The organism is Nocardia grenadensis (assembly GCF_050942415.1).
Classification (GTDB): Bacteria; Actinomycetota; Actinomycetes; order Mycobacteriales; family Mycobacteriaceae; genus Nocardia; species Nocardia grenadensis.
On sequence record NZ_CP192054.1, the window covers coordinates 2,227,734 to 3,150,479 of the forward strand.

Annotated in this window: 823 protein-coding genes, 2 tRNA genes, 27 pseudogenes and 14 riboswitches (2 of these 866 running past the window's edge); of the genes and pseudogenes, 438 read left to right on the forward strand and 414 right to left on the reverse strand. The window is 68.1% G+C overall.

What is annotated here, in order from left to right; all coding sequences use genetic code 11:
• Positions 1-776, reverse strand: partial view of a hypothetical protein gene (locus ACQPYS_RS10145; RefSeq protein WP_433493015.1) — the 5' portion only. 628 nt of this gene lie to the left of the window's left edge; only the first 776 of its 1,404 coding nucleotides appear in the window; its start codon is at positions 774-776; its stop codon lies off the left edge, out of view.
• A 123-nt stretch (positions 777-899) separates the two neighbouring features.
• Here ACQPYS_RS10145 and ACQPYS_RS10150 point away from each other — a divergent pair, with 123 nt between their 5' ends.
• From ACQPYS_RS10150 to ACQPYS_RS10160, 3 genes are all read left to right on the forward strand, one after another.
• The gene (locus ACQPYS_RS10150; protein WP_433492390.1) at positions 900-1,571 is read left to right on the forward strand and encodes a glycosyltransferase family 2 protein; all 672 of its coding nucleotides are present in this window, start codon (positions 900-902) and stop codon (positions 1,569-1,571) included.
• Between the two features lie 68 nt (positions 1,572-1,639).
• Entirely contained in the window at positions 1,640-2,308 is a 669-nt protein-coding gene (locus ACQPYS_RS10155; RefSeq protein WP_433493016.1) for a TIGR04282 family arsenosugar biosynthesis glycosyltransferase, read from the forward strand.
• Positions 2,305-2,949 (forward strand): methyltransferase domain-containing protein, encoded by a 645-nt coding sequence (locus ACQPYS_RS10160; RefSeq protein ID WP_433492391.1) that lies wholly within the window; start codon positions 2,305-2,307, stop codon positions 2,947-2,949. Before ACQPYS_RS10155 ends, ACQPYS_RS10160 begins: the two co-directional genes overlap by 4 nt.
• 198 nt (positions 2,950-3,147) lie before the next feature.
• On the opposite strand, the gene ACQPYS_RS10165 is transcribed toward ACQPYS_RS10160, so the two are convergent.
• Positions 3,148-4,920 carry a cutinase family protein gene (locus ACQPYS_RS10165; RefSeq protein WP_433492392.1) on the reverse strand — a complete coding sequence of 591 codons (1,773 nt, stop codon included), beginning with the start codon at positions 4,918-4,920 and terminating at the stop codon, positions 3,148-3,150.
• A 102-nt stretch (positions 4,921-5,022) separates the two neighbouring features.
• A complete protein-coding gene (locus ACQPYS_RS10170) occupies positions 5,023-6,615 on the reverse strand; it encodes a putative glycoside hydrolase (RefSeq protein WP_433492393.1) in 1,593 nt (530 codons plus the stop codon).
• Between the two features lie 119 nt (positions 6,616-6,734).
• Between ACQPYS_RS10170 and ACQPYS_RS10175 the strand changes: the two genes are divergently transcribed.
• The gene (locus ACQPYS_RS10175; RefSeq protein WP_433492394.1) at positions 6,735-7,754 is read left to right on the forward strand and encodes a polysaccharide deacetylase family protein; all 1,020 of its coding nucleotides are present in this window, start codon (positions 6,735-6,737) and stop codon (positions 7,752-7,754) included.
• A gap of 194 nt (positions 7,755-7,948) precedes the next feature.
• On the opposite strand, the gene ACQPYS_RS10180 is transcribed toward ACQPYS_RS10175, so the two are convergent.
• From ACQPYS_RS10180 to ACQPYS_RS10190, 3 genes are all read right to left on the reverse strand, one after another.
• Positions 7,949-8,821, reverse strand: a complete 873-nt coding sequence (locus ACQPYS_RS10180) for an aldo/keto reductase family oxidoreductase (protein ID WP_433492395.1) — start codon at positions 8,819-8,821, stop codon at positions 7,949-7,951.
• Positions 8,822-8,962: 141 nt separating this feature from the next.
• Positions 8,963-9,160, reverse strand: coding sequence for a hypothetical protein (locus tag ACQPYS_RS10185; RefSeq protein ID WP_030519143.1), 198 nt, complete (start codon positions 9,158-9,160; stop codon positions 8,963-8,965).
• A 113-nt stretch (positions 9,161-9,273) separates the two neighbouring features.
• On the reverse strand, positions 9,274-11,907 hold the full coding sequence (locus ACQPYS_RS10190) for a LuxR C-terminal-related transcriptional regulator (protein WP_433492396.1): 2,634 nt from the start codon (positions 11,905-11,907) through the stop codon (positions 9,274-9,276).
• Positions 11,908-12,128: 221 nt separating this feature from the next.
• On the opposite strand from ACQPYS_RS10190, the gene ACQPYS_RS10195 reads away from it, so the two are divergent.
• The 5 genes from ACQPYS_RS10195 to ACQPYS_RS10215 all read left to right on the forward strand — a co-directional run bounded on the left by ACQPYS_RS10195 (position 12,129) and on the right by ACQPYS_RS10215 (position 16,888).
• Complete coding sequence (locus ACQPYS_RS10195; protein ID WP_433492397.1) at positions 12,129-12,425, forward strand: hypothetical protein; 297 nt, start codon at positions 12,129-12,131, stop codon at positions 12,423-12,425.
• A gap of 161 nt (positions 12,426-12,586) precedes the next feature.
• A complete protein-coding gene (locus ACQPYS_RS10200) occupies positions 12,587-13,651 on the forward strand; it encodes an AI-2E family transporter (RefSeq protein WP_433493017.1) in 1,065 nt (354 codons plus the stop codon).
• A gap of 84 nt (positions 13,652-13,735) precedes the next feature.
• On the forward strand, positions 13,736-14,161 hold the full coding sequence (locus tag ACQPYS_RS10205; RefSeq protein WP_063036313.1) for a DUF7144 family membrane protein: 426 nt from the start codon (positions 13,736-13,738) through the stop codon (positions 14,159-14,161).
• 9 nt (positions 14,162-14,170) lie between these two features.
• Positions 14,171-14,827 (forward strand): GAP family protein, encoded by a 657-nt coding sequence (locus ACQPYS_RS10210; RefSeq protein ID WP_433492398.1) that lies wholly within the window; start codon positions 14,171-14,173, stop codon positions 14,825-14,827.
• 237 nt (positions 14,828-15,064) lie between these two features.
• Positions 15,065-16,888, forward strand: a complete 1,824-nt coding sequence (locus ACQPYS_RS10215) for an alkyl/aryl-sulfatase (RefSeq protein ID WP_433492399.1) — start codon at positions 15,065-15,067, stop codon at positions 16,886-16,888.
• Positions 16,889-16,897: 9 nt separating this feature from the next.
• Here the strand turns inward: ACQPYS_RS10215 and ACQPYS_RS10220 are convergent, their stop codons facing one another.
• The 11 genes from ACQPYS_RS10220 to ACQPYS_RS10270 all read right to left on the reverse strand — a co-directional run bounded on the left by ACQPYS_RS10220 (position 16,898) and on the right by ACQPYS_RS10270 (position 29,046).
• Positions 16,898-17,617 carry a response regulator gene (locus ACQPYS_RS10220; protein WP_063036002.1) on the reverse strand — a complete coding sequence of 240 codons (720 nt, stop codon included), beginning with the start codon at positions 17,615-17,617 and terminating at the stop codon, positions 16,898-16,900.
• Entirely contained in the window at positions 17,614-20,163 is a 2,550-nt protein-coding gene (locus tag ACQPYS_RS10225) for an ATP-binding protein (protein ID WP_433492400.1), read from the reverse strand. Before ACQPYS_RS10225 ends, ACQPYS_RS10220 begins: the two co-directional genes overlap by 4 nt.
• Positions 20,164-20,191: 28 nt before the next feature.
• The gene (locus ACQPYS_RS10230) at positions 20,192-21,136 is read right to left on the reverse strand and encodes a potassium-transporting ATPase subunit C (protein ID WP_433492401.1); all 945 of its coding nucleotides are present in this window, start codon (positions 21,134-21,136) and stop codon (positions 20,192-20,194) included.
• Position 21,137: 1 nt separating this feature from the next.
• On the reverse strand, positions 21,138-23,282 hold the full coding sequence (kdpB, locus tag ACQPYS_RS10235) for a potassium-transporting ATPase subunit KdpB (RefSeq protein ID WP_433492402.1): 2,145 nt from the start codon (positions 23,280-23,282) through the stop codon (positions 21,138-21,140).
• Entirely contained in the window at positions 23,282-24,955 is a 1,674-nt protein-coding gene (kdpA, locus tag ACQPYS_RS10240; protein WP_433492403.1) for a potassium-transporting ATPase subunit KdpA, read from the reverse strand. The genes kdpB and kdpA overlap by 1 nt, the downstream gene beginning before the upstream one ends.
• Complete coding sequence (locus ACQPYS_RS10245) at positions 24,956-25,045, reverse strand: potassium-transporting ATPase subunit F (RefSeq protein ID WP_433492404.1); 90 nt, start codon at positions 25,043-25,045, stop codon at positions 24,956-24,958. It abuts the gene before it with no gap.
• Positions 25,042-25,227 carry a hypothetical protein gene (locus ACQPYS_RS10250; protein WP_063036008.1) on the reverse strand — a complete coding sequence of 62 codons (186 nt, stop codon included), beginning with the start codon at positions 25,225-25,227 and terminating at the stop codon, positions 25,042-25,044. The genes ACQPYS_RS10245 and ACQPYS_RS10250 overlap by 4 nt, the downstream gene beginning before the upstream one ends.
• Positions 25,228-25,751: 524 nt before the next feature.
• Complete coding sequence (locus tag ACQPYS_RS10255) at positions 25,752-26,180, reverse strand: hypothetical protein (protein ID WP_433492405.1); 429 nt, start codon at positions 26,178-26,180, stop codon at positions 25,752-25,754.
• Positions 26,181-26,346: 166 nt separating this feature from the next.
• Complete coding sequence (locus ACQPYS_RS10260; protein WP_063036009.1) at positions 26,347-27,672, reverse strand: bifunctional o-acetylhomoserine/o-acetylserine sulfhydrylase; 1,326 nt, start codon at positions 27,670-27,672, stop codon at positions 26,347-26,349.
• Between the two features lie 223 nt (positions 27,673-27,895).
• Positions 27,896-28,240 (reverse strand): YnfA family protein, encoded by a 345-nt coding sequence (locus ACQPYS_RS10265; protein WP_063036010.1) that lies wholly within the window; start codon positions 28,238-28,240, stop codon positions 27,896-27,898.
• 170 nt (positions 28,241-28,410) lie between these two features.
• Positions 28,411-29,046, reverse strand: coding sequence for a histidine phosphatase family protein (locus tag ACQPYS_RS10270; protein WP_431941433.1), 636 nt, complete (start codon positions 29,044-29,046; stop codon positions 28,411-28,413).
• A gap of 227 nt (positions 29,047-29,273) precedes the next feature.
• On the opposite strand from ACQPYS_RS10270, the gene ACQPYS_RS10275 reads away from it, so the two are divergent.
• Together ACQPYS_RS10275 and ACQPYS_RS10280 are read left to right on the forward strand one after the other, a co-directional pair.
• Positions 29,274-30,497, forward strand: a complete 1,224-nt coding sequence (locus ACQPYS_RS10275) for a cytochrome P450 (RefSeq protein WP_433492406.1) — start codon at positions 29,274-29,276, stop codon at positions 30,495-30,497.
• Between the two features lie 103 nt (positions 30,498-30,600).
• Positions 30,601-31,221 carry a TetR/AcrR family transcriptional regulator gene (locus ACQPYS_RS10280; RefSeq protein WP_433492407.1) on the forward strand — a complete coding sequence of 207 codons (621 nt, stop codon included), beginning with the start codon at positions 30,601-30,603 and terminating at the stop codon, positions 31,219-31,221.
• Positions 31,222-31,512: 291 nt separating this feature from the next.
• Here the strand turns inward: ACQPYS_RS10280 and ACQPYS_RS10285 are convergent, their stop codons facing one another.
• From ACQPYS_RS10285 to ACQPYS_RS10305, 5 genes are all read right to left on the reverse strand, one after another.
• A complete protein-coding gene (locus tag ACQPYS_RS10285) occupies positions 31,513-32,490 on the reverse strand; it encodes a glycine betaine ABC transporter substrate-binding protein (protein ID WP_433492408.1) in 978 nt (325 codons plus the stop codon).
• Complete coding sequence (locus ACQPYS_RS10290; protein WP_063036015.1) at positions 32,487-33,266, reverse strand: ABC transporter permease; 780 nt, start codon at positions 33,264-33,266, stop codon at positions 32,487-32,489. The genes ACQPYS_RS10285 and ACQPYS_RS10290 overlap by 4 nt, the downstream gene beginning before the upstream one ends.
• Positions 33,263-34,438 carry an ABC transporter ATP-binding protein gene (locus ACQPYS_RS10295; RefSeq protein ID WP_433492409.1) on the reverse strand — a complete coding sequence of 392 codons (1,176 nt, stop codon included), beginning with the start codon at positions 34,436-34,438 and terminating at the stop codon, positions 33,263-33,265. Before ACQPYS_RS10295 ends, ACQPYS_RS10290 begins: the two co-directional genes overlap by 4 nt.
• Positions 34,431-35,081 carry an ABC transporter permease gene (locus tag ACQPYS_RS10300; RefSeq protein WP_063036017.1) on the reverse strand — a complete coding sequence of 217 codons (651 nt, stop codon included), beginning with the start codon at positions 35,079-35,081 and terminating at the stop codon, positions 34,431-34,433. The genes ACQPYS_RS10295 and ACQPYS_RS10300 overlap by 8 nt, the downstream gene beginning before the upstream one ends.
• 178 nt (positions 35,082-35,259) lie before the next feature.
• The gene (locus ACQPYS_RS10305; protein ID WP_433492410.1) at positions 35,260-37,434 is read right to left on the reverse strand and encodes an acyltransferase family protein; all 2,175 of its coding nucleotides are present in this window, start codon (positions 37,432-37,434) and stop codon (positions 35,260-35,262) included.
• A gap of 419 nt (positions 37,435-37,853) precedes the next feature.
• On the opposite strand from ACQPYS_RS10305, the gene ACQPYS_RS10310 reads away from it, so the two are divergent.
• The gene (locus ACQPYS_RS10310) at positions 37,854-38,660 is read left to right on the forward strand and encodes an aminoglycoside 3'-phosphotransferase (RefSeq protein ID WP_433492411.1); all 807 of its coding nucleotides are present in this window, start codon (positions 37,854-37,856) and stop codon (positions 38,658-38,660) included.
• 58 nt (positions 38,661-38,718) lie between these two features.
• Here ACQPYS_RS10310 and ACQPYS_RS10315 read toward each other — a convergent pair whose 3' ends face one another.
• From ACQPYS_RS10315 to ACQPYS_RS10340, 6 genes are all read right to left on the reverse strand, one after another.
• Entirely contained in the window at positions 38,719-39,537 is an 819-nt protein-coding gene (locus ACQPYS_RS10315; RefSeq protein WP_433492412.1) for an APH(3'') family aminoglycoside O-phosphotransferase, read from the reverse strand.
• A 113-nt stretch (positions 39,538-39,650) separates the two neighbouring features.
• Positions 39,651-40,331: a DUF3558 family protein gene (locus tag ACQPYS_RS10320; protein ID WP_433492413.1), complete on the reverse strand. Its 681-nt coding sequence runs from the start codon at positions 40,329-40,331 to the stop codon at positions 39,651-39,653.
• Positions 40,332-40,578: 247 nt separating this feature from the next.
• A complete protein-coding gene (locus ACQPYS_RS10325; protein ID WP_431941421.1) occupies positions 40,579-41,145 on the reverse strand; it encodes a dihydrofolate reductase family protein in 567 nt (188 codons plus the stop codon).
• 397 nt (positions 41,146-41,542) lie between these two features.
• Positions 41,543-41,677, reverse strand: coding sequence for a hypothetical protein (locus ACQPYS_RS10330; protein WP_281179733.1), 135 nt, complete (start codon positions 41,675-41,677; stop codon positions 41,543-41,545).
• A 60-nt stretch (positions 41,678-41,737) separates the two neighbouring features.
• Positions 41,738-43,198 carry an aminotransferase class I/II-fold pyridoxal phosphate-dependent enzyme gene (locus tag ACQPYS_RS10335; RefSeq protein ID WP_433492414.1) on the reverse strand — a complete coding sequence of 487 codons (1,461 nt, stop codon included), beginning with the start codon at positions 43,196-43,198 and terminating at the stop codon, positions 41,738-41,740.
• A 7-nt stretch (positions 43,199-43,205) separates the two neighbouring features.
• Complete coding sequence (locus ACQPYS_RS10340) at positions 43,206-43,535, reverse strand: hypothetical protein (protein ID WP_433492415.1); 330 nt, start codon at positions 43,533-43,535, stop codon at positions 43,206-43,208.
• 616 nt (positions 43,536-44,151) lie between these two features.
• Between ACQPYS_RS10340 and ACQPYS_RS10345 the strand changes: the two genes are divergently transcribed.
• On the forward strand, positions 44,152-44,619 hold the full coding sequence (locus ACQPYS_RS10345; RefSeq protein WP_063036023.1) for a PPOX class F420-dependent oxidoreductase: 468 nt from the start codon (positions 44,152-44,154) through the stop codon (positions 44,617-44,619).
• 64 nt (positions 44,620-44,683) lie between these two features.
• Here ACQPYS_RS10345 and ACQPYS_RS10350 read toward each other — a convergent pair whose 3' ends face one another.
• The 4 genes from ACQPYS_RS10350 to ACQPYS_RS10365 form a co-directional block, all read right to left on the reverse strand.
• Complete coding sequence (locus ACQPYS_RS10350; RefSeq protein WP_433492416.1) at positions 44,684-45,649, reverse strand: glycerate kinase; 966 nt, start codon at positions 45,647-45,649, stop codon at positions 44,684-44,686.
• A 239-nt stretch (positions 45,650-45,888) separates the two neighbouring features.
• Complete coding sequence (locus tag ACQPYS_RS10355; protein WP_063036024.1) at positions 45,889-47,346, reverse strand: catalase; 1,458 nt, start codon at positions 47,344-47,346, stop codon at positions 45,889-45,891.
• A gap of 250 nt (positions 47,347-47,596) precedes the next feature.
• Positions 47,597-48,658 (reverse strand): tartrate dehydrogenase, encoded by a 1,062-nt coding sequence (locus ACQPYS_RS10360; RefSeq protein ID WP_433492417.1) that lies wholly within the window; start codon positions 48,656-48,658, stop codon positions 47,597-47,599.
• On the reverse strand, positions 48,655-50,025 hold the full coding sequence (locus ACQPYS_RS10365; RefSeq protein ID WP_431941437.1) for an NAD-dependent succinate-semialdehyde dehydrogenase: 1,371 nt from the start codon (positions 50,023-50,025) through the stop codon (positions 48,655-48,657). Before ACQPYS_RS10365 ends, ACQPYS_RS10360 begins: the two co-directional genes overlap by 4 nt.
• 338 nt (positions 50,026-50,363) lie before the next feature.
• On the opposite strand from ACQPYS_RS10365, the gene trpB reads away from it, so the two are divergent.
• The 3 genes from trpB to ACQPYS_RS10380 all read left to right on the forward strand — a co-directional run bounded on the left by trpB (position 50,364) and on the right by ACQPYS_RS10380 (position 54,286).
• Positions 50,364-51,605 carry a tryptophan synthase subunit beta gene (gene trpB / locus ACQPYS_RS10370; RefSeq protein WP_431941415.1) on the forward strand — a complete coding sequence of 414 codons (1,242 nt, stop codon included), beginning with the start codon at positions 50,364-50,366 and terminating at the stop codon, positions 51,603-51,605.
• A gap of 288 nt (positions 51,606-51,893) precedes the next feature.
• Positions 51,894-53,357: a DHA2 family efflux MFS transporter permease subunit gene (locus ACQPYS_RS10375; RefSeq protein WP_433492418.1), complete on the forward strand. Its 1,464-nt coding sequence runs from the start codon at positions 51,894-51,896 to the stop codon at positions 53,355-53,357.
• A gap of 98 nt (positions 53,358-53,455) precedes the next feature.
• A complete protein-coding gene (locus tag ACQPYS_RS10380) occupies positions 53,456-54,286 on the forward strand; it encodes an IclR family transcriptional regulator (protein WP_431941413.1) in 831 nt (276 codons plus the stop codon).
• On the opposite strand, the gene ACQPYS_RS10385 is transcribed toward ACQPYS_RS10380, so the two are convergent.
• The 4 genes from ACQPYS_RS10385 to ACQPYS_RS10400 are packed head-to-tail and all read right to left on the reverse strand — an operon-like array spanning position 54,261 to position 58,904.
• Entirely contained in the window at positions 54,261-55,208 is a 948-nt protein-coding gene (locus ACQPYS_RS10385; protein WP_433493018.1) for a 2-hydroxyacid dehydrogenase, read from the reverse strand. The genes ACQPYS_RS10380 and ACQPYS_RS10385 overlap by 26 nt on opposite strands.
• A 44-nt stretch (positions 55,209-55,252) precedes the next feature.
• Positions 55,253-56,191: a hydroxymethylglutaryl-CoA lyase gene (locus ACQPYS_RS10390; protein WP_433492419.1), complete on the reverse strand. Its 939-nt coding sequence runs from the start codon at positions 56,189-56,191 to the stop codon at positions 55,253-55,255.
• Positions 56,188-57,423, reverse strand: coding sequence for a CaiB/BaiF CoA transferase family protein (locus ACQPYS_RS10395; protein WP_063036030.1), 1,236 nt, complete (start codon positions 57,421-57,423; stop codon positions 56,188-56,190). Before ACQPYS_RS10395 ends, ACQPYS_RS10390 begins: the two co-directional genes overlap by 4 nt.
• A gap of 23 nt (positions 57,424-57,446) precedes the next feature.
• Positions 57,447-58,904 (reverse strand): GntP family permease, encoded by a 1,458-nt coding sequence (locus ACQPYS_RS10400; protein WP_433492420.1) that lies wholly within the window; start codon positions 58,902-58,904, stop codon positions 57,447-57,449.
• 312 nt (positions 58,905-59,216) lie between these two features.
• Between ACQPYS_RS10400 and ACQPYS_RS10405 the strand changes: the two genes are divergently transcribed.
• The gene (locus ACQPYS_RS10405) at positions 59,217-60,014 is read left to right on the forward strand and encodes a VOC family protein (protein WP_433492421.1); all 798 of its coding nucleotides are present in this window, start codon (positions 59,217-59,219) and stop codon (positions 60,012-60,014) included.
• A gap of 48 nt (positions 60,015-60,062) precedes the next feature.
• On the opposite strand, the gene ACQPYS_RS10410 is transcribed toward ACQPYS_RS10405, so the two are convergent.
• The 6 genes from ACQPYS_RS10410 to ACQPYS_RS10435 form a co-directional block, all read right to left on the reverse strand.
• A complete protein-coding gene (locus tag ACQPYS_RS10410; RefSeq protein WP_433492422.1) occupies positions 60,063-61,082 on the reverse strand; it encodes a serine hydrolase domain-containing protein in 1,020 nt (339 codons plus the stop codon).
• 189 nt (positions 61,083-61,271) lie between these two features.
• On the reverse strand, positions 61,272-61,460 hold the full coding sequence (locus ACQPYS_RS10415; RefSeq protein ID WP_063036034.1) for a hypothetical protein: 189 nt from the start codon (positions 61,458-61,460) through the stop codon (positions 61,272-61,274).
• Between the two features lie 29 nt (positions 61,461-61,489).
• The gene (locus ACQPYS_RS10420; protein ID WP_433492423.1) at positions 61,490-62,572 is read right to left on the reverse strand and encodes a Vms1/Ankzf1 family peptidyl-tRNA hydrolase; all 1,083 of its coding nucleotides are present in this window, start codon (positions 62,570-62,572) and stop codon (positions 61,490-61,492) included.
• Between the two features lie 110 nt (positions 62,573-62,682).
• Complete coding sequence (locus ACQPYS_RS10425) at positions 62,683-63,657, reverse strand: TIGR03557 family F420-dependent LLM class oxidoreductase (RefSeq protein ID WP_433492424.1); 975 nt, start codon at positions 63,655-63,657, stop codon at positions 62,683-62,685.
• A 129-nt stretch (positions 63,658-63,786) separates the two neighbouring features.
• Positions 63,787-64,566, reverse strand: coding sequence for a DUF72 domain-containing protein (locus ACQPYS_RS10430; RefSeq protein ID WP_433492425.1), 780 nt, complete (start codon positions 64,564-64,566; stop codon positions 63,787-63,789).
• 186 nt (positions 64,567-64,752) lie between these two features.
• Complete coding sequence (locus ACQPYS_RS10435) at positions 64,753-65,628, reverse strand: alpha/beta fold hydrolase (RefSeq protein ID WP_433492426.1); 876 nt, start codon at positions 65,626-65,628, stop codon at positions 64,753-64,755.
• 70 nt (positions 65,629-65,698) lie between these two features.
• On the opposite strand from ACQPYS_RS10435, the gene ACQPYS_RS10440 reads away from it, so the two are divergent.
• Together ACQPYS_RS10440 and ACQPYS_RS10445 are read left to right on the forward strand one after the other, a co-directional pair.
• Positions 65,699-66,475, forward strand: coding sequence for a helix-turn-helix domain-containing protein (locus tag ACQPYS_RS10440; protein ID WP_431941403.1), 777 nt, complete (start codon positions 65,699-65,701; stop codon positions 66,473-66,475).
• A gap of 101 nt (positions 66,476-66,576) precedes the next feature.
• Positions 66,577-67,401 (forward strand): YceI family protein, encoded by an 825-nt coding sequence (locus ACQPYS_RS10445; RefSeq protein ID WP_433492427.1) that lies wholly within the window; start codon positions 66,577-66,579, stop codon positions 67,399-67,401.
• A gap of 33 nt (positions 67,402-67,434) precedes the next feature.
• On the opposite strand, the gene ACQPYS_RS10450 is transcribed toward ACQPYS_RS10445, so the two are convergent.
• Both ACQPYS_RS10450 and ACQPYS_RS10455 read right to left on the reverse strand, forming a co-directional pair.
• Positions 67,435-68,652 (reverse strand): flavin-dependent oxidoreductase, encoded by a 1,218-nt coding sequence (locus tag ACQPYS_RS10450; protein ID WP_063036041.1) that lies wholly within the window; start codon positions 68,650-68,652, stop codon positions 67,435-67,437.
• The gene (locus ACQPYS_RS10455) at positions 68,649-69,104 is read right to left on the reverse strand and encodes a hypothetical protein (RefSeq protein ID WP_433492428.1); all 456 of its coding nucleotides are present in this window, start codon (positions 69,102-69,104) and stop codon (positions 68,649-68,651) included. The genes ACQPYS_RS10450 and ACQPYS_RS10455 overlap by 4 nt, the downstream gene beginning before the upstream one ends.
• 215 nt (positions 69,105-69,319) lie before the next feature.
• Between ACQPYS_RS10455 and ACQPYS_RS10460 the strand changes: the two genes are divergently transcribed.
• The 7 genes from ACQPYS_RS10460 to ACQPYS_RS10490 all read left to right on the forward strand — a co-directional run bounded on the left by ACQPYS_RS10460 (position 69,320) and on the right by ACQPYS_RS10490 (position 73,818).
• Entirely contained in the window at positions 69,320-70,399 is a 1,080-nt protein-coding gene (locus ACQPYS_RS10460; RefSeq protein WP_063036043.1) for an NAD(P)H-dependent amine dehydrogenase family protein, read from the forward strand.
• Positions 70,396-70,911, forward strand: coding sequence for a carboxymuconolactone decarboxylase family protein (locus ACQPYS_RS10465; RefSeq protein WP_433492429.1), 516 nt, complete (start codon positions 70,396-70,398; stop codon positions 70,909-70,911). The genes ACQPYS_RS10460 and ACQPYS_RS10465 overlap by 4 nt, the downstream gene beginning before the upstream one ends.
• Before the next feature lie 155 nt (positions 70,912-71,066).
• The gene (locus tag ACQPYS_RS10470) at positions 71,067-71,546 is read left to right on the forward strand and encodes a hypothetical protein (protein ID WP_433492430.1); all 480 of its coding nucleotides are present in this window, start codon (positions 71,067-71,069) and stop codon (positions 71,544-71,546) included.
• A gap of 100 nt (positions 71,547-71,646) precedes the next feature.
• Complete coding sequence (locus tag ACQPYS_RS10475) at positions 71,647-71,877, forward strand: hypothetical protein (RefSeq protein ID WP_433492431.1); 231 nt, start codon at positions 71,647-71,649, stop codon at positions 71,875-71,877.
• Between the two features lie 9 nt (positions 71,878-71,886).
• Positions 71,887-72,726, forward strand: a complete 840-nt coding sequence (locus tag ACQPYS_RS10480; RefSeq protein ID WP_433492432.1) for an SDR family oxidoreductase — start codon at positions 71,887-71,889, stop codon at positions 72,724-72,726.
• Positions 72,726-73,454, forward strand: coding sequence for a hypothetical protein (locus ACQPYS_RS10485; protein WP_063036048.1), 729 nt, complete (start codon positions 72,726-72,728; stop codon positions 73,452-73,454). Before ACQPYS_RS10480 ends, ACQPYS_RS10485 begins: the two co-directional genes overlap by 1 nt.
• Before the next feature lie 64 nt (positions 73,455-73,518).
• Positions 73,519-73,818 carry a hypothetical protein gene (locus ACQPYS_RS10490; RefSeq protein ID WP_433492433.1) on the forward strand — a complete coding sequence of 100 codons (300 nt, stop codon included), beginning with the start codon at positions 73,519-73,521 and terminating at the stop codon, positions 73,816-73,818.
• A 21-nt stretch (positions 73,819-73,839) separates the two neighbouring features.
• Here the strand turns inward: ACQPYS_RS10490 and ACQPYS_RS10495 are convergent, their stop codons facing one another.
• The 3 genes from ACQPYS_RS10495 to ACQPYS_RS10505 all read right to left on the reverse strand — a co-directional run bounded on the left by ACQPYS_RS10495 (position 73,840) and on the right by ACQPYS_RS10505 (position 75,992).
• Entirely contained in the window at positions 73,840-74,535 is a 696-nt protein-coding gene (locus tag ACQPYS_RS10495; protein ID WP_433492434.1) for an NUDIX hydrolase, read from the reverse strand.
• A 52-nt stretch (positions 74,536-74,587) separates the two neighbouring features.
• Positions 74,588-75,232, reverse strand: coding sequence for a transcriptional repressor LexA (gene lexA / locus ACQPYS_RS10500; RefSeq protein WP_063036050.1), 645 nt, complete (start codon positions 75,230-75,232; stop codon positions 74,588-74,590).
• A 175-nt stretch (positions 75,233-75,407) separates the two neighbouring features.
• Positions 75,408-75,992, reverse strand: coding sequence for an NADPH-dependent FMN reductase (locus ACQPYS_RS10505; RefSeq protein ID WP_433492435.1), 585 nt, complete (start codon positions 75,990-75,992; stop codon positions 75,408-75,410).
• A 242-nt stretch (positions 75,993-76,234) separates the two neighbouring features.
• Between ACQPYS_RS10505 and ACQPYS_RS10510 the strand changes: the two genes are divergently transcribed.
• The gene (locus ACQPYS_RS10510) at positions 76,235-76,696 is read left to right on the forward strand and encodes a GNAT family N-acetyltransferase (protein WP_433492436.1); all 462 of its coding nucleotides are present in this window, start codon (positions 76,235-76,237) and stop codon (positions 76,694-76,696) included.
• A gap of 17 nt (positions 76,697-76,713) precedes the next feature.
• Positions 76,714-77,535: a hypothetical protein gene (locus tag ACQPYS_RS10515; RefSeq protein ID WP_433492437.1), complete on the forward strand. Its 822-nt coding sequence runs from the start codon at positions 76,714-76,716 to the stop codon at positions 77,533-77,535.
• A 23-nt stretch (positions 77,536-77,558) separates the two neighbouring features.
• On the opposite strand, the gene ACQPYS_RS10520 is transcribed toward ACQPYS_RS10515, so the two are convergent.
• The 5 genes from ACQPYS_RS10520 to ACQPYS_RS10540 all read right to left on the reverse strand — a co-directional run bounded on the left by ACQPYS_RS10520 (position 77,559) and on the right by ACQPYS_RS10540 (position 83,744).
• Positions 77,559-78,536 carry an SCO2521 family protein gene (locus ACQPYS_RS10520; protein WP_433492438.1) on the reverse strand — a complete coding sequence of 326 codons (978 nt, stop codon included), beginning with the start codon at positions 78,534-78,536 and terminating at the stop codon, positions 77,559-77,561.
• 1 nt (position 78,537) lies between these two features.
• Entirely contained in the window at positions 78,538-79,539 is a 1,002-nt protein-coding gene (locus ACQPYS_RS10525; protein WP_433492439.1) for an SCO2522 family protein, read from the reverse strand.
• Complete coding sequence (locus ACQPYS_RS10530; RefSeq protein ID WP_433492440.1) at positions 79,540-80,454, reverse strand: SCO2523 family variant P-loop protein; 915 nt, start codon at positions 80,452-80,454, stop codon at positions 79,540-79,542.
• A gap of 10 nt (positions 80,455-80,464) precedes the next feature.
• Positions 80,465-82,315, reverse strand: coding sequence for an SCO2524 family protein (locus ACQPYS_RS10535; protein WP_433492441.1), 1,851 nt, complete (start codon positions 82,313-82,315; stop codon positions 80,465-80,467).
• A 397-nt stretch (positions 82,316-82,712) separates the two neighbouring features.
• Entirely contained in the window at positions 82,713-83,744 is a 1,032-nt protein-coding gene (locus ACQPYS_RS10540; RefSeq protein WP_433492442.1) for a LacI family DNA-binding transcriptional regulator, read from the reverse strand.
• Positions 83,745-83,897: 153 nt separating this feature from the next.
• Between ACQPYS_RS10540 and ACQPYS_RS10545 the strand changes: the two genes are divergently transcribed.
• From ACQPYS_RS10545 to ACQPYS_RS10570, 6 genes are read left to right on the forward strand one after another with little or no spacing between them, the layout of a single operon-like run.
• Entirely contained in the window at positions 83,898-84,497 is a 600-nt protein-coding gene (locus ACQPYS_RS10545; protein ID WP_433492443.1) for a DUF1989 domain-containing protein, read from the forward strand.
• Positions 84,494-85,108: a flavin reductase family protein gene (locus ACQPYS_RS10550; protein WP_433492444.1), complete on the forward strand. Its 615-nt coding sequence runs from the start codon at positions 84,494-84,496 to the stop codon at positions 85,106-85,108. The genes ACQPYS_RS10545 and ACQPYS_RS10550 overlap by 4 nt, the downstream gene beginning before the upstream one ends.
• Positions 85,109-85,148: 40 nt before the next feature.
• Positions 85,149-86,495 carry an MFS transporter gene (locus ACQPYS_RS10555; protein WP_433492445.1) on the forward strand — a complete coding sequence of 449 codons (1,347 nt, stop codon included), beginning with the start codon at positions 85,149-85,151 and terminating at the stop codon, positions 86,493-86,495.
• A 1-nt stretch (position 86,496) separates the two neighbouring features.
• Positions 86,497-87,753: an amidase gene (locus ACQPYS_RS10560; protein ID WP_433492446.1), complete on the forward strand. Its 1,257-nt coding sequence runs from the start codon at positions 86,497-86,499 to the stop codon at positions 87,751-87,753.
• Positions 87,754-87,786: 33 nt separating this feature from the next.
• Positions 87,787-89,196 (forward strand): MFS transporter, encoded by a 1,410-nt coding sequence (locus ACQPYS_RS10565; protein WP_433492447.1) that lies wholly within the window; start codon positions 87,787-87,789, stop codon positions 89,194-89,196.
• Between the two features lies 1 nt (position 89,197).
• Positions 89,198-90,133, forward strand: a complete 936-nt coding sequence (locus ACQPYS_RS10570) for a polysaccharide deacetylase family protein (RefSeq protein WP_431941379.1) — start codon at positions 89,198-89,200, stop codon at positions 90,131-90,133.
• A 317-nt stretch (positions 90,134-90,450) separates the two neighbouring features.
• On the opposite strand, the gene ACQPYS_RS10575 is transcribed toward ACQPYS_RS10570, so the two are convergent.
• Together ACQPYS_RS10575 and ACQPYS_RS10580 are read right to left on the reverse strand one after the other, a co-directional pair.
• A complete protein-coding gene (locus ACQPYS_RS10575; protein ID WP_431941378.1) occupies positions 90,451-90,777 on the reverse strand; it encodes a plasmid stabilization protein in 327 nt (108 codons plus the stop codon).
• A gap of 143 nt (positions 90,778-90,920) precedes the next feature.
• Complete coding sequence (locus tag ACQPYS_RS10580) at positions 90,921-91,433, reverse strand: MarR family winged helix-turn-helix transcriptional regulator (RefSeq protein WP_431941377.1); 513 nt, start codon at positions 91,431-91,433, stop codon at positions 90,921-90,923.
• A gap of 93 nt (positions 91,434-91,526) precedes the next feature.
• Between ACQPYS_RS10580 and ACQPYS_RS10585 the strand changes: the two genes are divergently transcribed.
• The 9 genes from ACQPYS_RS10585 (at position 91,527) to ACQPYS_RS10625 (ending at position 100,227) form a co-directional block, all read left to right on the forward strand.
• On the forward strand, positions 91,527-93,608 hold the full coding sequence (locus tag ACQPYS_RS10585) for an MMPL family transporter (RefSeq protein WP_433492448.1): 2,082 nt from the start codon (positions 91,527-91,529) through the stop codon (positions 93,606-93,608).
• 179 nt (positions 93,609-93,787) lie between these two features.
• Entirely contained in the window at positions 93,788-94,858 is a 1,071-nt protein-coding gene (locus ACQPYS_RS10590) for an ABC transporter substrate-binding protein (protein ID WP_433492449.1), read from the forward strand.
• Complete coding sequence (locus tag ACQPYS_RS10595) at positions 94,839-95,933, forward strand: FecCD family ABC transporter permease (RefSeq protein WP_433492450.1); 1,095 nt, start codon at positions 94,839-94,841, stop codon at positions 95,931-95,933. The genes ACQPYS_RS10590 and ACQPYS_RS10595 overlap by 20 nt, the downstream gene beginning before the upstream one ends.
• Positions 95,920-96,675 (forward strand): ABC transporter ATP-binding protein, encoded by a 756-nt coding sequence (locus ACQPYS_RS10600; RefSeq protein ID WP_433492451.1) that lies wholly within the window; start codon positions 95,920-95,922, stop codon positions 96,673-96,675. The genes ACQPYS_RS10595 and ACQPYS_RS10600 overlap by 14 nt, the downstream gene beginning before the upstream one ends.
• On the forward strand, positions 96,672-97,295 hold the full coding sequence (locus tag ACQPYS_RS10605; RefSeq protein ID WP_431941373.1) for a hypothetical protein: 624 nt from the start codon (positions 96,672-96,674) through the stop codon (positions 97,293-97,295). The genes ACQPYS_RS10600 and ACQPYS_RS10605 overlap by 4 nt, the downstream gene beginning before the upstream one ends.
• Positions 97,288-97,929 (forward strand): hypothetical protein, encoded by a 642-nt coding sequence (locus ACQPYS_RS10610; RefSeq protein ID WP_433492452.1) that lies wholly within the window; start codon positions 97,288-97,290, stop codon positions 97,927-97,929. Before ACQPYS_RS10605 ends, ACQPYS_RS10610 begins: the two co-directional genes overlap by 8 nt.
• A complete protein-coding gene (locus ACQPYS_RS10615; protein ID WP_433492453.1) occupies positions 97,923-98,426 on the forward strand; it encodes a hypothetical protein in 504 nt (167 codons plus the stop codon). Before ACQPYS_RS10610 ends, ACQPYS_RS10615 begins: the two co-directional genes overlap by 7 nt.
• 116 nt (positions 98,427-98,542) lie before the next feature.
• On the forward strand, positions 98,543-98,914 hold the full coding sequence (locus ACQPYS_RS10620; protein ID WP_063036071.1) for a VOC family protein: 372 nt from the start codon (positions 98,543-98,545) through the stop codon (positions 98,912-98,914).
• Complete coding sequence (locus tag ACQPYS_RS10625; protein WP_433492454.1) at positions 98,911-100,227, forward strand: cryptochrome/photolyase family protein; 1,317 nt, start codon at positions 98,911-98,913, stop codon at positions 100,225-100,227. Before ACQPYS_RS10620 ends, ACQPYS_RS10625 begins: the two co-directional genes overlap by 4 nt.
• Before the next feature lie 52 nt (positions 100,228-100,279).
• On the opposite strand, the gene ACQPYS_RS10630 is transcribed toward ACQPYS_RS10625, so the two are convergent.
• Entirely contained in the window at positions 100,280-101,377 is a 1,098-nt protein-coding gene (locus tag ACQPYS_RS10630; protein WP_433492455.1) for a DoxX family protein, read from the reverse strand.
• A 465-nt stretch (positions 101,378-101,842) separates the two neighbouring features.
• Here ACQPYS_RS10630 and ACQPYS_RS10635 point away from each other — a divergent pair, with 465 nt between their 5' ends.
• On the forward strand, positions 101,843-102,811 hold the full coding sequence (locus ACQPYS_RS10635) for an Acg family FMN-binding oxidoreductase (protein ID WP_063036073.1): 969 nt from the start codon (positions 101,843-101,845) through the stop codon (positions 102,809-102,811).
• Between the two features lie 31 nt (positions 102,812-102,842).
• On the opposite strand, the gene ACQPYS_RS10640 is transcribed toward ACQPYS_RS10635, so the two are convergent.
• Together ACQPYS_RS10640 and ACQPYS_RS10645 are read right to left on the reverse strand one after the other, a co-directional pair.
• Entirely contained in the window at positions 102,843-103,769 is a 927-nt protein-coding gene (locus tag ACQPYS_RS10640) for a D-isomer specific 2-hydroxyacid dehydrogenase family protein (RefSeq protein ID WP_433492456.1), read from the reverse strand.
• 108 nt (positions 103,770-103,877) lie between these two features.
• Entirely contained in the window at positions 103,878-104,702 is an 825-nt protein-coding gene (locus tag ACQPYS_RS10645) for an SDR family oxidoreductase (RefSeq protein WP_433492457.1), read from the reverse strand.
• A 165-nt stretch (positions 104,703-104,867) separates the two neighbouring features.
• Between ACQPYS_RS10645 and ACQPYS_RS10650 the strand changes: the two genes are divergently transcribed.
• A tRNA-Leu gene (locus tag ACQPYS_RS10650) sits at positions 104,868-104,952 on the forward strand.
• Between the two features lie 58 nt (positions 104,953-105,010).
• Complete coding sequence (locus ACQPYS_RS10655) at positions 105,011-105,367, forward strand: hypothetical protein (protein WP_433492458.1); 357 nt, start codon at positions 105,011-105,013, stop codon at positions 105,365-105,367.
• 327 nt (positions 105,368-105,694) lie between these two features.
• Here ACQPYS_RS10655 and ACQPYS_RS10660 read toward each other — a convergent pair.
• Together ACQPYS_RS10660 and ACQPYS_RS10665 are read right to left on the reverse strand one after the other, a co-directional pair.
• Positions 105,695-106,594: pseudogene (locus ACQPYS_RS10660) on the reverse strand (recombinase family protein); the annotation flags it as partial.
• Between the two features lie 719 nt (positions 106,595-107,313).
• Positions 107,314-108,351 (reverse strand): tyrosine-type recombinase/integrase, encoded by a 1,038-nt coding sequence (locus ACQPYS_RS10665; protein ID WP_433492459.1) that lies wholly within the window; start codon positions 108,349-108,351, stop codon positions 107,314-107,316.
• A 1,361-nt stretch (positions 108,352-109,712) separates the two neighbouring features.
• Here ACQPYS_RS10665 and ACQPYS_RS10670 point away from each other — a divergent pair.
• Complete coding sequence (locus ACQPYS_RS10670) at positions 109,713-110,903, forward strand: IS110 family transposase (protein ID WP_433489960.1); 1,191 nt, start codon at positions 109,713-109,715, stop codon at positions 110,901-110,903.
• A gap of 24 nt (positions 110,904-110,927) precedes the next feature.
• Here the strand turns inward: ACQPYS_RS10670 and ACQPYS_RS10675 are convergent, their stop codons facing one another.
• On the reverse strand, positions 110,928-111,251 hold the full coding sequence (locus ACQPYS_RS10675; protein ID WP_433489961.1) for a hypothetical protein: 324 nt from the start codon (positions 111,249-111,251) through the stop codon (positions 110,928-110,930).
• Between the two features lie 203 nt (positions 111,252-111,454).
• Positions 111,455-111,591, reverse strand: a riboswitch (cobalamin riboswitch).
• A gap of 298 nt (positions 111,592-111,889) precedes the next feature.
• Positions 111,890-112,119, forward strand: a riboswitch (cobalamin riboswitch).
• A gap of 271 nt (positions 112,120-112,390) precedes the next feature.
• On the opposite strand from ACQPYS_RS10675, the gene ACQPYS_RS10680 reads away from it, so the two are divergent.
• The 5 genes and pseudogenes from ACQPYS_RS10680 to ACQPYS_RS10700 all read left to right on the forward strand — a co-directional run bounded on the left by ACQPYS_RS10680 (position 112,391) and on the right by ACQPYS_RS10700 (position 121,304).
• Positions 112,391-113,815, forward strand: a complete 1,425-nt coding sequence (locus ACQPYS_RS10680; protein ID WP_433493019.1) for a short-chain fatty acyl-CoA regulator family protein — start codon at positions 112,391-112,393, stop codon at positions 113,813-113,815.
• Between the two features lie 384 nt (positions 113,816-114,199).
• A complete protein-coding gene (gene prpD / locus ACQPYS_RS10685) occupies positions 114,200-115,702 on the forward strand; it encodes a 2-methylcitrate dehydratase PrpD (RefSeq protein ID WP_433492460.1) in 1,503 nt (500 codons plus the stop codon).
• Positions 115,702-116,616, forward strand: a complete 915-nt coding sequence (gene prpB, locus ACQPYS_RS10690) for a methylisocitrate lyase (RefSeq protein WP_433492461.1) — start codon at positions 115,702-115,704, stop codon at positions 116,614-116,616. The genes prpD (ACQPYS_RS10685) and prpB (ACQPYS_RS10690) overlap by 1 nt, the downstream gene beginning before the upstream one ends.
• A 26-nt stretch (positions 116,617-116,642) precedes the next feature.
• Positions 116,643-117,794 carry a bifunctional 2-methylcitrate synthase/citrate synthase gene (locus tag ACQPYS_RS10695; protein ID WP_433493020.1) on the forward strand — a complete coding sequence of 384 codons (1,152 nt, stop codon included), beginning with the start codon at positions 116,643-116,645 and terminating at the stop codon, positions 117,792-117,794.
• 109 nt (positions 117,795-117,903) lie between these two features.
• Positions 117,904-121,304 (forward strand): annotated as a pseudogene (locus ACQPYS_RS10700) (pyruvate carboxylase).
• Positions 121,305-121,479: 175 nt separating this feature from the next.
• On the opposite strand, the gene ACQPYS_RS10705 reads toward ACQPYS_RS10700, so the two are convergent.
• A complete protein-coding gene (locus ACQPYS_RS10705) occupies positions 121,480-122,139 on the reverse strand; it encodes a GntR family transcriptional regulator (protein WP_433492462.1) in 660 nt (219 codons plus the stop codon).
• Positions 122,140-122,234: 95 nt separating this feature from the next.
• On the opposite strand from ACQPYS_RS10705, the gene ACQPYS_RS10710 reads away from it, so the two are divergent.
• Genes ACQPYS_RS10710 through ACQPYS_RS10720 form a run of 3 tightly spaced genes read left to right on the forward strand, consistent with a single transcriptional unit; the run spans position 122,235 to position 125,736 of the window.
• Entirely contained in the window at positions 122,235-123,578 is a 1,344-nt protein-coding gene (locus ACQPYS_RS10710) for an LLM class flavin-dependent oxidoreductase (RefSeq protein WP_433492463.1), read from the forward strand.
• Between the two features lie 24 nt (positions 123,579-123,602).
• On the forward strand, positions 123,603-124,787 hold the full coding sequence (locus ACQPYS_RS10715) for a CaiB/BaiF CoA transferase family protein (RefSeq protein ID WP_433493021.1): 1,185 nt from the start codon (positions 123,603-123,605) through the stop codon (positions 124,785-124,787).
• Between the two features lie 22 nt (positions 124,788-124,809).
• A complete protein-coding gene (locus ACQPYS_RS10720) occupies positions 124,810-125,736 on the forward strand; it encodes an HpcH/HpaI aldolase/citrate lyase family protein (protein ID WP_433492464.1) in 927 nt (308 codons plus the stop codon).
• 103 nt (positions 125,737-125,839) lie between these two features.
• On the opposite strand, the gene ACQPYS_RS10725 is transcribed toward ACQPYS_RS10720, so the two are convergent.
• The gene (locus tag ACQPYS_RS10725; protein WP_433492465.1) at positions 125,840-126,580 is read right to left on the reverse strand and encodes a class I SAM-dependent methyltransferase; all 741 of its coding nucleotides are present in this window, start codon (positions 126,578-126,580) and stop codon (positions 125,840-125,842) included.
• 243 nt (positions 126,581-126,823) lie between these two features.
• Entirely contained in the window at positions 126,824-128,047 is a 1,224-nt protein-coding gene (locus tag ACQPYS_RS10730; protein ID WP_433492466.1) for a hypothetical protein, read from the reverse strand.
• A 95-nt stretch (positions 128,048-128,142) separates the two neighbouring features.
• A riboswitch (cobalamin riboswitch) is annotated at positions 128,143-128,325 on the reverse strand.
• A gap of 409 nt (positions 128,326-128,734) precedes the next feature.
• Positions 128,735-128,957, forward strand: a riboswitch (cobalamin riboswitch).
• Between the two features lie 136 nt (positions 128,958-129,093).
• Between ACQPYS_RS10730 and metE the strand changes: the two genes are divergently transcribed.
• The 5 genes from metE to ACQPYS_RS10755 all read left to right on the forward strand — a co-directional run bounded on the left by metE (position 129,094) and on the right by ACQPYS_RS10755 (position 135,080).
• Positions 129,094-131,358, forward strand: a complete 2,265-nt coding sequence (gene metE / locus ACQPYS_RS10735) for a 5-methyltetrahydropteroyltriglutamate--homocysteine S-methyltransferase (RefSeq protein WP_433492467.1) — start codon at positions 129,094-129,096, stop codon at positions 131,356-131,358.
• Between the two features lie 70 nt (positions 131,359-131,428).
• On the forward strand, positions 131,429-132,457 hold the full coding sequence (locus ACQPYS_RS10740) for a methylenetetrahydrofolate reductase (RefSeq protein WP_433492468.1): 1,029 nt from the start codon (positions 131,429-131,431) through the stop codon (positions 132,455-132,457).
• 228 nt (positions 132,458-132,685) lie between these two features.
• A complete protein-coding gene (pabB, locus tag ACQPYS_RS10745; RefSeq protein WP_433492469.1) occupies positions 132,686-133,807 on the forward strand; it encodes an aminodeoxychorismate synthase component I in 1,122 nt (373 codons plus the stop codon).
• Between the two features lie 3 nt (positions 133,808-133,810).
• Positions 133,811-134,599: a dihydropteroate synthase gene (gene folP, locus ACQPYS_RS10750; RefSeq protein WP_433492470.1), complete on the forward strand. Its 789-nt coding sequence runs from the start codon at positions 133,811-133,813 to the stop codon at positions 134,597-134,599.
• A gap of 184 nt (positions 134,600-134,783) precedes the next feature.
• On the forward strand, positions 134,784-135,080 hold the full coding sequence (locus ACQPYS_RS10755) for a hypothetical protein (RefSeq protein WP_433492471.1): 297 nt from the start codon (positions 134,784-134,786) through the stop codon (positions 135,078-135,080).
• A 4-nt stretch (positions 135,081-135,084) separates the two neighbouring features.
• On the opposite strand, the gene ACQPYS_RS10760 is transcribed toward ACQPYS_RS10755, so the two are convergent.
• Complete coding sequence (locus ACQPYS_RS10760) at positions 135,085-135,483, reverse strand: hypothetical protein (protein ID WP_433492472.1); 399 nt, start codon at positions 135,481-135,483, stop codon at positions 135,085-135,087.
• 171 nt (positions 135,484-135,654) lie between these two features.
• Entirely contained in the window at positions 135,655-136,956 is a 1,302-nt protein-coding gene (gene glyA, locus ACQPYS_RS10765) for a serine hydroxymethyltransferase (protein ID WP_433492473.1), read from the reverse strand.
• A gap of 136 nt (positions 136,957-137,092) precedes the next feature.
• Positions 137,093-137,313: riboswitch (cobalamin riboswitch) on the reverse strand.
• Between the two features lie 165 nt (positions 137,314-137,478).
• Positions 137,479-137,666: riboswitch (cobalamin riboswitch) on the forward strand.
• 15 nt (positions 137,667-137,681) lie between these two features.
• On the opposite strand from glyA, the gene ACQPYS_RS10770 reads away from it, so the two are divergent.
• Genes ACQPYS_RS10770 through ACQPYS_RS10785 form a run of 4 tightly spaced genes read left to right on the forward strand, consistent with a single transcriptional unit; the run spans position 137,682 to position 143,588 of the window.
• Positions 137,682-139,280, forward strand: a complete 1,599-nt coding sequence (locus ACQPYS_RS10770) for an ABC transporter substrate-binding protein (RefSeq protein WP_433492474.1) — start codon at positions 137,682-137,684, stop codon at positions 139,278-139,280.
• Between the two features lie 8 nt (positions 139,281-139,288).
• A complete protein-coding gene (locus ACQPYS_RS10775; protein WP_433492475.1) occupies positions 139,289-140,263 on the forward strand; it encodes an ABC transporter permease in 975 nt (324 codons plus the stop codon).
• Complete coding sequence (locus tag ACQPYS_RS10780; protein WP_433492476.1) at positions 140,260-142,581, forward strand: ABC transporter ATP-binding protein/permease; 2,322 nt, start codon at positions 140,260-140,262, stop codon at positions 142,579-142,581. Before ACQPYS_RS10775 ends, ACQPYS_RS10780 begins: the two co-directional genes overlap by 4 nt.
• A 35-nt stretch (positions 142,582-142,616) precedes the next feature.
• On the forward strand, positions 142,617-143,588 hold the full coding sequence (locus ACQPYS_RS10785) for an LLM class flavin-dependent oxidoreductase (protein ID WP_433492477.1): 972 nt from the start codon (positions 142,617-142,619) through the stop codon (positions 143,586-143,588).
• Here the strand turns inward: ACQPYS_RS10785 and ACQPYS_RS10790 are convergent.
• The 6 genes from ACQPYS_RS10790 to ACQPYS_RS10815 form a co-directional block, all read right to left on the reverse strand.
• Positions 143,548-144,945 (reverse strand): ABC transporter ATP-binding protein, encoded by a 1,398-nt coding sequence (locus ACQPYS_RS10790; protein WP_433492478.1) that lies wholly within the window; start codon positions 144,943-144,945, stop codon positions 143,548-143,550. The genes ACQPYS_RS10785 and ACQPYS_RS10790 overlap by 41 nt on opposite strands.
• A complete protein-coding gene (locus tag ACQPYS_RS10795) occupies positions 144,942-145,751 on the reverse strand; it encodes an ABC transporter permease (RefSeq protein WP_433492479.1) in 810 nt (269 codons plus the stop codon). Before ACQPYS_RS10795 ends, ACQPYS_RS10790 begins: the two co-directional genes overlap by 4 nt.
• A gap of 71 nt (positions 145,752-145,822) precedes the next feature.
• Complete coding sequence (locus ACQPYS_RS10800) at positions 145,823-146,764, reverse strand: ABC transporter permease (protein WP_433492480.1); 942 nt, start codon at positions 146,762-146,764, stop codon at positions 145,823-145,825.
• A gap of 10 nt (positions 146,765-146,774) precedes the next feature.
• Positions 146,775-148,436 carry an ABC transporter substrate-binding protein gene (locus tag ACQPYS_RS10805; protein ID WP_433492481.1) on the reverse strand — a complete coding sequence of 554 codons (1,662 nt, stop codon included), beginning with the start codon at positions 148,434-148,436 and terminating at the stop codon, positions 146,775-146,777.
• 15 nt (positions 148,437-148,451) lie between these two features.
• A riboswitch (cobalamin riboswitch) is annotated at positions 148,452-148,633 on the reverse strand.
• A gap of 384 nt (positions 148,634-149,017) precedes the next feature.
• On the reverse strand, positions 149,018-150,406 hold the full coding sequence (locus ACQPYS_RS10810; RefSeq protein WP_433492482.1) for a hypothetical protein: 1,389 nt from the start codon (positions 150,404-150,406) through the stop codon (positions 149,018-149,020).
• Complete coding sequence (locus tag ACQPYS_RS10815) at positions 150,403-151,596, reverse strand: hypothetical protein (RefSeq protein ID WP_433492483.1); 1,194 nt, start codon at positions 151,594-151,596, stop codon at positions 150,403-150,405. The genes ACQPYS_RS10810 and ACQPYS_RS10815 overlap by 4 nt, the downstream gene beginning before the upstream one ends.
• A 956-nt stretch (positions 151,597-152,552) precedes the next feature.
• Here ACQPYS_RS10815 and ACQPYS_RS10820 point away from each other — a divergent pair.
• Both ACQPYS_RS10820 and ACQPYS_RS10825 read left to right on the forward strand, forming a co-directional pair.
• Positions 152,553-154,478, forward strand: a complete 1,926-nt coding sequence (locus ACQPYS_RS10820; protein ID WP_433492484.1) for an AAA family ATPase — start codon at positions 152,553-152,555, stop codon at positions 154,476-154,478.
• A complete protein-coding gene (locus ACQPYS_RS10825) occupies positions 154,475-156,226 on the forward strand; it encodes a UvrD-helicase domain-containing protein (RefSeq protein ID WP_433492485.1) in 1,752 nt (583 codons plus the stop codon). The genes ACQPYS_RS10820 and ACQPYS_RS10825 overlap by 4 nt, the downstream gene beginning before the upstream one ends.
• A gap of 418 nt (positions 156,227-156,644) precedes the next feature.
• On the opposite strand, the gene ACQPYS_RS10830 is transcribed toward ACQPYS_RS10825, so the two are convergent.
• Complete coding sequence (locus ACQPYS_RS10830) at positions 156,645-156,980, reverse strand: hypothetical protein (RefSeq protein WP_433492486.1); 336 nt, start codon at positions 156,978-156,980, stop codon at positions 156,645-156,647.
• 115 nt (positions 156,981-157,095) lie between these two features.
• Here ACQPYS_RS10830 and ACQPYS_RS10835 point away from each other — a divergent pair, with 115 nt between their 5' ends.
• The 3 genes and pseudogenes from ACQPYS_RS10835 to ACQPYS_RS10845 all read left to right on the forward strand — a co-directional run bounded on the left by ACQPYS_RS10835 (position 157,096) and on the right by ACQPYS_RS10845 (position 160,548).
• The gene (locus ACQPYS_RS10835; protein ID WP_433490149.1) at positions 157,096-158,004 is read left to right on the forward strand and encodes an IS5 family transposase; all 909 of its coding nucleotides are present in this window, start codon (positions 157,096-157,098) and stop codon (positions 158,002-158,004) included.
• A gap of 61 nt (positions 158,005-158,065) precedes the next feature.
• Positions 158,066-158,951: pseudogene (locus ACQPYS_RS10840) on the forward strand (IS5 family transposase).
• Between the two features lie 136 nt (positions 158,952-159,087).
• On the forward strand, positions 159,088-160,548 hold the full coding sequence (locus ACQPYS_RS10845; RefSeq protein WP_433493022.1) for an NF041680 family putative transposase: 1,461 nt from the start codon (positions 159,088-159,090) through the stop codon (positions 160,546-160,548).
• Between the two features lie 3 nt (positions 160,549-160,551).
• Here the strand turns inward: ACQPYS_RS10845 and ACQPYS_RS10850 are convergent, their stop codons facing one another.
• The 4 genes and pseudogenes from ACQPYS_RS10850 to ACQPYS_RS10865 all read right to left on the reverse strand — a co-directional run.
• Complete coding sequence (locus ACQPYS_RS10850) at positions 160,552-161,280, reverse strand: hypothetical protein (RefSeq protein ID WP_433492487.1); 729 nt, start codon at positions 161,278-161,280, stop codon at positions 160,552-160,554.
• A complete protein-coding gene (locus tag ACQPYS_RS10855) occupies positions 161,277-161,582 on the reverse strand; it encodes a transposase (RefSeq protein ID WP_433492488.1) in 306 nt (101 codons plus the stop codon). The genes ACQPYS_RS10850 and ACQPYS_RS10855 overlap by 4 nt, the downstream gene beginning before the upstream one ends.
• A gap of 139 nt (positions 161,583-161,721) precedes the next feature.
• Complete coding sequence (locus ACQPYS_RS10860) at positions 161,722-163,182, reverse strand: NF041680 family putative transposase (RefSeq protein ID WP_433493022.1); 1,461 nt, start codon at positions 163,180-163,182, stop codon at positions 161,722-161,724.
• A gap of 136 nt (positions 163,183-163,318) precedes the next feature.
• Positions 163,319-163,795 (reverse strand): annotated as a pseudogene (locus ACQPYS_RS10865) (IS5 family transposase); the annotation flags it as partial.
• Positions 163,796-164,088: 293 nt separating this feature from the next.
• Between ACQPYS_RS10865 and ACQPYS_RS10870 the strand changes: the two are divergent.
• The 13 genes and pseudogenes from ACQPYS_RS10870 to ACQPYS_RS10930 form a co-directional block, all read left to right on the forward strand.
• Positions 164,089-165,228 carry a glutathione-independent formaldehyde dehydrogenase gene (locus tag ACQPYS_RS10870; RefSeq protein WP_433492489.1) on the forward strand — a complete coding sequence of 380 codons (1,140 nt, stop codon included), beginning with the start codon at positions 164,089-164,091 and terminating at the stop codon, positions 165,226-165,228.
• Positions 165,229-165,330: 102 nt separating this feature from the next.
• Positions 165,331-165,744, forward strand: a complete 414-nt coding sequence (locus ACQPYS_RS10875) for a GlcG/HbpS family heme-binding protein (RefSeq protein WP_063036078.1) — start codon at positions 165,331-165,333, stop codon at positions 165,742-165,744.
• Between the two features lie 428 nt (positions 165,745-166,172).
• Positions 166,173-166,412 carry a general stress protein gene (locus ACQPYS_RS10880; protein WP_433492490.1) on the forward strand — a complete coding sequence of 80 codons (240 nt, stop codon included), beginning with the start codon at positions 166,173-166,175 and terminating at the stop codon, positions 166,410-166,412.
• A gap of 47 nt (positions 166,413-166,459) precedes the next feature.
• Complete coding sequence (gene dnaK, locus ACQPYS_RS10885) at positions 166,460-168,340, forward strand: molecular chaperone DnaK (RefSeq protein ID WP_433492491.1); 1,881 nt, start codon at positions 166,460-166,462, stop codon at positions 168,338-168,340.
• 8 nt (positions 168,341-168,348) lie between these two features.
• The gene (locus ACQPYS_RS10890) at positions 168,349-168,873 is read left to right on the forward strand and encodes a nucleotide exchange factor GrpE (RefSeq protein WP_431941940.1); all 525 of its coding nucleotides are present in this window, start codon (positions 168,349-168,351) and stop codon (positions 168,871-168,873) included.
• A 6-nt stretch (positions 168,874-168,879) separates the two neighbouring features.
• The gene (locus ACQPYS_RS10895) at positions 168,880-169,803 is read left to right on the forward strand and encodes a DnaJ C-terminal domain-containing protein (protein ID WP_433492492.1); all 924 of its coding nucleotides are present in this window, start codon (positions 168,880-168,882) and stop codon (positions 169,801-169,803) included.
• Positions 169,800-170,129: a chaperone modulator CbpM gene (locus ACQPYS_RS10900; RefSeq protein ID WP_431941938.1), complete on the forward strand. Its 330-nt coding sequence runs from the start codon at positions 169,800-169,802 to the stop codon at positions 170,127-170,129. The genes ACQPYS_RS10895 and ACQPYS_RS10900 overlap by 4 nt, the downstream gene beginning before the upstream one ends.
• Complete coding sequence (gene clpB / locus ACQPYS_RS10905; protein ID WP_433492493.1) at positions 170,111-172,744, forward strand: ATP-dependent chaperone ClpB; 2,634 nt, start codon at positions 170,111-170,113, stop codon at positions 172,742-172,744. Before ACQPYS_RS10900 ends, clpB begins: the two co-directional genes overlap by 19 nt.
• Before the next feature lie 12 nt (positions 172,745-172,756).
• Complete coding sequence (gene trxA / locus ACQPYS_RS10910; protein WP_431941936.1) at positions 172,757-173,209, forward strand: thioredoxin; 453 nt, start codon at positions 172,757-172,759, stop codon at positions 173,207-173,209.
• The gene (locus tag ACQPYS_RS10915) at positions 173,206-173,472 is read left to right on the forward strand and encodes a UBP-type zinc finger domain-containing protein (protein WP_084480648.1); all 267 of its coding nucleotides are present in this window, start codon (positions 173,206-173,208) and stop codon (positions 173,470-173,472) included. Before trxA ends, ACQPYS_RS10915 begins: the two co-directional genes overlap by 4 nt.
• A complete protein-coding gene (locus ACQPYS_RS10920) occupies positions 173,450-175,177 on the forward strand; it encodes an FAD-dependent oxidoreductase (RefSeq protein ID WP_433492494.1) in 1,728 nt (575 codons plus the stop codon). Before ACQPYS_RS10915 ends, ACQPYS_RS10920 begins: the two co-directional genes overlap by 23 nt.
• Positions 175,178-175,190: 13 nt before the next feature.
• Complete coding sequence (locus tag ACQPYS_RS10925; protein ID WP_174551695.1) at positions 175,191-175,631, forward strand: DUF1931 family protein; 441 nt, start codon at positions 175,191-175,193, stop codon at positions 175,629-175,631.
• A 529-nt stretch (positions 175,632-176,160) separates the two neighbouring features.
• Positions 176,161-176,533, forward strand: a pseudogene (locus ACQPYS_RS10930) (transposase); the annotation flags it as partial.
• A gap of 15 nt (positions 176,534-176,548) precedes the next feature.
• On the opposite strand, the gene ACQPYS_RS10935 reads toward ACQPYS_RS10930, so the two are convergent.
• The 3 genes from ACQPYS_RS10935 to ACQPYS_RS10945 form a co-directional block, all read right to left on the reverse strand.
• Positions 176,549-185,659 (reverse strand): DEAD/DEAH box helicase, encoded by a 9,111-nt coding sequence (locus tag ACQPYS_RS10935; protein WP_433492495.1) that lies wholly within the window; start codon positions 185,657-185,659, stop codon positions 176,549-176,551.
• A 9-nt stretch (positions 185,660-185,668) separates the two neighbouring features.
• A complete protein-coding gene (locus tag ACQPYS_RS10940; protein ID WP_433492496.1) occupies positions 185,669-186,304 on the reverse strand; it encodes a hypothetical protein in 636 nt (211 codons plus the stop codon).
• A gap of 1,019 nt (positions 186,305-187,323) precedes the next feature.
• A complete protein-coding gene (locus ACQPYS_RS10945; protein WP_433492497.1) occupies positions 187,324-188,730 on the reverse strand; it encodes a hypothetical protein in 1,407 nt (468 codons plus the stop codon).
• 542 nt (positions 188,731-189,272) lie between these two features.
• Between ACQPYS_RS10945 and ACQPYS_RS10950 the strand changes: the two genes are divergently transcribed.
• Positions 189,273-189,563, forward strand: coding sequence for a hypothetical protein (locus ACQPYS_RS10950; protein WP_433492498.1), 291 nt, complete (start codon positions 189,273-189,275; stop codon positions 189,561-189,563).
• A 414-nt stretch (positions 189,564-189,977) separates the two neighbouring features.
• On the forward strand, positions 189,978-190,136 hold the full coding sequence (locus tag ACQPYS_RS10955; protein ID WP_245664521.1) for a Tn3 family transposase: 159 nt from the start codon (positions 189,978-189,980) through the stop codon (positions 190,134-190,136).
• A gap of 7 nt (positions 190,137-190,143) precedes the next feature.
• Here the strand turns inward: ACQPYS_RS10955 and ACQPYS_RS10960 are convergent, their stop codons facing one another.
• The gene (locus tag ACQPYS_RS10960) at positions 190,144-191,256 is read right to left on the reverse strand and encodes an IS630 family transposase (protein ID WP_433492984.1); all 1,113 of its coding nucleotides are present in this window, start codon (positions 191,254-191,256) and stop codon (positions 190,144-190,146) included.
• 73 nt (positions 191,257-191,329) lie between these two features.
• Here ACQPYS_RS10960 and ACQPYS_RS10965 point away from each other — a divergent pair, with 73 nt between their 5' ends.
• Entirely contained in the window at positions 191,330-191,473 is a 144-nt protein-coding gene (locus ACQPYS_RS10965) for a hypothetical protein (RefSeq protein WP_245664522.1), read from the forward strand.
• A 91-nt stretch (positions 191,474-191,564) separates the two neighbouring features.
• Here ACQPYS_RS10965 and ACQPYS_RS10970 read toward each other — a convergent pair whose 3' ends face one another.
• The 3 genes from ACQPYS_RS10970 to ACQPYS_RS10980 form a co-directional block, all read right to left on the reverse strand.
• Positions 191,565-192,002, reverse strand: a complete 438-nt coding sequence (locus tag ACQPYS_RS10970; RefSeq protein ID WP_157107205.1) for a hypothetical protein — start codon at positions 192,000-192,002, stop codon at positions 191,565-191,567.
• A gap of 190 nt (positions 192,003-192,192) precedes the next feature.
• Positions 192,193-192,495, reverse strand: coding sequence for a pentapeptide repeat-containing protein (locus tag ACQPYS_RS10975; RefSeq protein ID WP_433492499.1), 303 nt, complete (start codon positions 192,493-192,495; stop codon positions 192,193-192,195).
• A 614-nt stretch (positions 192,496-193,109) separates the two neighbouring features.
• The gene (locus ACQPYS_RS10980; RefSeq protein WP_433492500.1) at positions 193,110-193,757 is read right to left on the reverse strand and encodes a TetR/AcrR family transcriptional regulator; all 648 of its coding nucleotides are present in this window, start codon (positions 193,755-193,757) and stop codon (positions 193,110-193,112) included.
• A gap of 103 nt (positions 193,758-193,860) precedes the next feature.
• Here ACQPYS_RS10980 and ACQPYS_RS10985 point away from each other — a divergent pair, with 103 nt between their 5' ends.
• Positions 193,861-194,880 (forward strand): hypothetical protein, encoded by a 1,020-nt coding sequence (locus ACQPYS_RS10985; RefSeq protein WP_433492501.1) that lies wholly within the window; start codon positions 193,861-193,863, stop codon positions 194,878-194,880.
• Between the two features lie 108 nt (positions 194,881-194,988).
• A complete protein-coding gene (locus tag ACQPYS_RS10990) occupies positions 194,989-196,557 on the forward strand; it encodes an ArnT family glycosyltransferase (protein ID WP_433492502.1) in 1,569 nt (522 codons plus the stop codon).
• A gap of 173 nt (positions 196,558-196,730) precedes the next feature.
• Here ACQPYS_RS10990 and ACQPYS_RS10995 read toward each other — a convergent pair whose 3' ends face one another.
• From ACQPYS_RS10995 to ACQPYS_RS11010, 4 genes are all read right to left on the reverse strand, one after another.
• The gene (locus tag ACQPYS_RS10995) at positions 196,731-198,179 is read right to left on the reverse strand and encodes a dihydrolipoyl dehydrogenase family protein (protein ID WP_433492503.1); all 1,449 of its coding nucleotides are present in this window, start codon (positions 198,177-198,179) and stop codon (positions 196,731-196,733) included.
• A gap of 141 nt (positions 198,180-198,320) precedes the next feature.
• Positions 198,321-200,045 carry an MOSC domain-containing protein gene (locus ACQPYS_RS11000; RefSeq protein ID WP_433492504.1) on the reverse strand — a complete coding sequence of 575 codons (1,725 nt, stop codon included), beginning with the start codon at positions 200,043-200,045 and terminating at the stop codon, positions 198,321-198,323.
• 42 nt (positions 200,046-200,087) lie between these two features.
• On the reverse strand, positions 200,088-200,957 hold the full coding sequence (locus ACQPYS_RS11005) for a DUF427 domain-containing protein (protein ID WP_433492505.1): 870 nt from the start codon (positions 200,955-200,957) through the stop codon (positions 200,088-200,090).
• Positions 200,958-201,018: 61 nt separating this feature from the next.
• Entirely contained in the window at positions 201,019-201,885 is an 867-nt protein-coding gene (locus tag ACQPYS_RS11010) for an alpha/beta fold hydrolase (protein WP_433492506.1), read from the reverse strand.
• A gap of 144 nt (positions 201,886-202,029) precedes the next feature.
• Between ACQPYS_RS11010 and ACQPYS_RS11015 the strand changes: the two genes are divergently transcribed.
• Both ACQPYS_RS11015 and ACQPYS_RS11020 read left to right on the forward strand, forming a co-directional pair.
• Positions 202,030-204,801 (forward strand): AAA family ATPase, encoded by a 2,772-nt coding sequence (locus tag ACQPYS_RS11015; protein ID WP_433493023.1) that lies wholly within the window; start codon positions 202,030-202,032, stop codon positions 204,799-204,801.
• A gap of 98 nt (positions 204,802-204,899) precedes the next feature.
• On the forward strand, positions 204,900-205,148 hold the full coding sequence (locus ACQPYS_RS11020; protein WP_431941802.1) for a cold-shock protein: 249 nt from the start codon (positions 204,900-204,902) through the stop codon (positions 205,146-205,148).
• A gap of 351 nt (positions 205,149-205,499) precedes the next feature.
• Here ACQPYS_RS11020 and ACQPYS_RS11025 read toward each other — a convergent pair whose 3' ends face one another.
• Positions 205,500-205,673 carry a hypothetical protein gene (locus tag ACQPYS_RS11025; protein ID WP_433492507.1) on the reverse strand — a complete coding sequence of 58 codons (174 nt, stop codon included), beginning with the start codon at positions 205,671-205,673 and terminating at the stop codon, positions 205,500-205,502.
• Between the two features lie 468 nt (positions 205,674-206,141).
• A complete protein-coding gene (locus tag ACQPYS_RS11030; protein WP_433492508.1) occupies positions 206,142-207,035 on the reverse strand; it encodes a helix-turn-helix domain-containing protein in 894 nt (297 codons plus the stop codon).
• A 139-nt stretch (positions 207,036-207,174) separates the two neighbouring features.
• Between ACQPYS_RS11030 and ACQPYS_RS11035 the strand changes: the two genes are divergently transcribed.
• Both ACQPYS_RS11035 and ACQPYS_RS11040 read left to right on the forward strand, forming a co-directional pair.
• Entirely contained in the window at positions 207,175-208,080 is a 906-nt protein-coding gene (locus ACQPYS_RS11035; protein ID WP_433492509.1) for an MBL fold metallo-hydrolase, read from the forward strand.
• Positions 208,081-208,134: 54 nt separating this feature from the next.
• Positions 208,135-209,574 (forward strand): carboxylesterase/lipase family protein, encoded by a 1,440-nt coding sequence (locus ACQPYS_RS11040; RefSeq protein ID WP_433492510.1) that lies wholly within the window; start codon positions 208,135-208,137, stop codon positions 209,572-209,574.
• 735 nt (positions 209,575-210,309) lie between these two features.
• Here the strand turns inward: ACQPYS_RS11040 and ACQPYS_RS11045 are convergent.
• The 4 genes from ACQPYS_RS11045 to catA all read right to left on the reverse strand — a co-directional run bounded on the left by ACQPYS_RS11045 (position 210,310) and on the right by catA (position 214,514).
• Positions 210,310-211,773, reverse strand: coding sequence for an SDR family NAD(P)-dependent oxidoreductase (locus ACQPYS_RS11045; protein WP_433492511.1), 1,464 nt, complete (start codon positions 211,771-211,773; stop codon positions 210,310-210,312).
• 438 nt (positions 211,774-212,211) lie between these two features.
• Positions 212,212-212,502, reverse strand: coding sequence for a muconolactone Delta-isomerase (catC, locus tag ACQPYS_RS11050; RefSeq protein WP_063036108.1), 291 nt, complete (start codon positions 212,500-212,502; stop codon positions 212,212-212,214).
• Positions 212,503-212,513: 11 nt separating this feature from the next.
• Complete coding sequence (locus ACQPYS_RS11055) at positions 212,514-213,635, reverse strand: muconate/chloromuconate family cycloisomerase (RefSeq protein ID WP_433492512.1); 1,122 nt, start codon at positions 213,633-213,635, stop codon at positions 212,514-212,516.
• Positions 213,636-213,665: 30 nt separating this feature from the next.
• Entirely contained in the window at positions 213,666-214,514 is an 849-nt protein-coding gene (catA, locus tag ACQPYS_RS11060; RefSeq protein WP_433492513.1) for a catechol 1,2-dioxygenase, read from the reverse strand.
• Between the two features lie 126 nt (positions 214,515-214,640).
• Between catA and ACQPYS_RS11065 the strand changes: the two genes are divergently transcribed.
• The gene (locus ACQPYS_RS11065; RefSeq protein WP_433492514.1) at positions 214,641-215,411 is read left to right on the forward strand and encodes an IclR family transcriptional regulator domain-containing protein; all 771 of its coding nucleotides are present in this window, start codon (positions 214,641-214,643) and stop codon (positions 215,409-215,411) included.
• A gap of 7 nt (positions 215,412-215,418) precedes the next feature.
• Here ACQPYS_RS11065 and ACQPYS_RS11070 read toward each other — a convergent pair whose 3' ends face one another.
• The 6 genes from ACQPYS_RS11070 to ACQPYS_RS11095 form a co-directional block, all read right to left on the reverse strand.
• Positions 215,419-216,039 (reverse strand): response regulator transcription factor, encoded by a 621-nt coding sequence (locus ACQPYS_RS11070; protein ID WP_433492515.1) that lies wholly within the window; start codon positions 216,037-216,039, stop codon positions 215,419-215,421.
• Positions 216,040-216,116: 77 nt separating this feature from the next.
• Positions 216,117-216,674 (reverse strand): nuclear transport factor 2 family protein, encoded by a 558-nt coding sequence (locus ACQPYS_RS11075; protein WP_433492516.1) that lies wholly within the window; start codon positions 216,672-216,674, stop codon positions 216,117-216,119.
• The gene (locus ACQPYS_RS11080; protein ID WP_433492517.1) at positions 216,671-217,999 is read right to left on the reverse strand and encodes an amidase; all 1,329 of its coding nucleotides are present in this window, start codon (positions 217,997-217,999) and stop codon (positions 216,671-216,673) included. The genes ACQPYS_RS11075 and ACQPYS_RS11080 overlap by 4 nt, the downstream gene beginning before the upstream one ends.
• The gene (locus ACQPYS_RS11085; protein WP_063036113.1) at positions 217,996-218,265 is read right to left on the reverse strand and encodes a hypothetical protein; all 270 of its coding nucleotides are present in this window, start codon (positions 218,263-218,265) and stop codon (positions 217,996-217,998) included. The genes ACQPYS_RS11080 and ACQPYS_RS11085 overlap by 4 nt, the downstream gene beginning before the upstream one ends.
• Positions 218,241-218,798 carry a flavin reductase gene (locus ACQPYS_RS11090; protein ID WP_063036114.1) on the reverse strand — a complete coding sequence of 186 codons (558 nt, stop codon included), beginning with the start codon at positions 218,796-218,798 and terminating at the stop codon, positions 218,241-218,243. Before ACQPYS_RS11090 ends, ACQPYS_RS11085 begins: the two co-directional genes overlap by 25 nt.
• 66 nt (positions 218,799-218,864) lie before the next feature.
• Positions 218,865-220,358 (reverse strand): PAS domain-containing sensor histidine kinase, encoded by a 1,494-nt coding sequence (locus tag ACQPYS_RS11095; RefSeq protein WP_431939072.1) that lies wholly within the window; start codon positions 220,356-220,358, stop codon positions 218,865-218,867.
• A gap of 169 nt (positions 220,359-220,527) precedes the next feature.
• Here ACQPYS_RS11095 and ACQPYS_RS11100 point away from each other — a divergent pair, with 169 nt between their 5' ends.
• The 8 genes from ACQPYS_RS11100 to ACQPYS_RS11135 all read left to right on the forward strand — a co-directional run bounded on the left by ACQPYS_RS11100 (position 220,528) and on the right by ACQPYS_RS11135 (position 227,556).
• On the forward strand, positions 220,528-221,688 hold the full coding sequence (locus ACQPYS_RS11100) for an acyl-CoA dehydrogenase family protein (RefSeq protein ID WP_063036116.1): 1,161 nt from the start codon (positions 220,528-220,530) through the stop codon (positions 221,686-221,688).
• 29 nt (positions 221,689-221,717) lie between these two features.
• The gene (locus ACQPYS_RS11105) at positions 221,718-222,083 is read left to right on the forward strand and encodes a hypothetical protein (protein ID WP_063036117.1); all 366 of its coding nucleotides are present in this window, start codon (positions 221,718-221,720) and stop codon (positions 222,081-222,083) included.
• Between the two features lie 20 nt (positions 222,084-222,103).
• A complete protein-coding gene (locus ACQPYS_RS11110) occupies positions 222,104-223,396 on the forward strand; it encodes an aromatic ring-hydroxylating oxygenase subunit alpha (RefSeq protein ID WP_433492518.1) in 1,293 nt (430 codons plus the stop codon).
• The gene (locus tag ACQPYS_RS11115; RefSeq protein ID WP_433492519.1) at positions 223,389-223,901 is read left to right on the forward strand and encodes an aromatic-ring-hydroxylating dioxygenase subunit beta; all 513 of its coding nucleotides are present in this window, start codon (positions 223,389-223,391) and stop codon (positions 223,899-223,901) included. Before ACQPYS_RS11110 ends, ACQPYS_RS11115 begins: the two co-directional genes overlap by 8 nt.
• Positions 223,898-224,638 carry an SDR family NAD(P)-dependent oxidoreductase gene (locus tag ACQPYS_RS11120; protein WP_063036120.1) on the forward strand — a complete coding sequence of 247 codons (741 nt, stop codon included), beginning with the start codon at positions 223,898-223,900 and terminating at the stop codon, positions 224,636-224,638. Before ACQPYS_RS11115 ends, ACQPYS_RS11120 begins: the two co-directional genes overlap by 4 nt.
• A 9-nt stretch (positions 224,639-224,647) precedes the next feature.
• Positions 224,648-225,604: a PDR/VanB family oxidoreductase gene (locus ACQPYS_RS11125; protein ID WP_431939067.1), complete on the forward strand. Its 957-nt coding sequence runs from the start codon at positions 224,648-224,650 to the stop codon at positions 225,602-225,604.
• Between the two features lie 114 nt (positions 225,605-225,718).
• The gene (locus ACQPYS_RS11130) at positions 225,719-226,018 is read left to right on the forward strand and encodes a DUF485 domain-containing protein (protein ID WP_431939066.1); all 300 of its coding nucleotides are present in this window, start codon (positions 225,719-225,721) and stop codon (positions 226,016-226,018) included.
• Positions 226,015-227,556, forward strand: a complete 1,542-nt coding sequence (locus tag ACQPYS_RS11135) for a solute symporter family protein (protein ID WP_431939065.1) — start codon at positions 226,015-226,017, stop codon at positions 227,554-227,556. The genes ACQPYS_RS11130 and ACQPYS_RS11135 overlap by 4 nt, the downstream gene beginning before the upstream one ends.
• A gap of 70 nt (positions 227,557-227,626) precedes the next feature.
• Here ACQPYS_RS11135 and ACQPYS_RS11140 read toward each other — a convergent pair whose 3' ends face one another.
• The 3 genes from ACQPYS_RS11140 to ACQPYS_RS11150 are packed head-to-tail and all read right to left on the reverse strand — an operon-like array spanning position 227,627 to position 231,181.
• Positions 227,627-229,039: an MFS transporter gene (locus tag ACQPYS_RS11140; protein ID WP_433492520.1), complete on the reverse strand. Its 1,413-nt coding sequence runs from the start codon at positions 229,037-229,039 to the stop codon at positions 227,627-227,629.
• Between the two features lie 13 nt (positions 229,040-229,052).
• Complete coding sequence (locus tag ACQPYS_RS11145) at positions 229,053-230,084, reverse strand: 3-hydroxybutyryl-CoA dehydrogenase (protein ID WP_433492521.1); 1,032 nt, start codon at positions 230,082-230,084, stop codon at positions 229,053-229,055.
• A complete protein-coding gene (locus ACQPYS_RS11150) occupies positions 230,081-231,181 on the reverse strand; it encodes an NAD/NADP octopine/nopaline dehydrogenase family protein (protein WP_433492522.1) in 1,101 nt (366 codons plus the stop codon). Before ACQPYS_RS11150 ends, ACQPYS_RS11145 begins: the two co-directional genes overlap by 4 nt.
• A 133-nt stretch (positions 231,182-231,314) precedes the next feature.
• Here ACQPYS_RS11150 and ACQPYS_RS11155 point away from each other — a divergent pair, with 133 nt between their 5' ends.
• Both ACQPYS_RS11155 and ACQPYS_RS11160 read left to right on the forward strand, forming a co-directional pair.
• Entirely contained in the window at positions 231,315-232,328 is a 1,014-nt protein-coding gene (locus ACQPYS_RS11155; protein ID WP_431939061.1) for an Lrp/AsnC family transcriptional regulator, read from the forward strand.
• Positions 232,329-232,533: 205 nt separating this feature from the next.
• Positions 232,534-234,012 carry an FGGY-family carbohydrate kinase gene (locus tag ACQPYS_RS11160; protein ID WP_431939060.1) on the forward strand — a complete coding sequence of 493 codons (1,479 nt, stop codon included), beginning with the start codon at positions 232,534-232,536 and terminating at the stop codon, positions 234,010-234,012.
• Here the strand turns inward: ACQPYS_RS11160 and ACQPYS_RS11165 are convergent.
• Positions 234,005-234,766: an SDR family NAD(P)-dependent oxidoreductase gene (locus ACQPYS_RS11165; RefSeq protein ID WP_433492523.1), complete on the reverse strand. Its 762-nt coding sequence runs from the start codon at positions 234,764-234,766 to the stop codon at positions 234,005-234,007. The two genes, ACQPYS_RS11160 and ACQPYS_RS11165, sit on opposite strands and share 8 nt — an antisense overlap.
• A complete protein-coding gene (locus ACQPYS_RS11170) occupies positions 234,763-235,755 on the reverse strand; it encodes a sugar-binding transcriptional regulator (protein ID WP_433492524.1) in 993 nt (330 codons plus the stop codon). The genes ACQPYS_RS11165 and ACQPYS_RS11170 overlap by 4 nt, the downstream gene beginning before the upstream one ends.
• 118 nt (positions 235,756-235,873) lie before the next feature.
• Between ACQPYS_RS11170 and eltD the strand changes: the two genes are divergently transcribed.
• From eltD to xylB, 9 genes are all read left to right on the forward strand, one after another.
• Complete coding sequence (eltD, locus tag ACQPYS_RS11175; RefSeq protein ID WP_433492525.1) at positions 235,874-236,950, forward strand: erythritol/L-threitol dehyrogenase; 1,077 nt, start codon at positions 235,874-235,876, stop codon at positions 236,948-236,950.
• Between the two features lie 32 nt (positions 236,951-236,982).
• Entirely contained in the window at positions 236,983-238,389 is a 1,407-nt protein-coding gene (locus ACQPYS_RS11180) for an ABC transporter substrate-binding protein (protein ID WP_431939056.1), read from the forward strand.
• Between the two features lie 31 nt (positions 238,390-238,420).
• Positions 238,421-239,380, forward strand: a complete 960-nt coding sequence (locus ACQPYS_RS11185; protein WP_431939055.1) for a carbohydrate ABC transporter permease — start codon at positions 238,421-238,423, stop codon at positions 239,378-239,380.
• A gap of 3 nt (positions 239,381-239,383) precedes the next feature.
• A complete protein-coding gene (locus ACQPYS_RS11190) occupies positions 239,384-240,250 on the forward strand; it encodes a carbohydrate ABC transporter permease (protein ID WP_063036131.1) in 867 nt (288 codons plus the stop codon).
• Entirely contained in the window at positions 240,250-241,383 is a 1,134-nt protein-coding gene (locus ACQPYS_RS11195) for an ABC transporter ATP-binding protein (RefSeq protein WP_433492526.1), read from the forward strand. The genes ACQPYS_RS11190 and ACQPYS_RS11195 overlap by 1 nt, the downstream gene beginning before the upstream one ends.
• A complete protein-coding gene (locus tag ACQPYS_RS11200; RefSeq protein ID WP_433492527.1) occupies positions 241,380-242,501 on the forward strand; it encodes an ABC transporter ATP-binding protein in 1,122 nt (373 codons plus the stop codon). Before ACQPYS_RS11195 ends, ACQPYS_RS11200 begins: the two co-directional genes overlap by 4 nt.
• Before the next feature lie 10 nt (positions 242,502-242,511).
• Positions 242,512-244,230 carry a dihydroxyacetone kinase family protein gene (locus ACQPYS_RS11205; RefSeq protein ID WP_433492528.1) on the forward strand — a complete coding sequence of 573 codons (1,719 nt, stop codon included), beginning with the start codon at positions 242,512-242,514 and terminating at the stop codon, positions 244,228-244,230.
• Positions 244,227-244,721: a ribose-5-phosphate isomerase gene (locus ACQPYS_RS11210; RefSeq protein ID WP_433492529.1), complete on the forward strand. Its 495-nt coding sequence runs from the start codon at positions 244,227-244,229 to the stop codon at positions 244,719-244,721. Before ACQPYS_RS11205 ends, ACQPYS_RS11210 begins: the two co-directional genes overlap by 4 nt.
• A 189-nt stretch (positions 244,722-244,910) precedes the next feature.
• Positions 244,911-246,356: a xylulokinase gene (gene xylB / locus ACQPYS_RS11215; RefSeq protein WP_433492530.1), complete on the forward strand. Its 1,446-nt coding sequence runs from the start codon at positions 244,911-244,913 to the stop codon at positions 246,354-246,356.
• A 205-nt stretch (positions 246,357-246,561) separates the two neighbouring features.
• Here xylB and ACQPYS_RS11220 read toward each other — a convergent pair whose 3' ends face one another.
• The gene (locus tag ACQPYS_RS11220; protein WP_431939049.1) at positions 246,562-247,575 is read right to left on the reverse strand and encodes a hypothetical protein; all 1,014 of its coding nucleotides are present in this window, start codon (positions 247,573-247,575) and stop codon (positions 246,562-246,564) included.
• 332 nt (positions 247,576-247,907) lie between these two features.
• On the opposite strand from ACQPYS_RS11220, the gene ACQPYS_RS11225 reads away from it, so the two are divergent.
• Positions 247,908-248,459, forward strand: a complete 552-nt coding sequence (locus ACQPYS_RS11225) for a hypothetical protein (RefSeq protein ID WP_433492531.1) — start codon at positions 247,908-247,910, stop codon at positions 248,457-248,459.
• A 44-nt stretch (positions 248,460-248,503) separates the two neighbouring features.
• Here ACQPYS_RS11225 and ACQPYS_RS11230 read toward each other — a convergent pair whose 3' ends face one another.
• The 6 genes from ACQPYS_RS11230 to ACQPYS_RS11255 all read right to left on the reverse strand — a co-directional run bounded on the left by ACQPYS_RS11230 (position 248,504) and on the right by ACQPYS_RS11255 (position 254,368).
• A complete protein-coding gene (locus ACQPYS_RS11230) occupies positions 248,504-249,247 on the reverse strand; it encodes a DsbA family protein (RefSeq protein WP_433492532.1) in 744 nt (247 codons plus the stop codon).
• A gap of 193 nt (positions 249,248-249,440) precedes the next feature.
• Complete coding sequence (locus ACQPYS_RS11235) at positions 249,441-250,061, reverse strand: sigma-70 family RNA polymerase sigma factor (RefSeq protein WP_433492533.1); 621 nt, start codon at positions 250,059-250,061, stop codon at positions 249,441-249,443.
• 276 nt (positions 250,062-250,337) lie between these two features.
• Positions 250,338-250,952 (reverse strand): hypothetical protein, encoded by a 615-nt coding sequence (locus tag ACQPYS_RS11240; RefSeq protein WP_433492534.1) that lies wholly within the window; start codon positions 250,950-250,952, stop codon positions 250,338-250,340.
• Between the two features lie 516 nt (positions 250,953-251,468).
• Entirely contained in the window at positions 251,469-252,479 is a 1,011-nt protein-coding gene (locus ACQPYS_RS11245; protein ID WP_433492535.1) for an ABC transporter substrate-binding protein, read from the reverse strand.
• The gene (locus ACQPYS_RS11250; RefSeq protein WP_431939043.1) at positions 252,480-253,250 is read right to left on the reverse strand and encodes an ABC transporter ATP-binding protein; all 771 of its coding nucleotides are present in this window, start codon (positions 253,248-253,250) and stop codon (positions 252,480-252,482) included.
• On the reverse strand, positions 253,250-254,368 hold the full coding sequence (locus ACQPYS_RS11255) for a FecCD family ABC transporter permease (protein ID WP_433492536.1): 1,119 nt from the start codon (positions 254,366-254,368) through the stop codon (positions 253,250-253,252). Before ACQPYS_RS11255 ends, ACQPYS_RS11250 begins: the two co-directional genes overlap by 1 nt.
• Before the next feature lie 44 nt (positions 254,369-254,412).
• Positions 254,413-254,623, reverse strand: a riboswitch (cobalamin riboswitch).
• A 1,185-nt stretch (positions 254,624-255,808) separates the two neighbouring features.
• On the opposite strand from ACQPYS_RS11255, the gene ACQPYS_RS11260 reads away from it, so the two are divergent.
• From ACQPYS_RS11260 to ACQPYS_RS11270, 3 genes are all read left to right on the forward strand, one after another.
• Entirely contained in the window at positions 255,809-256,396 is a 588-nt protein-coding gene (locus ACQPYS_RS11260) for an HYD1 signature containing ADP-ribosyltransferase family protein (protein ID WP_433492537.1), read from the forward strand.
• A 506-nt stretch (positions 256,397-256,902) separates the two neighbouring features.
• Complete coding sequence (locus ACQPYS_RS11265; protein ID WP_433492538.1) at positions 256,903-257,922, forward strand: alpha/beta fold hydrolase; 1,020 nt, start codon at positions 256,903-256,905, stop codon at positions 257,920-257,922.
• Between the two features lie 199 nt (positions 257,923-258,121).
• A complete protein-coding gene (locus ACQPYS_RS11270) occupies positions 258,122-260,821 on the forward strand; it encodes an ATP-binding protein (RefSeq protein ID WP_433492539.1) in 2,700 nt (899 codons plus the stop codon).
• A 93-nt stretch (positions 260,822-260,914) separates the two neighbouring features.
• On the opposite strand, the gene ACQPYS_RS11275 is transcribed toward ACQPYS_RS11270, so the two are convergent.
• On the reverse strand, positions 260,915-262,006 hold the full coding sequence (locus tag ACQPYS_RS11275) for an aldo/keto reductase (protein ID WP_433492540.1): 1,092 nt from the start codon (positions 262,004-262,006) through the stop codon (positions 260,915-260,917).
• Positions 262,007-262,052: 46 nt separating this feature from the next.
• Between ACQPYS_RS11275 and ACQPYS_RS11280 the strand changes: the two genes are divergently transcribed.
• From ACQPYS_RS11280 to ACQPYS_RS11320, 9 genes are all read left to right on the forward strand, one after another.
• A complete protein-coding gene (locus tag ACQPYS_RS11280) occupies positions 262,053-265,979 on the forward strand; it encodes an amino acid adenylation domain-containing protein (protein WP_433492541.1) in 3,927 nt (1,308 codons plus the stop codon).
• A complete protein-coding gene (locus ACQPYS_RS11285; RefSeq protein WP_433492542.1) occupies positions 265,966-266,460 on the forward strand; it encodes an OsmC family protein in 495 nt (164 codons plus the stop codon). The genes ACQPYS_RS11280 and ACQPYS_RS11285 overlap by 14 nt, the downstream gene beginning before the upstream one ends.
• Entirely contained in the window at positions 266,457-273,710 is a 7,254-nt protein-coding gene (locus tag ACQPYS_RS11290) for a condensation domain-containing protein (RefSeq protein ID WP_433492543.1), read from the forward strand. The genes ACQPYS_RS11285 and ACQPYS_RS11290 overlap by 4 nt, the downstream gene beginning before the upstream one ends.
• Positions 273,707-274,429 (forward strand): class I SAM-dependent methyltransferase, encoded by a 723-nt coding sequence (locus tag ACQPYS_RS11295; RefSeq protein ID WP_433492544.1) that lies wholly within the window; start codon positions 273,707-273,709, stop codon positions 274,427-274,429. The genes ACQPYS_RS11290 and ACQPYS_RS11295 overlap by 4 nt, the downstream gene beginning before the upstream one ends.
• A gap of 70 nt (positions 274,430-274,499) precedes the next feature.
• Positions 274,500-275,705 carry a 3-hydroxy-9,10-secoandrosta-1,3,5(10)-triene-9,17-dione monooxygenase oxygenase subunit gene (gene hsaA, locus ACQPYS_RS11300; protein ID WP_433492545.1) on the forward strand — a complete coding sequence of 402 codons (1,206 nt, stop codon included), beginning with the start codon at positions 274,500-274,502 and terminating at the stop codon, positions 275,703-275,705.
• Entirely contained in the window at positions 275,702-277,048 is a 1,347-nt protein-coding gene (locus ACQPYS_RS11305) for a class I SAM-dependent methyltransferase (RefSeq protein WP_433492546.1), read from the forward strand. Before hsaA ends, ACQPYS_RS11305 begins: the two co-directional genes overlap by 4 nt.
• On the forward strand, positions 277,045-278,433 hold the full coding sequence (locus ACQPYS_RS11310) for an FAD-binding oxidoreductase (protein WP_433492547.1): 1,389 nt from the start codon (positions 277,045-277,047) through the stop codon (positions 278,431-278,433). Before ACQPYS_RS11305 ends, ACQPYS_RS11310 begins: the two co-directional genes overlap by 4 nt.
• Entirely contained in the window at positions 278,430-279,551 is a 1,122-nt protein-coding gene (locus tag ACQPYS_RS11315) for a class I SAM-dependent methyltransferase (RefSeq protein WP_433492548.1), read from the forward strand. Before ACQPYS_RS11310 ends, ACQPYS_RS11315 begins: the two co-directional genes overlap by 4 nt.
• Before the next feature lie 17 nt (positions 279,552-279,568).
• Entirely contained in the window at positions 279,569-280,543 is a 975-nt protein-coding gene (locus ACQPYS_RS11320) for a fused (3R)-hydroxyacyl-ACP dehydratase subunits HadA/HadB (protein ID WP_433492549.1), read from the forward strand.
• 176 nt (positions 280,544-280,719) lie between these two features.
• Here ACQPYS_RS11320 and ACQPYS_RS11325 read toward each other — a convergent pair whose 3' ends face one another.
• Complete coding sequence (locus ACQPYS_RS11325; RefSeq protein WP_063036156.1) at positions 280,720-282,105, reverse strand: alanine/glycine:cation symporter family protein; 1,386 nt, start codon at positions 282,103-282,105, stop codon at positions 280,720-280,722.
• 915 nt (positions 282,106-283,020) lie between these two features.
• Between ACQPYS_RS11325 and ACQPYS_RS11330 the strand changes: the two genes are divergently transcribed.
• On the forward strand, positions 283,021-284,463 hold the full coding sequence (locus ACQPYS_RS11330) for a sodium/glutamate symporter (RefSeq protein ID WP_431939030.1): 1,443 nt from the start codon (positions 283,021-283,023) through the stop codon (positions 284,461-284,463).
• Between the two features lie 121 nt (positions 284,464-284,584).
• Here the strand turns inward: ACQPYS_RS11330 and ACQPYS_RS11335 are convergent, their stop codons facing one another.
• Together ACQPYS_RS11335 and nhaA are read right to left on the reverse strand one after the other, a co-directional pair.
• On the reverse strand, positions 284,585-285,007 hold the full coding sequence (locus ACQPYS_RS11335; RefSeq protein WP_433493024.1) for an alpha/beta fold hydrolase: 423 nt from the start codon (positions 285,005-285,007) through the stop codon (positions 284,585-284,587).
• A 103-nt stretch (positions 285,008-285,110) separates the two neighbouring features.
• Positions 285,111-286,421: a Na+/H+ antiporter NhaA gene (gene nhaA, locus ACQPYS_RS11340; protein ID WP_433492550.1), complete on the reverse strand. Its 1,311-nt coding sequence runs from the start codon at positions 286,419-286,421 to the stop codon at positions 285,111-285,113.
• Positions 286,422-287,156: 735 nt separating this feature from the next.
• Here nhaA and ACQPYS_RS11345 point away from each other — a divergent pair.
• The 3 genes from ACQPYS_RS11345 (at position 287,157) to ACQPYS_RS11355 (ending at position 290,191) form a co-directional block, all read left to right on the forward strand.
• The gene (locus ACQPYS_RS11345; protein WP_431939123.1) at positions 287,157-288,023 is read left to right on the forward strand and encodes a class II glutamine amidotransferase; all 867 of its coding nucleotides are present in this window, start codon (positions 287,157-287,159) and stop codon (positions 288,021-288,023) included.
• Between the two features lie 274 nt (positions 288,024-288,297).
• Positions 288,298-289,377: a DUF1707 SHOCT-like domain-containing protein gene (locus ACQPYS_RS11350; protein WP_433492551.1), complete on the forward strand. Its 1,080-nt coding sequence runs from the start codon at positions 288,298-288,300 to the stop codon at positions 289,375-289,377.
• 10 nt (positions 289,378-289,387) lie between these two features.
• Positions 289,388-290,191: a DUF1707 SHOCT-like domain-containing protein gene (locus tag ACQPYS_RS11355; RefSeq protein ID WP_433492552.1), complete on the forward strand. Its 804-nt coding sequence runs from the start codon at positions 289,388-289,390 to the stop codon at positions 290,189-290,191.
• Positions 290,192-290,356: 165 nt separating this feature from the next.
• Here the strand turns inward: ACQPYS_RS11355 and ACQPYS_RS11360 are convergent, their stop codons facing one another.
• Positions 290,357-290,827 carry a hypothetical protein gene (locus ACQPYS_RS11360; protein ID WP_431939026.1) on the reverse strand — a complete coding sequence of 157 codons (471 nt, stop codon included), beginning with the start codon at positions 290,825-290,827 and terminating at the stop codon, positions 290,357-290,359.
• A gap of 434 nt (positions 290,828-291,261) precedes the next feature.
• On the opposite strand from ACQPYS_RS11360, the gene ACQPYS_RS11365 reads away from it, so the two are divergent.
• The 8 genes from ACQPYS_RS11365 to ACQPYS_RS11400 all read left to right on the forward strand — a co-directional run bounded on the left by ACQPYS_RS11365 (position 291,262) and on the right by ACQPYS_RS11400 (position 300,618).
• On the forward strand, positions 291,262-293,184 hold the full coding sequence (locus ACQPYS_RS11365) for a hypothetical protein (protein ID WP_431939025.1): 1,923 nt from the start codon (positions 291,262-291,264) through the stop codon (positions 293,182-293,184).
• A gap of 427 nt (positions 293,185-293,611) precedes the next feature.
• Positions 293,612-293,983: an anti-sigma factor antagonist gene (locus ACQPYS_RS11370; RefSeq protein ID WP_433492553.1), complete on the forward strand. Its 372-nt coding sequence runs from the start codon at positions 293,612-293,614 to the stop codon at positions 293,981-293,983.
• 115 nt (positions 293,984-294,098) lie between these two features.
• Positions 294,099-294,740, forward strand: coding sequence for a PAS and ANTAR domain-containing protein (locus tag ACQPYS_RS11375; protein WP_431939023.1), 642 nt, complete (start codon positions 294,099-294,101; stop codon positions 294,738-294,740).
• Between the two features lie 159 nt (positions 294,741-294,899).
• Positions 294,900-295,253: a hypothetical protein gene (locus ACQPYS_RS11380; protein WP_433492554.1), complete on the forward strand. Its 354-nt coding sequence runs from the start codon at positions 294,900-294,902 to the stop codon at positions 295,251-295,253.
• A riboswitch (cobalamin riboswitch) is annotated at positions 295,224-295,413 on the forward strand. It overlaps the preceding gene by 30 nt.
• A 21-nt stretch (positions 295,414-295,434) precedes the next feature.
• Positions 295,435-297,033, forward strand: a complete 1,599-nt coding sequence (locus ACQPYS_RS11385; RefSeq protein WP_433492555.1) for an ABC transporter substrate-binding protein — start codon at positions 295,435-295,437, stop codon at positions 297,031-297,033.
• 3 nt (positions 297,034-297,036) lie between these two features.
• Complete coding sequence (locus ACQPYS_RS11390) at positions 297,037-298,011, forward strand: ABC transporter permease (RefSeq protein ID WP_433492556.1); 975 nt, start codon at positions 297,037-297,039, stop codon at positions 298,009-298,011.
• Positions 298,005-300,233, forward strand: coding sequence for an ABC transporter ATP-binding protein/permease (locus tag ACQPYS_RS11395; protein WP_433492557.1), 2,229 nt, complete (start codon positions 298,005-298,007; stop codon positions 300,231-300,233). The genes ACQPYS_RS11390 and ACQPYS_RS11395 overlap by 7 nt, the downstream gene beginning before the upstream one ends.
• A 148-nt stretch (positions 300,234-300,381) precedes the next feature.
• Positions 300,382-300,618 carry a hypothetical protein gene (locus ACQPYS_RS11400; RefSeq protein WP_433492558.1) on the forward strand — a complete coding sequence of 79 codons (237 nt, stop codon included), beginning with the start codon at positions 300,382-300,384 and terminating at the stop codon, positions 300,616-300,618.
• A gap of 37 nt (positions 300,619-300,655) precedes the next feature.
• Here the strand turns inward: ACQPYS_RS11400 and ACQPYS_RS11405 are convergent, their stop codons facing one another.
• The 12 genes from ACQPYS_RS11405 to ACQPYS_RS11460 form a co-directional block, all read right to left on the reverse strand.
• The gene (locus ACQPYS_RS11405; RefSeq protein ID WP_433492559.1) at positions 300,656-300,976 is read right to left on the reverse strand and encodes a hypothetical protein; all 321 of its coding nucleotides are present in this window, start codon (positions 300,974-300,976) and stop codon (positions 300,656-300,658) included.
• 112 nt (positions 300,977-301,088) lie between these two features.
• Positions 301,089-302,000: an SMP-30/gluconolactonase/LRE family protein gene (locus ACQPYS_RS11410; RefSeq protein WP_433492560.1), complete on the reverse strand. Its 912-nt coding sequence runs from the start codon at positions 301,998-302,000 to the stop codon at positions 301,089-301,091.
• On the reverse strand, positions 301,997-303,016 hold the full coding sequence (locus ACQPYS_RS11415) for a sugar kinase (RefSeq protein ID WP_433492561.1): 1,020 nt from the start codon (positions 303,014-303,016) through the stop codon (positions 301,997-301,999). Before ACQPYS_RS11415 ends, ACQPYS_RS11410 begins: the two co-directional genes overlap by 4 nt.
• Entirely contained in the window at positions 303,013-303,639 is a 627-nt protein-coding gene (locus tag ACQPYS_RS11420) for a bifunctional 4-hydroxy-2-oxoglutarate aldolase/2-dehydro-3-deoxy-phosphogluconate aldolase (RefSeq protein ID WP_433492562.1), read from the reverse strand. The genes ACQPYS_RS11415 and ACQPYS_RS11420 overlap by 4 nt, the downstream gene beginning before the upstream one ends.
• A 52-nt stretch (positions 303,640-303,691) precedes the next feature.
• Positions 303,692-304,840 carry a galactonate dehydratase gene (dgoD, locus tag ACQPYS_RS11425; RefSeq protein ID WP_433492563.1) on the reverse strand — a complete coding sequence of 383 codons (1,149 nt, stop codon included), beginning with the start codon at positions 304,838-304,840 and terminating at the stop codon, positions 303,692-303,694.
• The gene (locus ACQPYS_RS11430) at positions 304,837-305,556 is read right to left on the reverse strand and encodes a FadR/GntR family transcriptional regulator (RefSeq protein ID WP_063036178.1); all 720 of its coding nucleotides are present in this window, start codon (positions 305,554-305,556) and stop codon (positions 304,837-304,839) included. The genes dgoD and ACQPYS_RS11430 overlap by 4 nt, the downstream gene beginning before the upstream one ends.
• A 56-nt stretch (positions 305,557-305,612) precedes the next feature.
• On the reverse strand, positions 305,613-306,368 hold the full coding sequence (locus tag ACQPYS_RS11435) for an SDR family NAD(P)-dependent oxidoreductase (RefSeq protein ID WP_433492564.1): 756 nt from the start codon (positions 306,366-306,368) through the stop codon (positions 305,613-305,615).
• Positions 306,365-307,585 carry a DUF4380 domain-containing protein gene (locus tag ACQPYS_RS11440; RefSeq protein ID WP_433492565.1) on the reverse strand — a complete coding sequence of 407 codons (1,221 nt, stop codon included), beginning with the start codon at positions 307,583-307,585 and terminating at the stop codon, positions 306,365-306,367. Before ACQPYS_RS11440 ends, ACQPYS_RS11435 begins: the two co-directional genes overlap by 4 nt.
• Positions 307,582-308,676: a zinc-dependent alcohol dehydrogenase family protein gene (locus ACQPYS_RS11445; RefSeq protein WP_433492566.1), complete on the reverse strand. Its 1,095-nt coding sequence runs from the start codon at positions 308,674-308,676 to the stop codon at positions 307,582-307,584. The genes ACQPYS_RS11440 and ACQPYS_RS11445 overlap by 4 nt, the downstream gene beginning before the upstream one ends.
• 79 nt (positions 308,677-308,755) lie before the next feature.
• On the reverse strand, positions 308,756-309,772 hold the full coding sequence (locus tag ACQPYS_RS11450; protein WP_245664532.1) for an ABC transporter permease: 1,017 nt from the start codon (positions 309,770-309,772) through the stop codon (positions 308,756-308,758).
• A gap of 34 nt (positions 309,773-309,806) precedes the next feature.
• The gene (locus ACQPYS_RS11455) at positions 309,807-311,318 is read right to left on the reverse strand and encodes a sugar ABC transporter ATP-binding protein (RefSeq protein ID WP_433492567.1); all 1,512 of its coding nucleotides are present in this window, start codon (positions 311,316-311,318) and stop codon (positions 309,807-309,809) included.
• A gap of 44 nt (positions 311,319-311,362) precedes the next feature.
• The gene (locus ACQPYS_RS11460; protein WP_063036182.1) at positions 311,363-312,346 is read right to left on the reverse strand and encodes a substrate-binding domain-containing protein; all 984 of its coding nucleotides are present in this window, start codon (positions 312,344-312,346) and stop codon (positions 311,363-311,365) included.
• Positions 312,347-312,844: 498 nt separating this feature from the next.
• Here ACQPYS_RS11460 and adhE point away from each other — a divergent pair, with 498 nt between their 5' ends.
• The 6 genes from adhE (at position 312,845) to ACQPYS_RS11490 (ending at position 320,429) form a co-directional block, all read left to right on the forward strand.
• A complete protein-coding gene (gene adhE / locus ACQPYS_RS11465; RefSeq protein WP_433492568.1) occupies positions 312,845-315,505 on the forward strand; it encodes a bifunctional acetaldehyde-CoA/alcohol dehydrogenase in 2,661 nt (886 codons plus the stop codon).
• Between the two features lie 329 nt (positions 315,506-315,834).
• Positions 315,835-316,281: an SRPBCC family protein gene (locus ACQPYS_RS11470; protein ID WP_433492569.1), complete on the forward strand. Its 447-nt coding sequence runs from the start codon at positions 315,835-315,837 to the stop codon at positions 316,279-316,281.
• 507 nt (positions 316,282-316,788) lie between these two features.
• Positions 316,789-317,220 carry a nuclear transport factor 2 family protein gene (locus ACQPYS_RS11475; RefSeq protein WP_431939002.1) on the forward strand — a complete coding sequence of 144 codons (432 nt, stop codon included), beginning with the start codon at positions 316,789-316,791 and terminating at the stop codon, positions 317,218-317,220.
• Positions 317,221-317,363: 143 nt separating this feature from the next.
• Positions 317,364-317,672 (forward strand): DUF6802 family protein, encoded by a 309-nt coding sequence (locus ACQPYS_RS11480; RefSeq protein ID WP_433492570.1) that lies wholly within the window; start codon positions 317,364-317,366, stop codon positions 317,670-317,672.
• A 19-nt stretch (positions 317,673-317,691) separates the two neighbouring features.
• Positions 317,692-318,000 (forward strand): substrate-binding domain-containing protein, encoded by a 309-nt coding sequence (locus ACQPYS_RS11485; protein WP_433493025.1) that lies wholly within the window; start codon positions 317,692-317,694, stop codon positions 317,998-318,000.
• 407 nt (positions 318,001-318,407) lie between these two features.
• A complete protein-coding gene (locus ACQPYS_RS11490; RefSeq protein ID WP_433492571.1) occupies positions 318,408-320,429 on the forward strand; it encodes a polyprenyl synthetase family protein in 2,022 nt (673 codons plus the stop codon).
• Positions 320,430-320,495: 66 nt separating this feature from the next.
• Here ACQPYS_RS11490 and ACQPYS_RS11495 read toward each other — a convergent pair whose 3' ends face one another.
• From ACQPYS_RS11495 to ACQPYS_RS11505, 3 genes are all read right to left on the reverse strand, one after another.
• A complete protein-coding gene (locus tag ACQPYS_RS11495; protein WP_433492572.1) occupies positions 320,496-321,329 on the reverse strand; it encodes a hypothetical protein in 834 nt (277 codons plus the stop codon).
• Positions 321,326-321,931: an ABC transporter ATP-binding protein gene (locus tag ACQPYS_RS11500; RefSeq protein WP_063036187.1), complete on the reverse strand. Its 606-nt coding sequence runs from the start codon at positions 321,929-321,931 to the stop codon at positions 321,326-321,328. The genes ACQPYS_RS11495 and ACQPYS_RS11500 overlap by 4 nt, the downstream gene beginning before the upstream one ends.
• A gap of 211 nt (positions 321,932-322,142) precedes the next feature.
• Entirely contained in the window at positions 322,143-322,769 is a 627-nt protein-coding gene (locus tag ACQPYS_RS11505) for a helix-turn-helix transcriptional regulator (protein ID WP_433492573.1), read from the reverse strand.
• Positions 322,770-322,927: 158 nt separating this feature from the next.
• Here ACQPYS_RS11505 and ACQPYS_RS11510 point away from each other — a divergent pair, with 158 nt between their 5' ends.
• From ACQPYS_RS11510 to ACQPYS_RS11525, 4 genes are all read left to right on the forward strand, one after another.
• The gene (locus tag ACQPYS_RS11510) at positions 322,928-323,161 is read left to right on the forward strand and encodes a hypothetical protein (protein WP_433492574.1); all 234 of its coding nucleotides are present in this window, start codon (positions 322,928-322,930) and stop codon (positions 323,159-323,161) included.
• 12 nt (positions 323,162-323,173) lie between these two features.
• Complete coding sequence (locus ACQPYS_RS11515; protein ID WP_433493026.1) at positions 323,174-323,539, forward strand: flavin reductase family protein; 366 nt, start codon at positions 323,174-323,176, stop codon at positions 323,537-323,539.
• A 180-nt stretch (positions 323,540-323,719) separates the two neighbouring features.
• Complete coding sequence (locus ACQPYS_RS11520) at positions 323,720-324,490, forward strand: MBL fold metallo-hydrolase (protein ID WP_433492575.1); 771 nt, start codon at positions 323,720-323,722, stop codon at positions 324,488-324,490.
• Positions 324,484-324,654 (forward strand): hypothetical protein, encoded by a 171-nt coding sequence (locus ACQPYS_RS11525; protein ID WP_433492576.1) that lies wholly within the window; start codon positions 324,484-324,486, stop codon positions 324,652-324,654. The genes ACQPYS_RS11520 and ACQPYS_RS11525 overlap by 7 nt, the downstream gene beginning before the upstream one ends.
• Positions 324,655-324,843: 189 nt before the next feature.
• Here ACQPYS_RS11525 and ACQPYS_RS11530 read toward each other — a convergent pair whose 3' ends face one another.
• Entirely contained in the window at positions 324,844-328,098 is a 3,255-nt protein-coding gene (locus tag ACQPYS_RS11530) for a protein kinase domain-containing protein (protein WP_433492577.1), read from the reverse strand.
• A gap of 436 nt (positions 328,099-328,534) precedes the next feature.
• Here ACQPYS_RS11530 and ACQPYS_RS11535 point away from each other — a divergent pair, with 436 nt between their 5' ends.
• Positions 328,535-329,272, forward strand: a complete 738-nt coding sequence (locus ACQPYS_RS11535; protein ID WP_433492578.1) for an MgtC/SapB family protein — start codon at positions 328,535-328,537, stop codon at positions 329,270-329,272.
• Positions 329,273-329,324: 52 nt separating this feature from the next.
• Here the strand turns inward: ACQPYS_RS11535 and ACQPYS_RS11540 are convergent, their stop codons facing one another.
• A complete protein-coding gene (locus ACQPYS_RS11540; RefSeq protein ID WP_433492579.1) occupies positions 329,325-332,852 on the reverse strand; it encodes a CHAT domain-containing protein in 3,528 nt (1,175 codons plus the stop codon).
• Positions 332,853-332,918: 66 nt separating this feature from the next.
• On the opposite strand from ACQPYS_RS11540, the gene ACQPYS_RS11545 reads away from it, so the two are divergent.
• Both ACQPYS_RS11545 and ACQPYS_RS11550 read left to right on the forward strand, forming a co-directional pair.
• Positions 332,919-333,380 (forward strand): hypothetical protein, encoded by a 462-nt coding sequence (locus tag ACQPYS_RS11545; RefSeq protein WP_433492580.1) that lies wholly within the window; start codon positions 332,919-332,921, stop codon positions 333,378-333,380.
• Positions 333,381-334,310: a hypothetical protein gene (locus ACQPYS_RS11550; protein ID WP_063036193.1), complete on the forward strand. Its 930-nt coding sequence runs from the start codon at positions 333,381-333,383 to the stop codon at positions 334,308-334,310. It abuts the gene before it with no gap.
• A gap of 163 nt (positions 334,311-334,473) precedes the next feature.
• Here the strand turns inward: ACQPYS_RS11550 and ACQPYS_RS11555 are convergent, their stop codons facing one another.
• The 3 genes from ACQPYS_RS11555 to ACQPYS_RS11565 form a co-directional block, all read right to left on the reverse strand.
• Positions 334,474-334,764 (reverse strand): hypothetical protein, encoded by a 291-nt coding sequence (locus ACQPYS_RS11555; protein WP_433492581.1) that lies wholly within the window; start codon positions 334,762-334,764, stop codon positions 334,474-334,476.
• A 385-nt stretch (positions 334,765-335,149) separates the two neighbouring features.
• On the reverse strand, positions 335,150-336,355 hold the full coding sequence (locus ACQPYS_RS11560) for an esterase/lipase family protein (protein ID WP_431938988.1): 1,206 nt from the start codon (positions 336,353-336,355) through the stop codon (positions 335,150-335,152).
• Between the two features lie 607 nt (positions 336,356-336,962).
• Positions 336,963-337,391 (reverse strand): nitroreductase family deazaflavin-dependent oxidoreductase, encoded by a 429-nt coding sequence (locus ACQPYS_RS11565; RefSeq protein WP_433493027.1) that lies wholly within the window; start codon positions 337,389-337,391, stop codon positions 336,963-336,965.
• A 295-nt stretch (positions 337,392-337,686) separates the two neighbouring features.
• On the opposite strand from ACQPYS_RS11565, the gene ACQPYS_RS11570 reads away from it, so the two are divergent.
• The 3 genes from ACQPYS_RS11570 (at position 337,687) to ACQPYS_RS11580 (ending at position 340,180) form a co-directional block, all read left to right on the forward strand.
• A complete protein-coding gene (locus tag ACQPYS_RS11570; protein ID WP_433492582.1) occupies positions 337,687-339,024 on the forward strand; it encodes a family 1 glycosylhydrolase in 1,338 nt (445 codons plus the stop codon).
• A gap of 100 nt (positions 339,025-339,124) precedes the next feature.
• A complete protein-coding gene (locus ACQPYS_RS11575) occupies positions 339,125-339,340 on the forward strand; it encodes a hypothetical protein (protein WP_433492583.1) in 216 nt (71 codons plus the stop codon).
• A gap of 21 nt (positions 339,341-339,361) precedes the next feature.
• Positions 339,362-340,180, forward strand: a complete 819-nt coding sequence (locus ACQPYS_RS11580; protein ID WP_433492584.1) for a MerR family transcriptional regulator — start codon at positions 339,362-339,364, stop codon at positions 340,178-340,180.
• Between the two features lie 103 nt (positions 340,181-340,283).
• Here ACQPYS_RS11580 and ACQPYS_RS11585 read toward each other — a convergent pair whose 3' ends face one another.
• From ACQPYS_RS11585 to ACQPYS_RS11600, 4 genes are all read right to left on the reverse strand, one after another.
• Positions 340,284-341,417 (reverse strand): cobalamin B12-binding domain-containing protein, encoded by a 1,134-nt coding sequence (locus tag ACQPYS_RS11585; RefSeq protein WP_433492585.1) that lies wholly within the window; start codon positions 341,415-341,417, stop codon positions 340,284-340,286.
• A gap of 17 nt (positions 341,418-341,434) precedes the next feature.
• Entirely contained in the window at positions 341,435-342,754 is a 1,320-nt protein-coding gene (locus tag ACQPYS_RS11590) for a PP2C family protein-serine/threonine phosphatase (protein WP_433492586.1), read from the reverse strand.
• Entirely contained in the window at positions 342,751-343,089 is a 339-nt protein-coding gene (locus ACQPYS_RS11595; protein ID WP_433492587.1) for an STAS domain-containing protein, read from the reverse strand. Before ACQPYS_RS11595 ends, ACQPYS_RS11590 begins: the two co-directional genes overlap by 4 nt.
• A gap of 366 nt (positions 343,090-343,455) precedes the next feature.
• Positions 343,456-344,484 carry an XdhC family protein gene (locus ACQPYS_RS11600; protein ID WP_433492588.1) on the reverse strand — a complete coding sequence of 343 codons (1,029 nt, stop codon included), beginning with the start codon at positions 344,482-344,484 and terminating at the stop codon, positions 343,456-343,458.
• Between the two features lie 325 nt (positions 344,485-344,809).
• Between ACQPYS_RS11600 and ACQPYS_RS11605 the strand changes: the two genes are divergently transcribed.
• The 24 genes from ACQPYS_RS11605 (at position 344,810) to ACQPYS_RS11720 (ending at position 366,575) form a co-directional block, all read left to right on the forward strand.
• Positions 344,810-345,364: a MarR family winged helix-turn-helix transcriptional regulator gene (locus tag ACQPYS_RS11605; RefSeq protein ID WP_433492589.1), complete on the forward strand. Its 555-nt coding sequence runs from the start codon at positions 344,810-344,812 to the stop codon at positions 345,362-345,364.
• A 308-nt stretch (positions 345,365-345,672) separates the two neighbouring features.
• The gene (locus ACQPYS_RS11610) at positions 345,673-346,644 is read left to right on the forward strand and encodes an ABC transporter substrate-binding protein (protein WP_433492590.1); all 972 of its coding nucleotides are present in this window, start codon (positions 345,673-345,675) and stop codon (positions 346,642-346,644) included.
• 1 nt (position 346,645) lies between these two features.
• A complete protein-coding gene (locus ACQPYS_RS11615; protein WP_433492591.1) occupies positions 346,646-347,437 on the forward strand; it encodes an ABC transporter permease in 792 nt (263 codons plus the stop codon).
• Positions 347,413-348,336: an ABC transporter permease gene (locus tag ACQPYS_RS11620; protein WP_433492592.1), complete on the forward strand. Its 924-nt coding sequence runs from the start codon at positions 347,413-347,415 to the stop codon at positions 348,334-348,336. The genes ACQPYS_RS11615 and ACQPYS_RS11620 overlap by 25 nt, the downstream gene beginning before the upstream one ends.
• Positions 348,329-349,150 (forward strand): ABC transporter ATP-binding protein, encoded by an 822-nt coding sequence (locus ACQPYS_RS11625; RefSeq protein WP_063036204.1) that lies wholly within the window; start codon positions 348,329-348,331, stop codon positions 349,148-349,150. The genes ACQPYS_RS11620 and ACQPYS_RS11625 overlap by 8 nt, the downstream gene beginning before the upstream one ends.
• Positions 349,150-350,025, forward strand: a complete 876-nt coding sequence (locus ACQPYS_RS11630) for an FAD binding domain-containing protein (RefSeq protein ID WP_433492593.1) — start codon at positions 349,150-349,152, stop codon at positions 350,023-350,025. The genes ACQPYS_RS11625 and ACQPYS_RS11630 overlap by 1 nt, the downstream gene beginning before the upstream one ends.
• Complete coding sequence (locus ACQPYS_RS11635; RefSeq protein ID WP_433492594.1) at positions 350,018-350,566, forward strand: (2Fe-2S)-binding protein; 549 nt, start codon at positions 350,018-350,020, stop codon at positions 350,564-350,566. The genes ACQPYS_RS11630 and ACQPYS_RS11635 overlap by 8 nt, the downstream gene beginning before the upstream one ends.
• Positions 350,563-352,980, forward strand: coding sequence for a xanthine dehydrogenase family protein molybdopterin-binding subunit (locus ACQPYS_RS11640; RefSeq protein ID WP_433492595.1), 2,418 nt, complete (start codon positions 350,563-350,565; stop codon positions 352,978-352,980). Before ACQPYS_RS11635 ends, ACQPYS_RS11640 begins: the two co-directional genes overlap by 4 nt.
• 121 nt (positions 352,981-353,101) lie before the next feature.
• Entirely contained in the window at positions 353,102-353,944 is an 843-nt protein-coding gene (locus ACQPYS_RS11645) for an aspartate dehydrogenase domain-containing protein (RefSeq protein WP_433492596.1), read from the forward strand.
• Between the two features lie 172 nt (positions 353,945-354,116).
• Positions 354,117-355,715 (forward strand): aldehyde dehydrogenase, encoded by a 1,599-nt coding sequence (locus ACQPYS_RS11650; protein WP_433492597.1) that lies wholly within the window; start codon positions 354,117-354,119, stop codon positions 355,713-355,715.
• A 12-nt stretch (positions 355,716-355,727) separates the two neighbouring features.
• Positions 355,728-356,069, forward strand: coding sequence for a RidA family protein (locus tag ACQPYS_RS11655; protein WP_433492598.1), 342 nt, complete (start codon positions 355,728-355,730; stop codon positions 356,067-356,069).
• Positions 356,070-356,113: 44 nt separating this feature from the next.
• Positions 356,114-356,632: a cupin domain-containing protein gene (locus ACQPYS_RS11660; RefSeq protein WP_433492599.1), complete on the forward strand. Its 519-nt coding sequence runs from the start codon at positions 356,114-356,116 to the stop codon at positions 356,630-356,632.
• Between the two features lie 31 nt (positions 356,633-356,663).
• Complete coding sequence (locus tag ACQPYS_RS11665; RefSeq protein WP_431938972.1) at positions 356,664-357,617, forward strand: PDR/VanB family oxidoreductase; 954 nt, start codon at positions 356,664-356,666, stop codon at positions 357,615-357,617.
• Between the two features lie 29 nt (positions 357,618-357,646).
• Complete coding sequence (locus ACQPYS_RS11670) at positions 357,647-358,609, forward strand: VOC family protein (RefSeq protein ID WP_063036210.1); 963 nt, start codon at positions 357,647-357,649, stop codon at positions 358,607-358,609.
• A 16-nt stretch (positions 358,610-358,625) separates the two neighbouring features.
• Entirely contained in the window at positions 358,626-359,453 is an 828-nt protein-coding gene (locus ACQPYS_RS11675; protein ID WP_433492600.1) for an alpha/beta fold hydrolase, read from the forward strand.
• Complete coding sequence (locus tag ACQPYS_RS11680; RefSeq protein WP_431938969.1) at positions 359,450-360,190, forward strand: SDR family oxidoreductase; 741 nt, start codon at positions 359,450-359,452, stop codon at positions 360,188-360,190. The genes ACQPYS_RS11675 and ACQPYS_RS11680 overlap by 4 nt, the downstream gene beginning before the upstream one ends.
• Before the next feature lie 49 nt (positions 360,191-360,239).
• The gene (locus tag ACQPYS_RS11685; protein ID WP_063036213.1) at positions 360,240-361,028 is read left to right on the forward strand and encodes an SDR family oxidoreductase; all 789 of its coding nucleotides are present in this window, start codon (positions 360,240-360,242) and stop codon (positions 361,026-361,028) included.
• Positions 361,029-361,083: 55 nt separating this feature from the next.
• Positions 361,084-362,760: a thiamine pyrophosphate-binding protein gene (locus ACQPYS_RS11690; RefSeq protein WP_433492601.1), complete on the forward strand. Its 1,677-nt coding sequence runs from the start codon at positions 361,084-361,086 to the stop codon at positions 362,758-362,760.
• 4 nt (positions 362,761-362,764) lie between these two features.
• Positions 362,765-363,355, forward strand: coding sequence for an alpha/beta fold hydrolase (locus ACQPYS_RS11695; RefSeq protein ID WP_433492602.1), 591 nt, complete (start codon positions 362,765-362,767; stop codon positions 363,353-363,355).
• Complete coding sequence (locus ACQPYS_RS11700) at positions 363,348-363,575, forward strand: recombinase-like helix-turn-helix domain-containing protein (protein ID WP_039829149.1); 228 nt, start codon at positions 363,348-363,350, stop codon at positions 363,573-363,575. The genes ACQPYS_RS11695 and ACQPYS_RS11700 overlap by 8 nt, the downstream gene beginning before the upstream one ends.
• 1 nt (position 363,576) lies before the next feature.
• Entirely contained in the window at positions 363,577-364,662 is a 1,086-nt protein-coding gene (locus tag ACQPYS_RS11705; protein ID WP_433492603.1) for a Rieske 2Fe-2S domain-containing protein, read from the forward strand.
• Positions 364,659-365,000, forward strand: coding sequence for a hypothetical protein (locus ACQPYS_RS11710; protein WP_063036217.1), 342 nt, complete (start codon positions 364,659-364,661; stop codon positions 364,998-365,000). Before ACQPYS_RS11705 ends, ACQPYS_RS11710 begins: the two co-directional genes overlap by 4 nt.
• On the forward strand, positions 364,997-365,437 hold the full coding sequence (locus ACQPYS_RS11715; protein ID WP_433492604.1) for a RidA family protein: 441 nt from the start codon (positions 364,997-364,999) through the stop codon (positions 365,435-365,437). Before ACQPYS_RS11710 ends, ACQPYS_RS11715 begins: the two co-directional genes overlap by 4 nt.
• 10 nt (positions 365,438-365,447) lie before the next feature.
• Positions 365,448-366,575, forward strand: coding sequence for an FAD-dependent monooxygenase (locus ACQPYS_RS11720; protein ID WP_433492605.1), 1,128 nt, complete (start codon positions 365,448-365,450; stop codon positions 366,573-366,575).
• Positions 366,576-367,006: 431 nt separating this feature from the next.
• On the opposite strand, the gene ACQPYS_RS11725 is transcribed toward ACQPYS_RS11720, so the two are convergent.
• From ACQPYS_RS11725 to ACQPYS_RS11735, 3 genes are read right to left on the reverse strand one after another with little or no spacing between them, the layout of a single operon-like run.
• On the reverse strand, positions 367,007-367,879 hold the full coding sequence (locus tag ACQPYS_RS11725) for a sugar phosphate isomerase/epimerase family protein (protein WP_063036220.1): 873 nt from the start codon (positions 367,877-367,879) through the stop codon (positions 367,007-367,009).
• Positions 367,876-369,066 carry a dihydrodipicolinate synthase family protein gene (locus tag ACQPYS_RS11730; protein ID WP_157107216.1) on the reverse strand — a complete coding sequence of 397 codons (1,191 nt, stop codon included), beginning with the start codon at positions 369,064-369,066 and terminating at the stop codon, positions 367,876-367,878. Before ACQPYS_RS11730 ends, ACQPYS_RS11725 begins: the two co-directional genes overlap by 4 nt.
• Positions 369,063-370,226, reverse strand: coding sequence for a Gfo/Idh/MocA family protein (locus tag ACQPYS_RS11735; RefSeq protein WP_433492606.1), 1,164 nt, complete (start codon positions 370,224-370,226; stop codon positions 369,063-369,065). Before ACQPYS_RS11735 ends, ACQPYS_RS11730 begins: the two co-directional genes overlap by 4 nt.
• A gap of 175 nt (positions 370,227-370,401) precedes the next feature.
• On the opposite strand from ACQPYS_RS11735, the gene ACQPYS_RS11740 reads away from it, so the two are divergent.
• The 6 genes from ACQPYS_RS11740 (at position 370,402) to ACQPYS_RS11765 (ending at position 376,086) form a co-directional block, all read left to right on the forward strand.
• Positions 370,402-371,442 (forward strand): LacI family DNA-binding transcriptional regulator, encoded by a 1,041-nt coding sequence (locus ACQPYS_RS11740; protein ID WP_433492607.1) that lies wholly within the window; start codon positions 370,402-370,404, stop codon positions 371,440-371,442.
• A 234-nt stretch (positions 371,443-371,676) separates the two neighbouring features.
• Positions 371,677-372,441: an ABC transporter permease gene (locus ACQPYS_RS11745; protein WP_431938960.1), complete on the forward strand. Its 765-nt coding sequence runs from the start codon at positions 371,677-371,679 to the stop codon at positions 372,439-372,441.
• Positions 372,442-372,485: 44 nt separating this feature from the next.
• Positions 372,486-373,526 carry an ABC transporter substrate-binding protein gene (locus ACQPYS_RS11750; protein ID WP_063036346.1) on the forward strand — a complete coding sequence of 347 codons (1,041 nt, stop codon included), beginning with the start codon at positions 372,486-372,488 and terminating at the stop codon, positions 373,524-373,526.
• A 16-nt stretch (positions 373,527-373,542) separates the two neighbouring features.
• A complete protein-coding gene (locus tag ACQPYS_RS11755) occupies positions 373,543-374,346 on the forward strand; it encodes an ABC transporter ATP-binding protein (RefSeq protein ID WP_431938959.1) in 804 nt (267 codons plus the stop codon).
• Positions 374,347-374,388: 42 nt separating this feature from the next.
• Positions 374,389-375,507 (forward strand): glycerate kinase, encoded by a 1,119-nt coding sequence (locus tag ACQPYS_RS11760; RefSeq protein WP_433492608.1) that lies wholly within the window; start codon positions 374,389-374,391, stop codon positions 375,505-375,507.
• A gap of 285 nt (positions 375,508-375,792) precedes the next feature.
• Positions 375,793-376,086, forward strand: coding sequence for a DUF427 domain-containing protein (locus ACQPYS_RS11765; RefSeq protein WP_431938957.1), 294 nt, complete (start codon positions 375,793-375,795; stop codon positions 376,084-376,086).
• Positions 376,087-376,409: 323 nt separating this feature from the next.
• On the opposite strand, the gene ACQPYS_RS11770 is transcribed toward ACQPYS_RS11765, so the two are convergent.
• The 3 genes and pseudogenes from ACQPYS_RS11770 to ACQPYS_RS11780 form a co-directional block, all read right to left on the reverse strand.
• The gene (locus tag ACQPYS_RS11770) at positions 376,410-377,408 is read right to left on the reverse strand and encodes a patatin-like phospholipase family protein (RefSeq protein WP_433492609.1); all 999 of its coding nucleotides are present in this window, start codon (positions 377,406-377,408) and stop codon (positions 376,410-376,412) included.
• Positions 377,405-378,518: pseudogene (locus ACQPYS_RS11775) on the reverse strand (fatty acid desaturase family protein). Before ACQPYS_RS11775 ends, ACQPYS_RS11770 begins: the two are co-directional and overlap by 4 nt.
• 808 nt (positions 378,519-379,326) lie before the next feature.
• On the reverse strand, positions 379,327-380,637 hold the full coding sequence (locus ACQPYS_RS11780; RefSeq protein WP_433492610.1) for a PucR family transcriptional regulator: 1,311 nt from the start codon (positions 380,635-380,637) through the stop codon (positions 379,327-379,329).
• A gap of 216 nt (positions 380,638-380,853) precedes the next feature.
• On the opposite strand from ACQPYS_RS11780, the gene ACQPYS_RS11785 reads away from it, so the two are divergent.
• Entirely contained in the window at positions 380,854-382,812 is a 1,959-nt protein-coding gene (locus ACQPYS_RS11785; protein ID WP_063036228.1) for a neutral/alkaline ceramidase, read from the forward strand.
• Between the two features lie 69 nt (positions 382,813-382,881).
• Here ACQPYS_RS11785 and car read toward each other — a convergent pair whose 3' ends face one another.
• The 6 genes from car to ACQPYS_RS11815 form a co-directional block, all read right to left on the reverse strand.
• Entirely contained in the window at positions 382,882-386,403 is a 3,522-nt protein-coding gene (car, locus tag ACQPYS_RS11790; RefSeq protein WP_433492611.1) for a carboxylic acid reductase, read from the reverse strand.
• A 314-nt stretch (positions 386,404-386,717) separates the two neighbouring features.
• Positions 386,718-387,920 carry a lipase family protein gene (locus ACQPYS_RS11795; RefSeq protein WP_431938952.1) on the reverse strand — a complete coding sequence of 401 codons (1,203 nt, stop codon included), beginning with the start codon at positions 387,918-387,920 and terminating at the stop codon, positions 386,718-386,720.
• Positions 387,921-388,459: 539 nt separating this feature from the next.
• Positions 388,460-389,731 (reverse strand): MFS transporter, encoded by a 1,272-nt coding sequence (locus ACQPYS_RS11800; protein WP_433492612.1) that lies wholly within the window; start codon positions 389,729-389,731, stop codon positions 388,460-388,462.
• Complete coding sequence (locus ACQPYS_RS11805) at positions 389,728-390,963, reverse strand: FxsB family cyclophane-forming radical SAM/SPASM peptide maturase (protein ID WP_433492613.1); 1,236 nt, start codon at positions 390,961-390,963, stop codon at positions 389,728-389,730. The genes ACQPYS_RS11800 and ACQPYS_RS11805 overlap by 4 nt, the downstream gene beginning before the upstream one ends.
• 76 nt (positions 390,964-391,039) lie before the next feature.
• The gene (locus ACQPYS_RS11810) at positions 391,040-391,240 is read right to left on the reverse strand and encodes a hypothetical protein (RefSeq protein ID WP_433492614.1); all 201 of its coding nucleotides are present in this window, start codon (positions 391,238-391,240) and stop codon (positions 391,040-391,042) included.
• 217 nt (positions 391,241-391,457) lie between these two features.
• Positions 391,458-394,205 carry an AAA family ATPase gene (locus ACQPYS_RS11815; RefSeq protein WP_433492615.1) on the reverse strand — a complete coding sequence of 916 codons (2,748 nt, stop codon included), beginning with the start codon at positions 394,203-394,205 and terminating at the stop codon, positions 391,458-391,460.
• A gap of 384 nt (positions 394,206-394,589) precedes the next feature.
• On the opposite strand from ACQPYS_RS11815, the pseudogene ACQPYS_RS11820 reads away from it, so the two are divergent.
• Positions 394,590-395,072: pseudogene (locus ACQPYS_RS11820) on the forward strand (GntR family transcriptional regulator); the annotation flags it as partial.
• 28 nt (positions 395,073-395,100) lie between these two features.
• Positions 395,101-395,763, forward strand: a complete 663-nt coding sequence (locus tag ACQPYS_RS11825; protein WP_433492616.1) for an HpcH/HpaI aldolase/citrate lyase family protein — start codon at positions 395,101-395,103, stop codon at positions 395,761-395,763.
• A gap of 21 nt (positions 395,764-395,784) precedes the next feature.
• Here the strand turns inward: ACQPYS_RS11825 and ACQPYS_RS11830 are convergent, their stop codons facing one another.
• The 5 genes from ACQPYS_RS11830 to ACQPYS_RS11850 form a co-directional block, all read right to left on the reverse strand.
• Positions 395,785-397,155, reverse strand: a complete 1,371-nt coding sequence (locus tag ACQPYS_RS11830; RefSeq protein WP_433492617.1) for a hypothetical protein — start codon at positions 397,153-397,155, stop codon at positions 395,785-395,787.
• A 137-nt stretch (positions 397,156-397,292) separates the two neighbouring features.
• A complete protein-coding gene (locus tag ACQPYS_RS11835) occupies positions 397,293-398,258 on the reverse strand; it encodes a hypothetical protein (RefSeq protein WP_433492618.1) in 966 nt (321 codons plus the stop codon).
• Between the two features lie 238 nt (positions 398,259-398,496).
• Complete coding sequence (locus ACQPYS_RS11840) at positions 398,497-398,832, reverse strand: DUF1801 domain-containing protein (RefSeq protein ID WP_063036237.1); 336 nt, start codon at positions 398,830-398,832, stop codon at positions 398,497-398,499.
• 45 nt (positions 398,833-398,877) lie between these two features.
• On the reverse strand, positions 398,878-399,714 hold the full coding sequence (locus ACQPYS_RS11845) for an SRPBCC family protein (RefSeq protein WP_433492619.1): 837 nt from the start codon (positions 399,712-399,714) through the stop codon (positions 398,878-398,880).
• A complete protein-coding gene (locus ACQPYS_RS11850) occupies positions 399,711-400,268 on the reverse strand; it encodes a helix-turn-helix domain-containing protein (protein WP_431938940.1) in 558 nt (185 codons plus the stop codon). The genes ACQPYS_RS11845 and ACQPYS_RS11850 overlap by 4 nt, the downstream gene beginning before the upstream one ends.
• A 603-nt stretch (positions 400,269-400,871) precedes the next feature.
• Here ACQPYS_RS11850 and ACQPYS_RS11855 point away from each other — a divergent pair.
• Positions 400,872-401,831, forward strand: coding sequence for a phosphotransferase family protein (locus tag ACQPYS_RS11855; RefSeq protein ID WP_433492620.1), 960 nt, complete (start codon positions 400,872-400,874; stop codon positions 401,829-401,831).
• A 113-nt stretch (positions 401,832-401,944) separates the two neighbouring features.
• On the opposite strand, the pseudogene ACQPYS_RS11860 reads toward ACQPYS_RS11855, so the two are convergent.
• From ACQPYS_RS11860 to ACQPYS_RS11870, 3 genes and pseudogenes are all read right to left on the reverse strand, one after another.
• Positions 401,945-402,073: pseudogene (locus ACQPYS_RS11860) on the reverse strand (hypothetical protein); the annotation flags it as partial.
• 89 nt (positions 402,074-402,162) lie between these two features.
• A complete protein-coding gene (locus tag ACQPYS_RS11865) occupies positions 402,163-403,014 on the reverse strand; it encodes a TetR family transcriptional regulator (RefSeq protein WP_433492621.1) in 852 nt (283 codons plus the stop codon).
• Between the two features lie 147 nt (positions 403,015-403,161).
• Positions 403,162-403,737 (reverse strand): annotated as a pseudogene (locus ACQPYS_RS11870) (TetR/AcrR family transcriptional regulator); the annotation flags it as partial.
• 99 nt (positions 403,738-403,836) lie between these two features.
• Between ACQPYS_RS11870 and ACQPYS_RS11875 the strand changes: the two are divergent.
• Together ACQPYS_RS11875 and ACQPYS_RS11880 are read left to right on the forward strand one after the other, a co-directional pair.
• Positions 403,837-404,976 (forward strand): acyl-CoA dehydrogenase family protein, encoded by a 1,140-nt coding sequence (locus ACQPYS_RS11875; protein WP_431938937.1) that lies wholly within the window; start codon positions 403,837-403,839, stop codon positions 404,974-404,976.
• Between the two features lie 161 nt (positions 404,977-405,137).
• The gene (locus ACQPYS_RS11880) at positions 405,138-405,986 is read left to right on the forward strand and encodes an alpha/beta fold hydrolase (protein WP_433492622.1); all 849 of its coding nucleotides are present in this window, start codon (positions 405,138-405,140) and stop codon (positions 405,984-405,986) included.
• A 50-nt stretch (positions 405,987-406,036) separates the two neighbouring features.
• On the opposite strand, the gene ACQPYS_RS11885 is transcribed toward ACQPYS_RS11880, so the two are convergent.
• Complete coding sequence (locus tag ACQPYS_RS11885; protein WP_433492623.1) at positions 406,037-407,572, reverse strand: ATP-dependent DNA ligase; 1,536 nt, start codon at positions 407,570-407,572, stop codon at positions 406,037-406,039.
• 520 nt (positions 407,573-408,092) lie between these two features.
• On the opposite strand from ACQPYS_RS11885, the gene ACQPYS_RS11890 reads away from it, so the two are divergent.
• Entirely contained in the window at positions 408,093-409,445 is a 1,353-nt protein-coding gene (locus tag ACQPYS_RS11890; protein WP_433492624.1) for a lipase family protein, read from the forward strand.
• Positions 409,446-409,492: 47 nt separating this feature from the next.
• Here the strand turns inward: ACQPYS_RS11890 and ACQPYS_RS11895 are convergent, their stop codons facing one another.
• From ACQPYS_RS11895 to ACQPYS_RS11915, 5 genes are all read right to left on the reverse strand, one after another.
• Positions 409,493-410,911, reverse strand: a complete 1,419-nt coding sequence (locus tag ACQPYS_RS11895; protein ID WP_431938933.1) for a lipase family protein — start codon at positions 410,909-410,911, stop codon at positions 409,493-409,495.
• Positions 410,912-411,154: 243 nt separating this feature from the next.
• The gene (locus ACQPYS_RS11900) at positions 411,155-411,634 is read right to left on the reverse strand and encodes a hypothetical protein (protein WP_431938932.1); all 480 of its coding nucleotides are present in this window, start codon (positions 411,632-411,634) and stop codon (positions 411,155-411,157) included.
• Complete coding sequence (locus ACQPYS_RS11905; protein WP_433492625.1) at positions 411,631-414,090, reverse strand: molybdopterin oxidoreductase family protein; 2,460 nt, start codon at positions 414,088-414,090, stop codon at positions 411,631-411,633. The genes ACQPYS_RS11900 and ACQPYS_RS11905 overlap by 4 nt, the downstream gene beginning before the upstream one ends.
• Positions 414,091-414,190: 100 nt before the next feature.
• Entirely contained in the window at positions 414,191-414,559 is a 369-nt protein-coding gene (locus tag ACQPYS_RS11910) for a hypothetical protein (RefSeq protein ID WP_433492626.1), read from the reverse strand.
• A gap of 99 nt (positions 414,560-414,658) precedes the next feature.
• Entirely contained in the window at positions 414,659-414,814 is a 156-nt protein-coding gene (locus tag ACQPYS_RS11915; RefSeq protein ID WP_168165651.1) for a DUF6131 family protein, read from the reverse strand.
• A 539-nt stretch (positions 414,815-415,353) separates the two neighbouring features.
• On the opposite strand from ACQPYS_RS11915, the pseudogene ACQPYS_RS11920 reads away from it, so the two are divergent.
• Positions 415,354-415,731: pseudogene (locus ACQPYS_RS11920) on the forward strand (cupin domain-containing protein); the annotation flags it as partial.
• A 462-nt stretch (positions 415,732-416,193) separates the two neighbouring features.
• Here the strand turns inward: ACQPYS_RS11920 and ACQPYS_RS11925 are convergent.
• Positions 416,194-417,399 (reverse strand): acyl-CoA dehydrogenase family protein, encoded by a 1,206-nt coding sequence (locus ACQPYS_RS11925; RefSeq protein WP_433492627.1) that lies wholly within the window; start codon positions 417,397-417,399, stop codon positions 416,194-416,196.
• Between the two features lie 157 nt (positions 417,400-417,556).
• On the opposite strand from ACQPYS_RS11925, the gene ACQPYS_RS11930 reads away from it, so the two are divergent.
• A complete protein-coding gene (locus ACQPYS_RS11930; protein WP_431938930.1) occupies positions 417,557-418,456 on the forward strand; it encodes a helix-turn-helix domain-containing protein in 900 nt (299 codons plus the stop codon).
• A gap of 174 nt (positions 418,457-418,630) precedes the next feature.
• On the opposite strand, the gene ACQPYS_RS11935 is transcribed toward ACQPYS_RS11930, so the two are convergent.
• A complete protein-coding gene (locus tag ACQPYS_RS11935) occupies positions 418,631-419,074 on the reverse strand; it encodes a MerR family transcriptional regulator (RefSeq protein ID WP_433493028.1) in 444 nt (147 codons plus the stop codon).
• A gap of 277 nt (positions 419,075-419,351) precedes the next feature.
• Here ACQPYS_RS11935 and ACQPYS_RS11940 point away from each other — a divergent pair, with 277 nt between their 5' ends.
• From ACQPYS_RS11940 to ACQPYS_RS11980, 9 genes are all read left to right on the forward strand, one after another.
• On the forward strand, positions 419,352-420,959 hold the full coding sequence (locus tag ACQPYS_RS11940) for an ABC transporter substrate-binding protein (protein WP_433492628.1): 1,608 nt from the start codon (positions 419,352-419,354) through the stop codon (positions 420,957-420,959).
• Between the two features lie 5 nt (positions 420,960-420,964).
• Positions 420,965-421,924 carry an ABC transporter permease gene (locus ACQPYS_RS11945; RefSeq protein ID WP_433493029.1) on the forward strand — a complete coding sequence of 320 codons (960 nt, stop codon included), beginning with the start codon at positions 420,965-420,967 and terminating at the stop codon, positions 421,922-421,924.
• A gap of 13 nt (positions 421,925-421,937) precedes the next feature.
• Complete coding sequence (locus ACQPYS_RS11950; protein WP_433493030.1) at positions 421,938-422,774, forward strand: ABC transporter permease; 837 nt, start codon at positions 421,938-421,940, stop codon at positions 422,772-422,774.
• On the forward strand, positions 422,771-422,983 hold the full coding sequence (locus ACQPYS_RS11955; RefSeq protein ID WP_157107219.1) for a hypothetical protein: 213 nt from the start codon (positions 422,771-422,773) through the stop codon (positions 422,981-422,983). The genes ACQPYS_RS11950 and ACQPYS_RS11955 overlap by 4 nt, the downstream gene beginning before the upstream one ends.
• Positions 422,980-424,608: a dipeptide ABC transporter ATP-binding protein gene (locus tag ACQPYS_RS11960; protein WP_433492629.1), complete on the forward strand. Its 1,629-nt coding sequence runs from the start codon at positions 422,980-422,982 to the stop codon at positions 424,606-424,608. The genes ACQPYS_RS11955 and ACQPYS_RS11960 overlap by 4 nt, the downstream gene beginning before the upstream one ends.
• The gene (locus tag ACQPYS_RS11965) at positions 424,608-425,696 is read left to right on the forward strand and encodes an LLM class flavin-dependent oxidoreductase (RefSeq protein WP_433492630.1); all 1,089 of its coding nucleotides are present in this window, start codon (positions 424,608-424,610) and stop codon (positions 425,694-425,696) included. The genes ACQPYS_RS11960 and ACQPYS_RS11965 overlap by 1 nt, the downstream gene beginning before the upstream one ends.
• Before the next feature lies 1 nt (position 425,697).
• A complete protein-coding gene (locus ACQPYS_RS11970; RefSeq protein WP_433492631.1) occupies positions 425,698-427,062 on the forward strand; it encodes an NtaA/DmoA family FMN-dependent monooxygenase in 1,365 nt (454 codons plus the stop codon).
• The gene (locus tag ACQPYS_RS11975) at positions 427,059-428,201 is read left to right on the forward strand and encodes an LLM class flavin-dependent oxidoreductase (protein ID WP_433492632.1); all 1,143 of its coding nucleotides are present in this window, start codon (positions 427,059-427,061) and stop codon (positions 428,199-428,201) included. The genes ACQPYS_RS11970 and ACQPYS_RS11975 overlap by 4 nt, the downstream gene beginning before the upstream one ends.
• A 192-nt stretch (positions 428,202-428,393) precedes the next feature.
• Positions 428,394-428,822 carry a MarR family winged helix-turn-helix transcriptional regulator gene (locus tag ACQPYS_RS11980; RefSeq protein ID WP_063036253.1) on the forward strand — a complete coding sequence of 143 codons (429 nt, stop codon included), beginning with the start codon at positions 428,394-428,396 and terminating at the stop codon, positions 428,820-428,822.
• Between the two features lie 6 nt (positions 428,823-428,828).
• Here the strand turns inward: ACQPYS_RS11980 and ACQPYS_RS11985 are convergent, their stop codons facing one another.
• The 6 genes from ACQPYS_RS11985 to ACQPYS_RS12010 form a co-directional block, all read right to left on the reverse strand.
• A complete protein-coding gene (locus ACQPYS_RS11985) occupies positions 428,829-430,175 on the reverse strand; it encodes an LLM class flavin-dependent oxidoreductase (protein ID WP_433492633.1) in 1,347 nt (448 codons plus the stop codon).
• Positions 430,172-430,918, reverse strand: coding sequence for an ABC transporter ATP-binding protein (locus ACQPYS_RS11990; protein ID WP_063036255.1), 747 nt, complete (start codon positions 430,916-430,918; stop codon positions 430,172-430,174). Before ACQPYS_RS11990 ends, ACQPYS_RS11985 begins: the two co-directional genes overlap by 4 nt.
• On the reverse strand, positions 430,894-431,754 hold the full coding sequence (locus ACQPYS_RS11995) for an ABC transporter permease (protein ID WP_433492634.1): 861 nt from the start codon (positions 431,752-431,754) through the stop codon (positions 430,894-430,896). The genes ACQPYS_RS11990 and ACQPYS_RS11995 overlap by 25 nt, the downstream gene beginning before the upstream one ends.
• Positions 431,754-432,791, reverse strand: a complete 1,038-nt coding sequence (locus ACQPYS_RS12000; RefSeq protein WP_433492635.1) for an ABC transporter substrate-binding protein — start codon at positions 432,789-432,791, stop codon at positions 431,754-431,756. Before ACQPYS_RS12000 ends, ACQPYS_RS11995 begins: the two co-directional genes overlap by 1 nt.
• A gap of 211 nt (positions 432,792-433,002) precedes the next feature.
• Positions 433,003-434,646, reverse strand: a complete 1,644-nt coding sequence (locus ACQPYS_RS12005) for an alkaline phosphatase D family protein (RefSeq protein WP_433492636.1) — start codon at positions 434,644-434,646, stop codon at positions 433,003-433,005.
• A gap of 36 nt (positions 434,647-434,682) precedes the next feature.
• A complete protein-coding gene (locus ACQPYS_RS12010; protein ID WP_431938919.1) occupies positions 434,683-434,868 on the reverse strand; it encodes a hypothetical protein in 186 nt (61 codons plus the stop codon).
• A 443-nt stretch (positions 434,869-435,311) separates the two neighbouring features.
• Between ACQPYS_RS12010 and ACQPYS_RS12015 the strand changes: the two genes are divergently transcribed.
• From ACQPYS_RS12015 to ACQPYS_RS12040, 6 genes are all read left to right on the forward strand, one after another.
• Positions 435,312-436,265: a DNA polymerase domain-containing protein gene (locus ACQPYS_RS12015; RefSeq protein WP_433492637.1), complete on the forward strand. Its 954-nt coding sequence runs from the start codon at positions 435,312-435,314 to the stop codon at positions 436,263-436,265.
• Between the two features lie 149 nt (positions 436,266-436,414).
• Positions 436,415-437,851 carry a glycosyltransferase family 39 protein gene (locus ACQPYS_RS12020; protein ID WP_433492638.1) on the forward strand — a complete coding sequence of 479 codons (1,437 nt, stop codon included), beginning with the start codon at positions 436,415-436,417 and terminating at the stop codon, positions 437,849-437,851.
• Positions 437,852-437,919: 68 nt separating this feature from the next.
• Entirely contained in the window at positions 437,920-438,066 is a 147-nt protein-coding gene (locus ACQPYS_RS12025; protein WP_433492639.1) for a hypothetical protein, read from the forward strand.
• A gap of 219 nt (positions 438,067-438,285) precedes the next feature.
• Positions 438,286-438,702 carry a phage holin family protein gene (locus ACQPYS_RS12030; RefSeq protein WP_431938916.1) on the forward strand — a complete coding sequence of 139 codons (417 nt, stop codon included), beginning with the start codon at positions 438,286-438,288 and terminating at the stop codon, positions 438,700-438,702.
• Positions 438,703-438,704: 2 nt separating this feature from the next.
• On the forward strand, positions 438,705-439,097 hold the full coding sequence (locus tag ACQPYS_RS12035; RefSeq protein WP_433492640.1) for a DUF3618 domain-containing protein: 393 nt from the start codon (positions 438,705-438,707) through the stop codon (positions 439,095-439,097).
• Positions 439,094-439,351, forward strand: coding sequence for a DUF4235 domain-containing protein (locus ACQPYS_RS12040; RefSeq protein WP_063036263.1), 258 nt, complete (start codon positions 439,094-439,096; stop codon positions 439,349-439,351). The genes ACQPYS_RS12035 and ACQPYS_RS12040 overlap by 4 nt, the downstream gene beginning before the upstream one ends.
• A 113-nt stretch (positions 439,352-439,464) precedes the next feature.
• On the opposite strand, the gene ACQPYS_RS12045 is transcribed toward ACQPYS_RS12040, so the two are convergent.
• The 4 genes from ACQPYS_RS12045 to ACQPYS_RS12060 form a co-directional block, all read right to left on the reverse strand.
• Positions 439,465-440,991 carry a sulfatase family protein gene (locus ACQPYS_RS12045; protein WP_063036264.1) on the reverse strand — a complete coding sequence of 509 codons (1,527 nt, stop codon included), beginning with the start codon at positions 440,989-440,991 and terminating at the stop codon, positions 439,465-439,467.
• Between the two features lie 299 nt (positions 440,992-441,290).
• Complete coding sequence (locus ACQPYS_RS12050) at positions 441,291-441,623, reverse strand: hypothetical protein (RefSeq protein WP_157107220.1); 333 nt, start codon at positions 441,621-441,623, stop codon at positions 441,291-441,293.
• On the reverse strand, positions 441,610-441,993 hold the full coding sequence (locus tag ACQPYS_RS12055) for a Zn-ribbon domain-containing OB-fold protein (RefSeq protein ID WP_433492641.1): 384 nt from the start codon (positions 441,991-441,993) through the stop codon (positions 441,610-441,612). The genes ACQPYS_RS12050 and ACQPYS_RS12055 overlap by 14 nt, the downstream gene beginning before the upstream one ends.
• Before the next feature lie 252 nt (positions 441,994-442,245).
• The gene (locus ACQPYS_RS12060) at positions 442,246-442,851 is read right to left on the reverse strand and encodes a TetR/AcrR family transcriptional regulator (RefSeq protein ID WP_245664546.1); all 606 of its coding nucleotides are present in this window, start codon (positions 442,849-442,851) and stop codon (positions 442,246-442,248) included.
• A gap of 172 nt (positions 442,852-443,023) precedes the next feature.
• Between ACQPYS_RS12060 and ACQPYS_RS12065 the strand changes: the two genes are divergently transcribed.
• The 4 genes from ACQPYS_RS12065 to ACQPYS_RS12080 all read left to right on the forward strand — a co-directional run bounded on the left by ACQPYS_RS12065 (position 443,024) and on the right by ACQPYS_RS12080 (position 445,734).
• Positions 443,024-444,247 (forward strand): alkane 1-monooxygenase, encoded by a 1,224-nt coding sequence (locus ACQPYS_RS12065; protein ID WP_063036267.1) that lies wholly within the window; start codon positions 443,024-443,026, stop codon positions 444,245-444,247.
• On the forward strand, positions 444,247-444,426 hold the full coding sequence (locus ACQPYS_RS12070; RefSeq protein WP_063036268.1) for a rubredoxin: 180 nt from the start codon (positions 444,247-444,249) through the stop codon (positions 444,424-444,426). Before ACQPYS_RS12065 ends, ACQPYS_RS12070 begins: the two co-directional genes overlap by 1 nt.
• Position 444,427: 1 nt before the next feature.
• Positions 444,428-444,613: a rubredoxin gene (locus tag ACQPYS_RS12075; RefSeq protein ID WP_063036269.1), complete on the forward strand. Its 186-nt coding sequence runs from the start codon at positions 444,428-444,430 to the stop codon at positions 444,611-444,613.
• Between the two features lie 602 nt (positions 444,614-445,215).
• Complete coding sequence (locus tag ACQPYS_RS12080; protein ID WP_433492642.1) at positions 445,216-445,734, forward strand: hypothetical protein; 519 nt, start codon at positions 445,216-445,218, stop codon at positions 445,732-445,734.
• 168 nt (positions 445,735-445,902) lie between these two features.
• Here ACQPYS_RS12080 and ACQPYS_RS12085 read toward each other — a convergent pair whose 3' ends face one another.
• Positions 445,903-446,370, reverse strand: coding sequence for a nuclear transport factor 2 family protein (locus ACQPYS_RS12085; RefSeq protein ID WP_433492643.1), 468 nt, complete (start codon positions 446,368-446,370; stop codon positions 445,903-445,905).
• A 39-nt stretch (positions 446,371-446,409) separates the two neighbouring features.
• Positions 446,410-446,895 (reverse strand): nuclear transport factor 2 family protein, encoded by a 486-nt coding sequence (locus tag ACQPYS_RS12090; RefSeq protein WP_433492644.1) that lies wholly within the window; start codon positions 446,893-446,895, stop codon positions 446,410-446,412.
• Positions 446,896-446,996: 101 nt separating this feature from the next.
• Here ACQPYS_RS12090 and ACQPYS_RS12095 point away from each other — a divergent pair, with 101 nt between their 5' ends.
• Both ACQPYS_RS12095 and ACQPYS_RS12100 read left to right on the forward strand, forming a co-directional pair.
• Complete coding sequence (locus ACQPYS_RS12095) at positions 446,997-448,721, forward strand: AMP-binding protein (protein WP_433492645.1); 1,725 nt, start codon at positions 446,997-446,999, stop codon at positions 448,719-448,721.
• Between the two features lie 61 nt (positions 448,722-448,782).
• On the forward strand, positions 448,783-449,658 hold the full coding sequence (locus tag ACQPYS_RS12100) for an LLM class F420-dependent oxidoreductase (RefSeq protein WP_433492646.1): 876 nt from the start codon (positions 448,783-448,785) through the stop codon (positions 449,656-449,658).
• 71 nt (positions 449,659-449,729) lie between these two features.
• Here the strand turns inward: ACQPYS_RS12100 and ACQPYS_RS12105 are convergent, their stop codons facing one another.
• Both ACQPYS_RS12105 and ACQPYS_RS12110 read right to left on the reverse strand, forming a co-directional pair.
• The gene (locus ACQPYS_RS12105) at positions 449,730-450,464 is read right to left on the reverse strand and encodes a cache domain-containing protein (RefSeq protein ID WP_433492647.1); all 735 of its coding nucleotides are present in this window, start codon (positions 450,462-450,464) and stop codon (positions 449,730-449,732) included.
• The gene (locus ACQPYS_RS12110) at positions 450,461-451,213 is read right to left on the reverse strand and encodes a FadR/GntR family transcriptional regulator (RefSeq protein ID WP_433492648.1); all 753 of its coding nucleotides are present in this window, start codon (positions 451,211-451,213) and stop codon (positions 450,461-450,463) included. Before ACQPYS_RS12110 ends, ACQPYS_RS12105 begins: the two co-directional genes overlap by 4 nt.
• A 222-nt stretch (positions 451,214-451,435) precedes the next feature.
• Between ACQPYS_RS12110 and ACQPYS_RS12115 the strand changes: the two genes are divergently transcribed.
• Complete coding sequence (locus ACQPYS_RS12115) at positions 451,436-451,825, forward strand: hypothetical protein (RefSeq protein WP_433492649.1); 390 nt, start codon at positions 451,436-451,438, stop codon at positions 451,823-451,825.
• A gap of 51 nt (positions 451,826-451,876) precedes the next feature.
• Here ACQPYS_RS12115 and ACQPYS_RS12120 read toward each other — a convergent pair whose 3' ends face one another.
• The gene (locus tag ACQPYS_RS12120; RefSeq protein WP_433492650.1) at positions 451,877-453,658 is read right to left on the reverse strand and encodes a thiamine pyrophosphate-requiring protein; all 1,782 of its coding nucleotides are present in this window, start codon (positions 453,656-453,658) and stop codon (positions 451,877-451,879) included.
• A gap of 604 nt (positions 453,659-454,262) precedes the next feature.
• Between ACQPYS_RS12120 and ACQPYS_RS12125 the strand changes: the two genes are divergently transcribed.
• Positions 454,263-454,967: a hypothetical protein gene (locus tag ACQPYS_RS12125; RefSeq protein WP_433492651.1), complete on the forward strand. Its 705-nt coding sequence runs from the start codon at positions 454,263-454,265 to the stop codon at positions 454,965-454,967.
• A 284-nt stretch (positions 454,968-455,251) separates the two neighbouring features.
• Here the strand turns inward: ACQPYS_RS12125 and ACQPYS_RS12130 are convergent, their stop codons facing one another.
• Together ACQPYS_RS12130 and ctaD are read right to left on the reverse strand one after the other, a co-directional pair.
• The gene (locus ACQPYS_RS12130) at positions 455,252-455,599 is read right to left on the reverse strand and encodes a hypothetical protein (protein WP_433492652.1); all 348 of its coding nucleotides are present in this window, start codon (positions 455,597-455,599) and stop codon (positions 455,252-455,254) included.
• A 274-nt stretch (positions 455,600-455,873) separates the two neighbouring features.
• Positions 455,874-457,616, reverse strand: coding sequence for an aa3-type cytochrome oxidase subunit I (gene ctaD / locus ACQPYS_RS12135; RefSeq protein WP_433492653.1), 1,743 nt, complete (start codon positions 457,614-457,616; stop codon positions 455,874-455,876).
• A gap of 288 nt (positions 457,617-457,904) precedes the next feature.
• Between ctaD and ACQPYS_RS12140 the strand changes: the two genes are divergently transcribed.
• The gene (locus tag ACQPYS_RS12140; RefSeq protein WP_433492654.1) at positions 457,905-461,180 is read left to right on the forward strand and encodes a protein kinase domain-containing protein; all 3,276 of its coding nucleotides are present in this window, start codon (positions 457,905-457,907) and stop codon (positions 461,178-461,180) included.
• Positions 461,181-461,214: 34 nt separating this feature from the next.
• On the opposite strand, the gene ACQPYS_RS12145 is transcribed toward ACQPYS_RS12140, so the two are convergent.
• The 5 genes from ACQPYS_RS12145 to ACQPYS_RS12165 form a co-directional block, all read right to left on the reverse strand.
• Positions 461,215-461,838 (reverse strand): TetR/AcrR family transcriptional regulator, encoded by a 624-nt coding sequence (locus ACQPYS_RS12145; protein ID WP_169811899.1) that lies wholly within the window; start codon positions 461,836-461,838, stop codon positions 461,215-461,217.
• A gap of 140 nt (positions 461,839-461,978) precedes the next feature.
• Positions 461,979-463,829 carry a PIG-L family deacetylase gene (locus tag ACQPYS_RS12150; protein ID WP_433492655.1) on the reverse strand — a complete coding sequence of 617 codons (1,851 nt, stop codon included), beginning with the start codon at positions 463,827-463,829 and terminating at the stop codon, positions 461,979-461,981.
• Positions 463,830-464,171: 342 nt separating this feature from the next.
• On the reverse strand, positions 464,172-464,648 hold the full coding sequence (locus ACQPYS_RS12155; RefSeq protein WP_433492656.1) for a hypothetical protein: 477 nt from the start codon (positions 464,646-464,648) through the stop codon (positions 464,172-464,174).
• A gap of 228 nt (positions 464,649-464,876) precedes the next feature.
• Positions 464,877-465,188, reverse strand: a complete 312-nt coding sequence (locus ACQPYS_RS12160; RefSeq protein ID WP_063034230.1) for a hypothetical protein — start codon at positions 465,186-465,188, stop codon at positions 464,877-464,879.
• A gap of 87 nt (positions 465,189-465,275) precedes the next feature.
• The gene (locus ACQPYS_RS12165) at positions 465,276-465,434 is read right to left on the reverse strand and encodes a hypothetical protein (RefSeq protein ID WP_433492657.1); all 159 of its coding nucleotides are present in this window, start codon (positions 465,432-465,434) and stop codon (positions 465,276-465,278) included.
• Between the two features lie 524 nt (positions 465,435-465,958).
• Between ACQPYS_RS12165 and ACQPYS_RS12170 the strand changes: the two genes are divergently transcribed.
• The 3 genes from ACQPYS_RS12170 to ACQPYS_RS12180 are packed head-to-tail and all read left to right on the forward strand — an operon-like array spanning position 465,959 to position 466,703.
• Positions 465,959-466,096, forward strand: coding sequence for a hypothetical protein (locus ACQPYS_RS12170; RefSeq protein WP_433492658.1), 138 nt, complete (start codon positions 465,959-465,961; stop codon positions 466,094-466,096).
• Positions 466,093-466,506 (forward strand): hypothetical protein, encoded by a 414-nt coding sequence (locus ACQPYS_RS12175; protein ID WP_433492659.1) that lies wholly within the window; start codon positions 466,093-466,095, stop codon positions 466,504-466,506. The genes ACQPYS_RS12170 and ACQPYS_RS12175 overlap by 4 nt, the downstream gene beginning before the upstream one ends.
• Positions 466,507-466,514: 8 nt before the next feature.
• On the forward strand, positions 466,515-466,703 hold the full coding sequence (locus ACQPYS_RS12180; RefSeq protein ID WP_433492660.1) for a DUF6186 family protein: 189 nt from the start codon (positions 466,515-466,517) through the stop codon (positions 466,701-466,703).
• Positions 466,704-466,957: 254 nt separating this feature from the next.
• Here the strand turns inward: ACQPYS_RS12180 and ACQPYS_RS12185 are convergent.
• A tRNA-Pro gene (locus tag ACQPYS_RS12185) sits at positions 466,958-467,034 on the reverse strand.
• A 504-nt stretch (positions 467,035-467,538) separates the two neighbouring features.
• A riboswitch (cobalamin riboswitch) is annotated at positions 467,539-467,770 on the forward strand.
• 284 nt (positions 467,771-468,054) lie between these two features.
• Here ACQPYS_RS12185 and ACQPYS_RS12190 point away from each other — a divergent pair.
• From ACQPYS_RS12190 to ACQPYS_RS12205, 4 genes are all read left to right on the forward strand, one after another.
• Entirely contained in the window at positions 468,055-469,482 is a 1,428-nt protein-coding gene (locus ACQPYS_RS12190) for a short-chain fatty acyl-CoA regulator family protein (protein ID WP_433492661.1), read from the forward strand.
• Positions 469,483-469,819: 337 nt separating this feature from the next.
• Positions 469,820-471,322 (forward strand): 2-methylcitrate dehydratase PrpD, encoded by a 1,503-nt coding sequence (gene prpD, locus ACQPYS_RS12195; RefSeq protein WP_433492662.1) that lies wholly within the window; start codon positions 469,820-469,822, stop codon positions 471,320-471,322.
• On the forward strand, positions 471,322-472,236 hold the full coding sequence (gene prpB / locus ACQPYS_RS12200; protein ID WP_433492663.1) for a methylisocitrate lyase: 915 nt from the start codon (positions 471,322-471,324) through the stop codon (positions 472,234-472,236). Before prpD (ACQPYS_RS12195) ends, prpB (ACQPYS_RS12200) begins: the two co-directional genes overlap by 1 nt.
• Positions 472,236-473,396 (forward strand): bifunctional 2-methylcitrate synthase/citrate synthase, encoded by a 1,161-nt coding sequence (locus ACQPYS_RS12205; RefSeq protein WP_431938888.1) that lies wholly within the window; start codon positions 472,236-472,238, stop codon positions 473,394-473,396. Before prpB (ACQPYS_RS12200) ends, ACQPYS_RS12205 begins: the two co-directional genes overlap by 1 nt.
• 21 nt (positions 473,397-473,417) lie before the next feature.
• On the opposite strand, the gene ACQPYS_RS12210 is transcribed toward ACQPYS_RS12205, so the two are convergent.
• On the reverse strand, positions 473,418-473,888 hold the full coding sequence (locus ACQPYS_RS12210; protein WP_433492664.1) for a DUF6194 family protein: 471 nt from the start codon (positions 473,886-473,888) through the stop codon (positions 473,418-473,420).
• Positions 473,889-473,915: 27 nt separating this feature from the next.
• On the opposite strand from ACQPYS_RS12210, the gene ACQPYS_RS12215 reads away from it, so the two are divergent.
• Positions 473,916-474,668, forward strand: coding sequence for a MerR family transcriptional regulator (locus ACQPYS_RS12215; protein ID WP_433492665.1), 753 nt, complete (start codon positions 473,916-473,918; stop codon positions 474,666-474,668).
• A 9-nt stretch (positions 474,669-474,677) separates the two neighbouring features.
• Here the strand turns inward: ACQPYS_RS12215 and ACQPYS_RS12220 are convergent, their stop codons facing one another.
• Positions 474,678-475,067: a hypothetical protein gene (locus ACQPYS_RS12220; protein ID WP_433492666.1), complete on the reverse strand. Its 390-nt coding sequence runs from the start codon at positions 475,065-475,067 to the stop codon at positions 474,678-474,680.
• Positions 475,068-475,572: 505 nt separating this feature from the next.
• Here ACQPYS_RS12220 and ACQPYS_RS12225 point away from each other — a divergent pair.
• Positions 475,573-476,910: an NAD(P)/FAD-dependent oxidoreductase gene (locus tag ACQPYS_RS12225; RefSeq protein ID WP_245664361.1), complete on the forward strand. Its 1,338-nt coding sequence runs from the start codon at positions 475,573-475,575 to the stop codon at positions 476,908-476,910.
• A 52-nt stretch (positions 476,911-476,962) separates the two neighbouring features.
• On the opposite strand, the gene ACQPYS_RS12230 is transcribed toward ACQPYS_RS12225, so the two are convergent.
• The 3 genes from ACQPYS_RS12230 to ACQPYS_RS12240 form a co-directional block, all read right to left on the reverse strand.
• Positions 476,963-477,091 carry a hypothetical protein gene (locus ACQPYS_RS12230; protein WP_433492667.1) on the reverse strand — a complete coding sequence of 43 codons (129 nt, stop codon included), beginning with the start codon at positions 477,089-477,091 and terminating at the stop codon, positions 476,963-476,965.
• A gap of 86 nt (positions 477,092-477,177) precedes the next feature.
• Entirely contained in the window at positions 477,178-478,701 is a 1,524-nt protein-coding gene (gene menE / locus ACQPYS_RS12235) for an o-succinylbenzoate--CoA ligase (RefSeq protein ID WP_063034064.1), read from the reverse strand.
• A gap of 25 nt (positions 478,702-478,726) precedes the next feature.
• On the reverse strand, positions 478,727-479,212 hold the full coding sequence (locus ACQPYS_RS12240) for a MarR family winged helix-turn-helix transcriptional regulator (RefSeq protein ID WP_433492668.1): 486 nt from the start codon (positions 479,210-479,212) through the stop codon (positions 478,727-478,729).
• A gap of 293 nt (positions 479,213-479,505) precedes the next feature.
• Between ACQPYS_RS12240 and ACQPYS_RS12245 the strand changes: the two genes are divergently transcribed.
• Complete coding sequence (locus tag ACQPYS_RS12245; protein WP_433493031.1) at positions 479,506-480,030, forward strand: amidohydrolase family protein; 525 nt, start codon at positions 479,506-479,508, stop codon at positions 480,028-480,030.
• Positions 480,027-481,850: an acyl-CoA dehydrogenase gene (locus ACQPYS_RS12250; RefSeq protein ID WP_431938880.1), complete on the forward strand. Its 1,824-nt coding sequence runs from the start codon at positions 480,027-480,029 to the stop codon at positions 481,848-481,850. Before ACQPYS_RS12245 ends, ACQPYS_RS12250 begins: the two co-directional genes overlap by 4 nt.
• A 176-nt stretch (positions 481,851-482,026) precedes the next feature.
• On the opposite strand, the gene ACQPYS_RS12255 is transcribed toward ACQPYS_RS12250, so the two are convergent.
• Together ACQPYS_RS12255 and ACQPYS_RS12260 are read right to left on the reverse strand one after the other, a co-directional pair.
• On the reverse strand, positions 482,027-482,743 hold the full coding sequence (locus ACQPYS_RS12255) for a hypothetical protein (protein WP_063034074.1): 717 nt from the start codon (positions 482,741-482,743) through the stop codon (positions 482,027-482,029).
• Positions 482,744-482,824: 81 nt separating this feature from the next.
• Positions 482,825-483,355, reverse strand: coding sequence for a hypothetical protein (locus ACQPYS_RS12260; protein ID WP_063034076.1), 531 nt, complete (start codon positions 483,353-483,355; stop codon positions 482,825-482,827).
• A gap of 142 nt (positions 483,356-483,497) precedes the next feature.
• Between ACQPYS_RS12260 and ACQPYS_RS12265 the strand changes: the two genes are divergently transcribed.
• The 4 genes from ACQPYS_RS12265 to ACQPYS_RS12280 all read left to right on the forward strand — a co-directional run bounded on the left by ACQPYS_RS12265 (position 483,498) and on the right by ACQPYS_RS12280 (position 488,898).
• The gene (locus tag ACQPYS_RS12265; RefSeq protein ID WP_433492669.1) at positions 483,498-485,099 is read left to right on the forward strand and encodes an amidase; all 1,602 of its coding nucleotides are present in this window, start codon (positions 483,498-483,500) and stop codon (positions 485,097-485,099) included.
• Positions 485,100-485,123: 24 nt separating this feature from the next.
• Positions 485,124-486,296: a substrate-binding domain-containing protein gene (locus ACQPYS_RS12270; protein ID WP_063034078.1), complete on the forward strand. Its 1,173-nt coding sequence runs from the start codon at positions 485,124-485,126 to the stop codon at positions 486,294-486,296.
• Positions 486,293-487,855, forward strand: a complete 1,563-nt coding sequence (locus ACQPYS_RS12275) for a sugar ABC transporter ATP-binding protein (protein WP_433492670.1) — start codon at positions 486,293-486,295, stop codon at positions 487,853-487,855. The genes ACQPYS_RS12270 and ACQPYS_RS12275 overlap by 4 nt, the downstream gene beginning before the upstream one ends.
• A 131-nt stretch (positions 487,856-487,986) precedes the next feature.
• Positions 487,987-488,898 (forward strand): ABC transporter permease, encoded by a 912-nt coding sequence (locus ACQPYS_RS12280; RefSeq protein WP_433492671.1) that lies wholly within the window; start codon positions 487,987-487,989, stop codon positions 488,896-488,898.
• Positions 488,899-488,983: 85 nt separating this feature from the next.
• On the opposite strand, the gene ACQPYS_RS12285 is transcribed toward ACQPYS_RS12280, so the two are convergent.
• Entirely contained in the window at positions 488,984-489,760 is a 777-nt protein-coding gene (locus ACQPYS_RS12285) for an IclR family transcriptional regulator (protein ID WP_063034084.1), read from the reverse strand.
• A 556-nt stretch (positions 489,761-490,316) separates the two neighbouring features.
• Between ACQPYS_RS12285 and ACQPYS_RS12290 the strand changes: the two genes are divergently transcribed.
• The 12 genes from ACQPYS_RS12290 to ACQPYS_RS12345 all read left to right on the forward strand — a co-directional run bounded on the left by ACQPYS_RS12290 (position 490,317) and on the right by ACQPYS_RS12345 (position 504,777).
• Positions 490,317-491,438, forward strand: coding sequence for an NAD(P)/FAD-dependent oxidoreductase (locus ACQPYS_RS12290; protein ID WP_063034086.1), 1,122 nt, complete (start codon positions 490,317-490,319; stop codon positions 491,436-491,438).
• 1,935 nt (positions 491,439-493,373) lie between these two features.
• A complete protein-coding gene (locus ACQPYS_RS12295; RefSeq protein WP_433492672.1) occupies positions 493,374-494,567 on the forward strand; it encodes an amidohydrolase family protein in 1,194 nt (397 codons plus the stop codon).
• A 132-nt stretch (positions 494,568-494,699) separates the two neighbouring features.
• Complete coding sequence (locus tag ACQPYS_RS12300; protein WP_433492673.1) at positions 494,700-495,437, forward strand: NIPSNAP family protein; 738 nt, start codon at positions 494,700-494,702, stop codon at positions 495,435-495,437.
• Positions 495,438-495,551: 114 nt separating this feature from the next.
• On the forward strand, positions 495,552-495,965 hold the full coding sequence (locus tag ACQPYS_RS12305; RefSeq protein ID WP_433492674.1) for a nuclear transport factor 2 family protein: 414 nt from the start codon (positions 495,552-495,554) through the stop codon (positions 495,963-495,965).
• 154 nt (positions 495,966-496,119) lie between these two features.
• Positions 496,120-496,971: an ABC transporter ATP-binding protein gene (locus ACQPYS_RS12310; RefSeq protein WP_433492675.1), complete on the forward strand. Its 852-nt coding sequence runs from the start codon at positions 496,120-496,122 to the stop codon at positions 496,969-496,971.
• Between the two features lies 1 nt (position 496,972).
• Positions 496,973-497,836, forward strand: coding sequence for an ABC transporter permease (locus tag ACQPYS_RS12315; RefSeq protein ID WP_063034092.1), 864 nt, complete (start codon positions 496,973-496,975; stop codon positions 497,834-497,836).
• Positions 497,837-498,163: 327 nt separating this feature from the next.
• Complete coding sequence (locus ACQPYS_RS12320; protein WP_433492676.1) at positions 498,164-499,030, forward strand: ABC transporter substrate-binding protein; 867 nt, start codon at positions 498,164-498,166, stop codon at positions 499,028-499,030.
• 211 nt (positions 499,031-499,241) lie between these two features.
• Entirely contained in the window at positions 499,242-501,371 is a 2,130-nt protein-coding gene (locus tag ACQPYS_RS12325; RefSeq protein WP_433492677.1) for an acetate--CoA ligase family protein, read from the forward strand.
• Positions 501,368-502,534, forward strand: a complete 1,167-nt coding sequence (locus ACQPYS_RS12330; protein ID WP_431938869.1) for a thiolase C-terminal domain-containing protein — start codon at positions 501,368-501,370, stop codon at positions 502,532-502,534. The genes ACQPYS_RS12325 and ACQPYS_RS12330 overlap by 4 nt, the downstream gene beginning before the upstream one ends.
• A gap of 11 nt (positions 502,535-502,545) precedes the next feature.
• Entirely contained in the window at positions 502,546-502,965 is a 420-nt protein-coding gene (locus ACQPYS_RS12335) for a Zn-ribbon domain-containing OB-fold protein (RefSeq protein WP_433492678.1), read from the forward strand.
• Positions 502,966-502,993: 28 nt separating this feature from the next.
• Positions 502,994-503,653, forward strand: coding sequence for a TetR family transcriptional regulator (locus ACQPYS_RS12340; protein ID WP_063034107.1), 660 nt, complete (start codon positions 502,994-502,996; stop codon positions 503,651-503,653).
• A gap of 185 nt (positions 503,654-503,838) precedes the next feature.
• Positions 503,839-504,777, forward strand: a complete 939-nt coding sequence (locus ACQPYS_RS12345) for a TIGR03619 family F420-dependent LLM class oxidoreductase (RefSeq protein ID WP_063034109.1) — start codon at positions 503,839-503,841, stop codon at positions 504,775-504,777.
• 165 nt (positions 504,778-504,942) lie between these two features.
• On the opposite strand, the gene ACQPYS_RS12350 is transcribed toward ACQPYS_RS12345, so the two are convergent.
• Positions 504,943-506,283 carry a sensor histidine kinase gene (locus ACQPYS_RS12350; protein ID WP_431938867.1) on the reverse strand — a complete coding sequence of 447 codons (1,341 nt, stop codon included), beginning with the start codon at positions 506,281-506,283 and terminating at the stop codon, positions 504,943-504,945.
• Positions 506,276-506,950: a response regulator transcription factor gene (locus tag ACQPYS_RS12355; RefSeq protein ID WP_063034112.1), complete on the reverse strand. Its 675-nt coding sequence runs from the start codon at positions 506,948-506,950 to the stop codon at positions 506,276-506,278. Before ACQPYS_RS12355 ends, ACQPYS_RS12350 begins: the two co-directional genes overlap by 8 nt.
• A 186-nt stretch (positions 506,951-507,136) precedes the next feature.
• On the opposite strand from ACQPYS_RS12355, the gene ACQPYS_RS12360 reads away from it, so the two are divergent.
• The 3 genes from ACQPYS_RS12360 (at position 507,137) to ACQPYS_RS12370 (ending at position 508,962) form a co-directional block, all read left to right on the forward strand.
• Entirely contained in the window at positions 507,137-507,712 is a 576-nt protein-coding gene (locus ACQPYS_RS12360; RefSeq protein WP_063034235.1) for a TerD family protein, read from the forward strand.
• A gap of 27 nt (positions 507,713-507,739) precedes the next feature.
• Positions 507,740-508,420, forward strand: coding sequence for a TerD family protein (locus tag ACQPYS_RS12365; RefSeq protein ID WP_433492679.1), 681 nt, complete (start codon positions 507,740-507,742; stop codon positions 508,418-508,420).
• Positions 508,421-508,482: 62 nt separating this feature from the next.
• Entirely contained in the window at positions 508,483-508,962 is a 480-nt protein-coding gene (locus tag ACQPYS_RS12370) for an RDD family protein (RefSeq protein WP_063034114.1), read from the forward strand.
• A gap of 440 nt (positions 508,963-509,402) precedes the next feature.
• On the opposite strand, the gene ACQPYS_RS12375 is transcribed toward ACQPYS_RS12370, so the two are convergent.
• Both ACQPYS_RS12375 and ACQPYS_RS12380 read right to left on the reverse strand, forming a co-directional pair.
• Positions 509,403-510,095, reverse strand: a complete 693-nt coding sequence (locus tag ACQPYS_RS12375; RefSeq protein ID WP_218020688.1) for an alpha/beta fold hydrolase — start codon at positions 510,093-510,095, stop codon at positions 509,403-509,405.
• A 242-nt stretch (positions 510,096-510,337) separates the two neighbouring features.
• Positions 510,338-511,282, reverse strand: coding sequence for a TIGR03564 family F420-dependent LLM class oxidoreductase (locus ACQPYS_RS12380; RefSeq protein WP_433492680.1), 945 nt, complete (start codon positions 511,280-511,282; stop codon positions 510,338-510,340).
• Between the two features lie 63 nt (positions 511,283-511,345).
• Between ACQPYS_RS12380 and ACQPYS_RS12385 the strand changes: the two genes are divergently transcribed.
• Complete coding sequence (locus ACQPYS_RS12385; protein WP_063034237.1) at positions 511,346-511,993, forward strand: TetR/AcrR family transcriptional regulator; 648 nt, start codon at positions 511,346-511,348, stop codon at positions 511,991-511,993.
• Positions 511,994-512,153: 160 nt separating this feature from the next.
• On the forward strand, positions 512,154-512,975 hold the full coding sequence (locus ACQPYS_RS12390) for an SDR family oxidoreductase (protein WP_433492681.1): 822 nt from the start codon (positions 512,154-512,156) through the stop codon (positions 512,973-512,975).
• A gap of 68 nt (positions 512,976-513,043) precedes the next feature.
• Here the strand turns inward: ACQPYS_RS12390 and ACQPYS_RS12395 are convergent, their stop codons facing one another.
• The gene (locus ACQPYS_RS12395) at positions 513,044-513,886 is read right to left on the reverse strand and encodes a mycofactocin-coupled SDR family oxidoreductase (protein WP_431938861.1); all 843 of its coding nucleotides are present in this window, start codon (positions 513,884-513,886) and stop codon (positions 513,044-513,046) included.
• A gap of 269 nt (positions 513,887-514,155) precedes the next feature.
• Here ACQPYS_RS12395 and ACQPYS_RS12400 point away from each other — a divergent pair, with 269 nt between their 5' ends.
• Entirely contained in the window at positions 514,156-514,776 is a 621-nt protein-coding gene (locus ACQPYS_RS12400) for a TetR family transcriptional regulator (protein ID WP_063034117.1), read from the forward strand.
• Here the strand turns inward: ACQPYS_RS12400 and ACQPYS_RS12405 are convergent.
• Positions 514,766-516,430, reverse strand: a complete 1,665-nt coding sequence (locus tag ACQPYS_RS12405; RefSeq protein WP_433492682.1) for a class I adenylate-forming enzyme family protein — start codon at positions 516,428-516,430, stop codon at positions 514,766-514,768. The two genes, ACQPYS_RS12400 and ACQPYS_RS12405, sit on opposite strands and share 11 nt — an antisense overlap.
• A 182-nt stretch (positions 516,431-516,612) precedes the next feature.
• On the opposite strand from ACQPYS_RS12405, the gene ACQPYS_RS12410 reads away from it, so the two are divergent.
• The 4 genes and pseudogenes from ACQPYS_RS12410 to ACQPYS_RS12425 form a co-directional block, all read left to right on the forward strand.
• The gene (locus ACQPYS_RS12410) at positions 516,613-517,374 is read left to right on the forward strand and encodes an SDR family NAD(P)-dependent oxidoreductase (protein WP_433492683.1); all 762 of its coding nucleotides are present in this window, start codon (positions 516,613-516,615) and stop codon (positions 517,372-517,374) included.
• A gap of 192 nt (positions 517,375-517,566) precedes the next feature.
• Positions 517,567-518,409 (forward strand): IclR family transcriptional regulator, encoded by an 843-nt coding sequence (locus ACQPYS_RS12415; protein WP_433492684.1) that lies wholly within the window; start codon positions 517,567-517,569, stop codon positions 518,407-518,409.
• 121 nt (positions 518,410-518,530) lie between these two features.
• On the forward strand, positions 518,531-519,709 hold the full coding sequence (locus ACQPYS_RS12420) for a hydroxylase (RefSeq protein ID WP_431938857.1): 1,179 nt from the start codon (positions 518,531-518,533) through the stop codon (positions 519,707-519,709).
• Between the two features lie 53 nt (positions 519,710-519,762).
• Positions 519,763-519,887, forward strand: a pseudogene (locus ACQPYS_RS12425) (SDR family oxidoreductase); the annotation flags it as partial.
• A 73-nt stretch (positions 519,888-519,960) separates the two neighbouring features.
• Here the strand turns inward: ACQPYS_RS12425 and ACQPYS_RS12430 are convergent.
• Positions 519,961-520,782, reverse strand: a complete 822-nt coding sequence (locus ACQPYS_RS12430) for an RNA polymerase sigma factor SigF (RefSeq protein ID WP_063034121.1) — start codon at positions 520,780-520,782, stop codon at positions 519,961-519,963.
• Between the two features lie 472 nt (positions 520,783-521,254).
• Here ACQPYS_RS12430 and ACQPYS_RS12435 point away from each other — a divergent pair, with 472 nt between their 5' ends.
• Entirely contained in the window at positions 521,255-522,202 is a 948-nt protein-coding gene (locus tag ACQPYS_RS12435; protein ID WP_063034122.1) for a helix-turn-helix transcriptional regulator, read from the forward strand.
• 119 nt (positions 522,203-522,321) lie between these two features.
• Complete coding sequence (locus tag ACQPYS_RS12440; protein WP_433492685.1) at positions 522,322-522,729, forward strand: four-helix bundle copper-binding protein; 408 nt, start codon at positions 522,322-522,324, stop codon at positions 522,727-522,729.
• Between the two features lie 50 nt (positions 522,730-522,779).
• Here the strand turns inward: ACQPYS_RS12440 and ACQPYS_RS12445 are convergent, their stop codons facing one another.
• On the reverse strand, positions 522,780-523,916 hold the full coding sequence (locus ACQPYS_RS12445; protein WP_433492686.1) for a cytochrome P450: 1,137 nt from the start codon (positions 523,914-523,916) through the stop codon (positions 522,780-522,782).
• Between the two features lie 118 nt (positions 523,917-524,034).
• Here ACQPYS_RS12445 and ACQPYS_RS12450 point away from each other — a divergent pair.
• From ACQPYS_RS12450 to ACQPYS_RS12465, 4 genes and pseudogenes are all read left to right on the forward strand, one after another.
• Positions 524,035-524,265 (forward strand): annotated as a pseudogene (locus ACQPYS_RS12450) (ADP-ribosylglycohydrolase family protein); the annotation flags it as partial.
• 13 nt (positions 524,266-524,278) lie between these two features.
• Positions 524,279-524,467 (forward strand): annotated as a pseudogene (locus ACQPYS_RS12455) (UBP-type zinc finger domain-containing protein); the annotation flags it as partial.
• A gap of 323 nt (positions 524,468-524,790) precedes the next feature.
• The gene (locus ACQPYS_RS12460; protein WP_433492687.1) at positions 524,791-525,162 is read left to right on the forward strand and encodes a hypothetical protein; all 372 of its coding nucleotides are present in this window, start codon (positions 524,791-524,793) and stop codon (positions 525,160-525,162) included.
• Between the two features lie 288 nt (positions 525,163-525,450).
• Positions 525,451-525,777: a histone-like nucleoid-structuring protein Lsr2 gene (locus tag ACQPYS_RS12465; RefSeq protein ID WP_063034241.1), complete on the forward strand. Its 327-nt coding sequence runs from the start codon at positions 525,451-525,453 to the stop codon at positions 525,775-525,777.
• 43 nt (positions 525,778-525,820) lie between these two features.
• On the opposite strand, the gene ACQPYS_RS12470 is transcribed toward ACQPYS_RS12465, so the two are convergent.
• On the reverse strand, positions 525,821-526,477 hold the full coding sequence (locus ACQPYS_RS12470; protein ID WP_433492688.1) for a hypothetical protein: 657 nt from the start codon (positions 526,475-526,477) through the stop codon (positions 525,821-525,823).
• A gap of 18 nt (positions 526,478-526,495) precedes the next feature.
• Here ACQPYS_RS12470 and ACQPYS_RS12475 point away from each other — a divergent pair, with 18 nt between their 5' ends.
• A complete protein-coding gene (locus ACQPYS_RS12475; protein WP_433492689.1) occupies positions 526,496-526,729 on the forward strand; it encodes a hypothetical protein in 234 nt (77 codons plus the stop codon).
• A gap of 21 nt (positions 526,730-526,750) precedes the next feature.
• On the opposite strand, the gene ACQPYS_RS12480 is transcribed toward ACQPYS_RS12475, so the two are convergent.
• The 4 genes and pseudogenes from ACQPYS_RS12480 to ACQPYS_RS12495 all read right to left on the reverse strand — a co-directional run bounded on the left by ACQPYS_RS12480 (position 526,751) and on the right by ACQPYS_RS12495 (position 529,226).
• Positions 526,751-527,419, reverse strand: a complete 669-nt coding sequence (locus ACQPYS_RS12480) for a hypothetical protein (protein WP_431938843.1) — start codon at positions 527,417-527,419, stop codon at positions 526,751-526,753.
• Between the two features lie 232 nt (positions 527,420-527,651).
• A pseudogene (locus ACQPYS_RS12485) lies at positions 527,652-528,251 on the reverse strand (MSMEG_0568 family radical SAM protein); the annotation flags it as partial.
• A 12-nt stretch (positions 528,252-528,263) separates the two neighbouring features.
• Positions 528,264-528,584 (reverse strand): annotated as a pseudogene (locus ACQPYS_RS12490) (MSMEG_0572/Sll0783 family nitrogen starvation response protein); the annotation flags it as partial.
• A 108-nt stretch (positions 528,585-528,692) separates the two neighbouring features.
• Entirely contained in the window at positions 528,693-529,226 is a 534-nt protein-coding gene (locus tag ACQPYS_RS12495) for a MarR family winged helix-turn-helix transcriptional regulator (protein WP_433492690.1), read from the reverse strand.
• A gap of 77 nt (positions 529,227-529,303) precedes the next feature.
• Between ACQPYS_RS12495 and ACQPYS_RS12500 the strand changes: the two genes are divergently transcribed.
• Positions 529,304-529,717, forward strand: coding sequence for a MarR family winged helix-turn-helix transcriptional regulator (locus ACQPYS_RS12500; RefSeq protein WP_431938841.1), 414 nt, complete (start codon positions 529,304-529,306; stop codon positions 529,715-529,717).
• A gap of 254 nt (positions 529,718-529,971) precedes the next feature.
• Here the strand turns inward: ACQPYS_RS12500 and ACQPYS_RS12505 are convergent, their stop codons facing one another.
• The 12 genes from ACQPYS_RS12505 to ACQPYS_RS12560 form a co-directional block, all read right to left on the reverse strand.
• The gene (locus ACQPYS_RS12505) at positions 529,972-531,165 is read right to left on the reverse strand and encodes a glycosyltransferase (protein ID WP_433493032.1); all 1,194 of its coding nucleotides are present in this window, start codon (positions 531,163-531,165) and stop codon (positions 529,972-529,974) included.
• A gap of 29 nt (positions 531,166-531,194) precedes the next feature.
• Complete coding sequence (locus ACQPYS_RS12510) at positions 531,195-532,526, reverse strand: glutamate-1-semialdehyde 2,1-aminomutase (RefSeq protein WP_433493033.1); 1,332 nt, start codon at positions 532,524-532,526, stop codon at positions 531,195-531,197.
• Between the two features lie 20 nt (positions 532,527-532,546).
• Entirely contained in the window at positions 532,547-533,110 is a 564-nt protein-coding gene (locus ACQPYS_RS12515) for a YdcF family protein (protein WP_063034246.1), read from the reverse strand.
• A 1-nt stretch (position 533,111) separates the two neighbouring features.
• On the reverse strand, positions 533,112-534,491 hold the full coding sequence (locus ACQPYS_RS12520; protein ID WP_433492691.1) for a glycosyl hydrolase family 28-related protein: 1,380 nt from the start codon (positions 534,489-534,491) through the stop codon (positions 533,112-533,114).
• A complete protein-coding gene (locus ACQPYS_RS12525) occupies positions 534,488-535,954 on the reverse strand; it encodes a protein tyrosine kinase (protein ID WP_433492692.1) in 1,467 nt (488 codons plus the stop codon). Before ACQPYS_RS12525 ends, ACQPYS_RS12520 begins: the two co-directional genes overlap by 4 nt.
• A complete protein-coding gene (locus ACQPYS_RS12530; RefSeq protein ID WP_433492693.1) occupies positions 535,954-537,366 on the reverse strand; it encodes a hypothetical protein in 1,413 nt (470 codons plus the stop codon). Before ACQPYS_RS12530 ends, ACQPYS_RS12525 begins: the two co-directional genes overlap by 1 nt.
• Before the next feature lie 24 nt (positions 537,367-537,390).
• A complete protein-coding gene (locus ACQPYS_RS12535; RefSeq protein WP_063034132.1) occupies positions 537,391-538,395 on the reverse strand; it encodes a CgeB family protein in 1,005 nt (334 codons plus the stop codon).
• Entirely contained in the window at positions 538,392-539,864 is a 1,473-nt protein-coding gene (locus ACQPYS_RS12540; RefSeq protein WP_433492694.1) for a lipopolysaccharide biosynthesis protein, read from the reverse strand. Before ACQPYS_RS12540 ends, ACQPYS_RS12535 begins: the two co-directional genes overlap by 4 nt.
• Positions 539,861-541,015, reverse strand: coding sequence for a glycosyltransferase family 4 protein (locus ACQPYS_RS12545; RefSeq protein WP_433492695.1), 1,155 nt, complete (start codon positions 541,013-541,015; stop codon positions 539,861-539,863). The genes ACQPYS_RS12540 and ACQPYS_RS12545 overlap by 4 nt, the downstream gene beginning before the upstream one ends.
• The gene (locus ACQPYS_RS12550; RefSeq protein ID WP_433493034.1) at positions 541,012-542,067 is read right to left on the reverse strand and encodes a glycosyltransferase family 4 protein; all 1,056 of its coding nucleotides are present in this window, start codon (positions 542,065-542,067) and stop codon (positions 541,012-541,014) included. Before ACQPYS_RS12550 ends, ACQPYS_RS12545 begins: the two co-directional genes overlap by 4 nt.
• Positions 542,068-542,096: 29 nt before the next feature.
• Positions 542,097-542,933, reverse strand: a complete 837-nt coding sequence (locus ACQPYS_RS12555) for a glycosyltransferase family 2 protein (protein WP_063034134.1) — start codon at positions 542,931-542,933, stop codon at positions 542,097-542,099.
• Between the two features lie 170 nt (positions 542,934-543,103).
• Positions 543,104-544,267, reverse strand: a complete 1,164-nt coding sequence (locus ACQPYS_RS12560; protein WP_433492696.1) for a class I SAM-dependent methyltransferase — start codon at positions 544,265-544,267, stop codon at positions 543,104-543,106.
• Positions 544,268-544,281: 14 nt separating this feature from the next.
• On the opposite strand from ACQPYS_RS12560, the gene rfbC reads away from it, so the two are divergent.
• A complete protein-coding gene (gene rfbC / locus ACQPYS_RS12565) occupies positions 544,282-544,845 on the forward strand; it encodes a dTDP-4-dehydrorhamnose 3,5-epimerase (protein WP_063034135.1) in 564 nt (187 codons plus the stop codon).
• Here the strand turns inward: rfbC and ACQPYS_RS12570 are convergent.
• From ACQPYS_RS12570 to ACQPYS_RS12585, 4 genes are read right to left on the reverse strand one after another with little or no spacing between them, the layout of a single operon-like run.
• A complete protein-coding gene (locus ACQPYS_RS12570) occupies positions 544,829-545,857 on the reverse strand; it encodes an NAD-dependent epimerase/dehydratase family protein (RefSeq protein WP_063034136.1) in 1,029 nt (342 codons plus the stop codon). The two genes, rfbC and ACQPYS_RS12570, sit on opposite strands and share 17 nt — an antisense overlap.
• A 2-nt stretch (positions 545,858-545,859) precedes the next feature.
• Positions 545,860-546,510, reverse strand: coding sequence for a PIG-L deacetylase family protein (locus tag ACQPYS_RS12575; protein WP_433492697.1), 651 nt, complete (start codon positions 546,508-546,510; stop codon positions 545,860-545,862).
• Complete coding sequence (locus tag ACQPYS_RS12580; protein WP_433492698.1) at positions 546,507-547,289, reverse strand: glucose-1-phosphate cytidylyltransferase; 783 nt, start codon at positions 547,287-547,289, stop codon at positions 546,507-546,509. The genes ACQPYS_RS12575 and ACQPYS_RS12580 overlap by 4 nt, the downstream gene beginning before the upstream one ends.
• On the reverse strand, positions 547,286-548,533 hold the full coding sequence (locus ACQPYS_RS12585; RefSeq protein ID WP_433492699.1) for a methyltransferase domain-containing protein: 1,248 nt from the start codon (positions 548,531-548,533) through the stop codon (positions 547,286-547,288). The genes ACQPYS_RS12580 and ACQPYS_RS12585 overlap by 4 nt, the downstream gene beginning before the upstream one ends.
• A gap of 427 nt (positions 548,534-548,960) precedes the next feature.
• Between ACQPYS_RS12585 and ACQPYS_RS12590 the strand changes: the two genes are divergently transcribed.
• Complete coding sequence (locus ACQPYS_RS12590; protein WP_433492700.1) at positions 548,961-550,451, forward strand: sugar transferase; 1,491 nt, start codon at positions 548,961-548,963, stop codon at positions 550,449-550,451.
• Between the two features lie 24 nt (positions 550,452-550,475).
• Here the strand turns inward: ACQPYS_RS12590 and ACQPYS_RS12595 are convergent, their stop codons facing one another.
• Positions 550,476-550,622, reverse strand: a complete 147-nt coding sequence (locus ACQPYS_RS12595; protein ID WP_431938829.1) for a hypothetical protein — start codon at positions 550,620-550,622, stop codon at positions 550,476-550,478.
• A gap of 272 nt (positions 550,623-550,894) precedes the next feature.
• On the opposite strand from ACQPYS_RS12595, the gene ACQPYS_RS12600 reads away from it, so the two are divergent.
• Entirely contained in the window at positions 550,895-551,146 is a 252-nt protein-coding gene (locus ACQPYS_RS12600) for a MerR family transcriptional regulator (protein WP_433492701.1), read from the forward strand.
• Between the two features lie 171 nt (positions 551,147-551,317).
• On the forward strand, positions 551,318-551,440 hold the full coding sequence (locus ACQPYS_RS12605; RefSeq protein ID WP_433492702.1) for a hypothetical protein: 123 nt from the start codon (positions 551,318-551,320) through the stop codon (positions 551,438-551,440).
• 12 nt (positions 551,441-551,452) lie between these two features.
• Here the strand turns inward: ACQPYS_RS12605 and ACQPYS_RS12610 are convergent, their stop codons facing one another.
• On the reverse strand, positions 551,453-552,346 hold the full coding sequence (locus tag ACQPYS_RS12610) for an SAM-dependent methyltransferase (protein WP_433492703.1): 894 nt from the start codon (positions 552,344-552,346) through the stop codon (positions 551,453-551,455).
• 413 nt (positions 552,347-552,759) lie between these two features.
• Between ACQPYS_RS12610 and ACQPYS_RS12615 the strand changes: the two genes are divergently transcribed.
• Both ACQPYS_RS12615 and ACQPYS_RS12620 read left to right on the forward strand, forming a co-directional pair.
• Positions 552,760-552,963, forward strand: coding sequence for a cold-shock protein (locus ACQPYS_RS12615; RefSeq protein WP_039825274.1), 204 nt, complete (start codon positions 552,760-552,762; stop codon positions 552,961-552,963).
• 310 nt (positions 552,964-553,273) lie between these two features.
• The gene (locus tag ACQPYS_RS12620) at positions 553,274-553,624 is read left to right on the forward strand and encodes an ATP-binding protein (RefSeq protein ID WP_063034141.1); all 351 of its coding nucleotides are present in this window, start codon (positions 553,274-553,276) and stop codon (positions 553,622-553,624) included.
• A gap of 43 nt (positions 553,625-553,667) precedes the next feature.
• On the opposite strand, the gene ACQPYS_RS12625 is transcribed toward ACQPYS_RS12620, so the two are convergent.
• The gene (locus tag ACQPYS_RS12625) at positions 553,668-555,164 is read right to left on the reverse strand and encodes an aldehyde dehydrogenase family protein (protein WP_433492704.1); all 1,497 of its coding nucleotides are present in this window, start codon (positions 555,162-555,164) and stop codon (positions 553,668-553,670) included.
• A gap of 282 nt (positions 555,165-555,446) precedes the next feature.
• Between ACQPYS_RS12625 and ACQPYS_RS12630 the strand changes: the two genes are divergently transcribed.
• The 6 genes from ACQPYS_RS12630 (at position 555,447) to ACQPYS_RS12655 (ending at position 561,688) form a co-directional block, all read left to right on the forward strand.
• The gene (locus ACQPYS_RS12630; RefSeq protein WP_433492705.1) at positions 555,447-556,382 is read left to right on the forward strand and encodes a TauD/TfdA dioxygenase family protein; all 936 of its coding nucleotides are present in this window, start codon (positions 555,447-555,449) and stop codon (positions 556,380-556,382) included.
• Positions 556,383-556,759: 377 nt separating this feature from the next.
• Entirely contained in the window at positions 556,760-557,404 is a 645-nt protein-coding gene (locus ACQPYS_RS12635; RefSeq protein ID WP_063034142.1) for an ABC transporter permease, read from the forward strand.
• Positions 557,405-557,468: 64 nt separating this feature from the next.
• A complete protein-coding gene (locus tag ACQPYS_RS12640) occupies positions 557,469-558,755 on the forward strand; it encodes an ATP-binding cassette domain-containing protein (RefSeq protein ID WP_433492706.1) in 1,287 nt (428 codons plus the stop codon).
• Entirely contained in the window at positions 558,752-559,489 is a 738-nt protein-coding gene (locus ACQPYS_RS12645; RefSeq protein WP_063034144.1) for an ABC transporter permease, read from the forward strand. Before ACQPYS_RS12640 ends, ACQPYS_RS12645 begins: the two co-directional genes overlap by 4 nt.
• Complete coding sequence (locus ACQPYS_RS12650; protein ID WP_433492707.1) at positions 559,486-560,472, forward strand: glycine betaine ABC transporter substrate-binding protein; 987 nt, start codon at positions 559,486-559,488, stop codon at positions 560,470-560,472. The genes ACQPYS_RS12645 and ACQPYS_RS12650 overlap by 4 nt, the downstream gene beginning before the upstream one ends.
• A gap of 172 nt (positions 560,473-560,644) precedes the next feature.
• On the forward strand, positions 560,645-561,688 hold the full coding sequence (locus ACQPYS_RS12655; protein ID WP_063034146.1) for an FAD-dependent oxidoreductase: 1,044 nt from the start codon (positions 560,645-560,647) through the stop codon (positions 561,686-561,688).
• Positions 561,689-561,797: 109 nt separating this feature from the next.
• Here the strand turns inward: ACQPYS_RS12655 and ACQPYS_RS12660 are convergent, their stop codons facing one another.
• Both ACQPYS_RS12660 and ACQPYS_RS12665 read right to left on the reverse strand, forming a co-directional pair.
• Positions 561,798-562,346 carry an STAS domain-containing protein gene (locus tag ACQPYS_RS12660; RefSeq protein ID WP_063034147.1) on the reverse strand — a complete coding sequence of 183 codons (549 nt, stop codon included), beginning with the start codon at positions 562,344-562,346 and terminating at the stop codon, positions 561,798-561,800.
• Between the two features lie 284 nt (positions 562,347-562,630).
• Positions 562,631-563,845, reverse strand: coding sequence for a phospholipase D-like domain-containing protein (locus tag ACQPYS_RS12665; RefSeq protein WP_433492708.1), 1,215 nt, complete (start codon positions 563,843-563,845; stop codon positions 562,631-562,633).
• A gap of 284 nt (positions 563,846-564,129) precedes the next feature.
• Here ACQPYS_RS12665 and ACQPYS_RS12670 point away from each other — a divergent pair, with 284 nt between their 5' ends.
• A complete protein-coding gene (locus ACQPYS_RS12670; protein ID WP_433492709.1) occupies positions 564,130-565,035 on the forward strand; it encodes a phosphotransferase enzyme family protein in 906 nt (301 codons plus the stop codon).
• 95 nt (positions 565,036-565,130) lie between these two features.
• The gene (locus ACQPYS_RS12675; protein ID WP_063034149.1) at positions 565,131-565,718 is read left to right on the forward strand and encodes an HdeD family acid-resistance protein; all 588 of its coding nucleotides are present in this window, start codon (positions 565,131-565,133) and stop codon (positions 565,716-565,718) included.
• 67 nt (positions 565,719-565,785) lie between these two features.
• On the opposite strand, the gene ACQPYS_RS12680 is transcribed toward ACQPYS_RS12675, so the two are convergent.
• The 4 genes from ACQPYS_RS12680 to ACQPYS_RS12695 form a co-directional block, all read right to left on the reverse strand.
• Complete coding sequence (locus tag ACQPYS_RS12680; RefSeq protein WP_063034150.1) at positions 565,786-567,234, reverse strand: DHA2 family efflux MFS transporter permease subunit; 1,449 nt, start codon at positions 567,232-567,234, stop codon at positions 565,786-565,788.
• Between the two features lie 236 nt (positions 567,235-567,470).
• Positions 567,471-567,791 carry a hypothetical protein gene (locus ACQPYS_RS12685; protein WP_063034151.1) on the reverse strand — a complete coding sequence of 107 codons (321 nt, stop codon included), beginning with the start codon at positions 567,789-567,791 and terminating at the stop codon, positions 567,471-567,473.
• A 10-nt stretch (positions 567,792-567,801) separates the two neighbouring features.
• Entirely contained in the window at positions 567,802-568,722 is a 921-nt protein-coding gene (locus ACQPYS_RS12690) for an alpha/beta fold hydrolase (protein WP_063034152.1), read from the reverse strand.
• Positions 568,719-569,402, reverse strand: a complete 684-nt coding sequence (locus ACQPYS_RS12695; protein WP_063034153.1) for a TetR/AcrR family transcriptional regulator — start codon at positions 569,400-569,402, stop codon at positions 568,719-568,721. Before ACQPYS_RS12695 ends, ACQPYS_RS12690 begins: the two co-directional genes overlap by 4 nt.
• A 285-nt stretch (positions 569,403-569,687) precedes the next feature.
• Between ACQPYS_RS12695 and lysX the strand changes: the two genes are divergently transcribed.
• Positions 569,688-573,005: a bifunctional lysylphosphatidylglycerol synthetase/lysine--tRNA ligase LysX gene (gene lysX, locus ACQPYS_RS12700; protein ID WP_433492710.1), complete on the forward strand. Its 3,318-nt coding sequence runs from the start codon at positions 569,688-569,690 to the stop codon at positions 573,003-573,005.
• A 35-nt stretch (positions 573,006-573,040) separates the two neighbouring features.
• Here lysX and ACQPYS_RS12705 read toward each other — a convergent pair whose 3' ends face one another.
• Positions 573,041-573,730, reverse strand: coding sequence for a rhomboid-like protein (locus ACQPYS_RS12705; RefSeq protein WP_433492711.1), 690 nt, complete (start codon positions 573,728-573,730; stop codon positions 573,041-573,043).
• A 237-nt stretch (positions 573,731-573,967) separates the two neighbouring features.
• Here ACQPYS_RS12705 and ACQPYS_RS12710 point away from each other — a divergent pair, with 237 nt between their 5' ends.
• A complete protein-coding gene (locus ACQPYS_RS12710; protein WP_431938434.1) occupies positions 573,968-575,299 on the forward strand; it encodes an alpha/beta hydrolase in 1,332 nt (443 codons plus the stop codon).
• A 117-nt stretch (positions 575,300-575,416) separates the two neighbouring features.
• On the opposite strand, the gene ACQPYS_RS12715 is transcribed toward ACQPYS_RS12710, so the two are convergent.
• Positions 575,417-575,998 carry a TetR/AcrR family transcriptional regulator gene (locus ACQPYS_RS12715; RefSeq protein WP_063034157.1) on the reverse strand — a complete coding sequence of 194 codons (582 nt, stop codon included), beginning with the start codon at positions 575,996-575,998 and terminating at the stop codon, positions 575,417-575,419.
• 11 nt (positions 575,999-576,009) lie between these two features.
• Positions 576,010-577,551: an MFS transporter gene (locus ACQPYS_RS12720; protein WP_433492712.1), complete on the reverse strand. Its 1,542-nt coding sequence runs from the start codon at positions 577,549-577,551 to the stop codon at positions 576,010-576,012.
• A 215-nt stretch (positions 577,552-577,766) separates the two neighbouring features.
• Here ACQPYS_RS12720 and ACQPYS_RS12725 point away from each other — a divergent pair.
• Positions 577,767-578,300, forward strand: a pseudogene (locus tag ACQPYS_RS12725) (MerR family transcriptional regulator); the annotation flags it as partial.
• A 140-nt stretch (positions 578,301-578,440) separates the two neighbouring features.
• Here the strand turns inward: ACQPYS_RS12725 and ACQPYS_RS12730 are convergent.
• From ACQPYS_RS12730 to ACQPYS_RS12760, 7 genes are all read right to left on the reverse strand, one after another.
• Complete coding sequence (locus tag ACQPYS_RS12730; protein WP_063034159.1) at positions 578,441-578,836, reverse strand: VOC family protein; 396 nt, start codon at positions 578,834-578,836, stop codon at positions 578,441-578,443.
• Between the two features lie 198 nt (positions 578,837-579,034).
• Entirely contained in the window at positions 579,035-579,925 is an 891-nt protein-coding gene (locus tag ACQPYS_RS12735) for a class I SAM-dependent methyltransferase (RefSeq protein ID WP_433492713.1), read from the reverse strand.
• A gap of 72 nt (positions 579,926-579,997) precedes the next feature.
• Complete coding sequence (locus ACQPYS_RS12740; protein WP_433492714.1) at positions 579,998-580,423, reverse strand: LOG family protein; 426 nt, start codon at positions 580,421-580,423, stop codon at positions 579,998-580,000.
• 125 nt (positions 580,424-580,548) lie between these two features.
• Entirely contained in the window at positions 580,549-581,493 is a 945-nt protein-coding gene (locus ACQPYS_RS12745) for an NADP-dependent oxidoreductase (RefSeq protein WP_433492715.1), read from the reverse strand.
• Positions 581,494-581,641: 148 nt separating this feature from the next.
• Complete coding sequence (locus ACQPYS_RS12750; protein WP_373861373.1) at positions 581,642-581,914, reverse strand: GTP cyclohydrolase I; 273 nt, start codon at positions 581,912-581,914, stop codon at positions 581,642-581,644.
• Positions 581,915-582,016: 102 nt separating this feature from the next.
• Positions 582,017-582,436, reverse strand: coding sequence for a hypothetical protein (locus ACQPYS_RS12755; protein WP_063034162.1), 420 nt, complete (start codon positions 582,434-582,436; stop codon positions 582,017-582,019).
• Positions 582,437-582,472: 36 nt separating this feature from the next.
• On the reverse strand, positions 582,473-582,985 hold the full coding sequence (locus ACQPYS_RS12760; protein WP_433492716.1) for a DUF2231 domain-containing protein: 513 nt from the start codon (positions 582,983-582,985) through the stop codon (positions 582,473-582,475).
• Between the two features lie 517 nt (positions 582,986-583,502).
• Between ACQPYS_RS12760 and ACQPYS_RS12765 the strand changes: the two genes are divergently transcribed.
• Positions 583,503-583,679, forward strand: coding sequence for a hypothetical protein (locus ACQPYS_RS12765; RefSeq protein WP_431938427.1), 177 nt, complete (start codon positions 583,503-583,505; stop codon positions 583,677-583,679).
• Positions 583,680-584,122: 443 nt separating this feature from the next.
• On the opposite strand, the gene ACQPYS_RS12770 is transcribed toward ACQPYS_RS12765, so the two are convergent.
• The gene (locus ACQPYS_RS12770) at positions 584,123-584,428 is read right to left on the reverse strand and encodes an Rv2640c family ArsR-like transcriptional regulator (RefSeq protein WP_433492717.1); all 306 of its coding nucleotides are present in this window, start codon (positions 584,426-584,428) and stop codon (positions 584,123-584,125) included.
• 10 nt (positions 584,429-584,438) lie between these two features.
• Here ACQPYS_RS12770 and ACQPYS_RS12775 point away from each other — a divergent pair.
• From ACQPYS_RS12775 to ACQPYS_RS12795, 5 genes and pseudogenes are all read left to right on the forward strand, one after another.
• Positions 584,439-584,768 (forward strand): annotated as a pseudogene (locus tag ACQPYS_RS12775) (ArsI/CadI family heavy metal resistance metalloenzyme); the annotation flags it as partial.
• Positions 584,769-584,838: 70 nt separating this feature from the next.
• Positions 584,839-585,864, forward strand: a complete 1,026-nt coding sequence (arsB, locus tag ACQPYS_RS12780; RefSeq protein WP_433493035.1) for an ACR3 family arsenite efflux transporter — start codon at positions 584,839-584,841, stop codon at positions 585,862-585,864.
• A gap of 15 nt (positions 585,865-585,879) precedes the next feature.
• A pseudogene (locus ACQPYS_RS12785) lies at positions 585,880-586,287 on the forward strand (arsenate reductase ArsC); the annotation flags it as partial.
• A 230-nt stretch (positions 586,288-586,517) separates the two neighbouring features.
• Complete coding sequence (locus ACQPYS_RS12790) at positions 586,518-586,985, forward strand: hypothetical protein (protein WP_063034167.1); 468 nt, start codon at positions 586,518-586,520, stop codon at positions 586,983-586,985.
• A 321-nt stretch (positions 586,986-587,306) separates the two neighbouring features.
• Positions 587,307-587,810: a DinB family protein gene (locus tag ACQPYS_RS12795; protein ID WP_431938425.1), complete on the forward strand. Its 504-nt coding sequence runs from the start codon at positions 587,307-587,309 to the stop codon at positions 587,808-587,810.
• Here the strand turns inward: ACQPYS_RS12795 and ACQPYS_RS12800 are convergent.
• Together ACQPYS_RS12800 and ACQPYS_RS12805 are read right to left on the reverse strand one after the other, a co-directional pair.
• The gene (locus tag ACQPYS_RS12800) at positions 587,790-588,230 is read right to left on the reverse strand and encodes an Ohr family peroxiredoxin (protein WP_433492718.1); all 441 of its coding nucleotides are present in this window, start codon (positions 588,228-588,230) and stop codon (positions 587,790-587,792) included. The genes ACQPYS_RS12795 and ACQPYS_RS12800 overlap by 21 nt on opposite strands.
• A 789-nt stretch (positions 588,231-589,019) precedes the next feature.
• The gene (locus ACQPYS_RS12805; RefSeq protein WP_157107063.1) at positions 589,020-589,817 is read right to left on the reverse strand and encodes a GTP pyrophosphokinase; all 798 of its coding nucleotides are present in this window, start codon (positions 589,815-589,817) and stop codon (positions 589,020-589,022) included.
• A gap of 249 nt (positions 589,818-590,066) precedes the next feature.
• On the opposite strand from ACQPYS_RS12805, the gene ACQPYS_RS12810 reads away from it, so the two are divergent.
• Positions 590,067-590,261, forward strand: a complete 195-nt coding sequence (locus tag ACQPYS_RS12810) for a hypothetical protein (protein WP_063034170.1) — start codon at positions 590,067-590,069, stop codon at positions 590,259-590,261.
• Positions 590,262-590,294: 33 nt separating this feature from the next.
• Here the strand turns inward: ACQPYS_RS12810 and ACQPYS_RS12815 are convergent, their stop codons facing one another.
• From ACQPYS_RS12815 to ACQPYS_RS12830, 4 genes are all read right to left on the reverse strand, one after another.
• Positions 590,295-591,257: a phytoene/squalene synthase family protein gene (locus ACQPYS_RS12815; RefSeq protein WP_433492719.1), complete on the reverse strand. Its 963-nt coding sequence runs from the start codon at positions 591,255-591,257 to the stop codon at positions 590,295-590,297.
• Entirely contained in the window at positions 591,254-592,774 is a 1,521-nt protein-coding gene (gene crtI / locus ACQPYS_RS12820) for a phytoene desaturase family protein (RefSeq protein WP_433492720.1), read from the reverse strand. The genes ACQPYS_RS12815 and crtI overlap by 4 nt, the downstream gene beginning before the upstream one ends.
• Positions 592,775-592,786: 12 nt before the next feature.
• On the reverse strand, positions 592,787-593,905 hold the full coding sequence (locus tag ACQPYS_RS12825) for a polyprenyl synthetase family protein (protein WP_084480254.1): 1,119 nt from the start codon (positions 593,903-593,905) through the stop codon (positions 592,787-592,789).
• Positions 593,906-593,982: 77 nt separating this feature from the next.
• Positions 593,983-594,858: a MerR family transcriptional regulator gene (locus tag ACQPYS_RS12830; protein ID WP_431938420.1), complete on the reverse strand. Its 876-nt coding sequence runs from the start codon at positions 594,856-594,858 to the stop codon at positions 593,983-593,985.
• A 451-nt stretch (positions 594,859-595,309) separates the two neighbouring features.
• Here ACQPYS_RS12830 and ACQPYS_RS12835 point away from each other — a divergent pair, with 451 nt between their 5' ends.
• The 4 genes and pseudogenes from ACQPYS_RS12835 (at position 595,310) to ACQPYS_RS12850 (ending at position 599,694) form a co-directional block, all read left to right on the forward strand.
• A complete protein-coding gene (locus ACQPYS_RS12835) occupies positions 595,310-597,058 on the forward strand; it encodes a DUF3556 domain-containing protein (protein WP_245664368.1) in 1,749 nt (582 codons plus the stop codon).
• A 323-nt stretch (positions 597,059-597,381) separates the two neighbouring features.
• Entirely contained in the window at positions 597,382-597,867 is a 486-nt protein-coding gene (locus ACQPYS_RS12840) for a CinA family protein (protein ID WP_433492721.1), read from the forward strand.
• A 140-nt stretch (positions 597,868-598,007) separates the two neighbouring features.
• Positions 598,008-598,336, forward strand: a pseudogene (locus ACQPYS_RS12845) (Tn3 family transposase); the annotation flags it as partial.
• A gap of 236 nt (positions 598,337-598,572) precedes the next feature.
• Positions 598,573-599,694, forward strand: a complete 1,122-nt coding sequence (locus ACQPYS_RS12850; protein ID WP_433492722.1) for an alpha/beta hydrolase — start codon at positions 598,573-598,575, stop codon at positions 599,692-599,694.
• A 37-nt stretch (positions 599,695-599,731) separates the two neighbouring features.
• On the opposite strand, the gene ACQPYS_RS12855 is transcribed toward ACQPYS_RS12850, so the two are convergent.
• Together ACQPYS_RS12855 and ACQPYS_RS12860 are read right to left on the reverse strand one after the other, a co-directional pair.
• A complete protein-coding gene (locus tag ACQPYS_RS12855; protein ID WP_433492723.1) occupies positions 599,732-600,292 on the reverse strand; it encodes a TetR/AcrR family transcriptional regulator in 561 nt (186 codons plus the stop codon).
• 380 nt (positions 600,293-600,672) lie between these two features.
• Positions 600,673-601,230 (reverse strand): TetR/AcrR family transcriptional regulator, encoded by a 558-nt coding sequence (locus tag ACQPYS_RS12860; RefSeq protein WP_063034176.1) that lies wholly within the window; start codon positions 601,228-601,230, stop codon positions 600,673-600,675.
• An 82-nt stretch (positions 601,231-601,312) separates the two neighbouring features.
• On the opposite strand from ACQPYS_RS12860, the gene ACQPYS_RS12865 reads away from it, so the two are divergent.
• Positions 601,313-602,230: a TIGR03620 family F420-dependent LLM class oxidoreductase gene (locus ACQPYS_RS12865; RefSeq protein WP_433492724.1), complete on the forward strand. Its 918-nt coding sequence runs from the start codon at positions 601,313-601,315 to the stop codon at positions 602,228-602,230.
• Positions 602,231-602,401: 171 nt separating this feature from the next.
• Here ACQPYS_RS12865 and ACQPYS_RS12870 read toward each other — a convergent pair whose 3' ends face one another.
• On the reverse strand, positions 602,402-602,974 hold the full coding sequence (locus ACQPYS_RS12870; protein ID WP_433492725.1) for a GNAT family N-acetyltransferase: 573 nt from the start codon (positions 602,972-602,974) through the stop codon (positions 602,402-602,404).
• A gap of 172 nt (positions 602,975-603,146) precedes the next feature.
• Between ACQPYS_RS12870 and ACQPYS_RS12875 the strand changes: the two genes are divergently transcribed.
• Positions 603,147-604,868: a penicillin-binding transpeptidase domain-containing protein gene (locus tag ACQPYS_RS12875; protein WP_433493036.1), complete on the forward strand. Its 1,722-nt coding sequence runs from the start codon at positions 603,147-603,149 to the stop codon at positions 604,866-604,868.
• Positions 604,869-604,893: 25 nt separating this feature from the next.
• Here the strand turns inward: ACQPYS_RS12875 and ACQPYS_RS12880 are convergent, their stop codons facing one another.
• From ACQPYS_RS12880 to ACQPYS_RS12895, 4 genes are all read right to left on the reverse strand, one after another.
• Positions 604,894-606,069: a pyridoxal phosphate-dependent aminotransferase gene (locus ACQPYS_RS12880; RefSeq protein ID WP_433492726.1), complete on the reverse strand. Its 1,176-nt coding sequence runs from the start codon at positions 606,067-606,069 to the stop codon at positions 604,894-604,896.
• A gap of 42 nt (positions 606,070-606,111) precedes the next feature.
• Positions 606,112-606,822, reverse strand: a complete 711-nt coding sequence (locus tag ACQPYS_RS12885) for an HAD family hydrolase (protein ID WP_433492727.1) — start codon at positions 606,820-606,822, stop codon at positions 606,112-606,114.
• A 6-nt stretch (positions 606,823-606,828) separates the two neighbouring features.
• Positions 606,829-607,254 (reverse strand): DoxX family protein, encoded by a 426-nt coding sequence (locus tag ACQPYS_RS12890; RefSeq protein ID WP_063034180.1) that lies wholly within the window; start codon positions 607,252-607,254, stop codon positions 606,829-606,831.
• Between the two features lie 133 nt (positions 607,255-607,387).
• On the reverse strand, positions 607,388-608,182 hold the full coding sequence (locus tag ACQPYS_RS12895) for a dienelactone hydrolase family protein (protein WP_433492728.1): 795 nt from the start codon (positions 608,180-608,182) through the stop codon (positions 607,388-607,390).
• Positions 608,183-608,326: 144 nt separating this feature from the next.
• Between ACQPYS_RS12895 and ACQPYS_RS12900 the strand changes: the two genes are divergently transcribed.
• On the forward strand, positions 608,327-609,061 hold the full coding sequence (locus ACQPYS_RS12900) for a hypothetical protein (RefSeq protein WP_433492729.1): 735 nt from the start codon (positions 608,327-608,329) through the stop codon (positions 609,059-609,061).
• 93 nt (positions 609,062-609,154) lie between these two features.
• Here ACQPYS_RS12900 and ACQPYS_RS12905 read toward each other — a convergent pair whose 3' ends face one another.
• Positions 609,155-609,691: a PadR family transcriptional regulator gene (locus ACQPYS_RS12905; RefSeq protein ID WP_063034182.1), complete on the reverse strand. Its 537-nt coding sequence runs from the start codon at positions 609,689-609,691 to the stop codon at positions 609,155-609,157.
• Between the two features lie 45 nt (positions 609,692-609,736).
• On the opposite strand from ACQPYS_RS12905, the gene ACQPYS_RS12910 reads away from it, so the two are divergent.
• Positions 609,737-610,309, forward strand: coding sequence for a peptide deformylase (locus ACQPYS_RS12910; protein WP_063034183.1), 573 nt, complete (start codon positions 609,737-609,739; stop codon positions 610,307-610,309).
• Here ACQPYS_RS12910 and ACQPYS_RS12915 read toward each other — a convergent pair.
• Together ACQPYS_RS12915 and ACQPYS_RS12920 are read right to left on the reverse strand one after the other, a co-directional pair.
• Positions 610,271-610,474: pseudogene (locus ACQPYS_RS12915) on the reverse strand (hypothetical protein); the annotation flags it as partial. The gene ACQPYS_RS12910 and the pseudogene ACQPYS_RS12915 overlap by 39 nt on opposite strands.
• 45 nt (positions 610,475-610,519) lie before the next feature.
• Positions 610,520-611,761 carry an oxygenase MpaB family protein gene (locus ACQPYS_RS12920; RefSeq protein WP_063034184.1) on the reverse strand — a complete coding sequence of 414 codons (1,242 nt, stop codon included), beginning with the start codon at positions 611,759-611,761 and terminating at the stop codon, positions 610,520-610,522.
• Between the two features lie 647 nt (positions 611,762-612,408).
• Between ACQPYS_RS12920 and ACQPYS_RS12925 the strand changes: the two genes are divergently transcribed.
• Entirely contained in the window at positions 612,409-613,107 is a 699-nt protein-coding gene (locus tag ACQPYS_RS12925; protein ID WP_433492730.1) for a class I SAM-dependent methyltransferase, read from the forward strand.
• 93 nt (positions 613,108-613,200) lie between these two features.
• Here the strand turns inward: ACQPYS_RS12925 and ACQPYS_RS12930 are convergent, their stop codons facing one another.
• Both ACQPYS_RS12930 and ACQPYS_RS12935 read right to left on the reverse strand, forming a co-directional pair.
• Positions 613,201-613,809 carry a hypothetical protein gene (locus ACQPYS_RS12930; protein ID WP_433492731.1) on the reverse strand — a complete coding sequence of 203 codons (609 nt, stop codon included), beginning with the start codon at positions 613,807-613,809 and terminating at the stop codon, positions 613,201-613,203.
• Between the two features lie 181 nt (positions 613,810-613,990).
• Complete coding sequence (locus ACQPYS_RS12935; protein ID WP_433492732.1) at positions 613,991-614,497, reverse strand: carboxymuconolactone decarboxylase family protein; 507 nt, start codon at positions 614,495-614,497, stop codon at positions 613,991-613,993.
• Positions 614,498-614,518: 21 nt separating this feature from the next.
• Here ACQPYS_RS12935 and ACQPYS_RS12940 point away from each other — a divergent pair, with 21 nt between their 5' ends.
• Both ACQPYS_RS12940 and ACQPYS_RS12945 read left to right on the forward strand, forming a co-directional pair.
• Complete coding sequence (locus ACQPYS_RS12940) at positions 614,519-615,067, forward strand: MarR family winged helix-turn-helix transcriptional regulator (RefSeq protein WP_433492733.1); 549 nt, start codon at positions 614,519-614,521, stop codon at positions 615,065-615,067.
• A gap of 33 nt (positions 615,068-615,100) precedes the next feature.
• Positions 615,101-616,195 carry a DUF4185 domain-containing protein gene (locus tag ACQPYS_RS12945; protein ID WP_433492734.1) on the forward strand — a complete coding sequence of 365 codons (1,095 nt, stop codon included), beginning with the start codon at positions 615,101-615,103 and terminating at the stop codon, positions 616,193-616,195.
• A gap of 77 nt (positions 616,196-616,272) precedes the next feature.
• Here ACQPYS_RS12945 and ACQPYS_RS12950 read toward each other — a convergent pair whose 3' ends face one another.
• Positions 616,273-617,988, reverse strand: coding sequence for an aldehyde dehydrogenase family protein (locus tag ACQPYS_RS12950; RefSeq protein WP_433492735.1), 1,716 nt, complete (start codon positions 617,986-617,988; stop codon positions 616,273-616,275).
• Positions 617,989-618,155: 167 nt separating this feature from the next.
• On the opposite strand from ACQPYS_RS12950, the gene ACQPYS_RS12955 reads away from it, so the two are divergent.
• Positions 618,156-619,349, forward strand: coding sequence for a PucR family transcriptional regulator (locus ACQPYS_RS12955; RefSeq protein WP_431938400.1), 1,194 nt, complete (start codon positions 618,156-618,158; stop codon positions 619,347-619,349).
• Between the two features lie 72 nt (positions 619,350-619,421).
• Entirely contained in the window at positions 619,422-620,210 is a 789-nt protein-coding gene (locus ACQPYS_RS12960) for a crotonase/enoyl-CoA hydratase family protein (protein WP_433493037.1), read from the forward strand.
• Between the two features lie 108 nt (positions 620,211-620,318).
• On the opposite strand, the gene ACQPYS_RS12965 is transcribed toward ACQPYS_RS12960, so the two are convergent.
• The 4 genes from ACQPYS_RS12965 to ACQPYS_RS12980 form a co-directional block, all read right to left on the reverse strand.
• Entirely contained in the window at positions 620,319-620,762 is a 444-nt protein-coding gene (locus tag ACQPYS_RS12965) for an SgcJ/EcaC family oxidoreductase (RefSeq protein WP_063034192.1), read from the reverse strand.
• Between the two features lie 102 nt (positions 620,763-620,864).
• Positions 620,865-621,272: a MaoC/PaaZ C-terminal domain-containing protein gene (locus ACQPYS_RS12970; protein ID WP_431938398.1), complete on the reverse strand. Its 408-nt coding sequence runs from the start codon at positions 621,270-621,272 to the stop codon at positions 620,865-620,867.
• Between the two features lie 5 nt (positions 621,273-621,277).
• Positions 621,278-622,351 (reverse strand): alpha/beta hydrolase, encoded by a 1,074-nt coding sequence (locus ACQPYS_RS12975; protein WP_433492736.1) that lies wholly within the window; start codon positions 622,349-622,351, stop codon positions 621,278-621,280.
• 319 nt (positions 622,352-622,670) lie between these two features.
• The gene (locus ACQPYS_RS12980; RefSeq protein WP_063034194.1) at positions 622,671-623,210 is read right to left on the reverse strand and encodes a hypothetical protein; all 540 of its coding nucleotides are present in this window, start codon (positions 623,208-623,210) and stop codon (positions 622,671-622,673) included.
• 161 nt (positions 623,211-623,371) lie between these two features.
• Here ACQPYS_RS12980 and ACQPYS_RS12985 point away from each other — a divergent pair, with 161 nt between their 5' ends.
• Positions 623,372-624,010, forward strand: coding sequence for a TetR/AcrR family transcriptional regulator (locus tag ACQPYS_RS12985; protein ID WP_084480260.1), 639 nt, complete (start codon positions 623,372-623,374; stop codon positions 624,008-624,010).
• 197 nt (positions 624,011-624,207) lie between these two features.
• Here ACQPYS_RS12985 and ACQPYS_RS12990 read toward each other — a convergent pair whose 3' ends face one another.
• Positions 624,208-624,540 carry a histone-like nucleoid-structuring protein Lsr2 gene (locus tag ACQPYS_RS12990; protein ID WP_063034196.1) on the reverse strand — a complete coding sequence of 111 codons (333 nt, stop codon included), beginning with the start codon at positions 624,538-624,540 and terminating at the stop codon, positions 624,208-624,210.
• A gap of 129 nt (positions 624,541-624,669) precedes the next feature.
• Here ACQPYS_RS12990 and ACQPYS_RS12995 point away from each other — a divergent pair, with 129 nt between their 5' ends.
• Complete coding sequence (locus tag ACQPYS_RS12995) at positions 624,670-625,638, forward strand: MsnO8 family LLM class oxidoreductase (protein ID WP_063034197.1); 969 nt, start codon at positions 624,670-624,672, stop codon at positions 625,636-625,638.
• 3 nt (positions 625,639-625,641) lie between these two features.
• On the opposite strand, the gene ACQPYS_RS13000 is transcribed toward ACQPYS_RS12995, so the two are convergent.
• Positions 625,642-626,553: an alpha/beta fold hydrolase gene (locus ACQPYS_RS13000; RefSeq protein ID WP_433492737.1), complete on the reverse strand. Its 912-nt coding sequence runs from the start codon at positions 626,551-626,553 to the stop codon at positions 625,642-625,644.
• A 238-nt stretch (positions 626,554-626,791) separates the two neighbouring features.
• Positions 626,792-627,682 carry an alpha/beta fold hydrolase gene (locus tag ACQPYS_RS13005; protein WP_063034198.1) on the reverse strand — a complete coding sequence of 297 codons (891 nt, stop codon included), beginning with the start codon at positions 627,680-627,682 and terminating at the stop codon, positions 626,792-626,794.
• A 168-nt stretch (positions 627,683-627,850) separates the two neighbouring features.
• Between ACQPYS_RS13005 and ACQPYS_RS13010 the strand changes: the two genes are divergently transcribed.
• Positions 627,851-628,762: an LLM class F420-dependent oxidoreductase gene (locus ACQPYS_RS13010; protein ID WP_433492738.1), complete on the forward strand. Its 912-nt coding sequence runs from the start codon at positions 627,851-627,853 to the stop codon at positions 628,760-628,762.
• A gap of 33 nt (positions 628,763-628,795) precedes the next feature.
• Here the strand turns inward: ACQPYS_RS13010 and ACQPYS_RS13015 are convergent, their stop codons facing one another.
• On the reverse strand, positions 628,796-629,701 hold the full coding sequence (locus ACQPYS_RS13015) for a universal stress protein (protein ID WP_433492739.1): 906 nt from the start codon (positions 629,699-629,701) through the stop codon (positions 628,796-628,798).
• Positions 629,702-629,875: 174 nt separating this feature from the next.
• Between ACQPYS_RS13015 and ACQPYS_RS13020 the strand changes: the two genes are divergently transcribed.
• Positions 629,876-630,373: a GNAT family N-acetyltransferase gene (locus ACQPYS_RS13020; RefSeq protein WP_433492740.1), complete on the forward strand. Its 498-nt coding sequence runs from the start codon at positions 629,876-629,878 to the stop codon at positions 630,371-630,373.
• Positions 630,374-630,380: 7 nt separating this feature from the next.
• Here the strand turns inward: ACQPYS_RS13020 and ACQPYS_RS13025 are convergent, their stop codons facing one another.
• Positions 630,381-631,292, reverse strand: coding sequence for a Ku protein (locus ACQPYS_RS13025; protein ID WP_431938391.1), 912 nt, complete (start codon positions 631,290-631,292; stop codon positions 630,381-630,383).
• Positions 631,292-632,398: a lycopene cyclase family protein gene (locus ACQPYS_RS13030; RefSeq protein ID WP_433492741.1), complete on the reverse strand. Its 1,107-nt coding sequence runs from the start codon at positions 632,396-632,398 to the stop codon at positions 631,292-631,294. The genes ACQPYS_RS13025 and ACQPYS_RS13030 overlap by 1 nt, the downstream gene beginning before the upstream one ends.
• Before the next feature lie 140 nt (positions 632,399-632,538).
• Here ACQPYS_RS13030 and ACQPYS_RS13035 point away from each other — a divergent pair, with 140 nt between their 5' ends.
• On the forward strand, positions 632,539-634,038 hold the full coding sequence (locus ACQPYS_RS13035) for an MFS transporter (protein ID WP_433492742.1): 1,500 nt from the start codon (positions 632,539-632,541) through the stop codon (positions 634,036-634,038).
• 134 nt (positions 634,039-634,172) lie between these two features.
• Here the strand turns inward: ACQPYS_RS13035 and ACQPYS_RS13040 are convergent, their stop codons facing one another.
• The 3 genes from ACQPYS_RS13040 to ACQPYS_RS13050 all read right to left on the reverse strand — a co-directional run bounded on the left by ACQPYS_RS13040 (position 634,173) and on the right by ACQPYS_RS13050 (position 637,886).
• Positions 634,173-635,027, reverse strand: coding sequence for a hypothetical protein (locus ACQPYS_RS13040; RefSeq protein WP_433492743.1), 855 nt, complete (start codon positions 635,025-635,027; stop codon positions 634,173-634,175).
• 411 nt (positions 635,028-635,438) lie between these two features.
• Positions 635,439-636,332 carry a hypothetical protein gene (locus ACQPYS_RS13045; RefSeq protein WP_433492744.1) on the reverse strand — a complete coding sequence of 298 codons (894 nt, stop codon included), beginning with the start codon at positions 636,330-636,332 and terminating at the stop codon, positions 635,439-635,441.
• A gap of 75 nt (positions 636,333-636,407) precedes the next feature.
• Complete coding sequence (locus ACQPYS_RS13050; protein ID WP_433492745.1) at positions 636,408-637,886, reverse strand: NAD(P)/FAD-dependent oxidoreductase; 1,479 nt, start codon at positions 637,884-637,886, stop codon at positions 636,408-636,410.
• Between the two features lie 252 nt (positions 637,887-638,138).
• Between ACQPYS_RS13050 and ACQPYS_RS13055 the strand changes: the two genes are divergently transcribed.
• The gene (locus tag ACQPYS_RS13055) at positions 638,139-639,623 is read left to right on the forward strand and encodes a cytochrome P450 (protein WP_431938385.1); all 1,485 of its coding nucleotides are present in this window, start codon (positions 638,139-638,141) and stop codon (positions 639,621-639,623) included.
• A gap of 69 nt (positions 639,624-639,692) precedes the next feature.
• Here the strand turns inward: ACQPYS_RS13055 and ACQPYS_RS13060 are convergent, their stop codons facing one another.
• Together ACQPYS_RS13060 and ACQPYS_RS13065 are read right to left on the reverse strand one after the other, a co-directional pair.
• The gene (locus tag ACQPYS_RS13060; RefSeq protein WP_433492746.1) at positions 639,693-640,571 is read right to left on the reverse strand and encodes a serine hydrolase; all 879 of its coding nucleotides are present in this window, start codon (positions 640,569-640,571) and stop codon (positions 639,693-639,695) included.
• A gap of 54 nt (positions 640,572-640,625) precedes the next feature.
• Positions 640,626-640,838, reverse strand: coding sequence for a hypothetical protein (locus tag ACQPYS_RS13065; protein ID WP_433492747.1), 213 nt, complete (start codon positions 640,836-640,838; stop codon positions 640,626-640,628).
• Positions 640,839-641,161: 323 nt separating this feature from the next.
• Between ACQPYS_RS13065 and recC the strand changes: the two genes are divergently transcribed.
• From recC to recD, 3 genes are read left to right on the forward strand one after another with little or no spacing between them, the layout of a single operon-like run.
• Entirely contained in the window at positions 641,162-644,593 is a 3,432-nt protein-coding gene (recC, locus tag ACQPYS_RS13070) for an exodeoxyribonuclease V subunit gamma (RefSeq protein WP_433492748.1), read from the forward strand.
• Positions 644,594-644,627: 34 nt separating this feature from the next.
• Positions 644,628-647,972, forward strand: coding sequence for a UvrD-helicase domain-containing protein (locus ACQPYS_RS13075; RefSeq protein ID WP_433492749.1), 3,345 nt, complete (start codon positions 644,628-644,630; stop codon positions 647,970-647,972).
• Positions 647,969-649,894, forward strand: coding sequence for an exodeoxyribonuclease V subunit alpha (recD, locus tag ACQPYS_RS13080; RefSeq protein WP_433492750.1), 1,926 nt, complete (start codon positions 647,969-647,971; stop codon positions 649,892-649,894). The genes ACQPYS_RS13075 and recD overlap by 4 nt, the downstream gene beginning before the upstream one ends.
• 211 nt (positions 649,895-650,105) lie before the next feature.
• Here recD and ACQPYS_RS13085 read toward each other — a convergent pair whose 3' ends face one another.
• Positions 650,106-650,813, reverse strand: a complete 708-nt coding sequence (locus tag ACQPYS_RS13085) for a TetR/AcrR family transcriptional regulator (protein WP_063034213.1) — start codon at positions 650,811-650,813, stop codon at positions 650,106-650,108.
• Positions 650,814-650,993: 180 nt separating this feature from the next.
• Between ACQPYS_RS13085 and ACQPYS_RS13090 the strand changes: the two genes are divergently transcribed.
• Positions 650,994-652,565: a succinic semialdehyde dehydrogenase gene (locus ACQPYS_RS13090; protein ID WP_433492751.1), complete on the forward strand. Its 1,572-nt coding sequence runs from the start codon at positions 650,994-650,996 to the stop codon at positions 652,563-652,565.
• A 42-nt stretch (positions 652,566-652,607) separates the two neighbouring features.
• Entirely contained in the window at positions 652,608-653,435 is an 828-nt protein-coding gene (locus ACQPYS_RS13095; protein WP_063034215.1) for an SDR family NAD(P)-dependent oxidoreductase, read from the forward strand.
• Here ACQPYS_RS13095 and ACQPYS_RS13100 read toward each other — a convergent pair.
• On the reverse strand, positions 653,419-654,225 hold the full coding sequence (locus ACQPYS_RS13100; protein WP_431938379.1) for a putative protein N(5)-glutamine methyltransferase: 807 nt from the start codon (positions 654,223-654,225) through the stop codon (positions 653,419-653,421). The two genes, ACQPYS_RS13095 and ACQPYS_RS13100, sit on opposite strands and share 17 nt — an antisense overlap.
• 58 nt (positions 654,226-654,283) lie before the next feature.
• Positions 654,284-654,910, reverse strand: coding sequence for an NUDIX hydrolase (locus ACQPYS_RS13105; RefSeq protein ID WP_433492752.1), 627 nt, complete (start codon positions 654,908-654,910; stop codon positions 654,284-654,286).
• Positions 654,911-655,044: 134 nt separating this feature from the next.
• Between ACQPYS_RS13105 and galT the strand changes: the two genes are divergently transcribed.
• Complete coding sequence (gene galT, locus ACQPYS_RS13110) at positions 655,045-656,166, forward strand: galactose-1-phosphate uridylyltransferase (RefSeq protein WP_433492753.1); 1,122 nt, start codon at positions 655,045-655,047, stop codon at positions 656,164-656,166.
• A 77-nt stretch (positions 656,167-656,243) separates the two neighbouring features.
• Here galT and ACQPYS_RS13115 read toward each other — a convergent pair whose 3' ends face one another.
• Entirely contained in the window at positions 656,244-657,122 is an 879-nt protein-coding gene (locus tag ACQPYS_RS13115; RefSeq protein ID WP_245664373.1) for a YdcF family protein, read from the reverse strand.
• 263 nt (positions 657,123-657,385) lie between these two features.
• Between ACQPYS_RS13115 and ACQPYS_RS13120 the strand changes: the two genes are divergently transcribed.
• From ACQPYS_RS13120 to ACQPYS_RS13130, 3 genes are all read left to right on the forward strand, one after another.
• Positions 657,386-658,237, forward strand: coding sequence for a bifunctional 5,10-methylenetetrahydrofolate dehydrogenase/5,10-methenyltetrahydrofolate cyclohydrolase (locus tag ACQPYS_RS13120; RefSeq protein ID WP_433492754.1), 852 nt, complete (start codon positions 657,386-657,388; stop codon positions 658,235-658,237).
• 135 nt (positions 658,238-658,372) lie between these two features.
• Positions 658,373-658,855, forward strand: a complete 483-nt coding sequence (locus ACQPYS_RS13125; protein ID WP_063034221.1) for a cation:proton antiporter regulatory subunit — start codon at positions 658,373-658,375, stop codon at positions 658,853-658,855.
• 10 nt (positions 658,856-658,865) lie between these two features.
• Positions 658,866-660,056 (forward strand): cation:proton antiporter, encoded by a 1,191-nt coding sequence (locus ACQPYS_RS13130; RefSeq protein WP_063034222.1) that lies wholly within the window; start codon positions 658,866-658,868, stop codon positions 660,054-660,056.
• Here the strand turns inward: ACQPYS_RS13130 and ACQPYS_RS13135 are convergent.
• The 8 genes from ACQPYS_RS13135 to ACQPYS_RS13170 form a co-directional block, all read right to left on the reverse strand.
• The gene (locus ACQPYS_RS13135; RefSeq protein WP_433492755.1) at positions 660,013-660,405 is read right to left on the reverse strand and encodes an SDR family oxidoreductase; all 393 of its coding nucleotides are present in this window, start codon (positions 660,403-660,405) and stop codon (positions 660,013-660,015) included. The two genes, ACQPYS_RS13130 and ACQPYS_RS13135, sit on opposite strands and share 44 nt — an antisense overlap.
• Positions 660,402-661,418, reverse strand: coding sequence for a DUF5914 domain-containing protein (locus ACQPYS_RS13140; protein ID WP_433492756.1), 1,017 nt, complete (start codon positions 661,416-661,418; stop codon positions 660,402-660,404). Before ACQPYS_RS13140 ends, ACQPYS_RS13135 begins: the two co-directional genes overlap by 4 nt.
• 5 nt (positions 661,419-661,423) lie before the next feature.
• Positions 661,424-662,929, reverse strand: a complete 1,506-nt coding sequence (locus ACQPYS_RS13145) for an FAD-dependent oxidoreductase (protein WP_433492757.1) — start codon at positions 662,927-662,929, stop codon at positions 661,424-661,426.
• A 71-nt stretch (positions 662,930-663,000) separates the two neighbouring features.
• Positions 663,001-663,333, reverse strand: coding sequence for a lycopene cyclase domain-containing protein (locus ACQPYS_RS13150; protein WP_063034226.1), 333 nt, complete (start codon positions 663,331-663,333; stop codon positions 663,001-663,003).
• Positions 663,330-663,680, reverse strand: a complete 351-nt coding sequence (locus ACQPYS_RS13155) for a lycopene cyclase domain-containing protein (RefSeq protein ID WP_431938372.1) — start codon at positions 663,678-663,680, stop codon at positions 663,330-663,332. Before ACQPYS_RS13155 ends, ACQPYS_RS13150 begins: the two co-directional genes overlap by 4 nt.
• A 130-nt stretch (positions 663,681-663,810) precedes the next feature.
• Positions 663,811-665,121: a glycosyltransferase gene (locus tag ACQPYS_RS13160; protein WP_433492758.1), complete on the reverse strand. Its 1,311-nt coding sequence runs from the start codon at positions 665,119-665,121 to the stop codon at positions 663,811-663,813.
• Positions 665,122-665,526: 405 nt separating this feature from the next.
• A complete protein-coding gene (locus ACQPYS_RS13165; RefSeq protein ID WP_433492759.1) occupies positions 665,527-666,513 on the reverse strand; it encodes a phytoene/squalene synthase family protein in 987 nt (328 codons plus the stop codon).
• Between the two features lie 647 nt (positions 666,514-667,160).
• Positions 667,161-667,511 carry a hypothetical protein gene (locus tag ACQPYS_RS13170; protein WP_433492760.1) on the reverse strand — a complete coding sequence of 117 codons (351 nt, stop codon included), beginning with the start codon at positions 667,509-667,511 and terminating at the stop codon, positions 667,161-667,163.
• Between the two features lie 321 nt (positions 667,512-667,832).
• On the opposite strand from ACQPYS_RS13170, the gene ACQPYS_RS13175 reads away from it, so the two are divergent.
• From ACQPYS_RS13175 to ACQPYS_RS13185, 3 genes are all read left to right on the forward strand, one after another.
• Entirely contained in the window at positions 667,833-669,368 is a 1,536-nt protein-coding gene (locus tag ACQPYS_RS13175; protein ID WP_433492761.1) for an AIM24 family protein, read from the forward strand.
• Positions 669,369-669,408: 40 nt separating this feature from the next.
• Positions 669,409-670,974 (forward strand): phytoene desaturase family protein, encoded by a 1,566-nt coding sequence (locus ACQPYS_RS13180; RefSeq protein WP_433492762.1) that lies wholly within the window; start codon positions 669,409-669,411, stop codon positions 670,972-670,974.
• Between the two features lie 131 nt (positions 670,975-671,105).
• On the forward strand, positions 671,106-672,557 hold the full coding sequence (locus ACQPYS_RS13185; protein WP_433492763.1) for a three-helix bundle dimerization domain-containing protein: 1,452 nt from the start codon (positions 671,106-671,108) through the stop codon (positions 672,555-672,557).
• Positions 672,558-672,602: 45 nt separating this feature from the next.
• On the opposite strand, the gene ACQPYS_RS13190 is transcribed toward ACQPYS_RS13185, so the two are convergent.
• A complete protein-coding gene (locus tag ACQPYS_RS13190; RefSeq protein WP_433492764.1) occupies positions 672,603-673,523 on the reverse strand; it encodes an LLM class F420-dependent oxidoreductase in 921 nt (306 codons plus the stop codon).
• Between the two features lie 58 nt (positions 673,524-673,581).
• Positions 673,582-673,800, reverse strand: coding sequence for a hypothetical protein (locus ACQPYS_RS13195; protein WP_030520614.1), 219 nt, complete (start codon positions 673,798-673,800; stop codon positions 673,582-673,584).
• Positions 673,801-674,101: 301 nt separating this feature from the next.
• Here ACQPYS_RS13195 and ACQPYS_RS13200 point away from each other — a divergent pair, with 301 nt between their 5' ends.
• Both ACQPYS_RS13200 and ACQPYS_RS13205 read left to right on the forward strand, forming a co-directional pair.
• The gene (locus ACQPYS_RS13200) at positions 674,102-676,207 is read left to right on the forward strand and encodes an AMP-binding protein (protein WP_433493038.1); all 2,106 of its coding nucleotides are present in this window, start codon (positions 674,102-674,104) and stop codon (positions 676,205-676,207) included.
• A gap of 222 nt (positions 676,208-676,429) precedes the next feature.
• Positions 676,430-677,791 carry a metallophosphoesterase gene (locus ACQPYS_RS13205; protein WP_433492765.1) on the forward strand — a complete coding sequence of 454 codons (1,362 nt, stop codon included), beginning with the start codon at positions 676,430-676,432 and terminating at the stop codon, positions 677,789-677,791.
• Positions 677,792-677,913: 122 nt separating this feature from the next.
• Here ACQPYS_RS13205 and ACQPYS_RS13210 read toward each other — a convergent pair whose 3' ends face one another.
• On the reverse strand, positions 677,914-679,155 hold the full coding sequence (locus ACQPYS_RS13210; protein ID WP_433492766.1) for a phthiocerol/phthiodiolone dimycocerosyl transferase family protein: 1,242 nt from the start codon (positions 679,153-679,155) through the stop codon (positions 677,914-677,916).
• 152 nt (positions 679,156-679,307) lie between these two features.
• On the opposite strand from ACQPYS_RS13210, the gene ACQPYS_RS13215 reads away from it, so the two are divergent.
• Positions 679,308-680,084 carry a siderophore-interacting protein gene (locus ACQPYS_RS13215; RefSeq protein ID WP_431938362.1) on the forward strand — a complete coding sequence of 259 codons (777 nt, stop codon included), beginning with the start codon at positions 679,308-679,310 and terminating at the stop codon, positions 680,082-680,084.
• Between the two features lie 17 nt (positions 680,085-680,101).
• Here the strand turns inward: ACQPYS_RS13215 and ACQPYS_RS13220 are convergent, their stop codons facing one another.
• Entirely contained in the window at positions 680,102-680,878 is a 777-nt protein-coding gene (locus tag ACQPYS_RS13220) for a M50 family metallopeptidase (protein WP_433492767.1), read from the reverse strand.
• Positions 680,879-681,115: 237 nt separating this feature from the next.
• On the opposite strand from ACQPYS_RS13220, the gene ACQPYS_RS13225 reads away from it, so the two are divergent.
• On the forward strand, positions 681,116-681,544 hold the full coding sequence (locus ACQPYS_RS13225) for a hypothetical protein (RefSeq protein WP_433492768.1): 429 nt from the start codon (positions 681,116-681,118) through the stop codon (positions 681,542-681,544).
• Between the two features lie 4 nt (positions 681,545-681,548).
• Here ACQPYS_RS13225 and ACQPYS_RS13230 read toward each other — a convergent pair whose 3' ends face one another.
• Together ACQPYS_RS13230 and ACQPYS_RS13235 are read right to left on the reverse strand one after the other, a co-directional pair.
• A complete protein-coding gene (locus ACQPYS_RS13230; RefSeq protein ID WP_063034274.1) occupies positions 681,549-682,766 on the reverse strand; it encodes a PucR family transcriptional regulator in 1,218 nt (405 codons plus the stop codon).
• Between the two features lie 162 nt (positions 682,767-682,928).
• Positions 682,929-683,453 carry a DUF3558 family protein gene (locus tag ACQPYS_RS13235; RefSeq protein ID WP_433492769.1) on the reverse strand — a complete coding sequence of 175 codons (525 nt, stop codon included), beginning with the start codon at positions 683,451-683,453 and terminating at the stop codon, positions 682,929-682,931.
• 204 nt (positions 683,454-683,657) lie between these two features.
• Here ACQPYS_RS13235 and ACQPYS_RS13240 point away from each other — a divergent pair, with 204 nt between their 5' ends.
• The gene (locus ACQPYS_RS13240; protein WP_433493039.1) at positions 683,658-685,097 is read left to right on the forward strand and encodes an MDR family MFS transporter; all 1,440 of its coding nucleotides are present in this window, start codon (positions 683,658-683,660) and stop codon (positions 685,095-685,097) included.
• Here ACQPYS_RS13240 and ACQPYS_RS13245 read toward each other — a convergent pair.
• The 4 genes from ACQPYS_RS13245 to ACQPYS_RS13260 form a co-directional block, all read right to left on the reverse strand.
• Entirely contained in the window at positions 685,081-686,064 is a 984-nt protein-coding gene (locus ACQPYS_RS13245; protein WP_433492770.1) for a hypothetical protein, read from the reverse strand. The two genes, ACQPYS_RS13240 and ACQPYS_RS13245, sit on opposite strands and share 17 nt — an antisense overlap.
• A gap of 255 nt (positions 686,065-686,319) precedes the next feature.
• Positions 686,320-686,871, reverse strand: a complete 552-nt coding sequence (locus ACQPYS_RS13250; RefSeq protein WP_433492771.1) for a hypothetical protein — start codon at positions 686,869-686,871, stop codon at positions 686,320-686,322.
• A 262-nt stretch (positions 686,872-687,133) separates the two neighbouring features.
• Positions 687,134-688,933, reverse strand: coding sequence for a hydroxysqualene dehydroxylase (locus ACQPYS_RS13255; RefSeq protein WP_433492772.1), 1,800 nt, complete (start codon positions 688,931-688,933; stop codon positions 687,134-687,136).
• 13 nt (positions 688,934-688,946) lie between these two features.
• On the reverse strand, positions 688,947-690,332 hold the full coding sequence (locus tag ACQPYS_RS13260; RefSeq protein ID WP_433492773.1) for an NAD(P)/FAD-dependent oxidoreductase: 1,386 nt from the start codon (positions 690,330-690,332) through the stop codon (positions 688,947-688,949).
• Positions 690,333-690,602: 270 nt separating this feature from the next.
• Here ACQPYS_RS13260 and ACQPYS_RS13265 point away from each other — a divergent pair, with 270 nt between their 5' ends.
• Positions 690,603-691,268: a TetR/AcrR family transcriptional regulator gene (locus ACQPYS_RS13265; RefSeq protein ID WP_063034280.1), complete on the forward strand. Its 666-nt coding sequence runs from the start codon at positions 690,603-690,605 to the stop codon at positions 691,266-691,268.
• On the opposite strand, the gene ACQPYS_RS13270 is transcribed toward ACQPYS_RS13265, so the two are convergent.
• A complete protein-coding gene (locus ACQPYS_RS13270) occupies positions 691,223-691,855 on the reverse strand; it encodes a TetR family transcriptional regulator (RefSeq protein WP_433492774.1) in 633 nt (210 codons plus the stop codon). The two genes, ACQPYS_RS13265 and ACQPYS_RS13270, sit on opposite strands and share 46 nt — an antisense overlap.
• A 90-nt stretch (positions 691,856-691,945) precedes the next feature.
• On the opposite strand from ACQPYS_RS13270, the gene ACQPYS_RS13275 reads away from it, so the two are divergent.
• From ACQPYS_RS13275 to ACQPYS_RS13300, 6 genes are all read left to right on the forward strand, one after another.
• Entirely contained in the window at positions 691,946-692,413 is a 468-nt protein-coding gene (locus ACQPYS_RS13275; protein ID WP_063034282.1) for a DUF4334 domain-containing protein, read from the forward strand.
• A 2-nt stretch (positions 692,414-692,415) separates the two neighbouring features.
• Positions 692,416-693,504, forward strand: a complete 1,089-nt coding sequence (locus ACQPYS_RS13280) for an NAD(P)-dependent alcohol dehydrogenase (RefSeq protein WP_063034283.1) — start codon at positions 692,416-692,418, stop codon at positions 693,502-693,504.
• Between the two features lie 157 nt (positions 693,505-693,661).
• The gene (locus tag ACQPYS_RS13285) at positions 693,662-693,910 is read left to right on the forward strand and encodes a phosphopantetheine-binding protein (protein ID WP_431938351.1); all 249 of its coding nucleotides are present in this window, start codon (positions 693,662-693,664) and stop codon (positions 693,908-693,910) included.
• 337 nt (positions 693,911-694,247) lie between these two features.
• A complete protein-coding gene (locus ACQPYS_RS13290) occupies positions 694,248-694,559 on the forward strand; it encodes a hypothetical protein (protein ID WP_063034285.1) in 312 nt (103 codons plus the stop codon).
• Positions 694,560-694,677: 118 nt separating this feature from the next.
• Positions 694,678-695,139, forward strand: coding sequence for a hypothetical protein (locus tag ACQPYS_RS13295; RefSeq protein ID WP_433492775.1), 462 nt, complete (start codon positions 694,678-694,680; stop codon positions 695,137-695,139).
• Between the two features lie 81 nt (positions 695,140-695,220).
• Positions 695,221-695,832 carry a DUF305 domain-containing protein gene (locus ACQPYS_RS13300; RefSeq protein WP_433492776.1) on the forward strand — a complete coding sequence of 204 codons (612 nt, stop codon included), beginning with the start codon at positions 695,221-695,223 and terminating at the stop codon, positions 695,830-695,832.
• A gap of 238 nt (positions 695,833-696,070) precedes the next feature.
• On the opposite strand, the gene ACQPYS_RS13305 is transcribed toward ACQPYS_RS13300, so the two are convergent.
• The 6 genes and pseudogenes from ACQPYS_RS13305 to ACQPYS_RS13330 all read right to left on the reverse strand — a co-directional run bounded on the left by ACQPYS_RS13305 (position 696,071) and on the right by ACQPYS_RS13330 (position 700,539).
• Entirely contained in the window at positions 696,071-696,622 is a 552-nt protein-coding gene (locus ACQPYS_RS13305; protein WP_433492777.1) for a nucleotidyltransferase family protein, read from the reverse strand.
• Positions 696,623-696,642: 20 nt separating this feature from the next.
• Complete coding sequence (locus ACQPYS_RS13310) at positions 696,643-697,248, reverse strand: QsdR family transcriptional regulator (protein ID WP_245664375.1); 606 nt, start codon at positions 697,246-697,248, stop codon at positions 696,643-696,645.
• Positions 697,245-698,123: an ABC transporter ATP-binding protein gene (locus ACQPYS_RS13315; RefSeq protein WP_433492778.1), complete on the reverse strand. Its 879-nt coding sequence runs from the start codon at positions 698,121-698,123 to the stop codon at positions 697,245-697,247. Before ACQPYS_RS13315 ends, ACQPYS_RS13310 begins: the two co-directional genes overlap by 4 nt.
• Positions 698,123-698,425, reverse strand: a pseudogene (locus tag ACQPYS_RS13320) (FadR/GntR family transcriptional regulator); the annotation flags it as partial. The gene ACQPYS_RS13315 and the pseudogene ACQPYS_RS13320, both read right to left, overlap by 1 nt.
• 171 nt (positions 698,426-698,596) lie before the next feature.
• Positions 698,597-698,710, reverse strand: a pseudogene (locus ACQPYS_RS13325) (hypothetical protein); the annotation flags it as partial.
• 32 nt (positions 698,711-698,742) lie between these two features.
• Positions 698,743-700,539: an acyl-CoA dehydrogenase gene (locus ACQPYS_RS13330; RefSeq protein WP_433492779.1), complete on the reverse strand. Its 1,797-nt coding sequence runs from the start codon at positions 700,537-700,539 to the stop codon at positions 698,743-698,745.
• A 134-nt stretch (positions 700,540-700,673) separates the two neighbouring features.
• Positions 700,674-700,762: riboswitch (Fluoride riboswitch) on the forward strand.
• Positions 700,763-700,778: 16 nt separating this feature from the next.
• On the opposite strand from ACQPYS_RS13330, the gene ACQPYS_RS13335 reads away from it, so the two are divergent.
• Genes ACQPYS_RS13335 through ACQPYS_RS13345 form a run of 3 tightly spaced genes read left to right on the forward strand, consistent with a single transcriptional unit; the run spans position 700,779 to position 702,194 of the window.
• Positions 700,779-701,267 carry a fluoride efflux transporter FluC gene (locus ACQPYS_RS13335; RefSeq protein ID WP_431938346.1) on the forward strand — a complete coding sequence of 163 codons (489 nt, stop codon included), beginning with the start codon at positions 700,779-700,781 and terminating at the stop codon, positions 701,265-701,267.
• Positions 701,267-701,632: a fluoride efflux transporter CrcB gene (crcB, locus tag ACQPYS_RS13340; RefSeq protein WP_433492780.1), complete on the forward strand. Its 366-nt coding sequence runs from the start codon at positions 701,267-701,269 to the stop codon at positions 701,630-701,632. The genes ACQPYS_RS13335 and crcB overlap by 1 nt, the downstream gene beginning before the upstream one ends.
• Positions 701,633-701,645: 13 nt before the next feature.
• Entirely contained in the window at positions 701,646-702,194 is a 549-nt protein-coding gene (locus tag ACQPYS_RS13345) for a universal stress protein (RefSeq protein WP_431938345.1), read from the forward strand.
• A 160-nt stretch (positions 702,195-702,354) separates the two neighbouring features.
• Here the strand turns inward: ACQPYS_RS13345 and cysC are convergent, their stop codons facing one another.
• Genes cysC through ACQPYS_RS13360 form a run of 3 tightly spaced genes read right to left on the reverse strand, consistent with a single transcriptional unit; the run spans position 702,355 to position 706,069 of the window.
• Positions 702,355-704,193, reverse strand: coding sequence for an adenylyl-sulfate kinase (gene cysC / locus ACQPYS_RS13350; protein WP_433492781.1), 1,839 nt, complete (start codon positions 704,191-704,193; stop codon positions 702,355-702,357).
• Positions 704,193-705,125: a sulfate adenylyltransferase subunit CysD gene (gene cysD, locus ACQPYS_RS13355; protein WP_433492782.1), complete on the reverse strand. Its 933-nt coding sequence runs from the start codon at positions 705,123-705,125 to the stop codon at positions 704,193-704,195. The genes cysC and cysD overlap by 1 nt, the downstream gene beginning before the upstream one ends.
• 32 nt (positions 705,126-705,157) lie before the next feature.
• A complete protein-coding gene (locus ACQPYS_RS13360) occupies positions 705,158-706,069 on the reverse strand; it encodes a helix-turn-helix domain-containing protein (protein WP_433492783.1) in 912 nt (303 codons plus the stop codon).
• 81 nt (positions 706,070-706,150) lie between these two features.
• Here ACQPYS_RS13360 and ACQPYS_RS13365 point away from each other — a divergent pair, with 81 nt between their 5' ends.
• From ACQPYS_RS13365 to ACQPYS_RS13375, 3 genes are read left to right on the forward strand one after another with little or no spacing between them, the layout of a single operon-like run.
• A complete protein-coding gene (locus tag ACQPYS_RS13365; RefSeq protein ID WP_433492784.1) occupies positions 706,151-707,314 on the forward strand; it encodes a hypothetical protein in 1,164 nt (387 codons plus the stop codon).
• Positions 707,314-708,090: an SDR family oxidoreductase gene (locus ACQPYS_RS13370; protein WP_063034297.1), complete on the forward strand. Its 777-nt coding sequence runs from the start codon at positions 707,314-707,316 to the stop codon at positions 708,088-708,090. Before ACQPYS_RS13365 ends, ACQPYS_RS13370 begins: the two co-directional genes overlap by 1 nt.
• A gap of 13 nt (positions 708,091-708,103) precedes the next feature.
• Positions 708,104-709,276 (forward strand): sulfotransferase family protein, encoded by a 1,173-nt coding sequence (locus ACQPYS_RS13375; protein ID WP_433492785.1) that lies wholly within the window; start codon positions 708,104-708,106, stop codon positions 709,274-709,276.
• Between the two features lie 124 nt (positions 709,277-709,400).
• Here ACQPYS_RS13375 and ACQPYS_RS13380 read toward each other — a convergent pair whose 3' ends face one another.
• Complete coding sequence (locus ACQPYS_RS13380; RefSeq protein WP_433492786.1) at positions 709,401-710,069, reverse strand: PaaI family thioesterase; 669 nt, start codon at positions 710,067-710,069, stop codon at positions 709,401-709,403.
• Positions 710,070-710,292: 223 nt separating this feature from the next.
• Between ACQPYS_RS13380 and ACQPYS_RS13385 the strand changes: the two genes are divergently transcribed.
• The 3 genes from ACQPYS_RS13385 to ACQPYS_RS13395 all read left to right on the forward strand — a co-directional run bounded on the left by ACQPYS_RS13385 (position 710,293) and on the right by ACQPYS_RS13395 (position 713,093).
• On the forward strand, positions 710,293-710,754 hold the full coding sequence (locus ACQPYS_RS13385) for a thioredoxin family protein (RefSeq protein ID WP_433492787.1): 462 nt from the start codon (positions 710,293-710,295) through the stop codon (positions 710,752-710,754).
• Positions 710,751-712,172, forward strand: coding sequence for a serine/threonine-protein kinase (locus ACQPYS_RS13390; protein ID WP_433492788.1), 1,422 nt, complete (start codon positions 710,751-710,753; stop codon positions 712,170-712,172). The genes ACQPYS_RS13385 and ACQPYS_RS13390 overlap by 4 nt, the downstream gene beginning before the upstream one ends.
• Before the next feature lie 99 nt (positions 712,173-712,271).
• Complete coding sequence (locus tag ACQPYS_RS13395) at positions 712,272-713,093, forward strand: IclR family transcriptional regulator (protein ID WP_433492789.1); 822 nt, start codon at positions 712,272-712,274, stop codon at positions 713,091-713,093.
• Positions 713,094-713,130: 37 nt separating this feature from the next.
• Here the strand turns inward: ACQPYS_RS13395 and ACQPYS_RS13400 are convergent, their stop codons facing one another.
• From ACQPYS_RS13400 to ACQPYS_RS13410, 3 genes are all read right to left on the reverse strand, one after another.
• A complete protein-coding gene (locus ACQPYS_RS13400; RefSeq protein WP_433492790.1) occupies positions 713,131-714,831 on the reverse strand; it encodes an FAD-binding dehydrogenase in 1,701 nt (566 codons plus the stop codon).
• Between the two features lie 68 nt (positions 714,832-714,899).
• The gene (locus ACQPYS_RS13405; protein ID WP_063034304.1) at positions 714,900-715,586 is read right to left on the reverse strand and encodes a heme oxygenase (biliverdin-producing); all 687 of its coding nucleotides are present in this window, start codon (positions 715,584-715,586) and stop codon (positions 714,900-714,902) included.
• 143 nt (positions 715,587-715,729) lie between these two features.
• Positions 715,730-717,799, reverse strand: coding sequence for a threonine/serine exporter family protein (locus ACQPYS_RS13410; RefSeq protein WP_433492791.1), 2,070 nt, complete (start codon positions 717,797-717,799; stop codon positions 715,730-715,732).
• A 249-nt stretch (positions 717,800-718,048) separates the two neighbouring features.
• Here ACQPYS_RS13410 and ACQPYS_RS13415 point away from each other — a divergent pair, with 249 nt between their 5' ends.
• Positions 718,049-719,980, forward strand: coding sequence for an acyl-CoA dehydrogenase family protein (locus ACQPYS_RS13415; RefSeq protein WP_063034305.1), 1,932 nt, complete (start codon positions 718,049-718,051; stop codon positions 719,978-719,980).
• On the opposite strand, the gene ACQPYS_RS13420 is transcribed toward ACQPYS_RS13415, so the two are convergent.
• From ACQPYS_RS13420 to ACQPYS_RS13435, 4 genes are all read right to left on the reverse strand, one after another.
• Positions 719,965-720,789, reverse strand: a complete 825-nt coding sequence (locus ACQPYS_RS13420) for a phosphatase PAP2 family protein (RefSeq protein WP_433492792.1) — start codon at positions 720,787-720,789, stop codon at positions 719,965-719,967. The genes ACQPYS_RS13415 and ACQPYS_RS13420 overlap by 16 nt on opposite strands.
• A 188-nt stretch (positions 720,790-720,977) precedes the next feature.
• Complete coding sequence (locus ACQPYS_RS13425) at positions 720,978-721,868, reverse strand: hypothetical protein (RefSeq protein ID WP_063034306.1); 891 nt, start codon at positions 721,866-721,868, stop codon at positions 720,978-720,980.
• A gap of 87 nt (positions 721,869-721,955) precedes the next feature.
• Complete coding sequence (locus ACQPYS_RS13430) at positions 721,956-723,359, reverse strand: DUF2252 domain-containing protein (RefSeq protein WP_433492793.1); 1,404 nt, start codon at positions 723,357-723,359, stop codon at positions 721,956-721,958.
• Positions 723,360-723,432: 73 nt separating this feature from the next.
• Complete coding sequence (locus tag ACQPYS_RS13435; RefSeq protein WP_433492794.1) at positions 723,433-725,115, reverse strand: GMC oxidoreductase; 1,683 nt, start codon at positions 725,113-725,115, stop codon at positions 723,433-723,435.
• 112 nt (positions 725,116-725,227) lie between these two features.
• Between ACQPYS_RS13435 and ACQPYS_RS13440 the strand changes: the two genes are divergently transcribed.
• The 7 genes from ACQPYS_RS13440 (at position 725,228) to gcvP (ending at position 732,453) form a co-directional block, all read left to right on the forward strand.
• Positions 725,228-725,929: a CDP-alcohol phosphatidyltransferase family protein gene (locus ACQPYS_RS13440; protein ID WP_245664378.1), complete on the forward strand. Its 702-nt coding sequence runs from the start codon at positions 725,228-725,230 to the stop codon at positions 725,927-725,929.
• A 43-nt stretch (positions 725,930-725,972) separates the two neighbouring features.
• The gene (gene gcvH / locus ACQPYS_RS13445; protein ID WP_039824187.1) at positions 725,973-726,371 is read left to right on the forward strand and encodes a glycine cleavage system protein GcvH; all 399 of its coding nucleotides are present in this window, start codon (positions 725,973-725,975) and stop codon (positions 726,369-726,371) included.
• 150 nt (positions 726,372-726,521) lie between these two features.
• The gene (gene odhI, locus ACQPYS_RS13450; protein ID WP_030520553.1) at positions 726,522-727,007 is read left to right on the forward strand and encodes an oxoglutarate dehydrogenase inhibitor Odhl; all 486 of its coding nucleotides are present in this window, start codon (positions 726,522-726,524) and stop codon (positions 727,005-727,007) included.
• 62 nt (positions 727,008-727,069) lie between these two features.
• A complete protein-coding gene (gene ftsR / locus ACQPYS_RS13455) occupies positions 727,070-727,876 on the forward strand; it encodes a transcriptional regulator FtsR (RefSeq protein ID WP_063034309.1) in 807 nt (268 codons plus the stop codon).
• 200 nt (positions 727,877-728,076) lie between these two features.
• Positions 728,077-728,550: a bifunctional nuclease family protein gene (locus tag ACQPYS_RS13460; protein ID WP_063034481.1), complete on the forward strand. Its 474-nt coding sequence runs from the start codon at positions 728,077-728,079 to the stop codon at positions 728,548-728,550.
• A gap of 174 nt (positions 728,551-728,724) precedes the next feature.
• Positions 728,725-729,303: a MerR family transcriptional regulator gene (locus ACQPYS_RS13465; RefSeq protein ID WP_063034310.1), complete on the forward strand. Its 579-nt coding sequence runs from the start codon at positions 728,725-728,727 to the stop codon at positions 729,301-729,303.
• 101 nt (positions 729,304-729,404) lie between these two features.
• Positions 729,405-729,504: riboswitch (glycine riboswitch) on the forward strand.
• 1 nt (position 729,505) lies between these two features.
• Positions 729,506-729,611, forward strand: a riboswitch (glycine riboswitch).
• 46 nt (positions 729,612-729,657) lie between these two features.
• Complete coding sequence (gcvP, locus tag ACQPYS_RS13470) at positions 729,658-732,453, forward strand: aminomethyl-transferring glycine dehydrogenase (RefSeq protein ID WP_433492795.1); 2,796 nt, start codon at positions 729,658-729,660, stop codon at positions 732,451-732,453.
• 142 nt (positions 732,454-732,595) lie between these two features.
• Here gcvP and ACQPYS_RS13475 read toward each other — a convergent pair whose 3' ends face one another.
• Positions 732,596-733,948 (reverse strand): cation:dicarboxylate symporter family transporter, encoded by a 1,353-nt coding sequence (locus tag ACQPYS_RS13475; RefSeq protein ID WP_433493040.1) that lies wholly within the window; start codon positions 733,946-733,948, stop codon positions 732,596-732,598.
• 351 nt (positions 733,949-734,299) lie between these two features.
• Here ACQPYS_RS13475 and ACQPYS_RS13480 point away from each other — a divergent pair, with 351 nt between their 5' ends.
• On the forward strand, positions 734,300-734,443 hold the full coding sequence (locus ACQPYS_RS13480; RefSeq protein WP_433492796.1) for a hypothetical protein: 144 nt from the start codon (positions 734,300-734,302) through the stop codon (positions 734,441-734,443).
• Positions 734,444-734,450: 7 nt separating this feature from the next.
• Here ACQPYS_RS13480 and ACQPYS_RS13485 read toward each other — a convergent pair whose 3' ends face one another.
• The 3 genes from ACQPYS_RS13485 to ACQPYS_RS13495 form a co-directional block, all read right to left on the reverse strand.
• Entirely contained in the window at positions 734,451-736,073 is a 1,623-nt protein-coding gene (locus ACQPYS_RS13485) for a VWA domain-containing protein (protein WP_433492797.1), read from the reverse strand.
• 159 nt (positions 736,074-736,232) lie between these two features.
• Positions 736,233-736,481 carry a WhiB family transcriptional regulator gene (locus ACQPYS_RS13490; protein ID WP_063034311.1) on the reverse strand — a complete coding sequence of 83 codons (249 nt, stop codon included), beginning with the start codon at positions 736,479-736,481 and terminating at the stop codon, positions 736,233-736,235.
• Positions 736,478-737,062 carry an HNH endonuclease gene (locus ACQPYS_RS13495; RefSeq protein WP_433492798.1) on the reverse strand — a complete coding sequence of 195 codons (585 nt, stop codon included), beginning with the start codon at positions 737,060-737,062 and terminating at the stop codon, positions 736,478-736,480. Before ACQPYS_RS13495 ends, ACQPYS_RS13490 begins: the two co-directional genes overlap by 4 nt.
• 566 nt (positions 737,063-737,628) lie before the next feature.
• Here ACQPYS_RS13495 and ACQPYS_RS13500 point away from each other — a divergent pair.
• The 4 genes from ACQPYS_RS13500 (at position 737,629) to ACQPYS_RS13515 (ending at position 743,561) form a co-directional block, all read left to right on the forward strand.
• Entirely contained in the window at positions 737,629-739,818 is a 2,190-nt protein-coding gene (locus tag ACQPYS_RS13500) for a malate synthase G (RefSeq protein WP_433492799.1), read from the forward strand.
• A 128-nt stretch (positions 739,819-739,946) separates the two neighbouring features.
• Entirely contained in the window at positions 739,947-740,705 is a 759-nt protein-coding gene (locus ACQPYS_RS13505) for an NAD(P)H-dependent oxidoreductase (RefSeq protein ID WP_431938326.1), read from the forward strand.
• Positions 740,706-740,877: 172 nt separating this feature from the next.
• On the forward strand, positions 740,878-742,572 hold the full coding sequence (locus tag ACQPYS_RS13510) for a hydrogenase maturation protein (RefSeq protein WP_433492800.1): 1,695 nt from the start codon (positions 740,878-740,880) through the stop codon (positions 742,570-742,572).
• A gap of 155 nt (positions 742,573-742,727) precedes the next feature.
• A complete protein-coding gene (locus ACQPYS_RS13515) occupies positions 742,728-743,561 on the forward strand; it encodes an MHYT domain-containing protein (RefSeq protein ID WP_063034316.1) in 834 nt (277 codons plus the stop codon).
• 565 nt (positions 743,562-744,126) lie between these two features.
• Here ACQPYS_RS13515 and ACQPYS_RS13520 read toward each other — a convergent pair.
• Positions 744,127-746,022, reverse strand: coding sequence for a CASTOR/POLLUX-related putative ion channel (locus ACQPYS_RS13520; RefSeq protein ID WP_433492801.1), 1,896 nt, complete (start codon positions 746,020-746,022; stop codon positions 744,127-744,129).
• A 182-nt stretch (positions 746,023-746,204) separates the two neighbouring features.
• Between ACQPYS_RS13520 and ACQPYS_RS13525 the strand changes: the two genes are divergently transcribed.
• Both ACQPYS_RS13525 and ACQPYS_RS13530 read left to right on the forward strand, forming a co-directional pair.
• Positions 746,205-746,489: a hypothetical protein gene (locus ACQPYS_RS13525; RefSeq protein WP_433492802.1), complete on the forward strand. Its 285-nt coding sequence runs from the start codon at positions 746,205-746,207 to the stop codon at positions 746,487-746,489.
• Positions 746,486-746,935 (forward strand): MerR family transcriptional regulator, encoded by a 450-nt coding sequence (locus ACQPYS_RS13530; protein WP_433492803.1) that lies wholly within the window; start codon positions 746,486-746,488, stop codon positions 746,933-746,935. The genes ACQPYS_RS13525 and ACQPYS_RS13530 overlap by 4 nt, the downstream gene beginning before the upstream one ends.
• 74 nt (positions 746,936-747,009) lie before the next feature.
• Here the strand turns inward: ACQPYS_RS13530 and ACQPYS_RS13535 are convergent, their stop codons facing one another.
• The gene (locus ACQPYS_RS13535; protein WP_433492804.1) at positions 747,010-747,444 is read right to left on the reverse strand and encodes a DUF3592 domain-containing protein; all 435 of its coding nucleotides are present in this window, start codon (positions 747,442-747,444) and stop codon (positions 747,010-747,012) included.
• Positions 747,445-747,723: 279 nt separating this feature from the next.
• On the opposite strand from ACQPYS_RS13535, the gene ACQPYS_RS13540 reads away from it, so the two are divergent.
• A complete protein-coding gene (locus tag ACQPYS_RS13540) occupies positions 747,724-748,368 on the forward strand; it encodes a class I SAM-dependent methyltransferase (protein ID WP_433492805.1) in 645 nt (214 codons plus the stop codon).
• 179 nt (positions 748,369-748,547) lie between these two features.
• Here the strand turns inward: ACQPYS_RS13540 and ACQPYS_RS13545 are convergent, their stop codons facing one another.
• The 7 genes from ACQPYS_RS13545 to ACQPYS_RS13575 all read right to left on the reverse strand — a co-directional run bounded on the left by ACQPYS_RS13545 (position 748,548) and on the right by ACQPYS_RS13575 (position 756,362).
• The gene (locus ACQPYS_RS13545; RefSeq protein WP_433492806.1) at positions 748,548-749,447 is read right to left on the reverse strand and encodes a 3-methyladenine DNA glycosylase; all 900 of its coding nucleotides are present in this window, start codon (positions 749,445-749,447) and stop codon (positions 748,548-748,550) included.
• Positions 749,444-750,508 carry a hemolysin family protein gene (locus ACQPYS_RS13550; RefSeq protein ID WP_063034321.1) on the reverse strand — a complete coding sequence of 355 codons (1,065 nt, stop codon included), beginning with the start codon at positions 750,506-750,508 and terminating at the stop codon, positions 749,444-749,446. Before ACQPYS_RS13550 ends, ACQPYS_RS13545 begins: the two co-directional genes overlap by 4 nt.
• Positions 750,501-751,895, reverse strand: coding sequence for a hemolysin family protein (locus ACQPYS_RS13555; protein WP_433492807.1), 1,395 nt, complete (start codon positions 751,893-751,895; stop codon positions 750,501-750,503). Before ACQPYS_RS13555 ends, ACQPYS_RS13550 begins: the two co-directional genes overlap by 8 nt.
• Before the next feature lie 260 nt (positions 751,896-752,155).
• The gene (locus tag ACQPYS_RS13560; protein WP_063034486.1) at positions 752,156-753,592 is read right to left on the reverse strand and encodes a GuaB1 family IMP dehydrogenase-related protein; all 1,437 of its coding nucleotides are present in this window, start codon (positions 753,590-753,592) and stop codon (positions 752,156-752,158) included.
• Positions 753,593-753,641: 49 nt separating this feature from the next.
• Positions 753,642-755,000 carry a DEAD/DEAH box helicase gene (locus tag ACQPYS_RS13565; protein ID WP_433492808.1) on the reverse strand — a complete coding sequence of 453 codons (1,359 nt, stop codon included), beginning with the start codon at positions 754,998-755,000 and terminating at the stop codon, positions 753,642-753,644.
• Complete coding sequence (locus ACQPYS_RS13570; protein WP_063034323.1) at positions 754,993-755,931, reverse strand: M56 family metallopeptidase; 939 nt, start codon at positions 755,929-755,931, stop codon at positions 754,993-754,995. Before ACQPYS_RS13570 ends, ACQPYS_RS13565 begins: the two co-directional genes overlap by 8 nt.
• A gap of 53 nt (positions 755,932-755,984) precedes the next feature.
• The gene (locus tag ACQPYS_RS13575; RefSeq protein WP_030520519.1) at positions 755,985-756,362 is read right to left on the reverse strand and encodes a BlaI/MecI/CopY family transcriptional regulator; all 378 of its coding nucleotides are present in this window, start codon (positions 756,360-756,362) and stop codon (positions 755,985-755,987) included.
• A 268-nt stretch (positions 756,363-756,630) separates the two neighbouring features.
• On the opposite strand from ACQPYS_RS13575, the gene ACQPYS_RS13580 reads away from it, so the two are divergent.
• Together ACQPYS_RS13580 and ACQPYS_RS13585 are read left to right on the forward strand one after the other, a co-directional pair.
• Complete coding sequence (locus ACQPYS_RS13580; RefSeq protein WP_063034324.1) at positions 756,631-757,338, forward strand: hypothetical protein; 708 nt, start codon at positions 756,631-756,633, stop codon at positions 757,336-757,338.
• A 219-nt stretch (positions 757,339-757,557) separates the two neighbouring features.
• On the forward strand, positions 757,558-757,971 hold the full coding sequence (locus tag ACQPYS_RS13585) for a PaaI family thioesterase (protein ID WP_063034488.1): 414 nt from the start codon (positions 757,558-757,560) through the stop codon (positions 757,969-757,971).
• A 78-nt stretch (positions 757,972-758,049) separates the two neighbouring features.
• Here the strand turns inward: ACQPYS_RS13585 and ACQPYS_RS13590 are convergent, their stop codons facing one another.
• A complete protein-coding gene (locus tag ACQPYS_RS13590; RefSeq protein WP_063034325.1) occupies positions 758,050-758,814 on the reverse strand; it encodes an SDR family oxidoreductase in 765 nt (254 codons plus the stop codon).
• 192 nt (positions 758,815-759,006) lie between these two features.
• On the opposite strand from ACQPYS_RS13590, the gene ACQPYS_RS13595 reads away from it, so the two are divergent.
• Both ACQPYS_RS13595 and ACQPYS_RS13600 read left to right on the forward strand, forming a co-directional pair.
• Positions 759,007-760,638 carry an ABC-F family ATP-binding cassette domain-containing protein gene (locus ACQPYS_RS13595; protein WP_431938315.1) on the forward strand — a complete coding sequence of 544 codons (1,632 nt, stop codon included), beginning with the start codon at positions 759,007-759,009 and terminating at the stop codon, positions 760,636-760,638.
• Between the two features lie 82 nt (positions 760,639-760,720).
• A complete protein-coding gene (locus ACQPYS_RS13600) occupies positions 760,721-760,954 on the forward strand; it encodes a helix-turn-helix domain-containing protein (RefSeq protein ID WP_030520514.1) in 234 nt (77 codons plus the stop codon).
• An 86-nt stretch (positions 760,955-761,040) separates the two neighbouring features.
• Here the strand turns inward: ACQPYS_RS13600 and ACQPYS_RS13605 are convergent, their stop codons facing one another.
• The 4 genes from ACQPYS_RS13605 to ACQPYS_RS13620 all read right to left on the reverse strand — a co-directional run bounded on the left by ACQPYS_RS13605 (position 761,041) and on the right by ACQPYS_RS13620 (position 763,539).
• Entirely contained in the window at positions 761,041-762,003 is a 963-nt protein-coding gene (locus ACQPYS_RS13605) for an MvdC/MvdD family ATP grasp protein (protein WP_063034327.1), read from the reverse strand.
• A 12-nt stretch (positions 762,004-762,015) separates the two neighbouring features.
• Positions 762,016-762,456 (reverse strand): hypothetical protein, encoded by a 441-nt coding sequence (locus ACQPYS_RS13610; protein ID WP_063034328.1) that lies wholly within the window; start codon positions 762,454-762,456, stop codon positions 762,016-762,018.
• Between the two features lie 203 nt (positions 762,457-762,659).
• On the reverse strand, positions 762,660-763,076 hold the full coding sequence (locus ACQPYS_RS13615) for an acyl-CoA thioesterase (RefSeq protein WP_063034329.1): 417 nt from the start codon (positions 763,074-763,076) through the stop codon (positions 762,660-762,662).
• A gap of 40 nt (positions 763,077-763,116) precedes the next feature.
• Entirely contained in the window at positions 763,117-763,539 is a 423-nt protein-coding gene (locus ACQPYS_RS13620) for a cupin domain-containing protein (RefSeq protein ID WP_433493041.1), read from the reverse strand.
• 145 nt (positions 763,540-763,684) lie between these two features.
• On the opposite strand from ACQPYS_RS13620, the gene ACQPYS_RS13625 reads away from it, so the two are divergent.
• On the forward strand, positions 763,685-764,185 hold the full coding sequence (locus ACQPYS_RS13625; protein ID WP_063034331.1) for a MarR family winged helix-turn-helix transcriptional regulator: 501 nt from the start codon (positions 763,685-763,687) through the stop codon (positions 764,183-764,185).
• Positions 764,186-764,206: 21 nt separating this feature from the next.
• Here ACQPYS_RS13625 and ACQPYS_RS13630 read toward each other — a convergent pair whose 3' ends face one another.
• The gene (locus ACQPYS_RS13630; protein WP_030520508.1) at positions 764,207-764,773 is read right to left on the reverse strand and encodes a TetR/AcrR family transcriptional regulator; all 567 of its coding nucleotides are present in this window, start codon (positions 764,771-764,773) and stop codon (positions 764,207-764,209) included.
• Positions 764,774-765,028: 255 nt separating this feature from the next.
• Entirely contained in the window at positions 765,029-767,833 is a 2,805-nt protein-coding gene (gene acnA / locus ACQPYS_RS13635; protein WP_433492809.1) for an aconitate hydratase AcnA, read from the reverse strand.
• 347 nt (positions 767,834-768,180) lie between these two features.
• On the opposite strand from acnA, the gene ACQPYS_RS13640 reads away from it, so the two are divergent.
• The 7 genes from ACQPYS_RS13640 to ACQPYS_RS13670 all read left to right on the forward strand — a co-directional run bounded on the left by ACQPYS_RS13640 (position 768,181) and on the right by ACQPYS_RS13670 (position 775,224).
• Complete coding sequence (locus tag ACQPYS_RS13640) at positions 768,181-768,780, forward strand: Rv1476 family membrane protein (protein WP_433492810.1); 600 nt, start codon at positions 768,181-768,183, stop codon at positions 768,778-768,780.
• Between the two features lie 328 nt (positions 768,781-769,108).
• Positions 769,109-770,269: a chaperone MoxR1 gene (gene moxR1 / locus ACQPYS_RS13645; protein ID WP_433492811.1), complete on the forward strand. Its 1,161-nt coding sequence runs from the start codon at positions 769,109-769,111 to the stop codon at positions 770,267-770,269.
• Complete coding sequence (locus ACQPYS_RS13650; protein WP_245664381.1) at positions 770,266-771,255, forward strand: DUF58 domain-containing protein; 990 nt, start codon at positions 770,266-770,268, stop codon at positions 771,253-771,255. The genes moxR1 and ACQPYS_RS13650 overlap by 4 nt, the downstream gene beginning before the upstream one ends.
• Positions 771,252-772,253: a VWA domain-containing protein gene (locus tag ACQPYS_RS13655; RefSeq protein ID WP_063034334.1), complete on the forward strand. Its 1,002-nt coding sequence runs from the start codon at positions 771,252-771,254 to the stop codon at positions 772,251-772,253. The genes ACQPYS_RS13650 and ACQPYS_RS13655 overlap by 4 nt, the downstream gene beginning before the upstream one ends.
• A 224-nt stretch (positions 772,254-772,477) precedes the next feature.
• Positions 772,478-773,194 carry a 3-oxoacyl-ACP reductase FabG1 gene (gene fabG1 / locus ACQPYS_RS13660; protein WP_039825413.1) on the forward strand — a complete coding sequence of 239 codons (717 nt, stop codon included), beginning with the start codon at positions 772,478-772,480 and terminating at the stop codon, positions 773,192-773,194.
• A gap of 113 nt (positions 773,195-773,307) precedes the next feature.
• Entirely contained in the window at positions 773,308-774,141 is an 834-nt protein-coding gene (inhA, locus tag ACQPYS_RS13665; RefSeq protein ID WP_063034335.1) for an NADH-dependent enoyl-ACP reductase InhA, read from the forward strand.
• Between the two features lie 24 nt (positions 774,142-774,165).
• Positions 774,166-775,224, forward strand: a complete 1,059-nt coding sequence (locus ACQPYS_RS13670; RefSeq protein ID WP_433492812.1) for a ferrochelatase — start codon at positions 774,166-774,168, stop codon at positions 775,222-775,224.
• A gap of 39 nt (positions 775,225-775,263) precedes the next feature.
• Here ACQPYS_RS13670 and ACQPYS_RS13675 read toward each other — a convergent pair whose 3' ends face one another.
• Positions 775,264-776,049, reverse strand: coding sequence for a GTP-binding protein (locus ACQPYS_RS13675; protein ID WP_433492813.1), 786 nt, complete (start codon positions 776,047-776,049; stop codon positions 775,264-775,266).
• Between the two features lie 106 nt (positions 776,050-776,155).
• Here ACQPYS_RS13675 and ACQPYS_RS13680 point away from each other — a divergent pair, with 106 nt between their 5' ends.
• Entirely contained in the window at positions 776,156-776,611 is a 456-nt protein-coding gene (locus ACQPYS_RS13680; RefSeq protein ID WP_063034338.1) for a Zn-ribbon domain-containing OB-fold protein, read from the forward strand.
• A complete protein-coding gene (locus ACQPYS_RS13685; RefSeq protein ID WP_063034339.1) occupies positions 776,595-777,797 on the forward strand; it encodes a lipid-transfer protein in 1,203 nt (400 codons plus the stop codon). The genes ACQPYS_RS13680 and ACQPYS_RS13685 overlap by 17 nt, the downstream gene beginning before the upstream one ends.
• Positions 777,798-777,901: 104 nt before the next feature.
• Here the strand turns inward: ACQPYS_RS13685 and ACQPYS_RS13690 are convergent, their stop codons facing one another.
• Together ACQPYS_RS13690 and ACQPYS_RS13695 are read right to left on the reverse strand one after the other, a co-directional pair.
• Positions 777,902-778,717 (reverse strand): hypothetical protein, encoded by an 816-nt coding sequence (locus ACQPYS_RS13690; protein WP_063034340.1) that lies wholly within the window; start codon positions 778,715-778,717, stop codon positions 777,902-777,904.
• Between the two features lie 64 nt (positions 778,718-778,781).
• Complete coding sequence (locus ACQPYS_RS13695; RefSeq protein WP_063034341.1) at positions 778,782-779,609, reverse strand: DUF3097 domain-containing protein; 828 nt, start codon at positions 779,607-779,609, stop codon at positions 778,782-778,784.
• A 102-nt stretch (positions 779,610-779,711) separates the two neighbouring features.
• On the opposite strand from ACQPYS_RS13695, the gene ACQPYS_RS13700 reads away from it, so the two are divergent.
• The 5 genes from ACQPYS_RS13700 (at position 779,712) to ACQPYS_RS13720 (ending at position 786,308) form a co-directional block, all read left to right on the forward strand.
• Complete coding sequence (locus ACQPYS_RS13700) at positions 779,712-780,143, forward strand: NfeD family protein (RefSeq protein ID WP_433492814.1); 432 nt, start codon at positions 779,712-779,714, stop codon at positions 780,141-780,143.
• Complete coding sequence (locus tag ACQPYS_RS13705; RefSeq protein WP_063034342.1) at positions 780,143-781,375, forward strand: SPFH domain-containing protein; 1,233 nt, start codon at positions 780,143-780,145, stop codon at positions 781,373-781,375. The genes ACQPYS_RS13700 and ACQPYS_RS13705 overlap by 1 nt, the downstream gene beginning before the upstream one ends.
• Before the next feature lie 119 nt (positions 781,376-781,494).
• Positions 781,495-782,778 carry an ABC transporter substrate-binding protein gene (locus ACQPYS_RS13710; RefSeq protein ID WP_433492815.1) on the forward strand — a complete coding sequence of 428 codons (1,284 nt, stop codon included), beginning with the start codon at positions 781,495-781,497 and terminating at the stop codon, positions 782,776-782,778.
• A gap of 234 nt (positions 782,779-783,012) precedes the next feature.
• Entirely contained in the window at positions 783,013-784,578 is a 1,566-nt protein-coding gene (locus ACQPYS_RS13715) for a hypothetical protein (protein WP_433492816.1), read from the forward strand.
• Positions 784,575-786,308 carry a hypothetical protein gene (locus ACQPYS_RS13720; RefSeq protein WP_433492817.1) on the forward strand — a complete coding sequence of 578 codons (1,734 nt, stop codon included), beginning with the start codon at positions 784,575-784,577 and terminating at the stop codon, positions 786,306-786,308. Before ACQPYS_RS13715 ends, ACQPYS_RS13720 begins: the two co-directional genes overlap by 4 nt.
• Here ACQPYS_RS13720 and ACQPYS_RS13725 read toward each other — a convergent pair.
• Entirely contained in the window at positions 786,299-786,832 is a 534-nt protein-coding gene (locus ACQPYS_RS13725; RefSeq protein WP_433492818.1) for a hypothetical protein, read from the reverse strand. The two genes, ACQPYS_RS13720 and ACQPYS_RS13725, sit on opposite strands and share 10 nt — an antisense overlap.
• Positions 786,833-787,007: 175 nt before the next feature.
• A complete protein-coding gene (locus ACQPYS_RS13730) occupies positions 787,008-787,721 on the reverse strand; it encodes a TVP38/TMEM64 family protein (RefSeq protein ID WP_433492819.1) in 714 nt (237 codons plus the stop codon).
• Positions 787,722-788,193: 472 nt separating this feature from the next.
• Here ACQPYS_RS13730 and ACQPYS_RS13735 point away from each other — a divergent pair, with 472 nt between their 5' ends.
• The 6 genes from ACQPYS_RS13735 to ACQPYS_RS13760 all read left to right on the forward strand — a co-directional run bounded on the left by ACQPYS_RS13735 (position 788,194) and on the right by ACQPYS_RS13760 (position 796,212).
• On the forward strand, positions 788,194-790,068 hold the full coding sequence (locus ACQPYS_RS13735; RefSeq protein WP_433492820.1) for a methylmalonyl-CoA mutase family protein: 1,875 nt from the start codon (positions 788,194-788,196) through the stop codon (positions 790,066-790,068).
• The gene (gene scpA / locus ACQPYS_RS13740) at positions 790,068-792,353 is read left to right on the forward strand and encodes a methylmalonyl-CoA mutase (protein WP_063034347.1); all 2,286 of its coding nucleotides are present in this window, start codon (positions 790,068-790,070) and stop codon (positions 792,351-792,353) included. The genes ACQPYS_RS13735 and scpA overlap by 1 nt, the downstream gene beginning before the upstream one ends.
• Positions 792,350-793,342 carry a methylmalonyl Co-A mutase-associated GTPase MeaB gene (meaB, locus tag ACQPYS_RS13745; RefSeq protein WP_431938294.1) on the forward strand — a complete coding sequence of 331 codons (993 nt, stop codon included), beginning with the start codon at positions 792,350-792,352 and terminating at the stop codon, positions 793,340-793,342. The genes scpA and meaB overlap by 4 nt, the downstream gene beginning before the upstream one ends.
• A 54-nt stretch (positions 793,343-793,396) precedes the next feature.
• A complete protein-coding gene (locus ACQPYS_RS13750; RefSeq protein WP_433492821.1) occupies positions 793,397-794,032 on the forward strand; it encodes a TetR/AcrR family transcriptional regulator in 636 nt (211 codons plus the stop codon).
• 1 nt (position 794,033) lies between these two features.
• Positions 794,034-795,623: an FAD-dependent monooxygenase gene (locus ACQPYS_RS13755; RefSeq protein WP_433492822.1), complete on the forward strand. Its 1,590-nt coding sequence runs from the start codon at positions 794,034-794,036 to the stop codon at positions 795,621-795,623.
• 142 nt (positions 795,624-795,765) lie between these two features.
• The gene (locus ACQPYS_RS13760; RefSeq protein WP_433492823.1) at positions 795,766-796,212 is read left to right on the forward strand and encodes a DUF1579 family protein; all 447 of its coding nucleotides are present in this window, start codon (positions 795,766-795,768) and stop codon (positions 796,210-796,212) included.
• A gap of 210 nt (positions 796,213-796,422) precedes the next feature.
• Here the strand turns inward: ACQPYS_RS13760 and ACQPYS_RS13765 are convergent, their stop codons facing one another.
• The 3 genes from ACQPYS_RS13765 to ACQPYS_RS13775 all read right to left on the reverse strand — a co-directional run bounded on the left by ACQPYS_RS13765 (position 796,423) and on the right by ACQPYS_RS13775 (position 799,300).
• The gene (locus tag ACQPYS_RS13765; protein WP_433492824.1) at positions 796,423-797,325 is read right to left on the reverse strand and encodes an amidohydrolase family protein; all 903 of its coding nucleotides are present in this window, start codon (positions 797,323-797,325) and stop codon (positions 796,423-796,425) included.
• Between the two features lie 43 nt (positions 797,326-797,368).
• Entirely contained in the window at positions 797,369-798,424 is a 1,056-nt protein-coding gene (locus ACQPYS_RS13770) for a nucleoside hydrolase (RefSeq protein ID WP_433492825.1), read from the reverse strand.
• 108 nt (positions 798,425-798,532) lie between these two features.
• Entirely contained in the window at positions 798,533-799,300 is a 768-nt protein-coding gene (locus tag ACQPYS_RS13775) for an MHYT domain-containing protein (protein ID WP_245664382.1), read from the reverse strand.
• A 435-nt stretch (positions 799,301-799,735) separates the two neighbouring features.
• Between ACQPYS_RS13775 and ACQPYS_RS13780 the strand changes: the two genes are divergently transcribed.
• The 5 genes from ACQPYS_RS13780 to ACQPYS_RS13800 all read left to right on the forward strand — a co-directional run bounded on the left by ACQPYS_RS13780 (position 799,736) and on the right by ACQPYS_RS13800 (position 804,754).
• Entirely contained in the window at positions 799,736-799,966 is a 231-nt protein-coding gene (locus ACQPYS_RS13780; RefSeq protein WP_063034353.1) for a hypothetical protein, read from the forward strand.
• A 55-nt stretch (positions 799,967-800,021) separates the two neighbouring features.
• Positions 800,022-800,924: a Sir2 family NAD-dependent protein deacetylase gene (locus ACQPYS_RS13785; RefSeq protein ID WP_433492826.1), complete on the forward strand. Its 903-nt coding sequence runs from the start codon at positions 800,022-800,024 to the stop codon at positions 800,922-800,924.
• Positions 800,925-800,935: 11 nt separating this feature from the next.
• A complete protein-coding gene (locus tag ACQPYS_RS13790) occupies positions 800,936-801,349 on the forward strand; it encodes a secondary thiamine-phosphate synthase enzyme YjbQ (RefSeq protein ID WP_063034355.1) in 414 nt (137 codons plus the stop codon).
• A gap of 29 nt (positions 801,350-801,378) precedes the next feature.
• A complete protein-coding gene (locus ACQPYS_RS13795; RefSeq protein WP_433492827.1) occupies positions 801,379-802,467 on the forward strand; it encodes a Gfo/Idh/MocA family oxidoreductase in 1,089 nt (362 codons plus the stop codon).
• 82 nt (positions 802,468-802,549) lie between these two features.
• Positions 802,550-804,754 carry a molybdopterin-dependent oxidoreductase gene (locus tag ACQPYS_RS13800; protein WP_433492828.1) on the forward strand — a complete coding sequence of 735 codons (2,205 nt, stop codon included), beginning with the start codon at positions 802,550-802,552 and terminating at the stop codon, positions 804,752-804,754.
• A gap of 261 nt (positions 804,755-805,015) precedes the next feature.
• Here ACQPYS_RS13800 and ACQPYS_RS13805 read toward each other — a convergent pair whose 3' ends face one another.
• Complete coding sequence (locus tag ACQPYS_RS13805) at positions 805,016-806,761, reverse strand: N-acyl-D-amino-acid deacylase family protein (protein WP_433492829.1); 1,746 nt, start codon at positions 806,759-806,761, stop codon at positions 805,016-805,018.
• 82 nt (positions 806,762-806,843) lie between these two features.
• Entirely contained in the window at positions 806,844-808,289 is a 1,446-nt protein-coding gene (gene gndA / locus ACQPYS_RS13810; RefSeq protein WP_433492830.1) for an NADP-dependent phosphogluconate dehydrogenase, read from the reverse strand.
• Positions 808,290-808,673: 384 nt separating this feature from the next.
• On the opposite strand from gndA, the gene ACQPYS_RS13815 reads away from it, so the two are divergent.
• The 4 genes from ACQPYS_RS13815 to ACQPYS_RS13830 all read left to right on the forward strand — a co-directional run bounded on the left by ACQPYS_RS13815 (position 808,674) and on the right by ACQPYS_RS13830 (position 811,636).
• A complete protein-coding gene (locus tag ACQPYS_RS13815) occupies positions 808,674-809,591 on the forward strand; it encodes an alpha/beta hydrolase (protein WP_433493042.1) in 918 nt (305 codons plus the stop codon).
• A gap of 159 nt (positions 809,592-809,750) precedes the next feature.
• Positions 809,751-810,890: a lipase family protein gene (locus ACQPYS_RS13820; protein WP_433492831.1), complete on the forward strand. Its 1,140-nt coding sequence runs from the start codon at positions 809,751-809,753 to the stop codon at positions 810,888-810,890.
• Positions 810,891-811,020: 130 nt separating this feature from the next.
• Entirely contained in the window at positions 811,021-811,431 is a 411-nt protein-coding gene (locus ACQPYS_RS13825) for a hypothetical protein (protein ID WP_063034361.1), read from the forward strand.
• A 49-nt stretch (positions 811,432-811,480) separates the two neighbouring features.
• On the forward strand, positions 811,481-811,636 hold the full coding sequence (locus ACQPYS_RS13830) for a DUF6131 family protein (protein ID WP_085995414.1): 156 nt from the start codon (positions 811,481-811,483) through the stop codon (positions 811,634-811,636).
• A gap of 107 nt (positions 811,637-811,743) precedes the next feature.
• Here ACQPYS_RS13830 and ACQPYS_RS13835 read toward each other — a convergent pair whose 3' ends face one another.
• The 11 genes and pseudogenes from ACQPYS_RS13835 to ACQPYS_RS13885 all read right to left on the reverse strand — a co-directional run bounded on the left by ACQPYS_RS13835 (position 811,744) and on the right by ACQPYS_RS13885 (position 819,130).
• Complete coding sequence (locus ACQPYS_RS13835) at positions 811,744-812,529, reverse strand: MHYT domain-containing protein (RefSeq protein WP_063034362.1); 786 nt, start codon at positions 812,527-812,529, stop codon at positions 811,744-811,746.
• A gap of 466 nt (positions 812,530-812,995) precedes the next feature.
• On the reverse strand, positions 812,996-813,196 hold the full coding sequence (locus ACQPYS_RS13840) for a hypothetical protein (protein ID WP_433492832.1): 201 nt from the start codon (positions 813,194-813,196) through the stop codon (positions 812,996-812,998).
• Between the two features lie 130 nt (positions 813,197-813,326).
• A complete protein-coding gene (locus ACQPYS_RS13845) occupies positions 813,327-814,067 on the reverse strand; it encodes an SDR family oxidoreductase (protein WP_433492833.1) in 741 nt (246 codons plus the stop codon).
• Between the two features lie 229 nt (positions 814,068-814,296).
• Entirely contained in the window at positions 814,297-815,220 is a 924-nt protein-coding gene (locus ACQPYS_RS13850) for a hypothetical protein (protein WP_433492834.1), read from the reverse strand.
• The gene (locus tag ACQPYS_RS13855) at positions 815,217-815,414 is read right to left on the reverse strand and encodes a hypothetical protein (protein ID WP_063034366.1); all 198 of its coding nucleotides are present in this window, start codon (positions 815,412-815,414) and stop codon (positions 815,217-815,219) included. The genes ACQPYS_RS13850 and ACQPYS_RS13855 overlap by 4 nt, the downstream gene beginning before the upstream one ends.
• A 360-nt stretch (positions 815,415-815,774) precedes the next feature.
• Positions 815,775-815,960, reverse strand: a pseudogene (locus ACQPYS_RS13860) (enoyl-CoA hydratase/isomerase family protein); the annotation flags it as partial.
• Positions 815,906-816,160 carry an enoyl-CoA hydratase/isomerase family protein gene (locus tag ACQPYS_RS13865; protein ID WP_433492835.1) on the reverse strand — a complete coding sequence of 85 codons (255 nt, stop codon included), beginning with the start codon at positions 816,158-816,160 and terminating at the stop codon, positions 815,906-815,908. The gene ACQPYS_RS13865 and the pseudogene ACQPYS_RS13860, both read right to left, overlap by 55 nt.
• Positions 816,161-816,222: 62 nt before the next feature.
• Positions 816,223-816,852 (reverse strand): class I SAM-dependent methyltransferase, encoded by a 630-nt coding sequence (locus tag ACQPYS_RS13870; RefSeq protein ID WP_433492836.1) that lies wholly within the window; start codon positions 816,850-816,852, stop codon positions 816,223-816,225.
• Positions 816,853-816,905: 53 nt separating this feature from the next.
• Positions 816,906-817,313 carry a hypothetical protein gene (locus ACQPYS_RS13875; RefSeq protein ID WP_433492837.1) on the reverse strand — a complete coding sequence of 136 codons (408 nt, stop codon included), beginning with the start codon at positions 817,311-817,313 and terminating at the stop codon, positions 816,906-816,908.
• 53 nt (positions 817,314-817,366) lie between these two features.
• Positions 817,367-817,957: an LppU family putative lipoprotein gene (lppU, locus tag ACQPYS_RS13880; RefSeq protein ID WP_433492838.1), complete on the reverse strand. Its 591-nt coding sequence runs from the start codon at positions 817,955-817,957 to the stop codon at positions 817,367-817,369.
• 477 nt (positions 817,958-818,434) lie between these two features.
• Positions 818,435-819,130, reverse strand: coding sequence for an SGNH/GDSL hydrolase family protein (locus ACQPYS_RS13885; RefSeq protein ID WP_433492839.1), 696 nt, complete (start codon positions 819,128-819,130; stop codon positions 818,435-818,437).
• A 144-nt stretch (positions 819,131-819,274) separates the two neighbouring features.
• On the opposite strand from ACQPYS_RS13885, the gene ACQPYS_RS13890 reads away from it, so the two are divergent.
• The gene (locus ACQPYS_RS13890; RefSeq protein WP_433492840.1) at positions 819,275-819,601 is read left to right on the forward strand and encodes a TetR family transcriptional regulator C-terminal domain-containing protein; all 327 of its coding nucleotides are present in this window, start codon (positions 819,275-819,277) and stop codon (positions 819,599-819,601) included.
• Positions 819,602-819,637: 36 nt separating this feature from the next.
• Here ACQPYS_RS13890 and ACQPYS_RS13895 read toward each other — a convergent pair whose 3' ends face one another.
• The 3 genes from ACQPYS_RS13895 to ACQPYS_RS13905 all read right to left on the reverse strand — a co-directional run bounded on the left by ACQPYS_RS13895 (position 819,638) and on the right by ACQPYS_RS13905 (position 823,201).
• On the reverse strand, positions 819,638-820,771 hold the full coding sequence (locus tag ACQPYS_RS13895; RefSeq protein ID WP_433492841.1) for an NAD(P)-binding domain-containing protein: 1,134 nt from the start codon (positions 820,769-820,771) through the stop codon (positions 819,638-819,640).
• Positions 820,772-820,857: 86 nt separating this feature from the next.
• Positions 820,858-822,531 carry a sensor histidine kinase gene (locus tag ACQPYS_RS13900; protein ID WP_433492842.1) on the reverse strand — a complete coding sequence of 558 codons (1,674 nt, stop codon included), beginning with the start codon at positions 822,529-822,531 and terminating at the stop codon, positions 820,858-820,860.
• Complete coding sequence (locus tag ACQPYS_RS13905; protein WP_433492843.1) at positions 822,524-823,201, reverse strand: response regulator; 678 nt, start codon at positions 823,199-823,201, stop codon at positions 822,524-822,526. Before ACQPYS_RS13905 ends, ACQPYS_RS13900 begins: the two co-directional genes overlap by 8 nt.
• Before the next feature lie 323 nt (positions 823,202-823,524).
• On the opposite strand from ACQPYS_RS13905, the gene ACQPYS_RS13910 reads away from it, so the two are divergent.
• Positions 823,525-823,698, forward strand: coding sequence for a PepSY domain-containing protein (locus ACQPYS_RS13910; RefSeq protein WP_433492844.1), 174 nt, complete (start codon positions 823,525-823,527; stop codon positions 823,696-823,698).
• Between the two features lie 177 nt (positions 823,699-823,875).
• Positions 823,876-824,577 (forward strand): dienelactone hydrolase family protein, encoded by a 702-nt coding sequence (locus ACQPYS_RS13915; protein ID WP_063034378.1) that lies wholly within the window; start codon positions 823,876-823,878, stop codon positions 824,575-824,577.
• A 193-nt stretch (positions 824,578-824,770) separates the two neighbouring features.
• Here the strand turns inward: ACQPYS_RS13915 and ACQPYS_RS13920 are convergent, their stop codons facing one another.
• From ACQPYS_RS13920 to ACQPYS_RS13935, 4 genes are all read right to left on the reverse strand, one after another.
• Positions 824,771-825,034: a hypothetical protein gene (locus tag ACQPYS_RS13920; protein ID WP_433492845.1), complete on the reverse strand. Its 264-nt coding sequence runs from the start codon at positions 825,032-825,034 to the stop codon at positions 824,771-824,773.
• Positions 825,035-825,105: 71 nt separating this feature from the next.
• Complete coding sequence (locus ACQPYS_RS13925; protein WP_431938272.1) at positions 825,106-825,270, reverse strand: hypothetical protein; 165 nt, start codon at positions 825,268-825,270, stop codon at positions 825,106-825,108.
• 567 nt (positions 825,271-825,837) lie between these two features.
• Entirely contained in the window at positions 825,838-828,387 is a 2,550-nt protein-coding gene (locus ACQPYS_RS13930) for an MFS transporter (protein ID WP_433492846.1), read from the reverse strand.
• A gap of 34 nt (positions 828,388-828,421) precedes the next feature.
• Positions 828,422-828,913: a MarR family winged helix-turn-helix transcriptional regulator gene (locus ACQPYS_RS13935; RefSeq protein WP_063034379.1), complete on the reverse strand. Its 492-nt coding sequence runs from the start codon at positions 828,911-828,913 to the stop codon at positions 828,422-828,424.
• Between the two features lie 200 nt (positions 828,914-829,113).
• Here ACQPYS_RS13935 and ACQPYS_RS13940 point away from each other — a divergent pair, with 200 nt between their 5' ends.
• The 3 genes and pseudogenes from ACQPYS_RS13940 to ACQPYS_RS13950 all read left to right on the forward strand — a co-directional run bounded on the left by ACQPYS_RS13940 (position 829,114) and on the right by ACQPYS_RS13950 (position 832,562).
• Entirely contained in the window at positions 829,114-829,764 is a 651-nt protein-coding gene (locus ACQPYS_RS13940) for a nitroreductase family protein (protein ID WP_433493043.1), read from the forward strand.
• Between the two features lie 312 nt (positions 829,765-830,076).
• Positions 830,077-830,978: pseudogene (locus ACQPYS_RS13945) on the forward strand (cyclase family protein).
• 51 nt (positions 830,979-831,029) lie between these two features.
• On the forward strand, positions 831,030-832,562 hold the full coding sequence (locus tag ACQPYS_RS13950; protein WP_433492847.1) for a long-chain-fatty-acid--CoA ligase: 1,533 nt from the start codon (positions 831,030-831,032) through the stop codon (positions 832,560-832,562).
• Positions 832,563-832,783: 221 nt separating this feature from the next.
• On the opposite strand, the gene ACQPYS_RS13955 is transcribed toward ACQPYS_RS13950, so the two are convergent.
• The 6 genes from ACQPYS_RS13955 to ACQPYS_RS13980 all read right to left on the reverse strand — a co-directional run bounded on the left by ACQPYS_RS13955 (position 832,784) and on the right by ACQPYS_RS13980 (position 838,679).
• Positions 832,784-834,148, reverse strand: a complete 1,365-nt coding sequence (locus ACQPYS_RS13955; RefSeq protein ID WP_433492848.1) for a phosphotransferase family protein — start codon at positions 834,146-834,148, stop codon at positions 832,784-832,786.
• Positions 834,145-835,323, reverse strand: coding sequence for an acyl-CoA dehydrogenase family protein (locus ACQPYS_RS13960; RefSeq protein WP_433492849.1), 1,179 nt, complete (start codon positions 835,321-835,323; stop codon positions 834,145-834,147). The genes ACQPYS_RS13955 and ACQPYS_RS13960 overlap by 4 nt, the downstream gene beginning before the upstream one ends.
• On the reverse strand, positions 835,320-835,703 hold the full coding sequence (locus ACQPYS_RS13965; protein ID WP_433492850.1) for a nuclear transport factor 2 family protein: 384 nt from the start codon (positions 835,701-835,703) through the stop codon (positions 835,320-835,322). The genes ACQPYS_RS13960 and ACQPYS_RS13965 overlap by 4 nt, the downstream gene beginning before the upstream one ends.
• 50 nt (positions 835,704-835,753) lie before the next feature.
• Complete coding sequence (locus ACQPYS_RS13970; RefSeq protein ID WP_433492851.1) at positions 835,754-836,674, reverse strand: hydroxymethylglutaryl-CoA lyase; 921 nt, start codon at positions 836,672-836,674, stop codon at positions 835,754-835,756.
• On the reverse strand, positions 836,671-837,930 hold the full coding sequence (locus ACQPYS_RS13975) for a CaiB/BaiF CoA transferase family protein (RefSeq protein ID WP_433492852.1): 1,260 nt from the start codon (positions 837,928-837,930) through the stop codon (positions 836,671-836,673). The genes ACQPYS_RS13970 and ACQPYS_RS13975 overlap by 4 nt, the downstream gene beginning before the upstream one ends.
• Positions 837,931-838,046: 116 nt before the next feature.
• On the reverse strand, positions 838,047-838,679 hold the full coding sequence (locus tag ACQPYS_RS13980) for a TetR/AcrR family transcriptional regulator (RefSeq protein ID WP_433492853.1): 633 nt from the start codon (positions 838,677-838,679) through the stop codon (positions 838,047-838,049).
• A gap of 109 nt (positions 838,680-838,788) precedes the next feature.
• Here ACQPYS_RS13980 and ACQPYS_RS13985 point away from each other — a divergent pair, with 109 nt between their 5' ends.
• The 7 genes from ACQPYS_RS13985 (at position 838,789) to ACQPYS_RS14015 (ending at position 845,800) form a co-directional block, all read left to right on the forward strand.
• Positions 838,789-839,355, forward strand: a complete 567-nt coding sequence (locus ACQPYS_RS13985) for a VOC family protein (RefSeq protein ID WP_063034388.1) — start codon at positions 838,789-838,791, stop codon at positions 839,353-839,355.
• 18 nt (positions 839,356-839,373) lie between these two features.
• Complete coding sequence (locus tag ACQPYS_RS13990; protein WP_431938264.1) at positions 839,374-840,012, forward strand: carboxymuconolactone decarboxylase family protein; 639 nt, start codon at positions 839,374-839,376, stop codon at positions 840,010-840,012.
• 87 nt (positions 840,013-840,099) lie between these two features.
• Positions 840,100-840,924, forward strand: a complete 825-nt coding sequence (locus tag ACQPYS_RS13995; protein ID WP_433492854.1) for an NADPH-dependent oxidoreductase — start codon at positions 840,100-840,102, stop codon at positions 840,922-840,924.
• Positions 840,925-841,173: 249 nt separating this feature from the next.
• Positions 841,174-841,422, forward strand: a complete 249-nt coding sequence (locus ACQPYS_RS14000) for an SDR family oxidoreductase (protein WP_431938262.1) — start codon at positions 841,174-841,176, stop codon at positions 841,420-841,422.
• Positions 841,423-841,591: 169 nt separating this feature from the next.
• Positions 841,592-842,623: an aldo/keto reductase gene (locus tag ACQPYS_RS14005; protein WP_433492855.1), complete on the forward strand. Its 1,032-nt coding sequence runs from the start codon at positions 841,592-841,594 to the stop codon at positions 842,621-842,623.
• A 408-nt stretch (positions 842,624-843,031) separates the two neighbouring features.
• A riboswitch (SAM riboswitch) is annotated at positions 843,032-843,145 on the forward strand.
• Between the two features lie 45 nt (positions 843,146-843,190).
• Positions 843,191-844,504: an aminotransferase class V-fold PLP-dependent enzyme gene (locus ACQPYS_RS14010; protein ID WP_433492856.1), complete on the forward strand. Its 1,314-nt coding sequence runs from the start codon at positions 843,191-843,193 to the stop codon at positions 844,502-844,504.
• A gap of 99 nt (positions 844,505-844,603) precedes the next feature.
• The gene (locus ACQPYS_RS14015) at positions 844,604-845,800 is read left to right on the forward strand and encodes a GNAT family N-acetyltransferase (protein ID WP_433492857.1); all 1,197 of its coding nucleotides are present in this window, start codon (positions 844,604-844,606) and stop codon (positions 845,798-845,800) included.
• On the opposite strand, the gene ACQPYS_RS14020 is transcribed toward ACQPYS_RS14015, so the two are convergent.
• Positions 845,781-846,668 carry a polysaccharide deacetylase family protein gene (locus tag ACQPYS_RS14020; protein ID WP_063034394.1) on the reverse strand — a complete coding sequence of 296 codons (888 nt, stop codon included), beginning with the start codon at positions 846,666-846,668 and terminating at the stop codon, positions 845,781-845,783. The genes ACQPYS_RS14015 and ACQPYS_RS14020 overlap by 20 nt on opposite strands.
• A gap of 62 nt (positions 846,669-846,730) precedes the next feature.
• On the opposite strand from ACQPYS_RS14020, the gene ACQPYS_RS14025 reads away from it, so the two are divergent.
• Together ACQPYS_RS14025 and ACQPYS_RS14030 are read left to right on the forward strand one after the other, a co-directional pair.
• Positions 846,731-847,105, forward strand: a complete 375-nt coding sequence (locus ACQPYS_RS14025) for a MerR family transcriptional regulator (RefSeq protein ID WP_433492858.1) — start codon at positions 846,731-846,733, stop codon at positions 847,103-847,105.
• A 69-nt stretch (positions 847,106-847,174) separates the two neighbouring features.
• Positions 847,175-847,762: a YdcF family protein gene (locus ACQPYS_RS14030; protein WP_433492859.1), complete on the forward strand. Its 588-nt coding sequence runs from the start codon at positions 847,175-847,177 to the stop codon at positions 847,760-847,762.
• An 18-nt stretch (positions 847,763-847,780) separates the two neighbouring features.
• Here ACQPYS_RS14030 and ACQPYS_RS14035 read toward each other — a convergent pair whose 3' ends face one another.
• Both ACQPYS_RS14035 and ACQPYS_RS14040 read right to left on the reverse strand, forming a co-directional pair.
• Entirely contained in the window at positions 847,781-848,074 is a 294-nt protein-coding gene (locus ACQPYS_RS14035; RefSeq protein ID WP_433492860.1) for an MTH1187 family thiamine-binding protein, read from the reverse strand.
• Positions 848,075-848,221: 147 nt separating this feature from the next.
• Entirely contained in the window at positions 848,222-849,151 is a 930-nt protein-coding gene (locus ACQPYS_RS14040) for a DMT family transporter (RefSeq protein WP_433492861.1), read from the reverse strand.
• Between the two features lie 268 nt (positions 849,152-849,419).
• Between ACQPYS_RS14040 and ACQPYS_RS14045 the strand changes: the two genes are divergently transcribed.
• Genes ACQPYS_RS14045 through ACQPYS_RS14060 form a run of 4 tightly spaced genes read left to right on the forward strand, consistent with a single transcriptional unit; the run spans position 849,420 to position 851,447 of the window.
• Positions 849,420-849,812, forward strand: coding sequence for a hypothetical protein (locus tag ACQPYS_RS14045; protein WP_431938253.1), 393 nt, complete (start codon positions 849,420-849,422; stop codon positions 849,810-849,812).
• Positions 849,802-850,584 carry a hypothetical protein gene (locus ACQPYS_RS14050; RefSeq protein ID WP_433492862.1) on the forward strand — a complete coding sequence of 261 codons (783 nt, stop codon included), beginning with the start codon at positions 849,802-849,804 and terminating at the stop codon, positions 850,582-850,584. Before ACQPYS_RS14045 ends, ACQPYS_RS14050 begins: the two co-directional genes overlap by 11 nt.
• Positions 850,581-851,033: a roadblock/LC7 domain-containing protein gene (locus tag ACQPYS_RS14055; protein WP_433492863.1), complete on the forward strand. Its 453-nt coding sequence runs from the start codon at positions 850,581-850,583 to the stop codon at positions 851,031-851,033. Before ACQPYS_RS14050 ends, ACQPYS_RS14055 begins: the two co-directional genes overlap by 4 nt.
• A 42-nt stretch (positions 851,034-851,075) precedes the next feature.
• On the forward strand, positions 851,076-851,447 hold the full coding sequence (locus ACQPYS_RS14060) for a hypothetical protein (protein ID WP_063034401.1): 372 nt from the start codon (positions 851,076-851,078) through the stop codon (positions 851,445-851,447).
• Between the two features lie 19 nt (positions 851,448-851,466).
• Here the strand turns inward: ACQPYS_RS14060 and fadD11 are convergent, their stop codons facing one another.
• From fadD11 to ACQPYS_RS14095, 7 genes are read right to left on the reverse strand one after another with little or no spacing between them, the layout of a single operon-like run.
• Entirely contained in the window at positions 851,467-853,293 is a 1,827-nt protein-coding gene (fadD11, locus tag ACQPYS_RS14065) for a fatty acid--CoA ligase FadD11 (protein WP_433492864.1), read from the reverse strand.
• A gap of 18 nt (positions 853,294-853,311) precedes the next feature.
• Entirely contained in the window at positions 853,312-854,244 is a 933-nt protein-coding gene (locus ACQPYS_RS14070) for an alpha/beta hydrolase (protein ID WP_433492865.1), read from the reverse strand.
• Complete coding sequence (locus tag ACQPYS_RS14075) at positions 854,241-855,119, reverse strand: short-chain dehydrogenase/reductase (protein WP_433492866.1); 879 nt, start codon at positions 855,117-855,119, stop codon at positions 854,241-854,243. The genes ACQPYS_RS14070 and ACQPYS_RS14075 overlap by 4 nt, the downstream gene beginning before the upstream one ends.
• On the reverse strand, positions 855,116-856,582 hold the full coding sequence (locus ACQPYS_RS14080) for a flavin-containing monooxygenase (protein WP_433492867.1): 1,467 nt from the start codon (positions 856,580-856,582) through the stop codon (positions 855,116-855,118). The genes ACQPYS_RS14075 and ACQPYS_RS14080 overlap by 4 nt, the downstream gene beginning before the upstream one ends.
• A complete protein-coding gene (locus ACQPYS_RS14085) occupies positions 856,579-857,085 on the reverse strand; it encodes an SRPBCC family protein (protein WP_433492868.1) in 507 nt (168 codons plus the stop codon). The genes ACQPYS_RS14080 and ACQPYS_RS14085 overlap by 4 nt, the downstream gene beginning before the upstream one ends.
• A 21-nt stretch (positions 857,086-857,106) precedes the next feature.
• Positions 857,107-858,138, reverse strand: coding sequence for a PDR/VanB family oxidoreductase (locus tag ACQPYS_RS14090; protein ID WP_063034406.1), 1,032 nt, complete (start codon positions 858,136-858,138; stop codon positions 857,107-857,109).
• Complete coding sequence (locus ACQPYS_RS14095; RefSeq protein ID WP_431938244.1) at positions 858,135-859,016, reverse strand: metal-dependent hydrolase; 882 nt, start codon at positions 859,014-859,016, stop codon at positions 858,135-858,137. The genes ACQPYS_RS14090 and ACQPYS_RS14095 overlap by 4 nt, the downstream gene beginning before the upstream one ends.
• A gap of 97 nt (positions 859,017-859,113) precedes the next feature.
• On the opposite strand from ACQPYS_RS14095, the gene ACQPYS_RS14100 reads away from it, so the two are divergent.
• The 3 genes from ACQPYS_RS14100 (at position 859,114) to ACQPYS_RS14110 (ending at position 861,678) form a co-directional block, all read left to right on the forward strand.
• Positions 859,114-859,725 (forward strand): TetR/AcrR family transcriptional regulator, encoded by a 612-nt coding sequence (locus ACQPYS_RS14100; RefSeq protein ID WP_063034408.1) that lies wholly within the window; start codon positions 859,114-859,116, stop codon positions 859,723-859,725.
• A gap of 260 nt (positions 859,726-859,985) precedes the next feature.
• Positions 859,986-860,873: an ABC transporter substrate-binding protein gene (locus tag ACQPYS_RS14105; protein ID WP_433492869.1), complete on the forward strand. Its 888-nt coding sequence runs from the start codon at positions 859,986-859,988 to the stop codon at positions 860,871-860,873.
• Positions 860,874-860,904: 31 nt separating this feature from the next.
• Positions 860,905-861,678 carry an ABC transporter ATP-binding protein gene (locus ACQPYS_RS14110; protein WP_433492870.1) on the forward strand — a complete coding sequence of 258 codons (774 nt, stop codon included), beginning with the start codon at positions 860,905-860,907 and terminating at the stop codon, positions 861,676-861,678.
• Between the two features lie 122 nt (positions 861,679-861,800).
• Here ACQPYS_RS14110 and ACQPYS_RS14115 read toward each other — a convergent pair whose 3' ends face one another.
• Entirely contained in the window at positions 861,801-862,538 is a 738-nt protein-coding gene (locus ACQPYS_RS14115; protein WP_433492871.1) for an SDR family oxidoreductase, read from the reverse strand.
• Positions 862,539-862,625: 87 nt separating this feature from the next.
• Here ACQPYS_RS14115 and ACQPYS_RS14120 point away from each other — a divergent pair, with 87 nt between their 5' ends.
• Together ACQPYS_RS14120 and ACQPYS_RS14125 are read left to right on the forward strand one after the other, a co-directional pair.
• Entirely contained in the window at positions 862,626-863,246 is a 621-nt protein-coding gene (locus tag ACQPYS_RS14120; protein WP_433492872.1) for a TetR/AcrR family transcriptional regulator, read from the forward strand.
• A complete protein-coding gene (locus ACQPYS_RS14125) occupies positions 863,243-863,767 on the forward strand; it encodes a helix-turn-helix domain-containing protein (RefSeq protein WP_433492873.1) in 525 nt (174 codons plus the stop codon). The genes ACQPYS_RS14120 and ACQPYS_RS14125 overlap by 4 nt, the downstream gene beginning before the upstream one ends.
• Here ACQPYS_RS14125 and ACQPYS_RS14130 read toward each other — a convergent pair.
• Positions 863,731-864,216: a carboxymuconolactone decarboxylase family protein gene (locus tag ACQPYS_RS14130; protein ID WP_433493044.1), complete on the reverse strand. Its 486-nt coding sequence runs from the start codon at positions 864,214-864,216 to the stop codon at positions 863,731-863,733. The genes ACQPYS_RS14125 and ACQPYS_RS14130 overlap by 37 nt on opposite strands.
• Before the next feature lie 166 nt (positions 864,217-864,382).
• Here ACQPYS_RS14130 and ACQPYS_RS14135 point away from each other — a divergent pair.
• Positions 864,383-865,289: pseudogene (locus tag ACQPYS_RS14135) on the forward strand (RNA polymerase sigma-70 factor).
• A gap of 35 nt (positions 865,290-865,324) precedes the next feature.
• Here the strand turns inward: ACQPYS_RS14135 and ACQPYS_RS14140 are convergent.
• The 3 genes from ACQPYS_RS14140 to ACQPYS_RS14150 form a co-directional block, all read right to left on the reverse strand.
• Complete coding sequence (locus ACQPYS_RS14140; RefSeq protein ID WP_433492874.1) at positions 865,325-867,811, reverse strand: phosphatidylglycerol lysyltransferase domain-containing protein; 2,487 nt, start codon at positions 867,809-867,811, stop codon at positions 865,325-865,327.
• Positions 867,808-869,133, reverse strand: coding sequence for an alpha/beta hydrolase (locus ACQPYS_RS14145; protein WP_433492875.1), 1,326 nt, complete (start codon positions 869,131-869,133; stop codon positions 867,808-867,810). Before ACQPYS_RS14145 ends, ACQPYS_RS14140 begins: the two co-directional genes overlap by 4 nt.
• A gap of 179 nt (positions 869,134-869,312) precedes the next feature.
• The gene (locus tag ACQPYS_RS14150; protein WP_433492876.1) at positions 869,313-869,906 is read right to left on the reverse strand and encodes a hypothetical protein; all 594 of its coding nucleotides are present in this window, start codon (positions 869,904-869,906) and stop codon (positions 869,313-869,315) included.
• 401 nt (positions 869,907-870,307) lie between these two features.
• On the opposite strand from ACQPYS_RS14150, the gene ACQPYS_RS14155 reads away from it, so the two are divergent.
• The 5 genes from ACQPYS_RS14155 (at position 870,308) to ACQPYS_RS14175 (ending at position 872,525) form a co-directional block, all read left to right on the forward strand.
• On the forward strand, positions 870,308-870,769 hold the full coding sequence (locus ACQPYS_RS14155) for a VOC family protein (RefSeq protein ID WP_431938232.1): 462 nt from the start codon (positions 870,308-870,310) through the stop codon (positions 870,767-870,769).
• 267 nt (positions 870,770-871,036) lie between these two features.
• On the forward strand, positions 871,037-871,288 hold the full coding sequence (locus ACQPYS_RS14160) for a hypothetical protein (protein WP_431938231.1): 252 nt from the start codon (positions 871,037-871,039) through the stop codon (positions 871,286-871,288).
• Entirely contained in the window at positions 871,285-871,848 is a 564-nt protein-coding gene (locus ACQPYS_RS14165; protein WP_431938230.1) for a gluconokinase, read from the forward strand. Before ACQPYS_RS14160 ends, ACQPYS_RS14165 begins: the two co-directional genes overlap by 4 nt.
• A 122-nt stretch (positions 871,849-871,970) precedes the next feature.
• Positions 871,971-872,261: a hypothetical protein gene (locus ACQPYS_RS14170; protein WP_431938229.1), complete on the forward strand. Its 291-nt coding sequence runs from the start codon at positions 871,971-871,973 to the stop codon at positions 872,259-872,261.
• A gap of 9 nt (positions 872,262-872,270) precedes the next feature.
• Entirely contained in the window at positions 872,271-872,525 is a 255-nt protein-coding gene (locus ACQPYS_RS14175) for a hypothetical protein (protein ID WP_063034420.1), read from the forward strand.
• 89 nt (positions 872,526-872,614) lie between these two features.
• Here ACQPYS_RS14175 and ACQPYS_RS14180 read toward each other — a convergent pair whose 3' ends face one another.
• Together ACQPYS_RS14180 and ACQPYS_RS14185 are read right to left on the reverse strand one after the other, a co-directional pair.
• Positions 872,615-873,802 carry a lipase family protein gene (locus ACQPYS_RS14180; RefSeq protein WP_431938228.1) on the reverse strand — a complete coding sequence of 396 codons (1,188 nt, stop codon included), beginning with the start codon at positions 873,800-873,802 and terminating at the stop codon, positions 872,615-872,617.
• Positions 873,803-874,324: 522 nt separating this feature from the next.
• Complete coding sequence (locus ACQPYS_RS14185) at positions 874,325-875,815, reverse strand: flavin-containing monooxygenase (protein ID WP_433492877.1); 1,491 nt, start codon at positions 875,813-875,815, stop codon at positions 874,325-874,327.
• A 40-nt stretch (positions 875,816-875,855) separates the two neighbouring features.
• Between ACQPYS_RS14185 and ACQPYS_RS14190 the strand changes: the two genes are divergently transcribed.
• A complete protein-coding gene (locus tag ACQPYS_RS14190; protein ID WP_063034423.1) occupies positions 875,856-876,521 on the forward strand; it encodes a TetR/AcrR family transcriptional regulator in 666 nt (221 codons plus the stop codon).
• 74 nt (positions 876,522-876,595) lie between these two features.
• A complete protein-coding gene (locus ACQPYS_RS14195; RefSeq protein WP_433492878.1) occupies positions 876,596-877,762 on the forward strand; it encodes an alpha/beta fold hydrolase in 1,167 nt (388 codons plus the stop codon).
• A gap of 33 nt (positions 877,763-877,795) precedes the next feature.
• Here the strand turns inward: ACQPYS_RS14195 and ACQPYS_RS14200 are convergent, their stop codons facing one another.
• The gene (locus ACQPYS_RS14200; RefSeq protein ID WP_063034425.1) at positions 877,796-878,368 is read right to left on the reverse strand and encodes a TetR family transcriptional regulator; all 573 of its coding nucleotides are present in this window, start codon (positions 878,366-878,368) and stop codon (positions 877,796-877,798) included.
• Between the two features lie 95 nt (positions 878,369-878,463).
• Between ACQPYS_RS14200 and ACQPYS_RS14205 the strand changes: the two genes are divergently transcribed.
• Together ACQPYS_RS14205 and ACQPYS_RS14210 are read left to right on the forward strand one after the other, a co-directional pair.
• On the forward strand, positions 878,464-879,609 hold the full coding sequence (locus tag ACQPYS_RS14205) for an FAD-dependent oxidoreductase (protein WP_433492879.1): 1,146 nt from the start codon (positions 878,464-878,466) through the stop codon (positions 879,607-879,609).
• A gap of 32 nt (positions 879,610-879,641) precedes the next feature.
• Complete coding sequence (locus ACQPYS_RS14210) at positions 879,642-880,382, forward strand: hypothetical protein (protein WP_433492880.1); 741 nt, start codon at positions 879,642-879,644, stop codon at positions 880,380-880,382.
• Between the two features lie 19 nt (positions 880,383-880,401).
• Here the strand turns inward: ACQPYS_RS14210 and ACQPYS_RS14215 are convergent, their stop codons facing one another.
• Positions 880,402-881,859 (reverse strand): ATP-binding protein, encoded by a 1,458-nt coding sequence (locus ACQPYS_RS14215; protein ID WP_433492881.1) that lies wholly within the window; start codon positions 881,857-881,859, stop codon positions 880,402-880,404.
• A 12-nt stretch (positions 881,860-881,871) separates the two neighbouring features.
• Entirely contained in the window at positions 881,872-883,539 is a 1,668-nt protein-coding gene (locus ACQPYS_RS14220) for an FAD-dependent oxidoreductase (RefSeq protein WP_433492882.1), read from the reverse strand.
• 175 nt (positions 883,540-883,714) lie between these two features.
• Here ACQPYS_RS14220 and lysA point away from each other — a divergent pair, with 175 nt between their 5' ends.
• A complete protein-coding gene (lysA, locus tag ACQPYS_RS14225) occupies positions 883,715-885,058 on the forward strand; it encodes a diaminopimelate decarboxylase (protein WP_433492883.1) in 1,344 nt (447 codons plus the stop codon).
• Between the two features lie 355 nt (positions 885,059-885,413).
• Positions 885,414-886,229, forward strand: coding sequence for a PRC and DUF2382 domain-containing protein (locus tag ACQPYS_RS14230; RefSeq protein WP_433492884.1), 816 nt, complete (start codon positions 885,414-885,416; stop codon positions 886,227-886,229).
• 45 nt (positions 886,230-886,274) lie between these two features.
• Here the strand turns inward: ACQPYS_RS14230 and ACQPYS_RS14235 are convergent, their stop codons facing one another.
• On the reverse strand, positions 886,275-886,799 hold the full coding sequence (locus ACQPYS_RS14235; protein WP_433492885.1) for a DUF4240 domain-containing protein: 525 nt from the start codon (positions 886,797-886,799) through the stop codon (positions 886,275-886,277).
• A 60-nt stretch (positions 886,800-886,859) separates the two neighbouring features.
• Entirely contained in the window at positions 886,860-891,446 is a 4,587-nt protein-coding gene (locus tag ACQPYS_RS14240; protein WP_433492886.1) for a cation-translocating P-type ATPase, read from the reverse strand.
• A gap of 354 nt (positions 891,447-891,800) precedes the next feature.
• On the opposite strand from ACQPYS_RS14240, the gene ACQPYS_RS14245 reads away from it, so the two are divergent.
• The 4 genes from ACQPYS_RS14245 (at position 891,801) to ACQPYS_RS14260 (ending at position 897,967) form a co-directional block, all read left to right on the forward strand.
• Positions 891,801-893,315: an SDR family oxidoreductase gene (locus ACQPYS_RS14245; RefSeq protein ID WP_063034434.1), complete on the forward strand. Its 1,515-nt coding sequence runs from the start codon at positions 891,801-891,803 to the stop codon at positions 893,313-893,315.
• Between the two features lie 84 nt (positions 893,316-893,399).
• Positions 893,400-894,470, forward strand: coding sequence for a DNA glycosylase AlkZ-like family protein (locus tag ACQPYS_RS14250; RefSeq protein WP_433492887.1), 1,071 nt, complete (start codon positions 893,400-893,402; stop codon positions 894,468-894,470).
• A 157-nt stretch (positions 894,471-894,627) separates the two neighbouring features.
• Complete coding sequence (locus tag ACQPYS_RS14255; RefSeq protein WP_433492888.1) at positions 894,628-896,649, forward strand: TerD family protein; 2,022 nt, start codon at positions 894,628-894,630, stop codon at positions 896,647-896,649.
• Positions 896,650-896,779: 130 nt separating this feature from the next.
• A complete protein-coding gene (locus tag ACQPYS_RS14260; protein ID WP_433493045.1) occupies positions 896,780-897,967 on the forward strand; it encodes a zinc-dependent alcohol dehydrogenase in 1,188 nt (395 codons plus the stop codon).
• Between the two features lie 24 nt (positions 897,968-897,991).
• Here ACQPYS_RS14260 and ACQPYS_RS14265 read toward each other — a convergent pair whose 3' ends face one another.
• Positions 897,992-898,729 carry a sulfite exporter TauE/SafE family protein gene (locus ACQPYS_RS14265; RefSeq protein WP_433492889.1) on the reverse strand — a complete coding sequence of 246 codons (738 nt, stop codon included), beginning with the start codon at positions 898,727-898,729 and terminating at the stop codon, positions 897,992-897,994.
• Between the two features lie 332 nt (positions 898,730-899,061).
• On the opposite strand from ACQPYS_RS14265, the gene ACQPYS_RS14270 reads away from it, so the two are divergent.
• On the forward strand, positions 899,062-899,520 hold the full coding sequence (locus tag ACQPYS_RS14270; protein WP_174551649.1) for a MaoC family dehydratase: 459 nt from the start codon (positions 899,062-899,064) through the stop codon (positions 899,518-899,520).
• A 133-nt stretch (positions 899,521-899,653) separates the two neighbouring features.
• On the opposite strand, the pseudogene ACQPYS_RS14275 reads toward ACQPYS_RS14270, so the two are convergent.
• The 4 genes and pseudogenes from ACQPYS_RS14275 to ACQPYS_RS14290 form a co-directional block, all read right to left on the reverse strand.
• Positions 899,654-900,474, reverse strand: a pseudogene (locus ACQPYS_RS14275) (mycofactocin-coupled SDR family oxidoreductase).
• 118 nt (positions 900,475-900,592) lie between these two features.
• Entirely contained in the window at positions 900,593-901,306 is a 714-nt protein-coding gene (locus tag ACQPYS_RS14280) for a 3'(2'),5'-bisphosphate nucleotidase CysQ (RefSeq protein ID WP_433492890.1), read from the reverse strand.
• A 124-nt stretch (positions 901,307-901,430) separates the two neighbouring features.
• The gene (locus tag ACQPYS_RS14285) at positions 901,431-901,577 is read right to left on the reverse strand and encodes a DUF1059 domain-containing protein (RefSeq protein ID WP_063814553.1); all 147 of its coding nucleotides are present in this window, start codon (positions 901,575-901,577) and stop codon (positions 901,431-901,433) included.
• 349 nt (positions 901,578-901,926) lie between these two features.
• Positions 901,927-903,201 carry a cytochrome P450 gene (locus ACQPYS_RS14290; protein ID WP_433492891.1) on the reverse strand — a complete coding sequence of 425 codons (1,275 nt, stop codon included), beginning with the start codon at positions 903,199-903,201 and terminating at the stop codon, positions 901,927-901,929.
• Between the two features lie 423 nt (positions 903,202-903,624).
• Here ACQPYS_RS14290 and ACQPYS_RS14295 point away from each other — a divergent pair, with 423 nt between their 5' ends.
• A complete protein-coding gene (locus tag ACQPYS_RS14295; protein ID WP_433492892.1) occupies positions 903,625-904,500 on the forward strand; it encodes an SAM-dependent methyltransferase in 876 nt (291 codons plus the stop codon).
• A 73-nt stretch (positions 904,501-904,573) separates the two neighbouring features.
• Here the strand turns inward: ACQPYS_RS14295 and ACQPYS_RS14300 are convergent, their stop codons facing one another.
• From ACQPYS_RS14300 to ACQPYS_RS14320, 5 genes are all read right to left on the reverse strand, one after another.
• Positions 904,574-905,455, reverse strand: coding sequence for an acyl-CoA thioesterase (locus tag ACQPYS_RS14300; protein WP_433492893.1), 882 nt, complete (start codon positions 905,453-905,455; stop codon positions 904,574-904,576).
• A 148-nt stretch (positions 905,456-905,603) separates the two neighbouring features.
• Positions 905,604-906,365, reverse strand: a complete 762-nt coding sequence (locus ACQPYS_RS14305) for an SDR family NAD(P)-dependent oxidoreductase (protein WP_433492894.1) — start codon at positions 906,363-906,365, stop codon at positions 905,604-905,606.
• Between the two features lie 260 nt (positions 906,366-906,625).
• The gene (locus tag ACQPYS_RS14310) at positions 906,626-906,829 is read right to left on the reverse strand and encodes a hypothetical protein (protein ID WP_433492895.1); all 204 of its coding nucleotides are present in this window, start codon (positions 906,827-906,829) and stop codon (positions 906,626-906,628) included.
• Between the two features lie 386 nt (positions 906,830-907,215).
• On the reverse strand, positions 907,216-907,680 hold the full coding sequence (locus tag ACQPYS_RS14315; RefSeq protein WP_433492896.1) for a nitroreductase family deazaflavin-dependent oxidoreductase: 465 nt from the start codon (positions 907,678-907,680) through the stop codon (positions 907,216-907,218).
• A 73-nt stretch (positions 907,681-907,753) separates the two neighbouring features.
• Positions 907,754-908,980 (reverse strand): oxygenase MpaB family protein, encoded by a 1,227-nt coding sequence (locus ACQPYS_RS14320; protein WP_431938206.1) that lies wholly within the window; start codon positions 908,978-908,980, stop codon positions 907,754-907,756.
• An 11-nt stretch (positions 908,981-908,991) separates the two neighbouring features.
• Between ACQPYS_RS14320 and ACQPYS_RS14325 the strand changes: the two are divergent.
• The 7 genes and pseudogenes from ACQPYS_RS14325 to ACQPYS_RS14355 form a co-directional block, all read left to right on the forward strand.
• Positions 908,992-909,135: pseudogene (locus ACQPYS_RS14325) on the forward strand (FAD-binding protein); the annotation flags it as partial.
• A 37-nt stretch (positions 909,136-909,172) separates the two neighbouring features.
• Positions 909,173-909,328 carry a hypothetical protein gene (locus ACQPYS_RS14330; RefSeq protein ID WP_433493167.1) on the forward strand — a complete coding sequence of 52 codons (156 nt, stop codon included), beginning with the start codon at positions 909,173-909,175 and terminating at the stop codon, positions 909,326-909,328.
• Between the two features lie 154 nt (positions 909,329-909,482).
• Positions 909,483-910,001 (forward strand): SRPBCC family protein, encoded by a 519-nt coding sequence (locus tag ACQPYS_RS14335; RefSeq protein ID WP_307718752.1) that lies wholly within the window; start codon positions 909,483-909,485, stop codon positions 909,999-910,001.
• A 184-nt stretch (positions 910,002-910,185) separates the two neighbouring features.
• A complete protein-coding gene (locus ACQPYS_RS14340; RefSeq protein WP_433492897.1) occupies positions 910,186-910,401 on the forward strand; it encodes a hypothetical protein in 216 nt (71 codons plus the stop codon).
• A 49-nt stretch (positions 910,402-910,450) separates the two neighbouring features.
• Positions 910,451-912,676: an acyl-CoA dehydrogenase family protein gene (locus tag ACQPYS_RS14345; RefSeq protein WP_433492898.1), complete on the forward strand. Its 2,226-nt coding sequence runs from the start codon at positions 910,451-910,453 to the stop codon at positions 912,674-912,676.
• Between the two features lie 85 nt (positions 912,677-912,761).
• Positions 912,762-912,995: a hypothetical protein gene (locus tag ACQPYS_RS14350; RefSeq protein WP_063034450.1), complete on the forward strand. Its 234-nt coding sequence runs from the start codon at positions 912,762-912,764 to the stop codon at positions 912,993-912,995.
• On the forward strand, positions 912,983-913,264 hold the full coding sequence (locus ACQPYS_RS14355; RefSeq protein WP_433492899.1) for a hypothetical protein: 282 nt from the start codon (positions 912,983-912,985) through the stop codon (positions 913,262-913,264). Before ACQPYS_RS14350 ends, ACQPYS_RS14355 begins: the two co-directional genes overlap by 13 nt.
• 58 nt (positions 913,265-913,322) lie before the next feature.
• Here the strand turns inward: ACQPYS_RS14355 and ACQPYS_RS14360 are convergent, their stop codons facing one another.
• The 3 genes from ACQPYS_RS14360 to ACQPYS_RS14370 all read right to left on the reverse strand — a co-directional run bounded on the left by ACQPYS_RS14360 (position 913,323) and on the right by ACQPYS_RS14370 (position 916,892).
• The gene (locus ACQPYS_RS14360) at positions 913,323-913,952 is read right to left on the reverse strand and encodes an alpha/beta hydrolase family esterase (RefSeq protein WP_433492900.1); all 630 of its coding nucleotides are present in this window, start codon (positions 913,950-913,952) and stop codon (positions 913,323-913,325) included.
• 13 nt (positions 913,953-913,965) lie between these two features.
• Positions 913,966-916,227, reverse strand: coding sequence for a glycoside hydrolase family 3 C-terminal domain-containing protein (locus ACQPYS_RS14365; RefSeq protein WP_433492901.1), 2,262 nt, complete (start codon positions 916,225-916,227; stop codon positions 913,966-913,968).
• Between the two features lie 113 nt (positions 916,228-916,340).
• Positions 916,341-916,892 (reverse strand): dihydrofolate reductase family protein, encoded by a 552-nt coding sequence (locus ACQPYS_RS14370; RefSeq protein ID WP_063034453.1) that lies wholly within the window; start codon positions 916,890-916,892, stop codon positions 916,341-916,343.
• Positions 916,893-917,182: 290 nt separating this feature from the next.
• On the opposite strand from ACQPYS_RS14370, the gene ACQPYS_RS14375 reads away from it, so the two are divergent.
• The 3 genes from ACQPYS_RS14375 (at position 917,183) to ACQPYS_RS14385 (ending at position 920,384) form a co-directional block, all read left to right on the forward strand.
• Complete coding sequence (locus ACQPYS_RS14375; protein WP_063034454.1) at positions 917,183-918,190, forward strand: transglycosylase SLT domain-containing protein; 1,008 nt, start codon at positions 917,183-917,185, stop codon at positions 918,188-918,190.
• An 831-nt stretch (positions 918,191-919,021) separates the two neighbouring features.
• Complete coding sequence (locus ACQPYS_RS14380; protein WP_433492902.1) at positions 919,022-919,996, forward strand: GlxA family transcriptional regulator; 975 nt, start codon at positions 919,022-919,024, stop codon at positions 919,994-919,996.
• A 55-nt stretch (positions 919,997-920,051) separates the two neighbouring features.
• Positions 920,052-920,384 carry a hypothetical protein gene (locus ACQPYS_RS14385; protein ID WP_063034456.1) on the forward strand — a complete coding sequence of 111 codons (333 nt, stop codon included), beginning with the start codon at positions 920,052-920,054 and terminating at the stop codon, positions 920,382-920,384.
• A 21-nt stretch (positions 920,385-920,405) separates the two neighbouring features.
• Here ACQPYS_RS14385 and ACQPYS_RS14390 read toward each other — a convergent pair whose 3' ends face one another.
• From ACQPYS_RS14390 to ACQPYS_RS14400, 3 genes are all read right to left on the reverse strand, one after another.
• Positions 920,406-921,758 carry a CoA transferase gene (locus ACQPYS_RS14390; RefSeq protein ID WP_433492903.1) on the reverse strand — a complete coding sequence of 451 codons (1,353 nt, stop codon included), beginning with the start codon at positions 921,756-921,758 and terminating at the stop codon, positions 920,406-920,408.
• Positions 921,759-921,849: 91 nt separating this feature from the next.
• Positions 921,850-922,233: a DUF2784 domain-containing protein gene (locus tag ACQPYS_RS14395; RefSeq protein ID WP_063034457.1), complete on the reverse strand. Its 384-nt coding sequence runs from the start codon at positions 922,231-922,233 to the stop codon at positions 921,850-921,852.
• A gap of 40 nt (positions 922,234-922,273) precedes the next feature.
• Positions 922,274-922,746, reverse strand: partial view of an SDR family NAD(P)-dependent oxidoreductase gene (locus tag ACQPYS_RS14400; protein ID WP_433492904.1) — the final stretch only. The gene runs 958 nt beyond the window's last position; the window shows 473 of its 1,431 coding nt (coding positions 959-1,431); the start codon falls outside the window, past its right edge; it ends in the stop codon at positions 922,274-922,276.

A 922,746-nucleotide genomic window follows, 5' to 3' on the forward strand; every position in this document is an offset into this window, starting at 1 on the left:
GCGTTCGCGGGCAGGTGGGTGGATCGCGCGCCCGCGGCGATGGCGAGCAGTGCCACCGCCCACGCGGCGACCCCGGCGAAGAGGGCGTCGGCGGAGACCGCGATCCAGATGGCCGCCGGCGCGAGCACCAGGAACGGCAGTGCCCTGCGGGCACGGTCCTCGGCGCCCAGGGCGCGCAACGCGACCGCCACCGCGATCGGCGCGCTACATCCCACCAGCACACAGACGATCCCCGCCCACGTGGACCCACCCAAGCCTATGCGGTCGAGGACGACGAAGAACAGCAGCGCGCCGGGCGGATGGCCGGAGACGTGCGTGGTCCATGAATCCGGTTGCCCGTCGACGATCCGGTCGGCGAACGAGGCCGGCATCGACGCGATATCGGTGACCCCGGGCACTTCGGCGAGGTATTCGTGACCGTCGGCGAGCCGTGCGGTGAAACCCCGCCGCCACCCGTCCACCAGGGCGAGTGCGAACGCCCACGCCACCGCGGTGAGATAACCGACGGTGAGCAGTCGCCGCCAGGGGAGCCGGCCGGCCGACGCCGCGCCCCGGGCGACCACGGTCGCCGCCAACACCAGCGCCGGGAGGGTGCCCCAGCCGATATGCGGCGACCAGTGGCCGAAAATGGGCGCGGCGGCGGCGAACAGGCTGTGCCGCCACGATTCGCCGGCCAGTTGCGGAACGGTGAACGCGACCGCCACCAGCAATGCCGCGCCCACAGTACCGAGCAGCTCGCCCCGGAACCGGGTGCGGGGGTCGGCGATCTCGATCAGCTCCGGCACAGAGGCCACCCTAGGCCGGTCCGGCCCCGACTCAGCGCATTCACCAGGATATTCGGACACGACGTCATGGTTTTGTCACAGGATTTCCGCCGCCGCGGGCTTAGCGTGGCACCCATGCCGACAGAGCACCGCGAACCGGCCGGGGTCACCGTGGTGATCCCGTGCCGCAACGAAGCCGAAGCGTTGCCGGCGGTCCTGGCCGCGCTTCCGGCCGGATATCAGCCGATCGTCGTCGACAACGGATCGACCGACGACACCGCCGCGGTCGCGACCGGATACGGCGCCCGGGTGATCGTCGAACCGCGGCCCGGCTACGGGGCCGCGGTACAGGCCGGTATCGCCGCGGCCCGCACCGACCTGGTCGCCGTCCTCGACGGCGACGGATCGATGGACCCCGGGGAGCTGCCCCGGCTGGTGGCCGAGATCCGCGCCGGTGCCGATCTCGCGGTGGGCCGCCGGCGGCCGGTCCGCGGTGGGGTGTGGCCGTGGCACACCCGGCTCGGCAATCGTGTCGTCGCCCGCCGGTTACGCCGCCGCTACGGCCTGCCGGTGCACGATATAGGGGCCATGCGGGTCGCGGGCCGGGAGCGGCTGGAATCGCTGGGCCGGTTGCACGATCGCTTCGGATATCCGCTCGAGCTGCTCGTCCGTGCCGCCGCGGCGCGGTGGGATGTGCGCGAGGTCGATATCAGCTACCGGGCGCGAGCCGGTGGCCGGTCGAAGATATCGGGGACGGCGCGAGGATCACTGCGGGCGACCCGTGATTTCCTGGCGGTTCTGCGGTGAGCCGGACCGCTGGGTCGCGGGTTCCGGTTCCGGGACCGGACTGCGGCGCGCGCGCCGGCGGCGCACCGGTGCCGGTGGCCTTGCTGGTGGTGGCCAAGGCACCGGTCGCGGGGTACGCCAAGACCCGGCTGACCCCGCCGCTGACGCCGGTGCAGGCCGCCCGGCTGGCGGCCGCCGCACTACTGGACACACTCGACGCGGTGCGTGCCTGCCCGGTCACCCACCGGGTGGTCGCGTTCACCGGCGACCTGGCCGCCGCGGAGTTCGGTGGTGAGATAGCGCGGCGACTGGACGATTTCGAGGTGCTTCCGCAGCGCGGCCCGGGTTTCGCGGTGCGGCTGGCCAACGCCCACGCCGATACCGCGCGGTCGGGGCTGCCGGTATTGCAGATCGGGATGGACACGCCGCAGCTCGACCCGCGCGTGCTCACCCACGCGGCCCGCACCCTGGCCGCCGGGGCCGACGCATTGCTGGGCCCCGCGACCGATGGCGGCTGGTGGGGGCTGGGGCTGTCCGATCCGCGGGCCGCGCGCCTGCTGGCGGAGGTGCCCATGTCCACCGCGGCCACCGGCGACCGCACCCGAAGTGTGCTGTGCGCGCACGGATACCGGGTCGGGACGCTGCCCGCCTTCACCGATGTCGACCACTACGCCGACGCCCTGCGGGTCGCCGCCGATTGTTCCGGGCGGTTCGCCGCGGAGGTGGCGGCACTCGGCGCCGCCCGGGCCGCGCGGTGATCGGCCGGTTCGATCCGGCGCTGACCGGCCGCGACTGCTGGATCCGTTCCGTCGACGGTGATCGCACCCGGCTACCGACCCGCCGCTGGCTCGGCGGTGCCCGGATCTCCGCTGCCGACCGGCGCGTGGATTCGACTCTGGTCGGGTGTTGTGACGGGCCGACGGTCGATCTGGGCTGTGGGCCCGGCCGATTGGTGGATGCGCTGTGCCGCCGCGGGGTCATCGCGCTCGGCGTCGATATCTCACCCACCGCGGTCGCGGTCACCCGGCACCGGGGTGCCCCGGCCGTGGCTCGCGATATCTTCGGACCGCTGCCGGGCGACGGCCGGTGGCACTACGCGCTACTGGCCGACGGGAACATCGGTATCGGCGGCGACCCGCGTCGGGTGCTGCGCCGAATCGCGGGCCTGCTCCGCCCGGGCGGCCTGGCTGTGATCGAATTCTCCTGCCCTGGAACAGGTTTCGGTGTCCGGCAGATCCGGCTGGAAACCCGTACCGAGGCCGGGGACTGGTTTCCCTGGGCGGAGGTGGGTATCGATCACGCCGCCGGGCTGGCGGGGGAGACCGGCTTCGAGCTACAGACCACGGCCGATATCTCGGGACGCCATATCGCCTGGTTGCGCAACGGCGCGCGCGGATGAGCCGGGCGGTGGTTTCGCCGATGACGGCGCCCCACGGCGGTAGCGGTGGGCCGGACCATCGAACGGCGGCCCTCCCCGGCCCGGATCGTGTGCGGCATGGGTCCGGGCCCGTGCTCCCTGCTCCGGGCAACACACCATATCGTCCGGCCCGGCCGCCCGGGGGACACGCGACGTGGGCCCGGCCGGTGCGGCGAAAGATCAGGGCGCCGGTACGGCCGTGGTGGTGGTCTCCTGCGGTGTCGTGCTCGGTTGGGGCGCCTCCGAGCTGCTGTTCACCGCGACCTGCGGAGGCGTGGGACGAGTCGTCGCCACCGGTGGAGTCGCCGTTTCGGGAGTGGCCACGACGGTTCCGGTCTCGGTCGCCTCCGGCGTGCCGACGGGCGGCTCGGTGGTGGTGGTCCCGGCGGCCGGTGGCGTGGTCGTGGGATCGGTCGTGGTCGCCGGGGCGGTGGTGGTCGGGGTACCGGTCGCCGGTTGCGTGGTCACCGGGGCGGTCCCGCTCGTCGTCGGCGCGGCCGTGGTGGTGGCCTTCGGCGCGGTGGTGGTGGGCTCGGTCGTGGTCTCCGCGGCCGCCCGGTAGGCGTCGTCGAGGTCCTCGGCTGTCGGGGCCGACTTCGTGTCCACCGGTTCGCCGGCCTGCGCCTGCTTCGCCAGATGGGTCAGCCAGGCCGCGGCGTATTCGGCGGAGGTGAGCGTTCTACCGTTCCCCGGGTCGGCATCGCGCCAGTAGTCGAAGTGGTGACCGCTGGCGTTGGGGCCGAGCGTGAGCTGGTAGGGATCGGACAGGATCACCGGAATCGTGTTCTGGTTCGTGACGATCAGGCCGACGATCTCGTTGAGAACCTTCTGCGGCAGATAGGCCAGCGGGGACATCTGATCGGTCGAGATGGCGTCCGCCGGCGCCGGTGTGGTGGTGTTCCCGGGTTCGTAGGCCGGGTCCGAGACCCGCAGCAGCACCTCGAGGAAGGTTTCGTCGCCGGCCATCCAGTTGGGCTGCGACTGGATATCGGCCAGTGCCAGCAGCGTGACCCGGCTCAGCACCACCGCGACATCCTGGCCGGTGGCAGGGTTGAGGCCCTCGCGTTCGAGGGCGTCGACGTTCACCTGCCGCGCCACATTGACCACCAGTTGCAGCAGCGCGATATTGTCCGGCGCTGCGCAGGTGAGATCGCCGTCGGAGCAGAAGGAGGCGATCTTGCCGTTCAACGCGCCGAAATCGCCGCTGGTCCCGGCCACCGCGCCCTGACCGGGGACGGGTTTTCCGCCGTTCTGGTAGAGCTGATCGAAATTGTCCGGGTTGCCGTTCGGGTTCTGGGCGCCGGGGAACGGGCCGTCGCCCGCCGAGCGGCCGGAATCGGCGAGGATGACCACGCCGGTGACCTTGGCGGGGTCGACGATGGCATAGCCGCCGTCCTGTTGCTCCTGGTGACCGACCTCCATCGCCACCCGCCGGACCACATCGGCGCCCTCGCTGTAGCCGACGATCGCGAACCGGGTATCCGGGCAGGCCTGCGCGATCTCCCGCATCACCTGCTGGGTGTTGGCGACACCGGTGGTGACGGCGTCCTCGTAGGTGGCCATGTTCGCGGGATAGGCGATATAGACGGCGGCATAGGAACCGGGGTCCACATCGTCGGCGGGCGCATTGACCACCGGGTCGACCCATTCGCTGCTGTGGTCGCCGGACAGCGCCGCGGGCAGCGGGTTGCCGTGGGCGTCCACCAGCAGTTTCGTGGTGCCCGCAGCCGGTGTATCGCCGCGCCCCGCCACCGAGATGGTGACCATATCGTGGCATTCGGTGACCGACGCCTTCAGCTGCGTATCGGCGTGCTGGGCCGGTGCGGTCACCGAGTAGGCCGCGGCCACCGCCGCCGCCACGCCGAGACCGGCGGGGGCCGCGATCGCCGCGGCGATCCGGTGCTGCGTCAGGTAGGTGCGTGCGCGCACCAGGTGATCACTGGGGAAAGCCATGTCCCGAGCTCCATTCGACTGCTGGTAAATGGACGGACAGGCCCCCCGACGGGCCATTGCGTCACCGGAGAAGTCGTGGCCCGGGTGCGCGGCGTTACGGTCTCACTTCGGGTCGAGCGCTCCCTCGTGATAGGTCACCGACGGACTCCACAGGAAGAAGCTGTCGATACCGGTCCGGTAGGTCGCATCGATCTGCGCTCTGACCTGGGCATCTCCGTATTCCGCCCCGAGACTGAAGTCCTGCAACCAGGGAATCACCTTCGCGTTCGTGTCCGAGGTCACGGTCTGGAAGTCCCGGAGCGCGGCCGCCACGATGTCGTAGGGCTGGTTGTTCGGATCGGCGACTCCGTACTCGCCGGTGTTCCAGTGCGAGGGGTAGATCATCGGCGCCACGAAATCCACCTGCTCGGCGATGAGCGGGATGTCCTGGGCGATCTGATCCGGCCGGGAGGCGGCGATACCGTAGACCGCCGCGCTGAGATGGGCGCCGGCGGTGTGTACGGGTTCCCGGGCCTGCCCCAGGAATCCGGCCACGGCGCGGGTCGCCGGCCCGGTGAGCCCGGGGAACTTCATACTCGAGAGGCTGCCGTCGGGCCGGCGGACGTAGTCGTACATGACTCCGTCGAAGCCCAGTTCGGCGGCCTCGACGGCGAGCGCGATATTGTAGGCCCGCACTTCGGGGTGGGCGAAGTTGGTGAACGCGATGGCGCCGTAGTGGCTGGAATAGGGTTGACCGGCCGGATTCTGGACCACCCAGTCGGGCCGCTGGTTGTGCCAGGCCCAGCCGGCCAGGGTGGGGTCGCGGAAGGCCACGATCCGGCCGACCACCTGCACTCCCATATCGTGCAGCTGCCGCAGTGCGTCGCGGGCCCGGTAGATCGGGGTGGCGGCGCCGGTGCTGCGGGCCAGCGGGACTTGCGAGTCGTAACCGACGACGCCGTCCTCGTCCTTGATATCGAGCTGAACGGTGTCGATCCGGCCCTGCCGGGCCATGTCCAGCACCGATTCGCGCATGCCCGCATGCGACCAGGCGTGAGCGGTCACATGCACCGCGCGCATCCGTGGCAGATCGATACCCGCGGCCAGCGGCCGACTCGTCTCGTTACCCGCCGCGTCGACGGCGACCACCGCGGCACCAAAGGGATGATGCGGCAACTCGGTCTCGAAGCCGCCGTCGGGTCCGGGGGTGAGCTGCTGCGCGCCGATCGAGACGCGCACCGCGTCGGGCGCCCGGCCGCGCACCGTGACGGGGTCGCGATAGGACTCCACGGCCGGCAGCGGCACCACGTCCAGTACCGGAGCGGTGGTGTCGACGGTGAAGGCCGCCGACGCGGCGGGTTCGTCGCGCAACCAGCCGAGCGGCCCGCCGGCCGGGATCCGCGCGGTGAAGGTGTGCTCGCCGTCGGCCAGACCCTCCGGGCGGTAGACCACCGTTTCACCCTCTACTCGCCCGGTCACCGTCCCGCCGTCCACGGCCAGTTCCACCGCTCGCGGGTCGTGCCCGGTGGCATCCACCCGCAGCACCAGATCTTCGAGGGCGGCGGCACCGACCGGGCCCGGCGGTAGGCCGCTCAGCGGTAATGCGGGTGCCGGTGAACGACCGGCTCCGACGCCGACCGCGACCAGCACGACCACCAGGACAATACCGAAAGCCGAGACCACCAACCGCTTACGGTCGGCGGTCCGGAACCGCATGAGCACAACGCATCAACTCCCACGAACAACTGTCCCGTCAATATGGACAGATCGCGCCCGGCTCAATCTCTTTCTCGGAGATGGAACGTAAATCGTTGTCGGCACGTAACATTCGGGCGATGGTGCGGTTCCCGGGAGCATTCGTGCGGGCGGTCGTGGCGGCGGTGGTGTGCGCGGCGGTCACGGCCTGCGGCGGAACACCCGCCGCGGGGCCGCCGCAGACGACCCCGGCGGCCCCGCCGCCGCCCGCGGTGACCACCCCACCCCCGCCGGACCCGGCCGCCGTCGGCGCCGACGAGCTCGGGGTGGTCCCGATCCTGATGTACCACCAGCTCTCGCCCGGTCCGGCCGGCGAATACGACCAGACACCCGCCGAGTTCCGCGCCGAACTCGATCGGCTGTATCGGGAGGGCTACCGGCCGATCACCGCCGCGCAGTACGCCGCGGGAACCGTGGATATCCCGGCGGGAACTCATCCCGTGGTGCTCACCTTCGACGACTCCACCACCAGCCAGTTGCGCTTCACCCCGGACGGCGTGCCCGTTCCCGATTGCGCCGTGGCCGTCCTGGAGGAATTCGCGGCCCGGCATCCGGACTTCCCCGCCCGCGCCACCTTCTATGTCACCGACGATGCCTTCGGCGGCGATCCGCGCGCTCTGCCGTGGCTGGCCGCGCACGGCTACGAGATCGGCGCGCACACCGCGACCCATCAAGACCTCGGCTCGCTGGACGCCGCGGGTGTGCAGCGCGAACTGGCGCAGAACGTGCGGACGATCGGTGCCGCCGTCCCGGGCACCGAGGTGCGCACCATGGCCTTGCCACTGGGCTCGTCCCCGGCCGACCCGGCTCTCGCTCTCGCGGGGAGCTGGGACGGTACCGGTTACCGGTTCGGGGCCGTGATGCTGGTCGGCGCGAACCCCGCGCCCTCGCCGTTCGGCGCGGTCGATCCCGCCGCGGTGCCGCGAATCCGGTCCGGCCTCGGGCAGGTGCCGTTCGACTCCGCCTACTGGCTCGACGAGCTGGCGGCGAACCCCGAAGCCCGTTTCACCTCCGACGGCGACCCGCAGCGGATCTCGTTCCCACGCGGTTCGGGCGGTGGCCTCGCCCCGCGCTGGGCCGGGCGGGCCGCCCCGTACTGAGGTGCGGTGTGTGCACCCGCCCCGGCCGGGCGACCTCCGGGCGCAGATCCCCGCTGCTGTGATCGGTGTCCGTGTTCGCCGTTGTAGTGGTCGTCCGGGCCGCGTGCTGCCGACTCGCCCCACTGTGCCGGTGCCGGCGGTGGCGACCGGTTGCCGTTATCCGGCGGGTCGTTCCCAGTATGTGGTCGCGTCGTTCAGCAGCCGATGCTGTCCAGCTCGGCCACGTCTTCGTCGGAGAGGATGAGCCCCGCGCCGGTGATGTTCTCGTGCAGATGCGCTGTCGACGATGTGCCGGGAATGAGCAGGATATTCGGTGAGCGTTGCAGCAACCAGGCCAGCGCGACGGACATCGGTGTGGCTCCCAGCCGGGCGGCGACGTTCGAGAGCGTTTCGGATTGCAGTGGTGTGAAACCGCCGAGCGGGAAGAACGGCACGTAGGCGATCTCGTCTGCGGCGAGGCGGTCGATGAGTTCGTCGTCGTGACGGTGGGCGAGGTTGTACATGTTCTGTACGCAGACGACCGGAGCGATGGCTCGCGCTTCCGCGACCTGTTTCGCGGTGGCGTTGCTGACCCCGAGATGACGGATCAGGCCCTGCTGCCGGAGTTCGGCGAGGGTGCCGAATGCCTCGGCGAGCGACTCGGGCCGGGGGCCTTCGGCATCGCCCATGCGCAGATTGACCAGGTCGAGCACTTCGACACCAAGGCGCTGGAGGTTCTCCCGGACCTGCTTGCGTAGGTCTTCGGGCCGCCGGGCCGGGGGCCAGCCGCCTCGGGCGTCACGGTTGGCGCCGACCTTGGTCGCGATGAACAGCGACTCCGGGTAGGGGTGCAGCGCCTCGCGGATGAGCTCGTTGGTGATGTACGGCCCGTAGGCGTCGCTGGTGTCGATATGGGTGATGCCGAGGTCGACGGCCTCGCGCAGCACGGCCAGAGCCGCGTCGTGGTCGGCGGGCGGGCCCATCACCCAGGGCCCCGCGAGTTGCATCGCGCCGTAACCGAACCGGGTGACGGTGGAGTCGCCCAGCGCCCGGGTACCGCCGGGGAGGAAGGTGGGAGGTGTGCGCACGGTGGTGCCTTTCATCGTGTATCGGGATGGCATTCGGGCCTCCCGCACGATTATCGGAGCGATGCTCTATTCCGGGGAGTAGGCACTCGGAAGTGCGTAAGCCACCTACAGGTGCGAGGTGAGGTTCCGGTCGGCCGGCCCTCAGTCCGGGAGCCGGCGCATCTCGAGCACGGTGAGTCCGAGATTGTCGATCCGGGCCAGCACGGCGCGGACTCCGGTCGGATCGGTGACCGCACCCGACAGCACCGTGGTGCCGTGGTCCCGGTCGCCGTCGAGTTCCGGGAAGGCGGCCAGCGCGCGTTCGGAGAGTTCGCCGTCGATGGTGAACTGGTATCGCATCGCCGTCTCCTGACTTCCGGACCGGGTCGACGGCGGTGCCGTCGCAGCGAATTCGAGTGTGCGCCGGTCGCCTGGTGCGGCACATCGTCCGCACCGGGTGAACCCGGCCCGCGTCAGAGCAGGCCGGTGCGGCGCGCCTCCTGCAAGGTTTCCATCCGGGAGCTGGTGCCGAGTTTGGTGTAGATCCCGCGCATATGGGTTTTTACGGTGTTGATGGAAACGCCGAGGTCGTCGGCGATGTGTTGGGTGGTCCGGCCGGAGGGCAGCTGGCGCAGGATCGTCAGCTCCGTCGCGGTGAGCGCGGGATGGTCGGCCCGCCGGCGGGCCTGATGACCGGCGCGCACCGCGTCGGCGAACGCGCTGCGGTGCCCGAAGCAGCCCGCGTAGTAGTCGAGCAGTTCGATGGTGCCCGGAACGTCGAAGAACGGCCGGGTGATCCGGTGGGTGGCGGCGATGCACAGGCCGTTGTCCACGGCTTCGCGGGTCTTGGAATCATTGCCCAGCTGGTGGTGGGCGCGGGCGTAGAGCAGCCACCCGGTCAGCTGGGTGACCGGGTGCAGGTTCGGGGTGGCCGTGAGTAGGGGTTCCACCTGGAGCACCACACCATGATGGTTACCGGAGGCCGCGGTGAGGGCGGCGCCGGACAGGACGGTATCGGGGGTGCGGCCCAGTACGGTGCGGGCGCGGTCGGTGAGATGCTGGGCGGTGGCGGTTTCCCCGGCCTCCAGCAGTGCCCATACCGCGGCGCCGACCAGGCCCCCGCTGAGCGCGGGCGGTGGATCGGCGTCGAGCAGCCGGCCGATACTGCGACGCAGCCGTTCCGCGGCGGCGCCCCGGTCGGCCGAATGCCGGCAGTCCAGCAGACTGCCCACCACATGCGGGAGCCAGCCGGCCACCGGCCCCGGCGTACCGTCACGCCGGATGTGCTCGGCGCACAGGATCCGGATATGCCCGGGCTGCGGTTCGATGCCCTGCAGGTAGGCGCCGTAGGCCTCCAGGGCGGTGGCGTGCACGGTTTCCGGCAGATCCAGCAGATCGTGGTCGCGGGCGATGGCGCAGGCCCGTTCGGCGCGCTGGCGCATGGTCGTGATGGATCCGGCCAGGCCCGCGGTGACCGCGAGCCGGGTCACCGCGATGAGCCGGAGCCGGGGGTGACAGCGGGAGCGTGTGCGGCTCAACGCGATCCGTAATCGTTCCTCGCCGCGGGCCAGTTCGCCGCGCAACGCCAGTGCCGTCCCGGTGGTCACCGCGAGGTAGCCGTCGAGATCGGGCCGGTCGGCGGGCGGCATCCGGTCGGGGAACACGCCGGTTTCGGTGGCGCTGCCCGTCGCCACCGCCAGTTCCGCGTCCACTGCGGTGGTCAGTGCCTCGAGCCGGTGCGGCCCGGCCAGCGAGAGCGGGTCGTCATCGGCGAGCAGCCGGGCACTGTCGCGGTAGGCCTGCGCCGAACCGCTGTCCCCATGTAGCAACGCATCGGTGACCTGCAGCAACCGCAGATACGGATCGGCCAGGACATCGGGGGCGGTATCGGCCAGCGAATCGAACAGTGCCGCACCGTCGCCGGCGAACACCAGGGCCAGCGCGTGTTCGGCGAGGAAGCCGGCCAACGGCCGGTGATCGGCCACCGTGAGCAGATGGGGCAGCGCGGCGCGCAGTTCCCCGGCCGACATCAGCTGACGCGCGGCGCGCAGCCGCAGATCCGAGCACAGATCGGATCCGAGACGGTTCGCTTCGGCGAGGAAGTACGCGCGCAACATCGGATGGTAGGTGTGCCACACCTTGCCGCACCGCGTCAGCGAGGTCATCGGGAAGTTGATCCGGTCCAGTTCGTAGAGACAGTGCGCCGAACCACCGCCCACCATGGCGTCGGCGAGTTCCTCGGTGAACTCCTCGGCGATGCTGGTGCAGGTCAGGAACTGGCGCAGCGCGGGGGAGAGGGTGTCGATGAGTTCGCCCACCAGCAGGTCGGTGAACGCGTGCGGCGGCCGGGCGAGCGCGGTCAGGGCGTCGCGGTGCGCGCCGTTGTGGGCGGCGAGGTAGATCGCCGCGATCCGGACCAGCGCGGCCCAGCCCTGAGTGAGCGACATCAGGGTGCCCAGCGACTCCGGGTCCAACGCGCAACCGTGCTCGGCGCACAGCCCGGCGGCCTCCTCCGGCGATAATGCCAGGTCCGGGCCGTTCCACCTGGTCAGACGGGAATGCAGTTCCAGTAGATGCCACCGGATCGGGGGCTCGAACCGGGCGCACACCACGGTCGTCACCGTCGGCGGCGCGTACTGCAGGAAGTATTCGAGCCCGGCCAGCGCGAGCGGGTCGGTGATCAGGTGGGCATCGTCGATCACCAGGACGGTGGGCGTGGAATCGTCGGCGAGCGCGGCGATCACCGCCTCGGCCTCACCGACTCCCGCCGCGGGCTGTCCGGCGCCCGGACCGGAACTGCCCAGACGGGCGCGCAACTCCGCCCACAGCGCGGTCTGCTCACGGATCGTGACCCAGGCGATCCGCGTGTCGTGATGGGAACGTGGCAGCCGGTGCGCGGCCCAGTCCGCGACGGCCACGGTTTTGCCGATCCCCACCGCGCCGCAGATCAGCAGGACCTCGCCGTTGCCGCGGTCGGCCACGGCATCCAGCACCGAGTGCAATCGTGGCCGGAACACCGGTGTGAAGGGCAGCACCGGGATGGGCGAGCGGGCCCGGGCCCGTGATACCGAGCGACCCGTCAGATCCAGTGTTGGCGAAGTGGTCACGGTGCCTCCCGAAGACGTCGTCCGAAACAGCACTAGCACGCACTCGGCCGCAGCCTACCGGAGCCGCGAGGGCTCCCAGCGGGTCGTGAACCAACCTGTTACCAGGGCGTATCCGGTCGAAATCATCCGCATCGGGTGAGCCGGGTGGCCCGGCGCCAGCCATAGCGTGGACCCGTCGCCGGCACCGGAAACCCGATATCCGAAAGCGAGCGAGGTGGGCCATGTCCTTCTGGGAAGCGCTCTGGCTGATCGTGGTGAGTTTCGCGTTGGTCGCCTATCTGCTGCTGATCGTGCTGCCGCTACTGACCTCCGTGGTGTACTCGATCGTGCGCGGCCGGGGGATGATCGACCGCGCGTCCGCGGACGCCGAGCAGGTCGGGGCGGCGCAGCGAAAGTCCATCCAGCAGACCGCCGGGATCAGTCCGGCCGCCCAGATCTCCGAGGCGAAGCGGCTGCCGGCCGAGGGCATGGTCACCGGGAGTGAATTCGAACGGCTCGAGGCCAAGGCCATGTCGTGACCGGAACCACTGCGAGCTCCGGCGATCCCGGATCGGAGGCCGCCGGACCCGCCCCGGAGGATGTGGGATCGATACCCGAGGAGCCGGGACCGGCACCGGAGGGCGCGGCGGGACGCGAAGGCGCCGGGCGGGCACCGAAGGGGGCGGCGGCGCAGTGGGCGATCCCGCGAGGCCTGATCGTGCTGCTCGTCGCGGCGGCCACGGTGGTGGCCGTCACCGGTGCGAAGGCGTTCTCCGGAGTGCTCGGCCCGGTGTTCCTGGCATTGATGTTCGCCATCGCGGCCCAGCCCATCCAGACCCGGCTGCAGCACCGCGGCGCACCGGCGTGGGCGGGCATGCTCGCGGCCCTGGCGGTGGTGTATCTGGTGCTCCTGGGCCTGGTCGGCGCGATGGCATTGTCGGCCGCCCAGCTGGCGACCGCGCTGCCGGACTATTCCGACCAGTTCTCCGCGCTGTTCGATCAGGTCCGCTCGCTGTTGGAACGGTTCGATGTGGATCAGGACCGGGTACAGCAGGCGTTGAGCGGTTTCGACTTCGGCAAACTGGTCGAAGTGCTCGAGGGCGCGTTGCGCGAACTCGCCGGCGTTTTCTCGAACCTGCTGTTCGTGCTGGCCCTGCTGCTGTTCATGGCGTTCGACGGGATGACCATCGGCCGCCGGATGACCGTGGTGGCCGGAATGCGGCCCGATATCTCGCACGCGCTGAATACCTTCGCCGCCGGTACCCGTAAATACCTGATCGTCTCGACGGTGTTCGGGCTCATCGTGGCGGTGCTCGACGGTGTGGCGCTGTGGTTGCTCGCGGTCCCGTTCCCGGTGCTGTGGGGACTGTTGTCGTTCATCACCAACTACATTCCGAACATCGGATTCGTGATCGGGCTGATCCCGCCCGCGCTGCTGGCCCTGCTCGACGGCGGTTTCTCGCGGATGGTGTGGGTGATCGTGCTCTACTGCGTGTTCAACGTGGTGGTGCAGTCGGTGATCCAGCCGAAGTTCGTGGGCGACGCGGTCGGTCTGAGTGTCACGGTCACCTTCCTCTCCCTGGTGTTCTGGTCCTGGGTGCTGGGCGCGCTCGGGGCGCTGCTGGCCATTCCGCTCACCCTGCTGGCCAAGGCGCTGCTGCTCGATATCGATCCCTCGACGCGGTGGATGGACGTGCTGATCAGTGATCGGGCGCCCGCCGCCGAACCGGACGACGAGGCACCGGCCGAAGGCCCGGCGCCGTGAACCGGGTTTCACCCGCGACGGGTGAGGTGAACCCCGCGCGCCCACGCGAGAGTCGACGCACACCTGCGCGCGGAAGGAGTGGAGATGACTACTGCACGGGAGCCGATGACGAGCACCTCCGGCCGGTCCCCGGTACGACAGGGCGTCGCGGCCGGTACCTCGGTCGCCGCGGCGATTCTGCTGCTGACCGTCGGCGCACTGTCGGTACTGGAAGGGATCGCCGCCGTCGCCGAGGACGAACTGTTCGTCGTCGGCGTGAACTACTCCTACGAATTCGATATCACGACCTGGGGCTGGATCCATCTCGTCCTCGGGATAGTGCTCATCATCAGCGCGCTCGGCCTGCTGACGGGGACGGCGTGGGGTCGCGGCCTGGCGATCGGTATCGCCGCGCTCTCGATCCTGGCGAATTTCCTGTGGCTGCCGTACTACCCGTGGTGGTCGGTCCTGATCATTGCCCTGAACATCGTGGTGATCTGGGCGATCGCGACCTGGCGGCCGCAGACCTGAGCCCCGCGCGTGGTGGTCCTGGGTGATCTGCTTCCGTTGGCGGTGGGGGTGGCGATCTCACCGATTCCGATCGTGATCGCCATCCTGATGATCCTGTCGAAAAACGCGTCCGCGGCAGCGGGCGGTTTCGCCACCGGCTGGACCGCGGGCATCCTGCTCGCCACCGTCGTCTTCGCCGTACTCGCCGCCGCGATCGGGTTGTCCGCCGACTCCGCGCCCGGTGCGGCCGCGGCGTGGGTGCGGATCGTGCTGGGACTGCTGTTGCTGGCGGTGGCTCTCGTACAGTGGCGACGCCGTGCCGATACCGCCCCACCAGGGTGGATGCGGAGTGTCGATTCGCTGACCGCCGGGAAGGCGGTCCTGCTCGGCGCCGCTCTCGTGGCGGTCAACCCGAAGAATCTGCTGCTGTGCGTATCGGCGGGGGTGGCGGTGGGGGCGAGTGGGTCGGCGGTGGGCGCGCAGATCGTGGCCGTGGTCGTGTTCACGGTGCTCGCCGCGGCCAGTGTGCTCGGCGTCGTGGTCGGGTACGCCGTCGCGGCGGATCGGTTGCGCGGTGTGCTGGACCGCAGCCAGGTCTGGCTCGAAGCCAACAACCATGTGGTCATGGCGATGATGCTGCTGGTGATGGGCGCCGTCGTCCTGGGCAAGGGGATCGGTGGCCTGTGACGGATTCGGCGACCTCGGGATCCGGGCCCACATCCACTTCCGCACGGGGTCGTGCGATCCCCGGGTGCGATGAGCGGGCAGTTCACCCGCCGTAGGTGATACAGCGGGCGGCCGCCGCTGCCTAGCGTGGATATTCCGGTGCGCCGACACCGCCGTTCCCGTGCGGCCCCGGGCGCGCGATTGCGGAAGGTGACCGCACCGGAAACCGAGAGCCGGCCGACAGATCGCGAGGTAACGATGACCACGGAACTGGACTTCGACGACACCGCCGACTTCGGCAACGCGACCCGCGGATTCATGGCCGAACTCGATCCGCCGGTGGTGACGGCCGCGGACGGCTCGGTGGTCTACGACATCGGCGCCTACGAATTCCTCGACGGTGATTGCCCGGACACCGCGCACCCCAGCCTGTGGCGACAGGGACAACTGTGTAGCAAACAGGGCCTGTTCGAGGTGACCGCGGGCATCTACCAGGTCCGCAACCTGGACCTGTCGAATATGACGCTGGTCGAGGGTCGCGACGGTGTCATCGTGATCGATCCCCTGCTGTCGGAGGAGACCGCCGCCGCGGGCCTGGCCCTGTACCGCGCGCAACGCGGTGACCGGCCGGTCACCGGCATGATCTACACACATTCGCACGCGGACCATTTCGCCGGCGCGCGGGCGGCGGTGCCGGCCGGTCATCCGCCGGTGCCCATCCTGGCGCCCGCCGGATTCCTGGAACACGCGGTGAGCGAGAATGTCTACGTCGGTAATGCCATGAACCGCCGGGCCGTCTTCATGTACGGGGCGGCGCTCCCGAAGGCGCCCGACGGCCAGATCGGGGCCGGACTGGGGATGACGACCTCCACCGGGACCATCACCCTGATCCCGCCCACCGTCGATATCACGCATACCGGGCAGGAAGAGGAGGTCGACGGGGTCCGGATGGTGTTCCAGCTGACCCCTGGCACCGAGGCCCCGGCCGAGATGAACTTCCTGTTCCCCGATCGGCGCGCGCTCTGTATGGCCGAGAACGCGACCCACAATATGCACAATGTGCTGACCCTGCGCGGCGCGGTGGTCCGCGATTCCCGCGTGTGGGCACAGTATCTCGACGAGGCCATCGCCTGGTTCGGCGACAAGGCCGATGTGGCGTTCGCCTCGCACCACTGGCCCACCTGGGGGCGGGAGCGCTGGACGGCGTGGCTGGCGAACCAGCGCGATATGTACGCCTACCTCCACGATCAGACGCTGCGCCTGACCAATGCGGGCTACACCGGGCCGGAGATCGCCGAACGGTTCGAATTCCCGCCCGAGCTCGACCGGGTCTGGTCCAACCGCGGCTACTACGGTTCCACCAGCCATAACGTCAAAGCGATCTACCAGCGATACATGGGCTGGTACGACGGTAATCCGGCGCATCTGTGGGAGCATCCGCCGGTCGCGCTGGCGCAGCGGTATGTGGCCGACTACGGCGGGATCGAGGCGCTCGTCGCCAAGGGCCGGGAGTACGCCGACGCCGGTGATCTCCGGTTCGCGGCGACCCTGCTCAACCACGCCGTATTCGCCGAACCCGGCCACGAGGACGCCAAGGAGACACTGGCCCGGGTCTACGACCGGCTCGGCCATGGCGCCGAGAACGGCACCTGGCGCAACTTCTATCTGACGGGCGCCCAGGAACTGCGGAAGGGCCCGACCCCGACCCCGATCCAATCGGCGAGCCCCGAGATGATGACCGCGTTGACGCCGGAGATGATCATCGACTCCCTCGCGGTCCGGATCGACGGCCTGCGCGCCGCCGCGACCGGATTCACCATGGACTGGGAACTGACCGACGAGGACATCGTCCACCGCATCACCCTGTCCCACGGCGCGCTCACCCACCGCACCCCCACACCCGAGGCGCCCGCCGTCGGGCCCGCGGACCTCACGCTGACGCTGACCAAGCGACAACTACTGAACGCGGTGAGCGGTAAAGGTTTCGAGGGCGTGACGATCACCGGTGACCGGAGCCTGCTCGACACGTTCATCGGGTTGCTGGATGTTCCGGATCCGCAGTTCCCGATCGTCACGCCCTGAGCCGCGGCGCTACTGCCGGAACCGGTGTCCCATACCCGGTTCGGTCAGCAGATGCCGTGGACGGGACGGGTCGTCTTCGAGTTTGCGCCGCAATTGGGCCATATAGACGCGGAGGTAGTGGGTTTCGGTCTGATAGGCCGGCCCCCACACCTCGCGCAGCAGCTCGGAGCGGCCCACCAATTTGCCGCGATTGCGTACCAACATCTCCAGCACCCCCCACTCGGTGGGGGTCAGATGCACCTCGATGCCGCCCTTGAGGACCTTCTTCGCCGACAGGTCGACGGTGAACGAATCGGTCACCACCACCGGCTCGTCGGTTTCGGCCGAGGCCGCCGCGCGCCGCAGGGCGGCGCGCAACCGGGCCAGGAACTCGTCCATGCCGAACGGTTTGGTGATGTAGTCGTCGGCGCCGGCGTCGAGGGCGTCCACCTTGTCGGCCGAATCGGTGCGGGCGGAGAGCACGATCACCGGCACCCGGGACCAGCCTCGCAACCCGGCCAGCACCTCGATACCGTCGATATCGGGCAACCCGAGGTCGAGGACCACCACGTCGGGCCGGCGTTCGGTGGCCGCGCGGAGCGCGCCCGCGCCGGTGGACGCGGTGACCACCTCGTATCCGCGCACCGACAGATTGATCCGCATGGCGCGCAGGATCTGCGGTTCGTCGTCCACCACGAGGACGGTCGCGTCCGCGGCCGGTCCGGCATCCTGCTCCGGGGGAGTTTTCATCGCCGCACCTCCGTCGCCGGTATGTCCTCGTCGACGTTACCGGGCGCGACCGCCAGGTCGACGGTGACCGTCAGCCCACCCCCGGGGGTGTCGGTGGCGGTGACGACGCCGCCCATGGCGACCGCGAACCCCCGCACCACCGAGAGCCCGAGCCCCAGCCCGCTGGTGTTGTCCCGGTCGCCCAGCTGCTGGAACTGATCGAACACCCGCTCGGAATCGATGCCGGGCAGACCGGGTCCATGATCGACGACCCGGACGATCACCCGCCCGTCGGCCGTGGTGGCATCCACCTTCACCGGGGAGCCCGCGCCATAGCGCAGCGCGTTGTCGATCAGATTGGCCAGGATGCGCTCCAGCAGGTCGGCGTCGGCCCGTACCGCCACCGCCCCCACCTGGACCGTCACCCGGTCGAGGGAACCGCGGCGGGCCCCACGCGGGCTGACCCCCACGCTGACCAGCGCCCGGTGCACGACTTCGTCCAGGTACACCGGCTGTATCCGCGGCCGCACCACGCCGGCTGCCAGCCGTGACGAATCGAGCAGGTTGCCGACCAGCGAGGTGAGCTGATCCGCCGATTCCTCCACGGTGGCCAGGAGTTCGGCGCGGTCCTCGGGGGAGAACTCGACATCGTCGGAGCGCAGGCTCGACACGGCGGCCTTGACCGCGGCCAGCGGAGTGCGCAGATCGTGGCTCACCGCGGAGAGCAGATCACGCCGCAACCGGTCGGCCTCCGCGAGCGCGGCCGCCTGATTGGCCTCCTCGGTGAGCTGCTGCCGCTGGACGAGTCCCACGGCCTGGTTGGCGACCGCTTCCAGGACGCGCCGGTCCCGGGCGCGCAGGGTCGGTCCACCCAGGAGCAGCCAGTAGTCGCCGTCGCTCACTTCCACCGCGGTGTCGGCGGTATCGGCGCGTTCGGGCGGGTCGGTGCCCACCGCGGCGATCACCCCGTCGGTGTGGTGCCGCAGACTTACCGCCCGCTGGGCGTAGGTCCGGCGCAGGCGGTCCAGCAGCGCGGTCAGATCGGCGCCGCGCAGTACCGAGCCCGCGAACAGGGTCAGCAGTTCGGCTTCCCGGGATGCCTGACCGGCCTGTTCGGCCCGCCGGGCGGCGGTATCGACGAGGATCGCCACCGCGACCGCGACGACCAGCAGCAGCACCGCGGGCAGGAAACTGTTCGGTTCCTGAATGGTGACGCTGTAGCGCGGATCGGTGAACAGGACGTTGAGCAGCAGCCCGGCGAGCAGCGCGGCGGCGATCGCCGGCAGGACGCCGCCGAACAGGGCGACAGCCAGCACCGCGACGAAGTACAGCGCGCTTTCGCTCACCAGATCGAGGTAGCGGTCGAGCCAGGACGCGAGCAGTGCCGAGATCGCCGAGGGCACCACGAACGCGGCGACCCAGGCCGCTGTCCGGCGCGTCCGGGGCCGCGGCCGCCGCCGGCGGCGCCGACGGCCGGCCGCCTCGTGGGTCACCATGTGCACGTCGATCTTGCCGGAGCGCTGCACCACCTCCGCACCGATGCCCTCGTCCACCATCCGCGCCCAGCGGGAGCGGCGGGAGGTGCCCACTACCAGCTGGGTCGCATTGACGGTGCGCGCGAAATCGAGCAGGGCGGCGGGCACCTCGTCACCAACCACCGTGTGCAGTTCGGCGCCCAGATGGGCGGCGAGTTCCCGAACCGACGCCATCTGCGGCGCCGCCACACCGGTCAACCCGTCGCCGCGGACCACATGGAGGACGAGCAGTTCGGCACTGGACTTGGCCGCGATCCGCGCGGCCCGCCGGACCAGCGTCTCCGATTCCCGGCCGCCGGTGACCGCCACGACCACTCGCTCCCGGGTCTCCCAGGTATCGGTGATCCGGTGGTCGGCGCGATACTTCGCGAGAGCCGCGTCCACCTGGTCGGCCAGCCAGAGCAGCGCCAGCTCGCGTAGCGCGGTGAGGTTGCCGCGCCGGAAGTAGTGGGCGAGTGCGGCATCGGCCTGGTCCGGTGCGTAGACATTGCCGAGGCCGATCCGCCGCTGCAGTGCCTCCGGGGCGATATCGACCAGTTCGATCTGGTCGGCGGCGCGGACCACCGAGTCCGGTACGGTCTCGCGCTGGACGACGCCGGTGATCTGCTCGACCACATCGTTGAGGCCCTCCAGATGCTGGATGTTGACCGTCGAGACCACATCGATCCCGGCGGCCAGCAACTCCTGCACATCCTCGTAGCGTTTACGGTTGCGGCTGCCCGGGGTGTTGGTGTGGGCCAGTTCGTCCACCAGCACCAGTTCGGGTCGCCGCCGCAGGACCGCGTCCACATCCAGTTCGTACTGCACCGTCCCGCGATAGGGAATCGCGATGCGGGGCAGTTGCTCGAGGCCCTCGAGCAGTTCCGCGGTCTGCGCGCGCCCGTGTGTCTCGACGATCGCGGCCACCACGTCCTGGCCGCGGTCGAGCCGGCGATGTGCCTCGCCGAGCATCGCATACGTTTTCCCGACCCCGGGGGCCGCGCCGAGATAGATGCGCAGCTCACCCGGGGTGCGGTCGGGTGTCGTGCTCACGTCGGCATCATGTCATCCCACACTCCGATCACGCGCCGTCCGCGGCGGGAGCGGGATAGCGGCGGTCCAGGTCGAGATTGAGTTCGAGCACGTTCACCCGGGGTTCACCGAGGAATCCCAGGTCGCGGCCCGCCGTATGCGCCGCCACCACCTCGCGCACCGCCGCCGGATCGACGCCCCGGGCCGCAGCGACCCGGCGCACCTGGATATCGGCGTAGGCGGGGGAGATGTGCGGGTCCAGACCGCTGCCGCTGCCGGTCACCGCGTCGGCGGGGACCGCCGGTTCCGCGGGAGCGTCCCCGGCCACCGGCACGATCCGCCCGGCCGAGTAGTCCTCGCCGTAGCGGGCGCATTCGATCCGGACGCCCTGGTACTCGGTCGCGAACACCGCCGGTGCGGCGCCGGGGCGGGTGGGGCAGGGTTCGTTGACGCTGACCACTCGTTCGGGTGTCACCGTCCCGTCGTGATGGAAAGTGCCCAGCACGGCCAGAACCGCGCCGACACCGCCCGGGGTACAGAACGGTCGTGCCCCGTCCACGTTCTCCCGCGCGCCGATCTCCCGGCTCCGGGTACACACCCGAGTCAGCAGGCTCGGCGCGAAACCGGCTGTTTCCGGATCGTCGCCGGCGGCGAGCAAGGCCGGGTCGGCGGGCGTATCGACCACATCTTCCGGGCCGAGATTGCTCCCGCCGGAAGCCAGTCCGTCGTAGCCGGCGCCGGCCGCCGACGGCCTGCTCTGGAAGTACCACGCGATGGGCGCGCCGTCGGCGTCGGTGAACGACTGGCCGATCAGCGAGCTGCCGACGACGCGGCCGTCGGTTTCGATGAGTGAACCGTCGGCTTTGTCGCGCAGGCCGGGCAACTGCCCGACCGCCCAGACCCCGGCCGGATAGAGCAGACCGGTCACCAGGGTCAGCACCAGGAGGGCGCGCAGCGCCGCCAGATGCTGACGGATCAGATCGGAGAGAGGCATATCAGGACATCCCGGGCAGATAGTGGACGATCAGGTCGATGAGCTTGATCCCGAGGAACGGCGCGACGATCCCACCCAGCCCGTAGACCGACAGGTTGCGGGTCAGCAGACTCGACGCGCTCCCGGGTGTGTACCGCACACCGCGCAGGGCCAGCGGTATCAGCGCCACGATGACCAGCGCGTTGAAGATCACCGCCGACAGGATCGCCGATTGTGGACTGGCCAGGCGCATGACGTTCAGCAGGTCGAGACCGGGGAACAGCCCGACGAACAGGGCCGGGATGATCGCGAAGTACTTCGCGATATCGTTGGCGATCGAGAAGGTGGTCAGTGCCCCGCGCGTGATGAGCAGCTGTTTGCCGATCTCCACGATCTCGATCAGCTTGGTGGGGTCGGAATCCAGATCCACCATGTTCCCGGCTTCTTTGGCCGCCGAGGTCCCGGTGTTCATGGCGACCCCGACATCGGCCTGGGCCAGGGCCGGGGCGTCATTGGTACCGTCCCCGGTCATGGCGACCAGCCGCCCGCCCGCCTGCTCGCGTTTGATCAGTTCCAGTTTGTCCTCCGGCGTGGCCTCGGCGAGGAAATCGTCCACCCCGGCCTCGTCGGCGATGGCCCCCGCGGTCCGCGGATTGTCCCCGGTGATCATGACGGTGCGGATACCCATCCGGCGCATTTCGTCGAACCGTTCCCGCATGCCCTGCTTCACGACGTCCTTCAGATGGATGACGCCGAGCACACGGGCATCACCGTCGAGGACCTCGCCGACCACCAGGGGGGTACCGCCCGCCGCGGAGATACCGTCGACCACGGTGCCCAGTTCGACGGGCACTGTGCCGCCCCGGCTGCGGATCCAGTCGGATACCGAATTGGCCGCACCTTTGCGGAGCTGATGGGAATCCACATCCACACCGGACATCCGGGTGGTCGCGCTGAACGGAACCCACTGCGCGTGGGCGAGTTCGCCGGGCGTGCGTTCCCGTAGGCCGTGCGCATTCTTGGCGTAGACCACGATCGACCGGCCCTCCGGGGTCTCGTCGGCGAGGCTGGACAGCTGCGCCGCGTCGGCCAGCCGGGCGGCGTCCACCCCGGTGAGGGGGATGAAATCCGCAGCCTGCCGGTTGCCGAGGGTGATCGTGCCGGTCTTGTCCAGCAGCAGGGTGTTCACATCCCCGGCCGCCTCGACCGCGCGACCGGACATGGCCAGCACATTGCGCTGGACCAGCCGGTCCATTCCCGCGATACCGATGGCCGAGAGCAGGGCGCCGATGGTGGTGGGGATCAGGCACACCAGCAGCGAGACCAACACGATCCCGGTGACCCCGTGGGCGCCCAGCGCCAGCCCGTCGGGCACCCCAGGGTTACCGGCCTTCGAGTAGATCGCCAGCGGCTGCAGTGTCACCACCGCGACCACGAAGATGATGGTGAGAGCCGCCAGCAGGATGTTGAGCGCGATCTCGTTGGGCGTCTTCTGCCGGGCCGCGCCCTCCACCAGGGCGATCATCTTGTCGATGAAGCTCTGCCCCGGTTCCTGGGTGATCCGGACGACGATACGGTCCGACAGCACCGTGGTCCCGCCGGTGACCGCGGACCGGTCGCCGCCGGATTCCCGGATCACCGGCGCGGATTCGCCGGTGATGGCGGATTCGTCCACCGAGGCGATTCCCTCGACCACGTCCCCGTCGCCCGGGACGACCTGTCCCGCTTCGATCACGACATGATCGCCGCGCCGCAACTCCGGCGCCGGGATCGGCTCTTCGGTAAGGGGTCCGCCCGGCGTCCACTCGCGCAGCCGCCGGGCGACGGTATCGGCCTTGGCCTTGCGCAGGGTGTCGGCCTGCGCCTTGCCGCGGCCTTCGGCGACCGCCTCGGCCAGGTTGGCGAAGACCACCGTCAGCCACAGCCACGCCACGACGGCCCAGCCGAAGAAGGTGGGCTCCGCGATCGTGAGCACGGTCGCCCAGACGGCGCCGATCTCCACGATGAACATCACCGGATTGCGCCAGAGTGTCCGGGGGTCGAGTTTCCGCAGCGCCTGGGGCAGCGATCTCAGCAACATCCGCGGGGCCGGCAGACCACCACGAACCGCTTTGTTCGTGGACTTCGGACCTGCCGAACCGGGTGATTCGAGCGTGTGGGTGGACATCAGTGGTGGAGCCCCTCCGCGAGCGGCCCGAGCGCCAGCGCGGGCAGGAAGGTGAGCGCGACCAGGATCAGCGTGACGCCGACAACCAGGCCGACGAACTGTGGTCGATGGGTGGGCAGTGTCCCGTCGGATTCCGGTGTGCTGCCCTGGCGGACGAGCGAACCGGCCAACGCGAGTACCAGGATCATCGGTAGGAAGCGGCCGAAGAGCATGGCCAGGCCGAGCGCGGTGTTGAACCAGTCCGTGTTGCCGGACAGGCCGGCGAACGCCGACCCGTTGTTGTTACCGGCCGAGGTGAACGCGTAGAGCACCTCGGAAAGTCCGTGCGGCCCGGAGTTCAGCATGGACTCGCGCGGTCCGGGCAGCGCCATGGACACGGCGGTGCCGGTCAGCACGATCACCGGCGTGACGAGGAAGTATCCCGCGGCGAGCTTGATCTCGCGGGGTGTGATCTTCTTGCCGAGATACTCCGGTGTCCGCCCGACCATCAGCCCGGCGACGAAGACGGTGATCACCGCCAGGACGAGCAACCCGTACAGCCCGGACCCTACGCCGCCCGGCGCGACCTCGCCCAACTGCATGTTGAACAGGAGAACCATGCCGCCGAGGCCGGTGTAGGAGTCGTGCATGGAATCGACGGCTCCGGTGGAGGTGAGCGTGGTGGCGCCGGCGAAGGTCGCCGAATTCGCCACGCCGAAGCGTTGTTCGACGCCCTCGGTCGCCGCTCCGACCGCGGCCGGCACGGTGCCGTGGTGCTGGAGCTGGAACACATTGACCAATCCGATGCTCAGCAGTGCGAGCACGGCCATCACGGCGGTGACGGCGTAACCTTGCCGCGGACTGCCGACCAGGCGCCCGAAGGCGCGCGGCAGCGAGAAGGCGATGACCATGAGCAGGAAGATCTCCAGCCAGTTGGTCCAGGTGGCCGGGTTCTCGAAGGGATGAGCCGCGTTGGCGTTGTAGAAACCGCCACCGTTGGTACCCAGATTCTTGATCGCCTCCTGGCTCGCGACCGGCCCGCCCGGCAGCGTCTGCGGTGCGCCGCCGAGCGTAGTGGCCACCTGATCGTGCAGGCGTAGATTCTGGATCACGCCGCCCGCGATCAGCGCCACGGCCGATACGGTCGCGAGGGGTAGCAGGATGCGCAGGGTGCCGCGCACCAGGTCGACCCAGAAGTTCCCCAGGGTTCCGGTGCGCGACCGGGCGAATCCACGAACGAACGCCATCGCCACGGCCATACCGACCGCGCCCGAGACGAAATTCTGGACCGAGAGTCCGCCCGCCTGCGCTATATGACCGAGGGTCGATTCGCCCGCATAGTTCTGCCAGTTGGTGTTGGTGACGAAACTGACCGCCGTATTCCAGGCCAGGGCTGCGGTCATCGGTGTGCCCGGGCCGGCGGGCACGAGCGGCAATCTGTCCTGCACCAGGAGCAGGAAGTACAGGAACAGCAGGCCGATCGCGGAGAAGGCGAGCACGCTGCGGGCGTACCCACCCCAGGTCTGTTCACGGTCGGGATCGGCGCCGATGAGCCGGTAGATCCCCCGTTCGACGCGGGAATGCCCGGTGCGGGTGTAGACGCGATATATGTAGTCCCCGAGGGGCACGTGCACCAGAGCCAGCGCGATCACCAGGGCGGCGACGAACAGCAGCCCGGCGGTGGTGGTACTCACTCAGAACCTCTCGGGGAACAGCAGGGCGGCCATCAGGAACGCGGTTACCGCAACGGCCAGGACCAACCCCACGGCATTGACGATGTTCACAGGCGCTCCACCATTCGCTGCACGAATCCGAGCACACCGAACACCGCGACCGTGACCACGAGAAAGGTCAGGATCGACACTTCCGCCTCCGTTCCGAAAACCTGGGGCAGCGCGATACGGCCGATCGGCCGCTGCTGCCGAACCGGATCGAAATTACGAGCCGCGCGGTCTGTGGTCCGCACACATTGACGGGTCCTTTACGGGCCGCGTGCCTGCATTGACGCCTTTTTTGCGCTTGTCGGCTGCCTGATGTGTCGTGTGTCGCTACGGTCGTTGTCTCTTGGGGAACTGTTGTGTTCCGCTATGTGTGTCGCCACCGGCAAGCCGGCCACCGAACGATCGAACTCGCTACCGAGGGGTGCTTCCTACCCGGTCCAACGCGGGCAGGGCGGTCTGTGAAGTCTATGAGCAGCGGTATCCGCGAATCCGTCCGCGACACGGCACCGCGGGCGCACGCTGTAGAGGAAGCGTATGTGTTCGCCACGCCCCGTCTGATCGGATCTGCCCCGGCACGGACAACGGAGGATCGCCCATGCACCCGTACGCCTACCAACCGTTCGAACTCGTCCAGGCCGTCATCCTGGCCGTGCGGTGCGTCCTGCACGTGTATTCGTCGGGCACCCCGTGCGTCCCCGTCCGATGACGCCGGGAGCGCGGCGGGCCTGCCGCTTCCGGCCGGGAAGCGGCAGGCCCGCCGCGCGCGGTCTCAGTAGCAGTCGGTCGGTTCGCCCACCTTGACCACCGACAGCACGGCGTCGCCTTCGCCGATCGGTGTGCCGGGCGCCGGTCTCTGCGAGACCACCACCCAGTTGCGGTCCACCACCTGGGACCGGCCCCGGCCGGTGGCGTCCTCGCTCCGGGAGTAGAAGACCCCGGCCGTCTGGATGAGGTCCTGTGCCGCCTGCAGATTCATACACACGACCGAGGGCATCGGTACGCGGGCCGCGGTATTCGCGACCGTGGGCGCCGCGGCCGATTGTGGCGCGGGCGCGGTGAGTGTGACGGTGGTGATCCGGACCGGCACGGCCGACGCGACAGCCGTGTAGGACGCCGTATCCGGTTCGGGGGAACCACAGGCGACGAGTACCGCCGCGGCCGCCGTGATCACGCATACGCAGAGTGTCTTCATGAGCATCCTCTCGACCTTCGATTAAGTGGTGTGAATCACTCGCAGATCGATCGGCTATCGATAGTTGTTACGCGCGGCGGGAATCGGTGATGTGGTCGTGGGGGCCGGAGAGAGCGAAAGGCCGGACCCGCCGACTGGCGGATCCGGCCCCGAGGAACTCGAGTCCCGCGAATTACACTGCGGCGGCCGCGAACCCGGTCCGCAGATCGGCGAGGATGTCCTCGATCCCTTCGATCCCCACCGCCAGGCGCACCAGCCCCGGCGTGACACCCGAGCTGAGCTGCTCGTCCGGGGTCAGCTGGGAGTGGGTGGTCGAGGCGGGATGGATGACCAGCGAACGGACATCGCCGATATTGGCGACATGGCTGTGCAGGGTCAGCGCGTCCACGAACTTCTTGCCCGCGTCGACACCGCCGGCCAGTTCGAAACCGACGACCGCACCGGCGCCCTTGGGCGCCAACTGCTTACCCCGCTCGTACCAGGAGGAGGACGGCAGTCCCGCGTAGGACACCGAGGTGACCTCCGGCCGCTCGGTGAGGAATTCGGCGACCGCCTGCGCGTTCTGGACGTGCCGTTCCATCCGTAGGCTCAGCGTCTCCAGGCCCTGGCTGATCAGGAACGCGTTGAACGGTGCGATCGCGGTACCGAGGTCGCGCAGCAGTTGGACGCGCGCCTTGAGCGCGAAGGCCGGAGCGCCGAGGTCGGCGAACACGGCGCCGTGGTAGCTCGGGTCGGGTTCGGTGAAGCCCGGGAAGCGGGGGCCGTCGGCGCCGCGGACCGTCCAGTCGAAGGTGCCGCCGTCGACGATCACACCCGCGATCGCGGCACCGTGGCCGCCGAGGTACTTGGTCGCCGAATGGACGACGATATCGGCGCCGTGCGCGAGGGGCTGGATCAGATACGGGGTCGCGACCGTGTTGTCCACGATCAACGGCAGGCCCGCGCCGTGCGCGACCTCGGCGATACCGGGAATGTCGAAGATGTGGTTCTGCGGGTTGGATATCGTCTCGCCGTAGAAGGCCTTGGTGTTCGGCCGGATCGCGGCACGCCACTGGTCGAGATCGTCGGGATCCTCGACGAAGGACACCTCGATACCCAGTTTGGGCAGCGTGTAGTGGAACAGGTTGTAGGTGCCGCCGTAGAGCCGGGGGCTGGAGACGATGTGGTCACCGGCGCCGGCGATGTTCAGGATCGCCAGAGTCTCCGCCGCCTGCCCCGAGGACAGCAGCAGCGCCGCGACCCCGCCTTCGAGCGCCGCGATCCGCTGTTCGACCGCATCCTGGGTCGGGTTCATGATCCGGGTGTAGATATTGCCCGGCTCCGCCAGCCCGAACAGCGCCGCGGCGTGCGCCGTGTCGCGGAAGGTGTAGGAGGTGGTCTGGTAGATCGGGAGGGCCCGGGCGTTGGTGCTCGCGTCGGGGTCCTGGCCGACGTGGATCTGCTTGGTCTCGAAGCTCCAACCGGCGGACGGATCGGCCGGCGGGGTGGTTTCGGTCATCGCTGAGTTCTCCTGTAGGTGAGGAACGGGACGAGCGCGCCGGACACAGCGAATGTGCCACAGGCAGCACGCTTTTCCGGCCTGCCGCGGCCGGATGCGCCGCTGCGGCTCGTTCACGCTAGGGGTGGCCCTCGGAAATGGCCACGGTTTTATTCGCGCAGATTCCAATCATGCCGTGGTGGCGGGCCCCGCGCGCTGCTTTCCGCCGTTCGGGCCGGTGCGCTCATCCGGCCGCGACGCCGCGCGGGGCGTACATGATGATCGCGACTCCGGCCAGGCAGAACAGTGCCCCGGTGATATCCCAGCGATCCGGCCGGAATCCGTCGAGTGCCATGGCCCAGAGCAGCGAGCCGGCGACGAACACCCCGCCGTACGCGGCGAGGATCCGGCCGAAGTTCGCGTCGGGTTGCAGGGTGGCGACGAATCCGTACAGCCCCAGCGCGATCACGCCCCCGCCGATCCAGGCCCAGCCGCGATGTTCGCGCACACCCTGCCACACCAGCCAGGCGCCGCCGATCTCGGCGAGGGCGGCGACAGCGAACAGCAGGATCGACCGGATAACGCTCATGGGAGCCGAGCCTACGAGACCCTCGGGCACACCGGACGGGCCGTGGGTGGGCACCGTGAGCGGTAGCGCGGGACGAACACCGTACAGCACCATCCGGACAGTGCGTCGCCGGCGGATGTGGCCGTCCCCATATCGTGCTCCGGGTAGCCGATTTCGCCTGAATCCGGTGATCAAGTCCGGTCGGTGTGCAGGTGGGCGGTTTCTGCGAGGCGGAGCAGGGTGCGGTTGCGCCAGTAGTCGTCGAGGCGTAGATGGGTGATCGCGCCCGGTGCCGTCGCGAAGGAGGCGAAACCGACTGCGTCGACCGGTATCTGCATCCAGCTGGTGATGACGAAGGTGAGTGCGTATCCGTGCGTGACCACGACATGATCGTGGCCGATATCGGTCATCAACTCACGGGTGCAGGCGCCGACCCGGGTGGCGACCTCGCGCCGGGTTTCGGCACCACGGATGGGGCCGCGGTGGTCGAGTCTGTCGTGGTCCGGTGCGGGGACCTGTCGCTGTGCGAGCCACTCGTTCGGCCGGCCTTCGGCTTCGCCGAAGCTGATCTCGCGCAGACGCGGATCTGTGGCGACCGGGGCGCCGAGCGTCGCCCCGAGGATTCCCGCGGTTTCGGCACACCGGAGCAGGTCGGAGGTTGTGACTCGAATAGGCCGTGACGGGTCGCTGCGGCGTCGGAGCTCGTCGGCGATCGAATGTGCATCCAGTCGACCGGCCGCGGTCAGGCGGGAGTTGTGCCAGCCGCCGACCAGATCGGCTTCGGTGTGTTCTGCGTGCGGGTGGCTCACCACGTAGAAGTTCTGCATGTCTCCTCGGAGAGATCCGGTGTGTGCGGCGGTTACGGCGTCGAATTAGTCGATACAACTATCTCCCGGCTCGCGCCGATCCCTGCATCCGCTGCCGGATGGCGTCGGAGATCACAAGCGAACCACCGGTGGGGCGGCCGATCATCACCGCGCTCGGTCGGTGTCCGTCCGCGCTCCGCAGAAGAAAGGGGGAAGACAAAAGTATATATCTGTCTTACTGTCGATACATGTTGGCAGATACGTTTCATGATCGGGTCCGGTTCGAATTGCGCTCCGGTGACACCTGGCGCGAGCCCTGGTCCATGTACGCGGCGCTGCGCGATCACGATCCGGTGCACCGCGTCGTCCCCGCGGACCGCCCGGACAACGACTACTGGGTACTCACCCGGCACGAACACGTGTATGCCGCCGCCCGGGACACCGGCGCCTTCTCCTCGGGCGCGGGGCTGACGGTGGAATACGGTGAGCTCGAACAGATCGGGCTCACCGGAAACCCGCCGATGGTGATGCAGGATCCGCCCGAGCACACCGAGTTCCGCAAACTGGTCGCCCGCGGCTTCACCCCGCGTCAGGTCACCGAGGTGGAACCGGTGGTGCGCCGGTTCGTCCGGGATCGGCTGGACCGGCTGGCCACCGACGGTGGCGGCGATATCGTGGCCGACCTGTTCAAACCGCTGCCGACCATGGTGGTCGCGCACTATCTCGGGGTTCCAGAGGAGGACCGTTCCCGTTTCGACGGCTGGACCGACGCCGTGGTCGCGGCCGGTACCCAGCGCACGGCGGACGCGCAGGCCGCGTCGATGGAGATGCTGGGTTATTTCGCCGAGCTGATCAAACGCCGGCGTACCGATCCGGGCGACGATACGGTGTCGCTGCTCGTCCAGGCCGGTATCGGGGCCGACGACGCCGATGTGGACGGCCTGGTCCAGATCCTGGCCTACACCTGGACCATGGTCGCCGGCGGTAACGACACCACCACTGGCCTGCTCGGCGGGGCGGTGCAACTGTTGCAGCGCTACCCGGAGCAGCGCGCGGCGCTGGCCACCGATCCGGAGGGCATCCAGACGGCGATCGAGGAGTTCGCCCGGCTCACTTCTCCGGTACAGGGTTTGGCCCGGACCACCACCCGTCCGGTGGAGTTGGACGGCGTGACGATTCCCGCGGGCCGTAAGGTGCTGCTCGTGTACGGCTCGGCGAATCGCGACGAACGGGTCTTCGGCGCCGATGCCGCCGAACTCGATATCGAGCGCAACCCACAGCGCATCATGACCTTCGGCCACGGACCGCATCACTGCCTGGGCGCGGCCGCGGCCCGTATGCAGGCGCGGGTGGCATTGGAGGAACTGCTGGCGCGTTTCCCGGACCACCACGTCGATATCGACGCGGTCACCTACGCCCCCGGACCGTACGTCCGGCGGCCGACCAGCGTGCCCTTCCGGTGCGCGGCGTGACCGATCGGGGCACTGCGCCGCTGCTCCGGATCCGCGCCGTCAACGCGTCCCGCGCGCTGAACGGTGACCGGAGACCCGGCGCCGGACTCGCCGGAGCCGTGCGATGACGGACTGGCTGGCCGGCGGGCGGACCGAACTGGCCGCGGAACGGATTCTCGACGCGGTACGTGCCCTGGTCATAGACAAGGGCGCCGGCACGGTCGGCATGGCCGAGGTGGCCGAGGCGGCGGGCTGTTCGCGGGCGACGCTCTACCGCTACTTCGCCAACCGGCAGGCGTTGTATGTAGCCTTCGCCGGCCGGGAGGCCACCCAGCTCCTTGCCCGGATCTGGCGCGACCGGCGGCTGGACGGCCCGGACCGGGCCGAACTCCTGCTCGACGGGATGACCGCCACCCTGGCCGAGGCACGGAGAACCCCGCATCTGGCCGTCTGGTTCGAACCCGCGAACGCCGGAATCGTGGCGCGACTGTCGGATTCCTCGGAGGTGATCGACGAACTGGTCGCGGTCTTCGTCACGCGTTTGCGCCCGGATCTGTCCGCGGCGGCGGCGGATCGGCTGGGCCGGTGGGCGGTCCGGGTGATGATCTCCCTGCTGACGCTGCCACCCGCCACCGCGGACGAGGAGCGCGCCCTGCTGCGCGATTTCCTGCTTCCGTTCCTGCTGGGCACGGCTCCGGCGGCCGGAGACCCGGCCGCACCCGGGACGGCGACCGGCCGGTGCTGATTTCGGGTAACTCGCGACCCGGGTTCGCCGTAGGGACAGACGACGAACGAACCGGTCGCCCGGTACCCGTGCTCGACCGCGGCTCTCCCAGCCCGGCGAGACTGCGGGACCAGCGGCCCAGTTGCGTGGTATCGACCGGTTCGTACCCCGGGTCCTGGCGGGTCGCCGCGAGCACCTCGTGGCCGAGCCGCCGGATGCGCTGATGCCGGGTCCAGTGCGCCCGCGCCCATTCCGGCTCGTTGAACGCCGGACCGTCCGGAGCGACCATTCACCCTCTCCTCGCCCGGCTGTTCACTCCTCGGTGACGAAACCCCGCGCGACCATCCAGTCGCGCGCCACCTCCGCGGGCTCACGACCCTCGACATCGACCTGCCGGTTCAGTTCCGTGATCGACTCGTTGGTCAGCAACCGGGAGATGGGTGCCATGACCTCGGCGATCCGCGGATGCGCCTGGGCGAAATCCGCACGCATCACCAGAGCGGCATTGTACTTGGGGAAGAAGGAGCGGTCGTCGAGCAGCAGGACCAGGTCGAGTCCGGGGATACGACCGTCGGTGGCCGCGACCGATCCGAATCCACACTGCGTGGCGTCGGCGGTCGCCTGATAGACCACGGCGTCCTGGACGATCCGCTTGGGCATCTGCCCGCCGTCGATGCCGTAGGCGCGGGTGAGGCCGGGGAAGCCGTCCTGGCGCACATTGAACTCGGTACCCACGCAGATACTCGCCGCGGCGGGGTCGGTGGCGACCAGGCGCGCGTAGTCCGACAGGGTCCAGGTGCCGGTGCGTTCCGCCGTCCGCCGCGCGGTCGCCAGCGCGTAGGTGTTGTTCATGGGTGCCATCGCCGTCCACATCATGTCGTGTGCGGCCAGGTCCGCGTCGCGTACCGCGGCGAACTGGCCCTGTTCGTCCGGGACCGGCTTCTCGTTGCCGAGATAGTTGACCCAGCCGGTGCCGGTGTAGTCGTAGGCGATATCGATTCGACCCTCGACCTGGGCGTCGCGCAGACTGTTGGAGCCCTGGATATTGGTGAGGTCCCGGACTTCGGCCCCGGCCGCGACCAGCGCGTATTCGATGATGTAACCGAGAATGTTCTGTTCGGTGAAATCCTTGGAGCCCACCGTGACGGTGACACCCGCGAGCTCCGGGACCGGGCGGATACTGCCGGGCCCGACCGGGAGCGGTACCGAGCTCCCGGCCTGGAGACCGCATCCGGCCAGCAGCAGTACCACCGCCAGGAGCAGCAGCCGGGACGATCGGACGGCTTTCATCGCAGCCCCCGCGGGCCGAGGAATCGCTCCGCCACCGCGCCCAGCCAGTCCACCAGCAGGGCCAGCGCCACCGCGAGCACCGCGCCGACAACCAGCGTGACATTATCGCGCAGTTTGTAACCGGTATCGATCAGAATCCCCAACCCGCCCGCGCTGACCAGGAACGACAGCGTGGCGGTGCCGACGGCCAGCACCAGCGAGGTGCGCAGGCCGGCCAGAATGTAGGGGACAGCGAGCGGGAATTCGATCCGGCGCAGGACGGTCCCCGCCGACATACCCTGGCCGCGCCCGGCATCCACCAGCGTCGGATCGACTTCCTGGTAGCCGAGGATGGTGTTGCGCAGGACCGGCAGCAGCGAATAGAACGCGATCGGCGCCACCCCGATCCAGAAGCCGGTGGTGCGGGTGGCGAGGTAGAACAGCACGATCAGCCCGATCGCCGGTGCGGAGGCGCCGATATTGGCGATACCGACGACGACCGGCGCGAGCCGACGGTAGCCGGGCCTGGTGAGCAGGGTGCCCAGCGGGACCGCGACCACGACGACGAGCACCACCACCGTGGCGGTGATCAGGATGTGCTGCCAGGTGACGGTGGCGATATTGCCGGCATTGAGGCTCGCCTGCTGGGTGACGGTCAGGTCGCGCCGGAACGCCCACACCAGGACTCCCGTGGTGAGCAGTACGACGAGCACCGGCTGGACCAGCAGCCGGAGCCGGTCGGCGCGCCACTGCGCCGAGTGCCGCCCCGGAACCGCGGATGCCACCAGGGTGGTCATGCCGGCACATCCGTCGCCGTGCCGGTTTCGGTCCGCAGTCCGGCCAGGTGGCCGACCAGTGTGTCGATCGTGATCAGTCCCGCGTACTTTCCGTCCGCGCCGGTGACCACCGCGGTCGCGTTCCGGTCACCGAGCAGCGCCGCCAATCCTTCCTGGAGAGTCGATTCGGCGGGCAGGGTCTCGATCGGGGTCCCGGCCCCGCCGACCGAGTCGGCGTGGGCGAGGTCGGCGACGGTGATCCAGCGCAGCGGCCGCCCCGCGGTGTCGAGCACCAGGGCGCGGGCCCCGCCCCCGATCGCTGCCCGCGCCACCTCGACCGGGGCGTCCTCGGTGACCGTGGCGCATTCCCCGAGCGGAACCTCCCGGATCCGGGTGAGAGTCAGCTGTTTGAGGGCGGCATCGGAGCCGGCGAATCCGGCGACGGTCTCGTCCGCCGGGTCGGCCAGGATCGCGGCCGGCCGGTCGTACTGCAGGACCCGGGAGCGGTCGCCCAGAACCGCGATCCGGTCACCGAGTTTCACCGCCTCGTTGAAATCGTGGGTGACGAACACGATCGTCTTGCCCAGTTCGGCCTGTAACCGGAGCAGTTCGTCCTGGAGCAGGCCCCGGGTGATCGGGTCCACGGCGCCGAAGGGCTCGTCCATCAGCAGGATCGGCGGGTCGGCGGCCAGTGCCCGCGCGACTCCCACCCGCTGCTGCTGCCCGCCGGACAGCCGGCGCGGATACCGGCGCCGGTAGGTTTCGGGATCCAGCCCGACCAGTTCCAGCATCTCGTCGGTGCGCGCGGCGATCCGCTTGCGATCCCAACCGATCAACCCCGGGACTGTCGCGATGTTCCGCGCGACGGTCATATGCGGGAAGAGACCCGCCTGCTGGATGGAGTACCCGATACCGCGGCGTAACCGGTCGGGGTCGATCCCGGCGGCGTCGCGGCCGTCGATGGTCACCGTGCCGGAGGTGGGCTCGATCAGCCGGTTGATCATCCGCATGGTGGTGGTCTTCCCGCAGCCCGACGGTCCGACCAGGACCACGATCTCACCCGCCGGTATGATCATCGATACCGCGTCGACGGCCGGAGCCTGCTGTCCCGGAAACTTTTTGGTGACGGCGTCGAGCACGATCTCGACCCCGGACACCGCCGTCGCGGCGGTGCGGTTCGCCGAATCAGTCACGGATTCCCCTCGAAATGGTGAAATGTCCGACGAGGACGAAGATCCCGTCGAGGACCAGGGCGAGTGCGACGATCAGCACGGTGCCCGTGAGCGCCTGCGGTACCGCGTTGGGGCTGCCGAGCCGGGCCAGCCCGGAGAAGATCAGATTCCCCAGGCCCGGACCCTTCGCGTAGGCGGCCAGGGCCAGAATGCCCATGATCAACTGGGTGCTCACCCGCATCCCGGTCAGGATCGACGGCCAGGCCAACGGCAACTCGATCGCGGCGAGCACCCGCCACCGGTTCATCCCCACCCCGCGCGCGGCATCCACCACCGCGGTATCCACGGCGGAGAGTCCGACGAGAGTGTTGCGCAGGATCGGCAGCAGCGCGTAGAGCACCAGCGCGGTCACCGTCGGCGCGACACCCAGGCCCATCAGGGGAATGAGCAGCCCGAGCAGGGCGAAGGACGGCACCGTCAGGATGGTCCCGGCCGCGGCGGTCGCGGCCGCCGAGCCGAGCGGGCTCCGGTACACCGCGACACCCACGGCCACCGCCACCACCGTCGCGATGAGCAGGGACTGCACGACCGCCGAGACGTGCAGATAGGAGTCGACGAAGAGCTGATGCCGTCGTTCCACGACGAAGCTCCACCACGTATCCAGGATCCGACCTCCCGTTCCGGCCTCCAGCGAGGCTATCGCGACCTCGCCGCGCCCGGACGGGTTTTCCCGGAGGACGTGCGGCCGTCGGGACGGCGACGCGGCGCCCGATTACCGCGGGAGACGGTTCGCACGGTGACGACGGCACACGACGAACGGCCGGATCGGCGCCCCGCGCGGATCAGTTGCGGGCGAGCGCGCGGTCGGTGAGTGCGCCGATGATCGGTGCGAGCGTTTCGGCGTAACCGACGGTGAGGTGGTTGTCGTCGCGGAAGACCAGATTGTCCCCGATGACGAGGGGACAATCGGAAGGGGTGCAGAACAGCGAGGTCAGATCGGCGTATTGTCCGCCACCGCCGATGGTCGCCGCCCGCTCGGCCGCGATACCGGCGTCGTCGAGCGCATCCGGTCGGGCCGGGGCGCAGGCCGCGGCATCGTCGAGATGTCCGGAGAGACATATCGGGACATCGGTGTGCGGGTCGGGGATCGAGCCCAGCACCAGTACGGCCGCGCCGGTCGCGCGCAGCCGGGCGACCAGGCGGTGCAGGCTGTCGATCCAGGCCGGGTCGTAGGAGACGAAGCCGAAGTCGGCACCGTAGCGCCGGGACATGCTCACCACGATCAATCGCGGTCGCTCGGCTTGTAGCCGGGCCACGATCTCGCCGCGCCACTGCTCGCATTCGGTGTACTCCCGGCCCAGGTAGGGACTGGTGATAGGCAGGTCCATCAGCGGGCAGGTGACCTTTGCCATGGTCTCCAGCCGCCAGTGTCGCGTCGCGGTGATCTGCTCGAACGCCGGCTGCCACATCGCGGCATGGGAATCGCCGACCAGGGCCACCGTGGTGGCCGAGTCCGGATCGCCGGAGGCACATTCGGCCTGACCCACATCTCGCCAGGACCGTACACAGCCGTTCACGAACACGTCCGCCTTGCTCCCGGCCGCGTCGGCGAGCGAGGGGGTGAGATTCGAAGGGACAGGGCCGATTGCGGCAGACGCGGCAATAGCGGCCTGCGCTTGGTCGACCTGCTGCCGGACCGCCGCCTCACCGGGGTCCGAAGTCGGTGCGACCGGTGCGACCGGTGCGGTGGGTGCGGTGAGGGCAAGGGCCGGTGCTGCCGTACCGCGGCCGGTCGGCACCGGCGTGAGTACGAGCAGTGCGAGCGCCACGCCGGCGGCGATAACCGTGATCGCGCCGCCACAGGCGAGGCTGCGCGCGGCCGAACCGCGTAGGGGAACGGCGAAACGGGCCGGATTCTCGACCAGCCATAGCGTGAGCATGGCGAGCCCACCCGCGATCGTCACCGCGCCCAGCGAACCACCGAGCCCGAGCGGATGGCCGACCACCCAGGGCGCGAGTAGTAGCACCGGCCAGTGCCACAGGTACCACGAGTAGGACCCGCGGCCGATCGCTCGTATCGGGCCGAATGCCAGCCCGCGTCCGACACCGAACCGTGGAGTCGCACAGCCGGAAATGATCACCAGTACCGTCCCTGCGACGGGCAGCAGCGCGGCGGTTCCGGGATACCGGGTGTGCTCGTCGAACCAGGTGCACGCGGCGATGATCAGCAGCATCCCGACCCAGCCGGCGAGAGCGGCCGGAAATCTCGGCAGCCGGGACCACATCGGCGCCGACAGCGCGATCACGCCCCCGGCGGCCAGCTCCCAGGCCCGGGCGGGCAGCGAGAAGAACGCCCACGATGGGAGCGTGCCGGTCCAGCTCAGCGAGGTCGCGAAGGAGAACGCGGCGACGAGCACGAGAACGACCGGATACGGCCGCGGTAAGGTCGCCCCGGGTCGGCGGCGGCGCGCGACCCACGCCGTCGCGGCGATCAGTACCGGCCAGAGCAGATAGAACTGTTCTTCCACAGCGAGCGACCAGAAGTGTTGAAACGGCGACGGGAGCGTATCGCCGGCCAGGTAGTCGGTGCCGCGCAGTGCGAACCGGTAGTTCCCGGCGTAGAGCGCACTGGCGATTCCGTCGCCGAGTACCCGGCGGGCCTGCAGGGGTGGCAGCAGCACGGCGGCTGCCACCGCGGTGGTGACGAGGACAATACCTGCCGCGGGGAGCAGTCGCCGGGCCCGCGCGCCGTAGAACCGGGCCAGGCCGACAGTGCCCGTGGTCGCCGTTTCGCGATAAAGGATTCCGGTGACGAGAAAGCCGGAAATGACGAAAAAGATATCCACGCCGACGAATCCGCCACCGACCCCGGGCATTCCGGCGTGAAATAGCACGACGGCCACCACGGCGACTGCTCTCAGTCCTTCGATATCGGGCCGAAAGTATCTTCGCGGCACCGCATTATCGCCCCGGTCCGCACGCCGATCACCTAATTCGCTGCCGACCGCCACGGTCATGGGCAGCATTGTTGTCGGTCGTGTCGGTATTGTCACGACAACGCACCGCGTGCGATATTCCTGTTCGGGTTCTCCTGGCCGCGCTCGACGCCATTCCAGAACAACTCGACGAATCCGGGGTGTGTCCGAGCAGCGGTGGAAAGTGTTGTGTCCATGACGGTCGATGCCGTGGCGCGGATGAAAGCCGAGGCTTCTGCCGAGCAGTCGACGGCAACGGAGAGTGGAAAAACTGGCGAATTGTCGAGGATCGAACGCAGTCGCGGCCCTGCCCGAATTCTCATTTCCCCAGGTCGAATCTCCGCGATCGAACGGCCTCTGGCCGCACTGTGCCACGAACACGGCGAATCTTTTGGACGAATCGGCGGAGCAAACGTTCGACACATTTGCCACCTGCGTGGGTCGGAAGGCACGATTACCGGATGAACCGTCCTGTCACCGCTGAGATTCCGAACGGTCCCGTGGAGGTACCCGAGGTGGTCGAGGCGCTCGCCGGTGCCGACACGATAACCCCGGTGTGGCGTAATGAACTCGGAGGTCTGACGTTCCGCCTGGAAGGTGAGGTGATCAGGTACGCCAAATGGGTTGCCGCGGGCACACCGGAGATCGATCTGCTCGGTGAGGCGGAGCGGCTGGGCTGGGCGCGGCAGTGGGTGACCGTTCCCCGAGTCCTCGAGCACGGGGCCGACAACGAGGGCGCGTGGTTGGTCACGGCGGAAGTGGCCGGACGCTCCGCGGTGGAGCCCCGGTGGGTCGCGGAACCGGCGACAGCGGCGGCCGCGATCGGCGCGGGGTTGCGCCTGCTGCACGACCGCCTACCCGTCGACCGATGCCCGTTCGAGTGGAGTGTCGGAACACGACTCGTGCGCGCCGATGAGCGGATCGCCGAAGGGCTGGGACCGGCCGACCGGTCGCCCGAGTATCGGCAGCTGAACGTGGCGGAAGCCCGGGCACGCATCGGCGACCCGCCCACGGTCGACCGGCTCGTCGTCTGCCACGGTGACGCGTGCGTTCCGAACACGTTGTTACACGACGACGGCGGGTTCGCCGCGCATGTGGATCTCGGCTCGCTGGGAGTGGGCGACCGGTGGGCCGACCTCGCGGTCGCGGCATGGAGTACCGAGTGGAATTACGGCCCGGGATACGACGGGATCTTGTACGAGGCGTACGGGGTCGAGCCGGACCCCGAGCGCATCGATTACTACCGCCTGCTGTGGGATATGGCCTGAACATCCGTGCGCCGAGACCGATGAGACCGCTGGTCTCGCGGTCCGGTCCGGCTCCTCCTCATCCCCAGGTGAGGGGGTCGAGGTGCAGGTAGAAGTCCAAGCGGTCCCGGTCCAGGACGAGGCCGTACCTGTTCGCGAACAGGGTGTCCGCGGCCAGCGCCTGTGCCTCGTCCTCCCACGTTTCTCGCGAGTTGGCGAGTAGGAGCGCCAGATCGGCATAACGATCGGCCGATCCGAGACGGCCCAGGTCGATGAATCCGGATACCTTCAGCGTTTCGGGGTCCACGACGATATTGGGCAGGCACAGGTCTCCGTGACAGACGACCGCGTCCACAGCCTCCCGGGCCCGCATCCGCGCGATCTCGGGTTCGAGGCGGGCCAGCAGCTCTTCGGGCGGCGTGTGCTGCTGCTCGACGGGAAGGAACTCCGGGTTCACGGCATCGCGGCCGACGACATCACGTGCCACGGCGACCATCGTGTCGAGGCCACGGTCGAACGGGCACCGTCGCGCCGGTAGGCCGTGCAGCCCGCGCACCGCGGCGGCGATGTGTGGCCAGGCGGCGTGGAGGTCCGCCGCCGATAGTCGATCCGCGGAAACGCCGGGGACGGCACTGGTCACCAGCAGTGCTCCCGCCTGGCCGGAGTGCCATTCGAGCACCCGCGGGCCCGGCACGCGCTGGTCGGCCAGCCACTCCACCCGGTCGTGCTCCGCCTTCAGAACGGCGGCGTCCGCGGCCGGAACGCATTTGGCGTATCGGGTGGCGTCCGCGTTGCGGAAGACTGTGGCGCCCGACTCGCCGGTGGTGACAGGTGACCAGTCTTCGATGCGGTATCCCGCACTCACCAGTAATGTTCGCAGGTCGTGGCCGTCACTCATTCCGGCCACTATAACCAGCCCGGCTCCGCGCTCGTCCGCCCGAAGGCGGCGTCCGGACCTTGTCTCGGAGTCGCCCCTCACGGTGGATGTCCTGTGGCGGCGCGGATCGGGCGTTACGCGGGCCGCGCCCGTTCGAACGCTGCCACGATCGTCGATTTGTTGCGGTCGCAGATATCGTCTCCCGGGCTCGATGGCCTTTCGGTCAGGTACTTATCGGAGGGGATGATGTTGATTCCGATATTGCCACCCGTCTTTTCGGCGAACACGGTGCAGCCTTTTCCGGCCCAGGCGTTCACGGCGACCCGCAGGCCGATCGCGTCGCCGAAGGCCCGTGATTGTGCGTCTTCACCCCATGCCGGGATCGGCTCGTGCATCCAGCTCACCGAGACCAGCCCCGCTGTTTCCGTACCCCAATTGCAGGATTCCGCAACCACTCGGCCGGTCTTGTCGTTGATCGTGCGTTGCGGGGCCAGGCCCGGGGTGCCGAGGATATCCGCCACTTCGTCCGATGTCAGCAAGGCACAAATATCCAGGCCCGAGACCGGGCTCACGCTCGGTGCGGCAGCTGTTGTGGAGTTCGCCGCGCTTGCTGGGCTCGTCGCCGGTGGGGTAGTGGGTGAGGTTCCGTTGTCGGCGCTGGAGCATCCTGCTCCGGCGAGTAGGACCGCGGCCGCGACCGGAGCGATCGCGGCAAGATGCCGTCGGGTGAATCTCGGCAAGCCAGTTCCTTTACGAGTCGGGATAGAGACAGTATCGCCGCCGCAGCCGCCGTTGGCCGCGACCGCGCGTTCCACGCACCATCAGATCTCCGGCGCTGACCGTACCGACCCTGGTGATCCCGGGTATCGACCACCGGCATCCCACACAGTTCGCCGAGGAGTTCGCCGGAGTGCTCCAGAACAGCCGCCTGCAACGCGATGTGTTCCCTGACCTAATCGGTTCCGCAGACGATCCGGCCGCCGCACCGGCGCCCTCGATCCGGAAATTTCTCGGAGACGCTCTCGGTCGCTTCCCACTGTGACGGGAGAGCGCCCGGCTGTGTCAGTCGCCTTTCGCCTCGTAGCGCAGCAGGACCGTGCCGCCCGGGAAGGTGCGGTTCTCCAACAGGCGCAGCGATATCCATGACGGCAGTGTCGGGAAGAACGGCGTGCCGCCGCCCACTGCGGTGGGCGTGAGCATGATCCGGTACTCGTCCACCAGTCCGGCCCGCACAATCGGTGCGGCCAGCGTCGCGCCGGCCACCTCCAGCCTGCCGTCGGTTTCGGCTTTCAGTTTCTTCACCACCTCGACCGGGTCGCCGCGTTCCAGACGGGAGTTCCAGTCGACCGACTCCAGCGTGCGTGAGAACACGACTTTGGGCATATCGCGCCAGATGCGGGCGAAATCGACAGTCCGCGGGGTGGCGTCCGGAGCCTGGTCGGCGGTCGGCCAGTACGCGGACATCAGTTCATAGAGCCGCCGCCCGTAGAACGCCAGGGCGGTCTCCCGCTCGAAGTCGTTCCAGTACTGGAGGAGCTCATCGCTCGGATCGGACCAGTCGAGATTGCCTTGCGCGTCGGCGATGTACCCGTCCACCGAGACGTTGAAGCCATAGATGAGAGTGCCCATGGAGATCAGACTGCTCCGGAGGACAAAACTAATCGCGACGCCACACGGGATTGTCGATTCCTTGTAGAGAGGGCCGGCGCCGGGGCCTCCTGCCTTGATCTGATCTTGTCAGGTGTGCGCGCGGCAGTACCCTCCGCCGGTGCGCTCTTCACTGTTGCGAGGTGGATATCAGCTTCAGGAGATTCTGGGACAATGATCGGGTTGGCGGCCACGGGACCGGAGTTTGTGTATGGTGCCGTCGGAATCGGTCACCAGGGCATCGCTACCGCGGGCTATGAGCACTCCCGCTGTCATCTCCCATTTAGGCCCCGGGGCGGTGACTCCGGCTCGCTGCCTGCCTCGCCTCGACCCCGCTTCGGAGCCAACGCATCGTGGCAGGACAGCGCGGTCCGGCGGGTCACTCGTCGTCGCGGTGCGGGTTGCCTTCGTTGTCCGGAGCATTGCGGGTACTCGGAGTCTGCCCCTTCAACCACCGGAACCCGACCACCACGGCGACCAGTATCGCGATCGCGAGAATGACGAGAAGTTCCATAGCTGCGCGCCTACCCGGGTCCGGCGGCTTCAACCAGCGTGTTGTCGCGGGCCGGTGCGCTCACGCCACGACGCGGACCGTTTTGAGCTCCGGGTCGGTGGCATCGGGGATGTTCAGCCCGATCTCATGGCCGGTGCGCAGATAGTCCAGCACCCCCTGGTCGAGGCGTTCCCCGGGCACCACCACGGAAATACCGGGTGGATAGGGCGTGAGCTGTTCGGCCGCGACCCGGCCGGCTGCCGCCGCCACGGGCACCATCTCGGTGGAGCCGAAGAACGCGTCGCGGGGCGGTATCGCGGTGTCCAGCTGCAGTTCGTGCGGTGTGGGGAGACAGAGATCCTGCGGGGGATTCGCGTCGGTCAGCTGGGCCCGCCAATCGCCGATCGCCTCGATGAGCATATCGGCCGTCTCGTCGTCGTCGGCGTAGGACATGGTCGCGAGGGTCCGCCGGTGATCGCTGAGACCCATATCGATCAAGCGTTCCCGGCGCAGCCAGTCCTCGGCGTCGTAGCCGGTGGCACCGGTCCCGGAGACATCCAGCAGCACCTGGAGCCGATCCAGATCGTGCGAGGCCTCCGCGCCGAGCAGTTCGTTCTCCATGACCTGGATGCCGGGGATACTGTTCAGCTCGGCCCGGGTGCGGCGCGCGGTGCGCAGCGCGGCATCGAGCAGATCGTGTCCGCGCTCGACCATTTGGCGGCGCCATCCGTCCAGTGCCGAATAGATCAGCACATTCGGGCTCGTGGTCATGAGCAGATCGACGCAGTGGCGCAGGCGGACCGGATCCACCAGGTCACCCTGCACGTGGAAGACCGAGCTCTGTTCGAACCCGCCGCCCATTTTGTGCACGCTCACCACACAGATATCGGCGCCCACATCCATCGCCCAGGTCGGCAGGTCGGGGTGGAAGGGCAGATGGGCGCCCCAGGCCTCGTCCACGATGAGGGGTTTGCCGCGTTCGTGGCATACCCGGGCGATCCCCGCGATATCGGCGCAGGTCCCGTACGGGCTGGGACTGACGATCAGCGCGCCTGCCGCGTCCGGGTATTTCTCCCACGCCTGACGGACCTGCTCCGGCGACGGCGGATGCGACAGATGGCGTTCGGCATCCCAGCGCGGGGTGATCCAGCGCGGCAGCACACCCGAGAAGATGAGCCCGGCCGCGATCGATTTGTGGCTGTCGCGGGCCACCAGCAAGCCGTTGTCGCTACCGCCCGCGACGGCCATCATGGCCGCCTTCACCGACAGCGAGCTGCCACAGGTGGCGAAGAAGGTCTGGTCCGCGCCCACCGCGTCGGCCATCAGCTCCTCGGCGCGGGACAGGTAGCCACCGCGGGCCAAGCGGTCGTCGACGCCCGGGGCGGCCAGCACATCGGCGCGGAACACGTCCGCGCCGATGATCGCCGCCACCCTTTCGTCCACGCCACGCCCCCGGCGATGCCCCGGGGGCGTGAAGCCGTACCGGCCGAGCCGCTGATATTCGCCGAGCGCGTCGAGCAACGGCGCTCGTGAGTGGTCCATGCGGCGCTCAGTGGCCACGTGGCTCGCGCAGGGTCGCGCCTTCTTCGAGTTTGACGCGGCGGTGTTCGGCGACCACGATCAGCCCGCCGGCGATCAGGCAGATCACGCCGATGATTCCGGCGATCACCGCCCAGCCGGCGAAGCCGTAACCGGCGGCGGTGAGGGTCAGCGCCACCAGGACGATGCCGATGGCGCCGAGAATGATGCCCGGCCAGTTGCGGCGGTCTTCGATGGTTTCTCCGGCGTGCGAACGGGTCGTCCGTGCGTTGTCGGGGAAACGATGCTCACTCGGGGGATGGCTCGGATTCGAATCGTTGTTTCCGGCGACCATGGTCATGTCCTTCCTGTCGAGCCTGCGACCAGGGACGTTGCCCCGAATACCCGCTGAACGGCGGTTGAATCACCGGCGCGGGGGCGGGCCTTGTCCAATTCACCCGGCCGGGAAAGGGGGCGGCGGGACCGGGTGCCCGGGGTCGGGGAGGGGTGGGCGGTCCGGCGCCGGCCCGGGTGCGGGCGGTTCGGGTGGTACCGGCGGTGGCTCCGGGGACGGGCTGGGGACGGGCGGTTGTGGCTCCGGAGGCCGGCCCGGGAGCGGCGGTTGCGGCTCCGGCGCGGGACCGGGGACCGGCGGTTGCGGCTCCCGGGGCCGGGGTTCGGGCGGGGGAGTGGGCAGCGGCGGCGTGGGTTCGGGATCCGGCGCCGGATGCGGTTCCGGAAAGGGACGCTGTGGGTCGGTGGCGCGCATGGTGATCGTGCTCCTGTCGCGGGTGCTGGGGCCGGTCGCGCGACGCGGTTTCCGGCTGCCCACCCGCGATACCCGCCGCGGGCCGGGCGAATCAGCGTGCGGGAGTAATCCGCGCGTCGTGGCGGGACGACGGTCGACGTCGGGACCGCACCGGGTGACTATGCTGTGAGGGCATCGCTCGAGTACCGATCCGTCTCGAAAGGTCTCCATGCCGCGAATCGCGACCTCCACCATCGTCGACAAGGCCGACCTGCTGGCATTCCTCGGTTCGCGCCATCACGGCGTGCTGGTCACCACCCGCGCCGACGGCCGCCCGCAGATGTCACCGGTGACCTGTGGGCTGGATCCGCAGGGCCGGATCGTTGTATCCACCTACCCGAGCCGGGCCAAGACCCGCAATATCCGCCGCGAACCGCAGGTGTCGATCTGTGTCCTCTCCGACGAGTTCGACGACGCCTATGTGCAGGTGGACGGCCGAGCCGAGATACTCGATATGCCGGAGGCGCTCGACGGTCTGGTCGACTACTTCCGCGGTATCGCCGGTGAGCACCCGGACTGGGACGAATACCGGGCCGCGATGGCGCGCCAGGGCAAATCGCTCATCCGCATCGATATCGAGCGCTGGGGGCCGATCGCCACGGGCGGCTTCCCACCCGAGGTCGATACCGCCGGCTGAACGCCGGCCCAGGGGCCGCGCCCGCCCCTCCGGACTTCGCGGGTCGTTCGGGGCGGTCCTGCCGTCAGGGCGCGGCGGTGCCGATCCGTCGTCCCGCCGCCCGTATGGCCCCGGTGTCGGAGGCCACGATGACCTCGGCGAAATGGGACCGGTAGTCACCCAGATCGTCACCGACCGAACCCACCACCGCGTACACCGGGGTGGTGCCGGCCCGCCCGAGAATCGCCGAGATGATCTTGCCGGCCCGGGTCTGCCCGTCCAGCCGCCCTTCTCCGACGACGATCGTGCTCGCCTGCGCGGCCAGGGTGTCGAAACCAGCGCTGTCGAGCACGTAGTCCGCGCCGGAGCGTAATTCGGCCCCGTACTGTGCCCACATGCCGCCGGAGAATCCTCCGGCGGCTCCGGTCGCGTCGACTCCGGACGGATCGCGGGGCAGGGTACGCGCGGTTTCGGCGAGCCGCCGAGTCAACAGTTCGACAGTGGCCGGGTCGGCGCCCTTCTGTGGTCCGAACACCCGGGCCGCGTCCACATAGCGGGTGGTGACATCGGTGAGCACAGTAATCGAAGCCCCGCCGAGACCGCCGGCGTCCTCGATGGCCGCGATCGCTCCCACACCACCGTCGGTGGTGGCCGATCCGCCCGCGGTGACCACGATCCGCCACGCCCCGCGCCGCACCGCCGCGGCGATGAGCATGCCGGTGCCGTAGGTGTTCGCGGCGACCGGATCGCGCGGACCGCTGTGCGCAGTGGTGATACCGCTGGCTGCGGCGATCTCGATCACCGCCACGCCGTCGTCGGACAACCCGAAGGTGGCCTCACCGGGGACACCCCACGGATTGCGGGCCGCGACCGTCACCGGGTGGAGGCCCAGCGGCCCGGTGAGTGCGGCGAGGGTGCCTTCACCGCCGTCGGCGACCGGGAGGCGTACCGCGGACGCGCCTGTTTCCTCGGCGCCCCCGGCGATGGCGTCGGCGACCTCGGCGGCGGTGTAGGTGCCTTTGAAACTGTCGGGACAGACCAGGATCGTCACGCGGTCACCGCGCGGACCCGGACGAGCGCCCGAGTCCCGGAGTACGGTGTCGTTCGCACCCGATGGCGGCCGCCACCGTAATCCGGTTTTCCATCGTGCCGGAGCCGCGGTCGTCGGCCGGGCCGCAACGTGCACATCCTCATGCCGCCCGACTCTAGCGCTCGTCGGCGGCCCCGGATGCCCGGTCCACCGGGCATCCGGGGCCGCGATCCCGGAGATCGTCGCGGCCCCGACCCTGGTCAGCGGGCGGCGCCGACACCCTTTTCGACCCGATCGCCCAGCTCTTTGTCGACGTTGCGCCAGTACTCGAAGGCGCGCTGCAGCACCGGATCGCTCACGCCGTCCAGCAGATGGCCGACGATATTGCTCACCAGCCGCTCCCGGGCGGCGTCGTCGAGCACCTCACGGACCATGGTGCCGGCCTGGCCCCAATCGTCGTCCTCGGCGTGCAGCGTGTACGCGGTGCGAACCAGATCGCCGTCGGTATGCCAGCCCGCGGGTTCGCCGTACCGGTCGATATCGGGGCGCGGACCACCCTTGGAGTTCGGCGTGTACACCGGATCGGTCACCGGATGGATGCGCATCGCGCCGTCTTTGCTGTAGCTGTGTACCGGGGTGTGCGGCGCGTTCACCGGGATCTGCTGGTAATTCGCCCCCAGCCGGGCCCGGTGGGCGTCGGCGTAGGAGAAGATCCGGGCCAGCAGCATCTTGTCCGGGCTCGGGCCGATTCCGGGTACCAGATTGTTCGGCTGGAACGCCGCCTGTTCGATCTCGGTGTGATTATCGATGGGATTGCGGTTCAGCGTCATCCGCCCGACCTCGATCAGCGGGTAGTCGCCGTGCGGCCACACCTTGGTGAGATCGAAGGGATTGAACCGGTAGTCCTGCGCTTCCTCGAACGGCATGATCTGCATATACAGCGTCCAGCTCGGGTACTCACCCCGATCGATCGACTCGTAGAGATCGCGCATGTGGAAATCGCTGTCGGCGCCGGCGAGCCGGTCGGCTTCCTCCTGCGTGAGGAAATCGATGCCCTGGTCGGTTTTGAAGTGGTACTTGACCCAGAACCTCTCGCCGGCGGCATTCACCCACATGTAGGTGTGGCTGGAATAGCCGTTCATATGCCGCCACGTCTTGGGGATCCCGCGATCGCCCATCAACCAGGTGACCTGGTGGGCCGACTCCGGTGACAGCGTCCAGAAATCCCACTGCATATCGTGATCGCGCAGGTTGTTGTCGGCGCGGCGCTTCTGGGAGCGGATGAAGTGCTGGAACTTCATCGGGTCGCGCATGAAGAACACCGGGGTGTTGTTGCCGACCATGTCGTAGTTGCCCTCGCCGGTGTAGAAGCGCAACGCGAAACCGCGCGGGTCGCGCCAGGTGTCCGGGCTGCCCCGTTCCCCCGCGACCGTGGAGAACCGGGCGACCATCTCGGTCTCGGTACCGGGCTGGAAAACCGCCGCCTTGGTATAGGCGCTGACATCGCCGGTGACCACGAAGCGCCCGAAGGCGCCACTACCCTTCGCGTGCGGCTGGCGCTCCGGAATACGCTCCCGGTTGAACTGGGCCATCTGTTCGATGAGGTAGTGGTCCTGGAGCAGTATGGGGCCGTTCGGGCCGACGGTGAGCGAATGCTCGTCGCTCTCGACCGGGATACCGGCATCGGTGGTCAGGATCTCGGGCTGTTCACTGGTCATGCTCTCGGCGTCTCCTTCCGGGCGAATGGTCCGGCTCCGGGGCTGCGGAGCCGGGGACCTGATCGCGTGGCCGGATCGAGCGCGAGGAGGAGTTCCTGACCCGGACCGTCCACACACTGTCGCTTTCCCAGAATGTCACGGGGCAATCGGGAAAGCTGGAAAGAGACCTTCGACACGGGAAAACACTGGTCAGAAGGGGTCGGTCGGAGTAAGGGCCCCGGGGCGGCACGGCCGGCCCCGGGACCGGTGTTCAGGCGTGCAGCAGGGCCGACGCCCGGTCGGCGATCTCGGTGCCGACCTCGGTGGTGGTGGCCGTACCGCCCAGATCTGGGGTGCGCGGGCCGCCGTTGCCGAGGACATCGGTGACCGCTCGGTCGACCGCGTCCGCCGCGACGTGCTCGCCCAGATGGTCGAGCAGCATGGCGCCCGCCAGGATCTGCGCCACCGGGTTGGCGATGCCCTGACCCGCGATATCGGGCGCGCTGCCGTGAACCGCCTCGAACATCGACGGCGCGTCCCGGGCGGGGTTGATATTGCCGGAGGGGGCCAGCCCGAGTCCGCCGGTGACGGCCGCGGCGAGGTCGGAGAGGATATCGCCGAAGAGGTTGGAGCCGACGATCACATCGAGCCGGTCCGGATGCAGCACGATCTCGGCGGCCAGTGCGTCGACGTGCATCTGCCGGGTCTGCACGGCCGGGTACTCCGCGGCGATCCGCTCGAAGATCTCGTCCCAGTAGGGCATGGAGTGGATGAGACCGTTCGATTTCGTGGCCGAGCAGACGCGGCCCGTGCGTTCGGTCGCCCGGTCGAAGGCGTACCGGATGATCCGTTCGCAGCCGACTCGGGTGAAAACCGATTCCTGCAGGACGAATTCGTCCGGCCGGCCGGGATTGTGCCGGCCGCCGATCTCGGAGTACTCGCCCTCGGAGTTCTCGCGCACGATGAGCAGGTCCAGATCGGCGGCGGTGCGGTCGCGTAGTGCCGAGGTGGTGCCGGGCAGTAGCCGCACCGGGCGCAGATTGACGTACTGGCCGAAAGCCCGGCGCAGCGGGATGAGCAGACCCCACAGCGAGATATGGTCGGGCACACCCGGGAAACCGACGGCGCCGAGCAGGATCGCGTCGAATCCGGCGAGGCGCTCCGGTCCGTCGGCGGGCATCATCGCGCCGGTGCGCAGGTAGTTCTCGCAGGACCAGTCGAATTCGGTCCATTCGATGCCGGGCAGTACCCGGTCGAGAACTTTCACCGCCTCGGCGGTCACGTCGACGCCGATACCGTCGCCCGGGATCGTCGCGATCCGATAGAAAGTCACAGTGGCACTCCGATGTATTTGATCTCGAGGAATTCGTCGATGCCGACCAGGCCGCCCTCGCGGCCGAGACCGGATTCTTTCACCCCGCCGAACGGCGCGGCCGGATTGGAGACGACACCCTGATTCAGGCCGACCATTCCGGTGTCGAGCGCTTCGCTGATCCGCAGCCCGCGCCGCAGACCCTCGGTGTAGACGTAGCTCACCAGACCGTAGGGGGTGTCGTTGGCGCGGGCGACGGCCTCCTCCTCGGTCTCGAAGGTGGCGATACTCGCGACCGGCCCGAACACCTCGGTATGGCAGATCTGTGCCGCGTCGGGGACGTCCACCAGGACGGTGGCGGGGTAGAAGTGTCCGGGACCGTCGAGCGGTTCACCGCCCAGCAGGACGCGGGCGCCGCGGGTCCGGGCGTCGGCGACCAGTTCGGTCACCTTGGTCACCGCGTCGGCATCGATCAGCGGGCCTACCACGACCCCGGGTTCGGTGCCGCGGCCCAACGGTAGCTCGCCCATCCGTGCGGCCAGCCGCTCCGCGAATTCGGCGGCCACCCCGCGCTGGACGAGGAATCGGTTCGCCGCAGTGCAGGCCTGCCCGATATTGCGCATCTTCGCCGCCATCGCCCCGTCGACCGCCGCGTCCAGGTCGGCATCGTCGAAGACGAGGAACGGGGCGTTGCCGCCCAGCTCCATCGAGGTCCGCATGACGGTGCGCGCGCACTGCTCGAGCAGTTTCTTGCCCACCGCGGTCGAACCGGTGAAGGACAGTTTGCGCGAGCGCGGGTCGTCGATGAGCGGCGTCATCAGCGCGCCCGGATCCGAGGTGGTCACCACGTTCACCACTCCGGCCGGAACACCGGCCTCGTGCAGGATCCGCGCCAGCGCCAGGGTGCACAGCGGGGTCTGTTCGGCGGGTTTGACCACGCTGGTGCACCCGGCGGCGAGGGCGGGCCCGATCTTGCGAGCGCCCATGGCCATCGGGAAGTTCCAGGGGGTGATGAGCAGGCTCGGCCCGACGGGCTGTTTGGTGACCAGGAACCGGGCACCCCCGCCCGGCGCGGGCATGTATCCACCGTCGAGGCGCACGGCCTCCTCGGCGAACCAGCGGAAGAACTCCGCGGCATAGGTGATCTCGCCGCGGGCTTCCGTCAGCGGCTTCCCCATTTCGAGTGTCGCGATCAGGGCGAGCCGGTCGGCATCGTCGAGCAGTAGGCGATGGGCGCGCATGAGGATCTCGCTGCGCTCGCGGGGCGCGGTGCGCGCCCAGCCGGCCTGGGCGGCCGCGGCGGCGTCCAGCGCGGCCCGCCCGTCCTCGGGGGTGGCGTCGGCGACCTCGCGCAGCAGCTGTCCGGTCGCCGGATCGAGGACGGGCATGGTCTTCGCGGTCTCGCGGGTGCGGCCGTCGATGAACAGGCCGGTGGGTACCGACTCGACGGCTTCCCGTTCGGCGGCGGTGAGTGTGGCTTCCGTGAGCACGGTGGGACGCTCCTCCCTGACAGTGGCCGGTCGAGCCTGGCCGGATTGTCGACAATCCTACAATAGGGGCGAGTTCTCGTGGTGGGGAAGGCTCCGATTGCGCGGCAGGTGACGTCACGGCGAAAATCCAACCCTTTAGTACTGTTAACTACTCCGTTGCCGAGGGGTGACCCGGCGCTTGCGCCGGCCGGACAGACTTTTCGCGGCGGAGTGAGAACAGGGAATGTGAGTGCTGGATGGTCGTCGATCACGGGGTCGCGCAGAAAACCTTACGTCCCGGGGATTTCCCGGATCAGCGTGGCCGATTCGGCCGATTCGGCGGTAGATACGTTCCCGAGGGGCTCATGGCCGCCCTGCTCGAACTGGAACGCGCATACGATGCGGCCCGCGCCGATCCGGCGTTCGTCCGGGAGCTGACCGGTCTGTCGCGCAGCCGGGTCGGCCGGCCAACCCTGCTGCACCGGGTACCGCGGTTCGCCGCGCGGCTGGGTGCACCGGCGCCGACGGTCTATCTCAAACGGGAGGATATGGCCCACACCGGTTCGCACAAGATCAACAACGCCCTCGGGCAGGGGTTGCTGGCCCGGCGCATGGGCAAACGCCGAATCGTTGCCGAGACCGGGGCGGGACAACACGGAGTGGCAGTCGCGACCGTGGGGGCGATGCTCGGTTTGAGCTGCACCATCTATATGGGTGCCGTCGATATGGAACGGCAGCGGGCGAATGTGATCCGGATGCGCCTGCTCGGCGCCGAGGTGCGGGCGGTGGAAACCGGGAACCGGCGGATCAAGGAGGCGATCACCGAATCGGTCCGCGACTGGGTGTCGCAGGTGGACACCACCCACTACCTGCTGGGTAGCGCGGCCGGGCCTACTCCCTATCCGCGGATCGTGCGGGATTTCCAGCACCCCATCGGGGCGGAGGCGCGGTCCCAGATCCTGACCGCCGAGGGTCGACTACCCGACTATGTCATCGCCTGTGTCGGCGGCGGCAGCAATGCTCTCGGCGCGTTCCGCCCCTTCGTCGCCGACCCGGGGGTGCGGTTGCTCGGTGCGGAGGCCGCCGGGCGCGGAATACAGACCGGCGCGCACGCGGCGTCGCTGACCGCCGGCAGTCCCGGCGAGATCGACGGTACGTTCAGCCTCCTGCTGCAGGACGACGACGGTCAGATCGCCGGGACGCATAGTGTCGCCGCCGGCCTGGACTACCCGGGTGTGGGCCCGGAGCTCAGTCATCTGGAGGACAGCGGCCGCCTGACCGCGGTCCCGGTCACCGATGCGCTCGCGTTACGCGGTATGGAAGCCCTCGGGCACAGCGAGGGCATCATCCCCGCCCTGGAATCCGCGCACGCGGTGGGGTGCCTGCTCGAGCTGGCCGAGCGCGGTGACCTGGCCGCCGGTTCGGTGGTCCTGCTGTGCCTGTCCGGGCGTGGCGACAAGGACCTCGAGATCGCGGCACAGCAACTGGGACTCGGCTGACCCTCCGGTCGTCGGTCCGCCGATACGTCCGAGGGGGTCGCGTGACCTCCCTCATATCCCCCTGGGGAGTGGTCGTGGCCGGGCCCCCGCGAGCTGGGCGATCGGGCTGTGGCCGGGAATACAGCCGCCGGAAAAGCGATTGATCTCGTGCACAGCCGTAAGAAACACTGGCGCGTCACCGATGAGCCGAGCGCCGCTCACTCGTCTGTTCTCTCGTACACCGGGCAACGGTCATCGACGACCCCGCCCGGCCGACGCCCGATGCTCACGACCTCCGGAGGTAAGCCGATGCCCGCCCTGTTATCCGTTCGCCGGGCCGGAGGCGGCACTCCGGTCGTCGTTCGGTTGCTGGTGATCGCGACCTTCGTGGTGATCCTGAACGAGACCATCATGATCAACGCGATCCCGCGGCTGATGCACGACCTCGAGGTCACCGAGCGGGCCGCGCAGTGGGTGTCGACCTCCTTCATGCTCACCATGGCGGCCGTCATCCCGGTCACCGGCTGGTTCCTGCAGCGGGTCACCACGCGGCGCGCCTATACGCTGGCCATGGGTGTCTTCCTGGCCGGTACAGCGCTCTCGGCGGTGGCGCCCTCGTTCGCGGTGCTGCTCGCCGGGCGGATCGTCCAGGCCGGTGGTACCGCGGTGATGATGCCGCTGCTGATGACCACCCTGATGACCGTGGTTCCCGAACGTGATCGCGGCCGGGTCATGGGCAATGTCACCCTGGCCATTTCGGTGGCTCCGGCCATGGGGCCGGTCATCTCCGGCCTGGTCCTGCAGATCGCCTCGTGGCGCTGGCTGTTCGTACTGGTGCTGCCGATCGCGGGCGCGGTCACCTGGTTCGGGTTGCGGCGGCTGGAGAACATCGGGGAACCCGAGACCGGGTCGATCGACTGGTTCAGCGTGGTCTCCGCCGCACTCGGTTTCGGCAGCCTGGTGTACGGGTTGAGTCGGTTCGAGGCGGGCACGGTCGCCACCCCGGCCCTCATCACCTCCGCCGGCGTCATCCTGATCGGCCTGTTCGTCGCCCGGCAGCTGTGGTTGCAGCGGCACGGCACCCCGCTGCTGGATCTGCGGATCCTGCGCTCGCGCACCTACAGCCTGGGCCTGGTCCTGATGGCGGTCGCGTTCCTGGCCATGCTCGGCTCGATGATGCTGCTGCCGCTGTATCTGCAGAACCTGCGCGGTCTGTCGCCGCTGGAGACCGGGTTGCTGGTCATGCCCGGTGGGCTGGCCATGGGTGTGCTCGGCCCGGTGATCGGCCGCCTGTTCGACCGGTTCGGTGGACGCCTCCTGGTGATCCCGGGGGCGATCGGGATCACCGCCGCGCTGGCCGGTTTCACCCAGATCTCGGTCACCACGCCGTACTGGCAACTGCTGGCCCTGCACATCCTGCTCATGCTGTCGCTGGCCGCGGCCTTCACACCGGTGTTCACCCTCGCGCTCGGGGCCCTGCCGGAGGACCTCTACTCGCACGGCAGCTCCATGCTGGGCACGCTGCAGCAGGTCGCCGCCGCACTGGGTACGGCGCTGGTGGTCACCGTGATGGCGACCCGGACCAGTGCCTTGCAGAGCCAGGGTATCGATACGCTGACCGCGCAACTCGACGGGATGCGGCTGGCCTTCGTGGTGTCGGCGGCGCTGTCGCTGGTGGTCATCGTGACCGCGATCCTGCTGCCCAACCGGTCCGGGGCACCCGGCGGGACCGGGGACAGCGAGCAGCCCGCGGCCAAGCTCGTCCACGTCTGATCGCGAGGGGTCGCCGCGGCGAGGAAGCGGCGGCCGACGGTCCACCGGTGACGGTGTCCGACGCCGCAGCGGGCCGGATACCGCGTAGATTCGGCGATATGTCGAGGCAAGACGGCGGTGCGGCCGTGAATCATCAGCCGCTGCTGGTACTGGGGAAGATCACCGAGATCCTCGATGCCTTCTCCCTGGCCCGGCCGTCGTTGACGCTGGGCGAGATCCAGCAGGCCACCGGGTTGCCGACCTCCACGGTGCAGCGACTGGTCACCAATATGGTGGCGCAGGGCCTGCTGGATCGGGCGGGGGACCGACTCCGGGTCGGGCTGCGGATGAGCTATTGGGCGGCCACGGCGATCAAGGGACTGGACCTGCTGGCGATCGTCGACCCGGTACTGCGCGAGATCCGCGACGAGACGGGGGAGACCGCCTGTGTTTTCCGCGCCGAACACGGTTTCCGGGTGTGTGTGGCCATCGCCGAGACCCGGCACGCGCTACGCCGGGACATGTACGTGGGCAAGATCATCCCGCTCTACGCCGGGTCGGCGGGCCGGATCCTGCTGGCCTGGGACCCCGAACTCGCCGAGCGGGTACTGGCGGCACCACTGGAACCGCTGACCGAGGGCACCGTCACCAGTCCACCGGAGCTGCGGTCGCTCATCTCCCGGGCCAAGGCCGACGGTTACGCGATCAGCGCCGGAGAGCGAGAGGATTCGGCATCGGGGCTGTCCGCGCCCATATTCGACGCGGCCGGAAAGGTGGTGGCGGCATTGACGATCAGCGGCCCCACCCTGCGGATGCCGCTGGCACAGTGCGAGGCGTGGGTGGACCTGCTCGTCGGTTACGCCGAACAGGTCACCCGCACCCTCGGCGGCCGTATTCCGGCCGCCGACCCCGGGCTCGCCGTGGTCAGCGCGCCCGCGCCTCCGGATTGACCGGGTACGGCGGCAGTTCGTCGCGGAGCATGGCCACGGCGTTCTCCGCACACCGGCGGGCCATCTCGGCGCGCACCGGGACCGTGGCGCTCCCGACATGTGGCAGCAGCACGGTATTGGGCAGTTCGGCCAGGCCCGGTGCCAGACGCGGTTCGTCCTCGTACACATCCAATCCGGCGCCCGCGATGGTCCCGTCGCGCAAGGCCGCGACCAGTGCGCGCTCGTCGACGATCGGCCCGCGCGCGGTATTGATCAGAATCGCCGATCGTTTCATCGACCGGAGTACGGATTCGTCCACGAGATGGTGGGTCTCGGCGTTCAGCGGGACGTGGAGCGAGAGGTAATCGCTGGTGGCGACCAGTTCGGGCCACGGCAGCTGCTGCACCCGTCCAGCGAACTCACCGAGTTCCTCCTCGCTCACCGCCCGGTCACCGGGTGGGCGTGGCGAGAACACCACGGTCATGCCGAAAGCGAGCGCGCGCCGCGCGGTGGCGCGGGCGATCCGGCCGAAACCGGCCAGACCGAGCGTCCGGCCGCTGACATCGTGGCCCAGCAGCAGTTCCGGCTCCCAGCCGTGGAACTCGCCGGACCGGACGAAGGTATCGGCCTCCACACACCGGCGCGCGACCGCCAGGATCAGCAGCAGGGCGATATCGGCGGTCGCGTCGGTCAGGACGCCGGGGGTGTTGCCCACGACGATCGAGTTCGCGGTGGCCGCCGCGATATCGATGTTGTTGTATCCCACCGCGAAATTGCTGATCCCGGTGATCTTCGCCCGGTCCAGCAGCTCCGCGTCGAATTCGTCGCGTAGCTGTGCCACCACCACCCGGTAGTCCCCGGACGCGCAGGCATCGGCCAATTGCTCATGACTCATCCGGGTCTCGGCCACGGTCACCGCTCCGGCGGCTTCGAGCAGCCGCATCCCGGGACCGGGGAGCGCAGTGGTGACGAGGAAATCCGCGGCCGTCACGACTGCTCGCCGATCACCCAGTCGAAGGCCCGGGCTTTCGAGCGGGCGCCCTGCGCGGTCTTGGACCGGTTGGGCTCGCCCAGGTCGGCGAGCAGCGCCTCGCCGGTTTCGACCACGGTCGCCAGGATGGCAGGAGTGAGCCAGTCGGGGCGGGTGGCGAACAGCAGGTCCTCGGTCGCGGTGTTGCCACTCGCGCCGGGGGCGAACGGGCAGCCGCCCAATCCACCCAGCGACCCGTCCACCAGCGTGGCGCCCGCGTCGATGGCCGCCAGCGTATTCGCGACCCCCAGGCCCCAGGTGTCGTGACCGTGGTAGACGATGCGGCGCGGCGGCGTGTTCGCGCGGACACCCTCGACGAGCTGTCGCACCTGGGCCGGGACGGCCTGGCCCAGCGTGTCGGCGAGGACGATATCGACGGCGCCGTCGGTCCGCGGATCCGCGGCGATACCCAGCACCCGCGCCGGATCGACAACACCTTCGAAGGGACAGGTGAACGCGGTCGCGATACACAGCTGGATGGTGCCCCCGCAGTCCCGGGTCAGCTCGACCGCCGCGGGCATGGCGGCGACGCTGTCCTCGGTGGTGCGCCCGATATTGGCCTTGTTGTGCGAATCCGACGCCGACAGGCAGTACTGGAAATTACGCGCACCCACCGCGGCCGCCTTCTCGATATGCCGCGGGGTGGCCACCCACACCCAGCATTTCGCGAGTTCCTCCGGAGTCAGCGCGGCGATCACGTCGAGCGAATCGGCCAGCGGCGGCACCAGGTCCGGGCGGGCCATGGAGCCGATCTCGAGCTCTGGGACACCGAGCGCGAGCAGGTCGCGGACCAGCGCCACCTTCCGTTCGGTGCCCAGCGGTTTGCCGGTGAGCTGCAGCCCGTCGCGCAACGTCACATCGCGCAGCTTCGCCGCCGGTGTGTAGCTGAAGGTCATACCGTAACCCCTGTTTCCGAAGCGCCTGTGACGGCGTCGATCTCGTCGTCGGTGAGGCGCAGTACCGTGGCGAGTACTTCGCGTGTGTGTTCACCCAGGTCGGGGCCGATTGTACGGATCGGCAGCGAGGCGCCGCCGATCACCGGGACGATGCCGGGGAATCCCACCGTGGCGGGTTCGTCCGCACCCGTGTCCACCTCGAAGTGCTGGATCATGTTCCGAGCGGCGTACTGCTCGTCGGCGCAGATATCGGCCGCGGTGTAGATCGGACCGGACGGTACACCGGCTGCGTCGAGGAGCCGCAGCGCCTCCGCGCGGGTGTGCCGGCTCGTCCACGCGGCGATCGCGGCATCCAGTTCGTCGCGGCGGGCCCAGCGTCCGGCGTTATCCCGCAGCTCCGGGTCGGCGGCGAGGTCCGGTCGGCCGATGGTCTCCATATAGCGCGCGAAGATGGCGTCGCCGTTGCCCGCGACGATGATGCTGGTGCCGTCGTTGCACGGGTAGGCGTTACTGGGCGCGATGCCCTCCATCCGGCCGCCGACACGTTCGCGCCGCACGCCGTACGCCAGATAGTCGGGGACCAGCGACTCCATCACCGACAGGATCGACTCGTTGAGGGCCACATCGATGATGCGCTCCGGCAACGGGATCGGCGTATCGCTGCGGGCCCGCTGGAACAGGGCCATCACGGTGCCGAACGCGGCGTGGATACCGGCAATGGAATCGCCGATGGACACACCGGTACGCACCGGCGGACGGTCCGGATCGCCGATGAGCTCGCGCAGCCCGCCCACCGCTTCGGCCACCGCCGCGAAACCGGGCCGGGCGGCCTGGGGTCCGGTCTGTCCGTACGCGGAGATCCGGGTGATCACCACCTCCGGATTGGCTTCCTGCAGTGCTTCGGGGCCCAGCCCCCATTTCTCCAGCGTGCCCGGCCGGAAGTTCTCCAGCAGTACATCGCATTCGCGGACCAGATCCAGGATCAGGGCGCGACCCGCCTCGGTCTTCAGGTCCACCACGATGGACTTCTTGTTGCGGTTGATCGTGCGGTACAGCATGGAGGTCTCGCCGCCGTAGAGGCGCCAGCGGCGCAATTCGTCACCGGTTACGGGACGTTCGACCTTGATCACCTCGGCGCCGAAATCGGCGAGCATCCGGCCGGCGGTCGGGGCGGCGATGTAGTTGCCGAGTTCCAGGACCCGGATACCGGCGAGCGGCGGCTCGTTGCGCATGTTCTCCCTCTTATTTCCGAGTTTCACAGGACCAGGCTCAGCGGCATGATGAGCAGAATCGCCACCACCGAGGCGATGGATACGCCGACCGAGCACGTTTTCAGCGTGCCGCGGGTGGTCTGCCCCATCAGCGACTGCAGCAGCCAGAAGGTATTGCTGGTGACGTGGACGGCGAACAGCGATCCGGCGCCCGCGGCCAGGGCGATCAGCACGGGATCGATTCCGAGCGCCGGGGCCACCGGCGCGAGGATGCCCGCCGCGGTGATAGCCGAGAGCGTCACCGAACCGACCGCGATGTGCAGGAGGGCCGCGATCGCCCACACCATCAGCAGTGGTGCCGCGGTGCTCGCGGTGAAGTAGTCGCCGAGGATATCGCCGACGCCGGTGGCCGTGATGGTGGCGGCCAGTGACCCGCCGACCCCGGTCAGGATGAGGATCTGTCCGCTCTCCTGGAAGCCGGTGGCGATGCATCGCTGGATCCGGTCGATGCCGACGCTGCGGCGGCCCACGATGCTGGTGCCGACGAGTCCGATCAGCAGGGCGATGACCGGGGTGGCGAGGAATTCGATCACCGGGTTGCGGATCTCGGCGACATCGAGGACGGCGCCGACGGCAATGAGCAGCAGGGCCGTCATCAGCGGTGCCATCAGTAGCGGCAGCGGCGTGTCGGGCCGGGGCCGCGCGGGTACGCGTACGGTCACTCCGCCGGAACCGGCCGGCTTGCCGGCGGCGCCGGATGCCCCGTCGCCGTCCCGGAGTTCCGCGGCGCCGGCCCCGGGCTCCCCGTCGGCCGCGCGTACGTCCGGCTCACCGGCGGGCTCGTCGTCGGCGGGGTAGGGCTGTTCGTCGCGTTCCTCGTTCCACCAGCCGCGGTCGAACAGAAAGCTCATGACAGCGACCGCGATGGTGACCGTGGGAATCACGAGCAACAGGCCGAACAGCAGCATCTTGCCGAGCGGCACACCGAGTAGTCCGGCCAGGGCCAGCGCGCCGACGCCGGGCACCATGAGCACGATGCCGCATTCGCCACCGATCGCCAGCGCCGTGGCCATCCGGGCGGTGCCCTTCTTATCCATCTTGGCGGCGGCGGTCCGGGCCAGGGGGGCGGAGATGACCAGCAGTACGTCGAGGTAGATCGACTGCAGCGCGGTGGCGATGGTGAGCGAGAGCGCGTACGGCATCCGGTTGACACCGAAGACCCGGATCAGGGCCCGCACGAGGCGTTCGATGGCCCCGGTCTCCTGCAGCATCACGCCGGTCAGCACGCCGAAGGCGATCAGCAACCCGACCTCGGCCATGATGTCGCCGAAACCGGTGGCGATCGTTTCGACGGTCTTCTCGGTACCCAGACCGGCGGTGAGTCCGAGATAGGCCGAACCGAGGACCAGCGCTACCGCCGGGTTGATTTTGAATCGGATGATCAGCAGGACCACCGCGAGGACCGCGGCGCCTGTGTTGACCATCGTGGCAAGGTCTGACATGTGCTTATCCCATCGAGTCGCACCGGGCCGGGCGTCTGCTCCCGTGCTGGCGGCACGGAAGGCCACTCGTGACGCAGGCCACAGCGGATTCACATTATGAGCACACACTCACGATATAGGCAACCAGGCACCGTGGCGGGCGGGTGCGCCGCGCGGTTATTGCCCGGCCGCTGCCCGCTGGATACGGTTGCCTCGCCACGGACCGCGGCGCGCGAACCGTCGCGCGCCGCGCGGTGTCTGTCTCATCCGGTCATCTCGGCCTGTTATCGCTCGACTCGCGCGAACCCCGAAACGGAACACGGAGGACACGCAATGCCGATACGTGAAACTCCCTGGCCGGCCGGCACCCCGTGCTGGACCGATTGCCAGGTCGACGATACGAACCGCGCCCAAGAGTTCTACCGCGACCTGTTCGGCTGGGAGATCGCCGGCGGTCCGCCCGAAGCCGGTGGATACCTGATGGCGCTGCGCGACGGCCGCCCGGTCGCCGGCATCGGCCCCAAACCACCCGGGCAACCGATGCCCTCGACCTGGACCACTTATATCGCCACCGACAATGCCGACGACACCTCCGCCGCGATCACGGCGGCCGGCGGAACCGTGGTCATGGCACCGTTCGATGTACTGGATGCGGGGCGGATGCTGGTGGCCACCGATCCCGGCGGGGCGGCGTTCGGGATGTGGCAGGCGAAACAGCATTTCGGCGCCGCGGTCTACAACGAGCCGGGAGCCTACTGCTGGAACGAACTGCACACCGACGGCTATCAACGCGCGCAAGAGTTCTACACCCAGGTGTTCGGCTGGACGTTCACCGAGATCGGGGACGGGGTGAATGTCGACTACGCGACCTTCGCGCTCGCTCCCGACGGGGAACCGGTCGGGGGCCTGAACGATTCCACCAAGAACCCGGGCGCCGGGCCGTCGTACTGGTTGAGCTGGTTCCAGGTCGAGGACACCGACGCGATCCTCGCCTCGGCGACCGGTCTCGGCGCGACCCTGCTGATGGGCCCCGACGACAGCCCCTTCGGCCGGATGGGCGTGCTCATCGCGCCGCAGGGCGAAACCTTCGGCGTGATCGATACCGCGCAGACCACCGAGATGCCGTCCTGACCGACCCGCCGCGTCGCGGTGCGGTGACGGCGCTTCCGGACTGTTCGTTCAGCCGCACAGTGCGTGGGTGAGCACGTTGCGGATATCCACGGTGGGGGGTGTACCGGTAATGGAGAAGGTGACCGCGAGCCCTGGGGCCGCGGCGCCGGAGATGGCAGAGAAGCCGTGGATGCTACCGAGGTGGCCGACATATTGCAGGCCGCACGGTAGCTCGGTGTACGCAAGGCCGAGCCCGTAGGACATGCCGTCACCGCGGCCCATATCGACCCCGTCGAGCATCTGCGGCAACTGGGCCTGCGGCACCACCCGACCCGACAGCAGCGCGAGGAAGAACCGGTTCAGGTCGGCGCCGGTGCTGACCAGCGCGCCGGCCGCCCACGGCACCGACGGCTCCACCCGCGTCTCGTCGGTCACGGTGCCGTCGACGGTGGCATAGCCGGTCGGATGCGGGTCGCGCAAACCGGTTTCCCCGGTGGCCGGCAGGTAGGTGTCCCGCAGCGCCAGCGGAGCGAGAATGCGGTCGCGCAGCTCATCTGTGTAGCGGTGTCCGGTCACCGCCTCGATCAGCATGCCGACGACGATGTAATTGGTATTGGTGTATTCGAATCGAGCGCCCGGGGCGAACTGCGCGGGATGCCGCAGGGCGGCTGCGATCTCCTGGGCGGGAGTGACGGTGCGGCCCTCCTTGGCCGCCGCGTATTCGTTCATCTCCGGGGTTTCGGGCAGTTCGGGCAGCCCGCTTCGATGGCCCAGGATCTGGCGGACGGTGAGGGCGCGCCCGTCCACCCCGGGGCCGACGAGCAGGCCGGGCAAGTAGGTGTCGATCGAGCGGTCGAGATCTATCCGGTGTTCGGCGACCAGTTGCAGCACGATCGCGGCGGTGAAAGCCTTGGTGACGCTACCGACCCGGACATGCTGGGGGCGATCGGTAGGGATCGGGGTCCCCGCGGCGATATCGGAGAGGCCGGAGGCGACGACGGAGGTCGCGCCGTTCTCGGTGAGCGTGGCAATGGCCCCGACAGCACCCGAGTGGATCACCGCGTCGAGGTCGCCTTGCACGCTGTCCATGCGGGCGGCGATAACCGAAGGTGCGGGGGCGGGTTCGACCGAGTTCGTCGTGCAGGCAGACAGCAGCATCGCGGCTGTGCAGAGCGGAAGAACGATGGTTCGTATGCCCATGATCCGATAGTTACGGGTTGTGTCCGTCGGCGGCACCGCGTGACCGCCATCGGCGTCGCGCGGTGCCGGCGGAGCCGGTCAGGTGCCGCGGTCGCGGCGTTCGGTCCGGTCCACGCGTTCGTTCGCCAGGTTGTCGTCGTCGGCCGGTGGTTCCGGGTCGTGCCATTCCTGCGCCCGGCTCGACCGGTTACCCCGCAGGGTACCTTCCAGTTCGTGGGCCAACTCGTCGTCGCGGGCCGGACCGTGTTTGCTGTTTCCTCGTTCCATATCTTCTCCTGCCTCGTTCCGGAAATGGTTCAGGCGTAGCGCAGCAGCGCCCCCACTCCCTCCCGCGGCGCGGTCTCTGCGCCGATCGGGGTCACCGTGCCGCCGCGGACCAGCGCCGCCACCGGCAGCGCCTCGTCCGCGCGGCAGGTCGTGCCGGTGGCCGGGCCCGGGGCGCCGAGCGCGGCCGGGTCGCGCAGCGGTGCGGGATCCATGCGGACGGTGCGGTCACCGAGCGCGGTGGCGTTGATCAGCACGTTCTCGGCGTTGGCGGCCAGCAGGGCGCAGACCGTTTCGGACAATCCGGTGACGGCCAGGCCCTCGTCGCGGCCGTGGGCCTGGTCGAAACGCGCCGTGATCTCCGCGCGCTGCCGGTCGGCCTGTTCGGTGACAACTTCACGGACCGCGTCGTCGAGTTCGCTGTCCCCGGCCCCCGCGGCGCGGCCGCCGGTGTCGACCTCTACCACCCGCGCTCCGGTGGAACCCAGTGCACCGTGGACCGCGGACCGGGTGTCGGCCTCCCCGGCCAGCACCACCACCTGGGCGTGCACCCGCCGGGCGACTCGGGTGAGTTCCTCGGCGACCTCGCCGGCATTGCGCCGGGCCGTCTCCTCCACCCGCCGCTGCATCGAGCGATGCGACCAGCCGCCGCCGTGGCGCACCTTGTGCACCGGATGCCCGCTGCCCTCGACGGATTCCTCGACCACCTCGCCGTGCTCGTCCACGCCGTACATATCCGAGCCGACCCCGTCGACGACCGCCACCGCATGCGGTACCTCGCCGGCCTCGTGTTCGATGAGCGGCAGCAGGTATGGCAGCGGTGATACCCGGACGATCTCCGGCTGCGGACGCCCGGGTAACCACCGGTCGATGAGCACCGACTCGGCGTCGGCGATGAGGAACCGCCCGGGCCGGCCCGGTTCGGGCGGGCCGGCGGTGACCGCGGCGCCGAGCACCGTGATCATCTGCTCCGAAGCGCCCGCGTCGGCCAGTCGCTCGGCGAGCGCCCGCCAGCGCAGAACGCGTTGCCGTTCGGCGTCCTCGGTGTCGTGTTCGGCGTCGATGTACAGCGAGGCGAACGGTCCGGGTCGTTGCGCTACTTCTCTGATACTCATGCCATTCACGGCGAACGCGTACCCGGCCACAGCGGATCGAATCCGGGTCCGGCGAAATCATCGGGACCGGCGCCCGCGGCGGCCCGGCGGCGCCGGGACCCGGGCGCGGGTCAGGCCGGCTGCGGAGTCAGTTTGCGCAGTGGTTCGTCCAGTTCGGCGCGGAAGAAATCGATGAACCCGTCCGGGTCCGGGCCGGCGTTCTGCATCACCAGATGATCGAACCCGGCGTCCACGAAGGGCTGCGCGACGTCGAGGTAGCGTTGCGGGTCCGGCCCACAGGCGAACTTCTCCAGAATGTCCTCCTCCCGAACCGTCTCCGAGGCCGCAGCGAAGTTCACCGGGTTCGGCAGTTCGCTCATCACCTTCCAGCCGGTGAGCGCCCAGCGCGAGGTGTCCCGGGCGGCCCGGGCCGCGGTGTGCTCGTCGGGCGCCCACGCCATCGGCACCTCGGCATAGCGGGGGCCGGCGCCGCCCGCCGCCTGGTAGTCCGAGACCAGATGCGATTTCGGTTCGGTGGCGAAGAGCCCGTCACCCAGTTCGCCGGCGATCTCGGCGGCATGGCTGCCACCGGCGGCCACCGCGATCACCGGCAACTCGTCGGGCAGGTCGAATATGCGGGCATCGGACAGTTTCAGGAACTTGCCGTCGTAGGAGCGGTATCCGCCCTTCCACAGTGATCGGATGGTCTCCAGTGCTTCCCGCAGCAGTTGGTGACGGCCGGCGACATCGACCGGGAACCCCTCACCCACGATGTGTTCGTTGAGGCGCTCCCCGGCGCCGAGACCCAGCGTGAACCGGTTCTCGGACAGGATCGCGAGCGTGGCGGCCGCCTGCGCGATGATCGCGGGATGGTACCGCACGGTCGGACAGGTGACGCCCGTGGCGATCCCGATCCGCTCGGTCTCGGCGGCGATGGCGCCGAGTACGGCCCAGGCGAACGGGGAGTGACCCTGATTGTCCAGCCACGGGTGGAAATGGTCGCTGATCTCGACGAAGTCGAATCCCGCGGCTTCGGCGCGGACGGCCTGCCGGACCAGTTCGGCCGGGCCGAAGCCCTCGGCGGCGAGTTTGTAACCGATCTGCATGGTTCCTCCGAACGCTGTAGTCGTCGATGGCCGCCACGAGTTCGGTCTCGCGGAGGGTGCGGCGTCGGACCTGGGCGCGGTACCCGGTGGGCCGCGTGGGAAACGGGAACGGTCCGGCGCTGCGCTCGGTCAGGCCGGAGGGTAGGGGGGAACGCCGCTGGGTGTGCGGGTCACCGTGGCGCCGGCCCGCGTGGCGATCGTCGCGAACTCGACGGCGTCCCGGACGGCCGCGCCACCGGGGTCGTTGTTGAAGTAGACGAAGGCATCCTCGGCGTCGAACCAGGTGCGGGTGAGCCGCTCGACCCAGGTGGCCAGCGCCCGCGTCCCGTAGCGGGGCGCCGGTGCCGCGCGGCCCCGATGCAGTCGCAGATAGCCCCAATCGGTGGTCCGCCAGCGCGGAGTCACCGGGCGCGAACCGGCGTCGGCCCAGCAGAGGGCGGCGCCGTGGTCCTCGAGCACCCCGCGGACGCGCGGCGACCACCAGGAATCGTGCCGGGGCTCCACCGCGACCCGGATATCGCGGGGGAAGCAGCGCAGGCAGGCCTCGAGCAGGCCCGGGTCGGCACGCAGCGTCCCGGGGAGTTGCACCAGTACCGGTCCCAGCCGCGGTCCCAGACCGCCCGCGTGGTGTAGCAGCCGGGTGACCGGTTCCTCGGGGTCGCGCAGGCGTTTCATATGGGTCAGGAACCGGCTGGCCTTGACGGCCATGACGAAACCGGCGGGTGTTCGCTCGCGCCAGGCATCGAAGGTCTCCCGGGCGGGCAGCCGGTAGAAGGCGTTGTTGTTCTCGACGGTCGCGAAACCCGCGGCATAGTGTTCCAGCCACAGCCGTTGTGGGCACCGGTCCGGGTAGAGGACACCGCGCCAGTCCCGGTACTGCCAGCCGGAGGTGCCGATATGCAGCGTCATCGCCTTCCCACCGGCTCTGCGCGGCGAGGCCCGGGGCCGTCGCCTCGCGAGCTCCGCTCCGGTGCCCGGTGGTGACGAGGCCGGACCGGTCGCCTGCGTGGGTTCATATATGGCGGCTACCCCGGAGGCCCGCACCCATGCCTTCGGCGGTACCGTCTCGCGCGCACGGGACCATCGGTCCGGACTTCACCGCGCGGGTCGCTGTAGCCAGTGCCGCAGCGCCTCGGTGACCTCCTCCGGACGCTGTTCCATCAGAAAATGATCGGCGTCGATGCGCACCAGTTCGCCGTTCGGTATCTCCCGTGCGAGTTGTTGGGCGGTGGTCATCGGGATGGCGGGGTCCCGGATGCCCCAGACAACAGTGGTGGGACAGTCGATCTCGCTCAGGCGCGCCCTCAGGTCCGGGCGGATCCGGACCCGGTACCCGGCCCAGAAATGCGCGTACCAGCGGCGTCCCTCGGCGGTACGCAATAGGCGGAGGTACTGCTCGAGCCGCTCGGGCGTGAAGGTGCCGTTGCGGACATACCGGTGCAGTCCCCAGCGGTGCACGGCGTGGATCGGGGGTGCCGCGAGCAGGCGCCGGCCGGGTCCGTAGCGGGCGGCGGTGGTGAACACGCCGAACAGCAGCGCGTAGCGCCCGACGAAGGTCCCGTGGGCCCGCGAGTTGAGGATCGCCAGCCGCCGGATCCGGTCGGGGTGGCGCTGGGTCAGGCCCAGCCCCAGGAAGCCGCCGTAGTTGTGACATGCCAGGTCGACGCGGTCGAGTTCCAGCGCGTCCAGCATGCGCGCGAGCCGGTCGACCTCGCTGTCGTAATCGCAGGACAGGGCCGTATCGCGTGCGGAATCACCCCAGCCGAGCCAGTCCGGCGCGATCACCCGCCGGTGCCGGGACAGTGGCCCGATCTGCTCCCGCCAGGCCGGATGGGACTGTGGCCAGCCGTGCAGCAACACCAGCGGGTCGCCGGAACCGGCTGCGGCATAACTCAACCGGGCCCCGTCGAGTGTGGTCTCGTACCGGGTCGGCGCCCGGTGCGCGGTGGGTTCGATTCGATCGGTCGTCATCGGCTGTCTCCTGGATCGGTGGTGGTTTGTTCTCCGGACCGGTCGCGCATACGCCGGTATCGTCGCCCGCATGACCATCTCGGCACTTCCGGAAACATGCGCCGCCCCGGCGACGGCGGCGCGGCTGTGGGTGCGTTCCGGGCACGCCGTCTACCTGGGCCCCGGATTGGGCCTGGCCCCGCATTCCACCGCCCTGCCCTCGCTCGGGGTGGGCGTGGACGCGTCGTTCCGGGTGCGCGCCGGGGAAACGGTGGATATCACCGCGCGCAGTTTCCTGTTCCGGGCGCGGGTGGTCCACCATGTGACCGGTACACAGGGCCGGATGCTGTTCTGCTTCTTCGACCCGACGAGCGCGCGACTGACCCGCTGCCTGGGTGGAATGACCCGGACCACCGGCGATTTCGCGTACGCCCACCGGGAGGAGAACGAGCTCGTCGCACTGTGCCGGCAGCCGGAACCCGATATCGAGCGGCTTCTCGAACTGGCCAGCGTCCCCCTGCCGGTGATACGGGACACGCGGATCGCCGCAGCGACAGCCACCATCCGGGCCGATCCCGCCCGCCCCTATCGCGCGGCGGACTGTGCCCGCGCGGTCGGGCTGTCGACCTCCTATTTCCTGCGCACCTTCGCCGGGCAGACCGGCACCAGCTTCCGGCGCTACGTCCAGTGGGCGCGGATGGTGCACATCGCGCGGTCCCACGCGGCGGGGCACGATCTGACCCGGGCGGCCGCGGACGCGGGGTTCGCCTCGCCGTCGCATTTCAGCGATACTTTCCGGGCGATGTTCGGCCTCACGCCCACGGCCTTCGTCCGGATCGGCGGGGAACTGTCGGTCCTCGAGCGATGAAGGTCACCGCGCCCGTCGGCGGGGAGATGACGTGGGTATATTCGGCTTCGGCAACTAGTTGCTTGTGCTAATCAACTCTGAGTGGTGAAAAGGTGATGCCCATGCCCGGTTTGACCGGCCGCATCCACGGCGCCGACGGCTGGCCCGTACCCGACGCGGTGCTGACCGTGACGGATATGCGTGGTCGGCAGATCTGCCGCGCGGTATCCGACGAGAACGGCGCGGTGTCCACCGAACCGCTGCGTCCGGGTGTACACACCGCGGTGCTCACCGCCGCCGGTTATCAGCCCGCCGCCCGGGCGGTGCAGATCTCGTCCTCGGGTTCGGGCACGCTGGGCGACGTGGCGCTGGCCCCGGTGGTCGACGCCGTCGCCCTCCCGCCGGCCGGGCCCTGGACCATAGACCCGGTGCACTCCTCGGTGATCGCCACTGCTCGTCACCTGGGCATATCCAGTATCAAGGCGCGATTCGCCGAGGTCAGCGGACGGCTCGATATCGCCGACCGGTTCGAACAGACCTCCGGTTACGCCGAGATCAAGGCCGCCACCATCGACACCGGTATCGAGATGCGCGACACCCACTTGCGGTCCAGCGACTTCCTCGACGTGGAGAATTACCCGCTGATCTCCTTCACCAGCAACGGCCTCAGCCGCACCGGCGGCGACACCTGGGTGATGTCGGGTGAGCTGTCCCTGCACGGGCAGCGCCGGCCGGTCGATCTCGCGCTGACCTACGGTGGGTTCGGCCCGGACCCCTGGGGTGGGGTGCGCGCCGCGTTCCATGCCGAGACCACACTGCGACGCGACGATTTCGCCATCGACTACAACGCGGTGGTCCGTGCCGGAGTGGCGGCGATCGGCACCACGGTCAAGATCGACCTGGACATCCAGGTGGTCCAGGGTGACCGGCTCCCCGAATCGGCCTGATGGAGGTGTGGCGGTAGCCGGCCCACCAGCCGGCTACCGGACAGCGCTGGTGCGCCGGTAGCCGTCGGTGATAGCGCGTAATTCCGCGGTGGTCAGCACATCCTCGATGCGGTCGAAACCTTCGGGCGCGCGTTCCGCGACCATCCGCAGGGCGCGATCCATCGGAATGTCCCGGTTGGCGAGCACCACGGAATTCGCCGTGTCGCGGCGCGCCGATTCGTAGGCCGCGAATCCGGCGACCGGATCGCCCGCGCCGGCCAGTTCGGCGGCCACCGACCGGGCGTCGAGAATCGCCTGCGAACCGCCGTTGGAGCCGACCGGGTACATCGGGTGCGCGGCGTCGCCGAGCAGGGTGATCCGCCCGAAGCTCCAGCGCGGCAGCGGATCCCGGTCGACCATCGGATACTCCAGCACTGTCTCGCTCGCCGCGAGCAATGCCGCCACATCGAGGCCTGCGATCCGCCAGCCGCGATAGTGCGGCGCGACATCGTCGAGCCGCCCGGTATGCGTCCACTCGGCCTCGCCCTGGGTGTCCTGCGGCATCCGCACCTCGGCGACCCAGTTGACGAGGACCTCATCGCTGCCCGGGGCGGCCGGGCCGAGCGGATAGGCGACGAGTTTGGCGGCGTGATTGCTGCCGGCCATCAACATCGAGGAGCCGGTGAGGAAGCGCGCCGCGGTGGCGACGCCGCGCCACATCCGGATTCCGTTCCAGCGTGGTGGGCCCTCGTCCGGGTACAGCCGCGCCCGCACCGCGGAGTGCAGCCCGTCGGCGCCGATCACCGCGTCCGCGGCGAGCTCGCGCGCGGTACTGCTGCCGTGCTCGCCGATCACGACGCGGACCTGACGGTCTTCTTCGGTGGCGGCGACGAACCGGCACCCGGTCCGTACCGCATCCGGGCCGAGCCGTTCGCGCACCGTATCCAGCAGCAAAGACTGCAGCCGGCCGCGGTGGACCGAGAACTGGGGCCAGGGGTGCCCGGCCGCGACGCCGCGCGGTTCCCGCCAGATCTCGTTGCCGAATCGGTCGTAGTGCACCAGTTCGGAGGTGGCGACTGCCCGCGCGGCGAGTGCGTCGTGTAAGCCGAGTTCGGCGAGGACCGCGGTCGCGTGCGGCAGCAGATTGATGCCGACCCCGAGCGGGCGCAGCCGCGAGACCCGGTCGATCACCTGGACGTCGATACCGGCCGCGTGCAGGCTCAGCGCCGTCGTCAGCCCACCGATCCCGGCGCCGACGATCAGTATCCTCATCGGGCCGCCGCCAGCGGCACATAGGTGGGATCGAACCGTTCGTGAAGATGTGCCACCACGGCGGACCGGTGGTCGGACAGCACGCTCTCCTTGTACGCGCAGGGCAGGCCTTCCCCTTCTCCGGCCACGGGCCAGCGCGTGACGCCCGCGCCCAGGACGGTGCGCGCGAGGTGGCGGCGGGCGCCGGCCAGGCTGTGGCCGATGGGTAGCCGTTCGTCGGTGAGCAGGGCGGTGAGTTCGTCGTCGGCGGCCACCACGGCCACGCAGTTCCACGAGACGGCGGCGCCGCCGGTGGTGACGAGAGTCGAGCGGCGGACGACCACGGCATCGGCATCGGCGCAGCCGAGCGCCGCGCGTACCGCGGGGTCGAGGTCGTGGCCGGTGGTGGTGTGCTGATCGGTGAGGTCGAGTGCCAGCGGGCGGTCGATCAGCGCCTCCAGCAGTCTGGTCATCGATCCGTCAGCGCGCAGTAACATGCGGGTAACCGAGGGTAAATCGGATTCCGTTGTCTCCGTGAGGAATTCCGTCACCGGTTCCACGATACGGCGGCGCCGCCGGTGCGGCATTCCCGGCGGCGGAGATATGGGACACGTGACGGCCGGGGTGGTATGGCCGCGAAGCTGCCGAATCGCCCCCTTCACAACCAAGCGCTTGTTAGACTCCGGCGATGATCTCGACGGTCGTCTGGGGGACCGGCAATGTGGGCCGCGCCGCGGTACGGGCGGTCGACGCCCACCCCGAACTCGAACTCGCCGCTGTCCTCGTGCACGACCCGGCCAAGGCGGGCCGGGACGCGGGCGACCTGGCCGGGCTCGACCGGTCGCTGGGGGTGGCGGCCACAACCGATGTGGACGCGGTACTGGCGGCCCGGCCCCAAGCGGTGGTGTACGCCGCCTCGGGTGAGATCCGGCCCGACGACGCACTCGCCGATATCGTCCGTGCGATCGGTGGCGGCACGGTGGTGGTGACCCCGGCGCTCTACGCCCTCTACGACCAGCGTGGCGCCCCGCCCGAGGTCCGGGAACCGGTCCTGGCCGCGATCGAATCCGGCGGGGGTTCGCTGTTCGTCTCCGGCATCGATCCCGGCTGGGGCAACGATGTGCTGCCGCTGCTCGTCAGCGGTCTGGGCAGCGTCGTCGACGTGGTGCGCTGCCAGGAGATCTTCGACTACTCCACCTACGACCAGCCCGATTCCGTGCGCTACCTGGTGGGCATGGGTCAGCCCATGGATCAGGTGCCGCCCATGGTGGCGCCCACCGTTCCGACCATGGTGTGGGGCGGACAGGTGCGGCTCATGGCCCGGGCGCTCGGCGTCGAACTCGACGAGGTCCGCGAGTCCGTGCAGCGGCTGCCCCTGGAAACCACCGTCGAGACCGCGACCATGGGCAAGTTCGAGGCGGGCACCCAGGGCGCCATGCGTTTCGAAGTGCAGGGCATCGTGGCCGGTGAGCCCCGCATCGTGGTGGAGCACATCACCCGGATACACCCGTCGTGCGCGCCCGACTGGCCCGCCCCACCCAATGGTGAAGGGGCGCACCGGGTGATCATCGAAGGCCGCCCGCGTATCGAGGTCACCGTCGAGGCGACCGACGAGGGCGGCAACTACGCGGCCGGTGGTAACGCCACCGCCGTAGGGCGGTTGGTCGGTGCGATCGACTGGCTGGTCGCGGCCGGGCCCGGCCTCTACGACGCCCTCGATGTCCCGCTGCGACCGGCGGCCGGAAAGCTCGGAAGGAACGCCTCATGAGAGTCGATATTCCCGAAGGTAAGGACCCCATCGGCTACGTCTGGGGCGAGATGGTGCCCGGCATCGGTGTCGCCGCCTCGAACTTCTCGCTGGCGGTGTACGCGCATACCACCCTGGGGCTGCGCGAATTCGAGGCCGCTCGGCTGCGGATCGCCCAGATCAACGGCTGCGTGTTCTGTCTGGACTGGCGTACCGAACGCGACGGGCAGAAGGTGGAGGAGGGTTTCGACGCCGCCGTCGCCGACTGGCGTGGCACCGAGGTGCTCGACGACCGCGCCCGGCTGGCCGCCGAATACGCCGAACGCTACGCCCTGGACCACCACAATCTCGACGAGGATTTCTGGTCCCGGATGACCGCCCACTACAGCCAGGCCGAGATCGTCGAGCTGAGCATGTGCCTGGGCTCCTGGCTCGCCTTCGGCCGGCTCAACCATGTGCTCGGCCTCGACGCGGTGTGTGTGCTTCCCGGACATTCGGCCCCCGGTGCCCCCGGTGCCCGTCCCGGCGCCTGAGGTCGTGCCCGGCCCGGGACCGGTGCGATGAACCCGCGGCGTCCTGGGTAACTGCGGGATATGAAGACTCGCGGCCGTAACGCCGAACCCTGGGGAGCACCCACCCGCTATGGTCCGGGGCGGTACGGACTCCGCGCCGAAGACCGAGGTAGCCGGTGAGACTGCATATCGTCATCGAGGAACTGCAGTTCTCCGAGCGGGAACTCGCCGCGGAACTGACGGCCGTCGCGGTCCGGCACCGGGCCGAGTACGAGATCCACCACACCGCCCGGGATCTGGCCGGCTCATCCCAGGACAATCTCCGTGAACTGGATGCGCTCGCGCCCCGGTTCGGGGCGGCGAAAGGTCACGGCCCGCACCACCTGCGGGTCCGGCTGCCCCGGGGGCGGCGGCTGCGCGGAGCGGTGGGCCGGCCACCGGACCCGGGGTTGCGGCTGCTGCGGGACCTGCGCCGGCTGCATCAGCTCGCGGCGGGGGTGTCGATGGACTGGGAGCTGCTCGCCCAGGGCGCGCAGGCGGCCCGGGAACCGGAACTGCTGGACCTGGCCGCGCAATGCCATCCGGGTACCCTGCGCCAGCTGCGCTGGACCAACGCCATGCTCAAGGTGCTCTCACCCCAGATCCTCGCGGGCTGACCCGCGCCCGGTGACGAGCGGCCGAACCGAAGCCCGGCCGGCTGTGTCGGCACGGCGAACCCGGGTATGCCGCATACCCGACCGACAGCGAGGCGAGCGTATGCGGGTGATCGTCCGGACCCGGACGGAACTCGGCCGGCAGCCGCGGGTCATCGCGACCGTCGCGCTGCTGCGCGAGTTCCTCGATGCCCTGCGCGAACGCCGCGGTGGCGATACCCCGCCGCCGGCCCCCGACGCCGGGGGAGTGGCGCGTCATCGTGCGGGCACCTCCGGGGTCGGCGGTCGCGATCCGGTCGACGACCGGTTGTGTGATCGCGATCCGTCCGGGTAGCCGCGCCCTATGGCTACTATCGCTCCCTTACCGAAAGAACGTATAGGCGCGCCGCTACGGGCCGTGGTGACCGGCTCCGATTCGGGGATCGGCCGAGCCATCGCGGTGGCGCTGGCCGGCGGCGGCGTCGATGTGGGGATCACCTATCACTCGGACGAGGCCGGCGCCGCGCATACCGCTGAACTGGCTCGCGACCGGGGTGCGCGCGCCGCTGTCCGGCGACTCGACCTGGACGATCTGCCGACGAGTACCGCCGCGGTGGACGAACTCGCCGACGAACTGGGTGGGGTGGATGTGCTGGTGAACTGCGCCGGTACCGGCTCCGCGCAGAAGGCGATGGATATGGACTTCGACACCTGGCGGCATGTGCTGTCGGTCGACCTGGACGGCGCCTTCCTCTGCACGCAACGCGCCGTCCGGTATATGACAGAGGCAGGCCGTGGCGGGCGGATCATCAATATCACCAGCGTGCACGAGCACGCGCCCAGGGTAGGGGCCGCGCCCTACTGTGCGGCCAAGGCGGGCCTCGGTGCCCTGACCAAGGTGCTGGCGCTGGAACTGGCCGAACACGACATCACCGTGAACTCGGTGGCGCCCGGCGAGATCGCCACCCCGATGACCGGGCAGGAGAACGCCGATCCACGCGAACAACCCCGGCCGGGGCTGCCGCTGGGCCGACCCGGCCACGCCGAGGAAGTCGCCTCGGTGGTGGCCTTCCTCGCGACCCCCGCCGCGGGATATGTGACCGGAGCGTCCTATGTCGTGGACGGCGGGATGCTGTTGATGGGGCCGCAGTCCAGCCAGCTCGTCGGAGACGAGGGCTGGCGTGATCCGAAGGGAGACGAATGATGACCGATCGACTTACGCTCGCTCCGGTGTCGGCGCTGGTGCGCGGCGCCTTCGACGCCGGTGCCCATCTCCGGCACGCCCGTTTCTTCCACCCGCGGGGCGTCCGGCTCTCCGGCCGCTTCCGCGCCGAACCCGAATTCACCCGGCTGTTCGGCGACGGCGACCGCGCGACCATCGGACGTCTCTCGAAAGGGGTGGGCACTCCCGGCGGCGTCCCGGATGTCCTCGGCCTCGCCTTCCGGGTACTCGACATCAACGACAAACCCTGGGATTTCGCACTGGCCACCACGGGACAGCGCCCGGTCGCCCGGCTGTCCCTGACCGTCGCGCGCGGCTGGGACAGCGCCCGGTTCGGCAGCCTGCTGCCCTACCGGTGGGACGATTCCGATCCGCTCTGGGTGCTCGCCGAGCCGGACCCGGGCCTGCCCACCAGCACCTCACTGACGGCCCTGGCCCGGCATGTGCACGAGCATCAGGTCGGATACACGATCTCGGTCGCCGGTTACGGGCCCGCGCGCCAGACCGTCGGGCACCTGGCGCTGCGCGCCGCGGACCCGGGCGAACACCGCACCGACTTCTACGACCCCGTGCTCAACCACCCCGCCGATGTAGCCCTGCTACCCCGTGTGGTGCAGCAGTTGCGGGAGTCGGCCTACGACGGCAGCCGCCGTGGCCGAGGAGTGGAGGACCGAGAAACCGGCCGGGTCGAGGTGGAGCCGGACCGGTGACGGCGCGCGCGAGCAAATCGGCGGCGAGCTGTTTGCGCCGCGTCGTCGGGGAAACCACGAGACCATGAACGAAACCGAGGACCCCGGCACGGAATCCCCCGAGATCGCCGAGTGGGCGAGCAGCGCGATTCCCTCGACCGGCGAACAACTGGACGAAGACGAACTGGCCGCCGACCCGCTCGAAGAGGGCATGGATCCGCCCGACCACTGGTCGGCCGCGGACCGGTACGCCACTACGCCGCGGGAGCAGCGCGAGGGCGAACCGATGGAGCGCCGGCTGGCCGAGGAAGAGCCCGATATCGTGCCGGAGGGTCAGCGTTCGGCCGGCGGACCCGACGCGCAGCCCGGCGCCGGGCGGCCCTGACCGGCTCGGGGTGGTCCGCGCTCAGTGCCGCGTCCACGTGGGCTGCGCGAAATCCGCGACCCGGGCCGCCTTCGGTTCGCTGCCCAGCAGCACCACTTCGCGGAACTGCCAGAGCAGCGCGCCGGTGGGGGCGTGGATCGTCATATTCGGGCCCAAGCGCATCTGCAACAGGCCGGGCTCACCCGGCGGGGCGTCGACCGCCGGGGCGCCGTCGTGCATCCGGGCCGAGTCCGGCAGCACCCAGCGCGGGGTGTCGTCGGCGGCCAGCCGGTCGCAGGAGGCCCGGTGCACCGAATGGACTTCGTCGGCGTTCGGGTTCAGACGCGTGATATCCGACAGCGTCGCCACGAGGGGAGTGATGGCGAATCCGGAACTGGCCGGAAAATCGTCGAGCGTGCCGAGCACATCCTCGGGGACGGTCGTCAGTCCGAGCTCTTCGTGTAGTTCGCGCAGGGCGGCCTGCTGTGTGGTCTCGCCCGGCTCGACGCGGCCGCCGGGCAAGGCCCACTGTCCGGCATTGCGGCCGCGATAGGCACGCTTGATGACCAGCACCGACAGTGATCCGCCGGTATCGACCACGCACAGCACCACGGCGGCCCTGCGCAACCCGTCGGTATCGGGTACCGCGATCCGCGGGAACACCGCCAGCCGGGCCCGGGCGAGGGTGCGGAAATCGTGCAGATTGTCGGGGACCCGCGGTCCCGGGTCTGTTCCCATACATTCGATCATGCACCATCGGCTCGCACCCGCCGGGCGGTGGGCGCGGCGGTCACATCCGCCGCATCACCGAGACGACCTTGCCCAGTACCACCGCGTGGTCGCCGTCGATCACCGGGTAGGCAGGGTTGCGCGGTTCGAGGTACACATGCCCGGCGCGGCGGCGGAACACCTTGACCGTCGCCTCTCCGTCCAGCATCGCGGCGACGATCTCCCCGGTCTGTGCGTCGGGCTGGCGGCGCACTACCACGATATCGCCGTCGCAGATGGCCGCGTCCACCATCGAATCGCCGCGCACCCGCAACCCGAACACGGTCCCGCGGCCCACGAGTTCCCGTGGCAGCGTGAGCACATCGTCGGTGTGCTCGTCGGCCAGGATCGGCGTACCCGCCGCGATATCGCCGACGACGGGGACCGCGACGGCGTCTCGGGCCGGTTCCGGCTCGGCTCCGGCGTTCAGGAACAGCCGCACATCCATCGGCCGGGAGACGCCGTCACCGCGGCGCAGGAACCCCTTCTCCTCCAGGCTCTTCAGATGCTTCGACACCGAGGACGAGGAGCGCAGCCCGACGGCGTCACCGAGCTGGCGGGTATTCGGCGGGTAACCGTGCCGCACCACCCAGTCCCGTATCGCCGCGAGGATGCGGCGCTGGCGTTCCGGCAGGGTCGAGGTGTCGAGGTGGTCGTATTCGGTCACCGCGACATCGTATGACCAGGCGTGACAGCCGCTTACGGGGTATCCGTCCTTGCCGTCCTCGCCAGGGGTGCGGGGCCGGCCGGGCTGCGGGGGCCGCCGGACTGCCGGACCGTGGTGCTGCCGGACTGTCGGGCCACGGGATCGCCGACGGGGGCGCCGGGTCACGGGGCCGGGCTCAGCGCGCCGTGTAGGGCCGCGCCGCGCGGGCGGTGCGCAGCGCCTCACCCCACCAGACGAGCCGGTCGAGCAGCGTGGTGGCCGCGGTATCGGCACCGGCGCCGGGTGTCAGCGCGCCGGTGTCGTCCCGCTGCCCCCAGGGGTTGTGGAAACTGACGGTGTCGCGGACGGTGACGGCGTGTAGTTCGGCGAACACCGTGCGCAGGTGCTCGGTCGCGCGCAGGCCCCCCGAGATACCGCCGTAGCTCACGAAACCCACGGGTTTGGCCTGCCATTCCGCGTGGTGCAGGTCGATGAAGTTCTTCAGGGTACCGGGATAGCTGTGGTTGTACTCCGGCGTGATCACGACGAAGGCGTCGGCGGCCGCGAGTGTCTCCCGCGTCCCGGCGATCCCGGCGGCGGGCACGCCGAAGGTGTGCGGTAGTTCGGTGTCGGCGATATCGACGGTCATGGGTGCCAGGTCGGCGCGCAGCGAGGCCCTGGTCAGGAACCAGTCGCCGACGGCGGGTGCGAAGCGGCCGTCGCGACTGCTACCGATGATGACCGCGACGCGCAGGGGTGTGCCGGTGCCGACGATATCCATATTTCCTCCAGGGGGCGTACCGGGCGGCGGGTGTGCCGCTCCGGACACCACTCTGAATCCTCAACTATTGTTCATGTCAAGGCGGAATCCCGGCCCGCTGTGACAGACCTCCGCCGGCGGGTATGCCGACGATAGAACGTGGCGCATCACGGAACGGTTGCGCGAGCTCTACACTGGCGCGGTCGGCGAGCCGACGTTCTAGGCTGGTACCGGACGGCGTATGCCCTGGGACGAGGGAGCACATGGATATCGCGGAGGCGCCACAGCCGGTGTACCGGCGGGCCCGCTTTGCCGATCTCGAGGCTATCGCGGCCATCGAGGCGGAGGTGTTCGGCGAACCGTACCTGTACCTGATGCTGCGCCAGCTCTACGATCTGCACGGCTCGGAATGGCTGGTCGCCGAGGTCGCGGGCACCGTCATCGGGTACGCGCTCACCCTGGAGAAGTCCGGACGGGCGCTGCTGTTCACCTTCGCCGTGGCCAAGCGATACCAGGGCGCCGGTTTCGGGTGCGCGCTGCTCAACCAGACCCTGCGCGTATGCCGGGAACTGGGCACCGCCACGGTGTACCTCACGGTCCGGCCCGATAACCATCCCGCCGGAAACCTGTTCAAACAGGCCGGTTTCGAGTTCGTCGAACACGACGATCGCTACTTCGGGCCCGGGGAGCCGCGCGACCTCTACGAATTCCGGCTCCATCCCTGAACGCTAAACTGGTTCGTATGGGCGAGATCTCGCCGTTCGTGGCATCGGTCTCCACCCGGATCGCCAGGCACGCAGCGGCTTACACCGCCGAGCTGGATGCCGACGCGCACCCCGAGCGGATGTCACTGGACACCTTCGCCGTGCACGTCGAAGCCGTCCTCGACGATTACGATCCGCCCAGCGCGCGCCGGCGGCACTCCGACACGCTGGTCTTCCCGCACCTCTACGGCGCGGCCCGCGATCCGCGTCCCGACGAGGAGGGCTGGCGGGTGCCCAGCGCGGTACCGGCCGCGCTGATGGCCGCCGAGGTCGAGTTCCGCGGTCCGCTGCGCCTCAGCGCCCGGCAGAACACGCTGCTGGCCGAGGAGTACGAGACGATCGGGGCGCACCTGTCGGAGGTGGGCCTGTCCACCCACGCGGCCCTGGCATTCCGCCGCGCCATGGCGCTGTACCGGGTGAACGAGGACGACGAAGCCGAGGACCGCTGCGGGCTGCAACTGGCGCGTGCGAACACCCGCGGACTACCGCACGGGTTGCGGCGCTGGGCCGGACAGGGCTCCTACCTCCTGTGTGGCCACGGGTACCGGCCCTCCTGGCTGCTGGGCTGGGTGATCCTGCAGATGCTGGTATTCACCGGGGTGGCCCTGCTGCTGGGCGGGCAGGCGGTCGACGACACGATTTACATGGGCGTCACCGGTTTCCTGAATCCGCCGGGTCCCGGGGATACGCAGGACCTGCCCCGCGCCGTGCGGACGCTCTTCGTCGTCGAGGCGTGGACCGGCGCGGTATCCATGTCGGTGTTCTTCGCGCTACTGGTCCGGAAATGGTTCCGGATGTAGCCGGGACGAAAGGTGCGCGCGGATCACCATTCCGCGTCGAAGATCTTGTGCCGCAATGCCGACAGCGTGGCGACCGCGATATTGTCCCGTAACCGGCCCACCAGCGTATTCCACTGCCGGGAGAATCCGGGATCATTCTGCAGATCCTTCCACAGCGCGCGCAGTACCGGCGGTGTATGCGCGCCCGGCATCCACAGCCCGGCCAGATGTTCGAGAGCAGGCGCGAGGATATCGATCCGTTCGCGGCTGTGCGGGGCGAACCGGTCGGCTTCGTCGAGCACGTCGGCCAGCACCGTCAGCAGCCAATCGTGCGCGGCCAGGTCTTCGCAGAACCGTTGTGCCGCCTCCAGATCGGTTTCGTCGCGCACGATCAGCCGCACCGAGCGGACGGTGTCGTCGTCCAGGTGCAGGGTCGCGGCCGGACCGCTGCTGCCGCCGACCCGGGCCGTCCAGCGCAGCCTGGTCGTCCCGGCCTGCACCGGTGGGTTCTGGTCCAACCGGGAATCGGCGCGGACCCGGGCCAGCAACCGTTCGCTGATCGACGCCAGGTCCAGCGGGGCCGTCCCCGGCAGTGGGTCGGCGGCGAGATAGCCGTCGGCCAGGACGTTCCCGGCCGCCATCCGCTCGGGAATCCGGGTGACGACCTCGGTGACGCCCTTCTGGCTGATGTAGTGGGACCAGGTCTGGCGGCGGCGTTCCGCGGCCCGCACCACCCGGGTGCGTGCCGAGGACTGCAAGACCCGCCCGCCGGCCAGCGCGAGGCCGGTGGCCACGGTTCCTACGATCCGGGCGGGCTGCTCGCCCAGCCGGAGATCGCAATCGACCCCCACCGCCGTGGTCGGGGACAGGCCCAGCGTGCCCGGTCGCTCCCGCCACCGGACGCCGCAGCCGGGGAGCAGGGCCAGCAGTTCCCCGGCCTCGGCCCGGGTCAGCGCCGTGGCCGACGGCAGCAGGCAGGTGCGTACCTCACCGAGGACGACCAGGGGCGCGGTCGCGGCCATCTCAGGACCCGTCGAGTAGCAGGTGGGACAGCCGTTCGCTGATCTTGCGCGAGACCACCACGTCCTCGGCCGCGCCCGTCGCGACAACCTGTGCGAGCACGTCCTCGTCCAGGTCGAGATGGTCGAGTACCAGCCGTACCGCGTGTTCGATACCGAGATAGCGTTTGGGCAGCATCGACAGGGTCTGGTACGCCGCGAACGGCGCCGCGTCGGGCGTGAGCTGCACGACCGGCGGTACCTCGTGCCAGCGGCGTGGCCACGGCTCCTCGGTCCACTGCTGCGGATCCACCACGGCGGCACCGTGATACCGCAGCATGCCCAGCCGCAGCAGATGCCAGACCGCGGCCAAGAAGGGGCAGGACCAGCGGGTCACCGCGGTGCCGTCGACGAGCTCGGTGCTCCACAACTGCACGTCCAGGAAGATGGAATGCTCGCGGCGGCCGAACTCCTCGGGCGGTTCGTAGGTGCGTCCGCGCATGGCCTGTGCCGGTTCGTGTTCGGAGGACCGGCGTCCATTGCACAGCCACCCGGATTGCGCGGTCGGCGGCCGGCGCCCGGTATCGGGCGGCGCCGGTTCGGCCACGATCCGCGCGGCCACCATCTCGGCCACCGGTATCGGCTCGCCCAGCGGGACCCCGTCCATGAACTGCGAGGTCTGCCAGCAGCCCGATTCGCGGGCCAGATAGTCGATGGTGAGCCCGGCCGCGTCGGCAGCGGTGAGCAGTTTGCCGAGGACTTCCGCCGGATCGGTATCGGGCTGGAAGTAGTCGTCGATCAGGTAGCAGGTGCTGACCCGGACGTCCGGGCCGAACCGGACGCGGGCGGATTCGGTGAACGCGGCCACCAGCGGCACGATCCGGCGGAACTCCGCCTTCACTCGCTCGAGATCGCCGAGGAGGTCGTTGAGATAGAAGTGCCCGACCTCGATCGACAGATGCGAGAGCGGAACCGAGGCGACCCAGGGCTGTTCGGTGGCCTCGGTGTAGACCTGCCTGTCCCGCATCTAGAGTCTCTCCCAGCTGGCGACATCCATGAGGCGCCGCGCGAGTTCGGTGTAGGCTTGCGCCGTCTCGTGGTTGGCGATATGGGCGTTGACATCGCTGTCGAGGATCAGCTGCTCCCGCCACTGCAATACCGGTTCCATCGGCGTGGCGCCCAGGACCGCGGTTGTGCCCAGCCGGTTGGCGGTGGCCAGCCGGCGCAGCGCGACATCCTGTTCCTGTAGCCATGCCGCCTGTGCCGCGCGCTGGGCGGTGAGATGCGAGTTTGCGGCGGGTACGGCGGTACGGATATAGCGGGTGGAGCCGAGCAGTTCCTCGGGATCGTGCCCGCAGGCCGCGCCGGTCTGCAGCAGCCCGTGCGGACCGTGGACCAGCCCGGCCGCCGCCAGGATGTGCTGACGGGTCCAGCGGTGGAAGATCAGCCAGCGCGCCGTCCGGCGGCGCAACTGTGGGAGCGCGCTAGCCTGCAGCGCGATCTCCAGCGCGACCGACCGGCCCGCACTCAGATCGACGATCACCACCCGGAACTCCTGTTCCAGCGCCACCAGCAGTTCGGCGCAACGGGTCACCACCGCGTCGTCGGCGGTGAGGAATTCGGCGCCGCCCTCGTCGCCCGGGAACAGGACCAGCCGTCCGGAGCGGGGGGCGACCCTTTTGAGTTCGGAGCGATCGGTAGCGGTGCCGACATCGACGCGGGCGGCCGTCCCGGTCTGCCCGAGGAGATAGGAGTGCACACCGCCATCGGCGATGCCCCGTTCGACCGTGCCGATCTCGAACAGCGCTCCGGCGGTCGGTGACCCGAAATCGAAATCCACATAGGCGACATTGCGGCCCGACATACACAGCCGGTACGCGATATTGCAGCTGGTCACCGAACGTCCGGTGCCGCCCTTGTCGGAGGTGGAGAATACGAGCACCCAATCCCCCTCAGCGCGTCGCGTCCTGGCGCGCGTACGCCAGTTCGTCGAGCTGGATCAGTGCGTGGGTGGCCAGACTGTAGGCGGTACCCGGCCGCTCGTGCAGCACCCCGCGGGCCCGGTCCAGTGACTGCCGGATGCGGTTCACCGCCACCTGTTTCGGGGTCGGATCATCGCCTTCGACCTCGAGCTCCTCCTGGTTGAGCAGATGTTCGGCCTCGCTCAGCAGGTCGACGGCGCGGGCAACCATGGTCGCGGGGGCCAGCGGTGGTTCACGGAAGGTGTCGTAGGCGATCACCAGGCATTCCATCACGCGTTCGGTGACGAACCAGGACGGGCCGGCGGGGACCGAGAGTTCCGGGCCGAGCAGCGCGGTCGGATCGTCCCACAGGCCGGCCGCCGGGCCCTCACGCTGGATACGCCCGTCGAGATGATCCATCGCCGCCTCGGCGAGTGCCATCAGCTGATCCCGGGTGTCGACATCGGTGCGCAGGCGCGCCGCCTGCAGGCAGCGTTTGAGCATCATGGTCACGAAATCCGGGACATACCATTCGAGAACGCTTCCGCCGCCGATGTCCTCGCTACCGGCCAAGCCCAACCGGACACCCGGATAGTGCAGGACCGCGGCCGCGTCCCCGGCGGTGAGGCGGCTGGTGATCCGGCCCCGGCGGGCCAGCTGATCGAATACCGCCACCGTCCGGGCCAGATCCTCGGTGCTGTCCCGGTAGACCAGATCCTGGATGAGGATGGCGGTGACGGTGAGACTGAAGTAGTCCGATTCCTCGCCGTCGGAGGTGCGCCAGGGAATATCCTCCAGCGGCCAGCGGCCGCCGCCGAACCGGGCCACCGTGGACCAGTAGTTGCGGGCCAGTTCGAACCGCAGCTGCAAAGCGTCGGCGAGGTTGCGCTGCTCATCGGTCAGCAGGTCCAGCTCCCGGATGCGCTGGGACGACAGATCGATGATGCCGTCGAGGGCGACGGCCGTGAAGTACAGATAGGGGCGGGGTTCGGCGTGCCCGGCCGCGTGGCCGACATCGGCGGGGACGAACTCGATGGGCTCGGCGGTACGCACGATGCCCCAGCCCCACCCGCATTCGAAGAGCCGCTCGTCGTCGGCGACATCCACCTCGGCGGTCTGGCTGAGCCGAACCTCGTTGGCCGCCTGGACCCGCAGCCGCTCCAGCCGTGCCGACAGGCGCCGGATCACCTCGTCGGCGGGGGCGTGATTCTGGTTGATCATGTGCAGGATCGCCTGCCCGGCCTCGGACTTCGGCTCGGGCGTGTGGATGACGAAACTGCGCACGAGACCGGCCATCGCGGCGGTGAGCCGGACCCCGACCGCGTCGATCACCAGCGGAATGCGTTCGCTCAACTGCCGGGCCTCGCGCCGCACCTCACCGCCGACGAAACGCTGGAATCCGCGCAGGAAGCGCAGTGCCGCGATACACAGGCTCAGCGACATGGAATAGGAGTCGACGATCCCCAGCGCGAGCTGTTCGTCGGTGAGCGGGCGGTCACCGGCCGTGCGCAGGTAGGATCCCGCGGCGAAGACCGGTTCCCCGGCGGGGCCGGTGTAGCGCTGCAGATAGTCCTCGAGCAGGCCGACCAGGGCACCGCCGATGCGGGTCTCCTCGCCGAAGGGGTCCAGTGCCCGCCGGGCGTCGGCCGCCATATCATCAGGCTGGTCCAGGGCGAAGGCCTCGAGCTCTGTCGCCGGGTACAGCAGGCACAGCAACTGTTCGGCGTCGCTGATCGAATTGCTGCCGTCGCGGCCGCCCCAGGTCCAGGTGCCGCCCCGGTAGGACCAGGCGAGCACGGCCCGCCACAGGTCCAGCAGCTGTTGCCGCGGCCTAATTCTCATATCCCGTATCCTCGCCCCCGCGTTCGATCGGCGCGTCGAACGGCGTCACCTAGAGTGTGCCCCGAATTTGTTCGCCGGGACAACTATTCGGTCGGTTCCGTGTTTGCCGTGAGATAGCTTGCGCGGCAATCGCTTACAACAGATTCGGTTCGCGCCCGCAACTGCGCATGTGGGAAGTCGCGTCGGTGCCCACCCCGGCGGCGGCGGTGGCGGCGATCGCGCCGGCTCATGGTCGTCCCGAGTGGCGAGGGGCTTTCGGCGCCGCCACCGCGATCGTCGTCACTCGGCAGCGCCCAGGGCCCTCACCGGGCTTCTCTCGGGCGCCGCGCGGTAGGGCGTTCGTGGTGTCGGCCGTGGCCGCCGATGGCGGTCGGCCCGGTGCGTGACCATGATCGGCTCAGCCGCGGCCCGGGCCCCGTCCTGCGCCGGTCGGGGAAAGGGGCGGACCGGTGACCCCGGTCGACGCGCGAACGACAAGAGCCGGCTCCAGCGCTACGGAATTGGGTTCATTACCGTTCAGTGCCTGTTCCAGGAGTCGGAATGCCGTTCGGCCCATCTCCACCATAGGAGACCGGACGGTGGTGAGTGGCACGGGGAGATTCTCGGCCAGCGGCGTGTCGTTGTAACCGACTATCGCCACATCGTCGGGAACCCGGAGGCCGCGATCGCGCAGGCCGCCTATCGCGCCGATGGCGGCGAAGTCATTGGTGGCGAAGATCGCGGACGGCACCGTTCCGTGTTCGAGAATTCGCTCCACGCCGACTCGTCCGGCAGCGGCGTCGAATCCGGTTCGAACGAGACGATGGTCGGGAAGTGTCAGGCCGTGTTCGTGCAGGCCGGTGCGAAACCCATCGACGCGTAGGTTCGCGGTCGACGCGAACGTCGGCCCGGCGATCACAGCGACGTCGCGGAATCCGAGGCGGGCGAGGTGAACGGCGACGAGATGGCCGCCGTATTCGTCGTCTGCGAAGGCACCGGGGTAGGAATTCGATGTTCGTGAGGTCAGGACGAAGGGGACCCGGTCGGAGGCGAGCTGGCGCAGCACCGGATCGTCGACCCGTGAATCGGCGAGGATGAGCCCGTCCACCCGGCGGTCGAGCAGCCGGTTTATGCGTGATTGCCGCTGTGTGGGGTCGTCGAGGGAGTTCGTGACGAATGCGGCGTATCCGTGCTCGGATGCGGCCTCGTCGATACCTTCGAAGACGGTGGCGAGAACGTAGTCCTGGAGCCTGGGCACCACCACGCCGACCTGGAGGGTGCGGGCTGTGCGCAGGCTCGCCGCGTGGGGGTTGCGTCGGTAGCCGAGCTCGGAAGCACAGGCGAGAATGCGCTGTACCGTATCGGCGCCCGCCCATTTCTCACGCTCTTCCGATGGGCTGTTGATGACCCGTGACGCGGTCGAAACATCTACTCCCGCAGCGGAAGCCACTGCTCGCAGTGTCGGGGCGTTGCGCTTGCCCACTACCCGGCCCTCCTGTCCTCATACGCCCGAGTACTCATCTCGCCATTGACCCTACCCGAACGTTTGTGTAAAGATGTGACCCACGCTACCCAATCGTTTGTGTATGGAAGGCCCGATGTTATGGAACTCGCTGCGCGCGCGGGAACGGCAGTCCGGCTCTCGGCCGGACAGGAACTCGTGGTGACGAACACGCATGGCCAGCAGGTGGTCGACACCTGGGCACTCTCCCCGGAGGACCCGACGCGGTTTCTATCGGCCTCTCACACCTGGATGCGCCACGGCCGATTGACGATCAGGGCCGGCGACGACCTGGTGGACAACGCCCGCCGCCCCATGTTGTCGATGCTCGAGGATTCGAGCCCGGGCGATCACGATATGCTCATCCCGAGTTGCGACCTGGCGCGCTATCGGCAACTCGGCGTACAGGGCTACCACGACAATTGCCACGACAACTTCTTCGAAGCGCTCGCGGTCACCGGCCTCGCGGTACCCCCGTTCGTTCCGCAGCCGCTGAACCTCTTCATGCGGGTCCCGATCGCCCCGGATGGCGCGATCTCGATCGATTCACCGCTCGCACGCGCGGGTGACCATGTTCGGTTCAAGGCGCTCGAGGATGTCGTGGTGGTGCTCTCAGCGTGCCCGCAAGACCTGGCGCCGACAAACGGAGAAGGACGGACACCCACAGGTATCGCCTACGAGGTCGACAGGCCACGCGCATGAGCTCGATGATCTCCATCGATCACCTCGACGCCGCCGCGCGATTCGCGATGCTTTCGTGGACCATCGCGCCCCGGCCGATCGCGTGGATCACCTCGGTGAGTGCCTCCCGGGAGAACAATCTCGCGCCGTTCAGCTTCTTTACGATAGCCTCCACCGATCCCTTGGTTCTTGTGGTCGCCATCGAACCGCGGCCGGACGGCAGCCCCAAGGACACGCTCAGCAACATTCTGGCCACACGGCAGTTCGTCGTGCAGATCGCGGAGACCGATCGTGTCGACGAGGTCGCCCGAAGTGGTGAAGACAGCCCACCCGAGTTCGATGAACTCGCTGCGCTGGACCTGCCGCTGAGTAAAGCAGCCCGGGTGCTGCCTCTCGTCATCGACGGTTGCGCCGCAGTCTTCGAATGCGAACTCGTCGACACTCGTTCCTTCGGCCGCGAAACATTGGTGTTCGGTGAAGTCGTCACCGCTCGAATCGCGGAGCGACTGATCACCGAGTCGGGAGATATCGACAAGAACAACGTCCGTCCGCTCGGCCGGATCGGAAGTACCTTCGCCGCGAGTACGCCGCTATCACGGCGATCCGCCGTAACGGCGCGCGCCGAAAGCTGAACTCAGCAGCCGAACGGCCTCACTGTAGAGGAGACGTCCTATGTCCGATACCGATGCGTCTTTCATCGACCGCGCCCCGCTTACCCGATTTCACCTGAAACTGACGGCTTTCTCGGCCGGTGGCCCACTACTCGACGGTTACATCGTCACGATCATCGGTCTCGCGCTGGTGACACTCGGTCCGGCGCTCGACCTCGATGCCACGGAGACGGGCCTCACCGCGGCATCAGCGCTCGCGGGCATCCTGGTCGGTGGTCTGGTGTTCGGCCGGCTGACCGACCGGATCGGTCGCAAGGTCATGTACATCGCGAACCTGGTCGCTTTGAGCGCTCTTTCGATCCTCAGTGCGTTCGTGGTCGAACCATGGCAACTCGTCGTGCTGCGCTTCGCACTGGGCGTGATGATCGGCGCCGACTATCCGATAGCGAGTTCGCTGCTCGCAGAGTTTGTTCCCACCCGGTATCGCGGCCGGCTGCTCGGGGCTCTCTTCGCCGCTTTCGGGGTGGGTGCAGCGCTCGCCGCCGGCGCCGGATGGGCCTTGTCGGCGCTCGGACCCGAAGCGTGGCGATGGATGCTCGCCTCGCCCGCAGTGATCGGTGTGGTGACCCTCGTACTCCGCCTCAATGCGCCGGAGTCGCCACGCTGGCTACTCGGCCGCGGCCGTCGCGCGGAGGCAGAGGAGATCGTCCGTGAGATCTGGGGACCGGATGCACGGGTGGATGAACTACATGAACCGGAAACGACACCGGCAGCACTGATGACCCGGCATTCTATTCGGCGAATAGCGTACGTGAGCGCATTCTTCATCGCGCACGTCGTCCCCCTGTTCGCCATCTACAGCTTCGGGCCGACGCTCTTGCACGATCTCGGAATCGGGACCGACTCACACTATCTTCCCGAGCTACTCATCGCGCTGTTGTTCGTCGTGGGAAGCGTGCCAGGACTGTGGCTGGTCGATCGGATCGGCCGAATACCTCTGCTCGTCGGCACCTTCGCGATCATGGCGCTCACATTCGGATTGATCGCGGTGTTCCCGGAGGCCCCGCCGGGTGTGCTGTTCACCGCGCTCGCGTTGTACGCGGTCGCGTCGGGGGCCTCGAACTTCATCGAGATCATCGTTCCCAACGAACTGTTCCCGACCTCGGTACGGGCCACCGCGACAGGGATCGTCGTGGCAATCAGCCGGATCGGCGCAGTGATCAGCACTTTCCTCCTCCCTGCCGTCCTGACCGGATTCGGCGTCGGCGCGGTGATGTGGTTCCTCGCTGCGGTCAACGCCGTCGGGCTCCTCGCGACGCTCATCCTCGGCGAGGAGACGATGGGGCGACCGCTCGGTGGTCTGGCCCGATCGGACGATCGTACCGGCGCCCGGCAGCGAGTGGTGTGATATGACCCGCCCACCCGTGCACGGCACACCGGAATGCGCGCTGGCGAAGGCGCAGCAGACGGAGAATGTTTTCCTACAGATGACCTACGCTCGTGCGGCCGACGGGGCGCAGGACCGCGGGGACGAGCGTCCACTCGCTGGTGTGCCGTTCGCGGTGAAGGATGTTTTCGACGTGCGCGGCACGCGCACCTCCGCAGCATCGCGGATCTTCGATCGGCGGCCGGTTGCCCGCCAGGACGCGGAAGTCGTACGTCGGCTCGCTGCGGCCGGTGCAGTCCTGATCGGCAAGACCACGATGAGCGAGCTCGCGTACTCGGGGCTGGGAGTCAACGAGCGGTTCGGGACACCGACGTTGAGACGGACCCGCCACGAATACGTGGTAGGTGGCTCCTCGTCGGGTTCGGCAGCGGCGGTCCATGCCGGAGTGGTGACGTTCGCTCTTGCAAGCGATACCTCGGGGTCCGGGCGGATTCCGGCGGCCTGGACGGGGGTGCCCGGATTCCGGCCCACCCTGGGCCGATACCCGAGCGACGGTATGACCCCCCTCGCACCGACACTGGACACGGTCGCGGTCATCGCCGCCGACCTCACGCACCTGGAGATCATCGACCGGATCCTGGCGGGTGAATCGGATATGGGCGTGGACCCGCGCCCCCCGGTCTTCGTGGTCCCACACGAAGAATATCTGGCGAGATGCGATCGCCGCGTCCTCGAACGATTCCATGCCGATATCGCTCGACTGCGCGGAAACGGGCACAGAATCGTGCAACGCAGGATCGAGGTCCTCGACACCGTCCACCAGCTCCATCGTCTTCATGTGCCGATCGTGGAGTCGGAGGCCTTCGCCGCATTCGGTGCATACCTCGAGCAGCCCGATCTGCTCTCCCCGCCGGTGCGGCGTCGGCTACAGCGCTCGCGCTTGCGTTTACGGGAGCAACGCTCCACCCTGCTCTACGAAGCCATGGTGTCGCTGCGGAAGCAGTTCGACCTGGAGTTGGCAAACGCAGTCTTGTTGACGCCGACCACCGAGATCGATGCACCCGCCTTCGCGGATATTCGCGCCTCTCCGGAGTTACACGACGAAATGAACGGCCGCGCACTGGCCCTGACGATGATGCTGAGCTATCTCGATGCGCCGAGCGTCGTCATCCCCACCGGCGCAGGCTCGGCCGAGCCACCCTCGAGCCTTCAGCTATCCGGCCGTTCCGGACAAGACCGGCGTGTATTGCATGCGGCGCAGTCGCTCACTCCGGCCTGATCCTGCCCCGACTCCAACTCTCAAAGGCGAAAAATGTCCCATCTCAAAGTCACCCCGCCACTCGACCCGCGATTACGCACGGTATCCGCGCGGGAGACTCGCATCGCCACCACGGTGTCGTTTATCGCGTGGACGATCGCGGTATACGACTTCATCCTCTTCGGAACACTGCTACCGAGAATTCAGGACGCCTTCGGTTGGGATACGAGCTTCGCTCTGCTCGTCTCAACGCTCGTGAGCATCGGAACAGGAATCATGGTGCTCGCCGTCGGTCCGCTCGTAGACCGATTCGGGCGCCGCAAAGGCATGATCATCTCCATCGGTGGCACCGCTGCCTCCTCGGCCGCGACCGCTGCGGTGAACGGGGTCGGCTCCCTTGTCGCCGTTCGCTCGATCAGTGGTGTCGGGCTTGCCGAGTCGTCGATCAACGCGACCTACCTGAACGAGATCTACGCACAGTCCGAGGATGAGCGTGTCCGCCGAAACAAGGGATTCGTGTACTCGTTCGTGCAGGCGGGATGGCCGGTCGGCGCGCTCGTCGCGGCCGCTTTCGTCGCGGGTGTGCAGGCGATTTGGGGCCCGGACAGCTGGCGGATCGCATTCCTGCTGGCCACGATTCCGGCGGTGCTGACGGCGTTGCTCTGCCGACGTCTGCGGGAGAGCCCCCAGTACGAGGACATGAGGCGCGCCCGCCAGGAGACGCGCGAGCGCACCGACGGGCAGACGACCCAGGTGCCGCAGCCCACCGGCCTCGCTCCGTCGGCGCGGTCACCGTTCGCGCGGATCTTCCAGCGGCGCCATATCCGCAACACCCTCTTTCTGTCCTTGGCGTGGATTTTCAACTACTTCGGGCTTCAGGTGTTCTCCGTACTGGGGACCACCGTGCTGGAGACCGGAAAGGGACTCGACGCATCGACAACCTTGCTTCTGGTCATCGCGTCGAATGTCGTCGGCGCCGCGGGGTATCTGTTCTTCGGCTGGATCGGCGACCGTTGGGGACGGCGACGCGTCATCGCCGCCGGTTGGAGCGCGTCCGGAGTCGCGTTCGCGGTGCTGATGCTGGGCCCGAGCAACCCGGTCTTCGTCCTCATCGCGTACATGGCCGGGCTCTTCCTCATGCTCGGTCCCTACGCCGCACTCATGTTCTTCCAGACCGAATGCTTCGATGCCGACTGCCGCGGAACGGGTAGCGCGTTCGCCTACTCCATGAGCCAGCCCGGAGCGATCATCGGCGGGTTGCTGCTGACCGGCCTCACCGCGCTGGCGCTTCCGTTGACCATCACGACTGTTCTGGTCGGTGCGGGAGGACTGCTCTTATCCGGTGCTCTCGTATTAGGGGCGCAGCCGCTGACACAGTCGTCACCGGAGGGCGGCGACTCGATTGCCGGTACCGGCATGCCGAACCCTGAAAACTCCGAACCCGTTACGGAAAAGGTGCACTGATATGAGTACTCCCCACTGGCTGCGCGGACATGCCGCGGCCGCGACGATCACATTCGACGTCGACGCCGAGACCCCCATTCTCGCCCAGGGTTCCGCTGTCGCCGCGCACGCCATGACGATGTCTCATCAAGCCTACGGACCCGATGTCGGGGTGCCGCGGCTGCTCGATATCCTCGACCAGGTCGGCATCCGGTCGACCTTCTTCGTACCGGGCTGGGTGGCCGAAACGCGCCCGGACCTGGCGCCGAGAATCGTCGACCGGGGCCATGAAGTCGCGCACCATTCCTACAGTCACCGGTCGGCGACAAGCCTTTCTCCTGGTGAAGAGCGGCAAGACTTCGAGCGAGCGTTCGATGTTTTCCAATCACAGGGCATCGAGTTGTCCGGCCATCGCGCGGCGATGTGGGAAGCCACGGAGCGCACACCCGGTTTGGTCCGCGAGTTCGGGCTTCTGTACGACTCCTCGCTCATGGGCGACGATAAGCCGTACCGGCTGGTCGATGCGGACGACCGCCCACTGGTCGAATTACCTGTGCACTGGTCCCTCGACGACTGGGAGCAGTACGCGTTTCTCCCCGAGCCCTCGATCGGCAGCGTGATCGAGTCGCCCGAGAAGGTTCTCGGCATGTGGAAATTGGAGATCGACGCCATGTGTGAGTTCGGGAGTCTGTTCAACCTCTGCTGCCATCCGTTTCTGAGCGGTCGACCGAGCCGTGCCGTCGCGCTGCGGACCTTGATCGAGTACGGCCTCGAACAGGGAGTACGCTTCGCGACCTGTCGTGAGATCGCTCTCGACGCCCTTGCTGATCCCCAGGTGCGCGAACTCGGCGACCGAGACATGATCATCGATACGTCTGCGTACCCTTTCCCCGCCCATGGCGACCGCGCTCGGCCTTTCGAGGATCCCGGCCGAAGCATCATCGAGTATCGACCATGAATCGCTCGGAGAATGGTGTGGGTCGCCGCCACATGTGGGCCCGTGGTACCCGAGGCCGGCACCCGGGGAGTCGAGTGCCCCGTCGACCCGCCGACCGGCTGCCGGATCCGGGCCGATGATGTAGGCATCGTGCGGGAGTTCAGGTCTGTCAGCAACTCGGTTCAGCAGAATTGTGGCGAGGCGCGCGGCGCCGATGAGGGGTGCCGCCGCCGCTACACGGACCTGCTCCGGCCGACGCAGCCGGGCACGAACTCGGCGGCACCGACCGGCCCCCGGCTGCTCGGAACCGCGCGCGTGCCGGTGTTTTCTCGCCGTGTCTACCGGTCCAGGGCTTCGGCCAGTTCGTTCTTGGTCATCTTGGAACGGCCTTTGATATTGCGGCTCTTGGCTTCGTTGTACAGCTGGTCCCGGGTCCGGCCTTTGGGCTGGTCGGTGCCCGAGCGCAGGCCGCCGCGCCGCTGCGGTGATATATCTCGGGTCGAGGTGCGGCTCGCGGTTTTCGTCTGCCCGGCCTGGGCGCGGTTCTTGTTGACCGTCCGCGCCCCGATTTCTTTCGCACGTTCGGTGCTCGCCCCGCGATCCTCGGCGGAATCCTTGATGTGCTCGTACTGCCGTTCCTGTTTGTCGGTCCATTCCTTCGGCATGACACACCTCCTGTCTGCCCGGCCGGGTACCCGCGTACAGCCGGGGCAATCAGCATGCGGTCGTCCGCGGGTCGTGGGCGTCCTACCCACGCCGAACGGCAGTATTCAGAGTATTTCGGAGATTCGGCGTGTCGGTGTCCCGATTACCGCCCGTCCGGCTCCTGGGTCAGCGCGGCATGGTGGTCCCGCATGGCGGAGGTCACCGCGGCGAGTACCCGGTGGGCGGCGGCGAGATCGGTGGTGGGCAGGGCGGCGAGCGCCGAGCGGGTGCGCCGGCCCAGCGGGTGGAAGAATTCGCCGGCCACCGACATGCCGTGGTCGGAGTAGTGCAGCAGCACCCGCCGGCGGTCGCCGGGATCGGTCTCGCGGTGGATATGGCCCGAGGCGATCATCCGTTCGACCAGGTAGGTGATGGCGGCCGGGGATAGGCCCATGAGTTCGCGTAGTTGTCCGGCAGTGAGCGGCCGGCTCTCCGCTTCGGCGGTGGCGATGTGCATGAGCGCACGGAAATCGGTGCTGCGCAGGGCGTGCGAATGGGCGAACAGATGCCCGATCTGCTCGGACACCGCGGTCAGCGCGCGGATATCGGTGGCGATCTCGGTTTCGGCGCGTGCCCGGGGTGTGCTGTCCGTCTCCGCCGGGGGTTCGTCTCTCACCTGCGCTGTCCTTTCCCTGATACCGCTCGCAAGAGTCTAGGTGCCGGCGGCGTCGGCCTTGCCGATTATTTCAGTTTCTGAAATAGTTGCCGCGTGAACGCCTGGGAACGCTTCGCCGCCGTGGTCACCGGCCGCCGCTCATGGGTCCTGCTGCTCGCCGTCCTCGCTGCCGCATGCGCGGTGATCGTGGGAGTCAGTGGAAACGACGACGCCGGTCAGGCGCCGACCTCGCTGCCGCAGGACTCCGAAGCCGCGCGGGTCGACGCCGCGGTGGCGCAGTTCCCCGGCGGCCGGGACGCGCCGGCGATCCTGGTGATCACCCGAACCGACGGCGCGGAACTGACCGATTCCGACCGTGCCGCCGCCACGAAGACGGTTCAGGAGGTCTCCGGTACCGCCGCGGACGCGCTCGTGGTCGCGCCGGACGGTAAGGCGGCACTGGGACGTGCGACGGTGTCCGCCGACCTGAACGGGGCGGACCTGGCCACCGAGATCGACCGGCTGCGCCAGGCGGCCGCGGACCAGGCCCCACCCGGCCTGACCGTGCAGATCACCGGCGGCCCGGCGTTCGGCGCCGATATCGCCGACTCCTTCGCCGGTGCGGACGTGACCCTGCTGGCCGTCACCGCGCTGGTGGTCGCGCTGCTGCTCATCGTCACCTACCGCTCACCGGTGCTGTGGCTGGTGCCGCTGCTGGTGATCGGCCTCGCCGATCGGACCGCCACGAGTATCGGCACCGCGCTCGCACGCGTCACCGACCTCTCCTTCGACGGCTCCACCGCCGGTATCACCAGCGTCCTGGTGTTCGGCGCGGGCACCAATTACGCGCTCCTGCTCGTTTCCCGCTATCGGGATGAACTGCATGGGCACAGCGATCACCGCGACGCGCTGCGCGAGGCCGTCCGTCGCGCCGGCCCGGCGATTCTCGCCAGCAATGTGACCGTGGTGCTGGCCCTGTGCACGCTGCTGCTCGCGACACTGCCCAATACGCGTTCGCTCGGCCTGATGGCGGCCGCCGGCCTGCTGGTCGCTGTGGTCTTCGTCCTGCTGGCGCTGCCGCCCGCCCTGGCCTTGTGCGGCCGGAAGATCTTCTGGCCCTTCGTGCCGCGCGCGAGTGCCGACGGTACCGCCGCACACGGCGTGTGGCATGGGATCGCCACCCGGGTGGTGGCCCGGCCCGTTGTGGTCGCCGGCGGGGCGATCGCGCTGCTGGTCGTGTGTGCGGCGGGTCTGACCGGCGCGAATATCGGACTGTCGCAGACCGAACAGTTCCGGGTGCGGGCCGAATCGGTGGACGGCCTGGACACCCTTGCCGCCCATTTCCCCTCGGGTGCTTCGGACCCGACCGTGGTGCTCACCCGGCACGACGCCGCCGCGGCGGTCCGTCCGGCGCTGGAGGCCGCCCCCGGTGTCTCCGCTGTGATGCCCGCGGGTGGTCACGAGGGGATGGACCGGTGGATGGTCACCCTCGAGGCCGCGCCCGAATCCGAGGCGGCCTATACGACGATCGAACAATTGCGCGGCACACTGGCCGGAATACCCGGCGCCGGGGCCATGGTGGGCGGGAGCGATGCGAAAGCGCTCGACACCCGCGACGCCGCTCGGCACGACCAGTCGCTGGTGATCCCGCTCATCCTGGTGGTGGTTTTCGCGGTGCTGCTCGTCCTGCTGCGTGCGCTGCCCGCCGCGGTCCTGCTGATCGGCGTCACCGTGCTGAGCGCCCTGGCCGCGCTGGGGCTGGGCAGTCTGGTGAGCACGTATCTCTTCGGTTTCCCCGCGCTGGATACGACGGTGCCGCTGTTCGCCTTCCTCTTCCTGGTGGCCCTCGGTATCGACTACACCATCTTCCTGGTGACCCGGGCCCGGGAGGAGACGCCCGGTCACGGCACCGTCGACGGTATGGTGCGCGCGGTCTCGGCGACCGGCGCGGTGATCACCAGCGCGGGAATCGTCCTGGCCGCGGTGTTCTGCGTCCTGGGTGTGCTGCCACTGATCACGCTCACCCAACTCGGCATCATTGTCGGCATCGGCATTGTGCTCGACACCTTCCTGGTGCGCACCGTCGTCATCCCCGCGCTGTTCGCTCTGGTCGGTCCGAAGGTGTGGTGGCCTAGTGGTTTCGGTGGCAACTCGCACCCCACGCCCGCGACCGATCGCGCGGAACACCGGCAGTAGCGGGGGAGCGGCCGCCGATAAGTGAGCCACCCCCGATCCACACCGTCTGATAGGTAAGGCTAACCTGAATCCTGTTTGTACGATTCAGAGGCAGGACGGTAGAGCGCATGGCATCGAATATGCAGCGTGCACGGCGGTGGAAGCGGAGCTTGCCGCCACGGCGCTGGATGGTCGCCGGCATGATCGGGGCCCTCGCGCTGACCACCGGGTGCTCGACCCGGGAAGCGCAGACCGAGGAAGCGGCCGCCACCGGCGCGCTGTCCATCGTCGATCAGCGGGGCGAGACCGTCACTCTGGACGGTCCGGCGGACAAGGTGGCGTTCACCGTGATGCCGGCGCCGTCGATCTTCGCCGCGGTCGACCGCGGCTACGACCGCATCGTCGGCATAAACCAGTCGACCCTGGCGGCGAACCGGGGCGGCATGTTCGCCACCATGTTCCCCGGCTCGGCCGATTCGGCCGTCGTCGCGGGCAACGATTTCGTGCCCAATGTGGAAACGCTGCTGCAACTCGCCCCCGATGTGGTGGTGCAGTGGGGCGACCGCGGATCCGAGGTCACGGCGCCGATCGAGGCGGCCGGGTTCCCCGTCGTAGGCCTGAAGTACGGCACCCAGGACGATCTCGAACAGTGGATCACCCTGTTCGCGCAGATCGCGGGTAAACCCGAACGCGGCCAAGAACTCATCGACTGGCAGCGCACCGAACAGTCCGAGATACGCGCGCAGGTGGCCGCGCAGACGGCACCGCGGCCCCGGGCGATGATCCTGTCCCGGACCGGTGACACCTACAGCACCACCAGCGCCAAAGGATACGACGGTTTCCAATTCGATCTCGTGGGCGCCGAGCTGGTGACCAAGGGGTTCGTCTCCGACTCCGGGCAGGTGAGCCCCGAGCAGATCCTGGCCTGGAACCCCGAGGTCATCATGCTCAGCGGATTCGACCAGAGCACACCCGCCGATATCTATGCCGACCCGCGGTTGGCCGGCGTCGGCGCGGTGCAGAACAAACGCGTCTACAAGACCCCGCTCGGCGGTTACCGCTGGCAGGTGCCGAGCGCGGAATCGCCGCTGATGTGGCAGTGGATGCACCGGATCCTGTACCCGGCCGCACGCGACGGGCAGTTCCGCGCCGATATCCGGGCCGCCTTCGACGACCTGTTCGCGTACGGCATCTCCGACGCCGAGATCGATCAGGTGCTGCGCCTGGACCTGAACAAGGACGCCGCGGGTTATGACCAGTTCCTCCGTTGACCCGGCGGTGGTCGCGGCGCCGGAAGCTCCCGCGCCGCGCCGCGCGCGCTTCGATCGGCGCCTCCTCGCCATCCCGGGATTCCTGGTCCTGCTGATCGTGGTGGCCCTCGCCGCGCTCGCGGTGGGCCGCTACACCGTGCCGCCCAACGAGATCGTGCGAATCCTGCTGGGCCAGGTGTTTCCGCTGGAACAGACCTGGTACGCGCAGGAACGCACCGTGGTGCTGGATGTGCGGCTGCCCCGGGTGCTGCTGTCGATCCTGCTCGGCGCCGGACTGGCGCTCACCGGCGCGGTCATGCAGGCCGTGTTCCGCAATCCGCTGGCCAGCGCCCAGGTGCTGGGCGTGTCCTCCGGCGCCTCGTTCGGCGGTGTGCTGATCCTGCTCGCCGGTTTCGGTGGTGCCGCACTGGTCGGCGGTGCTTTCCTGGGCGGCGTGCTGGCGCTGGTGCTGGTGGTGGCGATCGCCCGGGCGGTACCCGGCGCGCCGCTGCTGATGATCGTGCTCGGCGGTACCGTGGTGGGCGCGATGTTCCAGGCGATGGTCTCGTTCATCACCTATATCGCCGACCCCTACAGCGAACTGCCCTCGATCGTGTTCTGGCTCATGGGTTCGCTGGCGACGGCGACCTACGCCAAGGTGCTCACCGCCGCGATCCCGATCGTGGCCGCGGGCGTGGTCGTACTCGCGTTGCGCTGGCGGCTGAACATCCTCGCCATGGGCGACGAGGACGCCACCGCACTGGGCCTGAATCCCGCGCGGTTGCGCAATTTCCTGCTGCTGTGCGTCGCGCTGATCACCGCGGGTTCGGTCTCGGTCGCCGGGGTGATCGGCTGGGTGGGCCTGGTGGTCCCGCACCTGGTGCGCATGATGGTCGGTACCGACAACCGGATGGTGCTGCCGGTCAGCGCGCTGCTCGGGGCCGCCTATCTGACCGCGATCGATACCCTTTCGCGCACCCTGAGCTCCGCCGAGATCCCGATCGGGATTCTCACCGCCATCATCGGTGCCCCGTTCTTCGTGGTGCTGCTGATCCGTAACCATGCCCGCCTCTGGGGTGCCGATGCTCGCGGCTAGTTCCCTCTGTCACCGCTATTCGGCCAAGGGACCGTGGATCTTTCGCGATGTCTCGGTCCGCGCCGCCGCGGGCGAGGTGTTCGCCGTGCTCGGACCGAACGCACGCGGTAAGACCACCATGCTCAAATGCCTGGCGGGTCTCATCCGGCCGGTCTCCGGTTCGGTCGAATCCTCCGGTCCGGTCGGCTACGTCCCGCAGAGCCATTCGGTCGTCTTCTCGTTCTCGGTGCTCGATATCGTCCTCATGGGCCGGGCCCGCACGGTGAAGCTCTACCGCACTCCCACGGCCGCCGATCGCGCCGCGGCCCGGGAGGCACTGCGCCGGGTGGGCATACCGCACCTCGTCGATCGCGACTACACCGCGCTCAGCGGGGGCGAGCGTCAACTGGTGCTCATCGCCCGGGCGCTGGTCTCCGACTGCGACACCATCGTGCTCGACGAACCCGCGGCCGCCCTGGACCTGCGCAACCAGGCCCAGGTGCTGAGTGTGCTCCGCGCGCTGGCCGACGAGGGAATGGCGGTCGTGATGACCACCCATCACCCCGATCACGCCCTGCACGTGGCCGAACGGTCCATGCTGATGGTCGCCGCCGACGATCAGCGCCACGGCCCGACCCGCGAACTGCTCACCGGCGCATTGCTGTCGGAGATGTACGGCGTGCCGATCGTGACCGCCGATATCGAGACACCGAGCGCGGTCCGGCGGCTCACTGTGCCGGATTTCGGACGGGGGATCTCGTGACGGTACTGAAGGCCGTGATGGCCCCGCGCGGCGGTGAGTACGCCGGCGGATTCCGTGAGGTCGACGTCTACGATCTGCCGGGGGAGTGCACCCGCGGGGTCACCGGTCTCTACCTGACCGGTGACGTGGACCAGGAATACCTGGTCGAACAGCGCCCGCTGCTCGATGCGTTCGTCGCGCGCGGCGGCCGGATCGTCGTGAACGGGCATGTGCAGCGGCTGTTCCTCGACGGGCTGACGAGATGGCGCAAGCTGGAGTTCCGTAACCCGCGCGACCTCGCCTTGACCCGGATGACCGAACACCCCGTATGGGCCGGCACCGATCCGAAGTCGTTCCTCTACAACACCGGCACCCGCGGACCCGTCCCGTTCGCGGAACTGGAACGTATCGGTGTCGCGGGATTCTACGGGCGCGGTTGCTATCTGGATTTGCCCGAACACGCCCGGATCGTCCACACCATCGGACGTACCCGGGCACCGATCGATTACGACTACCCACTCGGTGCGGGCCGGGTCCTGGTCCACGGCGGCAACGACCTGCTCCAGTTCGCCGGCGCCGACCGCGGTACCGCGCGGCTGCACCCGCAACTCCTGCGCTGGCTGGAAGGTGACGATGACTGACCCCGATCGCGGTATCGCCTTCCTACACGGCGGCAGCCACGCCCAGCTTGCCACCCTCGCCGATCCAGCCCTGGCGCCCTACCGGATCCGGCCGGTACACGTGCGCACCGGTGCCCCGGACGAGATCGGCGCGGCCGAGGTGATCATGGTCGCCGACCGCCTCCGCCCGGACCTGCTCACCCGGTGGACCGATACCGTCCTCGCCGGGCTCGAACAGGGCGCGACCGCGCTCGTCTTCGGGGAGAATCACGCCGGCCAATGGCTGCCCGGCATCCGGGAAGAGCCCCGGCCCACCGTGTTCTGGTGGTGGCGCACCGGCGAGGACCACCGCCTCCGGAAACAGGCCCCCGGCCATCCCGCCTGGGAGTTCTTCGCCGACCGCGCGGTGATCTGGCACTACCACGGCGTGCTGGAACCGCCACCGGGTGCGGTGAGCCTGGTCGACCTGCACACCGAGGACGGCGGCCGCGACGGCTCCGTCCTTTATATCGACGAGAGTTCCACCGCGGGGAGGCTGCTCGTCACCACGATGGACCCGGTGTACCACCACGGCTCCGGGTTCATGCCGGGAGCGACGCAACTGCTCTATTCGGCACTGCACTGGGCCACCAGGAAAAGAGAGAAGACATGCTGACAGTTCTGGAATCCGGGACACCGATCGAACTCTCGTTCGCCGACCTGATGAAATATCACGGCACCGAGTTCCCCGGTGGCGTCGCGCACGCGTACTGCGCGATGCGGCACGCTGTTTCGTTGTTCGGTGCCGTCGAACGACGGGAAGTGACGGTCCGCACCGCATTCCCCGGTCCGGGCGGCCGGGACGGGATCGAGATGGCGTTGCGCGCGGTCACCGGCGACCGTTTCACCGTCGCACCCGAACTCGCCGCCCCCGAGCGCGGGCCCGTCCTCGCCCGCTACGTCTGGGAATTCACCTACCGCGACCGGACCGTGCCGCTGCGCCTACGGGACGCGGGATTCGTCACCGCCGAATTCATCGAACTCGGCGCGCGCCGCGACCGCGACGCGGCGGACGACGCCCGGCTGACCGTTCTGAAGCGGGAGATGACCGACCGGCTGCTCGCCGGCGTGGTGGGCGAGGTGTACGAAGAGGTGCCGCTCCCGACGCGCTGACGCGCATCCCCTCCCGACCCGGGCCCCCGCCCTACACTCGGCGCGCAGCGCGTGCGGGTTTTCCCGACGGGGGCCCGGGTACGCATCGGTATCACGTGCGGAAGGAGGGCCGGACCATGGCGGCCGACGGAGTAGAGGGATTGCGGACGGTAGTACTGGACTGCCCGGATCCGTGGAAGCTGTCCGAGTTCTATCTCGGATTGCTCGGTGGGGAAGTGGTGAGCTCGGAGAGCGACGAGACCTGGGTCGCCATGGTCGATCCGCAGGGCCGGCGCCTGGCGTTCCAGTTGTCGCCGGAGTACGTGCCGCCCCGGTTCCCGGATCCGGCCGGCTCGCAGCAGATCCACTTCGATGTACTGGTCAGCGATGTGGAGGTCGCCGAACCGGCAGTCCTGGCGCTGGGCGCCACATTCGTCCATGCGGAAAAGACCTTCCGTGTCTACACCGACCCGGTCGGGCACACCTTCTGCCTGGTCTGGTTCGCGTGACCGCGGCGGCGGTCGCCCTGTTCACCCGCGATCTGCGGGTGCGGGACAACCCGGTGCTCACCGCGGCGCATCGGGAGGCCGATACGGTGGTCCCGCTCTTCGTCCTCGACGAGGCCATCCTGTCCGGCCGGTCCTGCCCGCCCAATCGCGCGCATTTCCTGGCGGCCGCCCTGCGTGAACTCGACGACGAACTCCGTGCGCTCGGCGGCCGGTTGGTCGTCCGGGCCGGAGACGTCGCCGAAGAGGTGGCGCGGGTGGCGGAGGCGGTGGACGCGCCCGTCGTCCACATTGCCGCCGATGTCAGTGCCTACAGCCGCCTCCGCGAGCGGCGGCTGCGGGACCGGCTGGGCCGCGACGGTCGCGAACTGCGGGTCCACCCGGCCTCGCTGACCGTCGTACCGCCGGGAGATCTGGTGCCCGCCGGCAGTGATCACTTCGCGGTGTTCACGCCCTATCTGCGGCGCTGGACCAGCGACCGGCATCGCGCGGCGCTGCGCGCACCGCACCGCCTCGAGCTGCCGGAGATCACCCCCGGGTCCCTCCCGGAGCCGGGTGAGCTCGGCGCGGGGGAACCCTCTCCCGAACTGTCTGTCGGCGGCGAGACCACGGGCCGGAAAATACTGCGGGACTGGGTTTCCCGAAACCTCGACGGTTACGCGTCGGGCGGTGACGATATGGCCGCCGATACCACCTCACGGCTTTCTCCGTACCTGCATTTCGGCTGCCTCTCGCCGGGGGAGGTGGTTCGCCGCGCCGGTGATTCCACCGAGGGCGCCGTCGCGTTCGTCCGGCAGCTGGCCTGGCGGGACTTCCACCACCAGGTGCTGGCCGCTCGGCCCGGCGCGGCATGGGCCGACTATCGCGCGCGGGATATCCGCTGGCGCGACGACGAGCAGGCGCTGGAGGCCTGGCGCGCGGGACGCACCGGTATCCCGATCGTCGACGCCGGGATGCGGCAATTGCACGCACAGGGGTGGATGCACAATCGCGCGCGCCTGATCACCGCGAGTTTTCTCGCCAAATCGCTGCGGGTGGACTGGCGGGCCGGCGCGCGGCACTTCCAGTACTGGCTGGTCGACGCGGACCTGGCGAACAATCAACTCAACTGGCAGTGGGTCGCCGGAACCGGAAACGACACCCGGCCCAACCGGGTGCTCAACCCGCTGCGCCAGGCCGACCGCTACGACCCGCACGGCGACTACGTGCGGCGCTGGGTGCCCGAACTCGCCGATATCGACGGCCGGGCGATCCATCGGCCGTGGCAGCTCGACATGGACTATCCGCCGCCGATCCTCGAGTTTCCCGGGATGTGACACGACGATGCCCGGACCGCACGGCCCGGGCATCGTCGAATTCGCTGCGTTCTCAGCGCAGTGTGGACTTCGCGGCCTTCTTCTTGGCCTTCGCCTTCGCTTTGTCGGCCTTCGCCTTCGCCTTGGCCAGCTGGGCGCGTTGCGCCTTCGCCGAGGCGCCGAGTTCGCCGCCGCGATGTTTGGTGTAGTCGGCGAGTTCGGCCGCACGGCTCTTGGCCGCCTCGGTCCATTCGGGGCCGCGGTGCTGGGCGGTTTCGGCGAGTTCGCCGCCGCGGTGTTTGGTGTAGTCGGCGAGTTCGGCCGCACGGCTCTTGGCCGCTTCCGCCCACTCCGGTCCCCGTTGCTGCGCCGTCTCGGCGAGTTCGCCGCCGCGGTGTTTGGTGTAGTCCGCCAGCTCGGCGGCGCGGTTCTTGGCCACGGCGGCCCATTCAGGACCGCGGGTCTGCGCGGTCTCGGCCAGCTCGACACCGCGATGCTTGGCGATATCGGCCCAGTCGGCGCCCCGCTTCTTCGCGGTATCCGCCCACACCGGGCCCCGCTGCTGCGCGATCTCGGCCAGCTCCGCCCCGCGGTCGGCCGCGGAACCCGCCAGATCCCGGCCCCGGTCGGCGGCCTGGTGCAGTTGCTGCCGGACGGTCTCGCCCGTGCCGCCACGGGCCGCGGAACCTACCGGCAGCGCACCGCCGACCGTGGCGGCGGCCCGGCGGGCGGCGCGGCGTCCCCGCCAGCCCAGTGAGGGTTTACCGGCGGTATCCGACGCCGCGATCATCAGGCCTCCGAGCAGGCTCACGTCCTTGAGGAATGCCGTCCGTTTCGCCGCGCGGCGGTCGGGGTCGTTCTCGGCCCAGAAGTTCTGTTCGGTCACCGTCGCCGGGACCACCGTCGCCGCCAGTGCCAGCGCCGCCGGGCGCGGCGCCTTGCCCAGCGCCAGGAGAGCGCCCCCGGCGATCTGCACGGCCGCGGTCACCCGAACCAGGGTGCTGGGGTCGGCGGGCAGGTTGCCCGCGATATCGGACGGCAGCGATTCCTTCCCCTTGTGGACCAAAGTCGACGCTTCCTTCACCCGTGATTCCGGATGCATCAGGGTTTCGACTCCGTTGACGACGAACGCACTCGCCAGTAGGGGGCGGGCGAACCGGCGTAGCAGCATGATGTGCATCCCTTTCTTCGGTGTTTCGCATCTGTCACAGCTGGTCACCAGGGGGCAGTAGGCCAGAGTACTGCCGATCTACCCGGCTTCCGGGCCGGGAAACAGAACCGGCCGCAACGTGTCCGTCCGCACCGGCCTGCCGCCGCGGAGCTAATAACCGGTAACACTACGTGGGTGTGACCGGAGTCATATAATTTGATTGGACGAACAGTCTTCGCCGGTAAGGCATCGGATCATCGCGCCCGGTGAGCGATTCGTAGCAGCGCCGTGTCGCTGTCCTGGACATCGCCCGGCAAATCTCGCCGGGTGGTGCCGTTCGGGTGCGTCTACTCTCGGATCCAGGGAAGTCGCACTGCAGACGTCCGGCATCGGGGCCGAGGAAGCCGCGGTGTCACAGCCGCGCCGCCGGCGAGTTGTCCGAGCCGGAAATGTGCACACCGCCCGTCGTCGGAAGGACGCAATACAATGTCCGCCACGATCCCGGATCGTGAGGCCACCGATCTCGCCCTCGGCCTGGCAGTCCGAGCGCCGTCCGTGCACAACACCCAACCCTGGCGCTGGCGGTCCGCCGACTCCGGTATCCAGCTCTTCGCCGACACCGGCCGGCAACTGATCGTCACCGATCCCTCGCTGCGGTCACTCATCGTCAGCTGTGGAGCCGCGCTGCACCATATGCGTGCCGCTCTGGCCGCGCTGGGCTGGGCCTCCGCCGTGGACTACTGCCCGGATCCCGGCGACCCCGACCACCTCGCCACGATCCACACCACCCGCCGGCCACCCACCGACGCCGAGATCGAAATGGCCGCGGCCATCCTGCTGCGCCGGACCGACCGCCGCCACTATCTGCCCAAGCCGATCCCGGCCCGCCATCTGCGGTCCCTGGCCGCCCGGGTCTCGGCGTGCGGCGCCGCTGTCCGGCAGGTCCCCGACACCCTGCTGCCACGACTGGCGACGCCCATGCAGCACGCGGTCGCCGCGCACGCCACCGACCGACTGTACCGGGAGGAGATCGCCCACTGGAGTGGACGCGACCGGCTCACCGACGGAGTGCCGTCCCGCAACGCCCCCGCCGCCCGCCCGGATGGCGAGATCCCGGTGCGCACCTTCGCCGACCCCGCACTGCTCGACCCCGCGAACCAGCCGGACGCCGCACAATGGCTCGTCGTCGGTACCATCCGCGACGACCGGCGTGCCCAGCTGCGGGCGGGGGAGGCCACCAGCGCACTGCTGCTGACCGCGACCGAACTGGGCCTGGCGACCAGCGTGCAGACCGAACCGCTCGGCGTACCGGACGCACGGCAGGAGATCCGGACCGGCCTGCTCCACGACTGCGCGTACCCCCAGTCCATGGTGCGGGTCGGCTGGAGTCCCCGCAGCGCCGCACCGCTGGCCGATACCCCGCGGCGCCCGATCGACGAGATACTCGAAGTCTGACCCGCCGTACTGGGCGGGTGTCGCCGCCCGATCAGTACCCGCGTTCGGTATCGACGAGGGCCAGCAGCGGTTCACCCGCCGCGAATCGCTCCACATTGGCCCGCACACGTTCGGCCAGCAGACCGGGCAGACCGCCGGACGGATTCGCCAGATGCGGGGTGATCACCGCATTCGGCAGCGACCACAGCGGATGCCCGTCCGGTAGCGGTTCCGGATCGGTCACATCCAGTGCCGCGCCCCCGATGGTCTCTGCGCGCAGCGCCTGCATCAGCGCATCGGTATCGATCAGCGAACCCCGGGCGATGTTCACGATCCAGGCCGCCGGTTTCATCCGGGCCAACGCGTCGGCGTCGACGAGGTGCGCGGTCTCGGCCGTCGCCGGTGCCGCGATCACGATATGGTCCGCGCGCGAGAAGAGTTCGGCATTGCGGCTCGCGTCCACCGTTTCGACCGCCCCCGGCACCGGCGTCCCGGATCGGGTGGAGGCCAGCACCTGTGCCCCGAACGCGCGGAACAGCGGGATCATCGCCCGGCCGATACCCCCGCAGCCGATGATGGCGACAGTGGCCCCGTGCAGCGTCCCCACCCGCCTCTCGAACTCGGCCTTGCGCCACGAGGTCGCCCGCGCCTGCTCACCCAGCCCCCGCACACCCGCCAGCAACAGCGACACCGCATGCTCGGCCACGCTCGGTGCATAGGCGCCGGCGGCCGAGGTCCAGACGCGGTCGTCGTCGATGAGTCCCGCGGCGAACCACCGTTCGATACCCGCACTCGGCAACTGCACCCACCGCACCGCGTCCGGCAACCGTTCGGGGAAGGAATCCGGCCCGCCCTTCCACACCACCGCCTCGGCCTCGTCCAACGGCACCAGCCGACCGCCCCCCGCCTCGATTCCCCGGGCGAGCGCGGGATCGTATTCCGGACCCAGGTGGACGGGGGGGACTCTGGTGTGCGGCACAGTTCACTTCCGGGACGTCGGGGCTGATGGCCGCATCATCATCCCCCCGTGCGGGCGTCGTCAACAATTCCGCTCACCCGGACCGGGACGCTGGACGCGGACCGGCCGCTAGGGCAGGTTCCCGGAGGCCAGTGCCCGCACCCCGGCCACCGTCCCGCCGTCGACCAGCAGATCCACCCCCGAGATGAAACTCGACGCCGGATCCAGCAGGAACGCCGCCGCGTGCGCGATATCATCCGGAGTCCCCAACCGCCCCGTCGTCGACGCGTTGACCATCGCCCGCATCGCCGCCCCCGACTCGCCGTCCAGCTCCTGCCGCCCCATCGGCGTCGAGATCACCCCCGGGCTGATCGAATTGAGCCGGGCACCCCGCCGCCCCCACGCGACCGCCGCGGCCTGCACCCGCGCCACATTGCCCCGTTTCGCCATCGCATAGGCGATACCCGGATGCGCCTCGTGATCCAGGAACGGCAACGCCGGCAACTCCGCCGTCGGCGTATACGCGAGCGCCGCGACCTGATCGTCCGGCAGCGGCGCCATATACGCCGACATACTCGCGATCACCACCCCCGCCCCACCTTCGGCAACCACACCCTCGAAGGCATCCAGCACCAGCGCCGTCCCCAGCAGATCCACTTCCAGCACCGCCTTCGTCACCCCCTGCGTCGGCGACACCCCCGCGGTATGCGCTATATGCGTAACCCGCCCCGCCTCGCCGGCGACCTCCGCCAGCGCCGCCACCGACTTCGCATCCGAGACATCGACACGCTGCCCGCGCACCTCATGCCCCTCCCCGGCCAGCACCTCGACCACCGCGCCCAGATTGTCCTCGTCGAAATCGGCGATCAGCAGCCGCCGGCCACCCCCTACCCGGCGCGCGATGGCCCGCCCCATACCCCCGGCCCCGATAACGACCGCGACATCCTGACCCACCTGGCGCTCCTCACCGCGACTGCTCCGCTGCGCACCACAATCTACCCACGCACCGCAGCCCCCGGACCGGAATTCGTCACCCGCTGACAATGGACCGGAAAACCCCAGGTGGCACCCGCGATTTTGCCCCGGTGGCGCGATCCGATACTCTTGCTGAGCACACCGGTCCGGGTGGCGGAATGGCAGACGCGCTAGCTTGAGGTGCTAGTGCCCGTTATAGGGCGTGGGGGTTCAAGTCCCCCTCCGGACACGACCACTACGCCCACGGGCGGTTGGGGGAGAGCTTCGGCATCGACCGTCCGTGTGGTGTGGTCGAAGGTGAGTTTCAGGCCGAGGCGGCGGTATACCTCCTGTTTTTCGCCTGGTTCTGCTGTGCGGAGTACCGGGGTCAGGCCGCCGAAGGCGTCGATGAGTCGTTCTATTTCTTTCTTGTTCAGCTTTCGCTGGGGGACTTGCGTCGCTTCGAGCGTCGCCAGCTGGGCGGTGACGAGTTCTCGTTGGTGTTGGACTTCCTTGATCCAGGTCGCAACCACAGCCGGGTCGGTTCCGGCTTCCAGCGCGGCGCGGTATCTGCTGAGTTTCTGGTCGAGTTCTCGGAGTGTGTTTTGTGCGGTGTCCGAGGCAGGGGTGGCGTCGGGTTGGACTTGTTCGAGCATGGTGAGTGAGTGTTCGATGTGGTCGGGGTGGAAGACCTCGGCGAGCCAGGTGTCGAGGGGTTCGGTGAGGTGGTCTTCGCGTAGGTAGACCGATGGGGGGTGGTCGAGGTCGTTGGCGAGGGCGTATTCGGAGGGGTAGCGGCAGCGGTAGTGGGCGCGGTCGTGGTTCCAGTTTCCTTGCATCCTTCGCCCGCATGCTTGGTGGAACAGCAGCCCGGTGAAGCAGTAGGTGTGTTTGGTGCGGGTCACGACCCGGCCGCCGGATTTCGGTCCCCGGGACGCCAGCCGTAGACGGACATTGTCGAGGTCGGTTCTGCTGACCAGCGCTGCGTGGACGGGGTGGTCGGAGTAGACCCACTCGGTTTTCTGGTTCCAGGTCAGGCGGGTCTGGTGGCCGAGGGCGACGTCGTCGACGTCGATGAGGGATTCGTGTTTGTGTTGTTTGTTCCAGACGGCGTAGCCGGTGTAGCGGGGGTTGGTGAGGATGGTGCGGACCGCACCTTTGGACCATGCGATGCCGGAGCGGTGCGGGTTGCGTCGGCGGTCGTGGGCCGACGGGCAGGGGATGCCTTCGGCGGTGAGGCGTTGGGCGATGGCGAAGATCCCTATGCCGGAGAGGTATTCGCGGAAGATGCGTTGCACTATCGGTGCGGTGTCGGGGTGGGGTTCGAGTTGGTGGAGTCGTTTGCCGTCGGCTGCCTTGCTGGGGTTGGGGTGTGGGCCGGCGTCGGTGAGGCGGTATCCGTAGGGTGGGCGGCCGCCGAGGTAGCGGCCTTCGACTTTGGCTTGGGCGGCCATGGCGGCGCGGACGCGGATTTTGATGCGGTTGCGTTCGCCTTTGGACATGCCGCCGAAGACCGACATGATCAAGTCGTGGGCTTCGGATTCGGGGTCGATCGGGCCGCCGACCTCGGGCACCCACAACGCGACGCCGTAGTGGACGAACACGGGGAACGTCAGCCCGAACTGGTTGCCGTAGAACGCGCGTTGAGGTTCACCGATGACGACGGCGTCGAACCCACGATCGGGCTCCCTGAGCAGATCGAGCAGCTGTGCAGCGGCGGGCCGGCGTTTCCAGGGGATGGACCGCGACTGGCCGACGTCGAAGAACTCGGCGACGATCCGGCCCTGCTGCGCGATCAACGCTTCGGCGCGGCCCCGCTGCCAGTTCCGGGAGGCTTCAGGGTCTTGCTGGTCCTCGGTGGAAACTCTGCCTGCGAAGGCGAATCTGATCATCGCGGGAGGTCCTCCTGGTCGTCGTGGTTAATTTCGCGGCCGGGTGCTGGACCGCTGTTGTGTGTACTGGATGGATCGGGGGAGGGTTCGGATTTCTGGGATTCGGCGGACTCGTTCTCGTGTCGGCGGGCGTGCGCCAGAATCAGCCGGAGGAGCGCCTCGGCTGCGGGTGGGTTCAGCTCGGGAGGGGCGTCGGGTACCACGACCTCTATGTGGTCCTGCGCGGGCTCGTCGGATCTACCAGCGGAATCGCGGGAATCAGAGTACACCGCGATACCCCTCGAACCGGAAATCGCGGAGGAGACCGGTACAGCGGTGGTACCGATCAACCGGAACAGAAGGACCGCAGTGGCTGTCAAGGTTCAGCAGGGCGGTGGCGTCGAATGACGCGATGGTCGATGTCCTGAGCCCGGACGGAATAGGCTGTGCTCTGTGGCTGGGACTCGGTGAGACAGGTGATGTCGGCATGGCTCTCTCCACCGGCCTGCCGACGATTCCCCACTTCACTGTAAGTGGACTTACCTCGGTTGTGCTACCCCGACAACCTGCTGCTTGCCGGGTCGTTGGTGTTCACCCACTGTGAAGAGCAGGAATCCGGGCGTGCGGAGAACTGCCGTTGACCGGATTACACGGGGCCCATCTCGGCGACGCGGTAGCCCGCTCCGGGAAAAGAGCCGGGCACCTTCGCGGGCGATCGTCGACCGGCCGTCATCTCGCAGTCAGCGCCGCCGGAGGAATTCACTACTCCCCGTAATCGCCTGGCGGTCGGATCCAAGGGGATGAGGTTCGCCGGTGAGTCCCGATAGCGCAGAGGCGACGTCGATGAGGTCTGCTTTGACGTATGTGGCCGTGATCCCGTGGGTGTTGTCGTTGTGTCCTGCGTAGGCGCGGGCGACTGCGTGGCTGAAGTTACGTTCCACCCACGTCAAGGTCGTGTGGCGCAGCCAATGCGTGCTGATTCCTTGGGCTGCCGCCCAGGGCAGCTCCGCGCGTACGCGTTGCCAGAGGTTATCGAACCGCCGGGAGGTAATCGGCCGGCCGTCCCGGTAGCGCAACAACTGGCCCGATGGCGGGCTGCCGCGTTCCGCGGCGTGGTCGAGCAAGTACTGCATCAATGTTGGAGACACAGGCTGCCAGCGGTCGCTGTCGTTCTTCTCGCGAAGGAATACCAGGCACTGATCCGGATCCAGATCGCGCGGTCGCAGCGCCAGTGCGCCACCACGGCGACATGCGGTCTCGGTGACCAACCGCAGGATCAGGGAGTCGAGGTTTGGGTCGGTGCCGGTGGTGGCCGCGACTCGGCAGATCTCGGTCAACTGTTGCGCGGGAATAGCGAACCGCTGTGCCGGCCGACGGGCCGGTTTCTTCAAGTTCCGGGCCGGATTGTCTGCGGCATTGATCCAGCGGCCTTCGGCGAACCGGTACAGACATCGGGTCGCCGCGACGAAATTTTCGCCGGCACCACGCCCGCCACGCGAGGCTCGATTGGTTGATGCTGCGGCGACGATTTCGTGCGCGAAAGCATCCAGCTCGGCCGGTGTCGGCTCGTCCAAGCGGCGAGTAGCCCAGCGGTCCAGTAGGTGTTGGAAGTGAGTGTTATAGGTACGCAGCGTCCCCGGCTTCAGGGTTGGTATCACCTGGGGAATGACTTCTGCGAACGTCGGAACGGCGACCGGGGGAGCAGTCAGGTCGGCGGCCGAAATACCCAACTGTGACAACATGACCCGTGCAGCTGCCAGCGCCTCGGCGCTGGGCATATTCGAGTGGCTCATCGGTTCACCCGACCAGGCAGGGCGAATTGGTCGGCGAAGGCCGAGGCGATTGCTGCGGGTGGATGGATTGACATTTCTCGTCCGCCGTGGCGGGAGAGTAAAAGGACGCGGTCACCGGGGCGCAGTCCCAACTGACGAAGAAGGCGTTGTGGCAGCCGGAAGTATCCGGCCGCAGAGATCGAGACCGGTCCAGATGCCGACGGGCGGGCCCAAAGTACTCCCGGATCGCAGATTTCGAGTTCGAGGTGGACTGCTGCGGACCAGCCGAGTTCGGTCAGGAGTAGGCGGTCGGTGATCCTGCCGCCATCGCTGATGGTGGACATTCCGATCCGCACGTCGGTGCGGGGAAGGCGGCCGGGTGGGTGTCCGAGAGACATTTCACGGATGATCGTTTTCCGGGGTCTGCTCGGCGGAATCACAGGGGCGATCAACGAACTTCCTTGCTCGATGGGCTGGAATCATCTCGGTACTATCCCTTCAGAACAACCCACATGACCGCCGCTCGAAGCGCGTTCAGCAACCGGCCCCGGGTAGCATCGATCGAAACCGGCGGCAGGAGAGAGGTTCTGCCCACCTCCAGGTGGGAAGTGCCGTTGCCAGGTCTGGGAAAGTAACTCGATTGGCGACGATTTTGCATCGTGACGGCCATGTCGGCAACACAATAACTGTGCGCGGCGTCACCGGGCGGTGCCGTCCTCCGCGCCTGCGAGGGGAAACGGCCGTAGGGCCGCCGATTCACGAACCTGTCGGCGGCAGCTGCAGGATCGATCCCCTGTGCCACCCAGCGACCAATCCACGACAATGCTGTTGCGGAGGCGAGTGCGCCGTGGAGGTCCACTGTGGATTCGGATTGGCTGCGAATCGTCGATCTGATGATCCGACCGGAGGAGCTCCGGGCCGCTTCAATGGTCGGGTCCGACGAGATCCCGGCCGAGGCATCGCGTGTTCAAGTAAGGACTACAGCACGCGATTCCGGCTGCGACATGAGGTGAAACCTGGCACGGATGCCGGCTTCGAGCGTATGGGTCGCTGCGAGCGGGGAACGCTTCGACATGATGATGACCGTGCACCTCTACGAAGGAGGCTGTCCCCAACCGGTGGTGGTTCACCCCGTTACCTTTTTCGTGGGCCCGGAACCGGGCCCACGGTCGCCAGGCCCGGTATGACTTCTTGCCCCTGTCGTTCGAATGATCCGGGGGGTGGTGTCGCCGGGTCCTGGTGGCGTCGACGGACCGCTGATGGGGACAGGGCCGCTGGTAGGTCTCTTCGTAACGTGGGTGCCGGGCGTTGACGCTGGATCGGCGACCGTCCAGTGAGCGTTTCGAGGCAGTTGAGGACCGAGCAAGGTGACACAACCTTATGCCGTGTTCTGCGGCGTTGACGTGGGAAAAGGCGAACATCACGCGGTCGGGCTCGACCCGGCCGGGAAACGATTGTTCGACAAGGCACTACCCAACGATGAATCCCGGCTGCGGGCCGTGTTCAACAAACTCGCCACCCACGGGCGGCTGCTGATCGTGGTCGATCAACCCAACACGATCGGCGCCCTGCCGGTCACCGTCGCGCGCGCCTGCGGACACGATGTCGCCTACCTGCCCGGATTGTCGATGCGCCGCATCGCCGACCTCTACCCAGGTCAAGCCAAAACCGATGCCCGCGACGCTCACATCATCGCTGATGCCGCCCGCACGATGCCGCACACGCTGCGCCGCGTCGACGTCGGTGACGAAACACTCACCGAGCTCGGTGTTCTGGCCGGCTTCGACGACGACCTGGCCGGCGAAGCAACCCGCACCAGCAACCGCATCCGCGGCCTGCTCACCGGCATCCACCCCGCCCTCGAACGCGTCCTCGGCCCCCGCATCGCGCACCCGGCGGTGCTGGAGATCCTGTCGCGCTGCGGCGGTCCCGAAGGCATCCGGGCCGCTGGTCGGCGCAAACTTACCGCCATCGCCACTAAACATGCCCCACGAATGGGAGCACGCCTGGTCGAGGAGATCCTGGCCGCGCTGCCCGCGCAATCTGTCACCGTTCCCGGCACGAAAGCCGCGGAAACCGTGCTGCCGAAGCTGGCGGATTCGTTGAAAGCAGTTCTTCTACAGCGCAAGCAGATCGCCGAGAACATTGAGGAGATGTTCGCCGATCACCCTCTTGCCGAGGTCCTGACCTCGATGCCCGGCATCGGAGTCAGGACCGGCACCCGCATCCTGCTCGAAGTCGGCGACGGCACCGCGTTCGCCTCGGCCGGCCACCTCGCCTCTTACGCCGGCATCGCCCCGATCACCCACCGATCGGGAAGCTCCATCCGCGGTGAACACCCTGCCCGATCCGGCAACCACAAACTGAAACGGGCGTTGTTTCTGTCAGCGTTCGCCGCCCTGCACGACCCGGCCAGCCGCACCTACTACGACAGAAAGAGAGCCGAGGGCAAGAAACACAACGCAGCCCTCATCTGCCTCGCCCGACGCCGATGCGACGTCCTCTACGCCATGCTCCGAAACAAACAGCCCTACCGCATTCCAGCACCAGCGGCCTGATCGCCGGCAACTGCCAGACACCGATCAAGCGTCCAGCCCCTGGGCACGCCGGGCCCTGACCGACATGCCGCGCTGCCACCAATCGATCACCTCACCCCCGCCCGCCATGCCTTCGATGAGATGCGCGGTGGCTTCCACCTGCACACCGGACTGGCTACAGAACGTCCACAACCGCTGAGCCGCCCGATGGTATTGGTGGATCACCGCATCGACCTCGAACGCATCCAACTGGCTGGCACGGAACCGGTCCAATGCCCGGCCTACGTGCTCGACCAACTCACCGAGCCGCTCTTCGTGATATACCGCCACACGATCCCGAGCAGCCTGCCGTTCAGCCTTCGACGCCACTCAGACCACGCTACCGACCGCACGCCCCGCCCAAGCCTCACCCGGGCACAACCTCAACCCACGGCTTGACAAGAAACATAGGGACACCCCCCCAGCAATGTGGGGGTTCCTCACAGGAAGGCCGCGAGCGGGCGATGCTTCGGATCATGGTGGCCGGTAGGGGTACCGGTGGGCATGTGTTCCCAGCGGTGACTGCTGTGGACGGTCTTCGGACTCGCGGACATGACGCCGGCCGGCGTCGCCTACTGGCGGTCGCTTCCCGGGCGGGCGCCCAGTGCTGATGACCGCGGTCGTTTCCACATACCGCTGCGGGGCAGCTCCGGATTCCCACCGGATTCCCTCTTGCGAGCCGCGCGTCCAGGGACGAGCGGCAACCAGCGCCTGGTCAGACTGGCATTCGGGCTGCGCGCGGGACGCCGGCGTTCTCGATCACCGGGCGCCCTGAGGCCCCCGCTTCTGCCGGCGCACCACACCGGCGGCGGCGGAATCGGGTGGCGGGATCCGGCGTCTTTCCGCTGCCGGCTCGACCCTGGGCGGTGGGGCACTGCGCCCAGTGGGGACGGGGCTCACCAGCAGGGATATTCTTATGAGCGCAGCTGGTTCGTCTCGCGCTGTTGCGACGGTGTGAGATGTCGAAGCCTTTCCGCTCTAGGTCGGGTGACCGCGAGCGGGGGTGAGAGGGAACCCGGTGGGAATCCGGGACTGTCCCGCAGCGGTGAGTGGGAGCGACCGCCGTCACATGCACTGGGCCGGGTCCTGGGAAGCGACGGCGTGGTAGTACCAGCTCGGGGAGCGCGCCAGGTCCCGAGTCGACCGATCGAGGTCGGTGCCCACGAGTCCGAAGACCTGCCGGTTGCGCCGGGCACGACGTGTCCGGCGGTCGTCGCCTCGTGGATCAGGCGGTACGCCGATTCTCACGTATCCGGGTCTCGCCGGGTGCGTAGTCGTCGTGCGCGCTCGCACCGGTGACGGTCACAGGCTGCCACCCGAGGAGTTCGCATCATGCCGTCACTTTCGGACCTTTCCCCGCGATGCGGCTCGGGTCACCGGCCGTCGCCGGTGACCTGAGGGCCGGTGCGGCCGGAACACCGGCGGATCGCGTGGGCGAGCCGGTGCCGATCATGGAAGGGGTGCTTGCTGTGGAGAAGATGTATGCCGGTGGCCGGCTTCGTGCTCTGCGTGAGCAGCGGAGCCTGTCGCAATCCGGGCTGGCCAAGGCGCTCGGGCTGTCGCTGAGTTATGTCAATCAGCTGGAGAACGATCAGCGCCCGTTGTCGGTGCCGGTGCTGATGCGTCTGACCTCGACATTCGACTTGGAGGTGGGATTCTTCGCGCCGGAGACCGATGCTCGGTTGCTGGCTGATCTGCATGAGGTGTTCACCGAGGACCCCGAGTCTGGTTCGGTGAGCGGCGGCGAACTGGATGAATTGCTTTCGCGGGTGCCGTCTGCGGCGCGGTTGCTGATCAGGCAGCACCGGCGCCTGCGCGCGGTCAACGGGCAGCTCGAGCAGTTCACCGCCGGACTCGACGGTCCGGTCCCGGATCCACGTACCGCGATGCCCTATGAGGATGTCCGCGACTATTTCTATGACCGGCGTAACCACATCCCCGCACTCGATACCGCCGCCGAGGATCTCTTCGCCGCGAGCGGGTTGAGTATCGGCGGGTTGGATCTACAGCTGGCACGACTGCTGCGCGACGAGCACGGGGTGACGGTGCGAATCCGGTCGGAGGATCCGGCGCGGCCCGGGCCCAAACGGAGCTACGACCCGGAAGCGCGCACACTCACGCTCGCGCGGCGTCTCACCGCCGGGCAGCGCGCGTTCCAACTGGCGACACAGTTGGCGTTCCTCACCCAGTCCGAGGTGATCGAAACTCTGCTCACCGAGACGGCGGCGCTGCCCGCGGAGTCGCGGCGGCTGCTGCGTATCGGGCTGGCCAACTACTTCGCGGGCGCGCTCGTTCTGCCCTACGGGCTGTTTCTCGGCGCGGCGGAGTCGTTGCGCTACGACATCGACCTACTCGCAGCGCAATTCGAGGTCGGTTTCGAAACCGTGTGTCATCGTCTGTCGACGCTGCAGCGGCGCGGGCAGCGGGGCGTCCCGTTCTTCTTCGTCCGCACCGACCGTGCGGGAAATATCTCGAAACGGCAGTCCGCCACCGCGTTCCACTTCTCCCGGACGGGCGGTAGTTGCCCGCTGTGGGTGGTGCACGACGCTTTCGCCACCCCGGGCCGGATCCGCACCCAGATCGCGGAGATGCCCGACGGGCGCACGTATCTGTGGCTGGCGCGCACGACAGGGGAGAGCAATCCCGGATATCTCTCGCCTTCGCGGGATTTCGCGGTGGGTCTCGGATGCGATCTCGCCTTCGCCGATAAACTCGTCTATTCCCACGGCCTTCCGATCCATGACGCGGCCGCCGCTGTTCCGATCGGTGCAGGATGCCGGGTCTGTGAACGCACCGCGTGTGCGCAACGCGCGTTCCCGCAGATCGGACGGCCTCTTGCCGCCGATGAGAACCGTCCGGCGAACACCCCCTACGCACCCGCATCAACCGACTGACCGCGGGTAACTGCGGTGAGTGTGTCAGCCCAGGACGGGCGCGTAGTTCCGGCGGGCTGAACTGCTCACCGTCGACGAAGGGATCCGGGGTGACATCGAGAACCCCGTGCCCGGGGGCGCGTCGGTATCGAAGAACCCTTTCGTCGCATGAGCAGCGGCCTTGCTCGATCGAATCGGATCGACCGGTGAGGCGCGCACGAGAGTAATCGGCGCCCGCTCGCGCGCCGATTCCTGTCCCGGTCCGGTACTGCCCTCCACAAACTCCACAACTTTGCAGGTCTGTCTCCACAAAATTCGCCCTTTGCGACGGATTTCCACAGCTGTTTCGCGTCTGTAGCGTCCGAATCGAGCGAAATACGCCGATCCCCCTGGAGGCCTTGGACCGTGAAGAATCATCTCGTCCGTACCCACCGCTCCGCGGAGCAGTTCCCCCGCGAGCAGCATCTGGCGTGGCGGATTGCGGAGGTGGCGACCGACCCGGTGGATGTCGCCGCGGAGACCGAGGAGATGATCGTCAACCGGATCATCGACAATGCGGCGGTCGCCGCGGCGTCGCTGACCCGGCGCCCGGTCACCAATGCTCGCGCCCAGGCGCTCGCGCACCCGTATCAGCCGGGCGCGACCGTGTTCGGCGTCCACGGCCGCTTCTCGCCGGAGTGGGCGGCCTGGGCCAACGGAGTCGCGGTGCGCGAACTCGATTTCCACGACACATTCTTGGCTGCGGAGTACTCCCATCCGGGCGACAACATCCCCTCGATCCTGGCGGTCGCCCAGCACGCGGGCCGTAGTGGCCGGGATCTGATCCGGGGTCTGGCCACCGGCTACGAGATCCAGATCGACCTGGTGCGTTCGATCTGCCTGCACGAGCACAAGATCGACCACGTCGCCCATCTCGGCCCGTCGGCCGCCGCTGGTATCGGAACGCTGCTCGGACTGGATTCGGAGACGATCTACCAGGCGATCGGTCAGGCTCTGCACACCACCACCGCGACCCGCCAGTCCCGTAAGGGCGAGATCTCGAGCTGGAAGGCCTACGCTCCGGCGTTCGCCGGGAAGATGGCCGTGGAGGCCGTGGACCGCGCGCTGCGCGGTGAAGGCGCGCCGTCGCCGATCTGGGAGGGCGAAGACGGTGTGATCGCCTGGCTGCTGGGCGGCCCGAAGGCCGAGTACTCGGTGCCGCTGCCCGGTCCGGGCGAGCCCAAGCGGGCGATCCTGGACTCCTACACCAAGGAGCATTCCGCCGAATACCAGAGCCAGGCCCCGATCGATCTGGCCCGCCGCCTCCGGGACCGGATCGGTGATCTGGATCAGATCGCCTCGATCGTGCTGCACACCAGCCACCACACCCACGTCGTGATCGGTACCGGTTCGAACGATCCGCAGAAGTTCGATCCGACAGCGTCGCGGGAGACCCTCGACCATTCGGTGCCCTACATCTTCGCGGTCGCCCTGCAGGACGGGACCTGGCATCACGAGCGTTCCTACGCGCCCGAACGCGCGCAGCGACCGGACACCGTCGAGTTGTGGCGCAAGATCTCCACCGCCGAGGACCCGGAGTGGACCCGCCGCTACCACTCCACCGACCCGGCCGAAAAAGCGTTCGGCGCGCGCGCCGAGGTGACCTTGAAGAGTGGTGAGGTGATCGTCGACGAGCTCGCGATCGCCGACGCCCACCCGCTGGGTGCGCGACCCTTCGTCCGCGACCAGTACATCGCCAAATTCCGCACCCTCGCCGAGGGGGTTGTCGATCCGGCCGAGCAGGACCGCTTCCTCGAAGTGGTCCAGCGCGCGGGCGAGCTGTCCGCCGGTGAGTTGTCGGAGCTCACTTTCACCGTCTCGGCGGATGTGCTCGCCCGCGCGCCCCGTTCCCCGAAGGGACTGTTCTGATGACCGGCCTGCTCGCAGCATCGACCTCGGCGGCCGATAAGCGGTCGGCGTTCCGTACCGGGCTGGGCTCCGGGAAGATCCAGCGGTTCCCCGGCGCGTTCAACCCGCTGGTGGCGACGCTGATCCAAGAGGTCGGGTTCGAGGGAGTCTACGTCTCCGGTGCGGTGCTCTCCGCCGATCTGGGATTGCCGGATATCGGGTTGACCACGCTCACCGAGGTGTCGGGGCGCGGTCACCAGATTGCCCGGGTCACCGACCTGCCGGTGCTCATCGACGCGGACACCGGTTTCGGGGAGCCGATGAGCGCCGCCCGGACGGTCACCGTCCTGGAGGATGCCGGCATCGCCGGCTGCCACCTCGAGGACCAGGTCAATCCCAAACGGTGCGGTCATCTGGACGGCAAAGCGGTGGTGCCCACCGAGGAGATGGTGCGCCGACTGCGGGCGGCGGTCTCGGCCCGCCGCGATCCGAACTTCGTGATCTGCGCACGCACCGACGCCGCCGGGATCGAAGGAATCGATGCCGCGATCGAGCGTGCGAAAGCCTATGCCGACGCGGGCGCCGATCTGATCTTCACCGAGGCGTTGCACACTCCCGCGGAGTTCGAGAAGTTCCGCGCCGCTGTCTCGACCCCGCTGCTGGCCAATATGACCGAGTTCGGCAAATCCGAACTGATCCCGGCCGCCACGCTGGAATCCATCGGCTACAACGCGGTCATCTACCCGGTGTCCACTCTGCGTCTGGCGATGTTCGCCGCCGAGGCGGGTCTCCGGGAGATCTACGCGGAAGGCACTCAGTCGGGTCTGCTGGACCGCATGCAGCACCGCAGCCGCCTCTACGAACTGCTGCAGTACGAGCGCTACAACGAATTCGATTCCGATGTCTTCAATTTCACGTTGGGAAGGGACCAGTGATGGGCACAGCGTCGCTCAGCGATTCGATGAGGGGTGGCGGTCGGGAGACGGGTGGGCCGGACACCGCGATACCGACCATCTACAAAGGTCTGGCAGGCGTCGTCGTCGACACCACCTCGATCTCCAAGGTGGTGCCGGAAACCAACTCGCTGACCTATCGCGGTTACGCCGTGCAGGATCTGGCGGCCCACTGCAGTTTCGAACAGGTCGCCTACCTGCTCTGGTACGGCGAGCTACCGACCGATACCGAGCTCGAGCGTTTCCAGCAGCAGGAACGGGCCTCGCGCCGCGCCGACCGGTCGCTGCTGTCACTGGTGGCGAAAATGCCCGATACCTGCCATCCGATGGATGTGGTCCGGACCGCGATCAGCTACCTCGGCGCCGAAGACCCCGCCGAGGACGATAATTCGGCGAAGGCGAACCGCGCCAAGTCGCTGCGGATGTTCGCGGTGCTGCCGACCATCGTCGCGGCCGACCACCGCCGCCGCCGTGGCCTCGACCCGATCGCACCCCATTCGCATATGGGTTACGCCGAGAACTTCCTGAACATGTGCTTCGGCACGGTGCCCGCACCGGAACTGGTGAAGGCGTTCGAGGTGTCGTTGATCCTTTACGCCGAGCACAGTTTCAACGCCTCCACCTTCGCCGCCCGGGTGGTCACCTCGACGCTGTCGGATATCTACAGCGCGGTCACCGCCGCCATCGGCGCGCTCAAGGGCCCGCTGCACGGCGGCGCCAACGAGGCCGTCATGCACCATATGCTCGAGATCGGTGACCCCGGCCTGGCCGAGACGTGGCTGCGCGAGAAGCTGGCGAAGAAGGAAAAGGTGATGGGCTTCGGTCACCGGGTCTACAAGAACGGCGACTCCCGGGTGCCCACCATGAAGAAAGCATTTCTGGACATCGCGGCGGTCACCGACGGACAGCAGTGGGTGCAGATGTACGAGGCCCTCGAGCGCACGATGGACGAGGCCACCGGAATCAAACCGAATCTCGACTTCCCGACCGGTCCCGCCTACCACCTGCTGGGGTTCGATATCGAGGTGTTCACCCCGATCTTCGTGATGAGCCGTATCACCGGCTGGACCGCCCACATCATCGAACAGGGCGAATCGAATGCGTTGATCCGGCCGCTGAGCGAATACGTCGGCGTCTCCCAGCGCCCGGTTGTGGCCTGACTCTTCGACACCCCGCCGTCGACGGCTCGCACGAGGCGTGCGAGCCGTCGATTCCGTTACCCGCCGCGGTCACCGCCGTGCGGCCGAATATCCGACGAGGTCGACCGATATGTTCTCCAAGATCCTGGTAGCCAATCGCGGCGAGATCGCCATCCGCGGGTTCCGCGCCGCCTACGAACCGGCATCGGTACGGTCGCGGTGTTCCCGCACGAGGATCGCAATTCGCCGCACCGGCACAAGGCCGACGAGTCCTACCAGATCGGGGAAGAAGGCCATCCCGTCCGCGCGTATCTGTCGATCTCCGATATCGTCGCGACCGCCGTCGCGGCCGGTGCGGACGCGATCTATCCCGGATACGGGTTCCTATCGGAAAACCCCGGGCTGGCGGCAGCGTGTGCCGCGGCCGGCATCACCTTTGTCGGTCCGTCGGCCGAGATCTTGGAGTTGACCGGTAACAAGGCACGTGCGGTGGCGGCGGCGAAAGCGGCCGGGTTGCCGGTCCTCGACTCGAGCGCTCCCTCCGCGGATGTGGCGGAACTGCTGACGGCCGCCGAATCCATGGAGTTCCCGGTATTCGTCAAAGCTGTCGCCGGTGGCGGTGGCCGGGGGATGCGGCGGGTTGCCGAACCGGCCGGTCTACGGGAGGCCATCGAGGCGGCCTCGCGGGAAGCGGAATCGGCATTCGGCGATCCGACGGTGTTCCTGGAACAGGCCGTGGTCAACCCCCGCCATATCGAAGTGCAGATCCTGGCCGATACCCAGGGCAATGTGATGCATCTGTTCGAGCGGGACTGTTCGCTGCAGCGGCGGCATCAGAAGGTGATCGAGCTGGCGCCGGCGCCGAATCTGGACCCCGAACTGCGGGACCGGATCTGCGCGGACGCGGTGGCCTTCGCCCGGCAGATCGGGTACAGCTGCGCGGGCACGGTGGAATTCCTGCTCGACGAACGCGGCAACCATGTCTTCATCGAGATGAATCCGCGGATCCAGGTGGAACATACGGTGACCGAAGAGATCACCGATGTCGACCTGGTCCAAGCCCAGCTGCGCATCGCCGCCGGCGAAACCCTGGACGACCTCGGTCTCAGTCAGGACACGGTGCGGATCCGGGGTGCGGCCTTGCAGTGCCGCATCACCATCGAGGACCCGGCCAACGGATTCCGTCCCGATACCGGCCGCGTCACCGCCTATCGCAGCCCGGGCGGTGCGGGCGTGCGACTCGACGGTGGCGCCCATGTCGGCGCGGAGATCGGGGCCCACTTCGATTCCATGCTGGTGAAGCTCACCTGCCGGGGCCGGGACTTCGATACCGCGGTGGCCCGGGCGCGGCGCGCCGTCGCCGAGTTCCGCATCCGTGGCCTGGCGACGAACATCCCCTTCCTGCAAGCGGTGTTGGACGATCCGGCATTCCGGGCCGGATTGGTGACCACGAGTTTCATCGAAGAACGCCCCCAGTTGCTCACCACCCGAGGCTCCGCCGACCGGGCTACCAAGATCCTGAACTACCTGGCCGATGTCACAGTGAACAAACCGCACGGCGCCCGGCCGACCGCGGTGTACCCGCACGACAAACTGCCCGCGATCGACCTGGCGGTGCCGCCGCCGGACGGTTCGCGGCAGAAACTGCTGACGCTGGGCCCCGAGGGTTTCGCCCGGGCGTTGCGCGAACAGAAGGCTGTCGGGGTCACCGACACCACCTTCCGCGACGCCCATCAGTCGCTGCTGGCGACCCGGGTACGCACCAACGGCCTGCTCGATGTGGCTGGGCATGTGGCGCGCCTGACCCCGGAGCTGCTGTCCATCGAGGCGTGGGGCGGGGCGACCTACGATGTGGCGCTGCGCTTCCTCTACGAGGACCCGTGGGAGCGGCTGGCCGCGCTGCGCGAGGCGATTCCGAATATTTGCCTGCAGATGCTGCTGCGCGGTCGCAACACTGTCGGTTACACCCCGTATCCGGAGCGGGTGACCCGGGCGTTCGTGGCCGAGGCCACCGAGACCGGTATCGATATCTTCCGGATCTTCGACGCCCTGAACAATGTGGACCAGATGCGCCCGGCCATCGATGCGGTCCGGGAAACCGGTACCGCGATCGCCGAGGTCGCGCTGTCCTACACCGGTGATCTCACCGGTCCGGACGAGAAGCTCTACACCCTCGACTACTACCTCAAACTGGCCGAGCAGATCGTGGACGCGGGCGCGCATGTGCTGGCGATCAAGGATATGGCCGGACTGTTGCGCGCGCCCGCGGCGGCGAAATTGGTGACCGCGCTGCGCAGCAATTTCGATCTGCCGGTCCATGTGCACACCCACGACACTCCGGGCGGGCAGCTGGCCACCTATCTCGCTGCCTGGCAGGCCGGCGCCGACGCCGTCGACGGCGCGTCGGCGGCGATGGCCGGTACCACGAGTCAGCCCGCGCTCTCGGCGATCGTGGCCGCCGCCGCGCACAGCGAATACGACACCGGGCTCGATCTGCGCAATGTCTGTGATCTGGAGCCGTACTGGGAGGCGTTGCGCAAGGTGTACGCGCCGTTCGAATCCGGTCTGCCGGCGCCGACCGGCCGCGTCTACACCCACGAGATCCCCGGTGGGCAGCTGTCGAATCTGCGTCAGCAGGCGATCGCGCTGGGGCTGGGGGATCGGTTCGAGGAGGTGGAGGCGAAATACGCGGCCGCGGATCGGTTGCTGGGCCGGCTGATCAAGGTCACGCCGTCGTCCAAGGTGGTCGGTGACCTGGCGCTGTCGCTGGTCGGCTCCGGGATCGATATCGAGGATTTCGCCGCTGATCCGGGCCGGTTCGATATCCCCGATTCGGTGATCGGTTTCCTGCGCGGTGAACTGGGCACCCCGGCCGGCGGCTGGCCCGAACCGTTCCGGGAGCGGGCGCTGGCCGGACGCAGTGCCGCCAAGACCGAGACGCCGCTGAGCAGCGAGGAAGAGAAAGCTCTCGATGGAGACTCCGCGCAGCGGCGTGCGATCCTCAACCGGCTGCTCTTCCCCGGGCCCACCGGTGAATTCCTCGCCCACCGCGACACCTACGGCGATACCTCGGGGCTATCGGCCAACCAGTTCTTCTACGGTCTGCGCTACGGCGAGGAGCACCGCGTCCAGCTCGAGAAGGGCGTCATCCTGCTCATCGGTCTGGAGGCGATCTCCGAACCCGACGAACGCGGTATGCGCACCGTCATGTGCATTCTCAACGGCCAGCTACGACCCATCGCGGTCCGGGACCGTTCCATCGCCGGCGAGGTGAAACAGGCGGAGAAAGCGGATCGTGACGATCCCCGGCAGGTCGCTGCGCCGTTCTCGGGCGTGGTCACCCTCACCGTCGCCGAGGGCGATAGCGTCACTGCCGGAGATACTCTCGGCACGATCGAGGCCATGAAAACGGAAGCCGCCATCACCGCACCACGGGCGGGCACGGTCGCGCGGGTCGCCGTCGGTTCGATTCAGCAGGTCGACGGGGGTGACCTCCTCCTCGTTCTCGCCTCGCGAAGCGCGGCCGAATAACAGTCGTCTCAATCGGTTCGGCCCGCCAGGCCCCGGCCCTTCGGGCTCGGCGGCGCGGTGCCGTTCTCGGCGGAATTCAGCCCGTCACCAGCGCGGCTGCGGCGGGCTGTCCGGGAGCTCGAACAGATGCGGTCGGCAGTCGCCTCGCTGGTCCCGGCCCGATCGGGAGTTCCGCTCAGGCCGGCCGGTCGCGCTGTGGGCGGTCGAGCCAATCCGCCAGGAATCGCCCGGCTTCCAGGACGTGTTTCTCGGCGATCACGCGGGCCGTGGCCTGGTCGCGCGATTCGAAGGCGTCGAGTAGCTGGTCGTGCTCGTGCAGCGAGTGCTTTTCGTGCTCGGGGAAAACGCGCAGGAAGTTCGACGGCACCACCCGGGCAGCCTGTTTGATCTGGGTGAGCAGTCGGGGAGAGTGGGCGGCGTGATGGATGGCCTGATGGAATTTCCAGTTCGCCTCGCCGATACCGTCGTCCCCGGAGTGGGCGGCCACACCGGCGGCCAATTCCCGTAGCTGCGCCAGCTCATCGGATGTGACGCGCTCAGCGGCCCAGGCCGCGGCCTGACCGGTGAGGACGCCGAGCAGGACGAAACTGTCGCGCACATCCCCGGCGCTGATCCCGATCACCGTGATACCGCTGCGCGGCGCGACTCGCACCAGACCTTCGAAGGACAGTTCGAGCAGTGCCTCCCGCACCGGTGTGCGGGATGTGGCGAATTCCTCGGTAATGGCGTCCAGGTCGATCCGGGAACCGGCGGGCAGTGCACCGGTGAGAATGCGATCACGCAGCTCCCGTGCGGCGCGTTCGCGCACCGTGCCGGAGATGTCGACAGCTGCCATTCGGCGGAGTTTACCAGTATCCGATATACCCAACTTCACCGTTGATATCTGATATATCAGATGCTACATTCAAAAAATGGCAGCGAGTCGACCAGATGACGCTGGTGGCGTTCATGCAAGCGGGCAGTACATCGGTGTACGCGGGGTCGTGGCGGCATCCGGCCACCGAACACGGATACCTCGACGCGTCCTATTACGCGAAGGTCGGCCGACAGCTGGAAGAGGGCTGTTTCGACCTCATGTTCTTCGACGACCGGCTGGCGATGCCCGGAATCTACGGGGGCTCAGTAGCCGAGGCGGTGCGCACCGGTGCCCGCCCGGTGAAACTGGACCTCGGCCTGGTGCTCGGTGTGCTGGCGCAGGCGACGTCGAATATCGGTCTCGGGGCCACCTACTCCACCACCTACTACGCCCCGTTCCATGTGGCGCGCACCTTCGCCACCCTGGATCACCTCTCCGGCGGCCGGGCCGCCTGGAACGTGGTGACCTCGGTCAACGACAGCGAAGCGCAGAACTTCGGACTGGACGCGCACCTCGGCCACGACGAGCGCTACGACCGGGCCGACGAGTTCCTGGACGTGGTAGCCGGCTTGTGGGACACCTGGGAACAGGGTGCCCTGCACCACGACCGGGAGTCGGGCTACTTCGCCGACCCCGCCAAAGTGCACGAACTGGGCCACCAGGGCCGTTGGTTCTCCGCTCGTGGACCGTTGACGGTTCCGCGGACGCCACAGGGTCGGCCGGTGATCCTGCAAGCCGGGTCCTCCGGCCGTGGTCGCGAATTCGCTTCGCGCTGGGCCGAATTGATTTTCACCGGCGACCCCGGTCTCGATGTCGCACGCGCCCATTACGCCGACCAGAAGGCCCGCATCGAGGCGGCCGGCCGCGACCCGCGGTCGGTGAAGATCTGCCCGATGGCCTACGCGGTGGTCGGCGAATCGGAACAGCATGCCAAGGAACGCGAGGCAATGTTGCTCGACGACCTGGTGGACCCCATGGCTTCGCTGACCTTGCTTTCCGAGCTGACCAACTACGATTTCGCCCGCCACGGACTCGACGATCCGGTGACCGACGACGTGATCGCCTCGATCTCCGGTATCCGCGGGCTGGTGGAGAACATGCGAGCCCATCTGGGCCGTCCGGTGACCGTCCGCGATCTGGCCGGGCACCGCGCCACGCTCCTGCAAGGACCGCGCTTCGTCGGTACCGGACCGCAGGTCGCCGAACAAATGGCGGAATGGTTCCACGGCAAGGCGTGCGACGGGTTCGTCCTGGCGGCCACCCATATGCCGGGCGCGTTCGAGGATGTGGTCCGGATGGTGGTGCCGCATCTGCAGCGGGCCGGCCTGTTCCGGACCGAGTATGCGGGCAACACCCTGCGTGAGCACCTCGGCCTGCCGGTACCCGCGTCCACCCGGGCCGCCGGATCGAGTGTGTAGATGGCCGGCACCGAAAGCGGTCCGCTGCTAAGCGGAGTCCGCGTCTTGGATATGGCCACATTGGCGGCGGCGCCGCTGGCGGCCACCTACCTCGGTGAGTTCGGCGCCGAGGTGATCAAGGTCGAGCAGCCGGGTGTGGGCGACCCGATCCGATCCTGGGGAAACCAGCGCGACGGCGTCGGCCTGATGTGGAAATCGGTGTCCCGCAACAAGAAATCGGTCACGCTGAACCTGCGGGTCCCCGAGGGGCAGAAACTCCTGCGGCGGCTCGCCGAGCAGGCCGATGTGGTGATCGCCAATACCCGGGCCCATACCCTGCGCCGCTGGGGATTGGACTACGAAGGCCTGGCCGCGGTCAACGACCGCCTGATCATGTTGCACATCACCGGTTTCGGGCTGACCGGCCCGAAGAGTGAACGGCCCGGATTCGGCACCCTCGGTGAGGCGATGAGCGGTTTCGCGCATCTCACCGGTGAAACCGGTGGGCCGCCGACGCTGCCGCCGTTCATGCTCGCCGATGGGGTGGCCTCACTGAACGCCGCCTACGCCGTGGTGATGGCGCTCTACCATCGCGATGTGCACGGCGGGCCGGGGCAACTGATCGATATCAACCTCATCGACCCGCTGGCCCGGCTGCTGGAACAGACCCTGCTCGGCTACGACCAACTCGGCCTCGTACCCACTCGGGCCGGGAACCGCTGGGATATCTCGGCCCCGCGCAACACCTACCGCACCAGCGATGGTCACTGGCTGGCCATGTCCGGCAGTTCGCCGGCCCTGGCACTGCGGGTTTTCCGCGCCATCGGCCGCGACGACCTGGTCACCGACGCCGACTTCGCCGACCCCCAGCGCCGACTGGCCCGCGCGGTGGAAGTGGACGAGGCGGTCGCGGAGTGGGTCGGCGAACACACTCTCGCCGAAGCGATGTCGGTATTCGACGCCGCCGAAGTCGCCGCCGCCCCGGTTTACGATATCGCCGACCTGGTCGGCGACGAGCAGATGCGCCACCGCGGCGTCTTCGTACCGGTCGGCGACGACGAACTGGGCACGATGACCGTGCAGGCTCCGGTACCGCGATTCTCCGCAACGACCGGCCGGCTCGACCACCTCGGGCCCCGCCTCGGCCAGCACAACAGCGAGGTCTACCGCGACATCCTCGACCTGACCGACTCCGAACTCGACGATCTGCGCGCCCGCGGCGTGCTGTGACCGATACCAGACAAGGATTCTCATGACTTCTGTACTGCGCCGCTCGGAACTGGCGCTTCCCGCCTGCAACGATCACATGTTCGACAAAGCCCTCGCCAGCGGCGCCGATCTGGTCTTCCTGGACTTGGAGGACGCCACTCCGGAAAGCCGCAAAGCCGAATCGCGGGAGAAGGCGATCGGCGCCCTGAACGACCTCGACTGGGGCCGCACCACGCGAGCCGTGCGCATCAACGGTCTCGATACCCCGTGGTGCCACGACGACATCATCGAGGTAGTCACTCGGGCCGGGCATCGACTGGACACCATCGTCGTACCCAAAGCGCTCACCGCGCGCGATGTGTGGTGGGTCGATGTGCTGCTCACCCAGCTCGAGACGAAACTCGGCCTGGACCGCAAGATCCGGTTGGAGGTACTGATCGAGGAAGTGGAAGGCCTGGCCAACGCCGAGGCCATCGCGAAAGCCAGCCCACGGGTCGACGCGCTGATCTTCGGTGTCGGCGATTTCTCGCTCTCCCAGGGCGCCCGGGTCGACACCAACTTCGAACCCCTCGGCGACTACCCCGGCGACTTCTGGCATTACGCCCGCGCCAAGGTGATCGTCGCGGCCAGGATCGCCGGTGTCGTCGCGATCGATGCCCCGTTCCCGGATTACGCGAACACCGAGGGCTACGAGCGTGATGCCCGCCGCGCCTCGCTGCTCGGCTACACCGGCAAATGGGCCATCCACCCCGTGCAGGTGCCGATCGCCAATACGGTCTACGCGCCGACTCAGGCGGAGATCGCGCTGGCCGAACGCAATATCGCTGCCTACCGAGAAGCCGAGGCGAAGGGCCGGGGCGCGGTCGGTGTGGACAGCGTCCTGGTCGACGCGGCGCATGTGAAGATGGCGCAGGCGACCCTCGCCCGCGCCGCGCTGATCGAGAGTGTCGAGAAGGCAGTCGTCGGCTGACAGCCTCCGGTGTCCTGTCGCCGGCGCGGCGCCAGGACACCGGCCTGCGGCGTAGAAAGCCCCGGTCATAGTCGGTACCCATACCGGGACAGCGGCTGTCCGGTTACCTGATCGCGACCACCATGGCATCGTTGATCGATCGCCACGCCACCCCGGCCTCCAGGAATCCGGCTTCTTTCAGCCGCAGGCAGTGCCAGGCGGCTGGGTGCTCCGCGCCCCCGGCGTGCTGGTCGAAGATCGCTCGGCTGCCCTCGTGTGCCACGGCCAAGTCCGGGTCGGAAGCCACCTTCGCCCACCATTGCTCCCAATCCAGCGCGCCCATCGCGCGGGCGCGGTCCTGGTGCGCGTGCTGGACGGTCTCGTCTATCGCGTTGAGCATCGGGGTCTCCGGATCGGGCATGTGATCGGCGTTGACGAACACACCGCCCGGCCGGACCACCTTCGCGAGGTCGGTGTAGAGCCGGGCCAGGGGTTCGGTCTGCATCCAATGCGTCGACGTCGCGGTCAGAACGGCGTCGAACGGCTCGACCGGCAGGCATTCCATCCAGCCCGGCTCGGCCAGGTCGGCGGTCGCGAAGGTGATGCGTGAATCTCCCTCGAACGATCCGCGGGCCATCGCCAGCATCGTCGGGTCGATATCGACCGCGAACGATCTCGCGTCCGGAAGACGGTCGAACAGACGCCGGCTGATAGTGCCTGTTCCGCAGGCCAGATCGAGAATACGTGGTGCCGGCCCTACCGCGGCCGCCACCACATCCACCATCACCCGGAACCGTTCCTCGCGCTCCGGTAGATAGAACTCTTGCTGCTGATCCCAACTACGCTGCCACAATTCCCAGTCCACAACGCCTCCGTTTCCAGAATCAACGTGCAGGTCTGCCGATCGGCGATAGGTAGTGGAACAACACCCGGCGAGTCATCGAACCAAGTCTCGGCAGGGGAGGCTACACACGTTCGGTCCGGATGGTCGCCGACAACGATGCCGAAGAAGGCATCGTTGCGATAAAGATCTGACCGGTGCCGGGCGAGTGGCCTCGCCCCGGGGGGAAGCGATGCTGTCCGGTGCCGCGCGGCCATGGCCTGTCGGTCAGCTCATCGTGCGACGGGATTCGCTCGATTCCCGCGCGGCACGCAGTTCGGTGGCCACGGCCTCGGTTCCGCGGGTCAGAGCGGTGGCGAGGATTCGGATCTCGGCGACCTTGTCCGCGCCGCGGTCCGGTCGCCGCGTGTCGAGGCCGGGTGCCGATGCCGGCGCGGTGGGAACATGCAGCGAGCACGAACTCGATACGGCCACCGAACCGGCGATGCCGAGCAGTGCGCCGAGAGTGCTCAGCGCGGTATCGAGATCGGTGGGCTCGATGGTCCGCCCGTCGACCACACCGGCGACGACCAGTTTGCGGGTCAGCGCCGGGACAGAGGCGACCGACCGGAGCGTGGCCCCCGCGGTGAAATCCAGTGCGACGCCGTCGATGCCCATATCGGCCAGTGCGGCGAGGGCGGTGTGGTTGTGCCCGAACGGGGTGGCGACGAGGACCGCGGGCCGGTGTGGTGTGCCGCACAGGGCGGCGTAGGCCGCGCGCAGCCGGGACAGTTCGGTGGTGGTGAGGGCGGTGCCGAGAATCGGTTCGTCGAGTTGTACCCACGACGCACCCGCGTCGGCGAGCTGTTCGAAAAGGGATTGGTAGAGCGGAACGATCTCGGCGAGCCGGTCGAGCGGGTCACCGGTGGTGTGCCGGGACATCGTCAGGAAGGTCAGCGGGCCGATCGTTACCGGGCGGGCCGGTACACCGAGCGCCGTCGCCTCGGCCAGCTCGGCGAGCAGCTTCCCGGCGTCGAGGGTGAAACGGGTCTGCCGGTCGATCTCGGGAACGAGGTACCGGTGACCGGTGTCGAACCACGGCGCCGTCCGCATGGCGTCGATGGTGCCGGTTCCTTGCGCGGCGGCGAGGTAGCGATCGGACGGGTCGGCGAGGTCGAGCACTCGAGCGGGCACGGCCCCGAGCATGAAGGCTGTGTCGAGCAGATGATCGCCGTAGGCGGAGGTGCCGACGGGGATGGAGTCCAAACCTCCGTCGGCGAGCGCGCTGAGTTGGGCCTCGCGCAGGGCCCGGGCGGTGGCGTGGAGCTGGTCGGGATCGGCGGTCCCCGACCGATAGTCCTCGACGGCGCGTTCGAGTTCTCGGTCGGGTCCGGGCCGGGGCAGGCCGAGAACGGTTGCGGTGAACGGCGGGGGCGGGACTGCCACGATGATCGTCTCCAGTGCGTTGCGGACGGCCGCCACCGCCCACGGGCAGCATCGACCGCCGACCACTGAGGGGCGATATGGCGTCGCCCGGAGCGCAGCGCTCCGCAGGGTCGGGAAGCCGGTCCGCGCGCCCGATCCACGAGGCGGTGGCCGCCGGGCACGGCGTGCCCGGCGCAGCGGCAGGTCTTCGGACTCGCGGGCACCGGCCTGTTCGGCCGACCTAGTGGCCGTCGCTTCCCGGGCGAGTACCCAGTGCTCGATGACGGCGGTCGTTCCCGCTCACCGCTGCGGGACAGTCCCGGAATCCCACCGGGTTCCCTCTCACCGGATCCCGGGATATCCCAGGATCCGGTTTCGACGCGTTCACCCGTGCCTGGGAATCCAGGTCGGCCGGAGATGAACGCGAACCAGCTGCTCGCTCATGATAGTCCGGCCGGGAGCCGCGCCGGTGCCGTTGCCTTCGGCCCGGTTGCGTAGTCGGGGGCCACCCCGGTGAAGCGTCGCCCGGTGCGAGCTGGGCGCTCGAGGTCTGGTCCGGATCGGCTCGGAGCCATTGGTCTGCTCCGCTCCGGACCGGCTGAATTCCCTGCTGTAGGTGTTCCCGGAACCGGGCCCGGTACGGAGCGGCTATCCAGTGCTCACCTCCGATGTGAGGTAACCGTCTTTCGCGATCCGATCGGAGTTGGCTATATTTGTCGGCGCAGCTGGTTCGCCGGAGGCGGAGTCGAGGAGCCCCTGATCCGTCCGATGGTGTCGAAGCTCGGTGGTGTTCGCATCGTCGAGTGAGAGGGAACCCGGTGGAAATCCGGGACTGTCCCGCAGCGGTGAGTGGGAACGACAGCCGTCACCCGCACTGGGCGCCTGCCTGGGAAGCGACGGTCGGTAGGACCAGCCCCGGGCCTCGAGCGCCGGGGTCGACCCGTTCGAGGGGTCGATGCCCACGAGTCCGAAGACCTGCCCGTTGTACCGGATACGCCGTATCCGGTGGTCGTCGCCTCGTGGATCGGGCGTTACGCCGAGTGGACCCGGGCACGGGAACGATGCTTCATGGGCTCCGCCAGTGTGCGCTCTGAATGGGTGGCGGTCATCGCTGCTGACCATGGAGTTCATTGATGTCGAACCCGCACACTACTTTTTCCGCAACCGTGCTGGGGCTCCCGCGCATCGGCCCCAACAGGGAGCTCAAACGCGCTACCGAGTCCTACTGGGCCGGGCGCCTCGATGCCGAGGGCTTGCACGCTGTCGCCGCGGACCTGCGCACCACCGCGCTGACCGCGGCGCGGGACGCCGGGCTGGATTCGGTGCCGGTGGGCACGTTCTCCTATTACGACCAGGTGCTCGATACCGCCGTGCTGCTCGGTGCGTTGCCCGAGCGGGTGTCGGGGATCGCCGATGAGCTGGATCGCTACTTCGCGGCGGCTCGTGGCAACGCCGAGGTCGCTCCGCTGGAGATGACCAAGTGGTTCGACACCAACTACCACTACTTGGTGCCCGAACTCGCCGCGGATACCGCGTTCTCCCTGCATCCGGAGAAGCCGCTGGCCGAGCTGCGCGAAGCGCTGGCTCTGGGCGTGCCGGCCCGCCCGGTGGTCGTCGGACCGATCACCTTCCTGAAGCTGGCCAAGTCGGTGGACGGCAGCGACCTGCTCGAGCGCCTGCCCGACCTGCTGCCCCTCTACGAGCGGCTGCTCGACCTGCTCGCCGAGGCCGGTGCGCAGTGGGTGCAGATCGATGAGCCGTCGCTGGTGACCGATCTGACCGAGGCCGAGCTGGCGGCCGTGCGTTCCACCTACCAGCGACTGTCTCAGGTGTCGGCGCGCCCGGCCATTCTGGTGGCCGCTTATTTCGGCCGCCTCGGGGTGGCGCTGCCGGTGCTGGCGGAGACCGGCATCGACGGTATCGCCGTCGACCTCGTCGCCGGTGGCGATGCGGACCTGGCCGTGGCGCAGTCGATCACGGACAAGCTGATCGTGGCGGGTGTCGTCGACGGTCACAATATCTGGCGCGTCGACCCCGATCACGCGCTTCCGCAGCTGACCGGGCTGCGCGATGCCGGAGTGTCGGTGGCCGTGTCGAGCTCGTGCTCGCTGCTGCACGTGCCCTACAGCCTCGCGCCCGAGACCGATCTGGACGAGCGCCTGCGCAGCTGGCTGGCATTCGGCGCGGAGAAGATCGCCGAAATCCGGGTGCTGGCCACCGCTCTCGCTGAGGGCGAGGGCACTGTCGCGGAGGCTCTGGAGATTGCTCGCACGGCGGTGGCCGACCGTAAGTCCGACCCGCGGCTGCGGGTCGAGTCGGTACGTGAGCGGCTGGCCGGACTGGACGCTGACACGGTGCGCCGCACCCCGGCCGACGAACGTCGCGTGCTACAGCAGCAGCGGCTGAACCTGCCGTTGCTGCCGACCACCACCATCGGCTCCTACCCGCAGACGAGCCGCATCCGGGTGGCCCGCGCGGAATTGCGCCGAGGCGAGATCGACCGGGCCGAATACGACACCCGGATGCGTGCCGAGATCGCCGAGGTCATCGCGCTGCAGGAGGAGATCGGTCTCGATGTGCTGGTGCACGGGGAGCCGGAGCGCAACGATATGGTGCAGTACTTCGCCGAGCAGCTCGACGGCTTCGCCGCGACGATCAACGGCTGGGTGCAGTCCTACGGCACCCGGTGCGTGCGCCCGCCGATCGTCTACGGCGATGTGGTCCGTCCGCGGGTCATGACCGTCGAGTGGATCACCTACGCGCAGTCGCTGACCAGCAGGCCGGTCAAGGGAATGCTGACCGGCCCGGTCACCATCCTGGCGTGGTCGTTCATCCGGGACGACCAGCCGCTCGCCGACACCGCCCGCCAGATCGCGTTGGCGATCCGGGACGAGACGGTGGACCTCGAGGCGGCCGGTATCGGCATCATCCAGGTCGACGAGCCCGCGCTACGTGAGCTGCTGCCGCTGCGTAAGGCCGATCAGGCCGCCTACTTGGACTGGGCGGTCGACGCGTTCCGGCTCTCGACCTCCGGCGTCGCCGATGCCACACAGATCCACACCCACCTGTGCTACTCGGAGTTCGGTGAGGTCATCGGGGCCATCGCGGGGCTGGATGCCGACGTCACCTCGATCGAGGCGGCGCGCTCGCATATGGAGGTGCTCGACGACCTCAACGCGGCCGGGTTCGGCCTGGGTGTCGGCCCGGGTGTCTACGATATCCACTCGCCGCGCGTGCCCGGCACCGAGGAGATCGAGAAGTCCCTCGCGCTCGCGCTGAAAGCCGTTCCGGCCGAACGGCTCTGGGTAAACCCGGACTGCGGTCTGAAGACCCGTCGCACCGACGAGGTCATCGCCTCGCTGCGTAATCTCGTCGCGGCGGCCCAGGCGCTTCGCTGACCTGTGACCGGGGCGCCCGCCCGGCGGGCGCCCCGGTTCCGCGGCGTTTCCCTTCCAGCCCGAGGCCTTCATGCACTTTTTCCCCGCGGACCGCACGCCGACCGGCCATGCCGTCCGAACCGCCCCTGCGGTGCCCGCATCCCGATCGGTGGTCGAGAGCCTGCGCGCCCACTCCACGACGCGGGTTCCGTTCTCCGTGGAGTTCAACCCGCCCCGGGACGCCGATGGTGAGGCCCGGTTGTGGCGCACCGTCCGGCAGTTCGAGCGCATGCATCCCGCGTTCGTGTCGATGACCTACGGTGCGGGTGGTTCGACCAAGGACCGCACCGCTCGCATCACCGGGCAGTTGGCCCAGCAGACCACCCTGCTGCCGATAGCGCATCTGACCGCGGTCGGGCACAGTCTGGCCGAACTGCGCGCGCTCGTCGGTTCCTACGCCGATTGCGGCATCCGCAATATCCTCGTTCTGCGCGGAGATCCGCCGGGCGACCCGCTCGGGGACTGGCAAAAGCATCCGGCCGGTGTCACCTATGCCGAGGAACTGGTTCGGGTCGTGCGCGATCTCGGCGACTTCGATGTCGGTGTCGCATCCTTCCCACAGGGCCATCACCGGTCCCCGGATCTGGAGACCGACACCGCTTTCCTGGCCGCGAAACTCCGCGCCGGAGCCGACTATTCGATCACCCAGATGTTCTTCGACATCGAGCACTACCTGCGGTTGCGTGATCGCATCGCCGCGCACGATCCGATCGAGGGCGCGAAACCGATCATCCCCGAACTGATGCCGATCACCTCACTACGCACCGTGCGCCGGGCGGTGGAGCTGTCCGGGCGGGAGTTGCCGGCCGCGGTACTGGATCGGCTGCGCAAGGCCGCGGGGGACGGCCCGCAGGAGAACCGCGAGGCGGTCCGCGCGGCAGGTATCGAGATCGCCACCGAGATGGCGCAACGGCTCATCGACGAGGGTGCGCCGTGTCTGCATTTCATCACCCTCAACTTCGCCAAGGCCACCACCCAGGTGCTCACCGATCTCGGCTACGAAGTGACAGCAGCGCCTCGGCCGGCGACGCGATCTCCGTCGGCTGCCGTCGGCAGGTAGCGGACACTGCGAGCGCTGTGGCAGTCGACCCGGACCGGGCTACCCGACTGCGGAAACCGCAACGGCCGAGCGACGGCCTACGGCTTGGACAAGATGAGGAACACCCCTGTGGCTGATAACTCCGGACGATCGATGTTCGGTGCAGCGCGTTTCGACGATCGCCGGAGCGGACGGAGCACGGTATTCCGGGATCCGGGTGCCGTGATCAGCGCGCGGACACTCGACGGTGTGAAATCCGCGCTGTCCCGCGCGGAGGAACTGGCTCGCCGCGGCAACTGGGTATACGGATTCGTGTCCTACCAGGCGGCTCCCGCATTCGACCCCGCGCTGCATGTCCGGGACCACACCGGGGCAGGTTCGATGCCGCTGTGCTGGTTCGCCGCGGTGCCACCGGATCACGTCTTTCACACCGACACCCGGCTGGACGTGGCCGGACCCGGGTCGTACCGTGTCGGCGACTGGCGCATGGCCGATTCCGTCGAGCGCTACCACCGGGCCGTCACCACTGTCCGTGAGCGCATCGCGGCGGGCGAGATCTACCAGGCCAACCTGACCACCAGGCTCGATGCCGCGATCTCCGGTGATCTCACCGCTGTGTACGCGGACCTGCTCGCCGCCCAGACCTGTTCCTACGGTGCCTACATCGACACCGGCGAGCACGCGGTCCTCAGCGTGAGCCCGGAGTTGTTCTTCCGCTGGGCCGGCGGGCGAGTGACGACCCGCCCGATGAAAGGCACGGCCCCGCGCGGGCGCGATTTCAGCGAAGACGCCGCCCTGCGAGCACGGCTGTCGGCGAGCGCGAAGGACCGTGCCGAGAACCTCATGATCGTCGACCTGCTCCGCAACGACCTGGCCAGAATCCCGGGCGCCCGCGATATCCGCGTGCTGTCGCTGTTCGATGCCGAGCCCTATGAGACGGTATGGCAGCTGACGTCGCATATCGCCGCCGAGGTACCGGACCGGACCGGCCTCGACAGCGTCTTCACCGCGTTGTTCCCGTGCGGATCGGTCACCGGGGCGCCGAAGTATCGCAGCATGGAGATCATCGGCGAACTGGAGAACACACCACGAGGGCTGTACTGCGGAGCCGTCGGCGTGATCGCGCCCACCGGTGACGGCGGTATCGACGCGACGTTCAGCGTCGCGATCCGCACCCTCGTCCACGACCGCGCCACCGGCCTGGCCCGCTACGGCGTCGGGGGCGGGGTCACCTGGGACTCGACCCCGAGCGGCGAATTCGCCGAAGCGCTGACCAAGGCACGAATCCTGGATCGGCTCAACAGCATCGAACGGATTGTGCCGGCACGCGGCGCTGTCGGCGATATGTACTCCTCACAGAAAGCCGGTTGACCGATGGCTCGAACACGCATCATGGGGGTCCTCAATCTCACCCCCGATTCCTTCTACGACGGCGGCCGATACACCCATCCCCGCGAGGCCGTCCGGCACGGCCACCAGATGCTCGCCGAAGGGGCCGACATCATCGACATCGGTGGTGAGTCGACGCGGCCCGGCGCCGTCGAAGTCCCCGCCGAGGTCGAATGCGAGCGCGTCTGCGCAGTCGTGGAGGCCCTGTCGCGGGACTGCCTCGTGTCCATCGATACCCGCCACGCGCAGGTCGCGCGCGCCGCCGTCCACGCCGGCGCCCGGCTGATCAACGACGTCTCCGCATCGCTGGCGCCGGTCGCCGCCGACCTCGGAGTCGGGTGGGTCGCGATGCACATGCGCGGTACCCCGGCGACCATGCAGGAGGCACCTCACTACGACGACGTCGTGGCCGAGGTCGCCCACCAGTTGATCTCCTGTGCCGAAACCGCCGAGCGTCTGGGAGTGCCCGAAGTCTTCATCGACCCCGGCCTCGGATTCGGCAAGACCACGGCCCACAACCTGGCGCTTGTCGAGGCGATCGATGTGCTCGCCGGAACCGGATATCCTGTGCTCATCGGCGCCAGCCGCAAATCTTTCATCGGTGCGGTCCTCGGCATCACCGACCCCGGCCAACGCCTTCCCGGTTCGCTCGCCGTCGCTGTTACTGCGGTCGCCCGCGGCGCAGCCGTCATCCGCACACACGACGTCGCACCCACCCGCCAGGCTGTGCTGATCGCCGAAGCGGTCAACGCACCCGCCCTCGCGCACCGGTGATCACCGCCCGGATCGGCCGAGTTCGCGGCCACCGCCCGATGAACCAGAAGGCATCAGCAACATGAAACACCCCGCGGACCGGTGTGACATCGTCTACTTCTTACAGCCCGAGACACACATCGCACCGGCTCGTGAATATCTGAGAACAGCACCGACCCGGGTCCGCGCCATCATGTACGCGTGCGTGGTCGCCGTTGCGGAAGCACCGCGGGACCAGTTCGCGGGCGGCGGCCACTGGGAAGTCATGGACGGCAGAATGTCCGGCTGGTTCGCGGTCAGCGTCAACACGAAAGACCGCGCGCAGCACCGCCTGTTCTGTCTGCTCGACGAAGACGCCATCGGAAGGGATCGGCCTCTGCTCGTCGTGATCGCGGGAAAGACCAAGAAATTCGGTGCCGGCGCGTTCGCCGGGAGCGACTACGCACAAATCCGGCAGATCGGCGCGGAGTATCTGGCGCACAATCCCCGGTCGATCTGCTGAAGTCTCACTGGCCCCGCTGATCCCGATCGGCCCGAGCCGGTTCGTCCAGAGCCTCGATCTCCCGACCCACGAGTGCCCGGGTCACCATCGCCCGCTCGTGCTGGTCCATCGGTTCCAGGACCAGGCGGTACCCCAACGCGGCGGCGATATTCGACAGGGATTCGAAGGGTACGTTCGGCGGTGTCGCATCGAGTACCCGCCGAACCGTCGACCTCCGAGAATCCACCGCACACGCGAGCACCGACGCGGACAGCTTCGCAGCGCGCTGCGCAGCGTTCAACTGGCCGACGATCGAGCTCATGGTCTCGGTCCGGATCGACTCCAGCACGAATGCCCGACGGAACTCCTTGGCGCCCATCTCGGCTGCCAGATCATCCCAGAACGCACTGCTGTTTGCCGACATCACGCACCTCGCCGAATACCTCGTGGACATGCCGACCACACACATCCCGTGGCGCGAGTCCAGTGAGTAGCGCGGGTCTTCCGATGAAGGCGGTGCTGTGTGGGCGAACCGGCCCGAGCGACGATACCCGCACCCCAGGCCAGGTGCGGGTATCGCCGTCGGAAACCGGTTTCAGCCGAGCAGGTTCCAGTCCTCCAGGCCCTGGTAGAGCGGGAAATCGTTGGCCAGTTTCTTGACCCGGCCACGCAGTACGTCCAAGTCGGCACCGCCGGCGAGAGCGGTGGCGATGATATCGGCGACCTCGGTGAATTCGGTATCGCCGAAGCCGCGGGTGGCAAGAGCGGCGGTACCGATGCGCAGACCGGAGGTGACCATCGGGGGGCGGGGGTCGAACGGGACGGCGTTCCGGTTCACCGTGATGCCGACCTCGTGCAGCAGATCCTCGCCCTGCTGGCCGTCGAGATCGGAATTGCGCAGATCGACCAGGACCAGGTGGACGTCGGTACCGCCGGTGAGGACGCTGACGCCCTTACCCGCGACATCGGCGCCGGTGAGGCGCTCGGCGAGAATCTTCGCGCCGGTCAGCGTGCGCTGCTGGCGTTCGGCGAACTCGGGCGTACCCGCGATCTTGAACGCGACCGCCTTCGCCGCGATGACATGCATCAGCGGCCCGCCCTGCTGGCCCGGGAACACCGAACTGTTCAGTTTCTTGGCGTAGTCCTGCTTCGCCAGGATGAGTCCCGAACGGGGGCCGCCGAGCGTCTTGTGGACGGTGGAGGACACGACATCGGCGTGCGGCACCGGGGAGGGGTGCAGGCCGGCGGCGACCAAACCGGCGAAATGCGCCATATCGACCCACAGGTAGGCGCCGACCTCGTCGGCGATCTCGCGGAACGCCGCGAAATCCTGGTGCCGCGGATAGGCCGACCAACCGGCGACGATCACCTTCGGCCGAGACTCCCGCGCAATGGCCGCAACATTGTCCATATCCACCCGGTGGTCTTCCTTGGAGACCCCGTACGAATGCACTTCGTAGAGCTTGCCGGAGAAGTTCAGCCGCATACCGTGGGTGAGATGGCCACCATGGGCCAGATCGAGGCCCAGCAGACGGTCACCGGGGTCGAGCAACGACATCAGCACCGCGGCGTTGGCCTGCGCCCCGGAATGCGGCTGCACATTCGCGAAATCGGCGCCGAACAGCGCCTTGGCCCGCTCCCGGGCGAGGTTCTCGACCACATCGACATGTTCGCAACCACCGTAGTAGCGGCGACCGGGATAGCCCTCGGCATACTTGTTGGTGAGCACACTGCCCTGCGCCTGCAGCACCGCGCGCGGAACGAAATTCTCCGACGCGATCATCTCCAGGGTGTCGCGTTCCCGGGCGAGCTCACCCGCCATCGCGGTGGCGAGTTCGGGATCGAGCTCACCGAGAGACCGAGTATCGACAGATGTACGGGTGGTCGGGGCTGCCATAGAGACTCCGTTGGTTGGCGCCGGGTGGTCTCCGTCCCGAGTGCGTGCCCGCCGACCACCGCCGAATCCGTTGTCGGTGCGGATCCGGTCCGATCGGCAGTGCACCCGACCCGCGGGGCGACGACCGCCGGATACGGCGTATCCGGCGCAGCGGGCAGGTCTTCGGACTCACAGGCACCGACTCGATATCGAGCCGACCTACTGGCCGTCGCTTCCCGGACGATGACACATCCAGTGCCGATGACGGCGGTCGTTCCTGTTCACCGCTGCGGGGACAGTCCCGGATTTCCACCGGGTTCCCTCTTCGACCGCGGCCACTGTGGACGGGTCTTCGACGCCGGCGACGGGTCGGATTTCCCGAGCCACCGTTCGGCGAACCAGCTACCGGGTCAGGATAGATGCCGGGTCCGGACCGCTGCCCCGCACGGTGGCCTACGCCGGCCTCGTCCCGAGCTGCGTGGACGCGATGATGCGGGGGATACGCGGAAGTTCCTCTATTTTCGGCTGCGCCGAGGGGATCACCGAGTGGGGTGACATCGCGGTAACGTCATGCACGGTGCAGGGAACACCGGTGTGAATCCGGGGCTGTCCCGCAACTGTCACCGAGGAGCGATCCGCCATGCGTGGCCACGACCTACCCGGGTCGGAAGGCCGGTGGAGATGCGTCGATCCGGGAGCCAGGACACCTGCGCCGCGGTTTCGGGGATACACCCACGAGGATGGCGATGGACAACTTGACAACGGGCCGATCCGATATCGGCCGTCGGCGACTGCTGGCCGGGACAGCCGGACTGCTCGGGCTCACCGCCCTGGGCGGTATTCCGATACTGACAGCCTGCGGCAGCGGCGAGCCTTCCGGCCCGCCGACCGGGCCACCACAACCGGGTGGCCGGCTGCGCTCGGCGATCGCGGGCCGTTCGGCGATCGCCGATGTGCTCGATCCGCACGAGGCCGGAAGTTCGGCCGGTGGCGCGGTGGCGAAGAACGTGTGGGACAGATTGGTCGCGTACAACAACGATCTCACCCTGCGCTACCGGCTCGCGCGTGCGCTGGAACCGAATGCCGACGGCAGCGTCTGGCGGATCCAGCTGCGTCCCGGTGTGGTGTTCAGCGACGGTTCGCCGCTGACCTCCCGCGATGTGCTGTGGAGTTTCGAGCGGATGCTCGATCCGGCCAGGTCGTCTTCGGGTGATCTCGCCATGGTCGATATGGCGCGGACGAAGGCCGACGGCGAGCTGACGGTCGTGGTGGCGATGAAGACACCGATCGCCGATTTCGGGTCGGTGCTCGCCGGCTGGTACTGCTACATAGTCAAGGACGGCACCACCACCATCGACGAGCGCGCACTGTCGGTGGGGACCGGTCCGTTCGCGCTGAGCGCCTGGTCACCGGGGGACCGCGCACTGCTGCGGCGCAACGACCGGTATCGGGACAACCGCGCGCATCTGGACGAGGTCGAGATCATCCAGATCGCCGAGACCGAGGCGCGGATGAACGCGTTTCTGTCCGGTGAGGCGGATGTGGTGCACGAATTGAGCTATCTGCAGGCCCGGAATCTGGAGAGCGATCCGACCGCGACGGTGATCGTGCCGCCGGAAGGGTTGATGGGCGCTTTCCAGATGCGGGTGGACCTGCCGCCGTTCGACGATGTGCGGGTGCGGCAGGCGATGCGGCTGGCGGTGGACCGGCAGGCGATGGTCGATTCCGTCTACTACGGATACGGCGAGGTCGGTAACGATATCTACGGCAAGGGCGCGCCTTTCTACAACGACGCCCTGCCGCAGCGCGCCTACGATCCGCAGCGTGCCCGCGAACTCTTGCGCGCGGCCGGTAAGGAGAACCTCGAGGTCGTCTTGCCGACCGCCGACGGTATGCCGGGGATGGTCGAGTCGGCGACGCTGTTCGCTGAGCACGCCAAGGCCGCCGGGATCACCGTCCGACTCGAGTCGGCGGCCGCCGACACCTACTTCTCGCAGGTCACCGGTAAACGCCCGCTGACCCATATCGGCTGGTGGAATTACAGTCTCGACTACTTCTACGGCCAGACCGGTACCAGTTCGTCACCGAGCAACGGCACCGGGTGGCGGCGTCCGGCTTGGGATGCGAAGTTCGCCGCCGCGCGGGCCGCGATGGACCCCGTCCGGCGGCGCGAGCTGTACTTCGATCTCCAGGAAGAATTGTGGAACGAGGGCGGCTACATCCTGCACAGTTTCGCGAAGCGTCCCGATGCCGCACGTAACAATGTCGGCGGGATGCGGGCCGGTGTCCCCGGTACCGACGACTGGGCGAACTACGCCACCACCTGGCTCGCCGGTCAGGGCTGAGATCTCGCGTGCTGCACTATTTCCTCCGGCGCGCCGTCGCCGGGATCGGTGTGCTCGTCACTGTCACCGTGCTCGTTTTCGGCTTGTTCGAAATGCTGGATTCGGATGCGGCCGTGGTGATCCTGTCCCGGCGCGGTGCGGGTGATCCCTCGCCGGAACAGCTGGCGGCCCTGCGTGCCGAGTTGGGTCTGGATCGGCCCGCGCCGGCGAGATTCGCCGAATGGGTCACCGGTTTCCTGCGCGGTGACCTCGGCGAGTCGCTGATCTCGGGGCGTCCGGTGGCCGATGTGCTGCTCGACCGCCTGGCCAACAGCGCGGCGCTGGCGGTGCTGACGATCGTGCTGTTGATTCCGGTGGCGGTGGGACTGGGGTTGCTGGCCGGTGCCCGGCCGGGATCACGGACCGACCGAGTGATCAGCGTCGGGGCACTCACGATGGAATCGATCCCGTCGTTCGTCCTGGGGGTGCTGCTGGTGGCCGTGGTGGCGCTGTCGTTGCGGCTACTGCCCGCGATATCGCTGGTGCCCACCGGCACCAGCGTCTGGGACCGGCCCGAGGTGCTGGTCCTGCCGGTGATCTGTCTGCTGCTGGGACTGTCCCCGCACCCGGCGCGACTGGTGCGCGCGCAGACCACCACGGTGATGGCCTCGGAGTACATCCGGACCGCTCGGCTCAACGGCGTCGGCGGTATCCGGCTGGTACTGCGGCACGCCGCTCCCAACGCACTCTCCGCGTCGGTCCATCCCCTCGCCGGGTCGGTGGTGGGGTTGATCGGCGGAATCGCCGTCGTGGAAACACTTTTCTCCTATCCCGGGGTGTCGAAGGAGCTGCTGACCGCGATCTCGGCGCGGGACTATCCGTTCGTGCAGTCCGCCGCGGTGCTCTTGGCCGCGTTCGGAATCGCGGTCTACCTGGCGGCGGATATGGTCGCGCTGCTGGTCAGTCCGCGCGCGCGAGCCTCGGTCGAGGGGGACCTGCGGTGAGGAAAGCCTGGTGGTCCCTGGTTCTCGCGGGGGTGTCGGTCGTGATCGCGATCGGACCGGCACTGGCCCCGCATTCACCCACCGCGCCGGTCGGCGCACCGTTCCAGCCCCCGAACGCGGCATCCCCGCTGGGCACCGATGTGATCGGTCGCGATGTGCTGTCCCGTGTGCTGCACGGCGGGTGGTCGCTGCTCCTGATCTCGGTGGTCTCGCTGCTCGCCGGCTACGCACTCGGTGTGGGGCTGGGACTGATCGCCGGACTGCGCCCGCGTATCGACGCCTGGATCATGCGGCCGGTCGACGCGCTGGTGGTCCTGCCGTGGTTCCTGCTGCTGGCGGTGATCGCCACCGCGCTCGGTGCCGGACCGGCGGCCGTCATGCTGACCGCGTCACTGGCGTCGGTGCCCTGGATCGTGCGCATCGTCCGTACCGCCGTCCACGAACTCGCGGGCGCGGGTTACGTGGAATCGGCGCGGGCCCGCGGCGAGCCGCTGTGGTGGGTCGCGGTGGTCGAAGTACTGCCCAACCTGCGCGCGGTGGTCCTCGCCGATGCCGGGGTCCGGTTCTCCGGCGTCATCTCCATCGTCGCGGTCGGTGGCTTCCTCGGGCTCGGTATGCGACCACCGTCGCCGGACTGGGCGCTGATGATCACCGAGAACCGCTCCGGATTCGCGCTGCAACCCTGGTCGGTCCTCGCGCCGGCACTGCTCATCATGGTGCTGGTCGTATCGGTCAATATGTTCAGTGACCGAGTCCTCGGCTATCGCCGTCCACGCGCGGCCACCGCCGTGCCCGAATCCGGTCCCGAACCAGGCCTGCGGGTTTCACAGCTGCGCGTGCGCACAGACACCGGCCGGGTCCTACTCGACGACATCTCGATACGGCTGGCCCCCGGACAGGGGCTGGCGGTGGTCGGATGCTCCGGGGCCGGGAAGACGACCTTCGCCGCAGCGGTGCTCGGCGCCCTGCCGCCCGGTTTGTCGGCGACAGGAACAATCGGCATCGGCCGTGCCGGCCGCCACCGCCGAGCCGTCGGATTCGTGCCACAGGATCCCGCCACCGGACTCAACCCCGCGCTGCGGGTCGGCACGTCGATCGGCGAGATCATCCGATTGCACCGAACCACGAGCGATGCGGACGGAATCATCGACGCGCTGCGCCGCGTGGGGTTACCCACCGATCGCGAGTTCCGTCGCCGGTTCCCCCATGAACTGTCCGGCGGCCAGCAGCAGCGGGTGCTGCTGGCCACGGCACTGGTCGACGATCCGGCCCTGGTGGTGTTCGACGAACCGACCACCGGACTGGACGCCGGGGCCCGCGCCGATCTCGTCGAGATGCTCGGGCGGGTGCGCCGGGAGTCCGAGACCGCGTTCCTGATCATCACCCACGATCTCGCCGGTGTCGCGCCGCTGATCGACGACGTACTCGAAATCGACGGCGGCCGCGTGGTCTCCTACGCACCCGCGGACCACACGGTGCCCGAACCTTCCGTGTCGCCGCCGCCGATAACTCCCCGTGCCGGATCGGAACCGGTGCTGCTGGTGGAAGGTCTGTCGGTCGCGTATCGAGCGCAGCCCGTCATCGACGATATCTCGTTCGATCTGGTCGCCGGTGCCTGCCTGGCTCTCACCGGACGTTCCGGCGCCGGAAAGACCACCGTCGCACGCACCCTCGCGGGGCTGCACACCGCGACGAGTGGCACGATTCGCTTGGACGGTGCTGTACTGCGCCGAAGGGTCGACGACCGCTCCGCCGCGCACCGGCAGGCCGTACAACTGATCCCGCAGAACCCGGCCACCGCACTGAACCCGGCCCACCGCATCGGTGCCCAGATCGGCCGCCCGCTGCGGTTGCTGCGCGGGATGGACGCCGCCGCGGCGGCCGATGAGACCGCACGACTGCTTACCGAGGTCCGGCTGGACCCCGAACTCGCGAGGCGCAGACCCGGTGAACTCTCCGGTGGGCAACAACAGCGGGTCGCCATCGCGCGCGCCCTGGCCGCGGAACCCCGCGTTCTGATCTGCGACGAGATCACCGCCTCGCTCGATGCCGAATCACAAGGAGTCGTCCTGGATCTGCTGGACCGGCTCCGCCATACTGGACTGACGCTGCTGATCATCAGCCATCAGAGCGCCGTCATCGAACGGCTGGCGGACTCGATCCTTGATCTCGACGATCCGCGACTTTCCGGCGAGGCCGCTGCTGGATCCGGTCTCGGCAAGGGAGCGGGCGGACGCCGCGACGACCGGACTCGAACACATCGAGTCGCGGCGCACACCCGCCGGGCAGTGGAACCACCCACCGCGGGGGAGGCATGACCGGCGGGCAGGGCACGGCGACACGAGGGCAGGACATGCAATTCGGATTCATCTCCCATGCGGTCGGTTCCGGAAGCTCCGCCGATATCCTGCGCGAGACCGTCGAACTCGCCGAGTACGCGGAGGAACTCGGTTTCGATTCCTTCTGGGTCGCCCAGCACCACTTCGGCGCTCAGCATGGGCATTGTCCGTCACCGCTGGTCCTGCTCGGCGCGGTCGCCCAGCGGACGACACGGATCCGCCTGGGCACCGCCGTCGTCATCGCGTCGCTGGAGGATCCGATCCGGCTGGCCGAAGACGCAGCGACAGTCGACGCGCTGAGCGGTGGCCGGCTCGAACTCGGTCTCGGGGCGGGCGCGGACGAGACGACCTTCCGGCGATTCGGCGCCGACCACGATGCGCGGCACCAGCGCTTCGCCGAAACCGTGCACCGGATGCGCGAACTGCTGCCACCTGGCAGCGGCCTGGTCCCGGAGGCTCCTGGACTGGCCGACCGGCTGTGGATCGGAACGGCCTCCGAATCGGGATTCGCACTCGCCGCCGAATTGGATCTCGGAGTACTGACCGGCCGGACCTCGACACCACAGGGTCCCCGCGACGAGATCGCCGCCGGCCGGGTAGCCGCATACCGCGCGGCGCAGCAGCGGTGCGGGCGCGCACCACGGGTCGGGGTGTCCCGATCGGTGCTGTGTGCCGACAGCGCGTCGGCGGCGTTCGAATCCATGGCATCGGGAATCGAGCGCTGGGTGACGGGATCGGTTGCCGCCGGGCGATTCCCGACGGGATTCACCGCGCAGGACTACGTCCGGACCGGGCACACCTATCTCGGCACCGGTGCCGAGGTCGCCGAACTGATCGCCGCCGACCCCGTCGTGCCCGGCGCGACCGACTTCCTCTGCAACGTGCAGCCGGCTTCACCGGACCTGCCCGCTGTGCGGGCGAGCCTGAAATATTTTGCCGAGGCGGTTATCGCGGACCGCAACGGTTTTCCTCGCCATCGATCGTGACCAGCGTGTCGGCGACTCGCAGGGTCTGCTCGGCATGTGAGACGAGCACGATGGGCAAGCCGTCGTCGGCCAGCGAGCGGAGCAGCGCCAGGATGCGCGACGCGCCGGCTTCGTCGAGGGACGCGGTCGGTTCGTCCGCCAGGAGCAACCGCACATCGCCGGCCAGCGCCCGCGCTATCGCCACCCGCTGTGCCTGGCCACCGGAGAGTTTGCCCGGCCGGCGGGTGGGATCGAGATCGGCGAGGCCCACCCGGTCGAGTGCGCGGTGGGTGAGCGCGAGCGCCTCGGCCCGGGGTAATCGGTCCCGGAGGCGGGGAACGAGGGGTTCGGTGAGGCTGCGATAGAGGGGCCGGTGCGGCGCCAGGCTGCCCACCGCATCCTGGAAGACAATCCCCGCCTGCCCGCGTGGCGCCGGGCCGGGCCGGCCGTCCCAGGTCAGGGTTCCGGAGGTGGGCCGCTCGATTCCGGCGAGGAGCCGCAGCAGAGTGCTCTTGCCGACCCCGGACGGTCCGGTGATACCGAGGATCTCGCCGCGGCGGACCAGTAGGTCGGTGGGTGGCAGCCCGCCTCCGGCCGGATACCGCTTGGCCAGGTTCCGGGCGCGGAGAACCGGCTGCGGCGGCAGCGTTCTCGACTTCTGGGACGCAAGGCGTGGGAGCGCTGCCGACTGCTTCGCCGTTGTCTCGACGAGTGTGCCGTTCTCGGTGCGGTAGACCCGATCGGCATACTGTTCGACCAGTTCCCGGTCGTGGCTGACGATCAGCAGGGTGGTGCCGGGACCGGTGAGTGCCGCCATGACCCGGCGAGTGTTGGGTGCGTCCAGCGCGTTGGTCGGTTCGTCGGCCAGGACCAGCGGGGGAGCGAGCGCACATGCGGTCGTCACCGAGGCACGCTGAAGCATTCCGCCCGACCAGGCGAAGGGACGTTGCCGAATCCGGGAGCGGGCATCGGTGACGCCGAGGGCGGCGAGATCGCCGGCGATCCGGCCGTCCGGGACCGGGCGCCCGGTGATCCGCCAGCCCTGCGCGATATTGGTGCCGACCGTCATGATCGGGTCCATCGAGCCGAAGGGATCCTGGCCGACATATCCGAGGACAGCGCCGCGCAACGCACGGAACTCGCGATCGCCGCGGCCGGCCATCTCGCGCCCCTCGATACGGATGGAGCCTTCCACGCGAGCGGAGGCATCGAGGGTGCCGAGGAGGGCGCGCAGAATGGTCGTCTTACCGCTGCCACTCGGCCCGACAATGGCCACGGTTTCCCCACGCCGCACCGAAAAGGTGATATTGCGCAGCACCGCCGGCCCGGCGCCGTAGGTGACGGAGAGCCCGTCGACTTCCACGATCGGGACGCTCATCGAACAGTCCTGTCTCCGTGGCGGTCCCGCAATCCCTCGGCGATGAGATTGGCCGCGGCCGCCAGCGCCAGAATCGCGACCGACGGGGCGACGAGCAGCCAGGGGGCGGCGGTGATGAACCGGCGCGCGTCACCGAGCATCGCGCCGAGTTCGGCCTCGGGCATCTGCACGCCGAGTCCGAGGAACGACAGCCCGGCCATCGCGACGACGATTCCGCCGAGCCGCAATGTGGTGACCACGAGAAACGGCGGGAGGATCGCGGGCAGGAGATGCCGGAATCCGAGGGCCGGCCGGCTCACTCCCGCTACTTGCGCGGCGATCACCGAGGGCCGCGTGCGGGCGTCCAGGGTGAGCGCGCGGGCGATCCTGGCATCGGCAGCCCAGCTCGAGACGACCAGTGCCACCAGGAGATTGACATATCCCGGTCCGAACAGGCCCACGACGGCCAGCGCGAGCACGAGTCCGGGGAGGGCGAGGACGATATCGACCAACCGGGTGACCATCCGGTCGAGGCGCCCACCGTACAGGCCGCAGCCGAGTCCGACGAGCACACTGATGGTCGCCGAACCGGCCAGCACCGCGAACGCCGACATCATCGACAGGCGCAGCCCGTGCACCACCCGCGAGAACTGGTCGCGGCCGTACTGATCGGTGCCGAACCAGTATTCGGCGCCGGGCGGTAGCAATTTGTCGCCGTAGTGCGGTTCGTTCGCCGGATACCGGGCGAGCACCGGGCCCAGAAGGGCCAGCAGCGCCAGGAACCCGAGGAGCAGCAGTCCCGCCCGTACCGGCAGCGGAAGTGCCACGGGTCGGAACCGTAGCCGCCGTGGTCCGGTCGACTCGGCGGTGGTGTGGGGCGGTGCGGGTTGTGTCCGGGTCATCGGTCCACCACGATCCTGCGGTCGATCAGCGAGGAGATCAGATCGGCCGCGACACTGGTGACCACATAGCAGGCCGCGGCGGACACGGTGAAGGCCTGGATCACCGGAAGATCGCGATTCTTCACCGATTCCACGACGTAGGAGCCGAGGCCCGGCCAGGTGAAGACCGTCTCCACCACGGTGGCCCCACCGATGAGCATCGCGACACCGACCGCGAGGGCGTGCAATGACGGCACCGCGCTGTTGGGCAGCCCGTGCCGCCACAGGACCCGCCACGGGGAGGCACCGCGGGCCCGCAGTACCCGGGCCACCGGGGTGTCCAGGAACGTGAGAAGTTCGGCACGTAACAGCCGCGACCAGGTGTCGGCCATACCGGCCGCAAGGCACACCGCGGGCATCCACACCTGCTGCCAGGTGCCGTCCAGCGCGGCCTTCCCGACCCCGAACCCCACGACGAAGACCTGGATCAGCACCAGCGCCACCACGAAACCCGGAACCGACGCGAACACAAGAGCAAGCCCACGGGTGCCGTGATCCGGCCACCGGCCCGGAAACCGAGCGGCGGCCAGCCCCAGCACCACCGCCAGCGTCGCCGCCAGCACGAGTGCCGCGGCCGCCAGCATCACCGTGGCCGGAAGCCGGTCGGCGAGCTCGCCACCGACCGGCCGTCCCGAGGCGAACGAGAACCCGAAATCACCACGCAACACACCCCACAGCCAGTGCGCGTACTGCGCGTACAACGGCCGATCGAGGTGCAGCCGCTCGTTCAGGTCGGCGAGCTGCGCCGGATCCGGTTCGGGAACACCCTGCGCCATCAGGATCATCCGCGCGGGATCACCCGGCGCCAGCGGCATCAACGCCCAGATCAGCACACTGGCCCCGAACAAAGTGATCAGCGCTTCGGCCACGCGCCGGCGCGCGAAGACGAGAACACGCATCTCGACGTGACTACCGTCCGGTCCGGCTGGTGATGTGCCGGCGCACATTCGACACGGTGTAATCGGCCCACTCCGGTCCGGTCACCACCGTGAAGTACTTGAACGTGCCCGCGACGACATAGGCCCGGTCCACCACCAGGATCTGCTGTGCCCGCCGCAGCAGCTGATCGCGGCGGCCGGTGTCGAACTCACTGCGCAATTGCTGTCCGATGGAGTCGATCTCCGGATCGGCGACACCCTGCGCATTCGACGAACCGCCGCTGGTCCAGCGCACCAGGAACGGTTGAATCGGGTCCGCCGTCCCCGACAGCGAACCGCTCAACGCCACCGACGACTCCCAGGCCCCCGGATCCTTCTTCACCTCGGCGGAATCCTCGGCATTGTCGATTCGTAACTCGAACCCGACCCGTGCGATCTGATCCTGGACCGCGATCGCGACATCGGTGGTCTCCGGCCCCTGCGCCTGCGTGACGAACCGCACCACCAACCGCCGGCCGTCCTTCACCCGGATACCGTCGGCACCCCGGACCCATCCGGCGCCGTCCAGCAGGCGGTTCGCCAACTCCGGATCGTGCACCTGATTGGGCACCCCGAACGACATATCGCGGGGATACAGTCCCGTGGCCGCCTCGAACTGGCCGTTGCCGACATCGGCGGCGATACCTTCGTAATCGATAGCGGCGGTGAATGCCTTGCGCACCGCGGTATCGGTGAAGATCCCCGCCTTCAGGTTCATCTCCACCAGCAGTGACTGCAATGCCGCCGCCGACGACAGCACATGAGTCCCGGCGTCGCCCTGGAGTTCGAGCTGCGCCGAGGTGGACGGGTAGAACGCCATATCGGCCTCACCACTGCGCACACCGGCGAGCCGAGCCTGCTCATCGGGCACCACCCGCACAGTGACGCCCTTCAACGGCGGAGCCCCTTCCCAATGACCGGCGTAGGGCGTGAGAACCAGATTGTCCGGCGACCATTCATCGATGGCATATGGGCCCGAGTAGGCGCCCGCATCGACGATCTTCGCTGAATCGCCCTTCGCCGCCTCCATCGCCGCGACATCGTAGATCTGCAGCGAATTGTCCCGCGCCGCGAGCGCGGCAGGCACCATGGCATTCGGCCTCGGGGTCGTGATCACCACTTTCCCGCCCTCGACGGTCACCTTCGTCGCCGGGTCCAGATACACCTGGGCGGCCTTCGACCGGAGGATCTGCCGGGTCAGTGCGGCGGCGACAGCGGTGGCATCGACCGGCCTGCCGTTCTGGAAGGTGACCCCGGCCCGCAGCGTCACCACCCATCGGGTGTCACCGTCGCGGGAGACCTCCTGTGCCAGCCACGGCTCGATCTGTCCGGCCTCGGAAACCTGCAGCAGGTTCTCGGCGACACCCCAGTCGAACAGCCAGTTGGTGCCGGTCCCGATCGGGTCCAGCCCGGCGATCTTGTAGGAGTTGTAGATGGTCAGCGTGCCATCCCCGGACTCCCGTAACTCCTTCGCCGCTGCAGCGGCATCCTGCGCGCTCTCGGTCGACGCGCATCCCGTGAAGGCCATAGCGGCCGTCAAAAGGCCCGACAGCAGCGCCACGCGCGTGGAACGCCGCCACGACGCGACACCAACGGATTTATCGGGTAATTGCCGCTCGGCGCGACGCCGGGCGCGGCGAGTGAACACTCGCATCCTCATCCTCGTGAAACTCGATCCTGTGTGGGCGCAGGTATCCTGGCTCCCGGATCAACACTCGCCTTCGGCCTTCCAACCCAGGGAGTCGTGGCCATCGGATGAAGGTCTGCTACTCGGTCACAGTTGCGGGACAGCCCCGGATTCACACCGGTGTTCCCTGCCGGAGAAACTTAGCATCCGCTAAGTAACTTCGGGTCGGTTGACAACATCGACGTTGGTTGTGAAGGAGTCCAGTACCTGAGCGGGAGCTACACGACCTGCGACTTCCTATTCGATCGTCAGAGATATGCGCCGGCCCAAGGCGTGGGCGTAGTGGCCGATTCCCCCTCCGGACCCTTTTTTGCTGCATTTGACCTGCAATTTACGCCGATTCTATGAATCAGTTTTGATATATCTGCAGGTCAGGGCAGTGTGTAGGTGTTAGCGCTCCTCTCGGACACCATTTCTGTAGCATTTCTGCGCCAGCAACCGTGTCTTCGCACCGGCCCCTACACTGCCGCGACTGTCACCGGAGTCGGAGCCTACCCGTCCGGACTCGGCGAACTCGCCCGATCATATGGAGTCGATGTGAGCGGGGATTAACCGTCGATAGCGCACACCGGATGGCCACCAGGAAGATCTCCGGATATGCCAGGTGCAGCGTCGTTCTGTGACTCGGCATCGCGGCGATCACCGAGTGAGCTTCGGTCGGCCTGTTCAATGGGCTGTTGCTGATGTTCGTCGGCCAGTAGGTCCGCGATAGTGACGGCTTCGGGAAGAGTCCAGGTCGCCGCTTCGTCTGCGAGTAGCTGGTGCCACGACGGTGCTCCGGCTTCTGCGCGGGCCGCGGTATCCGAGCGGACTTTCAGCGCGAGCTGACCGGTCCGCATGAGGACGGGAACGTTGAGGTGACGAGCTGCTATGGCGGTCTCGCCGGTGATTGCGGCCGCTGCGGTCTTCGACAGGCTGATCGCTCCGGCGGCGGCGTGGGAGGCGAGTAGCATCTCTGTGCGTTTGGCTGCTGTAGGGGTCGGAAGGCGTGAAGAGCCAGTGGAGCGGTAGGCCCCGAGGTGGAGGTGGGTTCGGATGATGACCTCGCTCGCGAGCGTCCCAAGACCAGGTGTCAAGATCCCGGAGCGAAGGTTCAAACCGTCTCCGGAGTTCGTTCCGGCGTAGGCGTCGTTGGCGAACTTTCGTAGGGCAGGGATCGGCATCTCGCACAGAAGTGACCAGCCGGGCAGGGGGAGGTTCATCGGGGTCACGAAGTCGGCGGCCCAGTGCTTCAACAGCAGCGCGATCGCGATATGAGGTTCGGGTGCTTGTGCGAATGGCAGACCGGAGCGAGTCGCCGTCACTTCGGCGATCATCCGCTGGCCGTCTTCCCACCAGATACCTGTGAAAGTGCCGGTGCGGATCTGGTTGAGGGCGGTGAAGAACCGGCCGATGTCGTGGCCGGCGGACCGAACACGATGGTCCGGACCGCCGAATTTCGGTCCGGTGTAGTCGATGGGGAGTCGGGCGGTCTGTTTCTCCCACCGGCGCAGCAGATCGCTGTTCTTCAGCTGCGACAGACCGCCGAGTACCGCAGCGTCCATGTGGTGGTTGTAGAGGTTTCCGAGGGCGCCGATGAGCCCGGAGAGGCCGACGACTACCAGGTCGCTGGGCTCCCACGGAAGTCGTTGGGCTGCCCGCCATCGTTCGAGGTGCGCGAGCGCGATCGGGTCGAGGATGTCGGCGATCTCGGGCTCGCCCCAACCGTAGACTTCGCGGCGCTGTTGATGGCGTGTGGTGAGTTCGGAATAGGTGAGGTCTGTCGGGGTGTTGGCGATGCTCTGTGTCATCGCCGGGTCGACCGGCTGGCCTGATAGCGCGGATGCGGCGATTGCTTCGATATCGTCGAGGTCGCGTGTGAGTGCGTCCAAGTTGCCGATGTAGGCGTCATCGATCGGCGAGATTTGGTCGCTGGAGTCACCGACCGCGGTGCTCACGCAGCCTCCTCGAGGTCGTCGGCGACGACGGTGACGCCCTGGGCAAGGGTTTCCACTGTCTTCTTCTCGCCCTCGAGCTCGTCGAGCTCGGTGAGCAAGGCCTGGAGTTCATCATCTTCGGGGCCTGCGACACGCTCCTTGAGGCGGTCGGCGACGACTCGGAAGCGGGCGACGCGATCATCGGCGGCCAAGCGCCGGGTCCGCTCGGCGTCGAGTTCGGCCTGCTTGGTCTCGAGCTGTGTGCGGAGGGCCTCGATACGCTCTGCGAGAGCCACGACGGTCTTGCCGAGGTTGGTGACTCGCTCGCGAAGACTGACGATGACGGCTTTCGCTGCCTCTTCGTTGCCGTCGACATCGCGAAGCACCAGCTGGGTCACGACGTGGAGCCGGATAGCGTCCGCGGCGACGCGAGCCGCAGACAACCCGGCAGCCCTTCCCGCAAGGGTAGCTACCCCGGCTCCGGCCGCGCCGCTGAAGCCGGTGATGAGGGCGGCGCCACCGGCCATGCCGAGCCCTCCGGCAGCGATGGACCCGCCACCGATCGCGGCAAGACCCGCAGACGTCGCGACCGCGCCCGAGTAGCCCAGTACCAGTGCACCGTAGGCGCCGGCGATTGCCGGTGCGGCGAGGCCGCCGGTCAGCACACCGAGTCCGAGGCCGGCACCGGCCAGAAGCGCGTACTTGCCCCAGTTACTCGCCTTCGAAAGCTTCTTGATCGCGTCCTTGTACGCGGTTTCCACAGCCTGGAGGTCTTCGCGGTGTAGAGGGTTCATCGAACCATGAGCCTCGATGAGAGTCTCAGCGCGGACAGTCTTGTCCCACTTGCCCTCGACCCAGGGCTCGAATCCATACAGGTCGATCAGCAGAAGCAGCGCTCGTGACCGTCGTGCCACAACAGAGGAGACTTGCGGTCCAGCCGATTCGAGCGCCTCCAGATTGGCAGACTCGCCAGCGGCAGCGATCTCCTCGGCAACCACAGCAACAGCCGGCGACCAGCCTTCCTGGTTGCGCTGCCGGAGGGCATCAACAGCGTTGGTCCGGAAAGCGCTACGGATTTCACGCTTAGAGGGAAGGTGCTTGCCCTTCGATGCGGCGATGTCGCGCTGCATCATCCGGTACTGCCACGCCGTGAGGATGAAGTCCTCATCGGGAGAGAGCTCGAGCTTCTTCTGCACCAGCACCGCGTCCATGCGCGTGACAATAGCGAGAAGTCCCGATACAAGATGACCATTCCGAGCGAAAGTGTCAACACCGGGACGTTCGTTCCGGCGAGAATCCCAACGATCGAGAGCGTGTGCCGGTCCCAGTACCCCTTGGTGCGACGAAGCTTACGAGCTATGTCCTCGCAGAGCGACGCTCCGTTCGGCCACAGTTTATTTCGTCACTGTTGGCCACCACCAGGGACGACAGGACTCCAATCCCAGCCGGGCGCATTCATAGGGTAAGGGGGCAATGCTTGTGGGCTTCTGAGGCGGAGATTCTTTGATTCGTGACGAGCGATGGTCTCATGCCTACCGACGCAGTCCGGCAGGCGAGCATCGACCGAATGAGCCGTGATCGCAGCACCACCGCGAGGGCCGCGCTACTCATCCGATGATGCGGGCGGCAATCATACAGTCGCAGCGGCGGTTGCAGTTGCCCGTGGTGCCAAGATCGCGCCAGCGCTCCGCTGCGCACAACGGGCCGTAGCGGTTGACTCGGCGTGTTCTGCCGGGATGCCCTGGCGCCGCGACTTTCAGCCATGGTCAATCGTCAGTCGACGTCGATAGCTGCGTAACACAGGAGAACTCTCGACGATTGGGATGAATGAGTGATGCCACCGGCGGTCGCTGGCGGCGACGAGAACTCAACAGGAAGGGTGTGACTCGCGGTTGTCAACTTCACCTCTGGAGATACGCGGGGTTTGTCGGCGCTCTCACAACCTGGACGCTATCCGGACTGGCCGCTTGCAGCCTGCCGTATACGCTCTCGCGGTGGTCGGTATGCGAGGTCCAGATGCCTTCGAGCGACCACTGCTCTCGGCGGCACTCATGGCTTATCGGGGGACTGTCTCGACGAGAGCGTCAGCCAGCCGTGATCGCCTCGGCTGGCGTAAAATTGGTCGCGCCAACCTCCCCCAGCAGCCGCTGACCTTGGGAGGGGACCGATGAAGATTACCGTGTTGCGACTCAGTAACTTTCAGTCATTCGGTGCCTTGCCAACTGCCATCGCTCTCGATGATCTTACCTATGTATTGGGCCCGAATGGTGCTGGTAAAACTGCTGTCTTGGGAGCGCTCTCAAGGCTGTTCAGCCCCGTGGAAGCGCAACGACGTATCCGTCTTGACGACTTTCACGTACCGCTGGGCCGCTCGGCGACCGAGGTGCAGTCTGAGCAGGCAAAACTGTGGCTGGAAGTCGATATCGAAGTGCCAGAGGCCGCAGCCTCCAAAGTGGTGCATGCGTCAGTGCCAGCGAACTTCCTGCACATGGCCATCGCTACTCTTGAAGGTGTTCCGCGGGTACGAGTGCGGTTGTCGGCAGAGCTGGCAGCCGATGGCGTGATCGACGAGAAAATTGAGTACGTCCACGAAGTCGACGTCAATGGCGAACCGCTTCGGCGCTCCGAAATGTCGCGTTATGACCGTCGCCATATTGAAGTTCACTACCTCCCCGCTCGCCGTAACCCGGCCGATCACATTGCCTACACCACAACATCGCTTGTTGGGAGAGTTCTTCGGGCAGCAGACTGGACCATCGAACGGGCGACGCTCGAAAAACTAGCTAATGAGATCACCCTGTCACTGGCTGCCAACGGCACTGTTGCCGCCGCCGGTACCAAGCTCAGCGAACAGTGGCACGGGCTTCATCATGGAACATATTTCACGGAACCATCGATCGCATTCGGGCAGGGCGAATTCGAGGATGCACTCCGTGCGCTCACCGTGCACTTCTCTCCAAGTCCCAGCGGAACGCCTCTGCCATTCGAACGGCTCAGCGATGGCCAGAAATCCTTGCTTTACATTTCTCTGGTACTCGCTTGGCAATCGCTGTCCCGCGAGGTCCTCACCGGTTCTATCACTTCGCTCGATATCGACCGGCTTCGACCACCAGTGCACACTGTTATCGCTCTCGAAGAGCCGGAGAACAGCCTCGCACCACATTATCTAGGCCGCATCATCTCGCGGCTGCGTCAGCCTTGTGACGAGGGCGACGTTCAGGCATTGATCGCAACCCACGCGCCGTCGCTTTTGCGTCGGGTAGACCCAAGTACGATCCGCTTTCTGCGGCTCAACAACGACCGCGAGACAGCTGTCCACCGTATCGTGCTGCCCGACGATAGCGATGTGGCCGCTAAATACGTTCGTGAGGCTGTGCAGGCATATCCAGAGCTTTACTTCGCCCGGTTCGTAGTCCTCGGCGAAGGTGCCAGCGAGCAGGTTGTTCTACCTCGCGTACTGGCGGCCGCCGGACTTGCTGAGGACGACGCATCCGTGGCGGTCGTGCCTCTGGGTGGGCGCCACGTCAACCACTTCTGGCGTCTCCTCACAGCCCTGCAGATCCCCCACGCGACCCTTCTCGACCTGGATGCTGGACGCTACCAGGGCGGTTGGGGTCGCATCAGCAACGCCATGCGCCAAATCAATGCCGTGCGTTCTGGCACATTCGAGGACGCCGACATCGCCGCGCTTCCAAAGTGGGACGCGGACAAACCGTTCCCAGTTCACGCCCCTAACGCCGGGCCAGTGGACGAGCTCGAACAGCACGGCGTCTTCTTCTCCGCCCCTGTGGACCTAGATCTGATGATGCTGGAGTCATACCCCACGGCATACAAAACCACTATGATGCCACCGACCCCAGCCATGATCGTGTCAGTGTTGGGCAAGAGCCACGCCAACCACGACCAGCTGCCCACAGATATCCAGAATTTGTTCGACAACTACCACAGTAGTTTCGGTCTCGGCAGCAAACCCGCCGCTCATCTTGCCGCCCTCTCCGAGCTCTCCGATCGAGACCTACGCGCCGGTCTACCCGGCGTACTGGAGCGCTTGGTCGACTATGTCCGGAACCAAATCGATAGGCTGCCAGAATGATCCGCCCTGACCAGTGGCACCCGAGCGACGGCATGGTTCTGGAACCCAACGCCTGGTCCGCGGTGACGATGGAATCCGGCAACGTAATCGTTACGGCGGGACCTGGAGCTGGCAAGACCGAGCTACTCGCGCAGCGCGCAGACTTTCTCCTGCGGACCGGGCTCTGCCGGTACCCACGTCGGATCCTGGCCGTTTCATTCAAAGTAGATGCGGCACGCAACCTGCGCGACCGAGTGCGCCGCCGTTCGGGCGCCGCGCTCGCGGCCCGGTTCGACAGCTTCACCTTCCACGCATTCGCCAAGCGCCTTATCGATAGCTACCGGCCCGCCCTGACGGGCTATAACGCTCTGGAACCTGATTACCAAATTCATCCCACTGTCCGGATCGAGGGCACCCAGATCACCTATAATGATTTGCTGCCGCTGGCCCTTGAGATCCTTGAATCTAATTCATACGCACTAGGTGCGATCCGCCAAACCTATGGCCACGTCTTTCTTGATGAATTCCAAGACTGTACAGACCATCAATACCAGCTAATCAATGCGGCATTTAGAGGCGGTTCGGCGGTCGTAACCGCGGTCGGAGATGCCAAACAGCAGATCATGGCCTGGGCCGGAGCTTTAGATGGTGTTTCGAAAACCTTTGCCGATGAATTTTCCGCTGAATCCTTACCTCTGTATCAGAACTTCCGCTCTGCCCCCCGTTTGCGGCGTATGCAGAACCGGATGGTCGCGCAAATGGACCCAGCCGCCGTCAGCCCGGATGCCGACCTGGTTGGCGAAGAAGGCCGTATCGAGGTCTTCACGTACGCAGACGAATACGAAGAAGCCACCGCTATCGCAACACTGATCGAGGAATGGATTCACGCAGGAGTGATGCCACACGACATCGCCGTGCTCGTGCGGCAGAAGCCGGAACAAGTCGCAGCAGACCTCGGGCAAACGCTGACCAGCCGCAACATTGCCTATCGCGACGAGAATAAGCGCCAAGAACTATCCGCCGAACCAGCTGCGGCGCTTATCCTTGCCTACATCGGGGTCATCGCCGAAGATCGCAGACCTGACGCGTACACCGAACTCATGCGAATCGCGACCCGCGGCGAGGCGGCCGAAGATGCTGCCCTCTTTTTCGACAGCCAGCTCAAGCGTTTGATCTACTCCGCGCGTGCGACCGCCCGCGGCAACGAGTTCCACGCAGAGGACCCGCGAGAGTGGCGGACCCTGGTTGAGGAGTTACTGCACAGATTGGGCCAGCCGGCTCTTAGTGCCTTGTCGCTCAGCTACCAACAGGGCACCCGCCTCGCCGACGTCGTTGAGGCGACTCTCGAAGCGTTCGAACAGGAACTAGCAGTCGATGGCGATCCAATTCGCGCACTGCGGCGATTGTCGGAACTTGACGCTGTTCCCATATTGACGATCCACAAATGTAAGGGCCTCGAATTCGAGAAAGTGGTAGTCCTCGGGGTGGAGCAGGACTTCTTCTTCGGTACGAGCGCAGCAACGATGTCCGAATTCTTCGTCGCTATCTCCCGAGCCAAACAGCACTTGGTCCTGACCAACGTCCGCCACCGTCGACGGCCTGCAGGTGCCCACCCCAACTGGCGAACCGCACGCACACCGGCGCGCCGTTTCCTTGAGTTCGCCCGAGAGCCGGAAGCAACGCGGCCGCCGATGGGGTCGGTGGGGCCGTCATTCAGTGCTGTACACGGACGCGTGTCGGCCACAGGGCCACCGACAGATGGCTCGTAACAAGATGCGCGTGGTTGCCTATTTTCGCAGGTCGATCTGTGTGGATAGCCGCTGTATCCCTCTCCAGACGCTTTTCCGGCGCTACGACCTGCTATTTTACGCAGAATCTATAATTATTGTTTGGTATCTCTGCAGGTCGAGATAGTGTGCGGGGGTTCGTATCCTCCCCGAGCACCCTTTCGTTGCATTTCTGCGCTGCCAGCTGTGTTCTAACGCTGGCGCCGACACCGCCGTGGCCCATCGCCGAAGTCGGTGCGGCCCTTGTGCGTCTCATCTGCGAACCCACTCGCTGGCAAGTCAGGGCCAGGACGACACGCGGCCGCGGCGCCCACGTCCAGTGGGGCAGGGGTCTGCGTCGGCGTTGGGTCGAAGCCGTATCGCCGGCCGCGGTCCGGAACCCATCGAAGAAAGGCTGAGATCAGTTGAACAGTCTGAGCCCGGGCGGCGAACCGTCGCTATGCCGAGCAAGGTTATAGCCGAGTTCGAAAACCGGCTCAGGGATGCCGCTGGTATCAGCCTCGTCAACATCTATCTGACGCTTCAACCCCCTGAACTCGGAGTAGAAAACGATGCCCCTACGCGGCGCTGGCCGTTCTTTAGAGAACAAATAAGCTATGTCACGGGTGCCCTCGTATCCGACAAGAATACCTGCCGAACCGATGGCATCGAAGGCTGCTGCTGCCGCTGTTGCAGGCCATCTCTTCACGTTCTTGTTGTACGACGGCTGAAAGTAGGCAACTAGAGCGTGTTTCATAAGCCCGATGGTGTGGGGCCGAACCCGTTGTCCGGGTTGAGAAGTTGGTGATATGGCGAGGTCTCCGGTAGTTGGTTGAACGACCAAGCACAACCGGAGACCAACCGGAGACCTCTTGAACAGCGTAACGGCAACCTGCCGTGCGGATCTGACCGATGCCCAGTGGGCAAAACTGAAACCGCTATTACCTGCCGGTATGAAACCGGGCCGGCCACCGCGGTGGTCGAAACGACGGTTGATCGACGGGATCCGCTGGCGGATCCGCACCGGTAGCCCATGGCGTGACATCCCGGCGATGTATGGACCGTGGCAGACGGTGTATGGGTTGTTCCGCCGCTGGCAGCGCGACGGGACGTGGGAATCGATGCTGACCGCGCTGCAAGCCCACGCCGACGCTGCAGGCGAGATCGAGTGGACGGTGAGCGTGGACTCCACCGTCGCCCGAGCGCACCAGCATGCGGCCGGTGCCCGCCGCGACCCGCACCGCCAGGCCGAGCCGGCGGGCGGATTCGATGACGAACCCGCCGACCATGGTCTCGGACGGTCGCGGGGCGGGTTCACCACGAAGCTGCACTTGGCCGCCGACCAGGGGCAGCGGCCGTTGGCTCTGCTGGTCACGCCTGGTCAGTGGGCCGATTGCCCGCAGTTCACGACCGTGCTCGGCGAGATCCGGGTGCCGCGGCTCGGGGTCGGTGGTACCCGGTCGCGTCCGGATCGGGTTCTGGCCGACAAAGCCTATTCTTCGGCGGCCAACCGTGCTTACCTGCGGCGACGCGGGATAAAAGCGACTATCCCGATCAAGGCGGATCAGGCCGCGAATCGCGCGGCCAAAGGCCATGCCGGTGGGCGACCGCCCGCGTTCGATCTCGGTCTCTACGCCCTGCGGCACGCCGTGGAATGCACGATCAACCGCCTGAAACAGCACCGGGCAGTGGCCACCCGGTATGACAAACTCGCCGTCCGCTACCTGGCCACCGTCCGTGTCGCCGCGATCAACCTGTGGTTATCAGGCCCAGGCTTATGAAACACGCGCTAGAGAGTGTCCTCAAAGCCTGGGCGGTCGAGGTGCCGATTTGATTTGATGTGTGGTCGTGGCGCGTAGGCATGAGTTGACCGAGGACCAGTGGCGCACGATCGAGCCGTTGTTGCCGGTTCCGGGGGCAAAAGGCCGCCCGCGGGTGGATGACCGTCGGATCCTGAACGCGATGCTCTACAAGGCCAAGACCGGAGTGGCGTGGCGGGACCTGCCCGAACGGTACGGGCCCTGGAAAACGGTCTACAACCGGTTCTGGCGGTGGTCGCGCAACGGCACCCTGGCGATGCTCGTGCAGCGAGTGCAGGTGATCGCCGAGGCGATCGACGAACTCGATCGCGAGGTGTCGGTGGATTCCTCGCTCGTGCGGGTGCATCAGCACGCGGCCGGCGCTCGGACTCGTGTGGTTCACACAGGGGGACAACGGATCCGGGTGCGGGCACAGCGAACCAGTTGATCATGCCATCGGGCGTTCTCGTGGTGGTCCGACTACGAAAATTTATCTCGCGTGCGACGGCCGCGGCCGGCCGCTCACGCTTGTGCTGACCGCGGGCAACGTCAACGACTGCACCATGTTCACCCAGGTGCTGGCCGGGATCTGGATGCCGAAGCCCGGCCGTGGCCAGTCGTGGAAGCGACCGCGGCGGGTCCTGGCCGACAAGGGGTACTCCACGCGCGCGATCCGTGCTCATTTGCGTGCTCGTGGTATCGCCGCGACGATCCCCGAACGTGTCGATCAGCAGGCCAACCGGCGTCGCCGGGGCAGTGCCGGTGGCCGGCCACCGGTGTTCGATCCGGTGGCCTATCGGCGTCGTAACGTGGTCGAACGCTGCTTCAACCGGCTCAAACAGTATCGAGCGATCGCCACCCGCTACGACAAAACCGCCACCTCGTATCGCGGGATGCTCGACCTGGCCACCCTGCTGATGTGGCTTTGAGGACACTCTCTAGCTTGAGTTTTAACCTCTGAGCTGCCGTTTTGCGACCCCGGGTGCTCATGGGTGAAGCCCTTGGTTGATCATGTCCTCTTGCGACAGAAAGACTTTCAACAACCAAGGGCTTCAGTTGAACAGTGTGCACGACACCGGCTGCGCCGACACGGTCGGGGATCTTTCGGGGTTTCGGCGGGAGTTCTACCGCTGCCTGGCTCGGCGGGCGGACGCGGCGTTCGATGTGGTGGATGCGGTGTTGTGCGCGGACGGTCCGGTGCGATCGTTGCCGGAGTTGTCGCTGGTCGGTGAGCATCGCCGAGGACACGGCAGTGTGTATGCGGCGCTGGATCGCGGTCGGGTCGATATCGCCCGGCTGCGGCGGGCGCTGGTTTCGGTTCCGCTGCCTCGCGCCGCGGACGGCCGGTTGGTGCTGGCGGTCGATATCACCAGCTGGGTGCGGCCGGAGGCGCATACCTGCCCGCAGCGGATCCTGTGTCACACCTACGGGCGGGCGAAGAACACCGCTCAGATGATCCCGGGATGGCCGTATTTGGTGGTCGCGGCCCTGGAAACAGGGCGCAGTTCCTGGACCGCACCTCTGGATGCGGTGCGGCTGGCGCCGGGAGACGATGCCGCGACCGTCACCGCCGGCCAGCTGCGCACCGTCATCGGCAACTTGATCGAGGCCGGGCACTGGCGCCCCGGTGACCCGGATATCTGGATCGTGGCCGACGCCGGATACGACGCACCCCGGCTGGCGTTCCTGCTTGCCGACCTGCCCGTCGCCGTGCTCGCACGGATGCGGTCGGACCGGGTCCTGCGCCGCCACGCACCCGCATGGCAGCCCGGAACCACCGGCCGTCCACCGCGTCACGGCGGTGAGTTCGCTTTCGCTGATCAGACGACCTGGGGTGAACCCGACACCGCTGTCACCACCGACACCCGCCTCTACGGTCCTGCGACAGCACGGTCATGGAACCGTCTGCATCCCAGGCTCACGCACCGTTCTTCCTGGATAACTCAGGTCGGGAAGCTGCCAGTGATCGAAGGCACGGTAATCCGGCTCGACGTCGACCGGCTCCCCAGCGGCGCCATCCCGAAACCGATCTGGCTATGGCATTCGGTCGTCGACCTGGATGCAGCCGAGGTCGAGGTGTTGTGGCAGGCGTTTCTGCGACGGTTCGATATCGAACACACCTTCCGCATGCTCAAACAGACCCTCGGCTGGAACTGCCCGAAACTGCGGAACCCGGCAGCCGCCGACCGGTGGACCTGGCTGCTTCTGGCCGCTTACACCCAACTGCGGCTGGCGCGGAACCTCACCGTCGACCTGAAACGTCCGTGGGAGAAACGCGTTGCTCCGCAACGCCTTACACCCGCACGCGTTCGTCGAGGGTTTCGGCACCTCCGCCGGAAAGCGGCATGTCCGGCCAGAGCACCGAAACCCTCCCGCCCCGGTCCGGGTCGCCCCGCCGGGCACCGCAACCAGCGACCAGCACCTCGCTACAACGTGCACATCAAGACCGCCAGCGACCGGAAACCTCCTCAGAAAGCCGGGCCGCGACCTCGCAGAAACTCCACAAAACACCAGCTCAGAGGTTAAAACTCAAGCTAGGGCGTTCTCTACGACCAAGAGTAGCTCTCGCGTTTCGATCCTGCCGTCGACAGTTAGCATAAAATTCAGCTTCATGAAGTCGTCAAAATCGAATGCTGGTCCACCAGGTTCGTTGGCCTTTGTAAAAATGAACGCACTGTGCACGATGGATACCGGTACGACATGAACCTCATGAGTCCGGTAGTAATCCTCGTAGATTCTACGCAGCGTCTCATGTCCACTTCGGAGCCGGTCAATCGCAGCACGGCCCCTGCCTCCCTGAGCGATTCCGATGTAGAGCACATCCCACTTGCCAACCTCGACTAAGCCTGTGGGGCACCCAGTAGGAGCGGCCAGGGCTGCAAGATGGCTCGTGTCGACCTCCCTCGGGTCACGGCCGGGAACCGGCACGAAAAGCCGCGACCCATCGGGCGCCACTTCAATCACGCCCGACGGGTCTACGCCGTTCACTATGTGCAAGTCGAGCGTATCGACAACATCTGAGTGGCTGAAGTCAAGGGCGCTGAATGGGCCAATCTCTTTCGAGGTATACCGGATTCGATCGCCCGCAGGATCAGATACCTTACTCGCTGTGATCAACGGACGGGCCATGATGATGTAGATGTGGCACTGCTTCATTGCATCTTTGACGGCTTTGTCGTCGGTGAATGACCGTAGCCGCGCGAAGTGCCCTGGATGCAGAGTGACCATGATCTCCGCAACGTCTACCTCGGATGTCACGTGGCACATCGTAATCGGCCAGCGTCGGCGTGGGCTTGCAGCGCGGTCAGCATCGATTCCCACGTTCCGTCGCGCTGCCAGCGGCGGAACAACCCATACACCGTCTGCCACGGTCCATACATCGCCGGGATGTCACGCCATGGGCTACCGGTGCGGATCCGCCAGCGGATCCCGTCGATCAACCGTCGTTTCGACCACCGCGGTGGCCGGCCCGGTTTCATACCGGCAGGTAATAGCGGTTTCAGTTTTGCCCACTGGGCATCGGTCAGATCCGCACGGCAGGTTGCCGTTACGCTGTTCAAGAGGTCTCCGGTTGGTCTCCGGTTGTGCTTGGTCGTTCAACCAACTACCGGAGACCTCGCCATATCACCAACTTCTCAACCCGGACAACGGGTTCGGCCCCACACCATCGGGCTTATGAAACACGCTCTAGCTTGAGTTTTAACCTCTGAGCTGGTGTTTTGTGGAGTTTCTGCGAGGTCGCGGCCCGGCTTTCTGAGGAGGTTTCCGGTCGCTGGCGGTCTTGATGTGCACGTTGTAGCGAGGTGCTGGTCGCTGGTTGCGGTGCCCGGCGGGGCGACCCGGACCGGGGCGGGAGGGTTTCGGTGCTCTGGCCGGACATGCCGCTTTCCGGCGGAGGTGCCGAAACCCTCGACGAACGCGTGCGGGTGTAAGGCGTTGCGGAGCAACGCGTTTCTCCCACGGACGTTTCAGGTCGACGGTGAGGTTCCGCGCCAGCCGCAGTTGGGTGTAAGCGGCCAGAAGCAGCCAGGTCCACCGGTCGGCGGCTGCCGGGTTCCGCAGTTTCGGGCAGTTCCAGCCGAGGGTCTGTTTGAGCATGCGGAAGGTGTGTTCGATATCGAACCGTCGCAGAAACGCCTGCCACAACACCTCGACCTCGGCTGCATCCAGGTCGACGACCGAATGCCATAGCCAGATCGGTTTCGGGATGGCGCCGCTGGGGAGCCGGTCGACGTCGAGCCGGATTACCGTGCCTTCGATCACTGGCAGCTTCCCGACCTGAGTTATCCAGGAAGAACGGTGCGTGAGCCTGGGATGCAGACGGTTCCATGACCGTGCTGTCGCAGGACCGTAGAGGCGGGTGTCGGTGGTGACAGCGGTGTCGGGTTCACCCCAGGTCGTCTGATCAGCGAAAGCGAACTCACCGCCGTGACGCGGTGGACGGCCGGTGGTTCCGGGCTGCCATGCGGGTGCGTGGCGGCGCAGGACCCGGTCCGACCGCATCCGTGCGAGCACGGCGACGGGCAGGTCGGCAAGCAGGAACGCCAGCCGGGGTGCGTCGTATCCGGCGTCGGCCACGATCCAGATATCCGGGTCACCGGGGCGCCAGTGCCCGGCCTCGATCAAGTTGCCGATGACGGTGCGCAGCTGGCCGGCGGTGACGGTCGCGGCATCGTCTCCCGGCGCCAGCCGCACCGCATCCAGAGGTGCGGTCCAGGAACTGCGCCCTGTTTCCAGGGCCGCGACCACCAAATACGGCCATCCCGGGATCATCTGAGCGGTGTTCTTCGCCCGCCCGTAGGTGTGACACAGGATCCGCTGCGGGCAGGTATGCGCCTCCGGCCGCACCCAGCTGGTGATATCGACCGCCAGCACCAACCGGCCGTCCGCGGCGCGAGGCAGCGGAACCGAAACCAGCGCCCGCCGCAGCCGGGCGATATCGACCCGACCGCGATCCAGCGCCGCATACACACTGCCGTGTCCTCGGCGATGCTCACCGACCAGCGACAACTCCGGCAACGATCGCACCGGACCGTCCGCGCACAACACCGCATCCACCACATCGAACGCCGCGTCCGCCCGCCGAGCCAGGCAGCGGTAGAACTCCCGCCGAAACCCCGAAAGATCCCCGACCGTGTCGGCGCAGCCGGTGTCGTGCACACTGTTCAACTGAAGCCCTTGGTTGTTGAAAGTCTTTCTGTCGCAAGAGGACATGATCAACCAAGGGCTTCACCCATGAGCACCCGGGGTCGCAAAACGGCAGCTCAGAGGTTAAAACTCAAGCTAGAGAGTGTCCTCAAAGCCACATCAGCAGGGTGGCCAGGTCGAGCATCCCGCGATACGAGGTGGCGGTTTTGTCGTAGCGGGTGGCGATCGCTCGATACTGTTTGAGCCGGTTGAAGCAGCGTTCGACCACGTTACGACGCCGATAGGCCACCGGATCGAACACCGGTGGCCGGCCACCGGCACTGCCCCGGCGACGCCGGTTGGCCTGCTGATCGACACGTTCGGGGATCGTCGCGGCGATACCACGAGCACGCAAATGAGCACGGATCGCGCGCGTGGAGTACCCCTTGTCGGCCAGGACCCGCCGCGGTCGCTTCCACGACTGGCCACGGCCGGGCTTCGGCATCCAGATCCCGGCCAGCACCTGGGTGAACATGGTGCAGTCGTTGACGTTGCCCGCGGTCAGCACAAGCGTGAGCGGCCGGCCGCGGCCGTCGCACGCGAGATAAATTTTCGTAGTCGGACCACCACGAGAACGCCCGATGGCATGATCAACTGGTTCGCTGTGAATAAGTTTCGCCTATTCCACCCTAGCGATCGTGGAGTCGAAAGAGGAGACTCCGAGGTGGAGAGAATGCGACGGCTGGAGTGCACCCGCTGTCGGTTGGCCGTACGCGAACATTGTGGTGGACCAGGTTTCGGTGTCGTTCTCAGCTCCGTGCTCCGTCGCGTCCGCTGTCTCCAGAACAGCGATTCATTCGGTCGGTCGCTGACACGTAACCCGTCTGTGGCGGCCTGGCCGGGCATTGTCCGGAACGCCGCATGTCAGGGAGTGTCGAGATGAAAGCGATTGTGTACGACGGGCCACGTGAAGTTCATGTGAAGGATGTCCCCGATGCGAGGATAGAGCAGCCGACCGATGTGCTGGTGAAGATCACCAGCACCAACATTTGCGGGTCGGATCTACACATGTACGAAGGCCGCACCGATCTGGAGCCCGGGATGGTTCTTGGTCACGAGAACTTGGGAATCGTGGCAGAAGTAGGCGATGCGGTGGTCAAGGTCACCGCGGGGGACCGGGTGTGCCTACCATTCAACATCGGTTGCGGCTTCTGCCGCAACTGCGAGGAAGGGTTGACCGCGTTCTGCCTGACAGTGCACCCGGATCCGAAGATGGCGGGCGCCGCGTTCGGTTTCGCCGGGATGGGACCGTTCTGGGGCGGGCAGGCGGAGTATCTGCGGGTGCCGTTCGGTGACTTCAATTGCCTGCGACTGCCTGAGGACGCCGAGGACAAGGAAGCCGACTATGTGATGCTTTCCGATATCTTCCCCACCGGGTGGCACTGCACCCGACTGGCCGATATGCGACCCGGCGATTCGATGGTCGTCTATGGAGCCGGGCCGGTCGGCCTGATGGCGGCGTACTCGGCGATGATCCAGGGCGCGAGCCAGGTGATGATCGTGGATCGTCACCCCGACCGGTTGCGGCTCGCCGAGCAGATCGGGGTCACACCCATCGACGACTCCATCGGCGACCCGGTCGAGCAGGTCCTCGATATGACCGGCGGGCGCGGCGCCGACAAGGGCTGTGAGTGCGTCGGGTACCAGGCGCACGACCCGCGAGGTCACGAGGACGCCGCGATGACGATGAACCGACTCGTCGACTCGGTGCGTTTCACCGGACATATCGGCGTGGTCGGCATTTTCCTGCCTCAGGACCGCAACGCCCCTGACGAACTCGAACGCAACGGCAAGATCGCCTTCGACATGGGCAAATTCTGGTTCAAGGGGCAGAAGGCCGGTACCGGACAGGCCAACGTCAAGCATTACAACCGGCAGCTGCGTGACCTGATCCACCGGGGCCGGGCGACTCCGTCCTGGATCGTCTCTCATGAGCTCCCGCTGGCCGAGGCCGAGTCCGGCTACCGGCACTTCGATGCCCGTGATGACGGATGGACCAAGGTCGTGCTGCATCCGTGAGGCGGCCCTGACCGAGAGGAGCACGACAATGACAACAGCACTGAAGGCCACGTCGATCGCGGCACCGGCTGTCGAGTTCGCGGAGACCACGGCAGGTGCGTCATGACAGTCGACCAGGGGTCGGTGTCCCTCGACGACGCGCAGCGGGTGATTGCCGCCGGCCGGGCCAAAGCCGCCGAGATCGAGTCGCCGTCGAATATTGCAGTGGTCGATGCCGGCGGCAACCTCGTAGCCCATGCGCGGATGGACGGCGCCTGGATCGCCAGCATCGACATCTCGATAAACAAGGCATTCACTGCGCGAGCACTGGACATCTCGACCGAAGACCTTGCGGTCGATGCGGGTCCGGGTGCGCAGTTCTACGGGATACACAGCTCCAACGGTGGGCGAATCATGATCTTCGCCGGCGGCGTCCCGCTGCGGCACAACGGACAGGTCGTCGGAGCGGTCGGCGTCAGCGGCGGCACCCGAGAGCAGGACAAGACCGTCGTCGCGGCGGCCGCAGCGGCGATGTGAACAGTGAACTATGTCGACAGGGCAACATCGCGGAGATCACCTGCGGTCGCCGGCGAACCGGGTGTGTTCTCGGATAGCTCGATGCCGGGCGGAGTAGTAACGGTTCGGCGATCGAATGTGCGGCGGCGGTCGACACATGATGCGTCGGGTGCGACAATTTCGGGTAACGGGAGTTCTGCGTGCGGAAGCACGATACAGCGGCTGATGCGTTGAGCCCGTACATACGAGCCGCTCGAGTGGTCGGCCCGGAGCCGTGCCGGTAGTGCAGTCCGGCCGATACCGTCTCCCGTTTTCGTCGTATGCCCGAAGGCGGATGAAGAACTTCATGCGGTTGAGCCGTGCGTGAGCTCAACCCGTTGACCGGCCGGAGCCGAATCGGTACACGTGCGGCTCGGCGAACCTCGAATCATCGCCGCCGAGGGGGCGTGATGACAGAGTCCAGTAGCGGAGCCTCCGCGGTGGATCCGAGCCGCGCGGCACGTCGGGTAGTGGCAACGTTCGACTCTCACGCCGACGCAGGAAGCGCTGTCGACCATCTCTCCGACCAGCATTTCGCGGTGAACCAACTGGCCATCGTCGCACGTGATCTCCAGCTGATCGAACAGGTCGTCGGCCGGTTCCACGCTGGTCTGGCCGCTCTGCTCGGAGTGCTCATGTATGCGCGCTAGAGGCGACCGACGGCACGTCACCTCGATCCAATCGAAGGGAATGACTCATGGCAACTGCAGTAGGCATCGATCTCGGCACCACCAACTCGGTCATCGCGAGCTGGCAAGGCGGCGAGGCGGTGGTGATCTCCAACGTCGAGGGGGCACGGACGACGCCGTCGGTGGTGGCGTTCACCGAGAGCGGTGAGCGCCTTGTGGGTCAGCTCGCCCGTCGGCAGGCGATCTTGAATCCGAAGGGCACGATCTACTCGGCGAAACGCTTCATCGGACGTCATTTCGACGAGATCTCCGAGGAGGCCAAGGCAGTGAGTTTCGACGTCGTGCCGGGTGACAACGGTGAGGCGCGGTTCGACGTGCGCGGTAAGAAGTACGCGCCGGAGGAGATCAGTGCCCTGGTGCTGCGCAAGCTCGTCGACGACGCGAGCAAATTCCTCGGTGAGAAGGTCAAGGAAGTGGTCATCACCGTTCCCGCCTATTTCAACGACGCGCAACGCAACGCCACCAAGGACGCCGGCCGCATCGCCGGCCTCGAAGTTCTGCGGATCATCAATGAGCCGACCGCCGCGGCACTGGCGTACGGCATGGACAAGCAGACCCATGAGACCGTACTGGTCTTCGACCTCGGTGGCGGAACGTTCGATGTGAGCCTGCTCGATGTCGGCGACGGAGTGGTCGAGGTGCGTTCCACGGCCGGCGACTCTCACCTCGGCGGTGACGACTTCGATCGACGGTTGGTCGACTACCTCGCCGATGAATTCCAGAGTGCGGAGAATATCGATCTGCGCAAGGACCCGCAGGCGTTGCAGCGCCTGTTCGAGGCTGCAGAGAAAGCCAAGGTCGAGTTGTCCTCGATGAGTCAGGCCCAGGTCAACTTGCCTTTCGTCACCGCTGACGCGAACGGCCCCAAACATCTCACCACGACGATCATGCGTTCGAAATTCGAGGATCTGACGGCCGATCTGGTGGAACGCTGCCTCGGTCCGGTGAAGCGGGCGATGAGTGACGCCAAAGTCACCGCCAACGATATCGACGAGGTGATCCTGGTCGGCGGTTCGACACGTATTCCTGCGGTGCAGGCGCTGGTGCGCCGGCTCACCGGCGGCAAAGACCCCAATATGAGCGTCAACCCCGATGAGGTCGTGGCGCTCGGTGCCGCGGTCCAGGCGGGCGTGCTCAAGGGCGAAGTCTCCGATGTGCTGCTGCTCGATGTGACCCCATTGTCCCTCGGCGTCGAAACCCAGGGTGGGGTGATGACCAAGATCATCGAGCGCAACACCACGATCCCCGCCCGGCGCAGTGAAGTGTTCTCCACCGCGGAAGACAACCAGTCGGCAGTGGACGTCGTGGTGCTGCAGGGCGAACGCGAACGAGCCGCCGACAATCGGGTGCTGGGCCGGTTCCGGCTGGAAGACATCCGCCCCGCGCCACGGGGCGAGGCCCAGGTCGAGGTCACTTTCGATATCGACGCCAACGGCATCCTCAACGTCACCGCCCGCGATAAAGACACCGGCAAGGAACAGAGCATCACGATCAGTGAGCAGGGCAATCTGGATCAGGGCGAGGTCGAGCGCATGCTGGCCGAGGCCGAACGGAACCGGAGTGAGGACGAGGCGCTACGGAAGGCGGTCGATGCGCGCAACGCGCTCGATTCGGTGGCCTATCAGGTGGAACGGCGACTCGCCGAACTCGGTGACAGTGCCCCACCCCACGACAAGGCACGCGCCGAGATGCTGGTCGCCGACGCCCGGAAGGCTGTGAACGAGGGGGCTTCACCGGCGGAAGTGCAGCCACTCACCTCGGAGTTGCAGCAGTTGCTGTACGGGCTCGCACCGGTCCAGACAGGCGGCGACGGACACCGGGCAGACGGTGGGGACACTGCGTCGTCGGAGGACGACGACGTGATCGACGCCGAATTCGACCGGAGCTGAGGTACGCGATGGAGAGGTCCGCAGATCGTTCGACGACCGAGTCGGCCACCGAGGACACCGACCGGGACCAGGCCGAGACGCCGCCTGATCCCACCGGTACGGAGAGCGAGTCGGCTCAACTCGAGGACCGCTGGCGTAGGGCGCTCGCGGACCTGGACAACCTGCGCAAACGCTATGCCAAGGATCTGGGCCGGGAACGCGCTGCGGAGGTGGCGAAGGTGTCCGCGGCATGGCTGCCGGTCCTGGACAATCTGGAGCTCGCGCTGGCCCACGCCGGTAGTGATCCGCAGGCTGTCGTCGAGGGTGTGAAGGCGATCCGGGATCAGGCGGTGCAGGTGCTGTCACAGTTCGGTTTCGAACGCCACGACGAGGTCGGTGTGCCGTTCTCCCCGGAACTGCACGAAGTGGTCGGTGTGGTGGACCGCCCCGACCTCGATTCCGGGACTGTGGTCGATGTCGTGCGACCGGGGTATGGCGCGGACGGGCGGCAGTTGCGTCCCGCCGCGGTGCTCGTCAGCCGATCCGAGGGGTGAGCAGCGATGGCGCGCGATTACTACGAAGTTCTCGGAGTCCCGCGTGGCGCCGGCGCCGACGAAATCCAGCAGGCGTACCGAAAGCTGGCTCGCAAATATCACCCCGATGTGAACAAGGACCCCACCGCGGAGGACACATTCAAGGAGGTGAACGAGGCCTACCAAGTGTTGTCCGACCCGGACACTCGCACACGCTACGACCGATTCGGTGCGGACTTCCGGCGGGTGCCCGAGGACTACGAGGAACGGGTCCGGGCAAGCGCCGGTGGGGGATACGGTGGCGGGGGATATGGCGGCAGGGGCGCAAGGGTGCACTTCGGTCGGGGTTTCGGTGGCCAGGGCCCGGTCGACTTCGAGGATCTCTTCGGGCAGATGTTCTCCGGCGGTGGCGGGTACGGGCCGATTCCCGGGGCGGATCAGGAAGCGGAACTGGAACTGACGCTGGAAGAGGCGTATCGGGGCGGCAAACGCACTCTCGGGCTGGACGGACGGCAGTACGACGTCGACATTCCGGCCGGTGTCCTGGACGGGCAGCGAATCCGGCTGGCCGGGCAGGGCGGCCGGGGCGGTGGTGACGCGCCGCCGGGAGATCTGTATCTCGTGGTGCGGATCAGGCCGCATCCCCGGTTCCGGGTGCAGGGCCGCGATATCTATGTCGACCTGCCGGTATCGCCCTGGGAGGCAGCCCTCGGTGCGACCGTAGTCGTGCCCACCCCGGGTGGCGAGGCGAAAGTCAAAGTGGCGCCGGGCTCGTCGACGGGTAGGAAGCTGCGCTTGCGCGGAGAAGGAATGCCCAATCCACGTGGCCCCGCCGGCAACCTCTACGCCGAGATCAAAGTGATGGTGCCGTCGAACCCGACAGCACGCGAACAGGACTTGTTCGAGCAACTGGCCGCCGAGTCGAACTTCGATCCGAGGAAAGTGAAATGAGCACACCACTGCCGGGCGCCCGGTACGTCTTGGTTCGCCGTACCGGATTGTCGCCGGATGCCTTCGCCGAACGTACCGGGCTACACCCCGACCTGGCCCGGAGACTGGTCGCTCTCGGATTACTCGACGCCCACCGCGATGCCGGCGGCGAGATGTCGTTCGAACCATCCGAAGTCGCCCACGCCGCCCGCATCCAACGGCTGAGAACCGGTCTGGGCCTGAACTACTCGGCAATCGGGCTTGTGCTCGATCTGCTGGATCGAATCGAGGAACTCGAAGCCGCTTCCCGCAGAAGGAGGACGCCCCCATGGACACCGGCAGCCTGACCGAGAAGTCACGAGAAGCCCTGCAGGAAGCTCAGAATGTAGCGACCAGAATGGGTCATACCGAGGTCGACGGTGAGCACCTGCTGCTCGCATTGGTCGATCAGCAAGGAGCACTGGTCCCCAGACTGCTCGAACAGGCCGGCGCGAACATCGATGCGCTGCGATCTGATCTGGAGCGTGAACTGTCGCGTCGGCCGAAGGTCAGCGGGCCCGGCGCGACGCCCGGCCAGGTGACGATCACCCAGCGCCTGGCCAAGCTGCTCGATGCCGCGGAACGGGAGTCGAAGCGACTCAAGGATTCTTATGTCTCGGTGGAACATCTCGTGATGGCACTCTCCGAGGAGGGGGCGGCCAGTCCGGCGGGGCGGGTCCTCGCGAGTCACGGGGTCACGCGAGAGTCCTTCCTCGCCGCTCTTACCGCGGTGCGTGGCAATCAGCGTGTTACCTCGGCGACTCCGGAAGGTGCGTACGAGGCCTTGGAAAAGTACGGACGTGACCTCGTCTCCGAAGGACGGGCAGGCAAACTCGATCCGGTCATCGGTCGAGATGCGGAGATCCGCAGGGTGACGCAGATCTTGAGTCGGAAGACGAAGAACAATCCGGTACTGATCGGTGACCCCGGTGTCGGTAAGACCGCGATCGTCGAGGGCCTCGCCCAGCGGATAGTCCGCGGCGATGTACCCGAGGGCCTGCGTGACAAGACGATCTTCTCGCTCGATATGGGTTCGCTGGTAGCGGGGGCGAAATACCGCGGCGAGTTCGAGGAGCGGCTGCAAGCGGTGCTGTCCGAGGTCAAGGCGGCCGAGGGGCGCATCCTGTTGTTCGTCGACGAATTGCATACTGTTGTCGGCGCGGGATCGGTCGGCGGCGAGGGGTCGCTCGACGCCGGCAATATGCTCAAACCGATGCTCGCCCGCGGCGAACTGCACATGATCGGTGCCACGACACTCGACGAGTATCGCAAGCACATCGAATCCGACGCGGCCCTGGAGCGCCGCTTCCAGACCGTTCTGGTCGACGAGCCCACCGTCGAGGATGCGGTCTCGATTCTGCGCGGTCTCCGGGAACGCCTCGAGGTGTTCCACGGCGTGAAGATCCAGGACGGCGCACTGGTGGCCGCGGTGACCCTCTCACACCGGTACATCACCGACCGCTTCCTCCCGGACAAAGCGATCGACCTGGTGGATGAGGCCTGCGCGCGGCTGCGCACCGAAATCGATTCGATGCCTGCCGAACTCGATGAACTCACCCGTAAAGTCACCCGGCTGGAGATCGAAGAGGCCGCGCTGTCCAAAGAGGCGGACGCGGCCAGCAAGGCGCGCCTCGAAGAACTGCGCAAGGAACTGGCCGACCTGCGCGCCGAAGCCGACGCCCGGCACGCTCAGTGGGATGCGGAGCGGCAGGCGATCCGGCGGGTGCAGGAACTGCGCGGAGAGCTGGAACGACTTCGCCACGAAGCCGAGGAAGCGGAGCGCAACTACGACCTCAATCGGGCCGCCGAGTTGCGATACGGCGAGATCACCGAGCTGGAACGCAGGCTCGCGGCGGCGGAGGAGCAACTGACCACCCGGCAAGGCGGGAATCCGTTACTGCGCGAGGTCGTCACCGAAGACGAAATCGCGGGGATCGTGGCCGCATGGACGGGTATCCCCGTCGCCCGGCTGCAGGAAGGCGAGCGCGAGAAACTGCTCAAGCTCGACGAGATTCTGCACGAAAGGGTCGTCGGCCAGGACGAGGCGGTGCAACTGGTCGCAGACGCGGTGATCCGGGCGCGCTCCGGTATCCGCGATCCACGCCGCCCGATCGGCTCGTTCATCTTCCTGGGCCCGACCGGCGTGGGAAAGACCGAGCTCGCGAAGACACTGGCCGGCGCCCTCTTCGACAGCGAAGACAATATGGTGCGTCTGGATATGAGCGAATACCAGGAGCGGCATACGGTGAGCAGGCTCATCGGCGCGCCCCCCGGGTACGTCGGCTACGACGAGGGCGGCCAGCTCACCGAGGCGGTGCGCCGCAAGCCGTACTCCGTGGTGCTCTTCGACGAGATCGAGAAGGCCCATGCCGACGTCTTCAATACCCTGCTGCAGGTGCTCGATGATGGCCGGATCACCGACTCCCAGGGCAGACAGGTCGATTTCCGCAACACCGTGATCATCATGACCTCCAATATCGGATCCCATCACCTCCTCGACGGCGTCACCGCCAACGGTGAGATCAAGCCGGACGCACGCGAGCGGGTGTTGGGGGAACTGCGCGGCCACTTCCGTCCCGAGTTCCTCAACCGGGTCGACGACATCGTGTTGTTCACACCGCTCACCCTGTCCCAGATCGAGCACATCGTCGATCTGCAACTCATCGACCTCCGGAACAGGCTGGAGCAGCGGCAGATACACCTGGATATCACCGCGGAAGCACGTCGGCTCATCGCCGAACACGGTTTCGACCCGGTCTACGGCGCGCGGCCGCTGCGGCGATACATCGCTCACGAGGTCGAGACCAAGATAGGTCGCGCGCTGTTGCGTGGCGAGATCGAACCGGGTGGTGTCATCCGTGTCACGGTGGACGGCGGTGAGCTCGCCGTCGCCTACGCCGAGCCCGCTGTCGCGGCGGCGTGAGGGGGTGTGGTCATGGGGTCCGAGACGGTGAAATGCTCGAACTGCGGCAAGAGGAACAAGGTCCCCGCAGCAGGAGCAGGCACTCCGCGCTGCGGGAACTGCCACGAGCCGCTGCCCTGGATCGCCTCGGCAGCAGACGGCGACTTCGCGGAGATCGCCGAGAAGTCCTCGGTGCCGGTGCTCGTCGACCTCTGGGCGACCTGGTGCGGCCCGTGCCGCATGGTCAGCCCGGCGCTCGAGCAGCTCGCTCGGGAACGCGCGGGTCAGATCAAGCTGGTGAAGACCGACGTGGACGCTGCGCCCGCGACCGCCGAACGGTTCACCGTCCGCGCCGTGCCGACGCTGCTGGTGCTGGACCGGGGCGAGGTCCTGGCACGTCAGGCGGGTGCCGCTCCGGTACCACAACTGCGCGCCTGGCTCGATCAGGCGCTCTCGGCAAAGGTAGGCAAGGAGACGAAGTCATGACTTCTGCACCTGTGGACCCGCACGTGACCGCCATCCGGCCCGTCGTACCCCGGACCCCGCAGGGCTGCGAGGAATGCCTTCGCCTCGGCACCCCGTGGGTACATCTGAGGTTGTGCCTGACATGCGGACACGTCGGTTGCTGCGACTCCTCACCGGGTAAGCACGCGAGCGCGCACGCTCGCGTCATCGGCCACCCGATCGTCCAGTCGATGGAGCCGGGTGAAGATTGGCGCTGGTGCTATGTCGACCAGAACCTCGTCTGAGGACCCCATGCCCGTCCGCGATATCGAGCAGGTCGACGACGAGACCCCCGACGAGCTGGGAGCATTCCCGCGGCTGACAGAAGACCAGGTCGCGACCCTCGAAGCCGGGGGCGCGCGTCGACCGGTACGCGCCGGCGAAGTGCTGATCCGAGAGGGCGAACCCAGTCAGGACTTCTTCGTGATCCTCTCGGGCAAGGTCGCGATCATCGACGAAGGCGACGGAGAAAGTGAACGCCGGATACTGCGGGTGCACGGTCCCGGCCGGTTCCTGGGCGAGCTCGGGCTGCTGGAAGGCCAGGTGGCGTTCTTCACCGCCGAGGTGATCGGGGACGGCGAGATACTCGTCGTCCCGGCCGAGCGGGTGCGTGAACTGGTGGCGCACGATCTCGTACTCAGCGATCTGATCCTGCGCGCCTACCTGGTGCGCCGGCACCTGCTGATCGGCCTCGGTTCGGGGTTCCGGATAATCGGCTCCTGCTATTCACCCGATACGCTGCGGCTTCGCGAGTTCGCCGTGCGAAACCGGTTGCCCCACAGGTGGATCGACGTGGAGCAGGACGAAAGGGCGGAGCAGCTGCTGCGCAGCCTGGGCGTCGCTCCCGAGGACACTCCCGTCGTGATCTGGCACGGCCGAAAGGTGCTGCGCAATCCGCCGAACGCCGAACTCGCCCGTATCGTCGGGCTTCCGGCTCCGGGCCCGGTCCGGGACACGACTGAGGACGTGTGCGACCTCATCGTGGTGGGGGCGGGACCGGCCGGTCTGGCCGCTTCCGTGTACGGCGCTTCGGACGGGCTGAACACGGTGACACTGGAGTCGATCGCCGCGGGCGGGCAGGCCAGTACCTCCTCCCGGATCGAGAACTACCTCGGGTTCCCGGCCGGTATCTCCGGCGCCGAATTGGCGGAGCGGGCCGTGCTCCAGGCCGGGAAGTTCGGTGCCCGGCTGCTGGTGTCCGCGGAGGTGACCGGTTCGATGCCCGAGGACGGGTACCACGCGCTCCCGCTCGCGGACGGCGGTGTGGTTCGCGGCCGAGCCGTCGTGCTCGCCACCGGTGCGCGATATCGCAAGCTGACGGTCCCCGGGATCGAGGCGCTGGAGGGAACGAGCGTGTACTATGCCGCGACCCATCAGGAAGCGCGGATGTGCGGCACCAACCCGGTGGCCGTCGTCGGCGGCGGAAACTCCGCCGGACAGGCCACCGTGTTTCTCGCGGGCAGTGTCTCCCGTGTTCACCTGCTCATCCGCGGCGGTGACCTCGGCAAGAGTATGTCCCGGTATCTGGTCGACCAGATCGAGCGCCATCCGCGGGTGATCGTGCACCGGAATACCGAGGTTCGTACGGTCCACGGGGAGAAGTATCTCGAACAGATCATGGTCGAGAACAATCACACGGGGGAGCAGAACACTCTCCGGGTGCGCGCCCTGTTCGTCTTCATCGGGGCGATGCCCTACTCCGGTTGGCTGGCCGACACGATCGCACTCGACGACCACGGTTTCGTCCTCACCGGCATGGACGCGGTCCACGCCCGAGGCGACGGCACACGGCGGACCGGTGCCCGGTCGCCGAGGTCGCTCGAAACAAGCCTGCCTGGTCTCTTCGCGGCGGGCGATGTTCGTAGCGGCTCCGTGAAGCGGGTCGCATCCGCTGTCGGTGAAGGCGCGATGGCGGTTCGCCAAATCCATGAATACTTCGACAGGAGCTGACGACATGCCAGTAATGGGTACCGTGAAATTCCAGCAGTTCTTCCGGGCCGCGGCTGGTCTGCACGTTGACCGGAACGATGTCAAGCGTTATACGGATTTCGTCGACGACAAGATCTACGACCTGATACTCATCGGCAAGGCGTCGGCAAAGGCAAATCTGAGGGATGTGATCGAACCGTGGGACCTGCCGATCACCAAGGGACTACAGGAGAGCATCCACCGGTTCGAGAAACTGGACCAGGAGATCGAACTACAGTCCGTGCTCGATCAACTGACGGCCCGGCCGCCGTTGGACATGGCGCTCTCCGAGGCGACCGAGCAGCGACTACCGCTGATTGCCGGGGGCTTGAGTGTGGCGCTGGCACACACATTCGTCACGATCGAGCCGGGCCGTAAGAACCCCGGGACCGCCGAATGGAACGTCGTCTTCGACATCTTCCACCTTCTGCTCTGACCGTCCGCCCCGGCCCGTCGAGTCAGTAGATCGCCGCTTGGCGCGACGCTGAGACGAATGCTTTACGCTTGGTTGATAACCAGTACTTTTCGGTAGTCGAGCGCATGGGCGTAGTGGTCGATTCCCTCTCCGGACACATATCTCCCTTTTTCTACCTGCTGTTATTTGGTGTAAGCTCAATCATTCGAACTATATGCGTAGGTCAGCGGCGTGGGGGTTCGAGTCGGGTCCAGCCGAGGCAGGCCTGAGAACCAGCTCGCGTAGTGTCCTTTTGCGGCGGCCAACCCACATCCTGGCGCTGCTGTTGCCGGAAACCTGAAGCCGCGCCCCGCACGGGGATAAGGTGCGAGTGTCCTCGCCGCCTAGCGCTATTTTCTTGGGAGCTCGGGTGAGAGGCGGTATGGCCTCGACATCCTTCCAGAGTGTCGAGGTGAAGTGGGGGTGTGAAGGCGGGGCGCGATGTCACCTATCCATGCAGCAGCCCTTCTGGTGCATCAGAACTCCCACAACCGCTGGACCCACCCGCTCAGTCACCGGTGTTTCCGCCGGGAATGCTCACGACTCGGTGATGCTGGCGCCGATGGTCGAGTCGATTCCGCGGGCCCGGTCGGTTCGTGGCCCGCATCGTGGCGAACCCGCCAAGCTGCGTCCGGACAAGGGTTACGATTTCGACGTCCATTCGCCGCTGGCTGCGTGCTCGCGGGAAAGTCTCTCGCATCGCCCGTCGTGGTATCGAGGATCTCACGAGGCTGGGCTGTCATCGGTGGAAGATCGAGCGCACGATCGCGTGGCTGACCGGATACCGGCCGTTGACGATCCGCTACGAACGCCATGGCCGCCTCTTCGCAGCATTTCTCCAACTCGCTGCGGCGCTCACCTGCTGCAAGAAACTGTCCACATAGGACACCCTGTAGGTCTCATCGGTCTGCATCTTCGGAGGCGGACGATCTCGTCGACCCACCGCGCGGATCTCGATCATCCGATATGTGCTGTGCAGCCTCGCTCCACGGTGTAGGCCGCGCCCGGGTGCGAGGCTCGGACGCCGTCGATGTGGCACCGTTGTCCGGCGGTGTCTCGACGTGCTCGAGCCCGCCCGGATCGTCGAACGACAAGCCCTCCGGGTCGCCCCTACGTCGTACGGATGCGGCGGATTCAGCCACCGGACCACCAGGGGCTCCACCGACGAGCTCATCCTCGGCGCCGAACATTTCGAAGAATTTTTCGTAGAATACGGCCTCCTCGGCATCGACATGAGAAATGTCGTAGCCGAAAGCACTGAAAACTGCCCGGTAGAACGCAGTCACATCGAAATCGGCAGCGTCCAATATCGACTCGTCCACGATCGACACGCCTGCCATCCGCATAGCCTGCACAATTTCGTAGTCGGTATGATGCGGATACAGTGCTGCCACCACTGCGCCGGCGAAATCACGCTCAAATACCCCCGGTGGGCGCAGCCAAGCGAAGCGGGTCATCATCCGGGCAGTGGTCCCCGATATACCGGTCAACGTTGGAATTTTGTGCTCGATGGCCTTCTCCTGGAACCACGCACCATTCGGCTTGAAGTCGAATCGCGCCCCGCCGGGCCGCCACGGGATCCGGACCGCATACCGGCGGGGATCCAGTCGCAGGGCCGCCGCGGCATCGACGATACCGTGATTGTGGTAGACCAGTACGGTACGTATTACGGCATTACCTGAATCATCCCGGACACGTCGGCCGCGCTCGTCGTAAACATAGAGGGGCAGCACATTCTCGACCGTGCTGTCCTCGGATTTCAGCTGCGCTTCCAGCGCATCCGCATCGACCCGTCCTCTGTGGTCACGCGGTATGCGATCGGGATCGAGCCGACTTATCCGAAACGCACGCAATCCACCGGGTACCGCTTCCAATTCCCGGCGCGAAAGCGGCATACCCATCAGTGCCCAGTCCTGCACCGTCAGCAGCCTGCGATTCTCGTCGGTCCGGGACCGGACATCTGCCCGGCTGCGGCGATCATATTCATCGAATACACGGAGCGCCGCATCGGTACGCAACGTTGCATGCCGGACCAGATGCAGATCCTTGACCGTAAGATCCGCCAAGGGCGTGCTTTCCAGCATCGATGCCCGGACGCCACGCAACGCGGGGACATCGAGCCCCAGGTCCGCTGCCGCTGTTTCCCATTCGGGTTGTTGGAACAGCTTGATCAGGCCCGCGTCCAGTGTCGTGCTACACGGCGGATTACGCTCTCCGCCACGAAGCATGGCATTGAGCAGCGCAGCCATGAGCTCACGTGGGTTGCCATCTCTCAGCAATTCCTCGAGCGGCACACTCCTGCGGACTATTCCGTCCCATCGATCGATCTCGGGCGCGAAGAACGCCTCGTCGATCTGCTCGGATGTAGCCTCGGGATGCAAACCCGTCAATACTTCGCGCAGTCGCCGGACCGTCTCGACAATCGCTTGACGCGTAATTGCGCTATTGTACAGATACCGCGCCAGGGCCAGTTCATACCGTCCCCGTAGTTGTCGCCACTCGTAATTCTGGTCGTCAGAGATCGTCTCACCGCGGCGCACCCGCTGCAGCACATCACTTTTGGTGTCAGGCAGCGACACCGGCGTACCGGATTTGTAGTCGGCTGTGGGCCCGTTCCCGGATGAATCCGGCGATTCCATCCCCGGAGCAGAGCCGATCAGACCGCGAACTCTGCGGCCCAGTCGCTGATCCGGCATACCGTCGACGAACGCCATACCCGCAAACGGACCGAGCTCGTCCAGATCCAGGCCGTATTCGTCACCGAGGCGCTGCAGGCAATCCGCCAAAGGCTTCCATTCCTCAAGCCGCGCCACATCGGCGGTGTGGAACGACACCCACACATTGGGCTCGCCCACCCTCTCGCTCCGGTTGTGCAATACGATCAGGTGATCCGCCACCTGATTGCGCCCGACCGGACCCGGACGCTGCAAGACCAGAGCCACCACCGATCCCGGGCGTTCGGCCATCCACCCCTCTACGGTCCGCTCCTGCTCCGTCTCCGATGCGCCGTGTCGACTCACCGAGTCCCAGCCGCCTCGATGCAACGCCGCGCCGAAGATTCGCTGCATCACCCGAACCCGTGAGGCTCCCTTACCGATCCGCTTCACCGCACGCTCGAGGATGCTCTCGTCACCGGTGAGATCCGCGACCAGCTTCGCTGAACCGACCACACAGTACTCGGAATCGCTCGTGAACTGCGTCCACATTTCCCGATGCCCCGAAGGCACAGGATCGCTCGGTACCGGTTGTGAGAGTTCCGGATCGTCGGCAATCGTGGAGAAGTCCGTAGCGACCTGCTCCCGAAGCCCGGTCAGAGCGGGACCGAACTCGCGCTCGCCCTCGCCCTCGACAGGTCGTTCCGTCGAGATAGACCGTGGGGCCGAGTCAGCCGTTTCCGTGCCTTGCGCTGGTTCTGCCTGCTCGTCTTCGCCCTGAGGCTTCCTCCTCCAGTTCCATGGTGTTTTGCCGTTTCTGAATCCGTAGGCGACGGCACCGTCCGGAAGCCCGGACGCGCCAGGGCTGGCGGCTGTTCTCCACGATCGTCGGCTGGCTGGAAGGTCGAGTACCTCGGCTGGATCGAAGTTCGGGACGATGCTTTCGGCGTCACCGTGAGGGGTGGGTGTGGCGGTGGGGTCGCCTGCCGATAGTCGTCTGGTGGGCCGTGGCAGCCTGCTGGGTGGGGTGTGGCCGGGCACCGACGGTAGGCTTTTGTTTTGCTCACTGCCAGTCAGTGGCTGTTCGGTTGCAGCACGCCGACTCGCTGCGGGTGTGTGGGCTCGCTGCGAGTCCGCGACGGTCGGCATCACCTCGGTGGCAATCGGACCGTATCGGTCCGTATTCGCTGTGGTACTGGGGTGTTCCGCATCGACCGGCCTGTGAGGAACGGTGGGGATCAGAAGCCGGTCGAGTTCACCGACAGCGGCCAGGGCGGCTCGATGGCGATGTTCAGCGGCTGCGGCACCCTGTTCCAGCTCGGTCGATCGGTCTGCGCTACCGGTCGCTTCCCGCAGCAGCGAGGATTGCAGGGGAGACGGATCGAGGGCGTGTGGGTCCGGGTCGTGGGGTATGGTGTCGATCAGCGATCGGTACTGCTGGGAGTGGTCCTTCGGTGATGTGTGCTCCAGCACGGAGATCAGCGCATCGAGCCAATCGATTTGCTTCACAAGCGATTCGTACTGCCGGGCCGACCGCTCGAGTTCGTGTTCGTCGGTGTCGTCTACCTCGTCCACATACTGGCCCGCGACCCGCATGTGCTCGAACAGTGCGGCGTATACCAGGTGTACCTGACCGACGACCGTGCCGCCGAGACGGTCGAGTATGCGGACGGCCTCATCGTGACGGGCGGTGTCGCGGGCCGCAGCCTCAACCGTAGCCGCAATCGAGCTGACGGTGGAAAGTGCGTATCGCCGACGGTTTTCGGCTTCGATACCGGCGTGCGTGCGCGCCATCGCGGCGGCGGCGTCCTCCAGTTCCTCTACCGCGTCCGCGAATTCGGTCAACTGCCGCGTCCGCTCGGTCGCGAGCGTATTCGCCTGCTTGGCCGCCCGCAGTTCCGCGAGGCGTATTCGGATATGTGCGACCGGAACCGCGGCGGCCGACGGATCGTTGTTCGGTGACGGTCCACGTGCCGCTTCCTCCGATGGCCGACTGCCGATGCTGTCCGGCGCGCCAGCGGTTCGGCTTCTCGCAGATCCCGGAACCGGGCGGCCGACGGCTCCCGATCGAACGAGCATCGCTTCGTCCAGGTCCGGCAGCCCAGCGAACGCCGATTCGACGTCGGCCACCGTATCGGAGGAGACGACGGGTTGCCAGGATTGTGGCAGCGTCTCGGCGTCGGGGGCTTCCGCGCGCGGTCCGGAGACGAGGTTGCCATCCCGGTCGAACTCGATGGTCTCGAACCGCCGCTCGTCGGCGGGCATCCGGTTGATGAATACTTCCTGTTCGCGGCGCCAATCATCGAATCCGACGGCCTTGTTCAGCAGGGTGCGGCGGTTGCGCAGATCGCGCGGGCCGTAGTCGTTTTCGGAGCTACCGTCGGGTGACGCCGCCAGGTTGACGACGACCAGGTTCGGTTCGTCGACCGAGGTGCTGTCGTTGACCAGCAGCACCATATGGTCGTCGGCCTTGGTGCTGGTGCCGTTGGCTCGGGCGTCTTTCCATTTGTAGACCAGGACGGTGATTCCGCCGGGTCGTGACTTCAGCGATTCGACCACTTCGTCCAGTGATCCGGTCTCCTCGAGCCCGGCGCCGAATATTTCGCGCACCTCTTCGCGGCCGTATCCCTCGAGACTGGTCGGCGGCAGTCGGAAGCGGCCGGCGTTGTCGGGGCACAGTACTCGCATTCCGGTTACAGCATTGTTGACGCAACTGTTGGGACTACGGCGATGGATCTGCACGACCGAATCGAGCAGCGCCGAGAGTGCCAAGTATCGTGACGCGGCGGCAACGATGTCGTCGGCTGTCCCCTCGTCGGCGTCGCTGTTCCGCGTGTCGGACTGCTGAGCAACGGCATCCTGGGATGTTTCATGCCGGGTACCGTGGCCCAGCGGCCCGGAATCCGCGGCAAGCGAGTCGGTATCGTCGCGTGCATCGGATTCGGCGATATTTACGGCGGGCAGGTGATCGCCTACCAATTCACCGAGGATGTTGCGGGCGATGCCGGGGGCTATGTTCGCGGCGGGATAGCCCATCGCGGAGGCGAGCGCATCCCTCGCCTCGGTCAGCGCGGGATCGAGTATGCGCATACCTTCGGCGCCGTCCACCGCGGCGATCGACAGACCGAGCTCGTCGGCGAGCCGGTTTCGCAACGGCATCATATGGTTCAGCGCCTGCTCGTCTGTGAACAGCGCACGCTGCAATGTCGTCGCTGGAGCGGTCGCCTCGACATGTTGCCGTAGTGTCTCCGCCGCGGCGGGCGCAATACCGGTCCGCTGCAGCAGCTCGCGAATCGGGTCGAGGGAACCGCTGCGTTCGAGTGCAGCGATCTGGTCCGCGAGGGCCGGTGCCGGGATGCCCAGCAACCCGGCCAGTCGTGCGGTCCGATCCGCCGGTCCGTCCGGGCGGGCGAAGTCGATGTCGCTGCCGTACTGCCCGGTGTCGGCCTCGGCGAGGGTGAGGGCGGGTATGCGGGTCGAGAAGGCGTGATGCCGAATGAAATCCGAGGTGGAGTGCCGAAGTGCCCGCTGCTGTAGTTCGGGCACGAGCTCGCGGACGGATTGTCGTGCCTCGACCATCGCGTCGTGGGTCCGGGGGGTGGGATCGGCGGCGTGCGCGGCCACGGCCTGTTCGTAGTGGACCACCGTCTCACGTACTCCGCGCAGGTGCATGGCATTGCGGATCAGGGCGTCCTCGGGTGACATCACGACCTGCGCGCTGCCGAGCTGACCGTTACGCGCGGTGCGGTTCCTGGCCTGCTCGTGGATGTAGGACTGCTCCGGCGCCTCGGTCATCCAGACGTGCATGCCGCCCATGGCCTTCACCGCATCCGACACCGAGATGTCGACCCCGCGCTGGCCCTGCCGGTTGATCACCAGGATCTTGCCCTGCTCACCGGCCTCGTCGAAAACCCGCTGCAACTGGGATTCCCAGTCCGCACCCCAACCGACGATCCGCTTGGCGTCGACCGCTTCGATCGCCTCGCGCGGGACCCCCGCGCGCACCAGTGCCTCCACCTGCCGTGCGACCAGATCGTTGCGGTGACACAGGATCTCCTGGAACCGTCCCGCACCCCCATTCCGTATCTCGTTCGCGTACTCGGCGATCGTGCGCAGCTTGGCATGGGTGTTCTCGGCCACATCGTGCTGGCCTTCGACCAACCGGTGCGTCTGTGACCGTCCTACCTCGTGCGCCGGTTCCAGACCGTAGATTTTCTGCAGTACCGGGTTCAGGTCGGTGAGCGTGCCGGACGCACCGGTTACTTCATCGAAAAAGGATCCCTCGCCGACACGGTAGATTTCGACCGAATCGATGCGCTTGGCGGATTCCGCGTCCGCGCGCACCACGATCTGATGGTCCTCGGCTGTCTCCCCTCGGGCTTCGGCCGCGCGGATCTCCTTGGCCTCGATGGCCTGCGCGAGACTCGCCTTACCCGGCTCCGCGCTCCACCGGGATTCGCTCGAGGTTTTCGGGTTCCGTTGCAGCCCGTGCTCGGCCTGATCGATTATGACGATCTTGCCCGCGTCCATTTCGTAGTGGACACCTGCCCGGACGAGAAATTCGGCGTTGGCGGCGGTTTCCAATCGGGAGGCGCCCATCCCCTCCAGCCAGTTCTCGCCGTTCGGCAGCGCCTCGACCTTTGCCCGCCCCGCGGCGGTGAGCTCGGGTTGACCGTCGTACCAGTACATGAACTCCGGTGTGCCGTCGGCCTGCACGCCGATTTCCTCGGCGATTCGCCGGAGACCGAAATCTTCGTGCGACAGGGACCCGTCCGCCAGCGCTCCGGTGAGGAATTCGTGCGCGTCGAACACCTGCCGGGCCGTTTCCGCCGGAGCCGCCTGCTCGGGACCTTCGGACCGCAGGAACTGCCGTTCGCCGCGGTCGATGATGCCATCCATCTCGTCGATCAGCACATGCCGCGGTGGCTCGATACCGGCATTGCACAAATGCCCGACCGTTTCGCCGGTCGCCACCACGATCGCCGGTCGGCCCTGCGCGATAGGCCCGAAGCCGTTCTCCTGATCGGCGCGGAACACGTCGATCCCGAAGTCGGTCATCAGCTTCTGATTGGTGGAGTCGGTCAACAACTTCTCGTAGGTGACGACTTCGCGATTGGCCAGCCCATCGGTCGTTGTCACGAGCAGAACCGAGCCATGGTGCACCGCACGTTGTATTGCGGTCGCCATGAATACCAGCGATTTGCCCTCGCCGGGTTTCATCTCCACCGGGCGCGATCTCATCGCGTAGACGGCTTCGGCCTGCTCGACCCGCAGCACCATACCGCCCGGCAGCGCGTCACTGACCGTGCCCCGCCGGATGACCTCCACTGTCGCCAGCATCGATTGGTGCTCATCGCCGCCGTGTAGTCCGGCCTTCAGCACGTCGTCGGGAAGGTTGGACAGGCGTTGGCTTTCCGGTACATGCTCGGCGGAGGCCTGGTGGAAATCGATCAGCAGATCGACCGCCCGATCACGGTCACTGCGTGGCAGGCCGGCGGCTTCGGCGAGACTGTTATGATCGGTGGCCGGAGCATTCCGCTCATCGTGCACGGATGCCGAACGGTCGCCCGCGGCAAGCGTGTCCGGGCCGTCTGTCTCGATCCGGCCCGTGCTCTCAGGAGTTTCCCGGCCGGGCTGCTCGGCGGTCGCCTCCCGCTGCGCGGTCGCATACTCGTCACCACCCGGGGATCCGTGTTCGGCGCGGGCGTCCGGCGATCCCGCATCGCCCTCGGCGACCGAACGGGGCCGCGCCGAGGGCTCGTTGCCGACACCGTCCGCGACCGCGGCGTGTGCTCCGGGCGGAGCATTGTTCTTTTCGGGAACCCCGCCGGCCGGACGTGCCTCCGCCGGGAGCTTCGGCGGCGGCGCGGTTTCACCTGCCGCCTCGACCGAGCGCGGCGCGGGCGACCGCCCGGCAGCGCCCTGCTTATCCGCCTGCGGCCGCTCGACCGTTGCGGTTGTCTCCGAACGCGGCCGAGCCGCGGCGGCGTCGGACGAGGCAGCGGCCTGCGACCCCGACGCTCGACCGCCTGCTCCCTCCGGCGCTTTACCGGCGGCTCCCTCAGTCGCTCGACCGCCGGTCGCAGCAGGTGTTCCACCACCCGCGCCGTCGGCCGAAGCCGAGGCCTGTTGCCCACCCCGTGTTCGTGGCTGCGCGTCCGCCGCCTTCCGCGCGGTCTCGGCGGAAGCCCCGCCACGCTCACCTGCATTATTCGCGCTCTCGGCAGCCGGTTTCCATGTCTGCCTCGCTGCTTCCCACGCTCGTTTCGACTCCGTCGATATCTCGATCGGTTGCCGCGACGCTGCGGTTTCCGCGTCGTGCCCTGCCGAGATCGCATCGGGCGGCGTGAACGGTGCGCCGCCGCCGATCGCCGGGGAACGGACGCTCTGGGCATATACGCCCCCGGAGAAAGCACCGTTGACCAGTGGCCCCAGCACCTCCGTGTAATGCTGCGGCCAACCAGCAATCAAGGCGGCCGCACCGAGGCCCGAGATCGCCCCCGCCGTACCATGCACCAAACCCATGGCCACACGACTGCTGGCGATCTGGGGGGAGACCATCGGAGCGAACCGGCCCGCGAGCATGCCGCCGACCGCTCCGCCCGCGCCGGACACGGCGGCCACCTCGATCGACTTCATATCGATGCCCGTGGGGTTGGAACCATCCTCCCCGATGATCTCGGGCGTTCTGTCCCCGGTGGCGACCTGTAACCCCTGCACAACCACTTCGACACCCACCGGAAGCGCGACCGCCGTACCCATCCACTTGGCGAACTGCGCCGGCCCCATACCGCTCAGCTGGGCGGCCGCCTTGGCTCCGCCCGCCTGAATGGCCCGCTGTAGGTTCGCGCGCAGCACGGCGACCTCGGCGCGTCCCTGGACCAGCGTGGATTCGACTGCCGGCGCGGCCGCAACCTGACCGCCCGGACCCGCCGCCGTGGCGGCCGCGATCAGACCGTAGACCTTCCACGCCAGGTGGATACCGAACGTGAACATGACGCACAGCCATTTCTCCGCGTCGTTGGCCGCCGCCTGTCCCTGATCGGCCAGGGCGTTCACATCCTTGCCGAGCCGAGCCGCACCCTGCCGAAAGGAACTCAACAATTCACGCAACTGTTCGGCCGTCTCGCCTACCGAATCCTCCTGCGTCAAAAGGCTATCGATATCGGCCGTATGGCCCTCCAGCTCCAGACTGCGGGCACGCAGTTCGGCCACCATACGGCGCATCCCGGAAATGTCGGCGCCGGGGAGCTCCCCGCCGAACACCACCATCTCGATCGGAGTCCGCAGGAACCCGGGCAGACATTCGAAGGCATTGCGCAGCTGTACGACCGGGCTGAACAGCGAACCGTCCATCGCCTCGATCTACCCCAGCCGGGCCGGCGCAGCGACCAGCACCGCATACAGCAGTCGTGCCTGAATACCGGCATCCTCGCCGTGCTGGACCCCTTCGGCGAACGCGACGCCGAGTGCCTCGTGCACATCGAATCCGCCGGGTTCCGTGGCATGTCCGGCCAACACGGCACGCCACTCCCGGTAGCCGCGCACCACCTCGGACAGCGCAGGGCGCGGACGCGGCTGGGTGCTCAGGAACTCCGAGATGAGCACGCGTTGTGCCCGCCGGTGTGCGAGACCGCCACCGGCGGCGTCGAAAGCCCGGCCGAATGCCCGCAAGGTGGCCGTGAAGATATCCGGCTGTGTCGTCGCGCCCGTTTCCTCGGTATCGGCGGTGGCGTCCTGCGGGTGTGTGGATGGCCGGGATGATCGGGCAGGTGCCTGCGGCTGTTGTGCGGCGCGCCGGTCGAGGAATATCGACCGGGCACCGCCTTCGCTGTCCGGCGGCGCACCGGCCCACCGCACCGTGCCGAGCTGGTCCCCGAGCTCGGCGACCGCGACGATCTCCAGCACGATCATCGGGTAGTCGGTGAGGACCCGGTCCACCGCAGTGACGAACTCCTGTACCGGCGCGAGCTGAAGATCGGGGTCATCGAAACCTGTCACCTCGACGCCGTGCCGCTCGGCCAATGCGCGTGCCAGCCGTTCGATTGCCGGATCGGCCGGCGACCGCCCGCGGGCGCCGCGCCGATCACGGTCGCGGCCATTGTCACCGGCCGGTGCGTTCGGTCGTGATGCGGGACCTTGCTGCGGAGCCTGCCCGGTGTTTGCGGGCTTTCCAGCGTTTCCAGGCGAACTCGGCATCCCGGGTTGGCCGGGTGTGCGGGGCGGCGTCTCGGTCCACGGGGCTCCGGCCCGTCCCGCGGGCCCTGCGACGGGGCTACCGGACGGTCCTCCCGACGTCTGGGGCGTAGCGCGCGAGGGGGCTGCTACCGGCGGGGACGAGACCGAGGAGGATGGTGGCGGCACTGCCGGTCCAGATCGCCGGCCGGGGGCGCCGGTCGCCTCGTTGCCCACCGGACCGGATTCGGGCCGGGAACCACTCCACGGCGAATCGGGCCGTGGTCCGCTGTCCGCAGCGGTGCGCCCCGGGGACCCGTCCGGTGCCGGTACGCTACCCGGCCGGTTGGGCCCACCGGCCGGGAGTTGGTCGGTGCTCCGTGACCCGCCGACGGGATACACCGGCGAATCCTGCTCCGGCGTCACCGCGGCCTGATCGGGTGGGTTCGACCGGGGGCCATCGACCGGCGATTGCGGGCCGACCGTACCCGCCGGGGGCGACTCGGCGAGGCCGGCCGGTCCTGGGGCCGTATCCTGGGCAGCCCCGGCCACGCGCGCGGCGCTGTCGATGTCCTGTGCACCGAGGTGGTCCGCGGCGCCGACGATTCCGGCCGCGTTACGGCGCATTCCTTCCGCCATGGCCTCCACGGTGGAAACCACTTGTTCGGCGCGCGGCGTGAACTGCTCGGCGAAGGTGCGCCCCATATAGTCGTCGCCGAAGCTGCCTTCCGCGTGCTGCAAGCAGGACTGCAGGCCCGCGTGTGTTCGCTGCACCCGATCGGCGATATCGGCCAGCCGCGCGCCGCGCTCGCGCAGGCCATCCAAGTCCAGTCGCAGTTCGCCGCTCATCGCCCACCTCGGGTGGCGGGCTCCGGTCCGCCGGTCCGCAGCCGGAACCGGTGCTCGAATTCGGTGATGAACGCCGACAGCGGCACCGACGAACTCGACCGCTCCACGACACCATCGTCTGCGACATAGAAGACCGCCCGGTCGAGCGCGATCTCCCCGTCCGGCACCGGTGATCGCACCATCCAGCCCACACTGACCCGCTCGGCCCGCAACGTCGAGAGCGGGAACCCGGTCGCATCGTGACCCCGGCTGCGGATGTAATCACGGACGCGGTTCAGTGCCTCCTCTTCCCGGATCCCCACGATGTCACCGGCGACCAGGTCGGCAAGTACGAACTGGAACAGGGCACCGTCGACATCGACCTCGGTGTCCTCACCGACGACCTGCGCGATCGCCGCGCGGGTCACCGCCGCGGCCTGTGCAGCCGACACCAGCGCTTCAGCGGCATCCGAGGGCGGGCCGTCCAGCACGCCCGCCACCACTTTCGCCACCGTATCGGCCGTCCACACAGCGGGCAACGCAGGCGCGCATTCCGCCATCGGAGCCGATTCGCCGCGGTACCACCGACCCTGATCCCACCAGTAGCAAAACGACAGCATGCCGGTCATCACCCGCGGGTTGAGGACCGCGTCGACCACCCAATCCGGCGCTCCGGCAAATAGTTTCGGCATCACGCCGTCCCCGTTGTAGGCGGCTTCCAAGACCGGCGCATTCCAGACCCCACCCGACAGCACCGCCCGGTCGCCGGGCAGCAATGTCAACGTAGAACCACTGTGTCCCGAACTCTCGAAAATGCCGACCGACGGGCCGATCCGCGGGCCTCGTTCCGATCCGGCCGCCACAAAGGCCGCGGCCAGCACCGCCCACCGAGCCCACACCACCGCCAGATCCGGCAACTCGCCGGTCACCGGCACTGCCTGCACGCCCACACTCCGATCCGCGCGCACACCGTCCGCGGCCGCGCGCGGTGACCTCGACTGGGATTCACCGCGTCCGAGGTAGGCGGCCAGCCACACGGGCAGCCGACTACGCGGATACCGTTCCAGATCCGCCAGATACGCCTGCGGCGCGAACAATTGCTCACCCGGAAACGGCTCCACGCCCCGATCGGTCACGACCTCGGCCTCATGGGCATCGACGCGCACCACCAACCGCCACCACGGCCCGTCCTCGACAGCAGCAGACAGGGCTCGATGCCGGCGCACCAACTCCCACACCCCCTCTGACACCTGACACCGGACCGGATGGTCGCCGTCATCGGCGAGGAACAACGCCGATTCGGCGACAACGGTCATCGCGAACGCGGCCTCGAACCGGCAGCGCCTGTCCGGCAGACTTTCACGCAGCCCAGTGACGATCTGATCGGCCAGCTCCGCGAGTTCCGCACTCCCAGCCCCGATCACAGCACACTCCCACCTCAGCGGATCTCTGTCCTACAAGCCAGCCTGCCAACCTCCACCATGAGAGCGCTGTCCGGCCGTCAGGAACGCACTCGGGTGGTAGATTTTCTGAACCCGGGCGCGAGCGCAACCGAACCCTGTTGCCAACCATGGCAAGGGTTCTGATGTGCAAGTTCTCATCGAACTGATTACGCTCTCTCAACGGCAAGCGATCCGCATCTAACCCGAGACAGCATAGGTGCCGACCGCTCCAGGGCCTGCATCTGCGATTTCTCATCCACGCACAGCACCAGCGCCGCAGCCCCATCCTTCTTCGCCGCGTCCTCCGCACACGCCATCACGATCCGCGCCCGTCCAGCCAGCCGAAATCCCTCCACGCCCACTGCACAAGCCGATCACGCTCCACATCCGACAGAACAAACCCAGCCTTCGGTCGTCCAGCCCGCACCACTCGCCCACGGTAACAACAACTCACGGCGCTGAACAGCGAATCAGCAACTAGGGTTCCGCAGCTGAAATACGTTGGCTAATCGTAGGTTTCGTCGGTGACAGGCCTCGGAGAACTCGAGGAACCGTTCGTTGGCCGCGTCCTCGGTCGCCGCGGTGTAGATTGGCTGAAATGGTCGGCCGGAGTCACTCTCGGTGATGGTTTCGCCGGCGCGACGGCAGCGCAATTGAGCCGGTACCGGGACGAGTTGGTCGACGCGTACTCCGGTCGTTATCGAAAGGTCGGGATCACCCGAGCGGTCGCCGAACCGCCGCGAAACGTGGGTTCGGAGCAGGAGTACCTGGACTATCTGCACTTGTTCGCCGCCGAAGTCATGTCCGCCGTGTGAGCAGACCGACGACGAGATCCGCGGGGTCCGGCTCGACGACGGACGTGAGATAGCGGCGGCGACGGTGCTGATCGGGATCGGAGCCGCGCTCCGTACCGAACTGGCAGCTCCCCTCGATCTGCTATGCGACGGTGGGGTGGTGGACGAGCGCTGTCTTGCCACCGACGGCTGGACGCTGGCTGGGGGGATTGCACCACCCGGGTCTCGCCCACGGGCCGGCGCTATCGGTGCGAGTCGGCGGACAATGCCACCAGCCGGCGGCACCGTGGATCTGGTCGGATCAGGGCGATCAGAAATTGCAGACAGTATGGGCGACCGGCGACGGGCCGAAAGCGATGTTCGCCGCGACGACGAATCGTACCGTCGCGAAGGCAAGGCCCAGGCCAACCTCACCGAGGGCCCCCACGACCTGGGGTGGCGGATCTACCACGGGAAGAAAGGAGAGATGCCCGCACCTATTACGAGGGCATGGAAGATCAGCTCTCCGCGCTGGGCCTGGTGCTCAACTGCACGGTTTTATGGCATACGTTCTACACCAACCGCGCTCTGGAACAGTTACGCGCGCAGGGCTAGTGCCTTGTCAGGCAACGTTGGGTAGGTAATCCGGGCGGCGGATTGGTGAGTTGACTGCGAAGTCTCGTTTGGGTCGGGCGTGTTGATTGTGCCAGCGGATGTAGGCGCCGATCGCAGCGTCTTGCTCGGTGTGGCTGCGGTGGTCGGTGCCGTTGAGAGCGAAGTACCGCAACGCGGCGAACTCCGATTCGATCCAGTTCAGCCACGACGAATAGGTCGGTAGGAACACCAGCTCCACATTGTTGGCCGCAGCCCAGGCCCTGACCTCGACCCGCTTGTGCGGGGAGAAGTTGTCGACGATGACATAAAGCTTCTCGCCCGGCCAACGAGCCCGCAGGGTCTTCAAAAACGCCAGGAACTCGATCCATCGTTTCCGGTCCCGGATCCGGTAGTGAATACGGCCGGTGGCCAGGTCCAACGCGCCGAGCAGGTGCCGCACCCCGTGGTCGCGATGGTAGGTCGCCCGCAACCGGCGGGGTTTGCGGGCCGGGAACCAGCCACGTCCCGGGCGGGGTTGCAAGTTCAACGGACCGAACTCGTCGACACAGACCACACGTCCGTCGGCGGGCGGGTGATCGTAGAGATCGAGGATCCGGTTCATCTTGGCGGTGAAGTCGGGGTCGGTACCGCCCTTCCAGGTCTTGGTGGCCTGCCACGACACCCCCTGGGCCCGCAGGATCGTGCGCAGTGTTTCACGGCTGATATCAGCGATCTTGCTGGTGGCAAGCCAGTCTCGAAGTTTCGACAGGCTCCACGTCGAGAACGGCCGACCGAACTTGCGGGGGCAGCACCGGGCGATGCAGGCGATGGGTTCACGCGTCGCCCGATCCACCTTGCTCGGCCTGCCCCCACTCCATTTTGGGTCCAACGCGTCGAACCCCCGTTCGTTGAAATCGTGGATCACCTGGCGCACATAGGCTTCCGAGACCTGCATCAACCGCGCTATCGCCGGCACCGGTTGATGCTGCGCCGAGGCCATCACCACGATCGCGCGACGAGTCCTGATCGGCTGCCGGCTCGACTTGGTGATCTTCTGCAATCTGCGTCCCTCATCCGGGGACACCTCCCGCACGAACACTTCCGGTTTCCGGGCCATCGACACCACCTCCAACAGCAGCATCACCGACGACAAGCAACAGCTCAAACCGACACCCGGATTACCAGCGCAACCTATCTGGACGGGGCACTAGCCGGTGCGCGATGAGGACGCGCAGCGGCTGTCGGCATTCATACGCACCCATATCGGCATCGACGGCCACTACGCCTTCCACCTGCCCGACTTCGGCGGTGACCTCCGGCGGTTGCGCGACCCCGATGCACCCGGCGAGGGCGGCTGATCAGCCCAGCTCGTGGGCGGCGACTCGTATCGTCGAGTTCGCGCAGCACGGCCGCGCCACGGCCCTGCCCCATAGTCTCAACCGTCAGCGATCAGCCGTGCATGACGACCTCGAGACGGGAAGCGTCGGGGAAATGGGTACTGAGCGTGGTGAGCTCGATCGCGATCCGTCCGGGGCCGGGGGCGAAGGATATCGAGTTGGTCTCGTTGTGGAACATGTGCCGGGATACGCTACCAACCCCACCGCTGTTCAGATTGCGCCAGTTGACGACCGCGACCAGCGACGACCCGCATCCGGCGCTGCCGGTGCCAGCGACGTCGTTGGTCTGGTAGCCGATGGAGACCTGGTTGCTGTCATCGAAGATGTTGGCCTTGGCGTTGATGGTCGTCGCGCACAGGCCGCCATCGAACTGTGCAGACAGCGTCGGCATACCGGTGTGCGACTCGGCTGAGACCGGCGCGGCTTGAAACAGCAGCGCGCTACCGACGACGCCGGTAGCGAGGATAGAAGCAAAGGCAGGAGCGTGCATGGTGTCCTCTCGTAGTTCAGGCCCTACACGCTATCGACACACGGGTTCAGGCTCCATTCCCAACTCGCTCAACATCGCCGGCCCGGTCATCCGATGCCATCCTTTACCCGCGTCCTGCCCAATGCCGTTGTATTGGGTTCTGCCACTCGCGATGTCAAGCAACGGTATTGCCGCGGGGCCGACTGGCGGACTATAGCGCCGGTGGCGGCTCGGTCGAGATCGGCAGCCTGCCCGTGGAGCTGAAGACGGCCACCGGCTTCTCGATGGGGCTGCCGGCCCGAACACAGCGGGTGGCCTCCGACCAGGTCGCTTCTTCGAGGTCGGTCAGGTCGAGCAGTTTCGCGCCGGTGCGGGTGGCGCCGATGAGTGCGGTGTGTTTGACGGTGGTGGTGCTGATGTCGGCGCCGGTCAGGTCGGTGCGTGTCAGGTCGGCACGGTGCAGGTAGGCCCCGCGCGGGTTCGCTCGGGCCAGGCATGCGTCGTGCAGGTTCACTCCGGGGCGCGGTAGAGCTTTCCGTTGCCGGCGCCGTGTCCGCGGTCGTGGCGGACAAGGCGGTGTTCACGGCGAGTGCGAGCCTTGCGATTGCAGCTCTTGCGGTGTGCCGGCCGTGGTCTTTGGGCTTGCTCTCGAAGCTGGCTACTGAAGACCAGGCCGGCGAGCGGGCACAGGAAGTGCCGAGTTGAATCGGTGGGCGCAGGCATTGTTCCGGCTGCGCCCGGTTCGGATCGTTGACAGATCCAGGGCGTCCGTCCTGAACACCTGAGCACCAACACATCACGGCGTCCGCGACAGTTCCCGTCACCATGGCAGGCGACAGCTCTGGCGCGGCAGAATAGGTTTCCGCCATGCCTTGCAGAGTTTTCGGGGTCGGCGGGGGCGGGCTGGTTCGGCTTGGCGGGCGGGCTGTGACCAGTTCCGGTGTGGTGCCAGTGTCGATGGTCTCGAGCGGCTACGCGAAGACTATTGGGACGCGAGGCTTATGAGATCGTCGAAGGGCAGCTGAGCGGGGGTGCGGATGGCGACCACCCTGCCACCGTATCCGGGCCCTCTGTCATCGTGGTGTGCCGGTGCAGGTCGGAGCGTGGGCGCAGCCATGGTTTCGGAGTTCACTGATGTCGGCGGTATGGCCGTTTTTCGGCGGCATCGAGTGCGGGGGCCAGTGGTGCGAGTGCGGAGCGGAGTAGATCCGGTAATGCGCCGGACGGCACGACGAGTCCGCTGATCGCCGGGGAAGTCTGGGCGGGCTGTAACCATTGTTGGAGGGCTACGCGAACTGCGGCGGCCACGCTGGCCGCGAGCACGCGGGCGGTGTGCGGGTCGGCGTCGCCGATGCGTTCGACGATGGCGTCGGCGAGGGGATGTTCGATCGCGCTGGGGGTATGAACGAATGCGGTGCGCAGTGCGGGGTGGGTGGTGATCAGCAGTAGCGCGCCGCGATCGGATTCGCCTTGGGCGGTGTACTGATCCACGATCGCGTCGATGACGACGTCGGCGAGGCGGTCGGCGGGCCGCTCGGCCACTGCCGCCGCGACCCCTCTTTCCCGTTCGGAGGTGACAGCGGCGACGATCGCCTCTTCGCGACTGGAGAAGTAATTGTTGTAGGTCCTGGGTGAGACGCCGGCGGCCGCTGCGATGTCGTCGACGCGCACATTGTCCGGTCCGCGTTCGAGAGCCAGTCGAAGTGCCGCCGTGCGCAGCGCCTCCCGGGTGGCCTGCTTCTTCTGCTCACGCAAACCTGTCCGTCGTGTCGTCACAGTCTCAGGATTCCACTTTCACTGCGCGTACGCAAAATTGCGTGCACGCAGATTTATCTTCTAGTCTGGCGTCCTCACTCCCCGAACGACAGGAACCAGGCCGATGAGAGGCAAGGGCATCAGCTACGACACTGGCTTCGTCAGCAACGGCGAACTCTCCCGTGTGCGCTTCGACCCGGACGAGGTCGAGCGTGAGCTGCGCATCATCAGAGACGATCTGCACTGCACCGCGGTCCGCGTCATCGGCGGTGATCCCGAGCGGCTGGAACGGGCCGCCACCTTCGCCGCCGACCTCGGCCTGGAGGTCTGGTTCTCGCCTTACCCGCTCGAGCTGACTGCCGCGCAGATGCTGTCGCTGTTCGCCGACTGCGCCGAGCGGGCGGAACGGCTGCGGCAGCGGGGCGCCGAGGTCGTATTCGTCACCGGCGCCGAGTTGAGCTTGATGAACAAGGGATTCCTACCGGGCGACACACAGCAGGACCGTCTCGAGTTGCTGAGCACGCGGGATGGCATGGCCGAACGGATCGGCGAGCTCAGCACACGGGTCAACGACTTCCTCGGCGCCGCTGTGAGTTTCGTCCGCGAACGATTCGGCGGCAAAGTCACTTACGCCGCTATCCCGCTCGAGCGCGTCGACTGGGACCATTTCGACATCATCGGCGTGGATCTCTACCGGTCGGCCGAGGTCGCCGATCAATTCGCCGCAGGCGTGGCCGCACTCGTCGCGCAGGGAAAGCCGGTCGCGATCACGGAGTTCGGCACCGCCGCCTATCGCGACGCCGGCCGGCGGGGTGGTCGCGTTCTGGAAGTGGTCGAGTACAGCAAGGAGGGCGCGCCGCTCCGACTGACCGGTGACTACGTCCGTGACGAGCCCGGGCAGGCGAACTACCTGCGCGAGCTGCTGCAGGTATTCGACGACGCGGGCGTCGACAGCGCCTTCGTGTTCCTCTTCGCGCTCGACAACTTCCCGCACCGCCCCGACGGCGACCCCCGTGACGACCTCGATCTGGCCTGCCTCGGCATCGTCAAAGTTCTGGAGAACCACGGCGGAGACACCTATCCCGGGCTGCCCTGGGAACCCAAGGCCGCCTTCACCGCCCTTGGCGAGTACTACCGCGGCTGACCATGTCGCGGTATGAACAGAAGGAGAAAAGACTGTGATGACCGTCGAGGTTGTGATCAGCGGAGGTGGTCCGAACCGGCTGAGACAACGCGGCTCGACAATCGTGGGGTGAGTGACATCAGCGAGTCGGACATGGTCCCGCGTCGCCGCTTTCGTACTGCCTGTGGCGAGTTCTGGCCGCTGATTCTGCTCGCGGGCGCGGTTCTCGGGGTGCTGATGGTGTGCTCCGAGCGGTACGGCTTTCATCGCGACGAGTTCTACATCCGCGAGTCCGGCCGGCATCTGGCGTGGGGTTATCCGGATCATCCACCGTTGAGTCCCTTGCTGGCCCGGCTCGCCGACGAGCTTGCGCCGGAGTCACTTATGGCACTGCGTATTCCGGCGGCCCTGGCGGCAGTGATCACGATCGTGTTGATCGGTCTCATCGCCAGGGAATTCGGCGGGGATCGCCGCGCGCAATTCTTCGCCGCCGCGATCGCGGCGAGCTCGGTGCTGGTGTTGGTCTCCGGCCATATCCTGTCGACGGCGACGCTCGATATCGCGTTCGCCACCACCCTCGTGTTCCTCGTCGCGCGTCTGGTGCGTACCGGTGATCGGCGCTTGTGGGCGGTCACCGGAATTGTGCTCGGGCTCGGTCTGCTCAATCGGGTGTTCCTCGCCGTGTACGCCGTGATTGTGCTTGGTGCTGTTTTCGCAATGGGTCCGCGGAAGGTACTACGCGGTCGGTGGTTGCCGGTCGGGGTGGGGCTGGCAGGGGTGATCGCGGTACCGACGGTTGCCTGGCAGGCCCACAACGGGTGGCCGCAGTGGCAGATGGCAACCGAGATCAGTGCCGAAAACAGCCGCTGGGAACTGGTGGCCTACCAGCTCGTGATCGTCGGCCCGCTACTGCTGCCGGTGTGGATCGCCGGCCTCTGGTGGCTGCTGAGACGACCCGGGGTGCGCTGCTTCGGTGTCGCGTTCCTCGCTCTGCTGGGACTACTTCTCGTCACCAGCGGTCAGCAGCACTATCTGGTCGACGCCTACCCGCCATTGCTGGCCGCGGCCGGTGTCGCCGCCTCTCAGTGGGTTGCCGACGGTGGTCGACAACTACGCACACTGGCGGTGAGCCTGCTGGTTGCCGTTTCGGCCGCGATCACAGCGGTGTTCTCGCTGCCGATACTGCCGGTATCGGTGCTCGCCGATACCCCAGTGGTCGGTGTGAACGGGGAAATCGGTGAACAGATCGGCTGGCCGGAGATGGGCCGCACGGTCGCCGAGGTCGTTGATCGACTGCCGGCCGAGGTGCGCACCGAAACTGTTGTGGTGGCGGATAATTACGGTCAGGCCGGGGCGATAGCGCAGTTCGGTTCCGACTTCTCCGCCCAGAACACCCGATTTCCGCCTGTCTACAGCGGGCATCAGGCGTATGGCTGGTGGGGGCCACCTCCCGAGCGGTATACAACGGTCGTCGTCATGGGTACCGATGCACCCTCGATAGTCCCGGCGTGGGCCGAGCAGGCTTGCGGCCGGCTCACCGAGGTCGCCGCCGTGCACAACGATCACGGCATCGCGAATCAGGAGAACGGCACTTCGATGTTCCTCTGCCAGGACCTGACGACATCGTGGGCGGAGCTGTGGCCCTCGATTCGCCGTATCGGGCCGGCCGATATTCCAGAATCCCCTGGGCCCCGGTAACGGGATAGCCCGGCATTCGACCGGGGCTCCGCCCGCACCAGAGCGCTCGCAAGCATACGGTCTGCGGCGGAGTTCTGCGGACGCACCGTGTGGATCGTCGATCACAGACGCCACGTTCGATGGGCTTATGAGAGCGATTTGTCCGAGACGATCGAGCCGGAGCTCCGGCCAGGTCAGTCGCTTCGGTATGCATTGAGGAGGAAGAGCCATACTTCGCTGACGGTCGGGAAGCAGGCAATCGCGTGCCGGAGGCGGGCGAGGGGGACTTGCCCTGCGACCGCGACGGTTGCGGAGTGCAGGAGCTCGCTCACCCCCGGGCCGACGAGGGTCATCCCGAGCACGATCTCCCGGTCGAGGTCGACGACCATCCGAGCGTGCCCCCGGTAATTGTCGGCGTAGAGGTTGGCGCCTTGGGCGGCATTGAAGTCGATGTCGATGGTCTTGATGCGGTGGCCGGCCCGGGTTGCTTGTTGGGCTGTCAAGCCCACCGCGGCGGCCTCGGGGTCGGTGAAAAAGACCTGGGGGACGGCATGCTGGTCGGCTGTGGTGGCATGGTCACCCCAAGGCGCGTCGTCCAGCGGGAGATCGGCGGCGCGGGCGCCGATGGCGTCGCCCGCGGTCCGGGCCTGGTACTTGCCCTGGTGAGTGAGTAGGGCGCGGTGGTTGACATCCCCAAGGGCGTACAGCCACTCGCCGTCGACGCCGCGGACCAGGCAGGTGGTGTCCACATCCAGCCAGGAGCCGGGAGCGAGGCCGATGGTTTCCAGACCGATGTCGTCTGTAGCGGGGGCGCGGCCGGTGGCGAACATGACCTCGTCGGCCTCGACCTCGCTGCTGTCGTCGAGGGTGAGGGTGACAGGTGCTGCGGGGCCCGGGCGGCGTAGGGAGATCACCTGTCGGCCGATCCGCACGTCGGCGCCCGCCCGGGTGAGGCTGTCGGTAAGCAGTTCGCCCGCGAAGGGTTCCATACGCGGCAGGAGACTCCGGGCGAGCAGGGTCACCTGTGAGCCAAGACCCTGCCAGAGGGTGGCCATCTCGGCGCCGACTCCGCCACCGCCGACTATGGCGAGCCGGCGGGGCACGGTGCTGGAGTCGGTGCCCTGACGATTGGTCCAGGGCCGGACCTGCTGGATTCCTGGAAGGTCGGGTACGACGGGGCGGCTGCCGGTGGCGACGGCCACCGCATGTCGGGCGATCAGGGTATAGCCGGTGCCGTCGTCACCGGCAACGGTGACGTGGCGGGGACCGTTGAGGCGGCCGTGTCCGCGGAAGAGGTCGGCTCCGAGGGACTTGACCCACTGGGCTTGGCCGGCGTCGTCCCAGCCGGTGACGTAGTGATCGCGGCGGGCGAAGACCCGGGCGGTATCCAGCGGGTCGGTGACGGCCTGCCGTGCGCCGTCCACACGGCGGGCGTCGGATACCGCGATCACCGGCCGTAGCAGTGCTTTGCTGGGGACGCAGGCCCAGTAGGAGCATTCGCCGCCGACGAGTTCGCGTTCCACGACGGCTACGGTGAGGCCGGCCGCGCGGGCACGGTCGGTAATGCTCTGGCCGACCGGACCGGCACCCAGTACGACTACGTCGTAGGTGGCGTTCGCCTGGCTCTCATGTGATTCGATCATTGTTTCCTCGCATGACGGTCGGTGCTGATCTTGTCGTGTGTGGTCGCCGATACCTCCGGTGGCGTTGTGGAGAACTCGGGTTGTTGTCCTCGGGGCACCGAATTCGGCGAAGCTGCTGGTGTGGTCATGGCGTCGAGAGCTTCACATGTCGAGAACGGTGTCGGTGTCGGGCCGGGCGCAGCAGATGAGCAGTTCGCCATCGGGTGGCGGTTCCAGTGGTTCGGGACTGTAGGTGACAACGCCGGACAAGAGGGCAGTGGTGCATGTGTGGCATACGCCGGTGCGGCAGCTCCAGCGGGCGGGGACGTCGCAGGCGTCGGCGAGTTCGAGCAGGCTGCGCGCGCTCTCGGGGAAGGGCACCGAAATGCTGCTGCGGGCGAAGGTCACGAGCGGACCGGTGCCGGGTGGTCCCGCGGGCTGATGGGGAGGTAGGGAGGCCCGGTTTGTGAGGCCCGGGTCGATCGAAGGCAGGGACTCGAACAGTTCGGTGCGGATATGGGCCGGGTCGATGCCGGCGACAGTGAGGGCATGCCGTATATCCGCCATGAAGGAGGCCGGGCCGCAGATGTAGGCGGCCCCGGAGGGCGGAATGGACAGCGCGATCAGCTTATCCTTTGTGAGGCGCCCGGAGACAGCCTGGACGCAGCCATGGTCCTCGGTGGTCGTCGCGCTGTAGAACACATGTTCGTGGGTATGCGGTAGCGAGCTGAGCAGGGCGTGTGCTTCGGCCGCCAGCGGGAGTTCCTGCGGTCGGCGGGCGCTGTGGATCCACCAGATCTCGCGGTCGCTGCTTCGGGCGGCGAGCTCGTGCAGCATGGACAGCACCGGAGTGAGGCCGATACCGGCGGAGATGAACAGAATCGGGGCGGTGGCTTCGTCGAGCACGAAGTTGCCGCGGGGCGCCGCGGCGTCCAGGATGTCGCCTGGCTGCACCTTCGTGGTCAGGTAACTACTCGCGGTGCCGTGTGGCTTGCGTTTGACACTGATCCGGTACCCGCCGGTATCGGGTGCCGAGGACAGTGAGTAGCTCCGCACTGGAGCGTCCCGGCCGGTGCTGGGGATCCGCAGCGTCAGGTACTGGCCCGCGCGGGCAGCCGGGAGCCGGGTTCCGTCGGGGGTGGTCAGGTGGATCGAGGTAACCGTTGTGCTCTCGGGGACGACCTCGGTCACCCGTAGGGCGCGGAAACCGTTCCAGGCCGGGCCGGTGGCAGCGTCCGTAGTCTCGGCAGCCGTGAGCAGGTCACGAAAGGAGCCCTGCCACCCCGGGCTCAGTGCGGGGATGTCCAGGGCGAGGCGCAGTTTGGCAGGATCACGGTCGGGAAGGTAGAGCAGTGCGTCGGTATCGGCCACGCTCAGCGCGCAGGGCCCGGTCCTCGTCCGGATAATGCGGTCGCCTGCCCGAATGTATCCCTCGCGGATGACTCGCATGTAGAAGCCGGGACGGTGGTGGCCGACCAACAGCGCGGGCAGTTCGGGTTCGCCCAGGCGCAGGCCGACGCGATAGCAGGTGACCCGTGGCTGGGTGACTTCGAACTCGGCCTCGCCGATGCGATACCGGTCGCCGATGCAGACCTCGTCGTCGGGCAGGCCGTCGACGGTGAGATTCTCCCCGAACTGTCCGCAGCCGAGGTCTTCGCGTCCGAAGTGGTGCTGCCAATGTCGGATGGACTGGATCTGGTACACCAGCACGGCCCGTTGTTCGCCGCCGTGGCCATCGGTGTCGCCTTGGCCGTCGCCGTCGATGTTGAGCCGGCGGGCCATCACAGCGCCGGGCACGGGATACTTCCACGCGCCGGTGTGCACGGTCCTGCCCTGCCGGGAGACGTTCTTCGGCATCCCGACGTTCACCGACAGCAACGATGGCATCGGATTGCTCCTTTCCTGTGGTCGCGGTCTCGCCGGGCCTGGTCAGGGCTGCCGGGCGGCGATCGGTTCGTCGGGCGTGAGGTTGCGGTCCACGCCGTGCGAGATCACGGTCTGGCCGGGTTCCAGCCGCAGTCGGGTGCCGTCGAGGTGCACCTCGACCTTGTCCGGTTCGAACGACACCATCCCGGAGATGCGCCGCACTTCGGTCCAGGCGTTCTCGTACGACCATGCTGCGCGGTGGGCGCCGGCGATGTCGTAGTAGTCGGCCAGGCCTTTGTACGGGCAGAAGGTCCGGCCCTCGACCGAGGTCAGCGCAGATTCGTCGATATCGGTCCGCGGTACGTACCAGCGGGGCGCGAACCCGGACTCGTACAGGGCCAGCGCGCGGGTGCTCTCGGCCACGACCTGGCCATCGCTGCGGACGACCAGGTGGCGGCTGGTGTGGCGGATGTCGATGCGGTGGTAGCTGTCAGCGGCATGGCCGACGATCCGCTCATCCTCCTCGTAGAAGGAATCCATCGCCCGCCACGCGAAGGCGACTCGGCCCGAAAGGTCTCCGGCGTAATCGGGTAGGTCGGTATGCTGCCACGCCGCGCGCTGTGTGCTCCGCGTTCCGGCGCGGACGGTGTACCAGGACGTCGGCCCGAGATCGTGGTGTGTGGTGGTGTGCTCGCCCGGTTGCAGCGCGTCGGCGGTGGTGTCGAGGAGCGGGAAGTAGGCGACCGGGTAACGGCCGGGCTCGTGCAACAGTACGACATCTTCGCTGTCGGCGATCCATGTGTCGCCGAACCGGACCCGCATGCGTCGACGCAGTGGTTCGGCGAACAGCATCCTGTCCGGCAGCGGGTCGGGCACGAGGAACCGGCCGACCGCTGCGGGAGCGAGGGGGCCTTGTTGCCAGGAGAGTCCCATCGTTTCGTTCCTTTCGGCTCGACCCCCGGTATTGCGGGCCGGTGATGTCAGGTGGGACCGGTCACGGCAGTGCCCTTCCGAGGAATCCGCGGAGGCAGCCCGCGGCCGCGTCGAGATGGCTTTCGAGCAGGAAGTGGCCGCCGTCGAGCAGACAGATCTCGGCGCCCGGCGAGTCGTCGGCGAAGGCGAGCGCGCCCTCGGGCCGGAAGATCTCGTCATTGCGGCCCCATACGGCCAGCAGCGGCACCCGGTTGTCACGTAGGTAGGCGTGCAGCTTCGGGTACAGCGGGAGGTTGCCGGCGTAGTCGGTGAACAGCCGCAACTGCACCAGGTCGTTGCCGGGCCGGGACAGCAGGGCGAAATCGTGATACCAGGTGTCGGGGCTGACCAGGCTCTCATCCGGAACGCCGTGTAGATATTGCCACCGGGTGACGTCCAGGGTCAGTGCTTGGCGGACCGCCGCCTCGGCCTGCGGGCTCTGGTCCTGCCAGTACGCCCGTATCGGCTTCCAGAACTCCGGTGCGAGCCCCACCTCATAGCCATTACCGCTCTGGCTGATGATCGCTGTGACCGTGGCGGGGTCCGCCAAGGCGAGTCGCCATCCCACGGGTGCGCCGTAGTCGTGGACGTATAGGGCGTATCGGCTGATCCCGAGCTGAGCCAGCAGGCCCGCGGTCAGGTCTGCCAGGGCATCGAACGTGTAGTCGAATTCGTCCGTGGGCGGTGCGTCGGACAGGCCGAAGCCCAGGTGGTCCGGGGCGATGATGTGATACCGGTCGGCCAGCAGTGGGATGAGGTTGCGGAACATGAACGAGCTGGTGGGAAAGCCGTGCAGCAGTACCACGGTGGGCGCATCGGACGGCCCGGCGTCACGGTAGAACAGCCGTTGTCCGCGAACGGTCGCATAACGGTGATGAATTGTCGTCATCCTCGGCTCCGTTCTCGATCGGTCCCACGCCGTTGTGAATGTCTCGGTCCGAGCATGCGGCTCTCGAGGCAGCGGGCGCATCCGCCGATGGCCGGTCATCGGCGCCGGTTCGCCGGCCGGAAGGGATAACGTGGCGTTGTGGGTGTGTCCGCGGATCTGCCGGAATGGCGACGTGCGGCGGAGCTGACGGGCCGCCGTGGCGAATGCGGGGTGCTAGACCGGCTGATCGGGGCCGTCCGAGCCGGCGAAAGCCGCGCGTTGCTGGTCCATGGCGAACCAGGAGTGGGCAAGACGGCCCTGCTGGAGTATTTGGCCGTGCAGGCGCTGGGCTGTCGTGTCGTGCGCGCCGCGGGAGTCGAATCGGAGATCGAGCTCGCGTTCGCGGGGTTGCATCAGCTGTGCGCACCCCACCTCGACCGGCTCCAGCATCTCCCGGTGCCGCAGCGTGACGCGCTGAGGACCGCGTTCGGAATGAGTACCGGGCCGGCACCGGACCGGTTCCTGGTCGGCTTGGCGGTGCTCGGGTTGCTGTCCGAGATTGCGGAACGGCGACCGCTGATATGTCTGATCGATGATCTGCAGTGGCTCGACCGCGCCTCGGCGCAGGTCCTTGCATTCGTCGCGCGCCGTCTGGGCACAGAATCGATCGGCCTGGTCTTCGCGACCCGCAGCGTGAGCCGCGACCTGGTGGGAGTGCCGGAGTTGCCGGTCGGGGGGCTGGGCGATGCGGACGCTCGGGCACTGCTCGATGCGGTGTTGACCGGGCCGATCGATGTGCGTGTACGGGACCAGATCGTCTTCGAGACACGGGGCAACCCGCTGGCTTTACTGGAGCTGCCACGGGGGTTGACCCCGTCGGAGCTGGCCGGCGGATTCGGGTTTCCCAGCTTGGTCGCACTCTCGGGCAGCATCGAAGAGAAGTTCGTTCGGCAAATCGGGACCCTTCCCGAACAGACCCGACTGCTGCTGCAGATCGCGGCGGCCGACCCGTCCGGCGACCCCGCCCTGGTGTGGCGAGCAGCCGCCCCGTATGGGCTCGGCGCCGATGCGATGGCACCCGCGGACGACGCCGGCCTGGCCGAGTTCGGCACCCGGGTGCGGTTCCGACATCCGCTGGCGCGCTCGGCGGCCTACCGATCGGCGTCGGCTCACGACAGACAGCGGGTCCATCGGGCCCTGGCCGAAGCCACCGATCAGCAACTCGATCCCGACCGGCGTGCCTGGCACCGGGCCCAAGCAGCCCCCGGCCCCGATGAGTACATCGCCGTCGAGCTCGAGCACTCCGCAGGGCGAGCCCGAGCACGCGGCGGCCTGGCCGCCGCTGCCGCATTCCTGGAACGAGCGGCCATGCTGACGCTCGACCCGGAGAAACGGGCCGGACGGGCGCTGGCGGCCGCGCAGGCCACGACTCAGGCGGGCGCCCTCGACGCGGCGCGGGACCTGTTGACAATGGCCGAGTCCGGAAAGCTCAACACCCTGCAGCAGGCGAACGTCGACGTCGTGCGCGCCCAGCTCGCCTTCATCACCAGCCGGGGCGGTGATGCCCCCTCACTGCTGCTGAAGGCCGCCACGCGGCTAGAGCCCATCGACGCGGATCTTTCTCGCGCAACCTATCTGGACGCCCTGGTTGCCGCGATATTCGCAGGCTCCCTGGCCGCCCCGGGCGGCACAATCCTCGACGTGGCAGCCGCGGCAGGCGCGGCACCCAGGCCGGCACATGCGCCCCGCTCTGCCGACCTCCTTCTCGACGGCACGGCAGCAGGTCTGTACACGGGATACGCGGCAGGAGTCCCGGTCCTGCGCCGGGCCCTGGCCCGGTTCGGTGCGGACATGTCTGCCGAAGAGGAGCTGCGCCGGATGTATCCGGCGTGCATCACGGCCATGCGGCTCTGGGACGACGATCGCTGGGACGCGCTCTCGGCCCGATACGTTCGGCTCGCACGCGAGGTCGGCGCGCTCAGCGAGCTTCCACTCGCCCTCACCGCACGCGCCTACCTGCTCTTGTTCACCGGCGCCCTGACCGCTGCCGCGTCCCTGGTCGACGAACTGGAGGCAGTCACCGAAGCCACGGGGAGCGGCCTGGCGTCCTACGGTGCCATGGGTTTGGCCGCGCTGCGCGGCGACGAGACCGGGGCATCCGAGCTGATCGATGCCACCATGAGAGACGTGACCAGACGAGGCGAGGGAATCGGGATCACCTTCGCCGGATGGGCGAACGCCGCGCTCAACAATGGCCTCGGCCGCTACGACAAGGCTGTGGCCGCGGCCCGGCACGCAACCACTGATGACACGGATCTCGCTTCGCTGTGCTGGTCTCTGGTCGAGCTGAGCGAGGCCGCGGCGCGTTGCGGAATGACCGAGACGGCGAGCCGGGCCTGTGGCCGGCTCAGCGAAATGGCCGATGCCAGCGGCACCGACTGGGTGCTGGGGGCACAGGCACGGTCGCGGGCGCTGCTGAGCGAGGGCGAGACAGCCGAGCGCCTCTACCGCGAGGCAATCGCCCACTTCGGCAAGACCCGGCTCCGCGTCGATCTCGCGCGCGCCCATCTCGTGTATGGAGAATGGCTGCGCCGAGAGCGTCGCCGCGGCGACGCACGCGAGCAACTGCGCACAGCCCACGGCATGCTCGAGTCGATGGGTATTGCCGCGTTCGCCGAGCGCGCTCACCGCGAACTACGAGTCGCCGGCGGCACCGCCCGTAGGTCCTCGCTTCCGGTCGAGCCCGAGGAGTTGACCGCCCAGGAGGCCCAGATCGCCCGGATGGCCCGCGATGGATTATCGAATCCGGAGATCGGTACCCGACTGTTCATCAGTGCTCGCACCGTCCAGTACCACCTGCGCAAGGTCTTCACCAAGCTCGATATCACCTCGCGCAGCCAACTCGACCGCGTTCTGCCCAACACGACAACCAGCTGACCGGGGCATCAGGCCCCGTGACGCGCGTCCGAGTCATACGCCGAACCGGACGGAGTGTGCCCTCGAGTTGGAACCGATCGGGGAGACCGATCCGGCAGATGGACCGTGACGAAGTCCTTTCCAGCTTGTCGAACGGGAGGTTCGTTGTGGCCAAAGGAATGGTGAAGTGGTATGACGAGGCGCGCGAGTTCGGATTCATCGATGCCCTCGACGGCGGACCTGATTACCTGGTGGAAGCGGAGGACCTCATAGGGTGCGGAGGCCGGCTGTCGGCCGGCCGAATCGTCGAGTTCGATGTCACCGTAGTGCCGAAAGGGCCCCGGGCACTGCGGGTCCGGGCTGTCTGAGTGCTATCGAAGTTATCGAGTGGTGGCGGTGCAGGGGTCCGTGGCCGTTCCCGCCTCCGTCGACGCGGGGCGATCAAGTCGACGACGACGAACGGCGCTCGGCCCCTGCCGGGATCGGGGTGATGGGGCCAGTTGGACGCCGGCCTTCGCCCCCTCAGATCGCCGGAGAGTTCGCGCGTCAATCCGAGAAAGATCAAAGCAGAACAGTAAAGGAAACCCTGCCGATTCGAACCCAGCTCTTCAACAGCGCGCTCGATCTCGTCAGCAGCAGGCATTCGTCGTGATGGCGGGAGGTAGGGAAAATGCTCGCAGGGTTGCCCATGGACCGCAGCAGTTGTTCCGCGGCTCCCATCAGTACTGCTGCGCGCTCGGCTTGCCCTGGTCGCATGTACCCAGCAGCACTTCGAGAACCAATGCGGCAACGAACGGACTGGACATCTGTCGGTTCACCCGCAGGCCGTTCTCGAGCAGTTCCATCGCCCATACCAGGCTGCCCTGCTGCCAAGGGCGAGGCTTATGCCCCACAACGCAGCAGACCGGAAAGTACTTCGCCACAGGCCTCGGTGACGGAAAGCAGCTTCTGATTACACTCGATGCAGGTATGGATAAATGGGTCCCGTTTGTGTGAAGGTCCGGCGGGCAACGTAACCCAAAAGCTCGCACCGCAGGGCGTGCGTCGTGGAGGTGAAGCCGTCGACAGGGCTGCCGCTCTTTTCCACGGCCACAATAGATTCCGTGAGGGCGACCGCACCAGTGAGTAGCGGGTAGGGCCCGCTCAACCATTCCTCACCGAGTAGCGGCTAATCGGCAGGCCAACCTTTGATGTCGGCGGCGGCATCGACCCGTTCCCGCGAGCTGTACGACGTCCGCTCAGGCGTTCCCGGCCAGTACCGCATGGAGCGCGGCCTCGGCGGCGTCGAAACACTCGGGAAAGGGTGTCGAGGAGGTCGTGGAGCTGCCGCAAGGCCGGTGCGGTGGGGCCGGGCTACGAGGTCACCGGGCGGCGGTGGAGCGGTCGGGCAGGGTCAATCCACCGCTCCGGCTCGCCTGCCGCAGTAGGGCCATGGCCGCCTCCGACGGTGACCCGGCGGGCGTCGTGCACACCACGACGGACTGCCCCGGCGAACGCGCGAGGACGAGGGTCTGCTGGGTGACCGTCACCGTGCCGACGACAGGATGGCGCAGCTCGTAGGTGGCGGCGTCGCACGGCGTCACCCGGTGATCACCCCACAACGCCACGAACTCCGGGCTCTTCATCGTCAGCTCGCCGATCAGCTCGGCGAGCAGCCGGTCCTCCGGATGACGGCCGACGGCGATCCGCAGATTGCCCACGACCGCGCGCACCTTGCGCCGCCAGTCCCCGTATAGCTCCCGGCAGTGCGGGTCCAGGAACAGCATCCGGCTCATGTTCGGCCGGCGGGCGGGGTCCTCCGGGCTCAGCGGGTCGACGTGGCCGGCGAGCAGGGCGTGGCCGAGCGGGTTCCACGCCAGCACATCCGTGCGCCGACCCAGGACGAGCGCCGGGACGCCGTCGAAGGAGCGCAGCAGGTCCCGCGTCTCGTCGGCGAGCTTCTCGGGGCGGGGCCTTCGCGCCTGCGGTACTCGGCGGGAGGCCCCGGCGAGGCGTTCCAGGTGGTCCCGCTCATGGTCGTCGAGCAGCAGGGCGTCGGCGATCGCCGCGAGCACCTCCGCCGACGCGCCACGGGACAGGCCCTGTTCGAGCCGGGTGTAGTAGGACACGCTGACCCCTGCCAGCTGCGCGAGCTCCTCCCGGCGCAGCCCCGCCACCCGTCGGCGTGGCCCGAGGTCGTGCAGCCCCACGTCTTCCGGGCGCAGCCTGGCCCGCCGTGCCTGCAGGAAATCGCCGAGCGGGCTTGGTCCGTCCATCACTCCACTATCCACGCCGACGGCACCGCCCAGCCACACCCTGCCGGGGGTAGGACAAGGCGGGGCTGGTTGCCGCGCACGGACACGATCAGGCTCGACCTGGCCAGGGCAGCCGCCCCCCGATTCACGAGGAGTGATCATGGATCAGATCGAGCTGGGTGACGTGACCGTCACCCGAGTCAAGGAGTACTACGGCTCCGTCGAGATGGGCCCCGCGGACTTCTTCCCCGACAGCCCCGACGGCGCCTGGGACGAGCACCGGAGCTGGCTCGCGCCGGACTTCCTGGACACCGGCACCGGCGAATGCCTCTCGGCCATCCAGACCTGGCTGCTGCGCAGCGAAGGCCGCACCATCCTCGTCGACACCGGGGTCGGCAACCACAAGGACCGCCCCTACGCGCCCGTCTGGAACCGGCTGGACACGAACTTCCTGGACCACCTCGCCGCCGCCGGTGTCCGGCCCGAAGACGTCGACGTCGTCATCAACACCCATTTGCACATCGACCATGTGGGCTGGAACACCTACCTCGACGGCCGGACCTGGGTGCCGACCTTCCCGAACGCGACGTACCTGATCACGCGGCAGGACTTCGACTTCTGGAATCCGGCCAACAACCACGAACCACTGCTGGGTCGCGGCAACCAGAACGTCTTCGAGGACAGCGTCGCTCCGGTGCACGAGGCCGGGCTGATCCACCTGTGGGACGGCTCGTACCGGATCGACCGGAACCTCCGGCTGGATCTCGCGCCCGGCCACACCCCCGGGTCGTCCGTGCTGACCTTGGAGTCGGGCGGCGACCGTGCGCTGTTCGTCGGTGATCTGGTGCACACCCCGTTACAGCTGGTGGAGCCGGAGACCAACTCCTGCTTCTGCGAAGACCCGGGCGAAGCCCGGGTGACCCGCCACAAGCTCCTCGGCCGCGCGGCCGAGGACAACGCGCTGGTCTTTCCCGCGCACCTCGGCGGCCAGGGCGGCGCCGAGGTCGAGCGTGACGGGTCGAAGTTCGCCATCAAGGAGTGGGCGGGCTTCTCCCGCATCGCCTGAGCCCGGTGGGGCCGACCCCTGCCCCGCAGTAACCCGAGAGAGGAAGCATTTCCCGTGCCCCAGCAGGCAAATCCGATCGTAGAGACCCCGGCGGGCGCCGTGCGTGGTGTTCGTGACCGCTTCGGCGAGCTCTACCGCGCCGTCCCGTACGCGGCGGCACCCACGGGCGCCGGCCGGTTCGCGCCACCGGCGTCCCACCCGGGCTGGTCCGGTGTCCGGGACGCCACCGCACCGTCGCCGACCGCGCCGCAGCCGGCCCGGGACTTCGGGCGGCTCGACATGATCCCCTATTTCGGCCCGGGCTGGGTGCGCGGCGAGGAATACCTGACTGTCGACGTCCGCACGCCCGGCGCGGACGGCGGGAAGCGGCCGGTCATGGTCTTCGTGCACGGCGGCGGGTTCGTCACCGGCTCCACCCGCGCCGCGCTCTACGACGGCCGGGCGTTCGCCCGCGACGGCGTGGTGCTGGTGACGGTGAACTACCGCGTCGGCATCCCCGGCTTCCTCGACCTGGACGGTGCCCCCGCCAACCGCGGGCTGCTCGACGTCCTCGCCGCACTCGGCTGGGTGCGGGACACGATAGCTGCGTTCGGTGGCGATCCCGCGAACGTCACACTGTTCGGCCAGTCCGCTGGTGCGACCATCACCGGAGCCCTGCTGGCGACGCCGGAAGCCAAGGGGCTGTTCCGGCGCGCGATCATCCAGAGCGGCAGCGGCACCGGCGCCTTCACCCCCGAGCAGGCGCAGCGGGTCACCGCGGCGGCTGCCCGGGCGCTGGGCGTCCCGCCCACAGCGGAGGCCTTCGCCGAGATCCCGGACGAGAGGTTTCTCGAGATCTTGCCGGATCTCGCGGGGATCGACCTGCGGACCGCGACGGCTACAGACCCACTCGTCGAGCTGAGTCCGTTCTCCCTGGTCCTGCCCGTGCAGCCGGCCGACGCCCTGGCGGAGGGGCCGGCCGGAGAGGTCGGCCTGCTCATCGGCACCAACACCGAGGAGGGCCATCTCTACCTGGTACCGCAGGGCAAGCTGGAGTCGTCTACGGACGACGATGTGCTCGCAGTCGCGGCGACGGTCGGCGCGGACCCCGCCGCCGTGGTCGCGGCTCATCGGGCGGCCCGGCCGGGGGCGACGCCGGGCGAGTTGCGCTCGGCGGTACTGGGCGAAGGCCTCTTCGGGGCTGGCACCGCTCGGATGACCGAGGCCCACGCCCGACTGTCCGGTGGCCGCACCCACGTGTACTCGTTCGGCTACCGCTCGACGGCTTTGGACGGCCGGCTGGGCGCCACCCACACGGTCGAGCTGCCATTCGTGTTCGACATCGCCGATGAACCGTGGCTGCACGGCGACGCCGGTCTGCTCGGTCCCGACCCGGCGCCCGCCGGGCTAGCGGCCCGCGTGCACGGCGCCTGGGTCGCCTTCGCGACCCACGGCGACCCCGGCTGGGCGGCGTACGACCCGCGGTGGCCGCAGGCGGAAGCCCTGGGTGGCTGAACGATCCCCACCGTTCTCACCGCGGCGTGCCGGACAGACCCGGGTCCGCGGACCCCGCCTCCGCCACCGGCCGACGGCCGCGGATTCTGCGGATCAGACCGAGGAGGACCGACCGCAGCGCCTCGGCCCGACGGCTGGAGGGAGGCACGGCCACCCGAGCCCTTCGCTCGGGCATCGCGAGCAGTCGGCCCGGTATGGTCACCGGATAGCGAGCCGCTTGTCGGTTGACGGGCGCTCGGTCGACCCGGCGGCCCTGGGCGGGCCGTGCGCTGAGGGGCAACCTCGGCCCGCACGTTCGATGTCGACGATCCGCACGCGCCGCGCACCCCGCGGGTGAGGCGACCCACGGGGTGCGGAATACCGGCGTTCAGGCGCCGATCGTCCGCGCTGGATACGGCCACGAATCGTGCAGGTCGTACTCGAACTTCCCCACGGGGGCGCCTACTCGAAGTACACCGGATGGCAGACCGACGATCCCGTGCCGGTGCCGACGTGCCGGTTTCGAAAGATGCGAGCCGCGGCCGACCCGCGGCCACCGTGTGGGCGGCGCGGCCCCTGTCAGACGGGCGCGGGCCCGGAGATCTCGGGCGATTCCGCCGGAAATGGCAGGCAGCGAAATGCTTCGGCCGGATCTCGCGAATTTCCGGCTCGGCTTCCGCGCACAGCGTGGTGGCAATTTGGATCGGCCGGCGGGCTCGGAGTGTCGAACCGCGCCCGGTCCGGACGGCCCGGTGATCAGCCGATGTTGTCGGTGATCGCCGCCTCCGCAGACAGCGGCTGGGTTATGGACCAGAGGGTGCGGGAGTGACAGGTGCTCATCCGCCACTCGCCGTTTTCGAGTACGTAACGGTCGTCGTACTCGATGGCCGCGAGCGTCTGTGTCCGGGCACGCAGATCGAGTTGGGTGAAGCGCAGCGTCCAGGATCCGACGGCTTCGGTCGCGGTGAGCAGGGCGATATCCGGCATCATGCCGTGGTGCATATCGAGGATCCGGTGCCCGCCCTCGTGTGTGCTCAGGGCGATATCCCGGAACACCTGAGCCAACCCGTCGGCGTCGAAGCGGCCGAGTGGGCCGAAATCGATATCCGCACCGGTCTCGACGAAACACGCGCGAATGCCCGCGGGGTCCTTGGCATCGCAGGCTCGCCAATATCGATACTTCAAACGTTTGATAGCTTCGATACGGTCGTGGTCGCCGAGGGGTATCCGGTCGGCACCTGTGTCCTCCGGCTCGCCGCTCTGCTTCGGACTGTTCCGGGTGACGACCTTCGTGTGAGCTTCCTGGGCCCGGGAAGCCCGTTGCTCGAGGAAGGCGGCGTAGGTGGGTGCCACCGCCGGGAACTCCGACGGCGCTCCGAGCCACTCCCGATAGGACGGTGGGACCGAACCGTCGAGATCGGTGACCCCGTACACGCTCGCCAGTTCGGATCCCCAGTAGGTATGTCCGGTGCGGGCCATCACAGCCGGATCGTCGGCCAGAGCTTTGATGATCCGGCCGGTCAACTCGGGTGATTCGACACCGGGGAACAGGGTGCCGATCATTCGATCGGCGCCGAGCTCGCCACGCTGGAGCTGTTCGGAGTCCAGAACACCCATCCAGATCGAGACGACCGCGACACCGTGCGGGCGGAACTCTTGCGCCATATCGTGGGCCAGCTTGTCCGATCCGGCTTTCCCGGCCCCGTACACCGGGCCGTGTACTCCGGGGAGGTAGGTGCGTGCCCCTGGAGAGGAGGTGTGCACGACCAAGCCGCCGCTGTGTATCAGCAGCGGTGCCGCGAAGTAGGCGGCGACGAAATGGGATCGGAGGCCGACATCGAGCGGCTTCAACTCCTCGGCCAGTGATCGCTGCCAGAAAGGCTGACCTGGCGTTTCGGGTGGCGCGGAGAGCGCGGTGGCATTGTTCACCAAGATATCGAGCCGCCCGTGCTCATGTCCTATCCGCTCGAAGAGGGCGCGAACCTCCGCTTCGTCGCCGTGGTCGCAAGCCACCGGGATACCCGTACCGCCGCGGGCCGCGATGTCTTCGGCCGTGCGGTAGATCGTGCCGGGTAATCCGTCGACGCTGTGCCCCTCCTTCCGAGTGCGGCCGGTGACATAGACGGTCATACCGGTCTCGGCCAGAGCCAGAGCGATTCCTTTGCCGGCGCCGCGCGACGCTCCGGTAACTACTGCGACGCGGCCGTCGGTCGCGCTCACCGCGTGGTCCCTCCGTGCATGTGCCGTCCTTCCCGCGTGGTTCTGTTCCAGATCAGCGTGCCTGTGCTGTCGGGTTCCGGCCGGTAACCCTCCCGGTCACCGGAATCAACCCGGTCCGCCGACGGAGATTCCGGCGCGTAATGGGGCGCCCACGGCATGCCCACCGTCACTGCCTGCCACCGAGCGTCGGCCCCGCCATCACCTTCCCGGCCCGTCGCCGATCCGAAAGGACTGGTGAAATATGAGGCCAGGTGATGTTGCTCGATGCGCGGCGCCCTCGAGGTCCCGGTCAACCGAACGGGAATGTGTAACCCGCCGAGGGGAAGTGGCAGGAAGGATTGCTGGAGATTTGGATACGAGCTGGTCGGGCCGCCCTCGGGGCTGGTGCACGAAGAGGGTGGTTCCACGCCTCGGGCGCGCAGATGTCGGGTGGCCGGGTCAGGCCACCGACTCGATCGCGGAGGGATGAGTGGTGAGTGGCAGAATGCTGATGGTCATATAGGGGAACAACGGAAGATTCCAGAGAATTTCGTGGAGTTCGGCGGGCGATTCGACGGCGAAGACGCTGATATTGCTGTACTGGCCGACGATCCGCCAGATATGTCTCCACTTCCCGGCCTGCTGGAGCTCCTGTGAGTACTTCTTCTCGCGGGTGACGATATCGGTGCGGACGGCCTCATCGAGGTCGCGGGGGATGTCGACGTCCATCCGGACGTGGTAGAGGTGCATGTGAATCGTTCCTAGTTGCGGGACCAGCGTTTGACGGCGTCCATATTCAGTTCCACCCCGAGCCCGGGGCCGGTCGGCAGATGTACCTGCCCGTCGGCGTAGCGCAGCGGTTCCTGCAGTAGCTCCTCGCTGAACAGTAGAGGGCCGAAAAGTTCGGTGCCGAAATCTATTCCGGGTTCCGAACAGGCGAAATGAATCGAGGCGGCGGTGCCGATCGGCCCCTCGATCGACGTGGCGCCGTGGCAGGCCAGCCCCGCGGCGCGGGCGACTGCGACCACCTCACGGCTGCGGCGCAGTCCGCCGCATTTGGTGGTCTTGACCGCGATCACATCGGCGGCGCGGCGGCGGGCGACTTCCAGGGCGTCGTGCGGAGTGTGCACGCTTTCGTCGGCCATCACCGGAATCGGCAGCAGTGCGTTCAGCTCCGCCAAGACCTCCAGTTGCTCACCAGGAGTTGGCTGTTCGATCAACTGGACACCGCCGTCTGCCAGCCGAGGCAGATAGCGCAAGGCAGTGAGCCGGTCCCAGCGCGCGTTCACATCGACCCTGACTCCGGCTTGCCCGGCGAGGGCTTCTGTTACTCGCAGCACGCGGTCGGTATCGGCGGCCGGGTCGAGGGCGCCCATTTTGAGCTTGAAGCTGAAATGCCGGCGCTTCTCGATCTTGTCCCGGGCTTCTGTGATGATCTCCTCGACCGGCGCCGAGCCCAGCGCCCAGGTGACGTCCACCGCTGTCCGGAAAGCTCCGCCCAACAGGGTGTGTACCGGTACGTCCAAGCAGCGGGCCCAGGCATCGTGCAAAGCGACGTCCACGGCGGCTTTGGCGAAGCGGGCGGTGGCCACCACCCGCTCGATGTCGGCCATGATGGCGGTGATCTCGTCTACTCGGCGCCCGAGCAGCACGGGGACCAGGTATCGCTCGACGACAGCCTGCATCGTCTCGACCGATTCACCACCCCACCACGGGCCTCCGGGCACCACGCCCTCGCCGTAGCCGGTGACGCCACCGCCGGTGGTGATCCCGACCAGCAGGATGGGTTGCGCGTCCATCGAGGTGGTGGCGAACTTGTGCGGCCGTACCAGCGGTACATCCAGGACGGTGGTCTCGACCGAGACGATCGACAGGTCTGACATCGAAACTCTTTCCTGCGGAGGCGAAGTGGTTCAGGCGGGATCCAGCGCGAAGTTGTAGGTCACACGGTTGATGCCATCGTCACCGTTGACCGGGTCGAGAATCAGTTCGGGTTTGGTGGCCGAAGCGACATCGCTGTCGATCCACTCGCCGCCACGGAAGTAGAGCTGGGTGGTCACCGATTCCCGGCCCGCGGCCGAGACGATGAGATGCAGATGCGCCGGCCGCCACGGGTGGCCGTTCTGCGCGGTGATGAACGCGCCGGTCGGGCCGTCGGTCGGGATCTGGTACGGCGCCGGCTGGATGGTGCGGATCGAGTACCGGCCCTCGCTGTCGGTGATGATGGTTCCGCGCAGGTTCCATTCCGGCAGATGCGGGGCGAACTGGGAGTAGTAGCCGTCGGCATCCGCGTGCCACAGTTCCACCTTCGCGCCGCCGAGGCCCTTACCGTCGAGATCGGTGACCTGGCCGGAGAAGATCAACGGTGTCTGCTCGCGGTCCTGCGTGCGCATCGGCAGCTCGCATTCGGCGGGCAGTTGCGGTGCCTCCGGGACGTAGTAGGGCCCTTCGATGCTGCCCTTGGTGCCCTTGCGGCTCTTCGCCAGTACTTCCTCCACCGCGTGTTCGATGAACACATCGAGGAACAGCGGCCATTCGCCGCCTTCGCCTACGTCGATCAGCCACTGCTTGAAGATGCGGTACTCGGGATAGGTGACGCCGTGCTCGAGGATCACCTTGTGCAGGGCACCCAGGGCGTCGCGGGCGATGGCCGCCAGGCGCTCCGGGGAGGTGTCGGTGGTGGCCCGCTCGCCCTTGAATTTGTCGGTAGCGGCGGTGCCGGAGCCGAGCGCGGTGGGCGAGACGGCTTGGGTGGTGGTCATATCGAACTCCTCGGAGAGGACCGGGGGATGAAGAGGTACGCTATGCGTACTTAGATAACGCAATGCGTACCGATTACTGTGCGCGTGGTCACTTGGTTTGTCAAGAAGAGAATGGGACCGGACCGTATGAGCGAGAACGAGCGCGACTACATCCAGAGCATCGAGCGGGGATTTGCCGTGCTCACCGCGTTCGACAGCGACCGGCCGAATCCCACACTGGGCGAACTGGCGCACGCCACCGGGCTGGCCAAACCGGTGGTCCGCCGTATTCTGCTGACTTTGCAGCGGCTCGGCTACGTGGCCGGCTCCGGCCCGCGCTGGACGCTCACACCACGCGTGCTGAGCATCGGGCAGCATTACTCGGCCACCCACACGCTGCTCGAACAAGCCATGCCGCATCTCCTCGCGGTAGCCGACGAACTGCACGAATCCGCGTCGCTCGGCGTCCTCGACGGCGCCGAGGTGGTGTATGCCGCGCGGGTACCGGTGCGCCGGATCATGAGCATCAATGTCTCGGTCGGCACCCGCGTACCGGCCTATGCGACCTCGATGGGTCGCGCGCTGCTGGCGTGGGCGTCGCGGACGACGCTCGACGAGGTGATCGCCCGCACCGAGTTCCGCCCGCTGACCGCCACGACGATCACCGATGCCGACCGGCTCGAGCGCGAGCTCGCCCTCGTCCGGGAAAAAGGCTATGCACTCACCTCCGAAGAACTGGAGAAAGGATTGATTTCGATCGCCGTTCCGGTAAGGGACCAGTCCGGCTCGGTCGTCGCGGTCATCGCCTGCTCGACGTCCACCGGCCGGACGACAGCCGAGGATTTCGAGCGCACCGCGAGTGCCGCTGTGTCGGCTGCGGCCGGTGAACTCAGCCGCGGTCTCGGATGGACACCCTGACCCCGGGTCAGACCGTGACCCGGTAGGCGAGGATGTCGCGGACCAGCGTGCCCAAGCTCTCGGCGTCGGTTTTCGCCTTGATCCGCGCCCGGTGCACATCGACGGTCTTGACGCTGGTCCCGAGCCGGCTGGCGATCTGCTGGCTGGACCTGCCCTCGATGACCAGGTGCAGTACTTCCCGTTCACGAGGCGTGAGATCGGACAGCCGCTGCTCGACCCGCAGGCGTTCGGCACGCTCGGCGAAGGCCCGATCGGCGGCGAGCAACTGTTCCTGCACCACCTCGAGCATGCGCTGCGGCTCGTAGGGTTTTTCCAGGAAATCGACCGCCCCGGCCCGCAGGGCACGCACCGACATGGGGATATCGCCGTGCGCCGAGCAGAAGATGACGGGTGCGGGATAGTCGCGCCGGTTGAGTTCTTCCTGTAACTGGAATCCGCTCAACCCGGGCATCCGGACATCGACAATGATGACTCCGGCCTCGTCCAGATCGGCTTCTTCCAGAAAGGAGGCCGCCGTGGCGTAGGTCAGCGCGTCGATCCCGACGCTCTGCAGTAGAAACGCGAGCGATTGGCGCAGGTCCTCATCATCGTCGACGATATGGACGACCGGGGAGTGAGCACCGCTCATGCTGTTCGATTCTACGGGGGAGCAGTTCGGCGGGGCGCTCGGATGGTCGATCGGCGAATATCTGGTGGACACCTCGATCACGGCCTCATCAGCACCGAACTGGCCGGAAAACTGTCCGCGAAGGCATGCGGCAGCGGGGCAACGAAGACATTCTCCGTTCGAGTGCGCGCGATCTTCCAGGACCCGTCCACCCGACGGAAGGTGTTGTTGAGCCGGCTCGAGCGCAGCAGCCCGGTGCCGTCGGAGTACAGCCACGGTTGCATATGAATCCATTGACCGGCAGCCGAATCACCGTCCACCCGGATCTGCTCGGCGGTGAGGTAGTGCGCATTGAGCACCAGAGCCGAGTCGCGGCCGGGATCCCAGAACCGTTCGAAATGGGCGCGGATGGCGTCGCGGCCGACGAGGCGGCCGAACTGGCCGTCGTAGTACTCGCCGACCCCCTCCCAGATCGCGTCCTCGGTGTAGAGCTCCATGATCAGGTCGATCCGCTGTGCGTCGTCGGTGACTCCGAACTCGGGGCAGGGGGTGTCGCACAGGAACATATATCTTGCCTGCAGCCGCCGTACCTCGGCCTCGCCTTCCAATGTGTCGATCCGGCGGGTCAACCGCTCGATGGTTTCGAAATCGGTCATGACGTTCTTCCGGTCGTCGGTGCCGGCGAAGACGGCGGGGCGGACGAAGGAACCCGGCTGATGAGGATGGTGCGGTCCTGTATCCAGGCGGCCGTGCGGAGCAGCGCGGATTCTGTTCGTGGTGGTCCGATGACCTGCACGCCGAGCGGTAGGCCCTGCGGTGTGCGCAGACCGGGGACGGTGACGACGGGCAGCCCGAGGGCTTGCCAGGCGCGGCTGAGTACCGGGTCGCCGGTGGCCGCCAGTCCGACCGGCGCGGGGCCGGGAGCGGCGGGTCCGACCACGGCGTCGTAGCCGGCGAACATATCCAGCACCTCGCGCCGCGCGTTTTCCACAATCCGGCGCGCCTCGTCGTAATCGCTCTGGTCGGTGGCGGCTCCGGTACGCAGCAGTTCGGCCAGCGGCGCGCTCAATGCGTCGGCACGAGCGAGTTCACCGGCGCGTTCCCGGGCGGCCTCGAAGGCCATGACCACTCGGTGCGCGGCAGTGGTGTCGGCGACGGTCTGTTCGGCGGCGAAATCGATGACGGTGGCGCCGTCCGCGCGCAGCCGCTCCCGCAGCGTCGCGATCGCGTCGGCCATCACCGGATCCACAGCGTCCAGCGGCGCCGCGGTCCAGAAGGCCAATCGTGGCGGTCGCGGAGAAGTGGCCGATGGGTCCGGAACTCCGCGCAGTGCCGCCCACGCGCAGGCCAGGTCGCGGACCTGCGCGGCGTAGTAGCCGTGGCTGTCCAGACTGTGTGCGAGCCCGGTTATACCGGTGGTGGGCAGCAGGCCCCGCGTCATGACCAGGGCCGCGACCCCGCAGTAGGCGGCGGGCCGGGTCACCGAGGCCGCGGTCTGCGAACCGAGGGCCAGCGGTACCTGACCGGCGGCGACTGCGGCGGCCGACCCACTCGACGAACCGCCGGGTGTATGTCGCGGTGCCGCCGGGTTGCGGGTGGGGCCGGGCGCGAAGTAGGCGAATTCGGTGGTGACGGTTTTGCCGGCGGGCAGGGCACCCGCCGACCGCCACAGTCGCACGATCTCCGCGTCCTGGGCCGCGGGTTCGCTGTCCGCACGCAGCACCGAGCCGCACCGGGTGGGATGACCGGCGACGTCGATGATGTCCTTCACACCGAACGGAATTCCACCCAGAGCTCCATCCGGCGTGGGGAACTGCGGCCGTGGGTTGCGGGTGACCCAGGCGGCCAGTGTCTCTTCGGTGGCGGTGATCCGGTCGGCCGAACGTTCCCAGGCTGCTGCGGCGTCGGTGCGCCCGGCGGCCATATCGTCGACCAGGTCGCGTAGCGACCACGGCGCGTAAAGGGATTCGGAAAAGGTCATGATTCGATCCACTTCGCCTCGGCCGACCAGTAATCCATACCGCTCGCACTCACCGCGTGCCGCCAATCGGAGATGCGGCGCAGGCCGGGTTCGGCCAGTGCGGTGATCCGGTCGGCGGCGTCCGGGCCGTCCTCCGCGACCTGCCAGTGCACCCAGTTCAGCTCGTGCCCGTCGGCATCGTGCAGGAACAGATCGACATGGCGCCAGCCGTAGCCGTGCGTGTCGTTGTAACACATGAGCGTCATGCGGTGGTCCGTGTCGTCCATCCGGTGGTCTCCTGCTCGGGGTGCGATCGATGGTCGAGGCCGATGCTGTGGAAGCGCCGCTGGAAGTAGACGAGTGCCCCGGTGTTCTCCCGGACATCGACGCGCTGCACGCTCACCAGGAAGATCGAGTGCGAACCCTGGGTATGGTCGCTGATGATTCGGCCGACTACCCGTGCCGCCGCGGTCCGCAGCATCGGGATGTCCTCGGTGTCGTGATCCCAGACGGGCCATTCGAACCGTTCGGACATCGGGATTGCGGTGGCACCGGCGAAATGCCCGGCCAGTTCCTCGTCGCATGAACTCAGGATGTTCACGCAGAGCCGCTGGTTGCGACGGAAGATCGCGTGGGTGTAACTGGACTGATTGACGCACACGATCATCGTGGGCGGGGTGTCGGTCACCGAGCACACAGCGCTGACCGTGATGCCTGCGCGACCACTCGGTCCGTTGGTGGTGACGACGTTGACTGCGGCCGAAAGATTCGACATCGCAGCCCGGAAGTCACGCTGCTCGGCGGTCAATTGCTTGGTCATGGCATCGACGCTACGAGTGATCTACGCCTCGAGGTATCGAGATTTCCTCCGGGTGCGCTGAAGGTTTTACTTATTCGCCGTAGGTGCCGGCAAGGTGAAACCGAAGACCGATCCGCCGCCGTCGGCCGCTCGGCACCAGATACTTCCGTGCTGCCGGGTGATGATCCGATAACTCAAGGCCAGCCCGATACCGCTGCCGTGTGATTTCGAGGTGAACGAATCCAGGAACGGATCCCGCGGCACCCCGCGGCCGTAATCGCGGACGGTGAAACATCCTCCGTCGTCGCGACGCGCGGTGGTGAGCACGATGCGCCGCGAGCGGGGTGGGCACTGACCCATCTCGTCGATGGCGTTGAAACACAGGTTGACGATGACCTGGCCGGTGAGCACCCGCTCGCAGCGTATTCTCACCGGGTCATCGGAAAGCTCCAGTTCGACCCGGACACCGGCCTCATCCGCCCGTAACCGCACGAAATACAAGCACTCGGCTACGATCTCGTTCAGATCGGCCACCTGCTCGACCTGTTCCAGATGGCCGACGAACGCCCGCAGGGTGGAGACGATGGTCGCGGCGCGGTCGATCTGTTTGCGGGCCGCTTCCACACCGACGGTGACCCGGCGGTCGAGCCCCTCTCCGGCGGGCAGGTGTGAGCGGATTCCCGCGATGTAGTTGCCGGCGGCTGCCAGCGGCTGGCCCAATTCGTGGGCTATTGCCATCGCCATATCGCCCATGGCGTTGTACCGGGCCAGATAGTTCTCCCGCTGTAGTTCGAGCCCCCGTTTCTCTTCGTCGCGGACCCGGTCGGAGACGTCGTGCACCAGCATGAGGTAGGCCGTCACACCGGCTTCGTCCAACCGTTCCAGGCTGCCGTCGAGCCAGGAGGTGGAACCGTCCGCCCGGTCGATCTCCAGGCGCACCGAAGCGACCGGGTCGGCGTCCGCGGCCACCGCCTCCCATTCGGTGCGCCGGCCGTCACGGTGCAGGTGGGCATACTGCGTGAGCTGCGGTCCGGCCGGCAGCTCGACGGCCGGGTCCAGCCCGAGCCGGGTGAGCGCGGTATCGGTGGCGAAGCGGATCTCACCGGCTTCGTCGAGGACGAACGCCATGGTGGACGTGTGCCGGGCCAGGGCTTCCACATAGGTCGTGGTCAGCCGCAGGGCGCGCTCGGTGCGTTGTTCGCGTTCGATATCGCGGAACTGCACCATCACCGCGGGTCCCTGAGCGAGCTCGATCCGGGTGGCCACCGAGTCGGTCGGGATGATCCGCCCCGATTTGGACCGGTAATGCCATTCGATCCGGCTGGTGCCGTGCTCGACCGCATCCTGGAGCCAGGCCCGCCCGATCACACGGTCGTACTGCTGGGCGGAACTGCTCATATCGTGGGCTTTCAACGGTCGGATCTCGGCGAGATCGAAACCGAGCATCGCGCAGGCCGCCGGGTTGGCCCACAGGATGTTCTTGGTGGCGGCGTCGTGCACCAGGACACACACCTCGGTGGTGTTCATCATCGTGACGAAATCCGAGACAACCAGTTCCGGGGCTTGCGGATCGACGGACATCGCGCCAGCGTAGCCTTTCCGAACTGCGGGTTTCCGATCGTCCGGGGTCGACTGAAGGTTTCCCCTACAAGGGTGGTGGTTCCCACCCGCCCGCGCGCGGGCTTTACCGATGTTCGTGTGACCGCGATCTCCCTACCGTCGAAGGACAGCCCATCGACGACAGGAGCAGGTGATCGTGACCACCTCGCAAGCCACGGTCCGGTCCGCGACCGGCGCGACGGATCTCGACGACGTCCTCGTCGAGCTCGCCGCGCGGCGGCAGGAGTTCGGCGAGCAGAAGTACGTGCCGCGGGATTTCGTCGCGCGGCTCAAAGAAGTGGGCGTCTACCGCGCCGCGACCCCGCGGCGCTTCGGCGGGGAACCCCTGGCGCCCGCCGAGTTCCTGCGCATCGTCGAACGTATCTCCGTCGTCGACGGTTCCACCGGATGGGTGGCCAGTTTCGGTTCGGCGCTGGTATATCTGGCGGCGCTGCCGCTGGATACCCAGGCGGCCCTGTACGCCGACGGCCCCGATGTGGTGTTCGCCGGTGGGCTCTTCCCGATCCAGCCGGCGCCCGCGGCCGACGGCGGTTTTCGGGTCGACGGACGGTGGAAGTTCGCCAGCGGGTGCATGGGCGCCGACGTCCTGGGTGTCGGGATCCCCGGCGACGCGGACACCGACGGTAAGCCCCGCACCGCTGTACTGCGCCCCGACCAGGTGGAGATCGTCCAGGACTGGGATGTGGTCGGTATGCGGGGCACCGGCTCGTTCGACCTGGTGGTACGCGATGTCGTGGTACCGCCCGAGTGGATCTTCGTCCGCGGTGGCGAACCCACCGTCGACGAACCGCTGTACCGGTACCCGACCATCGCCTACGCCGCCCAGGTGCTGGCAGTGGTCGGCGCGGGGGTCGCGCGGGCCGCCCTCGACCACGCCGTCGAGATCGGCGCGGGCCGGGCCGGTATCACCGGCGCCCCCAAGCTCGCCGATCGCCCGTACTACCGCGCCACAGTGGCCCAGGCCGAAGCCGACCTGCGCTCCGCCCGCGCCTACTTCTATGAGGTCACCGAGGAGGTATGGGAGACGGTGCTGCGCGGTGATCCCGCCACCGCCGAGCAGAACGCCCATCTGCGGCTCGCGGCGAGTCATATCGCCGCCACTGCCGCCTCGGTGGTGAACCGCCTCGTGGCGATCTCCGGTACCGCCGCCATCTTCCACGGCCACCCACTCCAGCAGTGGGCCGGCGATGCGCTGGTGCCACAGCAGCACGCCTTTCTGGGGCCGGGCCTGGTCGACGCGGCCGGCGCCGTTCTGATGGGGCAGCCCGCCACTGTGCCCGGATTCCACTGACCGACAGCCTTTCTACGACAGGACTCCCCGTGACCGACAGCCCGCTGCGCGTTCTCTTCTGTATCGGCATCAACCAGAACTTCTTCGATCTTCCGGCCGCCGGCGTCACCACCGCCGATGTCTGGACCGCCTTCGTCGCGCTGAGCGACGGGATCAAAGTGCTCGACGGTATCGATTTCATCGGCGATATCGACGACGACTCCACCATGGTCGGGCCATCCGACAGCTGGCCGTGGACCTGCTACCTGCTCGCCGACGCCGACAGCCACGACACCGTCAAGGCCGCCTGCAACCTGGTCCGCACCATCCCGGTCGGCACGAGCGACTGGAAGCTCTGGAAGTACTTGAAGATCGAGGCCCGCATCGGCCGGGCGCTGACCCCACGCCAGTACTGACCAACCCGCCAGGAGGCATCATGACCGCGCACAATGCCGCGCTCCCGCATCGGGTATCCGCCGATCTGGTCCGCGAGGATCGGGTCGCCGCCCGGATCTACACCGACCCGGAGATCTTCGAACAGGAGATCACCCGGATCTTCGAGAGCACCTGGATCTGGGTGGCTCACGAATCCGAGCTTCCCACACCCGGCAGCTTCAAATCCACCTACGTGGGCCGCCAGCCGGTGATCGTGACCCGTAACCGCAAGGGCGCGCTGAACACTCTGCTCAACCGCTGCCGGCATCGCGGCGCGAGTATCTGCGAGCAGAAGAACGGCGTCGCCAACGGCTTCACCTGCCCCTATCACGCCTGGTCCTACAGTCTCGACGGCCAGTTGCGCGGGATCCCCTATCCCGACGGCTACGAGGGCGTTGTGGAGAAGGGCGATCTGTCGCTGAAGAAGCTGCGCACCGAGTCCTACGGCGGCATGGTGTTCGCGACATTCAACCAGGACATCGAACCGCTCGCCGACTTCCTGGGTGACGCGAAACTCTGGATCGATCGGTTCATGAAACAGGGGGGCGGCTATCCGATCAAAGTGCTGGGCACCCACCGGTTCACCTTCCACGGGAACTGGAAAATCCAGCTGGAGAACACCACCGACGGCTACCACTTCCCGATCGTGCACCGCTCCTGGATGGCCTCGGTCGACGCCGAGACCGCCGACATGATGTCGTTCATGACCGATCCGGAAGCGGTCACCCACGAACTGGGGAACGGTCACAGTGTGATGCAGATGGTGCCCGAGCACTCCGATCTCGATGCCGACGATGGCAGCGAACCGCTCCAGGCCCGTTTCGACGATCTGGTCGCCGAATTGAAGAGTGCCGGTCTCGACGACGCCGCCGTCCGGAAACTGGTGCGCGCCATGCACGGCACCGGGTTCAACCTCAATCTGTTTCCGAACGTATCCATGTCCGCGGCTTTCTTCCGGGTGCTGCGCCCGATCTCGGTCGACGAAACCATCATCGAACACCTGGCCATCGGCCCCGACGGCCCCGCCGAAATCGCGGGCCCGGTCAACCGGGCGCGGTTGCGGGTGCACGAGCACTTCCAGGGTCCGTTCGGTTTCGGCACTCCCGATGACGCCGAGGGCTGGGACCGCGTCCAGCGCGGCGCGCAGGCCGACCCCGATATGCCGATTCTGGTCAACCGCGGCCTTGCTCGCCAGAAACCGAGTCTTGAAGGCTGGCCTACCTCCCATGTCACCGACGAGACCGGTATGCGCGCCGCGTACCAGCAGTGGAAGCAGATGATGAGCGATGACTGAGACCCACGCCGCGACAGCGGTGTTCAGCGACAGCCGGGTCGCGCGCGCGATCGAGCTGATCTGGCGCGAAGCCGAACTGCTCGACCGCAGGGAGTATCACGCCTGGCAGGAGCTCTACACCGCCGATGCCCACTACGTGGTACCGATCGACCGCGACACCGAAGATTTCGACAACACCCTGAATATGATCTATGATGACGCCCGCATGCGCGAGATGCGCGTCCGCCGGATGACCGAAGGCTACGCCCTCGCTGCTGTCGACGCCGCAGTCACCACTCGCACCGTCTCCCGGTTCGTCGCCGAGCACGTCACCGAGGACGAAGTACACCTGCGGGCAGCCCAGATCCTCGTCGCCTTCAAACGTGGCCGTCACGATATCTGGGCGGGAGATCTCGAATACCGTATCCGCCTCGGCGCGGCACCGGATGACGACCGGATCGTCCGCAAGGTGATCCGCCTGGTCGACAGCGAGGACGCTGTGCCCGCCGCGGGGTTCCTCCTGTGAGCGCGCCGGTTGCCGTGGTCACCGGGGGCGCGGGTGGCCTCGGCGCGTATATCGTCCGCCGGCTGCACGCCGGTGGGCACGCTGTCGCCGTCGCCGACCTGGACGGTATCGCCGCCGCGGCGCTGGCCGCCGAACTGGACGGTGCGGTCGGGGCGCGCGGCTACGCGGTGGACGTCGCGGACAAGAGCTCGCTGGAGAAGCTGCTCGCCACGGTGGTCGCCGATTTCGGCGGGGTACAGGTGCTGGTGAACAATGCCGCCCGTACCCAGGCCCGGCCATTGCTGGAGATCAGCTCCGACGAACTCGACGGCGTCATGGCCGTCGGATTTCGCGGAACATTCCAGTCCTGCCAGCTGTTCGGCGGGCATATGGCCGCGCAGGGGTATGGCCGGATCGTGAACATGGCCTCGCTCGCCGGACAGAACGGCGGCACCGCGACCGGCGGGCACTACGCGTCCGCCAAAGGCGCGGTCATCTCGCTGACCAAAGTATTCGCTCGCGAACTGGCCGCCTCCGGGGTCACGGTGAACGCTGTATCGCCGGGACCGCAGGATTCACCTGTTGTGCACGACATCGTCGGCGCGGACAATCTCGACACCTTCGCCCGAACCATTCCCGTCGGGCGTCTCGGCGATCCGGCGTTCATCGCCGAGATGGTCGCCTTGCTCGCGTCACCGGCCGCCGCGTCGGTCACCGGAGCATGCTGGGACGCCAACGGCGGTCTCTATATGCGTTAGGAGTTCCCCGTGACCGATATCAAAGTGGTGGTAGCCGACATCGTGGCGGAGACACCGAGTATCCGCGCGCTGCGCCTGGTACGGGAGGACGGGGCGCCGCTGGGCCCGTACCGTGCCGGCGCGCACATCGACGTCACCGGACCGACCGGCATCCTCCGGCAGTATTCGCTGTGCGGATCGCCTGCGGAAACCGCGTCGCTGACCATCGCGGTGAAACGGGAATCGGAATCCCGCGGTGGTTCGGCGGCGCTGCACGAGGTGCGCGCAGGCGACATCATCGAGATCGGGGAGCCGCGCAATATCCTCACCGTGGCGTCGGACGCCGACCGGCATGTACTGGTCGCCGCCGGCATCGGCGTCACGCCGTTGCTGAGCATCGCCTACGAATTGCATGCCTGCGATGCAGAATTCACGCTGGTCTACTTCACCCGCAGTCGCGCGGAAACCGCGTTCCTCGACTTTCTGGAGAACCGGTCGGAGTTCCGGGGCCGGGTGCAGTTGCACATCGGACGCACCCGCACCGAACAACGCGCCGCGCTGGTGGCGGTCGCCGCCGGCCTCTCTCCCCGCAGCGCGGTGTACACCTGTGGCCCGGCCGGGTTCATGGATACCGTCGCCGACCTCATGACACCGGTGGTCGGTATCGACAATGTGCACATCGAACACTTCGAGGCGGCCGAGGCCGACACCTCCGGCGATACCGCTTTCAACGTCGAACTCGACACCGGTGAGAGTTTTGAAATCCCCGTCGGCCGCTCGATTCTCTCGGTGCTCGAGGAAAATGGAATCGAGGTGTTCAAATCCTGCGAGGAAGGAATCTGTGGTTCCTGCGTCTCGAATGTCCTCGAAGGAGAACCCGACCATCGTGACAACTGCCTGTCCGTCGCGGACAAGGCAGCCGGTGACCAGATGGCGCTCTGTGTCTCACGGTCGAAAACCAGCAAACTGGTCATCGAATTGATCTGATCCGCTCGATCCGGATAAAGGAATTCCGTATTCACACCGGGAATTCTTCCGATGTTCCATGTCACATCGCCGCTCTAGCGTGTAGTGGATCACACAACCGAAAGACGATTTCCCATGGAATATTCTCACGCCGAGACCGCCGCGTCCGAAGCGAATTCCGGTCTCGACGACCTCGCCCGAGAACGCGCCCGCCTGGTGTTCCGGCTCAGCGCGGTGGTGCTGCTCTTGTTCTTCCCCCTGCCCGTACTGGGTGGATTCACCTCCGTCCTGGATACGGTGGTGGTCGGCGGCGTGACCGTCGCCTGGGTCTATGCCTTCTTCCAGTTCGCCGTGGCCATTGTGGTGGCCCGCTACTACATGGCTCGTGCCGCCGCCCTCGAAAGCCGCGTCGCGCAGGAAGGCGTCCGCGCATGAACATCATCTCCGCTTCGCTGTTCGCGGCCCTGGTGGTGGTGACCCTGGTGATCACCGCCTGGGCCGCCAGGCAGAACAAATCCGCCGCCGACCACTATGTCGCCGGCGGCGCGCTCACCGGCCGGCAGAACGGGGTCGCCATCGCCGGCGATTTCATCTCCGCCGCGTCGTTCCTCGGGGTCACCGGCGCCATCGCGCTCACCGGGTTCAACGGGTTCTACCTCGCGGTGTTCGTCCCTGTCGCGTTCGTCCTGGCGCTGCTGCTCATCGCCGAACCGCTGCGCAACCTCGGCCGATTCACCCTGGCCGACGTCCTGGCCACCCGTTTTCCGGGTAAGGACGTCCGCTCGCTCATGGCGGTCAGCACCGTGGTGATCAGCGTGGTCTACCTGGTCTCGCAGTTGGTGGGCGCGGCGCTGCTGGTCTCGCTGCTGTTCGATCTGGACTACCCGGTCGCGGTGCTCGTCATCGGCGCGCTGACCACCGCGTACACCCTGGTCGGCGGTATGCTGGCGACCAGCTGGATCCAGATCATCAAGACCGGTCTACTGCTGGTCTGCGCGGTGGCACTGTTCGTCCTCGTCCTGGTGCGCTTCGATTTCAACCCGTTCGGGCCGTTCAGTACCGCGCTCGCCGAGTTCGGGCAGCAGTACGTCGCCCCGCGACGCTCCGGTGACGCGGCCTCGTTCGACCAGTTGTCGCAGACGGTCGGGCTGGTGCTCGGTGTCCTCGGGCTCCCGCATGTGATGATCCGGTTCCTCACGGTGCCGAACGCGCAGCAGGCCCGCACTTCCGCCTATACCTCCATCTGGATCTTCTTCGGTTTCTATCTGATGATCCCGGTCCTCGGTTACGGCGCCGCCGTGCTGGTCGGTCCCGACGTTATCGCCACGGAGAACAAGGGCGGCAACCTCGCCGTCGCGCAGCTGGCGGAAACGCTCGGCGGCGGTGTGCTGCTCGCGTTCGTGGCCGCGGTCGCGTTCGTGACCATCCTGGCCGCACTGTCGGGGCTGGTGATCGCCACGTCCGGCGCCATCGCCCACGATCTGTACGGTCAGGTGCTGCGCAACGGGAAGGTTTCGCCCACCGCCCAGCATCGTGCGGCCCGGATCGCCACGGTCGCCACCTGCCTGGTCGGAGTCGCCATCGCCTTCGCCGCGCAACGCCAGAATGTGGCCTTCCTGGCCTCTCTAGGTATGTCCATCGCCGCCTGCGCCAATCTGCCGGCTCTGCTGCTCACCCTGTACTGGCGCCGGATGACCGCGCGTGCCGTGATCTCGGGCATCGTGACCGGCCTGGTCCTGTCCATCGCGGTGATCATCCTCAGCCCCGCCGTACAGGGCCCGGATTCGGTTCTGCCGTTCTCCAATCCCGCTCTGGCGGTGGCGCCCATCTCCTTCCTGGTCTCCATTGTGGTGGCGCTCGCCGGCGCGCCCAAGGGTGACGAGGCCGCGGCCGCCACCACCGTGTTCCGTTCACTGCGTATCCGCGCCCTGACCGGTCGTACGACGGAACAGCCCGTGGCTATTTCGTCCTGACAATGGTGCTTCGATGCCGGCCACCGGATGATGAGGGGTGGCCGGCATCGACGCAACGGATCGGTGTCCACTAACTCGACTGCTCCAGCGGTTTCGCGTCCTTCGGATATCCACCACGACGACCTCGGCCACCGGTGCCCGCGTACACGCTGAGTCGCGTCCGCAACGGTCGCCCGACCGCCAGCGGCGCGGTCTCCCTACCCATCAGCAGTGCGACCAGGCTGATCAACATGAGTGCCATGGCGTAGAAGCCGACCGGGACCACAGTGCCGGTACCGCTCACGATCCGGTTCGCGACCATCGGCGCGATGCCGCCGCCGAGCACCGCGCCGACCTGGTATCCGATACCTACGCCGCTATAGCGCTGGGTCACCGGGAACTGCTCGGCGAACATGGTGAACATCGGCCCGTACACGAACCCGGTCAAGGTGAATCCGATACAGATCACCGTGATACAGGCCAGGAACGAGCCGTGCGCGGTGACCCAGAACAACATCGGGGCGAAGACCGCGGCGGACCCCATGCCGAAGCCGATCACCGCTTTGCGGCCCAGCCGGTCGGAGAGATGGCTTCCGAGGATCACCGTCGCGGCGTGGCACGCGAGGGCGGCGGTGATTCCCCAGACAACCTGCGAACGGGAGAATCCCCGGCCCGGGTCGGGTTCGGTCAGGAAGGACAACATGAAAGTGAACAGCAGGAACGCGTAGCAGTTCTGGCCGATGTTGACGCAGGCGGCCCGGAGTACACCGCGCCAGTCCTGCCGGAGCACCGCCAGGCCGCGCGGGGCAGGCCGGTCTGCGCCGGAACTCGCATCGGCGAACTCCGGTGTCTCGGAGATCCGCGTCCGCGTCCAGATGCCGACGATGAGAACGATGGCGCCCACCAGGAACGGAATACGCCAGCCCCACGCGATCACCTGCTCCATCGGGAGCAGGAGCACGAGCGCGAAGGCGGTATTCGCCAGAATCGCGCCGACCGGGGACCCGAGGGTGACGAAACATCCGTAGAGCCCGCGACGCGACGCGGGCGCGTGCTCGGCCGCCAGCAGCACCGCTCCGCCGATCTCGCCGCCGCGCGAGATCCCGTGGAGCATCCGGAGGAAGATGAGTATCAACGGGGCAGCGATCCCGATCGCACGCGAGTCGGGTACCAGGCCCATGACCAGAGTGGCCGACCCCATCAAGATGAATGCCGTGGTGAGCGCTGCGCGCCGGCCGAACCGGTCCCCGTAGTGTCCGAAGATCACCGCGCCGACCGGTGCCATGACGAATCCGACGGCGAAGGTGGCAAAGCCGAGGAAGGTGCCGAACCACGGGTCATCGGTGTCGAAATACACCTTGTTGAACACCAGCGCCGTGGCGGTGCCGTAGATCGCGAAATCGTAGAACTCGAGGATGGTGCCGACACCGGAGGCGATCGCCAATCTCATCGGGCGCTCGCGCTCGGTCGCGGAATCGTGCTCTCGTGAACTCAGAGCTGTCACAGCGTTCTCCTCATCAGTTCTGCGACCCGCCGGCAGGGCGTGTCGAGGGAACTCCCGCGGCGTCTCGGACTGTTTGCCGTGGAAGGTCGTCGTAGCGGTGTAGTTGTCCCGTCGCGTCGAGGACCCGCGCGAAGGTCGCGATACGTTGTGCCCGATAGTCGTTCAGCGCGGTGGGCTCGATATCGTAGAAACCGCCGCCGGTGTCGCCCCGGCGTCCGGAGGCCATGTTCTGCTGGACCAGGGGAGCCGGCTCGAAGCGCTTGCCGAGCTCGTCGCGGAGATAGTTGGAGGCGTGGAACAGGGTGTCGCATCCGCCCCAGTCGATGAACTCGAGCAGGCCGAGCACGGCGAATCGTGAGCCGAATCCGATCCGGACGGCCCGGTCGATCTCCGTGGCACTGGCCACGCCCTCCTCGACCATCCGGGCCGCCTCGTTCATCACGAGCGCCTGAAGCCGCGGGACGATGTACCCCGGCGATGCGGCGCAGACCACCGGTGTCTTGCCGACCGCCGATAACAAGTCGCACGTCGCCTCGACCACTGCGGGCGCTGTCGCGGCACTCGGGCTCACCTCCACCAATGGCATCAGGTCGGCCGGGTTCAGCCAGTGCGCGTTGAGCAGGCGCTCCGGACGTGCGACGAATTCGGCCAGGCGGCTCACGAGAAAGCTAGAGGTGGTCGAGGCGATGGGCGTGTCCGCGCCGACCGCCGACTCGATCCACGCCAAGGTCGCTCGCTTGATATCGAGTACCTCCGGCACTGCTTCGAAGACGAGGTCGGCCTCGGCCGGCACCACCACCTCCGGCCCGACCACCCGGATCCGGTCGAGTATCCCGGGCAGATCGGACTCGGCCAACAGCCCGAATCGGATCTTGCGCTCCAGTGACAGTCGGATCGCGGCACGGGCCGCCGTGAGATACGCCTCGGCTCCGTCGCCGCGGTCGCGGAGGTCGACCAATGTGACGTCGACCCGTCCGAAACCGAGGGCGGCCGCTATCCCCTGTCCCATGCGACCCGCTCCGACCACCACGACCGTCGCCGTCATAGCGAGAACCCTTCGTGGAGAAGCCGTTTCAGCCCGTCGCTATCCAGCTCATCCAGCCCCAGGGCGGCCAGCGTCCGGCCGCCACTATCCGGTGACCGGCCGGTGATCGCATTGGCTGTCGCGAGAAGCCCGCTCGCCACCGGCGTCGGTACCCCGGCCCAGTGGCCGACCGAGGTGAGCAGGGCGAGTCCGATCTCGACATCCTCGGTCATGTACCGGTGAGTGTGCAGATCGATGTGCTCGCGCCAGTCACCACTATCGGTGAGCTTCTCGTGCGCGGCGTTACCGTACATCCATTCGTCGCCGTCCGGAGTGTAATGGTCCGCGAGTGGGAAATGCGGACCGCCGTACCCGAGCGCGGTGCGGATGGCGATACGTTCGGTGTCGAGTGCGGTGGTGACGCGGCGGACGGCATCCTGAGTGCCCTCGTTGTGGATGTCCCAGGCCGCGAAGTGCTCCAGCGGGCCGGCATTCATCAAGATCAGCGGTGGATGGATGATCGGACCCGCATTCATCAACGCCCCGCTCAGCGCATCATCGAGGGGTTCGACAGGATATATTTTCGCCAGCACCGCCAGCGCTCTTTCGCTGTCGTGCGCGGGGAGGACTCCGGTGGGCAGCCGCGTAGCGTAGCCGCTCACCACGACCCGGTTGTCCCCGTGCTTACGCGCGAGGTAGGGGAGGGTCCCGGTCTCGGCGAAGGCGATCTTGGCGGGGTTACCGGCGGCTGCTACGGCCCGCGCGAAGATCAGCGAACCGAAGCTGCCCGGCGGCAAGTACACCACCTGGCCGTCGGTCAGGTGCGGTGCTATTCGTTCCGCGAGGTCGGGGTGAGAGAAGGCGGGGACGGGTATGATAACGATCTCCGCGTCGGCCACGGCACGGCCGAGGTCGGGCTCGATGGTGATGCGGCCGTCGGAACCGATCGCCAGGGTGCGATGCCCGCGGTGATCCTCGACCCGAATCTCTCCCGCATCCAGCAGTGGTGCGAAACTATTATGATCACGCCGCCACCAGTTGACGTCGTGTCCCTTCGCACTCATATCGGCAACCGCCGCATATGAGCCGTGTCCGCCGCCGATAACCGTGATCTTCATTTCGATAACCTCCTCGATCGCCGACCGTTGCGCAGTCGCCGATATGTGGAAGCGAACATTAAAGACGCGGTCGCCGACTTTCGCGGGATGTTCAGAAATTGAGTTGGAAGGCCACTCGATGAAGGATCGTCACGTGCCGGACGATGTTGATTTCCGTATCGTTCACGCACTACAGTCCGCACCGCGTGCTCCGTGGGGTGCCGTCGGCGATGTCGCGGGTGTCAGTGCGCCCACCGCCGCACGCCGCTGGGAACGGTTGGTGGACAGCGGTCTGGCCTGGATCGTCACCTACCCCGGCCCGGCCTATCTGAACACGCAATGTGCCGCATTCGTGGAGATCGAGGTGGCCGAGCGCGGGCCGGAATTGATGCGCGAGCTCTCTCGGGACGGCAAGGTCGCGACCATTCAGCGCACCGCCGGAGACGGAGACCTGCTTCTCACCGTCATGACCTTCGATCTCGACACCCTCGGTGACTGGGTGCAGAAGCTTGCGGGGTCCCCCATGGTCTCCCGTACTCGCACCCGCGTGGTGATGCAGGTGTTCGGGGAGAGCGAACGCTGGCGGGTGCGGGCTCTCGACATCGGCGAGGAGTCGTCCTTGTCGCGGTACCGTCCGGTACCGCGACCACTGGTCCATCAGCCGGACGCAGCGGATCTGAAGTTGATCGCCGCGCTCGCTGCCGACGGCCGACGGTCGGCAGTCGAACTCGCCGAAGTCTGTGGGATCAGCGCACCGGCCGTCCGGCGCCGGCTCGCCTACCTCGTCGCCGAGCGGATCCTCTCCATTCGCTGCGAAGTCGCCCACGTACTCGGTGGATGGCCGGTCACCGCCAACGTGTGGGCCCGCGCGACACCGCGCACGCTCGGCACGCTCGTCGATGCACTCGATTCGTTCCCCCAGATCCGCGTGTGCTGCGAGGTGACGGGGACCGCGAACGTCCTGATGACGGTGTGGTTGAGGCAGATCAGTGAGTTGTCGCGCCTGGAATACGAACTCGAGTCGGGGGTACCCGGCTTCACCGTGGTGGACCGAAGTGTCACACTCGAGACGCCCAAGCGGCTGGGCTCGATACTCGACCGGGCAGGCCGATGCACCGGTTTCTATCCACTGGAGCTGCTGACGACCTGCCGCGATACCGCTCCGTGACGCCGAGCGAGGTACCGCTGCCGCCCGGTGATACCGCCGGCCTCGGCACGGAGCATCACCGAGTACTGCGCGCAGGAGGGCGCAGCGGTGACCGGGAAGCAGCTCGTCGACTACACCGCGCCGTGGATGGCCGGCTACGAGGATCCCCACGTCGATCGTCCGGGACCGGCACCCGTTCGACCGGAAAGGACCTAAGCTGACGTCCGTGGAGCTGTTCGTCGGTATCGATATGGGGACGGGGAGTAGCAAGGGGGTGCTCGTGCGACCGGATGGAGTGGTGGTCGCCGAGCATCAGGTGAGTCATGAGATGTCGCTGCCGCGGCCGGGGTGGGCCGAGGTCGACGCGGTGGGCTTGTGGTGGGCGGAGGTGTGCGCGATCAGCCGCACACTGATGGCCGCCGTGCCGTCGGGGGCGCGGATCGCCGGGATGTGTGTCAGCGGTGTCGGTCCGTGCCTGGTGTTGTGCGACGAGGATCTCGAGCCGGTACGGCCCGCCATTCTGTACGGCATCGACACTCGGGCGTCGGTGGAGATCGCCGAACTGACCGAGTTGTTCGGCGCGGAAGAAATTTTGTTGCGGGCGGGCAAGTCGCTGTCGAGTCAGGCGGTCGGCCCGAAGATCGAATGGGTGCGCAAGAACGAGCCGGAGGCGTTCGCCCGTGCCCGTCGCTGGTACGGGTCGAATTCTTTCGTCGTGGCGAAGCTGACCGGTGAGTATATTCAGGACCATCACACGGCCAGCCAATGCGATCCACTGTATTCGATTCGCGACTTCGACTGGAATGCCGAATGGGCCGGGCGGATTCTGGGTGCGCTGCCGCTGCCCCGGCTGGTGTGGCCGTCGGAGGTGGTCGGCATGGTGACCGCGGGGGCGGCCGCGGAGACCGGAATTCCGGCGGGCACGCCGGTCGTCGCGGGCACCGTGGATGCCTATGCCGAGGCATTCAGCGTGGGTGTGCGCGATCCGGGTGATCTCATGCTGATGTACGGATCGACGATGTTCTTGGTGCAGGTGCTGGAGACGTTCCATTCGAACCCGGCGCTGTGGACGACGACGGGTGTCCAGGAGGGCACTTTCGCGCTCGCTGCGGGGACATCGACCGCAGGTGGGCTGGCCAACTGGTTGCAGAAGGTGACCGGCGGAGCCTCATTCGACGTACTGATGGCCGAGGCCGCGGCAGTGCCGCCGGGTTCGGAGGGTTTGCTGATGCTGCCCTACCTGGCCGGTGAGCGCACGCCGGTGTTCGATCCGGACGCGCGTGGTGTCGTGGCCGGACTGACCCTGCGGCACGGGCGTGGCCATCTGTTCCGCGCGGCCTACGAGGGCATTTCTTACGGGATCCGCCAGATTCTGGAGATGTTCGACAATGCCGATTCACCGGTATTGCGGGCGGTCGGAGTCGGTGGGGGGCTGCGTAGTCCGGTGTGGGCGCAGGCGCTCAGCGATATCACCGGGTTGACCCAGCTACAGCCGGAACAGACCATCGGCGCGAGTTACGGTGACGGGCTGCTGGCCGCTATCGGTGTGGGACTGGTCGCACCGGAGACGGACTGGACGCGGATAGTCCGCGAGATTCCGCCGAACCCGGAATACCGCGAACGATACGACGCCCTGTACGAGACATGGCTACAGCTGTATCCGGCTACCCGGGAGCAGGTGCATACCCTGGCGCGGTTCAGCTGACCGCGTAACCGCCGTCGATCGGGACGTCGACGCCGTTGATCATCGATGCGTGGTCGGAGGCGAGGAACAGCGCTGTCGCGGACACCTCCGCGGGAGCGGCGAAGCGGCCCAGCGGGATGCGGGCCAGCATCGGCGCCGCCTTCTCTTCCGCACCCCAGACTTTGCGGCCCATATCGGTGAGCACGATGGTGGGACACAGGGAGTTCGCGCGCACGCCATCGGGTCCGAGCTCGAGTGCCAGCACCTTGGTCGCCATCACCAGACCTGCCTTCGATGTGCAGTACGCGTAGTGCTCGGGCAGTGCGCGCAGGGCGGCAGCGGAGGCGACCGTCACGATCGATCCGCCGCCGTCACGGGCCATCGCCGCACCGACGGTGGCGGCGAGCAGTGCGGGGGCGCGCAGATTGACGGTAAGGACCTCATCGAATGTTGCCGCCGTCAGATCGGTGACCATCTCCGGGTGTGAGATGCCCGCGTTGTTGACGAGCACGTCGAGCCCGCCGAAGACCGCGGCGGCCTCCGCGGCCAACCTGGTAGGAGCGTCTGGGTGGGCAAGGTCGGCGGCCACTGGCGCAACGCGAACCCCGTACTGCTGCGCCAGGTGGCGGGCCTGATCGGCGAGTGCGCTGTGGTCGCGACCGGACAGCACCAGCGAGGCTCCGGCCGCCGCGAAAGTCTCCGCGATATCGGCCCCGATACCCTTCGACGCACCGGTGATCAGTACGCGCTTACCGTCGAGACGAATCGAGCTCACAGACTCTCCAAAAGCTGGTGTGCGGTCGATGGATCGGTGACGAGCTGGTTGAAGTATCCGGCGCGCGCCCCGGCGAGAATCGGGGCCACCTTGTCTGCGCCGACGGCCACGGCGATTCCCACCGGAATCTGCTGCAGCACGGACAGTTCCACGGCGATCAGCCGTTCGCGGCCGGGAAAGTCGATGGGTTCGCCTTCCCGGTTGTAGAACCGCGAACACACATCACCCACCGCTTCGCGTAATGATACGGAGGTGGTGGGAACGAATTGTGGTATGTCATCACGCAGCAGCGGTGGTGCGCCGACGCCCATGAGCGCGCACCGCGCCCGCGGCCACAGATTCAGTACGCGCTGAATGGACGGGTCGGCATGCAGGGTGGCGTAGAGATCGGCTCCGGGGAGGGCGGGGGCGAACAGGTAGTTCGGCCGGCCGCCGAGTTTGTTGGAGATGAGCCGGGTGATCTCGTTGGTCTGATACCACTCCTCGGGCTGGTCGTTGCCACCGACGGTGGGGGTGACGAGGACACCGGGGATGCGTTCGAGGTCGAACTGCGCCACTTGGTAGACGGTGCGTCCCGAGGAGACCAGCAGTACATCTCCGGGGACCAGCCCGACGTCGGAGAGTGCGCGTGAGACCGCGGGTGCGAGGTAGCTGCCCATCACCTCCACGGTCGGCTTGGCCGGGGTCGGCGCGGGCAGCGGTGCGGACAGGTACACCCGTTGCAATCCGGTCGCGTCGGCGAGGGTGCCCGCGAGATCGCCGCGGTCGTCGGAATGGGGTGCGCGGACTTCGATGTGGACGATGCCCTGGCGGCGGGCTTCGGAGAGCAGCCTGCTCACGGTGGCCCGGCTGATGCCCAGCTTATGGGCGACTTCGGCCTGGGTGGCGTCCTCGTCGTAGTACATTTTCGCGGCCGCGTAGAGCAGCGACGGCGCGAAGCGGCCACCCTCGGCGCCTGTCGGTGCCCGAGTATCGGAGCTGCTGTGCATGGCAGAAGTATCGCATTGCACATCAGTTCATGCCAAAATTTCCGTGCACATTCGTTCTGGACCATTGTGCCACCCTGGGTTAGTGTGATCCCGAGCATAGGGATGAAGGGCAGTGGTGATGACGGAGATGATGCAAGCGGTGATCTGCCACGGTCCCGAGGACTACCGGCTACAAGAGGTTCCCGTCCCGGTACCGGGACCGGGCGAAGCGCTGGTCCGGGTCGAGGCAGTGGGCATCTGTGCGAGCGATCTGAAGTGCTATCACGGGGCGGCGAAGTTCTGGGGTGATGAGAACCGCCCGGCGTGGGCCGAGACCGAAGTGATCCCCGGTCACGAATTCGTCGGCGAAATCGTGCAGATCGACGCCGCGGGCGCCGCCCGCTGGGGCGTCGAGGTGGGGGACCGAGTGGTCTCCGAACAGATCGTGCCGTGCTGGACATGCCGGTATTGCCTCCGCGGGCAGTACCACATGTGCAAACCGCACGACCTCTACGGTTTCAAGCGCCGGACCCCGGGCGCTATGGCGAAGTTCATGGTTTTTCCCGCAGAAGCGCTGGTGCACAAGGTTTCCAAGGATATTCCGGCCGCACACGCCGCATTCACCGAGCCGCTGTCGTGTTCGCTGCACGCCGTCGAGCGGGCGGGTATCACCTTCGAGGATGTCGTGGTGGTGGCGGGTTGCGGTCCGATCGGTCTCGGCATGGTGGCCGGTGCGCGGGCGAAGAGCCCTGCCCATGTCATCGCGCTGGATATGGCGCCGGAGAAGTTGATGCTGGCTCGGGAGTGCGGCGCCGATATCGTGATCAACATTCGCGACGAGGACGTTCAGGCGGTCGTCATGGAACTCACCGACGGCTACGGCGCCGATGTCTACCTGGAAGGTACCGGCCATCCCTCCGCCGTGCCGCAGGGCTTGAACCTGTTACGCAAGTTGGGAACCTACGTCGAGTACGGCGTGTTCGGCAGTGATGTCTCCGTCGACTGGAGCATCATCAGCGACGACAAGGAGCTCGATGTGCGCGGCGCGCATCTGGGTCCGCACTGCTGGCCGGCCGCCATCCGCATGCTCGAATCGGGCATCTTGCCGATGGACAAGATCTGTACCCACCAGCTGCCGCTCAGCGACTTTCAGAAGGGTCTCGATCTGGTGGCCGGCGGAACCGAGTCGGTGAAGGTTTCGCTGATTCCCTCCTGACCTGCCGAGAAAGTTCGATGAGGAACAGATACATGAGCAGAAATCAGTTCTCGCGCCGGGACATGCTGCGGGCCGTGGGCCTGGCCGGTGCGGCCGCCGCGGCCCTGCCGGTACTCTCGGCCTGCGGCGTGGGTGGCAAGGTCGAGGCCGTCAACGGTGCGGGCGAGGTGAGCGGGCCCTTCAACTGGCGTGCCGCGGAAGGCACGACTCTGCACCTGTTGCAGACGCCGCACCCGTACCAGCAGTCGCTGCAACCGCTGCTCGCCGAGTTCACCCGGCTCACCGGCATCACGGTCGACACCGACCTGGTGCCGGAGGCCGACTACTTCACCAAGTTGAATACCGAATTGGCCGGTGGCACCGGTAAACACGATGTGTTCATGCTGGGTGCGTACTTCATCTGGCAGTATGGTCCCCCCGGTTGGCTGGAGGACCTGGCCCCGTGGATCGCGAACTCCTCGGCCACCAGTGACGCGTACGACTTCGAGGACATCTACGAGGGTCTGCGCACCTCCACCCGATGGGACTTCGACCTCGGCAGTCCGCTCGGCACCGGCGGGCAGTGGGCGATCCCGTGGGGCTTCGAGAACAATGTGGTCGCTTACAACAAGGCCTATTTCGACCAGCGCAAGATCACCTTGCCGGACACCTTCGACAACTTCATCCAGCTGGCCGTCGACCTCACCGACCGTTCCCAGCACCGGTACGGCATCGCCACCCGCGGATCCAAGTCGTGGGCGACCATCCACCCCGGCTTCATGACGCAATTCGCCAGGGAGGGCGCGAAGGATTACGAACTCGTCGACGGCCGGTTCGAGGCCGCCATGGCCTCGGACGCCTCGGTCGCCTTCACCGAGAAGTGGATCGAAATGCAGCGTCTGGCCGGACCGACATCGTGGACCACTTACGACTATCCCCAGGCCACCGGCGATCTCGGTGACGGCACCGCGATGATGGTCTACGACGCCGACAGTGCGACCTATCCGAAGAACAAACCGGGTGCCAGTGCGCAAGCGGGCAATATCGCCTGGTATCCGGGCCCCGCCGGACCGGGTGGCAACTACAACACCAACTTGTGGACCTGGTCGCTGGCGATGAACGCGCAGTCGAAGAACAAGCATGCGGCCTGGTTGTTCATCCAGTGGGTCACGGGTAAGGAAGCCCTCTCGAAAGCCGTGCAGGGTGGGATCTTCGCCGATCCTGTGCGCAAGTCGGTTTTCGACGGCGTGTTCAAACAGCAGCTCGGCGGAATGCCCGGCTATCTGGAAGCTTTCGAGACGGTGATCGGCAGCTCGAAGATCCAGTTCACGCCGCAGAAGAAGTTCTTCGACACCACGGAGGATTGGTCCGTCGCGCTGCAGGACATCTACGGCGGTGCGAACGCCCGGTCCCGTCTGGCCAGCCTGGCCAAGACCTGTACGTCGAAGGTCAATCTCTGACCCGGCGTGGGTCGAAGAAAGGGAGGTCGATATGACCACTCAATCAGTTCGTCCACCGTCCCATGCCGACCCGGAGAAGCCGGGCTCAACGCAGCGAACCGACCCTCCGGAGGTTCCGCGCTGGCGGCGGTCGCTGCGGCCGTACCTGCTCTCGGTTCCGGCGGTGCTCATCGTAGTGGGGATTCTCTACCCTTTCGTGATCGGCGCGTATTACTCGGTGCTCAACTACGCCGCGGTGAATCCTGAGCCGATCTTCGTCGGAATCCGGAACTACGCCAGTGTGCTGGGTGATGTGGAATTCTGGACCAGTGTCCGGGTCACCGGCACCTTCGCGATCGTGGCCACCGCCATCGAGACCGTCGTCGGCGTCGGCATCGCCCTCTTGCTCAACCGCTCCAGCATCATCGGGCGGATCTTCGAGAAAGTGCTGATCCTGCCGCTGATGATCGCGCCGGTGATCGCGGGCGTCATCTGGAAGCTGATGTTCAACCCGCAGTTCGGCGTGCTCAACCACATCCTCGGTCTCGGATCCACCTTCGACTGGCTCAGCAGCGGCAATGCCCTGTGGTCGGTGATCCTGGTGGATCTGTGGATCTTCACCCCGTTCGTCGCGATCCTGGTGCTCGCCGGCATCCGTTCGCTGCCCAAGGAACCCTTCGAGGCATCGGCGGTAGACGGCGCGAGCTGGTTCTACATGTTCCGCAAACTCATGCTGCCGATGCTGTGGCCCTACATCCTGGTCGCGGTCATCTTCCGCTTCATGGACAACCTCAAGGTTTTCGACGCGGTCTACGTCCTCACCTCGGGCGGCCCCGGCGTAGCGACGCGGACCCTGCAGATCGGGGCATTCGAGGACTCCATCATCAACCTCGACTACTCCCGCGGCAGCACCTACATGTTCCTGCTGTGGGTGATCGTGTTCATCACCGCACGCCTCCTGGTGAGCGTGCTCGGAAAGGCGCAGCGTCGCGCTGCCGGAGCGGAGTCGTAGATCATGGCCAAGGAACTCTTACCCGGACAGCGCCGATTCACCCCGGCCTCCGTGGGCGCGGATATCGTGCTGATCGGCTGGTTCGTCTTCTCGCTGTTCCCGATCGTGTGGATGGTCCTGCTGGCGTTGAAAACGCCGGCGCAACAGACCACCACCTACTTCACATTCAGCCCCACCCTGGAGAACTTCGCTACGGTGCTGAGCCCGAAAGGCACCGAACTCACCAGCGTGGACTTCAAGGCCGCGCTGCTCACCAGCCTGATCAATTGCGGTGGTGCGGTGATCGTTTCCCTGGTCATCGGAATTCCCGCTGCCTATGCGGCGGGCCGGTGGCAGTACAAAGGCTCCAATGACCTGATGTTCACCATGCTCTCGTTCCGGTTCGCTCCCGAACTGATGGTCATCGTTCCGCTGTTCGTCATCTACAACCAGATCGGCCTGTTCGACACCAAGGCCGGCATGGTGTGGGTGCTCCAGTTGGTGACGATGCCGTTGGTTGTGTGGATCCTGCGGTCCTATTTCCAAGACCTGCCCGAGGATCTGGAACAGGCCGCACTGCTGGACGGATATACCCGCCGGCGGGCCTTCGTGATGGTCGCGCTGCCGCTCGTGCGGCCCGGTATCGCCGCCGCGGCACTGCTCGCGTTCATCTTCGCCTGGAACAACTACGTGTTCCCGCTGATCCTGGCCGACAGCAATGCCGCCACCGTGACCGTGGCGATCACGAAATACCTCGGCGGTGGCGGGCAGGCGTATTACAACCTCACCGCCGCCGCCGCGGTGATCGCGGCGCTACCACCACTGATTCTGGCGCTCACAATCCAGCGATACCTGGTGCGCGGCCTCTCCTTCGGGGCGGTGAAGTCCTGATGGCGGATCTGACGATCAACGGACTCACCAAGCACTACGGGAAGACGGTCGGCATCGACGATGTATCGCTCGATATCGCCGATGGCGAATTCTTCGTCATCCTCGGCCCATCGGGTGCTGGTAAGACCACCACGCTGAAATCGATCGCCGGGCTGGTCCAGGTGGATAGTGGCACGGTACATATCGGTGGCGCGGATATGACGATGGTCGAGCCCTACCACCGCAATGTGGCGATGGCGTTCGAGAGCTACGCCTTGTATCCACAGCAGACCGTGGCGCAGAACCTTTCCTCTCCGCTGCGCTCCGGGCGCACCGGAAAGTACTCCGCAGCCCAGCAGCAGGAGCGGGTCGATGCCGTCACTGTGACGCTCGGCATCGACCATTTACAGCAGCGGTTTCCACGGGAACTGTCCAACGGACAGCGTCAGCGGGTGGCCCTGGGCCGGGTGCTGATTCGGCCCGCGGACGTCTATCTACTGGACGAACCGCTGTCTCATCTGGACGCGAAACTGCGTGCGGCCATGCGCGCGGAACTACGCGAGCTCGGGCGGATGTCGAATACGACGACCGTCTACGTCACCCACGACTACCAGGAAGCCCTGGCGTTGGGCGACCGAATCGCCATCCTGCGCGACGGGAAGCTGGTGCAGGTGGATACGCCGAAGGCCATCTGGCGCAAACCGGTCGACACCTTCGTGGCCAAAGCGCTCGGCCAGCCGGAGATCAATATCGTCGATGCGATCGTCGACGGTAGCGCGCTGCGAGTATCCGGAAGCAGTATCGAGATTCCGGTGCCTCCCGAACTCGGCCTCGGCACGGGCCGCGGTGTCCGGCTCGGCATCCGCCCCTGCGATATCACCCTCGCCGCCGTAGCAAGCGCTGCACCCGGGGTGGCGAACCTGACCGGCGTGATCACCCTGACCGAACGACTCGGGCGCAGTATCGAGGTTTCCGTCGATATCGGCGAAACGTCGTTGATCGCGCTGTCCCCGGGCGGGCCGCATATTCGCGAGGGCGCCACCGTCGTGGTGACGGTACCGCTGGCCGACGTCCTCATCTTCGAAGCAGGCGAACGCGGCAGCGACAGTCTCCGTCTCGGTGCTGCCGCATCCAACTCCCAGGAGCGGCGATGACAGTCGAAACCAGAACCGGGTCGGCGGCGCAGCGGTTGACGCTCGAGCGCCTCACCAAGACCTACGTCGCGCGCGGCCGGGAAAGCTTCCAGGCGGTCAAGGGCATCGAGCTCGATATCGAACCAGGCGAACTCGTCGCATTGCTCGGTCCATCGGGCTGCGGCAAAACGACGACCCTGCGCATGATCGCCGGTCTCGAGACGGTGACCAGCGGTGACATCCGGATCGGCAACCGCACCATCACCGACCTGCCCCCCGGGAAGCGCGGTGTGGGCGTGGGATTCGAAAGCTATGCCCTGTATCCGCCGCTATCGGTGCGGCAGAACCTCGGCTACGGGTTGAAGGCACGCAAGGTCGCCGACGCCGACCGGCTCGTCAGCGATATCGCGCACCGGCTGGAATTGCAGGATGTGCTCGATCTGCGGCCCGCGAGCCTGTCCAGCGGGCAGAAACAACGTGTCGCGCTTGCCCGGGCGCTGGTCCGGAATCCGCCGGTACTGTTGCTGGACGAACCTCTCTCGCATCTGGACGCCTCGGCACGGCAGCGGGTCCGGCGCGAATTGAAGGTGCTGCAACGGGAATTCGGCTACACCACTATCGTGGTCACCCACGATCAGGTGGAGGCGCTGAGCCTGGCCGACCGGCTCGCTGTCATGGACGGCGGAATCATCCAGCAGTTCGGCACACCCGACGAGATCTTCGACGATCCGGCGAATCGCTTCGTCGCCGGATTCGTGGGCGAGCCGCAGATCAATATTGTCGACGGCGTGGTCCGCCGAGACGGTGCGGGCACGGTCGTCCAGATCGGCAGCGCGACGATTCCGGTCGCTGTCTCGGCGGTTGGTGACGGTCAGCGGGTCGAGGTGGGCATTCGGCCACAGGACAGCCGGCTTTCCGCCGAACCGGCCGGTCCCGGCCGGCTGACGGCCTCGGTGCGCTATTTCGAACATTTGATGGAGTTCGGCCGCGCGGCACTGGATGTGCCCGGTGTCGAGGAGCCCGTACTGGTCGAGACACCAGCCCGGCAGAACTTCGCGGTGCACCAGCAGGTGGCGCTGTCGGTGCTGCCGGAACGGGTGTACCTGTTCGATCCCGACTCCGGACAACGATTGCGATAGAGGACATCTGATGACGCGGCTGTACAACGACCCGGCATCGTTCACCGACGATATGCTGGCGGGATTTCTCGACGCCAATGCGGGATACGTCACCGGTGTCCCCGGCGGGGTGGTCCGCGCTTCGGCGACCCGTCCCGGCAAAGTCGCCGTGGTCGTCGGTGGGGGAACGGGCCACTATCCCGCCTTCTGCGGGCTGGTGGGTCGCGGTCTCGCTGACGGCGCCGTGGTCGGCAATATTTTCACCTCCCCTTCGGCAGCCGCCGCGGCCTCGGTGGCCAGGGCGGCCGACGGGGGCGCCGGGGTCTTACTGACCACAGGCAACTATGCGGGCGACGTGATGAACTTCGGTTTGGCGGTCGAGCAGTTGGAAGCCGAGGGTATTCTGGCCCGTTACTTGGCCGTCACCGACGATATCGCCAGCGGACCAGCCGACGATATCGCCGCACGTCGTGGTATCGCGGGTGATTTCACGGTCTTCAAATGCGCGAGCGCGGCAGCGGAGGCAGGCTACGACCTGGACGGTGTGTTCCAGATCGCGGCCCTGGCCAACGACAACACGCGGACACTCGGCGTCGCCTTCGACGGTTGCACTCTGCCCGGCGCCTCGGCGCCACTGTTCACCGTCGAGCAAGGGTCCATGGGACTGGGTCTCGGAATCCACGGCGAACCGGGCGTCGCCGTACACAAGCTGCCGAGCGCAGCCGAACTCGCCGAACTGCTGGTGGCCGGGGTGCTGAAGGAGAAGCCGGCGGACGCCGGGTCACGAATCGCGGTAATACTCAATGGACTCGGGCGTACCAAGTACGAGGAATTGTTCGTGGTGTGGGCCACCGCGGCCGAATTGCTGCGCACGGCGGGCTACACCGTGGTTCAGCCGGAGGTCGGCGAATTGGTGACCAGCCTCGACATGGCAGGGTGCTCCTTGACCGTGATGTGGCTCGACGAAGAATTGGAACGGTTCTGGACCGCGCCGGCGGACACCCCGGCGTACCGCCGCGGAAGCATTGCCGAGGTTCCGTCGGCGACTCGCCGCCGCGCCGTCACCGACACCTACCATCACCCGGATTTCGCCGCGACCGCAGACGATGCCGCGCGGCAGGGAGGCGTCGCCATCGCCGTGGCGCTGCACGCTGTCGCGGCGGCGATGGTCGAGGCGGAAGCGGAATTGGGTCGCATCGACGCGGTCGCCGGTGACGGCGACCACGGGCGCGGCATGGTCCGGGGCACTGCCGCGGCTTGCGCGGCCGCCGACGAGGTCGTCGGGCGCGGGGCAGGCCAGGGCGGGGTGCTCAGGGCGGCCGGTGCCGCGTGGGCCGCGCAGGCGGGTGGCACCTCGGGTGTGCTGTGGGGGGCGGCGCTGACGGCACTGGGGGTTCGGCTCGGTGATGCCGGCCGCCCTACCGACGCCGATATCGTCGCCGGCCTGCGCGCAGCCTACGACTCGCTCGCTCGTCTCGGTAAGGCCCGGCCGGGCGACAAGACCATGCTGGACGCCCTGCTGCCGCTCATCGAAGCGACCGAAAACGGTGCGTCCTGGCGCAGTGCGGCGGCCGCCGCCGAGTCTGCGGCGCGCGCGACCGCCGAATTGCGCCCCAAGGTCGGCCGGGCGCGTCCGCTCGCAGAGCGCAGTATCGGTAGTCCGGACGCGGGCGCCGTGTCACTGGCGATATGTGCGCGAGTCGTCGCCGACCACTTCGAACCACTCGTCACAGAAGGAGCGCCCCTATGAGAATCGTGGTGGGGTGCGATGACGCCGGGCTCGAGTACAAGAACGCCCTCGAGGCCGATCTCGAGGCAGACGACCGGGTCACCGAAGTGATCGATGTGGGCATCGGAAACGGTGAGCACACCGCCTATCCGCACGTTGCGGTCACCGCCGCGCGGATGATCGCCGCCGGCGAAGCCGATCGTGCACTGCTGGTTTGCGGCACCGGCCTCGGTGTGGCGATCAGCGCGAACAAGGTACCGGGGATTCGCGCGGTCACCGCGCACGACAGCTTCTCGGTGGAGCGTTCGGTACTGAGCAACGATGCGCAGGTGCTGTGCTTCGGGCAGCGCGTCATCGGACTCGAACTGGCTCGCCGGCTGGCAAAGGAATGGCTCGGATACCATTTCGACCCCGAGTCGGCATCGGCGGCGAAGGTCGCCGCCATCGGCAGCTACGAGAATCCTGATCCCCGTGCGCACGGTCGGCTGGCCCGCCGCCGGCGGATCTGTTGAGTGGAGGATGTCCATGGCGCGACAGCGGCGGACCGCCGCGGGCGAGTTCTCCTTCGGACAGTGGACTATCGGATCGACCGATATGGGCCCCTCCTGCGGGGCTGCCCGCAGCAGGCCGGCTAACTCGGCAGCGGCTTCGTGTGTATGCGACAGCGTGCACTCGGATACCTGTCCGGCCGAGGGGATTCGATGACGCTGGTGGCAGGGGTGGATTCCTCGACACAGACATGCAAGGTCGTGGTGCGCGACGCCGACTCCGGCCGACTGGTCCGCCACGGTGCCGCAGAACACCCGCCGGGTACCGAGATCGACCCGGAGCACTGGTGGAATGCGTTACAGCTCGCCCTCGAGCGAGCAGGCGGGCTCGACGACGTGGCTGCGGTGTCGATCGGCGGACAGCAGCACGGCATGGTGTGCCTCGACACGGACGGCCGGGTCATCCGGCCCGCCCTGCTATGGAATGACACGCGGTCGGCCGGCGCGGCCGACGCGCTCATCCGGGAACTCGGTGCGGGCGACCATGCGCTCGGCGCTCGCCGCTGGGTCGAGGCTGTCGGCACGGTGCCGGTGGCATCACTGACCGTCACCAAACTGCGGTGGCTGGTGGACCACGAGCCCGGCAATGCCGCTCGAATCGCGGCGGTGGCGTTGCCGCACGACTGGCTCACCTGGCGCCTGCGCGGCGCCGGGTCCCTGGACGATCTGGTGACCGACCGCTCCGACGCATCGGGGACCGGTTACTTCGATGCGGTGTCGGGATCCTACCGACGTGACCTGCTCGCACTGGCTCTGCGGCGCCGCGAGGAAGAGGTGCGCCCCATATCGCTGCCCCGCGTCCACGGTCCCGATGAGCGGGCCGGCACGGGATGTTCTCGACTCGGCCTTTCCCGCACGGTTGTCGGGCCCGGGTGCGGTGACAATGCCGGGGCGGCGTTAGGGCTCGGATTGGATGTCGGCCGAGTTTTCCTTTCTCTGGGAACCTCCGGTGTGGTGGCCGCGGTTTCGGACCATCGATCGGTCGATTCCACCGGCTCGGTGGCCGGTTTCGCTGATGCCACCGGCAGATTCCTGCCGCTGGTCTGCACACTCAACGCCACCCGGATCATCGACAGCATGGCCTCGGTACTCGGCGTGAACCACGACGACTTCGACGCGCTGGCACTGGGCGCCGCTCCGGGATCGGGCGGAATGGTCCATGTGCCTTACCTTCAAGGAGAGCGGACCCCGAATCTTCCCCATGCCACCGGCGTGCTCGAGGGCATGACTTTGTCCGCCATGACAAGGGAGAACTTCGCGCGCGCAGCGGTCGAGGGTTTGCTGTGCCTGATGGCTGACGCATTGGAAGCTGTTCGTGGACAGAATGTGTCGATCGAGCGGATCACACTCGTCGGCGGTGGCGCCCGGTCGGCCGCGGTACGTGAAATCGCTCCGTCCGTACTCGGGGTCCCCGTGCATGTCCCGCAGCCCGGCGAATACGTTGCCGACGGTGCCGCGCGGCAAGCGGCCTGGGTACTGTCCGGCGGAGACCAGCCACCGCTCTGGCCGGTGTCCGACATCGGAACCTACACCGCACAGAGAAACTCAGGGGTTCTCGCCCGTTATCGGCGAGTTGCCGCCGCGGTCGCCGGTTTCTAGTGTTGTCGAGCGATGCCGGGGTTCGATCTCTACGGCGTCGGCGAGATCGATCTCGACCTGCGGCGACCCGGCCGGGTGTCGGTTTGCGCTGCTGCTTGTCGTCGGTGATCCTGCCGGTGGAGGTGGTGTCGATGGCCCGGGAACCGGAAGCGTTCGTCTTGGACGAACTGCCGACCGACCTGGTCGACGCCGTAACCGCGATCGGTTACGGATTCACCAAGCCGGTGAGCGCGGTTCTGCGGAGTCGCCGTACCCGACCCACGGCCAAGGCGACCGTGACCAGAAATGCCGCCAGTCCCCACCAAACGTTCGCCTTGGTGACATTGAGGCCGAGGCCCGCCACACCGGCTGTCCGGCCACCGTCGTGCCCGCTGATGACGGCGGCGCAGACCACCGCGATGAATCCGAGGACGAAAAGCCCCGCGACCGAGCGGAACGCGATGGTCGCCCGAGTTCGTTGCCGGCTCGGGGGCAGGTTGCCGAGCCGGTAGAGGACGAGCGCGGCAATGGGAAGCTGCATCGACCACACCAGTGTGCGGAAAGATCCCTCGTACCAGACATTGGTGCCGTAGAGCAGCGTATGCCAGCTGCTCAGGGCGTAGACGACGATGATAGAAGCGTGCAGAGCCCGCCAGACGACGGGGCGTAGCCAGCGGCGGGAATAGAAGGCCAGGCCGAGCGGTATCGCCAGGTACAACGCCAGCAGCCCGATGAAAATGGCGACCTTCCCCGTTCCACTGGAATAGGCCGAGGGGACGAAGGTATCGACGAATGCGCGCCACACCGATTCGGTGATGCCCGCAGTCGCGGAGTACTCGCGGACGAATTCGGCGAACAACCACGCGGCGTGGACGAACATCAACCCGATGGTGGTCAAACTGGTAGCGCGATGCCATTTCTCGATACTGCGCTGCGGGACCGGTAACCACCTCGGACTGCGACTGCTGCGCAGCAAACCGAGGACGACAGTGATCCACGCCCAGAGCAGCCCTGTCCAGCCGAAGGCTTGGCACATCCAGTACATCCAGTACCTGCCGGGGTCTGCCAGATCGGGCATGACCACAATGGTCGGCGAAGTGCCGGCGGCGACGCGGTAATAGAGCCAACCGAACACCACCAAGGTGATGAACAAGGCGATGGTGGCGTCGATGCGGGCGGTGCGCAGATCCGCGCGGAGTTCGCGCGTATCGAATTTCGTACGTGTTCTGACAGTACTCATCGATGACTCGTGTCCTCGTAGCGGCCGCCGCCGCGACCATAGGCCGGGCCGTCGTTCTCGTGCGGGCTCCCCGCACCCGGTCAGAGGTCGGTCTCTTTCCGTTTCGTTCTGTTCCGGCAACTTCGACACCTGATCCGGCATTACGCAAACCCTCACTCTCCGGGCCCCCTCACTTGCCCTTACGGTGAGTAGTCGCGGCAGCATCCCGGAAAGTTCCCGCTCGACTGGACGAATCGGGCCCGGGGCTTCCGGTCCGGCCTGCCCGCCGTGGCTCTCCGCAACGAATCGTGTCGGAATGGAACTTTCGGCTGCGCGGCGACGACACTCTGCGTGTGACATTCCAGGAGTGGGACGGGGGACCGGTGAGTGACAGTGACGAGGTGACCGCGCTTTGGCTGTGCGATACCGAGAGAGCCCTGCGTGGCATCGAACGGTCGGTGCTGGACGAGATGTTCCTGAGCCGGCGGCTGGTGCTGGTCCTGTCGGTGGCCGCAGTCGGCCTTGTGCTGTCGGTCGCCGCCGCGTCCTCTGCCGCGCTGACGGCGGAAAAGCCGCTGCTGCCGCTGCTTTCGCTGCTGGTTTCCGGTGTTGTCACCCTTTCGGCTCTCGGCGGGATCGTCGCCCGCCGCTTCTCCTGGGCTTGTTTCGCGGCATTTACGGCGGGGGTGGGTGCGGCGCTGTCGGTGCTGGCGTTCTGGATTCTGCGGACCGGTGGAGTGAACTCCGGTGCGGGGTGGTTCGGGGCCATGGCGGCGTGCGAAATGGTACTGCTGGTCGGCTGGGCGGGTTCGGCGCTGAGGCCGCTGGCTGATTCGCAGCCGGAGTGCCGTATGGCCCGGCGGGCGCGGCCCGCCGCGACCCGGCCGCGGGCGTACGGCGGATAGCGGTCCGCACACGATGTCCGGGCCGGGTCGTCACGGGTATCGCCTCAGGACTCGAGTGCCTCGGGGAGTTCGCCGGGCTCGATCGGGTTGCCGTCGAGGAAGGCCGAGGGGGTGGACTGGATACCGCTGTCGAGCACGTCGAGTGTGCGGGACCGGACGAACTTGGCGTAGGTGCGGTCGGTCACGCACTGCGCGAAACCCGGATCCGTGTAGCCGGCGCCTTTGGCGACCTCGACGAGTGTGCTGTCCGAAAGGCCGTCGCCGCCTTCCGGGGGCTGGTGTTCGAACATGGTCTTCAGCCAGCCGGGGTAGGCGATGGGATCGGCGGAGGCGGCGCAGAACGAGGCGTTCGCGGCGCGGGTCGAGTACTCGGTAGAGGAAGCGTGATCGAGAAAGGCGATGATGTCGTATTCGGCGGCCACGGTTCCCGCGTTCACCGCAGTGGTCAGCAGCGGACCGTAGGCCGCCTCGAACTGCCGGCAGGCCGGGCATTGCAGATCCGCCACCAACCGGACCGTTCTCGCCGCCGAGGGTCGTCCGATCCTGATCGTCCCGGTGTCGGTGAGGGTCGCGGCGAGACCGTTCGGGTTCGATTCCGGCGCGGCGGCGATAGCGGGGGTGGGGCCGGGGTCGTCACGCGCGGCCTTCTTCATCGCGATATTGATGCCGATGGCGGCGATGAGTCCGACGAGGACCGCGGCGACCGCCAGTTGTACAAGGATCCGCCGGGTGCGGTCCGGTTGGTGCATCGACGACGGCGAATTCTTCCGTTTCTTCTGTGCGCTCATGACGAGCTCCTTGTCTGTGCTTCGGGTGGGTGGGCCTTGCTGGTTGTGTTCGGTCCGGCTACGACTGATCCGGCGGCCGGGATGGGAAGGGGCCGGTCGGACCGTGCCGCGAAGTGCGCGGCTCGGGAGCAGCCGGTGAGCGGCACCCGCCGCCCACCGGTTGCTTCGAGGTCTGCTGGGCTCGGCTCGCTGGTCAGCGTGCCCGGGCGAACTGCACCGGCGGCGCTTCGCCTCTCCGCTCGCGGGGGAAGGCGTAGACCACGGTGGAATCCGTGCCCACGCCTTGCCAGAGTTCGACCAGTGTTTCCCTGGCCCGCGCGACCCGGGAGCGAATGGTGCCGACCGGGCAATCGGCGGTCTGCGCGGCCTCGGCGTAACTGAGTCCGAGAAGCTGGGTCAGTACGAACGCCTCGCGGCGGTCGGCCGGGAGATGGTGCAGCAGGTCGGCCACCACCATGTCCTCGCCGATATCGCTGTCGTGGCGGTCGCGTCGCTGGTCTATCGCGGTCTCCCAGTCAGCGCCGCCGCTGGTCCGCGGACGGGACGAAGCGTTGCGCAGCCGGTCGATCACCGCCCGCCGGGCGATCGAGAGCAGCCAGGTACGGGCCGTCGACCGTCCGGCGAACCGCGGCAGACTGCCCAGCGCGCGCAGGAAGGTTTCCTGGGTGAGATCGTCGGCGGATTGCACGTCGGTCAGATGGGCGACGAAGCGCCACACATCGGTCTGGGTGCAGCCGATGAACTCGGCCAGGGCGGTGCGGTCGCCCGCGCCTGCGGCCAGCGCCAGCGCGGTCAGCTCCTCATCCGAGGGCATGACGGCGTACCGGGTCGGGGCCGGTGTGTCGCACGAGGCCGGAAGGTGGTCGGTAGTGCTGCCCGGGCCCGGGCAGCACGCGAGGATGCGTATTCATAGCGACGAGTTCTCTGGTCGGGACGCGGGCGCGGTCACGCGGTCACATGGGAGTCCGCCCGCGTGCCTGCTCGGCGCGCCGACGGAGTCGCGAGACCGCGTCGCCGCTGCGCCGGTGACGGGACACCCGCCGTACACAGGCGAGCGTCCAGCGGCGTCCCGGAAGAATTCCCGAGCAGCTCAGCCGGTCACTGTGTCACGACGGATTCTGGATAGTGCTGGAAATCCGCCCGGTGGGCCCCGGCGGGCCATCGCGTGGCGCAGGAATTCGACGCCGGTGGCCGGCGTACCGAGTTCGGCCGGGGGACGCGCGACAACCGCGGCGGCCGTGGGCGGCATCGGCGGGACGAGCAGCAGCAGGGGCAGCACGATCCGGGTGTACAGCGTCGCGGTGAGCGTGAAGGCAGTGCGCTCGCCCCACCACAGCCAGAGGCCGCACAGCACGGCGGCGAGGCAGTGCGCTGCCAGCATGGCCGGTGTGCCGGTCGCGGTCGGCCGGGCGGTGGTCGCGGCGTGGCCGGTATATCCCCCGGCGGGGGCGGCGGCGAACCACAGGTGCAGGACACCCTGTCCGGCCAGCAGCCCCGCGGTGATCGGGAGCAGACCGCGTTGCCGGTCGGCGACGGACCAGGCGAAGGCTGCGCAGAAGCCGACTGCGAGACCGAGGGTCGACAGGGAAATGGAATGAGCGGAAGTCAGGGCGTGGCCCGACGCCGAGAGCAGGACACAGATCAGCGCGAAGATCCACGCACGGCACGCCCGGGTGAGCGGGGAGCGGTGCGCTGGACTGATCATGGTGATCGCTATCGTCGCACCTTTTCCGGAACAGCGGTGGTCTGGGGCGGGGGACCGGGCGGAGTGAAACGTCGCAGCCGCCCCGATCCGTTCACGGCCGGTGGTCTCGGTGCAGCACACGGTGTACACCAGCGCGCCGGCGGTGACTGCGCCGGCCACCGTGGCGAGTGCTCGGAGCAGGCTTTAGCAGAGTGCTTTGGACGAGCCCTGGACAGGCGGTATCGGCCGCGGCGTGGGGCATCTCGCCAGCCGATATCGTGGCACCGGCCACCGCGACAGCCGTCACGCCGACCCACACCGTCCGCGCCGAGAGCATCCCGATATCCATCCCGTCTCTCCGGAGGTCCGTCGGACGTTCGCCCGCCGCAGATCAGTAGTCGGCGTGGCCGGGTGGGTGGTTCCGTGACCGTGCAGAAGTGAGGTAGCTCTCGTATGCGAGGTGGCGGGCGTATTCCCCGGCCGTCCACCCGAGATGGTCGTATGCCCGGTCACCGTGGCCGGATTCGATCGGTGCTCTCAGTAGCCTTTGGAGCGGAGGAAGTCCGCGACGGTGACCACCGCCTGTGGGTTGCGGGGGCTTTCGACCAGTGCGGCGTAGGGCAGGGCGATGATGTTGTTCTCACGGACCGCTGTAGTGCCGGCCATCAGCGGGTGGGCGCGCAATTGCTCGATCTTGGCCTGCACCGAGTTCTGCGGACCCGCGCCGTAGTCGACGATCACGATCGCCTGCGGATCCCGCTGGGCCGCGGCCTCCCACGAGGTGGTGGTCCACGAGTCGTTCAGGTCGTCGAAGATGTTCGTACCACCTGCTCTCCGGATGATCTGTGACGGTGCGGCGGTGCGGCCGGAGGTGAACGGTTCCGGTGTGGCGCTGTCGAACAGGAACACCCGGGCCGGATCCTTTCCGGCCGGTGCACCGTTACCGGCCGCGGCGACCTGGTCGCGGTATTGCGCGACGAGGTCGTCGGCCTTCTCGCGCACATCGAAGATCTCGCCGAGATTGGTGAGGTCGGCGTAGAGGGCGTCGAGCGGTTCCATCACCCCCCGGCGGGTGGTTCCGGGCTGTCGGCATGCTTCGGTCAGCTGGTACGGGACCGCGCCGATCGAGCGCACCCAGTCCGGGGTGAGGCCGGTGGTCTCCTTGAAGCCGTAGTTCCAGCCGGCGAAGACGAAATCGGGGTCGGCGGCCTGGACGACCTCGCGGGTGAAGGCGTCACCCAGTGGCGTTACGCGCTCGAACTCGGCCTTCCACGGTGAACTGGCGATATCGCGTTCCTTGCCGGGGTGGCTGGTGTAGCCGACCAGGCGATCGGCCAGGCCGAGGGCGAGCATCATCTCGGTGATCCCGGTGTCGTTGGTGACCACTCGCTCGGGGATGCCGTCGACGGTGAGCGGGGCGCCGCAGTTGGTGACGGTCACCGACTCGCCGCTCGCGTTCTTCGGAGCTTCCTGCACATCGGCGCCGCACGCTGTCGTGCCGAGTACGCACGCGAGGGCGATCGCCGTGATCAGCCGGGACGATCTCATCTACTGTTCCTTTTCGTCGAAGATGATCTGCGGGACGCCCAGCCTGGGGTGCGTCACGATATGGCCGCCGATCGAGAACCAACGGGTGATCGTCTCCGCGGTGATCACCTCGTGCGGGCGGCCCGAACAGACGAGCCGGCCCCCGTGCAGGACGAAGATCCGATCACAGTGCTGGGCAGCCAGATTCAGGTCGTGCAGTGCCGCGATCACGGTGATGCCCAGTCCCCGTGCCGCGGACAGCACGCTGTACTGGTGGTGGACGTCGAGGTGGTTCGTCGGCTCATCCAGGACGAGCACTCGCGGCTGCTGGGCGAGCGCCCGCGCGATCAGGACCCGTTGGCGCTCACCGCCCGACAGCGACAGGAAGCCGCGCGCCGCGAGATGTCCGATATCGGCTGTTTCCATCGCCGCGGCGCAGATCTCCCGGTCGCGTCGCCGCGTGCCGCGCAGCAGCGCGGTATGTGGCAGGCGCCCGGTGGCCACGACCTCGGCCGCGGTGAAATCGAACGGAGTACTCGTATCCTGAGTGAGCGCCGCGATTTGGCGGGCGTTCTCCCGCATGCTGATCGCCGCGATATCCGTCCCATCGACCAGAACCCGTCCCGTCGTCGGGGACAACGCGCGGTAGAGGCAGCGCAGCAGGGTGGACTTACCACTGCCGTTGGGCCCCACGATGCCGAGGAACTGGCCCGGCCCGGCGGCCAGGGTCACCGCCTCGACGACCGTCGTACCGTCGAACTCGACCGTGACCTTCTCGTAGTCGACCCGCATCAGCTGTGCTCCACCAGGGCTCCGCGGCGGCGCATCAGCAGCACGAACACCGGCACTCCCACCGCGGCGGTGATCGCGCCCAGCGGCAGCTCCTGCGGAGGTATGAGGGTCCGCGCCAGCAGGTCCGCCGTCACCAGGGACACCGCGCCCAGTAAGGGCGTCACGACGGTGAGTCGCTGATGGTCGGCGCCTACCAGCAGTCTGGCGATATGCGGGACCACCAGACCGACGAAGCCGATCGCCCCGCATATCGCGACGAAGCAGCCCGTCATCGCGGCGGAGACCACGAACAGGAGCAGCCGGAACCGGGACGGGTTCATGCCCAGTGCGGCACCGACCTCGTCGCCCATCGACAGCGCGTTGAGGTGCCGTGCGTACACGGTGATCACCGCCAGTCCGATCACGGCGACCGTGGCGATGAGGGGCACCATGTGCCAGGTGGCCCCGGCCAGGCTCCCGAGTAGCCAGAACATCACCGAACGGGCCGCATCCCCGTGCGGGGCGAGGAACACCAGCACCGTCGTCGCCGCGGAGAAGCCGTAGCCGAGGGCGGTGCCGGTGAGCACCAGCCGCAGCGGTACCAGCCCGGAGGCCGAGCGGGCCATCAGATAGACGAGCACTGTGGCGGCCAGCGCCCCGGCGAAGGCCGCGGTGGACAGTGCGTAGATCCCGAGCGCGCCGAAGACCCCGAAGAGTACGACCGCGGTCGCGCCCACCGAGGCGCCCGACGAAATCCCGAGCACATAGGGGTCGGCGAGCGGGTTGCGGACCATGGCCTGCACCAGCAGTCCCACCCCGCCGAGCCCGGCCCCGACCAGGGCGGCCAACAGTACCCGGGGCAGCCGCGAGTCGATGACGATCCGGTAGTCGGCGATATCGTCGGCGACCACGGTGGCGCCGCTGAGCTCGGCCCACAGGAACCAGACCGCGTCCCGCCAGGGGACGTGCGCCGCGCCCAGCGTCAACGCCAGGACGGAGACCACCGCCAGTACCGCGATCAAGCCGGGGACCAGCACGGCGATCGGGAGCCGCTGCTTCTCGACAGTTCTCTTCGGCCCTGCACTACCCGCACCGTCTCGAAACGGGCGCGCAGGCAGGCGACTGGCGCACGGACCCATACCTCGTCAACCGCTCCCTCGGAGTCGACAACAGGCCGCGCCGCCGGCACGACCACGCGGGCAGGTCTTCGGACTCGCGGACATGACGCCGACCGGCGTCGCCTACTGGCGGTCGCTTCCCGGGCGGGGCGCCCAGTGCTGATGACCGCGGTCGTTTCCACATACCGCTGCGGGGCAGCTCCGGATTCCCACCGGATTCCCTCTTGCGAGCCACGCGTCCAGGGACGAGCGGCAACCAGCGCTTGGTCACACTAGCATTCGGACCCGCGGGCCGTCCGTCTCTCGCCCTCCGGCTACGTAGCGGCCGCTGCTTTCGGAGCACCGGCCCCCGCGCCGGAAGCCTCCGGTCCCCGGCTTCGGAGAAGCCGAGGCGGGGACTACGTATACAGTCGTCGCCGCGCGGTGGTGGAAGGTGCCGGCAACCCTCGACTGTAGCGCGGCTGATCGGACCACCATTGCGTCATTGATCGAACACCACACCGCCCCAGCCTCCAGGATCCCGGTTCCTTTGAGCCGCAAGCAGTGCCAGGCGACTGGGCGCTCGGGGTCCCCGGCGTGGCGATCGAAGATCACCCACCTGCCCCGGTGGTTGCGGCGGTCAGGTCGGCGTCGAATAGGCAGGCCGGGAGGCATTCGATCCAGCCCGCCCGGCCCCACTGTGTGCCGTTGGCACCAAGACCGAGCCCGGAAAGCTCACTACCAGCGCAGACGCCGATCACATAACCAAATTCGGCTGGATTGCTAAGGGGCCGGTGTCAGTAGTACCTATTCGGCTACGGATGCGAGCCGACCGCCGGATACATCATGCTTGATCTGCGGCGCCGCACAACTCATGGCGGCCGCGAAACCACCACACAGAGGTTTGCTGGACGTCATCTCCGCATGAGCCGGGTAAACCGACAGCTGAAGGCAGGACAGGGTTGATTTACCGACCCGACAACAATGTCGGACAGCATGCGGACGGACCGACCAGCACGGCGGCGGTCGATGGATATCGCAGAGGAGTTCACGGGACTCATCGTCTCTCGAATCCTGATGTCATCGCGGACCCTTCCGGTTACCGCCATGGGTGCGACCTCATCGCTGTTCTCGTCGATGGCTCGACCGGATCCGATCTCGCCGGAGACCATCTGCATGCGGCCGTGGACAACGCGAGCCGACTTCGTCGTTCGGCGGAGCGACCTCCTCGAAGATACAAGCCTCTTCGCAGCTTCGGCGATGGCCGTTCTCGTGGCCGGGCCGAGCTTTCTGCACGAGTATCGGTGCGTTGCAGGGAGTGTGTTCGCGCCTCGGATGGGCAATGGAATCCCAACCGGCGCCGAATCGTCCGGCGAAAGTATCGGACCAGCGGCTCGAACGCCTCGACCGATACCTGAAAAGTTTCCTGTTCGAACAACGTCGGCCGGTACCGAAGAGTTATACGAGAGGTATGGTCCCACGATGCAGCAAGTGCTGAAGAGGATGATGGCGACAATCGCGGGGGATGCCACCAGGACTTTCGGCCTTGCGAGCAGCGCTATCGTGCGAAATATGCGCCGATGCGCGCACTTCGGTTTCGAGTCGGCTCATGTGGTGACCGCAAGTAGTCAAGAAGCAAGTACGCTCTTTCGGAGGGACGGGACGTCCGAGCGGGAGGGCTCATCGCACGGCGGCTCTGCGAACAGGTCCGCTCATCCGAAATTCGGTAATCGCCCAGAGCGGATCATGTATCACTATACTTCCGACGAAGGTTTGAAAGAAATCCTGAGGAGCGGCAAGCTTCGCCCATCGCGGCGGGGACTCGATGATCCACCAGGGCAATTCCTGACAACGATCGAGCCGGGTACTCGAAGCGATGTAGATCTGGCGGACATCCTCGGCCTCGGAGTAAGGCTTTCCCACTACATAGCGATTGATGTGGCGCACTTGCCGAAGAGAAAGATCGTCGATATGGGCGACAGCACGAACTATCTGATCCGCAATCGCCGATCATTGCGCATCGACCGACTTGTCGTCGACGCCGGTGAGAACCCGGTCTTCCTTCCGTGAAAGGTCTCGTCGTTGCACAGGCGACCAGACCACGCGTGGTTCTCGAGGTTCGCAGGGGATTCGATCGATGTCGACCTGGAAGCTTTCAGTGGTCGGCCGGGCAGGTGCATCGCTCGCTGCGAGCGGCCCGGGGTGTCCTGGTCGTCCTGAAATATGCTGTTCTACATGAAAGTCCGCCGTCGTCGGGGTTGCGGCGCTAAATGGCCGATATCATGTTGGGAAACAGGGCTTGCAGTCTGATTTCGACTGCTCGCGACAGGATGTCGGCAGTTGCGGGCGACTACGCGCGCATATTCGCGAAACCTTCCGGAGTCGCGGGGCGAGAGAATCTTCCGTGGGCGGTGGCCGAGTTCACCGGCGCCGATCGATTTCGACAGTCCCGTACCGGCGAACCCAGTGCATCGCACAGGCTATCGCCCACGCATAGCGGGACGAGCGCCGGCGGCGACCGCGAACCCCGATGCGATAGTTCCGGGGGCGCCGGCTCCGGTGGTGGACCACCCGGAATGCGGGGCGGCGGACAGCACCCTGGCGATTTCGTTGTCACTCTTCCCAACGGAAAGAGATTGCAGTGCCGTACCGAGGGGCCGGAGGACGGGACACCGATAATCCAGATCCACGGAACGCCGGGCAGTCGAGTGGACACCGCCCCGCCCGAACTCCTCGATCGCGTGAACGTCCGGCTGATCACCTACGATCGCCCGGGTTACGGTGGCTCGGACCTACAGCCGGGGTTGATCGTTGCCGATTCCGCCGGGCATGTCCGGGCGATCGCCGACCATCTCGGGATCAGTGAATTCGCTGTCGTGGGTAGGTCGGGCGGCGCTCCGCACGCGGCGGCGGCAGCGGCCGGCCTGCCGGACCGGGTCACGCGGCTCGCACTGCTCGTCCCTCTCGCGCCGCCCGATGTGATGAAAAGTGGGTATTTCAAGGGAATGGACCAGCAGGCCGGATTGGACCTCTCGGCCTCGGACGATATCAAGATCGCGCAGAGTATAGCTGCGTGCGACGACAAGATAGCAAATTTCAATAATCACCCCACTGATCCGACAAAGATCATAGGTACCGACTGGGATGAACTCGGCGATAAGGATAGGGAGGTTGTGGCCAGAAACGCGGAGAGCCTCTGCGCAATGTACACCGAAGCTTTGAGGGAAAATGGAGCCGATGCTTGGAAAGAGGATGTGCGGACCAATATGGGCAGGCCCTCGGGGATCGACTTCGAGGCCATCAGATGCCAGACCATGATCTGGACCCCAGAAGGGGATGGACACACACCTTCCGCCCATGCACACGCGATCGCCGCAGCATTGCCGCAGGAGCAGGTGAAGGTGTATTCGGTGCCCAGCGGTGACGTCGGTCATCTGAGTGCTATCGAGATCAAGCCGGGTGCTTACGCATGGCTGTCCGGTCGGGAGGATCTGGCCCTCTTCCCGACCAGCGCATCCTCCGATCGTTTCACTGGGGCACCCATCCTCACCGACGTCGATCAGTGGACGAGGCTGTCAGGGCTCGACGCCTGGTGAGCCCGGAAGAGTGCTGCGTTACCGGTGGCCCTTGTCGACCTGCACGAGGTATGCAGCGCGCGAGTGCGGTCGAGCCGGGGCGGACACTGCTAGCGATCTTCGATCGCGCGGCCGAACGCGCTGAGGGCGGGTACGGCGCATTCTGCACCGCTTCAGGCCATGTATCGCACGGCTCGGCGCCGGCGGCACTGCGTCATCGATGGTCAGCAGTCGGGGCTCGGTCGATGCGGCGCGCCGGTCGAAATCCGTCCGCTCGATATGGTTCGGTACCGACAGTATTCTTTCGGTCATGGCGGCGAGAGCACGAGCGGGCCGACGCGTCGAGGTGAGTGATAGTTTCGTCGGCCGAGCCGATGAGCTGGATCGGATACTGGGTTTGATGATGACCTCTGCCCGGCTGATAACTTTGATCGGAGCCGGAGGGGTAGGGAAAACACGGCTGGCCGCGGAAGCCGTGCGGCACTATCATGAGGTTGAATCCGACCCGGTGTACTGGGTACGGCTCGCGCATCTTCCCCAAGAGGCTGGTCGCAGTGCGATTACCGACGAGATCGTTCGATCGGTGGCCGGGCCGGATGTTTCGGGACGTTCGGCATGGGATGCGGCGATCGCCGCGCTGTCTTCGCCGGAAGATACACCAGAGACTGCCTGTATATTAATGGTTTTGGACAACTGTGAGCATGTGCTGGCCGGTGTGGGTTCGGTTGTCGACGACCTGTTACAGGCGGTGCCGCGACTGACGATCCTTGCGACCAGCCGGACGGTCATCGGGTGGTGCGACGAATATGTGATCGAGCTGCCTCCACTGCGACCACAGGACGCGTCGCAGCTTTTTCTGCATCGCGCACAGGCTCTCGGTCACCCTCTGACCGGTGCTGTTCAACTGGCCACCGTGGATTCTATCTGCACTCACATGCAATATAATCCTCTATTCATTCGCCTGGCCGCTGCTCGGCTGCGGCGGCGAACGCTGAAGGGGATCCTCCAGGAGTTGCAGCGCGCGGGCGGGGACGATCAACGTATGAGCTGGAGCCACGGACCGAGTACGGCCGGCGATCGCAGGCATCACAGCATCGGTGATGTCATCGCATGGTCCTACGATCTCTGCAGCGAAAAAGAACGTCTCCTGTTCGAGAGGATGTCGGTTTTCGCTGCAGGTTATTGTGTGGACGGGGAGTGCGGTAGCACTGCGGTGGGGGCAGACCTGGAGGCGATCGTTTCGGTGTGCTCAGACATTTCGATCGCTACAGAAGACGTCGGTGCTGTCGAAGGATCTTTCACCCTGCATCTGTCCGGCGAAGAGATTCCGCAGTTGCTGGATCAGCTCGTGGACCGTTCTCTCGTCTCAGTGTATTTGAAGGGCGACTCTGCCCGGTATTCTTTGATGGAATGTCTGCACGTATTCTCACGGGACCGACTCAGAGCGCATCGCGCGGAAATCTCCGTTGCCGACGATACCGAATTAATGCGCCGACATCTGCATTACTACCACGATAGACTGCAGCGCGCAGCGGTTGAGTGGGTAGGCCCTCGCGAACGTGAGACCTTGGAATGGGTCCAAGCGGCTTGGCCGAATATCATGACCGGAGTTCAAACGAGCTTTGCCATCCCCGACGAGGCTCTTCTGGGACTGGATATCTGCAAGGCGATCCACGATTTTCCGGTACCGATATCTCACACGAGCTCTATACGGGAAATCCAATCCTGGACCGAACGCGCGTTAGCGAATTCGGCGGCGCTGCCGACGTGCTCGCTCCGTACCCGAGTGTCGGCCCAGGCGCTGGTCGGCTATGATCTCCTGCGTCGAGGCATGCTCGACGAGGCTGGGCAACTGCTTCGCGAATGCCTGACGGACTGCGGGCTTTCCGCGACCGAGCAAGCTGCACCCGAGCCGCGTTCGACTCTTCCTGAAGCGGTCGAATTCACTTGGGGAATGGTTTTGTGGACGGTATACCGTGATGATCGTGCAGTGGCGTTGCTGGCCAGTGCGCGAACCAAAGCACTGGCAAACTGTTCGCCCGGTTTTGCTGCGATTTCCGAGACGGCCATTGTGGGCGCAGCGGTCACCGTGCTGGACTCGCCGAAACATGTGCAGCAGTTGGTCGACGAAATGCTCGCCAGCGCTGTCCGGGACGGGTCATCGTGGAAGGTGGTATGGGCTTATCTTCTCAAAGCGCTTCTCGCACTCCAGCGCAGAGATCCGGCGAAGACCCTGGATCTCATCCTCGAAGCACAGGACCATCGGGTTCCCTTCGGTGACCAGTTCGCGTGGATCGCCCTATTGCAGGCATGGGCATGGGGCGAGACGATCGACAACTCCTCGAAGGCCTCCGATCGACGGCTGCTGGCCCGTCAGGCCGGCTATACGGCGCACCTGCTCGGAGCGCTCGATATCTTGCACGAAAGAATTGGCCTCGGGGTGCAGATTCTGTCCGAATTCGTCGCGCGCAACAATCGAACCACCCGCGCCGTTCGTTCGGTTCTGGGAGCTGATAATTTCGACAAGGCATACGCGGCCGGTCGGCGCCTGGCACCTCGGCTGAGCGAATTACAGAAGCTTCTCGAGTCGAACCCCGGATCCCATGAAGTAACACAACCCGGCTCGCCGTGGTACGCACTCTCACAAGCCGAACAGGCTGTGGCTGTCCTGGCCTCCGCGGGATCAACCAATGCGATGATCGCCGCGCGAAGAGGCACATCTCCGCGGACCGTGGAAGCGCAGTTGGCCGCAGTGCTACGGAAACTCGCGATCACCTCACGATATGACATACGGAAGTTTGTTCCGGACGACCGTCTACCCGAACTTCGTGAAGAAGACGAACGGTGGAACCGTAGTAACCGAACCGGACCGCGACGACCGAGAACCGCGCCCGGACCCAACCGCAAGGGCGCCTCCTGATCGAGGTTCCGACAGTAGTCTCGGAGGATTGCACGGAGTTCGGTGATCGAACAATGCCAACGTGATTTCCTGTCGTGATCGGGGTGGGACGGTTCAGCCGAGGGGGCCTGGTCGAACCGGCATATCGCCGAAGATGCTCCGGCGTGCCATCGGACGGGCGAGTACGTTGTGCGGATATCCCGGCGCGGTGGCGGACGCACCTTCGAGGCGGGCGAGATGATGGTCTTCGAAGGCCAGGTTCAGTGCGCCGAGGCTGTCGTCGAGGTGCGCGCGCGTCCGGGCGCCGAGGACAGGCGCTGTGACCCCGGGCCGATGCGACAGCCAGGCGAGCGCCACCTGCGCCGGTGACCGGCCGAGTTGCCGGGCGACCTGGACCACGGTCGCCGCTATGGACAGTGTCCGTTCGGTGAGGCCACCGTTGGCGTCGATCAGATCTCGGCGGGTATGTCCCAGTGTCGGTCGAGGGGAACTCGCGGGTAGATCGGCCTCGGTGTACTTGCCGGTGAGCACACCTCCGGCCAGTGGCGACCAGGCGACCACGCCGAGACCCAACTCGCGCGCCATCGGGAGCATGTCGTGTTCGGTGGTGCGTTCGGTCAGGTTGTATTCCAGTTGCACGGCGATGAGCGGTGTCCACCCGCGCAGATCGGCGATCGTTTGCATCCGTGCGATCTGCCAAGCGGGCGTGTTCGAGATGCCCATGTACAGCACCTTGCCCGCCCGCACCAGATCGTCCATGGCCCGCAGGATCTCCTCCGGTGGGGTGAGGTCGTCCCACATGTGCAGGTAGAGCAGGTCGAGGTAATCGGTACGGAGCCGGCGTAGCGAGGCCTCGACCGAGGCGATCATGTTCTTGCGGTGATTGCCGCCGGAGTTCGGGTCGACCGGGCGCCGCAGCAGGCTGTACTTGGTGGCCAGGACGAGCGCCTCGCGATCGGCGGCGGCGAATTCGCCCAGCCATTCCTCGGCGGTGCCGTTGGTGTAGTTGCCTGCCGTGTCCAGGAAATTGCCGCCCTGGGTGAGGTAGGCGTCGAAGATGCGCCGTGCCTCGAGCTTGTCGGCTCCCCAGCCCCAGTCGGTGCCGAAGGCCATCGTGCCGAGTGCCAGCGGCGAGACACGCAACCCCGATCTGCCCAGGGTTCGGTAGCAGTCGAGCGCATTCCCATTGTTGAAAATCGTTGTCATTGTCGTTTAGCGTAGGCGTGTTGAGTTCGCCGAGCAAGGGCTGGAGATGCCGACAACAGAAGATGAAGTGCGGCGCTGCGCCGCAACAGTTCTGGGGATGGATGCGGACGGCATCACGGGCCACCTTCCGTTGCAGGAATACGGGTTGGACTCTTTCCTCGCGGCGCGTCTGCACTTGCGTCTGGCCGAGCGGACGGGAATCCGGGTACCGCTGGAGTCGTTCGTGGGAGCCACCGTCGGGTCGCTGGCCGTGGAGGTCGACAAGCGCCGCGGTGGCGCTGGGACCGTGCAGCCCGAGATCGGTCTCGCGGTGTCACCTCCGGCCACCGAGTCGGTGACGGAGGAGGAGCTGACCGCCATCCAGGCCTCGTACTGGGTGGGCCGGGAAGCGGGTATGCCGCTCGGCGGAGTGGCCACCTTCTATTACTTCGAATTCGACCGTGATCCCGCCCGTTTCGTCACCGCGGACCCGCACGCCGAGATCGCCGCGCTGGAAACGGCATGGAACCACGTGGTGGTACGACACGATATGTTGCGCGCCGTCGTCACCGACGACGGCCGTCAGCGGGTACTGCCACCGGGACAGCGTTACCGGTTCGGGGTCGACGATCTGCGCGGCTCCGCCGACGATGCCGCCGCGGCGCTGGCCCGGTTACGGGATGAGAAGTCCCATCAGGTCCGCGATTGCGCGATATGGCCCCTCTACGACATCCACGCGACGATCCTGCCGTCCGGTGCGCTGCGACTGTTCATCGGTTTCGACATCATCGTGCTCGATATGGCGAGTTGGAACCAGCTCATGTGGGAGTGGGGTGAGCTGGTGGCCGACCCCGACATCATCCTCCCGCGCCCTGCGACGTCGTTCCTGCGAATTCTGCGTGATCGTCGCACCATCGACGAATCGCGTCGCCGCCGTGATCGCCGGTACTGGCAGGAACGTCTGCCTGCGTTGCCGCCGGGGCCACAGCTGCCCTATGCCGTGGCCCCGGCGGCCATCCACCACCCTCGCTTCCGCCGGCACGAGGCGCGATTGGCGCCGAAGCACTGGTCAGCGCTCGGCACGGCGGCGAAGAAGCGCGGTCTCAGCCCCACGGCGGTATTACTCGCGGCCTTCGGGGTCACGTTGGCGCGGTGGGGAGCCGGCGAAGCGTTCTGCCTGAACACCACGCTCTTCGATCGCCCCGACAGTGCGGAGGCCGAAGGAGTCGTCGGAGATTTCAGCACCACCGCCCTGGTCGAGATCCCCGAGGTGAACCCGGGAGGGTGGCAGGGCTTCGCCGAGTTCGCCCGGCGGGTCAATACGCGTTTCTGGGCGGACCTGGAGCATCGCTCGTACAGCGGCGTCGAGGTGCAGCGCGAGCAGGCCGCCGATCTCACCCCGCGCTACCCTGTTGTCTTCACCAGCGGTGTCGGGCTCGGTAGACCCGACGGCCCGGCCGCGGGCTGGTTGGGTGACGAGACGTTCGGAGTATCGCAGACACCGCAGGTCATCCTCGACCACATCGTCTGGGACGAGGCGGGTGGTCTGCGACTGGCCTGGGATGCCGTCATCGAGGCATTCCCACCGGATTTCGTGACGCACATGCTCTCCGCCCACGAACGCCTGCTGCGTCGACTGGCCGAGGACGAGGACGTGTGGGACGCGGTCGACCTCGGCTGGAACCCCCATTTCGAAGGGGTGCGGCCGCTGCCGGACGGTCTCGGGACAGGGCTGCTCGCACAGCCGCAGCACCATTGGACCGACACGCGGCCGGATGCCACCGCGGTGGTGACCACCGCGGGACCGCTCACCCACGGTGAGCTGGCCGCCCGGGCGCGCGCGGTAGCGGGCAGGCTCCTCGCCGCCGGTATCCGTCCGCACGATCGAGTGGCCGTCGTCGCGGCGAAGTCCGCAGAACAGATCGCTGCTGTGTACGGGACATTGTGGGCGGGAGCAGTGTTCGTGCCGGTCGAGCCGGACTGGCCCGCCACGCGGATCGCCTCGGTCTGTCGCCGGGCCGGAATTGCGCACGCCCTGGTCTCCGGCGTTGCCGAGCTGCCCGAAGACGTCAGGGTCCATCCGATCGACGACCTGCCCGCGGCGGTCACCCTCGCCGAACCCATAGCTGTCGCGGACAGTGAGCTGGCCTATGTCATCTTCACCTCCGGATCCACAGGGGAGCCGAAAGGTGTCGCGATCGAGCATCGTGCGGCCCGGACCACGATCGACGATATCAACGACCGCTTCGGTATCGGACCGGACGACCGGGTCCTGGCACTGTCGGCGCTCAGCTTCGATCTATCGGTATACGACCTGTTCGGTGTGCTCGGGTCCGGCGGGGCGCTGGTGCTTCCGGACGCTGACCGGCTGCGCGACCCCGGCCACTGGTGCGAACTGGTGGGCGTCCATCGCGTGACGGTGTGGAATACCGCGCCGGCGCTCGCCGAGATGCTCGTCGAGTACGCCGAGGCCGATCCCGCGGCGGCGGCGCGGCTGCGCTCACTGCGCGTCCTCCTGCTGTCCGGTGACTGGATACCGCTGTCGTTGCCCGAGCGGCTCCGAGCGGTGATCGGCGAGCACGTGCGAGTGATCAGCCTCGGCGGCGCGACCGAGGCCGCCATCTGGTCCATCTGTTACCCGGTGCGGGAGGTGCGGTCGGAATGGACGAGTGTGCCGTACGGGAAAGCGTTGCGTGAGCAGTTCTTCCTGATCCTCGACGAACAAGGGAACCCCTGCCCCATAGGTGTACCCGGCGAATTGCACATCGGCGGTGCGGGGCTGGCCCGCGGGTACGTCGGTGACGACCAGCAGACCGCCCAGCGGTTCATTCACCACCCGCGGCTGGACCGGCGGCTATATCGCACCGGGGACCTCGGCAAATGGCGGCCGGACGGGACCATCGAGTTCCTCGGCCGCGTCGACCGGCAAGTGAAGGTGCGCGGCCACCGCATCGAACTCGGCGAAATAGAGGCCGCGCTCGCCCGGCATCCGGCAGTGCGCCGATCGGTGGCCGCCGCGGTGCCGGGGGCAGACGATCGACCGCAATTGGTCGCTTACCTGGTCGCCGGTGAAACTCCCTTCGATACAACGGAACTCGCCGAGCACGCCGCACGCCTGCTACCGCGTTATATGGTGCCGTCCCGCTGGGTGACGGTCGAGGCACTGCCATTGACCTCGAACGGAAAAGTCGATCACTCCCGGCTACCGAATCCCTTCCGGCGGTCCGCCGCAGCACAAGAGCCTCAATCACCTGGCCGGTCCCGTCCGGATACACCGGAGACGACCCCCGGCAGTGGGCCGGTGGCCCCGCGCATCGCACCCGGAGTACAGGGAGCGGTGTCCTCGCGAGTTCCTCTCGACACTGCGGTCACCCGGGACGTCGATGCCAGAGGTTTCCCGGACACTTCCGGCATCGCCGCCGACTCGACCAGCCCACCCGGCGACCACTGGCTGTTGTCTGCGGCGCGCGAAGCGGAAGCCCTGGGGGTGACGGTCACACTGCGGCTGGAGGCTGCCGTCGGCGCTACCGCCGCCGACGCCGGCGACTGGGTACGCCGGCTGCATACGGCAGCCACAGCGCACGGGGTGAACGCCGAGGCGCAAGTGGGGGACACCGCCGAGCTCGTTCTGCGCCCTCCGGCGAAGCCGGTCTCGGCCGACCGCGCCCGGACCGAAGCGATGGTCACCCAGGTCTTCACCGAGCTGCTCGGGCCCGAGCCGGCGACGACCACCCCGTTCCACGATCTCGGCGCCACGTCTCTCACGTTGGTCCGTGCTCACCGCAAGCTGCGGACACTCACCCCGATGCTGACGGTGCCGGACATTTTCCAACTCGGCACGATCCGGCGATTGGTGGACTGGATCGTCGAACACACCACGCCGGGTATCCCGGCGCGCGAGACCGTGACCATCGATCTCACCGGCGCCGCGGCCCGCGGTCGCCGTCGGCGCGCACACCGATCGAATGCGAGGTTCGCCGATGTCGTTCACTGATACCGTGCACCGGCTGCGCGCCGCCACAGCACGCGCGGCCGACCGCAGACAACGGTTCAGCGCCCGGACCGAACACCGGCCGGGCACCCCCACCGAAATGCGGGTACGCGTCGGCCGGCACATGTTCGTGGTCGACGAACCCGTCCCGGCCGGGGGCACCGATGCCGGACCCGACCCGATCGGGTTGGCGTTGGCCGCGCTCGGTGCCTGCCAGGCCGTGACCTACCGGTTCCATGCCGCGCGCCTGGGCATCGAGATCACCGCGCTCGCGGTGGATGTCGACGCCGAGGTGGATCTCGGTGGCGTTTTCGGGCTCACCGACCCCGCACAACCCGAACGTATCCGGGTCCGCGCCAGGCTGGCCGGACCCGACCCTGCCCGCTATCACGAGCTGCATCGGCTCGTCGAAGCATCCTGCCCGGTGCTGGCCATGACACAGGGCCGGTTGATCGTGGACTCGGAACTGGAGATCGAATCGTGAACGACGACAATGCCATCGCCGTGGTCGGGATGGCCTGCCGATTCCCGGGTGCACCGGACCTCGCCGCCTTCTGGGACCTGATCGCTTCGGGACGAGAGGGCTTGACCAGGTTCGACGATGCCGAGCTCGCGGCCCGGGGAGTGCCCGAGGATGTGCGCGGGCACCGACACTATGTCCCGGTCGGGGCGGTCATCGACGGCCAGGACCGCTTCGACCCGGAGCATTTCGGTATCGTCGGCCACGATGCCGCGCTGATGGATCCGCAATTGCGGTTGCTGCTGGAATGCGCATGGGACGCGCTGGGCGACGCGGGGCACCGCGGTGGTGCTGGCGGGGGCGCTGTCGGCGTCTTTACCGGGGCCTCGCGCAGCGACTATCTCGACCACAACCTCGTCGCGTATCGGACGGGCGCCGAACGGGACCCGCTGGGCCGCCTGCAAGCAGAGACGGGCACCCTCACCGATTACTTTCCGCAGCAGATCGCCTACCGTCTCGGTCTGACCGGCCCGGCAGTAGCCGTGCAGGCCACCTGCGCGACCTCATTGGTGGCGGTGCACGTGGCGGCGCAGGCGCTGCTGGGGGAAGAATGCGATACCGCGTTGGCCGGGGGTGCGTCGCTGATCGTTCCGCAGGGGCGGGGTTACCTGCACGTGCCCGAGGCGATCTTCTCCGCGGATGGGCACACCCGGGCATTCGGGGTGGACGGCACCGGGATGGTGCACAGCCAGGGTGTCGGCATGGTGGTGCTGCGACGCCTCGCGGATGCGCTCGCCGACGGTGACCCCGTCTATGCGGTGATCCGGGGCAGCGCGGTGAACCACGACGGCGGCGGCAAGGCGGGTTTCACCGCTCCCTCGGCCGCGGGTCAGGCACGAGCTGTGGCCGAGGCGCTGGCGGTCGCCGATATCGGAATCGATGCCGTCGATCTCATCGAGGCACACGGTACGGCGACCGCGTTGGGCGATCAGATCGAATTATCCGCGCTGGCCGCGGTATTCGGTGAGCGGACAGCGGCGGAGCCGATCGCCCTGGGGTCGGTGAAGAGCAATATCGGCCACACGAACAGTGCGGCCGGTATCGCATCCCTGATCAAAACGGCGCTCGCGCTGTGGCATCGACAACTCCCCGCGACATTGCACGCGCGTCCGGCTCATCCGGAGCTGGAACGCCTCCGCGGGCTTCTCGAACCTATCCACCAGACCCGGGACTGGCCGGAACGTCACGGCACCCGTATCGCCGGAGTCAGTTCGTTCGGCATCGGTGGCGTCAACTGTCATATCGTGCTCGAGCACGCGCCCGACCAGGACGGACAAGGCCAGGAAGACCCGCGCGCACAGCTGCTGCTCGCCTCGGCCGCCGGAGAAGGAGCTTGTCGCGCCCAGCTCGACCACGCCGGCACCGTCACGGCGGCGGAGCGAGCCGATTACGCCTACACGGCCTCGAGCGGCCGACATCCGGATTCCGGTTGGCGGGGGGCCGCTGTCCTGACCGACACACCGGCGGGCCTCCACCCGGTTGCCGTCGGCCTGATACCGGACGGCCGGCCCGATATCGTCTTCGCTTTCCCCGGCGCGGGCGCGCAGTACCCGGGAATGGGCGCCGGTCTCTACCGCGACGAACCGGTCTTCGCCGAATGGATCGATCGGTGCGCCGAAGCCATGCGGCCGGTGCTGGACTACGACATCCGCGAGATCGTCACCGGCCGTGCCGGGCGGCACGATGTCGACGATATCCGCTACGGTCAGCCCGCCTTATTCGCGGTATCTCTGGCGACCGCGGCGACCGTGCGCGGTTACGGGATCGAACCGGACGCTGTGATCGGCCACAGCCTGGGCGAATACGCCGCCGCGGTGGTCGCCGGTGTCCTCGATCCGGCTGACGCCGCTCACCTGGTCGCGGTGCGGTCCCTGGCGTTGGCCGCGGCGGCACCCGGTGCGATGCTGGCTGTCGCGCTCGCCGAGGAGGATCTGCGTACCGCGCTGACCCGCTACCCGGAACTCGCGCCGGCCGCGGTGAACGGGCCGACCGCATGTGTGGTCTCCGGTCCCGTCGCGATGATCGACGCGTTCGCCGCGGCGCTGGGGCGCGCCGCGATCCAGTGCAGCCGGTTGCGCGTCGACGCGGCGCTGCACTCACCGGCAGTGGCCGCCGCGGTCGAACCGCTGCGAGCGGCCGCCGCATCCGTAGCCTTCGCACCGGCCACGCTGCCGTTCTTCAGCACGGTGACCGGTCGTCGGGTCCATACGGTCGACAGCGAATACTTCACCCGGCACCTGCGGGAGCCGGTCCTGTTCGCCTCCGCCCTGCGGACCGCCACGACCTCGGGTCCTACCAGTGTTGTCCAGGTGGGACCTGGCAGCGCACTCGCCGCGCTCACGCGCCGCAACGAACCTTCCCGGCTGGTCAGGGCGCTCACCACGCTGCCGGATGCCGAGGAGGAAGCGGGCACCGACCGCGCGGTCATGTTGTCGGCGATCGGACAGCTGTGGTGTGACGGAGCGGATATCGATGTGGCGGCGCTGCACCGCCGGCGTCGGCGTGTTCGCCTGCCGGCCTATCCGTTCCAGCGCCGCCGTATCTGGATCGACCCGCCCACCGCCGCCGAAGTGGCGGCACCTGCCGGAAGCGGCGACCTCGCCGACACCACAGCCACGCCACCGGCAAAGATGGTGATCGTCTCCGAAGAAGACCTCCGGCCCGACCTCGCGACGGTCGGCGCCCGAGCTTCGGACACCGCCGGGCACGCGCACACCCCATGGCCGACCAACCCCACGCCGTCGGTGCCGAACGGTGCCACGACGACCGCGGATCACGGCGATGTGACAGAGCTCGTCGCCCGCCCCCATTTCGCGCGGCCGGAGGAGGATGCCGTCGCCGCGCTGTGGGCGGAGACGCTCGGTGAGACCGTGGCCACCCCCGAGGCCGATTTCTTCGCGCTCGGCGGCACCTCCATGCTCGCCACCCGCATGCTCGACATTCTCAACGAGCGCGAACACACCGATATCCGGATGCGGGAACTGCTCTCGCACTCGACCGTGGCGGATTTCGCCACACTTCTACGGGACCGCCGACCCGCCACGGCAGCCGGAACCGGATCACCGTCGCCCACGGTGACACGCGTCGATATTCCGGTACCGGAGGTCCCGGCCGTCTCGTCTGCCGAGGACCCGACATTTCCGCTCACCCGGGTGCAGCACGCGTACTGGGTGGGGCGGTCGGGTGCATTCGGCCTGAGCGATGTGTCATGCCATATCTATCTCGAATACGACTGCACGGATCTCGACCTGGGCCGTTACGAACAGGCGTGGAACCAGGTCATCCGGCGACACGAGATGTTGCGCGCCGTGGTCACCGAGGACGGCAGAAATCGTATTCTGCCCCGAGTTCCCGATTTTCGGATCCGCCGTCACGACCTCACCACCTCGGCTCAGGAAGCGCGGGAGGACACGCTCGCCGAATTGCGGCGTCGGCTCTCGCACCGGGTGCACCGGCCCGACCGTTGGCCCCTGTTCGATGTGCGGGCCGCGGTATTGGACTCCACCACCACCAGGTTGTTCATCGGCATCGACGCGCTGATCTGCGATGCGGGCAGCTTCCTCGTCCTCGATCGCGACCTACGGATGTACTACACCGACCCGGCCTCGGAGCTGCCGCCGCTGCCGACCCGGTTCACCGACTACGTGGCACATACCGAGGCTCGTGCCGATTCGGCCGACCGCCACCGGGCGGCCGCGTACTGGCAGGAACGGATGGCCGAGTTGCCCGGCCCGCCGAACCTGCCGACGCATACGCGCACCCAGACCCAGCCCTGGTTCGGCCGACGGGAGGCCCGCCTCGCGCCCGCGGAATGGCAGCGGCTGCGCAGCCTGGCCGCCGAACACAGTGTGACCCCGTCCGCGGTGCTGCTCACCGCTTATGCGGATGTGCTCGCCGCCTGGGCGGGGGACGACCGGTTCACCCTGGCGCTGACTCTGATAGACCGGCCGGTGGCCCTGCCCGGTATCGATTCCGCGGTCGGCGACTTCACCACCCTGCTGGCCCACGAGGTGGACCGCACCGGTGCGGGGTCGTTCACCGAACGCGTTGCGCGCACCCAGCGGCAGCTGTTCGACGATATCGATCACCGCGAATACTCGGCCCTGGATGTGCTGGCCGAACTGTCCACCCGCACCGGGCAGCGACGGCTGCTGCCGGTGGTGTTCACCAGCGCCCTCGACGTGGTCGAACTGGTCGGCGGCGCACCCGATCTGGAGTGGGCCGGCCGGATCGTGCACGGAGTGAGCCAAACTCCGCAGGTGTGGCTCGACCACCAGGCATTCGTGCACGCCGACGGCCTGCAATTGCAGTGGGATGTACTCGAAACCGTGCTCGATCCCGTGGCGGCCGATACTGCGTTCGCCTCCTACGTGGAGTGGTTGCGCCGGCTCGTCGCGGACCCGCAGGCGTGGACCGCCGCCGATGCCGGCGCGGCCCGAACGGGCCAGGACGAAGAGGTCACCGAGGTCGTCGGTGACATCTGGAATCAGGTGCTCGGGCTGGACCCCGGAGTGGTGCGCCCCGACTCCACTTTCGTGAGCCTGGGAGGTGACTCGGTACTGGCGGTCCGGATGGCCACCATGGTCCGCACCAGGCTCGGTGTCGCGGTCCCTGTGGCGGATCTCGTGGGCGATCTGTCCTTCGCCGAACTGGCGGTACTGATCGACGAACGCCGCGCCGGTGTCTCGGCCACCGCCGTCGAACTGGTCCGTCGAGACGATCCGGCCGCGCCCTTCCCGCTGACGCCCTTGCAGCAGGCGTATTGGGTGGGCCAGCAGCACGGATACGCCCTGAGCTACGACTCGGCACACAACTATGTCGACTTCCGGCTCTCGGGTATCGATCCCAGTCTCTTGGACACGGCGGTGCGCCGGCAGGTGGAGCGCCAGCCCATGCTCCGGGCGGTCCTGCTTCCCGACGGTACCCAGCAGATACTGCCGGACGATGATCCGCGACTGTCCGCGCTGCCCATCACGCATCTCGATATGCGTGATGCGAGCATCGGCGAGGTCGATCGGCAACTGGCCCGGATTCGCGCCGCACTGCAGCGTAGCGGTCCGCGGATGGACCCGTGGCCGTTCGCCGTGACCGCCGTCCGGCTACCCGGTGACGAGTTGAGCCTGCATATCGTGTGCAGTCTGCTCGTGGCCGACGGGTGGTCGGTGCAGTTGATGTTCACCGAGCTGTTCACCTATCTCGACGACCCGAACACGGTACTGCCGCCACTGACCGCCCACTTCGGCGACTATGTCGAGACCATCGCGCGCCAGCGCGACGAGCCCGAATGGCAGGCACAGCGTGACTGGTGGTGGGAGCGGATCGACGATCTGCCGCCGGCTCCGGCCCTGCCCTTGGCGGTGCCGTTCGACCAGGTGAGTCCGGAGGCACTGGAACGCCGGGAATTCCGGGTGACCGGTGCGCAGATGGCGGTCCTGCGCAAACACTGCGCCGAGTACAACATCACACCGACAGCTGCCTTCGCCACCTGCTGGACCCTCGCCCTGGCCCGGCTCGCCGGGCACCGCCGGTTCCTGCTGAATGTGCTGTACCTCAATCGGCTGCACCTGCCCCGCGATCTCGATCACGCCATCGGTCCCTACGCGGGTACCGTGCTGCTCGATATTTCCCTGCCCGAGCGGCCGACGTTCCTCGACGCTGCCCGGCATGTGCAGGAAGCCACCGCCACGATGCTCGACCACGGGCAAGTCGCCGGCGTGGAGGTATTGCGAGAACTCGCCCGGCGCCGACGCGACACCACCCCGCAGGCACCGGTCGTCTTCCACAGCACCCTCGGGCTCCATCCACCGGGTGGCACTCCGGACACGGTGGAGGTCCGCCAGTTCTATCAACGCGTGCGCACACCGCAGGTGGCGCTGGATATGCAGGTATTCCAATGGGATTGGGATGATTCGGTAGCGGTGAATCTGGATGCTGTCGCGGAGCTGTTCCCCTCGGGCGTGCTGGACACACTGTTCGCGGACGTGTGCGATAACGTAACCGCGCTTGTCGAATGGCCGGACACCTGGCTGGCGACAGTGAACGTGCCCCGGCCGGCACAACCGGCTCGGCGCAGCGACGCCCCTGCTGTGGCGCCGGTCGGTGGTGCGCCCGCGACCGGTACCGAACGGGCCATCGCCGAACTCTGGCAGCGGATTGTCGATATCCCCGGCGAAATCGACCGCGGCTCCGATTTCTTCACCGTCGGAGGAGACTCCGTCACCGCCATCCGCATGCTCAACCGGCTGCGTGACGAACTGGGCCTGGTGGTGACACCCCGCGAGTTCCTCGCCGATCCGACCTTGGCCGCCGTAGCCTCCGTGGCACGCCCCGAGGCGCCGCGGCCGCCGGTTCCGCGTGACTGTCTGGTGCCGTTGCGCGATGGCATCGGTCGGCCGTTGTTCCTGATCCACCCCACGGGCGGCGATGTCCTCTGCTATCTCGACCTGGTGCGGACGCTCGATACCCGCGGACCGGTGATAGGAGTCCAGGACCCGGAGCTCGCCGGAGCGCCGGGGCCGGAAACCATCGCGGAGATGGCGCAGGTGTACGAAGCGGTGATACGGGCCGAGCAGCCGGTCGGCCCCTACCGCATCGGCGGCTGGTCGATGGGCGGAATCCTCGCCCATGAAGTCGCTCGGCGCTTGCGTGCCGCGGGCGCGACCGTGGAGGCGCTGGTCCTCATCGACTCGAACATCGCCGATCGGATCCACCACGTCGACGGCGCCCGGTTCTGGACGCGCTACCTCGGGTCGCTGGCCGCGTTCCTCGATCTGGAGATCGGCACCGATATTGTCGATGCCGAGTTCGATCGCAGCCCCGACGAACGACAACGCGCCGAAATCCGGAGAAGACTCGCGGCCGCCGGGCTCGTCGATCGCGCGAATCCGGCCGACCAGCGGCTCAAGGAAGACATCTTCCGCCGGCATCTGCGGGCACTCGGTAGTCACCACACCGGGGACCTGGACGGTGACGGACTCGAACTGTTGCTCGTGCGGGCTGATCTTCCGGCCCCGCACAACTCCGGCGTCGGGATGGGTGTCGACGACTGCGGTGACCTGTCGGACCTCGGGTGGGCCGCATACACCGGCGTCACCATCGACAACAGGCCGGTCGCGGCGCACCACTACGCGCTGCTGCGGCCGCCGGCCGTCGCGACGGTCGCCCATTTGATCTCGGAAATGCTGTCCGGACTGAACGATTCGGAGAAATCGTGACCGACGATTATGCCGCGGCTGCGGAGTTCTACGACCTCATGGCCACCCCCTATGTGGCCGCGGTAGAGCCCGTGCTGACCCGGTTGCTGTCCGAAGTGGACACGATCGCCGGCCCCGTGACCGATATCGGGGCGGGCACCGGGCTGTCCACCGTGCTCGTCGCCGAGGCCCTGCCGGACGCCCGGATCGTGGCGGTCGAACCGGCGGCCGCGATGCGGGCCGTGCTGCTGTCGCGCCTGGCTGCCCGCCGAGACCTGCGCGAACGGATCACAGTGCTACCCGGCGGGTTCCTCGGGACCCCGCTGCCGCAGCAGTGCGCGGCGGTGGTGGCGCTCGGAGTGATCGGGCATTTCGATACCGCCACCCGTCCGCGGGTATGGGCCGCGATCGCCGCCGCGCTCGCCGCCGGCGGTGACGCGGTGGTCGAGGTGCAGCGCCCCGGCGTGGTCGAGGCCTCACCGGAACGGCGCTACACCACCGCCCGGGCCGGTGACCTGCGTTACGAGGGCTGGAGCCGGGCCGATCCGGTGGACGCGGAGTCACTGATCTGGCGGATGACCTACCGCACCTACCGAGGTGAAGACCTGATGCAGGAAGTCCACACCGAACACCACGTCTGGCCGGCGGATGCCGATCGGCTGACCGCCGAGGCGCGCACAGCCGGACTACGTCGGGTCGACCTCGACGAGGCGACCGGTCTGTTGCGGTTCACCCGCTGATATCCACCCGGATCCCCATATCCCGGAGCCGCAGCCGCTCCGCCACCAACCGAGCCACGGAGGACATGCAATGACCGATGACGCCACCACAGGGATACTCGCCGCGGTCGGTAACCTGCTGCCGACCTTGAGCAAGCGCGCCCGCGACACCGAAGAGGCCCGGCGGATACCGCCCGAATCCCTCACCGAGCTGACCGCCACCGGATTCTTCGGTCTGCTCCGGCCCGAACGGCATGCCGGGTACCAAGCGCATCCGGCCCACTTCTACACCGCGGTCACCGACCTGGCCTCGGCCTGCGGTTCCACCGGATGGGTGGCCGCGGTGCTCGGTGTCTCCCAGTGGAATCTGGCGCTGTTCGACCTCCGGGCCCAGGACGACGTCTGGAGTGCCGGCCCCGATACCGCGATCTGCTCCTCGTACGCCATGACCGGCACCGCTGTTCCCGTCGAGGGCGGCTACCGGCTCCGCGGCAGCTGGGGTTTCGCGTCCGGATGTGACCACGCCCGGTGGGCACTGCTGGGCGCGCGGGTGATCGTCGACGGGGAACCGGTGGATTCGGGTACTTTCCTCGTGCCCGCCGACGACTACACCATCACCGATGTGTGGCAGGCCGTCGGACTGCGTGGCACCGGAAGCAACGATATCGTCGTCGACGATATCTTCGTGCCCGCCCACCGGATGCTCGGCTCCGACGCAGTCACCGCGTGCCGCACACCCGGACAGCAGTTCAACGGCGGCCCGCTGTACCGGATCCCGTTCGGCTGCCTGCACACCAGCGCTATCACCGCAGCCGTCGTGGGCATGGCCCGGGGCGGTTACCGGGCCCATCTCCAACAGCAGCACGACCGCGTCCGCGCCGCGCTGCCCGGTGATGCGCGTAAGGACACCGGTTACACCGGTGACGCCTTCCGGGACGATCCCGCCACCTTGGAACGAATCGCTTTCGCCGCCACCGAGATCGACGCGGCCTGGCGGCAACTGACACACAATATCGACGATCTACACCGGCTGGCGGCGGCGGAGCGACCGATCGGACCACGTGAGCGGCTCCGGCTTCGCCGCGATCAGGTTCGCGGCACCGAACGTGCCGTGGCCGCGATCGACCGGCTGTTCGAGAACTCCGGTGGTCGCGCGCTGCGACCCGACAGTACAGTCCAGCGCTTCTGGCGTGATGTGCATGCCGGACGCGCGCACGCGGCCAACGACCCCGAACGCGTCTATCGGATGTTCGCCGCGTCCGAGCTGGCCGCGCTGTCCGAGGCGCGAAGCTGGTGACCGAACAGCTGATCTCCGTGCTCACTCGGCACCCCTGGGTGGGTTCGGCGCGGTGGGACCGGCAGCACGGTGCTCTGATGGTCCGCCCGACCGCGGACGCAGTGTCCGTGCGACCGGCTCCCGGGGCCCTGGTCACCGAGTATCTCGAGCACTGGCGACATGTCTATGAATTCGTGTATTCGTCCGACGAGCTCCGGCACGGCGACGACCTCGACCTCTCGGGCTGGCGGGCCTCCGATACCGGTGCGCCGTTCCCCCGTGAACACATGCTCGAATGGATCGAGCACGCCGTCGGACTCGTGCGTCGCGGGAACCCGCGGTTCGTTCTCGAAATCGGCTGCGGCAGCGGACTCCTGGCACACCGCCTACGCACGTTCACCCGAAGCTATGTGGGACTCGACCCCGCCGGACCGGTCGTGCAGCGGTTACGCGCGCGGCAGCTACCGAACGTATCGGTAGTGCAGGCCGCCGCGCACCACCTCACCGACGTCCGAGTGACAGCCGTGGTAGAGCAGCTGGCTCCGCACGGCCGACCGGATTGTGTACTCCTCAACAGCGTCACCCAATGCTTCCCCGACGAGCGCTATCTCACCGCGGTGCTCGACGACGCGCTCGACCTGGTGGCACCTGGAGGCACCGTCGTCATCGGCGATATCCGCAACCTCGCCACCGCCTACGATTTCGCCCGATGGCTGGAGCAGGCCCGCGGTCCCGGTCGCAGCGCCGAGGAGATCGACCGGTGCGCGGTGGCGCGCGTGGAGGCCGACGAGGAATTACTCTGTGATCCCCGGATCTTCGCCGGCCTCGCCCGCCGGCATCCGCGATCGGTGCGCGCCACCTATTACGCCAAGCCCATGCGAGCCGATACCGAACTCACCCGGTATCGGTACGACGTGGTGTTGACCGTCGACGCGCCCTCGCCGGCACCGGCCCGGAAGATCCGGTGGGGTGATCTGCCCGCCCGCGACACCGCCGGGCGGCTCCGCGCGCTCGCCGATTCGGTACAACGGGAAGCGACCCTGGTCACCGGTATTCCGAACGCGCTGCTCGACCACGAATCCGCAGAAGCTGTCGAACCGGCCCGGGTCGCGGCGGTGCTCCCGGCCCGCTACGCGTTACTCCTGGACTCCGCCGACGGGCGCGTGCTCGCGGTCGGCCGCCCCGAACACCAGCCGGACCCGACCGCCTGGCCCGACCGTCCGCCGCACGCGGTCTGCAACGACCCGTTCACCCGATATCTGCGACGCAGGATGCCGGAAGTGCTCACCGACTACCTCGAATTACTGACCACCCCGCAGTCGCTCCCGCCCATTGCTGTCGTCCAGGAGTTCTCCGCCGCATGACCACCATCACGCCTTCGAGCTATCTCACCGAACTTCGGTCCGCCTGCCGAGGCGCCGTCCTGACATCGGGTGAACCGGGCTACGACCGGGCCAGGCAGCGATGGAACTCGGCGATCGACCAACGACCGGCAGCGGTCGTTCAATGCACCCGGGTACCGGACGTCCGGGCCGCTGTCACCATTGCGCAGCACCACAGCTTACCCGTCTCGGTACGTGGCGGCGGACACGAAGTCGCGCAGCATCCCGCCGCCGACGGCTCCCTGCTGCTGGACCTTTCGGGCCTGAAAACCGTCACCATCGACCCGTCCACCCGGAGAGCAGTCGTCGGGGCGGGTGTGACGTGGGCCGAATTCGACCGTGTCTGCCATCGGCACGGGCTGGCGGTGACCGGAGCCGACGTGTCCACGGTCGGCGTGGTCGGCTCCACGCTCTGCGGGGGCAGCGGCTGGCTCCAGCGCATCGCCGGATTCACATGCGACAGTGTTCGCTCCGCGCAGGTCGTGCTGGCCGACGGACGCCTCGTGCATACGAGCGGCGACCACCACCCGGACCTGCTGTGGGCGCTTCGTGGTGGCGGGGGCAATTTCGGTGTCGTGGTCGCGCTCGAGCTCGAGCTCTACCCGATCCGAGAGGTGCGCGCGGGCACACTACTGTTCCGGCTCGACCGAGGACCCGGTGTCTTCCGAACATTCCGGGAGCTGTGCGCCGAGGCGTCCGACGAAATGGCGCTGCGTGCCACTCTCCTGCACTGGCCACCCACCGCCCCGAAGGGGCCGCCTATGGCCGCGGTCACCGTCGCCCACTTCGGCGCCCCCGACCGAGCGCAATCGGAACTGACAGCGTTGCGTCGATTGGGCGAGCCGGAACTCGATCTCATCCGCCCGGTGACCTATCCGGAGCTGCAAAGCAACACCGAACAAGCGTTCCACGAAGGACACGGCACCGCGACCGGCACCGAGTGGCTCCGCGCATTCGACGATGATGCCGTCGACGCGCTCGTCGATCTCGCGGCGCGGATGCCGACTCCGTACTCGCTGGTCTCGGTCCATCGACTCGGCGGAGCCCTGCAGCGGATGCCGCCGGATGCGACCGCGTTCGGCTACCACGACGCCGCCTACCATGCGGTCATGTTCTCCGGTGGCCCCGCCGGGACCGACCTCACCGTTTCCCGCGCCTGGATCGCCGAGGTGGTGGACGGACTGCAAGGATGCTCCGCGGGTGGACCCTATATCGGAATCCTCGACGACACCGCCACACCCGAGCGTGTGCGCCGTGCCTACCACCCCGCGTCCTATGCCCGGTTGCAGCGGGTGAAGACTCGCTACGATCCCGGAAACACGTTCCGGTGCAATCACAACATCCCACCGCTGATCGAGGCACTGTGACCGGCGACGAGACGCTCGCCATCGCGCGGCGCGCCGACGAGTCGGTCGCGTATTTCGATGCCCGCCAGTGCCTCGCCGCCCGCGCGGACCTCGATCTGTTCGGGTTACGGGCCATGGCAGCAGTACTGCGCCCCGCGCTGTCGGGGCCGCAGCCACGCACCGAGGAAGACCTGGTCGCCATGCTGGAGGTCGCGCCGCGGCACCGTTGGTTGCTGCGGCGCTGGCTCGTCCTGCTCAGCACGCACGGATGGCTGGAACACGAGGAGAACAGGGGATTCGCCTCGTTGCGGGCGATACCTACCCCTCAGCGATCGCAGCTCGAGCGGGTCTGCGCCGATCTCGGCTTCCCCGCACAGCTCACACGGTTCTTCGTCGACGCCAATCGGCATGCGCGCGAGCTGCTGCAAGACCGGGTGCTGGCACAGGAACTGTTGTTTCCCGACGGCGACCTCCGCACGGCGGAGGCGGCGTACCGGGACAATCCGGTGAATCAGTACCTCAACGCCGCGGCCGCCGGGGTGATCACACGAGCGGTGGACGAACTCTCCGGCGATCGTCACCCGGTACGGATCCTCGAACTCGGCGCCGGGGTCGGCGGCACCACCGCGGATCTCCTTCCGCATCTCGACGGCCGCCCGGTCGAATACCACTTCACCGATGTGTCGTCGTTCTTCCTGGACGCCGCCCGCACTCGTTTCGCGCATCACCCAGGGCTGCGGTTCGCCTTGTTGGACCTCAATGCTGATCTCCCACGGCCCCGATCCTTCGATATCGTGCTGGCCGCCAATGTGCTGCACAATGCCCACCACTGCCGAGCTGCCCTGCACCGACTCCGCGAATTGCTCCGGCCCGGCGGACATCTACTGGTGATCGAGTCCTGCCGGGAACACCCCCAACTGCTCACCTCGATGCACTTCCTGATGTCACCGCGCACCGGGGGACTACGCCCCGGTGTCGACGATGTGCGCGCGGGCTCCGACCGCATCTTCTTGACCGAATCCCAATGGCGGGCCGAACTCGTCGCCGCCGATCTCGCGCCCTGGCTCATACTGCCCGGGCCGGAGCAGCCGCTGGCCGTGCACGGCCAGCGGATCTTCGCCGCCCGGACACCACACTGACCCGAGGATTGCTCGCCATGCGCTCTCACCCCACCGTCGGTCACCGATACACCGCCACAGATCACTACGAAGTGGGTCGTGAGAAGATCCGCGACTTCGCCCGCGCTGTCCAGGATTTCCATCCGGTCCACTGGGAGGACACCGCGGCCCGCGCCCTCGGCCATCCCGGGCTGCTCGCGCCGATCACCTTCGCCTCCGCGGTCACCTTCCCGGCGCATCGGAAGCTCATGCGCGCGGCGCTCGACGGCTACGACCCCGCGCACCTTCTCCACGTCGAACAGGAGATTCACAGTAGCCGCCCGGTCACGGCAGGCGACCGGTTGAGGCACGACATCACGGTGGATTCCCGCCGGTCCACACCGGCAGGCGGTGAACTCATCGCTCTCACCACCACCATCCACGATGACACCGGAGCTCTCGTGCAAACCGTGCACACCACCCTCGCCGGCCGCGACCACGGCAGTTCACTGACCGCGGAAACGCTCGCCATGCTGGAGCTTCCCGGACCGGAGACCATCCGGACCCCGCCGGCCCCGGAAGCGATCGACGTCCGGACGCGAGGAAGTGTCCGGCGCACCGCCGTGCTCGACCTCCGCCAGGGGCAGGAGTTCGCGCCGAGAACAGTGCGACTCACGCGCGGTGAACTCGTCCACTATGCGGGCGTCTCCGGCGATATCAATCCCATCCACTGGCACGATGCCGCCGCTCGGCATGCGGGCCTGGAAGCCGTCGCCGCGCACGGAATGCTGACCATGGGACTCGGTGCGGCCTGTTTGACCGAGTGGCTGGGTAGGGCGGACCGCGTTGTCGCCTACTACGTCCAATTCGCCAGACCGGTCGTACTCGCGGCGCATCGGCCTGCAGACGTCACATTTCGAGCGGTGGTCCGGTCCATCGATCCGGTCGCGATGCGTGCCACCATCTCGCTGACTGCTCACCACTCCGATACACCCGCCTTCGGTACTGCTTCGGCGACCGTCGGGTTTGTGTGACGAACACCGTCTGCGGTGCGACCTGTAGGCTCCCCGGCCGAGCCATCGGCTCGCCGTGCGTATCAACTGTTATCGCTCTGACCCGCTCTTTCCGGTCGGTAACCGGCCCCGGACAGGGTGAGCATCATCCAGAACGCGGAGCGTTTCGCGGTGGTTGGGCCGGAGCCGGGTCGTGCTCACATCGTCCGGAGGCCTTCGGTTGCCGGACCGTAGGGAACCGGGTCCTTTCGTTCGAAATATGCTTTGGTCTCGCGGTATACCAGTGGTGACAGGATCAGGAGGCCGATGAGGTTCGGCAATGCCATCAGGCCGTTGGCGACATCGGAGAATGTCCAGACTGTGGTCAGCTCGGTGGTGGCGCCCACGTAGACGACCGCGATGAACAGGATTCGGTACGGCAGCACCAGCGTGTTGCCGAACAGGAATTCGATACACCGGTCGCCGTAGTAGGACCACCCCAGGACCGTCGAGAAGGCGAAGAAGATGATGCTGACGGTCACGATGACGCTGCCCCAAGTACCCGGCAGGGCGTCGGCGAACGCTGCGGCGGTGAAGGTCGCCGCAGCGGCATCGGATTTCCACACTCCGGTGACCACGATCACCAGGCCGGTGAAGGAGACCACGACAAGGGTGTCGATGAAGGTCTGGGTCATCGATACCAGCGCTTGGCGTACTGGGTGGGTGGTCGAGGCCGCGGCGGCAGCGATACCGCCGGTGCCGAGGCCGGATTCGTTGGAGAAGATCCCCCGCGCCACACCGTACTGAATAGCCGCGGCAACGCCGGCGCCCACGAAACCACCGGTGGCCGCCGTTCCGGTGAAGGCATCGGTGAGGATCTCACCGACGGCGGCGGGTAGATCGTCGAACCGCAGGATCAGAACCGCGAGGGCGCCCAGGATGTACAGCACGATCATCACCGGCACGAAGATGCTGGCCACCCGGCCGATTCCCTTGATTCCACCCAGGATGACCGCCGCGGCCAGAGCGGTGATGATCAGCCCGGTGAGCCAGGTGGGCAGGCCCCATTCCGACGCGACATTGAGCGCCACCGTATTCGCCTGGGTCATATTGCCGATACCGAACGAGGCGATGACGCCGGCCACTGCGAAGAAACCACCGAGGAACATCCCGAGCGGCCCCTTGATACCGCGCCGCAGATAATGCATCGGCCCGCCGGCCTGCCTACCGGCGGCGTCGGTGCGTCGGAAACGGACACCGAGGAACGCTTCGCTGTATTTGGTGGCCATACCGACCAGGCCGGTCAGCCACATCCAGAACACCGCACCGGGTCCGCCCAAGGAGATCGCGGTGGCCACACCGGCGATATTGCCGACGCCGACAGTGGCCGCAAGCGCGGTGGACAGTGCCTGATAGTGCGAGATATCGCCTTCGGCGTCGGTATCGGTGCGTTCGACAAAACCCAGCCGGAACGCGAGTACGAACCGCCGGAATTGCAGCCCCCGCAGCAAGACCGTCAAATACAATCCGGTCAGCAGGAGCAGGGGAATCAGTAGCCAGGGACCCCAGATGAAGTCACTGGCGCTGCTGAGCACATCGCCCATAAGAAACAACCGCCTCATCGATACAGACCATGGCCGGCACGCGCCACGGTCGTGTGTCACCGGCCATTCGCCGATGGCTCGATCATTCTCGCCTATGGGAACCGGATGTGCATGACGACCCCCGTTTCACAAATGGCCACGGCGGTATGGCAACCGCACCGACGGTGAGTATCTTGCCGTCGCAAGCCTGATCCTTGCGTCGCGGCGACCCGGCTGCCCGTGCCGCTTGCCTGCTGATCAACGACCTGGCGGTGTTGCTACTGCCCGCATATCGGCGCTGTCCTCGGTGTCGATATTCATGGAGGCGGGAATGCGACCGTGGGGTGCCGAAGTGCTGTCGATCTACCGTGCGGGGCTGGAGACTCTGTGACCCCGTTGTCTGCTACCCGGGATCGAGGTACCCATGTCTGTTTCTTCCGTTCTTCCCGCTCCGGTCGCCGAGACCTTGGCCGGCATCGCTTCCCAGGCGCTGCGCACGCGTCAGCTGATGCGAGCCCCGGCTCATGTCTATCGGGCGCCTGCGCAACCTCTCTTCACCGTGCGCGCAGGCATGACCGCAATCGCGGTACCCGCGGAGAGTGAATGGAGGTGGTCGGCGAAAGCGTTGTCACCGTGCAGGAGCGCTCCCATGGTCGAATTCGCCCGACCCGCTCCGGGCCGGATTGCCGACCAGACTTCCCGGCGCACCACAGGTAAAGATGCCGTACCGGGCGGTCGAGCGCAACCCCAGTGCCCGGCCGTGCTACCACCACTTCCTCGGGCGTTCGCGTATTCCCATGAGGGAGAGGGATTTACCAGCTACCGGGCCATTGTCTATCGTACCGTCATTCAACGGCATAGTTTTGGGTTGTTTGTCGCATTCATTGCCTGTTGTCGCCGGGTATCGGCGGTTCGCTACGACGGAAGTAGGTGAGTATGTCACCGGAAGTTATCGGGTTCGCACTGCTGTTGCTGGGCGTGATGATGTTGATCGCGAAGATCATTCGAGTGAAGTGGAAGCTTGCGCAGAAGCTGTTCATTCCGAGTTCGATCATCGGTGGCGCGCTGGCACTGTTGATCGGGCCGGATGTATTCGGCCGGATCGCTTCACTGTTCGGTACCGAGCGATTCGCTGAATCGGGCCTGATGACGCCGGAGATCATCGATGTGTGGAAAACCCTGCCGGGACTGTTGATCTCGCTGGTGTTCGCCGGTCTGCTGATGGGACACAAGCTGCCCTCGCCGCGCGAGGCGTTCCGGGTGGCGGGTCCGCAGATCACCTTCGGTATCACAGTGGCCAGCGGCCAGTACGTGTTCGGGTTGCTGCTGGCGATTCTGGTGCTGGGCCCGGTGTTCGGGTTGCCCGCGATGGCGGGCACCTTGATCGAGATCGGCTTCGAAGGCGGTCACGGTACCGCGGCGGGGATGGCCGGAACATTCGAAGAGTTCGACTTCCCCGAGGGACAGGACCTTGCGCTCGGTCTGGCCACGGTCGGGATCCTGTCGGGGATCGTCTGCGGGATCGCGTTGATCAACTGGGGTGTGCGCAGCGGTAAGACCACCGAGTTGCGCACCGACGCCACCCCGTCGGTGGCCGAGCGAGCGGGGCTGGTGGAAAAAGAGCGCCGCCGTTCCGCGGGCACGCTGACCGTCAACCCGTCCTCGATCGAACCCCTTACCCTGCACTTCGGGTTGCTGGCAGTGGCGGTGTTGATCGGCTGGCTCATGCTGAGCGGACTGCAGTGGGTCGAGCAGAAACTGTGGGCCGACAGCCTGGAACTGTTCGCGCATGTGCCACTGTTCCCGATCGCGATGATCGGCGGCATCATCGTGCAGGCCTTGATCCAGGCGTTCGACCGCGAGGAGATCGTCGACGTGCAGATGATCGAGCGGTTGCAGGGTTTCAGTCTCGATGTGCTGGTCATCGCCGCGCTGGGTACCTTGTCGCTGACAGCGATCGCGGCGAATATGGGCCCGTTCATCCTGCTCGCGGTCACCGGTCTTGTCTGGACAGTGGGTGCGTTCGTGTTCCTCGCCCGGCGGATGCTGCCCGACTTCTGGTTCGAACGCGGTATCGCCGATGTCGGTCAGGCGATGGGCGTGACTTCCACCGGTCTGATTCTGCTGCGAGTGGTGGACCCGGATCTGAAGACACCGGCCTACCAGGCATTCGGCTACAAGCAGCTGATCATGGAGCCGTTCTTCGGTGGTGGACTGGTGACCGCGGGCGTTATTCCGATCATCGCCAATTTCGGGGTCGGATGGTTGTTCGCCGGGATGCTCGCGCTGTTCGTGGGCGCACTCGCCGCCGGCCTGCTGTATTTCGGTCGCCGCCCTGTCTCCACTTCTACGTCGGAGCCGGCCACGGTCTCACCGTGACATTCGCGGTAGCGGTATGACCCGGCGCGCGCGACGGGCGCCGGGGCATACCTCTTCTGTGTACACCGCCGCTGCCCGGACACAACTGTGCGGTGACTCGCGACTGCACCGAGGCCCGGCGTCAGATGTGCCCGGACGACTCGTCGACGAGGTTCACGACTCCGGCCGGATCGTCGTCGAGGGCCAGGTGTCCGCAGTCCGGCAGTATGCGCAGATGGGTTCCGAGCCGGTCATGGACGGCGCGTTCGAGACGACGGGGCGGTAAGAAGATGTCATCGGCGCCGGTGGCCACCAGGCAGGGTGTCGAGCGGCAGCTGTCGAGTAGCGCGGGGGCCAGTGGGGCCGGCGCCAGCGTGGTGCGGCAATAGCGGGCGACCAGGGGCATCCAATCGACCAGATGCGGTGCGACACCTCGGGTAGGGCCTGTCATCAGTTGCAGAAGGCGGATCGCGTGGTCTCGGGACGGGGCTGCCGGCCAGGTAACGGTTGCCGCGAGCAGGCAGGGCGGTACCGCCAGGCGGGTAAGCCCTGCCGGCGCTATCAGTACCCCAACCCGATCACCTCACCACTGGGTGCGTTGACATAAACCGAAACCATTCGCCGGCCCTTTCTCGTATGCCGCGGGTATCGAGGGGCTGTCCGGCTTCTCAGGGGCCCTGCTGGTAGACATCGGGGATGCCGTCGTGATTGTCGTCTCTGGATTCCTCTTCGGCGATGCGGCGGTAGACACGGTTGCGTGCCCGCAGCACGAGCGTGGCCAGCAGCGCCGCGGTCAGGGTGCCGACGAGGATCCCGATACGGACGTGGTCTTCCCGAAGCGGCTGATCGGCGAATGCCAGCTCCCCGATCAGCAGCGACACGGTGAACCCGATTCCGCCGAGCAACGCCACTCCGGTGACATCGATCCAGCTCAGTTCGGAATCCAGTTCGGCGCGGGTGAGTTTCGCGGTCAGGAAGGTCGTGAGCAGAATCCCGAGCGCTTTGCCTGCCACCAGGCCCACGACGATGCCGAGCGTGACCCGGTCGTTGAGTGAATCCACGATTCCGCTGAGCCCGCCGATGGTGACCCCGGCAGCGAAGAAGGCGAACACCGGCACCGCGAAGCCGGCGGTGAACGGTCGTATCCGGTGTTCGAACACCTCGGCCACCCCTGGCTCGTGCGCCGACGGGTCGCCGACACCTGAGCGGTTGGTGAGAACGGGCACGGCGAAGCCAAGAAGCACTCCGGCGACAGTGGCGTGCACCCCGGATTGATGCACCAGCCACCAGGTCGCTACAGCCAGCGGTATCAGCACCCACATCGAACGGATTCGGCGCTGGACCGCAATGGTGAACGCGGCGAGAGGGAGCACGGCCAGGGCCAGATAGGGCAGACGCAGTTCGTCGGTGTAGAAGATCGCGATCACCGTCACCGCGAGCAGGTCGTCGACCACGGCGAGAGTGAGCAGGAACGTCCGTAATGCGGTGGGTAGATGGGAACTGACGACCGCGAGGACAGCGAGGGCGAAGGCGATATCGGTCGCGGTGGGGATCGCCCAGCCCTGTAGGGCATCGTCGTTGCCGAGATTGAACGCGAGGAAGATCAGAGCCGGGCCGACCATCCCGCCGACGGCTGCCACCACCGGCAGTGCCGCGCGGCGGGGGTCGCGCAGGTCTCCGGCCACGAACTCGCGTTTGAGCTCCAGGCCGACGACGAAGAAGAACACCGCCAGCAGCCCGTCGGCGGCCCATGTCTCCAGCGAGAGCCTCAGGTGCAGGCCGGCCGGGCCGACCTCGAAGGCACGCAGCGCCTCGTAAGCGTTCGACCAGGGGGTATTGGCCCAGATGAGACCGAGGGCCGCTGCGACGATCAGTAACGCGCCCCCGGCGGTCTCGGTGCGCAGGATCGCGGTGATCCGCCGGGTCTCCGGCCAGGAACCCCGAGCGAACAACGAGGGGCGGGGTCGGGGTGAACTCATCAGCGCGTGTCATCTTCCGTCGGCATCGACCCCGGCCCATGCTCGGACCAGGTACGCCGACCAGACTTCCCGGCTCTCCTACCGTAAAGATGCCGTATAGACCGCTGGAAACGCAAACCGCGCGGCCACCGCCCCGGTCATTCGTTCCTGCGGTACGGGGCCGCTGCTCCCGCCTGCCCGTTACGGTGATGTTGATGCATTCGGGGAGGGCTGTTCGGTGGTGTACCGCTTACGCCAGCGGTCGATGAGGGAACCAGTTCGTGGAGCATGAAGGTGGAGAAGTAAGGCGAGTGTGTAGGCAGTGATGATCCACTGCGGCCGAGGTCGCCGAATTGTAGGTCGAGCTGGGCGGCAGGCATCGCGATATGCACGATCGTGCCGTCCGGAGTCACTATCGGCTGGGGCGATGGCGACGAATCCGAGAGCCAGCCACTTCCGCTGGATCGGCGCGGCCGGGGAGGCATTGTGCGCGGCCGGCCCGCAAGTCAGGGCCAGGAACGCCATGCGGCCGCAGTGCCTACCTCCAGCGCGGGCAGGGGCCGTGCTTCGGCATTCGGGTCGAAGCCGTGCCGCCGGCCACGGGGCCGGAACCAACCGAAGATGCTGCTCGCAGGTGGCTCGATGTACTCCTGCGGCTCAGCCGAGTCGGCGATGTCGGAGCGGTGCCGAATACATCCCCGGCGTAAGCTGACCGGCGACCTGCCCCACTCGGACGACGCCCGATCAGGGAGCGCCATGTGTCGTTTGTTCGGATTGTCGGCCGCACCGCGGCGGGTACGAGCCACATTCTGGTTGCTGGACGCGCCGGACAGCCTGTCGGAACAGAGTCGGCGCATGCCCGATGGTGTCGGGCTGGGCACCTTCACTGCGGACGGGTCCACGCGGGTGGAGAAGCAACCGATCGCCGCGTACGAGGATAGGCAGTTCGCCCGTGAGGCGCGGGAACGGGAATCGGCGACGTTCGTGGCGCATATCCGCTACGCGTCTACCGGCGGTCTGGAACTACGCAATACCCACCCCTTCGAACAACACGGCCGGCTGTTCGCCCACAACGGTGTGCTGCAAGGCCTCGACGAACTGGATGCAGAGCTCGGTGACTACGGCGATCTTGTGCACGGCGATACCGACTCCGAACGGTTCTTCGCGCTCATCACACAGCGCACCGATCGGCACGACGGCGACGTCACGGCAGGCATCGCCGATGCCGTCCGCTGGATCGCGGACCAGGTGCCCGTCTATGCCCTGAATATGGTATTAACCACCGACTCCGGTCTGTGGGCGCTGCGCTATCCGGACACCCACGACCTGTTCGTGCTGGAGCGCGCGGCAGGCGGACCGCACGGCGGACGCCACCTCGATCACGCGGGCCGAGCGGGAATCCGTACCCGTAGCGCCGAGTTGGCAGCTTTTCCCGCGGTGGTCGTGGCCAGCGAGCGCACGGACGAGGATCCGGGGTGGCGATCGTTGGCGTCGGGAGAGTTACTGCACGTCGACGGCCATAACCGCATCCAGGTGACGACGATTTCGGACAAACCGCCACGCCATCCGCTGACGCTCGCGCAGCTCGATGGGACGGCGGCCGCTTCGCAAAGGGGACGGTGAACCGTCCTGCACTCCCATGGCCGTCCCCGAACGATGCGGGTTGCGGACGCTCGTTGCGGCAGTACCGCCAGCAGGAGATCGCCCCGGCAACGCCGGCCGTGCCTTCGAATGCGGTGATGGCGTCGGGGGAGCGGTCAGTCGCGGTAGACACCGACGGAGGGAAACTCGCGGGAAACGTGATAGCCGGCGACGACTCCTGTCTGCACTATTGCCAGCTGTCCTTTCGACACAGCGAATCTTTCTATGCCAGGAGTGCGCGACGTAGAATTCGCCGGTGTCAACAGCAGGGTCGGGTCGTTTTCGTGCACGCGATGTCGACCGTGTCGAAATAGCGGCCCGGCTGGACGCGGCCTATGCCGAGGGCCAGCTGGGCGCGACGGAATACCACGACCGTATTGCCCGGTGCCGTGCCGCGAAAACGCTTGGTGAACTCGCCGGATTGGTGGCCGACCTCCAGGGCTCGTCCACTGCCGGACCTCCTGTAGCGCGGTCGGCGCCGCGTGGATATCCGCCGGGCGTCCGGGCGCGTACCGCCGACCGCCGGGCCACCGCCGAACTACTGGACCGGGCCTACGCCGAGGGCCAGCTGACCGAGGACGAGTATCGCGCGGCCGCGGAGCTGCTCACCGAGGCCATCACCCTGGGTGATCTCACCGATATCACCGCCGACCTCCAGGCTCCGCCGCATACTCCTGTCGAGCCCCACCCGGCCGGTGGCGCTCGGTCCGGTCGTTACTTCGCCGTCCTCACCGCCGCCGCGCTGGCGGTGGCGTTCGGCGCGTACACGCTCGTCGGCCGCGAAGCCGAGTCTGCTGTAGCGACGCAACCGCCGCCCGCCGCGGCCCCGGTGCCCGCGCCGGCCCCGGCGCCGGAGGAGCTCGAGCCTCTGGTCTTCACCCCGCCGGATCTGGTCACCGGTGCGGGACTGGCCCAGTTCATCACCGAGTACCGGGCGCGTTTCGGCGATACGGTGGCCGACGAAGTGTGGCTGCATCCCGAGCACGGTGATGTGAAGCGGGCCGTCCCCGGGCAGCCGAACCGGCTGCTCGCCTACGACTATCGGGGCGGTTTCCGGCAGTCCGACGATCCGACCACCCGCACGGCCGACACTCCGACCGTGGACCTGGGGGCTCTGAACACCGAGGTGATCGGTCGCGTGCTGGTCGATGCCCCGGCGATCGTGCGGGTCCCCGACGGCGTGGTCACCCATATGGGTTACGAGATCCACACCTTCCCTCCATACGACGGAATGCCCGCGCTCAGTATTTATGTCCGCAATTCGTTCGACGAGAGCGGGCGGCTACTGGTCGGTCCGGCCGGCGATGTGCTGCGGGTCTGGTCGTTCGAGGGATGAGGATCGGGTAATGGCGAGGAAAGAGCAGGTCAGGGCGCGCGACCGTGATCGCGTCGAGGTCTGCGCAATCCTGGACGCGGCGCTCGCGGACGGACAACTGCGCACCGACGAGCACACCGCCCGCACCCGGTCGGCGATGCGGGCGAAATTCACCTCCGACCTGAGCGCCCTCATCCGTGACCTCCAGACTCCCGGCAACCCGGCAGATGCCCCGGTGCTCAGGGACAACCACCGGTGGCGGCGCTGGAAGCTCCCGGTGGCGGTACTTGCCGCGGCCGCCGTGCTCGGAATCGGGGTCGGTGTCATCGCGCGCGACGATCCGGCACCCGCTGCCGTCACCGTCACCCACCGCGAACCGGAGTCCCCGCCGCTGCCGAATCTACTCACCACCGACGGGCTGGGGTTCTTCATAGACGCCTATCGCCGAGAATTCGGCGATACGATCGTCGATACGGCCACGGTCTACCCGGACTTCCTGCTGGTCCAGCGGCTGGACAACGGCAGACCCCGGAACTTTCGTTTCACCGCGGGCGGGTTCGACGAGGTGGGTGTACCGGTACCCAGCTACGCCGAGGGGCGACCGATCGACCTGGCCGATATCGACCTCACGACCATGGCCGCCGTACTGGCGGGCGCACCGGCCACGGTGCGCCTGGAACAGGGAGAAGTCGAACATCTCGGAATCGGTTTCGAACTGATCGCACCGGTCGACGCCGGACCCGTGGTCGGCATCTACGTCGAGGACCCCACGGGCCGGACCGGCCATCTGTCCCTCTCGTTCGACGGCGCACCTCTGGAAGTGTTCCCCGCGTAGAACTCGGGGTCGCCATGACGGTCCCTTCGAACGGCCGCCTGCGGCCACGCATGTAGATGCCATCGACCGGGCTGCCCGGCCGATCGCGGTCGGTGCGCCCCACACCGTTCACCGCCCGCACCGAGAGCAGTTGAGAGTGGCCCGGTACCGGCCGGGCTCGCTGTCTCAGTGCAGGACTCCGTAGTTTCCGGCGATGGTGAACCCGTGTTCGAGGATTTCGCAGGTGACCGTGCCTTGGAAGCCGACGCCGCAGGTGGTGTAACCCAGGGAGGTCTTGCGCCCCTCCGGCAGGACTTTTGCTCCGCCCGGATACGTGAACGTGGGCGAATCGGAGGTGACGTACCGGGCCATTTCGTCGCCGGAAACGCGTACCTGATTCGTGCCTGCGGGCGCATCGGCCGGCACGGCGTCGCATCCGGACAATCCGTCGAGATAAATCGCGCAGTGGCGTCCGTCCGGGGTGCGGAAGAACACCGTCGCATCGTGGTCCGCACTCCGGACGAGGTATTCGGAGTTGTCGACTGCTGTCAGTTCGTCCAGCACCTCGGCATCGGCGGGTCCTGCGGTCGATGCCACCGTCGCGGTGGTGAGTAGTGCGATCGTCGAGATCGCGAAGAGTCGAGCACGATTGGGCACAGGGGAACCTCCTGATCGGTAACGGACAACTCCAGCGGGCCGGTCAGCAGTTCGATCCGTCCATACGTGATCGCGATCCCGCAATCGACGGTCGGCTCAAGCATGCGCAGACCGATCGGCCCATGTGCTCGGCCAAGCCTGTCGAGCTGGTCGGCCCGACACACTGTACGCGTGAGTCACAACATCGGAATATGCGGGAATCGTATGCCGCTGTGTACTGGTTTTCGGTCGGTTCGACGCGTTTCGTCTGGCGAGCGATCAGATCCAGCGGGGCCACCACGGACGATAGTTGTCGGAGCGGCGTGCGACCTCCTGGTGTCATAGCCTCGGCCGGAGAAGGACGGTATGGCCGACATCGCCGAAGATTGTTGGCTGTCGGACCGACTGTGGTGTATCGGAATCGGCTCGGTGGCAAGCTGTTACGGGTGACCGGGATGGAGACCGCAGCTGTACGCGTGCTTCCAGGATTGATCAGACCTGCGGTATGGCTCTATCGGCGCTGGCGGCCGGAGAAGCACTCGCGTGCGTTGGCGCAGCGCGCCGACGACCTCGCTTCGGCGGTGGGCAGGGCCGAGGACAAGCTGCAGCAGGAGCTGCGCGCGAAGCCGGGCTCGTTCATGCCCGTGACGTTCACCGCTGCCGACCACGCGCAGCCCGGGGAGGTGATCGACTCGGCCGAGGTCGATGACATCTCCCACTACTTCGACCTGCTCGACCAACCGCGGCGGATGGTCGTGCTCGGCGATCCGGGCGCCGGCAAGACAGTGGCCGCCACTTACCTCGTCGGTGGTCTGATCCAACGCCGCCGCGAACTCGACCCCGAGTCCCGCCGTGCCGCCGAACCGGTACCGGTGCGGCTCAACACCGCCGGATGGGACGGTGGACAGGAGTTCTCCACTTGGCTGGTGAGCCGCCTGAAGCTCGACCACCAGCTGCCGAGCATCCTGGGCGCCGAGATGGTCAGGGCCGGGATGATCCTGCCCCTGCTCGACGGCCTCGACGAAATGGACGACGAGACCACCGACGGGAAACGCGCCCGAGCGCTGCTGGACCGGCTCAACGAACGCGAATGGGCACACCGTCCCGTGGTGGTGCTGTGCCGGAGCATCGAATTCGACCACCTCGAACAGGCCGGGAGCGATAACGGCTTGCACGGCGCGGTCACGGTCACCCTCGCCCCGCTTTCCAGTGGTCAGCCCGCCGACTACCTCACCAGCTATCAGCACCGGATCGGCGCCACCCACCCCGCATGGGACAAGATCAATACCCACCTGCGCGAACACGCCGATCCCGAGCGCGCCGACAGCCCTCTGGCCGTGACTCTGCGCAACCCGTGGATGCTCGGCCTGACCGCCCACACCCTGCACCGCGACCCGACCACCGCTGCCGCACTGCTCGACTGCCCTACCCCCGAGGCTGTGCGCGACAGGCTGTTCGCCGCCCAGATCCCCGCGGCGATCGCCGGCACCGACGACACCGAGCGCTTTCGCGACTACACCCCCGACAATGTCGAGAAATGGCTGCGCACCCTTGCTCGGCATCTCGAACACCGCCGCGACACCGGGCGCAACGGCACCGCCATCCGCCTCGACGAAATCTGGGAAATCGCCGGCACGGCCCACATCCGACTCCTCCACGCCCTGGCCATCACACTCACAACCGGGCTCGCGCTCGGTCTCCCGGCCGGAGCCGCGTTCGGGATCACGTTCGGGCTGAAGGCCGGGGCCGCGTTCGGGATCACGTTCGGGCTCATATCCGAGGCTCAGAGAACTCCCGCAGCGGACAGCATTGCGTGGAAAGTGCCCACCCGCTCCCGATGGCGCGGCGGGTTCGTAATGGGGTTCAAGGCCGGGATCCCGATCGGAGTCACGGTCGGGCTCATGCTCGGGGTCACGGTCGGGCTCATGCTCGGGCTCGCGTCCGGGCTGATATTCGGGTTCGTGGGCGGGCTCAGCACCACTGCCGAGGATCGGCTGGCTATGGGGATCGATGAACGGCGGCTGATTCTCAACGATCTGCAATCAGCGCTCTTCCACGGTGCCGCGTTCGGGCTCGCGATCGGGTTCGCGCTCGGGTTCGCGCTCGGGCCCGCGGTCGGGTTGGCGGTCGGGTTCGCGGTCGGCCTCGCGGGCGGATCCGGGTTCGGGCTCGCGAGTGGACGGTTCTTCCTGGCCGTGCTTGCGTTCAAGTTCACTGCAGACTTCCCGGACCGCCCTGCTGCCTTCCTCGACTGGGCCCGTAACAGCGGCCTGCTCCGCGTCAACGCCACCGCCTACCAATTCCGACACCAGACCTACCAGCAGTGGATCCTCCACCCCCGACAGGACAGCCCCGACACCGCATCGCTCAACCAGTGACGCATCCCGGTATCCCGCTCTCGACGTCCGGACCCGCTGTCGGCGGCGTGGTAGGACGGCCAGGCCGGAGGGAGCTGTCTGTTCAACCCCCTCCGGCCTGTCCGGACTAGCCCTTCATGGATCGAATAAACCTTGACAGCCGCCGGCCCCGGGCGGATGCCCTGGAAATCAAGAAACCCGCGGCGCGGTGCGGGGCTGTCCTGGGTGGACCCGCTGCCGATGGTGTTTCTTCGCGGGCGGTGTCGCCGGGAAGATCTTCCTCGCCATGGGGTCGGTGGTGAGGCCTTGGGCGACCAGGTCCGCGAGTACGCGGCGGTGGATCACTACTCGGGGCGTAATCGATGTAGGTGGTGGGTCTGCGGCGGGGATCTTCGACCCCTCCGGTGAGGCTGTCCAGTCTGGTCGTTTGAGGGATAAGATTTGAAGGGTGACTGAAGACGACGATGCGGCGTCGGTTTCCCAGGTGGAGATCGCGCATCGGATGGTCTGCGAGGTCGCGGTCGTGGCGGTAGGTGGGAAGGTCGATCACACGACCGCCCATCGGTTGGTGGAAGCGGTGAGTACGGGGTTGGACCGCACCCGCGGTGGATTCTGCGTCCTGGATCTGACCACTGTGGAATTTCTCGGCGGCCACGGCCTCAGCGCCATACTCAAAGCCGCCAGGGCTGCCGAGAACCGTCGGCAGCCGTTGCGGATCGCCGTCGACCACAACCGGCCCGTGGTTCGTCCGCTCGAGGTCACCGGGCTGGAGGAGTTTCTCGCGCTCTATCACAGCGTCGAGGAGGCGCTACAGGGCTGACCACCCGGTAGCTCCGGCCACCGACGGAGTCCTCTGCTGTGGTGGGCTTTGCACAGGGCGCGTGCTCGGCTGCTCGGGGTAGTGACGATACTGGGCCGGTGATCGAGAAGACGCTATGACCGACCAGCCGAACCCCAATCCCGCCCCGCAGCGTGTGGGGGGTTTCTGGTTCTATGCCGACGGGCAGCGCTGGGAGTGGTCCGACGAGGTCGCTGCCTTGCACGGGTATGGCCCCGGCGAGGTCGAACCCACCATCGAGTTGCTGTTGAAACATAAACACCCCGATGATCGGGATCAGGTCGCCGACGTGCTGTCGGCGGTCGTGGACGCCGGTCGGCCCTACTGTTCCCGGCACCGCATCCTCGACATCGACGGCGCCGAGCACCATGTCCTGGTGGTGAGCGATCAGATGCGTGACGGGTCCGGTGCCTCGATCGGCACCATGGGCTTCTACATCGATGTCTCCGACACCGCGGCCAGCATCCGCACCCAGGTGATCGACGAGACGATGCCCGAGATCGTCGAAGCACGCTCGGTGATCGAACAGGCCAAGGGCGCGGTGATGGCGATGTATGCGATCCCGCCCGAGAAAGCATTCGATGTGCTGGTGTGGCGGTCACAGGAAACCAACACCAAGCTGCGGGTCCTGGCCGAGAACCTCGTCACCGGCCTCACCGAGTTCGGTGGCGTGGCGGTGCAGACCCGCACCCGCTTCGACCACCTGCTGCTCACCGCACACGAACACCGGACTCGCTGATACCGCCCGCACGCGGGCCGCGTAAGAACCGGTGTGCACCGCTCCGCGCGGGGGTTAGGATCGGTTCAGGCGAAGTGGTTCGGACGTGCAGCTCGGCGCTTGGTCGGAGTGAGCCGGTAGGTCTACCCGACGAAGGGCGGACGCGCGGAAGGCTCGGCTATGGCTCGATACGCAGCGCTGTCGACACCGATATCGGCCCGATCCGGTCGGTCATGGGCCGCGGTATCCCACGCGCGCAGCCGAGATTCCTGGCCGGCGACCACCGATCGGGGCACCCTGATCCTGGCTTTGATCACCACGATGTTGCTGGCCGGTGCGGTCGCCGGTATATCGCACTCTCTGGTAGCTGTGATCAGGTCCGTCGCCCTGATCACCGCGGGTATAGCCGTGACGCTGGTCATCCTGCGGCTGAGCGCCACGCCCGGAGGCGGCACCACCCGGAATCCGCGTCGGCAGGCGATCGCGTTGGGTTCTCTGGGCCGGCGTGCCCCGAGCCGGATAAGTACCCGGTAACGTCATCCGAGGTGCAGGGAACACCGGTGCGAATCCGGGGCTGTCCCGCAACTGTCACCGGGGAGCGATCCGCCATATGTGGCCACGACCTACCCAGGTTGGAAGGCCGGCGGGGATGTGTTGATCCGGGAGCCAGGACACCTGCGCCTGCACTACCGGGTGACACCCCACGAGGATGGCGATGAACAACTCCACAACCGGCCGGCCTGTGCTCGGCCGCCGACGACTGCTGGCCGGCGCGGCCGGCATGTTCGGGCTCACCGCGGTCGGCCTCCCACTGCTCACCGGCTGTGGTACGGGCACCGGACCTTCCGGGCCCGCGTCCGGTCCACCGCAGCAGGGTGGCAGACTGCGCTCGCTGATCGCAGGGCGGTCGGCGACCTCCGACGCGCTGGACCCGCACGAGGCGGGCAGTTCGGCCGGCGGCGCGGTATCGAAGAACGTCTGGGACAAGCTGGTCGCCTACAACAACGACCTCACCCTGCGGTACCGCCTGGCCCGGGCACTGGAACCGAATGCCGACGGCAGCGTCTGGCGGATCGGTTTGCGGCCGGGTGTGGTGTTCAGCGACGGCACTCCGCTGACCTCCCGCGATGTATTGTGGAGCTTCGAGCGGATGCTCGATCCGGCGCGGGCCTCGGCCGGTGACCTGGCGATGGTCGATATGGCGCGCACCAAGGCGGACGGTGAGCTCGACATTCTCGTCGGCATGAAAACACCCATCGCGGATTTCGGGTCGGTGCTCGCGGGATGGTATTGCTACGTCGTCAAGGACGGCACCACGGAGTTCGACCAGCGGACTCTGCCGGTGGGCACCGGGCCGTTCGCGCTGGCCCACTGGTCCCCGGGCGACCGCACGCTGCTGCGCCGCAACGACCGTTATCGGGACGGACCCGCGCTGCTGGACGAGGTCGAGATCATCCAGATCGCCGAGACCGAGGCCCGGATGAACGCCTTCCTCTCCGGTGAGGGCGAAGTGGTGCACGAAATGAGCTACCTGCAGGCCCGGAGCCTGGAGAACGACCCCGCCGCGACGGTGTACGTTCCGCCCGAAGGGCTGATGGGGTGTCTCCAGATGCGCACCGATCTGGCTCCGTTCGACGATGTGCGGGTCCGGCAGGCGATGCGGCTGGCCGTGGACCGGGAGGCGATGGTCGATGCCGTCTACTACGGGTACGGCGAGGTCGGCAACGATCTCTACGGGAAAGGGGCGCCGTACTACAACGACACCCTGCCGCAGCGCAGCTACGACCCGCAACGTGCCCGGGAACTGCTGCGGGCCGCCGGGAAGGAAAACCTCGAGGTCACCCTCGTCACCGCCGATGCCACGCCGGGAATGGTGGAGTCGGCGACCCTCTACGCCGAGCAGGCCAAGGCCGCGGGGATCACCATCAGGCTCGAATCCGCCCCCGCCGATACCTACTTCTCCCAGGTCTCCGGTAAACGGGCGCTGACCCATGTGGGTTGGTGGAACTACAGCCTCGACTATTTCTACGGGCAGACCGGTACCAGTAGCTCGCCGAGCAACAGCACGGCCTGGCGGCGGCCCGCGTGGGACGCGAAATTCGCCCGGGCCCGAGCCGCCATGAACCCCGACCGGCGCCGCGAACTGTACTTCGAACTACAGGACGAGCTGTGGCGGGAGGGCGGTCTCATCCTGCACAGCTTCGCCAAACGGCCCGACGCCGCCCGTAACACGGTGGGCGGGATGCGCGCCGGGGTCCCGGGCACCGACGATTGGGCGAACTACGCCACCACCTGGCTGACTTCGCAGGAGTGACGCGTGCTGCGGTATTTCGTCGGCCGTGTCGGTGCCGGGGTGGGCGTCCTGGCCATGGTCGCTGTGCTGGTCTTCGGTCTGTTCGAACTGCTGGATTCGGATGCGGCGGTCGTCATGCTGTCGCGGCAGGGTGCGGGCGATCCGTCCCCGGAACAGCTGGCGGCGTTGCGCGCGGAGCTCGGGTTGGATCGGCCGGCGCCGGTCCGGTTCGCCGAATGGGTCGCCGGTTTTCTGCGCGGCGACCTCGGTGATTCGCTGATCTCGGGTCGTCCGGTCGCCGAGGTGCTGTTCGACCGGCTGTGCAACAGCGGCGCGCTGGCTGCGCTGACCATCGTGCTGCTGATTCCATTCGCGCTGGGACTCGGACTGCTGGCCGGCGCCCGCCCCGGATCGCGGACCGATCGCATCGTCAGCGCCGGCGCGCTCGCCGTCGAATCGGTGCCGCCGTTCATCACCGGTGTCCTGCTGGTGGCGACCGCCGCGCTATCGCTGCGCCTGCTGCCCGCGGTTTCCCTGGTACCCACCGGTAGCGGTGTCTGGGAACGTCCCGAGGTCCTGGTGCTGCCGGTGGTATGTCTGCTGCTGGGCCTGTCACCGCATCCCGCGCGGATCGTGCGGGCGCAGACCGCCGAGGTCATGGCCACCGAATACATCCGCACCGCACGTCTGAACGGAGTCGGCGGGTTCCGATTGGCGTGGCGGCATATCGCACCCAACGCCGTATCCGCCTCGATCCATCCGCTCGCCGGGTCGGTGGTGGGCCTGATCGGCGGTATCGCGGTCGTGGAAACCCTCTTCTCCTATCCCGGTGTATCCAAGGAACTGCTGATCGCGATCTCGGTGCGGGACTACCCGTTCGTCCAGTCCGCCGCGGTGCTGCTGGCGGCATTCGGGATCGCCGTCTATGTGCTCGCGGACCTGCTCGCCCTACTGATCAGCCCGCGGGCTCGAACACTGGTGGGGGCGGGGCGATGGTGAGGAAGACCGGGTGGGCGCTGGTTCTCCTCGGGATTCTGGGTGTGGTCGCGCTCGGACCGTTCTTCGCCCCGTATTCGCCCACGGCCTCGGTCGCGCGACCGTACCGTTCACCGGGTCCGGGGCATCTGCTCGGTACCGATGTCGTGGGCCGTGATGTTCTGTCCCGCCTATTGCACGGCGGCTGGTCGCTGGTCGCCATCTCGGCGATATCGCTGATCATCGCCTACGCGCTGGGCCTGGCACTGGGTCTGTCGGCAGGCCTGCGGCCACGCGCGGATCCATGGATCATGCGGCCGGTGGACGCGATCGTGATCATCCCGTGGTTCCTGGTGCTGGCGGTGACGGCCACCGCGCTCGGGCCGGGGGCGCCGGCCGTATTGCTGACCTCCGCGCTGGCCGCGGTGCCGTGGATCGCGCGGATCGTCCGCACCGCGGTGCACGATATCGCGAGTACGGGCTATGTGGAGTCGGCTCGGGCCCGGGGTGAACCGCTGTGGCGGATCGCCGTGGTCGAGATCCTGCCCAACCTGCGCGGGTTGCTACTGGCGGACGCCGGGGTGCGGCTGTCCGGGGTTATCTCGATCGTGGCGGTGGGTGGTTTCCTCGGACTCGGCCTGCGCCCGCCGGCGCCGGACTGGGCGCTGATGGTCACCGAGAATCGCCCGGGATTCGGTACGCAACCGTGGTCCGTACTCGCCCCGGCGTTGCTGATCATGGTGCTGGTGGTCTCGGTCAATATGCTCAGCGACCGGGTACTCGCTCCACCCCGCCGCCGGAACGCCACGGCCACACCGGCACCGGACGCCGGAGAAGGATTGCGGACCGAGCAGCTCACCGTCCGAACCGACGCCGGGCGTCTGCTGCTCGAGGATGTTTCGGTGTGCTTGGCCCCGGGGCGAGGGCTCGCGGTCATCGGACCGTCCGGGGCTGGGAAAACGACCTTCGTCTCGGCCGTGCTCGGCGCGCTGCCGCCCGGACTGTGGGCCTCGGGCACGGCCACCATCGGCCGGAGCGGGAGACACCAGCGGTCGGTCGGGTTCGTCCCGCAGGATCCGGCAACCGGGCTCAACCCGGCGCTGCGGATCGGCACCTCGATCGCCGAGATCATCCGGGCGAGCGGTGTCAAAGGGACCGGCGACGAGGTGACAGCCGCCCTGCGCCGCGTGGGCTTGCCCACCGACCGCGCGTTCCGACGCCGGTTCCCGCACGAGTTGTCCGGGGGCCAGCAGCAGCGAGTCCTGTTGGCCATGGCGATGATCGGCGATCCCGCGGTGGTGGTCCTGGACGAACCCACGACCGGACTCGACCGGCGTGCCCGCGCCGATCTCGTCGGGATGCTGGGCGCGGTACGCCGGGACGCGGCCACCGCATTCGTAATCGTCACACACGATCTACCCGGCATCACACCGCTCGTCGAGGATGTGCTCGAACTGGACGCCGGCCGGGTGATGTCGTACCGGCCGATACACAGCTCCGACAGCCGGGCACCGGCGGTCACGATGCGGAAACCGCAGCTCTGCGACCAGGAGCCGATTCTGCGGGTGGAAGCGCTCACGGTCGCGTACCGGTCGCGGACGGTCGTCGACGGTATTTCCTTCGACCTGGTGCCCGGTTCCTGCCTCGCGCTTACCGGGGTTTCCGGAGCGGGTAAGACCACCATGGCCCGGGCGGTGACCGGCCTGCACCCGGCAGCCGGCGGGACCATCCGACTGGGCGGGACAGTCCTGCCGCCCCGCATCGACGAACGCACGCGACCGCAGCGTCGCGCAGTGCAATTGATCCCGCAGAACCCCGCCACCGCGCTGAACCCGGCGCACCGCGTCGGCGCCCAGATCCGCCGGCCATTGACCCTGCTACGCGGAATGGGTTCCGCTACAGCCGAGCTCGAGGTGACCCGCCTGCTGACCGAGGTCGGCCTGGACCCGGACCTGGCCTCTCGCCGGCCCGGTGAACTCTCCGGCGGGCAACAGCAGCGGGCGGCTCTCGCCCGCGCCCTGGCCGCCGACCCACAGGTCCTGATCTGTGACGAGATCACCGCCTCACTCGACGCGAAGTCCCAGCAGACAGTGATCGACCTGCTCGACCGGCTACGCCGCAACGGGCCCGCACTCCTGGTCATCAGTCACCAGAGCACGGTATTGGACCAGCTGGCCGATGTCGTCCTCGATCTGGACGACCCGGACCCCACAGTGCGGGAGGTGAACGCGCATGCGGCCGGTTGATACCCATCCGGTCGCGACGGTGGCCTCCGGCGAGGCGCGGTAGCCGACCACTCCCTGCCCCGGCCCGGGTTCGGTTCCGGGTCGATTTCGAGACCCCGACGCCCAGGGATGCCACCATGGGGAGAGCACACCCGGTTCGGAGGCGGTCATGACAGAGGCAGGCAGTACGGCGTCCACGCGGTCCCATCATGAGGTCGATATCTCCAGCTATGAGTTCTGGGAGCAGGACTTCGACGGTCGGGAGGCGGCGTTCGCCCGGTTGCGCGCGGCCGAGGGCCTCACCTGGCATGCCCCGCCGGATTCGCTGATCGGCAAACCCGAGTACGGGCACAGTGCGCTCATCCACGGCACCAAACGCATGACGGTCCGGCTGGCCACCCCTTGACCCCGGATGCCTTCCATACGGAGGCTCGGGGGATCGGTCAGGATCGTGCCGTCACCAGTGGGGCGATGGTGCGGCGGGCGACATCGCGGGCGACCTCCGGGTCGTCGAGGTCGAACCGGCTACCGGGTAGGAAAAGATAACCCAGGGTCAGCCGGATGATGGCCTCCGCCTGGAGGTCGGGGTCGCCACCGGGCAGCACCCCTTCGGTTTGACCGGCGGCGATATGCGCCGCGATGAACCGGTGACCGATATCGACCGGTGAGGGGTCGCCCTGGTCGAGCATTACCGGCAGGTCCCAGTGGCGTTCCGGTGCCACCTGCTTCGGGAAGAAACGTTTACGCAAGGCCAGGCAGGCCACGAACGCCTCGGCGATCCTTTCGGTGGGGTCGGTCGACCGTCAGGAAGACGGCGCGATCACAGATCGGCTCGATTATCCGAAGATCGCCGAGGTAGACCGGACGGCCGGAGCCTCAGGCGCCGAAGGTCGCCGTGGGCAACCCGGCGATCGTGGTTGATGCGACCAGGGTGGCGCCGTCCAACGGGCCCGGTTCGGTCAGCCCGTGCGTCGCGGTGGTGACCACGATTCGGTGCGGTGCACCGGCGCCGACCGCGATGCTCGTCGGCTGTGTCACCGGAACGGGCGCTACGTCGATGAGTTCGCCATCGGGGCTGTACCTGTGCAGTCGGCGGCCACCCCACAGCGCCGACCACACACACCCGTCCGCGTCGACGGTCATCCCGTCGGGGCTCGCGTCGTCGACCGTGGCGAAGACGGCGGGCTCATCGATTCCACCGTCCGCTTCCACCCGGTACCGCAGGATCACCCCCCGCGCGCTGTCGGCGAGGTACATGATGGCGCCATCGGGGCTGAATACCGGGCCGTTGGGGATGGTGAGCCCGTCGAGAACCACCTGGACGTTGCCGTCGGGGTCGACCCGCACCAGCCGCCCGGCGCCCGGGGTGCCGTCGTAGGGCATCGCGCCGGCCCAGAACCGCCCGCGCGGATCGGCGACACCATCGTTCATCCGCATCGGTACCGGCGCGTCATCGAACGGCCTCGCCAGCCATTCGATCTCGACGGCGGGGGCGCTCGATCCTGCCCGGTCCGATACGTCGAGTAGTGCGATTCCGGTGCCGGCAGCGGCTATCCAGCCGCCGCCCATCCGCGGCGCGACGGCACCGAGAGGGACGTCGAGCCGCAACACCTCACGCGTCGGGTGCGCCGGATCGCCCTCGGTCCCCGGGGACGGCGTGCCGTCGGTCTCGAGCAGCACTCCCGCCAGCAGGTCGACGAACAGGAAGCCGCTGACGGTCGCTCGCGCGCCCTCGCCGAGTTCGTGCCGCGCCGTGCCGAGCGCGGTCCACTCGCCCACCGCGCTCATCGCAGCGCCAGCCCCGAACTCGCCTCGATCAAGGCCAGCTCGTTGCGTCCGGGCAACCCTTCCCAGTCACCGCGGCTCGAGACCGCGAACGCGCCGAGGGTGTTTCCGCGGGCGAGCCGTTCGGCGACGTCGCCGCCGTCGAGCAGCGCGGACAGGTATCCCGCGGTGAAGGCGTCGCCGGCGCCGATCGAGTCGACGACACTCACCCGGTGCCCCGCCGCGGTGGTCACGCCCGCGTCGGTATATGCGGCGGCGCCGTTCGCGCCGAGCTTGCGCACCACTTCCGAAACCCCGCAGTCGATGAGTTCTGCGGGATCACGGGCGACCAGACCCAGTTCGTCCTCGGACGCGATCACCAGATCCGCAGCGCGGGCCAGCGGACGCAGTACTGCCGCGGCGGTATCCGGATCCCACAGCCGGGAGCGGAAGTTCACGTCGAAGGAGATCAGTGCGCCGCCTTCGCGGGCGATGCGCACAGCCGCTGTCACGGCCTCGGCGGCACTCGCGGACAAGGCCGGTGTCACCCCGGTGAGGTGCAGGATCCGCGGCGGCTCCGCCAGTGCCGCGACGGAATCCGCTGCGCGGAGCCGGGAGCCCGCGGAGTCGCGGCGATGGTATTCCACGCGGGTCACATCCGGCAGCCGCTGCTCGAACATCACCAGGCCGGTGGCGCGTTCGGTATCGCGGGAGGCGGTGTCGACGAGGATGTTCTCCGCGCGCAGGGTGCGCAATACCAGCTCGCCGGACTCGTCGGCGCCGAGCCTGCCACTCCACCGCACCCGGTGACCGAGACGGGCGAGGCCGATCGCCACATTGGATTCCGCGCCCGCGACGGCCACCGTGGCGTCGCCACCGAAGCGGATATGGCCCGCGACGCGGACCGCCACCATCGTCTCACCGACGGTGACGACGTCGAGCGTGCGCTCGGCTGTCGCGTTCACGCTCTGCCTATTGGGCATGAGCGGGAGCACTGCGTGGTGACGCTGCGCTACCGCCTTCGGGCCTGACCCGCTCATGCCTGCTCCCGTACGGCCGCGAGGAAGGACCGCGCCCGCACGCGCAGCGCGTTCAGGTCGCCGCCGTCGGGGGCGTCGCCGCACAGCGGGCTCGCGACACCGACCGCGATCGCGCCGTTGGCGAGGTAGGCGGGCACGGTGTCCGCACCGACACCGCCAACCGGGACGAGCGGGACCTCGGGGAACGGTGCGCGCAGATCCTTGAAGTATCCGGGGCCCATCGCGGATGCCGGGAAGATCTTGACCGCGTCCACCCCGAGCCTGACCGCGGTGACGATCTCGGTGGGAGTCAGGGCACCGCAGAGCACCGGGATGCCGCGCTCGATCGCCGCGGGCACCGAAGGCGCCACGGCCGGGGTGACGACGTAGGTGGCGCCGGCCTCCCGCACTCGGAGCACCTGGTCGGGCGTGAGAACGGTGCCCGCGCCGAGCTGGATCCGTCCGTCCAGCCGCGTCGCGATCTCCTCGATCACTCGCGGCGCATCGGCCGAGGTGAGGGAGACCTCGAACAACCGGACGCCCTCGTCGGCGAGAGCCAGCGCGGTGTCGATCGACGCGGCGGCGTCGGTGCCACGAATGATGCCGAGGAGCCGGTGTTCGCGCAAGTCGTCGAGCAGGGTCATGAGATGCCTCGATTTCGTCGGTTCTCGGGTCGTCGGTGGTCGCGGAGCGGGGTCACCATTCGGCGAACGATCCGTCGGGATGGTGCCAGATCGGCCCGTGCCAGCCGGTCGCGACGGCGTCGGCCGCGCGGACGGCGGCCTCGTCGATGGCGACCCCGAGACCCGGTGCGTCCCAACGCTCGATATGCCCGTCGACGAACCGCAGCGGGGAGCGGTCCAGGACGTAGTCGAGCAGTTCGGCACTGCCCTGGTTGTAGTGGATGCCGATGGATTGTTCCTGTAGCAGGAAGTTCGGGGTCGCGAGCGCGACCTGCAGGCTGGCGGCCAAGGCCAGCGGGCCGAGCGGGCAGTGCGGGGCGAGTAGCGCGCCGAAGGTTTCGGCCAGGGAGCCGATACGCCGGACCTCGGAGATGCCGCCGGCGTGGGAGAGATCCGGTTGTACGATCGCAACACCCGATTCGAGCACGGGCAGGAATTCGGTTCGGGAGTAAAGGCGTTCGCCGGTCGCGATCGGCACGGTCGTCGACTCCACCACATCCCGCAACCGGTGGCTCAGTTCCGGCAGTACCGGTTCCTCGACGAACAGCGGACGCATCGGCTCGAGCATCGATACGAGCCGGCGCGCGTCCGCGACCCCGACGCGACCGTGGAAGTCGACCGCGATGTCGTTCCGGTCGCCGATCGCCTCCCGGACCTTGCCGACGCGTTCGACGACGCTGTCGAGTCCGGCGGGCGCCGCCAATCGGTCGAATCGTCCGCACGCGTTCATTTTCAGCGCGGTCAGACCGGCCTCGATCTGGGCGCGGGCGGCGTCGGCGACCTCGTCCGGTTCGTCGCCGCCGACCCACCCGTACACGCGGACCCGGTCGCGAACCGCGCCACCGAGTAGCTGGTGCACCGGTACGTCCAGTGATTTGCCGAGGATGTCCCACAGCGCCTGGTCGATGCCGGCGACAGCACTGGAAAGCACCGGACCGCCACGGTAGAAGCCGCCCTTGGTCAGGACCTGCCAGTGCGCCTCGACCGTACGCGGGTCCTTGCCGATCAGCAGTTCGGCGAGCTCGTGGACCGCGGCGCGAACCGTATCGGACCGGCCTTCGACCACCGGCTCGCCCCAGCCCACGATGCCGGTATCGGTATCGATGCGGCAGAACAGCCATCGTGGCGCGACTGCGAAGGTATCGATAGCCGTGATCTTCACCCTGATTCCTTACTGTCGAGGAGATTGAGCACGCTCGACAGGTCGGCTGCGGCCTTGTCGAGGAGTGCCCGGGTCGATGCCACCGCGGCCGTGGGATCGCCCGCCCGGATGGCGTCGACGACTGCGCGGTGGCTCGGCACCGGGTCGTCGGTGGTGTGGTAGTGCACGAGTGAGTCCCGAACCATCAGCGCCGGTTTGATGAGCACGTTCATGCTGGCCAGCATCTCGTTGTGCGCGGCCCGCAACAGCAGTTCATGCCAGGCCAGGTCCGCCGCGGCGGCCTGCTCCGCGGTTCCGGTCGCGGCGGCGGCCATCTCGGCGAGGCACTTCTCGAAATCCGCGAGGTCCTCGTCGGTGCGGCGCAGCGCGGCCAGTCCGGCAGCGGACGGTTCGATGATCGCCCGCACCTCGGCGAGTTCGTCCAGCATCGCGGACGCGTCACCGGCGGAGTGCCGCCAGCGGATCACATCGCCGTCGAGCACATTCCACTGGGCCCGGTCCCGGACGAACGTTCCGCGGCGCTGACGGGAGTCGACCAGCCCCTTGGCCGCGAGCACCTTGATCGCCTCGCGCAGCGCGGTCATCGACAGGTCCATCTGCGCGCCGATCTCCCGGAGATCGAGGACCTCGCCAGGGGCTATCGTCCCGTCCACGATTCGAGAACCGAGCAGTTCCACCGTCGAACCGTGGACCCCGCGTCCCGCATAGCCTGTCATCTCTTCTCCTCGACCCGTTCTCGGTGAATTGCTGTCACACCCCGGCATGGATGCGGTCAGGACGAATTCTTGGTGATGCTCCATCCGCCGTCGACGGTGAGGGTGGCGCCGGTGACGAAGGACGCGGAGGCACCGAGCAGGAACTCGATGGGACCGGCCACCTCCTCGGGATCGCCGAGCCGCCCGATGACCGTCTCGGCGGCGCTGGCGGCGTGCTCGTCTTCGGCGATCCCGTCCCACTGCGCCGTCAGGATCGGTCCGGGCAGCACACAGTTCACCCGGACTTCGCCACCGTATTCGGTGGCGAGCTGCCGGGTCAGGCCGGTCAATCCGGCTTTCGTCGCGGCGTAGGCGGGTACCCCGGGCAGCCCGAAACCGGCATGGACGGAGGAGACGATGACGATCGCGCCGCGCCGGTCGCGGCGCAGGTCGGGCAGGCACGCCCGGACGCCGTGGAAGGCGCCGGTGAGGTTGACGTCCAGCTGCCGCTGCCATGAGGCGAGCGTCATCTCGTGCAGCGGGGTGTGATCGGTGGCGAGCGCGTTGCAGACGAGCGCGTCGAGGGGGCCGAACGTCGCGTGGGCGCGTACGAGCGCTGCCGCCCAGTCGGATTCGGAGGTCACATCGCCGCGGCAGGCCAGGGCCCGGCCGCCCGCCGATTCGATCGACGCGGCCGTATCGGCGACCTTCTCGTCGCGGTCGAACAGCACGACCGACCATCCGCAGGTCGCCATCCGGCGGGCGGTCGCGGCGCCGATTCCCCGGGCCGCGCCGGTGATCAGCACCGTGCCGGTGTCGGGTTCTGTGGTCACGGGGTCTCCTTCCGGTCGTGTACCCGGTCGGGACCGGGTACGGTGCCCAGGTCGTGGTCGCCTCCGGTTCCGTGCTCGCGCAGCGTGACACGGCTACCGATCAGGGGGCTGTCCAGCGTGGTCACCGCACCGGGATGCACCCTGCCGCGGGGGACGCCGTCGGCCAGGAGCTCGCCGCCGACGTACGCGGCGAACCGGGCGCCGCTCTCCCAGTGCCCGACCGGAGTGACGGCGCGGACCTCACCCGCACCGGCGGCGGTCGCGCATCGGTACTCGAGTGCGGTGTGTTCGCCCGGCGCCAGCGTCGTCGACGGGCCGAGGAGTTCGATCTCCACGATCCGCGCGCGTGGATGCAGGCCGCCGAGATGCTCGATCGGTTCGCCCAGCGGGTGTTCCATCCACACCTCCACCCGGGATCCCCCGTCGGGATAGTCACCGTGCGGATCGGCGGTGAAAGCCTGGGTGGTGGTGAGGCCGTGCGCGCCGTGCGCCAGCCATCCACTCGCGCCGGGGAATCCGACTTTGCCGACGACATCCTGGTGCGGCACCAGGACCCGATCGGTGCCGAGAACCTCGTGCCGGGGCGATCCGGTGCCGACCGCGAGTGGTACCGCCCGGTGGTCGCCGTCGGTGACGCCGATGTACACGCCGCCGCTGCCGGGCTCGCCGGCGGCGCGCTGGGTGACGTTCCATAGCGCCCACCGCACCGGCCGCGCCGACGTGTTCCGGGCTTCGAGACGCACGTCGTAGCAGCTCTGCCCGTCCCGCAGCGTGACGGCCCGGGTCAGGGTCAGGCCGGTGCGCGGGTCGTGGCCGCTGGTCATCGTCAGCGTCACCGCCCCGGGTAGGCGCTCCACCCGCCGGTCGTACGGGCCGGAGTCCAGCACCGGATCCGGCGGGCCCGCCCACTCGGCCGGGCCGGACCATCCCTGCGGTGCGGGCCACGTTTTGTCGCCGCCGTAGTTGTTCCAGACACTCATCGGCCCCGAGACCGGCGCGGGCACGTGCGGCGGCATCGGGTGCAGGTTCTCGTCGAGCAGTTCGGTATTGCGCCACAGGGTTTCCCGGCCGTGCAATCGCACCGAGAGCAGCCGCCCGCCCAGTGCGGGGACGAACCCGAGCCGCAACACCGCGTTGTCGAGCCATACGGTGTCGGGACGGCCCGCGGAACCCGCATCGATCTCGACGAGAGGTCCGGGGGAGGGCGGCCGGGTCACTGTAGTGAATCCGAGACGAAGACGACCTTGCCGCGGCTGCCCCCCGCGGCGAGGGCGAAGGCCCGGTCCGCCTCGTCGAGGGTGAACCGGTCGCTGACAACGGCTTCGGGACGCAGGCCCCACGCGACCAGGTTGGTCGCCAGATCCGACATCGCCTGCAGGGACGTCACCCACGAGGCGTGCAGCGTCAACTGCTTGTGCAGCAGCGTGTCGGAGACCTCGCTGTCGAAGCGGCCGCCCTCGCCGATGAACGAGACGTGACCCCATTCGGCCGTGTGCTCGACCGCGGTGGAGCGGCCGGGTGCCGACCCGGACGCGTCCACGGTGAAGGCGAACCCGGCTCCGTCGGTGAGCCGGTCGAGTTCGGCATCCGCCTCGCTCGGTGCGACGGTGGTATCGAAGATGCCGAGCGAGCCGGCCCAGCTCCGGCGCACCTCGGACGGTTCGACGCCGACCACGCGTCGGGCGCCCATCCCGCGGCCGATCATACCGGCCGCGAGGCCGACCGGTCCCAGTCCGACGACCAGCAGGTCACCTTCCCCGCTGACGCCGATGCGGCGCAGTCCCTCGTAGGCGGTGCCGAATCCGCAGGCGATGAGCGCACCGTCGACATAGGACAGTTCCGCGGGCAGCGGCACACAGGTGCGCTCCTCGGCCAGAACGTAGCGCGCGTTGCCACCGTCGCGCTGCCAGCCGTAGGACTCCCGGGACGGTGCGGTGCAGCTGATGTAGAAACCGCGGCGGCAATTGTCGCAGAGTCCGCAGCCGGCGATGTGGTAGACGATGACCCGGTCGCCGACGCCGAAGCGGGCGCAACCGGGCCCGGCGGCGACGATGCGACCGGACGGCTCGTGGCCGGAGACGACCCCGCGGTACGCGGGTCCGTCGATACCGCGGTGGGTCTTGTACTCCCGGTAGATGTAGCTGATGTCGGTCCCGCAGATCCCCGCAGCGCCGACCTCGACGAGTAGTTGTCCCGGACCGGGTGTCGGCACGGGGACCTGCCGCATCTCGGTGGTGGAGTTGCCGGGGAGGTAGATGCCCGGCATCGTCTCGGGAACGGTTTGGGTCCCCGGTTCGGTTGTGGTCACAATTCCTCCTGAGGGCGGCCGGGGCGGGCCCGTGCGGTGAACGACGACGGTACCGAGCCCGTATCGATGGGAGAGCCGGTCATGCGGTGCGGGTGGCCGCGGCGCCGCGGCGGACGACGAGCGCGTTGATCAGGACGGCGCCGACGATGATCACGCCGCGAATGACGTCCTGCAGGAAGGAGTTCACCCCGAGCAGGACCAGTCCGTTGCCGATGACGGTGATGAAGACGACGCCGAGCAGGGTGCCCAGCATCGTGCCGCGGCCGCCGGCGAGTGCGGCACCGCCGATGACGACGGCCGCGATGATGTCGAACTCCAGGCCGGCTCCCGCGCTGCCGGAACCCGCGCCGAGCCGGGAGGCGAGGAGTACGCCGGTGATCGCCGAGAGCAGGCCGGTGGTCGCGAACAGCAGGATGCGCACCTTGGTGAGATTGATGCCGGCGAGCTGGGCGGCAGCCGCGTTACCGCCGATCGCGTACACCGAACGGCCGTACGCGGTGAACTTGGCGATATAGACGAACACGGCGAACAGGACCAGCATCACCACCGCGGACGTCGGGATACCGAGGACGGAACCGCCCAGCAGGTCGAACAGTCCGCTGTCGGGGAGCACCACGGGTAGGGCGTCGGTGAGATAGAGGCCGAGCCCGCCGAGGACGCTCCACAGGCCGAGGGTGGCGATGAAGGAAGGCACATTGAAGGTGGCCCGCAGCCATCCGGCGAGTGCGCCCCACGCCGCACCGAGCACCAGAGTGAGGAGTACGGCACCGAACACACCCAATCCCCATTGGGTACTGCCCATCGCGACCAGCACCGAGGCGAATGCGACGGCGGGACCGATGCTGATGTCGATATCGCCCGCGATGATCACCAGCGTGACGCCCCAGGCAGCGATGCCGATCGTCGCGGCGTCGCGCAGGATACCCAGCTGGTTCGAGCCGTCCAAGAAGCCCGACGCGGTCAGACCGAGCACCACGTAGAGCGCTGCGATCGCCACCACGAGGCCGATTTCGTTGAGCTGATGACTACGCGAGCCCAGCCAGCCGCGTGCGGTGCGGGAATCACCCGGCTGGAGACTGTTCTTGGTGATGACCACGGGGTCCTCTTCTCGTGTCTTGGCTTCGTGGTGGTCAGGCCGCCATCGCGGCGGCGAGGACGGAGTCGATGGTGATATCGGAGCCGGTGAGCTCCTCGGTGATCTCGCCGCCCCGGAGCGCGAGCACCCGGTCGCAGACCAGGGGCAGCTCCTCGAGCTCGCCCGAGACGAACACCACGGCGGCGCCGCCGGCGGCGAGTTCCCGGACGAGGCGGTAGATCTGGGACTTCGCCGCGACATCGACACCGCGGGTGGGTTCGTCGAGCAGCAGGATCCGGCTGCCCGCGTGCAGCCAGCGACCGATGACCGCCTTCTGCTGGTTGCCGCCACTGAGGTTGACGATCGGTGTCTCCGTGCGCGCAGTCGCGATCGACAGCCGCGAGATCAGGTCGGCGGCCGCCGCGCGGAAACGGCGATACACGATGGTCGGTCCGGAGCTGACGGTCCGATAGTCCGATATCAGCATGTTCTCGTCGACACCGAGTAACGGCACGATGCCCGCACCCTTGCGGTCCTCGGGTGTCATGCCGACTCCCAGAGCCTTCATCCGGGCCGCGCTGACATTGCGGACCTCGGTCCCGGCCACCGCGACGGAGCCGGACGAGATCGGATGGAATCCCGCGACAGCGCGGAGTAGTTCGCTGCGACCCGAGCCCATCAGGCCGGCGATCCCGAGCACTTCGCCCGGATGCACATCGAAGGAAACCTCGCGGATCATCGGCGGCAGCACCAGATTTCGCACCGAGAGCAACGGCGTCCCGGAGCGGTCCACGACGCGCTCGGTGCGTTCCGCCACGGCCGGCGCGGCGGAGCCGACCATCAGCGCCACGATATCGGCGGTGCTCGTATTCTCCAGCGAGACGGTCTCGACCACCCGGCCGTCGCGCATCACGGTCGCGGTCGAGGCGACCTGCCGGATCTCGTCCAGGCGGTGGCTGACATACACGACGGCGACCCCGGCCGCCGCGATCTGCTCGACGGTCCGCAGAACCACCTGGACCTCGGCGGCGGCCAGCGCACTGGTCGGTTCGTCGAGGATGAGCAGCCGCGGCTTGCGTCGGACGGCCCGGCAGATCTCGACGAGCTGCTGTTCGGCGAGTGGAAGGGACTCGACCCGGCCGAGCGGGTCGATATCGAGTGCGAGTTCCTTAAGGACGGCGGCGGTTTCGCGGCACATGGTGTCGTAATCGACGCGCCCGGCGGTGCGGGGCCAGACGCCGAGGAACATGTTCTCCGCGACGGTCAGTTCCGGGACCAGGCTCAGTTCCTGGTAGACGGTCTCGATGCCGAGCGCCGTCGACCGCCGGACGCCGCCGTTGCCGAGTAGTTCGTCACCGACGCGGATTGTTCCCCGGTCGGGGGTCTCGACACCCGCGAGCAGCCGGATCATCGTGGACTTGCCCGCGCCGTTGCGGCCGAGCAGTGCCCGCACCTCACCGGCGCGAATCGTGACCGAAGCATCGGTCAGTGCCTGCACACCGGCGTAGTGCTTGGTCAGTCCCTCGATCTCGACGACGACCGCGGGATCGTCCGTGCGCTGATCCATGGTGTCCTTCCGGGGGTGGGGCGGATTCGCGGCGGGTGCGGGGGTCATGGGATTCCGTCCGGATGCGTCTCGAGCCAGTCCGCCGCGGCCTGCGGTCCGACGTACTCGTCGACCGGGGCCGGGATCACGAATTCGGTGGGTGGGTGGCCATCGATGACATCGACGGCCGCGCGGCCGGCCAGTTCGCCGACCTTGATACCGGAGATGTCGGTGACACCTTTGAGGATGGTGCCGTCGCGCAGCATGCCGGCCGCCTGCGTCGACATATCGCCGCCGAACACCGCCACGGCACCGGCCTTGCCCCGGGCTTGGACAGCGCGTGCCGCACCGATCATCTGCGAACCGGCCTCACCGTAGAACGCGTCGATATCGGGCTGGGCCGTGAGGATCTGCTCGGCACGCTGAACTGCCTCATCGAGGGTCAGCCCCTGCTGGTTGGCCACGATGGTGGCCCCGGGAGCCGCCGCGGTGAGCGCTTCCTCGAACCCGATCCGGCGCTGAATGCACACCTCGAACTGTTCGCAGTTGATCACCGCCACCTTCGGTGCGGTGATGCCCTTCTCCCGGAAGTAGGCCGCCATCTGGCGTCCCGAAGCGGCACCGAATTCCTTGGGGTCGCCGAGCACGTAGGCAGAAACCAGCTCACGGGCGGCCTCGTCGGCGATGCAGGTGTTGTAGCAGATGATCGGGACGCCGCCCTCGTGCGCGAGCCGCAGCGCGGGGACGGAGGCGGTGGCGGAAGCCGGCGAGATGATCAGCGCGTCGGCCTGCACCGAGGCGACCGTATCGACGAAGGTGCTCTCCTTGGAGGCGTCCGACTGGATATTGGACGCGAGCAGCTGGGGCGCGTCGGGCAGTTCGGTGAAGGTCTCGTTCAGACCTTTCGCCACGCCTGCGTAGTAGCCCTCGGCGTTCAGGTAGACGACCCCGACACGGCCGTTCTCGCCGACCTTGCCCGCGCAGCCCGCGACGGTCGCGGCGATCAGCACCGCGCCGAGGATGGCGCCCCACTTCCTCTTGACCTGCATGTGACCTCGATGTCTCGCCTGGGCAACTTTGCTTCGATCAGAGTCGCCCACCACGCCCGACGGTGTCAATGCTAAATTATTATTTATTTTTCCGGGTGGATCGGAAGGCCATGCCGGCAGCCACCCGCCGCAGGGATACCTCGACGAACGCCGAGTCGTGAGCGACCGGACGCGCCCCATCGCGGCGGCTCACCGGTGGGTTATGACCCCGGCGGGTACCGCGGGTGCTGGAGTTCGACAACCTCGACAACGACGTCACTGTTCCGGTGCGCCTCGTCCGGCTGCGCCGACGGCCCGCCGCGCCGCGGGGGAGGTCGTCGAGTTGATCGTGGCAACCGCCCCCGGCCGCGAGCTGCCGGCGGAGGCACACCGCGTGGGTCGACGGCGTACACGAGCGACTCTTCGGAGGGCTGCCTGAACAACCTGTACCGGGAGTACTGTCACGAATATAAGCCTCGTCCACACCGAGAATCGACGGCATCTCCAGCGAGGAGAGTCATGAGCGAAACGCGGAGCGGCACCGAGTCCCGAGCTGTCGATCGCACCGGCGACGCGGCCACGGTGGAGCACATATCTGCCATCCCCGGTACCCCCGGGCGGCGCGATGAGATCGACGCGGTGGTCGACACCGCCGCGACCGCTGCGGAGGCATACCGCGCGCTCGACCAGCAGCAGGTCGACATGATCGTGGCGGCGATGGTGCGTGCCGGGATCCGGGCGGCTGCGGAACTTGCCGCAGTGGCCGTCGAGGAGACCGGGTTCGGCGTTTTCGAGGACAAGGTCGTCAAGAACTACGTGGCCACGGAGTTCCTCTACGACTATCTCAAGGACAAGAAGTCCGTGGGGGTGATCGAGGAGGATCTCGATCGCAGCATTGTCCGGGTCGCCGAACCGATCGGCGTCGTCCTGGCCATCACCCCGGTCACCAACCCCACCTCCACGGTGCTCTACAAGGCGATCGTTGCCGCCAAGACCCGCAATGCCGTCATCTTCCGGCCGTCGCCGTTGGCGGTGCGTTCGTGCGAACGCACGGTCGAGACCCTGCGCACCGCGGCCGAAGCGGCGGGCATGCCGCCCGGTGCTCTTCAGGTCATCCCCGATGCTGCACACGACGTCACCCACTACCTGTTCGGACATCGCCGGGTCGATTTCATCTGGGTCACCGGTGGGCAGAAGATCGTCTCCCTCGCCAACGCCGCCGGAAAGCCCGCTCTCGGGGTAGGGCCCGGTAACGCCCCGATCTATCTGCACCGCACGGCCGATATCAAAGGCGCCGTCGTCGACATCCTGATCTCGAAGACCTTCGACGCGTCGGTGATCTGTCCCGCCGAACAGACCTGCATCGTCGATGACGAGATCTACGACGACACCGTCGCCGAATTCGAAAGAATGGGTGCTCACCTGCTCACCGACAAGGAAACAGAGGCGCTCGCCGATTTCGCTTTCGGCTGCGGCGACAAGGTGAACCTCGAAGCCCTCGGGCAGCAGGCACCCGAACTCGCCGCACGCGCCGGCTTCAGCGTCGACGAGTCGGTCAAGGTGCTACTGGCCCCCCTGCCGTCGGATCGCGAGCGGCTCGCCGCGCACCCGCTGGTGCAGGAGAAACTGATGCCTGTCCTGGGTCTTGTTCGGGCCCGCGATGTCCAGCACGCCATCGCAACTGCCGTTCTGGTCACCGAGCACGGCGGCCTCGGCCACACGTCCGCGGTCTACGCCCGGGACCAGACCGTCATCGACGCGTACGGGCTGGCCGTGCGCACCGGCCGGATCCTCGTGAACGCTCCCACCGCGGTCGGGGCGCTCGGCGGGATCTACAACAATCTGACCCCGACCTTCTCCCTCGGGTGCGGCACGTGGGGTGGATCCAGCACCACCGAGAACGTCAACTACATGCAGTTGCTCAACATCAAGACCATTTCGCATCGGCGCACACCACCGCAGTGGTTCCGTGTGCCGTCCAACACCTTCTTCAATGCCGGCGCGCTGGAGAATCTGCGCGACGTCGCCTGCACCGACGTGGTGGTGATCACCGACGCGATCGGCGAACAGCGGGGTGTCGTCGACGAACTACGCTGTCACCTGCGCGCCGCGCACATCAAAGTGTTCAGCGAGGTCGAACCCGAACCGGACGAGGCCACCATTCGCCGCGGTGTCGCGCTGCTCACCGAGTTCCCTCCGGATCTCCTCGTCGCCATCGGCGGCGGCTCGGTGATCGACGCAGCCAAGGCGATCAGACTGTTCTACGAGCACCCCGAGAAGGAACTCGAGGAACTGACCCTGCCGTTCCTCGACCCGCGCAAGCGGATGGCCGACTACCCGCAGGACCCCCACCGGCTCAGGCTGGTGGCCATACCCACGACCGCCGGGACGGGATCGGAGGTTTCGCCCGCGGCCGTCCTCACCGTCGCCGGCCGCAAGGAGACCCTGGTCGACTACTCGCTGGTGCCGGATATGGCGGTCGTGGACCCACTGCTCACGATATCCATGCCGCGCACTCTGACCGTCGACACCGGCACCGACGCGCTGACCCATGCGTTGGAGGCGGCCGCCTCGGTTTTCGCCTCGCCCTATACCGATGCCTTCTGTGTCCAGGCCGCGCGGTTGATCTTCGATGCGCTGCCGAGGGTGTACGACGATCCGCACGACCTGTCCGCGCGCACCGATATGTCCAATGCCGCCACACTCGCCGGGCTGGCGTTCTCGAACGCCTTCGTCGGGACGAACCATGCGCTCGCGCATGCCGTCGGTGCCCGATTCGGCATCGCCCACGGCCGGGTGAACGGGGTGTTCCTGCCGCACACCCTGCGGTACAACGCGAGCGTGCCCACGAAGTTCATGCCGGCACCGGGCTATTCGGCCTATGTCGCGCCGGATAAGTACGCCCAACTCGGGCGGATCGTGTTCGGCGGTCACGAACCCGCGGAGAGCCGCCGCAGGCTCTTCCAGGGCGTCGAGGACCTGCTGCGCCGGACGGGCGTGCCCAGCACGCTGCAGGAGATCGGCATTCCCGAGGACGAGTTTCTCGGGGCGCTACCCGAACTGGCGATGACCGCGTTTCGAGATCTCAGCAACCGCACCAACCCGCGAATGCCCCTGATCAGCGAGATCACCGATCTGCTCCGGGCCGGCTATTACGGGGAGCGCCGCGATTCACGCTGACAGCGCCGACGGAATCCCATGGTTCGGCCACCTGGCCGGCCTGGCGAACTCTGCTGCCCACCTCGTCGGATGCCGTCCTCTGGCATTTCCCCGACCCGGGGCGAGCCGGCAGCGTCGTTCCGGCGTGACACGGCCACGGGAGTTCGAACGCGCGACGGCCCGAGCGCCGATCGGCCCGACGGCAGGGTACAAAGACTCCAGGCGACGCCGTGGTACGGGAGTACTGTCAGCAACAGATGCACCGGGAACGCCGCCACCTCCACCGTTAGGAGAGATCGTTCTCATGTCCGATACCGACATCGCATCAGAATCGGTGCGTGCCGCCGGGGATGGCTGCTGTGCCCACTGATAGCGCCACCGAAACCGTGCGCCTGCGCGCGCCGGTGGCTCGGGTACTCGAGACCATCCGTGATCTGAAAAGCCAGCCGGAGTGGATTCCCGAGATCCTCGAAGCCGACGTGCTCGAGGTGGACGAGCAGACCGGCCTGCCGGTGACGGCACGGTTCAAGGCGTCGGCGACGGTCGGCACCGACACCTACACCTTGACCTATCGCCACCGCGGCGACGGTATGAGCTGGTCGATGGTGGAAGGCCGCATGCAGACCGGTCAAGAAGGCCGCTATCAGCTCGAAGAAGCCGGCCCGGACATCACCTCGGTCACCTACCAGCTGACCATCCACCACAACTTGCCGCTACCGGGCTTCATTCGCAGTCGGGTGATCAAAGGGCTGGTGAACAGCACACTCAACGGGTTGCGTACGCGAGTCGAAGCTTGAATCGGCGGGCCGCCGCATGCTGCGGCGCGCGACTGCCGCGGGGCGCGGCTCACCGGTGACCATGGAAATCGACCGATGCGGATCGCGGCAAGGGCACACATCAGCGAGCCGGCGCTGAACAAGAAGAATCATGCCGACCAGCGCGTCCACGTCGGCGTCGACCATCGGTCCTGCCCGAGCCCCACGGTCGACCCACGAAAGTATGTGCGGTAGCGCTACGGCCGGCCCGGTTCCCGACCTCTTGCAACCCCATCGGGTGGCTACCGGAACATTTCGCGCCGATGTTCCTCGACCGCCGTTTCGGAGGGGCCGGATGCCCCGTTCCCGAACGCCCGCCCGGCGGCAGGATCGTGCGTTGGATCGGGGCCAGGCCCACGGCCATAGCGCAGCGGCGGTACATCTCGGTGACCACCGCCGTGGCTTTACCTCCGAGGTAATCGGCCTTTGCATGCCGCCATGCGAGTGTGATTCGGACGGACTGTCCAGCACCACTCGAAAGAGAGCAGCATGATCGGCACCACCGCAACAGAGGCCACTCGAGCCACCGTTGATGCTTTCCTGGCCGCTCGCGCCAACGGCAACACCGAGGAACTCACCGCCCTGTTCGCAGACGAGGTCGACTGGCTGCTGGCCGAGAACCCCGCGGTCCCATGGATCAGACCGCGCCGGACCGCCGCCGAATGCGCAGCACAGTTCGACGAGCTGATGGCCTACACCGTTCCGGAAGACGCCAAGGCCAGTATCGACACTTCTCTGATCTACGGCACCGAGGCCGTTCTCTTCGGCCACCTCTCCGGAACCGTGCGCGCCACCGGCAAATCGTTCGAGGGCCCCTTCGCATTGCGCCTGACCGTCGAGGACGGTCGTATCACCCGGCACCACCTATACGAGAACAGTGTCTCCATCGCGGCGGCATGCACCCCGATGAGCGCGGCATAAGGCCGGGAAGGCGCGGCGGGGTGATGCCCGACCACCGACAGCTCCGTTCCTGCCCGGGAACCGGGGTGCGCTGTACCGTCGGGGGATGGAAAGATGAACCGGAGGATATTCCCGCGGTCGACCATTGGAGCTCAGGAGAATCCATGCCTACATCAGGAGAATTCCCCGGCATCGGTATGCCGAGTTTCGATGAGTCCTCGTCTATGGACGGCCTGGGGCCGGTGGAAATGGAATCACCCACCCAGGACCTGGTCGTTGACGGCATCCTCGACACCTTCGTCACCACCGGTCCCGATTCGACGAGTGTCTGGACCGATACCGACCTCGACGGTTATGCCGACCGGCTGAGCGTGGTGGAGCACGACGGCGATTACTCGGCGTGGGAATACCACCGTAATCCGGACGGGACGGGCGAGTGGCGGCAAACCGATCAGGGGCAAGTAGGGGAGTGATCGGGGTGCCGGTGAGCGTATTGCCGCCCGGCCCACCGGTGACCGGCCCGACGCCGCGCTCTGCGTCAACGACCTGCTCGCGATCGGTGTGCTGCAGGCCCTGACACTGCGCGGCATCGAGGTACCCGGCGACGTCGCGCTGCTCGGCTACGACGATATCGACTTCGCTCCGGCGGGCGTCCCGCTCACCTGCATTCGTCGAACTCGGGCCGATATCGTCTCCGTCGCCGTCGACCTGCTGGTCGCCGCGGCCGATGATGGGGGATCACAACCCGAGCACGTCTGTTTCCGTCCATACCCGTTCGCGCGCGCCTCCACCGCCGCCTGAGCCGGTTCGACGGCGGACCCTCCTCCTCGGCCAATCGGTGACCGAGCGAATTCCGAGTGGTGGGACGACCGGCTCGCCGCCGACGGTCGGGCCGTCCCCACCACGGCGGTTGCGGGTCCCGGTCCGTGCGAAATCACCGTGGGACACCCGCAGTCCGGCCGTCGGCACCACAGCACTCCCGCAGCAGGCGAGGCCGTGCGTATCGAGCGGGGACGTATCGGGCTGCACCGGGATGACCGGACCGGTGGCCGTTCCCGTAGTGCGGCGGGCACCACACCGCGTGACGGTCGCCGGATAGTTGCGGTGAACGTCGAAGTCGTTCGATACCAACATTTTTGCGGGCGCATGGTGACAGACTGACCGGCGGTGTTCGTAGATGACCGATCCAGCAATTCAGGAGCGCGCTCGTGCCACGTGAAATCGACTCGGCTGTCTTTCCGCATCTGGAGGCGGACCTGAACCGCGTCCGCGACATTCTCGGGCCTGTTCGACTGGAGAACAGACCGGAACTGACCGCACTCACAGACGAAGGGCCGGGCACCTCGCGCCGTCTGGTCCGCCCGACTCTGACCCTACTGTCGTACTACCTGCTCACCGATCCCGAGATACCGGCGGTCGACCGGGCGGTGCGCGCCGCGGCCGCCGTGGAGATGATGCACCTGGGGTCGCTCTACCACGACGATGTCGTCGATCATGCGGACCAGCGCCGCGGTCGTCCCAGTGCCAACGCGGTGTGGGGATCGCATATGGCCGTATTGGGTGGGGACGCGGTGACGTTCTCGGGCCTGCGCATGCTGGCCGAACTCGGCCCGCGCGAGGTTCTCGCGGCGACCATCGCGGGCGAGCAGATGTGTGCGGGCATGGTGATCGAGGCCGCCGACCTCTACGTTCCCTCCCGCAGCGAGCAGTCCTACCTGGACACGATCGACGGTAAAACCGCAGCGGTCCTGTCGCTGGCGTGCCGGGTGGGCGCGATGCAGGCAGGCCGCTCCGCGGACGAGGAAGAGGCGCTGGCGCTGTTCGGCCGGCACTTCGGACTGGCCTACCAGCTGTACGACGACATCCTCGATCTGACCTCGACCGCCGAGGAGATGGGCAAGGCCGTCAATGCGGATCTGCCCGAGGGTATCTACACACTTCCGGTGATCCGCGCGGCCGCCCACGACAGGGAGCTGGCCCGCCTGCTGCGCGGCAGAATGACCGGGGATCAAGCTGCACGGGCCCGACAACTGGTCATCGCCTCCGGTGCCGTCGACGAAGCCCGGGCCGTGGCCGAGGATTTCCTCGACGAGGCCGCCGGCCGACTCGCCGACCTGTCCGTTCCCTCGGACGCCCGCCGAGCGATGACCGCCTACATCCGGTCGATCCTCGACCGGCGCCCTTCTCGCCCCGCGGTCTCCCAACCCATGACGCGGCCTTCCGAGGCTCCGGTCGACGACCTTCCACCGCGGGTCGCGGAATGGTTGACGAGCTGGTTGGTCGATACCGGCCTCGCTGTCTCTGCGGCCGAGGCGGACTATCACCGGTGGACCGGAGCGATCCGGAGCCGGGCACGAATTCTGGCCCCGGCGGCGGACACCTACCGCGAACAGACCGCCTACGGAATGGCCGTGCTGGCCCTTGTGTGGGACGACCTCTTCGAGGATCCGCAGCTGACCGATCCGGACGATGTGACCGCACTGCGCCGGGGCATGGTGGCGACACTGCGCCAGGACCCGGAGACGCCGTGGCGGTCCGGCGCGATTCCCACGGCGTGGGCGAGCTTGTGGCCGCGCCTGCGCGCGGGCCGCACCGCCCGCTGGCAGGAGCGGTTCCTCGACGGTGTCGAGGAGTGGTTCGAAGCCGCCGAACGCGAGGCACACCATCGCATCGACGGCCATATTCCCGCCACCGCCGACTACCTGCCACTGCGGATGTCCACCAGTGGGGTGGAGACCGCCATTGCCGTCATGGAGATGTATCACGACCGGGAGCTGCCCGGGAAAGTGCGCAATCACCCCGTTATTCGCCGTCTCGAGGAACTCGGTTTCTGGGTGACCTTCGTGGAGAACGACCTGGTGGGGTTGGCGCAGGACGAAGCCGACCGAGTCCCCTACAACCTGGTCAGGGCGGTCCGCCACGAGACGGGCTGCACCCGCGGCGAAGCCGTCGAGCAGGTGCGGCGGCAGGTCGCCGAGCATCGCGCCCAGTTCGAGTCGGCGATCCGCTACGTTCCCACGCTCTTCCGCGTACTTCCCGGTCTTTCGGGCCGCGGGAAGGACTACGCGGAGATGTACGGAAGTATGGCGAGAATGGGGCTCTGGGGGCGGGAAAGCGACAGGTACGCCACGACGTCGAAGGTGGGGGCGACCTCCGCGACGCCGGACCTGGAACGCTTGCGTCGTGAGGTCTACTACCGGACAACCGAACCGGCTCCTGCCGTACTGTAGCTCCCGCGGCCGCAAGGAACCTTCGTCCCGGGCTGTCCGCCGATACGGCCCGCCCGGGACACGCGTTCAACGTTTCGCCGGCTGTCCGGACTTCGCCGGCCCGCGGGTGCGGAGTCCGGAGATATGGATCCACCTCATCGGGCCCAGGGACGAGCGGGTGCGCAGATGGAAAGCGACCAGTCCGGCAAGGGCGCTCGCGGTGAACCAGACCAATTGCACGGCGAAACCCGCGAAGAGTGTGGTGTCGGCGAAACCGGCAGCCGTCGAGGCCTGCATCGCACCATAGGAGGGCAGCCAGCGTACGAATTCGCTGTCCGCGCCGCTGCTGGCGATCGGGTTCTGTACAGCCATGTCGAAACAGCTGATCATCGCTATGGCGAACATACCCTCCACTTCGCGGCGGAGCAGTGCGCCGAGGGCGACACCCAGCGCTCCATAGGTCATCGCCGCGCAGAACAGGGCCGCAGCGAGCTGGACAGGCCGTTGTGGCGACCAGTAACAGCAGATCACAGCGGTGGCATAGACACAGACCCCCAACGAGGCCACCACCAGGCAGGCGATTTTCGCCAAAGCCAGTGCCACCCGGGGGAATCCGGCCATCGATAGCCGCCGGTCGAAGGCTCCGCTACTGAAAGTCGCCGCGAACATCATGAACCCGATGATCAATGAGACCGCGGTGAGGGCGCCGCTGATCTGGGCGAGCTCGTTGCCGTCGGCGCGCAGCACCAGACCGGTGTCCCGGAGCCGGAACGGTACCTCGATATCGGTGACGGCCACGCGCACCAGAGTGATCAGAACGGGAACGAAGACGGCCACCAACACCATGGCGAACCGGTTACGCGCGTGTTCGACGAGGCCGTAGCGGGTAGCGATCAGGAACAGCCGTACACCGCCGCTCATCCGGCTGTCTCCTGCCTGGTCCGGAGGACCCCCTCATGCAACCGCCACACCTGGTCCAGCTTGTCGGTGTCGTGCGCCAGATGCGAGACGACCAGCACCGACCGGCCGGTGTCCCGGAATTCCGCGACCAGATCCCAGAAGCGCAGGTATGTCTCCCAGTCGAAACCCTGATACGGCTCGTCGAGCAGCAGCACCTGCGGATCGTGCATCACCGCGAGCGTGAGGTTGAGCTTCTGTCGGGTGCCGCCGCTCAGCGTGCCGACGGGCTCACCGGCATACTCGGAGAAGCGCAGGATTTCCATGGTCTGCTCGGCCCGCCGCAGGTCCGGGACGGCGTAGGCCGCGGCGAAGAAGTCCAGGTGCTGGCGCACTGTGAACGCATCGTTCAGCACCACCTGCTGCGGGCAGTAACCGAACCGGGCGCGGTGCCGGACCGTCCCGCGGTCCGGCCGCAGCTCTCCGGAGAGTACTTTCAACAATGTCGATTTGCCGACGCCGTTCTCGCCGACGATTCCTACCAGCGCCCCGGCGGGCAATACGATGTCGATGCCACGCAACACCGACCGCCTGCCGTACGAATGGTGGACGTCCTCCACTTCCATCAACGCCCCTTGTCTTCCGCCGACGTAGTGGCCGGTTTGCCGCACGAATGCTATCAATCAACCGTCGGTGCGACGGCGAAATCCACTTCCGCGCAAGGGATACGCGTCCGAAACCGACTACGGAGGCGTGGCTTCCGCCGAAATGGGAGCGTATTCACGACACTCGGCGCTCGCGCGGAGTCCGCGTGACAGCGTAGCCCGCTACATCCGGTCAGCGGAGACGAGGATTCGAACGGCCGCGTTGTGGCTTACGTGCGGCTTCGTCGTTCACCTGGTCCTGCCGATCGTCGGGTACGAGGGAGCGGATGGCTGCTCGGGAGCCGATCATCAATTTGTGCAGTACGGAGGCCATTTGAGCGTCGACAGTCTTGGAGGAGCTGCCGCGCCGCACCGCGATGGCAGTGTTGGTCCACCCCGCTGCGGCGAGTACGGCGACCTCCTGCTCGGCCGTCGACAGTTGCTGCCACGGGGAGGGGCGGCTGCGCCGGATCGGATGTTCGACGGGCAACTTGTCCATGGACAGGTTGCCCAACGCCAGCTGCGTCACTTCGCCGAGCTCCGGCCGCAACAGCGTACCTTCCCGCTCCGCCTCCGCGAAGGCGTCGTCGTTCAGTATTCTCCGGGCGGTGTCCGCGGCGAATTCGGTTTCGGTGGCGAACGGGCCGAGGTGGACGATATCGACGCCCAGGCCTTCGCGGAGCGTGGCACCGCCGCCGAGCAGGCGTGCGATATCGCGTGCCCGGGCCGTCACGTCCGGCTCGTCGTCGGCGGCGACCAGGCGGGCCAGCGTCCATGCCTGGATGTGCACGGCCCACACCGCGCTCCACCGGTCGCGCATCGCGAGTTGATCGGACAATGTCGCGCGCCCCACGGCGAGCGCCTCGCCCGCGTCGCCGTGTTTACTCGATGCGATCGCCCATGCCAGCCTCGCCCAGCAGATCGCCCACTGGGCACCGGAGCGCTCGGCGTTGCGGAGGTGGGCGCGGCAGGTGTCCAGTGCTTGGCCGGCGGGGCCAGGACGGCGATCGCCCGCGGATCGCGGCGGATCAGCATCAGTTCGGCACCTCGGGCGTATTCGACCGCGGCGGGCAGCCCCAGATCGACATCGGGTTCCGCGCGCCAGCGCACTCGGTCCGCGGCGTCGGGCACGCAGCGGGCGACGCATTCGTCGAGCATGCGCTCGGCCTCGCGGGGCAGTCCTTGGCACAGGCTGATCCAGGCGATCAGTGACATCGCCCCGACCTGCAGCGGCACCGGTTCGGATCCAGGTCCCGGGTTGCCGAGTTCACCGAGGTCGGGCTGACACCGGAGCCCAGTGCGACCGTGGCGCCACCGCGGGTCGCGGAGTCCCCGGTCGCACTGGAGTGCCGCCTCGAACACACCGTGGAGCTCGGTGACTCGACAGTGGTGATCGGCCGGGTCCTGCATGCCGCGGTCGATGCCGATGTGGTCCGTACGGATGCCCGTGGTAACAGCCTCCCCGCGATCGACCGGCTGCGCCCACTCGCGCGTCTGGGTCGCAACGAATGGTCGACGATCGGTGCGGTACTGGACATCGCCCGCATTCCCTATGCGCGGTGGCCGGGCCGTCCCGACCGCGAAAGCTGAGGCCTCGGCGGGCGGCGGCTCGGTACCACCCGCCCACCGTGATCGGCCGCCGGCGCGGATCTGCTCGCATCGGAGAACTCCGGTCCCGCACGGGGTAGCGAGCGCGTCGAGAAATACGATGGCCGTGTAACTTGCCTCGCGCTATCGCAGCGAGGTCCTCACCGGACACCCTCCGAGGGGGTGAGAAACAACGCTATGAACGGCGTCGACGACATCACGCCCGCCGAGGCACGCCTGCACAGCACGCCGAAGCTCCGTTCGGTTCACCTCGGCGATATCCGGGTCAGCTATGTCCATGACGGATGGGTGCAGCTCGACCCCACATTGTGGCTGCCGGACAGTTCGTCCGAGTACTGGGCTCACCACCCTCGGTACTTCGACGACGAAGGCTACCTTCGGGCCGGTATGGGAGGGCTGCTCGTAGAGACACCGGACGGCACCGTACTGATCGATGCCGGTTTCGGGCCCCGTCGGATACCGGCCGATCCGGCCGTGCCTCGAATCGGCGCCACCACGGGCGGGTCCTTCCCGGCGAGCCTGGCAGCGCTGGGTGTCAGCCCTGATCAAGTCGATGTACTGGCGTTCACCCACCTGCACCTCGACCACATCGGATGGGTTTGCGCCCGCGATCCCGCGACCGGACGAACGCCGTTCGCCCGCGCACGAGCGGTAACAACCGCCACCGAATGGCATCACGGTACCTCCGACGTGCACGGCCCCTTCGAAGAGACGATGAGAGCGCTGCGTCCTCGACTCGAGCTCGTCGAGGACGCCGGCGAGTTCTTTCCCGGAATCACGCTGATCTCCGCACCAGGGCATTCGGCCGGCCACGCGGTCTACGAGATCGCCTCGGGGGCCGGCGCCTGCTCGCTTTCGGGGATCTGTTCCACTCGCCGGTGCAGATCGAGAACCCGCGCTGGTCCGCACAGCCGGATATCGATACCGTGCTGAGCACTCGAAGCCGCCACGCGATTCTCCAGCGCCTCGTCCAGGACAACACGCTGGGATTCGGAATACATTTCGCCGACGTCACTTTCGGTCGCGTCGTGGTGGGCGAAGAGGGAGGCTGTCGCTGGCAGCCCGTCGCTACACAGGTGGTCGACGCGGTCCGGTGACCGCCCTCTCTGGTCCGCGGTCGGCGTCTCCGGCTCGGACCGAGGCGGAAGGCGTGGTCGTCGTCGCGGTGCCCGGGTCGGCTCGGACTCGATGAGCAGTGGGGCGGGGTCATCGACTCGGCCGCCGCCGGGACCGCTGTCCCGTCATCGACCTGAGGTACGAGTGTCGGCGCGCTATCGATGAGGCCGTCAAGAATGCGTGTCGCCGGAGTGTTCCGCGACCCAGGCCGCGATCTGGGCTCGTGAGTTGAACCCGAGTTTGGTGAGTATGTTCTCCACATGTCCCCGCGCTGTGCGCTGGGAGATCGTCAATCGCGCGGCGATCGCCTTGTTGGTCATTCCCTCGGCGATGAGGTCCATGACCTGCCGCTCGCGCTTGGTGAGCGGCACCTCGTCGTCGGCCGATGCCACGTCTCGGTTCTGCTCTCCGAGAGCGAAGTCGACGGCCGATTCCAGCGTCATTCCGGAACCTCTGCGGTGGGCCGATTCGAATCGCCTCTTTCCGAGGGTGCCCTGGGTTCTGCGTACACAGTCGGTATGGAAGACCGCCATGTCGGGGAACACGATGCTGGTGCCGATGAAGTGACCGAGCCCATGTGCCGCGCCGAGTAAGACCGCTGTCCGCTCGGCTTGGTTGTTCTCGATCGAGATCCACGCCATTATCTCGAGCGCGACGACGGCGACGAGCGGATCGACCAGTCGGCGTGAGGTTGCGAGGGATTCCTTCAACAGCTGAATCGCTCGCCCGCTGTTCCCGGTGCGCCAGACTGCGAGCGCCAGGGGCCGCAATGCCAGGGACCGGATCTCCGTCTCATCGTGAGCGTCGGCGGTCGTCAGTGTTCTTTCGAGGCAGGCTATGCCGCTCGGCATGTGGCCACGGAGTACGAGAGCCCAGCCGAGGACGACCAGGGCCCTCAATTCGAACAGCACATTCTCTCGGGCACGGAATGCTTCGACGGCATGGTTGAGCCGCACACTGGCGAGATTCAAATCGCCGGTGTTGAGTGCGGTGCATCCGGACGCGTAGGCGAGTAGAGCCTCGATCGAGGGGTCGGCAGTCTGTTCCGCGAGGTCTTCGAGCTCGGTGATCCGCTCCGTCGCGGTTATCAGATCGCCGACTTGGCCCGCGAATACGATAGCGATGTTGAGCACTCCGGCTCGGTCGGCGGCCGGTGCCTGGGATACAGCGTCGAGCAGGCGATCGCACCAGCGACGCCCTTCATTGATCCGGCCGGTGGAGAACCAGAAACTGAAGAGGTGGGCAGCGGTGCGCAAGCCGCCGGCATCGCCTTCCGAGATACTGTGCTCCATGCTCTTACGGAGGTTCGGGAGCTCCCGCTCCAACAGGGTAATCCACTGGAGTTGCCGCGAACTCACCCAGTCGGCCTCGGCCCGCGAGACCAGACGGTCGTACCAGCTGCGATGGCGTCGGTCCAGTTGTGCCCGTTCGCCGAACTCGGCCAGCTTGTGTGCGCCGTATGCCTGCACGGTTTCCAGCATCCGGAAGGTCAGATCGGCACCTGATTGTTCCCGGATGAGGATGGACTTGTCGAGCAGTCCGGAGAACGCGTCCAGGAAGCCCTGCTCGGTGAGGCCGGTCCCGCAGATTTCCTCGGCGGTAGCGAGATCGAAGGTTCCGGCGAACACCGACATCCGGCCCCACAGCTGTTGTTCGGTGGCGGTACACAGGTCGTAACTCCAGTCGATGCACCAGCCCAATGTCTGCTGCCGGGTGGGAGCACTGCGGCTACCACGGGTCAGCACGGCGAATCGGTCGGACAACCGCTCCGAGATCTGGTCTGCGGACAGGGTGCGCAGTCGGGCTGCGGCCAACTCGATCGCCAAGGGCAATCCGTCCAACCGTGCGCAGATATCCGCCACGGTTCTCCGATTGCTTTCATCGAGATGAAAGTCCGGCACTACGGCGACCGCGCGTTCGGTGAACAACGTCACGGCCTCGCTGACGTTCGTTCCCGGGACCGGCGGTTCCGCGAAGCTCAGCGGCGGTACCAGTACGACTGCTTCACCACCGATTCCCAGAGGTTCGCGACTGGTGGTCAGAATCTTCAGCCGCGGCGCGGATTGCAGGAGAATCTCCACGAGTTCCGCCACCGGATCGAGCATATGTTCGCAGTTGTCGACGACCAAGAGAACTTCGCGGCCGGACAGGTGTTCCACCAGGGCTTCCAGTGCCGGCCGGCCGACCGGCCGTAGGCCGAGGGTGGTGGTCACCACGTCGACCAACAACAACGGGTCGCGCAACTCGGCCAGCTCGACCAGCCAGACGCCCTCGGCGTAGCTCCGCTGTAGTGTGTGGGCGGCCCGCAGTGAGAGACGCGACTTGCCCACCCCTCCGATCCCGGTCAGCGTCACCAGCGGCGACCGCGACAGCAGGTTCTTGATTTCCGCGACCTGGCTGCGCCTGTCGACAAAGCTGGTCAGCTCCTGCGGCAGGTTCCCGGCGGCGGTCCGCAGCCCGGTTCCGCCACGATTCGGGTCGTGGGCAGGGATGGGCGCGGACGTGGCCATCGGCCGGGGTTGCTCCCCGGACTCGCCACGCAAGGCCATGTGATCGACGGTGAGCCCATGGGCGGCTTGAATATGCCGCAGCTGCTGGCCGAGCGCTTCCGCGGTGGGACGTTGCCCGCTGTCGTGAGACATGGCCGTCTCGATGACGGCGGCCAGATCCGCGGGGATTCCGTACCCGCGCAGGTCCGGAACCGGCTGGGTGCTGATCCGCGCGAACTGCGCCATGACCTGTTCTCCGCTTCGGCGTTCGAACGCGGGGTGCCCGGTCGAAGCACAGAACAGCGTGGCGCCGAGACTGTACACATCGGAAGCACGGGTCGATGGGGTACCACCGAGAACTTCGGGTGCGGTGAATGCCGGTGAAGCGGTCACTGCACCGGTGGCGGTACGGAAGCCTTCGGCGAGGTGGGCGATGCCGAAGTCTGTCAGCGCCGGTTCGCCGTAGTCGGTGAGCAGGATATTGCTCGGTTTGACTTCCCGGTGGAGTATGTCGGCACGATGCGCGGTTTCCAGCGCGCCGGCGAGCTTCACCCCCAGCCGCAACAGTTCGACGAGTTGTAAGGGGCCGTCGCGGCGTATCCGGGCCTCCAGCGAGCCCTGCGGGTGGAAAGGCATCACCAAGTACAACCGGCCGGACTCGGTCTCACCGACCTCGAGGACCTCGACGATATTGGGGTGCCCGGTCAGCCGGCCCATTGCCTGCTGCTCGCGGAGGAATCGTTCCCGATCGCCATTCAGCTCGAAGGTCAGGACCTTCACGGCTACCACGCGGTCGAGGACGGGCTGGACGCAGCGGTACACAACCCCCGAGCCGCCCCGGCCGATCTCCGCGGCGCCCTCCAGTCCGGCGTCGTTCAGTTCCGCGACCGCATCTACACCCAGGTTGCGTTGCGTTGCGAAAGGGTCTGATCCCATCGACAGTCACTTCATGCCATGCCACCCGCCCCAGGCAAAGAATACACGCGGCAGCGCCTGTCGGCAGTCCCGGAAAAGGGTGCTCGATCAGCGCCGGCCTCGGGCGAGCCGTGCCATTGCGGGCGGCGAATTCGACATCGGAAATCCGGTACACGACTCTTTGCTCCCGCGGTATCCCGGATCGTTACGTCCGGGGGAGCGGATCGCGCGTGGGGTGTCGTGTTCGAGCGGTGTCCGCGGGCTTTCCCCGACAACCCTGCGCGGTATGACCACAAGCAGGTCACCTGGTCCGCGGGTGCGCGTATCGGAAGCGTTATCGGTACCGAGCCGCCGAAACCGGGTGGAAATGTCGATCGAGCTTTCGGTCCGACCGTCCACCGGTCGCTGCCTCGCCCACGGCGGCCTGCGTCGACAACGACTCACCGGTGCGACACGATTGGAATCGATGACGACTGCGGTGGCGAGCACGAACGCGCAGGGTGTGGGCCAGATCGGGCAACTCCTGCTGGCCTTCGCGTTGTCCTCGGTCATCGGATTGGAACGGCAGTTCCGCGGCAAGAGCGGGGGCCTGCGCACGCAGGCGATTGTCGGCACGGCGTCGGCGTTGTTCATGATCGTCAGCAAGTACGGATTCGGCGATGTGCTGTCGGCGGGGACGGTTGCTCTGGACCCGTCGCGCGTCGCGGCACAGGTCGTCTCCGGTATCGGATTCCTCGGCGCGGGTTTGATCATCACCCGGCGTGGCGCCATTCACGGGCTCACCACCGCGGCATCGGTGTGGGAGACCGCCGCGATCGGCATGACAGCGGGCTCCGGTCTGGTATGGCTGGCTCTGCTGGTCACGGGACTGCACTTCGTGATCGTGCTCGGCTACACGCCGCTGGGGCGTTGGATATCGCGGCGCGGTAGCGCCGAGCGCGGGTACATCATCACCTACGAGGACGGCCGCGGCGTGCTGCGTGAGGTCCTCAGCACCTGTACCAAGCGCGGATGGGTGATCGATTCGATGGCGGTGCTCGCGCAACGTGCCGACATCGGTGTTCGGCTGCCGCCGGATCGGCTGGTCACGGTCGCGCTGCGGCTCCGCGGGCCGGGTGCGGTGGACGCGAGCGCGGTTCTCGGGGGTATCGACGGGGTAATGCGCATCGACACCGGAGACGACGAGAACGACTGATCGCCGAACCCGCCCTCGCGCGGGCCGGCCGGTCGGTCGGCGCCGCGGCGGTTCATGCTCCGGTGTGGAGGTGGGCGGCCCACAGCGATGGGGTGGCCGGAAAGGTGTCGCGCGCCGCGCGGACGGCGTGGTGCAGTGCGTGGGGCGCGCGGCCGAGATCGACCGCCGGCGTATCGGGCGCGGTACGCAAGGCCGTGTAGAAGGCGTCGGCGATGCGGATCGCGATATCGTCGTCGATTGTCCACAGCGTGCCGATGACATGGGAATATCCGGCGAGCTGGAAGGCGGACGCCAGGTGGATGGACTCGTCGACCAGTTGAGTATCGGTGCTGATAGCGGTATCGCAGGCCGACAGATACGCCAACCGCGCCCGGTCGAGATGGACAGGGGCGAGTGCGGCGACGGTGAGCGGCGTCGTGGCGTGATCATGTAACAGCAGCCGGCTCCGCGAGGGGTCATCGGGGTCGGTGGCTCCGTGACAGGCGAAGTGCACGATGGCGCGTTCCGGCAGCAGATCCAGCACAGTGGCTGTTGTCGGGCGGGTGTGTTCGGCAGACGGCCTCGCCAGGGCGCCGAGAGCGTTTACTTCATCGGGCTCGGTGAGGACGGTGGCTCCGGGCAGATGCGTGGCGACCAGGTGGGCTTCCTCGAGCACGTAGTGCAACCGCCCGTCCATCCCCGGTGTTGTGGGCATGGCCACGACGAGGGCCGGCCCGGGCGTATCCGGGTCCGCGGTGGACGGGCGCCGGCGTCGCGCGTATTCGAGCGCGGCGACGGTGGGCGTATAGGAAGAGACGACGCGGTCCATCACCGTCGGTGCGTCCGATCGGGCCGGATGAGTGTGATAGCCGGCCGCGTGGATCGGTAGTTGGCCCAGGAGTCCGCCGGGCGCCCACCACACCCGCGGTCCGGCCCGGTCGGGCGCGATCGGCCGATGAAAGCCCAGCGCATCGAGTACGGGACCGGTTGCGTTGTCCCACAGCCATTCCAGGGTGGAGCTCAGATATCGTTGCGCGGCTTGCCGTTCGGTGCCGGTGCTGCCGTGGGCGGCGGTGTTCAGCGCCTCGCGGAAGGTACGGGCCCGGTCGCGCACCGCCGCCGCGGACAGGGCGGGCAGCGGCAGGCAGGAGATTCCGTCGGCGGTGAGCAGAAGCGCGTCGCTACCGTACCGGCCGATGCTGAAGGCCACCACCGGCCCGTGGTCGGCCTGCGCGACCAATTGCCCGGTCGACGGTGGCAGGGCGAATGTTTCGAATCCGGGGTGCGTCCGGATGCGGGCGAGCACCTCTTCGAATTCGCGTGCCAGTCGGTGCCGGTCCGGAGCCGGGTCTTCGGAACCGCCCGGAAAGGGGATGATGCCGGACCGATTGAGCTCTTCACGCAACCGGACGAAGTCACGACCGAGGTCCGGATGCCGGTCTATTAGCTCGGTGGTCTCCGCGCGGACCTGGACCGTCCGGTTCAGCAGTACGGCCCGGCCGGCCTCGAGCAGGCGCAGCGCCAGATCCGCTCGGTCTTTCTCGGGTACAGCCGGATTCCGCAGGGTCAGCGCCGCGGCGTCGGCGGCGAATCCGCCCCATCGGCCGATGGCGTACTGCTGATCGGACCGTTCCAACTGCCGCGGCGTGATCTCGGGAAGCAGCCGGATCGCGTGCTCGATCAACTCGGCGGCACGAGCCGGTTGCGTGGCCGCGACCAGGTCGGCGGCAGCGCGGGCCGCCAGGATCCGGGTCGACGGCGGTGCCACAGTGGACCGCTGCGCGTCCAGAAAGGCTGCGGTGGCCTCGTCTCGGTCGCTCGTGACGTCCGTTCGCCAGAACCGCATCATCAGGGCGGACCCGAGCTTGATGAGCTGTTGGGCGTACACAGGGTGATCGGTGGGCGTGATACCCGCGGCCCGCCGCAGTGTATCGATGGCCTCGCCGAGATCCGCCGGGGTGCCGGTCTGTTCGAAGCGGGTCCGGAGGGCGAACCCGAGGTTGCCCAGCATGGCCGGCAGGTCGGGGTGATCGGTGGGTGTCGCGGCGACGGCCTGCCGGAACATATCGATCGCCGCTTCCAGATCGGCTGTCTCGGTCGTCTCCTCGAATCGGTCCGACAGGGCGTTTCCGAGATTCATCAGCAGGATGTTCATTGTCTGGTATCCGGTCGGGGCCGAATCCACCGCAGCGCGCAGACCGGTGACGGCCTCATCCAGGTCCGATCGCGTTCCGCTGCGCTTGTAGCGATTCCGAAGGGCTGTCCCCAGAGTCGTCAGTCTGCCGGCTCGGGTGCCGCTGTCTCCCGGTGTGCCGGTAACAGCTCGTCGAGCCATCCGGATGGCTTCGTCCAGATCCGTCATGGAACCGGTTCGATCGAATCGATCGACCAGCGCGCGGCCGAGACTTCTCGCGCGGTCGGGGTAATCGGGATCCTCGGTGGCCGTAACCGCCACCGCTTCCCGTCCGATCCGGATCGCCTCGTCCAGATCCGCCGGGTCCCCGGTTCGCTCGAAGTGGATGCGCAGTGTGAACCCCAGACCGAACAGGTTGCGGGCACGATCGGGATGACCGCTGGGGGCCGCCGCCACTGCCTGTCGTCCCGCGTCGACTGCCTCGTCCAGGTCGGATATCGTCCCGGTCCGCTCGAACCGGCTCAGCAGCGCGGCGCGAAGGGTGTCCATGGATGCGGCGCGGCCCGGATCACCGGCGGGAGTGCCGGTCACCGCCTGTCGCACGAGACGAATGGCTTCGTCGGCATCGGCACGGTCGCCGGTCCGCTCGAAGCGGGCCCGCACGCTTCGACCCAGGACGTGTCGGATCTCGGTCCGCAGGTTGTCGGGAAGCGATGCGGGGATCGCGGATATGGTCTGCTCGCCGAGCCGGATGGCCTCGTCCAGATCGGCCGCCGTCCCCGTCCGTGCGTACCTGTCCGCGTGGGCCGCGGCGAGGTGCACCAGCCGTACACAGAGCAGCGGATCGTGCGTGGCCGTCGCGGCCACCGTCCGGTGCCCCAGCGCGATCGCTTCATCGAGGTCGGCGAGTTGCCCGGTCCGCTCGACTCGGCTGCGTAGCGCGGCGCCGAGTCGGTCGGTCCTGTCGGCGAGATCGGGATCGCCGTCGACTGTGTGGGCGACCGCTTCCCGCATCAGCAGGACCGCGCCGTCCAGATCGGCGAGGTCGCCGTTCTGCTCGAACCGAGTACGCAAACTGCTCCCGACGGCTACCAGCACGACGGTACGGAAGGGGAGACCGGCCGGGACGACATCCAGTGTCGCGCGACCGAGCCGCACGGCCTCATCCAGATCTTCTGCCGCATTCGTCCGGTCGAACCGGAATACCAGCGCTCTGGCCAGGTGGTATCGAGTGCCGGGAAATGCGGGGTGGCCGGCCGGGGTGTCGGCCAGGAGTTGCCGGCCCACGCGGATCGCGTCGTCCAGTTCGGCAACGGTCTTCGCTCGATTCACCCGGCTTCGAAAGGCGTCCAGTGGGCCGAACGGACCGCTTCGGCCGACGGCGGCCAGCGTGCCCAACTGCTGCCAGAGCCCCTTGACAGCGGTGAAGAAACCGGATCTGTCGCCGTCGTGCTCACGATCTGTCATACCGCCCTCCCCGGATGCTATCGACGCTAGTCATCCGACGGCCTGAAGCACAACGTCTTCGACGATATGATCGAACTGCCGCGCTGCACCGCCGTGTACGTGGCATCTGCCGGATTGCTCGTCGTCCCAGGGGGTTGTTTGCTGCCGTCGTCACAAAATGCCGGGCGGGTCGCCGCAGGATTGGCGTATCTGTGTGGGCATCTGGAGGATATTCGCAGCGTGCTCGGCGACGACGGGAGCGATACCGCAACACCCCTCAACCGTCTGATCGCCGCCGTGCACTCGGACGGCGCCACCGATCTCGGTGGGTCGCTCGATGCCGTCCATACCGCACTACAGGCCGGCGGTGATGCGCGTGGGCTGTACGGACACCACCGCACCCCCACGCCGATCGGCGTGCACCACCTCGAGGTCGTCTACCGCTGTCCGCTCGCACGGTGCGCGGGCCGAACCGCCGATGAGGTCCACGACGACCCCCCGCGGTGCGCCCTCACCGAGCGGGAGTTGTTGCGGGAGCGACTTTCCTGAATGGGCGGCTTGTGGGGCGAACTGACGAAGAAGCTCGCCGAGAAATGGCTGTCGCTGCTGGTTTTGCCGGGTGCTTTCTATCTCGCGGTCGCCGGTGCCGCATTCGTTCTCGGACACGGTCGTGCGCTGGATGTGGGCCTGCTCGCCCGAACGATCACCGGCTACGCCGAAAACCCGGCGATCACCGCCACGGGCGCGGGGATCCTGCTCCTGGTGGCGATCTCGGCCTGCGCGGCCGCGGTTGGGCTCGTCGCGCAAGCTGTCGGAACATTTGCCGAACATATCGCGCTGGCGGCGGATTGGGCCGCCTGGCCGATGCCGGTCCGGTATCCGGTGCGCTGGTGGGTGGCCCGGCGCATACGTCGCTGGGATATCGCCGAGGCCGTCTACCGCCGGGAGCTCCGGAAGATGCTGGCTCCCGACCCCGCGGACCGGCCGGATTCCGCGCTCCGGCAGCGCGCGGCCCGCACCCGGAACCGGATCTCGGTGGAGCGGCCGGAACGACCCACCTGGAGCGGTGATCGAGTACACGCCGCGGCTGTTCGCCTCGACCGCGACCACCACCTCGACCTCGCCACGGTATGGCCGTCGGTGTGGCTGATCCTTCCGGATTCCACCCGTGACCAGATCAACGAGGCACGGACTGCCTTGGCGCGGGCGACCACGCTGCTCGCCTGGTCGGTCCTCTATTCGGTCCTGACGGTCTGGTGGTGGCCCGCCGCCCTGATCGGCGTCGTCACCGCGGCAACGGCCCGGTATCGCATCCGCACCGCAACAGATACCTATGCGACTCTCCTGGAAACCGCGACCCGGTCGCACGCCGTTTCCCTCGCGACCCAACTCGGTATCGAGCACGCGGGCCCGCTCACCCCGCAACTCGGCCACGTTCTCACCCGCCACCTCGGTAGCCCGCGTCCGGTCACCGACTGAGCGAACCGGTATCGCCCTGTAGGAAGGCGGCACGACCGGACCGGTCGCCGCCCACGGCTGCTCCGATATTCGTCGACGTTCCGGCTGTTCCGAACTGCAGATCGTTCCCGCACCGCCTGGGGCGGACTCGTGCCGGCCGGGTGTGGTCGGCCGAGGGCGCCGCTCACGAATCGTGGGCTACCGATCCGGAATCGAAACGGAACGTGCGGGCGGCCAGGGCCGATTGCAGCTGCCACACCGACAGCATCTGGCCCAGCTTCATCGCCGCGCCCTTCATACTGCCCATCTGCTGTGCCGCCTGTAATGTCGAGCGCTCGGCGAGCATACGGTGCGCCTGATCGGTGCGCCCGATCAACGCCATCTTGGTCCCCACTCCGTGGGCCGCCTGGGTGGCCGCCAGTTTTCCGAGCATGCCTGCCCGGGCCAGCCGGCCCGAAGCAATGCGATGTTCCACCGCTACGCCTCCTTCGCGTAGGTGCGATGCACCTTTCCGCAAATAGTCCCGGGCCATCGCCGATTGCGGTATCGAGTCGAATTCCTCCGCCGCGCCGGCGGCCCGTCATTACGCGACCATGATTATGCGAGCATGTCGGCTCCCCGGAAATCGGGTATTCGGCGCCGGTCCGGTCACCTTGTGACAGGGCACAACGAATCGCGGAGCCACGGGATCGTCGGAGGAGCAGTCCTCGTAAACGGTGGACGAACCCGGTAGCTGCCCGAAGTCGCAGTTCGCCGCGCCACCCAGGTGCGGGCCGCGCGGCGGAATCGTGCCGACCGAAGATCGTGGGTGGTGCGGGCCGGCCGCGTGAAGGGCGATCACGCGGCCCGCGGTGCGGCGATCAGAGCGAGCCACCGCCGCCGATCAACCACGGATTGAAGGTGCATTGCAGAGGCTGGGACGGATCCAGGGTGTTCAGGATGATCGACAGTACCCGCGGCGAGTACATCATCGTGAGGTGATCCGACAGGTCTTGTTCGCAGCCGTCCTGCAGAGTGATGTTGTGTACTGTCGCGCCAGGCCCCGCCGTCAGGAAGGTCGAGTCGTATGGGGTGGTGATCTCGTCGTACCGGCTTCCCACCACCGTGTACTTCACGCCGGGCACGGTGTCACCGGCGGCATTGAGATTGTTGACGAAATCGGACCCGACCGTCTGTTGGATACCGGAGTGGCCCACGAAGATCTCCACCAGGCCGAGCACATCGATACCGAGATTGTTGATGGCCCGGCCCAGCGCACCGATACCGATCAGTGTGGTGCCGTGATGGGTGGCACCGAAGGTCATCAGGTGCGCGACCTTCTGGGCGCCACCCTCGAACTGGATGTACTGCCGTGACACGGCCCCACCCTGGGAATGGCCCACGATGTTCACCTTCTGCGCACCGGTGGCCGCGAGGACCCGGTCGACGAATACGGCGATCTGCTTCGCCGAATCCTCGATGTAACCGGTGCCGTTGGCGCCGGGCAGCGCCGAGCCGACGCCGCCACCCTGTATCAGACCGGACTTACCGTAGTTGAAGGTGAAGACGCAGTGGCCGGCGTCGTGGATCGGCTGCGATACGAACGCGAAGTTGTCGTAGGCGTTCTCCCAGGTGCCGTGTATCAGTACGACCGGTTCCGGATGCTCGGCGGTGGGCTTGCACGCCCAATCATTGGAGCCGGGTGGCGCGACATCGGGATTGAACGCGCTGTGCGCGAAGGCGGCGAGAAAGGAGGTGGAGGCGGGCCCGAATCCGACGGTGTCGGAGGAATGGCCGCCGCGCAACCCCGAACTCGAACCGGAACCGCCGTAGCAATCGCCGGACCCGTTGCCCGAGCCGGTCCCACTACCGGAATTGCACGCGGATCCCGAAGCGCTGCCGCTGTCGGCGATGGGGTGCGCGGCCGGGTCTTTCAGCCCGTCGGCGATCAGGTCGGCCAGCTGTTGCTCGGTGGGTGCGGCCGTAGGTTCGGCATGGCCGGCCGGGCCGGCCACGCCGGCCGCGAGGACAGCCGCGCTCACGACCACGGCGGCACGCAATGACCTGCTGATTATCGTTCGCTTCATCGGTTACCTTCCTGCACACAGGTGCGATCGGTTCCCGCAGTGGGTGAAACCTTTCACACCTGAGAACCGCGAACGACGCTAGAACGGCGGAGCCCGAACAGCTTTCGAAAGATATTTATTCATTGCGGTTCACGAGAAGAGCCACCGATAATCGGGCTCGACCACAGGCCCTCGATTATGGGAAGGGGAGGAAAGAACAGCTGTTTCTATAGTTGTTTTGCACAGTGCCGGAGGAAATGTTTGCGGAACTATTGACGGCATGTAGCCCAATTCGAGTTCCGCCGGTCCGGGTGATCGGTGCTCGGCACGACGGTTGAGCGGATCGCCGATACGTGAGCCCGAATTGGGGGTCGGTGGCGCGGGGGAAGGCCACGTCGGCGAGGACGGCGGACGCGGGCGCCGAGATGACCGGCCCGTTCGCCGAGCGGGTGGCCGATCTGACGCGGCCGGATTCGGCGCCGCCGGTAGGGCCTCGACAGTTGTCGACTCGATGAACTCGGCCGAGGGCAGCGGAGTGTTTTCGGCTGTCTCCATCCGTCGGGCCTGTCGGTTGACCGGAGTCGGGGCCGCCGGATGCCGCACGCATCGGCGACCGGCGATGGAACCGTTACCTCACCGGGCCGGCCGCGTTCGGTCGGACGTCGTCGATCCGGAAGAGCACACACCGGCCGGCCAACGCGGCGAACTCGTCCGGATCGTCGCTGGTCACCACCCCGGATTTGATCATCACCGGCACACCCGTGGGCACCAGTCGCGGAAACTCCCGCAGCACCGGTTCGCTTTCCTGCGCCGGGATCTCGACCAGGCGCACGACGCGCCGACGGCGTCCGAGCTTCAACTCCGCGGTATCCGCGGCCTGTACATTCTTCACCCAATCCGCACCGGGTATACCACCGAGAACATATTCGACGCCGTGGTACTCGAACGGTGTCACCGGTGTCGTCCGCGGCTGCCCCGATTTCCGGCCCGGTACGGTGAGCAGCGCCATCGGCAGCGATACGCCTATCCGGCTCACCGCAACCATCGCCCGGTTCATCGGTTTGAGCCAACGGGGGATTCGGACGTTGCGCTTGCCTGTCACGATGTACTCCTGGGGATTTCGGTGTCGACGGCCTGCGCCGAGAGGAGCGGCCGGGGCACGAGATCATATCGTGCCGCGGTCGTTCAGAACGAATTCCATCGCCGCCGCGACCCCCCATATTCCGGTCCCGCTCACGACCATCCGGTGCGGGCTGGACTCGGCTCTCGTCGCGGTCGTCCCGCGTACGGTCATATCCATGGGATCGGCGTTTCTGGGCCGGGCCGGTCCTTGCCGGCATTACCCTGTGGCGATGCGCCCACGGCTCCGTCGGTTCTGTGTAGTTTCGCTCACGGTTCTCGTTTCGACCGTAATGCTCTGTTCGCACTCCGCCGCCGCACCACAATCCGCCGCCGGGCTACCCCGATTGGATGGCGGGTTCCTCTGGGGTGTGGCGTCCTCGGGGTTCCAGGCCGAAGGGCATGCGCCCGACAGCAACTGGACGCGGTACATCGAGGCGAACCCCTCTCTCGACCGTCTCGGTAACTCGGTGGATTTCTACGACCGCTACGAATCCGATATCCGCCTCGCCGCGGATATGGGTGTGCGAGTATTCCGGATCGGGATCGAATGGGCACGCCTGCAGCCGGCCCCGGGGGTCTGGGACGAGCAGGCTTTCCGCTTCTACGACTCGGTGATCGCGAGTATCGCCCGGGCCGGTATGCGACCTATGATCACCCTCGACCACTGGGTGTATCCGGGCTGGATCGCCGACCGGGGTGGCTGGCGCAGCCCGACCATCGTCGAGGACTGGCTGGCGAATATGCGCGCCGTCGTCGACCGTTACGCCGCCCAGGACCCGCTGTGGGTCACCGTGAACGAATCCGTCGCCTATATCGCCCACGAGACGGGCCGCGGTAACGCCGACGCTCCCCAGATGCTGGACCGGATCGCGCAGGCACACAACAGTATCTACGACCATATCCACCACATCCGCCCGGACGCTCAGGTGACCAGCAATGTCGGCTACGTCGCCGGCGCGGACGACCAGATCAACGGTGACCTGGTCGGCCGTATCGCCGCCCGCCTCGACTACGTCGGAATCGACTACTACTGGGCCTATGACCCGACGCGGACGATCCTCGAATATCTCGGCGGCGCCGTCGGGTCCGCGACCCCGCCCGGGCAGCCGATCTGGGACCTCCCGGTCCGTCCGGAAGGGATCTACTTCGCCCTCCGGCACTATGCCGACCGTTTCCCGGGCAAACCCCTCTACATCGTCGAAAATGGTATGGCCACCGACAACGGGCAACCACGCGCCGACGGCTTCACCCGCAGCGCCCATCTCCAGGACACCGTCTACTGGATCCAGCGTGCCCGGGCCGACGGTATGAACGTGATGGGCTACAACTATTGGAGCCTCACCGACAACTACGAATGGGGCAGCTTCCGTCCCCGGTTCGGCCTCTACACCGTCGACACCACCACCGACCCGAGCCTCACCCGCCGCCCGACAGACGCCGTCGGCACCTACCGCCGGACCATCGCCGAAGGCGGTGTCCCCGGCGACTATCGACCCGGCCGCGGCCTGGCGCATTGCTTTCTCATCGACCCCCCGGACAGCTGCCGACGCCCCATCCCCGCACCCTGACCGCACCCGGCCCGCACACCGTCTCGGCTGCGGCGTGCGGACCGGGTGGTTCATGAACTCGACGATCGCGGCCGGGTAGCGGCCGGCTCAACCGGCCTCCGTGGTGCAGGTCTGTCCGCTCGAGGTCGTGGTCGACAATGTCGGCATCACGGATGTGATTCCCGGGGTAGGGGCCCTCGGTGACATCGAACCCGTGGCCGATATCGCCGGACAGGGGCTGGAGACGCTCGGTGGCGGGCTCTTCGTGGGTTCGGCGTCCGACGGCCCCGCTGGCAGACGGGGTTCCCGTACGGCTCTTGATCCTGACACCGTGTGAGGCGGTAAACCGGAGGGCGTCATGTTCAGTATCGGAGATTTCGCCAGACACGGACGAGTGTCGGTGCGCATGCTGCGTCACTACGACGGCATCGGCCTACTGCGGCCCGATGTGGTCGATCCGGCCACCGGCCACCGGTCCTACGCCGCTGGTCAGCTGGCCCGGCTCAACCGGCTCGTCGCGCTGAAGGAGCTCGGCTTCACCCTGGAACAGGTGCGCCGGATCCTCGACGACGAGGTGAGCGGCGCGGAACTGCGCGGCATGCTGATCCTGCGCCGCGCGGAACTGGAACAGCGCATCGCGACGGACCGGGACCGGCTCGTCCAGGTCGAGACGAGACTCCGTGTCATCGAGAAGGAGGGCGCCATGCCCGTGCCCGATGTGGTTGTCACGTCCGTCCCTGCCGTCCGGGTCGCCGAATTGATCGGCGAGGCGGGTGATTTCGAGCCGAACTCGATCGGTCCCGTGGTGGGTCCGCTGTTCAAGGAGTTGTGTGCGCGGCTGGAGCGCGCGGGGGTCGAACCTGTCGGGCCCGCCATCGCCTACTACGACGAGCGCCCCGACGGCTCGGTGCTGGTGCACGCCGCAATGCCGGTCGTCGCGGAACCCGGAGCGGAACACGACTTCTCGATCGTCGATCTGCCCGCGGTCGAGCAGGCCGCGACCGTGGTGCACCGCGGCAGCATGGACAAGGTTCTCGAACCGTGGCAGGCGCTCGGTCGGTGGATCGAGGCCAACGGCTACCGTCCGCACGGCCCGGCGCGCGAGGTGACGCTGGAGTTCACCCAGGACCCGAGTGGATGGGTCACGGAGTTGCAGGAGCCGATTGCGCGCCGGTGAAGGCCGCCCGAAGCTCGCTGTGATGCAAGAGCTCTCGGGCCCATCAAGCATCGTGGGCCGGCAGGGGCCCGGACCGGCAGGCTCCCGTAATCACGGCGCACCCCTACTTCTTCTCCTCCGTCCCGGCCGCCGGACTCTCCGGGATTCCTGGCGCATGGACCGTCACTCGGTCGGGTGTTGTCATAACTTCGTGGGCATGGCGCAGGATTCGTCGAGTGCGGGGGAATTCCGCCAGCTGCGCCGACAGCGAGCGGAGCGCGGAACTCAGCGCGGGTGCCGGCACACCGCGGGCCGTCAGGACATCGGCGGTCCAGAGGACGAAGGTGCTGAAGAGACCATCGTCGTCGATGTAGAGCGCCGTGGCCAGGAAGTCGACGATATGCGCGATATCCTCCGCGGTGCGCTCGCGCTGGAGTTCGGTGTAGGCGCGCATCGGTGGGTAGCTGTTCTCGAGGTCGGTCACGGTAGCGGCGATCAATTGCGTTTTCGTCCGGACGACAAGGGTGTATTCCTGGTCGCTCCGGTGCGTCGGGGGCGAGGACGGTACTCCTGCCGAGTTCGGTTGTCTGCGTGGAAGGCCACGCTCGAGTTCCCGGGCGGCGCCGCGTGCGTCGGCCGCCCACCCGTCGGCCGCCAGCAGTCGCGCGTAACGGCCGTCGGCGCCGAATGCCGCGCCGCCCACCAGCACGGGTACGCCGGCCGCCTGGCATGCGGTGATCGTGGCATGAGCGGTGGGGAGACGGGTAGCGAGCGAGGAGGACAATAGAACCGCGTCGGTATCGTGCTGATGGATGTGGGCGATCAGGTGATGGGTGGGTACATGGGCGCCGAGGAATTCGACCTGCCAGCCGCGCAGTCGCAGAACTTCGGCGACCAATCGGGCGGGCAGCGCGTGCCACTCTCCGTCGATGCAGGCGACGGTGACGTGACCCGCTGTGGCAGGGGTGGCGGCGGCGGGATGGCAGGCCACTGCGGCGATGACGCGCTCGTTGATCGCGGTGGCGGCGTGCTCTTGGGCGACAGTGAGGCGATCGGACGCCCATTCCGTGCCGACACGGAACTGCACCGCCGCGATGGCCCCGAGGAGTACCTCTTCGGGATGGGCGCCCTTGTCAAGGGCGGCGATTACGGCAGCGACAGCGGTGTGCTCGTCACGCCGGCCGAGTGCTTCCCAGAGTTCCGCACGGAGCGCACCCATATCGCTGTGTGCCACGGTTTCGGACTGCGATTCGCTCATATCCTCCGGTCTCCCGTTCACGGTGCGGTCTTCTCCCGCTGCTGCGGCCACATCGGCGCGGTGACCACGACCAGCGCGATATCGTCGTGTTGCCGGTGCCCGACCCACTGCGCGGCGAGCATCTGGACATGTTCGACGACCGCCTCGGCGGGCATTCCGGCGCACCGCGACAGTGCCTCCGACAGACGGTCTTCCCCGAACATGCTCGTACCGAGTGGACCACCGCGGGCTTCGGTGATCCCGTCGGTATACAGCAGACAGCTTTCTCCCGGTTCGAGTGTGGTTCGCAGGGTGGTCGCGGTGACTCGCGGCAGCACGCCGATCAATTGCCCTCGGGTGTCGGCCTTCTCCACTGTGCCGTCGGAACGCACGATCAGTGGCGGTGGGTGACCGGCGGCCGTGAGTCGTATCCGCACCCGGCCGTCGCGGTGGGCGACCGAGGCCATGACCAGGGTGGCGAACCGGTCGTGGTGAGAGGTGAGCAGCGCCTGATTGAGAAGGTTCAGCACTTTCTCGTGGTCGTCGGACATGGAGACCAGCGCATGCAGTGTATTGCGGATCTTGCCGGTCAGGACGGCGGCCTCGAGGCCTTTCCCGCAGACATCGCCCAGGACGACAAGTGATTCGTCGCGGGTTCCGGCGGCCGCATGGACATCGTAGAAATCACCGCCGACGATCTGGTGGTTCTCCGAAGCCCGGTAGCCACTGGCCAGCTCCACACCGTGGACGCGCGGCAGCCGCGGCGGTAGCAGTTCGCGCATGAGCAGGTCGGTAATAGCGGTTTGCTCGGCGTAGAGCCGGGCGGCCGACAGGGCTGCCCCGGCGCGGATTGCGAAGAGGTGGGCCAAGATCTCGTCCCGCTCCCCGAAGGGATGCCGACCGGCCCGGCGGAACAGGACGAGCGCGCCGGCGGGTAGCCCGTGACCGGGTAGCGCGATGATCATCACCGAGCCGAGCGGACCGCGGAAGTCCTCGGGCAGAATCCAGGACGGGACGGCATGCGGATCGATCCAGCGCGACGGTACCGGTGGAAAGCCGAGCAGGGCTTCCGCGAGACCCGGTACGGCAGCCGGGTCCCGGTCGACGAGTTGGTGCCGTACCTCGTCGACCGAGCAGGTGATCACGGGCAGCCGGAGGTCCTGGGCAGGTGCTACGACGGTGGCCCCGTCGGCGAGACGGGCCGCCAACCGAGCGACGGATTCGGTGCACCGCTCGATATTCAGCGATGCCGACAGGGCCTCGGACGCTTCGATGAGGAACTCGGTCCGGCTGCGCTCCTCCGCGAGTTCCACGCCGGTGGTGCGCCGCCGTGGCCGACTCAGCGGTTTCCGGGTCACGCGATTGCGGCCGCGATACTGTCGAAGATCTGGAAATGCTCGGTGAGCCCGGTGACTTCGATCACCCGCCGCACGGCCGGTGAAACCGCCAGGCGCAGGTCCGGCGCCTCGTCCCGGCAGCCCAGCAGCACCTTCAGACCCGAGGAGTCGAAGAAACCCACTGCGGATAGGTCGAGGATCAGTGTCCGCGGCCGGTTGTCCATCGCGCGGGTCAATGCTTCGTGCAGGCGTGGAGCCGTATGGATATCGATCTCGCCGGTCGCGGTGACGGTGACCGACGCGCCGTCCGGCAATACTCCGACCGTGAAATCACGTCGTCGGTCCTCATGATGCACGCTGGCGCCTCTTCCTGTGCTGGCGTCGGAGCGACCTTCTACACGGTCGTGCCGCAGATGGCGGCCTCACTGCAGAGCCCTCGCTGAGCCGAACGGTTGTGCGCCGCTGCTCGGGGTGTGTCGCGCTGGATCGGGTGGCTCTGCGGGGCTGCGTTCTCAACACCGCAAGACTGCCTCACTCTACGGGCTGCTCGGGCTTCCTTCGCTCCCGGTCCCGGAGCAGGGATCGGGTCGGACGGCTCCGGTGCCCGTGGAGTTGCGTTTCACCACGGGGCTCCTGCTTCGAGTGGCGGCGCGGACGTCGCCGAGCGAGGCGATCGGCTTCCCGGGCCTCGATACCAGAGGTCGGATGGACGGCCGCGACCTCTAGTCTGTTTCGAGGAGAGCCCGGTGGCTCATATAGGCGGGCGTCGGTGGGTGGATCGGCCCGGCGATGCGTGCGAGCCGCCGGCCGCTGCCGCCGCGGCGCCGGGCGATGACCTCGGCGAGGATGGAGACGGCGGTCTCCTCCGGTGTCGCGGCGCCCAGATCGAGCCCGATCGGGGAGGACAGGCGCCTCAGTTCGGTTTCGGTCACCCCGGCGGCGCGGAGACGTTCCATCCGGTCGGTGTGTGTCCGCCGGCTGCCCATGGCACCCACGTAACCCGCGTCGGACCGTAGGGCGATTTCGAGGGCCGGTACGTCGAAGCGCGGATCGTGAGTCAGGACGCAGATGGCGGTGGACGGTGTGATCGCCGCCTGTTTCAGGTAGTCCTGGGGCCACATCACCACCACTTCGTCGGCTTCCGGAAAGCGTTCGCACGTCGCGAAAACCGGCCGGGCGTCGCACAGTGTCACCGAGAACCCCAGGAGCTTCGCCGCTCGGACGAGCGCGTGGGCGAAGTCGACCGCGCCGAATACCAGCATGTTCGGCGGCCGAGAGATGGACGAGATCAGAACCGACAGCGCGCTCTCGGCGCATTCTCCGGTCTCGCCCAGCTGTACGGTCGTCACCGTGCCGGCCTCGAGGTGTCGGGTGGCCCGGGTGCGCACTGCCGCGTCCAGGCGCGGATCGCCGCAGGTGCCCGCCCATGATGTGCCGGTCGTGACGATCGATCCGCCCAGGTGGGCGCCCGCGGAGACGACGGTGGCCGTCGCGACCGGCCGGCCCGCCGCGACGCTGTCCGCGACCAGCGTGAGGCCGGGGGTATCCGCCGGCTCTACGCGCCGGACGAGGACATCCATCGCGCCGCCACACATCAGTGCGACGGCTCCGGCGCCGGCATCATCGGCCGAGTACCGGCGGACGGTCGCGTTCCCGGTGTCCATCACCTCGGTGGCGAGATGGAAGACATCGCTTTCGATGCAGCCACCCGAAATGCTGCCGACGACGGCGCCGTCTCGCGCGACGGCCATGACGGTGCCGACGGGAAGGGGGGGATCGACCCCACCGATCCGACGATTGTGGCCAGGGCGCAGTCGATTCCGGCTGCCTGCCATCGGGCCACTGTGTTCAGCACCTCGTACATCCGACTACCCTCTGCCTTGTCGTGCCGGTCCGCGTTCGGTCGATCGGTGCGCGCGGTTCGCGGCCGGTGGTCACTGTCGGCGTTCACGCCGGTGCCGCGGCCGAGCCGTCCCGGCGAGACGATCGCCGGAGTCCCGCGCTGGTGGGATGATAGAAAAGATCGTACAGTACCTTTGCGCAAAGGTAAGCCGGTCGGGCGACGAGGGATGGGTTGTGGCAGAGGCAGTGACGGAAAACTCGGACGGTGTCGGCGAGATCATCCGGCAGTGGGCCCAATCGCGGCCCGAACTCGATGTCTCCGCGCTGGAGATCTTCGGGCGCATGCATCGCAGCTTCCTGCTCTATCGATCGCGGATCAACGGTGTGTTCGAGCAGTTCGGCACCAATGAGGCGGGGTTCGACGTCCTCGCGTGCCTGCGTCGGGCGGAGCCGGAGTTCCGGCGAACGGCGGGTGAGCTGGCGAAGCAGACGCTCGTGACGACAGGCGGCCTGACGCTGCGGGTCAACCGGCTGGAAGAAGCCGGGCTGGTGCTGCGGGAACGCGACCCCGAGGATGCCCGGGTGGTCTATGTGACCCTGTCCGATGCGGGGCGTGATCTGGTGGACCGGGTCGCCGATGCGCACTTCGCCGAACTCGCGCACATGCTCGTGGGCCTGGACGCCGACCAGAAGGCTCAGTTGGCGGGGTTGCTCACGGTGCTGGAGGGATCGCTGCGGATGGCGGCGCTGCCGACGGGGGAGGGCGCCGCGGTCGATCGCACTGCCTGAATGTCTGTTCTACACGCTCCCGGATCCCACGATCTGGGAGCGTTCGTCGTTTTCGGGGGAGTTTCCGCGACGTCCTTCCGGCGTTTTCTGTGGGGGCCGTCACGCACGATTCATGGGTGTGACCTGCATCTCTCCGTCCATTTCGACGGATTCCGGTGGGGTTGACCCCCTGTTGATCGTCGGATTCGTGCCCACCCGACCGTTGACCTCTTAGCGGTAAGGAAGTACAAATCTCTTGCAGCCAAGATGTTCGGCAACCGCGGTGGAATACAGCCCGGTCGCCACCATCGTCCCGACAGGAGACGTTCATGACGACAATCCGCCTCGCGGCCGCGGCCCTGCTGGCCGGCTCCGCCTTGGTTCTGAGCGCGTGCAGCGGTTCGGGCGAGCGCGCCGCCGCGGCCACCGACGGCACACTCGAGCAGACCGAGGTCTCGGTGGGCGTACTGCCGCTGGCCGACTATGCGGCGGTGTACTGGGCGGACGAGAAGGGCTACTTCGAGAAAGAGGGGCTCACGGTAACGCTCGAGCCGATCCAGGGCGGGCCCATCGGTATCCAGAAGGTCGCCTCGGGAGAACTCGACTTCAGCATCGCCAACTCGATCTCCGCGGCGATCGCGCAGTCCCGCAAGACACCGATCACCACCGTCGCGCATACCGCCTCGCTCGGTGACGGCAGCGGAATCCTCTATGTGAAGCCGGATTCGCCGATCCGATCGCTGGCCGATGTCAACGGTAAGACCGTCGGCGTGAACACCACCAACAACATCGGCGATGTCACCATCGGCAACCTCGCGGCCGACCAGGGCGTCGAGATCGAACCGCGGTACGTCGAGGTGCCGTTCCCGGAGATGCTGCCGGGAGTACAGGCCGGGTCGATCGATGTCGGGTACGCCCCCGAACCGTTCTCCTCGGCCGCGCGCGGCGCCGGGATGCGGGAGATCGCGGACCTCACCACGGACACCAACAACGCACTGCCCGCGTCGATCTTCGTTGCGGGTGACGATTTCGTGGACGCGAACCCGGACACCACCGCGGCGTTCGCTCGCGCGATCTACGCCGCCGGGGCCGATATCTCCGCCCACGAGGCCGATTTCCGCAGCTGGCTGCCCGGTGTCGCGAAGGTCCCCGCGGAGGTGGCCCAGTCGATGTCGCTGCCGATCTTCGCATCAGGTATGGATCCGGCGAAGATGCAGTCCGTCGCCGATATGCTCGCCGCCCAGGGGCGGATCCCCGAGGGCTTCGACGTCACCTCGCACCTCGTCACGCTCGAGGACTGAGATGGATCTCCTCAGTGAGCCGCTCGGCCGGAAGCAGCAGATCGTCTACGGAATCGTCGGTGTGCTCGGGACGGCCGCGCTGACCGAACTGGTCATCCGGACCGGGGTGATCGCCACGCCCGGGTTGCCCGTTCCGAGCCGGGCGCTGACGGAGACCGGTGCGCTGTTCGGTGACCAGACCTTCTGGCAAGAAGTCGGTTTCACCCTCCGCGAATGGATGCTCGGACTGCTGATCGCGACCGTGGCCGGGATGGTGCTCGGCGGCCTGATGGGCGCCTTCACCAAAGTGTTCCTCGCCTTCGAACTCCCGGTCGAGGTCTTCCGGGTCCTGCCCTCGGTCGCGCTGGGTCCGGTCCTGGTGCTGTTGCTGGGTTCGGGGATGTTGCCGCTCTCGATCACGGTGGCGCTCGCCTGTATGTGGCCGATCCTGCTGAACACCCTGTACGGCGTGCGCGCCACCGACGCCACCGCCGTGCAGACGGCCCGGACCTTCGGACTCTCGGGGATCGCGATCCTGCGCCGCATCAAGATCCCCAGCGCACTTCCCTTCGCGTTCACCGGGATCCGGATCGCCGCGTCGATCGGGCTCATCGTCGCCGTCAGCGCGGAACTGCTGATCGGCAACGGTCAGGGGATCGGCGGTTACATCCTGCTCAACAGCGCCAACGCCACCAACCTCGACACCGTGTACGCCGCGACGCTGGTGGCCGGGGTCCTCGGCCTGGCGGTGAGCACTGTTTTCACCGCCCTCGACAACAAGGTGTTCGCATGGAAGAAGGGACTGGCCCAGTGATGGTCGCATCGACCGACGACCCTGGACTCGCCGCGCCGGCCGTGCGGCCGGATCGGAAGTCTCCCGTGCTCGCCTCGGCCGCGCGTACCCGCGGCTCCCTGCCGGCGTCGCTGGGCAATACAGGCATCCGGCTGCTGGTTCCAGTGCTGATCCTGGCCGCGTGGTGGGGGTTGGCGCAGTCGGAGGTCGGTTCGCTGATCGTGGCACCGCCGTTCGAGGCGTTCGAACGGGTCTTCGCCGACTTCTTCGGTACCGACGCCGGCCGGCTCTTCCTCGGCGACGCGACCTTCGACCATTTCCTCCCCAGCGTCTACCGGGCGATGGCGGGACTGCTGCTGGCCGTCGTGATCGGGGTGGCGCTGGGCGTCGCGCTGGGGGTCGTGCCTGTGCTCACGGCGCTGTTCCAGCCGCTCATCCACCTCGGGCGGTCGCTGCCCAGCCCGGCCCTGCTGGGGGTGTTCTTCTTCCTGTTCGGCACCGGGGACAGCCCGAAGATCTTCCTCATCGCGTTCTCCGTGGTCTGGCCCATCCTGTTCAACACGATCGACGGTGTGCAGAGCGTGGGAACCGGCCGGATGCAGGCGGCCGCGGTGTTCAAGATCTCGCGCTGGAAGGTGCTGACGCAGATCATCCTGCCCGGCGCCGGACCGAAGATCTTCGCCGGTGTGCGGACCGCGATGTCGCTGTCGCTCATCATCATGATCATCTCCGAACTGCAGAAGGCCGAGAACGGTCTCGGATATCTGCTGATCCGGTCACAGCGCGACTTCGACTACACCGGATTCTGGTCTGTCCTGATCGTGCTCGCCGCCCTGGGTGTCGCACTCAACTTCATCTTCGTGTTCGTCGAACGGCGGGCGTTGGCCTGGCACCGAGGAGTGACTCAGCAAAATGACTAGTACAGATGTGACGATCACGTCCGCGGAGCTGGTCCTCACCGGCATCTCGAAGTCCTACGGAACCAACCCGGCCGTCCGTGATATCACCGCCGACGCGCCGGCCGGCAAGGTCAGCGTGATCGTCGGGCCCTCCGGATGCGGTAAGTCGACCCTGCTGCGGATCATCAGCGGACTCGATACACCGACGACCGGCACGGTCACCTTCGACGGACGGCAGGTGTCCGGTGTGCCCGACGGTTTGGCCATGGTGTTCCAGGACTACGCGCGTTCCCTGTTCCCGTGGATGCGGGTGGACAAGAACATCGCCTTCCCGCTCGAACATCTGCCGCGGCCGGAGCGCGCCGCGCGGGTCCAGGAAGCCATCGACGCGGTCGGCCTGTCGGGCAAGGAGAAGCTCTACCCCTGGCAGATGTCGGGCGGTATGCAGCAGCGCGTCGCCATCGCCCGGGCGCTGGCCAGCCATCCGAAGCTGCTGCTCATGGACGAGCCGTACGCCTCGGTCGACGCGCAGACCCGCGCCGAACTCGAGGATCTGCTCCTGACGATCCAGGCGCGGCTGGGAATCACCGTCCTGGTGGTCACTCACGATATCGACGAGAGCGTGTACCTCGCCGATCACATCATCGTGCTGTCGAAACCGCCGAGCATCGTGGCTGAGACGATCGAGGTCGATCTGCCGCGGCCGCGGGATCACATCACCACCAAGACGGATCCACGATTCGTCGAGATCCGTTCGCATGTGACCAGGCTGCTGCGCGGTGAGGGCGTGGCAGCCGACAGTCCGCGCGATGCGGTTGTGAACAAGGCGCACTGATGAGGGCCACGGTCGACGGGTCCGGAATCGTCGCGCAGAGTCAATCGGCTCTCGCGCCGTTCCGGCTGTACCGTCCCGAATCGGTGACCGAGGTGGAGGCGGTGCTCGCCGCCGACCCGGAAGCGGTGATCGGTGCCGGATGCAGTGATCTGGTCGCCAGGATCCGGGAGGGCTGTACGCCGGCGGCACTGGTATCGCTGCGGAAAGTGGCGGGCCTGAAGGCGATCACGCACCACGGCGGTGTCCTGCACCTGGGGCCGATGGTCACCCATCACGAGGGCGCGACCAGTGCGACTGTGGCCGCGGCGATCCCGGGGCTCGCGGCGGCATGGTCACGGATCGCCACCGTGCGGATCCGCTACACCGGGACGGTCGGCGGGAATCTGATGGCCCGGCGCCATCGCTACGAGATGCCGTTACTACTGGGTGCTCTCGATGCCCGGCTGTCGATTTCGGACGGCCGTACTCTCGGATCCGGCGGACTCTGGACCGACGACACCAGTGGGCTGCTCACCGGTATCGAGGTGTCCACCTCGGATCTGGTGTGGTTCGGGTACGAGCGTTCGATGCGCCCCACCACGACGGTCGCGCTCGCGATCCGGCGGAGTGTCGACGCCACCCTGTCGGTCCACGCCACCGCAGGGTCGGAATATCGCCGCGGTATCTCGCTGCGCGTCGATACCGGGGCCACGTCGGCGACTGATATCGACGCGGTGACGACCGCCGCGGCCCTCGCCGCGCAACTCCCGGACGATATCGCCGATTACACCGGGTCCGCCGAGTACCGCGGGCACCTCGTCACCGTACTCACCCGCAGGCTGCTCCACGAAGCAGCCACTGCCACCCCCCAGCGTGAGGACCGACCGCATGTGTGATCCCGATGCCGAGACGAGACCGGCCGGCGCGGATGCCCCGCCGAGCACGCTCGACACCTCGATAGAGTTCGGCCTGAACGGCGAGAAACAGAACTGCAGAATCGATTCCAGCGCCGTCCTGCTCGATGTGCTGCGCGACGACTTCGGCTGCCGGGGCGTGCGGCGTTCGTGTGAGCGTGGTGTCTGCGGAGCCTGCACGGTCCTCGTCGACGATGTGCCGGTCGCCTCCTGCTCGACCTTCGCGTTCGCGGTCGACGGTGCTTCCGTGGAGACCGTCGAGGGACTGGCGGCCGCGGACGGGATGCTCTCGCCCCAGCAGCGGGCATTCGCCGAATGCGGTGGTTACCAATGTGGTTTCTGCACTTCCGGGATGCTGATGCTGACCACCGGTCTGTTGCGCCGGGAACCCCGGCCCGACCGCGGCACCATTCGCGAATGGATCAGTTCGAACACCTGCCGCTGCACCGGTTACGAAATGATCATGGAATCCGTCGAACGCGCGGCGGAGCTGACGGCCGCGCAGGACGGGGATCGCGAATGACGGCGATCTCGGATCGGTCGGCGGCCCGGGGCCCGCTGGTCGACGCGCGCACCCACGTGGTCGACGCCGGGGAAACGGTCGGCGGGTACCGGATCCAGGAGTTGCCCACGGCACCGCCGGAACACCGGGTGGTCGGCCGGGACGGCCCGCGGGCGGACGCGACGGCGAAGGTGACCGGGCGGGCCGTGTACGGGGCCGATATCGTGCGCCCGGGCATGCTGCACGCGAAGGTGCTGCGCAGTCCGCACGCGCACGCCCGTATCGTCTCCATGGACACCGTGGCCGCACGCGCGCTGCCGGGGGTCACCGCGATCGTGACCCAGGACGAGATCGACGGCTTGCAGTGCTACGGGACGATGGTGAAGGACCAGCCGGTAGTCGCGACCGGTGTCGTCCGATATGTCGGTGATGTGGTGGCCGCGGTCGCCGCCGTCGACGAGCGCACCGCGCTCGCCGCCCTGGACCTGATCCGGGTCGAATACGAGGTCCTGCCAGCGGTGTTCACCGTCGGGGAGGCCCTTGCGGAATCGGCGCCGGTCATCCATCCGGACGAACCGTTCGGGGTGATCCCGAAGTACGGGCAGGGCGCGTCGGCGTCGTTGCGCAGCGAACCGAATGTGAGCTACGAGTTCCGGTACCGCACCGGCTCGCCCGACGTCTGGGAGACATGTGACCATATCTTCGAGGACACCTTCGAGTTCTCGCGGATGAACCATATGCATCTCGAACCGTTCGTGACCGTCGCCGAGGCGAGTGCCGACGAGATCGAGGTGTGGACCTCGACGCAGGCGCCGTTCAACCTGCGCAAGGAGCTGGCGCGGGTTTTCGGGCTGCCGGAGAACCGGATCCGCGTCCATGTGCCGTTGATCGGTGGCGGTTTCGGCGCGAAGAACGGACCCAAGGCCGACCCGGTCGCGATCCGGCTCTCCCAGCTCAGCGGCGGGCGACCGGTCCGGTTCTGTATGACCACCGAGGAGGTGTTCCTCACCGTCTCGCAGCACGCGGCGACACTCATCGTGAAATCGGGTGTGCGGGCCGACGGTACCTTCGTCGCCAGGCAGTCGACAGTGCTGCTCAACGGCGGTGCCTATGCCGAGCACAGTCCAGCGGTCGCGGAGAAGGCCGGCTACCGGATGCCCGGCGCGTACCGCTGGCAGCACATCGATTCGGTGTGCAAGGTCGTCACCACCAATACTGTGCCGGCCGGGGCCTACCGGGGGTTCGGTGGTACCCAGGCGACGTGGGCCAGTGAGCGTCAGGTGGATCTGATCGCCGATCGCCTCGGACTGGATCCCTACGAACTGCGGGTACGCAATCTCAAAGCGCTCGGTGAGGAGTTCGTGCCGGGGGAGTCCGGGATCGACTCCGACCTGGTGGCAGGGATGCGGCTGGTGGCCGACGCGATCGGCTACCACGGGCGTGCTCACACCGGGAACCGGGGGATGGGCGTATCGGTCGGCGTCAAGGACGGCGGCGGTATCAACAAACCGGCAACGGCCAGGGTCAAGGTCACCACGCGGGGTGACGTCCTGCTCAACTGCGCGCTCACCGAGATGGGGCAGGGCGGGCACTCCGCGATGGCGCAACTGGTCGCCGAGGTGCTGCGCTGCGATCCCGCCCGGGTGGCCTACGCGCGTATCGACACCGACAACACCCCGTTCGACCAGGGGACCAATGCGTCTTCGGGCGTCGCGGTGATGGGGCAGGCAGTGCGGACGGCGGCCGAGAAGCTGCGGGACGAGGTACTCGACTGGGCCGGGGCGCAACTCGCCGTCGATTCCGCCCGGCTCGAGCTCGTGAACTGGCATGTGCGTACGCCCGACGGGATCGTGCACGACCTGTTCCCGATGATCATGGATGTCTTCGGGAACACCGGATTCGAATTCTCCGCCGACGGTTTCTACAAGGCGCGCAACGATCACCGGGCGCCGCTCGAGGCCCCGTGTGTGTTCTGGGAGATCGGCTGGGCGGCCGCCGAAGTGGAGGTCGACCCCGAGACGGGCCGGATCACCGTGCTGCAACTGGCGGTCAGCGGTGACGCCGGCAAGATCATCAACAAGATCGCGTGCCGCGGTCAGGACGAGGGGGCCGCGGTGTTCGGACTGGGACAGGCATTGTTCGAAGAACTCCGGTACGACTTGGACGGGGAACTGCTCAATGCCGAGGCACTGCTCTACCGGGTGCCGCTCGCCGAGGATATCCCCGAGCGTTTCGTCTCGATCACGCAGGAGCAGGGCCACGGTGCGGGACCGTTCGGCAGTAAAGGCATGGGAGAGGGTGGGATGCTACCCGTCGCGAGTGCCATCGCCCAGGCCGTCGCCGATGCGGTGGGGGTTCAGCTCACCGAACTTCCGCTGTCACCGCAACGGGTCTACGAGGCGATCGCCGCGCGCGAAGCGGAGGGGGCGCGATGATGCGAAACCTTCGCCTGCGCTCCGGCCTTCGCCACCGTTTCCGAGAGGACGCGATGATACGAACTCGCCACCTACGTGGCGGTCTCCGCCGACCGCATACAACTCTTTCCGAGGGGGCACGATGAATTCGGGGTACAACGGCACACAGTCGGCCACCGCGGTACTCGGTGCCCGGGAGCCGGCGCGGGTGTGCGTGCTCGGTTACGGCAGTATCGGCGCGGTCGTGGCCGACCGGCTCGTCCGCGGTGATGTACCCGGCGCCCAGCTGGTCGGGATCGTCAATCGGTCTCCGGTCGAGGGTCTCCCGGCGCCCGCGCTCTCGCTCGCGGAAGCGCTCGAACTCGCGGACGTGGTGGTCGAATGCGCCTCGCAGGAGGCGGTCCGGGAGGTCGGCCCGCACGTGGTCGACGCGGGATGCGACCTGCTGGTGTCCTCGGTGGGGGCGCTGTCGGATCCCGCCTTCGCGCAGCGGATCGCGGGCAGCGGGCCGGGCCGGGTCGTATGCACACACGGCGCGGTCGGCGGTCTCGACCTGCTCGCCGCCGCACGCGACGCGGCGCCGTTCGACCATGTGCTCGTCCGGTCGACGAAATCGCCGGGATCGCTGGTGCGACCGTGGATGGACGCGGCGGAGCGGCACCGGATCGGTACCACGACGACGCGACTCCGTGTTTTCGCGGGCAGTTCGACCGAGGCGGTGCGGCTGTTCCCGAAATCGCTGAATGTGGCTGCCGCGGTGAGTTTCGCGGTGAGCGACTGGGAATCGGTATCGGTCGAGTTGTACGCCGATCCGGACGCGGAGCTGACCTGTCACGAGATAGAGGCCGCGGGGCCGATCGGCCGGTACTCGATAAAGATCGAGAACCTGCCGAGCGCGGACAATCCGCGTACCAGCGCGGTGGTGCCGTACTCGATCCTGCGGACGCTGGCGCATCTGACCGGCTCCCCGAATCTCATCGCCTGACCGGCCCGCTGGACGCTACGACGGAAGCGGCCCGGCCTAAGCCCGCCACGACAAAATCACGCAGACATCTTGACGCAAAGTATCTTGTAGCTCAGTCTCTTTTACCGGAGGGATTCGGAGCGGTGACTGCCCCGGACAAGTGCTGCGACAGAGGGAACGGATGAAGACTCCGATGGACTTACAGAGCAGCACGAGCACTCGTTCGCCGCGGGCGGCGAGCGAGATCTCCGCCCTCGGGCCGGAAGCCGTGCCCGCCGATAGCGCGGACCTCGACCGTTCGTGGGCAGCCGGACCGGTTCCCGATACGACCGACGAGATCTGCGTGGCCGGCCGGTGGGTGCGCGGCTCGGGCAAGGTCATCGAATCGGTCGACCCGGCCACCGGCCGGATCTTCGCCCGCCTGCACGGCGCTGTGGCACATGATGTCGACCTGGCCGTCGACGGCGGCCTGCGGGCCGTAGCGAGTTCCGGCTGGGCCGAATTGCTACCGCACGAGCGCGCGGCCGTCCTGTACCGCATCGGCACCGCGATCGAGGCCAACACCGACCGCATCGCCGCCCTGCAAACCGCCGACACCGGAAAGACACTGGCCGAGACCCGCGCACTCGCGCGCAGCGCCGCCGGCACCTTCCGGTTCATGGCGTCGGCGCTCGAGACGATGGAGGAGGCGATCACCCCCCGGCGCGGACCGTTCCTCACCTTCGCGACCCACGAACCGATGGGTGTAGTCGGTGCCATCACCCCGTGGAACTCGCCGATCGCCTCGGACGCACAGAAGATCGCCCCGGCCCTCGCCGCGGGTAACGCGGTGGTCGCCAAACCGCCGGTATGGGCGCCGTGGGTGACCCTGCTGCTGGCCCGGCTGGCGGAGGAGGCGGGTCTGCCGCCCGGGCTGTTGTCGGTGCTGCCCGGTCCGGGCCGGACCGTCGGCGACGCGCTCGCCCGGCATCCGGGCATTGGCAAGATCTCGTTCACCGGCGGCACCGGGACCGGTCGGGCGCTGGCACATATCGCCGCCGAGAAGCTGATGCCGATCACGCTCGAACTCGGCGGGAAATCGCCCACCATCGTCTTCGCCGACACCGATCTCGATCAGGCGCTCGCCGGAGTGCTGTACGGCATCTTCTCCTCGTCGGGCCAGAGTTGTATCGCCGGTTCCCGGGTCTTCGTCCAGCGCGCGATGTACGACGAGTTCGTCGACCGGCTCGTCGCGGCGACCACGGCATTGCGGGTGGGTCCGGGTACCGATCCGCGCACCCAGGTCGCGCCCATGGTCTCCCATGAGCATCGCGACGGGGTCGCGGCGATGGTCGACGACGCGGTGCGGGCGGGAGCGACGGTGCTGTGCGGGGCCGCCGTCCCCGCCGATCCCGCCCTCGCCGCGGGCGCCTACTACCTGCCCACCGTGCTCACCGGCGTTCCGAACAGCGCGACGATCTGCCAGGAGGAGATCTTCGGACCCGTCGCCGTCGTGCTCCCGTTCGAGGACGAGGCCGACGTCGTCGCCCAGGCCGACGACACGGTATTCGGCCTGGCCTGCGGGATCTGGACCGCCGACTACCGGCGCGCCTGGCGCACGGCCCGCGCCGTCCAGGCCGGAACGGTGTGGATCAACACCTACAAGCAGTTCAGCATCTCGACCCCCTTCAGCGGGCTGAAGGACAGCGGTATCGGGACCGAGAAGGGCCGCGACGGAATCCGGTCCTACATGAACCAGAAGAGCATCTACCTCGACCTGTCCGGGCAGCCGCTGCCCTGGGCAGGTCTGTGAGAAGGGAGCACCATGAGCGCTCATCCCTACAGCCCGGCCTTCGGAATCGCCGGCTTCGGATTCGTGTCCGGCGCACTGTCGGTCGATGAGGACGGGGTCGCGGTCCCCGGTCGCCGGGAAGCTCTCGAAGCCGCGATGGCGCGGCTGAGCGAGCGATTCTCGACCATCGATATGACGCTCGAGCACATTGTGAAGACCACCTATTTCGTCACCGACGTCGCCCTGCGGGACGAGGCGAACAGGCACTACGAGGCGGTATTCGCCGAGCCGCGCCCGGCGCGGTCGTTCGTCGAGGTCGCCGCGCTGCCCTACGGCGCGACGGTCGAGATCGAGGCCATCGCCCACCGCGGGTAGCGCACCCGCGTCCCACCAATCACCCACAGAGGAAGGCACACATCATGTCCAGCACCGAAAAGACCGGCGTCGATCTCGAAGCCCTGATCGACTCCTGCATCGCCGCCGCCGGCACCCGCTTCGAGGACTGGGACACGCTCGGGTTCCAGGCGGCCAAGGGCGGCGACCGTTTCAACCGGGCACAGATCCGCTACATCGGCTCGGGGGCCACCGGCAACCACGACACCGACAACAACATCATCAAGGCCGACCACTTCACCTTCTCCAATATGCGCCTGCCCGCAGGCGCGGTCGGCCCCGAACACACCCATCACGATGTCGAAGAGGTCTTCTACGTGCTCGAGGGCGAGATCGAGGTCGCCGTCCACGATGTCGAGGACGGGACGAAGAAGGCCGTGCGCACGCTCGGCTACCGCGACCTGATCCGCGTCCCCGCCGGGGTACCGCGCAGCCTCGCGAACGTCTCCGACTCCGACGCGCTGTTCTGCGTCATCATCGGCACCCCCAAGCCGCAGCTGCCCACCTACCCGCCCAGCTCCGAAATGTTCGGCGTCACCCGCTGATCCGAGCCGGAAGAAGGACGAGGAGAGCCCGATGGACGAGCCGATGAGGCGGACGCTGCGCGTCCAGCAGAAGACCTGGGAAGCCGACGGCGTCATCGGCATCACCTTTGTCGACCCGTCCGGTGCGGATCTGCCCGCCTGGGAACCCGGCGCACATCTCGCGCTGCATCTGCCGAACGGGCTCGTCCGGGAGTATTCGCTCTGCTCGGACCCGGCGGACCGGTCGCGCTGGACGGTGACGGTGCTGCGCACCCCGGATTCGCGGGGCGGCAGCACCCATATCCACGACCTCCTGCCGGTCGGTGGGTTGCTCGAGGTCGAGGGGCCCCGGCAGAACTTCGCGCTCGACACCGCGGCCCGCCACATCCTGGTCGCGGGCGGGATCGGTATCACCCCGATCCTCTCGATGGTGCGCACCCTGCACCGGGACGGCGCGGACTGGACACTGCTCTACACCGGACGATCCCGGTCGACGATGGCGTTTCTCGACGAGATCGACGCCCTGCCCGCCGACCGCGTGACGATCCACGCGGACGACGCGGCAGCGGGTCGGTTCCCCGACCTCGCCGGGCTGCTCGGGGATATCGATGCCGGCACCGTCGTCTACTGCTGCGGTCCCGAGTCGTTGATGTCCGCGTGCCGCGACGCGCTCCCGGACGCCGGGCAGTTGCGGATCGAGCGATTCAAGGCGCCCGAACCGATCGCCACCAGGGAGGACACGGCATTCGACGTGATCCTCGCCGGCAGCGGCCGCCGGATCCCGGTCGGCCCGGATGTCTCGGTCCTGAGCGCACTGCGGAACGCCGGTGTGCCGGTGGAGAGCTCGTGCACCGAGGGTATCTGCGGGACCTGCGAGGTCGGTGTCGTCAAGGGCGATGTCGAGCACCGCGACTTCCTGCTCTCACCCGAGGAGCAGCAGACCGGCGGCACCATGTTCGTCTGCGTTTCCCGGTGCCGCTCCGCCGAACTCGTCCTCGACCTGTAACCGGCACTCCCTCGACAGAAAGGTCGATCATGCGATTCTCCGGAACACCGGTCTGTACTCTGCGCGCATTGCGGTCGGTATCGGTCACGGTGCCCGATCCGGCCCGTTCGCGCGACTTCTATCACGAGGCCTGGGGGTTGAGCACCGTCGACGAAGACGGTGACACCTTCTGGCTGCGTGCCACGGGCAGCGAGCACCATGTGCTGCAACTGCGCGCCGGCGCCGGGAACGCACTGGACCGGATCACATTCGCGCTCGCGACCCCGCGTGAGGTCGACGAGGCGGCCCGCGCACTGCAGAAGCTGGGTGTCCCACTGCTGCGCGAACCCGGCCCGCTCGACGACGCGGGCGGCGGCTACGGTCTGCAACTCGTCGATCCGGAGGGCCGGTGCCTCGAGCTGTCCGCCGATACGTTCGCCGTCTCCGCGCAGGAACCGGCCGGCCGCCGGGCGATCCCCCGCAAGCTCGCGCATGTCGTGCTCAACACCAGCGATATCGATCGCACCGCCGACTTCTACACCCAGGTGCTCGGTATGCGGATCTCGGACTGGTCCGAACACCAGATGACCTTCCTGCGCTGTAATTCCGACCATCACGTCATCGCCCTGAACCAGGCCGACTTCCCGTCGATCAACCACGTGGCCTACGAGATGGAGAGCCTCGACCATTTCATGCGCGGGCTCGGCAGTCTCAAACGCAGCGGCATCGTTGCGCAGTGGGGTCCCGGCCGGCACGGTCCGGGCGACAACACCTTCTCGTACTTCACCGATCCGGCCGGGCTGGTGTGCGAGTACACGTCCGAGGTGGCGCAGATCGACGAGGATCGCTGGCTGTGCCGGACCTGGAAGCGTACGCCCGAACTCTCCGACCAGTGGGGGACGGCGGGTCCGCCGACGACCACGGTCCGCGCGGCGATGGCCGGCATACCCGATCTCGGGCATCGCCACCTGGTCACCCCGGGGATCGACGACTACTTCTACGGGGGACAGTGATGCGCCGGGTGCAGCCGTGACCGGCCCGGCCGCGCCGGCCCGGGCGACCCGGTGGGTTTCGGCGCGGGGGATCTCGCTCGAGGTCCGCGGGGCGGGCGATCCGGTGCTGCTCCTGCACGGTATCGGCGGTAGTGCGGCAGCCTGCGCTGCACTGGCCGAGATGCTGAGCGCGCACGGCTACCGCACGTACTGCTGGGACGCGCCGGGATACGGGCGGTCGGCCGATCCGGCGCCGAGTGCGGACAATTCCACCGCGGGCTACGACCACGCGCTGGTGGTCGCGGAACTGATCGCCGAACTCGGTGGCGGGCCCGTGCATCTGCTCGGCACGTCGTGGGGCGGGGTGATCGCGACCGCGGTCGCCGCCGCGCATCCCGCGTCGGTCCGTTCGCTCGTCCTGGCCGACAGCACCCGCGGCTCGGGGGTTCACCCGGAGCGGGCGCAGGGGATGCGGGCCCGCATCGGTGAGCTGCGTGCGCTCGGCGGCCCGGCATTCGCGGCGGCCCGCGCGCCGCGACTGGTCTCGCCCACCTGCCCCGAAGAGGTCGCGCGCACTGTGGAATCCGATATGGCACAGGTCCGGCTACCCGGTTACACCGCCGCCGCCGAGTACATGGCCCGCACCGATACCGGGCCGAGCCTGGCCACCCTGGCGGCACCCACGCTGGTGCTGGTCGGGGCAGACGACATCGTCACCGGCGTCGACGAATCCCGGCTGCTGGCCGACGCGATTCCCGGCGCTCGCTTCGGGCTGATCCTGGGCGCCGGACATGCGGCAGTGCAGGAGAAGCCGGTGGAGACGGCCGCGCACATCCTGCGGTTCTGGAAGGAACTGGACGAATGAGCAGACTTGTCGTGGTCACCGGGGCCGGCCGGGGACTGGGTTTCGCGATCGCCGAGCGGCTGGCCGCCGCGGGCGACCGGGTCGTCATCGCGGAGATGCGCGCCGAACTGGCCGACGGTGCCGAGAAGTCACTGCGGGACAAGGGGTACGACGTCACCGCGGTGGTCACCGATATCGCCGACCGCGATTCGGTGGTCGCCCTCGCGGGCCGGGTAGCCGACCTGGGTGGCGCGGACGCGCTGGTCAACAATGCCGCACTCGCGGACGGTGTCGGCGGTGACGCGTTCTGGGAACTCGATGAGGGGTTCTTCCAGAAGGTGATGACTGTCAACGCGTTCGGGACCTGGCTGGTCAGCAAGCATCTCTTCGCCCAGTTGGCGCGGGGCGGTAACGGCGCCATCGTGAATATCGCCTCCGATGCCGCCCTGTACGGCTCGCCCCGCCTGGTGCACTATGTCGGCTCCAAGGGCGCGGTCATGGCGATGACCCGCACGATGGCGCGCGACGGGGGCCCGCACGGGCTGCGGGTCAATGCCGTCGCCCCCGGCCTGACCCGGGTCGAGGCCACGGCCACGGTACCGGCATCGCGGTACCGGCTCTACGCCGACAACCAGGCGCTGGACCGCGAACAGACCCCCGACGACGTCGCGGGCACGGTGCAGTTCCTGCTCTCGGACGCGGCGAGCTACCTGACCGGCCAGACCCTGGTGGTCGACGGGGGATTCGTCATGAACTGACCGCCCGCCGCTATCCGAAACCTACGCCGCACAAGGAGACCGACCCTCGATGGATCTGCAACTCACCGACCGCACCGTGGTCGTCACCGGCGCGAGTTCCGGGGTGGGACTGGCGACGACCCGGATGCTTCTCGCCGAGGGCGCCCGGGTCGCCGCCTGCGCCCGCGATCTGGACCGGTTGCGCACCGCGATCGATTCGATCGACGGTGCCGATCACGCCAGGATCCACCTGGCGGCCTGCGATGTCACCGACCGAGCCGAGGTGGAAGCCTTCATCGGCTCCACCGCCGAGCGTTTCGGCGGTATCGACGGGCTGGTGTGCAATGCCGGTCGCTCCCTGATGGCACCGCTGTCGGAGACCACCGACGAGCAGATCCGCGCGGAATTCGACCTGAAAATCTTCGGCTCCTGGAATCTGGTGCGTGCGGCCCGCAGTGCGCTGGCCGCCGCGGACCGCGGCGCCGTCGTCAATGTCAACGCGATCCTGTCCCGGCAGCCGGAGCCCCGGCTCGCCGTCACCTCGGCCGCACGGGCCGCGCTGCTCAACCTCACCCACTCCATGGCCGAGGATCTCGCCGCGGACGGGACCCGGGTGAACTCGGTGCTGCTCGGACTCGTCGACACCGGCCAGTGGCGCCGCCGGTTCGAGACCTCGGGGACCGCACTCGACTACGACGCGTGGAGCGCCGAGATCGCCGCCGACCGCGGTATCGCGCTGGGCCGGTTCGGCACCGCCGACGAGGTCGCGTTCCCCATCGTCACCCTGCTCTCGCCGCTGAGCGGCTACACCACCGGCACCAGTATCGACGTCGGTGGTGGCGTCGGCCGCTACATCTGACCATCAGCCCGGCCCGGCGGATCCGCCGTTCCCAGATCTCTCCGGAGGACAACCCATGACGACCACCGACAGCCCCGGCGCGAAGGATCCCACCGGTGGCGATGTGCTCGTCGCCGTAATGCGCAGGCACGGCATCGACACCGCCTTCGGCGTGATCAGCATCCACAATCTGCCGCTCGTCGAGGCGGTGGCGCGGGAGCTGAACTTCGTGGCGGTACGCCATGAGGCCGCGGCAGTCAACGCCGCCGACGGCTACGCGCGCGCGACCGGCAGGATCGGAGTCGCGATCACCAGCACCGGGACCGGCGCCGGAAATGCCGCGGGTTCGATGCTCGAAGCATTGACCGCGGGGAGCCGGGTGCTGCATGTGACCGGCCAGATCGAGAGCGAGTACCTCGGTTCCGGCGGATCGACGCGGGGTGTGATCCACGAGGTGCCCAAACAGCTGCAGATGCTCGATGCCGTCTCCCGTTACGCGACGACCATCGAAGCCGCGGAGGATGTCGAAGCGGATCTGGAAACCGCCATCGCCCATATCCTCGCCGCTCCGCAGGGCCCGGCCAGTGTGGAATGGCCCTCGGATCTGCAATATCTGGCGCGTCCGGCCGATCAGCGCGGGTACGACCCGCCGGTCTTCGACGTGCCGGTACCGGAGCGCGACGCGATCACCGCGGCAGTCGCCCTGCTGGCGGCGGCCGAGCGTCCCCTGATCTGGGTCGGCGGGGGAGCGGCGGGCGCGAGAACCGAACTGGCCACGCTGCTGCACACCCTCGGAGCGGGTCTGCTGACCAGCAACTCGGGGCGGGCGATCGTGCCCGAGGACGACCCGTTGGTGATCGGGAACTTCGCGACGGCGCCGGAGGTCGCGCCCCTGCTCGCGGACGCCGACCTGCTGCTGTCGATCGGCACCCACTTCCGCTCCAACGAGACCAAGAGCTACCACCTGCAGTTACCGGACACACAAATCCAGATCGATGTGGACCCGGCGGCCGTCGGCCGTATCTATCCGGCGAAGGTCGGCCTCGTGGGTGATGCCGCGGCCACCCTCGCCGCGATCAACGACGGCCTGACGAGCACCTCGGTGGACCCGGGGTGGTCCGGCCGGGTCACCGACACCAGGGGGGCGGTCCGCGCGGCGCTCACGGCCTATATCGGCGGGTACGCGGAGATCTGCGAAGGGATGCGGTCGGTACTGCCGCGCGAATCCGTGGTCGCGCGCGATGTGACCATCCCCTCCAGCCAGTGGGGCAACCGATTGCTGCCCTTCTACGAACGCGAGACCAATATCTTCCCCCTCGGGGGTGGTATCGGGCAGGGCCTGGCCATGGGGATCGGCGCCGCGCTCGGACGGCCCGAGGTGCCGACCGCGGTGATCGCCGGGGACGGCGGTCTCGCCGTACACCTCGGCGAACTCGCCTCGCTCGCCGGCAACGGCGCCTGGTGCGTCGTGGTGATCTTCAACGACGGTGGTTACGGTGTACTGCGGAACATGCAGGCGGCCAACGGTTTCGACCGGTCCGGTGTCGATCTGTTCACGCCCCGGTTCGATCTGCTCGCGTCCGCACTCGATATGCCCTACACCCTGGTCCAGGGCCCGGGACGTTTCGCGAAGGCGTTCGCGGACGCGGTGGCGACCCGCGGTCCGGCGATCGTCGAGGTCGATGTGGCCGCGGTCGAACCGCCGCCCGGCCCCTTCACCCCACCGGTGCACATCCCGATTCGGGAGGGCTGATCCGATGACCGGCAACGAATGGGACGACGACACCCCGGCGCACGCGCTGGTGTGCCTGCACGCCGGACCGGGCCCGGCCCGCTGGTTCGCCGGCCAGATCGAAACGCTCGGCGCGATCGCGCACCGGTCCCGGGCGCTGGACGCGGCCGACGCGGAGCACGTCGACGCCTGGGTCGACGAGGTGGCATCCGCCGTGACAGCCCTCGGCCACGACCGCGTGCACCTCCTCGCCACGGGCGCCACCACATACGGCGCCATCGCCCTCGCCGCCCGGTACCCCGCGCTCGTCACCAGCCTCGTGCTGGGCGACCCGGAGGCCGACCCGGACGCTCCCGGATACGGCGAACTGCTGGCACAGGTGGCCGCCCCGACCCTGGTGATCGCCTCGGTCCCCGACGAGCGCGTGGATATCGCGCAGGCACAGAGCATCGCCGGCGGTATCGACAACGGGGTGTTCGTCGTCATCGACGGCGCCACGATCCCGGCCCACCGCGAACGCGCTGCCTCGTTCAACGAATGGGTCACCGCGTTCACCGTCATCGCCGAAGGTCTCGATGCCATGGCATCGCAGCAACAGGAGAAAACCCATGCCTGACACCACCGAGCACTACCTCGAGCCCAATCAGACCCACCCCGAACCGATCAGCCCCTACGAGACCAAGCTGTCCGGTTCGATCATGGAGATCTTCGGCCGGGGCACCCACGATCTGCCCGGGCTGATCGCCGGACTGAACGAGCTGGGCCTGCACGCGCCCGACGGGCAGGCCTGGACCGAGGACAATTTCCGCGCCGAGATGCGACGACTGGGAGACTGAGATGACCACCGCGACCACATCCGCCCCGACCGCGACCGGCGGTCCGAAGAAGCGCGCGGTCGGTGTCCGCAAGGAGATGACCGCCGCGGATATCGCCGCCACCGGGCTGCGTGACCGGTGGTATCCGATCCTGCCCTCGCGCATGGTGAAGCCCGGGGAATCCAAGAAGGTCACCCGGCTGTCCGTCGACTGGGTGCTGTTCCGGGACCCGCGGGGGACCGTCCATATGCTCGAGGACCGCTGCCCGCATCGCAGCGCACCGCTGTCGGTGGGCCAGCACCTCGGCGACCGGCTCGCCTGCAAATACCACGGTGTCCAGGTGGACGGCACCGGCACCGTCGTCTCCGTGCCGGGTATGCCCGGCTGCGCGCTCGAAGGTAAGCGGGCGACGGTGTCGTTGCGGGTCGTCGAGGCCGCCGACACCATTTTCGCGTACGTCCCGCTGACCGAGGATTCCGAGCCCACGCCGTTCGTCCTGCCCGATCGGCTCACCGACGAGGCGGTGTCCTGGTTTCCGAACTTCGCGGAATGGGCCGGACCGTGGCGTTTCTATATGGATAATGTGCTCGACCCGATGCACGGTGCGTTCCTGCACCGCGATTCGCATTCGATGTTCGGCGGCGACACCTCGGCGCGCTTCCGGATCCGGGAAACCGACCGCGGCTTCTTCTTCGAGAAAACCGATCAGGTCGGTGTGAACTTCGACTGGGTCGAGTACGTGCGCGGATCCATGGACTACGTCGACCTGGAGATCCCCTACGCGCCGAACGCCGGCCCCGGCGGCGTCTTCGGCATCGTCGGTATGGCCACCCCGATCGACGCGGACAATTCCGCGATCTTCCACTGGCGCACCCGCCGCGTGGACGGCTGGGAGCGTGAGGTGTGGCGCTTCCTCTACCGCACCCGGCTCGAGGCCCGGCACTGGGAAGTGCTCGAACAGGACCGCGAGGTGCTCGAGGCCCTGGCCGCCGACGCCGACCACGAAGAACACCTGTACCAGCACGACCTCGGTGTCTCGCGTATTCGCCGCATCTACCGCGCGGACGCGAGGAAACAGGCGGCGATCCTGGCGGGCGAAACGGTATGAGCGCGCCGCGGGCGGATTCCGCCGACACCATGATGCTGACGGTGTTCCTGCGGCACGACCAGTCGCAGAACCTGGAACAGATCCAGGGCCGGCTCGACGAGGCCGGCTGGTGGCAGAATTTTCCGCCCGCGGGCTGCGAGGTCGTCTCCTGGGTGGTCGCGATGGGCGTGGGACAGATCGTGACACTGCGGCTACCGGTGGCGCGGCTTGCCGCCGTCAATGTGGAGCTGGAACGGCGGGCGTGGGGTGTGTTCCACACCGACTTCTACCCGACCTACGACTTCGTGCCGGTGCGCGAGCGGCTGACCCGCGAATCCGGCGAGCGGCGCGGCGTATGACCCGGGTGGCGGCGGAGACGGTCGCGGAGGCGCCGCGGCCGGGCATGTTCAGCAATGCCAGGGTGCACGGCGATCAGTTCTTCCTGTCCGGGATGCATGCGGGTGAACCCGGCGGGATCGTCGGCGGCGCCGACACCTATCTACAGGCCCGGGAGGCGTTCCGGCGGGTACGCGCGCTCACCGAGGCCTGCGGGGCCGTCGTGGACGACATCCTCGTCCTGCGCGTCTATCTGACCGATATCGCCGACCGGGCGGCGGTCGGCAGGGCGCGCGCCGAGGTGTTCTCCGGCGACTTCCCGTGCTCGACGCTGGTCGAGGTATCGGCGCTCGTCGAATCCGGCCTGAAGGTGGAGATCGAGGCCCAGGGCGTCATCGGGTCACACAGCGGCACCTGGTCCGCCGCCGGTTCGGATCGCACGCACACTCTCGAAAGTTGAGGACAGAATCATGAGCAAGGCACCGAGCGTGGCCGTCTGCGGGGCGGGTATCGGCGGTCTCACCGCAGCCCTCGCACTCCGGAAGATCGGCATCGACGCGCAGGTCTTCGAGCGGACGAGCCGATTCGCCCGGGTCGGCGCGGATATCAATCTCACCCCGAATGCCGTCCGCGCGCTCGACGGCCTCGGCCTGGGTGCGGCGCTGCGGGATTCGGCGGCCCGGCCGCAGTTCCGGATCAGCCGGACCTGGGATACGGGCGCGGAGACCTCACGGCTCGAGATGGGGTCCTCGGCGGAGGCACGTTATGGCTCACCGCAACTCACTCTGCACCGCGGTGATCTCATGTCCGCCCTCGAATCGGCGCTGCCGGAGGACAACATCTCGCTGGGCCGACAGGTCGTCGATATCCGCGACGGAGTAATCCATTTCGCCGACGGCGGGGTCCACCGAGCCGACGTGATCATCGGTGCGGACGGTATCCATTCCGCGGTCCGCACCGCGCTGTTCGGCCCCGAGCATCCCACCTTCACCGGTGTCGTGGCGTTCCGTGCGGTCGTCCCGGCGGCGGCGGTCGCCGCGGTGCCGAATCTGGACAGCTTCACCAAATGGTGGGGGCCGGACGCCGCGACCCAGATCGTGACGTTCCCGCTGAGCCAGGGAAAGGACATCTTCATCTTCGCCACCTGCGCGCAGGAGGAGTGGACCGAGGAGTCGTGGACGACCCCCGGCAGCGCCGACGAACTGCGTGACCTGTACCGGAACTTCCACCCGGAGGCGCGCGCCCTGCTCGACGCCTGTGACGACGTTCTCAAATCCGCGCTGTACGTGCGTGATCCGCTGCCCGGGTGGACACAGGGCAGGGTCACCCTGCTCGGCGACGCGTGCCATCCGATGATGCCGTTCATGGCTCAGGGAGCGGGGCAGGCGATCGAGGACGCGGTGGTGCTGGCGCGCTGCCTCGGGTCGGATACCTACGCCGACGTGGCCGATGCCCTGATCGGGTACGAGACCACCCGGATGGACCGGACCGCCCGGATCCAGCGCGGCTCCCGGTCCAACGAATGGCTGAAAACAGCGGGCAACGGCGACTGGGTGTACGAGTACGACGCCTGGAACGTGGCACTGGCCGGCGCATAGTCACCGGTCCGTCGCCGACCCCGCCGAGTGGTCGCGGACCGATCCGTTGTGCCGAGGGGTGCGTGCCCAGGACCGGACTCCTTACTCGGCTGCAACGAGTGACCGGTTCCGCGGTCGCCCTTCCGGCGATCGTGCGCTGTGCACCGAGGTGCCGACGCGATCGATTCCCCAAGCAGGGCCGGGTCGATGATCCGGCGCTGTGGGAGCCCGTACTCGGTCTGCGACGCGATTTCCTGGACGCCGCGTTCGAGCAGGCGCGGCAATCGTTCCGCTCGATGGACAACTTCGCCGGAAGCGGGCCGGGTGCCGACGCCATCTCTCGCGGCGCAGCGAACGAAACCGGCGGGCTGAACCGGCGCAGTGCGCGCATCGTGGCGGCCGGCCGATTCCGGCCCGGGACCGATGGGCCCGGGCCGGGTTGCCCTGTCCGGTCAGTCCACGAGGGACGGGAGGACCAGATCGCGGTAGCGCTGCTTCATCGTCTCGATCACCTCGTGGCCGTCGCCGGCCCAGAGCGCGGCATTGAAGATCTCGACCTCGACGTCGCCGCGGTAACCGGCGGCGCGAACCCACCCGCCGATGGTCGCGAAATCGATGACGCCATCGCCCATCATGCCGCGCGACAGCAGCGGATCGGCGGTCATCGGGTTCAGCCAGTCACACACCTGATAGGAGCTGATCCGTCCGGCGGCACCGGCCTGGGCGATCTGCTCCGCCACGGCCGGATCCCACCAGATATGGAAGGTGTCGACCACGACGCCCACGGTCTCCGCCGGAAACGGCCGGGCCATGGACAAAGCCTGCGCCAGTGTGGATATCACCGCACGGTCGGCACAGAACATCGGGTGCAGCGGCTCCAGGGCGAGGCGGACACCGCGCTCGGCCGCATACGGGACCAGTAGAGCGAGCCGCTCGTTCACCCGCTCCCGGGCGGCGACGAGGTCCCGGTCCGGTATACCGCCGACCACCATCACCAGTTCCCGGGTGCTCAGCGTCGCCGCGTCGTCGATGGCACGGCGGTTGTCGTCGAGTGCCGCCCGACCATCGCCCGACTCGGTCAGGAAGCCGCCGCGGCACAGACTGGAGACGCGCAACCCGGCGTCGGCGACGATCTTCGCCGCGGCGGCGGCGCCGATTTCGTCGACCCGGTCGCGCCACAGCCCGACCGCGCCGAGCCCCGCACGGGCCGCGCCCTCTACCGCCTCGGTGAGCGTCCACCGCTTCGTTGTCGCCGTATTCAGCGACAGCGATCGATACGGATCGGCCGGGTCGAATGGAATATGCTGTGCCGCAACAGATGTCATGAGATAGAACCGTTCAGCTCGAGGTAGACCCGCATGCGGTGGGCGGCCAGCTCCGGGTCCGACAGCAGTCCGGCCTTGTCCGCGAGGCGGAACAATTCGGCCAGGTGAGGTACGGACCGCCCCGTGGCCAGCCCTGCCACCATCGAGAAACCCGGTTGCCGGCCGTTGAGCCACGACAGGAATGCGATACCCGTCTTGTAGTAGTAGGTCGGTGCGGCGAAGATGTGCCGACCGAGTGCCCGGGTGGCGCCGAGTATTTCCGACGCACGCGTTACATTGCCGTTGTCGAGTTCCTGTAGCGCGGTCGACGCGGCCGGGTAGATCGCCGCGAAGATACCCAGTAATGCGTCCGAATGCCCCTGCGCGTCACCGACGATCAGCTCGGGATAGTTGAAATCGTCACCCGTGTACAGCCGCACCCCGTCGGGCAGCGCGCGGCGCAGTGCGACCTCGTGTGCCGCGTCGAGCAGCGAGACCTTGACTCCGTCGATCTTCGATCGGTTGTTCTCGATGAGCGTACGGAAGGTCGCAGTAGCGGTATCGATATCGGAGCTGCCCCAGTACCCGTGCAGCGCGGGATCGAACATGGTGCCGAGCCAGTGCAGGATCACCGGTCGGTCCACACCGGCCAGCAGCTTCTCGTAGACATAGAGGTAGTCGGCGGCCGAACGGGCGACCTGTACAAGTGCCCGTGAGGCCATCAGGATCACCTGCGCTCCGGCATCGGTCACCACATCGATCTGCTCGCGGTAGGCGTCGATGATCCGGTCGAGGCCGGCCGATCCGGCGGGGAGTCCGGTGGGGTCGAGCTGATCGGTCCCGGCGCCGCAGGCGAGCCTGCCACCGGCCGCGGCCGCCTCGGCGCCGGATCGCCGGATCAATTCGGCCGTCGCTGCCCAGTCGAGGCCCATGCCGCGCTGTGCGGTGTCCATGGCATCGGCGACACCGAGCCCGTAGGACCACAATTCGTGCCGGTAGGCCAGGGTCGCGTCCCAGTCGACAGCCGCGGGCGCGCCCGGTGTGTTGTCGCCGGTCACCCGTGGAATCACATGTGCGGCAGCGAAAGCCACACGCGAGGTGATCGGTGCCGTCGGCCGTGTCCAGGCGCCCGGTGTGCCGAGAACGTACGGTTCGAGCCCTCCGTCGACGGGAAGCACGACCGACACACCGGTGGACATGGCGGTCACAGCGTGACCTCCGGGATCTCGATCCGGCGGCCTTCGGCGGAACTGCGCAGGCCCAGTTCGGCCAGTTGGACACCGCGGGCGGCGGACAGTAGCCCGTAGCGATGCGACCGTCGGTTCACCACGTCGGTGAGAAACTCCTCCCACTGCAATTTGAAACCGTTGTCCAGATCCGCGTTCGCGGGCACTTCCAGCCATTGATCACGGAACGGCTCGGTGACCGGGAGATCCGGATTCCAGACCGGCTTGGGCGTGTGCGAGCGATGCTGGGCGACGCATTTGCGCAGGCCGGCGACGGCTGAGCCGTGCGTTCCGTCGATCTGGAATTCGACGAGCTCATCGCGGTACACGCGGACCGCCCACGACGAGTTGATCTGCGCGACGACGCCGTTCTCCATCTCGAAGATCCCGTAGGCGGCATCATCGGCGGTGGCCGAATACGGCTGCCCCTGTTCGTCCCATCGGGTGGGGATATGGGTCGTCGCTTTCGCGGTGACCGCCTCGACCTTGCCGAGCAGGCCCTCGAGCACGTAGTTCCAATGGCAGAACATATCCACGACGATGCCGCCGCCGTCCACGGTCCGGTAGTTCCAGCTGGGTCGCTGGGCGGGTTGGCCGTCGCCCTCGAAGACCCAGTACCCGAACTCGCCGCGCAGCGACAGGATCCGGCCGAAGAAGCCTTCGTCGACGAGCCTGCGCATTTTCACCAGGCCGGGCAGGTAGAGCTTGTCGTGCACGACGCCCGCGGTAACGCCGGCGTCGGCCGCCACCCGGGCCAGTTCCACGGCTTCGGTCAGGGTCTCGGCGGTCGGCTTCTCGGTGAAGACGTGTTTGCCCGCCTTCATCGCCGCGGCGAGCGCCTCGGCGCGACGTGAGGTGACCTGCGCGTCGAAATAGATATCGATGGACGGGTCGGCGATGACCGCGGCGGCGTCGGTGCTCCATTCGGCGATGCCGTGCTGTTCGGCGAGTTCGGCGAGCCGGGCGGCATTGCGGCCGACGAGGACCGGCTCCACCAGGACGCGGGTGCCGTCCGGGAGCAGCAGCCCACCGCCATCGCGGATAGGCAGGATCGATCGCATCAGGTGCTGGCGGTAGCCCATGCGACCGGTGACGCCGTTCATGGCGATGCGGAGCGTGCGCGGGGCAGGGGAATCGGGCATTGGTCTGTGCCTCTTCTGATTTGCGTGGCCGACGACCGCGGAACGGGTCGTGGACGATGCGGATGGATCCGTATACGCGGAGTGGACGAGCAGCGTCGGAATGCGCTTTCCAAGCTATGCTAGTCCTGAAGTCCGGTCAACCCCCACGACTATCGAGAGAACGAGGCACCTGGCCATGGCGGCTGTGAGATTGCAAGATGTCGCGACCCGGGCGGGCGTCTCCCTGGCGACCGCGTCTCGGGTGCTCAACGGCTCCTCGCGGGTCCCCGGCGAAGGCGTCGCCGACCGGGTGCGCGCCGCTGCCGCCGAATTGGGATATGTGGCAAACGCCCAGGCCCAGGCTCTCGCGCGGGCTTCGACGGGACTCATCGGACTCGTCGTGCACGATATCGCCGACCCCTACTTCTCCTCGATCGTGCAGGGTGTCCAGGTGGCCGCGCGCCGGGCGGGCAAGCTCGTGCTTCTGGCCAGTACGCAACGCGACTTCGATATCGAACGCGAATCCGTGAGCACCTTCATCTCGCACCGCGCCGACGCGATCATCCTGGCGGGGTCACGCCAGAGCGGGGATCTCGACCGCGATCTCGAGAAGGAATGCGCGCGGTACCTGGACAACAGCGGCAAGGTTGTGGTGATAGGGCAGCCGCTGTCTTTCGGTGCCGCAGTGGAACCCGAAAACCACTCGGCCTCGGCGCAATTGGCATACGCCCTCCTCGAGCAGGGGCACCGGGACTTCGCCGTCATCGGTGGGCCGGGCAATATCAGGACCGCGGTCGACCGGCGCAACGGTTTCGTCGAGGCGCTCGCGGCGCAGGGTGTGACACCGCTGGTGGAGATCGCGGGAGACTTCTCGCGGGACGGTGGGGCCGGCGCCGCTCGTCGCCTCGCCGCCGCGCTGGACCTGCGCTCCGGAGCGGTCGGCAACGCCGCGCCCTGTGTTTTCGCGGTCAGTGATGTGATGGCGATCGGAGCGATCGCGGCATGGCGCGGGCTGGGCCTCGCGGTCCCCGATGATGTCTGTGTCGCCGGGTTCGACGATATTCCGACGCTGCGGGACCATGTGCCCGGTCTTTCGACGGTGGCGCTGCCGCTGGTGGAGATCGGCGAGCACGCCGTCCGGCTCGCGCTCGACGACTCGGCGACGGCCGCACACGTCCACGAACTCGTCCCCGGACGCGTCATCCTGCGCGACAGCAGCATTTTGCGCCCGGTCTGAACTGGGAAAATTACGAACCCTTGACACTGTGGGTCCGGTCACACTAGCCTCGGTGACAGCTTCGGAAAGCGCATTCCCGGCGGGTGTAGTGCGAACCCCGCTCCACTACTAGCTTTAGGACCCCAGATGGCGGTAGTCACGTCCGTCGAGGCCAGCCCCTCCGCACCGAACCCGGCGCAACCCGCCCGTACTCGGCGTCGGAAGCTCCCATCCCCATCCACTCTGTGGTCGACCGTGTGGCGGCCACTCGCCCTGGTGGCGGTGCTCGTCGTCGCCTGGTGGGCCGTTACCGAGTTCGAGCTCGTCGAGCCCTACATCCTGCCGTCGCCGGCGGATACCTGGCGCACCGCCGCCGACAACTCGGCATACCTGCTCCAGAACACCTGGGTGACGACCTACGAAACAGTGGTCGGCTTCGTTATCGCCGCCGTGATCGGCGAAGCCGTCGCACTGGTGATGATCTACTCCCGTGGTGTCGAGCGAACGATGTATCCGCTCATCCTCTTCGCGCAGGTCATACCCAAGATCGCGATCGCCCCGCTGTTCATCGTATGGCTCGGGTTCGGCACGAGCCCCAAAATCCTCGTCGCCGTGCTGATGGCCTTCTTCCCGATCGTCATCGCCGGTATGGCCGGGTTGCGTTCGGTGGATCCCGAAATCCTCGAGCTCACCTCCACCATGGGCGCGAGTAATTGGAAGACATTCGTGAAGGTCCGTTTTCCGGCCTCGCTGCCGCAATTGATGTCCGGCCTCAAGATCGCCGCCACCCTCGCGGTCACCGGCGCAGTCGTCGGCGAATTCGTCGGCGCGAACGAAGGGCTCGGCTATGTGATCCTGCAAGCCAATGGAAATATCGACACAGCGATGCTGTTCGCCGCCCTGATCATCATGTCCCTGCTGGGCATCATCCTGTTCGCGATCATCGAAATCGCCGAGCAGTTCCTCATTCCATGGCACGCCTCGCGTCGCTCCACGGCCTCGGCCGTCGGCGCGGCCTGAGCATGCCGAACAACCGCATTCGCGGCAAAGCTGGAGAAACTCGCATGAAATTCGGAATTCGCAGACTCACGACGATCGGCGCCGCCGCGGTGGCATCGGTCCTGGTATTGGCCGGCTGCGGGGGCGGCGGCAATGACGCGAAGGATCCCGGCGCCGATGGGAAGACCACCGCGGTGTCGTTGATGCTCAACTGGTATCCCTACGGCGAGCACGCACCGTTCTATTACGGAGTGCAGGAGGGGATATTCGCGAAGCACGGTATCGATCTGCAGATCTCGGCCGGTCAGGGCTCGACCAAGACCGCGCAGGCCACCGGTTCGAAGCAGACCGATTTCGGCTGGGCCGATACACCGGCCGTGCTCAGCAATATCGACAAGGGCGTCAAGATCAAGAGCGTCGGCGTCTACCTCCAGACCACACCCTCGGCAGTGCAGGTATTCGCCGATTCGAATATCCGGACCCCGGCGGATCTGGCGGGTAAGACCATTGCCGTCTCCGCGGGTGACGCGCCGACCACGACCTTCCCGGTCTATCTGGACAAGGCGGGTGTGTCGGCGGATCAGGTGACCCAGCAGAGCCTGGACTCGGCGGGCAAGATGTCGGCGATGCTCTCGGGCCGGGTCGACGGACTCATCGGATTCGCGCACGACCAGGGCCCCACCATCGCGAACAAGAGCGGCAAAGAGGTCCGCTATCTGCGGTATTCCGACCAGGGCCTGAACTTCTTCAGTAACGGGCTGATCGTGAACGAGGCCACCATCGCATCCTCGCCCGAGCTGGTACAGGCCATGGTGGATGCGACGAGCGAGGCCTTCGCCGCCGCGGTCGCCGACCCGGACGCAGCGGTCGCCGCGATGGAGGGCAAGGATCCGCAGCTGCCGCCGCGGCAGGTCCTGCTCCAGCAGTGGCAGCAGACGATCCCGCTGCTCAGCACACCGGAGACCGCCGGGAAGGCGCCGGGAACCAATGCCGAAGCGAACTGGCGCGCCACGATCGATGTCCTCAGCAGTGCGAAGCTCCTCGACAAAGCCGAGGACCCGGCCAAGTACTGGGACGCGCAGTTCACTCCCGCCGGCAAGCCGTGACCGGACAGGTGACGAGATGAGCACACCCACCGACACCATCGCCCGCACCGATACCGCGGTCGCGGTCGCCGATCTGACCGTACGGTTCTCGTCCAAACGTGGCGAGGTCACCGCATTGCACGACGTCGACCTGCAGGTACGTCGAGGCGAGTTCGTCTCGATCGTCGGCCCGTCCGGCTGCGGCAAATCGACGCTGCTGAAAGTCGTGGCCGGTCTCACCGATCCGAGCGGGGGCAGCGTCGAACTCGGCGGCGCCCCCGTGCGGGGGCCGCAGCGCAATATCGGCTATGTATTCCAGCGTGCCGCACTGCTGGAATGGCGGACCGTCCGCAAGAATATCCTGCTCCAGGCCGAAATGCGCGGACTGAACAAACGGGCGGCCGCGGCCGAATGCGCGCGTCTCATCGAGATGACCGGGCTCAGCGGATTCGAGGACGCCCTGCCGCACGAACTCTCCGGCGGTATGCAGCAGCGGGTTTCGCTGTGCCGGGCCCTGCTGCACGAACCGGAAGTGCTGCTGATGGATGAGCCGTTCGGTGCTCTGGACGCGCTCACCAGGGAACGGATGAACGTCGAGCTGCATCGGATCTGGCGGGAAACGGGCACCACGGTACTGCTGGTCACCCATTCGGTGGCCGAGGCGGTATACCTCGCCAACCGGGTGGTCGTGATGAGCCCGCGGCCGGGCCGGATCGTCGAACTGCTCGACGTCGATCTGCCCGCGCACCGGAACTACGCCACGACGATGGAGACGCCGGAATTCATCACGGTCGCCAACCGGGTCCGGGATCTGCTCGGTGCGGTGGCGCACGCGGACTGATCCCCGACCCACTGCCGGATCAACCGAGAGGAAGCCGACCGCGTGAGGGTTCTGGTCGCCCCGGACAAGTTCAAAGGAAGCCTTTCCGCCGCCGAGGTGGCCGACCGGCTGGCGGCGGGCTTGGCGGCGGCGGGTGTCGACACCGACAGAATGCCGCTGGCCGACGGCGGGGACGGGAGCGTCGACGCCGCAGTGGCGGCCGGGTTCACGCCGCATCCGGTAACGGTGGCCGGCGCGGCGGGGACTCCGAGCTATGGGTGGATCGCTGTCCGTGACGGCACCGCTGTGGTAGAGGTCGCCAGTACCTGCGGCCTCACCACCCTGCCGAACGGACGCCTGCTGCCATTGGACGCGAGCAGTCTCGGGATGGGGCAGGCCATCGCGCAGGCGTTGCGCTTCCGGCCGCGCCGGTTGGTCCTCGCCCTCGGTGGCAGCGCCGGCACCGACGGCGGCATGGGACTGCTCGCGGCGCTCGGCTTCACCTTCGCCGATGCGCGGGGAATACGACTGCGCGCGTGCGGACGGAACCTGGGTCGAGTCCACACCGTCGACTCCGCACGGGCGGTAAGGCTGACCGGCATCGAGATAGTGGTCGCCGGTGATGTCACCAACCCCTTGTTCGGGCCGGACGGCGCGGCGGCGGTGTACGGGCCACAGAAAGGGGCCACCGACGCCGAGGTGCGGTTCCTCGATATCGGCCTGCGTAACCTCGCTCGCGCGTTCGCCCGCAGCGGCTACCCGGACGCGACAGCCCTCGCGGCCACGGCCGGAGCGGGCAGCGCGGGCGGAATCGGTTTCGCCGCGTTACTGCTCGGCGGCACGATCGAGTCGGGCGCCGGGTACTTCCTCGACCTGCTCGGGTTCGATCGGCTCCGCTCCGGTGCCGACCTGGTGGTCACCGGCGAGGGCAGTATCGACGAGCAGACCGCGAACGGCAAACTACCCGCGGTACTGGCCCGCCGCGCCCGCCCCGTTCCGGTCGTCGCCGTCGCCGGCCGGAACACGCTGTCCCCGGACCGATGGGGCCCGGCGGGATTCACCACCATCTACTCCCTCGGCGACTACACCGACCGGGATACCGCCGGTGACCCCGAACTGACCCGGCACTTGCTGACTCGCATCGGCCGGGAGATCGGCCGTCTCCCGGCCCTGACGCCCTGAACAGGCCCACCTCGGCCCGCCGGCGAGAGGCCGCCCCGGCCCATCGTCGGCTCGTCGCGTCCGGGTCCGGAGGTGGCCCGTAATGCCGCACCTCCCTGAACGCTGCGCCGTGCGCTTCGGCGCCGATCCGGAATCGGGCCGACGCCGGGCGGCGGAGAAACTGTCGTTCGGTCGAAGCCGAGACGACAGCGGCACACGCGTGGGGTGAGCCGGGAGCGCTCGGCGCCGAAAGCGGCGCCGGGTTCGGTACCTGCGCTCGGCCGGGTGCTACGGCAGAATCGAGGGATGACAAAGGCAGTCGTGAACGGCGTAACGATCGCGTCCAGCGACGACACCGTCATCATCGAAGGTAACCATTACTTCCCGCCGGGCTCGATACGGAAGGAGTTCTTCGAGCCCACCGATACGCATACGTTCTGTCCATGGAAGGGCCGGGCCGACTACTACACCGTGGATGTCGGCAATGCCGAGCCGCTGCCCGACGCCGCCTGGTACTACCCCGAACCCAAGGCAAAAGCAGCCGAGATCGAGAACTACGTCGCCTTCTACAAGAATCAGGTCGAGATCCTCGACGACTGACCGCCGGTACCCTTCGCCGGGTGACCTCGGTGCCGTAGTCCTCGGCAGGACGGCCCGAAGCCCGGCGGGGAGAACGCAGCCGGGTGAGCGGTCGACCAGCAGCGGGAACGGACCTGTCGCCCCATCGGGGTCGGCGTGACCGGAAAGGAAAGTCCCGCCGTCATCGGCCCCACCTCTGCCGGTGCCGGATATAGAGCCGGGCCCGATCCGAGCCGCGTCCGCACGGGTCCTTCAGAGGAGACTCGTGGACGCCGGCCGATGACGAGCCACGGGTGCACAAGCGGCGTGGTCGGGTCGTGATTTTCCGGCGGGTACCCCGCTCGCTATTCGGTGACGGCGTGTGACAGACCAGCGGTTCGCTGCCGATCGGCTGTGGAGACTGCTTCCGATGGTCCGAGAACGTGCGCGTCGACGACGTGCCGGAGTTGCTCTTCGGTCCGGGTCCGGATCCAGGTGGTGGCGATGTCGTACCCGGTGTCGAACAGTTCCTCGGAGGTCTGGGCCGGCGCACTGAGCGCTGCCCCATAGCGCCGGTGGGCGAAGATGGTCGACTCGCGCAGGGTCCGGTCGCGGAATGGTCGCGGGCGGTGCGCGATGGAGGGCAGTGACGGGTGGAGCAGCGGGAAAATTAATCCGCCCCGGCTGTCGTGGGGTTCCGGTCCGTAGAGATCCAGCACGAGGGCGGGGTCCGCGGCGAAGATATCGCGGGGGACGCGGTATTGGCAGCCGCCGTCGAAGACGTCGTCGAGTCCGGCGGCGGCGGGCAGGGCCCCGGGTATCCGGGTGGCGGCGACGATTGCGTCGGCAACGGGCAGATCGGCCAGGCCCAGCTTCGGCAGGTCCCGGGGCAGCAGCAGGGTGCCGTGACCGGCCGCGTAGACCGGGATCAGCAGCGACGAGGCCACACGGTGTGGTTCGGATCCCGGGGGCCCGAGGGCGAAGTCGGCGAAGGTGCGGTCTCCGGCGAATGCGTGGGCGAGTTCGCGAATCCGTGCGTGCGGATAGAGGGCGCGCTGTGTCATCAAGCCACGCAGGCTTCTGGTGCCGAGGATTTCGTGCTCGGGGTGATCGATCGCGAGCATCCGGGCGCGGTCACGTGTCATGCCCAGCGCCGTCGCGGTTGCCGCGAGCGCACCGCCACTGACGCCCACGACGACCGGCTGCAGAGCCGGCGCGGTGGGCCCGAGGTACTGGGCGCGCCGGGCGGTGAGTGCATCCACCGACCCGATGCTCATTCCCACCATCAAGGCGAGGCTGCGGCCGGCGACCCCGGCGAGAATACGGACAATCGGACGTTCCGCTGTGGACGATTGATCTGTCACCGTTGTCCTCGCTCGCCCGTGAATGCCGCGATCCAGCGCTGGAGTCCGCGGCCGGAGCCGGAGGCATTCCCTTGTTCCGAGGCCGTCGCGGCCAACGCGGTGCGGAGCCCGCGCCGTGCACCGGTGCTCTGGTCGACGAGTTGCCGGCCGGGACCGCTGCCTGCGCCCGGCGTACTGTCCAGGAACTTACGTTCGGACCGTGTTTCGGCGGCATCCTCGGAGGTGCTGCGCAGGAGACGGTCCGGTAGCGCGAGCTTCCACACGGTGCGATAGGACAACCAGAACTGCGCGGGGAGCGAGCCGGTGGTGTAGGGCAGGTCGTATTCATCGCACAGGGCGCGGACACGCCGGGCGATCTCGGGATAGCGGCTGCTCGGCAGGTCGGGAAACAGATGATGCTCGATCTGGTAGCAGAGATTCCCGGTCAAGAGCGCCAGGACGGGTCCGGCGTGAAAGTTTGCGCTGCCCAGCAGTTGCCGGAGATACCACTCGCCGCGGGTCTCGCTGTCCAGATGATCGGCGGTGAACTTCTCGGCGCCGTCGGGAAAGTGACCGCACATGATAACGACGAACGACCATACGTTTCGCAACAGCAGCGCCGAGATATTCGCTACAAGGATTTGCTTGAACTGTCGTCCGCTCAGCGCGGGGTAGAACAGCAGATCCTTACTCGCCTGGCGGGCGAACTTCCGCGCGAACTCGATACTCGGTTTCGAGCGCCACCGGTTGCGCGGGATGCCCAGATATCGTCGCTCGAGCGCCAAATCGTGCACGGCGATGACCACTTCGAAGCCCGCCGCGATGAGCAGGCTCGTTACGGGCTGGATCAGATGAATCGGACGCCAGGGCTCGTCCCGGGTCATCCGCAGCACCACGAAGCCGAGATCGGCGTCCATGCCATAGACATTGGTATAGGTGTGGTGGATATGGTTGTGTGCGCGTTTCCAATGGCTGGACGGGCCGGCGAAATCCCATTCCCAACAAGCGGAATGGATCTCCGGGTCCGCGTGCCTTCTCGATATCGGTGCGGATCCGATCCAAATCGTGGCCGAGCGACTCGATATCCTCGGCGGTGAGGTGTGCGAATGCTTGTATATCCCTGATCGCCATCGATCTTGCTACCGCGCTCCTCGAATGCGGCCGGCGATTCCGGCCCGGATGGCCGGGTGCGACTGATCGGCGGGCCCGGCCCCGGTGCGGGATTTTTCTGCGGTGTCGGCCGGTATTGCCGCCGTCCCCGGAACCGTAGTCGATTCGAGCTTCACGTCTATCTCCTCCACAAAACTCCGGCAAATATTCTTGAAGTGCGCATGATTGAGAAGATGTGGCACACCGCTGGTTCTCGAGCTGTCGAGAACTTTCTCCGACAGCATGCGGCCGGGTCGCCGGCCCGGCCGCGGCGGCCACGAGGCACGCGAATTTCCATGGCCGCGAACGATATCGCCCGCAGTCTCGATTCGGGCGGGCGTCGTCGCCGATTCCGGGAATTCGTTCGCATGTGCACACCGGGCTGGTCGACATGTCGCGATCATGCAGTGCGGTACGACCGTCTACCTTGCCGCGAATATCGGCCTACTCTGATCGCGCAATTCCCTTTCCGTCCGCGTCGTACAACGTTTCGTTGTAGACCCGGACGACTCTACTGAAGCAGTTTATCGAGAACAACGAATCTGCCTCGTCGATCGAAAAGTTTGTCAGACGTGCACATTCGATGGAGCGCCTTTGTCCCCGCCGCACAACGCACTCGACCGTCGCTGCCCTCGTGTGCGTTCGGTGGCGGTCTCCCCGTCGGTAACGAGGCCGGTCTGCCCCGATTCGAGTGACGGTACCGGTCTTGTCCATCCCGAGCTGTCGAGGATCGGCGCGAAGCGCGCCACCCGGTGCGGTGGGGTGGTCCTGCCACCCGACCTGGTAACCGTCAGGACGGCGGACGCAGCACACTCCGTCCCAGGAAGCGGCAGATCCGTAGTGCCAGTGCGATATCCAGCTTCTCGTGACCCGCTCCACTGATCCGGGTGGCGTCGACGGCCTTCGTGATGCGGTATTTGACGGTGTTGCGGTGCAGGGTCATCTGCTGCGCGGTATGCACGTGGCTTTCGCCGGTTTCGTAGAAGGTGTGGAGAGTGTCTCGTAATGTTGCTGCCTGTTCGGTGTCGTCGGCGAGCGTTCCGAGTACCTCGCGCACCCACGCCCGGGTCGCGTCGAGGTCTTTGGCCAGCAGCGACACCACCGCGACGCCGGGGTCACCGAACCCGATCGTCCGGCAGCCGGGCGGTATCCCCGGCAGAGTGGCGACGAAATAGGCGGCGGCGGCTTGTTGATGGGAGCGGCGGAAACCGTCGTGTCCCCGTCCGGGCAGTCCGACTGCGAGCCGAACCTGCGCGGGAAGATCGGCCTCCGACCGGAACCCGTCGGCGTCGACGGCGGGCTGTCGGTCGAACGGGAACCACGCCCATACCGTCCGCCGGTCGATGGCTGTCACCAGTGGCGGGCCATCGGCCTGTATTGCGTGAGTGATGGCCCGGCTGCCGGAAGCCAGCAGAGCCGTGGCGACCTCGTCGCTGCCCGTGGACCACAGAATCACCGCCAGATGTGCCCGGTCGAGACCGTAACCGGTCTCTGCCTCGAACCCTGCCGGATCCGGTGTCCGTGTCGACAGCAGCGTGTGCACCGTGGCGGAGTGCACGGTTCCGCGGGCCTCGACCCACCGCATGCGTTCGGTCTCGTAGGCCGCGGAGACGTACTCGATGATCCAGTCGGTGTAGGCGTAGACACTCTCGGTGAGGCGTTGGAGAACGGCAAGTCCCAGGGCCGTCGGCAGGCTCCGCTGCGCGACCTCGTCGTAGCAGATACGCATCATGGTGTTCTGGCCCATGTGGTAGGCCCGCACCAGGAAGTTGGACGGGATATCGCGTTGCGCCATCCGCCGCGCGTATTCGACGGCTGCCATGGGCGGTTGCAGGTGATCTACCGGGATATTGTTGGCCAGGATCTCGACCATGGTGGTCACATTGGCCTGGATGCTGGCGGTCCGCAGGTCCGAAAGCCGCGGATCGGCCCGGGTGTAGTCGATCGTGTGGAGGATCCGCCGGGTCATTCCCGCGGCGATCTCCGATTCCCGAGTGCGCAGCCCCGCCCCGATCTGGAGAACGATAGCGGCTATGCGGGCCGGCGTCGGCTCCGACGGCGGCCCGGGCCGGTGCCGCGGTGGGTGTGCAGAAGCGGTCATCGTGCGTGGTCTTTCACGGGAGAGGCGCATGAACGGGTCGATGGTGCCGGGAACCGTAGCGTATGTGCTCATGGTCGCCCGGTGGCTTCCCGATGCCGGTGACCGCGAAACCGTCGATCGCGCAATGCGAAACCCGACTTCGTCCTTGCTAGTTTGTCTGTGTAACCGAACCCGAACCGCTGCGGCGGGCCGAATCCAAAAGGACAGAAGAGGTCGATGCCGGAAACGAACTATGCGACCGACCGCCATCTGGTCGGGCGCGCCATTGCCGACATCACCGGAGAACCGGCCGAGGTCGGCATGCTCGGCTACGGCAAGGCCGATCAGAAGACCGCCGGGATACATCTCCGGCTGCGCTCCCGTGCCTTCGTCTTCGTCGACCCGCTCGTCGATCGGCGGGTGCTGCTGGTCGTGAACGATCTGCCGTTGATCTTCTCCAGCATCACCCAGGAGGTGCTGCGCCGGCTGGCCCAGCGCTTCGGCGACACCTACACCCACTCCAATGTGATGCTCACGGCGACCCACACCCACTGCGGGCCCGGTGGCTATTCGCACCACCGGTTGTACAACGGCTCGGGCGGGTTCCGCCCCGAAACCTTCGCGGCGATCGTCGACGGCATCATCGAGGCGGTCGAACGAGCACACGAGGATCTCGCCCCGGCCACCCTGCGTCTGGCGCACGGCGAGTTGCGCGCGGCCAGCGTCAATCGCTCACGTGCGGCATTCGACCGGAACCCGCAGGAGGACAGGGATTTCTTTCCCGACGCCGTCGATCCGCAGACGACGCTGCTGCGCATCGATCGCGAGGGCGAACCAGTCGGCGCCATCAACTGGTTCGCGACGCACGGCACCTCGATGTCCAGCCGGAACACACTGATCAGCGGGGACAACAAGGGCTACGCGGCCTATCACTGGGAGCGCGTGGTCGAAGGCGTGAACTATCTGGTGGACCCGGATCCCGACTTCGTCGCCGCCTTCGCGCAGACCAACGCGGGGGATATGTCGCCGAATCCGGACGGTAGGCCCGATAACGCCGGCGACGAGTTCGACAACGCTCGGGTGGTCGGTCTGCGCCAGTACGAGGCCGCGGCGAAACTCGCCGCGGGGTACGTGCCGCGGATGGCCGGCAGCATCGACCACCGTGTGGTGCACGTCGATCTGTCCGCCGTGACCGTCTCCCCGGAATTCACCGGCGATGAGCGCGAGCATCGCACCGGACGACCCGCCGGGGGTGCGGCCGCCTTCGCCGGCGCGGGGTACGACGGACCCACCCACTGGAAGACCTTCCGCGAAGGACGTAATCCCGGCTGGGATCTGCTGTCGCGGTTGGCGTACCGGTTCGCGCCCGCGCTGCGGGATGCGCAGGCGCCCAAGGCGATCGTCGCGCCGGGCGGCTTGCTCAATCGGTTCGGGCCCTACGTGCAGGAGATCGTTCCGGTCCAACTCCTCCAGCTCGGCGAGCTGTATCTGCTCGGTATTCCCGGCGAGGTGACGATTGTCGCCGGGCTGCGGTTGCGGCGCACGGTGGCGGCCGTCCTCGGCGTAGAGCCGGCCGATGTGCTGGTCGCCGGATACAGCAACGCCTATATCCATTACGTCACCACCCCCGAGGAGTACGACGCCCAGCACTACGAGGGCGCGAGCACCTTGTTCGGCCGCTGGGAATTGCCGGCCCTGCAACAGATCGCGGCGCAGCTGGCGACCGCGATGCGCGACGGCAGCCCGGTCCCCGCCGGCACCGGGGCGCCCGATCTGTCGGAAGTGCAGCGTCGCGCGAAAGCGTTCTCGTCGCCGGACTTTCCGCCGGTGGGACATGACTTCGGGGATGTGCTCAGCGAGCCCGAGCCGGCCTATCGCGCGGGGGAGCGGGTGAGTGTCGAATTCGCCGGCGCGTACCCCAATCACGACCTACACCGCGGCAGTACCTATCTCATGGTGCAGCGGCGCGACGGGGAGCGGTGGCGGACGATCGCCGACGACGGCGACTGGTCGACCACCTTCGGCTGGTCACGTGGCGCCGCCTCGAGCTCACGGGTCACCATCACATGGGACAGCCCCGCCGATGCGACGCCCGGCAGCTATCGCATCCGGTACTTCGGCGACGCCGTGAAACCGGGCAGCGACCGCGTGCCGATCAGCGGTACCTCGCCCGAGTTCCGGATCCACGACGAGTAGTCGGGCGAATGACCGCAGCGGATCCGCGGTAGCGGCAGCGCACCGTGCCGGCGAGTACCGCGGGCACGGCTACAGCAGACCCAGTAGGTGGAGGTCGGTGCTGTACTTGACGATGATCTCCGGGGTCACGTGCGGGATATCCCGGTCGGCGCCGATCTTCGCGTGTCGCACCGCCGCGCGGAACCGTTCGGTGGGCGCGATCGAACCGCGCACCGCTCGCTGCGGTTTCCGGTAGCTGTCCAGCAGCGGTAGCAGCGAATACCGTCGCTGCCGATCCGGCAAGGCGCGTACCGCGGTCTCGAACCGCCGCAACCAGCTGTCGTAATCGGGTATCCGTTGGATGGGATGGCCGGCGTCGATGAGCCAGTCGACGTAGGTATCCAGCGAGATCCCGTCGTCGTACGGGTTCATCACGTGGTAGGTGTGGAACCCGGTCCCCGCGCGGGCGCCGAGCGAGACGATGGCCTCGGCGATGAAACCGACCGGAAGCCCGTCGTAGTGGGCGCGCTGCGGCCGGCCGTCCGGATCGAGTTCGTAGAAGGACAAGGGGGCCGTGCCGGTGGCTTCCAGACTCAACATCAACCGGGTGAACATATCGGGGACATTGAGCTGGCCCGCGTACTCGGTATCGGCGAGGATCATATCGCAGCGGAATATCGCCACCGGCAGACCGCACAGGTCGGCGGCCTCCCGTAGCAGCACCTCACCCGCCCATTTGCTGTTCCCGTAGCCGTTGGCGTACCGGTCGTCGATGCTGCGGTGTGGGCTGATCACGCGGATATCGGCGTCCTCGGTGAAATCCGCGGGCGCGACCTGATCGCCCACCGCGATGGTCGAGGTGTAGGTGTAGGGCTTCTGCTTCGTGGTGAGCGCGAGCCGGATCAGTTCAGCGGTACCCACGACATTGGGGCCGAACAATTCGCTGTAGGGCAGGATGTGATTGACGAGTGCGGCCGGGTCGACGATCACGTCGACGGTATCGGCCAGCCGCTGCCAGGTGTCGTGGTCCAGTCCGAGATCGGCCCGGCCCTTGTCACCCGCGATCACCTCGAGATGATCGGCGGCGAGCTCCCGGTAGCGCGCGGTGAGTACCGGGTCGCCGGAGTCGAAGGTTTCGTCGAGCCGGGACCGGGCCGCGGTGTCGTCTGTGGCGCGGACCAGGCAGATCAGTGTTCCGCCGGCGCGGGCCATCCGTTCCAGCCATTCCAGCGCCAGATACCGCCCGAGGAATCCCGTCGCGCCGGTGAGCAGGACCGTCCGGACCGTCTCGCTCGGACCCGGTAGGTGGGGCGCCCGCGCGAGCGTGCGTTCGTCGAGGAACTTGTCGAGTGTCAGTTCGTCGGCGTGCACCTCGGTCGCTTCCGCACCGTGCACCGCGGCGAAGGTGGGGCGCCGGGCGCCGGCCCGTTGTTCGTCGATGTAGTGGGCGACCGCCCGGAGGTCGGCGGTGGGGCCGATGAGGAAACCCACCGGGACCTCGACCCCGAAGATCTCGCGTAACAGTTGTCCGAAGGTGAGCGCCGACAGGGAGTCGCCGCCCAGGTCGGTGAAATGCGCGTCCGGGCGTATCTCACCGGTGGCGGCACCCAGCAGGGCCGCGGCCGCGCGCACGACCGTCTCGATAGTGGGCCGGTCCCCGGCGCCGTGGCGCACGGCGCGCAGCTCCTCGGCCTCGGCTTCGGCCAGCTCGGTGTACAGCTGCTCCAGGCGCGGGCCGTAGTGCTCCTTGAGGGTCGGCCGGGCCAGTTTGCGAATACCGGTGAGCAGGCCGTTCTCCGGTGTGAACCGCTGGTATTCGAGGAGGAAATCACGCGGGATCTCGTAGGACTGCAGACCCGAGGATTTCGCGACCTGCTGTAGGGATTCACTGATCATCCGCTTGAGCGCGCGGCTGTCGCCGCCGGCTCGTTCCCGTGCGGCGGCCGTCGGTACCACCACTGCCACGAGGTAGGAGCGCGTGCTGTTGCCGTAGACGTAGATCTGGCGGATCAGCGGGCTCTCGGCGAACACGGCTTCCACCTTCGACACCGTCACGAATTCACCCTGCGAAAGCTTCAGTACGAAGCTGCGGCGATCGACGTACACGAGTTGATCGGGGCCGACCTCGGCGAAGATGTCTCCGGTGTGATAGGCGCCATCGGCGTCGAAGACTTCGGCCGTCACGTCCGGACGCTTGTAATACCCGGGGACCAGCGTGTCCGAACGAACCACCAGCTCCCCTCTGGGGTACGGGCGGTCGGTGCGGAAGTAGCCCAGATCCGGGACATCGACGAGTTCGTAGCGGGTGACCGGTGGTCGGCGCACCCGGCCGTCCACAGCAATACTCCCGGTTTCGGTGGCACCGTAGCCGTCCACCACATGCATATCGAGGAAGGACTCGACCCACGCCCGCATCTCGGCCGAGATCGGCGCCGAACCCGTCGTCGCCGCGAGATACCGCCCACCCAGCAGATTCCGGCGCAGGTCCGCCGCCACCTCCGCTTCCGAGGTCGTGCGGTCGGTTCCGTCGCCGCCGCGGCGGGCCACTTCGCCCTGGAACCGATGGAAGAGCATTTCCCAGATCCGGGGTACGAAGGAGAGCTGGGTGGGCCGGACCAGGGCCAGATCGTCCAGGAGGGTCGACAGGTCGCTGGTGGCGGCGAAGAAAACGGTGCCGCCGCGGCCCAGCGTCATGTAGAGAATGGCGCGCCCCATGATGTGGCTCATCGGCATGAAGCCGAGCGCTATCGCCGGTTCGGTCCCACGCTGGCCCCATTTCTCACTGCTCGCGGCCCGCCAGTGGTCGGCCACCAGCCGCTCGGTGAGCATGGCTCCCTTGGGTGCCCCGGTGCTCCCGGAGGTGTAGATCAACAGCGCCAGCGAGTCCGCCTCGACGGTCGCCGGCGCCGGCGCGGGCGGCAGCACCGCGCCGCGGGCGACGACTTCGGCCAGAGTTTCGGCGACCACCGTGCCACCTGCCTCCGCCAGCCGCGCCCGGGCCGCCGTCAAGGTCGCGTTCTCGTCGTCGTCGCGCTCGTGGTGGTCGAAAACGATCAGCCGGGCCGGGGCGTGGCCGGTGAGCGCGAGTTCCACGGCATCCGTGAGCCGATCGATACTCGCCGCGATCACCACCGGTTCGGTCTCGGCGACTATGGGCAGCAGGCGGGCCGCGGCCGAACTGGTCGGCAGCGGGACGACCACCGCGGCCATCCGGGTGAGCGCTACATCGATCACGGTGTAGTCGACACTGGTGAACCCCAGCATGCAGACACGATCGCCCGGCCGTACGCCGTCGGCGGTCAGCGCGGCGGCGATCGCACCGGCTCGGTGCCATACCTCGCGATAGGTGACGGTCTCGAATTCGGGCCGCAGTGTCGTCGTGGTGCGCCCGGTCTGCTCGTCGGTGACGTACTCGATCGCACGGTGCCCGAGCGCGGGCCGGTGCGCGTAACCTTCCATCACGGTCCGCGCGATCTCGAACGCGCGCAAACCGGGTTTCGCGGCTGCCGCGGTGACCGCCGGGTCGGGCCGGGCAGCGGCGAACTGCTCGTCGGTGCGGTACAGCTCCGCGATGCGGTGTTCGAGCCGGGACTCCCGGGTTTCGATCGACATCGGACTCACCTTCGAAAGCTCGTAGTCTCGAAATTCTCCGGTGGCACTCGCGAGTGTCGTATGGCACTTCCAAGTCTCGAAGTGTCCCAAGGGTGCGTCAAGGGCCTGTGACAAAAGTGACCGGGGCTACCGATCGGCCACATCGGTCGCCACCCCGTGGTGTGCGGTCGAGGCCTCGACCCACCAGGCCGTCCTGGTGGTATCCGGCCGCGGTGCCCGTGTCGGGGACGCGGCGTGGCGAGGACCGCGCCGAGTCGCCCGCAGCGATTCGCTGATCGGCTGCGGGCGACTCGGGACCGTACACAGATGTTTCGTCAGCAGGCGACGGGCGCGGGCTCGCCGCGTACCCGGCCCTCGAGCCACGCCAGCATGGCGGGTGCACCCGCCACGGCCGCGGACAGATGTTCGAACGAGGGAACCAGCAGCGTCTGCAAGCGCACCCCGGCCCCACACCACCGGCGGTTGGTGTTGTCGATGGCGTTGATCGGCACCAGCGGGTCGGTCGGCGAGTGCCATTCGAATATCGGTATCCGCGGAACCGGGTCGTAGAGTTCCACGCTGTTCTCTCGCACCACGGCCCAGGCATCCGGCTGTTCGAAGACGGCAGGCCCTGTGGCGAACTCGTGTGCGCTGCCACCGGCCCCGAGGGCGAGGATGTCATTGGTGCAGAGGTTGGCCATCGCGTCACGCATGGCGAGACCACGCGGATTGAGATTCCCGCTGACCTGCACCCGGTCGGGGTACTCCCGCTCGAGGCCGATGGCGGCCGCCATCGCCAGCCCGAAAGCCGGGTGTGGCTGGTAGCCCAGCCCCTCCGCCATCGAGACCAGGTTCATCGGGGCTCCACCGATGGCCGCACCGGCGAGCCGGAGTTCGGGTGCGTAGGACGGCTGCAGCACGGCCGCCCACGCCGTGGCGAGGCCGCCACCGGAGTAGCCGGCCAATACCGCCGGGCTGTCCGCGATGCCGAGCTCGGGCATCCGCTGCACCGCCCGGACACCGTCCAATGTGATCTGGCCCCCCAGACGCCCGGCCCCGAGGGCGAACTCCGGCCCGAGATGATCCGGCAGCGCCACGCTCCAGCCTCGCGCCAGCATGGCGCCTAATGCCGGCATGATCACCGACAGGTTCAGGTCGGCGCCGTAGAGCCGGTGCGATACCGCGCAGTCGGTGCCGAGCGAATTGATGAAATGCTGATACGACAGCAGCGGTGCGCCCGGTTGATGTCCCGCGGGAGTGGCGATCGTGGTGGTCGCCGCGATCGGTGCGCCCCGCGAATCGGTGGAACGGAACTTGACCAGCCGCACCGTGGCGCCGGGGAAGACGGCCACCGGTGGCAGGACCCGCACATCGAGTACGTCACCCGGCCGGTGCGCCGCCAGATCGGCAGGGGCGGCGTAGAACCGGTCGGGGTCCGGGATCGGATAGATGGGTTCGGCGGTGGCCGGTGTCGCCACCAGCAGGGCGCATGCCACACCGCCGAGCGCGCCCAGAAAACGAACAAACGGACGAGTCACGATCTCAACCTCCAGGAGGGGGAATAGTTCGCCGCAATTGCTGACTCGCAGCCGGAACAGATCGCTTCGGTGAGCAAAGTTAGCACGACAGTCCGGGGTGTGGCCGTATTGATCGGGAGGCGCGTTCACCTGCGAAAAGGCGTGGATTTACCAGCTGTCACACCCGCCGGTCAGGGTGCGGCGAGCCGGGCGGCCGGTCCGGGTGTCGGAGTCGAGGCGGGCAGCCGGTCCGCGGGGCCGCCCCGGCACTGTACGGTCGTTTCCCTTCGTGCCACAGCCACTCTCGGATGGGAGGCGCATCGCCCAGCGGGCCATGAGCCGACCCGGCGATCACCGGGCCCTCGAGTGCGCGAACGAGGTCCGTCGATGGAGCAGGTCCACCGATGGAGTGACCACCGCACTCACTGCCGGCCCGCGCTGTTCACCGCAGCGCGATCGCCCGCGCGAGGGGCAGTACGCGGTGAGATGGCGGCTCTCACCCCTTCGAAAAGCCGTTCGGCGTCGGAGGCCTGGACGCGCCGGACGGCCGTGTCACCGCTCTAGCGGCCGCCGGGGTGGGTGGCCGCGGAACCCGCCCCCGGCCGCCGGGCGCTCGCCTCAGCGCTGCGAAGCGCCGGTGCCGATCGTGCCGTACAACTCCCGGCTACCGCGAGCCCCAGCATGGCTGCGATCAGTATCCACCCGGTGGCGTCCGTGCCGAAAACACTCAACAGATAACCGGCGGTGATCGCGCCGAGCGCGACCGCACCGTCGGTCACCATCGAAACCGTCCCCACCGCACGGCCCAGCACCTCCTCCGGAATCCGTTCCACCCGATACAAGGTCAAGGCGACATTCACCACAGTGCCGACCGCGCCGACACCGAACCAGGCCGCGCCCACGACCAGCGGCTGGGAACTCAGCGCGAGGGGGAACAGTAGCCCGGTCCAGCACCACAGCGCCGAGCGATACAGCTGCTGGGCGCCGAATCGGGTAGCCAGCGGGGCAGCGACGGCGGAGCCGATGATCCCGCCCACTCCGGCGGCGCCCAATACGACTCCGACCACCCACACCGGCTGGTCGGATCGTTCGATCTCCACGATGATCAGCAGGATGACTACTTGAATGACCATATTCGACAGTCCGCTGATCACCGTCGAGCTGCGCAGGAAGGGGTCGCGCAGAACCAGCCCCGCCCCTGTCCGCAGCGTCGGCGGCGTGGACTCCGCCGGCCGGTCGTCGCGTCGGCCGGCCGGGTCGACCCGGATCGATGCCAGGGTGCACAGACAGATCAGATAGGTGACGGCGTCGGCGACGAGGGGCACCCACCGGGCAATCCCGTAGACGGCTGCGCCGGCGGCTCGGCCGATGACCAGGGCGATGGGTTGTTCGGCCTCGAAAAGCGAGAACGCCGCCGGCCGCTGCGCAGGAGCGACGACATCCCGGACCATCGCCAGTTCACTCATTCCGAAGAAGACGAAGGCGGTGCCTTCGACGAACGCGGCGATGATCAGCAAAAGTCCCGGTGCGGGCAGCTCGAGGACGAGGATCAGGCAGGCCGAGCATGCTGCAGCGAATCCGACTGTCTGGCAGACGATCATGATGGTGCGCCGGTCCCAGCGGTCGGCGGCGGTACCGGCCGGAATCTGGAAAACGAGCGCCGGTAGTGAAATCGCGAATCCGACCCACCCGGCGACAGCCGCCGAACCGGTGATCGCCAGCGCCAGCAACGGGTAGGCGATGCGGACCCCGTGGAACCCGATCAGCGATATCGCGTTACCGGACCACAGAAGTACGAAATTCCGGTTCCCGAATACGCCGGAATCGCTCACCCGCCCACCGTGGCCCGCAGATCGGCCCGGACCCGGGATTCGATATGCCTGATGAGCTTTTCGAGATCCGCGCAGTACACCGACGGGTTCCGGAAACCGCTTCCGGCCAGGTAACGATGCGCGTAGTGTCCGGCACCGCACACCTGGTGGACCGGGCAGGCGCGGCAGCTCGCGCCGAGCGCCTCGATACCGATCTGCCGAGCGATCACCGCGGGTTCCCGGGTCGCGCGGTCGAGTGCGTTGCCCGCTGCTCCGCCCCCGAGCCGGGCAGCCCCCGCGAACGCCGACTTCAGGGCATCGACCTGTTCGAGGCTGCCGTCGGTTTCGACTACGGCGAGCTGGATCGGTGCGAGCCCTACCGACTCCGACGCCCCGGTTCCGCCGAGCAGCAGTTCGATGATCTCGTCGAAGAGCCGGATGCGGGTGGTCACGATGGGGGATCCGTACCAGCGATCGAAGATGGCGATGAGCCAGTCGGCGTACGGGGTGAGGGCCCGGTCGGCGGTCCGCGCCGGCGGCGGGGCGGACCAGTTGCCGTGCGGTAGGAGCAGATCGAGGGCCGGTGGGGCGAAATCGAGCAGCGCCTCGTAGGTGTCGAGTGGATCGTTGTCGATATCGATCGTGCAGAGCAGACCCGAGTACAGGTGCCGGTACGCCGGCCGGGTCAGCAGTCGTAACCCCGCACCGACATCGGCGTAGCTACCGGCACCCCGCCGGTACTTCCGGTGCCGATCGTGGGCGCGCTCGTCACCGTCGAGACTCACACCGATCTCCACGTTGTTGCGGGCGCATATATCGAGGAATTCGTTATCGATCAGGACACCGTTGGTCTGCATCCCGAGCCGGACCCGCGTGGCCGGTTCCAGGATCTCGCGGGCGCGGCGCGCGAAACGATCCAGCGCCGTATGCCCGACCAGCAGTGGCTCGCCGCCGTGGAAAACGAGACCTACCGCGGGGAGCGCGAATCGCGCGGCATGGTCGCGGATCATCCGGCAGGCGTGGTCGAAGATCGCATCCGACATGGTCTTGGGCTGGTTCTTCCAGCTCTGGTCCGACATCTCGTAGACGTAGCAGTAGTCGCAGGCCAGATTGCAGCGACTGTGGATCTTCACGACGAACTGGGTGAACGGCAGGGCCTGTGGGAGCGCCTCGTGGAGTTCTCGGGCGTTCCGTTCGCCGGCCGGCCATTCTTCCGCCGCCGGGTCCTGCGTGGATTGCGCATTCGCTGTCATAAGGACTTCCTCACCGATTGCGGCGCCCGGGGTCCCGGCGCGCCTGGCGAGCGCCGGGACAGGTGGTACACGTTGGTCAGATGCCCGGCTCGATGAAGGAGTTGAAGTTGCCCTTGTTCTCGATGAAGGAGTTGAAATTACCTCGTTTGCGTTCTGCCGAGGAGTTCAGGTGAGCCCGGAGGGCGGCCGGTACGGACGTCGCTCCGGTGCACCGCCCGGCGAGCTCGACGAGGCCGGACCCGGCGATGGTGCCTGCAGGTATGGTGTGGATGGGCATGATATGCCTTTCTGTCGGTACTTCCGGGGAATCCGGTGCCGTCTCATGCAACGCACAACCGGCTGCTGAACGATGTGGGAGTCGAGCGTGGGCGCCCGCGAATCGGATTGGGCGCACGGCTGACCGGATCCGTCTCGGGTGCTCGGGATTCGCCTCTCGCCGGTGTGCTGCCCACCGGTAACCCTACGTGCGCCCGGCCGCCGGTGGTATCGGTCATTCACCCAGTCGTCGAACCGGTGATATCGGACTGTCGACCGGCCGGTCCTCGGGTATTCGGCGGATCGTCGAGGTCGAGCGTTAGCCGGGCCAAGGTACGTCGATTGCTCACGCCGAGTTTGGGAAACGCCCGGTACAGGTGATAGGAGACCGTTTTGGGACTCAGCTGCAACCGGGACCCGATCTCCCGGTTGGTCGCGCCGGTGGCGGCGAGGCGCACCACCTGTAGCTCCTGGGGAGTCAGCCGAGCGGCCGCGGCCGGCCGCGTATCCACTCCCTCGCCCGCGGCGCGCAATTCCGTGCGAGCGCGTTCGGCCCACGGTAGGGCACCGAGGCGTTCGAAAGTACGCTTCGCCCCCTGCAATACTGTGCGCGCTTTCGACGGGGAGCGCTCACGGCGCAGCCATTCACCGTAGAGCAGACCGGTGCGGGCATGGTCGAACCAGCGCTGCGCGTCGGCATGCAGAGCCAGCGCACGCGCGAAGGCTGTGTCGTCCCCCTCGAGTAGTCCGCGGCAGCGGAGCAGGTGTGCCTCGATCCAGGGCGTGGGGTTGGCGTCATACCAGCCCCGCAGCAGCGACATCGGTTCTTCCGTCCGCGCCCGCTCGCACCGCGCGACGGCTTCGAAGTGGTCGCTGATCAGGGGGAGCCAGCAGCCGATGGCGCGGTCTCGATGGTCGGCCGCCGCTTCGAAGTGGGCCGCCGCTGCCTCGTGGCGTCCGTGACCCAGGTCGAGCAGACCCAATGCCCAGCGTGCCTTCACCGTGCTGGTCGTATCGAAGGGCGAGGTCGTTCCGGGCATACTGTCCTCTGCCAGTCTCCGGCAGCGTTCCTGCTCGCCACGCACGGCGGCGAGAACCGCCAGATTGGCACAGGTGCGGGCGGCTCGGTCGGGCTGGTCTATCTCATGCGCCAGCCGCAGACTCTCCGTGAGTACTGTCTCGGCTTCCTGGAAGTGGCCGACCAATATCTCGGCGGTACCCAGGGCGCTGCCGACGATCGAGAGCCGGCCCGCCATGCCCTGCTCATGACAGATTCGCTTCAATTCGAGCAGATCGGTGCGGGCATCGTCGATCTCGCCGGCGCCGATCGCCTGCACAGCGAGCATGAATCGGATCGAATAGTCCTCGGCGAACCGGGTTCTGCCGATGTCCACAGCGCGGCGAACGGTACGAATCGCGTGGGCTCGATCTCCGCCGAGTGCGCCGCAGGCGATCTGGCCGTCCAGGACGGCCAGATATCCGTCGCGGGCGGTACCGAGTTCCAGGGCGGCGAGAGCGGCACGTGCGGTGCGTATCCGGGACAGGTCCGGGTCCGGCCATGCCGCTCCGGCCGCGTGCAGGTGCATCCGTGCCGCGGCGTCCGGATGCCCGGGGGACAGGTGGGCGGCGGCCTCGGCGAAGGCGTTGTACGCGCCGCGCGGGTCGCCCTGAGCCGACAGTATCCGGCCGCGCGCCGCGGACAGCCGTGCAAGGTCCGCGGGTTCGGCCTCGTACGAAGCGATTTCATCCGCCAGCCCGAGGGCCCGGTGCACCTGGCCGGCTTCGACATTGGCTTCGAGGGCCACCATGAGCCGACGGTGACGGTCGGCCGGGTGAAGTGACAGCCGGCCCGCATGTTCGGCGGCGACGGCGGCGCGCCGATAATCGGTATTGTGCCGGGCGTGGCCCGCGACGGCTTCCAGGGCGGCTGCGGCGGCTTCGTCGGGTGCGGTCGCGGCGGCGGCCAGATGCCAGGCCCGTAGCTCGGGGTCGTCGGTGTTCGCCGCGATTGTGGCGTGGACGAACAGCCGCATACTGAAGGGGGCCATCCGATAGGCTGCCGCCCGTTCGAGTGGATGCCGGAAGGTGATCGAGTATCCCGAAATGTTCACCACGCCGATTCGTTCGGCGGCGTCCAGAGCGGCGGCGGTCGAGCCGAATTCGGTGAGGACGCGCAGGGCGATGATCAGACTTCCACTGTAGTCGGCGGCTACCACCAGCAATGCGGTTCGGGTGTCTTCGGGTAAGGCGCGGATATCGCGCTCGTACTCGCGTTGCAGGCGGTCGGACAGCGCCAGCGGTCCCAACGTCGGGAGATCGGTGTTCGCGCTCGGCAGTTCGAGGAGCGCCAGGGGATTCCCGGCCGCGGTCTCGAGAACCCGCTCGCGGGTGTCCGTCGGCAGGCCGGGGAACCGCTCGGTCAGCAGCGCCCTCGATTCGTTCCTGCTCAGCGGCGTCAATTCTGTCGCCGGCAGCCCGTAGGCGGGGAATTGCTCGCGCGCGGTGACCAACACCGCGACCCGGTGCGTGACGAGTCGTCGGGTGGCGAAGGACAGCGCGTCGATCGAAGGCCGATCCCACCAGTGCGCATCATCGATCAGGCACAGTATCGAGTGGTCGGCGGCCAGATCCGCCCAGAGCGCCAGGATCTCGAGACCGACCCGGTGACTGTCGTCCGGCCGCACCGGCCCGGTGCCGACCACCGAGTTCAGAGCCTCCCGGGCCGGCTCCGGTATCGCGCGCACCGCATCGGGTAGCGGAGCGAGTAGCTGGTGCAGACCGCCGTAGCGCAGATCGGCTTCACGCTCGGTGCCGCGGCAACGTAGCACGATCCAACTCTGGTCCACCAGATTCGCGGCACTGTCCAGGATCGTGGTCTTACCCAGGCCGGGCGCGCCGGTGACCAACAGTGAGCCGCCGTGGCCTGTTCGACTGCCTTCCACGAGCGTGGCGATCTGCTGAAGTACTTCGTCTCGACCGTGCGGCACGCGGTCAAAGTATCCTTTCCGGGTCATTCGCCGTCGCCGAGCCGCCTCCCTGCCGTGGGCAGTTCATCGGGCGCGTAACAACGCGGTGCGCGCAGGTCACGGCGGTCCTGGGTGTTCCGCGGCGGACCCGGTCAGGTGTATCGGCACCACGGACTCCACTCGGATACGCGAGGACGAACCGGCCGCGTCCGGTGCCGGCGATCGCGGCACCGGGTGCCTGGCACATCATCGGCACCCGCCCCGGCGGGAGGGCGGCGGTAGGCGGCAGGTCGGCCGTCGCAGAACAATGGTTGGGCTGCCTCCGGGACTTCGTTGTCGATGCCGCTCCTCATGGTGCCTGTGCCATAGTGCTCAGGGACCGCAGCGAGAGGATGGTTCGCCGGAATGCCGACTGCTCAACCGACCAAACGGGATCAGATCGTCGACGAGCTCCGTCGGATGATTCTGACCGGCGCGCTGAGTCGCGGGGAGAAGCTCCCCCAGGACGAACTGGCCCGACAATTCAATGCCTCGATCACCCCGGTGCGTGAGGCGATGCGATTGCTGGAGGCTGAGGGGCTGCTGGTGGCCGAGCCGCACCGCGGGGTGCGGGTGGCGGGGGTGGATCTGGATCGGGTCAAGGGCAGCTACGTCGTGCGCCGGCTCACCGAGAGCTATGCGATGAAGCGGGCGGTGGATCGGATGGCTCCGCGCGATATCGCCGCCGCCGAAGAGTTGATCGCGAGAATGAGAGATCATGCGGCTCGCGGGGATTCGGTATCGGTGCGCGAGCTCAATCGGCAGTTCCACTTCTCTTTCTACGAGCGGTGCGGCCTACCCGCCCTGTGCGACGAGATCGCCGGCATGTGGCGATCGTTCCCCTGGGATCTGATGCTGAGCACCGACGCGCGGTGGGATGAATCCCAGCGCGAGCACCAGGCGATCGTGGGCGGTCGACGATCTCGCCGCCTGCGCCGCGGCCGGCTTCGCGCTGGGCTCGGTGGTGCTGCCCAAAATCGAATCGGCCGCCCAGCTCGCCGAGGTAGACCGGTGCCTGGGCGACACGGACACCCGGGTACAGGCGCTGCTGGAGACCCCGCTCGGCATCCTGCGGGTGGCCGAGATCTGTGCGGGTTCGGCCCGGCTCGACGCGGTGATCATCGGTTACGCCGATCTCGGTGCGGCACTGGGCCGCGCGGCGGATGTCGCGCCGCAGGCCTGGTATCAGGTCCAGGAGTCCGTCCTGCTCGCCGCACGTGCCGCCGGGGTGTCGGCGATCGACGGCCCGCACCTGACCGTAGCCGACGACGAGGGTTTCCGATCGGCGAAACGGTGGGTACGAGACCTCGGCTTCGACGGCACCTGGGTGATCCATCCGGCCCAGCTCGCCGGGGCCACCGAGATCTTCACGCCGGGCGCGGCGGAGGTCGACTGGGCGCGCCGGGTGCTCGCCGCACTGGAGGAGGCCGCCGCCGGTGGAGCCGGCGCCGCACAGCTGGATGGGCGGATGCTCGATGAAGCGCTGGCGGTCGGCGCGCGCCGGGTACTGGCGCGAGCCGCGGAGCCCGCCCCCGGATGAGGGGCGCGCTCCGGGGCGTCGCTAGCTGTCGCGGACCGGCCGGCCGGCCGCCACCCATTTCTGGTGTCGTTTCACCGTGCGCTCGAAAATCCAGGAGATCTCTTTTCCGGTACGCCGGTCGAAGGCGAGCCCGATCATATGCGTGGGATCGTGAAAAGACGTCCACATCGGTGAGTCGATGACACACAGGGGGTCGGGGCGCTCGGGTGGATTCGCCGGCAGGAGTACCCAGATTCCCTCCAACGCCCGCCGAAAGGTCTCGCCGATGAAGTACATGAATCGCACCGCGACCTCGAGGTTCTCCTCGGTGGACATATCGTCGAAGTCCGAATAGCGGTGGAGCATCTCGTGTTCCGCCGTTACCAGGCCTTCGCGGGTCCACAGGTGGCCGGCGAGTTCGGGAACGTCGACCTCGACGAACTCGTTCTCCACGGCTTCCTGTTGCATCTGTAACCACGCCCGAAAGAGTTCGTCGTTCTGGACCGCCTGGTCCTCCGGCGTATCCCGGACCGTTGTCGGTTCACCTGTCGAGGGCATCGATTCTCCATTTCCGCGTTGCCGCGAGCTTATTTCATGACCCGGGTGGCGGCGAAGTCCCGGCACTCTCCTATTCCGATCCGGCACAATCCCTTCGGGCCGCGGAGGGTGGTCGCCGAACCGTTTCGCTACACCAGGTGCGGCGGCGGCGCGGGTGGACCGGTAGCACCGACAGCGCCCGGTGGAACGGTCCCGGACGCCAGGCCCGCGGTCGAGGACGAGCTGATGCCGCACGGCGCCGATGACGGCCGGCCGGACCGAGCGAACGAGATCGGCCACGGTCACGTTCGCGCCGACGGCGATACGCAGCGGCACGACATTGAATACGGCACCGGCCGAGCGGCGCAGCACGGCCGTGGTCCGGGCCGCGAGGCCCACCAGCACATCGTGGTGGCGGATGAGCCGAGCCGGATACGACACGAACGCCGCCGTCATGAGGTCGGTGTCGATGCGGCCCAGGCGTTCGGCCGCGGTGGCGATCAGCAGTATCGATTCCAACGCCGGGTCCACCGGCCGGGACGGGCCGTCGGCGCCGTCGGCGATTCGCACGTACGCCCACTCCAATTCCAGTCCCGCGGCGATTCCGGCTCTGCGCAACAGGCCCGTGTCGAGGTCGGCGTCGATATCCACGTACATCGCGATACTGATCGGAACATCCGGATGGAACTGCTGCAGTCGCCACAGCGCGGACTGTGCCGAGGACAGCCCGAACCAACCCCTACCCATCGCACCACCAGTAACCTCCCCGATCCCCCCGTTGACCATCTCCGCAATAACGTAGCGGCGGAAAGTCGGCGCGATACCCCCTATAATTCGGGGCAGTGACCGCGAGTGGGGATTTCGATGTTGCGGCACGAATCCGGTGGACGTCGCGCAGTGACAGGTCCTTGCCTACCGGTCGTCGATACCGATCGTCGCGCACCACGACCCGCCGCTGCCCTGAGATCCGGTGGTGAATCGGGTGGCCGTGGCTGCCTGCACCCGTGTCGAGCTCAGTGCGGTGCGGTCGCGCGCCGTGATATCGGCCCGAGCGGGAGGATTGCGGTCGCGACGAGTGCCGCCGCGCCGAGGGCGATCATCGCATACGGCCACCATGCGCGATCGGCCGTCGTGACCACCTGGTCCGCCGGCGGTGCGGCGGCGCGGGGCAGGGCGTCGGTGGCCGATCGCACAGTGTCGGAGATTCCCGCGACGACACCGGCGACCGGGCCGACACCCTCGACCAGTTGTCCGGTCCCGCCCGTCAAAGCGTGCCCACCGTCGTCGAGCAGTACGAGGCCGTCGCGCAGTTGCCCGGACCCGTCGGCCGCCAAGGCCATTCCCGCCACGAACTCGGCGTTCGGGTCGGTGAGTTCGTAGGCGAGCCGGCGTGCGCCGTCGCGTAACTGGGTGAGTTGATCGAGAGTGGACGGGCCCAGACCGTGGGTGTTCAGCGTCTCCACGAGCGTGCCGAGCTGTGCGGCGGCGGTCCGGGACGCCGGGTCCGGCGACCTGCCGAGAGTGTCGGCGAGGGCGGTGAGTTGCGCTGTCACTCCACCCTGCGTGTCTCCGAATCCGGTGAGCCGGTCGACGACCTCGTCCACTCCTGCGCTGATCTGGGACGCGCCGTCGCCGAGTAGGCCCACGCCGCCGTTGAGCTGGTCGAGTCCGGTCGCCAGTTGCTCGCCGCCGTCTCGTGCCTCTCGGAGGCCGTCGGAGAGCTGATGGGCGCCGTCGTCGAGTTGGTGGCTGCCGACGGTGAGCTGTCCGACGCCGGCGTCGAGCATCGCCAGCGGGAGTCCGGCCTGCTGCAGGTTGCTCCGGGCCGCGCCGATACCGCCGTCCGGGTCGGACGGTCCGGTCGATCGGGCCACGGTCACCGTCGTCTCGGGGGTGTCGGAGTAGGCGAAGGTGGAGCCGCCCGCGACCAGGACCAGACCGGCTGCGGCGACGGATATCGGGACACTACGTGAACGCACGAGCGCCGACGTTAACGTGCCTCATTGTGAGTTCTCTGAGGCCGGTGACCGGTCCGGCGTGCGGACTGCCGGGCCATGACAGCCGATCGAGGTCGTCCTGCGCATGCCGGGGTGGTCGATCGGGTGTCGCGCGTGTACGGCACCGGGACCGCACGGTGGTTCGGCGCCGCCTCGGCGAGCGCCCGGAGCACGGTCGAAGCACCCGCGCCGCCGTACCCGCTGCGCCCGGGGCGACCACTCAGGTTGTCGCGGTCAGTAGGTCGGCCAGTCGGCGGTAGTCGACTTCCCGGCCTTCGGTGAAGGTCGCGGCCTTGCGTTCACCGTTGCCCAGGGAGCGCAGAAATCCCTTCTCCTCGGGAATGCCGGCGGCATTGAAAACCATGAACGACACCTTGTCCTTGGCGACGGCGATCACGGCGACATGATTGCCGTCGATGAGGTAGTGCGGTTTGCCGTACTGCAGACGTTCTTCGACGCCGGGCAATGTGTCGAAGACGAGCCGGCGCAGCTTCTCGCACAGTGTTGCCTGCCAGGGCTGGGTTCTGGCGATGTATTGGGTGACTTTGTCGTCCATGATGAAGTCCTTTGTCGATTCCTGTTGTGCTGGGGGTTTCGGGGATCAGGATGCCGCGGTGATCGGTGCCCAGTCGTCGATCTCGTGGAAGCGGCGCAGTTCGGCCAAGCCGCTGAGTATGCCGAGCCAGGCGGGGTAAGGCGGATTGTTCTGGTCGAAGCCGCTGGACACCAGGGTGAGGCGGGTTCTGCCGCCGGAATCGGCGAGTTCCCAGGTGCTGATACCGCCCGGGCCCCAATCGATACCGACGCGTTCCCCGGGTACCAGTTCGACGATATGCGCGGGATGCGGGTCGGCGTCGAGTCCGCCCATGGCGAATCGGCCGTCGACCTCCGGTTCGATCTCCACCGGGTAGCCGAACCACTGCGACACCTTCTCCGAGGAGATCAGTGAGTCGTAGACCGCGGCCGGCGCGGCATCGATCTCGACGGTCGCGTTCAGTTCGGCACCGGTGAAGTCACCGCGGGCGGTGAGTGGGCGACCGTCGAGGTAGTCGACCAGATTGGCCAGCGACAACGCCCAGAACGATTGGAGAACGCCGCGAATACTCGCGCCGGTGATGATGTCGTTGAAGTCGAAATGACTCTGCGTGACGGTGATCCGTGTTTCGTCGCTCTCGACACCCACCGATATCTCGGTGGTGGTCCACACGCCGTCGAGCAGCCAGGACAACTGAATGGATGTCTCGGTGCAGTCGACGACTTTCTGATGGGGCGCATCGCCTTCCGGGATGGAAGGACCCCAGAAGTCGTATCGCCGCGGCAGGTCGATATCGGCCTTCTCGGCGAACCAGGCAGTCACTGCCTGCGGGTCGGTGAATGCCTCGAACGCGGCGGCGGGGGAGACGCCGGTCCGGACGCTGAGGATGAGCGGTTCGGTCATGATCGATCCTTCTCGAAGGGGTAGCAGGCGACGGCGAGTTTGAAGGACTCTCCGTCGCTACCGCCGTATTTGGTGAACAGTGTTTGCAGGGCGACCTGTAGATCTGTGAGGAATTCGGCGCGCTGGTCCGGGTGTAGCGCGATCTGGCCGGAAATCCCGAGCGACGGCAGATCCGGATGGGTCAGGTCGATATCCGCGACATCTCGCTGCACCTCCTCGGTGAGGTCGAGGAGATGTCCCAGACTCATCGCGTCGCTCGACCGGCGGGTGCCGATATGCCCGACGAGCCGGGGCGAGAGCCAGTAGGACCGACCGGCCGCCTGATACACGCCTTCACGCAGATTGCGCACCGTGCGCTCGGCGATCTGCCGGACGAGCCCGTGCTCCACCAGTCGTTTGACGTGGTAGTTGACCCGCTGCGGGGACTGCTCGAGCAGTCGGGCCACATCGGCACAGGTCGCGGGCTCGGCCAGGGCGCGCACGATCTCGATCCGTTGTGGTTTGAGCAGTACCTCCGCTTGCTCGACCGAGTCGAGATAGATCACTTCCCTCACAAAAAAATATTTTTACATACAAAACAAGGTTTGTGAACTGTTTCGCGGAAGTCTGCGACCGAGCCGGCGTCACCAGGAAGAACGCCTGCTCGCGATGGGGGGAGCTGCCGGTGGAATCGCCGGGGGCGATGTGCCACATCGGCCTGCGCCACGGGGCATGAAATTGCTGGTCCGAAGCGTCGGCGTTGACATTCGGGTGTTCGCAGGATCGGCACCGCGACGATGTTCTGGGGCCCTGTCCTCTGGGTGCGCGGTGGCCGGCGACGGGGTGGCCGAGGGGCGGAACAGTGACGTGGTCGGCATGGGGTGAGCTGAAAATTGCCGATCAATCGATCGGCTGTATTCCGAATGGCCGGTGAATCGTTTGCGGTCGAGCGGCCGACTCGGAGTTGCATCGAGGGATAACCCGGCCCGTTAGTTGCGTGGTTTCGAAGAATTCAGCGCTTGACATCCGCGCGTGTCTTCGGTCACACTGCCGGTGTCGATGTTCAGATCGACCGTTCGATCGGTTGGTTCGGAGGTTTGCTGATGCCTGAGGCGGTGACACCACCGGGAGTGGTGACTGCTGCGCTCGAGTCGTTTCTCCGGACGGAGTGTCCGGGAATGGTGAACGGCCCGTTGCGTGTCGACCTTTTGTCGGGTGGGCGGTCGAACCTGACCTACCTGCTCACCGACGGCCGCGAGCGCTGGGTGCTGCGCCGGCCGCCACTGGGCCATGTGCTGGCCACCGCGCATGACATGGGCCGGGAGTACCGGCTGCTCAGCGCGTTGTATCCGACGGACGTGCCGGTTCCGCGCCCGCGGGTCGCCGCCGGGCCCGGCGTGCTGGACGCACCCTTTTACATCATGGACTTCGCGGACGGGGAGATCCTCCGCGAGCGCGCGCGGCTGGAGGCGTTCGCCGACCGGGCTCCGGCGGCGGCCCGGAGTCTGGTCGAAGTGCTGGTCCGGCTGCATCGGCTCGATCCCGAGACCGTGGGTCTGGGTGATCTCGGACGTCCCGTGGGCTACCTGGAACGGCAGGTGCGCCGGTGGGGTCGGCAATTGGCGGCTTCGCACAGCAGAGACCTGCCAGATCTCCTGGCGCTCGGCGACCGGCTGGGCCGGGCGCTGCCCGAGAAGCAGCGTGCGAGCATCGTCCACGGCGACTATCGCCTCGACAATGTGGTCATCGATCCGGCCAGTGCGGGCGTGGCCGGTGTTCTGGACTGGGAGATGGCAACGCTCGGTGACCCGCTGACCGATCTCGCCTCGATGGCGATCTGGTGGGACGGGATCAGCGGTCTGGACAGTCCGGTCGCCGCGGTACCCGGCGATGTTCCCGGTTTCCCCGCGGGCGACGCCCTGGTCGAGGCATACGCGCACGAGACCGGCTGGGAACTGGACGAATTCGCCTGGTACCTGGGCTTCGCCTACTACAAGGTCGCGGTGATCTTCGAAGGTATTCACTACCGCGCCCAGCAGGGGCTGACCGTCGGTGAGGGGTTCGACCGCCTCGGCGGCATGGTCCCCGATCTGGTCGAACGTGGTCACGCGGCCCTGAGCGGAAGGGGCCCGCGGTGACCACGCGGGCGCGCACCGCGACGTATCGAACCGGAGGGGCGCTACGCGTCGGCCCACCCACGCCGCGGATGGCGGCAATTCGTCGTTAGGCAAGCATATTCGGGCCGGTGTGTTCAGGGGGGCGGCCGTAATACGGGTTCGGGCCGCAGTTCCGCCGTCGCGATCGACTCGATATGCACCTCGTCCGGTCCGTCGAATAGGCGCAGGGCCCGGTGCCACCCGTACATGGCGCCGAGCGGCGTGGCGGGAAGCGCGTTTACGACCATGAACGGCTTCTTTGCAAAACCGATCGGTTGATCGGTCGACCTAAAGGTTCAGCCCGCGGGCCACGTCAATGACGGACACGCACGAGATCCGCCGCGAACTCGGTGTACTGCCGGGCGGTCGTTTCCGGCGACATGCCACCCGAGGGTGACCACCACTGCGGCAGCGCCGTGCAGAGGGTGACGATCGCGCGCGCCGCGTCGCGCGGGACCGGAGTGTCCATCAGCCCGCGCCGGCAGCCTTCCACGACCTCGTCGTCCACCATGTCCTGGACATCGCGGCGGGCGCGGACGATGCGCGACCGGTGCGGCTCCTCCAGGCTGCGCATCTCGCTGGCCCCGAGGAAGCCCAGTTCGCGGCGGTAGGTGTGGAACAACGCGAGGCATTCGACGAGGAGGGTCAGTCGTTGCACAGGACCGTCGCCTTCGGCGCGCGCGGCGCGGCAGCGCTGCTGCAGGTCGGCCATGGTCAGATCCAGGAGGGCGATGAGCAGATCCTGTTTGGTCGGCCAGTGGTGGTAGATCCCGGCCACGGAGAGGTCGGCGCGCTCCGCGACATCGCGGATGGTGGCCCCGTGGTATCCGAGTTCCACGAACGCCTCCAGGGCCCCGTGCAGGGGAGCGGCGAGTCGGAGCGACGGGAAATCACGCCACGACGCGGCGGCGTCGCTGCCGGGCGCGGCGGCGTGCAGCAGTTCGTCGCGGTCGATACCGAAGAGCCGGGCGGCCGCGGTCAGCCGGGCCTCGGTAATCCTGGTCAGGCCGTTCTCGGTCGCGCTCCAGGTGCCCACACTCACCCCGACGGCGGCCGCGACCTCCCGGATGGTGAGTCGTTTGTGTTTCCTGGCTTCGCGCAGGCGGTGGCCCAGCGCTTCGCGATCCTCGTCGATGCCGCGCTCGTCCTGTGCCCGCTCTGTCAAGCCCGTACTCCTTCCCTGATGGCCGCGGTCACGTCCGTACCGGCCGGCCCGCGGTCGCGACCTGCGTCGTTCAACCTACCGCTCGTCCGCTCGGTTCGGGATGCGGTGGCGTACCCCGGAATCGGGAGGTGGGGCGACGAATTGCCGGGCGCTGATGCCGTGGGTGAGGATGGCGGCGAGTTCGCGATAGGCGGCGGCGTCGTCGAGTCCGGTGCGCCCGCGGACGCCGCCCTGCTGGATGCGCACCATCATGGTGGCGGCCAGGTCGGCGGCGAACGCGGCGTGTACGCCGCGGAATTCCCCGGTGGCGACCCCGTCGTCGATGAGTTCCTGTACGCGGCGGGCGGCGATGCGGGTATTGCGTTCGTAGACCTCGCGGGCGGGGGCGAAGGCGTCGAGGTCGATCATGAACCGGTCCGAGGCCGCGGAGAGGGCCGCGCCGACCGCGGTGAGGTAGGCGGCGATGCGATCCAGGGCGCCGGAGGTCGCGGAGACCTCGGCCTCGACGGTTTCGGTGGCGCGTTTGAAGAAATGCACGGTGGCGGCGCTGACCAGCTGTTCCTTACTACCGGCGAGGGTGTAGAGCGTGGATTTGGAGCATCGCAGGCGCGCCGCGATGGCGTCGAGCGTCAGGTGGGCGAACCCTTCGGCGAGGAACAGTTCCACCAGTTCGTCGAACAGTTCGGTGCGGCGAGGGGTCGCGAAGGTCGAGCGCTGCTCCATACGGGGAATAGTACTGCGAAGCTCCTTGCAGTACTGATTCCGGAACAGTACTGTACTGGGGAGTAAAGTACTGCCCTGCGTATCATCGGAGGATTTCCTGTGGCTGTCGAACGACTTCTGCCCACCGACGAGGCACGGGATCTCATCCGGCTGACCCGCGATGTGGCCGATAAGGTGCTGGCCCCGATCGTCGACGAGCACGAGAAGGCCGAGACCTATCCCGAGGGCGTATTCGCCACGCTGGGCGAGGCGGGACTGCTGAGCCTGCCGTACCCCGAGGAGTGGGGCGGGGGCGGCCAGCCCTACGAGGTGTATCTGCAGGTACTGGAGGAGATCGCCGCGCGCTGGGCCGCGGTCGCGGTGGCGGTGAGCGTGCACAGTCTCGCCTGCTACCCGCTGATGGAGTTCGGTAGCGCGGAGCAGCGGCAGCGGTGGCTGCCGGAGATGTTGGGCGGCGGCACGGTCGGCGCCTACAGTCTGTCCGAGCCGCAGGCGGGTTCCGATGCCGCCGCGCTGACCTGTAAGGCCACCGCGGTCGAGGGCGGCTACCGGGTCCGCGGGGCCAAGGCATGGATCACCCACGGTGGTATCGCCGATTTCTACAACCTGTTCGCGCGGACCGGCGAGGGTTCGAAGGGTATCTCGTGTTTCCTGGTGCCGAAGGACACCGACGGCCTGAGCTTCGGTAAACCGGAGGAGAAGATGGGTCTGCACGCGGTGCCGACCACCTCCGCGCACTACGACGATGCCTTCGTACCCGCCGAACGCCGGATCGGCGCGGACGGGCAGGGCCTGCAGATCGCGTTCAGCGCCTTGGATTCCGGTCGGTTGGGGATCGCCGCGGTCGCGGTCGGGCTCGCCCAGGCCGCGCTGGACGAGGCGGTGGCCTACGCGCAGGAGCGAACGGCGTTCGGCCGCAGGATTATCGATCATCAGGGGCTGGGTTTCCTGCTGGCCGATATGGCCGCCGCGGTGGATTCGGCTCGCGCGACCTATCTCGACGCCGCCCGCCGCCGCGACGCCGGACTGTCGTATTCACGCCAGGCCTCGGTGGCGAAACTGGTCGCCACCGATGCGGCGATGAAGGTCACCACCGATGCGGTGCAGGTGCTCGGTGGTTACGGCTACACGCGGGACTTCCGGGTCGAACGCTATATGCGGGAGGCGAAGATCACCCAGATCTTCGAGGGCACCAACCAGATCCAGCGCCTGGTCATCAGCCGCCATCTCGCCGGCTGACCGGCCCGCCGCCGCACCGCGGCGACAGCGCGCGCCCGGTCTCGCAGCACTTCCTGGCGTACCGGAGTGGAGTCATCGGTGGTGGTGTCGATGACCTCGACCACGGAGGCGGTGGTGTCCGCGCGCTCGCGTAGATTCTGGGACGAACAGGAAGAGGAGTCATGGCCCAAACGGAAGGCGCCGCGCACACCCGAACAGCCTCCGTCACCGCGGTCGGCCCGGTGGTGGCCCGGCCCGACGGCACCGCTCTCGCGTACCAGGTGAGCGGTCCTGCCACTGCTCCGCCGCTACTGCTCCTGCCCGGCCAGGCCAACTCCCACCGATGGTGGGACGGTGTCCGGCCCGGCCTCGCCCGCCACTTCCGGACGATCACCTTCGATTATCGCGGGACAGGCGACACCGAGGCGGACGATACGGACGCCGCGGGCTGGACCACCGAGCTCTTCGCCACCGACGCCGCGGCGGTGCTGGATGCGCTGGGCTGCCCGTCCGCCCATATCTATGCCACCTCGATGGGCGGCCGGGTCGCGCAGTGGCTCGCGGCCCGGTATCCGGAGCGGGTGCAGCGCCTAATTCTGGCCTGTACCTCCCCGGGAGGGAGACTCGCGCAGGAACGAGGCCCCGAAATACGCCGTTTGCTCGCGGATCCCGACCCGCGCCGTAGAGGCGCGGTGCTGCTGGAACTGATGTACACCCCCGCCTGGTCGGCCGCGCCGCCGCGCCGGTCGACCCTGCTGGGTGATCCGCGCATGACCGCGCGGGCGACGCGGGGGCATCTGCGCGCCAGCAACCGGCACGACGCGTCCGCGGTACTGGGTGAGATCCGCGCCCGGACCCTGGTGCTCCACGGCGACGATGACCGTATGGTGCCTGTCGAGAATGCGGAGCTACTCGCCGCGGCGGTTCCGGATGCCGTCGTCGAGATCTTCCCCGGTGGCAGGCACGGCTTCTTCGACGAGTTCCCGGCCGTCGGCGAGCGTGTCACGGAATTTCTCCTGCCGGGGTCCTGAATTCGCGTGGCCCGGTCGAGATGGGACACCACCACCAGGCGGTCGGGCGCTCAACCACCTCGTTCGTACAGCGCGCGAACGGTGTCGATCGTATCGGCCTCCGCCGGGGATTTGTCGTCGCGATAGCGCACGACACGGGCGAACCGGAGTGCCAGACCGCCGGGATAGCGGGTCGACCCCTGCACTCCGTCGAAGGCGATCTCGACGACCTGTTCGGGCCGCAGGCGCACGAGGTACCCCTCGGTCGGGCCGGCGGCGAGTTCGGTGAAGCGCCTGGTCTGCCATTCCAGCATGGCGTCGGTCATGCCTTTGAACGTCTTCCCCAGCATCACGAACTCGCCGGTGGCCGGATCACGAGCGCCCAGGTGAATATTGGACAGCGTGCCGGTGCGCCGGCCGGAACCCCATTCGACCGCGAGGACCACCAGGTCCACGGTGTGCACGGGTTTGACCTTGAGCCAGCCGGCACCGCGGCGCCCGGCCTCGTACGGCGCCGTCGGCGACTTCGCCATCACCCCTTCGTGTCCGGCGGCCAGTGTGCGGTCCAGGAACTGCTGTGCCGCCTCGGCCTCGGCGGTCACCAGACGATCCACCCGCTGGGCGCGGGGTACAAGTGCGTCGAGGGCGGCGAGCCGGTCCCGGGTGGGTAGGTCGAGGAGATCGCTGCCGTCGAGATGCAGCAGGTCGAAGAAGAATACCGACAGCGGTTCGAGATCGCCCGGACGTTTGCGCCCGAACCGGGCGGCAGTGACCTGGAAGCGATCCGGTCGACCGTCGGGCCGCAGGGCGATGGCCTCCGCATCGGCGATCAGATCGGTGGCGGGCAGCGCGAGGGCGGCCGCGACGACCTCGGGGAGCCGGCCGGTGACCTCGTCGAGGCTGCGGGTATAGATCGAGACCTCCGATCCGGCGCGATGGATCTGCACCCGCGCGCCGTCCAGCTTGGCCTCGAGAACTGCTGTGCCGCCGAGTCGTTGGAGTGCATCGGCGACTCCGGTCGCGGTCTGGGCGAGCATCGGCCCGACCGGCTGCCCCGCGCGCAACCGGAACTCGGCCAGCGCCGGCCGGCCTCCGGTGAGAGCCGCGGCCGCGACAGCGGGCAGCGCGCCGGCCAGCATTGCCGCGCGCCGGACCTCGGCGGCGGGCACTCCGGCGGCTCCGGCGATCGCGTCGGACATCACGCCGGCCAGCGCGCCCTGGCGCAATTCGCCGCTCAGCAGCCGGCGCAGGAAAGTCTGTTCGGTGGCGGTGGCCGTCTCGAACAGATCGCGCACCAGGTCGGCCCGCACGTTGCGGGAGCCCTTTCCGGCGACCTCACCGATCCGGGTGAACCGGGCATCGACGTCGGCGACCGTGAGCGTCGGTGTCGCGGCAGGCGGCGGCAGCGACCGCAGCGCCGCCCAGCCCACACCGATCTGGCGTTGCGGCAATTCCCCGGAAAGCCAGGACGCGGTCACCGCGACCAGGTGCCCGTCACCGTCCGCCGCGACGCGACCGAGCAGCGCGGCGAGACGGTCGGTCTTGGCCCGCCGGGCGGACGTCGACGCGATATCGGCGGATGCGGCGGCGACCTCGGCTAGCAGCACGTCGACCAGCCTGGCACGCCCACTCGCCTCGGGCAATCAGCGCCACCGGTACAGTGCCGTGCCCGCCCGGGTTCACCACCGAGGAACCCTCGATCGACAATGCGGATGCGCGCCGTCGGGGCCGGTGTGCTGTGCGGTGAGCGACAAGGCGTTGAAATGACCTTGTGGTCGACCGGCCGGCCTCGGCGCACTGGCGGCTTCGCCGGTACGTAGCTGGTAGCGACCCACCTTCCGGAGCGAAGTTCCCGCGCCGGTCCGTGGCCTCCGGCACCCGGAGTGGCGGGAACCGCCGGCTCTTCGCCCTACCGCCGGCGGTCTCGGCGAGCCGGGCTTCCGGTCGGCGAACCTGTGGGTGAAAGCCGGGGCGTGGTCGCAGAGGAGAGCGATCGCTGTCTGGATGGTGGAATTCACAGCGCGATCGGCGATCGGCTGTGAGTGGCCCCCAATCCCCTCCACCGATGGCAAATTCGGCAGCGACTGTCGATACTGATGGAAATTGTTTGATTCGAGGGTGAGGGTAGTGAAGCCGCTTCTGGCAATCCTGGGAACTGTGCTCGTCGGTTGTGCGTGGTTGGGTGTACCCCCGACCCGCGCGTACGCGGATCCACCGGCCGACCCCGCGCAGCCGGAGGTCAACGATCCGTCACCGCTGCAGCAGTGGATCGACGGCACGATCCCGGCGCCGGCACAATTCGCGGGTGACGAGCTCGGAGTGTCACTGTGGCGCGGGGTGTTGCCGTCGGCGACCGGCGATCCCATTTTCGATACCTGGCCCGCCGACCTCCCGAATTTCTCGCCCGGCCAGATCATCGAGCAACGGGACGTCACCGCGACGACCGCCGCGCGGATGGCACCGCCCATCTCGCGGGCGACGCTGCTGAAGTTCCGGTCCACCTCCGCCTCGGGCGGTCCCTCCTTCGGTACCGCGACATTGATCGTCCCGGCGGCCGCGTGGACCGGACCCGGGCCCCGGCCGGTGGAGGTGAACGCGATGCCGATCAATTCCCTCGGTTCGCACTGCACCCCCGGATTCCAGTTCTCGCACGACCTGCTGGATCGCCCGAACACCGATCTTCCGGTGTTCCTGCCGTCGGTCTGGCTGGCGCTGAGCAAGGGACACGCGGTCCTCATGCCGGACCACGAGGGCCCGCTGATGGCGTACGCCGAACCCAATACCGCCGGGCATGTGATGCTCGACGCCATCCGCGCGGTTCGTACCTATGCGCCGGACGAATTCGCCGGCAGCCGTTACGTGTCCATCGGCTATTCCGGTGGCGCGATCGCCTCCTACGCGGCGGCCATGCTGCTCGACGAGTACGCGCCGGAGCTGCGCGACGTGCTGATCGGCGCGGCGGCGGGCGGTCTGGTCACCGACAATTCGAGCGTGGCCCACCAGTTCAACGGCAATATCTCTTCGGGGATCCTGTTGACGGTCGCGCTGGCCGTCGCGCGCGAACATCCGGAGATTCTGCAGTACATGAACAATCTCGGGCAGTGGGTGGCCACCTCGCCGCTGCGTGATATCTGCGGCGACGCCTCCGGCCCCCTCGGCGTGGTCGGCATTCCGATCGACGTCGCGGCGAATACCGCGAATGCGCTGGACAGTCCGTTCGCGGCGAGGATGTTCGAGCGGTTGGATCTGACGGGACGCACCTCCGCCGTGCCGCTGTTCATCTACCACGGCCTGCACGACCCGTGGATTCCGCTCGCCGACGCCCAGAACATGTATCGGCAGCAGTGCGGCCGCGGCGTATCCGCCGTCTTCCGTGTCGTGGGCGGTGAGCACCTGCTCGGTTATGTCAGCGGCTATCCCGAACTCAGCGGCTGGATCGACGCGCGCTTGCGTGGCGAAGCCGCCCCGAGGGAATGCTGAGGTTCGCCGGCTTTCGGTCGGGTGGTTCGGGCTGTCCCGGCGCGCTGTCAGCATTCACTACGCGCCGGGATACCGCGTAGACGCTCGTCCAGCCAAATCATGGCATCGGGGTAGCCGAGGCCTGCCGCGATGATGTGTTCGCCCGGCACACTGCGGTAGACCGCGGTGACACCGAGTGAGCACTGCTCCTGGTAGAGATTTCGTGCGCCCTCGGCCGGGATCCAGAACTCCTGTTCGCCGTTGTAGATGTAGAGCGGTGTCGCCGAGGCGCGCCCGGCCATCCGCGTCACCTCGTAGATATCGCGTGCCAGCGGCGAGCGCAGGGGGTCGGCGATATTCGCGGCGATATCGATCGGCAGCAGCAGCGCCCCGGGCAGCGCGAAAACGCTGATGCACTGGTCTTTCATCGGCGAGGTCGTCACCCACTGGGCGAGGTGGTTCATCCTGGCCAGGATCTCGGGCCGCTCGCGGGCGATACCGAAGACGGCCGCCATGAACACGCCCGAGGCCAGGTTTGCGTTCATACTGCGGGACAGGATCTCGAAGTCGGCGGGCACCCCGCCGAGTGCCGCACCGGCCAGGGCCGGTGCGAGTTCGGGCGCGTAACTCGCGATGAGTTTCGCCGCCCCGTGCGTGGCGATCGCGCCACCGGAGTAGCCGGTCATCGCGAACCTGCTCGCGCCGAACTCCGCCGCCCGCCAGCCGCGTACCGCGCGTACCGCATCCAGTACCGCGTGGCCCGCGACGTAGGGCTCGGCATAGGCCATCAGTGGGCCCTCGTGATCCGGAATGAGTACGGCGTAACCACGCAGTGCGGCCAGCTGGGTGGTGGGCGGTACGAAGTCGGTGACCGCGCTCTCGAACGAGAGACCGTGCGCCAGTGTGTAGCTCGGCGTGCACCGGCGGCCGAGCGCGTCGATCGGAAGGTTGTTGACCAGCACCGGCCGCGCCCCGGGCACCGGTGAGCCGGTCGCCGGAATCACCAGCGTGGCCGTGGCGAAGGAGGGGCGACCGTGCGCGTCGGTGGTCCGGTACTTGAACAGCACCGCCTGCCGGATCGGCACGATGACCAGTGGCGCGGCCGAGGCGGTGATATCGCGGGCCTCGATCACCGCACCCGGGGGGAAGTCGGCGAGATCTGGCGGCCACAGATCGAATATCGGGTCGCCGACCGGCGCCGGCAGCACTGCCTGGCGCAGTGCTGCCAGCCCCGGCGCCAGGTCGTTCGTCTCCTCCAGGGGCGGCGCCGGTCGAGGTGCCGCCGCGATCGGCGGCGGCGGAATCACCTGGTCGATCCACTGCTGGATCCCGGGCAGGATCGCGCCGTGCACTTCCGCGGACAGTGGTGAGACGGGGAGTCCGGCGACCGGGAGAGCGGGCAGGGCGGGCGGCTGGGCGGCGGCCTGTCCGGTGAGCAACGGCGCGAGGACGAGCAACGCGAGAGTGACGGCACGCAAACGTCTCATGGCACACGCCCCTGGGTGCGATGTCGATACATCTGGCACCCGGGAGATGCGGTTTCCGTGCTCCGAAACATCCCCGGTCGTACGGGGCCAGGGACTCAGATTACGTGATCTGCTCTCGATTACTGTGATACGTCACAAAATTGAGACGACCCGCTATTGATTCGAGACAGAGGCGCCGCGCATCATCCATCGAGCCGGCGCCCCCGGGATACGGGACCGCGGGCTCGGTCGCAGCGTCCGCGGTCAAGAGGCAAGCACCTGCGGGGCAAGTACTTTCAGCATGGAGTTGGCCCAGCGCATCTGGCGCAGGGTCTCGGGATGACAGCTCTCGGCGAGTTCGAGAAGGTCGATGTCTCTGGTCGTCTGTGCGCCCTGCGCGAGCAGCTCCCAGTCGAGTGAGACACCGGCGGCGACCCGATGCAGGTGGCGCAGGTCGACGAGCAGGAGCAGCGCCGGTTCGCTGCGGCGTCCCAACAGGGTGCTGAGGCGTTCTTGGACGGGTGCGGTGCGTGGTTCGGTACGCGGATCGCTGTCGAGGTGGAGTCCGTAGTGGTGGCCGGCCCGGGCGAGTCGATGGACGTGCTCGGTGGACCAACCGGCGATATCGCGCGCCACGTAGTACACCTCGTGGTCGGCTCGGTGGCGGGCGGCCAGGGTGGTGAGGTCGAGGGCGAGTTTACGTTCGGAGCGGTGCAGCTCCCGGATCGCGAGGTCGAGTTTCACGGCTGTTCTCCCGCGGTCTCGAGGGTTTCGGTGGCGAAAGCCGTCCGGCCGCCGACGGTTTCCGCCACGGCGCCGCCGACGGGGTGTGAAGCCGTGGTGGTGGGTGCCGGCGCGGGGCCGTGGGTACCGATGGCGAGCACGGTGATCCGGGCGGCCGCGGTCTTGAAGATCGGCTGTTTGGAGGCCGGGTCCCAATCGGTGACGGTGAGTTCGTTGGCGGCGCGATCGTGTTCGGTACTCGCTCCGGTGGTGGCGTCCCAGTAGCCGTAATGGAAAGGTACGAACAGCACCCCGGGCCGGATTCCGCAGATACGGGCCTTGGCGCGCAGGGTGCCGCGCGCGGTGCCGATCTCCAGCAGGTCTCCCTCGGTGACGCCGGCGGCGTGCGCGTCCTCGGGTGAGATCTCCACCCAGACCTGCGGCGCGGCCGTCTGGAGCTGGGGTGCTCGGGCGGTTTTGGTGCGGGTGTGGAAGTGGTAGAGGGTGCGTCCGGTAGTGAGGACGAAAGGATAGTTCGAGCTCGGTGGCTCGTGTGGGGTGAGATACCCGGCCGCCTTGATGATCGCTTTGCCGGAGGGGTTCATCGCCCGGTACTCGGTGGGTTCGACGGGCGCTCCGGTGACCAGGTCTTTTCCGTAGGCTTCGCAGTAGTCCGGTGTGGCCGCGAATTCGCCGCCGGTGTAGAGGCGTTCGGTTCCGTCGGGATGATCGCTGTTGCAGGGCCATTGGATTCCGCTGCCGCCGCGGAGCTTGTCGTAGCCGATGCCGGTGTAATCGCACGGGCGTCCGGCACTGCACTTCTTCCACGCCTCGAACGCGGACTCCGGATCGTGCCACGGGGGCAGCGGTTCGCCGTCACGGTCGCGGAAATCCATGCGGCGCGCGTAATCGAGGAAGATGTCGAGATCGGCTCGCGCCTCGCCCGGGGGATCGGTCGCCTTGTCGGACAGATGCACGGTGCGGTCGGCATTGGTGAAGGTTCCGGTCTTCTCACCCCAGGTCGCCGCCGGCAGTACGACATCGGCGAGCGCGGTGGTCTCGGTATGGAAGATGTCCTGGACGACGACGAAAAGGCGCTCTTGGGCGAGGATCGAGCGAATGCGGCCGAGTTCGGGCATGGATACCGCCGGGTTGGTGGCGCTGATCCACAGCATGCGCACCGATCCCTGTTCGGCATAGCGCAGCATCTGCATGGCGTGGGTGGGCGGCGCATAGTGCGGGATCCGGTCGATATCGATATTCCACAGCTGCGCCAGCTCGGCGATATGGGCGTCGTTGTTCCAGTTCCGGAACCCGGCGAGGTCGCCGTCGGCACCGCATTCGCGGGTGTTCTGGGCGGTGGGCTGACCGTTCATCTGCAGCACGCCGCATCCGGGTTCGCCCAGCATTCCGCGGATCAGGTGCAGGTTGTTGACCTGCACGGCCGCCGCGGTGGCCTGATGTGACTGGTAGAAGCCCTGCAGTACCGTCGACAGCAGTGCTTCGGCAGTGCCCAGCACCCGGGCGGCGCGCCGAATATCGTCGGCGGGTACCCCGCACAGCTCGGCGGCTTTCTCGGGTGGGTATTCGGCGACCCGGTCACGTAGTTCGTCGAAGCCCACGGTGTGCCGGTCGATGTACTCGTGATCGATCCAGTCGTTGCCGATGATCTCGTGCAGGAGCCCGTTCATCAACGCGACATTCGTGCCCGGCAGCGGCGCCAGCCGCACGGTGGCGTATTCGGCGACCTTGGTCGAGCGGGGATCGACGCAGACGATCGCCGGTGGATCGTCGCCGGCGAGGCGATCCAGTATCCGGGCCCACAGTATGGGCTGGGTTTCGGCCATATTGTGGCCGAACAGCGCGATCACATCGGCGTGGTCGATATCGGCGTAGGAACCGGGCTGTCCGTCACAGGCGAACGATTCCTTCAACGCTTCGGCCGCTGTCGCGGTGCACAGCCTGGTGTTGCCGTCGACGTGGTTGGTGCCGATGGCACCGTGCGCGATCACCCCCAGGGTGTAGTACTCCTCGAGGAAAAGCTGACCGCTGGTGTAGAAACCGATGGCGCTCGGCCCCTGCTCGGCGAGTAGGTGGGTGCTGTGTTCGACGATGCGGTTCATCGCGGTGTCCCAATCGGTGGCGACCAGTTCACCGTTCTCCCGGATCAGCGGCCGGGTGAGCCGTTCCGGGGAGGAGTTGGCCTGCCAGCCGAACAGGTCCTTGGGGCCCAGCCGTCCCCGGTTGACCCGGTCCACGGCCCGGCCTCGCACCCCGACCATACGGCCGTCCTTGACCGCGATATCGAGGGCGTCGCCGTTGGAGTGCAGGATCGAGGCCGTCTGCACCCATTTCTCGACGTCCGCGCCGGCGAGGCCTTCGCCCAAATGCATATCCACCCGCACCGGCCACTCTTGTCCTGCCCCGTACGGCGTGCGGGTTCCCCATGGTTCGGCGATTCGATCCTTGGCCGCCATGCCCGGCGCTTACCCGCCGTCTCCGCCGGACAAACCGGCGGGCACCAGGACGGGACCGGCGACGATGTCGCGGTCACCGGCCGCCGTACCGGCCGCGTTCCTAGGTGGTTCCGCGCTGCTTCCGGTCCGGATCGATCTCGTCGGCGCGCTCGAACTGCTGATCCAGCTCTTCGCGAGAGGCGGCCGCCTCACCGCGATGTGCGGCTGCCTGTTGCTGGAGGCCGGTCGCCCGGGCTTGCTGGGCATCGGCTTCGGCCGCGGCCGCACGGGCCTTGGCGGCGGTCTCGTCGGCGAGTGCCTCGCGCTGTCCGACCCGGTGGGCGCGTTCGGCCGCCTCGCCGCGGATATGCTCCGCCTCGATCCGGCGGTGTTCTCTGCGCTTGTTGGTGGCCGCCCAGATCAGTGCGGCAACGATCAGGACTACGACAACCGCGATGACAACGATCGCGATAATTGTGCTGGTTGCCATTTCTGTTCCTCACCTCGCGTGTGACTCGTCCATGGCATAAATCGACAATGGCCGCCGGCCGACGACGGGACCGGTCGCACGGCACCGTTTCCGAGGGCGTCAGTAGTAGTGGCGTCGCCCGCCGACCGCGCGGCCCATCGACCCCAGTGCCAGGAGCACCAGCCCGATGATGAGCAGGATGATTCCGATGATCCACAGGATCTGGATATTGAACAGGAATCCGATGACCAGCAGAATGATTCCGAGAATGATCACGACAGGACCTGGATTCGGTATCGGGAGTTACAGGACCAGCGGCCACTGTGCACCCCGGTGGTCCATATCGAGTGCGCCGGTGTGCGCAGGGCCGCACCGTGGCGCGGCCCCGTGGGGCCGGGAGCCGCGGCGAGTGTTTGCCGGCGGGGCGCGTGGGCCGGGGAAACGGCCATCCGGGAGCATGCTGCCGTGGGCCGGGCCCGACGGGCTGTCGACCGGCGCGAGGCGAGCGAGAAAGGGTCGGCTTCGCGACGGATGGCGGTGTTGGTGACACACGCAAGCGCCATGACTTCGCCGGTTACGGCGTCCGCGCTGTTCATATCGCTCACCACACCCACCACCAGCTGCAACGGGCTCGATGTTCCAGATCTTCAGTACACGCCCGGCCCCCGGCAAAGTCAATGTCGTCACCGGCGGGCTCGGCCGGGACGCGGTATCGGGGTCACGGCGGCGAATCGCCGGGTGGGCGCGGCGCCGGCGTCCGGCGATCCGCCGAGGGGCATGATCGATAGGGGGCCATCGGCGCTCGAGGAGGATCCATGCGGAGTCCATCGATCCACGTCGCCTCGCTGTGGCAGGGCGAGGAAATCTATCGCAGCGAACTCGGCACCCTGACCAGGCTCACCGCCGACAATTTCCCCATCCTGTCGGGACTCTCCATCAAACGCCTCACATTGGCCCCCGGCGCCTTCCGCGAACCACACTGGCATGCCAATGCCACCGAGCTCACCTACTGCACGGCCGGCCGGGCGCTGGTCTCGGTGCTGGACGACGCCAGCCGCTTCTCCTCGTTTCTGGTCTCGGCGGGGGAGATGTTCCATATCGACTCCGGTGCCCTGCACCACGTCGAGAACATCGGCGATACCGATGCCGAGTTCGTCCTGGCGTTCCGGCACGAACGTGCCGAAGATTTCGGTGAGCGCCTATTCCCGCAAGGTCGTGGCGGCCGCTCGACCCTTAGCCGGGCTGTCACCGGACCGGCCGCACGACCTTCTCGGGGGTGCGGCCCGATGTCGCCCGCCTGCCACGCCGGCACCGGTGGGGTCGTTCCCGGGGCTGCCCGGACGGCTCTGCGTAGATCCGCCGGACAGCCGGTCGGCGCGTACGCACCGACCGTGGTACCGGTGGGCTCGCCGATGCGGACGGGTTGTTCGCCGGGTCACATCCGCCGGCCGGAATAGTCCCACCGGCCCACGGGTTGGAAACAGCTGTCGGCGTCCGGACAGCCCCGGGCCTCACCCCTTTTGTCGCTACGAGCGACCACTCGCCGAGAGGCGCTTGTGGGACGTCGGCATCCGAGTCACGGCGCCCGACGGCGTCCGGCTCGACGCCGCCAGGTGGTTCACCTGGCGGCGTTCTTCATCGATGGCCGGCCTGGGTCAGCGCGCCGCGGCGGCGCGGCGGGCGGCACCGACCGCGCGTTTCGCGATGGCCCAGCGGTGGACCTCGGACGGCCCGTCGTAGATGCGGAACGGCCGGACTTCGCGCGAGAGCCGGGCCAGCGGCATGTCCGCGGAGACGCCCAGCCCGCCGCAGAGCTGGATGCTGCGGTCCACGACCCGGAAGATGGCCTCGGCGGCGAAGGTTTTGGCGATCGAGGTCGCGTTCCCGGCCTGCTCGCCGTTGTCCAACTCCCAGCAGGCCCGGACCAGCAGTGCCCGGGTGGCCGCGATATCGATCTCGTTATCGGCCACCATCTTCTGCGCGAGACCGAGATTGCCGATGACCGAGCCGAAGCCTTCGCGTTCGGCGACGTAGGCGACGGCGACATCGTGGGCCCGGCGGCAGGCGCCGAGCCAGCGCATCACATGGGTCATCCGGGCCGGCCCCAGTCGGACCTGCGCGTATTCGAAACCGCGGTCGACGGCACCGAGGACCGCGTCGTCGGGTACGAACAGGTCCTCGAAGAAGACCTCGCAATGCCCGCCGATCATGGCCCGGTCCAGGGTGTCGATATGCCGGCCGACGCGCAGGCCGGGAGTATCGGCGGGCGCGAGGAACATGGTGGCACCGCCGCGCCGGCCCGGCTCGCCGGAGGTGCGGGCCATGATGATGAAGAAACCGGCACCGTCGGCACCGGTGATGAAGTGTTTGTGGCCGTTGATCCGCCAGCCGCCGTCCACCTTCGCCGCCCGGGTGGCCAGCGCCGAGGGATCCGACCCGGCGCCGGGTGCGGGCTCGGTCATCGCGAAGGCGGAACGCAGGTCACCGCGGGCCAGCGGTTCCAGGTAGCGGGCTTTCTGCTCGGGGTCGGCGATATGCGCGAGCATATGCACATTGCCCTCGTCGGGCGCGGCGATATTCAGCGCGGTCGGGCCGAACAGCGAATACCCGGCCTCCTCGAAAACCGGCGCGCGATCGGACATGGACAGCCCGTGCCCGCCGTATTCCACCGGGGCGTGCGGAGCGAACACACCGGCCGCCCGCGCCCGCTCCTGCAGGGTCACCCGGATCTCGTCGCCGCCGGCCGCGGTGATATCGCCGCCGTGGGCGTCTTCGACCGGCAGGACCGACTCGCGGACGAAATCGCGGGTGCGTTCCACCAAGGCTGCTACGTCGGCGGAATAAGTGAGATCGATCGGCACAGCGGTCCTCCTGGCGTTCCGGCGGATCGCTGAGACAACCGAGCGATCGCTCCGAGTGAACACTCTCATCGGCGCGGGCGGATGTCAAAATGATGCGCTCAACTGCACATAACAGTGCACAGCAATGTTCGGGTGGTGTTCGGTTATCCTGAACACTATGCCCGACCCGATCACCGACGACCCGGTACCGCCGCATAAGGCGATCCGGGCGGCGCGCCGCCGGGGCGGGTTGTCGCTCCGCGAGGTCGCGCGGCGCATCGGGGTGAGCCCCGCGACAATGAGCGCGCTGGAGAACGGGCACACCGGCCTCTCGGTGGACCGCCTCACCGATCTGGCCGCCGCCCTCGGCGTTCCCGCGCGGGATCTTCTCGGCGGCTCCGGTGCGGCGCGCCCGGCGGTGCCGGTTGCGCGCGAGACGGCCGCACCGGGGGAGTGGCGGGAGTTCGGTCCGCCCGGCTTCGATCCGGTACTCACCGCCGCGATCGCTCTGTTCGTGGAGATCGGCTATCACGGCACCACGGTGCGGGCGCTGGCGCGGCGCGCGGGGACCAGCGTGCCCGGCCTCTACCACCACTACCGCGACAAACAGGAAGTGCTGGTGCGCATCCTCGACCTCACCATGGACGATCTGCACCGGCGGGTCCGCGGGGCGCGCGCCGAGGGCCGCGACGGCGTGGAGCGGGTGCGGCTGATCGTGGAGGCGCTCGCGCTGTTCCACACCAATCGTCGGGAACTGGGTTTCATCGGCGCCAGCGAGATGCGCAGCCTGCTGCCCGCCGACCGTGCCCGGATCGCCGGCTCGCGCCGCGAACTCCAGCGGATCCTCGACGACGAGATCGCCGCGGCCGCCGCCGCGGGTGGTCTCACCACCCCGCACCCGCGGGCGGCGGGGCGGGCGATCGCCACCATGTGCACCGGGATCGCCCAGTGGTATCAGGAGGGCGGCGGCGCCACCGCGGAGCAGATCGCGGCCGAGTACGGGGAATTGGTCCTCGATATGCTCGGCGCCGCGGCGCGGCCCGGCGGATCCGCCGCGCCCCGCCCGCCGATACCGTGACCGCGCGCTGCGCTTCGCCTCCGACCGCGTGGTACGCCACCGTCGTGCACGCCGGATCCGGCGGACGGGTGACCGGCCGGATCGCCTCGCGCCCGGCCGAAGCGTTTCCGCGAGGCTTCCGCGTGCGCCCCCGGCGCAGCGCGGCCGGCAGGCTGTCGCCGAGGACGGTGCCGATCACCGCGCCCTCCACCATGTTCTCGGCCGAGTCCAGTCCGGCGAGGGCCTCGATATCGGCGGCTGCCGGCCGCGCTCCGCGGCCACCTCGTCGATCCGGCGCGCGGCCCATTCTCGGTCGGCCGCGGAGACGGTTTCGCGGGGCGCGACCGGTAGGCCCGGCTGGGCGGTGAGTACGTCGTGCAGTGAGCTACCCGGTTCGTCGATCGGGGTGAGGACGTCGCGCACGGCGGCCACCGAGAGTCCGGCCACCTCGGTGAGCGCCTGGACGAGCGCGAGCCGCCGCACATGCGCCGGACCGTAGCGGGCTTGGTTGGGCTGGTCGGTTCGCCGGGCGGCAGGAGTCCTTCGCGCTGGTAGTACTGGACGATCGCGACGCCCGACTCCCGGCGCAGTTCGCCATCCGCATCCGCTGCCGCCTCTTCGCTCGCGTCGTCCCGGGATCCGATCATGTCAGCCGTCGTCCCGGCCCGGTGGCCCGGTCGTGGCTCAGGTGGGTGGCAGCTCTGCCACTCGCGGGGCGGCCGCGCGAACCGCTGCCGCTGACCGGACATTTCCGAGGCGGCCGAGCAGGAAGGTTTGGATTCAGAGTGATCGAGACCGGCGACGGCACGCCGGTCGCTCCTTAACGTCTTGTCCAGCATCCGGGAGTCCGCCGCGGGCGGCACCGGCCCGACGATGCCGCGGCCGGTCCCCGGCGCGGTGCGATCCGGAGAACTCGATGAAACGACCCGTTGCCCTGTTCGGGGTAGCCGCCGCGACGTTCGCCCTCGCGGCGTGTGGAGGCGGGGTGACCCAGACCGGTGTCAGCGGTCCGCCGCAGCCCGGCGGAACCCTGCGGTACGGCCTCTCCCAAGCGCCGACCTGCTCCGATCCGGCGCAGGGCGGTACCAACCAGACGATCTACGTCAGCCGTCAGATCGCCGACTCGCTCACCGATCAGGACCCGAGGACCGGCGAGATCCGGCCGTGGCTGGCCGAGCGCTGGGAGGTGAGCCCGGACGCGCGCACCTTCACGTTCCATCTCCGCGCCGGGGTGACCTTCAGCGACGGCACCGCGCTGACGGCGGAATCCGTCCGTGGCACGCTCGATTCCATCGTGCACGTCCTGGGTGGCGCCAAAGCACCACTGGCCGCCACCTACCTCGCCGGCTACACCGGTACCGATGTGGTGGACGCGCACACCGCGCGGGTGCGCTTCGGCACCCCGAATGCGCAGTTCCTGCAGGCGACTTCGACCCCGCAGCTGGGCATCCTCGCTGCCGCCACCACCGCGAAAGAGGCCGAACAGCGCTGCCTCGGCGATACCGTCGGCAGCGGTCCGTTCACCTACGCCGAGTACCGTCAGGGTGATTCGGTGACGCTTGAAAAGCGTGCCGGATACGGCTGGGGCTCGGCGGTATTCGCGCACCAGGGTGAGGCCTATCTCGACCGGATCGAATTCACGGTGGTTCCGGAATCCGGGGTTCGCACAGGCAGTCTGGTATCCGGTCAGCTGGACGCGACCAGCGACGCCCTGCCCCAGGACGTGCCGCAGATCGAAGCCGCGGGCGGACAGGTGGCCACCGCCGCCAACCCCGGGATCACCTTCGGTCTGCAACCGAATGTGACGCGGGGCCCGCTGCGCGACCGCGCGGTACGCACCGCGCTGCTGTCCGCGGTCGACCGGCAGGAACTCGTCGATACGGTGCTGGGCCCGCAGTTCCGGCCCGCGACCGGCCCACTGGCCCATACGACGCCCGGCTACATCGATCTGAGCGGGGAGCTCGGCTTCGATATCGACGCGGCGAAGCGGGCGCTGGACGCGGCGGGCTGGGTCCCGGGCGGCGACGGTATCCGCGCCAAGAACGGGGAACGGTTGTCGTTCGGGGTGCTGTTCAGCGCGGCATTCGCCGGCAACCAGGCAATTCTGGAACTCCTTCAACAGCAACTGCGGGGGGCGGGTGTGGAGTTGCGGCTGGAACCGGCCGCGATCGCCGACTACACCGTGCGGCAGAACACCAAGGATTTCGACACGATCTACTACAACGTGACCCGCGCCGACGGCGATATCCTGCGCACCAATTTCGGTCTGGATGCCCGGAACCTGAACGACCGCGGCGCGATCCCGCAGCTCGACGCCGCGCTGTCCGGCCAGCTGGCCACCGTCGACAGGGCGCAGCGGGGCCGGCTGATCGAACAGGCGCAGCGGCTGCTACTCGACGAGGGGCTGTGGATCCCGACCATCGAACTCGCCCAGGCCATCGGGGTCGCGAACACGGTGCAGGGCTTGACCTTCGAGGCGTCGGCACGACTGCAGTTCTACGACACCTGGTTGAGCGGCCGATGACCACGCTGACCCGTTATGTGCTGCTGCGTGTACTCCAGGCGGCCGGCGTGCTGTGGGCGGCGTTCACTCTGTCCTTCGCGGTGCTGTACCTGCTTCCCGCCGATCCGGTGCAGCTCGCTGTGGACGCCAACCCCGGCACCCCGGTCGACGCCGCCGCGGTCGCCGAACTGCAGGCCCGGTATGGGCTGGACAGACCGGTGTGGGAGCAGTATTCCACTGCGCTGATCCACGCGGTGCGCGGTGACCTGGGGCATTCGCTGAGTACCGGGCAGACCGTCGTCGAGGCCATCGGGGAAGCACTGCCCTCCACCCTGGCGCTGGCCGGTACGACGCTGGTGCTCGCCATGGTGTTCGGCGCCGCCCTCGCGCTGGCCGCCGCCTATACCGAACGCACCCGGTTGCGCGATCTGCTGACCGCGCTGCCGCCGGTCGGGGCGGCCATGCCCACCTTCTGGGTCGGATTGATCCTGCTGCATCTGTTCTCGTTCCAGTTGCGTTTGGTGCCCGCGTTCGGCGGTACCGGGTTCAGCGGGACGATCCTGCCGGCGATCACCCTCGCCGTGCCGGTGGGCGCGGTGATCGCGCAGGTGCTCTACACCAACCTGATCGCCACCTGGAATCAGCCGTTCGTGGCGGTCGCCTTCGCCAAGGGCGCGTCCCGCGCCTGGGTGCAGCGGCGGCATGTACTGCGCGCGGCGGTCGGACCGGCACTCACCATCGCGGGAGTCTGGGTGGGCACGGTGCTCGCCGGGTCGGTGATTGTGGAAACGGTGTTCGCGCGCGCCGGTGTCGGTCGGCTGACCCAGACCGCGGTGCTGAACCAGGACATTCCGGTCGTGCAGGGCATCGTGGTGTTCGGCGCGGCGGTGTACGTGCTGGTGAACCTGCTGGTGGATCTGGTGTATCCGCTGGTGGACGCGCGGGTGGTGGACGGGTTCCGCGGGAAGGAGACGGTCCGTGTCTGAGGTTCGCGAACTCATCGCACCGCCGCGCGAGAAGGCCTGGACACCGCGCCGCGGGCGGACCACGGCCGGTGTGGTGTTCGCCGGGGCGGTGCTGGTCCTGGTTCTCGGCTGGGCGAGCGTGCCCGCCCTGTTCACCCAGGGCGACCCGCTGACCGGTGTACCGAGCGAGAAGTTCCGCGGCCCGAGTCCGCAGCACTGGTTCGGCACCGACAATCTGGGTCGCGACCTCTACACCCGGGTCGTGCACGCGGCCGCGCTGTCGCTGACCGCGACCGTGCTCGCCGTGGCGATCGGGCTGGTGGCCGGGTCGCTGCTCGGGGTGGTGTCGGGTGTGGTGGGCGGAACCTTGGACAGCTTCGTCATGCGTGGTGTGGATGTGCTGCTGTCGATTCCGGAACTGCTGGTCTCGCTGGCTCTGGTGACGGTGCTCGGTTTCGGCACCGGCAATGTCGCGCTCGCCGTCGGTGTCGCGCTCATCGCACGGTTCGCCCGGGTGATGCGCGCCGAGGTGCTGCGGGTACGGCAGGCACCGTACGTAGAGGCCGCCCGCGCCTGCGGGGTGCGCTGGTACGGGGTGCTCTTCCGGCACGTCCTGCGCAATTCCTGCGCCCCGGTCGCCGCGCTGGCCGCCGTCGAGTTCGGTCTCGCCGTGCTGGCCGTGTCGTCGCTGAGCTTCCTCGGCTACGGTGCCGCGCCACCGACGCCGGAATGGGGATCGCTGATCTCGGAGGGACGCAATTATCTCGCCACCGCCTGGTGGCTGACCACGTTACCCGGCCTGGTCATCGTCGCGGTGGTGCTCGCCACCCAGCGCCTCGGCCGGGCCTTCGCCCAGGAGGGACTGCGGTGACACGTCCAGAAGTCGTCCGTGCCCGGACCGATCACCCCGCCGCCCGCATGTGGACCGGCCACGAAGCGGCACCCGCCGGACCGGAAGCCGGTGATCCGCTGGTGGCCGCGGCGCGCCGGATTCGCGGATTCCTGCGCGCCGGCCGACGGTTCCAGGCCGGACTGGCCGAACAGCAGCCGCGACTCTTCCTGACCGGGTGGTCGCTGTGAGCGCGACCGGGGGCCCGCTGCTACAGGTCGAGGATCTGGTGGTCGAATACCGTACCGCCGCGGCGTCGACCACCGCGGTCGACGGAATATCCCTCACGATCTGCACCGGAGAGACGGTCGCGGTGGTCGGGGAGTCCGGGTCGGGTAAATCCAGCCTGGCCCACGCGGTGATCGGGCTGTTGAGCGGTGCCGGAGCGATCACCGCCGGTAGGGTGACTTTCGCCGGAGAGCGGCTCGACCGGCTACCGGCCCGCGGATGGCAGCGGATCCGCGGCGCCCGGATCGGTTTCGTACCGCAGGATCCCGCGGTTTCGCTGAACCCGGTGCTGCGCATCGGTGACCAGGTCGCCGAAACGTTGCGGATCCACGGCCGCGCGGACCGGCGTACCGCCCGGGCCGAGGCGATCCGGATACTGACCGAGGCCGGAAGCGATCGCCCGGCCCTGCGGGCCCGGCAGTTCCCGCAGGATCTGTCGGGCGGCCAGCGCCAGCGGATACTGATCGGGATCGCTTTGGCCTGCGGTCCGAGCCTGGTCATCGCCGACGAACCGACCAGCGCGCTCGATGTCACCGTACAGCGGCGGATCCTCGACCATCTGGCCGGCCGCACCGCCGAATCGGGTACCGCGGTCCTGCTGATCACCCACGACCTCGGTGTCGCCGCCGACCGCGCCGACCGGATCGTGGTGATGCGGCACGGCCGGATCGTGGAATCCGGCACGGCCGCCGAAGTGTTCACCGAGCCGCGGCACGAGTACACCCGCCGGCTGCTGGCCGCCGCCTCGGGAACGGGCCGGCCGCGCCGTCCCGAACGTGCCTCCGCCGTCAGACCGCTGTTGTCGGCTCACGGCCTGCACAAATCCTTCCGGGTGGCGCGCGGCACCACGCTCGCGGCCGTCACCGATGTCTCGTTGACCGTCGACCGCGGCGAAACCCTGGCGATCGTCGGTGAATCCGGCTCCGGCAAGTCCACAACCGCGCGGATCATCGCCCGGCTGGAGCGACCCGACCACGGCACCGTGGAATTCGACGGCACCGATATCGGCGGGTTGCGCGGGGCCCGGCTGCGCGAGTGGCGGCGGCGCGTTCAGATCGTGTATCAGAACCCGTACGCCTCGCTGAACCCGAAACTGACCGTCGGCGCCATAGTCGCCGAACCTCTGCGGGCCTTCGGGGTCGGTGACCGATCGACCCGCGGCGAGCGGGTCGCCGAACTGCTCGACCAGGTCGCGCTGCCCGTCTCCGCCGCGCAACGCCGCCCGGCCGAACTGTCGGGTGGGCAGCGCCAGCGGGTGGCCATCGCCCGCGCCCTGGCCCTGCGCCCGGATCTGGTGATCCTCGACGAACCGGTGTCCGCGCTGGATGTCTCGGTGCAGGAACAGATCCTGAACCTGCTCGACACGCTGCAGACCGAACTGTCGCTGAGCTACCTGCTCGTATCCCACGACCTCGCGGTGGTCCGCGGGATGAGCGATCGGGTGGCGGTTATGCGGGAGGGCCGCATTGTGGAGACGGGCCCGACCGCGGAGATCTTCGAAGCGCCGCGCCACGAGTTCACCCGGGAACTGCTGCTGGCGGTCCCGGGGGGCGCGCGCCGGCACCGGCCGAGAGAAAGGACCGCCTGATGACGCAGGTGTCGCCCCTGCTGTTCGCCGTCGAATTAGTGGGTACCGGAGTGCATCCCGCGTCCTGGCGGCGCCCGGACTCGCGGGCCGAGGACCTCTTCACCGCCGGGTACTGGGTCGACGCGGCGTCCGCCGTGGACCGGGCCGGCCTGGATCTGGTCTTCCTGCCGGATTCGTTCGCCCTGCAATCGGACGGCGCGCGGGGACGCCTCGAGGCGGTCGGTATCGCCGCCCGGGTCGCGACGTCCACCACCCGGCTCGGCGTGATCCCGCAGGTCCCGGTCACCCATACCGAACCGTTCCATCTGTCCAAGGCCATCGCGAGCCTCGACTACGCGACCTCCGGCCGGGCGGGCTGGGAGGTGACGGTATCGCCGGGCGCCGAGCAGGCCCGCCTGTTCGGCCGTAAAGCCGAGCAGTCCGAGGATTCGCTGTGGCACGAAGCCGGCGAGGCGATCGAGGTGGTCACCCGGTTGTGGGACAGCTGGGAAGACGACGCGGAGATTCGGGATGGCGCCACAGGCCGGTTCATCGATCGCGACAAACTGCACTACATCGATTTCGCCGGAGACAACTTCTCGGTGAAGGGCCCGTCGATCACCCCGCGCCCGCCCCAGGGGCAGCCGCTGATCGCGGTGCGCGCCTCCGGTCCGCTCGCGACCCGGACGGCGGTGCGGTACGCCGATCTCATCCGGATCACCGCCCCGGATCCGGCCACGGCCGCGGAGACCCGGTCGGTCCTGCGCTCCGCGGTGGCTGCGTCCGGTCGCGACCCCGGGCAGGTGCGGGTGCTGCTCGATCTCGAGGTCCATCTCGCGCCGACGGCGGCACTGGCCGTGCGGGAGGTGGCCGAACTGGAGGAGTGGACCGCCACCGCCGGCCCGGACGGTCTGCGCCATGTGGGGACTACCGACACCTTGCAGGAGCTGGCCGAGCAGGTGCGGCGGGAATGCGCCGCGGACGGGATCGTGCTTCGACCACTGGCCCTCGCCCCGTTTCTGGACCGGCTCCCGGCGCCGCTGACCACCCTGCGCGGCAGGCTCGGCCTGCCGCGTCCGCACAACCGCTACGCGACCGAACGGGGCTGATATGCCGAGAACGCAGCCGGGTAAGCAGATCCATCTCGCCGCACATTTCCCGGGCGTCAACAACACCACCGTCTGGACCGATCCCGAATCCGGTAGCCAGATCGACTTCGCATCCTTCGTCCACCTGGCCCGGACGGCCGAACGCGGACTGTTCGATTTCTTCTTCCTCGCCGAAGGGCTGCGGCTGCGCGAGCACCGCGGCCGGATCCACGACCTGGACGTGGTCGGCCGTCCCGATACCTTCACGGTGCTCAATGCCCTCGCCGGGGTCACCGACCGGCTGGGCCTGGCGGGCACCATCAACACGACCTTCAACGAACCATTGGAGCTGGCGAAACAGTTCGCGACCCTCGATCACCTGTCCGGTGGGCGGGCCGCCTGGAACGCGGTCACCTCCTCCGACGCGTTCACCGGCGAGAACTTCCGTCGCGGCGGCTACCTCGAGCACGCCCAGCGGTACACGCGAGCCACGGAAGTGGTCGAGGCGACCCGCGCACTGTGGGACAGTTGGCCGGCCGACGCGCTGGTCGTCGACCGCGATCAGGGTGTGTTCACGGCGCCGCTCCCCGAGTTCCGGTATCGCAGCAGCCAGTTCGATATCGAGGGTACGTTCGTCCTGCCCCGCAGCCCGCAGGGATATCCGGTGCAGTTGCAGGCCGGGGATTCCGAGGAGGGCCGGGAATTCGGTGCCGCCACCGCGGACGCGATCTTCAGCCGGCACGGCGAACTCGAAGTGGGACAGCAGTTCTACACCGATATGAAGGGTCGGCTCGCCAAGTACGGCCGCCACCGCGACGATCTGCTGATCCTGCCCGCGGCCACCTTCGTCCTCGGCGACAGCCGGGCCGACGCCGAGGAACGCGCACAGCACATCCGGCGCCGGCAGGTCGGCCCGCACACCGCCATCGCCTTCCTGGAACAGGTCTGGGGCCGCGACCTGTCCGCCTACGACCCCGACGGCCCACTGCCCGATATCGAACCGCTCGACGATGCGACCATCACCCGGGGCCGGGTGCGGCACGCCCGGGATCCGCGCGCGGTCGCCGCGCAGTGGCGGGCCCGGGCCGAGGCGGAGAACCTGACGATCCGCGAACTGATCATCGAGGTCACCGCGCGTCAGCAGTTCGTCGGATCACCGGCGGAGGTCGCCGCCGAAATCGACCGCTACGTGCAGGAGGACGCCGCCGACGGATTCATCCTGGTGCCCCACCTCACCCCGGCCGGGCTGGACGAATTCGTCGACAAGGTGATCCCGGAACTGCAGGATCGCGGCACCTACCGCACCGAGTACACCGGCACGACCCTGCGCGAGCATCTGGGTCTGCGCCATCCCCATCGAGCCGACGAGAAAGTGCGCGCCTCATGACGGTACCCCTGTCCGTTCTGGACCTGTCGCCGATCAGCACCGGATCCACCGCCCGGCAGGCGATCCGCAACACCATCGACCTCGCCCGGCACGCCGAGTCATGGGGTTACCGACGGTTCTGGGTGGCCGAACACCATTTCGTCGCGGTCGCCTCCTCGGCGCCGACCGAACTGATCGCGCTCATCGCCGGCGCCACCGAGACCATCCGCGTCGGTTCGGCCGCGGTCCAGGCCGGCTACCGCACCTCGGCCTCGGTTGTCGAATCGTTCGGCACCATCGACGCCCTGTACCCCGGCCGTCTCGATCTGGGCCTGGGGCGTTCGGCACACCGGATCGGGCAGCTCCGATCCGCGGCCGCCCCGGCCGCCCCGGCCGCGCCGACCGCGCAACGTCCGACCGAGGTCCGCGACGGGGTGGTGCTCCCGCCACCCTTCGCGCCCCACCGGATCCGCGATACCACCCGCCTGGCGGCCTCGCTGGAAGCGCTGCGGCTACCGGGCGCCGAACCGCTCGACTACACCCTGCAGGTCGAGGAGATCCGGGCGCTGCTCGCCGGCACCTACGCGACCGCCGACGGCGTCGCCCTGCACGCCGTGCCGGGGGAGGGCGCCGGGGTCGAACTGTGGTTGTTCGGCAGCAGCGGCGGCGAGAGCGCCCGGCTGGCCGGTTCGCTGGGCCTGCCGTTCGTGGCCAACTACCACGTGTCCCCGGGGACCCTCCTGGAAACCGTCGAGGCCTACCGGACGGCGTTCCGTCCCTCACCGCGCTATCCGCGACCGTACCTGGTGGTTTCGGCGGATGTCGTGGTCGCCGCGCAGGAGCCGACCGCCCGGCATCTGGCCTCCACCTACGGCCACTGGGTGGCGAGTATCCGCAGTGGCGCGGGCGCCGCGGAATATCTCGACCCTGATTCCGCGCCGCCGTTGACCGACGACCAGCAGCGGCTGGTCGACGACCGGGTGAACACCCAATTCGTCGGAACCCCCGCCTCGGTCGCCGCCCGCCTCACCGCCCTGCGCGATCTCACCGGCGCCGACGAACTCGTCGTCACCAGCGTCACCCACCGGCACGCGGACCGTCTCACCTCGCACCGCCTCCTGGCCGAGGAGTGGGGCCTGGCCCGTGCCCGCGCCGCCTAGCTACGCCCGTGGAGCTCAGAAGGCCCCGCCCGCCCGAGGCGGGTGGGGACGCACCGGTGTTCCACCGGGTCTCCTCGGACACGAGAAAGCCCACGATATCGGCGATATCGTCGAGCCCGCTGGATATGGACAGTCGACATACTCGACTAACTATCCTGCCTCGTCAACTGTTGATCATCTAAACTGCTCGACGTGGCAGTGAACGATCACGACCTGGTTGCCGCCCTCGGCGGGCTCTATCGTGAGGTGAACGCGTTCTATGGGGCGATAGCCCGCGAATTCGGCCTCACCGCTCAGCAGATCGCGCTGCTCTGCCTGGTCCAGGCCCAGCATCCGACATTCGGCGAACTCGCCGCCGCGCTCGGCTGCGACAAGACCAATATCACCGGCATGGTGGACCGGCTGGAACGCCGCGGTTATGTGGCACGGCAACCGGATTCGGCCGATCGCCGGATCAGCCGGGTGGCGCCGACGGCCGAGGGAGTGGTGATCGGCGCCGATATCCAGGCGGCGATCGCCGGAAAACTCGCCGCCACCCTGCCGCACGTCGCCCGGATCGAACTCGCCGCCGCCGCAACTGATCTGGTCACCGCCCTGTCCGACCGCGGCGCAGCGCGTTAGCCGTCGCTACCCGGCCACCGGCTGCGGCGTATGACGGCTCGCCGGTTTGGGCAGCCCGAAATGGTCGCGCAGGGTGGTTCCGGTGTACTCGGTCCGGAACAGCCCGCGCTGCTGCAGAATCGGGACCACGGTTTCGGTGAAGACCTCGAGGCCGCCGGGGTAGTAGGGCGGCATCACGTTGAAACCGTCCGCGGCGCCGGAGCGGAACCACTCCTCGATGGTGTCGGCCACCTGCTCCGGGGTGCCCGCGAAGACCCGGTGCCCGCGCGCGCCCGCCAGCCGGTGCAGCAGACCGCGCAGGGTCGGCTGTTCCCGCTGGACGATTCCGGCCACCACCTGCCGCCGACTCGCCGAATTGTGGGTGACATCACCGGCGTCGGCGAACAATTCGACCGGTACCGGTTCGTCCAGTTCCAGGTGGCGCAGTGATTCGTGGGCCAGCGACTCCAGTTGCTTGATCCCGTACTCGGGCACGGTGAGCTCGTTGAACTCCCGTTCCAGCTGCTTCGCCTCCGCCTCGGTCCCCGCGATGAACGGGCTGATTCCGGGCAGGATCTTCACCTGGTCTGGTGCGCGGCCGAAATCCGCCGCCCGCTGTTTGATATCGCGGTAGAAGGCCTGGGCGTCGCTCAGCCGCTGATGCGCGGTGAAGATCGCCTCGGCATACCGCCCGGCGAACGCGCGGCCGTCGTTGGACGCGCCCGCCTGAACCAGTACCGGATACCCCTGCGGCGTGCGGGCCGAATTGAACGGTCCGCGTACCCGCAGATGTTCGCCCGCGAAATCGATGGGGTGGATCTTGTCCGGGTCCGCGTACCGGCCGCCGGCGCGGTCCAGCAGGATGGCGTCGTCCTCCCAGCTGTCCCACAGTGCGGTGACCGCGTCGACGAACTCGCGGGCCCGGGCGTAGCGTTCGGTGTGATCGGGATGGCGGTCCAACCCGAAATTGGCGGCGGCCAGATCGGTGCCGGTGGTGACGATGTTCCAGCCCGCTCGGCCGCCGGAGATATGGTCCAGCGAAGAGAACAGCCGGGCCAGATTGTAGGGCTCGTAGTAGGTGGTGGACGCCGTGGCGATCAGACCCAGATGTGTGGTCGCCGCGGCGATCGCGGTCAGCAGCGTGATGGGTTCAAGTCCGGGCGCGGCGTTGTAGGCCACATTGGTCCGCAGCGCCGGTCCGTCGGCGAAGAACACCGCGTCGAAGGTGGCGGCCTCGGCGGTCCGGGCGATCTCCTGGTAGTAGCGGACATCGTAGATTCGGTCGGGGCGGCTGGCCGGATGGCGCCAGGCCGCCTCGTGGTGTCCGGCGGGGTAGATGAACGCGTTGAGGCTCAGCCGGCGTGGTTCGGTCATCGTGCATCGTCCTCGTAGTGAGTGGGTTCGGTGGAGACACCGAGCGCGGCCAGGAGTTGTTCGCGATAGTGGGCGACGGCGGGATCGCCGTGCCGGCGCGGGCGGACCTGCGCGATGGACAGGTCGACGGCGATGCGGCCCTCGTCGAGGACGAGCACTCGATCGGCGAGCAGCACCGCCTCGTCCACATCGTGCGTGACCAGTAGCACCGCCGGGCGGTGCCGGGCGCAGAGATCCTGGAGCAGTCCGTGCATCCGGATGCGGGTGAGCGCGTCCAGCGCGCCGAACGGTTCGTCGGCGAGCAACAGTGCCGGTTCGCGGACCAGGGAACGGGCCAGCGCCACCCGCTGCTGTTCACCGCCGGACAATTCACGGGGCCAGGCATTCTCCCGGCCGGCCAGGCCGACCTCGGCCAGTGCGTCACGACCGCGCTGTGCGGCACCCGGACCGCTCAAACCCAGGGTGACATTGTCGAGCACTCTGATCCACGGCAGCAGCCGGGAATCCTGGAACACCACCGACCGCTCCCGGGGGACGGTCAGTTCACCGTCGCCCGCGACATCGTGGTCCAGTTCGCCGAGTGCGCGCAGCAGGGTGCTCTTACCGGAACCGCTCCGGCCCAGTAGCGCCACGAACTCGCCCCGCGCGATATCGAGATCCACCCCGCGCAGCACGATCCGGTCGCCGAACCCGCGCCGCAGAGCGCGGACTCGTACGGTCAGTCCGACAGTGTCTGTCGCCATGCGAGCGCCCTCCGCTCCAGCGCGCGAACGGCCAGGTCACCGAAAAGACCCAGCAGCCCGTAGATCACCAGTCCCACCACGATCACGTCGATCTGCCCGTAGGTGCGTGCCTGGGTCATCAGATAGCCGATACCGCTGGTGGCGTTCACCTGCTCGACCACCACCAGAGCCAGCCAGGAGATGGTGACCGCCAGCCGTAGTCCGGTGAAGAATCCCGGCAGTGAACCGGGCAGCGCGACCCGGCGGACGAAACCCCACCGGGACAGTCCGACCGTCCGCGCCAGCTCCACATACCGCGCGTCCACCCCGCGCAGGGAGGCATGCGTATTGATGTACACCGGCACCAGCACACTGGCGGTGATGACGACGAGTTTCATCTCCTCGCCGATCCCGAACCACACGATGAACAGGGGGATCAGCGCGAGGGTCGGGATGGAGCGTTTGATCTGCACCGGACCGTCGACCAGTGCTTCGCCGATTCGGCTCAGCCCGGAGACCAGCGCGAGCACCACGCCGATCGCCACCCCGAGTACGAGACCGATCGCGGCACGCTGCAACGAGGTCAGCAGATTGGGCTGCAGGGTGCCCTCGGCGATCAGATCACCCGCGGTCCGGGCCACATCCCACGGCGCCGGCAGTGTTTCGGCATCGAGCGCGCCGGACAGCGACCCGATCATCCAGGCGGCCAGCAGCAGTACGGGCCCCAGCGCGAAACCGAACGGTATCGGCCGGCCGGGCCCGAGGCGAACCCGGCGGCCGGTCCGGGCCGACCGTGCCGGTGGTGCGAGCGGGACGGAATCGGCCCGTGCGCCCGCGGAGATACCCAAGGTGGCCACTAGCGCCCCTCCTGTTCGAATCGTGCGCCCACGGCAGGCACGGTTTCACTGATCACCTGGTCGAACCGGGTGTCGAAACCGTCCGCGGCCTCGACCCTGCGCGGCAGCTGACCGGCCGCGTCGATGACATCGATGGTCGCCTGCTGGGCATCGATCAGTTTCTGATCCAGATGGGGAAAGGTGAACTCCCCGAGTGAATCGACGATCCGGCCGGCGTCGTCGGCGCTGAGCTTCTGATTCTCGATGTAGTAGATCCGGGCCCACTCGTCCTGGTGCGTATTGGTCCAGTGGAACGCCCGCACGAAGGCCCCGACCAGGGCGCGCAGCGCGGCGGACTTCGCCGGATCCTGGGTCGCCTCCCGCCGGGAGTACAGATAACCCACGCCGTAATAGATACCCGTGGCTTCCGAATCGGCGATCACGGTCGCGCCCGGAGTACGCAGGAACCGGGTGAGCCGCGGCTCGTTCAGCGGGGCGATATCGACCTGCCCGGTGCGGACCGCATCATTGAAATCGGCCAGCTGTAGCCGCACCAGCTCGACATCGGACGTGGTCAGACCGGCTATGTCCAGGGCGCGCAATACCGCCGCCTGCTGAGCCGTCCCTTCGGCATAGGCGATCTTCTTACCCTTCAGATCGGTCAGCCGGGTCGCGAGGACATTTGGTGCGACAGCGAGTTTTATCCCCGCCGGATCGGTCTGATAGGCGGCGATGATCGGCACGTCCTGGCCGGCGGCCAGGGCATGGATCGGCGGCACATCACCCACCGGCGCCACATCGGCCGCCCCCGCCCGGAACGCCTCCAGGATCTCCGGGCCGCCGATGAAATTCGCGAACTCCACCTCGAACGGCAGTTTCTCCAGTTCACCGGAGGCGCGCAGCGCGGTCTGGAAACGCTCCTGCTGGTCGGCGACCACCAGGGTGGTGCCCGGCGGAACCTCGGTGGGTAGCGGCGTGTCGAGCGCGGCGCCACCGGGCCCGTCACTGCTGTCGCACCCGGTCAGCGCTATCCCGACAGCGGCGGTAGCGAGAAGCATCGCGACCGACCGGAGTCGGAAACATGCGGTAAGAGAACGAGACTGGTGCATAGCGGCATTGAAACAACGTCGCGGTCACGAGGGAATGATTAATAAGACGGTGATCCGAACTGTATCCCACCATCCCGCCGCCGGAGCCGGCGCGGGCCCGACCGCGGAAGCCGGCCGCCCGAGTGAGCGGTCGAAACGACTCCCGGCTCCCGCGGACGGATCACCCGCCCGGCCGGAGGCGGCCGCCGTGGGGCAGTTCCCAGGCCGCCGCTGTCCGGACGCCGGTGCGCGCGTCGGTGACATCACCAACGTGATACCACTCCATCCGCACCCGCGCGGGTACGAGTTCGACGACGCCGTAGCCGTGGGAGTCGAGCTCGGTGTAGTGGATGTGCCGGTTGAGTGCCCGCACCGACTCCGCGAGCGCGACCGAACCGGTGCGCGGCGGGGTCGGCAGCATATCTCCGATCCCGGTGGAGGTCACCGACGGGACCACGAATTCGACTCCGGCGGTAGGTCCGCCGGGGTATCGCGCGGCGTCGAGCGGGACGTCGGAGGCCCAAGAGCTGTGGATATCGCCGGTGAGGAAGACGACGTCGCCGCCGCGGTCGGTCAGGGCCTGGAGGAGGCGGTGGCGGTCGGCGGGGTAGCCATCCCACTGGTCGGTGTTGAGCACCAGACCCTCGCGGGGGATACCGAATACCTCGGTGACCGCCGCGCTGGTCTCGGGGTCCAGCGGTGGGAACGCCAGCGGCGCGATCATGACCGAAGTGCCGACCACCTGCCAGCGGGCGGAGCCGGAGACCAAACCGGCGGCGAGCCATTCCATCTGGCGCGCTCCGGTCAAGGTACGGGCCGGGTCGTCACCTTCCCGGGTACCGAGCTCCGGCTGCCTGTCCCGGTAGCTGCGCAGATCCAGCATGGACAGTTCGGCGAGGGTGCCGAACCGGAGACGGCGGTAGATCCGGGTTTCCCCCGCTGTGGTCTGCAGCCGGACCGGCATCCATTCCGTGTACGCGCGGATCGAGGCGGCGCGCCGATCCGCCCAGCTGCCCTCGGACGCGGGGTCGTGGTTTCCCGCGCCGCCGGACCAGGCGTTGTTCGCGGTTTCGTGGTCATCCCAGGTGCAGATGAACGGCAACCGCGCGTGCAGGGCCATGAGGTCGGGGTCGGTTTTGTACTGGCCGTGCCGGATCCGGTAATCGGTGAGCGAGATGATCTCGTGCACCGGCTCGTGCTGCCGGACCGTCCCGGCGTGGCCCTCGAACGATCCGGAGCTGTATTCGTAGAGGTAGTCACCCAGATGTATGACGGCGTCGAGATCATCGCGGGCGGCGAGATGACGATAGGCGGCGAAAAAACCCGCTTCCCAGTTGGCGCACGAGACCACACCGAAACGCAGGCAGGCCGGGGAGTCCGCTTCGGCCGGGGCGGTACGGGTCCGGCCGGCGGGCGACGTCGCACCGAGGGCATGGAACCGGTAGTGGTAGTCACGCGCCGGGGCCAGACCGCGTACGTCCACCTTCACCGTGTGATCGGAGTCCGCGTCCGCGATGAACGAGCCGGCGGCGACCACCGTGGTGAATCCGGCGTCGTCGGCGATCTCCCATCGGACGGTGGCCGGGGCGCCGATCCCCGACCCCGGCAGGGCCTGTGGTCCGACGGTCACCCGGGTCCAGAGCACGACGCCGTCGGGTAGCGGATCACCGGAGGCGATGCCGTGCCCGAACACCGGACTCGCCGCATACGCGGCCGGTGCGGGTAACGCGGCCGCGGCGGCGGTCACCGCCCCCGCGCGTAGTACGGTCCGGCGGTCCAGTGCGACCGGGACCCCGATGTTCGAAACGCTGCCGTTTCCGCTCACAGCCGATCGAGCGGGAATCGGCAACTCGGGGCACGCTCAGGCTGCTTCGGCGGCCCGGTGACGGAGTTCGAAGAGCACCCGGCGCGCGAGATAGCCGGCCGCCCAGGGGGCGAATTCGCGGGCGATCCAGGCGCCGTGCCGGTCGTCGAGCCCGAGAAGTCGGCAGGTGTGTCGCAGGTCCTCACGCATCCACAGGGTGTCGCGCTGGGTGGTGTCGCTCATAGCCGCTCCGATGTGCCGGGAAATTGCAAAGCGCGTTGTGCGAATATCGTCATTGCGGCACCGGATGTTTCGCGTAGCGGCTGGCTCGCCGTCACCGGCGGGTATCGAATTCCCGGTGTTTCGCGTGCTTCTGCTTACGGCGGTACTGTTTACCCGACGGGATCGGCCGGGCGGCGTTCGACGAGCGCCGAGCATGCCGGCGTCGCCAGCCGGCCAGATCCGGGCGTTCATCGGGTGGCCGGGAGTCGGGCGGAGGCGGTATCGAGATTCGTGGTGGCATACGGCAACGATCCTGATCGTGCCCACGGCGCGCAAGCGAAATATGGTCCGGCGCGCAGCTGTGGCCGCCCGGTTCCGAAATCGCCGCCGCGGTCTGCCCGGATTTCCGCCACGGTCGCGGCCTATGGGTTGACCCCGCCGACGCCGGCGGGCATGGTGAGTCGATGACCGGTGACGAGGTCCGCCGCGGGGTTCCGGTGACGAACCCGGACCAGCCGCTGTTCGACGGCGCCGAGGCGACCAAGCGGGACCTGCTGGATTATTTGGAGGCGGTCGGGGAACGCCTCCTGCGGGTACTGCGGGACCGCCCACTGTCGGTGGTTCGCGTCCGGCCGGGGCAGGAACCGTTCATGCAGAAGAACCTGCCGAAGTACACCCCCGAATGGGTCCGGCGGACAACGGTCTGGGCGGATAGTTCGCGGCGCGAGATCTCCTATGCGCTGTGCGACGATATGCCGACCCTGCTCTGGTTCGGTAATCAGCGCGCCGTCGAATACCACCCGACTCTGATCACCTCCGATCCCGGTCCGGGGCCGACGCATCTCGTCCTCGACCTCGACCCGTCGCCCGGACAGACCTTCCGGCACGCGGCCGAGGCGGCCCGGCTGATCCGGGCGGCATTGACGGACGCCGGATTGACCGGCGCGGTGAAGACCAGCGGCGCCAAGGGCGCCCATGTGTTCGTGCCGATCGCGCCGGGTACCCGCCACGAGGACGCGGCCGCGGCGACGCGGGCGATCGCCGCTCGGGCCGAACGCCTCGATCCCGGATTCGCCACCACCGCGTTCATCAAGGAGGACCGCGGAGGCAAGGTATTCCTCGATCCGACACGTACCGGCGGCGCGACCGTCGCCGCGGCCTACAGTCCGCGTATCCGTCCCCGGGTGCCCGTATCGTTCCCGCTCGCCTGGTCCGATCTGGACGAGGTGACGCCGGCGGATTTCACGATGCGGACGGTACCGGCCCTGTTGGCGGATACCGACCCCTGGTCTGCCGCCATGCCGGCACCGCAGGCGCTTCCGGCCGATCTGGTCGCGGAGGGCCATACCATCCCGATTCCCCGGGTCCAGGCGATGCATGAGGGCAAACGGCGCGCCCGTGCCCGCCGGACCACCTGACCGCGCCGTTTCGCGGACGGGAACCGGTGGCCGCGGCACCGAGCCACCGCGACGTGCCGGATACCGAGCGAGCGGGTGGGTGCCCGTGCGAGTATCGACACGGGCGTAGCGGAATCCGGACCGCCGCCGGCAGCGGGTAGGACGGCGCGATGTACTGGGTGGCGGGTGTTTTCGCGGTCTTGCTGGCCGGGTGTGCCGACCGGTACGGATACCACCGGGACGAAATGTACTTCCTGGCTGCGGGCCGGCGGCTCGACTGGGGATATGCCGATCAGCCACCGCTGGTGCCGTTGCTGGCCCGGGCGATGGCCGCGATCGACGCGGATTCGCTGGTGGTGCTGCGGCTCCCGGCCATCGTGGCGGCCACCGTGGTGATCGTGTGTACCGGATGGGCGGCCCGTGAACTGGGCGGCGGCCGGGCCGCGCAGACTCTGGCCGCCGCGGCGGCGGCCTCCTCCGCGCTCCTGCTCGGCGGCGGTCATCAGCTCGGCACCGTGATCTTCGATCTGGCGGTGTGGTCGGCGGTGGTGGTGACGGTACTGCGACTGCTGCGGCCGGAATCGGATCGGCGCTGGTGGTTGCTCGTGGGTGTGCTGGCGGGGATCGGCGTGCAGAACAAGACGCTGCTGGCATTACCGCTGCTGGTTCTCGCGTGCGCACTCCTGCTGCTCGGCCCCCGAGAGGTTTTCCGCACCAGGTATTTTCCGGCCGCGCTCGCGATCGCCGCGGTGATCTGGGCGCCGAATCTGTGGTGGCAGGTGCGCAACGGGTTGCCGCAGGTCGAGATGAGCCGGGCCATCGCGGGCGGTTCGTCGGGCACCTCGGACGGCCCGGCCGCCTTCGTGTTGCTGCAGTTCGGCCTGATGGGTCCGCTGATGGTGGTGCTGTGGGTCGCGGGACTGTGGTGGCTGGCCCGGCAACCTCGCTACCGCGCCTTCGCGCTCGCCTACGCCCTGCTGTTCGTGGCGTATCTGGCCGCCGGGGGCAAGGCCTACTACCTGGGCGGGATGTACCCGGTGCTGCTGGCCGCGGGCGCCACCGCACTGGTAGCCGTTCTGACCCGCACCCGCCGGTGTCGCGCCGCGACGGCGGCGGTTGTCGCGCTGAACGCGGCCGTATCGGCGGTATTGTTCCTGCCGGTTCTCCCCGTGACCGCCCTGCGCGATTCGCCGATTCTCGCCCTCAACTATGATGCCGGCGAAACGGTCGGCTGGCCGCTGTTCACCGACCGGATCGCAGCGGCCAGAGCCCGGCTGGCACCGGACGCGGACATACTCACGGCCAACTACGGCGAAGCCGCGGCCATCGAGCGTTTCGGCGACGCACACGGTCTCCCGGTCCCGCACAGCGGTCACAATTCCTATTGGTGGTGGGGGCCGCCGGCTGATTCCCGCCCGATCCTCACCGTCGGCCTCACCCACGCGGAAGTCGCGCGCTTCTGTGCCGATTCCGTTCCGGAAGCGGCGGGCCGGATCGACAACGGGCTCGGAATCGATAACGACGAGCAAGGAGCGGCGATGTATGTGTGCCGTACCGTCCGCGCGCCCTGGGCGCAGCTGTGGCCGGCGCAGCGGGAGCTGGGTTAGTCGTCCCGGCCACCGGCCGGTCGTTCGCAGCGATCCGGACCCATTGGTTCCGGATCACCGAAGGCGCGGTGCGTGAGCACTGGGCGAATCGCGACGATCTCGGTCAGGCCCAGCAACTGGGCCGGGTGCCACCGACACGGGCTTACCTGTTCGGATGCGGCCGGTCCATGAGTGCGGTGCGGCGGGCGCTGGTGCCGTCCGCCGCCACCCCGTGAGACCTTCCGGACGCTCGGCGGGAGTCCGAGCGAAAGCCCGGGTGGGGGCCGTCATATCGGTTGGGCGGCCGCCCGAGAGTGTGTGGCGGCGGCCAATAGGGGAGAGCGCCCGGCCCGTGGCCGGGGCGCCGGCTGCGGACCGGATGGACTTCCGCCCGGTCACGGTGTCGTTTGGCTCGGGGTCCGGCGGGTATCCGCCCGCCGGACAGGAGGTAGCACATGACTCGGACGGCACAGCCGCCTACGCGGCAGTCAGCGGACGACCGGTCGGTCGGCGAACTCGTCGATGTGGCCACCATCCAGGTGAGCAGGCTGGTGCGCGACGAAATGCGCCTGGCCAGGCTGGAGATGCAGGAGAAGACAAGCGCCGCGGCCAAAGGCGCCGGGCTCGCGGGCGTGGGTGGGTTGCTGATGTTCTACGGCGGCGCGGCAGTGATCGCGGCCGTGGTCCTGGCGTTGGCGCTGGTCCTGCCCGGGTGGGCCGCGGCCCTGATCGTCGGCGCCCTACTACTCGCCGGTGGGGCCGCCCTCACCTGGTTCGGGAAGCGGAATATCACGGCCGGCGCACCACCGGTGCCCACGGACGCCCTGGCGGGGGCCCGCGCCGATTTCGAGACCGTCACCCACCGGAGGTAGCGATGACCGAGAACGGAGGACGATCCGTCGACGACGACCGGGACGCATTGCGGCGCGACCGCGATCAGGTCCGGGAAGAACTTCGGGAGACGGTGGACGAGCTCGCCGGGAAGTTCGATGTGCGGGCGCGCGCGGAGGAATCCGCGCATCACGCCGCCGACGAGGTGCGGCACCGGGCCGGGGAGGTGGAGCGTACGGTCCGCGATCGCGCCGGTCAGGTGCAGGCGCAGGCCCATCAACTCCTCGAACGGGCCGAAGCCGGGACGCCCGCGCCCGTGGCGGCGAGTGGCCGGAAGACCGCGGCATTCCTGCGCGGTTATCCGGTACCGGCCGTGACCGCGGCTCTCGCCGCCGCGGTGGTGGCCTGGGTGATCGTACGAGGCAGGAAATCATGAACCTGCTGTACAAGCCGATCGGCACCGTGGCCGGGGTGCTCGGCGGGATCGCGGCGCACGCGGTGTTCCGTCAGCTCTGGCGCCGGGCCGCCGGACAGGACGAGGCCCCGGCCGCGACTTCTCCCGACTACGGCTGGCGGCAGGTCCTGTTCGCGGCCGCTCTCCAGGGCGCGGTGTTCGGTCTGGTCAAGGCATCCGTCGATCGTGCCGGGGTGCTCGCGTACCACCGGATGACCGGGAAATGGCCGACCTGAGAGATCGGGATCGACGGCGGCGCCCGCCCGCCGTCGAACCGAACAACGGTGGCCGCGGCGTGCGGAGCTCAGCGGCCGGGTCCGGCCCCGTCACGGTGACCGTGATCCGGCAATCAGCGGCAGGTGATCCCGGCGCAGGCAGTGAGGGTGGTCAGGCGCCGGTCGAGGGTGGCGACCAGGCCGGCGTGTGCGGCGCGTCCCTCGGGGGTCTTGATGAGGTTGGTCAGCTGGTACGGGTCCGTGTGCAGGTCGTACAGCTCGTATTCGCGCTGGTCGAGCGGGCGTTCTCGTTCGTACCAGCGGGCGTAGAGGTAGCGGTCGGTGCGGACGGCGCTCCAGGACGGCATATCGAGCGTGTAGATGAGCGGGGTGTCGGTGCCCGGAATCTGTTCCTGGGCTATGCCGTCGCGGCCCGTGCTACCCGGACCCCCGTACTCGGCGACGAAATCATTACGCCATCCGGTGGTTTCGCCGGCCAGTACGGGTGTCAGGGAGCGGCCGTCGATCCGGTCGGGGATCGGGAGGCCGGCCCAGTCGAAGATGGTCGGGGCGAGATCTGTGGACAGGGCCATGGTGCCACGGCGGCCGGGCCGGATTCCGGGCCCGGTGACGGCGAGCGGCACCCGCATGGATTCTTCGTAGGGCGCCATCTTCTGGGTCAGCCGGTGCGCGCCGAGGCTGTAACCGTTGTCGGAGGTGAAGATCAGGTAGGTGTTATCGAGTTCCCCGGTACGGTCGAGAGTTTCGACGATCCCGGCAACCATCTCGTCCAGTGATTTCAACGCCCCGAGCCGATTGGTGTAGTCGGGATCGTTGGTCACGGTGATGGTCGCGGCCCGCGGGCCCGCCGTATCGATCAGCCACGACGGCTTGTCCGATACGTCGGACTCCTGATAGTTCGGGGACCGCGGCGCGGCGGTCGGCCGGGTCTCGGCCACGTGCCGGGGTGCGGGCGGGATCGGGAAGTGCGGCGAGGTGGAGGCGGCGTACCAGAAGAACGGCTGCCCCGCGGCGGCGGCGTCGGTGATGAACTGCTCGGACTTGGCACGGATCACGTCGGTTTCGTAATCCTGCGGCGCCACACCGTATTTCACGAACGTGCCGTTCTCGTTCAGCGTGTAGTTGTAGCCGGAGTACAGGAAGTTGTCGACTCCGGCGTGCCAGTCGTCCCAGCCGGGCGGGATATGCGCGGGGTCGTCTTCCAGCCCGTTGAGGTACTTGCCCGCCATACCGGTTCGGTAGCCCGCGTCGTGCAACGCGGTGGCTATGGTGTGGGATTCGTTGCCCCGGGCGCGGAAGGTCTCGAAGCCGCCGACCTCGCCGGAATTGGTGAGGACACCGGTGTTGTGCCCGTACCGGCCGGTCAGGATGGCGGCACGGGCCGCGCAGCAGATCGGCATCGGCGCGAACGCGTCGGTGAACTCCACCCCGCGATCACGGACGAGTGCGGCGGTCCGCGGCATCGCCTGCCACACCGGCGTGGCCGCCGAATCCAGGTCGTCCGCCAGGATCACGACCACGTTCGGCCGCTGATCGACGGGTTCCGGGGCGGCGGCCACCACGGATACGCCCCCGGTCGCCCCGAGCAGCACCGCGACCACCGCGGACAGGGAATTACGCACTGATCGAGCAGAACCCATGAGAACTCCTCGCGAGCGTTGGTCGACGGCCGTACGAGCCGGTTCCCGGCATCCAGCGGCCACAACCCTAGCCCAGTGAGGCGGGCGGACACCCGCGATCGCGGGCTGGGAGATATGCAGTCGCTCGGCCGGTGGGCGTGTACCCGCGCGGCGCCGACCTCGTCGCCCCCTTGCGTGGAATCGCGGATGCGTTCTTCGCGGCTCGCACACCGGCCCGGCCCGGCGCATGACCCGCGACTCGGGCGGTGCACCGAGGCGCCGGGTTCACCACACGTGGCCGCTTCGGTTCGGCCTCGCCGTCACCGAAGCGATTCCACGTCGCGGTCCGCGCGCCAGGCCTGGGCCAGCAACATCAGCAGGTGCTGTTTCAGCTGAGACGTCCGCGGATCGTCGGACCGTCGCGCGGCCAGCGCCGCACCGGTCATCCGCAGGAACTGCTGCCGGGTGACGCCGAAATTCACGAAGAGTTCCTCGGCGGTGGCGCCGCCGAACGGAGCCCAGCGGATCGCGAAAACGAGCATCGGCTTCGTCCCCGGGAGCAAGGATCTCGTGGCGTCCAGGGCAGCGCACTGCCGTAGTGCGGTCCGGACCCATGTGGTGGCAACGGAGAAGTCGGTGTCAGGTGCGGGCATGTTCGCCTCCGGAGCGGTCGGCGGCGCGGTGGCCGGGGGTGTCGGTCTCGGTGACGACCGCGAAAACCGGGAATCTGCCGTCCCGTGGCCGCGGCCGGAAACGCACCCGTACCGGGCCGCTGGTGACCAGCGGAACGTGGCCTTCGATCGAGGTGTACACCCACGGGCCGTCGTCGAGTTCGACCACGGCGACCGTCAGCAGCGTCGTCTCCCCACGCCCGCCGATGACGCCGCGATCCACCACCCGCCACGACAGGATCGAACCGGCGCCGCTGGACGGCACCCATTCCAGGCTGTCGGACGCGCACGACGCGCAGTCGACGGTCAGCGGTGCGTAGAGCCTGTCGCACCGTGCGCACCGGCGGATCATCAATAGGTCTTCCGAGGGCGGAACGCCCACGTAGCCGCTGGTGCCTGTGTGGTTCGAATCGGAGGGGTACATGGAGACCTTCACGGAGGGAGCCGACGGATGCCTCCAGCGTGCTCGGCGTGTGTTATCTCGACCACGGTCGAATGACCGGGGGTATACCTATTTGTGACGTGAACCCCGGCAATTCCGTAACACGGGGCGCCGCCCGTCCGGGCCGTTCGGTGGGGATCACCGACGGAGTCGGCGCCGTTCCTAGTGGTCGCGGTGGAACAGTGGCCCCGCGACCAGGGCTATCTGAGCGACGGCGCGGTCGATGGTCCCGGCGGGCTGGAAGAGGTGGCTCAGTGCCAGCCGCACCACCGCTTCGACCCGAGTGTCGAGCTCCGGCTCGTTGAACGCGTCGAGGGGATACCGGGCGCGGAGGATGGCGGTGAACGCGGCGGTGGCCCGGCCCAGTACGGGTTCGGGTTCGGTCATCAGGGTGGGGAGCAAGGTGGTGTCGGCGCCGGAGCGGCCGGCGAGCACCGCCTTGAGCAGGGTGTTGTCGGCCGCACTGCGGAGGGTGTATTCGGCGGCGGCGGTGATCCCGGCGAGCAGGTCGCCGGGCTCGGCGGTGACGGTTTCGGTGACACCGGCGAGGAAGGAGTCGAGTTCCCCCGCGATGACGACCTCGGCCAGATCCTGTTTGGTGCCGATCTCCTTGTAGAGCACGGGGCGGCTCACCCCGACCTCCTTGGCCACCCGGGACATGTTGACCGCGCCCCACCCCTCGGTGCAGGCCAATTCGCGCGCGGTCTCGATCACTCGCTCCCGGAGTAGTCGGCGCATCTCGTTCTGGAAATTCGGCGCGTCAGCCACGGCAATCACCTTACATCACATGCGCGAATGTTCTTCTATTGACAGAGATGGCATACATGTATGTAATTAATACACTTATATGCAAAGTGTAAAGGACGGTGCCGGTGATGCGCGCGCCGACCGAGGCGCCCGTCGCCGAAGCGGCGGCCGCACGGAAGTGAGGAGGGCGACGATGACGACGTCCGAGCAGAGTTCGCACGACGCGGTGACGCCGCAGTGGCGCGACCGAAAGCGGTACCTGTGGTTGTTCGGGCTGGTGGCACCCACCTCGCTCGGTCTGGCCGCGGTGCTGGTGTGGGCGAGCCACCGGCTGGGGTGGGACCGGCCGGCGGCGGTGTGGTGGTGGATCGGCCCACTGCTGGTCTATGTGCTGCTGCCGATCCTGGACCGGTTCTTCGGGCCCGACGGCCAGAACCCGCCCGAAGAGGTGATGGAACAACTGGAGCGCGATCGCTACTACCGCTGGTGCGTCTACGCCTTCATCCCGTGCCAGCTGGCCAGCTTGGTGTTCGCCGGCTACCTGTGGACCGCACCGGACCTCTCCTGGCTGGGTATCGAGGGCGGGCTCGGACTGTGGTCGAAGATCGGGGTCGCGCTCACCGTCGGTGTCATGGGTGGTGTGGGTATCAACACCGCACACGAGCTCGGGCACAAGAAGGACGAACTCGAACGCTGGCTGTCCAAGATCACGCTGGCGCAGACCGGTTACGGGCATTTCTATATCGAGCACAACCGCGGTCATCACGTCCGGGTCGCCACGCCCGAGGACCCGGCCAGCGCCCGGTTCGCCGAATCCTTCTGGAGTTTCCTGCCGCGCAGCGTATGGGGTGGGCTGCGGTCGGGGTGGGCGCTGGAGCGAACGCGGTTGCAGCGGATGGGCAAAAGCCCGTGGACCCTTCGCAACGATGTGCTCAACGCGTGGGCGATGACGGTGGTGTTGTGGGGTGTGCTGGCGGTGTTGTTCGGACCGGGCGTACTGCCGTTCCTGCTGCTCCAGGCCGTCTACGGATTCTCGCTACTGGAGACGGTGAACTATCTCGAGCACTACGGCCTGCTCCGGCAGCGCACGGAATCGGGCCGCTACGTCCGGTGCACGCCCGAACACAGCTGGAACTCCGATCACCTGGTGACCAATATCTTCCTCTTCCACCTGCAGCGGCACAGCGACCATCACGCGGCGCCCACCCGTCGGTACCAGACCCTGCGCAGTATGGATGGCGCGCCCGAACTGCCCGCCGGCTATGCCGGCATGATCACCCTGGCCTACTTCCCGCCGCTGTGGCGGAAAGTGATGGACCATCGCGTGCTGGCCCATTACCGGGGCGATATCACGCGGGTGAACATCCAGCCGAGCAAGCGGCAGCGCGTGCTCGCCCGGTACGGGGTCGCGAGCTGATGGCGGTCTTCTCCTGCCCGGTGTGCGATTACCGCTACGACGAAACCACCGGCGCCCCGCGCGAAGGTTTCCCCGCGGGCACGGCGTGGTCGGCGGTGCCCGACGACTGGTGCTGCCCGGACTGCGGTGTGCGAGAAAAAATCGATTTCGAACCGGCCGTCCCGATGAAAGGACAGTGATATGACCACCGGATACAAATTGTTCCAGTGCGTGCAATGCGGTTTCGAATACGACGAAGCGCTCGGCTGGCCCGAGGACGGTATCGCGCCCGGCACCCGCTGGGACGATATTCCAGACGACTGGTCGTGCCCCGATTGCGGAGCGGCGAAAGCCGATTTCTTCATGGTCGAGGTGGACCGCGCCTGAACGGATCACCGAAGCCACCGATTCGGCTCCGGCCGCTGGGCTCAGTAATGGGCCTCGTCGACGCTGCCGCCGAGCAGGGCCGCGGTCGTCGGCTCGGAGGCGTCGGCGATCGTGCACGATCACGGATTGGCCGAGTTCCCGCCGCGACCGCGGCATGTCCGCCCACCGGCCGGCACCCGGCCACCCGCGTGCCGCGTTCGCTGACATAGGCGACACCCGCTCATCCGGCACTTCGATCTCTACCCGGAGGACGGGGTCCGCCCGAGAACCACCGTCCCGCCACCGGCGAAGCCGCGCGCGAAGGACCCGGACATGACGCGCCGCCGGCACGGGCCGGCGGTTCGGATCCGGCCGCTCGACCGCTTCCTCCCGTCCACCCACCGGTGCACTTCGGGTACCGCGCGGCGCGGACCGTGCGTGCCGTCGTCTCGACCCTTTGACCGCAAAGGATCGGGCGCTGCCGGTCGGTATGGTTGCCGAGGCACCGGGAGGCTGTCCCTCTTCGTGATCACGGTTTAGTAACAGGTGTGGTGGGTAGCACGGCCGATGTCGGCGCTCCGACGCACTACCGGAGCGAGTAGCGCACCCAGTGAGGAGCCGTGATGGCCAACGGATACCGCGAGTCGGATCTCGAGTCGGAAGTGTTACCGCTGTCGGGAATGCGGTTGCAGTGGCGCGGCACCGACCGCTGCTTCCGGGTGACCCAGCCGCGACCGGGCGGGGAAATCGTCACCGAGGCCGGCGAGGACGAGCTGCTGTGGCGGTCGTGGTCGGGTCGCGCGGATATGGCCGTCGGCGTGTCGGGGCCGACCGAATCGAATACCCCGGGCCGGTGGTGGGTGGTGTGGGGCGAATACGTGGGTGACCCGGTGACGGTCGTACTCGCCGACGGCGCCGCACCTCCGGTGCGGATCGTGGGCGGATTGTGGGTCAGTGAATGGAACGGACCCGAACAGGCCGCGGTGGTCACCACGGCGACGCGGCGCACCGAGGTGCGCTTCGCGCCGCCGTCGTTCCTGCCCCCGCCGCTGGCCGCGCTGGGCGATGGCACGAGCGGCTGCTGGGTGCACGTGGCGACCCCGGCCGTCTTCCGTCGCCGCGGCACCGTGGCCCACGCGTAAGCTGCTGCGGCCCTGCATGCCCGGTCGCCCGGCGCGATCCCGGCGATGATCGCCGATACGATGACCCCGGTGGCATTCGAACACGCTCATATCCGGATCGGGTTGATCACCGTGGCCGGTTTCCTGACCGCTTTCGCACCGGCCCGACCAGGCACCTGACGACCGCGATCACCCGGTGGTCCCGTGCGGCGCCGACCGGGTCACCGGCACGTCCTCGGCGAAGTCGACCACGAGGTCCCGCCGGAAGAACAACCAGGCGCCTCCGGCACGGACGAAGGTGTCCCGGTATCGGAGGGCGAGGCGATGATCCCGGTGACCGTCACCGCGCGGATAGATATGGTGTGCCGTGCAATAGGTCTCACCGTGCGCGTCGTGGGCGGTGGCGGTCTCGATAACCTGCTGCTCGACGACGTGCCGGGTGGCCACCAGGTGCGATACCGCTTCCACCACCGATCGGGCCACCAGCGCCCGGCCGCGCAACTCCCTCGGTGCGTTCGTGCCGTTCAGTTCGGGCGGCCGCACGAGCACCACATCCGGCGCGAACAAAGATTCCAACGCCGTGGGATCCCGGCGGTCGACGGCCAGCGCGTATCGCGCCACGAGCGTGCTCATGGCGAGACGGTCGGTGGGCTCCATCCGCTTCCTCTCGGCTCGATGCGCTTCGGCGCAGGTCGGTCACGGCGCACGTCGCGCATGCTCGCTGAGGTCACCGGTGTGGTCGATACAGCACAATCGACGGGTGAATCGCCAGCGCCCGGCCCGGAATGCGAACTCGTCGAAGTAGCGGCCGGTGAGAATGGGTTGTAGCGGTAGCTCGCCGGCCGCCTGCACCACGGTCACATACGACAGCGCGGTCGCCTCGGTGTCGGTGTCCGCGACCCGGATCCGGACATTCGTGGTGAGATGTTTGGTCCGCGGTGAGGCCGGGGCACCGTGCATTTTGATGAATCTCCGATTGGCGTCCAGTACCGCCCGCGCGTCCGCGACGATGGGTTCGCCGATCGGCACCCCCGCACCGTCGCACATGCCGTACACCGCGTCCGCGAACAACTCCGCCACCTCGTCGAGCGCCCCCCGGTCGATCAGATGGGAGTAGGCGAAAATCAGGTCCCTGATCGCCTCGGTCGCGGCCAGCCGGGTGATGGTGCGCTCGAGTTCCATGGGCAGAAGATCTCACGGATCACCGCGGGCGCGCGGCACCTTTCCACTGGCCGAGACCGGACCGACGAGCCGGGCGCCGAAGTGGCTAGCGTCGGTTCGGGATGGACAGGATTCGGAGGGCATCCGGGACGAGGACAGGAGCCGAGTTGGAACGTGTGACGATAGCGGAGATGCTGCTCGATCGTCTCGGCGACACCCACCGGGGTGTACGAACCCGGGAACGGGACTGGACCTGGGACGAGACGGTGCGCGAGAGCGCGGCCCGGGGCGCGCTGGCCACCTCGCTGCGCGTCGACGGTCCGTTCCATATCGGCGTGCTGCTCGAGAACACTCCCGAGTACCTGTTCTGGCTGGGTGGGGCCGCCCTGACCGGCGCGGTGATCGCCGGCATCAACCCGACCCGGCGCGGCGCCGAACTCGAGGCCGAGATCCGCTATGTCGACTGCCAATTGATCGTCACCGACTCCGCGGGTATGGCGAAGATCGCTGATCTGGACCTCGGGCTGAGCGCGGACCGTTTCCTCCTCGTCGACACACCGTCCTACCTCGACCGGGTGGCCACACACCGGGTCGATGAGCCCACGGTCGGCTCGACGGTGCACGAATCGGCGCTGTTCCTGCTGCTGTTCACTTCCGGAACCACCGGTCTGTCGAAGGCGGTGCGGTGCAGCCAGGGACGGCTGGCGCGACTCGCGTACGCGAACACCGAGAAGTACGGCCATACGCGCGCGGATGTCGACTACTGCTGTATGCCGCTGTTCCACGGCAACGCGCTGATGGCGCTGTGGGCACCCGCCCTGGCCAACGGTGCGACCGTCTGCCTCACCCCGAAATTCTCCGCCTCCGGATTCCTGCCGGATGTGCGGTTCTTCGGCGCCACGTTCTTCACCTATGTGGGCAAGGCATTGGGGTACCTGATGGCGACCCCGGAGCGGGCCGACGATATCGACAACACCCTCGTCCGCGGATTCGGCACCGAAGCCTCGCCGGAAGACCGGGTGGAGTTCGCGCGCCGATTCGGGGCCGAGTTGATGGAGGGTTACGGTTCGTCGGAGGGTGCCGGGTCGGTGCGGCCCGACCCGGACACCCCGGCGGGCGCGCTGGGCCGGCCGGCCCACGCCGATATCGCCGTCGTGCATCCGGAGACCCGCCGGGAATGCGCCCGGGCGCGACTCGACCGGCACGGCCGGGTGCTCAACCCGGACGAGGCCATCGGCGAAATGGTCGACAAGGGCGGCGCGAAACGATTCGAAGGGTACTACAAGAACGAATCCGCGGTGGCCGAGCGAATCCGGCACGGCTGGTACTGGACCGGTGACCTCGGCTATATCGACGAGGCCGGGTTCCTCTACTTCGCCGGCCGGCGGGGCGACTGGATCCGTGTGGACGGGGAGAACATTTCGGCACTGTTGATCGAGCGCATCCTGCGGCGGCACCCGAAGATCATCGCGACCGGTGTGTACGCGGTGCCGGACCCGCGGTCGGGCGATCAGGTGATGGCCGCGATCGAGGTCGCCGAGGTCTCCGATTTCGATCCCGCCGAGTTCGCCGCGTTCCTGGCCGGTCAGGACGATCTCGGTACCAAATCGGCGCCCCGGTTCGTGCGGGTGTCGGCGAGGTTGCCGGTCACCGGGTCGAACAAGGTGCTCAAGCGGGAATTGCAGGCCCGGTTGTGGCGTGGTGACGAACCGGTGTTCCACCGGGTGGGTCGTGCGGCACCCGAGTACGTACCGCTGACCGAAGCAGACCGGCAGGCGCTCGAATGCGAATTCCACGCCCACGGCCGCGCGAGATTCCTACCGGAGCCGGGTGTCGCCCGGCCGTGACGCGGTTTCCGGGAAGTCCGCAGCGCGTCGCACGCGCCGGTGTATGCGAAGGAGACAGGGTATGAAGCTCGGTGTGGTGATCCCGGTCGAACTGGGGTCGAGCGGAGAACCGGAGCAGATCCTGCGCTTCGCCCACGCGGCGGAGTCACTCGGATTCGACGAGATCTCCGCCGTGGAACATTCGGTGGTCGTCGCGGATACCGGCAGTGTGTACCCCTACTCACCGACCGGCAGATCACCACTGCCCGACGACTGCGATATCCCGGACCCACTGGAACTGCTGTCGTTCGTCGCCGGTGCGACCACGACGCTGGGCTTGTCCACCGGCGTTCTGGTGTTGCCCAACCACAATCCGGTGGTTCTCGCCAAACGGCTGGCGACGCTGGACCGGCTCTCCGGCGGACGGCTGCGCGTCTGCCTCGGTCTCGGGTGGATGCGTGAGGAGGTCGAGGCGTGCGGTGGACGATTCGATCGTCGCGGCAGGATCGCCGACGAGGCCATCGCGGTGATGCGGGCACTGTGGGCCGGCCGCGACGGTGTGGACTTCGCCGGTGAGTACTTCTCGTTCACCGGTGCGCACAGCTGGCCCAAACCGCACCGGGAGTCCGGTGTCCCGCTGTACATCGGCGGCCACAGTGCCGCGGCCGCGCGACGGGCCGGCGGGCTGGGTGACGGCTTCCAGCCGTTGGGGTTGGTCGGCGCGGAACTCGATACGGCGATCGGCGTGATGCGTGCCGCGGCCACTCGGGCCGGGCGTGATCCCGCGGAGATCTCCCTGGTGCTCGGCGCCACGTTGCGACGGCTGGGCGGGGCGGAGCTCGACCGGGCACGTGGACTGGGCGCCGATCGGATCGTGCTGTCGGCGTCGCGCGGTGCCACCTCCATGGATCTGGTGATCGAGGAGATGGCCGAGTGTGCGAAGCGGTTGGGCCGCTGAGCATTTCGCGGTCGAAACGAGCGGCTATCGGAGAATTGCCGCCGCGCTGCCGGACCGCGACAGTGGCCGTCTCAAGGCGTCGAGGTGCCCTCCAGCCGGCACAGTGACCAGGGCAGCGCGTCGATCGGCACCCCGGCACCGGTCCAGTCGCCGCGGCCGGTCCGGGAGCCCGGGGGGAGTCCCGGATCGGTGGCCAGGATGACGCGGCCCTCGTCGTTGACGAGTACGAGGGCGAGGCCCGCGGCGCGGAACCGGGGGAGCAGGACCTCTTGCATCGCGCCGACCGGCACATCGGCCCCGGCTACCCCGAGGAACTGTCCCGGTGCGTTGGTGACCGGAACCGCGAACGTGCACACGTATTGGTCGGTGCACGCGAAATCGATATAGGGCCCGTGCACCCAGCGGCGTCCTTCGTCACGTGGGACCAAGTACCAGTCCATCTGGGTGTAGTCGTAGAAGTATTCGCTCTGCGGGCTCAGCTCGGGGTTCAGCCGCTGGGGTCCGTGTCCCGCCTGCATCTGCCACCACTCCAGGAACCGGGGACGGTCGGCGAGCACACCGTCGGCGATGACCACGCCCGCCCCGTCGAACAGCTCGCCGACCTCCTCCAGCTCATGGGTGATGGGCTCGCGCAGCGGCGCCAGATCGGCCGAACGGGGAAGGGCTCGCCGTGTCCGGGTGGCCTCGTCCCAGACGTGTGCCAGCGCGGTCCCTATCGTCGTGAGCGGCAGATAGATCTGCTCGGCCAGCTCTGCCACGGCGGAAGCGAGCGACTCGATGGTCGGAGGTCTTGGATTGTCCGTCATCGATCACTGAGCTCCATACGTAGGGCGATGAGTCGACGGATGCGGGATTCACTATGCGATTCTGCCAGCTCCCGGGCCTCGGCATCATCCTCGCGTTCGATGGCGCGTACCAGGTCGCTGTGGACGGCCGCCTCGGCGGCCGGATCCAGTTCCAGTCGCGGCAGCCAGACCAGCGCGGAGAGCTCGGCCTGCAGATCGACCTGGGCCCGGGTGAGTCTGGTGGACTGCGCGCATACGGCCATCTCGATATGGAAGCGGCTATCGGCTCGGCGGGCCGCGACGGGTTCGGTGCTGGTCCGCAACCGGTCGGTCAGCGCGTGGAGCCGGGCGATATCGGCCCGCCCGACGCGGCGGGCGGCGAAGACCGCGGCCGCGCCGACGATGGCGAACTGCGCGTCTCCGAGGTCGCGTAATTCCGCGAGACTCATCTGCTGTAACCGTGCCGACGCGGTGTGTTCCAGGACCTCCGCGGACGAACAGATGAAGCTGCCGCCCCCACGTCCGCGTTTGGTGCGGACGATGCCCTGCTGCCGGAGGACGGCCAATGCTTCCCGCAGGGTCATCGTCGATACACCCAGCTGGTCGGCGAGGGTCAACTCGCTCGGCAACTGCTGTCCGTCCACCATCACTCCGAGGCCGATCGCCGCGGTCAGCCGCTGGACCACGGCCTCCGTTTTCGGGCCACTGCCCTCCAGTGGTGACAGAACAGCACTGAGCGCGGTCAGACCCGCGCGTTCCTGCTGGGGCAACGCGACTCCTCTGGTGCGCGGTAGGTGCATCGATTCTAGGACCCGGGACTTGAGATATGAACTATGGAGTCAATAGCAAGACGGCTCCATCTCCGGTCTTTCGAGAACAAATCCACGCTCCAGGTCGCCTATGCCTTGAACTATGGTTTCAGAGGTATTAAATTATCCGGTAGCACTGCTTCGGGTGTCGTCGGTCGCAGTAATGATCAGGAGAGGAACGACATGCACGATCACCCCATTCGCTGTGTCGAGAATCCTCACCGGCAGCATCGTCACGGCGCGGAATCACCCCTGGGCCCGGCGATGCCCACCGAGCAGGCCGGATACGCCGACGGCGCGTCGGCGAGAGCGGACATGTGCCGGACCGAAGTGGACGGGCTCCGCGCCACCTGGCGCATGCTGCGTGACCACGCCATCGCCATCGTCCTCGTCGAGAAACTCTCCGATGCCACCCCGGTGGTCTGCTTCCCTTCCGGCAGGTACCCGGACCTCGCGCGAGCGCGCGAACTCCATCCGGAACTGGCCGGGCTCTGGGATGCGATCCGGCACGAATTCTGGGGACGACTCATGTCGCCGCTGTGCTCGGGCTCGGGGGCCCGCGCCTGGGCCTGACCCCGGCGCGGTCATAGCGGCCCGGATCGGAGAGCCGGCGCCTCCTACCTGTCAGGGCCGGAACTCCTGCGCCTTGGTCTTGGCGCCCTGCACCATCAGATGCCAGGCGTCGGGGTCGCCACGCAGTACCGAGGCGGCCATCTCCTTCATCTGCTCGTAGCTGGCATGCGGGGGAATCGGCGGTACCTCGGGGTCGCATCGGACGTCGAGTAGGACCGGGCCGTCCGCGGCGAGTGCGTAATCCCAGGCACCGCCGATCGCGTCCGGCTTCTCGACCGCGACCGCCTCGATTCCCATCGCCCGGGCGATCTCGCCATAGGAGACATCGGGCAGGCTCTGCGATTCCTCGAACTTCGGTGCGCCGCCCATGGCGCGCAACTCCCAGGTGACCTGGTTGAGATCGTTGTTGTGGAAAACGCAGACAATGAGTCGGCGATCGGTCCACAGATGCTGATAGCGCGCGACGGTCATGAGCTCGGCCAGCCCGTTCATCTGCATGGCGCCGTCGCCGACCAGAGCGATCGCCGGGCGGTCGGGATGGGCGAACTTCGCGCCGATGGCATAGGGCACCCCCGGACCCATGGTGGCGAGGGTGCCCGACAGCGATCCGCGCATCTGATCGCGGAAGCGCAGACAGCGGGCGTACCAGTTGGTGGAGGATCCGGAGTCCGCGGTCACGATGGCGTTGCCGGGAATCCGCTCGGACAGCTCCCACACCACCCGCATCGGGTTGATCGGGTGCGCGTCGAGCATGCTCTGCCGCTCCACGGTGGTCCACCAGCGATCCACGTTCCGCTCGATCCCCTCGCGCCAGGAGCGGTCGTCTTTGCGGTGCAGCAGGGGGATCAGGTGGCGCAGGGTGGTCCGCGCGTCGCCGACCAGATTGGCCTCGGTGGGGTAGCGCATGCCGATCATCGCGCCGTCGAGATCGATCTGTACCGCCCGCGCCTGATCGAGATCGGGCAGGAACTGGGTGTAGGGGAAATTCGAACCGACGATCAGCAGGGTGTCGCAGTCCCGCATCAGTTCGTAGCTGGGCCGGGTGCCCAGCAATCCGATCGATCCGGTGACGAACGGCAGGTCATCGGGTAGGACGTCCTTGCCCAGGAGGGCCTTGGCGATACCCGCGCCGGTCAGATCGGCGACCTCCAGCACCTCCGGCGCGGCGGCGCGGGCGCCTTGGCCGACCAGGATAGCGACCTTCGACCCGGCGTTGAGCACATCGGCGGCATGCCGGATCTCGTCGTCGGCCGGATCGGAGGTGGTCGTCGGTGCCGCGGGCGGGCTGGACGGTACCTGTTTGAACTCGTGTTGCGGTGGCTCGTAGGGCTCCTCCTGGAGATCCGCCGGGATGATGACCGCGGTGGGGGAGCGGCGCGCGATCGCGGTGCGGAAGGCCCGGTCGAGCGCATTCGGCAGCTGGCTGGAGACGTTCACCTCGACCAGATAGTCCGCGGCGACGTCCTTGTACAGCGACTGCAGGTCGACCTCCTGCTGGTAGCTGCCGCCCATTGCGCTACGCGCGGTCTGGCCCACGACGGCCACCACCGGCACATGGTCGAGTTTGGCGTCGTAGAGCCCGTTGAGCAGGTGGATCGCACCGGGGCCGGAGGTCGCGGTACAGACGCCCACCTTGCCGCTGAATTTGGCGTAACCGGTCGCCTGGAATGCCGCCATCTCCTCATGCCGGGCCTGGACGAAACGCGGTGTATTATCCGCGCGGCCGAACGCGGCCACCAGCCCGTTGATACCATCGCCGGGGTAACCGAATACCTGCTCGACTCCCCATTCGCGGAGGCGCCGCAGGACATAGTCGGAGACTTGCTGGGCCATAGCTTCTCCTCGCTGACTGGCGGAGCGGATATCGGATGTCGGCGGTCGTGCTACCCGCTGTGGGCCGAGTCAATCCTGGGTGGATCGGGCCGCGGGTGATTCCGGCGAACCGGTGCCGCGGTGCCCGCCCGGCATATCGCCGTCGGGCTGCTGCCCCACCGGTGCCGGCAGCAGCGTGCGCCGCGGTGGTCCCGGAAATCTGCGGTGAATTGGGGGAGAAACCGCTGCTCGACCTGGCGTCCGGGGATATCCGGCGTTCGATCGATGGTTTCCCGCGCCAGAGCGTCCGCCACCCGTGAAAGGTGCAGAATTCATAATTTCGTCTCGGCCGTGGTGCTGCGCACCGACCCGCGGAAAACGCTACGTCCCGTTCGCGCGCGTAGCACCCACCGGGTGCGCACCCGCAGGGGCCTCTCGCTGCGGAAACGGCGGCTGCATCCGGCCTGCGGGGGACCGCGGACTTCCACCGTGCCGGCACCAGCGGTGCGCGGTGTGGCCCCGGGCTGCTCCCGGGATTTGTTGCGCGAGGGAGGATCCCGTACCTGTGCCGGTAGGGAGCCCGTACGCTGGTCCGGCAAGCATGGGTCAGTGTGGGAGGAATGCGTTGGGTCGCAAAGAGTCGCGGGAAGAACGAGATGTGTCGCCGGAGAACCGCGAAGCCGTCCGCAACAACATCAGGGAGGAACTCGGCGTCCCGCGCACTCTCGAGGGCGCCACACCCGATGAGGTCGCAGCGTGGTTGTCCCGGGTCGAGAACATGATGGAGACCGTCCCCCGGCAGAACCGGCAACCGTTCGACATCACCGACAGCAACGGTGTGACCGATGTGGTCGGCGAGGGGTACATGCTGCGCCGGCTCGCCGATATCCGCAAAGAACTCCAGGCCGGGCTGCGGAACAGCACGGCGCGACGCGAACTCGACCAGATCCAGCAGGTGGCCGAATCCGCGATCCACGATCCGGTGGCGCGGCAGATGGTCGCGGCGCAGATCCAGCGGGCACAGGACGTGGTGGCGAAATCCTCGGTGACCGAGGACGCCCGGGACGCTGCATTGGAGACCGAGTTGCAGAATGTGGTCCGGGATCTGAACGAGCGCCGTGCGCGGATGCGGTGGTCGCTGTTCCAGCGTGAGCCCATCGCCGTACTCATCGGTGCGGTCCTGCTGGTCGGGTTCAGTCTCGTAATGGTGGTCGCGATGTTCACCGATACGCAGGTCCCGGAGATCGTGATGAATATGATCCTGCTGATCCTCGGCTTCTTCTTCGGACAGTCGGCCGCGAGCGGGCGGGGCGGTCGAGGGGAGAGCTGACCCGAAGCGGGCCCACCCATTCGTCGCTGTGGGCAGCCGCTCGGGTACGGCGTTCGCCGGAAGCGGTCTTCCGACGGGAACATCGCCGGGGGCCGCCGGCCCGGCGACGTTCCCCCCCCGCCCGCGTCGTGGGCGGCGGGAGCGTTGGCTGTGGCGGATGGCCGGAATATCCGCCATGCGGTGACGAGGTGTACTTTGCGACCCGTCGATCCCCCGGGACCGTGCGGGTAGGACGGGTGCGCGCTACGCCGGTGCAGACGACAGCGCCGGGGACGGGCGCGTGATCACGGCGTGCTTCCCGTCATGGTCACCACGGTCTCGAGCCAGCCCTCGCGGCGCAGGTCGAACTGCTCGTAGGCGTCGACCGCCGCCACCGGCTCGGCGTGCTGGGTGACGGGTGATGAACGGGTGGGGTCCAGGTCGCCGCGGGCCACCCGGCCCAGCGGACCCGGGATATAGCGGCGATGGTTGCAATTACCGCCCTGCACAGTGAGATTGCGGTTGGTGACCGCACCGATCGGAAAAGCGTCGGAGCCCGGTGGATACACCCCGATGATGCCGACGGCGCCCGCCTTCGCCACCGCGTTCACCGCCCAGCGCAATCCCAGGCTGGCGTGTCGCCGACCAGCCATTGACCGTCACCGGTATTGCCCTCGGGGGCGGCCCGGGTGCGCTCGGATTCGAACGTTTCGGCGTCCGCCGGCAGGTCCCCGGCGGCCGGGCCGGAGTGTGGGCGCTGTGGGTCCACACCGACCGCCTCGATCACCCCGGTCCACCCCGACACCGCCGGTGAGTTCCCGGACCGCGGCCACCGGATCCTCGGCGCCGAAACAGCTCGCACTTCACTCGGAGGTCTTCGTCTTTGTCAGCTCGACACGCCGTCACCAACGTCCATGGTCAGTACACCTAGCCGGTGGTGGGGCCGGGGGGTTGGGACAGTTCCGCGCCGGCGCCGCGGCTGTGGCGGCCGATATGGGACTCGGTGCGGATGCGTTCGGACATATGCGGGTAGTGCAGTTCGAAGGCGGGGCGCTCGCTGCGGATCGGGGGCAGTTCGTAGAAGTTGTGCCGCGGCGGTGGGCAGGTGGTGGCCCATTCCAGAGAGTTGCCGTAACCCCACGGGTCGTCCACGGTGACCACTTCGCCGTAGCGGTAGCTCTTGAAGACGTTCCACACGAAAGTGATCATCGAGACGCCGAGTACGAACGAGCCGACGGTGGACACGGTGTGCAGGGCGGTGAACCCGTCATCGGCCTGGTAGTCGGCGTAGCGGCGGGGCATGCCTTCGGCGCCGAGCCAGTGCTGCACCAGGAAGGTGGTGTGGAAGCCGAGGAAGGTGGTCCAGAAGTGGAGGCGGCCGAGGCGTTCGTCCATGAGCCGGCCGGTCATCTTCGGGAACCAGAAATAGATTCCGGCGAATGTGGCGAACACGATCGTGCCGAAGAGAACGTAGTGGAAGTGTGCCACCACGAAATAGCTGTCGTGTACGTGCCAGTCCAGGGGCGGGCTGGCCAGGATGACACCGGACAGACCACCGAAGAGGAAGGTGACGAGAAATCCGACCGAGAACAGCATCGGTGTTTCGAACGTGAGTTGTCCCTTCCACATGGTGCCGATCCAGTTGAAGAATTTCACGCCGGTCGGCACGGCGATGAGGAAGGTCATGAACGAGAAGAAGGGGAGCAGCACCGCGCCGGTGGCATACATGTGGTGCGCCCACACCGCCATCGACAGGGCGCCGATGCCGATTGTCGCGAAGACCAGCGCGGTGTAGCCGAAAATGGGCTTGCGGCTGAACACCGGGAATATCTCGGAGACGATGCCGAAGAACGGCAACGCGACGATATAGACCTCCGGATGACCGAAGAACCAGAACAGATGCTGCCACAGCAGGACACCCCCGACACCGGGCTCGTAGATATGACCGCCGAGGTGCCGGTCGTAGGCCAGCCCCATGAGCGCCGCGGTGAGGATCGGGAATGCCAGCAGCACCAGAATGCTGGTCACCACGATATTCCAGGTGAATATCGGCATCCGGAACATCGTCATCCCCGGGGCCCGGAGGCACACCACGGTGGTCAGCATGTTCACCGCTCCCAGAATCGTGCCCAGCCCGGAAACCGCCAGGCCCATGATCCACAGATCGCTGCCGACACCCGGCGCGTGCACGATATCGGAGAGCGGCACGTAGCCCGTCCAGCCGAAGTCCGCGGCACCACCCGGAGTGACGAATCCGGCGGTCGCCATGGTGGCGCCGAATAGATACAGCCAGTAGCTCAAGGCGTTGAGCCGGGGAAACGCCACATCAGGTGCCCCGATCTGCAGCGGCAGGACCGCGTTGGCGAAACCGAACACCACCGGCGTGGCATAGAACAGCAGCATGATCGTGCCGTGCATGGTGAACAACTGGTTGTACTGCTCCGGTGACAGGAACTGCAGACCCGGACGGGCCAGTTCCCCGCGCAGCAGCAGCGCCATCAACCCGCCGATCAGGAAGAACACCGTCGCCGTGGTCAGGTACATGATGCCCAGCAGTTTCGGGTCGGTCGTGGTCACCAGCTTCCGGATGGCCGAACCCTTCGGGCCCACCCGTGCCGGGAACGGGCGGGTAGGGGTGAGCGCTGCGGGCCGAGACGGTGTCACTGCCATATGCTCTCCTTCGTCCGAGCCACCGTTTGCGTCCGAACCACTGGTGCCCGCGCCGTTACCCACGCCGCGTCCGGCTAAACCATGCCCGAACGGCCTGGGAAAGTGGGGCAGCGACACCCGGGAAAGCAGTGTGGTCCGGGTTTGCGCGTGTAGGCGCTGAGCGCTTTTTTCCGCATATCGAACCGGGCAGCGGGGGCTTTCTCCGGCCGGGGATATAGTGGATCGGGCAAGAGGTGAGCCTATGGTTTTTTTCGCAACCCACAATGCTGCCCGGGGGCGAATTCACCGATGAGCGGTGAAGACCTGCTCCGTACGCAGCGCGAGACGATATCGTTTCGCGCCGAGCTTGCCGCGGCCGGTTACCTCGATGCGGTGGAAATCGGGCGGGGTGGATTCGGGGTGGTGTATCGCTGCCGGCAGCCGGGGCTGGACCGGACCGTGGCGGTGAAGGTTCTCACCGCGGGGCTGGACGAGGACAATCGAGCCCGGTTTCTGCGGGAGCAGCGGGCGATGGGCCGCTCGACCGGGCACCCGAATATCGTCACCGTGCTGGGGGCGGGCACACTCGCCGATGGCTGCCCCTATCTGGTGATGCCCTACCATCCCTCCGGGTCTCTCGATATGTGGATCCACCGCCACGACCCGCTTTCACCGGATAATGTGCTGCGGATCGGGTCGAAGATCGCCGGCGCACTCGAAACAGCTCACCAGCTCGGGATCGTGCATCGGGATGTGAAACCGGGAAATATTCTGCTCACCGATTTCGGCGAGCCGGCCCTGACCGATTTCGGTATCGCGCATATCGGTGGTGGGTTCGAGACGGCCGCCGGAACAGTGACAGGCTCTCCCGCGTTCACCGCACCCGAGGTACTCGAAGGGGAGCCGTCGACCCCGGCGGCAGATGTCTACGGGCTCGGCGCGACCCTGTTCTGCGCGCTGACCGGGCATGCAGCCTTCGAACGGCGTAGAAACGAGAACCTGGTGGCCCAGTTCCTGCGGATCACCAACCATTCCCTCCCGGACCTGCGGCGCAGCGGTGTCGATGACGAGGTGTCGGCCCTGGTGGAGGCCGCGATGAACCGGGACCCCCGCGAACGGCCCTCCGCGGCGGCGCTGGGCGAGGACATTCGCCGGGTGCAACGGCGCCACGGGAGCCCGACGGGTGAGTCGGCTTTGCCGACCCGATCCGGCCCCGAACTTCCGCTGCCCGGGGGTGCGGCGCCAAATGGGCGGCAGGGGGAGACGGTCGGTGAGAAGACCGGCGGCAATCTGCCACTGGAGCTGACCGGTCTCGTCGGTCGGCGCGCCGAGTTGGCCGAGCTCAAGAGTCATCTGGCGAGGTCGCGGTCGGTCACACTCGTCGGTACCGGCGGCGTGGGCAAGACGCGGGTGGCGCTGAAGGCCGCGTCTCAGGTCCAGCGGGATTTCGCCGACGGTGTGTGGCTGGTCGATCTCGCTGCCGTGACCGAGGCCGGGCTGTTGGTCGACACCGTGGCGGCAACGATCGGTGTCCGCGACGATTCGACGCGGCCGTTACTGGAAACTTTGCTGAACTACCTGTACTCGCGCGAAACGCTGCTCGTCCTGGACAACTGTGAGCACCTTGTCGAGGCGGTCGCCGAACTGACCGAGACGCTACTGGTCTCGTGCCCGGGTGTGCGGACCATCGTCACCAGCCGCGAGCCGCTGAAAATCGCCGGCGAAGTGACCCAGGCGGTAATGCCCCTGCAGATCCCCGAGCCGGATCATCAACTGTCACTGAAGGGGCTGCCCCGCTACGACGCGTTGACGCTGTTCGCCGAGCGCGCCGCGGCGGTCGTCCCGGGGTTCGAGATCAACCAGGACAACATGGCCGCGGTGACCAGCATCTGCGTCAGACTGGACGGCGTACCGCTGGCGATCGAGCTCGCCGCCGCCCGTATGCGCACGCTGTCGCCGGAGCAGATCCTGGATCGCCTGACCGACCGATACGAGCTGCTCACCGGCGGCGCCTTCCGCACCGCGCCGGCCCGGCAACGATCCCTCGAATTGTGCCTCGACTGGAGCTACGACCTGTGCTCGCCGACCGAGCAACGAGCGTGGGCCCACCTCTCGGTATTCGCGGGCAGCTGCGGACTGGACGCGGTCGAGCAAGTGTGCAGTGTGGACTCGGCGCCCGCCGAGATCCTCGATGTGCTCGCCGGTTTGGTGGACAAGTCGATACTGATCCGGGAACAGTCGGGTTCCGTCGTGCGGTTCCGGATGCTGGAGATCCTGCGTGACTACGGCCGGTCCAAGCTACGGGAATCCGGCGAGTACGAGGAGCTGCGCCGGCGGCACCGGGCCTGGTACGAGCGCCTGGCGCTGGACGCGGAGGCCGGTTGGATCGGCCGCGCGCAGCCCGGCTGGATCGCCCGGCTCGACCGCGAACACCCCAATCTGCGCGAAGCCCTCGAATCCGCCCTGGCCGAGGACACCGAGGAAGCGGCGTCGGCAGGCCTGCAGACGGCATCCGCACTGTGGGAGTTCTGGGTGTTCCGCGGCTTCTACGGCGAGGGACGGTCCTGGATCGAGCGGGTGCTGGCCCATCCCGGCGCTCGCTCGATCCCCGATCGGGTGAAGGCACTGCGTGTCGCTATCGACCTGGCAGCGGCGCAGGGCGATTTCCGGTCCGCGGCGACACTGCTCCAAGAGGGCCGGGTGCTGGCCGAACGCGAACCGACCCCGATGCTGCAGGCACAGATGAACCACGCGGCCGCGGGCCTGGCCCTGCTCAGTGGTGATCCCGTACGTGCCGCGCCGCTCCTGGACGCTGCCATCGACGTCTACCGTGCGAACATCACCGGCCATCTCCACATCCATGCCCTGACCATGCTGGGTCTGACGTACGAAATGCGCGGTGAGACGGAGAAGGCTATCGAGCACCAGCAGCGGCTGATCGATATCACCGAGGGGTGCGGCGGAATGCTGTATCGCGCGCTGGCGCTGCGGAGCCTGGGCGTCGCCGAATGGCGCCGCGGCAATATCGACCGTGGGCAAGAGTTGATGGAGGAAGCTCTGCGCGTCGACCGGCCCCTCAACAGCCATTTGGTGCTGACCTTCTGCCTCGAGGCATTGTCCTGGATCGCCTGCCAACGCCATGAAGCCGAGCGGGCGGCGGTGCTCATGGGAGCGGCCCGCCACCTCTGGCCGGCCGGCGGCAGCCGTGGTCGCGTCTTCGACACACTGTCGCATTTCCACGAGGAGTGTGCGCAGTCGGCGCGGAAAACTCTAGGCGACAAGAAGTTCGATGCGGCATTCGAACGAGGCCGCAGGATGAGCGCCGCCACTGCGCGGGCGTACGCACTGCGCGAACAGGCCACCGGCACGACCGCCGGCCCCGACCGGACGGCCCGGTTGACCAAACGCGAGCGGCAGGTCGCCGCCCTGGTCGCCCGGGGTCTCAGCAACCGGCAGATCGCCACCGAACTCGTCGTCTCGCTACGCACCGCCCAGGGACACGTCGAGAACATCCTCACCAAGCTCGGGTTCACCTCCCGTGCCCAGATCGCGGCGTGGATAGTGGACGAGTCCAACCAGGGCTGATCGCTGCGCCACCCGTCCGACCTCGGAGCCGGGCTCAGTCCGCGGCCGGAACCGGGCTCTTCGGGGCCAATCGGACACCGGCCAGGCCGGACCAGCACAAACCGGCGGTCGTGGCCACGGCTTCGTCTTCGGGCAATCGCTTACCGGTGACCACCCAGTCGCGCGCGCACGACTGAGCGATCCCGACTATCTCCGCCGCGATCAGCCATCCCCGCTCGGCCCGCAGCGAGGCCGACGGTGCCATCGCCTGCAGGAGGGCCTCGGTGCAGATCATGGTGGCCTGGCGTGCCATACGCTGCGCCGATGGCTCCTCGGCGTCGGCGGCGCCGGCCAGGAGGGCGGCGCTGCGCGGATGGTTGTCGGCGAAGTCGAACACCGCGGTCACCGTCGCCACCACAATCGATCGCATATCCCGGGCGGGAGCCAAGGCCGCGGTGAGCGTGGCACCCAATACCTGTACCGCCTCGTACAGCACCGCCAGATAGAGTTCGAGCTTGCTCGAAAACGACTTGTACAGCACCGGTTTGCTGATCCCCGCCCGGCAGGCGATCTCGTCCATACTCGCCGCCCGATAACCGCAGGCGGCGAACAACCCGGCCGCCGCGGCCACGATCACGCGCCGCCGCTCCTGCCTCGCCCGCACTATTTCCGCGTTCACCGCACCGACCACCTCCTCGCACATCGACGTTACCGATGACCGGGTCCACCGGCTGCACTGCCCGGGCGGTCTCCGGGCGGGTTTTCGTCACATTCCTGCCCGGTAGCGGTGGCACCGAACTCGAAAGCCACCCCCCGGGGCTAATCCGCAATCGATACACCGGTACGCCGCGCCTGAGCCAGCCCGGCGGTCGAGTCGGCGCTGCGCGCAGCCATCCGGGGTATGACGGGCATCGCCGAGGGCGTCGGCCGGTCCGCCGGCGGACGGTAACCGGCGAGTGTCGCGGTCCCCCATACGTAGGGGTCTGCCTGGGCACTGCCGAATGGCGACCAGGCCAGCCGGGTCTGGCCCGTCTTGTCGTGGGTATCGGAGTTGTAGACCAGAATGTTCATCGCGAATCCGGCCGGGTCCACGGCTGCCGGCAACTCCCGGAACGGGATCCGTACCTCGACGCGGTAACCCCGGTACGGCTCGGTGACCACCGCCGCCACCTGGACCCCCGGTGCTGTCTCGCGCACCGGGCCCTGATGATTGTCGGCGTCGCGCCCGGCCGACGGACCGCACCCGCCGCTCGTATACGGCAGGATGCCGACCTTGAGAGTGGTCGAGGTGTCGTCGGAATCGCCGCGCGGATCGATCGCGATCTCGACCGAGTCGGTGCGCCAGTGCCGTTTGACGTCATCGCATGCCAATGCGGCACCGGTCCGGTGGTCGGTGACCTCGATCAGCACATACAGTTCGTCGCCGTACCTGGACACCTTCGCCTTCGCGGTGCACCGGTTGTCGCCCTGCCAGAGCGCGAGCGGCAGCTCCGGCCCCGGGTACTCGCCGGGCCCCTCGGCACCGTTGAGCATGGGCGCGACGGCGACAGCCGGGATCGTGGTCGTCGGATTCGCCGGGTAATCCGGCTGCGCTCGGTTGGCCAGCCAGGGCAATCCGATTCGGTCGGCCCAGGCGGCGAATTCGGCGTACAACGGCGCCAATCCGCTCTGCCGGTGCACGGCTGCTTCGATGAACCGACCCTGTTCGGCCAGTACGGTGAACCAATCCGAGTCGAGCTGTTGCGGGTCCGGCGGCACCTGCGCGGGCATCGCGGCGAAACCCTGGGTCCGATACAACCGGGCCGCATCGCGCTCTACCTGCGCCCAGGTCGTGCCGTGTTCGCGTGAGCGGGTGCCGGACCATACTCCGATAACCGGCAACCCGGTGGCCGGATCGGTACGTCGCACTTCGGACGGGCCGCGGCCGAGCAACGACCGGAAACCGTAGTTCTGAGCGAGCAGACGGTCGGGAGACCACGGCGTCAGTCCCTCGACGGTGATCTGCTCCGGAAACGCCAGCGGATCGGCCGCCGACCGGAAGGCCTCGATTCCGAGACGGGCCGAAAGCTGATGGCCGCCGTGCTGGTCGAACGGCCGGGGATCCATGATCACGATCACGTGCGGCGTGGTCTGGCGGACCAGTCTCACCAAGCGCGCCAACGTATCCTGTTCACCCCAGATACGCGCGGTCAAGGGTGCGGACAGCGTGTACCAGAAGTCCGGTTTATCGAGGTAGTAGACATTTTCGATACCGACCATGCCGGTCGCCCGGCGCTCCTCGGCCTCCCGGATCAGCCCGAGTTCCGGGCCCTCTTCGGGCCCGGCCGCATTGCCACCGCCCTCGCCGCGGGTAATGGTGACTACGCTGGTACTCCAGCCGAGGTTTTCCCGCCATTGTCCGAAGGTCGACAGATTGAACGACTCGTCGTCCGGATGCGCCCCGATGAACAGCACATCGGTGTGCGCCCGCCGCCGGGCCACCGCTGCCGCGCGCCGATTACCGTCCCGGCCGACGCTGTCCGCGGAGCCGTCCGCGACCAGCCAGGCCGCCGTCAGAGCCGAGGCGAGGACAACACGCCTGCGTAACCGGCCCTCGCCGCCACTCGCCGCCACCATCCCGCTTCCCAGTTCGTTCCACTCCGCGCCACCGGTCGATTCGCGTCGAATCACAGCAGGTCAAGACCTGCTCCTCGAACGGTATACCGAACTCGGTCTGCCGTGGTTCCGGCCGACCCCGCCGCTCGAGATAAAAAGCTGCTCGCGATCAAGGCGATCCGTGACACACTCGACGACCCGTGCCCGGGACTCTACGAATGCGATCAGTTCGTCGATACGGTACCGGAGTTCGGTGGGCATTCGCGCCCACACCGGATGTTCCATCGACCGAATCTCCTTCTGTGAGCGCGGGTACGCTGGCGCGAGCAAGAATTCCATACCGGGGCCGTCGTTCTCCACATTGTTAAATGCAGGGATCCACCTTCAGGAACGCAAGGCCGCCTCTTCGCAGCGTTTCTACAACTCGCCGCAACTCTCACCTGCTACAAGAAACTCTCCACATAAGACACCCTCCGCGGTCATCCGACGCACCTGCTCGGCCATCTCCGCGAGACCCAGATAGCCGAGGTCGGGCCGGCCCAGCGCGGTAGCCGATACGGCCGCGCCCGAGACATAGGCCGCGCGGAAACCCGCTGCCGCCGCAGCGCGAATCGTCACACCGTCGTAGATGCCGGGTGCGGTGACCGTTCCGTAGCACAGCATTTCCGACAGCCGCCGCCCGGCGGAGCGGACCGTATCGGGAACCGCACGCAGTTCCCGGCCGAGTCGCCCGCGAGTGATACGCAGGGATGTGAACATCGCGGCCCGCCGCTGGTGTTCCCGCTTGTCGAACAGGTCGCGGTCCAGTGCCGACTGCGATTCGGCCCGTGCCTCGCGGGCCGCCGAATCCGATTGCCGCATACCGTCGTAGTTGCGCTGCGCGACCGCCTGCACATGGTTGACGCGGCATCACGGCGGAGTTCGCTGTACAACCGGCCTACGTGGGTGTCCTCGGTACCGGTGAGGGCGGCATCGATGCACCGGGCGGCGGCCCACGCGTCGTGGATACCGCTGTTCATCCTCATTCCGCCGAGCTGATCTCACGGCCGTCGCCGTCCGTCGGTCGTGCCCCGTGGCCGTGTCGAGCCCGCCCGCCTCCGGTCGAGGCGCCCGGGCTCGGCCTCAACTTGCTGCCGCCAGCACCTGCCATACCTTCCTGGAACGCGAGCGGGCCTGCGGGGCCGCACAGTTGATTCGTCGGCGCGCCTCGTGGGCGCTGATCCGCAGCAGATCGGTCAATAACTCCACGGTGTCCCTATAGCCGGTGTCCGCGGCGAGGCCACGACGTTCGGCCTCGGCGACGGCCGCGCGCATGGCGGCATCCAGGTGCTTTCGGCGGCGTTCGGTTTCGACGAGTGCGCGCAGCAAGTCGACATCGGCCAGCTCCGGCCATCCTGGTGTTCGGGCAGCCGGCGCCAGCGCGGTCGAATTCATGGTCACCGATGCAGCATACCTCGAGTTAGAACGTATGTTCGATAACCCGGCCGGGGGAATGCCCGAGCCGACGTCACTGTTGCAGCGCTAATCGCGCCAGACGGGTGGGCGCTTCGCCAGGAAGGCAAGCAGTTCGACCAGATACTCGCCCGACAGAGCATTGCGCCGCTCCGGCCGGTTCATGGTGATGCGCACCGTGTCGGCATCCCGCGCGACCAATAGATGCCGACGCCCCAAGGCGGTCATATCTCCACCGTAGATCTCTTCGAGCGACGACACGACACCTCTGGGACGGTCCAGAACCACTCTCCCGGATACAGCCGCAGCAAAGAAGGGTCGGCGGGCGTACCAGGTCCGAGGTCGTCCTGGCACGCTCCATCCCGACACTGGACGACGAGCGCGTGCCTGCGGCCGACAGTCGCGCCCGCACCGAGCGGAGCGGACGGCACGGGAGTACCCCACCGACAACTGGACGCATCCGGCACCGTGCCTCCGACGTTCCTGGCGTACCGAATCGGTAGCGCGGTCGCTCGCCAACTGACGCCGACCCTTGATGCGCCCTGCCTGCGTCGATCATCACTTCTCCATATCGGCCTCGCCTTGGCTCGGCCGCATCGCTCCCGCGGCGGTCGGTGGCTTGATCCAGCACGTTGGCATGCGCGTGGAACGTCCGGATGGTGCTGGATGGGTAGACCGGGCCAGGTACGTCTCGGCGGTCGCGTTCAGCAGTTCGGGAGCCCGGCTGGAGGTGGGATATCCGGTGCCGCAGGATGTCGGCGAAGTCTCCGACCTGGGAATCGTGGCGAGCAATCCGGTACGGTCGCGAGCAGCGGGTCGAGATCGTCGCGGCGTGGCTGGGTGACCGATGGCCCGGCACCGGCGCCCAGGGCCTTATTCTGCCCATGTGACAGGGGAACCGGAGCGCTCGGCCCGATCATGCCGGCGGCGGATGCCGCTGCTGGCCGCCGGTGCCGTGCTGGCGGCGGGTGGAGCCGCCACCCGACCGTTCGGTTGGCCGGCAACCCTGCTGGTGCTGGTGCCGGTGGTCGTGGCGACGGTACTGGCGTTCCACGCTGGGGCCAGGCCGATCCCGTCCACCGCCCGGCTGCGGCGCGGAGTGGCAGTCTGGTCGACGCTGCTGGTCACCGCATCGGCGTGGGAAGTGTACGCCTTTGTGCGGAAACCTGATTGGACGCAGCCGAGCCACGTACACCCGACATTGTCGACGCTGCTGGATCCGGCACTCGAGCAGTGGCCGCTGCGGTTGGCCGGATGGCTGGTATGGCTGGGTGTCGGCTGGTGGCTGGTGTCGAGATGAGCGATCGGATGATCATCATCGTCGGCTTCGTGCTGGTACTGGCGGTCACGCTCGGCATGGTCGCGGTCACGCATGTGCGCCGGGATCTGGTCGCGCCTCTGGGCGAAACAATCGCGTACCTCACGCGCACTCGGGTTGCGAGGATCGCTGGTGTGCTCGTGTGGGCATGGGTCGGCTGGCACTTTCTCGCGCGATAGTGCCGCAAGGGATCGGACGCGACGAGCCGGACAGCCGGCTCGGGTAACTCGGCAGGAGGATACGAGGCGGTGCGGGGGAGGGCACCAAGACCAAGCGGGCCCGGCCGATACCGATCCTCGAGGAGGCGCTACCGGTGGTCCTGCGCCGTACCGACGCCGCGAGCTTCTGGCCGTGCTGGTCCGAATTGGTCCCGAACTCCGACTGGTGGAATAAGAGAAAACCCCTCCCATGCAGGTGGGAAGGGGTTTTTCTATGGTCGGGCTGACAGGATTTGAACCTGCGACCACTTGACCCCCAGTCAAGTGCGCTACCAAACTGCGCCACAGCCCGTTGCGCCGTGTGTTCCGGCGCTCGATGAGATTACCTCAGAGGTGTTCGAGAGAGGAAATCGGCTGGTTGAGCGGGGTGTTGTCGGATTTCGGACCGCATTCGGGCCGCGGGGTGTGCTGCCGTGTGGGCTCGGCTGCTGCCCCGGCTCTCCGCGCGCTCGGATCTCCGGTGTCCGGCATCACGTACCTGATCGAATAGCTCCCTGGTTCTCTTTGTTGGACCCCTGTCGGCGTCCGGACAGCCCCGGGCCGCGCCTTCTTCTGTCGCTACGAGCGACCACTCGCCGAGAGGCGCCTGTTGGACGTCGACTTCCCGACCGGACGCCGCTGGGCTCTTTGCCCGGCGGCGTTTCGCTGTCCGTCCCCCTATCTACGGCGTCCGATGGGTAGTCCGTGCGCGTTGTACGCCGGTACTGCCCACCGCCCCACTGGAGTCCCAGCTCGAGCCGGGCATATCCTGACGGATGCAGCTGGTTCATCCCGCGCTGTTTCGGTGTGCGCGGGATGTCGAAGCCTGTCGTTCGGTGTCGGTGACATCGGGTGGCGGGTGAGAGGGAACCCGGTGGGAATCCGGGACTGTCCCGCAGCGGTGAGCGGGAGCGACCGCCGTCAGACGCACTGGGCCGGAGGTTCGGGAAGCGACGGCGTGGTAGTAGCAGCCCGGGTGCGGACCCGGGTCGACCGAGTGAGGGTCGGTGCCCGCGAGTCCGAAGACCTGCCGGTTGTGCCGGGCACGCCGTGTCCGGTTGGCTGTCGCCTCGCGGATCGGGCGTTTCGCCGCCGTTCTACGCCCCGGACCGTGCCCGGGGGCGTCGGGTCGCGCGTTCGTGGGTGGTGGTCGTTGGTGCTACCGATGGAGCGTGCGCTGTGCAGGCCTCTTCGAAGCTGTTCGGCGGGAACATGAATGCGCCGCCGGGGTTCCCGTGCGGTCCGGTGCCTGGGGCCCGGGCTCGCTGTCGTTCGAGTCCGGATCGCTGTATCGGGTGGGTCGTGAGTGGTCATGCGAGGAAAGGTGCCGGCGGTGGAGAAGATGTACGGCGGGGGGCGGTTGCGTGCACTGCGGGAGCAGCGGGGGCTGTCGCAGTCGGGGCTGGCCAAGGCGCTCGGGTTGTCGGTGAGTTATGTGAATCAGCTGGAGAACGATCAGCGGCCGCTGACGGTGCCGGTGCTGATGCGCCTGACCTCCACCTTCGACCTGGAGGTGGGGTTCTTCGCGCCGGAGACCGACGCGCGGCTGCTCGCGGACCTGCAGGAAGTGTTCGTCGAGGATCCCGAGACGGCGGCGGTTACCAGTAGCGAACTCGACGACCTGCTGTCCCGGGTGCCGACGGCGGCGCGGCTGCTGATCAGTCAGCATCGGCGGCTGCGCACGGCCGACGGGCAGCTGGAACTACTCACCGCCGGGATCGACGGTCCGGCCAAGGCACCGCGCACCGCTATGCCCTACGAGGATGTGCGGGACTACTTCTACGACCGGCGCAATCACATTCCGGTCCTCGACACCGCCGCGGAGGAACTGTTCACCCGGAGCGGCTTCACGCTCGGCGGGTTGGATCTGCAGTTGGCGCGTTTGCTGCGTGACGAGTTCGGGGTGGCGGTGCGGATCCGTTCGGAGGATCCCGGCAGGCCGGGACCCAAGCGCATCTACGACCCGCAGGCCCGCGTACTCGCGCTCGCGCGGCGGCTGACCGCGGGCCAGCGGGCGTTCCAGCTGGCCACTCAGTTGGCATTTCTCACGCAGTCCGAGGCGCTCGACGAGCTGCTCACGGAGACCGGGCCGCTACCGGCGGAGTCGCTGCGGTTGCTGCGGATCGGGCTGGCGAACTACTTCGCCGGTGCGCTGATCCTGCCCTACGGGCGTTTTCTGGGTGCGGCCGAGCGATTGCGTTACGATATCGACCTGCTCTCCGCGCAATTCGAGGTCGGGTTCGAGACGGTCTGTCACCGGCTCTCGACGCTCCAGCGGCGGGGGCAACGCGGCGTGCCGTTCTTCTTCGTCCGCACCGACCGGGCGGGAAATATCTCGAAACGGCAGTCCGCTACCGCTTTTCACTTCTCCCGGGTCGGGGGGAGTTGTCCGCTGTGGGTGGTGCACGATGCCTTCGCGACCCCGGGCCGGATCCGCACGCAGATCGCCGAGATGCCCGACGGGCGTACCTATCTGTGGCTGGCCCGTACGACCGGGGAGAGCAACCCCGGATATCTGGCGCCGGCACGGCATTTCGCCGTCGGTCTCGGCTGCGACCTGACCTTCGCGGAGAAGCTCGTCTACTCGCATGGGCTCCCGGTGCGCGATCCGGCGGTCGCTGTCCCGATCGGTGCCGGCTGCCGGGTCTGTGAACGCACCGCGTGCGCGCAGCGGGCGTTTCCGCAGATCGGCCGTCCGCTCGCGGCCGACGAGAACCGTCCGGCGAATACTCCTTACGCACCGGCGAGCAACACTCGCTGATCGGGCCCGAACCGGCGGCATCGGGATTATTCCGATGCATGCCGTAATCGGACGCTCGGTATTCCGCGAATTGATATCGCTCGTAATTTTCGATCTACGGCCCTTACACGTCATTCGTTTCGGCGTGCTCAGGCCCGCCGCGATGCCGGATCGTGTGCCCGGGCGGCTGCTGGCAGTGTCAGTGCAGGTCCGGGCGTATGGCGACCTTCCGCAACTTACGCAAATTCGCAGGATCTATTCTGCATAATTCGCCTTCTGCAACCCGTTTCCGCGGCCCCGGACTCTCGGTAGCGTGCGAATCGAGTGAATTCCACCGATCGCCTGGAGGTCCTGGACCGTGAAGAATCATCTCGTCCGCACCCACCGTTCCGCGGAGCATTTCCCCCGCGAGGAGCATCTGGCGTGGCAGATCGCCGAGGTGGCGACCGATCCGGTGGAGGTCGCTCCGGAGACCGCGGAGATGATCGTCAACCGGATCATCGACAACGCCGCCGTCGCCGCGGCCGCGCTGACCCGACGTCCGGTAGCCAACGCCCGGGCCCAGGCGTTGGCGCATCCCTACCGGCCGGGGGCGACCGTGTTCGGTGCCGAGGGCCGGTTCTCGCCGGAATGGACGGCCTGGGCCAACGGTGTGGCAGTACGCGAGCTCGACTTCCACGACACTTTCCTGGCCGCGGAATACTCCCACCCGGGCGACAATATTCCGGCGATCCTGGCGGTCGCCCAGCACGCCGGACGTACCGGTCGTGACCTGCTCCGCGGTTTGGCGACCGGCTACGAGATCCAGATCGACCTGGTGCGGTCTATCTGCCTGCACGAGCACAAGATCGATCATGTGGCCCATCTCGGACCGTCGGCCGCGGCGGGTATCGGTAGCCTGCTCGGCCTCGACGCCGAGACCATCTACCAGGCCATCGGGCAGGCCCTGCACACCACCACCGCGACCCGTCAGTCGCGGAAGGGCGAGATCTCGAGCTGGAAGGCCTACGCCCCCGCGTTCGCGGGGAAGATGGCGGTGGAGGCCGTCGATCGCGCACTGCGCGGGGAGGGCGCGCCGGCGCCGGTCTGGGAGGGCGAGGACGGGGTGATCGCCTGGTTGCTCGGGGGCTCGGGGGCCGAGTACTCGGTGCCGCTGCCCGGGCCGGGGGAGCCCAAGCGGGCGATCCTGGATTCCTACACCAAGGAGCATTCCGCGGAATACCAGAGTCAGGCGCCGATCGATCTCGCCCGCCGGATGCGCGAGCGAATCGGAGACCTGGACCAGATCGCCTCCATCGTGTTGCACACCAGTCACCACACCCATGTGGTGATCGGCACCGGATCGAACGATCCGCAGAAATTCGACCCGGGGGCGTCGCGGGAAACGCTCGACCATTCGGTGCCCTATATCTTCGCCGTCGCCCTGCAGGACGGCACCTGGCATCACGAGCGGTCCTACACACCCGAGCGCGCGCAGCGCCCCGACACCGTGGCGCTGTGGCGCGGGATCTCCACCGCGGAGGATCCGGAGTGGACCCGCCGCTATCACTCCACCGACCCGCGGGAGAAAGCGTTCGGTGCCCGCGCCGAGGTCACGCTGAAGAGTGGGGAGGTGATCGTCGACGAACTCGCCGTCGCCGATGCCCACCCGCTCGGCGCGCGGCCCTTCGCCCGCGAGCAGTATGTCGCCAAATTCCGCACCCTCGCCGAGGGCGTGGTCGATCCGGCCGAACAGGACCGCTTCCTCGAGGTGGCCCAGCGCACAGGGGAGTTGACGGCCGACGAATTGCCGCAGCTGAGTTTCACCGTCTCGCCGGATGTGCTCGCCCGCGCGCCGCACGCCCCGAAGGGACTGTTCTGATGACCGGGCTCCTCGCTGCGCCGACGCCCGCCGCGGACAAGCGGGCCGCGTTCCGGGCCGGCCTGGCCTCCGGGCGGATCCAGCGATTCCCCGGCGCCTTCAACCCACTGGTGGCGACTCTGATCCAGGAGATCGGCTTCGAGGGCGTGTATGTCTCGGGTGCCGTGCTGTCGGCCGAACTCGGCCTGCCCGATATCGGCCTGACCACGCTCACCGAGGTATCGGGACGCGGGCAGCAGATCGCCCGGGTCACCGATCTGCCGATTCTCATCGACGCCGACACCGGTTTCGGTGAGCCGATGAACGCCGCCCGGACGGTCACCGTACTCGAGAACGCCGGGATCGCCGGCTGCCACCTCGAGGACCAGGTCAACCCGAAACGCTGCGGCCATCTCGACGGCAAGGCAGTGGTGCCCACCGCGGAAATGGTCCGCCGACTGCGGGCCGCGGTATCCGCCCGCCGCGATCCGAACTTCGTGATCTGCGCGCGTACCGATGCGGCGGGAATCGAGGGAATCGACGCGGCGATCGAGCGTGCGAGGGCCTACACCGAGGCAGGCGCGGACCTGATCTTCACCGAGGCACTACGCACGCCCGCGGACTTCGCGAAATTCCGCGAGGCGGTGAGCACTCCATTGCTGGCGAATATGACCGAATTCGGTAAGTCGGAACTGATTCCGGCCGCCACTCTCGAATCGATCGGCTACAACATGGTCATCTACCCGGTGTCCACTTTCCGGCTGGCGATGTACGCCGCGGAGGCGGGCCTGCACGAGATCCAGACCGCCGGCACGCAGTCCGGCCTGCTGGACCGTATGCAGCCCCGCAGCCGCCTGTACGAACTGCTGCGGTACGAGCGTTACAACGAATTCGATTCGAGCGTATTCGATTTCACTCTGGAAAGGGACCAGTGATGAGCACATCGTCGCTCGGCGAACCGGTGCGGGGCGGGGCCGCGGCCGCGATACCGACCATCTACAAAGGTCTGGCGGGTGTGGTCGTCGATACCACCGCGATCTCGAAAGTGGTGCCGGAAACCAATTCGCTCACCTATCGCGGGTACGCGGTGCAGGATCTGGCCGCCCACTGCACTTTCGAGCAGGTGGCATATCTGCTCTGGTACGGCGAACTTCCCGGTCACGCCGAGCTGGAGCGGTTCCAGCAGCGGGAACGGGCTTCGCGCCGCGCCGACCGGTCGCTGCTGTCGCTGGTGGCGAAACTGCCGGAGACCTGCCATCCCATGGACGTCGTCCGCACCGCCATCAGTTATCTCGGTGCCGAGGACCCCGCCGAGGAGGACAATTCGGCGCAGGCCAATCGCGCCAAGGCACTGCGGATGTTCGCGGTGCTGCCGACGATCGTCGCGGCCGATCACCGCCGGCGCCGTGGGCTCGACCCCGTCGCGCCGCATTCCCACCTCGGCTACGCCGAGAATTTCCTGCACATGTGCTTCGGGACCGTCCCCGCGCGGGAACTGGTGCAGGCGTTCGAGGTCTCGCTGATTCTTTACGCCGAGCACAGCTTCAACGCCTCCACCTTCGCCGCCCGCGTGGTCACCTCGACGCTGTCGGATATCTACAGTGCTGTCACCGCCGCCATCGGCGCGCTCAAGGGCCCGTTGCACGGCGGCGCCAACGAGGCCGTCATGCAGCACATGATGGAAATCGGTGACCCGACGCGAGCCGAGCGATGGCTGCGCGACAAGCTGGCGAAGAAAGAGAAGGTGATGGGCTTCGGCCACCGGGTCTACAAGAACGGTGACTCCCGGGTGCCCACCATGAAACAGGCCTTCCTGAATATCGCCGCGGCCACCGACGGGCAGCGATGGGTGCGGATGTACGAGGCGCTCGAGCGCGCCATGGACGAGGCCACCGGGATCGAACCGAATCTCGATTTCCCGACCGGCCCCGCCTACCACCTGCTCGGGTTCGATATCGAGGTGTTCACGCCGATATTCGTCATGAGCCGGATCACCGGGTGGACCGCCCACATCATCGAACAGGGCGAATCCAATGCGCTGATCCGGCCGCTGAGCGAATACGTGGGCGTCGCTCAGCGCCCGGTCGTGGCCTGAGGCCGGAGCCCGGCCGGGCGGTCACCGGTTCCCGGACCGCCGGTGGGCACGTGCCCGGGCCCGGTCGTAGGCGACCCCCAGAAGTTCCCGCACGGTTTCGGTGGTGGCCGGGCCCGGCGCCACCACCGCCAGCCAGCCGAGCTCGCCGTACACGGGATGGGCGATCACGGTGTCGGTCACGGCGGGGTCGGTGCCGTCCGGTTCCGGGTCGCGGGGAGCGCGTCCGGTCCAAGTGGTGAACAGCTCCCTACCGGCGTGGATGTTCACCCGGAAGACGCCGGTCCGGTCGAGCCGGGATCGTGCGTCGCCGGGGTAGTTCTTGGTGACGAGGGTGGCGAAGGGCTGGGTATTGGCCGGGACCGTGCCGTCGGGTGCGTAGTAGAAGAACGCGTCACCCCACGCGATCTCGGGGGTCCCGTCGCCGGGGCAGGGTTGCTGGATCAGTACGCCGTCGCGGGCGCCGAGGTATTCGATGATCTCGTCGAAAGTCATGTCTTCGAGCGTTACATTGAAGTGCTTATGGAGAGTTGTGGCGAGAAATGGCCGGAAAACGCGACCCGAAGTCGCAACTCCGCAGGTCTGCGGACCGCTGATATCGCCCGGGCCACCGGCTACTCGGTCCAGCAGATCCGCAACCTCGAACGCGACGGTGTGCTCCCGCCGGTGCCGCGCACGCCCGGTGGGTACCGGATGTACGGCGTGGCCCATCTGTGGGCGGTGCGGGCCTATCGCGCTCTGGCGGCCGGATCCGGTCCGGTCGAAGCGAAACGGATTCTGCGCGTGGCGCGGGATCACGGCCCGTCCCGGTTGTTCGCGTTGCTGGACCGCGCGCACGCCGATCTGGATCGGGGTCGCCGCGACCTCGCGTTCGCGCGGGAGGCGGCGCGGGCGATCGCCGGCGAGCCGCTCGGCGATATCCGGCCGGCCGATGCGATGAGCATCTCCGAACTGTCCCGCGCGCTCGGCGTCCGGCCCTCGACGCTGCGGCACTGGGACGCCGAGGGGCTGGTCGTGCCGCAGCGTGCCGAGGGCGCGATCCGCCGGTACCTGCCCGATGACGTCCGGATCGCGCGGCTGGTCCAGCAGCTCCGCCTCGCCGGATACGGTATCGCCGCGCTGCGGGAACTGATTCCCTGGTTGCGGGGCGCCCACGGCTGGGACGAGATCGGCCGGGCCCTGGCGGCGCGGGACGCCGGGCTCGACGTCCGGTCCGCGGCTTTGTTCGAGGCCGGTGCGGCGCTGCATATGCTGTTGCGGGTGGAGCGCAACTGATTCGCCGGGTTACGCGGCGCTGTCGCGCCAATCGGTGGGGCCGAACTGCTCGGTGCGGGTCTGTCCGGACGGGATCCATTGCTCCAGCGGGGTGCCGCGGACCGTGTCCAGGAAGGCGGTGGGGCCGCAGAGGAGGAACTCGGCGTCGCCGGGGAAGACGGACACGTCGAGGTCGAACGTGTCGCGCGCGAGATCATCGGTGTGGTCGTGATAGCGCCGGTGCAGGCCCGGTGCGGGGAGCCGGGCGGCCAGAGCGGACAGCCGGTTGCGCAGCGGCAGGGTGCCGGGGTCGCGGTCGGTGTGGTCGAGGTGCACCTGCCGGTCCGGCGCATGGGCGGCCAGGTATTCGAGGATGCCGGTATCGGCATGATGCCGATACCGGCATCTGTGGGCGGCCAACTGGTTGGAACATCAGCGTCGCGACGAATATTGGCGCCGGGCCTCGGTATGTGAGGACTATGCCGCGGCACACCTTTCGGGAGTTCGGTGGACCCGGAGGTGTAGGTCGGATAGGCGAGGTCGGCGTGCCCGTCCAGGTGCCGGTGCTGGCCTCGAGCGGGTGAACCAGCCGGCGGAGATCCGCGTGGCGGGGGACGCGCCTGCCTCGCCGAGCAGTCGGTCACCGGCACCCAGGCCGCGCCGGAGGGCACGATGTTCCGCGGTGAATTCCATGTGCACGGCCTGTTCGATATGCGGAAGGACGCGGCCGGGCACAGTTTCGACCATCTGGACTATCCGGCGCGGACCGTTCCCGAGGACGTCCAGCAGCAGATGAAGCGATCGACGCCCTGCCGTTCGAATTCGCCGAGACCGACTGAGGAACGTCGCCGGGGTCGCCGCCGTATGTTTCGGCGGCGATCTTCCGGGAACCGCCGAGGGAGCCGAGACGAAGGAGGAGGTGGCCGTGCCGGACGTCGAGAGCACCGTCGACCGCAGTGCCGGACCGCAGCGGGTGGTGATCGTGGGCAGCGGTTTCGCCGGGTTCACCTGTGCCCGTCATCTGTGCCGCCTGCTGGCGAAGCAGGAACGCGATACCGAGGTCGTGCTGGTCACGCCGAATGACTACATGCTGTACACGCCGCTGCTGCCGGATGTCGCCGGCGGGCTCATCGACCCGCGCTTCGTGGCGGTGTCGCTGGCCGATGCCCTGCCCCGGGTCCGGCTGGTCGTCGCCACGGCCGAATCGATCGATCTGGATAACAAGACGGTCACAGTATCCAGCGAGCACCACGCGCCGCGGGAACTGTCCTGGGATCGGCTGGTGCTCACCCCGGGGTCGGTGACCCGGCTGTTCGACATCCCCGGGCTCCCCGAGCACGGCCGCGGCCTCAAAACGGTCGCCGAGGCGCTGTACCTGCGGGAGCAGCTGCTGCGGCAACTGGAATTGGCCGATCAGGAGGAAGACCCGGAGCTGCGCCGGGCGCGCCGGACCGTGGTCGTGGTCGGCGCCTCCTACGCCGGTACCGAGCTCGTCGCGCAGTTGCGGGCCCTCGCCGACACCTACGCGAAGCGCCGCGGTTTCGACCCCGCCGAGGTCCGTTTCGTGCTGCTGGACATGGCCGACCGGGTGATGCCGGAGGTCGGCGAGAAACTCAGCGACAAGGTACTGACCGTACTCCGCAACCGCGGTATCGATATCCGGCTCGGAATGTCGTTGAAGGAGCTCGCCGAGGACCATGTCGTGCTCACCGACGGCACACGGATCGCGAGCCATACCGTTGCCTGGGTGACGGGTGTGACCGGCGCGCCCGTGCTGGGCACCCTCGGGCTGCCGATGGAACGTGGGCGGCTGACCGTCGATGCAGATCTGCGCGTACCCGGCCACCCCGATGTTTTCGCCGGCGGTGACGCGGCCGCCGTCCCGGACCTGACGAAACCGGGCAAGATCACCCCGCCGACCGCGCAGCACGCCACCCGGCAGGGCAAGGTCCTGGCCCGCAATGTGGCCGCCAGTCTGGGGATCGGCACGCAGGCGGTGTACAAGCACCGCGATATGGGGCTGGTGGTGGACCTGGGGCCCGGATTCGCGGTCGCCAATCCGGTGGGTATCCGGCTCTCCGGCCTGCCTGCCAAGGCGGTGACCCGCGCCTATCACACCTATGCGCTTCCCCGCGGGATCAACCGCTGGGCGATTTCGCTGACCTATCTGACCAACGCGTTCGCGTCGCGTCCGCTCACCCTACTCGGCCTGGTCGGCCCGGAAGAGGCCAGCTTCGGTAGTAGCGAGGGCATCCGCCACTGAGCACACCGCGTTTCCGAGCGGCGCACAGTTTGCTGCCAGTCGGCGTGGATGTTCACCCAAAAGACGCCGGGCCGGGACCGGGAGTGCTCGTCATCGGGTAGTCCTTGGTGACGAGAGTGGCGAATGGCCAGATTTCGGCCGGGACCCCGCCGTGCGGATTCTGCGCGAGGCGCGCGAGCATGGCCCGATTCGAGGACGCCGATCATCTGCGTCCTACCGACGCCGGCGCGCCACGGTTGCCGAATTCGCCGGCTCGAACCGGACGAGTCAGGAACTTCCGTGCAGCGCGCGAAGCCGATGTTTGGCAATCTTGCCGGACCCTGTTCGGGGAAGCTCATCCACGAAAGTGATGAAGCGTGGCAGCTTGTACTTCGCCAAGCGCGACTCCAGATAGGTGCGGAGGTCGCCTGGAGAAGGTTCGATGTGCCCGTTGAGGATGACGAAGGCATGCCCGATCTCACCCCAGGTCTCGTCCGCGACGCCGATCACCGCGCATTCCGACACAGCAGGATGCCGCGCGAGTATCGACTCGACCTCGGCCGGGTAGACATTCTCGCCGCCGGAGATGTACATGTCTTTCATACGATCGATGATGTAGATGTAGCCTTCCTCGTCGTAGGCGGCGATGTCGCCGCTGCGGAACCAGCCGTCATCGGTGAACGCTGCCGCTGTCGCCTCGGGCGCCTCCCAGTAGCCAGGCATGACGTTCGGCCCTTTGATGAGGATCTCCCCCGGTTCCCCTACTCCGGCGTTCCGTAGCTCATCGCGGGCGATCCGAACGTCGGTGAAGAAATGGGGAACCCCGGCAGTGCCGATCTTCTGTGTGCTGGCCAAGCTGCCGACGATCATTGTGCCGGGTGCTGCCTCTGTCATCCCGAAGCCCTGCAGAAAGGTCAGTTCGCGCTCTTGAAATGTTTCGATCAGTCCACGCGGCACGGGTGCGCCACCGGTAACGAGTAAGCGGACCGACGAGAGGTCCGCTGTGGTCCAGCGAGGCGCATCAGCGAGGCCCGCAAACATACTCGGCACACCGAACATGAAAGTCACCCCATGTCGCTCGATCAGGTTGTAGCAGGCGTCGATATCCCAGCGGTCCATCAGAACCGCGGTCCCTCCTTTGAGAATCGTCGGCAGCATCGTCATGTTCAACGCGGCGACATGGAAAAGCGGTGCGCTCACCAGCGTGACCTCGGTGCTGGTGACGTCGATGTCGACGACGACATTCATACAGTTCCAGGTGATATTTCCGTGTGTGAGTGTGGCACCCTTCGGTTTTCCGGTAGTCCCCGACGTATACAGGATGAGGGCGGGGTCTCCCAGTTCCACCGTCTCGTCCAGGTCGGTCGACTCGGCTTTACGGAGCAAGGTCTCGTAGTCGTAGGTTTCGCCCGGGGAGGCGGCGTTCTCGCTGATGAGGATACGGATCGTACCGCCCCGGAGTTGCTGCGCGGTGGATGTGTTCGCAGCTGCGGCGATCAACACCTGCGCTCTGCAATTGTCGAGCTGGTAACGAAGCTCGGCAGTGGTCAGTCGAGTGTTGAGCGGGACAAAGACCGCCCCGATTGCCTGGACGGCAAACATCGATTCGACGAATGAGGGCAAGTTCGGGCCGAGATACGCCACCCGACTGCCTTTCCCTACCCCGAGCTCCCGCAGCGCATTTCCCAGCCGGTTGATGCGCTCGTGCAAATCGGCATAGGTCAGACGCTGATCGCCGAAGATTATCGCGGTCTGTCCGGATGAGCCGCGGCTCCGACGGGCCGGCCAGGAGCCGACACCTTGATTCCTCATTGTTCGAGTTCCTCCTGTGACGGCCCTATGTGGGGCGTTCTGTCATGGCCTTGCGGAGCAGCGCCGGCAGTACTTGTTGCTCGCTGGGTGAGAGCATGCGCAGGGCCTCTTCCCGCGCGGCCGCGATCGCCGCCTGCGCTTGCTGCTGGGTCACCCTTCCCCGCTCCGTGGCGGTGACCTGGCGAAGTCGCCGGTCGGCCGCATCGACGCTGCGGGCCGCGAGACCCGCTGCTTCGAGCTCGTCGACCAGGGCGACGACCTGACTCGAGTCGAGCCCGAGCTGTTCTGCGAGGAGGCGTTGGGGGATGCCCTCATTGGCGCAGAGAAGCGTGAGCGTGGCGTACTGGCGGACTCTGAGCTCATGCGGCGCAAGGTGCTCGTTTGTCTTGCGTACGACGATTCCACTCAATCTGGCCAGCAGGAAGCCCGTGTCCTCGGCAAGTGCTTCGAAGTCTGTCGGTTGGCTCATGCGGTCCCTTTTGCGCAATTGATCAATGGTTGAAGAATTCATCTATTGACAGTTGCATTCAATGTAAGTTAGATGAGCAATGATTGACATGTTCAACGAATCTACCTAGATGTACCCGGGAAGGCAAGATGGATCTGCAGGGCAAAGTGGCGGTCGTCACGGGCGGTTCGGGGGGCGCGTACGCCCTCGGCCTCGCGACCGCCGGAGCGCGAGTCGTCGTCAACGACATCAATGAGGAAAACGCTCTTGGGCTCAATCGGTCGTTGCGTCACTTCGGTGTGGGGGACAGAACTCCGAGCGTCGATGAGATGGCCCGGGTGTACCGCGAGCCCCGGATGGCCGCGGTTGTCTTCACTGTCGATCGCCGGCCGGCTACGGGACATCACCCAATCACCAATGAATTCGTCGCGGAAGCGGCAGCGAGACATCCGGACGTGCTCATCCCGTTCGCGAGCGTCGATCCCGCCCGTGGTGGGGAAGAGGTCGCCGCGGCCCGCCGGCTCGTCGCCGAACACGGCGTTCGCGGGTTCGAATTTCATCCCGGCCGCCAGGCGTTCGACCCGTCGTGCACCGCGCACTTCGCGCTGTACGAGGCCATCGCCGAACTCGGAGTACCCGCCGTGTTCCATACCGGGCAGACCGGCCTCGGTGCGGGACTACCCGGAGGCGCCGGTACGGTTCCCCGCGCCGACTCCGGTCGGCTCCCGTGTCCGAGTCGGCGTCGTCCTGCGTGGGGTGGCGCATATCGCCGGCGAGCAGCAGATCCTCCTCGACGCGACCGTCGAGGCCGACGGGATCGAGAAACGGGTATGTGTCGCACAGCAGGTCTTCCGCTTGTACGAATGAGGGCTTCCGAGTGAGTCATTACCGCGGCAACCTACGAGATCTCTATTTCAACCTGTTCGAGGTACTCGGGCCCGCGCGGGTGACGCCGCCGAGTCGAGATCTCGACGACGAGGCAACCGCGCGGGAGGTGCTGGCCGAGGCGGCCCGGCTGGCGGAGGGGCCGATTGCGGCCTCGTTCACCGATGGTGATCGGCAAGCGCCCGTCTACGACCCTCGAACCTGTTCGGTCGCTCTCCCCGAGCCGATACGCGCTGCCTTCCGAATACTGCACGCCGCGGGTTGGTGGCGCGTGGATGTGCCCGAGGAACTCGGGGGCATCGACGTGTCGCGGCCGTTGGCGTGGGCGATCACCGAACTCCTTGTCGGAGCCAACCCGGCGTTGCAGCTCTACCTCGCCTCTGTCGTGTTCGCCTCGACCCTGCACCGGCACGGCACCCCCGAGCAACGCTGCATGGCCGCTCGGATCATCGAGCGGGGCTGGGGTGCCACAATGGTTCTCACGGAGCCCGAAGCGGGTTCAGACGTCGGCGCGGCCAGAACCCATGCCGTTCAGCAGCCCGACGGCTCTTGGCATATCGAGGGTGTCAAGCGGTTCATCACCTCCGCGGAGCACGACCTCACCGAGAACATCGTGCACCTCGTTCTCGCGCGGCCCGTCGGAGCGCGCACCGGGACCAGAGGGCTGTCCATGTTCATGGTGCCGAAGTTCCACGTCGATCCGCGGACAGGGGAACTCGGTGCTCGCAACGGCGTATATGCCACCAACTTGGAGCAGAAGCTGGGTATCAAGGCTTCGGCGACGTGTGAGCTGACATTCGGTGCGCGGGACCCAGCGGTCGGGTGGCTCGTCGGTGACGTCCACGACGGAATGAAGCAGATGTTCGAAATAATCCGGCATACCCGCATGCTCGTGGGAACGAAAGCGATCGCCACCCTGTCGACCGGCTATCTCAACGCTGTCGAATACGCACGGACTCGGGTGCAGTCCGCAGACCTAATGCACTTCAACGATGCCGATGCGCCGAAGGTCGCGATCATCGAACACCCCGACGTGCGTCGGACCCTGCTCCTCGGTAGGGCGTACGCCGAAGGATTGCGCGCGTTGGTCCTCTATACGGCGTCCTGGCAGGAGCTCGCGATCGGCAACGAACTGGACAGCGACGCTCGCGACGCCACAGCGATCGTGGATTTCCTACTGCCGGTGCTGAAGGGCGCCGGAGCCCAACGGGCCGACGAACAGCTCTCGCAACTACTCCAGGTATTCGGCGGGTCCGGGTACCTGCAGGACTTCCCGATGGAGCAGTACGTCCGCGATGTAAAGGTCGACTCCCTCTACGAGGGCACCCTGGCGATCCAGGCCAACGATCTGCTACTACGCAGGGTGATCCGCGACGACCGACGCGGGTGGCGCTTGCTCGCCGCGGAGATCCGTTCGTACTCGACGTCTGCCGGGTCATGTGAGGAGCTCCGGCGCGCGGGAAAGGAAGTGGGTAGGGCACTGGACAATATCGCAGAGATGATCGAGGTCCTGGCCGACCGGTGGGCGCGGCGACACGACGACGCGCGGAACGCCCATCGAGTGGGTGAAGAATCTGTGCGATTCCTACTCTCTGTAGGCGATCTGCTCGTGGGTTACCTGTTGCTTCGGCACGCGACGGTCGCCCATGCGCAGCTTGTTGCGGGAGAAGCCGGCGGCGACCGTTCTTTCTATGAGGCGAAAGTATCGGTCGCGCGTTTCTTCGCGCGTTCTGTGCTTCCTGAGCTCGCTGCGCGCAGGGAGATCGTCGTCGCCGGCGACGACGATCTCGCCGCACTTTCCCCAGAGACATTCTGAGGGACAGGCCGCCCGGATTTCGTTGCCCTACCGGTGGCATTCGGTTTTGTGTTCTTCAGATTTTGGCTGCTGGTATCGGTGGAGAGTGTAGGATTCGATGGTTGCCGACCACGGGCCCCCGCTTCCGGCGAATACGTTGTCTACAGCATTCCATTTCCGGTGGACCACCGAGCCGATTATTGGGCGGGCCCTGCGTGTGCTGCCCGATCGGCCCGCTGGGCCTGGATATCGTTGTACTTCTGCGTAGCGACGGCGATACCGACGGGAAGTCCGACGGCGACCGAACCGACTGAGGCCCCGAATCCGCCGACTGCGACCGAACCGACGACACACCCTGTGATCGCGCCGGGGACGGTCAGCACTCCGCCTGAGACAATAGTGGTCAGGGCGCCACCGGTCACCGCGCCAAGCGGGCAGCCGACAGCAATGCCGATCAGGCCGCCGGCCGCTGCCCCGGTACCGGCCGCAAGCCCGGTATGCGGCCCCGCGGCATTCCACGCCGCGCGGGCGTCGGCAAGGAAGTCTTCACCGGGAGCGGCCACCGGAATGGCCTCGACCGAGCTCTCGCTCGGCGCTGCTTCGGCATCTGTCGTTGCGGCGGCAGGGTCGCCGAGCACAGGCCGACCGGAAGTATCCGCGACATGCAATTCGGTTCCATGCATGATCAGCGTCCCCAAGGGGGTGACGAGCCCACTGCGGCTTTCCGGAACGTAACCGGTGTAGTGCACGCCGGGGAGCGCTTCGACTCCGACGGGGTGACGGTCGAAGGGTTGCGGAGCTGCCGGCCGATCCGGGTCGGCACCGGCTGTCGCGGTGGCGAGTGTGGTCACTGTCAGGGCAGTGAAGGCCGTGAGAACGGTGAGCTTGCTGATGGTGTTCATTCCGATACTCATATCTTGGTCCGGATTCGTGTATTCCGGACCGATCCGGAATGCAGGAATCGACGAATTGTTGGCTGGGGTGGGTCGGTGGCGTCAGGAGGACGGCATTGCGATAGGCGCCGAAACGAGGCCTTTGGATTGCAATCCGTTGTACTGTTCGGTTGCGGCGGCCGCGAGAGCAGGCAGACCGGTGACGGCGCCGCCGATGGTGCCGCCGAGGAACCCGAGAGCCCCGCCACCCAGAATGCAGCCGCCGACCACGCCGAGCGGTGTCAGCGCTCCCGCGCTCACCAGCATGGTGAGCGAGCCGCCGGTCACCGCGCCGAGTGGGCAGCCCACGATGATGCCTGCAGCCGTCCCGAACAATTGACCGTCTCCCTTGGCCGCGGCGTATGCGCCACCTACCGCCGCGACGGCTTTGTCGATCTCCGCGCCGCGGTCCAGCGGAGTGGAAGGTGTCCCGTGATCGCCTGCTGCGTCGATGGAGTCACCGGCGTCGGATACGACGGCCGGTGCGGCGAGCTCGGTGGGCTCGGTGGGCGTGGCAGACGCCACCCCCACAGTGAATGTCGTGACGGCGAAGACAAGTGTCGCCGCGGCCGTGAATCGCGTGGTTGTTTTCATAGCTCCTCATAAACAGGTCGGGACTTGCCGATGAAAATTGCGGCAAAGCTGGTTCAGGTTCCGAAATGTGGAACGATGTGCCCGCAGTGGGTGACAATATGGTTCAGATCACATTCGGCGTGAGCATATTCTGCAGAACAGAATGTGCGGTTTCGCTCGATACGAGGTCTGGCGCCGAAGGACCCGGAAAATTGCTTTGCTTAGGCAAAGATTCTTTCATCCAGAATCTCAAGTACAGCCAGAAGGAATCTGGATATCGTTGCAATCCCACGCTACGAGAGCTCGAGACGACCTCGTTCAGCGCTGGCGAGCCAAAGGAGGCGGATCAACTGTGGACCCGTTCATGTCGGCAGTCGAATCAGCTCGGCTCATCCGCACTCGCGAAGTGAGTCCGGTCGAAGTCGCGGAGTTGTATCTCGACCGCATCGACCGCTTCAACGGCGAACTCAACGCATTCGTCTGGCGCAACGACGACCACGTTCTGGCCGCGGCCAGGGCGGCGGAGCAGGCGGTGATCCGGCGAGATGAGTTACCACCCTTCCACGGCGTCCCACTGCCGCTCAAGGACTTGACCGCAGCTGCCGGTCAACCCGATACCCGCGGCTCGCTCGGTATCTCGAACGAGCCGAAACCGGAGAACGAGCTGGTGGTCGATGCGTTTCTGCGGGCGGGGTTCAACTTGACGGGCCGGACCAACACCCCCGAACTGGGCGTTATGACCGTCACCGAGAATCGGCGGTACGGAATCACCCGGAATCCGTGGAACCTTCGATACTCACCGGCCGGGTCGAGTGGCGGTGCAGCGGCTGCTGTCGCCGCCGGTCTCGCCCCCATTGCCCACGGCAACGACGGCGGCGGATCACTGCGCATGCCGGCGTCGGCCTGTGGTTTGGTCGGTTTGAAGCCGAGTCGCGCGAGAGTTCCGCAGCGGGTGCAGTCCTGGTGGCTCTACTGCACCACTGACGGCGTGCTGACACGAACGGTCCGCGACACCGCGGCTGTCCTCGACTGCATCTCCGAACCGGACCGGCTTTCGTGGTTTCAGGCACCGCGACCCGAGCGGGCTTTCGTCGACGAGATCGGCCGGGAGTCCGGCAGGTTGCGGATCGGCCTGCTGCTCGATGCGCCGACGGGGCAACCGGTGGATCCACAGTGCGAGGTGGCGACGATACAGGCGGCGCGCCTGCTCGAGGGATACGGGCACATCGTCGAGCCGGTAGTTCCAGAGCTGTTCAGCGGCAATGCGATCCGCGCATACGTCGAAACAGTTATTCCGGCTTCGCTCTATACCTACCCTTTCGAAGATCCGGATCTCGCCGAACCATATAACCGGCACCGATGGCTGCAGGCCCAGCGAACACATGCCGGTGAATACGCACAGGCCGCGAGGATCCTTGAGATCGAATCGAGAACTGTTGTCGCGCAATGGAAACGGGACTTCGACGTTCTACTCACGCCCACCATGGCGTGCACACCCCCGCTTGCGGGAACCATCGTCGACGAGGCAAACCGATATCCCGACGAAGCGCGGCCGAGCGCCCTGGGGATGGTTGCGTTCACGACTGTTGCGAGCATCAGCGGACTACCGGCCATCAGCTTGCCGGTCCATCTCGGTCCGGACGGACTACCGGTGGGAGTGCAGCTCATCGGGTCGCCGTTCGATGAGTCCACCCTATTGCGCCTGGCAAGCGCCCTCGAACGTGACGTCGCCTGGACGACTCGTATTCCGGAGAACTTCCGGTGAATCAGGCTTTGGAGGCATCAGAAAATGAAGTGGATCACCCCCGGCCGGACCGCGCTGACCGGTATCGCCCTCGCCTTGACACTGCTTGTGTCGTGCGCCTCCGAAGGAGGCGGCCGCGCGGATCCGGCAAGTGCAGGTACTGATCCCGGGCTCGTCGCCGAGGCTACAGCGGCGACCGAAGCCGCCTACCGAGGTTCCTCCACGGAGCCCCCGGCCACCGCGCCGGCGCCGGCTGTCGACAAGGAGATATGGATCATCTCCGCCTTTCAGCAGGTACATGCCCTGGCTTACCAATCCGAACAACTTGTGGAAGCCGGCGCGGCGATCGGCTGGACCACGCGAGTGTGCGACGGCCGCAACAACGTCAACGGCGGGTGGTCGGAATGTATCCGCCAAGCGACCGCAGCGGGAGCCGAAGGCATCGTCCTGGTCTCCGTCGACTGCGCTCCTGTCCGACAAGCACTGATCGAAGCACGCCGGGCGAACGTGAAGATCGCATCTTTCAGCGGTTTCGACTGCGATGACCCCACTCAGGGCGCAAGTACTCCGCTGTTCGACGCTCCCGCCAGCTACCTCGCCGGTGGTGGTTCGATCGCGGACCTCTACACCCGACTCGGTGAGCTGCGCGCCGACATCGTCATCTCGAAGACCGGAGGTTCCGCGAAGGTCCTGCACGTCGCCTTCCAGGACGTGGCATTCGGGACTTATCTCGCCGACGGCTTCAGAAAGCGGATGGAGAAATGTGGCGGTTGCACGATCGTGGACACCGTGTCCATAGTGCCGCCGGACGTCCCCAACATTCGGCAGCGGTTCGAGACAGCGCTGGCGAGACATCCTGAAGCCAGTGTCGTCGCGGTCGATGTCGACTACTTTTTCGTCGCCGGGATCCAGCAGGCTCTCGTCACCTCCGGCCGCCCGGACTTGCTGGTGCTGGGCAGCGAGTGCCAACGTAACGATCTCGACTACGTCCGCAGCGGGCAGGGCGAGCAACTCTGTGTCGGCGTGTCCAGCGGCTACCGGTCCTACGCGTCGATCGATTCGCTCAACCGAGTGTTCAACGGTGCGGCAGCCGTCCCGGCGGGCGTAGGCATGCAGATCGTGGACGCTGACAACAACTTGCCCGCTCCCGGCTCGGAATATGTGGGAACGATCGACTTCTCGAGTCACTACAAGCAGGCATGGGGACGATCGCGATGACCGTTGTCGAGCAGAGTGAAGTCAGAGAATTCGGGCCGCCTGCGGTCGAACTGCGGAGTGTCAGCAAGACCTTCGGCGGTGTGCGCGTCCTCCGCAGCATCGATTTCGAGGTTGCCCGGGGAACGGTGCACGCACTTCTCGGCGGCAACGGTTCCGGCAAATCGACGACCCTGAAAATCCTTGCGGGTGTCCATCAAGCCGATCGTGGCGGAACCATTGGACTGAATGGTCATCTGCACGCGTGGAACGCATACAGTCCGGCGGTCGGGAAATCAGCTGGCCTGCGGTTTGTCCACCAAGATCTCGGTCTTGTGCCGGATCTCACGGTCAGCGAGAACTTCGCACTGGAATCCGGCTATCCGCGCCGGCTCGGGCCGGCGATCGCTTGGAGCGCGCTCCATCGAAGCACCGCAGAACAACTCGCGCATATCGGGCCCGATATCGATCCTCGCAAACTCGTGCGTGAGCTGCGCCCGAGCGACCGGACCCTCGTTGCCATCGCGCGTGCACTCCGCGATACCGACACCGGGGAAACCGTGACACTGGTCCTCGACGAACCCACGGCGAGCCTTCCCAATCATGAAGTCGACCTGTTGTTGCAGGCGGTCGAGCAGCTGCGGGCGCGGGGGCAGACGGTGATCTATGTCAGCCACCGATTGCCCGAGGTCCTGCGCCTGGCCGATCGGGTGACCGTACTGCGCGACGGCGCAATAGTCGCCACGGCCGATGCCCACGCCGATCTCGATGAAGCCGCGCTGATCGAGTTCATGACCGGCTCCGCGCCTCGACCGCAGACGCGTGACAAGACGCCGGCCACCAGGGGACCGGTGTTGCTGGCGGTGCGCGACCTCGCCGCCGGCCCGCTCGAATCGGTGAGCTTCGAGGTGCATCGAGGTGAGATCCTTGGTGTGGCAGGACTGCTCGGCTCCGGCCGGTCAACCTTGCTGCGTACCCTGTTCGGTGCGCGTGTGATCGACGGCGGAAGGATCGAGGTCGATGGTGCGCCCGTGAGATTCGGCAGCACCGGTGATGCCATCCGCGCCGGATTCGCCTTCGTGCCCGAAGACCGGGCCCGTGATGCGGCGTTCCTCGAGCAGTCGGTGGTCGCCAACCTCTCGATATCGATCGTCAGTCGATATTGGCGAATCTGGCGCATGGCCCATGGCCTAGAGCGTCGAGAGGCCGGCGATTTGATGACCGAGTTCGACGTCCGGGCCGCCGGGCCGGACACGGCTTTGGCAACACTGTCAGGCGGTAATCAGCAGAAGGTCGTCATAGCTCGATGGATCCGGCTACGACCGAAAGTGCTCCTGCTCGACGAGCCGACTCAGGGCGTGGACGTCACGGCTCGCGCCGAGATCCACGCGGCCATTCGATCGCATGTTCGCGACGGCGCCAACGCCGCGATTGTCGTGTCGTCGGATTTCGCGGAGCTGGCGGCGCTCTGTGACCGCGTCATTGTGGTGACGGGTGGCCGGATCCGAACCGAGCTGGCTGCCTCCGAGGTAACCGAGGGGCGGCTCTCCGTGCTCTCACATGCAGTCCCAGAAGGAGAATAGCTGTGATTCCTACTGACCAGGCCATTGCCGCCACGCCGGCGGCCGCATCGGATTCGGCCGTTGTGAGCCGGAAGTTCTCCGGATGGCCTCGCCTTCTTCAGCGGTACGGACTGCTGCTCCTACTCGTCGCGATGGCCCTTATGTTCGCCGTTCTCCCCGAATCCGGTGCGGCGTTTCGGAGTGAAGCCAACCTGCGGGCGCTCGTGGCGAACCAAGCCGTAGGGCTGGTGGTAGCACTCGCACTGCTGTTCCCTATGGCCGCGGGATTCCTCGACTTCTCCGTCGGTGCCGTGACCGCGACCACCAGTGTCGCCGCCGCGGCGGCGATGGCGCACTTCGGTCTCCCGCCCCTGGTGGCCATCTGTATCGCTTTGCTCGGCGGAGTGGCCGTCGGCGGGTTCATAGGTCTGTTGGTCGCGAAGTTCGAGATGAATCCCTTCATCGCGACGCTCGGGATGGCCACGCTGCTCGGCGGCGTGATCCTCGCCTACACCGATGGTCTGCAGATCACCAATGGGATTTCCCCCCAGGTCACTGCCCTTGGTTCGGGGACGTGGTTCGGGCTTCCGAGGATCGTGGTCGTGGCCGCGGCGATTGCCTTCGGGGTGTGGTTCGTCATGGAACACACACCGCTCGGGCGCTATCTTTTCGCTGTCGGTTCCAACTCGAACGCGGCTCGACTCACCGGCATCAATGTCGTGAAGGTCAAGTTCATCTCCTTTGCCCTGTCCGGTCTCGTCGCCGGCGCTGCGGGGGCTCTCCTGCTCGCCCGACAGGGTTCGGCGACGTCCGACTCGGGAATGAGCATGTTGTTTCCCGCGTTGACGGCCGTTCTACTCAGCACGATCGTCGTTTACCTCGGGAGGCCGTCTGTACTGGGGACGGTCATCGGCGTGCTGTTTCTGGCGGTCAGCGTCAGCGGACTGACCTTGATCGGGGCACCGGCGTGGGTGGGCCAATTCTTCAACGGGGCCGCTCTGCTGGTTGCCGTCGGCGTGTCGAGCGTCGGGAACATCAGCCGGTCGAGGGCGCGCGCTGGTTGAGTCGACGAACGCGTCGGGTCGACCAGTACGTGCTGTCCTGTTGCCGAGTGCGGCCTTGTCCGGAGGCGGGCTCGATCGAGTCCGCTCAGCCCTTTATGAAGTCGGCCTGAATCGCTTTCACGGCGAGCGCAAGTGTCGACACGATCGCGGGAAGTTTTTCCGGGTCGTAGCGAACGCTCGGCATGGAAACGGACACGCCGGCCAAGGCGTGACCGTCATCGGAACGGATGAGGCTTCCGATCGCGGTAACTCCACGCTCGGACACATCCTTATTGACAACGAAGCCGTTCTTTCGGATCTGGTTCAGGGTACGGCGCAGTTGCGACAGGTCGGGCCGGTCGTCGTCGGGCTGGCCCGACTTGTAGCCGTCGGAATAGACCTGCTGCAATTCCTCGTCGGACAACTCGGCGAGCAAGAGCAGGCCTCCTGTGATCTTGTGGGCGCGAAAGACCATGCCTTCGCGGGTCCCGACCCGCAATGCTCGCGGACTTTCCACACTGGCGATGAACCGCGCCGTACTGCCGGTGCGGATGATGAGATTGGCCGACTCTCCCAGGACATCGACCAACCGACGGAGATGCGGGAGGGCCGCCGTGCGTAGCTGCGAGGTCTGGGATTGCGAATGTGCAGCCAACTCGAGTACCGGACCGGCTCGGTAGCAGCGGTTCTCACTTTGTACCGCGAAATCGCGATAGACCAGCATCGCGAGGAGGCGGTGCGCAGTCGATCTGGCCACACCCAGTCGGTCGGCGATCTGCGACACAGTGACTTCGCCCTCCAGCTGCAACATGACGGCGATGTGGAGGGCATGATCGACGCTGGTGATCGCGTACGACGGCTGTTTCTTGAGAGGGCCCGCCATTGTTACTCCGATCTTCTGCAGTCCAGAATACGCTGTTTCTTTATCACGGGGTCGGGCACGATCGTGCGAGACCGCCGATAAGGCTTGATGGAGTTCTATGACCGACCTTGTTCAAGCATCCGCTCCTGGCCGTCACCTGGACCGGCTCGTATCGGCGCACGCCGAATTCGGTGTTGTACCGCGTTCCCGGACAAGAGTCGATGAACCCGCTGCGGCGGCGATCGGTGACCATATGCCGATAGTAGAGAAAGCCGTCGGACCTCCCGGCGACACCATCCACCGAAATGGAACCGAGCAGACCAAGGTTCCAGAACTGGGAGTTGTGGCATCTCGACGACAGCCGGCAGCGGCGACAGCGCAATGCTCGATCCTATGCGCGGAATTCGCACAACTCGTGCGTGTTCGGCACGACTGTGCTGGCACCGGCCGGCGGCCATCACTACTCCCGCTCACCCCGCCGGAATCTGTATATGCCGCTTCCGAGCCAATGGGATACCGGTTCCCCGTCGAGGGAATCGTCTCGCGGTGAACTACCGAAGAATAGAAGGAAACCAGAATGCCTCATATCGTTGTCATCGGCGGCGGATTTGCCGGTGTATGGAGCGCAGCCTCGGCAGCGCAGGTTCGGCACTCCACCGGTGCCGACCTGAGGATTACCCTGATCGCGCCCCAACGCGATCTGGTGCTGCGCCCTCGGCTGTACGAAGCAGACCCGAGCCGGGCCACGGTGGCGCTCGACCGCATATTGAAACCGATCGGCGTCGACCATGTCCGCGCGAGCGTTCGCCGGATCGACGTCGCGCGACGCCGGGTGACCACTGACGATGGTCGCGACATCGACTACGAACGTCTTGTGTTGGCTGCCGGCAGCCGCCTGATTCGGCCGGAGCTACCCGGTGCGGATCGATTGTTCGATATCGACACCTTGGGCGGGGCTCAGCGTCTGCAGGCCCACCTGCGGAAACGGTCAGGGTTTCACGCGACCGTGGTCGGCTCCGGATTCACCGGCTTGGAGCTCGCGACCGAACTCGCATCCAGGGGCCGAGTCCTGCTGGTCGACCGGGCTACCGAAGTCGGCCCGGAGCTCGGCGCGGGCCCGCGGCCGCAGATTCTGACGGCGCTCGACGAGCTGGGTATCGTTTGCCGGCTCGGCGTCACGGTCACCGAGGTCGGCGACGGCTTCGCCGAACTGTCCGACGGCTCGCGGATCGACACCGACGCGGTAGTGTGGACCGCCGGCTTGCAGGCCAGCCCACTCACCCTGCAGATCCCAGGTCCTCGGGATCAGCTGGGTAGGTTGCAGGTGGATGAGTGGCTCCGGGTCACCGAGGATGTCTTCGCTGCGGGTGATACGGCCGCAGCTCGAATCGATCCGGATCACTCGACGGTGCAGAGTTGTCAATACGCAGTGCCTCTCGGCAAAACCGCCGGCCACAACGCTGCCGCCGACCTTCTCGGCCTCGCGGCCTTGCCTTTCGCACCGGACCCTTATGTGACCTGTCTCGACCTGGGTGCCGCCGGCGCATTGCTGACAGACGGCTGGGACCGTCGAGTACAGGCCTCCGGCTCCGAAGGGAAGAAAATCAAAAAGTACATCATGCAACTGATTCACCCACCGGTCGATGACGCCGACGCCATATTCACTGCGGCCCGGGAAATTCGAGGACGCGATGTATAAGCGGTCCGAGACCGCGTGAACGGATATCGCCTCCGAGCGGAGCGGTGAATCCTGCGGCTCACCCGGATCGCCCACTTTCCGAGCTGATCCGCCGCTGCGGATCAGCTCGGAACGCAGCTTGCGGAAGTAGCGGCCGGTTGAGCAGCGACCGGGCGCGGGTATGTCGCGATGCCGAGTTGCGCGCTTTCGCGGGACGCTCCGATTCTGGCTGTCCGACGCGTACGTGCCCGGGGGCCTGCTGATCGTCGCCACGGCCGAATCGATCGGTATGGCCGACACGGCGGTCACGGTGACCAGCGAGTACCGCGCTCCGCGGGAATTGCCCCGGGGTCGGCTCGCTGACCCCGGGGCCGGCTACCCGGCAATTCGACTTTTCCGGCCTTCACGAGCACAGCCGCGGCCTGGAACTTTCGCCGACCGAGGCGTTCCCCGCGCGACTGCTCACCCTTCTCGGCTCGGAGGAGGCGGGCGGGCCTCGGCAGCAGCGAGGGACCCCCACTGAACACAGGGCATTGCCGAGCGGCGCACAGGTTGTTCCCAGGTTCGGCGGGAAAGGTGGACAAGGAAACCAGTACGAGGAGGTCCCCCATGATGGTCTACGCGACGGTTGCCGCCGGATTCGCCGTGCTCACACTGATGGTGTTGTCCAGCCATATGGCTGCCGTGGCGCCGCGCACACTGGTCCGGGTGCGCAACCGCTGACCTGCGTTTCAGCGATGGATCGATCCCGTGTTCGCGTAGAGCGTCATTACCGTCGCGCCGCCGAGCCCGACGTTGTGCTGTTCGCGTAATCGACCCGGCGGGCTCGCGTCGGCCCACGTGGCTGCCAGACCGATTCCGCGTACTGCGCCACGCCTGTCGCACCCAGCGGGCGGCCTTTGGCCGGCGTGCCGCCGGAGGGATTGGTCACAACCCGCCGCCGTCCGTGGTGGCGGCGTCGGCGACGACTCGTTCTGCGGTCGCCTGTGGGGTGAGAGTCCGGGGCAGAACGGGTCACGCGGACGCGGTTTCGGAGGTCGAGGCGAGAGCTGATCGAATGCCCGAGCTGATATGCCCGGGCAGGATCGGGGTCGCGCCCTGTTGACCATTCCACGTATGTATCGATCCGGACCGGATGGGCTTATGTGCCGCTTGTGTTCGACCTGTTCTCCCCGGGTGACCGTCGGCTGGGCCGCAGCGAGTTCGACGACGACCGCGCTGGTCGCCGAAGCGCTCGAAAGGGTGTTCTGGCGGAGGGAGAACTACCGCCATCCGTGCGAGTCCCGGTCTGGTACTCCACACGGATGCCGGGTGAAATTCGCATTGGTGACTTGAATTGAATTGGCCTGCTGTACAGATTATTTCGCTGTCGGTCGACCGTAGCAGTTCATTCTTCTTGACGAGTGAACAGGCCGGGCAATGTGTCGATTCGCCTGGTCGCCAAGGAGTTTCGTGCTGGGATGATTCCGACTGGCTTCGGTCGGCGCGGCCGGCCGGGCTCGCGCGCACATCGGCAGTAGCGTGTGTTCCGCAGACTGCCGAAGCTGCTGGACACGCCCGTCGGCAACGTCGGTTTCCCTGAATGCCAACTGATTTCAACCGTGCTTCACGACGTCATCGGTGACCGATTTCGACGCCGGACTTCATCGGCACTGGTATGCCGCAGTCTGCTTGACGACACGGTCACCCCCGACGTGGATGTTGCGTGAGTCGACCGACTCGCGAACGAACTCGGTAAGCCCCCGAAACCATCGCCGGAAAACACGGGCCGCTCTGCGGGGCCATGGGTGCGGCGGCCCTACAGCGGAGGACGCGCCCGTGGCCCCTGACGGTTCACCAAGCCGCTCACCCCGGAGGCGGGCGCCACGGAAAAGTGAGGCTGGACACACAGCTCGCTCTATGCCAAACTGCGATCTGACGAACAGTCAGATTGAGTCAGCGAGACATAGGACTTATATGTCGGACCTCCCGAGAATCATCAGCGTCGACGACCACATAGTCGAGCCCGCTCATTTATGGCAGACCTGGTTGCCGAGGAAATATCGCGAGCACGGTCCCCGTGTCGAGCGTCGTGGAATCGGCGATATCCGACATGTCGGAGGCGGGCGGTATGAGCAGACGTTCGATCCGGACGGACCAGCAGCGGATTGCTGGGTATTCGAAGATCTCGTATATGTTCATAAACGTCACGTCGCGGGGGTCGGATTCAGCCGCGAGGAAATGACGATGACCCCGATGACCTATGATGAGATGCGCCCCGGGTGCTACGACCCGGTCGAGCGTACTAAAGACATGCTCGCGAACCACGTCGACGGATCGCTCTCGTTCCCGACATTTCCCCGGTTCTGCGGACAGACATTCACCGAGAACTCGGACAGGGAGTTGGGGCTGGAATGTATCAAGGCCTACAACAACTACATGGTCGAGGAATGGTGTGGTGACAGTAACGGGGTGCTTATTCCGCTGATCATCGTGCCGCTCTGGGATGCCGAATTGGCTGCCGCCGAAGTCCGGCGTAATGCCGAACGGGGCGTGCATGCTGTTTGCTTCAGCGAAATTCCCGCGCATCTGGGCTTGCCGAGCATCCACAGTGGGTTCTGGGACCCGTTCTTCCAGGCCTGCGAAGAGACGTCCACGACGATCAACATGCATATCGGGTCTTCGTCGAGGATGCCTGCGACCTCGGCGGATGCGCCGGACGGAGTCGCTGCCACGCTCTCCTTCAACAACTCCATGACATCGCTGGCGGACTGGCTGTTCTCCGGGAAGCTCGTCGAGTTCCCCGATCTGAAAATTGCCTATTCCGAGGGCCAGATCGGATGGCTGCCATATCTTCTCGAGCGCGCGGATACCGTTTGGGAAGAACATAGAGCGTGGGTGGGACGCGACGGAATCACTCCGGAACCGCCCTCTGAGTACTTTCGGCGTAACGTGTTCGGCTGTTTCTTCAAGGACTACCATGGAATCGCCTCACGTGATGTTATCGGAATCGACAACATCACGTTCGAGACCGACTATCCACATACCGATTCTACGTGGCCGGATTCGAAAACTGTCGCCGAGAAGCATCTGATCGGACTGAGTGACGAAGAGAAATACAAGATACTTCGAGGCAATGCTATCCGGATGCTGAGTCTGGACCGGGTCTGACGGGAGTTTTGAACTCCTGCATCCGAACCACTTCTCGTGCCGACGGTGCCGACCGTCATAACTATATTGCCATCCGTTCGGAATCGAATGGGACCGATCAGCTATCCGGCCGGTCGCATTTGGAAGGTTCAGATGAACGACAAGATCTATATCCACGAGTACATCGACATAATCGGCCACAATCGCAGCAAGTACATGTACCATATGACTGCCAATTTCAGCCCCATCGGACAGGAAGAACGCAACCAGAGCTGCTACGGAGTCTGGGGCGTGGTGGGGAGTACTGGGTGCTGGCCGCAAGTGGTGAATATTTGGGAAGAAGATGGGCTTTCCGGACTCGCCGCATCCTTTCGGCACGAGCTTGAACATGAGGCGCTACAGGATCCAAAGCTCGCAAAATGGTGGGCTACCGCAGCAGAGTTTCGTTCGGGAGGTCGCGATCGTCTTCTGCTGCCCGCGCCTTGGAGTCCCACGTCCGCGGATCTCTGCGCTGCCGGAGTGACCGGCGATGTCTACGCCCAGGAGGAGGTGCACGTCGCCCCCGGGCAAGCGGGCGAGTACCTACGCAGAGTAAGCGAGATCGCCGCACCGCTCTACGAGCGCTTCGGGTGGCGGCTCGTCGGGGCCTGGGAGACATTGATGACCAACGACAGTGAGGCCTTCGTGCTCTGGGCCATACCGTCGTGGACTCAGTGGGCCGAGCTCGAGAAGGCTCTGCGCAGCGATCCCGCCCTCTCGGCGTGGCGCGTGCAGAGCAATGAGCTGACCACTGCCTTCGATCGATACCTTCTGGTCGATGCCCCGCTCTCGCCGTTCCGGACCGGTCGGCAGCCGCGGCGAGAGGATCGCATCGAGCAATGGGTGGAGTGATCGAGGAGGCGGGATCAGCGGCGGTGCCGCATCTGTCTCACCGCGACCGAGGGTGCACCGATATCGAGTGGCCGGAGCGTCACCGCGAGGTTTGATTGGAAGGACACACTGGTCATGACGATTGCACGCCCGGACTCGATGGCGGCGGAACTGGAGGTCCGCGACCTCCTCGGCCGTTGCGCCCTCTGTGCCGACGAGGGCCATGCTGCGGAGTACCGGAACTTCTACAGCGAGGATGTGGTCTGGGAGACCACCGGCACACGACAGGTCGGCATCGCCGAGGTGATCGGTGCCGCAGTTGAGCGGCGCAGGACGGGCGTCAGCGGACCGGGCTCACACACACGCCACGTGATCACCACGCTCACCGTGGCGATCGACGGCTCGAAGGCGCGAGCGCTCAGTTATGTGCAGTTCTATCGCAACACTCACGCCACACCGATAGCAGGACTGATCGTGCGGTACTCCGATCAGCTCCGCCGCAGCGACGCCGGCTGGAGAATCACCCACCGTCGCATCACCCCCGGATAAGCGTCAGAGGCCGAAATCCGGAATCTCCACGGCAATTGATTGGAGCGTTACACGTTGCGCGACCGAATCTCTGCCCACGAATCGGTCCTGGACCGTCCGGTGACACCGAGTTCCATCGAACACGGCCTACCAATTCATGGTGAAGGTATAGAAAATGACCACAAACAGCTCGATCGCTTCAGGGGCTCGGGAACAGGACCGTACCATCGATCTATCCAGTGGTTCCCGTCCAAAGATTGTCGCGAATGGTGTCGAACGGTCCTTCGGGTCGGGCAACGGTAGTGTCCATGCGCTCGGACCGATGGATGCAAGTATCGATGAGGGCGAGTTCGTTTGCATTGTCGGTCCCTCTGGCTGTGGTAAATCCACCTTCCTGAGGATAGTGGCCGGACTGCTACCACCCTCGAAAGGGAAAGTTACCGTCGCAGCGAAATCGGCTCATCCGGCGTCGATGATATTCCAGGATTACGGAATCTACCCGTGGAAAACAGTCGAGGCCAACGTGCGCTTCGGTCTCGACATCCAGGGAGTGCGTAAATCAGAAGGTCGTAAACGTGCGCATTCATGGCTGGAGAAGATGAGAATAGCCGAGTTCGCCGACGTTTATCCGGCTCAGCTCTCCGGCGGAATGCGCCAGCGAGTTTCGATCGCTCGTGCCCTCGCGTCCGAACCAGAAATTTTGTTGATGGATGAGCCCTTCGCCGCGCTGGATGCTCAACTTCGCACGATTCTGCAGGAAGAACTGCTCGAGTTGTGTCAAGCCGAGCGCCGTACCGTTCTCTTCGTCACACACAGCCTGGAGGAGGCGATCATCCTCGGTGACAGAGTGGTGGTGATGAGCGCACGACCGGGGCGAATCCTGGCGGAGCGACGCTCGCCGTTCCCTCGTCCCCGGTCCGCCGCCGTCCGCGATGCGCCAGAGTTCGCGGCATTCAAGGCAGAGCTGTGGGAGCTGCTCCGCGATGAGGTCGAGGCGGGGCAAGGTTCCGCTGGTAGGAGAAATTGAGATGTCGCAGATTTCCGAGAGCTTCAGCGATCGAGTACTCGTGCGATTACCAGGCCGAGCGGAAATAAACTCGGCCGGCGCCATTCGACGCCGCAGAGGTATCGATGCCACACTGGCAATCGGGTTCCCGGTGCTGCTGCTCGCGCTATGGCAGCTGTCCAGCACCATGGGCTGGATAGACAGTCGCCTCTACCCGGCGCCTACGGACATCATCCGAGACGGCTGGGACCTCCTGAAATCCGGAACGCTATGGCCCGATATTCGCGTAACGACCATGCGGGTCTTCTATGGATTTGTCATCGGCGCGTTCGCGGGTATTGTTGTCGGTCTCGTCATGGGTTCGATCCGCTGGATTCGAAAGATGCTCGAATCGACACTCGATGCGCTGTATGTGGTTCCGAAACTCGCTCTTCTCCCGATTCTGTTGAATATATTCGGACTGGGCGAAGGGCCGAAGATCGCCCTCGTTGCCACGACCGTGTTCTTCTTTGTCTGGATCTCCACCATGTCGGCTGTTATTTCGGTTCCCGAGGGCTATCGAGAGGCTGCGCAGTGCTTCGGCGCCAACCGGTGGGACATGTTTCGACATGTACTCGTGCCCGCTTCACTACCGCAAATCTTCGTCGCCATGCGGGTTGGCGCCGGGATAGCTTTCCTGGTGATCGTCGCCGCCGAATTCATCGTGGGAACGGACGGGCTCGGCTATCTGATCTTCAACTCTCGCGCGCTGTTCCTCAATGGCCACATGTTCGTCGGCATCGTTGTCGTCGCCGTCGGTGGCGTGATCTTCACCGAGATCGTCCGATTCATCGGTCGACGGTTGACGAAATGGGCTCCGCACGATGGCGCTGCTACGAACGCCTGACGGCGAGACTTGTCCCCCTATGAGAATGCTGAGGGCAGCATGAGAAGAACACGTACGTCGCTGGGGCTCATCTTCGCCGCGGTGCTCACGTTGGCCGTCTCGGCCTGCGGGAGTGGGGGGTCGGATGCCTCTCGATCCGCGGGTCCGGTAACCCCGAGAGCCGCGACGGGTCTTCCCGTCGCCGGCTGTGCGGGTGGCTGGACCGATCCTGACGACCGTGCACCGGACCGGCACCCCGCCCGATGTGAGGCGAATTCTCCCCAACCGCAACCGCTACCGGGCAAAACCAAGCTGTTGGTGACTTCCTCGACACTGCAGAGTGAGTTCATGGCCAACGTTCGCCTCGCGATAGCGAGCGGTGAGTTCGAAAAAGAGAACCTCGAGGTCGAACTCAAACAAGTCCCCGCGGCGGACAGTATCAATCTTTTGGCCTCGGGAAAGTCTGATATCTCCGTCGGGGCACCGGATTCGGCATTCTTCAACGGGTTGGCAGCCGGAATCGACCTGCGATGGGTGCTGGGAAACTACTTCTCCGCCGACGACTCCAAAGCAGGATTATGGATTCGAGACGTAAATGGTCGTCCGGGGAAGATATCCGACCTGAAAGGAAAGAATATCGGCGCGATCGTGGGCTCGGGTAGCGTTACTATGTATCCGCTCACGCATGGGTTCGCCAAAGCGGGTGTCGATATCGATGATGTGAAATTCCAGTCGTTGCCTGCGGCCGACCTGGTTACGTCGTTGGAGAACGGAGCGATACCGGCAGCGTGGCTGAGTGACCCCTACTGGACCCGGATCAGCGGCCGCGACGGGTACACGTTCGCGGTCGGCCAACCACCTGCGGAGCCGCTCGGTGGGATTATCTTCGGACCGAACATGCTCAGAGAGAAGGGCGATGCGGGCGTCGCTTTCGTCAGGGCTCTCGTGCGGACGGTCAATACGTATCTGACCGGTGACTACAAGGCCGATCCGAAGGTGGCCGCGAGCGTCGCCGATGCGGTCGAACTTCCGCTGGAAATCATGACACGGACTCCATCGCTAGTATTCGATTGGGAGATCCGCGAAGGCACCACCGACCTCCTACAAGAGAGTTTTCAGAAGACCGGTGTATTCAAAGGGAGTCGGATCCTGCCGGAGTCCGAGGTCGTGGATCGTTCGTATTATGCGGAGGCAGTGGGGCAGCCCGCCGGCTGACCTGATATTCAATTACCACTCTGCGGTATCCGATGGTCTCGACTGTCGCCGTTACGCCCTGGTAAGGGCAGTTGCGACCGCAGAAACTGTGTGATCGGGGAGGGTGGCCGACCTCGGCTCCGGTTCAGACATCGAGAGAGTTTGTGTCTAAACCTGTAGTAGCAGGTCGGCTGTCCTTTCCCAGAGTAATAGCATCACCAAGGAGTGCTATATGGCGAACACAGAGTCGACAACGGAGCCCATGCATCCGGTGCTGGATTCGAATATCGCTTCTACGGACCCATTGAATCTTCGGACTTTTTATCGACCGCGGTCCATCGCGGTGGTAGGAGCCCATGACACGCGTGCGGGTCTGGCCAGCGTCACCAGCCGCGCGCTGGCACATGCCAAACGAATCGGCGCAGCCTTCTATCCGGTGAATCCGACCAAGGACAAAGTCTTCGGTATTCGCTCTGTGGCAGACCTCGCCGCACTACCGGGGCCGATCGACGTGGTCTTGATCCTGGTACGAGATGCCGAGGCCGTGGTGAACTCCGCGAGAGACGCCCGGCTCGACGTCGGCTTTTTTCTGGTATTCGCGAACGGCTATTCGGAACTCGGCACAGATGAGGGCATCGAACGGGAGAGGTCTCTGGTCAGGGCGGTGCGCAGGGCAGGCGCCCGGCTGATCGGACCAAATACCAACGCGAACGCGTGGGACCCGCTCGACGAGCTGCCGGGTCGGCGGATCGGGGTGATTTCACAGAGCGGCGCTCAGGGGCGGCCGCTGACCCAGGCCCAGCAGCTCGGCGTCGCGTTGAGCTACTGGGCACCGACCGGAAATGAAGCAGATCTGGCTGCGGCGGACTTCGTCGAGTTCCTGGCGCGGGATCCCGATACTGCTGTCATCAGTGCGTACATCGAAGGGTTCACCTCGGGCCGGCGCTTACGAGAAGCGGCGGTGGCCGCGATCGAGAACGAGACACCCATTGTTGTGGTGAAGGTCGGGCGCAGTGAGGTCGGCCGGGTGATGGCCCAGTCCCACACCGGGCATCTGGTCGGCACCGACGAAGTGTGGGACGTCTTCTTCGAGCAGTTCGGTATCGTGCGCGTCGATGATCTCGACGAACTGATCGAGATCGGTGCGGCGCTGGCCCGCTGCCCGCTACCCACCGCGGACGGGGTCGTGGTGTGCAGCGTTTCCGGTGGCTCGGCGGCACACGTGGGTGATCTCGCCACGGTGGGCGGATTGCCGCTTCCAACGCTCAGTTCCGCGACGCAATCCCTGCTGCGCGAGGTGATTCCAGCGGAATTGAACATCTCGAACCCGGTGGACAATGGCGGTGTGACCGTGCTTGCCGGCAATGGGGCTCGTATCCTGGAGTTGTGTTTGCGCGATGACGCCGTCGGCGTGATGCTGTGCCCCGTCCCCGCGCCGGGCGGCGGGCTCACAGAGGCTGTGGGCGCCAGTCTTGTCGAGTTCGCGCGAACCGCGAAGAAGCCGGTGCTGCCTATCTGGAATGGGGCATCCGCCGACCATCCGGTGTATCGGCAGCTCTGGGCCGCTGGTCTGCCGGTCTTCCGGAATGTTCGTAATGCTGTCGGCGCCACGCGGGCGTTGCTCAGGCACCCGGCACGAGACCCGGAGCTTCGCGAGGTTGTTCGGCTCGCGCGTGGGTTACCCGGTCCGCCTCGCCCTGCCCGGTCGACCACCCTGTTGGACGAGAGCCAGTCGACCCGCTGGTTGGAAGATCGTGGGTTCGAGTTCGCCGCTCATCGGACGGCCGACACTGTGGCGGATGCCTGCGCAGCCGCGGAAGAGATCGGTTATCCGGTTGTTTTGAAAGGCCGTGGCCACTCCCACAAGAGCGAGCACGGGCTCGTTCGGACGGGGCTGGACGGCCCCGAAGCCGTGAGTTCGGCCGCCGTGGACATGCGATCACGTGGTGCCGAGGGTTTCCTGGTCGCACAGCAGGTCTCGGAGGGGATCGAGCTACTGGCCGGGATCAGTGTAGATCCGGTGCTCGGCCCAGTTGTCCTTATCGGTGCGGGCGGGGTCAACGCCGAGTTGTATCGCGATGTTGCCCGCGCCGTTCTGCCCCTCACCCGTTCACGCGCGGAGAAAATGGTGGCAGGCTTGCGGATCTCTCCGCTGCTCGACGGCTGGCGTGGCGCCCGGCCTGCCGACAGGACCGCTGTCGTCGATGCCGTGCTGCGCCTCGCCGAACTCGCAGCGACCGGCGAGGTTGCCGAATTGGATATCAATCCTCTGCTCGCGCGGGCCGATGGGGTGATCGGGCTGGACGCCCTGGTACGGCTGACGACTCCGGCAGCCGACACTTCCGAAGCGCAGGCGCAATGAACCCGACCGCTCATTGCGCGATCGTCGGAATCGGACAGACGGTCTACACTCGAGGAACGGACAGGTCGACGCTGGAACTGCACTTGGAGGCGTGCCGGCGTGCGCTGGACGATGCCGGCTTGACGGTAGCCGACGTCGACGGATTCATTCCCAGTTCGCTGGCTCAGGCCACGGTCGAAGACTTCATCGTCAACCTCGGTTTGCGGGACCTGGCGTTCAGCACCTCGGTCCAGCTCGGCGGCGCAAGCCTGATCGCCTCGGTGCAGAACGCCTGCATGGCGATCTCGACGGGGGTGGCCTCATGCGTCCTGATACCGGCGGGTCGACGTGGATATTCCGGTGAACGGGTGTCGACCGGCAAGGCCGTGACAGCGCCGTCGATGGCGACCGTTCGCGAGTTCGAGTTTCCGCTCGGAAACATAGGCGCCGCACAATGGTTCGCCCAAGCGGCCCAGCGTCATATGCACGAGTTCGGCACAACGAGTGAACAACTCGGCCACGTGGCGGTGAACAGCCGCGCGAACGCCAACTTGAACGAGCGTGCGCTCATGTACGGCAAACCCATGACGCTGGACGATCACCAGAACTCGAGGATGATCACCTCACCGTTCCGCTTGTTCGACTGCTCATTGGAATCCGACGGGGCGGGAGCACTCGTGATCGTGGGTGCCGAGCGCGGTCGGGATCTTCGAAAGCCGCCTGTTCTGATATCGGGTGTGGGTACATCCCATAGCGATTCGCCGACGTCGATTACGCAGAAGCCCCATATCGCCGGTGTCCCCGCGATAGGGGTAGCTGCGCGCCGCGCATTGGGGATGGCGGGTATCGACGTGACGGATGCAGATTGCCTGATTATCCACGAGGGGTTCACCTGGTACGTTATCGCCGCACTGGAGGCGCTCGGGGTGGTGGGAATGGGCGAAGGCGGACCCTATGTAGAGGAAGGCCATATTCGCTTGGACGGACGCACCCCCGTCAACCCCCATGGAGGTGCGCTTTCGGAGGCACACGTATCGGGTATGAACCACATCATCGAGGGTGTCCGCCAACTCAGAGACGAAGTGGAGCCGGCCCGGCAAGTCGCCGGATGCGAGAACATTCTGGTGGTGAACGAGGGCAACTTCTTCGACGGTGCCGTCCTGTCCTTGCGGCGCGCGTCATGATCCTGCGTCCGGTGCCAGAGCCCACATCGCTGACTCGCGGCTTCTGGGAGGCCGCGCGCCGTCACGAATTGGTGATACAGCGATGTAGCGCCTGTGGTGTGTACCGCCACTACCCTCGTGTGTTGTGTCCGGACTGTCACAGCGCGGATTGGCAATGGACCCCGGTCAGCGGCCGCGGCACGATCTTCACATTCACCGTCACGCACCGGGCTTTCCATCCCGCCTGGGTCGACCGGGTGCCGTATGTCTGTGCCACCATCGAACTCGATGAGGGAGTTCGTATGGTCAGCGATCTGCCCGCCGAGGACACCACCCGCGCAGCAATCGGAATGCGTGTCGAGGTGTTCTTCGAAGAGCAGCCCGATAGCGGTGCCACGCTGCCGAGGTTCCGTCTCTGTGAAAATCCGCCCGCCTATATCGTGCACGAGTAGCGCGGTCGATCGAAGGGAGTATTTCAGTATGTCGCCGGACACTTCTGGCCTGGATACCCAGCACGTCAAAGCCAGCGATGGTCGCGTACCTCGGGCTCGGGGATTGGCGACGCGCACGAAGCTGCTGGAGTCGACATCCGCATTACTCCAGGTGCACAGGTACCACGACATCACGGTAGCGGATATCGCCAGTGAGGCACAGACGAGTACTGCGACGTTCTATCAGTACTTCCCCGATATCGCCTCGGCCGCGCTCGAACTGGTCGGGCTCGTGATCGACAAGGGGGAGAGTATGGCAAAGATCGTCCGGGAGACCGACTGGAGTGGGCCGTCGGCGTATAACGGCTCGGCTGTACTCGCGTCCGAGTTCCTCTCGTTCTGGGAAGAACACATGGCCATACTCCGGGTGCTCGATCTTTTCGTCGCCGAGGGGGATCGGCGATTCTACGAATTGCGCCTTCGGTTTCTCGGGGCGGTCACCGACGAGATCACCCATGCCGCCGGCAGGTGTCACGAGCACAGCGGTGAAACGAACCCGGCGGAGCCGCGAGCCATCGGGGCGGTTCTGGTGTCGATGCTCGCACACGTCGCGGCACATCAACGAGGAATGCAGACCGAGGGCATCGCCAGGACAGACACACATCAGGTCATGGCAGAGATCATTCACCATGCGATCACAGGCAGGTGAGTATCAGCCGTTCCGGGACGATGTCTTGCCCGGCAAGTGGACCGCTCGAGTCTTCAACTGGTCCGGATATTACTTCGGTGCTGCCACGCGCAGCTCATTCCCTGGTCCTATCGAACTTGCTCAGGCGCCGCGGTCCCCGAAGTCACCTTCCTGGCCGGTCGCCGATCCGAAAGAAATCGTAATCCATGAAATTCGATGTCATCCTCCCGGGAAGCAATCATATTCCGGGCCTGAACCCTTGGTCACATACGCTCGACGCGAACGGTTTTCGGCGTATTCTCACCACTCTCGACGAATCGGGCTTCCATGCCGTATCCGTCTCGGAGCACCTCGCGATGCCACTGTTCGAAGTATCGAGGCTGGGCCCGTATTGGCAGGATGCTTTGTCGGTGATGGCGTTTGCCGCCGCAGCGACCCACCGGATCCGATTGGACGCGGCCGTTCTGGTGTTGCCATATCACCATCCGCTACGGCTCGCGAAGGCGTTGGCGACGATCGATGTGCTCTCCGGCGGCCGCGTCAATGTGTCGATCGGTGTCGGCCATGCCGAACAGGAGTTCGCGGCGATGGGAGTGCCTTTCCGGGAACGTGGCGCACGGAGTGACGAGATCCTCGAAGCGCTGACCACCCTCTGGACCGCCGAACTGCCCGCACACCGCGGCACGTACTTCGAGATCACCGGCCTCGCGGTGGAGCCGCGTCCACTGCAGAAACCGCGTCCGCCCATCTATATCGGCGGGAATTCGAAGCCGGCCCTGCGTCGCGCGGCACGCTTCGACGGCTGGCAGCCGAATCCGACGGACTTCACGCTGGAGGAGATCCCGCCACTGCTGGACTACATCCGTGAACAGCAGGATTTTGCCGGCAAGGAGGACAGCTTCGATGTCAACTGGCTCAAATCCCCTGCTGGTGTCATTCTGCGCAACGGCTTCGCCGACGCGACCGCCAGAGAGTTGAGCGGTTTCCGGGACGAGCTGATCGAAGCCTATTCCGGCGCCTATCGGCAGGCCGGTATCACCCGCGCGGTCGTGGAACCGCCGGGCCCCGTGGGTTCCGAACAGGAGTATCTGGACTATCTGCGTTGGTTCGCCGAGGAGGTCGCGCCGGTAGTACGGGCAGAGTGAGTATCCCGCGCCGATAGCGCTGCTGCGGTGGATGGGCCTGTTGTCGATCGTGCCGGCCTGTCCAAGGTGTGGGTAGCGGCCATCGCGCCTGCCGGGTGCTCCGCTGGTGGCCCGAAGGTGCCCGCCCCGTCCGTCCGGGATCACGCTGGACGATCTGCATCCGGGTCACTCATCGGTGTGTTCGGGCAGGGTGATCTCGAGGCGGGCTCCGCCGTGGGGCGAGCTCGACAGTCGCGCGCTGCCGCCGGTGTGACGGGCGGCTTCGGCGATGATTGCCAGGCCCAGGCCGGCGCCGCCGTGAGTGCGGCTGCGGTTGTCGTCGCTGCGTTCGAAGCGGCGGAAAAGCCGGTCACGGTCGGATTCCGGAACCCCGTCGCCGTCGTCGTCGACCCAGAGGACGACCTGTCCGTTCTCGCAGCGCAGCGTGAAGTCGACACGAGTACGTGCGTGGCGGCGCGCGTTGTCGGTGGCATTGCGGACCGCCCTGGCCAGTAGCCCTTCGTCGGCGAACACCCGGGCCGGTCCCACGGCCGCGATATCGACGGTGACACCGAGTTGGCGCAGCCGACTCGATTCGGCGAGAACTATATCGTCGAGATCGACTTCGCCGCGGTTGTGGCCGGGCCCTTCCCCGAGACGTGCCAGCAGCAGCAGATCGTCGACCAGACCGTGTAATCGGGCGGCCTCGCTGTCGACGACCCCGGCCAGCGATGCCAGATCGGTCGCCCCGGGATGGTGCAATGCGACCTGCGCGTGCTGGCGGATGGCGGCCACGGGGGAGCGCAATTCGTGGGAGGCGTCGGAGACGAACCGTTGTTGAGCCCGGTGCGAGGACTCGAGCCGGTCGAGCATCCGGTTCATGGTCGCGGCCAGCCGAGCGACCTCGTCTTTCCCGGTGGGTGGATCCACCCGCCGGGAAAGATCCGCACCGATGGATTCGGCGTCGAGCCGTATGCGCTCGACCGGTCGCAGCGAGCGGCCGACCACCGCCCACATCAGTGCCGCGACGAACGCACTGACGGTGGGCACAGCGGCGGCCAGCAACAAGGCCGCCGATCGTACCGCGCTGTCGGCGTCCTCGAGCGAGCGCGCGACGACAACGGATTGCACCGCTCCCGACGCCGATGTGATCGGCGCCGACTGCACGACATAGCTGTCCCCACCGAGGGAAAGGCGGTCTGCGAACGGTACGGGCAGCACCGGGCCCCCGGCGGAATCCCCCTCCGAGGTAGCGATCACGCGACCGTCCTGCTGCAGCTGGATGATCACATCGTCGACTTCCGAGATCGGTAGCAAGATCGGACCGGCGGCGTGCTCGAGCCGGTGCTGTGCGTCCGTGGCGATCTGGGCGGCCTGGATATCGGCGGCGTTGGATTGCGCTGTGACCAGGGCGTGGCGGAACAACGCCAGGAAACTCACCGCACCGCCGGCCAGGACCGCCAGCACGATGGCCGTGGTCGTCACCGTGATCCGTACCCGCAGCGACGGCAGGCGCAGGCTAGACATCGGGCATCAGCCGATATCCCGCGCCGCGGATCGTGCGGATGCTATCGACGGCGAACGGTTTGTCGATCTTGGCTCGCAGGTGCGCGATATAGACCTCGACGATATTGGAATCACCGTCGAATTCGCCGTGCCAGACTCCGGCCAGGATATCGCTCTTGGACCGGATCACGCCCGGTTCGCGGGCGAAGAATGCCAGTATCGCGAATTCCCGGGCGGTCAACCGCACCGGAGTATCACCGCGGCGGACCTCTCGGGTGGCCGGGTCGAGACGTAGGCTGCCTACCTGCAGCGAGGTGGGGCGCTCCGGGCGTCCGCGGCGGATCAACGCGCGAAGCCGGGCGACGAGCACCGGGAAATCGGCGGGTTTGATCACGTAGTCGTCGGCGCCGGTATCGAGACCTTCGACCTGGTCCCATTCACCGTCCTTGGCGGTGAGCATGAGGATGGGTGTCCAGTTTCCCTCGTCCCGCAGGGTTCGGCACACCGCGTATCCGCTCATGCCCGGCATCATCACGTCCAATATGAGGGCGTTGTAGCGCACCTCACGTGCCCGCCACAGGCCGTCGGCCGCGGTATAGGCCAGGTCGACGGCGAAGCCCTCGGCCTGAAGCCCTCGCCTCAGCCCGTCGGCGAAGCGGATCTCGTCGTCGACCACCAGTATGCGCACGGCACCCAGTATGGATCGACGACCATGAATACTCCTTCGACCGTGCTGTTCGCACACTTCGCACCGCGGTCGAAGCGGGATCGGCGCGTGTACCGCGGCGCCGCACCGAACCGTCGTTAATGCTGGCTTAAGCATTCGCCGGGCACCATGGCCACGGCCGTTCACCACGAGAAGGAGTACAACAGGATGGGTGTGACCCTCGCGAAGGGTGGCAATGTATCGCTGTCGAAACAGGCACCGGATCTGACCGCGGTCGCGGTCGGTCTGGGCTGGGACGTGCGGTCGACCACGGGCGCCGAGTTCGACCTGGATGCCAGCGCCCTGGCGACCGGGCCGGATCAGAAGGTCCTCTCGGATCGGCATTTCGTGTTCTACAACAACCTGCGCTCCCCCGAAGGCAGCATCGAGCACACCGGTGACAACCTCACCGGTGAAGGAGACGGCGACGACGAGGTGATCAATGTCGACCTGGCCGCCACGCCGCCCACGATCACCAGCATCTTCTTTCCTGTCTCGATCCATGACGCGAACGCGCGGCAGCAGTCGTTCGGACAGGTCCGCAATGCGTTCATCCGGGTCGTGGACCGGACGACCGGCTCGGAACTGGCCCGCTACGACCTGACCGAGGACGCCTCGACCGAAACCGCCATGGTCTTCGGGGAGCTCTACCGCCACGGTGCGGAGTGGAAGTTCCGCGCCATCGGCCAGGGGTATGCCTCGGGGCTGGCCGGAATCGCTCGCGACTACGGCGTGAACATCTGACCTCGTCTGCGATCGGGAGGACAGTCGATGGGCATCGACTACACCAAGTATCAGGCGCCGTCCGCGGTGGGCGGCGTGACCCCGGCAGCCGGCCCGGAGAAGCTGACGCTCACCAAGAACGAACGCAGCGTCGACCTCGCCAAAGGCGGTGAGCGTCAGGGCGTGATGCGGGTGAACCTGAACTGGACGAATCCGGAGCCGGTCGGGAAGCCGGGCTTCTTCGCGAGACTGCTCGGCGCGAGCGGCGGTATCGACCTGGACCTCGGCTGCCTCTATGAACTCGCCGACGGCTCCAAGGGAGTCGTCCAGGCGCTGGGCAACAGCTACGGCGATCTGAACAAACCTCCGTTCATTGCGCTGGATCGTGACGACCGCACCGGTGCGGTGACCGACGGGGAGAATCTGCACATCAACCTCGCCGACCCCGCTGCGTTCCGCCGGATACTGGTCTTCGCCATGATCTACGAGGGAGCCGCGAATTGGGCGGCGGTCGACGGTGTCGTCACCATGTATCCGACAGCCGGGCCGCAGATCGAGGTCCGCCTGGACTCCGCGGTCGACGGGGCACGCATCTGCGCGGTCGCGCTGCTGACGAACACGGGTCGTGGCCTGACCGTCGGACGTGAGGTCGAATATGTGAACGGCAGCCAGGCCGACCTCGACCGTGCCTACCAGTGGGGTATCCGCTGGGCGGCCGGTCGCAAGTAGCGCGACCGACCATTCGGCTGGCGGACCCGGGTCCGCCCGGTCCTTATCACAAGGAAGAAGCAATGAGCACAGACGGATACGATCCCCGGCTCGCAGCCCCCGTGGGACTTATCCCGGGTGGCCTGGGTAAGCGCGCTGGCGCCCGCTTCATCGACTGGATCATCGCCGGTATTGTCGGAGCGATCCTGTTCTGGCTGTTGAACAAATCCGTGCACACCCCCGAATGGGTCTCCATCCTGCCGGGCGCGGGATTCGCCTTCCTGTACTTCGTCGGCTTCGAGGTCACCACCGGCGCCACGCCCGGTAAGAAACTGCTCGGGCTGCATGTCGAAGGGGTCGGCGGGGCAGCCCGGCCCGGCCTCAAGGAATCCGCGTTCCGCAACTCCTACATGCTGCTCAATCTCATCCCGTGTATCGGTGGCGTGCTGTGGTTGTTCGCCGCCCTCGGCATAGCTGTGACCATCGGCTCGAGTCCCACCAAACAGGGCTGGCACGATCGCTTCGCAGACGGGACGCGGGTCGTCGAGGACGGGCCGAGGTAGCGCTGCCCGGCTCGTCGGAACCTGTTGGGCCGGCACCGAAGATCGTGGCCCCCGGGATCCGCCGCAATGGGTTCGGGGTGTGACGATGGAGAAGTTGTGGTGGGACTGTCGAGCAACCGGCCGCACCGGCCTCGCGCACAAGCCGGCGCGACTGGCCTGCGCCCGCACCGCAGGATAGACGGTGGGGATCGTCTTCTCTCCCGACACCGCTGCGGCCGGCCCGCATCATGCTCGTTGCAGTGGTATCCATGGTGTGGGTGATCATGCCGATGCTGTCCCGCTGCTTCGCGGGGTGGCTCGGCCACTGATCCACTACGGGTTCCGATGACGGTTCCGGCCGCTGTCGGGATGGAAACCGTCGCCCGGGCCGACCGGCTGCCCTGGATCGATGCCTGTGCCGCGGGACCGGTCGACGGTGGTGACCTCATGGCATCGGGCGATCACGCGAGGAGTTGTTCGAGAATTTCGTGGGCATGTGTCCACAGCAGTGCGGCGCCGCTGTCGGGTAGGTAGTGGCGGGTGGCGTTCGGGATCCGGCCGGCGAGCGTGACACCGTGATCGGGGGAATGGGTGGGGTTACCGTCGCGCCCGCCGTACCAGAGATGTACGCGAGCGGTGAGCTCCTCGACCCGGAACGGCCAGCGCGCGAAGTGCAGCACCGTATCGCGGGCATAGCCCGCCGAGCCGTGTGCGAAGCCGGCATCCAGCGCGCGACGGAACGCGCGGGCGAAGCCCGGTCGCAGGTAGATCTCACGGTCGACCTCGGAGCTGCCCTCGATGCTCAGCTGCCATAGGGTCTCGGCGCTCCCGAAACGCGCGAACTCGCGCTCGGCGCCGACCGGATCGGCGGCCACCAGCTCGACCAGCCGCCGGACCTCCTGTGGCAGAACAGTTCCTGGATAGGCGAGCTCGTCGCCGCCGGACACGATCGCCACCGCGGAGGTGAGCCCTCGCGCAGCCAAGGCGAGGGCGAACGGGGCGCCCTGCGAAAAACCTACGACCGCGGGGTCGGCGAAATCCAACTGCCCGATATCGTCGGCCCAGTCCAGCAGCGTGCGCCCCGGCATCCCGGTGGATTCCCCCGAACCGGGCCGCTCCACCGAGACCAGCCGGACGCCCGACCCGGCCGGCACGCCCGAGCCGAATCCGAGTCGGCGCCCCCACCCTGCCCCGGGGCAGAACAGAACCGGTCGGCCGTCCACCGGGCCCCACTCGGCCCACGCCAAGCGGCGGCCGTCTCGCAGCCTCGTTTCTCCGGTCCGGGCAGGATCTTCCACATTCGGCGCGTCCATGCCGCCCATGATCGCCGGTAACCCGCCGTTCGGCGCCAACGGTTTTTCGAAGCCACTGGACGAGCCGGGGTCGGAGCGGGTGTTCAGTGGCTGCCGGTCCTGCTGAGCTCGCCGAGCAACGCCCAGGTTCGCTCCTCGTCACGTTCCGAACCCAGGGCGGTGAGGGTGAAGACGAGTTCGTCGGCGCCGGCTTCGGCGTAGCGGGCCACCGCGTCGGCCATGGTCTGCTCGTCACCGATCACGGCCAGTTCGGCCGGGTCGGTGATGTTCTCGCGGTCCAGTAGCGCCCGATACGCGGGCATCTCGCCGTATCTATGCATCTGCCGCGCCGCTCGCTCACGTGCGCCTGCCACATCGGCTGTCACCACGCCACCCACCATGCCGAGCACCCGAGGCATCGGCCGACCGGCATCCGCGGCTCGTCGGGCGAGTGTGGGGATGGTGAAGTCGGCCAATGTATTCGGCCCGGTGAGCAGCGGGAGAGCTCCGTCGGCGAGTTCGGCCGCGACCCGCAGTGTCAGCGGGCCGGAGGCGGCCAGCAGGATGGGCACCGGCGAATGGAGGGCCGGCATGGTGCTGCGGGCCGGCGATCTGGCGACCAGCGTCTCGCCGGTGTGGTCGACTGCGCCGGTGTGCAGCAGTTCGCGCAGCGCGGTGAGGTATTCACGCAGATATCGGATGCGCGGGTGGGTATTGCCGTAGCCGGCGGCGATCTCCGGCAGGGACAGGCCCAGGCCGAGTTCGAATCGGCCGCCGGCCGCCTGCGCTGTGTGCGCCTGCATGGCCAGCGCGTTGGGGTGGCGCGGATGGATGGGCACGATCGCGGTACCGACCGTGGTGCCGGGCAGTTCCCGGCCGATCAGCGCGGCGACCGCCAATGCGTCGTAGTCGAAACGCTGGGTCAGCCAGACTGCTGGGACGCCGAGTTCGGCGAGCTTGCGGGCCTGATCGAGCAGGTACTCGACGGGATTCACGCCGGGAGTGAGTTGTTCGTAGTAGTCGGTGGGCAGGGCAACGCCGATTCGCATATCAACAAATGTATACCAAGTTTACTTATTTACCAGGTTTACCCTTCGGCTAGAGTGTCCGGTATGAACCCCGAGCCGGGCCTCCGCGAGCGCAAGAAGCGTCGAACCCGCGCGGCCATCTCCGATGCCGCTCTCCGGTTGTTCCTGACCGACGGGTTCGACGCGGTCTCGGTGGTGGATATCGCGACGGCCGCGGAGGTGTCCAAACGCACCCTCTTCCAGTACTTCCCGTCCAAAGAGGATCTCGTAGTACACCGATTCGCCGACCACATCGACGACGCGGCCAGCGTGGTGCGGGATCGGGTCCGGGGGCAGACACCACTGAACGCGCTCCACAACGCGTTCCGCGCCGGCCTGGACAACCACGAACCCGCCACCGGCCTGTGTGACGCACCCGAAGTGGTGGCCTGCTACCGGTTGGTGCTGGACACTCCGGCGCTCACCGCGCGGCTCGCCCACTTCCTCAGCGGCGGCGAGATCGCGCTCGCCGGAACCCTCGGCCCGCCGGATGATCTGGACGCGCGACTGGCCGCGAGCGCGATCACCGCGGTACGCCGCAACCTGTGCGAGGCCAACTGGCGCGAGATGGCTGCCGGGCGCAGCGCGGCACAGCGGCACCCGGTCGCGATCGCGGAGGCCGACCGCGCCTTCGAACTGCTCGCCGACGGATTCGCGCGGACGCTCGGCCCACATTGCCCGGCCGGTCACTGAGGCGGGTCGCGGCCGGCGTGGCTGTGGCGATGGTGTGTGGACTGGCCGGCGCGCCGCCACGCACCGCGCGGATGGTGCTGTCGCGGAACAGGGACCGCGAGGGGACACGCGCGGGAAATCACTTGCGTCGACGGCCGGTGGACAGGTGCAATGGCCGCTGATGCATGCCGAACGAGACCTCACCGGACGAGTGGCCGTGGTGACCGGAGTGGGCCGCCGGGCCGGGATCGGCTACGCGATCGCCCGGCGGCTGGCCGACCGTGGCGCCGCGCTCTACCTGACCCATTGGCGGCCCCACGACGAGGAGCAGCCCTGGGGCGCGGACGATATCGACGCGGTCCGCCGCGGATTGTCCGCCGCGCCACGGGTGGTGGACCACAGTGTCGATTTCGCCGACCCCGCCGCACCGGCGGAGGTCGTGGACGCCGCGGTCGCCGAATTCGGACAGGTGGACATCCTGATCGCCAATCACGCCCGCAGCGGCGGTGACGGGACCCTGTTCGAGATCGACGCCGCGGTGCTGGAGGCGCACTGGGCCGTGGACGCCCGCTCGGTATTGCTGCTCACTCAGGCGTTCGCACGACAGTTCCGTCCCGATCGCGGCGAGGTCGCCGATCGCGGCCGGGTGATCTGGATGACCTCCGGTCAGCATCTGGCGCCGATGCGCGCCGAAATCGCCTACGGCTCGGCGAAATCGGTGCTGGCGGGGATGACAGCGACGGTCGCCGACGAACTGATCGACCGCGGCATCGTGCTCAACACCGTCAACCCCGGCCCGGTCGACACGGGCTTCCTCGCCCCGGACACCACGGACCTGCCCCCGGAATTCGTCGAGCAGGTGCACTCCGCCTTTCCGCGCGGTCGGGCCGGCCGCCCCGATGACCCGGCCCGGCTGATCGAATGGCTGGTCTCCGACGCGGGCCGCTGGGTAGTGGGGCAGGTGCTCGATTCCGAGGGCGGATTCCGGCGGTCACGCTTCTGATCGGGCGCCCCGGGCGGGTGCGCTGACCCCGCGGAGAGTCGGATCCGGCTATCCGGCGGCCACGTGGTTCAGGCATTGCCCTTCGCGCCGGCTCCGGCGTCCACCGGGAACACCAAGCCGGTCAGGTGGGCGCTCGCCTCGGCGGCCAGGAAGAGCACGACCCGGGAGACCTCCTCCGGTTCGAGGGCCGCGATGGGCAGCAGGTGGGTCAGACCGGCGAGGATCGGCGCCACATCCTCCCAGGTGGGATCGGTGAGGTCGGGCCGGAACCGGCGGTACATGGCGTCGTTTTGCACCATGGGAGTGGCGATATTGCCCGGGGCCACGGAGTTCACCGTGATGCCGTGCGGGGCGAGTTCCATCGCCAGCGATTTGGTCAGGCCGATCACACCCCATTTGGACGCCACATAGGAGGCCATGGCCGGGCTCGCGCCGCGCCCCATCATCGACGAGGTGGTGATGATGCGGCCGTATTTGCGGGCGATCATGCCCGGGGTGACCGCGGCCAGCGTGTTGAACACTCCGGTGAGGTTGCTGCCGATCACTTCGTGCCACAGCTCGGTGGTGTGCTCACCGATCGGCGCCACCCCCGTTACCCCCGCATTGGCGACCGCGATATCCACCGAGCCGAGTTCGTCTTCGGCGCGCCGCACCAGCTCGTCCATCGCGGCCCGGTCGGCGGTATCGGCCCGCACGCTCACGCACCGCCGGCCGAGGGCGGTGACCAGCTCCTCGGTATGCGCGAGGTCGGCGGGGGTGGCGAGCGGATAGTCCAGGGCGGCACTGTCCGCGCACCGATCACACAGGACGATATCGGCACCGCGCTCGGCGAACGCGAGTGCGTGGGCGCGGCCCTGACCGCGTGCGGCGCCGGTCACCAGCGCGACCCGGCCCTGGAATTCCTGTGACATCGGTGTCCTCCTCGGGTGCGCGACCCGCGCACAGCAGTAGGTACGGCCACGACCTGCGCGCGGACCGCGGCGCTCACGCTAGGGGTGCGCGGCCGGTGCCGCGGCCGCCGCTCTCACTGGTCGGGACCGCGACCACCGGGCGGCGGTGCCGGGTCGGTAGCGTCGAGTCCGCGGCGGGCGGTCCCACCCGAGGAAGAGGCCCGCTGCCGGTCTCGGGCGGCCGGTGCCGACGTGACGGATACCGGGTGGTGGGACGAGGAAGGGGAGATATGCCGAGGATCGCCGAGACGCGCGATGCCGCGGCACCGAGTTCCACCGAGCAGCATGCCCGGGTGGGCCGGATCCTCGACGCCGCCGCGACGCTGGCCGCCGACAAGGAACTCGACCGCGTCCAGATGCACGAGGTGGCGAAACTCGCGGGTGTCGCGGTCGCCACCCTGTACCGGTACTTCCCGTCCAAGACCCATCTGTTCGTGGCGGTCATGCTCGATCAGATCGACCGGATGCGCGCGAAGTACGCCCGGCGGCCCCATCCGGAGCAGAGTGCCCGGGACGCGGTCCACGACCGGTTGCTCCAGGTGGTCCGCGTACTGCTGGGCCGGCCGCTGCTGGCCACCGCGATGATCCAATCCAACAGCGCGGCCCGGGCGTCCGCGGTGCCGGATACGGCCGGGGTGGACCGCAATTTCCGGCAACTGCTGTACGACGCCGCCGGGATCGAGCAGGTCACCGAACGGGATGCCCGGCTGCTGCGGGTACTGACTCATGCGGTCTTCGGCATCATCCAGTCGTGTCTCAACGGCCGGCTCACCATCGCCGACGCGGAAGCGGACCTGCGGACGGCATGCGATCTGCTGCTCGCTGAGTGGCCGGAGTCGTTCACGCGGTGAGACCGCGCCGGATCACCTTCCCGGTGGCGTTGCGCGGCAGCGGGTCGGTGGTGATCCGCCAGCGGCTGGGCACTTTGTAATAGGACAGCCGCGCGACGGCATATTCGTGCAGTTGTGCCTCGTCGACGGTCGCCCCCGGGCGTACCACCACGATCGCCGCCACCTCCTGCCCCAGATCCTCGTGCGGGACACCCACGGCCGCGCACTCGGCGACGTCGGGATGTTCGTCCAGGCACTGTTCGATCTCGGTGGGGTAGACGTTCTCGCCGCCGCGCAGGATCAGATCCGAGCGACGCCCGGTCAACCGCAGCCGACCGTCTTCCAGGACGCCGAAATCGCCGGTGCGCAACCAGCGGTCCGGGGTGATCGCGGCCGCGGTGGCCGCCTCGTCCGCCCAGTAGCCGAGCATGACGAAGGGGCTGCGCACGCACACCTCACCCTCGGTGCCGTCGGGGACCCGTTCGCCGAACGGATCACGGATCTCCACCGATACCGTGAGAATCGGCCGGCCGAGCGTCCCGGGGTGCTGTTCGAGGTCGGCTGTCGTGGCGACCGCGATGGCGGTACTGCATTCGGTGAGACCGTAGCTGTCGACCAAGGCGTTGCGGGCGAACGGGAACCGCTGCCGCAGCCGGTTCTTGAGCGCGATCGACGACGGGGCCGAGGCCAGCGCGAAGGCCGTCAGCGACGAGAGATCGTAGCTGTCGATATCGCCGTGCTCGAGCAGACGGGCGGCCATGGTCGGCACCGCGCCCCAGTTGGTGACCCGTTCCCGTTCGATCAGTCCGAGCACCGTATCCGCGGCGAAGGCGCCCTGATACATCACCACGGTGCTCCCGGTCGCCAGCCGTGGCACCACCAGGTTGTGCAGGCTGGCGATATGGAACAGCGGTGAGGTCAGCAGATAGCGCTGGGGGCTCGGCTCGGTGTCGGAGTAGACCCGTCCGGTGAACGCCGCCGCCAGCGCGTCGGAGAAACGGTGGTAGTCGACGACCGCGAGCAGGTTGCGCTGGGAATGCAGCGCGCCCTTGGGCCGGCCGCTGGTGCCGCTGGTGTAGAGGATGACCGACGGATCGTCCTCGTCGACCTCGGCCCGGGGCAGTTCGGCGCCGGAGTGGGCCGCGACGAGCCGCGGCAGATCGTCCTCGACGGTGAGCACGGCGATCCCGGTGGTATCGATATCGGCCAGTAGCGCGGCACGTTTGGCATCGACGATCAGCACTCGCGGCCGGCTGTGCCCGAGTCCGTACTCGATCTCCCGGGGCATCCACCAGCTGTTCAGTCCGACCGCGATCGCACCCAGGCACTGCGCGGCCCAGAACGCGGTCACCCATTCGGGGCAGTTGGCGGCCAGTAGCGCGACCCGGTCGCCCCGGCCGACCCCGTACTCGTCGCGCAACGCGGTGGCCAGCGCGGCGACGGCCTCCGCGTGCTGCGCATAGGAGATACGGCGGTCGGCGGTCACCAGGTAGTCGCGGTCCTGCCAGGCTCGGGACGCGGCCACCAGGTCGCCGACCGCGCGCCCGCGCTGCCGCAGCACGGGCATGGTGGTGCCGAGTACCTCTTCCGCGGTGATCTCGAACCGGCCACCCGGACCGGTCAGCCGCGTGATGACTTCGTCGAGGAGCTGCTGTGCGTCTGCCGGTGTCGTCATGGTGGCGACCCTCTCGTTCACGGTGCGTAGCGGCTGACAACCTCTCACGACGCGCCGGAAAGGCCGGCGGTCGTTGCCACTGAGCGAGACCACCGTCCGCGATTCGTTCGGCCCCGCGGCTAGCGTCCGGTCTCGCGGCGTGGGCGCGTGGTCCCGCGGCACCTCGAGCAGTGGGAGACGATATGGGTTCTTTGGACGGCAAGGTGGCCATCGTCACCGGGAGCGGGCAGGGCGTGGGGCAGGGGGTCGCCTACGCGATCGCCGCGGCCGGCGCGGCGATCGCGGTGGTGGGACGAACCGAGAGCAAACTCCTCGCCACCACCGAGCATATTCGCGCGGCCGGTGGGCGGGCCGCGCCGGTGGTGTGCGATATCAGCGCGACCGACCGGCTACAGCCCCTGGTGGAGCAGGTGGCCGAACTCTTCGGCGGAGTGGACATCCTGATCAACAACGCCAATCAGAGCGCGCTCGGGCCACTGCTCGACATCACGCCGAAGCATATGAACGAAGCGCTGACCACCGGACCGGTCGCCACCCTGCGGCTCATGCAGGCCTGCCATCCGTATATGAAGGCCCGGGGCGGCGGGGCGATCGTCAATATGGTCACCTCGGCGGCGGTGCGCTGGGATGCCAGCGGTTACGGCCTGTACGCGGCCACCAAGGAGGCGATGCGGTCGCTGACCCGGACCGCCGCCAGCGAATGGGGCCGGGACGGTATCCGGGTGAACGCGGTCGCCCCGCACGCCCTGTCACCGGGCCTGAAATGGTGGACCGAACGCAATCCCGAGGAGGCGGCCGAATTCGTGGCCACCATCCCGTTGGGCCGGATCGGTGACTGCGAGAACGATATCGGCCGCGGGGTCGCCTTCCTGGTGGGACCGGCCGCGGGCTACCTGACCGGGGCGACGATTCCGTTGGACGGGGGTCAGGCGCGCTGGTCCTGAGGGGGCGAGCGGGTCCACGGGGGAGAGGTACGCGCGGCGGTTGCGGGCCTGGTCCGGACCGGGGCACGAGCTGTGCTCGCAAGTAACTCGTCATTTCCGCTCCGCGGGAGCCGACGGGTGTTAGTGTGATGCGAGAATCAATTTCAGTTTTTGCCTATGAAAGGCTTCTGAGCAGCTCTTTTGGAGAAGTCGATGACCATCATTGATTCGGGTGAGGCCACTGCCGAGCAGACCGGCGAGCCGGACCTGCCGCTGTCCATGGTCGAGCGGATGACCCGGATCCTGGATGCGTTCGACAATCGGAGCTCGCGGTTGTCTCTCGAAGAGGTCGCGCGGCGCGCGCGGCTGCCGCGCTCCACCGTCTACCGCATCCTGCACCAGCTCACCGAGTCGAGCTGGGTCGAGCACACCTCCGTGGGGTACGCGCTCGGCCGCCGCGCCCGCGGTCTCGGTGGTGACGGGCACGACCGGATCCGGGCGGCGGCGGCCCCGCTGCTGCACGAACTGCATCTGCGGACCGGTCTGGTGGTGCACCTGACCGTGCTCGATGGCGGCGACACCGTCTATCTCGACAAGGTCGGCGGTCGATTCGCCACCCGGCTGCCGTCCCGGGTGGGCGGATCCACGCCGGCCTATTGCACGGCCGGCGGCAAAGCGATTCTCGCGGGTATGGAACCGGAGTCGGTCGATCGCCTCTATCGCCCGGCGCTGCCCCGCCGCACCGGCAAGACCATCGCCGAGCGCGCGAGCCTGCACCACGAACTCAGCCGCATCCGGTTGCGCGGCGGGCTCGCCTTCGACGACAGCGAATCGGCGCCCGGGGTGGCATGTGTCGGTGCCGCGGTGCGCGGTGACGTCGGTCCGGTCGCCGCGGTCTCACTGTGCGGTGACGCGCGCACCGCGCAGCTCGACCGGGTCGCGCCGTTGGTGATGAACCTGTCGCGTGAGATCTCGCGCACTCTCTTCCCCGTATCGGGTGACCGGACGGAGCCGCCCACGGGCATTCGACCGCTGGCGGCGCTGGGATCGCGCTGAGCTGCCGAACTCCGGTGATCGTCTCGCTCATCGGACGGCTCTGTGACAGAACAGCGAAACGGCTGGCAGCCTCGGCGGCGGAAGACGTGGGCGGCGGGATATCGAGCAGGAAGTTGGAGCGATGGGTCAGGTAACGGACCGGATCGAGCAGTACGCGGAAGAGATCCGCGCCGCAGGTGCCGAAGGGGACAGGCTCATGCGGCTCGCCGACACCTCGGCGCGCCGGCTGCGCGAATCCGGTGCGATACGGATGCTGCAGCCCAAGACGTACGGCGGACTCGAATGTCATCCCCGGGAATTCGCGGAGACCACCATGGCCATCGCCGCGATGGACGGAGCGGCAGGGTGGGTCACCGGTATCGTCGGCGTGCACCCGTGGGAGCTCGCCTTCGCCGATCCCCGGGTGCAGGAGGAGATCTGGGGCACCGATCCCGACACCTGGGTCGCGTCACCGTACGCGCCGATGGGTGTGGCGACTCCCGTCGACGGCGGCTACCTGCTCAACGGACGCTGGTCGTTCTCCTCCGGAACCGACCACTGCCAGTGGGCGTTCCTGGGCGCGCTGGTCGGCGATGCCGACGGGAAACCGGTCCTGCCACCGGACTCGCTGCACGTGATCCTGCCCCGGTCCGACTACGAAATCGTCGCGGACTCCTGGGACGTGATCGGGTTGCGCGGTACCGGATCCAAGGATCTGATCGTGCGGAACGCGTTCGTTCCCGCCTACCGCACCCTGTCGGCCGCGGAGGTGATGGACGGTACCGCCGTACGCCGGGCAGGCCGCACCGAAACCCTGTACCGGATGCCCTTCTCCTGTATGTTCCCGCTGGGTATCACCTCCGCGGTGATCGGTATCGCCGAGGGAGCGCTGGCCTGCCATATCGCCGCCCAGCGCGAGCGCGTCGCGGTGACCGGTATCCCGATCAAGGAGGACCCGTACGTGCTGTTCGCGATCGGCGAGGCGGCCGCGGAGATCGCCGCCTCCCGGGCCGCGCTGCTGGAGAACGTCGACCGGTTCTGGGACAGTACGGAAAAGGGCCGGGAAGTCGACTTCGAGGAACGTGCGATCGGCCGGCGCACCCAGACCGCGGCGGCATGGCGAGCGGTCCGCGCGGTGGACGAGATCTTCGCCAGGTCCGGCGGCGGGGCGCTGCACTACCGGTTCCCCATGCAGCGGTTCTTCCGCGACGCGCACGCCGGGCTGGCGCACGCGATCCATGTGCCCGGCTCTATCTTCCACGCTTCGGCCTTGACACAGCTGGGTGGGGAACCACAGGGTATGCACCGATCGATGATCTGAGAAGACCGATCTGCCCGAAGACCTCGCGGTCCTGTTCCGGCCGCCCGGTCGGTCATGTGCTGCCGGTCGGCTGGGTGGACCCGCTGGACATCAGTAACGCGATGCTCTTCCTGGCTTCCGACGAGGCGCGCTACGTCGCCGGGCTGCCCCTCCGGTGGACGCCGGCAGCCCGCTGAAATGGGCGTCGCGGGGTGATCGCCCCGCGACGCTCGGCCGGTGGTGCGGTGTCGCCGTCAGCGGTCGCCGGGCGGTCAGTCCCGCAGCGCGCGGGCGCGCAGTGTCGCCAGCGTCCGCGACAGGACGCGCGAGATCTGCATCTGGGACACGTTCAGTTCGGCCGCGATCTGGGCCTGGGTGCGGTTCTCGAAGAACCGCATGTGCAGCACCCGCTGGTCCCGGGTCGACAGCTCCCGCAGCAGGGGCGCGAGGGTCATGGCGTTCTCGGTGAGCTCATAGGACGGATCCTCGTCGCCGAGCGAGTCGGCGCTCTTGGCCGCCGCCCCGCTGTTGTCGTTCTGTTCGACCGAGGCGTCCAGCGAATCGGTGCGATAGGCATTGCCGGCCAGCAGCGCCTGGGTGACCTCGTTGAGGTCGAGATTCATCGCCACGGCGATATCGAGCGCGGTCGGGGTGCGGCCGAGCTCCTGGCTGAGGCGTTCGATGGTGGGGCCGAGGGCGAGCTGGGTCTCCTTCAATCGCCGCGGGACGCGCACCGCCCAGGTGTGGTCGCGGAAATGGCGGCGGACCTCACCCATGATGGTGGGCACCGCGAAGGCCAGGAAGCTGGCGCCCCGGGAGGCGTCGTAACGGTCCACGGCGAGCACCAGACCCAGGGAGGCGATCTGGTGCAGATCCTCGTAGGTCTCCCCGCGGCCGGTGAACCGGCGCGCGATGTGATCGGCGAGCGGCAGACAGCGGCGCATGATCTCCTCGCGCAACTCCGGCCGCCCGGGGTCGTCGCCATCCATCGCCGCGAGCTGCTCCAGCAGCGGCTCGATCCCGTCGTAGCTGTCGGTACCGCGGCTGGCCCGCCGCGCGGTGGTGGGGGAGTCGTATGCGGCCACAGTTGTCATCGAGAACCTCGCTTTCCGTTGCCTCCGCCTCGATCGGCGCCGTCGGAGGGCGACACGACCCCCGGCTACCGCCGGATGCCGAGAGCAATCAAGATCGGCCCACCTTCTTCGTTTTGTGAATCCCCGAGGTTGGCGGGTTTCGTTTTCCGGACAGCCGAGCCGGTCGATCGGTCGCTCCGCGCATCCGGGCGGCGCCGTTCACGGATACTGGGCATCTCCGGGCATCCCGTCCGGAGGCGACAGCACGACCTGGCAATGCGCCGGCCCGGTATCGGCTCGGTGCGCGGCGGTCATGAGCGTGGTGCGGGCTTCTCCGTGACATCGCCCCGTCGGGAATCGGCGGGTCGGCCGGGCCACCGCGTTCGCCGACCGGTTTGCCCGGGACGACGACGCATGGTGTCGTAGAAGAGAACGACCAGCGTTCCACTTGCTCGGCGGCCGGTGGCGCGTTCGAACCGGCGAGAGGCTGTACATGCGGAGTTTGGCGTTCGACAGCGAGGACCTCGGCGCGACGGAGGCATTCCTCAACGACGCCTACACCAGCATGCAGATCGGTAACGACAGCCCCCGCGGGGTGCGCACCCGCATCCGCCGCGACATGCTCGGCCCGGTCAGTCTCGACCGACTGGACCTGGGTTTCGATATGGCCTACAACGCCGACCCGCTGAACAGAGTCTGCCTGGTGACCGTGCACTCCGGGACGGTCGAAGAGGAATATCACGGTGTGGGCCGCGACACCTTCGCCCCGGGCGACTCCGGCCTGCTCACCCCGCACGACCTGCCGTACACCGGGGTGATTCGCTCCGCGCGCTACGACATCACCATGTTCGGCCCGGCATTGCTGGACCGTCTCGCGACCACCACCGATGCGGCCGACCCCGTCCGCCTCAGTGGCCACCGGCCGGTGAACCAGGCGGCGAACCGGCAGCTGACCGCGGTGATCACCCATCTGCAACGGGTCGCCACCGACCCCGCCACCGCGGACAGTCCGCTGCTCGCCGCGGCCGGCGCCGATTATCTCGCCGCTACTGTGCTCGCCACCATGCCGACCACGGCGGCGACCGAGGCCGCGGCCACCGACCGTCGCGACGCCCATCCCGAGACGGTGCGCCGTGCCGTGGCCTATCTCGAATCGCATCTGCACGAGGATGTGACGATCACCCAGGTGGCGGCCGCGGCGTTCGTGACGCCGCGCGCCCTGCAACTGGCGTTCCGGCGCCATCTCGGCACGACACCGCTGCGATATCTGCGCAGGCTGCGGCTGGCCGGCGCGCACGACGACCTGTGCGCCGCCGTGCGCGGGGACGGGCGGACCGTCGCGACCATCGCCTACCGATGGGGTTTCGCCCATCCGGGCCGTTTCGCGATCGCCTATCGCCATCACTACGGACGCTCGCCGTCGGAGGTTCTGCACACCTGAATCCGCAGCGCCGCGATATGCGCTACTCCGCCGGGAAACGTCCCGGCGGCGCAGGTGTGCGTGGTCGGCCATCGGGTAGCACGCCGGGGAGATCCGTCGACCCGACCGAGGAGCACACCATGACGCATGCGGCCGAAATGCTGGACCTGTACCCCCACGACCTGGACGGAATCGACCGCACCGCCCTGACCCGGTGTATCGAGGAATGTTTCTCGTGCGCGCAGGTGTGTACCGCGTGCGCCGATTCCTGCCTGAGCGAAGCCGTAGTCGCCGACCTGGTGACCTGTATCCGCACCGACCTGGACTGTGCCGAGATCTGCGATACCACCGGTCGCGTGCTCACCCGGCACACCGGGGGCCGTACCGCGCCGACCCGGCCGCTGCTCGAGGCCTGCACCGCCGCCTGCGCGGCGTGCCGGGAGGAATGCCTGCGGCATGCCGGCACGCATGAGCACTGTGAGGTGTGTGCGGAGGCGTGCCGCCGTTGCGAACAGGCCTGCCGGGACCTGCTCGCGACGCTCGGCTGACCGCCCGTGGTGAACAGCCGGGACGAAGCGGCGGGCCGCTGTGGCCGTGCTCATCGCCGCGCGGCGTCCGCGGTTCTCGGGGCACCGGGCACGACCGTGAACTCGAGCCCGTAATTGTTCAGGGTGGCGGGCAGTGGTGCAGCCGGGCCGAGTGGCGGATGTGAGCGCAGGCGGAGTTCGGGGCCGGACACCATATGCGCGAGCAGTGCGGTGGTGTCGCGCAGGATGACCGGAGTGGTGGGCCACAACCGGATCGATTCGAGCACGCAGGCGCGCAGATAGGGCCGCAGTGCGGCGGTGCCGGGGTCCTCGGCTTCGGCGCGGGCCCGCGCCCGCTGGTCCGGATGGTCGGCCAGGAGGGCCAGAGTGCGCGAGAGCGCTGCCCCGGCGGCATCGAAGGCGAACAGCCATTGCGGAATCTGGCCCACCGGGTCGATCGCTCCGGCGGCAGGTACCGCCGCCAGGGCACCCGCCAGGCTGTCCGGTTCCGCCGATTCCACGTAGTCGTACAACCGCGCGAGGAAGTGGTCGCGGCGTTTGCGGCGCGGAGGTGCCAGGAACGACCAGTTCGCGGCCGACCGGAGCCGCCACAACTCGTCGGTGATCGCGCCGTCGTGCCGGGCCCGCTCACCGAGCGCGATCCGCCGCACCAGCCGCCACCACGCGGCCGTGAACGTGCCGGCGTCCAGTAGCCCGCGCCCTCGGGCACGGGTGAGCAGATCCTGTGCTTCGTCGGCGACCTTCGCCGCGAAGGGGGCCGCGAGACGATGCAGTGGTGCGCCGGTATCCAGCGCCGCCTCGTTCACCGCGCGGCGCCGTGCGCGGACCGGTCCCTGCGACACCAGCACACCGTGCGGCTGGAACTGTTCCAGCGCGGCCCGTTTCTCCCGGTTCGCCGGGTCGAACGGAGCGGGCGCTTCGTCGAGTACCCGGCCGACATCCTCGGGGTCGAGCACCACGACGATCCGGCGGCCGGGTACTACCAGTTCGACCGGCCCGCGGCCGAACTCCGTACGCAGGGCGCGGATCCGCCGGATCGCGCGTTCGTCGGCACGGAAACGTTCCAGCAGTCCGAGCATCGGCCGACGGCGCGCGATCACCCCCGCGGCGATCGCCGGGAAGCCCAGATCCACCAGGGTGGTGGCCGCCCGGATTCCGGTGAGCCGGTGCCCGTGCACATCCGCCATACCGTTCTCCTCCCGTGACCTGACCGGCGAGTGCCGGTGTCGGGCGCGTACCCGGGTGCGGGCCGGTGAAACGAAACACGGTTGCGCCGAGGGCGGGTAACGTCCGGGGCGTATCGGTGTGACCGGCGGAACGGCCGGACGGGAGGGGAGCGGTGCCGGTCGAAGCGGCGGTCGGGGACGCCTACGGTGCGGGGTTCTGCGCCGGATCAGCCCGGACAGCGACAAGAGCGCCGCGGCCATGCGCGCGGCGCCGATCGGGCTGCTGCCCACCCTGGACGATGTGCTCCACCATGCCGCGGTCCAGGGCGCCGTCACCCACGACACCCCCGCCGGGATCGCGTCCGCGCCGGCGGTGCACTATTGCCACCGCGACCGGGCACCCGTTCGTGCAGAGTTACGAACCGGGCGAGGACTGGTTCTGGGACTACCGGTCCGGCGAAATGTACGAGTCCGGGCCGGAACTCGCGCCGCCGCGGAATCATCCGAGCTCGCAGACCGTGCCCGGGCCGCGGGATCGGGTACCGGCGGACTGGCAGGACCACATCCACTGAGGTCGGCCGGCCCCCCTCGCGGCAGCGAGCCGCCGAATCCCATCGGCCACAGTCGGTGAACGTGCGTGTTCACCCGTCCGTTAAGCGCCACCGGGTGGCCAGCGGCACGTCCGGGTCGCCGATCCGGCGCGGCACCCCGGCCGTATCGAACCCGTAGTCGCGGTGCGGCCGGAACCTGCGCGCGACGGGAAACCGCTGACCCACTCCGTCCCCCTCGGACAAACCCTCCAGCGAACCGAGCACCGAGTCGATGCAATTCGTCGAATGGTGGCCGGATCGGGTACTCGACCGATCACCAGCACAGCGAGCGACCTGGAGGCGGCGTGCACGGCGAGGCGGACGAGAACACCAGCGACGGCGTCCACACATTCGCCGAGCTGTATCACTATCGGATGTTGTACAACGCGCTCATAATCAACGAATGGGCGCGCGGCGACCGATACGACGTGCACAAGAGCATCCGGCACAGCGACGGGGAACTCTGTTTCGGTGGTGGCTGGTTCGTCGTGTACGCGACATTGCCGACTGGGCAGATCGCCAACCACTACCGGATGCGGCACTGGGGGCTGTTCCGGATCCCGGTACGGCCGGTGCCCGCTGTATGGGACGGGCACAGCGCGCGCGAGGCCGCCGAGCGGATGCTCCGGTTCCTGCGGGAACCGCCGCCGGGATTCAGTCGGACGCCGGTGACCTGATCGAGGTCGCGCGGTATCGCCGGCGTGCGGCTGCGGCGCGGTCTGCCGAGGTGGCGGCCACCGTGGGTGCGGTGGAACACGCCCGGTCCACGACAGTGCCGAAGCCTTTCCGCGGCGGCGGGGGCACCCGTATGGAGGCGCGGCCGCGCGCCGGCACTCTCGGACGAGAGTCCAAGTGGCTCTTTCTCATTGGTTTCTCAGCGTTTCTGAGGCGGTATTCGAGGGTGATACCAGTACGGTGTCGCGTGCCGGGTCGGCCGGTGGTGTAGTGAGTGAAGGGATGTGGGTGTGGCGCGCAGGGTAGTTGTCACGATGGTCGATGATCTGGATGGCGAATCCGTCGCGGCGGAGACGGTGTCGTTCGGCGTCGACGGATTGCTGTACGAAATCGACCTCTCCGAGGAGAATGCGCGGGAATTCCGCGCGGCACTGGACAAATGGGTGCCGTTCGCGCGCAGAGTCGGCAAACAGCGCCGGGCGAAAGGTCAGGTGCCGGACCGTCCGCAATCCGCGAAAACGGTGCGGGAATGGGCTCGGCGCAACGGGCACGAGATACCCGATCGCGGCCGTATCCCCGGTGCCGTGCTGGCGGCGTATCAGCGTGCCGCCGGCTGACGCCCGGGCACCACGGTAGGCCGTGGTGTTCCCCGGCCGGCGATCAGGTCGCCGGCTCGGGCGGGGCGTGGACGGCGATCTCGCCGCTGAGCGTCCGGCCGCTGTTGAGCCGCAGGCGGTCTCCGCTCCAGAATCGGCCGGGGTCGTACCAGTCGGGGCGGCGGGTCTCCGGGAGCAGACCCATCGCCTGGTAGGTGGCCGCCACGATCTCCGCGCAGTAGGCGTTCTCCACCTCGCGGGCGGCGGGCGGGCGGGAGCGGCGGCGCGGCAGCCGGACCCGGCCGCGGAACCAGCGCCCGGCGAGTGCCGCGGTGGACGGGAACGGGGTGCCGTCGAGCCGCGCCACCGTGCGTAGCACACCGTCCTCCATCTCCCGGGTGGCGGGCGGTTCGAGCTGCCGCAGCCAGGCCTGCTGACCGTAGCGATTCGCCCAGGTCAGTACCGCGTCGCGCAGATTGTGCAATTGAGCGCCGCGGTGCGCGGTGCCCGACCACATATCGGGTAGCGACCGGCCGAGTTCGGCGTGCCAGATCAGCGCGGGAAGATCGTCGATCACCACTGACATGCCCACGTGGTTGACCGGACTGTTCGTTGTCATCCGGATCATCCGATCGGCCGTGGAATGCCCACGGAACAACCAGATATCGCCTGTCCTGGTGATCTCGACAGCCCGGTCGAGATCGAGATCCGCACCCGCCATGGAAGTAGCCTATGCGCTATGAGGTGGTGGAAGGTATTGGGTTTGGCGGGAGCGGCCGGTGTGGTGGCCACCGGTGTGGTGGTGGTGCGCGCCGAACGCCGCCGTCGCGCCTACACTCCGGACGAGGTCCGCGAGCAGTTGCATGCTCGGTTCGCGCAGGCCGTGGCCGCCGAGCAGACAGTGGGGATTCCGGAACCGGAACCCCGCGCCGCCCGGCTCCGCGCTCAGGTGCGTCGGCTCTTCCGGCGCTGACGGCCCGCGCGCCGCCGCCGTTCAGACGACGGTGGCGGTCCGGGTCTGCGCGTAGGTGATGATCTCCTCCGCGAACTCCGACGCCGCGCGATCGGCGAAGCAGGTCCGCAGCCGGCGGATCGCCGTGTCGAGGTCCGGGCCGGGCCCGCGGTCGGCGAGCAGTACGACGATCGCCTCCCGGGTGCCGATCCGGTCACCGGGTTGGGCCAGGAGTTCGGTCAGGTAGCGGTCGGGGTCGGCGAGCTGGATCGCCCGGCGCGCGTAGGCGTGGACGCGCCGGGGGAGTTCGGCGCGGATGGTGTCGAGATCGGTCTGCAGTGCGTGCCCGCCCGGTTGCTCTGGATCGACCCGCAGCGACCACGGCCGGGTGAGTTCCTCGGGCAGGCCGTGATCGTCGATGAGGTCCGGGCCGGTGGCCTCCTCCAACGGGATCGGGGCCAGACCCAGCCGTTCGTTGCGCCAGTTGCCGAACTCCCACCAGGCCCGCGGTGTGGCGTCGAGATGCAGTCCGAATCGCAGAACCTGCTGACCGTCGGCCCAGATCCGCGATACCCGGGTGCGGCCGACGGACGCGACGCCCTCCGGCTCGACCCGCACCCAGGGGGCATCGGTGCCGTGAAAACCATACGGCTGGAGCAACTTTCCTGTTTCGCGCAGCAGGCGCCGCAGTGCCGGATCCGGTCTGACCATCCCGGCAGACTATCGATTCGCCCCGACACCTCGCCGCACCCGGCTCGCCCGGCGGGTTCGCGCGGGTCCGGCCGGACGATGTTCGGGACGCCGCCGCGGCCCCGGTCGCCGGCGCACCGGCATGGCCCGGAACCGTGTATCCAGCTGATGGGCGCACTGTCCAACGAAATTCGCCGGAGACCGCGACTTCATGCGCCGTGGACGGTGTACCGGTCGGCCGGAACGATCTCACTGCCGGAGGGAAGCGCCGACGGCGGAGTGGGCGCGGGGGTCCTCGGCGATCTGGGCGCCGGACTGACCGGTCCCGACAACCAGTACGGCACCGGTCGCGGCCCGCCGAGGTGCCGGTGATCATCACCCTCTGGCGGATCCCGTCGAGACGGACGGCCGCCGCCGCCGCGACTTCGGCGAGCTGATGGGGGCGTTTCACCGCGACCGTCTGCCCGGCGGTGAGCGATGCCTCGATCGCACAGAAACGGCAGCGTTGGTCGGCGGTGTACCGGACACAGGTCTGCACCACGGTGGTGGCGAGTACGTCCGCGCCGTGCAGCCGGGCGATCCGGTCGTAGGCGACGCCGTCGGCGGTGCGCAGATCGTAGAAGCGCGGGCGCTGTACCGGTTCCACCGTGACCCCGGCATCGGCGCCCTCGAACAGCAGGCGGTCCCCGCGTATCGAGTACGGACTGTCGGACCGGATGGGGATGGCGGCACCGGCGCCCCCGAACAGCACATGCCCGTCGTCGCTGGGACCGGCCCCGGAACGGCGCTGCACCGGAACGTCGACGCGGATACCGAGCAGCGCGAGGTCTACCCGGGTGGACACCTCGGTCATGACGGCGTCCTGGACCTGGTAGGTGGAATTGATGATGGCGCCCTTGCGGGCGTAGTGGATCAGGGCGTCCTGCACGTCCAGCGGATGCGCGGGAACCACCCCGGCGATGAGATCCTCCTCGCGCGCACCGTGCAGAGCGAGCCCGAAGCGGCGGGCGAAGACGGTGCCGCCTTCCTCGATGAAGGCCGCCAGCGCGTCGTTGATGTTCTGCTCTCCGGGGAATCCGCTGTCACCGGTGCGTGGGAAGCCACGGTTGGCGATGCAGTTGATCGCGCCGGGACCGTAGAAGTAGCTGGCGGATTCGAAGCCTTTGCGCAGCGCTCGGGTGGCCTGCGGTGTAACCGTGCTCCTGCGGTTTCGCGGCCGGCGTTCACAGTACGCCTACGCGCGGCGCCGGATTTCGTAACCGGCGCGAAACCCGGCGCCCCGTCGCATGGATGCTCAGGCGGTGGTGGCCCGTTCGAGGTTGCCGATGATGCGTGCCATGACATCCATCATCTGGGCGAACTCCTGCTCGCTCACGCCGTCCGCCGAGAGGTCGCGGATGCGGCCGACCGAGTCGGCGGCTGTCGCCCGGGCGGTGCGTCCGGCTTCGGTGAGGACGTATCGTCCGTCGCCGTCGCGGCCGACCCATCCGCGCTCGATCAGCGCGGCGACCACGTCGCGCGGGTCCTCGTTCTCGACCTCCCAGAACGGGCGGAGCGCGTCGGTCAGTTCCGCGTCGTCGGCCGGGCCGGCGGCGAGGGCGTTGAGGGTCTGCCATTCGCGCCGGGAGAGGCCGGCTTCGGCGACCAGCCTGTCGAAGGTCAGTTCGATCAGCTGGTCGAGACGTTTGACCTGGTAACCGATGAGCCGGTTCTCGCCCGCGGGTGCCGCTTCCGCCGGGGCCGGGTCGGCAGCCGGTTCGCCGCAGGCGGCGGCCAGCGGGATGAGCAGTGCGGTGGCGGTGCCGAGTAGCAGGGTGCGGACGTTCATCGGGTCTCCTATCAGATACATGAACAACCATAATTAGTTGTTACTAGACATGTATATATCCGTAATAGCATGTCCGGGTGGACGATGTCGAGCGCGTAGAACGAGCGATGATCGCGATCCGCCGTCGGCAGACCCGGCGAGCCCTCGCGAAAGAGGGCGAAGCGGCCGGGCAGTTCTTCGAAGTGCTGGACGTGATCGAGGCGACGCCGGAACCCACCGTGTCGGCGGTGGCATCCGCCCTGGCCGTGGATCAGCCGCGGGCCAGCAAGCTGGTGGCGGCCGCAGTGTCCGAAGGCCTGGTTCGCCGGGTCGCCGATCAGTCCGACGGCAGACGTTCGGTGCTGGTCCTCACCGAACGCGGCCGGCAGATCCTCGAGCGGTCCCACGCGCGGCGCCGGGCCGCCTTCGATACCGCCATGGACGGCTGGACGGCGGGCGAGCGCCGCGAATTCGCGCGGTTGCTCGATCGTTTCGTGCGGGCGATGCCCTGATGCCCCGGCGGATGGAGATGCCGGGGCATCAGGGGTATCCGGGACCTGGTTCGGTCCGAGCGCGGTGAGTCCGGTCGGCACCGTCCCCGGGTCCGCAGGGCCGGGTCAGGTCCGGCGGCCAGGTGCCCCGCCTGCGTACTGTCGCGGAGCCCGCGCCGGAACGCTTCTCCAGCGACCGGCCCTCCGGCGGCAGCGAACCCGCGACAACGTACTCCTCGCGGATCGGGACCTTCCCACGCCCCGCCGGCGTTCGATCAGACCGTCCCGGCGCAGCAAGGGATCGAACCGGTGAGCACCCCGGTCAAGGTTTCCGCCATGCGGGCCCGGAACACCGGGGGAGCGAACGTTTCCGCGTGCTTGCGGATCCCGGCCGGATCCAGATCGGTGGTGGACGGGTCGCGGAGGGCGGCCGCGAAACCATCGATCACCTCCTCGTCGGCTGCGCCCGCGATATGTCCGCCGGTGCGCCCGGGAATCACGGTGTCCAGGGCACCACCCGCCCCGACCGCGAGGACGGGCGCCCCGCAGGCCATCGCCTCCACCGGCACGATCCCGAAGTCCTCCACTCCGGGCATGAGCAGGGCGCGGCAGCGACGGTACATATCGGCCAGGACGGCGTCCGGGGCGGCGCCGAGGAAGGTGGTCTCCGGGCCGGCGATCGCCTCCAGCCGGCGGCGGTACCGGCCGTCACCGACCACGACCAGGCGCAGGCCGGCCCGCTGGGCGGCACGGATCGCCAGGTCGGGACGTTTGTAGGGGACCAGGCGGCCGGCGAAGAGCAGGAAATCCTCACGCGGTACCGACGGATCCGCGGCGAAGCGGTCCAGGTGCACCGGGGGATAGACGACCGTGGCGGGTCGTCCCCACCAGTCCCGGACCCGGTCGGCCACCGCGCGGCTGTTCGCGACCACCGCCGCGAGCCGGGGCGCCGCGGCGGTTTCGGTGCGCCGGGCCAGCACACCGAGCGCGGCGAGCGCGGTGCGCCCGGCGGGGCCGTCGGCTTCCCGGGCCCGGAACGCCGGATCCCAGGCCCAGCGGGCGGGGCTGTGTACGTAGGCGATCACTGGGGCGTCGGTGGCGAAGACCGCCTGGGTAGCGAAGGCATGATGGCTGACCACCACCGCGTCGTACTCCGCGCGTAGGGGGAGCCGGCGCAGCGCCCGGGGGACCAGGGGCAGTAGCGGTGCGTGGGACCGCTTACCGGTGAGCGCGTAGAGGCGCGACAGCCGGGTGCCGGCGACGGTGTCCCACGGTGGATGCGCGAGGGCCGGTGCGGCGGCGGGATCGACGATCGGCGCGAACACCCGGGCGTCCGGCCAGGTCCGGCACAGTTCCCCGACGACCGCTTCCGATCCGCCGTATTCGGTGAACCGTTCGTGCACGATCGCCAGCCGGGGGCCACCCGGCCGGGCGGTCGCCGTGGGCCGACCGCTCGGGTCGGCGGGCATGGGCGGGGCAGGGGTGGCGGCGTTCGTGGTCACCGGGCGACCTCCGCGAGCAGCCGGCGAGGTGCGGCGTGGGCACGCAGCGCGGGGGCCACCGGGCGGCCTTCGAGCAGGCCGGTGACAGTGCCCTGGTCGAGGGCCCGCCGGTAGACCGCGGCGGCGTGGCGGCAGGCGACGATCGTGTGGTCGATATCGCGGTCGGTATGCGCGGCGGAGGTGACGAACGATTGCCCGAGTACGCCGTGGCGCAGCAATTCCTGGAGGAAGAGGGTGCGGAACTCCTGGGACGGGTTGCCGTCGGGATCGAGTGTCCGGAACAGCAGGCACGATGGGCGCCCGGCGAGACACAACCGGTCGCCGATACCCATTTCGGCGGTGATCTCCTCGACCCCCGTCCGCAGTCGCCGACCGGCGGCCTCCATCCGGCCCACCGGATCGGTGGTGGCGTAGGCGTGGACGACGGCCCGGAAGGCGGCCAGTCCACCCGTTTCCGGGCCGTGGGTGGTCGACAGCAGGAACACCCGGTCCGCGTCGGTCCGCAAACCGCCCAGTTCGAGATATTCCCGGCGCCCGGCGAGGGCGGCGATCGGGAAACCGTTACCCATCGCCTTGCCCCAGCACGACAGATCCGGCACCACGCCGTATACCTGCTGCGCTCCGCCGGCCGCCCACCGGAAACCGGTGATCATCTCGTCGAACACCAGCAGCGTGCCGTAACGGTCGCACAGTTCTCGCACGCCGAGTAGGTAGCCGGGCGGCGGTTCCTGGAGCGCGGTCGCGGCTTCCATGACCACGCAGGCGATCTCGCGTCCGGCCAGGACCTGTTCCAGGGCGGGTAGGTCGCCGTAAGGGAAGGAGACTGTCGGCTGGGGTGGGATCCCGGCCGACATCGCGGTGGTCCCGATGAACCAGTCGTCCACGGAGAAGAAGGGTTGCGCGCAGACCGCGACGGTGGTCCGGCCGGTCACCGCACGCGTCAGCCGCACCGCGGCGGTGGTGGCATCGGAGCCGTTCTTGGCGAATTTCACCATATCCGCGCCGGGCACCAGCGCCAGGAAATCCTCGGCGGCGGCCAGTTCGGTGACGGTGGGCCGGGAGAAGCCGACACCGTCGGCGATGGCGGCGGTTACCGCGTCGACGACGGGTCGGTAGCCGTGCCCGAGCGTGACCGACCGCAGGCCCATCCCGTATTCGACGAATTCGTTGCCGTCGCAATCGGTGACCCGGCAACCCTGTCCGCGCACCAGTACCGGCGCCATATGCTCGGGGTACTGGTCGGCGCAGCGGGCATAGGTGTGCGCGCCGCCGGGTACCAGGTCGTGCAGCCGCGCCTGGACGGCGGCGCTGCGGCCGAAATCGGTGATCACACTCGCTCCTTCGCGGCTCAGCAGCCGGATTCGGTGAAGGCCTTCAGATACCCGGCGGTCTGCCGCACGTACATCCAGGCCTGGAACACGGGGTCGGTACGGCTCGGGCTGGCGACCATGGTGAGTTCACCGTCGAAGCAGCGGCCGACGATATAGCGGGCCCGGGAGACGTGCGGGGTGAAAGTGACGACGATGATGTGCCGCCAGCCGCCTGCCTCCGCCCGGCGGCGGATCTCCTGGGCTTCCCCGCGGGTGGTCCACGGGTGTGGTTCGAAACAGGTCACCCGGAACGGGTATCCGGTGCGGCAGTAACGGTCCATCCGCGGATCGTCGAGACCGGTGGACGCGGCGATCAGCAACTCCGGTGCCCACTGTTGCCGCACCAGCTCGAGTCCGACATCGAATCGTTCGTACGGGGTCCCGCCGAGCACCACGATGGCATCGGCGCGGCGCAGCGGGTCCACCTGCGGTCGTACGAACACCGGCCCTCCGGCGACCGCCGCCAGGGTCGCCAGGACGACGAAGGCGGCCGCGACCCGCCACCGCCGCGGCCGGCGGGTTCCCGGGATGTGCGCGGTCATCTCAGCGCACCGGGCGGTCACGGCCCAGCGGCGCGGTGCGCAGGGCGCCGTCGGGAGCGACCACCAGGCGCCAGTACCCACCCTCCGGATCCCGCAGGACGACACCGGCGTCGGCGTGGTCGGACAACCACGCCCCGCTGGCCAGCACCGAGGCCAGGCCCGCACCGTCGGGGGCGACGGCACGCAGGATCTCCTCCGCGCCCTCGGCGCGGGCGGTGACCGGACCGGTGAACGTCGGCCGGTGGGTCTGGCCGCGGCCCAGGACCTGCCAGTTGCTGGGGAACACCCGCGGGCCGATTTCGGTGCCCGCGCTGGAGATCAGGTTCACCGCGATCCCCTCCGGGCATCCGGCTTCGGCGATCCGCAGTTCGACCGGGCTGCCGCCGGGGTCGGCGTCGAAGGCGATATTCGCCAGATACGGCTGCCGGCAGTAGATCAGGTCGATATCGCACGAGCGCGCCGCGACCTTGCAGTTCACCATGCCGAACTGGGACGGGCCGCCTTTGCCCGCGGTGCCGACCTGCACCGCGATATCGGCGCCCTCGAACCACACATTCGTGAGCCACCAGTTGTTGGCGGCGCCGTCGACGAACAGGTGGCGGTCGGTGGTCACCGGGTCGTTGTCGGAGACGAATTCGACATTGGTGAGCGATAGTCCGGCGTTGTGGTCGTTGCCGGTGCCGAGCACCCCGATCCGGTTACCGGAGAACTTCGAGGAGGTGACGTAGTTCTGGATACAGGAGGTGGCCAGGCCGATACCGAAATTGTTGATATCGCAGTCGATGAACGAGGTGCCGCCGGTGTTCGCCTCCAGCACCACACCCGTCTGCGCGGCGTAGCGGGGATAGTTGTCGGAGAGGTGGTTGCCGCGGATGAGGACGGTATCGAAACTGCAGCGGAAGCATTCGGTGAGCCGGACCGCGGTGGCCTCCGGGCCGGACAGATAGAACCCCATGCGCGCGAACCGGACCCGCTGTTTGCCCTCCAGATCGACCAGCGTGACGTCCTGGTCGCAGAACACCGTGGTCACATCGGCGCCGTCACCGTAGACCACGGAGTGGTCGGGTAGGTCGGGCCAGGCGGTGACCCGGTAATCCCCGGCGGGGAGATACACCACCGGGGGGGCGCCGTCGGTGCGGCAGGCGGCGGCCAGCGCCTCGGTATCGTCGGCTTTCCCGTCGCCGACCGCGCCGAACGCGCGGATATCGCGCACGGTCGGCGAGGCGGTGCCGGTGGCCAGCACGATGGGCGCGGGCGGGCCCGACGCGGCCAACGGTACCGTGACGGCACCGATTCCGGCGGCGCCCAGGCTCGCCGCGAGCAGATCACGCCGCTGGATCCGCCGCCCGCCCTCGTCCCGGCGCGCTCGTTTGTCGCTCACGAGCGCCGCCACCAGGTCCGGCGGGGCGCCACCGCGACCACCCCGGATACGGTGGCCCCGGCGGCGGTCAGCGCGGTGAGTGCCGACTCGATCCGGCCGCGGCGGCCGCTCCCGAGCCGCACCACCGCGACGGTGCCCGCCGCCTTCGGCGCGACGGCCGGGGCGTCGGCGTCGGCGATATCGACGATCACGCGGTCGAAGCGTTTCGTGACCTCGCCGAGGATCCTCTCGAAGCGTGCGGAGGCCAGCAGATCCGGTGTCCGTTCGTCGGCGCTACCCAGGGCCAGCACGACCACCGATCGCTGGGGCCAGGCGACGAAGGCCTCGTCGAGATGGACGTCCTCGCGCAGGACGGCGGCCAGCCCGTCCGCCGCCCACGGGCCGGTCTCGGTGGGGACCGCCGGCACGGACGCGGGCAGTTCGTCGAGCGCCGCGGCCGGTTTGGTCCGCAGATCGAGTTTGACTGTCGGCGGGTCGAAGATCTCCCCGCGGATCGCCGCGGAGGTACGGCCGGACGCGGCGGTCACCAGCTCGCGGGCCTGCTTCCTGTCCCGGACCGGCCAGTCGCCGGTCGTCGCGGGCGATTGGAGTGCGGATTCGGGCAGCAGGGCCGAGACCCCGTGCCCGGTCGTGTTCGCATCGATCACCAGGACCTCTGCGCCGGTGGCGCCGAGTACCGAGGCCGCGCCGAGGACAAGTGCGGGTTCGTAATTCGCGTCCAGTGCCGTGAAGACCAGCGGCTTGGCCTCGGGCAGCCGGGCCCGCAACGCCCGCAGCCCGGCCGACTCGCGGTCGGTGCCCGGCGCGACCGTGGCCAGCACCGGCTGTCCAAGCGCCGCGAGTTCCGCGCTGTCGCGGACCCGGGTGTTCAGCCGATTCAGCAGGTAGGCGAGGGCCGCGCCGAGCAGCAGGCCGCCCAGCGCGCCGACCGCGTACAGCCGGGACCCACCCGGGCCACTCGCCTCGGCGGGAGCCTGCGCGGCGTCCACGACCGCCACGCGCGCTGCGGGGGCGGCGGTGACCTCGATGGTCTCCAGTTCGTCGACCAGCGCGCGGAACTGGGCGACCACCTGATCGGTGAGCACCCGGCTGGTCTCGGGATCCTCGTCGGTTACCGAGACCCGCAGCAGCGAGGTCGCCGGCGGGGTATCGGCGGTGATCGCGGCGCGGAGTTCGTCACGGTCCAGGTTCAGCCCGAGCTGGCCGATGACCCGGTCCACCACATGGTCGCTGGTGATCAGCTCGAGATAGGACCGCACCCGTTGCTGGGCGGCCAGACCGCCCTGATAGGAATCGGCCACCGAGGTACCGGTGGCCATCGATACGTACAGGGTACTGGTGGCCGTATAGGTGGTCGGCGTCGATTCGACCTGATACGCCGCCAGACCCACGCCCAGCGCCACGCCCGCCAGCAGTACCGCCCAGTAGCGGCGCAGCAGGCGCAGGTAATCGGGCAGTTCCATCATCGTGTTCCTTCACTTCCCACGCTTGCGCCGACCGGTACCGCGACGGGTCCGGCCGGTGGTTGTCCATCGGGTGCAGCGGGCGGCCCGTGGACGCACCGCCACTGGCCCACGGCCAGCCGGACCAGCCAGGCCAGCACCACGACCTGGAGGTATTTTCCGAGAGTTTCGGCACTGCCGAGCATGCCGCGTTCGAAGACGACCGGCACCTCGATCAGCGCGATACCGAACAGCGCCGGCACCAGATGCCGCGCGTAGAGCGACCGCGCCCAGCCCACCAGGACGACCGCGGTGAACATCACCCCGACGACGACCCCTGGCAGGCCGGCGATCACATAGCCCTCACTGATATTGCCTTCCGCCAGCGATACCGACACCTGGCTCATATCCACCGAGGCGCCGCGTACTTCGCTCGCCCAGGCGGTTCCGGCGTGCAGCTTCTCCTCGGCCAGCAGTTGCGCCGGCACCATGCTGCGCGCCAGGTGCCCGATCACTTCGCCGGGGCTCAGCCACGAGTTCGGCCCCAGGTAGTAGGCGTCGGTGGCGGCTTCGAGCAGGTCGAACCGGCGCAGCAGACTCAGGAACGGGCGCACCCCGTCGGGGTAGGCCCCGTCCACGGCGGCCGCTTCGGCGCGCAGATACGGTGAGGTCTTCAGCGATTGCAGCCAGTCGAAGCCGGCGATACCGGTCATCGAGACCGCGCCGATGCCGAGCACCTTGTCCCGGGTCCAGCCGGTGAGCGCGAAACGTACCGCGACCGCCAGTGCGGCGCCCAGGATCGGCGTTTTCGATTCCGTGGCCGTGGTCCACCACAGTTCGCCGGCCATCAGCACGCCCAGTACCGCGATGGTGCCGGACTGCCGGGGCGGTCGGGCGAAGACGATCAATCCGATCGCGCCCAGGATGGCGGGCATGGTGAGCAGGCTCAGCACCGGTGAGGCGCTCTGCACATCGCCGGCCTGTCCGGCGGCGCCGGTGGCCACGCTGAGCAAGCGGGCGAAGGTGCCCAGTAGGTAGAGGACCCACAGGGTGGCGATCAGATCCGGATCACCGGCCAGCGGTGCCCGCCCCGGCCGGGGCCGGGTCCGGGTCCACAGGGCGAAAACCAGCACGATCAGCGCGTAGACGGTGAGACCGAAGGCCACCGGACGCAAGGCGGCCTCGATCCCCACGTCGTATCCGATCTCGGCCAGCCGCGGGTCGGCGACATTGTCACCGAAATGCGGATCGGGCCGCACGGTCAGCAGCACCACGGGGCGGGCGACATACGACATCGCCCAGTACACCGCTTGCGCGATCAGCAGCACCCGCAGCACACCGTGGGTGAGCAGGGCGGCGCACACCATGGTCGCCAGCGCCGCGACGACGACGAGCAGCGGCTCGTTCGAGGTGATCAGGTCCGGGATCACCATCGGCACCGTCGCGCGATCCGCGATTCAGTCCAGCGCACGCAGGATCTCCTTCGCCCGGTCGGTATAGGTGTGACCGCCCTCGACGATCCGGCGGTACCCGGCCTCGGCGGTTTTGGCCGCCTGATCCGGGTACAGCGCGCAGCGTTCGAGGATCTCGTCGAGTTCGTCGCGGCTGGAGAAGAGGAAGGCCTCGGTGCCGTCGTCGAGCAGTTCGGCGTGTTCGTCGGTGCGTTCACCGACGAACAACCCGCCCGACGCCGGCACCTCGAAGGTGCGGCAGGTGTGGGTGTCGCGGTTGGCGGAGTTGAGCAGCACCAGGTTCGCCGTCACCGACGCCACCGCGATCGCGAAATCCTCTCCGTACACCGGTCCGGCGACCGCGGCCCGGGTGGTCTGCAATTGGCGTACCCGCCGCCAGCCGGGACCGCGCACCAGCAGCTGGGATCCGTAGGTGCGGGCCAGGGACACGATGCCGGGCCGCCGGTCCGGGCGGCAGGCGCCGATGAAACCGACCAGGAACTGCCGGGTACCGCGCCGGGCCGCCGGATGATGCCAGGCCGGATCGTAGGCGCTGCGCACGAAGAGGGTCCGGGAGACGCCACGGCCGGCGAGTTCGGGCAGGTTGTGGCGTTTGGTGGTGACCACCATGTCCCATTCGGACTCGTGCGCGAGATAGTCCGCGGTGGTGTTGTCCGGATTCGAGACGTCGTCGGGGCTGTAGTGCACGTGATGCGCCGCCGGGATCTCCAGTAGCCGGGCCTGATCGAGATACACCGATTTGAAACCGAACACCAGGTCCGGGTGCAGTTCGGCGGCGGCCCGCTCCAACCGGGTGTGCACCCGGTCCACTGTCCACGGCGCCCGGCGCCCACCGGTTTTCGCGTACAGCCACGACGGTGCCAGCCGGGGCGGCAGGGTCACCGGGGTGGAGTCGACCACGATTACCTCGTGGCCGAGTCGGCGGAACCCTTCGGCGAGTGAGCGGGCATTGCTGCCCAGCCAGTCGTCGCCGACGAACAGAATCCTCATCGTGTCCCTCTCCTCTGCGCACCGACGGGCAGCGCAGTGCCCGTGGTACGTTCCCGCACGATCAGTGCGCGCATCCGCGCGAGATACCAGATCGCCACCGCGAATTCCGCGGCCACGATTCCGGCGGCCAGCGTCCACACCGAATGGGTGCGCAGGGTGAGCAGCAGTGCGCACCCCGCCACGACGGTCCCGGTGGCCGAACCGATCAGCACTCCGACGGTGTCCTGCCGCACCGGCAGGACCGCGGTGGTGACGAACGAGGTGACGGTGGTGGCGGGCAGTATCAGTGCCTCCAGGCGCAGGACACCGGCAGCGCCACCGAACTCGTCGCCGAAGACCAGCCCGATGATCAGCGGCGCCGCCACCCACAGCGCCGCGGTCGCCACACACGCCGCCGCCACACAGACCCCGAGCGCGCGCAGCGCGTCCGGCCAGAACCGTTCCTCACCACTACGTTTGGCCATCCGCGGCAGCAGCGCGAAACCGATCGGGTCCAAGAGCGACTGCACTGCCCGCACCAGCCGGTCCGCGGCGGAGTACAGCCCGAGCGACGCCGCGTTCAGGACCGCGCCGTAGACGGCGGCCGCGCCCTGCCCGTAGCTGGTGGTCAGCAGTCTTCCCGTCACGACCGGCAGGGCCGCGCGGATCAATTTCCACGCGCCGTGCGGACGACCGGGCGGACCGAACGCACGCCAGGTGTCCCACCAGGTCAGGGCCAGGCTGATCACCGAGGAGGCGAGCAGGCACAGCATCGCCATGGCGGCGGTGGGGAACCGGGGCAGCAGGGTCAGCAGCGCGACGAGATAGCCCACCCGGGCGATCGACTGGTACAGGGTGGACGCACCGAAACGGCCCTGGCCGATCAGCACCCAGTCCTCCGACATCGACCAGAAACCGCCGACGAACAACCCCAGCAGCACCATGCCCAGGTAGTCCGGTGCGCCCGCGGGAACCGCCGTCACCAGCGCCGCCGCGAGCACACCGAGGATCCCGCCGCGGATCGCGAGGTAGGTGCCGCGGGTGTGGTTCACGACCTCCCGGTCGGTCCCCGATTCCTGGATACGCGCGGCCAGATAGGAGGTGATACCCAGGTCCACGATCAGCGAGCCGAGGAAATACGCCGACATCCCGATGGCCAGCAGTCCCATTCCGGAGGCGCCGAGCAATCGCGCGATCAGCGGCAGGGTCGCGACCGTGACCAGGTACTGGCCGTATTTGCCGAAGCTGACGTAGGCGATATCGCGGAGGACCGTCGCCAGTTCCCGCAGTCGTGTCGCCTTGGTCCGCGGCTCCGTCTCCGCCGGCGGGATCGTCGTGATCAGCGGGAGTTTCTCGGTCGGCCAGTCGGCGAAGGCCGGGATGATCTCGGTCGGCAGGTCGTAGTCGGGGACGCGCAGGCCGTCCATCGACACGGGGTAGTGGCGGTGGACGATGCGGATCGGAATGGTGTGCGGGTCGGCGGGGTTCATCGTGCGCGCACCGTCCGCTCTCGGGTGACCTGTTCCAGTAGCCCGGTGACCGCCCGCGCGGTGGCCGCGATCCCGAAGTCGGCGCTGCGTTCGCGCGCCGCCGTACTGAGCCGGGTGCGCAGTGCGGGGTCGGCGATGAGCCGGTCCAGCGCGGCCGCGAGCGCGGCGGGGTCGCCGGGTGTCGTCAGCAGACCGTCGACCTCGGACCGCACTATCTCGGCCGGGCCGCCCGCGTCCGCCGCCACGACCGCGCATCCGGCGGCCATGGCCTCCACCACCACCTGTCCGAAGGGTTCGGCGAGCACCGAACAGTGCACCGCGATATCGGCGCGGGCGAAGTAGGGACCCGGATCGTCGACATGGCCGGTGAATTCGACCGGCAGTCCGAGCGCGGCGGCCGTGTGCTCCAGTCGCGCGCGGTAGTCCTGTTCGCCGAAGAACGTGCCGCCCACCAGCGCGACGGCCGCCGGCCGGTGGCGCAGCAGGGGGAGCGCGCGCAGCAGGATCTCCTGCCCCTTCCACGGGGTGAGACGGCCAACCATGGCGATCCGCACCGCATCGGGATCGCGCTGGTCCGCCCGGTGCGGGGCCGCGAACGATTCGAGGCCCGGGTGGGCGATCGCCGCGACCCGGCCCCGGGTGTAGAGCGTGCGCAGCGTGGACCGGCTGTTGGCGACGATGCCGCGCGCGACCGTCCAACCCAGCACCCGTAGCGCGAACGCCAGTGCCCGGCCGAAGTATGCGCCGCTGATCCGGTCGTGGACCTGCCAGACCAGCGGGACTCCGGCGCGCCGGGCGGCCACGGCGCCCATCAGCAGAGCCTTCGTGCTCTGCGCGACCACCACGTCGGCGCCCTGGGCCCGGACGATCGCCCCGAGCCGGACGCCCAGTCGAGCCAGGCCGGCCGCGCCGGTGAGCAACCGCAGCGGGCCGGAGCCGTCAACGGTCAGCGAGCGGCTGTCGAAAGCGCTGCCGCACATCGTGACCGGTATCCGGTGGGCACGGAACCGGTCCACCAGCGGGCCGGGGGCGGTGAACAACATCGACGGGTCCACCGTGCCGCTCGCGCGTAATGCCGTCAGCAGCCGCAGTGTCGCGAGTTCGGCACCGGAGGGCGCGGCGGTATGGGAGAGGAATACGGCGCGGATCATCCGGTCAGCTCCCGGTAGAGAGCGATATGCCGGTCGGCGGCCGCCGCCCACGAAAAGGTCTCGGCGTGCGCCCGGCAGCGGTCCGGAGCGGGGACCGCGCCGTCGAGCGCGGCGGAGAGCCGGGCGGCCAGCGCGCCGGCATCGCCCGGGGGCACGATCAGCGACGGGTCCAGGCCGCGGACCGAATCGGGCAGGCCACCGCACGCGGTGACGACCGGGGCGCGGCCCGCCGCCAGCGATTCCAGCGCGATGAGCCCGAAACCTTCCAGCGCCACCGACGGCACCACGGTGACCGCGGCCCTCCTGTACCAGCCGGTGAGTTCGGCGTCGGTGACCCGGCCGGTGAAGGTGACGCCCGAATCCGCGCCGCGGGCCTGTTCGCGCAACGACGACTCGGCCGTACCCGCGCCGACCAGTACCAACCGCGCCTCCGGGTGGGCGTCCCGAACCGCGGGCCAGGCCCGCAGCAGTACATCGATACCCATCCGGTGTTCCAGCCGGCGCACGCACAGCACCAGGGGTGTGGCGTCGCCGGGCAGTGGAGCGGGGCGGAACCGGTCCAGATCGACACCCGGCGCGATCACGGCCACTCGGTCCGGTCGTACGCGGTAGTCGTGCACCAGTAGGTCCCGGAAGTGTTCGGACAGGACGACGAACCGGTCGGCCGGTCGGGCGCGCAACCTCTCCAGCGCGTATTTCGCGCCGACGGCCAGCGCATTGCCGCCGGCTGCCCGGCTCTCCGCCGCCCACGGCCCGTGGAAATGCACTACCAAGTGCCGAGCGCGGGCGTCGGGGGGCCCGTACAGCGCGAAATGCCGGTCCAGCACGGCCGGCCGGCCGGCCGCGCCGGATGGGACGTCCCGGAACGCGGTACGCGCGCGCTGCCACGTGGAGCCCCCGACGGGTCCCCATGACAGCCCACCCGCGGGTGCGTCGCCGAACGCGGCAGCCGAGACCTCGACCTCGGGCCGGTCGGTCAGCGCCGCGAACAGATCGGTGAAGTAGCGGTTGAGCCCACCCGCCGCGGCCCCGAACCACTCCGAGCCGGTCATATGGATCCGCGGCGGCGCGGCCGGCGCGCTCATCGGCGCGACCCGATCCGGTCCCGGGCGAACTGCCCCGCCCGCACCCGCAACCGTTCCAGTGCCGTCCGCGCCAGCCGCAGATCGCCGATGGCCACATCCAGCGGCGAGAGCAGCAGCGGGCAGTCCCGGGCCAGTCGGTGGTGGAACCGCAGGGTCTCGCTGAGTTTGCTCACCGTCGAGGTGCGCGCGCAGAGATTGAACGACGAGGCCCGCCAGGCCGCCGCGACGTCGGTGAGGCCGAAGAACAACCCGAACTGCCCGACCCGCGCGAACAGGTCGACGTCCATGGGGAACACCAGGTCCCCGCGCAAACCGCCGACCCGGTCGAAGTGTTCGCGCCGGAACATCGCGGCGGCGGTGGGGCCGAAATCGGCGGGCCCGCGGCGCACAATGGTGCGGGCCAGCGCCCGGGAGGTGCGGACCCCGTCCAGACCCGGCAGGCCGAGACCGGTCTCCAGCAGCTCACCCTGTTCGTCGATCACCTGGAACCGGCTCGAGCTGATGGCGAACGCCGGATCGGACATCACCTCGAGCTGCGCCGCGAGCGAACCGGGCAGCAGGATATCGTCGGCACACACCACTTTCACCAGGTCACCGGTGGACAACGCGATCGCGCGATTCCAGTTGTCGCCGATGGCCAGCGTGGTGGCGTTGCGTTCCACCCGGACCCGCGAATCGTGGAAGGACGCGGCGATCTCGCCGGTGGCGTCGGTGCTCGCATTGTCGAGCACCAGCAGTTCGAAGTCGACGTCCTGACTCAGAATCGAACGCAGCGTCTGTTCGAGTGTCCGCGCGGCCTCGTAGGCCGGGACACAGATCGACACGCTGACCACTGGTGATCCTTTCGATGAAATGGGAGGGGATACGCCGGGAAGGCCGGCGTATCCGAGGCAACGGTTCGCTGTCCGCGGTTCGGGGTGGTCCGATCCGCGGATCGTGTGGTTCCGCGGAACCGTCCGGGGTGCGGAGGAGCAGTGGTCCGCACGCCCGCGGGGTGTGGGTACTACCGGATGGGCCGCTCCCACACCGGGTCGGCCGGCTCGTCGGTGAACCAGCGTCCGGCCAATTCCGGGAAACGCTCGGATACCTCGGGGAGCAGGTCGGGTACCGTCAGCAGCACCCGATCCGGCCGGGCCGCGACGAGGTCGGCCGGGGCGATGATCGGCACATCCGTCCCCGGCATCCGCCGGCCCTGTTTGGCCGGCGCCGCGTCGGCGACCCCCGCCAGCAGTTCCCGTCGCACGCCCGCCCGGCAGAGCAACGCCACCGCGCGCGAAGCCGCTCCGTAGGCGTACACGCGCTCACCGCGCGCCGCCGCGGATTCCAGGGTGGCGCGCAGGCGCTCCGAATGCCGGTCGGCCGCACGTTGCAGGCCGCGCAGCACCTCCGGGTCGGCCGCGGCCGCTTCCCGGTCCAGGATCCGCCGCACCGCCGCACCGGGTTCGGCGGCACCGTGCACCGCCGCCAGCAGCACCGTGCCCCCGTAAAGGTCGAAATCCCAGGCGTCCACCACCGACATCCCGGCGCCGCGCAGCAGCTCCCGCAGTGCGGGCAGGGAGTAGTACGCGAAATGGCCGTGCCGCAGCGCGTTCCACTGGCCCTGCGTCACGATCGTGTGCAGCGGATGGTACTGCAGCAGCAGCACACCGGTGGGCGCGGTGGCCGCCGCCCGGACGGTGACGGCCGCGGCCTGATCACGGTCGTGCATGAGACCGAACGAATCCAGCACCACATCGGCGGGTCCGTCGGATACGGCGAAACCGCGCTCGGCCAGCAACTCCAGCCAACTGCCCCCGTGCGGGCTGGCGAACTCGCGCACGGTGTGGCCCCGCAGCAGGCCGGCATCGCCGACCCGCCGCACCGCGTCGCCGGCCTGATCCCGCAGCGCGCGGGGTTCGACGCCGCGCGGTTCGGCGGTCACGGTGTCGTCGTGCGCCAATTGCGCCAGCCCGCAGCGGCGGCAGACCACCATCGCCAGTGGATGGGCGGCCTCGTCCGGCCGCGGGACGGTATCGGCCGGCGGAAAGTGATCCGCCGCCGGCATCGCCCCGAGATCCAGTACCGTCACCAGGTCCGCGGCGCGGCAGGCCCGGCAACCCGGCGGGTCGGCCGGGGGCGGTTCGAGCAGGGCCGCGCGGCCGCCGCGCGGCGTAACGGATCCGCTCATGGCACCATCACCCGGTGCGAATCGAACAGGCGGACCTCGCCGATGTGCTGATCCTGGTGCCCGAACCCTTCCGCGATGCCCGCGGCCTGTTCACCCGCACCTTCGACACCGAGGTCTTCGATTCCCACCTCGGTCCCGGCGCGTCCGCGGCGTTCGTGCAGGATTCGCAGTCGCGGTCGGCGCGCGGGGTGGTGCGCGGTATGCACGGCCGCGGCGGGCGCGGTGAGGCCAAACTGGTGCGCTGCGCGCACGGCGCGGTGCACGACATTCTGGTCGATATCCGGCCCGATTCGCCCACCTTCGGGCGTAGCCAGGCGTTCCTGCTCGACGACGCGGAATTCCGGCATCTCTACGTGCCGGCGGGGTTCCTGCACGGCTTCCAGGCGCTCACCGATATCGCGGATGTGTGTTACCGCATCGACCGCCCGCACGATCCGGCCGAGGACCTCGCCGTCGCCTACGACGATCCCGAGCTCGCGTTGAGCTGGCCGGAGGAGGTCACGCTGGTCTCCGCGCGCGACCGCGCCGCGGGCAGCTGGCGGGAACTGCTGACAACACACCTCACACACCGGTCCTGACCCGCCGCAGCGTCGCGTCCACCGCACCCGTTTCGCCCAGCTGCCGCAACCGCGCCAGGCGTACGAACCGGCCCGAGAAATCGGCCGCGGTCAGTCCACCGGCGGTGTACTCGGTGTAGAGCTGCGCGGCTCCCTCGGCGATGGTCCAGCGCGCCTCGAACCCCAGTTCCCGGCGCGCCGCGCCGAAATCGACCCGGTAGGACCGCGGATCGGCCCCCGACTCGCCGGTGATCAGCACCTCGGCGCCGGGCACCACCTCCGCGACGGCCTGCGCGATCTCGGCGACCGTGCGGTTGTTGGTCTCGGTGCCGATGTTGTAGGCCCGGGCGTGGATCGCCGCGACCGGCGCCTCCAGGCAGACCGCGAACGCTTCGGCGATATCCGCGGCGTGCACCAGCGGCCGCCACGGCGTACCGTCCGAGAGTACTTTCACCACGCCGTCGAGCACGGCGTGGCCGACCAGATTGTTGAGCACGATATCGGCGCGTAGCCGCGGCGAGAACCCGAACGCCGTGGCATTGCGCAGGAACACCGGTGCGAAACGGTCGTCCGCCAGCGCCACCAGGTCGTCTTCCACCCGCACCTTGCTCTCGGCGTACGGGGTGAGCGGGCGCAGCGGTGCGCTTTCGTCGACCAGTCCGTCGCCGGCCGCGCCGTAGACCGAGCAGGTCGAGGCGTACAGGAAGCGACGCACCCCGGCCTCTTTGGCCAGCCGGGCCAGCCGCACCGACGCGTGATGGTTGATGTCGTGGGTGATCTCGGGGATCAGGGAGCCCAGCGGATCGTTGGACAGCGCCGCGAGATGCACCACGGCGTCGAAGCCCGTGAGCTGCTCGATCGTCACATCCCGCAGGTCCACGGCCAGTTGGGGCGGATCCTGCGGTGCGGGGCCCAGGACGCAGTCGGCGAACCAGCCGGTGTCCAGTCCGATCACCTCGTGGCCCCGGGCCCGCAACACCGGGACCATGACGGTGCCCAGATAACCCTGATGACCGGTGACGAGAACGCGCACTTCTACGGACCTCCCAGATCGAGGACGGCTTTGGTCAGTTCGAACCCCTCCGCGTACTCGCTGTGGCACTGCACGCCACGGATTCGCGCCAGACCGAGGAACGCGGCCTCGTCGAACCAGTCGCGGTGTGCTTGCGAGGGATAGCATTCGGCGAGCAGCCGGGCCTTCTCCGCGGCGATCTCCGGTGCCACCGGATGCAGGACGACCGGCCGGGGCGTATCGGTCTCCCATTTGAGGATTTCGTAGCCGAGCACCAGATGATCACGGAACTCCGTGGTCACGAGTTCGGCCAGCAGGCGGTGGTCCTGGTGGGCGTCGCCGCGCTGGGGGGCGAAGACGAGCTCCGGGTCGGTATCGCGCCGGAACTCGGCGAGCGCGCTCTTGATCCGGTCCCAGTGTGCCGGAGCCCGCCCGTCCGGTATGTCGAGCACCGTCAGGTCCAGATCGGCGTCCGCGCAGAAACGTTCGAGGGCGGCGCTCTCCTCCGCGGCGCGGGCGGTGCCACCGCCGGACAGGACGAGTGCGCGCACGTGCAGCCCCGGGTTTCCGCGGGTCAGGGTCAGCAGGGTGGCGCCCATCCCGATGGCGATATCGTCGCAGTGCGCGCCGAGCAGCGCGACCTCGTCGAGCCGCGCGGGAGCGAGAGTGATCACGAAGCGGCCCGCTCCCAGACCATCCACGGGCGGTCGCCCCGGTGATATCCGGCGTCGAGTTCGGCGCGTTCCTTGAACGTATCGGCCGGTTTCCAGAAGCCGCCGTGCCGGTAACCGTAGAGCCGGCCCAGCGCGGCCAGCGCTCCGCAGCTGTCCTCCACCAGGTCACCGCCCTCCGGCAGATGATCGAAGATCTCCTGGGTGAGTACGAAATAGCCGCCGTTCTCCCAGATCGGCAGCTTGCCGACCGCGGTGATCTGCTTGACCTCACCACTGGGCAGCACGTCCACGCAATGGAACGACGACTGCGGCGGCACGATCATCATCGATGCGGCGGCTCCGGACGCGGTGAACCGGTCGATCATCACATCCAGCGGGGCGTCGGTGAGCACATCGGAGTAGTTGGCCAGGAACATCTCGTCGTCCCCGAGGTAGGGCCGTACCCGGCGCAACCTTTCCCCGATGGCCGATTCCAGGCCGGTATCGACGAAGGTGATCGTCCAGTCGGCGATATCGGAGTGCAGTAATTCGACCCGGCCGTCACGGATGACGAAATCGTTGGACATCGTCTCCTGATAGGTCAGGAAGAAATTCTTGATGTGGTGGGCGCCGTAGCCCAGGCAGAGAATGAATTCGGTATGCCCGAAATGCGCATAGTAGCGCATGACATGCCAGATCAGCGGCCGCGGGCCCACCATCTGCATCGGTTTGGGCGGGCTGTCGTTCTCCCCGCTGCGCATCCGCATTCCGTATCCACCGCAGAACAACACGACCTTCATCGCGCGGTGACCTCCGCCGGGCTCGGCGCGACCACCCGGACCGTGGGCAGTGGGATCACCAGCTGTCCACCCCATTCCCCGATATGACGCAGCTGCGCGGTGAGTTCGGTTTCCAGATTCCACGGCAGTACCAGCACGAAATCGGGTCGGTCGGCGTCGATCCGCTCCGGGGGATGGATCGGTATGCGGGTGCCCGGGGTATACCGGCCGTGCTTGTAGGGGTTGCGGTCCACCGTGTATTCGAGCAGGTCGGGACGGATTCCGCAGTAGTTGAGCAGGGTGTTGCCCTTACCGGGTGCGCCGTAGCCGACCACCCGCCGTCCGGCCGTCTTCTGGTCGAGCAGGAAGCGCAGCAGATCCTGGCGTACCCGTTCGGCCTGTTCGCGTAGGGACCGATAGCCCTCGACCGCGTGCAGACCGGTATCCGCCTCGATCGCCAGCAGTTCCGCCACCCGCACCGACGGTTCGGCCACCGCCTCGGGGCGCGCCCAGATACGCAGCGATCCGCCGTGGGTCGGCAGTGTTTCCACATCCGCGACCGCCAGCCCGGCCGTCGCCAGCGCTCGCTGAGCCGAGGCGAGGGTGTAGTACTGGAAGTGCTCGTGGTAGATGGTGTCGAACTGGCCGTGCCGCACGAGGTTCAGCGCGTGGTGTACCTCGATCGAGATCCAGCCGTCCTCGGCGACCAACGTGCGCAGCGCTCGGGTGAAACCGCGCAGATCGGGGATGTGGGCGTACACATTGTTCGCGACCACCAGGTCCGCGGCTCCGTATTCGGCGCGCACCCGCCGGGCCGATTCCTCGGTCAGGAACTCGGTCAGCGTCGGCACGCCGGCCGTCCGCGCGGCCGCGCCGACATTCGCCGAGGGTTCGATGCCCAGGCAGGGGATACCCGCAGCCACCACATTGCGTAGCAGGTAGCCGTCGTTGCTGGCGACCTCCACCACGAACGAGTCGGGGCCCAGGCCCAGCCGGGTGATCGCCGCGGCGGTGAACTCGCGCGCGTGCCGCATCCAGGATTCGGAATACGAGGAGAAATAGGCGTATTCGGTGAATGTCTCCTCGGGCGTGATGAGTGCCGGGATCTGCAGCAGCAGACAGTCCGCGCACACCCGGAGATGTAGCGGATAGGTGGATTCCGGCAGGTTTAGCCGATCCTCGGAGAGGAAACTCTCGCAAGGAGGTGTCGCACCCAGGTCGACGACACTGGCCAGCCGGGACGACTCACACAAACGACAATGCACTCGGGCTCCACTCGAACGGTCATGTACATCGGCGGCGCCCCGCAGCCCCGAGAAGCAACTTCTCTCTGCCGATCGACGGAAAAAATAGCACCAATCCGGCGCATCTGCGACACGGTCCGAGCGGACTTTTGCGCAGAAGTGACCTTCGGCATATCTTCAGCAAACTGTGTAACGATCCGCGCTCGGATAACGATGGTGGACAACCGAAATAGGCTATTTCCCGGTATTCGGCACCGATACGGAACGGTATGCGGTGGCAATTCCGATTCCAGCACTTGTGTCCGGCGTCGATGGGGGCAATACTTCTGCAACAAGATCGGCCCGGCCTTCCTGTTCTGTAGGCCGGGCTTCCTGGAAAAAGCGTGTGATCTGCTGTCGCGCATGACAGCCGGGGCACGGTCGTTCGAAGTTCAAGCGGGTACGTTTCATGGTTCTGGATCTCCATGTGGTCGGTGGCGCGGTCGATTTGCACCTGCCGAATCCCGGTGACCGGGACTCTTGGCGTGCCGGATATGTCCGCCGGCTCGCCCGGACCGATATCGCGGTGGTCACCGCGGCGGCCCTGTGCGCGCAACTGTTCAGCATCGCGCCCGGGTACTCCCTGGGCTGGGAATTCGAGCCGCGCAACACCGCGCTCACGCTCGGTATCGCGGTCGGCTGGTCGATTCTGCTGGGTTGGAACGGCTCCCGCTCCCCGCATACCGTGGGCGCCGGTGCCGACGAATACCGGCGACTGCTCTCGGCCACCCTGCAGCTGTTCGGCACGATCGCGATCGTCTCGCTGATCCTGCGCGTCGATATCGCGCACGCCCACCTGGTGATCGCGCTACCGCTCGGTCTACTCGGCCTGATGGCGACCCGGGCGCTGTGGCGCGCGCACGCGGTGCGGCGCCGGGCGCTGGGCCGTTATCGCCGCTCGGTCCTGGTCGTCGGCAGTCCGGAGGCCGCCCGTGCCGTCGCGACCGCGCTATCCGCGCAGGAGATGCACGGCTATCACGTCGTCGGGGTCTGCACCCCCACCGGTGACGCACTCGACGAACCCGCCACCCTGCGCGTGGGGCAGCGCGATATCCCGATCGTCGGCAACGACCGGTCGGTACGCAGCGCGGTCCGCCGCAGTGGCGCCGATACCGTCGTCGTCATGGCCACCGACCGGCTGGGCCCGCGGGATATCCGCCGGCTGGCCTGGGATCTCGACGCGTTCGGCACCGAACTCATCGTCGCGCCCGGCATCATGGACATCTCCGGGACCCGGATGTCGAGCCAGGTGCTGGCCGGTATCCCGATGCTGCACATCGAACGGCCCCAGTACGACCGGGCGCTCTCGTTCGGCAAGGCGGTGTTCGATCTGTGCTTCTCCGTCCTGGTCCTCGTCGCTATCGCCCCGGTACTGCTGGTTCTGGCCGCCGCCGTGAAATTCACCAGCGCCGGGCCGGTGTTCTACCTGTCGGAGCGGATCGGGATGGACGGTAAACCGTTCCGGATGATCAAGTTCCGCAGTATGTACGTGCGGGCCGACCGGCAAGCCGCCTCACTCATCAGCGCCCACGGCGGCAATCCGTTGTTCTTCAAACTGAAGGACGATCCACGGGTGACCCCGGTGGGCCGGTTCCTGCGCCGGTACAGCCTCGACGAACTGCCGCAGTTCTTCAATGTGCTGTTCCGCGATATGAGTGTCGTCGGGCCGCGGCCGCAGGTCCGCCGCGAGGTGCACTCCTACGACGGCGTGATGCGCCGGCGGTTGCTGGTGCGGCCCGGGATCACCGGGCTGTGGCAGGTCAGCGGACGCTCGGACCTGTCCCCGGAGGACTCGGTCGAACTCGATATCTCCTATGTGGAGAACTGGTCCATGCTGCTGGACCTGCGAATCATAGCCCGTACCCTGCGAGCGGTCGCCAGGGGCGACGGCGCCTACTGACCCCCGGGCGGGTGCCGGGGCCGGTCAGAGCAGGGCAAGCGCCAGGCTGACGAAGGCCATGAGGGCCATCCAGGCGATCAGCAGTGAGCGTGCGGACCCCGGACGTCCGAACCTGGTCGCCATCATGGCGGCCGGTCGACGGTTCCTGTGTGTCGTGGCGACGGTGCTCACGGCCCACCTCCTCGAAAGAGTTTGTGTACCTGTCGAATCCGGGCTTCCCAGAATCCGTCCGATCAATCCGCCGATTCGATGCTCGGTAGCGGGTTTGTGCCCCGGGGTCGGGGTAGTCGCTCGACGTACCGAAGCCGACTGTCCGGCCGGCCGCGCGCCCGGATCGCATTCGCCATACCCGCCCGGCCCCACCGATCCCCTCGATCAGGCCGATCCGGCCCACTGCTCCACCGAGATCCGGCCGGTGACCAGCAGTAGTATTTCGGCGATCGGTGCGACCAGCGGAGCGCCTGTTCCGGCCGACCACTCCGTATCCGTCGCGATGTATCCCCGTCCGGACCATCCGGCTCTACTGCGACGAGGAGCTCCTTCCGGCCCACCGCACCAGCGGCGGACATCGGATGTTCACCGAGGAAGCCCTCACCCGATTGGCGTCGATCCGACGGTGTGGCCGGCCGATCGGGCCGCGGACGCCGAGTACTGGGAGTGCAAGTCCACGGAGATCTCGATCGACGACGAGGTGAAACGGTCGCTGCGCGAACAGGTCGTGGAGCTCGGGCCGTACGGGCGCGTCGAACGGGGTGCTGTTCCGGCCCGTCAACCGTTCTTCCCCACCGGCTCCCTGCCCCCAGCGGTACCGGGACGAACTCGGGCCGACGTGAAGCCCGGGGCGGCAACGCGCCTTCGAACTGATCATGCGCGCGATCGGTACCGTGATGCGGCTCGGGCCCGAACGCCGGCGGATGTACCCGCTGGACAAACATCTGGCCGATATGCGGCGGCGCCGGGCGCTGGGCACACCGCTGGTCCGAGGGTGAGCCCGCCGCCCGTCAGCGTCGCCGGGCGGTGACCAGGCCGTGGCGGGACGCCTCGGCGAAACGTGCCATGACGGTGTCGCCGAGCGTAGGTAGGTCCCGGTGGTAGGCGGCGGCGCGTTCGTAGGTGTCGGAGACCTCGGCGTCCCAGCCGTGCCGGGCCAGCCACGGCTGTGCGGGCTCGGCCACGCCGCCGCCCTGCCACATCGCTGTGATCTCCGAGCCGTCCTCGCCGGCCGCCACGGCGGCCATCAGCGCGACCGAGTCCATGTGCAGATACTCGATCGACAACCGGCTCCCGGCGGCGGACAGCCCACTGATCTCGGCCAGCAACCGATCGTTGTGCTCAGGACTCAGATAGAGGAGCAGCCCCTCGACGAGCCAGGTCGCCGGAGCGGACGGATCGAACCCTGCCGCTACCAGCCGGGCACCCCAGTCCTCGCGGAGGTCGGCCGGCACCGTCACCCGGCGGCCGGCGGGTTGTGCGTCCTGCGCGTCGAGGACCTGCTGTTTGAAGGCGAGCATTCCCGTGGTGTCCAGTTCGTACACCACGATCTCCGGCGGCAGCGGAAGCCGGAAGGCCCGGGTGTCCAGTCCGGCGGCGACGATCACGACCTGCTCGACAGTACGGGTGGCGTCGAGGATGTAGTCGTCGAAGTACCGGGTTCGAATGGGCAGGTAGCTGCTGAAAGAGTCCCACATGCGTGCCGCGTCGGAGCCACCGGCGAACTCCTCACCCCCGGCGGCGGCCAGGAAATCGGCGGCGTAGGGGTCGACGAACAGGGCGTCCGGTCGTACCGACTCGGCGGCCCGGGCGGCGGCGACCATCAGCGCGGTGCGGCCGACGCCCGTGGGGGCCGGCGGTGCGGATTCGCCGGGCCTGCTGGAGGAGGAACCGGAAGTGGTCACGACTTCAGCTTAGGGCGCTCCCATGGGCTGTCCCGGGACCGACGCGAGTGTCGCGGCACCGGGCTCGACCTGCCACTATCCACGTGGCGCCGCCCTACCGCCGCTGCCACCCATGTGTGGACGTCGCGCCGGTGGTGTGTCCCGGCGCCGGGAAGTCGACCGGCGGGAGATACCGGTCTCGCCACCGATCGCGGCCATGATGCGCCGGCGGTCCGCACCGCGGTATCGAGTCGGTCCCGGGCGCGGGTGGCTGGGGACCACGAAACCTTCCCGCCGGCCCGACTCGGATTCGGTGTTCGTGAGGTGCGGTGGCTCACGCTTTCGGGAAGTGGCGGGGGTCTGTGGCATGCTGGAGGGTGAGTACGGGTTGTTGAAGTGATCGCTCGGCTCACAACAGGAAGTAAAACAACAGTATGTCGCAAGGCAGTGTGAAGTGGTTCAACGGCGAAAAGGGCTTCGGGTTCATCGCGCAAGACGGTGGCGGTCCTGACGTTTTCGTCCACTACTCCGCGATTTCCGGCTCCGGCTTCAAGTCCCTCGACGAGGGGCAGCGTGTCGAGTTCGAGATCGAGCAGGGCCAGAAGGGTCCGCAGGCTCAGAGCGTCCGCGCCATCTAGGAGCCGACCAATACGGAAACCCGCGCTACGGCGCGGGTTTCTTGCTTTTCGGGTGCCGTGCCGACCGGCGGCCATGAGCGTCCGATGATCGCGCGAACCATGGCTACGAATCGCTGTCGGCAAGCCGGCCACGGCGGAAAGAGCCCGGGCGCGATGTGGTTTCCGCCGGTTGGTAGCGGGTAAGCCGGGCCGAGTGGGAGCGGCCGCGGGGTGCGGGAGTGCTCGCCGGAGCGGAAGAGGAGCCATAGTGGGTGTGATGACACCGGATTCGGTACGGAGCGGTAGAAGATCGGATGGTCTGGTTGTCGAGGTGGATCTCCAGACATCGCCGACAGCGCAGGTGCGGGCCGAGGTACGCGGCCTGGTAGGCCGTTGCGCGGGTGTCGAGCTCTGTGACGCGGTGCAGGTGAGCGATGAGTTGGTGAGCAACGCCTGCCGCCACGCCCGCTCGCCGCGTGCCTGCCGGCTGATGGTCGACGACCGCGGCCGGTTCCGTATCGAGGTGGATGATGCCTCGCCGACCCCGGCGCGGGTCCGGCGGCCGGACCGCACGGGAGGGCGCGGGCTGCTGCTCGTGGCGCAGCTCGCTACCCGGTGGGGAACCGACTACCGCGACGGCGGCAAAACCGTGTGGGCCGAACTCGACCGACACCCCCGGTAGCTGAGCCGGCGGCGACCGGCCGGGGTGCCGGTTCCGGGGGAGTTCAGGCGAACCAGCCGCCGACCGCCGGTGCGGTGTTGTGCCAGATGTGCTTGATCTCCTGGTACTCGGCCAGCCCGCTCGGACCGAGTTCGCGGCCGATACCGGAACGCCCGAACCCACCCCATTCGGCCGCGGGGGTGTAGGGGCCGAAATCGTTGAGCCACACCGTGCCGTGCCGGAGCGCGCGGACCATCCGTTCGCCGCGGGCCGAATCGCCGGTACGGACGCCGGCCGCGAGTCCGTAGGACGTGTCGTTGCCCAGCTCGACGGCCTCGGCCTCGGTAGCGAACCGTTCCACGGTGAGTACCGGGCCGAAGGTCTCCTCCTGGACTATCCGCATATCGCGGCGGCAGCGGTCCAGTACGGTCGGCAGGTAGTAGCTGCCGGCGGCTGATCGGGGGTCCTCCGGAGGTTTCCCCCCGGTGACCAGGACGGCGCCTTCGGCGAGTCCGCGGGCCACGTGGGCCTCCACCGCGGCACGGTGTTCCGGGGAGACGAGCGGCCCGGTCTGCGACGCGGGGTCGGTCCCGGGCCCGACCCGGATCCCGGCGGCCCGCCGGGCGAGTTCGGCGACGAACCCGTCGGCGATCGACTCCTCCACGATGAGCCGGGTCCCGGCCGAGCACACCTGGCCCGAATGCAGGAAGGCACCGGTCAGCACGGCATCGATCGCGCTCTCACGCTCAGCGTCGGCGAAGACGATATGTGGGTTCTTACCGCCCAGTTCGAGGGCCACCCGGGTGATGTGCGGGGCGGCCCGTGCGGCGATGGCCGCCCCGGTGGTGGCGCCGCCGGTGAAGGAGATCAGATCGACCTCGGGCGTGCCGGTGAGCGCGGCCCCCACCACCGGTCCCGCACCCGGGACCAGGTTCACCACACCCGGCGGCACGCCCGCCTGCTCCAGCAGCCGGACCAGGGCGATCGTGCTCAGCGGAGTGACCTCGCTCGGTTTGGCGACCACCGTGCAGCCGGCCGCCAGCGCGGGGGCGAGCTTCCACGACATCTGCAGCAGCGGATAGTTCCACGGCGCGATCAGCGCGCACACGCCCACCGGTTCGCGGACGATACGGCTGATCACCGCCGGATCGCCGGTATCGACGACCCGGTCGCCCGTGGTGGCGGCCAGTTGCCCGTAGTACCGGAACACCGCGATGACGTCGTCGATATCGATATGGCTCTCGCGCAGCGTCTTACCGGTGTCCAGGGTCTCGATCCGGGCGATCGGGTCACGGTATTCGGCGAGGAGTTCGGCGGTGCGCAGCAGCAGCGCGGCCCGCTCCGCGACCGGAGTGCCCGGCCACTCGCCGGTGGCGAACGCGGCCCGGGCCGCGCCGACCGCACGCCGGGCGTCCACCGCGCCGGCTTCGCCGACGGCGGCGATCACCGCCCCGTCCCCCGGATCGCGGATCTCCCGGATCCCGCCGGCGACCGGTTCGGACCAGGTGCCGTCGATATAGAGGTGGGGCGGGCGTAGCAGTGGCTCCTCGGCGAGGATCATCTCGATATCTCCCTCTCGTCCCGGGTTCGCCGGCGGGCTGCTCGCCGGTGCCGGCTGCCGCGGCCCGCGGCCCGCATTCTATGGGTCACCGGCTCGGCCCCGGCGGTGCGGCCGGTGCGGCACGCGGCGCTCCGGCCGAATGCGCGGTGTGTCGAGCAGAGTCGGTGGCCGGTTCGCCGAGTGATTGCCCATTACGATCCCGGTGACCGAAACCCTGGTCGCGGCGGTCCCGCGCTGGTTTCCTCCGAGTCGATCGTCGGATACGAGCGAAAGGCCCCGGATATGCCCGTCGACAGTGTTGACACCGCTACCACCGTGCAGGTGACCAAGCTGGGTACCCATATCGGCGCGCGCATCGACGGCGTCCGGCTCGGCGGCGATCTGGCCCCGGAGACCGTCGCCGGTATCCGCGCGGCGCTCGCCGAGCACAAGGTGATCTTCTTCCGCGGCCAGGACCACCTCACCGAGGACGGCCAGTACGAGTTCGCGGAACTGCTCGGTACCCCGACCACGCCGCATCCGACCGTCCGGTCGGCGGGGGTGAAGAGCCTGGCCATCGATTCGCGCCACGGTCGCTCGAACAGCTGGCACACCGATGTCACCTTCGTCGACCGGGTACCGAAGGCGTCCATTCTGCGTGCGGTCGTGCTGCCGAGCTACGGCGGCTCCACCACCTGGGCCTCGACCGTCGCCGCCTACAACTCGCTGCCCGAACCGCTGCGGCTGCTGGCCGAGAACCTGCGGGCGCGGCACACGAACCTGTACGACTACGCCGCGACCGCCGAGGACAATCCCGACGAGGGCGCCACCACCTACCGGCGCGAATTCGAGTCGAGTTATTTCGAGACCGAGCACCCGGTGGTGGAGGTGCATCCGGAGACCGGGGAACGGGCCCTGCTGCTCGGTGGATTCGTACAGCGGTTCGTGGGTCTGTCCGGCACCGAATCGCAGGCGTTGTTCCGGCTGTTCCAGGACCGGATCACCCGGCTGGAGAACACCACTCGCTGGAACTGGTCGCTGGGCGATGTCGCGATCTGGGACAACCGCGCCACTCAGCACTACGCCGTCGACGACTACGACGGCACCGAGCACCGCCGGCTGACCCGGATCACGCTGGCCGGGGGAATCCCGGTCGGGGTCGACGGTAGGCCGAGCACCGTGGTTTCCGGCGACGCCCAATACTATTCGGCGGTCGACTCCCCGGCCCGCGCCGCGTAGCCGCGCTCACCCGCCGAAACGGTTTTCACATGGCGCTGCCGCACAACGGATCGGGTATCGACCGTGTATTCCGTACGAATTCCGATCTGTTGCCGTCGGTCGTGCCGGGCGACGGAACAGATGTACCTCGAATATCCGCACGCCCGGTTGCAACTGTTATGGATTCCCGGTGAGCGAAACTCTGGACAGTGATGCGGCGTGTCGTGTTGCCGCCGGTAACGGTCGTGCACGCGCACGGATATGGCGGCGGAGTACCGTATCCGCCGCGTGCCTTCCCTGTCCGACCGGGCGGTATCGATTAGTCTTTTACAGCTTGCCCGTCCGATGACTCCGCACGGACCGGCGCCGAACGATTTCCGGCCGACGATGGGATTCCCGTGAATCTGTGGAGCTATATCCGAGGCCGGGGGGAGCTGCTGACATTTCTGACGTATCAGCATGCCTCCCTGGCATTCCAGACGGTCCTGGTCGGGACCGTCGTCGCAGTCCTCATCGCCGTCGCGGTCTACCGGTTGCCGCTGCTGTCGGCCCTGTCTCTGACCTCCAGCCGGGTAGCCCTGACGATACCCTCGCTGGCCCTGCTGGCATTGCTGCTGGTGCCCTTCGGGCTCGGCGTCGTCCCGTCGTTCATCATGCTGGCGTTCTTCGCGGCCCTGCCGGTGATCGGCAATGCCATCGTCGGTTTGCGGTCGGTACCGGCCTCGGTCGTCGAATCCGCCCGCGGCATCGGCTTTTCGCGGTTGCGCATTCTGCTCACCGTGGAGCTGCCCATCGCCTGGCCGGTGATCCTCACCGGGATCCGAGTGTCCACCCAGATGATCGTCGGTGTCGCGGCCATCGTCGCCTACGTGCTAGGCCCCGGGCTCGGCTCGCTGATCTTCAACGGACTGTCCCGCCTCGGCGGCGCAGGGGCCCTCGAGATGGCGTTCACCGGAACGATTCTCATCGTCGTCATCGCGTTGGTCTTCGACGCGCTTCTCGTCCTGCTCGGACGCCTCACGATCGCGAAGGGACTGTCATGACGCGGCACCCGCGCCTTCGCACCGGTCTCCGCGGACCGTATGTACTCGTTTCGAAGGAGGCCCTATGCCCGGCGATATGACGAGCGGCGAGACGGTCACAGGGACAACCGAGCGTACGGTCACCGGCGCATCGATCACCCTGGATTCGGTCGTCAAACGGTTCCGAGGCCAGCGCAAGCCGGCGGTGGAACGCTTGGACCTCGAGATCCCCGCCGGCGAGATCGTCGCCTTCGTGGGCCCTTCGGGCTGCGGGAAGACGACCACCCTCAAGATGATCAACCGGTTGATCGAACCCACCGAGGGCCGGATCTTCATCGACGGTCGCGATGTCACCCGCGAGGACCCGGACAAGCTGCGGCAGTCGATCGGCTACGTCATCCAGTCCGGCGGGTTGTTCCCGCACTGGTCGGTCGCCAAGAACGTGGGTGCCATCCCGCGCGTGCTCGGCTGGGACAAGAAGCGGATCGCCGAACGCACCGAATACCTGCTCGATCTGGTCGGCCTCGAGCCCGCCACCTTCGCCGACCGACTCCCCAAGGATATGTCGGGTGGTCAGCAGCAGCGGGTCGGTGTGGCCCGCGCCCTGGCGGCCGATCCACCGGTGCTGCTGATGGACGAGCCGTTCGGCGCGGTCGACCCGATCACCCGGGCCCGCCTGCAGGACAGTCTCATCGCGATCCAGCACGAACTCGGCAAGACCATCGTGATCGTCACCCACGATTTCGAAGAGGCCACCAAACTCGGTGACAAGGTGCTCATCCTCTCCGAGGGCGGGCATGTGGAGCAGTACGCGAGCCCGGAGGATATTCTCACCGATCCGGCCACCCCCTTCGTGGAGGAATTCGTCGGTTCCGGAGCGAAATTGGCGTACCTGACCGTCTCCCGCGTCCGTGATGTCCCGTCCGACAGAGTGGTCACCGCCCGTATCGGCGAATCCGCACCGGCGGTGATCGAACGCGCGAAAGCCGCCGGGCACAGCTGGGTGGTCGTCGTGGACAGCGCCGGACGCCCGCGGTCCTGGCCGACGCTGACCGAACTGGCCACCAAACCCGAGGTTTCCGATTTCCTCGATCGGCGGCTGCCGGTGGTCGCGCGGTCCTCGACGCTCAACGACGCACTGGACGCCATGCTCGCGACCAGCCAAGGGGCCGCGCTGGTCACCGACGGCCGCGGCGCGGTGGTCGGCTCGCTGAGCATCGACTCGGTGACCGAGCTCATTCGGGACAAACTCGCCGATGCCCGCGCCGACGAGCCGGACGCGTCCTACATCACCTACGTCGACGGCACCGATCCGGCGCCGACCCCGGTGGTCGCCGCCGACGACGAACCCGGATCGGTCGGGCAATCATGAGCCGGCTCCGCCGCCTTCCGCTCGATGTGTGGTTCGAACCACTCATCATCGCGGTCATCGGTATCGGCTATCTGCTGTGGTACCGGTCGACGACGTTCACCGCGACCGAGCAGGCCTCGCTGGGCTGGGGAAACCTGCGCGACACCATCGTCGCGCATATCGAACTCACCGTGGTGGCCACGGTCATCGTGGTGGTGATCGCCATTCCGCTGGGTATCGCGCTGACCCGGCCCGCGCTGAAGCGGTTCGAGCCGATCGCGGTCAATATCGCCAATATCGGTCAGGCCGCGCCCGCCGTCGGCCTGCTCGTGCTGTTCACGTTCTGGTTGGGCACCGGATTCCGCACGGCGATAGTCGGTCTCGTCGTCTACGCCGTCCTGCCGATTCTGCAGAACACGATCGTCGGGTTGCGGCAGGTGGATCAGCGCACGATCGAGGCCTCGCGGGGGATCGGCTACTCCGGTACCCGGACCCTGCTGCAGGTGGAACTACCGCTGGCGGTGCCGGTGATCCTCAACGGTGTCCGCACCGCACTGGTCATCCTGGTCGGTACCGCCACGCTGAGCACGTTCATCGGCGCGACCAGCCTCGGCACGCTGATCACCACCGGAGTCACGCTGTTCCTGCCCAAACTGCTGATCTCGGGCGCGATCCTGGTCGGACTCCTGGCATTGACCATCGACTGGCTGGGCCGACTCGTCGAACTGGCCGCGACCCCGCGAGGTGTGTCATGAGTCCGGCACCGGCACGATCGGCCGCCACGGTTTCCGTTCTACTCGCGGTGATCTCGCTGCTCGCCGGCTGCGGCCTGGTGAGTTCGTCGGGCACCTTCCACTCCGCGCGCCTGCCGGACGGGCAGCTACCGCTCGACGGGGCGAACCTGGTGGTGACCTCCAAGAGCTTCACCGAGGGTGTGCTGCTCGGCAAGATCACCGCGACCTATCTCGCCGCCGCCGGCGCGCAGGTCACCGATCTCACCGGGGCGCCGGGTTCGGCCTCGTCTCGGCAGGCCCAGCTCAACGGCGACGCCGATATCCTCTGGGAGTACACCGGCACGGGCTGGGTCAATTACCACAACCAGACCGAGACCATCTCCGATCCCCGGGAACTGTGGCAGCGCGTCCACGATATCGAGAAGCGCGACTACGACCTGGAGTGGATGCCGCCCGCCGATTTCAACAACACCTACGCGTTCGGCGCGTCGACTCCCACTGCCCGACGACTGGGCGTGAAATCGCTGTCCGATGTCGCCGCGCTTCCCGTCGCCGACCGGACCTTCTGCGTCGACGACGAATTCTTCAGTCGCTCCGACGGTTTCATACCGATGCTGCAGAAGTACGGGATTCCCTACAACGACCCCGACGGCGTTCCGGCGGGCAATGTCACGCGGATGGACGCCGGGGTCGTCTATACGGCGACAGCCAAGAGCTCACCCTGTAATTTCGGCATGATCTACACCACCGACGGCCGGGTGAAGAACCTGAACTTGGTAGTGCTCGAGGACGATCGGGAATTCTTCCTGCCCTACAGCGGCACAGCGGTCGTGCGCGGCGAGATCATCGACCGCTACCCGGAGCTGGCACCGTTGCTCGCCACCGTCTCCGAGCATCTGACCGATGATCTGATGCAGGACCTCAACGGCCGGGTCGATATCGACGGCGAGGATCCCGCCGATGTGGCCTACGACTGGTTGAAGAGCGAGAACCTCGTCGAGTAGACCGGATGCGCTGCCGGTCTTGTATGTTGGCCTTCGGGGACCGGATGCCCGACCGGCCGCGGGCGAGCGGGTCCGGCACCGGATCCCGGGCCCCGGACGGGCGGATAGCGGCTGTGGTCGCTCGGCGCCCACCGATCGGTTACGTGCCTGTCCACTCGCCGAAGGAGATCCGATGATCACCATCCTGGGAAGCGGTATCGCCGGCACGGCGTTGGCCGGCGCGCTGTCGAGGGCCGGGCGGCCGGTGACGGTCTACGAGCAGCGCGACGGTGGGGGCGGCGGCGCGTTCCTGATCCTCGACGGCCGGGGGCACCGCAGTCTCGTCTCCCTGGGCGTCCCGGAAGACGAACTGCACGCGGCGTCGTACCCGCTGAGCGAACTCCGGTACACCCCCGACGACGGCGTAACCCGGCGGCGGCCCAGCGAGGGGCACCGATTCTGGTTGCGCCGCGATCTGATCGCGGTGCTGAAGCGGTTCGCGGTGCACGCGGGCGCCGAGATCGGTTACGGAAGCCCGGTCACGGAGGTGTCGATCGACGCCGCGACCGGGCATACCACCCTGCGTATCGGTGATCACACGGTGACCGCGCAGGATCTGGTGATCGGTGCCGACGGTATCGATTCGGTGGCGCGCGCGGGTACCGAACCCGGCCGGACCCCGGAATACGCCGGAGACGTGGTGGTCTACGGAATGACCGCGACGCCTGTCGAATGCCCCACCGATCCGTTCGTCCTGCACTTCCACGCCGAATCGGCCGCCGGCACCCGCCCGGCGGCGACCTTCGGCCATATCTGGCGGCCCGGTGCCGATTCGGCGCTGTGGTTCCTGCGTATCGAACGGGACGCGCTGCCGATCGCCGAGACCGGGATCGTGCCGGTGCGGCGCTGGGCCGAGACGGTGGTGGAGGCGGCACCCCGCGCCGTGCGGGAGCTGACCGCGACGCTGGTCGCGGTCACCGAACAGGTCCATGTATCCAACGCGCGCAATGTCGCGCTCGCGACCGCGGCGGTGCCGGTGGCCCCGGTGATCCTGGTCGGCGACGCGGACCACGCCATCACGCCCGCGGCGGGGGTGGGCGCGCGGGAAGGTATCGAGGACGTCGAAGCGGTGCATCACGCGATCGTCGCCGGCGGCTCTCCGGCCGAGGCCATGATCGCCCGCCGTCGCACGATCACCGAGGAGCGTGACCGGGTGGCCCGCAGAATGCGTGGGTGATCGGCCGATCCCGATCGGGCGCCGCACCGCCGACCACCACGGCATTGTGGATCATCGGGCCCGCGATGCCGCGTAGTCGGGACCGAGAGGTCTCTCACCTCGTGGCCGCTCACGGCGCGAGCGGGGCCGGGACGGCTGTCACGGCGTCCGGGAGCTCGCTGCGATCGGTGACGCCCGGGCCGGCCGGGGCGCGCATCCGCTCCTTCCCCGACTGCCCCGAAACCACCTGCGGTGTCCGGCGCGGCAGATGAACGGCGGTCAGTGCGCTCACCACCGTCGAGCACACCGGTAGCAGCGCGGTGCGGGTATCGGCCCGGGCGATCCGGGCGAGGGCCGGAACGGCGGTGACCAGCAGGATCTCGATCCCTTTCCGCCGGAACTCCTGTGCTTCGTCGGACAGCGCGGCGAGGCTGCGCACCGACAGGAAGTCGAGTCGGGTGGTGTCGACGATCAGCGCGCCCCGCGGGCCGTTCACCGTCTCCGCGGCGGCACGTACCTGCTGCCGCCACAGCGGCAGTGTGAAAGCATCCGCCTGCCCACGTACTGCCAGTATGACGATGTCCCCGCGGCGGTGGACCCGGAAACTCAGCTGATCACAGGGTGACCGCCGGGGCGCGGAGGCCGAAGGCGGCGGGCGGCGGGCAGAGGGGCGGTTCATACAGCACTCGAATCGGCTCGAGACGCGTAACGCGTCCTGGTGGGAGCGGCCCTGTGCTCTCAACGCCGGTTCATGACCCTATCCGAAGCCTAGGCGTCGCGGGCGGTGTGGGCAGGGGCCGCGCCGAACCCTTCGTTTCGTGGACCTACCCGCTGTGCGATACCGGCCGCACCCGACGGCCGGACCCGCATCGCGGGCCCCGGTTCGGGACGACGAGGACCGGTCCGGAAGCGAAACCGCTCTTTTCGTTTTCCGGCTTGTTCCCCCGCCGCCGATGGCGGGCGTCACAGATACCGGCGGATCGGCCACATCGCGGCCTCCCGGACGCGCTGCGCGAGCGAACGTCGCTGCCAGCGGGTTTCCTCGATCAGCACGCTGACCGTGGCGTCGGCGTCGAAATGCTCATCGAGCGTCGTGGTGAACTGTTCGTCGAGCACGACGAGCATGATCTCCTCGTCGTGGTCCAGCGAGCGCCGGTTGAAGTTCGTCGACCCCACCAGCGCCGCGATCCCGTCCACCGTGATGACCTTGGCATGCATCATCGTCGGCTGGTATTGCAGGATCTTCACCCCGCAGGCGAGCAGATCGCTGTAGAAATGTTGGCCGGCCAGCTGGCATACGCGTTTGTCTGTGTGCGGGCCGGGCAGCAGGATCTCCACGTCCACCCCGCGTCGCGCGGCGGCGCAGAGCAGTTCGATGAAATAGGCGTCCGGCGAGAAGTAGGCCGTGGCCAGCCGGAGCCGCTGCTCGGCCGATTCGATGACGACCCGCAGCAGGGTCTGCATATCCTGCCAGCCGAGGCTCGCCGACCCCCGGACCACCTGGACGACCGCCGAACCGTGGTGTTGCTGTGGGGCGAAGCGGTCGCGCTCGTCGAAGAGCGCGTCATGGCATTCCGCCCAGTTCTGCGCGAAGGCGGCCGCGACCCCGTCCACCGCCGGGCCCTCGATCCGCACATGGGTATCGCGCCATTCGTGCTCGTTGCGCGCGTCGCCGCACCACTCCTCGGCGATACCCACCCCGCCGGTGAACGCGGTCCGTTCATCGACAACAAGCACTTTGCGGTGACACCGGTGGTTCTGCTTGAGCGGGGAGAGGGACACCGGTCTGCGGAACCAGGCGACCTGCACTCCCGCGCGTTCCATGAGTGCCAGCAGGTCTTTCTCGATCGATCGGCTGCCGAAACCGTCCAGCAGCAGCCGTACCCGGAGACCGGCCTCGGCGCGCTCGGCGAGCGCGTAGGCGAACTGCCGGGCGATATCGCCCTGCCAGTACACGAAGGTCATCATGTCGACGGTGTGCTCGGCGTCCCGGATGGCGCCCAGCATCGCCGGGAAGATCTCGTCGCCGTTGCGGAGCGCCACCAGCGCGTTCCCCTCGGTGGCGGCGACCCCGAGGAGCCGTTCCAGCCGCCTGCGCATCCGGACCCCCGCGGTGGGGGGCTCCGCCGCGGAAGACGCCGGCTCGGCGGGCTCGCGTAGATCTCGGGTACTGGTCACGATGAACTCCTCTGCCTGCACACCGAGCGTCATGCCGGTACGGGCGCTTCCTCGGTGTGCTCCGACCTTAACCGGCGGCACCGCCTCCGCTACGCGGTGCCCTGGGGTGATCACAGGTGCGCGGAACCACCTCGGCGGGCCATACCCGATCGCTTCGGCGAAGTATCGCCGCCGACGAGAATCACACCGTCCGAGCCGAGTGGGTGCCCGTCGTGGATGCTCCCGGGACCGCGCGGCCCGGGCCGCGCCGCGGGCCGGACCGCTTACCCGGTAATAGTGGGAGCGTGATCTATATCGATCTGCCACTCACCGAGGACATCCGGACCGCGGTCGCCGCATCCTGGGGATACGAAGGCGAGAGCGAACGACTCCACGGCGGCGAGGAATCGGCCGCATACCGGGTGGGCGAGGTCGTCGTGCGGATCGGATCGCCGCGGCGCGACCCGCAGGAGATGGAGTGGTGCCACGGGATCGCCGCCGCCGCACGCGCCGTACCGGAGGTCGTGGCACCGCTGCCCCGCGCGGACGGATCGACGGTGGAGGTGGTGGCCGGGCGCCCCGTCAGCGTCTGGCCGCTGGTCGACGGCCGCTGGACCGAGAGTGCGGACCGGATCCAGTTCACCGAGGCGGCCGGTCTGCTGGCCCGGGTGCATCGTGCTCTCGCCGAGCACCGGCCCCCGCCGCGGCCGCGGCCCTCGTTCCTCGAGATCGGTCTGGACGGTGCGCCCTCGGCCGAGCTACCGGACCCGGAGCTGGACCGCTGGCTGGCCGCCTTCACCGCGACGGCGCAGGCCCAGCCCCTGCACGGTGACTACTACGAGGGCAACCTGTTGTCGCGCGACGGTCATGTGGTGGCTCTGATCGATTGGGACGAGGCCGCGATCGCCCCGCCGGAACTCGAACTGGCCTCGGCGGCGCTCGAGTTCGCCGACGAGTTCGGCCGCGACCTGTCCGGTGCCCGGGCGTTCGTCGATGCCTATCTCGGCGCGGGTGGCACCGCGGGAGAACTCGACGACATCACACTCGCGCAGCTCATGCGCCACAGGTTGCGCCGGGAAGCGGTCTACTTCGGCATCGCCGTCGCCCGTGGGGTGCGGCACGACGAGGACGATCTCGAATACCACCGGCAGCGGCTGGCGGCCTTCCATCGGCTCCGGCCGGATCCGGCCTGCCTGGGGCCCACGGTGTAGTACTCGCGGGTGCGCGGACGGCCCGTGCCGTCACCGTATCGTTTCGATCCTGGCGAATTGCCGGCAATCAACCGGCGGCGTCATATCATGCCTGCATGACATCCAGCGATACGCAGTACGAGGGGCCGTTGCATCGACTGGCCCGCAGCGCGTGGCAGGCGATGTTGGTCATCGGCCTGGTATCGGTGGTCGTCGGTGTCGTGGTGCTGGTCTGGCCCGGCCCGACGATCGTGGTCCTGGCCGTTCTGTTCGGTATCTACCTGCTGGTGTCGGGCGTCTTCCAATTGATCGCGGCGTTCGGCGGTCATGTCTCGGGCGGCTGGCGGGTCATGCTGATCGTCAGTGCGGTGCTGTCGTTCATCCTGGGTTTCTTCGCCTTGCGCCATCTCGGCGACGCCGTGCTGCTGATGGCCCTGTGGATCGGTATCGGCTGGATGTTCCGCGGCGTAGCGGTGCTGGTCGCCGCCGCCGACGCGCCCTCGGGCACCTCTGGGCGCGGTTGGAACGTCTTCTTCGGCATCGTGCTGCTGATCGGTGGCGGAATGTTGATCGTCTGGCCGTTCAATTCCGTCGCGGTCCTGACCCTGGTGGCCGGTTGGTGGTTGATCTTCATGGGCATCGTGGAGGTCGTCGGCGCCTTCCAGGTACGTGGCCGGGCGAAGGTCACGCCGAATGTCCTCTGATCTCACGCCGTCGGCAACCGACCGGCAATCGGGCTCCCGGCCTACCGGGTACCGGTCGGACCGGTGATCACCGTCGCCTGGGCAGCAGCAATGCCGGGATCAGGGCCAGTGCGATCATGGCCGGGGCGATCAGGTAGGTGTGCTGGAAAGCTTCGGCCAGGGCGGGAGTCAGCGCGGCCCGCTGTGCCGGGGCCATGGTGTGCAGGGCCTGCAATCCGCCGTCGGCCGGCAGCAGCGCGGCCAGCGTCACCGAGGTCGTCGCGGTGCCGAGGGCGAGCGCGGTGGTGCTGATCATGTTCAGCACCGTCGATCCCGCGGGCTGTTGTTCCCGGTTCAGCGGCCGGGTCGCGGTCGTCAGCACCGGCATCATGGTGCCGCCGCCGCCCGCGCCCATCAGTAACATCGTGGCTCCGAGCGCCCAGTACGGCGTATCCGCGTCGAGCTGGATCACGAACAGTACGAAACCGGTGAGCGCCACCGCGATGGAGCCGGGCAGGTAGCGACCGGGCGGGATCCGGTCGATCAGCCTGCCCGCCACCTGCATGGTCGCGCCCGATGCCAGCGCGAACGGAATGCCCAGCGCACCGGCCACCAGCGCCGATTCGCCACGCACCACCTGGAAGTACAGGGGCAGCAACACCATCGATCCGAAGTAGCCACTCGCGAACAGCGCCAGCAGCGCGGCCGACGTGCCGGTGATCCGATTGCCGAGCACCCGCAGATCCAGTAGCGGCACCGCGGTGGTCAGCGAGCGGCGCACGAACGCGGCCACGAGCCCGCCGCCCATAAGGATGGGCACCCACACCGCCGGTGTGGCGAAACCGGCGTGTTCACCCGCGGCGGTCACTCCGTAGATCAGCAGCGCCAGTCCCGGCGACATCAGCAGCAGCCCGACGACATCCAGCATGCGCGGCGGCGCCGGTGCGTCGCCGGGCAGCACTTTCACCGCCAGGAGCAGAACCAGTGCGCCCAGCGGCAGATTGATGAAGAACATCCACCGCCATGACACCTCGTCGATGAGATAACCGCCGATCACCGGACCCAGCAGCGGACCGACCAGCACGGCCAAGCCCAGTGTGCTCATCGCCCGGCCCAGCCGCTCCGGCCCGGCGGCGCGCAACAGGATCGTCATCGCCACCGGCATCAGCAATCCACCGCTCGCGCCCTGCACGACCCGGAACGCGATCAGCGACTGGATGTTCCAGGCCAGCCCGGCCAGCACCGAGCCGAACGCGAATACGGCGACCGCGGCCAGATACAGCCGCTTCGCCCCGAACCGGCCGACCAGCCACGCCGAGGCCGGCACCACCGCGCCGAGCGCGAGCGAGTACCCGGTGGCCACCCACTGGATCGTGCTCAGGCCCGCGTGGAACTGCACGGACAATCTGTTGATGGCGACGTTCACTATGGTCTGATCGAGCGTCGCCATAATCGTTCCGACCACGAGAACAAGCGCGATGGTGAGCGGATTACGGGCGTCGGCCGATGGTGCCGGTGTGGTCTCGGTGGTGATCATGGCTCTGGCTTTCGGTCCGGGCGGGGCGGTGGTACCGCCGGGTCTGGAGACCCTCCGGAAAGCCTGTAACCTCAATCGTTATTGAGGTCAATGGGTGTGAGAAATGTGACAGTCGCGGAAGCGAATGCCGGTGATGGAGTTCGTGCCGGGGTTTCGGTATGTGCGGTAGCCGGTTCCTGTATCGGCCGCCGCGGTTTCCCGAGCTCCGGCGGCTCGGGACCGCGTCCGGGGAACGATTATCGAGCGGAAGCCGACCAGCCGTAGTGGGTCGCGGTATGCCCCGCCGGCACCGTGGCCACGGGTGCGCCGCTGCAGTCCGGGGAGTTGTATACGTGGAAATCGCGAGTGCTGCGGTTGTCGAACCGGATCTCACGCTGGAAACCGCTCGCCCAGCAGGAATCGAGATCGGACAATTCCAAGTTGTTGTCGACGATCACCACTTCCCGGCCGTCACCGAGACCAGCCGATCCGGTGGGAAACGCGGCTGCGGCGGGAGCCGTGGCGGTTACTGCGGCGACTGCGAGAATAGCTGTGAGAGAGAATTTTTCGAATTTCATGTGCTCGATATTAGCTGAGCTCCGGTGAGTAATTGCCACCGGGGCCGGTTCGACGCTGCTCGATTCGACCGAGGAATTCCTCGGCCACGCGCACGAATTCGGCCGGCCGATCATAGGTGACGATATGGCCGGCTCCGGGTAAAGTGACCAGCTCTCCGCCGGGTGCTGCCGTGGCGGCGGCGGCGAGTTCGGTGTGGCCGACCAGGGTGTCGTGTTCGCCGCGCATCCAGAGGCTGGGCACCTCGAGCCCGGCCAGTTCGGTGAGGTAGTTGAGCCGCATGCGCCGGGGGCCGTACGCGTCGACCATCCAGTCGTCGAGTGCCGGTTCGCCGTACTCGGCCTTGGCGCGCGCTTCGGCCCGGACGAGGTCGAGGATCGTATCGAAGCCGGGTGTCTCGGCTCCGGCGGTGAGGCTGCCGATCATCGACTTCCGGAGTGTTTTCGGGCTGCGGGCGAGGTATTTGCTCGTGAGTTTCAACAGTCCCGGGGTGTTGATCATCGCCCAGGTGGTGAACTGGGCGGGCCGTTTCGCGCCGATACCGCCCGGTCCGATCGCGAGCAGGGCCGAGACCCGCTCGGGGTGGCGCAGGGCGTATCCGATACCGAGTCCGCCGCCGAGGGACAACCCGATGAGCGCTGTTCGGGGGAGGTCGAGCTGGTTGAGGAGGTCATCGAGGAAGTCGTCGAAGAACCGGCGGTCGAGGCGGCCGTGCCATGGTCGGCTGGCCCCGTGGCGGGGCAGGTCGATCGCATGAACCTGGTATTTCGCCGCCAGGCGGTGGGCGACATCGCGCCAGACGCCCGCGGCGGTATCGAGCATGCCGCCGTGTAGCAGCAGCACGGGTGGGCCGTGGTCGCCGGACCGGTAATGGCGGACCGGGCCGCCGCGGACGACGAGGTCGGTATGAGAGGTGAAAGCGGTGGTGGTCACAGAGGGTCTCCCGGTCGGGCGAGTTGATCGGACAGTTGGTCGAGCAGGGTGAGCTGGGCGTGGCGGGCGGCCGCGGCGTCCACCGGCCCGTCGCCGGCCAGTCCGCGGCCCGCCAGCTCCGCGAAGAGCGTGACGACGTCGCCGAACTCCGCCGGGCTCGCGGCGCCGAGGACGCCCGGGGCGTTGATCAGGCCGATGGTGAAGAAGCCGAGCATCCGGGTGATGGTCTCGCTCGGCACGGTGTCCACGACGACACCGGCTCGTTGCAGTCGTTCGATGTAGTCGGCGAGCCAGCCGAAACGCATGGCGTAACGCTGGTCGGCGACCCCGCGGACGTGTTCGCCCAGCACCGCGTCGTCGCCCAGATACAGCGCTCGCATGAGCGGTTCGGACAGCAGCGCCTCCACGCCGAACCGGTACACGGCGGGTAGATCGACCACGCCGTCGGTATCGCGCACCTGCTGGTGGACCTGTGTGGTCATCCGGCGCATGCTGCGGACGAGGACGGCGTCCAGGATGGCCGCTTTGTCGGCGAACTCGCGGTAGACGGCGCCTTTGCCGATGCCGGCGCGTTCGGCGATATCCGCGACCGTGGTGCGGGGCCATCCGGTTTCGAGGATCAGCTCGGCGGCCGCGGTCAGGATCCTGCCGCGCCGGTCGGGGACCAGAGGGCGGGGCATACGGCTCCTGCGGTTGTAGTGACCAGAATTCAATACCTGGTCACTACGGTAGCAGAGGTGTACGGCGGTTCGACAGGCGAACTGGGCGGGATCGGGATAGCCAGTAGGATGCCAACCGCTTCGAAAGGGGTTGTCGGGTCCGGCCGCGACGCGTCTTCCTGGCTTGTCCAGTGACTCCCGCGGGAAACCGGATACCGGTAGCCTTCTGTGTGCCGAAGGCGGGGGGATTTCGATGAATACAGCGACGAGAGCGATACCCGAGGCGGATCGCGAGAGGGGTCGCCGATGGCTACGAAAGCGGGGCCGACGCCTGCGCGCATCCGGCGCGGGTGGGTGGACCGCCGGGCCGAGGTTCCACACTTCGCCGCGCTTACGGTCGGAGTGTTCGCCGTCGTCGTCGCGCTGTGGAGCCTGTCCCCGATCTTGCGCAAGGTGTTGCACGTCCCTCGCGCGTACATCGACCATTACTACTTCGGCGCGCCGGATACGAGTGTCACCTGGGCGCTGGTCCTCGGCCTGCTGGCCGCCGCGCTGGCGCGCCGCAAACGAGTCGCCTGGTGGCTGCTGACGGTCTATCTGGCCGCGTTCACCCTGCTCAATCTGTTCGAGGTGATCACCGACCACAGTGTGCACGCCGGGGTGGCTCTCGGTGTGCACCTCGTGACGCTCGGCATCCTGATCGACGCGCACCGGGAATTCGGCACCCGGGTCCGGCGCGGTGCCGGCCGGCGCGCGCTGCTGGTGCTCGTCGGCCTGTTGTCGGCCGGGACGCTGCTCGGCTGGGGACTGGTCGAGCTCTTCCCCGGGACACTGGCCCCCGGGCAACGGTTCCTCTGGTCGTTGGCGCGGGTGACCGCGCTCGCCGCGGCGATCAGCCGGGAATCCGAAGTGTTCGACGGCCGTCCCGGACCGGGGCTCAACACTCTGCTCGGGCTCTTCGGCGTGGTCGCGGTGCTGGCCGCGGTTTTCGTGCTGTTCCGGTCCCAGCGCGCCGACAACGCGATGTCCGGTACCGATGAATCCGCCCTCCGCGGCCTGCTCGCCACCTCCGCCAACCCCGACTCGCTGGACTATTTCGCCACCCGCCGTGACAAGTCGGTGGTTTTCGCGCCCGACGCCACCGCGGCGATCACCTACCGGGTCGAGGCCGGTGTCTGCCTGGCGGGCGGCGACCCGCTCGGCACCGCTGCCCACTGGCCACAGGCGATCGCCGAATGGCGTGCGTTGTGCGCACGATACGGCTGGGAGCCCGCGGTGATGGGGGCGAGCGAGGCGGGCGCCCGCGCGCATGCGGCGGCCGGTGCCGCAGTCCTGCATCTGGGTGACGAGGCGATCGTCTCCACCCGCGCGCTGCGCACCCTCGGCGGCCAGCAGATGCGGTCCGTACGGCAGGCCGCCGCCCGGGCCCGCGGGCACGGCCTGCGGGTCCGGGTGCGCCGGCATCGTGACATCCCACCCGACGAGATGAGCGAGCTGATCCGGCTGGCCGATCTGTGGCGGGACACCGGGACCGAACGCGGTTTCTCGATGGCGCTGGGCCGGCTCGGCGACCGCCTCGACGGCGATTGCCTGCTCGTCGAGGCGCTGACCGCCGACGGCGAGTGCGTCGGACTGCTGTCACTGGTGCCGTGGGGTTCCTCGGGTGCGTCACTGGATCTGATGCGGCGCGGCCCGCATGCGCCGAACGGGTGCGTGGAGCTGATGGTGACCGACCTCGCGGCTGCCGCCGACGGCTTCGGCCTACGGCGACTGTCGTTGAATTTCGCGGTGATGCGATCGGTTTTCGAAGAGGGCGCGCGAATCGGTGCCGGGCCGGTCCTGCGGCTGTGGCGATCGCTGCTGGTGTTCTCGTCCCGGTGGTGGCAACTGGAATCCCTGTACCGGTCCAACGCGAAGTATCAGCCGCAATGGGTACCCCGCTTCGTCTGCTACCAGGATAAACGCTCGCTACCGCGAGTCGGTTGGGCCGCTGCGCTCGCCGAGGGTTTCGTCACGATGCCGTGGCGCAACGATCGCGGGGACGCCGCGCGAGAGCACACCGGCACGCGGATCGCGGTGCCCGCCGCGGTGCTGGAATCCGGTGCGCTGCACGCCGACGGCAGCCCGCCTCGCCTCGCGGAACCCGCCCCGGCGTCGCGCCCGCGCCGCAGACCCGAACAGGTCCGGGTCCGGATGGCCGAACTCGCCGCGCTCGGCGACGCCGGTATCGACCCGTACCCGGTCGCCGTGGCGCCGACTCATACGATCGCCGACGCGACCGGGACGGCACGCGGCACCACGGTGCGCATCGCGGGTCGGATTCTACGGCTGCGCGATTTCGGCGGCGTGGTGTTCGCGGTGCTGCGGGACTGGTCCGGCGATATCCAGGTGCTGGTCGACGCCGAGCGGGTGGGTCGCGGCCGGGTGCGCGATTTCGCCGGCTTCGATCTCGGGGACCTAATCGGTGTCCGCGGTACGGTCGGGGCCAGCCGGAACGGAACGGAATCCGTCGTCGCCATCGAGTGGCGGCTGGACGGGAAATGCCTGCACCCGCTACCCGACAAATGGCGGGGGCTGGTGGATCCCGAAGCCCGGGTACGGCAACGCTATGTGGATCTGGCGGTCAACGGGAACGCCCGCGGCCTGTTGCGGCGGCGTAGCGCCATCGTCCGGTCCATGCGCGAGACGCTCGGCGCCCGCGGCTACCTCGAGGTCGAGACCCCGATCCTCCAGCAGGTGCACGGGGGCGCGAACGCGGCACCGTTCCGCACCCACATCAACGCCTACAACCTCGATCTGTATCTGCGGATCGCGCCGGAGCTGTATCTCAAACGCCTGTGCGTCGCCGGGATACCCAAGGTTTTCGAGCTCGGCCGGGCGTTCCGCAACGAAGGTGCCGACTTCGCGCACAACCCCGAGTTCACGATCCTGGAGGCCTATGAGGCCTACAGCGACTACGAGAAGATGATGGAGTTGTGCCGCAGTCTGATCCAGTCCGCCGCGCTCGCCGCGCACGGCAGGCCGATCGTCCGGCGGCCCGGCCCGGACGGCACGCTGGTCGATATCGATATCTCCGGGCCATGGCCGGTGCGGACGATGCACGACGCGGTCGGCGAGGCGATCGGACACCGGCTCACTCCGCAGACCCCGGCGCCGGTGCTGCGGCAGTGGTGCGACGAGCGGGGGATCGCGCACCAGCCGAACTGGGATGCCGGCGCCCTGGCACAGAAGATGTACGAGCACCTGGTCGAGGGCCACACCGGGTTCCCCACCTTCTATACGAATTTCCCGACCTCGATGTCACCGCTGACCCGGCCGCATCCCACCATCGCCGGTGTCGCGGCGAAATGGGATCTGGTGGCCTGGGGGGTCGAGCTCGGCACGGCCTACAGCGAGTTGACCGATCCGATCGACCAGCGTCGCCGGCTCACCGCGCAGTCGTTGCTCGCCGCCGCCGGTAACGAGGAGGCCATGGAGGTGGACGAGGACTTCCTCCAGGCGCTGGAACACGCCATGCCCCCGACGGGCGGGCTCGGTCTCGGCGTCGACCGGGTCGTCATGCTCATCACCGGCGGCAGCATCCGGGAATCGCTGGCGTTCCCGCTGGCGAAACCGCACGGATAGCCGAGACCCAGTCGAGCCTCGGGCGGTTGCCCGGGTCAGGAGGTACGGGCCCGGCGTCGTCGCCACTCGGTGACCGGGTCCCACTGCGGCGCGGTCCGGCCCCGGGTGAGCGGGTAGGCGGCCAGTCCGATCAACAGCGCGGCGAAATGCCCGATCGCGGTGAAGTTCGGGTCGGTCACCAGCGGAATGCCGAACCACAGGAGGCTCGCGCCGAGATACAGCCACCGCCATGGGGGCGCCATGTGATAGGTGAGAACCCCGACGATGCCGGCGAGGAAGTAGCTGACACCGATATCGCGCACGTCGATCATACCGGGATCGGCGTAACCGCGCTGAATGGCCAGGGCGAGTATGCCCTGGCTGATATAGGTGGCCCCGACGTGCGCGGTGAGACCGGCGATCGCCCAGCGCAGCGAGCCGAGCCACCGTTCGGCCGGGGCATGGAAGACACAGAACAGCAGCAGGTACGGGAACCAGAAGTAGCCGGCGACCCACAGCAGACTGGTGACGAGGACATGCACCGGATCGGATTCGAGATGACGGAGGTTGGTCGACCGTTCACCGAGGACGCGCTGTAGATCGTCGAGCGGCAGCAGATGCTGGACGATCGTGGTGATCAACAGCAGCATCAGCCAGGCGAACGTCCACGGCGCGCTGCGCACGTAATGCCATACGAAGGCTGTGCCACGGTGCACCGCGTGGCCGGTATCGGCTGTCTCACTCATCGGCGGCCCTCCCGGTGGAAGTCCTTCGCCACGAGGGCTGCGGTCGCCCGGCCGACCGCTACCGGTTCCGCGAGCTCCGCGTTTCCCGACGCGGACGGCTGGCGGTACGGGCCGACTGTCCTACAGCCTTCGGGTACGACACTACCCAGGTCAGGTGCGCCTCGGCGGCAACTGCACGAGGTTTCCGACAGGCATACGGCCGGGCGGGCGCCCGGCGGCGGCCGCATACTGGACATTATGTCGTGGACCGGGCTCCGGGCGGGGGTGCTCGACCTTCCGGTGACGACGACCGGAGCAGTGTTCGTGTTCGTCGTCGTCACGGCGGTGGGTCTGGCGACGCTGGTCACCCGGGTGCAGCGCCGCTGGCTGCTCGTCGGGCTCAGCACGGTGGCGGTGGGGAGTGTCGCGGTGGTGGCGCTCGCCGCGGTGTTCGTGGAGAAGGTGTGGCGGCCTTTTCCCGACCGCCTGCCGGGGGTCGTCTATGTGTGGTCGGGGGTGGCGGTTCTCGCGATCGCGCTGCTCGTCGGCCGGTATATCGTGCGGCGGCGGGATCGGTCCCGGCCGCTGGTCGCCGCGGGGCTCCTCGGGATGGCGGCGGCGGTGGTGCTCTGTGCCGCAGGCGGGATCAACGCGGTCTACGTCGCGTATCCGACGGTACGCACGGTCCTCGGCATCCGCGACTTCCGCACTGTTCCATTCGATGCCGCCCTGGCACCCGGGCCGGGAGCGGCGGCGAATCCGCCGCTCGCGAGTTGGACGCCCCCCGCCGATCTGCCGAAAACCGGTGCGGTGACCGAGACCGATATTCCCGGGGCCGTCTCCCGGTTCTCCGCTCGTGCGGCGCGGATCTATCTCCCGCCCGCCTACTTCGCCACGCCACGACCCGACCTGCCGGTGCTCGTGCTCTTGGCGGGCCAGCCCGGCAGTACCGCCGACTGGCTGGTCGGCGGCCGGCTGACCGAGACCATGGATGCGTACGCGGCCGGGCACCGGGGTCTCGCGCCGATCGTCGTCCTCGCCGACGGCACCGGCGGTCAGTTGCGCAACCCACTCTGTGTCGATTCGCGCCTCGGGAACGCCGCGACGTACCTGAGCGTCGACGTGCCGACATGGGTGCGGGCCCACCTGCAGGTCGACCCGGATCCGCGGGCGTGGGCCGTCGGTGGTCTGTCCTCCGGCGGTACCTGTGCCGTGCAACTGGCGACCACCCGCCCCGAGGTGTATCCCACATTCCTGGACATGTCCGGGCAGGCCGACCCGGGCCTCGGCGACCGGGACACCACGATCCGGGAGGTTTTCGGCGGGGACGCGGCGGCCTTCGCCCGTAACGATCCCGCCGAGCTACTGGCCCACAACAGCTATCCCGGCTCGGCCGGTGGGTTCGTGGTGGGCCTCGGTGACACCGAATATCGTGGTGCAGTGGAGCGGCTCGCCGTCGCGGCGCGGGCTGCGGGAATGGACGTTCACCTCACCGAGGTGCCGGGTTCGCACAGCTTCGCCGTATGGTCCGCCGGCCTCGAGAAGGAGATGCCGTGGCTCGGCCACCGGCTCGGCCTGGACGGGTCGTAACGGCCGATACGGTCGCGGTCCATCCGTTCGCCTCCTGTCATGGTGATGGAGGCGGCGATGCCGCGGCGCGGGAGGTTCGCGACCCGAGTGAGGGCGTCGGTCGCCTGCCCGCTGCGGCTACCGACCGCCGCCGAGTAGAGCCTTGCGGAGGACTGCCCGGATGTGGGCGGGGTCGGCTTCGCGGTCGTCGAGGAGGATGGCGGTGCACAGGCCGTCGGACAAGGCCACAAAGGCCTCGATCGTCTCGGTGTCGTCGGTGTGTGCCCGGGCGAGTTCGGCGACATTGTCGCGCCAGCGTCGCGCGATCGGCCGCAGGGCCGGTCGGCGGGCGGCGAGGGTCGACAGTTCGCGTTCGGCGAGTGCTCGCTCGCGTCCGGGTCCGCCGGATTCGACGATCAGCTCCGCCAGCCCGGCCAGTGGATCGTCCGCGGTGTCGATGAGTTGTCGAATACGGCGGGTGTATTCGTCCGTCACGCTGGTCAGGGCGGCTATCAGCAGGTCGTCCAGGGTGGCGAAGTAGTAGAGCGTCAGACTGGTGGTGATGCCGGCTTCCTTGGCGACGGTGCGGTGGGTGACGCCGGTCGCGCCGTCACGTCGGACGATCTCGAGCGTGGCCTCGATGATCTGGGCGCGTCGAAGCCGACCACGCTGTTTGCGCCCGTCGACCGTCTCGTGTCCACTGTTTTCTTCGGCCGTCATTGCCTCATCTGTCATAGATCGGTCCCGGGTGTCGAGGCTATCGACTCCGCGTCACGGTCGGCTTTGCCGGGGGGCCGGAGGTGCCGAAGCATCACGAAGCACACCGAGGACGCGAAGGCGATGGCGACGCCTGCGACGAGGGCGGCCGTGCCGAGGCCGTCGGTGAATACGCTTCGCGCATGGTCGAAAGCCTCGGCCGGGATCCGGTCCACGACCGATGAGGCGCCGGAGAGGCTGGTGCCGTAGGTTTCGGCCACGGATGCCGGCAGACCGGAAGGTGTTTCGATCTCGCGGCGGTAGATGGCGGTGGTGAGGCTGCCCAGGAGCGCGACGCCGGCGGCGATGCCGAACTCTTGAACGGTCTCGGACAGAGCCGCCGCCGAACCGGACTTGTCCGGTGGCGCAGCACCCATGACGATGTCGGTACCCAGTGCGGCGATGACCCCGAGACCCAGGTAGACGAGGGCGAATCCGGCGACGACAGCCGGCTTGCTGTCGGTCCCGGCCGAGGCCAGCAGCCAGTATCCGGCCAGCGACAGCGTCAGGGTGCCCGCCATGATGACGCCGGGGGATACCCGGCCGGACAACAGCGGGGCACCGATCGCGCCGATGAGCATGGCCAGCGCGGGCGGGCCCATCCACAGCCCGGTGTCGGTCGGCGACAGGCCGGTCACGAACTGCAGGTACTGGGTGACCAGGAACATCACGCCACCGAACCCGGCCAAGCCGATCAACAACACCGATAGGGCCGCGGTGAAGGCCGGGTTGGCGAACAGCTTCATATCGAGCAGCGGTTCCGCGAGCCGCAGCTGACGCCGGACGAATGCGACGGTAGCGCCACCACCGAGCAGGATTGCGGCCGCGGTCTGGATATCGATGCCGTGGACGGCGACATGTTTGATCGCATAGATGATCGGCAGCATGGCCGCCAGGGACAACCCGACGCTGAGCATGTCGAGTCCACCTGCGCGCGTGCGGTACTCCGGAAGCAGCACGGGTGCGCCGGCCAGGACCAGCAAGGCGACGGGCACCGCGATGAGGAAGACCGCGCCCCACCAGAAGGTGGTGACCAGTATTCCGCCGACGACCGGGCCCGCGGCCATCCCCGCAGCGAACATCGTCGCCCACACCCCGATGGCCAATGCTCGTTGCCGGGAGTCGGTGAACATGGTGCCGATCAAGGACAGGGTCGAGGGCATCAGCGTCGCTCCGGCCACGCCGAGAAGTGCGCGCGCCACGATCAGCCACAGCGTGCCGGGAGCGAACGCCGCGAAGACGGAGGCCGCGGCGAACGCCGACACTCCGATCATCAGCAACCGGCGCCGTCCGATCCGATCACCCAACGTACCCATCGTGACCAGGAATCCGGCGATGAAGAAGCCGTAGGCGTCCATGATCCACAGGGTCTCGGTCGCGCTCGGGGCCAGGTCCACGGTCAGCTTCGGTACGACCAGGTAGAGCGCGGTCACATCCAGCCCCAACAGCATGGTCGGCACCGCCAGCAACCCGAGACCACTCCATTCACGCCATCCGGCGACCCGTCCCGCGGCCATCCCGGCTCCTCTCTCTATTTGAACCATCGTACTAGTTGTACCATCGTTCAAATATTGGCGAAAGGGGCTCCCCGGGCCGGCTCAGGAGAGTGCTCCCTCGGCACGGCGTGGGCCCGGGTCCGGTCGAGTTGGTCCGGTTTGAACCTCACGTAAGGTCAGGCTCTACCGTCGACGCCACCGGCGTACGGTGCGCCGGTGGAAGTGGGATGAAATGCATGGACCGGCACGGAACCGAGCGTGTATGGAAGGTCGGTGAACTCGCGGCCGAGGCCGGACCGACGGTGCGGACGTTGCCTCACTACGACCGCATCGGGCTGGTGCGGCCCGCGGGGCGGACGAGCACCGGCCACCGGCTCTACACCGCCGGCGACGTCGAGCGTCTCTACCAGGTGCTTGCCCTGCGTCAACCCGGCCTGGGTTTGGACCCGATCGCGGACCTGCTCGCGGGCACTGTGGCGATGACGCAGGTACGGTCCGCTCACCGCGACTATCCGGCCGCGCAATTGGCCGCGACCCAGGAACTCCATGCCCCGGTCGCGGCACTGGCCGCGAAGGCGGAGAACCGGCCAAACGCATCCGCGGATCGCTTCCTGGAATTGATCAGGAGGACCGTCATGGTCGACGACACCTTCAAGGAATATTTCACCGAGGGGCAGTTGACGCAGCTCGCGCAGCGTCGTGAGGATCTCGGTGAAGAGCACATCCGGCAAGCCGAAGCGGGATGGGCCGTGCTCATCCCGAAGGTCGACGCGGCGATCGCCGCCGGTGTGGATCCGGCTTCGCGCGAGGCGCAGCAGATGGCGGAGCGCTCATTCATTCCTCCCGGAATCCGCGCACGGTCGGCGAAATCGACCGTGCCGCCGAGTGTCCGGCCTTTCCGACGCTCGATTCACCGAGCGGGACCGAGCAGATCCCATCGGTTGCCCGCGATGTCCAGGAAAACCGCGACGCGACCATACGGTTCGGACCGCGGTTGCGTCACGAACTCGACACCCGCCGCGACCAGCCGGTCGTATTCGGATCGGAAATCGTCGACCCGCAAGAAGAATCCCACGCGCCCGGCGACCTGACCGCCGACGACGCCGGTCTGCCGATCGCCATCCGCACGTGCCAGCAGGATCCCGGTCTGCGCGCCCGACGGACGAACGACCACCCATCGCTTCGGCCTGCCGTCGTCGGTCAGTGACGGCACATCCTCGACCAGTTCGAACCCCAGCACCGCGACGAAGAACTCGATTGCCGGGTCGTACTCCGCGACCACGATCGCCACCAACTCGAGATGCATCCCTCGAGCATAGGGAGCATCGTCCGCCCGGGCGCGCCCCTCGGCTGTCGGTCGCGGAAAACAATGGCCGCGTCGTGATATGGGTGGGATGTCCGGCAGGGGTTGTCCTCGCTTTTTCGGCGGCATCGCCGGCCGGGCCGACCGCAGATCGGTCGTGCCCGGGGCGGAGGCATACAAGCCGAACTGGCCGGGAAATCCTCAGCGGCTCGCCCGTAGTATGCGGACCGGGCGCAGTGCCTGGGGTGGTTCGCCCTCGAATTCCGCGGATCCATCGAGGTATCCAGCGATGAGGTCCGCGGCGGAGTGGTCTTCGACGTCGGTGAAGCCGAGCGCGCGCAACCGTGCGGCGATATCGTCGGAAGCGAAGTAGCTGAACCAGGGTTCGCCGACAGCCGCCGCTCGATTCGCGCGCGCCTGCAGCTGCGCGCGATCCTCGTCGGTGTCTGCCGACCGGAGGTAGTCGAAGATCACCTCGGTCGGTTCGGATTGACGAGCGATGTATTCGAGGGTGCTGCGGGCGGCGTCCGGGGTCAGATAGAAGACGACACCGAGCCACACGAATACCGCCGGATCGGTCCGGTTGAATCCGGCGGCTTCCAATCGTGTCGCCAGGGTGTCGGTTTCGAAGTCGACCGGTACGAAGGTCAACTGTTCGGGCCGGTCGATACCGGATGCGGCGAGGTGTTGATGCTTCCACGCTTGGGTATCGGGATGGTCGACCTCGAAGACACGCAGGCCGGGATGCGGGTTGCGGTAGGCGAAGGTATCCAGGCCCGCGCCGAGGATCACGACCTGCCGCGTGCCGGCCGCGACCGCCTCGGCCACTCGGTCCTCGGCGAAACGGGCACGAGCGGCAAAGAACAGGCGGCGCGGCCGATCACCGACGGCCAGCCGCAGGATCCCCGGACCGGTACCGCTATCGAGACCGTCCTCCGCGGGCCGGCCCAATTCGGTCAGCTCATTCGCAGTGACACCCAGCAGGCGTGCCGCCAGTGGATCGGTGAGAATCATCGGCCGATCAGCGATTTGATGATAGGCGCGTGCGTAGGCAGCCGCGAGCGCTGTCCGGCTGGGTCCCTCATCGTCCATACTCGAGAGGCTACTCACGAACGCGACGCGATGGCTACGCTGTGCATCGCTCGGTCATCAGCCTCCGCAAACTCATTCCGAACCGATCTCTTGGTCGGCCCTGCTTTGCGCCAATGCTGCCCGCACGGCGGCCGGCGGGCTGGTTGCCGTGACGGCCGCCGTGATGGGGTTGCCGTCGGCGTCGAGGATCTTCCAGCCGCCGAGCGTGATCACCGGAGTGTTCCCGCGGTGATTGGCGAGAGCGAGTTCGGACAGCGTTCCCCAGGAACCGCCTACGACGATGACCGCATCGGCGGACCGGACCAGGATGGCATTACGCGCCTCTCCCATGTTCGTGTACAGGACAGCAGACAGTCCCTCGCAGATTTCGGCCGGGTCGGTATCGGGGCGGACGCCGATGACCAGACCGTTGTCGGCGGAGGCCCCTTGCGCCACCGCGGCCATGACCCCGCGCCCGCCACCGCACAGCACGGTGGCTCCGGCTCGGGCCGATAGCATTTCCCGACCGATCCGCGGACCTGGCGAATAGCCTGCGTGTTCATCGTCGAACGCAGGCTCACGGCAGCGACCGAGCGATATCCGTGCGGGCCCGGCACATTGAGGAGCGCGGCGGCACCGGCCGGTCAGGAGAAGTCCAGGACCACCCGGCCGCGCAGTCCGCCGCGTTCGAGCAGGCGGTGGGCTTCGGCTGCTTCGGCGGCAGGGAGCACCTCGGCGACATGTAGGGTGAGCGTGCCGTCTTCGGCATAGCGGCGCAGGGTGTCCAGCCGTTCGGTGTCGGTGATGCCGTCGGTGACCATGACCGGGCACACTCGGATCCCGCGTTCGGCCGGCCCGGACCAGCCCCGCAACTCGGCCAGTGTGCCGCCGTCGGCGACGGCGGGCAGGGTTCGGGTGGTCTGCATCGACCCGTCCACGAGACCGGGAACGCCCTGCGTCAGCAGCGCCCGTATGCGGTCGGCGACATCGGCGCCGCGGGCGACGACGTGGTCGGCGCCGAAGCCGCGTACCCGGTCGTTATCGTGCGGGGCGGCATCCGCGACGACGGTCAGGCCGTCGGCCTTCGCGAGCTGCACCGCGTATCCGCCGACTGCACCGGCCGCCCCGGTCACCGCTACGGTGGCGCCGGCGGGCACGGCCAGCGCGTCCAGGGCGAGGCGGGCGGTCATGGCGTTCATCAGCAGGGTGGAGGCGGCGGGGAAATCGGCGCCCTCGGGAGCGGGCACCACCGAGGCGGCAGGCACGACGACCTGTTCGGCATAGGCTCCGCCGCGTGGACCGGTGAACAGCACCATGGCGATCACGCGCTGGCCCACGCCCAGCCGGTCACCGGTTCCCGGGCCGAGTTGGTCGATTACGCCGGCGGCGTCCATCCCGGGCACGAACGGCGGCCGCCGGTCCGGCATCCGCACCGCGTGACCACCTGTGCGCAACAGGACATCGGTCGGGTTCACGGCGGCGGCGTGTACACGGATGCGGACCTCGCCCGGGCCGGCCTGAGGTTCGGGCAATTCCAGCAGTCGCAATACGTCGGGACCGCCGAATTCGTGCAAACCGATAGCCTTCATACCCCGCCGCAACCCGTTGCGGCGGTACGGTATTCCCGGGCGCCGAGTCGCCCGCGGAGGCTGAGCGGCCGCACTGCTCGGGCCTGTCTTCGTGAGGTGCCGATATCCGGCCCGTCGGTATCGGCGCCCGGCGGCCGGAGGTGGCGCGTTACGGGCCGATTCCGACGAGGTCCTGGCGGGATCGGGCGTCTGCGTGCAAGGTGCCGAGCAGCGTGGAGGTGACCGTGGTGGTCCCGACGGCTCGCACTCCGCGCAGGGTCATACAGGTGTGCTCGGCTTCGATGACCACGTCGACGGCCTTGGGCTGCCCTCCTCGTTCGGGAAGGTGGTCAGATCGAACGCGTGCGGGGGTGAACAACTCGGCATAGGCCCGGGCCATCCGCCCCGGCGTGGCCTGGACAGGTTCGCTGTCCAGCCGCACGCCGAGGTTGGTCAGAAAAGCGCGGGCGGCGTCCTCGGCGGCGGTCGGTCGGATCGATCGCGCTGCTGTCGTGGACGAGGCGCAGGGCAGGCCGGGACATGATCAGCTTCCCCCGACACCGAGCGCGGTGAGCAGCACCAGCACGAGGGTGGCGACCGCGAACACGCCGTGCCCGCCGACGATCGCCACCGGGAAGTGTCGCTCGGGCGGCGTCTTGCCCACCAATCCGGTGGTTCGGGAGCGGTAGACCGGCAGCCAACGCGCCAGCATCACGAACCCGAGCAGCGCGACGGGAACCAGTAGTCCGAAGGCGACCCAGGCCAGCGCGACATTGTCGACGGCGAGGTAGACGATCCACACCACCAGCCCGGCCACGGCGAGCAGGAAGTGCCCGAATACCACCGGAACGGGAAGGTGGCTGGAATCCGAATCACGTGCACCGCCTTTGGCGATCCACGTGCCCAGCAGGACGAAGCCGCCGACCGCGGTGAGCAGCCAGAGGATCAGAGCCGCGATGCCCATGATGACTCCTGATGAAGAGAAGGGACAGAGGAGAGGTCAGCGCCGGAAACCGGTGGCCTGGGTGCGCTCGTCGGCGACCCGGACACCGTAGTGATAGGCAAGCTTGCCGCCCAGATAACCCGACACCGCCAGCACCACGACGGCGACGATCGACAGGGTCAGCGGGCCACCTGCGACGGCGGCGCCGGCATCGGTGCCGGCGACGCGCCACCAGAAATCGAGTGCGAACGCCACGGTGACCGCCAGATTCAGGCTCATGTGCACCAGCGCGATCCGGAAAGCGGGTGTGCCGGTCGGGATGGCGAACAGATCCAGGAATCCGACCGTCGCCGCGGCGAGCGCGCCCAGCACCCCGATCGCGATCAGCCACTGCGCGCCCCGCGCCAGGAATCCGGGGTCGTCGACCAGGCGCGAGCCGATATCGAAGACCACACTTGCCAGCCACGCTCCGATCGGCACGGTGACCAGGATCGGATGGAACGGGTGTCCGTACGGCCCGGCCAGCACGGCGCTGACCGGGCGTTTGGCCTGCCGCCAGTCCTCGGTCATGACAACCTCCGCGTATTGGCGCCGTTGCCGCACTGGATGACGATCTACGCCGGAACATGTGCTGGTTCATCCGGCGCGCCGGACGTCCCGTGACCCGCGACGAAGCCGCCGAACACGTCGGGATATTCCGCAAACTCGCCGCGTTCCACCTCGACGAACTCGTCGGCATCGGGCTACTGCGGGCCCACTACGAACACACCGGCGGGATCCGTCGCGTCGGACGGGCGCCCAAGGTGTACGAACCCGCCGACATTGAAGTACAGATCAGCATTCCCGAACGCCGCTACGAGATTCTCGCCGAAATATTGATGCAGGCCGTCCTCACCGAGGTTACCGGGGAATCCGCACGCGAGGCCACCCTGCGGGTCGCCGGGGATCGGGGCACCGCCACTGGTCGCGAAATCCGTGCGCGGTTACGGCCGGGACGATTCGGCGCCGACGCGCCATCACCGTCCTGGTCGCCACGCTCGGCGAACAGGGCTTCGAACCCGCGCGCACCGCGCCGGCCTGCCTGCGATTGCGTAATCGCCCGTTCCACCCGCTGGCGGCTCGGGCACCCGACCTGGTGTGCTCGCTCAACCGCGCCTACCTCACCGGGCTGCTCCACGGTCTCGAAGCCGACGCCGTCCACGCCGATCTTGCCCCCGCCGCCGGTGACTACTGCGTCGAAATCCGCGCCGTACCCGATTCCTGAGGGGTCGCCGTGATCGATTCCTACGTGGACGGCCTGATCGGAGGCGGAATAATGCGACCGGGCCTCCGGTTGGCGGCCCGGGGCAACGAACTCGGTCGCGTACCGGGTGGTCCACCGCACAACCTCGGCGGAATGCGACCCTTGCCGGTGCGGTCGAAAAATCTGTCGGCTCCGGACAGCCCCGGGCCTCACCCCGTCGGTCGCTACGAGCGACCTCTCGCCGAGAGGTCCTTACGGGACGTCGACGCCCCGACCGAACGCCACCGGACCTCGTGCCCGGTGGCGTTTCGCGTACGGCTGTCGAACCATTGCGTCGGTGACCATCGCCGACGGGTTCATCGCTGGTCGGCGAGGTTCGGAGCGCGAATGCGTTCGAAAATCCATGTTTGACCGACGGGGCGCATCCCGGGTGGCCCGAAGCGCCGGCGGTCCGCTGCCAAGGGTCAGCGGCAGCAGTTCGGGTCGAGCACGGTGCACAGTGCGGTCAGAGCGTCGCGACGGGCCTGATGGAGCACGCTCATACCGCGACGTTCGGAGTCGATGAATCCGGCTTTACGGAGCTGGGTGAGGTGGTGGCTGACAGTCGATTCCGATAGGCCGACCGCCGCGGCGAGTTCGCCGCCGGTGCGGCCGGTGTCGGGGTCGGCCAGTAGCAGGGAGATGAGTTTGACCCGGACCGGGTCGGCCAAAGCCTTCAGCCGCAGGGCGACGTGCAGGGCCGCCTCGTCGTCGACCGGTCCGGCGGCCACCGGGGCGCACGGCGGCAGCCTGAATCACCTCGGCGTCGAGGTCGAGTCCTCGGAGAGAGTCCATTCCGAGATCGCCCGGCTGTCGGAGGCCGGCTTGTTCACCGAGGAGCAGATCGCGACCACATGTTGCTTCGCCACCCAGGACAAGGCGTGGGTGACCGGGCCGGGCGGAGAGCGGTGGGAGGTGTACGCGGTACTGGCCGATTCGGACTCCTTCGGCACGGCTCCGGAGTTCGCCGAGGTCTCCGACGAGGAAGCGGTACAGGCATGCTGCAGTACCGACGGCCGCGGCGAGTCCGAAACCGCGTGCTGCGCCCCTGCCGCCGGCGCCGCCCGATGACCGCGCCACCGGGAAGCGTGGCGGTGCGGGGGTGAGCACCGTGGTGCAGGCGCCGGCGCCGCGGTTGGCGATGCCGGATCGGCTGTTGCCGGTCTGGATCGGTGTCGCCATGGCCGCGGGGCTCGCGCTGGGCCGCCTGGTGCCCGGCCTGGGCGGGGCATTGTCGGCGGTGGAGGTCGAGGGGGTCTCGCTGCCGATCGCGGCCGGCCTGCTGATCATGATGTATCCAGTGCTGGCCGGGGTCCGCTACGACCGTCTGCACACCGTCGCCGGCGACCGGCGCCTGCTCGCGGGCTCGCTGCTGCTGAACTGGGTGCTCGGGCCCGCAGTGATGTTCGCGCTGGCGTGGCTGCTGCTACCGGACCTGCCCGCCTACCGGACCGGGCTGATCATCGTCGGCTTGGCGCGCTGCATCGCGATGGTCATCATCTGGAACGACCTCGCCTGCGGGGACCGGGAAGCCGCCGCGGTGCTGGTCGCGATCAACTCGATATTCCAGGTGCTCATGTTCGCGGTCCTGGGCTGGTTCTACCTCTCCGCGTTGCCGGGATGGCTCGGCCGGGAGCAGGCCACGATCGAGGCCTCCCCGGTCGATATCGCGATCTCGGTGCTGGTGTTCCTCGGAATCCCGCTGGCCGCCGGATATCTCACCCGCCGAATCGGGGAGAGAACCCGCGGCCGGGACTGGTACGAAACCCGGCTACTTCCGAAGGTCGGGCCATGGGCGCGCTACGGGCTGCTGTTCACCATCGTGATCCTGTTCGCGCTGCAAGGAGAGCAGATCACCGGCCGGCCGCTCGATGTCGCGCGGATCGCGGTACCGCTGCTGAGCTACTTCGCGCTCATGTGGGGCGGCGGTATCGTCCTCGGCGCGGTCCTGCGGCTCGGGTACGCGCGCACCGTGACAATGGCGTTCACCGCGGCGGGCAACAACTTCGAGCTCGCCATCGCCGTCGCGATCGCCACCTACGGAGCAACCTCCGGCCAGGCCCTGGCCGGTGTGGTCGGCCCGTTGATCGAGGTCCCGGTACTGCTCGCCCTGGTCTATCTCTCCCTCGCGTTGCGCCGGCACCTCTCTCCGGCACCGGTCGGCTGAAAGGTCTCCGCTCCCATGTCCTCCGATACCCCCACCGTGCTGTTCGTATGCGTCCACAACGCCGGACGCTCCCAGATGGCCGCCGCGTTCCTCACCCATCTCGCCGGGGGCCGGGTCCGGGTCCGCTCCGCAGGCACCGCGCCCACCGACACGATCAACCCGGCCGCGGTCGAGGCGATGCGCGAGGCCGGGATCGATATCTCCACCCGGGCCCCGACCGCGCTGACCGCGGGCACCGTCGAATTCTCCGACGTGGTGATCACCATGGGCTGTGGGGACGCCTGCCCCTCCTTCCCCGGAACCCGCTACCTCGACTGGCAACTCGACGACCCCGCCGGCGCCGGCCTCGCGCTCGTGCGCCGGATCCGCGACGATATCGAGTACCGGGTCCGTGGTCTGCTCACCGAACTCGGAATCCCCGCGCGCGTAACGGCAGCCGGGAGAACGCCGTATCCGTTCCGTAGTAGTTCCGTATCACCCTCGCGATCACGGCGGGAGCCGACTCCATATTCGCACCCGGTCGCCACCGGCAACGCATCTTGTTGCCCCCGGCGCCATGGTGGTACGCGACCGGCCAGGCAACACCCGCCGCAACCCGACTCGCCCGCGCGGTCCGAAGCCGGAATCCGCCGATATCTCGATAGCCTGTCGGAATGGCAGTGACCGATACCGGTGACGAGGACGTTCCCGCGGAGCGTCATCGCCGGCCGGCGGGTGTCGGCGACACAACAGTCGAGGCGGTGGGCAAGTTGTCCGAAGCCTTCGAAATCGCCGAACGCGCGCGAGGGCATCTGTACGCGTTCCATCAACTGACCGGTCGCGCCGACTTTGTCCTGGGGTCGGCGGCGGCGTTGTTGCGGGAGGCCGGTCATCACCACCTCGCCGATCGGATGACGGCCGACCTGATCGGCCGCAATGTCCTGGAGGGCCGATGGACCTTCCAGATCGTCGAGGAGTACGACGACGGCTACTACAACTTGTTCCGCGATATCGAACGCGAAGTGCGGGAGGAGTTGCTCGAAGGCCGGCGGCATGTCTACGAGGCGGAAATGAAGGAAGCGCGCCGGACGCACGGCCGGCCCGGTCACGAGGCGCGGCCACGGCCCTCGGCGAACTCCTGAAGGACAGGCCAGGCCCGCCGGGCGACCGAGTACCCGAGCGAATGCCCCTCGAACTTCCCTTGGTGCAGGCGCATGAACCCGGCGGGGAAGTGCTCGGGTCACCGAATCGCGTCGCCGAACGCCGCGGTCGGTGGTAGATTCGGGATCGGCTCGTCGCGCCCGCTTCTGATGTGGGCCGCATATTCTCACGGCCGACTCCAGGATTCACGATCGCGAGGCTCGCGATCATCCGGCGCCGTTTCTTCCGGCGAGCCGATTCCGAACCAACACAGGCACATCGGTCTGTTCGGCGTGCGCCGGACCGGCCGTGGAAGGACTCCGATGACTGCTCCGTCCCGTACCACCGGCACCGAACGCGAACTGCTCGAGACCATGCTCGACCAGGCGCGCACCGACCTCGTCGACACAGTGCGCGGACTGTCCGAGACCGACGCCCGGCGCCGGCTCGTACCGTCGCTGACCACTCCGATAGCGCTGATCAAACATGCCACGTACGCGGAACGAATGTGGTTCCAGCGCACGCTCGGACGGCTCACCGATGCCGACTGCGATGGTCCGCTGTGGGCGCACGGCGGTTTCCGGGTGGGCAATGCGGAGACCGTGGCCGAGGTGATCGCGGAATTCGAACGTGCGAGTGCTCGAGCCAGGTCCGTCGCGGCGGGGATTCCACTGGACGAGACGCGCGAGCACCCGCGCGTGGGAGTTGTCAGCCTTCGCTGGATCTATCTGGCCATGACCGCCGAGCTCGCCCGGCATGCCGGGCACGGGGACATCCTGCGCGAGCAGATCGGAGCCGAGGCGGATTCACCGGCACAGCTCAGCTGACGGTGCCATCCACGGTGACCGGGATATTGCCGCGGGTGCGTTGGAGTAGGGGCATACCGCGTACACGGCCGCGACGAGCGAGTCGGCGGCGGCCTGTTCGATACCACCCATCTCTACGTGGAGTGCGGCGGCGAGGCCGAAACCGCCCTGCTCGGTGCGGTGCAGGCCGATCTCGGCAACGACGGTCGAATCGCTGAAACCGATCCTCTGCCCGGCGGCGACGGCCTTCACCGCGGAGTGGAAGCAGGAGGCCCAGCCGGCGGCGAAGAGCTGTTCGGGGTTCGTCGCGCCACCCGGCCCGCCCATTTCACGCAGGATGGCGACGGTGACGTCGATCAGCCCGTCATTGCTGGTCGCGCGCCCTCCGGGGCGGCCGTCGCCGGTGGATGTGGCGGTGGCGGTGTAGACGGGTTCGGACATGGTGTTTCTTCTTCGGTGGTGAGGGGCTACTGCGTGTGGTCCGGCGATCCGGAGGCGCGGCCGAAACCGGCCGATGAATGGGGCTGCGGCCGGGCGCGGCCGATGGACGGAAGACGGGTCGTTGCGGAAGGCGATCCGACGGGGCCTCGCCTGGGCGGGCGACGGTGATCACCTCACCTCACCGCGCCCGTGCGGCGGTGCAGGCGGATCGCCGAGATGAGGAAGAAGATGCCGCCCAGCGTCGCGTACCCGGCGAGGGCGTTGAGAGACGCAGGACATCGGGGATGCCGGAGGCGACGGCCACGCCCAGCCCGACGGCGGTGAGCAGGCTCGGGGCCATGTTGAGGTACAGCGGCGACTTCGAGCGTGTGGCACCCGAGGTGCGGAAGTCGAAGACGCCGCGGCCAGGTCGAACAGTGGGTAGAGCACCAGCAGGGCAATGCCGACCGGGGTGAGCGTCACCGCGGTCCCCAGCAGCAGAACCGCCCAGACGATGGCGACCCCGAAGCGGGCGTAATACAGGTTCCGCAGCCCCTCGGTGCTGCCGGCGTCTCGGCGACGGGGCCGGCCCCACCGGTCTCGATTGAACTGGACATCGGACTCTCTTTCGATGGTCGAGGCGGCCGAGGTGTGACTGCCTGAGGAGAAAGAACGATCGGTCCGATCTGTGAGACGGTCCTGCTCGGAATCGAAGGACTGCTGAATTCTCGCCAACGCACTCGCCGGGAACCGGTCGCATAGTTCTCGATATCCCAGCGAAGCCGGTGGGGCGGCGCCCGGCCGGCCGATCTACAGCTCGGGTGCGCGCAGGATGGGTGCGGGCCGGACGCCGGAGGAGGGGTCGGTGACGAGGCTGTGGTAGAGGCTTCTGAGGTCCAGGGTGTCGGCCGGCTCGGGCTGGGTGCGCTCGGTGCGGTCGACCTGGCGGTGCAGGGCTTCCATTTTCTCGTCCAGCTGGGTGGCGACCTCGGCGGCCTGGGCCAGATCGCTGCGGAGGTTCGGGGGTACCTCGCCGCGGTATTTGTAGTAGATCTTGTGTTCGAGGCTGGCCCAGAAATCCATCGCGATGGTGCGGATCTGGATTTCGACCGGAATGTGTTCGGTGCCCTGGGAGCGGAAGACCGGGATAGAAACGATCAGGTGCAGGCTCTGGTAGCCGTTCGGTTTGCGGTGGGTGATGTAATCGCGTTCCTCCAGGACCGTGATGTCCTCCTGGCCGGCGAGCATATCCCTGATCACGGTGATATCGGAGATGAAGCTGCACACCACGCGGACTCCGGCGATATCGAGGATGTTGTCCCGGATGGCGGCCAGGGTCATCGGATATTTCTTGCGTTGGACCTTTTCCATCACGCTTTCGGGCGATTTCAGTCGCGATCCGACGTGTTCGATGGGGTTGTACTCGTGGGTACTGTTGAAATCCTCGCGCAGAATATTGATCTTGGTGGTGATCTCGTCGATCGCGAATTTGTAGCCGAGCATGAAGTCGAGGAACTGTTCGCGGAGCGCGCGCACGTCGTCGACGGTGATCGGGCCCGCACCGGCGGAGTCGGTGTCGGCGGGCGGGCTCGGCTGCCAAGGTCTCATTGGTTCCATTGTGCCGTCGCCTGCGATTTTGCCGCTACGCCGGGTGAGCCACACCACGATCGTCTCGGCGTTCGATCGGACCGGATGGTGCCGCGCCGGAGAGTGTGCGTCGGTGATCGTGTGGGAGCGTGTGAGAGGTATCCCGAGGCGATCTCGAGTCCATCTCGGTGAGATCGGTCGAAAAACGAAGTTTTTCCCCCGACCGCCGGTAACGGTTTCATAAACCGAGTGGTGGGGAAGCCTGTAGATATGACTGCGATTCGGAACCAGCCCGCCCGGGTCGTCGGTGTCGAACGGGGAACGGCGGTCCTGGCCGTATTCACCTGCCTGGTGTTCTCCATCGGGATCACCGTCCTCGCCGGCTCGGCGCTGATCGGTGTCACCGTGACCGCGGCACTGGCCGTGGGAATATGGCTGACCTCGAAAATCCTTCCCACCAACTGAACTGTCTCGCGGCCGGTCCGGTACGCGCGCCGGTCACACGGGTGTCGTGGCGGGGGTGAGGATGCCGGATCGGCCGTTGCGGCGGGCCCACAGCGCTCGGGCGAGCGCCGTTCCGGCGACGTGCGCGCGGCGGGCACGTCCGACGGTGGCCCGCTCGGTGAAGACCGCGAAGTCGAGATCCTCTATCCGGTCGAGGATTTCGCCGTAGAGGACGGCAGCGGTTGCCACGCAGGGGCGTGAGACGGGGTGCAGCAGATCGATGCCCGGCGTGGCCCGGGCATACCACTGGCGGGCGACGGCATGCTGGGCGGCCAGGGCCGCACGGACGCGGGTATCGGTGCGGCGATGCGCGCGGCACCATTGCAGCAGGTCCCGGTCGACGCGGAAGGCGGCCAGTTCGTCGGCCGGTAGGTACACCCGCCCGCGGTCGAGGTCTTCGGCGATATCGCGCAGAAAGTTGGTGAGCTGGAACGCTTTACCGAGCGCGGCCGCATACGGCGCGGCTTCGGGCTGTGGGCAGACGGCGCCGAGAACGGGCAGCACCTGCAAACCGATCACTTCGGCCGAGCCGTACACATAGCGGTCCAGGGCCGGACGGTCCGGGTAGTCGGTGACGGTCAGATCCATCCGCATGGAGTCCAGGAAAGCCCGGAAGAGATCGCTGTCGATGGTGTATCGGGACGCGGTGTGACCCACCGCGGCGACAACCGGCGCGCCCTGCCCGGGGCTATCGAGACCACTCGACAGTTGCCGGGTCAGCTCGTCCAGACGTGCCCGCGGCGTGCCCGCGGCAGGGGCGGGTAGGTCGACGATATCGTCGGCCCAGCGGGCGAAGCCGTAGAGGGCGTGGATCGCCGGGCGTTGCGCGGGGGCGAGCAGTCGGGTCGCGAGGAAGAAGGTGCGGCCGTGGCGGGCATTGAGGTCGCGGCAGTACCGGTAGGCCCGACGCAGGCACGGGTCCGTGATCGCGGCGGCGTCGAGTTCGCTGCCGATCATGAACGAGCACCCCCGGTGTGCAGGGGCGCGGCCGGGCGGCCCGTGGCAAGTGTGCCGGTGATGCGGTCGGCGGCCAGCCGCCCGGAGATCAACACCGGTGGTACGCCGACCCCGGGCACGGTCGAACTGCCCGCGAGCACGACATTGTCGAGGCCGCGGATCATATTGGCCGGCCGCAACGGTCCGGTCTGCGACAGCGTGTGCGCCAGCGCGAAAGGGCTACCCGCGAGCATGCCCTGGCGCGCCCAATCCGCCGGGGTGATCACGCGGAGTATCTCCACTCCGGTCAAGGGGCTGGGCAGGCGCTGGTTCACCGTGGCGACGAGTTCCTCCGCGTAGGCGGGCCCGAGCCGGTCCCAGTCGATCGGTGCCCGTTCCAGATTGGGCGCGGGCGCGAGGATGGACAGCAACTCGCGCCCGGGCGGGGCCAGCAGCGTATCGGTGGCGGTGGGGCGCGTGACGAGCAGTGACGGGTCCCGCATGGGTTGCCCGCGGGTGAGGATGTCGTCGAAGGTCCGCCGCCACGCGCGTCCGAACAGCAGCGAATGATGTGCCAGATGTGGGGCGGGATCGCTACCGAGGTGCACCACTACGGCCGAAGGCGACGCGATGGGCCGTTTCGGGCGTCGTGAGTGGTGACCGATCAGCCGGTACGCGTGGTGCAGTTCGGTGGTGACGACGACCGCGTCGCACTCGATATCCCGCCCGTCGGAAGTGGTGACGGCTTCGATCCGGGACCCCGAACGCCGAGTGGGTTCCGCGGTGACCCCGTAGTGGAAACGCACCCCGGCCGTGGTCGCGGCGGCGGCGAGGGCGTCGGGTAGCGCGCGCATTCCGCCCAGCGGGAAGAAGACTCCGCCGATGGTGTCCATGTAGGCGATCACGGCGTAGGCGGCCAGCGCCCGCTGCGGTGGGACCCCGGCGTAGAGCGACTGGAAGGTGAAGAGTCTGCGCACGTCCGGGTCGTGCAGATGGTCGGCGACCGCCCGGTCCCAGCGGCGTAGCCCGCCGGCCAGGACCAGCTGCCCCGCTGCCGGGGTCATCAGCGACATCGGCGAATCGACATTGGCGGCGATGAAGTGATCGAATTCGGTGCGGTACAGGTGGGTCAGCCAGCGCCGTAATTTCAGATAACCGTCCGCCTCACGGGATCCGGCGAAATCGGCTATCGCCGCGGCCATGGGTTCGGGGCCGGTATGCAGGTCGAGGGTGCGGCCATCGGCGAAATGGGCCCGGTAGGCCGGGTCGATGGGGACGAGGCGCAGATGATCGTCGGTGTCGGCGCCGACGGCGGCGAACACCTCGTCGATCAGGTCGGGCATGGTGAGCACGGTCGGTCCCAGATCGAGGCGGTAGTCACCGATATCGGCTCGGGCGGCGCGGCCCCCGGGGACCGGTTCACGTTCGAGGACGGTGACCGCGACCCCGCGGCCGGCCAGATGGATCGCGGCCGATAGTCCGGCCAGCCCCGCGCCGATCACCACGACATGATCACAGCGACCTTCGACGCCGCGCATCGTCTTCTCCTCTCAGGATTCGCGGACGGTACAGCGGGCGGCCATACCGTCCAGTAGTTCGCGCCGGACGTCGGGAAGTGGCGCGGCGGCCAGTGCGTGGCGGGCGTCGGTGACCCGGTTGTCGATCATCGCCTCGATGCGCGCCGGGGCGCCGGTGGCGGTGATCAGGGCGCGGACCCGGGCGACCTCGGACGAGCCGAGCGTCGGCGCCTGCAGCAGGGTGCACAGTTCGCGGTGCAGGCGTGAGCCGGCCATCTCGATCGCCGCCACGATCAAGGTGGACGCCTTGTGCTGGGCGATATCGTTATCGGGTTTTCCGGTGATCTCCGGGAGGCCGTAGACGCCGAGGATATCGTCGCGCAGCTGGAAGGCTTCGCCGATCGCCCGGCCGTATTCGGTCAGCGCGGCCGTCACGCCCGGGTCGCAGTCCGCCATCGTCGCCCCCAGGACGAGGGGCCATTTCACGGTGTAGTTGCCGGATTTGGCGCGTGCGATCGCCAGCACCCCGTCCAGGGTGGGTGTGCTGCGGATATCGTTGCTCAGATCGGCGAATTGACCCAGGGCCAGTTCGATCCGCATGCGATCGTAATGGGGCCGGACCCGGGCCAGCGCGGATTCGTCCACTCCACTCTCGCGCAGCATCTGCTCGGCCCAGATCAGGCATATATCGCCCAGGAGCGTGGCCGCGGATTCGCCGAAGCGGCGCGGGCAACCGGGCAGTCCGTTCCGTTCGTGCCGGTCGGCGAGCCGTCGGTGCGCGGTGGGCTCACCCCGGCGCCGGGCGGATTCGTCCATCACATCGTCTTGGAGCAGCGCGAACGCGTGCAACAGTTCCAGTGCCGCGCTGGCCCGTAACGCTGTGTCGTCCTCGGGGGCGCCGCACAACCACCCCGCGTACATGAAGGCCGACCGCACGCATTTGCCGCCGCCGACGTATTGCCACAGCACATGCTGCACCGTCGGCCGCACGGCCGATTCGACGGACCGCCGCTGCACGAACTCGGCCAGCTCGGCCAGCACCCGCGCGCGGACTGTCTGCTGCCACTCGGCTGTCGGCTGCTCGGGTAGCCCGGCCCCACCGTGGGGCCTGGCGCGCGGTGCGCGGTCGGATCCCACGATCTGTGTGTTCATCACAGCTCCTCGAGTCCGTTGCCGGGTGTGGGTCACATACCATCGTAGACCTTCTTCGATGCGTAAACGATGCGTAGTCAGCGAGTATGCACGGACCGGACGATGTCGCCGAGCGCGTCCTCGAGCGAGTCGACCCGGCGGGCGCCGGGGAATACGACGGCCACCGGCCAGCCGGGGCCGGCCAGCAACAGGCGGGCCGGTGCGGGGCATCCCGGCGGGATCGGGACCGGGGACGCCGTCCGCTCGGTCTGGGACCACAGCACCACCACCGGCTCGCGCGGCTGCCGGGTGATGGCGGCAGCCAGCGCGTCGGCGGGGAGCGCGGCGCCGAGCAGCAGGGCCGGTATGCCGGCTTCGGTCAGCGCGGCCCGTAGTACTTCCAGCGGCAGGACATGGTTCTCGCCGGCGGTACAGGCCAGCAGCACCGGGGCGCGCCCGACGGTGTACCGGATGGGTGGAACCGCCCGGTGCAATGCGGTGGTGACGGCCCAGGACAGCACATGTTCCACCTCGATCAATCCCTGGTCGCCGGTCTGCCGGTCGACGATGTCGGCGAACACCGGGCGACACAGCCGGTTCCAGGTGCTCACCACACCGAAATGCGCGACGTGGGTGGTGCAGATCGCCAGGAGTTCCGCCGCGTCGAGCCGGTCGGCGGCCGCCAGGGCGGGCCCCACGTCGCCGAAAGTGGGCGCCGGTTCGGCTGCGGCGCGCGCGGCCTTCGCGGCGGTGACGGGGGCGACTCCGGCGCGAACGAGATCGACCATGCGGCCCAGCAACGCCACGTCGCTCGGCGTGTAGTACCGGTGTTCGCCTGGATTGTGGCGGGGCGGCCCCAAGCCGTAGCGCTGGTTCCAGCTGCGCAGGGTCGCCACCGGAATATCGAGGGCCTGGGCCACCGTACCGACGGTGAACCCGATCCCGGAATCGTCTGCCGGGTCGGTCTCGCGCACGGCCGCACACACCTTTCCCACGCAGGACGGCTGGAGCTGGCTGCGCCTCCTCTCGTGTGCCGGTGGTCCAGCCGGTGCCGGGCGCGGGCGGGCAGCCGCCTCGTCCCGTAGCCGATCCCGGAATTGCCACCTGTGAGGCTTCACGCTACACGCCTAGCGATGCGAAATCGACTCAAGGGTGAATGGGCGGTCGACGCACGACGCGCTCGGCGGCCACCGGGGCACCCCGCCCGTGAGTCGGCCACTCGTCAGCACACCGATTTTCACTCGAGGGTGGCCGCGGGGGTGCGATGATCTCGGTCGTCGGCCGGTTCGTCACGAGGGTGACCGCCGTCCGTCACGGCGTCCGGGGACGGTGGTCTCCGAACGGCGAGAGGGCACCCGAGTAACCCGTATTCGATAACGACGGTGTGCTCCCAACTGATCGAACGGCGTAGGGAACGAGAGCGTAGTGAGCGGAACAGATCGATTGTTCGGCATCCTCCGGCCGAACCTGCCGGTGGTCGATTTCGACGAATGGAGCAGCGGTACCCGAGCGGAAAAGCTCCGGCCCATGGCGCGGCACTGGGCCGAGGTCGGTTTCGGCACGCCGGTGCTGCTGCACCTGTGCTATGTCGTCAAGATCGGCCTCTACGTCCTCGGCGGATGGTTGTTCGCGCTGACGACCGAAGGTATCGACGGATTCACCGCGGTCGGTACCTGGTGGTCGGAGCCGATCGTCTTCCAGAAGGTCGTGCTGTTCACGATGCTCTTCGAGGTGGTCGGGCTGGGCTGCGGGTTCGGTCCGCTGAACAACAGGTTCTTCCCGCCCATGGGCTCGATCCTGTACTGGTTGCGCCCCGGCACCATCCGCCTGCCACCCTGGCCGGATCGGGTGCCCGGCACCCGCGGTACCCGCCGCACACTGTTCGAAGTGGTGTTGTACGCGGCGCTGCTGGTCATGCTGCTGGTGGCGCTGGTGTCCAACGGAACCGGACCGGACGCGGCACTCGATACGACCGTCGGCGTCCTGCCGGTCTGGCAGATCGCGACGGTGCTCGGTCTGCTCGCCGTGCTGGGACTACGCGACAAGACCATCTTCCTGGCGGCGCGCGGTGAGGTGTACGCGACACTCGCGGTCACGTTCCTCTTCGGCGGCGCGGACCTGATCGTCGGCGCCAAGATCGTTTTCGTCGTCATCTGGATCGGTGCGGCGGTCTCGAAGCTGAACAAACATTTCCCGTTCGTGGTGTCGACGATGATGTCGAACAGTCCGGTGGTGCGGCCCCGGGCTCTCAAACGGCTTTTCTTCGAACGTTTTCCCGACGATCTGCGGCCGGGACGGTTGTCGCGGTGGTTCGCCCACGGCGGGACCGCGGTCGAGATGGGTGCGCCGCTGGTGCTGTTCTTCGCGCACGGCGGCTGGCCCACGGCGGTCGCCGCCACCGCGCTGATCGGCTTCCACCTGGTGATCCTCACCGCGATACCGATGGGTGTACCGCTGGAGTGGAACGTCTTCATGATCTTCGGTGTGCTGACACTGTTCGTCGCGCACGCCGATGTGGGCCTGTCCGCGGTGACCAACCCGGTGCCGCCGGTCCTGCTGCTGATCGTGCTCGCCGGAGCGGTCACCCTGGGAAACCTGTTCCCGCGCAAGGTGTCGTTCCTGCCCGGGATGCGCTACTACGCGGGCAACTGGGATACCACGCTCTGGTGTATCCGGCCCTCGGCCGACGCGAAGATCCGGCAGGGGATCGTCGCCGTCGCGACCATGCCGGCCGCGCAGTTGCAACGGTTCTACGGAAGTCCGGAGGCCGCGCAGATCCCGCTGTACCTCGGCTATGCCTTCCGGGCCTTCAACACCCACGGCAAGGCGCTGTTCACGCTCGCGCATCGCGCGATGGCCGATCAGGACGAGGCCGACTATGTTCTGACCGACGGCGAGCGCATCTGCTCGACCGCCCTCGGCTGGAACTTCGGTGACGGTCATCTGCACAGCGAGCAGCTGATCGCCGCCCTCCAGCAGCGCTGCGGGTTCGAGCCGGGGGAAGTCCGGGTTGTGCTGCTGGATGCGCAACCCATCCATCGGCAGACTCAGCGTTACCGGCTCGTGGACGCCGCGACCGGGGAATTCGAGAGCGGTTCGGTGCGGGTCGCCGATATGGTCGTGCGCCAGCCCTGGGATGACGATGTGCCGGTGTACCCGGATCGCCGGTCCTGACGGGCCGGGCGCCGGTTCCTGCCGGTGCCCGGTGTACCGGGAGAATTCGCACTCCGACGGTGCGGGGACCGGCATCCGGTCGCGGTCCCGGGCGGATGGGGACGTCGCACGCGCCAGTGGTGGAGCCCGACCGGCGGGTTTCGCCGTCGGCGTCGCCCGGGCACCGGCCTGTCTAGACTGACCTGCGTGTGGCAGGACGCAATGATTCGGACCTGGGCCACCCGGTGGCGTATCGCGGGGACCGTTCGCGGTGTCACCGGTGGGGTCCGGCACTCGGAAGTGGGGTACTGATGTCGACGGATTCCGAATCCGAAGGAGTGCTTGTGCCGGCTGTACTGGGGCGAGCCCACGACCGCGCCGAGGAGTTGGCCGCCATCGCCGACCGCACGGGTCTGCAGGTGGCGGTGGCGGAATCGCTCACCTCCGGCCAGCTCGCGGCGGCGCTGGGCGCCGCGAGTAACTCGGGGGAGTGGTTCCGCGGCGCGGTGGTGGCCTATAGCCGCGAGGTCAAGCACCGGGTGCTCGGCGTACCGGACGGGCCGGTGGTCTGCGAGGCGGCGGCCCGGGCGATGGCCGAAGGGGTGCGGACACTGTTCGACGCGACACTGTCGGTGGGAGTGACCGGTGCCGGTGGCCCCGACCCACAGGACGGGCAGGAGCCGGGTTCGGTGTGGTTCGCCGTCGCGGTCGAGGGGCGGGTCACCGCCTCGTTCCGGCTGTTCGAGGGTGAACCCGCCGAAATACTGGACCAGGTGGTCGATCACGCGGTCGAGCTGCTGCTGGACACGGCGAAGGAACTGCGGGTCTGAGCCGCCGCCGCGGGAGCGCCGCGCTGCCCGCCGGAAATGTCGGGTAGGGCCACGATCATGCCGACAGTCGCGATCGAAATGCCCGGTGGCTCCGCCGAAGCGTACGTGGCCCGAGACGCCGGTCCGGGTGTCCGGCTCCGAACCTGGGTCTGACGCGGATGGCCGAGGCCTGTCGCATCCCCCACGACATCCTGTCCCGGATCGACGAATGGTACGTGCGGGAGAAGACCCTGCGCGCGGCCAACCTCGCGATCATCGACTACCAACAGCGGCTCCCGCTGACATCGGTGTCGGCGCTGGGACGCAGTCGTCGAGCGATGGGCAGCAGTTCCCGACGCGCGGGTAGGCGACGACCGCGCGGCCGTTGAGCCGCTACGTCGCCGATGAGGGGCTGTCGACCTATACCCATGTCACCGATCAGCACGCCACCTACAGCACCAAGGTGATCGTGGCGACCAAACGCGAAGCCGCTGGTCGGCAAGCTCTCGGCCGCCGGACGCCAGAACACCCTGGCCGCGGCCCCGAAGGACTACGGGACCCTTTCATCGATGCCGATTACAGCGCGATTCGAGGGTTGGCCGGCCGCCGACGCAGACCCGTCCCTGCCGCTTCTTGACTGATGTCCAAGAAGCCTTTACCGTAACCGCGACCTTCTTCTTGGACGTCATCCAAGAAGGGTAGTGGTGAAGCGGGAGGACGCGCGTCATGGAAACCAGTGGACCTGCTGATCGGCATGAGGCGGCGAGGGTGCGGCGGCGTGAGGTCTCGTTCACCTCAGGTCAGGACGAGTGCGCGGCATGGTTGTACACCGCACCTGATCCGAACGGCCCGCGTCCGATGGTGATCATGGGCCACGGGCTGGGGGCGGTGCGGGAGATGCGCCTGGACGCCTACGCGGAACGGTTCGCCGAGGCGGGATGGTCGGTGCTGGTGTTCGACTACCGTCATCTCGGGGCCAGCGGCGGAGCGCCGCGCCAGCTCCTCGATATCGGTCGGCAACGCGCTGACTGGCATGCCGCCCTGGCGTTTGTACGCACCCTTCCAGAGGTAGATGTCGACCGGATCGCTTTGTGGGGCAGTTCGTTCGGCGGCGGGCATGTTCTTCAGGTCGCCTCTGAAGACACCCGTATCGCGGCGGTCGTGGCCCAGTGCCCCTTCACCGACGGACCGGCGTCGTTGCGCTCGCGTCTACGGGCCGGACCGCTGAGCGTAGTAGCGCTGACAGTGGCCGGCATCCTCGACACGGTAGGTTCCTGGTTCGGCGCGAAGCCGATCCTGTTGCCGATGGCGGGGACGTCCTGGATGCCCGCGTTCGTCGCCTCACCCGACGCCCTCGCCGGCGCTTCCGCACTCCTGCCTGCGGGGACCCGGCTCTCGCGGCGCACCAGCGCGTTGTTGAAACGGCTGCCCTCGGTGCGGGCTCGGGTGTCGAAGAATATCGAGCTGACCGAGATCGACAGTAGGGAAGAACCCGTGACCGGTGTCGGTCGCGACAGCGTATGGGGTGTACTGCGCGGCCCGCACGGTGAATTCGATGCCGCCAACGCCCTGGCCGCCCGGCTGGTGCTGCACCTTCCGCTCGATCGGCCCGGTCGCGCGCTGGCACGCTTGCGCACCCCGACGCTGCTGTGTGTCTGCGACAACGACGCGGCCGCGCCCGCGAAGGCTATGAAGCGTCGCGCGCAGGGGCTGGCACACGTGCACGTCCAGAACTACCCGTGCGACCACTTCGGCATTTACCTGGGCGCGCACTTCGAACGCGCCGTGCGTGACCAACTCTATTTCCTGGCAACGCAATTCGACTACACCGCACGCACCACGCAGTAGATCGCCCCTGGCTCGTGGACGTGCCGAGACCGAGCGCTCAGCCGGCGGTTGCGGCAAGACTGCGAGCGCTGTTCAGCAGCGTCTCGATCACGGTGCGCCGCTGGGCCTGATCCGCCGGATGCGTCAGCAAGCCCTCGACAACGAAAACGCCGATCGTGACCAGCGGATCCACCTCGTCATCGGGCACGCCGAGTTCGATAAGCTCTGCTCGGAACAATCCCTCGGCCAGTGCGTGGAATTGCTCGTGCCATTCCTGAATGGACGCGGACTCCTCGGCGCGCGTGTGCACCGTGCTGACCAATCGCCCCAGTTGCTTCAATTCCTCGACCAGCCACAACAGCCGATCAGCCAGCTCCGAGTCCAGCACTTCGCGGTAGGAGGCCATCGAGTCGGCCAGGACCGCGTCCAGGACCGCGATCAATACCGCGTCCTTGTCCTGGAAGTACCAGTACAGCGTGTTCGACACCACTCCGGCGTCGCGGGCGATCCGCGTCATCGACGCCGCGTCGTATCCCTCCTCGACGAACAACCGTCGGGCAGCTACCACAATCTCCGCACGCTTCTCTTCCCGATCCTGCGGACGTCTGTTGCGAGGCATCTCCAGTCCTGACCTAGTTCCGGCCCCGATGCTATCTTGACCAGCCCCCAAGAACGGCTTCGGTAGGCGAACGGTCAAGCAGGCGGTCCGAGGAACATCCTCCCGCTCAATCAGGCCGCCGGGGGCGCATCGGCACCGGAAAAACGGCACCATTGATCTGTGCCGGGTCGCGGTGTCGATCCACGAGTGTGAGATGTCGGTGCGTTATGAGGACGCGCAACGACTGTCGGCGTCCATCCGCACTCTTATCGGCCAGAGAGATCGAGTCCCGTTCCGGTGAGATCGAATTCGATAAAAGTCTCGTTCAGCGTTTTCGTTGTCGCCGGCCGGGCCGCTTATGGCTCAGGCGGGAAATGGTGTGCCAGGAACGGCCGGGAGACTCAGGAACTCATCGACTCTCGACGGCGCTCGTAGAGCGCGTCCATGACGAGGCCCAGCAGGCGTTCGGGCTGATCGGGGTCGGAGCTACGGGAGGTGGTCAAAGCGATGCCCACGATGAGTTGGATGACATCGCGGGCGTGGACATCGGCGCGTACGCTGCCCGCGTGCTGGGCATGGGACACGACCGCATGGGCGGCTTCGTGAATCGCGGCGTGACAGTCGAACCCCGGGTCGACCGGCTCGGTCAGTGCCGCGCCCCCTAGGCCGTGGTCGGTTCGCGCGTGGGTAAGGAAGGCTCGCAACCACTCGCGGAGTGCGTTATCCGCGTCGGTTGTCGACATCAGTTCCTCTGCCCGCGCGCCCAGTGCTTCGATCCGCTCGCGGAGTACGGCGGCCAGCAGTGCCTGCCGGTTGGGGAAGTGCCGGTAGAGCGTGCCCGGTCCGACATTCGCGCGACGGGCGATCTCGTTGAGTGAGGCGTCCGGTCCCTCCTCGGCGAACGTTTCGGCGGCGGCGCTCAGCATGCGCTCGTAGTTGCGCTGTGCATCGGCTCGCATGCCTGCCCCTTGTCATTCGGAGAAGTTCTCCGTATCGTACCTCGAGTGAATCGGAGAACCTCTCCGGAAAGGTCTGGGAAAAATGACAGAACGACAACTGGGCAACGTTGGGATCTGGACGTTCGCGTTCGAGAGCCAGCCCGCCGGGCGAGTCCGCGAGGCGGCGGCCGAACTCGAGGAACTCGGTTACGGCACGCTGTGGTTCGGTGAGGCGTTCGGCCGGGAAGCGATGGGGCAGGCGTGGCTGCTGCTCACCGCGACCGAGCGAGTTACGGTCGCCGCGGGGATCGCCAATGTCGCCTTCCGTGATCCGATCGCCATGGCGACCGCGGAACGCACTCTCGGCGACGCGTTTCCCGGTCGCTTCCTGCTCGGACTCGGCGGCCACCGGGTCGGTGGGCAAACCGGCGTGTTCGACGGCTACCCGATGCCTGCGATCGGGAACCGGCCGCTGGCGGTGATGCGTGACTATCTCGATGCGATGGACGCCGTACCGCACCACGGTCCCGTTCCCGACCCCGCGCCGCGCCGTGTGCTCGCCGCACTCGGGCCGAAGATGCTCGAACTGGCCGCCGAACGCACCTGGGGCGCACATCCCTACTTCGTCCCCGTCGAACACACCGCGCGCGCACGCAGGATCATGGGTCCGCACGCGGTCCTGGCCGTCGAGCAAGCCGTGGTCTTGGACACCGACCGGACCCGCGCACGCGCGCTGGCCCGGGCGCATGTCGCCGGATATGTCGAGGCGTCGCCGCATCAGCAGGCGAATGTGCGGCGGCTGGGCTTCGGCGACGCCGATATCGTGGGCGGTCCAAGTGATCGTCTTGTCGACGCGATCGTCGCCTACGGTGATATCGACGCCATCGAGCAGCGGGTGCGCGAGCACCTCGCGGCCGGCGCAGATCATGTATGTCTCCAGGTGCTGACTGCCACCCCTGCTGAGCTGCCGATGCCGGAATGGCGCGAGCTTGCGGGCCTGATGGCCGCCGTACCTGCGTGAATACGGCGCGGTTTCGAGGATTTCGCGCACCTCTTTGGTGTCGGATCGGGCGGAAACGCTCCTCGACCCCCGATACAGCGGCCTACCAAGAGGCGGGCGCGGAACGGCACTAGCGCGAACTGCGCGAACTGTTCGCCCGCACGCTGCCGCGGTAGCGGGTGCGGCCACGGATCAAGCGCCTGCCACGAACACCAGCCCGTGCCCGGTTTCGGCGGGTGCGTTCACGGCGCGCGTCTCGGTCCGGTCCAGCCGGTAACCCAGGCGGCGGGGTACCGCGGCGCTGCGCTCGTTGGCGGCATCACAGCGGATCTGTACCTGCTCGATACCGGGCAGCCGCAGGGCGACATCGGTGAGCGCGGCGACCGCGCGGGTGATGATCCCCCGACCGGTATACGCGATATGACACCAGTAGCCGATTTCCAGGGCCGCGGGCCCCACCCGGTCGTGCAGCCCGACCGCGCCGAGCAGAGTGCCTTCGGAATCGAAGATGCCGTAGCCGAAATCTCCGTCGGCCGACGGCCATCCGGTGGCCGCGATGTCGTTGAAGACTCGCTGTTCCTCCTGGGTGCGTGGTGTGGGCAGCCACGGCATCCAGGGATGGAGATGATCGAACGAGGCGTTGATCGCCCCGCGCTGAGCTGTGAGATCGCCGGTTTCCCAGCGCCGTACCACGAGGTCACCGAGGTCGATACGCTGCGGTGGCACGATCCCGGGAGCCAGTGCGGGCGGGTGGGTGGTACTCACCTCGCAATCATCCCGGCCCGGGTGTGGACCGGGCAACCGTTGTGCCTGGGCGCGGTCGCGGTCGCGCCCGGCGACGCGCTCCGCACCACCGGAAAGTGGACCGTCCGCGTCCGCTGGAGGTGCGGTCGATACAGTCGCAACGGTGCGCACCGATCGGAAACTCCTCGTCCTCATGGCCGCCCTCGGTCTGGTGTTGGCCGGTTGCTCGTCTGCGCCACCCGAGCCGGATACCGTCGCCGAACGCTTCACCGAGGCGCTGAACAGCGACGATATCGCTGCCGCCGCGGCACTCACCGATGATCCGGCGCGGGCCGGTGAAACACTCGGCGCCCTCTACGACGGGTTGGGCAAAGAAGCGACCTTCGCGGTCGCCGGGGTGGACGAGGACAGGTTCACTCTCGAGGCGACCTGGAAATTGGGGGCCGGCGGCGGCAAGGAATGGAAGTACACGACCACCGGGACCGCCGGCGAGACCGACGACGGCTGGAAAGTGCACTGGAACCCGGCCACCGTCGCGCCGGGGCTCGATACCGGCCCGCTGAGCTACGCACCGGTGTACCCGCGGCCCGCCCGGGTCCTGGACGCCGCGGGCGGTGAGCTCATGACCGAGCAGGTGGTGACGCTCGTGCAGTTGGCGCCCGGCGCCGATACCGCCGCCGCGGCCGCGCTGCTCGCCCCGCTCGCCGCCGGGATCACGCCGGCCTCCCTGGACGACGAACTGGCTGCCGCGCAGGGCAAACCGGTGACGACGATCAGTCTCCGCGAAGCCGATATCGCACCGGTCCGGGACGCGTTGACCGCGGTCCGCGGGGTGACCCTCGCCCCGCAGACGCGGCTGCTCACCACCGACAAGGCGATATCCGCACCGACCCTGTCGGGGCTGAGCGAACTCTGGCAGCAGCAGGCCGACGACGCCGCCGGTTGGGCGGTGCGCGCGCAGACCGCGGACGGCACGGTCCGTATCGCCGGAGCGGACCCGCGGCCCACCACCGATATCCGGTCCACCATCGATATCGGGCTGCAGCGGGCCGCGGAGACCGCACTGGACCCGATCGGCAGCCCCGCGGCGATCGTCGCGATGCGCCCCTCGACCGGCGAGATCCTGGCGGTCGGGCAGAACGCCGCCGCCGACGGTACGGGGGCGATCGCGCTCACCGGTCTGTATCCGCCGGGTTCGACCTTCAAGACGGTTACCACCGCCGCGGTGCTGGACGCGGGACGCGCCGCCCCCGACACTGTGCTGCCCTGCCCCGGCGTCGCCGATATCGAGGGGCGCCGCATACCCAACGACGACAGTTTCGATCTGGGACAGGTCCCGCTGCACACCGCGTTCGCCCACTCCTGCAACACCACCATGGCCGGGCTCGCCGTCAACCTGCCGCCGGACGCGCTGCGCACCGCCGCCGAGCGGCTCGGCCTCGGAGTGGACTACGTGACGCCCGGGCTGACCACCGTGACCGGCAGTGTTCCGGTCGCGCAGAGTCCGGCGGAGCGGGTGGAGGCCAGTATCGGCCAGGGTCAGGTGACGGCCTCACCCTTCGGTATGGCGCTGGTCGCCGCGTCCGTCGCACACGGGACGACGCCCGCTCCGGTACTGGTGACCGATTCGCCGGGCGTACCCGACCGGGCACCGCAGCCGCTGCCCACCGCGGTCACCGGCGATCTGAAGACCATGATGCGGGAAACCGTCACGGCGGGTACCGCCACCCGGCTGGCCGATATCCCCGGCCTGCTCGGTAAGACCGGTACCGCGGAATACGGTGATAACAGCAGCGCGCACGGCTGGTTCATCGGTATCCAGGACGATCTGGCGTTCGCGGTGTTCGTCGCCGACGCGGGAAGTTCCGGACCCGCCGTCGACGCGGCGGACCGGATGCTGCGGGCACCGCGCTGATCACCGGGGCCCGGCTCTCCGATGCTCAGCGGGCGCTCGCCTTCCGGAGCCGCCGGACCCCCTCGTCCAAGGTCTCGGGACGCTTACAGAAGGTGAAGCGGACGAGATGCCGCCACGCGGCCGGATCGTCGGTGAAAACACTGACCGGCACCGCGGCCACCCCGAGCCGTGCGGGCAGGTCCCGGCAGAACCGGATGCCGTCTTCCTCGCCCGTGGGGCGGATATCGGCGCAGACGAAATAACTCCCCGCGCTGGGATGCACCCGGAAACCCGTCTCGGTCAGCGCCGCGGAGAGGCGCAGCCGCTGCTCGGCGAGTCGGGCGCGCAGCCGGGCCACCCACTCGAGTTCATGGGTGAGCGCATTCGCGACGGCGGGCTGGAACGGTCCGCCGCCCACGAAGGTGAGGAACTGTTTGGCGGCGAGCACCGCGTCGATCAGGGGAGCCGCCCCACCGATCCACCCGATCTTCCAGCCGGTGACGCTGAACGTCTTCGCGGCGCTCGACACCACCAGGGTCCGGTCGGCCATGCCGGGGAAGGTGGCGATGCTCAGATGTTCGGCGTCGTCGTACACGAGGTGCTCGTACACCTCGTCGGTCAGCACCAGCAGGTCGTGCGCACAGGCGAGCTCGGCGAGTGCGGCCAGATCGGCGCGGTCGAGGACCGTGCCGGTGGGATTGTGCGGTGAGTTCAGGATCAACATGCGTGTGGCCGGGGTGATCGCGGCGCGCAGGCTGTCGTGGTCGAGGACGAAACGGTCCCCGTCGGGGACGAGCCGGGCGGTGCGCCGCTGCGCGCCGGCCAGGGCCACCGCCGCGGGATATGAGTCGTAGTAGGGCTCGATCAGCACGACTTCGGCGCCGGGTTCGACCAGGCCGAGAACCGCGGCGCTGATCGCCTCGGTGGCGCCGACTGTCACCAGTATCTCGGTGTCCGGGTCGTAGTGCGCTCCGTAGCGGCGGGCACGGTCCGCGGCGATCGCGCGGCGCAGCACCGGCATACCGCGGCCGGGCGGGTACTGGTTGAGTCCGTCGGCGATCGCCGCGCGGGCGGCCTCGAGCATGCCCGCGGGGCCGTCACTGTCCGGGAAGCCCTGCCCCAGGTTGATCGCCTCGTGCCGGACCGCGAGTTCGGTCATCTCGGCGAAGATGGTGGCGGCGAAGGGCCGCAGGCGGTCGACAGTGGGAACTCGGTCACGCATGGCACGAGCCTAGACGGCCCACACTGTCGCGCCGGGCCCCGCTCAGACCTCACCGCTGCGCCGGTCCCCGGTCGATCCGCCCAGTTCGGCGAGCGGACTGCGCTCGAACTGCGCGAGCAACTCGGCGGGGTCGTCGTAGACCGCGATCGCGCCCGCCTCGCGTAGTTCCGCGCCGCCGATCCCACCGGACCGGAAGCCGATGAAGTCCACTCCCGCCCGCCGGGCCGCTTCGGCGTCCCATACCGTGTCACCGACGAAGATCGCCGATCCGGCCGCGGCACCGGCCCGGTCGAGCGCGGTGCGCACGATATCGGGTCGCGGTTTCGCGGTGCCGACATCCTCGCTGGAGGTCTGCGCCGAGATCACCTCCGACGCGCCGAGTACCTCCCGCAGTACCGAGAGTTCGTCCTCCGGCGCGGAGGTCGCCAGCACCACGGTCAGCCCGGCCGCCGCGACCCGCTCGAGCAGTTCGCGCGCGCCGTCGACCGGGCGCATGAGCGCACCGGAATCCAGGTAGTAGCGCAGATGCAGGTCCTTCGCTCGGTCGTGGGTATCGTCGTCGGCATCGGGCAGCAGAGTGCTCACCAGCAGGGAGCCGTCCATGCCGATACTCCGGTGCACCCGCCAGGCGTCCACCTCGGCGCCGACTTCCCGGAAAGCCCGGGCCCAGGCGTGGACGTGCAGGTAGTTCGAATCGACCAGCGTTCCGTCGATATCGAAGAGGACCGCGCCCGCGGAATCGGTTTCGGGCACGGGTGCTCAGCTCCTGGCGTCGCGGGGGATACCGGTGGACCAGAGCGCCCACAGGATCAGGACCGGCTGGAACAACAATCGCACGAAGCGCTTCCCGTCGGTGTCGAGCCGGAAGGCGGATCGGTGGTCGCGCCACTGGGCGATATTGCCGGGGAAGACCGCGACGAAGAACAGTGCGGCGATCCGCCCCATCCGGACCCGATCCCGGGTCATCGCCGCCAATCCCGCGCCGAGCATGATCTCCACGCCGCCGGAGGCCATCACGACACCGTCCTTGTCCAACGGTACCCAATCGGGTACCTGGGCCTGGAACTCCCGCCGGGCCCAGAACAGATGGCTCAGACCCGCGAACACCAGCGCCGCCGACAAGAGATAGCGGGCGGTCGTACGAGCCGGTGTGGTGGGCGCACTCTCCGATTCGTGACTGGCCATGCATCGCAGCCTACCTGCGACAGCGGTGGCGGTGGCGTCGCGCATGGGCCGTGTCCCGGCGGTCGCCGGCCCTCGCCGTTTCGCCGCGGGCCATCGGTGGCCGGGCACGAAACCTTTTGCGAATGGTCGTTTCCTACGCTTGTACACGTGAAGCCGAGCTTGCTGTAGACGCCGAGCGCGGCCGCGTTGGTGTCCACTGCAAATGCCGGGCGAAGAACCGGTTCCCGGCGTCCCCCTCGAAGTGCGGGACGCCGGTATGCCCGCCCATACTGGCATGCAGTGTCTTCTCCGCCGAGCCGAAGGCGTCGAACAGATCCAAGGCCTGTTGCCGGTCGTTTCCTTCGTCGTCCCACTGCAGCAGTACGTGCAGCGGAATGGTGACGTGCCGGGCCTCCTCGACGATTCCGCGGGGAACGAAACTGCCGGCGAACAGCAGGGCGGCCGAGATACGCGGCTCGACCGCCGCCAGCCGGACACCGATGGAGATCACCCCGCCCGAATACCCGACCGGGCCACCGATCTCGGGCAGCGCGAGAAGGGCGTCCAGGGTGGCTTGCCATTCCGGGACCGCCTTGTCGACCAGCGGGAGGATCAGCCTGTCGACGATCTCGTCGTCGACCGGCCCGCCGGCTGCCAGCGCCCGGTGCAGGTCGGCGAGGGCCCGGTCGGCGGCGGCGATGCGGGGTCGCTCACCGCTACCGGGGAGTTCGATGGTGGCCGCGCCGTAGCCCTCGGCCACGGTGGCCCGGGCCCGGGCCAGCAGTCGCGGATACACCTTGCGCAGCCCGAGGGGAGGGGGGCCGACCAGGATCAGCGGTACCGGTGTGGGCGCGGATGCGGGCGTCCACAGGATGCCGGGGATCTCGCCGAGGGTGAATGCACGTTCGAGGATGCCGTCGTCGAGACGTTGTTCGGAAGTGAAGTGCATGGTCGTACCTTTCGGGAGTGCTCGTGAGCGGCGCTCCCGGACGGCCTATCGCCCGACCGTGACCCCGGAGAGGAGCACCCATGTCGATACTGTGTTCACGGGTACCACCTCCTCGTTCTCTTGCACGGTCTCCGGAAGGTAGCAGTGGCCGTCGTGGTCCGCCAACTGGTTTTCGCGGAGGCTGCGGGACCGGCGGCGATCGATTCCGGCACCGGATTCGAACCGCCGATCCGGGTGTACGACCGTGAGGCGATGGCGACGTTGCGTTTCGGGGCGCTCTATCCCACGGCGAATGCCGACGTCGAGGACTTCCAGCGGCTACTGGGTCGGGTGTCGCCGCCGGCCGGACCGGAGGTGGTGGAATTGCGGTGGCCGCCCGGCGTGGACGTGGGCCTAACGAACATGTCCGATGACCGTTTGGCGGACGCGGCGGCCGGGCTGGGCGATCCGGCCCTGCTCGCGACCGCGCTGGACGGTTCCGTGGGTGGGTTCGAGGCCGTCGCCCTCGCGGTCACTTCTGCGAGCTTCTTGCGCAGCGCCCACGACCACCGGCGCCAACTGGCCACCCTCGCCCGGGTTGCTCGATGCGGCGGCACGACCACACTGCGCGGCTTCCACGACGCGGTCCGTCATCTCGGAGTCGCCCGGGTCGGTGTGGCGTCGGTCTATCCCTCGCATTTCACCGCTGAGTTCATCGCCCAACGCGGTGCGACGGACGCGGCCGTCGTGCACCGCGTCGACGCGAATGCGCCTGGCCGACGCGGCATACCGGCTCGATCGGCAGCGCATGGTCTCCTGGGACGCCCCGGACGGAAAGATGATGGACCGGGTGAACGACCCCGTCCCGGACCGGGAACCCGGGCAGCCGCCGGACAATGACCGCCAACCGCGGGTGGGTTCACGTTGGCGAGGGATCGAGGCGCGAGGTGCTCGCCGGTATTCGTCCGGCGAGCGGGCCCTGGGTCGTGCGGCTCAGGCCGGTTTGCCGATACCGGCCAGTACCTTTTCGTGCCACTCGATCTCGGTGCGGATCCGCAGGCGGGCGTGTTCGGCGATGAGATCGTCGGCGGTGCTCTGGTCGGGCCAGCGGCGGTCGAGCTGATGTTCCATCCGCGAGCCGATCGCGCGGAGCGCGGCGATCCGGTCTTCGAGGTAGCCGCGCAGCAGTTCCGGATCGAGATCGTCGCCGACAGCCAGCGCGAGATCGACCGGATCGGGCCGGATATCGACCTCGGTGAAGGCCTCGTCGCGTAATGCGCGCAGTTCCCGCAGGCCCTCATCGGTGATCTCGTAGATCGTGCGCGCGGGGAGCGCGCCCTGCTGTTCGGTACGCAGCGGGCGGACGAGGCCTTCGCTTTCCATGCGGTGCAACGCGCCGTACAGCGAGCCGGGTTTGACGCGCGACCACAGGTCGGCTCGGTCCAGGCGGGCGTCCCGGCGCAATTGGTGGCCGTGCATCGGTCCGCGCCGGGCCAGGGCGGCCAGGACGAACAGGCGGGTCTCGTTCACGAAACCAGTCTGACACGACTACTCGTATTTGAGTAGTCTGAACGTATGACTGTGCGCCCCATCCTCATTGCCGGCGATCCGCGGCTAGCCACTCCCGCGATTCCGGTGACCGTGTTCGACGACGAGCTCGCCGCGTTCGTCGGCGACCTGTTCGACACCAACACCGCCGCCGCAGGTGCCGGATTGGCGGCCAACCAGATCGGCGACCCGCGCGCGGTGTTCGTCTACGACCTCACCGATTCCGGCACCCGCTACCGCGGCCACGTGGTGAATCCGGTGCTGCGGACTTCCGCGCTGCCGGAGGGCATGCCCCACCCGGAGGACGATCTCGAAGGGTGTCTGTCCGTTCCGGATGAGTGGTTTCCCACGGGCCGGGCGCACCGGGCCGAGGTGACGGGCGTGGATATGACCGGAGCCCCCGTCGCCGTGGCGGCCACCGGATACCTGGCCCGCTGCCTGCAACACGAGACCGACCATCTCGCGGGAACCCTGTACCTGGAGCGACTGATCGGCCGGAACCGGCGCGCTGCCCGGCGGATGATCAAGGACCGGCGGTGGACCGTGCCCGGCAACAGCCGGCTACCCGGCGCGGCCGGCCGCGCCGCCGGTGCTCAGTAGTTCGTCGCCTCGAGCGGACCCGGCGTCGATCTCGGCCGCGAGATCACCGGCCGCGTACGCGCCCTGGCTGTAGCCGAGGATCGCGATACGTGTCGCCGGGCAGGCCAAGGCCTGTGCCGCGGCCGCGACTCTATCGCGTGCTCGGTCGGTGGTCTCCTGTTCGGAGCGGCCGTAGACTCCTCCCTCGTGCGGGCTCGACGGGCTGCCGGGTCAGCGTGGCGGCCGGCTCATATCCCGGTTCATCATCGGGAGCTCGATACTGATCGGCATCCGGAGTTCGGCCAGGTACCACAGGGCGAACTGGCGCAGGAACTCGTCGAACAGCCAGTACGCCTCCTGTGTCGGCGGGGCGACGGTGAGTAGGCCTTCCCGGACCGCGATGAACGGGCCCCAGCTGAACCGCAGTAGCGGATCCCAGACCGGTTCGCGGGCGATGGCCAGCTCGTCGGCGATCTTGTCGCCGAGCAGGAAGCGCGTGAAGGCGCCGAGGACCCCCTTACTCAGAATGGCGAGGTCGAGATTCGTCCCCAGGCGCAGCAGCCGGTCGGCCAGTTTCACCCCCTCCGGGGTCGGCGCGAGGATCGGATCCAGGACCTGCGCGGCCTGGGATTCGGCCTGATCCCAGGAATTCGGGATGTACTCGTCGCGGACGCCGAGCAGATGCGCGGCGACCTGCCAGGAATGCAGGAACGCGTCCGATTCGTGGATAGGGATCGGCACCTTCCATGCCGTGAGGTGACGCATCACGGTGGTGGGCAGGCTGTGCCAGGTGACCATGATGTCGTTCTGGCTGATCGGGATGTCCTCGTCGGCCGAGTTCACCCAGTGCGGCGACTGGGGCAGCAGATGTCGCACCGCGGCGTGTACCAGACGCGTTTTGACACAGGTGACGACCATCTGCCCATCCGGGCCGTAGGCGTTCCCGCTGCCGATGTCGTAGCCGAGTTTCGCGGTCTTGGAGATACGGTCCTTGAGGTCGTGGCCGCCCTTGGAGTAGTAGACCGAGCGCGCTTCCTTGGGGATGACCGTGCTCATCATGCCGCTGGCGAGGCCGTACAGGACGCCGAGGTAGAGACCGCGCTTCTTGTTGAAGTCGACGGCGGTGGCCAGCTTTCCGGGATCGGTCCACCGGGGGAGCTGCCGCGCGTATTCCATGAAGTCCCGCAGGTCCGAGGGTAGCCCGTCGGGTAACGGCTGACTGTTACGGGTCCAGGTGCGCAGCAGATCGTTGACGGCGGGTACCGCGCCGCGGTCGAGCAGGGAGGCGACCAGTTCGTCGGCTTCGGGGTCCCAGACGCCGAGCGGATCGACACCGGCACCGCTGCCCGCCACCGACCCCTGCGGCGACCATGTCCACGGTTGCGCTCTGGCCGGGGTCGCGATGGCGAGTGCGCCGAACGCGCCCAGTACCCCGCCCGCTTTCAACGCGCCCCGCCTGTTGAGTCGGTCCATGTCGCCACTCCTCGTCGAGTTCGAGTATTGCGGTGGCGCAGATGCGTCACCGGGTTGGTGTTAGAAGAATAATCAGTAACTTAACAGCTGTACAGGTGTCGTGTTCACTTAATCGGTGATCTGTGTGGACCACGGCCGTCTATGGTCGCCGGCGGAACATGTCAACCGATATTGCCCTGTCTTAATGCGAATATGCATCGATCGGGATCGGTTCGTCGGAGCTCGGGTGCGTCCGAGCTGGGCCGTCGGATGGGCCTCATGGGGCTTCCGTCGAGTGTAGAATCACCGATAACTGCAGGTCACTGACCCAGACGGCTGGGTGTGCACGGAGTCCCGCCCTCCTTCTGCGCTGTCCGGTGGTCGGTCGGACGGGTAAGCGGGCCGGGTTCTTCCCGGTCGATCCGCAGTTGTGTGGTTTCGCGCCGGCCGTGCTCTCGTCGCGGATCCGACCCGGCCGGTGTGTTTCGGATCGGTGGGCCGCTGTGCGGTACGGGCCCTGCCCTCGGGATCCACGCCGGGGTCGTGCGGTCACCCGCCGGGAGGGTTCGCCGGTGCGGGTGGCCGGACCTGGGAGGGGGGTCCGGTCCACGCCGTTCTCGCGGCGAGGTTACATGTACATGCGCGGAGTCGGCTGCTAGTCGTGGAGTATGACGACACCCGGTGATTTCGAGTTCGAATCCGTCTATCGTGGTACCGGTCCGTTCGGGCCGGACGTGACGCCGCCGTGGAGTATCGGGGAGCCGCAGCCCGAACTCGCCGCGCTCATCGAGCAGGGTAGATTCCATGGCGACGTGCTCGACGCCGGCTGCGGCGAGGGTGCTATCTCGCTGTATCTGGCGGAGCGCGGTTTCACCACCGTGGGTCTGGATCTCGCGCCGACCGCGATCGAATCGGCCCGGGCCGAAGCCGAACGGCGCGGCCTGGGCGGCGCCACCTTCGAGGTCGCCGACATCACCTCGTTCACCGGCTACGACGGCCGCTTCGGCACCGTGGTGGACAGCACGCTGTTCCATTCGATCCCGGTGGCGGCGCGGGAGGGTTATCTGCGGTCCATCGCGCGGGCCGCCGCTCCGGGGGCGGACTATTTCGCGCTGGTCTTCGACCGGGTCGGTTTTCCCGAACTCCCCGAGACGGGACCCGCGCCGGTCACCGCCGACGAACTCCGCGACGCGGTATCGAAATACTGGGTGATCGATGAGATCGCCCCGGCGCGGATCCACGCGAATCTGCCGGAGCGCATGGATTCCCCGACCGGCGAACCGCTGCTGCGGTTCGAGGATCTGCGCGATGAACCGAAGGGCCGCAAATCCGTTCCGGCCTGGTTGCTCTCGGCGCATCTGGGCTGAGCGGCCGGCCGTCCACCGCCGGTGTGCGCTCCGGTGGCGCCGGGTGCGGCGCTACCGGAGGTAGGGCGTTCGTGGCCGCGGCCGGCGGGTGGCTCAGAGCCCCTGCGGGCCCTCCGCGCGGAGGTCGTCCACCTTGCGCATGGCGGTGCGCAATTCCTCCAGCCAGCTCTGCGTGTGCTCGCCCGCCAGTTTTACCGTCCAGGCCAGCGCATCGGCCCGGGATCGCGCGACGCCCGCGTCGACGAGCGTATCGAGGACCTTGCGTTCCGGCTGGCGTAGTCGCGTCATCACCGGTACTGCCAGGTGGGTGAACAGGATCCGTTCACCGTCGACCGAGACGCCCCAGGCCACACTGCGGCCGTAGCGCTGCTGGGCCTCGTCGGCGATCTGCATCCGCGCGGGCCGGGTGGTTTCCCGGAAGCGTGCCACCGCCCCCTGTTTCGTCGCCTCCGGAACCGTGCGGGTGGTCTCGTCCCCACCGCCCGTCGCATCGGCCGCGGGCTCGTCCGCCGCGGCGGGGAGGGGGAGTTCGCCGACCACCACGATCTCGTCCCGGTCTATCTCGATGGCGGGACTGCCGGTGAACCAATCGCCGGGCAGCCGTCCCGTGAACCAGTCCGCCGCGTCCGCCGCGTCGGGTAGGTCGGCCTGCTGCCAGCCGCCGGGCCGGCCGAATCCACGCCCCCGATGTCCATGCCTCATGGTGCACCTTCTCAGCTGTGACGATTACTTGATTACAAGATTACGCCGTTTTTGCTGCCGGTGGTTCCGCGCACAGCGAACGATCGACGGCGCGGTGGCCGATCTCGCAGACACGATCGCCCGATCACTGGACGCGGCGAGTGCCTCCCGGCAGTGCGTGACAGCGCCGGGAGGTCGACGGTCATGCGGCGCGTACGAGGCGGTTGGCCAGTGTCGACATCGTGTAGGTGCCGATCCCGAAAACGACTTCCAGAGCGTTGCGTTCGGTGTACCCGTGGGTCAGCAGGGCGGCGACGGCTTCGTCATCCACGCCGCCCGCGGTGGCGAGGACGTCGAGGGTGAATATCCGAATCGCCTCGAGGCGCGGATCGGGAAGGGGTGCGGCCGTGCGCAGGGCGGTGGCGATCTCCGGCGCCGCTCCGAGCTTGCGGAGTTTGCCGCTGTGCATGGTGATACACACATGACAGTCGTTGCGTACGGCGACGGTCATGATGACGACCTCCCGTGCCAGTGGATCCAGGGTGCACTGGTCGAAACCGGCGCTCATGGCCAGGAATCCGTTGAGCAGCTCGGGTGATCCGGCCAACCGGCGGACCGCGTCGGGGATCGTGCCGGTGGGGCTCTGTAGGACCTGCATCGCCTGCCGGGCGGCGTGCGGAGCGGTCTCCAGGGTGTGGGCGCGGAACATCTCTCTCCTAAGATGGACAACATGGTTGACGATTCGCTAGAGATAGTAAATCAGGTTGACGGTTATGCCAAGGGCGCTACGGCGGGCCCGGGGGCGGACGGCCCGTCGCGCGCCGGGTACGAACTCGCCCTCCTGCTGTTCGCCGGGTTCCGGACGCTGATCGACGAATTGCATGCCGAACTGGCCCGACAAGGACATCCGGAAATGCGGCCCGCCCACGGTTTCGCCATGCAGGCGATCGGCGCCGACGGGGCTTCGGCCAGCGATATCGGTCGCCGGCTGGGGATCTCGAAACAGGCCGCCGGCAAAACGGTCGACCGCCTGGTCGCTCTCGGATACGCCGAACGGGCGGATGATCCGACCGATACCCGGCGGCGCGTCGTCCGGCTCACCGCCCGGGGCTTCGACGCGCTGGCCCGCTCGGCCGAGATCTTCCAGCGACTGCGCGGGAACTGGGCGCATGAGCGCGGAGAGGACCGGATCCGTGCCATGGAGGACGATCTGCGCGCCCTGGCTCCGCCGGTGGCATTCCGGCTCGATGCCGCCGGGTGGCTGGGCCGACTGACCTGACGGTCGGCGCCGATTACCCGTACGCTCGCGGTGATGCCGACGGCCGACCGATTACCCCAGCACGGCACTCCGCTGTGCGACGTACCCGGCGATTCCGCGAGCGCTCTCGGTCTCGGATCCGGCGATCTGTGTATCCCGTATCGCCGTGTCGACGCAGGAAGCTGGGGTTACCTCTGGGGTGACTGCTGGCGGGGGCCGGGGCAGACCGGTGAGTACCTCGGTTCGCCCGTGCTGTCGACCCAGGACGTCTTCGACGCCACCGGCGAGACCGCCATCCGGTTCACCGGTGTGGTCCCCGGCGGCCGGGCACGGCAACTGTTCGACTACGCGCACCACGCCGACAACGGATCCGGCGTCACCGAAATCTCGCGTATCCCCAACGATGCCATCGAAATCGACGGCCGCACCTTCATCCAGTACACCGCGGTGCACCGCCGGGTCGGGCCGGACTCCGCCCTCGACGGATCGGCGTTCTCCGGAATCGCCTGGTCCGACGACTACGGCGGTACCTGGCACGATTTCGGCCACCACTGGCCGGGTCAGGCACTCGGCATCGACGGAAATCCCTACGCCATGTGGACATTCGCCGGAATCGATCCAGACGGTTACCTCTACGTCTTCGCCAAACGCTGGAACGGCAGCCATTTCTACCGGCGCGATCACGGTGTCGTCCAGCTGTTCCGCTACGACCCCGGCGATTTCTTCCACGGGAATTTCGCCGCTCAGCAGAATTGGGCCCATATCGACGGCCGGTGGGGCTGGTATCCCACCCACCGGCATCCACCGACTCCGCTCTTCGCTCCCGGTCACGCGCTCGGGGAACTCTCGGTCGCGCGTATCGGATCGACCTATGTGATGGCGTACTTCGACTGTGTCGATCTCAGCGTCAAGACCCGCACGGCCGACCGGCCCGACGCGGTGTGGTCGGCCGAGAAGATCCAGGTGGTGCACGACGATACGTGGCCGGCTGCGCATCTCGGCAAACCTCGCCTGCCCATGCTCTACGGGGGCTACATCCATCCGGGCTCGGCATCGCTGTCACGGCTGACCATGATGATCAGCCGCTGGAACGGCACCCTCGGCGCGCGTCCGTACACTGTCACACAGTGGACCGGTCCGGCCGCCTGAATCCGGCCCGATCCACAGCCCCGGCCGCGCCGGCGACCCGTGTCGCGACACACTCGACACGGGCCGCTCGGATTCGATCAACCGCGCAGCGCGGAGGCAAAGATCGCGGGCAGGCGTGACCAGCGTGGATCGGCGGCGAAGTCGGTGAGCAGTCGCCCGGTCCGCGCGGCCGCCCGGTTGGAGACGAACCACGGCGGTTTCGGGGTGAGCGACCATTCGCCGTGCAGTACCGACCGCGGCGCGGGCCGGAACGGACCCCGTACGACGGTGCGCTCGACCCCATCGATCAGCCACGCGTTGTGCACCACACCGATCCCGCTCTGCACATCGTCGAGCGTATGGCCCGGATAGGCACCCCAGCTCGCGGTGGGGGTCAGATAGCCGACCGCGGTCCACGCGTTCACGGCGACGGTGCCGTAACGCAGCCGCTCGATCATCGTGTCGAATTCCGTGCCGAGCGCGTCGACGGTGTCGGGGTGCGCCACGATGTTCACGCCGAGGGTGCCGGTGAACTTCTCGTTGGCCGTATCCACCGCGGTGCGGGCGAAGTCGGATCCGCTGCCGGGCAGTTCCACGATGCCGAGGACAGGTGCGAAGTACTCCGAGGTGAACAATGCTTCGTCCGCGTCCGGATCCAGCCCGGCCACCAGTAGTCGCTCGCCCCGGCGGCCGAGCCGGCGAGCGTCGGGATAGCTGGTCCGCGCCCCGGCGACGCGGTGGTCGCTACCCGGGTAGTAAGCGTGACGGGTCGGCGCGCGATCGACCGCCGCGGTGAGCGCGGCGAGGAAGGCGTCCTTCTGCGGCCAATCCGCGGATACGATCACCGCCTGCGTGGCCACGCAGTTGTAGCCGCCGTTGTGCAGGCGCTGGGTGGCGATGTGCTCGGCCTGGAATTCCAGGTCGGCGGTACTCCATTCGCCGGGCAGCACGATCGTCGGGGACACTCCGCCGAGCTCGCTGGTGATGGGTTTGTCCAGCAGCGGAGCGCCGGCCTTCTTCCGTTCCGCCGCCGCCTCGCCCGTACCCCATACGATGGCGTCGTGCGTCGCGGCGCTGCCGGTCATATGGACGTGCGCGACCCGCTCGTGGGTCACGAGCTGCCCGCCGGCCTCGGGGCCGCCGGTGAACACCCGCACCACGCCGAGCTCGATCAGCGGCGCGAAGATCTTCTCGAACACCGGCAGCAGTGGATCGGTGACCGGGTTCAGTTTCAGCGCCACCACGCGGTTGTGCGCGATGAGTTCGTAGATCGTGTCCAGCGGTGCGATCGAGGTGATGTTTCCCGCGCCCAGCACCGCGCCGATACCGTGGGTGCGGGCGGGGTCGCGCTGGGCGAGGCCCGCGCCGGCCCGGGCGGTGGCCGCGTCGACGCCTCGCCGCAACCACACCTCGGCCCGGAAACCGCTGAGCAGGAGCTCGTCGTAGAGACCGGCGGGGAGCGCGCGCACGGTCACCCGGCCGCCGGCGGTGCCGAAGGTCGCGTTCGCGAGCGGGCTCACGCCGCGCTCCAGCGATTCGAGAGTGCGGGATACCGCGGTGAGACTCGTCGCGAAGACATAGGGGCCGGACAGCCACTCCTCGCCCACCAGTGGGGACGCGGGGTCGAGACCCTTGATCCGCACCGCGGCCTCGACCCATTCGCGGGCATGCCGGCCGGTGAGCGTACGCATCCGGTCGAGCAGGGCCCGTCGCCCGGCCAGCGGCAGGCGGGACCATTTCTGCTCGCCCGCGGTGAGTTCGGCGAGGGCGGTATCGATAACCGTGTCGGCCGCGACGGCCTGTTCTGGCTGCACGTGGGCACACTCCGTAGCTGAGATCCGTGATCCGAGTAGAACTCAGTGTGGCTGTGCCGGTGCCTGAAGGAAATGTGTCGGCGTTGCGTCATTCGCGGCTCGATCTTGTGCCCGGGCACAAAATCGGCGTGGTGTGGGTCACGGTCGGGTGACTAGACTGTTCCGGTATGAGCACGCCCGCGCCGCCCGCGGCACCCCTGGCCGCCGCGCTCGCCGATTCCGTCGAGGCGCTGACCGATGTTCTGGTCGGCCGGATCGCGGCGGCCGACCCGTCCTATGGGGAGTCCGGGCTGCTGACCGCGGACCAGCTGTACCGCACCTGCCTGGAGAATCTCACCGCGGTGATCGGGGCGCTCGCCGGAACCGGTCCGTTGCGGCTCCAGCCGGCCCGCGACGCGGGACGTCTCAAGGCCGAACAGGGCATTCCGGTCGCGAGCCTGTTGCACGCCTACCGGCTGGGTGGCCGGCTCGTCTGGGAGGAACTGACCAACTGGTCGGCCGGTCCGGGGGACGCCCGGCTGCACGAACTGGCGACGCGGCTGTGGGAGCTCGTCGATCTGTACTCCGATGCGGCCGTCGAGGCCTACCGTGAAACCGAGGTGCTGCTCGCGCATTCCGACGCGCAGATCCAGAGCCGGCTGGTCCGGACACTGTTCGACGACCATACCGGTAATCCCGCCCGTGTCCTCGAGGTCCTGCGCACCCTCGGATTCCCGGAACGCGGGACGTTCGCGGTGGTCGCCATCGATACCGAACCCACCGCGCCACTGCCGGGGCGACTCACCGCGGCGCTGCGCGAGATCGGTATCCGGTCGGTGTGGGATGCACAGATCGATGCCTATATCGGGTTGCTGTCCGCGGCTTCCCCGGAGGTATTGGGACGCGCCACGGCCACGATCTCGGCGTGCGTCACCGAGCGGGTGGGTCTCAGCGACGCCTTCACGACCCCGCGTACCATCACCGCCGCACTGGCCGAGGCACGTCTGGCGTCCCGGTCGGTGCGCCGGGGTGCGGCCGCAACGGTCCGCTTCGGCGACGAACCGGTCGCCCATCTTCTCGTCGCGGTTCCCGAGGCCGGGCGGCGGGCCGCCGCCCAGATCCTGGGTCCGCTGCTCGACCTCCCGGTCGCCGAGCGCGATGATCTGATCGGTGCGCTCGAAGCCTGGTACCGAGGCGGCGGGTCGGCCGCGGCCGTCGCCGAAATCCTGCACTGCCACCGCAATACGGTGCGTTATCGGCTGCGAAAAATCCGCGATCTCACCGGCCGCGACACCACCGACCCCCGCCAGTCGGCCGAACTGTATCTGGCACTGGAAGCATTCGGCCTGCTCGGCACCGAGACCAGCGGCGGCCGGGCCTGATCGGTGGGGAACGGCCCGGGAGCACGCCGGAGGCCATAGGCTCGGGCTGTGACCGCGAACGAAGGGACAGTTATGACCGGCGTACCCGTGAGAATCGAACGGGAGGGGCCGGTCTTCACCATCGTCCTGTCCCGGCCGCAGGTCCGTAACGCGGTCGACGGACCCACCGGCACCGCCCTGTACGACGCGTTCACCGCCTTCGAGAACGACGATTCGGCGACGGTGGCGGTGCTGTGGGGCGAGGGCGGAAACTTCTGCTCCGGAGCCGATCTCAAAGCCGTCGGGACCGACCGGGCCAATCCGCTGTCGGCCAAGGGGCGCGGACCCATGGGGCCGACCCGTATGCAGTTGAGCAAACCGGTGATCGCCGCGGTCGCCGGTCACGCGGTGGCCGGTGGGCTGGAACTGGCGATTTGGTGCGATCTGCGGGTGGCCGCCGAAGACGCGGTGTTCGGTGTCTTCTGCCGGCGGTGGGGAGTTCCGCTCATCGACGGCGGTACGGTGCGGTTACCGCGGCTGATCGGTACCGGGCGGGCCATGGACATGGTGCTCACCGGGCGGCCGGTGGACGCGGCCGAGGCGCTCGCGATGGGCCTGGCCGACCGTATCGTCCCGGTCGGGGAGGAACGGCGGGCTGCAGAAGCGCTCGCCGCCGAGATCGCGCGTTTCCCGCAGACCTGTCAGCGGCACGACCGGCTCTCGCTGCTGCAGCAGGAGGGGATGGGCGAGCAGGAGGCGATCGCCAACGAATGGGAGCACGGCGTCATCTCCCTGGCCGAAGCGGCTGCGGGTGTCCAGCGTTTCACCGCCGGGGCCGGGCGCGGTGGCTCGTTCACCGATCACGGCGCTCCGTCTGCCTAGAACATCGGCGCACGGCGAAGCACCGGACGCTTCGAGCGCCTCCCGGAACAGGGCCCGGCGACCGTCTGTCCCGCCGAGGCGCGCCGGGATCGCGCGCCGTCCGGTTCGTCAGCCCGCCGCGGGCACCGGTGTGTTGTGTCGGGCGGCCACCCACCAGCGCCCGTTCTCCGCGATCAGGACATAGAGCGCGACCATCGCCGGATCGCGGTCGAGGAGAACGCCGTCGGCGGTGCGCGCGCGAGCGGCCTTGTGGGCGATCGCGATATCGGGGCGTAGGAAGACGATATCGGTGAGCTCGTAGGCCACATACTCGTTCTTCAGGAATCCGGACAGTCCGAGACGTGCGGCTTCCAGCAGCGCCTCGCGGCCGGTGATCACTGTGCCCACGGCATTGCCGGCAGCGGCGTTGGCGAGGAAACCACTGACCATCAATTCGGCGTCGTTGGTGTTGTAGCCGGTTTCGACATCTTTGATCAGCTGCTCGATCGCCGCGATATCGGCGGTGTGGTCGGTTCCGGAATCCGCTACGGCGGGTGCTTCGTTCGTGCTCATGAGATCATCCTCGAACCTGAACAGTACTCGAGGTCAACTCGTCCCGTCGGAGGGGCCGTGTGCCGGTCGGCGTAGCCGATGCGACGTCCCCCCGGGCACGGCTCAGCGAAGCCGGACCACCGCGGTGGCGCGTCCGAAGATCCGGCGGGCGCCGTGCCGGGCGGTGAGCGCGACGGTCGCGATGCGCTGCACCGGATCCACCGCTTTCACCCGGCCGGAGTATTCGACGTCGGCTCCCTCCCCGGTGACGCGCACCGGCGTGGTCAGGCGCACCGCGTATTCTCGGACCGCACCCGGATGACCGAGCCAGGAGGTGACGAATCCGGCGCCGATACCGATGGTCAGGACGCCGTGTGCGACGGCGGAGTCCGGCTCCGCCAGTTCGGCGACCTCGCCGCTCCAATGGATCGGATTCGGATCGCCGGGGACACCGGCGTAGTTCACCAGATCGCCCGCGGTGAGCCGTATGGTGCGGGGCGGGAGTTCGGTAGTGATTTCCGGTACCGACATCGCCGTCAGCCGATATTCGCGGAGAGGTCGGGAAGCATTCGCAGGGCTTGGTCGGCCCAGTTGTTCCATGCGTGGATACCGTAGGCGGGGAAGTCGTAGTGCACGTTCTGCGCGCCCAGGGTGGCCATCCGGATCTGGAAGGCGCGCGTGTTCACCAGCGCCAGCGCCTCGAGGCCCATCCCGTTCACCGTGGTGATGCTCGGACTGTCGGTCGCAGTGGGCAGGCCGCTCGCCGCGGAGACCCAGAGTCGGGTGTTGTTGGCGACGAGCCGGGGCGCGGCCACGAACGGGTCGATCCGCAGCCATTTCGGATCCCAGGGTGCGGCCATCGAGTCCACGTTGTAGCCGCCCGCGTCGATCATGGCGACCCGGATCGCCTCCCGCATCCCGGGCGCCGAGATGTTCAGGTAGCCGGAGTAGGACCCGGCGAAGCTGAACTGGTCGGGATGGTCGCCGGCCAGGGTCAGGGCGGCGCTGCCACCCATCGACAGGCCGAAGACGCCGTTGCGCCGGGTGGCGAAGCCCAGCCGGTCCCGCAGAGCAGCGGGCAGTTCACGGGTGAGGAAGGTTTCCCATTTATAGGTATAGGACTTGCCCGGGCCGCCCGAGAGGGTCTGCAATCCACCGGAGCCCGACGCCGACCCGGAGGCCGATCCGCCGGCCGAACCCGAACCGGGCGGAACGCCGAGGAACGAACTCGGCGCGTTCCAGTCGGTGTAGAAACTGGACCGGCCACCGACCGGCATCACCACGTTGATATTCCACTTGGTGAATTCCCGGGCGATATCGGTATCGATCTCCCAGCCGCTGAGATCTTCGCGGGCGCGCATTCCATCCAACGCGTAGACCACCCGCGAGGTATTGCCGTCGGCGGCGCGGAACACCCGCGATTTGATGGGTCCCATACTCGAGTCGACCCAGAAATCGGCTCCGGCGGGATCGAAGGCGGCCCGGGCGGGCGCGGTGCTGCCGCTGATCAGGAAGAGGGCTTGGGTGACGACCGCGAACGCGGCGGTGAGCAGCCAGCGGGCGCGGCGGTTCGGGGCGTCCACCGGCGCCGGAGACAATCGAGTTCGCATCGCGGAGCAGGGCCTTTCGTCCGGGTGAGCACAGGGTCGAGGTGACCGGCCGGTGCCGGTCACGCGGATCCCGACCGGTGCCGAACAGCTCGCGGCCCCCGCCACGGTCTCGGCATACCGATCGGTCCGTCGTCGACGGAGGCGGGTTCGTTACCTATCTGTGATCTGATTCGCCCCGGGGTGGGTATCGGTATCACCGGCCGGCGGCCTGCCGTGAGTAGCGGTCGCGATTCGGGCTGTTCCGGTATTCGCGCAGTTCAGGTCGTTATTTGGTCGGCCGGTCGCTGCCCCGTCTCGCCGAGGGGCATCGGCGCGGTGATCACCGGACGGCGTTCGCGGAAGCCGGAACCGTATTCGTGGATGAAGTTCGCACCATGGTGCGTCCGGCGATCCAGCGCAGTAAACGGACGCGACGGGCCCACCGGGCGGGGTGGGAAACGGAGCCGGTGAGGGCGTGTTCTGCACGATCCAGGCAATCTTCCAGGAGGGCGTCGTGCATCCATCGGTAGGCCAGGGGCCATGTCAGTCGCGCCCGGCCGCGAGCGTTCATGGCGAGCAGGTGAATCAGATCGGTGCCGCCGGAAGCGGCCTGGACGGTGAATTCGTGGAAGCCGTCGAAGCCGCGGGGTCCGGTGAAACGGAAGCGCACCCAGTGGCCGGGTACGTAGTGCTCCACCGTGTACCGGATGGGGCCGTGCCCACCGGCCGCGCCTGCTTCGAGAGGGCGGTCGAACCGCATCGCCGGCCAGCAGTGCGCTGGCCAGAGGGCGTCGTCCTCGCCGGCGAGGCTGTCCACCAATGCGCTGACCGCGCTGACCGGGGCAGGCAGGTGACGTAGGTGAACGTTGACAACAGCCATGTGCGGCTCCTTACTTCGGGCCGGTACGGCGTAACAACCCGCCGACGCGCGGGGCCGGTCCTGGGAGATCGACCGGCGGGTCGGGTCCGGGCGGTCGGCTTCCGGCAGATCAAATTTTGGAGATTAATCTCTAAAAAGAATTAGAGCATACCCTCTAGTACATGGGAAGGCCCCCGAGACACGATGCCGATCGGCTCCTGGACGCCGCCGCAGAACTCCTGGCCGGAGGCGGGCCGGCCGCTGTCACCATGTCGGGAGTGGCCAAAGCCGCCGGCGCACCGAGCGGGTCGGTGTATCACCGCTTCCCGGATCGCCCTGCGTTACTGGCCGCGCTGTGGTCACGCGCGCTACGGGGATTCCACGACGAACTGTTCGCCGCGCTGAGTCTCGGAGAACCGCAGGAAGCGATCCGCCGCAGCGCCCGTACGAGTCTCGAGTGGGCTCGGCGCAATCCCCGCGAAGCGCGCGTCCTGCTCGTCGGAGCGAAAGAGCTAGAAGAGCAGAACTGGAGCGAGCGGGCTCGCAGGGACGCCGCGCGAGACAACACCGCGCTACACGACGCCCTGAACGCCCTGATCCAGAACGGCGACGATCCCGCTCCCGACGCCGCCGACCGGGCACTTCTCGCGGTGGTCGACCTGCCCTATGCCATGATCAAGCGATATCTGAGTGCCGGTCGGCAGATCCCCGACTACGCGCCCGACCTCGCCGAGCAGGCGGCGGCCGCGCTGTTCGCTATGAGCCGGAGCCGGACAACCAACACTCGCTCGGTGGACCACAGCGGCGAGACCACGCAGTAAGCAATCGGTGCCCCGGGCGCCGCGCGGTTGTCGACGTGACCTGCTCGCGACCGGTCACATACTGCTCTTCGGCCGGCCGATCGCGCGGGGTGTTCCGGACCGACCGCCGCCTCCCGCGTCCGGCGAGGAGTACACGCCCATTCCGTCGGAGCCGTAGAGATTCCGCAGGCACGAGATTCACCCGTGCCTGTGACGAATCAAGGGTGGGCCTTCTGATACGCCTCGGCGATCTCCGCCGAGATCCGTCCCCGGCTCGACACTTCCAGCCCGTTCTTGCGGGCCCACTCGCGGATCGTCTGGGTCCGGGCATTGCCGCCCGTGGCCTGCGGACGCTGTTTACCCTTCGCCCGGCCGCCGACCCGGCGCGCATGCGCCGACCAAAAACCGATTGTCTCGCGCAGCTTTTCGGCATTTCCGGCCGACAGGTCGATCTCGTAGGTGACACCGTCCAGAGCGAGCGTGACAGTTTCCTCGGCGATGGAAGTTCCGTCGTAGTCGTCGACCAGCTCGACGATCACCTTGCGCGCCATGCAGTCCTCCGAACAATGGGCAAACTATCCGGACAATGGTAGCCATAGGGACCTGCAGGCCCGGAACCCGGCAGCGCAGTCCGCTCCGGCGAACCGGAAGACCAGGGCCCAGTCCGGTGTTCCACGGGTGTGGAACTGTCGTTGCTGGATCGCTCGCGGACCCGGGTGGGAGAACCCGAATCGGCCGCGTTGGCCCATACCGTCGAACGGGCTGTGGCGGCCGAGAAGTCGGGATATCGGCGTTTCTGGGTGGCCGAGCACCACGCGGTGCCCGGGATCGCCTCCGGGTCGCCGCCGGTCCTGCTGGGGGCGCTGGGCTCCCGGACATCGACCATCCGGATCGGGTCCGGCGGCGTAATGCTGCCGCATCATCGGCCCCTGGTGGTGGCGGAGCAGTTTCTCATGCTGGAGGCGCTGTTCCCGGGTCGTATCGATCTCGGCTTGGGGCGCTCGCCGGCGTTCACCGCCCCGGTGCGGCGGGCCATGCGGCAGGACGAGGCCGCACCCCACCGGTTCCCGGACGATCTGGCCGAACTGCGCGACTATCTCGACGGCACCGGTCCGGTCACCGCTCATCCGGTGAGCGACCGGAAGATCCCCATGTTCGTTCTGGCCACCGGGCAGGGCCTGACCGTGGCCGCGCGGCTGGGGCTGCCGGCAGTGCTCGGCGGGCCGCTGCTCGACAGCCCGGATCTGGCGGCGGCTCTGGCCGGTTACCGCCGGGATTTCCGGCCGAGCCCGCGGGCCGAGCGGCCGCGCGTGATGCTCGCGCTGGAGGTCACCGTCGCCGAAACCGACGAGCAGGCCCGCGCACTCGTCCTGCCCGAGGCCTGGGCGATGGCGCAGTCCCGGTCCACCGGCGTCTTCCCGCCGTTGGCGCCGGTCGGTGAGCGCACGGCGTGGACCGACCAAACGCGTCGTCGCGTCGAGGCGGCGGTGCGGCGTGCGATCGCGGGCACACCGCAGACGGTGCGGCGCCGGATCGAGCAGCTCACCGACCGGACCGGCGCCGCGGAACTGCTGGCCACCACCTCCACCTACGACCGCGCGGCGCTGGCCGCCTCCGATGCCGCATTGGCGCGGATCGTCGCCGGTTGAGCGTCAGGGCCGAGTGGGAGCCCAACGGGCTGCGGTGAGGCGCCGGATCTCCTCGACCACCAGGTCGGGTTCGGTCAGCGGGACGTAGTGGCCGGAGGCCGGCGCGAGCACATGGCGCCCGGCGGGCGATACCGCGGCCCGGTGGGCGTGGGCGGCGTTCGCCGCGGCGCGGATACGGGTGGTCATCCCGTCCCCGGCGCGGCCGCCCGAGATCACCGTCACCGGGATGGCGCCGAGTTCGGGCGGATCGTCGCGCCAGGTGGCGAGCTCGTCGAGGAAGGTGCGGGCCTGGACCGACTGCGTGCGCATGGCGCCCGGAGTGAACGCCTCTCGTTCCATATCCCGCCGGACGTCCGCCGGGACCGCGTTCAGCATCGAGCGGTACATCGATCCGAGCAACCCGAGTCGCGCGAGGGCGCTGTGCACCACCAGGGTGAGGCGCTCCACCCGGCGGATCGCCGCACCGAACAATAGGTCGGTCGCCTCGTCGGTGGGATCGACGAGCACGAGTCCGCGGATCCGTGCCGGCCGGCGGCACGCGGCGAGCCGGGCGACGACACCACCGGCACTGTGCCCGACCAGGACGAACGGACCGGGTCCGAAGTGATCGAGGACATCCGCCAGATCGCCGGCGATCCGGTCCAGGGCACGGCCGGCGGGGTCGGCCGGACTGCGGCCCAGCCCGGCCCGGTCGTAGACCACGGCCCGGGCGAACAGGCCGACCGCGGGCTGCACGAGACCCCACGACGAACGGGTCGCCGCCGCACCCGCTTCGAAGACGACGGTGGGTGCTGTCGTTCCCGGCGGACCGGGCAGGACCATGGCGTGCAGCGGCCGGCCCTCCCGCGTGGTGATCCGCTCCGGCACACCCTGGGTGTGCTGATCGGGTCCGGAAACGAAATCCGTCTCGGGCAATTCGAGGGCACCTCATCGATTCGGCACCGCGGGCCGGACGACCCGGAGCGGCGGGCAGCGGAGTCGGGAGCGCCGGTGGGGCGCGGAGGCGACGCTATCATTCGTGGGTCGCCGACCGGGCACCTTCCTCGACTCTGCCGCGCGCTACCGGATGGGGGACCGGTTGCGCCGCAAGCTTTTCGATCACCCGCTTCCGGCCGCGCCGAGAGCTTGCCCGCCCCGTGGGCCGCTCCGGGCGCTAACCGACGCGGGACGCGAGGAACTCGCGGAAGGCGCGCAGGGTCTCGGTCGGCGCCTCGAGCTGCGGGTAATGCCCCACATCGGGCAGTTCCACCACATCGGGCTCGGCGACCAGCTGCCGGTACCGGCGCACCATTCGCGCGCCCGATACCGGGTCGCGCAGGCCGTCGATCAGCCGGACCGGGACCTGCGGGCGGACCAGCGCCCCGACCCAGCGCTCCCGGTGGGCACGCCGCTCGGCCATATAGCCCATCAATTTGTGGCCGTTGCGCTTTCCGTGCTTACTGCACCACAGCATCCAGAACTGGTGCATCTGTTCCTCGTCCGGTCGCGACTCGGCGGCGAACACCGCGCCCAGGCTGTGCGCGAAGGTCTTCTCGTTGCCGAACCGGCCGACCAGCGGCCCCAGCGGGCTCGCGAGCAGGTTCTGGATGGGCCGGGGCCGATGGGCCTCAGGGAAGAGGCCGCCGTTGAGCAGGCAAACCGATTCGATCACCAGGGACCGATCGCCGGCGGCCCGGCGTTCGGCATCCCGGGCCAGCATCTCCTGGGCCACCGTATCGCCGTAGTCGTGGGCCAGGATGTGGAACTCCTGCACACCTTGTTCCCGGAGCAGCTGTTCGGCCAGATCGGCCTGGTCGGCGATCGTGTAGTCGTAGTGCTGCGGTTTGGCGGACCAACCGAAACCGATCAGATCCGGGGCGAGGACCCGCTCGAACTGCTCGCACAGCTCCGGCCACAGGGCGTGCCAGTCCCAGGACGCGGTGGGGAAACCGTGTAGGCACAGTAGCGTCCCGGACGATCCGGTACCGCCCGCGCGCCAGAAGATCTGGTGTCCGCGATGGGTGAAACGCGCTCCGCTCGACCGCCAACTCGCAAACTCGTCCATAGCCCCAGCATGCCCCGCCACGGGGCGCCGGTCGAGTAGGTCGCGGGCGAGTCGGCGCGACGTCGCCACCTGCGGAATGCGCGGGCAGTACGCAGGTAGGCTCGGCGCCCGGAGGAACTGCCGGCCGGGCCGGCGATCCGGCCCGGCCATTCGACGAGGAGGCACACCGTGCGTATCGGCATTCTGCTCAGTGAACGGTCCGGCGCCGACGCGCTGCGCCTGCTCACCGACGATCTCCGCCGGGTCGCCGAGGAGGGGTTCACCTCGGCCTGGCTCTCGCATATCTTCGGCGTGGACGCGCTCACGGCGCTCGCGGTCGCGGGCGGCCAGGTGCCCGGGATCGAACTCGGCACCGCGGTGGTGCCCACCTATCCACGCCATCCCGGGGCGCTGGCCCAGCAGGCGCGGACCACGGCGCTCGCGGTGGGACCGGACCGGCTCACCCTCGGTATCGGACTGTCACACCAGGTGGTCATCGAGAACATCTACGGGTACGGGTTCGAGCGGCCGGCCCGCCATATGCGCGAGTACCTCGCTGTGCTGGGCCCGCTGCTGGAGCGGCGGCCGGTTTCCTACAAGGGCGAAACGCTGAGCGGGAACTTGGAACTCGGAATCCCCGACGAGGGCCGGATTCCCGTGCTGCTCGCCGCGCTCGGCACCCAGATGCTGCGGCTGGCGGGCCGGCACGCCGACGGCACCGTGCTGTGGATGACCGGCCCGGCCACTATTCGCGACCATATCGCGCCGACGATCGACGCCGCCGTCGCCGACGCGGGCCGGCCGCCGGCGCGTATCGTCTGCGCGCTTCCGGTATTGGTGACCGATGATGTCGCCGGCGCCCGGGAACGGGCGGCCACCACCTTCGCGATGTACGGCACCCTGCCGTCGTATCGAGCGATGATGGATCGCGAAGGCGTGGCCGGGCCCGCGGATCTGGCCATCATCGGGTCCGAGGAGCAGGTCGAGGCCCGTATCCGCGATATCTTCGACGCGGGAGCCACCGAATTCGTCGCCTCGGTCTTCGCCGGCGGGACGGAGGCAACTCGAACGCGCGCACTGCTGTCGGGGCTGACGGGCTGACCGCGGCGCCGCCGTCCCGGGCCCGGTGGTGCGTCAGGCCGGATGGGTGATCATGACCGGGCACGCGGAGTGCTGGATGAGCGACTGGCTGGTCGAACCGAGCAGCAGTCCACGGAATCCGCCCCGGCCCCGGCTGCCGACCACGACGAGTTGCGCGCGTTCGGACCATTCGCGCAGATGCTGGGCCGGTGTGGACGGGTACACCTCGCGGTGCACGGTGACCTCCGGATAACGCTGCTGCCAGCCCGCCAGCCGTTCGGCCAGCACCGCCTGTTCGGCGGTCTGCAGATCCTCGGCCGGGATCTCGATCAAACCGGTGCTCGCGAATTCGGTGAAGGTCAGATCACTCCAGGTGTGGACGGCGACCAGATCGGTTTCGCGTTCGGCGGCCTCGGCGAAGGCGGCGGCGACCGCGGTGTCACTGACCGGGCTGCCGTCGACACCGACGACCACCGGGCCGCTGGTGATCTCGTCCCCGTTCTCGCGGACCGCGACGATCGTGCCGCTGCCGTGCGCGGCGACCGCCAGAATTGTCGAGCCCAGATGGGAGACCGCGCCACCCCGCCGCGAGCCGAGTACCACCATATACGCGGATTCGGACAATTCGATCAGCATCTTCGCTGGGCTGTGCTCGGAGAGCAGAGTATCGACCTGCACCCTCGGCGCTGCCTCCCGGGCCACCTGGGTTCCGGTCGCCAGCGCCTGCTCACCGTGGGTTTTCAGCATGCGCACGGCTTCGTCGACCATGGGCTGGTAAGCAACCAGCCAGGTCTTGGCCGGGGTCGAATTCATCGCGTAGGCGAGGACCAGACGGCGGCCGCGCCGCGCGGCGACCGCCGCTGCCCAGCGGATGGCCGAATGCGCGTCGGGAGTACCGTCCACACCCACTACGACGGCAGCGGATACGAGCCGGTGCGGAGTGTCTTCGTGTGCGGTCATAGGCCGAGTATCCCTCCGGCGGACAACCGCGGCGATATCCGCCGGGCGTGTCCGGCGAATTCGATTACGCGTATCGAGGGCTCGCCGTCCCGATATTCGCTACCACGGTTTTCGTTCGCGGCGCGCCGTAGCCGAGGCTTGTCGAATGCGGCGTGATGTGCAGATCATGATCGCGTGCTGATATCGGATGGGGTGATCGGGCTACGGCCGATCGAGGTGGCCGACGCCGCCGCGCATCTGGCGGCTCAGGGCCGGGAATCGATGCGCCGCGCCCCAGGACCGGGAACCCCGAATGTGGTGGCCGATTTCGAACGCTGCGTCGACCAGTGGGCACAGGACGGCCCGTACAAAACCTTCGGCGTGGTGGACGCGCTGACCCATGCGCTGGCGGGGACCCTGGACCTGGCGTTGGAACAGGAGTTCCTCGCGAAACGTCAGGCCGATATCGCCTTCGGCATCTACGCGCCGTGGCGGGGCCGGGGTGTTGCCGGCCGCAGCGTCGTGCTGGCGTGCCGCTATCTGGCCCGGCACGATCTGGCCGACGAGGCGGTATTGCGGATCGATCCGGACAACACGGCCGCGATGGCGCTGGCGCACCGGCTCGGATTTCATTACCACCACACCGGCGTGGGCCCCGAGGGCCGCCTCGACTGGTTCATCCAGGCCGTCTGACCAGGGTTCACGCGCCCTTCCGGGTTCGCTTCTGGGCGGTTTTCCGGGCCTTCGGCTCCGCCGTCTTGCGGGGTTGCGCTTTTCTGGTCGTAGACTTTCGCGCCTTCTTCGGGGCCGTGGATTCGGCGTCTCCGCCCGCGCCGCTGGCCTCCAGGCTGCGCTGCAACGCGGCCACCAGATCGACCACCTCGGCATCGGACTCCGCGGCGGCCGCCTCGGGGCGTTCGGGTGCCTTCCCGCCCCCGCCGGCGACGGCCTCGTCCAGCAGGCGCTGCAACTCGACCTGATATTCGTCGGTGTACTGGTCGGGGTCGAAATCGTCGGACATGGACTCGACCAGCGTCTCGGCCATCTTGATCTCCTGAGGCCGCGGCGTGCCCGCTTCCTCCAGCGATTCGAAGGAGACCGCGCGTACCTCGTCGGGCCACAGCAGGGTCTGCAGTACCAGCATGCCGTCCCGGACCCGCATGGCCGCCAGCCTGGTCTTCTGGCGCAGGGTGAAGTGCACGAGCGCGGTGCGGTCGATACGTTCCAGGGTGGCGGCGAGCAGCACATAGGCCTTGGGCGTATTCGAATCCGGTTCCAGATAGTAGGTCTTGTCGTACAGGATGGGATCGATCTGATCCGACGGGACGAATTGCAGTACCGGAATCTCGTGTTTCTCGGCGACCGGTAGTTTGGCGAAATCATCGTCGGTGAGGACGACTTTTTCCCCTTCCGGTGATTCGTATTGTTTATCGATATCGGCGAATGCGACCGATTTTCCGCATATCGTGCACACGCGGTCGTATTTGATCCGCCCGCCGTCCGCGGCGTGGACCTGATGGAATTTGATGTCGTGGTCCTCTGTGGCGGTGTAGACCTTCACGGGGACGTTCACCAGCCCGAACGCGATCGAGCCTTTCCAGATTGACCGCATCACTCCATGATGACCGAACCGGGCCCCCGGGGCGAGATCGGTCGAAGTCCGAGTGTCGCCGCCGCGAGCCGGGCCCGCACGGGGCCCGGAAGTCCGAAAAAGAGCCCGGACATGGCGGTGAGCATGCCGACCGGGTCGTCACGCCGGGAAAGGTAGGCGCGTTGCAGTTCGATATCGAGGTCGAAGAACGCGTCGAAGAAACGCGGGATCTCGGTCGGCGGCAGCGCCAGCAATGCCCGCAGCCCGGCCTGCCGGAGCCGGTGGACCGCGCGCGCCGCGGCTGTCCACCCCGAGCCGCCGGCGGCAACGGACTCGGCGGCCGACAGTGTGGCCGCGACGCTGTAGCCGGTGGCGGGATGCAGATACCCACCTGCTGCGCCGAAGCGGCCGGCGCCGGGCCTGCCGCCGGCCACCGGGAAACGCACCCGCTCGACCGGTTCGTCGCCCGCCGTCGTGATGTGCCGGGCCCGCAGCCGGCGGTGCAGGCGGCGCGCGAGTTCCTCCTGAGTGAGGGCGGGTGCGCCCACCAGGCAGGTTTCCTCGTACAGCACGGAGTCGGCCCCCAGCGGTACCGCGTACAGGAACGAGGGGGGAGAATCCGGCGCGGCACCGTTGTCCGTTCGCCAGTCCATGAACAGGGCGGGGTCCGATGTGGCGTCGCGGGGCAGTTTCAGGCCGTAGGCGGTCTGCTCGGCCCGGCCCGGGCGGCGTCGCAGCCCGCGTGCGTCGATGACCCGGCCGGCGCGCAGGATCCGGCCGCTGTGGAGTGTGACCGTGCGCCGGTCGAGTGCCACCGCCCGCCCCGGCACCACTGTGGCGCCGGTGAGGTCGAGGGACTGCTGAAGCAGCCCGGTGTCCAGGACGGAGTACGCGCGCGGGATGCTGTGGTCGCGTAGGCCGTGCGCCCGCGGTCGCGCGACGGTGGCCGCGACGACGGCGCTGTCGAGCCAGGCCGGGAGTTCGTCGGACCAGGCGGCGTAGGTCGCCCGCCAGACCCGCCGCGGATTCGGGTCCACGACGAGTACGGTCATCCCGCGGGCCAGACAGCGGTGGGCGAGCGCGCGCCCGGCCGGCCCGAGCCCGCAGATGGCGATATCGGCGCTCACCGTCGGATCGAAACACGGCCGCCGCGCATCGCGCGCGCCGGGGTGGTGGTGACCGTCGCCGCTCGCCGCCGTGGCCCGGAACAGCCGCTGCGGTCACGCGTGTTACGACTGGGTGAACCGACGACTCGGAAGGAACGTGGATGACGAACGTGGAGGCGGCGCGGGCCGCACCGGATACGAGCGGTGGACGGCGTGCCTGGTTCGGTCTGGCCGTACTCCTGCTGCCGGTGCTGCTGGTTTCCATGGATATGTCGGTGTTGTTCCTGGCGTTGCCCACTCTCACCGCCGACCTGGATCCGACCGCCGCCCAGCAATTGTGGATCCTCGACATCTACGGGTTCCTCATCGCCGGTCTGCTGATCACCATGGGCAATCTGGGCGACCGCATCGGCCGCCGCAAGATCCTGCTCGCCGGTGCCACCCTGTTCGGTATCGCTTCGGCGATCGCGGCATTCGCGCCCAGCGCCGGCGTACTCATCGCGGCGCGTGCGCTGATGGGTATCGGTGGGGCGACGCTGCTGCCGTCGAGCCTGGCATTGATCTCGAATCTGTTCCGCGACCAGCGGCAGCGGTCCACCGCGATCGGTATATGGACGGCGTTCTTCGCCGGGGGTTCCGCGGTCGGGCCGATCATCGGCGGCGTGCTGCTGCATCATTTCTCATGGGGTTCGGTCTTCCTGATCAACGTTCCGGTACTGCTCGTACTGCTGTTGTTCGCCCCGGTCCTGCTACCCGAACACCGGGCGAGCGCGCTGGGCCCGCTGGATCTGCCGAGTGTGCTGCTCTCCATCGGCGGCATCCTGCCCGCGGTGTACGCGGTCAAACACGTGGCCGAATACGGCCCGGATGTCGAGGCGCTGCTGTGCGCGCTGGTCGGCGTGGTGATACTGACCGTCTTCGTCCGACGGCAGCGCCGGCTGGCCGAACCCTTGGTCGACCTGGGTCTGTTCCGCCGGGCCCGCTTCTCCCTCGCCATCGGGTCGAGTACCGCGGCCATGATGTCACTGGCCGGACTGAGTTATCTGAGCAGTATCTGGCTGCAATCGGTGACCGGGCGTGATCCACTACAGGCGGCGCTGCTCGGGATACCGATGGCGATCACCGTTTTCGTTTTCTCGGTCAGCGGTTCCGCGGTCGGTCGCCGGCTCGGCGTGCGCTGGGCCTTCGCGCTGGCACTACTGGTGGCCGCGCTCGGCAATCTCCTGGTGCTGGGTATCGGCACAGGCGGCGGCACCGGCTGGTACCTGGCCGGATCGGCGCTGGCCGGTATCGGCTACGGGATCGTGTTCACCCTGGTATCCGAAGTGGCGGTGGCCGCGGTACCAGCGGAACGGGCGGGATCGGCGGTCGGCATCTCCGAAACGAGTTTCGAACTCGGTAACGCGCTGGGATTGGCGCTGCTGGGTTCGCTGGCGGCGCTGGTCTTCCGTTCCGGGGGCGATTTCGCTCCCACACTGGGCGAGACGATCGAGCGGCACAACGCGGATGCCGGGTTGCTCGCGGCGGCCCGGGAGGCGTTCGTCACCGGTGCGCATACCTCGATCTCGGTGGGTGCGGGCGTCCTGCTGGTCGTGGCGGCGATCGCAGTAGTGGTGGGGAAGGGCGGCCGCTCGGCCCCTACCGAGCCGATCGGCCCGTAGGCGTACCGCAGTTGGCTGCCGGATGTGAATGCCGGCACGTTCTGCCGCGGCGTCGTCGGGGGTTGCTGCGCCGAAACCGACCTATCCCCGCCCGTCAGGTGTCCGGCGGGTCAGCACCCGCCGGACACCCCGAATCACTGCGGCGGTGTGCCGTACGGTGCGGCGGTATAGGCCTCGGCCGCGCCGACCGCCCCGCCGATGGCCGCGCCGGTGAGTATGGCAGGCGCCGCGACGAGCGTGAATGCGGTGGTCGCGGCGATTACGGGCATGTACACCAGACCGGCCGGCATGAACGGTATGCCCACGACCAGGCCGACCGCCCCGCCGACCAGCGCAGCGACGCCGGCGACCGGTGACGCCACCGCACTGCCGACCGATGCGCCGACCGCCGCGGAACCCAGGGTCTGCGCCGCCATCCGATCCGACCGGCTCCGTTCCACACCCACCGAGTCGTAGAAGGTCGCCAGCTGCGCTTCGGCCTGCGCGGCGCCGGTATTGATCTCCCGGACATCGAACGGCGGCGCATCGATGACGACATTGCCCACCCGGAGTTTGCCGGGTGGAGCCTCGATCGGCGCCACCGGCGCGACCGGCTCGGGCGCGTGCAGCTCACCCTGCGGTGCGAGGTAGGCGTAGTTCGGCACCGGGCGCGTCGCGAGGGCGGGCGCCGAGGCGGCCGGTTCCGCGATCACGGTCGGCCGCGGGCCCGTGGGCACCGCGGGCGCGGTGTGGGTGAACGGTGCCGTGGCCGCGGTGATGGTATCGGTGGCCGATCGGACCGCGACCCGCGCGGCCTCCTGCACGGCATCGGTGGCCGTGCCCAACGGGTCCACCGCGGCGGCGATCGGGGATGACGCGGGTGGAGCGGGGAGTACCTCGGCATTGGCGGTGCCGGCGCCGATCAGTGTCGCGATGAGCGGGATCGCGCCCGCCGCGACGACCGAGCCGGCAGCACGCCGGGACGGACCGGTTGCCCTGTGCTTACCCATGGTCGCCTTTCTCCGGGAATTTGTCGGTTTGCCAGACATTCGTTCCGGAGTGCGGCGTGGATGGGTTCGGCCTGTTCAGTCGGCTTACAACAACAGGTGGTCCGGGTTTTCCGGGCTTGGGTTGATAGTTGTCCGGCGGTTCGCCGGCGTGGTGTAAGTGGCGGTATGCGGGGATCGCACGTTGGGCCGCGCCGATGATCGGCGACGAGCAGGTTCGCCCTCCGGCCACACGACAACCGCGACCGCCGGATGCGATGTCAGCGCAGGGCCGGTCACCGTAGTCGCGGTAATCGAGGCGCCGTGGGCCGCTGGACCGGGACACGGGACCGGTTCGTCATCCGGTTTCGCTCGGGAGTACATCGAAAGGGCCGCTGCATTCTCCGGGTGGCGACCGCCGGACCGGGCGTCCGGTTAGAGGGGCGGCAGCGGGCCGAACGGTTGCGTGGTGAAACCGTCGGTCGCCCCGAAGGCGGCGCCGAGCGCGGCTCCGGCGATCACGGCCGGTACCGTGACGATCCCGTAGGCAAGGGTCGCGCCGAGGACGGGGCCGACGACGAGCCCGGTGGGGAGGAAGGGCAACCCGACCACGAACCCCGCGGCGGCGCCGAGCATCGCGAACGGAATGGCCACCGGTGCCGCGGCCGCGGCACCGATCCCGGCACCGATCAGGCCCGAACTCATGGCCTGGGCGGCGACCCGGTCCGCCCGGCTGCGCTCGATACCGGACGAGTCCAGGAAGGCCGTCAGCTGCTCCTGGACCCGGTCGGACCCGGCATTGAGCTCTCGCGTATCGAACGGCAGGCCGATCTCGAGGTCGCCGACCCGTAGGGTGCCGGGCGGCGCCTCGATCGATGCGGCCGGGCGGGCGGCGTGCGATGCCGTTCCGGGCGCCGGGTGGTCGTCCACGATCTCGAGGCCCGGAGTCGCCGCCGGTATCGGGCCGGCGGGCAGCGGTGCACCGGGCACCGGGTGGGTGAACCGGTCGGTGGCCGCGGTGACGGTATCGGTGACCGACCGGGCGGCCTCCTGGACAGCGCCGGTGACCGCGCCGAACGGATCCACGGCGAGGCCGGGCGCGGGCGGAAGCAGACCGGTGGGCAGCGTGGGCAGCGACGGTAGTGCCGGGGGCGCAGCGGGCAGCGGGGGTAGCGACGGCAGTACCGCGGGAACGGCGGGTGGGGCGGGAAGAACGTCGGCGTGGGCCGTCCCGGCGCCGATCAGTACCGCGATGAGCGGGACGGCTCCCGCCGCGACGACCGAGCCGGCGGCACGCCGGGAACGGGCGGGTGTCCTGTGCTTACCCATAGACGCCTCTCTGGAGATGATCTGATTGCCAGATGTTAGCTCCGAAAGGGCGTTGAATCGGGGAGGTGGGCCCGGTCAGCCGACTTTGCGATCGCCACCCGGTTTCCCGGGTAGGTCGGCGTCGACGGCTTCGGCGGTGACGGCCGGAGTTCCGGGCGAGGGAGCCGGAGGCCGGCGCCCCGCCGCGCCGCGCACGAACTCTTCGCCCTCCTCGCTGTCGCCGTACACCGCTTCCAAGGCCAGGCGCGCGAAGATCCACTGTTCGGTCGCCGCCATCTGGCCACGGCTACGGCCGAGGAAGGTGACGAACCACTGGATGATCGTGGTGATCCGGCTGCGGTAGCCGACCAGGTAGTACAGGTGCAGGCCGAGCCAGGCCAGCCAGGCGATGAACCCGCCGAACTCCAGCTTGCCCACCTGGCAGACCGCGCTGAAACGCGAGATCGTCGCCATACTGCCCTTGTTGAAGTAGGAGAACGGCCTGCGTTCCTGTGCCGTCTGCTTACCGGCCAGCTCGGCCCTGATCTGCTTCGCGGCATAGGTGGCGCCCTGGATGGCGCCCTGGGCCTGGCCGGGGACGCCCGGCACCGACATCAGATCGCCGACGACGAAGACGTTCGGATGCCCTTTGACCGTGAGGTCGGGTTCCACCACGACCCGCCCGGCCCGGTCGACCTCGGTGCCGTCGGACTGGTCGGCGACCATCTTGCCCAGCGGGCTGGCCTGCACTCCGGCCGACCAGACCTTGCACGCCGATTCGATGCGGCGGCTGGTGCCGTCGGCATCCTTCACGGTGACCCCGTGCGCGTCCACGTCGGTGACCAGGGCGTTCAATTGGATCTCCACGCCCATGGACTCCAGACGCCGCTGCGCCTTACCGCCGAGTTTCGGCCCCATCGGCCCCAGCACCGCGCCCGCGCCCTCGACCAGGATCACCCGGGCGTCGCGGGGGTCGATGTTGTGGAAAGTGCCTTCCAGCGTGCGGTCGGAGAGTTCGGCGATCTGCCCGGCCAGTTCGACCCCGGTAGGCCCGGCGCCCACCACCACGAAGCTGAGCAGCCGGTCGCGCTCCTCCTGGGTCTGTGCCACCTCGGCCTGTTCGAAGGAGCCGAGGATACGACCGCGCAGTTCCAATGCGTCGTCGATGGTCTTCATACCCGGCGCGAAGGTGGCGAAGTGGTCGTTACCGAAATACGACTGCTGGGCCCCGGTGGCCAGGATGAGGCTGTCGTAGGGGGTGACCGTCTTTTCGCCGAGCAGCACCGAGGCGACGGTGCGCTGCGCCAGGTCGATCTCGGTCACCTCGCCCAACAGCACCCGGGCGTTCTTTTGTTTGCGGAGCACGAGCCGGGTCGCCGGTGCGATCTCGCCGACCGACAGGATACCGGTCGCGACCTGGTAGAGCAGCGGCTGGAAGAGGTGGGTGGTGGTTTTGGAGATGAGGGTGACGTCGACATCGGCGCGTTTGAGGTGCTTCGTGCCGAACAGGCCGCCGAAACCCGATCCGATGACGACGACGCGGTGCCGGCCGTTTCCAACAGGTTGCGTGCTCATGGTCGCTCCTCGCCGGCGGTGGGCCCGGTGCTGCCCTGGTGATCATTTCCTGACAACGCACACGGTAGTAGCAGTACCCGGGTACGACACAGTCGGACGCACGTTGTTCACCCGCGGTGGTGCGGCAACTCACCACGATAGCGATTGCGACGGGATCTCGGCGGGGCGCGGGATGATACCGATTCGGTGGAATCGGCTGAGCCGTTGCAACAAAGACAATACGATGGGTACTGTCTCTCAGGAGGTTTCGCCATGGTCACCGTCGACCGTGTCGCCGCGCATCGCGCGCGTGCGCGCACCGATACCGAGAATTCGGCGCTCATCGAGATCCCGCATCGAACCGTGGTCGACCGGCTGCTGTCGAAGGTGCCGGACCGGCAGCGGACACTGGCCACTCCGCCCCGCGGTAGCCACACCGTCGCGGTGCGCGGTGACGCGGGCCTGCCGTATCTGGGGCGCACATTCCACTACATGCGCTGGGGTCCGGCCGAACTGCTGGACAAGTACCGCCGCTTCGGCCCGGTGAACATCAACAGTTCCATGGGGCTGGACCGGGTGTTCGCCGCCGGGCCCGAAGCCATCGACGAGGTGGTCGGCCGGCGCCGTCGCGACTTCGGGCAGGGCTGGGACTACTTCATCGGCCCCTTCTTCCGCCGCGGGCTGCTGCTGCTCGAATTCGACGAGCATATGTTCCACCGCCGCATCATGCAGCAGGCGTTCACGCGGGAACGCCTGGAAGCCCACCTCGCCGAGCTGACTCCGGTGGTGCGCGCCAGTATCGGCCGCTGGGTGCCGCAAGGTGATGGCGCGAGCCGGACCGTGCAACTGTTCCCGGCGATCAAGGAACTGGCCCTCGATATCGCGGGGGAGACCTTCATGGCAGTCGAGGTCGGTGACCGGCGTAAGGATCTCACCGACGCCTTCGTCGCCTGCACCCACGCCGGGCTGGCCCTGATGCGCCACAGTGTGCCCGGCGGGAAATGGCGCGCGGGGTTGCGCGGCCGCGCCGTACTCGAGGAGTACTTCACCGCGATGGTGCCGGAGAAACGGCGCAGCGATGCCCCGGATTTCTTCTCGGGCCTGTGTCACGCGCGCGCCGAGGACGGGTCGGTGTTCAGTGACGCCGACGTGGTCAACCATATGATCTTCCTGATCATGGCCGCGCACGATACGACCACGACCACCGCCACGGCCGTAGCCTACTACCTGGGCAAACACCCGGAATGGCAGGAGAAGGTGCGCGCGGAGGTGCGGGCGCTGGATCTGGACAACCAGTCTCCGACGATCGCCGATCTGGACACCTTGCGCACGCTGGATCTCGTGGTGAAGGAGAGTCTGCGCCTTATGCCGCCGGTGCCCGGGATGGTGCGCCGTGCGGTGCGCGATACCGAGATCCTCGGCCACTATATCCCCGCCGGAACTCCGGTGGACCTCGGCTACCAGGTGAACCATCTGCTCGAGGAGCTGTGGACCGATCCCGAGGTCTTCGATCCGCTACGGTTCTCCGAGGAGCGGCGCGAGGACAAATCGCACCGGCTGGCCTGGATGCCGTTCGGCGCCGGTTCGCACAAGTGCATCGGGATGCATTTCGGCACCTTCGAGGTCAAGACGATCATCTCGGCGCTCGTCCGCGATTACGAGTGGAGCTTCCCGGATACCTATCGCATGCCCTGGGGCTTCACCACCATCCCGTTCCCCCGCGACGATGCCCCGATGCGGTTGCGCCGGCTCGAGTGAGACATCACTCGAAAACGACTCCGGGCCCCCGTCGCGCAACGGGGGCCCGGAGTACGCCGGTCGCGGTGATCAGCGTCCGGCCAGCAGTTTCTCGGCGATCGTCGTATCGGTTTCGGCGCCCTCCCGGTAGCCGCCCTCCCCGTTCATCGCGGTCATGATCGCGAGCGTGTAGCGCTCACCCGGCCCCGCGAAACCGACCGAGTTCACCACCCAGCCGCCCAGCTCGTCCGACCAGCCGTTCTTCAGACCCGGCCGCATGGCCGAACCGGCGCCCCACACACCCCAGTGCTGATTGGAATCGACCCGGCGCATCACGTCGAGCAGGTAGCCACGATCGTCGGGGTGCATCCGGTCCAGCACATTGGACATGAGCCGGTCCAGATCGGCCGCGGTGGTCTTCTGGAAACCCCAGTTCGGGCGCCCGTTGGGTGATGGTTCGGGCCGCAGACTGGTCATACCGTTCGCGCGGAACGCATTGTTGAACGCCTGGCCGTCGAGGCCGGAGTACTTGTTCCACAGGATATCGGTGGCCTGGTCGTTGGAGGTGGCCATCATCTGCTCCAGGAGCTGACGATCCTCCGGCGGCAGGGTGATGGCCCCGACCCGGGCACGGTTGAGTAGATCCGAGGCGATGGCCAGCTTGATGGTGGACGCGGTGAACACCATGTCCTCGGCATGCGGGCTGGCGTAGACCGCGCCGGTCTGGCGGTCACGGAAGACGTAGCCGGTCACGCCGGGGCGGGAGTCCAGATACGCGTTCACGGATTCGATGCGGGCGGCCAGATCGCAGTCGAAGCCGTTCGCGCAACCCTGGGTATGGGCGTGCGGTACGGCATCGGCCGAGGGGAGGCCGGAGGGCGCACCGGCGAACAGGATCGCGGCGGCGGCCAGGACAGTGGCGGGTGCGGCCACGCGGGGAGCCGCACCGGTGAGCAGGGGGTAACGCACGAGGAAACACCTTGTCATATCGGCGCTCTGCGCGCACGTTTTCCCCTCGGACCGCTAGGGGACCCGCGCGGTGGCCTTCAGTGCGGCGGCGGCGCGGCCGTTGAGCCGATAGCAGTGCTCGAATGCTTCGGTGTGTTCCGCGCGCGGCCACGAGTGCAGTACGACGGTGCGTCCGTAGTGCCGGGAGTTGACGAGCTCCCACCGGTCACCGGACCGGCGGACGGTGAATCCGTCCTTCGGTATCAGGGGCACAACCAGCGCTTTCATCGACGCGAACCAGCCTTTCGTGCGGTAACCGTTCCTCCCGGAGTTGCACTGTGACACAGTGCGTCCGCGAGATCGCGGCCATGCGACCGCGTGTCGGTGACTCATGTGCGCTAAATCACTGTGCGCCGGTTGTCGATATCCGGTAAAAGCTGTTGGCGCTAGGGACATTCGGGGATGATCTCCTGTCCCGGGGTTGTCCGTTCCGTCGTGGGGTCTTGGCGAGCGGTGTCGGACAGCGGGCGTATAAACGGGTGGACGATGCGCCCGCCCGAGCAGTGCGGACGTGACGAAGGATGGTGATCGAGCCGAGCGGAAGGGCGGAGATGGCGCTGCACATCCACCGTGCCGAACGCGCGGATACGCTGGTCACCGCGTTGGCCGGGCTGCTGGCCGAACCGCTGCCCGATCCGTTCGCCGCCGAGGTGATCGCCGTGCCCGGTAAGGGCGTGGAACGCTGGCTGACACAGCGACTCTCGGGTGTGCTGGGAGCTTCGGCGGCCTCCGGCGATGGTGTCACGGCCAATATCCGGTTCCCCGCCCCGGCCGCGCTGGCCGCGGAGGTGTCGGCCGCGATCAGCGGTTTCGGTCCGCACGAGGACCCGTGGTCGCCCGATCGGGTGGTGTGGACGCTGCTGCGAGTGATCGATGAATCGGTGCGTGAACCGTGGTGTGCTGTGCTCGCCCGCCATCTCGGCCTGGACGCCGAAGATCCGGTACCCACCGGAGCCGAGCCCGTGCCCGCCGCCGGCCCCGAGCACCGGCGCGGCCGCCGCTACGCTGCCGCCGCCCGGCTGGCCGCGCTGTTCGAGAGCTACACGGTCCAGCGCCCGGCCCTGATCACCGAATGGGCGCGCGGCGACGATACCGACGGCACCGGCCGGCCGCTGCCCGACGATCTGAGCTGGCAACCGGCCCTGTGGCGGCGGCTGCGCGACGCGGTCGGCGCGCCCGATCCGGCCGAACGGCTGCACACCACCTGCGCGCGATTGCGGGAAGATCCGGGCGCGGTGGATCTACCGCCGCGGCTGTCGGTCTTCGGCGCGACCCGGCTGCCCGCCGCCCACCTGGCGGTGCTCACCGCCGTGGCCGAGCACCGCGAGCTGCATCTGTGGCTGGCTCATCCCAGCCCGGCCATGTGGGACGCACTGGCCGGAATCGGCCCGAAACCGCAACGAGCGCACGATGATTCGGCCACCCGGGTGCGGCACCCGCTGCTGGCGGGCCTGAGCCGGGATATTCGGGAGCTCCAGTTGCGCCTGCCCGCGGCCGCCACCGATATGCGGTATCCGGAACCGGCGGGCGCCCCGGTCCGCGCCGGTGCCCCGGCCGGGCACGCGGACGACGCGTCCTGCCGGGACGAGCCGCCGGCGACACTGCTGGGAACGGTTCAGCGGCACCTCCGTGACGATCGCTGGCCGCCCGGCCCCGAGGACGCCGACGCCGACGACAGTGTGCAGGTGCACGCGTGTCATGGCCCGGTGCGGCAGGTGGAAGTACTCCGGGAGTGCCTGCTCGGCCTCTTCGCCGCCGATTCGACACTCGAACCCCGCGATGTGCTGATCATGTGCCCGGAGGTCGAGACCTTCGCCCCGCTGCTGCGCGCGGCGTTCGGGCATCCCGGGCCGGCGGGCCCGGAAACCCCTGCCGCTTCGGGGCATCCGGGGCACCGGTTACGGGTGCGTCTCGCCGACCGCGGCCGGGCGGTCACCAATCCGCTGCTCGGCGTGGTGGCGACCCTGCTGGAACTGGCCCGCAGCCGGGTCACCGTCACCGAGGTGCTGGATCTGGCGGCCGGCGAACCCGTGCGCCGCGCCTGCGGTTTCGACGACGACGATATCGAGCGCTTGCGGGAGTGGGCGGTCGAGGCCGGTGCCCGATGGGGCATCGGCCGGCGGCAGCGGCAGGCATTCGGTCTCGGCGATTTCGAGCAGAACACGGTGAACGCGGCGGTGGACCGGATCCTGCTCGGGGTCACCGCCGACGAGACCTCCGGGAGCTATCTGGACCGGGTGCTGCCGCTCGACGATGTGGACAGCAACGATATCGACCTGGCCGGCCGGTTCGCCGAATACGCCGACCGGCTGGCGTCGGTGCTGCGGGATCTACAGGGGCCCGGGCCCGCGGCACAGTGGACCGCGGTGCTGGACCGGGCCCTGGATCTGCTGACCGATGTACCGGAGTCGCAGTCGTGGATCCGTACCGAGGCGCGCCGGGAGCTGACAGCCGCCACCGCCCACGCCGGTGCCGTCGAGCTACGGCTGGCCGATCTCACCGGTCTGCTGCAGGAGCGCCTCGCCGCCGCCCCGGCCCGGTCCAACTTCCGCACCGGCGAGCTCACCGTGTGTGGCCTGTCCCCGATGCGATCGGTGCCGCACCGGGTGGTGGTACTGCTGGGCGTGGACGACGAGATATTCCCGCGCGGTGCGGGTATCGACGGTGACGAGGTGCCGGCCCGGGAACCGCTCCTGGGTGAACGCGACCCGCGCTCCGAGGACCGGCAGCTGCTGCTGGACGCGATCGGCGCCGCCCGCGACACCCTGGTGGTCGTGCACACCGGTGCCGATCCCGTCACCGGCGCCTACCGGCCGCCCGCCGTGCCGGTCGCCGAACTACTCGATGTGCTGCGTGCCCACGTCGGTGCCGCCGGGATGGCCGAGGTGGTCACCCGCCACCCGCTACAGGCACACGACCCGCGCAATTTCGCCGCCGGGCGGCCGTTCAGTTTCGACGCCGTCGCTTTCGCGGGTGCCCGGGCCACGGGCGCGGCGCCCACCGCGCCACCGGAACTGCTCACCCGCACCCTGCCCGGTACCGAGACCACCGAGATCGGGCTGGCCGAGCTGATCTCGTTCCTGGAACATCCCGTACGCGGTTTCCTGTGGCAGCGGCTCGGGGTGCGGGTCCCCGACCAGGACGACGATATCGCCGACCGGCTGCCCATCGAGTTCGGCGGACTCGAGACCTGGGCGCTGGGTGAGCGGATGCTCGCCGCGCGCCTGGCCGGCGCCGACCCGGCCGAATTGCGGGCCGCCGAATGGCGGCGCGGAATCCTGCCGCCCGCCGAACTGGGCCGGGCCGTCCTGAACGATGTGGAACGCACCGTCGAAACCCTGGTCCGGGCCGCCGGTCCCGACTACACCCGGCCGCCGCGCGATATCGATATCTCGTTCGACCTCGGCGACGGCCGCCGTCTCACCGGCACGGTCGCCGAGGTGCGCGGGGACCTGCTGGTACGCACCACGTATTCGCGGGTCGCGCCCAAACACCGGCTCGCGGCATGGGTATCACTGCTGGCGCTGGCGGTCACCGACGAGCGGTCGTGGCGGGCGGCGGTCACCGGCCGCGGCCGTTTCCCGACGCCGGCCTGGCGCGCCGAACTCACCGCGCCCGGCACGGCCGAGGCGACGACGATGCTGCGCACCCTGGTCGCGCTGCGCGATGCCGGTCTCACCGAACCGCTGCCCATTTCCACGGCCACAACCGCCGCCTACGCCGAGGCGCGATACCGGCGGCTGCCCCCGGAAGAGGCGATCGCCGCCGCCGACCGCGAATTCGGCGGCGGGGACAAGACCAGGGATTTCGCCGAACACACCGACCGGAATCTGCGGTACGTCTGGGGGCCGGCACCCGACCTGCGCGACCTCACCGCCGCCCCCGCGCCGTCCGGGGAACCGATCGAGAACACCCGTTTCGGGTCGATCGCCCGCCGCCTGTGGGTGCCGCTGCTGCGCGCCGAACAGCAGGGGGCGCCATGACCGCCGCCGTCCGCCGCCGTGGAACGGAGCAGCTGTGACCACGACCGCGCCCGCCCCACCGGCGGGCAATGCGTTCGAGCTGTGCGGCCCGTTGCCGCACGGCACCACCGTCCTCGAGGCGAGTGCCGGTACCGGCAAGACCTACGCCATCGTCGGGCTCGCCGCCCGATATGTCGCCGAGGCCGGCGTGGACATCTCCCGGTTGCTCCTGGTCACCTTCAGTCGCGCGGCGACCCAGGAGCTGCGCGAACGTACCCGCGACCGGTTCGTCGCCGTCGCCGCCGCACTCGCCGATCCCGACGCCGCCCGGACCGCCGCCGATGAACTGATCCGCCATCTGGCCGACGCGGAGCCGGAGGAGGTGCGTGCCCGCCGGACCCGGCTGCGGGCCGCGCTCTCGGACTTCGATGCCGGGGTCATCGCCACCACCCACAGCTTCTGCCAGCGCATGCTGGCCGAACTCGGTCTGGCCGGCGACCTCGAGCCCGGTGCGCGCCTGGTGGAGGAGGCCGACGACATCATCCGCACCGTCGTCGACGATCTGTATCTGAGCCGCTTCGCGCGGACCGCGGCACCGTTCTCGGTGAAACAGGCCCAGCGGTTCGCGCTCGCGGCGGTGCGCGACCGGCAGGCCCGGCTCGCGCCCGATACCGATGAGACCTCGGCGCAGCGGGTCGCGTTCGCGGCCGCGGTCCGCGCCGAAACCGAACGCCGGAAACGACTGGCGGGGTTGCGGGACTTCGACGATCTGCTGGTGCTGCTACGCGATATCCTCGCCGACCCCGCGCGCGGCCCGGCCGCGTGCCGGCGTATCCGGGACCGCTACCAGGTGGTGCTCGTCGACGAATTCCAGGACACCGATCCGCTGCAGTGGGAGATCCTGCGCCGGGCCTTCCACGGCCACAACCCGCTGGTCCTGGTGGGCGATCCGAAACAGGCGATCTACGCGTTCCGGGGTGCCGAGGTGCTGAGCTATCTGGACGCGGTCGGGCACGCCACCGCACGCCACGAGCTCACTACCAACCGCCGCAGCGACGCGGGATTGCTCGCCGCGCTCGACCATCTGCTGGGCGGAGCGGCACTGGGCCACGACCAGATCGTGGTGCCCGCCGTCACGCCCACCCAGCCGTGGAGCCGATTGCGCGGTCCCGCCGAACTGACCACCCCGCTGCGGTTGCGGTGTCTGCCGCGGACCGGTGCGGGCCCGCGCGGCGCGTCCGGGTTCCCGAACATCCACCGGCAGCGGGCCCGGGTCGCGGCCGATGTGGCGGCCGATATCGTCGCTCTCCTCGAATCCGGGACGGTCGTGGCGGATTCGCCGGGCACCCGGGCGGCCTCGGACGTCGCGGCCGACGACCGCCGGGAAAGGGCGGCGGGCCCCGGTGATATCGCGGTGCTGGTCCGTACCCACACACAGCTCGAGGTGGTGCGGGCGGCGCTGGAACGTGCCGGCGTTCCGGTGGTCTTGACCGGTGGTAGCAGTATTTTCGCGACACGCAGTGCCACCGACTGGCTGTGGGTGTTACGCGCGCTGGAACAGCCGCATCGCGCGGACCGGGTGCGGCTGGCCGCGCTCACCCCGCTGTTCGGGCATACCGCCGCCGAGATCGACAGCGGGGGCGCGGATCTGGTCGGCCGGGTCAGTGCCGATCTCCGGGATGCCGCCCGGTTGTTCGCCCGGGCCGGTTTCGCCGCCGTATTCGACGAACTGGCGACCGGGACCCGGCTGGCGCCGCGGCTGCTCGCGGTCGAACACGGCGAACGGCGGCTCACCGATATCCGGCATGTCGCCCAGCTGCTCGACGAGGTCTCGGTGACCGAGGGCCTCGGTCTCACCGCGCTCACCCGCTGGCTGGCCGACCGGGTCCGCGAGCCCGCCTCGGGGTCGGTGTCGGGCCGTAGCCGCCGGCTCGACCGGGATATCGCGGCGGTGCAGATCGCGACCGTACATGCCAGCAAGGGGCTCGAATTCCCGGTCGTCTATCTCCCGTTCGGCTGGGACAGTTCCGCCGATCCCAAACCCGCCACCCTGCTGATGCACGAGGACGGCGCGCGGGTGCTGGATATCGGTGGGCCGGATGCTCCCGGGTACGGGATGCGCAAGGAACGCGCCGACAGCGAATCCGCGGGTGAGGAACTGCGCCTGTGCTATGTGGCGCTCACCCGGGCCTGCTGCCAGGTAGTTGCCTGGTGGGCGCCGTCGTTCGGTACCGGCGCCGCGCCGCTGCACCGGTTGCTGTTCGGTCGGGCGCCGGGGGCGGCGCAGCCGAGTGCCCGCGCCGCGGTCGCCGAGGATGCCGTGGTGGTCGACCGGCTCCGGGCCTGGGCAGCCGGGGCGGGCGAGTCGATCTCGGTGACCGCGGCCGATCCCGCCGCCGAGCCACCCGCCTACCGGCCGCCGGCCGATGCCCGGCCCGGTGCGGTGTCGGTCGCGACCTTCGATCGGGAGATCGACGTGCACTGGCGGCGCACTTCGTATTCGGCGCTCACCGCGGCCGCCCACCTGCCGGCTCCGGAGTCCGAGCCGGTGGACCCCCTCGGTCCCGGTGACGAACCCGAGGCTCCGGCCCCGTCGGCCGAGCCCGAGCCCGGCGCACCGTCGCTGATGAACGAACTTCCCTACGGCGCCGAATTCGGCACCCTGGTGCACGGAGTCCTCGAGCGCGTAGACACCGATGTCCCGGATCTGGTCGCCGAGGTACGGGGGCGGTGCGCCGAAGCGATCGGCGAAATGCTTTCCACCGCCGATCCGGAATTGCTGACCGCGGCCCTGGTGGAGGTCTTGCGCACGCCGATCGGGTTCGGCGCCCTCGCCGATGTCCCGGGCCGGGACCGGTTGTGCGAGCTCGAATTCGAATTGCCGCTCGCCGGCGGTGACACTCCCTCCGGGGCGGCCGCCACTCTGGGCCGTATCGCCGCCACCGTGCGTGCGCACCTGGACCCCGCCGACGATTTCCACGCCTACGCGGACGCACTCGACACCCTCGAGGATGTCCCGTTACGCGGGTATCTCACCGGCAGTATCGACGCGGTGCTGCGCACCTCGGATGAGCGTTACGTCATCGTCGACTACAAGACGAACCGGCTGGGCACCGGCGACCTCACCGTCGCGCATTACACCCGCGACCGGATGGCCGCGGAGATGGTCCGCTCGCACTATCCCTTACAGGCGCTGCTGTACTCGGTGGCGCTGCACCGGTACCTGCGTTGGCGGCTCGACGGCTACGATCCCGCGGTTCATCTCGGCGGTATCCGCTATCTCTTCGTGCGCGGCATGATCGGAACCGAAACCCCGGCGGGCGCGGGCGTTTTCGACTGGACGCCGCCGCCCGGCCTGATCGTCGCCCTGTCGGACCTACTGGCCGGAGGTGCGGTGTGATCCCCATCCGGGTGGCGCAACGGGGGACCGGAATCCTGCGCGAGTTCAACGAGGCCGGGGTGCTCTCGGCGGCCGATGTACACGTGGCCGAACGGCTGGGCAGGTTCGGTGGGGAGGACCGGGAACTGGTCCTGTTCGCCGCCGCGCTGGCGGTGCGCGCCGTGCGGTCTGGGTCGGTGTGCCTGGACCTCACCCGGATGCGGGATATCGGTGTGGACGCCGACCAGGAACGGGCGGAACTGCCGGTCGCGCCCGCGGATCTGCCGTGGCCCGAGGAGGCGCGAGTCGTCGAGGCATTGCGGGAGAGCCCGCTGGTGCTGGGCGGTCCGGCCGGACCGCTGCGCCCGCTGCGGCTCACCGAGCCGTCCCGCGCGGGAATGGGCCCACTGCTCTACCTGGATCGTTACTACCAGCAGGAGCAGATCATCCGCCGGGTGCTCACCGCCCGCGCCGCCGACCATCCGCGCACCGACCCCGCGGTGGTGCGCCGCGAACTGGACCGGTTGTTCGGCCCCCCGGCCGGCGTGGTGGACCGGCAGCGCATCGCCGCCGCGCTCGCCGCCACCCACTGGACCACCGTCGTCGCCGGTGGTCCCGGTACGGGCAAGACGCACACCATCGCCCGTATTCTCGCCTTGCTCGTCGCGCAGCACGTGGCTGCTCCCGCCGGCGCCGCCCCGCCGCGGATCGCGCTGGCCGCGCCCACCGGGAAGGCGGCCGCCCGGCTGCAAGAGGCCGTCCGGGACCAGGCATCCGACCTGGGGCTGCCGGAGCTGTCCGCCGCCACCCTGCACCGGCTGCTCGGCTGGCAACGCGGCCGTACCACCCGATTCCGCTACCACGAACACAATCGACTGCCCTACGACGTAGTGGTCGTGGACGAGACGTCCATGGTCTCGCTGACCATGATGAGCAGGTTGCTCGCGGCGCTGCGGCCCGATACCCGGCTTGTTCTCGCCGGCGACCCGGACCAGCTCGCTTCGGTGGACGCGGGCGCGGTGCTCGCCGATATGGTGGCCGCTCCCTTTCCCGGGACCGCCGATCCGTCGTTCGAGGAGGTGCTCGGCGGCGAAATGGCGGCCGCCCGGGAGGCGGAGTCGGCCGATACCGAGGCGTTCACCGAAACAGAACGGGACCGCTTGCGCGGCGGTATCGTCCGCTTGACCCGGGGCCGGCGGTTCGGTGGCCGGATCGCCGATCTCGCTGTCGCCGTCCGGGCCGGGGATACCGAGTCCGCGCTGGAATTGTTGCGGGCCGGCGGCGATATGCTCGAGCTGGCCCGCCCGGACGAGATCGCGACCGTCCGTGCCGATGTCGTCACCACCGCGCAGCAGGTCACCACCGCCGCCCGCACCGGTGACGCGGCAGGCGCGCTCGCGGCCTTCGAATCACATCGACTGCTGTGCGCCCACCGCCGCGGTCCGTTCGGGGTCGAACACTGGGACCGTGCCGCCGCCGAATGGGCCGCGGCGGCGGGGTCGGGTCCCGAGAACCGGTACGGCACCTGGTATCCGGGGCAGCCGCTGCTGGTGACCGCCAACGACCACGAGGCCCGGATCTACAACGGGGACACCGGGGTGGTGGTGTGCCGCCCGGACGGGTCGCTGCGGGTGGCGTTGCAGCGCGGGGACCAGCCGTTCCTGGTGCATCCCACCCAGTTTCCCGCGGTCGTCACGGTCTTCGCCATGACCATCCATCGCAGCCAGGGCAGCCAGTACGACGCGGTGACCATCGTGCTGCCGGAACCGGGTTCGAGTCTGCTCACCCGCGAACTCCTCTATACCGCGATCACCCGGGCCCGTCGGCACGTACGCATTCTGGGCACCGAGGAGGCCATTCGCGCGGCGATCGACCGGCACGTCCTGCGCGCCAGCGGCCTCGGCCCGGACGACGCCGGCCCGGTGCCCGGCCCGGAAGGCTGACTTCGACGGCCGCGTTGTCCGCCCGTTCGACCGGGCGGACCCCATACAGCGAATGGGTCACGGGGCCGGAGCCGACGGGTAAGGCGACGAGGCGGGCCGGTGTTGTCCGGCCGCGGCGGTGCGAATGCGCGCGCATCGGCCGTGCCACGTGCGGGCCTGTCGGTTCCACGGTGGCGTGCGTCTGGTGGGTGGCCGCCTCGTGGCGTCGCGGTCAGTGGCCGGGGGAGTCCGCCGGCGCCGCCGGGAAGATACCGGGCAGGCTCATCGCGTACTGCACATCGCCGGTGTTGCCGAGGGTGGCGAGTACCACGCGGATCATGGTCAGCCGGGCCGCGGCCACGGTGTCCGGATCCGGTTCGCTGCCCGGTTCGGCCGCGGCCGATATCCGGTAGACCACGTATTCGCACACGTGCAGCGCCGCGTCGAGATCGAGAGGCGCGGGAACCGGGCGGTCCAGTTCGGCGAACTTGGTGCGGACGATCGCGCGGATGCCGTCCAACGCGTTGTTGCGGTACTCCGACACCGGCGACCCCGGGTCATGGAGTTCGGCGAACAATGGCCGCAGCATGGGGCCGTGCCCGCGCGCCCAGTCGAGATAGGCGTCGATGAGCCGGATCCCGAGATCCACGCCCTCGCCGGACGCCTCGAGGGCGGCCCCTATTCCACCGACGAGCTCGGCGTTGGAGACATCGAGAACCACATTGAGCGGTTCGGTGGCGTTGGCGAAGTAGCGGTAGAAGGTCGGGCGCGACAGTCCCGCCTGTTCGATGATCTGCGCGACGCTCGAACCGCGGGAGCCGTTGCGGGTGAACACCTCGGCGGTGGCCCGCACGATCCGGGCGCGCACCTGATCGGCCTGTTCCGGCGTCTGCGGTGGCCGGCCGCGCCGCGGCGCCCGTTCGGTGTCCGGGGCGCTCATGCCGCGGCCTCCGGTGGGTCTGTGAGATCCCACAGCCTGCGGTGGTTCCGGACTGTTGTGGGGAACGGAGCCCTTGACACGGCGTACGGCACGAGGATTACCCTAACACCGCTGTTCAATTAATCATTTCCGCTGTGGTTCTGCGGCCGCGGCGCGCGAACGTCCAGGAGAACGCCGACCATGACGACCGCCCAGCGTCCCACCGCCACCGGCGCACTGACCCCGGATCTGGTGAAACCGCTGCTCGCGCGGGCCGCAGCCGGTGGCGCCCCGGCTGTCGCGGTGCACGCGCCGGCCACCGGGGAACGGATCGCCGAACTCCCGCAGTCCTCGGTCGCCGATATCGAGGCCGCGTTCGACCGCGCACGTACCGCGCAGCGGCGGTGGGCGAAGGTTCCGGTCCGCGACCGGGCCGCAGTGCTGCGGCGTTTCCACGATCTGGTGCTGGCCGAACAGGACACCATCCTCGATATCGTCCAGACCGAAACGGGTAAGTCCCGGGCGCACGCCTTCGACGAGGTCGGCGATGTCGCGGTCAACTCCCGGTACTACGCCGCCACCGCACCCAAACTGCTCGCGCGCCGCAATCCGCGCGGCGTGCTGCCGGTGCTCACCGATGTGCAGGTGCATCAGCGGGCCAAGGGCGTGGTCGCGGTGATCTCGCCGTGGAACTACCCCCTCGCGCTGGCCGTCTCCGATGCGCTGCCCGCCCTGGTCGCCGGGAACGCGGTGGTCGGCCGCCCGGATAACCAAACCGCGCTCACCGCGCTGTGGGCGGTGGACGCGGCGGTCCGCGCCGGGCTCCCGGAAGACCTCTGGCAGATCGTGCTGGGCCGCGGCTCGGTGATCGGCGGCGAGGTGATCGACCGGGCCGATTATGTCGACTACACCGGTTCCAGCGCCACCGGACGCACCATCGGCCGCCAGGCCGGCGAGCGCCTCATCGGTTGCTCACTCGAACTCGGTGGCAAGAACCCGCTGCTGGTGCTGTCGGACGCCGACCCCGTCGCGGCCGCCCGCACCGCGGTCCGGGCCAGTTTCGCCTCCGCCGGTCAGCTCTGCGAATCCATGGAACGTATCTATGTCCACGAGGCCGTCCATGATCGCTTCGTGGCCGAATTCGTCACGGCGGTGAAGGCATTGAAGCTGGGCTCGCCGCTGGACTACTCCACCGATATGGGATCGCTGACCTTCCCGCGGCAACTCGATACGGTCCGCGCACACGTGGACGACGCCGTCGCCAAGGGCGCGACCGTGCTCGCCGGCGGTGTCCACCGCCCCGACCTCGGTCCGTACTTCTACGAACCCACCGTGCTCACCGATGTCACCGCAGAGATGACGGTCTACCGCGAGGAGACCTTCGGCCCGGTCGTCTCGATCTACAAGGTGGCCACCGACGACGAGGCCGTGGTCCAGGCCAACGACACCCTCTACGGGCTCAATGCCAGTGTCTGGACCCGCAGCGCCGCCCGCGGCCGGGAATTCGCCGCGCGGATCAACGCGGGCTCGGTGAACGTGAACGAGGGTTTCATCGCCGCGTGGGGCAGTGCCGACGCGCCGTCGGGTGGGATGGGCATCTCCGGAACCGGCCGCCGGCACGGCCCGGAGGGGCTGCTGAAGTACGTCGACACCCAGACCATCGCGGTGCAGCGGATGCTGCCGATCGCGCCGTTGCCGGGGATGTCGGAGGCGATGTGGGCGAAGACCATGACACTCTACTTCCGGGTCATGAAGACGCTGCGCCAGAAGTAGGCCACTTCCTCAGCTGACCGCGACGACAAGGATCCGAAAGCGATGAAACTGGATACGGTGGCCGGTAAGAAGGTGCTGATCACCGGCGCCGCCATGGGCCTGGGCAAACTCTTCGCCGCCCGGGCGGTGCGCGAAGGCGCCGCCGCCGTGGTGCTCTGGGATATCAACGCCACCGCGCTGCGCGAGACCGCGGCCGAACTGACCGCGGCCGGGGGGACCGTGCACACTTACACCGTCGATATCTCCGACAGCGACGCGGTCAATACGGCCGCGGCCGCGGTGCGGGTCGCTGTCGGAGATATCGATGTCCTGGTGAACAATGCCGGGATCGTCCGCGGGAACACCTACTTCTGGGAGACCGAGGACCGCAACGATATCGACAAGACCATGGCGATCAATTCGCTGGCGCCGATGTATGTGACCCTGGAATTCCTGCCGGCGATGGTCGCCGGGACCACCGAGGCCCGGGTGCTCACCATCTCCTCCTCGGCCGGGCTGGTCCACAACCCACGGATGAGTGTGTACGCGGCATCGAAATGGGCGGCGCTGGGCTGGTCGGATTCGGTGCGAATCGAACTCGAACAGGCCGGTCACGGCCATGTCAAGGTCACCACCGTATGCCCGACCTATATCGACACCGGAATGTTCGAGGGCGCCAAGGGTTTCTGGCTCACCCCCATCCTGGACCAGCACAAGGTCGTCGACACCTCCTGGACCGCGATGAAGAAGGGCACGCCGGTGGTGATCCTGCCGTGGACCTCGCGCCTGAACAAGGTGCTGTCCGGTGTGCTGCCGCTCAAACTGCGCGATCTGTTCCTGAACACCGTCGGCGTCTACCACTCGATGGACGAGTTCACCGGCCGGAAGTAGCCGTCGGACGACAGCCCACGGCCACGGTGGCGTCGAGATCCGGGGAGCGCACGATCCGGGCGGTGAGCCCGCCGGTGGTGAGTAGTTCTCTGGCGGCCGGCATCTGATCCACACCGATCTCGATCAGCAGACTCCCGCCCGGCGCCAGCCATCCGGCCGCTGCCGCCGCGGTGCGCCGGGCCAGCGCCAGGCCGTCGGGTCCGCCGTCGAGGGCGACCTGGGGTTCGTGATCGCGCGCCTCCGGTGGCAGCCGCGCGATCAGGCCCGACGGTACATACGGGGTGTTGGCGAGCAGGATATCGATCCGGCCGCGCAGTTCTTCCGGTAACGCGTCGAAGAGATCGCCCTGGTGGACGCGGCCGCCGACCGCCGCGAGATTGTCCCGGGCGCAGGCCACCGCGACCGGGTCGATATCGGCGGCCACCAATTCCACCGGCCGCCGGCCGAGGCCGGTGAGCAGGGCCAGGCCCAGGGCTCCCGAGCCACAGCACAGGTCGACCACCGTGCGTACCGGGTGCGCGGCGGCCAGCTCCAGCGCCTCGTCGACGAGCAGGGCCGAGCGCTGTCGCGGCACGAACACGCCGTCCCGGACGCCGATCCGAAGGCCGCGGAACCGCACCCACCCGAGCAGATGCTCCAGTGGAGTGCCCGCGACGCGGCGGTCCAGCAGGCCTGCCAGTTCCGCATCGGAGGCCGCCGCTTCGCGCAGTAACCGCGTTTCCTCTTCCGCGAACACGCAGCCGGCGGCACGGAGCCGCCGGGTGATCTCGGCGGTATCGAAAGCGGTCATGGGCACAGTCTGTCGGCTCCGCCCGCGGTGCGCACCGGAAATAGCGGGGCGTGGCCCGCTACCGGTCGGCGGCGAAGGACCAGACAGCGGCCGGCCGGCCGGTGGCCTTGGTGCGGCGGCGCTCGTCGGTCTTGTGCAGTCCCGGCATACCGGCGAGCGTGCGGTTGAGATTCGCTGCATCGGGCCGGGCGCCCAGCACGGAGGTGGCGAGGTCGACCGCGCGGGTCGCCGGGAACTCGTCTCCGAGCAGGCTCCGGGTCAGCGACAGATCCTTCCAGAGCAGTGCCGACAGCAGACCGCGCGCCGCGACCACGATGCTGTCGTGATCGAAGGCCAGTGCCGGGGCGCCGTCGAACGACACCCACTGCGCGGGCCCGTCGTGCGCCGCGGTCACCGCCCACATGACGATGGACAGCGTAGGCCCGCGGGGGTCGCGATTGGGCTCGTCGAAGGTCACCAGCTGCCCGACCGGGCCGATGGCGCCGTCGGGGACACCGAGTTTCGTGTGTACGGCCCGGCGCGCCGCCTCGGCGAGGCGTTCGCCGCGTCCCAGCAGGACGCCGGGCAAAGCGACGTGCCCGGTGAAGGGCTCGTGCGGGCGTGCCGCAATTCCGAAGGTGACCGCGGCGTCGTCGGCCCAGAACCGCAACGCCACGACATCCACCGATACCGCCGATTGGTCCACAGCACCCATACTGCCGTATCGGGGACGGGGCCGACCGGCCCGCGACCTTCGGCCCACCGCGCCGCGCCACCGTGGCCGACCCGCCGGGCGACACGGAAGGTCGGCGACCGTTCGCGGCTCGTTATCGTGAACGGGTGCCCAGCCGCATCGTGAAGCGCACCGCGAAACTGGCCGACGGCCGGGATCTCATCTACTACGACGACGCCGATACCCGGCTCGGCCCCGAACGCCGGATCGACACCCGCCGCCTGGAACCCAGACCGCCGACCGCGGTGATGCGCCAGGATGTCCTCACCGGCGAATGGGTCTCCATCGCCGCGGCCCGGCAGAGCCGGGTGGTGCTACCACCGGCCGATCGTGACCCGCTCGCCCCGCAGACCCCGGGCAACCCGTCCGAGATACCCGACCGGTACGACGTCGCCGTCTTCGAGAACCGATCCCCGTCCTTCGGCCCCGCGCTGGCGAACGAGCCGGCCGGTACCCCGCCGGTCCCGGCCGGAGCCGACGATATGGCCGCCCTGGGGTTCGACCGGGAACGGGTGGCGGTCGGACGCTGCGAAGTCGTGTGCTTCAGTCCGGCGCCCGAGGGTTCGTTCGGCGATCTCACCCCGGGCCGGGCCCGTACGGTGATCGAGGCCTGGGCCGATCGCACCGCCGAACTGTCCGCGCTGCCCGGGGTCGAGCAGGTGTTCCCGTTCGAGAACCGCGGCGAAGCCATCGGCGTCACCCTGCCGCATCCGCACGGCCAGATCTACGCCTACCCCTACGTGACACCGCGGACCGCCCGGGTGCTCGATTCCGTGCGACGACTGGGTCCGGACCTGTTCCAGCGCATCCTGGACGGTGAACGCGCGGGCGGGCGCGTCGTCCTGGCCGGAGAGCGGTGGACGGCGTTCGTTCCGTTCGCGGCCCGGTGGCCGATCGAGGTGCATCTGCTCCCACACCGGCAGATCCCGGATTTCGCAGCCGCCGACGAGGCGGAACGCGACGAACTCGCCACCCTGTACCTGCGCCTGCTGCGCGGGATCGATGCCCTCTACGACGATCCGACCCCCTATATCGCCGCGTGGCATCAGGCGCCCGTACACACCGGACGCGATACCGTCCGCCTGCATCTACAGCTGACCTCGATCCGGCGCGGCGCGGACAAGATCAAATACCTGGCCGGTTCCGAGTCGGCGATGGGCGCGTTCATCGCCGATATCCCGCCCGACGCGGCGGCCGCCCGGATCCGGGCGGCCGTGGCCTCCGGCTGAGCGCTCGCACGGTGTGCGGCGGTTTCGTGTTCTCCCTTCCCCGCGTCCGGCCGGTCGGCCGGACGCGGGGAAGGGGGTCAGCGGCTGGTACTGAGCCGGAAGGTCCGGGTCGCATCGAGATAGATGCTGTACTGGGCCTGCTTGCTCGGCGGCGGTAACTGCGAGACCAGCTGGTTCAGCGAGGTGGTGGCACCCACCACCGGGATACCGGCGACATACAGATCCGCCACCGCGCGCCGGATATGGTTCGGTGAGGTCACCGCCACCGCGCTGTGGGCGCCCACCCTGTGCAGAATATCGGCGCTGAACAGCGCGTTCTGCACCGTGGAACCCGCCCGGTTCTCCACATGGATACGGTTGGCCGGGATACCGCGCCCCACCAGCCAGTCGGCCATGGCCTGGGCCTCGGTGATGCCGTTGCTCGGATTGTTGCCGCTGACCACGATCGGCGAGAGCGGTGAGGCGATGGCCTGCAGCCAGGCGGCCTGCAGGCGTTCGACCAGCTCGGGACGGGGGGTGCCGTCGGGCAGCAGCCCGAAACCGAAGACCACGATGCCGGTCTGCGGTCCGACCAGCGCCGGAAGGGGATTGGGGAGGGTGGCGATGCCCGCGCCGACCGCGTTCAGGACGCCCTCGGTGCCCGCGGCCATGGCGCCGTCGACCGCGCGCAGGCGGCCCATCGCATCGTGCAGGGCCGGGATATCACCCGCGTAATGGGACCAGATCGCCTGCAGGGACAGCGCCTCGGCATCGGTGGGATCCCGCCCGATCAGATCGTGCAGCGCGGCCCGGCCGGCGACGGAATCGCCGTCGGTGAAATGGCGCTGAGCGGAGTTGTACAGGGCGTCTGTATCAGGGCTGGCCTGGGCCGGCGCGCCGGCGAACCCGGCGAGCGTGATACTCGTCGCGGCGGCCGCGGCCGCCACCAGATACGGCAAACCTCTTCGACTGTGCACTACGGCGACACCTTTCCACGGGGGAGCGGGGTTCTCGCAGATGATTCGTTCGATGAAATTCGGGTGCGGTACGTGGCAACCCACCATAGGTCCGGTGTCGGCCGGAACCCGGTATTTGCGGCTGTCCGATGGGGGACATGTCCCATGAAGCCCCTGGCTACAGCTCCGCGGGGCGCATCGGTGCCATCGACACACTAACGTCCGGCGGTCTGCGGGGTTGCGGGTGGGGTGCTCTCGGGCCCTGACCGTTAGGGTGAACATCCGTGGATACCGCATCGCTGACCGGGAAAGATCTCGCCGCCGCCATCAACGCCGACACCACCGCACGGGCGCGGGCCCTGACCGAGCAGGTGGGCCGGGCCCCGCGACTGGCGCTGGTCGTCGCCAACGCCGATCCGGCCAGTGCCTGGTACGTGAACTCCCTGAAGAAATCGGCCGCCAATCGCGGAATCGACTGCGATACGGTCGATCTCGGTGCGGACGCCTCAGTCGACACGCTGCGCACCGAACTCGCCGTGCGCAGCGCCGACCCCGAGACCGACGCCATCATGCTGCAGACGCCGCTGCCGGCCGGTGTGACGCTCGACGAGGTGTCCCCGGCGATCGTGGCCACCAAGGATGTCGACGGGGTGAGCCCGCTGTCGCTCGGACTGCTCACAGCCGGATCGGCCGGGTTCGCCCCGGCCACCGCCGAAGCGGTGGTGGAGTTGCTGAAACACCACGGTATCGAACTGGCCGGTCGGCATGTGGCCGTGGTGGGGCGGTCGAATGTCGTCGGCAAGCCGCTGGCACAGCTGTTGCTGGCGGAGAACGCGACGGTCACGATCTGCCATTCCCGCACCACGAACCTGCCCCGGGTGACCGCGGCGGCCGATGTGGTCGTCGCCGCTGCGGGCCGGATCGGGCTGGTGACCGGTGCGAATGTGGGGGAAGGGGCCGTGGTGATCGATGTCGGCACCAATGAGAACCCTGACGGGAAGATCGTCGGTGACGTCGACGCGGAGTCGGTCCGGGGTATCGCGGGCGGGCTGAGCCCGGTGCCGGGCGGGGTGGGCCCGGTGACGACCGCGCTGCTCATGCGCCATGTCGTGCTCGCCGCCGAACGGGCGCGGTGATCCGCGCCGTAAACTGCTGTCGAAGGCGCTGCTGCTGTCCGGGCTGTCGTGGAGGTTCGGGGCCAGGCCCCACGGGGTAGCGCTAGTGTGTGTGCGGCTATCGGGCCGCACTCGCAGTCGAGTTAAGGTGACATCGTGAACGTCGAAGTGACACCCTTGCCGGGAATAGGCGTCCGCAAGGATTTTCCGCTTACCGCTGTACGCCGGCGGATCGGGGTCGTCGATCACAAGGACGGGACGATCGATCTGATCTTCACCAGGATCGGCGATCCCGACGCCACCACCCAGATTCCGATGACCGAGGCCGAGGCGGGCACCCTGGCCAATCTACTGGGCGCCCCGCAGCTGGTGGGGCAGCTGCGCAACGAGCATCGGGACATGGACGGCGTGAACACCCGGCAGTTGCCGGTCAGTGAGAACTCGCCCTACGACGGGCGGACCCTGGGTGAAACACGGATGCGCACCCGGACCAAGACCTCCATCGTGGCGGTCATGCGGGCCGGCCAGGCGATGCCGGCCCCGGGGCCGGACTTCGTGTTCACCGGTGGTGATGTGTTGATCGTGGTGGGCACCTCGGAGGGGCTGGACAGCGCCGCGGATATCTTGAAAGACGGCTGAACCTGTAGCGATGAATGCGACCACGCTGGCGATGATCCAGCTGGGGGCGGTGTTCTTCGGGCTCGGAGTGCTCGGACGCATCGCAGCCCGGATCGGCATGTCCCCCATTCCGTTGTATCTGGTGGGTGGATTGGTGTTCGGGGAAGGAGGTTTCTTCGAACTACACGAGGTCGGAGAGTTCATCCATCTCGCCAGCGAGATCGGCGTGGTCCTGCTGTTGTTGCTGCTGGGTCTCGAATACAGTGCGGCCGAATTGTTCACCGGAATGCGCAGATCCTGGATGGCCGGCCTGCTGGACCTGGTCCTGAACACCACGCCCGGTGTGGTGGTCGCCTTGCTCCTCGGACTGGGCCCCACCGGGGCGCTGGCGATGGCCGGCGTCACCTATATCTCGTCGTCCGGGATCATCGCGAAAGTACTGAACGATCTGGGCCGGCTCGGTAACCGGGAAACCCCGGTGATCCTGTCGATCCTGGTCTTCGAGGATCTCGCGATGGCCGCCTATCTGCCGGTACTGACCGCGGTACTGGCAGGCCTCGGTTTCGTGGCGGGCCTGCAATCGCTGGGTATCGCCCTGCTCGCGGTGACCGTCGTCCTCGTGGTCGCGCTCCGCTACGGTAAATACGTTTCCGCGGTGGTGGCCAGTGACGATCGCGAGATCTTCCTACTCAAACTGCTCGGTTCGGCGCTGCTGGTGGCCGGGGTCGCCTCCGCGCTGCAGGTGTCGGCGGCGGTCGGGGCGTTCCTGCTCGGGATCGCGATCTCCGATACGACCGCGCACAGCGCGACCAAGATCCTGGAACCGCTGCGAGATCTGTTCGCCGCCATGTTCTTCGTACTCTTCGGTCTGACCACCGATCCGCGCAGTATCCCGCCGGTACTGGCATGGGCGGTGCTGCTCGCGGTGATCACCACGGTCACCAAGATCGCCACCGGTTGGTGGGCCGCCGCGCACGCCGGCTCCTCGCGGCTGGGCCGCGCCCGCGCCGGTGCGGCACTGGTGGCGCGCGGCGAGTTCTCCATCGTCATCGCCGGCCTGGCGGTGGCCGCGGGTGCGGTGCCCGACGAATTCGCCGCTCTCGCCACGACTTACGTGCTGCTGATGGCCTCGATCGGCCCGATCGTGGCACGCGTGGTGGAGCCGGTGCTGCGGATCATCACCCGGCAGCCGAAACCGGAACTCGATACCGCCGACGAGTAAAGCCGGGACCGGACCAGAGGGCGGTGTAGCTGCCGTCGACCAGATATCCGGCCCTCGTGATGAACGAGGTCTCCGCGGAGAGCAGGAATGCGGCCACCGCGGCGACCTCGTCGGCCCGGCCGAACCGCTCGAGCGGATGTTCGTTCTCCAGGAACTGCCGTCCGTCGTCGGGCATTTCGGTGAGCGCAGTGGCGATGACGCCGGGCTGGACCGCGTCTGGTTCCAGACGTTGCGGCCGTAACTCGCACGTCCGCACCGGTCGGTCGTGCTCGGTCGCCATGGCCGGGGCGTACCAGTTCCCTGCTGTGGTTCGATCGTAGAGCGCAGAGCCGAGAAGTCGCTGCCTCATATTCCATGAGTACGGAGCAGGTACCGGCGCTCGGCGTAGGCCATGTCGTCGCGCCACAGCCGGGCCGCCGCCCGAGCCAGCAGCGGGCGCACCAGTGGCAGCACTCGGTGTACATGCCGGAATCCCGGTCGTTCGGAAGTGACGATGGTCGCTTCCACGACCGCGGTGCGCGCGCGGCCCCCGGAATCGGTGCCGAGGGGCGTGGCGTGTGTTTCGACAACACTGCCCGACCCTTCACCGTCCACGATGCGCATGACGATGGTGCGTGGATCCGGGCAACTGAACTCGGCGCGAACCGGCACGCCGAGCCGTCGGGTCACCCGGAATGTCACGTCGACCAGGAACTGGTGATTGTTTTCGGTGATCCCTTCGCGCGGAGGAGTTCGCGTCACCTCCAGGCGAGCGAACGAATAGGGATGGAACCAGGCGCCGTGCCACGGATCGAGCCGGTTGGCGATGATATCGCGGGGTTCACACACCCCTACCAGCCGAGTCACCGCGTGGACAGTGGAGTCGGCGGGGCGTGGACCGATGATCGGCGCGTCGGTGGGTGTATCTGCCCCGAGTGAATCCAATCGCACCCAGGCCAGCACCCCATCGTCGAAACTCGGATAGCAATGCCACCGGGAGTTGCTGCTCACCTCGCCCACCCGCAGACCGTGCCAGCGGCAGATCAGCGCGTTGTCGTCGACCTGCGCGGTCGTCAGCGATGCACCCAGATGGGGACAGATGCCGGGGCCTGCGTGCAGGTTGCCCGCGTCGTCGCGCCAGACCACGATCTCCTGGCCCCTGACCCGGGCACCGTAGGGGCGGCCGTGGCGGATCGCCCTACTTGCGGCGACGGCGTACCAGTTACCCGAAGGGCGCTGTTGCGAGAAACGCAGTGCGGCCTCGATCAAGCCGGGATCGGCGTCGCGGTGGGTCGGTTGCTGCCGCGACCACTTCTCCGGTGAGAACCGCTGCAGGGGTGAGTTCTGCGGCCACCTCCCGGCGGAGTCGGAGCGAGGGCTCATTGCCGTTACCTTTCGCGAGTAGCGAGGGCGCGTAGTAGTGCCGAGCGCCCGCGAACGGGAACCGTGTACAGGTCATGTCCGGCAGCGCCCCATTGGCGCAGGACGGTGTTGGCCGCCATCCAGCCGGTCGTCGCGGCCCGTTCCATCAACGCCACCGGCAGATCGACCCGGATGCCGTCCCCGGCCAGGACCAGCCGTGCATGCGGAGTGGTGATGCCCGGACGAGTGGCGAAATCCCCCGGGGAGAAACGGGGGCAATCCTGGCGCCACAACATGGTTTCCCCGACGATATTCGCTGCCGCGGTCTCGGGGTATATCGAGTGCAGCCGCATCAGCAACCGGTCGCGCAGTTCGGCCCGAGCTCGTGGCGGTGGTGTCGTATCGGCCACCGCGTAGGCGTGCAGTTCGACAACACTGCCGGCCGTACTACCGGCCCAGTCCGTGGCCTGTCGCTCATAACGGTCCAGCACGCTGATGTTGTCGAGCGGTGGCGAACCGCCGGTGCCGAGGAAACACGCTCGCTCGGCACCCACCGGACGATCCAGCCAGAGCCGGTGCACCGCGAATGCCGGGGCGGGGGCCAGCCCGGCCACTCGGGCGCGCCACGGGTCGTCCCCGAGCGTCGGTGATGCCGCGACGATACGACGGAGCCCGGCGATATCGGTGGCGAGCACCACCGCATCGGCTCGCGAGGTCGCTCCGGTGCTGTCGGCCAGCCGGAATCCGTCGCCTTCGGTGTCGATGCGGTCGACGGCGACGCCCAGACGAAATTCGACGGTGCCGGGCCGTGCCGACGTGGCCGGCCCGCTCAAGTACTCCGCCAGCGGCGCCCACAGAGCCACGTCGAAATTATCCCGCGCGACGTCGAAGACAAGCCCCTCGCTGGAACCGAGGAAGTAGATGTGGAACATCAGCGCCAACTCGGCGGCGGACATCCGCTGCGGATCGATGAAGAAGCTCCGGGAGAACACCTCGAACGCCAGATGCCGCGCGGCCGCCGGAAAATTGATATCGCGCAGAAACGTCTCCGCGTCGAGGTGATCGAGCCGGGCGTAGATATCGGGCACCGACACCGCGGCCAGCGGCGCTGCGGCGCGCGCGTTCATCCGAACGAGGTCGCGGAGCCGGAAGGTGGGGCTGCGCAGCGCGAATGCCAGCGCATTCCAGGGCGGGGTGTGCGGTAACCCGCGGAAGGTGTCCTGGCGGCCGTATGCGTCGACCAGTGGATAGTCCGCCAGCCGGCGCAGCCGTCCCAGCGCAGTATCGCTGCGCATCAGCAACTTCCGCAGGTTGTAGTACTGGGCGAAGAAGGCATGGAAGCCGCGATTCATGCCCACGGTGGTGCCGTCGGCGAGGCGTTCGCTCCACCCGCCCACGCGCCCGCCCAGATAACGCTCCCGTTCGACGACATCGACGTGGCAGCCACGCTCGGCCAGACCTGTCGCGGCAGCCAGGCCCGCGATCCCGCCGCCGACGACGACCACTCGGGGTGGTGAGCCGTGACGGCTCATATCGTGATGGCCCGGTGGCGCCGGGAGATGCACGCGTCGCCGGTCGCGCCCGCCTCCCGGGCTCCCCGCGGTCACGACTGTGCGCCTGTCTGTCGCTGTCGTGTGTGTTCCCAGCCCAGTAGGACCGCGGTTACCAGGGCGAATCCGAACAGGAAATCTTCCACCGGAATGTTCCACGGAAACCGGAGCCGGAGAATGTGGTCTGGGTTGTACACCACGACCGAGGCGTCGCGCTTGGTGAGCCATCCGTCCACCAGGATCTGGAAGCCGAGGACGATGAGCATCGTCAGCCAGTAGGCCGGCCGACGGAACAGCCCGGTACGCAGCAGCGCCGGCTCGGCGACACACACCACGATCACGGCGGCAACAGCGGGCAGGGTGTATCCGACTCCGGTGAAGTTCATCGCCCGGCCGCGTTCCCGACGTTGTCGACCAGGCGGTGCCACCTCGCGAGCAGCGTCTGCACGGCGACGAAGGTGAGCAGGGCGCAGATCGGCACGACGAGAAAGAACAGGAACTCTTCCAGCGGCATCGCACCGGGCAAGAACACCCCGAGGATATAGCGGTCGTCGAAGCCCCACACACCCGCGGCGATCGCTACCAGATCCCACACGATGAACAATGCCGCGGCCGGCCACAACGCCCCCAGCAGCAACCGCGGCCGCCGATACACACCGGCGCCGAGGAACTCCAGTGGCGCCGTCGATGCGAGACAGGCCAGTAACGCGAGCAGGTAATGCCAGCGATCCATGCGATCTCCTCAGCGGTGCGCGCGGTTCGTGCATTGCGGACTGCGGTGGTGGGGCCGGTCACACCAGGGTGTGACCGTGCTGCCGGCAGGTGGTCGAATCGGGGCGGGAGGCCCGTGGGTGCTGTGTTCATCAGCGTGTTCGCCTGCGTGTCGAGCGGAGATCCGGCCCGGCCCCATCCGCGCCGAGTTCGGCGAGGACATCCGAGATGATGTCCAGCGGCGATGTCTCCGCGATCTCACGCGCCAAACGAGCAGCCCCGCAACGATATTCGTTGTTGTCCAGTATCCGGTCGACCGCCGCCGCCACGGCCCCGGGCCGGGGGCGTGCCGTGCCCAGATCGATTCCCGTTCCCGTGTATGCGACCCGTGCGGCGACTTCCGGTTTGTCGGCATTGTCACCGGCGACGATCAGAGGTACCCCGTGCCGGAGGGCTTCTTGCACGCCGCCGTACCCACCGTTGGTGATCATCACGTCGACGTGCGGGAGCAGATGAGAGTAGGGGAGGAAATCGGTGACGTAGGTATTGGCCGGGATCGACCCGAGCGGGTCCCGTGAGCCACCGGTGCACGCCACGACCACAGTATCTGCTCGCCCGCCCAGCGCCTCGAGTGTGGGCCGCAGCAGTTGGCCGAGGTCACCGTTGTCCCACGTCCCCTGAGTCACATGCACAACGGTTTTCGCATCGGACAGCACACCGCTCCAGCCCGGTTGCGGTATCGCCTGGGAACTCTCGATCGGTACCGGCCCTGTGAATACCACTGTCGGTGGCAGATCGCTGCGCGGATACTCGAAGCCGGGCACCGTGAATTGGAGTAGCCGGTCTGCCAGAGCGGGCCAATCGAGCACGAACTTCGGGGCGGGCCCGAGAGCGAGCCCGCGCATAATCGCATCGAGTCGTTGCTGAGCACCACGGAACATCAGGTGCTGGACAAACCAGTTCATCGCTGTGTGGTCACGATTCGGCCGCGGCTGCCACCCCATACCGAACGGTGTGGTGTCCGCGCTCGACAGCATCAACGGAACGACTCCGCAGCACAGGACCGGAGGACGCGGAGCGGATCCGGGCGACAACAACGGTATGGCGCCGGCGAACATCACGTCGACGAACACGGCGTCGACAGCTGCGCGTGCCAGCTCGGTGGTCACCGCACGGAACTGTCCGACGAGGGGGTCGAGGTAACACGAATACAATTCCGCGCATCCGGTGCGCCATCGGCCGAGCAGACCGGCCGTCTCGGCGCGGCGATGACCGGCCGATATCACCGGCGCCTCGATCGTCTGATCGGAACACTCGATTCCCTGTGAGGTGACGGTGTCACGGAACAACGCACCGGTCAGAAATCGCACCTCGTGGCCGCGGCGCTGTAACTCCACTGCCAAGGCCAGCATGGGCCCGACGTGCCCCGGGATCGGGGTTGCAGCAAACAGATACCGTGCCATGCAGTAATTCCTTTGCTGATCATCCTCGATGCAGGCGTGATGCAGATTTCGGACGCACCGGTTCGGCCGGACCGTATGCGGCCGCCCGGACAGGGCGTCCGCGCGAACGTTCGGCCACCAACGCACCCACCGACTGCGGCGTGTGCCGCATATGACTCACACCTATGGAGAGCGTCCGACCGGAAGCGCTGCCGGATCCACCGGCCGTTGCCCGGACTGTCCGGTCGGGAAGTATTTCAGAACTCGATGAGATGACCGATACGACGCGCCGCCGTGGTCGGCGCGAGCGTGTGCGACAAAACCGCTGCTGCGTCGACGGTGGCGACGGACTCGAACCGAGATTCGTGCGCGGTGCGGCCGCGTGGGCGGTTACCGGTCGGCACCCGCGGATCGCGGCGGGGCCGGTCATCGAGGACCGACAGGGTCGGCGACCGGTTGCGGTGCGGAGCCGCGGTGAGGTCGGGGCCGGGCGGGGGTGTGTCGTGTACACCAAGCGGTAACCAGTCCGGTTGTTCCGACCGTGATGCGTCGGGGCAGTGGGACGCGGGCGCGTCTGCCGAACACGGCGAAGTCGCTGTCTTCGACCCGGTCGAGTATCTCCGAGTACAGGGTAAGCGCAGTGGCGACACACGGCCGGGAGCGAGGTTCGAGCAACGCGATTCCACGGTGGGCGTATCGATATCGGGCGCGGGTCAGCGCATGCTGGTGGGCCAGGGCGCGCCGCAGCCTCGGGTCGGTCCGGCGGTGGTCGCGACACCAGTGCAACAATTCACGGTCCACGCCGTAGACAGCGAGTTCGTCGGCGGGGAGATAGATCCGGCCCCGAGCGAGATCTTCGTCGATATCCCGAAGGAAGTTGGTCAGCTGGAACGCATATCCGAGCGCCGCCGCGAACGGGGCGGCTTCGTCGCGCGGGGCGATGGTGCCGAGTACCGGCAGCACCTGAAGGCCGATCACTTCGGCCGACCCGTGGACGTAGCGGTCCAGGGCGGCACGGTCGGGGTAGTCGGTGATCGACAGGTCCATTCGCATGGACTCGAAGAAGGCTTCGAACAGTTCCGAGGGCAGTCGATAGATGTCCGCGGTATGTGCGACTGCGGCAAGAGCCGGGTCGGCGTCGACGTCGTGGTGGCGAAATCGGTGGACCAGGGTCTCCAGTCGTGCGGTGCGTTCCTCCATATCGAGGTCGGGCCCCGGGGCGTCGAGGATATCGTCGGCGCGGCGGGCGAATCCGTAGAGGGCGTGGATGGCGGGGCGCTGGTCGGGGGCGAGTAGGCGGGTGGCGAGGAAGAACGTTTTTCCGTGGCGGGCGTTGAGGTCGCGGCATGCGCGATAGGAGCGGCGCAGTGCCGGGTCGTGGATGTGAGCGGCGTCGAGTTCTTTCCGGGTCATGGCGTCAGCCTTTGCTGGAGGACCGTGGCGGGCATATGTGTGTGAAGCGGGGACCGGTGATACGGTCGGCTGCCAGGCGCCCAGAGATCAGCACCGGGGGATTCCGGGCGCGGTGGAGCTGTCGGCGAGGACGACGTCGTCCGGGCCGCGGATCATAGTGGCCGGACGCAGCGGTCCTGCCTGCGAAAGGGGCGCGCCAACGCGAACCGAGTGTCGGCGATTATACCCTGGGGGGGCCAGTCCGCCGGAGCGGGCGTGTGCAGGATCCGGGTGCCGGTCAGGGGAGGAGCAGCCGCTGGTTCACGGTGGCGAGTGGACCGTCGACGTAGGCAGGCACATCGCGGTCCCAGTCGATCGACCCGTGGCGAGGGTGGGCTGCGTCGGGCGCGGGTGACGCGGCGGGCAGGGCGTGCGGGGGGCCTGCATCGATGGTCGAGCCCGCCTCGCTTATGGAGCGTATGGGGCCGGTCTTCGCCAGATCGGCGACCGGCCGCGGTGGTGAGCCTGCTCGGGCGCCCCATCCGTACGCTTCGTTCATCTACTTCGAATCGCGGGCTACACCCCCGTCGAGCCCGTGGCGCCGAAGAAGCCGGTCCGCCGATCGGCCCCGCGGCGAGGAGGTCGATCGGCGGATCCGTGGGCCGCCCTCAGGCTGCGGCGGCGTGGCGGAGGGAACCGATCGCGGCGCCGACATCGTCGACGTCGACGACCAGGCGGGTGTAATCGTGTCCGCGCAGGTCGATGCGGACGGCGTTACCACCGAAGAGGGTGTCCCAGTATTCTTTCCGGCCCTTGCCGCGGAAGGTGCCCGCGGCGATCGCGCCGGGAAAGAACACGCCAGGGGCGCGCACCCAGGGGGGACGGCGGTCGATTTCGGCCGGTTCGACGGCCACGATATTGGTGAGATCGAAGGTGATGTGGTCGCACAGCGACAGCACTCGGTGTGCGCCGCGGACGTGGACAGTGACGGTGGTGCCGGTGATCTCGAAGTCCACCATGGGTTCCTCCCTGATGCCGAGTTCCGCTCGTCCGATTCCAGGATGCCGCCGTGGCCTGGCCGTTGGCTGTGCTGCGGCTGTGAAAATTCTCAGGTTCGTCGGCGGTTCACCGGAGACATCGTCGCTGAGCGCGGTGGCGTTTCGTCGCAGGTGGCGTGCTCGCCGGCGGCGTGTCGAATACTGCGGTGGCGCGGCGCGGGCGCTATCGGTCACACTCGTCGGTGTGGAACAGAAGTCAGCTGGGTGGGCAGCCGGGGGCCGGGCCACCCGCGGGGTCGGCGGGTACCCGGTCCGGTATGTATCGGGTCGGGGTGATACGAGGTGACCGCGCTCGCTCCGGGGGAGAACCGGCCCGCGCCGGGTGATCGGCTGACGGTGACGGTGACCTGTTCCGCGGCGGTGGATGTGTCGGCGCTACTGCTCGCCGCGGACGGAAAGGTCAGGTCCGACGGCGATTTCGTATTCTTCAACCAGCCCGCCGGGCCGGGGGTGACCTACCGGCAGGGGCGGGGCGCCGGCGATGTCGTCGACGTGCAGACGCCGGGCCTGCCCGGCGATATCGAGCGGGTGGTGGTCACCGCGAGCCTGGACGGCAGCGGGCCACCCACCTTCGGGTCGGTGGGGTCGCTCACCGCGACGGTGACCGGGCAGCAGGGCACGCTCACATTCGCGGTGTCGAAGCTGAGCGCCGAGACGGCAGTGGTCTGCGTGGAGATCTATCGACGGGCGGGCGCGTGGAAGGTACGCGCTGTCGGGCAGGGGTACGACAACGGTCTGGCGGGTATCGCCACCGACTTCGGGGTGAACGTCGACGACGAGCCGGTTCCGCCGGCCCCGCCCGTACCGCCCGCGTCCCGTACCGATCCCACCGTGGTCGCCAACCCTGCTTCGGCGCAACATTATTCGGCTTCGCAATATCCGGCTCCGCAGCACCAGGCGCCGTTGTACCAGGCGCCGCAGTACCCGCAGCACCCCGGCCCGCCGCCCTGGTACCCCGCCGCGCCGCCGGCCGCCGGTTATCCGTCGTCGCAGCCGTATTCATCCGGGCCGGCCCATCCGGCGCCGCCCGCCCCCGCGCACCAGCCTCCCGCATATCCTTCCCAGCAAGGAGCTCAGCCGATGCACAGCGAGCTGTTCGACCCGCGTCATGCCGAAGTGTCCGGGATGGGCATCCAGAAGCAGGGCAGCAAGATGATCAAGGTCGGCGTGAACGGCGAAACGCTGGTCCGTTCCGGATCCATGGTCGCCTACCAGGGGGATCTGAATTTCCAGGCGCTCGGTTCCGGCGGGATCGGCCGGGCGATCCAGCAGCGGCTCACCGGCGAGGGCGTGCCGCTGATGAAGGTGTCCGGGCGCGGTGATCTGTTCGTCGCCAACGGGGCGGCCGATGTGCACATCATCGATCTGGACGGCACCGACGGGCTCACCATCAACGGGTCCAATGTGCTCGCCTTCGATCCCACTCTGGGCTACGACATCCGGATGGTGCAGGGCGCGGCGGGGTACACCAGTAACGCGGGCCTGTTCAACTGCGTGTTCACCGGCCGCGGCCGGATCGCCATCACCAGCCACGGCGGCCCGGTCGTACTGAATGTCGATCAGCCCACCTATGCCGATCCGCAGGCGGCCATCGCCTGGTCGTCGAGCCTGCAGACGAGTGTGAAACGCAATGACTCCTTCGGGCTGGGCCGGCTCATCGGCCGTAGCACCGGGGAGGGCATGACCCTGGCGTTCGCCGGCCGCGGTTTCGTGATCGTGCAGCCCTCGGAGTTGCCGCCCGGCGGCATGATCGGCGGGACCGGGGGCGGGCAGGAGGCCGGGCAGAGCGGCGGCCTGCTGGGCGGTCTGCTCGGGTAGCCTCACCGCCGCCGCGGCGCCGGTATGGTATCGACGTCCTATGGTGATGCGGTCCCGGTACGACGTAGTGATCGTGGGCGGCGGGCACAACGGCCTCGTCGCGGCCGCGTATCTGGCCCGCGCCGGGCACTCGGTGCTGGTGCTCGAACAGGCGGCGACAACCGGCGGCGCGGCCGTCTCGGCGCGGGTGTTCGACGGAGTCGATGTCCGGTTGTCCCGGTACTCGTACCTGGTCGGTCTGCTGCCGGATCGGATCGTGAGCGATCTGGGCCTGCGGTTCCGGACGCGTAAGCGGCGGATCTCCTCCTATACGCCGGCCGGATCGTCGGGTCTGCTGGTCGATAACCGGTCGCCGGCGGTTACCCGGGACAGTTTCGTCCGGGTCACCGGATCGGAGCGCGAGTTCACCGCGTGGCAGCGGTTCTATGCGATGACGGGGGAGGTGGCACGGGCGGTGTTCCCGACATTCACCGAACCGCTACCGACCGCCGACCGGCTCCGGCGGCGGGTGGGCGGCCGGGTGTGGGCGGAACTTTTCGAACGACCTCTCGGCGAGACGATCGAGGAGTACTTCGCCGACGACGTGGTGCGCGGGGTGGTGTTCACCGATGCGCTCATCGGCACGTTCACCCACGCGCACGATCCGTCGCTCGCGCAGAACCGCTGTTTCCTCTATCACGTGATCGGTGGCGGCACCGGCGACTGGGATGTGCCGCTGGGCGGTATGGGTGCGCTGACCGACGCGCTGGCCGACGCGGCCCGGGCCGCCGGGGCGGAACTGGTGACCGGTACGGAAGTGACCGGTGTGGCGACCGACGGGCGAACCGCGGCGGTGGATTTCGCCGGGGTGGCGGCCGGGACGGTGGCGGCGCGATATGTGCTCGTCAACGCCTCGCCCGCCGAGGCCGCTCGGCTGCTCGGCGAACCGGCCGGCGAGAAACCCGAAGGCGCCCAGCTGAAGATCAATATGGTGCTGGACCGGTTGCCGCGTCTGCGTGATCCCGCGGTGGCCGCGCATGACGCGTTCGCCGGGACCTTCCATATCGCCGAAACCTATGAACAGCTGGCGCAGGCATACCGGGAGGCGGCGGCCGGGCGGCTGCCCGCGGTCCCGCCCGCGGAGATCTACTGTCACACCCTGACCGATCCCGGTATCGCGGCCGGCTCGTCGCGGCACACTCTCACGCTTTTCGGGTTGCACACTCCGGCGAGGCTTTTCGCGTCCGACCCGGAAGCCGCGAAACAGGCTGCGGTCGACGCGAGCCTGGACGCGCTCGATGCCGTACTGGCCGAACCCATCCGGGAGTGCCTGGCCCGCGATATCCATGGCGGGCAGTGTCTGGAGGCCGCCACACCCGTGGACCTGGAACATGCGCTGCGCCTGCCCGGCGGGCACATCTTCCACGGTGATCTGTCGTTTCCCTACCGGACCGGGCCCGGGGACACACCGGCGCAACGCTGGGGCGTGGCGACCGGTCACGCGAATGTGCTGCGCTGTGGGTCGAGTGCGGTGCGCGGGGGCGGAGTGAGCGGAGTCGGCGGCCACAATGCGGCCATGGCCGTCCTCGAGGAAACCGCCGCCCGGCGTCCGGGAAACGCCGGGTGAATTCTGGTCGGAGAATCGGCGGTCACGCTCACTGGTGGGAGTATCCGAATACTGTGTGGCGGTAGCGTTGTCGGCTGTGGATCGGCCCGGCGGGTCGTTTCGATTCCATGCCCGGCGCCGAGGAGATATAGGTGGCACTCGATACCGTCCCGAAGAGCAGGGTTCCCGAGGACAAGGCGGCTCGGGAGCAGAAGGCGATACATGACCTCGCGGGCCGCTTGTCCGCCGCCTATTCCGAGGACCGCTCACCCGACGAGGTGAACGTCGCGATCCGGACGGCGCACGAACGGTTCGCCGGAAGTACCGTGCGCGATTTCGTGCCCATCCTCGTGGAGCGGGTGGTACGCCGGGAATTCGAATCCACGGAGGAGGCCGGTGCCGCCGCGGCGGTCACCGCCCCCGGTGTCACGCCGGTCTCGGTGTCGAAGAGCGCACCCGCCGCGCCGACCGAACCGGCCGATGCCGACCGCCCGCTGCGGACCGACCGCCGCGGGTTGTTCGCGCTGGCGGGCGCAGCGGGCGTGGTGGCGGTGGGCGCTACGGCATGGGCGGTGTCGCGACCGGATTCGGCGCCCGCCGCGGCGCCGCCGGTCGCCGGAGTGCCACTGACGAGGGTCACCGGGGTGGTCGGTTCGGAGAAGGCGGCCTTCTTCGCCGACGAGCGGGTCACCGAGGTGTTCGCCGCGCACGGCTACGACGTGCGGGTCGAGTCGGCCGGCTCGCGGGAGATCTCCACCTCGGTGGATCTGGACGGCCGGGCATTCGCGTTCCCGTCCAGCCTGCCGGCGGCCGAGCGGCTCAAACGCGAGGTGGGGGTGAGCACCCAGTTCGTGCCGTTCTATTCGCCGATGGCGATCGCCACGTTCACCCCGATCGTGCAACTGCTGGACGCCGCGGGGGCGGTGAAGTTCGACGGTCCGGCGCCCGGTCTGGATTTCGCCGCCTATATCGAGCTCGTGCAGAGCGGTGTGCAATGGGACGACTTGGCCGGTAACGCTTCCTATCGGGTAGGAAAGAACATTCTGGTCAGCACCACAGACGCCCGGACCTCGAATTCGGCGGCCATGTACCTGGCGCTGGCCAGCTATGTGGTCAACGATTATGCGGTGGTGCGCGGCGCTGCCGCCGAACGGCATGTGCTGCCCACTCTGCAGCGCCTGTTCCTCGCCCAGGGCTACACCGAGGGGTCCAGCGCGGGGCCATTCGAGGAATACCTCACCGCGGGGATGGGCCCGACTCCGATGACCTGGATCTACGAGGCGCAGTATGTGGCGGCCGCGGTGGCGGGGCGCCTGCGGCCCGATTCGGTGTTGCTGTACCCGTCGCCCACAGTGCTGTCCCGGCATACCGTCGTCCCGCTCACCCCTGAGGGGGAGGAGATCGGTGCGCTGCTGCACAACGACACCGAGTTGCAGTCGCTGGCCGCCGAGCACGGTTTCCGGACCGGGGATGTCGCCCGTTTCGACGAGGTGGTCGCCGAACACGACGTACCGGTGTCGCAGGATCTGGTCGACATCGTCGATGTCCCCGCCTACGAGACCCTCGAGCATCTGATCGACGGGGTGGCCACCGCGTACCGGTGATCCGGAGTCCGGGCGGACGGAGCCCACGGCCCCGTCCGCCCCTTGTCACAACTGGGTGGCGACCTCGTCGGCGATGAGGGCGAGGTGGTCCAGATCGGCGAGGTCCAGGATCTGCAGGTAGATCCGTTGGGTGCCGATCTCGCGGTAACGCCCGATCTTGTCGACCACCTCCGCGGGGGACCCGGCCAGACCGTTGGCCCGGAGTTCGTCCACCTCACGGCCGATCGCGGCGGCGCGGCGCGCGATCTCCGCCTCGCCGGATCCCACGCAGGCGACCAGCGCGTTGGAGTACACCATGCTGTCGGCCGCCCGGCCGCCCGCGGCGACCGCGGCGCGCACCCGGTCGAACTGGGCGGCGCTGTCGTCCACCGAGACGAACGGGGCATTGAATTCGGTCGCGTACCGCGCGGCGAGCCGCGGGGTACGTTTCGGTCCCTGGCCGCCGATGATCACCGGTACCGGCTGCTGCACCGGTTTCGGCAGGGCCGGGGATTTCACGAGCTCGTAGTACGTGCCGGTGAAATCGAAGGTCGCACCGAGCCGGGTCTCCCAGAGCCCGGTGATCACGGCCAGCTGCTCTTCGAACCGCCCGAATTTATCGTCCGGGAACGGTATCCCGTACGCGGTGTGCTCGTCGGCGAACCAGCCGGTGCCGAGTCCCAGTTCGACCCGGCCGCCCGACATCTGATCGACCTGGGCCACCTGGATCGCCAGCGGACCCGGCAGCCGGAAAGTGGCGGCGGTGACCAGTGTGCCGAGGCGGATCCGGCTGGTCTCCCGGGCCAGGCCGGCCAGCGTGATCCAGGCGTCGGTGGGGCCGGGCAGGCCGTCGACCGACCCCATGTGCAGATAATGGTCGGAACGGAAGAATGCCCCGAAGCCGAGGTCCTCCGCGGCGCGGGCCACGCTCAGCAGTGTCGGGTAGTCGGCGCCCTGCTGTGGTTCGGTGAAGATTCTCAGTTCCATGGACCTCATCGTGCCGTACGGGTCCGGCGGCGGCCGCGGGTGGCATAACTCCGGTGGGTCAGGCGGCCGGGCCGGTCATCCTGGTGGGCGACACCCGATCGGACCAGCCGCAGGGCAGCGAGCAACTGGCGATGACGAGGGTTTCGATTTCGCCGTTGTCGAATACGCGCCGGGTGGATTCGGCCCGGGCCGGATACCCGCAGGACGCACATTTGCCGAAATAGTCGAGGATCTCGTCGATTTGGGTGATGGCCACCCGGCGTCGGGTCTGGTGCATCGTGGTCCTCCGGATCGCAAACGAGTGGTATGCGGCCGAATGTAATTCGCGCCCAACACTCGTACGGGCGGAGTGAGCTGGCGCTGGGAGTTCTCACACCGGACCGGCCGGCGGGGTTGGACAAGCCCCAACGGCGGTTTCGGCACCTGTGGTGAACTCTAAGCAAACGGCTTCGTGACCTGTCACAGAGCGTTGCTACTCGCTGGTAACAACTATGGTGCCGAGCTACTGTGAGAGACATTACAGATGGGTTACCCGCCGGCCCAGTTGTTCGTTGCGGGCCGACGAGAAGTTGCGGGAGTTGGTTACCGACGTCATCGATATGGTCGCGGAGATCCCCGCAGCGCGTGCCGCTGTCTGGGAGCTGCTCCTCGACCCGCAGACCTATCCGCGGGTGTTCACCGGAATCGGCGCCTGCTCCCGGCTGGAGCTGCCCGGTGCGGAGCCGGTGTTCGAATTCCGGCTCGGCACGCCGGAGGCCGGTATCCGCGTGCTGCGCGTGCGCGTGGTGACCGGCCGCTGGTACGAGAGACTGGAACTGCACGCGCCGGAGATCGGCAGTTTCGCGGCGCTGCGGATGTACGGGGAAGGCGACCGGAGCACCGTATCGATCACCTTCTTCGCGCCGGGGCGGGTACACCGGCACCTCACCGAGCTGTCTAATTCGGCGATCCAGGACTGGACCGCCGAGGGCCTGCGCCGGATCGCCGCTATCCTGCGCGGTGCGCGGACATCCATGCTGGTCAACGGGGAAGGGTCGCTGGTCCGTCGCCAGCTCGAGGTGCTGCGTCAGGTCACGGTGAGCGGTGTCGTGCGCACCCGGCCCAATGCGGTGATGAAACAGCTGCTGTCACTGAACAAATGGGGTTTCAACCTGGCGGGAGGTTATGCGGCCGGCGCCGCGTACGCTCCGGACCGGCTCGCCGTGGTCGACGATCGGGGAGTCCGCACATTCGCCGAGATGGACCGGTGCAGCACCGCCCTGGCCGGTGCGATGGCGGCCCGGGGACTCGGTGCGGGCGACGCGATCGGGCTGCTGTCCCGTAACCACGCCGGCATGGTCGAAACCATGGTGGCCGCCGGCAAACTCGGGGTGGATGTCGCGCTGCTCAATGCCGGCCTGTCCGCACGCACCATCGAACAGATCGTGCAGCGGCACCGGCTCTCGGCCCTCTTCGTCGACGGCGACCTCGAACAACTGGTTCAGTATCTGCACGACGATCTGCCCCGGTTCAATACCGACCTGCGGCCGCCGTTCCCCGGTCGGTACACCCTCGAGGACCTGATCGAGAGAGAGGAGGGGGAATTCCGTCGGCCCGCAAATCCGGGCCGGCTGATCGTGCTCACCTCGGGTACCAGCGGAATCCCGAAAGGTGCGCGGCGGCCCCATCCCAAGGGGTTCGGCACCATCGCCGCGCTGTTGTCGCGGATCCCGATGGAGATGGAATCGACCATGCTCATCCCGGCACCGCTGTTCCACACCTGGGGCCTGGCCGGACTACAGCTCAGTACCGCGCTGCGGTGCACGGTGGTGCTGCCGGAACGCTTCGATGCCGAGGACTGCCTGCGCGCGGTCGCCGAACATCGGGTGACCACCATGATCGTGGTGCCCACCATGGTGAATCGGATCCTCGATCTGCCCCCGGCGGTACGGGCCCGTTACGACACCTCCAGTCTGGGCCAGGTGATCAGTTGCGGGGCGCCACTGGCCGGGGCCACGGTGCTGCGGTTCATGGACACCTACGGCGATATCCTCTACAACGTCTACGGATCGACCGAGGTCTCCTGGGCGACCATCGCCACCCCCGCCGATCTGCGCTTCGCGCCCACCACCGCCGGGCGGCCGCCGCTGGGCACCCGCGTCTCGGTGCTGGGGCCCGACCACAAACCGGTGCCGATCGGTGCCATCGGGCATATCTTCGTCGGAAACCACATGCTGTTCGACGGCTACGTCAATTCCGCGCCGCCCGACGAGGCGCACGGCATGCTCGACACCGGTGACCTCGGCTACTTCGACGTCAACGGCCGATTGTTCATCGCCGGCCGGGACGACGAGATGATCATCTCCGGGGGCGAGAACGTCTTCCCGCGGCCGGTCGAGGAGGCCCTGGCGCATCTGCCGCAGGTCAGCGAAGTTGCCGTGGTGGGTGTCCCGGACCCCGAATTCGGCCAGCGGCTCGCGGCCTTCGTGGTGAAACACGAAGGGGCGGGACTGGATTCGGATATGGTGCGCACCTATATCCGGCATCGGCTGAGCCGGTTCTCGGTGCCCCGGGACGTGACGTTCATGTCGGCGCTGCCGCGCGGGGAAACGGGAAAGATCTTGAAATGGCTGCTCGCCGGACGACAGGACGGGGACCTCCCACCGTCCGGTCCAATCGGGCTGGGGGTTTCCGGGTCGGTGTGACACCGGCCGCGTGCGGTGCCCGCGGCGCGGCGCGAATGCCGGTGCGATGCCGAACTACCCGATGATCACGGCGACATGGAGTTATCCATGGTTGCCGGAGGGGTCACGTGGGCGCGCGTGCCGCCGGCGGGCAGGGGAACGGGTGCGGGGGCCACGGCGGGCCGGGCGGCGAAGGGTAGATTCATCAGCCGCACAATCAATCGGTCGGGAGAGGCATCCTCCGTGGTAGTAGTTTCCGTGCTCACCGGACTGGCCGTGGCGTGGTTGATCGCCGGCCTGCACTGGTATCTGTGGCGGCGGCTCGTTCGCGACACCACGCGGGACGGATCCCGCTGGCGGATACCCGGCGGTATCGTCCTCGGGACCGGCGCGATCGCGATGTGTGGTGCCTTCGCGGTGATGTTCGCGGAGGTGGACCGGGCCGACTGGCGCTGGCTGACCTGGCCCGGATTCCTGTGGGCGGCGCTCTTCCTCTATCTGCTGCTCGGCGTGCTGGCCGGGGAGGTCGTGCGGCCGCTGCTGCTGCGGGGCCTGGTCCGGCGCGACGCCGGCACCGCCGCACCGGCCGGCGGGAGCGAAACCCCGGCGTCCGGAGTCGTCGAATCGGGGGTGACAGCGCAGCCGGTGGGCGCCGCGGTGGGAGTAGCGTCCGGGGCGAGCGCGCCCCGGCCCGGCCTCCCCGGCCCGGCGGCCCCCGCCGGCCCGGACCCCGGCGCCGCGGTATCCGGCGCGCCGCCGCCCCCGGTATCGCGCACGCTGTCGCGACGACTGCTGGTCTCCCGGCTGGCCGCCGGGGCCACCGTGATCGCGGCCGGCGCGATCGTGGGGACCGGTACCTACGGAGTCCTGAACGGACCGATGGTGCGGCGGGTGACCGTACCGCTGGCGAAACTGCCCGCGCAGGCCCACGGCCTGCGGATCGCCCTGGTCAGCGATCTGCATCTGGGCCCGGCGTTGGGCCGCGCGTTCTGCGAACAGGTGGTGCGCACGGTGAACGACACCCGCCCGGACCTCATTGCCGTCGTCGGCGATCTCGCCGACGGCACGGTGGACGATCTGCGGGCCGAAACCGAGCCGCTGGCCGGCCTCACCGCGCCACTGGGCGCCTATTACGTACCGGGCAACCACGAATACTTCTCCGACGCCGATGCGTGGCTCGCCCGAGCCGGTGAACTGGGGATGAAGGTACTGCTCAACGATCGGGTGTCGCTGCCGGACTTCGATCTCGCCGGGGTCGACGATCCGCGGGGCACCGGTATCGGCCGGGGGCCCGATTTCGCGGCGGCACTGGACGGCCGGGACATCCGCCGGGCCTGTGTACTGCTGGCCCATCAGCCGGTCGTGGTCCACGAGTCCGTGGCTTACGGGGTCGACCTGCAATTGTCCGGGCACACCCATGGGGGACAGCTGTGGCCGGGGCCCCTGATCGCGCGGCTGCCCAACCCGACCGTCGCCGGGCTGGAACTGTACGGAGCGACCGCGCTGTATGTGACCCGCGGTGCGGGAGCCTGGGGTCCGCCGGTGCGGGCGGCGGCCCCGTCGGATATCACGGTGCTCGAGCTCGCCTCGCTCCAGGGAGTCTGAACCGCCCCTGCCGAATACCCGGCCTATGTACGCCGGAGGGCAGTGCCCGAGTCAGCGGTTCCGCGCCGCGGCTCGCCCGATGGTGACGCACCGGGACGATCGCAGCGGCCGGCTCGGCGGTGTCAGAGGTGGGTGAGCAGATTCTCCAGCCGTTCGACCCGGGGTGTCTGCACCGGCGTGAACTCGGGCGGATGGTGGATCTCGACGCTGAGACGGTCGTCGTAGGTGGTGATGATGCTGGTACCGCCACCGGCCTGTGGGGGGCGGCGGCCGGTCGGATCGGGTTTGGCGATCATGGTGGTGCGGAAATCGTGGATCCGGAGCGTGGGCACCGACAGCCGGGGTAATCGACCCCAGTTCGTGGTCATCACCGTGTCGAACGGGTTGGCCGGTGGTGCGGCCAGGGTGTCGGGGAGTTGGAGCGGGGTCTGCTGGATATGGCCGGAGGCCAGGTCGGCGCGCAGGGCGTGGAACACTCCGCGTGCCAGGGCCGGGAGCGTGGCCTCGGTGCCGGGACCGGGCCGGTAACCGGCGAAGCCCAGGACATTCGTACCCTCGATCGGGCCGATAGAGGGCCGGACCCGGCGGCGTAGATCCACCGAGTACGAACACAGCAGTTCGTCGACCGGCAGCTGCCGGGCCTCGGATTCGGTGAGCAGCAGGGCGGCCGCCACCAGGCTGTGCACCGTCACCCCCACCCGGTGCCCGTACGCGACGAGCGCGCCGGTCTGCTCCCGGCTCAGCCGGCAGCGGTGGGTGACCAGGGGCGGGTACGGGTGTTCGTTCGCGTCGAGCGCATGCCCCGGGGGCAGCGGTGGTGCGACGCGTGGCGGCTCGGTACCGCCCGGGACGGGCCGGCGCACGATGCCCCGGCGGGCGAGTAGATCCTCCACCGGCATCGGCTGCCGGCTGGGCGGGAGCGTGGGCGCCCGTCCGGCCGCGGCGGCCACATAGCAGTGCCACAGCTGCTCGAGCAGGTGCAGGGCATGGGTGGCGTCGGCAATGCTGTGGTGGACCAGCAGGGTGACGCTCGCGATATCCGCCGACCGCACCACGTGCAGTGTGCCCAGGGCTCGTCGCTGATCCGGGTCGGCGCCGGTGAGCAACTGTTCGGGATCGCCGTCGGCGACGGTCAGCACGACCTCGGGCGGGCCGGAGGTGACCAGGGTGTGCCCGACCGGCTCGGTGGGCGCGAGCTGCGCGCCGAGGATGGGATGGGCCGTGACCAGGAATTCGAAGGCGGCGGCCAGCGCGCTGAGATCGATCCGCCCGGACATTCGGGCACAGTATCCGACGAAAACCTCGCTGAATGCGAAGATCTGTTCGCTGGGCGCCAGGGGGCGGATGACGGTTGCCGCGGTCATGATGTGGTGCCTTCGTCCGGAGATTTGTGTGAGGTTAACCCAAAAACGGTTCCTTGCCGGATATTTCGGTCAGGACGAGACGGACGCTACACAACCGGGCGGATCCGGCTGGTACGTTCGCTTAGGTAAGCCTAATTAATGAAGGAGGCCGGATGGCCAGAAAGCGCACGACCATGACCGTCGCCCGGACGGAGTGGCTCGGCCCCCATATCGTGCGGGTGTATCTGGGTGATCCCGGATTCGACGATTTCGATGCCGGCGAGTTCACCGACGCGTATGTGAAACTGCTGTTCGACCGCCCCGACGGCGAGGTGATGCGCACATACACGGTCCGTTCGGTGGATACCGCGGCCCGCGAAATCGCCATCGACTTCGTGGTGCACGGCGACGAGGGGATCGCGGGCCCGTGGGCCGCCGCGGTACAGCCCGGCGAGCAGGTCACGTTCTTCGGGCCCGGCGGGGCCTACGCACCGCGCGCGGACGCCGACTGGCATCTGCTCGCCGGTGATGAGGCTGCCCTGCCCGCCATTTCCGCCGCCGTGGAGGCGCTGCCCGAGGGGGTGCCCGCGAAGGTGTTCATCGAGATCGCCGACCCTGCCGACGAGATCACCCTGACCACCAAGGCGCTGGTGGACGTCACCTGGGTACATCGCGGCGGCGCCGCGCACGAGGTCGGCGACGACCGCGCCGGTGACAACGCACCCCTGATCGGCGCGGTCCGGGCAGCGTCGTGGCTGCCGGGCCGGGTACAGGTCTTCATCCACGGGGAGGCGCAGGCCGTGATGCACAATCTGCGCCCCTACATCCGCAAGGAACGGGGCGTCTCCGCGGAGTTCGCTTCCATTTCCGGGTATTGGCGCCGGGGGCGGACCGAGGAGAGCTTCCGGGTCTGGAAGAAGGAACTCGCCGCGGCCGAGAGTCCCGGCTGAGCGCGGCCCGGCGGGTTCTAGTTCGCCGGGCAGTCCGCGCCGTTGGGGATCGGCAGGCAGATTCCCGCGGTCGCCGACAGCAGCAGGCCCGCTCCGGCCACGAGTGCGCCGAGGGCGACGGCCAGGAAGACGACCACCCAGAGCAGGCCCGGCAACCGGGTGAGCCGGGCCAGTTGATCGGCGTCGGTGGTGCCGTCGCGCATCCGTGAGCGGGTGCGCTGCAGTTCCAGTACCGGGCGGCTGCCGGCCAGTAACAGCAGCCACGTCGCGAGGTAGGCGAAGCCGGCCTGCAGCGCGTCCGAGCCGAACCACGACACCGCGAAAACCAGTGCGCCGGTGCTCACCACGGAGACGACGCCGTACACATTCCGGACCATCACGAGCATCACGGCCAGCGCGGCGATCGCGATCCACAGCATGAGGGTGATGCGCCCGGCGCCCAGCAGTGCGGCGAACCCCAGCCCCACCAGGGGTGGGGCCGGGTAGCCGGCCAGTGCGGTCAGGATCATGCCGAGCCCGTAGGGTTTTCCGCTGGACACGGTGAGTCCCGATGTGTCCGAATGCAGGGTGATGGCATTGAGCCGGCGTCCGCTCAGCAACGCCACCAGTGCGTGCCCGCCCTCGTGTGCGATGGTGACCACATTGCGGGTGATCCGCCACAGCGGGCCGTAGGCCACCAGTACCAGTGCCGCCACGGCGGTGGCGAGTACCAGCCACGACGGCGGCGCCGCCTGGGTCGTCGTGAGCCGCTCCGCGATGGAACTGCTGCGGTCTATCAGATCACCGGTATCCACCGCCGCACCTTAACTGGGGAACGCGGCGGGGCGCGCGTCGCGGGTAGGGCCCGGTGATCGGGCGGTGCCGGTGGGCGCGGGCACGAAAACGAAGTATCTGTTGATGGGACGTCTCACTATCTTTGCCGACCCGAGTTCCGAGGTGGACCGAAGTCCGAGCGATGTGTCTGCCGGAGAAGGGCGGGTAACTATACGTTTGTCCATATCGGTTGCCGGTCGCTGGTGGAGGGAGCACGGATGTGCACGGGTGAGCAGTACGACCGCGAGCCTGAGGAGCCCGGGCAGACCTTCGAGGTGCCGGATCCGGTGGAGCTGATGCGGATCTGGTCGTCCGGCCCGGCGGCGCGCGAACGGCCCGGACCGGATTTCGAAACGGCCTTTCGGGTGGGGCTGGGCATGGCGCTGGCCCTGCTCGACGATTCGGATCCGTCCGGACGTCAGGTACTCGCCCGGCTCGAGGTGGCCGCCGCGCGCTGGGCGCGCGAGGAGGTGCCGCTGGAGATGATTCAGCACGCCCTGCACCAAGGGGTGAAAAGCGGTCTGGGCCTGCGTAATTCGGCCGAGCGCGTGGACGGAGGTTTCGTGATCGATGTGCTCGATACGTTGACCGCGGCGGTGTCGCGCGCCTATGTGGCGCAGGTGCGCAGTCGCCCGGGGCCGGCGTGAAGGGTCAGCTCGCCCGGTAACTGCGCGCGACCAGCGCGGACCGCAGGTACCACAGGCCGGACGGCTGCGTGGGATCGAAGCCGGTGAGCTGGGCGACCCGTTTGAGCCGATAATCGATGGTGTTGGTGTGGATGTGCATGAGGCGCGCGGTCCGCTGTCGGTTCAGGTTGTTGCTGATATGGCGCTGCAGGGTTTCCAGCAGTTCCGGATGATCGTCGAGCGGATCCAGCAGCGAGCCGAGGTATTCGCGGCCGGGCCCGGGCCGGGTCAGCTGATATTCCAGCGCCATATCATCGAACCGGTACAGTCCGGGCACACAGTCGAGCCGCTGGACCATATCCAGCAGTTCGTGGGCCTGATCCGCCGCCGACGGCACCTCCGCGGTGGGGGCCTCCACCACCGCGGCGCTGACCGGCACCTGGGCGGCCCGCGACAGCTGCGCGACCAGTTCGTCGAGTTGCTCGCCGGTCAGAATATCGGCGGGTAGCAGGACGGTGCCGCCGTCGACGCTCAGCAGCGACAGCGCCGAATCCTCGCAGCGGGTCGCCAGTTCGGCCTGGACCCGGCGCAGTTTGCGGCGCGCGACCACCTTGCCGTCCAGCGCCGGGACCGCTTCGTCCGGATGGGCCGGAATGGCCATCGCCAGCACGGTGTAGGCGGGGGCGATCTCGATCCCGCATTCGCGGGCCATGGTGGAGGTGCCGTGCCCGCCCAGCAGCGCGGAGGTCAGGGTGTGCACGGCGGTGTGGTGCTCGCTCACCACCGACCGCAGTTCGCGGACGTAGGCCATGGAGATACAGACGGTCATCTTGTCCAGCATCTCGACGACCAGTTTGGCCCCGTCGACCAGCGCCGAATAGTCGGTGACGGTCGCATGGGACACCACCAGGTCCAGGCCGAGCCGGAAACCCTCGTGCACGGCATGGTGGATGGTGTCGATCGGAACGCCTTCGCGTGCCCAGCCGGCGGCGGCGTTCTCCAGCCGCCGGGTCTTCTCCGGAATGTCCTTACCGTCGAGCATACTGACCGCGAGCTCGAGGCAGGTCCGGGTGATGGTGGTGACATCGCCGTGGATGGCGTCTCCCGGCAGCGTGCCGCAGGGGACCACGTTCTCCACGAAATGGCCCACCATATGGCGGGACAGTGTGCGCACATCCTGTAGCGGGGCGGACATGGGCTGGCCGGATAGGGTCAGCTTCGTTCTGGTCGTGTCGACGGTCATGCTGCTGACTCCTTCTACCCCTGGGCGAGACTGCGGCTCCACAGTAATGATCATGTGTCGTATCCCGGGTGGCTTTGCGAACTCGACTGGACGACCGTGCAGGCACCGCCCGTCGAGCTTGTGACCGGTCACAGTGGTGCGAGTTATGGTCGAATCCGCTGATCAGACCGGAAACGCGGGTGCGAGAGTACTTGCCGCGCGCTCGGCTCGGGTACAGGCGTTCTCGGTGGCGCCCGGGGCGCTGTCGACCCGTACCCGCACCACGCCGCCGTCGGCGGTGGGCAGGGCGACGGTGCACGTCGCCGCGGTATCGGCGGCGCCGGTGTGCAGTGGCCGGCCGGTGCGGTCCACCAGAGTGACCTCGGTACGGGTGTCGCCGTCACCGGCGACCTCGTCCGGCGAACCGTCGGCGGAGAACAGCACACGCAGCGCGGCCCGCTCGCTGCTCCAGCCGCAGCCCGCCCAGCCCGGTTCCGTGGCCACATCGCGCCGGATCGAACCAGGCGCGAACCCCGATTCGGTGAGGAGACCGGCGGGGAGACCACACGGATCGAAGATCGCCGCGGGGTCCGTGGGCTCGGCCGCGCCTCCGCAGCCGGCCGTGAGGATCGCGACGGCGGCGGCCGGCCCACCGAGCAGAAGGCGGGAGGAAACGTCCCGGCGGCGCGAGCGTAGAAGTGCACCCATGACGCGGATGCTATCCACCGATCCCGCTGCGCCACAGCTGCTCTGTGCGGGTCACAGCGGCGCGGGAACCAGTGTTGCTCCGCTGCACAAAGGAACGTTTCCGTCTCACCATGTGGAAATGCGGCGGCGCCTACGACGGTCGGGGGAATACGGTGGCCCGGCGATCGTGTTGAGGTGTCCGGTCCGGAGAAAGAGGGTGCGGCAGTGGTGGCGGAGACGGCGCGAACCGATGTGGGGCTCCGCTCCGAACGTGGCGCGATCCTCGGATCGCTCATGCTGGCCACCGGTCTGATCGCCCTCGATTCCACCATCATCGCGACCGCGGTGCTCACCATCACCGAGAGCCTGGGCGGTTTCGCGCAGTTCCCGTGGTTGTTCTCCGTCTATCTGCTCGCCCAGGCCGTCACGGTGCCGGTGTACGGCAAGATCGCCGATACGGTGGGCCGTAAACCGGTGATCCTGTTCGGCATCGCTGTCTTCGCGGTCGGCTCGCTGCTGTGCGGGCTCGCGGGCAGCATGCTGTGGTTGATCGTGTTCCGGGCCGTGCAGGGTATCGGCGCGGGGGCCATCCAGCCCATGACCATGACCATCGCCGGTGATCTGTACACCCTGGCCGAGCGCGCCAAGGTGCAGGGCTATCTCGCGGGTGTCTGGGCCTTCTCCTCGGTCTCGGGTCCGCTGCTGGGTGGCGTCTTCGCCGAGTACGTCGGCTGGCGGTGGATCTTCCTGATCAATCTGCCGTTGTCGGCATGGGCCGGATGGATGCTGCTGCGCCACTTCACCGAAACCCCGGCCCGTCAGCGCCGGCGGGTGGACTACGCCGGGGCGCTGCTGCTGACCTCCGGAGCGGGTGCGCTGATTCTCGGGTTGCTCGAGGGCGGCCGTGCCTGGGCCTGGGATGCCCCCATCAGTATCGCGGTCTTCGCCGGTGGCGCCGCGGTGCTGGTGTTGTTCGTCCTCGTGGAACGCCGGGCCGCCGATCCGGTGCTGCCACTGTGGCTTTTCACCCGGCGCGTGGTGATCGCCAGTTCGACGATCTCCGCCCTGGTGGGTGCGCTGCTGCTCGGTCTGACGTCCTATGTGCCGACCTTCACCCAGGGGGTGCTGGGTGCCGGTGCGGTGGTGGGCGGGCTGACGGTCGGCGCGCTGACCCTGGGCTGGCCAGTCTCGGCATCCCAGTCCGGCCGGGTATATCTGCGCATCGGCTTCCGGAGCACCGCACTCATCGGCGGGGCCACGGCCACGGTCGGTGCCGTCGGTACCCTGTTCATCGGGCCCACGACGTCCATCGCACAGGTCGCGGCCACCTGTTTCGTCATCGGCCTCGGTATGGGGCTGGTGGCGAGCCCGACCTTGATCGCCGCGCAGACCAGCGCCACCTGGGGCGAACGTGGCGTGGTGACCTCGGTCAATATGTTCGCCCGGTCCATCGGCAGTGCCGTGGGTGTGGCCGTGTTCGGCGCACTCGTGAATTCCCGGGTGGGCGATACCGGCACCCCCTCGCCGACGGCGCTGGCCGAGGGGGTGCACCTGGTGTTCGTGGCGGTGGCCGTCATGGCCGTGGCCATTGTGGTCGCCTCCGCGGTGATGCCCGGCCGCGCGGAGGCGGCCGGGCATCACCGCACCGTCATTCCCCGGCGGTGAGCACCTCCACCCGCTCCCCGGCATCGAATTCGATCACCTGGTGGACCCGCGAATCGCCGACGGGCCCGAGATCGGCGACGACGACGTCACCGCGCTGAGCAATCGATTCGACCAGGGCTTCCTGCGGATTACCGTCCGGTCCGGCGATCAGAATGCGGTCCCTGACCGCGAGTGCGTCGGCGCGGACCCCGCTGTCGATCAGGCGCGGCGTGAAAACGCCGCAGTAGGTGCGGCCGGCGGAGTCGCCGACGCCGCGCTGGGCGATCGTCCACCAGACGGGTGTGGTGCTGTCCCCCGCGGTCCGGCGGTGCCAGCGCAGCACCCGATCCCGGCCCGCTTCGGCGGCGGCCCGGTTCTCGTGCACCGAAACATGCCGACGTACCGGTGCGCTGCGCGGTTTCACGGTGCCCGCGGCACCGTCCACCACCAGGATCCAGGCGGCGGATTGTTCCTGATCGCGGGCCGCGTTCACGCGTTTGGCCAGCGCCTGGCCCGGCGTCGCGCCGAGCCGATCGGCGACCTCGGCCAGGTTCTCCGCCAGCCCGAGCGCGCGCAGGAAGGCGGCCACCTCGATTTCGGCGGTATCGAGCCGCTGGGCAAGCACCGGCATGGGTGTGCGGTCACGCCAGGCGCCACGCGCGGTGTGCTCGTGTTCGGTGAGCCAGAGCGCGGACGGACCGTGCCGATGATGGTCCAGTACCACTGCCCACCAATCCCACTGCGGATCGGTCGCCATCCGGTCCTGGATCCAGCCGGCCCGGTCGTTCGCGCGTACCTTCTCCTCCGGTGGAACGAAGTTGCGCAGTGCCGCCTGGACGGCCGACGGCGTCCGCCCGAGTTCCGCGGCGATCTCGGGCAACCCCTTACCCGCCCGCAGTTCCGCGGCGATGGCCCGGTATTCCGATTCGCGCCACGACGTCCCGTGCTGACGCGGCGGCAGCAATCGTTCCTGTCCGATTTCACTCATCACAGAACCCCCGGTTCCGAAGCGTCGGAGAGGCTTGCGGTGCGACCGGTCCGCCGGCCGAACACCACCCCTCCGACTGTGTCCTACCTGCATGATTTTACGTGGGGGGTCCGACAAAAACGGCCTCACGGCGCCTGTTCGGGCCGGGACCGTAGGGTGAGTATTCGTTCTGGCGCAAGGATTTCGGTGCGCCCGAGCCGCTGGCGAACCCGGCCCGGCCCACCGGTGCCGGTGGGCCGCAGCCGAGTTCGTCGATCACGGAGTGGAGTAGCCGATCAGCGCACCGACCCCCGCACCGATCGGAATGGTGATCAGGGCGCCCACGCCGCCCAGGAAGAAGCCGAGTACGGCACCGATCCCGCCACCGATCAAGGCGCCGATCCCGGCATTGTGCAGTTTGCGGGACTCGGTATCCGGGTCGGCCACGAGCTGGGCCACGTGCTGTCCCGCCGGCGTGGACACATCCGGTGTGAGCGTGAGGGTGCGACCATCGGCCGAGATGGCCGATGCCAGCGGCGCGGTCTGCCCGGCGGCCGCGACGCCCAGCGGCAGCGTGGTCAGTACGCGGCCGGCCGGATCCGACAGGGTGACGGCCGCGCCGTCGGCGGTGAGCGCGAAGCTGCCGGCGTCGAGAGTCGTGACGATCGCGGTGCCGGCCTCGTTCGGCGCCACGACGTAGCCGATCCCCTGCTCGGCGCCGCGTACGGCGACCTCGGTGGCCACGGGCTGCGCCTGCGCCGTCCCCGCGGCGACTCCGAGGGCGCCGATCGAGATCAGCGCGGTGGCGGCGAGTTGCTTGATTCTCATGGTGTTCCCCAATTGTTCTGCCGGCGCCGCGGCGCCGACGGTCCCCAAGAAGCCGGATCTCGGCTCGGAACCCATTCTCACGGAACAAGATCGAGCCGACAATGCTTTGTGCGAATCGGCGCTGCCGTGACTTCGGCCGCGCCGCGCATCATCCGGCGCCATCCACGGCGCTCCGTGGGAGTCCGGCGGCGGCGGAGATTTCGCTGTCCGGACAGGGCGTGCGGGTGGTACGACGCCGCTGTGCTACCCGCACGCCTCCCCACTACACGTCCAGGATGTGGGGGAGCCCAGCCCGGAACCGGTCGGCGTCGATCTTTTTCGCCGCGTCGAAGGCAGGCGGCGCGACCAGCGGGAACACCGGTGCGTGCGGCGCGGGATCGTCCGCGGCGTCGATGATCGCATTGGCTGCCGACCGGCCGGATTCGTTGGCGCCCTCCATGGTCGCCAGATCGATATTGCTGCGCACATGATCGCCGCCGAAGAACAGATTCGGGATGGCGCAGTGCGCGGTCGGCCGGTGCTCGTAGGAACCGACGGTATTGACCAGCAACGGGGTTTCGTTGTGGGGAGTGCCGCCGGACCAGCGGACCCCCGGATCGAGATGCCAGGAGTGGAGATCCTCGTCGCGCAACCACCCGGTGCCGGTATTCAGCCACAATTTCAGCTGCGCCCAGACCTCGTTCGCGATTTCCGGCGCGCTGCACTGTTTCGCGGGCCGGTGATGGAGAATTCCGGGGGTATCCCAATCGGAGATATCCACCGAGAAGCATTCGGCGACCGAACCGTCGCCGTACTGGGCAGCGAAATCCCCGACCCACATCGGCGCCTGTCGCAGCGCGGTCAGCGCCCACGGTGATCCCAGCGCCGCGATATGGCCCTCCGGAATATCGGTGGGTCGGCGCAGATAGAACTGGATACCGACCATCCAATCGGTGAGCAGTTCGCGCATACCGGCCAGCCGGGGATCGGCGGACAGAATCGCATCGTCGAGCAAGGGGACGGTCTTCTCGATCGGCATGGCGCAGACGTAGTGATCGGCGACCACGGTATTCGCGCCGCCGCCGTCGGTGACGGTGACCGACTCGATCCGGCCGTTGCCGTAGTTCAGCCGGCTCGCGCGCGGCCCCATGACGAACTGCACACCTCGGCTGCGCAGATGGGTCGCCCACGGATCGATCCAGGCCGCATTGGTCGGGCGGTTCAGGATCCGGTCCACACCACCGGAGAATTCGGGGACGAGGCCCGTTCCCGCCAGGACCAGGGCTTCCCCGATGGTGCCGATGGTGCGCGCCGAACTGAGATGCGGTTTCGCCGCGACGGTGATCCGGGTGAGCGCGTTGACCAGGTAGGACCGGTAGGCCGGCGATTTGCCGTCGGCGCGCATGATCTGTTCCCAGGTCGAAAACTCCCACTGCCCGAACCGGCGCTCGGTGCTGGAGGTGAACCACATGAGCATCTGTTTGGCGAAGAAGGCCAATTCGTGTGACGGCAGTTCCGGAATGAATCCGAACGCGCTGATAATGCTGTTCTGCAGGCGTTCCGGGGTGAGCTGGTCGAGCGCACCCACCTCCACCGGCGCGAAGATCGGTGGTCTGTCGCGGAATCCCGCCACCGTCCCCTCGACGCGGATCAGATTGTCGAGTACACCGTTCGGATTACCGGGGAACGGAATACGACGCATGGTGTCGGGAATGTGCTGATAGCAGCCGGGAAAGAAGCGGAAGCCGTGTTCGCCGGGCAGATCCGCCCGCCCGTCGGCTCCGGTGCCGGGGACCGGCATACTGCGTGCCTTGCCGCCGAGGAAAGCGGGTTCGTAGACGGTCACCTTGAAACCACGTTCGGCGAGCTCATGCGCGGCGGACAGACCGGCCATGCCGCCGCCGAAGACGGCGACCTCTTTTCCGCCCGTGCGTAGGCCCGGAGTCCGGCCCCGGGGGGCGGCAGCGCGCGCGGTGCCGCCGGTCGCCGATCCCGCCGCGAGGATCGCGGCGCCGGCGAGGGCACCGCGCAGGGCGGTGCGGCGGTCGATCGAGGCTGACTTCTTCGGCAGCTGATCCGACATGGTGAACTCCTGGTCAGGCGGTGGCGGTACCGGGGGACGGCGGGGGCACGGCGGGCGGGGCGCCGTGCAATGTGGTGAAGGAAGTGTGGAATTCGTCCGCAACGGAACGGATTTCGTGCGCGATATCGGCGAGCGCGGGTCTCGGATCGCCGCGGTGGTGCCACAGCGCCCCGGCGGCGAGGCGGGCCATGCGCGCCGGGGTGTAGAGCTCGGCGGGCCGCCGGGTGCGGGAGAAGATGCCGAGGGTGATCGCCGCCAGGGTCGGATCCTCGGTCGCGGCGCGGTACAGCTCGACTTCGAGCGGGCTCATCGCGGTGCCGCGGGCGAGCCGGTTGGTCCAGTGATAGATCTCCCGGCATTCGCGTACCCGCCGGCGCTCCCATGCGGCGACGGCGCGGTCCAGCCGGACGGGGTCGTCGAGAACCGGTGCGACGGCTTCGGCCAGCAGGCGTCCGTAGTGCAGGGCGTCGCGGATGCCCTGAGCGGTGACGGGGTCCTTGAAATGACCGGAGTCACCGGGGAGCGTCCAGCCCGGCCCGCTGGAACGGCGGAAATAGGAGGCGATATCGGTGGCCGACCGTACCCGGCCCACTCTTTCGCAATCGCGCAGCCGCTCCCGCAGCGGCGGGATGCGGTCGAGCGCGGCGGTATAGCGCTCCTCGGCGTCGCCGGGGCGCGGCGGGCCCGCTGCGGCCGGCGGCTGGACCAGGCTCAACAGCAACCCGTCGTCGCAGGGGAAGGCGGTGCCGAGATCGGCGCCCACCCGCCACTGTGCGGCGATATCGCGCCGGTCGCCAGAGGGGTCGCGCCAGTAGGCGAAATAGCAGTCGCGCCCGCTGGGCGTGGATTCGTACGGAGTCGGTGCCCCGGCCAGTTTCGCCACGGTGCTCCGGCGGCCGTCGGCGCCGACCACCAGGGCGGCGCGGATCTCGACGAGCCGGCCGTTGGGGTCGATATAGCGCACACCGGCACAGCGCCGACCGTCCCAGACGAGTTCGGTCACCCGACATTTCTCGCGGATTTCGGCCCCGGCCGCGCGGGCGGTGCGCACCAGCGCGTGGTCGAGGCCGGTGCGGCGTACGCACAGGGTGTAGTCGATCCCGTCGACCTGCGGGAACCTGCTGGCGATCGCATACTCCGCCGCGGCGGCGTAGGCCCGGGTGAGTCGTGGCGCGCCCAGTTTCTCGACGGCGTCGAGTGCGTCCAGCCGGGACAATTCGGCGACTCCGGCGGGCCACAGCAGATGGGTGGACAAGGTGTCGGAGGGAAAGCGCGAGCTGTCCAGTGCGACGACCCGGCGGCCCGCTCGGGCGAGAGTGGCCGCGGTGGCGGAACCGGCACACCGGGCGCCGACGACCACGGTATCGGCCTGCTCGACCGCGCTGGGGGACTCGGCCACGGTAACCGTCCTCGGTCATCGAGTCTCGGACAGTATGTCCGATTGATGGTGCGGTGCGTCGGCGTGATTGTCAACTATCCGATCGGCACTGTCCCGCACAGTTTTCCGGCGCTGCGCCGGATCGCGTCGACTGCCTCGGGGCTCGCGGCGGAACCCGAGGGGTGCGCCGGCGGGGAACCGACCGGCGTGGACAAAGGCGGGCACAATGTCTGCCATGGACTTTGCGAGCCGATATCCACTGCACCGTGCGCTCGGGCCGGGGAGTGCCGGATGCCCTCGCTGACCCGGACCCCGCGGTCCGCCCGGAAATCGGACGAGGACCGCCGGGCCGAGTTCGAACAGCGGGTCCTCCGGGCAGTCGAGGATCTGCTGGCCGACGGCACTCCGTTCACCGAGATCGCGGTACAGAAGATCGCCGCCACCGCGCGGATGGCACGCTCCACTTTCTACCGGTACTTCCCGGACAAGAGCCAGCTGTTGATCCGGACCGCCGACCTGGCCACGGCCGATCTGTTCGAGGCCGCCGAGCGGTGGTGGGGTGCCGAGCACACCGAGCGGGAGGCGGGGGTGCGGCGGGCGATGAGCGCGATGATCGCCGGGTTCCGCCGCCACCGCTATCTGCTGTTGGCTCTGAGTGAGGTCGCGGCCTACGACCGGGATGTCGGCGCCTATTGGCGGGCCCGGGTGGCTACCTTCGTCGACCTGGTCCGCGCCCGCCTGGAAACAGATCGTGCGGCCGGTCGCGTCGCGCCCGAACTGGAACCCGCGGCGACCGCGCTGGTGCTGGCCGCCATGGTGGAACGCTCCATCACCACCGCGTTCGCGGTGCCGACCGGGATCGGTGACGCGGAACTGGCGGCCGCGCTGGGCCGCTCCATCTGGCTGGTGGTCTACGGCGACGCCCCCGCCGGTGGTGGTCCGGCCGGCACGGCCTGATCGCAGTCAGGGCGGGGGGCCGGTGGTTCCGCCGGGAACCGTCCGACCAGACGCTGGGCCGCGAGCACCACGGCGGATCGCTGGGTGGCGATCCGGGCGGCCGGCCCGGGGCCCGCGTGCACGGCGGTGCTGCGGGCGAGGTCGGTGAGCATGCGCAGGAGCATGGGTGCCGCGATATCGGTGGTGACCAGACCCTCCCGCTGCCCGCGGCGGATCTCGGCGAGCTTGGGATCGATGGTCCGGCGCAGCACCCGGTCGATGTGCTCGTCGGCGGGCTCCAACTCGGCCCAGGCCTGGAGCCGGGCATTCTCCGGGTGGGCCAGGAAATGGTCGAAGAGGCGCCCCACATAGCCGGGGATATCGTCGGCCCGCAGCGCGGTCTCGGTCGTGGTCTGCCGGGTCCATCGCTCGGTGACCGCGGCATAGAGCTCGGATTTGCCGGGGAAGTAGGCGTAGAGGCGGTCCTTGCTGGCGTGCGCGGCCGCGGCGATGCGATTGATCCGGGCACCGGCCGTGCCGTACTCGGCGAATTCCGCTGTGGCGGCAGCGAGAATCCGGTCCCGGGTTGCCTGGCCTGCCGCGCGCATACCCCGAATCCTATCTTGCCGAACCGGATGGTTCGGAACTATCGTCGTTGCCGAACCAGATGGTTCGCCGAACCCGTCGATGGGACAGATATGAGCGCGGAGAAACCACGGTGGCAGCGACTGCGGGAGCTCACCGAAGGCGTTTCGGTGGCGGAGCTCGACGATCTCTGGGCACGGTTGCGGCCCGCCCGCGCCGAAGAGATCCTCGGCGAGTGGCGCGGTGGCGCCTTCCAGACCGGGCATCCGCTGTGCCGGGCGCTGGCCAAGAGCCGCTGGTATGGCAAGACCTTCCACGCGCTCGGCGATGCCAAACCGCTCATCTGCCGCGCCGAGGACGGCACTCTCTTCTCCAATGTCGAACTCGGCCAAGGCGAGGCGACACTGTGGAATATCGAATTCCGGGGTGAGGTGACCGCCACGATGGTCTACGACGGCCGCGCCGTCTTCGACCACTTCAAATGGCTCGACGACACCACACTGATGGGCATCATGAACGGACGCCCGGAACTGGTGCTCGCCGACGGCCAGTTCTTCTACTTCCTGCTGGAACGGGTGTAGCGATGCAGACGACGGCGGTCCTGTCCCGCGATCCGGCGGCACCGTTCTCGGTGGAAACGGTGGACCTCGACGAGCCCCGCGACGACGAGATCCTGGTGCGAATCGCCGCCGCTGGTATCTGTCACACCGACCTGGCGAATCGGGTGCTGGGTAAACCGGACCGGCCGGTCCTGCTCGGCCACGAGGGCGCCGGGACCGTCGAATCGGTCGGGTCGGCGGTGACTTCGGTGGCGCCGGGCGACCACGTGGTCCTCACCTTCCGGCACTGCGGTGCCTGCCCGAACTGCGCGGCCGGGCGGCCGGCCTACTGCCGGAATTCCACCGCGCTCAATCACTTCGGTCGCCGACCGGACCGCTCCCCGCGGGTCACGGTCGCGGGCCTGCCGGTCCGGGACGGTTTCTTCGGTCAATCCAGTTTCGCCGGCTACGCGCTGGCCACCGCGGACAATACGATCGTCGTCGACCCGGCGGCCGATCCGGCCGTCGCCGCCTCGTTCGGCTGCGGCTTCCAGACCGGCGCGGGCGCGGTGTTGAACGCGTTGCGGCCGGAATCGGGGGCCTGGCTGGCGATCTACGGTGCCGGCGCGGTGGGGTCGGCGGCGCTACTGGCCGCCCGCACGGTGCCCGGGGTCCGCACCGTGGTGGTGGAGACGGCGGCGGCCCGCCGGGAGCTGGCCCGCGACCTGGGGGCCGACGAGGTACTGGATCCAGGGGCGGCCGATACGGTCGCCGTGATCGGGGAAATCACCGGGGGCGGTGCGACGCACGCCCTGGATACCACCGGGTCGCCGAAAGTACTGGCCGCGGCCTTCGCGGCGCTGGGCACCGGCGCCACCGTGGTCGCGGTCGGGCTGGGCGCGGGTGTCCCGCAGATCGATGTGCGCGATCTGGTGTTGAGCGGCAAAACGGTTCGCGGTTGCCTCGAAGGCGATGCCGAACCGGCCACCTTCATCCCGCACCTGCTCGATCTGCACACCCGCGGGCTGCTTCCGGTGGACCGGCTGGTGACCCGTTTCCCCTACACCGAGATCGACAAGGCCCTCGCCGCGCAGCACGAGGGCACGGTGATCAAACCGGTACTCACCTGGTAGTCATCCGGCCGTGTTCGGTGTCCGGACATCTGCGCGACGAAACCCGTTACGGTACCGCACATCCCGATGTCGTATCCGGAGTCCGTGCTGCGGAGGCCGAGCGGACGGCGCCGTTCGCTCGGTGCGCCGGTGCCGGACAGTGGCAAGGTCGATCGTGATGCCCGATACCGTGCCGATCCGGGACCATGTCGCGGAATTCCTGCACACCCATTGCGATCTGGAGTTCGACGAGATCCCGCCCGAGGCCGCCTTGGACGATCTCGACGTGGATTCGTTGACGATCCTGTCGATCGTCGTGCTGGTGGAGAAGGCGTACGGCCTCGGGCTGTCCCAGCGGCAGGTCGCCGCCGCCCGGACCTCCGATCTCATGGGACTGCTCGGTGTGCGGACGGCCGCCCGGCCCTGATCCGGTCCGTCCGGCCCGCGCGGATCGTCCGCCGCTCGCCGCCGCGGCGGAGCACGCCGGACAGCGGGCGTGTCGAGGCCGTGTTGTGACAGCTCGGTGACCCGCGCGGAGCCGCCCGGTCGATCCGCGGAATTGGATGCCGATCGATAGCGGGAACCTCCAGGACGCGCGTGTCGCGCATACGACACGCCGCCGCTCACCGGCCCGACCAGAAAAAACCGGTGAGTCTCACCCCATCGCGCCCCGATTTGCGCTTCAATAACCGGTCGGGTTCGGCTTTACGGAATCGGCATTCGCCGCCACCGCATGTACCGGCATCCGAGAGGGGCACGACCAGATGAGCACGATCCTCACTGCACTGCACGATGGCCTTCCGGCACTGCACGACCACTACGCCGTACTCGCCCAGCTGGGTGATCCGAGTCCGGAAGCACCCCCGCTGTCGGACAAGATCATCCAGATGACCAGGTACCTCACCTGGTTCGTCCTGTTGTCCGGTGTCACTTCGATAGTCTTCGGCGGCGGCAAGTTCGCCTGGGAGAAGTGGAACGGCGGTGCGCTGACGGCGCCCAAACAGATCGCCGGCGCCATGGCCGGCGGTGTGGTGGCGACGAGCGCCGGGACGATCATGAACGCGATCATGGGCTGACGTCCGGCGGGTTCCGCCGTCCGGGCGTGGGCTCGTGGAACGCGCTCGGCGCCTCCGCCGAGGTGCGGCGAGCGCGAGCGGTGGGGCCCGCCCGTCGGGCCGATGTTAGATTCAAGCGGTGTACTCCGGTCTCGCGGGCGTGCTGGCGCGCTGGTTGCTACCGGCTGTGCTGGCGGTGGCCGTTTCGGGTATGCACCATCTGCCTGCCCGAGCCGGCAGTACGACGCACCATCCGGAGGCCGGCTCCCCGGCACTCGTCTCGGCGGCGTTCGTCCCGGAGGTGGGACGGGCGCGCGAGGAGGCGGCGCGGCCGTGCTGTCCGTCCTCGTCCGGTGCGCACGTGACGGCCCCGCGCGACGACGCCCCGGCCGGCCACGGTGCAGGCCACGATCTACTGCACCTGTGCCTGGCCGTCCTGATGGCGGCGCTGGCCTCGGTACTGATCTTCGCGGCGCTGCGGCGATATCCGTTCGCGAGGCAACCGGTGCCCGCGGCCACGGCCCGGCCGCGGGCGCTGGCCCGGCCACCACCTGTGCCCATAGCGCAGCGCCTGGCAGTTCTGGGCGTGTTGCGGTTGTGATCGGCGCCCGCCGGACCCGTATCCCGGGTCGCGGTGCCGCTTGGTCCCACCCAACACACACTTGAATTCGCAGGAGCAACCATGATCGGAAAACTACGCACCGGAACCGCGCTCGCGGTCCTGATCAGTGCGGTCGTACTGACCGGATGCGGTAACGGTGACGACAACACCGCTCCGGTGACCTCGTCGCCGGCCGGCACCGCCACGGCGAGCGAGCAGGCGGCCGGTGCGCACAATCAGGCCGATATCCGTTTCGCCGAGGGGATGATCCCGCATCATCGCCAGGCCGTGGAGATGGCCGCGCTGGTGCCGTCCCGTTCGAGCGATCCGGCGGTGATCGATCTGGCCGCGCGGATACAGCAGGCGCAGGATCCGGAGATCACCACCATGACCGGATGGCTACGGGACTGGGGCGTCGCGGTACCCGAGGGCAGCGGGCACGGCGGAATGGACCACGAAACCATGCCGGGCATGATGACCCACGAGCAGATGATGCAGCTCGAGGCGGCCCGGGGTCCGGAATTCGACCGGATGTGGCTCACCATGATGATCGGCCACCACGAGGGTGCGGTGCAGATGGCCGGAACCGAACTGGCCGAGGGTGCCGACCCCGACGCCAAGGCGCTGGCGCAGCAGATCGCCGATGCCCAGCGGGCCGAGATCCAGCAGATGCAGGAACTGCTGAACGGCTGACACCGAGAGGTCCGGCGCGTGTATGCACGCGCCGGACCTTCCGCTCCAAGAGCTCCGAGCACGCGTCAGTGGGTGGCCTCCGGGCCGGTCCGATGAGTGCGGCGATCGGGGCGGTGAGCGCGGCGGCAATCGTCGCGTTGCGCCACGGCGGGTCGGCGCGCTCGCTGTCGGGCACCCCGCCGCCGATCTGCACCGTGGCGCCGGGGCCGCGGGAAACCGACGGGATGCGCGCCGCCGATCACCGGGTCAGATCCTGTGGGGTGTCGGCATCGTCGGGCGAACCGGTTCCGTCGCACGGCACCCGCTGAACCAGTGCGGAATTGGCGGCGAGGAATCCGCGCGCGCCGATATCGCCGACCGCTTCGGCGGCCACCGCCGCGAAGTATTCGGCGCCGAGCAGCACCGGATGTCCGGGACGGCCGACGTAGGTGGCGGTCGCGAGGCGGGCGCCGCAGGTGAGCAGTTTGCGGACGGCTTTGGCACCGAGCCACGGCATATCGACGGGGACGACCACGGCCGCGGTTTCGTGGACTGCCGCCAGGCCGGTGGTCAGCGAGGAACCCATCCCGGTCGCCCACCGTGGATTGTGCACCACCGTGGCCCCGCGCACCCGCAGCTCTACCGCGCCGGAGACCACGACCACCCGGGCGCAACCCCCGTCGCGGAGCAGGCGCACGGCCCGGTCGACCAGCCGTTCGCCCTCGAACAGCACCTCGGCCTTCGGTTTTCCGAAACGCCGGCCGGCGCCCGCGGCGAGTACCAGTCCCGCGACGCCGTTTCCGTCATCCATGCCGAGATCCTCGCCGATGTTCAGTTGCCGGGTGGGTCGATACCCAGCAGGGCCGTCTGTACCCGGTGTAACCGGTCCACATCACCGCGCAGCCCGGTCACGTTGTCCTGATAGAGGAATGCCTCGCCCAGCCGCACCAGGGAGTAGGCGAGCAGTGACCGTTCCAGCCGGGGTGTGTAGCCGTCCTGCTCCTCGGCCCGGGTGATGAGCTGTTCCACCGCGACGAGGATGCGTGGCTGGACCGGGCCGTCACTCGCGGTGAGGATGCGCAGGCCCGCCAGCGGCTCGTTCTCGAAGTACTGGCGGAACGGTTCGTTGCCGGCCATCCAGCGGTTGACCCGGTCCAGCACGCTGAGGATGCGCCGGGCGCCCGATTCGCGCCGGCGGGCGTCCGCGCGTTCGATGAGGGATTCGAATTCCCCGGCCAGCACGGCGCCGAGCACGCCGTCGCGGGAACCGAACCAGCGGTAGATGGAGGCGCGGCTCAGTTTGAGCTGGGCGGCGATCGCCTGGATGTCGACCCGTTCCCCGGCCAGGAAAGCCTGCCGGGCCAGTGCTACTACTTCTTCCCGGGTGGCCGAGGCCGGACGGCCGGGCGGTCTGGAAGTGCGGCTCGCGGTGGTCACCACGTTATGGTACACGCATTGTCTTGTGTATCTAAAAACGGTGGGGGTCCGGTCGTGGGTATCGAGTGTAGAGCGGGTCGGACCGGCTGGGTCAGCGGGGATCGCGCCGACCACCGGCCGCCTTCCCGGGTGACCTGCACTGGATGGTCGAACGCCGCGGAAATATTCGTGGTGGTGATAGTTTCGGCCGCCGGGCCCGCCGCGACCGTCCGCCCGTTGGCGATCAGCAGCGCATGGCCGGTCGTGGTCGGCAACTCCTCGAGATGGTGGGTCACCAGGACGGAGGCGAGTTCGGGGTAGGCCCGGTCCAGCGCGTCGATCGTATGCAGCAGCTGTTCCCGGGCGGCCACATCGAGCCCGGTGGTCGGTTCGTCGAGTAGTAGCAGGCGCGGTGCGGTGATCAGCGCGCGGGCGATGAGGGTCCGCCCACGTTCCCCCTGGGAGAGGGTGAACCAGGAGCGTTCGGCCTTCGCGGCCATTCCTACCGCGACGAGTGCTTCTGTCGCCGCCGCGATCTGGGCGTCGGTCGGTGCCCAGCGCGGCGGGGTGTCCACAGTCCCGGTGAGTCCGGTCAGCGCCACATCGCGCACCGGCAGCGGTGAGCGCAGCGGATGCCGCGGGTCGACATGCCCGATCGAGCGCCGCAGCCGCTGCAGCTCGGCGCGGCCGAGCTGCTCGCCGAGCACCCGGACAGTGCCGGTGGTCGGGTGGGTCACGGCGCCGCAGAAACCCAGGAGTGTGCTCTTGCCCGCGCCGTTGGGGCCCAGCAGGGCCCAATGCTCACCCGCGCGCACCGTGAGCGAGATACCGTCGATGATCTGGTTGCCGTCGCGCCGGAAAGTGACATCGGTCAGCTCCAGGACGGGTGTGGTCACTAGAAGGCCTCCTTGATGGCGCGCAGATGATCTCGGCTGAGTGTGGTCGCGGCGTCCGGGTCGCGGGCGGCGATGGCGGCGGCGAGCCGCTCGTGCGCCGCGTGATCGGTGGGTGGGGAGGGGAGCGGGCGGATGTGCAGCATATCGATCATCGCGATCCGCAGCCGCGGCAGGAAGGTATCGAACAGCTGGATCAGTATGTCGTTGTGCGCGGCCACGATCACGGCGCGATGGAAGGCCGTATCGGCATCGACGTGCTCGGGTACCGAGAGGCCGGGCGCCGCGCGGCCGGCCAGGGTGCGGAGCTTCTCCTCGACCGCCACGGCGGGGCCTGAACGATCGGCCACCCCGCCGCGGTCCTGCGCGCGGCCGAAAGTCCCGCCTGAGACCGGTGGGGCTCCGTCCCTGGTGCGCCCGTCGATCCGTTCGCGCAGCAGATCCGCGTGCCCGTTGAGCCGGGCGTAGTCCTCGATGAGATGTAGATACACCCAACACAGGCTTCGGTGCTGTCGGGGTGACGACAGCGGTGGTCGAGCCCGCGCTCGGCCACCGGCCGCGTCCGCCACCCGTATCTCGCGCCGGTACACCGCGAAACCGGTGGCCGGATGCGCGCGACCCGTCAGAACCAGTTCTCGCGCATATCGAGGGTGGTGGTGTCGAGGTCGGCGAGCAGATCCAGCTGTGGGCCGGTGCGGGGCAGCTCATGGCGGAAGAAGTAGCGGGCGGCGTGCCGTTTGCCGTCGTAGAAGTCGCCGTCGCGGCCGTGGGCGGCAACCGTCTGCGCCAGCCAGATCCAGGCCACCACATGATGGCCGAACGCCTCCAGGTAGACCGAGCTGTTGGCCAGGGCGACCTCGATATCGCCGGCTGCGAACAGGCCGCCGGTCACCGCGACCAGCCGGCTCCAGGATTCGTCGAGCCGGTCGGCGAGCTCGGCGGTCTCCCCGCCGAGTGCCCGGGCGGCCGCGAGGGTTTCCCGGATCCTGGTGTCGAGTTCACGCAGGCTCGCGCCCGATTGCTGGGTCACCTTGCGGCCCAGCAGGTCCAGGCCCTGGATGCCGTGCGTCCCCTCGTGGATCGGGTTGAGCCGGTTGTCGCGGTAGTGCTGTTCGACGTTGTACTCGCGGGTGTAGCCGTAACCGCCGAGGACCTGGATGGCGAGATCGTTGGCGGTCAGACACCACTGGGAGGGCCAGCTCTTGGCGATCGGGGTGAGGATGTCCAGCAGCAGGGTGAGCGCGCGGCGTTCGTCGTCGGAAGCGGCGGTCCGTTGTTCGTCGATGAGCCGCGCGCAGTACAGCACCAACGCCAAGCCGCCCTCGGCGTAGCTCTTCTGCGCCAGCAACATTCGCTTCACATCGGCGTGTTCGATGATCGGGCGCTGCGGGGAGGCCGGGTCGGCGGCGCCCTTGGTGCGGCCCTGGGGGCGGTCGCGGGCGTACTCGAGCGATTCGAGGTAGCCGGTGTAGCCGAGTGCCGCGGCGACCAGCCCGACTCCGCTGCGGGCCTCGTTCATCATGTGGAACATGTACTTCAGCCCCTGGTGCGGTGCACCGACCAGATAGCCGATCGCGCCGGGGGAGCCGTCCGGCGTCCAGCGGCCCTCACCGAAGTTGAGCACGGTATTGACGGTGCCGCGGAAACCCATCTTGTGATTGAGCCCGGCCAGCGTCACGTCATTGCGTTCGCCGCGGGAACCGTCCTCGTTCACCAGATAGCGGGGGACCACGAACAGTGAGATGCCCTTGGTGCCCACCGGCCCGCCGGGGATCTTGGCCAGCGCCAGGTGCACGATATTGTCCCCGAGTTCGTGGTCACCGCCGGAGATCCACATCTTGGTGCCGAAGATGCGGTAGGTGCCGTCATCGCGCGGTTCGGCCCGGGTGACGATATCGGCCAGCGAGGAACCGGCCTGGGGTTCGGACAGGCACATGGTGCCGAAGTAGCGGCCTTCCAGCATCGGTGGGACGAAACGTCGCACCAGTTCTTCGTCGGCGTGCGCGATGAGCAGATTGGCGTTGCCGATGGTGAGCAGCGGGTAAGCGCTGGTACCAGGGTTGGCGGCGTGGAACCAGGCGAAGGCGGCCTGGGCCACCGCGGCCGGGAGTTGCGCGCCGCCCAGCTCCGCGTCCATGGTGGCCCCGACCATGCCCGCGTCGGCGAACGCGGTCAGTGCGGTGCGCACCTCCGGGATGATGGTGACCGTCTCGCCGTCGAAGCCGGGCTCGTGGGCGTCGTTGAGTTTGTTGTGGGTGGCGAAGTACCTGGTGGCCAGCTGTTCGCTCAGGTCGAGGACGGCGTCGAAGGTCTGGCGTGAATGGTCGGAGAAGCGCGGCCGCCGGGTCAGGTCCTCGACCGCGAGCCATTCGTGGAGCAGGAACTCGAGGTCGCGCCGGGACAGCAGAGTAGACCGCATAACACCCTTTCGGTACAAGTTATCGCCAGAGTATCAAATGTCGTGCGGCGGTCGGCGCTCTGCCGGTCCACCACCGGTCTCCGACCTTCCTCCGGTGGTGAGGCGCCACATGTACACGGGCACCGCCGGGTTATGCTGGGCGCGGCGATGGATCTCCGCCGAGACGCCCGCAGGGATGTCTGAACCGCCTCGTATTCCGGGGGCTGATGGTTCCTTCCCCCATGGAAGGAGTCTGTCCTATGGCCGAGCATGCGGATCCACATCCGGCTCTACCCATCGATCCCGACACTTCGACCACTGCTGTCACCCCGCTGCATCTGCGGGTGTGGGCGGTCGTGGCGGTCGGGGTCGGCGGGGTGTTCGGTGCTCCGCTGCGATACCAGCTCGGTGTGTGGTTTCCGCATTCGGTGGGTGAGTGGCCGGTGACAACGTTCGCGATCAACACTGCCGGTGCGTTCGCGCTGGGTTGGCTGCTCGAAGGGTTGACGCGGCTCGGACCCGACAACGGCTGGCGGCGGCGGGCACGGCTGGGTGTGGGTACCGGATTTCTGGGGGCATTCACCACCTACAGCACCTTGGCCGTGGATACCGACCTGTTGCTACGGGGCCACCACTGGTCGTCCGCGGCCACCTACGCGGTGGGCACCGTATCGGCCGGGCTGGTGGCCACCACCACGGGTATCGCGGTAGGTGCGCGGATGCGGTCCGGGCGGGCGAAAGGGCTGTGATGACCACGGTATGGATCGCGGTCGCCGGCAGCGCCGGCGCGATGGCACGGTTCGTGCTGGACGGGGTTATCAAGCATCGCCGCACATCGCAGTTTCCCTGGGCCACGATGGTGATCAACGTCACCGGTTCGCTCATCCTCGGGGTCGTCACCGGTGTAGTGCTGTTCCACGGTGCCGCCCGTGACCTCGAACTGATTGTCGGTGTCGGGTTCTGTGGCGGGTACACCACCTTCAGTACCGCCAGTTTCGAGACCGTGCGCCTGATCCAGAACCAGCGCTACGCGGCGGCGACCGGTAACGCGTTCGGCAGCCTGCTGATCACACTGGCGGCCGGCGGTGCCGGCCTGGCGCTGGCCGGACTGTGAGGAGTGGGGAGTGATGACCGACCACGACGACCGCAAGCCCCCACCCGGCGGTGCGGGTTGGCGGGCTCCGCACCGGATCGACGGCCCCATATCGCCCACCGTGGCCCGCTGCCATCTGGTGGTCGGGTTCGACCGCCACCCGGCCGGCCACGCCGCCCTGTCCTACGCGCTCGACCTCGGGGCCCGGATCGGCGCGTTCCTGCATGTGGCGCATATCGTCGACACCGACGACCTGCCGATCGACCCCGATGCGGCGGACTGGGAACGAGCCGTGACCGAGGCGGTCGAGCGGGAACGTCGTACGGCCTGCACGATGCTCGAACACGCAGCGGGGCCCTGGGCCTACTACAGCCGCCCGGGTCGCCCGGCGCAGCTGCTGGCCGGGCTCGCCGACGCCTACGACGCGGAGATGATCATCATCGGTGCTTCCCGCGGCGGGCTGGTATCGCTGCTGGAGCGGCTGCTGGGGGGATCGGTCTCCACAACGCTGGTCCACCACGCCCACCGGCCTGTGCTCCTGGTCCCCGCACCCGCGAGGGCTCGGAAACCGGACGGAGCGTGATCCGCGACGCACCCGGTCGGCGGAAACTCCTGAATCCAGGAGTACCGGGCAGAACACGGCCTGGGCGGTGGGCGCCGCGCGATCCCGTCGGGCGCCGCGACCGAGCGCCGACGAAACCGGTCCCGCCGACGGCTCCCACCGGTTCCTACCACCGCGCGGGTCAGGCGCTCTCCTCCCGGGCGAGCAGCGCCAGGATCGCGCCGGCCATGGCGGCCGGATCGCCGTCCTCCGGGCGCAGCATCAGTGCCGGTGCGATCGGCGCCTCGTAGGGATCATCGATACCGGTGAAACCACGAACCTCGCCGGCCCGGGCCTTCGCGTAGAGGCCCTTGGGGTCGCGGGCCTCGCACACCTCCAGCGGGGTGTCCACGAAAACCTCCACGAAGGGAATGCCCGCGGCGGTGTGCGTGTCCCGCGCACGCTCGCGATCGGCCCGGTAGGGGCTGATGAGCGAGACGATGGCGACGGTTCCGGATTCGGCGAACAGCCGGGCGACCTCACCCACCCGGCGGATGTTCTCGGTGCGATCGGCCGCGCCGAAACCCAGATCCGCGTTCAGGCCGTGGCGCAGATTGTCGCCGTCGAGCAGAAACGCCGGGCGCCCCGCGGCCACCAGGCGGCGCTCGAGTTCCACCGCCACCGAGGATTTCCCGGACCCCGACAGTCCGGTGAGCCAGACGGTCAGCCCCCGGGTCACGCGTTCGGACCGCTCCACCGCGCTCGCGTGCCACACCACCCGAGAGGAGGGCAGGCTCGGCCCGGTGATCATCCCGGCGCCCACGGTATCGCCGGTAGTGTCGTCGACCAGCAGGAAACTACCCGTGGTGCGGTTACGGCGATACGGGTCGAACTGCAGCGGCTGCCGGGTGCGCAACTGCACCCGGCCGATCTCGTTGAGCGACAGCGCGGTCGCCTCCTCGTCCCGGTGCAGCGTGTTCACATCGAGGCGGTAGTCCAGCGAGCGGATCTGCGCGGGCATACTGCGGGTGGTGTGGCGGACGGTATAGGATGCGCCGGGGCGCAGCCGGCCCTCGTCGCTGAACCAGCACACCATGGTGTCCAGATCCCGGCCGACCTGCGGGCGGTTGGCGGGCCGGCAGAGCATATCGCCGCGGCCGATATCGAGTTGATCGGCGAGGGCAACCGTGACCGCCTGCGGGGGGAACGCCTGCTCGAGCGGTACCCCGCCGGGCCCCCAGATCCCGGTGACCGTGGTCGTGAGACCCGAGGGCAGCACGCTGATCTCGTCGCCGGCTGACCAGACCCCGCTGGCGACGGTGCCCGCGTAGCCGCGGAAATCCGGTGTGTGGCTGCGGATCACGTACTGCACCGGCAGGCGCGCGTCGATGAGGTTGCGGTCCGAGGCGATATGCACCTCTTCGAGGTGGTGCAGTAGCGGGGTGCCCTCGTACCAGTCCATGGTGGCGCTGCGGTGCACGATATTGTCGCCGTGCAGCGCCGACATCGGGATGAAGGTCAGGTCGGCGATCTGCAGTCGGGAGGCGAAACCGGCGAATTCCTCCCGGATCTCGGCGAACCGCTGCGCCGAATAATCCACCAGATCCATCTTGTTCACACACAGCACCAGGTGCGGGACGCCCAGCAGCGAGGCCAGGAACGCGTGCCGGCGGGTCTGTTCGACCACCCCGTGCCGGGCGTCGACCAGGACGAGCGCGAGGTCGGCGGTGGAGGCTCCGGTGACCATATTGCGGGTGTACTGCACATGCCCCGGGGTGTCGGCGATGATGAACTTGCGCCGCGGGGTCGCGAAATAGCGGTGCGCGACATCGATGGTGATGCCCTGCTCGCGTTCGGCGCGCAGGCCGTCGGTGAGCAGCGCGAGATCGGGGTAGCCCTGGCCACGTTCACGGCTGGTGCGTTCCACCGCGTCGAGCTGGTCGGTGAACAGGGTTTTGGAATCGAAGAGGAGCCGTCCGATCAGCGTGGACTTCCCGTCGTCGACGCTGCCCGCGGTGGCCAGGCGCAGCAGGGTGCTCATCAGAAGTAGCCCTCTCGTTTACGGTCTTCCATCCCGGCCTCGGAGATCCGGTCGTCGGCGCGGGTCGCGCCGCGTTCGGTGACCCGCGCGGTCGCCACTTCCTCGACGACCTCGGCGGGGGTGGCGGCGGTCGATTCCACGCAGCCGGTGCAGGTGGCGTCGCCCACGGTGCGGAAGCGCACCAGCGCTTCCTGGGTTTCCTCGCCGTCGAGCAGGGTCAGGAACCTGGTGTGCGCGAGCAGCATGCCGTCGCGCTGGACCACCGGGCGGCGGTGCGCGTAGTACAGCGACGGCAGGTCGATACCTTCGCTCGCGATATAGGTCCAGATATCGAGTTCGGTCCAGTTGGACAGAGGAAACACCCGGATATGTTCGCCGGGGCGGTGTTTGCCGTTGTAGAGGTTCCACAGTTCGGGGCGCTGCCGGCGCGGATCCCACTGGCCGAATTCGTCGCGGAAACTGAAGACCCGTTCCTTGGCGCGGGCCTTCTCCTCGTCGCGCCGGGCGCCGCCGAAGACCGCGTCGAACCGGCCCTCGCGCAGGGTGCGCAGCAGGGTGGCGGTCTGCAACCGGTTGCGGCTGGACCGGGGACCGGTGTCCTCGGTGACCCGCCCGGCGTCGATATCGTCCTGGACCCGGCCGACGAGCAGGCGTAACCCGTACTTCGCGACGGCGGCGTCGCGATAGGCGATCACCTCGTCGAAATTGTGCCCGGTGTCGATGTGCAGGATCGGGAAGGGGACCGGGGCCGGCCAGAACGCCTTGGTGGCCAGATGCAACATCACCACCGAATCCTTGCCGCCGGAGAACAGCAGGACGGGACGTTCGAAGGTGGCGGCCACCTCCCGGAGGATATGGACCGATTCGGCCTCGAGTGCGGCCTGATGCGAGAGCTCGTATGTACTCGCCGCCGACTTCGTGTGCTGGCTCACGCCTAAAAACTAGAACACGTTTCTATGTTCGGTCAACGGTTTGTCGGCGGCCGGCCACCCGCCGCGGCGGTGACCGCGTCGGCCGCGGCCACCAGTGCGGCGCCCCGGCGAGCGATTTCCGCGCCGGTGATCGGTTTGCCGACGTACATGGTGAGCACCAGTTGCTGGCGGCCGGCCACGTCGTAGGTCGGTGCGGCGAGCAGGCTCACCGGATGTTCCTTGCGCGGTCGCAGGTCGGAGCCCAGATAGACCCGTTCGCCGAGGGTGCCGACCAACTCGGCGACCGCGGTGCGCAGCTCCTCGGGCAGATCCAGCCCGGCTACTCCGGCGAGCAGTGAATACAGCCGGCGGCCCGCACCGGTCATGCTCTCCACCAGGTAGCCGCGCTCGCGGCATTCGGCCACGATATGGCGCAGCAGGGTCTCGTCCTGGTGTAGCGGGACGGTCGGCGCGGTAGCGCGCCAGGCGTCGAAAGCGGCCTCGGTGTCCCAGAGCACGTACATGAGCCCGACCGGTGGGGCGAACCGGTAGGTGGCCCCGACCTGCACCATTGCCGGTCCGGCGCTGTCCAGGACGCTGATCCGTTCGCCTACCACCGCGGAGGCGGTGCAGGTGGTGCCGTAGGTCGCGCTCAATCGTTCCAGTTCGGGATGGGCGAGCGCGGCGATGGAGAAACTTTCCTGGGCCACCCGGCCCGCGGCGATCAGGGCCGGGCCCGGGCCATATTCGCGAGTGCGCGGATCGCGGGTGAGGTAGCCGGCCGCGGTGAGCTCGGTGAGGATGCCCAGGCAGGTGGGTTTGGCCAGGCCCAGGTCGCGGGCCATTTCGGAAAGTCCGGTCCGGCGGCCGCGCCGGGCGACGACATAGTCGATCACCTGGACCACGCGCTGGGTGGGAGCGGACCGGCGCCCGACTTCGCGCACCTCCGAAACCTCTGCCGTCATTGACCACTCCTAGAACAGGTTCTAATCTTCTCGGTATCGCAATGTACCAGGGCGGTACATATATGGAACATCGGGAGTATCGTGCTGACCCAGCCGTTCGCGGAATCGATCGCCGCCGCCGAGGAAATCATCAAGAGTGCCCCGCATATCCGCACCGCACAGGATCTCGCCGAGGGGTACGACTACCTCGCGGGCAGTATCCGTGCCGCCATCCAGATGTCGTGGGCCTTCGAGCGGGACTTCCCGTTCTTCGTCCAGTCCACCGGGCCCTACACCAAGATGGCCCTGGACAACCCGGACACCCTCTACTGGCACGCCAACCTGCGGCCAGACGCCGAGTACGTGGTCACCGGCACCCGCGGTACCACCCGTGACCTGAGCTTCCAGGTACTCAACGGCAACTACTCGCCGACCGAGGTCCCCGGCGGGGAGACCGCCTTCGACGACCGCTCCATCGATATCGCCGCCGACGGCAGCTACGAACTGACTCTGGGCCCCGGCCCGGGTGGCCGCAACCATATCCAACTCGCGGCGGATTCCAGCATGCTCGCGGTCCGGGAAGTCTACGGCGACTGGGCGAACGAGAAAGCCGGTACCGTCCGCATCGGCCGGGTCGACACCGTGGGCTCCGCCCCGCCGGCCATCACCTCCGACCTGATGGCCAAACGCTACGAGGTCGCGGGCAAGATGCTGGTGTCACGGCTGAAGACCTTTCTGGCCTTCCCCGAATGGTTCTATCTGAACCTGCCGGTCAACACCATGACCGAACCCCGGCGCACCCCCGGCGGTCTGTCCACCCAGTTCTCCTCGGTCGGACACTACGACCTCACCGACGACCAGGTCATGATCCTGACCGTGCCCAAGTCCGACGCCCCTTACCAGGGCTTCCAACTCGGCAGTATGTGGTATCTGTCGCTGGACTACATCAACCACCAGACCAGTCTCAATGCCGATCAGGCCAATGTCGATCCCGACGGGATGATCCGGCTGGTGATCAGCGAACGCGATCCGGGCCTGATCAACTGGATCGAACGCACCGGCCACGACCGCGCCTATCTGCAGTTCCGGTGGCAGCGGCTGTCCCGCGAGATGACACCGGAGGACGGGCCGGCCGTGGAATTGGTGTCCTTCGACGAACTGCCCGACCGGCTGCCGTATTACAAGGAGTCGCGCATCTCCCCGCAGGACTGGAAAGCCCGGATCGCGGTCCGGCAGGCCGCGGTGGCGGAGAGGATGCTCGGCTGATGTCGCTGCAGGACAAGGTCGTCGTCGTCTCCGGAATCGGCCCGGGGCTGGGACAGGCGATCGCGCTGCGGAGCGCTGAGGCCGGTGCCGATGTGGTGCTGGTATCGCGCACCGAGAAGCGGCTGCGCAAGGTCGCGGCCCGGGTCGAGGAACTCGGCCGGCGGGCGCTGGTGGTGCCCACCGATATCACCGACGACGCCGCCGCGCAGAATCTGGTCACCACCGCTCACGCGGAGTTCGGCCGGGTCGACGCGCTGGTGAACAATGCCTTCGCCATGCCGCCCATGGTCGATCTCGCCGAGGTGGCCTTCGACGATCTGCGGACCAACCTGGAGACCAATGTCTTCGCCGCCCTGCGGTTGACCCGCCTGTTCGCCCCCGCCCTGGCCGAGAGCAAGGGCTCGGTGGTGATGATCAACTCGGCGGTGCTGCGGCACTCCCGGCAGCCCTACGGCCCCTACAAGATGGCCAAGACCACACTGCTGGCGCTCGCGCAGAGCCTGGCCACCGAACTGGGACCGCGCGGAATCCGGGTCAATTCCGTGGCTCCGGGCTGGATCTGGGCCGACACGCTGAAGTGGTATTTCGACTATCTGGCCCAGCAGCGCGGGGTGAGCGCGGACGATATCTACCGCGAGACCGCCGCCGATATCGACCTGCGCCGGCTGCCCGAACCCGACGAGATCGCCGACGCGGTCGTCTTCTTCGCCTCCACGATGTCGCGGGCGATCACCGGCACCTGTCTCGACGTGAACTGCGGCGAATTCCACCACTGAGGAGTTAGAAGAGATGATCGGCAGGGATGACGTCGGGACCATCGACGATCTGCACGCCTCCGCCACCAAGGTGGTCGGACTCGACGATTTCGGCGACGACGACTACCGCACCGGCCTGTCGGTGCTGCTGGAGTCCTATGAACACGACGCCGAACTCACCCCGTTCGGCAACAAGGTCAATCGCGCGCTGCTGCGCGGCGCCCTGATCGCCCGGGCCCTGAGCGAAGCCGGGTGGAAGAAGTACCCGCAGCACGCCGAGCTCGCGATCGAACGACCGATCTTCGTGACCGGGCTACCGCGCTCGGGCACCACAGCGGTGCACCGCCTGCTCACCGCCGACCCCGGCCACCAGGGCCTGGAGATGTGGCTGACCGAGATGCCGCAACCCCGCCCGCCCCGCGAGACCTGGGAACAGAACCCGGTGTTCGCGCGCCTGCAGGCCGGTTACGAGAAACATCATGTGGAGCATCCCGAATTCATGGGCGTGCACCATATCTCCGCGGACCAGGTGGAGGAGTGCTGGCAGTTGCTACGGCAGTCGGCGATGTCGGTCTCCTACGAGTGCCTGGGCTATCTGCCCCGCTACTCGGAATGGCTACGTGAGCAGGACTGGACACCGGCCTACGCCCGGCATCGCCGGAATCTGCAACTGATCGGCCTCAACGACCCCGGCCGGCGGTGGGTGCTGAAGAATCCGAGCCATCTGTTCGCCCTCGACGCGCTGCTCGCCGTCTACCCCGACGCCCTGGTGATCCAGATGCACCGGGTACCGCGCACCATCGTCGCCTCGGTCTGCAGCCTGAACGAACAGGCGACCGCGGGCTGGTCGGAGAAGTTCCGCGGACCCGTGGTGGGGGCCGCGCAGCTGGAACTGTGGTCGCGCGGCGCGACGACCTTCCTCGAAGACCGGAGGAAGTATCCGGCGGCGCAGTTCTGCGATGTGTACTACGAGGATTTCGTGACCGACCCGATCGGCACCGTCGAGAAGATCTACACGCAGTTCGGCATCGAGTTCACCGACGCGGCCCGGGCACGGATGACCGCTCTGCACGGTGAATCCACCTCGGGCGCGGCCCGGCCCGTCCACAAGTACTCGCTGGACGATTTCGGGCTGACGCCGGAGGGGGTGGACGCCGCGTTCGCGCCCTACCTGGACGCGCACTACCCGGGTGGCAGCCGGGCCTGAGCGGTATCCGGCGGGCGGCTGGACCGGGAAACCGGCGGCGCCGCCCCGCCCGGCGCACCGTGCCCGATACGGCATCCGGCCGGCCACCACCCGTTCTCCGCGGCGGTGGCCGGCCGGTGTGAGGTCAGGGCTGCCCGGGCTTCAAAACGATGAACAGACCGTGGGCCTCGGCGCAGAGCCGGTCGCCGTCGTGCAGGGTGGCCTTGATCCAGACCTTGCGGCCCTCTCGGCGTTCGGCCCAGGCGTGCAGTGCCAGCTCCTTGTTCAACGGTGTGATCGACCGGTAATCCACCGTGAGCGATGCCGTCCGGGTCACCGACCCGGAGTGCGCCGAACCGGCCAGCCCCATCAGATCGTCGAAGCCCAGCGAGATGTAGCCGCCGTGCGCGGCGGCGTTACCGCCGAGATGAAAGGTGCGATAGGTGATCCGGGCCTGCACACCGTCGCGGTTCACCCGATCCACCTGGTACGGGGGCAGGGTGACGTTTCCGCGGGAGGGCAGATCGAACCGGGTCCAGCCCGGCGCGTCCCATTCCTCGCCGACATGGGCGCCCAGCCGGTCGTTCAACTTCTCCAGGATGCCCGCCGCTTCCTGTACCAGATCGTCCGGCGGCACGGCCAGCCGGGCACGGTCCATGAGCGTGCGCACCTGTTCCACGAAATCGCCGTAGTGCGGGCCGCCGCGGCTGGTGTCGACAGTGCGGACCGCCTCCATCAACTCCGACATCGGCCGGAATCCGCCCTCGTGATGCTCGGCATCGGGCAGGGCGTTACCGGCCTCGTTATCGCTCATGAGAACACGTTATCGTCACAGGTACGGCCGGGTGGTGGCCGGGGCCGCCACCCGGGGTACGCGGCCGGGCTGCTCGTCGTCGTCCCGGCCGCGTAGGCTGCCGGATATCGGCGGTCGGGGAGTGCGCCTTTCTCCCCGGCGGCCGTTGCCCGTTCGTGCGAGGATTCCGGACGGGCCAGTACGCACGCGGGGCGGTCCGGAATCGGGCCGCGGGAGGACGACCATGCCGACGACGCCACTGACCCAGCAGAGCTTCCAGACGGTGGTGTCCACCAATCACATAGTGCTGGTGGACTTCTGGGCGACCTGGTGTGGTTGGTGCACCCGGTTCGCGCCGGTGTTCGAGGAGTCCTCGGAGTTACATCGCGATATCGTGCACGCCACCGTGGAAGCCGAGGCCGAACCCGCGCTCGCGGCCGCCGGCCAGGTAGACCGCTACCCGTGGCTGATGGCCTTCCGCGAGGGCACGCTGGTGTACTCCAAGGCCGGATTCCTGCCCGGCGACCAACTCGAGGAACTCGTCCAGCAGGTGCGCTGGATGGATATCGACGAGTTCCGCCGCGAGAACCACATCGCCCAGCCCACGGCCGCCGCGCCCTCGGCGCCTACGCCGACCACGGCCGGCCGGGCGGGGTCCGCACCCGGACCGCAGGCCTACGGCTGGCCCGGTCTGCGCACCGCGTGAAGAGCGGTCTCGAACCGGGCCGGATCTTCGCCGGTTACCGGATCGACCGCCTGCTGGGTGCCGGCGGTATGGGCGAGGTCTATCTCGCCCGCGACCGTGACCTACCGCGGCCCGCGGCCCTGAAGTTGCTGACCCCCATCGCCGGCGACGATCGTGATCTTCGGGCCCGTTTCCTGCGCGAGGCCGATACTGCGGCGCGGCTGTCCCATCCCAATATCGTCGCCGTATACGCGCGCGGCGAGGAGCAGGGCCGGCTGTGGATGGCGATCCAGTACATCGAGGGCACCGATGTGGCGGCGGTATTGCGGCGCGGGCCCGTGCGGCCCGAGCACGCGGTGCGGATCACCGAGGAGACCGCGCGCGCCCTCGACCACGCCCACGCGGCGGGGGTCCTGCACCGAGACGTGAAACCGGCGAACATCCTGTTGGCCTGGGGTGACCAGCAGCAGGTGTACCTCTCCGATTTCGGTATCGCCAAGGCGCTGGACCGCACCGACGGACTCACTCGTACCGGAGAGCTGTACGCGAGTTTTCACTACGCGGCGCCCGAACAGTTCGAGATGCGCCCCGATATCGACCGCCGCGCCGATGTGTACTCGCTCGGCTGCACCCTCTACTACCTACTGACCGGGCGCTTGCCGTATCCGGCCACGACCACCGGCGCACTTGTCAACGCCCATCTCAATGCCCCGGTCCCGCGGCCCTGCGCGGTGGATCCACGGCTACCGTCCGGATTCGACGGTGTCATCGCGCGCGCCATGGCCAAAGACCGGGACGAAAGATTCTCCGGCTGTGGTGAATTGGCCCTGGCCGCGCGGCGCGCACTCACCGAGCCGGCGGTGACCGTGCCGGCCGTACGCACCCTGCCGGTTCCGTCTCCGCCCCCCGCGGCCGGGCAGGCCGGGCCCCGGCGTCCGCGCCGCCGCCTGCTCCTGGTGCTCGCGGCCGTCGTCGTGGTCTCGGTGTTCGCCGCCACGGCCTGGCTCACCGGTCTCGTACGCGGTGGGGGTCATGCGTCCGCGCCGCCTCTCGCCGAGGCGAAAACCGCCGCCGAACAAGCGGCCTGCGCGTACACCGCGCTCGTCGCGAGCTACGACTACGATGACCCGGCGGGCTGGGAACAGAAGGTACAGGCCGGCGCCACCGGACAGTGGAAGAGCCAGGCCGCCACCGTGCTGCCGATGGCCCGGGTACTGATCTCCGCCGACTCGGAGCGGTCCCGGGCGGGGGATACCAGCTGTACGGCGACCATGACCGACGGCGACACCCGCGCCGACGTCCAGGTGCAGATCAGCACCCTCAACCAGGTTGCGGGCGAGGCAGAGACGACGCGGGAGCTGTCGGTGTCCACGGTGATGGAACTGGTGGATGGCCGGTGGCTGTGCAGTGTTTTCAACGCCCCCTTCCTGCCGAGCTGAGTGACCTGTGATGGTTTGCACAGGTCCGGAAAGGGGCATCGTCGGTACGGTGCGGTTCGCTGCGCATATGCTGGCCGGGCTGCACGATGGAGGTAAGTCATGACGGTCGAGGTGCTGGCCGACCCGGAGCCGGGCGGGTCGTGGCGGGGTGCGCGATCCCCGGCCCGGCCCACGCCCCCGGTGTCGATGATCGAGCGGATGACAGTGATCCTGGACGCTTTCGAGCCGGCGACGCCCGTGCTCACGCTGCAGGATCTGGTGGAACGCACCGGTTTGCCGCGTTCCACGGTCCATCGCATCCTGGACCAGATGATCCGGTTGCGCTGGCTGGCGCACTACCCGGGTGGTTACCGGCTGGGCCTGCGCACCCTCGAGCTGGGTGGGCTGGCCGCGGGCCACAACGAATTACGGGCCGTGATCGGCCCCCTGCTACACGAGTTGTGCCAGCGCACCCTGTCGGTCGGGCATCTGGGGGTGCTCGACGGCCGCGACGTCGTCTATCTGGACAAGACCGGCGGCCGGCAGAGCGCGGCCGTCCCGACCCGGGTCGGCGGTAGATTGCCGGCGCACAGCACCGCACTGGGCAAGGCGCTGCTGGCCGGCGTGGACCCCGGTGTGGTGGAAAACTCACTGCGCGAACAACTTCCCCGGCTGACCCCGCGCACCATCGGTGACCGGCTGGAACTGCACCGGGAGCTGGCGCGAATCCGCAGCAGGCAGGGTGTCGCCGTCGACAACGAGGAAGCGGTCACCGGTATCGGCTGTGTGGCGGTACCGGTACGCCGCCGCGGGGTCACGGTCGCGGCGTTGTCGCTGGCCACCCGGATCGGTTCCGGTCGTCCGGCGATCGATACCGGACGGCAGGCCCGGCAGCTGTCGGCACTCGCCGCCGAGGCGGGACGGCTGCTCTCCCAGGACTAGAACGGCGGTCCGGCCCGTGGCAGGCCGGACCGTCCGTTCAGGCGTGGTCCAGCGCGGTGGCGAGGGCGCGTCCGGCGGTGCGGCCGGAGAAGATGCAGCCGCCCAGGAACGTGCCTTCCAGAGCGTTGTAGCCGTGTACGCCGCCGCCGCCGAATCCGGCGACCTCGCCGGCGGCGTAGAGGCCGGGCAGCGGGCTGCCGTCGGGTCGCATCACCCGGGAATGCAGATCGGTCTGCAGTCCGCCGAGGGTTTTGCGGGTCAGGATATTGAGCCGGACCGCGATGAGCGGGCCGGTGGCCGGATCGAGGATGCGATGCGGTTTGGCGACCCGGGCGGTGCGGTCGCCGAAGAAGGTGCGCGCGTTGTGGATCGCGGTCACCTGGGCGTCCTTGCTGAACTTGTTGGTGATCTCGCGATCGCGGGCCACGATCTGCCGTTCCATCGCGGCGTAGTCCAGTTGTGGGCCGCGGGCGAGGCCGTTCATCCCGTCGACGAGTTCGCGCAGCGTATCGGCCACCACGAAATCGACCCCGTGCTCCTTGAACGCCTCCACCGGCTGCGGGGCGCCCTTGGTGAAACGGCTGCGGACCGTGGTGAGCCGGTCCTTGCTGGTAATATCCGGATTCTGCTCGGACCCGGAGAGCGCGAACTCCTTCTCGATGATCGACTGGGTCAGCACGAACCACGAATAGTCGTGGCCGGTCGCCAGGATCGCCTTCATGGTCGAGTTGGTATCGAAACCGGGGAAGCACGGCGCGGGCAGCCGTTTACCGTTCGCGTCGAACCACAGCGAGGACGGGCCGGGAATGATCCGGATGGCGTGATCGGGCCAGATCGGATCCCAGTTGTTGATGCCCTCGGTGTAGTGCCACATCCGGTCCCGGTTCACCAGGGCCGCGCCGGCCGATTCGGAGATACCGAGCATCCGTCCATCCACATGGGCGGGCACTCCCGAGATCATGGTGCGCGGTGCGGGGCCGAGCCGTTCCGTCGGCCAGTTCTGCCGGATGAGATCGTGATTGTGGCCGATGCCGCCGGAGGTGACGAGCACGGCCCGGGCGTGGAATTCGAACTCGCCCACCACCGTGCGTGAGGACGCGACGCCGCGGGCGAGTTCGGTGGGTTCGAGCACGCTGCCGCGCACCCCGGTGACCGCGCCGTCGTGTACGAGCAGTTCGTCCACTCGGTGCCGGAACGCGAAGCGCACCAGACCCTTGCGCTCGGCTTCCAGCACGGGATTCAGGAACACCTCGAGGATGCCCGGCCCGGTACCCCAGGAGATGTGGAATCGCGGTACCGAGTTCCCGTGCCCGTCGGCGAGGGCGCCGCCGCGTTCGGCCCAGCCGACCAGCGGGGTCACCCGCAGGCCGAGGTCGTAGAGATAGTCGCGCTTCTCGGTGGCGGCGAACCGGACGTAGGCCTCGGCCCATTGCCGGGCCCAATGGTCCTCGTCGTCACGGTCGAACCCGGCCGAACCCAGCCAGTCCTGCAGCGCCAGCTCGTAGGAGTCCTTGATTCCGAGGCGCCGCTGCTCCGGGCTGTCCACCAAGAACAGGCCGCCCAGCGACCAGAACGCCTGGCCACCCAGGTTGTTGCGATTCTCCTGGTCGAGTAGGAGCACCCGGTGTCCGGCCCGGGTCAGCTCATAGGTGGCGACGAGACCGGCCAGCCCGGCCCCGACAACGATCACGGGGTACTCGTCGGCCGGTACCGGGTCGGCGGCAGAGGTTTCGGACACTGTTCACCCTTCGCTCACGGTGGCTACGGGCCGGAATGTATCAGACGACCAGGTCGGTCGGTCGGCGATCAGGAAGGGCGCCGGGCCGGGAATTCGGCGGCCAATTCGGTGAACACCGCGCGGTTGAGTACGAAGGCGCGTCTGCCCTCGTCGAGGATGCGGCGCTGCTCGAGCTCATCCACTCCGATCCGGTCGAGCAGCTCCCGGTACTCGCGTTTGAATATCGCGGGATTACCGATCTGCTCGAAGACGTAGAACCGCACCCCGTCGCCGCGGCGGGGCAGGTCCCAGAGCTTCTCCGCATTGCCGCGGATCACCTGGCCGCCGGAGAGGTCGCCGAGGTACCGGGTGTAGTGGTGGGCGATATAGCCGCCCGGCCACGTCCGGGCGCATTCCTCGATCCGCGCGGCGTAGGCGGTCGTGGCCGGCAGCGGGGTGAGTTCCTCGCGCCAGTGCGGTCCGGCGAGATGGGCCAGATCCCGCTCCAGCTCGGCGGTGCGGGCCAGTTCCGGTTTGATGAACGGACCGGCCACCGGGTCGGTGGCGAGTGCGTCGGCATGCGCCTCCAGCGCCCGGTAGATGAACCAGAGCTGACCGGTGTAGCGGCGATACGACTCGATCCCCAGGGACCCGTCCAGCATCTCGGTGATGAAGGTGGAGTTCTCCGCTTCCTCGTGTTCGCGGGCGGTGGCCTCCCGGATCCGGGTGGAGAACGAGGACACGGCCGGTTCGGCGGTTTCGGGGGCGTCCGGCATCGAGTGAACCTTCCTGCGAATGCGGTCCGGGCACCTCACCCGTACCGATTGCGCCGGTCGCGCGGTGTGCCGGGCACACCGCGCGACCGGGCGGTCGACACCCCGAACGATACCGGCTCCGGCGCCCGGCCAGGGTCTGTCCGTCAGCGGACGTCGGGGCGCAGGGCCGCGGGGAGCGGTTCGGTCGGCGCGAGCCGCGCCTCCGCCGCGCCGACGCCCACCGGTTCGCCCACGCGGACTGCCACCGGTTCGCCCACGCGGACTGCCACCGGTTCCGCGGGCCCGGCCGGTTCGGGGGGTACGAGGATCGGCATCGCCTCGGTGGGCAGGATGTCCTCGGTGACGCCGAGGGGCGCGGTGGGCAGGCCCACCAGATCCGCCGGCAACTGCGGCATTTCCAGCATTTCGGTGGGAACGGCCGCCGGCGCCGCGTCGGGCAGCGTCGTGGGCACACCCAGCGGTGCCGCGTCCAGGTCGTGGGTCCAGCCGCCGCGATCGAACTCGGGCACCGGTGCCGCACCCCGGCCGGTGGGCCTGGGTACCTGTGGCAGTTGTCCCGCGACCGGCAGATTGAGCGGCAGATCCGACGAAGCCCGTTCGGGGACGGGAGCCGGATGCTGCACGGGAACCCGGATCGGGTGCCGTCCCGGCGGGGTCGCCTTCCGCTTGCCGAGGTTCACCGTGGGGCGCCGTGTGCCCAGGTTCACCGCCGGCCGACGCTTGCGCTTGACCACCGGGCGGCGCAGGTTGCCGAACTTGCGCAGGATCGGTGGGCGGCGCACCGTCCGGTCGAACCATTCACCGAGCGTCACACCGCCGGCCAGGGCGCAGCCGATACCGAAGGCCGCCAGCAGCTGGTTCGCCCCGCGCGCCAATTCGTCGTTCAGCAGGCCGTACAGCCCCCGGTAGATACTCAGGCCGGGCAGCAGCGGGGTGATCCCCGCGAGCGCCACGACCAGCGGTGGAGTCAGTGCGCGGCGGGCGAACAGACCACCGACGAGGCCGACCACCACGGCGGCGGCGCCCGCGGCGACCACGGGCCCGAATCCGGCGGTGATCACCATCAGGTAGCAGATGGTGCCCATGGCGCCGCCGCCCGCCGCCGCGGCCAGCGCGCGCCGCTCCGCGTAGCAGGCCAGCGCGAACGCCAGTGAGGCCACCGCACCGGCCGCGACCTGGACGGGCAGATTGGACAGTCCGTGCCCGGGGTTGAGGTCCAATGGCACGGTCGCGTCGAACATTTCGCCGATGCGCAGGGTCAGCGCGATACCGGCGATGATCCCGCCGGTCATCATCAGCAGTTCGAGCATCCGGGCGGCCGCGGTGATCGGCGCACCGGTGATCGCGTCCTGCACCGAACCCACCAGGCTCAAACCACTGAGCAGTACCGTGATCCCGGCCGCGATGATCAGCGTGGGGCTCACCGAGATACCCAGTGGCCCGGCGAAGGCGGCCAGGACGACCGCCGGGACGGCCGCGATCGCGCCACCCACCAGATGCTGGAAGAAGAACGGCAGACCGCGCCGGTTGAGTGCGCGGTTGGTCCGGTCGATCACCGCCGTGGTGACGAAGCTGAGCGCCGCGACCAGGAACCCGCCGCCGAGCAGCAGCGAGATCGCGGCGGCCATGAGCGACCAGCCGAAGGTGGCCGTCCACCGCTTGTACGGGTGGGGTGCGGTGGTGATCGCGTCCAGGGCCCGCCGCGCTTCGTCGGGCGGCACGACATCGCGGCGGATGCGGCGGGTGAGCCGGTCCACCGCGGCGAGCCGGGTGAAGTCGAGCGAGCGGTACTGCACGACGCGCATGGAGCTCGCCGAGGGCAGCCGGGCGCCGCGATGCGCGTAGATGCGGATGGCGTTGTAGGTGACCTCGACATCACAGGCCGACAGACCGTACGTGGCGGCGATGAACCGCACGGTGGTCTCGGTATCGGTGACGGCCGAACCCGATGCCAGCACGACCTCACCCATGCGCACCGCCAGATCCAGCACCTCGGCGACCGCGGCGTCATCGGAGAGATCGATGGGCTGCAGTGGCGCCGGCGCGGACACGATCGTGTCGGCGGTGGCGGGGCGATCGGCGACCAGCTTGCCGATGGCGCCGGTGAGGACGGGCAGGCGCAGGGGATTTCGCCGAGAGTCGGCGTACCCGGTGGGATCCGGGGAGAACGGGGGTGGAGAGGTAGCTCCTTCCAGAATTCCTTGCGCAGCCATAGCCGCGAAGGTAGTGGCCGGAGCGACCTCTTTTCCACCGCAAACGGGGTCTCGGAAATGTGACGTTTGTTACGTACCGGTTTATTTGACATGTCGATTGGAGAAAACGACCCGATCACCCCGCTGACCTGGGCCGTCTTCACGAGCGCCATACCCGCTACCGTGAGCGTTACACACTGCGTGTTCTGCGTTACACCGCCGCGTGTCCACCGACCCCATCCATCGTGTACCCCCGCTAGGGTCGGAAGTATGAGCACCGGCAGCACTTCGACAGCGCAACGTTTACGTGCGGCACTGGACGGGCCGTGGGGCGAGGTCCGGGAAAAGGCCCGCGCTCAGCTCGCGGGACCGGAGTACTCCGGCGACCCCGATCTGGATCTGCCCGAGGCCCGGGCCCGGGCGCTGGAGCAGATGCGGTCGCTGGCGAAACTCGATTACGCCGAGCGGGGTTTCCGGCGGGAGAACGGGGGCACCGGCGAACCCGGCGCGGCCGTCGTCGGCCTCGAGATGCTCGCCTACGCCGACCTGTCGCTGTGGGTGAAATCCGGGGTGCAGTGGGGGCTGTTCGGGGGCGCGGTGGAGAACCTGGGCACCGAGCGGCATCGCGAGTACATCCGGCGGCTCATCTCGCTGGACCTGCTCGGCTGTTTCGCGATGACCGAATCGGGGCACGGCAGCGATGTCGCGAATCTGGAGACGACCGCGACCTACGATCCGGCCACCGAGGAATTCGTCATCCACACGCCGACTCCCTCGGCGCGTAAGGACTACATCGGTGGCGCCGCCGAACACGCGCGGATGGCCGCCGTGTTCGCGCAGCTGCGGACCCCGGCGGGCGAGCACGGTGTGCACTGTCTGCTGGTGCCGATCCGGGACGAGGAGGGCAACGATCTGCCCGGTGTCACCACCTCCGACTGCGGGCGCAAGGGCGGGCTGCCCGGTGTGGACAACGGCCGCATCGTCTTCGACCAGGTGCGGATCCCGCGCGAGAACCTGCTCAACCGTTACGCCGATGTGGAGCCGGACGGTACCTACCGCTCCGAGATCGACAACCCCAGCCGGCGCTTCTTCACCACCCTCGGCACCCTGGTCCGCGGCCGGGTCAGTGTCGGTGGTGCCGCGGCGGCCGGTGCCCGTGTCGCGTTGAGTATCGCGCTGCGGTACGCGCTGAAGCGCCGTCAGTTCGGCGATCCGGACAACGGCAACGAGACCCTGCTGCTGGACTACCGGATGCATCAGCGCCGGTTGCTGCCGCTGCTCGCGCATTCTTACGCGCTGGCGTTCGCGCAGAACGATCTCGTCCGCCGGATGCACCTGGTGCAGACCGGTCAGGATCTGGCGCCCGGGGCGCAGCGGGCCCTGGAGAAGCGGGCCGCGGGCCTGAAGGTGGCGCAGACCCGGCACGCCACCCGCGCCATCCAGGAATGCCGCGAGGCCTGCGGCGGTGCCGGCTACCTGACGGAGAACCGGTTGGTGACGCTGAAGGCCGATACCGATGTGTTCACCACCTTCGAGGGTGACAATGTGGTGCTCACCCAGCTGGTCGCCAAAGAGCTACTGACCGCCTACGCCGACGAGATCCGCGATCTGGACGCGCTGGGCTGGGTCCGGTTCGCCGCGACCATGGCCGGCGATGTGGTGCGGAAACGGTCCGGGGTGCGTCAGCTCATCCAGACCCTGCGCGATCGCGGCGGCGAAACGGTCGACGAGGGCGATCTCGGGCGCCGCGATACGCAATTGGCGTTGTTCGCCGACCGTGAGGACTATCTGACCCGTACGGCCGCGCACCGGTTGCGGGCGCGCGCCGAGGAGACCGAACCGTTCGAGGCATTCAACAACGCCCAGGACCATATTCTCGCCGCGGGTGCCGCCCATATCGATCGGCTGGTCCTCGAAGCCTTCATCGAGGGCATCGCCGATATCGAGGAGGAGGAGCCCCGCCGGCTGGCCGAAACGGTCTGCGATCTGTACGTGTACTCGATCCTCGAGGAGCATTCGGCCTGGTTCATCATGCACCGGTTCATCTCGGTGGAACGGGCCAAGGCGATCCGGCGTGGGATGAACGAACTCGTCGACCGGCTCCGCCCGGACGCGCTCACGCTCGTCGAGGCGCTGGGCGTGCCGGAATCCATGCTGGGTGCCGCGATGCTGGACGACGCGAGCGTCTACGAGCGGCAGTAAGGGCAGTCGGGGCCCGGGCCGGTCCAACCGGCCCGGGCCCCCGGCACGCGGGCGAGGGACACCGCCACCCAGTAGAGGCCGATGGCCAGCGCGATACCGGCCGCGGCGCCGCCGATGACGTCGGTGGCGAGATGATAGTCCAGCGCGATCATCCCGATGCCTGCCCCGAACCAGGCGACGGTCGTGAGCGCGACGATCACCGCCCGGGCGCGCATCGAGCGCAGCAGCAGGATCAGAGTGGTCACCACCGCCACCAGGTGCACGGTATGGCCGCTGGGGTAGGCGAGATAGTCGTGCAGGGGGCGTGACCAGAACGGTTTCAACACCCAGGCGTTGATCGCGACGGCGGTTTCCGGCACCAGCACCATGGTCGTGGTCTCCCACCACCTGCGCTGCCAGGCGAACCAGGCGACACCACCGCACAGCACCGCCAGGACCACCCCGGTATTGGTCGCGAGGGCGAGCACCTCGGCGATCCAGGGTCGGGGGTCCAGTCGTGGATCGACCTGCTCGTTGACCGCGAGATCGAAGGAGGTCTCGCCACCGCCCGGCGGGAAGGACCACGGGAGGGCGGCCGCGACGGTCGCCCCGGCGGCCGCGGCCGCCGCGGTGGTGAGCGGGTTCGCGGTGTGGCCGGGCCCGCGGAGCCGGGTGGGTTCGGCGGTGCCCGCCGATTCGGCCGCACCGGGGTGGGACGGGTGTGGGTCGGCGGCATCCGGTGATCGCGGACGATCTGCGCCCGGGGGCTGGATACGGCCGGTGGGCCGGTCCGCGCCGAGCGGATCCGGTGCGCCGGATGCTGTGCTCACGGTCCGACCCTAATAGGCGCAACCGATCGAAGCCCACCCGCGATTCGCGGACGGGGGAACCGTCGCGGTGGCACCCGGAGTTCGTCCGGCCGGATCGGTCGGCGGGGAACACAGAGCTCGCGTGGTCGCCGGGTATGGGAGGTAGGCCAGGAGAGCCGCCGTCCGCACCGTGACGCTCCGCCGCTGCCTCACCCGGGGCCGTAGGTGAGGAAGGCGGTGATCACGAACCACAGCATCCAGGCGATCGCGACGAACATCCCGAGCGCGATGCCCGCACGCATGGCGGCGCGGCCGAAATCGATATCACCGACCTCACGCGGGTACAGCCGCCACGGGCTGTACCAGGGGGAGCGGAACCGTCGCACCCCGGCCGCGCGTTCGTACTCGGCGAGATCCTCGGCGTACTGTTCGGCCTCCGCCTGGGCCGGTCCGCCGTGCCACAGAGTGACATCGATGGGGCCGAGGAATCCCTCCTCGAGCAGGCGCTGCGGCGCCGGAAGATACGGCAGCATTCCCATCCCGCGGAAGGAGACCGCCACATCATTGGCGGTCCAGCGGTGCGATTCGCGTTGGGCGAGCACGCCGAAATAGTGGCGCAGCCCGTTCCCGTCGTCACCGAGGATCACATCGAAACTCGGGTCGTGCACCTTCTGCTCGATCTGCACGGGCGCGTTCTGCAGGGGGACGATCAGCGCGACCCCGTGGACCGCGCGCTGTCCGAGTCCGCGGGCGGCCAGCCAGGTCTGCAGGGCGAAGGTGTGTTCGCGGGAACGGTCCAGCGGAGAACGGTTGTCGCTGGTCTGGAGTTCGGCGCGTACGCCGTTGAGCGTCCAGTCACCGGTCAGCGGGACCTGCAGGGTACCGCCGTGCGGCGAGTGCAGTCCCGCGACATCGATGACCACACAGCTGGTGGGCGTCCACACGATGGCGTCGAAGGGGTAGGTCTCGCCCTGATGGACGAGGCCGCAGTTCACGGTCGCGACGCCCTGCGGGCTGCCCGCGCCGTCCCAGCCGCTGAGCCAATCGACCAGGGCTCGTTCGGCAACGCTGTCGGTGCTGTTCTGTACCTGCACGAGCATGGTGACCGCCCTTCGCGTCCGAGCCGAGGCAATGGTGTCCGAGCCGAGGCTGTGGCGGCGCCGGCTGTGCGGCGCACCCCATCGAAACTACCGGTCCGGCTCCTGCGCGGGAAGTTTACCGGCGCGAACCGCCGCGAGGAGTTCGGCGTGATCGGCCTCGGCGCGGTCGGCGTAACGTACCGCGAACTCGGCGATCGCGGTGTCGAAATCCTCGTCGTCGCCCAGATAACCGCTGATCAGGCGTGGGTCCAGCGAGCGGGCGTGGGCTCGGGCGAGCAGCGCTCCGGCCAGACGGCCGTAGTCGTCGAGGTCGTGCGGTTCGAGTTCCTCGGGGGCGATTCCGCCCTTGAGATTACGGAATTGCCGCACGATGAACGGCAACTCGCGGGTTCCGTGGGCGGTCGGTACGGACATGGTGGTCCAGCCGAGGAGGATATCGGTCTCTGTCTGAACGAGCCTTGCGCCCTGCACGATTCGTTTCCCCTCGTGTTTCGGCGCGGCGCCGCCGAGTACGGGAGCCAGTGCCGAGGGCGCCGCCTGTTTGAGTTGCAGGACCAGGAACTCGCCCGAATTGCCGTGTAGCAGGGCGACATAGCTGTGCAGGCCGACGCTACCCGTGCCGACGATGCGGAACGCGATATCGGCCACCGCGAACCGGGCCAGCAGCTCCTGCCGGGATTCCCGTAGCGAGGTACCGTAGCGTTCCAGCGCATCGATGGCCGCATCCTCGACCTCCTGGGTGACGGTCGTGAGGAGCGGTGGATCGGCGACGAAACGGTGGCTGTCGATACCGGTTTCGTGGTCGTCGATATGGGTCCATTTCCGTACGACCTTGTCGCTGTTGTTCTTCCGGGCCTTCTTGGCGGCCTTCTTGAAGTTGTCCAGCAGATCCTCGGCCTCGACGCGGTCGAGGACGGATTCGTCGGCGAGCGCGGACCAGGTGGTGAGGAACGGCCGTTCGGCGAGGACGGCCGCGACGCGCCGGTAACTGCGCGCGGCATCCGCGGCGGCGGTCCGGCATTCCTCCTCGCCGGCGCCACCGACCCGCCCCGCCAGGACCAGGCTGGCGGCGAGCCGCTCCAGATCCCATTCCCACGGACCCGGCACGGTGTCGTCGAAATCGTTGATATCCATGACGATCTCGCCGCGCGAGGTGCCGTAGAGGCCGAAGTTGCCGGCGTGGGCGTCGCCGCAGAGCTGGGCGGTGAAGCCGGTATCGGGGCTGCCCGCCAGGTCGGCGGCCATCAGTCCGGCGGAGCCCCGGTAGAACGCGAAGGGGGACGCGGTCATCCGGCCGATGCGAAGCGGGATCAGCTCCTCGATACGACCGGCATTGGACGCCTCGACGAACTCCACCACCGAGGGCCGCCCGTCCGTATCCACGGCACGGTCTCTGGCGGTGCGCGGCACCCGGTCGCGAACGGCCCGGCCGCGGGCGAGTACGTCCTCGGCGGGAGTGTAGGAGCGCAGCGGGATACGACCGGTGGACACGCGGTAACGGTACCGACCCGGCGGTTCCTCCGGGGGCCGGGTTCGCCCGGGCCCGCGGCCGGTCCGGGTCGGCTCAGCTCGCCCGCAGCGGCGTGAGAGGCAGGCGCAGCGCCCCGGGGGCCGCGGCGGGAACCGCCGGCCGCGCCGGCGCCACGGGAGCGATCCGCTGGTACGGGGTACCCAGTCCCGGCCGGCTGTCCTCCTGGTCTTTGTTCGGCCAGAACGCCATCGCGCGTTCGGTCTGCGCGGTGATGGTCAGCGACGGATTCACCCCGAGGTTGGCGGTGACCGCGGACCCGTCGGCGATGTGCAGGCCGGGGTGCCCGTAGACCCGCTGATAGGGGTCCACCACGCCCGTCTCGGGCCGGTCTCCGATCACACAGCCGCCGATGTAGTGCGCGGTCGCCGGGATATCGAGGACGTCGGTGTAGAGCCCGTGGGTGTCCCCGTCGATCTTGGCGGCGAACCGCCGGCCGACTTCGTGCGCCAGCGGGATCCAGGTCGGGTTCGGCTCACCTGTGCCCTGTTTCGTCGTCAGCCCGCCGCGCCGCAGGAACGAGGTGAGTGAATTGTCCAGCGACTGCATGACCAGCAGGATCACCGAGCGCTCCGAGGCGTGCCGGGCATTGAAACTACGCAGGAACACCACCGGGTGGGCGACCGCGGCGAGCAGGAAGCGCAGGAACCGGAACGCCCCGCCGTCGATCACCGGGGCCGAGAGCGGGAACAGCGCGTTCTGACCTTTGCCGTAGTGGCACACCTCGATATGGGTGTTCGCCTCGGGATGTATCGAGGAGGTGATGGCGACACCGGCAGCGAAATCGCGGCGCGACCGGCTCACCACCGCCAGGATCGCCTCGGAGTTGCTCCGGGTCAGCTCGCCGAGGCGCGGGGAGAGTTGTGGCAGGACCCCCCGATCCCGCATCCGGTGCAGCAGCTGCTGAGTGCCCAGCGCCGCGCCCGCGAACACGACCTGTTCGGCGGTGAAGGTGCGTTCGCGTTTGCGGATCCACCGGTCGGGCCGCGCGGTATCGACGGCATAGCCGCCGTCGGGCAGCGGCCGCACCGCGGTAGCGGCGGTGAGCGGGTGCACGGTGGCACCGGCCTGCTCGGCGAGGAAGAGGTAGTTGGTGGTGGTCGTGTTCTTGGCATTGTGCGGGCAGCCGGTCAGGCAGCGGGCACAGTGCACACAGCCGTTGCGGCGCGGGCCCGCACCGCCGAAATACGGATCGTCGACCTCGGTACCGGGGTCGTCCTCGTTGAAGAACACCCCGACATCGGTGGGGTGGAAGGTCTCGCCCACCCCCATATCCGTGGCGACCTCGCGGATCACCTCGTCGGCCGGGGTCGTCCGCGGGTTGGTCGTCACCCCGAGCATGCGGCGCGCCTGGTCGTAGTAGGGCGCGAGTTCGGCCTGCCAGTCGGTGATGTGCGCCCACTGCCGGTCGGTGAAGAAGTCGGTGAGCGGTTCGTAAAGTGTGTTGCCGTAGATGAGCGAGCCGCCGCCCACGCCGGCACCGGAGAAGACCGCGCATTTGCCGAGCAGGCTGATCCGCTGCGGTCCGGTGAAACCGAGTTTCGGTGCCCAGATGGATTTGCGGAGGTTCCAGTTGCTGCGCGGCAGCGTCTCGGCGTCCCAACGCCGCCCGGCTTCGAGGACCCCGACCCGGTAGCCTTTCTCGGTGAGGCGCAGGGCGGCCACGCTCCCGCCGAACCCCGACCCGATGACCACGACGTCGTAGTCGAACTCTGGCATGATCTTCCTCTCACCCGACTCGATGATGAGATGGTTCCATACTCATTCTTTCATCGAATGGCGCGGCGGGGTGTGCTGGCGCGGGTGGGCGCCATACGGTAAGCACACCCATGTGATGAGCGATTCGGGAACCGGCGGATCAGAGACCGCGGGCCGGGATCCCGGCGGTGCGCTCGCCGCGGTCCTGTCCGACCGGCTGCTCACCGTCCCCAATGTCCTCAGCGTGCTGCGGTTGATCGGTGTCCCGCTGTTTCTGTGGCTGCTCCTGGTGGAGCACGCCGACGGCTGGGCGTTCGTCCTGCTCATCCTGAGTGGGCTCACCGATTTCCTGGACGGCAAACTAGCCCGGCTGCTGGACCAGTCCTCGCGGCTCGGGGCCCTGCTGGACCCCTTCGTCGACCGGCTCTATCTGGTGACCACGCTGGTCGCCTTCGTCGTCCGGGGGCTGATCCCCTGGTGGGTGGCCGCCCTGCTGATCGGGCGCGACGCGGTGCTGGCCCTCACCCTGACGGTCTACCGCCGCCGTGACCTGGACCCGCCCGAGGTCATTTATCTGGGCAAGGCGGCCACCTTCGCGCTCATGTCGGCACTGCCGTGGCTGCTGGCCGGGCAGATGGACTGGGCCGGCAATGGTTTCGCCGCGGCGTTCGGTGGGGCACTACTGATCTGGGGTACGGCCGTCTATGTGTGGACCGGTCTGCTCTACCTGGGCCGCGCCGTCGCCGTGGCGCGCCGGATTCCGCCGGCGCCCGCCGGAGGCCGGCCCACACACGGCGGGGATACCGGCGCGGCAGAGGGCGGCGGGCTCGCATAGAGTTGCGGGCATCGTGCACGACGACACGAGGAGAGGACATCACGTGAACCGGGCTCCGGAGGATCTGCGTTACACCGCGGAACATGAATGGGTGCGTCGGATCGAGCCCACCCGTGTCCGGGTCGGGATCACCGATTACGCCCAGTCGCAACTCGGTGACGTCGTGTTCGTGCAGTTGCCGGAGGCCGGCGCCGATGTTGCCGCCGGCGACAGCATCGCCGAGGTCGAATCGACCAAGAGCGTTTCCGATATCTACGCTCCACTGAGCGCGAAAGTCGTTGCGGTGAACCAGGAATTGGAGGCCCAGCCGGAAACGCTGAATACTGATCCCTACGGTGCCGGGTGGTTGTTCGAACTCGAGGTGGGCGATGCGTCCGCACTGGACTCGAGTGTCGCCGAACTGCTCGATGCCGCGGGTTATCAAGGAGTTATCGGGGGCTGATCCAGCCTTCCCGGTTCTACCTGCACGGGTACGGCCCGGCAGGGTACGGTCAATGCCAACGGATGTGCCGCCCGGAGTCGGGGCCGCCCAGCCACGTCTTATCGCGGCATCTGCCTGCATGGTTTATGAGGTTCGAGGAGGAGAGAAACGGTGAGCGAGAACAAAGACCCGGGTTACGGGGAGACCGCGGCCGAGACGACGTCGGTCTTCCGCGCGGATTTCCTGAACGAGGTCGACGCATCGCGCTCCGGCGAGCCGACCGGCGAACAGCCGGTGCAGGGTGTCGAGGGTCTTCCGGTCGGGGCGGCGCTGCTCGTCGTCAAACGCGGCCCGAACGCGGGTTCGCGTTTTCTGCTGGACCAGCCCACCACCTCGGCCGGTCGGCATCCCGACAGCGATATTTTTCTCGACGATGTCACCGTCAGTCGTCGACATGCCGAGTTCCGGCAGGACGAGGATTCCTTCCAGGTCGTCGACGTGGGCAGCCTGAACGGCACCTACGTCAATCGCGAGCCGGTGGATTCGTCGGAGCTGCAGAACGGTGACGAGGTACAGATCGGCAAGTTCCGGTTGGTATTCCTCACGGGTCCGCGGACCCAGGAGGCCGGTTCGGCGGCCGGTGCGGGAAGTCTGTGAACAGCTGACGATCGGTGCGCCGGTCCGGGTGATCGGCGCCTCGGCATGAAAGACTCGAGATCATGACAGGCGCGGCGCAGCAGTGGGCGCACGGAGGGATGTCGATCGGCTCCGTGCTCGATCTGCTGCGACCGGATTTTCCGGATATCACCATTTCCAAGATCCGCTTCCTGGAAGCGGAGGGCCTGATCCGGCCGGAGCGGACGCCGTCCGGCTACCGCCGGTTCTCGGTCGCGGACTGCGAGCGGTTGCGGTTCGTCCTGACGGCGCAGCGCGACCAGTACCTGCCGCTGAAGGTGATCAAGGAGCAGCTCGAGGCCATCGACAGCGGTGCCGCGACGCTCGGGGTGCGGGAAGCCCGTGCCCGGGCGCGGACCGCTCGGCCGGATTCGGGGCATTCGGCCCTGGACGAAGGCGCCGATGTGCCGCCGCGCCCGCCGCGACGGCTGGGGGTGCCACCGGCTCGCGTCACGCCCGACGATTTCGAGTTCGATCAGCAGATCCGGGTGACCCGGGCAGACCTGCTGGATCGAGCCGCGATCGATGAGACGTTTCTCAATGATCTGATCCGGGCGAATCTGATCACCCCGGGCCCGGCCGGGTTCTTCGACGCCGATGCGGTCACCCTGGCGGCGACTGCCAAGGCGATGGCCGAATTCGGTTTGGAGGCCCGGCATCTGCGTGCGTTCAAGCTCGCCGCGGACCGGGAGGCGGCGCTGGTGGCGCAGATCGCGGCACCGATCGCCAAAAGCCGCGACGCCGGTGCTCGGGCGCGGGCCGAGGAGACGGTCCGCGAACTGGCCGCGCTGTCGCTGACGCTGCACGCGAGCCTGGTGAAGGCGTCGGTGCGCAACTCGCTCGGCGGCTGAGCCGAGCGTCCGATTCCCGCCGTCATCGGCGGAATCCGGTCTGACCTGCGGCCGAGCGGCCGGTGGGTACGCCGATGGCAACACACCGATTCCGGTGTCCGTCAGCGATCGCGGCGCCGTGCCGAATTCGCCTAGACTCGTGGTACGGCGAGCCCTGCATCGGCGAGGGCGGGCAGCCGGGGAGTATGGGAGGCAGTGCGATGAGCGAAATGCGCGTGATCGGCATCCGGGTCGAGCAGCCACAGAACCAGCCCGTCCTGCTGCTGCGGGAGGCGGAGGGGGAACGGTACCTGCCGATCTGGATAGGACAGGCGGAGGCCACCGCCATTGTGCTCGAACAGGAGGGCGTCAACCCGATCCGGCCGCTCACCCACGATCTGATCAAAGTCTTGATCGCGGATCTCGGGCACACCCTCGAGGAGGTTCATATCGTGGACCTGAAAGAAGGCACGTTCTACGCCGATCTCGTCTTCGAGAACGAAGTGCGGATCTCGGCGCGGCCCTCGGATTCGGTGGCGATCGCCCTGCGTGTCGGCTGCCCGATCTACGCGGCGGAATCGGTGCTCGAGGAAGCCGGTCTGGTGATGCCCGACGAACGCGAGGACGAGGTAGAAAAGTTCAAGGAGTTCCTCGAGTCGGTATCGCCGGACGATTTCAAAGCGACCGATAGTTGAGAACGGGCATTATTTCTAGACCTCAACTACAGGTCGAGACTGTTACCGCGCGTCGCGTTTGGTTCGGCACCGCTGCGGCCGAGAGAATGGGAAGAGTAGCCTCGTAGTCGACGCCGGGCCGTCGGCTGTGGGCACTGATCGGCGGAGCAAGGGAGTAGTTCAGTGGCAGAGAATATGCGGGATATGCGATCAGAAGAGGGCCCGCCTCGGCGCTACGAAATACAACCCGGATTGTTCCCCGACGATTCGGTTCCCGACGACCTGGTCGGATACCGGGTGCCGACAGCCTGCCAGGTCGCCGGTATCAGTTACCGGCAACTGGACTACTGGGCGCGGACCGGCCTGGTGGTGCCCTCCATTCGCGGGGCGGCGGGTTCGGGCAGCCAGCGGCTGTATTCGTTCAAGGACATCCTGGTCCTGAAAATCGTCAAGCGGCTTCTCGATGCCGGTATTTCGCTGCAGAACATCCGTATCGCCGTCGACCATCTGCGCAGTCGCGGAGTAGAGGATCTGGCGAATATCACCCTGTTCTCCGACGGAACGTCGGTATACGAGTGCACCTCACCGGAAGAAGTCGTCGATTTACTCCAGGGCGGCCAGGGAGTTTTCGGTATCGCGGTAAACAGTGCCATGCGGGAGCTCACCGGCGCCATCGCCGCATTCCCCGCCGAACGAGCCTCGGAAACCAGTGCACGTCCCGAAGACGAATTGTCCTACCGCCGTAAGGCGCGATTGACCCGTAAAACCGGCTGATCGCACGCGGGCGGCCACGGGTCGGCCGGACGAGGGGAACGACACATACCCGCGGGTGGCTCCCGGGTGTCGCTGCTCACCGGGCTAGACTTACCGGGCGCCGTAGCCGTGCGGGAGAGTCCCGGATCCGCGCCGGATCCGGGCGCCGAAGGAGCAGCACCTCCCCGTCAATCTCTCAGGCACCAGGACCGTGCGGGAACCGGCGCCTCTGGAAAGTGGTGGCTGCGAGCTGCCCGCCCAAGGTGAAAGGTGGACCGGAGCGCGATCCGGCCGCCGAAGCTCTCAGGCGCCGCGACAGAGGGGGAGGGCCCCGAGCCGACCGTGCCGGTCGGCCGCCCCACCCAGGGAGCCGCGGTGACCCAGACCTTCGCAGATCGTCATATCGGACCGGACGACCACGAGTTCGCGCGAATACTCCGCGCGATCGGCGTCGGCTCGGCCGACGAGCTGGCGGCCGCCGCGCTGCCCGCCGGAATCCGTGATGACGATCCGCTGGCCGGGTTGCCCGCGCCGGGTACCGAACACGAGGTCCTCGCCGAACTCGCGGCACTCGCCGAGTCGAATCACCTCGCCACCTCCATGATCGGCCTGGGCTACTACGACACCCTGACGCCGCCGGTGCTGGTGCGCAATCTGCTGGAGAACCCGGCCTGGTACACCGCCTATACGCCCTATCAGCCGGAGATCAGCCAGGGCCGGCTCGAGGCGCTGCTCAATTTCCAGACCATGGTGACCGATCTGACCGGCACCGACGTCGCCAATGCGTCCATGCTCGATGAGGCCACCGCCGCCGCGGAGGCGATGACCCTGTTACGCCGGGTCAATCGCCGGGCGCCCGCCCGGTTGGTGATCGACCGCGACCTCTTCCCGCAGACCCGCACGGTGCTGGCCACCCGGGCCGAACCACTGGGTATCGAGATCATGGAGGCCGACCTGGCCGGGGACGGTCTGCCCGAGGGAGAGTTCTTCGGCGTGATCGTGCAGGTGCCGGGCGCCTCGGGCCGGGTCGTGGACTGGTCGGCGATGATCGCCGCTGCCCACGATCGCGGCGCGCTGGTGGCCGCCGGGGCGGATCTGCTCGCGCTCACCCTGGTCACTCCGCCGGGTGAGCAGGGCGCGGACGTATGTTTCGGGACGACCCAGCGCTTCGGGGTGCCGATGGGGTTCGGCGGCCCGCACGCCGGGTACCTGGCGGTGCGCGGCGACTACGCGCGCCAGCTGCCGGGCCGACTGGTCGGCGTGTCCAAGGACGCGGACGGCGCCCCTGCCTACCGGCTCGCCCTGCAGCCCCGCGAACAACATATTCGCCGGGAGAAGGCCACTTCCAATATCTGTACGGCCCAGGTGCTGCTGGCCATCGTGGCCGGAATGTACGCCTGCTACCACGGTGCGGACGGGTTGCGGTCCATCGCGCGCCGGGTCCACGGGCATGCCGCCCGGCTGGCCGCGTCGCTCGGTACGGCCCTGGTGCACGACTGCTATTTCGATACCGTGCTGGCCCGGGTGCCGGGCCAGGCGGAGACGGTCGTCGCCAAGGCCGCCGCCAGGGGAGTGAATCTGCGCTGGGTGGATGATGATCACGTGGCCGTGGCCTGTGACGAGGCCACCACCGCCGACCACCTCGCCATCGTGCTGGACGCTTTCGGTATCGCTCCCGCCGACCCGCCCGCCACCGCGATCGAAAACCGGGCCTCGGAGTTCCTGACCCATCCGGCGTTCACCCGGTACCACACCGAAACGGCGATGCTGCGCTATCTGCGCGCGCTGTCGGACAAGGACATCGCCCTGGACCGCAGCATGATCCCGCTCGGCTCGTGCACCATGAAACTCAATGCCACCGCCGAAATGGAACCGATCACCTGGCCCGGATTCGCGCGAGTGCATCCCTACGCGCCGGCCGCCGATACGCCGGGGCTGCGGCGGGTGATCCACGATCTGGAGCGCTGGCTGGCCGAGATCACCGGGTACGACGCGGTGAGCCTGCAGCCGAATGCCGGGAGCCAGGGCGAATACGCGGGACTGCTGGCCATCCGCCGCTATCACCTGGATCGGGGCGATACCCGCCGCGACACCTGCCTCATCCCGTCCAGCGCACACGGCACCAATGCCGCGTCCGCCGCGATGGCGGGTTTGCGGGTGGAGGTGGTGAAGTGCCGGGCCAACGGCGATGTGGATCTCGACGATCTGCGGGCCAGGATCGCCGACCACGCCGAACGCCTGGCCTGCATCATGATCACCTATCCATCCACGCACGGCGTCTACGAGAACGAGGTCGCCGACCTGTGCGCGCTGGTGCACGATGCCGGCGGCCAGGTCTATGTCGACGGCGCGAATCTGAACGCACTGGTCGGCCTGGCCCGGCCCGGCCGGTTCGGCGGCGATGTCAGCCATCTGAACCTGCACAAGACGTTCTGCATCCCGCACGGTGGCGGTGGCCCGGGGGTCGGTCCGGTCGCGGTCCGCTCCCATCTGACGCCCTACCTGCCGGGCGACCCGCTGGTCACCGGGTCGCACGCGGTGTCGGCGGCGGAGTACGGGTCGGCCTCGATCCTGCCGATCACCTGGGCATACATCCGGATGATGGGCGCCGAGGGATTGCGCCGGGCCACGCTGGCCGCGATCGCGTCGGCCAACTATCTGGCGCGCCGCCTCGGCGAGTACTACCCCGTCCTCTACACCGGCGACAATGAGATGGTCGCCCACGAATGCATCCTGGATCTGCGCGAGATCACCAAGCGCACGGGTGTCACCGTCGACGATGTCGCCAAACGGCTCGCCGACTACGGGTTCCACGCGCCGACCATGAGCTTCCCGGTGGCCGGCACCCTGATGGTGGAACCGACCGAGAGCGAGAACCTGGCCGAACTCGACGCGTTCGCCGAGGCCATGATCGCCATCCGGGGTGAGATCGATCGCGTGGGCTCGGGGGAGTGGCCGGCCGAGGACAACCCGCTGCGCAATGCCCCGCACACCGCGGCCGGCCTGGTTCGCGACTGGGATCACCCGTACAGCCGGGAGGTCGCGGTGTATCCGCTCGGGCTCACCCACGACCGGCCCAAGGTGTGGCCGGCCGTCCGCCGGATCGACGGGGCGTTCGGCGATCGCAACCTCGTCTGCACCTGCCCGCCGCTCGAGGCCTACGCGGACTGACTCGCATCGACCGCCGCGGCACGGGTCTTGCTGTGCGGCACGCAGTCGTTCGCCGGGTCAGGGCCGCGCCCCGGCCGGGCACAGTTCCGCAGAACGGCACCTCGACCGGGGCGCGACCGGCTCGCCGGTCCGCGATGTGGCGTCAGGCCGGGACGACGACCTTTGCGCCATCTTCTTCGGCAGGACGCGACTGGTGGTCGTCCACCATGGTCTCCTCGTCGAACGGCAGTTTCCGGTCCAGGACGTCGCGCACCTGCCCGGTGTCCAGGGTCTTGGTCCAGGTGCCGACCAGCAGCGTCGCGACCGCGTTACCGGAGAAATTGGTGAGCGCGCGGGCCTCGGACATGAACCGATCGATACCGACGATCAATCCGACGCCGTCCAGGAGTTCGGGGCGATGACTCTGCAGCCCGCCGGCCAGGGTGGCCAGGCCCGCGCCGGTGACCCCGGCCGCGCCCTTGGAGGCCACGATCATGAACACCAGCAGTCCGAATTGTTCGCCGAGATTCAGCGGCTGTCCCATCGCGTCGGCGATGAAGATGGAGGCCATGGTCAGGTAGATGGCGGTGCCGTCCAGGTTGAACGAATAGCCGGTCGGTACGACCACGCCCACGGTGGTGCGCTGCACCCCCATATGTTCCATCTTCGCGATCAGTCGTGGCAGCGCCGACTCGGAGGATGAGGTGGCCACGATGAGCAGATACTCGCGGGCCAGGTAACGGCACAGTTTGAAGATCGACACCCGCGCGACCAGCCGCAGCAGCACGCCGAGGACACCGAAGACGAACAGCAGACAGGTCAGGTAGAAGGCGATCATGAGAGTGGCCAGCTGGACCACGGCGTCGAGGCCGGTCCGGCCGACCACATTGGCGATCGCGCCGAATGCGCCGATCGGGGCCAGCCAGAGGACCATCGACAGGATCCGGAATACCAGCTTCTGGATCAGCGTGACACCACGCACGATCGGCTCGCCGGCCGAACCCATGGCCTGCACCGCGAACCCGACGAGCAGCGCGACGAACAGCGCCTGCAGCACACTGTCCGCGGTCAGCGAGGAGACCAGGGTCGTGGGAATGATGCTGTGCAGGAATTCCACGGTGCCGCCGGCGCCGTGCGCCTCTTCGGCGTACTCGGCGCCCTGGCCCGCCGACTCGGTGATGTTCAGCCCGGTGCCCGGATCGAGCAGATTGCCGATTAACAGCCCGATACCCAGCGCTACCGTGGACATCACCAGGAAGTAGCCGATCGCCAAACCGCCGACCTTGCCGACGGTGGTGGCCGCGCGCACCGAACCGATACCCAGGACGATGGTGCAGAAGATGACCGGCGCGATCATCATCTTGATCAGATCGACGAACATCGTGCCCAGCGGTGCCAGCGCGCGGCCGGCGGCCGGCGCGAGCCAGCCGACCAGTATCCCTGCCAGGACGGCGACGATGACCGCCAGATAGAGCCAGTGGGTGCGATCCCGCCGTGTTCGAGTCCGGTCTTCCATGACCAGGCCTCCTCCCGAGTCGTAGTGCGCGGGCGGGGTGAACTCGGCCACCACGCCCTGTGCAATGGTGGACCGATACGTGACGCCCGTCACGGTTTTGTGTATTTCGTTCAGCGGAGGAGCCAGTGCGAACCGGTCGGTAGTCCCTGGCGGAATAGGTCTTCGTCCTGCAATTGTTGCTGTTGGCCCTGGTCACAGCCCTCTGGGTCGGGCACGTGGTGCTCGACGCCCGGCGCGAGGGCGACCGGACCGTCACTCGCGAGGTCACCGATATCGCGGCGAGCGTCGCGGCGGAATCGTCCACCGCGGCCGCGGTGCGGGTCCCCGGACCCGACCGCGCTGCTGCAACCGGTGACCGAACAGATCCGGCAGACGACCGGGCTGGATCTCATCGTGGTGATGGCTCCCGACCGCACCCCGATCCAATACGGCCGGACCGGCCGGCCCCGGACCCGCTACCGCTGGCGGGAATCCCGGGCCGGGCGATCCGGCTGACCGCCGGTCAGGGTGTGGTGAGCGCCCCGACCACGGCTGTGCCGAACTCGAGGTCGTTACTGCTCGGCAGTACGGCATAGCTGCCGCCGGTGCGCTGGGTCAGTGTGCGCAATGTATCGGTGCCCTCGCCGCCCCCGACGACGATGACATCCACCCGGACGGGCGTCGCGGGATCGCCCGCGTCCTGGATGGCGGCCAGCAGGTTTTCTCCGCTGAGCGTGGACTCGTCCTCGGGCCCGTCGGTGACTAGCAGGATCGAGTTGGTGCGTTCGGCGGCGTAGGTCTCGATCGCGCCGCGATATGCCGCCAGCAACGCCGGATAGCATTCGTCGGTGCTGGCGGCGGTCGCCTCGATCTTGCCGAGCGAGCCCATCAGGGTGCCGCGGTGTTCGTCGTCGAGGCGGGCGGTGCCGGCGACGACCCGGTACGGGGTGTCGCCGTCGACGTTCTTGCCGAAGGTCCAGATCCCCAGCCCGAAATCTGGCGGCATCACATTCAGGGTGGAGGCCACCGCGCCGACGGTGTTGGCCAGGCGGGTGAGGCCGCCCTCGGTGGTGCTCATGGAGGACGAGACATCCAGCAGCGCGGTGGCCTGCACCCCGAGCACCGGGTTGGTGAGCGCCTTCCGGAGCCGGTCCAGCGCGGCGCGCGGCGGTGAGACGACCTGCTGGGCCGGCGGGGCGGCGAATCCGGCGGCGACCAGGTCCCGCTGCTGTTCGGGCCTGCGCAGGTAATCGGCGAACAGGCCGGCGATGAGATTCTGTGCCTCGTCCACCCAGGGCCCCGACATGATCGCGGCCGGGTAGTCGGCCACCGGTGCCGCCCCGACGGGGACGTAGGCGGTCGCGCTGCCGTTGGCCGCGAGCTGCCGCTGGGTCAGGGGTACGGCGTGCACCGGGGCCTCGGCCGGAGCGGCGGACGACAGGGTGGTCATCGCGGCGGAGACGTCCGCGGCCTCGGGTGCGGCGGCGGCCAGACCCGATACCGCGGAGACGGCCTGGCCGGATTTCGCGGCCTCCTCGGTGAGTGGTTCGGTGCCCGAGATCGCGCCCGCGACTGCGGCGGCGACGGCCAGCGTGCTGTCGCCCGGCGGGAGCGCCAGCTCCAGCCCCGCCCAGCCCGGAAGACCGATCTGATCGAGTGAACCCTGTTGCAGCCGTGGCAGATCCGCCCACGAGGTCTGGGTGGCGGCCAGCGCGTGCCGCAGAATCTCCGGCACGGCGAGCACGATGGGGCTGGACGCGATCGACTGCGGGGTGCCCTCGATGAGGCCGGGTACCCGCATGGACTCGATATCGCGGCTGGAAACCGGTATCCACAGCCCCGGCCGGGGACCGAGGACGGGATTCCAGGTGGCGTTCGAGGTGAAGGCGGCCACCATATCGGCGGACGGCCGCTCGGTGACCACGACCTTTGCGCAGTGGTCGCGAACCACCGGCCGGGTCTCGTTGTATCTTTCCGCGATGGTTCGGACCGGGTCGGCGACCTCCGGATCGGCCGTTACGTCGAGGACGGCCTCGCCTTCCACGCACGTGCCCGCGGCCGCCGATCGGTCCGCGGAATCCGTGTCCAGTCGAGAACATCCGAAAACCAGTGCGACCAGGACCACCACGATAACCGCCGCGATCACCGGTCCCTTGCTCGATCTCCGGGAAGAACCGGTGCTGCGATGGGTACCCACGGGCAGTCAGTCTATGGTCCTGAACCGCCCGGTGAAGCACCACGGTCACGACTGTGGGGCCGTGCTCGCCGCACGGCCCCACAGTGCCTCCGACCAGCTTCGATCCGGCTACTCCCGGATCATCGTGCCACGGTCGAATTCCTGCCCGCCCCACACGCCGGATTGTCCGGTGCGCTCGGCGAACCTCCGGCATTCGAGCCGGATCGGGCAGCGCCCGCACACTTCCCGCGCATAGGCGAAATCCTGGGACGGGTAGGGAAACCACGCCTCGTGGTTCGGGTCGCCACGGCAGGCGGCCCGCTGCCATCCGCGGCTGTCGGAAACGGGTAGCAGGTCTGCCAGAATCTCGACGGTCATCTCGATCCCCTCCTTTCCTGGATCGCCTCGGTGGTGGTTGTCGTCGCGAGTTGTCGCCAGATCCGGCGCTGCGCCCGGGCGAGCGGGTCCGGCGGCCGCGGCGGCCAGAGCAGCCGCATCCCGGCCTCTTCCGGGGTGCGGTCGGCTTTACCGGTATTGCAGGTCACGCAGCATGCGATGAGGTTCTCCCAGGTATTGGGACCGCCTCGGCTGCGCGGCCGGATGTGGTCCACGGTGTGTGCCCCGGAGCCGCAGTAACCGCACCGGTTCCCGTCACGCCGCAGGATCGCGGCGTGCGTGGCGCGGCTGTCGGGCCGGCGGACCGCGAGATGGGCCAGGTACCGGTAGCGGACCAGCCGGATCGTCTCCGGCAGCATGATCTCGGTGTGTTGGGACCGGATCGGGAAATGTGGTTGCCGGATAACGATTGATTCGGCGATTCCGCTGGTCAGCAGTACTACCGCCCGGCCGGCCGGAATCCGGGCCAGCGCCTCGTAGCCGGCGTCGAGCACCAGCACACGGGCGCGTATCCAGTTGTCCGGAGTGAGCGTTGCCGGTTCGGCGACAACGGTTGTGGGCATGGGTATCACCAGGTTTCGACGGCCCGGGGCAGCCGGGACCACGACGGAGACGGGAGAAGGCGGGCGGTCAGCGCCGCTGGGGGAGGAGCCGGTCGATCGCGCGATCGCCGATGGCGGGTTCCGGCTGCCGCGACGGCTCGCCGCGCACGCCCATCGGCCGTTTCGGCGCACTGGCGCGTGCTGCGGAATCGGCGTTCGACCGGGTGTTACCGGCCGATGCGACTGGATACAAGACCACTCCTCCCTTCGCTGTGTCGTAGCCCTGCCGGGGCGGCGGGCCGGATGGAATACATGGTGGCACAGGGCGGTAGCGGTTGTCGGCTCATTTTTCGGCACCTGATCGGGCACTACCGTCGCGTGGACCGGCGCCCACCCGTGGACCCCGCCCTGGCCGCCGGAAGCGCCGCGCGGCGGAGCCCGGGCGGTCGCGACGGTGCGGGGTAGAGTCCGCATCGGGACGTCTGCGCTCCTGCCCACGTGATCACCCGGCGATCGGAGCACCGCTACCGGTCGGTAACATAAACATCGACTTTCCACCCGGTATTTCGCGGAAGTGAGGCACGTAGATGACAGAGCGGAAAAAGGTCGGCGGGCTCGAGGTTGCCACCGTTCTCCACGACTTCGTAGAGAACGAGGCGCTCCCCGGTACCGGCGTCGATTCCGCCGCGTTCTGGGCCGGCGCCGAGCGGATCATCACCGAGTTCGCGCCGCGCAACCGAGCCCTGCTGGCCGAACGCGACGAAATCCAGGGCAAGCTCGACGCCTGGCACAGCGAACATCCGGGCGCAAATTACGACAGGTCGGCCTATAAGCAGTTCCTGGTCGAGATCGGCTACCTGCAGTCCGAGCCCGCCGATTTCACCATCGGCACCGCCGGCGTCGACGATGAGATCAGCAGTACCGCCGGGCCGCAGCTGGTGGTCCCGGTGAGCAACGCGCGGTTCGCCATCAATGCCGCCAATGCCCGCTGGGGATCGCTCTACGACGCGCTCTACGGCACCGACGCCATCCCGGAGACCGGCGGCGCCGAGAAGGGCACCGGCTACAACCGGGTGCGCGGGGACAAGGTCATCGAATGGGCCCGCAACTTCCTCGACGACGCGGTCACCTTGATCACCGGTTCGCATATCGGCTCGACCTCCTACGCCATCGTCGACGGTGAACTCGAGGTCGGCCTGGAGGACGGCACCACCATCGGCCTGGCCGATGCCGGTCAGCTCGTCGGCTATCTGGGCGACCCGGCCGCCCCGCGGTCGATCCTGCTGCAGAACAACGGGCTGCACATCGAGATCCAGATCGATCCGGATTCGCCGATCGGCAGCACCGATACCGCCGGTATCAAAGATGTTGTCATCGAATCCGCGGTCACCACGATCATGGACTTCGAGGACTCCGTGGCCGCGGTGGACGCCGAGGACAAGACCCTCTGTTACCGCAACTGGCTGGGCCTGATGAAGGGCGACCTCGCCGAGGAGGTCACCAAGAACGGCAAGACTTTCACCCGGACCATGAACCCGGACCGGGTCTACACCGCCCTGGACGGTTCCGAACTGACCGTGCACGGCCGGTCGCTGCTGTTCGTACGCAATGTCGGCCATCTGATGACCAGCGACGCGATCCTGGACGACGAGGGCAACGAGGTGCCCGAGGGCATTCTGGACGGCATCCTCACCTCCCTGATCGCCAAGCATTCGCTGCGCGACGATGTGGCGCTCACCAACAGCCGCACGGGTTCGGTCTACATCGTGAAGCCGAAGATGCACGGCCCGGACGAGGTGGCCTTCACCAATGACCTGTTCGCCGCGGTCGAGGATGTGCTGGACCTACCGCGTAACACCCTCAAGGTCGGCATCATGGACGAGGAGCGCCGCACCACGGTGAACCTCAAGGCGTGTATCAATGCCGCCGCCGACCGCGTGGTGTTCATCAACACCGGCTTCCTGGACCGCACCGGCGACGAGATCCACACCTCCATGGAGGCGGGGCCGATGATCCGCAAGGCCGAAATGAAGACCCAGCGGTGGATCCTGGCCTACGAGGACTGGAACGTCGATACCGGTATCACGGCCGGGCTGCCGCACAAGGCGCAGATCGGCAAGGGAATGTGGGCCATGCCGGACCTGATGGCCGGCATGCTCGAACAGAAGATCGGCCATCCCAAGGCCGGCGCCACCACCGCGTGGGTGCCCTCCCCGACGGCGGCCACCCTGCACGCCACCCACTACCACCTGGTGGACGTGTTCAAGCGGCAGGCCGAGATCGCCAAGGGCGGGGCACGCGCGAGTGTCGACGATATCCTGCAGATCCCGCTGGCCACGGATACCAACTGGTCCGAGGCCGACAAGCAGCAGGAGCTCGACAACAACTCGCAGTCCATCCTGGGCTATGTGGTGCGCTGGATCGACCAGGGTGTGGGTTGTTCCAAGGTGCCCGACATCTCCGATATCGCGCTGATGGAGGATCGCGCCACCCTGCGGATCTCCAGCCAGCTGATGGCCAACTGGCTGCGTCACGGTGTGGTCACCACCGACGAGGTGGTGGCGAGCCTGGAACGGATGGCGCCCGTGGTGGATCGGCAGAACGCCGGCGATGCCGGCTACCGTCCGATGGCGCCCGATTTCGCGGGCAGTATCGCCTTCCAGGCCGCGAAAGATCTCATCCTCGAAGGGACCGCGCAGCCCAACGGCTACACCGAGCCGATCCTGCACCGCCGCCGCCGTGAGGCCAAGGCGCTGGCGGGTAAGAACGAGGCATAACCGCCTCGGCACGACAGTATGCGGTCCCCGGCCTCTCGCGAGCGGCCGGGGACCGCATGTTCGTATGCTGGCGCGCCTGCGCGGGCACGCCAGGAATGTCCACACCGGGTCGCGGTGTTGCCCCAGACATGAAGGTTTTGATCGTCTACGCGCACCCGGAACCCGATTCGCTCACCGGAGCCCTGAAAGATGTGGCTGTCGAACAGTTGCGGGCCGACGGCCACGACGTGCGGGTGAGCGACCTCTATGCCATGGGCTGGAAGGCCCACGCCGACGCCACCGATTTCGGGGCCGTCGAGGAGACCAACTTCATGCTGGCCTCGGGTGAGGCCTTCGCGAACGGCACGCTGAGCGACGATATCCGGGCCGAGCAGGAGAAACTGCTGTGGGCCGATACCGTGCTGCTGCATTTCCCGCTGTGGTGGTTCGCCATGCCCGCCATCCTCAAGGGCTGGGTGGATCGGGTGTTCACCTGCGGATTCGCCTACGGTGCGGGCGGGACCGCCATCCCACGCTACGGTGACGGCGTCCTCGCCGGTCGGCGGGCGATGCTGGTGGTGGCCGTCGGCGGCCGGGAACCCGCGTATTCCGATCGCGGGATCAACGGCCCGACAGCGGATGTGCTGTTCCCCATCCACCACGGCATCCTCTACTACCCGGGCATGGATGTGCTGCCACCGTTCGTCGTACACGGTGCGATCAGGGTGGACGACGAACGCTTCGAACAGCTCGCCATCGATCTGCGTAAGCGGCTGGCGGAACTGGACACCGCCGAGCCGATCCGGTATCGGCGTCAAGCCGGCGGCGACTACGATCGCTCGCTCCGGCTCGAAGCGGGGCGCGAAGAGCCGGGAGCCACCGGATTCGGGCTGCACATCGCCTCGTGAGGTGGCGCGGCGCGAACGGGCGCGCCCGCTTCCTCCCACCGCGAATCCGTTCGCGCAGTGAGTGGTCGGGAGGGCCCGGGCTGCGGGCGGGCCGGCGCAGGACTAGCTTGGTCGGGTAGAGACCGTATCCGGGGAACGAGCGGATCGGTTCCCTGTCCGATGGAGGAGAATCTTGCGAGTCCTGCTGGTCGCGAGCGCTTTCAACAGCCTGACACAGCGTGTGCACACGGAACTGCGTTATCGCGGGCACGAGGTCACGGTCGAATTGGCGCTCGGCGACGATCTGCTGCGGGCCCGGGTGGCGGCGTTCCGGCCCGATCTCATCGTGGCGCCGATGCTGACCACCGCTGTCCCGGAGGACATCTGGACCGAGCACACCGTGCTGATCGTGCATCCCGGTCCCAAGGGCGATCGCGGCCCCTCCTCGCTCGACTGGGCGATCAGCGAGGGCGCGGCCGAATGGGGTGTCACGGTGCTCCAGGCGGTCGAGGAGATGGACGCAGGGCCGATCTGGGCCTCGGTGTCCTTCCCGGTACCCGCGTGCGGGAAGAGTGAGCTGTACCGCAACGAGATGTCGGATGCCGCCGTCACCGCGGTGCTGCTGGCAGTCGAACGTTTCGGTACCGGGGATTTCGTGCCCGAGCCGCTGGACTACGACCGGCCCGATGTCCGGGGCCGGTTGCGGCCCTACCACTCCCAGCAGTACCGCCGGATCGACTGGACGACCGACAGCACCGCCGATGTACTGCGCAAACTCCGCGCGGCCGATTCGCAGCCCGGCGTGCTCGACGAGCTCTACGGTCGCGAGTACTTCGTGCACGGTGGCCACAACGAGGACCGGCTGCGTGGTGAGCCGGGCGCGGTGATCGCGACCCGCGACGGTGCGATCTGCCGGGCCACCGTCGACGGTGCGGTCTGGTTGCCGCAGTTGCGGCGCCGCCGGATGCCGGGCGGCCCGGCGACATTCAAACGACCCGCGGTGGCCGCGCTCGGCGCGGACCTGCCCCCCGCCACCCCGGAGGTGCCGGTGTCGGCGGCCGCTGCGGCCGTCCGCGATACCTGGTCCGAGGTGCGTTACCGCGAGGAAGGGTCGGTGGGCTACCTCGAATTCGGCTACGCGGGCGGGGCGATGAGCACCGCGCAGTGCCGCCGGTTGCTCGCCGCCTACCGAGAGGCCTGCGCGCGGCCGACCCGGGCACTGGTCTTCGGTCCGGCCCGGGACTTCTTCTCCAACGGTATCCACCTGCACGTCATCGAATCGGCGGCGGATCCGGCCCGGGAGTCCTGGCACAACATCAACGCCATGAACGATCTCGTGGAGGCGATCCTCACCACCACCGACAAACTCGTCATCTCGACGCTGCCCGGTAACGCGGCCGCGGGTGGGGTGATGCTGGCGCTGGCCGCCGACGAAGTATGGGCCCGCGAGGCCGCGGTACTCAATCCGCACTACCGCCTGATGGGCCTGTACGGCTCGGAGTACTGGACCTACTCGCTGCCGCGGCGCGTCGGCGCGGCCGAGGCCGCCCGGCTCACCCGGGAGACCCTGCCGGTGGGCGCGAAAGCGGCCGCGGACCTCGGGCTGGTGGACCGGGTGGGTTCCGGGGACACCGCCGAGTTCGCCGACTGGGTGCGCCGGGAGGCGGAGGCGCTGGCCGATTCGCCCGAGCTGGAGAATCGGCTGACCGCCAAGAAGCAGCTGCGGGAGGCCGACGAGGCCGCCAAACCGCTGGCGGAGTACCGCGCCGAGGAACTGGCGCAGATGCGCCGGAACTTCTTCGAGGAGGGCGAGCCCTACCACGAACTGCGGCAGAACTTCGTGTACAATGTGGTGCCGCCTAACACTCCTGCCTACCTGCGGAGCTGATCCGGATATTTCGGCCTTAGCTCAGTTGTGACATCAAGTGGCGGATGTACACCCCCGTAGGGTGAAATTTTTACTCTGCAGACCCCTTCGGGGTCTGCCGAACTACTGTCCAGGTGGCCGCAGTTCGGAAATCGACTAATACAACGGAGTTACACGTGCAGCTCGAGCACTTCAGCAATGGGTGGGTGACGCCTGTCCTCGCCTATTTCATGTCGTTCATCGGGTCGGTGCTCGGTCTCCGGTGCGCGGTCCGCGCGCGATCCTCGGAACAGGCCGGCGGCTGGCTGGTCGCCGCCGCCATCGCGCTCGGCGGCGCGGGTATCTGGGTCATGCACTTCACCGCCATGCTCGGTTTCTCCATCGGCGGGATGACCATCCGCTACGACATGCCGATGACGCTGCTCAGCGCCGGGATCGCCATCGTGGTCGTCCTGATCGGACTGGCGATCGTGGTGCGCGGGCACCGGGAGGTGATCGCCCTGCCGCTGGGCGGAGCGATCACCGGAATCGGGGTCGTGGGGATGCACTACCTCGGCATGGCCGCGATGAACTCCGGTGCGGAGATGGAATACAGCACCGGACTGGTCCTGCTGTCGATCCTGATCGCGGTGGTCGCCGCGACCGCCGCGCTGTGGTTCATGCTGCACGTGAAAGGGTGGGGCAACACCATCGGTGCGGCACTGATCATGGGTGTCGCGGTCTGTGGCATGCACTACACCGGTATGGCCGCCATGAGCGCCCACCACGGTGACCACACCGCGGTGCCGGAGGGTGTCGCGCCGGTGGAGTTGCTCACTCCGCTGCTCACCACCGTCGCGCTGGTGGTGGTGGGCCTCGTCGTCCTGGTCGGCGTGGCCGAGCTCGAGGTCCGGTCGACGACCGCGGCGAAATCGGAGTACGAATCCGACGAGGTCGTGACCCTCACTACCGATCCCGCGACCCTCGCGGTGAGCGGCCGGGAGTGGCCGCGGATGCCGGTGGACCGCTAGTCTGCCGCCTGTCGCAGTGGTGCCATCGAGGTGGGGCCTCGGTTGTCGCCCGCGGCTGCGCGGCCTACTCTGGGCCGCCGTATCTGCAAGCCGAAGTGAGGATTGTTCGAATGGGTAGTACCGTGCTCGATATCTTCGCGTTGATCATCACGCGAATCGGGGATTTCTGGAACTGGGCGTCCACCGGCTCGGCGGGTTTTCCGCCGCTGTGACCCGGTAACGATTGCCGATACGGAGCCCGGACGCAGTGTGCGTCCGGGCTCCGCTGCGTTCGACGGGTCTGTCGGAGGGTCGCCGGAGCGGTCCGCCGGGCTCGGGCCGGTAGCGGGGTGTTCTGGAGCCGGCCGACACCGGGCCGGTTTCTTGCCGCTGTCGGCGATGATCACCTGCCACAGCTGCTGGTCCCCGGTGCAGCGGCGCGGCACCGACCGGGTGACGACCACTGCGCCCCGGCCGCGTGGTTGACCGATGGCCGCTCGGTGGCCGCCCGGGCTGTTTCGTCGTCGACCGGACCGGCGGCCACGGGCGCGGCCGCCGGGTGCGGTGATGTCGATGACGGGCGGGATCAGTCCTCGGCGACCACGATCACGCTGTCCAGCGGCGACAGAATGATCGGGGCGTCCTTGGGTGGGTTGAGGGTGACACCGTAGGCCGGTGGCCGGCCGCCGTGCCGGTGGAGCCGGTAACCGATTGCCGCCTCGCCGCGCGACCGCGCCGCATGGATGATGGTGGCGAAGTTGATCTCCATATCGGTGCTCACGTAGTCCGGGGCGGGTTTGAGGTAGATCTCGGATCCGCTGGGATCGAACAGGTCGGTGAATACCGCGTGCAGGTGTCGGTTCTCGGCGAGCTGGGTCAGCAGCAGACTGATCAGCTTACTGCTGACGATGAAGTCGTCGGCTCTGGTGACCTGCGCGATCTCCCGGTTGGCATCGTCGTTCATCTCGGTGACGATCGAGTACGGGTCGCCGAGCCGGACTTCGATGTCACGCAGGTGCAACAGGGTCACCAGGGTGCGGTCGTCGGCGGGATCCTCGTCGAGCATATCGTCGGTGAGCACGATGACGTGTTGGTAGCTGCCCGGATTCAGCGCCTCCAGCGAGCGCCGGCTGGTCGGTTCGCAGGGCCGGTAGCCGACGGTCAGGTTGGTCCGCGGACTGCCGGTGATATCCCCGGACGGGGGATGTGGGGCGGCGATGTCGAGCACCGACCCGGGGGCGACGTACTCGTCGAGCAGGCCGAGAATGCGGGGGCCGCGCGAGTTCCACCCGACCAGCAGGGTCCGGTCGGGGGCGGGGTCGGCGGCGTCCTCCGGGACCTTCACCAGGGCCTCGGTAACCACCGGCACCGCCTCGGTCGCCAATTCCACGAGAAGATCGTCCTCGGCGATCACGATGATCTGGTCGTCCTGGGCGATGACGGTGTCCATGGGCGGATTCACCGCCACCGTCCCGTCGCCCCGGCGCAGTCCCACCGGGCAGCTGGTGTTGTAGGCACTCAGCGCCTCACCATAGGTCCGGCCGGCCAGGGTGGGCTCCGCCCGCAGGTAGAGCCCGTTGCCGGCGAAGTCCAGCAGGTCCGTGCACACCGTGGAGAGGCCCGACTGGCGGTGCGACTGAACCACGATCCGCACCGTGATGTCCTCGGCATCGATGACCAGAGTGTCCGGGTCGGTGGCCAACCGGGCCGCGGCCACATCCTCCGACTGGCGCACCGCGGTGACGATATGCGGCCGCCGGGCCGGCCACGATCGGTTGTTCAGCAGCAGTAGGGCTTTGATCACATCGATATCGGCATCGTCACCCGGTCGCGGCAGCACGATGATGGACTTGGCGGTATCCAGGCTGACCAGTTCCAGATCGCTGCGTTTGAGGGGGCTGCCGGAGCGGCAGGTCACCCGTGTCCGCCCGGTGTTGCCGACCCGGGCCCGGATCTGGTCCTCCATATCGACCTTGTCCCGATCGGCCAGGACCACCACGCTCGAGCGCCGAGTGCGCTGGTTCGCGGCGGCCAGCTCGGATACCACAGTGAAAACCTGCTCCGACCAGCCCAATACGACCGTGTGCCCGGACTCGATCAGCGGGGCCCGGCCCTTGCGCAGTTCCGCGATCCGATATTCCATCCCGGTCACGAGCACACCGATCAACGAACTGACAATGAAGATCCCGCCGAGCGTCACCACCAGCATCAACACCAGAAACGGCACGCTGAACACGGTCGCGTCGTCGCTGCCCATGGTCCCGGGATCGAGCGTGCGCAGCAAACTCATCCACGCCACACCGATCCAGCCGCCCTTGACTCCCGCGACATCGTCCGGTGCCAGCAGGGCGGCCAGCGCCGTGGTCACCGCGATCAGTACCGCCGACGCCAGACCGAGCCAGCCGATCAATGCCGGAGTCCCACGATCCATCGTCCGGTCGAACCAGAATCGCACCCGGTCACGCACTCTGATCCTGGCCACACTCACCCCTACACACTCACACCCACAGCAACTCGTCGTTGAAGAACGTAGCTGTCCGTCGCGAATCATGCACAACCGAAGCAACATTCACGCTCCGATCGACCGCGCCGACAGTAACGGTCGTCGCCTCGGTGTCGGCGGTATCGCCCGAACGCGGGTGATCGGCGTGCACCCTGCCCACAGTGGAGCGCCCGGTCCGGGTCGCGGAGTTCGACCGGTTCTTCGGCGAGTCCGTGCGCGGCGTCCGCCGGCCGGACCCGGCACGGCTGGAACTGGTGATCGATCCGGCCGCGGAGCCGGTGGCGCGAGATCTGGCAGGGCGCGAGTCGGGCTGCTGTTCGTTCTTCCGTTTCGACTTCGCCCGTGGCACCGGTGTACTGATGGGAGTCCAGGTGCCGGGCGGGTATATCGATGTGCTCGACGCATTCGCCCTTCGGGTGGACGTCGCGCTCGACGGCCGCCGATGACCGGATCGCGCACGAGCGAGCTCGCGGCGGCGGCCGGGGTGAACCCGCAGACGCTGCGCTACTACGAGCGCCGCCGGCTGTTGACCCGGCCGGACCGGCGCCCGGGTGGGCACCGGTTGTATGCGGAACAGGCGGTGACGGTGCTGCGGGTGATCAAGGCTGCCCAGCGGCTGGGATTCACTCTCGACGAGGTCGCCGGCCTGCTGGCCACCACCCGGTCCGCCCGGCACCGGCGCGATACCGGATTGCGGGCGCGGACCGCGGCGAAACTGGCGGAGGTCGAGGCGAAACTCGCCGAGCTGTCCGCGGTGCGCGACACACTACGGGCCGCGCTGGCCGAAGGATGCGCCGACCTGCTCGTATGCAGCGAACCGCCGGGCTGCCCGGTGCCCTTCGACACCGGAGCCGTGCCCACCCCCGGCGATCGCGGTGGCGGCAGCCGGTAATACCGCGGCACGGCAGCGGCGGATGCGGTGGCCCGGTCCGGCGATCGGAGGATGAATCCCTCTCGGGATCGGGTTCATCCGACGGTCGACTTCCTGATCCTTGATGCCGCCGCGACCCCCGCGACCCCCGCGACCCCCGCGACCGCCACGAGCGCGGCAGCGCCGAGGGCGGCGAAGATCAGTGGCAGGTAGGTGAGATGGAGGAAGAGGAAGGTTTCGTCGACCTTTGCGTGGCCGGGGTCGCCGGGGTCGTAGCGGACCGGAACACGGTCACCGAGATCGGTATAGCGCGAGGAGGCCGCCGAGCCGCCGTCTGCCCGGACCGTTTCGCCGGCCGTGGTGGTGAACTCGATGACGGTGGAGGTGCCGGCCGGTCGGTTGCCCTTGGTGTTGTCGGTGAGTTCCCTACCGAATTCCACCGCGGTGCCCGTCACGACCTGTGAGTTCGCCAGGAACACTGCGTTGTAACCGATCGGGACCGCCGCGAACAGGATCGCCACAACTCCCATCAACGCGACGGCGAGCCTGTTGGAATCGATTCCGGCGGTGAGAGACGTCGCACAACAGTCCCTCCTGGAAGCCCGCACAGGCGATTCTAGTAGGAGAACCCGCCGGAGAGCGGCCGGTTACCGAGCCCCTGCTCGGTCCCCGCGGGGCCGGTGTCCCGCACCGCGGCACGATGAGAGAACCGGCCGGGCGCCACCGCGGTCCTCTCGACGCGCGGCGCGGGCGGCGATTCGGGGGTTTCCCTGATGTGCCGGCACGGGCCGGGCTGGTTTTCTGAATGTATGGCCGGCAACACAGCCCGCGGTGAACTGGACCGCGTGGAACAGAACTTCGACCGCATCGCCGACGGATACGACCGCCAGATCGGATGGTCCGAACGAGTACTGCTCGGCGATGCGCGCCGATGGGCGACCGAACAGGCCCGCGGGACGGTGGTGGAGATCGGCGTGGGCAGCGGGTTGAATCTGCCGCTGTACGGCCCCGGGGTGGAGCGGCTGATCGGGGTGGACCTGTCCGAGCGAATGCTCGACCTCGCGCGGGCCCGGTCGGCGCCGGTGCCGGTGGAATTGCGGCACGGGGACGCCCAGCAACTGGATCTGCCTGCCGCATCGGTGGATACGGTGGTCTCCACCTACGCCTTCTGCACGATTCCCGATCCGGGTGCGGCCGCGGCGGCCGCGTGGCGGGTGCTGCGGCCGGGCGGTGCGTTCGTCGCGGTCGAGCACGGTCCGGCCCGCGCGCGACCGGTGGCGGCGCTGATGCGCCTGGCCGAACCGCTGGCGGTACGGCTCGCGGCGGACCACCTCACCCGGGAGCCGGTCGGCTACCTCACCGACGCAGGGTTCACCCTCGAACATTTCGCCCGCACCGGTCGCGGCGGGGTGGTGTTCCGGGTGCTGGCCCGGAAACCGGCACAGGCCGGCTGATCACGTCAGCGATCCGGTCGGCTTTCGACGTGAAACCCTGCGCGGGGTGGGTCCGCCCGAAGAACGGGATGCGGATGCGGATCCGCGCGCGCAGCATCCGGCCGCACGTGGGTCGGACTCCTGTCGACCGAACCGGTCCACATCCGCCGACGCCGGTGATATCGGTTCGGACAGGTCTTCTATTCGGAAACTTGTTCCAGCAGGGAATCCAGGCTCGTGAGCAGCCGCTTCCGCAGTAGTCCGGCCCGGTTCGCGATCTCGGCCTGGCGGCGCACATATTCGGCCCGCCCGGCCGGGGTCTCGATCCGCACCGGCTCGTACCCGTGTTCGCGAAGGTCGTATGGGCTCGCTCGCATATCGAGGGTCCGGGCGTCCAGCGCCAGCGCGAAACAATCGAGGAGAAGGTCCGAGGCGAGGAGCGGAGTCGCTTTGAAGCCCCACTTGTACAGGTCCATATTGGCGTGCAGGCAACCCGGCTGCTCGGCGTGGATCTGGTCCTCGCGGTTCAGCTGCCGGTTGTTGCGGGGCGCCGCGGCCGGGGTGAAGAACCGGAACGCGTCGAAATGGGTACAGCGCACCGGCATCGATTCGACCACCGCGTCGGTACCGGCCGCGCCGAGCCGCAGCGGTACCGAATCGTGGCGGACCTCCCCGGTGCTGTACACCATTGCCCATTCGTGCAGGCCGAAACAGGACAGTTGCGGGGGCCGGGACGCCGTCGCGCGCAGCAGATCCGCGATATATGTGAGGGTGCCGGCGCGCGACCGCAGGAACTCCGGATCGACGGTGACCACCGGACCGGTGTCCGTGCCGGGCTCGTCGATCCGCCGATAGCCGCGCAGGCCGGTGTACTCGGCGGCACCGGCCAGCGCCACCCCGAAACCGGGATGCCAGCGCCGCAACTGCGCCGGTTTGTGGCCGTAGTAGGTGAACAGGAAATCGAGCACCGGGTGCTTCGCCCCGGCGGCCCGCGCCCGCAGGTACGGGCCGGCCAGGGCGTCGAGGCGGTCCCGGTGCGCCCCGGCGCGCGCCCGCCACTCCGTCGCGCCGAGCACCGATCCGACGGCCGCGGCCGTCATTCGGCGACCCGGTGCGTGGTGTCGCGGACGGTACCGACGAACTCCTCGACGAGATCTTCGAGCGCCACGATGCCCACCGTATTGCCCCGTGCGTCCACCACCCGGCCCAGATGGCTGCTGGTGCGGCGCAGCCGGGCCAGCGCCTCGTAGAGGGTGGTGCCCATCAGCACGGTCGGCAGTGGCCGGATATCGGTGCGCGGGATCTCGGTGCCGGGGCCCGCGGTTTCGTCGGAGACCTTGTCCAGCACATCTTTGACGTGCAGGTATCCGACCAGGGAACCATCGGAGGCGCGGACCGGGTACCGGGAGAAACCGGTTTCGGCGACCGCGCTCTCGATATCGCCCAGGGTGGTGCCGCGGGCACGCAGCGGAATAGTGCGCGCCTGCGTCAGCGGCACCATGACCTCGGCGACGAATCGCTCCCCGGTGCCCAGCGCCTGGGTGAGACGGCGGTGCTCCTCCTCGTCCAGCAGGCCCTCGGACCGGGATTCACCGATCATCTCGGCCAGTTCGTCGCTCGAGACCGCGGCCTCGAGTTCGTCCTTGGGTTCGATGCGCAGCATCCGCAACGACAGGTTGGCCGCGAAGTTGTAGACCGCGATGAGTGGCCGGGCGATCCGCAGCCACGCCAGATGTAGCGGCACCAGCAGCAGCGCACTGCGTTCGGGGCCGGCGAGCGCGATGTTCTTCGGGATCATCTCGCCCAGCAGAATGTGCAGGATCACCACGATGGCCAGCGCGAGCACGAACGACACCGGATGCAGCAGTGCTTCCGGCAGCCCGGCCAGCTCGAACGGACGCTCCAGCAGATGGGCCACCGCCGGCTCGCCGACCCGGCCCAGCAGGATCGAGCAGATCGTAATGCCCAGCTGCGCGGCGGCCAGCATCATCGACAGGTTCTGTCCGGCCCGGATCACGGTGTCGGCATTACGTTTACCCTGCGCGGCCAGCGCCTCGAGCCGGTCGCGGCGGGCGGAGATGAGCGCGAACTCGGCGCCCACGAAGAAGGCGTTACCCGCCAGCAGGAGCACGGTCAGGGCCACTCCGAAAAGGTCACCCATGGCGGACCTCCCGGCCGGTGGGCTGTTGTTCGCGCAGGTTGATCGCCTCGGCATCGGCCGGGACCAGGCGGATCCGGTCGATGCGGCGTTCGTCCATCCGCTCCACCCGGGCCAGCCAGCCGCCCTGCCCGTCACCGTGGCGGCGTTCGTGGCCGCGCTCCGGCAGCACCACGGTATCGCCGGCCACCGGGATCCGGCCGAGCCGGGTGAGCACCAGGCCACCGAGGGTTTCGTATTCGCCGTCGGGAGCGACGTATCCGGTCGCCCGGGTCACCTCGTCGATACGCAGCAGGCCCGAACAGTCCCAGCCGTCGGAGACCCGGCGCACGTCGCGTTCCTCTTCGTCGTGCTCGTCGCGGACATCGCCGAGGATCTCCTCGATGATGTCCTCCATGGTGACCAGGCCCGCGGTGCCACCGTATTCGTCGACGACCAGCGCGACCTGCATACCGTCGGCGCGGACCCGTTCGAGGACCTCGTCACCGTCGAGGCTGGCTGGTAACACCTGCACCGGCTGCGCGATCTGCGCGAGACCGACCCCGGCGCGCGTGCGCGCGGGATGGGTGAACGCCTGTTTGACGTGTACGACACCCAGGGTGTTGTCCAGGTCGCCGTCGATCACCGGGAACCGCGAGTAGCCGGTGCGGGCGGCCGCGGCGAGCAGGTCGCCGATGGTGTCGGTGCGGTCCAGGGCTTCGATCTTCACCCGCGGGGTCATCAGCTCCTCGGCGCTGCGCTCGCCGAACTGCAGGGAGCGGTCCAGCAGTTGCGCGGTGCGCTGATCGAGCGCGCCGTGCTGGGCCGAGGTGCGCACCAGCGAACCGAGTTCCTGGGGCGACCGTGCCGAGCGTAGTTCCTCCGCCGGTTCCACCCCGAACCGGCGGACCGCCCAGTTGGCGGTGCCGTTGAGAAACTGGATCATCGGCTTGAACACCGCCGAGAACGCCACCATCGGCCCGGCGGTCGCCCGCGCGGTGGCCATGGGCGCGGCGATGGCGATGTTCTTGGGGACCAGCTCGCCGTAAATCATCGACAGCGAGGTCGCCAGGATCAGCGCCAGGGCCAGGGCGATACCCGTAGCAGCGGAATCCGGGACTCCGAGCACGCCGAACAGCGGTTCGAGTAACCGCGCCAGCACGGGTTCGGCGATGTAACCGGTGATCAGTGTGGTGATAGTGATACCGAGCTGGGCGCCGGACAGCTGGAAGGAGAGCGTGCGGTGCGCCTGCCGGACCGCACGCGCCCGCACATCGCCGTCGCGCGCGTGCGCTTCGACGGTGCTGCGTTCCAGCGCGGTGAGCGAGAATTCGGCGGCCACGAACAACGCCGTGCCGGCGGTGAGCGCCACGAACCCGATGAGGCTGAGGACGGTGAGTGCGACGGCCATCTCACCACCCCCCGGCGGACATCGGTATCAGCGATGGGGAAAGGGCCGGAGAGGGGAGGGTCGTGCAGCGGAGGACGCCGGGTCTGTCACCCGGCTCGATAGATGAGCCCTCCTGAGTGGCGCCCTCGGACGCGGGTGACAACTGGATCCTTTCGTCCTGACGATCGCAGCCGACGGTCGCCGGCGGTTGTAATGCTACCGCGACCGTGCGCGCGGGCGCACGGTCGCGGGGGCGGCGACGCGCGCCGGTGTGGCCGGGGTCACCACCCGCCGGGCAGCGGGCGGCCTTCGGCGAACCCGGCGGTCGACTGCACCCCGACCACCGCGCGCTCCCGGAATTCGGCGAGATCGCGGGCACCGGCGTAGGTGCAGGCACTGCGCACTCCGGAGCAGATGTGGTCGATGAGGTCCTCGACGCCGGGACGTTCGGGATCGAGCAGCATCCGGGAACTGGAGATGCCCTCCTCGAATAGTGCCTTGCGGGCGCGGTCGTAGCCACGATCGGCGACGGTCCGCGCGGCGACCGCGCGTTTGGAGGCCATACCGAAGCTTTCCTTGTACGCCCTGCCGTCTCGATCGACCCGGAGGTCACCAGGCGATTCATAGGTGCCGGCGAACCACGAGCCGATCATGACGTTCGACGCACCCGCCGCGAGGGCCAGGGCGACATCGCGGGGATGGCGGACTCCACCGTCGGCCCATACGTGGGCGCCCAGATCGGCGGCCGCCGCCGCGCATTCGGCGACCGCGGAGAACTGCGGCCGGCCGACTCCGGTCATCATCCGGGTGGTGCACATGGCGCCGGGCCCGACACCGACCTTGACGATATCGGCACCGGCGGCGACGAGATCGCGGGTGCCCTCGGCCGACACCGTGTTCCCGGCGACCAGCGGCACACCGAGGTCGAGGTCGCGGATTGCGCTCAGGGTTTCCAGCATCTTCACCTGGTGTCCGTGCGCGGTGTCCACCACCAGGATGTCGGCGCCGGCGTCGACCAGCGCCTTGGCCTTGGCGGGCACATCCCCGTTGATCCCGACGGCGGCCGCGATCCGCAATCGGCCCTCGTCGTCGACGGCGGGGGTGTAGATGCCGTGCCGGACCGCGCCGGTGCGGGTGAGTACGCCGGCCAGCGTACCGTCCGGGGCGAGGAGTACGGCGGGCCCGGAATGCGCGGCCTCGAGCCGGTCGAAGATATAGGAGGCCTCGGCGGTCGCCGGCACGGTGACGAAATCGGTGGTGGCGACCTCATGCAGCCGAGCGAACCGATCGACATCGGCGCAGGCTTCCTCGGTGACGAGCCCGACCGGCCGGCCGTTGTCGACAACCACGACGGCGCCGTGCGCGCGCTTGTGGATCAGCGCCAGTGCATCGGAGACGGAGTGGTCGGAGGTGAGGGTGACCGGGGTATCGGCGATCAGCGAACGGCTCTTGACGAAGGCGATGGTTTCGGCGACGGCGCTGTTGGGCAGATCCTGCGGTAGCACCACGATGCCGCCGCGCCGGGCCACGGTCTCGGCCATGCGGCGGCCCGCGACCGCGGTCATATTGGCGACGACCAGCGGAATGGTGGTACCCGAGCCGTCGGCCGTCGCGAGATCGACGTCGAACCGGGACGCGATATCGGTGCGGTTCGGAACCAGGAAGACGTCGTTGTAGGTCAGGTCGTACGGCGGATGTTGTCCGGGGAGAAACTGCACTGCGCCCATGGTAATCGGGACGGCTCTCCGGCGTGGGGACCTGCCGAATTCACTTGGCCCGGCGGGGACGATGCGGCCGGCGGCTCGGTGCCGGTTTCGCGGCGCCGCCGCGGCCCCGGCCACTCTGCCCACGGAAGTGGCCGCGCGCGGCCACAGGTGGTACCTCGGGAGTCTTCGCCGCCTCGGGGCCCGGCGGGGTGCGCGCGCCGGTGAGCCGGCGGACCTCCCGGTCGCCCGGCCGCACGGTGTGTTCCACCACGGGGACCTCCGCAGCCCGCGTCAGCGCGGCCATCTCGGCCCGCTGGTCCGGGGTGACCACGGTGATCACCGTGCCGCTCGCACCGGCCCGGGCCGTCCGGCCGGCCCGGTGGACGTAGTCCTTGGCATCGGCGGGCGGGTCGGCGTGGACCACCAGTGAGACTGCGTCCACATGGATCCCGCGCGCGGCGATATCGGTGGCGACCAGGGCGGAGATACCGCCGTCGGCGAAGGCTGCCAGCGTCCGGATGCGCCGGTTCTGGGCCTTGCCGCCGTGCAGGGCCGCGACGCGGATGCCCTGGTCGCGCAACCGGCGGGTGAGCTTCTCGGCCCCGTACTGGGTACGGGCGAACAGCAGTGTGCGGCCGTCGCGGGCGGCGATCTCGGCGAGGACCGCCGGTTTGTCCGCCGGCTCGACGTAGAGGATGTGATGGGTCGCGGGGGCGGTTGCCGGCTCCGCGGCCACGGTGTGGGTGACGGGATCGCGCAGATACCTGCGGACCAGGTCCCGCACGGATTCGTCGTCCAGGGTCGCGGAGAACAGCAGCCGCTGGCCGTCGCCGGGTACCAGGTCGAGCAGCCGCCGCACCTGCGGCAGGAACCCGAAATCGGCCATATGGTCGGCTTCGTCGACCGTGGTGACCCGGACCGCGTCGAGTACGGCCGCGCCTTGATCGACCAGATCGGCCAGGCGGCCCGGGGTGGCGATCAGCAGGTCCACTCCGCGCTGGAGCTTCGCGGCCTGCCGGGATACGGGGATCCCGCCCACCGCGGTGCCGAGCCGCAGCCCCAGTGCGAACGGCTCCAGTGCCTGTTCGATCTGCAGGGCCAGTTCCCGGGTCGGGGCGAGGATCAGTCCGCGCGGGGCCCGCGCGATGGCCGGTGCCCCGGCGAGACGGGCGAGCATGGGCAGCCCGAAGGCCAGCGTTTTGCCGGACCCGGTCGGCGCCCGGCCGAGCACGTCTCGACCGGCCAGTGCGTCGGGGACGGCTGCCGCCTGGATGGGCAGGGGGTCGGTCAGACCCTCCCGGCGCAATGCCTGCACGGTGAGTACGGGCAGGCCCAGTTCGGTGAAGGGTGGGGGAGTGCGGGCGGCGCCCGCGCGCGGATGGGCCGGGCTGCCGGTCTCCGGCGAAAAGCGATCAGGCACGGAACAACCGGCTCAGCTCGACCAACCAGGGAATCGCGACGGCCAGGGTCGGCACCACCAGGATGGCGATCGAGGCGAGATAGGCGGCGCCGGCGAGCCGGAAATCGCCCAGCGGACCGGCCAGGCGCTGGATACGGATCAGCGTGCTCGGCCCGCCCACTGCGAGCGCGCCCTGCGGCGCGGTGGATTTCGAGCAGGCCACGAGGGCCCGGGCCAGCGGTTTCGGGCCGGTGACCTTGACCGCGGAATCGTCGGCGAGCAGTTCGATGAGCAATTTCACCGAATCCAGCGCGGATTTGCTGCGGACGAACCGCGGAAAGGCCTCGTGCGCGGCGGTGAACGCCTCGAGCACCAGGTCGTGGCGCGCCCGCAGATGCGACCGCTCATGGCTGAGGATGGCGGTGAGCTCCTGCTCGGCCAGTGTGTCGAGCGTGCCCGCGCTGACCACCACCCGCCGTCGCAGCCCCGGCAGGCAGTAGGCGATCGGCTCGGTGGACGACAGGACCCGGATATCGGCGGCACGCCGGAACGGGCCGCTCTGGTCGAGCAGATCGACCAGCATGCGGTGGTGGGCGCGGCGGCGCCGGGTATGCACACCTACCCGGATCGAGGCGTAGACGAGGCGGGCGCCGATCAGCAGCGTGAGCATGAACACCGACACATAGGCCAGCCACAGGGGCAGGCCCAGCGCGTCGATCTCATCGGTGGGTTTGGTGGTGGGGCGGCCGTCCGGCCCCGGGACCAGCAGTTCCGCGGCGATGGCGAGCCCGGAACTGAACGCGCTGAGCACAGCGGCCAGCGCGATCGCCTGCCAGAGCACGAGGGCGGCGCGCGGTACGCGGTAGGTCCAGGTCGCCCGGCTGAGTGATTCGGGGACGGGACCGGCGAGAAGCAAGGCAAGTACGGCGAAGGCCGGTGCTGCTGCGTTCATCGACTCTGCTCACTGCGTTGTGGGGCCAGGGTCCGAGGTCGCCTGCGGCGCGGCTATCTGTCCTCGGTTGCTTCGAGCTTAGCGAGTGCGTCCCGGAGGGCCGCGGCCTCGTCCTTGCCGACCTGCTCCACGAAGTGCACCAGGGCCGCGGCCCGGCTGCCGGCCTCGTCGGCCTGCTGCAGTGCATCCATCATGAGACCGGCCACCAGCTCGTCGCGGGTGTGTACCGGAGCGTACCGGTGGGCGCGGTCGTCGCGCCGCTGTACCACCAGATTCTTCTTCGCGAGACGCTGCAGCACGGTCATCACCGTGGTGTACGCGAGTTCGCGGCGCGCCGACAGGGCCTCGTGCACCTGCCGGACCGTTTGTGGTTCATCGGCCGACCACAGTTGGTCCATAACCGCTTTCTCGAGTTCACCAAGTCCAGCCATCTCTTGATTTTACGACGCCAACGACGCTGTGCCGTACTACAGGGTGTCGTAACCGCGTGGGAATTGTCATAGGCCGTCGAACACCGGAAATGCCGGTCTTGCGGTGGGCCGGGAAGGGTGCGCCCCGGCGGCTGCGGCGCACGCCGGGCGGGCCGGGGTGTCGCGGATCCGTTACGTCACTCCCGGAGGCAGTACTTGCTAGGTCTGGTAAGGCTAACCTATCTTTCGATCAGGTCGTAACCGCGACGCCGATCTCGAGGAGGTTCGAATGTCCGAACTCGCCACAGTGCGCATCCCCCGTCCGTACGAGGCGGCATTCGGGTCGGCATGTTCCCGGTTGCGGTCCCTGCAACCGGAGCATCCCCGCGTCTATGCCGCTGCGGCCATGGCCGAACAGGGAAAACGGCGCTGGTGGGCGCTGTCCACGGGTCTGCGCGAGGGTCGGATCGACCTGATGTACCGGCGGCACGCCGCGGAGATGATCAGTGCTACCGCCGCCTCGGAGGTGGTGGCGACCGCGCTCATCCATGCCGTGCTCGGCCGGGTCGCCGCGTTATGGGTCGCCGATGGCCGGGCTTGGGACCCCGGGCTGGAGAATGTGTGGATCCACACCGACAACGACGGCGGTATCGACTGGGCGGGCCTGACCGACATCACCATCCGGGTGGTGGCCGGCGACCCATTGGATGGCTCGCCCGGTGTGGTCTCCCTGCCGTGCGAGCGGGCGATGTGGGTGTGGCTCGCCTACCGCTGCGAACCTTCGCTGCTGCTGATCCAGGGGGCGCTGGCGCGGTGTGCGGGGCTGAGTCCCCGCCGGTTCTGGGCTCTGGTGGCCGAATCCGTTTCCGGGGCCACCACCTACGTTCCGGACCTGGCCCGCACCGACCCGGTGGCGGGTGCGCGCCGGGGGCAGGGTCTGCTGATGGCGCTGGAGGAGCGCGGTATGGCGATCCGGCGCGCCCAACGTATTGCTTAGTTAGGCAAGCCTGTCCTATAGTTGTAGGCGGCGTACGGATCGCGCGAGCGTCCCGAGGGCTGCGGTGACCCCCGATCCAATGCCTGCGGCGGATTCCACCTCCGAGGTGGGGTCCGCCGCTCTCTTTTCCGTCGCCGACCACCGGCCCGAGCTCCCCGCCGCGGACCAGCATGCGATCGTGGAGCCATGACCGAACAACAGACCCGCACCCTGATGTCGATGGCCGATCTCAGTGCCGAACAACTCAATGAGGTCAGCAAGGGGACTTTCGCGGATCTGATAGGCCTGCACGTCACCGAGTTGGGGCCCGATCGTGTTCGTGGTGAATGGACCGTCACGCCCCAGTTGCACCAGCCGGCCGGTATCCAGAACGGCGGGGTCCTGTGCACCGTGGTGGAGACCTTGGCCAGCACCGGCGGCGCCGTCTGGTACGGGGAGCGCGGCGTAGTGGTCGGGGTCAACAACAACACCGATTTTTTGCGTGCCGTGCGCGATGGGAAACTGACCGCCGAGGCCACCCCGCTGCACCGCGGCGGCCTGCAGCAGCTGTGGCAGGTGGTGGTCACCGACGCGGACGGGCGGCCGGTCGCGCGCGGTCAGGTCCGATTGCAGAATCTGCCCCATCGCTCCTGAGCGTCGGCCTGCCGAAGACCCGGCGGAACTCCGAGGGCCGGGGCGGTACTCGCACTGCCCCGGCCCTCGTCGATCAATTCAGATACCGCCGGTCGACAGCAGCCCGCCGTCGACCCGCACCGTCTCGCCGGTGATCCACGCCGCCTGATCGGAAGCCAGGAACGCGATCAGCCGCGCCACGTCCTCCGGCGAACCGAGCCGCTTCATCGGGTACACCTGCGCGGAGGCTTCCTCGTCCGCCGAGTACAGTGCGTCGGCGAAACTGGTCTTCACCACGCCGGGCGCCACTGCGTTGACCCGGATCTTCGGGCCGAGCTGCCAGGCCAGTTCGTCGGTGAGCCGGATCAACGCGGCCTTGGAGGCGCCGTAGGCTGCGATGACACCGGTGGAACGGATACCGGCCACGCTGGCCACATTCACCACGGCGCCGCCGTGCTCGCCCATCCACGCCTTGTACGCCTGCTGGATGTAGCCGAGCGCGGCCACTACGTTCACATCGAAGATCTTGCGCACCGCGTCCAGATCGGCTTCCATCAGCGCGCCGTACACCGGGTTGATCCCGGTGTTGTTGATCAGGATGTCCAGCGAACCGAACTCCGCGACCGCGCGCTGCACCGCGGTGGCCCGTGCCTCGTCGTCGCCGGAGTTACCGGCCAGGGCGGCGACCTCGCCCTGGTGTCCCAGTGCCCGTAGTTCGGCGGCCGCCTTCTCCAGTGGTTCGGCCTTGCGTGCGGTGATCAGCACATTCGCGCCCCGGCTCAGCAGCTCGGCGGCCACCGCGTAGCCGATACCGCGGCTGGCTCCGGAGACCAGCGCGCTCTTGCCCAACAGATCGGTGCTCATATCCGGGCACGTTACCGTGCCCGCCGGTGACCCCTGCGGGCACGGATCACCCCGGCCGCCGGAGACGGGGCAGTGGCGCGGTCCGGGTAAAATCGGTGGTTCCGTGTCCGGAGACATCCGATGATCGGTGGATGGGCCCACTGTCGGGCGCCCCGGGCCGCGTCCCCAACCCGTGCTTCCTAGGAGATATCTGTGATCACCGCGACCGACCTCGAGGTCCGGGCCGGCGTCCGTACCCTGCTGTCCGCGCCCGGACCGGCGCTGCGGGTACAGGCCGGCGACCGGATCGGCCTGGTCGGGCGGAACGGCGCCGGTAAGACCACAACGTTGCGCATCCTCGCCGGAGAAGGCGAACCGTACGCCGGGACCATCATGCGATCCAGCGATATCGGTTACCTCCCGCAGGATCCGCGCGAGGGAAATCTGGACGTCCTGGCCCGCGACCGGGTGCTCTCGGCGCGCGGACTGGACGCGCTGATCCGCGATATGGAGAAGCAGCAGGCGCTGATGGCCGAACTGGCCGACGAAGCCGAACGCGAACGTGCCGTCCGGAAATACGGCCGCTTGGAGGACCGTTTCTCCGCGCTCGGCGGTTATGTGGCCGAGAGCGAGGCCGCGCGGATCTGCAACAGTCTCGGCCTGCCGGACCGGGTGCTGGACCAGGCGCTGCGTACGCTGTCCGGCGGTCAGCGGCGGCGAATCGAACTGGCGCGCATCCTGTTCGCCGCGTCCGACGGTAGTGGCGGCCGCTCCGACACCACCCTGCTGCTCGACGAGCCCACCAACCACCTCGACGCCGATTCCATCACCTGGTTGCGCGGATTCCTGCAGAACCACGACGGTGGCCTGATCGTGATCAGCCACGATGTCGACCTGCTCGCCGACGTGGTCAACAAGGTGTGGTTCCTGGACGCGGTACGCGGCGAGGCCGACGTGTACAACATGAGCTGGCAGAAATACCTCGATGCCCGCGCGACCGACGAGCAGCGCCGCCGCCGCGAGCGGGCCAATGCCGAGAAGAAGGCGTCGGCGCTGCGTGCCCAGGCCGCGAAACTCGGCGCCAAGGCCACCAAAGCCGTTGCCGCGCAGAACATGGCCAAACGCGCCGATCGGCTGATGGCCGAACTGGACGAGGTCCGGGTGGCCGACAAGGTCGCCCGGATCAAGTTCCCCGAACCGGCCGCCTGCGGGAAGACACCGCTCATGGCGGAGAACCTCACCAAGGTCTACGGCTCGCTGGAGATCTTCACCGGCGTGGATCTGGCCATCGACCGCGGCAGCCGCGTGGTGGTGCTCGGCCTCAACGGCGCGGGCAAGACCACGCTGCTGCGGCTGCTGGCCGGCGCCGAGGAACCCACCGCCGGGGGACTCGTGCCTGGTCACGGCCTCAAGGTGGGCTACTTCGCGCAGGAACACGACACCCTCGACGATACGGCCACGGTCTGGGAGAACATCCGGCACGCGGCGCCGGACGCGGGCGAACAGGAGCTACGCGGCCTGCTCGGCGCCTTCATGTTCACCGGGCCGCAGCTGGAGCAGCCTGCCGGGACGCTGTCGGGTGGTGAGAAGACCCGGCTCGCGCTGGCCGGCCTGGTCTCCTCGGCGGCCAATGTGCTGCTGCTCGACGAGCCCACCAACAACCTGGACCCCGTCTCGCGCGAACAGGTGCTCGACGCACTGCGCACCTATGCGGGCGCGGTGGTGCTGGTGACCCACGATCCGGGCGCCGCCGAGGCCCTGAATCCGGAGCGGGTGATCTTGCTGCCGGACGGCACCGAGGACCACTGGTCGGCCGAGTATCTGGAATTGATTCAGCTCGCGTGAGTTTCATCACAAGAACTCATTGCCGGATGGTCGCGGAGTGCTTAGCCTGAGAGTGACGCTGCTCGGCGACTCGGAGGAAGCCATGGGCGACAGGCCGGTACAGAGCAAGAGCACATTGGGCAAGGGCACCCGGGTCACGGGTAAGTCACGGGATCGCCTGCAAACCCAGTTGAAGAAGCAATACGAGGCGGGGGCGAGTATCCGGTCGCTGGCACGTGCGACCGGCCGCTCCTACGGGTTCATCCACAATGTGCTGACGGAGTCGCATGTCCAGCTCCGCAGCCGCGGCGGTGCAAACCGCCGTAAATCCCGCTAGCCGCACCGTATCCACAGGCGGCCACTCACCGCCGGGACGAGGCGCCCGGCGGTGAGTGGCCGCCTGTGGATCATCGGTCGCGTCACTCACCAGCCGGATACGGCCCCGTCTCCGTACACCAGAAGATTGGCGAGACTGGTGAAGATCGGCAGTCCGGTCTTGATCTCGAGATAGGCGAACTGGCCCTGCGGGTTGACTTCGAGGAAGTAGTACTCGCCGTCGAGGCCCACCCGCAGATCCAGGACACCGAAACTCAGCCCCAGCGTGCCCATCAGCGTCGCCAGCGATTTGCTGACAGCGGCCGGTAGCAGGGTGGGGATGAAATCGACCGAGGTGTCCAGCCGGGAGTCGACGCGCCCGGCGCCGGCCCGGGAATCGATACGCACCGCCCACTCCTGCCCGTCCACCCACACCACCCGCAGATCGCATTCCGGATCGATATAGCGCTGGAAGGTGGTGGGCGCCCAGCGGATACTGTCGAGCCGGTCCAGATCCGCGGCCCCGACCAGCCGGGTTTCGGAGAATTCGGCGCGGGAGGTGCCGGTACGTTTGAAAACCACGCGGTCGGCACAGGTTTCGATGAACTCGCGGGCCTCGTCCGGATTGTTGGTGACCAGTGTGTCCGGGACCGCGCAGCCGGCCCGCCGCGCGGTGTCGAGTTGTACGATCTTGCGATGGGCGATCCGGTCGTTGCCCGGATCGTTGATCCACTGGGCGCCCAGCGACCACAGCAGACCCTGGACGAAAGCATCGCATTCGGCCTGGCGGTAGGCATTGTCGTCGGCGCGGACCCCGGCCGGTACCGAACTCGGATGCGGGCGCCGCCACCAGACCGAACCGACCTCGTCCAGACCGGCCAGCCCCGCCAGCGACCGTTCGACCCCGGCCGCCGCGAGCCGGAAACTACCCGGCTCGCGCGGGAAATCACGCAGATCCAAACGGAGCGGCGTCATCGCGTGTTGTTCGCACAGCGTCGCCACCATCGCGGCGGCGTGCAGATCGTCGGATTCGGAGACGATGAGGACCCCGCGGGCCTCCAGGGTGCTCATCGTGCCCGCCGTTCAGTCGAAGCTGTCGCTGTGGACGCCGTCGTCGCTGGTGTTGCGCGACCTGGTCTGGGCGCACGTGAATGTCGCGGGGAGTTCGGGTGTGCCCGCGAGGTCGAGTCGCCGCGCCCAGGATTCGGTGAGTCGGCGCAACTGCCTGTCCCCGAACGCCTCGGACGGCGGCGCCGCCAGGGTCATCGGCCGCTCCGCCACCTCGATACGCAGACGGCGCGTGAAATCGGCCGTGACGCCGGCCCGGACGTCCACGTGCACCCGCCGGCCGGTGACCTGTTCGTCGGCGCGTCGGATGGCCAGTACATCGCCGCGACAGAAGGTCCACATCCCGTCTGCCACCCGGACTCGGATCTCCCGGTCGGATTCGCCGACCAGGACACCCGTGAGGGTGACAACCGCACCACGTTCGGGGGGCTCGAGGAGACGGAGGGCATCGGTCATCTGGGTTCTCCGATCTTGCCGGCGGTGTGCCACGACCCGAGCGCGTCCGGATCATAACGCTGCGCGGCGGCCCCGGACGTCGATATCGCCGGATTTCCGCTGTTCGGATACCGAATCTTGGTTCCGTAGATTGTCCTGCGTCGGAAGCCGTCCGGTAGGTGTGCGGACCGGGCGCCAGGGGCTGTTGGCACGGCCGCCGGCGGTCAGAGTCCGAGCATGTCCGGATGCGTGGCCAGCTCGCGGAATCGGCCGGGCGGATCGGCGACCAACCGGCGAGCGTCCAGATCGAGCAGGCCGCCGACCACCGATACCTCGGCCGAGAGGGTGCCGTCGGTGCGGATCATTTCCTGCCGGATGCGATAGGTCTTCCCGCTGCCCCATTCGAATGCGCAGGTGACCCGGAATTCGTCCCCGCCGCGCAGCTCCCGCCGGTATTTGATGGTGCTCTCCAGAACCACCGGCCCCACCCGGGCCGCGGCCAGTTTGTCCGCCTGCAGGCCCGCGGCGAGCAGGAACTCCCAGCGGGCGTGCTCGGCGTACTGCAGGTAGACCGCCTGGTTGACATGGCCTTGGACATCGAGTTCGTAGCCGCGGACGGTTAGGGGGACGGAGAAGGTCATAGCGGTGCGAACCCGCCGGGGGGGTGGGGTTGTTCCCGGTTCAGCGCCGCTGGGCGTTGCGTTCCTGCCACCAGCGGGGCGCCTCGACGAAGTGGTTGTCGTATTCCTCCTGGGACGCGGCGAGTTCGTCCAGGGTGGCCTCGCCGCGCGCGATGCGTTCGAGCAGCCGGAAGTAACCGAACCGCTGGACGCCGGGCATGAGAGCGATCAGGATGCGCGCCCCGCTGTCGGGGGTGGCGCCGAAGGCGTGGACGGTCGTCTTCGGAACGACGGCCACGCCGCCTGCGCCGACGGTGAGGATCCGGTCCCCGGTCATCAGCTGTAGTTCGCCGTCGGCTACGTAGAAGAGCTCGTCGGACCGGGTGTGGAAGTGCGGTGCCGCGCCGTCGGCGCCGCGGTCCATGGTGATCTCCAAGGTGCTCACCGCGCCGTGCGCCTCTTCGGCATCGATGAGCAGGCGCATGGTGACCGATTCGGTGCGCAGTGTCTCGGCATCGCCGGGCTGCCGGATCGCGGCGCGGTTCGGGGTGGCGGGCATGGTCGCTCCTTGTAGTTCGCTGCCATATAGTTCGGTGGCTAACTATATGGCAGCGAATAGAATTTTGTCCATGACCGAACCCGATGCGATCGATGCGATCGAACGACAGTGGCGGCGGGAACGCCCCGACCTCGATCTGGCGGCGATGGTGGTGTTCGGCCGCCTCGGGCGGCTCGCCGTGGTCGCCGAGCGCGCGATCGAGAGGGTTTTCTTCGCCCACGGTCTGCGGCGCGGCGAATTCGACGTCCTGGCGGCACTGCGGCGGTCCGGTGCGCCCTTCGAACTCAACCCGTCCGCGCTGGCCGACACCCTGATGCTGTCGCGGGCGGGCATGACAGGCCGCCTCGACCGGCTGGAGTCGGCGGGTTACGTACGGCGGATCGCGGACGCGGAGGACCGCCGCGCGGTCCGCGTCGCACTCACGGACGCGGGCCGGGAACTGATCGATGCGGTGGTCACCGAGCACACCGCGAACGAGACGCGGATGCTGGCGACGCTGACCGCGGCCGAACGCGGGGAACTGGACCGGATCGCGGGCAAACTGCTCACCGCACTGGAGTCCGGGGATTGAGCGGAGCGCGGCACCGCGCGCTCAGGGGCGGCGGCGTACCGAGGCCTCGACCAGATCCAGTACGGCGGTGAGGTTTTCGTTGGTGTGGCCCGAGGCGATCCGGGCGATGAGTCCATCCAGGACCAGATCGAGATAGCCCAGCAGGACATCGGTGGGCACATCATCGCGCAGGGCGCCGGCCGCCTTACGCCGCTCCAGGCGGGCCAGGGTGGCCGCGGTCAGCTCCGCCGAGCGCTGGGTCCAGCCGGCGCGGAATTCCGGGTCGGTCCGCAGCCGCCGGGCGATCTCGAGCCGGGTGCCCAGCCAGTTGTACTCCTGCGGGTCGGCGAGCATATCCCGCATCACCTGCACCAGACCCTGATTGGCCGCCACCTCGGCCATCCGCTCGGCGTCCTCCTGGGCGAGGGCGAAGAAGAGCGCGTCCTTGTCCCGGAAATGATGGAAGATGGCGCCGCGGGACAGGCCGATGGCGTCTTCCAGGCGCCGGACAGTGGCGCCGTCGTACCCGAACTCGGCGAAGCAGCGGCGGGCGCCGTCGAGTATCTGTGAACGCCGGGCAGCCAGATGATCGTCGCTGACCTTGGGCATCGTGCTCCTTCAACGGATATACGAACCCCGCGCGGCGGATTCACCGCGCGGGGCCATCAGACTACGAGCGAACGAACGAGTGACGTGCCGACGCCCTCGCACCCTGCCGGGAGCGAGTACTACGAGCCGCGCCCGTCCCTTCGTCGCGGACCCGGAGGGCGTGCGCCTCGGGCGCGCGTCTCGGGTTCGCAACGACGAGAACCTCGTGGGCGCGAACACGCGCCGCCGGAGGCGGCGCCTTCCAACACCGCGTGATCAGGACCTGATCATGTTCCGCAGGACATACTGCAGAATGCCGCCGTTGCGGTAGTAATCGGCTTCACCGGGGGTGTCGATCCGGACCACCGCGTCGAACTCGATCTTCGAGCCGTCCTCCTTGGTCGCGGTGACGTGCACGGTGGACGGCGTGGTGCCCGCGTTGAGCTCCTCGATGCCCGCGATATCGAAGACCTCGGTACCGGTGAGACCCAACGACTTCGCCGATTCGCCTTCGGGGAACTGCAGCGGGATCACGCCCATGCCGATCAGGTTCGAGCGGTGGATGCGCTCGAACGATTCCACGATCACGGCGCGCACACCCAGCAGGCGGGTGCCCTTGGCGGCCCAGTCGCGGGAGGAGCCGGAACCGTACTCCTTACCGCCCAGCACGACCAGCGGGATACCGGCCTTCTGGTAGTTCTGCGAGGCGTCGTAGATGAACGCCTGCGGCGCGCCCTCCTGGGTGAAGTCGCGGGTGTAACCGCCCGAGACGTCGTCGAGGAGCTGATTGCGCAGCCGGATGTTGGCGAAGGTGCCGCGGATCATCACCTCGTGGTTACCGCGCCGCGAGCCCAGGGAGTTGTAGTCCTTGCGCGCCACACCGTGCGAGTCGAGGTAATCGGCGGCCGGGGTGCCCGGCTTGATGGCGCCGGCCGGGGAGATGTGGTCGGTGGTCACCGAATCGCCCAGCAGGGCGAGCACTCTCGCGCCCTTGATATCGGTGACCGGCTCCGGCTCCGTGCCCATACCGTCGAAGTAGGGCGCTTTGCGGACGTAGGTGGAGTCGTCGCTCCACTCGAAGGTGTTGCCCTCCGGGGTGGGCAGGCTGCGCCACCGCTCGTCGCCCTTGAAGACGTCGGCGTAGGACTTGGTGAACATCTCCTGGTTGATCGCCGACTTGATGGTGTCGTCGATCTCCTGGGCCGAGGGCCAGATGTCCTTCAGGAACACCGGGTTGCCCTGCTGATCCTCGCCCAGCGGATCGTGTTCGAAATCGAAGTCCATAGTGCCCGCGAGCGCGTAGGCGATGACCAGCGGCGGCGAGGCCAGGTAGTTCATCTTCACATCGGGGGAGATACGGCCCTCGAAGTTGCGGTTACCCGACAGCACCGCGGTGACGGTGAGGTCGTTGTCGTTGATCGCCTGGGAGATCTCCTCCGGCAGCGGACCGGTGTTGCCGATGCAGGTGGTGCAGCCGTAACCGCCCAGGTAGAAGCCCAGCTTCTCCAGGTAGGGCCACAGACCGGCCTTCTCGTAGTAGTCGGTGACGACCTGCGAACCGGGGGCCATGTTTGTCTTGACCCACGGCTTGCTGGACAGGCCCTTCTCGACCGCGTTACGGGCCAGCAGGGCCGCGCCGATCATGACCGACGGGTTCGAGGTGTTGGTGCAGGAGGTGATACCCGCGACCGCGACCGCGCCGTGATCGAGAATGAACTCGCCGCGCTCCTCGGAGACGACCTTGATCGGCTTGGACGGCCGGCCGTCGGCATTGTTCGCCGCGGACTGCACATTGACCGCGCCGTCGTCGGCGAAGGACAGGGTGGCCGGATCGGAGGCCGGGAAGGTCTCCTCCACCGCCTCGTCCAGCTTCGAATGCGGCGTCGGGTGCTGGTCCTCCACGTAGTTGTGGATGTCCTTGCGGAAGGCGATCTTGGACTCGCTGAGCAGGATGCGGTCCTGCGGGCGCTTCGGGCCGGCGATGGAGGGCACCACTGTGCCCAGATCGAGCTCCAGGTACTCGGAGTAGGCGGGCTCCGAGGCCGGGTCGTGCCACATGCCCTGTTCCTTGGCATAGGCCTCGACGAGCGCCAGCTGCTCCTCGCTGCGGCCGGTGAGGCGCAGGTAGTTGATGGTTTCCTCGTCGATCGGGAAGATCGCCGCGGTGGAGCCGAACTCGGGGCTCATATTGCCCAGGGTGGCCCGGTTGGCCAGCGGCACCTCGGCCACGCCCTGGCCGTAGAACTCGACGAACTTGCCGACCACGCCGTGCTTGCGCAGCATATCGGTGACGGTGAGCACGACGTCGGTGGCGGTGACGCCGGGCTGGATCTCGCCGGTGAGCTTGAAGCCGACCACCCGCGGGATCAGCATGGAGACCGGCTGGCCCAGCATCGCGGCCTCGGCCTCGATACCGCCGACACCCCAGCCCAGTACGCCCAGACCGTTGACCATGGTGGTGTGCGAGTCGGTACCGACGCAGGTGTCGGGGTAGGCCTGGCCGTTGCGGACCATGACGGTGCGGGCCAGGTATTCGATATTGACCTGGTGCACGATACCGGTGCCCGGGGGGACGACCTTGAAGTCGTCGAACGCGCCCTGGCCCCAGCGCAGGAACTGGTAGCGCTCGCCGTTGCGCTCGTACTCGAGTTCGACATTGCGCTCGAAGGCGTCGGCGCGGCCGAAGACGTCGAGGATGACCGAGTGGTCGATGACCATTTCGGCGGGGGAGAGCGGATTGACCTTCTCCGGGTCGCCGCCGAGGGCCGCGACCGCCTCGCGCATGGTGGCGAGGTCGACCACGCAGGGCACGCCGGTGAAGTCCTGCATCACCACGCGGGCCGGGGTGAACTGGATCTCGATACTGGGCTGGGCATTGGGATCCCAGTCCGCCAGCGCGCGGATATGGTCGGCGGTGATGTTCGCGCCGTCCTCGGTGCGCAGCAGGTTCTCGGCGAGAACTTTCAGTGCGTACGGGAGTTTCTCGGTGCCGGGTACGGCCGAGAGCCGGAAGATCTCGTAGGAGTTGCTTCCGACCTCGAGGTTGCCCTTGGCGCCGAAAGTATCGATACTTTTCGTCACGTCAGCTCCACTTGTCGGGTGTGCGGACGCCGTCGGCGGGGCTGTGCCGGCGGCGGTACGTCTCTGGCATGAGGCGCCGGCCCGGGAAGGCCGGTTCCCCGCGGTTCCCAACCCTAACAGTACGCTTGTCCTATGAAAATCGCGGGGCGGTATGTTCGGGGCGGCCGCGCGGCACACCCGCCGTTGGGCGTGCCGGGTGTCGGGTAACCGCACACGCGTCGCGTAATCTGCTCTCGAGCTGGTCCGAGTTAGCCGGGCGGTACCCAGGGGTACCCCGGTTGTTCGTGCCAGTAGCGGATTCCCCGTCGCGTCGTCGGACGATGCGGCTCGACCAGACCGGATGGAAGATGACCGTCACCCACACCTCGGCCTTCTCCCTCAAGGCCGCCAAACTGCCGGACGGGTTCGATTCGAAGACCCTCGAAGAGCTTCGGGCCGATCTCGCCGACAACGGAGTGGCCACGCCGGAGGGCGACGATCAGAGCGAACTGGCCGCCATCGTGGCCGATGCGCGGGCGCACGGCATCGATCTCAGTATCGTGGTGCTCGACGGTAATCCGGGGCACGACTCCGAACTGCGCGATCTGGCCACCGAGGTGGCCGGATTCCAGCATGGCACCGTCGCCGTCTTCAGTGACGACTGGATCGGCACCACCAGCGATTCGATCAGCCGGGTCCGGTTGGAGTGGGCCGAGGACAAAGCCAAGTTCACCGGCGGAAAGAGCGAACAAGCCGCCCAGACCCTGGTGCACCGTCTGGAGCAGACACCGACGGTGAACTGGACCGAGATCACGATCGTGCTCCTGGCCGGGCTGGTGCTGGCGGTGGGCGGTCTGTACTGGATCAAGGCCCGCCGGGCCGCCGGGTCACCGCCGCCCGCGGCGGCCGCGCCGGGCCGGCGCACCGAGCCGACCGAAGACCCGGAACTGGAACCGGCCGCACGATAGCCGCGGCCGGTTCCCCGCTCTCGTCCGGTCGCCTCCGCCCCGCCGCGGATCACAGCCGCCGGCCGCCCGTGCGATGACAGCGGGCGTGCCCCGGGTTGCGCCGGACAGGTTTCGGCCACGGCTATGACGGGCACCATGCCGTATCGGTACGTATGGTCGAACGGGAGTGGGTGACAGTGCCCGCCGCAGCACCGGAAGCCCTGTCGGCCCACCGGGAAATCGTCCGCGAACGACGGCGAATTTCCCGACAGTGGAGCCGGTTGCGGCATCCGCGGCCATCACCTGGAATAGTTGTGACAGCACGCACAGGACCAAGGCGAAAGCGGGGATGTTGGTGACTTCGACGGACGGTGTCAGCGGGGCAGATTTGGCGAAACAACCGCCGACGCCTGCTTCGAGCACCCTCGAGCGTGACGTCCAGACCCTCGAGAAGGCGATCTACGAGGTCAAGCGGGTCATCGTCGGGCAGGACCGGCTGGTCGAGCGGTTGCTCGTCGGGGTGCTCGCCAAGGGCCACGTTCTGCTCGAGGGCGTGCCCGGTATCGCCAAGACGCTCGCGGTCGAGACCTTCGCAAAAGTGGTCGGCGGGTCGTTCTCCCGCGTCCAGTTCACCCCCGACCTGGTCCCGACCGACCTCGTGGGTACCCGGATCTACCGGCAGGGCCGCGAGGAGTTCGATACCGAACTCGGCCCCGTGGTCGCGAACTTCGTCCTGGCCGACGAGATCAACCGCGCCCCGGCCAAGGTGCAGTCCGCGCTGCTCGAGGTGATGGCCGAGCGGCACGTGTCCATCGGCGGCAAGACCTACCCGATGCCCGATCCGTTCCTGGTGATGGCCACCCAGAATCCGATCGAGAGCGAGGGCGTGTACCCGCTGCCGGAAGCGCAGCGCGACCGCTTCCTGTTCAAGGTCGTCGTCGACTACCCCTCGGTCGAGGAGGAGCGCGAGATCATCTACCGGATGGGTGTGACCCCGCCGGAGCCGAACCGCATCCTCGAGCCGGCCGAACTCATCCGTCTCCAGAAACTGGCCGCGAACACCTTCGTGCACCACGCGCTGGTCGACTACGTCGTCCGGGTCATCTCCGCGACCCGTGTCCCGGCCGAATTCGGCATGCACGATGTGGCGAACTGGGTGGCCTACGGCGCCTCGCCGCGTGCCAGCCTCGGCATCATCGCCGCCGCCCGCGCCGTGGCGCTGATCCGGGGCCGCGACTACGTGGTCCCGCAGGACGTCATCGAGGTCGTACCCGACGTGCTGCGGCACCGGTTGGTCCTGTCCTACGACGCGCTCGCCGACGAGATCAGCCCGGAGGACGTGATCCAGCGGGTCCTGCAGACCGTCGGGCTTCCCCAGGTCGCGCCGCAGGCCGTGGCGCCGGGCGGCGCCCCGCCCGTCGCGGAGAACGGCAACCGGCCGCCCGCGCCGCCGCAGCAGTCCCCGGCGCCGCAGGTGCCGCAAACCGCCGGCACGAACCAGCCCCAGTGACGCGGCCGCCGGACCCCCGCGCCCGCGAGACCGTGCCCGACCCCCACGCCCCGCCGTCGTTCCGTTCGGGTGAGCTGACCGATCCGCATCTGACGGCCGCCCTGAAAACCCTGGAGCTCACCGTGCGCCGGCGCCTGGACGGCGTGCTGCACGGTGATCACCTCGGTCTCATCCCCGGCCCCGGTTCGGAGCCGGGGGAAGCGCGGGCCTACCAGCCCGGCGACGACGTCCGGCAGATGGACTGGTCGGTGACCGCGCGGACGACCCACCCGCACGTCCGGCAGATGATCGCGGACCGGGAGCTGGAGACCTGGATGGTGGTCGATCTGTCCGCCAGCCTGGACTTCGGTACCGGCGCCTGCCAGAAACGCGATCTGGCGGTGGCCGCCGCGGCCGCGGTGACCCATCTCACGATGGGCGGTGGGAACCGGATCGGCGCCGTGGTGGCGACCGGTGAGCAGATGCAGCGGATCCCCGCGCGCAGCGGCCGGGTCCACGCGCAGTCGCTGTTGCGCAGTATCGCCACCACCCCGCATCCGCGCGACGGAGTACGTGGTGACCTGCGCGGTGCCATCGAATCGTTGCGCCGACCGCAGCGCAAACGCGGCCTGGCGGTCGTGATCAGTGATTTCCTCGGAGATATCGACTGGCAGCGGTCGCTGCGGGCCATCTCCGCGCGCCACGATCTGCTGGCGGTGGAGGTCCTCGATCCGCGCGATACCGAGCTACCGGACCTGGGTGACGTGGTGCTGCACGATCCGGAGACCGGGCGGACGCGCGAGTTCACCGTCACCCCACAATTGCGCGCCGATTACGCGGCCGCCGCACAGCGGCACCGGGACGAGGTCGAGCAGACCCTGCGTAGTTGCGGCGCCCCGGTGCTCACCCTGCAGACCGACCGGGACTGGATCGCCGATGTGGTCCGGTTCGTCTCCACCCGGCGCCACAGCCTCGGCGCCTCGACCCCGCGGGTGCCACGCCAGTGAGTATTTCGAATTTCGCCGCACCGATCTGGCTCGGTTTTCTTGCTGTCGTTCTCCTGCTCGCACTCGGCTATCTGCTGGTGCAGCGCAGCAAGCATCGCCGGATGCTGCGGTTCAGCAATATGGAGCAGCTGGAGAAAGTCGCTCCCAACCGGCCCAGTTTCTGGCGCCACCTGCCGATCGTGCTGGTCATCGTCGGGATGGTGTTCGCCACCATCGGCGCGGCCGGTCCGACCGCCGAGAAGAAGGTGCCCCGTAACCGGGCGACCGTCGTGCTGGTCATGGATGTCTCGCTGTCCATGGAGGCCACCGATGTCTCGCCGAACCGGCTGCAGGTCGCGCAGGAGGCGGCCAAGAACTTCGCCGACGGTCTCACCCCGGGGATCAACCTGGGACTGGTGACCTACGCCGGCACCGCGTCGGTGCTCGTCTCGCCGACCACGGACCGGGGATCGGTGAAGGCCGCCATCGACAACATCAAACTCGCCGAGCGGACCGCCACCGGTGAGGGAATCTTCACCGCCCTGCAGTCCATCGAGACCCTCGCCTCGGTCCTGGGCGGTTCCGAGACCCCGCCGCCGGCCCGCATCGTATTGATGTCCGACGGTAAGCAGACTGTGCCCGATTTCGAGGATGTGGACAATCCGCGGCACGAATTCGTCGCCGCGCGGCTGGCGAAGACGAAGAAGATCCCGGTCTCGACGATCTCGTTCGGTACCAAATGGGGTGTGGTCGAGATCCCACGCGAGGACGGTGGCACGGACCAGGTGGATGTGCCGGTGGACGACGACGCGATGCAGGAGATCGCGCGACTGTCCGGCGGTGAGTTCTATACCGCCTCGAGCCTGCAGGAACTGTCCAGTGTCTACGACACCCTGGAGGAGCAGATCGGCTACGAGGTCACCCGGGGCGACGCCAGCCGGCCGTGGTGGCTGCTCGGCCTGCTTACCACGGTGGCCGGAGTGGTGGCGGCACTGGTGCTACGTCAGCGGCTGCCCTGACCGCTTCGTGGGAAGCGTTGGTGCCGTGTGGTTCCCGCCGGGTCCGCCGGACGGGTTCGGGGTCACCGACGCGTCCGGGAACAAGTCGAGTTCGCACTGCGGGCCGGGTCCCACCCGGCCCGCAGTGTTGTGTCCGCGTTGTCCGACCTGCACAAGTTCCAGGGGGAAATCTCGGTGGACGTCCCATGAGAGCATCACCGAGGCAGCCAGGTAGGTTTGTCCCCATGTCGAACTTCACAGCACGCTCGGTCCTGGTGACCGGCGGTAACCGCGGAATCGGGCTCGCGGTGGCGCAGCGTCTGCACGCCGACGGCCACAAGGTGGCCGTCACCCATCGCGGTTCGGGCGCCCCCGAGGGTTTGCTCGGAGTGAAATGCGATGTCACCGACAGTGATTCGGTGGACCGGGCGTTCGCCGAGGTGGAGGCCGCGCAGGGGCCGGTGGAGGTGCTGGTCGCCAATGCCGGGATCACCGATGACACGCTCCTCATGCGGATGAGCGAAGAACAGTTCACCAAGGTGGTGGACGCCAACCTGGCCGGCGCCTTCCGGTGCGCCAAGCGGGCCAACCGTGCGATGCTGCGCGCGCGGTGGGGCCGGATGATCTTCCTCGGCTCGGTGGTCGGGTTCTCCGGTCAGGCCGGGCAGATCAACTACGCGGCCTCCAAGGCCGGTGTCGTCGGCCTGGCTCGTTCCATCACCCGCGAGCTCGGCTCCCGGTCGATCACCGCCAATGTCGTCGCGCCCGGGTTCATCGAGACCGATATGACCAAGGACCTGCCCGAGGATATGCGGGATATGGCGAAGAAGTTCATTCCGCTCCAGCGACTCGGCGCTCCCGAGGACGTCGCGGCGGTGGTCAGCTTCCTCGCCTCCGAGGATTCCGCCTACGTCTCGGGCGCGGTGATTCCGGTCGACGGCGGTATGGGTATGGGGCACTGACGCCCCGCGCTGCTTCAGAACAGATCGAAAGCCGCGCCGAGGCCGGGCACCGGTTCGGCACCCCGGCCGGGCGCGGCGGGACACGACACCACATTCAGGAGAATCGACAACTCATGGGCGGATTGCTCGAAGGCAAGACGATCCTCGTCACCGGCATCATCACCGATGCCTCCATCGCGTTCCACGCGGCGGCCATCGCGCAGAAGGAAGGGGCCAAGGTGATCATCACCGGCCTCACCGAGCGGTTGCGGCTGATCGACCGGATCGCCAAGCGGCTGCCGGAGGAGGTGCCGCCGGCCATCGGTCTCGACGTCACCAACGACGAGGACCTGCGCAAACTGCCCGACGAGATCCGCCGCCTCGCGCCCGAGGGAATCGATGGGGTGCTGCACTCGATCGCTTTCGCCCCGAAGACCCTCATGGGCCCCGACGCGCTGCCGTTCCTGGACGCCCCGAGTGCGGACGCGGCGAAATCGTTCGAGATCTCGGCCTGGAGCTACGCCGCGCTGGCCCGCGCAGTGCTGCCGGTGATGAACGAGCGCGGCTCGATCGTCGGGATGGATTTCGACCCCCGCACCGCTATGCCGTACTACAACTGGATGGGTGTGGCCAAGGCCGCGCTGGAATCGGTGAACCGGTATGTGGCACGCGAGGTCGGTTACGCGAAGAAGATCCGGTCCAACCTCATCGCGGCCGGCCCGGTCAAGACGCTGGCCGCCAAGGCGATCGCCGGCACCGCGACCGACGACGCGAAGCAGCTGAAGCAACTCGACACCTACTGGGACGGCGCCTCGCCGATCGGCTGGGACGGTGGCGCCGAAGTGGTCGGTAGATCGATCGTGGCGCTGCTGTCGGACTGGCTGCCCGCGACGACCGGATCGATCATCTACGTCGACGGTGGCGCCAGCCACAACACCTGGTTCCCCGAGAACATGCCGCAGGACTGACGAATCGGCCGGAGAGGAGATACCGTGGCCCGCGCGGCCGACGCACTGCTGCTGCTGTCCTTCGGAGGTCCGGAAGGCCCCGACGACGTGATGCCGTTCCTGGAGAACGTAACCCGCGGTCGCGGTGTCCCTCCGGAACGGCTCGCCGAGGTCGCGAAACACTATCTGCACTTCGGTGGGGTGTCGCCGATCAACGCCCTCAACCGCGACATCATCGCCGCGGTGGAACGGGAACTGGCCGCCACCGGGCCGCGGCTACCGGTGTACTTCGGTAACCGCAACTGGCATCCGATGGTGGAGGACACGCTGGCGCGGATGACCGCGGACGGCGTCCGGTCGGCGCTGGTGTTCCCCACTTCCGCCTGGGGCGGATACTCCGGCTGCCGGCAGTACGACGAGGACATCGTCCGGGCCCGCGCCGCGGTGGGCCCGGACGCCCCGGCACTGGTGAAACTGCGCCAGTACTTCGATCACCCGCTCCTCGTGGCCGCCTTTGCCGACGCCGTACGCGCGGCGCGGGAGACGCTGCCCGCCGAGCATCGGGCGGTCGCCCGGTTGGTCTTCACCGCGCATTCGGTGCCGGTGAGTGCCGATATCGCGGCCGGGCCGCCGGCCGAGGGCGGGCGCCTCTACAGCCGCCAGGTCGCCGAGGCCGCCCGGTTATGCGCCGCCGCAGCGGGTTTCGACGATTACGACGTGGTCTGGCAATCGCGTTCGGGTCCGCCGCATATCCCGTGGCTGGAGCCGGATATCGTCGATCATCTGGAAACGCTGGCGGACAAGGGCTTCGAGTCGGTGATCGTCTGCCCGGTCGGTTTCGTCTCCGACCATCTCGAGGTGATCTGGGACCTGGACAACGAGGCGGCCGGGAAAGCCGGCGAGCTCGGTCTGTCCTTCGCGCGGGCCGCCACACCCGGCACCGATCCACGGTTCGCCGAAATGGTGGTGGAGTTGATCGGCGAGCACGTCCGCGATGTCACGCCGCGCAGGCTGGGCACGGTGCCGGGCTACGGGTGCACGACCGATGGCGCACCCTGCGCGATCGGCTGCTGCACGCCGCCGCGCCGCCCCGCGGGCCGGTGAACCCGCCGACGCCGTCGAGCGCCGGGAGGTACGGACCCCTCAATAGTCGAGAGCGTGCTCCGGTTGGCAGACGAGCATGGGTGACGGCAGATAGCGGATAATGGCGTCCAGGAGTGCGGCGTCATCGCCGCCGTGCCGTGCCGCGTCGCACAGCACCGGGACGGCCTCACCGATGCGCGTGACCGAGCGGATCCGGTCATGCAACTGTTCGGGCGGGATCTTTCGTGGTCCACGACCGTCCTCCGGAGCCTCGCCGTCCTGACCCGTCGCCGCGGTCACCAGGTCGCGGTACCACTGCTCGGCGAGTTGCCAACGGCTGCCGTAGAATTCGGCGGCCATCGGTTCGAGAGCCCACATCGGGACGAGATCGATGACACCGGCGAATCCGGGCCCGGCGCCGAGCGGGAAGTGCAGCGTCAGCGGCCGTGCACCCCGCGTGTCGGCGATCGCGCGGACGCATCGGTCGAAGTCGGCGGCGGGATGATCGAGTCCCGTCACCAGGCACAGCCGCGCCACCTGATGGTCGTCGGCGACCCGCAGAGTCGTCTCGAATCGCGCGGCGCGCGCCGTCGCGGCGTTCAGGACCACGACCGCGCCATCGGCCACCCGGATGGCTCGTTCCAGGTCCGCGATGGGCGCGTGGCTCGACAACTCGGCGACGCGGATCATGTGTTCGCCGCGGCCGGGGACGTGATGAACCACGGTGGCCGCGGGGGTCCCCCCGTGATCGCGAAGCAGTCGCCGGACCACCCGCGTCGTCTCGGCGGGCTCTCCGACGATCGTGACGTTTCGGATCGACTGCGGGTCGACGGCTCTGGTACCCATCGTGGTTCACGGTACCGCCGCCGATACGCCGGCGGAGGCGATTTCCGCCCAGAAAATGAAACGTGTTCTGGTTCAAAAATAGAACGTGTTCCTATAGTGTCGGGTTGTGCAGAAGGAACAACGCCCGGCGGTACCGGACTGGTTCACCGCGGACGACGGCACGCCACGTCTGGTGGGAAGTCGCTGCGAGATTTGCGGCACACCGTATTTTCCACGGAACACACTGGCCTGCCGCAACCCGCAGTGCGCGAGTCCGAAGGACGGCTCGGAACTGTCCGAATACCTCTTCTCCACGCGGGGCCGGATCTGGTCCTACGCGGATGCCCGGTACAAGCCGCCCCCGCCGTATGTCTCATCCGACCCATTCGAGCCCTACGTCGTCGCGGCGGTGGAGCTCGAGGTCGAGCAGATGGTGATTCTCGGGCAGGTCGTGCGCGGCCTCACCGTGGACGACCTGGCCGTCGGAATGCCGGTGGAGCTCACCCTCGGTGTGCTGTACACGGACGAGGAAGCCGATCACACGGTATGGATGTGGAGGCCAGTCGATGACCGACAGGAATGACCGCGATATCGCCGTTCTCGGTGCCGGTATGCACCAGTGGGGCAAATGGGGCCGCAATTTCGTCGAGTACGGGCTGGTCGCGGCCCGCGCGGCACTGGCGGACGCCGGGGTGGACCACCGCGATGTCGGCTATATCGCCGGCGCCGACACGATCCGTAACGGCTACCCCGGTTTCGTGTCCGGGGCGACATTCGCCCAGGCGCTGGGCTGGTCGGGCGCGCGGATCTCGAGCAGCTACGCCGCCTGTGCCTCCGGTGCGCAGGCCATCGCCAACGCTCGTGCCCAAATCCTGGCCGGGCTGACCGATGTGGCGCTGGTGGTCGGTGCGGACGCGGCTCCCAAGGGCTTCTTCCAGCCGGTCGGCGGCGAACGCCGCGACGATCCGGACTGGTTGCGTTTCCACCTGCTCGGCGCCACCAACCCCATCTACTTCGCGCTCTACGCCCGCCGCCGGATGGCGCTGCACGGTGCCACGCTCGACGACTTCGCCGCGGTGAAGGTGAAGAACGCGAAACACGGACTGAACAACCCGTACGCCCGATATCGCAAAGAGGTCTCGGCCGCAGAGGTCGCGGCGTCGGCCATCGTCTCCGACCCGCTGCGCCTACTCGACATCTGCGCGACCAGCGACGGTGGCGCGGCACTGGTCCTGACGTCGATGGAGTACGCGCGCCGGCACGGGATCGGTGATCCGGTCCGTATCCGGGCACTGTCGACGGTTACGCCCACCTTCCCGAAAACCGTCCTCGACCTGCCCGATTTCGCGACGGACTCGGCCGTGGCCGTCGAGCCCCCGCCGCATACGTTCCGGTCCGCCATCGCGTACGCCGCGTACGAGGAGGCCGGCCTCGGGCCCGCCGACCTGTCCTTCGCGGAGGTCTACGATCTCTCCACCGCGCTGGAGCTGGACTGGTACGAGGATATCGGGCTCTGCGAACCGGGTGGCGCCGAGGAACTGCTGCGCAGCGGCGCCACGACACTGGGTGGACGCGTGCCGGTGAATCCGAGTGGCGGGCTGGCCTGCTTCGGTGAGGCCATCCCCGCACAGGCGATCGCCCAGGTCTGCGAGCTCACCTGGCAGCTGCGCGGGCAGGCCGACGGCCGCCAGGTGGCGAACGCCCGCGCGGGTATCGCGGTGAATCAGGGCCTGTTCGGTCACGGGTCGGCGCTCATCGCCTCCCGCTGAACCTCGACTCCGGCGGTCGGGGCGTGCGCGCCCCGACCGCACCGCGACAGGTACCGATGTGGCCGTACTGCTCGAACGATCCCGGTGGGGCTCCCGCCCCGGGATCAGCGCGATTGCGGCGCGGCGGTGTGCACCGCGACGAGGCGGGCCGCGCGGATGGCGTCCCACAGCGGCCGCAGCAGGGTCTCGTGCGCGGTGGCGGCGCTGGCCGAGGTCGGCGCGGAAGCCGGCTCACGCTGGGCCACGGTCAGGATGGCCGCCACATGGTCGGCCGAATCCAGGATCCGTTTGGCGCGCAACGGGACACATTCGGGATAGGTGTGCCGCGAATAGTCGGCGAGTTCGGCCTCGATGAGTTCGCGTGGGTCGGCGTCGCCGGCGCCGAGGCCGGTGGTGTGCAGGCGCATCAGCGCGTCCGCCGCGTCCCGGACGGCCTCGCGCATCGCGTATTCGGCCTCGCCCAGTGAAATATCGGGTCCGGCGCCGCGCGGCATCGGCACGCTGTAGACGGTCCACTGCAGGGTGTTCTCGTCCACCGGGCAGGGGATGAGGCCGGTGCCCTCGGCGCCCGGGACGCCCAGCAGGATGCCCTCCCCGGTTTCCACCGCGTCGGCGGCGAACGCGGTCCCGGTCGGCAGGCCGCGGACATCGCCGGGCACCGGCAGCACCAGTCGCAGCTCCGCGCCCGCGACGGCCAGCTCCTCGCGAATCAGCTTGAGTAGCGGCATGACTCCGGTGCCGTTCGGGTTCCCGTGCGCGGACCACGGCAGGTCGGTGCGCCCGCCGGTGACCGGGTCCCCGGCCGCGAGCGTATGCCGCGGCGCCCACGCGTGCAGCGCCTCGAGTACGTCGTCGGGCGCGCTGCGACCCGCGAGCCACGATCCGGCCCACAGCGTGAGGGTGGCACTGGGAGAGCACATAATCATCGAGCATAAAGGGTCTCGGCAACCGGCGGGCAGCCTCTGCACAGGCTGTTTTCGCGGGTTAAAATGGTTCGCCCGGTTCGGTCACGAAGTCGATCAGCCGTTCCACCGCGCCCAGTAGCGGAGCCTCCAGATCGCGGAACGAGTTCACCGCCGAATACACCCGGCGCCAGCCTTCCTGCGGTGTGCCCCAGTCGAGCCGCCGGCACACTCCGGTCTTCCAGTCCTCGCCACGCGGCACCCGCGGCCACTCCGGGATGCCCAGTACCGCCGGTTTCACAGCCTGCCAGACGTCCACGTACGGGTGCCCGGTGACCAGCACGTGGTCGCCGAGCCCGGTGGTGAGCCGGTCCTCCTTGGATCCGGTGACCAGATGGTCGACCAGGACGCCGACCCGCCTGCCCGGGCCGGGTCCGAAATCGGTGAGCCGGGCACCGAGATTGTCCAACCCCTCCAGATGTTCGACCACCACGCCCTCGACCCGTAGATCGTGCCCCCAGACCCGTTCCACCAGCGCCGCATCGTGTACGCCCTCGACCCAGATCCGGCTGGGTGCGGCGACTTTCGCCCGCAGCCCCTCGACCCGGGTGGAACCCGACGCAGACCGGCCGGGCCGGGCCGGCGCGGGCGCCTTCGGCCGGACCAGCGTGACCGCCTGCCCGTCGATCAGGAACGCGGCTTCCCGCAGCGCGAACAGCCGTACCACGCCGCGGGCGTCCTCCAGCTTTACGAAATCACCGTCGTAGCTGCGGTCGAATCCGACCACCGCGCCGCAGAACCCGCTGGCCGCGTCCTCGACCACCAGATCGGGTTCGGCGTCCACCCGCGGGACGGTGCGCCGGGCGGTGCGTGGGTGGCCGGAAAAGATGTCACCGTATCGATCGCTCACCGGCCCGAACGTAGCGCACGCGCCGCTGTCGCGGCGGTCGCCGGCCCGGGGGTGTCGCCGGTCCGGCCCCGGGACGGCGGGTATCGCACTAAGGTGGGCGGTGTGGCCGCACTTGTCTGGTTGGTCGCCGGCATATTGCTGGCAGCCGCGGAGATGTTCGTCGGCGAACTGACGCTGCTGATGCTCGGTTCCGCCGCACTGCTCACCGCGGGCGTGAGTTTCCTCGGCGACACCGCGCCGGTGGTCGACGCGGTGGTGTTCGCCGTGTCGGCGGTCGTGCTGCTGCTGGGGGTCCGGCCGGTTCTGTTGCGGCGCTTCGGCACTCCGCCGCCGACGCTGACCAATGCCGACGCCCTGCCGGGTAAGACCGCGCTGGTGCTGGAACCGGTGGGTGAGCACCACGGACTGGTGAAATTGGGCGGCGAGGTGTGGACCGCGCGTTCTCTGGACCCGGGGGAGCAGTACCCGGAGGGCGCGACCGTGTACGTGATGAAGATCGACGGCGCGACCGCCGTCGTCTGGAAAGGCCCGTGATGGCTGCACTGATAATCGTCCTGGCACTGGTACTGCTGGTGGCGGTGGTCGTGTTCAAATCGATCGCGCTGGTGCCCCAGGCCGAGGCGGCGGTGATCGAACGGCTCGGCCGGTACTCCCGGACGGTCTCGGGACAGCTGACCTTCCTGATCCCGTTCGTCGACCGAATCCGCGCCAAGGTCGATCTGCGCGAACGGGTGGTGTCCTTCCCGCCGCAACCGGTGATCACCCAGGACAATCTGACCCTGCAGATCGACTCGGTGGTGTATTTCCAGGTCACGCAGCCGCAGGCCGCGGTCTACGAGATCTCCAACTACATCGCCGCCGTTGAACAGCTCACCGTCACCACGCTGCGCAATGTGGTCGGCGGGATGACGCTGGAGGAGACACTCACCTCCCGCGACCAGATCAACAACCAGCTGCGCGGAGTGCTCGACGAAGCCACCGGACGCTGGGGCCTGCGGGTGGCGCGGGTCGAGCTGAAGTCCATCGATCCGCCGCCGTCGATCCAGGAATCGATGGAGAAGCAGATGAAGGCGGACCGGGAGAAGCGGGCCATGATCCTCACCGCCGAGGGCACCCGGGAATCGCAGATCAAAACCGCCGAGGGGGCCAAACAGGCGCAGATTCTGTCGGCCGAGGGCGCGAAACAGTCGGCGATCCTGTCGGCCGAAGGTGAGCGGCAGAGCCGGATCCTGCGCGCCCAGGGCGAACGGGCCGCCTCGTACCTGCAGGCCCAGGGGCAGGCCAAGGCCATCGAGAAGGTCTTCGCGGCGATCAAGTCCGGTAAACCGACACCCGAACTGCTGGCGTACCAGTACATGCAGACCCTGCCCATGGTGGCGCGCGGCGACGCGAACAAGGTCTGGCTTGTTCCCAGCGACTTCGGCAAAGCGCTGGAGGGGTTCGCGAAGAATTTCGCGACGCAGGGCGAGGACGGAGTGTTCCGGTACGAGCCGCCCGCCGACGCGGAAGTCCCCGGGAAACCGGAGGACGATTCCGACGAGGTGGCGGATTGGTTCGATACCAGCACCGATCCGGCAGTGGAGCGGGCGGTCCGCGCCGCGGAATCGGTCGCGCGGACCCCGGTCGACACCGCCGCACCGGTGACGACCACCAAACCGGGCCAGCCCGCCGCTCCCGCGGCCCTGCCGCCGCAGCAGCCCGCACCGCATCCCGGGATCGTGCCGCAGCAACCCGGCGTACCGCCGCAGCAGCAGCCGGACCGGTAGCCACGTCGCGGGAGCCGGTCACTCGGCTCACGATTCGGTAGGTTCGCCGAACCGCCCGCGCCGGACCGGACCCTGGGTCATAATCGGAACCCACTGCCGGACAAGCGCATCGGGGGATCGTGAGAACACGTCGTGCCGTGCTCCGGACGGCCGCGCTCGCGCCGCTGCTGGTGGCCTGCTCACCGGATGTGCTACTCGGTGACGGCGCGGTGGTGCGGATCGCGGTGGCCTGGAGCGGACCGGAACTGACGGCCTTCCGGTCGGTGCTCGACGCCGCCGCCCTGCCGGAACCGGTCGAGGTGGTGCCGCTGGGCGACGAGATCGGCACCGCGCTCACCGCGCGCGGCCGGTCGGCCCCGGATATCGTCATGCTGCCCCAGGCCGGACAGTTGTGGGACCTGGTCACCGCCGGGCGGCTGCGGGAGGTGCCGGCGGAGCTGTGGGCGGGCCCGGACGGGCCGCGTTACGCCGAGCAGTGGCGGCAGCTGTGCCATTATCGGGACCGGCCCTACGGGGTGCCGTTCAAGGCGAGCGGTAAATCGCTGATCTGGTACGACCGGGACGGCTTCGCCGCGTCCGGGCTGGGTGATCCGGTCGGCTGGACTGTCGACGACTGGCTCGTGGGGGTGCGCGAAGCCGCCGGCACGTCCCGGCGGCTGCTCGCCCTGGGCGCCGCCGACGGCTGGGTACTCACCGATCTCTTCGAGAACCTGTTGCTGGCCGCATCGCCGGCGGTGTATCGCGAGCTGGGTACCGGGGTGCGGACCTGGGATGTGCCGGCCGTGCACGAAACCTTCGTCCGGCTGGGCGGGCTGTGGGGTATCCGCGACGGGTTACCGGGCGGAGTGGGCACCGCACTGACCGAACAGTTCGCCGACGCGGTCCGCGATGTCTTCGAACACCGGCGAGCGCTGGCCGTGGCGGCGCCGGATTTCGCCGAGCCGGTCGTGCGGGATGCGTTGTGGCGGTCGGGCCGGACCGAAGAAGCGGCCGCGGTGGTGCCGTTTCCGAGCGTGCTGCCGGGCGGGGAGAATCCGCGGATCATGGGCGGCGATGTGATGGTGCTGACCCGGTCGGCGGACCGCCGCGCGGACGCGGTGGTGGCCGCGCTGGCGGCCGCCGGGGCGTCGGTGCCGTGGATCGAGCAGGCCGGTGGGTTCCTCGGGCCCAACCTGCATACCCGCGCCCGGTATTCGCGCTGGTCGGCGCCCATCGCCGCGGAACTGACCGACTGGCCGGATTTCGATCTGTCCGATCGTATCGGCGCGGTCGGCGGCCGCGACGGATTATGGCGGGTACTCACCGAGTTCCTGATTACCGTCGGTGATAACGGGGGTGATGTCGGTGCCGCCGCCGACGCCGCCGTCGCGACCCTGGGACGTTTCGAAAGAGGTTGGCGATGAGCGCGGCGCCGGGATTCGAAGCACACCGCCTGCGACTGGAACTGCCGCTCGGGCCTATGCACGGGCCGCTGCAATCCGGGCGGCCGCCGCAACGGGGCATCACCTTGATCGCCTGCCTACCGGCCGCATTGCTCTTGGCGTTGCTCCTGGTGCCGGCCGCCGGAACCGTCGTGCCGGCCGTGCGCACCCGGCTCTGGCCGGTGGTGCTCAGCGTGGTGGCGGGTCGCGGTGTTCGTGGCCGCGGTGCAGGCGGCCCGCCGCAGTGCGAATCGGCGCCTCTGGGCGGTTCCGGCGCTGGTGGGAGCGGTATCGCTCGTCGCGCTGTACTCGTCGGACGAATCGTATGCGCGCAGTCTGTACTGGATGGCGTTCGCGGCCGCGATGCTGGTCACGGCGATGCTACTGGCCTGGTGGACCCGGCGCAGCCGCGGGCTGTGGCTGCCGCTCATCGTGCCGTTCGGTATCTCGGCGATCGTGTCCGGGGTCGCGTTCCGCCTGATCTTCCAGTACACCGGCGCGCGGCTCGGTTTCGACGGCTTCCCGGGATATCGCACCTGGTTCGTGGTGATGCTCGGCTCGGCTTTTCTGTGGACCTGGCTCGGGTTCCTGGTCGGGGTGTTCCGGGCCGGTATCCGGGCCCTGGAACGTGACCCCGTGCGATGGACCAGGCTCCAGGAGAAGCCCGGGCTCACGCTGGTTTGGCGGCTGTTCGCCCTACAACGGCCGATAGTTCTGGTCGCCGGGCTCGTGGTGGGCGTCGCGGCGGCACGCGTGTTCGATGTGGTGCTCATCGGCGTACCGGGCTCGGTCCAGTACCAGGTGGACAGCGCCACCGTGTCGTGGTGGCGGCTGGCCACCGACCCGGCCACCGCGGGCGAGGCCGCCGCTTATGCGCTGCCGCTGGCCGCACTGCTCGGGGTGGCGGCCTGGGCGCTGCAGACCGACCTCCGGGATCGACGTGCCGGTTTTCCGCCCGCCGCGCATCCGGTCGACGAGATTCCGTCCGCGCCCACCGACCGAACTGTCGCCGATCGGGCCCGGGGCGTGCTGATCGGCGCGGTATCGGTGGCCGCGGTGATACCGCTGGTGGTACTCGTGGTGGTGGCGTTCCGCGGGCCCGACGGCTGGTCGGCGGCCGCGTTCACCGATGTGTGGCGGGACCGGTGGCTGCTGCATTCGGTCGAGGCGACCTTCTGGGTGGCCCTGCTCGCGACGATCATCGTGGTGGCTGCCGCCGCGCCGCTGGCCTACCGTCTCGCGGTGGCTCCCGCCGGGTGGATGACCCGCACGATCATCACCGTGCTGGTGGTACTGGCGGTGTTGCCGGTCCAGGCGTATCTGGGTCCGCTGGACATTTTCATCGACGACAACGGACTCTCCGGGACCCGGGTGCCGCTCGTGCTCGTGCATGCCGCGGCCGGGGTGCCGATCGCGGTGCTGATCCTGCGCGGCGCGGTCGCGGCACCGCCCGGCAGCCCGCCCGCGGACGCGTTACACGGGCTCGCGGCCCCGGGCACCATCAGCCGCCGGCTGTTCGATTCGGCGGGCCCGGCCTTGGGGGCGGTGGCTGTACTCGAATTCGTCCAGGTCTGGAACGATTTCATCGTCGGCCTGCTGATCAGCGGTGCCGGCGCCTCACCCTGGTCGCTGCTGCTGTGGGGGGAGGCGCGGCAGTTCGGTGAGAATGCCGCCCAGCTGGCGGCCGGTTCGCTGATCGCGGGACTGCTGCCGGTGGCACTGGTGCTGGCGACGTGGCGCCGGTGGATCGTGCCCGGACTGACCGGCGGGGTACTGCGATGAGGGAACCCCTACCGCGGACCTCGGTCGTCTCGGGGGTGCTGAGCGGTCTGTCGGTGCTGGCCTCGGCTCTGCTGCTGGAACTGGGCCGCAATCTGGTCATGGACTCGTTCGGCGAGAGCGCCGAGTTACAGCTGGTGGCTTCCGGGCTGCGCTGGCTCGCGGTGCTGCTCGTCGTCCTGGCCCTGCTCTACACCGGATACCGGTTGACCGCCGAACGGCGGGCCCGGCGCCGGTTGCGCCGCCGCCGCGAGCTACTCGCGGGCCTGGACGGGCCGCCGCTCACCGGTCCGTGGGCCTCGGACACCCTGCTGTCGTCACCGGGTGACGACGACGAGAACGAGGAACCCATCGCCGAGGCCACAGGCGAATACGGCGTCGGACCCGATGCCACCCTCGGCGTCCACCCGGTCGCGGCGGCACTGCGCGCACTACCGGTCGCCGAATACGACGCCGCCACTGTGCACGCGATTCTGACCGCGGTCGGAATGGAGTTGGCGCTCCTCCCGGCGGCCGCGAGCCCCTCGGCCGGGGCGCAGCCGAGCGCACCGGGCGAGCGATGGACCGCCACGGATCTGCTGACGCAACTGATCTCGGACAGGGTGCTGGTCTGCCACGAAACCCAGCGCTATCGGCTCGCCCGCTTTCCGGCGGAACCGGACCGGGCGACCGTGCTCACCGGGGCGATCTGGCAGGCAGCTCTTTTCGCGCTCCTGCGCCACAACGCCGACCGGGCCACCGGCTGGGCCCTCGGGGTCACCACGGTGCCGTTCGGACCGCCGGCCCGCCGCTGGTTCGCGGTGGAGGAGCCGCGCCTGCGCAAGCTGGTGCGTCGATGTTGCCTCGAGGACCGTGATCGTGCCGCGGCCATCCCTCCGGCCACGGCTGCCCAGTTGGTCCGTATCTGTGACGCTCTCGATACCTGGTATGCCGTCCGTCCGGCCCCCGTCCGCAGAACACGATCGTTGGCAACGGCCCTGGTGAGCCTCGGACCGGAGGTACTGAGTGGCCACCACCGGGCGCTGGAGCTGCGCGCCGGGCCCGCGGGGGTACCACCGTGGCGATGGCGCCCGTGGTGGCGCCGGGCCACCGGGATCGGTGCCCGTGCCGAACACACCGCCGGTCTGACGCGACTCGAATCGGCGGAAACCCCCGCGGCGCTGGCCGCCGCCGTCGATCGGTTACGGGCGGCCTGGTGGCGTCTGCCGCGCGAAGACCTGGCGAACCAGGTGCGGGTGCTGACCGACCTCGCCGTGGCGCATATTCTTCAGGGCCGCCTCGACGCCGCCCAGGATCGGCTGGAGCTGGCGGCATTGCGCGCCCGCGACGACGAGAACGCCGACGGCTGGGCCCGGGTACACGAGATCGCGGGCGCGGTGGCCTGGGCGCGCGGTGAACCGCGCGGCGCCCTGCGCTGCTGGCGCCGCGCCCTGACCGTCTATCGAGAGCTGGCCGACAACAGCGGTATCGGACGCTGTCTGCAGCACCTCGGTGCCGCGGTGCTCATCGCGCCCGAGCACGGCGATCTGGTCCTGGACGGCGAACCGGCGCACGACGTCGCCGCGGTGCGGCGTCACGCGCACAGCTGGCTGGCCGAGGCCGGGCGGCGCAATACCCGCGCGGCCCATGTGACCTACTACCTCGGCGCGGCCGCGTCGCTCCGCGGCACGACCGAACCGCCGGACTTCGAACGCTGGCCGTCGGAGGTACACGAGGCGGCGGATCAGCCCTGATCCGCCGCCGGTGCGGACAGGACGCGGTACAGCCGCCAGGTCGGTTGATCGTCGCCGTCGTTGGGAATCTCGAGTTCGACGGCGGCGATCTCCGCACCGGATTCGTAGAGCGTCGGATAGCGGACATTGATCGCGTCCGAGGTGCCGCGGCCGGTGTTCGGCACGGCGAGGATGTACCGCACCCCGTGCGCGGCCGGGTCGTTGAGCACGGTGATGAAATCCTGGTCCGACGGAATGATGTAGGTGTGCGGCCGGGCGGTGGCGGTGTATACGGCGAAGCCGTACACGGTATCCATCAGCACCGAGGAGTCGGGGAGGTCCAGTGAGTCGAGGTAGCCGGCCATATCGCGCTCGGTCTGGAACGAGGCGATGATACGGCGTTGCTCCGACCGGGCCGCCGAAGTGTCGCCGGGATCGGGGAACACGATTTCCCGCAGAGCGTGCTGCTGGACCGACAATGTCGGTGACAACAGCAGTGCACCCGTGACCACCGGCGTCACGAGCACCAGCGCTGTCGCGCCCACCGCCGGTATCCGGCGCCGCCCCGATACGGTATCGCCGAGCAGGTGCACAACATCCGATCGACAATCCGCATGCGCAGGACCCCTCAGTTGTCCGGCGGCGATCCCGCGGTGGTGCGGTAACGACGTGCCTGCGCAAGATCCCAGGTCACGGGAATCGTACCCAGGCCACACTCGGCTATCGGTCAGCAACGATCTTGGGCGTGGTGTCGCCGCCCGGCAGTCGGTCCAGGGCGGTGACCGGTTCCGCCACCGCCGGTTTCCACCGCTGATCGATCACCAGGCCCAGCAGTCCGGCGGCGATACAGGCGATCGAGACCGCCACCATCACCGGATGAGTGCCCCCGGCCAGCGCGTCGGCCAGGATGACGGTGGCGGCGGTGCCGGGCAGGATCCCGATGACCGTCGCGCCCAGATAGGGCCAGAAACGGATCGAGGACAGAGCGCAGCAGTAGTTGACCACCGAGAACGGTGCGAAGGCGATCAATCGGAGCGCGCCCACGGCGAGCCAGCCCCGCCGGTGCAGGCGTTCGTCCACGATCCGCACGGTGGGATGGTTCAGGTACACGCCCACCCGGTCGTGTCCGTAGGCGCGCGCCAGGAGGAAGGCGGCCGCGGCGCTGAGTACGGTGGCGCCCACGGCCACCGCGAGCCCGACCACGGGACCGAACAACAGACCCGAGGCCACCGTGAACACGGTGCGCGGGACCGGGGCGATGGTGATCAGCGTATGTGCCACGAAGAACAGCACCGGGAAGTAGGGGCCGGCCTCCCCGGCCCACTGCTGGATCTGCGCGGGACTCGGCAGAGGGGTCAGCAGTGCCGCCGCGCAGACGAGCGCGGCGCAGCACAGGAGCAGGACCAGCCGCCGGTCGCGGAGCATTCGGGACACCGGGCGAGGTTACCGGTCGGTCCGTGGCGGCCCGCCGAGCGGTGCGGGAGTGATCGATCGGGCCGGCGCGTTCGTCGGGCGGTGGCCGGACCGCCTACGGCGCGAGCGTCGGCGGGCCGTAGCGGCCGGGGATACGGGAGGCGCGCCCTGTCGCAGGAGGTCGACTTCGTGGTCCGCGGCGCCGCGCAGACTCCGACGGGGGATCGGGACGGCGCTGTGCCCGCCGTCCTCCGGAGGGTCTGCCGCGTGGACCGGGCCCCGGGCGCCGGTGAACAGGCGCGACGAGGTCCGCCGCCGCGAGGTTACTCGCTGGTAGTGGTGGCCACGGACGATGCCGTACGGGCATCCCGCTAGCATCGGAGGAGCGGGCTGAATGCCCGTTAACCAACGTATTCGCTGAGCTGGGCGGATGCAAGGTACCCGTGCACACCTGTGGTGCGCTTGTACTGGAACGACAATGAGGGAACAGGGTATGCCGATTGCTGCAGAGCCCGCGGCCGGAGCTGATCCGTCCTCGTCCGCGGTGCCCGAATATCCCGCCTGGCGCAAGGGTGTGGCGGGGGTGCTGGCCAAGACCCGCAAGGTCGACGCGGCCGAACTCGGTGCGGAACCCGAAAAGCTACTGAACCAGTCCACCTACGACAAGCTGAGTATCGCGCCGCTGTACACGCGCCGAGACGAACTGCCCGAGCAGCCGCTGCCCGGCGCCTATCCGTTCGTCCGTGGCGGCGACGCCACCCGCGATGTCCACCGCGGCTGGTTCGTCAGTGCCCGGATCGGCGCCGCCGATGCCGCGTCCGCCAACCGGGAGATCACCGGCGGGCTGGAGAACGGCCTGAGCGCTGTGGAACTCGGGGTTGGCGCGCACGGTGTGCCGGTGACCGATATCGCCGCCGCGCTCGACGGCCTGCTCTTCGAGCTGGCGCCGCTGGCTCTGCACGCCGGGGGCGGGACCGCGGCGGCGGCCGCGGCGGTCTACGAGGTGCTCGACCGATACTCGGCGCCCGATCGTGCCGCCATCCGGGTTTCCCTCGGGGCGGCGCCTCTAACCAGCGCGTTCGCCGGAACCGAGGATATCGGGCTCGCCGAGACCGCGGCCCTGGCCGTCGCTGCCGCGCAGCGGCCCGAAACCGTCCGGGCGCTCACCGTGGACGGCACCGTCTTCCACGATGCCGGCGCCTCGGACGCCCAGGAACTGGGTGCGGCCGTCGCCGCCGGACTCGAATACCTGCGCGCGCTGGCCGGGGAGATGCCGGTCCCCGCAGCACTGCGGCAGTTGGAGTTCCGGTTCGCCGCCACCGACGACCAGTTCGCCACCATCGCCAAGTTCCGGGCCGCACGGCGCCTGTGGGCGCGGGTCGCCCACGCGCTGGGCGCGCCGTCGGCGGGCGCGGCCCCACAGCACGGAGTGACCTCGGCGGCCATGATGAGCCGACGCGACCCCTGGGTGAACCTGCTGCGTACCACCCTCGCCGCCTTCGGTGCCGGGGTGGGCGGCGCCGATACCGTCACCGTGCTGCCGTTCGATTCCGCGCTGCCCACCGGTGAACTCGGGGTCTCGGCGTCGTTCTCCGAACGGATGGCCCGCAACACCCAGCTGCTGCTGCTCGAGGAATCCCATCTCGGACACGTCCAGGACCCCGGGGCGGGCTCCTGGTATGTCGAGCGCTACACCGACGAACTCGCCACCGCCGCATGGGCGTTCATGCAGGAACTGGAAGCCGCCGGCGGCTACCGGGCCGCGCTGGACGCGGGTCTGGTGGCCACCCGGATCGCCGAGACGCACGCCCGCCGGGAAAGCGATATCGCCCATCGCCGTACCGCCGTGACCGGAGTGAACGAATTCCCGAATCTCGCCGAGGCGCCGCTGTCGGAGGCCGCTCGTACGGCCGGCCCCGGCCGGCGGTACGGCGCCGCTTTCGACGCGCTGCGGGATCGTTCCGATGCCTACCTCGCGACACACGGCCGCCGGCCGCAGGCGCTGCTGGTGCCGTTGGGTACGGTGGCCGAGCACAATGTGCGGGTCACCTTCATCGCCAATCTGCTGGCATCCGGTGGAATCGAATCCGTCAACCCCGGCCCGCTCGCCGAGAGCGATATCGCCGCGGCGGCGAAGGAATCCGGAGCCTCGATCGCGGTGCTCTGCGGTACCGACGCGCGCTACGGCACCGACGCGGCCGGCGCGGTGGCACAACTGCGTGGCGCCGGAGTCGGGACCGTACTGCTGGCCGGCGCGGAGAAGGTCGTGACCGGTATCGAGGGGGCCCGGCGTCCGGACGGGTTCCTGGCGGCCCGGATCGACGCGGTCGCCGCCCTGACCGCCCTGCTGGAGAAGGTGGGAGCCTGATGACGACACAGCGAATCGAGCAGGAGATCGGCAGTTTCGCCGACGTACCGCTCACCGAGCCGGGTTTCACGCCCGACCCGGCCGGCCGGAGCGCGCGTGACTCCTTCGTGCAGGAGGCGGCCGCGGCGAACAACTACGCTCCCGAGCAGCTGGTGTGGTCGACCCCGGAGGGGATCGATGTCCCGCCGGTGTTCACCAAGGCCGATCGTGATGCCGTCGCCGAAGCCGGGTTCCCGCTCGACAGCGTGCCCGGTGTGGCGCCCTTCGTACGCGGGCCGTACCCGACGATGTACGTGAACCAGCCGTGGACGATCCGCCAGTACGCGGGATTCTCGACGGCCGCGGATTCCAATGCCTTCTACCGCCGTAATCTGCAGGCGGGGCAGAAGGGCCTGTCGGTGGCGTTCGACCTGGCCACCCACCGTGGCTACGACTCCGACCATCCTCGGGTGCAGGGTGATGTCGGCATGGCCGGTGTCGCCATCGACTCCATCCTGGACATGCGCCAGCTGTTCGACCAGATCCCCCTCGATCAGGTCAGCGTATCGATGACCATGAACGGCGCGGTGCTGCCGATTCTGGCGCTGTACGTCGTGGCCGCCGAAGAGCAGGGCGTGGCGCCCGAGCAGCTGGCCGGAACCATTCAGAACGATATTCTGAAAGAGTTCATGGTCCGCAACACCTACATCTATCCGCCCAAGCCCTCGATGCGGATCATCTCCGATATCTTCGCCTACACCAGCGCGAAGATGCCGAAGTTCAACTCCATCTCGATTTCCGGCTATCACATCCAGGAAGCCGGGGCGACCGCCGATCTCGAACTCGCCTACACCCTCGCCGACGGCGTGGAGTATCTACGGGCCGGGATCGACGCGGGGATGGAGATCGACAAGTTCGCGCCGCGGCTGTCGTTCTTCTGGGCCATCGGCATGAACTTCTTCATGGAGGTCGCCAAACTCCGGGCGGGCCGGTTGCTGTGGAGCGAACTGGTCGCGAAGTTCGATCCGAAGAACCCGAAATCGCTGTCGCTGCGGACCCATTCGCAGACGTCGGGCTGGTCGCTGACCGCGCAGGACGCCTACAACAATGTGGCCCGCACCTGTATCGAGGCCATGGCCGCGACGCAGGGGCATACCCAGTCGCTGCACACCAACGCGCTCGACGAGGCGCTCGCGCTGCCGACCGATTTCTCGGCCCGCATCGCGCGCAACACCCAGTTGCTGATCCAGCAGGAGTCCAACACCACGCGACCGATCGACCCGTGGGGCGGTTCCTATTATGTCGAATGGCTGACCCATCAGCTCGCCGATCGGGCCCGGGCGCATATCGCGGAGGTGGAGGCGCACGGTGGAATGGCCCAGGCCATCGGCGAGGGCATTCCCAAGCTGCGCATCGAGGAAGCCGCGGCCCGGACCCAGGCGCGGATCGATACCGGCCAGCAGCCGGTGATCGGCGTGAACAAATACCAGGTCGCCGAGGATCACGAGGTCGAGGTCCTCAAGGTCGAGAACTCGCGGGTGCGCGCCGAGCAGATCGAGAAGCTGCGGCAGTTGCGAGCCGACCGTGATCAGGACGCGGTGGACCGGGCGCTGGGTGAGCTGGGCCGGGCCGCCGCCGCGTCCGAGGGCGGGATGGAGAACAACCTGCTGGCCCTGGCCATCGACGCGGCGCGCGCGAAGGCCACCGTCGGTGAGATCTCCGACGCGCTGGAGAAGGTCTACGGCCGGCATCAGGCCGAGATCCGTACCCTGTCCGGTGTGTATCGCGACGAAGCCGGCAAGGACACCTTCATCACCACCGCCGGGGATCTGGTGGACGAGTTCGCCGAGGCCGAAGGGCGACGTCCGCGCATCCTGGTCGCGAAGATGGGCCAGGACGGGCACGACCGCGGCCAGAAGGTGATCGCCACGGCCTTCGCCGATCTCGGGTTCGACGTCGATGTGGGCCCGCTGTTCCAGACCCCCGAAGAGGTGGCCCGCCAGGCGGCGGACAACGACGTGCACGTCGTCGGTGTGTCCTCGCTGGCCGCCGGTCACCTCACGCTGGTGCCCGCCCTGCGGCAGGCATTGGCCGATGTCGGCAGACCCGACATCATGGTCATCGTCGGCGGAGTCATCCCGCCCGGTGACTTCGACGAGCTGTACGAGGCGGGCGCGGCGGCGATCTTCCCGCCGGGCACCGTGATCGCCGACGCGGCGATCGATCTGCTGCGCAAGCTCGGTGCCGCGCTCGGGCACGAACTCGGTTCCGGCGAGAGTGGATCCGGGGTCGAAAGCCAGGGATGAGCACACGTGTCGTCGACGTGGAAGCCCTCGCGCAGGCGGTCCGCTCCGGTGACCGGGCCGCCCTCGCGCGGGCGATCACCCTGGTGGAGTCCACCCGGGCCGACCATCGGGACCAGGCGCAGCTGCTGCTGCTGCAATTGACCCCGGAAACCGGTGCGGCACTGTCGAATCGGGTGGGGATCACCGGGGTGCCCGGGGTCGGGAAGTCGACTTTCATCGACTCCCTCGGTATGCAGCTGATCGGAGAGGGGCACCGGGTCGCCGTACTGGCGGTGGACCCGTCGTCCACCCGGACCGGCGGTTCGATCCTCGGTGACAAGACCCGGATGGCACGGCTGTCGGTGGAGGAGAACGCCTTCATCCGCCCGTCGCCGACGGCGGGCACACTCGGCGGAGTGGCGAAGGCGACCCGCGAGACGATCGTGCTGCTCGAGGCGGCCGGTTACGACGTCATCCTGGTCGAAACCGTCGGGGTGGGGCAGTCCGAGGTGACCGTGGCGAACATGGTCGATGTCTTCTGCTTCCTCACCCTCGCGCGTACCGGCGATCAGTTGCAGGGCATCAAGAAGGGTGTCCTGGAACTGGCCGATCTGGTCGCGGTGAACAAGGCCGACGGTAAACACGAGATCGAGGCGAAATCGGCGGCCCGGGAACTATCCGGGGCGCTGCGGCTGATCCATCCGCACGATGCGCTGTGGCGGCCGCCGGTACTGACCATGAGCGGTCTGGAAGGGGTCGGGCTGGAGAAGTTCTGGCAGACCGTGCTGGAACACCGCCGGGTGCTCACCGATGCGGGTGAATTCGCCGAGAAGCGCCGTCGTCAGCAGGTCGACTGGACCTGGACCATGGTGCACGACCAGTTGCTCCGCCGCCTGGCCGACAATCCGAAGGTGAAGGCGCTGCGCGGTGAAGTGGAGCGTGAGGTCCGGGACGGAACCCTGACCGCGGCGCTGGCCGCGCAGAAACTCCTGGACGCGTTCGACGGATAAAAGTTTCCGTCTTGGAAATCTTTCCATTTTGGAAATTATATGTACCCTGGGGGCATGAACGATGCCGAACCCGGGTTACGGGAGCGCAAGAAACGGGAGACGCGGCTCGCACTGAGTCTCGCCACCATCCGGCTGTCGATCGAGAAGGGCTGGGACGCGACCACCGTCGAGGAGATCGCGGCCGCGGTCGGTGTCTCCGATCGCACCTTCCGCAACTATTTCGGCAGCAAGGCCGAAGCTGTGGCCTCGCGGCACCTGGACCGGATGTACGAGATCGCCCGGCTGCTGGGCGAGCGTACCGTGGCGGAGCCGCTCTGGACCGCGATCACCGCCGCGGTCCTGCACGGGTTCGAGGTGGGCGAGGGTGATACCCAGGTGAACGGGACGGGCGATACCCGCTGGGCCGAGGGCGTAGGGGAGATCCTGTCCCAGCCCGCGGTACGCGGTGCGGTGCTGGAGGCCGACGCACTCGCACAGCGGGAACTGGCCGCGGCCGTCGCCGCACGGGTCGGCGTGGATCCGGACCAGGACCTGTACCCGAAGCTGGTCGCCGCGGTGGTGGGTACGGCCTGCGTGGTGGCCACCGAGCACTCCCGGAGCGCCCCGCCGCCCCAATCTCTCGCCGTCGCGTTGCGCGCGGCGCTGACCCAGGTGGCCGCCGGGCTGCCCGTACCGAATGCCGGGAGCTGAGATGCGCTACGACGTGATCATCGCGGGGGCGGGCCCGGTCGGCTTGCTGCTGGCCTGCGAACTGGGCCGGGCCGGAATCCGGCCGCTCGTCATCGAACGCGCCGCCGAGGCCGATACCGAACCCCGGGCCAACGGCCTGGTGGGCCAGGTAGTGCCGCTGATGGATCGGCGCGGGCTGTACGAGCGGCTCAGCGGCACATCCGGTCCACCCCGGCCCAATGACCGGTACTTCATGTTCGGCGGGCTGGCCCTCGATCTGGGTCTGCTCGACGACGGGCCGATCTACACCCTGCCCATCCCGCAACGAGAACTTGTCGCGGCGCTGAGCGGATACGCCGCCGAACTCGGTATCGAGGTCCGCCGCGGCGCCGCGATCGTGGGCGTCGAGAGCGACGGCGCCGGGGTCGCGGTGGAGATCTCGGGTCCGGACGGCTCGGCCCCTCTTCGTAGCCGCTATCTGGTGGGCGCCGACGGCGCCCACAGCATCGTCCGCAAACAGCGCGGGATCGCTTTCCCCGGAATCGGCTACGACCGCACGACCGCCCGCACGGTTCACGCCTCGATCCCCGCCGAATGGGTGGACCCGGCTTCCGGCGAGCTGCGGGTACCCGGGTACGGCCCGGTCCGGCCGTTCCTGTCACTACGTACCGAACACGGCGGTTTCACCTACGCCCCGTTCGCCGGCCGGCCGCCCATGCTGTCCACTGTCGAATGGGACGAACCCCCGACCGACGAACCGATGACGCTGGCGGAGATGCGGGCGAGTATCACCCGGGTCCTCGGTGCCGACATCCCGCTCGGCGAGCCCGTCGGACCGGGCCCGCATCTACTGCGGCGGCTGCGCGGCGGGCACACCCGGGTGGCCGAACGGTTCCGTGACGGACCGGTCTTCCTGGCCGGTGACGCGGCGCACGTGTACACCGGCGGTGGCGGGCCGGGACTGAACGTGGGACTGGCGGACGCGGTGGAACTCGGCTGGAAACTGGCCGCCGAGCTCGACGGCTGGGCACCGGCCGGTCTGCTCGACAGCTACGACCGGGAACGCCGGCAGGTGGCCACCCGGACCGAACTGGCCGCCCGGGCCCAATCGGCGCTGCTCGCGCCGGGCGGGGACACCACCGCCCTGCGTACGGTATTCGCCGAACTGCTCACCGACGAATCCGCGGTCGCCCGGGTGGCCGCGATGATCGCCGGGACGGATATCCGCTACGACATGGGTGTCGCGGACCCGCATCCACTGGTCGGCTACAGCGCCCCGGACCTCACGCTGCGCGTCGACGGCGGTGTGGTGCGCCTGGCCGAACTGATCCGGCAATCCCGCCCGCTACTCCTGGATCTCGGCGCCGACCAGGCATGGTCCGCGGCGCTCACCGGCCTGCCGAGCCGGATCGGCGTGGTGTGCGCCCGCACCGAGGACACCACGGCCGCCGCACTGCTGCTGCGACCCGACGGCCGGGTGGCCTGGGCCACCGATTCCGCGCCCGATCCCGCGCAGATCGCCGAATGCCGTGCCGCGCTGGCGCGCTGGGCCGGGCCGGACCGGTCCGGGGTTCCGGTGCGAATCGTCGAAAAGGCAACGGATCCGACGTAGTTCCGGGTCAGCGGTGGGAGCGGTATCGCCGATGAGTTCTCCCGGTCCAGCTCGTCTACCCCACGAGTGCACCACCTGAGCGCCTCTGCAATGCCGTGCTCGGGACCGAGAGCGTATCCCGCCGGCGAAAAGAGAACCTGGAATGGCCACACCTATCCACCCGATGCTCCGGTTCGAAACGATCACCGGCCGGTGGAAGACGTCCGGTGTCGTCCTCGATGAGCAAGGTCGGCAGACAGTGAAAATCGAGGGCACAGACGAATACGAGTGGATGACCGGAGGCCGATGGATCCTGCACCGCGTCGACGTAATGATGGGTGGCGAGCACATTCAGGCACTCGAACTGATCGGCGACCACGACCCGGAGGCCGACACCTACGCGATGCGGGCCTTCGACGCCTCCGGTTCGTACAGCACTATGACGGCACGCCCGAACGCCGACGGGTCCTGGCTCTTCGATGGAGAAGGAATGCGCAGCACCCTCCGGCCATCCGAAGACGGATCGTCGATGTCCGCGCTGTGGGAACGTGACCCCGGCACCGGCATATGGATCCCATGGATGCGCATGGACTTCTCCGCCATCGAATGATCCGCATACGGGCCGCCACCACACCGGAAACCTGTTCTTCGCCCGACCTGGAGTTGGGCAGGCCCGTCGGGCCGGCCGCCGATCCTCGCCTGCACGTGAGGCGGCGGGGCGGGATGGTTCGGGCAGCCGGTAGGACGCCGCCGCGCCCGGCGGCAACTCGATTGCCGACCGGGGCGCGGTCGCGGGTTGCGGCCCGTCGCATGACCGCCGTCAGTCGAGGCCGAACCGGTCCGCGGCGGTGCGGTAGCAGACGCGGCGCAACCAGTCGTCGCCCAGGTCGAGCCGTTCCAGAGCTTGGACGGCATGCCGGTACGGGTACGGGATATTCGGGAAGTCGCTGCCGAACATGATCCGGTCGCCGTGCCCGAGCAAACGATGCCGGTCGGCCGCCGGGAACGGGATATCGGCCTCGGCGAAATCGGTGAACGCCATGGTGGTGTCCAGGCACACCTCGGAATACCGGTCCGCCAGGTCCAGGAAATCCCGATACTCGGGCATTCCCATATGCGCCACGATCAACGGCAGGCGCGGGAACCGGCGCAGGACGTCGGCGACCGGTCCGGGGCCGGTGAACGCGCCGGGCGCCGGACCGGAGCCGCAGTGGATGACGGTGGGGACACCGGCGTCCTCGAGCAGGCCCCAGACCGGTTCCAGCAGGGGGTCACGGGGATCGTAGGCGCCGACCTGGATATGGGCTTTGAAGACCCGGGCGCCCCGCTCCACCGCGGCCGCCACGTATTCCGCGGCACTCGGCTCGGGATAGAAGGTGGCGGTGTGCAGGCACTCCGGGACTTCGGCGGCGAATTTCGCGGTCCACTCGTTCAGCCATGCCGCCATGTCCGGACGGTGCGGATACACCAGGGCGGTGAACGCGCGGATCCCGAAGCGGCGCAGCATGTCCAGCCGGACCGATTCGTCGGTGCGATAGGTGATCGGCCAGGGACGCCCGGTGAGCGGACCGGCATCGTCGAAATATGCCCACACCTTGCGCAGCACCTGGTGTGGCATGAAATGGGTGTGCACATCGATTATTCCGGGCAATCCGAGCCGTTGCCGGAACTCCACGAGGTACTCCTCGTCGGCCGGGACCTCGGTTACTCCGGAGGTGTTCACGTTCGTTCCTCTCGGTGGGGTCGGGGCAGGGGGTGGTGGCACGTCATCGCGCCCGGCCGACCGGATCCCCGGGGTACAGGGTGCGGGCGTGATCGCCGATACGGGCGATCATCCGGTCGAAGAACCGTACGGGGTCGGTGCCGACGACGATATCGGCGTTGGGCGGCCGCCCCCACATACCGGCCCAGTCGGCAATGGTGGCGCCCCGCGTGAGGGTGCCCGTCAGTTCGACGTCCACGGTGGCGGGCCGGGTGCGGGCCAGCGCCGGATCCAAAGTGACCGCGGCCGCGAACGGGTCGTGCATATGGGCGAGGTAGCCGAGGTTGTATCCGTGGTGGAAATCGAAGTAGAAGCGCACCGCGTCGGTGAGGTAGCGGATGATCGGATTGCTCGCCGCCGAACGCGCCGTGGGCGGGTCGGCGGGCGATACCGTCTCGAGCGGAAAGCTACCGGCCCGCTCGGCCAGCCGGATCAGGTGGGCGGGCCGCATCTCGATGGTTTCGGTGATGTCGAGGGCGCAGATCAGCGGACGGCGGTCCGGTGGGGCGGCGGAAAAAGCGTCGAAGACGATCTTCGCGGCCTCGGGGTCGACGTGGATGTTCCACTCGTTGGTCGGTGTGGTGTTGCCGGGGTGGGAGAACGCCCCGCCCATGATCACGAGCCGGCGCAGTAGCCGCGGGAGTTCGGGTTCCTCGCGGAGCGCAAGGGCGAGGTTGGTGAGCGGCCCGGTACACAGCCCGGTCAGTTCACCGGGATGACGCCGCACCAGATCCACCCACATTCTTGCCGCGCTGCGTTCGGAGATACGCCGGCTCGGGGCGGGGAGTTCGGCGTATCCGACGCCGTGCGGTCCGTGGGTGTCCTCGGTGGTGCGCAGGGGGATCTCGAGCGGTTCGGCGGCCCCGAGGGTCACCTCGATCTCCGGGGCCCGGGCAAGTTCGAGCCAGGCCAGATTGTTGATCGCGACCTGGGCCGCGGGCACATTGCCGGCGGTTGAGGCGATCCCCATGATCTCGGTGTCCGGGCCGGCGAGCAGATAGAGCAGGGCGAGGGAATCGTCCACGCCGGTGTCCACGTCCAGGATGATCCGCTGCCGCACCCCATGACCCTATCGGGAGGTGCGGCAGCGGATCCGGAGCGGGTCGTGTCACAGTGACGCATTTTGGTCGGTGTGCCGAAAATACGTCGCGGGGTGGACGACTCCTGATCAGTCGCGAGTGGGCCAGTAGGTGTCGGTGGCGGGCCGGCGGGTGAGGGCCGCGCTGCCGCTCACCTCGGTGAGGCCCAAGTGGAAAAGCATGCCCACGGTGAGCAGGCTGACACCGACGATCAGCGGGGTCAGCAGCTGTGCGGCGCCGGCGCCGGAGGGTGTCATATGGTGCTGTTCGCCCAGGTGCATGGCGTACATACCGGTGTAGTGCATACCGGCCACGGCGACGCCCATCGCCAGGGCGGCGCCCACGGTGGCGAGGGTTCCCCGCACATTGAGGGTGAACCAGAGCGCGGCCGTCGCGGCGATCACCGCGATCACCATGGACAACGCCACCGTCGACCCTTCGTAACCGATCTCGACGTCGGTCTTCATGGCATACATACCGGCGTAGTGCATCGCACCCACGCCGATCCCGGTGACCACGCCGCCGACCAGCAGGCTCTGGCCGCCCAGCCGCCGCTGTCGGGCCAGGCACAGTCCCAGCCAGACCACGACCATGGCGATCGCGGCGCTGACCAGGGTGACGGGTACGTCGTATCGGATGGCGGCGCCGTTGATCCGGAAACCCAGCATGGCGATGAAATGCATGACCCAGATGCCCGTGCCGCCGAGGGCCACCGATGCCGCGATGAGCCAGCCGTCGAACGGTGACCTGCTGCGTACGCGGCTCATACACCGTAGTGCGAGCAACGATCCGGTGAACGACATGACGTACGCGACCACGGGGGTGAGCCAGCCATGGCTGAAGTGGTCGATCTCCACCGGTGGACCTCCTCGCTGGGTGGAAGCCCGCCCCCGCAACAGCGGAACGCGAGCATTCCAAATTGTTGAACGTGCAGGAGGTGAATTTAGAGGGGTTGTGTCATGAAAAACAAGGGCCGCAAAGATGACATAGGCGCACCTGTGACACGGAATCTGCGTGACAGTGTGCGCGGAGTCGCGCTATGACGTGGAGCACACTACCAGATGTGCGGCTATCGATTCCGGCAATCGTCCGGCACGTCGTTTCCGGTACCCGATACCGCCCAACTCATCCGGGTGCCGAATTCTTCGGTGCGGCCGTCACATCGGTCCGTAACCCGGTCGGCGCGGGTGAAGCGCTTCGGGCGGGTGTGCTCCGGTGGCCGGATCGAGTTTCCGGTTGGGCTGTGTGTCACCGGCCCTCGGCGTAGGCTTCGGACAACTCGAAGGAGACCCATGCCTGGCACATCCAGCCGTCCCACCGCCGTCGAACACGATCTACCCGAGGCCTATCTGGCCGAATTCGCCGAAATCCGCAGTGCAGAACGCGCCGAGGCCGCCCGCCGCAGTGCCGTCGCGGCCCGGATCGTGGCCGGCCACGCCACCGATGCCGCCGACTGCCGCAATCTGCTGGCCATGCTCGGTCTCGACGCGGAGGCGGGCAAACTCGCCGGCGTCCAGCCCTGACCGATGAATTCCGGCCCCGGGTGGGCGGGGCCGGACCGGCACGTACGCTCGGGGTATGCCCGAAACGGCGCTGCTCACCCCGCCGCACCCGGATTCCTGGTCCGCTGCCCTCGACGATCTCGTCGAGCTGATCGGCGACCGGCCCACGGTCGTGCTCACCGGCGCGGGGATCTCCACCGACAGTGGAATCCCCGATTACCGTGGCCCCGACGCCCCGCCGCGGACGCCGATGACCTACCAGCAGTTCGTCGGCGACCCGGTGTTCCGGCAGCGCTATTGGGCGCGAAATCACGTGGGCTGGCGGTACATGGACGCCGCCCGCCCCAATGTCGGCCACCGGGCCCTGGCCGAATTGGAGCGCCGGGGCACGGTCACCGGTGTGATCACCCAGAACGTCGATCTGCTGCACACCAAGGCGGGTAGCCGCCGGGTGATCGACCTGCACGGCAGCTATGCCCAGGTGCGCTGTCTGGGTTGCGGGGCGCGTATTTCCCGGATGGCGCTGGCCGAGCAGTTGGAACAGGCCAATCCGGGTTTTGCCGCCGCCTCGGTGACCGGCCACGAGGTAGCTCCTGACGCGGATGCCGTGGTCGAGGACACCAGTGGTTTCCGCATGGTGGATTGCGCGCGGTGCGGCGGGATGTGGAAGCCCGATATCGTGTACTTCGGGGAGAACGTGCCGCCGGAACGGGTCGTGGCCGCCTACGCAATGGTGGACGCGGCGGAGGTGGTCGTTGTGGCCGGGTCCAGCTTGACCGTGCTGTCGGGCCGCCGGTTCGTGCACCGGGCCGCCCGCAACGGCGGCACGGTGGTGATCGTGAACCGCGGCGCCACCCGCAGCGACGGTCTCGCCGACCGGCGGCTGGATGCCGGATGCTCACCGCTACTGGCCGGATTGGCCGAGAGGTACCGCGCCCGTAGCGCGCGTCCCGTCGCCGGCCCCGCCGGAGCCGCGTAGGCTGCCCGGCTATGCGCAGCACAGTCATCGCGGTGCACACCGGCCGCAGCGAAGTGGTCCACGACATCACCCCGCAGTGCCGGGCGTTCGCGAACGACGCCGGCGGCGACGGCCTTCTGCACATCTTCGTACCGCACGCCACCGCCGGAATCGCCATCCTGGAACTGGGCTCGCACAGCGACGAGGACCTGCTGGCCGCCCTGCGTGACCTACTCCCGGCCGACGACCGGTGGCGGCACGCGCACGGGTCGCCCGGGCACGGCCGCTCCCACGTGATGCCCACGCTCATCGCCCCGTACGCGACCGTTCCGGTCCTGAGTGGTGAACCGGCGCTGGGCACCTGGCAGTCCATAGCGCTGGTGGATATCAATATCGACAATCCGGATCGTGAGGTGCGGTTGTCGTTCCTGACCTCCGGGGGGTGAACGCGCCCGCCGGGGTAACGTCGGCGGGTATGAGCAGTCTCGGAGTCGCCATCATCGGGTACGGGCTGGCCGGGGCGGTGTTCCATGCCCCACTCGTCGCCGCCGAACCCCGGCTCCGGCTGGCCGCGGTGGTGACCGGTTCGGCGCAGCGGGCGGAGCAGGCGCGACAGGAGTACCCCGGGGTACGCGTACTGCCCGACACCGACAGTCTTTTCGCCGATATGTCCGGCATCGACCTGGTTGTGGTCGCCGCACCCAATCGCGTACACGCCGAACTGGCCCGGCGGGCGCTCGCGGCCGGCGCGGCGGTGGTGGTCGACAAACCGTTCGCGGTGACCGCCGCGGAAGCCGAAGATCTGCTGCACTACGCCCGCGGCGCCGGGCGGGTACTGACCGTATTCCAGAACCGGCGTTGGGACGGCGATTTCCGGACGGTGCGCCGCCTGGTGGCCGAGGACACGCTGGGCCCGGTGCGCCGTTTCGAATCCCGGTTCGAGCGCTGGCGTCCGGTGCCCAAGGGCGGCTGGCGCGAACTGGGCGGCCCCGCCGATGCCGCCGGGATCCTGTACGACCTGGGCAGCCACCTGGTCGACCAAGCGCTCACTCTGTTCGGCCCGGCCGCGAGCGTCTACTGCGAACTGGCCCGTCGCCGCTCCGGGGTGAGCACCGACGACGACATGTTCCTCGCCCTGACCCATACCGGCGGGGTGCGTTCCCACCTGTGGGCGAGCGCCGTGGCCCCACTGCTCGGTCCCCGGTTCCGGGTACTCGGGGACCGGGCGGGCTACGAAGTGCACGGACTGGACCCGCAGGAGGCGGCCCTGCGTGCCGGGCGTCGGCCGGGTGACGGGACGCCGTGGGCCGAGGTCGGCGAAGCGGACTCCGGTCTGCTCGGCGCTGGCGACGACCCGGCGCCGTACCCCACCCTGCCCGGCGACTACCCCGCCTTCTACGCGGCCACCGCCGCCGCCGTTCTGGACGGTGCGCCCGTACCGGTCGACCCGAGCGACGCCCTGGCGGGCCTGCGGGTTCTCGAGGCGGCCCGCGAATCGGCGGCGAAAGGCGGGGTCGTGTCCCTGGAAGGCGCCTCCGGGTCGGCGGACCCGGGGCGCTGGTGACCCGGACTGCGGTTGCGAGAGATCTATTCGAATTCTCTCAATACACCTTCTGTCCAGTGTCTCAAAGAGCGATGATGGTGCCATGGCCGCACCGAACCCCGTCGCACCCGATACCACCGTCCGGAACCTGCTGCGCACCTGCCCGCTGTGCGAGGCCGCCTGCGGCCTGGAGTTGACCGTCGACTCGCGGGATCGGGTGACCGGTGCGCGCGGAGACGAACTGGACCCGTTCAGCAAGGGTTTTCTGTGCCCCAAAGGGGCCAGTTTCGGGCAGCTCGACGGCGACCCCGATCGCCTCACCGAACCCATGGTCCGCGACCGAGTCACCGGCTCGTGGCGGACCGTGGGCTGGGCCGAGGCATTTGATCTGATCGCGGCGCGGATCCCGGCGATCCGGGCCGAGTACGGCGCTCAGGCGATCGCGCTGTATCTGGGCAATCCCAATGCGCATACCGTCGCCGGAACCCTGTACGCGCCGACGCTGATCCGGGCCCTGGGGACGAAGAACGTGTTCTCCGCCAGCACCGCCGACCAGATGCCCAAACAGGTGGCCTGCGGGCTGATGTTCGGGGATCCACTCGCCGTTCCGGTCCCGGATCTGGATCGCACCGATTACGTGCTGATGCTGGGTGCCAACCCCCTGGAGTCGAACGGTTCACTGTGCACCGCGCCGGACTTTCCCGGCCGGCTACGCGCGCTTCGGGCGCGGGGCGGCCGCCTGGTCGTGGTGGACCCCCGCCGGACCCGCACAGCCGCCCGCGCCGACGAGCACCTCTTCGTCCGGCCGGGCACCGACGCCTATCTGCTGTTCGGGATCGTGCACACCCTCTTCGCCGAGGGGCTTACCGAGGTCGGTGTCGCGGTCACGGGCCTGGACGAATTGCGGGCCGCGGCCGCGGCATTCGATCCGGAGACCGTGGCCGCGCGTACCGGAGTGACCGCCGCGACCGTGCGCCGGCTCGCACGTGAGCTCGCGGCCGCGCCGACCGCGGTGGTGTACGCCCGGATCGGTACCGGCACCGCCGAATTCGGCACGGTGACCCAATGGCTGGTGGACGTGATCAACGTGCTCACCGGCAATCTCGACACTCCCGGCGGCGCCATGTTCGCGACGGCGGCGGTCCGCGGGATCGTGCGCACCAAACCGTTCCGGCCGGGCCGCTGGCGTAGCCGCGTGCGCGCCCTGCCGGAGTCCATGGGTGAGCTGCCGGTGGCCACGCTGATCGACGAGATCACCACGCCCGGTGACGGGCAGGTGCGGGCGCTGATCACCGCGGCCGGGATTCCGGTGCTGTCGGCGCCCGGTGGTGCCCGGCTCGACGCCGCGTTCGCCGGGCTGGACTTCATGGTGAGCCTGGACTGCTACCTCAACGAGACCACCCGGCACGCCGATGTGATCCTGCCGCCGCCGCGTCCGGTGCAGTCCCCGCACTACGATTTCGCGCTGCTGCAGTTCGCGGTCCGCAACTACGCCCGGTTCTCGCCGCCGCTGGTGCCGCTGGGGGGCCGACCGTCGGAGGCCGCGGTCTATGTCCGGCTGGCGGCGGCGGTGAGCGGGCAACCGCACAACCCGGCCGCGGACTACGATCCGCTGGCCGCGTTCGACGAGCTGGTCATCGGCACGACACTGCGGCAGGCCGGTCTCGCGGAGCGACGGCACGAACTCGCCGGGACCACCGGTACCGAACAGCGTCTGGACCTGATGTTGCGGCTGGGACCCTACGGTGAATGGAACGGCGGGCACCTGAATCTGCGTACCCTCCTCGAGAATCCGCACGGTCTGGATCTCGGCCCGCTGCGTTCCCGGCTGCCCGAAATTCTGCGCACCGCCTCGGGGGCGGTGGAGCTGGCGCCGGCGGCCCTGCTGGCCGATCTCGACCGCCTGCGCGCCGGATTCGCGGCCGCGTCGGCGGAGATGGTGCTCATCGGACGCCGGCATCTGCGCTCCAACAACAGCTGGATGCACAATGCGCCCCGTTTGGTGGGCGGGACGAATCGCTGCACCCTGCAGATCCATCCCGACGATATCGCCCGGCTCGGACTCGGCGAGCAGGCGCTGGTGAAATCCGCGGTCGGGTCGCTCACGGTACCGGTCGAGCCCACCGATTCGATCATGCCGGGAGTGGTGAGCCTGCCGCACGGCTGGGGGCATGCGACGAGCTCTCAGCAGGTGGCGCGGCAGCACGCCGGTGTCAATGTCAATGTGCTGACCAATGATTCGGTGCTGGATATCCCGTCCGGTAATGCCGTGTTCAACGGCGTCCCGGTGTCGGTGACCCCTGCCTGATCCGGATCGCCCGCGGTCGCGAATCGAGAAGACGGCCGCCAAAGATTCGCAGGCTGCCCGCACGCCGGTGACCGACCGCCGGTGACCGACGGCGCGAAAGCCTACCGCGGTTGACCGATCAAAGATGGGCCGACCGCGGTGGCCGATGGCGGGCGGACCGTCGCAGGACAGACCTATCGCGGGTGGACCGGTCCGGGCGGGCTGGGCGTGGGTGAGCGACCGCGGGCGACCAGCGAAGGGCGGACGGCCCGCCCGGAACTATCAGCGCTGCCCGGCCCGCAGGAACCGTCCGGTGCGAGTGCTGCCCAGAGCCGGATCGGCGGTGCCGTGACCGAACACATACCGCCCGCCGATGTACACCGCCGAGACGGCGGTGTCGTTGCGGTTGACCATCCGTTCCAGTCCGCCGTACTGGGCCACCGGGCTCTCCGCATAGGCGTCGAGCGAATCGTCGAGGCCTGCCGGATCGATGACGACCAGATCAGCGCGGTCGCCTTCGCGCAGGTGACCGGCATCGATGTCGTACCAGTCGGCGAGTTCGCCGGTGAGCCGGTGCACCGCCCGCTCGAGCGGGATCACCGGAGTGCCTGCCTGTTCGGCCCGGTACATCCGGCGCAGGAAGCGGAGCCCGAAATTGTAGAAGGCCATGTTCCGCAGATGGGCGCCCGCGTCGGAGAACCCGAGCTGGATCCCGGGGTGGGCGGCGAAGCGGTCCAGGATCTCGGGGCGATGGTTGGAAATGGTGGTGCGCCAGCGTAGTTTGGCGCCGTGCTCGAGGACCAGATCGAGGAAGGCGTCCACCGGGTGTAGTCCGCCGCGGTCCACTCCGACCCGCCCGAAAGTCTTACCCACGACTTTCTCGTCCGGGCAGCTCACGATCTCGGCGTCGAAGAAATCGCGATGCCAGACCCGCAGCCCGAATTTCGCGTCGTAGTCCTTACGGAAGCGACGGCGGTAGGCCTCGTCGGCGAGCAGTGCGTCGCGTTCCACCCGGTCGGCCAGGTGCAGGGCCGCCGCGCCGGACCCGAACTCCTCGAAGATCACCAGATCGATCCCGTCGGCGTACACCTCGAACGGTACGGGCAGATGCTGCCAGCGGAAATCCGCGCCGAGCGCGTTCACCAGCCGTGCCAGGGTGCCGATCAGGACGACGGCGAACGGATTGGCCTTGATATCGGCGGCGGACAGCAGGCTGGTCTTGAGCTTGCGGCGACCGATACCCAGGCTGCTGAAGATCATCGCGCCGAGACTGCGCGGCGAGGTGATGTCCGGTCCGCCCTGCAGTACCCGGCCGCGTCGGCGCAGGATCGTATTGAGGCGGCGGCGCTCCTTCGCCCGCGCATAGGTGGACGGCAGGGTACGTGAACGGCAGGTCTCGCCGTCGATCTTGTCGAACAGCAGCTGCTGCGCCGACATACCGAGGAATCCGGCGTCGAGCGCCTCGCACAGCGCCGCCTCCATATCCGTCAGCTCGGCGCGGGTGGGGCGGACCTCCTTGCGGGTGGCGCGGTCGAGGCCGAGGCGGGCGGTCCGGATATCCGAATGACCCAGCATGGCTGCGATATTCGGGCCCAGTGGCAGCTGCTCGAGCGCGGCCACGTACTCGCGGGCGCAGGTCCAGGTCTTGGTTTCATCAAGCGTATCGATCACATGGCGGCGCGGAATGGCCTCGACCCGACCGAAGATATCGCCCGCGCCGGTGGGATCGATATGCACGGTGGACAGTGAGCACGAGCCCAGCAGTACCGTGGTGATGCCGTGCCGGACCGATTCCGACAGCGCCGGGGACTTAAGTACCTCGATGTCGTAGTGGGTGTGGATATCGATCATGCCCGGCAGGACCCATTTGCCCGCCGCGTCCACCACATCCGGACAGCCGGTCTCGTCGAGCGGATCCACGGAGACGGCCACGACCCGATCGCCGCGCAGTCCGAGATGGCGAACCGCGGAGGACGCGCCGGTACCGTCGAACCAGCGGCCACCCTTGATGATCGTGTCGTATCTCACACCCCATTGCAACTGGTCGGGTGACCCGGAGTCAAGAGGAGGTAGGCGTCGCCGGGCGGACCGCCCGCCCGGCGACCGGGGGTCAGCCCGCCGCGACCTCGGAACGGTCCTCGCTCCACAGCGTGTGGAACTTACCCTCGGCGTCGACCCGCTCGTAGGTATGCGCGCCGAAGAAATCGCGCTGGGCCTGGGTGAGCGCGGCGGGCAGCCGTTCGGCGCGCAACGCGTCGTAGTAGGACAGCGAGGAGGCGAAGGCCGGCACCGGGATCCCGAGCAGCGTGGCGGTCGAGACCACCCGCCGCCAGCTGTCGATAGCCGTCTCGATCGCCTCCCGGAAATACGGTGCGAGGATCAGGCTCGGCAGCGCCGGATCGGTTTCGTAGGCCTCCTTGATGCGGTTCAGGAAGCGAGCGCGGATGATGCAGCCGCCGCGCCAGATGGTGGCCAGATCGCCGGGGGTGAGGTCCCAGCCGTATTCGGCACTGCCGGCGGCGATCTGATCGAACCCCTGGGCGTAGGCCACGACCTTGGACGCGTACAAGGCCTGCCGGATGTCCTCGGTGAACTGCGCGATATCGGTGGGTTTCGCGGCGAGTTCGCCGGCGGCGAGCCCCACCGCCGCCGCGCGCTGGCCCCGCGACCCCGACAGGGCGCGGGCGAATACGGCCTCGGCGATACCGGTTACCGGGACACCCAGGTCGAGCGCGGATTTCACGGTCCAGCGCCCGGTGCCCTTCTGCTCGGCCGCGTCCACGATCACATCGACCAGCGGCTTCCCGGTTTTCGCGTCGACCTGGTTCAGCACCTCGGCGGTGATCTCCACCAGGTAGCTCTCCAGATCGCCGGAGTTCCACTGGGTGAAGATATCGGCGATCTGCTTCGGATCCAGGTCCAGTGCCGCGCGGAACAGGTGGTACGCCTCGCCGATGAGCTGCATATCGGCGTATTCGATACCGTTGTGCACCATCTTGACGAAATGGCCGGAACCGTCCGGGCCGATATGGGTGCAGCACGGGGTGCCGTCCACCTGGGCGGCGATGGACTCCAGCAGCGGTCCCAGCGATTCGTAGGATGCCGCGGGCCCACCCGGCATGATCGACGGTCCGTTGAGGGCTCCCTCTTCGCCGCCGGAGATTCCGGCGCCGACGAAGTTGAGGCCGCGGGCCCGCAGCGCGGCCTCGCGCCGGATGGTGTCGGTGTAGAGGGCGTTGCCGCCGTCGATGATTATGTCGCCCTTTTCCATGGCGCCCGCGAGTTCTTCGATCACCGCGTCGGTGGCGTCGCCGGCCTTCACCATGATGAGCACCCGGCGCGGCTTCTCCAGCGCGGCGACGAACTCGGCAATGGTCTCGGTGCGGACGAAATCACCGTCATCGCCGTGCGCAGCGAGCAGCGCGTCGGTTTTGGCGACGCTGCGATTGTGCAGGGCCACGGTGTAGCCGTGCTTGGCGAAGTTGCGGGCGATATTGCTGCCCATCACCGCCAGGCCGGTGACCCCGATCTGTGCACGCGCTGCGGAGGAAGCCATGAACCAGCTCTTTCGTTCGACTGTTCCAACATTTCGGCGGGTTCCGCCGGGCCGCGTCGATCGTGGAGACCGGCCGCGCCCGACATGTGCCCTGTCTTCTTTCTACCGGGTGGTCCGACCGGGCCGTGCGCAGACCCGCCGACAACCGGTCCGCGCGTGCGGACCGGCGCGGGCGACGGTGGGATCGCCGCAGCGGACCTTCCGGGCCACGCGGCCGGGTGTACCGGTGCCGGGCGGTTCGGGAGGAACCCGGCCCGAACAGTGGCTTCGCATGGTCGATCGAGAGACCCGGGGCGCACAATCGATGAACCGTGGGAGGTGTGGACGGCGATCCGGCGCGCGAATGGGTACACCGGAGGAGTGCGGTACAAATTCTTGCTCACGATGTCGACCGCGGTACTGACTGTCGCGGCGTCCCTGTTCACTGTCCAACCCGCCGCGGCCGCCCCTGGGCCACGGGTCGACGCGGAGAGACCGATAGACGGTCGCGCGATCCTGCTGGAGGTGTACTCACCCGCCATGGACACCGTGGTGACGAATCGGGTCATCCCCGCGCCGGGTGGCGGGCCGGCGCCCACGGTGTACCTGCTGACCGGGATCGGTGGCGGTGCCGACGGTATCTCCTGGTGGGACGATACCGACGTCCGGCAGTTCTTCGGGGACAAGAACGTGAACGTGGTGATGCCGATCGGCGGTGCCTACTCCATGTACACCGACTGGCACACCGACGATCCCGTGGTCGGCCGCGCCCGCTGGCAGACCTACCTCACCCAGGAGTTGCCGTCGGTCGTGGACACGCGGTTCGGTACCACCGGACGCAATGCGATCGCCGGGGTGTCGATGAGCGGCGGGTCGGCCGTGGATCTCGCCATCCAGGCGCCGGACCGCTACCAGGCGGTCGCGTCGTACAGCGGATGCCCGTGGTCCGCCGATGCCGCGGGCATCGCGATGGTCAGCGCGCAGGTGATGCGGGGTGGCGCCGACCCGGGCAAGATGTGGGGTCCGCCGGGGTCCGCGGGCTGGCAGGCCCACGACGCGTTCGCGCACGCCTCCCGGCTGGCCGGGAAGACCGTGTATCTGTCCGCCGCGTCGGGTATGCCCGGCGAGATCGACCGGGGCTGGGGGTTCCCGCCGGTCGAAGCCATTGCCTCCGCCTGTACTTCGGCCTTCGCCGGTCGCCTGGGCCAACTCGGCGTCGGCGCGGTGCACATCGACCGTTCGGCCGGTGCCCATACCTGGGGTCAGTTCGAATACGACCTGCACGATTCGTGGCCGCATCTGGCGCGGGCGATCGGCGCCTGACCATCGAGCCGCCCGACGGTCTTCGTCAGCTGCCGGGCGGCTCGGTAGAGGCGGCCCGGCCGGCCTGCCTCCGTGACTGGTCGTCCGTCCAGGTGAAAGACTGGCCGGGTACCGCCCGAGGCGGCACGGCACCGGTGGTGGTCCGGCGAAAGGGAGATCATGCGGAAATTCGGTACGGCCGCGGTCACCGCGCTGCTCGCGGCGGCGATCTCCGGTCTGCCCGGCGGGCACGCGGTAGCGGCCCCGGGCGCCGGTGTCGTCGAATCCGTCGCACCGCTGCCCGCCCCGGCCGTGCTGCCCGGCTCGGTGGATTCCCAGCGCATGTTCTATACGACGACGACCGTCGGCGGGGCGCCGACCGTGGCCAGTGCTGCCGTGTACTTCCCGCCCGGCGCGCCCCCGGCCGGTGGTCGGCCGGTCATCGCCTGGGCGCACGGCACAGTCGGGCTCGGCGATTCCTGCGCGTACAGTGTGGCCGGCCCGGGCGCCGTGGCGCGGGACTGGGCGTACCTGGGTCAATGGCTCGAGCAGGGTTATGCCATCGTCGCTGCCGACTACGCCGGGCTGGGTACACCCGGTGAACATCCGTATCTGAACGGTGTGGTGGAGGCGCACAATGTCGTCGACGCGGTACGGGCCGCGTCGGGGCACTACTCCGAACTGTCGAACAAATGGGTTGTGGTCGGGCAGTCGCAGGGCGGGGGAGCGGCGGTCACCACCGCCCGGTTCGCCACCGAATTCGGTGGCCCGGAACTGGACTACCGTGGCGCCGTGGCCACCGGCGTCCCCGCCTATATCGAGAACATCCTCGCTCTGATGGGGCCGGGTGTACCGCCGGTGAAACTGGGCGCGAATACCACGGGGTACGCGCTGTACCTGCTCAACGGCCTGCGCACCACCTACCCGGAGCTGGATATCGAATCCTTCCTCACCGACTCCGGCCGGTACTGGCTGGAACGCGGGCGCACCGAATGCCTGTCCCCGTTCGGTCACGAACTGGTGGCCCAGGGTGTGGTGATCGGGGACCTCTTCACCCGGCCGTTGGCCGAAATCCCGGATCTGCGCGGGCTGCTCACCCGCTATCTCGGCCTGCCGGAATCCGGCTACGACAAACCGCTGTTCCTGGGACAGGGGCTGCTCGATACCGATGTGATCACCCCGGAGACACTGCGGTTCGCAGCGGTGCTGACGGCGAACCGGCAGCCGGTGACGTTGAGGGTGTACCTCACCGATCACGATGGCGCCGTGAATGATTCGCTAATCGACACGGTGCCGTTCGTCGGCGATCTGCTCGACTGAGTTCCGGCCGTCCGAGTCCCCGGATCCACCCGCCGGTGAATCGGACTGCCGGATATGGCCTTCCCCCGTTTGACTTCGTCGGCGCCGGGAATAGCGGGAGCATAGTGTTCCTCGACCCTTGGGAATTGCCATGATCATTGTTCTCGGGCTGGTGATCGCCGTCGTGGCGGTTGCCGCCGGTGTCGCCGGCGTCGCGGCCAATACCAGTGATGTCAATCGGCTGACCAGTGACTTCTCGGTCTTCGATTACCACTTCGCCGGGACCACCGGCGAACTGTTCCTCATCGGCATCATCGTCGGCGTGGTCGGCGGATTAGGAGTGGGTCTCGTCTCCGCCGGTGCGTGGCGATCCACCCGCCGGGGTATGGAGACCCGCCGTGAACTGCGGCAGTCGCGCAAGGAGATCGCGGCCGCCCAGCGGGATCTCGCCAAGACCAAGACGCCGGCGAAGAAGCCCGCCCCCGCCGCTCCGGCGGCTCCGGCCTGGTCGATGAGCAAACTGCTGCGCAAGCCGGACAAGAGCGCGGCGACCGCCAAGTGACCCCTGTCCCTCGCCCGAATATCGGATATCGAATCAGAAAGTCAGTGTCATGATCGTTCTCGGACTTGTTCTGCTCATCGTCGGTTACCTGCTCGGTATCGGCGTGCTCACCACCATCGGCCTCGTTCTGCTCGTGGTCGGCGCGGTACTGGCCATCGCCGGATCGGTGGGCCGGCCGGTCGGCGGCCGGCGGCATTATTACTGACACTGTCCACCAGCGACCCTATCCACGACCGCCGCGGTGCGGGCGATCCACACGGATCGTCCGCACCGCGGCGGTCGTTCGGCCGGACATGCTCGTGCCGGGCTCTTTCAGCGCACCGCTCGCCGCTCCTGCCGACGAGGGCTCGTCGCCGCCTGGGCTTCCGGTCCGTGGGGATTGGTCAGCGCCATGCTCACTCCGATCAGCAGTACGACGGTGACCACGCTGATGGCGCCGAGCAGCGGCCCCAGAATATCCAGCGGCTCGGCACCTTCGGGCGACGCGGCATCGGGAACCTCATGCGCGTGCATCGCGGACATGCCGGTGTAGTGCATGGTCGCCACCGCCGCGGCCATGATGAGTGCCGCGCCCAGGGTGGACGGTATTCCCCACGAGCGCATGCTGAACCACAGCGTCGCGGTGGCCGCGACCGTGGCGATGACCAGTGAGAGTGCGATGCGGGCGGGGTCGTATTCGATATGCGCGTCCGTGCGCAGGGCGGCCATGCCGGTGTAGTGCATGGCGGAGATACCGAGACCGGTGATGGCACCGCCGGTCAGCAGCGCCGGAAGACCCGAGCCCGGTGTGGTCACCAGATACAGGCCGATGGCGACCACGCCGATCGAGATCGCCGCGCTCAGCAGGGTGAGTGGGACATCGAAGCGTATCTGCGCGCCGTCTATCGAAAAACCCAGCATCGCCACGAAATGCATGACCCAGATACCGGTCCCGCCGATGGTGATCGCGCCGAGCGCGAGCCAGAACAACCGGCGTCGTCCGCGCCGGGCCTGCCTGGTGCACTGCAATCCGATGGCGCATCCGGTGGCCGAGAGGAAATAGGCGAGGGCGGGCGTCAGCCAGCCGAACGCGAAGTGTTCGAGGTGAAGCATGTCCATCCAACGTTCCGCCGGGAGTAGCCCGGATTTTCTGTGTAGGGCTAAACAGTACGACGCTCACCCGGATGGTGTGCTGATCATTTGCTTGAAATGCTGTGTTATGAATCACATTCGATTTGTGCGGTGTCTCGACTACGCAATATTGCATTGTCTATCTTGCGGAAACGCTTCCGTGGTCGGTTGGTCGCGAAGTGTGCGTCTTGGCACCGAAAAGCCGATGTCACCGCATCATTGGAAGTTGCTCGTTGCGGGTCCGGGCGAAACGCCCATTCCGAAATGGGTGTGGTTCGGATTTCGGGATCGCGCGACTGCCTTCTCCCGGCGCCCGATAACTGCTCTATAACTGGCATATAACTTCTCGGCGTCGGTTCCGTGATCGGTGAAACGTTCCGGGTTCGAAACCGACTGCGGAGGGTCCGGTCGCCGGACGCGGCGACCGGACCCTCCGCGGGTGTCGGTGCGGTCGTCACCGCGCCTGCGAGCCCTCGCATCTCATCAGTTCCGACGCGGAGGTGACCCGGGAGTCGAATACCGTCCACAGCGATCCGTCCGTCAACCGTCGTAGGACGAACCGGTACTTGCCGTAGCACGCCCGCGAGGCCGCCGTCAGACGCGTCTTTCCCACCACCCGGTAGGGATGTCCATCGATGCGCACTGTCGAGCTCATGCTGTTCTCCCCTTTCGCCGTTGTCGGTCATCGGCGGCCACTGTGGCAGGGAGGTGCTGAAGCCACGCTGAAACAGCCTGAAGGCGGCTTCAGGAAGCAGGAAAGGTGCCGGTCGGAATCACTGTCGAGATCAGCGGTGTACCTCCAGCCAGTCCCGGTAGTGCGTGGGAGCCAGATACGCGTCCGGCCCGGCGAGGAGTTCGTCGCCGGTGATCGCGGCGAACATACCGGCCGTCTCGTCGGTGACGACGATACGGTCGTCGTGCCGGGCGAGCAGGGTCATTCGGCCGATCTCGTCGAGCGGGAGCACGTCGGGTCCGGCGATATTGCGGACACCCTGCAGCGGGGAGCCCAGTGCGACGCCTACCACCGCGTCCACGACATCCGCGGCCGCCATCGGCTGTAACCGGGTCGCGGGCAACCGGACGACGCTGTCATCGGCGGACCAGGACATCACCGCGTCCATGAATTCGAAGAACTGGGTGGCGCGCACGATGGAATACGGTGTGGGGCCCTTCCGGAGCAACTCCTCCTGCAGCGCCTTGGCTCGGTAATAGTCCACTTGTGGCACCCGGTCCACACCGACGATCGACAGCACCACCTGGTGTTTCACCCCGGCACGGTCTCCGGCGCCGAGGAGGTTGTCCATCGCGGTGCGGAAAAAGCCCAGCGCCGCGTCGTCGAAGGTCGGGGAGTTGGCCAGGCCGACCACCACGTCCGCGCCCGCCACCGCCTGGTCCAGGCCCGCGCCGCTGACCAGGTCCACGCCCGTGGACAGCGCCGCGGGCACCGCATCGTGACCGGCCGCCCGGAGCTTGCGGACGACCTGTGAGCCGATCCGGCCGGTACCGCCGATGACTGTCAGCTTCATGTTGCTCACCTTTCACCGCCTGCCACCGGGCAGGCCGGGGTTCAGAGAGTTCGATGTGCACTGAATTGCCGAGAGCTGCTCCACTGCGGCGGTCCGCGACCGGAGGAGCGACCGGCCGCGCGAACCGGGTGATCACTGTGCTGCTGTCCAGGATCGCATCAGTGATACCGGTGACGGTGGCCCGGCCACCGGAATAGATGATTTCGAGACCTGCCGGCCCGTACCCGGGTCAGGTAGAGAGCCGGGCGTCCGGCATCGGCCGGGTGAGCGATAGGTCCCGGTGGGCGATCCCCGGGTCGTGCTCATGCACCGCACGCAGGGCCTCGATGATATTTACACAGGTCAGATGGTCGGCGGGATGAAGCCCTTCGGTGAAGCGGAAGCGGACGTTGGCGGTGCCGCGCGCCGTATCGGTCGTGGTGATCAACTGATAGCGCAGTGGCGCCCGATCCTCGGTGGTGGTGGTCCAGATGGAGCGATAACTCAGCCCGGGCCCCAGCTCCCGGTCGACGATCACCTTCTGCACGGCCCCGGAACCGTCGGTGATCACCTCCACGCTGCTGCTCGGGATCTCGGACGCACCGGCGGCGCTGTGGAACACGGCGTCGTCGAGGACGCGGAGTCCTGCTGTGTAGTAGCCGTTTACCGCGGCCGCGCCGGCGACGGCGGCTTCGGACCCGGTGGCGCCGATACCGATATCGTGCCGTCCGCCCCACGGGTACACCCCGGCCTCGGGAAAATCGAGTTCCTCGACCAGTTCCACCCGCCGGATCCCCCGGGTCACCTCGGTCAGCGACCGGATGAGCCGGGCGGGGATGGTGCTCTGGAAGGCCCCGGTGGCGTGGAAGGTGGAGTGTCCGGTACGGCAGGCATCCAGCAGTTCGGCCGGCGGAACGTGGTCGTCCAGCGGTGCCGTGGATATCACGTCGTAGCCGTCGCTCAGGAGCTCCGGTAGCACGCTGCCCGGTATGTCCGCGGCGATCTCGGCGAACGTCGGCACGTAGACCACGCATGCCGTGCCTTCCGGCGGGGGCTGCAGGTTTTCGATCCGCGCGGATACCTCGAGGTGCGCTCGCGTGCGGATCCGTTCGGCGATCCGGTCGGCGAAAGGGCCCGCGCCGAGCACCGCGACCGCGAGCATGGGTGAACTCATGACGACTCCAGAAGGTAGTGAGGACGCAGGTCCGGCATGACCACACCGGGGGGCGCGGCACACAACTCGGGAACCACGCCCAGCATTGCGGCGACCGAGATATCGGTAATAGCGGACCAATCTCCGCTATAGGCCTCGTCGTCCATTTCGTTACGCATCTCGATGACACCGGGGTTGCCGTCGAGAGTGATCACATGTCCGCCGGCCGGGCTGCTCGGATGATCCGGCCCCAGATGGGTATCCGACGCCCTCGAAGTCGGGTGATTCGAAGGCAATGCGCAGGGCCCGCCCGCCCATATCACCGGGGCCCCAGATGATCAGCCGATATGGACCGGTCACAACCGTCTCCTTGCCGCCGCCCGCGGACTTTCTAACACACAGTCGGATGGGACACGCCAGTTCTGTGCGGCGTGGGCGCGGTGATGCCGAGAATATCCGCGATACGTCCGGATTCTGCGCGATGCGGTAACCGGAGGTGACTTGTTGTTCATCTCTGCTGGGACGTCTGCGACGCGGTGGGCCCGTGGTGAGAGCGGGCCCGTGGTGGTGTGGGTCCCGGCGCGGAATGCCGCGAAGGAGGCATCGAGTTCGCCGGTGGCGCTGCACATCACCTGGGTGCGGTTCTCCAGGTCGAGCGCATGACGCAGGCTCGGCGCGTCCACGGTCTGCCACATGGTCTCTTTCGTCATCCACACCGCGAGCGGGGAATTGCGGGCGATCTCCTCCGCTTTGGCCACGGCGCGCGCGAGTAGCTCACCGGACACGCGCCACCGGCACCGGTGATGACGAGTGCCCGAACCTCCGGGGCACCGTTGATCTCGTCGAGTACGGTGTGCAGTTCGGCGACCGTCTGATTGTCGAGCGCATTGCGCCGGTGCGGGCGTTCGATCGTCGGTACGACGACCCCGGAGGGTAGATAGTCGCTGGACAACGCGGACACGGGTGCTCCTTCGGCTCGGGGTTCGGCGCGTGGCTCGGTCGCCGAACCGCCCCGAGCGGAGCTCAGTCCGCGCGGGAGAACACCGCGACCAGGAACTCCGAGGAGTCGATGAAGGGCCGCAGATCCCAGGTCGACAGCAGGAGATCTGCGGCGAGGCCCTGCTCGGCGGCGTCGGCGCGGAATTCGGCGAAGTCGTAGCCGCGGTCGGCGCCGAAACCGGTGACCACGCGGCCCCGCGGTGCCAGATGCCGGGCGAAACCGGCCAGCACCGCGGACCGGGTCGACGGGGCCAGGAATGTCATCACATTGCCCGCGCAGACGATCACATCGAAATCGGCGGTCACACCTCGGCCTGGTAGGTCCAGTTCGGCGAGATCGCCGAGCAGCCAGGTCGGGCCGGGGTAGTCGGCCTCGGCGGCCGCGATCAGCACCGGGTCGATATCGACGCCGACCACCGTGTGACCGGCATTGTGCAGATGGCCGCCCAGGCGGCCGGCTCCGCAACCCGCATCGAGTACCCGGCCGCCGCGGCCCAGCATCGCGTCGATCAGCCGCGCCTCGCCGAATATGTCGTGCCCTTCTGCCGCGAGTGTGCGGAATCGCTGCACATACCAGTCGGAATGTGCGGGGTCGGCCGCGGTGAGTTCCTCCCAGCGGCTCGGCGTGCGGTCCGACGGGGTGTTCGCGCTCATCCGGTTCCTCTCGCATCGGCGCACCGCCCGGTGCGGTGGCGCCTACCGGAACCCTACGGGCCGAGCCGGTGCTCGTAGACCGTCGCGAGGTCGCCCAGGGCGGCGGACCCATTACCGGTGAAGCTGGAGCCGTGCATCACCGCCAGTGTGGTCGGCCGCGACTCGGCCGACCTGCGCAATGTCGCGGGTACGGCCGGACCCAGCGACGTGGCGTGGAAAACGTCCTCGGCCGGCTCGGCCGGGCCCATCAGATCGGCCCCGGTGCGGGTCGGCCCGTCGCCGAGCTGAGTCATCAGGTCACCGCAGAACAGCACACCGGTGGACTCCTCGTAGAGCACCCGCGCCTCCCAGTTGGGGCATCCGCCAGAACGAGTATTCGAGCAGCGGATCCCGGTGTATCTTCGCTGGTCGACGCCGAACAGGGCCGTGATATCCGGTCCGGCGCCGGGTAGGGCACCCATGGCCTCACCCCCCGAGGTGAGGCCACGTATGCCGGTAGCCGGACGTGGTGCCGCTACACCTCGGCGACGCAGGTGACGAGCTGGCGCTCGTCGTAGGTGTAGTAGCTGGTGGCCTCCGCGGGGCACCCGGATTCGTCGGTGGTACCGGTCAGGATCTTCAGCACGTGGACGGTGTCGGGCTTACCCGGCGTGCACGGGCTGTGGGTCGGGCTGTCGCTACCCGACGGAACCGTCATGCACTGACCTTCGACCCAGTCGATATCCAGGCACAGCGCACCCTGTTCCCGGCCGCCGAGGGTGACGTAGTAGGTCTGATCGACATCGGACGCGCAGCCGTCCTGGGTGGGGGCCTTGGCGACCACCTTGTAGTTCGAATTCTCCGAACCACACTCGGCGTGGTCGATCTTCGCGTCCGTCATCGTCCCGGACAGCGTGACACAGTCACCGATGGCGGCGTCGAAATCGACATCCCCTCCTTCGTCGGTTCCGTTCTGTCCGGGCACGGTGGATACCGCGCTCGCCGACGAACTCTGGGTCGAGTCGGTCCCGCCGGTACACGCCGACAGGGTCAGCACCGCACAGCCGAGGACGACGAGGCCGGCCAGTACACCGGGGATCCGGAACACGGGCGAATGTCTGGACATGAAAAGCTCCTTCATGGAAATACGTGATAGTGAATGGTGTTCGGGCAGTACATGATTCGAATCGGGTTGCGGGAATGCGGCGTATGCGGGAACGGAGCCGGGCAGGCTCCGGCCCGGTGGCCGCCGCCGGCGTGCATCGACGCAGGGTTGTCCGGCCACCGGGACCTGCCCCAGGGCAACCGGTGATGGTCACTCGGGGGCCGATTACTGCGGTGACGCACCACCGGATGACGGCGGTGCGGGTGCTGCCCGGCCGGCGGGGCCGATGGCAGCGACGAGATCGACTGTGGCGGTTCGCGGTTGTTCCGATGGAACGGCCACGTGCGAATGCTCGCGTGAGCTTATCGGTCGACCCCCCGACCCGCGATGATCGCGGGGACGGTTACCCGTGCCCTGAATCCCCGCCGCGCCCGTGGCCTACGGCCGTAGCTTCCCACGTCGGTACCCACTCCTCCTCGCTAATGCCCGGCGCAGATCTTAACCGTTGGCGCCGACAAAGTGGATCTCTCGGGCAGGTTCGTCTGCCCGAGGCCGGCGGAGGGATTGCCGATCGTCAGCCGATCCGGCGGCGGCGGAGATCCGCGCCGCCAGAGCGCGGATCATCTCCGTCGCGACGACCGCGTGGCCGCTGGTCGTGAAATGGATGAGGTCCGCGCTCATGAGATCCGGACGCAGCCGCAGCGGATGGTTGCAGAAATCGACCAGTAGCGCGTCGTACCGGCCGGCCACGTCGCGGACGATCTCGTTGTGCTCGGCCATCCGCGCCCGCATCGGCCGCATCGGTGCCATCCGTTCGGTTTCCCAGACATCGGCCGCGGTGAACGCGCACAGCTGGGCGCCGGTAGCGGCCAGCGCGGAAAAAGCGGTATCGAGATTCGCGCGCAGCCGGTCGGTATCGCCGCCGGGATGGAACAAGTCGTTACCGCCGCACGATACGTGCACGAGGTCGGGACCGAATTCCAGTACCGGCGCCAGCTGTTCTGCGAGCAGCTGATTCGAGGTGGCGCCGATCCGCCCGGTGTTCAGATATCTCACCTCGGGGTTCACCGAGCCGAGGATCTCCGCGACGCGGTCGGCCCAGCCGATTTCGCGGTAGCCCGCGGACGCGTCACCCACTCCCTGGGCGATCGAATCGCCGAGTACGGCGTAGCGCTGCCAGGGTGCACCGCGCAAGCAATGTAGAGCCGTCGGTAGGGACCGACACGATCAGTTCGACCCAGGAAAAACAATATCGATACGGAGATATGCGCATTTATATATGTACTCAAAGAGCAGATCATCACGCCCGCCCTGGCCGTACCGCGCGGTCTACCCAGGGTGCGCGCGCTGGTCGACCGCTGGCTCGGTTACACCACCGACCCGGCCTTTCCCGGCGGTTGCTTCCGGGCCGCGGTACTCACCGAATTCGACAGCCGCCCCGGATCGGTCCGTGACGCCGTCGCCGCGGACCATGAGGACTGGATGACCTTCCTGAGCGGGGAGATCCGTAAGGCTCAGGAACTGGGTGAGCTGACCGGGCGAGACGCGGCGGTGCTGGCCTTCGAGATCGACGCGGTCGTCGCCGCGGCCAATACCGCCCGCCAGCTCGGCGACGACGAACGAGTGCTGATGGCGCGCCGGATCGTGGAAGATCTGTTGCACTGACCGGAAGGACCGGTCGCGGTGTCGTAGCCGAGCTCCTTACTCACGGAGAGCGCCTTGCTCCAGGCCCAGGTGGTCGACGAGTTCCGCCGCGGCTGCCCGCCCGGCCCGGTTCGCGCCGATCGTACTGGCCGACGGTCCATATCCGATCAGGTGGATCCGCGGGTCCACCGCGACCCGGGTGGCGAGCGCGCCGCTCATGGTGATCCCGCCACCCGGCCCACGGAGCCGCAGCGGTGCCAGATGGTCCAGCGCACTGCGGAAACCCGTGGCCCACAGAATGACCTGCGCGGCCTGGAAACTTCCGTCGGCCCAGCGCACGCCGTCGGGCTCGATATGGTCGAACATCGGTCGCCGCCGCAGGACGCCGCGGTCCCGGGCCGCTCGGAGCCGGCCGTCCAGTGGGAGACCGGTCACCGAGACCACCGAGCCGGGCGGGAGCCCCCGGCGTACCCGATCCTCCACGATCGCCACCGCCCGGCGACCTGCGTTCACGTCGAACGGGGACTCCCGGAAGGCGGGTTCCGAACGTGTCACCCAGGTGGTGCCGGTGACCCGGGAGATCTCGTCGAGCAGCTGGACCGCGGAGATTCCGCCTCCGACCACCACCACGTGCTGTCCCGCGAACTCCGCCGGGTCACGGTAGTCGCGGGTGTGCAGTTGGCGGCCGGTAAAGGTCTCCGCACCGCGATAGTGCGGTACGAAGGGGTGCTCCCAGGTTCCCGTGCAGTTGATCAGGCCGCGCACCCGGAGCGTGCCCGCCCGATCGGTCTCGGCATGCAGCAGACCGTCGTCCCCGGCACGATCGCACACCACCCGCACGCTCACCGGCCGACCTACCCGGAGCTCGAAATGCTCCTCGTAACGCTGGTAGTAGCGCGGCACCGCGGTCGCCGCCGGAACCTCGGCCCCGGCGGCACCCGGACCGGTGTTCTCGGCGAAAGGCATCCCGGGCAGGTCGTGTATCCGGTTCACGGTGCTGAGGGTCAGTGACGGCCAGCGGAACTGCCAGGCACCGCCGGGGCCGGGTGCATGGTCGACGATCAGGAAATCCCGCCCGGGCACGAGCCCGTGTCGGCGCAGATGGTATCCGGCCGAGAGACCGGACTGTCCGGCCCCGATCACCAGTATCGGGAAGTCCGGTTCCGCCGGATGCACTGCCTGCTGCGCCATGATCGCCGATGCTAGTGCGCGGGCGATACCGGAAACCGGCGGCCACGCATCCGGCGGCCCGGTCGGCCGCTCGCCCCCCGCGGCGGTCAGCCGGGCACTCGGCCGGCCACCGGAAGTTCCACCACGAATCGCGCACCACCGGAGTCCGCGGGCTCGACCCGGATCGTCCCCTCGTGCCGTCCGACCACATCGCGCACGATCGCCAAGCCCAGGCCCGCACCTCCTTCGTCTCGGCTGCGGGCGTCATCGAGGCGCACGAAACGCTGGAATATCCGCTCCCGATCGGCTTCCGGTACGCCCGGGCCGTCGTCGGCCACCGCGAGTACTGCCCGGTCACCCTGCCGGTCCAGCGTCACCCATACCATCGTCGCCGCATGCCGCTGCGCATTGTCCACGAGATTGCCCAGCACTCGGGCCAATTGAGTTCGGCTACCGGTGACGACGGGCTCGCCCACCCCGAGATCGGAGCCGACCGGTAGACGATCCCCGACCCGGTGGGCCAGTTCCGCCCGGACAAGCGCGGCGAGCTCGATCCGGTCGGCCCGAGGCTGTTCGCCCGCGTCGAGCCGGGCCAGCAGCAGCAGATCGGCCGCGAGATGTTCCAGCCGTACGGTGTCGCCGAGCAGGCCGTCGAGTTCGAGCAACCCCGGATGCGCCTGCGACACTTCGAGCTGGGTGCGCAGACTGGCGATCGGACTGCGCAGTTCGTGCGCGGCATCGGCGATGAACCGGCGCTGACGTTCCGCGGACTGCTCCAGCGCCGCGAGCGTGTCGTTGGTGGTGACCGCCAACCGGGCGATCTCGTCGCGGGCGGCGGGTTCGGGCACTCGGCGTGACAGGTCGCCGTGCATGATCTCGGCCAGCTCGGACCGGATGGACTCCACCGGCCGCAATGCCCACCGGGTGACCAGCCAGGTCACCGCGGCGACCACGGCGAGGAGCACCGGCAGCCCGATCAGCATCGCCCGCCGCAGGTCGGCGACCGCGCTGTCGGCGGTGTCCAGCGACGCGCCCGCATAGACGGTGACCGGCCGCCCGTCGGGAGCGGTGCTGCCGAGCGCGGCGACGCGATAGCTCGCGGGCCCGGAATCACCGACTGTCACTTCGGTCTGCCCGAAGACGGGTTCGGTGGCCGCGGAAGCGCCGACGGCCCGCGTGGTTTCCGCGCCGCCGGCACCGGCCGCGCTGCCGGTGCCGAGGCCGGACGCGGTGCCCACGGGGCCGGGTGAGTCGTTCTCGTCTTCGGCCTCGTCGGCTGCTTCGGAATCGGACTCGTCGTCGGAATCGGACTCGTCGTCGGAATCGGACTCGTCGTCGGAATCGGACTCGTCGTCGGAATCGGACTCGTCGTCCTCGTCCGCTGCCTCGTCGGATTCGTCGTCCGCGGAATCCTCATCCGCGCCGTCTCCGGACCGTGCGTCCGTATTCGGCCCGAAGTCGGCCATCGGGCCGCTGCCCCGCAGTTCTTCGTCGGCGGCGAGTACCTGCCCGTCTGCCGAAACGACCTGCACCGGTTCATCGTCGGGGTCCGGCAGCCGAAGTTGCGCCAGTGGCGTGCCCGTATCCAGCTGGCCGGTGATATCGCGCGCGGTGTTCGCGGCCTGCAGATCCGCGCTCTCGACCAGATTGCCGCGCAGGGCGGCGAGCAGGATGAGTCCGGTGGCGGTAAGGGCGATCGCGACCACTACGGTGGCCGCGGTGGTGGTCCGTGCCCGGACCGAATTCCACCAGGGACCACGGCGGCGCGCCCGCTCACCCACGCTCGGCCGCCAAGCGGTAGCCCGCGCCGCGTACTGTCAGGATGGTCCGGCAGCCGAAGGGCGTATCGATCTTGCGGCGCAGGGTGCTGATGTAGACCTCGACGATATTCGGGTCGCCGTCGTAGGCGAAATCCCAGACATGCTGCAGGATATCGGCTTTGGATACGACCTCCCCGGCGCGCACGGCCAGGTGTTCCAGGACCGCGAATTCCTTCGCGGTCAGGGTGATAGCGCACTTTCCGCGCCGGCAACCGTGGGTGGCGGGATCGACCACCAGATCGCCGACACGCAGCACGCGTACGCCGCCGCGGGTGCGGCGGCGTAACAGCGCCCGGATCCGGGCCACGAGGACCACATAGGAGAACGGTTTACTGAGGTAGTCGTCGGCGCCGGTATCCAGGCCCTCGGCCTCGTCGTATTCGCCGTCCTTGGCGGTGAGCATCAACACCGGGGTTTCGTGACCGGCGGCGCGCAGGGTCGCGCAGACCCGGTAGCCGTTCATGCCGGGCAGCATGATGTCCAGGATGATCAGGTCGTACTCGGTGGTGGTGGCGCGGTGCAGCCCCTCCGCGCCGTCGTGTACGACGTCGACCGCGAAACCCTCGGCCGACAACCCTTTCGCCAGTGCGAGGGCGAGCCGTTTCTCGTCCTCCACGATCAGCAGACGCATCCACCCAGAGTGTCAGACACTTCCTGAAATGTTCTTCAGGTGACTTCAGGTCACCTTCAGTATCGGCTTGCCACAGTGATGACCGTATTCGGGACGTACACCCACCCAGGAGGTTTCACCATGGCAAGCGTTATTCGTCACGCGGTCGCCGGTCTGCGCTGGATTCTGATCGGTGCCGCGGTCGTGGCCGTGGTCGCCGGTGCCGCCGTCGGCGTCGCCACTGTTGCCTCGGCCACACCCCGCCGCACGGCACCGTCGCCCTCGATCGACCGATCGCGGAGTGGTCTCTCGTCGCCGATCCGGGAATCGACCGCATCCAGGCCATGGACGCCGCCGTGGCCGCGGTACCGGACAGTAGGGCGGTCTCGGCCGAGTTCGAGACCGAGCACCGCGGACCGGTGTGGGAGGTGGAAGTCGTCACCTCGGCGGGCGCCGAATACGAGGTGACGGTGGACGCGAACACCGGTGAGATCATCGGTGCGGCCGAACACGATTGATCCGCGCCGTGCGTGTCCGTGCGCCGCGGGTACGGGCCGGCTGCCGCCCCCCGGGCGGTGGCCGGCCCGCACCCGGCGCATCGGCGAGGCGCGCGAGCGGACGACGCGGCGATGCGACACTGGGTCCGCTATCGCCGTGGCTGCGAGAGTTCCGGATCGAACGGAAGGTGATCGCCGATGACGATGATCGAGGTGCCCGCGCCCGACGGTGATATCGACGCCGTATGGGAGACGCCCGAGGGCCCGGGACCGTGGCCCGCGGTGGTGTTGCTGCACGACGCGGTCGGGCTGACCGCGGATCTGCGGCGCAATGCCCGTATGCTGGCCGACCGCGGCTATCTGGTGATCGCGCCGGACCTGTTCTCCCGCGGGCCGCGATGTGTACCCGGCGTATTCCGCGATCTGCTGTTCACTGGTGAGGGCAGGGCGGTGCGCGATATCCTCGCCGCGCTGCACCGGATACGGGACGATTCCGCGTGCACCGGCCGGGTCGCGGTGGCCGGCTTCTGTATGGGTGGTGGGTTCGCCTTGCTCACCGCGCCGCGCGGTTTCGACGCCGCCGCTCCCTTCTACCCGACCAGCCGGGGCAACTACGCGGAGATGCTGCGGGGCAGCTGCCCGATCGTCGCCAGCTACGGACGGTTGGATCCGATCAATATCGGGCGTGCGCACCGGCTGGAACGGGTACTCGACGACTACGGCGTGGCGCACGACGTCAAGACCTATTCCGGGGTCACCCATGCATTCGCCAACCGGCTTCCCGCCGAGCCCGTACTGCGGGTAGCCGGTCTCGGATATGACGAGGAGGCCACCGCGGACGCCTGGCGACGTGTTTTCGCCTTCTTCGACGCCCATCTGAAAAACCCGTCACCGCGCTGACTGCCACTGCCGCGGCCGAAATCGGCTCCGCTGTCGCGCGGCGATTCGTATTCCCCGCACCGGGAAGCTGCGGACCGGAAATACAAGCCGTTGAATATCGTACCGTTCAACAACGGCAAAGTTGCCGCTGTGGCGTCCGGCATCGGGTCCGGGCGGTTCGGTCCGACGGGAGCAGGTTCGAGATGTCCAGCAACTATTTTCTCGGCTTCATGATGATGATGATGGGCATGATGTTGATGTTCTGAGTCGTCGCGTGGCGGGCGAGTACAACGCCGGCCGGGCCGGGTTTTCGTATCGACGTGACTTCGGCCTGGCCGGTGGGTGGCCCGGATACGGATGAGCAGGTCACCCGAGGGTGGCAACCTGCCCATCCCGGCGCACGCTCCTCGGCGAGCAACGTGCGCTCTTCCGGTTGGCTCGATGATCGGTAATCGGAGCGAATCTCACCGGACATCATGGGCCCGGCCTCGATGCCCCTACCCACCAGCGGCAGAACCGGCCGAAGCCGCGCTCCGGAATTGCGCGTGCTCAGATACAGACGGTGGCGCTTCCGAGGGGGACACACAGGATGATGGCGGAACCGGTGACCGGGGACGCCGAGGAGGTGGCGGCCGAAGCGACCGGGGTCCCGAAGGCGCCGAGCGACAGGGCGATCGCCGTTGCGGCGAAGATCTTGGTGATTCTGGCAGACATTACATATCCTTCGGTCGGGGTGAACCAGGGGACATCTTTTCGCGCAGCAACATCAGTTTTCGCTGCTTGCAAGGCCGTTACCAGACAAGGAATCATCAATTTTCCCGGGACCGAGGTCACGAGAGGGTCACCGGCATGCCGCGGAAGGTCGCGCCGGAGTTGCGATGACGCGGGTTCGATAGGCTACGTCCGGTGTGATCTGCCTGTGGCGACCCGGTCGCGGAGGTCCTGCGGCCGACCGGCTCTGTCGCGCAGTGGGTTTCGGATGCCGGCGGTGAGTTCGCGGCGGAACGAACCGGGCATCGCCCGCTACATCTCGCTGGGACACCGTGGCCCGGAATGCGATTCGGCGTTACCCGCAGATTTCACCGATCGCCCGGACGCTCTTCGTTCCCGCGGCGATTCCCGCCTCGGGGCCTTGCGAACGGGGTCGGGTTACCTCCGAGTGCGACCGACCCGTCGTGGAAGTGCGTTCCGTCGATCGCCGGGGGCGCAGCGACGATCGAGGAGCCGCCGTGGCCGAAGGGCTTGCCGGAGAGGGGAAGACAAGCCCTTCGGGTCGGCGGGTTACTCCTGCCCGTCGGTTCCGTACCCGAGTTCGACGTCGTAGCCGACCTCCTCGCCGGAAACGCTGATCTGCCCGGTGACCGGCGGATAGCCGCGGGCCACGACCGTGTATCGGCCCTCGGGGAGATCGGGCACGGTGTAGCGGCCCTGCTCGTCGGTGCGCGCGGTGGCGGCCACATCGCCGGTGGCGTCGAGGACGGTGATCTGGATATCGGTCACCGGCCGTCCACCGTCGGCTCGGGCCGACCCGGTCAGCACGGCCATCGGCGCGAGTTCGATATCGTGCCGCAGCCGGCCACTATCGGGCACGGTGAGCGCGGTCGCACACGGTCGCATATGCTCGGCGACCGCCACCAGGGTGTAGGTGCCGGGAACCACGCCGTGGCAGAGATAGGCGCCGTCCTCGCCGGAGGCGGCCGAGGCGACGACCTCGCCGTACTGGTCGGTCACCGTGACCGTGGCGCCGGCCAGGGGCGTACCGCCGCGGGTCGAGCGGACCGTGCCCGACAACTCCCCGAGCCCGGAGAGGGTGAGGTCCATGCGCTGCGGCTGCGCGGCGTGCGCGACATTGACCGCGGTCGGCCGGTGCCCCGGAGCCGAGACGATCAGCACATAACCACCCGGCGCGGGGGCGTTCACGGTGTAGCCGCCGTCGCCGGTCCCGCTCGCCCGCGCGACCTGATGGCCGCGCTGGTCGATCAGGGTGAGTGCCGCACCGGGGACCGGGCGTCCGTCCTCGCGGGTGATGCGCCCGTGGAAGGAACCGCTCTCGTCGCCGGTCCCGGCGTAGCGGGTGGTCGGCATCGAGGTCTGCGCGGTGACGGCCGGGCTGTACAGACCGTGACCGTTCTGTCCGGCCGGCGCCTGCGCGGTGAGTGCGCCCACGGGTACCGGGGCCGCCTCGGTCCGCGGATCGTCGGCGTTCTCGGCGGCGGGGGCGTGGTGCCGGCCCACCGGTTCGGCCACCGCGGGGGTGCGTTCCAGATCGGCCAGATCGTCGGGCACCTGGGTCTCGGTCCCCATATCGGTGGCGGCCGCCGGATCGGCGGTCGGTTCGATATCGATCGTGCGCCGCAGTGGGCGGTTCGGCAGCAGCGCCGCGGCGATGAGCGCCACGACACAGGTCACCGCGGCGATCAGGAAGATCCGGCCGGTGGCGTCACCGTAGGAGAAGCGCACGACCTCGGCGATGGGGGCGGGTAGCGCCTTCAGGTCGAGATTGCCACTGCCCGACGATGTGGTGTTGATACCGAGTTCGGCAAAACGGGCGGTGGACAGTTCGCTCACCCGGGTCGCCAGTACCGAACCCAGGACCGAGACGCCGATGGCGCCACCGAAGGTGCGGAAGAAGGCGACGCTGCTGGACGCGGCGCCGATATTGTGCACACTCACGGTGTTCTGGACCGCCAGCACCAGGTTCTGCATCATCATGCCGACACCCGCGCCGGTCACCGTGATGAAGCAGCCGATCAACCAGATGTTCGTGGCGTGGTCGACGCTGGACAGCAGGGCGAACCCGACCACCAGCAGCGCCGCGCCGCCGACGACGAAGGGCTTCCACTTGCCGAACCGGGTGATGAGCTGACCGGAGACCACCGAGGCGACGAGCATCCCGGCCACCATCGGCGAGGACAGCAGGCCCGCCGCGGTGGGGGAGTAGCCGCGAGCGGTCTGCAGGTATTGGCCGAGGAACGTGGTGGCGCCGAACATGCCGACACCCACGGCGATGGACGCGAGGATGGCCAGCGCGGTGGTGCGTTCGGTGACGATCGGGAGCGGGATGACCGGATCCTTGACCCGGGCTTCGACGAGCACCGTCAACGCCAGCAGCAGTACACCGCCACCCACGTAGAGAGCCGATTCGGTGGACCACCACTCGTAGTACCCGGCCTTACCGGCGAACGAGACCCAGATCAGCAGGACCGAGACGCCCGCGGTGAGCAGCGTGGCGCCGAGCCAGTCGATGCTGACGCCCTCTTTGCGGGTTGTCGGCAGTCGCAGTGTGCGCTGCAGGAGCAGCAGTGCGATCACCGCGAGCGGGATGCAGATGAAGAAGCACCATCGCCAGCCGAGGGGGCTGTCCACGATGACGCCGCCCAGGATCGGTCCGCCGGTCATGGAGACCGCCATGACCGCGCCCATATAGCCGGAGTACCGCCCGCGTTCGCGCGGCGGAATGATGCTGCCGATGATCGCGACGACCAGCGCGGTAAGCCCGCCCATACCGACGCCCTGCAGGGCGCGAGCGGCCAGGAGCAGCTCGACATTGTGGGCGAAGCCGGCGATCACCGAGCCGACCACGAAGATGATGATGCCCAGTTGCACCAGCGTCTTCTTGTTGAACAGGTCGGCCAGCTTGCCCCAGATCGGCGTCGAGGCCGCATTGGTGAGCAGAGCTGTGGTGATGACCCACGCATAGGCGGTCTGCGAAGCCTGCAGATCGCCGATGATGGTCGGCAACGCGTTGGCGACGATGGTCGTGCTGAGCAGCGCGGTGAACAGCGCCGCCAGCAGACCGGTCATCGCTTCGAGGATTTGGCGATGGCTCATGGCGAGCGGATCGCGAGAGGCTGGCGCCTCGGTGTCAGACATCGGCTCTCTCTTTCGAAACCTGCGGGTTCTCGTCCGCCGTGCCACAGCGGTCCCGGGAGTTGAGGGAATTCCGGAGGCGGCGCATCACCTGGTAGGCCTGTTCCACATCGTCCTCGGTCCAATCGCCGAGGGTTTCCTGGAGGTGTCGGGTGTGCAGCGCCCGGACGCGGTGCAGCAGATCCTGGCCGTCCGGGGTCAGCCGGACGAGGCTGGCGCGGCCGTCGCTGGGGTCGGCCTCGCGACTGATGTATCCGGCGGCGGCCAGTTCGGTGATGTGCCGGCTCATCGCCGACGGGGTGATCCGCAGGTCGGCCGCGAGCCCGACCTGCCGGCAGGGGCCCGCCGTCTCGAGGGTGGACAGGACGCCGAGCCCGCCGGGGAGTAGCCGGCCCGCGTCGGAATGGGCCAGCGTGCTGCGGAGGGCACGGCCGATGAGGAACATCTCACCCAGGAGGTTCTGTGTGGTATCCGCTGAGACTGGCACGGTGACTCCAAACGATGATTAGTTCACTACGCTAACTAAAAATAGATCAGTTGCTTGCAGCAATCAACTATCGCAAATCGGACACCGATGCTTCGCGGCGAGCACGGCCTCCCGGGGGAGCGGGCTCCATTAGCCTCGAGGTGGAACCGAATATCCGAGCCGGTGCTGTATCCGGCCCGATCGAAAGGGTAATCGTGCCGATAGAGCTGGACCTGTCGACCGACGAACTGCTGTCCACCACCCGGGCGGTACGTAAACGCCTCGACCTCGGGCGCGAGGTGCCGCTCGAGGTCGTGCGCGAGTGTATCGAACTGGCGGTCCAGGCGCCGAGCGGTTCGAATCGGCAGGGCTGGCACTGGATCGTGGTCGCCGATGCCGAACGGAAGCGCGGGCTCGGGGAACTGTACCGGAAATCCTTCGAACGCTACGCCGCGTCGAAGTACTTCCCCGGCAACCAGGCCGGTTCGGGCTCTCCGGAGGATGCGGCCCGGCAGCGTATCGCGAGTTCGGCGACGTACCTGGCGGAGAAGATGGGTGAGGTGCCGGTCCTGCTCGTGCCGTGTATCGAGGGCCGGGTGGACGGGGCCTCGGGTGCGCAGAGCGCCTCGCACTGGTCGTCCCTGTTCCCGGCGGTGTGGAGCTTCTGCCTGGCTGCGCGTTCGCGCGGGCTCGGTACGGCCTGGACCACCCTGCATCTGAGCTATGAGCGCGAGGCCGCCGACCTCCTGGGGATCCCGTACGACACGGTGTCCCAGGGTGCGCTGCTCCCGGTCGCGTACACGAAGGGAACGGACTTCAAGCCGGCCGCGCGCACGGATCTGGACCGGATTGTGCATATCGGAGGCTGGTAGCCGCTCGCTCGTGATCCCGCCCCGTCCGGCTCCGGTGGGTGTGCCGACGCCGGTGGTTCGGTGTCGGCCGCGAGTCGGTTGCGATGTCCGGTATGTCTCCCGACCGCCGTGTGGTGACTACGTCGCCTCACGGCGGTCGCCGTGTATGCGCGGTGGGTATGCCGCCGAGGCTTGCTGCATTCGCCGCTGATCTGGTCATATAACGGACTCTTGACAGGTTGCGTGTCAGCGATCACACTTGCCACGGAAGTTGACATGACTGTCACGTCATTATCAGTGAGTCAGGAGGCAACGGTGCCTGCAGTTCCCGATATGCGCGCGCTCGGGCGAGAAGTAAGCAACTGGGGTCGCTGGGGGAGCGACGACGAGCGGGGGACCACGAATCTCATCACGCCGGAGCGAGTTGCCGCGGCGGCCGGCCTGATCCGGACCGGCGAGGTCTTCCAGCTGGGGATCCCCCTCGATGGTGACCGCAGCCGGGCGGCCTGCGTATCAACCCCATCCGGCTCATGTCCGAGAACGGTCAGGAGCAGGTGCTTCCCGGCGGATTCAAATGGGCCGACGATTACGTCTTCATGCCGCTGCAGGCGGGCTCCCAATACGATGCCCTCGCCCACGTGCACTACGACGACCAGCTCTACAACGGCTTCACCGGGGACGGCGTCTCGGTCAAGGGCGCCGACAAATGCGGTATCCACACCCAGGCGGGCGGCATCGCCGGGCGCGGTGTCCTGCTCGATATCGCGAAGGCACGCGGGGTGGACTGGCTCGAGGCGGGCGCCGCGATCGGCCCCGACGAACTCGACGAGGTCGCCGCGGCCCAGGGCGTCACGATCGGCGCGGGCGATATCCTGCTGATCCGGACGGGCTGGCGCAAGAAATTCCTCTCCGACGGCGATGCCGCCGGCTTCATGGCCGGAGAACCGGGACTGAGCCTGAACTGCGCGACCTGGCTGCGGGAGCGCGATGTGGCAGTGGTCGGGTCGGACAACTGGGCCGTCGAGGTGATGCCCGGCGAGAATCCGGGCTCGGCGTTCGAACTCCATATGGTGCTGATCCGGGATATGGGCCTGACCCTCGCCGAGATGCTCGACTTCGAGGAGCTGTCGCAGGCGTGTGCCGCCGACGGCCGCTACGACTTCTTCTATGCCGGTCCGCCCCTGCAGTTCACCCGTGGCATCGGCTCGCCGATCAATCCGCTGGCGATCAGATGAGCACGGATAAGGACACGATCGCGATGCCGCGGCGCGAAAGGAGCGGAAACCGTGCTGGTCGGTGACATCGTCGAATACGGCGCACGTAAACATCCGGACCGTATCGCCCTGCGGTTCGAAAACCAACAAGTCGACTACCGGGAGCTGCGCGATCGCAGCCGCAGGCTCGCCAACGCCCTGCTGGGTGTGGCCGCGCCCGGTGACCGGGTCGCTATTCTCTCCGCCAACTGCACGGAGTACTTCGACTGCTACTACGGCGTGCCGATGGCCGGTATGGCGCTGACCATCCTGAACTTCCGGTCCCATCCGGATCAGGTGGCGGCACTGCTGCGGCACTCGGGCGCCGGGGTGCTGATCGTCGCTGGGGAATTCGCCGATCTGGTGGCGCGGGTACGGGCGGAGATCCCCACCGTGCACACCGTGGTCTCGATCGACGGTCCCGTCGAATCGGCCATCGCGTGGGCGGATTTCGTGGACGGGGCGGCGGCCACGGAGCCGCCGGTACGTCCGGCGGCCGACGATACCGCCTGGCTGGTGTACACCAGCGGGACCACCGGCACCCCGAAGGGCGTGATGCTCAGTCATCGCAACCTGCTCGCCGGGGTCACCTCGTCGGCGCTGCAGTGGGAACTGCCCGAGGACACCGTGTTCCTGTTCTGTTTCCCTCTCTGTCATGTCGGCGGATACGTCACACTGGTCAACCATCTGCTGGGCGCCACCGTCGGGTTCCTCCGGACCTACGACAACACCACATTCCTCCGGCTGGTCGACGAATGGCAGGTGACCCAGACCGGTTTGGCCCCGACGATGATCAGCTTCCTGCTCCGGGACCCGGCACTGGACACCGGCGCGCTCGCCACGTTGCAGGCGGTCGGTTACGGATCGGCGGCGATACCGGCCGCGGTCCTGCGGGAGGGGTTGCAGCGGTTCGGCTGCGACTTCTACCAGGGCATGGGGATGACCGAACTCGCCGGCAATGTGCTGCATCTGGATGCCGCGGCGCACCGCCGGGCGGCCGCCGGCGAAACGGGCCTGCTGATGTCGGCGGGTAAACCGATGCGGCTGGCCGATATCCGGGTCGTCGATGACGACTTCGCCGATGTCGCGGTCGGCGAGATCGGCGAGATGGTCGTGCGTGCCGATCAGGTGACGGTCGGTTACTGGAACGATCCGCAGGCGACGGAGGCCGCGTTCACCGACGGCTGGTTCCGCACCGGGGATCTGGTCCGGCAGGACGACGAGGGTTTCGTCTACATCGTCGACCGGAAGAAGGACCTCATCATCAGCGGTGGCGAGAATGTCGCCTCGCTCACCGTGGAGCAGGCGCTGTACCGGCATGCCGCGGTCGCCGAGGCCGCCGCCATCGGGGTACCCGACGAGACCTGGGGCGAGGTGGTCTGCGCGGTCGTGGTGCCGCGGGCCGGAGTGACCGTGGCGGCCGCCGACATCATCGCCGGCTGCCGGGAGCATCTCGCCGGTTTCCAGGTGCCGCGGCGCGTCGAGTTCGTGGACGGGCTTCCGAAGAATGTGACCGGAAAGGTCCTCAAACGGGAACTGCGCGAGCGGTTCTCACCCGAGGGATGAGGGAACGGGGCCGGCCGGGTGGACAGACCGCCCGGCCGGCCCCGCTGCACAGGTGATCCGGTGCACGGGACAGACCGCGGACCCGGTAGGACCGCGGACCCGGTAGGCGGCACAGCCGTACCCGGGTCCTTCGGCGTGAGCTGCGCGCGGGCCGATACGACAACACGCCGCCGGGCGAGCCCCGGTGCGGGGGCTCGCCCGGCGGCGCGAGCGGGGCAGGTTCAGCCGAGCCGGCGCGGGTTCGACACTCGCAGTCTCGTCTCGACAGCGGCGTTCACGGCGTCGCGGACCCGTGGCTCCGCGACCGTGAGAGCGCCGGAACGGAGCCGTTCGGCCAGCACCGCCTCGGTGGGACAGTCCAGGGCACGCAGCATCTCGTACACCCGATCCGTGGGTTCGGCACCGGATCGCAGTTCCCGGCCGCCGATCTGCAGCAGCGAAGCACAGATACGCAGCAGATAGCGTTGCGCGGTGGCATCCTCCGGTAGGGCCGGGCCGATCTCCCCGGTAAGCGTTTCCCTCACGAGATCCAGGATCTCTATGAGGTCCGGGCGATCGTGAACCGTCGGTGCCGGGGCCGGGGATGCGCTGTCGCCGGGCGCGGCGTCGAGTAGGCCCAGAACATCGAGCAGGTCGTACTCGGATTCGCAGACCCGGCGCCCGATGGCGGCCAATTCGAGCGAATATTCGGCGCCGCCGAGATGGCGTTCGGCCTGGAACCGGCTCAGTACCAGCCATTTCAGGGTGCCGAAAACCTCCCACCAGTGCAATTCGGCCACCGCCGGCCGGTCCCCGGTGGCGCGCTGATAGCCGTCCAGGAGCTGGCCTCTGGTGCCGAGTCCGCCCACCGGTGCCGTCGCACCGAAACGCCAGGCGCGAACGCAGAGCCAGCCCAGATCCTCGATCGGGTTGCCGAGATGGGCGAGTTCCCAGTCGAGTACACCGCGGATCCCGTCGGCGTCGATCAGCAGGTTGCCGAGCCGGAAATCGCCGTGCACGAGGCCGGCCGCCCGATCGGGTGGCCGGTTGTCCCGCAGCCAGCGTAGGCCTATCTCCACCGCGGGCCGGGGTTCGGCCAGGTCCCGATAGGTTTTCTCGATGGCGTCCAGTGGGTCCCGGTCGTCCAGCATGGTGAGTGTTTTCACCGGCGTTCGATGGACCAGCCCCAGCACGTAACCGAAATCCTCGGCGAGATGCGAACGGACAGCGGCGAAGCCGGGATCACGCTGTAGCTTGCGCGGAATCGATTCGCCGGGGACGGTGTTCATCACCAGATACGGGGCATCGATACCGGGCGCGGTGTCCCCGGAGGCGAGTACCTCGGGAACCGGCACCCCGGCCGCCGCGGCGGCGCGCAGACACGCCACTTCGGCGCGCATCCGGTCGGCCTCACCCCGGCCGGGCGGATCCCGGCGCAGCACCGCGCTGCTCTCGTGGCCGGTGCGGTCGGTGGCGCGCACCGCGTAGATCTCGCGGCTGGCGCCGCCGGTGAGCCGGCGCACCTCGGTGCCGGTGAGTTCGGTACCGGTGGCGGCGGCCAGGACGGCACGTACGCCGTCGGCGAGGGTGGCCGGCGGCGTCGTCACAGCCACGGTGCGGCCCCGGGATCACGTAGCAGGCGCCGCGCGGTGGACATCCGGTGCACCTCGTCGGGGCCGTCGTAGACACGTGCGTACCGCGCCTGCCGGTACATCCGCTCCAGCGGAGTATCGGCGGTGAGGCCGAGCGCGCCGTGTACCTGGATGGCGCGATCGATGACATCGTGCAGCATCCGCGCGCCCCAGAACTTCACCAGTCCGACACGGACGCGATAGTCCTCGCCGGCATCCATCGCTCGCGCGGCATCGAGGGTCATGAGTCGTGCCGCGTGGATCTGGGCGGCGGATTCGGCGATATAGCGGTGGATCTCGCCCTTCTCCGCCAACAGCGACCCATGCGCGAAACGGGCGTTGGCCCGGGCGCACATCAGTTCGTAGGCGCGCTGGGCCTGGCCGAGCCAGCGCATACCGTGGAAGATCCGGCCGGAACCGAGCCGATCCTGGGCCACCGCGAAACCCTTGCCGCGTTCGCCGAGCAGATTGTCCAGGGAGACGCGGACGTCGGTGAGCCGGACCTCGTAGTGATCACTGGGGTCGTGCCCCATGGTCGGGATCGAGCGTACGATCTCGAAACCCGGCGTATCGATCGGCACGATGATCGCGCTGATCCGGGCGTGCCGGGGCTCGCTGTCGGGTTCGGTTCGGGCGAACACGGTGCAGAACGCCGCCTGCTCCGCTCCGGTGGTGAACCATTTGTGCCCGTTGATCACCCAGCTGTCGCCGTCGGGTACGGCGCGCGTCTCGATCAGCGTCGGGTCCGAGCCCGCGACCTCGGGCTCGGTGAGCCCGACCGACGGCAGGACATCCCCGGAAACCAATCCGGGAATCCAGCGCCGGCGCTGCTCCTCGGTGCCGTGCAGATGCAGCATGATCGTGTCCTGCATCGTGACCGACCCGACCGCCAGCTGCCCGAACTCGGAGCGGCCGATGATCTCGTTGAGGTAGACGAAATCGAGGAACGGCAGACCGCCGCCGCCCACCTCGGCGGGATGGCCGAGTGCCCAGATACCGAGTTCCTTCGCTCGTGCGCGCAGACCGGCGAGCGCCTGCCCGGCGCTGTCGTCGTCGCGGGCGAGTTCCGGCTCCCGGGGGATGACCTCGTCGTCGATGAACCCGCGCATCCGCGTGGTGAGTCCGGTCAGCCGGGTGTCCATCGTCGTCATCCCTTCCGGCCGGTGGTGAACGCGCGCAGCGGCCGGGTCGCCGCCGAGTCGACGTATTCGTCGATGCGGACGATGTGCCCGTCACGGACCTCGACGAACAGGCATGCCGCCACCTCGAGCGGACCGTGTCCGGGAAGTTCGCCGCGCAGCACGTGCTGCTGGGCGAAACCGGTGGGCAGCGGGTACCGGCGGATGTCCTCGTAGCGCATATCCACGAGGGTGCGCGAGAGCCAGCGCAGCACCCGCAGGTTCTCGGTGACGGTTTCCTCGGTGCCCTTGTCGTTGTGCCAGATCCGAGCGTCGGGAGCGTACAGCTCGGTCAGGGTCGCTTCATCGCCCGCACTGACGGCGGCGAAGAAACGATCGGCCAGGTCGTTCATCGGATGTCCTCTTCTTTCGGCACGACCGGTGGCATGGCCTCCGGCGATGTTCAGCGTCCGGGCGCGGACGAGGGGTGCAGGCGCCCACCGGCACGGAGCAGATTGCTATCGGCGGCCCGGCCGAGCAGATCGGCGGCCAGCTTCGCGGCGGCGAGGGTGGCGGGCAGGTCGATACCGGTGGCGATACCGCTGTCCTCGAACAGGTAGACCAGTTCCTCGGTGGCGATATTGCCGCTGGCGCCCGGCGCGAAGGGGCAGCCGCCGAAACCGCCCGCCGCGGCGTCGAATCGGCGCACGCCGTGCAGATAACCCGACCACGCGTTGGCCAGGCCCTGCCCCCGGGTGTTGTGCAGATGCAGCCCGATCTCCACGCCGGGGACCGCGCCGTGGACGAGGTCGACGACCTCGGCGGTCCGGCGCGGGGTGGCCGTGCCGACGGTGTCGGCGACGGAGAGACTGTCGGCGCCGGCCGCCCGGGCGCGCGCCGCGATCTCGGCGACCCGATGCGGCGGGGTGGGTCCGTCGAAGGGGCAATCGAAGGCGATCGCGATGATCACCTCCAACTCGCCGCCCGCGCGGTGGACCATCTCGGCGACGGGCCCGATCAGTGCGATCGACTCCTCGCTGGTCCGGCCGACATTGGCGGCACTGTGCCCATCGGAAGCCGAGACCACGTACTCGAGCCGGGTGACGCCCGCGGCGAGCGCCCGCCGCACCCCGCCGAGTCCGGCGACCAGAGCCGAGAACGCCACGTCCGGCCAGCGGTGCAACTCGGTGGCGACCAGTTCGGCATCGGCGAGCGCCGGTATGGCACGAGGGGACACGAACGAGGTGACCTCGATCCGGCTGACTCCCGTCGCCGCCAGTGCCGCGATCAGTTCGAGTTTGGCCTCGGTGGCGATGGGGGCCTCGATCTGCAGGCCGTCGCGTGGTCCGACCTCGCGGATATCGACCTGTGCCGGGGCGGTCATGCGATGGTTCCCTGTGCGCGCAGTTCGCCGAGCCGGTTTGCGGCGTAGCCGAGGATTTCGCCGAGCACCTCATCGGTGTGGGCACCCGGGCGACCGGGTCCACCCCAGCGGACGCCGCCCGGTGTCTCGCTCAATTTGGGGACCACGCCGACACCTTTCACCGGTACCGGGTCGTATCCGGGGTCGGCGGGCTCGGCCGAAGGATCGCGGTGATCGACGAACAGGTCGCGGGCGAGAAACTGCGGGTCGGCCATCACCTCGGCGACGGTATTGACTGGTCCGGCCACCACATCGGCCGCGGCCAGCAGATCGATGAGTTCGGCCGCGGTGAACTCCACCGCCCACGCCGCGATGATCTCGTCGAGTTCGTCCTGATTGCGGCCGCGCGCGGTGTGATCGACATAGCGCGGGTCGGTTGCGAGTTCGGGGCGGCCCATCGCGACCGCCAGCCGTCCGAACACGGTGTCCTGGTTGGCCGCGATGATGACCCACAGACCGTCTTTGGCACGGTACAGATTCGAGGGCGCGATCCGGTCCAGCCGGGTCCCCGACGGCTGCCTGATATGCCCGGTCTTGTGGTAATCGGGCACCGTGGATTCCTGGATCGCCAGCGATGCCTCGGTGAGTGCCGCGTCGACGATCTGCCCACGGCCGGTGCGTTCGCGCACCAGCAGGGCGGCCAGGACACCCTGGAAGGCGAACATTCCGGCGAGGCTGTCGCCCAGCGACAGGGCGATGCGGGGCGGTGCCTGGCCCGGGAACCCGTTGAGGTGCCGGAGACCGCTGACACCCTCGGCGACCGAGGCGTAGCCCGGCCGGGAGGAATATGGCCCGGTCTGGCCGTAGCCCGACACCCGGGCGAGTACCAGCCCGGGGGATACCGCGGCCAGGACGTCGTAGCCGATTTCCCAGCGCTCCAAGGTCCCCGGCCGGAAGCTCTCCACCACCACATCGGCGGTGCGAACGAGGTCGAGGAAGATCTCGCGGCCCGCGTCGGTCCGCAGGTCGATACCGACACAACGCTTGTTGCGGGCGTGGACTGTCCAGAAATACTGGTGGCCGCCTTCGGCCTGACCCCATTGGCGCAGCGGGTCGGGCCGGTCCGGCGCCTCGATCTTGATGACATCCGCGCCGAGGTCACCGAGTAGCCGGCCGCAGTAGGGCCCCGCGATGAGCGTGCCCAGTTCCAGAACGCGATAACCCTCGAGCGGGCCACGCGGCGGCGCGTCCGTGCCGGATCGCGAATCCGTTGTCATTACTTGCCTCCTCGAAACGGCAGGGGTGGGAGCTGTCGTAGCGAACGAGGTGTCGGGTCGGACGGGGAGATCCCACCAGGAGGCCGGGTTCGTGCGGTACGACGCGTCTGCGCCGGTCAGGGCGCTCGGTCGAGCTGGAGGGCGCCGACGCACATCTGATCGAGGGTCGCGAGCAGCGCCTCCTCGTCGGCGTCCTCGCCCTGGATCAGCCACAGATACAGGGTGTGGTCCACCATGGCGGACATGGCACGGGCGGCCAATTCGGGGTCGAGGCCGGTGGGTACCAGGCCGTCGGACTGCCAGCGGGCGATCGCGCGGGCCGTGCGGTCGATCAGCTGGCGGCGGTGCTCGTGCCGGAGCCGGCGGAACTCCTCGTTGAAGGTCGCGACCTGTTCGATGATCGCCATCATGGGCGCGTTGCGCCGGTAGGCCTGGTAGTAGGACCGGTTCGAGGCGATCAGGCGTGCGGCAGGGGAGAGATCGGACGCCGCGGGCTCGCGCCGGTGCATATCCGCGAAGAGCCGGTTGCTCAGTTCCCCGAAGACGTCGTCCTTGGATTCGAAATACCGGTAGAAGGTGCCGTAGGAGACCCCGGCCTCCTGGGCGATCAGTTCCACCCGGGCGTCCAGGAATCCCACCGTCTCGAAGACGCGGCGGGCCGCGTCCAGCAGAGTGTCACGCGTCTTGCGTCCCCGCGGGGTCAGGGTGTCGACCGAGGCGGGGGAACTGTTGACAGATGACTTCGCCACGGGACAGACTATTCCCGAAGCTGACATGACTGTCAAGTCATGTTTCACTCCTGCGGCGACCGCCGGAACGGCCGCTCACGCGACATTGTCGCCCATAGGAAGGATTGCGATGAACGCCCCTAACCCGAGGTACGAACTACGCGGGATCAACCATCTGGCGCTGGTGTGCTCTGATATGCGCCGGACCATCGATTTCTATACGGGTGTACTCGGTATGCCGCTGATCAAGACCATCGAACTGCCCGGGGATCTGGGGCAGCACTTCTTCTTCGACTGCGGTAACGGCAATACGCTCGCCTTCTTCTGGCTCGCCGACGCACCCGACGCCGTGCCTGGCGTGGCGGCGCCCAAAGGTCTGCCCGATGCCGGCGAACTCGTGAGCGCGGTGGGTTCGATGAACCATGTCGCCTTCGCCGTACCGCCGGAGAAGTTCGACGAATACTACGAGCGGTTGCGGGCGGAGGGGATCCAGGTCAGTCGCGTGCTCAATCACGACGACAGCCGCGCCGGGGTCTCCCGGGAGGTGCACCCGGGCACCTTCGTACGCTCGTTCTACTTCCAGGACCCCGACGGTGTACTGCTCGAATTCGCTTGCTGGACACGCGTCTTCACCGAATCCGACGTCTCGCACGAACCGAAGACCGCCGCCGACCGCCGCGTCCCCGCGTCGCACTGAGCCGAAAGGAGCGCCACCGTGCCCAGGTTGCGTGAAGTACCCCGTGCCGAAGTCACCGACGAGCGGATCCTGTTCTATTACGACCGGCTCTTCGGGCCGGACAAGGATCCGGCCGTCGACCACGGCACCGTCCATGCCACCCCCGGTGACTGGTGGACGGTGTTCGCCCAGTCACCCGACGTGTTCCGGCACGCGGTCCGGGGTTTCGCCGTCTACCGCAACGCGACGCTGGACCCGGCCCTGCGCGAACTCGGTCAGAGCCGGGCCGGTTTCGCCCGCGGCAGTCAATTCGTGTTCTCACAGCACTGCAAGCAGATGCGCTCGCTGGGGGTGCCCGAGGAGAAGATCACGGCCATTCCGCACTGGCAGGTCAGCGATGTCTTCTCCCCGCTCGAGCGGGCGGTGCTGGCCTATACCGACGGGCTCGTCTACGACGGCGGCCGGGTCCCCGACGAGGTGTTCGAGATGCTGCGCGGGTCGCTGAGCGATCAGGAGATCCTCGAACTCACCTACATCACCACGCTCTACGACATGCACGCGACCATCTGCCGGGCCCTGCGGCTCGAGTACGACGATCGACCGGAGTTGATCGAGGAGGTGCAACTGCCGGAAGGCGCCGAGGCCAGGGATCTCTCCGCGGACCTGTCCGGGGCCTGAGCGACTATGCCGGGGGTGCGGCCGGGTTTTCGGCTCGAGCTGCGGCCAACCGCTGACCGCGCCCGCCCCGGCGGCGACGATGGCAGCATGACCCAGACCGCACCGTCTCCGGACCAGGTGGTGGCGCAACGCTACCGTGATCCCGCACCGACGGCCCCGGCCGAGTGGAATCCGGTACTGCGGGTGCTGCACGAACACCGATCGGTACGCCGCTATCTGCCCGACCCGCTGCCGGACGGCGTGCTGGAGCTGCTGATCTCGGCCGCCCAGTCCGCCCCCACCTCCTCCAATCTCCAGGTGTGGAGTGTGGTCGCGGTCCGCGACCCGCAGCGCAAAGCCCGCCTTGCCGCGCTCGCCGGGGACCAGGAACAGATCCGGCAGGCCCCGTTGCTGCTGGTGTGGACCGCCGACCTCGCCAGGCTGCGCGATCTGGCCGCCGAGCGCGGTGCGCCACTGGATGGCGCAGACTACCTGGAATCCAGTTATGTCGCGTTCCTGGATGCGGCGCTGGCCGCACAGAACGCGCTGGTCGCGGCGGAATCGCTGGGGCTGGGCACCGTCTACATCGGCGCGATCCGCAACAATCCGGAGCAGGTAGCCGCGGAACTTGACCTGCCGTCCGGGGTGTTCGCGGTGGTCGGCCTGGTGGTGGGCCGGCCCGATCCGGCCGAGAACGCCCGGGTCAAACCGCGCCTACCGCAGGCCGCGGTGCTGCACGAGGAGACTTACACGCCCGCCCGGCTCGCCGATATCGACGACTACCAGCAGCGCATCGCACAGTTCTACGCCGAACAGGATCTGGCGCATTCGTGGATCGATCGGGTACTGGCCCGGCTGGGTTCGGCGACAGCGCTCAAGGGTCGCGACCGGCTGCGCGAATCGTTGGCGGCACAGGGGTTTCCACTGTATTGACACCACACAGCGGTAGTGGCGTTCCCCGAACGGAATCCGGGGCCGGTGGGTTCGTGGCCGGGGGCTCCGGTGGTATCGGACGGGCCGTGGCCGAGCGCCTCGCCGCCGACGGGATGACCGTGGTGGTGCACTACGCCGGAAACGTGGGCCGGGCCGAGGACGTCGTCTCCGCCGTCCACGGCCGCGGTGCTCCGGCTCCAGCAGCCGGGCTATGCTGCCTAAGCGGCCACCAAGGGCGCGGTCGAGGCGATGACACTCATTCTGGCGCGGGAGTTGCGGGGTCGCGATGTGACCGTGAACGTGGTCGCCCCGGGTCCGACCGCGACGCCGCTGTTCCTCGACGGCGAGGACGCGGACACCGTCGACCGGATCGCCCGGATGTCTCCGCTGGAACGACTCGGCGAACCGGCCGATATCGCGGAAACGGTGGCTTTCCTCGCCGGACCGGCCCGGTGGGTGAACAGGCAGGTGCTCTACGTCAACGGCGGGGTCGCCTGAACTTGCCGGCGAGGCGCGCCGACCGGATCGAGGGAGGTGCGTCCGGGGTTTCCGGTCGTACAACAATGACGAGCCGCCGGTGGACCGGGGCCGGTGTTCCGGCGCCCGATTTCGATCAGGCTGAGCCGACCCGTCGCGCCCGGTGCCGCGTGGGTGATCAACTGACCGAATGAGCTATGCCCCCTACGACCTGACCTATACCGCCGCCGAGCAGCGTTACGAGAAAGTCCCGTACCGCCGCAGCGGCAACTCCGGCCTCGACCTGCCCGCGTTCTCGTTCGGACTGTGGCAGAAGTTCGGTACCGACTACCCCTTCGCGACCCAGCGTGAGATCATTCTGCACGCCTTCGACCTGGGTATCACCCATTTCGACAATGCCGATCGCTACGGTCCGCCGCATCGGGCCGCGCAGAAGAACTTCGGCCGGGTGCTCGCCAAGGATCTCGCGCCTTACCGGGACGAGCTCATCCTGTCGACCAAGGCCGGGAATCCGATCGGGCCGAGCCCGTATCTGAAGGGCGGCTCCCGCAAATCGCTGCTCACCTCGCTCGAGCACAGCCTGCGTGATCTCGGCACCGATTACGTCGATATCTTCTACCACCACAGCCCCGACCTCGGGACTCCGCTGGAGGAAACGGTGGGTGCGCTGGTCGGCGCCGTACAGCAGGGCAAAGCGCTGTATATCGGAATCTCCAACTATCTGCCCGACCGCGCCCACGAGGCCGCCGAACTGCTCCGGGCCGCCGGTGTACCCCTGCTCATCCATCAGGCCCGGTATTCGATCTACGACCGCCGCCCCGAACAGAACGGGCTGCTGGACACCGCGCGGCGCGACGGGTTCGGCGCCATCGTCTATTCGCCGCTGGCACAGGGGTTGCTGACCGACAAGTACCTCGAGCGTATCCCTGAGGATGCCCGTGCGGTCGACAGCACCTTCCTGTCGCCGGATGCCATCGACGAGACCTATCGTCGCCGCACCGCCGAACTGAACAAGATCGCCGCGGCCCGCGGGAAGTCGCTGGCCCAGCTCGCGCTGCAGTGGGTGCTGCGGCGGCCCGAGGTCACCTCGGCGCTGATCGGGGCGAGCAGCACGGCCCAGCTCGACCACAATCTCGCGGCGCTCGAGTTCCCGGAACTCACCGATGACGAGCTCGCCCTCATCGACGAGCACGGCATCCACGGAACCGGGTTGGATCTTTGATCCGGTGCGCCCTGCTCGGTCGCGGAGCAACGGCAGGAGCCGGGCGCCCCGGCGCCGGATCTCGAGCAGGTACGGGGTATCGGACAGCACGAAGTGGGGTGATGCCGAGATCCTGTAACGGCGCAGCGATTTCGCGACGTCCTCGCAGCACCCATCAGCCACGTGGTGCCCGCGCCGCCGACGGTGCCGGGGCGGTGTAGAGGTTTCCGGGCCACGGACCCGATCACGATGATCCGAAGTGCCGAAGCGAGCGGTATCCCGATTCGAGAACAGCTGGAGCACAGCGGATGCGCGGACCGCGAAGGACAGGTGGGTTTCCGGGCGGTGTGTACGCCGAGCCGGCGCGGGTGGAACGGATGGATCGTGGTCGAGTTGACAAGCCGGTGGCCGTATGCCAACCTCGCACCAGGTCATGAGTGCCAGCGTGAAGCCCCGGCTTGCTGGCCGGCAACCCTCCTCCGCGGTGGGGTGCCCCGGGTGACGACCTGGCCGCTGCTCGACCGAGCACGGCAAGCGCGGACTCCGCCGAATCGAAGCCCGGAGTCCCTCCATCGAAGGGATTGCGTGATGACCGCTGTTCTCGACCTCACCTGTGCTCCCGCCCGCGTCTCCGGCGACGACCTGCGGGTGCCGCTGGTCCAGGGCGGTACCCGTACCTACACAAACTTCGACTACGCGGCCAGCGCCCCGGCCCTCGCGCAGGTCACCGCACGGGTGGGCGATCTGCTGCCGTACTACGCGAGTGTGCACCGCGGCGCGGGATATGCCTCGCGTATCTCCACCCGCTGCTACGAGGCGGCCCGCGAAACGGTCCGCCACTTCCTGCGCTGCGCCGCCGACCAGGAGGTGGTGTTCACCCGGAACACCACCGACGCGCTCAACCTGCTCGCCGCCTGCGTACCCGGCGATACCGTGGTTCTCGATATCGAACACCACGCCAACTTCCTGCCCTGGGCCGGGCGCGGCCGCCGGGTGGTGCCGGCCGCCGGCACCCTCGCCGAGACCGTCGACCGTCTCGCCGCCGAACTCGGCGCGAAACCGGCGGCTCTGCTCGCGATCACGGGCGCGTCCAATGTCACCGGTGAGGTGCTGCCGCTGACGGAGCTGGCCGCGCTCGCCCATCGCCACGGTGCGCGGATCCTGGTGGACGCGGCCCAGTTGGCGCCACATCGGCGTATCGATCTGTGCGCCACCGACATCGACTATGTGGTGTTCTCCGGGCACAAACTGTACGCACCGTACGGTGCCGGGGTGCTGGCCGGGCGCCGCGACTGGCTCGACGCCGCGCCGCCGTATCTGGCCGGCGGTGGCGCGGTCACCGAGGTCACCCCGGATACCGCGGCCTGGGCGGCGGTGCCGCATCGGCACGAGGCCGGTTCACCCAATGTGCTGGGCGCCGCGGCGCTGGCGGCCGCCTGCGAGGCGCTCACTGAACTCGCCGGTCCGGCCGCGGCGCACGAACGGGTGCTCACCGACCGGTTGCGCACCGGACTGACGGAAATCGCCGGTGTCCGATGCCTCCGGATCTTCGGCGACAGCACCGACTCTGTGGGCATCGTCGCCTTCACCGTGGACGGTTTCGAACCGGGCCGGGTCGCGGCCTATCTGTCCGCCGAACACGCGATCGGCGTGCGTGACGGCCGCTTCTGCGCCCACCCGCTGCTGGCTCGGTTCGGGCTCGATGCCGCACTGCGCGCCAGTATCGGGCTCGGCACCGGCGCCGATGATGTGGATCGGCTGCTCGACGCCGTACGGACTTTGGTCACGGCCGGGCCGCAGTGGGATTATGTCTGCTCGAACGGCCGCTGGGATCCGGTCCCGGAGACCCGTCCCGGCCTGACCGCGGGCCCGGATACCGCGGCCGCCCCGTGCACGGCGTGACCCGCCGGGTGCCGTGTCAAGAAGAGATAGGTACCCAATGATGTCCTGCGGTTTCGCCGGATTCCCGCATCGATCCCGAACCGACCGGAGTGAGCCGAGATGACCGTCGACATCGACACGATGACCGACCCGGCAGATGTGCACGCCGCGCAGCAGGTGTTCCGTACCGCGATGGTCGGCATTCCGCCGATCTCGGCGGAAGCCGCCGACGCGCTGACCGAACCCGGACGCACCCTCGGCGCCCGGGTCGGCGGTGAACTGGTCGGGACGGCGAATTCCTACACCAGCTGGCTGGTGGCGCCGGGCGGGGCACGCCTGCCGCACGCCGCGGTGACGCACGTCGGTGTCCTGTCCACACACGCGCGGCAGGGGATCGCGACCGCATTGCTGCGCCGCCAGCTCACCGAGATCGCCGCCCGCGGGGAGGTCGTCGCTTCACTGCGCGCGACCCAGGGGGGTATCTACGAACGGTTCGGATACGGCGTCGCCGGCTCGTCGGCGCGCTGCGAGATCGATGTGCACCGGGCCCGCTTCCGCGAGACCGTACCCACCGCGGGACCGGTCCGGCTGCTCGCACCCCCGGACAGCTGGGAGATACCCGCCAAGATCTACGCGACCGCGGAGGTGACGTGGACCGCGGCGATCGATCGCCCCTCGTACTGGTGGCGGTTACAGGAGCTGTTACGGGCCCGGGGCCATGTCGCCGTGCACGGCGAACCCGGTGCGGAGGACGGGTTCGTACGCTATCGCGCCGCCGAGTCCGCGGAATGGACGCGCGGTCCACGACGGACGGTGGTGGTCGACGATCTCGTCGCGACGACTCCCGCCGCCTTCACCGGTCTCGTCCGTCACCTGCTCGGCGCCGATATCGTCGACGCGGTCGTGCTGTCCGCGATCTCGCCCGACACTCCGCTGCGGCACCTGCTGATCGATGAGCGGGCGGTCCGGGTCACCGATATCCGCGACGAGACCTGGTTGCGGCTGGTCGATGTCCCGGCCGCGCTGGCCCGGCGAACCTATCGGCCCGGCCGGCCGCTGGTCGTCGCGGTCACCGATCCGATCCTGCCCGCCAACACCGGCAACTACCGGATCGGGGACGGCGGGGTCACCCGGGTGGACGAGCCCGCGGACCTCGGTACCGACGTCGCGGCGTTGGCGGCCGCCTACCTCGGTGGCACCCGTTGGCGCCACCTGGTGTTCGCGGGCCGCGTCACCGAGCACCGGCCCGGCGCCGCGGCGACCGCGGACGCGCTGTTCGAGGTAGACGAGCACCCGTTCAGCGGGACGTACTTCTGACCGCCTCCTCGCTCCGGCCGGCCGCGTAGTGCGCGGCGATCTCGTCACTGGTGGTAACCCATACGCCGGGATGCTCGACGATGTAGGCCAGTGCTTCGTCGAGGTACCGGGCCCGGAACGCCTGCCCGGTGACGAAGGGATGCAGGGCCAGGGCGAGGACGCGGCCGCTCGTTTCGGAGTCCGCCCACAGCCGGTCGAGCTGATCCCGCACGATCCGGACGAAATCGGGGCCGCCGAGCCCGGTGCCGAGGAACAGGGTGTTGTCGTTCAACTCCACCGAGTACGGCACGCTGAACAGGCCCGGGACGCGCAACGGGTAGGGCTGGTCATCGTTGGTCCAGTCCAGGACGTAGTCGACGCCGAGTTCGCGCAACAATGCCGGAGTGCGGAAACTCTCGGAGAGCGCGGGGCCCATCCAGCCGCGCGGTCGCGTCCCGGTGCCGCGTTCGATGGTGGTGAGCACATCCGCGAGGTAGGCGCGCTCGTCCGCCGCGGAGATCTCGGCCTGGAGGACGGAATTGTTCCGGCCGTGTGCCAGCCAGGCCCAGTCACGGTCCCGGCCCGCTTCGATGAGGCGCGGGTAACGGTCGACCACGTCGGAGTTGAGCAGGGCGCTGGCCCGGATACCGTGCCGGTCCAGCGATTCCAGGATCCGCCAGAACCCCACCCGGGGGCCGTAATCGCGCCAGCCGTAGTTGAGCGGATCCGGGACCTGCCCGGCGGTCCCGGCGAAGATACTGGTGGAGGGCCGGTCCACCCGATAGTGCTCGATATTGAGTCCCACGTAGAACGCCACGCGTGCACCGCCCGGCCACCGGATCGGCTCACGGTCGACGATGGCGCTGTAGTCGAACAGTTCGTTGTCCATTCGGCTATGGTCGAAGCATCACACAGATGTGAAGGTCAAATTGTTCGGGTGAGGTCGGTGGAATGCGGATCGCGGAACTGTCACGGCGCACCGGCACGTCCCGCCGGTTGCTGCGTTACTACGAGGAACAGGGTCTGATCGCCGCTCAGCGGTGCGCGAACGGCTATCGCAGCTACGACGAGCGGTTCGTCGACCGGGTCCTGCAGATCCGGGGACTGCTCGACGCCGGGCTGCCGACCCGGATCATCAAACAGATTCTCCCGTGCCTGGACAAGCCGCGGTCCATCTACTTTCCGGACGCGACCCCGGAAATGCTCGCGACCCTCGAGGGCGAACGGGACCGGATGAGCGAACGGATCCGCTGCCTGGAGCGGAACCGGGACGCCGTCACCGAATACCTCTGTGCGGTACGCGAATACGGTGGCCAGCGGGTGTAGCGGCCGCAACCGGTTCCGGGATCGCTTCCGGCATATCACGGGAGACTGCGTGCGGACGGGTACGCTCCGATGCTCGTGAGGACGTCACGGATACTGCTCGCCGCCGGTGTCGCCGTGCTCGCCTGGGGCGAGTGGGTGAACTGGAGGTCGTCGCGGCGGCTCGTCGGGTCCGCGACCGGCGCGAGCGAAGCGGTCGTCGTACTCGGGTTTCGCAATGCGGCACCGACGGTCAATGCGCTGAACAGATGGCGGGTGCGCGCCGGACTGCGCTCCTGCGACACCCGGCTCGACACCTGGATGGTCTTCTGCGGCGGCGCGGTCGTGGGCACGCGGCCCGAAGCCGAATTGATGGCCGCCTATGCGCGGGAACGCGGCTGGTCCGGCCCGGTCGCGCTGGATACCGCCTCGCGGAGCACCCGGGAGAACATCGAGAACGCCATCGCGCTGATCGAAGCCGCCGATCGGATCAAGATCGTATCGAATCCGATGCACGCCGAGCAGGCCCGGCGACACCTGGCCGTCCTGCGCCCCGACCTCGCGGACCGGCTGGTGCGCGGCGCGGAATACCGCTTCGGCGAGTGGACCCTCCTCAAACCGCTGTTCGCCATCGTCGGATACACGAAGCGGGGCCGGGTATCTGTGCCATTCGCGCGGTAGCCCCTCAGCGGGGCGGGATCACTCGGCGAGGCGGCGTTCGATCGACTCGACCTTGGTGTTGAGCGTATTCGTCCGGCCGGGCCGGATATCGGCCTTGATGACGATGCCGCACCGATCGGATTGTGCCAGCACCGCATCGGTCGCCGCCTTGATGACGCCCATGACCTGATCCCATTCGCCTTCGATCTCGGTGAAACTGGCGGCGGTCCGGTACGCGAGTCCGCTGTCCCGGATGATCCGGACCGCGGTGGCGACCTGATCTCCGACGCTCTCGCCGGAGCCGATGGGGGTGATCGAGAAAGCGGCGAGCATATCGTGCTCTCCTTGTTCGTCGGGGAGGATGGCTGCGCTGATCTTCTATACCGTACGCAGGTCCGGGGGAACCACGCCCTCACCACGTGGCGGGTCGGCCCGCCGGCGCAGTCGTCACCGGCCGACCCGGCTGCCGCCGTTGGACCGTCACACCGGATCCGCGTCGAGGTCGCGGTCGCGTCGTGTGGTCGGGCTTCGGGGTGCGGGCGGTCGCCACCGGGTGATCGCGACTCCCGCGAGGCACAGAACTCCGCCGGCCAGTGCCAGTGGGCGGGGCACCTCGCCGAGGAAGAGCCAGGACATCACGACCACGAGCGCCGGTACCGCGTAGGTGGTGGCGCCCACCTGTCCCGCGGTCATCCGGGCCAGGGCGTAGGCCCAGGTGGTGAAGGCGACAGCAGTGGGGAATACGCCGAGGTAGATCAGACCGAGCGTGGCCGGCAGCGGCGCGGCGGCCGCTTCACCGATCAAGCGGCCCGTGAACGGCAAGCACGCCACCGTACCCACCACACATCCGCCGGTGGTCACCTGCAGGGCCGAGGCATGCGCCAGCGCGGGCTTCTGGACGAGCACCGCTACTGCCCAGGCGATGGCGGCCGTCACACACAGTACGACGCCGAGCACGGTGGCCGCGCCCGCGGAACTGGACAGTCCCACCACGGCCGCGCCGGCGAACGCCACCGCGATACCGGCCATGAGCCGTTTCGGGAAACCTTCGCCGAGAAAGAGTCCACCGAGCAGCGCGATCATGACCGGGCCGGTATTGATCACCAGCGCGGCGGTACCGGCGTCGACATACTGTTCGGCCCAGTTCAAGGCCACCATGTAGACCCCGAACCACAGCACTCCGGAGACGATGATCCCGCGCAGGGCCGAACGCGGGGGGAGGCCGGTACCGGTCAGTAGCAGCAGCGCGACCAGAACCACCGAACCCGAGGCCAATCGGCCCAGCGCCAGCGCGCCCGGCGAGAAATCCGCTCCGGCGGTGCGGATGACGACGAACGCCGAGGCCCACAGGACGACGGTGACGGCCGCGGCGAGCAACGCGCGCCCCCGCCCGAGAGACAACTCGGTCATATGTCGAACGTAGTGCGCCCGCCACCCCTCGATCCAGACAATTTCTGGTTTGCGAGCGCAAGTTTGAGAAAACATCGAACGGCGGCCCCCGGTCCGGGCGTACGACGCCAACTGTGTTGTGGTGCTGTGCGACTCGTATGCGGAGGTGGTGCCGCTTCGGATCCGCGTGACCGGGGGATCCGACCAGGTCATGCGTTCATTCGGCGGCGAACGCCTTGTGTGTGTAGTGTCTCCAGGGATCTGAAACACGTATGAACGGGCAGGGCGCATGAGCGGAATCGATGGATGTCTGGAACGGATCATGGACATCCCCGGTGCGCGCAGCGTGACCTTGGTGGACGGGGCGAGTGGGCTGGCGGTGGCCGCGGCCGGCCGGCACGAAGTGGTCGATCAGCACGAGGACGCGGCGACCACCACCGATGTGGTTCGTGCGGTACTCGGCTGTCCGGCGCTGACCACGGGCCCCACCGGGGACGACGTCGACGAGATCATCGTCTGCGGGACCGGGGGATACCACCTGCTCAATCTGGTGGACGGTGATTTCGGCGGTCGCCTCTTCGTGCACGTCCTGTTCGACGAGGAGTCCGGCAATCTGGCGATGGCCCGGTTCCGGTTACGCGGCATCCTCGCCGAACTCGCCGAGGACGGTCATGCGCGTTGAGCTCGCGGACGAATTACAGCGATTGGAAGACGAAGGCCGGACGGGTGTCCTGCGCGTAGGTGACGGGGAGTTCCATCTCGCCGACGGCGCCATCGCCTCCGCCACCTGCTCACGCACCACCGGGCTGGACCGGTTGGTGGTCGAGGCCGGAGTGGCCAGTGCCGAGGACTGGGAGCGCGCGGATACCGGTGATCCGGGCCCGCTGCTGGGCCGGCCGCTGCTGGAAACCCTGGCGCTGCTCGCCGTTTTCGACGCCGCCTATTTTCTGCTACCGACACCGGTGGAGCCGCAGTTCCGGCCGGCCCCGGCGCACTGGCTGTCGGCCGTCTGCACCATCCGGCCGCGAGCGCTGGTCCGCGAATGCGCGCGCCGCGGTGACCCGGATTCGGGACCGTGGCCGGCGGAACTGGTCGACCGCGCCGCGGTGGTGCCGGTCCGCCGGATCCGGCGGCGCCGAGTGCTGCTCACCGGCGGCCAGGCCGAGGTGCTGGCTGCCGCCGACACCCGCCGCAGTGTCACCGGGATCGCTCGGGAACTGGGCCGCACTGCCTACGGCTGTCTGGAGACGGTGCGCGATCTGACCGTGGCCGGGTTGATCGAACCACCGGTGGGCGCACCGGCTTCCGAAGCCGGCTCGCCCGTCACCGGAGCGGAACCGCCGCTGCGGCGCCGGGTCCGCCACGCCACACCGGTGCCCGACGGAGACGAGTGGGAACCGGTGGATGAGGAACTACTCACCCGGCTTCGAGCGGCTCTGGAGGACCTCGCGTGACGGCGCGCAAGAATCTGCTCGGTGAACTGATGGGAAGGCTTACCAAGGTGCCGATGACCGTTTCCGACCCCCACGCCGCGGTGATGGCGGAACTGCGCGCGCTGCGCGAACGTGTACCCCGGCTCACCGGGTCGCTCGTGGCGTCCAGCGACGGCCTGCTGGTGACGCACGATCTCCCCGCGCATATCGAACCGACCGGGATGGCCGCGCTGGCGGCGGCCCAGCTGTCGCTGTCCGATCGGCTCGCCCACACGGCGCAGGGCGGCGGGTTCCAGGAGGTCGTGGTGAACGGCACCGGGGGACACGTGGTGATCTACGCGGCCGGCTGGGCATCGTTGACCGTGCTCGCGGCCCCCGAGGTGAATATCGGCCGGCTGCACCTGGAATCGCGGCCGGTGGCGCGCCGGATCGCCGAACATCTTTCCGCCGTGGCGAAGGACGCGCGGTAACGGAAGAACGCAGTAGCAGAAAACCATCGAGAGGAACGACCTATGTCCGATATGGATTTGGCACTCAAGGACATGATGTCGATCGACGGCGCCCTCGGCGCGGCCGTCGTGGATTACAACAGCGGTATGGCACTGGGCACGCTCGGGAGCTCGAAAGCGCTGGACCTCAATGTGGCCGCCGCCGGCAACACCGAGGTGGTGCGCGCGAAGCTCCGCACGATCGAACAGCTGGGCCTGCAGGAGGACATCGAGGACGTCCTCATCTCGCTCAGCAGCCAGTACCATCTCATCCGGCCCATGACCGGCCGCAAGTCGAGGGGCCTGTTCCTGTATCTGGCCCTCGACCGCGGCCGGGCGAACCTCGCGCTGGCCCGGCACCGGCTGCGCGGGATCGAGGAGGAACTCGACGTCTGAGCCGGGCCGGGCGCCGGGCTCAGGTCGCGTCGGCGAGCTGCGGTCCGTCGGCGGGTTCGTGGATATCGCCGGCCGACCGCTCCCGGTAGAGGTCGGCGATCCGCGCCGCGTACTTCTCCGCGACGACCTTGCGCTTGAGCTTCATGGTGAGCGTGACCTCGTCGCCGCCCGCCTCCCAGAAGACCGGCAGTACGAGGAAGCGTTTCACCTGTTCCACCCGCGACAGGTGCGCGTTGCCGGCGGCCACGCCCGCCCGGATCGCGTCGATCACGGATGGGTCGGCGGCCAGGGCGGCGGCCGAATCATCGGCCAGGCCGTGCTGTTTCGCGTACGGGCCGGCGGTTTCGGCGTCGAGCACGACGAGCGCGGTGTTGTACGGGCGGGCGTCTCCGATCACCGACATGGCACCGATCAGCGGAGTGGCCGCCTTGATGGTGTTCTCGATATGCGTCGGCGACATGTTCTTGCCGGAGGCATTGATGAGGATCTCTTTCTTGCGGTCGACGACCCTGAGGTATCCGTCCTCGTCGACCGTCACGATATCGCCGGTGTGCAGCCAGCCCTCGGCGTCGATCGCCTCGCCGGTCTTGTCCGGCTGCCCCCGGTAACTCTTCATCACGAGCGGGCCCCGGACGAGGAACTCCCCGTCCGGCGCGGTGCGGTACTCCATTCCGGGCAGCAACCGCCCGACCGTGCCGAGCCGGACCTCGGCCGGCGGGCTGACGCTGCAGATGCACGACAGCTCCGACATCCCCCAGATCTCGGTGATCGGGACGCCGAGCCCGGCGAAGAAGCCCAGAGTCGCGGGAGGAATGGGCGCGGCGCCCGAGAGCGCCCAGCGCATCCGGTCGAATCCCAGTGCCGCGCGCAGACCGCGCAGCACCAGTTCGTCGGCGCGCCGCCATTCGGCGGCGAGGTCGTCGGGCAGCGGGGTACCGGCCAGTTCGTGCTCGCCCCGGGCGACGGCCACCGACACCGCCCACTGCAACGCTGCCCGCCGCTCGGCATCGGGTTCCGCGGCGACCTTGTATTCGATGCCGGCACGCAGTTTCTCCCAGACCCGCGGTACCGCGCCCCACAGGGTCGGCCGCAGATCCGCCAGTGCCGGCGCGATGAGCTTGGGGTCGGCGACACAGGTGACCTGGATGCCGAGGACCTCCTGCACGTACAGGGCGGTGAGCCGGTCGGCGATATGGGCGCTGGGCATGAACGAGGTGATGGTGTCGCCGAATTCGATACCCAGCACCTCGGCGATGCCGTAGACCTGGAACAGCAGGTTGGCGTGGGTGGTCTCCACGCCTTTGGGGCTGCCGGTGGTACCGGAGGTGTAGATGAGCGTGGCCACATCGTCGCCGCGCACCGCACGCCAGGCGGCGTCGAAGTCGAAATCGGCACGGGCCGCGGCGACCACGTCGGAGACCGAGAGGGTTCCCTCGGGGGCCGCCGCCAGACAGATGATGTGGTCGAGCTCCACCCCGCTGGAGCGCAATCGCGCGACGTACTGTGGTTCGCAGATCACCACCCGGGCCCCGGCATTACCCAGCACATGGTTCAGCTGGTCGGCGGGCAGGGTGTTGTAGACCGAGAAGGAGGTCGCGCCAAGATGCTGCGCGGCCACCTCGAGCGGATAGAACTCGATCCGGTTGCCCATCATCAGGGCGACGGTGTCGCCCCGGCGTACACCGAGTCCGTCGAGGCCCGCGGCGAATTCACGGACCCGGGTGGCGTACTCGGACCAGGTCAGGGTCTGGGCGTCACCCGGGGTACGCACCGCGACCGCGGTGGGTTCCACGGTGGCGATGTGCTGGAACGCGGCGGGGAGGGTGGTGAAGCGAGCTGTGCTCACAGCTGGGGCCTTTCCGGATCAGACCGCGGCGGCGGTGGTGTCGAGGACCGAGGAGACGAAACGGGCCGCCTCCCGGTAGGCGAGGCGAGATTCGGGCACGAGGGCGGGCAGCACCTGGAAGGCGTGCATCTGGTCGCGCCACACCCGCAGTTCGCAGCGCGCACCGGCGCCGGTCCAGCGCTCGGCGAGGGTGACGCCGTCGCCGCCGAAGAATTCGGTATCGCTGGTGTGGATCAGGGCCGGGGGCAGCGACATTCCGCGCATGGGTCGCAGATCGTAGGGAGCCGGGGTGAAATGCGCGACCGCACGCCGTGAGAGCCCCGGCGACAGCAGCCCTTCGGCCGCCGACCCCGGGAATCCGGCGGCGAGCGCGAGACTCAGATCCGTCATCGGCGAGAAGAGAACCAGGCCCGCGGCCGGGGCGGAGCCGTTGCGCGCCCGGGAGAGGGCGAAATCGGCGGCGAGGAAGCCGCCGGCCGAATCGCCCGCGACCACGACGCGGCCGGGGCGGTGTCCGCGTGACATCAGCCACCGGAAGGCGGCGGCGATATCCTCGGGCGCCGCCGGATACGGATGTTCGGGCGCGAGCCGGTAATCGAGCGTGAACACCGGCAACCGGGTAGCGGTGGACAGCCGCGCGGCCACCCCGCGGTACCCGGCGGCGGATCCGGCGACGAATCCGCCGCCGTGGATGTAGAGGATCACGGCATCGGTCCGGGTCGCCCGCGGGCCCCGGACCCATTCACCGGTGATCGTGCCGTACCGCATTCGATCGACCGTGGTGCCGCGCAGCGTCGGCGCGGCCGCGCGCAGTGCCTGGTCGATCAGGGCCCGGGCAGCGGGCAGGGTGTAGGTGTTCACCGGCGTGAACTGCACCAGACGGCGCGCGGTGAGCGCGGACAGTTGCCGGACGTACCGGGCCCGCAGCGATCCGCGCGCCGGTTCGCTCATCGGCGCCGCTCGATCGCGCGGACCAGTTCGTGCACTGTCGAATCGGTGGCGAGCCGCCGGTCCAGCACGGTGTTGATCGCCCCGCGCAGCAGTGCGTAGGGCTGCCACCCACTGGGGGCGATGGTCCGCGCGGCGCGGCGCGCGATCCCGTCGGCGATGGTCCGGGCGGCTTCTTCGGCGGTGATGCGCACGTTCAGCGGCCACGGCAGCAGATCGTTGATCCGGCGGCCCAGATCGTCGGCGTCGAGCATGTCATGGGTCATCGCGGTCTCCACGACCCCGAAGTAGGCGATCCCGGCGGTGGCGCCGGAGGCACCGAGCTCCACCCGCAGTGCCCGGCCCAGCTGTTCTACCGCGGCCTTGCTGACCATATAGGGCGAGCCGCCCATACCCGGTGCGAAAGCGGCGCAGGAGGAGACGACGACCACGTGGCCCCGGGACCGCACGATATGGTCGAGCGCCGGATGCACGGTGTTGAACACCCCGGTGAGGTTGATACTCATGACCCGGTCGAAATCGGCCGGATCCATGCTCCGGATGGTCGCGGGTACCGGGGTGACCCCGGCATTGGCGACCACCACATCCAGGCCACCGAACTGCGCGGCGACCTCGGCGATCACCTCTTCCATCCGGCCGCGGTCGGCGACATCCCCGGCCAGGCCGACCGCGCGCGAACCCAGGTCGTGCGCCGTGCGCTGGGCGGCCGCCTCGTCGATATCGACCACGACCACCACCGCGCCGCGCCGGTGCAGGAGGGTGACGAGTTCGAGCCCGATACCCTGGCCCGCACCGGTGACCAATACCGTTTTGCCCTTCACGTCGAAGGTCGCGGACGGCGAGAGCCAGCCCAGCGGGTCGGGGAGTGTGGGTTTCATCGCGTCACCTCATAGGATTCGGCATCGAACTGCTTGGTGCGTCGCCGGTATTCGAAGCTCCAGTTCGGATAGAGACCGGCATTGCCGCCGTCGGGGGTGGTGTAGTAGCTCTGGCAGCCGCCGGTCAGCCAGACCGTGTCCGCGCTGCGCCGGGCCATCTCTTCGACGAACGAGTCCTGGGTCTCCTGCCGCACCTCCACCCGGCGGGCGCCGCGGGCGCGCAGGGTCTGCAGCGCGTCGACGATATAGGCGATTTGCGATTCGAGCATGAAGATGGCGGACTGGTTGCCGGCGGCGCCGAAGGGGCCGAGCGTGCAGAAGAAGTTCGGGAAACCGGCCATCGCCGCACCCAGATAGGTCTGCGGCCGTTTGTGGTACAGGTCGGCGATCGAGACATCGTCGCGGCCGACGATCCGCTCGAAGGCGGTGGGGATGGGAGTGAACCCGGTGCCGTAGATGATGGTGTCGACCGGGATCTCCACACCGGCGCGGGTCAGGAGGGAATGCGGGCGCACCTCGGCGATCCCGTCGGTGACCACCTCGACGTTCGTCCGGTCCAGCGCCGGCAGGTAGGCGTCGGAGAAGATCGCGCGTTTACAGCCGATGATGTAATCGGGGGTGGCCTTGCGGCGGAGTTGCGGATCGCGGATCTGGCGCAGCAACTGGAGCCGTCCGAGCATCTCGTACGGGTGGCGGAAGCGATTGTCGACGAACCCGACCAGGCCGAACCCTTCGATCAGTGTGTACCAGGTACCGCGGATCGCCTTCTGCGCCAGCGGGAGACGGCGCAGCAGGGTGCGCTCGACACCCAGAGTCGGGCGGTCCATCCGCGGCACGATCCACGGCGCGGACCGCTGGAACACCGTCAGCGCCGCCACCCGGGGGGCGATCTCCGGAACGAACTGCACCGCGGAGGCGCCGGTGCCGATCACCGCGACCCGCTCACCGGTGAGGTCGTGCTCGTGGTCCCAGTGCAGTGAATGGAACGCGGTGCCCTCGAAGCGTTCGATACCGGGGAGTTCAGGGTATTTGGCTTCGGCGAAGACGCCGGCGGCCGAGATGAAGAAATCGGCCGTGAGCGGACCGCGTGAGGTCTGGATCCGCCACAGCTGGGCGGCCTCGTCCCAGCGGGCCTCGGTCAGTTCGGTGCCCAGCCGGATATGGCGCACCACATCGTGGTCGGTGGCGACCTGTCGCAGGTATTCCAGGATCTCACGCTGTTTGCCGTAAGTACGGGACCAATCCGGGTTGGGCGCGAACGAGTAGCTGTAGAGCTGGGACGGGACATCGCAGGCGCAGCCGGGATAGGTGTTGGCCTGCCAGGTGCCGCCGAGATCGTCGGCGCGTTCGAGCAGCACCAGATCGTCGAAACCGGCCTCGCGCAATTTGATCGCCAGCCCGATTCCGCCGAATCCGGCACCGAGCACGACGATGCCGTGGTGTTCCGGTGTGCTGGTGCTCATCGCACCCCCACCGTCTCGGTGCGGACCCGGCGGCCGGTGCCGGCGGCGATGGTCTTGGTGACGAAACGGTTCACCGGACTCGCCGCGGCCAGCAGCGGACGCAGTACCGCGCTGCCCTCGAGGGCGAAGGTCCAGATGATCCGCGTCCCCGTGGCCAACGGGAGCAGGGTGATGTCCTCGGCGAACCGGTTCAGCCCGGGCACCGAGGCGGCGTCCACGGTGAAGGTCATCCGGGAACCCTCGTCCCACCGGTAGAAACGTTCCTCCAGCCGGATCAGGCCGCCGAGTGTGATCTCACGGGTGGTGCCGACACCGAACGGCCGCGGTGCGGTCCATCGCGCCGCCGTGACGACCGCCGACCACGACACCAGCGCGTCGTCGGCGACCAGTGTGTCCCATACCTGTGGCACCGGGGCCGGGAGATCGACGATATGGGTGTAGCGGTGGTTGGCGGTGTCGAGGAAGGCGTCGTCGGATGGGGACAGGGCGAATCGTGCGCTCATGGGGCTGAGGGCCTTTCGGGATCAGATATCGAGTACCAGCGGTCCGCCGGCCGACCGGGAGACACAGGTGAGCATGTGGCCGGCGCGTTCGCTGTCGCTCAGCAGACGGTCGCGGTGGTCGACCGAGCCGGCCGCGACGCCGACCTTGCAGGTACCGCAGAACCCCTGGCGGCAGGAGTAGACGACATCGGACCGGACCCGGCGGATGGCGTCGAGCGTCGTCTCGGTGGCACCGACCCGGACGTGGTGCCCGGACCTGGCGAGGGTGAGGCCGAATTCGTGTCCGTCGCGCACCGGCGGCGCCGAGAACCGTTCGGTGTGCAGCGATCCGGCCGGATTCAGCGTGAACAGGGAACGCTGGGCGGCCTCGAGGACCGGCGGCGGTCCGCAGACGTACACCGCGGCGCCGGGCCGGGCGGTCGCCAGGAGCGCCGGGATATCGGGTGCGCCGGCCTCGTCGTCGGGGCGGATATCGCTACCGGCCGGCAGTTCGCCGAGGAACGGCATGGTTTCCCGCGAGCGGCCGAGATAGATCAGGTGGCCGCGGTCCCCGGCCGCCTGCGCCATCGGCAGGATGGGTGTGATGCCGATACCGGCGGCGAGGAAGAGATAGGACGGCGCGGAATCGACGAAGGTGAACGCGTTGCGCGGTCCGCGGATCCGCAGTGCGGCACCGGGACGCAGGTCGTGGATCTCGAGCGAGCCCCCGCCGCCGTCCGATATCCGGCGGACCGCGATTCGGTAGCGGTGGCGGTCGGCCGGGTCACCGCACAGCGAGTACTGGCGTTGCCGTCCCGACGGCAGGAAGACGTCGATATGCGAGCCGGGCCGCCACGACGGCAACTGTTCACCGTCTGTCCGGAGCAGGGTCAGCGAGACCACGTCGCGGGCTTCCTCCCGGACCGCGTCCACCACGACATCGAGGTCGAAACCGCTGCGGCGTACCGGGTTCGGTGGCGAGAGCGCGGGATTGGTGAACACCTTCTTGTACACATCCACCGCCAGGCCGAGCATCCGCAGACTCGAGGACGACGCGGGGTGTGCGGTGGTCATGAGCGCGCGGCGGGGGAGTGCGCCAGATAGCGCAGGGCGTTGTCCATCGATCCGAGCTGGGAGGGATGGAAGCTCGGCCGTAGATAGCGCGGCATCTCGGTGAAGAACGTGGTGAAGCTGGGAATCACCCCGCGCAGCGTGGCGCTGACGAATTGCTGACCCCAGAACCGCCCCTTGGCCGGGCTCGGATCCTTGCGGTACAGGTAGGCGGTGGAGACCACGAACAGCGGCAGCAGTAGCCCGCTGGCGAGCAGGCCCGTACGTACGCGGCGGGCGTATCCGCCGTCGACGTGCATATAGGCGTCGAAGACCACGCTGCGGTGCTCGACCTCCTCCGCGCCGTGCCACCGCACCAGGTCGAGCATCGTCGGATGCATGCCGAGTTCCTCGAGGACTTCCGATTCGAGCAGCCACTCGCCGATCACCGCGGTGAAGTGTTCCATGCCCGCGAACAGCCCCAGGCGTTCCTTGAGCCATTCCTCTTCGGCACGGCCGCTGAGTCCGTGCTCGCCCAGGACCCGGTCGACCAGCCAGCCGATCTTCTCGACATAGGAGTCGACATCGAGCCCGATGGACTGGAGGTGTTTGCGGGCGCCCTCGTGGCTGCTGGCGTGCATCGATTCCTGGCCGATGAACCCCGTCACCTCCTCGCGCAGGCGTTCGTCGTCGATCGCGGGTAGCGCTTCGGCCAGGCACGCGGCCATGGCCCGCTCGCCCTCCGGCAGGACCAGGTGCATCACATTGGTCACATGGGTCGCCAGCACTTCTCCGGGGATGTAGTGCATGGGAACCGTCGAGAAGTCGAAGCTCACATCGCGGGCGTGGATCGCGTGGGCTTCTTCCCGGTAGGTGCTCGTGGTGGCACTGTCGTCAGCCATACGACGACCGTACAATGCAACATATTGCCTTGCAATGTTGTCGCAACAAATTCTTTCTGATTGTTGCAGAAATGCTGATCGCTGTTAGCGTGGTCCTGTGTCCGCCCCTACCTCTACCTCGCAAGACCGGTCCGCCGTCGACGGTATCGAAACCCGTATCCTCGATGCCGCGCGTGTGCAATTCGAGACGTACGGGGTGAAGAAGACGACCATCGGTGATGTCGCCCGGCAGGCGGCGGTCGACCGCGGCACCATCTATCGGCGGATCGGTTCCCGTGACGATCTCGTCCGCGCGGTGAGCGCGCGCGAGGTGGGCGCCCTGCTCGCCGAACTCGAGGACATTCCCGCGCGACACAAAGATCTGGAAGCCATCGTCGCCGATATCTTCGTCACGGTGATCACGCGCTGGCGGACCCACGGCATGATCAAGCGGGTGCTGGCACTCGAGCCCGGACGGCTGTTGCCCCAGGTGACCACCGAGGGTGGACCCTTCTTCACGATGTCCGTGAGTGTCGCTGCCACCCTCCTCGCCGAGGCGATGCGCGAGCGAGGACTCCCGGAGATTCCCGATCTCACGACCCGGGTCGAGGTCGCGAGTCGGGTGGTGCACTCACTGATCCTGCAACCGGTCGGTGCGCTGGACCTCGAATCCGAGGAGCGGCTCGCCGAATTCGCCCGGGCCTATATCGCGCCGTTGATCGTCGGCTGAGGAACTTCACGGCCGTGGTGTCCGCAACTGGCAAGTAGTGGACGTCGTCGGACGCGACCGCACCGCCCGAGCCGCCTGAAACAACCGGCCGCGACGAACCGCACCGATACCCATGAAGTGGGTCATCGGATCGGGGCCGCGTCCCGGAACAGGGTGGCGGCGATCGCACCGGCGGTGACACGCGCGAGATCGGCGAGAAACGGGATCCGCTCGGGGATCATGAGCTGGGTGGTTCCCCGGATTCCGAGGGCGAACCGCGCGTGACCGGCCCGATCCAGGAGTTACCGATCCGCTTCGGTGTCGAGAAGGGCTTCTTCGACGCCGAGAACCTCGAGGTGAAGTTCACCCAGGTCCAGGATGCGGTGACCGGCGTCGCGACCGGGGAGCTGAGCTTCGCCTTCGGCCCGACAAGCAACTATCTGCGAGCGGCCGAGAAGGGCGCACCGATCAAGATCATCAGTTCGGCGTTCCGGAGCAAGGGGCCGTTCTTCCTCGTCGCGCGCCCCGAGATCAAATCCTTCGCCGATCTGCGCGGTAAGACCATCGGGATCGCTACCGCCGGTAGCAGTATGGAGACCTACACGCGCAAGATCCTCACCGCCAACGGCGTCGATCCCGACGAGGTGAGCCTCATCGCCAACGGCGTAAACGAGCAGGCCTACGGCACGCTCACCAGCGGTCAGGTGGACGCGACCGTTATTCACCAGCCGTTCCCCGCGCTGGGCGAAATCCAGGGCAAATCGGTGACACTGGCCCGCGGCTGGGACTACCTGCCGACCTACCATACCGGCGTGTTGATCGCCGGAAACGAGGTGATCGACAACGATCCGGACCTGCTGCCCCGGAGCCTGCGCGCCTACTTCAAGGCCTACACCTACGCGAAAGAGCACTACGACGAATACCTGCCATGGTTGAAGGGGAAGCTCGGCACCATCGATCCGAAGGCGGTGGAACTCGCCTTGCGGCAAGAGGACGATATCTGGGATAACAACCCGGCCATCGATCCGGTCGCGATCCGCGACACCCAGGACATCGAAATCGAAATGGGTCTGCAGGACGTGCGCTACGACGCCGACAAGTACATCGATACGCAGTTCATTCCGCAGGAGTACGTGAAGGATTTCACCTACCCGCAGCCGACGCGCTGACCCCGCGACAGCACGACACGATCAGCGAGGTATGTCCGTGGCAACTTTCGAAGTACGCGGTGTGGGCAAAGAATTCTTCACCGACCCGCCCGTCCGGGCGCTCGACGGCATCGACCTGACTATCGGCGAAGGCGAATTCGTCGTCCTACTGGGCCCCAGCGGCTGCGGCAAGAGCACACTGCTCGACATCCTGTCCGGGCTCCAGGACACGACCGAGGGCGAGGTGCTGTTCGAGGGCGAGCCGGTCGCCGGTACGAACAGCCGGATCGGCGTGGTGTTCCAGGATGCCTCGCTGTATCCGTGGCGCACCGTGGCCCGCAATGTCGAACTCGGTCTGGAGTTCCGCGGAGTGCCGCGCGCCCAGCGGCGCGCGGCCGCCGCGGAGTACCTGGCCCAGGTCGGGTTGGCCGGTTTCGAACGGAAGTATCCACACCAGCTGTCCGGTGGGATGCGGCAGCGGGCCGGGATCGCCCGAACACTGGCGACCGAACCCGCGGTACTGCTCATGGACGAACCGTTCGGCGCCGTCGACCACCTCACCCGGATCCAGCTGCAACGGGATCTGCTCGCGCTGTGGGAGAGCCGCCGCCGGACAGTTGTCTTCGTCACCCACGATGTGGGGGAGGCGGTGTACTTGGCCGACCGCGTGATCCTGTTGTCGCCGCGGCCGGGCCGGGTGTACCGCGAGTTCTCCATCGATGTGCCACGGCCGCGCCGCAAGGGCGATATCGAGCTGCTTGCCTTGGAGAGCGAGATCTATCGGGCACTCGGCCGAATAGAGGAACAGGCGGACGCCGAGGTGTAGGCGTCGCGTCGCGGCCACATCCAGGAGTCGTTCCCACGTGTCCTCGTCTCCGGCCGGGTCGGCGTCGCCGATTCGGCCGGCTTGACCGACCCGCAACACTGTCCGCGTCCGGTGACACTGCGCTATGCGTTGGCGCCGCCGTCTACAGTGAGCGTGGTCCCGGTGACGAAACTGCCGCTGTCGCCGGCCAGATAGGCGACGGCGGCGGCGATTTCGGTCGCCGCGGCGTACCGGCCGAGGGCCGTGGCGGCGCGCTGGGCATCGGCGGGCGCGCTGTCCGCCGGGTTCATCTCGGTATCAGTCGAACCCGGTTGCACCACATTGACCGTTATCCCACGCGGCCCCAGATCGCGGGCGAGACCTTTGCTGAAGCCGATCAACGCCGCCTTGCTCATCGAGTACAGGCTCAGGCCCGGGTGGGTGGCCCGTTCGGCGAGGTTGCTTCCGATACTGATGATGCGGCCGCCCTCGCCCAGATGCGGGCTCGCCGACCGCGCGGCCGCGAATACGGCCCGGACGTGCAGGTTCATGGTTTCATCGAACTGTTCCATGGTCAGTTCGTCGATGGTGCCGTAGGGGAAGATGCCCGCATTGTTGACCACGATATCGAGCCTGCCGAACTCGGCCACGGTCCGGTCCACCGCGGCCGGAACCGCCTCCGGGTTCGCAGCGGGCGCGGGCACGGCCAGCGCGCGCCGACCGGTTTCGCGGATCCACGCGACCACCTCGTCGGCGGGTCCGGCCGCGGTGTTGTAGGTGAGCGCGATATCCGCGCCGTCGGCGGCCAGTCGTTGCGCGATCGCGGCGCCGATACCCCGGCTGCCGCCCGTCACCAATGCCACTTTTCCTTCTAGATTCACTTCAGCTCCCGATATTTATGCAGTGATCGTTGCACAAATAGGTACCGTGGCTAGCATGGGCATGTCAACGCGCAGAGTGGAGGTGTGATGCCGGGACCGGGCCGCCCGCGTGGCTTCGATCGGGACTCCGCGCTGCGCGCCGCCATGTACCTGTTCTGGGAACACGGATACGAGGGCGTCTCGATCAGCGACCTCACCGCCGCGATGGGTATCGGCGCGCGCAGCCTCTACACCGCCTTCGGCTCCAAAGAGGAGCTGTTCCGCGAGGCCGTCGCGCTCTACGGGAGCACGACCCCACGCCCGATGGACCGGCTGCGCACCGCGCGGGAAGCGGTCGAGGCGATGCTGCGGCAACGGGTGGACGCCAACCTCGACCCGGCGACGCCGCTGGGTTGTATGGTGGTGCTCGCCGCCACCAATGTCACCTCGGACAACACCCACGTCCGGGATATGCTGGCGGAACTGCGGGCCCGGGACCGTGCCGAACTGCTCGCCCGACTCGAGCGCGGGCGCGCCGAGGGCGATATACCGGCCGGTGCCGATATCGACGCCGTGGCCTCGTTCTATCTGACCGTCCTGCACGGTCTGGCGATCCGGACCCGCGACGGCTGTTCCCGTGCGGACGCCCAGCAGGTGATCGACCACGCGATGCACGCCTGGGACAGTGTCACCGCCCCCGCTCCGGCCCGATCCATCGTGCAGCGATGAGCACCGGTGACCGGCCGCGGTGCGAGGCCGCTCGGGACCGGCGGCGGGCGGAACTACGCGAGTTCCTGCGCAGTCGCCGCGAACGGCTGACGCCCGCGGCGGCGGGGCTGCCCGATACGGGTCGGCGCCGGACACCCGGGCTGCGCCGGGAAGAGGTCGCGGTGCTGGCCGGGGTGGGGGTGTCCTGGTACACGTGGCTGGAACAGGGATGCGATATCAAGGTGTCCGCCGACGTAATCGACGCGGTGGCGCGAGCCCTGCTGCTCGACGAGATCGAGCGCGCCCATCTGTACCGGTCGGCGGGGTTCGGGCCGCCGCCCACTGTCCAGGTGGCCACACTCGCTCTGGGCCGGGTGGCCGAGGCGCACCGGCGTATCGAATCGGGGACCACCACAGGGAAACTCGTTCTGGAGGTCGCCCGGCCCGGTCCCGGCCCGGTCCCGGCCCGGTCCCGGCCCGGGCCGGGACGAGGCCGGGCGGGTGATCAGTTCGCGATGGCCGCGAACATGCCGGCTTCGTAGGCACCGCCCTTCTGATGCAGGATCACGCCGAGCCGGTTGGCCGCGTTGATCATGGCGACCAGGTACACCAGGGCAGCGATCTGATCGTCGTCGTAGTGCTCGCGCACTCTGGTCCAGGTCTCGTCGGAGACTCCCGGCTGCGCGTCGCCGATCCGGGTGCCTTCTTCGGCGAGTGCCAGGGCGGCCTGCTCGGCCGCAGTGAACACCGTGGACTCACGCCATGCGGCGACGAGGTTGATCCGAACGGCGGGTTCCCCCGCCGCCGCCAGCTCCTTGGCGTGGGCGTCGACGCAGTAGCCGCAGCCGTTGATCTGGCTGACGCGCAGTTCCACCAGTTCGAGGGTCGCCTTCGGGAGCCCGGACTGCATGATCGCCAGGCTGGTGTTGGCGAACCGCCGGCCGATCTTCGCGGCGAGTTCGTTGGAGTTCAGGTCGAAACGGGGTTCCATCATCGGGTCCTCACTGGTCGTGTGTGATCGAACGACCATGAGACGACGGGCTCCGGGCCGGCATAACAAGTCGACGGTGTGGTGTGGACCACTGGCGCACGCTGTTACGGACGGGCCGGGCGCGGCGTCTGATGGTGACACTGGCGAGAGGAAACAGGAGCCACCCATGGACGGTTCGGCACAGCCCACGCCCGGGACCGATTCCCCCGACCCCGCCACCGAACTCTTCGTGGCCCACCGCAATCTGCTGTTCACCGTGGCCTACGAAATGCTCGGTTCGGCCGCCGACGCCGAGGACGTGCTCCAGGAGACCTGGCTGCGGTGGGCCGGCGTCGATCTCGGTGCGGTCCGGGATCACCGCGCCTACCTGGTGCGGATCACCACGCGGCAGGCGCTGGACCGCTTGCGTGCGCTCGGCCGTCGCCGGGAGTCCTATATCGGACCGTGGCTACCCGAGCCGCTGCTGACCGCCCCCCGATGTGGCCGACGACGTCGAACTGGCCGACAGCGTATCGATGGCGATGCTGTTGGTGCTGGAGACACTGGCCCCCGTGGAACGTGCGGTGTTCGTACTGCGCGAGGTGTTCGGCCTGGACTATGCGGAGATCGGCGAGGCCGTCGACAAGACCCCGGCGGCTGTCCGCCAGATCGCCTATCGCGCTCGCGCACACATCGCGGCGCGGCGTCCTCGCGGCGAGGTCTCGGCGACCGAGACCCGCGCCGCCCTCACGGCCTTCCAGCGGGCGGTCGATACGGGCGACCTGCGGAACCTGCTCGATATCCTCGCCCCCGATGTGGCGCTGCTGACCGACGGGGGCGGTGTCGTACGGGCGGCGACCACGCCGGTGGTGGGCTCCGGACCGGTCGCCGAGGTCCTGGGCCGGATCGCGGGTGCCGCGGTCCTGCGCCCGGCCCGGATCAACGGTCATCCGGCGCTGATCGTCGAACTCGACGGTAAGGCCGACACCGTCGTCGCGATGCGTATCGACGAGGGACTGATCACCGGACTGTACGCGGTCCGGAACCCGGTCAAGCTCGCACGCCTGGATCGCGAGACCTCCCTGCGTCGGTGACGCCCGGCCCGGTGCCCCGGCCCCACCGCGGTGGCTCAGCGGCGGAGCAGGTGGGTCAGCAACTGCCCGCTCTCCTCCAGCGACAGATGCGGTAGATATGCCCGGCCGACGGCGATCCCGATGGTCGGCAGTGCCGTGGCATCGGGGAAGACCATGTACACGGGCCGGTGCCGGGGCTGGAACTTCTCCTTGAAGGCGAGCAGCGATCGGAAGCCGTAGACCGGTTCCAGGGTGCGGCCCAGCAGATCGAGTAAACCGTCGAGCGCACTCCGGTCGAGGTCGGATTCGGTGGTGTCGGCGCCGGCCAGCGGTGCCCCGGACAGACTGAGGAACTCGAGTCCCTGCTCCCGGGCGGCCAACGCGGCCGAGGCGATGAGGAACTCCATCGCCACACGGAATCCATCGGCGCGACGCCGCATGAAATCCAGGGTGAGGCCGACGAGGGTACCGTCCCGGTACACCGGCATCCAGGAGGTGACGGCATGGACGTGATCGTCGTGGTCGACGGCCAGCAGCAGCCGGACCTCGGGGTCGTGCAGTTCGGCCAGGCCTCCGAGCGTGAAACCCATTTCGGGCAGGCCCTTGTCCGCGACCCATTCCTCGGAGATCTCGACGACCTGCTCGGTCACCGACAGCGGAGCGTCGGCGAACGTTGTCCACTTGGCCTCGATCCCCTCCTTGCCCGCACGATTCAGTGCCGTCCGCACATCCTGGAACTTCTTGCCCTTGAACGCGAGATCTGCCAGATCGATGATCGTCTCCTCCGCGACCTGCACACAGCTCCAGCCGTGTTCCCGGGCGAGTGCCGCGGTCTCGGGCCCGACAGAGTAGAAGCACGGAGTCCACCCGTTGCCGAGACACCAGGCCGCGAATTCGTCTGCCGCCGCGGCGAGTCCGTGGCGTTCACCGATCGGGTCCGTCGTGGTCAGTGCGACACCGGAATGCACCCGATAGGCCACCGCGTGCCGGCCGTCCGCGCTGAACCAGTACCTGTTTCCGGCCCAGGTGCTCATCCACGACAGGGAACCTCCGCCCGGATGGTGCAACAGTTCCCGCACCCGGCGCTCACCGCCGACGTCGTATCCGGCCGGCGGGATGAAGAAACTGCGCAACATCAACAGGCACAACGTCACCCAGACGAGCACGCCGATCCACTCGAACAGCAGTGTCGCCGCTGGGGTCAGCGGCGAGACCGGCGGTTCGAAGAGCTGGAGGTACACCGGTGGAAGCAGCCGCAACGGGGCATCGCGCAGCAGCGTGCCGACTCCGGGGTCGCGGTCGAAACCCCCGGCGAGCAGTGTCCCGAACACCACATAGACCGCGAGCGCGGCTCCCGCGGCCGCGAAGGTCCCCAGCCAGACCCGGCGGTACGTCCCGCGCGCGGCGCGCACATCGAAGAGCCGCCGGGTGGCCAGCAACAGCGCGAGAATCGCGATCAGGGCGAGCAGCGGCGCGAAATCCCGGTACATCGAGCTGTGCCGATGGATGCCGTAGAGCACCCAGCGCGCCTCGTCCTGTTCGACGGTCCGCACGATCACACTGACCACCGCGAGACCGATGAGCACGATATGCCCACCGACCGAGAGCAGCCAGGCCGCTCGCCGGCCGCGCCGCAGACCCTCGGCCCCGACGAGCAGCAGCATCGACGGCAGGATGTTCATGGCCAGCGGTCCGATACCGGACAGGCGCAGCGCCTGCTGCCCGCTGCGGCACTCGTCGTGCAGGGCCGGATCGGCGCAGATGTCGACGAGTTCGCGCGCGCTGTAGGGCACCTGATCGAACAGTTCACGCAGGGACGACAGCGGCCCGATGGCATGCGGGGAGAACGTGGCGAAGAGCGGGCCCAGGACACTGGCCGCGACCACGAGAGCGACGAGTGTGCGACGCTCCCGGATCGTTCCGCCGAGGACCGGGCTGCGCGCGGAGCGCCCGAACAGCAGCGGTCCGATGAGCAGACCGGCCAGCGCGACACATAGTCGCGTCACATCCGGCAGATGCCCGGCGAACAGCGCCGTGGTCACCAGGATCACCAGTAATAGTGCGCGGATACGCCGGCGCCACAGGGTGTGCATCGCCGCGCTGGCGGCGAGCAGTGCCCCGAATACCCAAGGCAGCGGGTCGGCCGTCAGATGGCCGTGCAGTTCCAGACCCCAGGAATTCGGCACCGCCGACGCGAGCCGTGCCGCGGCGAGTGCCAGCGCGGCGCCCGCACCCTGGGCGGCAAATACCGCGATCACGAACCGCCCGCTGCCGATGCGCTGTTCCACCGGCACCGCGACAGCGAGCATGAACACACTCGCCAGCAGGTACCCGCCCATCCCGGAGGCGAACAGTCCCGAGGTCCACAGGGTCCAGACGTACCCGTCGTCGAGGGTCGGGAGGCCGAGCGAGACGTGCGCGGCCAGCTCCTGCGACGGGCCCTTCGTCCATGCCCCGGTGATCACCGCGAGAACCCAGACCACCGCCAGCAGCCCGAGAGATATGGGTGCGCGGGAGAGCCCCGCTACGACGCCGGTCGTCACGACGCGTCCAGACCGAGACGGTGGCCCAGCCACGGCAGCTCCTTTTCCAGACCGGCGGACCACACGGCGAAACTGTGCCCGCCGGGCAGTTCGGTGAGGTGGACATCCATTCCCGCCGCACGCGCGGCGGCGGCAAGCCGCTCGATCGCGGCCCGGTATTCGGTGTCGCCGAGGCCCACGACGAAGGCGCCGGCCGAGTCGGGGTAGCGATGGCGGGCCAGCAGGTCGGCGGGATTGTTCCGGGCGAAGGCGTCGGCGTCGCCGCCGAAGGCCTCCCGAATCGTGGTCTTCCGGTCGCCGAGTGTCGGTTCGGCCTGTCCGGACAGATCGAGGAAGGTGGGGTAGACCTCGGGCCGGGTGGTGGCGAGTTGCAGGGCGCAGGTCCCGCCGTAGGACAGCCCGCCCACCGCCCAGGCGCGGGGGTCCGGGTTCACCTGCAGATGGGCGCGTACCCAATTCGGTACGTCCACGGCCAGGTAGGTCGCGGCGTTACCGAGCCGCGAGTCGACGCACAGCGGATTGGCCAACCGGCCGCCGGTACCGTCGGCGAGCACGACGATCGGCGCCAGCCCCCGGTGCGCGGCGGCGTAGCTGTCCATGATGTGGGTGAGTCGGCCGCCCACGAGCCAGTCCTCGGTGGTGCCCGGCTGCCCGGCCAGCAGGACCAGCACCGGCAAGGCAGGCCGGGGATCGGTGAAGTACGCCGGGGGCAGATAGATCCGCGCATCACGGCCGGGGAACCCGGACACGGCACCGGGAACGGCGGCGCGGGTCACCGCGCCCATCTCCGGCATTTCGGCGGGCGGGGCCCAGTTCGCCGGTGCCGGCGATCCGCCGGGCACCGGCGCCAGCGTCGTATCGAACGGCACGGTCCGGTAGTCGGTCATGCCGAGCGCGGTCCGCACCGTCGGATACGCGTCGAATCCCGTGTTGATCCCGCCGGCGGCACAGAGCACGACCACGGCGGCTGCCGCGACCAGTCCGGTCGCAACCAGCGGCCGCGACCGGTCCCGGCGCCGGACGAACCCGCGCCCGGCGGCCAGCGCCACCGCCAGAATCGCCAGCCCCGACCAAACATAGACCGACGCGGGCAGGGGATCGGGGAACGGCCGCCAGACCTTCTCGATGAGCACCGCGGCGAGTGCCACCGACACCCCGGCCGCCGCCACCACGACGGCGACACCGGCGAGTAGCCACCGCCGGTCCCGGCGGATCACCAGCGCCGCCAGGCACACCGCCGTGACGGCAACGAATACAAAAGTCGCCGCGGTCGTTGTCACATGCAGGTCGAGTACCGCTTCGACGAGCCCGGACCACGACATGACGTCCAGTATGCAGCCCTGCCGGGCCGGTGACCGGGACGCGCGCCCGCTTCCGGAACACCGGAGGTAGCGGCGGACGGGCGGGGCCGCGGCTCTTGCCGCGGTGCGTGCACGCGAGGTCCACCTGCCGATGTTCGGTCAACCGGTCCGGCGGACGGCCCGGCCGGGGGACGGCCGAGCTACCGGCTCGCGTATACGACGAGAAGGTCGCGCATGGCACGGATCTCCCGGTTGGCCTCGTTCAACGCGGTGCGTAACCGGTGGTTCTCGTCGAGCAGGTCGTCGAGTTCGTGCGCGGAGTCCACGGCGGTATCCGCGGGGCGCACCCGGACCAGTTCGGCCGTGGGCTCGGCGGTGGTCTCCGCTGCCGGTTCCGTGGTCTCGGCAGTGATTTCCGCTGCCGGCCCGGCGGTTTCCGGTGCCGCTTCGGTGGGCTCGGCCACCGTGGCCTCGGCGGTGGTCTCTGCCGGTTCCGCAACCTGTGGCGTCTCGGTCTCGTTGGCGGCGACCGGTTTCGCGGTCACCTTGCCTGCACCGCGGGGACGTCGCCTGGGTTTCGCGGGCGCGGGAGTGTCCGCGACCGGTGGGGTCTCGGCGCCCTCGGGAAGTCCCGCGGCACGGACCCAATTGGCGAGTGTGTTCGTGGCGGGAAGCCCACCTTCGCGTTCGGAGACCTGCGTGCACGCCGCATTGAGCGTTTTACCCTGAGTGAGGAGTTTTTTCACTCGGTTGACGAGTTTGGTCTGTTCTCTTTTCGAGTAACGCACTGCCATTCCATTCCTCCTGCACTCCGGGTCGTACGCCGGGAATTGAACCATTGCCAGGCCGTTCTGTCCTCATCGGGTGCTTCGCCGGAAGCGGAATTCGCTGATCGATTCCGGTGTGAAACTCGGAAAGTGTTTCGCGCCAACGAATTCAGAGCCGGGTCCGATGTAGCGGAAACTCGGCGGGGAGATCACGCCGCACCGGGCGAGTGAGGCGGGCGCGCCCGGCCCCGAGCTCGGCGTCGGCGCGGTGAATCGGGCGGATGCGGCCCTCACCGGCCGAGCCACGCTCGGCAGCGTACGTCACATCCCGCGCGCCCGGACGGCACGGAATTGCGGACCGATTCTGTCCGCCCGGCCTGCCAGACTGGCCGGGTGCACACTCACCTCTCTGCGAACGGAGCATTTCGATGAGTCGCGATATTCAGGTCACTTTCGATGCCCACGATCCGCGGGCGCTGTCGTCGTTCTGGCGTGAGGTCCTGGGCTACATCCATCCGGGCCCGCCGGGAGTCGAGCTGCCTGCGGACGCCGACCCGCTTGCCGCGTGGGATGACTTTCTCGCCGGGATCGGCGTCCCCGAACAACAGCGCAACGCGAGGTCGGCCGTCGAGGATCCGGACGGGAACGGCCCACGATTGTTCTTCCAGCAGGTCCCGGAGGGCAAGGTCGCCAAGAACCGCGTCCACCTCGATATCCGGGTGGCGCCGGGGCTTCAGGGGGAGGAACGGATGGCCGCGCTCGAGGCCGAATGCGACCGGCTCGTCGCACTGGGCGGCACCCGGATCCGGCGCCACGAGCCCGCTCCGCCGCTGGAGGCCGGGTTCATCGTGATGGCCGATCCCGAGGGGAACGAGTTCTGCCTGGACTGAACCGCGCCCGGCCGCGGGCTCATGGGTGGGGTCGGTGCGCCTCGTGGCCACACATGTACCGTCTCCCCATCGCGGCCCCGCACGGTCCCCTGACCCGCTGTTACGTTGAGACCAATTGTCGCCGGCAGGCCGTACCGATCGTCCGAGCGTGCGGGAAGACGGAAGAACGCAGATCTCATCGTCCCCTCGGCGATACCCGCCGGAACACTCGCGACGGAACTGCACACGGGCCGTTCGTCGCGACCGGAATCGCGCGGAGCCGGCCCGATGATGGAGCGGCCGGTGATCTGCGGCGGCACCCTCACGGCACGCAGCGCGCCGCCGGAACTGCCCGCCTACGGCGGATTTCTGCTCAACGTCCCGCGTGGAGATCGCGCGCTGTCCCTCCGCTCCGGCGAGGGGGAAGAGGCCTGGCGGCTGCTGGAACCGGTACTGTCCGATGGGGCGCGCGACCGCGCGCCGCTGGAGGAGTACCCGGCGGGTTCGCTCGGACCGCCCGAGGTCGACAGGAATCGATGACGGTCGTGGAATCGACGCAAGACCCGCTTTCCCGTGCGCCGTGCGTCGTGGTGATGGGGGTTTCGGGTACCGGAAAGACCACCACGGCCCGGCTGCTGGCCCGGCGACTCGGCGTGCCCTTCGCCGACGCGGACGACCTCCACTCCCGGGCCGATATCGACAAGATGGCGTCCGGGCTTCCGCTGGACGACAGCGACCGGGGGCCTTGGCTCGCCGCGGTCGGCGACTGGCTGCGAGCACGCACCGCCGCGGGGACCGGCGGCGTGATGGCCTGTTCGGCACTCAAACGCCGCTACCGCGATGTGTTGAGGACGGGGGCGCCCGGTGTCTACTTCCTGCTTTTGACCGCCGATCGCGACGAACTCCTGGCACGGATAACGGGCCGGACCGAACATTTCATGCCGGCCGCGCTGCTCGATTCCCAGCTCGCCGCCCTGGAACCCCTGCAACCGGGGGAGCGAGGTGTCGCCCTGCACGGCAGCCGCAATGCCCAGCACGCGGCGGAGGTGGTGATGCGGTCGCTGCCGGAGTACACGGCGCAGGACCGTCCCGATCGATGACCCAGGTTCCACCCGTGACAGCCCCCGCCCGGGTGGGTGATAATGGCGACGAACCGGTTCGACCTCGTAGTACCGCCCGGGTGATGTGACGGCTTTTCCGCCGATCTTTCCAGGGAGGCCTGATGGTCCAGGTTGTACCACTGAACTGGCTCGGCGCGTTCTGTAATTTCGGTGGTCCGCTGGCACCGGGGGAAGCCGACCACTGGTGGACGGCAGGCGGTGAGTGGGGCCGGGAGAATCGGCTCTACGTCTTCACCGCCTATTGTGACGGTGCCGCCGAGATCGCGGTCCGCAACATCACGCATTATCGCGGCGGGCACGACGAAACCCATTTCGAGATACACAACAACGGCCCGGGGGAGCCGGCCTACTACTACTTCTACATAGCTTGGTCCAGTCCGATACCTGGCTGAGGGGGACCCGTGCGCGTGCAGATCGAATACGACCAGGACGGCCGGATCACCGCGGTGTCGGGGGTCGTTACCGTCGAACACCCCGACGGCGATCTCGGCCGCTCGGCACGGTTCGTGCGGCCCGGACACTTCATCCTCGACCTCGACACCGAGGTGATGGCCGATCCGACGGATCTGGCCGGACTACGCCGGCTCGCGACGCAGTATTCGATCGCCGGTCACCCCGACCATCCGCGGCTGGTGGAACGCGAAACCGGAAGCTGAGCCCGCGGTATTCGCGTCACTCGAACACCTGTGCGGCCCGTCCGGTCAACTCCGCCGGACGGGCCGGAGATCTCCGGCGTGGCCGCTGCTCAGCAGCCCTTGGCCATGGGTTCACCGCGGAACCTGGCCTCCACGAAATTCCAGGCATCGGCGAAGCCCGCGGCGGCGGCGGTCATATGTTCGGCGATGTCGTAGGTGGTGAGTTTCACCGGCGCGCCCGCACGGCAGTAACGGTCGGTGAACTCGGCCACCCCGTCGTAGGGGGTGAGCTCGTCGAAGCGGCCGTGCCACAGATAGGTCGGTGCGGTCGGCACCCCGTCGAAGTAACGCAGGCTGTTCTCGCGCAGCACCTGATGCGCTGCGGGGCTGTCCATCAGACTCTTGGACGCGGCCATCTGCTCCGCACTGCGGAAAGCGCCGTGGAACAGCAGGAACCGCCGGCAGGCGTCATGGGTGAACTCCCGGAACCACAGGCCGTTCTCGTTGAGCTGGTCGGAGATCGGCAGCCGGTCCGGGTACTCCCGCTCCAGACCCATGGCCGCGGCGAAGGCCAGGCCGAAACCCGGGTGCGGGGCGAAACCGAGACCCAGCGCCATCTGCTCCAGGTCGGCTGGGATACCGCCCGCGGCGATGCCCGCGATCTTCAGATCGGGTGCGTAGGAGGGCTGCAGGGCCGCGGCCCATCCGGTGGCCAGCCCGCCCCCGGAGTAACCGGCCAGTGCCACGGGGGAATCCGCGAGGCCGAGTTCGGCGACCCGCTGTACGGCGCGGACACTGTCGAGGGTGACCATTCCGCTGAGCCGTCCGGCGGCGTAGGCGACATTCGGTCCGAGGTAATCGGGCACCGAGATGGCCCAGCCGCGTCCGATCGGCAGCATCGCGCCGACGGCGTCCTGTAGTTCACCGTTGAACAGTGACCGCGACGGATTGCATCGGGTGCCGAGCGAATTGATCAGGGCCTGATAGGAGACCAGCGGCGGCTTCTTCACGCCGGCGGGCAGTAGCACCGTGGTCACACCCATGATCGGGTTACCGAGGGAGCTGGTGGACCGGAAGGCTACCTGCCAGCCTTCGGTGCCCACATACATACCGGTATCGATCTTGCGGGTGCGCACCACCTCGCCCGGCTGCAATCCGGCGAGCTCGGGAGGTGCGGTGTAGAAGGGGTCCGGATCCGGTTGCGGGTAGAGCGGTTCGGCGTTGGCGCCACCCCCGAGAACACCGACCGAGACGAGGGTCAACAGCAGGACCAGGATACGGGTGGAAACTCTTAACACGTTCTTCTTTCGGACAGCTGGAATCGACCGGCGTCCGGCCCGGCGCTTGTGACGCCGCGACGGCCGTCGCCGTGGATGAGGTGCGCGGTGGGGCAGCGAACGATATCGGTCGCTGTCACAGGTGAACCGCGGCGACGGCGAGTTATCGCTCGAAACGAACTGTCTGCGATGGCTTGTGGCCGCGCCCCGAGTTCGGCCCGACGAGCAACGATACGACGCTAGCGGGTCAAGAGGACGCTCGGGTCCGAAGGACCGAGAAAACTGCGCGAGTTCATAATCATCGGCCGGTATGGCCGGACCGATCACAAGGGGATGGTCTTGCTTTCGGCCGCCGCGGCCTGGACGCCCTGCCGAACTCGGCGGCGGCGCGCGCAGTCCTCCGGTGCTCCGGCGTGGTGCCGGCGACGCAGGTGGTTCCGGACCGGTGGGCCGAGGGGTACGGGGCAGCTGATCGAACGGCCTTGTCGCCGGTTCCGCCGGCGTGGTCCGGGCGGCATACTCGATAGGACGCGGTGGCGCGGGTCAGCCGGCCCGGCCGTACAGATAGTCGTCGAGGGGGAACCGTACCGCCTCGCGGTGCGCGTTGACCGTGCTGGTCGGGCGCAGCAGCGCCGCCTCGCCGTGCTGGTTGAAGTAGTAGCTGCGGGCAGTGGCGCAGTCGCCACCATAGAACACCGAAGAACCGAGCTTACCGGTGACGCGGTCCAGGAATTCGGTGTTGGCGCGGGCACTGACCTCGAAGGTGGTCTCACCGCGGCGGGCCAGCTCCCCGAAGAGCCTGGCCATATGTTTCATCTGTGCCTCGATGGTGGTGAAGTAGGACAGGCCGCTGTAGGAGTAGGGGCTGTTGAGGCTGAGGAAGTTCGGGAATTTCGGCACGGTGATGCCTTCATAGGCCTGGAACCGGTTGTCCCGCCAGAATTTCCCGAGGTCCACTCCGTCGCGGCCGATGATCTCGATGGCCGGGAAGTTCACATCCCAGAGGTTGAATCCGGTGGCCAGCACGAGCGTGTCGATCTCGGTCTTCGTGCCGGCAGCGGTGACTATCCCGTCCGGTTCGATTCGATCGATACCGCCGGTCTCCAACCGGACGTGCGGTTCGTTGAAGGTTGCGAAGTAGCGGTTGGAGAAGGTCGGGCGTTTACAGCCGAAATCGTAGTCGGGGGTGAGCTGCTCCCGCATCCGCTTGTCGTGGACCTGGGCACGCAGATGCGCCTTGGCCAGCAGCGCCGCCGCCTTGTTCAAGGGTTTGGCCTGCTTGTAATGCAGGACTCCGATCACCATGAGCGCTTCCAGCGCGGTGGTATTGGCCAGCCGCGCGGCCTTCTGGGTGACCGGGACCCGGGTGAACAGGCGCTGCACCGCGGGCGGGATCGGCATATCGACCTTGGGCACCACCCAGATCGGAGTGCGCTGGAACACGGTGAGTTCGCGGGCCCGGTCCGCGACCTCGGGGACGAGTTGCACGCTGGTGGCGCCGGTGCCCACGATCGCGACCCGGCGGTCGGTGAGGTCGTAGGTATCGTCCCAGGCGGTGGTGTGGACGATCTTGCCGGCGAAGGTATCGATACCGGGGAACGGCGGGGTGTAGGGCTGGGAGAGAAAACCGGTCGCGGTCAGCAGATAGCGCGCGGTGAGCGTATCGCCGCCGGCGACGGTGACCACCCAGTACTGGTGCTCGGCGTCCCAGTGAGCGCTCTCGACGGAGGTACCGAAACGCATCCGCTCGCGGAGGCCGTACTTCTCGGCGACGTGCTCGGCGTACTTCTTCAGCTCCGCGCCCGGTGCGAACAGGCGCGACCAGTTCGGGTTCGGTTCGAAGGAATAGGAGTAGGTCACCGAGGCGATATCGACGGCCAGGCCGGGGTAGCGGTTGACGTGCCAGGTGCCCCCGAGATCGGATTCGCGTTCGAGGATCACGTAGTCGTGCAGGCCGAGGCGGTCGAGCTGGATACCGGCCCCCATACCACCGAACCCCGCGCCGACCACGACGGCGTCGTATCGAGGTGTCACGCCGAACCTCCTGCTGCTCCGCTGAACGATTCATCACAGAATGACACATCATTCCGTTTCTGATGACGATATCATCGGGGGCGTGACGAAGCCACCGACGCGGGCCGAACGCCGTAAGGCCGAGCTACGCCAGGAGATCATCGATACCGCCTTCGTCTGTTTCGCCGAGAAGGGTTACCACGCGACCGGGATCGCCGATATCGCGTCCCAGCTGGGCATCGGCCACGGCACCTTCTACCGCTACTTCAGCAATAAGCGCGACATCATCGACCACGTGATCGATGACCTGGCGGCCCGGATCATCGACGCGCTCGGGACCGACAACGCGCCCGATGCCGCGACCGGCCTGGACCAGTATCGGGAGCAGATCGATCGGATCGGTGCTGCACTCACCCGTATCCTCATCGAGGATCGGCGCGTGGCCCAGTTGCTGCTGTTCCACGCGACCGGTATCGACGACGAACTCACCACGCGTCTCTACGGGCTGCTCGATACCGCCGACGCGCTGACCGCCGGATACCTCGACCACGGCGTCGAACTGGGCTATCTGCGCGCCGATCTCGACACGATCAACACCGCCCGGGCGGTGACGGGTATGCTGCTCGCCGGGGTGGTGCACGGGCTGCGTGATCCGGACGAGGCGGCCATCGGCGCGTTGAACAAGGCGATCCGGCGGCTGCTGGTCGACGGAGTCCGCAAGGACTGATGCCGCGGTGCTGCGGTAATTCTCACCGCCGCGCTACCCGGAGCACCGGCGGGTGTGCGCATACAGTGGGAAATATGTCGCCGTTGGACGAATGGCATCCGTCCACCGTCGCGGACTGGAGTGACGAACGTCGCCGGGCCAGGTTGCGCGAGACGCGCCCGGGCCACGGATGGAAGACGTTGCGTCGCACCAGACTGGCGTTGTTTCGGGTAGCCGCACTGTTGATGATCATCGGGATCGCGTTCGCACAATACTGGGAGCACGATATCGAGCCGGAGCGTATGCGCCTCGCGCTGACCGAGCCCGCGCTGTTACCGATCGCCGAACCCGTGGACCCCGGTAAACGCGATACCGCCGTCGTGGATCTGGTCGGGCTGGGCAATCTCAATGCCAGCGATACGGCCGCCGCGCTGCCGGCGCTGCGCGAGATGGGCGCGGTCTGGGCGATCCGGTACGACAACCGCGGTATCGACACCGAGGTGATCGCCGACCTGATCGTCCGGGCCGCGGCCATGTCGGGAGTACGCAGTATCGTGCTGACCGGGCACAGTATGGGCGGGGTCATCGCGCTCGAGGTCGCCGAGCACATCCATCTCGGCAGCGACCGCAGATTGGTGGGAGTGCTGCTGGACTGCACGCCACTGGATCTCGACGCGGTCCGCCCGGAGAGTCGTGGTCTGGGGGAGGACATGGTGCGCTGGATGGGCTGGCTGCCCGGTGCGCGGGAGAGCCGGGGATTGCGCACCGCCGTGGAAACTTATGCGCGCCGGGAGAATTTCGTCGACCACAGCGGTGTTCCGGGTATCCGGTTCGGGGAATTCCGGGAAGCGGTGGGGCGGGTGCTGCGGGACAAGATATTCAATGCCGACGCCGCCAGCAACGGCTTGATCGAGGCCCAGTTCCTGGCGATCGTGGCCGGTGGCGCGACCGACGATCTGCATTCATTGTCCGGGCCCGCGCACGGCAAACCGCGGCCGGCCATCGTTTTCATCCGCCCGCACGACGGGAGCCGGGACCGGGTGGTGGATGTCGCGCGTACCCAGGAGGTCCTGATCGACAAGGTCGGGGGGGTGAACGGGAATCTGCTGGTGGTGAAACCGCGGGGCACCGGGCACGCGAATCCGCGGCAGCGCCCCGCCGAATACAACAAGGTGATCGCGCAGCAGGTGCTGCCGTTCGTGGAGCGGTACCAGGCGCGGATCAGCAGTGTCGCCGGCGCAGTGCCGGCCTGGCATCGGTAACGCCCGGTCACCCGGCCGGACCGTGACCGACGATCATCGGGCCGAGGCGATCTCCGGAACCGGTCCGGTCAGGTAGCGCTGGATCGTCGGCCCCAGCCAGGCGATGACCTCCGGCCGGGTCATATCGGCCACCGGCGGAAACGCGAGGATAAAACGGCACAGCGCCATACCCAGGATCTGGGACGCCGCCAAACCGGCGCGCGTGGGCGCCTCCCGGGGGTCGTCCCCGGCTTTCGCGAGCACCGGCCCCAGCTGTGTCGCGAAGATCGATCGCATCCGGTCGGCCGCCACCGGATTGGTGACTCCGGCACGCAGCAGGATCAGCAGTGTTTCGTCGCGCTCCCAGCGGTCGAGGAAGTGCGCCACCAGGGCGGGGCCGATCCGGTCGGGGGGCACCTCCGTCAGATCCGGTAGCTCCAGATCGAATTCGGCCGCCGCCGCGAACAGTCGTTCCTTGTTGCCGTAGTACCGCATCACCATGGCCGGGTCGATGTCGGCGTCGGCGGCGATCGCCCGGATCGTCGCCCGGTCGTAGCCGTCGGCGGCGAAGCGCTCGCGGGCCGCGGTGAGGATGACCGCCTTCGTCTCTTCCGAGGTCCTTCTCATGCCAACAAGTGTAGGCCAACAGCTGTTGACAAGAAATGTGAACCGGCCTAACGTTGATGCCAACAAGTGTTGACCTCTTGAGGGCAGGTGAGACGATGACCACCGAAATCGCAGATGTCCTGATCGTCGGCGCGGGCCCGGTCGGTCTCACCGCCGCCGTCGTACTGACCCGGCTCGGCCACGATGTCGTGATCGTCGACAGCCAGGCCGAAGGTGCGAACACCTCCCGGGCGGCGGTCGTCCACCCCCACACCCTCGAACTGCTCGAGCCCTATGGGGTGACGCAGTCATTGGTCGATCGCGGCCTGCACACCCCGGACTTCACCATCCGGGACCGGGACCAGGTGCTGATCGCCGTCCCCTTCGACCGACTCCCCACTGTCTACCCCTACACGCTGATGATCTCGCAGGCCGATACCGAGAAATTCCTCCTACGCCGGCTGACCGAACTCGGGGTGCCGGTGCGGCGCCCCGTCGAGGTGACCACGGTGATCCAGGACGCCGACCTGGTGACGGTCACCCTCTCCGATGGAGCCCAGCTCCGCGCCCGCTACCTGATCGGCGCCGACGGTCTGCACAGCACGGTGCGCGACCAGGCCGGTATCGGCTTCATCGGCGGCAGTTATGCCGAATCGTTCAGCCTGGCCGATGTACGGGTCTCCGGCGGGGTCCCCAAGGACGAGGTGATCCTGTACTTCTCCCCGGCCGGGCTGATCGTCGTGGCACCGCTGCCCGACGGTATGTACCGGATCGTGGCCACCGTGGACGAGGCACCGCACGAGCCCGACGTCGCCTTCGTGCAACGGCTGCTGGACGAACGCGGCCCGAAGGCTCAGCCGGCGGTGGTCGAGGAAGTCGTCTGGGGCTCCCGCTTCCGCGTGCACCACCGTATCGCCGAGCGTTTCCGGGACGGTCGCATCCTGCTGGCAGGCGACGCCGCCCATGTGCACTCACCGGCCGGTGGACAGGGAATGAATCTCGGCATCGAAGACGCGGTCACCGCCGCGACGACCCTGGCCCGGGTGCTCCGCGGCGAGTCACCGACCCTGCTCGACGAGCACGCCGCGGCCCGGCGGCGCAATACCGAGTCGGTGGTCGCGATCGCCGGCCGGCTCACCTCGCTGGCAACGATGCCGACCGCGGTGCGCCCGTTCCGCAATATCGCCATGCGCCTCGCGGGCCGGACGGCCTTGGTGCGTAACAAGCTGGCCTGGCGGTTGTCGGGTCTCGACCGTAGCTGACCCCAGACTCGTTCGAACAAAGGAGTACGACAGTGGAAACCGTCAACGACAGGCTCGCCCTACAGGCCCACCTCACCACTCCCACCGACTCGGGCTTCCTGCTCCTGGCCGCCGAGGTCGGTGGCTGGGCCGGCCCGTTCGCTCTGCCGTCACGAGCGCGCAGGCGGGTACTGGACCAGGCCGGCGGCCTGTGCGCGCACCTGCTGCGGCGCGCAGATGTCGCTGAGGCGACGGTGTTCCGGGCCGCTCTGCGACCGCCGGGCGAAGGCACGCCACTGCTGCGTCGCCGCGGTATCCGCCCGGCGCGCTTCGATGTGGTCGTGCTGGTGCGGGCGGAGAGTGTTCCGGCCGCCGAAGCGCTGCGTGCCGAACCGGTCTGGCGCAAGCTGGCTGGGTTGTTCGACGGTGCGGCGCGCCACACACGGGTGATCGCCGCGAGCAACGCTGCTCGGATCGCCGACGTCGACCACAATGCCGACAGTTGGTTCCTGTTCAACTATTTCCACGGCGACGACCGGGAGACCGTCTTCGATGTCTGGCAGTACACCGCGGGCTGGTTCCAGCGCGAGACATCGTTGTCGGATTCGGCGCTGATGCAGCCGTTGCCGGGAGAGTCCGACGATTACAGCCTGGTGAACCATGCGAGCTGGCCCGCGCTGCGCACCTTCCTGCCGGCTCTGCTGTTGCGGCGGTCGTTCCGCTCGTTCGTACTGGCCAACTTCGCCGCCAACGGAATCGCCGCTCAGCCGATCATCTACCGCCGGACGTGCTGACCGCCCGGTGGGCATCCGCTCACGCCTCGTCGGCGTCCGGGGTGCCCGCGGGCTCGCTCTCGGCGCGGAGCAGTGGCAGCCATACCGTGAAACGGGTGTCGCCGGGCCGTGAATCCACCCGGATGTCCCCGCTGTGTTTGTCGACGACGATGCGGAACGAGATATCGAGGCCGAGCCCGGTGCCCTCGCCGACCGGTTTTGTGGTGAAGAACGGCTCGAAGATGCGGCTCCGCACCTCTGCCGGGATCCCGGGCCCGGTATCGGCGACCACGATGACCGCGCAGTTGTTCTCGAGCCGGGTGCTCAGGGTCAATCTCCCCCTGCCCGCCATCGCGTACACCGCGTTGTCGATCAGGTTCGTCCACACCTGGTTGAGTTCGGCGGCGTAGCAGGGCACTTGGGGGAGGGTGCGGTCGTAGTCCTTGGCCACCTCGATCGAGTCACCGATCTTGCGGCTGAGCATCACCAGTGTGCTGTCCAGGAGCTCGTGCAGGTCCACCACCTGGAATGGAGCCCGGTCCATTTGAGAGTACTGCTTGGCCGCGTCCACCAGAGTCGAGATGCGCGTGGTGGAATCGGCGATCTCGTTCATCAGCAGTTCGGTCTCGATGGTGTAGTTCAGCCAGCGGAACGCCCCCTCGAGCACCTGGGACGTGCAGCCCTCCAGGGTGGCGGCCACGCGTTCGAGCCAATCGGTGTCGAACCCGGCCTGGACATAGTTCGGTGCCAGTTCCCAGCCGTCGCGGATCCCGTGGTCGTCGAGCCATTCGCCGAGCAGGTCCTCCCGGTCGGCCGCCTCGAGCGGGGACAGTTCCGGCGCCTTGGCGACCTGGGCGGCCGCCTCCTCCTGCAACCGGACCAGGGTCTCCAGGACCGCGGTATCGAATGTGCCCTGCGCCATCATGGCGAGTTTGTGGCGCATCCCCGCGATCCGGTCGCGCAGGCCCGAGGTCGCCCGGACCGCGGCCGCGGCCGGATTGTTCAGTTCGTGGGTCAGCCCCGCCGACAGCGAGCCCAGGGCGAGCAGTCGCTCCCGCTGGGCGATCCGCGCGTTGGTGTTGCGGTTACCGAAGAACGCGCCCTCGAGCAGATGGACCGCCATCGGGAACCAGCTGTGCATCATCCGGGAGAAGATCTGCGCGTCCAGCACATAGAACCGCGACGTCCGGGTCACGTAGAGCGTGGTGCTGTAATGGGTCTCGGCCCGCTCGCCCAGATACGCCGTCCACGCGCCCGCATAGGAGCCTCGATGGTCGGTGTGCACCATCTCGATCTCCCGCCCCCCGGACAGTTTGGTGAGTCGCACCTCACCGTCCATGAGCACGTAGAAGCAGGTCGCCGGATCGCCCTCCTGGTACACCGGACCCGGCTCGACGGTTTCGATGCGGCCGTCGGCGCACAACCAATCCAGTTGCCGATCGTCGAGTTTCTCGAACAGGAACAGCGACCGCAGTTCGGCGGGATCGCAGATGCTCATTCTCGGTCTCCTCTAGGCCAGGTAGCGGTGCACGAGCATGACGGCCATGGCACCCTCGCCGACGGCCGAGGCCACCCGCTTGGCGGATTCGGCGTGGACGTCCCCGGCCACGAAGACCCCCGGCACGCTGGTTTCCAGATGATGCGGCGGCCGCGGAAGCTCCCAGCCCTTCGGCCGGTCACCGTCGATCAGCAGATCCGGGCCGGCCAGGACATAACCCGCGGCGTCCCGGTGCACCACGCCGTCGAGCCAGTCGGTCTGCGGGGCGGCGCCGATGAACAGGAACAGCCGTTCGGCAGGTGCCCTCTCCTCGGCGCCGGACCGGTTGTCGCGCAGAACCAGCGTGGCCAGGTGGTCCGCGCCGTCCACCGCGACCACCTCGGTCTCGGTGTGCACCCGGATATTCGGCACCTGGGCGATCTGCTGGATCAGATAGTGCGACATGGATTTCTCCAGCGCGTCACCGCGCACCACCAGGTGCACGGTGCGCGCGTTGCGGGACAGGAACATCGCCGCCTGCCCGGCCGAATTCGCGCCGCCGACGATGTAGACGTCGTGACCGGCGCATTCGGCCGCCTCGGTCATGGCCGATCCATAGTAGACCCCGCGTCCGGTGTACTCGTCGACACCGGTCGCGGGATGGCGCCGATAATCCACGCCGGTCGCGATGATGACCGTATGGGCTGACAGGGCGCCGCCGTCGGCGAACCGCACGGTCCGGGCCGAGCCGTTCACCTCCAGTCCGACCACCTCGCGGGTGGTGACCACCTCGGCGCCGAACTTGGCCGCCTGGCGGCGCGCCCGGTCGGCCAGCTGTGCCCCGGACAACCCGTCCGGGAAGCCCAGGTAGTTCTCGATCCGCGAACTCTGGCCCGCCTGGCCGCCGGTGGCCGTGCGTTCGACCAGTACCGTGCGCAGCCCCTCGGAGGCGCCGTACACCGCGGCGCCGAGTCCGGCCGGCCCGCCGCCGACGACGATGAGGTCGTAGAAGTCGCCGGCCGGTTCGGTGCTCAGCCCCACACTCGCGGCCAGCTCCCCGTCGCTGGGCTGGACCAGCGCCTGCCCGCCCTCGGTGATCACCACCGGACAGCGCCGCGGGTCGGCGCCGGCGGCCTCGAGTAGACGCGCGCCTTCCGGCTCTTCGGCCAGGAACCAGCGGTAGGGCAGCTGGTTGCGGGCCAGGAACTCCCTGACCTGCGACGATCTGGGTGACCATCGGTTGCCGATGACCTTGGTTCCGTGCACCGGACGGTGCTCGCTGCTGCGCCAGGCATCCAGCAGGCTGTCCAGCACCGGGTACAGCTTCTCCTCCGGTGGATCCCATGGTTTGAGTAGGTAGTGATCCAGATCGACGACATTGATCGCATCGATGGCGGCATTGGTATCGGCGTAGGCGGTGAGCAGCACCCGGCGGGCGTAGGGGTCGAGGTCCATCGCCTGTTCGAGGAACTCGATACCGTCCATACCCGGCATCCGATAGTCGGCGATGAGTATCGCGACCGGCTGGCCGCGCAGTTTCATCTCGCGCAGCACCTCGAGCGCCTGCGGACCGGACTCGGCGCGCAGGATCCGGTACTCGGCGCCGTACCGGCGCCGCAGATCACGGACGACGGCCCGGGACACCCCGGGGTCGTCATCGACGCTGAGAATGGCGGGCCTACTGGTCGCGGGAGCGCTCACCCGACGAGTATGCCGCGTACGCACGCGGCCGTCGTCGGCGCGCGGTCAATGTTCGGTCAGGAACGGGCCGCGGGAGGTCAAGGTCACGTCAAGACCGCGTCCGGTGCCCGGGTGGGCGCGTAGTCCTGGACTCGACCCCGCATACGGAACGGCGGGGACATTCCAGGAGCGCATCGTGACACTGCTCGAGACGATTCCGTCGCTGCAACCGGCGATCCCGCCCCGGCTGAGCCCGACGATCTGGCCGCGCGGGACCGCAGACGACGGCGAGGGGCGCGTCACCATCGGCGGGGTGGCGCTCACCGAGGTCGCCGACCGGTTCGGGACGCCCGCCCATGTACTGGACGAGGCCGAGGTCCGGGCGTCCTGCCGGGCCTACCGCAAGACTTTCCCCGACGCCCGCGTCTACTACGCCGGCAAGGCGCTCATGATCCGGGCGGTGGTGGACTGGGTGAGCGACGAAGGACTGTCGATCGACGTCTGCTCCGGGGGAGAGCTGGCGGTGGCGCTGTCGGCCGGCGTGGATCCGCGGCGACTCATCCTGCACGGGACCGGGCGGTCCGGTGCCGAACTGGCGGACGCCGTACGTTGTGGGGTCGGCCGGATCGTGCTCGACTCGCTCACCGATATCGCGCTGCTGGCCGGCTCGGCGCAGCGCCCACAACCGGTGCTGCTGCGGCTCTCGCCCGGTATCGATGTGTCCGGGCATCCGGCCGTGCGGACCGGTGTCCTCGATCAGAAGTTCGGCTTCCCGCTCGGCAGTGATACGGCGGCCGAAGCGATCCGGCGGGTCTTGGCGCGGCCCGACCTGGAATTGGTCGGGCTGCACTGTCACCTGGGATCGCAGATCCACGACCCGGATCACTACGGGGAAGCCATCCGGCGGTTGGTGGGGGAGATGGCCTGGATCCGGCGCGAGCACCGGCAGCTGCTCACCGAACTGGATCTCGGCGGCGGCCATGCCGTGGCCTACCACCCGAGCGATGCCCAACTGAACCTGGCCGAACTCGCCGATATCGTCGACGATGCGCTCGACGCCGCCTGTGCCCGCCATTGTTTCCCGCGGCCGGCGATCGCGATGGAGCCGGGCCGGGCCATCGTCGCGCGGGCCGGGGTCACGGTGTACCGGGTGATGTCGGTCAAGCGGATCGACGGCGGCACCACCTTCGTCACGGTCGACGGCGGGATGAACGACAATCTGCGGGTGGCACTGTACGGCGCGCGGTACGCGCCGGTGGTGGCCAACCGCCGCCCGCACGGCCCCTGGACGACGGCGACCGTGGTGGGCCGGTACTGCGAGGCCGGGGACGTCCTGGCCCGCGACGTGCGATTACCGGCCGATCTGCACCCCGGTGATGTGCTCGCGGTGCCGTGTACGGGTGCCTACCACCACAGCCTGTCGACCTCCTACAACTGTGTCGGCCGTCCACCGGTCGTCGCCGTCCGGGACGGCGGTGCGCGGGAACTGGTCCGCCGGGAGACCACGGCCGACCTGCTCGTCCGGGACGTCGGCCGGTGAGATGATTGCCGGGGCGCGGGTCCGCCCGGTATCGCGATCCGGGGAGATGTGGGTGCGAACCGGGCGATAGCCCGATTCTCGCGGGACCGACCCGGAGATTCATCCGGCCGCCGCGGCGCGCCTGTTTGACCTGTGATCGCTCGGGTATTTGCCGAGATGTAGCCAATCGGGTTCGTGAATGCGAAGTACCGCCGGCTACAGGTAGGTGCGGCGCCGTCCCGGGCCACAGCACCGGGAGCGACGCGCACACCGAGCGGCAACGTCGTACCCGGCCACGAGCCGGGCCGGACTCCGGTCGCGACCGCGCAACTCGGTTCACCGGCCACGTATCGGACGAGAATCGAGGAAGAAAGCCATGGCTCAACATGTGGAAGATCTGATCGGCGACGCAGTCTACGACCTCGGCGGCACCAAGATCGGAAAGGTCAAGCGGGTCTACGTCGACAATGCCTCTGGCGCACCGACGTGGGCATCGGTCAGTACCGGCCTGTTCAGTGAAGACTCTCTCGTACCGCTCGCCGGTGCCCAGTTGCGGCAGGACCCCGCCGAACTCCAGGTGCGGGTGCACAAGGAAGCGGTGAAATCCGCGCCGCATCTGGCACACGACGGCCTGATCACACGGGATTCCGAGAACGACCTGTTCGTCCACTACGGCGTCGATCCCAACCGGTCCGGCTGGGAGGATTACGGGCGGCACGCCGATTCACCCGCCCGTGACGAGGCCCGGGCCACGGGCGATCCGGGGACCACCGGCCGGAGCGCTCCCGGCGCGACCACCCCGGAGAGGGGCGACACCCGGCGACCGGACTTCCTCGTCCGCTCGGAGGAGCGCCTGAACATCGGCACCCGGCAGGAGGTGTCGGGGCACGCCCGGCTGCGCAAGTACGTGGTGAGCGAGGAGCAGACGATCACCGTGCCGACCAGCCACGAGGAGATACGCATCGAGCGCGAACCGATCACCGACGTCTCGGCGCTGCCTGCCGATTTCGGTGATCAGGAGCAGGAGGTCACCCTGCACGCGGACCGGGTGACCGTGGACAAGGAGATGGTCCCGGTCGAACGGATACGGCTGGTCATCGATCAGGTCGAGGACGAGCAGACGATCACCGAAACGGTCCGCAAGGAGCGGATCGAGATCGAAGGGCTCGACCGCGACGACAAGCTCCGCTGACCGCGACCGCCGGTGGGTCTGGAAATCCCGGCCCACCGGTGCGCACTACCCGGACCACCCCACCCGGTTCCGGCCCGTTTCCCGCGAGATCCCGGACCCGGTCTCCGGGAAGCAGCCGAAACGCTCGCGGTGCAGGTGCGCGAAGAAATAGCAGAACGACTCGCATTCGGCATCGAGGACGGCGACCGAGGGATCGGCGAGAACCGCCCGGTGGAAATCCCGGCCCATTGCGACGATGAACCCGCGGCAGTACAGGAAACCGTCGTCGGAGCCGTCGGTGACCTCGTGGATATCGGCGCGGTCGATCTCGTGGAGCTTTCGTTCGGCGACCCGGTCCAGCGCGGTCAGTTCCGCACTCGACAGCTCTTCGCCGAGGGCGCGCAGCCGGGTCAGGAACGGCCGCAGATGCGGGTCGAGTGCGTAGGCCTCGTCGTCGGAGGCCCGGGCTGCCAGGCCTTTCCGTAGCGCGTCCGCTTCGGCGCCCACCTGCGCCCACGCCGTATCGACCAGGTCCCAAAACAGGGTTTCCTCGGCGGCTGTCTCGGACGCTAGCAGGACGGTACGACGCAACCCGCCGGAATTCGGATCGGGTCGGCCCCACTCGAGATCCGGGCCTGGCGCCGCGACATCTCAGGCGTACTGCGGCGTCTCCGTTCGCGCCGTGGACTCCTCCTCGAGCTCGGGGGGCGCCGGAACGGTATCGGCCGGCCTGTCCTGTTCCACCCCGGGCAGCAGCCGCGGCAATACCGTCGCTCCCGCGGTGGCGGCCAGCGCCGAGGTGTTCGCGATCGTCCAACCGACCGGACCCAGTGGCGTGCAGCCGAAGTACGTCCCCAGACCCGGTGTCATCACGATGACCCCCAGCACTGCACCACTGGCGGCGGCGGTGAGCCATACCAGCGGGCTGCGGTAGCCCGCCACCAGGGTCTGCCCGAGCTGGGTGCCGATCAGTGCCACGAGTCCGATGGTGTCCGCGCGCCGCTGGGTACCGGTGTAGCGTCCGGCCATCCAGGCGACCGAGGCGCCGGTGGCCGTCGCGACCCCGCGAATCCCGATGGTGCGCAGCAGGTCGGCGCCGAGACTGGCCGGGGGGATCGCGGCCAGCTGCCCCGTGCGCTGTTCGACCCAGCGCGCATCGGTGTCGGGTGCGGGGGTCTCCTGATCGCCGGCCAGGGCGAGCGCGAGCGCGGGGAACATATCGGTCAGCAGGTTCACCAGCAGGAACTGACGGGTCCCCAGCGGGGCGCGGCCACCGACGGCGGTACCGAACAGTGTGAACGCGACTTCGCCCGCGTTACCGCCCACCAGGACGGCCACCGCATCGGCCACCCGCTGCCACATACTCCGGCCCTCGACCAGCGCATGCAGCAGCGCCCGCGGATCCGGTTCGGTGAGGACCAGGTCCGCGGCGTTGCGGGCGGCCGCCGAACCGTGCGCGGCGATACCGATCCCGATATCGGCGGTGCGGATCGCCGCGGCGTCGTTGCTGCCGTCGCCGGTCATCCCCACGACATGTCCGGTCCGGCGCAGCGCGGCCACGATACGCACCTTCTGCTGGGGATCGACACGGGCGAACACGGTGCTGCGCTCGATGAGTTCGGTCTGCGCGGTGTCGTCGAGTTCGTCGAGATCGGCACCGGTGGTCACGGTGTCGACGGTGATACCCAGCCGGCGCGCGACGGCCGCAGCCGTCACCGGGTGGTCGCCGGTGATCATCCGGACCGCGACACCGTTGTCCTCGAGCGCGCGGACGAGATACGGAGTCTGCGGCCGGGGCGTATCGGCGATCCCGAGGAATCCCAGCAGGGTCAGCCCCTCGACCACGTCCTCGACATCGTCGGGTGGACCGGACAGGTCGCGTCGGGCGACCACCAGCACGCGCAAACCCTGTTCCGCGAGATCGTGGACGGTGGCCTCGGCCCGCTCGCGCTCACCGTCGGTGTACACCCGGTCCGTCTTAGCGGACGCGCCGCCGCGGACCCGGGTGCACAGGGGCAGGACGACCTCGGGCGCGCCCTTGACCACCAAGCGCAGTTTGTGAGCGGTCCGGCCCAATACCGCCGCGTACCCCCGGTTGGATTCGAACGGTATCTCGTCGATCGGGTCCCACCGGTGGTGCGCGTCCTCGCCCAGGATCTCGGCGGCGGCATCCAGTACGGCCCGGTCCGTGGCGTGCAGGACCGGCCCGTTATCCGGGTCGGGGCAGGCCCGTGCCGCGGCCCGTAGCAGCCGCCGGGCGGCCTCGCTGTCGCTGCCGGGCTCCCACTGCGCGTTCAGGTCGGCGAGCGCGGTGAGCCGTAACCGGCCCTCGGTGAGGGTGCCGGTCTTGTCGAAGCACAGGGTGTCCACCCGGCCCAGGGCCTCGACCGCGCGGTTGGCGCGGACCAGTACGCCATAGTGGGACAGCCGCCGTGCCGCGGCGAGCTGCGCCACGGTGGCGACCAGGGGCAGCCCTTCGGGTACCGCGGCGACCGCGACACCGACACCGTCGGCGATCGCCGCCCGCAGGGTGCGGCCACGGAGGCCGCCGAGCGCGGTCACGATCGCGCCGCCGGACAGGGTGAGCGGCAGGGCGCGGTCGGTGAGGGCCCGCAGCTGTGCCTGGACGCCCCCCTTCTCCGGCGGTACCGCGCCCGCGGTGGCGCGCCCCGCCTGGGTATCGGCGCCGACCGCGACGACCACGGCCACCGCTGACCCGCTCACCACCGTGGAGCCCTCGAAGACCAGACAGGCCCGGTCGCCGAGCGCCGCGCCCGGCGTGGCCTCGACCTGTTTGGCTACCGTCACCGATTCGCCGGTGAGGCCGGACTCGTCCATTTCCAGGTCCTCGGCGCGCAACAGCCGGGCGTCGGCGGGCACCACCTCACCGGCACGGATCGCGAACACATCGCCGACCACCAGACAATCGGCGGGAAGATCGGTGGTCGCCGGGTCCTCGGCGTCGATATCGGCGCGGCCGATCACCCGCCCGGACAGACGCTCGCCCTCGATGAGGTCGAACAACTCGTTCTCGGCGGCCTGGCGCTGGCGCGCGGAGATCATGGCGTTGACGGTGAGCACCGACGACAGCAGTACCGCGTCCGAGGGTGATCCGAGAATCGCGGTCGCCGCGGCACCGACACCCAGGATCGGTGTCAGCGGATCGGCCAGTTCCCGGCGCATATGGCCGAGAAAATCGGTCAGCGACGACAACCGGGCCGCCGTCGCGCCGCGATCCGCGGGTACGTCGGTGGCCCGTTCGGCCGCCGGTGCCGGCTCGGGCAGGCGGGCCAGCACCTCATCCGGTTCCAGGGCGTGCCAGGGCAGCTGGGGCGCGTGCTCCGCGGCGGGGTGGGGCCGGACCGCACGGGCGCCGGCCACTGCACCGTTGAACAGACCGGCGAAGTTCGCGGCGATCATGGGCGCGGAACGCGAGCGGGAGGCGGGCGAGGCCGCGAGCAGCAACCCGGTGAGGCTGCACGCCGACAGTGCCAGGGTGCGGCCGCGTTCACTGACCTGTCGGGCCGGCTCGACCACGGCGAGAGTGCGCTGTACCTGCCCCAGGTCGCGGCACAGCAGATCGGCTGTCCAGGGCACGTGGATACCGCCGCCTTTACCGCCGATGATGCCGATCGCGACGTCGGCGTGGTCGAGTGCCTTGTGCGCGCGGGTGGCCAACACAGCGACCGCGTGCCCCTGCTTCTGGAGGCGGTGGACGTGCGAGCTGAGCGAACCGTGCGCGTTCACGAATTCGTCGGCGAGGCTGCGGAGTTCACCGGCGTCCCGGTGGCCGGCGAGCACCACCCGCAGCCCGGCCCGCCGTGCTGTGCCGAGCACATCGTGCGCCCGCGGGTCGAGCTCCCGCCCGATCAGGACGCGGCCGAGGATCCGCTTTCCCTCACGTAGTTCGCGCCATACCGGGCGATTGGTGGCGCCGCGGTCGGGAGCCCCCGACTCGGGCCGTACCAGCCGCACCGCCTTCTTGTCCCCCGGACCCCCTTCGTCGGTGCCGGCCCACAGCAGCCGCTGCGCGGTGCTCCAGACCCGCGCCTCCGGCCAGCCCTCACCGGTCGTCTCCACCTCGAGCACCACTCGTCCGGACGTGGCCAGCGCTTCGCCGTCGACGACCAGCGCAGTGAGCCTGTCGAGCCGCCGCCACGCCGCCGGATGCAGAGTGAGCACCCCGGCGCCGGCGAGCGCGGTGGACACCGTCGCGGCGAATACTTCCCGGCCGGCGCGGGCCGTTTTCGGTGCGCCCAGCATGAGAGCGTCCGGAACGTCACCGATACGACCCAGACCGGCCAGCGTGGCGGCTCCCGCCAGCGAGGCGGCCGCTGTTTCGTCGGCGACCTGTTCCACCGGGCCCCGGGGCATATCGGCGGGCCGGGTATGCGGCGGTAGCGGTTCGGTGACCCCGAAATGCTCGGCGTCGACGATATCGGTCTCCCACTGCTGCCACTGCCCGCGCCGGGCCAGTGCTTCGGTGAGGACGAACGCGCGCTGGACGGTATCGGCCAGCAGATTGGTGACCCCGCCGACTGTGCCCTCACCCAGTGCGACCCCTGCCGCGTTGGCGATGGCGAGCAGCAGGTCGGCACGGGGGCGGCCCAGCCGCTGTTCCAGATGTGTGCGCAGCCGGGGCTGAGCGTCGATGAACGCCGCCACCGCGCGCACACTGTGCATCACCCCGCGCAGTGGCGGCACCGTACCCACGGCCGACACCGCGATGGCACACACGTCACCGGCCACTTCGATGGCCGCGGCCAGGACCGGTTCCCGGTCGGCCGGGAATTCGGCGGCGCGACTCCAGTCGGTGTCGGCGACATCGGACTCCTCTTCGGCCTCTTCCACCACCGCCAGTAGCTTCTCCAGATCGGCGCCGCTGGACAGCGCGGTGACGATCCGGCCGGTGACCGCGTTGACCCGCCACCATTCCACGCCGCGTAGCCGACCGAGGCGCTTCTCGAGCGAGCGGGTCACCGCCGGCCCCTGACCGTTGTCCAGGCCGCGCACCTCGATGGTCGCGTGATCCTCGGTCACCTCGACCCGGCGCTGGGCGCGGCGGTCCCGTGGGTCGACGAGTGCCGCCAGATCGTCGCGCAGACTCGCCGCGTCGTCGGATTCGAGCGTCGAGAGACCGGATGCGACCGTCGTGACGACCTTCTCCGCCGCTCGCCACGGTGCCTCGACCGCATGGAAGCCGGTGTCGAGGGCGCGGCCGGTTCCGGTGCGTACCACCGCGGCCACAGTAGAAACCGGATCGTTCAGCAAGCGAGGAGACAGCACGCTTCGCACAGAGGGCCCCATGGGGGGCGCCTACCCTCAGCAGGCCCGGCCAAACGCCGTCGACCGGCGTATTCGCCGCTCGGAGCGCAGTCGCGGCGGCGGGTATCGACTGTGATCCGATCCCGGGGGCGGCGGTGTCGGCAGTGTCCACGACCCCGTCCCCGGGTTAGCCTCCACAGGGAGCGGTGGACAGAACCACCTCCTCGGCAGGGCACGCCGCGGCCACGAGCCGGGCGGTCGCGGCGAGCGCCCAGCAGCGGTTCTTCGCGGGGCCGCGGTCACGGGCAACCTCGACGAAGGAGTGCTATGCGCTGTGTGGTGTTCGGGGCGACCGGTTACCTCGGTGGCCGACTGGTACCGGAACTCCTGCGCGCCGGTCATACCGTGCGGGTGCTCGCGCGGACCCCGGGCAAGCTCACCGACGCGCCGTGGCACGACCGGGTGGAGATCATCCGCGGTGATGTCACGGTCGCCGCGGACGTGCGGGAGGCTTTGGCGGACCAAGAGGTCCTGTACTACCTGGTCCATTCGCTGACCCGCGCGGATTTCGACACCGTGGACCGCGAGGCGGCGACCATCGTCGCCCGGGAGGCCGCGGCGGCCGGCCTCGGCCGGATCGTCTACCTGGGTGGGATAGCACCCGCCGGACAGGACCTGTCCCGGCACCTGTCCTCGCGCGCGGAGGTCGGCCGGATCCTGCTCGACAGTGCAGTGCCCGCGCTGGTGTTCCGGGCGGCAGTGGTCATCGGTTCGGGTTCGGCCAGTTTCGAGATGCTGCGCTACCTCACCGAACGGCTGCCGGTGATGGTCACCCCGCGCTGGGTACGGTCACGGATCCAACCGATCGCCGTCCGGGACGTGCTGTACTACCTGACCCGGGCGGCGGAACTCCCGGCCACCGTGACCGGCGCGTTCGATATCGGGGGTCCGGATGTCCTCACCTACGAACAGATGATGCGGGTGTATGCGGAGGTGGCAGGGCTGCCGCGGCGGGTGATCGTCCCGGTGCCGGTGCTGACGCCGTGGCTGTCGGCGCAATGGGTGAATCTCGTGACGCCGGTGCCCCGGGCGATCGCGGTACCGCTGATGGAATCCCTGGTCAACGATGTCGTATGCGCCGAGCACGAGATCGCCGCACATATCCCCGACCCCGACGACGGCCTCACCGGGGTCCGCCGCGCGGTGGAACTGGCGTTGACCCGCATCCGGGATTCGGATGTGCCGACCCGCTGGTCGGATGCCGGCCCCGCGCCCTCCGAGCCGTTGCCCACGGACCCGGTGTGGTCGGGCGGATCCCTCTACCAGGACCTCCGGGAACGTCCGACCACTGCGGATCCCGCCGCGCTGTGGACGGTGATCGAGTCCATCGGCGGCGAACACGGCTGGTATTCCTTCCCGCTGGCCTGGTCGCTCCGCGGCTGGCTGGACCGCCTCGCCGGCGGGGTCGGGCTGCGTCGGGGCCGGCGCGACCCGCACCGCCTCCACGAGGGGGAGGCGCTGGACTGGTGGCGGGTGGAACGGATCGAACGGCCCACTTTGTTGCGCCTGCGCGCGGAGATGCGGGTGCCGGGCCGGGCCTGGCTCGAGCTGGAAGTGCGTCCCGGTAACGGGCATGCCGGGGCGATCTACCGGCAGCGTGCCGTTTTCGAGCCGCACGGGCTGGCCGGACATTTGTACTGGAAGTCGATCGTGCCCTTCCACGCTCTGGTATTCGGCGGAATGACCCGGAACATCACCGGCGCGGCCGAGAAGGCCGACGGCGGTCGCAGCGGGTCCGGCCGCCGCCGTGTGCTGAGCCTGCTGCATCGTCCGGCGCGCTGAATCCTGCCCGGTGACGGCCCTTTCCGGCCGGGTACGCGCGGGTGGCGCGGCACGGTGTCGGAGGGCGCCGATACCCTCGGGCCCATGTCGTTGGCATGGTTGCGTTCCCACGCCGTCGCCTGGTCACTGCCGCGCAGTCCGGGCTCACTCACCGAGGCCTTGGCCGAGCTGGAGTTCGTGCAGGCCGACCCCATCCGGTCGCCCGCCCGGGCGCAGGATCTGATCCTGCGCCACCGGGTGCGCGGCTACCGGGCCGGTGATCTCGACCGCGACTACCGCGCGCTCGGCATCGACGAGGATCTCCTCTACGCCTACGGATACACCGTGCCCCGGCTGCGTCCCTACCTGCATCCCCGCCACCACCCACGGGGTACGAACGGCCAATTCCCGCACAACGAGCAGTCGGCGGCGGTACTGGATTTCGTCCGGGAACGCGGTGTGGTGCACCCGCGCGAGCTGCAAGCGCATTTCGGGCACCGCGGTGTGGTCAACGCATGGGGCGGCACCTCGTCGGCTACCACCGTCGCGCTCGAGGAACTCCACCGGTACGGGTTGCTGCGGGTAGCCGACCGCGTTTCCGGCATCCGGCGCTACGAGATCGCCGAACTCCCCGATGCCGTCCTGGACCCGGCCGAGCGCCGGCGGGCGCTGGCACTGCGGGTGGCGCGCACGCTCGCCCCCGCCACCGAATCGACTCTGGCCGCCACGGTCAATCGCATCGTCCGTCCGATCGGCGGCGCGACCGGTTCGGCGACCATCCGCGAACTCCTGGCCGGCGGCGAACTGTCCGCCCTGACCGTCGACGGAGTCCGCTATCTGTGGCCGTCGGACCTGGAGCCCACCGACCGCACGCCCCAGGCCCGGGTCCGCTTCCTCGCACCCTTCGATCCCCTTGTCTGGGACCGGAAACGTTTCGGCCGGGTCTGGGGCTGGGACTATCGATTCGAGGCCTACACCCCGGTCGCCCAGCGGGTCCGCGGGTATTACGCGATGCCGATGCTGTGGCGCGACCGCGTGATCGGCTGGGCGAACTGCGCGGGCCCGGGTAGCGCGGTCGAGGTCGGATACGTGGACGGCGCCCCGAAGGGCCGAGCTTTCGCCACCGCCCTGGACGCGGAAATCCAACGGCTGCACACCTTCCTGAGCCCGAACTGATTCACGCGAAGGTGGCGCGTGCTCGGCGTCCCCACCGTCGCTGCGCGGAAATGTATGTGCAACCGCGCTTTTCGGACAGATTGACCGTAACGACACCACCGGCCGCCTCGATCTTCGGGTGACACATAACACGTTTGGGTCGGATCGAGGTGGGGTCATGATGTCTCCGTTGCTGTCCAAGGGACAGAACTTGCAGCTGCCGGGTGATGTGCTGCAGCTGGATGTGGTGCTCGGCTGGACGGAATCGGAGGTGGAAGTCGATGCTTCCGCACTCCTGCTGGACCAGGCCGGAAAGGTCCGCTCGGATGCGGACTTCGTGTTCTACAACCAACCGGAATCCCGGGACGGATCGGTCCGTTTCCTGGGCACCAGCGTGACCGAGGAAGGGGCACAGGCCCGGGTCGCGCTCGACCTCTCGGCCGTACCCGCCGAGGTGCAGACGGTCGCGCTGGCCGGCAGTCTCGTCACGGGTACATTCGGCGATCTCGGCAAACTCGCGTTCCGGGTGGTCGACGCGGCGGGGCACCTGCTGGCCGAATACGTCACCGCCGACGCGGTGAACGAATCCGCGTTTGTCTTCGGCGAGGTGTACCGCCGCGGCGACGCGTGGAAGGTTCGCGCGGTCGGGCAGGGCTGGGATTCTGGGCTGGCCGGTCTGGTCACGGATTTCGGGGTGTCCGTCGATGACGACGCCGCGGACCGGCCGAGCACACCGACCGATCCGCCGGAGCCCGGGACGGCGGTGCCGGCAGTTTCCGATACTCCCGCCGACGATGCGGTGGAGGCCGCTGCGACGGACACCCCGCCGTCGCAGCCGAGGCGCCGCGGTGTCCGGACCGCCAAGCGCGCGGCGCCGACCAGCAAGCCGATCGAGTTCGTGCTGGCCGAGAACGAAGCGTGGCAGCCCGCGCGGTTGTTCTCGGTGGCCGGGGTCGGCGCCGGTGAGGAGCAGGAACGCCGGGCCACTTCCGCGCTGGTCGCCACCATGCAGGCGGTTCGTCCGTTCGCGCGAGCACTGTGTGCGCGGGTCGGGGCACCGGCGGGTGCGTTCGAGGGCTATTTCGAAGTCCAGTACGACCGCGGTGACGCAAGGGTGATCCCGGACGCCGTGTTGCGCGTGGCTCGCGGTGGCCGGCTCTGGACCGGTCTGCTGGAGGTCAAGACCGGCGGCGGGAAACTGCGGCGCGAGCAGCTGGAGAGCTATCTCGATGTGGCGCGCAAGAAGAAGTACGACGCGGTGATCAGCCTGTCCAACGACATTCCCGCGGCCGCCGGCGAACTACCGGTACAGGTGGATCGCCGTAAACTCACCAAGGTCGCCCTGCGTCATCTGTCCTGGGCCGAGGTCTCACACGAGGCGCGCCGCTTGCTCGCGCACGGCGGGGTCGAGGATCCGTTGCAGACCTGGCTGCTCGGCGAGTTCCTGCGTTACCTGGACCATCCGCGATCCGGGGCAACGGAATTCGTGGATATGGGCAGGCACTGGGTCGCGGTGCGCGATGCCGTCACCTCGGGCACCCTGCGGGGCGGTGACCAGAAGGCGGCGGCGGTCGCCGAGCGGTGGGTGTCGCTGTCGCGTCACCTGGCATTGCGGCTGACCGCCGAACTCGGTGTCACCGTGAACCACGTACTGCCGCGCCGGCACGCCTCCGATCCGGCGGTCCGGAACGCCGCGGTGGCGGAGCGGCTGGCCGCCGACGGGCTTTTCGAGGCGGTGCTGCGGATCCCGGAGACGGCCGGTGATCTCGTGGTTGTCGCGGACATCCGGACGAACCGGATCCGTTCTCGTCTATCGGTTGCGGCACCGGGCGAGGGGACGTCGCTGCGGCGGCTGTCGTGGCTGCTCAAACAGCTCGCGGAGGCGCCGGATGCGGTGCAGGTCGAGGCGGTGTTCTCCGAGCGCGGCCACACCACCTGTGAGTACCTGGACATCGTGCGCGCCGATCCCAAGGTGCTGACCACCGGCCGGACCGGTGAGATCGTCTCCTTCACGCTCGAACAGAGTTTCCCGATGGGCAACCGGCGCTCTGGAACCGCGGCGAGTTTCATCACCAGCGTGACCTCCTCCGTCGACGACTTCTACGGAAAGGTCGTACAGCCAGTTCGGGAGTGGACCCCCGCCGCCCCGAAACAGGCCGAGCTGTTGCCGCCCGCGGCGGCCGGAGCGGTCGGCGAGTAGAGGCGGCCTGTTTGTCCCAGGAGGTCGCGGGTAGCCGCTGACGGATCGGCCCCGGCAGTCGCGTCCCGACCGGATCGCGGCCCATGTCGTCCTGCCGGGGCGGTAGAACTCGAGTCCGGAGGTGGCGGAGATGAAGGCGGTGACCTGGCAGGGCAAGCGGGATGTATCGGTCGAGGAGGTGCCGGACCCGGGGATCCGGGAGCCGGGCGACGCAGTGGTCCGGGTGACCTCCACGGCGATCTGTGGTTCGGATCTGCATCTATACGAGCTGCTCGGTGCCTATATGACCCCCGGCGATGTGCTGGGCCACGAGCCGATCGGCATCGTGGAAGAGGTGGGGGCCGATATCCGGAATCTGTCGGTGGGCGACCGGGTGGTGGTGCCGTTCCAGATCAGCTGCGGCCGGTGTGAGATGTGCCGGCAGGGTCTGATGACACAGTGCGAGACCACCCAGGTCCGGGATCAGGGCTGTGGGGCGGCGCTGTTCGGCTACTCGAAGCTGTATGGCCAGGTGCCGGGTGGCCAGGCCGAATACCTGCGGGTACCGCATGCGGATTTCACCCATATCCGGGTACCGTCCGACGCGGACGATACGCGCTACCTGTTCCTGTCCGATGTGCTGCCGACCGCCTGGCAGGCCGTGGAGTACGCGGGTGTCCCGGAGGGAGGTTCGGTGACAGTGCTCGGGCTGGGGCCGATCGGTGATATGGCCGCCCGGGTCGCGCACCACCGCGGGCTACGGGTGATCGGGGTTGATCTGGTTCCCGAGCGGCTGGAGCGTGTCGCCGCGCGCGGTATCGAAACCATCGATCTGCGGGCGGTCGGTGACGGCCTGGCCGATGCCATTCGCGAGCGCACCGAAGGCCGAGGAACCGATTCGGTGATCGAGGCGGTCGGGATGGAAGCGCACGGGTCGCCACTGGCCGCCGCGGCGCAGCGCGTGGCGTCGTTGATGCCGACCATGTTGGCGCGGCCCGCGATGGACACCGTGAGTGTGGACCGGCTCGCGGCGCTGCATACCGCGATCGATATCGTGCGTCGCGGGGGCACCATCTCGATCGTCGGTGTCTACGGCGGAACGGTGGACCCGATGCCGATGCGGATCCTGTTCGACAAGCAGATCCAATTGCGGATGGGCCAGGCGAATGTGAAGCGCTGGGCCGACGACATTCTCCCGCTGCTCGACGACAGCGACCCGCTGGGCGTGGATTCGTTCACCACCCACCGGATACCGTTGTCGGCGGCGCCGGAGGCCTATCGGATGTTCCAGGCCAAGCGGGACGGCGCGGTCAAAGTGGTGCTCGACCCCGCCGCGTGAGCCGGCTTCCGGTCGCCGGCCAGATCAGGTGATCGCGAGATAGCCGGCGAGCCCGAATCCGCACAGGGCGACACCGATGCGCATGGCGGTCGGTGGGAGGCGGGCTACCAGCGGGGGTCCGTACCATCCGCCGGCGAACGCACCGAGGCCCATGGCCACCGCGGCGAGCCAGTGCACCGGCCCGAAGACGGCGAATCCGACCGCCGCGACCAGGTTGGCGACGCCGGTCAGCACGCTCTTGAGCACACTGGCCCGCCAGATGGTCTCCGACGTGCACACCAGGATCAGGGCGAGGAACATGACGCCGACCCCCGCGCCGAAGTAGCCGCCGTAGAGGGCGACGACCGCGGTGGCGAGCGGGTAGAGCCGGGGGAAGGTCCGGCCGCCGGCGAGTTCGCGGAGTTTGGGTTGCAGCAGCAGGCTCGCGGAGGCCATGGCGATGAGGAAGGGTACAACGGCGGCGAAGACCTCCGCCGAGGTGGTGAGTAGCAGGACAGCACCGCCGAGGCCGCCGAGGGCGGCGCAGCCGGCATGGACGAGCAGCGCCCGGGAGTTGTCGTTGATCGCCGCGCCAGCCTTCGCGGTCGAGCCGACTCCGACGGCAACCATGGCGACCGTATTGGTCACATTGGCCGACACCGGGGAGAGTCCGGCGGCGAGCAGGGCCGGATACGAGATCAGCGAGGCGATACCGGTTACGTAGCCGACGAGCCCGGCGAAGAATCCGGCGACCGTGACGAGACAGAAGGTGAGCACGGTCAAGGGCGGAACTCCTCGTGGAACTGATACCGGCGGGCGGGCACCGCCGAGGTCGGGGGAGGGACGGCCGGGGACACCGAGCGGTGTGCGGTCGTCGCGGCGCCGTTGCCGGATCGTGCCGGGACGATCCGCCGCAGCATAACGGGCGTACGGGTTATCCGGGGGCGGCGGCCGGCCGATGATCGGCGTCGGGGCGTAGGGCGTCGGCGCCACAGTATTTACGACGAATAAAGAAAATGTCTCATAAAGGGTTGAACTCGTGCCCGAAGTGCGGAATACCTATCAGGGAACAGGCGATGCCGCGACGGCGCGGCACGAACCCGAGGAGACGGACTGTGCGCACATTCACCGGCAAGGATGAAGTTCTCGCCGCGGTGGGGGAGACCCTGGGCACGAGCGACTGGGTGGAGGTCACCCAGCGGATGGTCGACCAGTTCGCCGAGGCCACCGGGGATCATCAGTGGATCCATGTCGATCCCGCGCGCGCGAAACGGGAGAGCCCGTTCGGCGGGCCCATCGCCCACGGCTACCTGACGCTGTCCCTGCTGCCGCTGCTCGGCTCGCGGATCTTCGGCTTCGCGAACGCCAAACTGGGCATCAACTACGGCTCGAACAAGGTCCGGTTCCCGAGTCCGGTGCCGGTGGGCGCGAAGGTGCGGTCCACGGCCGTGCTCGCCGACGCGGCCGAGGTGTCCGGCGGGGCGCTGCAGCTGGTCGTCCAGCACACGGTGGAGATCGAGGGTGGGTCGAAGCCGGCATTGATCGCGGAGGCGGTGAGCCGAGTCGTGTTCTGACCCGGCCCCGCGGGTCAACGGTCCGCGTCGGTGAAGCGGATGATTCCACGAATATTGCGGGCCGCGAGCATATCGGCGACGGTCACGGTGCCACCGCGAAGGCTCGGGGGCGGTGGCCCCGCGAACCGGTGGCTCAATACTGGGCCGCGCCCAGATCGACCGAAATGCTGGCGGCGGTGACGAACCGGGATTCGTCGCTCGCCAGCCAGCACACCGCGTCGGAGATGTCCTCGGGCTGTGCGATGCCGTCCGGCAGCAGGGGAGTGTCATCCGCGCCAGGAGTCCATTGGTCTCCGCGGCCCGCATGAGCGCGCCGACCATGTCCCCGGAACCCATCGGCGTGGCGACCGGGCCGGGGGCGACACTGTTGACCCGGATCGAATGTTTGCCGAGTTCGGCCGCCAGCGCGCGGGCTATCCCGGTGACGGCGTGTTTACTGGCGGTGTAGTGCACCATGAACGGCTGCATCGCCACACCCGAGGCGGAACTGATCAGGATCATCGAGCCGCCCCGCCCACCCTCGATGATCCGGCGCGCGCCGGCCATCACGTTGTTCCAGGTGCCGGTGACATTGGTGTCGAGAACCGCCTGGAACGACTCCGGGGTGATGGCGTCCCACGGTTCGGGGATACAGATTCCGGCGTTGGCGACGATCACGTCGAGCCGGCCGAATGCGGCCATCCCGGCATCGACGGTGGTCCGTAGCGCGGCCAGGTCGCGGGTATCGGCCGCGTCGGCGACGATCTCGCGCCCGGTCTCCTCCACCAGGCGGACGGTCTCGTCGAGATCGCCGGGAGTCGCCGCGTCGTAGGGAACCGCGTGCGGCAGCGGACCACACAGGTCCACCGCGATGATATCGGCGCCCTCGGCCGCCAGCCGGACGGCGTGGGCCCGGCCCTGACCGCGCGCCGCGCCGGTGACGAAAGCTACTCTGCCGGACAGTCGACCGCTCACTTGCCGCTCTCCTGTCGTCGCGAACACATCCGACCATTGTGTGCCGCCCGGGCCGCGTCGTGCACGCACCGGGATGTGAGCGGGGTGGGTCGGTGTGGGCGTGCGCGGCGCCCGCGGGCTACTCCGACAGCGCTTTGAGGGCCAGTTCGGCCAGCTCCGGCCGACAGATGAGCAGATCGGGGAGATAGGGATCGGGGCGGTTGTAGATCAGCGGGCTTCCGTCCAGGCGGGAGACGTGCAACCCGGCCGCGGCCGCCACCGCGACCGGTGCGCAGGAATCCCATTCGTACTGGCCGCCCGAATGGGCGTAGATATCGGCGATGCCCCGGACCACCGCCATCGCCTTGGCGCCGGCCGAGCCCATCGGGACCTCGGTCGCCTCCAGGCGGGCCACCATTCGCCGGACCTCGAAGGACGGCCGGTTGCGTGACAGCGCCACCCGCACGGCCCCGGGCGGCGGGGGCGGCGGGAGGATCGGCGGCCGGCCGGTATGCAGCACCAGGCCCTCGGCCGGGAGCGCGACCGCTCCCGCGGCGGGCTTTCCGTCCACCGCGAGCGCCACGTGCACCGCCCAGTCCGCACGTGCGGGTTCACCGTACTCCCGGGTCCCGTCGAGGGGGTCGACGATCCACACCCGGGACCGCCGAACGCGGTCGCCGTCGTCGGGCGATTCCTCCGAGAGCACCGCGTCCGCCGGGCGTTCGGCGGCCAGCCGCCCGAGCAGGAAGTTATCGGACCGCCGGTCGCCGACAGCGCCCCCGAGGTCCCGGATGCCGAGCAGTAGTTCCCCGGCTTCGCCGGCCAATGTCGCGGCGAGTGTGTGGTCGTCCATGCGGATCCTTCCCGGCGAGCGGTGCCGCCCAGATCCATATACCACGACGCGACCGGTGCATTCGTCCCGCGGTTCCGCGGACCGGACCGGCGGAACACCGACCCGGACGGGCCGGCGCGGCAGGTCAGTAGGCGATGAACAGGATCTCGTCGCGCGAGTAATCGTGGCCGGGATGGTTCTCGGTGAGATGCTTACGCACCACATCGACCAGTTCGTCCTCGGTGGCGCCGGTCAGATGCTCGCCACAGGGGCAGTTGAGCCGTGTCTTCACGGAAGTTCCTTTCTTCGCGTTCAACGAACGGGAACAGCGTACGTCTCCGGTGGCCGGGACGACGGCTTTCGGAGGCTGCCGCGACCGTAGCCGGGACCCCGGCGCGCGGGACACCGGACCGGGTCCGCCGCCAGGGATTCCGTGCTGTTCGGCTCGGGCGGCCGCCCACCGTGTCACGCCGGCAAGGCGGCCCGGACCTCGGCGCACCCCACTGCCCGGTCGGCAAAGGTGGAAAGCATGGCGACGCCGGTGATCATCGGCGCCGCACGGACCAGCGACCGGACGATCCTTCGATGGCGTCCTCCGCGCCGGTGGTGGCCGGGGTGGCGCGGTGATTCTCGAGCTCTGATCAGGCGCGCCGCACCGGCATCCGTTTGATGCCGTGGACGAAATCGCTGTGGACGTATTCCGGTTCGTCGAGCACCACGTCGGGGATCCGGGAGAGCAGCTCATGGAAGAGCAGTCGCAGTTGCATCCTGGCCAGCCACGCACCCAGGCAGAAGTGGGCTCCGCCGCCGCCGAAACCAGAATGCGGATTGGGATCGCGGGTGAGGTCGAAGATATGGGGCGCGTCGAGTGCGGCCTCGTCGCGATTCGCCGAACAGTAGAAGAGCACCAGTTTCTCGCCCGCCCGCACCCGGGTGCCCGCGACCTCGGTATCGGTCACCGCGTGGCGGGCGAAATGAACGACCGGGGTCGCCCAGCGGATGAACTCCTCGACCGCGCCGCCGAGCCGGGACGCCGGATCTTCGAGCAGCCATTCGCGCTGCGCCGGATGGTCGATCAACGCCTTGAAGCCGTGGGAGGTGGTCTGTTTCAGGGTGTCGTTTCCCGCGGAAGCGAGCAGGACCATGAACGCACCGATCTCTTCGTCGGTGAGACGGTGACCGTCCACCTCCGCTGTCACGATCGCGGACATCAGGTCGTCGCGGGGTGCGCGGCGGCGGCGTGCGGCGAGTTCTGTTGCGGTGCCGTGCAGAACGGTGAACTGGGACATGAAGAAACCGGCCCGTTCCTCGAGGCTCGCGTATTCCTCGTCGCTGGAGCCGAACATCGCCTCGGCCGCGTACGCGACGGTTTCCCGGTCGGCACGGTCGATGCCGATCATGTCCGACACAGTACGCATGGGCAGTTTGCGCGAGAGGCTGTCCACGAGGTCCACCGGTTCCTCGCCGCGCAGGTCGGCGAGGAACTCGTCGACGATCTCGGCGGCGTTGGCGCGGATCTGGATTTCGATGCGGCGCACCTGTTTCGGGGTGAACGCGGCGCTGATGAGGCGCCGGTACCGCGTGTGCCGGGGCGGGTCCATGGTGAGGAAGAAACTGGTCGGCCGCTGCAACTCCACCGGCATCGGGTCCATGCTGATACCCAGGCTCGAGGTGAACAGGTCCGGGTGCCGGCTGATGTAGGCGATATCGTGCTGCCGGGTCACCGCCCAGAAGCCGGGTTCGGAATGCGGGAATACCGCGGGTGCCGGTGCGTGCCAGGTAAGTCCGGGTTCGGTGCGCAACTGGGCGAAGACTTCGTCGCGGGCGGCGAAGTCACGAGCCCAGAACGCCGGTCCGGAGATATCGAGCCGGTGGAAGCGGCGGGTTGTGGCCGGGGCGCTGTCGGCAGGTTTCATGAGCGGCTCCGGGCTCGGCAGACCATGGGTACCGCACGCGGTGCAGGCCGGGGACGAGCGCGCGCCGGTAGGAATACTGTAGTGCGCGGCCTGGTTCCCGGCGGCTGCTTCCGGTGAATCGGGTGGCGCTCGGCGTGCTCGCTGCCGGAAGTCGCGGAGAGGCGTCGGCACGTCCCGATACGTCGAACACTTCCGTGCCGGTCTCCCGAGATCTGCCCTGCCGCACGGAGACGGTGTCCGAGTCTCCGACAGGACCGGACAAGACCGAGAATTTCTGCGTACGGAAGCGAAAACTTATCGATTCGAGACATTCGTCGAGGAATCTGTTCTCCGAACGATGAATCCGCCGCACCGTGGTCGTCACGAGCGTCGAGCCCTTCGTGCCCATATCGTGCCGCACCACAACCGGACAGAGAGAAACCGATGACAGACACGCCCTTCCGTGCACCGGTCGGAGCCCGCCCGCCCGTCGGGGTCGACACCTCTCGGGCCAGTATCGCCCGGGTGCACGACGCCAGTCTCGGTGGTAAGGACAACTTCGAAGTCGATCGCCGAGCACTCGACTCGGTGCTGGAGGTCGCGCCGGGGATAGCGGAGGTGTCCCGGCGGAACCGGGCCTGGATGCGCCGGGTGGTCCGGTATCTCGCGGGAATCGTGGGGGTGGATCAGTTCCTGGACGCGGGTGCCGGGCTGCCGGCCGTGGGAAATACCCATGAGATCGCCCAGTTGGTGACTCCGCGGGCTCGGGTCGTGTACCTGGACAATGACCCGATGTGTGTCGTGCACGGCCGGGTGCTGCTGGAGACCAACGAGGACACGGTATACCTCCACGGCGACCTGACCGATCCCGATGTCCTGGGGCATAATTCGGCGGTGTGGCGCTATCTCGACCGCGCGCGGCCGGTGGCCGTCCTCTTCGGTTCGGTGCTACATCACATCGAGGACGCGGCGAATCCGCTGGGGATCGTCGCGGGGTGTGTGGAGGCGCTGAGCCCGGGCTCTTTCGTGGCGATCACGCACTACTGGGATCCGGCCGACGGTTCGCCCGCGCACGAATTGGCCCGGGCGGTGGAGCGGCGCTTCCTGGAGCGCGGGCTGGGGACCGGCTGGTACCGGAGCCGGGAGGAGATCGTTTCCTATTTCGACGGACTCGAACTCGTCGATCCCGGGGTGGTTCCGGTCGACCAGTGGTGGCCCGCGGGGCCGGTGCAGGCGCCGCAGACCGTCGAGGAACGGCTGCTGCTGGGCGGTGTCGGGCGTAAGAGCGAGCGTCCGGTGGCTCCGCCCGGCGACAGGTGAGACGTGGACCCGGTTGATTACGGATGCCGTGAGCTCTTCGAACGAACCGTGGACAGTGGCCGACGCACCCCGGTCAGCGGGAGGTGCGGGGTCGGATCAACCCCTCCTGCATCGTGGTCGCGCACAGCCGACCCGCCCGGTCCAGGATCTCACCGTGCGCGAGCCCACGACCACCACCCGCCCAGCGTCCGTACTGATCGTGCAGGAACCAGTCGTCGACCCGCAGGGGTGCGTGGAACCAGATCGAATGGTTGATCGTGGCCACCTGGAGTTCTCGGTCGCGCAGGGCCTCGCCGTGCGGTCCGGTCGTCGCCGAGAGCAACAGCAGATCACTCAGATACATCAGGCACGCGGCCTGCTCCAGACCTGTATCGGGCACCGGCGCCCGGGTGCGCAGCCATACCCGCTGCCGCGGTCCGGAGGCGGCGCCGCGCATGGCGTGCGCGCGGGCGGGTGGATCGGGGAACCGGGCGTCCACCCCGAGCGCGTCGAGGAAAGTGGTGGTCCAGCGCATGGCATCGCGGTCCTCGGCGAAGATCTCCGCCGGATCGGGCACCTCGTCGGGGCCGGGAGTGTCGAGTGCGGCGACCTGATGGGCCAAACCGTCCTCGGAGCGATGGAACGAGGCGAGCATCGTGAAGATCACGCGACCGTTCTGGGTCGCCTCGACCCGCCGGGTGGAGAAGGAGCCGCCGTCCCGCGCCGGCTCCACCACGAACTCGGTGGGCACGGTGGTGTCGCCCGGAAGCAGGAAATAGGTCTGCGCGGAATGGATGGGCCGGTCCACCGGGGCGGTAAACCCTGCCGCCAGCACCGCCTGACCGGCGACTTCGCCGCCGTAGCTGCGGCGTGCGGGCCCGTCGTGGGTGCGGCCACGGAAGCGGTGGTCCCCGACGCGTTCGAGAGCGAGCCGGTCGGCCACCGATTCCGCGGGCCGCACGCTCTCCAGGGTCATGGCCACCTCCGTGGGGCACGATACGGCCGTGTGCCGCGATTTCGGACAAGGTCGGATCCCATTATGGTGCCGGTGTCCGGCGCGGCGGGGCGCCGGACACCGGCACGGTTCCGGAGCGCGGGCCGGCCGTGCCCCGGTTCGTGGCGATTCACTTGGGCGCGAAGCGCATTCCGGCGTCCAGCCGCAGGCATTGGCCGTTGAGCATGCCGTTCTCGACAATGGCGGCGGCCAGCTTCGCGTACTCCTCCGGGCGGCCCATCCGCTTGGGGAAGGCATTGCCGGCGACCAGCGGGGTGACCATCTCCTCCGGCACTCCGGCGAGGATGCCGGTATCGAAGAGCGACGGCGCGATGGCCAGCACCCGGACACCGACCGAGCCGAGGTCGCGTGCCATTGTCAACGCCATGCCGGCGATACCGGCCTTGGCGGCGGTGTAGGCGACCTGCCCGATCTGGCCCTCGAAGGCGGCGATGGAGGCGGTATTGATGATGACGCCGCGTTCGCCGTCGGCATCAGGTTCGCCCTGGCTCATATGCCAGGCCTGCAGCCGGTTGAGATTGAAGGTGGCGATCAGGTTCAGATTGATGATCTGGGTGAACGATTCCAGATCGTGCGGCCCTGTCTTGGACAGAGTGCGCTTGGCGATCCCGCCGCCGGCGGTGTTGACGGCGATATCGAGGCCGCCCAGCTCGGCCACCGCGTCGGCCAGCACGGTTTCGATTCCCGCATGGTCGGTGACATCGGCCTCGAAGAAGGAACCACCGAGATCGGCCGCGGCCTTGTTGCCCTCACTCGCGGTCCGGTCGATGATCACGACCTCGGCCCCGCGCGCGGCCAGGAGTTCGGCGCTGGCCCGTCCCATCCCGGAGGCGCCGCCGACGACGACTGCACGTGTTCCCTGAATCTCCATGGTCCCTGTCTTTCTCGGTGTGATGCCCGGTCGTCGCACGCCGAACGTATACCGGCCTACGTTATAGCGGCGGGGTGCGGCCGGGCCACGGTTTTCGTAGAAGTGTCGGTGATAGTGCCGGTCGGGCGCTCGGGGCAGACCGAGCCGGTCCACCGCGACGGATCCCGCATCAGTCCGACCGGCATTCGGGCCGGCCGGATCCGCGCGGCACCAGGACTGTGCGGTAGAGCCCCGGGGTCTGCGACATCCAGACCTGCTCGTCACGCCCTGATAGTGGCCCATCGGGATATCGGCGGCGAAGGTATCGGCACCACCGGATCGGCGCTGCGGAAGGTGATCGGGCCGCGGTCTCGCTGCTGTGTACCGATACCGGCGAGCAGTTCGCCGAGCTCGGCGTGCGGATCGAAGATGTCGTCGGTGGCGGATGCGGCCAGCGCCGCGGTCAGGCGGTCGGTGAATGTCATCGGTATGCCCCAGCGAATCGAGCAGTGGAGGCGGGAGGGTATCGGTTTTCGCGCGCGGGTACTCACGGTCTTGACAACTTGGTCGACGCGGTTGTTGGCCGAGCCGCCGGTGCGTCGGGGAAATCGGCCAGGCGAATCGGCTGCTCGGCGTAGTGGTCAGCCGTCCTCGACGACACAACGAGCCAGCCGTAACCGGCCCCACTCCGACGATGGGGCATTACGGTGGAGCACGAAGACCTCCGATGGATGGGTGCGTTCCTGGACAGCTCGCACTTCACTCGGAGGTCTTCGCCTTTGTCAGCTCGACACGCCGTCATCAACGTTCATGGTCAGTACATCTAGCCCGCCGGGTGAGGGCTGATGTCGTCAGATCGGGGTGGTGTTGTTCAGTCGGTGGCGGGGTCGAGAAGTTCGAAGACGGGGTGCCGCTCGGCCTCGGCGACGAAGTGTTCGACGGGATCATCGCGGGTAGCCGCGAAGTACTTTCGTGTCGCGGACGCGATCTGGATGTAGCGCTGCAGCACGGGCGCGGCTTCGACGTCGGAGACCTCGCGGAGGAGGTAGTCGCTGCCGGTTCGGCGCCGGACAAGCCGCACCCGCCCGGCGGCTCGGGCATTGTGGACCCAGCCGACCGCGCCGTACGGAGCGACAAGCCATCGCCGGTCGTCGTGCTCGACGATCAGCACCGGATTGTGTCGCAGCAGGCCGGTGCGTCGACCGCGGGTGGTGAGTACGTAGGAGTGCGGCACCACACCGGCCCGGGGCAGGGCGGTCATCACGGTGTTCTCGATCCGGTGCAGCCGACCCGGAGTGTACTGCCGGGCGGGACTCGATTCAGCAGAATTGGACATGGACATCTTCACTGCGCACGACTCCCAGCCTAGCCGAACCGGCCACAATGCGTGCGTGGCGATCTCGCCGATCCTAGGTGCCGACCTGGAGGTTCTGCGCGGCGAGTCCGACGGTCGCCGGTCCGGAGGCGACCAGCATCCGCTGAAACGCCTTCTGCTCCCGTATACCCCGCGCTTCGGCGCGTGCCCGCGCGCCCGGGCTGATCCGGGCGGCCGTGCTGCGGAAGAGATTGACCGGCAACCGCAGCATCGGATACCACGGCGGCATATACGGCCACAGTCCGAGCTTGCGCATGGCGGCGGGGCCCAGGTACATGGTGGCGATCGAAAGGTGCTGTGCGCGGGCGATTCTGCCGCGCAGCCACGGCAGGTTGGGGTAGTTCCAGGTGAGCGGGTCGTTCGCCATCGGCAGCGCGAGCCGGCGGGTGGTCTCGTCCGGGTTGGTGATGGCGGTCATGCAGTGGTAGAGGATCCGCACACTGTCGCGGAATCCGGTGGGTAGCCATTCGTCGGCGACGCCCATGAGCCACCCCACGTAGCGCGCGAGATGAGCGGCCGCTTCCCGGTCCGCCCGCGACGGCAGGATGCCCATCGCCATCCCGCCGATGAACGGTGCGATAAGGGCGCCGACCAGCGTCGCCGCCATATCCGTCTGATTGATCGGTAGTCCCCAGGCGTCGCCGTCCCAGTCCGGCATGGCGCCCACGTGCCGGCGGACCAGTGAATGGACGAAGCGGACGTGCAGGGTCGAACGGTAGCCGGGACCGAACGTCTCCATTCCGTTCTGGACGTCCAGCGCCCACTGCATGGTTTCGGCGAACCGCTGCGCGGGACCCTTCTCCAGGGCTCCGGTGCGCAGCAGGGTCTTGTTGAAGCCCGAGGCGAGATAGCCGCCGAGGAAGGAGACATCCCGTGCCAGGTACAGCCCGTCGAATCCGCCGCGGCGCAGGACCTGTTCGCCGCGGCGCAGCGCCTGCTCGTCCAACCAGGGTGGGGGTGTCTCCACGGCGGTGAAGAATTCGCGCAGCGGGGCGGGGGCGTCCGGCACCGAATCGATACCGGCGCGCAGGGCCTGTTCGAACAGCGGCCGGGTGGCGCCCATCCCCGTTGTGATCATCCAGTCGACCAGCGAATCCATCGGTTCGTCCCCGACCAGCAGGGAGGTGCCCATGGCGTCCCACTGCTCGGCGTCGGGCGCGCCGATACCCATCAGCAGGGCGAACGGTCGCAGTCCTGGGACCCGGACCGGAGCGGCGGGGTGTCGGGTGGGAATCGCGGCACCCGTGTTGTCGGAACCCATGAAACGAATGTATGGACTGTGTTACATTGTGTCAATCATGGGATCTGCGAGGCCCGGGAGACGCAGATGAACGATGCCCGTCGATAGTCGTGATCGGAGGCGGGCTCGCCGGCCTGGCCGCCGCGATATGGCTGGCCGAGGCCGGGAAACAGGTGACTCTGCTCGATCGGCTATCCGACCATCGATCTGGACATGCTGTACATCACCGGCGCCGAGCGGGCCTTCGCTCGATACGGTGTCGATGTCTGGTTCCGGGCGGTGGCCCGCCGGATCCTGGTCGCCGACGGTCTGGTGTGCCGCCGCGGCCGATCGTCACCGCTGAGTACGGGGAATCCGGTCGCGCGGTAATCCGCACGGCGGTCGCGCCGCCGGCCGGGAACCGGTTCGGGGCCGGTACGGACGCGCCGGTACGCCGGCCGGGCCGGCATTGCGCCGACCTCGGAGCCGGGGCCGCGGTGCCTAGGATCGACGAGTAATACGGGGCCGACAAGGAGCTACGACCGTGGTGAAGATTTCCCGGACCACTCAGGTGTCCGACAGTATCGTGGTGGACATCGATCCGGCGACTGCCTACGACGCGGTGACCGATGTGACGCAGATGGGCAGGTGGAGTCCGGAGAACACCGGGGCCGTGGTCCCGGAGCCGGGCCGGCCCGTCTACCCCGGAATGGAGTTCATCGGCGCGAATCGGCGCGGCGCCATGCGCTGGCACACCGGATGCACGGTGGTGGTCGCCGAGCGGCCGGGCCGCTTCGTCTTCGAGGTCCGTCGGTGGGGAGTGTGGAAGCCGTTGCTGCCGGTGGCTGTGGCCACCTGGGAGTACCGGTTCGAAGAAGTGGCCGGCGGCACCCGGATCACCGAGACCTGGTACGACGACCGCGCCGGCTGGCCGGATACGCCCGCCCTGTGGTTCGACCGGATCGCCACCGGGAAGCGAGGCTTCGCCGAATTCCAGAAGGGCAATATCCGGCGGACCCTGGAACGGATGAAGGCCGAACTCGAGACCGGCCGCGAATTCTGAACCCGCCTCACCTGCGAGGAACGGGGCCACAGGGTTGCCGTAATCCAGCTCCGATCAGTGCGTTGATAAGCCCGATCGTTATCAGGACGCAGGGTTCGGCCGAGCATCCGATTGGTTATTGGCGCTGGTCCGGGCAGATGTCTACTTCTGCCCTTGTCCGCGGAGGATCTCACGGGCGCTCTGCTTGTCGGCTGTCCCGGCCGTCGCGTTCCGGGACGGGGCACGGCGCGGTGGTCTGCCGCGCCGGGACGCCGCGGCTGCCGGTTTGCCGGTGTCCGAGATCCCGATGCCCATCGATTGGGATTTCGCCCTCGCCGAGACCCGCGGGGAGATGAAGGCCGCATCCAGTTCGGCCCGGTCCACCCGGATCGGGTTGTGCGAATCGCTCCGCGGCGAGTAGAACGGGTTCTAATTCAGAGCTCCCGTAGAGACCGTGCCCCTCGACCGGAATGAGAACCGTGCCTGTAGCGCTGACCGCCGACCAGGCGGCACTGGCCGAAACCGTGACCGGATTCGCCGACCGCCGCGCCGGTCGCGGATACCTCCGCGAGAACACCGAACGCCTGAAAGCGGGTGTCCGGCCAGATTTCTGGCCCGACCTGGTGGCACTCGGCCTGGCCGGCGTTCATCTGCCGGAATCGATCGGCGGCCAGGGCGGCACCCTCGACGATCTGGCGGTGGTGGTCGCCGAATCCGGGCGGGCGCTGCTGCCGGGTCCGCTGCTGCCCACCGTGGTCGCGAGCGCGGTCCTCGCCGCCGCGGCGGGGGAGGACCGCGTCGAGGTCCTGCTGCGGAAGTTCGCCGCCGGGGCGACCGGCGCGGTAGTCGCGCCCGAGCACGCGATCACGATGGCGGGCGGCTCCGGCGATGCCGTACTGCTGAACGGCGCGACCGGGCCGGTGCTGGGTGCCGCCTCGGCCGAACTGTTCGTGGTGGCCGCGGCGTCCGGGACGGAGATCCGATGGTTCGTCGTCGACCGGACGGCCGTGGGACTCGAGGTCGAGGTGCAGGACGGAGCCGACCTGGGCCGCGATATCGGGAGTATCCGGTTCACCTCGGTCGCCGTCGAGGCGCCGGTCGCACTCGATACCGAGCGGGCCGTCGCGGTCGCCGTGGCACTATCGGCCGTGGAGGCCGCGGGGGTGATCCGCTGGTGTTCGGACACCGCCACCGCCTATGTCACCTCGCGTACCCAGTTCGGCCGGCCGATCGGCGCCTTCCAGGCGGTACAGCACCGCACCGCGCAACTACGGATCACCAGCGAACTCGCCACCGCAGCGGCCTGGGACGCGATTCGCGGCCTGGACGACGACGCAGGACAGCGGACGCACGCGGTCGCCGGGGCGGCGCTCAGCACTCTCGGCAACGCGGTACACGCGGCCGTGGAATGTCTCGGCCTACACGGCGCGATCGGGTTCACCTGGGAGCACGATCTGCATCTCTACTGGCGGCGGGCCATCGCGCTGGCCGCGCTGGCCGGACCGGTGGAATCGTGGGAGCGGCGGCTGGGCGAGGCGGCCCTGCACGGTCCGCGTACCTTCACCGTGCCCCTGCCCGAGACGGATTCGTCTTTTCGGGAACAGGTTTCGGAGATCCTGGACCGGGCAGCGGAACTGGACAACCCGGGTCCGTCGAAAATCGGCGACAGCGATGCGGTGAACCCCGGCCCGCGCCGGACGCTGCTGGCCGACAACGGCCTGGTTTCGCCGCCGATGCCGCGGCCCTACGGGATCGAGGCCGGGCCCCTCGAACAGCTGATCCTGCAGGACGAGTACGACCGCCACGGGATCACCCAGCCCTCCATGGGAATCGGGCAGTGGGTGGTACCAATCGTGCTGCACCGAGGCACACCCGAACAACTGGACCGGTTGGCGGCTCCCGCGCTGCGCGGCGAAGAGATCTGGTGCCAGCTGTTCAGCGAACCGGAGGCCGGATCCGACGTCGCCTCCCTGAGCCTACGGGCCACCCGGGTCGAGGGCGGATGGGAGCTGAACGGGCAGAAGATCTGGACCACGCTGGCCCATCGTGCCGACTGGGGGTTGCTGCTGGGCCGCACCGACCCGGACGCCGAACGGCACCGCGGGCTCACCATGTTCCTGGTCGATATGCACGGCACCGGGGTGACGGTCCGCCCGATCACCCAGTCCAGCGGCGATGCCGAGTTCAACGAGGTCTTCTTCGACAACGCCTTCGTGCCCGATTCGATGGTCCTGGGCGAGCCGGGGCAGGGCTGGACGCTGACCCTGGAGACGCTGGCGCAGGAACGGCTTTTCATCGGCGGTGTCCGCGATCCCGGCCACAACAAGCGGATCAGGGAGATCATCGAGCGCGAGGAGTACGCCGGCAGCCGGGACGACGCGCTGCGCACGCTCGGTCGTATCAGTGCGCGGGGCGCGGCAGTCTCGGCGTTGAATCTGCGCGAGACGATCCGGCGGCTGGACGGTCAGCCGATCGGCCCCGCGACGAGTGTCGCCAAAGCGGCGGCTTCCATGCTGCACACCGACGCCGCGGCGGCTGCCCTCAACCTGATCGGCCCGGCCGGAGCCCTCGGTGAAGCGGTCTCTGAACCGGTGCACCACGAACTGGATATTCCCACCTGGATCATCGGCGGCGGGACGCTGGAGATCCAGCTCAACACCATCGCGACGCTGGTGCTCGGGTTACCTCGCAAATAACGCGCGGACCGCCCGGCCCGGTGTGCCCGGGACCCCGGATCGACCCATAACCGAGGGCGGGCACCCCTGTTACCCCGTCGGTAGCGTGACCGAGCGACTACCCGCGATCCTGCGCGCCGGCCTGCGCCTACCCGTTATCGCCGCTCCCATGTTCATCGTGTCCGGTTCCGAACTGGTCCTCGCCCAGTCGAAGGCGGGGACCGTCGGCTCTTTCCCGGCGCTCATAACGCGTAGTACCGACAAGCTGCGGAAATGGCTCACCCGGATCGCGGGTGAGTTGGCCCCGACGCCGGGGGCGGCACCGCCTTGGGGTTCCTGAACTCCGGTGCGGCCAAGGCGTGGCGCGATATCTGGGGCGCGGGGCACGGTATCGGCGCAGTGACCGAGATCGGTCCCACCGCGGCCGTGGTCGACCGGCTCGCCGCGGAGTACGACCGGGCGCGGGCGCCGCGCTGGGCTGATCGACCTCAGCTCAGCGGGTGCGCGCGGAAGAAGTCCCAGATGAGCGCGGTGGCGCTGATGGACTCGGTGTCGGTGCCGACCAGGGCCGCTGGGAAGATTTCCGATGGGGTGCCGAACCAGAGGTGACCGCCTCCGATCACCGACCACAGCTGGACCTCGGCCCCCGCCGGGCACGGATAAGCCGTTAGGACCACATCGCCGGTGACCTGCTGCTCGACCGGCTCGGCCGCACATCCGTTGCGCCGGGCCCAGGCGGCGGCACTCTCCGGAATCGAATGCGGGCCAAGGCCTTCCACTTCCGGTCCCCGTGCGCGGGATCGGCCGAACCGGATCCGTCCGGCGACGGGAGCAGCCGCGCGTTGGGGCCGGTGCCGCCCTCGTAGGCGACGATGGGGTCCGCGGTGCCGTGCAGGGTGATCACCGGGACCGGCCGGGCGGGTGTGCACCAGTCGAATTCGGTCAGCTCCGCCACCGGGGTGATGGCGGCGAGCCGATCGGCCAGCTGGCAGCCCAGTGACGAGGTGGTGAAACCGCCCATGGACAGCCCGGTGGCGTAGATCCGCCGGGTGTCCACGCACAGTGTGGATTCCACCTCGGTGAGCAGATCCGCCAGATAGCCGATATCGGCCAACCCGGGTCCGAAGTCCCAGCGGGGCACGCCGGGCCGCAGTAGTTGCGGGGTGAGGGTGACGAAGCCGTGGGTGCGTCCATAGGCGCCGAACTCGGTGCTTGCCGTAATTCTGGATTCACACAGTTTCGGGCCCTGGACGTGCCCGCGGCGCGCCCTCCGGCCGGCCGCGGGCGCGACGCGCATCGCGCCTCGTGTTTCAGCTGTTCGCGCGGGCCAGCAGCGCGTCGAGTTCCTCGGCCGTCATCAGCCCGCCGAGGTTCAGGGCGATCCGCCCGATCGGGATGGAACCGATCATTCGCGCCATATCCACCCCCGGATCGGTACCCGCCGAACTCCCGGGTTCACCGATGAGTGGCCGGAGTTTCGCGCCGAGTTCCGGTCCGGCCACTGGGTTCGCCATGACCTCGGCGAGGGTCGATTCCCGGGTGAGTGGTACCCGGATCTCGTCGCCGTCGACCCGGACGGTCGCGCGCACCGGCAGATCCCGGCTGGAACGACCGATGGACAGCAGGTATTCGCCACCTTCCACGATCCAGCGACCGGCGGGCTCGTGCCAGCGGGCGAGTTCCCGCCGGGGTATCCGGACAGTGACCTTCTGCGCCGCAGCGGGTTCCAGCTCCACCGTCGCGAAACCGGCGAGTTCCCGCGGCGGGCGCAGTATCGACGAGGTCACCGGGCTCGTATAGACCTGGACGACTTCCCGGCCCGCGCGGGCGCCGGTGTTGGTCACTCGCACCGTCACCGTGACTCCATCCGCATCGGCTATCGCATGCGGTTCGGCGTAGGCGAAAGTGGTGTAGGTCAGTCCGTGTCCGAACGGGAAACTCACCTCGAGTTCGCGGCGGTCGTACCAGCGGTAACCGACGAAGATCCCTTCTCCGTAGCGGACATGGCCCTGTTCGCCCGGGAAATTGTCGTAGGCGGGCACATCGGCGAGCCGCAGTGGGATCGTCTCGGTCAACCGGCCCGTCGGTGCGGTGATGCCGAACAGCAGGTCGGCGACCGCGCCACCGGCCGCCTGGCCCAGTAGTGCCGCGTCCAGGATCGCGTCCGCGTCCGCGACGACGGGCGCCAGCCGCAGGACACCGCCGTGCGCCAGGACCACGACGACTCGGTCCTGCACCGCGCGGACGGCGTGCAGTAGCTCGAGCTGGTCCGCGGGCAGTTCGATATGGTCGCGATCGAAACCCTCGGATTCCTGTGCGGCCGTGAGCCCCAGGAAAAGTACGGCGACATCGCCCCGGGCAGCCGCCTCGACGGCCTCCGCGCGCAGATCCGTGGCCGCGGAATCGGACCCGGTATCGAAGCCGCGTGCGTAGGTGACCAGCGCCGATCCGGCGTGGGCGCGGATCTCGTCCAGCGCGATATCGACCCGGGTGGCGGTGACATGAGACGATCCGCCGCCCTGGTAGCGCGGTACGGTCGCGAATTCGCCCAGCACCGCGATATGCCCGCCGGGGGACAGGGGTAGCAGGTCGTGCTCGTTCTTCAACAGCACCGCGCAGCGGCTCGCGACGGTACGGGCGAGAGCATGGTGCTCGTCGGCATTCCACTCGGTCGCCGGATCGGCATGGCCGGCAGCACGGACGGCCAGGGCCGCAATACGACGCGCGGACGCTTCCAGGACCCGGGGTTCCAGCGAGCCGTCGGCGACCGCGGCGGCCACGCGCCGGTCACCGGCCGCGTCGGCGCCGGGCATTGTCAGATCCAGTCCGGCGGCGACCGCGGCGACCCGGTCGTCGACCGCGCCCCAGTCGCTCACCACCGCCCCCGTGAACCCCCACTCCTCGCGCAGGACTTCGGTGAGCAGCCAGTGGTTCTGCGCCGCGTACACGCCGTTGATCTTGTTGTAGGAGCACATCACCGTCCAGGGGGCGGCCTCCCGCACCACGTGCCCGAACGCGTGCAGATAGATCTCGCGCAGCGGGCGCGGATCGACATCCGAACTCGAGGTCATCCGTTCGTGTTCGGTATTGTTCGCCGCGAAGTGCTTCAGTGATGCGCCCACACCCTGCCGCTGGAGTCCGCGGACCCAGCCGCCGGCCAGCGCGGCGGTCAGCCGGGGATCCTCGGAGTAGTACTCGAAGTTGCGGCCGCAGCGCGGATCCCGCTTGATGTTGATCCCGGGCCCCAGCACGATGTGCACACCCGCGGCCCGGGCCTCCTGGCCGATCGCCGCCCCCACCAGGGCCGCCAGCTCCGGATCCCAGCTCTGCCCCAGCCCCACCGCGGGCGGAAAACAGGTGGCCGGAATGCTCGGGCCGATTCCGAGCGCGTCACCGGCGTGGTCCGGCTTCTGGTAGCGCAGGCCGTGCGGGCCGTCGGAGAGAGTGATCGACGGGATATCGCCGATCGGCTCGGTCGACCAGAAGTCGCGGCCACTGCCCAGCCGGGCACGCTGCTCGACCGACAGCGGGGTGACGAGGTCGTCCGGGGTGGACGCGATCGGGTCCGGCATACGACTCCTCCTGGCGGTTCGGCACTGCTGTCGAACCTAGCCGCTGGGAGTGGTGCGGTGGTGGATACGACCAGAGCGTTGCGGGGCAGGCGTCGCCGGTACCGGTGGCCGGGTCAGGAACCGACCGGGCCGTAGTCCAGGTGCAGCACGCCGTTGGCGTACACGTCGTGGCCTTTCAGCGCGAACTTCGTGGCATCGACCCCGTCGGTGAACAGTTTCTCTCCTTTGCCCAAGGCGATCGGATACACGAACAGATGCAGATCGTCGACCAGGCCGTCGGCGAGCAACGCCCGGACCAGGGTGCCGCTACCACTGATGTAGATGATTCCGTCGATCTCGTCCTTCAGCGTGCGGATCCGGTCGGGATCGTAGGCGCCCAGGGGGACGCTGTTGGCCCATTCGACCTGCGGCTCTTGTGCGCCCACGACGTACTTGACGGTGTCGTTGAAGAACGGGGCGCCCGGATCGTCGTCCACGGTGCGGGTGGACCACGCCGGTGCGAACATCTCGAAAGTGTTGCGACCGAGCAGGATCGCCTTCGCCGCGTCGGTGATCGCGGCGAGGGTTTCGCCCATCTGCGGATCGAACCCGAACTCGAAGGTGAACGACGGGTCCTCGTACGATCCGTCGAGGGAGACGAACTCGTGCACGGCGATGGTTCCCATGATGATGTCCTTCCTGACAGCGGCTCGGTGTGTGCCACCGCTCTGCGGTGAGCCGCCGGGGTTGTCGGTCTCGTTCGGGTAGACGGGACAGCACAGGCTTTCTCATCGGCACCCGCCGATCTCGCTCCGGTGCGCATTCTCGGCAGCGGGAGGATGATGCCGGGTCGCGGGACGGATTTCTGTTCGGTGAAGATAATGCTGGGGACTTCTCACCAGCGGGGATGTTCGGCGGCGCGCCGATGGAACTCTGTTGAGAAAGTGGTGGTGTACTGGGCGCGGGACGGAGGGCGATGGTCGTCGCAAAGAGCTGGACACTCCGTCGTCCGTGGAACGCTCCGCTCCTGAATCCCTATATCGACTACGCCGAGAAGGTTCTCAAGAAACTACAGAACGCCCTGGGTGACCGTACCGCGACGAGCCTCACCGCCCAGCAGTTCGCCCGACTGGCCGGCGAGCGTCCCGGCGACAGCGAGCTCGGGGACAAATACGAGCTGTTGGATAAGCAGGTCGCGGCCTACATAGAGGACTGGAACACCCTCGACAACCAGATCGCCGAACTCGCCGCCCTGGCCGCCGACGATGCCAACGGCGTCACCGGCTACTTCGAGGACTTGCGCACCGCGATCGTCGAGATCACCGACAGCGTCCCGGACAACCCCACCACCCGGCAGCAGTTCGACGCGGTGGTCGCGATCGACAACGCCATCGGCGCCACCGTCCGCAAGGTGCAGTCCGCCCACAACGAACTGGAGAACAAATCCCTGCAGGTGCCGCAGGACCGGTCGGGAGGTACCACCGCGTCGCCGGGACGTAGTGGCTCCCCGATGAGCCCGCTGATGGGCGGCGGGTCCTCGGGTGGTGGTGCCTCCGGCCCGGGCGACGATTCCGGCTCCGGCGGCGAGATCACCGGTACCTCCGGCAGACCGACCAAGATGCCGACCGGTGATCTGGCGCAGTGGATCGATCAGGCCATCGAGATACTCCAGCAGAACGGATACAACGTCACGGACTCCGACGCTGCCATCATCGCGACGATGATCGAGAAGGAGTCCAGCGGCAATCCGAACGCGATCAACCTCTGGGACAGCAATGCGGAAGCGGGCACACCGTCCAAGGGGCTGATGCAGACCATCGATCCGACTTTCAATGCTCATGCCCTGCCCGGCCACACCGATATCTGGAATCCGGTCGACAACATCTGCGCGGGCACCGCCTACGCTATCGACCGGTACGGTTCGCTCGAGAATGTCCCCGGGATCGTCAATATGTCCCACGGCGCCGGTTACGTCGGATACTGACCGTAATTCACCGGGGGCGAGGGGATCCGATCACCGGTGTCATTCGGAAGTCGACGACCACGCTGAAGAGCGTCGATATCCCCGCGGGTAGCGATAAGGGCACATTCACCATGGAGATGTCCGGAGGTGATGGGCACCTCGACCACGACCGACATGGCCTACGGCCTGGCCGAGGGGACGGTGGCTGGAAGATCTGCGGCATTCTCGATCCGGGTATCGACATAGACGATTCGGGCTTCGGTCTGGGCGGCCGTTAGGATCCCGGCTCGCTACTCTCGGCGGCGCGGGGCGGTTCCACGCCGCCGAGTTACGCGGTGGCCCATCTTCGTGGACCTGCCGTCTCCGGGGCGGCGACGGTCGCACCGCACCACGGGACGGCGTATATGAATGAAAGGCTGCGGCGCACCCCGCAGCGCCGCAGCCATGCATTCCCACACGCTGGGTCGGTCCCGAGCGGCTGTTGTGCGGTTCGTTGCCGTCGGCGGGAGATCCGGGCCGACGGTGACCGGCGATATCCGCGGTGAGGCGGCGACGCTCTCGCTCGGTGCCGAGTTCGTCGTCCACGGACCGGGATCGCGGCCCGGTGGATCCGCGGTCACCTGTGTTCGACGGCGACACAACAACGGTGCCGGCCGCGCGAAGGCGACCGGCACCGTTCTGTGTCTCCGACCCTACGGCCTCCGGCAGCCGCGATAAGAGGGGCGGATGCGACAGGAAACGCTCTGTTTGCGACACCGCGCAGGTGATCGGAGTGCGCGCCCGCTCAAAATTTCTCCGGTGATAGGGACCGTCCGGTTTTCGATCGAGCTGTCCGAACCGTATCCTCCGGGCGTGGACGTCGGAATTCTCGTGGTGGACGGTGTGGCCGATCTCGGTCTGGGCGCACTGCTCGGTACGTTCGGTACGGCCAACGCACTGCGCAAGGAGTTGCGGAACCCGCCGCCTCCTTGGAATATTCGCACGGTGTCGCAGGGCTCCTCGGTGCGTTCGGGGAGCGGAAATCTGGTGCCGACCACCCCGCTGGGGGAGATCCCGGCGCCGCTGGACACGCTGGCGGTGGCGGCGGTGGACATTCTCGAACCCGAGCCCTTGGTGGAGCTGGTCACCGATGCGGAACACACACGGGTCCTGGAGCACATCCGGGGGGCGCGGGCGGAGGGAGTGCATCTGGCCGCCGCCTGCACCGCGACCTTCTTCCTGGCCGAATCCGGGGTGCTCGACGACTCCCCGGCGACGACCAGCTGGTGGCTGGGCGCCTGTTTCCGCGGGCGCTATCCCCGGGTTCAGCTGGACGAAAGCTGCATCGTCTGTCACGGGGACGGGATCACCACCGCGGGTGCCTCGCTCTCACATATGGATATGGCGCTGTCGCTGATCTACCGGACCAGTCCGGAGCTCGCGGAACGCGCCATGCGATACCTCGCCGTGGGGCCGCGGGCCAGTCAGACGCCCTACGCGATACCCGAAGTGATGGCCCGCGGTAGTTCGCTGATCGCCGGCTACGAACGCTGGGTGCGCGACCATCTCTCGGAACAGTTCCTGATCGCCACCGCCGCGCGTGAACTCGGTGTCACCGAACGCAGCCTGCAACGCGCGACCCGCGCCGCGCTCGGGATGTCACCGAAGGATTTCGCCGACGATATCCGGCTCGACCGGGCGACTCACCTGCTACGTTCCGGCGGTCTCACCGTGGGCGCGGTCGCGCGCGAAGTCGGATACGTCAATGCCAGCGCGTTGCGTGCCCTCGCCCGCCGCCGGCGCGGCCAGTCCCTGGCCGAGATCCGCGCCCACCGCCTCCCCTGGTAGGTGCGGTCCGTCCGGTTCCGGTGGCGGCGAACGAGGTGATCCCTACACTGTCCGCATGTCTGTTCGACGGCTGACCGCCGCCTTCCTGCTCGGTGCTGCCGCGTCGCTGGGGATTTCGGCCTGCACCGCGACGGGACCGGGAGCGCGGAGCGAATGCGACGTCAGCGGCTGCACCGTGAGGTTCGAGCGGGGGGTACAGGCGAAGATCAGCGTGCTCGGTGTGGATACCGAACTCACCTCCGTACAGGGCGATCTCGTCACCCTGTCGGTGGCGGGCCGGCCGGTCACCGTGCCCATGGGAGAGTCCGGTTCGGTGCAGGGCCTGAACCTGGCGGTGCAGGAGATCACCCAGGACACGGTCGTGGTGCGGCTCGCCACCGGCCTGTGAGCTCTCCCCCGTCGTGTGAGATCAGCGGGGCTCGGGCGCCCGCCGCTCCGCCCAGTGGGGTTCGGCGCGACCATACCCCGGCGCCGGGAACGGGTAGTCCGGGTATTCGGCCAGGGCCGGCGCCGCACTGACGACCTGTCCATGGGTGACGGTGCTCCCTGGACCGGGTACCGCCGGCGCCGCATGGTCGGGTGTGCGGCCTCGTTCCGAGAGCAACCAGGTCGCGGTGCGGGCCAGCGACACCCGCACATCCCGGCCGCGGCCGTCGCTCACACGGGCGGCGAGCGCGTCGACGATACCGGCCGCGAGCAGGTAGCCGGAGGCGTGGTCGAGTGCCTGCGCGGGGAGCGCCCCGGGCACTGCGGACGCCCCCTCGATCACGGCGATTCCGGTGGCGGCCTGCACGATGCTGTCGAACCCACGCCGGCCCGCCCACGGCCCGGTGAACCCCCAGGCACTCACCCGGGCGTGTACGAGCCCCGGCCGTCCGGCGAGACCGAGCCTTTCCAGCGCGCCCGGGCGGTACCCGGTCACCAGAACGTCGGCCGAGTCCAGCAGCGACTCCCAGGCCGCGGAGCCCGACCGCAGGTCCAGCAGGGTCGAGTGTTTGCCCTGGCAGGTGTCGGTGTACTGCCAGGAGATCTCCGGCAGGCCCGGCGGGTCGGCCCGCAGGACTTCGGCCCCCAGCAGCGCCAGCGCCCGGGTGGCCACCGGCCCGGCGATCACCCGGGTCAGATCCAGTACTCGTACGCCTTGTAGTGGCTGATACGGAGTCCCCGGTAGCGGCGGCGTATACCGGCGCCGGTCACCGCGTTCCACCAGCGCGACCAGCGGACCGGCCCCGGCGGCAGCGGCCTGCGGTCCGGCCCGCCACTGTGCTTCGTCGCGTACCCGGATCACGATGGCGCCCCGAGCCGCGGCCAGCTCTTCCAGATCGGCGGCACGGATCATGGCCATCTGGGCCTCGGCGAGTTCCCGCGGCGCGTCGGTGGGGAGTTCGAGGGCCGACAGCAGCCGGGCGCGGTGATGCGGATAGTTGGCGTGGGTGCGTACCCAGCCGTCGAATGTGGGAAAGAAACCGGACAGGTCGGCGAACCCCTCGACGGGGGCACCGGCGATCCGCAGCAGCCGGTCACTGGCGAAGGACGCCGCGATACGTTCGGGATTCAGTCGGTGCCGGATCGGCGTGGTCGCGGTGGCCTGCCGGTACCGATCGGCGGCCGCGACGAACGCCTGGACCGATCCCGCGGCCAGCCCCCACACCGGCAGGGTGGCGGCGAGATACTGCCCGGGGTCGGGCCAGTTCACCGGGTCCGACTCACCGACACCTGCCCCGTCTTCGTAATCACGGACCAGCCGTGCGCCCACGTCCACCGCACCGAGGGTAGTGGGCCGTGGGCACGGTGAAGGCCCGGTCATCCGATGGCACAGCGATTTTCATCACACCGTCACCGGCGGGCACGGATCAGCCGGCGACCCGCGCGTTCGGACCGTGCGGATGATGGGCGCGCCACCACAGCCCGGCCCACGACACGAGGACACAGGCCGCCACCAGCAGTTGCACCTCGGCGAGCATGCTCTCCGGGTAGATCACCCCGGTCAGGTAGTGGTCGATGAACCCCTCCGGCGGCAATCCCGAGACCCCGGCGCGGTGCCGGGCCCAATTCTCCGCGTAGGTGAGCGGGCAGTCGTAGCCGACCAGCACCGTGCCGAAACCCCAGGCCGCGGCGGCCCCGTGCAACCAGATCGTGCGCGGGAACCGCCACGCCAGGAAGCCACCCGCCACCACGTAGCCGATGAACAGCAGATGCAAGGCGGCGACCATATCCGCGATCAGCCGATACCACACCCTTCCAGGGTATGTCCTCGGATGGGTTACGGCATCGGGTTCACCACGGGGAAGGCCGGTAGTCCTTCAGGAAACAGCCGTAGAGGTCCTCACCGGCTTCGCCGCGCACGATCGGGTCGTAGACCCGGGCCGCGCCGTCCACCAGGTCGAGCGGGGCGTGGAAACCCTCGTCGGCCAGCCTGATCTTCGTGTAGTGCGGTCGTTCGTCGGTGATCCAGCCGGTGTCCACCGCGGTCATCAGGATACCGTCGGTTTCGAGCATCTCTTTCGCGCTGGTCCGGGTCAGCATGTTCAGCGCCGCCTTGGCCATATTGGTGTGCGGATGCCCCGGCCCCTTGTAGCCGCGGGAGAACTGACCCTCCATCGCCGAGACGTTCACCACGTACTTCCGGCGGGCGGACGCCGCGGCCAGCGCGGGCCGCAACCGGGAGACCAGGATGAACGGGGCGACCGAATTGCACAGCTGGACCTCCAGCAGTTCGGTGGGGTCCACTTCGCCCACTGTGTGCACCC

Coding starts and splice junctions, on each gene's coding strand:
- ACQPYS_RS14095 (WP_431938244.1), bottom strand. CDS start 859,016: ATGGCTGACGACAGTGCCACCACGAGCACCTACCGGGAAGAAGCCCAC.
- ACQPYS_RS13215 (WP_431938362.1), top strand. CDS start 679,308: ATGGCCAGAAAGCGCACGACCATGACCGTCGCCCGGACGGAGTGGCTC.
- ACQPYS_RS12035 (WP_433492640.1), top strand. CDS start 438,705: ATGACCGAGAACGGAGGACGATCCGTCGACGACGACCGGGACGCATTG.
- ACQPYS_RS12525 (WP_433492692.1), bottom strand. CDS start 535,954: ATGGAACTGCCCGATTACCTGCGCCTGCTGCGCCGCTACTGGGCGGTA.
- ACQPYS_RS12640 (WP_433492706.1), top strand. CDS start 557,469: ATGCCCGGCGATATGACGAGCGGCGAGACGGTCACAGGGACAACCGAG.
- ACQPYS_RS13540 (WP_433492805.1), top strand. CDS start 747,724: ATGGCCGGCAACACAGCCCGCGGTGAACTGGACCGCGTGGAACAGAAC.
- ACQPYS_RS11780 (WP_433492610.1), bottom strand. CDS start 380,637: ATGACCGCTTCTGCACACCCACCGCGGCACCGGCCCGGGCCGCCGTCG.
- ACQPYS_RS11610 (WP_433492590.1), top strand. CDS start 345,673: ATGACGACAATCCGCCTCGCGGCCGCGGCCCTGCTGGCCGGCTCCGCC.
- ACQPYS_RS13150 (WP_063034226.1), bottom strand. CDS start 663,333: ATGAACTTCACCGGAGTCGGATACACCCTGCCCGCTGTTGCCGCCGTG.
- ACQPYS_RS13180 (WP_433492762.1), top strand. CDS start 669,409: ATGGTGATGCGGTCCCGGTACGACGTAGTGATCGTGGGCGGCGGGCAC.
- ACQPYS_RS11495 (WP_433492572.1), bottom strand. CDS start 321,329: ATGAGCGGCGGTGTACGGCTGTTCCTGATCGCTACCCGCTACGGCCTC.
- ACQPYS_RS12065 (WP_063036267.1), top strand. CDS start 443,024: ATGACGACGTCCGAGCAGAGTTCGCACGACGCGGTGACGCCGCAGTGG.
- ACQPYS_RS10720 (WP_433492464.1), top strand. CDS start 124,810: ATGACTTCTGTACTGCGCCGCTCGGAACTGGCGCTTCCCGCCTGCAAC.
- ACQPYS_RS11665 (WP_431938972.1), top strand. CDS start 356,664: ATGGACGAGCCGATGAGGCGGACGCTGCGCGTCCAGCAGAAGACCTGG.
- ACQPYS_RS13675 (WP_433492813.1), bottom strand. CDS start 776,049: ATGGGTACCAGAGCCGTCGACCCGCAGTCGATCCGAAACGTCACGATC.
- ACQPYS_RS12920 (WP_063034184.1), bottom strand. CDS start 611,761: ATGGACCGACTCAACAGGCGGGGCGCGTTGAAAGCGGGCGGGGTACTG.
- ACQPYS_RS11470 (WP_433492569.1), top strand. CDS start 315,835: ATGGCTGCTGTGCCCACTGATAGCGCCACCGAAACCGTGCGCCTGCGC.
- ACQPYS_RS12380 (WP_433492680.1), bottom strand. CDS start 511,282: ATGCGAATCGGCGTTGCCCTGCCCACCGACTACTACGAACAACTCACT.
- ACQPYS_RS13590 (WP_063034325.1), bottom strand. CDS start 758,814: ATGAGCACCGATCTGTTGGGCAAGAGCGCGCTGGTCTCCGGAGCCAGC.
- ACQPYS_RS12895 (WP_433492728.1), bottom strand. CDS start 608,182: ATGCACTTCACTTCCGAACAACGTCTCGACGACGGCATCCTCGAACGT.
- ACQPYS_RS10960 (WP_433492984.1), bottom strand. CDS start 191,256: ATGCTGCTGTTGGAGGTGGTGTCGATGGCCCGGAAACCGGAAGTGTTC.
- ACQPYS_RS11460 (WP_063036182.1), bottom strand. CDS start 312,346: ATGCAGGTCAAGAGGAAGTGGGGCGCCATCCTCGGCGCGGTGCTGATC.
- ACQPYS_RS10205 (WP_063036313.1), top strand. CDS start 13,736: ATGACTACTGCACGGGAGCCGATGACGAGCACCTCCGGCCGGTCCCCG.
- ACQPYS_RS14000 (WP_431938262.1), top strand. CDS start 841,174: ATGACACTCATTCTGGCGCGGGAGTTGCGGGGTCGCGATGTGACCGTG.
- ACQPYS_RS13845 (WP_433492833.1), bottom strand. CDS start 814,067: ATGAAGCTGACAGTCATCGGCGGTACCGGCCGGATCGGCTCACAGGTC.
- ACQPYS_RS11685 (WP_063036213.1), top strand. CDS start 360,240: ATGGATCTGCAACTCACCGACCGCACCGTGGTCGTCACCGGCGCGAGT.
- ACQPYS_RS12435 (WP_063034122.1), top strand. CDS start 521,255: ATGCGGAGTTTGGCGTTCGACAGCGAGGACCTCGGCGCGACGGAGGCA.
- ACQPYS_RS10760 (WP_433492472.1), bottom strand. CDS start 135,483: ATGTCGGCAAACAGCAGTGCGTTCTGGGATGATCTGGCAGCCGAGATG.
- ACQPYS_RS13720 (WP_433492817.1), top strand. CDS start 784,575: ATGAGGGAACCCCTACCGCGGACCTCGGTCGTCTCGGGGGTGCTGAGC.
- ACQPYS_RS12105 (WP_433492647.1), bottom strand. CDS start 450,464: ATGACGGACAATCCAAGACCTCCGACCATCGAGTCGCTCGCTTCCGCC.
- ACQPYS_RS11505 (WP_433492573.1), bottom strand. CDS start 322,769: ATGCGCGACCGGTGGAGCGCGGTGTGGGCCGTGCACATCCAGGCATGG.
- ACQPYS_RS14035 (WP_433492860.1), bottom strand. CDS start 848,074: ATGCTCGCCGCTTTCTCGATCACCCCCATCGGCTCCGGCGAGAGCGTC.
- glyA (WP_433492473.1), bottom strand. CDS start 136,956: ATGGCAGCCCCGACCACCCGTACATCTGTCGATACTCGGTCTCTCGGT.
- ACQPYS_RS14120 (WP_433492872.1), top strand. CDS start 862,626: ATGCCGGGACCGGGCCGCCCGCGTGGCTTCGATCGGGACTCCGCGCTG.
- ACQPYS_RS13235 (WP_433492769.1), bottom strand. CDS start 683,453: ATGGGTGCACTTCTACGCTCGCGCCGCCGGGACGTTTCCTCCCGCCTT.
- ACQPYS_RS11640 (WP_433492595.1), top strand. CDS start 350,563: ATGACGGCGATCTCGGATCGGTCGGCGGCCCGGGGCCCGCTGGTCGAC.
- ACQPYS_RS12945 (WP_433492734.1), top strand. CDS start 615,101: ATGCCGACGGCCGACCGATTACCCCAGCACGGCACTCCGCTGTGCGAC.
- ACQPYS_RS14165 (WP_431938230.1), top strand. CDS start 871,285: ATGACGGTCGTGGAATCGACGCAAGACCCGCTTTCCCGTGCGCCGTGC.
- ftsR (WP_063034309.1), top strand. CDS start 727,070: ATGACAGGCGCGGCGCAGCAGTGGGCGCACGGAGGGATGTCGATCGGC.
- ACQPYS_RS14130 (WP_433493044.1), bottom strand. CDS start 864,216: ATGGAACCCCGTTTCGACCTGAACTCCAACGAACTCGCCGCGAAGATC.
- ACQPYS_RS13760 (WP_433492823.1), top strand. CDS start 795,766: ATGGCCACACCTATCCACCCGATGCTCCGGTTCGAAACGATCACCGGC.
- ACQPYS_RS12745 (WP_433492715.1), bottom strand. CDS start 581,493: ATGAAGGCTATCGGTTTGCACGAATTCGGCGGTCCCGACGTATTGCGA.
- ACQPYS_RS10175 (WP_433492394.1), top strand. CDS start 6,735: ATGGTGCGGTTCCCGGGAGCATTCGTGCGGGCGGTCGTGGCGGCGGTG.
- ACQPYS_RS13910 (WP_433492844.1), top strand. CDS start 823,525: ATGGACGCCGCCGTGGCCGCGGTACCGGACAGTAGGGCGGTCTCGGCC.
- ACQPYS_RS10785 (WP_433492477.1), top strand. CDS start 142,617: ATGCAATTCGGATTCATCTCCCATGCGGTCGGTTCCGGAAGCTCCGCC.
- ACQPYS_RS13425 (WP_063034306.1), bottom strand. CDS start 721,868: ATGCTCGTGCAGGTACAGAACAGCACCGACAGCGTTGCCGAACGAGCC.
- ACQPYS_RS14245 (WP_063034434.1), top strand. CDS start 891,801: ATGCGCTGTGTGGTGTTCGGGGCGACCGGTTACCTCGGTGGCCGACTG.
- ACQPYS_RS11455 (WP_433492567.1), bottom strand. CDS start 311,318: ATGGATCAGCGCACGGACGATCCCGCGGTCGTCGTCGAGATCGAGGGA.
- ACQPYS_RS13995 (WP_433492854.1), top strand. CDS start 840,100: ATGACCCAGACCGCACCGTCTCCGGACCAGGTGGTGGCGCAACGCTAC.
- ACQPYS_RS13895 (WP_433492841.1), bottom strand. CDS start 820,771: ATGGCGCAGCAGGCAGTGCATCCGGCGGAACCGGACTTCCCGATACTG.
- ACQPYS_RS13905 (WP_433492843.1), bottom strand. CDS start 823,201: ATGCGTCTGCTGATCGTGGAGGACGAGAAACGGCTCGCCCTCGCACTG.
- moxR1 (WP_433492811.1), top strand. CDS start 769,109: ATGTTGGTGACTTCGACGGACGGTGTCAGCGGGGCAGATTTGGCGAAA.
- metE (WP_433492467.1), top strand. CDS start 129,094: ATGTCGAACCCGCACACTACTTTTTCCGCAACCGTGCTGGGGCTCCCG.
- ACQPYS_RS12270 (WP_063034078.1), top strand. CDS start 485,124: ATGAAGTGGATCACCCCCGGCCGGACCGCGCTGACCGGTATCGCCCTC.
- ACQPYS_RS13875 (WP_433492837.1), bottom strand. CDS start 817,313: ATGGGTGCCCTACCCGGCGCCGGACCGGATATCACGGCCCTGTTCGGC.
- ACQPYS_RS11075 (WP_433492516.1), bottom strand. CDS start 216,674: ATGACCGATTTCGAAACCATCGAGCGGTTGACCCGCCGGATCGACACA.
- ACQPYS_RS10545 (WP_433492443.1), top strand. CDS start 83,898: ATGGAACTCGCTGCGCGCGCGGGAACGGCAGTCCGGCTCTCGGCCGGA.
- ACQPYS_RS10260 (WP_063036009.1), bottom strand. CDS start 27,672: ATGACCGAAACCACCCCGCCGGCCGATCCGTCCGCCGGTTGGAGCTTC.
- ACQPYS_RS11480 (WP_433492570.1), top strand. CDS start 317,364: ATGCCTACATCAGGAGAATTCCCCGGCATCGGTATGCCGAGTTTCGAT.
- ACQPYS_RS12040 (WP_063036263.1), top strand. CDS start 439,094: ATGAACCTGCTGTACAAGCCGATCGGCACCGTGGCCGGGGTGCTCGGC.
- ACQPYS_RS10395 (WP_063036030.1), bottom strand. CDS start 57,423: ATGCGCAACGAGCCGCCGCTCGCCGGTATCCGGGTCCTGGAACTCGGC.
- ACQPYS_RS10355 (WP_063036024.1), bottom strand. CDS start 47,346: ATGACCAGTGAACAGCCCGAGATCCTGACCACCGATGCCGGTATCCCG.
- ACQPYS_RS13460 (WP_063034481.1), top strand. CDS start 728,077: ATGAGCGAAATGCGCGTGATCGGCATCCGGGTCGAGCAGCCACAGAAC.
- ACQPYS_RS12445 (WP_433492686.1), bottom strand. CDS start 523,916: ATGGCGGATGTGCACGGGCACCGGCTCACCGGAATCCGGGCGGCCACC.
- ACQPYS_RS13090 (WP_433492751.1), top strand. CDS start 650,994: ATGACGACCGCCCAGCGTCCCACCGCCACCGGCGCACTGACCCCGGAT.
- ACQPYS_RS10170 (WP_433492393.1), bottom strand. CDS start 6,615: ATGCGGTTCCGGACCGCCGACCGTAAGCGGTTGGTGGTCTCGGCTTTC.
- ACQPYS_RS13100 (WP_431938379.1), bottom strand. CDS start 654,225: ATGACCGCTTTCGATACCGCCGAGATCACCCGGCGGCTCCGTGCCGCC.
- ACQPYS_RS13735 (WP_433492820.1), top strand. CDS start 788,194: ATGCCGATTGCTGCAGAGCCCGCGGCCGGAGCTGATCCGTCCTCGTCC.
- ACQPYS_RS11365 (WP_431939025.1), top strand. CDS start 291,262: ATGGAGACCGCAGCTGTACGCGTGCTTCCAGGATTGATCAGACCTGCG.
- ACQPYS_RS10490 (WP_433492433.1), top strand. CDS start 73,519: ATGAACGAAACCGAGGACCCCGGCACGGAATCCCCCGAGATCGCCGAG.
- inhA (WP_063034335.1), top strand. CDS start 773,308: ATGGGCGGATTGCTCGAAGGCAAGACGATCCTCGTCACCGGCATCATC.
- ACQPYS_RS12975 (WP_433492736.1), bottom strand. CDS start 622,351: ATGCGAACTCGATTGTCTCCGGCGCCGGTGGACGCCCCGAACCGCCGC.
- ACQPYS_RS13800 (WP_433492828.1), top strand. CDS start 802,550: ATGGCCGCACCGAACCCCGTCGCACCCGATACCACCGTCCGGAACCTG.
- ACQPYS_RS13930 (WP_433492846.1), bottom strand. CDS start 828,387: ATGAGCCATCGCCAAATCCTCGAAGCGATGACCGGTCTGCTGGCGGCG.
- ACQPYS_RS13815 (WP_433493042.1), top strand. CDS start 808,674: ATGTCGACCGCGGTACTGACTGTCGCGGCGTCCCTGTTCACTGTCCAA.
- ACQPYS_RS10800 (WP_433492480.1), bottom strand. CDS start 146,764: ATGCGTGTTCTCGTCTTCGCGCGCCGGCGCGTGGCCGAAGCGCTGATC.
- ACQPYS_RS11475 (WP_431939002.1), top strand. CDS start 316,789: ATGATCGGCACCACCGCAACAGAGGCCACTCGAGCCACCGTTGATGCT.
- ACQPYS_RS11195 (WP_433492526.1), top strand. CDS start 240,250: ATGGCGGATCTGACGATCAACGGACTCACCAAGCACTACGGGAAGACG.
- ACQPYS_RS11630 (WP_433492593.1), top strand. CDS start 349,150: ATGAGGGCCACGGTCGACGGGTCCGGAATCGTCGCGCAGAGTCAATCG.
- ACQPYS_RS13435 (WP_433492794.1), bottom strand. CDS start 725,115: ATGCCAGAGTTCGACTACGACGTCGTGGTCATCGGGTCGGGGTTCGGC.
- ACQPYS_RS13820 (WP_433492831.1), top strand. CDS start 809,751: ATGCGGAAATTCGGTACGGCCGCGGTCACCGCGCTGCTCGCGGCGGCG.
- ACQPYS_RS11395 (WP_433492557.1), top strand. CDS start 298,005: ATGGTGAGGAAGACCGGGTGGGCGCTGGTTCTCCTCGGGATTCTGGGT.
- ACQPYS_RS12360 (WP_063034235.1), top strand. CDS start 507,137: ATGGGTGTGACCCTCGCGAAGGGTGGCAATGTATCGCTGTCGAAACAG.
- ACQPYS_RS12090 (WP_433492644.1), bottom strand. CDS start 446,895: ATGGAACTCGAGCGCACCATCACCCGGCTGGCCGCGACCGAGGCGATC.
- ACQPYS_RS12075 (WP_063036269.1), top strand. CDS start 444,428: ATGACCACCGGATACAAATTGTTCCAGTGCGTGCAATGCGGTTTCGAA.
- ACQPYS_RS11400 (WP_433492558.1), top strand. CDS start 300,382: ATGACAGAGGCAGGCAGTACGGCGTCCACGCGGTCCCATCATGAGGTC.
- ACQPYS_RS13375 (WP_433492785.1), top strand. CDS start 708,104: ATGATCGGCAGGGATGACGTCGGGACCATCGACGATCTGCACGCCTCC.
- ACQPYS_RS13145 (WP_433492757.1), bottom strand. CDS start 662,929: ATGAGCCGTCACGGCTCACCACCCCGAGTGGTCGTCGTCGGCGGCGGG.
- ACQPYS_RS11115 (WP_433492519.1), top strand. CDS start 223,389: ATGACTGAGACCCACGCCGCGACAGCGGTGTTCAGCGACAGCCGGGTC.
- ACQPYS_RS11270 (WP_433492539.1), top strand. CDS start 258,122: ATGGTCAGCAGTCGGGGCTCGGTCGATGCGGCGCGCCGGTCGAAATCC.
- ACQPYS_RS12160 (WP_063034230.1), bottom strand. CDS start 465,188: ATGAATTCGACCGCGCTGGCGCCGGCTGCCCGAACACCAGGATGGCCG.
- ACQPYS_RS12540 (WP_433492694.1), bottom strand. CDS start 539,864: ATGAACCCCGCCGACCCGCACACCATTCCGATCCGCATCGTCCACCGC.
- prpB (WP_433492663.1), top strand. CDS start 471,322: ATGACCGGGCTCCTCGCTGCGCCGACGCCCGCCGCGGACAAGCGGGCC.
- ACQPYS_RS13135 (WP_433492755.1), bottom strand. CDS start 660,405: ATGAGGCAGCGACTTCTCGGCTCTGCGCTCTACGATCGAACCACAGCA.
- ACQPYS_RS10195 (WP_433492397.1), top strand. CDS start 12,129: ATGTCCTTCTGGGAAGCGCTCTGGCTGATCGTGGTGAGTTTCGCGTTG.
- ACQPYS_RS10570 (WP_431941379.1), top strand. CDS start 89,198: ATGAGTACTCCCCACTGGCTGCGCGGACATGCCGCGGCCGCGACGATC.
- ACQPYS_RS11330 (WP_431939030.1), top strand. CDS start 283,021: ATGTCACCGGAAGTTATCGGGTTCGCACTGCTGTTGCTGGGCGTGATG.
- ACQPYS_RS10875 (WP_063036078.1), top strand. CDS start 165,331: ATGACAGTCGACCAGGGGTCGGTGTCCCTCGACGACGCGCAGCGGGTG.
- ACQPYS_RS11030 (WP_433492508.1), bottom strand. CDS start 207,035: ATGGACGGACCAAGCCCGCTCGGCGATTTCCTGCAGGCACGGCGGGCC.
- ACQPYS_RS11280 (WP_433492541.1), top strand. CDS start 262,053: ATGCCGACAACAGAAGATGAAGTGCGGCGCTGCGCCGCAACAGTTCTG.
- ACQPYS_RS11710 (WP_063036217.1), top strand. CDS start 364,659: ATGAGCGCGCCGCGGGCGGATTCCGCCGACACCATGATGCTGACGGTG.
- ACQPYS_RS12720 (WP_433492712.1), bottom strand. CDS start 577,551: ATGGCCGCGGGACGGGTCGCCGGATGGCGTGAATGGAGTGGTCTCGGG.
- ACQPYS_RS13920 (WP_433492845.1), bottom strand. CDS start 825,034: ATGATGTCCGGTGAGATTCGCTCCGATTACCGATCATCGAGCCAACCG.
- ACQPYS_RS10630 (WP_433492455.1), bottom strand. CDS start 101,377: ATGCTGCTACGCCGGTTCGCCCGCCCCCTACTGGCGAGTGCGTTCGTC.
- ACQPYS_RS13265 (WP_063034280.1), top strand. CDS start 690,603: ATGCCCTCGCTGACCCGGACCCCGCGGTCCGCCCGGAAATCGGACGAG.
- ACQPYS_RS11965 (WP_433492630.1), top strand. CDS start 424,608: ATGACGCAGGTGTCGCCCCTGCTGTTCGCCGTCGAATTAGTGGGTACC.
- ACQPYS_RS12850 (WP_433492722.1), top strand. CDS start 598,573: ATGGAAACCAGTGGACCTGCTGATCGGCATGAGGCGGCGAGGGTGCGG.
- ACQPYS_RS12285 (WP_063034084.1), bottom strand. CDS start 489,760: ATGGCGGGCCCTCTCAAGAAACAGCCGTCGTACGCGATCACCAGCGTC.
- ACQPYS_RS13155 (WP_431938372.1), bottom strand. CDS start 663,680: ATGGATCGCTGGCATTACCTGCTCGCGTTACTGGCCTGTCTCGCATCG.
- ACQPYS_RS10820 (WP_433492484.1), top strand. CDS start 152,553: ATGAAGATTACCGTGTTGCGACTCAGTAACTTTCAGTCATTCGGTGCC.
- ACQPYS_RS13600 (WP_030520514.1), top strand. CDS start 760,721: ATGGGCGACAGGCCGGTACAGAGCAAGAGCACATTGGGCAAGGGCACC.
- ACQPYS_RS10520 (WP_433492438.1), bottom strand. CDS start 78,536: ATGGCCGCGACCGCGCCCCTGGTCGTCCTCGGTGAGGTACGCACCTGC.
- ACQPYS_RS11190 (WP_063036131.1), top strand. CDS start 239,384: ATGGCCAAGGAACTCTTACCCGGACAGCGCCGATTCACCCCGGCCTCC.
- ACQPYS_RS11205 (WP_433492528.1), top strand. CDS start 242,512: ATGACGCGGCTGTACAACGACCCGGCATCGTTCACCGACGATATGCTG.
- ACQPYS_RS13190 (WP_433492764.1), bottom strand. CDS start 673,523: ATGGAACTGAGAATCTTCACCGAACCACAGCAGGGCGCCGACTACCCG.
- ACQPYS_RS11130 (WP_431939066.1), top strand. CDS start 225,719: ATGGAATATTCTCACGCCGAGACCGCCGCGTCCGAAGCGAATTCCGGT.
- ACQPYS_RS11035 (WP_433492509.1), top strand. CDS start 207,175: ATGGATCAGATCGAGCTGGGTGACGTGACCGTCACCCGAGTCAAGGAG.
- ACQPYS_RS14290 (WP_433492891.1), bottom strand. CDS start 903,201: ATGAAACCTGCCGACAGCGCCCCGGCCACAACCCGCCGCTTCCACCGG.
- ACQPYS_RS12860 (WP_063034176.1), bottom strand. CDS start 601,230: ATGCGAGCCGATGCACAGCGCAACTACGAGCGCATGCTGAGCGCCGCC.
- trpB (WP_431941415.1), top strand. CDS start 50,364: ATGGTCGTCGATCACGGGGTCGCGCAGAAAACCTTACGTCCCGGGGAT.
- ACQPYS_RS13550 (WP_063034321.1), bottom strand. CDS start 750,508: ATGGGTGACCTTTTCGGAGTGGCCCTGACCGTGCTCCTGCTGGCGGGT.
- ACQPYS_RS12960 (WP_433493037.1), top strand. CDS start 619,422: ATGACCGGCGTACCCGTGAGAATCGAACGGGAGGGGCCGGTCTTCACC.
- ACQPYS_RS13530 (WP_433492803.1), top strand. CDS start 746,486: ATGACCGGATCGCGCACGAGCGAGCTCGCGGCGGCGGCCGGGGTGAAC.
- ACQPYS_RS10590 (WP_433492449.1), top strand. CDS start 93,788: ATGATCGGGGCCCTCGCGCTGACCACCGGGTGCTCGACCCGGGAAGCG.
- ACQPYS_RS11070 (WP_433492515.1), bottom strand. CDS start 216,039: ATGAGCGGTGCTCACTCCCCGGTCGTCCATATCGTCGACGATGATGAG.
- hsaA (WP_433492545.1), top strand. CDS start 274,500: ATGACCGATGACGCCACCACAGGGATACTCGCCGCGGTCGGTAACCTG.
- ACQPYS_RS12615 (WP_039825274.1), top strand. CDS start 552,760: ATGTCGCAAGGCAGTGTGAAGTGGTTCAACGGCGAAAAGGGCTTCGGG.
- ACQPYS_RS10280 (WP_433492407.1), top strand. CDS start 30,601: ATGACGGACTGGCTGGCCGGCGGGCGGACCGAACTGGCCGCGGAACGG.
- ACQPYS_RS12990 (WP_063034196.1), bottom strand. CDS start 624,540: ATGGCGCGCAAGGTGATCGTCGAGCTGGTCGACGACTACGACGGAACT.
- ACQPYS_RS11200 (WP_433492527.1), top strand. CDS start 241,380: ATGACAGTCGAAACCAGAACCGGGTCGGCGGCGCAGCGGTTGACGCTC.
- ACQPYS_RS12730 (WP_063034159.1), bottom strand. CDS start 578,836: ATGCATCTCGAGTTGGTGGCGATCGTGGTCGCGGAGTACGACCCGGCA.
- ACQPYS_RS12165 (WP_433492657.1), bottom strand. CDS start 465,434: ATGACCGCCTTGGGGCGTCGGCATCTATTGGTCGCGCGGGATGCCGAC.
- ACQPYS_RS12955 (WP_431938400.1), top strand. CDS start 618,156: ATGAGCACGCCCGCGCCGCCCGCGGCACCCCTGGCCGCCGCGCTCGCC.
- ACQPYS_RS12815 (WP_433492719.1), bottom strand. CDS start 591,257: ATGATCGGCAGCGAACTCGACGCCGCCGCGATCACGGACCCGTGCCTG.
- ACQPYS_RS12020 (WP_433492638.1), top strand. CDS start 436,415: ATGTACTGGGTGGCGGGTGTTTTCGCGGTCTTGCTGGCCGGGTGTGCC.
- ACQPYS_RS14385 (WP_063034456.1), top strand. CDS start 920,052: ATGTCTGTTCGACGGCTGACCGCCGCCTTCCTGCTCGGTGCTGCCGCG.
- ACQPYS_RS10460 (WP_063036043.1), top strand. CDS start 69,320: ATGATCTCGACGGTCGTCTGGGGGACCGGCAATGTGGGCCGCGCCGCG.
- ACQPYS_RS11620 (WP_433492592.1), top strand. CDS start 347,413: ATGGAAGAAGGGACTGGCCCAGTGATGGTCGCATCGACCGACGACCCT.
- ACQPYS_RS11250 (WP_431939043.1), bottom strand. CDS start 253,250: ATGCGGGTCGACTACGAGAAGGTCACGGTCGAGTTCGACGGTACGACG.
- ACQPYS_RS11880 (WP_433492622.1), top strand. CDS start 405,138: ATGGCCCAAACGGAAGGCGCCGCGCACACCCGAACAGCCTCCGTCACC.
- ACQPYS_RS13690 (WP_063034340.1), bottom strand. CDS start 778,717: ATGTGCTCTCCCAGTGCCACCCTCACGCTGTGGGCCGGATCGTGGCTC.
- ACQPYS_RS11420 (WP_433492562.1), bottom strand. CDS start 303,639: ATGACCCTGCTCGACGACTTGCGCGAACACCGGCTCCTCGGCATCATT.
- ACQPYS_RS11375 (WP_431939023.1), top strand. CDS start 294,099: ATGACCGACCAGCCGAACCCCAATCCCGCCCCGCAGCGTGTGGGGGGT.
- ACQPYS_RS13985 (WP_063034388.1), top strand. CDS start 838,789: ATGAACGCCCCTAACCCGAGGTACGAACTACGCGGGATCAACCATCTG.
- ACQPYS_RS11180 (WP_431939056.1), top strand. CDS start 236,983: ATGAGCAGAAATCAGTTCTCGCGCCGGGACATGCTGCGGGCCGTGGGC.
- ACQPYS_RS14010 (WP_433492856.1), top strand. CDS start 843,191: ATGACCGCTGTTCTCGACCTCACCTGTGCTCCCGCCCGCGTCTCCGGC.
- ACQPYS_RS10465 (WP_433492429.1), top strand. CDS start 70,396: ATGAGAGTCGATATTCCCGAAGGTAAGGACCCCATCGGCTACGTCTGG.
- ACQPYS_RS11410 (WP_433492560.1), bottom strand. CDS start 302,000: ATGAGCGCGGTGGGCGAGTGGACCGCGCTCGGCACGGCGCGGCACGAA.
- ACQPYS_RS13385 (WP_433492787.1), top strand. CDS start 710,293: ATGCCGACGACGCCACTGACCCAGCAGAGCTTCCAGACGGTGGTGTCC.
- ACQPYS_RS10505 (WP_433492435.1), bottom strand. CDS start 75,992: ATGGATATCGTCGGCACCGGCACACCCCTGCGCGTCGCGGTCATCATC.
- ACQPYS_RS11765 (WP_431938957.1), top strand. CDS start 375,793: ATGACAAAGGCAGTCGTGAACGGCGTAACGATCGCGTCCAGCGACGAC.
- clpB (WP_433492493.1), top strand. CDS start 170,111: ATGGACACCGGCAGCCTGACCGAGAAGTCACGAGAAGCCCTGCAGGAA.
- ACQPYS_RS13370 (WP_063034297.1), top strand. CDS start 707,314: ATGTCGCTGCAGGACAAGGTCGTCGTCGTCTCCGGAATCGGCCCGGGG.
- ACQPYS_RS11005 (WP_433492505.1), bottom strand. CDS start 200,957: ATGGGACTCTCCTGGCAACAAGGCCCCCTCGCTCCCGCAGCGGTCGGC.
- ACQPYS_RS13335 (WP_431938346.1), top strand. CDS start 700,779: ATGGCCGAGCATGCGGATCCACATCCGGCTCTACCCATCGATCCCGAC.
- ACQPYS_RS14315 (WP_433492896.1), bottom strand. CDS start 907,680: ATGTCCAATTCTGCTGAATCGAGTCCCGCCCGGCAGTACACTCCGGGT.
- ACQPYS_RS14300 (WP_433492893.1), bottom strand. CDS start 905,455: ATGACCCTGGAGAGCGTGCGGCCCGCGGAATCGGTGGCCGACCGGCTC.
- ACQPYS_RS11020 (WP_431941802.1), top strand. CDS start 204,900: ATGGACCGTGACGAAGTCCTTTCCAGCTTGTCGAACGGGAGGTTCGTT.
- ACQPYS_RS12935 (WP_433492732.1), bottom strand. CDS start 614,497: ATGTTCCGCGCCCACACCCTGGAGACCGCTCCGCACGCCGCCCGGCAG.
- dnaK (WP_433492491.1), top strand. CDS start 166,460: ATGGCAACTGCAGTAGGCATCGATCTCGGCACCACCAACTCGGTCATC.
- ACQPYS_RS11095 (WP_431939072.1), bottom strand. CDS start 220,358: ATGTCCGTCGATCCGCAAGCCCCGGAACTGGTTGTCTCGGATTTCGTC.
- ACQPYS_RS10150 (WP_433492390.1), top strand. CDS start 900: ATGCCGACAGAGCACCGCGAACCGGCCGGGGTCACCGTGGTGATCCCG.
- ACQPYS_RS12215 (WP_433492665.1), top strand. CDS start 473,916: ATGGAGAGTTGTGGCGAGAAATGGCCGGAAAACGCGACCCGAAGTCGC.
- ACQPYS_RS13270 (WP_433492774.1), bottom strand. CDS start 691,855: ATGCGCGCGGCAGGCCAGGCAACCCGGGACCGGATTCTCGCTGCCGCC.
- ACQPYS_RS12080 (WP_433492642.1), top strand. CDS start 445,216: ATGGCCAACGGATACCGCGAGTCGGATCTCGAGTCGGAAGTGTTACCG.
- ACQPYS_RS11615 (WP_433492591.1), top strand. CDS start 346,646: ATGGATCTCCTCAGTGAGCCGCTCGGCCGGAAGCAGCAGATCGTCTAC.
- ACQPYS_RS11700 (WP_039829149.1), top strand. CDS start 363,348: ATGCCTGACACCACCGAGCACTACCTCGAGCCCAATCAGACCCACCCC.
- ACQPYS_RS11655 (WP_433492598.1), top strand. CDS start 355,728: ATGAGCGCTCATCCCTACAGCCCGGCCTTCGGAATCGCCGGCTTCGGA.
- ACQPYS_RS13780 (WP_063034353.1), top strand. CDS start 799,736: ATGCCTGGCACATCCAGCCGTCCCACCGCCGTCGAACACGATCTACCC.
- ACQPYS_RS13970 (WP_433492851.1), bottom strand. CDS start 836,674: ATGACCGCCCCGGCACAGGTCGATATCCGCGAGGTCGGACCACGCGAC.
- ACQPYS_RS11550 (WP_063036193.1), top strand. CDS start 333,381: ATGGGCGGCTTGTGGGGCGAACTGACGAAGAAGCTCGCCGAGAAATGG.
- ACQPYS_RS12710 (WP_431938434.1), top strand. CDS start 573,968: ATGTCGTGGACCGGGCTCCGGGCGGGGGTGCTCGACCTTCCGGTGACG.
- ACQPYS_RS14375 (WP_063034454.1), top strand. CDS start 917,183: ATGGTCGTCGCAAAGAGCTGGACACTCCGTCGTCCGTGGAACGCTCCG.
- ACQPYS_RS10565 (WP_433492447.1), top strand. CDS start 87,787: ATGTCCCATCTCAAAGTCACCCCGCCACTCGACCCGCGATTACGCACG.
- lppU (WP_433492838.1), bottom strand. CDS start 817,957: ATGTCCAGACATTCGCCCGTGTTCCGGATCCCCGGTGTACTGGCCGGC.
- ACQPYS_RS11895 (WP_431938933.1), bottom strand. CDS start 410,911: ATGAGACGTTTGCGTGCCGTCACTCTCGCGTTGCTCGTCCTCGCGCCG.
- ACQPYS_RS12875 (WP_433493036.1), top strand. CDS start 603,147: ATGGCCGCCCTCGGTCTGGTGTTGGCCGGTTGCTCGTCTGCGCCACCC.
- ACQPYS_RS13570 (WP_063034323.1), bottom strand. CDS start 755,931: ATGAACGCAGCAGCACCGGCCTTCGCCGTACTTGCCTTGCTTCTCGCC.
- ACQPYS_RS12230 (WP_433492667.1), bottom strand. CDS start 477,091: ATGCTCGCGCGCCTCGCGCAGAATCCGCACGGCGGGGTCCCGGCCGAA.
- ACQPYS_RS10215 (WP_433492399.1), top strand. CDS start 15,065: ATGACCACGGAACTGGACTTCGACGACACCGCCGACTTCGGCAACGCG.
- ACQPYS_RS14250 (WP_433492887.1), top strand. CDS start 893,400: ATGTCGTTGGCATGGTTGCGTTCCCACGCCGTCGCCTGGTCACTGCCG.
- ACQPYS_RS12325 (WP_433492677.1), top strand. CDS start 499,242: ATGGCGAACACAGAGTCGACAACGGAGCCCATGCATCCGGTGCTGGAT.
- ACQPYS_RS13465 (WP_063034310.1), top strand. CDS start 728,725: ATGCGGGATATGCGATCAGAAGAGGGCCCGCCTCGGCGCTACGAAATA.
- ACQPYS_RS12245 (WP_433493031.1), top strand. CDS start 479,506: ATGGCCGCGGTTGTCTTCACTGTCGATCGCCGGCCGGCTACGGGACAT.
- ACQPYS_RS13230 (WP_063034274.1), bottom strand. CDS start 682,766: ATGACCGTCGACACGACCAGAACGAAGCTGACCCTATCCGGCCAGCCC.
- ACQPYS_RS13685 (WP_063034339.1), top strand. CDS start 776,595: ATGACCGACAGGAATGACCGCGATATCGCCGTTCTCGGTGCCGGTATG.
- ACQPYS_RS14310 (WP_433492895.1), bottom strand. CDS start 906,829: ATGACATTCACCGACCGCCTGACCGCGGCGCTGGCCGCATCCGCCACC.
- ACQPYS_RS13055 (WP_431938385.1), top strand. CDS start 638,139: ATGGTCACCGTCGACCGTGTCGCCGCGCATCGCGCGCGTGCGCGCACC.
- ACQPYS_RS13580 (WP_063034324.1), top strand. CDS start 756,631: ATGTCCGAACTCGCCACAGTGCGCATCCCCCGTCCGTACGAGGCGGCA.
- ACQPYS_RS12855 (WP_433492723.1), bottom strand. CDS start 600,292: ATGCCTCGCAACAGACGTCCGCAGGATCGGGAAGAGAAGCGTGCGGAG.
- ACQPYS_RS13830 (WP_085995414.1), top strand. CDS start 811,481: ATGATCGTTCTCGGACTTGTTCTGCTCATCGTCGGTTACCTGCTCGGT.
- ACQPYS_RS12310 (WP_433492675.1), top strand. CDS start 496,120: ATGACCACAAACAGCTCGATCGCTTCAGGGGCTCGGGAACAGGACCGT.
- ACQPYS_RS14090 (WP_063034406.1), bottom strand. CDS start 858,138: ATGACCACCGCACACCCCGCGTCGTCCTCGAGTCTGCGGATGCTCGGC.
- ACQPYS_RS12085 (WP_433492643.1), bottom strand. CDS start 446,370: ATGGAGCCCACCGACCGTCTCGCCATGAGCACGCTCGTGGCGCGATAC.
- ACQPYS_RS11805 (WP_433492613.1), bottom strand. CDS start 390,963: ATGACAGCGAATGCGCAATCCACGCAGGACCCGGCGGCGGAAGAATGG.
- folP (WP_433492470.1), top strand. CDS start 133,811: ATGGCTCGAACACGCATCATGGGGGTCCTCAATCTCACCCCCGATTCC.
- ACQPYS_RS11650 (WP_433492597.1), top strand. CDS start 354,117: ATGGACTTACAGAGCAGCACGAGCACTCGTTCGCCGCGGGCGGCGAGC.
- ACQPYS_RS10825 (WP_433492485.1), top strand. CDS start 154,475: ATGATCCGCCCTGACCAGTGGCACCCGAGCGACGGCATGGTTCTGGAA.
- ACQPYS_RS12790 (WP_063034167.1), top strand. CDS start 586,518: ATGGCAGTGACCGATACCGGTGACGAGGACGTTCCCGCGGAGCGTCAT.
- ACQPYS_RS12680 (WP_063034150.1), bottom strand. CDS start 567,234: ATGATCACCACCGAGACCACACCGGCACCATCGGCCGACGCCCGTAAT.
- ACQPYS_RS11585 (WP_433492585.1), bottom strand. CDS start 341,417: ATGAGCGAATCGCAGTCCGAAACCGTGGCACACAGCGATATGGGTGCG.
- ACQPYS_RS13640 (WP_433492810.1), top strand. CDS start 768,181: ATGACCGTCACCCACACCTCGGCCTTCTCCCTCAAGGCCGCCAAACTG.
- ACQPYS_RS14050 (WP_433492862.1), top strand. CDS start 849,802: ATGCGCGTTGAGCTCGCGGACGAATTACAGCGATTGGAAGACGAAGGC.
- ACQPYS_RS12795 (WP_431938425.1), top strand. CDS start 587,307: ATGACTGCTCCGTCCCGTACCACCGGCACCGAACGCGAACTGCTCGAG.
- ACQPYS_RS12400 (WP_063034117.1), top strand. CDS start 514,156: ATGCCGAGGATCGCCGAGACGCGCGATGCCGCGGCACCGAGTTCCACC.
- ACQPYS_RS11255 (WP_433492536.1), bottom strand. CDS start 254,368: ATGGGTCCGTGCGCCAGTCGCCTGCCTGCGCGCCCGTTTCGAGACGGT.
- ACQPYS_RS12115 (WP_433492649.1), top strand. CDS start 451,436: ATGCACGATCACCCCATTCGCTGTGTCGAGAATCCTCACCGGCAGCAT.
- ACQPYS_RS13870 (WP_433492836.1), bottom strand. CDS start 816,852: ATGAGCGCGAACACCCCGTCGGACCGCACGCCGAGCCGCTGGGAGGAA.
- ACQPYS_RS10995 (WP_433492503.1), bottom strand. CDS start 198,179: ATGATCGAATCACATGAGAGCCAGGCGAACGCCACCTACGACGTAGTC.
- crtI (WP_433492720.1), bottom strand. CDS start 592,774: ATGCGCGGCGTCGAAGGTCGCTGTGATCATGTCGTGGTGATCGGCGCG.
- ACQPYS_RS10920 (WP_433492494.1), top strand. CDS start 173,450: ATGTCGACCAGAACCTCGTCTGAGGACCCCATGCCCGTCCGCGATATC.
- ACQPYS_RS14280 (WP_433492890.1), bottom strand. CDS start 901,306: ATGGACGACCACACACTCGCCGCGACATTGGCCGGCGAAGCCGGGGAA.
- ACQPYS_RS10165 (WP_433492392.1), bottom strand. CDS start 4,920: ATGGCTTTCCCCAGTGATCACCTGGTGCGCGCACGCACCTACCTGACG.
- ACQPYS_RS14060 (WP_063034401.1), top strand. CDS start 851,076: ATGTCCGATATGGATTTGGCACTCAAGGACATGATGTCGATCGACGGC.
- ACQPYS_RS12305 (WP_433492674.1), top strand. CDS start 495,552: ATGACGATTGCACGCCCGGACTCGATGGCGGCGGAACTGGAGGTCCGC.
- ACQPYS_RS12685 (WP_063034151.1), bottom strand. CDS start 567,791: ATGAAATTCGAAAAATTCTCTCTCACAGCTATTCTCGCAGTCGCCGCA.
- ACQPYS_RS13620 (WP_433493041.1), bottom strand. CDS start 763,539: ATGCGCCTGCTCATCGATGCCGAAGAGGCGCACGGCGCGGTGAGCACC.
- ACQPYS_RS11810 (WP_433492614.1), bottom strand. CDS start 391,240: ATGCCCATCCACACCATACCTGCAGGCACCATCGCCGGGTCCGGCCTC.
- ACQPYS_RS12130 (WP_433492652.1), bottom strand. CDS start 455,599: ATGGCTGGTCGGCGACACGCCAGCCTGGGATTGCGCTGGGCGGTGAAC.
- trxA (WP_431941936.1), top strand. CDS start 172,757: ATGGGGTCCGAGACGGTGAAATGCTCGAACTGCGGCAAGAGGAACAAG.
- ACQPYS_RS10270 (WP_431941433.1), bottom strand. CDS start 29,046: ATGCAGAACTTCTACGTGGTGAGCCACCCGCACGCAGAACACACCGAA.
- ACQPYS_RS12560 (WP_433492696.1), bottom strand. CDS start 544,267: ATGAGCGGATCCGTTACGCCGCGCGGCGGCCGCGCGGCCCTGCTCGAA.
- ACQPYS_RS13415 (WP_063034305.1), top strand. CDS start 718,049: ATGAGCACCGGCAGCACTTCGACAGCGCAACGTTTACGTGCGGCACTG.
- ACQPYS_RS10790 (WP_433492478.1), bottom strand. CDS start 144,945: ATGAGCGTCCCGATCGTGGAAGTCGACGGGCTCTCCGTCACCTACGGC.
- ACQPYS_RS13610 (WP_063034328.1), bottom strand. CDS start 762,456: ATGACCGATGCCCTCCGTCTCCTCGAGCCCCCCGAACGTGGTGCGGTT.
- ACQPYS_RS14110 (WP_433492870.1), top strand. CDS start 860,905: ATGTCCGTGGCAACTTTCGAAGTACGCGGTGTGGGCAAAGAATTCTTC.
- ACQPYS_RS10915 (WP_084480648.1), top strand. CDS start 173,206: ATGACTTCTGCACCTGTGGACCCGCACGTGACCGCCATCCGGCCCGTC.
- ACQPYS_RS11320 (WP_433492549.1), top strand. CDS start 279,569: ATGCGCTCTCACCCCACCGTCGGTCACCGATACACCGCCACAGATCAC.
- ACQPYS_RS11985 (WP_433492633.1), bottom strand. CDS start 430,175: ATGACCGAACCACGCCGGCTGAGCCTCAACGCGTTCATCTACCCCGCC.
- ACQPYS_RS14145 (WP_433492875.1), bottom strand. CDS start 869,133: ATGTCGTGGTCCGGGCTCGTCGAAGCGGTACTCGACCTGCATGTGACA.
- ACQPYS_RS12390 (WP_433492681.1), top strand. CDS start 512,154: ATGCATGCCGAACGAGACCTCACCGGACGAGTGGCCGTGGTGACCGGA.
- ACQPYS_RS12045 (WP_063036264.1), bottom strand. CDS start 440,991: ATGGGTTCTGCTCGATCAGTGCGTAATTCCCTGTCCGCGGTGGTCGCG.
- ACQPYS_RS11785 (WP_063036228.1), top strand. CDS start 380,854: ATGCCGGAAACGAACTATGCGACCGACCGCCATCTGGTCGGGCGCGCC.
- ACQPYS_RS14200 (WP_063034425.1), bottom strand. CDS start 878,368: ATGAGAAGGACCTCGGAAGAGACGAAGGCGGTCATCCTCACCGCGGCC.
- ACQPYS_RS13050 (WP_433492745.1), bottom strand. CDS start 637,886: ATGAGCACGCAACCTGTTGGAAACGGCCGGCACCGCGTCGTCGTCATC.
- ACQPYS_RS13005 (WP_063034198.1), bottom strand. CDS start 627,682: ATGGACGAGTTTGCGAGTTGGCGGTCGAGCGGAGCGCGTTTCACCCAT.
- ACQPYS_RS10705 (WP_433492462.1), bottom strand. CDS start 122,139: ATGGCAGCTGTCGACATCTCCGGCACGGTGCGCGAACGCGCCGCACGG.
- ACQPYS_RS10970 (WP_157107205.1), bottom strand. CDS start 192,002: ATGCACGCTCCTGCCTTTGCTTCTATCCTCGCTACCGGCGTCGTCGGT.
- ACQPYS_RS13140 (WP_433492756.1), bottom strand. CDS start 661,418: ATGAGCCCTCGCTCCGACTCCGCCGGGAGGTGGCCGCAGAACTCACCC.
- ACQPYS_RS14150 (WP_433492876.1), bottom strand. CDS start 869,906: ATGGCAGTGCGTTACTCGAAAAGAGAACAGACCAAACTCGTCAACCGA.
- ACQPYS_RS11310 (WP_433492547.1), top strand. CDS start 277,045: ATGACCACCATCACGCCTTCGAGCTATCTCACCGAACTTCGGTCCGCC.
- ACQPYS_RS10880 (WP_433492490.1), top strand. CDS start 166,173: ATGACAGAGTCCAGTAGCGGAGCCTCCGCGGTGGATCCGAGCCGCGCG.
- ACQPYS_RS10525 (WP_433492439.1), bottom strand. CDS start 79,539: ATGCGGGACAGGCAGGTCTACACCGAGGCCACCGAACAGCCCTGGGTC.
- ACQPYS_RS11565 (WP_433493027.1), bottom strand. CDS start 337,391: ATGAACCGGGCGATGGTTGCGGTGAGCCGGATAGGCGTATCGCTGCCG.
- ACQPYS_RS12030 (WP_431938916.1), top strand. CDS start 438,286: ATGACTCGGACGGCACAGCCGCCTACGCGGCAGTCAGCGGACGACCGG.
- ACQPYS_RS10335 (WP_433492414.1), bottom strand. CDS start 43,198: ATGGACCACTCACGAGCGCCGTTGCTCGACGCGCTCGGCGAATATCAG.
- ACQPYS_RS12865 (WP_433492724.1), top strand. CDS start 601,313: ATGACAGAACGACAACTGGGCAACGTTGGGATCTGGACGTTCGCGTTC.
- ACQPYS_RS10275 (WP_433492406.1), top strand. CDS start 29,274: ATGTTGGCAGATACGTTTCATGATCGGGTCCGGTTCGAATTGCGCTCC.
- ACQPYS_RS12300 (WP_433492673.1), top strand. CDS start 494,700: ATGAACGACAAGATCTATATCCACGAGTACATCGACATAATCGGCCAC.
- ACQPYS_RS10900 (WP_431941938.1), top strand. CDS start 169,800: ATGAGCACACCACTGCCGGGCGCCCGGTACGTCTTGGTTCGCCGTACC.
- ACQPYS_RS11540 (WP_433492579.1), bottom strand. CDS start 332,852: ATGACAGATCGTGAGCACGACGGCGACAGATCCGGTTTCTTCACCGCT.
- ACQPYS_RS11090 (WP_063036114.1), bottom strand. CDS start 218,798: ATGACCAAGCAATTGACCGCCGAGCAGCGTGACTTCCGGGCTGCGATG.
- ACQPYS_RS11055 (WP_433492512.1), bottom strand. CDS start 213,635: ATGTCAGACCTGTCGATCGTCTCGGTCGAGACCACCGTCCTGGATGTA.
- ACQPYS_RS11355 (WP_433492552.1), top strand. CDS start 289,388: ATGGCGAGGAAAGAGCAGGTCAGGGCGCGCGACCGTGATCGCGTCGAG.
- catA (WP_433492513.1), bottom strand. CDS start 214,514: ATGACCACCACCCAAGCCGTCTCGCCCACCGCGCTCGGCTCCGGCACC.
- ACQPYS_RS11560 (WP_431938988.1), bottom strand. CDS start 336,355: ATGAAGCGAACGATAATCAGCAGGTCATTGCGTGCCGCCGTGGTCGTG.
- ACQPYS_RS10310 (WP_433492411.1), top strand. CDS start 37,854: ATGAACCGTCCTGTCACCGCTGAGATTCCGAACGGTCCCGTGGAGGTA.
- ACQPYS_RS12965 (WP_063034192.1), bottom strand. CDS start 620,762: ATGAGCACGAACGAAGCACCCGCCGTAGCGGATTCCGGAACCGACCAC.
- ACQPYS_RS14075 (WP_433492866.1), bottom strand. CDS start 855,119: ATGAAACCCACACTCCCCGACCCGCTGGGCTGGCTCTCGCCGTCCGCG.
- ACQPYS_RS12345 (WP_063034109.1), top strand. CDS start 503,839: ATGAAATTCGATGTCATCCTCCCGGGAAGCAATCATATTCCGGGCCTG.
- ACQPYS_RS13925 (WP_431938272.1), bottom strand. CDS start 825,270: ATGTCTGCCAGAATCACCAAGATCTTCGCCGCAACGGCGATCGCCCTG.
- ACQPYS_RS12140 (WP_433492654.1), top strand. CDS start 457,905: ATGAGCGGTGAAGACCTGCTCCGTACGCAGCGCGAGACGATATCGTTT.
- ACQPYS_RS10380 (WP_431941413.1), top strand. CDS start 53,456: ATGTCGAGGCAAGACGGCGGTGCGGCCGTGAATCATCAGCCGCTGCTG.
- ACQPYS_RS11855 (WP_433492620.1), top strand. CDS start 400,872: ATGGTGAACGGCCCGTTGCGTGTCGACCTTTTGTCGGGTGGGCGGTCG.
- ACQPYS_RS13300 (WP_433492776.1), top strand. CDS start 695,221: ATGATCGGAAAACTACGCACCGGAACCGCGCTCGCGGTCCTGATCAGT.
- ACQPYS_RS11680 (WP_431938969.1), top strand. CDS start 359,450: ATGAGCAGACTTGTCGTGGTCACCGGGGCCGGCCGGGGACTGGGTTTC.
- ACQPYS_RS13065 (WP_433492747.1), bottom strand. CDS start 640,838: ATGAAAGCGCTGGTTGTGCCCCTGATACCGAAGGACGGATTCACCGTC.
- ACQPYS_RS12705 (WP_433492711.1), bottom strand. CDS start 573,730: ATGAGTGAGACAGCCGATACCGGCCACGCGGTGCACCGTGGCACAGCC.
- ctaD (WP_433492653.1), bottom strand. CDS start 457,616: ATGGCAGTGACACCGTCTCGGCCCGCAGCGCTCACCCCTACCCGCCCG.
- ACQPYS_RS10315 (WP_433492412.1), bottom strand. CDS start 39,537: ATGAGTGACGGCCACGACCTGCGAACATTACTGGTGAGTGCGGGATAC.
- ACQPYS_RS14030 (WP_433492859.1), top strand. CDS start 847,175: ATGCTCGTGAGGACGTCACGGATACTGCTCGCCGCCGGTGTCGCCGTG.
- ACQPYS_RS12550 (WP_433493034.1), bottom strand. CDS start 542,067: ATGACCGGCTCGGAGTGGTTCGGGGCCGCGGCGGGTGGGCTCAACCGC.
- ACQPYS_RS12385 (WP_063034237.1), top strand. CDS start 511,346: ATGAACCCCGAGCCGGGCCTCCGCGAGCGCAAGAAGCGTCGAACCCGC.
- ACQPYS_RS14215 (WP_433492881.1), bottom strand. CDS start 881,859: ATGAGCATCTGCGATCCCGCCGAACTGCGGTCGCTGTTCCTGTTCGAG.
- ACQPYS_RS12410 (WP_433492683.1), top strand. CDS start 516,613: ATGGGTTCTTTGGACGGCAAGGTGGCCATCGTCACCGGGAGCGGGCAG.
- ACQPYS_RS13405 (WP_063034304.1), bottom strand. CDS start 715,586: ATGCCGGACGCCCCCGAAACCGCCGAACCGGCCGTGTCCTCGTTCTCC.
- ACQPYS_RS11185 (WP_431939055.1), top strand. CDS start 238,421: ATGACCACTCAATCAGTTCGTCCACCGTCCCATGCCGACCCGGAGAAG.
- ACQPYS_RS12240 (WP_433492668.1), bottom strand. CDS start 479,212: ATGAATTCTTCAACCATTGATCAATTGCGCAAAAGGGACCGCATGAGC.
- ACQPYS_RS12370 (WP_063034114.1), top strand. CDS start 508,483: ATGAGCACAGACGGATACGATCCCCGGCTCGCAGCCCCCGTGGGACTT.
- ACQPYS_RS13960 (WP_433492849.1), bottom strand. CDS start 835,323: ATGACGACGATGGACACCCGGCTGACCGGACTCACCACGCGGATGCGC.
- scpA (WP_063034347.1), top strand. CDS start 790,068: ATGACGACACAGCGAATCGAGCAGGAGATCGGCAGTTTCGCCGACGTA.
- ACQPYS_RS13095 (WP_063034215.1), top strand. CDS start 652,608: ATGAAACTGGATACGGTGGCCGGTAAGAAGGTGCTGATCACCGGCGCC.
- ACQPYS_RS10595 (WP_433492450.1), top strand. CDS start 94,839: ATGACCAGTTCCTCCGTTGACCCGGCGGTGGTCGCGGCGCCGGAAGCT.
- ACQPYS_RS10830 (WP_433492486.1), bottom strand. CDS start 156,980: ATGAAACACGCTCTAGTTGCCTACTTTCAGCCGTCGTACAACAAGAAC.
- car (WP_433492611.1), bottom strand. CDS start 386,403: ATGTCGATCGAAACCCGGGAGTCCCGGCTCGAACACCGCATCGCGGAG.
- ACQPYS_RS12070 (WP_063036268.1), top strand. CDS start 444,247: ATGGCGGTCTTCTCCTGCCCGGTGTGCGATTACCGCTACGACGAAACC.
- ACQPYS_RS13505 (WP_431938326.1), top strand. CDS start 739,947: ATGAAGGTTTTGATCGTCTACGCGCACCCGGAACCCGATTCGCTCACC.
- ACQPYS_RS13750 (WP_433492821.1), top strand. CDS start 793,397: ATGAACGATGCCGAACCCGGGTTACGGGAGCGCAAGAAACGGGAGACG.
- ACQPYS_RS10390 (WP_433492419.1), bottom strand. CDS start 56,191: ATGACCTTCAGCTACACACCGGCGGCGAAGCTGCGCGATGTGACGTTG.
- ACQPYS_RS11220 (WP_431939049.1), bottom strand. CDS start 247,575: ATGAGTACTGTCAGAACACGTACGAAATTCGATACGCGCGAACTCCGC.
- ACQPYS_RS10185 (WP_030519143.1), bottom strand. CDS start 9,160: ATGCGATACCAGTTCACCATCGACGGCGAACTCTCCGAACGCGCGCTG.
- ACQPYS_RS10285 (WP_433492408.1), bottom strand. CDS start 32,490: ATGAAAGCCGTCCGATCGTCCCGGCTGCTGCTCCTGGCGGTGGTACTG.
- ACQPYS_RS14230 (WP_433492884.1), top strand. CDS start 885,414: ATGGCTCAACATGTGGAAGATCTGATCGGCGACGCAGTCTACGACCTC.
- ACQPYS_RS10420 (WP_433492423.1), bottom strand. CDS start 62,572: ATGAGTATCAGAGAAGTAGCGCAACGACCCGGACCGTTCGCCTCGCTG.
- ACQPYS_RS12475 (WP_433492689.1), top strand. CDS start 526,496: ATGAGGTGGTGGAAGGTATTGGGTTTGGCGGGAGCGGCCGGTGTGGTG.
- ACQPYS_RS13915 (WP_063034378.1), top strand. CDS start 823,876: ATGACGATGATCGAGGTGCCCGCGCCCGACGGTGATATCGACGCCGTA.
- ACQPYS_RS12470 (WP_433492688.1), bottom strand. CDS start 526,477: ATGGCGGGTGCGGATCTCGATCTCGACCGGGCTGTCGAGATCACCAGG.
- ACQPYS_RS11150 (WP_433492522.1), bottom strand. CDS start 231,181: ATGAAGATCACGGTTATCGGCGGCGGACACGGCTCATATGCGGCGGTT.
- ACQPYS_RS12825 (WP_084480254.1), bottom strand. CDS start 593,905: ATGAACACACAGATCGTGGGATCCGACCGCGCACCGCGCGCCAGGCCC.
- ACQPYS_RS12265 (WP_433492669.1), top strand. CDS start 483,498: ATGTGCGGTTTCGCTCGATACGAGGTCTGGCGCCGAAGGACCCGGAAA.
- ACQPYS_RS13795 (WP_433492827.1), top strand. CDS start 801,379: ATGAGCAGTCTCGGAGTCGCCATCATCGGGTACGGGCTGGCCGGGGCG.
- ACQPYS_RS10635 (WP_063036073.1), top strand. CDS start 101,843: ATGTCCGCCACGATCCCGGATCGTGAGGCCACCGATCTCGCCCTCGGC.
- ACQPYS_RS12715 (WP_063034157.1), bottom strand. CDS start 575,998: ATGACGGCCGAAGAAAACAGTGGACACGAGACGGTCGACGGGCGCAAA.
- ACQPYS_RS14190 (WP_063034423.1), top strand. CDS start 875,856: ATGACACATCATTCCGTTTCTGATGACGATATCATCGGGGGCGTGACG.
- ACQPYS_RS14155 (WP_431938232.1), top strand. CDS start 870,308: ATGAGTCGCGATATTCAGGTCACTTTCGATGCCCACGATCCGCGGGCG.
- ACQPYS_RS10445 (WP_433492427.1), top strand. CDS start 66,577: ATGCCCGGTTTGACCGGCCGCATCCACGGCGCCGACGGCTGGCCCGTA.
- ACQPYS_RS12910 (WP_063034183.1), top strand. CDS start 609,737: ATGACTGTGCGCCCCATCCTCATTGCCGGCGATCCGCGGCTAGCCACT.
- ACQPYS_RS10935 (WP_433492495.1), bottom strand. CDS start 185,659: ATGGACGGTTCGCTGTTCAGCCCGGTCGTACAGCTGCGCAATGCCTTC.
- ACQPYS_RS10600 (WP_433492451.1), top strand. CDS start 95,920: ATGCTCGCGGCTAGTTCCCTCTGTCACCGCTATTCGGCCAAGGGACCG.
- ACQPYS_RS12275 (WP_433492670.1), top strand. CDS start 486,293: ATGACCGTTGTCGAGCAGAGTGAAGTCAGAGAATTCGGGCCGCCTGCG.
- ACQPYS_RS10345 (WP_063036023.1), top strand. CDS start 44,152: ATGCCGCGAATCGCGACCTCCACCATCGTCGACAAGGCCGACCTGCTG.
- ACQPYS_RS11580 (WP_433492584.1), top strand. CDS start 339,362: ATGTTCAGTATCGGAGATTTCGCCAGACACGGACGAGTGTCGGTGCGC.
- ACQPYS_RS11660 (WP_433492599.1), top strand. CDS start 356,114: ATGTCCAGCACCGAAAAGACCGGCGTCGATCTCGAAGCCCTGATCGAC.
- crcB (WP_433492780.1), top strand. CDS start 701,267: ATGACCACGGTATGGATCGCGGTCGCCGGCAGCGCCGGCGCGATGGCA.
- ACQPYS_RS13280 (WP_063034283.1), top strand. CDS start 692,416: ATGCAGACGACGGCGGTCCTGTCCCGCGATCCGGCGGCACCGTTCTCG.
- ACQPYS_RS12505 (WP_433493032.1), bottom strand. CDS start 531,165: ATGCCCGCCGACCCGAGCGGTCGGCCCACGGCGACCGCCCGGCCGGGT.
- ACQPYS_RS13835 (WP_063034362.1), bottom strand. CDS start 812,529: ATGGACATGCTTCACCTCGAACACTTCGCGTTCGGCTGGCTGACGCCC.
- ACQPYS_RS14205 (WP_433492879.1), top strand. CDS start 878,464: ATGACCACCGAAATCGCAGATGTCCTGATCGTCGGCGCGGGCCCGGTC.
- ACQPYS_RS11635 (WP_433492594.1), top strand. CDS start 350,018: ATGTGTGATCCCGATGCCGAGACGAGACCGGCCGGCGCGGATGCCCCG.
- ACQPYS_RS12545 (WP_433492695.1), bottom strand. CDS start 541,015: ATGATCCGCGCCGTATTCCTCTCCCATACCGCCGCGCCCTCCGGTGCC.
- ACQPYS_RS11265 (WP_433492538.1), top strand. CDS start 256,903: ATGCGGGGCGGCGGACAGCACCCTGGCGATTTCGTTGTCACTCTTCCC.
- ACQPYS_RS13535 (WP_433492804.1), bottom strand. CDS start 747,444: ATGGGAGTTGTGGCGATCCTGTTCGCGGCGGTCCCGATCGGTTACAAC.
- ACQPYS_RS11245 (WP_433492535.1), bottom strand. CDS start 252,479: ATGAGATCGTCCCGGCTGATCACGGCGATCGCCCTCGCGTGCGTACTC.
- ACQPYS_RS14045 (WP_431938253.1), top strand. CDS start 849,420: ATGAGCGGAATCGATGGATGTCTGGAACGGATCATGGACATCCCCGGT.
- ACQPYS_RS11600 (WP_433492588.1), bottom strand. CDS start 344,484: ATGGCCGTCGCGCGAGACGGCGCCGTCGTCGGCAGCATTTCGGGTGGC.
- ACQPYS_RS13210 (WP_433492766.1), bottom strand. CDS start 679,155: ATGACCGCGGCAACCGTCATCCGCCCCCTGGCGCCCAGCGAACAGATC.
- ACQPYS_RS12280 (WP_433492671.1), top strand. CDS start 487,987: ATGGCCCTTATGTTCGCCGTTCTCCCCGAATCCGGTGCGGCGTTTCGG.
- ACQPYS_RS11825 (WP_433492616.1), top strand. CDS start 395,101: ATGAATCCCAGCGCGAGCACCAGGCGATCGTGGGCGGTCGACGATCTC.
- ACQPYS_RS12515 (WP_063034246.1), bottom strand. CDS start 533,110: ATGACCGCGCACATCCCGGGAACCCGCCGGCCGCGGCGGTGGCGGGTC.
- ACQPYS_RS13285 (WP_431938351.1), top strand. CDS start 693,662: ATGCCCGATACCGTGCCGATCCGGGACCATGTCGCGGAATTCCTGCAC.
- arsB (WP_433493035.1), top strand. CDS start 584,839: ATGCCGGATCGGCTGTTGCCGGTCTGGATCGGTGTCGCCATGGCCGCG.
- ACQPYS_RS10415 (WP_063036034.1), bottom strand. CDS start 61,460: ATGGAACGAGGAAACAGCAAACACGGTCCGGCCCGCGACGACGAGTTG.
- ACQPYS_RS12625 (WP_433492704.1), bottom strand. CDS start 555,164: ATGATCCTCGCCGAGGAGCCACTGCTACGCCCGCCCCACCTCTATATC.
- ACQPYS_RS14040 (WP_433492861.1), bottom strand. CDS start 849,151: ATGACCGAGTTGTCTCTCGGGCGGGGGCGCGCGTTGCTCGCCGCGGCC.
- ACQPYS_RS10220 (WP_063036002.1), bottom strand. CDS start 17,617: ATGAAAACTCCCCCGGAGCAGGATGCCGGACCGGCCGCGGACGCGACC.
- ACQPYS_RS13015 (WP_433492739.1), bottom strand. CDS start 629,701: ATGACCGCACACGAAGACACTCCGCACCGGCTCGTATCCGCTGCCGTC.
- ACQPYS_RS10550 (WP_433492444.1), top strand. CDS start 84,494: ATGAGCTCGATGATCTCCATCGATCACCTCGACGCCGCCGCGCGATTC.
- ACQPYS_RS12015 (WP_433492637.1), top strand. CDS start 435,312: ATGACCGGTGACGAGGTCCGCCGCGGGGTTCCGGTGACGAACCCGGAC.
- ACQPYS_RS13825 (WP_063034361.1), top strand. CDS start 811,021: ATGATCATTGTTCTCGGGCTGGTGATCGCCGTCGTGGCGGTTGCCGCC.
- ACQPYS_RS10480 (WP_433492432.1), top strand. CDS start 71,887: ATGGCTACTATCGCTCCCTTACCGAAAGAACGTATAGGCGCGCCGCTA.
- ACQPYS_RS12415 (WP_433492684.1), top strand. CDS start 517,567: ATGACCATCATTGATTCGGGTGAGGCCACTGCCGAGCAGACCGGCGAG.
- ACQPYS_RS11240 (WP_433492534.1), bottom strand. CDS start 250,952: ATGATCAGTCCAGCGCACCGCTCCCCGCTCACCCGGGCGTGCCGTGCG.
- ACQPYS_RS10610 (WP_433492452.1), top strand. CDS start 97,288: ATGACTGACCCCGATCGCGGTATCGCCTTCCTACACGGCGGCAGCCAC.
- ACQPYS_RS10665 (WP_433492459.1), bottom strand. CDS start 108,351: ATGCCCAGCGCCGAGGCGCTGGCAGCTGCACGGGTCATGTTGTCACAG.
- ACQPYS_RS11905 (WP_433492625.1), bottom strand. CDS start 414,090: ATGGCGGCCAAGGATCGAATCGCCGAACCATGGGGAACCCGCACGCCG.
- ACQPYS_RS11910 (WP_433492626.1), bottom strand. CDS start 414,559: ATGGCAACCAGCACAATTATCGCGATCGTTGTCATCGCGGTTGTCGTA.
- ACQPYS_RS12120 (WP_433492650.1), bottom strand. CDS start 453,658: ATGGCCCAGCAAGTCTCCGACTATGTCCTGCGGCGCCTCCGCGAATGG.
- ACQPYS_RS12605 (WP_433492702.1), top strand. CDS start 551,318: ATGCGCGCGATCGGTACCGTGATGCGGCTCGGGCCCGAACGCCGGCGG.
- ACQPYS_RS14305 (WP_433492894.1), bottom strand. CDS start 906,365: ATGGAGATTCAGGGAACACGTGCAGTCGTCGTCGGCGGCGCCTCCGGG.
- ACQPYS_RS10265 (WP_063036010.1), bottom strand. CDS start 28,240: ATGAGCGTTATCCGGTCGATCCTGCTGTTCGCTGTCGCCGCCCTCGCC.
- adhE (WP_433492568.1), top strand. CDS start 312,845: ATGAGCGAAACGCGGAGCGGCACCGAGTCCCGAGCTGTCGATCGCACC.
- ACQPYS_RS10290 (WP_063036015.1), bottom strand. CDS start 33,266: ATGACCACCCTGGTGGCATCCGCGGTTCCGGGGCGGCACTCGGCGCAG.
- ACQPYS_RS12315 (WP_063034092.1), top strand. CDS start 496,973: ATGTCGCAGATTTCCGAGAGCTTCAGCGATCGAGTACTCGTGCGATTA.
- eltD (WP_433492525.1), top strand. CDS start 235,874: ATGACGGAGATGATGCAAGCGGTGATCTGCCACGGTCCCGAGGACTAC.
- ACQPYS_RS14255 (WP_433492888.1), top strand. CDS start 894,628: ATGATGTCTCCGTTGCTGTCCAAGGGACAGAACTTGCAGCTGCCGGGT.
- ACQPYS_RS12930 (WP_433492731.1), bottom strand. CDS start 613,809: ATGAGGCATGGACATCGGGGGCGTGGATTCGGCCGGCCCGGCGGCTGG.
- ACQPYS_RS13615 (WP_063034329.1), bottom strand. CDS start 763,076: ATGACCTTCTCCGTCCCCCTAACCGTCCGCGGCTACGAACTCGATGTC.
- ACQPYS_RS11720 (WP_433492605.1), top strand. CDS start 365,448: ATGAGCAAGGCACCGAGCGTGGCCGTCTGCGGGGCGGGTATCGGCGGT.
- ACQPYS_RS13035 (WP_433492742.1), top strand. CDS start 632,539: ATGACGAACGTGGAGGCGGCGCGGGCCGCACCGGATACGAGCGGTGGA.
- ACQPYS_RS13545 (WP_433492806.1), bottom strand. CDS start 749,447: ATGACGGCCGCGGCCGTCGGATCGGTGCTCGGCGCGACGGAGTGGCGG.
- ACQPYS_RS13045 (WP_433492744.1), bottom strand. CDS start 636,332: ATGGGTAAGCACAGGACACCCGCCCGTTCCCGGCGTGCCGCCGGCTCG.
- ACQPYS_RS12645 (WP_063034144.1), top strand. CDS start 558,752: ATGAGCCGGCTCCGCCGCCTTCCGCTCGATGTGTGGTTCGAACCACTC.
- ACQPYS_RS11000 (WP_433492504.1), bottom strand. CDS start 200,045: ATGCCATCGTTGCTGTCGGTGAACGTCGGGATGCCGAAGAACGTCTCC.
- ACQPYS_RS12010 (WP_431938919.1), bottom strand. CDS start 434,868: ATGAGCGACACCACCCAGCGCGACACCCTGTGGATGCGTGAGGACCTG.
- ACQPYS_RS12735 (WP_433492713.1), bottom strand. CDS start 579,925: ATGGACGATGAGGGACCCAGCCGGACAGCGCTCGCGGCTGCCTACGCA.
- ACQPYS_RS11275 (WP_433492540.1), bottom strand. CDS start 262,006: ATGACAACGATTTTCAACAATGGGAATGCGCTCGACTGCTACCGAACC.
- ACQPYS_RS12430 (WP_063034121.1), bottom strand. CDS start 520,782: ATGACAACTGTGGCCGCATACGACTCCCCCACCACCGCGCGGCGGGCC.
- ACQPYS_RS12590 (WP_433492700.1), top strand. CDS start 548,961: ATGGTTCTGGATCTCCATGTGGTCGGTGGCGCGGTCGATTTGCACCTG.
- ACQPYS_RS13130 (WP_063034222.1), top strand. CDS start 658,866: ATGAATGCGACCACGCTGGCGATGATCCAGCTGGGGGCGGTGTTCTTC.
- ACQPYS_RS13705 (WP_063034342.1), top strand. CDS start 780,143: ATGGCTGCACTGATAATCGTCCTGGCACTGGTACTGCTGGTGGCGGTG.
- ACQPYS_RS10485 (WP_063036048.1), top strand. CDS start 72,726: ATGACCGATCGACTTACGCTCGCTCCGGTGTCGGCGCTGGTGCGCGGC.
- ACQPYS_RS14125 (WP_433492873.1), top strand. CDS start 863,243: ATGAGCACCGGTGACCGGCCGCGGTGCGAGGCCGCTCGGGACCGGCGG.
- ACQPYS_RS10375 (WP_433492418.1), top strand. CDS start 51,894: ATGCCCGCCCTGTTATCCGTTCGCCGGGCCGGAGGCGGCACTCCGGTC.
- ACQPYS_RS13290 (WP_063034285.1), top strand. CDS start 694,248: ATGAGCACGATCCTCACTGCACTGCACGATGGCCTTCCGGCACTGCAC.
- ACQPYS_RS12440 (WP_433492685.1), top strand. CDS start 522,322: ATGACGCATGCGGCCGAAATGCTGGACCTGTACCCCCACGACCTGGAC.
- ACQPYS_RS11645 (WP_433492596.1), top strand. CDS start 353,102: ATGAATTCGGGGTACAACGGCACACAGTCGGCCACCGCGGTACTCGGT.
- ACQPYS_RS12880 (WP_433492726.1), bottom strand. CDS start 606,069: ATGCGTGACCGAGTTCCCACTGTCGACCGCCTGCGGCCCTTCGCCGCC.
- ACQPYS_RS10560 (WP_433492446.1), top strand. CDS start 86,497: ATGACCCGCCCACCCGTGCACGGCACACCGGAATGCGCGCTGGCGAAG.
- ACQPYS_RS13025 (WP_431938391.1), bottom strand. CDS start 631,292: ATGCGGTCAATCTGGAAAGGCTCGATCGCGTTCGGGCTGGTGAACGTC.
- ACQPYS_RS12405 (WP_433492682.1), bottom strand. CDS start 516,430: ATGACGACACCGGCAGACGCACAGCAGCTCCTCGACGAAGTCATCACG.
- ACQPYS_RS11385 (WP_433492555.1), top strand. CDS start 295,435: ATGAACAACTCCACAACCGGCCGGCCTGTGCTCGGCCGCCGACGACTG.
- ACQPYS_RS12800 (WP_433492718.1), bottom strand. CDS start 588,230: ATGTCCGAACCCGTCTACACCGCCACCGCCACATCCACCGGCGACGGC.
- ACQPYS_RS12980 (WP_063034194.1), bottom strand. CDS start 623,210: ATGGCTGTTGTCAACGTTCACCTACGTCACCTGCCTGCCCCGGTCAGC.
- ACQPYS_RS10890 (WP_431941940.1), top strand. CDS start 168,349: ATGGAGAGGTCCGCAGATCGTTCGACGACCGAGTCGGCCACCGAGGAC.
- ACQPYS_RS11345 (WP_431939123.1), top strand. CDS start 287,157: ATGTGTCGTTTGTTCGGATTGTCGGCCGCACCGCGGCGGGTACGAGCC.
- ACQPYS_RS10555 (WP_433492445.1), top strand. CDS start 85,149: ATGTCCGATACCGATGCGTCTTTCATCGACCGCGCCCCGCTTACCCGA.
- ACQPYS_RS12420 (WP_431938857.1), top strand. CDS start 518,531: ATGGGTCAGGTAACGGACCGGATCGAGCAGTACGCGGAAGAGATCCGC.
- ACQPYS_RS12695 (WP_063034153.1), bottom strand. CDS start 569,402: ATGCCCCGCCCTCTGGTCCCCGACCGGCGCGGCAGGATCCTGACCGCG.
- ACQPYS_RS11695 (WP_433492602.1), top strand. CDS start 362,765: ATGACCGGCAACGAATGGGACGACGACACCCCGGCGCACGCGCTGGTG.
- ACQPYS_RS10325 (WP_431941421.1), bottom strand. CDS start 41,145: ATGGGCACTCTCATCTATGGCTTCAACGTCTCGGTGGACGGGTACATC.
- ACQPYS_RS10230 (WP_433492401.1), bottom strand. CDS start 21,136: ATGCCTCTCTCCGATCTGATCCGTCAGCATCTGGCGGCGCTGCGCGCC.
- ACQPYS_RS10925 (WP_174551695.1), top strand. CDS start 175,191: ATGGGTACCGTGAAATTCCAGCAGTTCTTCCGGGCCGCGGCTGGTCTG.
- ACQPYS_RS10435 (WP_433492426.1), bottom strand. CDS start 65,628: ATGACGACCGATCGAATCGAACCCACCGCGCACCGGGCGCCGACCCGG.
- ACQPYS_RS14085 (WP_433492868.1), bottom strand. CDS start 857,085: ATGAGCGCACGATTCGCCCTGTCCCCATCCGACGACGCCTTCCTCGAC.
- ACQPYS_RS11230 (WP_433492532.1), bottom strand. CDS start 249,247: ATGAGCGCACAGAAGAAACGGAAGAATTCGCCGTCGTCGATGCACCAA.
- ACQPYS_RS13555 (WP_433492807.1), bottom strand. CDS start 751,895: ATGGCCGTCGCACTCACCGTCCTCAGCCTCATCGGGTTCGTGGCGCTC.
- ACQPYS_RS11930 (WP_431938930.1), top strand. CDS start 417,557: ATGCCCGACCCGATCACCGACGACCCGGTACCGCCGCATAAGGCGATC.
- ACQPYS_RS12295 (WP_433492672.1), top strand. CDS start 493,374: ATGTCGGACCTCCCGAGAATCATCAGCGTCGACGACCACATAGTCGAG.
- ACQPYS_RS11500 (WP_063036187.1), bottom strand. CDS start 321,931: ATGGAAGTGGAGGACGTCCACCATTCGTACGGCAGGCGGTCGGTGTTG.
- ACQPYS_RS11970 (WP_433492631.1), top strand. CDS start 425,698: ATGCCGAGAACGCAGCCGGGTAAGCAGATCCATCTCGCCGCACATTTC.
- ACQPYS_RS11080 (WP_433492517.1), bottom strand. CDS start 217,999: ATGACCTTTTCCGAATCCCTTTACGCGCCGTGGTCGCTACGCGACCTG.
- ACQPYS_RS14170 (WP_431938229.1), top strand. CDS start 871,971: ATGGTCCAGGTTGTACCACTGAACTGGCTCGGCGCGTTCTGTAATTTC.
- ACQPYS_RS13605 (WP_063034327.1), bottom strand. CDS start 762,003: ATGAGCACCCTGGAGGCCCGCGGGGTCCTCATCGTCTCCGAATCCGAC.
- lysX (WP_433492710.1), top strand. CDS start 569,688: ATGGCTACGAAAGCGGGGCCGACGCCTGCGCGCATCCGGCGCGGGTGG.
- ACQPYS_RS13360 (WP_433492783.1), bottom strand. CDS start 706,069: ATGACGGCAGAGGTTTCGGAGGTGCGCGAAGTCGGGCGCCGGTCCGCT.
- ACQPYS_RS10330 (WP_281179733.1), bottom strand. CDS start 41,677: ATGGAACTTCTCGTCATTCTCGCGATCGCGATACTGGTCGCCGTGGTG.
- ACQPYS_RS11715 (WP_433492604.1), top strand. CDS start 364,997: ATGACCCGGGTGGCGGCGGAGACGGTCGCGGAGGCGCCGCGGCCGGGC.
- ACQPYS_RS13410 (WP_433492791.1), bottom strand. CDS start 717,799: ATGGCTGCGCAAGGAATTCTGGAAGGAGCTACCTCTCCACCCCCGTTC.
- ACQPYS_RS13585 (WP_063034488.1), top strand. CDS start 757,558: ATGGCCGATCTCAGTGCCGAACAACTCAATGAGGTCAGCAAGGGGACT.
- catC (WP_063036108.1), bottom strand. CDS start 212,502: ATGCACCTCTACCACGTCCGGATGGACGTCGACATCCCCCGCGACCTC.
- ACQPYS_RS11570 (WP_433492582.1), top strand. CDS start 337,687: ATGCGCCCACGGCTCCGTCGGTTCTGTGTAGTTTCGCTCACGGTTCTC.
- ACQPYS_RS13975 (WP_433492852.1), bottom strand. CDS start 837,930: ATGACAACGGATTCGCGATCCGGCACGGACGCGCCGCCGCGTGGCCCG.
- ACQPYS_RS12000 (WP_433492635.1), bottom strand. CDS start 432,791: ATGCTTCTCGCTACCGCCGCTGTCGGGATAGCGCTGACCGGGTGCGAC.
- ACQPYS_RS12925 (WP_433492730.1), top strand. CDS start 612,409: ATGACGACACCCGGTGATTTCGAGTTCGAATCCGTCTATCGTGGTACC.
- ACQPYS_RS12805 (WP_157107063.1), bottom strand. CDS start 589,817: ATGAGACCTTGGCAGCCGAGCCCGCCCGCCGACACCGACTCCGCCGGT.
- ACQPYS_RS11750 (WP_063036346.1), top strand. CDS start 372,486: ATGAAATTCGGAATTCGCAGACTCACGACGATCGGCGCCGCCGCGGTG.
- ACQPYS_RS14260 (WP_433493045.1), top strand. CDS start 896,780: ATGAAGGCGGTGACCTGGCAGGGCAAGCGGGATGTATCGGTCGAGGAG.
- ACQPYS_RS11145 (WP_433492521.1), bottom strand. CDS start 230,084: ATGACGGCGACGGTCGTGGTGGTCGGAGCGGGTCGCATGGGACAGGGG.
- kdpB (WP_433492402.1), bottom strand. CDS start 23,282: ATGTCCACCCACACGCTCGAATCACCCGGTTCGGCAGGTCCGAAGTCC.
- ACQPYS_RS12580 (WP_433492698.1), bottom strand. CDS start 547,289: ATGAAGGTCGTGTTGTTCTGCGGTGGATACGGAATGCGGATGCGCAGC.
- ACQPYS_RS12170 (WP_433492658.1), top strand. CDS start 465,959: ATGTCGGCGAAGTCTCCGACCTGGGAATCGTGGCGAGCAATCCGGTAC.
- ACQPYS_RS14365 (WP_433492901.1), bottom strand. CDS start 916,227: ATGCCGGACCCGATCGCGTCCACCCCGGACGACCTCGTCACCCCGCTG.
- ACQPYS_RS13490 (WP_063034311.1), bottom strand. CDS start 736,481: ATGACCGTCGAGATTCTGGCAGACCTGCTACCCGTTTCCGACAGCCGC.
- ACQPYS_RS11725 (WP_063036220.1), bottom strand. CDS start 367,879: ATGACATCTGTTGCGGCACAGCATATTCCATTCGACCCGGCCGATCCG.
- ACQPYS_RS10515 (WP_433492437.1), top strand. CDS start 76,714: ATGGGCGAGATCTCGCCGTTCGTGGCATCGGTCTCCACCCGGATCGCC.
- ACQPYS_RS11755 (WP_431938959.1), top strand. CDS start 373,543: ATGAGCACACCCACCGACACCATCGCCCGCACCGATACCGCGGTCGCG.
- ACQPYS_RS13395 (WP_433492789.1), top strand. CDS start 712,272: ATGACGGTCGAGGTGCTGGCCGACCCGGAGCCGGGCGGGTCGTGGCGG.
- ACQPYS_RS13630 (WP_030520508.1), bottom strand. CDS start 764,773: ATGCCCAAGGTCAGCGACGATCATCTGGCTGCCCGGCGTTCACAGATA.
- ACQPYS_RS13160 (WP_433492758.1), bottom strand. CDS start 665,121: ATGGCACGGTATCTGTTTGCTGCAACCCCGATCCCGGGGCACGTCGGG.
- ACQPYS_RS12205 (WP_431938888.1), top strand. CDS start 472,236: ATGAGCACATCGTCGCTCGGCGAACCGGTGCGGGGCGGGGCCGCGGCC.
- ACQPYS_RS13790 (WP_063034355.1), top strand. CDS start 800,936: ATGCGCAGCACAGTCATCGCGGTGCACACCGGCCGCAGCGAAGTGGTC.
- ACQPYS_RS11325 (WP_063036156.1), bottom strand. CDS start 282,105: ATGGGCGATGTGCTCAGCAGCGCCAGTGACTTCATCTGGGGTCCCTGG.
- fabG1 (WP_039825413.1), top strand. CDS start 772,478: ATGTCGAACTTCACAGCACGCTCGGTCCTGGTGACCGGCGGTAACCGC.
- ACQPYS_RS13195 (WP_030520614.1), bottom strand. CDS start 673,800: ATGCACCAGACCCGACGCCGGGTGGCCATCACCCAAATCGACGAGATC.
- ACQPYS_RS11380 (WP_433492554.1), top strand. CDS start 294,900: ATGGCTCGATACGCAGCGCTGTCGACACCGATATCGGCCCGATCCGGT.
- ACQPYS_RS10365 (WP_431941437.1), bottom strand. CDS start 50,025: ATGCCCGTCCTCGATCCGGCGACCGGACAGCTGCTGCGCGAGGTCGCC.
- ACQPYS_RS10475 (WP_433492431.1), top strand. CDS start 71,647: ATGCGGGTGATCGTCCGGACCCGGACGGAACTCGGCCGGCAGCCGCGG.
- ACQPYS_RS10770 (WP_433492474.1), top strand. CDS start 137,682: ATGGACAACTTGACAACGGGCCGATCCGATATCGGCCGTCGGCGACTG.
- ACQPYS_RS11625 (WP_063036204.1), top strand. CDS start 348,329: ATGACTAGTACAGATGTGACGATCACGTCCGCGGAGCTGGTCCTCACC.
- ACQPYS_RS12050 (WP_157107220.1), bottom strand. CDS start 441,623: ATGCCCGCACCTGACACCGACTTCTCCGTTGCCACCACATGGGTCCGG.
- ACQPYS_RS10255 (WP_433492405.1), bottom strand. CDS start 26,180: ATGCTCATGAAGACACTCTGCGTATGCGTGATCACGGCGGCCGCGGCG.
- ACQPYS_RS14015 (WP_433492857.1), top strand. CDS start 844,604: ATGACCGTCGACATCGACACGATGACCGACCCGGCAGATGTGCACGCC.
- ACQPYS_RS13380 (WP_433492786.1), bottom strand. CDS start 710,069: ATGAGCGATAACGAGGCCGGTAACGCCCTGCCCGATGCCGAGCATCAC.
- ACQPYS_RS14370 (WP_063034453.1), bottom strand. CDS start 916,892: ATGGGAACCATCGCCGTGCACGAGTTCGTCTCCCTCGACGGATCGTAC.
- ACQPYS_RS10340 (WP_433492415.1), bottom strand. CDS start 43,535: ATGACCATGGTCGCCGGAAACAACGATTCGAATCCGAGCCATCCCCCG.
- ACQPYS_RS11545 (WP_433492580.1), top strand. CDS start 332,919: ATGATCGAACTGCCGCGCTGCACCGCCGTGTACGTGGCATCTGCCGGA.
- ACQPYS_RS13085 (WP_063034213.1), bottom strand. CDS start 650,813: ATGAGCGCCCCGGACACCGAACGGGCGCCGCGGCGCGGCCGGCCACCG.
- ACQPYS_RS10440 (WP_431941403.1), top strand. CDS start 65,699: ATGACCATCTCGGCACTTCCGGAAACATGCGCCGCCCCGGCGACGGCG.
- menE (WP_063034064.1), bottom strand. CDS start 478,701: ATGAGGAATCAAGGTGTCGGCTCCTGGCCGGCCCGTCGGAGCCGCGGC.
- ACQPYS_RS10575 (WP_431941378.1), bottom strand. CDS start 90,777: ATGCCGAAGGAATGGACCGACAAACAGGAACGGCAGTACGAGCACATC.
- ACQPYS_RS14025 (WP_433492858.1), top strand. CDS start 846,731: ATGCGGATCGCGGAACTGTCACGGCGCACCGGCACGTCCCGCCGGTTG.
- ACQPYS_RS11840 (WP_063036237.1), bottom strand. CDS start 398,832: ATGGACGACAAAGTCACCCAATACATCGCCAGAACCCAGCCCTGGCAG.
- ACQPYS_RS12095 (WP_433492645.1), top strand. CDS start 446,997: ATGGACAGGATTCGGAGGGCATCCGGGACGAGGACAGGAGCCGAGTTG.
- ACQPYS_RS10615 (WP_433492453.1), top strand. CDS start 97,923: ATGCTGACAGTTCTGGAATCCGGGACACCGATCGAACTCTCGTTCGCC.
- ACQPYS_RS12350 (WP_431938867.1), bottom strand. CDS start 506,283: ATGTCTAGCCTGCGCCTGCCGTCGCTGCGGGTACGGATCACGGTGACG.
- ACQPYS_RS12535 (WP_063034132.1), bottom strand. CDS start 538,395: ATGAGGATTCTGTTCGTCGGCGACGACTGGCTGGGCAGCAATGCCCGC.
- ACQPYS_RS10400 (WP_433492420.1), bottom strand. CDS start 58,904: ATGTCAGACCTTGCCACGATGGTCAACACAGGCGCCGCGGTCCTCGCG.
- ACQPYS_RS10405 (WP_433492421.1), top strand. CDS start 59,217: ATGCCGATACGTGAAACTCCCTGGCCGGCCGGCACCCCGTGCTGGACC.
- ACQPYS_RS12260 (WP_063034076.1), bottom strand. CDS start 483,355: ATGAAAACAACCACGCGATTCACGGCCGCGGCGACACTTGTCTTCGCC.
- ACQPYS_RS10510 (WP_433492436.1), top strand. CDS start 76,235: ATGGATATCGCGGAGGCGCCACAGCCGGTGTACCGGCGGGCCCGCTTT.
- ACQPYS_RS14360 (WP_433492900.1), bottom strand. CDS start 913,952: ATGCGCGTCGCGCCCGCGGCCGGCCGGAGGGCGCGCCGCGGGCACGTC.
- ACQPYS_RS13245 (WP_433492770.1), bottom strand. CDS start 686,064: ATGAGTGAAATCGGACAGGAACGATTGCTGCCGCCGCGTCAGCACGGG.
- ACQPYS_RS14330 (WP_433493167.1), top strand. CDS start 909,173: ATGCTGTACATCACCGGCGCCGAGCGGGCCTTCGCTCGATACGGTGTC.
- ACQPYS_RS14195 (WP_433492878.1), top strand. CDS start 876,596: ATGTCGCCGTTGGACGAATGGCATCCGTCCACCGTCGCGGACTGGAGT.
- ACQPYS_RS11735 (WP_433492606.1), bottom strand. CDS start 370,226: ATGCCCGATTCCCCTGCCCCGCGCACGCTCCGCATCGCCATGAACGGC.
- ACQPYS_RS12755 (WP_063034162.1), bottom strand. CDS start 582,436: ATGGGCATCGCGGCTCTGATCCTCTGGCTGCTCACCGCGGTCGGCGGC.
- ACQPYS_RS14345 (WP_433492898.1), top strand. CDS start 910,451: ATGAGAACCGTGCCTGTAGCGCTGACCGCCGACCAGGCGGCACTGGCC.
- ACQPYS_RS12320 (WP_433492676.1), top strand. CDS start 498,164: ATGGCCAACGTTCGCCTCGCGATAGCGAGCGGTGAGTTCGAAAAAGAG.
- ACQPYS_RS10815 (WP_433492483.1), bottom strand. CDS start 151,596: ATGGACGCGGTGCTGGTGCAGAAGAAGCTCGAGCTCTCTCCCGATGAG.
- xylB (WP_433492530.1), top strand. CDS start 244,911: ATGACGCTGGTGGCAGGGGTGGATTCCTCGACACAGACATGCAAGGTC.
- ACQPYS_RS11705 (WP_433492603.1), top strand. CDS start 363,577: ATGACCACCGCGACCACATCCGCCCCGACCGCGACCGGCGGTCCGAAG.
- ACQPYS_RS12480 (WP_431938843.1), bottom strand. CDS start 527,419: ATGGTCAGACCGGATCCGGCACTGCGGCGCCTGCTGCGCGAAACAGGA.
- ACQPYS_RS12940 (WP_433492733.1), top strand. CDS start 614,519: ATGGTTGACGATTCGCTAGAGATAGTAAATCAGGTTGACGGTTATGCC.
- ACQPYS_RS13850 (WP_433492834.1), bottom strand. CDS start 815,220: ATGAGTTCACCCATGCTCGCGGTCGCGGTGCTCGGCGCGGGCCCTTTC.
- ACQPYS_RS10450 (WP_063036041.1), bottom strand. CDS start 68,652: ATGAGGATACTGATCGTCGGCGCCGGGATCGGTGGGCTGACGACGGCG.
- ACQPYS_RS10985 (WP_433492501.1), top strand. CDS start 193,861: ATGAGAGGCAAGGGCATCAGCTACGACACTGGCTTCGTCAGCAACGGC.
- ACQPYS_RS14070 (WP_433492865.1), bottom strand. CDS start 854,244: ATGAGCGAACCGGCGCGCGGATCGCTGCGGGCCCGGTACGTCCGGCAA.
- ACQPYS_RS11975 (WP_433492632.1), top strand. CDS start 427,059: ATGACGGTACCCCTGTCCGTTCTGGACCTGTCGCCGATCAGCACCGGA.
- ACQPYS_RS13305 (WP_433492777.1), bottom strand. CDS start 696,622: ATGGATGACGGAAACGGCGTCGCGGGACTGGTACTCGCCGCGGGCGCC.
- ACQPYS_RS14080 (WP_433492867.1), bottom strand. CDS start 856,582: ATGAGCACCAGCACACCGGAACACCACGGCATCGTCGTGCTCGGTGCC.
- ACQPYS_RS10430 (WP_433492425.1), bottom strand. CDS start 64,566: ATGACGCTGCATATCGGCACCTCCGGCTGGCAGTACCGGGACTGGCGC.
- ACQPYS_RS12675 (WP_063034149.1), top strand. CDS start 565,131: ATGACATCCAGCGATACGCAGTACGAGGGGCCGTTGCATCGACTGGCC.
- ACQPYS_RS10425 (WP_433492424.1), bottom strand. CDS start 63,657: ATGCAGATCGGTTACAAACTCGCCGCCGAGGGCTTCGGCCCGGCCGAA.
- ACQPYS_RS13255 (WP_433492772.1), bottom strand. CDS start 688,933: ATGTCGGATCAGCTGCCGAAGAAGTCAGCCTCGATCGACCGCCGCACC.
- ACQPYS_RS11670 (WP_063036210.1), top strand. CDS start 357,647: ATGCGATTCTCCGGAACACCGGTCTGTACTCTGCGCGCATTGCGGTCG.
- ACQPYS_RS12055 (WP_433492641.1), bottom strand. CDS start 441,993: ATGATCCGCCGGTGCGCACGGTGCGACAGGCTCTACGCACCGCTGACC.
- ACQPYS_RS13345 (WP_431938345.1), top strand. CDS start 701,646: ATGACCGACCACGACGACCGCAAGCCCCCACCCGGCGGTGCGGGTTGG.
- meaB (WP_431938294.1), top strand. CDS start 792,350: ATGAGCACACGTGTCGTCGACGTGGAAGCCCTCGCGCAGGCGGTCCGC.
- ACQPYS_RS12210 (WP_433492664.1), bottom strand. CDS start 473,888: ATGACTTTCGACGAGATCATCGAATACCTCGGCGCCCGCGACGGCGTA.
- ACQPYS_RS13250 (WP_433492771.1), bottom strand. CDS start 686,871: ATGAGAATCAAGCAACTCGCCGCCACCGCGCTGATCTCGATCGGCGCC.
- ACQPYS_RS12660 (WP_063034147.1), bottom strand. CDS start 562,346: ATGAACCGCCCCTCTGCCCGCCGCCCGCCGCCTTCGGCCTCCGCGCCC.
- ACQPYS_RS11990 (WP_063036255.1), bottom strand. CDS start 430,918: ATGGCGACAGACACTGTCGGACTGACCGTACGAGTCCGCGCTCTGCGG.
- ACQPYS_RS14160 (WP_431938231.1), top strand. CDS start 871,037: ATGATGGAGCGGCCGGTGATCTGCGGCGGCACCCTCACGGCACGCAGC.
- ACQPYS_RS13625 (WP_063034331.1), top strand. CDS start 763,685: ATGACCGAACCCGATGCGATCGATGCGATCGAACGACAGTGGCGGCGG.
- ACQPYS_RS12395 (WP_431938861.1), bottom strand. CDS start 513,886: ATGTCACAGGAATTCCAGGGCCGGGTCGCGCTGGTGACCGGCGCCGCA.
- ACQPYS_RS10535 (WP_433492441.1), bottom strand. CDS start 82,315: ATGAGAATTAGGCCGCGGCAACAGCTGCTGGACCTGTGGCGGGCCGTG.
- ACQPYS_RS11530 (WP_433492577.1), bottom strand. CDS start 328,098: ATGGGATCAGACCCTTTCGCAACGCAACGCAACCTGGGTGTAGATGCG.
- ACQPYS_RS11210 (WP_433492529.1), top strand. CDS start 244,227: ATGAGAATCGTGGTGGGGTGCGATGACGCCGGGCTCGAGTACAAGAAC.
- ACQPYS_RS13755 (WP_433492822.1), top strand. CDS start 794,034: ATGCGCTACGACGTGATCATCGCGGGGGCGGGCCCGGTCGGCTTGCTG.
- ACQPYS_RS12330 (WP_431938869.1), top strand. CDS start 501,368: ATGAACCCGACCGCTCATTGCGCGATCGTCGGAATCGGACAGACGGTC.
- ACQPYS_RS13165 (WP_433492759.1), bottom strand. CDS start 666,513: ATGACCCGGAAAGAACTCGACGCCGCTCACATCCACGACCCGGCACTG.
- ACQPYS_RS12530 (WP_433492693.1), bottom strand. CDS start 537,366: ATGGTGATCCCGGACCTGATCACCTCGAACGAGCCGCTGCTCGTCGTC.
- ACQPYS_RS13475 (WP_433493040.1), bottom strand. CDS start 733,948: ATGGAAGACCGGACTCGAACACGGCGGGATCGCACCCACTGGCTCTAT.
- ACQPYS_RS11740 (WP_433492607.1), top strand. CDS start 370,402: ATGGCGGCTGTGAGATTGCAAGATGTCGCGACCCGGGCGGGCGTCTCC.
- nhaA (WP_433492550.1), bottom strand. CDS start 286,421: ATGAGTTCACCCCGACCCCGCCCCTCGTTGTTCGCTCGGGGTTCCTGG.
- ACQPYS_RS13170 (WP_433492760.1), bottom strand. CDS start 667,511: ATGGTGGACTTCGAGATCACCGGCACCACCGTCACTGTCCACGTCCGC.
- ACQPYS_RS13500 (WP_433492799.1), top strand. CDS start 737,629: ATGACAGAGCGGAAAAAGGTCGGCGGGCTCGAGGTTGCCACCGTTCTC.
- ACQPYS_RS12655 (WP_063034146.1), top strand. CDS start 560,645: ATGATCACCATCCTGGGAAGCGGTATCGCCGGCACGGCGTTGGCCGGC.
- ACQPYS_RS12810 (WP_063034170.1), top strand. CDS start 590,067: ATGACTGCGATTCGGAACCAGCCCGCCCGGGTCGTCGGTGTCGAACGG.
- ACQPYS_RS12630 (WP_433492705.1), top strand. CDS start 555,447: ATGCCCGTCGACAGTGTTGACACCGCTACCACCGTGCAGGTGACCAAG.
- ACQPYS_RS13840 (WP_433492832.1), bottom strand. CDS start 813,196: ATGAGCTCGACAGTGCGCATCGATGGACATCCCTACCGGGTGGTGGGA.
- ACQPYS_RS11170 (WP_433492524.1), bottom strand. CDS start 235,755: ATGCACAGCAGCTCCGATACTCGGGCACCGACAGGCGCCGAGGGTGGC.
- ACQPYS_RS12760 (WP_433492716.1), bottom strand. CDS start 582,985: ATGACCGAGGACTGGCGGCAGGCCAAACGCCCGGTCAGCGCCGTGCTG.
- ACQPYS_RS10620 (WP_063036071.1), top strand. CDS start 98,543: ATGGCGGCCGACGGAGTAGAGGGATTGCGGACGGTAGTACTGGACTGC.
- ACQPYS_RS13275 (WP_063034282.1), top strand. CDS start 691,946: ATGAGCGCGGAGAAACCACGGTGGCAGCGACTGCGGGAGCTCACCGAA.
- ACQPYS_RS10695 (WP_433493020.1), top strand. CDS start 116,643: ATGAGGGGTGGCGGTCGGGAGACGGGTGGGCCGGACACCGCGATACCG.
- ACQPYS_RS11235 (WP_433492533.1), bottom strand. CDS start 250,061: ATGCCCTCGGATGAGGAGCTGACCGCGCTGGCGCTGGCCGCAGGCGCG.
- ACQPYS_RS11135 (WP_431939065.1), top strand. CDS start 226,015: ATGAACATCATCTCCGCTTCGCTGTTCGCGGCCCTGGTGGTGGTGACC.
- ACQPYS_RS12340 (WP_063034107.1), top strand. CDS start 502,994: ATGTCGCCGGACACTTCTGGCCTGGATACCCAGCACGTCAAAGCCAGC.
- ACQPYS_RS10805 (WP_433492481.1), bottom strand. CDS start 148,436: ATGCGAGTGTTCACTCGCCGCGCCCGGCGTCGCGCCGAGCGGCAATTA.
- ACQPYS_RS13785 (WP_433492826.1), top strand. CDS start 800,022: ATGCCCGAAACGGCGCTGCTCACCCCGCCGCACCCGGATTCCTGGTCC.
- ACQPYS_RS14320 (WP_431938206.1), bottom strand. CDS start 908,980: ATGGGTTCCGACAACACGGGTGCCGCGATTCCCACCCGACACCCCGCC.
- cysC (WP_433492781.1), bottom strand. CDS start 704,193: ATGAGCACCCTGCTGCGCCTGGCCACCGCGGGCAGCGTCGACGACGGG.
- ACQPYS_RS12890 (WP_063034180.1), bottom strand. CDS start 607,254: ATGGCCAGTCACGAATCGGAGAGTGCGCCCACCACACCGGCTCGTACG.
- ACQPYS_RS12740 (WP_433492714.1), bottom strand. CDS start 580,423: ATGCTATCGGCCCGAGCCGGAGCCACCGTGCTGTGCGGTGGCGGGCGC.
- ACQPYS_RS10495 (WP_433492434.1), bottom strand. CDS start 74,535: ATGGGAACAGACCCGGGACCGCGGGTCCCCGACAATCTGCACGATTTC.
- ACQPYS_RS13330 (WP_433492779.1), bottom strand. CDS start 700,539: ATGCGGTCTACTCTGCTGTCCCGGCGCGACCTCGAGTTCCTGCTCCAC.
- ACQPYS_RS11430 (WP_063036178.1), bottom strand. CDS start 305,556: ATGACAGGCTATGCGGGACGCGGGGTCCACGGTTCGACGGTGGAACTG.
- ACQPYS_RS12970 (WP_431938398.1), bottom strand. CDS start 621,272: ATGTCGGTACCGGAAATCACTACCGAACTCCCGCCCCGCACCATACGG.
- ACQPYS_RS11010 (WP_433492506.1), bottom strand. CDS start 201,885: ATGACGACAATTCATCACCGTTATGCGACCGTTCGCGGACAACGGCTG.
- ACQPYS_RS14005 (WP_433492855.1), top strand. CDS start 841,592: ATGAGCTATGCCCCCTACGACCTGACCTATACCGCCGCCGAGCAGCGT.
- ACQPYS_RS10895 (WP_433492492.1), top strand. CDS start 168,880: ATGGCGCGCGATTACTACGAAGTTCTCGGAGTCCCGCGTGGCGCCGGC.
- ACQPYS_RS10455 (WP_433492428.1), bottom strand. CDS start 69,104: ATGACCAGACTGCTGGAGGCGCTGATCGACCGCCCGCTGGCACTCGAC.
- ACQPYS_RS13225 (WP_433492768.1), top strand. CDS start 681,116: ATGTGCACGGGTGAGCAGTACGACCGCGAGCCTGAGGAGCCCGGGCAG.
- ACQPYS_RS14295 (WP_433492892.1), top strand. CDS start 903,625: ATGACAGACACGCCCTTCCGTGCACCGGTCGGAGCCCGCCCGCCCGTC.
- ACQPYS_RS12985 (WP_084480260.1), top strand. CDS start 623,372: ATGGGAAGGCCCCCGAGACACGATGCCGATCGGCTCCTGGACGCCGCC.
- ACQPYS_RS10410 (WP_433492422.1), bottom strand. CDS start 61,082: ATGGACAGCGTGCAAGGCGACCTCGACGCGGTGATCCACTCGGGTGCT.
- ACQPYS_RS12290 (WP_063034086.1), top strand. CDS start 490,317: ATGCCTCATATCGTTGTCATCGGCGGCGGATTTGCCGGTGTATGGAGC.
- ACQPYS_RS12100 (WP_433492646.1), top strand. CDS start 448,783: ATGAAGCTCGGTGTGGTGATCCCGGTCGAACTGGGGTCGAGCGGAGAA.
- ACQPYS_RS10740 (WP_433492468.1), top strand. CDS start 131,429: ATGCACTTTTTCCCCGCGGACCGCACGCCGACCGGCCATGCCGTCCGA.
- ACQPYS_RS11260 (WP_433492537.1), top strand. CDS start 255,809: ATGCAGCAAGTGCTGAAGAGGATGATGGCGACAATCGCGGGGGATGCC.
- ACQPYS_RS12255 (WP_063034074.1), bottom strand. CDS start 482,743: ATGAGTATCGGAATGAACACCATCAGCAAGCTCACCGTTCTCACGGCC.
- ACQPYS_RS13575 (WP_030520519.1), bottom strand. CDS start 756,362: ATGGCTGGACTTGGTGAACTCGAGAAAGCGGTTATGGACCAACTGTGG.
- ACQPYS_RS11940 (WP_433492628.1), top strand. CDS start 419,352: ATGAAACGACCCGTTGCCCTGTTCGGGGTAGCCGCCGCGACGTTCGCC.
- ACQPYS_RS11285 (WP_433492542.1), top strand. CDS start 265,966: ATGTCGTTCACTGATACCGTGCACCGGCTGCGCGCCGCCACAGCACGC.
- ACQPYS_RS14020 (WP_063034394.1), bottom strand. CDS start 846,668: ATGGACAACGAACTGTTCGACTACAGCGCCATCGTCGACCGTGAGCCG.
- ACQPYS_RS11065 (WP_433492514.1), top strand. CDS start 214,641: ATGAGCGAGAACGAGCGCGACTACATCCAGAGCATCGAGCGGGGATTT.
- ACQPYS_RS13040 (WP_433492743.1), bottom strand. CDS start 635,027: ATGGGTAAGCACAGGGCAACCGGTCCGTCCCGGCGTGCTGCCGGCTCG.
- ACQPYS_RS13965 (WP_433492850.1), bottom strand. CDS start 835,703: ATGAACGACCTGGCCGATCGTTTCTTCGCCGCCGTCAGTGCGGGCGAT.
- ACQPYS_RS12650 (WP_433492707.1), top strand. CDS start 559,486: ATGAGTCCGGCACCGGCACGATCGGCCGCCACGGTTTCCGTTCTACTC.
- ACQPYS_RS13495 (WP_433492798.1), bottom strand. CDS start 737,062: ATGCCCACAACCGTTGTCGCCGAACCGGCAACGCTCACTCCGGACAAC.
- gndA (WP_433492830.1), bottom strand. CDS start 808,289: ATGGCTTCCTCCGCAGCGCGTGCACAGATCGGGGTCACCGGCCTGGCG.
- ACQPYS_RS10870 (WP_433492489.1), top strand. CDS start 164,089: ATGAAAGCGATTGTGTACGACGGGCCACGTGAAGTTCATGTGAAGGAT.
- ACQPYS_RS11085 (WP_063036113.1), bottom strand. CDS start 218,265: ATGGACGACACGGACCACCGCATGACGCTCATGTGTTACAACGACACG.
- ACQPYS_RS11690 (WP_433492601.1), top strand. CDS start 361,084: ATGACGACCACCGACAGCCCCGGCGCGAAGGATCCCACCGGTGGCGAT.
- ACQPYS_RS10305 (WP_433492410.1), bottom strand. CDS start 37,434: ATGACCGTGGCGGTCGGCAGCGAATTAGGTGATCGGCGTGCGGACCGG.
- ACQPYS_RS11845 (WP_433492619.1), bottom strand. CDS start 399,714: ATGACCGAACCGCTCATCCTCAGCGTCCGGACCGGCGTCTCCCCCGCC.
- ACQPYS_RS10385 (WP_433493018.1), bottom strand. CDS start 55,208: ATGCGGCTGCTCGAAGCCGCCGGAGCGGTGACCGTGGCCGAGACCCGG.
- ACQPYS_RS11415 (WP_433492561.1), bottom strand. CDS start 303,016: ATGAGCGGGTCAGGCCCGAAGGCGGTAGCGCAGCGTCACCACGCAGTG.
- ACQPYS_RS11110 (WP_433492518.1), top strand. CDS start 222,104: ATGACCGCGCACAATGCCGCGCTCCCGCATCGGGTATCCGCCGATCTG.
- ACQPYS_RS12180 (WP_433492660.1), top strand. CDS start 466,515: ATGATCATCATCGTCGGCTTCGTGCTGGTACTGGCGGTCACGCTCGGC.
- recC (WP_433492748.1), top strand. CDS start 641,162: ATGGCGCTGCACATCCACCGTGCCGAACGCGCGGATACGCTGGTCACC.
- prpB (WP_433492461.1), top strand. CDS start 115,702: ATGACCGGCCTGCTCGCAGCATCGACCTCGGCGGCCGATAAGCGGTCG.
- ACQPYS_RS12365 (WP_433492679.1), top strand. CDS start 507,740: ATGGGCATCGACTACACCAAGTATCAGGCGCCGTCCGCGGTGGGCGGC.
- ACQPYS_RS12495 (WP_433492690.1), bottom strand. CDS start 529,226: ATGAACGTCCGCACCCTGCTACTCGGCACCGCCACCGCACTGCTCATC.
- ACQPYS_RS10710 (WP_433492463.1), top strand. CDS start 122,235: ATGACGCTGGTGGCGTTCATGCAAGCGGGCAGTACATCGGTGTACGCG.